The 913,391-nt window shown below is 60.7% G+C and carries 868 protein-coding genes, 9 tRNA genes, 39 pseudogenes and 1 riboswitch (1 of these 917 only partly in view); of the genes and pseudogenes, 373 read left to right on the forward strand and 543 right to left on the reverse strand.

Annotated features, from left to right (window positions below; translation table 11 throughout):
- Nucleotides 1–392: the final stretch of a metallophosphoesterase gene (locus B5527_RS20055; protein ID WP_154072884.1), read on the forward strand. 733 nt of this gene lie to the left of the window's left edge; the window shows 392 of its 1,125 coding nt (coding positions 734–1,125); its start codon lies off the left edge, out of view; the stop codon is at nt 390–392.
- Between the two features lie 235 nt (nt 393–627).
- Here B5527_RS20055 and B5527_RS45770 read toward each other — a convergent pair.
- The 3 genes and pseudogenes from B5527_RS45770 to B5527_RS20065 all read right to left on the reverse strand — a co-directional run.
- Nucleotides 628–714, reverse strand: a pseudogene (locus tag B5527_RS45770) (ATP-binding protein); the annotation flags it as partial.
- Nucleotides 715–885: 171 nt separating this feature from the next.
- Nucleotides 886–1,755: an NmrA family NAD(P)-binding protein gene (locus B5527_RS20060; RefSeq protein WP_079603072.1), complete on the reverse strand. Its 870-nt coding sequence runs from the start codon at nt 1,753–1,755 to the stop codon at nt 886–888.
- A gap of 45 nt (nt 1,756–1,800) precedes the next feature.
- Entirely contained in the window at nt 1,801–2,223 is a 423-nt protein-coding gene (locus B5527_RS20065; protein WP_079603073.1) for a DoxX family protein, read from the reverse strand.
- A 118-nt stretch (nt 2,224–2,341) separates the two neighbouring features.
- Between B5527_RS20065 and B5527_RS20070 the strand changes: the two genes are divergently transcribed.
- On the forward strand, nt 2,342–3,247 hold the full coding sequence (locus B5527_RS20070) for a LysR family transcriptional regulator (protein WP_079603074.1): 906 nt from the start codon (nt 2,342–2,344) through the stop codon (nt 3,245–3,247).
- Between the two features lie 36 nt (nt 3,248–3,283).
- Here the strand turns inward: B5527_RS20070 and B5527_RS20075 are convergent, their stop codons facing one another.
- From B5527_RS20075 to B5527_RS20090, 4 genes are all read right to left on the reverse strand, one after another.
- Nucleotides 3,284–4,006, reverse strand: a complete 723-nt coding sequence (locus tag B5527_RS20075; RefSeq protein ID WP_079603075.1) for an SOS response-associated peptidase — start codon at nt 4,004–4,006, stop codon at nt 3,284–3,286.
- An 18-nt stretch (nt 4,007–4,024) separates the two neighbouring features.
- The gene (locus B5527_RS20080) at nt 4,025–4,720 is read right to left on the reverse strand and encodes a hypothetical protein (RefSeq protein ID WP_079603076.1); all 696 of its coding nucleotides are present in this window, start codon (nt 4,718–4,720) and stop codon (nt 4,025–4,027) included.
- A 120-nt stretch (nt 4,721–4,840) separates the two neighbouring features.
- On the reverse strand, nt 4,841–5,269 hold the full coding sequence (locus tag B5527_RS46440) for a hypothetical protein (protein WP_245332662.1): 429 nt from the start codon (nt 5,267–5,269) through the stop codon (nt 4,841–4,843).
- Nucleotides 5,270–5,286: 17 nt separating this feature from the next.
- Nucleotides 5,287–6,195 carry an alpha/beta fold hydrolase gene (locus B5527_RS20090; RefSeq protein ID WP_079603077.1) on the reverse strand — a complete coding sequence of 303 codons (909 nt, stop codon included), beginning with the start codon at nt 6,193–6,195 and terminating at the stop codon, nt 5,287–5,289.
- 136 nt (nt 6,196–6,331) lie between these two features.
- Between B5527_RS20090 and B5527_RS20095 the strand changes: the two genes are divergently transcribed.
- Complete coding sequence (locus B5527_RS20095) at nt 6,332–7,231, forward strand: LysR family transcriptional regulator (RefSeq protein ID WP_079603078.1); 900 nt, start codon at nt 6,332–6,334, stop codon at nt 7,229–7,231.
- Nucleotides 7,232–8,131: 900 nt separating this feature from the next.
- Entirely contained in the window at nt 8,132–9,349 is a 1,218-nt protein-coding gene (locus B5527_RS20105; RefSeq protein ID WP_079603080.1) for an adenylate/guanylate cyclase domain-containing protein, read from the forward strand.
- A gap of 984 nt (nt 9,350–10,333) precedes the next feature.
- Here the strand turns inward: B5527_RS20105 and B5527_RS20110 are convergent.
- Entirely contained in the window at nt 10,334–12,943 is a 2,610-nt protein-coding gene (locus B5527_RS20110; protein WP_079603081.1) for an ATP-binding protein, read from the reverse strand.
- Nucleotides 12,944–14,062: 1,119 nt separating this feature from the next.
- Between B5527_RS20110 and B5527_RS46445 the strand changes: the two are divergent.
- From B5527_RS46445 to B5527_RS20140, 4 genes and pseudogenes are all read left to right on the forward strand, one after another.
- Nucleotides 14,063–14,224: pseudogene (locus B5527_RS46445) on the forward strand (SOS response-associated peptidase); the annotation flags it as partial.
- Nucleotides 14,225–14,460: 236 nt separating this feature from the next.
- A complete protein-coding gene (locus B5527_RS20130; protein WP_079603084.1) occupies nt 14,461–14,745 on the forward strand; it encodes a hypothetical protein in 285 nt (94 codons plus the stop codon).
- Nucleotides 14,742–15,209, forward strand: a complete 468-nt coding sequence (locus B5527_RS20135; RefSeq protein WP_079603085.1) for a pentapeptide repeat-containing protein — start codon at nt 14,742–14,744, stop codon at nt 15,207–15,209. The genes B5527_RS20130 and B5527_RS20135 overlap by 4 nt, the downstream gene beginning before the upstream one ends.
- Nucleotides 15,206–15,535, forward strand: coding sequence for a pentapeptide repeat-containing protein (locus tag B5527_RS20140; protein WP_079603086.1), 330 nt, complete (start codon nt 15,206–15,208; stop codon nt 15,533–15,535). The genes B5527_RS20135 and B5527_RS20140 overlap by 4 nt, the downstream gene beginning before the upstream one ends.
- Before the next feature lie 412 nt (nt 15,536–15,947).
- Here B5527_RS20140 and B5527_RS20150 read toward each other — a convergent pair whose 3' ends face one another.
- From B5527_RS20150 to B5527_RS44275, 5 genes are all read right to left on the reverse strand, one after another.
- The gene (locus tag B5527_RS20150; protein WP_079603088.1) at nt 15,948–16,298 is read right to left on the reverse strand and encodes a hypothetical protein; all 351 of its coding nucleotides are present in this window, start codon (nt 16,296–16,298) and stop codon (nt 15,948–15,950) included.
- A gap of 79 nt (nt 16,299–16,377) precedes the next feature.
- The gene (locus B5527_RS20155) at nt 16,378–16,902 is read right to left on the reverse strand and encodes a DinB family protein (protein WP_079603089.1); all 525 of its coding nucleotides are present in this window, start codon (nt 16,900–16,902) and stop codon (nt 16,378–16,380) included.
- Nucleotides 16,903–16,932: 30 nt separating this feature from the next.
- The gene (locus tag B5527_RS20160) at nt 16,933–17,217 is read right to left on the reverse strand and encodes a hypothetical protein (protein WP_079603090.1); all 285 of its coding nucleotides are present in this window, start codon (nt 17,215–17,217) and stop codon (nt 16,933–16,935) included.
- 504 nt (nt 17,218–17,721) lie between these two features.
- On the reverse strand, nt 17,722–18,012 hold the full coding sequence (locus tag B5527_RS20165) for a GNAT family N-acetyltransferase (RefSeq protein ID WP_154072398.1): 291 nt from the start codon (nt 18,010–18,012) through the stop codon (nt 17,722–17,724).
- A gap of 223 nt (nt 18,013–18,235) precedes the next feature.
- A complete protein-coding gene (locus B5527_RS44275; protein ID WP_154072399.1) occupies nt 18,236–18,610 on the reverse strand; it encodes a hypothetical protein in 375 nt (124 codons plus the stop codon).
- Between the two features lie 649 nt (nt 18,611–19,259).
- Between B5527_RS44275 and B5527_RS20170 the strand changes: the two genes are divergently transcribed.
- Nucleotides 19,260–19,460, forward strand: coding sequence for a hypothetical protein (locus B5527_RS20170; protein ID WP_245332663.1), 201 nt, complete (start codon nt 19,260–19,262; stop codon nt 19,458–19,460).
- A gap of 17 nt (nt 19,461–19,477) precedes the next feature.
- Nucleotides 19,478–19,690, forward strand: coding sequence for a hypothetical protein (locus tag B5527_RS20175; protein ID WP_079603092.1), 213 nt, complete (start codon nt 19,478–19,480; stop codon nt 19,688–19,690).
- Between the two features lie 299 nt (nt 19,691–19,989).
- Here the strand turns inward: B5527_RS20175 and B5527_RS20185 are convergent, their stop codons facing one another.
- Complete coding sequence (locus B5527_RS20185; protein WP_079603093.1) at nt 19,990–20,196, reverse strand: hypothetical protein; 207 nt, start codon at nt 20,194–20,196, stop codon at nt 19,990–19,992.
- A gap of 330 nt (nt 20,197–20,526) precedes the next feature.
- Between B5527_RS20185 and B5527_RS46455 the strand changes: the two genes are divergently transcribed.
- The gene (locus tag B5527_RS46455; protein ID WP_245332664.1) at nt 20,527–21,282 is read left to right on the forward strand and encodes an integrase core domain-containing protein; all 756 of its coding nucleotides are present in this window, start codon (nt 20,527–20,529) and stop codon (nt 21,280–21,282) included.
- Between the two features lie 218 nt (nt 21,283–21,500).
- The gene (locus B5527_RS20195; RefSeq protein WP_079603094.1) at nt 21,501–21,752 is read left to right on the forward strand and encodes a hypothetical protein; all 252 of its coding nucleotides are present in this window, start codon (nt 21,501–21,503) and stop codon (nt 21,750–21,752) included.
- 244 nt (nt 21,753–21,996) lie between these two features.
- Here the strand turns inward: B5527_RS20195 and B5527_RS20200 are convergent, their stop codons facing one another.
- From B5527_RS20200 to B5527_RS20220, 5 genes are all read right to left on the reverse strand, one after another.
- Nucleotides 21,997–22,884, reverse strand: a complete 888-nt coding sequence (locus B5527_RS20200) for an ABC transporter ATP-binding protein (protein WP_245332665.1) — start codon at nt 22,882–22,884, stop codon at nt 21,997–21,999.
- Entirely contained in the window at nt 22,881–23,780 is a 900-nt protein-coding gene (locus B5527_RS20205) for an ABC transporter permease (protein ID WP_079603096.1), read from the reverse strand. The genes B5527_RS20200 and B5527_RS20205 overlap by 4 nt, the downstream gene beginning before the upstream one ends.
- Nucleotides 23,777–25,198, reverse strand: coding sequence for an ABC transporter substrate-binding protein (locus B5527_RS20210; protein ID WP_079603097.1), 1,422 nt, complete (start codon nt 25,196–25,198; stop codon nt 23,777–23,779). Before B5527_RS20210 ends, B5527_RS20205 begins: the two co-directional genes overlap by 4 nt.
- Before the next feature lie 164 nt (nt 25,199–25,362).
- Nucleotides 25,363–26,145, reverse strand: a complete 783-nt coding sequence (locus tag B5527_RS20215; protein WP_079603098.1) for a Crp/Fnr family transcriptional regulator — start codon at nt 26,143–26,145, stop codon at nt 25,363–25,365.
- Between the two features lie 114 nt (nt 26,146–26,259).
- The gene (locus B5527_RS20220) at nt 26,260–26,550 is read right to left on the reverse strand and encodes a gamma-butyrobetaine hydroxylase-like domain-containing protein (RefSeq protein WP_079603099.1); all 291 of its coding nucleotides are present in this window, start codon (nt 26,548–26,550) and stop codon (nt 26,260–26,262) included.
- A gap of 246 nt (nt 26,551–26,796) precedes the next feature.
- On the opposite strand from B5527_RS20220, the gene B5527_RS20225 reads away from it, so the two are divergent.
- The 6 genes and pseudogenes from B5527_RS20225 to B5527_RS20250 all read left to right on the forward strand — a co-directional run.
- Nucleotides 26,797–27,570, forward strand: a complete 774-nt coding sequence (locus tag B5527_RS20225; RefSeq protein WP_079603100.1) for a ferredoxin--NADP reductase — start codon at nt 26,797–26,799, stop codon at nt 27,568–27,570.
- 161 nt (nt 27,571–27,731) lie between these two features.
- Nucleotides 27,732–29,474: a fumarate reductase/succinate dehydrogenase flavoprotein subunit gene (locus B5527_RS20230; protein WP_079607392.1), complete on the forward strand. Its 1,743-nt coding sequence runs from the start codon at nt 27,732–27,734 to the stop codon at nt 29,472–29,474.
- Between the two features lie 32 nt (nt 29,475–29,506).
- Nucleotides 29,507–29,740, forward strand: coding sequence for a 4Fe-4S dicluster domain-containing protein (locus B5527_RS20235; RefSeq protein WP_008141081.1), 234 nt, complete (start codon nt 29,507–29,509; stop codon nt 29,738–29,740).
- A 2-nt stretch (nt 29,741–29,742) separates the two neighbouring features.
- On the forward strand, nt 29,743–30,720 hold the full coding sequence (locus B5527_RS20240; protein WP_079603101.1) for a HEAT repeat domain-containing protein: 978 nt from the start codon (nt 29,743–29,745) through the stop codon (nt 30,718–30,720).
- Between the two features lie 374 nt (nt 30,721–31,094).
- Nucleotides 31,095–31,283, forward strand: coding sequence for a hypothetical protein (locus B5527_RS20245; protein WP_079603102.1), 189 nt, complete (start codon nt 31,095–31,097; stop codon nt 31,281–31,283).
- A 62-nt stretch (nt 31,284–31,345) separates the two neighbouring features.
- Nucleotides 31,346–31,687 (forward strand): annotated as a pseudogene (locus B5527_RS20250) (substrate-binding domain-containing protein); the annotation flags it as partial.
- A gap of 143 nt (nt 31,688–31,830) precedes the next feature.
- Here B5527_RS20250 and B5527_RS20255 read toward each other — a convergent pair.
- From B5527_RS20255 to oxlT, 5 genes and pseudogenes are all read right to left on the reverse strand, one after another.
- Nucleotides 31,831–32,610 carry a fumarylacetoacetate hydrolase family protein gene (locus B5527_RS20255; protein ID WP_079603103.1) on the reverse strand — a complete coding sequence of 260 codons (780 nt, stop codon included), beginning with the start codon at nt 32,608–32,610 and terminating at the stop codon, nt 31,831–31,833.
- Nucleotides 32,611–32,680: 70 nt separating this feature from the next.
- Nucleotides 32,681–33,655, reverse strand: a complete 975-nt coding sequence (locus B5527_RS20260) for a 2-dehydropantoate 2-reductase (protein ID WP_079603104.1) — start codon at nt 33,653–33,655, stop codon at nt 32,681–32,683.
- Nucleotides 33,656–33,698: 43 nt separating this feature from the next.
- A complete protein-coding gene (sucD, locus tag B5527_RS20265) occupies nt 33,699–34,583 on the reverse strand; it encodes a succinate--CoA ligase subunit alpha (RefSeq protein WP_079603105.1) in 885 nt (294 codons plus the stop codon).
- Nucleotides 34,583–35,785: an ADP-forming succinate--CoA ligase subunit beta gene (gene sucC / locus B5527_RS20270; protein ID WP_079603106.1), complete on the reverse strand. Its 1,203-nt coding sequence runs from the start codon at nt 35,783–35,785 to the stop codon at nt 34,583–34,585. The genes sucD and sucC overlap by 1 nt, the downstream gene beginning before the upstream one ends.
- A 95-nt stretch (nt 35,786–35,880) precedes the next feature.
- Nucleotides 35,881–37,124 (reverse strand): annotated as a pseudogene (gene oxlT, locus B5527_RS20275) (oxalate/formate MFS antiporter).
- Between the two features lie 121 nt (nt 37,125–37,245).
- On the opposite strand from oxlT, the gene B5527_RS46460 reads away from it, so the two are divergent.
- Nucleotides 37,246–38,232: an integrase core domain-containing protein gene (locus B5527_RS46460; RefSeq protein ID WP_245332666.1), complete on the forward strand. Its 987-nt coding sequence runs from the start codon at nt 37,246–37,248 to the stop codon at nt 38,230–38,232.
- Between the two features lie 753 nt (nt 38,233–38,985).
- Complete coding sequence (locus B5527_RS20285) at nt 38,986–39,177, forward strand: hypothetical protein (RefSeq protein WP_079603108.1); 192 nt, start codon at nt 38,986–38,988, stop codon at nt 39,175–39,177.
- A 350-nt stretch (nt 39,178–39,527) separates the two neighbouring features.
- On the opposite strand, the gene B5527_RS20290 is transcribed toward B5527_RS20285, so the two are convergent.
- Genes B5527_RS20290 through B5527_RS20310 form a run of 5 tightly spaced genes read right to left on the reverse strand, consistent with a single transcriptional unit; the run spans nt 39,528 to nt 44,739 of the window.
- Nucleotides 39,528–40,661 carry a hypothetical protein gene (locus B5527_RS20290; protein WP_079603109.1) on the reverse strand — a complete coding sequence of 378 codons (1,134 nt, stop codon included), beginning with the start codon at nt 40,659–40,661 and terminating at the stop codon, nt 39,528–39,530.
- Between the two features lie 23 nt (nt 40,662–40,684).
- Nucleotides 40,685–41,653: a hypothetical protein gene (locus tag B5527_RS20295; RefSeq protein ID WP_154072401.1), complete on the reverse strand. Its 969-nt coding sequence runs from the start codon at nt 41,651–41,653 to the stop codon at nt 40,685–40,687.
- Between the two features lie 58 nt (nt 41,654–41,711).
- The gene (locus tag B5527_RS20300) at nt 41,712–42,581 is read right to left on the reverse strand and encodes a hypothetical protein (protein ID WP_154072402.1); all 870 of its coding nucleotides are present in this window, start codon (nt 42,579–42,581) and stop codon (nt 41,712–41,714) included.
- Nucleotides 42,541–43,989 carry a hypothetical protein gene (locus tag B5527_RS20305; RefSeq protein WP_154072403.1) on the reverse strand — a complete coding sequence of 483 codons (1,449 nt, stop codon included), beginning with the start codon at nt 43,987–43,989 and terminating at the stop codon, nt 42,541–42,543. Before B5527_RS20305 ends, B5527_RS20300 begins: the two co-directional genes overlap by 41 nt.
- 18 nt (nt 43,990–44,007) lie before the next feature.
- A complete protein-coding gene (locus B5527_RS20310; protein WP_154072404.1) occupies nt 44,008–44,739 on the reverse strand; it encodes a thermonuclease family protein in 732 nt (243 codons plus the stop codon).
- Between the two features lie 686 nt (nt 44,740–45,425).
- Here B5527_RS20310 and B5527_RS20315 point away from each other — a divergent pair.
- From B5527_RS20315 to B5527_RS20335, 5 genes are all read left to right on the forward strand, one after another.
- Entirely contained in the window at nt 45,426–46,466 is a 1,041-nt protein-coding gene (locus B5527_RS20315) for an IS110 family transposase (RefSeq protein WP_079603113.1), read from the forward strand.
- A gap of 408 nt (nt 46,467–46,874) precedes the next feature.
- Nucleotides 46,875–47,723 carry a DUF3883 domain-containing protein gene (locus tag B5527_RS20320; RefSeq protein ID WP_079603114.1) on the forward strand — a complete coding sequence of 283 codons (849 nt, stop codon included), beginning with the start codon at nt 46,875–46,877 and terminating at the stop codon, nt 47,721–47,723.
- A 636-nt stretch (nt 47,724–48,359) separates the two neighbouring features.
- A complete protein-coding gene (locus B5527_RS20325; RefSeq protein WP_079603115.1) occupies nt 48,360–49,379 on the forward strand; it encodes a TRAP transporter substrate-binding protein in 1,020 nt (339 codons plus the stop codon).
- Between the two features lie 21 nt (nt 49,380–49,400).
- Complete coding sequence (locus tag B5527_RS20330) at nt 49,401–51,281, forward strand: TRAP transporter large permease subunit (RefSeq protein WP_079603116.1); 1,881 nt, start codon at nt 49,401–49,403, stop codon at nt 51,279–51,281.
- Nucleotides 51,282–51,302: 21 nt separating this feature from the next.
- Nucleotides 51,303–52,952, forward strand: coding sequence for an acyl-CoA synthetase (locus B5527_RS20335; protein WP_079603117.1), 1,650 nt, complete (start codon nt 51,303–51,305; stop codon nt 52,950–52,952).
- Between the two features lie 82 nt (nt 52,953–53,034).
- Here the strand turns inward: B5527_RS20335 and B5527_RS20340 are convergent, their stop codons facing one another.
- Complete coding sequence (locus B5527_RS20340) at nt 53,035–54,210, reverse strand: DUF262 domain-containing protein (RefSeq protein ID WP_079603118.1); 1,176 nt, start codon at nt 54,208–54,210, stop codon at nt 53,035–53,037.
- Nucleotides 54,211–54,397: 187 nt separating this feature from the next.
- Nucleotides 54,398–54,628, reverse strand: a complete 231-nt coding sequence (locus B5527_RS20345) for a helix-turn-helix domain-containing protein (protein ID WP_079603119.1) — start codon at nt 54,626–54,628, stop codon at nt 54,398–54,400.
- A gap of 76 nt (nt 54,629–54,704) precedes the next feature.
- Here B5527_RS20345 and B5527_RS20350 point away from each other — a divergent pair, with 76 nt between their 5' ends.
- Nucleotides 54,705–55,052, forward strand: coding sequence for a pyocin activator PrtN family protein (locus tag B5527_RS20350; protein WP_276329340.1), 348 nt, complete (start codon nt 54,705–54,707; stop codon nt 55,050–55,052).
- 15 nt (nt 55,053–55,067) lie between these two features.
- Nucleotides 55,068–56,042: pseudogene (locus tag B5527_RS20355) on the forward strand (AMP-binding protein); the annotation flags it as partial.
- A gap of 38 nt (nt 56,043–56,080) precedes the next feature.
- Here B5527_RS20355 and B5527_RS20360 read toward each other — a convergent pair.
- The 9 genes from B5527_RS20360 to B5527_RS20395 all read right to left on the reverse strand — a co-directional run bounded on the left by B5527_RS20360 (nt 56,081) and on the right by B5527_RS20395 (nt 68,027).
- Nucleotides 56,081–57,385, reverse strand: a complete 1,305-nt coding sequence (locus B5527_RS20360; protein ID WP_245332667.1) for an efflux RND transporter periplasmic adaptor subunit — start codon at nt 57,383–57,385, stop codon at nt 56,081–56,083.
- Nucleotides 57,386–57,405: 20 nt separating this feature from the next.
- Nucleotides 57,406–60,621, reverse strand: coding sequence for an efflux RND transporter permease subunit (locus B5527_RS20365; RefSeq protein WP_079603121.1), 3,216 nt, complete (start codon nt 60,619–60,621; stop codon nt 57,406–57,408).
- Nucleotides 60,622–61,468: 847 nt separating this feature from the next.
- On the reverse strand, nt 61,469–62,275 hold the full coding sequence (locus B5527_RS20370; protein WP_079603122.1) for an MBL fold metallo-hydrolase: 807 nt from the start codon (nt 62,273–62,275) through the stop codon (nt 61,469–61,471).
- Entirely contained in the window at nt 62,272–63,063 is a 792-nt protein-coding gene (locus B5527_RS20375; protein ID WP_079603123.1) for a TatD family hydrolase, read from the reverse strand. The genes B5527_RS20370 and B5527_RS20375 overlap by 4 nt, the downstream gene beginning before the upstream one ends.
- A 12-nt stretch (nt 63,064–63,075) precedes the next feature.
- The gene (gene metG, locus B5527_RS20380; RefSeq protein ID WP_245332668.1) at nt 63,076–64,725 is read right to left on the reverse strand and encodes a methionine--tRNA ligase; all 1,650 of its coding nucleotides are present in this window, start codon (nt 64,723–64,725) and stop codon (nt 63,076–63,078) included.
- Nucleotides 64,700–65,005, reverse strand: a complete 306-nt coding sequence (locus B5527_RS46465) for a hypothetical protein (protein ID WP_245332669.1) — start codon at nt 65,003–65,005, stop codon at nt 64,700–64,702. The genes metG and B5527_RS46465 overlap by 26 nt, the downstream gene beginning before the upstream one ends.
- Before the next feature lie 33 nt (nt 65,006–65,038).
- Nucleotides 65,039–66,085: a DNA polymerase III subunit delta' gene (locus B5527_RS20385; RefSeq protein ID WP_079603124.1), complete on the reverse strand. Its 1,047-nt coding sequence runs from the start codon at nt 66,083–66,085 to the stop codon at nt 65,039–65,041.
- Complete coding sequence (tmk, locus tag B5527_RS20390) at nt 66,082–66,768, reverse strand: dTMP kinase (protein WP_079603125.1); 687 nt, start codon at nt 66,766–66,768, stop codon at nt 66,082–66,084. Before tmk ends, B5527_RS20385 begins: the two co-directional genes overlap by 4 nt.
- A 2-nt stretch (nt 66,769–66,770) precedes the next feature.
- Nucleotides 66,771–68,027: a D-alanyl-D-alanine carboxypeptidase family protein gene (locus B5527_RS20395; protein ID WP_079607396.1), complete on the reverse strand. Its 1,257-nt coding sequence runs from the start codon at nt 68,025–68,027 to the stop codon at nt 66,771–66,773.
- A gap of 161 nt (nt 68,028–68,188) precedes the next feature.
- Between B5527_RS20395 and B5527_RS20400 the strand changes: the two genes are divergently transcribed.
- A complete protein-coding gene (locus tag B5527_RS20400) occupies nt 68,189–69,133 on the forward strand; it encodes an alpha/beta fold hydrolase (protein ID WP_079603126.1) in 945 nt (314 codons plus the stop codon).
- Here B5527_RS20400 and B5527_RS20405 read toward each other — a convergent pair.
- The 4 genes from B5527_RS20405 to B5527_RS20420 form a co-directional block, all read right to left on the reverse strand.
- On the reverse strand, nt 69,127–70,065 hold the full coding sequence (locus tag B5527_RS20405) for a septal ring lytic transglycosylase RlpA family protein (RefSeq protein ID WP_079603127.1): 939 nt from the start codon (nt 70,063–70,065) through the stop codon (nt 69,127–69,129). The genes B5527_RS20400 and B5527_RS20405 overlap by 7 nt on opposite strands.
- Nucleotides 70,066–70,748: 683 nt before the next feature.
- Nucleotides 70,749–71,267 carry a hypothetical protein gene (locus B5527_RS20410; protein ID WP_154072405.1) on the reverse strand — a complete coding sequence of 173 codons (519 nt, stop codon included), beginning with the start codon at nt 71,265–71,267 and terminating at the stop codon, nt 70,749–70,751.
- 354 nt (nt 71,268–71,621) lie between these two features.
- Nucleotides 71,622–72,605 carry an ABC transporter substrate-binding protein gene (locus B5527_RS20415; RefSeq protein ID WP_172842614.1) on the reverse strand — a complete coding sequence of 328 codons (984 nt, stop codon included), beginning with the start codon at nt 72,603–72,605 and terminating at the stop codon, nt 71,622–71,624.
- 88 nt (nt 72,606–72,693) lie between these two features.
- Nucleotides 72,694–72,960 carry a hypothetical protein gene (locus B5527_RS20420; RefSeq protein WP_245332670.1) on the reverse strand — a complete coding sequence of 89 codons (267 nt, stop codon included), beginning with the start codon at nt 72,958–72,960 and terminating at the stop codon, nt 72,694–72,696.
- Nucleotides 72,961–73,690: 730 nt separating this feature from the next.
- Here B5527_RS20420 and B5527_RS20430 point away from each other — a divergent pair.
- Nucleotides 73,691–73,990: a hypothetical protein gene (locus B5527_RS20430; RefSeq protein ID WP_154072406.1), complete on the forward strand. Its 300-nt coding sequence runs from the start codon at nt 73,691–73,693 to the stop codon at nt 73,988–73,990.
- Nucleotides 73,991–74,031: 41 nt separating this feature from the next.
- Complete coding sequence (locus B5527_RS20435; RefSeq protein WP_079603133.1) at nt 74,032–74,340, forward strand: hypothetical protein; 309 nt, start codon at nt 74,032–74,034, stop codon at nt 74,338–74,340.
- Between the two features lie 566 nt (nt 74,341–74,906).
- On the opposite strand, the gene B5527_RS20440 is transcribed toward B5527_RS20435, so the two are convergent.
- Complete coding sequence (locus B5527_RS20440; RefSeq protein WP_172842615.1) at nt 74,907–75,890, reverse strand: ABC transporter substrate-binding protein; 984 nt, start codon at nt 75,888–75,890, stop codon at nt 74,907–74,909.
- Between the two features lie 588 nt (nt 75,891–76,478).
- On the opposite strand from B5527_RS20440, the gene B5527_RS20445 reads away from it, so the two are divergent.
- Both B5527_RS20445 and B5527_RS20450 read left to right on the forward strand, forming a co-directional pair.
- Complete coding sequence (locus tag B5527_RS20445) at nt 76,479–77,207, forward strand: hypothetical protein (protein ID WP_079603135.1); 729 nt, start codon at nt 76,479–76,481, stop codon at nt 77,205–77,207.
- 463 nt (nt 77,208–77,670) lie between these two features.
- The gene (locus tag B5527_RS20450; protein ID WP_154072407.1) at nt 77,671–78,015 is read left to right on the forward strand and encodes a hypothetical protein; all 345 of its coding nucleotides are present in this window, start codon (nt 77,671–77,673) and stop codon (nt 78,013–78,015) included.
- 255 nt (nt 78,016–78,270) lie between these two features.
- On the opposite strand, the gene B5527_RS20455 is transcribed toward B5527_RS20450, so the two are convergent.
- Both B5527_RS20455 and B5527_RS44280 read right to left on the reverse strand, forming a co-directional pair.
- Complete coding sequence (locus tag B5527_RS20455; RefSeq protein WP_079603137.1) at nt 78,271–78,567, reverse strand: hypothetical protein; 297 nt, start codon at nt 78,565–78,567, stop codon at nt 78,271–78,273.
- Nucleotides 78,568–78,815: 248 nt separating this feature from the next.
- Nucleotides 78,816–79,199, reverse strand: a complete 384-nt coding sequence (locus B5527_RS44280) for a hypothetical protein (RefSeq protein WP_154072046.1) — start codon at nt 79,197–79,199, stop codon at nt 78,816–78,818.
- Nucleotides 79,200–79,717: 518 nt separating this feature from the next.
- Here B5527_RS44280 and B5527_RS20460 point away from each other — a divergent pair.
- Complete coding sequence (locus B5527_RS20460) at nt 79,718–81,103, forward strand: FAD-binding oxidoreductase (RefSeq protein ID WP_079603138.1); 1,386 nt, start codon at nt 79,718–79,720, stop codon at nt 81,101–81,103.
- A 94-nt stretch (nt 81,104–81,197) separates the two neighbouring features.
- On the opposite strand, the gene B5527_RS20465 is transcribed toward B5527_RS20460, so the two are convergent.
- Complete coding sequence (locus B5527_RS20465; protein ID WP_079603139.1) at nt 81,198–82,190, reverse strand: MBL fold metallo-hydrolase; 993 nt, start codon at nt 82,188–82,190, stop codon at nt 81,198–81,200.
- 342 nt (nt 82,191–82,532) lie between these two features.
- Nucleotides 82,533–85,859, reverse strand: a complete 3,327-nt coding sequence (locus tag B5527_RS20470; RefSeq protein ID WP_079603140.1) for an ATP-binding protein — start codon at nt 85,857–85,859, stop codon at nt 82,533–82,535.
- A gap of 492 nt (nt 85,860–86,351) precedes the next feature.
- Between B5527_RS20470 and B5527_RS20475 the strand changes: the two genes are divergently transcribed.
- The 3 genes from B5527_RS20475 to B5527_RS20485 all read left to right on the forward strand — a co-directional run bounded on the left by B5527_RS20475 (nt 86,352) and on the right by B5527_RS20485 (nt 88,081).
- The gene (locus B5527_RS20475) at nt 86,352–86,798 is read left to right on the forward strand and encodes a hypothetical protein (RefSeq protein ID WP_079603141.1); all 447 of its coding nucleotides are present in this window, start codon (nt 86,352–86,354) and stop codon (nt 86,796–86,798) included.
- A gap of 391 nt (nt 86,799–87,189) precedes the next feature.
- Entirely contained in the window at nt 87,190–87,546 is a 357-nt protein-coding gene (locus tag B5527_RS20480) for an ArsR/SmtB family transcription factor (protein WP_079603142.1), read from the forward strand.
- 43 nt (nt 87,547–87,589) lie between these two features.
- Nucleotides 87,590–88,081 carry an SRPBCC family protein gene (locus B5527_RS20485; protein ID WP_079603143.1) on the forward strand — a complete coding sequence of 164 codons (492 nt, stop codon included), beginning with the start codon at nt 87,590–87,592 and terminating at the stop codon, nt 88,079–88,081.
- A 202-nt stretch (nt 88,082–88,283) separates the two neighbouring features.
- Here the strand turns inward: B5527_RS20485 and B5527_RS20490 are convergent, their stop codons facing one another.
- Together B5527_RS20490 and B5527_RS20495 are read right to left on the reverse strand one after the other, a co-directional pair.
- Nucleotides 88,284–91,259, reverse strand: a complete 2,976-nt coding sequence (locus B5527_RS20490; RefSeq protein WP_172842616.1) for an autotransporter outer membrane beta-barrel domain-containing protein — start codon at nt 91,257–91,259, stop codon at nt 88,284–88,286.
- A gap of 345 nt (nt 91,260–91,604) precedes the next feature.
- Nucleotides 91,605–92,765, reverse strand: coding sequence for an IS30 family transposase (locus tag B5527_RS20495; RefSeq protein WP_079603145.1), 1,161 nt, complete (start codon nt 92,763–92,765; stop codon nt 91,605–91,607).
- A 170-nt stretch (nt 92,766–92,935) separates the two neighbouring features.
- Here B5527_RS20495 and B5527_RS20505 point away from each other — a divergent pair, with 170 nt between their 5' ends.
- Nucleotides 92,936–94,126, forward strand: coding sequence for an outer membrane protein (locus tag B5527_RS20505; protein ID WP_154072409.1), 1,191 nt, complete (start codon nt 92,936–92,938; stop codon nt 94,124–94,126).
- A gap of 136 nt (nt 94,127–94,262) precedes the next feature.
- Here B5527_RS20505 and B5527_RS20510 read toward each other — a convergent pair whose 3' ends face one another.
- Entirely contained in the window at nt 94,263–94,955 is a 693-nt protein-coding gene (locus B5527_RS20510) for a glutathione S-transferase family protein (protein ID WP_079603148.1), read from the reverse strand.
- 569 nt (nt 94,956–95,524) lie between these two features.
- Here B5527_RS20510 and B5527_RS20520 point away from each other — a divergent pair.
- Nucleotides 95,525–95,614 (forward strand) — tRNA-Ser (locus B5527_RS20520).
- Nucleotides 95,615–95,704: 90 nt separating this feature from the next.
- Here B5527_RS20520 and B5527_RS44285 read toward each other — a convergent pair.
- The 3 genes from B5527_RS44285 to B5527_RS20530 form a co-directional block, all read right to left on the reverse strand.
- Complete coding sequence (locus tag B5527_RS44285; RefSeq protein ID WP_154072410.1) at nt 95,705–95,851, reverse strand: hypothetical protein; 147 nt, start codon at nt 95,849–95,851, stop codon at nt 95,705–95,707.
- Entirely contained in the window at nt 95,848–96,264 is a 417-nt protein-coding gene (locus B5527_RS20525; RefSeq protein ID WP_079603149.1) for a tyrosine-type recombinase/integrase, read from the reverse strand. Before B5527_RS20525 ends, B5527_RS44285 begins: the two co-directional genes overlap by 4 nt.
- A 256-nt stretch (nt 96,265–96,520) precedes the next feature.
- Nucleotides 96,521–97,558: a helix-turn-helix domain-containing protein gene (locus tag B5527_RS20530; protein ID WP_172842617.1), complete on the reverse strand. Its 1,038-nt coding sequence runs from the start codon at nt 97,556–97,558 to the stop codon at nt 96,521–96,523.
- 327 nt (nt 97,559–97,885) lie between these two features.
- Here B5527_RS20530 and B5527_RS20535 point away from each other — a divergent pair, with 327 nt between their 5' ends.
- Entirely contained in the window at nt 97,886–98,287 is a 402-nt protein-coding gene (locus B5527_RS20535; RefSeq protein ID WP_154072411.1) for a hypothetical protein, read from the forward strand.
- Between the two features lie 687 nt (nt 98,288–98,974).
- Here B5527_RS20535 and B5527_RS45415 read toward each other — a convergent pair.
- Nucleotides 98,975–99,046, reverse strand: a pseudogene (locus B5527_RS45415) (IS6 family transposase); the annotation flags it as partial.
- Nucleotides 99,047–99,225: 179 nt separating this feature from the next.
- Nucleotides 99,226–99,408 (reverse strand): annotated as a pseudogene (locus B5527_RS47720) (efflux RND transporter permease subunit); the annotation flags it as partial.
- 205 nt (nt 99,409–99,613) lie between these two features.
- On the opposite strand from B5527_RS47720, the gene B5527_RS20550 reads away from it, so the two are divergent.
- Nucleotides 99,614–100,753, forward strand: coding sequence for a D-alanyl-D-alanine carboxypeptidase family protein (locus B5527_RS20550; RefSeq protein ID WP_079607397.1), 1,140 nt, complete (start codon nt 99,614–99,616; stop codon nt 100,751–100,753).
- A gap of 124 nt (nt 100,754–100,877) precedes the next feature.
- On the opposite strand, the gene B5527_RS20555 is transcribed toward B5527_RS20550, so the two are convergent.
- Nucleotides 100,878–102,365, reverse strand: a complete 1,488-nt coding sequence (locus B5527_RS20555) for a L,D-transpeptidase family protein (RefSeq protein WP_172842618.1) — start codon at nt 102,363–102,365, stop codon at nt 100,878–100,880.
- A gap of 14 nt (nt 102,366–102,379) precedes the next feature.
- On the opposite strand from B5527_RS20555, the gene B5527_RS45420 reads away from it, so the two are divergent.
- Nucleotides 102,380–102,622 carry a hypothetical protein gene (locus B5527_RS45420; protein WP_172842619.1) on the forward strand — a complete coding sequence of 81 codons (243 nt, stop codon included), beginning with the start codon at nt 102,380–102,382 and terminating at the stop codon, nt 102,620–102,622.
- A gap of 10 nt (nt 102,623–102,632) precedes the next feature.
- Here B5527_RS45420 and B5527_RS20560 read toward each other — a convergent pair whose 3' ends face one another.
- Complete coding sequence (locus B5527_RS20560; RefSeq protein ID WP_154072413.1) at nt 102,633–103,010, reverse strand: hypothetical protein; 378 nt, start codon at nt 103,008–103,010, stop codon at nt 102,633–102,635.
- A 304-nt stretch (nt 103,011–103,314) separates the two neighbouring features.
- On the opposite strand from B5527_RS20560, the gene B5527_RS20565 reads away from it, so the two are divergent.
- The 9 genes from B5527_RS20565 (at nt 103,315) to B5527_RS20605 (ending at nt 111,969) form a co-directional block, all read left to right on the forward strand.
- Nucleotides 103,315–103,587, forward strand: a complete 273-nt coding sequence (locus B5527_RS20565) for a hypothetical protein (RefSeq protein ID WP_079603155.1) — start codon at nt 103,315–103,317, stop codon at nt 103,585–103,587.
- A gap of 876 nt (nt 103,588–104,463) precedes the next feature.
- Nucleotides 104,464–105,489, forward strand: a complete 1,026-nt coding sequence (locus tag B5527_RS20570) for a Bug family tripartite tricarboxylate transporter substrate binding protein (RefSeq protein ID WP_245332671.1) — start codon at nt 104,464–104,466, stop codon at nt 105,487–105,489.
- A gap of 28 nt (nt 105,490–105,517) precedes the next feature.
- Nucleotides 105,518–106,069: a tripartite tricarboxylate transporter TctB family protein gene (locus tag B5527_RS20575; protein WP_172842620.1), complete on the forward strand. Its 552-nt coding sequence runs from the start codon at nt 105,518–105,520 to the stop codon at nt 106,067–106,069.
- Nucleotides 106,070–106,085: 16 nt separating this feature from the next.
- A complete protein-coding gene (locus B5527_RS20580; RefSeq protein ID WP_079603157.1) occupies nt 106,086–107,621 on the forward strand; it encodes a tripartite tricarboxylate transporter permease in 1,536 nt (511 codons plus the stop codon).
- Between the two features lie 19 nt (nt 107,622–107,640).
- Entirely contained in the window at nt 107,641–108,480 is an 840-nt protein-coding gene (locus tag B5527_RS20585; protein ID WP_079603158.1) for a sugar phosphate isomerase/epimerase family protein, read from the forward strand.
- Nucleotides 108,480–109,892 (forward strand): enolase C-terminal domain-like protein, encoded by a 1,413-nt coding sequence (locus B5527_RS20590; RefSeq protein ID WP_079607399.1) that lies wholly within the window; start codon nt 108,480–108,482, stop codon nt 109,890–109,892. The genes B5527_RS20585 and B5527_RS20590 overlap by 1 nt, the downstream gene beginning before the upstream one ends.
- Nucleotides 109,893–110,326: 434 nt before the next feature.
- The gene (locus B5527_RS20595; protein ID WP_079603159.1) at nt 110,327–110,749 is read left to right on the forward strand and encodes a hypothetical protein; all 423 of its coding nucleotides are present in this window, start codon (nt 110,327–110,329) and stop codon (nt 110,747–110,749) included.
- A gap of 159 nt (nt 110,750–110,908) precedes the next feature.
- Nucleotides 110,909–111,151: a hypothetical protein gene (locus B5527_RS20600; RefSeq protein WP_079603160.1), complete on the forward strand. Its 243-nt coding sequence runs from the start codon at nt 110,909–110,911 to the stop codon at nt 111,149–111,151.
- 161 nt (nt 111,152–111,312) lie between these two features.
- The gene (locus B5527_RS20605) at nt 111,313–111,969 is read left to right on the forward strand and encodes a DsbA family protein (protein WP_079603161.1); all 657 of its coding nucleotides are present in this window, start codon (nt 111,313–111,315) and stop codon (nt 111,967–111,969) included.
- Between the two features lie 86 nt (nt 111,970–112,055).
- Here B5527_RS20605 and B5527_RS20610 read toward each other — a convergent pair whose 3' ends face one another.
- Nucleotides 112,056–112,268, reverse strand: a complete 213-nt coding sequence (locus B5527_RS20610; protein ID WP_079603162.1) for a PRC-barrel domain-containing protein — start codon at nt 112,266–112,268, stop codon at nt 112,056–112,058.
- A 279-nt stretch (nt 112,269–112,547) separates the two neighbouring features.
- Nucleotides 112,548–112,832, reverse strand: coding sequence for a PilZ domain-containing protein (locus B5527_RS20615; protein ID WP_079603163.1), 285 nt, complete (start codon nt 112,830–112,832; stop codon nt 112,548–112,550).
- Nucleotides 112,833–113,135: 303 nt separating this feature from the next.
- Between B5527_RS20615 and B5527_RS20620 the strand changes: the two genes are divergently transcribed.
- Genes B5527_RS20620 through B5527_RS20630 form a run of 3 tightly spaced genes read left to right on the forward strand, consistent with a single transcriptional unit; the run spans nt 113,136 to nt 116,174 of the window.
- Nucleotides 113,136–114,545: an MFS transporter gene (locus tag B5527_RS20620; protein WP_079603164.1), complete on the forward strand. Its 1,410-nt coding sequence runs from the start codon at nt 113,136–113,138 to the stop codon at nt 114,543–114,545.
- Nucleotides 114,546–114,560: 15 nt separating this feature from the next.
- Nucleotides 114,561–115,760: an acyl-CoA dehydrogenase family protein gene (locus tag B5527_RS20625; RefSeq protein WP_079603165.1), complete on the forward strand. Its 1,200-nt coding sequence runs from the start codon at nt 114,561–114,563 to the stop codon at nt 115,758–115,760.
- A 12-nt stretch (nt 115,761–115,772) separates the two neighbouring features.
- Nucleotides 115,773–116,174: a VOC family protein gene (locus B5527_RS20630; protein WP_079603166.1), complete on the forward strand. Its 402-nt coding sequence runs from the start codon at nt 115,773–115,775 to the stop codon at nt 116,172–116,174.
- A gap of 318 nt (nt 116,175–116,492) precedes the next feature.
- On the opposite strand, the gene B5527_RS20635 is transcribed toward B5527_RS20630, so the two are convergent.
- On the reverse strand, nt 116,493–117,203 hold the full coding sequence (locus B5527_RS20635; protein WP_079603167.1) for a Spy/CpxP family protein refolding chaperone: 711 nt from the start codon (nt 117,201–117,203) through the stop codon (nt 116,493–116,495).
- 470 nt (nt 117,204–117,673) lie between these two features.
- Here B5527_RS20635 and B5527_RS20640 point away from each other — a divergent pair, with 470 nt between their 5' ends.
- The 9 genes from B5527_RS20640 (at nt 117,674) to B5527_RS20680 (ending at nt 127,046) form a co-directional block, all read left to right on the forward strand.
- A complete protein-coding gene (locus B5527_RS20640) occupies nt 117,674–119,014 on the forward strand; it encodes an ABC transporter substrate-binding protein (RefSeq protein ID WP_079603168.1) in 1,341 nt (446 codons plus the stop codon).
- Between the two features lie 136 nt (nt 119,015–119,150).
- Nucleotides 119,151–120,089, forward strand: coding sequence for a carbohydrate ABC transporter permease (locus tag B5527_RS20645; protein WP_079603169.1), 939 nt, complete (start codon nt 119,151–119,153; stop codon nt 120,087–120,089).
- The gene (locus B5527_RS20650; RefSeq protein ID WP_079603170.1) at nt 120,089–121,003 is read left to right on the forward strand and encodes a carbohydrate ABC transporter permease; all 915 of its coding nucleotides are present in this window, start codon (nt 120,089–120,091) and stop codon (nt 121,001–121,003) included. The genes B5527_RS20645 and B5527_RS20650 overlap by 1 nt, the downstream gene beginning before the upstream one ends.
- A 5-nt stretch (nt 121,004–121,008) precedes the next feature.
- Entirely contained in the window at nt 121,009–122,109 is a 1,101-nt protein-coding gene (locus tag B5527_RS20655; protein ID WP_079603171.1) for an ABC transporter ATP-binding protein, read from the forward strand.
- A 43-nt stretch (nt 122,110–122,152) separates the two neighbouring features.
- Nucleotides 122,153–123,142 (forward strand): hydroxyacid dehydrogenase, encoded by a 990-nt coding sequence (locus tag B5527_RS20660; RefSeq protein WP_079603172.1) that lies wholly within the window; start codon nt 122,153–122,155, stop codon nt 123,140–123,142.
- A gap of 54 nt (nt 123,143–123,196) precedes the next feature.
- Nucleotides 123,197–124,621: an amidase gene (locus B5527_RS20665; protein ID WP_079603173.1), complete on the forward strand. Its 1,425-nt coding sequence runs from the start codon at nt 123,197–123,199 to the stop codon at nt 124,619–124,621.
- 97 nt (nt 124,622–124,718) lie between these two features.
- The gene (locus B5527_RS20670) at nt 124,719–125,126 is read left to right on the forward strand and encodes a hypothetical protein (protein WP_079607400.1); all 408 of its coding nucleotides are present in this window, start codon (nt 124,719–124,721) and stop codon (nt 125,124–125,126) included.
- 132 nt (nt 125,127–125,258) lie between these two features.
- Nucleotides 125,259–126,035, forward strand: coding sequence for a transporter substrate-binding domain-containing protein (locus B5527_RS20675; protein WP_079603174.1), 777 nt, complete (start codon nt 125,259–125,261; stop codon nt 126,033–126,035).
- Between the two features lie 204 nt (nt 126,036–126,239).
- Nucleotides 126,240–127,046: a DUF2147 domain-containing protein gene (locus tag B5527_RS20680; protein WP_079603175.1), complete on the forward strand. Its 807-nt coding sequence runs from the start codon at nt 126,240–126,242 to the stop codon at nt 127,044–127,046.
- Between the two features lie 106 nt (nt 127,047–127,152).
- On the opposite strand, the gene B5527_RS20685 is transcribed toward B5527_RS20680, so the two are convergent.
- Entirely contained in the window at nt 127,153–127,560 is a 408-nt protein-coding gene (locus B5527_RS20685; RefSeq protein WP_079603176.1) for a (R)-mandelonitrile lyase, read from the reverse strand.
- 162 nt (nt 127,561–127,722) lie between these two features.
- Nucleotides 127,723–128,421: a ribonuclease activity regulator RraA gene (locus tag B5527_RS20690; RefSeq protein ID WP_079603177.1), complete on the reverse strand. Its 699-nt coding sequence runs from the start codon at nt 128,419–128,421 to the stop codon at nt 127,723–127,725.
- Between the two features lie 257 nt (nt 128,422–128,678).
- On the opposite strand from B5527_RS20690, the gene pxpB reads away from it, so the two are divergent.
- From pxpB to B5527_RS20705, 3 genes are read left to right on the forward strand one after another with little or no spacing between them, the layout of a single operon-like run.
- Nucleotides 128,679–129,410: a 5-oxoprolinase subunit PxpB gene (gene pxpB, locus B5527_RS20695; protein WP_079603178.1), complete on the forward strand. Its 732-nt coding sequence runs from the start codon at nt 128,679–128,681 to the stop codon at nt 129,408–129,410.
- Entirely contained in the window at nt 129,407–130,462 is a 1,056-nt protein-coding gene (locus tag B5527_RS20700; protein WP_079603179.1) for a biotin-dependent carboxyltransferase family protein, read from the forward strand. Before pxpB ends, B5527_RS20700 begins: the two co-directional genes overlap by 4 nt.
- A 31-nt stretch (nt 130,463–130,493) precedes the next feature.
- Nucleotides 130,494–131,264: a LamB/YcsF family protein gene (locus B5527_RS20705; protein ID WP_079603180.1), complete on the forward strand. Its 771-nt coding sequence runs from the start codon at nt 130,494–130,496 to the stop codon at nt 131,262–131,264.
- Between the two features lie 80 nt (nt 131,265–131,344).
- On the opposite strand, the gene B5527_RS20710 is transcribed toward B5527_RS20705, so the two are convergent.
- Together B5527_RS20710 and B5527_RS20715 are read right to left on the reverse strand one after the other, a co-directional pair.
- Entirely contained in the window at nt 131,345–132,352 is a 1,008-nt protein-coding gene (locus B5527_RS20710) for a SphA family protein (RefSeq protein ID WP_172842621.1), read from the reverse strand.
- A gap of 687 nt (nt 132,353–133,039) precedes the next feature.
- Nucleotides 133,040–134,047 (reverse strand): SphA family protein, encoded by a 1,008-nt coding sequence (locus B5527_RS20715; protein WP_172842622.1) that lies wholly within the window; start codon nt 134,045–134,047, stop codon nt 133,040–133,042.
- A gap of 689 nt (nt 134,048–134,736) precedes the next feature.
- Between B5527_RS20715 and B5527_RS20720 the strand changes: the two genes are divergently transcribed.
- The 3 genes from B5527_RS20720 to B5527_RS20730 all read left to right on the forward strand — a co-directional run bounded on the left by B5527_RS20720 (nt 134,737) and on the right by B5527_RS20730 (nt 137,688).
- Nucleotides 134,737–135,762 (forward strand): TRAP transporter substrate-binding protein, encoded by a 1,026-nt coding sequence (locus B5527_RS20720; protein WP_079603183.1) that lies wholly within the window; start codon nt 134,737–134,739, stop codon nt 135,760–135,762.
- 132 nt (nt 135,763–135,894) lie between these two features.
- A complete protein-coding gene (locus B5527_RS20725) occupies nt 135,895–136,392 on the forward strand; it encodes a TRAP transporter small permease (protein ID WP_079603184.1) in 498 nt (165 codons plus the stop codon).
- A gap of 12 nt (nt 136,393–136,404) precedes the next feature.
- A complete protein-coding gene (locus tag B5527_RS20730) occupies nt 136,405–137,688 on the forward strand; it encodes a TRAP transporter large permease (RefSeq protein WP_079603185.1) in 1,284 nt (427 codons plus the stop codon).
- 30 nt (nt 137,689–137,718) lie between these two features.
- Here the strand turns inward: B5527_RS20730 and B5527_RS45425 are convergent, their stop codons facing one another.
- From B5527_RS45425 to B5527_RS20750, 5 genes are all read right to left on the reverse strand, one after another.
- The gene (locus B5527_RS45425) at nt 137,719–137,871 is read right to left on the reverse strand and encodes a hypothetical protein (protein WP_172842623.1); all 153 of its coding nucleotides are present in this window, start codon (nt 137,869–137,871) and stop codon (nt 137,719–137,721) included.
- 187 nt (nt 137,872–138,058) lie between these two features.
- Nucleotides 138,059–139,663, reverse strand: coding sequence for a sulfite reductase subunit alpha (locus B5527_RS20735; RefSeq protein ID WP_079603186.1), 1,605 nt, complete (start codon nt 139,661–139,663; stop codon nt 138,059–138,061).
- Nucleotides 139,660–141,447 (reverse strand): NirA family protein, encoded by a 1,788-nt coding sequence (locus tag B5527_RS20740; protein WP_079603187.1) that lies wholly within the window; start codon nt 141,445–141,447, stop codon nt 139,660–139,662. The genes B5527_RS20735 and B5527_RS20740 overlap by 4 nt, the downstream gene beginning before the upstream one ends.
- 351 nt (nt 141,448–141,798) lie before the next feature.
- A complete protein-coding gene (locus B5527_RS20745) occupies nt 141,799–142,962 on the reverse strand; it encodes a CmpA/NrtA family ABC transporter substrate-binding protein (RefSeq protein ID WP_079603188.1) in 1,164 nt (387 codons plus the stop codon).
- A complete protein-coding gene (locus B5527_RS20750; RefSeq protein WP_079603189.1) occupies nt 142,959–143,549 on the reverse strand; it encodes an ANTAR domain-containing response regulator in 591 nt (196 codons plus the stop codon). The genes B5527_RS20745 and B5527_RS20750 overlap by 4 nt, the downstream gene beginning before the upstream one ends.
- Before the next feature lie 112 nt (nt 143,550–143,661).
- Here B5527_RS20750 and rimO point away from each other — a divergent pair, with 112 nt between their 5' ends.
- Entirely contained in the window at nt 143,662–144,987 is a 1,326-nt protein-coding gene (gene rimO / locus B5527_RS20755; protein ID WP_079603190.1) for a 30S ribosomal protein S12 methylthiotransferase RimO, read from the forward strand.
- A gap of 230 nt (nt 144,988–145,217) precedes the next feature.
- The gene (locus tag B5527_RS20760; RefSeq protein WP_079603191.1) at nt 145,218–146,414 is read left to right on the forward strand and encodes an acetylornithine transaminase; all 1,197 of its coding nucleotides are present in this window, start codon (nt 145,218–145,220) and stop codon (nt 146,412–146,414) included.
- Between the two features lie 109 nt (nt 146,415–146,523).
- Here the strand turns inward: B5527_RS20760 and B5527_RS20765 are convergent, their stop codons facing one another.
- The 3 genes from B5527_RS20765 to pcsA form a co-directional block, all read right to left on the reverse strand.
- Complete coding sequence (locus B5527_RS20765) at nt 146,524–147,498, reverse strand: quinone oxidoreductase family protein (RefSeq protein WP_079603192.1); 975 nt, start codon at nt 147,496–147,498, stop codon at nt 146,524–146,526.
- 92 nt (nt 147,499–147,590) lie between these two features.
- Nucleotides 147,591–148,316 carry a TerC family protein gene (locus B5527_RS20770; RefSeq protein ID WP_079603193.1) on the reverse strand — a complete coding sequence of 242 codons (726 nt, stop codon included), beginning with the start codon at nt 148,314–148,316 and terminating at the stop codon, nt 147,591–147,593.
- Nucleotides 148,313–149,047 (reverse strand): phosphatidylcholine synthase, encoded by a 735-nt coding sequence (pcsA, locus tag B5527_RS20775; RefSeq protein ID WP_079603194.1) that lies wholly within the window; start codon nt 149,045–149,047, stop codon nt 148,313–148,315. Before pcsA ends, B5527_RS20770 begins: the two co-directional genes overlap by 4 nt.
- Nucleotides 149,048–149,177: 130 nt before the next feature.
- Here pcsA and B5527_RS20780 point away from each other — a divergent pair, with 130 nt between their 5' ends.
- Nucleotides 149,178–150,377 (forward strand): UbiH/UbiF family hydroxylase, encoded by a 1,200-nt coding sequence (locus B5527_RS20780; RefSeq protein WP_079603195.1) that lies wholly within the window; start codon nt 149,178–149,180, stop codon nt 150,375–150,377.
- Nucleotides 150,378–150,380: 3 nt separating this feature from the next.
- Here B5527_RS20780 and B5527_RS20785 read toward each other — a convergent pair whose 3' ends face one another.
- Nucleotides 150,381–151,334 carry an AEC family transporter gene (locus B5527_RS20785; protein WP_079603196.1) on the reverse strand — a complete coding sequence of 318 codons (954 nt, stop codon included), beginning with the start codon at nt 151,332–151,334 and terminating at the stop codon, nt 150,381–150,383.
- Between the two features lie 123 nt (nt 151,335–151,457).
- Between B5527_RS20785 and hspQ the strand changes: the two genes are divergently transcribed.
- The gene (hspQ, locus tag B5527_RS20790) at nt 151,458–151,790 is read left to right on the forward strand and encodes a heat shock protein HspQ (protein WP_079603197.1); all 333 of its coding nucleotides are present in this window, start codon (nt 151,458–151,460) and stop codon (nt 151,788–151,790) included.
- Between the two features lie 101 nt (nt 151,791–151,891).
- Here hspQ and B5527_RS20795 read toward each other — a convergent pair whose 3' ends face one another.
- Nucleotides 151,892–152,716, reverse strand: coding sequence for an invasion associated locus B family protein (locus tag B5527_RS20795; protein ID WP_079603198.1), 825 nt, complete (start codon nt 152,714–152,716; stop codon nt 151,892–151,894).
- A 277-nt stretch (nt 152,717–152,993) separates the two neighbouring features.
- Between B5527_RS20795 and B5527_RS20800 the strand changes: the two genes are divergently transcribed.
- From B5527_RS20800 to B5527_RS20810, 3 genes are all read left to right on the forward strand, one after another.
- Complete coding sequence (locus tag B5527_RS20800; RefSeq protein WP_079603199.1) at nt 152,994–154,805, forward strand: extracellular solute-binding protein; 1,812 nt, start codon at nt 152,994–152,996, stop codon at nt 154,803–154,805.
- Nucleotides 154,806–154,809: 4 nt separating this feature from the next.
- The gene (locus B5527_RS20805) at nt 154,810–156,312 is read left to right on the forward strand and encodes an AMP-binding protein (protein ID WP_079603200.1); all 1,503 of its coding nucleotides are present in this window, start codon (nt 154,810–154,812) and stop codon (nt 156,310–156,312) included.
- A gap of 89 nt (nt 156,313–156,401) precedes the next feature.
- A complete protein-coding gene (locus tag B5527_RS20810; protein ID WP_079603201.1) occupies nt 156,402–157,634 on the forward strand; it encodes a hypothetical protein in 1,233 nt (410 codons plus the stop codon).
- 145 nt (nt 157,635–157,779) lie between these two features.
- On the opposite strand, the gene mfd is transcribed toward B5527_RS20810, so the two are convergent.
- From mfd to B5527_RS20830, 4 genes are all read right to left on the reverse strand, one after another.
- The gene (gene mfd / locus B5527_RS20815) at nt 157,780–161,298 is read right to left on the reverse strand and encodes a transcription-repair coupling factor (protein WP_079603202.1); all 3,519 of its coding nucleotides are present in this window, start codon (nt 161,296–161,298) and stop codon (nt 157,780–157,782) included.
- On the reverse strand, nt 161,295–161,582 hold the full coding sequence (locus B5527_RS20820; protein WP_079603203.1) for a succinate dehydrogenase assembly factor 2: 288 nt from the start codon (nt 161,580–161,582) through the stop codon (nt 161,295–161,297). Before B5527_RS20820 ends, mfd begins: the two co-directional genes overlap by 4 nt.
- A gap of 984 nt (nt 161,583–162,566) precedes the next feature.
- Entirely contained in the window at nt 162,567–162,944 is a 378-nt protein-coding gene (locus tag B5527_RS20825; RefSeq protein ID WP_079603204.1) for a helix-turn-helix domain-containing protein, read from the reverse strand.
- A 41-nt stretch (nt 162,945–162,985) separates the two neighbouring features.
- Entirely contained in the window at nt 162,986–163,267 is a 282-nt protein-coding gene (locus B5527_RS20830) for a toxin-antitoxin system TumE family protein (RefSeq protein WP_245332740.1), read from the reverse strand.
- A 278-nt stretch (nt 163,268–163,545) separates the two neighbouring features.
- Between B5527_RS20830 and recG the strand changes: the two genes are divergently transcribed.
- Together recG and B5527_RS20840 are read left to right on the forward strand one after the other, a co-directional pair.
- Nucleotides 163,546–165,651 (forward strand): ATP-dependent DNA helicase RecG, encoded by a 2,106-nt coding sequence (recG, locus tag B5527_RS20835; protein ID WP_079603206.1) that lies wholly within the window; start codon nt 163,546–163,548, stop codon nt 165,649–165,651.
- Between the two features lie 163 nt (nt 165,652–165,814).
- Nucleotides 165,815–166,102 (forward strand): GIY-YIG nuclease family protein, encoded by a 288-nt coding sequence (locus B5527_RS20840; protein WP_079603207.1) that lies wholly within the window; start codon nt 165,815–165,817, stop codon nt 166,100–166,102.
- Nucleotides 166,103–166,275: 173 nt separating this feature from the next.
- On the opposite strand, the gene B5527_RS20845 is transcribed toward B5527_RS20840, so the two are convergent.
- The 3 genes from B5527_RS20845 to glmU all read right to left on the reverse strand — a co-directional run bounded on the left by B5527_RS20845 (nt 166,276) and on the right by glmU (nt 170,492).
- Entirely contained in the window at nt 166,276–167,049 is a 774-nt protein-coding gene (locus B5527_RS20845) for a DUF502 domain-containing protein (RefSeq protein WP_079603208.1), read from the reverse strand.
- Nucleotides 167,050–167,151: 102 nt separating this feature from the next.
- Complete coding sequence (gene glmS / locus B5527_RS20850) at nt 167,152–168,978, reverse strand: glutamine--fructose-6-phosphate transaminase (isomerizing) (RefSeq protein ID WP_079603209.1); 1,827 nt, start codon at nt 168,976–168,978, stop codon at nt 167,152–167,154.
- A 155-nt stretch (nt 168,979–169,133) separates the two neighbouring features.
- Nucleotides 169,134–170,492, reverse strand: coding sequence for a bifunctional UDP-N-acetylglucosamine diphosphorylase/glucosamine-1-phosphate N-acetyltransferase GlmU (gene glmU / locus B5527_RS20855; RefSeq protein ID WP_079603210.1), 1,359 nt, complete (start codon nt 170,490–170,492; stop codon nt 169,134–169,136).
- A gap of 176 nt (nt 170,493–170,668) precedes the next feature.
- On the opposite strand from glmU, the gene B5527_RS20860 reads away from it, so the two are divergent.
- Nucleotides 170,669–172,027, forward strand: a complete 1,359-nt coding sequence (locus B5527_RS20860; protein WP_079603211.1) for a hypothetical protein — start codon at nt 170,669–170,671, stop codon at nt 172,025–172,027.
- A 108-nt stretch (nt 172,028–172,135) separates the two neighbouring features.
- Entirely contained in the window at nt 172,136–172,516 is a 381-nt protein-coding gene (locus B5527_RS20865; protein WP_079603212.1) for a hypothetical protein, read from the forward strand.
- Here the strand turns inward: B5527_RS20865 and B5527_RS20870 are convergent.
- A complete protein-coding gene (locus B5527_RS20870) occupies nt 172,476–174,101 on the reverse strand; it encodes a beta-(1-6) glucans synthase (RefSeq protein ID WP_079603213.1) in 1,626 nt (541 codons plus the stop codon). The two genes, B5527_RS20865 and B5527_RS20870, sit on opposite strands and share 41 nt — an antisense overlap.
- A gap of 233 nt (nt 174,102–174,334) precedes the next feature.
- Here B5527_RS20870 and B5527_RS20875 point away from each other — a divergent pair, with 233 nt between their 5' ends.
- The 6 genes from B5527_RS20875 (at nt 174,335) to B5527_RS20895 (ending at nt 179,773) form a co-directional block, all read left to right on the forward strand.
- Complete coding sequence (locus tag B5527_RS20875) at nt 174,335–174,916, forward strand: beta-1-3, beta-1-6-glucan biosynthesis protein (RefSeq protein WP_079603214.1); 582 nt, start codon at nt 174,335–174,337, stop codon at nt 174,914–174,916.
- A gap of 186 nt (nt 174,917–175,102) precedes the next feature.
- On the forward strand, nt 175,103–177,778 hold the full coding sequence (locus tag B5527_RS20880; protein ID WP_079603215.1) for a glycosyltransferase: 2,676 nt from the start codon (nt 175,103–175,105) through the stop codon (nt 177,776–177,778).
- Nucleotides 177,779–177,929: 151 nt separating this feature from the next.
- A tRNA-Lys gene (locus B5527_RS20885) sits at nt 177,930–178,005 on the forward strand.
- 196 nt (nt 178,006–178,201) lie between these two features.
- Entirely contained in the window at nt 178,202–178,345 is a 144-nt protein-coding gene (locus tag B5527_RS44295) for a hypothetical protein (RefSeq protein WP_154072416.1), read from the forward strand.
- A gap of 10 nt (nt 178,346–178,355) precedes the next feature.
- Entirely contained in the window at nt 178,356–179,111 is a 756-nt protein-coding gene (locus tag B5527_RS20890) for a DUF5131 family protein (protein WP_079603216.1), read from the forward strand.
- A gap of 98 nt (nt 179,112–179,209) precedes the next feature.
- A complete protein-coding gene (locus B5527_RS20895) occupies nt 179,210–179,773 on the forward strand; it encodes a hypothetical protein (RefSeq protein WP_079603217.1) in 564 nt (187 codons plus the stop codon).
- Between the two features lie 406 nt (nt 179,774–180,179).
- Here B5527_RS20895 and B5527_RS20900 read toward each other — a convergent pair whose 3' ends face one another.
- Complete coding sequence (locus tag B5527_RS20900) at nt 180,180–180,383, reverse strand: cold-shock protein (protein WP_079607401.1); 204 nt, start codon at nt 180,381–180,383, stop codon at nt 180,180–180,182.
- 404 nt (nt 180,384–180,787) lie between these two features.
- Between B5527_RS20900 and B5527_RS20905 the strand changes: the two genes are divergently transcribed.
- The 3 genes from B5527_RS20905 to B5527_RS20915 all read left to right on the forward strand — a co-directional run bounded on the left by B5527_RS20905 (nt 180,788) and on the right by B5527_RS20915 (nt 184,058).
- A complete protein-coding gene (locus tag B5527_RS20905) occupies nt 180,788–181,057 on the forward strand; it encodes a hypothetical protein (protein ID WP_079603218.1) in 270 nt (89 codons plus the stop codon).
- Nucleotides 181,058–182,233: 1,176 nt separating this feature from the next.
- Complete coding sequence (locus B5527_RS20910) at nt 182,234–183,595, forward strand: O-antigen ligase family protein (protein WP_079603219.1); 1,362 nt, start codon at nt 182,234–182,236, stop codon at nt 183,593–183,595.
- 187 nt (nt 183,596–183,782) lie between these two features.
- On the forward strand, nt 183,783–184,058 hold the full coding sequence (locus B5527_RS20915) for a hypothetical protein (RefSeq protein ID WP_079603220.1): 276 nt from the start codon (nt 183,783–183,785) through the stop codon (nt 184,056–184,058).
- A 299-nt stretch (nt 184,059–184,357) separates the two neighbouring features.
- Here B5527_RS20915 and B5527_RS20920 read toward each other — a convergent pair whose 3' ends face one another.
- Nucleotides 184,358–185,443, reverse strand: coding sequence for an HWE histidine kinase domain-containing protein (locus B5527_RS20920; RefSeq protein ID WP_079603221.1), 1,086 nt, complete (start codon nt 185,441–185,443; stop codon nt 184,358–184,360).
- An 85-nt stretch (nt 185,444–185,528) separates the two neighbouring features.
- Nucleotides 185,529–185,720 carry a hypothetical protein gene (locus B5527_RS20925; RefSeq protein WP_154072418.1) on the reverse strand — a complete coding sequence of 64 codons (192 nt, stop codon included), beginning with the start codon at nt 185,718–185,720 and terminating at the stop codon, nt 185,529–185,531.
- 652 nt (nt 185,721–186,372) lie between these two features.
- Here B5527_RS20925 and B5527_RS20935 point away from each other — a divergent pair.
- A pseudogene (locus tag B5527_RS20935) lies at nt 186,373–187,058 on the forward strand (Crp/Fnr family transcriptional regulator).
- 232 nt (nt 187,059–187,290) lie between these two features.
- On the opposite strand, the gene B5527_RS20940 reads toward B5527_RS20935, so the two are convergent.
- The 3 genes from B5527_RS20940 to B5527_RS20950 form a co-directional block, all read right to left on the reverse strand.
- Nucleotides 187,291–187,470: a hypothetical protein gene (locus tag B5527_RS20940; protein WP_079603223.1), complete on the reverse strand. Its 180-nt coding sequence runs from the start codon at nt 187,468–187,470 to the stop codon at nt 187,291–187,293.
- A 151-nt stretch (nt 187,471–187,621) separates the two neighbouring features.
- Entirely contained in the window at nt 187,622–188,074 is a 453-nt protein-coding gene (locus B5527_RS20945; protein ID WP_079603224.1) for a PPC domain-containing DNA-binding protein, read from the reverse strand.
- A gap of 5 nt (nt 188,075–188,079) precedes the next feature.
- Nucleotides 188,080–188,640 (reverse strand): type 1 glutamine amidotransferase domain-containing protein, encoded by a 561-nt coding sequence (locus tag B5527_RS20950; RefSeq protein WP_079607403.1) that lies wholly within the window; start codon nt 188,638–188,640, stop codon nt 188,080–188,082.
- Between the two features lie 252 nt (nt 188,641–188,892).
- Here B5527_RS20950 and B5527_RS47725 point away from each other — a divergent pair.
- From B5527_RS47725 to B5527_RS20960, 3 genes and pseudogenes are all read left to right on the forward strand, one after another.
- Nucleotides 188,893–189,203, forward strand: a pseudogene (locus tag B5527_RS47725) (NADPH-dependent FMN reductase); the annotation flags it as partial.
- A 29-nt stretch (nt 189,204–189,232) separates the two neighbouring features.
- Nucleotides 189,233–189,772, forward strand: a complete 540-nt coding sequence (locus tag B5527_RS46485; RefSeq protein WP_245332673.1) for a hypothetical protein — start codon at nt 189,233–189,235, stop codon at nt 189,770–189,772.
- Nucleotides 189,773–189,950: 178 nt separating this feature from the next.
- A complete protein-coding gene (locus B5527_RS20960; protein WP_079603225.1) occupies nt 189,951–190,316 on the forward strand; it encodes a response regulator in 366 nt (121 codons plus the stop codon).
- 122 nt (nt 190,317–190,438) lie between these two features.
- Here the strand turns inward: B5527_RS20960 and B5527_RS20965 are convergent, their stop codons facing one another.
- On the reverse strand, nt 190,439–191,461 hold the full coding sequence (locus tag B5527_RS20965) for an alpha/beta fold hydrolase (RefSeq protein ID WP_079603226.1): 1,023 nt from the start codon (nt 191,459–191,461) through the stop codon (nt 190,439–190,441).
- Between the two features lie 499 nt (nt 191,462–191,960).
- Between B5527_RS20965 and B5527_RS20970 the strand changes: the two genes are divergently transcribed.
- The 4 genes from B5527_RS20970 (at nt 191,961) to B5527_RS20995 (ending at nt 196,352) form a co-directional block, all read left to right on the forward strand.
- On the forward strand, nt 191,961–193,100 hold the full coding sequence (locus B5527_RS20970; RefSeq protein WP_245332674.1) for a YihY/virulence factor BrkB family protein: 1,140 nt from the start codon (nt 191,961–191,963) through the stop codon (nt 193,098–193,100).
- 757 nt (nt 193,101–193,857) lie between these two features.
- Nucleotides 193,858–194,865, forward strand: coding sequence for a L,D-transpeptidase family protein (locus B5527_RS20980; RefSeq protein WP_079603227.1), 1,008 nt, complete (start codon nt 193,858–193,860; stop codon nt 194,863–194,865).
- Between the two features lie 120 nt (nt 194,866–194,985).
- Complete coding sequence (locus B5527_RS20985) at nt 194,986–195,237, forward strand: hypothetical protein (RefSeq protein WP_079603228.1); 252 nt, start codon at nt 194,986–194,988, stop codon at nt 195,235–195,237.
- Nucleotides 195,238–196,073: 836 nt separating this feature from the next.
- A complete protein-coding gene (locus tag B5527_RS20995; protein ID WP_245332675.1) occupies nt 196,074–196,352 on the forward strand; it encodes a hypothetical protein in 279 nt (92 codons plus the stop codon).
- A gap of 483 nt (nt 196,353–196,835) precedes the next feature.
- On the opposite strand, the gene B5527_RS45430 is transcribed toward B5527_RS20995, so the two are convergent.
- The 7 genes from B5527_RS45430 to B5527_RS21035 all read right to left on the reverse strand — a co-directional run bounded on the left by B5527_RS45430 (nt 196,836) and on the right by B5527_RS21035 (nt 206,535).
- The gene (locus B5527_RS45430) at nt 196,836–197,012 is read right to left on the reverse strand and encodes a hypothetical protein (protein WP_172842624.1); all 177 of its coding nucleotides are present in this window, start codon (nt 197,010–197,012) and stop codon (nt 196,836–196,838) included.
- A 482-nt stretch (nt 197,013–197,494) separates the two neighbouring features.
- Complete coding sequence (locus B5527_RS21000) at nt 197,495–198,697, reverse strand: extracellular catalytic domain type 1 short-chain-length polyhydroxyalkanoate depolymerase (RefSeq protein ID WP_079607405.1); 1,203 nt, start codon at nt 198,695–198,697, stop codon at nt 197,495–197,497.
- 5 nt (nt 198,698–198,702) lie between these two features.
- Complete coding sequence (locus B5527_RS21005) at nt 198,703–199,122, reverse strand: CopG family transcriptional regulator (RefSeq protein ID WP_079607406.1); 420 nt, start codon at nt 199,120–199,122, stop codon at nt 198,703–198,705.
- Nucleotides 199,123–199,382: 260 nt separating this feature from the next.
- Nucleotides 199,383–199,820: a DUF2934 domain-containing protein gene (locus B5527_RS47730; protein ID WP_425305085.1), complete on the reverse strand. Its 438-nt coding sequence runs from the start codon at nt 199,818–199,820 to the stop codon at nt 199,383–199,385.
- A 199-nt stretch (nt 199,821–200,019) separates the two neighbouring features.
- Nucleotides 200,020–201,315 carry a DUF892 family protein gene (locus B5527_RS21015; RefSeq protein ID WP_079603231.1) on the reverse strand — a complete coding sequence of 432 codons (1,296 nt, stop codon included), beginning with the start codon at nt 201,313–201,315 and terminating at the stop codon, nt 200,020–200,022.
- Between the two features lie 1,919 nt (nt 201,316–203,234).
- Nucleotides 203,235–204,689: an IS1182 family transposase gene (locus B5527_RS21030; protein WP_079603234.1), complete on the reverse strand. Its 1,455-nt coding sequence runs from the start codon at nt 204,687–204,689 to the stop codon at nt 203,235–203,237.
- 190 nt (nt 204,690–204,879) lie between these two features.
- A complete protein-coding gene (locus B5527_RS21035) occupies nt 204,880–206,535 on the reverse strand; it encodes a hypothetical protein (RefSeq protein ID WP_154072419.1) in 1,656 nt (551 codons plus the stop codon).
- A 228-nt stretch (nt 206,536–206,763) separates the two neighbouring features.
- On the opposite strand from B5527_RS21035, the gene B5527_RS21040 reads away from it, so the two are divergent.
- Together B5527_RS21040 and B5527_RS21045 are read left to right on the forward strand one after the other, a co-directional pair.
- Entirely contained in the window at nt 206,764–207,351 is a 588-nt protein-coding gene (locus B5527_RS21040) for a lipase (protein WP_154072420.1), read from the forward strand.
- Between the two features lie 311 nt (nt 207,352–207,662).
- A complete protein-coding gene (locus tag B5527_RS21045) occupies nt 207,663–208,022 on the forward strand; it encodes a lipase family protein (RefSeq protein ID WP_154072421.1) in 360 nt (119 codons plus the stop codon).
- 101 nt (nt 208,023–208,123) lie between these two features.
- Here the strand turns inward: B5527_RS21045 and B5527_RS21050 are convergent, their stop codons facing one another.
- A complete protein-coding gene (locus B5527_RS21050) occupies nt 208,124–208,681 on the reverse strand; it encodes an SGNH/GDSL hydrolase family protein (RefSeq protein WP_245332676.1) in 558 nt (185 codons plus the stop codon).
- Between the two features lie 777 nt (nt 208,682–209,458).
- On the opposite strand from B5527_RS21050, the gene B5527_RS21055 reads away from it, so the two are divergent.
- A complete protein-coding gene (locus B5527_RS21055) occupies nt 209,459–210,031 on the forward strand; it encodes an NYN domain-containing protein (RefSeq protein WP_079603238.1) in 573 nt (190 codons plus the stop codon).
- 239 nt (nt 210,032–210,270) lie between these two features.
- Here B5527_RS21055 and B5527_RS21060 read toward each other — a convergent pair whose 3' ends face one another.
- The 5 genes from B5527_RS21060 to B5527_RS21090 all read right to left on the reverse strand — a co-directional run bounded on the left by B5527_RS21060 (nt 210,271) and on the right by B5527_RS21090 (nt 215,420).
- Nucleotides 210,271–210,480, reverse strand: a complete 210-nt coding sequence (locus B5527_RS21060; protein WP_079603239.1) for a hypothetical protein — start codon at nt 210,478–210,480, stop codon at nt 210,271–210,273.
- Between the two features lie 872 nt (nt 210,481–211,352).
- Entirely contained in the window at nt 211,353–212,327 is a 975-nt protein-coding gene (locus B5527_RS21075) for a Bug family tripartite tricarboxylate transporter substrate binding protein (RefSeq protein WP_079603242.1), read from the reverse strand.
- 149 nt (nt 212,328–212,476) lie between these two features.
- Nucleotides 212,477–214,057 (reverse strand): gamma-glutamyltransferase family protein, encoded by a 1,581-nt coding sequence (locus B5527_RS21080; RefSeq protein WP_079603243.1) that lies wholly within the window; start codon nt 214,055–214,057, stop codon nt 212,477–212,479.
- 89 nt (nt 214,058–214,146) lie between these two features.
- Nucleotides 214,147–214,365 (reverse strand): hypothetical protein, encoded by a 219-nt coding sequence (locus tag B5527_RS21085; protein WP_079603244.1) that lies wholly within the window; start codon nt 214,363–214,365, stop codon nt 214,147–214,149.
- 122 nt (nt 214,366–214,487) lie between these two features.
- Nucleotides 214,488–215,420, reverse strand: a complete 933-nt coding sequence (locus B5527_RS21090; RefSeq protein ID WP_079603245.1) for a diiron oxygenase — start codon at nt 215,418–215,420, stop codon at nt 214,488–214,490.
- Between the two features lie 87 nt (nt 215,421–215,507).
- On the opposite strand from B5527_RS21090, the gene B5527_RS21095 reads away from it, so the two are divergent.
- Nucleotides 215,508–216,305, forward strand: coding sequence for a GntR family transcriptional regulator (locus tag B5527_RS21095; RefSeq protein WP_079603246.1), 798 nt, complete (start codon nt 215,508–215,510; stop codon nt 216,303–216,305).
- A gap of 211 nt (nt 216,306–216,516) precedes the next feature.
- On the opposite strand, the gene B5527_RS21100 is transcribed toward B5527_RS21095, so the two are convergent.
- A complete protein-coding gene (locus tag B5527_RS21100) occupies nt 216,517–216,747 on the reverse strand; it encodes a hypothetical protein (protein WP_079603247.1) in 231 nt (76 codons plus the stop codon).
- A gap of 331 nt (nt 216,748–217,078) precedes the next feature.
- Between B5527_RS21100 and B5527_RS21105 the strand changes: the two genes are divergently transcribed.
- Entirely contained in the window at nt 217,079–217,240 is a 162-nt protein-coding gene (locus B5527_RS21105) for a hypothetical protein (RefSeq protein ID WP_154072422.1), read from the forward strand.
- A gap of 309 nt (nt 217,241–217,549) precedes the next feature.
- Here the strand turns inward: B5527_RS21105 and B5527_RS21110 are convergent, their stop codons facing one another.
- Both B5527_RS21110 and B5527_RS45925 read right to left on the reverse strand, forming a co-directional pair.
- Nucleotides 217,550–218,365, reverse strand: coding sequence for a Hint domain-containing protein (locus tag B5527_RS21110; protein WP_079607409.1), 816 nt, complete (start codon nt 218,363–218,365; stop codon nt 217,550–217,552).
- A gap of 450 nt (nt 218,366–218,815) precedes the next feature.
- Nucleotides 218,816–219,166: a hypothetical protein gene (locus B5527_RS45925; protein ID WP_210199317.1), complete on the reverse strand. Its 351-nt coding sequence runs from the start codon at nt 219,164–219,166 to the stop codon at nt 218,816–218,818.
- An 803-nt stretch (nt 219,167–219,969) separates the two neighbouring features.
- Here B5527_RS45925 and B5527_RS21120 point away from each other — a divergent pair.
- Nucleotides 219,970–220,506, forward strand: coding sequence for a GDSL-type esterase/lipase family protein (locus B5527_RS21120; protein ID WP_079603250.1), 537 nt, complete (start codon nt 219,970–219,972; stop codon nt 220,504–220,506).
- Between the two features lie 88 nt (nt 220,507–220,594).
- On the opposite strand, the gene B5527_RS21125 is transcribed toward B5527_RS21120, so the two are convergent.
- Both B5527_RS21125 and B5527_RS44300 read right to left on the reverse strand, forming a co-directional pair.
- Nucleotides 220,595–220,996 (reverse strand): hypothetical protein, encoded by a 402-nt coding sequence (locus B5527_RS21125; protein ID WP_079603251.1) that lies wholly within the window; start codon nt 220,994–220,996, stop codon nt 220,595–220,597.
- A gap of 58 nt (nt 220,997–221,054) precedes the next feature.
- On the reverse strand, nt 221,055–221,336 hold the full coding sequence (locus tag B5527_RS44300; protein WP_154072423.1) for a hypothetical protein: 282 nt from the start codon (nt 221,334–221,336) through the stop codon (nt 221,055–221,057).
- A gap of 92 nt (nt 221,337–221,428) precedes the next feature.
- On the opposite strand from B5527_RS44300, the gene B5527_RS21135 reads away from it, so the two are divergent.
- Complete coding sequence (locus B5527_RS21135; protein WP_079603253.1) at nt 221,429–223,213, forward strand: PQQ-dependent sugar dehydrogenase; 1,785 nt, start codon at nt 221,429–221,431, stop codon at nt 223,211–223,213.
- Nucleotides 223,214–223,382: 169 nt separating this feature from the next.
- On the opposite strand, the gene B5527_RS21140 is transcribed toward B5527_RS21135, so the two are convergent.
- Nucleotides 223,383–223,637: a hypothetical protein gene (locus B5527_RS21140; RefSeq protein ID WP_079603254.1), complete on the reverse strand. Its 255-nt coding sequence runs from the start codon at nt 223,635–223,637 to the stop codon at nt 223,383–223,385.
- Nucleotides 223,638–224,475: 838 nt separating this feature from the next.
- On the opposite strand from B5527_RS21140, the gene B5527_RS21150 reads away from it, so the two are divergent.
- Both B5527_RS21150 and B5527_RS21155 read left to right on the forward strand, forming a co-directional pair.
- Complete coding sequence (locus B5527_RS21150) at nt 224,476–225,084, forward strand: hypothetical protein (protein WP_154072424.1); 609 nt, start codon at nt 224,476–224,478, stop codon at nt 225,082–225,084.
- Nucleotides 225,085–225,392: 308 nt separating this feature from the next.
- Nucleotides 225,393–226,229: a sialate O-acetylesterase gene (locus tag B5527_RS21155; RefSeq protein ID WP_154072425.1), complete on the forward strand. Its 837-nt coding sequence runs from the start codon at nt 225,393–225,395 to the stop codon at nt 226,227–226,229.
- A 702-nt stretch (nt 226,230–226,931) separates the two neighbouring features.
- Here the strand turns inward: B5527_RS21155 and B5527_RS21160 are convergent.
- Entirely contained in the window at nt 226,932–227,219 is a 288-nt protein-coding gene (locus tag B5527_RS21160; protein ID WP_245332677.1) for a hypothetical protein, read from the reverse strand.
- Nucleotides 227,220–227,530: 311 nt separating this feature from the next.
- Here B5527_RS21160 and B5527_RS21165 point away from each other — a divergent pair, with 311 nt between their 5' ends.
- The 5 genes from B5527_RS21165 to B5527_RS21200 all read left to right on the forward strand — a co-directional run bounded on the left by B5527_RS21165 (nt 227,531) and on the right by B5527_RS21200 (nt 232,647).
- On the forward strand, nt 227,531–227,788 hold the full coding sequence (locus B5527_RS21165; protein WP_079603257.1) for a hypothetical protein: 258 nt from the start codon (nt 227,531–227,533) through the stop codon (nt 227,786–227,788).
- 554 nt (nt 227,789–228,342) lie between these two features.
- Nucleotides 228,343–228,591 (forward strand): hypothetical protein, encoded by a 249-nt coding sequence (locus tag B5527_RS21175; RefSeq protein WP_079603259.1) that lies wholly within the window; start codon nt 228,343–228,345, stop codon nt 228,589–228,591.
- 779 nt (nt 228,592–229,370) lie between these two features.
- Nucleotides 229,371–229,736 (forward strand): hypothetical protein, encoded by a 366-nt coding sequence (locus B5527_RS44305; protein ID WP_154072426.1) that lies wholly within the window; start codon nt 229,371–229,373, stop codon nt 229,734–229,736.
- A gap of 354 nt (nt 229,737–230,090) precedes the next feature.
- A complete protein-coding gene (locus B5527_RS21185; protein ID WP_079603261.1) occupies nt 230,091–230,780 on the forward strand; it encodes a hypothetical protein in 690 nt (229 codons plus the stop codon).
- Nucleotides 230,781–231,459: 679 nt separating this feature from the next.
- Nucleotides 231,460–232,647 carry an MFS transporter gene (locus B5527_RS21200; RefSeq protein ID WP_079603264.1) on the forward strand — a complete coding sequence of 396 codons (1,188 nt, stop codon included), beginning with the start codon at nt 231,460–231,462 and terminating at the stop codon, nt 232,645–232,647.
- A gap of 150 nt (nt 232,648–232,797) precedes the next feature.
- Here the strand turns inward: B5527_RS21200 and B5527_RS21205 are convergent, their stop codons facing one another.
- Entirely contained in the window at nt 232,798–233,037 is a 240-nt protein-coding gene (locus B5527_RS21205; protein WP_079603265.1) for a hypothetical protein, read from the reverse strand.
- Between the two features lie 158 nt (nt 233,038–233,195).
- Complete coding sequence (locus tag B5527_RS21210; RefSeq protein WP_079607412.1) at nt 233,196–233,918, reverse strand: hypothetical protein; 723 nt, start codon at nt 233,916–233,918, stop codon at nt 233,196–233,198.
- A gap of 423 nt (nt 233,919–234,341) precedes the next feature.
- On the opposite strand from B5527_RS21210, the gene B5527_RS21215 reads away from it, so the two are divergent.
- The 3 genes from B5527_RS21215 to B5527_RS21225 all read left to right on the forward strand — a co-directional run bounded on the left by B5527_RS21215 (nt 234,342) and on the right by B5527_RS21225 (nt 236,006).
- Nucleotides 234,342–234,932, forward strand: a complete 591-nt coding sequence (locus B5527_RS21215) for a formyltransferase family protein (RefSeq protein WP_079603266.1) — start codon at nt 234,342–234,344, stop codon at nt 234,930–234,932.
- A 209-nt stretch (nt 234,933–235,141) separates the two neighbouring features.
- Nucleotides 235,142–235,498 (forward strand): hypothetical protein, encoded by a 357-nt coding sequence (locus B5527_RS46500; protein ID WP_079603267.1) that lies wholly within the window; start codon nt 235,142–235,144, stop codon nt 235,496–235,498.
- Nucleotides 235,443–236,006, forward strand: coding sequence for a hypothetical protein (locus B5527_RS21225; protein WP_079603268.1), 564 nt, complete (start codon nt 235,443–235,445; stop codon nt 236,004–236,006). The genes B5527_RS46500 and B5527_RS21225 overlap by 56 nt, the downstream gene beginning before the upstream one ends.
- 21 nt (nt 236,007–236,027) lie before the next feature.
- On the opposite strand, the gene B5527_RS21230 is transcribed toward B5527_RS21225, so the two are convergent.
- Both B5527_RS21230 and B5527_RS21235 read right to left on the reverse strand, forming a co-directional pair.
- Nucleotides 236,028–236,228 carry a hypothetical protein gene (locus tag B5527_RS21230; protein ID WP_079603269.1) on the reverse strand — a complete coding sequence of 67 codons (201 nt, stop codon included), beginning with the start codon at nt 236,226–236,228 and terminating at the stop codon, nt 236,028–236,030.
- A 98-nt stretch (nt 236,229–236,326) separates the two neighbouring features.
- Complete coding sequence (locus B5527_RS21235; RefSeq protein WP_079603270.1) at nt 236,327–236,725, reverse strand: RidA family protein; 399 nt, start codon at nt 236,723–236,725, stop codon at nt 236,327–236,329.
- Nucleotides 236,726–236,891: 166 nt separating this feature from the next.
- Here B5527_RS21235 and B5527_RS21240 point away from each other — a divergent pair, with 166 nt between their 5' ends.
- Both B5527_RS21240 and B5527_RS21245 read left to right on the forward strand, forming a co-directional pair.
- Nucleotides 236,892–237,770: a DMT family transporter gene (locus B5527_RS21240; protein WP_079607413.1), complete on the forward strand. Its 879-nt coding sequence runs from the start codon at nt 236,892–236,894 to the stop codon at nt 237,768–237,770.
- 231 nt (nt 237,771–238,001) lie between these two features.
- A complete protein-coding gene (locus tag B5527_RS21245; RefSeq protein WP_079603271.1) occupies nt 238,002–239,423 on the forward strand; it encodes a caspase family protein in 1,422 nt (473 codons plus the stop codon).
- Nucleotides 239,424–239,694: 271 nt separating this feature from the next.
- Here the strand turns inward: B5527_RS21245 and B5527_RS21250 are convergent, their stop codons facing one another.
- Nucleotides 239,695–239,934, reverse strand: a complete 240-nt coding sequence (locus tag B5527_RS21250) for a BrnA antitoxin family protein (protein WP_079603272.1) — start codon at nt 239,932–239,934, stop codon at nt 239,695–239,697.
- Between the two features lie 2 nt (nt 239,935–239,936).
- Nucleotides 239,937–240,914 carry a cysteine synthase A gene (gene cysK, locus B5527_RS21255; protein WP_079603273.1) on the reverse strand — a complete coding sequence of 326 codons (978 nt, stop codon included), beginning with the start codon at nt 240,912–240,914 and terminating at the stop codon, nt 239,937–239,939.
- A gap of 219 nt (nt 240,915–241,133) precedes the next feature.
- On the opposite strand from cysK, the gene B5527_RS21260 reads away from it, so the two are divergent.
- On the forward strand, nt 241,134–241,346 hold the full coding sequence (locus B5527_RS21260; RefSeq protein WP_079603274.1) for a hypothetical protein: 213 nt from the start codon (nt 241,134–241,136) through the stop codon (nt 241,344–241,346).
- 7 nt (nt 241,347–241,353) lie between these two features.
- On the opposite strand, the gene tgt is transcribed toward B5527_RS21260, so the two are convergent.
- From tgt to coaD, 6 genes are all read right to left on the reverse strand, one after another.
- Nucleotides 241,354–242,487 (reverse strand): tRNA guanosine(34) transglycosylase Tgt, encoded by a 1,134-nt coding sequence (gene tgt, locus B5527_RS21265; RefSeq protein ID WP_079603275.1) that lies wholly within the window; start codon nt 242,485–242,487, stop codon nt 241,354–241,356.
- Complete coding sequence (queA, locus tag B5527_RS21270) at nt 242,484–243,566, reverse strand: tRNA preQ1(34) S-adenosylmethionine ribosyltransferase-isomerase QueA (protein WP_079603276.1); 1,083 nt, start codon at nt 243,564–243,566, stop codon at nt 242,484–242,486. The genes tgt and queA overlap by 4 nt, the downstream gene beginning before the upstream one ends.
- 116 nt (nt 243,567–243,682) lie before the next feature.
- On the reverse strand, nt 243,683–244,147 hold the full coding sequence (locus tag B5527_RS21275; protein WP_079603277.1) for a peptidylprolyl isomerase: 465 nt from the start codon (nt 244,145–244,147) through the stop codon (nt 243,683–243,685).
- Entirely contained in the window at nt 244,123–244,527 is a 405-nt protein-coding gene (locus B5527_RS21280; RefSeq protein ID WP_079603278.1) for a hypothetical protein, read from the reverse strand. The genes B5527_RS21275 and B5527_RS21280 overlap by 25 nt, the downstream gene beginning before the upstream one ends.
- 36 nt (nt 244,528–244,563) lie before the next feature.
- Nucleotides 244,564–245,106: a peptidylprolyl isomerase gene (locus B5527_RS21285; protein WP_079603279.1), complete on the reverse strand. Its 543-nt coding sequence runs from the start codon at nt 245,104–245,106 to the stop codon at nt 244,564–244,566.
- A 43-nt stretch (nt 245,107–245,149) separates the two neighbouring features.
- Entirely contained in the window at nt 245,150–245,647 is a 498-nt protein-coding gene (gene coaD / locus B5527_RS21290) for a pantetheine-phosphate adenylyltransferase (RefSeq protein WP_079603280.1), read from the reverse strand.
- 270 nt (nt 245,648–245,917) lie between these two features.
- Between coaD and B5527_RS21295 the strand changes: the two genes are divergently transcribed.
- The 3 genes from B5527_RS21295 to B5527_RS21310 all read left to right on the forward strand — a co-directional run bounded on the left by B5527_RS21295 (nt 245,918) and on the right by B5527_RS21310 (nt 250,277).
- A complete protein-coding gene (locus tag B5527_RS21295; RefSeq protein ID WP_079603281.1) occupies nt 245,918–246,175 on the forward strand; it encodes a hypothetical protein in 258 nt (85 codons plus the stop codon).
- A gap of 778 nt (nt 246,176–246,953) precedes the next feature.
- The gene (locus B5527_RS21300; protein ID WP_079603282.1) at nt 246,954–247,934 is read left to right on the forward strand and encodes a LysR family transcriptional regulator; all 981 of its coding nucleotides are present in this window, start codon (nt 246,954–246,956) and stop codon (nt 247,932–247,934) included.
- A 945-nt stretch (nt 247,935–248,879) separates the two neighbouring features.
- Nucleotides 248,880–250,277, forward strand: a complete 1,398-nt coding sequence (locus B5527_RS21310) for a porin (RefSeq protein ID WP_210199318.1) — start codon at nt 248,880–248,882, stop codon at nt 250,275–250,277.
- Between the two features lie 114 nt (nt 250,278–250,391).
- On the opposite strand, the gene B5527_RS21315 is transcribed toward B5527_RS21310, so the two are convergent.
- Nucleotides 250,392–251,237 carry a metal-dependent phosphohydrolase gene (locus B5527_RS21315; RefSeq protein WP_079607414.1) on the reverse strand — a complete coding sequence of 282 codons (846 nt, stop codon included), beginning with the start codon at nt 251,235–251,237 and terminating at the stop codon, nt 250,392–250,394.
- Nucleotides 251,238–251,601: 364 nt separating this feature from the next.
- On the opposite strand from B5527_RS21315, the gene B5527_RS21320 reads away from it, so the two are divergent.
- Complete coding sequence (locus tag B5527_RS21320) at nt 251,602–251,991, forward strand: nuclear transport factor 2 family protein (protein WP_079603285.1); 390 nt, start codon at nt 251,602–251,604, stop codon at nt 251,989–251,991.
- Nucleotides 251,992–252,182: 191 nt separating this feature from the next.
- On the opposite strand, the gene B5527_RS21325 is transcribed toward B5527_RS21320, so the two are convergent.
- From B5527_RS21325 to B5527_RS21335, 3 genes are all read right to left on the reverse strand, one after another.
- On the reverse strand, nt 252,183–252,941 hold the full coding sequence (locus B5527_RS21325; protein WP_079603286.1) for a carbonic anhydrase family protein: 759 nt from the start codon (nt 252,939–252,941) through the stop codon (nt 252,183–252,185).
- A gap of 301 nt (nt 252,942–253,242) precedes the next feature.
- Complete coding sequence (locus B5527_RS46505; RefSeq protein ID WP_079603287.1) at nt 253,243–254,889, reverse strand: CHASE3 domain-containing protein; 1,647 nt, start codon at nt 254,887–254,889, stop codon at nt 253,243–253,245.
- A 78-nt stretch (nt 254,890–254,967) separates the two neighbouring features.
- Nucleotides 254,968–255,762, reverse strand: a complete 795-nt coding sequence (locus B5527_RS21335; RefSeq protein ID WP_079603288.1) for an outer membrane protein — start codon at nt 255,760–255,762, stop codon at nt 254,968–254,970.
- A gap of 410 nt (nt 255,763–256,172) precedes the next feature.
- Between B5527_RS21335 and B5527_RS45440 the strand changes: the two genes are divergently transcribed.
- Nucleotides 256,173–256,349, forward strand: coding sequence for a hypothetical protein (locus B5527_RS45440; protein WP_172842626.1), 177 nt, complete (start codon nt 256,173–256,175; stop codon nt 256,347–256,349).
- A gap of 275 nt (nt 256,350–256,624) precedes the next feature.
- Here B5527_RS45440 and B5527_RS21340 read toward each other — a convergent pair whose 3' ends face one another.
- The 5 genes from B5527_RS21340 to B5527_RS21360 form a co-directional block, all read right to left on the reverse strand.
- Nucleotides 256,625–258,118, reverse strand: coding sequence for an FAD-binding oxidoreductase (locus B5527_RS21340; RefSeq protein WP_079603289.1), 1,494 nt, complete (start codon nt 258,116–258,118; stop codon nt 256,625–256,627).
- 18 nt (nt 258,119–258,136) lie between these two features.
- Entirely contained in the window at nt 258,137–258,715 is a 579-nt protein-coding gene (locus B5527_RS21345; protein WP_079603290.1) for a hypothetical protein, read from the reverse strand.
- Nucleotides 258,716–259,271: 556 nt separating this feature from the next.
- Nucleotides 259,272–262,004, reverse strand: a complete 2,733-nt coding sequence (gene gyrA / locus B5527_RS21350; RefSeq protein WP_079603291.1) for a DNA gyrase subunit A — start codon at nt 262,002–262,004, stop codon at nt 259,272–259,274.
- A 221-nt stretch (nt 262,005–262,225) separates the two neighbouring features.
- On the reverse strand, nt 262,226–262,624 hold the full coding sequence (locus B5527_RS21355) for a DUF2306 domain-containing protein (RefSeq protein WP_079603292.1): 399 nt from the start codon (nt 262,622–262,624) through the stop codon (nt 262,226–262,228).
- 285 nt (nt 262,625–262,909) lie between these two features.
- Entirely contained in the window at nt 262,910–263,404 is a 495-nt protein-coding gene (locus B5527_RS21360; protein ID WP_079603293.1) for a single-stranded DNA-binding protein, read from the reverse strand.
- Nucleotides 263,405–263,828: 424 nt separating this feature from the next.
- Between B5527_RS21360 and B5527_RS21365 the strand changes: the two genes are divergently transcribed.
- The 3 genes from B5527_RS21365 to B5527_RS21375 all read left to right on the forward strand — a co-directional run bounded on the left by B5527_RS21365 (nt 263,829) and on the right by B5527_RS21375 (nt 269,029).
- Nucleotides 263,829–264,575, forward strand: coding sequence for an outer membrane protein (locus B5527_RS21365; protein ID WP_079603294.1), 747 nt, complete (start codon nt 263,829–263,831; stop codon nt 264,573–264,575).
- Between the two features lie 248 nt (nt 264,576–264,823).
- Complete coding sequence (gene uvrA / locus B5527_RS21370) at nt 264,824–267,946, forward strand: excinuclease ABC subunit UvrA (RefSeq protein WP_079603295.1); 3,123 nt, start codon at nt 264,824–264,826, stop codon at nt 267,944–267,946.
- A gap of 432 nt (nt 267,947–268,378) precedes the next feature.
- Nucleotides 268,379–269,029 carry a hypothetical protein gene (locus tag B5527_RS21375; protein WP_197689323.1) on the forward strand — a complete coding sequence of 217 codons (651 nt, stop codon included), beginning with the start codon at nt 268,379–268,381 and terminating at the stop codon, nt 269,027–269,029.
- A 116-nt stretch (nt 269,030–269,145) separates the two neighbouring features.
- Here the strand turns inward: B5527_RS21375 and B5527_RS21380 are convergent, their stop codons facing one another.
- From B5527_RS21380 to B5527_RS21390, 3 genes are all read right to left on the reverse strand, one after another.
- Nucleotides 269,146–269,586: a hypothetical protein gene (locus B5527_RS21380; protein ID WP_079603296.1), complete on the reverse strand. Its 441-nt coding sequence runs from the start codon at nt 269,584–269,586 to the stop codon at nt 269,146–269,148.
- Nucleotides 269,587–269,588: 2 nt separating this feature from the next.
- Nucleotides 269,589–270,410 (reverse strand): hypothetical protein, encoded by an 822-nt coding sequence (locus B5527_RS21385; protein ID WP_079603297.1) that lies wholly within the window; start codon nt 270,408–270,410, stop codon nt 269,589–269,591.
- Between the two features lie 237 nt (nt 270,411–270,647).
- Complete coding sequence (locus tag B5527_RS21390) at nt 270,648–270,845, reverse strand: DUF433 domain-containing protein (protein ID WP_079603298.1); 198 nt, start codon at nt 270,843–270,845, stop codon at nt 270,648–270,650.
- Between the two features lie 237 nt (nt 270,846–271,082).
- Here B5527_RS21390 and B5527_RS47385 point away from each other — a divergent pair, with 237 nt between their 5' ends.
- From B5527_RS47385 to B5527_RS21410, 4 genes are all read left to right on the forward strand, one after another.
- A complete protein-coding gene (locus B5527_RS47385) occupies nt 271,083–271,289 on the forward strand; it encodes a hypothetical protein (RefSeq protein ID WP_154072429.1) in 207 nt (68 codons plus the stop codon).
- 272 nt (nt 271,290–271,561) lie between these two features.
- Entirely contained in the window at nt 271,562–271,885 is a 324-nt protein-coding gene (locus B5527_RS21400) for a hypothetical protein (RefSeq protein WP_079603300.1), read from the forward strand.
- Between the two features lie 319 nt (nt 271,886–272,204).
- Nucleotides 272,205–272,549, forward strand: coding sequence for an ArsR/SmtB family transcription factor (locus B5527_RS21405; protein ID WP_079603301.1), 345 nt, complete (start codon nt 272,205–272,207; stop codon nt 272,547–272,549).
- A 7-nt stretch (nt 272,550–272,556) separates the two neighbouring features.
- Entirely contained in the window at nt 272,557–273,078 is a 522-nt protein-coding gene (locus tag B5527_RS21410) for an SRPBCC family protein (protein WP_079607415.1), read from the forward strand.
- On the opposite strand, the gene B5527_RS21415 is transcribed toward B5527_RS21410, so the two are convergent.
- From B5527_RS21415 to B5527_RS47145, 6 genes are all read right to left on the reverse strand, one after another.
- Nucleotides 273,044–273,553 carry a hypothetical protein gene (locus tag B5527_RS21415; protein WP_154072430.1) on the reverse strand — a complete coding sequence of 170 codons (510 nt, stop codon included), beginning with the start codon at nt 273,551–273,553 and terminating at the stop codon, nt 273,044–273,046. The two genes, B5527_RS21410 and B5527_RS21415, sit on opposite strands and share 35 nt — an antisense overlap.
- Before the next feature lie 218 nt (nt 273,554–273,771).
- The gene (locus B5527_RS21420; protein ID WP_079603303.1) at nt 273,772–274,587 is read right to left on the reverse strand and encodes an AAA family ATPase; all 816 of its coding nucleotides are present in this window, start codon (nt 274,585–274,587) and stop codon (nt 273,772–273,774) included.
- A gap of 1,029 nt (nt 274,588–275,616) precedes the next feature.
- On the reverse strand, nt 275,617–276,486 hold the full coding sequence (locus tag B5527_RS21430) for a PCC domain-containing protein (RefSeq protein WP_079603305.1): 870 nt from the start codon (nt 276,484–276,486) through the stop codon (nt 275,617–275,619).
- A gap of 2 nt (nt 276,487–276,488) precedes the next feature.
- On the reverse strand, nt 276,489–278,138 hold the full coding sequence (locus tag B5527_RS21435) for an acyl-CoA synthetase (protein ID WP_276329341.1): 1,650 nt from the start codon (nt 278,136–278,138) through the stop codon (nt 276,489–276,491).
- A complete protein-coding gene (locus B5527_RS21440; RefSeq protein ID WP_079603306.1) occupies nt 278,135–278,335 on the reverse strand; it encodes a hypothetical protein in 201 nt (66 codons plus the stop codon). The genes B5527_RS21435 and B5527_RS21440 overlap by 4 nt, the downstream gene beginning before the upstream one ends.
- 139 nt (nt 278,336–278,474) lie before the next feature.
- Nucleotides 278,475–278,603 carry a hypothetical protein gene (locus B5527_RS47145; protein WP_276329342.1) on the reverse strand — a complete coding sequence of 43 codons (129 nt, stop codon included), beginning with the start codon at nt 278,601–278,603 and terminating at the stop codon, nt 278,475–278,477.
- 112 nt (nt 278,604–278,715) lie between these two features.
- Here B5527_RS47145 and B5527_RS21445 point away from each other — a divergent pair, with 112 nt between their 5' ends.
- The gene (locus B5527_RS21445) at nt 278,716–278,988 is read left to right on the forward strand and encodes a GNAT family N-acetyltransferase (protein ID WP_079603307.1); all 273 of its coding nucleotides are present in this window, start codon (nt 278,716–278,718) and stop codon (nt 278,986–278,988) included.
- A gap of 112 nt (nt 278,989–279,100) precedes the next feature.
- On the opposite strand, the gene B5527_RS21450 is transcribed toward B5527_RS21445, so the two are convergent.
- Together B5527_RS21450 and B5527_RS21455 are read right to left on the reverse strand one after the other, a co-directional pair.
- Nucleotides 279,101–279,892 (reverse strand): fumarylacetoacetate hydrolase family protein, encoded by a 792-nt coding sequence (locus B5527_RS21450; protein WP_079603308.1) that lies wholly within the window; start codon nt 279,890–279,892, stop codon nt 279,101–279,103.
- Between the two features lie 144 nt (nt 279,893–280,036).
- The gene (locus B5527_RS21455) at nt 280,037–280,444 is read right to left on the reverse strand and encodes a DUF3597 domain-containing protein (protein ID WP_079603309.1); all 408 of its coding nucleotides are present in this window, start codon (nt 280,442–280,444) and stop codon (nt 280,037–280,039) included.
- 381 nt (nt 280,445–280,825) lie between these two features.
- Between B5527_RS21455 and B5527_RS21460 the strand changes: the two genes are divergently transcribed.
- Both B5527_RS21460 and B5527_RS21465 read left to right on the forward strand, forming a co-directional pair.
- Entirely contained in the window at nt 280,826–281,740 is a 915-nt protein-coding gene (locus B5527_RS21460) for a DUF2189 domain-containing protein (protein ID WP_079603310.1), read from the forward strand.
- A gap of 269 nt (nt 281,741–282,009) precedes the next feature.
- Nucleotides 282,010–282,756, forward strand: a complete 747-nt coding sequence (locus B5527_RS21465; protein WP_079607417.1) for a lytic murein transglycosylase — start codon at nt 282,010–282,012, stop codon at nt 282,754–282,756.
- A 50-nt stretch (nt 282,757–282,806) separates the two neighbouring features.
- Here the strand turns inward: B5527_RS21465 and B5527_RS21470 are convergent, their stop codons facing one another.
- Nucleotides 282,807–283,067, reverse strand: a complete 261-nt coding sequence (locus B5527_RS21470; RefSeq protein WP_079603311.1) for a hypothetical protein — start codon at nt 283,065–283,067, stop codon at nt 282,807–282,809.
- A 901-nt stretch (nt 283,068–283,968) separates the two neighbouring features.
- Between B5527_RS21470 and B5527_RS21475 the strand changes: the two genes are divergently transcribed.
- The 3 genes from B5527_RS21475 to B5527_RS21485 all read left to right on the forward strand — a co-directional run bounded on the left by B5527_RS21475 (nt 283,969) and on the right by B5527_RS21485 (nt 286,782).
- Nucleotides 283,969–284,121 (forward strand): DUF1127 domain-containing protein, encoded by a 153-nt coding sequence (locus B5527_RS21475; RefSeq protein WP_016846063.1) that lies wholly within the window; start codon nt 283,969–283,971, stop codon nt 284,119–284,121.
- A gap of 89 nt (nt 284,122–284,210) precedes the next feature.
- Nucleotides 284,211–285,644: a methylenetetrahydrofolate--tRNA-(uracil(54)-C(5))-methyltransferase (FADH(2)-oxidizing) TrmFO gene (gene trmFO / locus B5527_RS21480; RefSeq protein ID WP_079603312.1), complete on the forward strand. Its 1,434-nt coding sequence runs from the start codon at nt 284,211–284,213 to the stop codon at nt 285,642–285,644.
- 7 nt (nt 285,645–285,651) lie between these two features.
- Nucleotides 285,652–286,782 (forward strand): serine/threonine protein kinase, encoded by a 1,131-nt coding sequence (locus B5527_RS21485; protein ID WP_079603313.1) that lies wholly within the window; start codon nt 285,652–285,654, stop codon nt 286,780–286,782.
- Between the two features lie 78 nt (nt 286,783–286,860).
- Here B5527_RS21485 and B5527_RS21490 read toward each other — a convergent pair whose 3' ends face one another.
- The 6 genes from B5527_RS21490 to yajC form a co-directional block, all read right to left on the reverse strand.
- Nucleotides 286,861–287,124 (reverse strand): hypothetical protein, encoded by a 264-nt coding sequence (locus B5527_RS21490; protein WP_079603314.1) that lies wholly within the window; start codon nt 287,122–287,124, stop codon nt 286,861–286,863.
- On the reverse strand, nt 287,088–287,951 hold the full coding sequence (locus B5527_RS21495; RefSeq protein WP_079603315.1) for a phytoene/squalene synthase family protein: 864 nt from the start codon (nt 287,949–287,951) through the stop codon (nt 287,088–287,090). The genes B5527_RS21490 and B5527_RS21495 overlap by 37 nt, the downstream gene beginning before the upstream one ends.
- A complete protein-coding gene (locus B5527_RS21500) occupies nt 287,948–288,343 on the reverse strand; it encodes an Mth938-like domain-containing protein (RefSeq protein ID WP_079603316.1) in 396 nt (131 codons plus the stop codon). Before B5527_RS21500 ends, B5527_RS21495 begins: the two co-directional genes overlap by 4 nt.
- Nucleotides 288,344–288,385: 42 nt before the next feature.
- The gene (secF, locus tag B5527_RS21505) at nt 288,386–289,408 is read right to left on the reverse strand and encodes a protein translocase subunit SecF (RefSeq protein WP_079603317.1); all 1,023 of its coding nucleotides are present in this window, start codon (nt 289,406–289,408) and stop codon (nt 288,386–288,388) included.
- 122 nt (nt 289,409–289,530) lie between these two features.
- Nucleotides 289,531–291,129: a protein translocase subunit SecD gene (secD, locus tag B5527_RS21510; RefSeq protein WP_079603318.1), complete on the reverse strand. Its 1,599-nt coding sequence runs from the start codon at nt 291,127–291,129 to the stop codon at nt 289,531–289,533.
- Nucleotides 291,130–291,174: 45 nt separating this feature from the next.
- A complete protein-coding gene (yajC, locus tag B5527_RS21515) occupies nt 291,175–291,540 on the reverse strand; it encodes a preprotein translocase subunit YajC (RefSeq protein WP_079603319.1) in 366 nt (121 codons plus the stop codon).
- Between the two features lie 191 nt (nt 291,541–291,731).
- Between yajC and B5527_RS21520 the strand changes: the two genes are divergently transcribed.
- Both B5527_RS21520 and B5527_RS21525 read left to right on the forward strand, forming a co-directional pair.
- Nucleotides 291,732–292,688, forward strand: a complete 957-nt coding sequence (locus B5527_RS21520) for an ATP-binding protein (RefSeq protein ID WP_245332678.1) — start codon at nt 291,732–291,734, stop codon at nt 292,686–292,688.
- Nucleotides 292,689–292,713: 25 nt separating this feature from the next.
- Nucleotides 292,714–293,703 carry an ABC transporter substrate-binding protein gene (locus B5527_RS21525; RefSeq protein ID WP_079603320.1) on the forward strand — a complete coding sequence of 330 codons (990 nt, stop codon included), beginning with the start codon at nt 292,714–292,716 and terminating at the stop codon, nt 293,701–293,703.
- 58 nt (nt 293,704–293,761) lie between these two features.
- Here the strand turns inward: B5527_RS21525 and B5527_RS21530 are convergent, their stop codons facing one another.
- Both B5527_RS21530 and B5527_RS21535 read right to left on the reverse strand, forming a co-directional pair.
- Nucleotides 293,762–295,111, reverse strand: coding sequence for a peptidoglycan DD-metalloendopeptidase family protein (locus B5527_RS21530; protein WP_079603321.1), 1,350 nt, complete (start codon nt 295,109–295,111; stop codon nt 293,762–293,764).
- Between the two features lie 108 nt (nt 295,112–295,219).
- On the reverse strand, nt 295,220–295,870 hold the full coding sequence (locus B5527_RS21535) for a protein-L-isoaspartate(D-aspartate) O-methyltransferase (protein ID WP_154072892.1): 651 nt from the start codon (nt 295,868–295,870) through the stop codon (nt 295,220–295,222).
- Nucleotides 295,871–296,157: 287 nt separating this feature from the next.
- Between B5527_RS21535 and B5527_RS21540 the strand changes: the two genes are divergently transcribed.
- On the forward strand, nt 296,158–296,535 hold the full coding sequence (locus B5527_RS21540; RefSeq protein ID WP_079603322.1) for a response regulator: 378 nt from the start codon (nt 296,158–296,160) through the stop codon (nt 296,533–296,535).
- Nucleotides 296,536–296,620: 85 nt separating this feature from the next.
- Here B5527_RS21540 and surE read toward each other — a convergent pair whose 3' ends face one another.
- From surE to B5527_RS21610, 13 genes are all read right to left on the reverse strand, one after another.
- Nucleotides 296,621–297,388, reverse strand: a complete 768-nt coding sequence (gene surE / locus B5527_RS21545) for a 5'/3'-nucleotidase SurE (protein ID WP_079603323.1) — start codon at nt 297,386–297,388, stop codon at nt 296,621–296,623.
- 432 nt (nt 297,389–297,820) lie between these two features.
- Nucleotides 297,821–298,504, reverse strand: coding sequence for a Crp/Fnr family transcriptional regulator (locus tag B5527_RS21550; protein WP_079603324.1), 684 nt, complete (start codon nt 298,502–298,504; stop codon nt 297,821–297,823).
- A 677-nt stretch (nt 298,505–299,181) separates the two neighbouring features.
- The gene (locus tag B5527_RS21560; RefSeq protein ID WP_079603326.1) at nt 299,182–299,583 is read right to left on the reverse strand and encodes a hypothetical protein; all 402 of its coding nucleotides are present in this window, start codon (nt 299,581–299,583) and stop codon (nt 299,182–299,184) included.
- A gap of 109 nt (nt 299,584–299,692) precedes the next feature.
- A complete protein-coding gene (gene serS / locus B5527_RS21565; protein ID WP_079603327.1) occupies nt 299,693–301,045 on the reverse strand; it encodes a serine--tRNA ligase in 1,353 nt (450 codons plus the stop codon).
- Between the two features lie 157 nt (nt 301,046–301,202).
- Nucleotides 301,203–302,030 (reverse strand): twin-arginine translocase subunit TatC, encoded by an 828-nt coding sequence (gene tatC / locus B5527_RS21570; RefSeq protein WP_079603328.1) that lies wholly within the window; start codon nt 302,028–302,030, stop codon nt 301,203–301,205.
- Nucleotides 302,027–302,563, reverse strand: coding sequence for a Sec-independent protein translocase protein TatB (tatB, locus tag B5527_RS21575; RefSeq protein ID WP_079603329.1), 537 nt, complete (start codon nt 302,561–302,563; stop codon nt 302,027–302,029). Before tatB ends, tatC begins: the two co-directional genes overlap by 4 nt.
- Nucleotides 302,564–302,744: 181 nt before the next feature.
- A complete protein-coding gene (locus tag B5527_RS21580; RefSeq protein WP_079603330.1) occupies nt 302,745–302,981 on the reverse strand; it encodes a twin-arginine translocase TatA/TatE family subunit in 237 nt (78 codons plus the stop codon).
- 152 nt (nt 302,982–303,133) lie between these two features.
- Nucleotides 303,134–303,850 carry an SMC-Scp complex subunit ScpB gene (gene scpB, locus B5527_RS21585; protein WP_079603331.1) on the reverse strand — a complete coding sequence of 239 codons (717 nt, stop codon included), beginning with the start codon at nt 303,848–303,850 and terminating at the stop codon, nt 303,134–303,136.
- Between the two features lie 20 nt (nt 303,851–303,870).
- On the reverse strand, nt 303,871–304,701 hold the full coding sequence (locus B5527_RS21590; RefSeq protein WP_079603332.1) for a segregation and condensation protein A: 831 nt from the start codon (nt 304,699–304,701) through the stop codon (nt 303,871–303,873).
- Nucleotides 304,698–305,726: a beta-N-acetylhexosaminidase gene (gene nagZ, locus B5527_RS21595; protein WP_079603333.1), complete on the reverse strand. Its 1,029-nt coding sequence runs from the start codon at nt 305,724–305,726 to the stop codon at nt 304,698–304,700. Before nagZ ends, B5527_RS21590 begins: the two co-directional genes overlap by 4 nt.
- Nucleotides 305,727–305,772: 46 nt before the next feature.
- Entirely contained in the window at nt 305,773–307,239 is a 1,467-nt protein-coding gene (locus tag B5527_RS21600) for an SPOR domain-containing protein (protein ID WP_079603334.1), read from the reverse strand.
- 105 nt (nt 307,240–307,344) lie between these two features.
- Entirely contained in the window at nt 307,345–309,138 is a 1,794-nt protein-coding gene (gene argS, locus B5527_RS21605) for an arginine--tRNA ligase (RefSeq protein WP_079603335.1), read from the reverse strand.
- Nucleotides 309,139–309,188: 50 nt separating this feature from the next.
- A complete protein-coding gene (locus B5527_RS21610) occupies nt 309,189–310,397 on the reverse strand; it encodes a deoxyguanosinetriphosphate triphosphohydrolase (protein WP_154072431.1) in 1,209 nt (402 codons plus the stop codon).
- Nucleotides 310,398–310,506: 109 nt separating this feature from the next.
- Between B5527_RS21610 and erpA the strand changes: the two genes are divergently transcribed.
- A complete protein-coding gene (gene erpA / locus B5527_RS21615; RefSeq protein ID WP_079603337.1) occupies nt 310,507–310,839 on the forward strand; it encodes an iron-sulfur cluster insertion protein ErpA in 333 nt (110 codons plus the stop codon).
- Between the two features lie 15 nt (nt 310,840–310,854).
- A complete protein-coding gene (gene xth, locus B5527_RS21620; RefSeq protein ID WP_079603338.1) occupies nt 310,855–311,646 on the forward strand; it encodes an exodeoxyribonuclease III in 792 nt (263 codons plus the stop codon).
- A 61-nt stretch (nt 311,647–311,707) separates the two neighbouring features.
- On the opposite strand, the gene B5527_RS21625 is transcribed toward xth, so the two are convergent.
- The 18 genes from B5527_RS21625 to eno all read right to left on the reverse strand — a co-directional run bounded on the left by B5527_RS21625 (nt 311,708) and on the right by eno (nt 333,818).
- Entirely contained in the window at nt 311,708–312,526 is an 819-nt protein-coding gene (locus B5527_RS21625; RefSeq protein ID WP_079603339.1) for a tetratricopeptide repeat protein, read from the reverse strand.
- Nucleotides 312,513–314,237, reverse strand: a complete 1,725-nt coding sequence (gene ilvD / locus B5527_RS21630) for a dihydroxy-acid dehydratase (RefSeq protein ID WP_079603340.1) — start codon at nt 314,235–314,237, stop codon at nt 312,513–312,515. Before ilvD ends, B5527_RS21625 begins: the two co-directional genes overlap by 14 nt.
- Nucleotides 314,238–314,470: 233 nt before the next feature.
- Complete coding sequence (locus B5527_RS21635) at nt 314,471–315,736, reverse strand: cytochrome P450 (protein ID WP_079603341.1); 1,266 nt, start codon at nt 315,734–315,736, stop codon at nt 314,471–314,473.
- 284 nt (nt 315,737–316,020) lie between these two features.
- Entirely contained in the window at nt 316,021–316,992 is a 972-nt protein-coding gene (locus B5527_RS21640; protein WP_079603342.1) for a tripartite tricarboxylate transporter substrate binding protein BugD, read from the reverse strand.
- A 39-nt stretch (nt 316,993–317,031) separates the two neighbouring features.
- Nucleotides 317,032–318,273: a threonine synthase gene (locus B5527_RS21645; protein WP_079603343.1), complete on the reverse strand. Its 1,242-nt coding sequence runs from the start codon at nt 318,271–318,273 to the stop codon at nt 317,032–317,034.
- A gap of 70 nt (nt 318,274–318,343) precedes the next feature.
- Nucleotides 318,344–319,762, reverse strand: coding sequence for a dihydrolipoyl dehydrogenase (gene lpdA, locus B5527_RS21650; RefSeq protein ID WP_079603344.1), 1,419 nt, complete (start codon nt 319,760–319,762; stop codon nt 318,344–318,346).
- A 63-nt stretch (nt 319,763–319,825) separates the two neighbouring features.
- On the reverse strand, nt 319,826–320,254 hold the full coding sequence (locus B5527_RS21655) for a hypothetical protein (protein ID WP_079603345.1): 429 nt from the start codon (nt 320,252–320,254) through the stop codon (nt 319,826–319,828).
- A gap of 37 nt (nt 320,255–320,291) precedes the next feature.
- On the reverse strand, nt 320,292–321,659 hold the full coding sequence (locus tag B5527_RS21660; RefSeq protein ID WP_079603346.1) for a pyruvate dehydrogenase complex dihydrolipoamide acetyltransferase: 1,368 nt from the start codon (nt 321,657–321,659) through the stop codon (nt 320,292–320,294).
- A 3-nt stretch (nt 321,660–321,662) separates the two neighbouring features.
- A complete protein-coding gene (locus B5527_RS21665; RefSeq protein WP_079603347.1) occupies nt 321,663–321,968 on the reverse strand; it encodes a DUF5076 domain-containing protein in 306 nt (101 codons plus the stop codon).
- 3 nt (nt 321,969–321,971) lie between these two features.
- Nucleotides 321,972–323,390 carry a pyruvate dehydrogenase complex E1 component subunit beta gene (locus B5527_RS21670; RefSeq protein ID WP_079603348.1) on the reverse strand — a complete coding sequence of 473 codons (1,419 nt, stop codon included), beginning with the start codon at nt 323,388–323,390 and terminating at the stop codon, nt 321,972–321,974.
- A gap of 87 nt (nt 323,391–323,477) precedes the next feature.
- Complete coding sequence (gene pdhA, locus B5527_RS21675; RefSeq protein WP_079603349.1) at nt 323,478–324,506, reverse strand: pyruvate dehydrogenase (acetyl-transferring) E1 component subunit alpha; 1,029 nt, start codon at nt 324,504–324,506, stop codon at nt 323,478–323,480.
- 226 nt (nt 324,507–324,732) lie between these two features.
- The gene (locus tag B5527_RS21680) at nt 324,733–325,050 is read right to left on the reverse strand and encodes an FtsB family cell division protein (protein WP_079603350.1); all 318 of its coding nucleotides are present in this window, start codon (nt 325,048–325,050) and stop codon (nt 324,733–324,735) included.
- A 67-nt stretch (nt 325,051–325,117) separates the two neighbouring features.
- The gene (locus tag B5527_RS21685; protein ID WP_079603351.1) at nt 325,118–325,675 is read right to left on the reverse strand and encodes an NADPH-dependent FMN reductase; all 558 of its coding nucleotides are present in this window, start codon (nt 325,673–325,675) and stop codon (nt 325,118–325,120) included.
- A gap of 1,406 nt (nt 325,676–327,081) precedes the next feature.
- The gene (locus B5527_RS21695) at nt 327,082–328,080 is read right to left on the reverse strand and encodes an MBL fold metallo-hydrolase (RefSeq protein ID WP_079603353.1); all 999 of its coding nucleotides are present in this window, start codon (nt 328,078–328,080) and stop codon (nt 327,082–327,084) included.
- Nucleotides 328,081–328,178: 98 nt separating this feature from the next.
- Nucleotides 328,179–328,571: an MAPEG family protein gene (locus tag B5527_RS21700; protein WP_079603354.1), complete on the reverse strand. Its 393-nt coding sequence runs from the start codon at nt 328,569–328,571 to the stop codon at nt 328,179–328,181.
- Nucleotides 328,572–328,665: 94 nt separating this feature from the next.
- Entirely contained in the window at nt 328,666–329,808 is a 1,143-nt protein-coding gene (locus B5527_RS21705) for a zinc-binding dehydrogenase (protein ID WP_079603355.1), read from the reverse strand.
- A gap of 141 nt (nt 329,809–329,949) precedes the next feature.
- Nucleotides 329,950–332,265, reverse strand: coding sequence for a glycoside hydrolase family 113 (locus B5527_RS21710; protein ID WP_079603356.1), 2,316 nt, complete (start codon nt 332,263–332,265; stop codon nt 329,950–329,952).
- 269 nt (nt 332,266–332,534) lie between these two features.
- Entirely contained in the window at nt 332,535–333,818 is a 1,284-nt protein-coding gene (gene eno / locus B5527_RS21715; RefSeq protein ID WP_079603357.1) for a phosphopyruvate hydratase, read from the reverse strand.
- Between the two features lie 135 nt (nt 333,819–333,953).
- Between eno and queF the strand changes: the two genes are divergently transcribed.
- Entirely contained in the window at nt 333,954–334,430 is a 477-nt protein-coding gene (queF, locus tag B5527_RS21720; protein ID WP_079603358.1) for a preQ(1) synthase, read from the forward strand.
- On the opposite strand, the gene B5527_RS21725 is transcribed toward queF, so the two are convergent.
- The 7 genes from B5527_RS21725 to tpiA form a co-directional block, all read right to left on the reverse strand.
- Nucleotides 334,427–335,653, reverse strand: coding sequence for an MFS transporter (locus B5527_RS21725; protein WP_079603359.1), 1,227 nt, complete (start codon nt 335,651–335,653; stop codon nt 334,427–334,429). The genes queF and B5527_RS21725 overlap by 4 nt on opposite strands.
- Entirely contained in the window at nt 335,653–336,516 is an 864-nt protein-coding gene (kdsA, locus tag B5527_RS21730; protein ID WP_079603360.1) for a 3-deoxy-8-phosphooctulonate synthase, read from the reverse strand. The genes B5527_RS21725 and kdsA overlap by 1 nt, the downstream gene beginning before the upstream one ends.
- Before the next feature lie 48 nt (nt 336,517–336,564).
- The gene (locus B5527_RS21735) at nt 336,565–337,440 is read right to left on the reverse strand and encodes a VOC family protein (protein ID WP_079603361.1); all 876 of its coding nucleotides are present in this window, start codon (nt 337,438–337,440) and stop codon (nt 336,565–336,567) included.
- A gap of 30 nt (nt 337,441–337,470) precedes the next feature.
- Complete coding sequence (locus B5527_RS21740; protein ID WP_079607420.1) at nt 337,471–337,797, reverse strand: NIPSNAP family protein; 327 nt, start codon at nt 337,795–337,797, stop codon at nt 337,471–337,473.
- A 158-nt stretch (nt 337,798–337,955) separates the two neighbouring features.
- Nucleotides 337,956–339,587 carry a CTP synthase gene (locus B5527_RS21745; protein ID WP_079603362.1) on the reverse strand — a complete coding sequence of 544 codons (1,632 nt, stop codon included), beginning with the start codon at nt 339,585–339,587 and terminating at the stop codon, nt 337,956–337,958.
- 166 nt (nt 339,588–339,753) lie between these two features.
- Nucleotides 339,754–340,140, reverse strand: coding sequence for a preprotein translocase subunit SecG (secG, locus tag B5527_RS21750; protein ID WP_079603363.1), 387 nt, complete (start codon nt 340,138–340,140; stop codon nt 339,754–339,756).
- A 127-nt stretch (nt 340,141–340,267) separates the two neighbouring features.
- The gene (gene tpiA / locus B5527_RS21755; protein WP_079603364.1) at nt 340,268–341,026 is read right to left on the reverse strand and encodes a triose-phosphate isomerase; all 759 of its coding nucleotides are present in this window, start codon (nt 341,024–341,026) and stop codon (nt 340,268–340,270) included.
- 251 nt (nt 341,027–341,277) lie between these two features.
- On the opposite strand from tpiA, the gene B5527_RS21760 reads away from it, so the two are divergent.
- The 5 genes from B5527_RS21760 (at nt 341,278) to B5527_RS44320 (ending at nt 346,091) form a co-directional block, all read left to right on the forward strand.
- Nucleotides 341,278–343,179: a peptidylprolyl isomerase gene (locus tag B5527_RS21760; RefSeq protein WP_079603365.1), complete on the forward strand. Its 1,902-nt coding sequence runs from the start codon at nt 341,278–341,280 to the stop codon at nt 343,177–343,179.
- A 156-nt stretch (nt 343,180–343,335) separates the two neighbouring features.
- Nucleotides 343,336–344,349 (forward strand): anthranilate phosphoribosyltransferase, encoded by a 1,014-nt coding sequence (trpD, locus tag B5527_RS21765; protein ID WP_079603366.1) that lies wholly within the window; start codon nt 343,336–343,338, stop codon nt 344,347–344,349.
- 15 nt (nt 344,350–344,364) lie between these two features.
- Entirely contained in the window at nt 344,365–345,186 is an 822-nt protein-coding gene (gene trpC / locus B5527_RS21770) for an indole-3-glycerol phosphate synthase TrpC (protein ID WP_079603367.1), read from the forward strand.
- 3 nt (nt 345,187–345,189) lie between these two features.
- A complete protein-coding gene (moaC, locus tag B5527_RS21775; RefSeq protein ID WP_079603368.1) occupies nt 345,190–345,693 on the forward strand; it encodes a cyclic pyranopterin monophosphate synthase MoaC in 504 nt (167 codons plus the stop codon).
- A 113-nt stretch (nt 345,694–345,806) separates the two neighbouring features.
- Complete coding sequence (locus tag B5527_RS44320) at nt 345,807–346,091, forward strand: hypothetical protein (RefSeq protein WP_154072433.1); 285 nt, start codon at nt 345,807–345,809, stop codon at nt 346,089–346,091.
- Between the two features lie 58 nt (nt 346,092–346,149).
- Here the strand turns inward: B5527_RS44320 and B5527_RS44325 are convergent.
- Nucleotides 346,150–346,292 (reverse strand): annotated as a pseudogene (locus B5527_RS44325) (Flp family type IVb pilin).
- Between the two features lie 266 nt (nt 346,293–346,558).
- Between B5527_RS44325 and B5527_RS21780 the strand changes: the two are divergent.
- Nucleotides 346,559–349,240 carry a bifunctional diguanylate cyclase/phosphodiesterase gene (locus tag B5527_RS21780; protein ID WP_079603369.1) on the forward strand — a complete coding sequence of 894 codons (2,682 nt, stop codon included), beginning with the start codon at nt 346,559–346,561 and terminating at the stop codon, nt 349,238–349,240.
- Between the two features lie 67 nt (nt 349,241–349,307).
- Here the strand turns inward: B5527_RS21780 and B5527_RS21785 are convergent, their stop codons facing one another.
- The 3 genes from B5527_RS21785 to B5527_RS21795 all read right to left on the reverse strand — a co-directional run bounded on the left by B5527_RS21785 (nt 349,308) and on the right by B5527_RS21795 (nt 352,606).
- Complete coding sequence (locus B5527_RS21785) at nt 349,308–350,636, reverse strand: S41 family peptidase (RefSeq protein ID WP_079603370.1); 1,329 nt, start codon at nt 350,634–350,636, stop codon at nt 349,308–349,310.
- Nucleotides 350,637–350,708: 72 nt separating this feature from the next.
- Nucleotides 350,709–351,881: an NADH:flavin oxidoreductase/NADH oxidase gene (locus B5527_RS21790; protein ID WP_079603371.1), complete on the reverse strand. Its 1,173-nt coding sequence runs from the start codon at nt 351,879–351,881 to the stop codon at nt 350,709–350,711.
- Between the two features lie 155 nt (nt 351,882–352,036).
- Nucleotides 352,037–352,606: a YbhB/YbcL family Raf kinase inhibitor-like protein gene (locus B5527_RS21795; protein WP_172842627.1), complete on the reverse strand. Its 570-nt coding sequence runs from the start codon at nt 352,604–352,606 to the stop codon at nt 352,037–352,039.
- 149 nt (nt 352,607–352,755) lie between these two features.
- On the opposite strand from B5527_RS21795, the gene B5527_RS21800 reads away from it, so the two are divergent.
- From B5527_RS21800 to lexA, 4 genes are all read left to right on the forward strand, one after another.
- Nucleotides 352,756–353,886 (forward strand): alpha-hydroxy acid oxidase, encoded by a 1,131-nt coding sequence (locus B5527_RS21800; protein WP_079603372.1) that lies wholly within the window; start codon nt 352,756–352,758, stop codon nt 353,884–353,886.
- Between the two features lie 198 nt (nt 353,887–354,084).
- Complete coding sequence (locus B5527_RS21805) at nt 354,085–354,714, forward strand: HAD family hydrolase (RefSeq protein ID WP_079603373.1); 630 nt, start codon at nt 354,085–354,087, stop codon at nt 354,712–354,714.
- Nucleotides 354,715–354,733: 19 nt separating this feature from the next.
- Nucleotides 354,734–355,945 carry a gephyrin-like molybdotransferase Glp gene (glp, locus tag B5527_RS21810; RefSeq protein ID WP_079603374.1) on the forward strand — a complete coding sequence of 404 codons (1,212 nt, stop codon included), beginning with the start codon at nt 354,734–354,736 and terminating at the stop codon, nt 355,943–355,945.
- 197 nt (nt 355,946–356,142) lie between these two features.
- A complete protein-coding gene (gene lexA, locus B5527_RS21815) occupies nt 356,143–356,850 on the forward strand; it encodes a transcriptional repressor LexA (protein ID WP_079607422.1) in 708 nt (235 codons plus the stop codon).
- A gap of 83 nt (nt 356,851–356,933) precedes the next feature.
- On the opposite strand, the pseudogene B5527_RS21820 reads toward lexA, so the two are convergent.
- Nucleotides 356,934–358,310: pseudogene (locus tag B5527_RS21820) on the reverse strand (ComEC/Rec2 family competence protein); the annotation flags it as partial.
- Nucleotides 358,311–358,473: 163 nt separating this feature from the next.
- On the opposite strand from B5527_RS21820, the gene B5527_RS21825 reads away from it, so the two are divergent.
- Nucleotides 358,474–358,776: a hypothetical protein gene (locus B5527_RS21825; protein WP_154072434.1), complete on the forward strand. Its 303-nt coding sequence runs from the start codon at nt 358,474–358,476 to the stop codon at nt 358,774–358,776.
- Between the two features lie 22 nt (nt 358,777–358,798).
- Here the strand turns inward: B5527_RS21825 and B5527_RS44330 are convergent, their stop codons facing one another.
- The 4 genes from B5527_RS44330 to B5527_RS21840 form a co-directional block, all read right to left on the reverse strand.
- Nucleotides 358,799–359,161: a hypothetical protein gene (locus B5527_RS44330; protein WP_154072435.1), complete on the reverse strand. Its 363-nt coding sequence runs from the start codon at nt 359,159–359,161 to the stop codon at nt 358,799–358,801.
- Nucleotides 359,162–359,172: 11 nt separating this feature from the next.
- A complete protein-coding gene (locus B5527_RS21830; RefSeq protein ID WP_154072436.1) occupies nt 359,173–359,418 on the reverse strand; it encodes a hypothetical protein in 246 nt (81 codons plus the stop codon).
- A gap of 404 nt (nt 359,419–359,822) precedes the next feature.
- Nucleotides 359,823–361,421: a hypothetical protein gene (locus tag B5527_RS21835; protein WP_079603378.1), complete on the reverse strand. Its 1,599-nt coding sequence runs from the start codon at nt 361,419–361,421 to the stop codon at nt 359,823–359,825.
- On the reverse strand, nt 361,421–362,707 hold the full coding sequence (locus B5527_RS21840) for a hypothetical protein (RefSeq protein ID WP_154072437.1): 1,287 nt from the start codon (nt 362,705–362,707) through the stop codon (nt 361,421–361,423). The genes B5527_RS21835 and B5527_RS21840 overlap by 1 nt, the downstream gene beginning before the upstream one ends.
- A 225-nt stretch (nt 362,708–362,932) precedes the next feature.
- On the opposite strand from B5527_RS21840, the gene B5527_RS21845 reads away from it, so the two are divergent.
- Nucleotides 362,933–363,352: a hypothetical protein gene (locus B5527_RS21845; RefSeq protein WP_079603380.1), complete on the forward strand. Its 420-nt coding sequence runs from the start codon at nt 362,933–362,935 to the stop codon at nt 363,350–363,352.
- 37 nt (nt 363,353–363,389) lie between these two features.
- Here the strand turns inward: B5527_RS21845 and B5527_RS21850 are convergent, their stop codons facing one another.
- The 17 genes and pseudogenes from B5527_RS21850 to B5527_RS21930 form a co-directional block, all read right to left on the reverse strand.
- Entirely contained in the window at nt 363,390–365,693 is a 2,304-nt protein-coding gene (locus B5527_RS21850; RefSeq protein ID WP_079603381.1) for a hypothetical protein, read from the reverse strand.
- On the reverse strand, nt 365,690–365,968 hold the full coding sequence (locus B5527_RS21855; protein ID WP_079603382.1) for a hypothetical protein: 279 nt from the start codon (nt 365,966–365,968) through the stop codon (nt 365,690–365,692). Before B5527_RS21855 ends, B5527_RS21850 begins: the two co-directional genes overlap by 4 nt.
- Before the next feature lie 292 nt (nt 365,969–366,260).
- Nucleotides 366,261–366,665 carry a hypothetical protein gene (locus B5527_RS21860; protein ID WP_079603383.1) on the reverse strand — a complete coding sequence of 135 codons (405 nt, stop codon included), beginning with the start codon at nt 366,663–366,665 and terminating at the stop codon, nt 366,261–366,263.
- Nucleotides 366,652–367,218 carry a hypothetical protein gene (locus B5527_RS21865; RefSeq protein WP_079603384.1) on the reverse strand — a complete coding sequence of 189 codons (567 nt, stop codon included), beginning with the start codon at nt 367,216–367,218 and terminating at the stop codon, nt 366,652–366,654. The genes B5527_RS21860 and B5527_RS21865 overlap by 14 nt, the downstream gene beginning before the upstream one ends.
- Nucleotides 367,215–367,661: a hypothetical protein gene (locus B5527_RS21870; protein ID WP_079603385.1), complete on the reverse strand. Its 447-nt coding sequence runs from the start codon at nt 367,659–367,661 to the stop codon at nt 367,215–367,217. Before B5527_RS21870 ends, B5527_RS21865 begins: the two co-directional genes overlap by 4 nt.
- A gap of 189 nt (nt 367,662–367,850) precedes the next feature.
- On the reverse strand, nt 367,851–368,255 hold the full coding sequence (locus tag B5527_RS21875) for a hypothetical protein (RefSeq protein ID WP_154072438.1): 405 nt from the start codon (nt 368,253–368,255) through the stop codon (nt 367,851–367,853).
- Complete coding sequence (locus B5527_RS21880; protein ID WP_079603387.1) at nt 368,252–368,896, reverse strand: hypothetical protein; 645 nt, start codon at nt 368,894–368,896, stop codon at nt 368,252–368,254. The genes B5527_RS21875 and B5527_RS21880 overlap by 4 nt, the downstream gene beginning before the upstream one ends.
- On the reverse strand, nt 368,893–369,180 hold the full coding sequence (locus tag B5527_RS21885) for a hypothetical protein (protein WP_154072439.1): 288 nt from the start codon (nt 369,178–369,180) through the stop codon (nt 368,893–368,895). Before B5527_RS21885 ends, B5527_RS21880 begins: the two co-directional genes overlap by 4 nt.
- A gap of 238 nt (nt 369,181–369,418) precedes the next feature.
- Entirely contained in the window at nt 369,419–369,661 is a 243-nt protein-coding gene (locus B5527_RS21890) for a hypothetical protein (protein WP_079603389.1), read from the reverse strand.
- An 826-nt stretch (nt 369,662–370,487) separates the two neighbouring features.
- The gene (locus tag B5527_RS21895) at nt 370,488–371,897 is read right to left on the reverse strand and encodes an AAA family ATPase (protein ID WP_079603390.1); all 1,410 of its coding nucleotides are present in this window, start codon (nt 371,895–371,897) and stop codon (nt 370,488–370,490) included.
- Nucleotides 371,894–372,181, reverse strand: a complete 288-nt coding sequence (locus B5527_RS21900; RefSeq protein WP_079603391.1) for a transcriptional coactivator p15/PC4 family protein — start codon at nt 372,179–372,181, stop codon at nt 371,894–371,896. Before B5527_RS21900 ends, B5527_RS21895 begins: the two co-directional genes overlap by 4 nt.
- The gene (locus B5527_RS21905) at nt 372,178–372,510 is read right to left on the reverse strand and encodes a hypothetical protein (RefSeq protein ID WP_079603392.1); all 333 of its coding nucleotides are present in this window, start codon (nt 372,508–372,510) and stop codon (nt 372,178–372,180) included. Before B5527_RS21905 ends, B5527_RS21900 begins: the two co-directional genes overlap by 4 nt.
- A 73-nt stretch (nt 372,511–372,583) precedes the next feature.
- Nucleotides 372,584–372,775, reverse strand: coding sequence for a helix-turn-helix transcriptional regulator (locus tag B5527_RS21910; RefSeq protein WP_079603393.1), 192 nt, complete (start codon nt 372,773–372,775; stop codon nt 372,584–372,586).
- Between the two features lie 72 nt (nt 372,776–372,847).
- Nucleotides 372,848–373,510, reverse strand: a complete 663-nt coding sequence (locus tag B5527_RS21915) for a hypothetical protein (RefSeq protein WP_154072440.1) — start codon at nt 373,508–373,510, stop codon at nt 372,848–372,850.
- 3 nt (nt 373,511–373,513) lie between these two features.
- Nucleotides 373,514–373,720, reverse strand: coding sequence for a hypothetical protein (locus B5527_RS21920; protein ID WP_079603395.1), 207 nt, complete (start codon nt 373,718–373,720; stop codon nt 373,514–373,516).
- Between the two features lie 11 nt (nt 373,721–373,731).
- A complete protein-coding gene (locus B5527_RS21925; RefSeq protein ID WP_079603396.1) occupies nt 373,732–374,943 on the reverse strand; it encodes a tyrosine-type recombinase/integrase in 1,212 nt (403 codons plus the stop codon).
- A 147-nt stretch (nt 374,944–375,090) separates the two neighbouring features.
- Nucleotides 375,091–376,020: pseudogene (locus B5527_RS21930) on the reverse strand (ComEC/Rec2 family competence protein); the annotation flags it as partial.
- A gap of 305 nt (nt 376,021–376,325) precedes the next feature.
- Between B5527_RS21930 and B5527_RS21935 the strand changes: the two are divergent.
- Nucleotides 376,326–376,532 (forward strand): hypothetical protein, encoded by a 207-nt coding sequence (locus B5527_RS21935; RefSeq protein WP_079603398.1) that lies wholly within the window; start codon nt 376,326–376,328, stop codon nt 376,530–376,532.
- 151 nt (nt 376,533–376,683) lie between these two features.
- Nucleotides 376,684–377,007: a hypothetical protein gene (locus tag B5527_RS21940; RefSeq protein ID WP_079603399.1), complete on the forward strand. Its 324-nt coding sequence runs from the start codon at nt 376,684–376,686 to the stop codon at nt 377,005–377,007.
- 18 nt (nt 377,008–377,025) lie between these two features.
- Here B5527_RS21940 and B5527_RS21945 read toward each other — a convergent pair whose 3' ends face one another.
- Complete coding sequence (locus B5527_RS21945) at nt 377,026–377,412, reverse strand: YybH family protein (protein WP_079603400.1); 387 nt, start codon at nt 377,410–377,412, stop codon at nt 377,026–377,028.
- Nucleotides 377,413–377,502: 90 nt separating this feature from the next.
- Complete coding sequence (locus B5527_RS21950) at nt 377,503–379,185, reverse strand: glutamine--tRNA ligase/YqeY domain fusion protein (protein ID WP_079603401.1); 1,683 nt, start codon at nt 379,183–379,185, stop codon at nt 377,503–377,505.
- Nucleotides 379,186–379,319: 134 nt separating this feature from the next.
- Here B5527_RS21950 and gltX point away from each other — a divergent pair, with 134 nt between their 5' ends.
- Together gltX and gltA are read left to right on the forward strand one after the other, a co-directional pair.
- Nucleotides 379,320–380,744: a glutamate--tRNA ligase gene (gene gltX, locus B5527_RS21955; protein WP_079603402.1), complete on the forward strand. Its 1,425-nt coding sequence runs from the start codon at nt 379,320–379,322 to the stop codon at nt 380,742–380,744.
- Between the two features lie 160 nt (nt 380,745–380,904).
- Nucleotides 380,905–382,209 (forward strand): citrate synthase, encoded by a 1,305-nt coding sequence (gene gltA / locus B5527_RS21960; protein WP_079607423.1) that lies wholly within the window; start codon nt 380,905–380,907, stop codon nt 382,207–382,209.
- Between the two features lie 63 nt (nt 382,210–382,272).
- Here the strand turns inward: gltA and lpxB are convergent, their stop codons facing one another.
- The 16 genes from lpxB to dnaE form a co-directional block, all read right to left on the reverse strand.
- Nucleotides 382,273–383,463 carry a lipid-A-disaccharide synthase gene (gene lpxB, locus B5527_RS21965; protein ID WP_079607424.1) on the reverse strand — a complete coding sequence of 397 codons (1,191 nt, stop codon included), beginning with the start codon at nt 383,461–383,463 and terminating at the stop codon, nt 382,273–382,275.
- Complete coding sequence (locus B5527_RS21970) at nt 383,463–384,320, reverse strand: LpxI family protein (protein WP_079607425.1); 858 nt, start codon at nt 384,318–384,320, stop codon at nt 383,463–383,465. Before B5527_RS21970 ends, lpxB begins: the two co-directional genes overlap by 1 nt.
- 19 nt (nt 384,321–384,339) lie before the next feature.
- Nucleotides 384,340–385,143: an acyl-ACP--UDP-N-acetylglucosamine O-acyltransferase gene (lpxA, locus tag B5527_RS21975; protein ID WP_079603403.1), complete on the reverse strand. Its 804-nt coding sequence runs from the start codon at nt 385,141–385,143 to the stop codon at nt 384,340–384,342.
- A 241-nt stretch (nt 385,144–385,384) separates the two neighbouring features.
- Complete coding sequence (fabZ, locus tag B5527_RS21980) at nt 385,385–385,843, reverse strand: 3-hydroxyacyl-ACP dehydratase FabZ (protein WP_079603404.1); 459 nt, start codon at nt 385,841–385,843, stop codon at nt 385,385–385,387.
- A complete protein-coding gene (gene lpxD / locus B5527_RS21985) occupies nt 385,843–386,910 on the reverse strand; it encodes a UDP-3-O-(3-hydroxymyristoyl)glucosamine N-acyltransferase (RefSeq protein ID WP_079603405.1) in 1,068 nt (355 codons plus the stop codon). Before lpxD ends, fabZ begins: the two co-directional genes overlap by 1 nt.
- A gap of 127 nt (nt 386,911–387,037) precedes the next feature.
- Nucleotides 387,038–389,614 carry an outer membrane protein assembly factor BamA gene (bamA, locus tag B5527_RS21990; protein ID WP_079603406.1) on the reverse strand — a complete coding sequence of 859 codons (2,577 nt, stop codon included), beginning with the start codon at nt 389,612–389,614 and terminating at the stop codon, nt 387,038–387,040.
- Nucleotides 389,615–389,786: 172 nt separating this feature from the next.
- Complete coding sequence (locus tag B5527_RS21995; protein WP_079603407.1) at nt 389,787–390,938, reverse strand: M50 family metallopeptidase; 1,152 nt, start codon at nt 390,936–390,938, stop codon at nt 389,787–389,789.
- Between the two features lie 43 nt (nt 390,939–390,981).
- Nucleotides 390,982–392,205, reverse strand: a complete 1,224-nt coding sequence (gene dxr / locus B5527_RS22000) for a 1-deoxy-D-xylulose-5-phosphate reductoisomerase (RefSeq protein WP_079607426.1) — start codon at nt 392,203–392,205, stop codon at nt 390,982–390,984.
- A gap of 4 nt (nt 392,206–392,209) precedes the next feature.
- Nucleotides 392,210–393,058, reverse strand: a complete 849-nt coding sequence (locus B5527_RS22005; RefSeq protein WP_079603408.1) for a phosphatidate cytidylyltransferase — start codon at nt 393,056–393,058, stop codon at nt 392,210–392,212.
- On the reverse strand, nt 393,055–393,813 hold the full coding sequence (locus tag B5527_RS22010) for an isoprenyl transferase (RefSeq protein ID WP_079603409.1): 759 nt from the start codon (nt 393,811–393,813) through the stop codon (nt 393,055–393,057). Before B5527_RS22010 ends, B5527_RS22005 begins: the two co-directional genes overlap by 4 nt.
- A gap of 19 nt (nt 393,814–393,832) precedes the next feature.
- Nucleotides 393,833–394,396 carry a ribosome recycling factor gene (frr, locus tag B5527_RS22015; protein WP_079603410.1) on the reverse strand — a complete coding sequence of 188 codons (564 nt, stop codon included), beginning with the start codon at nt 394,394–394,396 and terminating at the stop codon, nt 393,833–393,835.
- Between the two features lie 71 nt (nt 394,397–394,467).
- Nucleotides 394,468–395,184: a UMP kinase gene (gene pyrH / locus B5527_RS22020; protein WP_079603411.1), complete on the reverse strand. Its 717-nt coding sequence runs from the start codon at nt 395,182–395,184 to the stop codon at nt 394,468–394,470.
- 66 nt (nt 395,185–395,250) lie between these two features.
- Nucleotides 395,251–396,180 (reverse strand): translation elongation factor Ts, encoded by a 930-nt coding sequence (tsf, locus tag B5527_RS22025; RefSeq protein WP_079603412.1) that lies wholly within the window; start codon nt 396,178–396,180, stop codon nt 395,251–395,253.
- Nucleotides 396,181–396,303: 123 nt separating this feature from the next.
- The gene (locus B5527_RS22030) at nt 396,304–397,302 is read right to left on the reverse strand and encodes a 30S ribosomal protein S2 (RefSeq protein ID WP_079603413.1); all 999 of its coding nucleotides are present in this window, start codon (nt 397,300–397,302) and stop codon (nt 396,304–396,306) included.
- A 163-nt stretch (nt 397,303–397,465) separates the two neighbouring features.
- Nucleotides 397,466–398,410: a DUF1186 domain-containing protein gene (locus B5527_RS22035; protein ID WP_079603414.1), complete on the reverse strand. Its 945-nt coding sequence runs from the start codon at nt 398,408–398,410 to the stop codon at nt 397,466–397,468.
- 57 nt (nt 398,411–398,467) lie between these two features.
- A complete protein-coding gene (dnaE, locus tag B5527_RS22040; protein WP_154072441.1) occupies nt 398,468–401,998 on the reverse strand; it encodes a DNA polymerase III subunit alpha in 3,531 nt (1,176 codons plus the stop codon).
- A 1,120-nt stretch (nt 401,999–403,118) separates the two neighbouring features.
- Between dnaE and B5527_RS22045 the strand changes: the two genes are divergently transcribed.
- The 3 genes from B5527_RS22045 to B5527_RS22055 all read left to right on the forward strand — a co-directional run bounded on the left by B5527_RS22045 (nt 403,119) and on the right by B5527_RS22055 (nt 404,048).
- The gene (locus B5527_RS22045; RefSeq protein WP_079603416.1) at nt 403,119–403,394 is read left to right on the forward strand and encodes a DUF3551 domain-containing protein; all 276 of its coding nucleotides are present in this window, start codon (nt 403,119–403,121) and stop codon (nt 403,392–403,394) included.
- Nucleotides 403,395–403,521: 127 nt separating this feature from the next.
- The gene (locus B5527_RS22050) at nt 403,522–403,788 is read left to right on the forward strand and encodes a DUF3551 domain-containing protein (protein WP_079603417.1); all 267 of its coding nucleotides are present in this window, start codon (nt 403,522–403,524) and stop codon (nt 403,786–403,788) included.
- Entirely contained in the window at nt 403,788–404,048 is a 261-nt protein-coding gene (locus tag B5527_RS22055) for a DUF3551 domain-containing protein (RefSeq protein WP_079603418.1), read from the forward strand. Before B5527_RS22050 ends, B5527_RS22055 begins: the two co-directional genes overlap by 1 nt.
- Nucleotides 404,049–404,054: 6 nt before the next feature.
- On the opposite strand, the gene B5527_RS22060 is transcribed toward B5527_RS22055, so the two are convergent.
- The 8 genes from B5527_RS22060 to B5527_RS22095 all read right to left on the reverse strand — a co-directional run bounded on the left by B5527_RS22060 (nt 404,055) and on the right by B5527_RS22095 (nt 413,331).
- A complete protein-coding gene (locus B5527_RS22060; RefSeq protein ID WP_079603419.1) occupies nt 404,055–404,753 on the reverse strand; it encodes an ABC transporter ATP-binding protein in 699 nt (232 codons plus the stop codon).
- A gap of 7 nt (nt 404,754–404,760) precedes the next feature.
- On the reverse strand, nt 404,761–406,041 hold the full coding sequence (locus B5527_RS22065; protein ID WP_079603420.1) for a lipoprotein-releasing ABC transporter permease subunit: 1,281 nt from the start codon (nt 406,039–406,041) through the stop codon (nt 404,761–404,763).
- A gap of 74 nt (nt 406,042–406,115) precedes the next feature.
- On the reverse strand, nt 406,116–407,435 hold the full coding sequence (proS, locus tag B5527_RS22070; protein ID WP_079603421.1) for a proline--tRNA ligase: 1,320 nt from the start codon (nt 407,433–407,435) through the stop codon (nt 406,116–406,118).
- 194 nt (nt 407,436–407,629) lie between these two features.
- The gene (locus B5527_RS22075; protein ID WP_079607427.1) at nt 407,630–409,198 is read right to left on the reverse strand and encodes a copper resistance CopC/CopD family protein; all 1,569 of its coding nucleotides are present in this window, start codon (nt 409,196–409,198) and stop codon (nt 407,630–407,632) included.
- Nucleotides 409,199–409,210: 12 nt separating this feature from the next.
- Nucleotides 409,211–409,732: a YcnI family protein gene (locus tag B5527_RS22080; protein ID WP_079603422.1), complete on the reverse strand. Its 522-nt coding sequence runs from the start codon at nt 409,730–409,732 to the stop codon at nt 409,211–409,213.
- Nucleotides 409,733–409,740: 8 nt separating this feature from the next.
- Nucleotides 409,741–410,262 (reverse strand): copper chaperone PCu(A)C, encoded by a 522-nt coding sequence (locus B5527_RS22085; RefSeq protein WP_079603423.1) that lies wholly within the window; start codon nt 410,260–410,262, stop codon nt 409,741–409,743.
- A 110-nt stretch (nt 410,263–410,372) separates the two neighbouring features.
- The gene (locus tag B5527_RS22090) at nt 410,373–412,856 is read right to left on the reverse strand and encodes a TonB-dependent receptor (protein WP_079603424.1); all 2,484 of its coding nucleotides are present in this window, start codon (nt 412,854–412,856) and stop codon (nt 410,373–410,375) included.
- A gap of 94 nt (nt 412,857–412,950) precedes the next feature.
- Nucleotides 412,951–413,331, reverse strand: a complete 381-nt coding sequence (locus B5527_RS22095; protein WP_079603425.1) for a DUF2946 domain-containing protein — start codon at nt 413,329–413,331, stop codon at nt 412,951–412,953.
- A 302-nt stretch (nt 413,332–413,633) separates the two neighbouring features.
- On the opposite strand from B5527_RS22095, the pseudogene B5527_RS22105 reads away from it, so the two are divergent.
- Nucleotides 413,634–414,346 (forward strand): annotated as a pseudogene (locus B5527_RS22105) (TonB-dependent receptor domain-containing protein); the annotation flags it as partial.
- A 607-nt stretch (nt 414,347–414,953) separates the two neighbouring features.
- Here the strand turns inward: B5527_RS22105 and B5527_RS22110 are convergent.
- The 23 genes from B5527_RS22110 to B5527_RS22215 form a co-directional block, all read right to left on the reverse strand.
- Nucleotides 414,954–415,301: a hypothetical protein gene (locus tag B5527_RS22110; RefSeq protein WP_079603426.1), complete on the reverse strand. Its 348-nt coding sequence runs from the start codon at nt 415,299–415,301 to the stop codon at nt 414,954–414,956.
- Nucleotides 415,302–415,651: 350 nt separating this feature from the next.
- Nucleotides 415,652–415,921 (reverse strand): DUF1467 family protein, encoded by a 270-nt coding sequence (locus B5527_RS22115; RefSeq protein ID WP_079603427.1) that lies wholly within the window; start codon nt 415,919–415,921, stop codon nt 415,652–415,654.
- 8 nt (nt 415,922–415,929) lie between these two features.
- The gene (mce, locus tag B5527_RS22120) at nt 415,930–416,334 is read right to left on the reverse strand and encodes a methylmalonyl-CoA epimerase (RefSeq protein ID WP_079603428.1); all 405 of its coding nucleotides are present in this window, start codon (nt 416,332–416,334) and stop codon (nt 415,930–415,932) included.
- A gap of 16 nt (nt 416,335–416,350) precedes the next feature.
- On the reverse strand, nt 416,351–418,021 hold the full coding sequence (locus tag B5527_RS22125; protein ID WP_079603429.1) for a ribonuclease J: 1,671 nt from the start codon (nt 418,019–418,021) through the stop codon (nt 416,351–416,353).
- On the reverse strand, nt 418,021–418,833 hold the full coding sequence (locus tag B5527_RS22130; protein ID WP_079603430.1) for a biotin--[acetyl-CoA-carboxylase] ligase: 813 nt from the start codon (nt 418,831–418,833) through the stop codon (nt 418,021–418,023). Before B5527_RS22130 ends, B5527_RS22125 begins: the two co-directional genes overlap by 1 nt.
- Nucleotides 418,834–420,270, reverse strand: coding sequence for an NADH-quinone oxidoreductase subunit NuoN (nuoN, locus tag B5527_RS22135; RefSeq protein WP_079603431.1), 1,437 nt, complete (start codon nt 420,268–420,270; stop codon nt 418,834–418,836).
- 130 nt (nt 420,271–420,400) lie between these two features.
- A complete protein-coding gene (locus tag B5527_RS22140) occupies nt 420,401–421,909 on the reverse strand; it encodes an NADH-quinone oxidoreductase subunit M (protein ID WP_079603432.1) in 1,509 nt (502 codons plus the stop codon).
- A complete protein-coding gene (nuoL, locus tag B5527_RS22145; RefSeq protein ID WP_079603433.1) occupies nt 421,909–424,035 on the reverse strand; it encodes an NADH-quinone oxidoreductase subunit L in 2,127 nt (708 codons plus the stop codon). The genes B5527_RS22140 and nuoL overlap by 1 nt, the downstream gene beginning before the upstream one ends.
- Nucleotides 424,036–424,042: 7 nt before the next feature.
- Complete coding sequence (gene nuoK / locus B5527_RS22150; RefSeq protein WP_079603434.1) at nt 424,043–424,351, reverse strand: NADH-quinone oxidoreductase subunit NuoK; 309 nt, start codon at nt 424,349–424,351, stop codon at nt 424,043–424,045.
- Entirely contained in the window at nt 424,348–424,986 is a 639-nt protein-coding gene (locus tag B5527_RS22155) for an NADH-quinone oxidoreductase subunit J (protein ID WP_079603435.1), read from the reverse strand. Before B5527_RS22155 ends, nuoK begins: the two co-directional genes overlap by 4 nt.
- A gap of 9 nt (nt 424,987–424,995) precedes the next feature.
- Nucleotides 424,996–425,490: an NADH-quinone oxidoreductase subunit NuoI gene (gene nuoI / locus B5527_RS22160; RefSeq protein ID WP_079603436.1), complete on the reverse strand. Its 495-nt coding sequence runs from the start codon at nt 425,488–425,490 to the stop codon at nt 424,996–424,998.
- A 7-nt stretch (nt 425,491–425,497) separates the two neighbouring features.
- Nucleotides 425,498–426,568 (reverse strand): NADH-quinone oxidoreductase subunit NuoH, encoded by a 1,071-nt coding sequence (gene nuoH, locus B5527_RS22165; RefSeq protein WP_079603437.1) that lies wholly within the window; start codon nt 426,566–426,568, stop codon nt 425,498–425,500.
- Between the two features lie 10 nt (nt 426,569–426,578).
- On the reverse strand, nt 426,579–428,654 hold the full coding sequence (gene nuoG / locus B5527_RS22170; RefSeq protein ID WP_079603438.1) for an NADH-quinone oxidoreductase subunit NuoG: 2,076 nt from the start codon (nt 428,652–428,654) through the stop codon (nt 426,579–426,581).
- Nucleotides 428,655–428,661: 7 nt separating this feature from the next.
- Entirely contained in the window at nt 428,662–429,144 is a 483-nt protein-coding gene (locus tag B5527_RS22175) for a hypothetical protein (RefSeq protein ID WP_154072442.1), read from the reverse strand.
- 5 nt (nt 429,145–429,149) lie between these two features.
- Nucleotides 429,150–430,475 (reverse strand): NADH-quinone oxidoreductase subunit NuoF, encoded by a 1,326-nt coding sequence (gene nuoF / locus B5527_RS22180; RefSeq protein WP_079603440.1) that lies wholly within the window; start codon nt 430,473–430,475, stop codon nt 429,150–429,152.
- Between the two features lie 21 nt (nt 430,476–430,496).
- Nucleotides 430,497–430,709 carry a hypothetical protein gene (locus B5527_RS44335; protein WP_154072443.1) on the reverse strand — a complete coding sequence of 71 codons (213 nt, stop codon included), beginning with the start codon at nt 430,707–430,709 and terminating at the stop codon, nt 430,497–430,499.
- Nucleotides 430,709–431,320: an NADH-quinone oxidoreductase subunit NuoE gene (nuoE, locus tag B5527_RS22185; RefSeq protein WP_079603441.1), complete on the reverse strand. Its 612-nt coding sequence runs from the start codon at nt 431,318–431,320 to the stop codon at nt 430,709–430,711. The genes B5527_RS44335 and nuoE overlap by 1 nt, the downstream gene beginning before the upstream one ends.
- 14 nt (nt 431,321–431,334) lie before the next feature.
- Entirely contained in the window at nt 431,335–432,291 is a 957-nt protein-coding gene (locus B5527_RS22190; protein ID WP_079607428.1) for an FkbM family methyltransferase, read from the reverse strand.
- A 5-nt stretch (nt 432,292–432,296) separates the two neighbouring features.
- A complete protein-coding gene (locus B5527_RS22195; RefSeq protein WP_079603442.1) occupies nt 432,297–433,487 on the reverse strand; it encodes an NADH-quinone oxidoreductase subunit D in 1,191 nt (396 codons plus the stop codon).
- 52 nt (nt 433,488–433,539) lie between these two features.
- Nucleotides 433,540–433,866: a four helix bundle protein gene (locus B5527_RS22200; protein ID WP_154072894.1), complete on the reverse strand. Its 327-nt coding sequence runs from the start codon at nt 433,864–433,866 to the stop codon at nt 433,540–433,542.
- Between the two features lie 91 nt (nt 433,867–433,957).
- Nucleotides 433,958–434,569, reverse strand: coding sequence for an NADH-quinone oxidoreductase subunit C (locus tag B5527_RS22205; RefSeq protein WP_079603444.1), 612 nt, complete (start codon nt 434,567–434,569; stop codon nt 433,958–433,960).
- An 11-nt stretch (nt 434,570–434,580) separates the two neighbouring features.
- Nucleotides 434,581–435,177 (reverse strand): NuoB/complex I 20 kDa subunit family protein, encoded by a 597-nt coding sequence (locus B5527_RS22210; protein WP_079603445.1) that lies wholly within the window; start codon nt 435,175–435,177, stop codon nt 434,581–434,583.
- On the reverse strand, nt 435,168–435,533 hold the full coding sequence (locus tag B5527_RS22215; protein ID WP_079603446.1) for an NADH-quinone oxidoreductase subunit A: 366 nt from the start codon (nt 435,531–435,533) through the stop codon (nt 435,168–435,170). The genes B5527_RS22210 and B5527_RS22215 overlap by 10 nt, the downstream gene beginning before the upstream one ends.
- Before the next feature lie 277 nt (nt 435,534–435,810).
- Here B5527_RS22215 and B5527_RS22220 point away from each other — a divergent pair, with 277 nt between their 5' ends.
- Nucleotides 435,811–437,001 (forward strand): aromatic ring-hydroxylating dioxygenase subunit alpha, encoded by a 1,191-nt coding sequence (locus B5527_RS22220; protein WP_079603447.1) that lies wholly within the window; start codon nt 435,811–435,813, stop codon nt 436,999–437,001.
- 43 nt (nt 437,002–437,044) lie between these two features.
- Nucleotides 437,045–438,337 (forward strand): spinster family MFS transporter, encoded by a 1,293-nt coding sequence (locus B5527_RS22225; protein ID WP_079603448.1) that lies wholly within the window; start codon nt 437,045–437,047, stop codon nt 438,335–438,337.
- A 6-nt stretch (nt 438,338–438,343) separates the two neighbouring features.
- Here B5527_RS22225 and B5527_RS22230 read toward each other — a convergent pair whose 3' ends face one another.
- Nucleotides 438,344–439,357 (reverse strand): TRAP transporter substrate-binding protein, encoded by a 1,014-nt coding sequence (locus B5527_RS22230; RefSeq protein ID WP_079603449.1) that lies wholly within the window; start codon nt 439,355–439,357, stop codon nt 438,344–438,346.
- 234 nt (nt 439,358–439,591) lie between these two features.
- Here B5527_RS22230 and B5527_RS22235 point away from each other — a divergent pair, with 234 nt between their 5' ends.
- On the forward strand, nt 439,592–439,786 hold the full coding sequence (locus tag B5527_RS22235) for a hypothetical protein (protein ID WP_079603450.1): 195 nt from the start codon (nt 439,592–439,594) through the stop codon (nt 439,784–439,786).
- A 99-nt stretch (nt 439,787–439,885) separates the two neighbouring features.
- Here B5527_RS22235 and B5527_RS22240 read toward each other — a convergent pair.
- A tRNA-Asp gene (locus tag B5527_RS22240) sits at nt 439,886–439,962 on the reverse strand.
- Between the two features lie 200 nt (nt 439,963–440,162).
- Between B5527_RS22240 and B5527_RS22245 the strand changes: the two are divergent.
- Nucleotides 440,163–440,474 (forward strand): annotated as a pseudogene (locus B5527_RS22245) (HU family DNA-binding protein); the annotation flags it as partial.
- 115 nt (nt 440,475–440,589) lie between these two features.
- The gene (gene pepT, locus B5527_RS22250; RefSeq protein WP_079603452.1) at nt 440,590–441,846 is read left to right on the forward strand and encodes a peptidase T; all 1,257 of its coding nucleotides are present in this window, start codon (nt 440,590–440,592) and stop codon (nt 441,844–441,846) included.
- A gap of 14 nt (nt 441,847–441,860) precedes the next feature.
- Here pepT and B5527_RS22255 read toward each other — a convergent pair whose 3' ends face one another.
- The 8 genes from B5527_RS22255 to B5527_RS22290 all read right to left on the reverse strand — a co-directional run bounded on the left by B5527_RS22255 (nt 441,861) and on the right by B5527_RS22290 (nt 450,191).
- Nucleotides 441,861–442,721 (reverse strand): class I SAM-dependent methyltransferase, encoded by an 861-nt coding sequence (locus B5527_RS22255; protein WP_079607429.1) that lies wholly within the window; start codon nt 442,719–442,721, stop codon nt 441,861–441,863.
- Between the two features lie 5 nt (nt 442,722–442,726).
- Nucleotides 442,727–443,014 carry a hypothetical protein gene (locus B5527_RS22260; protein ID WP_079603453.1) on the reverse strand — a complete coding sequence of 96 codons (288 nt, stop codon included), beginning with the start codon at nt 443,012–443,014 and terminating at the stop codon, nt 442,727–442,729.
- A 38-nt stretch (nt 443,015–443,052) separates the two neighbouring features.
- Nucleotides 443,053–443,129, reverse strand: a tRNA-Val gene (locus B5527_RS22265).
- Nucleotides 443,130–443,235: 106 nt separating this feature from the next.
- Nucleotides 443,236–445,662, reverse strand: a complete 2,427-nt coding sequence (lon, locus tag B5527_RS22270; protein WP_079603454.1) for an endopeptidase La — start codon at nt 445,660–445,662, stop codon at nt 443,236–443,238.
- 311 nt (nt 445,663–445,973) lie between these two features.
- Nucleotides 445,974–447,248 carry an ATP-dependent Clp protease ATP-binding subunit ClpX gene (gene clpX, locus B5527_RS22275; RefSeq protein WP_079603455.1) on the reverse strand — a complete coding sequence of 425 codons (1,275 nt, stop codon included), beginning with the start codon at nt 447,246–447,248 and terminating at the stop codon, nt 445,974–445,976.
- A 422-nt stretch (nt 447,249–447,670) separates the two neighbouring features.
- On the reverse strand, nt 447,671–448,303 hold the full coding sequence (locus B5527_RS22280) for an ATP-dependent Clp protease proteolytic subunit (RefSeq protein WP_079603456.1): 633 nt from the start codon (nt 448,301–448,303) through the stop codon (nt 447,671–447,673).
- 269 nt (nt 448,304–448,572) lie between these two features.
- Nucleotides 448,573–449,934, reverse strand: coding sequence for a trigger factor (gene tig / locus B5527_RS22285; protein WP_079603457.1), 1,362 nt, complete (start codon nt 449,932–449,934; stop codon nt 448,573–448,575).
- A gap of 172 nt (nt 449,935–450,106) precedes the next feature.
- Nucleotides 450,107–450,191 (reverse strand) — tRNA-Leu (locus B5527_RS22290).
- A 150-nt stretch (nt 450,192–450,341) separates the two neighbouring features.
- Between B5527_RS22290 and B5527_RS22295 the strand changes: the two genes are divergently transcribed.
- Nucleotides 450,342–451,664 carry a multicopper oxidase family protein gene (locus B5527_RS22295; RefSeq protein ID WP_079603458.1) on the forward strand — a complete coding sequence of 441 codons (1,323 nt, stop codon included), beginning with the start codon at nt 450,342–450,344 and terminating at the stop codon, nt 451,662–451,664.
- A gap of 11 nt (nt 451,665–451,675) precedes the next feature.
- Nucleotides 451,676–452,758, forward strand: coding sequence for an enolase C-terminal domain-like protein (locus B5527_RS22300; RefSeq protein ID WP_079603459.1), 1,083 nt, complete (start codon nt 451,676–451,678; stop codon nt 452,756–452,758).
- A gap of 38 nt (nt 452,759–452,796) precedes the next feature.
- Here B5527_RS22300 and B5527_RS22305 read toward each other — a convergent pair whose 3' ends face one another.
- Complete coding sequence (locus tag B5527_RS22305) at nt 452,797–454,296, reverse strand: NAD(P)H-hydrate dehydratase (RefSeq protein ID WP_079603460.1); 1,500 nt, start codon at nt 454,294–454,296, stop codon at nt 452,797–452,799.
- 364 nt (nt 454,297–454,660) lie between these two features.
- Here B5527_RS22305 and B5527_RS22310 point away from each other — a divergent pair, with 364 nt between their 5' ends.
- From B5527_RS22310 to B5527_RS47740, 4 genes and pseudogenes are all read left to right on the forward strand, one after another.
- Nucleotides 454,661–454,999, forward strand: coding sequence for a P-II family nitrogen regulator (locus tag B5527_RS22310; protein WP_074832548.1), 339 nt, complete (start codon nt 454,661–454,663; stop codon nt 454,997–454,999).
- Nucleotides 455,000–455,132: 133 nt separating this feature from the next.
- Entirely contained in the window at nt 455,133–456,542 is a 1,410-nt protein-coding gene (gene glnA / locus B5527_RS22315; RefSeq protein WP_079603461.1) for a type I glutamate--ammonia ligase, read from the forward strand.
- Nucleotides 456,543–456,734: 192 nt separating this feature from the next.
- A pseudogene (locus tag B5527_RS47735) lies at nt 456,735–457,505 on the forward strand (fumarylacetoacetate hydrolase family protein); the annotation flags it as partial.
- Nucleotides 457,506–457,562: 57 nt separating this feature from the next.
- Nucleotides 457,563–458,564: pseudogene (locus B5527_RS47740) on the forward strand (2-dehydropantoate 2-reductase); the annotation flags it as partial.
- Nucleotides 458,565–458,735: 171 nt separating this feature from the next.
- Here B5527_RS47740 and B5527_RS22325 read toward each other — a convergent pair.
- From B5527_RS22325 to B5527_RS22335, 3 genes are all read right to left on the reverse strand, one after another.
- On the reverse strand, nt 458,736–459,932 hold the full coding sequence (locus B5527_RS22325; RefSeq protein WP_079603462.1) for a sensor histidine kinase: 1,197 nt from the start codon (nt 459,930–459,932) through the stop codon (nt 458,736–458,738).
- Between the two features lie 144 nt (nt 459,933–460,076).
- Entirely contained in the window at nt 460,077–460,328 is a 252-nt protein-coding gene (locus tag B5527_RS22330) for a hypothetical protein (protein ID WP_079603463.1), read from the reverse strand.
- Between the two features lie 163 nt (nt 460,329–460,491).
- Nucleotides 460,492–461,256 carry a gamma-glutamyl-gamma-aminobutyrate hydrolase family protein gene (locus B5527_RS22335; RefSeq protein ID WP_079607431.1) on the reverse strand — a complete coding sequence of 255 codons (765 nt, stop codon included), beginning with the start codon at nt 461,254–461,256 and terminating at the stop codon, nt 460,492–460,494.
- Nucleotides 461,257–461,505: 249 nt separating this feature from the next.
- On the opposite strand from B5527_RS22335, the gene B5527_RS22340 reads away from it, so the two are divergent.
- Nucleotides 461,506–462,636, forward strand: a complete 1,131-nt coding sequence (locus B5527_RS22340) for an AI-2E family transporter (RefSeq protein WP_079603464.1) — start codon at nt 461,506–461,508, stop codon at nt 462,634–462,636.
- 19 nt (nt 462,637–462,655) lie between these two features.
- Here the strand turns inward: B5527_RS22340 and B5527_RS22345 are convergent, their stop codons facing one another.
- The 6 genes from B5527_RS22345 to B5527_RS22370 form a co-directional block, all read right to left on the reverse strand.
- Complete coding sequence (locus tag B5527_RS22345) at nt 462,656–462,958, reverse strand: antibiotic biosynthesis monooxygenase family protein (RefSeq protein ID WP_079603465.1); 303 nt, start codon at nt 462,956–462,958, stop codon at nt 462,656–462,658.
- Between the two features lie 104 nt (nt 462,959–463,062).
- The gene (locus B5527_RS22350) at nt 463,063–463,299 is read right to left on the reverse strand and encodes a hypothetical protein (RefSeq protein WP_079603466.1); all 237 of its coding nucleotides are present in this window, start codon (nt 463,297–463,299) and stop codon (nt 463,063–463,065) included.
- A gap of 36 nt (nt 463,300–463,335) precedes the next feature.
- Complete coding sequence (locus tag B5527_RS22355; protein WP_079603467.1) at nt 463,336–464,583, reverse strand: GGDEF domain-containing protein; 1,248 nt, start codon at nt 464,581–464,583, stop codon at nt 463,336–463,338.
- 237 nt (nt 464,584–464,820) lie between these two features.
- Nucleotides 464,821–465,297: a 30S ribosomal protein S9 gene (rpsI, locus tag B5527_RS22360; protein WP_079603468.1), complete on the reverse strand. Its 477-nt coding sequence runs from the start codon at nt 465,295–465,297 to the stop codon at nt 464,821–464,823.
- 1 nt (nt 465,298) lies between these two features.
- The gene (rplM, locus tag B5527_RS22365; RefSeq protein WP_079603469.1) at nt 465,299–465,763 is read right to left on the reverse strand and encodes a 50S ribosomal protein L13; all 465 of its coding nucleotides are present in this window, start codon (nt 465,761–465,763) and stop codon (nt 465,299–465,301) included.
- Nucleotides 465,764–465,921: 158 nt separating this feature from the next.
- On the reverse strand, nt 465,922–466,350 hold the full coding sequence (locus B5527_RS22370; RefSeq protein ID WP_079603470.1) for a PaaI family thioesterase: 429 nt from the start codon (nt 466,348–466,350) through the stop codon (nt 465,922–465,924).
- 72 nt (nt 466,351–466,422) lie between these two features.
- Between B5527_RS22370 and B5527_RS22375 the strand changes: the two genes are divergently transcribed.
- From B5527_RS22375 to B5527_RS22385, 3 genes are all read left to right on the forward strand, one after another.
- Nucleotides 466,423–467,247, forward strand: a complete 825-nt coding sequence (locus tag B5527_RS22375; protein ID WP_079603471.1) for an enoyl-CoA hydratase — start codon at nt 466,423–466,425, stop codon at nt 467,245–467,247.
- A gap of 168 nt (nt 467,248–467,415) precedes the next feature.
- A complete protein-coding gene (locus B5527_RS22380) occupies nt 467,416–468,000 on the forward strand; it encodes a CoA-binding protein (RefSeq protein ID WP_079603472.1) in 585 nt (194 codons plus the stop codon).
- Between the two features lie 154 nt (nt 468,001–468,154).
- Nucleotides 468,155–469,435 (forward strand): O-acetylhomoserine aminocarboxypropyltransferase, encoded by a 1,281-nt coding sequence (locus tag B5527_RS22385; protein WP_079603473.1) that lies wholly within the window; start codon nt 468,155–468,157, stop codon nt 469,433–469,435.
- A gap of 64 nt (nt 469,436–469,499) precedes the next feature.
- Here the strand turns inward: B5527_RS22385 and B5527_RS22390 are convergent, their stop codons facing one another.
- The gene (locus B5527_RS22390; RefSeq protein WP_079603474.1) at nt 469,500–470,315 is read right to left on the reverse strand and encodes an FTR1 family iron permease; all 816 of its coding nucleotides are present in this window, start codon (nt 470,313–470,315) and stop codon (nt 469,500–469,502) included.
- 152 nt (nt 470,316–470,467) lie between these two features.
- Nucleotides 470,468–471,559, reverse strand: coding sequence for a COX15/CtaA family protein (locus B5527_RS22395; protein WP_079603475.1), 1,092 nt, complete (start codon nt 471,557–471,559; stop codon nt 470,468–470,470).
- A gap of 94 nt (nt 471,560–471,653) precedes the next feature.
- Here B5527_RS22395 and B5527_RS22400 point away from each other — a divergent pair, with 94 nt between their 5' ends.
- On the forward strand, nt 471,654–471,860 hold the full coding sequence (locus tag B5527_RS22400; RefSeq protein ID WP_079603476.1) for a DUF2842 domain-containing protein: 207 nt from the start codon (nt 471,654–471,656) through the stop codon (nt 471,858–471,860).
- Here B5527_RS22400 and B5527_RS22405 read toward each other — a convergent pair.
- Nucleotides 471,857–472,909, reverse strand: a complete 1,053-nt coding sequence (locus tag B5527_RS22405) for a polysaccharide deacetylase family protein (RefSeq protein ID WP_079607432.1) — start codon at nt 472,907–472,909, stop codon at nt 471,857–471,859. The genes B5527_RS22400 and B5527_RS22405 overlap by 4 nt on opposite strands.
- 129 nt (nt 472,910–473,038) lie before the next feature.
- On the opposite strand from B5527_RS22405, the gene B5527_RS22410 reads away from it, so the two are divergent.
- On the forward strand, nt 473,039–474,229 hold the full coding sequence (locus B5527_RS22410) for a GNAT family N-acetyltransferase (RefSeq protein ID WP_079603477.1): 1,191 nt from the start codon (nt 473,039–473,041) through the stop codon (nt 474,227–474,229).
- A 1,194-nt stretch (nt 474,230–475,423) separates the two neighbouring features.
- Nucleotides 475,424–476,026, forward strand: a complete 603-nt coding sequence (locus B5527_RS22415) for a L,D-transpeptidase (RefSeq protein ID WP_079607433.1) — start codon at nt 475,424–475,426, stop codon at nt 476,024–476,026.
- A 356-nt stretch (nt 476,027–476,382) separates the two neighbouring features.
- Here the strand turns inward: B5527_RS22415 and B5527_RS22420 are convergent, their stop codons facing one another.
- A complete protein-coding gene (locus tag B5527_RS22420; RefSeq protein ID WP_079603478.1) occupies nt 476,383–478,614 on the reverse strand; it encodes a GumC family protein in 2,232 nt (743 codons plus the stop codon).
- A gap of 177 nt (nt 478,615–478,791) precedes the next feature.
- Here B5527_RS22420 and B5527_RS22425 point away from each other — a divergent pair, with 177 nt between their 5' ends.
- The 4 genes from B5527_RS22425 to B5527_RS22440 all read left to right on the forward strand — a co-directional run bounded on the left by B5527_RS22425 (nt 478,792) and on the right by B5527_RS22440 (nt 483,576).
- Complete coding sequence (locus tag B5527_RS22425) at nt 478,792–479,448, forward strand: polysaccharide biosynthesis/export family protein (RefSeq protein WP_079603479.1); 657 nt, start codon at nt 478,792–478,794, stop codon at nt 479,446–479,448.
- 2 nt (nt 479,449–479,450) lie between these two features.
- Nucleotides 479,451–480,584, forward strand: a complete 1,134-nt coding sequence (locus B5527_RS22430; RefSeq protein ID WP_079603480.1) for a glycosyltransferase family 4 protein — start codon at nt 479,451–479,453, stop codon at nt 480,582–480,584.
- Between the two features lie 115 nt (nt 480,585–480,699).
- Nucleotides 480,700–482,250, forward strand: coding sequence for an undecaprenyl-phosphate glucose phosphotransferase (locus B5527_RS22435; RefSeq protein WP_079603481.1), 1,551 nt, complete (start codon nt 480,700–480,702; stop codon nt 482,248–482,250).
- 51 nt (nt 482,251–482,301) lie between these two features.
- A complete protein-coding gene (locus B5527_RS22440) occupies nt 482,302–483,576 on the forward strand; it encodes an O-antigen ligase family protein (protein ID WP_079603482.1) in 1,275 nt (424 codons plus the stop codon).
- Nucleotides 483,577–483,587: 11 nt separating this feature from the next.
- On the opposite strand, the gene B5527_RS22445 is transcribed toward B5527_RS22440, so the two are convergent.
- The 3 genes from B5527_RS22445 to B5527_RS22455 all read right to left on the reverse strand — a co-directional run bounded on the left by B5527_RS22445 (nt 483,588) and on the right by B5527_RS22455 (nt 486,488).
- A complete protein-coding gene (locus B5527_RS22445; RefSeq protein WP_079603483.1) occupies nt 483,588–484,766 on the reverse strand; it encodes a saccharopine dehydrogenase family protein in 1,179 nt (392 codons plus the stop codon).
- Between the two features lie 47 nt (nt 484,767–484,813).
- Nucleotides 484,814–485,602, reverse strand: coding sequence for a DUF169 domain-containing protein (locus B5527_RS22450; RefSeq protein ID WP_079603484.1), 789 nt, complete (start codon nt 485,600–485,602; stop codon nt 484,814–484,816).
- An 82-nt stretch (nt 485,603–485,684) separates the two neighbouring features.
- Nucleotides 485,685–486,488 carry a YdcF family protein gene (locus B5527_RS22455; protein WP_079603485.1) on the reverse strand — a complete coding sequence of 268 codons (804 nt, stop codon included), beginning with the start codon at nt 486,486–486,488 and terminating at the stop codon, nt 485,685–485,687.
- A 238-nt stretch (nt 486,489–486,726) separates the two neighbouring features.
- Here B5527_RS22455 and B5527_RS22460 point away from each other — a divergent pair, with 238 nt between their 5' ends.
- The 3 genes from B5527_RS22460 (at nt 486,727) to B5527_RS22470 (ending at nt 490,000) form a co-directional block, all read left to right on the forward strand.
- Nucleotides 486,727–487,668 (forward strand): acetamidase/formamidase family protein, encoded by a 942-nt coding sequence (locus B5527_RS22460; RefSeq protein ID WP_079603486.1) that lies wholly within the window; start codon nt 486,727–486,729, stop codon nt 487,666–487,668.
- Between the two features lie 324 nt (nt 487,669–487,992).
- Nucleotides 487,993–488,831, forward strand: a protein-coding gene (locus B5527_RS22465; protein ID WP_154072160.1) for an IS5 family transposase whose coding sequence is annotated in 2 segments (ribosomal slippage) — nt 487,993–488,380 and nt 488,380–488,831 — 840 coding nt in all. Because the reading frame shifts where the segments join, the coding sequence is not laid out codon by codon here.
- A gap of 761 nt (nt 488,832–489,592) precedes the next feature.
- Complete coding sequence (locus B5527_RS22470) at nt 489,593–490,000, forward strand: EF-hand domain-containing protein (protein WP_079603487.1); 408 nt, start codon at nt 489,593–489,595, stop codon at nt 489,998–490,000.
- A gap of 116 nt (nt 490,001–490,116) precedes the next feature.
- Here B5527_RS22470 and B5527_RS22475 read toward each other — a convergent pair whose 3' ends face one another.
- From B5527_RS22475 to B5527_RS22485, 3 genes are all read right to left on the reverse strand, one after another.
- Entirely contained in the window at nt 490,117–490,431 is a 315-nt protein-coding gene (locus tag B5527_RS22475) for a hypothetical protein (protein WP_079603488.1), read from the reverse strand.
- 111 nt (nt 490,432–490,542) lie between these two features.
- The gene (locus B5527_RS22480) at nt 490,543–491,511 is read right to left on the reverse strand and encodes an SDR family oxidoreductase (protein WP_079603489.1); all 969 of its coding nucleotides are present in this window, start codon (nt 491,509–491,511) and stop codon (nt 490,543–490,545) included.
- Between the two features lie 308 nt (nt 491,512–491,819).
- On the reverse strand, nt 491,820–492,032 hold the full coding sequence (locus tag B5527_RS22485; protein WP_079603490.1) for a hypothetical protein: 213 nt from the start codon (nt 492,030–492,032) through the stop codon (nt 491,820–491,822).
- A 206-nt stretch (nt 492,033–492,238) separates the two neighbouring features.
- Between B5527_RS22485 and B5527_RS22490 the strand changes: the two genes are divergently transcribed.
- Together B5527_RS22490 and B5527_RS44340 are read left to right on the forward strand one after the other, a co-directional pair.
- Nucleotides 492,239–492,424, forward strand: coding sequence for a hypothetical protein (locus B5527_RS22490; RefSeq protein WP_079603491.1), 186 nt, complete (start codon nt 492,239–492,241; stop codon nt 492,422–492,424).
- A 77-nt stretch (nt 492,425–492,501) separates the two neighbouring features.
- Nucleotides 492,502–492,705 carry a hypothetical protein gene (locus B5527_RS44340; protein WP_154072448.1) on the forward strand — a complete coding sequence of 68 codons (204 nt, stop codon included), beginning with the start codon at nt 492,502–492,504 and terminating at the stop codon, nt 492,703–492,705.
- Between the two features lie 50 nt (nt 492,706–492,755).
- Here B5527_RS44340 and B5527_RS22495 read toward each other — a convergent pair.
- The 8 genes from B5527_RS22495 to B5527_RS22525 all read right to left on the reverse strand — a co-directional run bounded on the left by B5527_RS22495 (nt 492,756) and on the right by B5527_RS22525 (nt 498,235).
- Nucleotides 492,756–492,833 (reverse strand) — tRNA-Pro (locus tag B5527_RS22495).
- A 425-nt stretch (nt 492,834–493,258) separates the two neighbouring features.
- Nucleotides 493,259–493,387, reverse strand: coding sequence for a hypothetical protein (locus B5527_RS47150; protein ID WP_276329274.1), 129 nt, complete (start codon nt 493,385–493,387; stop codon nt 493,259–493,261).
- A 230-nt stretch (nt 493,388–493,617) separates the two neighbouring features.
- Nucleotides 493,618–494,187: a MerR family transcriptional regulator gene (locus tag B5527_RS22500; RefSeq protein WP_079603492.1), complete on the reverse strand. Its 570-nt coding sequence runs from the start codon at nt 494,185–494,187 to the stop codon at nt 493,618–493,620.
- Nucleotides 494,188–494,222: 35 nt separating this feature from the next.
- Nucleotides 494,223–494,549: an integration host factor subunit alpha gene (locus tag B5527_RS22505; protein ID WP_079603493.1), complete on the reverse strand. Its 327-nt coding sequence runs from the start codon at nt 494,547–494,549 to the stop codon at nt 494,223–494,225.
- Between the two features lie 139 nt (nt 494,550–494,688).
- Nucleotides 494,689–495,666 (reverse strand): beta-ketoacyl-ACP synthase III, encoded by a 978-nt coding sequence (locus tag B5527_RS22510; RefSeq protein ID WP_079603494.1) that lies wholly within the window; start codon nt 495,664–495,666, stop codon nt 494,689–494,691.
- The gene (plsX, locus tag B5527_RS22515) at nt 495,663–496,721 is read right to left on the reverse strand and encodes a phosphate acyltransferase PlsX (RefSeq protein WP_079607434.1); all 1,059 of its coding nucleotides are present in this window, start codon (nt 496,719–496,721) and stop codon (nt 495,663–495,665) included. Before plsX ends, B5527_RS22510 begins: the two co-directional genes overlap by 4 nt.
- A gap of 345 nt (nt 496,722–497,066) precedes the next feature.
- Nucleotides 497,067–497,687 carry a YceD family protein gene (locus B5527_RS22520; protein WP_079603495.1) on the reverse strand — a complete coding sequence of 207 codons (621 nt, stop codon included), beginning with the start codon at nt 497,685–497,687 and terminating at the stop codon, nt 497,067–497,069.
- The gene (locus B5527_RS22525; RefSeq protein WP_079603496.1) at nt 497,684–498,235 is read right to left on the reverse strand and encodes a ubiquinol-cytochrome C chaperone family protein; all 552 of its coding nucleotides are present in this window, start codon (nt 498,233–498,235) and stop codon (nt 497,684–497,686) included. The genes B5527_RS22520 and B5527_RS22525 overlap by 4 nt, the downstream gene beginning before the upstream one ends.
- A gap of 95 nt (nt 498,236–498,330) precedes the next feature.
- Here B5527_RS22525 and B5527_RS22530 point away from each other — a divergent pair, with 95 nt between their 5' ends.
- Nucleotides 498,331–498,846, forward strand: coding sequence for an outer membrane protein assembly factor BamE (locus B5527_RS22530; protein WP_425305104.1), 516 nt, complete (start codon nt 498,331–498,333; stop codon nt 498,844–498,846).
- A 401-nt stretch (nt 498,847–499,247) separates the two neighbouring features.
- Here B5527_RS22530 and B5527_RS22535 read toward each other — a convergent pair whose 3' ends face one another.
- From B5527_RS22535 to B5527_RS22600, 14 genes are all read right to left on the reverse strand, one after another.
- A complete protein-coding gene (locus B5527_RS22535) occupies nt 499,248–501,368 on the reverse strand; it encodes a sodium-translocating pyrophosphatase (RefSeq protein WP_079603497.1) in 2,121 nt (706 codons plus the stop codon).
- A 209-nt stretch (nt 501,369–501,577) separates the two neighbouring features.
- Nucleotides 501,578–502,579, reverse strand: a complete 1,002-nt coding sequence (gene thiL / locus B5527_RS22540; protein ID WP_079603498.1) for a thiamine-phosphate kinase — start codon at nt 502,577–502,579, stop codon at nt 501,578–501,580.
- 174 nt (nt 502,580–502,753) lie between these two features.
- Nucleotides 502,754–503,266: a transcription antitermination factor NusB gene (gene nusB / locus B5527_RS22545; protein ID WP_079603499.1), complete on the reverse strand. Its 513-nt coding sequence runs from the start codon at nt 503,264–503,266 to the stop codon at nt 502,754–502,756.
- A 2-nt stretch (nt 503,267–503,268) separates the two neighbouring features.
- Nucleotides 503,269–503,760, reverse strand: coding sequence for a 6,7-dimethyl-8-ribityllumazine synthase (gene ribH, locus B5527_RS22550; protein WP_079603500.1), 492 nt, complete (start codon nt 503,758–503,760; stop codon nt 503,269–503,271).
- 90 nt (nt 503,761–503,850) lie between these two features.
- Complete coding sequence (locus tag B5527_RS22555) at nt 503,851–505,713, reverse strand: acyl-CoA synthetase (RefSeq protein WP_079603501.1); 1,863 nt, start codon at nt 505,711–505,713, stop codon at nt 503,851–503,853.
- 54 nt (nt 505,714–505,767) lie between these two features.
- The gene (locus B5527_RS22560) at nt 505,768–506,379 is read right to left on the reverse strand and encodes a riboflavin synthase (protein WP_079607436.1); all 612 of its coding nucleotides are present in this window, start codon (nt 506,377–506,379) and stop codon (nt 505,768–505,770) included.
- Nucleotides 506,380–506,487: 108 nt separating this feature from the next.
- On the reverse strand, nt 506,488–507,639 hold the full coding sequence (gene ribD, locus B5527_RS22565; protein WP_079603502.1) for a bifunctional diaminohydroxyphosphoribosylaminopyrimidine deaminase/5-amino-6-(5-phosphoribosylamino)uracil reductase RibD: 1,152 nt from the start codon (nt 507,637–507,639) through the stop codon (nt 506,488–506,490).
- Nucleotides 507,636–508,118: a transcriptional regulator NrdR gene (gene nrdR / locus B5527_RS22570; RefSeq protein ID WP_079603503.1), complete on the reverse strand. Its 483-nt coding sequence runs from the start codon at nt 508,116–508,118 to the stop codon at nt 507,636–507,638. The genes ribD and nrdR overlap by 4 nt, the downstream gene beginning before the upstream one ends.
- Nucleotides 508,119–508,143: 25 nt before the next feature.
- The gene (gene glyA, locus B5527_RS22575; RefSeq protein WP_079603504.1) at nt 508,144–509,454 is read right to left on the reverse strand and encodes a serine hydroxymethyltransferase; all 1,311 of its coding nucleotides are present in this window, start codon (nt 509,452–509,454) and stop codon (nt 508,144–508,146) included.
- Between the two features lie 300 nt (nt 509,455–509,754).
- Nucleotides 509,755–510,381, reverse strand: a complete 627-nt coding sequence (locus tag B5527_RS22580) for a glutathione S-transferase family protein (RefSeq protein WP_079603505.1) — start codon at nt 510,379–510,381, stop codon at nt 509,755–509,757.
- Between the two features lie 238 nt (nt 510,382–510,619).
- Nucleotides 510,620–510,841 carry a hypothetical protein gene (locus B5527_RS22585; RefSeq protein ID WP_079603506.1) on the reverse strand — a complete coding sequence of 74 codons (222 nt, stop codon included), beginning with the start codon at nt 510,839–510,841 and terminating at the stop codon, nt 510,620–510,622.
- 36 nt (nt 510,842–510,877) lie between these two features.
- On the reverse strand, nt 510,878–511,099 hold the full coding sequence (locus tag B5527_RS22590; protein WP_079603507.1) for a hypothetical protein: 222 nt from the start codon (nt 511,097–511,099) through the stop codon (nt 510,878–510,880).
- A gap of 204 nt (nt 511,100–511,303) precedes the next feature.
- Nucleotides 511,304–511,819, reverse strand: a complete 516-nt coding sequence (gene ldtR / locus B5527_RS22595; protein WP_079603508.1) for a transcriptional regulator LdtR — start codon at nt 511,817–511,819, stop codon at nt 511,304–511,306.
- 365 nt (nt 511,820–512,184) lie between these two features.
- Nucleotides 512,185–512,646 (reverse strand): DUF6163 family protein, encoded by a 462-nt coding sequence (locus B5527_RS22600; RefSeq protein WP_079603509.1) that lies wholly within the window; start codon nt 512,644–512,646, stop codon nt 512,185–512,187.
- Between the two features lie 182 nt (nt 512,647–512,828).
- On the opposite strand from B5527_RS22600, the gene hemB reads away from it, so the two are divergent.
- The 3 genes from hemB to B5527_RS22615 all read left to right on the forward strand — a co-directional run bounded on the left by hemB (nt 512,829) and on the right by B5527_RS22615 (nt 515,406).
- Nucleotides 512,829–513,890 carry a porphobilinogen synthase gene (hemB, locus tag B5527_RS22605; RefSeq protein ID WP_079603510.1) on the forward strand — a complete coding sequence of 354 codons (1,062 nt, stop codon included), beginning with the start codon at nt 512,829–512,831 and terminating at the stop codon, nt 513,888–513,890.
- Nucleotides 513,891–513,984: 94 nt separating this feature from the next.
- The gene (locus B5527_RS22610; RefSeq protein WP_079603511.1) at nt 513,985–514,536 is read left to right on the forward strand and encodes an RDD family protein; all 552 of its coding nucleotides are present in this window, start codon (nt 513,985–513,987) and stop codon (nt 514,534–514,536) included.
- 93 nt (nt 514,537–514,629) lie between these two features.
- Nucleotides 514,630–515,406: an arginyltransferase gene (locus B5527_RS22615; protein ID WP_079603512.1), complete on the forward strand. Its 777-nt coding sequence runs from the start codon at nt 514,630–514,632 to the stop codon at nt 515,404–515,406.
- An 84-nt stretch (nt 515,407–515,490) separates the two neighbouring features.
- Here the strand turns inward: B5527_RS22615 and B5527_RS22620 are convergent, their stop codons facing one another.
- The gene (locus tag B5527_RS22620) at nt 515,491–516,870 is read right to left on the reverse strand and encodes an Nramp family divalent metal transporter (RefSeq protein ID WP_079603513.1); all 1,380 of its coding nucleotides are present in this window, start codon (nt 516,868–516,870) and stop codon (nt 515,491–515,493) included.
- Nucleotides 516,871–517,046: 176 nt separating this feature from the next.
- Here B5527_RS22620 and B5527_RS22625 point away from each other — a divergent pair, with 176 nt between their 5' ends.
- Together B5527_RS22625 and B5527_RS22630 are read left to right on the forward strand one after the other, a co-directional pair.
- Nucleotides 517,047–518,306, forward strand: a complete 1,260-nt coding sequence (locus B5527_RS22625) for an MFS transporter (protein WP_079603514.1) — start codon at nt 517,047–517,049, stop codon at nt 518,304–518,306.
- A gap of 188 nt (nt 518,307–518,494) precedes the next feature.
- The gene (locus B5527_RS22630; protein WP_079603515.1) at nt 518,495–519,712 is read left to right on the forward strand and encodes a multidrug effflux MFS transporter; all 1,218 of its coding nucleotides are present in this window, start codon (nt 518,495–518,497) and stop codon (nt 519,710–519,712) included.
- Here the strand turns inward: B5527_RS22630 and B5527_RS22635 are convergent.
- The 5 genes from B5527_RS22635 to B5527_RS22655 form a co-directional block, all read right to left on the reverse strand.
- The gene (locus B5527_RS22635) at nt 519,709–520,968 is read right to left on the reverse strand and encodes an adenylate/guanylate cyclase domain-containing protein (protein WP_079603516.1); all 1,260 of its coding nucleotides are present in this window, start codon (nt 520,966–520,968) and stop codon (nt 519,709–519,711) included. The genes B5527_RS22630 and B5527_RS22635 overlap by 4 nt on opposite strands.
- A gap of 69 nt (nt 520,969–521,037) precedes the next feature.
- On the reverse strand, nt 521,038–521,445 hold the full coding sequence (gene arsC, locus B5527_RS22640) for an arsenate reductase (glutaredoxin) (RefSeq protein ID WP_079603517.1): 408 nt from the start codon (nt 521,443–521,445) through the stop codon (nt 521,038–521,040).
- Nucleotides 521,442–522,500, reverse strand: a complete 1,059-nt coding sequence (gene arsB, locus B5527_RS22645; protein ID WP_079603518.1) for an ACR3 family arsenite efflux transporter — start codon at nt 522,498–522,500, stop codon at nt 521,442–521,444. The genes arsC and arsB overlap by 4 nt, the downstream gene beginning before the upstream one ends.
- Nucleotides 522,501–522,505: 5 nt before the next feature.
- Nucleotides 522,506–523,033: an arsenate reductase ArsC gene (locus B5527_RS22650; protein WP_079603519.1), complete on the reverse strand. Its 528-nt coding sequence runs from the start codon at nt 523,031–523,033 to the stop codon at nt 522,506–522,508.
- Entirely contained in the window at nt 523,026–523,388 is a 363-nt protein-coding gene (locus B5527_RS22655) for an ArsR/SmtB family transcription factor (RefSeq protein WP_079603520.1), read from the reverse strand. Before B5527_RS22655 ends, B5527_RS22650 begins: the two co-directional genes overlap by 8 nt.
- 140 nt (nt 523,389–523,528) lie before the next feature.
- Here B5527_RS22655 and B5527_RS22660 point away from each other — a divergent pair, with 140 nt between their 5' ends.
- Genes B5527_RS22660 through B5527_RS22680 form a run of 5 tightly spaced genes read left to right on the forward strand, consistent with a single transcriptional unit; the run spans nt 523,529 to nt 527,135 of the window.
- Nucleotides 523,529–523,843, forward strand: a complete 315-nt coding sequence (locus B5527_RS22660; protein WP_079603521.1) for an ArsR/SmtB family transcription factor — start codon at nt 523,529–523,531, stop codon at nt 523,841–523,843.
- Nucleotides 523,844–523,892: 49 nt separating this feature from the next.
- Nucleotides 523,893–525,254, forward strand: a complete 1,362-nt coding sequence (locus B5527_RS22665) for an NAD(P)-binding domain-containing protein (protein WP_079603522.1) — start codon at nt 523,893–523,895, stop codon at nt 525,252–525,254.
- Nucleotides 525,255–525,272: 18 nt separating this feature from the next.
- Complete coding sequence (locus B5527_RS22670; protein WP_079603523.1) at nt 525,273–526,442, forward strand: MFS transporter; 1,170 nt, start codon at nt 525,273–525,275, stop codon at nt 526,440–526,442.
- A 48-nt stretch (nt 526,443–526,490) separates the two neighbouring features.
- Nucleotides 526,491–526,682 carry a hypothetical protein gene (locus B5527_RS22675; RefSeq protein ID WP_079603524.1) on the forward strand — a complete coding sequence of 64 codons (192 nt, stop codon included), beginning with the start codon at nt 526,491–526,493 and terminating at the stop codon, nt 526,680–526,682.
- Nucleotides 526,683–526,718: 36 nt separating this feature from the next.
- On the forward strand, nt 526,719–527,135 hold the full coding sequence (locus B5527_RS22680; RefSeq protein ID WP_079603525.1) for a RidA family protein: 417 nt from the start codon (nt 526,719–526,721) through the stop codon (nt 527,133–527,135).
- Nucleotides 527,136–527,195: 60 nt separating this feature from the next.
- On the opposite strand, the gene B5527_RS22685 is transcribed toward B5527_RS22680, so the two are convergent.
- From B5527_RS22685 to rpoZ, 14 genes and pseudogenes are all read right to left on the reverse strand, one after another.
- A complete protein-coding gene (locus tag B5527_RS22685) occupies nt 527,196–527,993 on the reverse strand; it encodes an N-acyl homoserine lactonase family protein (RefSeq protein ID WP_425305105.1) in 798 nt (265 codons plus the stop codon).
- A gap of 116 nt (nt 527,994–528,109) precedes the next feature.
- A pseudogene (locus B5527_RS22690) lies at nt 528,110–528,986 on the reverse strand (DMT family transporter).
- Between the two features lie 362 nt (nt 528,987–529,348).
- Nucleotides 529,349–531,601 carry a DNA topoisomerase IV subunit A gene (gene parC, locus B5527_RS22695; RefSeq protein WP_079603527.1) on the reverse strand — a complete coding sequence of 751 codons (2,253 nt, stop codon included), beginning with the start codon at nt 531,599–531,601 and terminating at the stop codon, nt 529,349–529,351.
- A complete protein-coding gene (locus B5527_RS22700; protein WP_079603528.1) occupies nt 531,586–531,777 on the reverse strand; it encodes a hypothetical protein in 192 nt (63 codons plus the stop codon). The genes parC and B5527_RS22700 overlap by 16 nt, the downstream gene beginning before the upstream one ends.
- Nucleotides 531,778–531,797: 20 nt before the next feature.
- Complete coding sequence (locus tag B5527_RS44345) at nt 531,798–531,974, reverse strand: hypothetical protein (protein ID WP_154072449.1); 177 nt, start codon at nt 531,972–531,974, stop codon at nt 531,798–531,800.
- Between the two features lie 147 nt (nt 531,975–532,121).
- Entirely contained in the window at nt 532,122–532,871 is a 750-nt protein-coding gene (gene recO / locus B5527_RS22705) for a DNA repair protein RecO (RefSeq protein WP_079603529.1), read from the reverse strand.
- Between the two features lie 176 nt (nt 532,872–533,047).
- Nucleotides 533,048–533,428: a hypothetical protein gene (locus B5527_RS22710; protein ID WP_079603530.1), complete on the reverse strand. Its 381-nt coding sequence runs from the start codon at nt 533,426–533,428 to the stop codon at nt 533,048–533,050.
- Between the two features lie 11 nt (nt 533,429–533,439).
- A complete protein-coding gene (gene era / locus B5527_RS22715; protein WP_079603531.1) occupies nt 533,440–534,369 on the reverse strand; it encodes a GTPase Era in 930 nt (309 codons plus the stop codon).
- Complete coding sequence (gene rnc, locus B5527_RS22720; protein WP_079603532.1) at nt 534,359–535,177, reverse strand: ribonuclease III; 819 nt, start codon at nt 535,175–535,177, stop codon at nt 534,359–534,361. The genes era and rnc overlap by 11 nt, the downstream gene beginning before the upstream one ends.
- Entirely contained in the window at nt 535,174–535,932 is a 759-nt protein-coding gene (lepB, locus tag B5527_RS22725) for a signal peptidase I (protein ID WP_079603533.1), read from the reverse strand. The genes rnc and lepB overlap by 4 nt, the downstream gene beginning before the upstream one ends.
- A gap of 274 nt (nt 535,933–536,206) precedes the next feature.
- On the reverse strand, nt 536,207–536,626 hold the full coding sequence (gene acpS, locus B5527_RS22730) for a holo-ACP synthase (RefSeq protein ID WP_079603534.1): 420 nt from the start codon (nt 536,624–536,626) through the stop codon (nt 536,207–536,209).
- On the reverse strand, nt 536,623–537,405 hold the full coding sequence (locus B5527_RS22735) for a pyridoxine 5'-phosphate synthase (protein WP_079603535.1): 783 nt from the start codon (nt 537,403–537,405) through the stop codon (nt 536,623–536,625). The genes acpS and B5527_RS22735 overlap by 4 nt, the downstream gene beginning before the upstream one ends.
- A 128-nt stretch (nt 537,406–537,533) precedes the next feature.
- Complete coding sequence (locus B5527_RS22740; protein ID WP_079603536.1) at nt 537,534–539,831, reverse strand: RelA/SpoT family protein; 2,298 nt, start codon at nt 539,829–539,831, stop codon at nt 537,534–537,536.
- A gap of 289 nt (nt 539,832–540,120) precedes the next feature.
- Nucleotides 540,121–540,513, reverse strand: a complete 393-nt coding sequence (gene rpoZ, locus B5527_RS22745; RefSeq protein WP_079603537.1) for a DNA-directed RNA polymerase subunit omega — start codon at nt 540,511–540,513, stop codon at nt 540,121–540,123.
- A 346-nt stretch (nt 540,514–540,859) separates the two neighbouring features.
- Between rpoZ and B5527_RS22750 the strand changes: the two genes are divergently transcribed.
- Together B5527_RS22750 and B5527_RS22755 are read left to right on the forward strand one after the other, a co-directional pair.
- Nucleotides 540,860–541,489 (forward strand): NYN domain-containing protein, encoded by a 630-nt coding sequence (locus B5527_RS22750; RefSeq protein ID WP_079603538.1) that lies wholly within the window; start codon nt 540,860–540,862, stop codon nt 541,487–541,489.
- Nucleotides 541,467–542,168, forward strand: coding sequence for a uracil-DNA glycosylase (locus tag B5527_RS22755; protein WP_079603539.1), 702 nt, complete (start codon nt 541,467–541,469; stop codon nt 542,166–542,168). The genes B5527_RS22750 and B5527_RS22755 overlap by 23 nt, the downstream gene beginning before the upstream one ends.
- Nucleotides 542,169–542,265: 97 nt before the next feature.
- On the opposite strand, the gene B5527_RS22760 is transcribed toward B5527_RS22755, so the two are convergent.
- The 4 genes from B5527_RS22760 to dapA form a co-directional block, all read right to left on the reverse strand.
- Nucleotides 542,266–542,841 (reverse strand): peroxiredoxin, encoded by a 576-nt coding sequence (locus tag B5527_RS22760; protein WP_079603540.1) that lies wholly within the window; start codon nt 542,839–542,841, stop codon nt 542,266–542,268.
- A 134-nt stretch (nt 542,842–542,975) separates the two neighbouring features.
- Entirely contained in the window at nt 542,976–543,449 is a 474-nt protein-coding gene (gene smpB, locus B5527_RS22765; RefSeq protein WP_079603541.1) for an SsrA-binding protein SmpB, read from the reverse strand.
- A 57-nt stretch (nt 543,450–543,506) separates the two neighbouring features.
- Nucleotides 543,507–543,917: a large conductance mechanosensitive channel protein MscL gene (gene mscL / locus B5527_RS22770; RefSeq protein ID WP_079607437.1), complete on the reverse strand. Its 411-nt coding sequence runs from the start codon at nt 543,915–543,917 to the stop codon at nt 543,507–543,509.
- A 55-nt stretch (nt 543,918–543,972) separates the two neighbouring features.
- The gene (gene dapA / locus B5527_RS22775) at nt 543,973–544,863 is read right to left on the reverse strand and encodes a 4-hydroxy-tetrahydrodipicolinate synthase (RefSeq protein ID WP_079603542.1); all 891 of its coding nucleotides are present in this window, start codon (nt 544,861–544,863) and stop codon (nt 543,973–543,975) included.
- Nucleotides 544,864–545,092: 229 nt separating this feature from the next.
- Between dapA and B5527_RS22780 the strand changes: the two genes are divergently transcribed.
- Entirely contained in the window at nt 545,093–547,315 is a 2,223-nt protein-coding gene (locus B5527_RS22780; protein ID WP_154072450.1) for a lytic transglycosylase domain-containing protein, read from the forward strand.
- Between the two features lie 141 nt (nt 547,316–547,456).
- On the opposite strand, the gene B5527_RS22785 is transcribed toward B5527_RS22780, so the two are convergent.
- On the reverse strand, nt 547,457–548,461 hold the full coding sequence (locus tag B5527_RS22785) for a SphA family protein (protein WP_172842630.1): 1,005 nt from the start codon (nt 548,459–548,461) through the stop codon (nt 547,457–547,459).
- A 655-nt stretch (nt 548,462–549,116) separates the two neighbouring features.
- Here B5527_RS22785 and B5527_RS22790 point away from each other — a divergent pair.
- Together B5527_RS22790 and B5527_RS22795 are read left to right on the forward strand one after the other, a co-directional pair.
- The gene (locus B5527_RS22790) at nt 549,117–550,259 is read left to right on the forward strand and encodes a tetratricopeptide repeat protein (protein ID WP_079603545.1); all 1,143 of its coding nucleotides are present in this window, start codon (nt 549,117–549,119) and stop codon (nt 550,257–550,259) included.
- A gap of 258 nt (nt 550,260–550,517) precedes the next feature.
- The gene (locus B5527_RS22795) at nt 550,518–553,436 is read left to right on the forward strand and encodes a tetratricopeptide repeat protein (protein ID WP_079603546.1); all 2,919 of its coding nucleotides are present in this window, start codon (nt 550,518–550,520) and stop codon (nt 553,434–553,436) included.
- Nucleotides 553,437–553,675: 239 nt separating this feature from the next.
- Here B5527_RS22795 and B5527_RS22800 read toward each other — a convergent pair whose 3' ends face one another.
- Together B5527_RS22800 and B5527_RS22805 are read right to left on the reverse strand one after the other, a co-directional pair.
- Nucleotides 553,676–555,289: a porin gene (locus B5527_RS22800; protein WP_079603547.1), complete on the reverse strand. Its 1,614-nt coding sequence runs from the start codon at nt 555,287–555,289 to the stop codon at nt 553,676–553,678.
- A 516-nt stretch (nt 555,290–555,805) separates the two neighbouring features.
- On the reverse strand, nt 555,806–555,982 hold the full coding sequence (locus tag B5527_RS22805; RefSeq protein ID WP_154072451.1) for a hypothetical protein: 177 nt from the start codon (nt 555,980–555,982) through the stop codon (nt 555,806–555,808).
- Nucleotides 555,983–556,241: 259 nt separating this feature from the next.
- Between B5527_RS22805 and B5527_RS22810 the strand changes: the two genes are divergently transcribed.
- Nucleotides 556,242–556,335, forward strand: a tRNA-Ser gene (locus tag B5527_RS22810).
- Nucleotides 556,336–556,454: 119 nt separating this feature from the next.
- Here B5527_RS22810 and B5527_RS22815 read toward each other — a convergent pair.
- Both B5527_RS22815 and B5527_RS22820 read right to left on the reverse strand, forming a co-directional pair.
- Nucleotides 556,455–557,060, reverse strand: a complete 606-nt coding sequence (locus tag B5527_RS22815; RefSeq protein ID WP_079603549.1) for a hypothetical protein — start codon at nt 557,058–557,060, stop codon at nt 556,455–556,457.
- A 131-nt stretch (nt 557,061–557,191) separates the two neighbouring features.
- Entirely contained in the window at nt 557,192–558,796 is a 1,605-nt protein-coding gene (locus B5527_RS22820; protein ID WP_079603550.1) for a site-specific integrase, read from the reverse strand.
- 206 nt (nt 558,797–559,002) lie between these two features.
- Here B5527_RS22820 and B5527_RS22825 point away from each other — a divergent pair, with 206 nt between their 5' ends.
- Nucleotides 559,003–560,580 carry a porin gene (locus tag B5527_RS22825; protein ID WP_079603551.1) on the forward strand — a complete coding sequence of 526 codons (1,578 nt, stop codon included), beginning with the start codon at nt 559,003–559,005 and terminating at the stop codon, nt 560,578–560,580.
- Nucleotides 560,581–560,771: 191 nt separating this feature from the next.
- Here B5527_RS22825 and rfbD (B5527_RS22830) read toward each other — a convergent pair whose 3' ends face one another.
- Together rfbD (B5527_RS22830) and rfbC (B5527_RS22835) are read right to left on the reverse strand one after the other, a co-directional pair.
- Nucleotides 560,772–561,671, reverse strand: a complete 900-nt coding sequence (gene rfbD / locus B5527_RS22830; RefSeq protein WP_079603552.1) for a dTDP-4-dehydrorhamnose reductase — start codon at nt 561,669–561,671, stop codon at nt 560,772–560,774.
- Complete coding sequence (gene rfbC, locus B5527_RS22835) at nt 561,671–562,225, reverse strand: dTDP-4-dehydrorhamnose 3,5-epimerase (protein WP_079603553.1); 555 nt, start codon at nt 562,223–562,225, stop codon at nt 561,671–561,673. Before rfbC (B5527_RS22835) ends, rfbD (B5527_RS22830) begins: the two co-directional genes overlap by 1 nt.
- Nucleotides 562,226–562,334: 109 nt before the next feature.
- Here rfbC (B5527_RS22835) and rfbA (B5527_RS22840) point away from each other — a divergent pair, with 109 nt between their 5' ends.
- The 3 genes from rfbA (B5527_RS22840) to B5527_RS22850 all read left to right on the forward strand — a co-directional run bounded on the left by rfbA (B5527_RS22840) (nt 562,335) and on the right by B5527_RS22850 (nt 564,828).
- The gene (gene rfbA / locus B5527_RS22840) at nt 562,335–563,228 is read left to right on the forward strand and encodes a glucose-1-phosphate thymidylyltransferase RfbA (protein ID WP_079603554.1); all 894 of its coding nucleotides are present in this window, start codon (nt 562,335–562,337) and stop codon (nt 563,226–563,228) included.
- Nucleotides 563,229–563,230: 2 nt separating this feature from the next.
- Entirely contained in the window at nt 563,231–564,298 is a 1,068-nt protein-coding gene (gene rfbB / locus B5527_RS22845; protein ID WP_079603555.1) for a dTDP-glucose 4,6-dehydratase, read from the forward strand.
- An 80-nt stretch (nt 564,299–564,378) separates the two neighbouring features.
- Nucleotides 564,379–564,828 (forward strand): transglutaminase-like cysteine peptidase, encoded by a 450-nt coding sequence (locus B5527_RS22850; protein ID WP_079603556.1) that lies wholly within the window; start codon nt 564,379–564,381, stop codon nt 564,826–564,828.
- Between the two features lie 266 nt (nt 564,829–565,094).
- Here the strand turns inward: B5527_RS22850 and B5527_RS22855 are convergent, their stop codons facing one another.
- The 3 genes from B5527_RS22855 to gatB form a co-directional block, all read right to left on the reverse strand.
- Nucleotides 565,095–565,361, reverse strand: a complete 267-nt coding sequence (locus tag B5527_RS22855; RefSeq protein WP_079603557.1) for a hypothetical protein — start codon at nt 565,359–565,361, stop codon at nt 565,095–565,097.
- A 551-nt stretch (nt 565,362–565,912) separates the two neighbouring features.
- Nucleotides 565,913–566,143: a hypothetical protein gene (locus tag B5527_RS44350; RefSeq protein ID WP_154072452.1), complete on the reverse strand. Its 231-nt coding sequence runs from the start codon at nt 566,141–566,143 to the stop codon at nt 565,913–565,915.
- A 688-nt stretch (nt 566,144–566,831) separates the two neighbouring features.
- Nucleotides 566,832–568,316, reverse strand: coding sequence for an Asp-tRNA(Asn)/Glu-tRNA(Gln) amidotransferase subunit GatB (gene gatB, locus B5527_RS22860; protein WP_079603558.1), 1,485 nt, complete (start codon nt 568,314–568,316; stop codon nt 566,832–566,834).
- Nucleotides 568,317–568,542: 226 nt separating this feature from the next.
- Here gatB and B5527_RS22865 point away from each other — a divergent pair, with 226 nt between their 5' ends.
- The gene (locus B5527_RS22865; protein ID WP_197689200.1) at nt 568,543–569,088 is read left to right on the forward strand and encodes a class I SAM-dependent methyltransferase; all 546 of its coding nucleotides are present in this window, start codon (nt 568,543–568,545) and stop codon (nt 569,086–569,088) included.
- A gap of 97 nt (nt 569,089–569,185) precedes the next feature.
- Here the strand turns inward: B5527_RS22865 and B5527_RS22870 are convergent, their stop codons facing one another.
- The 6 genes from B5527_RS22870 to B5527_RS22895 all read right to left on the reverse strand — a co-directional run bounded on the left by B5527_RS22870 (nt 569,186) and on the right by B5527_RS22895 (nt 572,939).
- The gene (locus B5527_RS22870) at nt 569,186–569,485 is read right to left on the reverse strand and encodes a hypothetical protein (protein ID WP_154072453.1); all 300 of its coding nucleotides are present in this window, start codon (nt 569,483–569,485) and stop codon (nt 569,186–569,188) included.
- The gene (gatA, locus tag B5527_RS22875) at nt 569,476–570,948 is read right to left on the reverse strand and encodes an Asp-tRNA(Asn)/Glu-tRNA(Gln) amidotransferase subunit GatA (RefSeq protein ID WP_079603559.1); all 1,473 of its coding nucleotides are present in this window, start codon (nt 570,946–570,948) and stop codon (nt 569,476–569,478) included. Before gatA ends, B5527_RS22870 begins: the two co-directional genes overlap by 10 nt.
- Complete coding sequence (locus B5527_RS22880) at nt 570,945–571,157, reverse strand: hypothetical protein (RefSeq protein ID WP_079603560.1); 213 nt, start codon at nt 571,155–571,157, stop codon at nt 570,945–570,947. The genes gatA and B5527_RS22880 overlap by 4 nt, the downstream gene beginning before the upstream one ends.
- Nucleotides 571,158–571,183: 26 nt before the next feature.
- On the reverse strand, nt 571,184–571,471 hold the full coding sequence (gene gatC, locus B5527_RS22885) for an Asp-tRNA(Asn)/Glu-tRNA(Gln) amidotransferase subunit GatC (RefSeq protein ID WP_079603561.1): 288 nt from the start codon (nt 571,469–571,471) through the stop codon (nt 571,184–571,186).
- A 79-nt stretch (nt 571,472–571,550) separates the two neighbouring features.
- Entirely contained in the window at nt 571,551–572,630 is a 1,080-nt protein-coding gene (locus B5527_RS22890; protein WP_079607440.1) for an NAD(P)H-dependent flavin oxidoreductase, read from the reverse strand.
- 84 nt (nt 572,631–572,714) lie between these two features.
- The gene (locus B5527_RS22895) at nt 572,715–572,939 is read right to left on the reverse strand and encodes a hypothetical protein (protein ID WP_079603562.1); all 225 of its coding nucleotides are present in this window, start codon (nt 572,937–572,939) and stop codon (nt 572,715–572,717) included.
- 51 nt (nt 572,940–572,990) lie between these two features.
- Between B5527_RS22895 and ruvX the strand changes: the two genes are divergently transcribed.
- Nucleotides 572,991–573,473 (forward strand): Holliday junction resolvase RuvX, encoded by a 483-nt coding sequence (ruvX, locus tag B5527_RS22900; RefSeq protein ID WP_079603563.1) that lies wholly within the window; start codon nt 572,991–572,993, stop codon nt 573,471–573,473.
- 170 nt (nt 573,474–573,643) lie between these two features.
- Here ruvX and B5527_RS22905 read toward each other — a convergent pair whose 3' ends face one another.
- Nucleotides 573,644–574,429 carry a CPBP family intramembrane glutamic endopeptidase gene (locus tag B5527_RS22905; RefSeq protein WP_079603564.1) on the reverse strand — a complete coding sequence of 262 codons (786 nt, stop codon included), beginning with the start codon at nt 574,427–574,429 and terminating at the stop codon, nt 573,644–573,646.
- A 126-nt stretch (nt 574,430–574,555) separates the two neighbouring features.
- On the reverse strand, nt 574,556–576,199 hold the full coding sequence (locus B5527_RS22910; RefSeq protein WP_079603565.1) for an acyl-CoA dehydrogenase family protein: 1,644 nt from the start codon (nt 576,197–576,199) through the stop codon (nt 574,556–574,558).
- A gap of 264 nt (nt 576,200–576,463) precedes the next feature.
- Between B5527_RS22910 and B5527_RS22915 the strand changes: the two genes are divergently transcribed.
- Genes B5527_RS22915 through plsY form a run of 3 tightly spaced genes read left to right on the forward strand, consistent with a single transcriptional unit; the run spans nt 576,464 to nt 579,352 of the window.
- Complete coding sequence (locus B5527_RS22915; RefSeq protein ID WP_079603566.1) at nt 576,464–577,417, forward strand: aspartate carbamoyltransferase catalytic subunit; 954 nt, start codon at nt 576,464–576,466, stop codon at nt 577,415–577,417.
- A gap of 4 nt (nt 577,418–577,421) precedes the next feature.
- The gene (locus tag B5527_RS22920; RefSeq protein WP_079603567.1) at nt 577,422–578,723 is read left to right on the forward strand and encodes a dihydroorotase; all 1,302 of its coding nucleotides are present in this window, start codon (nt 577,422–577,424) and stop codon (nt 578,721–578,723) included.
- A 35-nt stretch (nt 578,724–578,758) separates the two neighbouring features.
- A complete protein-coding gene (gene plsY / locus B5527_RS22925; RefSeq protein WP_079603568.1) occupies nt 578,759–579,352 on the forward strand; it encodes a glycerol-3-phosphate 1-O-acyltransferase PlsY in 594 nt (197 codons plus the stop codon).
- Nucleotides 579,353–579,474: 122 nt separating this feature from the next.
- Here plsY and B5527_RS22930 read toward each other — a convergent pair whose 3' ends face one another.
- Nucleotides 579,475–580,716: an amidase gene (locus B5527_RS22930; protein ID WP_079603569.1), complete on the reverse strand. Its 1,242-nt coding sequence runs from the start codon at nt 580,714–580,716 to the stop codon at nt 579,475–579,477.
- Nucleotides 580,717–580,874: 158 nt separating this feature from the next.
- Between B5527_RS22930 and dprA the strand changes: the two genes are divergently transcribed.
- Nucleotides 580,875–581,990 carry a DNA-processing protein DprA gene (gene dprA, locus B5527_RS22935; protein ID WP_079603570.1) on the forward strand — a complete coding sequence of 372 codons (1,116 nt, stop codon included), beginning with the start codon at nt 580,875–580,877 and terminating at the stop codon, nt 581,988–581,990.
- Nucleotides 581,991–582,223: 233 nt separating this feature from the next.
- Here the strand turns inward: dprA and B5527_RS22940 are convergent, their stop codons facing one another.
- On the reverse strand, nt 582,224–582,625 hold the full coding sequence (locus tag B5527_RS22940; RefSeq protein WP_079603571.1) for a winged helix-turn-helix transcriptional regulator: 402 nt from the start codon (nt 582,623–582,625) through the stop codon (nt 582,224–582,226).
- A gap of 96 nt (nt 582,626–582,721) precedes the next feature.
- Between B5527_RS22940 and B5527_RS22945 the strand changes: the two genes are divergently transcribed.
- The gene (locus tag B5527_RS22945) at nt 582,722–583,330 is read left to right on the forward strand and encodes an FMN-dependent NADH-azoreductase (protein ID WP_079603572.1); all 609 of its coding nucleotides are present in this window, start codon (nt 582,722–582,724) and stop codon (nt 583,328–583,330) included.
- A gap of 150 nt (nt 583,331–583,480) precedes the next feature.
- Here the strand turns inward: B5527_RS22945 and B5527_RS22950 are convergent, their stop codons facing one another.
- On the reverse strand, nt 583,481–584,254 hold the full coding sequence (locus B5527_RS22950) for an SDR family NAD(P)-dependent oxidoreductase (protein WP_079603573.1): 774 nt from the start codon (nt 584,252–584,254) through the stop codon (nt 583,481–583,483).
- Nucleotides 584,255–584,356: 102 nt separating this feature from the next.
- On the opposite strand from B5527_RS22950, the gene B5527_RS22955 reads away from it, so the two are divergent.
- The 5 genes from B5527_RS22955 (at nt 584,357) to B5527_RS22975 (ending at nt 591,422) form a co-directional block, all read left to right on the forward strand.
- Nucleotides 584,357–584,821, forward strand: a complete 465-nt coding sequence (locus B5527_RS22955; RefSeq protein ID WP_079603574.1) for a winged helix-turn-helix transcriptional regulator — start codon at nt 584,357–584,359, stop codon at nt 584,819–584,821.
- A 290-nt stretch (nt 584,822–585,111) separates the two neighbouring features.
- Nucleotides 585,112–587,868 carry a type I DNA topoisomerase gene (gene topA, locus B5527_RS22960; RefSeq protein ID WP_079607441.1) on the forward strand — a complete coding sequence of 919 codons (2,757 nt, stop codon included), beginning with the start codon at nt 585,112–585,114 and terminating at the stop codon, nt 587,866–587,868.
- Nucleotide 587,869: 1 nt separating this feature from the next.
- Nucleotides 587,870–590,209 (forward strand): ribonuclease R, encoded by a 2,340-nt coding sequence (gene rnr, locus B5527_RS22965; protein ID WP_079603575.1) that lies wholly within the window; start codon nt 587,870–587,872, stop codon nt 590,207–590,209.
- Nucleotides 590,197–590,625 carry a DUF983 domain-containing protein gene (locus B5527_RS22970; protein WP_079603576.1) on the forward strand — a complete coding sequence of 143 codons (429 nt, stop codon included), beginning with the start codon at nt 590,197–590,199 and terminating at the stop codon, nt 590,623–590,625. Before rnr ends, B5527_RS22970 begins: the two co-directional genes overlap by 13 nt.
- Nucleotides 590,626–590,672: 47 nt before the next feature.
- Nucleotides 590,673–591,422: an NUDIX hydrolase gene (locus B5527_RS22975; protein WP_079603577.1), complete on the forward strand. Its 750-nt coding sequence runs from the start codon at nt 590,673–590,675 to the stop codon at nt 591,420–591,422.
- 317 nt (nt 591,423–591,739) lie between these two features.
- Here the strand turns inward: B5527_RS22975 and B5527_RS22980 are convergent, their stop codons facing one another.
- A complete protein-coding gene (locus B5527_RS22980; protein WP_079603578.1) occupies nt 591,740–592,378 on the reverse strand; it encodes a TetR/AcrR family transcriptional regulator in 639 nt (212 codons plus the stop codon).
- Nucleotides 592,379–592,464: 86 nt separating this feature from the next.
- On the opposite strand from B5527_RS22980, the gene B5527_RS22985 reads away from it, so the two are divergent.
- A complete protein-coding gene (locus tag B5527_RS22985) occupies nt 592,465–592,956 on the forward strand; it encodes a peroxiredoxin family protein (protein ID WP_079603579.1) in 492 nt (163 codons plus the stop codon).
- A gap of 87 nt (nt 592,957–593,043) precedes the next feature.
- Here the strand turns inward: B5527_RS22985 and B5527_RS46520 are convergent.
- Nucleotides 593,044–593,218: pseudogene (locus tag B5527_RS46520) on the reverse strand (CopG family transcriptional regulator); the annotation flags it as partial.
- A 171-nt stretch (nt 593,219–593,389) separates the two neighbouring features.
- Between B5527_RS46520 and B5527_RS22995 the strand changes: the two are divergent.
- From B5527_RS22995 to B5527_RS23005, 3 genes are all read left to right on the forward strand, one after another.
- The gene (locus B5527_RS22995) at nt 593,390–593,590 is read left to right on the forward strand and encodes a hypothetical protein (RefSeq protein ID WP_079607442.1); all 201 of its coding nucleotides are present in this window, start codon (nt 593,390–593,392) and stop codon (nt 593,588–593,590) included.
- A 1,048-nt stretch (nt 593,591–594,638) separates the two neighbouring features.
- Nucleotides 594,639–595,598 carry a cytochrome P450 gene (locus B5527_RS23000; protein WP_172842631.1) on the forward strand — a complete coding sequence of 320 codons (960 nt, stop codon included), beginning with the start codon at nt 594,639–594,641 and terminating at the stop codon, nt 595,596–595,598.
- Nucleotides 595,599–596,985: 1,387 nt separating this feature from the next.
- Nucleotides 596,986–598,311 (forward strand): LLM class flavin-dependent oxidoreductase, encoded by a 1,326-nt coding sequence (locus tag B5527_RS23005; RefSeq protein ID WP_079603581.1) that lies wholly within the window; start codon nt 596,986–596,988, stop codon nt 598,309–598,311.
- Nucleotides 598,312–598,402: 91 nt separating this feature from the next.
- Here the strand turns inward: B5527_RS23005 and B5527_RS23010 are convergent, their stop codons facing one another.
- Entirely contained in the window at nt 598,403–599,623 is a 1,221-nt protein-coding gene (locus B5527_RS23010) for an integrase core domain-containing protein (protein ID WP_245332226.1), read from the reverse strand.
- A 209-nt stretch (nt 599,624–599,832) separates the two neighbouring features.
- A complete protein-coding gene (locus tag B5527_RS23015; RefSeq protein WP_079603583.1) occupies nt 599,833–600,693 on the reverse strand; it encodes an alpha/beta fold hydrolase in 861 nt (286 codons plus the stop codon).
- Between the two features lie 281 nt (nt 600,694–600,974).
- Between B5527_RS23015 and rpmG the strand changes: the two genes are divergently transcribed.
- Nucleotides 600,975–601,142, forward strand: a complete 168-nt coding sequence (rpmG, locus tag B5527_RS23020) for a 50S ribosomal protein L33 (RefSeq protein WP_079603584.1) — start codon at nt 600,975–600,977, stop codon at nt 601,140–601,142.
- 260 nt (nt 601,143–601,402) lie between these two features.
- Here the strand turns inward: rpmG and B5527_RS23025 are convergent, their stop codons facing one another.
- Nucleotides 601,403–602,776: a PleD family two-component system response regulator gene (locus B5527_RS23025; protein ID WP_079603585.1), complete on the reverse strand. Its 1,374-nt coding sequence runs from the start codon at nt 602,774–602,776 to the stop codon at nt 601,403–601,405.
- Between the two features lie 9 nt (nt 602,777–602,785).
- Nucleotides 602,786–603,151 (reverse strand): response regulator, encoded by a 366-nt coding sequence (locus tag B5527_RS23030; protein WP_079603586.1) that lies wholly within the window; start codon nt 603,149–603,151, stop codon nt 602,786–602,788.
- Between the two features lie 223 nt (nt 603,152–603,374).
- Between B5527_RS23030 and B5527_RS23035 the strand changes: the two genes are divergently transcribed.
- Nucleotides 603,375–603,674 carry a DUF3572 domain-containing protein gene (locus B5527_RS23035; RefSeq protein WP_079603587.1) on the forward strand — a complete coding sequence of 100 codons (300 nt, stop codon included), beginning with the start codon at nt 603,375–603,377 and terminating at the stop codon, nt 603,672–603,674.
- The gene (locus tag B5527_RS23040) at nt 603,671–604,963 is read left to right on the forward strand and encodes a DNA polymerase IV (protein WP_079603588.1); all 1,293 of its coding nucleotides are present in this window, start codon (nt 603,671–603,673) and stop codon (nt 604,961–604,963) included. The genes B5527_RS23035 and B5527_RS23040 overlap by 4 nt, the downstream gene beginning before the upstream one ends.
- A gap of 328 nt (nt 604,964–605,291) precedes the next feature.
- Here B5527_RS23040 and B5527_RS23045 read toward each other — a convergent pair whose 3' ends face one another.
- The 4 genes from B5527_RS23045 to B5527_RS23060 all read right to left on the reverse strand — a co-directional run bounded on the left by B5527_RS23045 (nt 605,292) and on the right by B5527_RS23060 (nt 609,498).
- Complete coding sequence (locus B5527_RS23045; RefSeq protein ID WP_079603589.1) at nt 605,292–606,335, reverse strand: alpha/beta fold hydrolase; 1,044 nt, start codon at nt 606,333–606,335, stop codon at nt 605,292–605,294.
- Between the two features lie 338 nt (nt 606,336–606,673).
- On the reverse strand, nt 606,674–607,195 hold the full coding sequence (locus B5527_RS23050) for a Cache 3/Cache 2 fusion domain-containing protein (RefSeq protein WP_079603590.1): 522 nt from the start codon (nt 607,193–607,195) through the stop codon (nt 606,674–606,676).
- Nucleotides 607,196–607,493: 298 nt separating this feature from the next.
- Entirely contained in the window at nt 607,494–608,543 is a 1,050-nt protein-coding gene (locus B5527_RS23055) for an MBL fold metallo-hydrolase (protein WP_079603591.1), read from the reverse strand.
- A 661-nt stretch (nt 608,544–609,204) separates the two neighbouring features.
- Nucleotides 609,205–609,498 (reverse strand): antibiotic biosynthesis monooxygenase, encoded by a 294-nt coding sequence (locus B5527_RS23060; RefSeq protein WP_079607443.1) that lies wholly within the window; start codon nt 609,496–609,498, stop codon nt 609,205–609,207.
- Between the two features lie 401 nt (nt 609,499–609,899).
- Here B5527_RS23060 and B5527_RS23065 point away from each other — a divergent pair, with 401 nt between their 5' ends.
- The 4 genes from B5527_RS23065 to B5527_RS23080 all read left to right on the forward strand — a co-directional run bounded on the left by B5527_RS23065 (nt 609,900) and on the right by B5527_RS23080 (nt 612,413).
- A complete protein-coding gene (locus B5527_RS23065; RefSeq protein WP_079603592.1) occupies nt 609,900–610,646 on the forward strand; it encodes an SDR family NAD(P)-dependent oxidoreductase in 747 nt (248 codons plus the stop codon).
- 38 nt (nt 610,647–610,684) lie between these two features.
- Nucleotides 610,685–611,572, forward strand: coding sequence for an alpha/beta fold hydrolase (locus B5527_RS23070; protein WP_079603593.1), 888 nt, complete (start codon nt 610,685–610,687; stop codon nt 611,570–611,572).
- On the forward strand, nt 611,565–611,933 hold the full coding sequence (locus tag B5527_RS23075; RefSeq protein WP_079603594.1) for a DUF427 domain-containing protein: 369 nt from the start codon (nt 611,565–611,567) through the stop codon (nt 611,931–611,933). Before B5527_RS23070 ends, B5527_RS23075 begins: the two co-directional genes overlap by 8 nt.
- A 78-nt stretch (nt 611,934–612,011) precedes the next feature.
- A complete protein-coding gene (locus tag B5527_RS23080) occupies nt 612,012–612,413 on the forward strand; it encodes a nuclear transport factor 2 family protein (RefSeq protein WP_079603595.1) in 402 nt (133 codons plus the stop codon).
- A 74-nt stretch (nt 612,414–612,487) separates the two neighbouring features.
- Here B5527_RS23080 and B5527_RS23085 read toward each other — a convergent pair whose 3' ends face one another.
- Entirely contained in the window at nt 612,488–613,486 is a 999-nt protein-coding gene (locus B5527_RS23085) for a quinone oxidoreductase family protein (protein ID WP_079603596.1), read from the reverse strand.
- A 141-nt stretch (nt 613,487–613,627) separates the two neighbouring features.
- Nucleotides 613,628–614,710, reverse strand: a complete 1,083-nt coding sequence (locus B5527_RS23090; RefSeq protein WP_154072454.1) for an MBL fold metallo-hydrolase — start codon at nt 614,708–614,710, stop codon at nt 613,628–613,630.
- A 254-nt stretch (nt 614,711–614,964) separates the two neighbouring features.
- On the opposite strand from B5527_RS23090, the gene B5527_RS23095 reads away from it, so the two are divergent.
- Nucleotides 614,965–615,609 (forward strand): TetR/AcrR family transcriptional regulator, encoded by a 645-nt coding sequence (locus B5527_RS23095; protein WP_276329353.1) that lies wholly within the window; start codon nt 614,965–614,967, stop codon nt 615,607–615,609.
- Nucleotides 615,610–615,631: 22 nt separating this feature from the next.
- Here the strand turns inward: B5527_RS23095 and B5527_RS23100 are convergent.
- Nucleotides 615,632–616,361, reverse strand: a pseudogene (locus tag B5527_RS23100) (SDR family NAD(P)-dependent oxidoreductase).
- Between the two features lie 214 nt (nt 616,362–616,575).
- Here B5527_RS23100 and B5527_RS23105 point away from each other — a divergent pair.
- On the forward strand, nt 616,576–617,550 hold the full coding sequence (locus tag B5527_RS23105; RefSeq protein WP_079603599.1) for a LysR family transcriptional regulator: 975 nt from the start codon (nt 616,576–616,578) through the stop codon (nt 617,548–617,550).
- Nucleotides 617,551–618,403: 853 nt separating this feature from the next.
- Here the strand turns inward: B5527_RS23105 and B5527_RS44360 are convergent.
- On the reverse strand, nt 618,404–618,949 hold the full coding sequence (locus tag B5527_RS44360) for a hypothetical protein (RefSeq protein ID WP_154072455.1): 546 nt from the start codon (nt 618,947–618,949) through the stop codon (nt 618,404–618,406).
- Nucleotides 618,950–619,010: 61 nt separating this feature from the next.
- Nucleotides 619,011–619,889, reverse strand: a complete 879-nt coding sequence (locus B5527_RS23115; protein WP_079603601.1) for a cell envelope integrity EipB family protein — start codon at nt 619,887–619,889, stop codon at nt 619,011–619,013.
- Nucleotides 619,890–620,106: 217 nt separating this feature from the next.
- Here B5527_RS23115 and B5527_RS23120 point away from each other — a divergent pair, with 217 nt between their 5' ends.
- The 4 genes from B5527_RS23120 to B5527_RS23135 all read left to right on the forward strand — a co-directional run bounded on the left by B5527_RS23120 (nt 620,107) and on the right by B5527_RS23135 (nt 623,145).
- Entirely contained in the window at nt 620,107–620,574 is a 468-nt protein-coding gene (locus tag B5527_RS23120; protein WP_079603602.1) for a RidA family protein, read from the forward strand.
- Nucleotides 620,575–620,587: 13 nt separating this feature from the next.
- Nucleotides 620,588–621,340, forward strand: coding sequence for a glycerophosphodiester phosphodiesterase (locus tag B5527_RS23125; RefSeq protein WP_079603603.1), 753 nt, complete (start codon nt 620,588–620,590; stop codon nt 621,338–621,340).
- A gap of 99 nt (nt 621,341–621,439) precedes the next feature.
- A complete protein-coding gene (locus B5527_RS23130) occupies nt 621,440–622,690 on the forward strand; it encodes a GNAT family N-acetyltransferase (protein WP_079603604.1) in 1,251 nt (416 codons plus the stop codon).
- 26 nt (nt 622,691–622,716) lie between these two features.
- Nucleotides 622,717–623,145, forward strand: a complete 429-nt coding sequence (locus B5527_RS23135; RefSeq protein ID WP_079603605.1) for an HIT family protein — start codon at nt 622,717–622,719, stop codon at nt 623,143–623,145.
- A 32-nt stretch (nt 623,146–623,177) separates the two neighbouring features.
- On the opposite strand, the gene tsaA is transcribed toward B5527_RS23135, so the two are convergent.
- From tsaA to B5527_RS23155, 4 genes are all read right to left on the reverse strand, one after another.
- Complete coding sequence (gene tsaA / locus B5527_RS23140; RefSeq protein WP_079603606.1) at nt 623,178–623,669, reverse strand: tRNA (N6-threonylcarbamoyladenosine(37)-N6)-methyltransferase TrmO; 492 nt, start codon at nt 623,667–623,669, stop codon at nt 623,178–623,180.
- Nucleotides 623,670–623,699: 30 nt separating this feature from the next.
- Nucleotides 623,700–624,044, reverse strand: a complete 345-nt coding sequence (locus tag B5527_RS23145) for an AzlD domain-containing protein (RefSeq protein WP_079603607.1) — start codon at nt 624,042–624,044, stop codon at nt 623,700–623,702.
- Nucleotides 624,041–624,778 carry an AzlC family ABC transporter permease gene (locus B5527_RS23150; protein ID WP_079603608.1) on the reverse strand — a complete coding sequence of 246 codons (738 nt, stop codon included), beginning with the start codon at nt 624,776–624,778 and terminating at the stop codon, nt 624,041–624,043. Before B5527_RS23150 ends, B5527_RS23145 begins: the two co-directional genes overlap by 4 nt.
- A 98-nt stretch (nt 624,779–624,876) precedes the next feature.
- Nucleotides 624,877–625,872 (reverse strand): lytic transglycosylase domain-containing protein, encoded by a 996-nt coding sequence (locus tag B5527_RS23155; RefSeq protein ID WP_154072456.1) that lies wholly within the window; start codon nt 625,870–625,872, stop codon nt 624,877–624,879.
- A gap of 99 nt (nt 625,873–625,971) precedes the next feature.
- Between B5527_RS23155 and B5527_RS23160 the strand changes: the two genes are divergently transcribed.
- The 6 genes from B5527_RS23160 to B5527_RS23185 all read left to right on the forward strand — a co-directional run bounded on the left by B5527_RS23160 (nt 625,972) and on the right by B5527_RS23185 (nt 631,091).
- Nucleotides 625,972–626,907 carry a glycine/sarcosine/betaine reductase selenoprotein B family protein gene (locus tag B5527_RS23160; RefSeq protein ID WP_079607444.1) on the forward strand — a complete coding sequence of 312 codons (936 nt, stop codon included), beginning with the start codon at nt 625,972–625,974 and terminating at the stop codon, nt 626,905–626,907.
- 116 nt (nt 626,908–627,023) lie between these two features.
- The gene (locus B5527_RS23165) at nt 627,024–627,380 is read left to right on the forward strand and encodes a PilZ domain-containing protein (protein ID WP_079603610.1); all 357 of its coding nucleotides are present in this window, start codon (nt 627,024–627,026) and stop codon (nt 627,378–627,380) included.
- A gap of 27 nt (nt 627,381–627,407) precedes the next feature.
- Nucleotides 627,408–627,581: a Flp family type IVb pilin gene (locus B5527_RS23170; protein WP_154072457.1), complete on the forward strand. Its 174-nt coding sequence runs from the start codon at nt 627,408–627,410 to the stop codon at nt 627,579–627,581.
- 114 nt (nt 627,582–627,695) lie between these two features.
- Nucleotides 627,696–628,055 carry a PilZ domain-containing protein gene (locus B5527_RS23175; protein WP_079603612.1) on the forward strand — a complete coding sequence of 120 codons (360 nt, stop codon included), beginning with the start codon at nt 627,696–627,698 and terminating at the stop codon, nt 628,053–628,055.
- Nucleotides 628,056–628,240: 185 nt separating this feature from the next.
- The gene (locus B5527_RS23180) at nt 628,241–629,662 is read left to right on the forward strand and encodes an MFS transporter (protein WP_079603613.1); all 1,422 of its coding nucleotides are present in this window, start codon (nt 628,241–628,243) and stop codon (nt 629,660–629,662) included.
- 208 nt (nt 629,663–629,870) lie between these two features.
- Nucleotides 629,871–629,976, forward strand: a riboswitch (SAM-I-IV-variant riboswitch).
- Between the two features lie 59 nt (nt 629,977–630,035).
- Nucleotides 630,036–631,091, forward strand: coding sequence for a threonine aldolase family protein (locus tag B5527_RS23185; RefSeq protein WP_079603614.1), 1,056 nt, complete (start codon nt 630,036–630,038; stop codon nt 631,089–631,091).
- Nucleotides 631,092–631,142: 51 nt separating this feature from the next.
- Here the strand turns inward: B5527_RS23185 and B5527_RS23190 are convergent, their stop codons facing one another.
- The 3 genes from B5527_RS23190 to clpS form a co-directional block, all read right to left on the reverse strand.
- The gene (locus B5527_RS23190) at nt 631,143–631,469 is read right to left on the reverse strand and encodes a hypothetical protein (RefSeq protein ID WP_154072458.1); all 327 of its coding nucleotides are present in this window, start codon (nt 631,467–631,469) and stop codon (nt 631,143–631,145) included.
- 121 nt (nt 631,470–631,590) lie between these two features.
- Nucleotides 631,591–634,011, reverse strand: a complete 2,421-nt coding sequence (gene clpA, locus B5527_RS23195; protein ID WP_079603616.1) for an ATP-dependent Clp protease ATP-binding subunit ClpA — start codon at nt 634,009–634,011, stop codon at nt 631,591–631,593.
- Between the two features lie 213 nt (nt 634,012–634,224).
- Nucleotides 634,225–634,557, reverse strand: coding sequence for an ATP-dependent Clp protease adapter ClpS (gene clpS, locus B5527_RS23200; RefSeq protein ID WP_079603617.1), 333 nt, complete (start codon nt 634,555–634,557; stop codon nt 634,225–634,227).
- Nucleotides 634,558–635,037: 480 nt separating this feature from the next.
- On the opposite strand from clpS, the gene B5527_RS23205 reads away from it, so the two are divergent.
- Nucleotides 635,038–636,384, forward strand: a complete 1,347-nt coding sequence (locus tag B5527_RS23205) for a TadE/TadG family type IV pilus assembly protein (protein WP_079603618.1) — start codon at nt 635,038–635,040, stop codon at nt 636,382–636,384.
- Nucleotides 636,385–636,467: 83 nt separating this feature from the next.
- Here the strand turns inward: B5527_RS23205 and B5527_RS23210 are convergent, their stop codons facing one another.
- The gene (locus tag B5527_RS23210; RefSeq protein ID WP_079607445.1) at nt 636,468–636,788 is read right to left on the reverse strand and encodes a phasin family protein; all 321 of its coding nucleotides are present in this window, start codon (nt 636,786–636,788) and stop codon (nt 636,468–636,470) included.
- Nucleotides 636,789–637,178: 390 nt separating this feature from the next.
- Here B5527_RS23210 and B5527_RS23215 point away from each other — a divergent pair, with 390 nt between their 5' ends.
- A complete protein-coding gene (locus B5527_RS23215; RefSeq protein WP_079603619.1) occupies nt 637,179–638,966 on the forward strand; it encodes a serine hydrolase in 1,788 nt (595 codons plus the stop codon).
- Between the two features lie 227 nt (nt 638,967–639,193).
- On the opposite strand, the gene B5527_RS23220 is transcribed toward B5527_RS23215, so the two are convergent.
- A complete protein-coding gene (locus tag B5527_RS23220) occupies nt 639,194–639,925 on the reverse strand; it encodes a DnaJ domain-containing protein (RefSeq protein ID WP_079603620.1) in 732 nt (243 codons plus the stop codon).
- 125 nt (nt 639,926–640,050) lie between these two features.
- Between B5527_RS23220 and B5527_RS23225 the strand changes: the two are divergent.
- Nucleotides 640,051–640,451, forward strand: a pseudogene (locus B5527_RS23225) (DUF302 domain-containing protein).
- Between the two features lie 72 nt (nt 640,452–640,523).
- Here the strand turns inward: B5527_RS23225 and B5527_RS23230 are convergent.
- The 3 genes from B5527_RS23230 to B5527_RS23240 form a co-directional block, all read right to left on the reverse strand.
- Complete coding sequence (locus B5527_RS23230; RefSeq protein WP_079603621.1) at nt 640,524–641,291, reverse strand: hypothetical protein; 768 nt, start codon at nt 641,289–641,291, stop codon at nt 640,524–640,526.
- A 121-nt stretch (nt 641,292–641,412) separates the two neighbouring features.
- Nucleotides 641,413–642,267, reverse strand: a complete 855-nt coding sequence (locus tag B5527_RS23235) for an alpha/beta fold hydrolase (protein WP_079603622.1) — start codon at nt 642,265–642,267, stop codon at nt 641,413–641,415.
- Nucleotides 642,268–642,567: 300 nt separating this feature from the next.
- On the reverse strand, nt 642,568–643,491 hold the full coding sequence (locus tag B5527_RS23240; RefSeq protein WP_079603623.1) for a division plane positioning ATPase MipZ: 924 nt from the start codon (nt 643,489–643,491) through the stop codon (nt 642,568–642,570).
- A gap of 255 nt (nt 643,492–643,746) precedes the next feature.
- Between B5527_RS23240 and panC the strand changes: the two genes are divergently transcribed.
- Nucleotides 643,747–644,598, forward strand: a complete 852-nt coding sequence (panC, locus tag B5527_RS23245) for a pantoate--beta-alanine ligase (protein WP_079603624.1) — start codon at nt 643,747–643,749, stop codon at nt 644,596–644,598.
- Nucleotides 644,599–644,667: 69 nt separating this feature from the next.
- On the opposite strand, the gene B5527_RS23250 is transcribed toward panC, so the two are convergent.
- The 5 genes from B5527_RS23250 to B5527_RS23270 all read right to left on the reverse strand — a co-directional run bounded on the left by B5527_RS23250 (nt 644,668) and on the right by B5527_RS23270 (nt 647,810).
- Nucleotides 644,668–645,105, reverse strand: coding sequence for a DUF1489 family protein (locus tag B5527_RS23250; RefSeq protein ID WP_079603625.1), 438 nt, complete (start codon nt 645,103–645,105; stop codon nt 644,668–644,670).
- A 40-nt stretch (nt 645,106–645,145) separates the two neighbouring features.
- Nucleotides 645,146–646,114: a hypothetical protein gene (locus B5527_RS23255; protein ID WP_079603626.1), complete on the reverse strand. Its 969-nt coding sequence runs from the start codon at nt 646,112–646,114 to the stop codon at nt 645,146–645,148.
- Nucleotides 646,115–646,261: 147 nt separating this feature from the next.
- The gene (locus B5527_RS23260; RefSeq protein ID WP_154072459.1) at nt 646,262–646,465 is read right to left on the reverse strand and encodes a hypothetical protein; all 204 of its coding nucleotides are present in this window, start codon (nt 646,463–646,465) and stop codon (nt 646,262–646,264) included.
- A gap of 215 nt (nt 646,466–646,680) precedes the next feature.
- Nucleotides 646,681–647,049 carry a YidB family protein gene (locus B5527_RS23265; RefSeq protein WP_079603627.1) on the reverse strand — a complete coding sequence of 123 codons (369 nt, stop codon included), beginning with the start codon at nt 647,047–647,049 and terminating at the stop codon, nt 646,681–646,683.
- A 104-nt stretch (nt 647,050–647,153) separates the two neighbouring features.
- Nucleotides 647,154–647,810: a glutathione S-transferase family protein gene (locus B5527_RS23270; protein ID WP_079607447.1), complete on the reverse strand. Its 657-nt coding sequence runs from the start codon at nt 647,808–647,810 to the stop codon at nt 647,154–647,156.
- A gap of 129 nt (nt 647,811–647,939) precedes the next feature.
- On the opposite strand from B5527_RS23270, the gene B5527_RS23275 reads away from it, so the two are divergent.
- Nucleotides 647,940–648,617, forward strand: coding sequence for a DUF599 domain-containing protein (locus B5527_RS23275; RefSeq protein ID WP_079603628.1), 678 nt, complete (start codon nt 647,940–647,942; stop codon nt 648,615–648,617).
- On the opposite strand, the gene B5527_RS23280 is transcribed toward B5527_RS23275, so the two are convergent.
- From B5527_RS23280 to mgtE, 4 genes are all read right to left on the reverse strand, one after another.
- Nucleotides 648,614–649,429 carry a hypothetical protein gene (locus B5527_RS23280; RefSeq protein ID WP_079603629.1) on the reverse strand — a complete coding sequence of 272 codons (816 nt, stop codon included), beginning with the start codon at nt 649,427–649,429 and terminating at the stop codon, nt 648,614–648,616. The two genes, B5527_RS23275 and B5527_RS23280, sit on opposite strands and share 4 nt — an antisense overlap.
- A 67-nt stretch (nt 649,430–649,496) precedes the next feature.
- Complete coding sequence (locus B5527_RS23285; RefSeq protein ID WP_079603630.1) at nt 649,497–650,315, reverse strand: aldo/keto reductase; 819 nt, start codon at nt 650,313–650,315, stop codon at nt 649,497–649,499.
- Between the two features lie 77 nt (nt 650,316–650,392).
- A complete protein-coding gene (locus tag B5527_RS23290; protein ID WP_079607448.1) occupies nt 650,393–650,731 on the reverse strand; it encodes a helix-turn-helix domain-containing protein in 339 nt (112 codons plus the stop codon).
- A 75-nt stretch (nt 650,732–650,806) separates the two neighbouring features.
- On the reverse strand, nt 650,807–652,228 hold the full coding sequence (mgtE, locus tag B5527_RS23295; protein ID WP_079603631.1) for a magnesium transporter: 1,422 nt from the start codon (nt 652,226–652,228) through the stop codon (nt 650,807–650,809).
- Nucleotides 652,229–652,351: 123 nt separating this feature from the next.
- On the opposite strand from mgtE, the gene B5527_RS23300 reads away from it, so the two are divergent.
- Together B5527_RS23300 and B5527_RS23305 are read left to right on the forward strand one after the other, a co-directional pair.
- A complete protein-coding gene (locus tag B5527_RS23300) occupies nt 652,352–653,131 on the forward strand; it encodes a polysaccharide deacetylase family protein (RefSeq protein WP_154072460.1) in 780 nt (259 codons plus the stop codon).
- 94 nt (nt 653,132–653,225) lie between these two features.
- Entirely contained in the window at nt 653,226–654,578 is a 1,353-nt protein-coding gene (locus B5527_RS23305) for a polysaccharide deacetylase family protein (RefSeq protein ID WP_079603633.1), read from the forward strand.
- A gap of 4 nt (nt 654,579–654,582) precedes the next feature.
- On the opposite strand, the gene B5527_RS23310 is transcribed toward B5527_RS23305, so the two are convergent.
- From B5527_RS23310 to B5527_RS23320, 3 genes are all read right to left on the reverse strand, one after another.
- Nucleotides 654,583–654,957 carry a hypothetical protein gene (locus B5527_RS23310; protein ID WP_079603634.1) on the reverse strand — a complete coding sequence of 125 codons (375 nt, stop codon included), beginning with the start codon at nt 654,955–654,957 and terminating at the stop codon, nt 654,583–654,585.
- Nucleotides 654,958–655,178: 221 nt separating this feature from the next.
- A tRNA-Leu gene (locus B5527_RS23315) sits at nt 655,179–655,263 on the reverse strand.
- Nucleotides 655,264–655,363: 100 nt separating this feature from the next.
- Complete coding sequence (locus B5527_RS23320; protein ID WP_079603635.1) at nt 655,364–655,606, reverse strand: FliM/FliN family flagellar motor switch protein; 243 nt, start codon at nt 655,604–655,606, stop codon at nt 655,364–655,366.
- A 73-nt stretch (nt 655,607–655,679) separates the two neighbouring features.
- On the opposite strand from B5527_RS23320, the gene lipB reads away from it, so the two are divergent.
- Nucleotides 655,680–656,408, forward strand: a complete 729-nt coding sequence (gene lipB / locus B5527_RS23325) for a lipoyl(octanoyl) transferase LipB (RefSeq protein ID WP_079603636.1) — start codon at nt 655,680–655,682, stop codon at nt 656,406–656,408.
- A gap of 253 nt (nt 656,409–656,661) precedes the next feature.
- Here the strand turns inward: lipB and B5527_RS23330 are convergent, their stop codons facing one another.
- Nucleotides 656,662–657,051 carry a response regulator gene (locus B5527_RS23330; RefSeq protein WP_245332228.1) on the reverse strand — a complete coding sequence of 130 codons (390 nt, stop codon included), beginning with the start codon at nt 657,049–657,051 and terminating at the stop codon, nt 656,662–656,664.
- 678 nt (nt 657,052–657,729) lie between these two features.
- Here B5527_RS23330 and B5527_RS23335 point away from each other — a divergent pair.
- Nucleotides 657,730–658,155: a cupin domain-containing protein gene (locus B5527_RS23335; protein ID WP_079603638.1), complete on the forward strand. Its 426-nt coding sequence runs from the start codon at nt 657,730–657,732 to the stop codon at nt 658,153–658,155.
- Between the two features lie 59 nt (nt 658,156–658,214).
- Here B5527_RS23335 and B5527_RS23340 read toward each other — a convergent pair whose 3' ends face one another.
- From B5527_RS23340 to B5527_RS23355, 4 genes are all read right to left on the reverse strand, one after another.
- Nucleotides 658,215–658,517: an acylphosphatase gene (locus B5527_RS23340; RefSeq protein WP_079603639.1), complete on the reverse strand. Its 303-nt coding sequence runs from the start codon at nt 658,515–658,517 to the stop codon at nt 658,215–658,217.
- Nucleotides 658,518–659,378 carry an isocitrate lyase/PEP mutase family protein gene (locus B5527_RS23345; protein ID WP_079603640.1) on the reverse strand — a complete coding sequence of 287 codons (861 nt, stop codon included), beginning with the start codon at nt 659,376–659,378 and terminating at the stop codon, nt 658,518–658,520.
- Between the two features lie 191 nt (nt 659,379–659,569).
- On the reverse strand, nt 659,570–661,585 hold the full coding sequence (locus B5527_RS23350; RefSeq protein ID WP_079603641.1) for an acetyl-CoA carboxylase biotin carboxylase subunit: 2,016 nt from the start codon (nt 661,583–661,585) through the stop codon (nt 659,570–659,572).
- A gap of 254 nt (nt 661,586–661,839) precedes the next feature.
- Nucleotides 661,840–662,259: a hypothetical protein gene (locus B5527_RS23355; protein WP_154072461.1), complete on the reverse strand. Its 420-nt coding sequence runs from the start codon at nt 662,257–662,259 to the stop codon at nt 661,840–661,842.
- Between the two features lie 68 nt (nt 662,260–662,327).
- On the opposite strand from B5527_RS23355, the pseudogene B5527_RS23360 reads away from it, so the two are divergent.
- The 3 genes and pseudogenes from B5527_RS23360 to B5527_RS23370 form a co-directional block, all read left to right on the forward strand.
- Nucleotides 662,328–662,735 (forward strand): annotated as a pseudogene (locus B5527_RS23360) (alpha-ketoglutarate-dependent dioxygenase AlkB); the annotation flags it as partial.
- Nucleotides 662,736–662,875: 140 nt separating this feature from the next.
- Nucleotides 662,876–663,571 (forward strand): MgtC/SapB family protein, encoded by a 696-nt coding sequence (locus tag B5527_RS23365; protein WP_425305017.1) that lies wholly within the window; start codon nt 662,876–662,878, stop codon nt 663,569–663,571.
- 123 nt (nt 663,572–663,694) lie between these two features.
- Nucleotides 663,695–665,548, forward strand: a complete 1,854-nt coding sequence (locus tag B5527_RS23370; protein WP_079603644.1) for an alkaline phosphatase family protein — start codon at nt 663,695–663,697, stop codon at nt 665,546–665,548.
- A gap of 38 nt (nt 665,549–665,586) precedes the next feature.
- On the opposite strand, the gene B5527_RS23375 is transcribed toward B5527_RS23370, so the two are convergent.
- Nucleotides 665,587–666,168, reverse strand: a complete 582-nt coding sequence (locus tag B5527_RS23375) for a hypothetical protein (protein ID WP_079603645.1) — start codon at nt 666,166–666,168, stop codon at nt 665,587–665,589.
- A 387-nt stretch (nt 666,169–666,555) separates the two neighbouring features.
- Between B5527_RS23375 and B5527_RS23380 the strand changes: the two genes are divergently transcribed.
- Nucleotides 666,556–667,215 (forward strand): peroxiredoxin, encoded by a 660-nt coding sequence (locus tag B5527_RS23380; RefSeq protein ID WP_079603646.1) that lies wholly within the window; start codon nt 666,556–666,558, stop codon nt 667,213–667,215.
- 72 nt (nt 667,216–667,287) lie between these two features.
- Here B5527_RS23380 and B5527_RS45785 read toward each other — a convergent pair whose 3' ends face one another.
- Complete coding sequence (locus B5527_RS45785) at nt 667,288–667,404, reverse strand: DUF2177 family protein (RefSeq protein WP_154072462.1); 117 nt, start codon at nt 667,402–667,404, stop codon at nt 667,288–667,290.
- A gap of 207 nt (nt 667,405–667,611) precedes the next feature.
- On the opposite strand from B5527_RS45785, the gene B5527_RS23385 reads away from it, so the two are divergent.
- Both B5527_RS23385 and B5527_RS23390 read left to right on the forward strand, forming a co-directional pair.
- Nucleotides 667,612–669,069, forward strand: a complete 1,458-nt coding sequence (locus B5527_RS23385) for a cryptochrome/photolyase family protein (RefSeq protein ID WP_079603647.1) — start codon at nt 667,612–667,614, stop codon at nt 669,067–669,069.
- Nucleotides 669,070–669,141: 72 nt separating this feature from the next.
- Nucleotides 669,142–669,420 (forward strand): histone, encoded by a 279-nt coding sequence (locus B5527_RS23390; protein WP_079603648.1) that lies wholly within the window; start codon nt 669,142–669,144, stop codon nt 669,418–669,420.
- A gap of 119 nt (nt 669,421–669,539) precedes the next feature.
- Here the strand turns inward: B5527_RS23390 and B5527_RS23395 are convergent, their stop codons facing one another.
- The gene (locus B5527_RS23395; RefSeq protein WP_079603649.1) at nt 669,540–670,418 is read right to left on the reverse strand and encodes a DMT family transporter; all 879 of its coding nucleotides are present in this window, start codon (nt 670,416–670,418) and stop codon (nt 669,540–669,542) included.
- Nucleotides 670,419–670,709: 291 nt separating this feature from the next.
- Nucleotides 670,710–671,156, reverse strand: a complete 447-nt coding sequence (locus tag B5527_RS23405) for a hypothetical protein (RefSeq protein ID WP_079603651.1) — start codon at nt 671,154–671,156, stop codon at nt 670,710–670,712.
- Between the two features lie 236 nt (nt 671,157–671,392).
- Between B5527_RS23405 and B5527_RS23410 the strand changes: the two genes are divergently transcribed.
- On the forward strand, nt 671,393–671,638 hold the full coding sequence (locus tag B5527_RS23410; RefSeq protein ID WP_079603652.1) for a hypothetical protein: 246 nt from the start codon (nt 671,393–671,395) through the stop codon (nt 671,636–671,638).
- Between the two features lie 132 nt (nt 671,639–671,770).
- Here the strand turns inward: B5527_RS23410 and B5527_RS23415 are convergent, their stop codons facing one another.
- A complete protein-coding gene (locus tag B5527_RS23415) occupies nt 671,771–671,971 on the reverse strand; it encodes a hypothetical protein (RefSeq protein ID WP_079603653.1) in 201 nt (66 codons plus the stop codon).
- Here B5527_RS23415 and B5527_RS23420 point away from each other — a divergent pair.
- From B5527_RS23420 to B5527_RS23435, 4 genes are all read left to right on the forward strand, one after another.
- On the forward strand, nt 671,970–672,287 hold the full coding sequence (locus B5527_RS23420; RefSeq protein ID WP_245332229.1) for a hypothetical protein: 318 nt from the start codon (nt 671,970–671,972) through the stop codon (nt 672,285–672,287). The genes B5527_RS23415 and B5527_RS23420 overlap by 2 nt on opposite strands.
- A gap of 207 nt (nt 672,288–672,494) precedes the next feature.
- Nucleotides 672,495–673,529, forward strand: coding sequence for a TRAP transporter substrate-binding protein DctP (dctP, locus tag B5527_RS23425; protein WP_079603654.1), 1,035 nt, complete (start codon nt 672,495–672,497; stop codon nt 673,527–673,529).
- 3 nt (nt 673,530–673,532) lie between these two features.
- Nucleotides 673,533–674,102: a TRAP transporter small permease gene (locus B5527_RS23430; RefSeq protein ID WP_079603655.1), complete on the forward strand. Its 570-nt coding sequence runs from the start codon at nt 673,533–673,535 to the stop codon at nt 674,100–674,102.
- Between the two features lie 19 nt (nt 674,103–674,121).
- On the forward strand, nt 674,122–675,399 hold the full coding sequence (locus B5527_RS23435; protein ID WP_079603656.1) for a TRAP transporter large permease: 1,278 nt from the start codon (nt 674,122–674,124) through the stop codon (nt 675,397–675,399).
- A gap of 259 nt (nt 675,400–675,658) precedes the next feature.
- Here B5527_RS23435 and B5527_RS44370 read toward each other — a convergent pair whose 3' ends face one another.
- Nucleotides 675,659–675,802: a hypothetical protein gene (locus B5527_RS44370; protein ID WP_154072464.1), complete on the reverse strand. Its 144-nt coding sequence runs from the start codon at nt 675,800–675,802 to the stop codon at nt 675,659–675,661.
- A 1,259-nt stretch (nt 675,803–677,061) separates the two neighbouring features.
- Here B5527_RS44370 and B5527_RS23455 point away from each other — a divergent pair.
- The 6 genes and pseudogenes from B5527_RS23455 (at nt 677,062) to B5527_RS23480 (ending at nt 683,306) form a co-directional block, all read left to right on the forward strand.
- A complete protein-coding gene (locus tag B5527_RS23455) occupies nt 677,062–678,093 on the forward strand; it encodes an IS110 family transposase (protein WP_079603660.1) in 1,032 nt (343 codons plus the stop codon).
- 882 nt (nt 678,094–678,975) lie between these two features.
- Complete coding sequence (locus B5527_RS23460) at nt 678,976–679,680, forward strand: PEPxxWA-CTERM sorting domain-containing protein (RefSeq protein ID WP_197689201.1); 705 nt, start codon at nt 678,976–678,978, stop codon at nt 679,678–679,680.
- A gap of 570 nt (nt 679,681–680,250) precedes the next feature.
- A pseudogene (locus B5527_RS47745) lies at nt 680,251–680,355 on the forward strand (PEPxxWA-CTERM sorting domain-containing protein); the annotation flags it as partial.
- Nucleotides 680,356–681,072: 717 nt separating this feature from the next.
- Nucleotides 681,073–681,183: pseudogene (locus B5527_RS47750) on the forward strand (PEPxxWA-CTERM sorting domain-containing protein); the annotation flags it as partial.
- 358 nt (nt 681,184–681,541) lie between these two features.
- On the forward strand, nt 681,542–682,660 hold the full coding sequence (locus B5527_RS23475) for a DUF2336 domain-containing protein (protein WP_079603663.1): 1,119 nt from the start codon (nt 681,542–681,544) through the stop codon (nt 682,658–682,660).
- 403 nt (nt 682,661–683,063) lie between these two features.
- Entirely contained in the window at nt 683,064–683,306 is a 243-nt protein-coding gene (locus B5527_RS23480; RefSeq protein WP_079603664.1) for a PilZ domain-containing protein, read from the forward strand.
- A gap of 559 nt (nt 683,307–683,865) precedes the next feature.
- Here the strand turns inward: B5527_RS23480 and B5527_RS23485 are convergent.
- Nucleotides 683,866–684,138 carry a helix-turn-helix domain-containing protein gene (locus tag B5527_RS23485; RefSeq protein WP_079603665.1) on the reverse strand — a complete coding sequence of 91 codons (273 nt, stop codon included), beginning with the start codon at nt 684,136–684,138 and terminating at the stop codon, nt 683,866–683,868.
- Between the two features lie 183 nt (nt 684,139–684,321).
- On the opposite strand from B5527_RS23485, the gene B5527_RS47755 reads away from it, so the two are divergent.
- Nucleotides 684,322–684,405: a hypothetical protein gene (locus tag B5527_RS47755; RefSeq protein ID WP_079603666.1), complete on the forward strand. Its 84-nt coding sequence runs from the start codon at nt 684,322–684,324 to the stop codon at nt 684,403–684,405.
- Nucleotides 684,406–685,662: 1,257 nt separating this feature from the next.
- Here the strand turns inward: B5527_RS47755 and B5527_RS23500 are convergent.
- From B5527_RS23500 to B5527_RS47760, 3 genes and pseudogenes are all read right to left on the reverse strand, one after another.
- Nucleotides 685,663–686,577 (reverse strand): PEPxxWA-CTERM sorting domain-containing protein, encoded by a 915-nt coding sequence (locus B5527_RS23500; protein ID WP_079603668.1) that lies wholly within the window; start codon nt 686,575–686,577, stop codon nt 685,663–685,665.
- Nucleotides 686,578–686,779: 202 nt separating this feature from the next.
- Nucleotides 686,780–686,905: a hypothetical protein gene (locus B5527_RS47155; RefSeq protein ID WP_276329275.1), complete on the reverse strand. Its 126-nt coding sequence runs from the start codon at nt 686,903–686,905 to the stop codon at nt 686,780–686,782.
- A gap of 1,026 nt (nt 686,906–687,931) precedes the next feature.
- Nucleotides 687,932–688,045: pseudogene (locus B5527_RS47760) on the reverse strand (PEPxxWA-CTERM sorting domain-containing protein); the annotation flags it as partial.
- 2,134 nt (nt 688,046–690,179) lie between these two features.
- On the opposite strand from B5527_RS47760, the pseudogene B5527_RS47765 reads away from it, so the two are divergent.
- Together B5527_RS47765 and B5527_RS47770 are read left to right on the forward strand one after the other, a co-directional pair.
- Nucleotides 690,180–690,305, forward strand: a pseudogene (locus B5527_RS47765) (PEPxxWA-CTERM sorting domain-containing protein); the annotation flags it as partial.
- A 1,266-nt stretch (nt 690,306–691,571) separates the two neighbouring features.
- Nucleotides 691,572–691,679: pseudogene (locus B5527_RS47770) on the forward strand (PEPxxWA-CTERM sorting domain-containing protein); the annotation flags it as partial.
- Between the two features lie 595 nt (nt 691,680–692,274).
- Here the strand turns inward: B5527_RS47770 and B5527_RS23530 are convergent.
- Both B5527_RS23530 and B5527_RS44385 read right to left on the reverse strand, forming a co-directional pair.
- Complete coding sequence (locus tag B5527_RS23530; RefSeq protein WP_079603673.1) at nt 692,275–692,622, reverse strand: H-NS family nucleoid-associated regulatory protein; 348 nt, start codon at nt 692,620–692,622, stop codon at nt 692,275–692,277.
- 981 nt (nt 692,623–693,603) lie between these two features.
- On the reverse strand, nt 693,604–693,942 hold the full coding sequence (locus B5527_RS44385) for a hypothetical protein (protein WP_154072467.1): 339 nt from the start codon (nt 693,940–693,942) through the stop codon (nt 693,604–693,606).
- Between the two features lie 137 nt (nt 693,943–694,079).
- Between B5527_RS44385 and B5527_RS23535 the strand changes: the two genes are divergently transcribed.
- The gene (locus tag B5527_RS23535) at nt 694,080–694,388 is read left to right on the forward strand and encodes a hypothetical protein (protein WP_154072468.1); all 309 of its coding nucleotides are present in this window, start codon (nt 694,080–694,082) and stop codon (nt 694,386–694,388) included.
- Nucleotides 694,389–694,596: 208 nt separating this feature from the next.
- Here the strand turns inward: B5527_RS23535 and B5527_RS23540 are convergent.
- Nucleotides 694,597–695,082, reverse strand: a pseudogene (locus tag B5527_RS23540) (transposase); the annotation flags it as partial.
- Between the two features lie 239 nt (nt 695,083–695,321).
- Here B5527_RS23540 and B5527_RS23545 point away from each other — a divergent pair.
- Together B5527_RS23545 and B5527_RS23550 are read left to right on the forward strand one after the other, a co-directional pair.
- Nucleotides 695,322–696,401: a radical SAM protein gene (locus B5527_RS23545; RefSeq protein WP_245332745.1), complete on the forward strand. Its 1,080-nt coding sequence runs from the start codon at nt 695,322–695,324 to the stop codon at nt 696,399–696,401.
- 490 nt (nt 696,402–696,891) lie between these two features.
- Nucleotides 696,892–697,119, forward strand: a complete 228-nt coding sequence (locus B5527_RS23550) for a hypothetical protein (protein ID WP_079603676.1) — start codon at nt 696,892–696,894, stop codon at nt 697,117–697,119.
- A gap of 330 nt (nt 697,120–697,449) precedes the next feature.
- On the opposite strand, the gene B5527_RS23555 is transcribed toward B5527_RS23550, so the two are convergent.
- From B5527_RS23555 to B5527_RS23570, 3 genes are all read right to left on the reverse strand, one after another.
- Nucleotides 697,450–697,728 carry a hypothetical protein gene (locus B5527_RS23555; RefSeq protein WP_079603677.1) on the reverse strand — a complete coding sequence of 93 codons (279 nt, stop codon included), beginning with the start codon at nt 697,726–697,728 and terminating at the stop codon, nt 697,450–697,452.
- Nucleotides 697,729–697,981: 253 nt separating this feature from the next.
- A complete protein-coding gene (locus B5527_RS23560) occupies nt 697,982–698,176 on the reverse strand; it encodes a hypothetical protein (protein WP_079603678.1) in 195 nt (64 codons plus the stop codon).
- Nucleotides 698,177–698,423: 247 nt separating this feature from the next.
- Nucleotides 698,424–698,645 (reverse strand): hypothetical protein, encoded by a 222-nt coding sequence (locus B5527_RS23570; protein ID WP_079603680.1) that lies wholly within the window; start codon nt 698,643–698,645, stop codon nt 698,424–698,426.
- A gap of 250 nt (nt 698,646–698,895) precedes the next feature.
- Here B5527_RS23570 and B5527_RS23575 point away from each other — a divergent pair.
- From B5527_RS23575 to B5527_RS46530, 3 genes and pseudogenes are all read left to right on the forward strand, one after another.
- Nucleotides 698,896–699,288 (forward strand): annotated as a pseudogene (locus B5527_RS23575) (YqaJ viral recombinase family protein); the annotation flags it as partial.
- 1,634 nt (nt 699,289–700,922) lie between these two features.
- On the forward strand, nt 700,923–701,096 hold the full coding sequence (locus B5527_RS44390; RefSeq protein ID WP_154072469.1) for a hypothetical protein: 174 nt from the start codon (nt 700,923–700,925) through the stop codon (nt 701,094–701,096).
- A gap of 174 nt (nt 701,097–701,270) precedes the next feature.
- Nucleotides 701,271–701,541, forward strand: a pseudogene (locus tag B5527_RS46530) (hypothetical protein); the annotation flags it as partial.
- A gap of 391 nt (nt 701,542–701,932) precedes the next feature.
- On the opposite strand, the pseudogene B5527_RS47775 reads toward B5527_RS46530, so the two are convergent.
- Nucleotides 701,933–702,037 (reverse strand): annotated as a pseudogene (locus tag B5527_RS47775) (PEPxxWA-CTERM sorting domain-containing protein); the annotation flags it as partial.
- Nucleotides 702,038–703,272: 1,235 nt separating this feature from the next.
- Here B5527_RS47775 and B5527_RS23600 point away from each other — a divergent pair.
- The 4 genes from B5527_RS23600 (at nt 703,273) to B5527_RS44395 (ending at nt 705,760) form a co-directional block, all read left to right on the forward strand.
- Complete coding sequence (locus B5527_RS23600) at nt 703,273–703,650, forward strand: hypothetical protein (RefSeq protein ID WP_154072470.1); 378 nt, start codon at nt 703,273–703,275, stop codon at nt 703,648–703,650.
- Nucleotides 703,650–704,051: a hypothetical protein gene (locus B5527_RS23605; protein WP_079603684.1), complete on the forward strand. Its 402-nt coding sequence runs from the start codon at nt 703,650–703,652 to the stop codon at nt 704,049–704,051. The genes B5527_RS23600 and B5527_RS23605 overlap by 1 nt, the downstream gene beginning before the upstream one ends.
- Complete coding sequence (locus B5527_RS23610) at nt 704,048–704,428, forward strand: hypothetical protein (protein WP_079603685.1); 381 nt, start codon at nt 704,048–704,050, stop codon at nt 704,426–704,428. Before B5527_RS23605 ends, B5527_RS23610 begins: the two co-directional genes overlap by 4 nt.
- Nucleotides 704,429–704,584: 156 nt before the next feature.
- Nucleotides 704,585–705,760 carry a hypothetical protein gene (locus tag B5527_RS44395; RefSeq protein ID WP_154072471.1) on the forward strand — a complete coding sequence of 392 codons (1,176 nt, stop codon included), beginning with the start codon at nt 704,585–704,587 and terminating at the stop codon, nt 705,758–705,760.
- Between the two features lie 965 nt (nt 705,761–706,725).
- Here the strand turns inward: B5527_RS44395 and B5527_RS44400 are convergent.
- The 3 genes and pseudogenes from B5527_RS44400 to B5527_RS47780 form a co-directional block, all read right to left on the reverse strand.
- The gene (locus B5527_RS44400) at nt 706,726–707,394 is read right to left on the reverse strand and encodes a hypothetical protein (protein ID WP_154072472.1); all 669 of its coding nucleotides are present in this window, start codon (nt 707,392–707,394) and stop codon (nt 706,726–706,728) included.
- A 209-nt stretch (nt 707,395–707,603) separates the two neighbouring features.
- A pseudogene (locus B5527_RS23615) lies at nt 707,604–707,717 on the reverse strand (PEPxxWA-CTERM sorting domain-containing protein); the annotation flags it as partial.
- A 314-nt stretch (nt 707,718–708,031) separates the two neighbouring features.
- Nucleotides 708,032–708,133: pseudogene (locus tag B5527_RS47780) on the reverse strand (PEPxxWA-CTERM sorting domain-containing protein); the annotation flags it as partial.
- Nucleotides 708,134–708,978: 845 nt separating this feature from the next.
- Between B5527_RS47780 and B5527_RS23625 the strand changes: the two are divergent.
- The 5 genes from B5527_RS23625 (at nt 708,979) to B5527_RS23645 (ending at nt 716,856) form a co-directional block, all read left to right on the forward strand.
- Nucleotides 708,979–710,169, forward strand: coding sequence for a glycosyltransferase family 2 protein (locus B5527_RS23625; protein WP_079603688.1), 1,191 nt, complete (start codon nt 708,979–708,981; stop codon nt 710,167–710,169).
- A gap of 682 nt (nt 710,170–710,851) precedes the next feature.
- Nucleotides 710,852–711,835 (forward strand): glycosyltransferase, encoded by a 984-nt coding sequence (locus B5527_RS23630; RefSeq protein WP_245332230.1) that lies wholly within the window; start codon nt 710,852–710,854, stop codon nt 711,833–711,835.
- Between the two features lie 3 nt (nt 711,836–711,838).
- Nucleotides 711,839–713,062: a glycosyltransferase family 4 protein gene (locus tag B5527_RS23635; protein WP_079603690.1), complete on the forward strand. Its 1,224-nt coding sequence runs from the start codon at nt 711,839–711,841 to the stop codon at nt 713,060–713,062.
- A gap of 117 nt (nt 713,063–713,179) precedes the next feature.
- Nucleotides 713,180–713,680 carry a serine acetyltransferase gene (locus B5527_RS23640; protein WP_079603691.1) on the forward strand — a complete coding sequence of 167 codons (501 nt, stop codon included), beginning with the start codon at nt 713,180–713,182 and terminating at the stop codon, nt 713,678–713,680.
- A gap of 65 nt (nt 713,681–713,745) precedes the next feature.
- Nucleotides 713,746–716,856 carry a hypothetical protein gene (locus B5527_RS23645; protein ID WP_079603692.1) on the forward strand — a complete coding sequence of 1,037 codons (3,111 nt, stop codon included), beginning with the start codon at nt 713,746–713,748 and terminating at the stop codon, nt 716,854–716,856.
- A gap of 2 nt (nt 716,857–716,858) precedes the next feature.
- On the opposite strand, the gene B5527_RS23650 is transcribed toward B5527_RS23645, so the two are convergent.
- Nucleotides 716,859–717,536: an FkbM family methyltransferase gene (locus B5527_RS23650; RefSeq protein WP_172842633.1), complete on the reverse strand. Its 678-nt coding sequence runs from the start codon at nt 717,534–717,536 to the stop codon at nt 716,859–716,861.
- Between the two features lie 225 nt (nt 717,537–717,761).
- On the opposite strand from B5527_RS23650, the gene B5527_RS23655 reads away from it, so the two are divergent.
- Entirely contained in the window at nt 717,762–718,244 is a 483-nt protein-coding gene (locus B5527_RS23655; RefSeq protein WP_079603694.1) for a hypothetical protein, read from the forward strand.
- 26 nt (nt 718,245–718,270) lie between these two features.
- Entirely contained in the window at nt 718,271–719,221 is a 951-nt protein-coding gene (locus B5527_RS23660) for a hypothetical protein (RefSeq protein WP_079603695.1), read from the forward strand.
- A 3-nt stretch (nt 719,222–719,224) separates the two neighbouring features.
- On the opposite strand, the gene B5527_RS23665 is transcribed toward B5527_RS23660, so the two are convergent.
- Nucleotides 719,225–720,055 carry a TylF/MycF/NovP-related O-methyltransferase gene (locus B5527_RS23665; protein WP_172842634.1) on the reverse strand — a complete coding sequence of 277 codons (831 nt, stop codon included), beginning with the start codon at nt 720,053–720,055 and terminating at the stop codon, nt 719,225–719,227.
- A 144-nt stretch (nt 720,056–720,199) separates the two neighbouring features.
- Here B5527_RS23665 and B5527_RS47785 point away from each other — a divergent pair.
- Nucleotides 720,200–720,289: pseudogene (locus B5527_RS47785) on the forward strand (hypothetical protein); the annotation flags it as partial.
- Here the strand turns inward: B5527_RS47785 and B5527_RS46535 are convergent.
- Together B5527_RS46535 and B5527_RS46540 are read right to left on the reverse strand one after the other, a co-directional pair.
- The gene (locus tag B5527_RS46535; RefSeq protein ID WP_079603696.1) at nt 720,260–720,574 is read right to left on the reverse strand and encodes a hypothetical protein; all 315 of its coding nucleotides are present in this window, start codon (nt 720,572–720,574) and stop codon (nt 720,260–720,262) included. The pseudogene B5527_RS47785 and the gene B5527_RS46535 overlap by 30 nt on opposite strands.
- 3 nt (nt 720,575–720,577) lie before the next feature.
- Entirely contained in the window at nt 720,578–720,997 is a 420-nt protein-coding gene (locus B5527_RS46540; RefSeq protein WP_245332231.1) for a transposase, read from the reverse strand.
- A gap of 470 nt (nt 720,998–721,467) precedes the next feature.
- Here B5527_RS46540 and B5527_RS23680 point away from each other — a divergent pair, with 470 nt between their 5' ends.
- Complete coding sequence (locus tag B5527_RS23680; protein WP_079603697.1) at nt 721,468–722,559, forward strand: acyltransferase family protein; 1,092 nt, start codon at nt 721,468–721,470, stop codon at nt 722,557–722,559.
- Between the two features lie 33 nt (nt 722,560–722,592).
- Nucleotides 722,593–723,157, forward strand: a pseudogene (locus B5527_RS46545) (IS5/IS1182 family transposase); the annotation flags it as partial.
- Nucleotides 723,158–723,623: 466 nt separating this feature from the next.
- Here B5527_RS46545 and B5527_RS23690 read toward each other — a convergent pair.
- Nucleotides 723,624–724,244: a class I SAM-dependent methyltransferase gene (locus B5527_RS23690; protein ID WP_079603699.1), complete on the reverse strand. Its 621-nt coding sequence runs from the start codon at nt 724,242–724,244 to the stop codon at nt 723,624–723,626.
- A 235-nt stretch (nt 724,245–724,479) separates the two neighbouring features.
- Here B5527_RS23690 and B5527_RS23695 point away from each other — a divergent pair, with 235 nt between their 5' ends.
- Nucleotides 724,480–725,400 carry a class I SAM-dependent methyltransferase gene (locus B5527_RS23695; RefSeq protein WP_172842636.1) on the forward strand — a complete coding sequence of 307 codons (921 nt, stop codon included), beginning with the start codon at nt 724,480–724,482 and terminating at the stop codon, nt 725,398–725,400.
- Between the two features lie 171 nt (nt 725,401–725,571).
- On the opposite strand, the gene B5527_RS23700 is transcribed toward B5527_RS23695, so the two are convergent.
- The 6 genes from B5527_RS23700 to B5527_RS23725 all read right to left on the reverse strand — a co-directional run bounded on the left by B5527_RS23700 (nt 725,572) and on the right by B5527_RS23725 (nt 732,522).
- Nucleotides 725,572–725,898, reverse strand: a complete 327-nt coding sequence (locus tag B5527_RS23700; protein WP_154072475.1) for a hypothetical protein — start codon at nt 725,896–725,898, stop codon at nt 725,572–725,574.
- Nucleotides 725,899–726,061: 163 nt separating this feature from the next.
- Entirely contained in the window at nt 726,062–727,213 is a 1,152-nt protein-coding gene (locus tag B5527_RS23705) for a glycosyltransferase 61 family protein (RefSeq protein ID WP_079603702.1), read from the reverse strand.
- Nucleotides 727,214–727,528: 315 nt separating this feature from the next.
- On the reverse strand, nt 727,529–728,911 hold the full coding sequence (locus tag B5527_RS23710; RefSeq protein WP_172842637.1) for an oligosaccharide flippase family protein: 1,383 nt from the start codon (nt 728,909–728,911) through the stop codon (nt 727,529–727,531).
- A gap of 625 nt (nt 728,912–729,536) precedes the next feature.
- The gene (locus B5527_RS23715) at nt 729,537–730,082 is read right to left on the reverse strand and encodes a hypothetical protein (RefSeq protein WP_079603704.1); all 546 of its coding nucleotides are present in this window, start codon (nt 730,080–730,082) and stop codon (nt 729,537–729,539) included.
- 20 nt (nt 730,083–730,102) lie between these two features.
- Nucleotides 730,103–731,110: a hypothetical protein gene (locus tag B5527_RS23720; RefSeq protein WP_245332232.1), complete on the reverse strand. Its 1,008-nt coding sequence runs from the start codon at nt 731,108–731,110 to the stop codon at nt 730,103–730,105.
- Nucleotides 731,107–732,522 (reverse strand): hypothetical protein, encoded by a 1,416-nt coding sequence (locus tag B5527_RS23725; RefSeq protein ID WP_079603705.1) that lies wholly within the window; start codon nt 732,520–732,522, stop codon nt 731,107–731,109. Before B5527_RS23725 ends, B5527_RS23720 begins: the two co-directional genes overlap by 4 nt.
- An 818-nt stretch (nt 732,523–733,340) precedes the next feature.
- On the opposite strand from B5527_RS23725, the gene B5527_RS23730 reads away from it, so the two are divergent.
- A complete protein-coding gene (locus B5527_RS23730) occupies nt 733,341–734,078 on the forward strand; it encodes an FkbM family methyltransferase (RefSeq protein ID WP_079603706.1) in 738 nt (245 codons plus the stop codon).
- A gap of 525 nt (nt 734,079–734,603) precedes the next feature.
- On the forward strand, nt 734,604–738,608 hold the full coding sequence (locus tag B5527_RS23735; protein WP_079603707.1) for an NF038122 family metalloprotease: 4,005 nt from the start codon (nt 734,604–734,606) through the stop codon (nt 738,606–738,608).
- Nucleotides 738,609–738,676: 68 nt separating this feature from the next.
- Here the strand turns inward: B5527_RS23735 and B5527_RS23740 are convergent, their stop codons facing one another.
- From B5527_RS23740 to rfbA (B5527_RS23765), 5 genes are all read right to left on the reverse strand, one after another.
- Nucleotides 738,677–739,840: a nodulation protein NodZ gene (locus B5527_RS23740; protein ID WP_079603708.1), complete on the reverse strand. Its 1,164-nt coding sequence runs from the start codon at nt 739,838–739,840 to the stop codon at nt 738,677–738,679.
- Between the two features lie 82 nt (nt 739,841–739,922).
- Nucleotides 739,923–740,933 (reverse strand): glycosyltransferase family 4 protein, encoded by a 1,011-nt coding sequence (locus tag B5527_RS23745; RefSeq protein WP_154072477.1) that lies wholly within the window; start codon nt 740,931–740,933, stop codon nt 739,923–739,925.
- An 853-nt stretch (nt 740,934–741,786) separates the two neighbouring features.
- The gene (locus tag B5527_RS23750) at nt 741,787–742,767 is read right to left on the reverse strand and encodes a glycosyltransferase family 2 protein (protein WP_079607455.1); all 981 of its coding nucleotides are present in this window, start codon (nt 742,765–742,767) and stop codon (nt 741,787–741,789) included.
- Nucleotides 742,768–743,728: 961 nt separating this feature from the next.
- On the reverse strand, nt 743,729–744,826 hold the full coding sequence (gene rfbB, locus B5527_RS23760) for a dTDP-glucose 4,6-dehydratase (protein WP_079603710.1): 1,098 nt from the start codon (nt 744,824–744,826) through the stop codon (nt 743,729–743,731).
- 21 nt (nt 744,827–744,847) lie between these two features.
- The gene (gene rfbA, locus B5527_RS23765; protein ID WP_079603711.1) at nt 744,848–745,732 is read right to left on the reverse strand and encodes a glucose-1-phosphate thymidylyltransferase RfbA; all 885 of its coding nucleotides are present in this window, start codon (nt 745,730–745,732) and stop codon (nt 744,848–744,850) included.
- A gap of 102 nt (nt 745,733–745,834) precedes the next feature.
- Here rfbA (B5527_RS23765) and rfbC (B5527_RS23770) point away from each other — a divergent pair, with 102 nt between their 5' ends.
- Both rfbC (B5527_RS23770) and rfbD (B5527_RS23775) read left to right on the forward strand, forming a co-directional pair.
- Nucleotides 745,835–746,389, forward strand: coding sequence for a dTDP-4-dehydrorhamnose 3,5-epimerase (gene rfbC, locus B5527_RS23770; RefSeq protein ID WP_079603712.1), 555 nt, complete (start codon nt 745,835–745,837; stop codon nt 746,387–746,389).
- Nucleotides 746,386–747,312 carry a dTDP-4-dehydrorhamnose reductase gene (gene rfbD, locus B5527_RS23775; RefSeq protein WP_338065025.1) on the forward strand — a complete coding sequence of 309 codons (927 nt, stop codon included), beginning with the start codon at nt 746,386–746,388 and terminating at the stop codon, nt 747,310–747,312. The genes rfbC (B5527_RS23770) and rfbD (B5527_RS23775) overlap by 4 nt, the downstream gene beginning before the upstream one ends.
- A 340-nt stretch (nt 747,313–747,652) precedes the next feature.
- Here the strand turns inward: rfbD (B5527_RS23775) and B5527_RS23780 are convergent, their stop codons facing one another.
- Nucleotides 747,653–748,102, reverse strand: a complete 450-nt coding sequence (locus B5527_RS23780) for an H-NS histone family protein (protein ID WP_338065026.1) — start codon at nt 748,100–748,102, stop codon at nt 747,653–747,655.
- Nucleotides 748,103–748,492: 390 nt separating this feature from the next.
- Nucleotides 748,493–749,950 (reverse strand): undecaprenyl-phosphate glucose phosphotransferase, encoded by a 1,458-nt coding sequence (locus tag B5527_RS23785; protein ID WP_079603713.1) that lies wholly within the window; start codon nt 749,948–749,950, stop codon nt 748,493–748,495.
- Between the two features lie 165 nt (nt 749,951–750,115).
- Here B5527_RS23785 and B5527_RS23790 point away from each other — a divergent pair, with 165 nt between their 5' ends.
- On the forward strand, nt 750,116–750,379 hold the full coding sequence (locus B5527_RS23790) for a hypothetical protein (protein ID WP_079603714.1): 264 nt from the start codon (nt 750,116–750,118) through the stop codon (nt 750,377–750,379).
- Nucleotides 750,380–750,931: 552 nt separating this feature from the next.
- Here B5527_RS23790 and B5527_RS23795 read toward each other — a convergent pair.
- The 5 genes from B5527_RS23795 to B5527_RS23815 form a co-directional block, all read right to left on the reverse strand.
- Complete coding sequence (locus tag B5527_RS23795) at nt 750,932–751,180, reverse strand: hypothetical protein (RefSeq protein WP_154072478.1); 249 nt, start codon at nt 751,178–751,180, stop codon at nt 750,932–750,934.
- A gap of 369 nt (nt 751,181–751,549) precedes the next feature.
- Complete coding sequence (locus B5527_RS23800) at nt 751,550–751,753, reverse strand: hypothetical protein (RefSeq protein WP_154072479.1); 204 nt, start codon at nt 751,751–751,753, stop codon at nt 751,550–751,552.
- A gap of 850 nt (nt 751,754–752,603) precedes the next feature.
- A complete protein-coding gene (gene xrt, locus B5527_RS23805; RefSeq protein ID WP_079603717.1) occupies nt 752,604–753,527 on the reverse strand; it encodes an exosortase in 924 nt (307 codons plus the stop codon).
- Between the two features lie 127 nt (nt 753,528–753,654).
- On the reverse strand, nt 753,655–753,891 hold the full coding sequence (locus tag B5527_RS47395) for an XrtV sorting system accessory protein (protein ID WP_079603718.1): 237 nt from the start codon (nt 753,889–753,891) through the stop codon (nt 753,655–753,657).
- Between the two features lie 70 nt (nt 753,892–753,961).
- Complete coding sequence (locus tag B5527_RS23815) at nt 753,962–754,861, reverse strand: hypothetical protein (RefSeq protein WP_154072480.1); 900 nt, start codon at nt 754,859–754,861, stop codon at nt 753,962–753,964.
- A 254-nt stretch (nt 754,862–755,115) separates the two neighbouring features.
- Between B5527_RS23815 and epsI the strand changes: the two genes are divergently transcribed.
- Complete coding sequence (gene epsI, locus B5527_RS23820) at nt 755,116–755,817, forward strand: exosortase-associated protein EpsI, B-type (RefSeq protein WP_079603719.1); 702 nt, start codon at nt 755,116–755,118, stop codon at nt 755,815–755,817.
- Between the two features lie 39 nt (nt 755,818–755,856).
- Here the strand turns inward: epsI and B5527_RS23825 are convergent, their stop codons facing one another.
- Nucleotides 755,857–756,189, reverse strand: coding sequence for a hypothetical protein (locus tag B5527_RS23825; RefSeq protein WP_079603720.1), 333 nt, complete (start codon nt 756,187–756,189; stop codon nt 755,857–755,859).
- A gap of 212 nt (nt 756,190–756,401) precedes the next feature.
- Here B5527_RS23825 and B5527_RS46550 point away from each other — a divergent pair, with 212 nt between their 5' ends.
- Complete coding sequence (locus tag B5527_RS46550; RefSeq protein ID WP_245332233.1) at nt 756,402–756,725, forward strand: hypothetical protein; 324 nt, start codon at nt 756,402–756,404, stop codon at nt 756,723–756,725.
- 182 nt (nt 756,726–756,907) lie between these two features.
- Here B5527_RS46550 and B5527_RS23840 read toward each other — a convergent pair whose 3' ends face one another.
- Nucleotides 756,908–758,146, reverse strand: a complete 1,239-nt coding sequence (locus tag B5527_RS23840) for a glycosyltransferase family 4 protein (RefSeq protein WP_079603723.1) — start codon at nt 758,144–758,146, stop codon at nt 756,908–756,910.
- A 348-nt stretch (nt 758,147–758,494) separates the two neighbouring features.
- Here B5527_RS23840 and B5527_RS23845 point away from each other — a divergent pair, with 348 nt between their 5' ends.
- Complete coding sequence (locus B5527_RS23845) at nt 758,495–759,169, forward strand: trypsin-like peptidase domain-containing protein (RefSeq protein WP_245332234.1); 675 nt, start codon at nt 758,495–758,497, stop codon at nt 759,167–759,169.
- Between the two features lie 10 nt (nt 759,170–759,179).
- On the opposite strand, the gene B5527_RS23850 is transcribed toward B5527_RS23845, so the two are convergent.
- Together B5527_RS23850 and B5527_RS23855 are read right to left on the reverse strand one after the other, a co-directional pair.
- Nucleotides 759,180–759,986: a CpsD/CapB family tyrosine-protein kinase gene (locus B5527_RS23850; protein ID WP_079603724.1), complete on the reverse strand. Its 807-nt coding sequence runs from the start codon at nt 759,984–759,986 to the stop codon at nt 759,180–759,182.
- A 22-nt stretch (nt 759,987–760,008) separates the two neighbouring features.
- Complete coding sequence (locus tag B5527_RS23855) at nt 760,009–761,364, reverse strand: GumC family protein (protein ID WP_079603725.1); 1,356 nt, start codon at nt 761,362–761,364, stop codon at nt 760,009–760,011.
- Between the two features lie 283 nt (nt 761,365–761,647).
- Here B5527_RS23855 and B5527_RS23860 point away from each other — a divergent pair, with 283 nt between their 5' ends.
- The 3 genes from B5527_RS23860 (at nt 761,648) to B5527_RS23870 (ending at nt 764,525) form a co-directional block, all read left to right on the forward strand.
- Nucleotides 761,648–762,484, forward strand: coding sequence for an ExeA family protein (locus B5527_RS23860; RefSeq protein ID WP_079603726.1), 837 nt, complete (start codon nt 761,648–761,650; stop codon nt 762,482–762,484).
- A 208-nt stretch (nt 762,485–762,692) separates the two neighbouring features.
- A complete protein-coding gene (locus tag B5527_RS23865) occupies nt 762,693–763,277 on the forward strand; it encodes a polysaccharide biosynthesis/export family protein (RefSeq protein ID WP_079603727.1) in 585 nt (194 codons plus the stop codon).
- Between the two features lie 27 nt (nt 763,278–763,304).
- Nucleotides 763,305–764,525: a hypothetical protein gene (locus B5527_RS23870; protein WP_154072481.1), complete on the forward strand. Its 1,221-nt coding sequence runs from the start codon at nt 763,305–763,307 to the stop codon at nt 764,523–764,525.
- Between the two features lie 76 nt (nt 764,526–764,601).
- Here B5527_RS23870 and B5527_RS23875 read toward each other — a convergent pair whose 3' ends face one another.
- From B5527_RS23875 to B5527_RS23885, 4 genes are all read right to left on the reverse strand, one after another.
- Nucleotides 764,602–766,887 (reverse strand): tetratricopeptide repeat protein, encoded by a 2,286-nt coding sequence (locus tag B5527_RS23875; RefSeq protein ID WP_172842638.1) that lies wholly within the window; start codon nt 766,885–766,887, stop codon nt 764,602–764,604.
- 147 nt (nt 766,888–767,034) lie between these two features.
- Nucleotides 767,035–768,285: a WecB/TagA/CpsF family glycosyltransferase gene (locus tag B5527_RS23880; protein WP_079603730.1), complete on the reverse strand. Its 1,251-nt coding sequence runs from the start codon at nt 768,283–768,285 to the stop codon at nt 767,035–767,037.
- A gap of 534 nt (nt 768,286–768,819) precedes the next feature.
- A complete protein-coding gene (locus B5527_RS44415; RefSeq protein WP_154072482.1) occupies nt 768,820–769,122 on the reverse strand; it encodes a hypothetical protein in 303 nt (100 codons plus the stop codon).
- Nucleotides 769,123–769,691: 569 nt separating this feature from the next.
- Nucleotides 769,692–770,054 carry a hypothetical protein gene (locus tag B5527_RS23885; protein ID WP_079603731.1) on the reverse strand — a complete coding sequence of 121 codons (363 nt, stop codon included), beginning with the start codon at nt 770,052–770,054 and terminating at the stop codon, nt 769,692–769,694.
- Here B5527_RS23885 and B5527_RS47790 point away from each other — a divergent pair.
- Nucleotides 770,023–770,394 (forward strand): Rap1a/Tai family immunity protein, encoded by a 372-nt coding sequence (locus B5527_RS47790; protein WP_425305018.1) that lies wholly within the window; start codon nt 770,023–770,025, stop codon nt 770,392–770,394. The genes B5527_RS23885 and B5527_RS47790 overlap by 32 nt on opposite strands.
- 1,744 nt (nt 770,395–772,138) lie before the next feature.
- Here the strand turns inward: B5527_RS47790 and B5527_RS23895 are convergent.
- Together B5527_RS23895 and B5527_RS47795 are read right to left on the reverse strand one after the other, a co-directional pair.
- Nucleotides 772,139–772,473: pseudogene (locus B5527_RS23895) on the reverse strand (transposase); the annotation flags it as partial.
- Nucleotides 772,474–772,606: 133 nt separating this feature from the next.
- A pseudogene (locus tag B5527_RS47795) lies at nt 772,607–772,708 on the reverse strand (PEPxxWA-CTERM sorting domain-containing protein); the annotation flags it as partial.
- Between the two features lie 1,551 nt (nt 772,709–774,259).
- Between B5527_RS47795 and B5527_RS23910 the strand changes: the two are divergent.
- The 6 genes from B5527_RS23910 to B5527_RS44420 all read left to right on the forward strand — a co-directional run bounded on the left by B5527_RS23910 (nt 774,260) and on the right by B5527_RS44420 (nt 779,823).
- The gene (locus B5527_RS23910; RefSeq protein WP_079603736.1) at nt 774,260–774,619 is read left to right on the forward strand and encodes a hypothetical protein; all 360 of its coding nucleotides are present in this window, start codon (nt 774,260–774,262) and stop codon (nt 774,617–774,619) included.
- Nucleotides 774,620–775,657: 1,038 nt separating this feature from the next.
- Nucleotides 775,658–776,299, forward strand: coding sequence for a hypothetical protein (locus B5527_RS23915; protein WP_154072483.1), 642 nt, complete (start codon nt 775,658–775,660; stop codon nt 776,297–776,299).
- Between the two features lie 701 nt (nt 776,300–777,000).
- Nucleotides 777,001–777,273, forward strand: coding sequence for a helix-turn-helix domain-containing protein (locus B5527_RS23925; RefSeq protein WP_079603738.1), 273 nt, complete (start codon nt 777,001–777,003; stop codon nt 777,271–777,273).
- 1,035 nt (nt 777,274–778,308) lie between these two features.
- The gene (locus B5527_RS23930; protein ID WP_245332235.1) at nt 778,309–778,851 is read left to right on the forward strand and encodes a hypothetical protein; all 543 of its coding nucleotides are present in this window, start codon (nt 778,309–778,311) and stop codon (nt 778,849–778,851) included.
- A 254-nt stretch (nt 778,852–779,105) separates the two neighbouring features.
- Entirely contained in the window at nt 779,106–779,369 is a 264-nt protein-coding gene (locus B5527_RS23935) for a PilZ domain-containing protein (protein WP_079603740.1), read from the forward strand.
- 289 nt (nt 779,370–779,658) lie between these two features.
- The gene (locus B5527_RS44420; RefSeq protein ID WP_154072484.1) at nt 779,659–779,823 is read left to right on the forward strand and encodes a hypothetical protein; all 165 of its coding nucleotides are present in this window, start codon (nt 779,659–779,661) and stop codon (nt 779,821–779,823) included.
- Here B5527_RS44420 and B5527_RS23945 read toward each other — a convergent pair.
- From B5527_RS23945 to B5527_RS47400, 3 genes and pseudogenes are all read right to left on the reverse strand, one after another.
- A complete protein-coding gene (locus B5527_RS23945; protein WP_079603742.1) occupies nt 779,813–780,022 on the reverse strand; it encodes a hypothetical protein in 210 nt (69 codons plus the stop codon). The two genes, B5527_RS44420 and B5527_RS23945, sit on opposite strands and share 11 nt — an antisense overlap.
- Nucleotides 780,023–780,182: 160 nt before the next feature.
- The gene (locus B5527_RS23950) at nt 780,183–780,398 is read right to left on the reverse strand and encodes a hypothetical protein (protein ID WP_079603743.1); all 216 of its coding nucleotides are present in this window, start codon (nt 780,396–780,398) and stop codon (nt 780,183–780,185) included.
- Nucleotides 780,399–780,639: 241 nt separating this feature from the next.
- Nucleotides 780,640–780,867 (reverse strand): annotated as a pseudogene (locus B5527_RS47400) (helix-turn-helix domain-containing protein); the annotation flags it as partial.
- Between the two features lie 93 nt (nt 780,868–780,960).
- Between B5527_RS47400 and B5527_RS47405 the strand changes: the two are divergent.
- The 7 genes from B5527_RS47405 (at nt 780,961) to B5527_RS47165 (ending at nt 785,570) form a co-directional block, all read left to right on the forward strand.
- Nucleotides 780,961–782,211 (forward strand): YqaJ viral recombinase family protein, encoded by a 1,251-nt coding sequence (locus B5527_RS47405; protein WP_079603745.1) that lies wholly within the window; start codon nt 780,961–780,963, stop codon nt 782,209–782,211.
- A 121-nt stretch (nt 782,212–782,332) separates the two neighbouring features.
- Nucleotides 782,333–782,692: a hypothetical protein gene (locus B5527_RS23965; RefSeq protein WP_079603746.1), complete on the forward strand. Its 360-nt coding sequence runs from the start codon at nt 782,333–782,335 to the stop codon at nt 782,690–782,692.
- A gap of 318 nt (nt 782,693–783,010) precedes the next feature.
- Nucleotides 783,011–783,202, forward strand: coding sequence for a hypothetical protein (locus B5527_RS23970; protein ID WP_154072485.1), 192 nt, complete (start codon nt 783,011–783,013; stop codon nt 783,200–783,202).
- Between the two features lie 8 nt (nt 783,203–783,210).
- Entirely contained in the window at nt 783,211–783,402 is a 192-nt protein-coding gene (locus B5527_RS23975; protein ID WP_154072486.1) for a hypothetical protein, read from the forward strand.
- 560 nt (nt 783,403–783,962) lie between these two features.
- Nucleotides 783,963–784,457, forward strand: a complete 495-nt coding sequence (locus tag B5527_RS23980; protein ID WP_079603749.1) for a hypothetical protein — start codon at nt 783,963–783,965, stop codon at nt 784,455–784,457.
- Nucleotide 784,458: 1 nt separating this feature from the next.
- Entirely contained in the window at nt 784,459–785,052 is a 594-nt protein-coding gene (locus tag B5527_RS23985; protein WP_154072487.1) for a hypothetical protein, read from the forward strand.
- Nucleotides 785,053–785,444: 392 nt separating this feature from the next.
- Entirely contained in the window at nt 785,445–785,570 is a 126-nt protein-coding gene (locus tag B5527_RS47165; protein ID WP_276329276.1) for a hypothetical protein, read from the forward strand.
- A 139-nt stretch (nt 785,571–785,709) separates the two neighbouring features.
- On the opposite strand, the gene B5527_RS23990 is transcribed toward B5527_RS47165, so the two are convergent.
- Nucleotides 785,710–785,786 (reverse strand) — tRNA-Arg (locus B5527_RS23990).
- A gap of 409 nt (nt 785,787–786,195) precedes the next feature.
- On the opposite strand from B5527_RS23990, the gene B5527_RS23995 reads away from it, so the two are divergent.
- Nucleotides 786,196–787,401, forward strand: a complete 1,206-nt coding sequence (locus B5527_RS23995) for an acyltransferase family protein (protein ID WP_079603751.1) — start codon at nt 786,196–786,198, stop codon at nt 787,399–787,401.
- Between the two features lie 260 nt (nt 787,402–787,661).
- Complete coding sequence (locus B5527_RS24000; protein WP_154072488.1) at nt 787,662–787,910, forward strand: hypothetical protein; 249 nt, start codon at nt 787,662–787,664, stop codon at nt 787,908–787,910.
- Nucleotides 787,911–787,963: 53 nt separating this feature from the next.
- Here B5527_RS24000 and B5527_RS24005 read toward each other — a convergent pair whose 3' ends face one another.
- Both B5527_RS24005 and B5527_RS46555 read right to left on the reverse strand, forming a co-directional pair.
- Nucleotides 787,964–788,422, reverse strand: coding sequence for a hypothetical protein (locus B5527_RS24005; RefSeq protein ID WP_079603753.1), 459 nt, complete (start codon nt 788,420–788,422; stop codon nt 787,964–787,966).
- Between the two features lie 143 nt (nt 788,423–788,565).
- A complete protein-coding gene (locus tag B5527_RS46555; RefSeq protein WP_425305019.1) occupies nt 788,566–789,015 on the reverse strand; it encodes a hypothetical protein in 450 nt (149 codons plus the stop codon).
- A gap of 519 nt (nt 789,016–789,534) precedes the next feature.
- On the opposite strand from B5527_RS46555, the gene B5527_RS24015 reads away from it, so the two are divergent.
- On the forward strand, nt 789,535–789,918 hold the full coding sequence (locus B5527_RS24015) for a VOC family protein (protein WP_079603755.1): 384 nt from the start codon (nt 789,535–789,537) through the stop codon (nt 789,916–789,918).
- Nucleotides 789,919–790,036: 118 nt separating this feature from the next.
- Here B5527_RS24015 and B5527_RS47800 read toward each other — a convergent pair whose 3' ends face one another.
- A complete protein-coding gene (locus B5527_RS47800) occupies nt 790,037–790,159 on the reverse strand; it encodes a hypothetical protein (protein WP_425305020.1) in 123 nt (40 codons plus the stop codon).
- Nucleotides 790,160–790,264: 105 nt separating this feature from the next.
- Here B5527_RS47800 and B5527_RS24025 point away from each other — a divergent pair, with 105 nt between their 5' ends.
- Entirely contained in the window at nt 790,265–790,612 is a 348-nt protein-coding gene (locus tag B5527_RS24025; protein ID WP_079603757.1) for a GrlR family regulatory protein, read from the forward strand.
- 13 nt (nt 790,613–790,625) lie between these two features.
- On the opposite strand, the gene B5527_RS24030 is transcribed toward B5527_RS24025, so the two are convergent.
- Nucleotides 790,626–793,301 (reverse strand): PAS domain S-box protein, encoded by a 2,676-nt coding sequence (locus tag B5527_RS24030; protein ID WP_079603758.1) that lies wholly within the window; start codon nt 793,299–793,301, stop codon nt 790,626–790,628.
- An 875-nt stretch (nt 793,302–794,176) separates the two neighbouring features.
- On the opposite strand from B5527_RS24030, the gene B5527_RS24040 reads away from it, so the two are divergent.
- Both B5527_RS24040 and urtA read left to right on the forward strand, forming a co-directional pair.
- Nucleotides 794,177–796,075 (forward strand): adenylate/guanylate cyclase domain-containing protein, encoded by a 1,899-nt coding sequence (locus B5527_RS24040; protein WP_154072489.1) that lies wholly within the window; start codon nt 794,177–794,179, stop codon nt 796,073–796,075.
- Nucleotides 796,072–797,364, forward strand: coding sequence for an urea ABC transporter substrate-binding protein (urtA, locus tag B5527_RS24045; protein WP_079603761.1), 1,293 nt, complete (start codon nt 796,072–796,074; stop codon nt 797,362–797,364). Before B5527_RS24040 ends, urtA begins: the two co-directional genes overlap by 4 nt.
- Before the next feature lie 94 nt (nt 797,365–797,458).
- On the opposite strand, the gene B5527_RS24050 is transcribed toward urtA, so the two are convergent.
- The 9 genes from B5527_RS24050 to B5527_RS24090 all read right to left on the reverse strand — a co-directional run bounded on the left by B5527_RS24050 (nt 797,459) and on the right by B5527_RS24090 (nt 806,817).
- A complete protein-coding gene (locus B5527_RS24050) occupies nt 797,459–798,256 on the reverse strand; it encodes an NUDIX hydrolase (protein WP_079603762.1) in 798 nt (265 codons plus the stop codon).
- Between the two features lie 380 nt (nt 798,257–798,636).
- Nucleotides 798,637–799,593: a dihydrodipicolinate synthase family protein gene (locus tag B5527_RS24055; protein WP_079603763.1), complete on the reverse strand. Its 957-nt coding sequence runs from the start codon at nt 799,591–799,593 to the stop codon at nt 798,637–798,639.
- A gap of 106 nt (nt 799,594–799,699) precedes the next feature.
- Nucleotides 799,700–800,578, reverse strand: a complete 879-nt coding sequence (locus B5527_RS24060) for an SDR family oxidoreductase (protein WP_079603764.1) — start codon at nt 800,576–800,578, stop codon at nt 799,700–799,702.
- A 150-nt stretch (nt 800,579–800,728) separates the two neighbouring features.
- The gene (locus tag B5527_RS24065) at nt 800,729–801,589 is read right to left on the reverse strand and encodes a MaoC family dehydratase (protein ID WP_079603765.1); all 861 of its coding nucleotides are present in this window, start codon (nt 801,587–801,589) and stop codon (nt 800,729–800,731) included.
- A gap of 201 nt (nt 801,590–801,790) precedes the next feature.
- On the reverse strand, nt 801,791–802,180 hold the full coding sequence (locus B5527_RS24070) for a Zn-ribbon domain-containing OB-fold protein (protein WP_079603766.1): 390 nt from the start codon (nt 802,178–802,180) through the stop codon (nt 801,791–801,793).
- A complete protein-coding gene (locus B5527_RS24075; RefSeq protein WP_079603767.1) occupies nt 802,180–803,328 on the reverse strand; it encodes a thiolase domain-containing protein in 1,149 nt (382 codons plus the stop codon). Before B5527_RS24075 ends, B5527_RS24070 begins: the two co-directional genes overlap by 1 nt.
- Nucleotides 803,329–804,261: 933 nt before the next feature.
- Nucleotides 804,262–805,539, reverse strand: coding sequence for a hypothetical protein (locus B5527_RS24080; RefSeq protein WP_154072490.1), 1,278 nt, complete (start codon nt 805,537–805,539; stop codon nt 804,262–804,264).
- 192 nt (nt 805,540–805,731) lie between these two features.
- Nucleotides 805,732–805,941, reverse strand: coding sequence for a hypothetical protein (locus B5527_RS24085; RefSeq protein ID WP_079603769.1), 210 nt, complete (start codon nt 805,939–805,941; stop codon nt 805,732–805,734).
- Between the two features lie 465 nt (nt 805,942–806,406).
- Complete coding sequence (locus B5527_RS24090; RefSeq protein WP_079603770.1) at nt 806,407–806,817, reverse strand: flagellar basal body rod protein FlgC; 411 nt, start codon at nt 806,815–806,817, stop codon at nt 806,407–806,409.
- Nucleotides 806,818–806,967: 150 nt separating this feature from the next.
- On the opposite strand from B5527_RS24090, the pseudogene B5527_RS24095 reads away from it, so the two are divergent.
- Nucleotides 806,968–808,074: pseudogene (locus B5527_RS24095) on the forward strand (IS30 family transposase); the annotation flags it as partial.
- Nucleotides 808,075–808,217: 143 nt separating this feature from the next.
- Here B5527_RS24095 and B5527_RS24100 read toward each other — a convergent pair.
- The 6 genes from B5527_RS24100 to B5527_RS24125 form a co-directional block, all read right to left on the reverse strand.
- Complete coding sequence (locus B5527_RS24100; RefSeq protein WP_079603771.1) at nt 808,218–808,691, reverse strand: DoxX family protein; 474 nt, start codon at nt 808,689–808,691, stop codon at nt 808,218–808,220.
- A 5-nt stretch (nt 808,692–808,696) separates the two neighbouring features.
- A complete protein-coding gene (locus tag B5527_RS24105) occupies nt 808,697–809,500 on the reverse strand; it encodes a DNA-binding domain-containing protein (RefSeq protein WP_245332236.1) in 804 nt (267 codons plus the stop codon).
- A complete protein-coding gene (locus B5527_RS24110; protein ID WP_425305021.1) occupies nt 809,431–810,339 on the reverse strand; it encodes a DUF692 domain-containing protein in 909 nt (302 codons plus the stop codon). The genes B5527_RS24105 and B5527_RS24110 overlap by 70 nt, the downstream gene beginning before the upstream one ends.
- A gap of 69 nt (nt 810,340–810,408) precedes the next feature.
- Nucleotides 810,409–810,705 carry a DUF2282 domain-containing protein gene (locus B5527_RS24115; protein ID WP_079607461.1) on the reverse strand — a complete coding sequence of 99 codons (297 nt, stop codon included), beginning with the start codon at nt 810,703–810,705 and terminating at the stop codon, nt 810,409–810,411.
- A 257-nt stretch (nt 810,706–810,962) separates the two neighbouring features.
- Nucleotides 810,963–813,017, reverse strand: coding sequence for an adenylate/guanylate cyclase domain-containing protein (locus tag B5527_RS24120; protein ID WP_245332237.1), 2,055 nt, complete (start codon nt 813,015–813,017; stop codon nt 810,963–810,965).
- A 391-nt stretch (nt 813,018–813,408) separates the two neighbouring features.
- Nucleotides 813,409–813,822 (reverse strand): nuclear transport factor 2 family protein, encoded by a 414-nt coding sequence (locus tag B5527_RS24125; RefSeq protein WP_079603774.1) that lies wholly within the window; start codon nt 813,820–813,822, stop codon nt 813,409–813,411.
- Between the two features lie 844 nt (nt 813,823–814,666).
- Here B5527_RS24125 and B5527_RS24130 point away from each other — a divergent pair.
- The 4 genes from B5527_RS24130 to B5527_RS24150 all read left to right on the forward strand — a co-directional run bounded on the left by B5527_RS24130 (nt 814,667) and on the right by B5527_RS24150 (nt 819,143).
- Nucleotides 814,667–815,980, forward strand: coding sequence for a hypothetical protein (locus B5527_RS24130; protein WP_079603775.1), 1,314 nt, complete (start codon nt 814,667–814,669; stop codon nt 815,978–815,980).
- Nucleotides 815,977–816,561: a protein-S-isoprenylcysteine O-methyltransferase gene (locus tag B5527_RS24135; RefSeq protein ID WP_079603776.1), complete on the forward strand. Its 585-nt coding sequence runs from the start codon at nt 815,977–815,979 to the stop codon at nt 816,559–816,561. Before B5527_RS24130 ends, B5527_RS24135 begins: the two co-directional genes overlap by 4 nt.
- A 567-nt stretch (nt 816,562–817,128) precedes the next feature.
- Complete coding sequence (locus B5527_RS24145) at nt 817,129–817,710, forward strand: hypothetical protein (protein WP_245332748.1); 582 nt, start codon at nt 817,129–817,131, stop codon at nt 817,708–817,710.
- A 464-nt stretch (nt 817,711–818,174) separates the two neighbouring features.
- Nucleotides 818,175–819,143, forward strand: a complete 969-nt coding sequence (locus B5527_RS24150; protein WP_172842639.1) for a Bug family tripartite tricarboxylate transporter substrate binding protein — start codon at nt 818,175–818,177, stop codon at nt 819,141–819,143.
- 59 nt (nt 819,144–819,202) lie between these two features.
- Here B5527_RS24150 and B5527_RS47170 read toward each other — a convergent pair whose 3' ends face one another.
- On the reverse strand, nt 819,203–819,337 hold the full coding sequence (locus tag B5527_RS47170) for a hypothetical protein (RefSeq protein ID WP_276329277.1): 135 nt from the start codon (nt 819,335–819,337) through the stop codon (nt 819,203–819,205).
- The gene (locus B5527_RS24155) at nt 819,334–819,513 is read right to left on the reverse strand and encodes a hypothetical protein (protein ID WP_079603779.1); all 180 of its coding nucleotides are present in this window, start codon (nt 819,511–819,513) and stop codon (nt 819,334–819,336) included. Before B5527_RS24155 ends, B5527_RS47170 begins: the two co-directional genes overlap by 4 nt.
- 38 nt (nt 819,514–819,551) lie before the next feature.
- On the opposite strand from B5527_RS24155, the gene B5527_RS44440 reads away from it, so the two are divergent.
- The 17 genes from B5527_RS44440 to B5527_RS45460 all read left to right on the forward strand — a co-directional run bounded on the left by B5527_RS44440 (nt 819,552) and on the right by B5527_RS45460 (nt 836,563).
- Nucleotides 819,552–819,758: an ABC transporter substrate binding protein gene (locus tag B5527_RS44440; protein WP_154072493.1), complete on the forward strand. Its 207-nt coding sequence runs from the start codon at nt 819,552–819,554 to the stop codon at nt 819,756–819,758.
- Nucleotides 819,759–819,994: 236 nt separating this feature from the next.
- Nucleotides 819,995–820,759, forward strand: a complete 765-nt coding sequence (locus tag B5527_RS24160) for a c-type cytochrome (protein ID WP_079603780.1) — start codon at nt 819,995–819,997, stop codon at nt 820,757–820,759.
- Between the two features lie 11 nt (nt 820,760–820,770).
- Nucleotides 820,771–822,027 carry a c-type cytochrome gene (locus B5527_RS24165; protein WP_079603781.1) on the forward strand — a complete coding sequence of 419 codons (1,257 nt, stop codon included), beginning with the start codon at nt 820,771–820,773 and terminating at the stop codon, nt 822,025–822,027.
- Nucleotides 822,028–822,035: 8 nt separating this feature from the next.
- Nucleotides 822,036–822,209 carry a hypothetical protein gene (locus B5527_RS45450; RefSeq protein WP_172842640.1) on the forward strand — a complete coding sequence of 58 codons (174 nt, stop codon included), beginning with the start codon at nt 822,036–822,038 and terminating at the stop codon, nt 822,207–822,209.
- Nucleotides 822,206–822,769 carry a cytochrome C oxidase subunit II gene (locus B5527_RS24170; protein WP_079603782.1) on the forward strand — a complete coding sequence of 188 codons (564 nt, stop codon included), beginning with the start codon at nt 822,206–822,208 and terminating at the stop codon, nt 822,767–822,769. Before B5527_RS45450 ends, B5527_RS24170 begins: the two co-directional genes overlap by 4 nt.
- Entirely contained in the window at nt 822,756–824,378 is a 1,623-nt protein-coding gene (locus B5527_RS24175) for a b(o/a)3-type cytochrome-c oxidase subunit 1 (RefSeq protein ID WP_079603783.1), read from the forward strand. The genes B5527_RS24170 and B5527_RS24175 overlap by 14 nt, the downstream gene beginning before the upstream one ends.
- The gene (locus tag B5527_RS24180) at nt 824,378–825,193 is read left to right on the forward strand and encodes a c-type cytochrome (RefSeq protein ID WP_079603784.1); all 816 of its coding nucleotides are present in this window, start codon (nt 824,378–824,380) and stop codon (nt 825,191–825,193) included. The genes B5527_RS24175 and B5527_RS24180 overlap by 1 nt, the downstream gene beginning before the upstream one ends.
- A 312-nt stretch (nt 825,194–825,505) precedes the next feature.
- Entirely contained in the window at nt 825,506–826,348 is an 843-nt protein-coding gene (locus tag B5527_RS24185; protein ID WP_079603785.1) for an amidohydrolase family protein, read from the forward strand.
- 183 nt (nt 826,349–826,531) lie between these two features.
- Nucleotides 826,532–826,945 carry a hypothetical protein gene (locus B5527_RS24190; RefSeq protein ID WP_079603786.1) on the forward strand — a complete coding sequence of 138 codons (414 nt, stop codon included), beginning with the start codon at nt 826,532–826,534 and terminating at the stop codon, nt 826,943–826,945.
- Nucleotides 826,938–828,620, forward strand: coding sequence for an alpha-keto acid decarboxylase family protein (locus B5527_RS24195; RefSeq protein WP_079603787.1), 1,683 nt, complete (start codon nt 826,938–826,940; stop codon nt 828,618–828,620). Before B5527_RS24190 ends, B5527_RS24195 begins: the two co-directional genes overlap by 8 nt.
- Nucleotides 828,621–828,851: 231 nt before the next feature.
- Nucleotides 828,852–829,322 (forward strand): SgcJ/EcaC family oxidoreductase, encoded by a 471-nt coding sequence (locus B5527_RS24200; RefSeq protein WP_172842641.1) that lies wholly within the window; start codon nt 828,852–828,854, stop codon nt 829,320–829,322.
- 354 nt (nt 829,323–829,676) lie between these two features.
- Nucleotides 829,677–830,678, forward strand: a complete 1,002-nt coding sequence (locus tag B5527_RS24205) for an ABC transporter substrate-binding protein (RefSeq protein WP_079603789.1) — start codon at nt 829,677–829,679, stop codon at nt 830,676–830,678.
- A 211-nt stretch (nt 830,679–830,889) separates the two neighbouring features.
- A complete protein-coding gene (locus tag B5527_RS24210) occupies nt 830,890–831,702 on the forward strand; it encodes a class I SAM-dependent methyltransferase (RefSeq protein WP_079603790.1) in 813 nt (270 codons plus the stop codon).
- Nucleotides 831,703–831,922: 220 nt separating this feature from the next.
- Complete coding sequence (locus B5527_RS45455; protein WP_079607463.1) at nt 831,923–833,833, forward strand: serine hydrolase; 1,911 nt, start codon at nt 831,923–831,925, stop codon at nt 833,831–833,833.
- Between the two features lie 214 nt (nt 833,834–834,047).
- Nucleotides 834,048–834,659 (forward strand): hypothetical protein, encoded by a 612-nt coding sequence (locus tag B5527_RS24220; RefSeq protein ID WP_154072495.1) that lies wholly within the window; start codon nt 834,048–834,050, stop codon nt 834,657–834,659.
- Nucleotides 834,660–835,156: 497 nt separating this feature from the next.
- A complete protein-coding gene (locus tag B5527_RS24225; RefSeq protein ID WP_079603792.1) occupies nt 835,157–835,750 on the forward strand; it encodes a tetratricopeptide repeat protein in 594 nt (197 codons plus the stop codon).
- Nucleotides 835,751–836,299: 549 nt separating this feature from the next.
- Nucleotides 836,300–836,563, forward strand: coding sequence for a hypothetical protein (locus tag B5527_RS45460; RefSeq protein ID WP_172842642.1), 264 nt, complete (start codon nt 836,300–836,302; stop codon nt 836,561–836,563).
- A gap of 545 nt (nt 836,564–837,108) precedes the next feature.
- On the opposite strand, the gene B5527_RS24240 is transcribed toward B5527_RS45460, so the two are convergent.
- Entirely contained in the window at nt 837,109–837,324 is a 216-nt protein-coding gene (locus tag B5527_RS24240) for a hypothetical protein (RefSeq protein ID WP_197689205.1), read from the reverse strand.
- Nucleotides 837,325–837,777: 453 nt separating this feature from the next.
- Here B5527_RS24240 and B5527_RS24245 point away from each other — a divergent pair, with 453 nt between their 5' ends.
- Nucleotides 837,778–838,959, forward strand: coding sequence for a patatin-like phospholipase family protein (locus B5527_RS24245; protein WP_079603795.1), 1,182 nt, complete (start codon nt 837,778–837,780; stop codon nt 838,957–838,959).
- A 149-nt stretch (nt 838,960–839,108) separates the two neighbouring features.
- Nucleotides 839,109–840,896 (forward strand): pyrroloquinoline quinone-dependent dehydrogenase, encoded by a 1,788-nt coding sequence (locus B5527_RS24250; protein WP_079603796.1) that lies wholly within the window; start codon nt 839,109–839,111, stop codon nt 840,894–840,896.
- 310 nt (nt 840,897–841,206) lie between these two features.
- Here B5527_RS24250 and B5527_RS44450 read toward each other — a convergent pair whose 3' ends face one another.
- Complete coding sequence (locus tag B5527_RS44450; RefSeq protein ID WP_154072497.1) at nt 841,207–841,353, reverse strand: hypothetical protein; 147 nt, start codon at nt 841,351–841,353, stop codon at nt 841,207–841,209.
- Nucleotides 841,354–841,902: 549 nt separating this feature from the next.
- On the opposite strand from B5527_RS44450, the gene B5527_RS24255 reads away from it, so the two are divergent.
- The 4 genes from B5527_RS24255 to B5527_RS24270 all read left to right on the forward strand — a co-directional run bounded on the left by B5527_RS24255 (nt 841,903) and on the right by B5527_RS24270 (nt 845,409).
- Nucleotides 841,903–842,805 (forward strand): polyphosphate kinase 2 family protein, encoded by a 903-nt coding sequence (locus B5527_RS24255; RefSeq protein WP_079603797.1) that lies wholly within the window; start codon nt 841,903–841,905, stop codon nt 842,803–842,805.
- Between the two features lie 298 nt (nt 842,806–843,103).
- Nucleotides 843,104–843,304 (forward strand): DUF2905 domain-containing protein, encoded by a 201-nt coding sequence (locus B5527_RS24260; RefSeq protein WP_079603798.1) that lies wholly within the window; start codon nt 843,104–843,106, stop codon nt 843,302–843,304.
- 289 nt (nt 843,305–843,593) lie between these two features.
- A complete protein-coding gene (locus tag B5527_RS24265; protein ID WP_079603799.1) occupies nt 843,594–844,778 on the forward strand; it encodes an OpgC domain-containing protein in 1,185 nt (394 codons plus the stop codon).
- 142 nt (nt 844,779–844,920) lie between these two features.
- Complete coding sequence (locus B5527_RS24270; protein WP_079603800.1) at nt 844,921–845,409, forward strand: DUF2059 domain-containing protein; 489 nt, start codon at nt 844,921–844,923, stop codon at nt 845,407–845,409.
- Nucleotides 845,410–845,472: 63 nt separating this feature from the next.
- Here B5527_RS24270 and B5527_RS24275 read toward each other — a convergent pair whose 3' ends face one another.
- Nucleotides 845,473–845,706 carry a hypothetical protein gene (locus tag B5527_RS24275; protein WP_079603801.1) on the reverse strand — a complete coding sequence of 78 codons (234 nt, stop codon included), beginning with the start codon at nt 845,704–845,706 and terminating at the stop codon, nt 845,473–845,475.
- On the opposite strand from B5527_RS24275, the gene B5527_RS24280 reads away from it, so the two are divergent.
- Entirely contained in the window at nt 845,701–846,150 is a 450-nt protein-coding gene (locus B5527_RS24280) for a cysteine rich repeat-containing protein (RefSeq protein WP_154072498.1), read from the forward strand. The two genes, B5527_RS24275 and B5527_RS24280, sit on opposite strands and share 6 nt — an antisense overlap.
- 397 nt (nt 846,151–846,547) lie before the next feature.
- On the opposite strand, the pseudogene B5527_RS24290 reads toward B5527_RS24280, so the two are convergent.
- Together B5527_RS24290 and B5527_RS24295 are read right to left on the reverse strand one after the other, a co-directional pair.
- Nucleotides 846,548–847,312: pseudogene (locus B5527_RS24290) on the reverse strand (substrate-binding domain-containing protein).
- A 153-nt stretch (nt 847,313–847,465) separates the two neighbouring features.
- Nucleotides 847,466–848,038, reverse strand: a complete 573-nt coding sequence (locus B5527_RS24295) for a carboxymuconolactone decarboxylase family protein (protein WP_079603805.1) — start codon at nt 848,036–848,038, stop codon at nt 847,466–847,468.
- A 461-nt stretch (nt 848,039–848,499) separates the two neighbouring features.
- On the opposite strand from B5527_RS24295, the gene B5527_RS24300 reads away from it, so the two are divergent.
- Complete coding sequence (locus B5527_RS24300; protein WP_079603806.1) at nt 848,500–849,480, forward strand: dienelactone hydrolase family protein; 981 nt, start codon at nt 848,500–848,502, stop codon at nt 849,478–849,480.
- A gap of 434 nt (nt 849,481–849,914) precedes the next feature.
- The gene (locus B5527_RS24305; RefSeq protein WP_245332239.1) at nt 849,915–850,472 is read left to right on the forward strand and encodes a cytochrome P460 family protein; all 558 of its coding nucleotides are present in this window, start codon (nt 849,915–849,917) and stop codon (nt 850,470–850,472) included.
- Between the two features lie 301 nt (nt 850,473–850,773).
- On the opposite strand, the gene B5527_RS24310 is transcribed toward B5527_RS24305, so the two are convergent.
- Nucleotides 850,774–851,685: an SDR family NAD(P)-dependent oxidoreductase gene (locus tag B5527_RS24310; RefSeq protein WP_079603808.1), complete on the reverse strand. Its 912-nt coding sequence runs from the start codon at nt 851,683–851,685 to the stop codon at nt 850,774–850,776.
- A 401-nt stretch (nt 851,686–852,086) separates the two neighbouring features.
- Between B5527_RS24310 and B5527_RS24315 the strand changes: the two genes are divergently transcribed.
- From B5527_RS24315 to B5527_RS24330, 4 genes are all read left to right on the forward strand, one after another.
- Complete coding sequence (locus B5527_RS24315; RefSeq protein ID WP_079600895.1) at nt 852,087–853,526, forward strand: IS1182 family transposase; 1,440 nt, start codon at nt 852,087–852,089, stop codon at nt 853,524–853,526.
- Nucleotides 853,527–853,807: 281 nt separating this feature from the next.
- On the forward strand, nt 853,808–854,614 hold the full coding sequence (locus B5527_RS24320; protein WP_172842644.1) for an alpha/beta fold hydrolase: 807 nt from the start codon (nt 853,808–853,810) through the stop codon (nt 854,612–854,614).
- Between the two features lie 477 nt (nt 854,615–855,091).
- Nucleotides 855,092–856,009, forward strand: coding sequence for a DUF427 domain-containing protein (locus B5527_RS24325; protein ID WP_079603810.1), 918 nt, complete (start codon nt 855,092–855,094; stop codon nt 856,007–856,009).
- Nucleotides 856,010–856,044: 35 nt separating this feature from the next.
- Nucleotides 856,045–857,808, forward strand: coding sequence for an MOSC and FAD-binding oxidoreductase domain-containing protein (locus tag B5527_RS24330; protein ID WP_079603811.1), 1,764 nt, complete (start codon nt 856,045–856,047; stop codon nt 857,806–857,808).
- A 78-nt stretch (nt 857,809–857,886) separates the two neighbouring features.
- Here B5527_RS24330 and B5527_RS24335 read toward each other — a convergent pair whose 3' ends face one another.
- Nucleotides 857,887–859,182 (reverse strand): MFS transporter, encoded by a 1,296-nt coding sequence (locus B5527_RS24335; RefSeq protein WP_079603812.1) that lies wholly within the window; start codon nt 859,180–859,182, stop codon nt 857,887–857,889.
- A 167-nt stretch (nt 859,183–859,349) separates the two neighbouring features.
- Here B5527_RS24335 and B5527_RS24340 point away from each other — a divergent pair, with 167 nt between their 5' ends.
- Nucleotides 859,350–860,243: a LysR family transcriptional regulator gene (locus B5527_RS24340; protein ID WP_079603813.1), complete on the forward strand. Its 894-nt coding sequence runs from the start codon at nt 859,350–859,352 to the stop codon at nt 860,241–860,243.
- Between the two features lie 147 nt (nt 860,244–860,390).
- Here B5527_RS24340 and B5527_RS24345 read toward each other — a convergent pair whose 3' ends face one another.
- Nucleotides 860,391–863,882, reverse strand: a complete 3,492-nt coding sequence (locus tag B5527_RS24345; RefSeq protein WP_079603814.1) for an indolepyruvate ferredoxin oxidoreductase family protein — start codon at nt 863,880–863,882, stop codon at nt 860,391–860,393.
- A 254-nt stretch (nt 863,883–864,136) separates the two neighbouring features.
- Here B5527_RS24345 and B5527_RS24350 point away from each other — a divergent pair, with 254 nt between their 5' ends.
- Nucleotides 864,137–865,366, forward strand: coding sequence for a cytochrome c (locus B5527_RS24350; RefSeq protein WP_425305022.1), 1,230 nt, complete (start codon nt 864,137–864,139; stop codon nt 865,364–865,366).
- Between the two features lie 313 nt (nt 865,367–865,679).
- Nucleotides 865,680–866,162, forward strand: a complete 483-nt coding sequence (locus tag B5527_RS24355) for a lipase chaperone (RefSeq protein WP_079603816.1) — start codon at nt 865,680–865,682, stop codon at nt 866,160–866,162.
- A 72-nt stretch (nt 866,163–866,234) separates the two neighbouring features.
- On the opposite strand, the gene B5527_RS24360 is transcribed toward B5527_RS24355, so the two are convergent.
- On the reverse strand, nt 866,235–867,050 hold the full coding sequence (locus B5527_RS24360) for an isocitrate lyase/PEP mutase family protein (protein ID WP_079603817.1): 816 nt from the start codon (nt 867,048–867,050) through the stop codon (nt 866,235–866,237).
- A gap of 58 nt (nt 867,051–867,108) precedes the next feature.
- The gene (locus B5527_RS24365; protein ID WP_079607464.1) at nt 867,109–867,417 is read right to left on the reverse strand and encodes an NIPSNAP family protein; all 309 of its coding nucleotides are present in this window, start codon (nt 867,415–867,417) and stop codon (nt 867,109–867,111) included.
- A 76-nt stretch (nt 867,418–867,493) separates the two neighbouring features.
- On the opposite strand from B5527_RS24365, the gene B5527_RS24370 reads away from it, so the two are divergent.
- From B5527_RS24370 to B5527_RS24390, 5 genes are all read left to right on the forward strand, one after another.
- Nucleotides 867,494–868,189: an ArsR/SmtB family transcription factor gene (locus B5527_RS24370; RefSeq protein WP_079603818.1), complete on the forward strand. Its 696-nt coding sequence runs from the start codon at nt 867,494–867,496 to the stop codon at nt 868,187–868,189.
- A gap of 145 nt (nt 868,190–868,334) precedes the next feature.
- The gene (locus tag B5527_RS24375) at nt 868,335–869,345 is read left to right on the forward strand and encodes an alpha/beta fold hydrolase (protein WP_079607465.1); all 1,011 of its coding nucleotides are present in this window, start codon (nt 868,335–868,337) and stop codon (nt 869,343–869,345) included.
- Nucleotides 869,346–869,507: 162 nt separating this feature from the next.
- Complete coding sequence (locus B5527_RS24380; protein WP_079607466.1) at nt 869,508–869,810, forward strand: ArsR/SmtB family transcription factor; 303 nt, start codon at nt 869,508–869,510, stop codon at nt 869,808–869,810.
- Between the two features lie 14 nt (nt 869,811–869,824).
- Nucleotides 869,825–870,085, forward strand: a complete 261-nt coding sequence (locus B5527_RS24385) for a hypothetical protein (RefSeq protein ID WP_079603819.1) — start codon at nt 869,825–869,827, stop codon at nt 870,083–870,085.
- Between the two features lie 47 nt (nt 870,086–870,132).
- Nucleotides 870,133–870,555 carry a DUF6010 family protein gene (locus B5527_RS24390; RefSeq protein WP_079603820.1) on the forward strand — a complete coding sequence of 141 codons (423 nt, stop codon included), beginning with the start codon at nt 870,133–870,135 and terminating at the stop codon, nt 870,553–870,555.
- A 152-nt stretch (nt 870,556–870,707) separates the two neighbouring features.
- On the opposite strand, the gene B5527_RS24395 is transcribed toward B5527_RS24390, so the two are convergent.
- The 7 genes from B5527_RS24395 to B5527_RS24420 form a co-directional block, all read right to left on the reverse strand.
- A complete protein-coding gene (locus B5527_RS24395) occupies nt 870,708–870,941 on the reverse strand; it encodes a GCG_CRPN prefix-to-repeats domain-containing protein (protein ID WP_079603821.1) in 234 nt (77 codons plus the stop codon).
- 104 nt (nt 870,942–871,045) lie between these two features.
- Nucleotides 871,046–871,348 (reverse strand): twin-arginine translocation signal domain-containing protein, encoded by a 303-nt coding sequence (locus B5527_RS24400; protein ID WP_079603822.1) that lies wholly within the window; start codon nt 871,346–871,348, stop codon nt 871,046–871,048.
- Between the two features lie 245 nt (nt 871,349–871,593).
- On the reverse strand, nt 871,594–871,911 hold the full coding sequence (locus B5527_RS24405) for a hypothetical protein (protein ID WP_079603823.1): 318 nt from the start codon (nt 871,909–871,911) through the stop codon (nt 871,594–871,596).
- A gap of 154 nt (nt 871,912–872,065) precedes the next feature.
- Nucleotides 872,066–872,512, reverse strand: coding sequence for a DUF2214 family protein (locus B5527_RS24410; RefSeq protein ID WP_079603824.1), 447 nt, complete (start codon nt 872,510–872,512; stop codon nt 872,066–872,068).
- An 18-nt stretch (nt 872,513–872,530) separates the two neighbouring features.
- Nucleotides 872,531–873,199, reverse strand: coding sequence for a Fic family protein (locus tag B5527_RS24415; protein WP_079603825.1), 669 nt, complete (start codon nt 873,197–873,199; stop codon nt 872,531–872,533).
- Entirely contained in the window at nt 873,196–873,372 is a 177-nt protein-coding gene (locus B5527_RS45465; protein ID WP_172842645.1) for a hypothetical protein, read from the reverse strand. Before B5527_RS45465 ends, B5527_RS24415 begins: the two co-directional genes overlap by 4 nt.
- Nucleotides 873,373–873,429: 57 nt before the next feature.
- On the reverse strand, nt 873,430–874,962 hold the full coding sequence (locus B5527_RS24420) for an acyl-CoA carboxylase subunit beta (RefSeq protein WP_079603826.1): 1,533 nt from the start codon (nt 874,960–874,962) through the stop codon (nt 873,430–873,432).
- A 144-nt stretch (nt 874,963–875,106) separates the two neighbouring features.
- Between B5527_RS24420 and B5527_RS24425 the strand changes: the two genes are divergently transcribed.
- The 3 genes from B5527_RS24425 to B5527_RS24435 all read left to right on the forward strand — a co-directional run bounded on the left by B5527_RS24425 (nt 875,107) and on the right by B5527_RS24435 (nt 878,272).
- Nucleotides 875,107–875,520, forward strand: a complete 414-nt coding sequence (locus B5527_RS24425; protein WP_079603827.1) for a DUF4260 domain-containing protein — start codon at nt 875,107–875,109, stop codon at nt 875,518–875,520.
- Nucleotides 875,521–875,616: 96 nt separating this feature from the next.
- The gene (locus B5527_RS24430; protein ID WP_079603828.1) at nt 875,617–876,618 is read left to right on the forward strand and encodes a dienelactone hydrolase family protein; all 1,002 of its coding nucleotides are present in this window, start codon (nt 875,617–875,619) and stop codon (nt 876,616–876,618) included.
- A gap of 166 nt (nt 876,619–876,784) precedes the next feature.
- The gene (locus tag B5527_RS24435; protein WP_172842646.1) at nt 876,785–878,272 is read left to right on the forward strand and encodes an IS4 family transposase; all 1,488 of its coding nucleotides are present in this window, start codon (nt 876,785–876,787) and stop codon (nt 878,270–878,272) included.
- Between the two features lie 58 nt (nt 878,273–878,330).
- On the opposite strand, the gene B5527_RS24440 is transcribed toward B5527_RS24435, so the two are convergent.
- The gene (locus B5527_RS24440; RefSeq protein ID WP_079603829.1) at nt 878,331–878,987 is read right to left on the reverse strand and encodes a carboxymuconolactone decarboxylase family protein; all 657 of its coding nucleotides are present in this window, start codon (nt 878,985–878,987) and stop codon (nt 878,331–878,333) included.
- Between the two features lie 161 nt (nt 878,988–879,148).
- Here B5527_RS24440 and B5527_RS24445 point away from each other — a divergent pair, with 161 nt between their 5' ends.
- On the forward strand, nt 879,149–879,634 hold the full coding sequence (locus B5527_RS24445) for a hypothetical protein (protein ID WP_079603830.1): 486 nt from the start codon (nt 879,149–879,151) through the stop codon (nt 879,632–879,634).
- Here the strand turns inward: B5527_RS24445 and B5527_RS24450 are convergent.
- The 7 genes from B5527_RS24450 to B5527_RS24480 all read right to left on the reverse strand — a co-directional run bounded on the left by B5527_RS24450 (nt 879,631) and on the right by B5527_RS24480 (nt 887,199).
- Nucleotides 879,631–880,449 (reverse strand): penicillin-binding transpeptidase domain-containing protein, encoded by an 819-nt coding sequence (locus B5527_RS24450; RefSeq protein ID WP_079603831.1) that lies wholly within the window; start codon nt 880,447–880,449, stop codon nt 879,631–879,633. The two genes, B5527_RS24445 and B5527_RS24450, sit on opposite strands and share 4 nt — an antisense overlap.
- A 284-nt stretch (nt 880,450–880,733) precedes the next feature.
- A complete protein-coding gene (locus tag B5527_RS24455) occupies nt 880,734–881,000 on the reverse strand; it encodes an EscU/YscU/HrcU family type III secretion system export apparatus switch protein (RefSeq protein ID WP_079603832.1) in 267 nt (88 codons plus the stop codon).
- Nucleotides 880,997–882,877: a flagellar hook-length control protein FliK gene (locus B5527_RS24460; RefSeq protein WP_079603833.1), complete on the reverse strand. Its 1,881-nt coding sequence runs from the start codon at nt 882,875–882,877 to the stop codon at nt 880,997–880,999. Before B5527_RS24460 ends, B5527_RS24455 begins: the two co-directional genes overlap by 4 nt.
- Nucleotides 882,878–882,937: 60 nt before the next feature.
- A complete protein-coding gene (locus B5527_RS24465) occupies nt 882,938–883,723 on the reverse strand; it encodes an ATP12 family chaperone protein (protein ID WP_079603834.1) in 786 nt (261 codons plus the stop codon).
- 206 nt (nt 883,724–883,929) lie between these two features.
- Entirely contained in the window at nt 883,930–885,468 is a 1,539-nt protein-coding gene (locus B5527_RS24470) for an FAD-dependent monooxygenase (protein ID WP_245332241.1), read from the reverse strand.
- Between the two features lie 193 nt (nt 885,469–885,661).
- Entirely contained in the window at nt 885,662–885,961 is a 300-nt protein-coding gene (locus tag B5527_RS24475) for a hypothetical protein (RefSeq protein WP_079603835.1), read from the reverse strand.
- Nucleotides 885,962–886,002: 41 nt separating this feature from the next.
- The gene (locus tag B5527_RS24480; RefSeq protein WP_079603836.1) at nt 886,003–887,199 is read right to left on the reverse strand and encodes an RluA family pseudouridine synthase; all 1,197 of its coding nucleotides are present in this window, start codon (nt 887,197–887,199) and stop codon (nt 886,003–886,005) included.
- 135 nt (nt 887,200–887,334) lie between these two features.
- On the opposite strand from B5527_RS24480, the gene B5527_RS24485 reads away from it, so the two are divergent.
- Nucleotides 887,335–888,276 (forward strand): alpha/beta hydrolase, encoded by a 942-nt coding sequence (locus B5527_RS24485; protein ID WP_079607467.1) that lies wholly within the window; start codon nt 887,335–887,337, stop codon nt 888,274–888,276.
- A 351-nt stretch (nt 888,277–888,627) separates the two neighbouring features.
- Here the strand turns inward: B5527_RS24485 and B5527_RS24490 are convergent, their stop codons facing one another.
- Together B5527_RS24490 and B5527_RS24495 are read right to left on the reverse strand one after the other, a co-directional pair.
- Nucleotides 888,628–889,956 carry a replication-associated recombination protein A gene (locus B5527_RS24490; protein ID WP_079603837.1) on the reverse strand — a complete coding sequence of 443 codons (1,329 nt, stop codon included), beginning with the start codon at nt 889,954–889,956 and terminating at the stop codon, nt 888,628–888,630.
- On the reverse strand, nt 889,953–891,344 hold the full coding sequence (locus tag B5527_RS24495; RefSeq protein WP_079603838.1) for a DegQ family serine endoprotease: 1,392 nt from the start codon (nt 891,342–891,344) through the stop codon (nt 889,953–889,955). Before B5527_RS24495 ends, B5527_RS24490 begins: the two co-directional genes overlap by 4 nt.
- Before the next feature lie 218 nt (nt 891,345–891,562).
- Here B5527_RS24495 and B5527_RS24500 point away from each other — a divergent pair, with 218 nt between their 5' ends.
- A complete protein-coding gene (locus B5527_RS24500; protein WP_079607468.1) occupies nt 891,563–892,576 on the forward strand; it encodes a zinc-binding alcohol dehydrogenase family protein in 1,014 nt (337 codons plus the stop codon).
- 148 nt (nt 892,577–892,724) lie between these two features.
- Here B5527_RS24500 and B5527_RS24505 read toward each other — a convergent pair whose 3' ends face one another.
- The 32 genes from B5527_RS24505 to rpsL form a co-directional block, all read right to left on the reverse strand.
- Nucleotides 892,725–893,519, reverse strand: coding sequence for an SDR family NAD(P)-dependent oxidoreductase (locus B5527_RS24505; RefSeq protein WP_079603839.1), 795 nt, complete (start codon nt 893,517–893,519; stop codon nt 892,725–892,727).
- Between the two features lie 131 nt (nt 893,520–893,650).
- Nucleotides 893,651–894,067: a 50S ribosomal protein L17 gene (gene rplQ / locus B5527_RS24510; RefSeq protein WP_079603840.1), complete on the reverse strand. Its 417-nt coding sequence runs from the start codon at nt 894,065–894,067 to the stop codon at nt 893,651–893,653.
- A gap of 180 nt (nt 894,068–894,247) precedes the next feature.
- A complete protein-coding gene (locus tag B5527_RS24515; protein ID WP_079603841.1) occupies nt 894,248–895,279 on the reverse strand; it encodes a DNA-directed RNA polymerase subunit alpha in 1,032 nt (343 codons plus the stop codon).
- Between the two features lie 114 nt (nt 895,280–895,393).
- Nucleotides 895,394–895,783, reverse strand: a complete 390-nt coding sequence (rpsK, locus tag B5527_RS24520) for a 30S ribosomal protein S11 (protein ID WP_007603045.1) — start codon at nt 895,781–895,783, stop codon at nt 895,394–895,396.
- Nucleotides 895,784–895,917: 134 nt separating this feature from the next.
- Complete coding sequence (gene rpsM, locus B5527_RS24525) at nt 895,918–896,286, reverse strand: 30S ribosomal protein S13 (RefSeq protein ID WP_079603842.1); 369 nt, start codon at nt 896,284–896,286, stop codon at nt 895,918–895,920.
- Nucleotides 896,287–896,465: 179 nt separating this feature from the next.
- Entirely contained in the window at nt 896,466–897,320 is an 855-nt protein-coding gene (locus B5527_RS24530; RefSeq protein WP_079603843.1) for an adenylate kinase, read from the reverse strand.
- 116 nt (nt 897,321–897,436) lie between these two features.
- The gene (gene secY, locus B5527_RS24535; protein WP_079603844.1) at nt 897,437–898,768 is read right to left on the reverse strand and encodes a preprotein translocase subunit SecY; all 1,332 of its coding nucleotides are present in this window, start codon (nt 898,766–898,768) and stop codon (nt 897,437–897,439) included.
- 146 nt (nt 898,769–898,914) lie between these two features.
- Nucleotides 898,915–899,403, reverse strand: coding sequence for a 50S ribosomal protein L15 (gene rplO / locus B5527_RS24540; protein ID WP_079603845.1), 489 nt, complete (start codon nt 899,401–899,403; stop codon nt 898,915–898,917).
- A 72-nt stretch (nt 899,404–899,475) separates the two neighbouring features.
- Nucleotides 899,476–899,670: a 50S ribosomal protein L30 gene (rpmD, locus tag B5527_RS24545; RefSeq protein WP_079607469.1), complete on the reverse strand. Its 195-nt coding sequence runs from the start codon at nt 899,668–899,670 to the stop codon at nt 899,476–899,478.
- 36 nt (nt 899,671–899,706) lie between these two features.
- A complete protein-coding gene (rpsE, locus tag B5527_RS24550) occupies nt 899,707–900,279 on the reverse strand; it encodes a 30S ribosomal protein S5 (protein ID WP_079543886.1) in 573 nt (190 codons plus the stop codon).
- A 76-nt stretch (nt 900,280–900,355) separates the two neighbouring features.
- On the reverse strand, nt 900,356–900,718 hold the full coding sequence (gene rplR / locus B5527_RS24555) for a 50S ribosomal protein L18 (RefSeq protein WP_079603846.1): 363 nt from the start codon (nt 900,716–900,718) through the stop codon (nt 900,356–900,358).
- Between the two features lie 11 nt (nt 900,719–900,729).
- Complete coding sequence (gene rplF, locus B5527_RS24560; protein WP_079603847.1) at nt 900,730–901,263, reverse strand: 50S ribosomal protein L6; 534 nt, start codon at nt 901,261–901,263, stop codon at nt 900,730–900,732.
- Nucleotides 901,264–901,276: 13 nt separating this feature from the next.
- Nucleotides 901,277–901,675, reverse strand: a complete 399-nt coding sequence (rpsH, locus tag B5527_RS24565; protein WP_079603848.1) for a 30S ribosomal protein S8 — start codon at nt 901,673–901,675, stop codon at nt 901,277–901,279.
- 12 nt (nt 901,676–901,687) lie between these two features.
- Complete coding sequence (gene rpsN / locus B5527_RS24570) at nt 901,688–901,993, reverse strand: 30S ribosomal protein S14 (RefSeq protein WP_079603849.1); 306 nt, start codon at nt 901,991–901,993, stop codon at nt 901,688–901,690.
- A 43-nt stretch (nt 901,994–902,036) separates the two neighbouring features.
- Nucleotides 902,037–902,594: a 50S ribosomal protein L5 gene (rplE, locus tag B5527_RS24575; RefSeq protein ID WP_079603850.1), complete on the reverse strand. Its 558-nt coding sequence runs from the start codon at nt 902,592–902,594 to the stop codon at nt 902,037–902,039.
- On the reverse strand, nt 902,587–902,901 hold the full coding sequence (gene rplX, locus B5527_RS24580) for a 50S ribosomal protein L24 (protein WP_079603851.1): 315 nt from the start codon (nt 902,899–902,901) through the stop codon (nt 902,587–902,589). Before rplX ends, rplE begins: the two co-directional genes overlap by 8 nt.
- On the reverse strand, nt 902,901–903,269 hold the full coding sequence (gene rplN, locus B5527_RS24585; protein ID WP_011473865.1) for a 50S ribosomal protein L14: 369 nt from the start codon (nt 903,267–903,269) through the stop codon (nt 902,901–902,903). Before rplN ends, rplX begins: the two co-directional genes overlap by 1 nt.
- Before the next feature lie 81 nt (nt 903,270–903,350).
- On the reverse strand, nt 903,351–903,599 hold the full coding sequence (gene rpsQ / locus B5527_RS24590) for a 30S ribosomal protein S17 (protein ID WP_079603852.1): 249 nt from the start codon (nt 903,597–903,599) through the stop codon (nt 903,351–903,353).
- A 10-nt stretch (nt 903,600–903,609) separates the two neighbouring features.
- Entirely contained in the window at nt 903,610–903,816 is a 207-nt protein-coding gene (rpmC, locus tag B5527_RS24595) for a 50S ribosomal protein L29 (RefSeq protein WP_029584556.1), read from the reverse strand.
- 10 nt (nt 903,817–903,826) lie between these two features.
- Nucleotides 903,827–904,240: a 50S ribosomal protein L16 gene (gene rplP / locus B5527_RS24600; protein WP_079603853.1), complete on the reverse strand. Its 414-nt coding sequence runs from the start codon at nt 904,238–904,240 to the stop codon at nt 903,827–903,829.
- A gap of 33 nt (nt 904,241–904,273) precedes the next feature.
- Nucleotides 904,274–904,972 (reverse strand): 30S ribosomal protein S3, encoded by a 699-nt coding sequence (rpsC, locus tag B5527_RS24605; RefSeq protein WP_074828492.1) that lies wholly within the window; start codon nt 904,970–904,972, stop codon nt 904,274–904,276.
- An 18-nt stretch (nt 904,973–904,990) separates the two neighbouring features.
- Nucleotides 904,991–905,377, reverse strand: a complete 387-nt coding sequence (gene rplV / locus B5527_RS24610; RefSeq protein ID WP_079603854.1) for a 50S ribosomal protein L22 — start codon at nt 905,375–905,377, stop codon at nt 904,991–904,993.
- A gap of 11 nt (nt 905,378–905,388) precedes the next feature.
- A complete protein-coding gene (rpsS, locus tag B5527_RS24615) occupies nt 905,389–905,667 on the reverse strand; it encodes a 30S ribosomal protein S19 (RefSeq protein WP_027536815.1) in 279 nt (92 codons plus the stop codon).
- A gap of 12 nt (nt 905,668–905,679) precedes the next feature.
- Nucleotides 905,680–906,513: a 50S ribosomal protein L2 gene (gene rplB, locus B5527_RS24620; RefSeq protein WP_079603855.1), complete on the reverse strand. Its 834-nt coding sequence runs from the start codon at nt 906,511–906,513 to the stop codon at nt 905,680–905,682.
- Nucleotides 906,514–906,525: 12 nt separating this feature from the next.
- Complete coding sequence (locus tag B5527_RS24625; RefSeq protein WP_079603856.1) at nt 906,526–906,825, reverse strand: 50S ribosomal protein L23; 300 nt, start codon at nt 906,823–906,825, stop codon at nt 906,526–906,528.
- Nucleotides 906,822–907,442, reverse strand: coding sequence for a 50S ribosomal protein L4 (gene rplD / locus B5527_RS24630; protein WP_079603857.1), 621 nt, complete (start codon nt 907,440–907,442; stop codon nt 906,822–906,824). Before rplD ends, B5527_RS24625 begins: the two co-directional genes overlap by 4 nt.
- A gap of 1 nt (nt 907,443) precedes the next feature.
- A complete protein-coding gene (rplC, locus tag B5527_RS24635) occupies nt 907,444–908,175 on the reverse strand; it encodes a 50S ribosomal protein L3 (RefSeq protein ID WP_079603858.1) in 732 nt (243 codons plus the stop codon).
- A 52-nt stretch (nt 908,176–908,227) separates the two neighbouring features.
- Nucleotides 908,228–908,536 carry a 30S ribosomal protein S10 gene (rpsJ, locus tag B5527_RS24640; RefSeq protein ID WP_011473876.1) on the reverse strand — a complete coding sequence of 103 codons (309 nt, stop codon included), beginning with the start codon at nt 908,534–908,536 and terminating at the stop codon, nt 908,228–908,230.
- Nucleotides 908,537–908,629: 93 nt separating this feature from the next.
- Nucleotides 908,630–909,820, reverse strand: coding sequence for an elongation factor Tu (tuf, locus tag B5527_RS24645; RefSeq protein WP_079603859.1), 1,191 nt, complete (start codon nt 909,818–909,820; stop codon nt 908,630–908,632).
- A 39-nt stretch (nt 909,821–909,859) separates the two neighbouring features.
- On the reverse strand, nt 909,860–911,932 hold the full coding sequence (gene fusA, locus B5527_RS24650) for an elongation factor G (protein WP_079603860.1): 2,073 nt from the start codon (nt 911,930–911,932) through the stop codon (nt 909,860–909,862).
- A 31-nt stretch (nt 911,933–911,963) separates the two neighbouring features.
- The gene (rpsG, locus tag B5527_RS24655; RefSeq protein ID WP_079607470.1) at nt 911,964–912,434 is read right to left on the reverse strand and encodes a 30S ribosomal protein S7; all 471 of its coding nucleotides are present in this window, start codon (nt 912,432–912,434) and stop codon (nt 911,964–911,966) included.
- A 116-nt stretch (nt 912,435–912,550) separates the two neighbouring features.
- On the reverse strand, nt 912,551–912,922 hold the full coding sequence (gene rpsL, locus B5527_RS24660) for a 30S ribosomal protein S12 (RefSeq protein ID WP_011473880.1): 372 nt from the start codon (nt 912,920–912,922) through the stop codon (nt 912,551–912,553).
- Nucleotides 912,923–913,391 lie beyond the last annotated feature (469 nt).

Here is a 913,391-nt window from a genome sequence, read left to right on the forward strand (position 1 = left end):
ATCGCGGCGGAAGCAAGCTGGTGCTCGCCGGCATTACCGACCGGGCGTCGCGCCACACTGGGCATCTCGTCCGAGACCTGGCCGCCGTCCTCGAAGGCGCCCCCAAAGGCGCCCCTGTCATCCTGCTCGACCATCAGCCTAGCGACGCGCGAAACGCCGCGAAGCTCGGCGTGGCTCTGCAACTGTCCGGACACACGCACGGCGGATTGATCCTGGGGATCGACCGGTTGGCCGCGCGCGCCAATGCCGGCTATGTTTCGGGCCGCTACGACGTCGACGGGATGACGCTGTACGTGAACAACGGTACCGGGCTGTGGCCCGGCTTAGCGCTGCGGCTCGGCCGCCCCTCCGAATTGACGCGGATCACGCTGCGGCAGGCGGGCGCCACCTGATCTCGCCGGTTTTCGGCTCCAATCCCCGTCGCTGCTGCGAAATTTCTGACCGCGGGCCACATGGCGCAGCGATCCGTCCGCACGATCAGGGGCGATGCCGCCGGGTGTCAATGAACGTCGAAACGGGACCCTAGGTTTTCATCCAAAAGGGACCCCATGTTACGGCTGGCAGAAGCGGTAGCGCTCGCCCCGGCGCTGCTGGTCGGATTGCGCAGCCGGGGCGAACGCGGGAACGCTAGGCGCGGTTCTTGAAGCGCCGGCTCTCGTTGCCGGTCTCGACGCTGTCGCAGTGGTGGGTGAGGCGATCGAGCAACGCCGTCGATCATGTCCGCCCCCGGGGAGATCCAGGGCGCGGGCCTTCGAGCGAACCAGGACAACGACGGAATGGCCTTTTGCCAAGGCGTCGCGGACGATCAGCCACGGTTCCGCCCGTTGCACCCAAACAAGAACCTTCATGTTCGATCTCGATCTTCATTGGCGTGAACGCCGCGGTTCACGTCGCGGCCTTCTGGGCCGCCGCAAACACGTCGCGTGCGGACGTCGTACCCGCTACGTGCTCCGTACCCTCGACTCCGAGGTCCATCCATCCTGCATTCACGGCCTCAAACATTTCTTCGGCAGGTCCGGTGTGGCCCTTCGGGATGCCGAATTGCTCGAACGCTTCCGCCCACCCTGCACGCGGGACTGCAAAGGCTTTCACGTCGAGATTCAGGACTTCGCCCAATTGCTCCGCGACTTCATCCGCGGTGATCATCGAACCAAGCTCGACGACGCGCTGCCCTGACCACGCTGGCCCGGTCAAAAGGGTTGCGACCTCCGTGCCGATGTCGTTCGTCGCGACCATGGTCGATTTCCGGTTTGTCGGATTGTAGTAGACCGGTAGCGTTCCGCCCTGGGCGACCTGCAAGCCGTAGAGGAAGTTTTCGAAGAATCCACCTGCGCGCACAAATGCGATTGGCGATATCAGGTCGCGAAAACCTTGCTCCAGAAGCGACAAGGCCGTGATCATCTTAAGCCCGCTGGTCCTGTTCGCACCCATCGACGAAAGCGCTACCACTCGCGGCGGCGCTATCTTGGTGAGCGCCTCGACATAGTTCGCAATCACGCCCTTGGCTTCTTTGTAATCGGGCGAGGGGGCCCAGACAGCCGGCAACATGACAAACGCGCCTTCGACGCCTTTGAGCGCCCGCTCGATGGCTGCCGAATCATTCCAATCGCCGTCTACCAGTTCCACGCCCTGGTTCGCCCAGTTAGTCGCCTTCTCGCGATTGCGGACGAGCGCGCGTACCTCCTTGCCTTGCGCCAACAGATGTTTTGCCGTTGCGCCGCCAACTTTTCCCGTGATTCCCATTACCAAGAACATGCGTTTTCTCCTGATCTTGAGGGACAGAGCACCGCCCCTGTTGCTTCAATGGATGAGCGGCAGAATGGCCCGGATACGGGGATCGCGCGCGTAGAGGCCGGCCCATGTCATCGCGCCCAGAAGCAGGGAAATGATTTCCGGCGGCGACCCCAACTCACCAAGGCGGACATGGGCGCAGATGGCACCTCCCAAAAAGCCCGTCACCAGGATCGCGCCGAGGACGGCGGTGGCCGGGATGGCGTAAAGGATGGCGCAGGCGAGTATGATCGGACCCACGACACGGGTCAGGTCCATCGCGAATCCGGTTTCCTGCAACATGCTCGCGATCTGTGCCGGCGCGAAAAGCTGAATAGTGGCGTCTGCCACGAGAGCGATAACGACAATCGCGCTCATTATCCGGCCTGCCCACAGGCCGCGATGCAAGCTCATGGTTTCAGGTACCTGATGCAGGTTCAAAGTTTCGGACACTTGTCATTCTCCGATGGGGGGATCCCATATTCGGAGCGTATTGTATCCCTCAGATATGATAAACAACGAGAAAATGAACTGACTGTTCTCTCTTTGGTGAACAATCCGAGGCACGAAAATGCAGAATCTCGAACCCATCCTCATTTTCACAACGGTAGCGGAAATGGGGAGCTTCACCCGCGCAGCCGATAGCCTGGGCATTCAGAAAGGAAGGGCCTCAACGGCGGTCCGGAAGCTGGAAGAAGATGTCGGCGTTAGGCTTCTGCACCGGACGACCCGCAGCGTGCAGTTGACGGAAGACGGACGGGTATTTCATGCCCGTGCCCGCGACCTGCTTGCTGAAGTCGATGACCTGCACTCGATGTTCGCAGGCGATCGCGTGGCACTTCGCGGGCGTTTACGGGTCGATCTTCCGACCGAGGTGGCGCGCACAACGATCGTGCCGGCCTTGCCGGATTTCATGGCGACTCACCCCGAGTTGGAGCTGGAGGTGTCGAGTACGGATCGGCAGGTTGATCTGGTTCAAGAGGGGTTCGACTGTGTATTGCGGCTTGGACCCATAGGGGACGAGACGCTGATTGCCCGCCCACTGGGCCTGTTGCGCATGGTCAACGCTGCCAGTCCCGCCTATCTGGCGCGCTATGGCGTCCCTCGATCGCTGGGAGATCTCCAGCGTCAGGAACATCGGACAATTCATTTTTCGACGATGCTGGGCGCAAGACCCTATGGATGGGAATATCCGGACGGCGACAGCTACGCGACGCTCCAGTTGCCAGGTGCGCTACACGTCAACAGCGCGCAGACCTACGAAGCCGCTGCCCTCGCCGGCCTTGGCCTGATTCAGGCGCCACTCTTGGGGATTGGCCGATACTTAGAGAGTGGAGCGCTTGTGGAGATCATACCCGATTTTCGCCGCCGGGCGCTCGCCGTGTCCCTCGTCGTAGCACATCGAAGCAATCTCTCGCGCCGAGTCCGCGCATTCATGAAATGGATCGAAAATGTGCTCGCGCCCTACCTAGAATAGCGAATCGAACAGCTTTGTCCTGCCCTCGAAGGCGGCCTAGGCTGCCTCAGCCGGATCTTCCTTGACGCCCCGCGCCACGATCCGGAGCGCGCCGTCCGGAAGCGGCCGCTGCAGCTTCAGCGCCTCGTCCGGAGGGGCCGTCATCCAGGTCTCGACCTCGTCCGGCGTCGTCAGGATCACCGGCATCGCCTTCGGGTGGACGGCGCCGACTTCGGCGTTCGGCTCCGTCGTCAGAAACGCGAAGATGTCGTTGACGGTCTCGCCTTCCTTGACCTTCCGGACCGACGTCCAGTTGGTCCAGATGCCGGCGAAGCAGGCGAGGGGTCGGCTCTCGTCGAACGCGAACCAGATGTCGCCGCCTTCGATCTTGTTGAACTCGCTGAACGAGTTGAACGGCACCACGCAGCGGTTCTCGACGCCGAGCCAGCGGGTCCAGTGTTTGCTTTTCACGTTGCGGATGTTCGTAGTTCCCGAATCCGGCTCCATCCGGAGCAATTCCTTGAAGTCGACCGGCTTGCCCTTGGCTTGCAGCTTTTCGGCTCGTTTCTTGGTGGCGTCCATCAACGCCGTCGACGATGACGGCATGCCCCAGCGGGCGGTGGCAAGCTCGCGACCTTCGGCGCCGGCGCGCACGATCGGCGCCCTGTAGTCGGGAAACACGCCGGGCATCGGCGCCAGGTTGCCGACGTACCGGTTGACGACCCGGAACAGCGCGCTGATGGCCGCCTGGTTGGTGGTGATCGAGTAGAGATTGCACATCGACGTTGTTTGCCGAGGTCAAGACCGCAGGATCAAACTCGGGGGTACGTTCAAAGTGTACGTGTCACCGTCGCTCGTCTTTACGGTCACGACGTCGCCCTCGATCGCGTCTACGGTGAGCGAGTGATGTCCGAGCTTGAACCGCTTGCGAACCTTGAGCTGGAGGTACTGCCGGCGACGGGGGCCGGCATTTACCACGGTCTGAAACCCGTTCGGCGCAGGATCCGGGAAATCGCTCGCCATGTCTGCGGCTTCCTTGATCAACGCGAGTTCAAGATGTCCGGCCACGGTCAGATGGTATTCGACATCGCTGATATTGGTGCTCACGCCCTCGACCCAGCCAAGGTCGGTCAGCCGGTCGTACTTCCGGCGATCGACGTTGCCAGCGGTGTAAAGCTTGCCGTCATTGAAGGGCAGTTCGGAGAATATCTGTCGGTCGTTTACGGTAGGCATCATCGGTCTGTCATCCTTCATGGATTGTGGGGCGTCCGGAATTGCCCGGATAATTTCGTTGCGAAGCTTTTCGATAGCGACGCCTCTCGCCAGCAAAAGCTGTTGGATGTCGTTCCATACGCCGCCGGGGATTTCGTACGGGTCCGAAACCCACCGGCGCATGGTGCGATCCGACACACCCACAGCACGAGACAGTTCGCTCTGCCAACGCTCGCCGTACAGAGCTTCGCCGGCCTGGCGAATCATTTCGCGGTGGTTCATCTCGATAGCGGGCCTCCAAAAGCCCTGTGCAGGCGGGGCGGTCCCCATCCAGTCGTGTCCTAAATCTAGGTCACAACAATCCCGGCTGCAAGGTTTCATTTTGGCGACCATTGCGATCACTCAATTCTCGGAAGGCAAGTGGCGGGGGCGCTGTGCCAACTGCAGCAGCGTCGCAGATGGGCGTCGGCCCGCCTTGGCGCATTTTCGGCAGCGCAGCCGGCCGGCGAGGTCGTGCACAAACGTGGTCGGTGGATGCTTCATTACAGCCAGGTCGACGTCGCTCGGCGTCTTGCAGCGTGCACACTGGATCTCAAGCCATGGAAAGCCGCCGTTGACGGCCTGGTCGATGGTCGGCGACGGGTCGATCGGCTCTCCGGACAACACCGTGGTCTGTATTCCCGAGACACCCGAGGTGCCGGCGCCCGCTCCGCTCCTGGCCATAGCTGCGATGTCGGACGGAGTCAGCCGGCGCCGCTCTTCCTGCGAGCCGGCGAGCGCGGCGGTGGCAATGGCGAGCGCGAGGATGATGCTCACGGTTGTGCTCTGCATGCATTCTCTAAGTGTCATCATTGCAAGAAATCCTTGAGCAGCTTGATGGTGTCAGCTGGATTCTCTTCCATCAGCCAATGTCCAGAGTGGGGGATTACGGCCTGCTGCACATTCGTGGCTGCGAAACGCATGACGGTTGCCATCATGGGACCGAACGATTTCTCGCCGCCGACCGCCAACACCGGCATGATCAGCATGCCTTTGGTCAGAAACGCCTTGTTGTCGATGGCGTCCTGATCGAAGGCCTTGAACTGTTCGAAACCGGAATGCATGGCTCCGGGGCGGGCATAGAGCCTGGCGTAGTGTTCGCGCGAGGCCTCATCAAACTTCTTCGGATCGGCCGAAAACTCGTTCCAGAAGCGGTCGAGGTAGATGCGCTCGCGGCCCTTGACCAGCCGCTCCATGTCCGGACCGCCGAACCGGAAGTGCCATAGCAACGGATTTTTCAGAATTTCTTCCCACGGGCCGACACCGGGCAGGGGCGCGTCGAGCAAGGCGAACTTTGTCACGCGGTCTGGATGCTCTGCCGCAAAGGCGTAGCCGACCATGTTGCCGATGTCGTGGGTGACGAGTTCGACCTTGTCGATATGCAACGCGTCGAGCAGGCCTGCGATGTCTTCGCCCTGGGTCTTCTTGTCGTAGCCGCCTGCCGGATGTGAGGATAGGCCCATGCCGCGCAGGTCGGGCACGATAACCGTGTGGTCATGCATCAGCGCGGCGGCGAGCGGCGCCCACATGTCGCTGGTCTCGCCATACCCATGGAGCAGAACGACCGCCAGCCCGTCGCCGCCGACGCGAACATGAAGTGTTACGCCGTTGGTCTCGATTTCCTGCGTGCGGAATAATGCAGGAAAGGGCTGCACCTGCGCCGCCGCCGGGAGCGCAATAGCGAGCGCCCCAAGAACCCCAATGACAAAGCTGAGCATCGCACATCTCCCTCCATTCGGGGGGCGGTCGCTTCGACCGACGCCATAAGCCCCGCTGGACGAAACGTCGGTAGCATTCGTGCATTGTCAGGATTAGACTTACATTGGTGGAACTGATTTCCGGAAAACCCGAACGATGCTGAAGCTCGATGGCTTAGCCACTTTCGTCGCGATCGCCGAGGCCGGGTCGATCAGCGAGACCGCGCGGCGGCTGCGATTGTCCAAGTCCGTGGTGAGCGACCGGCTGACCGAACTCGAAAGAAGTCTCGGCGCTAACCTTGTGCACCGCAGCACACGCAAGCTGACGCTGACCGAGGACGGGATCGCCTTCCTTGAGCGGGCCTCCCGCATCGCGCACGACGTTCAGGAGGCCGCCGCCGATATGGCAGAGCGGCGCGGGGCCTTGGTAGGCCCGTTGCGCATCTCCGCGCCCGTCACCTTTGGTCGCATGCACCTGGGGCCGGCTATCTACCCGTTTATCGCCAAACATCCCCGCATCGAATTGACGATCGATCTCGACGATCGCCGTGTCGACGCCAGCGCCGGTGGCTACGACGCTGTGGTTCGGCACGGTCCAATCGCGGACTCGCGTCTGATGGCGTGGCGCCTGGCACCGAGCCGCCGGGCCCTCGTCGCATCACCGGACTATCTTGCGCGACAAGGCACGCCCGGATCGATGGCCGATCTCGATGGTCATCGTGGGATCTTCTACACGAACCGGGGCGTCGGCGACTGGCGCTTCTCAGGATCGAACGGAGCAACAATCGTGCGCGGCCGAGCAGCGCTGCTCGTGAACAACGGCGACATGATGCGTGACGCGGCGCTCGCCGGGCTGGGCATTGCGCTTCTGCCGACGTTTATTGCGGGCGGCGACATAAAGACTGGCCGCTTGCAAGTGATCGACGTCGGAGTGCGACCTGAGGAGGAGTTTATCTATGTGGCCCACCCGGAGGGTCGGCGGCCGTCCGCCAAGTTGAAGGCCTTCGCCGATTGCTTGCGTGATGCGTTTGGTGATCCGGCCTATTGGGAGCGATGAACTCAGATCGCTCAATCTTTCGGACGGTGAGGCCGACAAGAAATCGGCTGATCGCGGAGATCGACATTCCAAAAACGGCCGGCAAACGAATAACTGCTCGTGGGCGCAAAGCGGTCGTTCGCATAGTATGGATTCGGAATGTCCTCCCGTTTTCGCCTTGTGAGGATGTCAATTTCGTTGTGCAGTCCAGTAACCCGAGCATCGCGCATTTCCTGCGTAGCCGCTCCATGTCCCGCGGCCAGAGCTGCTCGAGAGTCTGCCTGAGCCCGATGCGTATTTGTCCTGAACGGTCACCGAAGCGCGAACTGCGCCGGATTTCGCGATATATCCCCTGAATCTTACGAGATTAGGCTCCGTCACAACTCCGTTAGAAATATTGACAGTGAAGTTGTAGGTGGGATCGCACGCACCTCGTCGCGTCACGAAGGCGAGGTCCCAGGAACCATCATAGGCCGATCGTGCGTGTGCGGTACTTGCTAGAGCAATTAAAAAACATGTTATAATTGCCCAAAGAGAAGGCCTTTTCATGTCATTTCTCCGGAGCAAACTAACGGCGTCCAGGTTCGCTATGGAAATGGTGAAGCGATTGATCCGCTAGAAGAAAACATTTTCTCACGTCGCATCAACACCGCGCGAGGTCGGAGGGTCGTTCTCGCCCCGCGTCAGCGCGTTATCACGCAACCAAGACCCAAGTCGGAAGTCAAGCACCCCATTTGCTGTGACCTACGAGGCCGCCACTCTGCCATCAGGCCGTGCTAAATTGCTCTCCTCGGGCTGAAAGGTGGCTCGATGAAGCGACGGCCCGGCATGACACTGCCAGCACGAAATTTCCAGCCGAGCTGCGAGCGCGCTACAGGAACTTATCGTTGCGGATGTGCCCCGGGAAACTTCGGGTGAAATGTGACCAAGGATCTCGATTTCTCACTTGCTGATCGCAAGGCCGAGCTTCTGCGCTGGCTAAGCGAGGACGGACGTTTTGCGCTCGATACCGGTGGGCTTCTTGAGATGCTCTGCGAGAAGCTCACCGTGCTCGGGGCGCCGATAGCCCGCGCCACAGTGCATGTCCGTACGCTGCATCCAGAATTCCGGGGAATATCGCGTATCTGGCGCCGTGGACAGAGTACCGAGTTCCGATCGTCGCGACACGGTATCGAGTCTACGTCGGATTACCAGAATAGCCCCCTTCAGTACGTTATCGAAACCGGACAGTGGGTTGATACTGTCCTTAGCGAAGCCACCGATCGGCGCTTCCCGATCCTCGCAACGCTGCGGGCGCAAGGCATTACCCATTACGTGATGGCGCCCCTTATCTTTTCGAATCGGATCGTTAACGCGATATCGTGGGGAAGCGACGCTCCCAGCGGGTTTGGGGAAGCGGACGTTGAACTCTTTCGCTGTCTAGTTCCGACCTTTGCCCCAGTTCTCGAAGTGACGGCGGGCCGGCGGATCTATGGTGAGCTTCTTGCCACCTACGTAGGTCGAGATCCGTGCGCGCGGATTATGGCCGGCGCCGTCCAGCGCGGAAACGTCCACCACATCAAGGCGGCAATGCTGCTCGCCGACTTGCGTGGTTTCAGCCGACTGACAGATGAGCTTCCGGAGCAAAGAATCATTGAACTCCTAAATGCCTTCTTCGATCTGGTCGTCCCTGGCGTCATCGGCAGCGGAGGTGACATCCTGAAGTATATCGGTGATGCGGTCATCGCGATCTTTCCAGTCACCGGCGATGATCCGGCGCTGGCCTGTGAGTCGGCCCTGGTTGCAGCGCAGACAACGCTGGCTGCGCTCCAGGCTTCACCGCCCGAGGTCCAGCAGCATATTTCCATCGATATTGCTCTGCACTACGGTGATGCCGCATACGGCAATATTGGCTCTGGCAATCGCCTCGACTTCACCGCCGTCGGGCGCGACATCAACATCCTCAGCCGGCTGGAACTCCTCTGCAAGGATGTTGGCCGGCCACTGCTCATGAGTGGTGCTTTTGCCGCAGAAGTTGCGGCACCGGTCTTTGAAATCGGCCATTTCGAATTGCGCGGCTTCCGTCAGCATCAGTCCTTGTACGGGTTGTGCCAAGACGGCGAGGTGCCTGCTGCGCCCATGTGGACGGATTGCGCGTAGCAGGCTGTACGGACTGTTGGGGGTAAACTTCTGCTTTTGGGCACAAAGCGGACCTGGCGCAGTAGTCGCCGCATGTCCGTTGTTGAGGGATGAACGGACCAAGCTCAGACGTGGGCCGAGGTCTGAGTTTGACCCACTTCGGACATCGCCGACCAGCCAAATGTTTCGTTCCAACAGGCCCGCGGACGCCTTCCAGATGTCGAATTTAGACAGTTAAACTTCTGCATTCCGGTCTCGGAGGCGGGCATGCGGCGGCGCGGCTGCGGCGTGTGCGCAACTCCCATCTTGCACCACTGCCCCTTCGGCGCTCTAGTCACGAACGGGAAATCCAGGAAAGAGGCTTGGGGGATGTTTCGATCTCTGCATGTATGCGTGGTCGCATTTGGCGCGGTGCTTGTTAGTGGTTGCGCCACCGCACCACCGCCAATCATGCGCTGGACGAGCAACAACCGCGCCACTCAAGAGCAATGGCTCCATGATCGCACTACCTGCTACAACGAGACTCAACAACGAATTTCCGATGGATCGGTAGATCAATCCGGAGTTAAAGCCAACAGCGTGGATGGCCCAATGTGCCGCGCGTTTAACGCCTGCTTGGCTGCCCGCGGCTACACCAGATCGGACGCTACAGGCGCTCTCACTATTCCGGAGGACGCTTCGGTTCAGTGCGCAACGCCCAGCACATAGAGCTGGGAGTGTCGCGAGCTTGACGCTCACATTTTCTCCTATCTGGTCGGCAACTTGTCAAAATATTGCAGGGGACACGCTCGGGCGACGTCCCAGCCGAGAAGGTTCAAGCTTGTCCGCGAAGGAAATAAATCGGCCTTGAGATCTTGGCGAACTTTGTCCTGCGCGCCGACAAAGTGATCGAATGAAACGATGTCGCAGTTTGACCCTGAGCGGAAGTCGCGCCTTTTCAGGAGCGGTCACCGTCAGGTCGCAAAAAATATATTGAACCCGTCAAATGGTCACCATTCGCGAATGTCAGTTGGCCGTTCCCGTACGAGGAGGCAAAGAGGGGACATGAGGATCTTGCGCTTCGTGCACGATTGACCGCAGACGCCGCGCCAAGTCTGCCAGGCGGAAAGGTTTGTCGATGATCGGAAACTCGTCTACCGCTCGATGTCTTTCCAACACGTCTCCCGCGTAGCCCGAGGTGAGCAGGATCTTGATGCCTTTGCTCAGCCGCCTCGCTTCGCGGGCAAGCTCAACGCCATTCATTCCGTTTGGCATCACTACATCGCTGAACAAGAGTTCAAATTCTCGGCCACTCTCGAACATCTGGATGGCCTCCGCCCCAGTCCGAGCGCAAACAACCCAGTAGCCGAACGTGGTTAGCATTGCCGACGTGACTTCCAGGATATCCTCATTGTCCTCGACCACAAGGATTCGCTCCGAACCTTCAGGGATGGCCTGCGGTTGGATGGCTTCCACCCCGGCATCACGCTTTTGCTTGGCTTTGGGTAGATACAGAGCGACCGTGGTCCCCACTCCAGGCGCGCTTTCGACAGCAACATGCCCTCCGGATTGTCGGACAAAGCCATAGACCATGCTGAGGCCGAGTCCGGTGCCCTTGCCAACCTCCTTGGTCGTGAAGAAGGGCTCAAAAACCCGATCCCGTACTTCAGGAGGCATCCCGCAGCCGGTGTCCGTGACGGACACCTTGACATACGATCCGGGCAAGCACCCGGCCACGGCTCCCTCATTCAAAACGACGTTCCGCGTCTCGATCTCGAGAACGCCGCCATCCGGCATTGCGTCGCGCCCATTCAGAGCCAGGTTGAGGAGAGCGGTCTCGAGCAGTGGCGGATCGACATGGCACAGCCAAAATCGCTCATCGGTCCGCAGCTTGACCTCGCAGCTTCCTCCGACTGCTTGGCGGATAAGCCCCTGGAACTCAGAAATGAGCTGGTTTGCGTCGACCAGTTTTGGGTTCAGTACCTGCCGTCGGGAAAAGGCGAGAAGCTGCGCCGTTAGCTTTGCTCCCCGATTAGCGGCACCCCGTGCGGCCGCGGCGAGCTGCCGGACCTTGCCATTATCTGCCGCCTCCTCGATGAGCTCGAGGTTCGCGGAGACCACCATAAGCAGGTTGTTGAAGTCGTGCGCGACACCGCCCGTGAGTTGGCCGACCGATTCCATCTTCTGGCTCTGGTGAAGCTGATCCTGCATGAGGCGGCGCGCCTCCACGGCCTGCTTATGCTCGGTGATGTCTCGGAAGAAGACTGCGAGGCCTTCGCTGGAGGGGAACGCATTGAGCGCGTACCAGACACCGCGGCGAGGACAGAACGCTTCGAACGAGGCCGGGCGCTGGTCCGACATGATTTCTCGAAGTTGGCTGAAAATCTCCGTGTCGGCAGCATCCTGGAAGGCTTCCCATAGTTTCGCACCGATCGGATCGCGCCCTTCGCCTATCTGCGTCCAGGCTCGCCCATTAAGGTAGCTGACCCGCCAGTCTCGATCGACGATGACCACGCTGTCGGTCGTACTCTCAAAGATCGTCGTGATCCGAGCCGCGGCTTCCTCGGCTTTTTCCTTCGCCTCCGACAATTCGTGCTCGCGGTGCTCCAGTGCATCGGCCATCGTATTGAACGCGTCGGCGACTCGGGCGATTTCGGATTTATCAGCGATGTCCACACGTCGGGCATAATCACCCAGCCGCCATTGGTTCGCGGCGTTGACCAATTGGCCAAGCGGGCGATGGATGAATCGCCTAGCGCCCAACAATGTCAGCACCAACACCAGCGAGGTGCTCAGGACGATCAGAAGGATGTCGCGCCGCGTGCGATATTGGATGTCGGCGAAGGCCTGCGCCTTGTCGACGCTATAGCCGACAAAAAGCCCCCCGGAATCGGCGCCCAAGGTTGAGTAGCCGATGATCCGCTCCACTCCATTGATGTCGAGGATATCGACCGCTCCCCGTTGGTCCAGATTCAGGTATTTGTCACCGCGCATCTTTTTGCCGACAAGCCGGCTGTTATCGGGGTAGCGGGCGAGATACGTGCCATTGCGATCCGTGATGGCGAGCGCCGCTCCCTCCGGAGCGCCCTTTCGAGCGATGTAGTCAGCGAGCCAATCGAGGCCAAGACCCGCCACAATGACGCCGCCCATGCGGCCATCGTCGCCGTAGAACGGCAACGCAAACTGGATGACGTTCCGGCCGGTTGCCAGACCTTTCGAGAATTCTCCGACCGTGAATGTGCGGTTTTTCAAGATGTCGGCAAAGTAGGGCCGCGCAGCGATGTTGATTGGCAGATGGTCGCTGTTCGTGTTGCAGAAGGACCGGCCATTCAAGTCGGTGACGAGAAACCTGATGGACGCCGGAAATCGCTGCTGCATCGCAGCCAGGTAAGCATCGCACGCTTGGCTGTCCCTCGTCTTTATCGCCGGGACCTCCGACATCGCGATCAGGACTTGACGAATTCCCTGTACGATCTGCTGCTGTTCTGCCGCGGCTAGTTTGGCCAGGCTGAGCGTTTGGTTCTGCACTTCGACCTGGCGCGCACGACGCAGATCGAATTCATTGTATGCTTGGATCGCGATCGCTGGCAGTAGTGCGACAGCCACCAGCACGAATAGGCGTGATAAGAGAGTCACTTCCCAGGCCCCAATCCTGTAACGTTTGCCCGTCGGGGGAACGATGCTGAACTCGTCTCGATCGACGGCGAAGCTGTCGGTGATGCGCCCCGATCATCCTGATGGCCGTAATGCGAGCGTCGGGTACGCAAGGTTCCGGGTGATCTAAACTCTACGCCATCCACTGCCGAACATGTGGGGGCCGTGTTGCGGCTTGATGTCAGTGCGGAAAAACTTCGTTACGATCGTAACGCGTCTAGGACTTAAGAACGGCGGAAAGCTGATACCATGGCGTCGAAGGCAACCGCGGGTGCTAGGGCGTCAATGCCTTTTCGCTCGGTCTCGAAGTGCCGCAATTGCTGCTCGCCCAGGCCAACGAGGTGATCGAATGACGGCATGGTTTGCTGCGGTGCATGAGTCCGTTGTTGGCACTCACCGGACATGGCGCGATGTCCGACTTGAGTCCGTAATGCGCTTCAAAGCAGACATCGGCGAGAGCAGCACCGGCCTGTACGGCTTGCCGCTCACCTCATTCCCGAAAGTTCGGGTTTCTCGGCCTGTTCCTATGGGCCTGTTGGTACTGGCCTGTTTCGACCATCAGTGGCCTAATTGAATTTCGCAGTGGCCTAATTGAATTTATGTCGGCTATCGGACGGAATTTATTTTTCGCGCCCGCTATCGTCGGGCATCCATCAGGGGACTTTTGGAGTGGCAGAGTACAGAGCCTACCCCGTCGGGCGCGACGGGAATTTTATTGGGTTTGACTCGCTAGACTGCGCTGATGACGCCGAGGCGATAGAGAAGACCAAGCGCCTCGTCGATGGGCACGACGTTGAGCTTTGGAGCGGGCCGCGTCTCGTGATCCTGCTGAGTCACAAGCCGGAGTAAGGCCGCCTCAGTTGGCGGTCTCTGTTAGGCTCGGAGGGGCTGCGATGTTCGACGTGTATTTGAACTGGAAGGGTGATCTGCTAGTGGTCCCGAGGGGCTTGCCGATCCCTAACAGTGAGACAGGAAGGTGGCGCAAGAAGAAGACGAAGGTTGCTGCCGTCAGCGACGAAATTAGGTTGGCCATTCAGAGACACGGATACTATAGGCGCAAGCTCGGTGAACCAGTATCCACCTACAACCGGATGGCAGCACGAAGCAAAACTGATCCCAGGACCGCATCTGCTCTATTGCTTCTTTTACGATGCGCCAAACACGGTCGTCGAGCCAATCCATCCCAAGGCGATGCCGGTGATCCTGACGACCGACGAGGAGCGTGATGTATGGATGCGCGCGCCATGGGATGAGGCGAATGCAGATCGGTGCTCATGCGCTGTTGCCGGTTGTCTGCGACACGCTGTTTCTTGGTAGGCTGTTGTATTTGGGTGACTCCATGCCTGCTTCGCAGCGATATGCTCAGCCCTTATGCGCCCCTTACCACCGCAGTTCGCACGGCTCAGGATAGATTTTGCGATCCGGCTGCACTGGCTGCGTGACCGTTGGAAATCCGGTACCATCGCATGCCGGACATTTAATCTCAGTCAGATGCGTGGATGGCTTTTTCATCCTTGATCTCTCGGACCGCCTCACGCGGCGATATCAAGTCCGATTTCAACCGCTCGCCGTTCGTCATCTTGAAGGATCGGCGCGGAGACTACGGCAGTGATTTCGACGATCCTTCCGAGCGCTTTTTCAGGACTAATCTCCGGTCGAAGACCATTCGCCCGGGTGAGCTGTTCACCACCTGGTCGGCTGACTCGGAGCAACCCAACCGCACCTACGAAACGTCTTTCCGGATCAAGAAGGCGACCCCGCTTGCGGGCCTGCTTGCCGCATGATCGGCCGACGCGGGCTGCTCGCAGCTGCGGTCGGAACCTTGGCCGCGCTGTCCGGTCCTGGCGTTGGCGTCGGTCGACGGCGGGTGACGCAGGACGAGCTTAACGATGCCATCGCTCTGCACCGCCTATGGCTGGAGGAGAGGATCCGCGGACACAGAGCCGATTTTGCTTCCTGCAATCTGTCCGGGCTCGATTTCGGCTTCGGCGTCCGCGATCAGGTGGTGCTGCGCAATGCCGAGTTCACGGATGCTGACCTCAACGGCACCGGGGGCAACGACGTGAACTTTCACCACGCTTCGCTGCAATATGCCGACTTGGCCGGATCCCATCTGAAGGCTCCGGTCTTCAGCAACGCTGTCCTGAACGGCGTTGACTGCAGAAACGCCGTTTGGGGTTGGCCTTCGCGCGGAGCGGCGATTGCCGCCGGAGAGGACCAGCCCCGTCTTTGTATGCCGTTTTCATGAATACGTCGCTTTCCGAGGCCGTATTCGACGACGCGCGCGTACGAGGCTTCTTTTACGACTGTTCATTGACGGCCGCATCGCTGGTTGGGACCGACTTGTCGCACTCGCAGTTCGTCGGTCCGCGCGGCGCAAACCGCTTCGGTAGGGCGAGGCTGATCGAGACACGCTTCCGCTACACGAAAATTTCGACGGCCGTATTCAAGCGGGCCGTTATGGAGAAGGCCGATTTTCTCGGCGCCGTATTAGCTCCGGAGATCGCACCGCATCTAACGGACCGAAAAATCCTTCCATCCTGCGTACCAGGGCAAGCGCCTGTTGACGATTGAAAGGATATACTCCCAAGTTGACTCTGTGTGGAGGATCGAGCAGGGCGGTTTCGCCCTGATCCGGATCACCGCCTAAGCGAACCCCTTTGGTGCGACATTGGGCTGTCGCTTTGACGGAATAACCCTTTGGGATGCCCAACTCCCGCCATCCAAGACGAATTGAATCTTGGCAGCGCACAATGCGCTGGAGGGCGGGATATGAACGACACCGTCGGTGAGTTCGAACGCTTGTTAGGTCATGCAGCCCTTAAGCTTTGGCCTGATCTGCCCCGAGATGTGCAGGAACTACTGTTCGAGACAGCGGTTCCCATCGATCCTACAATTCGAAACAGGTTAGCGGTATTCCTTCACGACCGTCATCCACGAACTGCGCATCCGCCTAAGCCAACACAGTTGGCGTAACGGAACGCGCTTACGGCTTCGGCGCAATCCATTGGGTGGCGCGGGCTTTTGCCATGGTCGTCGTAAAATACTCTTCCCGCTCCCGCTCAAATCGTTCTTGATGCGCCTTGAAATTCGCAACTCGCCTCTGAATGACCGTGCGTTCCATTTCAATCTTGTCTTTAGGCTCAAGATCTTTGGCTATCACAGGCTTTTGCACAGGTGTTGCAGGTTCTTTCGGTTCGACCGCCTGCTGTACTGAGGGTATCCTAGATGTATTGACGGCGACTCCTTGAACAAATGCCAATGTCTCTTCGATTAACAGGTCGCGCTGCTTCGTCCACTCATTCATCACAAAGCCCATCCGACTGACGACGACCATAGGTGATAGCAGCCGCCACACGGCAGAGTCGATAGTTTGGTCTCACTGTTCTCCGGGAATAGGTCGCACTGGGCTGAAATTAGATCAGGGCTTGGAGATCCGGCGCGGTGCCTCCCCGCTGAAAAACCAGCAAGTCGAGTGATGGTGGTTCGCCCCCGGTCAATATCGATAGGCAGGCGTGTGCCTGACCGCGATGATGGGTCTGGTGATTGAACAAATGCAGCAAAATATCTGAAAGGACCTGTGACTGCGGCATCCCGGATGTCGTCTTGTAGCTGTGGAGATTGACCAGCGCCGCTTCGTCGTACTTCTCAACCACTGCAATTAGCCGGATATCTTCGGCGACCCGTGCCCGGGTTAGTCCGGCCCGGTCTTCGTATAAAATTGCATCAAGCCGGTTTGGATGGTCGCCTTCACCGGTCAGCCTTTTCAGCCAGAGGCGGTCGGTCAGCAGCAAATGGTTGAGTGTACCGTGCAGGCTACCGAAGAAGACGCCTATGTGGAGACGGTACGCCTGATCAGATAACGCAAGCGTGGCTGCATACAGGCGGGCGTTGGCCCAGCGATTATAGCCGGCACGCTGCCGAAATTGATCTGGGGTCATGTCGGGGTCCTTCCCAGCGCGGGTAGTCCTTTATGTTTCCAAGCCGTGCACATCGGCCCCGCCATGTGCTCTCTTAAATTTCTCGCGCACCAAGGGGCGAAGATTCGGCAAGAAGCGCCATCTGGCCGTTGTAAGATGAATCGAAACGTCTGGCGGCGGATAGAGGCTGTTCAGCAACATCTTCATATCCGCAATGTTGCGCGTCGGTTGTCGCGTAGTGGGCAGTTGTTCCAGCGCCACTAAAGCTGTGGCCAGTGCCTCTGCGATGATGAATTGATCGCGGCCTGTGATTGATCCCAATGTGCCATTTCTCATTGCGGCCTCCTTACACGGTCTTAGAACGAGGGTGCGGCGCTACGTGACCGGCGGGCGTCGTTAAGGTCTACCGAAACAAGTTGCCCTTTTTTGGAAGGTCTTTTCCCTTGTGAAAGTCGTCCTCAGTTACGGGCTGAATCGGTCGAAAACAGCCGCCAAACCGCGGCTTAAGCGCCGCGATGTGTTAAGCTACTCTAGTGGAATAGGACGGACGCCCTCAATGTTACGAAATCTCTCCGGTCTGATCGCGATTGCGGCTTCAAGTCGTTCGGCGATGAAATCGAGAATGTCTTGAACGCATTGGCTCCCGCCCTTTGTCAGGTAACGTCCGCCATGCTTGGCTATCATCGGCCCAACGTTGGTCCTGTATTCCTCAAATTTGCAGCGTCGGTGATGATGTGCTCGACAATTCAAGTAAGTCGCCATTCACTGCTCCTATGTAAAGCATTATGAGTGGGGACGCACGATCAATCTAGGATGTGGACGCGAGATTGCGGTGGTTTATCACGTCATCACCCTCGGTCTGGTCAAAAGTTTTATCATCGTGATTTCTTGGTGATCGACCGGATAGTCTGGAATCCTTCCGATTACTGCAAAGCCAAGCTTGATGTAAAACTGCGGGGCTTGAAAGTCATGCGTTCGAAGTACGATCTGGTCGCATCCTCGGTTGATTGCTTCAGCCTCGACTGCTTCCACCGATCGGGTCCCGTATCCCTGCTTTTCGCAATTCTGCTGGGACAAATAGATGGCTGATGAAACAGGTTTTGGCCCATGTCCAACCGGATATGCCGCCAATCACACGCAGACGCGCTCGCGGCTTATTGGTATCGCGACCCGCCGAGTTCAAGACCGGATTGACCGAGAGCTTAGAAAGCCGCGCGACCCAATCTAGGAATGTGCGAGGCCGCCTCAGTGGGCGGCCTCTAGCCGTCCTTTACCGGCGCACTCGGTCGCGAGGACCCTTAGCGGACTTGGCTATTAGCGCGGGAGGTGGTGATGGCGGCTGCCTGACCGTGGCTTAAGGCTTTCGATCGGGTGCAACGAACGGATTTGTTTCGGCACTCTCTCGACTATTTTTCTCGAAGCAAGCTTCTAGACGCTCAAAGGCTGCCGCACTTCCATCCAGCGGGACCTGTAGCGTCGCGCCTTCTCCGCGGACATCAAGAACGGTAGCTGTTCGAAGTTTTCCGTTGAACGGGCGGTCTGCAAGCGCGACCGTCACACCCCTCGTTTCGGCTAAGGCTTTGGCTTCCACGGATTGCGAACCTGCGACGAGGCGTACAGTGTAGGCTTTGCCGCGATCGAGCTTCCATTTTGGGGATTCGAGAAGTAGCAAAAGCCCATCTTGAGCTCGCATAAAGCTTATCCCGAATCCGGCAGCAGAACGATTCATGACACAAGCATCGAACTTGTCTGCCTTGTAACTTGTTGCAATCTCCCATGGGCCGACAGTCGTTGTCTGCCTACTTTGGGATTGTGCGTTGGATGATAAAGTTGAACAGACAGAAATTATGAGCATTGAAAGTGGGAGTGGCGTTCGCATCGCTTACCCTTCATCTTGGCGCGTGCCGCAAAATCGTCCATGCTTGAACTCTCTCAGCGGACAATCGAAGGACGCTCTTGAAGGGAGGAACGCGGCGGCCCCTCCGGAGTTCCACTTTCAGTCTCCAAACTGCCATGAGGATTTCCGCTGAACTTCGCGGCGCACCTAACCGTGCTGCTGTGCTTCGCGCATTGCTGTCGCGCTGCTGGAACGGCGACAGCCAAGTCTTGTTATCTAGGAAACTTCCGCAAGAGGAGTGCTGTTCGATGCGAGTCCACCTCGATAAGAAACCGTCTGGTGGAGTGACGATCGCCTTTTTTGTGATCACCCTCTTAACTCCCGTCGCATTGGCGATCCTACTAAGCCGCCTGAACGCGTTTTTTTGAAGCTGATGCCGTGGGGGGTCGAGGAGCGCCTGCCTTGGCACGCTGTTTGGAACGGCGGGGCGCTGGACGCAGATAATTAATGTGATAAATTCGCTCCGGGTATTGTTGGGGCGATGAAAATGAATTTCTCACAGACGAAGGATGAGCGCCTTTTGGCGTTCTACGAAAATATTCGACGGCAGGTCGATCTGGATACGCGAGCGGGCGGTCGCTACCGGTTTGCCGGTGAGGGCGTGAAACAATACGCCGAAAGACTACGCGAAGAAATCGACCGGCGGCAGTTGCGGTTCATTCCGATCGATTGGCCTCGATAATTGACCGGGCGTGTCACATGGCGAAGTTCGATGAACGGACAATCGCGAATATGGACGTGGTGCTTGAGGAAGCCTGCCGCGATCTACCCAACGGCGGCGACCATAAAAGCAGGAAGTACGTTGCGAAAAAGCTGATGCAAAGTGTGAAAAAAGGAAACGTTACGCTAGAAGGATTGCGACCTGTGGCCCGCCGCGCGCTTTCTGAATTGTCGAGCCGCAAGTCGGGTTAGTTCGACGCACGCGCGCAACTCATTCACGATCCCGCGCCAGTTTCCGCTTTCCCCAATGATGATCTTTACGTGAGCTATCAAACACGGGCTCAACGCGACGGTTCAGCGCCCGCATCGCGCCGATCCGGGCGAACATCGTCGGACCGTCATGTACTGCAACCAGTAACAACGCCTGCATCGCCGCCTGCCATTCTTCAGCGTCGTGTTCGGCCTTGGACAGTTTGGTGATGTAGAGGGCCGCGTCGCGCAGGTGATCAGTCTTTTGCCGCCCGGCAACATAATCGGATCAAAGAACCGATTTACTCGTGACGGCTACTGTAAAATAGCAGCGCGATCAGCCCGCAACTGATCAATAGTGATAGCGCCGCACCAATACCCATCGCAATATAGTCGTTCTCCGAAACCGCAATGTCTGAGGTCGTCATCCACATATCGTAACCAATCCAAATGGTGGCCGAAAGCATCCCCAGCAAAGCCGCCAAGATTATCCAATTTCCTGCTTTCATAGTGAGGTGTCCTTGTCGGAAACTCAATCCGGCTAGTAAGCGCAGTCGAATTGGGTGATGCTCTTGGTTCATGAGAGATGCTTTTAGCCTGATTTGGTTGGCGCTGATCGGATTGTTCCGGTCGCGAGCGTCGCTGCAAGTTGAGATCTTGACGCTTCGTCATCAACTCAACGTGCTGCGGCGTAAATCGCCGCAGCGACTAACCTTCACCAGCATCGACCGGTTGGTATTTGCCGGGTTGTATCGGCTGGCACCTGGCGTGCTGGACGCTTTGAAGATCGTCAGGCCGGAGACCGTGATCCGCTGGCATCGTGCCGGCTTCAGAGCATATTGGCGCTGGAAATCGAGACCGCGCAGCGGCCGTCCAACGACCCGCCGGAGATCCGTCAGCTCATTCGCGAGATAGGTCTCGCCAACCCATTATGGGGCGCACCACGGATTCATGGCGAGCTTCTCAAGCTCGGCATCGATGTCGCACAAACCACCGTTGCAAAGTATATGGCGAGGGGAAGGCGACCGCCGTCCCAAGGGTGGAAGACGTTCCTTCATAATCACGCCGACGGCATCGCGTCGATGGACCTATTCGTGGTTCCGACAATCTCATTCCGACTGCTCTACGGGTTGCTGATACTGCAACACGATCGCCGCCAAATCCTGTGGCTGGGAGTGACTGCGCACCCGACGGCTGAATGGATTTCGCGCCAGCTCACCGAGGCCTATGGTTGGAACGCAGCACCGCGATACATCATTCGTGACCGCGATGCCGTCTACGGTGACGTCCTCATCCGCCGCCTTCGGGCGATGGGCATTCGGGATAGGCCAACCGCGCCGCGATCGCCGTGGCAGAACGGGTATTGTGAAAGGGCGATCGGTTCGATCAGGCGGGAATGTCTTGACCACGTTGTCGTGTTCGGCGAGCGGCATCTTCGCCATCTGCTGCGATCTTACGCGACCTACTATAACGAGACGCGCACGCACCTGTCCTTGAATAAAGACTCGCCCCTATCGCGTACTGTTAAGAGGGCAGGGCGTATTCTTTGCCGCCCAATCCTCGGCGGACTGCATCACAAATATGTCCGGATTTGATTTGCGACAGGCACAGGGAGCCGTATGCCCGAATTGGGCCCGTACGGATCTGTGCGGGGGGCGCGAGGTAACTCGCGTCCCTACCGCGAAAGTGGCCGAACCACGGTCGGAACGACGCGATTGACCCACACTCGACCTTAGCGATCTTGGGGCACGATGCTTTGCTTTTTAGAGACTGATTTAGGCCCCTTAAAAACCCATCTGCTAAAGGTGGTTGAATGGTGTGGTTCCTGGCGTTTGCATTTTTGTTCTTCCTGTTCCGTCGTGCAATCCTCGCGGATGATCGCCTTGCTGAGTGCGAACCGATCGGAATGCTGCGCTCGCCGCTATTTCACACGCAGACAGCGCTTCTTTTCGCGCTATTGGGGCTTATGTTTGCCCCAAGCTGCCTTCCGCACGAGCGTTGGATAACCATCGGGTATCTTACCGCCTTGGCCATCGTCATCGCAGCGCGAAGCACCGCGTTCTGAGCTCCAAGCCGTAACTTCGACTTGAATGGCGAGGTCAGGACGGCCAGAACGAAACAGAACAGCCCGATCATTCCGCCAGCTTAGGCGATTCCATCACGTCATCAACTCGGATAAGATCTTCGGTACACACAGCGTTTCTCGCCGGGTTCAGCGAACTGGTGTGATCAGTTCACGAGCCATCCTGGGCGGACTTTATCACCACTACTCCCGTGTTTAGGTTTTCGGTACACACACAGCGATATCTCTAGATCACGTCAGCCAGAGACTGTCCGTGCAGTTCGATATTGAGCCCCTGCATGCCGAGGTCGTTGATTTCGCCGCCCATAGCCTTTAGGCTCTCCTCCCGGATCAACGACATCAACCCTCGTCGCAAAGCCAAAAACTCCGACGACATCATCATGGACTGGTGACGAGGCCGCTCGAGCGGAATGGGAATCTCCGCCTTGATCGAACCCGGCCGCGTCGTCATGCAGTAGACGCGATCCGAGAGGAAAATCGCCTCGTCAATATCGTGGGTGACGAACAGGACGGAGATCTTCAAACGCTGCCACATGTTGGTGAGGATCTGCTGCATGATGACGCGCGTCTGCGCATCGAGCGCGCCGAAGGGTTCGTCCAGCAGTAGCACTTTCGGTCCGGTCGCCAGCGCCCGCACGATGCCGACGCGCTGCTTCATGCCGCCGGACAGCCGGTCGGGATAGTGCTTCTCGAAGGCCTCGAGGCCGGCGAGGCCAAGCAGCGTGCGCGCCGCGCGCTCGCGCCGGGACCGCTCCATGCCTCGCATCTTCAGTCCGAATTCGACATTTTCCCGTACGGTCTTCCAGGGGAAGAGCGAATATTGCTGGAATACCATGCCGCGTTCGGCGCTTGGCCCTTTCACCAGTTCGCCATCGACGGTCACGGTGCCCGTGGTGGGCTTAAGGAAGCCCGCAACCGCGTTCAACAGCGTGGATTTTCCGCAACCCGAAGGTCCGACGATCGAGACGAATTCGCCAGGCCGCACGTGAATCCGGGTATCGGTGACCGCCTCGACCGAGCCGTCGATCGTCTCGTAGCTTAGCGAGAAGTTCCTGACTTCGACATGGCCTTTGCTGGCCGCGGCTTCGGCTGTTCTGGCTTCGGTCTGGCTCACGTTCGCCCCCATGGCATCACGAGCCGTCCGAGGGCTCTTATCAGAAGGCTCGATGTCAGGCCGAGCAGACCGATTGCGACCATGCCGAGCGCGATGTCGGCGTACTGGACCAGCGAGTAGGCTTCCCAAGTGAAATAACCGATGCCGTACTGCCCGGAGATCATCTCGGCTGCGATCAGCGACACCCACGCCACGCCCATGCCGACGGTGAGCCCGGTGAAGATGTGTGGAAGCGAAGCCGGGAAGTACACCTCGCGGAAGATCGCGGCTTCACGGGCGCCGAGGCACCGCGCGGCTCGCACCAGAACGGGATCGACCAGCGACATCCCGTGCAGGGTATTCGCCAGGATCGGGAAGAAGGAGCCGAGGAACGTGATGAAGACGATACTCTGTTCGTTGGTTGGCCACAGCATGATCGCCATCGGTACCCATGCGATGGCAGGAATCGGACGTATGACCTCCGAAACAGGAAAGATCACCTCATGAATCAGCTTGAACCGGCCCATCACGAGGCCGAGCGGTACGGCGACTAGCGCCGCCAGCGAGAATCCGAGAAGGATTCGGCGGCAGCTCAGCGCGACATGCATCAAAAATTTCGGATCGCGGATCGCTCTCGTAAAACTATCGTAGACAGCGAGCGGCGAGGGCAAGTTCGTGAAGCGTACGAAGAACACCACGCGATATTTGGTCAGCAGATGCCAGGCGATCAGAAAGGCGACCAGGGAGATCGCGCCGATCAGAGTGGCCCGCATCCTGTCCTTGTTGAGCCGGAACCAGCGCGCGGCCATGACGCGGATCGTGACCGGTTGACGCGGCGCCGCGGCGGAAGGCGTTTCCTTCGCCGCAATCGCCGTGGCGGGCTCTGCCGCATGCCGTACGAGCGCGGGGCTGCTCACGTTTTTCCTCCGCTCACGGCGGCCTTCACTGCATCGTCAAACCCAAGGACCTTGCCGTTGTTCTTGGCGGCGTAGGCTTCGGCATCCTTCTTCAGGAGGAACGGCGCGATATCGCCGCTGGCCACCACGAAGAAGGCCTGATCGGCGAACAGCTTGATCCCGCGCGCGGTATCGAAGACATAGGCGACGTCGATCTTCTTGCCTTTGGCCGTGAAATCCGCGTAGGCCCCAAGCGTGCACATGGCGCTGCTGAAGGGAAGGATCCCCTCGTCATCGACCCACACTTCGCCCGATTTGCGCGGCCTCGTAATCGGCTTCTTGCAGAACTTGTCTTCGCCAGAGATCTCGTAGTTCGTCGTGCTGGCAAGCTGGGCATCATAGTCGAGCTTCATCTCGGCATAGGCCTTGCGGATGAAGGAATCGTCGACCCATTTCTTCGGATCAAACTCCTTCATTCGCCCGAGATTCTGCAGCACCTTGACGTCTGCCGCTGCGGCATCAATCAGGGGCGGCTTGATGGTCGGATCGAGCGTCATGTTGCCGCCCGGCCCAAGGAAGATGTAGACGACTTCCTTGTTGATCCCTGTCCATTCCTGGATCTTCTCGGCCGCCGTTTTCGGATCGGCGCGCAGCCATTGGTTGGCGGCGATGATCGCCTTTATGTAGGCGACGACGACTTCGGGATATTTCTCGGCAAAATCCGTGCGGACAACGACGCCATGCCAGGTCGGCAGGTTGGTTTCCACGCCGTCGAAGATCTTCCGTGCGGAACCGCGGAGCGGCAGCAGTTCCGCGAACGGCACGAAGTCGGCGTGCGCGTCGATCTTCTTCTCCTGCAAATTGGTCGAACCGACTTCAGGCGTCTGGCTGACCAGCTGGAAGAAGTCGGCGGGATAGCCGCGATCCTGCATCGCCTTCAGCACCATGCCGTGCGCGGCCGAGCCGAAGGGAACACTGACGAGCTTCCCCTTGAGGTCGGCGAGTTCGTAGTACGGCGAGTCCTTGTTTACGACGATGCCGTTGCCCGAACCCGAGAGGCTGTAAGCTGCAACGGCGATCAAACGGCTCTTGCTATCAGGGTTATTTTCAAAGGTGAAGCCGTTCACAATGAGCGGATAGTCTCCCATCGCGCCGAACTGCAGCTTGTCCGCCATCATCGCGTTGGTGAGAGGAGGCCCGGAGGTGAAATTCTGCCATTCGAGATCGAACTTGATGTTGGCGTATTTGCCGTTGGTCGGCAGGTACTTCTCCAGCAGATGCAGTTGACGGATCACGAGGCCGGTGGTGACTGTGTTCGTTGTGGTGTCCTGTGTGCCGATGCCGATCGTGACGGTTTCCGCTTTGGCCGGCTGCGCGAGCATCAGCGCTAGGGACGCTACGGACATCGCTATCGAGAGTGCTGGAACGTGGCGGACCATTCTCATCCTCATTCGGTTGGATGTTCTGCGGTTGTCATGATTGGTTGATGGAGCGCTCCGGGCAAATGGGGACTGGCCGTCATGGTGGATTAGTTGCCGGGAAAAGCCCGTTGCATAGTCGTTGGGCAGTTTGCTGCACCAAGCCAATCGCATGTGCATCGACTTTAATCCGAGGCCTGCCCGCGCATTTCCTCAAGCACGTCCGGTCGGCGGACGACGATCTGGGACCGTTTCGTCAGCACGATCTGCTTGTCCTGCATCCGCTTGAGGCTGATGGTGACCCATTGTCGGGTTGCGCCCACCATGTGCGCCAGGTCGGCATGGGTAAAGGCCGCGGCGATCGCGACGCCGTCGGGATCCTCGACGCCATAGAGATTCATGAGATGCAGCAGCAGATGCGCGAGCCGCTGCGTGATCGAGCGGGTTCCCAGCATCTGCGCCAGTGCTGAGTAGCATTTGCCTTTGAAAGTAAGCCCTTCGATCAGACCGATCGCAAGATTTGGAATCTCGGTCGCCAGCGTTCGCAGCTCCTTTCCGGGAAGCTGCACGACGCTGCAATTGCTTGAGGCCACTCCGGACCATTGATGAATGCCGCCGCCGAACACTTCCGGACCGCCGACGAAGTTGCCGGCACGCCAATAGGCGAGGGTGATCTCGCGCCCGAGCGGCGAGGTGTAGAACACGCGGATTCGGCCGCTCTCAATGAGATAGATGCCGTCATGCTTCGCGCCCTGACTGAACAGCGTCTGGCCGCGATTGAGAACCTTACGGCGTCCCTGCTTTAGAACGATTTCCCGCTCTCGTGGCGTGAGCTTTTCCATCAATGGCGGCGGGCCGCCGATCCATTGCTGGCTTTCGGTGAGAAGCAGCGAAGAACTTGCGGCAGTCCTCGCGGAACAGGCCGCCGAAGGCGCGCCTCCGCGCACTGCGCTTGCTACCTGCAACATTGCCGGCCTCCGGACCAGTTGGAACTGATCTACAAAGCAGCAATGTTCATGCCAGATGGCAGGGGCTGGACTGTCTCCGGGCATCACTCGTCGGTGCGGGAAAGCCCACTAAAATCAACTGTCCGTGAGCCCCAATAAGTAGACTTTGGGATAGATGCCGCGGTTGTGTCTGTCCGAGAAGGAAATGTTCAGGCCGTAACCCAGATCGGCCACCTCAACGATGGCGATGCCAGGAAAGCTCTGGGGAAAGCGCCCATCGAAACGCGCGCGAGTGCAGTGGGCGCATTTGCAGGCCGCACGAAGCGCTTCCGCCGTCAGCGTGAGGCGCCGTTCATCCGATGTGGTCATCGAAAGCGACGCCAGATCGGGACTCACTTCGCAATCCATCACCGTCGGCGCAACCATCGCGGTTATTGTCACGACTGATCTCCTCTCAAAGCATATTTATGACGTCGCCGGCCGGCTGGATAGCAACTAGTTGCCGGCGACATCATCCGAGCGACACGCGAAACGACTTTTGGCGAAATGTGAAATTAATCGACCGGGAATCGACGTTCGACGTTGCGCGGAATCTGTCTCTCGCCGAAACGTCCGATCGTCGGGCATGCCATGCGCCCTTTACGATCGAGCGAGCGAAAGGATACACGGACGATGAGCGCCTTTCAGAAGGAGACGGTTCTTTCAGTGAAACACTGGACCGATTCCCTGTTCAGCTTCACCGCGACGCGCGATCCCGGGTTTCGCTTCCAGAACGGCCAATTCGCCATGATCGGACTCGAGGTGGAAGGTCGGCCGCTGGTGCGAGCCTACAGCATGGCGAGTGCCAATCACGAGGAAGCGCTTGAGTTCTTTAGCATCAAGGTTGCCGACGGCCCGCTGACGTCGCGCCTGCAGAAGATCAGGGAAGGCGACACGATCCTGGTCGGCCGCAAGGCCACCGGCACGCTGATCACCGGAAACCTCATTCCCGGAAAGCGGCTGTTGCTGCTATCGACCGGCACGGGCCTCGCGCCGTTTGCCAGCCTCATCAAGGATCCGGACGTTTACGACAATTACGAAGCCATCATTCTGGGGCATGGTTGCCGTCAGGTCTCCGAGCTCGCCTATGGCGAGCGTCTCGTCGAGAATCTCCAGCAGGATGAGTTCTTCGGGCCCCTGATCGCTGACAAGCTGATCTACTATCCGACCGTGACGCGCGAGCCGTTCCGCAATCGTGGCCGCCTCACCGATCTGATTGCTTCGAACCAGCTTTTTACGGATATCGGCCTTTCGGGACTCGATCTCGATACCGACCGCGTCATGCTGTGTGGAAGTCCCGGCATGCTGGAAGAACTCCACGCAATGTTCACCAGCCGCGGCCTTACCGAAGGCAACCACAGCGAGCCCGGCCACTTCGTCATCGAGAAGGCTTTCGTTGAGCGATGACGCGCACTGCCTCTTTGTTGGTCAAAGAGCCGCTGTGATTTGGGCAACTTGATCAAACATTGGCATTCCGTTTCCGGCGACAACTAATTGCTATCGCCGGACTATCATCTGAACAAATCTAGCGCTACGGCGCCCGATATGTGGCGAACCAGGAGAGAACGATGGCCATGGATGAGATAGTCGGCGGATCTTCGGAAGTGTCCTGCGACGTGCTCGTGATCGGCGGCGGCACCGCTGGACCGATGGCGGCGTTGAAGGCAAAGCTAGAAAATCCGAAGGCGAATGTCGTTCTCCTGGAGAAGGCGAACGTCAAGCGCTCGGGCGCCATCTCGATGGGGATGGATGGGCTGAACAACGCCGTCATTCCCGGCTATGCGACGCCCGAGCAATACACCAAGGAAATCACGATTGCGAACGACGGCATCGTCGACCAGAAGGCGGTCTATAAATACGCACAGAATTGCTACAATATAATCGAAGAACTCGACAGTTTCGGCATTCGCTTTCTCAAGAATGAGAATGGCGACTACGCGGTCAAGAAGGTGCACCACATCGGCACCTACGTCCTTCCGATGCCGAATGGCGATACCGTGAAGAAGGCGCTCTACCGCCAGCTTCGGCGCGCCCGGATCCTGATTTCGAACCGCTACATGGCAACGCGGTTACTCACCTCGAGCGACGGGCGCGTGGCCGGTGCGATCAGCGTCAACACGCGTACCGCGGAACTCCTCGTCATCAAGGCGAAGGCCGTCATCCTGTGCATGGGCGCCGCCGGCCGCCTTGGTCTGCCGACCTCGGGCTACATGTTCGGGACTTACGAGAACGCCGCCAATTCCGGCGACGGTTACGCGATGGCCTATCATGCGGGCGCTGCGCTCGCGAACCTCGAATGTTTCCAGATCAATCCGCTGATCAAGGATTACAACGGACCCGCCTGCGCATATGTCGCGGGGCCGTTCGGCGCGTTCACGGCGAATAACGAGGGATCGCGGTTCATCGAGTGCGACTACTGGTCGGGCCAGATGATGCTCGAATTCTATAACGAGCTGCTCTCGGGCAAGGGTCCGGTATTCCTCCAGCTAAAACATCTTCACGAGAAGACGATCGAGGAGATCGAGTCGACGCTCCACAAGGTCGAACGGCCGACGCGCGGACTGTTCCAGAAGGGGCGGGGCAACGACTACCGCACGGAATCGATCGAGATGCACATCTCCGAGATCGGCTTTTGCTCTGGCCACAGCGCATCCGGCGTGTTCGTCGACGACTTCGCGCGCACGACGGTGCCCGGGCTTTACGCCGCCGGTGACATGGCAAGCGTCCCGCACAACTACATGCTGGGTGCGTTCACCAACGGATCTGTTGCCGGCATCGATGCGATGGAATTTGCCCAAAACCACGACTTCGCGGAGTTCGATGTCGCCGACGTCGCCAGGGAGCACGACCGTGTGATGGCGCCGACCAAGCGCGAGGACGGCATCCCTCCGAACCAGATCGAGTACAAGGCGCGCCGCCTGGTCAACGACTATCTGCAGCCGCCGAAGGTCACGCGCAAGTTCGAACTCGGCCAGCGTCGCCTTACGGAGGTGCGGGAGGATATGGAGCAGCGCATGATCGCGCGCAACTCGCACGAATTGCTGCGCGCGCTCGAGACCCAGTCGATCCTCGATTGCGCCGACATGGCGGCCCACGCCTCGCTGTACCGCGAGGAAAGCCGCTGGGGCCTCTATCACCTCCGAACCGACTTTCCGGAGAAGGATAACGAGAACTGGTTCTGCCACACGCTTCTGAGCAAGAAGAACGGCAAGATGACCTGCGAGAAGCGGGCCGTGCAGCCCTACGTGGTGCCGATCGCCGATGACGAGAAGGACCTCTACGACAAGCAGCGCATCCGCGCCAGCGCCTGACGTTCCTGCGAACCCAGCAACAGGAGATAAAAATGCCTCTCGCCAGTTACCAGACCTCCGTTCCGGTCGTCGTCGATGACGCCAAGTGCATCGCTGACAAGGGCTGCACGGTATGCGTCGATGTTTGCCCGCTCGACGTGCTTCGCATCAGCGACATGACCGGCAAGGCCTATATGGCGTACGATGAATGCTGGTATTGCATGCCATGCGAGGCCGATTGCCCGACCGGCGCCGTTACCGTCAACATTCCCTATCTGTTGAGGTAGAAATGTCCAGCCCGTTCGAATCCTACGATGATCTCGATGACGCGGACGAGCGTCTTCAGGCGGCAGATCCATCCGAGCGTCGCGTCGCAATCATTGCGCTCGGTCAATCCGGTGACCCGGTGGCCGTCGGACACCTCAGCAATATGGTCTTCGATCCCGATGCAGGTGTGCGCCAGCAGGTTGCAATGGCGCTCGGGGAATTCGATGGTCCGGAATCGGCTGCGGCGTTGGTGAGATTGCTGGTCGATCCCGAGCGGATTGTTGCATCGGCAGCCGCAGACAGCATGGCCGAACTGAAGGATCCCGCCTGCGCGGAAGCGATCCTGCCGCTGGTCAAGCACGGACATGCCTTCGTCCGCATGGGCGCGTTGCGTGCGCTTAAAGAGCTAAGGCGCAAGGATACGCTCAAGCCGGCGCTCGAAGCGTTGCAGGACAGCGACGCGGCGGTTCGCGTCCAGGCGGTCGGGGTGATCGGGTTTCTGAAGCTTGAAGAATCTATTCCGGCGTTGACTGCATCGACTGCCGACTCCGACGCGCATGTCAGGCGCGCGGCGGTCAGCGCGCTTGCCTTTTCCCAGATGAAGCCCGCGGCCGAATCGATCACCCGGGCGCTCAAGGACGACGACTGGATGGTTCGGGAGATGGCCGCGGAAACGCTCGGTATCAACGCTAACGGACTGTTTGCCGCAGACCAGTTGATTGCGGCCTTGTCGGATGATTTCTGGCAGGTGCGTCTCAAGGCGATCCGAAGCCTCGGCAAGATGAAGGTTGATCGGGCGGTCGGGCCGATCGGCGGTTGCATTACCCACGAACAGGCCAATTTGCGAAAAGAGGCGGCCGCGGCGCTGGGCGAGATTGCCAATACGGCCGCCGAGCCGTTTCTCGCGCTGGTGGTGAATGATTCCGATCCGGAAGTACGGAAGAATTCACGCTGGGCGCTCCAGCAGATCGCTGCAAGGAAGGCGAAGACGAACTCCTGATCCCAAGACACTTGTCGGCGGCGTCTAGGTCACACCCGAGGGCTGACGATAGCGTGGATACTGCCACACTTCGGCGCGGACGCAGTCGGCCAGTGCACGCTCTTGGGCAGCAAGCGAAAAGCTCGCCTTCCGCACGACTGTCGCGAAAAGTCGAAGCAGAGGTAGGCTCAAGGACACAACTTTCCTCCTATCGGGTCAGTATCGGACTAATCCATCTCTTTAATTGAGAGAAATGGCCTTTCGGAGCGATCCGATCATCAACAGAAGAACAGTGCTGACCTGCTCTGAAATGTCCGCTTATCGGGTGACAGGAAGGGGGCGCGCTGCCCTGCAGGATCACCGACGATTTTAGCAATGCGCTGCAGTACTGCCGGTTGAAGGCATATTTTCATCTTGCGCGGCGAGGAGGGGCCCAATGCGGCTATGAGAAGCTGCTGATCGAGCAGCGCGCCGACGCGCAGCGCAAAGCAATCGAAAAGATCCGGCGCGAATATAGCGAAACCGAAGTCGCGACTGACCTCAATGTGTCGGTGTCCGATCTTCGCAAGGGAGCAAGCGTTTAGCGCGGGCGGGCGACACAATGGCCGCGGAAGCCGAGTGACCGGTTGAGCCGGCTGCGCAAAGCAATGGCGCGCAACAAATGGAATTCACTCACGCCGCAGTGGCCGCTTATGTGGCGAGCGGCATGGCGGACGTAAGTTTCGGGGTCGAGGCTGCCGCTCGGCAATTCGGGCTCGATTTCGTCCGGCTGCTGACGGAAGATTATTTTTTCGTCTGCCGCCGCGCCTTTCTGGAAACCGAACCGATGCAGCGCATACTCGACATCATGAAGGGCAACGAGTTTCACAAAGCCGTTGCCGATATTCCCGGTTATGTTGCGGCCGATACCGGATCGGTCAGCACCGTCCGGGAATTCCTGGACAGCGTAAATCCAAAGCCTGTCACATCCCGAAAGCGAAAGTCCTGAGCAAACCGCACGACGCGACAGCCCGAGGCAAGCATCACCTTGGTCGATCCGGCGCCCAGCGAGGTCCAAAGCAGATCGGGTCGCCTGGCAACAAGGTCATGTCGTGTTCCTCGCGCAATGTTGTGCGATGAAGGTTGCGTCCTTTAACTTGCCTGCCTGAATTCGTTGGTCAGTTCGCCGATACCGTCGATCGCGACGGTGACCTTGTTGATCGGATCCTTCATCGATCCAACACCAAGAGATGTACCGCAGCAGATCAGGTCGCCCGGCAACAACGTCATGTCGTGCGAGATTTTGCTTACGAGCCGTTGTACGCTGAAGATCATGTCTGAAATCGGATACGATTGGCGCTCCTCGCCGTTCAGGATCGTCCGAACCACGAGTTTCGCAGGATCGATCCCGGATGCGATGGCAGGCCCGAATGGACAAAAATCGTCGAAACCCTTGGCGCGGGCCCATTGCGCGAACGTGGCATCCCTGCTGATGATGTCGGCGGCCGTTATGTCGTTGACGCAGGTATAGCCATGAATAAAGGCATCGGCCTGATCGACCGAGACGCCGCTGCATCGGCGCCCAATGACGATGGCGAGTTCACCTTCGTAGACGACCTTGCCCTCATAGGAGGTCGGTCGTTTTACGACTGCATTCGGCGCCGCGGCCGTCGTCGGGGCCTTCAGAAGGTAGAGCGGCTCGTCGGGTTCCCGGACATTCAATTTTGCAGCAAGCGCGTGAAAATTATTCCACAACGCGATGATCTTTGATGGTTCGCTCGGAGCCATGAGTTCGACAGCGGACAAGGCGAGCCGCTGGCCGTTTGCCCATGACTTGCCGAACATCTCGCCGTCATGAACGCTAATCTCTGAATGTGAGATCGTTCCAAAGCCGGTTACGTCCTGGTGACGAAAACGAACCCAATGAGGCACGATAAGACCCCCCTGAAAAGATTAGCCATCGTTCCGATGATAACGTCTGCGGCTCGGTCGAGTGCCGCGTTTAGTAAAGACCAGCGATTTTGGCGCGTTGTGTTACGAGCGCCAGAACCGCGTCGATCGCCGGTGTTGGGATCTGCGTGAGACGCCCCATTTCCTGAACCACGGTGACAAGCGGATCAATCTCCATCGGGCGTCCGCGCTCAAGATCCTGCAGCATCGATGTCTTGTGGGCGCCGACTTTGCGTGCACCCTCGATACGTCGCTCGATGTCGACGCGGAATTTGACGCCGAAAGTCTCCGCGATGCTCTGCGTCTCCAGCATCATGGCTTTCGACAGGGCGCGCGTTGCCGGATCAGTACAGATCTTGTCTAAGGTCGCATGCGTCAGCGCGCTGATCGGATTGAAGCAGACATTGCCCCACAGCTTGAGCCAGATTTCGTCGCGGATCCGGTCGAGGATAGGCGCCTGCAAACCGGCCTTGACGAACATCGCCGCGAGCCGTTCGACGTCCGTACTTCTTTCTCCAGAGGCTTCGCCGAGCGGAAAACGGTCGCCGTAGACATGACGGATGATGCCGGGCGCCTCGATCTCCGTCGCCGGATAGACGATGCAGCCGATCGCGCGCTCCGGACCCAATTCGCGCCATTGCCGTCCGCCCGGATCGATGCTTTCAAGCGTCGACCCCTCGCACGCGTTACCGTGTTTGTAGAAGTACCAGTAGGGGATTCCGTTGACTGCGGTAACGATCCGTGTGTGCGAAGCCAGCAGCGGCTGGATCGCTTCGATAACACTGGTGATCGAATGCGCCTTCAGGCAAATGATGACAAAATGCTGCGGTCCGAGCTCGGTGGGGTTGTCGGTGCAACGGGGATGCACCACGCGCTCTTCATCGCCGATCAGTAACTTGAGACCGTTGGCGCGCATCGCGGCGAGATGGGCGCCGCGCGCGACAAGGCTGACATCCGCTCCCGCCTGAGCCAGCTGCACACCGAGATAGCCGCCGATCGCGCCGGCGCCGTAAATGCAGATTTTCATGCCGTTCTCCAGAAGCGGGGGGAGGAGTCATTCACAGGCACGCTCAGCCCTTAAGCACGTCGACCAGCGTCTTTCCGACACGCGCCGGCGAAGGAGAAACACGAATACCGGCGTCCTCCATCGCAGCGATCTTGGATTCTGCATCGCCCTTTCCGCCGGAGATGATCGCACCGGCGTGTCCCATGCGGCGGCCGGGCGGGGCGGCACGTCCGGCAATGAAGCCGACCATCGGCTTCTTGCGGCCGCGCTTCGCCTCGTCCTTGATGAATTGCGCGGCGTCTTCTTCCGAAGAGCCGCCGATCTCGCCGATCATGATGATGGATTTGGTCGCGGGATCGGCCAGGAACAATTCAAGCATGGCAATGAAATCGGTGCCCTTGACCGGATCGCCGCCGATACCGACCGCGGTTGTCTGCCCGAGGCCTTCCGCAGTGGTCTGATAGACCGCCTCGTAGGTCAGCGTTCCCGAGCGGGAAACGATTCCGACGCTGCCCTTCTTGAAGATGTTGCCGGGCATGATTCCGATCTTGCACTCTCCGGCCGTCATCACCCCCGGGCAATTTGGACCGATTAGCCGTGATTTTGATCCGTCGAGCGCGCGGCTGACCTTGATCATGTCGGTCACCGGAATGCCCTCGGTGATGCAGACGATGAGCGGAATCTCGGCATCGATCGCTTCGCAGATCGCGTCCGCAGCGCCCGGTGGCGGGACATAAATCACGCTCGCATCGGCGCCGGTTGTCTCCCGAGCTTCCGCCACGGTATCGAATACCGGCAGATCGAGATGTTTGGTACGCCCCTTGCCGGGCGACGTGCCGCCGACGAGTTTGGTGCCGTAAAGCACCGCCTGCTCGGAGTGAAAGGTGCCGGTTTTGCCTGTGAAGCCCTGGCAGATGACCCTGGTATTGCTGTCAATCAGAATGGCCATTACGCGGCCTCCTTTCGTGTAGCTCTGACAATCTTTTGTGCGGCATCGTCGAGATCGTCCGCCGATACAACGTTGAGGCCGGACTCCCTGATGACTTTTTTGCCGAGTTCGACATTGGTGCCTTCCAGACGCACGACCAGCGGCACGGCCAGGCCGACTTCGCGCACGGCCGCGACCACGCCTTCGGCGACGACGTCGCAGCGCATGATGCCGCCGAAAATATTGACCAGAATTCCCTGCACGTTGGGATCGGATGTGATGATTTTGAATGCGGCCGCAACCTTCTCCTTGGTCGCGCCTCCGCCGACGTCGAGGAAATTCGCCGGCGATGCACCATAGAGCTTGATAATATCCATGGTCGCCATCGCCAGACCGGCACCGTTGACCATGCAGCCGATCGTGCCTTCGAGCGCGATATAGTTGAGGTCGGATTTTGACGCTTCGATCTCCTTGCCGTCTTCTTCTGTCAGATCGCGCAGTTCGATCAGTTCGGCATGCCGATAGAGTGCGTTCGAATCGAAGCTGATCTTGGCATCGAGGCATCGCAGCTCGCCCTGCTTGGTAACCACCAGCGGGTTGATTTCGAGCATCGCCATGTCGGTGCCGATAAAGGCGCGATAGAGCTGCGCTGCGAGTTTCTCCGCCTGCTTGGCAAGATTGCCCTGGAGGCCGAGCGCGCGGGCGACGGCGCGTCCGTGATGCGCCATGACGCCGGTCGCGGGATCGACCGAGAAGGTCATGATCTTGTCGGGCGTGTCGTGTGCAACCTTTTCGATGTCCATCCCGCCTGCGGTCGAGACCACAAAAGCAACGCGCGACGTCTCGCGATCGACCAGCATCGAGAGATAGAATTCCCGCTCGATGTCGCAGCCGTCCTCGATGTACAGGCGGTTGACCTGCTTACCGGCGGGACCGGTCTGCGCGGTGACGAGTGTGTTGCCGAGCATTTCCCTGGCGTACACAGCCACTTCTTCGATGGATTTGGCGAGCCGCACTCCGCCCTTGGCGTCGGCAGGCAATTCCTTGAATTTGCCCTTGCCGCGGCCGCCCGCATGGATTTGTGATTTCACGACGTATACCGGGCCCGGGAGCGCCTTCGCGGCAGTCATGGCTTCTTCGACCGAGAGTGCGGGCTGGCCTTCTGAAACTGGTGCGCCGAAGCTCGTCAGAATGGCCTTGCCCTGATATTCATGGATATTCATGCCGTTCCCTATTCTTGTATTTTGTATGCCAGTGCCGTGGAGAAAAAAGAGAGGTGCACGGAAGTCCACCTCGCCTGGATTTCAAGTAGCGGCGTTCAAACTGTGCCGACTGTCCGCGCGCTTGCGACGACCTCGACGGTTTCATTGCCCAGGATGAAAGCGCGTCGCATCGGTTTGATGACGAACAATGCAAGCAGCGCCGCCGTGGCATTCAGGCCGACAGCAACAACGAAGACGGCCTGCCAGCCGTAGTTCGAAGCGACGACGCTGGCGAGCGGCACTAGCAGCGAGGCTGTCCCCTTGGCGGTATACAGCATGCCGTTGTTGGTGGTCGCAAACTTGGCACCAAAGGTATCGCCACTGGTGGCGGGGAACAGCTGTATATTTCGCCGAATACGCCGAAATACACAGCGGTCGCCAGCACGAAGACGATCGGGATGTGACCGTACACGGACAGCGTCAGCACCATCAGCGCAGCCGTTCCGAAGGCGATGAACATGGTGTGTTCGCGCCCGATGGTATCGGAGACCCAACCGAAGAACGGTCTGCCGAAACCGTCAAAGATGCGGTCGAGCGAAATGGCGAAGGTCAATGCGGCCATTTGAAAGCCCAGAAGACTAACCGGTTCATTCGCTATCTTGAAGTCATGCGCGATCGGCGCAATCTGCGCCGCGGTCATCAGACCGCCCGCGGCAACCATTACGAACACCAGATACATTACCCAAAAAATCGGACTGCGCAGCACCTGCGGCGGCGTGAAGTCGATCTTGGTCTGGGGCAAATTGAGCTGCTTCTTTTTCGCCGGCATTGGCTGCGACGGCCGGCGCAGGAAAAATGCCAGGACGAAAACGATCACGCCTTGTCCGATGCCAAAAGTCAGGAACGCGTGCTGATAGCCGCTCGCGACGATCATATTTGCGATCGGCACCACTGTGATTGCCGCGCCGGCGCCGAAGCCCGCTGCCGTCGCACCTGCAGCGAGGCCGCGGCGGTCGGGAAACCACTTCAACGCGTTGCCGACGCAGGTGCCGTACACCGAGCCGGCGCCGATTCCGGCGATGATTGCTGCGGCGTAAAGCAGCACCAGCGAATCCGCGTAGGAATTCAACACCCAGGCAAGGGCAATCATGACTCCGCCGAACATGACCACGACGCGCGGGCCATATTTATCGACGAACCATGCCTCGACCGGAACCAGCCAGGTTTCCGTCACCACAAAAAGCGTGAAGGCCAACTGGATCGCCGCTCTGCCCCAGTGATATTTCGCGTCGATCGGATCGACGAACAGCGTCCAGCCGTATTGAAGGTTCGCGATCATGGCCATGCAGACGATGCCCATCGCCAGTTGCAGCCAGCGGAAATAAGGATGTCCCTGTCGCAAACTCAATCTGACTAGCAGCTGATCGAGAATCGGGCGATGCTGTTACGGGATGAGAGATCTTGTCAGGCTCATTGTTTGGATGGTCGCAGATCTGTTTCGGTCGCGGGCAGCGCTCGAGGCTGAAATTTGGACATTGCGGCAGCAGATAAACGTTCTGCGGCGAACCGCTCCTAAGAAACAAACCTTCAGCTCGATCGACCGATGGATTTTTGTTTGCCTCTATCGGCTTCTCCCTGGCGTTCGCGATGCGCTGGCGATTGTTAAGCCGGTGACCGTAGTCAAATGGCATCGCGCTGGCTTCCGCTTATACTGGCGATGGAAATCGAAAGCGCGGGGTGGCAGGCCAGCAGTTCCGCTGCAGATACGCAAGCTTATCCGCGAGATGAGCATTGCCAATCCGCTGTGGGGAGCGCCTCGGATCCATGGTGAGTTGCTCAAGCTCGGCATCGAGATCGGCCAGACCAGCGTCGCCAAATACATGGTCAGGCGAAGACACCCGCCGTCCCAAGGGTGGAGAACCTTTATCCGCAATCACGCTGATGGGATCGCTGCGATGGATCTGTTCGTCGTGCCGACAATCTCGTTTCGCCTGCTCTATGGATTGCTGATCATGGGGCACGGTCGGCGACATATTCTGTGGTTTGGCGTCACAGCGCATCCAACCCCAGAATGGATCGCAAACCAGGTCACGGAAGCATGCGGGTGGGAACAGGCTCCCCGCTATCTCATCCGTGACCGGGACGGGGCCTATGGTGAGGTCTTTATCCGCAGACTCCAATCAATGGGCATCCGCGACCGGCCGACGTCGCCGCGCTCCCCTTGGCAAAATGGATACGCTGAACGGCTGATCGGTTCGATCCGCAGGGAATGCCTTGACCACGTTGTTGTGCTCAGCGAGCGCCACCTCCGTCACCTACTGCTGTCGTACATGAAATATTATAACGAGATGCGAACGCATCTATCCATGGAGAAGGATACGCCAGTACCGCGCGCTGTTGAGAGGGCAGGGCACATCAATTGTCGACCTGTACTGGGCGGGCTGCATCATCAATATGTCCGGATTTGATTTACGACAGGCACAACGGGTGCCAACCGCGTGGCGATGCTTTGCAGCGACTCATCCGGATCGATGGTGATCGATTTTAGCCAAGCACGCGAATTATCTGACAATGCGACCTCCCGGAGCAGACTTTTTGGCTCGGGTGCGGAGTGCCATTGCAGCTTTGGCTGCAAGAGGGGCGATGCCGTGGATTGGCTCGATTCCTTCGAGGGATTTCACAAACGCCAGCGTGGAGATCGAGCGACCGCTACAATCGGGATAATGGTGTGTGCCCACCTGGATCGTTAGTGGGATCAAGTTATTTCGCCCCGGAACGCGCCCGTGCGATAGCGCGCACGTCCCCACGGCGCGCAGACCCTAATCGCTGCGCTCGCGTATCGAACAACGTGATGTTGCGCCGCAACATGCGGCGGCGGACTGCCATTGTCCTGAACTTGAGTCTACCGCGTTCCGTGAGGCGGCGCAATGTTTTCACCTCTAAAGTCAATAGCTTAGCAATTTCCGCGAAACGCGGCGTTTTGGGTCGGGGACGTTGAAAAATCCGAATTGCCCAGTATGCGATGCGCACGCCGGAGAGCATCAGCCGTATCGGCAGTTCGGGCTCGATATCACGGACCGGCCGTAGTTGGCGCAACAACGTTCGGTGACTTCTTCCCTTACGCCAGAACGCCGATGGCGCTGCCGAACGCATCTTGTCCTCCGCGACGGACTCATCGTAGTCAGAAGCAAAGACGTGAGATCGCTACGTTGGGATTTCAAATGGCTGCCCACACAATCGAACTGCCGAAGACCGGATTCGCACTCGAAATCGACGGTCGTCTGAAGGCCGAGTTTTCCACGAAAGCCGGCGCGGAGCAGGGCGCGGTGGAATTAAAGCGCCGATTTCCCATGCTTCAGATACGCATCTATGATGCCTCATTGAAGACGAGGGATGACGTCGCGGCGCGGTGACGAGGGTTGGCCCAAGACAAAAAACTCCTGTTCAAACGCAACAGCCGATTACAATAAGATGACTCATAGAGCTTTTATCGCTTTCGAAATTTGTTTTTCTGCGAAGACAGGGCCGCGTCAACGGCCCCTGTTGCTTTATTGGCTGATGGAGAAATAAAGCGAACGTGCCACGTAGCTGCATGATCGTCGCTTTCTTTGTTTTTCTACTTTAGCGGCATGTGCCTTGCGGCATCAGTTTTTACCACGTCACGGAATGGACGATGAGCACATTGCGTAATGATTTAGCTGCGATGTCTCGCAGGCGTCGACATAAGGGCCTTCAGTCTCAGAAAACCACTAATTGAGTGGGATCAAAAAAACCTAGGTGCCGGGGTCGGCGTCAACGAGAGCGGCTGTTGTTTGGCTGCGGGTCTTGGCCTCGGGCGGGAAATGGCCGCAGGCGCAATGCTCGCTGTCGCTTCATGCGGTACTGACTTGCGTAAGCGGATTTCGATGCGCCGTCGTAGGGGAATGTCGCCGTGAGCTCCTTGGATCGCCAGTGTCTCGTCGGTGTTCACAAGCTGGGCGCCGGATAGCGGTATAAGTTTATACGCAGCCAGGCGGGGATCATGGCGTAAGACGCTCACGACCGATACGGCACGAGCAAGACCAAGCCCCGCGTTGTCAGCCGGTATCAGCTTTCCAACGGCAGAAGTGCTGTTCAGAACCGAAAGAAGATCGCGGTCGAGGTTGGACGGCCGGTTGCCGATTGGCTGCTCGTCCGTGTGACCAACGACCTCTATGACATCGACATCGTATTTCTTGATGTTCTCTAGGATTTCTCCAATGGTTTTGTTTACCAGCTGATCATGAAACCACGTCGATAACTCCGCGCTTCCGATCTTGAAGGAATAACCGCCCGCCTCACTCAATGAAATGATAGGGGGCCATTGATGACCGCTGGGCCCAGGCCCGGTATTTCCGCGTTCAATCGCGTCAAGAATAGCCAGCGTTGAGGCCGGAGGTTGACCGGGTTTCGTCATAGCCCGATTGATTGCGCCGACCACGTCCGCGTCGCGGAGGGCCTTGTCAACGTCTATGCCGTTTGAGCGCAGCTTTTCGATATCAGCGATCCGATCACGAAGTTCCTTAATCGATAAGCCGTTCTTACCAAGTTCGGCCATCGCGGTCCGGCTATCGACAAGTTCGCGCCAATACTGATCAATCTCCTTCGGGTCGGTTAAGCCGGACAGGCTTTGCAGCTTTTCCACAAGAGCGGCGTTCTCGTGGAGCGCGGTGACCGCGTCATGGTAACGTTCGTTCTGTGCCTGCTGCTGCTCGAGTTGCTGCTTTACATCGGCGAGCTTATTTTGCTCTGTTTTCAGGAAACTCGCCATCGCGATCAAAAGGCAAAACACCAACAGCAGCATGATTTCGGCCATGGTGAGACCTAGCACGAGTCCTTGCCGGTACGATGAGTGCTGCCGAACGATTTCGCCATCCATGGCTTACTCGCCTTCGTTAAAAGCTAACCCTCGCGGGTACTCGGGCTACCCCAGGGTCTAGCGGAAGCCCGCGCGGCCTCCGCGGCCCGTATTTCCTGCATCAGAATGTTAACAGCATCGCCGATGACCTGAGTTTGTCGCAGGTTGGCCTCTATGGTGTTAGCTTGTTTTTCCGCGCTTTTGTCAAACGAATTGATGGCTCGCGTCAGGCCCTGAATCATCGGAGCCAGCTTGATTTCAATGAGTTGGTCTGGTGTCTGAAGCGCCGTGAGCCTCGCTACGACGGTATCAATCGCCCTTACGATACTCGTCGTGCTTCGGGTCAGCCGCTCGCCTTCCTCTACGAGTTGCGCGGAAACGGTTTCGAGCGTCGTGACCATCTTTTCATTGAGGCTATCGAGCGTATCACCGGATCTTCTAGACGCTTCTTCAAGCGGCTTGCCGGCCGTCGCGGCAAACCGTTTTATCTCGCCTGCCAATCTATCGCTTGTATCGCCAAGTGTTTCTTTCACTTCCGCCAGCGCATCGCTGATCGATTGTTGGGCCATCCGGCGAAAGTAGCTGAATTCAAGAACCGTGCTTTCCAATTCGCGCTTAACCCGCCGCGATGCCTCGGCCAGCTCCAGCCGCGCCGTTGCTTCAACTTCCACGGGGTCGCGACGCATTTGATTAAACAGAATGCGCAGGGTGATGCCGGCAATGGTGGAGGCAATGGCAATACCGAAGTTCTGGACGATTTGCTCCGCTGATTTCGCCGCGTCAAATTGATAAAGAGAAACTGCGAGACTCGTGAGCGTGAACAAAAATCCCATGTAGTAGAGATTGTCGCCCGATTGATCGTCACGCAGGCGGAACAGGCGGGCAATGCCAAGCATGAGCGCGTAGCTGATCATGATCAGTACCGGAACGGCAGTGACCGTGGTCGCGCTGAATTCATGAAGCTTAGCAAAAACGATGTAGCTGCTACCGGCGAGAACGACCGCAAAGAACAATAGGCCGCTTACTAGCCCCGGCGGGAGAGCGCGCTTTGGGTCATTTGCAGTCACGATCTCAAGCCCCCTGGAGCCATTTGGCGCTGCCAAACTTGCCCTTGTTATCCACGATCCAGTCCTGCCAGAACTGCATGTGGGCTCTACCGTCGATTACCGGCGGGCCTTTTGGTTGACGGTTCACATAGAGAATGTTGACCGTGGCGTCGTGTAGATCAGTTCGGAATTTGAGGTAAGCAGGTGACTGCTTGTAACGTAGAAATGAGAGGTCTCCGGCGCGCGGGTATTGGCTGTAGTCCTTGGTGTATTCGATCATGTCTGAGATTACGAATAGGGTCTTTTTGGCGTTCTGGGCTGCCGCACTAGTGAATTGGTCAATCGCAATGTCCTGAATGGCGGCCATGATCGGCGAACTGTTAGCTTTTGCTGATGCAATGCTGTTTTTCACGGCGTCTGCGGCGGGTTTGCGAAAGCCGTCGATCCAACGCATCCGGGCAATTCGGGGATTGTCGGTCCACTCGCTGAGCCCCGCGCCGTCGCCCGGATTGCATTTCGAAAACAGCGAACGGCTGCGGACGCCCGCAATGTCCAGGACGCGGATATCGAGCTTGAAGAACGGCGGAAGGCTCGCGATCATATCTTCAAGCATGCCCAGCACCTCTCGCCGGGTGGTCTCGGGCAGATCATCCGAGGTATCAACCAGGACCACAGTAATGCCTTGCGGACCTGTAAGGGGACAGAGGGTCTGCGCATCGAGAGTTGGCCGCGTTGGCGTCGAAAAGTAGAAATAAGCAAAGGCGCCACCGGCGACGATCGCCAGCAGCAAAAGCAGAATGCCGCCGATACCTGACCAGCCGATGCCCGGGGCGCTGCGTTGTCGCGGAGGGCGCCTAGCCACTGTTTTTCTCCGGGAAGAGAACGTCGATTTCACGATAGCTTTCGACGGCCTTGTCAAATGCCGCTTGAATCGCTGCCACTTGATGCTTCAGAAGGTCTTGCGTTTCCGCAATCGTCTGGCGCAAGTGCTCGCGAGTGGCGGTGTCGGGCTCGCCACCCGCGTATATGATGCGTTCCATCGAGTAGGGCTTTGCGAAATAGGCGGGAGCCGCGGCGGAACGGGCGCCTCGATTGGCTTCTCGATAAATTTCGAGCAGGGCCCGGCAAGCCTGTTCTATCTGGTTTTGATGTTGGCCGAAGAGCTGCGTAAGGCGGCTACGGCCCGCCAGGAGAGAATCGTATTCACTCCGCCGGACGGACAGGTCACGCGCCGCCGCGTTCATAGCCTCTGTTGCGTCTTCGCGAATATCCCGGAGTCGTTCGATCAGGTCAATTCTCGCTTGAGCAAATTGCTTGCTTGCTTCGATCCAACGCCGCTCAAGCGCCGCGTAACCGATATAGGGATCGAAAAACAGCAGGCCGTCAGCCATCGCGATTAAGGAAAAAATGAACCCGATACTGAAGAAGATCCATGATTTGATGTCGGTCAGCATGTACGGCGCCGTGAGCAGGCGATGAAGAACTTCCTGGCCGGGGTTGCCGTTGAGGGTAGGAGGAATTTCGCGAAGGTGTGAGAGGGCCAAATTCAGGGTCCCGGCAAACACGATGTAAGCAAGGAACGCCAGTACCCCCAGAAGCTTGAGAAAGTAATTGCGACGGTGCACGAGCCGTATCAGCACCATTCCCCATAGAAAGCTGGCGATGATATTCAATGCGGCGAACGTCACGGCTTGGGTTGCGCCGCCAAGATAGCCGCCGATATTGGCTTCCGAGAGGAATCCAGCGTTGATGGCGACTTCGATGATGAAAAGGACGGCAAGAACCCCGACCTTGAGAATGATTTTACCGAGGCTCGCAAGTCTTGCAGGCCGTTCGATGCGATGATGAGCGCGAAACCGTTCGCGCTCCATTTCAGATTCGTTGAGACGACGACGCAACCCGAACAACTCATCGCGGCCGACGGTGGCCTCCGCTCCAAAATCGCCAACCGCCTCAGGTGCGGCTTGCTGAATGGTCGTGAAGCGCTGTTCGAAGCTCAGGGCCGTAACGCGATCGTCGTAGGTGTGAACGTGGTCGAGGTAAATCGAGTTTGCCGTTTGCTTATGCGCCTCGATCCGCTCAACGATCTGATGCTCAATGTCATCCAGGGTTTGGGCATCTGCGGTCGGGCGGTTCTGCGAACCGCGTTCCTTACCCCTGGCGGCAAGCCGCAATTCGTCGGCAACGCGATCGACATTCAGATCAAGAAAGATGGTCGTCGCCGGACGATATTGGTGCACGGGCTGATTCAGAAAGGCCCGAATGCGTGCGATGGGGGATTGCCGTATACCGGTAGGGCTCATGCTAATCTCGGCTTGCCGTTAGAGCTTGGATCTGCGGCAGCCCGCCGCGACGGCTTCGACTTCGCTACAAAACCATCGACGTGACGAACTTTGCTGCATATCCAACCGGTCGTAAAAGTGACCGCCCGGCATGTGATAGATGCATTGCCCGGCGCTTTTAAGGTTGCCCTTGATGATACAGTTCGGGTCAGGCGGTTTGGCGGCTACTGCGGGCGAAAGCAGCCTGCTTTGCGCATCCACCGGAACTGAAACGGCCCCGAGGACAACTGTCTCAGTGCTTCGGTGCCGCCATTCCCAAGGTGCAATGAAGGCGCCGCTCCAAAGACCGTTTTTATGTTCGCGGGCATAGTCCTCGTCGGCGACGTAGACGGTTGAATACCGCCGAAAGGCAAGCGCCCAGCCGTTCCGCACCAGCCAGCGGGAAACATCTTCGCCACCTACCGTGCAGGATCCAAGATGGCGCCTGTAGACGTCCGTACCTGTAAGGTCGCAATCCCAAGGCCGTTCATGCGCGAAGACCTGGAGCTTTTCCCTTGCATCGATCCCGCATTTCCAGTCCTTGCCAGCAGCGTCGATGCAGACCTGGTCCATTTCGGGCGCATCGATCCCGTTCAGGCGGATTTTTGTCGAACCCGCGTAGACGGTGTCGGCATCGACGATTTGGGGAACAGCCTGGACTTGCTCGGCGTGCACGACATGGATGCTTACAAGACCACACAAGATGGCAACTGCAGTACGTATTGACGCCACGTCGTCCTCAGAATCTGCTGGAAAGCCCAATAGTTAATAATCTATTACACTTTCCCGGCGAGGGATACGAAGGCGCAATCTCCGGGAAAACGCGCCGCCAACATAGTTAATTCGGTTAAGCCGTGGAGAATCCGCCAGCGCGCGAGACCCCTGTGTGTACCGAAAACCTTATCCGAGTTGATGCCGCGATGGAATCGCCTAAGCTGGCGGAATGATCGGGCTCTTCTGTTTCGTTCTGGCGGTGCTGGCCTCGCCATTCAAGTCGAAGCTGCGGCTCGAGGCTGAGAACGCGGTGCTTCGACATCAATTGATTGTCTTGAACCGCAGGCGGCATGGTCGCGTCCGGCTTACGAACCATGATCGCTGGTCCTTATCCAGCTGTATCGCTGGTTTCCATCAATCCTGCAGGTCCTCAGGATCATCCGGCCCGAGACGCTCGTGCGTTGGCATCGGGCCGGCTTTCGCAGCTATTGGCGTTGGAAGCCCATTGGGAGGGCGACCGAAGATCGACACGGAACTGCGCGCGCTGATCCGACGGATGAGCATGGAGAATCCGCTTTGGGGTGCGCCACGCATCCACGAAATGAGCGCTACCTGTGAATCGGCGTGATGGGGTGGACGGCCCCCGACGGCATCGAGTGTGCCAGAGTGAGTTCGTTGCATATCTCACTAGAAGGGGACCGTCGATGGAACAGATTAGCCGAATTGGGATGGATACGTCGAAACGCTTCTTCCAACTTCACGGGGTGAATGCGGCCGAGACGGTGGTTTTGCGCAAGAAGCTGAGGCGCAAGGAGATGGTCGGGTTTTTCGAGAAGATTGCGCCGACGGTAGTTGGGATCGAAGCCTGCGGCGCTTCCCATCATTGGGCGCGGCTCTTGCAGTCATTCGGCCATACGGTGAAGCTGATCCCGGCTCAACTGGTTAAGCCGTATGTAAAGCGCGGCAAGAACGATATGGCCGATGCAGAGGCGCTATGCGAGGCGATGAGCCGGCCAACCATGCGTTTTGTGCCGATAAAGACGGCCGACCAACAAGCAGCCCTGATGCTGGTCGGCCTACGCGATCGGCTTATCCGCAATCGCACGCAGCTGTCTAACGCCATCCGCGGCTATGCCGCCGAGTTCGGGCTCACTGCCGCCAACGGGTTGGCGAACCTTCGTCCGCTGCTCGAACGCATTCAAGCCGATGAGGGCGTGCCCGACCTGGCGTGTGAGTTGTTCGCGGCCCAAGCCGAAGAGTATGCTCAGCTTGAGGAGCAAATCGCCGAGATCTCCGCCAAACTCATGGCCTGGCACAAGGCTGACGAATGCAGCCGACGTCTCGCCAAGATCCCTGGTATCGGCCCGATCGGAGCGGCATTGCTGATGATGAAGACCCCGGCGCCGGAGCTATTCCGGTCAGGGCGCCAGTTCGCGGCCTGGATCGGATTGACGCCGAGGGACCATTCTACGGCCGGTAAGGTCAAGCTCGGCGTCATCACGCGGGCCGGCGATGAAGCTTTGCGCGCCGTGCTGGTGTCGGGGGCAACCGCCGTAATCAAGCATGCCGTTGGCTGCAAAGGACGCGCGTCGCCCTGGCTCATCGACCTTCTCAAGCGCAAGCCGCCTAAGCTGGCTGCCGTAGCGTTGGCCAACAAGTTGGCTCGCATCGCATGGAAGCTGATGGTCACAGGCGAAGCCTACGCGGCGACATCGACGCCTATTGCTTCGGCGGCCGCGGTGTAAGAATCAGCCAGACACGGGGAGCAACTTAACTGCAACCGTGCCGAGCCGATGTCAGAACTTGCAAGGAGACGAGCAGATGGTGTGATCGATCGATCCTAGACGTGAGACAATCCGTGGACCCCACTGGCCGCAAAGGTCGCCGGCGTGTCTGGAGCTCACGTCGCGGAAACCATCTTGGCCAGCGTTCATATGCGAGCGCGCCAACAGGCCGGACATATGGACGCAAGCGCTCTGATCAAATCTATGCAACGACAGTCTTGCAAGGAGGGGGCCGTCCACATATGGGGTCCCGGCGCCGATCGGCACGCTAAGCTATTGATCCACACGGCGGTGGAGGGGGCATTGTTGGACGCCTATTCAGATTCGGTCCCACCTGGTACGATTCCTTTGGGTTGAGGAGCGGGCTAAGTGGCTGCAAACGGCATCGATGCGAGCAGGGGAGGCACCGACTGGACGGCCGGCGAGGTAGCCGTGCTGCTGGGCAGCTATTTTTTGATGCTGGCTGACGAGCTTGCCGGGCGTCCCTACAGCAAGAAGGAGCAGTTTCTCGGCGTCATGAAATTGATCGGTCGGTCGAAGGGATCGGTCGAATTCAAGCACCAGAACGTATCGGCGGTTCTTGACGAGATCGGACTGCCGTGGATCCAGGGCTACAAGCCACGGGACCACTATCAGGACTCGCTGGCGGAAGCCGTAGGGCAACACCTAATTCAGCACCCGGACCTCCTGAACCTGGCAAAGCCCGGCGCCATCAAGATCCCTGCTGAAAGCAACATCCTGGTGGCGCCGCCGCTGCTCAACAGCGATCCGGAGAGCCGCCCGGCGGGCATCCGGCGCCTGATCGGGAAGTTCGATCCGGCAGCCAGGGATGAGCGCAACCGGGCGCTCGGCAAGGCCGGCGAGGAGTTCGTGGTCGGGTTCGAGCGCCGCCGGCTGGAGCGCGCGGGCCGTGACGACCTGGCCAGGAATGTCCGCTGGGTGTCCGACCTCGACGGGGATGGCTACGGCTACGACGTGCAGTCATTCGAGACCGACGGCGAGGAGCGCCTGCTGGAGATCAAGACCACCTGCGGCAACGAACGGACGCCGTTCTGGATGAGCAAGCGGGAATGCGACGTTGCCGCCGAGAAGGGCGACACCTACCGGGTCCGACGGGTATTCCACTTCCGCAACCAGGTGCAGATGTTCGACATCGCGCCGCCGCTGGAAACCCGGCTGTTGCTGACGCCGGCGACGTTCATGGCGGCGCCGAGGTAGCTAGGAGCGCAGGATTCAGGCCCAAGCAAGCAACCCCATCCGCGCCGGGGCCTGTGCCGGCCTTGATGACTTGGTGTGACGCTGCAGCAAACAACCGCATGACGGGTAGTGCAGGAATCCTCCGATCGGAATGCAGGAATCAACCAACCACGACAGTTTTGCACGTGGCACCACGTCCAACGGGGCCGGGTGGTTCGCATAAGTTCTCTTATCCGAATCTCGGGCAGTCCGAATATCCCGGGCCAAGACTCCATTTGGGCTTAAACAGACTCGATTCGACCTTACGGGCACATCTGGAGGGGATTGCAGACCAAATGTCGGATTCGCATAAGGTATATTATGGAATATATTTATCAGTATATATTTCAATTACTTGCGTGAACCTCATTCTAAATTACGCGAGTATCGTGCTGTCCTGGAGCTGCGGACAGATGGCTCACCGCAGATCACAGTTTGGTTCTTGTAGCGCGGGTCGCGCGCCGCGGCTCGTCCCCGCGATCAGCTTAAAGGCGGCGATGTTGCCGCCGTGCCCGGACACTGCAATAAGCCCGTCGCAAGATGGCAGATGACCCGGCGGGGTCGGGTCCGTATAGGATAGCCGCTCGCAAGAACAATAATCTGAAGGGAGATAACAAGATGAGCTTTTCACGACGCACGCTGCTCAAGGCATCGGCGGCCTCGGCGGTTTTGGGCGGTATCGGCGCGCCTTATGTCGCGCGCGCCCAGGCGGCCGAATTTTCCTATAAATATGCCAACAATGCCCCGGACTCGCATCCGATGAATGTGCGCGCCAAGGAAATGTCGGAAGCGATCAAGATCGAGACCAACGGGCGCTTCGATCTGCAGGTTTTCCCGAACAACCAGCTCGGCTCCGACACCGATATGCTGAGCCAGATCCGCTCCGGCGGCATCGAATTCTTCACGCTTTCGGGGTTGATCCTGGCCACGCTGGTTCCGGCCGCGTCGATCAACGGCATCGGCTTTGCTTTCCCGGATTACGCCACGGTGTGGAAGGCCATGGACGGCGATCTCGGTGCCTATGTGCGCGGCGAAATCGCCAAAGCCAATCTCGTCGCCATGGACAAGATCTGGGACAACGGCTTTCGCCAGACCACGTCCTCGAGCAAGCCGATCAACAGCCCCGACGACTACAAGGGCTTCAAGATCCGCGTGCCGGTCTCGCCGCTGTGGACCTCGATGTTCAAGGCGTTCGATGCTTCGCCGGCCTCGATCAATTTCAGCGAGGTCTATTCGGCGCTGCAGACCAAGATCGTCGAAGGTCAGGAAAATCCGCTGGCGCTGATCTCGACGGCGAAACTGTACGAAGTGCAGAAGTACTGCTCGCTCACCAATCACATGTGGGACGGATTCTGGTTCCTCGCCAATCGCCGCGCCTGGGAGAAGGTACCGGAAGATGTGCGCGCGATCGTCGCCAAAAACATCAACGCGGCCGCTTTGAAGGAGCGCAGCGATACCGAGGAGTTGAATGGGAGCCTGCGCGGAGAACTCGCGGGCAAGGGGCTGGTGTTCAACCAGCCGGATGTCGCGCCGTTCCGCGAGAAACTGCGTTCGGCTGGGTTCTATTCCGAATGGAAGGGAAAATACGGCGATCAGGCGTGGGCGCTTTTGGAAAAATCCGTCGGCAAACTGTCGTAACGGACAGCCCAAGGCACCGTCATGGCTCACGCCGAACTCACGCAAGCGGCGGCCGGTCAGGCGACCTCCCCTCGCCGCCGTTCGCTTGCGGGCTCGCTCGAATCCTCGCTCGCGATGCTGGTTGAAATTCCGGCGGCGATCCTGGTCGTCGCTGAAATCGTTATCCTGTTCGCCGGCGTGGTGTCGCGTTATGGGCTGCACAGCCCGCTGATCTGGTCGGATGAATTGGCCTCGATCCTGTTCCTCTGGCTGGCGATGCTGGGGGCGGCGGTGGCGTTTCGCCGATCCGAGCACATGCGGATGACGGCGGTCGTTGCCAGCGCGAAACCGACGATGCGGGCCTATCTCGACGTCGTCGCGACCTGCGCCGCGCTGGCGTTTCTGCTGCTGATCGCGTGGCCGTCCTATCAGTACGCCTACGAGGAAAGCTTTATCACCACGCCGGCGCTGCAGATTGCCAACACCTGGCGCGCCGCCGCGTTGCCGGTCGGCATCGGCCTGATGGCGCTGTTTGCGTTTTTGCGGCTGGCCCGGGCCGGCGATATCAAGATCGTGCTGGGCGCGGTGTTGTCGGTTGCCTTGCTGATGGCCGTGTTCTGGTTGGCGCAGCCATGGCTGCGCCAGCTCGGTAACATCAACCTCATCATCTTTTTTGTCGGCGTGGCCGGCTTCTGTGTCTTCGCCGGCGTGCCCATCGCCTTCGGGTTCGGACTGGCCATCTTCGGATATCTCGCGCTGACCACGCATACGCCGCTGATGGTGCTGGTCGGCCGGATGGACGAAGGCATGAGCCACCTGATCCTGCTGTCGGTGCCGCTGTTCGTGTTCCTCGGTCTTTTGATCGAGATGACCGGCATGGCGCGCGCCATGGTGGCGTTTCTGGCCAGTTTGCTCGGCCATGTCCGCGGCGGGCTGCATTACGTGCTGGTCGGCGCGATGTATTTGGTATCGGGCATTTCGGGCTCGAAGGCCGCCGATATGGCGGCGGTGGCGCCGGTACTGTTTCCGGAAATGAAGGCGCGCGGGGCAAAACCCGGCGATCTCGTCGCCCTGCTCGCAGCTACCGGGGCGCAGACCGAAACCATTCCGCCCAGCCTGGTGCTGATTACCATCGGTTCGGTGACCGGGGTTTCGATTTCGGCGCTGTTCACTGGCGGCCTGCTGCCGGGCGTGGTGCTGGCGATCACGCTGTCGGCGCTGGTGTGGTGGCGCTATCGCGGCGAGGATCTTAGCCACGTCAAGAAAGCCAGCGGCGGCGAGATCGTCCGTTCCTTTGTGATCGCCCTGCCCGCGCTGGCATTGCCGTTCGTGATCCGTGCCGCGGTGGTCGAGGGGGTGGCGACCGCGACCGAGGTTTCCACCATCGGCATTGTCTATGGCCTCGTCGTCGGCCTGCTGGTCTATCGCCGCTTCGATTGGCGGCGGCTGTTGCCGATGCTGATCGAGACGGCATGCCTGTCGGGGGCGATCCTGATGATCATCGGCACCGCGACCGGCATGGCCTGGGGGCTGACCCAGTCCGGCTTTTCGCGGGCGCTCGCCGCAGCCATGACCGGCCTGCCCGGCGGCTCGGCGGCCTTTATCGCGGTATCGATCGTCGCGTTCATGATCCTGGGCAGCGTGCTCGAGGGCATTCCGGCGATCGTGCTGTTCGGCCCGCTGCTGTTTCCGATCGCCCGGGCGGTCGGCGTCCACGAGGTCCATTACGCGATGATCATCATCCTCGCCATGGGCATCGGACTGTTCGCGCCGCCGTTCGGAGTAGGCTATTATGCGGCCTGCGCCATCGGGCGCGTCGAACCCGCTGAGGGCATCAGGCCGATCTGGGGTTACCTGCTGGCGCTGCTGATCGGTTTGATTGTCGTGGCGATCTTTCCGTGGATCTCGATCGGATTCCTCTAAAGCGAAGATGGGAGCTGGCCGATGAATGGGACCCAAAACCAATACAACGTCGGTTTGGACAAGACGGCGGCCAATTTTGTCGCGCTGACGCCGCTGAGCTTCCTGGCGCGCACCGCCGCCGTTTACCCCGATCATATCAGCGCCGTTTACGAGGGCCGCGCCTTTACCTGGGCGGAGACCTATGCGCGGTGCCGGCGGTTTGCCTCGTACCTTGCGGGCCGCGACATCGGGTGTGGCGACACCGTCGCGGCGATGCTGCCGAATATTCCTGCGATGAACGAGCTGCATTTTGCGGTCCCGATGGCCGGCGCCGTGCTCAACGCGCTCAACATCCGGCTTGATGCCGCCTCGATCGCCTTTCAGCTCGACCACGGCGGCGCCAAAATCATCCTGGTCGACCCGGAATTTTCGGGCGTGATCGAGGAGGCGCTGACGCTGATGAAGGGCGAAAGGCCGTTCGTCATCGACGTCGACGATCAGGCTTACGCCGGCGGAAAACGCATCGGCGAACTCGAATACGAGGCCGCGCTGGCGCAAGGCGACCCCGGCTTTGCCGCAAGATTCCCGGAGAACGAATGGGACGCCATTGCGCTCAGCTATACCTCGGGGACCACGGGCAATCCCAAGGGCGTGGTGACCCACCATCGCGGCGCCTATCTGAACGCCGTCAGCAACATCCTTGCCGCCGATCTCGGCCAGCATCCGGTCTATCTATGGACCCTACCTATGTACCACTGCAACGGCTGGTGCTTTCCTTGGACCATCGCGGCAACCGCCGGCGTCAATGTCTGCCTGCGCAAGGTCGATCCCGCAAAGATCTTCGAGCTGATCCCGAAACACGGCGTCACCCATATGTGCGGCGCGCCGATCGTCTACAACATGCTGATCAATGCGCCGGAGGCGCCGAAGGGAGCGGCCGTGCGGCCGATTGCCGGGCTGATTGCCGGCGCAGCACCGCCGGTGGCCGTGCTGGAGGGCGCCGAACGCATCGGCATCACGCTGACCCATGTTTATGGCCTGACCGAAGTCTATGGCCCGGCATCGGTCTGCGCGGAGCAGCCGGGCTGGGATGAGTTGCCCGCCGATCAGCGCGCGCACCTCAAGCGCCGGCAAGGCGTGCCCTACCCGCTGCAGGAAGCCGTCACCGTGATCGATCCCGAAACCATGCACGAGGTACCGCGCGACGGCGAAACCATCGGCGAGGTGATGTTCCGCGGCAACATCGTGATGAAGGGTTATTTCAAGAACGAGAAAGCCACCCGCGAAGCCTTTGCCGGCGGCTGGTTTCACACCGGCGATCTCGGCGTGCTCGACGAGCACGGCTATGTCATCATCAAGGATCGCTCGAAAGACATCATCATCTCCGGCGGCGAGAACATCAGTTCGGTAGAGGTCGAGGACGTCCTCTACAAACACCCCGCGATCCTGTTTGCCGCCGTGGTGGCAAAGCCCGATTCAAAATGGGGCGAAGTACCTTGCGCCTTCGTCGAACTGAAAGACAACGCACGCGCCACCGAAGCCGAGATCATCGCGTTCTGCCGGGATCAGATGCCGGGCTTCAAGACCCCGAAGGCCGTGGTGTTCGGCATCATCCCGAAGACATCCACGGGGAAAATTCAAAAGTTCCTGCTGCGCGATCAGGTTCATTCGGCGAAAGCGATTTCGGTGTGACCCATCATTCGCGGCGCCTACTCAACGCCGTCAGCAACATCCTCGCGTTTCCTCTCGTTATATTCGTCCCGCTTCTTTTCCACTATAGCGCCTTAACCAGCTCTATGAATCGCCGTTGTCTGATCTCACGTTGGCCGGTTTGCGCCGTGCCGCGAGCCGCAGCCTTTTTATATTCTCTCACGGCTACCGCTAATTTGCGGTCAGCTGGCAATTGTGCTCGGTCAGGCAGATATGCCGCCAACCTCAGCAGCTTTTGCAGCAGGCTATCGGATGAACTGTCCTCGAGCAAATCGGATACAATCAGCGACGTGATCATAGTATAGAAATGTGGTTGGTCGGTCGCCAACATAGTATCGCCCAAGTCCGACGTTTTGTAGCACTCAGCCAGAAAACCAAAGCATTTTTGCAAGGTTTTCATTTCGCCTCTTGAGATCGACTTATCTTTATCGCCTTCCTCCTCCTGACCGTCCTTGCTCGTGATAAAGCGCTTGAGAACCGAACGTGGTTCGCGATGCTCCCTCGTGCGACAAAACAAGACTATTTCAAGAAGCCGTTCCCACATGCGATCGACAACTTGATTGCCAAACTCTAGATTTGCAATGAATGAAAGATGGCCGAGAACTCGCGTGAAAGCAGATCGACGCTTCTTGTAAAATACATCCTCTCCGCGCTTTTGCTCTATGGCAATCAATAGTAGAGCGCTCCGAAGTAGTTTGTTTTCTTTTCCAATGGCCTTAACGATGTCAAAGCGGTTTACTTTGACGCCATGCTGATTGATGTCCACAAACAAGTTGATGATTTCATCAAGTGATGTCTCATCATCTAATGTTATCTCGATGGTGGGGATCGCATACTCGCGAAAATTGCGAACGACATCAGGGGTGAGTTCAGCAAACCGCTTTTCCGTTCCTTCATAAAGAATTGGAAAGCTGACTGTGTTGCGCACCCGGCGATCAGAGAAATAACTCCAAACTCCATCCACCTTCATGTCGTCACGTGCGTTGCCGACAAACAGCAGCAGACTTTCGAGGCGCTGCTTTCCGTCCAAAATGTTGTAGGTGTATCTTGAGCCGCGCGCCTCCTTGTATAGAAAAATTGCTGGAATCGGTCGGCCGGCTATCATGTTTTTCATCAGTTCCTGCCGCGCCGGTAATTTCCAAACATGTCCGCGCTGGAACGGGGGAATGAGATTAATTTTTTTCTCGTTGAAATACCCTATTAGCTGATCGAGCTTCATTTCAGAGTTGCGATAATCCATTTTCCCCACATAGCGCGACGTTCGCCAGCGCCCTCCCCATCCTATCCTAGAATCGAGGATAGCCTACAATTTAGACGTGCGCTTTCCTAGCGATTTTTATGGATTGACCAAGTTTAAGAGCGATTGCTCCATCGTTCTCGCGTTTTCGTCGCGCCGATGTTTAAGACGGCCGCAGAAGAACGTAGCCTCACTTGCGCATTTCATTTTCAAACAGCCGCATTATTTCGCTTGGCATCGTGTCGAGTGCCTTGGACAACTGCAAAACCACGGTGATCGTCGGAGATTTAAGACCTCGCTCTACCTGACTTACATATGTCCGGTGAATGCCAGAGCGGTGAGCCAACTCCTCTTGGGAGAGCGCAGCTGCCCCCCTCAGCTCTGACAAAACTTGACCGAATACGCTGTTCGCATTTTTCACCGAACGACAATGAGAACTTGAATACTAAAGTGCTACAGACTATAGTATTCAAGCCCGATTTAGCAGGGGAAGTGTGGTGCGCAAGATCAAGACAGAACGCGGCGAGTTCGGAAGCACCCTATTCTTCTTGATGGGGCAGTACGGCAGCAGAGCAGTGATCCCGGCGGATGAGGTCCGGCGGGATTATTTCTCGCACCTCGCGTTGATGAAGTTTCTCCGCAAGTGCGATAACGGCGAGATCGCGTTGCCGCTGATGCGGGCTGAGAAGAGTCAGCAGAGCGCGCGAGGTGTCTACATCCAAGACCTCGCGACCTACATTGACAATCAGCGGGCTGCTGCTCTGAGCGTGATGGCGAAACAGGATCCTTGGTACGACTACAGTACGACTGGCGCCCATACGAGAACCTATCTTGCTGAAAAATAACAAATATTTCTCTTGCAGCATCCGGTCTATCTGTGGACCCTGCCGATGTTCCACTGCAACGGCTGGTGCTTTCCGTGGACCGTGGCGGCGGCCGCCGGCGTTAACGTTTGCCTGCGCAAAGTCGATCCCGGCAGGATTTTCGAATTGATCAGGAAGCACGGCGTCACCCACATGGCCGGCGCGCCGATCGTCTACAACACCCTGATCCACGCGCCGGATGCGCCGAACAGCAAAACCGCGCGGCCCGTGGTCGGATTGATCGCCGGCGCAGCACCGCCGGTGGCGGTGCTGGAAGGCGCCGAAAACATCGGGATCAAGCTGACGCATGTCTATGGCCTGACCGAAGTCTATGGCCCGGCATCCGTCTGCGCGGAGCAGCCGGGCTGGGACGAGTTGCCCGCCGACCAGCGCGCGCAGCTCAAGCGCCGGCAGGGCGTGCCCTACCCGCTGCAGGAAGCCGTCACCGTGATCGATCCCGAAACCATGCACGAGGTACCGCGCGACGGCGAGACCATCGGCGAAGTCATGTTCCGCGGCAACATCGTCATGAAGGGTTATCTCAAGAACGAGAAAGCCACCCGAGAAGCCTTTGCCGGCGGCTGGTTTCACACCGGCGACCTCGGTGTGCTCGACGAGCACGGCTATGTCATCATCAAGGACCGTTCCAAGGACATCATCATCTCCGGCGGCGAGAACATCAGCTCGGTCGAGGTCGAAGACGTTCTCTACAAACATCCGGCAGTGCTGTTTGCGGCCGTCGTGGCAAAACCCGACGGCAAATGGGGCGAGGTACCCTGCGCCTTCATCGAATTGAAGGACAATGCACGCGCGACCGAAGCCGAGATCATCGCGTTCTGCCGCGGCCACATGCCGGGGTTCAAGACTCCGAAGGCCGTGGTGTTCGGACCGATACCGAAAACATCGACCGGCAAGATCCAGAAGTTCATGCTGCGCGATCAGGCCAATTCGGCCAAGGCGATATCGGCCTGAGTGGACGCTGTGGGCGCGCATCGCCGCTCGGGCAAAGCCTACCTGGCGGCGTTAGCAACCTTCTGCTCGGATGTCACCTTGACCTTTCCGCCCTCCTGCAAGCTGGTCGGCGGACTGAGCACGATGCTTTCACCGCCGCGCAGGCCATCGCTGAGTTCGATGGTGGAACCAAAGTCGCGGTAGACCGTCACCGGCTGCATGTGGACGCTCTTGTCCTCATTGATGACCGCGACCCGAAGTCCCTGCTGATTGAACATCAATGCTTCGGCCGGGACGACGACGTTTGGATGTTCCCGGGGAATGGCAAAGGACACGTTGACGAATAGTCCGGCGCGCAGGATATGCGCGGCGTTGTCGACATCGACTTCAACCGAAAGCGTCCGCGACGACGACAACAACGCGCCCGCGCTGCGCGCCACCTTGCCGGCGAACGTTCGACCGGGAAGCTCGGACACTTGGACTTTCGCGTCCAGCCCCTCGCGCATGGCGATCGCCAGGCTCTGGGGTACGTGAACGGACACGCGCAGGACGTCATCGCGAACCATCGTGAACATCGGCGTGCCGCCCCCGGTATCGGCATTGACGAGGTCGCCGACGTCGACGTTGCGCACGGTCACGACACCGTCGAACGGGGCCCGGACACTTTCGAACTCGGTTAGCGTGCGCAGCCGGTTCACCGTTGCCTGCTGAGCCTCAATATTCGCTTCGGCGACTTTTACGCCAGCCTTGGCATTCGCGACATTGGCCTGCTGGGTCGAAACGTTGGCCTGCTGGTTGTCGTGATTTTGGTAGGTATCAAATCCCTTCTTCACGAGATCGTCCGACCGGGCAAAGGTGAGGTTTCCGAGTTTGAGGTTGGCCTCGGCCAGACTTACTTGCGCGACCGCCTGCCCGAGGGCGGCCTGGACCTGACCGAGCTGCGCCACCGCCTGGTCGAGCTGGCGATCAAGATCCGGGGAAGCGATCCGGACGAGTACGTCGCCCTGTTTGACGATGCTCCCGATATCGACCTTGCGTTCCGCGACGTAGCCGGTGGCGCGGGCGAAGACGTTTGCGCGGTCGAAGGCGTAGGTCTCGCCCGGCAACGTGGTCTCGACCGGTTCGGCCAAGAGTTTTGTGGTCACGGCGCGCACCGCCGGAACAAAGTCGATCGCGTCTCGCTGGGTTGCTTCGGCGGCGGCATTGGTTTGCCAATGGCCATAGGCGCCGAAGGCCAGAACGCCGGCGGCGATGAGCAGAACAACCGCCAGCAGCCGGTTCGATGGCGGCGGAGATGGTACCGCCGATGGCCCAGGGTGATGGCCCGCTTGATGTGGCGTCGGCGCTTCCTCTGCTCGTTGCACGCGTTCTCCCCCAATAGCAGTCATACGTAGTCCTTCAGCGGCTCGGCTTTGCCGGTTCGCAAAGTGGAATAAAGAAACGGCACGAACAGCAGCGTCGAACAGGTTCCGACCAGGATGCCGCCGAGCACGGCTCGCGCCAGCGCCGCGTTTTGCTCGCTGCCTTCGCCGAGGCCGAGCGCCATCGGGATCAGACCGACGAACATCGCGGCCGCCGTCATCAGCACCGGCCGCAACCGGGTTTCTCCGGCCTTCATCGCAGCTTCCGCGGCACTGCAGCCGGTCTCTTCGCGATACTCGCGTGCGAATGTCACCAGAAGAATGGAGTTCGCGCTGGCGACGCCCACGCTCATGATCGCGCCGAACAACGAGGGAATCGAAAACGTCGTTTGCGTCACAAACAGGCTCATCACGATGCCGCAAAACGCCAGCGGCAGCGCCGCCAGCACGACGAACGGATCACCCCAGGTCTGAAAGTTCACCGCCATCAGCAGGTAAACCGCGATCATCGCGATCGCGAGGCCCATCCCGATGTTCTGGAAGGCGCTGTGCATGTCGGCGATCTGACCGAGCACCGAGATCCGGTCGGGCACCGGCAGATTCTTCTGCTCATCCTGCATGATCTTTTCGATTTCGCTGCTTACCGAGCCAAGGTCGCGATCCTGTACGCTGGCGAAGACATCGTATTTCGGCTGGGTGTTCACGTGATTGACGACCGTCTGCTCCGACTGCCGGCGGAGCTTGGCGATGTTGTTGAACAGCGTGACCACATTCGACTGGCTGGCGTCGCCCGGGTTCGCCGCAGCCGAAACGAACAGCGGGGTATTCCCGACATCCGTCAGCGAATTGTTGCGATATTCGGGCGTTTGAACCCAAAGCTGATAGGGAATGCCGCTCTTGGGATCGGCCCAGAAATTTGGCGTCACCTGAAAGCTGCCGGCCAGCGAGATATTGAGCGTGTTGGCGATCTGCTGCTCGGTCAGGCCGATTTCACCCGCCATCTGACGATCGACATCGGCAAAGAATTCCGGAGCATCGGTGATCTGCTGGATATGAACGTCGACCGCGCCGCGCACGTCGCGTAGCCGCCGCTCGATGTGCTTTGCGACTTCGAGATCCTTGCCGGCATTGCGGCCCGTCACCTGGACATCGATCGGCGTCAGCGTGCCGAAATCAAGGATCTGGGTGATGATGTCGGAAGGCTGAAAATAAAATATCGTGTCCGGGTATGTTTCGCGCAATACCTTGCGCAGCGTCTTGCGGTACGAGTCGGTCGGAGCATGCCCCTCCTTCAGCGAAATCAGGATCTGGCCGTCGTTGTTCGAAACGAACGATCCATCGCCGAATGCAAAATTGTAGTTGCTCGCCGGCAGCCCGATGTTGTCCAGGATCAGTCCGAGATCGTTCGGCTTGATCACCTTGCGGATGGTATCCTCGACGGCTGCAAAGGTTTGCTCGGCCGACTCGATGCGCATCCCTGGCCGCGTACGGACATGCAGCGTCAACTCCCCGGCATCGATCTGCGGAAAGTAATCCTGACCGACGAAGTTAAAGAGTACGGCACCGAATGCGAAAACGACACCGACGACGGCGAGCGTTGCGATCCGATGCGCGATGACAATGCGTAACAGTCCGAGGTAGCCGCCGTGAAACCGGGCGAACCAGCGTTCGAAGCCGGCGTGAAACCGCGCAAAGAATCCCGGCTGGCGTTTGGCCGTCTCATCGTGCCGGCCGTGGTTTTCGCCAAAACGCCGGTCGTATTCCGTCTTGACGAGCACATCGATGAAGATCGGAACGACGGTTCGCGACAGCAGATAGGAAGTGAGCATCGCGAACACCACCGCAAGCGCCTGCGGCGTGAACAGGAACTTCGGCGTATCGGTCAGGAACAGGACCGAGACAAAGGCCGCGCAGATTGCAAGCGTCGAGATCAGGGCCGGCTTGGCAATTCCCGCTGCGCCCTCCACCACCGATTGCCGGAATGGATGCCCCTCCTCCATCAGACGGTAGGTGTTTTCGATCGCCACGGTGGCATCGTCGACGAGAATGCCGACCGCAAGTGCAAGACCACCCAGCGTCATGATGTTGATGGTTTGGCCGAGTAGCGCCAGCACCGAGAGCGAGGTCAGGATCGAGAGCGGAATGGAGATCAGGATCACGAGCGTTGACCGCCACGACCCGAGGAACAGCAGGATCATCAGGCCGGTCAGGGCCGCGGCGATCACGGCCTCGCGCACGACATCGGCGATGGCACCGGAGACAAAGACCGACTGGTCGAACAGCAGATCGACCTTGGCGCCTTCCGGAGCGGCGGCGCGGATTTGCGCCAGGAATCCCTTGACGTTGTTGACAACCGACAAGGTCGAGGCCTCGCCGTTTTTCAGGATCGTCAGCAAAATCGAGCGGTGGCCGTTGGCGCGCACGATGTTCTGCTGCGGCGGCGCGCCATCCCGTACGTAGGCGATGTCACGCACGAGAACAGGCGATCCCGCTACCACCTTGATCGGCAATACGTTGAGTGCCGAAATCGCTTCAGGGGCTGAATTCAGCCGGATCGGAAACTGCCAGTCGCCGATCTTGGACTGACCTGACGGCACGGTCAGATTTTGTGCCGAAATCGCGTTGGTCACGTCGAGCGGCGTGAGGCCGTAGCCTTGCAGCGCATGCATGTCCAGATCGACCATGATCTGGCGCGGCGCGCCGCCATAGGGCGACGGCAGGGTCGAACCCGGCACCTGCGTGAGGGTCTGACGAATGCGATATTGCGCGAAGTCGTAGAGCTGTGCCTCGCTTTGTTTTTCAGACGACAGCGCGAGTTGGACCACCGGCACCGACGACGCGGAAAACCGCATGATGACCGGCGGCTGAATTCCGGGCGGCATGGCGGCCCGGATCGAATTCATCGCGGAAACGACCTGGGAAATTGCCAGATCGATCGACACGCGTTGATCGAAATAGACCTTCTCGATCGCCACGCCCTGCAGCGTCGTGCTTTCCATCCGTTTGATGTTGTTGACGTTGTTGGAAAGCGAAAACTCGCTATAGGTCGTGATCCGCTGCGCCATGTCGGTGGTGTCGAGACCGGTGTAGGTCCAGACCACGACGACAACGGGAATATCGACCGTCGGCAGCACGTCCTTCGGCATCACAACGATGGCACCGACGCCGCCCAGCATCATCAGCAGACACAACACGTAAAACGTGACGCGGAACTTTAGCGCGTATTTGACGAGGCCCATGTCTGCAAGTCGCCCCAGCAGCTGAAGGTCGGTTTGATAGTCAGCCCTCTCCTTACGGAGTCCGCAGATGGTGCGCCGCACAACTTCTTGTGAGGGGCTGGTTACTTACTTTTGTGACGCGCGAGGGCGGCTGTTTTCAGCGGACAGGGGCTTGAGACACGCTGCATTGCTAAGTGTTGCCAATAATGTCTTTTCGCGCACTGCCAAGGTCGGTTCACAGAGCACAAATTTCCATGGCTTCGCGATCTCGCCGCATATTTGCGCGAGGTTTGCCATCATTATTGGCCCTCTCCAATCAGAGGGCGCAGGGAATGCCGGATGCCCGATGCACCCGCAGCCTCGTGTGCGCTATGGGTAGTGAGTATGCACACGAGTATTCACAGCGAGTCACCGGAATCACCCGGCATTCCCCGCGCAATGGTTTACGGCTTATACCGTGCTCTCCCCGGTGATCGGCTTTCTTGCCACCGTCGCCGGCGGAGTTGCCTCCACCGACTTGACACCAGCGTCGGGGTGTCAGGACCACACGTCTTCGCCGTCCGCCTCAAGCACCCTCGTCAGGAGTACCATCCGCGTCCACCGCATCCCGCCCCGCGCTGGTGACGTTGCGCAACGCCCCTCTGAGTGGGACTGGATGGCGGTGAATATAGACGTGATTTGGGTCTTCGGAAAAACAGAATATTTTTTCAAAAGGGGCTGGACAAGCAAGTGACAAGGCCGGTCGCTGATTTGCCCGCCAGGCAAAGCAACCCGTCATGCAACAGATCGCGGGATGGGTTGAGCGCCTCGCGAAAACCTGTCATCGGGCGCATTCGCGCGACCCGTTGACCCACGCAACGACTCCGGATCACTCCACCTGATCCAGCATCAACCGCATCCCGTCATAGGCCGGGACGACGTTCGGCGGCAGGCTCTGACGCAGCACCTCGTAGTCCAGATCGGAATGCATGTTGGTGATGATGGCGCGGCGCGGCTTGAAGCAGTCGATCCATGCCAGCGCGTCGCTGACGCTGAAATGGCTGGGGTGACCGGCATAGCGCAGCCCGTCGATGATCCAGAGCTCGAGGTTTTCCAGGAAAGGCCAGCTCTCGCGCGGGATGTCGTTGACATCAGGCGTATAGGCGGCATCGCCGATCCGGTAACCCAGCGCCGGAATGTTGCCGTGCTGCACGAGGAACGGCGAAACCGCCAGCGGACCGCCCTTCCCTTCGATCGTGCGGCTTTCACCGGCCTCGATTTCATGATGGTCCAGGATCGGCGGATAGTCGCTGCCCGGCGGCGACACGAAGCAATATGAAAACCGCAGCAGGATATGATCCGCGGTCGATCGGTTCAGGTAGACCGGAATCCGCCGGCGCTGATGCAGCACGACGGAGCGGAGATCGTCGATCCCGTGGGTCTGATCGGCATGCTCATGGGTCAGAAACACCGCGTCGATGTGATCGACGTCGGCGTCGATCAACTGCTCGCGCAGATCGGGCGCGGTATCGATCAAGACCCGCGTCACGCCGCGATCCCCCGTGCGCTCGGCCAGCAGCGAGCAGCGGCGGCGGCGGTTCTTCGGATTGCCGGGATCGCACGCCCCCCAGCCCAGCGCGGGACGCGGAACGCCGGCCGAAGACCCGCAGCCGAGGATCGTCAAAGCCAGCGTCATGCGATCGTTTCCGGTGATGGCACCTTGCTGAACAGGCGGAAGAAGTTTTCGGTGGTCTGACGTGAAAGCTCCTCGAGCGAAACCCCGCGGGTCTCCGCCAGCACCTTGGCGATTTCAACCACATAGGAGGGCTCGTTACGCTTGCCGCGAAATTTGCCCGGTGCCAGATACGGCGCATCGGTCTCGACCATGATGCGGTCGGCCGGAAGCTCCGCTGCGAGGTCGCGCAAGGCTTGCGACTTCTTGAAGGTCAAAATCCCCGTGAATGAAATCGAAAGTCCCAACGAGATCGCCTTCATCGCCAGTTCGCGCCCGCCGGTATAGCAATGCAACACCGCGCGAAACGATCCTTTTTTCATTTCATCTTCGAGAATGCGGCCGCAAGCCTCGTCCGCGTCACGGGTATGGATGACCAATGGCAGGCCGGTAGCGCGGGCGGCGGCAATGTGCGCCCGAAAGCCCCGCTCCTGCGCTTCGGGCGAGCCGTTCTCATAAAAATTATCCAGCCCCGCCTCGCCGAGCGCGACGACTTTGGGATGCCGCGTCAGCTTGATCAACTCGTCCGCGGGGATCCCGTCTTCTTCGTCGGCGTGATGCGGATGGGTGCCGACGGAGCAATAGACGTTCGGAAACCGCTCCGATATCGCCAGCAACGCGCCCAGCCGCCTTACCCGCGTCGAGATGGTGACGATGCGTCCGATGCCCGCGGCCGCGGCCCGCGCCACGATGCCGTCGAGATCGTCGGCGAAGTCAGGAAAATCCAGGTGGCAATGGCTGTCGACAAGCATCCGCTGCCCCGTTCAAGCCGCCGGCGGTTCGATATAGCGCGGGAAGACGCCAACCGGCGGCGGCAGCCTGGTGCCCGGCTTGATCCGCGTTGCGCCGCCGAGTGCCGCGAAGTCGCGCGCGTCCTCGGGGATGCCGAGGCTGTCCAGCAGCTTCGCGGCGGAGGCCGGCATCACCGGTTGCGCCAGAATGGCGACCTGTCTGACGACCTCGGCGGTCACGTAGAGCACGGTGCGTTGACGCGGCGGATCGGTTTTCGCCAGCGCCCATGGCGCCTCGCCCGCGAAATAGCGATTGGCTTCCGCCACCACGGCCCAGACCGCATTGAGCGCCTGGTGAATCTGCTGCGTCGCCATTGCGGTGCGTGCCAGCGCAATCATGCCGTCGGCCTCTGCAAGGATCGCCTTGTCGTTGTCGGTGAAGGCACCGGGCTCAGGCAGCACGCCGTCATACTGCTTGGCGATCATCGACAGCGAGCGCTGCGCCAGATTGCCGAGATCGTTGGCAAGGTCGGCGTTGATGCGTGCGACGATTGCTTCGTGATTATAATTGCCATCCTGTCCGAACGGCACCTCGCGCAGGAAGAAATAGCGAACCTGGTCGACGCCGTATTGGTCGGCGAGATTGAAGGGATCGACGACGTTGCCGACCGACTTCGACATCTTTTCGCCGCGGCTGAACAGGAAGCCGTGGGCGTAGACCCGCTTTTGCACGGGAATGCCTGCCGACATCAGGAAGGCCGGCCAGTACACCGCGTGAAAACGGATAATGTCCTTGCCGATGATATGCACGTCGGCGGGCCAATAGCGCCAGTTCGGATCGCCCTCGTCGGGAAAGCCGACGCCGGTGATGTAGTTGGTCAGGGCGTCGACCCAGACATACATGACATGCTCGGGGTCGCCGGGAACCTTGACGCCCCAATCGAAGGTCGTCCGCGAAATCGACAGATCCCGCAATCCGCCTTTGACGAAGCTGACAACTTCGTTCTTGCGCGAGTCAGGTCCGATGAAATCGGGCTGATTGGCGTAGAGCGCGAGCAGCTTGTCCTGGTAGGCGGACAATTTGAAGAAATAGCTCTTCTCTTCGACCCATTCGACCGGCGTGCCCTGCGGCCCGCGACGCACGTTGTCCTCGCCGACAACGGTCTCGTCTTCGGCGTAATAGGCCTCCTCGCGCACCGAATACCAGCCGGCATAACTGTCGAGATAAATATCGCCGTTGGCAGCCATGCGCCGCCAGATTTCCTGGCTGGAGCGATGGTGCTGTTCTTCCGTGGTGCGGATGAAGCGGTCGAACGAGACGTTGAGACGCTGGTCCATGTCCTTGAAGCGCTGGGCGTTGCGGGTGGCCACTTCCAGCGTGGGCAGCTTCTCGGCCTCCGCGGTCTGGGCCATCTTCAAGCCGTGCTCGTCGGTCCCGGTTAGAAAAAACACGTCCTTGCCGTCGAGGCGTTGAAACCGCGCCAGCGCATCGGTCGCGATCGCCTCGTAGGCGTGGCCGATATGCGGCACGCCATTTGGATATGCGATAGCGGTCGTGATGAAATAGACGTTTCCACGCGATGGAGCTGACGCAGGCGCTGCTGTGGTGCCGGCCTTCGTTTTCGAGGAGCCGGGTTTCGGCTTCGCGTTGGTCTTTTTAACAACGCGCGTTTGCTTCGGCACCGAAACGGGTTTCTTCGATTTTGTTTTCTTCGCCGACTTCCCGGCCGATTTTTTTGGAGCTTTTTCCGCGGCCGGTTTCGCAGCCGGTTTCCTGGCAGCTTTCTTTGCTGTTTTCCTGGCTGTTTTCTTGGCCGCTTTCTTGGCTTTCTTTGCGGCGGGCCTGCTTTTCGTACGCTTTTTCGAAGCCGCGGCCCTGGCCGCGCTTGGCGATACCTTCTTCGCCTTTTTCTTCTTCGAAGGTTTTTTTCTTAAGGCCACCACGAATTCCTTTATGGCTCAAACGAATTGTCGGGATTGAGGGTCGGCGGAGCGCTTACCGCGTTGCTTCCGCAAGCAGCCCGAACACCGAGAAAACCAGCGGCTTTCGCTCGAGATTGTATTCAGCGGTGTCGCGCGCGGTGCGGTTGATCTTTTCCCATACCTCCGCCAGCCGTGCAAGGCGGGGAAGGTTGGCATTGGCATTGGCCTCGTCGGCCCGCAGCCGTTCGCTCACCCAGCGATCGATGCTGTCGATGAAGGCCGCCAGCGCCACCCGGTCGCTGCCGCCAAGCGCGTCGCCCAGCGCATGGAGTTCGCGCGGATCGACCCGCGGCAGGGTCGCCAGCAGCGCCGCGGTCCGCTGGTGAAGTTTGACGGCGTCGCCGCCGAGGAGGGTCAGCGCGCGCGCGACACTCCCCTCCGCCGCTTCCGCTGCCTCCGCCAGGGCGGGATCGTCGACCGCGACATTGGCGGCCTGGGCCGCGGCGCGAACGACGTCGTCGGTTGCGAGCGGCCGCAGCAGCAATTTTCGGCAACGTGAAAGGATCGTCGGCAGCACCCGCGCCGGCGCATGGCTGACCAGAAGGAACAGCGATTGTTGCGGCGGCTCTTCCAAAACCTTGAGCAGCGCGTTGGCCGCGTTGGGATTGAGTTCATCGACGGTATCGACGATGCAGACCCGCCAGCCCTCCACCGCCGCGGTCGAGCCGAAAAACGCAATGGTTTCCCGGGTCTCGTCGACGGTGATCACCGTCCGCATCACGCCCTTGTCGTTGAGGGTCCGTTCCAGCGTCAGCAGCCCGCCATGGGCGCCCGCCGCGACATGGCGCGCCACCGGATCGGACGGATCGACGTTCAACGTCGCGGCATGCTGCACGTCGGGCGCGCCGGGATTGCGATGCGCGAGCACGAACCGCGCCATGCGATAGGCCAGCGTCGCCTTGCCGATTCCTGCCGCGCCCCCGATCAGCCAGGCGTGCGGAATACGGCCGCTGCGGTAGGCGTTGAGCAGCGCCGTCTCGGCTTCGCGATGCCCGAACAGCGCGCTGGTTTCGCGCGGATGAACGGCTGCAATTTGCGGTTCGACCTGACGGGCGCTCATGCCGAGACCACGTTGCTGCCGGCTGCGAACAAACGGTCGCGCAAGGCGGCCCATACATTGGCAGCAACCGTGCCGGCGTCGGCGTTGGCATCGATCAGCACGCATCGCTCCGGCTCGGCGGCGGCGATCTGCCGGTAGGCGTCGCGCAAGTCCTGATGAAACCTGATGTCCTCCGCCTCGAACCGGTCGGGTGCGCGGGTGCCGCGGCGTGCCGCCGCGCGCTGCATGCCGACCTCCACCGGGACATCGAGAATGATGGTCAGGTCCGGCTTGAGATCGCCGATGGTGACCCGCTCCATGGCGTTGAGAAACTCCGGCGCGACCTTCCCCAGCCTGCCCTGATACACCCGCGTCGAATCCGAAAACCGGTCGCACAGCACCCATATTCCCTGATTGAGCGCGGGCTCAATGACGGTACGCACGTGATCGTCGCGCGCCGCCGCAAACAGCAGCGTTTCCGCGTCGGGGCCCAGGAGTTTGCCCATGCCGGACAACACGAGATGCCGGATGATTTCGGCGCCTGGGGATCCGCCGGGCTCGCGCGTGACGATAGCGCGCAGTTTTGCTGCGCCCAGGCGTTCGGCGAGCGTCTTGATTTGGGTGGATTTGCCCGATCCCTCGCCGCCCTCAAAGGTGATGAATCGTCCGCGCCCGGGAGATTTTTTGACCGCTGCTTCGGCCATCGTCAGAGCTTCTCGACGCCCAGGCGAAACGCTCCGATCACGAGTTCGCTGACACCGTCGATCGCCCGCCGCACGGTCGACCCCTTGCCGACCGATTCAGCCGCGTAAACCGGCGCCTCCACGGCGATGTTGGAACCGCGCCAGACCTTGACCATGCCCACCTGCTGTCCGGATTCGATCGGCGCACGCACCGGGCCAGTATAGACCACCCGGGCGATCAATTTGTCGGTGCCGTTTTTCTGCACCATCACCTTGATCGGTTCGGGGCTGGCGAGCATGACCGAGCGGCTATCGCCGCCAAACACCTTGGCGTAGCCGACCGGCTGCTGCGCCGCGAACAGGGTTCGCGCTTCGAAATTGCGAAATCCCCATTCGAGCATTTTCTTCGCTTCGGAGTTGCGGTCATCGGGATCGTCGAGGCCGTTGATGACGACGATCAGCCGCATGCCGTTCTGCACGGCCGAGCCGACCATGCCGTAGCCGCCCTCCTTGCTGTAACCGGTCTTGAACCCGTCGGCGCCTTCGAGCGAGAGCAAAAGCGGATTGCGGCTCTGCTGCCGGATCTTGTTCCAGGTGAATTCGCGCTCGCCGAACAATTTGTAGAAGTCGGGATAGGTCTGGATGATGTAGCGCGCGAGCTTTGCCAGCTCACGCACGCTCATCTTGTTGCCGGGATCGGGCAGACCGCTGGAATTGGCGAAGGTCGATTGCGTCAAGCCGAGTTCGCGGGCGCGCTTGGTCATCATGTCCGCGAAGTCGTGCTCATTGCCGGCGATGCCTTCCGCCAGGATCATGCTGGCGTCGTTGCCGTTCTGGATGGTGGCGCCGTGCAGGAGGTCGTCCACGGAAATCTTGCTGTGAATCGCCGCAAACATCGTCGGCCCGCCCGCAGGCGCGCCGCCCCTGCGCCAGGCGTTTTCGCTGACTTGATATTCGTCGGTCAGTTTGACATCGCCCTGCTTGATGGCATGGAACACCGTTTCCAGGGTCATCAGCGTCATCATGCTGGATGGCGCCCGCAACTCATCGGCGTTCTTCTCGAACAGGACGCTGCCGCTGTCGGCTTCGATCAGAATCGCGGTCGGTGCATCGCCGTCGAAACCGCCTTCGTCCTTCTTGGCGCCCTGCACGCTGTTGTTGGCGGCGTACACCATGCCGCTCCACCCCACGGCGACGACGACAACCGCCGCCATCAGGCCGCGCCAGAAGCGTCCCGTCGCGGACCCGCCGTCGCGGGAGGGTAATGTTTCGATTGCCATCGGCGATACCATGAGCCCGGCGTTCTAACAGTTGGAAGTATCGCAAACAACACGGGTTTTGGACGTGCTCCCGGGGCCGATCCGATTGCGGCGCTGGCCGAACAAACTTATCGTGTCACGTCTGATACGCAACCCAATCTCTGAAACAAGGCGGAAAAGCGATGACATCCTCACGCACGGTTTCTGCCAACGGAATCGAGATTTTTCTGCTCGAACAAGGCCAGGGCCCGCTGGTCCTGCTGTGCCACGGCTGGCCGGAACTGTCCTATTCCTGGCGGCGTCAGATCCCCGCGATTGCGGCTGCCGGTTTCCATGTCGCAGCACCGGATATGCGGGGGTTTGGCCGCACCTGCGCGCCGGCCGACATCGACGCCTACAGCATCTTCGATTCAGTCGGCGACATGGTGGCGCTGGTTGCCGCACTCGGAGAAAAGCAGGCGGTCATTGTCGGCCATGACTGGGGCGCGCCCGTGGCCTGGCACGCCGCGATGTTTCGGTCAGACGTTTTCACGGCCGTTGCCGGGCTCAGCGTTCCCCCGCCCTTCCGGGGCCGCGCTCGTCCGCTGGACACTTTGCGCGAAAGCGGGATCGCCAATTTCTATTGGCAATACTTTCAGACGCCCGGCGTCGCCGAACGCGAATTCGAGCGCGATGTCGAGCTGACCATGCGAACCCTGCTGGGGCGCGGCTTCTCCGATCCCTCCGCCTCGCTGTTCATCGAAGAGGGCAAGGGATTTCTCGGCGTTCCCGCCGATCGGCCGTTGCCGGATTGGCTCAGCGAAGCTGATCTGGCTTTTTTCACCGAGGCCTACCGGACATCCGGCTTCCGCGGCGGGCTCAACTGGTATCGCAACATCGACCGCAACTGGGAACTGACCGCGCCATGGCAAGGCGCGCAAATCCATCAGCCGTCCCTGTTCATCGCGGGATCGAAGGATTCCGTCATCACCGGCCTGATCGGCGCCAAGCGCGTGGCCGATATGGAGCGGGTTCTGCCGAACCTGCGACAGAAGCTCATCATCGACGGCGCCGGCCACTGGATTCAGCAGGAACGGCCCGACGAGGTCAACGCGGCCTTGATCGGGTTTCTCAAAGCGACTCAGTAGAGGCCGCGGCCGGCCAGCAATTCGCTGGGGCCGCGCGGATCGATCGGCGCATAGGCCGAAACCGGGCTGACGTCAGGCGCATAACGATCGTCATTTTCGTACGACACCGCGCGCGGATTCTCGAGGACACGGCCGGCCGAACGCGAGCGGGCCGAGGCTGATATCTCCGAGGTCGCCGATATCGAGGCCATGTCGGCCGACGCATTGCCGAGGCTATAGGGCCGCCCCTCCGGCATCGGAACCTCGCCTCGGATCCGACGGCCGGACGAAGCAATTTCCGGAACGAAGGAACGGGCGGAGGCCAGCCGGACCAGCGACGGCGATGGCGCCGGCACGCCGGTGCGCAAGGTTGCGATCAGCTGACGGTCGTCGGAACCTTCGAGCGGCGCCCGGCCGACATATTCGACCCGGACGCGCGCCACGCCATTGCCTTTGAATTCAAGGAGTTCGGCGGCTTTGTTCGAGACGTCGATGAGCCGATTGCCGTGGTACGGCCCGCGGTCGTTGACGCGAACGATCAGCGATTTGCCGTTGCCGAGATTGGTCACGCGCGCATAACACGGCATCGGAAGGGTCGGATGGGCGGCGGTCAGCGAGGCCATGTCGAACACTTCGCCATTGGCGGTGAGACGGCCGTGGAAATCATCGCCATACCAGGACGCGAGCCCCTCCTCGCGATAGTTGACGTCCTCTTCGGGCACGTAGACCCGACCGCCGACAACATAGGGCTTGCCGACGCGATAGGTGCCGCCGCCCTTCGGCACGGGTTCACCGAAAGCAACGACGCGGGGGCTGCTGGATACGCCATATCTGGGATCGACCCGGCTGGCGAACTTGCCCGATGAGGCGCAGTTGGCGAGAACGAGGCATGTCGCTACCGCAGCTACGCCTCGCGCTGCCCGGAAAACCGGATCTGACCGTCGAATCCCCATCCGCCCCAATTACCATTCCACCGGCCGCGCGCCTATTCAGGCGCTTGGCGATCCCACGTCCCCAATGCAGATCATTTCTGCATTAACATATGAACATACCGCAGGGGGAACACGGCGGAAATGGGGAGAGCGCCGGCGTAGTGAATCAATGGTTGCCGCCAGCCGCTGTGGAAGCCCGGGCTGACGGCGCTTGCTGCTTGCCGGCTGGACCACCTGTTGCATCAAATCATCAGTCAGCGCCGATTTTCGATTCGGACAAGGAATCCTTTTGACTGTGCGGCCTGCCCTGGCGTTCTCTCCGCCCCGGGCTGCAACGGGAAGAACTGCGATGATTGAGACGGTTACGGCGTTTTTGGGCGTGATAAGCGCCGGTATTTTCCTTGCCCATGCTTTTGACGGCTTCCGCTCAAGGGCCTGATCGGGAGCCACGCATCACCTCTTTCAAAAAGCCGATTCCGAAATCTTTAATCAATTCGGACGAGCGTCGAGAATGGCAGGTGTATCATGCGCAACCACGACTTTGTTTCTGACGGTTTTCTTGCGCTGACGGCGGCCGGCCTTGTGCTGCTCTGCTCTAGCTTGCTCGCTTTCGCGCTCAGTTAGCCAGACGCTTTGGGCCGACGCCAATCCGTGCGGTCCCGGGTTATTTCGCGGGAATTGCGGCGATCGCCGATCGCCGATCGTCAGCGAGACAGTTGCAGCGGCGGCGCGAGCGGCGCTCCGCCCGTGGAGACTGCGCCGGACGGTTTGACCGCGGCTTGCTTGGTTAGATCGGGTTTCTTTCGCGGAACCGGCCTGACGCCGTGCGGTGCAGGCAACGGGATTGCCGCCTGTGCCGATGTGACCGGCCGCTGCAGCAGATCCAGTTTTCCTGAAAGCGCCGAGACCTGGTCGGAGAGTCGGTTGATCTCCGCTTGCTGAGCCGCCAACTGCCCTGCAGTCGACTGCAGGGCCGCGACCTGTTGCCGAAGGGCCTCGAAGTCACTTTGCCGAACCGGCTTCTCGGCGGCGGATGAGGCCGATCCCGTCACCGACGCGACGAGCGAAATTACCGAAACATCACGGCCATAGGCTCGCCAAAGAAATCCGGATGCGATGCCTGTTGCCGCAAGCACGATGAAAACGAGAATCGGACGTAGCACCCCGGATTTGGGTTCCTCGTCGGCCGTTTCATAGGAATCGTTGTCGGTTATGTATGTCACCACGAACCCCGCATGCCCGTAACGAATGCAGCATCCGTGTTAATGCGGGATTAACCGTTGTCGGGCCGGGCGTAATCAAGTGTTTTTCGTATAGACGGAAGTGAGAAGATCGACTCTGATTTCGCAGGGCTTATTTGGATCGGTCACGCAGGGGTTTTTGGTATAGGCACCACGTTGCAAATTTCGCACGGCCAACAATTGCAAAGGGCCGAACTCGGACGTTGTCGCGCGTCACTCGATGTCCGCTCTGCCCCCTGATAAACAGACGTCGAGCAGCCCGGTCGCCACGTCCGTTTAGTGCCAGAAGCTGACTCATGCATCGCAGCAAAATGACGTGCTTGAATTCTTGGTGCTTCATTCGAGCAACGCGTCGGCGCCCAGGATCATTCCGGGCGGTATTTCGAGCCCGAGCGCCTTGGCCGTTTTGAGGTTGACGACCATCTCTAGCTTGGTTGGCTGCTCAACCGGCAGGTCTGCCGGCTTCACCCCCTTCAGGGTCTTGTCCACATAAACCGCAACCCGCACAGAGACATCATCCAGGACGGGTCCGTAGCTCATCAGCCCGCCCGCTTCCGCGTACATCTTCCAGCCATAGATCGACGGGAGGCGGCGCCGTAATGCAAACCCAACGATCTTTTGGCGGTTGAAATTCTTGAGCGCGTCGGGAAACGCGATTAGCCCGTCACACTTGCCCTGCGCGATCACGGCGAATGCCGGCTCGAAGTCGTCATCGCTCCCGACATCGAAATGCTCGATGGCAAGCCCGAGAGCGCGCGCCGCCTCACGCGTTGCTCTCAGTTCCGACGCCTCGCCGGGATGCGAAAGATTGGAGAGAACCGCCACGCGAGTCATGGTCGGCATGGCTTGCTTTAGGAGGTCGACGCGCTTCATCGAAAGGTCGAGCGAGAGGAGTGAAACGCCTGTGACGTTGCCGCCCGGCCGCGCGAAGCTCGCGACGATGCGGGCGTCCACCGGATCGCCGCTGAACAGGAACACCACCGGAACCGGTACGGTACCCGGTCGCCAAGTCCGGAAAGCGGGGCCGCCAGCGACGATGACGTCGACTTGCGCACGCAGCAATTCGTCGGCCAACGCGGGGAATTTGTTGTAATCCCGCCCAGCGTAGCGAACCTCGATGACGAAGTCGCGGCCCTCGCCATAGCCGACAACACCCATTCCCCTAATGAAGCTCTCAAGAAAGATGTCGGGCGGGGAGCTGGATGACAGATATCCAATCCGCGCCGGCTTTGCGCGCCGCTGCGCGCGGGCCGCGAGCGGCCAAGCTGTCGCCGCACCCCCGATAAGCGATATGAACTCGCGCCGCCTTATGCCAAACATCGGGCGTTCCTCTCGCCTTGGCGCCGTTGGTCGGCTTGCCGCACGCTGAACCTGCGGCAGAGCGACCAGCAAGTCCTCGGGATGGCGATCACCAGCGATGGCGATACCCGCGATAGTAGCTAGGTCCGTAGTAGGCGTATGCGGGGCGAATAACGCGCCGATACCCGGGACCAGCATAGTAACCCGACCGGTACCCGCCGTAGTATGCGGGGGCGTAGCCGTAGTTGTAGTACGCTGGGGCGTAGCCGCCGTAATACGCAGGGGCATAGCCGCCATAATAGCCGTAACCCGGTCCGCCATAGTAGCCGTAACCTGGGCCATAGGCGTAGGCACTGGAGGCTATGCCACCAATCACCGCCGCTCCAATTAGTCCGGCCGCGAGTCCAACACCCCAGCCACCACCTCGCCACGCTTGAGCTGGTGACGGGGCCACCAAGGCAGAGACACCGATGGTGGCAGCGGTCGCTAACGCCAATGCTGCTTTCTTCATTTCCGAGGCCTCCGTTGTTCACGGAACATCAACCGACAGTCCGGCTATAGTTTCCCCCCACCGCCGTCGTGCGACAACATGACCTTTCGCTGCCCTTACCAAGGGGCTGGTATCGAGATTGCGCAAATCATGATTGTCATTCGGCCTGAAATATTGCCCTCTAAGCCGGGGGATCGGCGTCCAAAATTGACCCCCGTATTGCCTCATCTGGGAATGTTACCCTGATGGCGCCATTGCGGCTGGTGATCCGATTGACTGATCGACCGCGCCAAGTGGCTTTCCCGGCTTGCGCGACGCGAGGGGCTGTGGGCGGGTCGGGCCCAACCGTCTCGTGTTGCCGGAGTGCGCGCACCGCATGCTTGCGATGCCAGCCCGTCGTCGCGCACAGCGCGTCGAGGATCCGCCCCTTCTCCGCCCGTTTGGCCGACCGGTAACGCTCCGTCACCGCTCCAGCCGGAAGCAATCGGAGCAGTCATGGAGGCAACGAAGTGGCTGAAGCTTTCGATTATCGGCCCTGCCATCGCTCGAAAATGAGCAGCCGCCAAAAAGCGGGAAACGCAAGGCACAGCGGGCGGGACCTATATCAATACCTACGTTGAAAAAACCGTTCTCTGAGATTGACCATCGACCCGTCGCGGCAGGACAAGCATTGGGATGCCGGAAGCTGGCGCGCGATCAACGACGCAGCTTCGATCCTGACGGCGTTGCCGACACCGAGGCCGATCATTTCGGAAATTGCCCGGTCTGCGGGGCATTGGTCGACATGCGCGACCTTGCGCAGATACCAGCCCTCCTTGGTGCGCTCAACGTCCTCAAAGGCTGTGCCTTGCTGAGTTTGCCGCACAGCGTCCCGGGACCTTTCGGCAACCCGCAGCGTTACCGTGACGCGGGATAGAGCCACCTGAGTAATCAGGTACGAGGCTTAAGAGGACACGAATGACAACAACAAAAGCGGAATTGAATAGGTACTTTGAGATGATTGATCGGCGAGTGCCGATTAGGGTCTCTCAGTTCATTCGATGGTTGCGCAAGCCGTCCTCATTTGCAGTTCGTCTGGTCGTTGCATTGCTGCTCATTCTCGGAGGTTTCTTTAGTTTTTTACCTGTCTTGGGCCTCTGGATGCTGCCTCTCGGCCTGCTGTTCATCGCGCAGGACATACCCATATTGCAAAAGCCCCTCGTTAGCGCGTTGGCGTGGGTCGAGGCGAAGTCGGAGCGGCTAAAAGTGAAATGGCGAAACAGGTAACGGTCGATACCGTTAAACACATCAGCCATGATGGTCTCGATTTCCGGAATGAAAGAGGCCGCCAACTGAGGCGGCCTTAGCGCGGCTTTAGTGAGGCTACGACGGCATTCCAGAAGGCATGCTCGTCTGTTTCGTCCACCGCCAAAGCACGCCGAGCCTGCCAAGTGGCATACGTGTAAGCGTTCCGGCCGTCAGTTGGTACCGAACGAACACGATACATTTCCCAGTCGCACGGAAATTTGGTTCGGAGAGATGACTTGCCTGGAAAGGAATCCGAGCACCCCCCGTCACTCCTTCCGAACCACGCAAAGGTCCCTAGCAATATCGAATCTAGGTAAAGAAGAATCGCGAATTCTGGTTTTAGTTTCGTCAGGATTGACTTGAATCTGGATCAATTTGTGATCCCTGGTCTTTCGCGGCTGATGTCCGTTGCGGGGGTCAAAAGCGCCATTTTGAGCTTCGGCCGGTCACTTCCGCTCCACCCCGATGAACAGACATCGTTGCCCTCCGTCGGCATGTCCGAAAAGTGCCACTTTCGGACTCATGCATCGCAGCAATTACTAGCCTTATTCGATCACCTCGTCCGCTCGGAGGAGGATTGAATGCGGCACCGTGAGCCCCAACGTCTGAGCTGTCTTGAGGTTGATCGTCAGTTCATATTTGATCGGCCCCTGCACTGGGAGATTAGCCGGCTTTTCTCCCTTGAGAATGCGATCGATATAGCTGGCCGCACGTCGGTACTGGTCGACCGTGTCGGGACCATAGGAAACGAGACCGCCGTCGGCGACATAGTAGCGGTAGGGATAAGTCGCCGGTAAGTGGTTCTTGTTGGCTGCGGCAATAAATGCCGCGCGGCGTGCGGCGCCGGCTGCCACGGTCGCGATCATTCCTCCGTTGGGAACGCTCGCGAATGCCGTTATCTGGCGCTCCATGTTAGTAACGTCGACAGGGTTGATCGGAATGGGCTCCACCCCCCGTGCGGGCGCCATCGCCTGGATCACCGCAAACTGCCCGATCCCGGGGCCGCGCGTCGGGTCGCGTAGTACAGCGACCCGCGCGGTGCCCGGCGCAATCTCGAGCAGCAAGTCGAGCCACTTACCAGCGAGGCTGTACTCGAACTGTGTGAAGCCCGTGATATTGCCGCCGGGCCTCGCCATGCTCTCGATATAGCCTGACCCGACTGGATCGACGACCTGCACCATCACGATTGGAATGGTGGCCGTCGCCTTCGACAGCTGCTCAATCACAATGTTGCTGGACCCGAGAAGGACGTCGGGCGCGAGCGCGACCACCTCAACTGCGGTTTTTCGCGCGAGCGCGGTATCATTGGCAATCCAATGATAGTCGATCGCAATGGTTTCACCTTTCGTCCAACCTAATGCAGTGAGCGCTTGCTCGAATGCCGCGCTGCGCTTGACTGTTTCGACGTCGTCTGGGGCGAGCGCACCCACAACGACGATGCGCCGCATCGCGCCGGATCGCTGAGCCCGCGCCGCGATCGGCCAAGCCGCCGCGCCACCAATCAAAGAGACGAACTCGCGACGTTTCATTCGACCACCTCGTCGGCAGTCATGAATGAAGCAGGGCCTGCTCTCCCGTGCTTCGGACCGAAAGGATAGCATACCTCAGCAGGGGCGTGAGACTGCTGCGCTGCAAGATTTCAAACCAGCTTATGTCGCAGATGGGTCAAACTCGGAAGTGACCCTGCTTCCTTGGCAAGTCCGTTCTACCCTCAGGAGCGGACATCGCCAGACCAGCCGGTCAGGTCCGTTTAGTGCCAACAGCGGAAGTGGTGGACCACGCGCGCCAGCGTCGGTCGATTGCCCAAAGCTCTTCAACAAGACTTGCCGGACACGAAATCCAATGGTCGGCGAACCGGGAACTCCCAAGGGCTTTGGCCTGCTCCGTTTGCGTCAATTCAAACTCACTGAAGCAGGCAAATCTTTTCAAATTGCGGACACGCCGAAGGGATCCAACGGCCGGACACTAGCAAATTACTGTGATCCGTAAGCGAGTGTGATCCAGGCCGCAGCCGCAACGAGATGGGTCGAGCGATATTCGAACATCATAGACCTTGGGCACTCTCGTTGCCGCAGCGCGGCAGAAGGGGTGAGCGCCCGCAACCATGGAGGTGAAATATGAAGACGGTCATCACTGGTACCGTCAGCGCCTTACTTCTACTCGCTATTATTGGCGCTGGCGCCCAAGCACAGCCATCGAACGTGGCGCAGCCGTCGAACGTGACGCCGGGCGCTTTGGCACGCTTCAAGGTTGAAGCGGTCAGCTTCGACGCTGTCGACGAGACCGGGTGGTTTGATTGGACTGGTCACGACGAAGTCTACGTGGCCATCCACGTCCCCGACCGGCAGATCGCCACCTATAGCCAAATATTCTGGGGTGTTGACTCAGGCGAACGAAGGGACATTCCATCGGATGAGAACTGCATTCTTCCGATCGCTGGCGTGAGTGGGCCGACTACGCTTGACGCCGGCGGTGGCAGGTCGAACCCCGTCGATCGCTGGAGCTGCTCCAACGCCGGCGCTCCCGGTCCGATTTCCTTCACGGTTTGGCTTTACGAGAAGGACGACTGCCCCCCTGTTGTTTCTTGTTTTGACCATGGGACCGTGCCGGGCGGGAGACCCGAACCTCATTCCGAAGATGATCTGCTTGGCTCCCACACGGTGACATACTCCATGGAAGAACTATTGAAACTGCAGGTTGGCGAATCCAAAGTGCAGGGCAGTCTCGTTACAGGCGGTGGCGACAGCAGCACATACGATTTCAATTGGCGCATAACCCGCCTGCCCGATGCAGAGCCCGTTGTGAGTCCGGTAACCCGCCTGCAGAAATCAAGTCCGCGAGAGTAGGATTGTTCGCGCAGCACATCGCCGCGGCAGCGTCATGGAACGCGTGTCGAAGGAAACGAGGTTGCTTACATACGACATCGATGTCGCCTCGGGGTCAGACTCGGACCTCGGGGCGCGTCTGAGCTAGGTCTGTTCATCCCTCAACAAGGGACATGCGGGCGCTGCGGCGTCATGTCCGTTTGGTGCCATAACCGGAAGTCAACCAACCTTGCTCGATTTATCTTGTCGACGGTGTCGCTCCATAGATTTCAACTTCTACGTGCTATACAGATTTAAGAGCGGCGCGCGCCGCCTTGCGCATTAAATATGGACAGCTAACTGAGGCCGCCTTGGGGTTCCACCAAAGCCTCTATTTCTTAAAAGAAAGGCTCAGAATTTGTTATCCGCAGACTACATTTTCGTTGCGACTGTTGCGCTCGTTATCGGCTGCAACGTCACCCTGGCGCGGCTTCGGAGAATAGACGTGGTCGAGCAAGGCGTTTGGACGGCGACGGTTGTTTGCATGACCGTTTCGCTTTCTATCTCATTTTGGGCTGGCCACCGTTTCAAAACGGTCTGGCCCAAGTTTGCTTTCTTCTTGATTGCATGTGTCATCGGTATTTTTCTATTCCCGCTTTTCGGCGGCTTGTGGGCGGGCACTGCGCCTCAACAGGAGCCTTTGATAGACCCCGCATTCCGCAAACAGTTTTGGACCGTTATCGGCGGCGTAGTCGCGATGGCATATTTCGGGGCGTGGCGGCTGCAAAAGATCATCGACAGCAGGCGCAAAAAAATAGCCGTCTCAAGTCCGCTTTGGGTCAAACTCTGAAGTGGAGAGCCATTCGCCGAGAGTCCGCCTTACCCGGCACCCGATCAATGGACATCGTCAGACCGGGCCGACTGGTCCGTTTCGTGCCCAACAGGCGACATCGCGCGTGCGCTCCTCTGGACAGTTTTCTGGGCGAAGACCTAGCGTTCACGCGCAAAGGTCAAAGTGAACACGACTTTTCTTATTGGCGAACGCTACGGCCGCCTCTCGACGCCGTGCTTGCGCACGTCGCTGATGAGTAGCCTCTACGAACAATTATGCATCAGATTCTATATTCACCAAAACTTCCCCGGCGATCATTTCGGGGTCTCCAAGATTAAGGTCAAGCAGGCTTGCTTGAACAAACTCCAGTACTTTATCGTTCGCCGCATTGGCGCTTTCGCGGTCCTCGAATATCATCACAGCGACACCGACGCCTTCGCCCCCATCCAGTACATAATAAGATCTGAATCCGTGCGATTCCCTTAGGATCTGACCGATGCCGCTTTTGGCGCGGCGAGCAGCATCCGCAACCGAACGAACCTTGGTGTACTTTCGAATGACTATGTACATGAGGCACCCATGCGTCTCAGTCCCAGCCCACGCATCAAAGCATATCGGGCCGCTGCTGGACTAGGGCCTACTTCCGAGATGGGTCCGCGACGTCCGCTTGCCCCCGGTGAACCGACATCGCTGACTTGCCTCGCTACTTCCGAAAAGTGCCACAAGCAGACATCAGTTCGATTTTGACGGTGAGGACTCTAGGACGTTGTAAGCCTGTCGCGTAAAAGCTTGAATGAGGCGGCTGTGCCGGACGCCATTTAGTTCGTGCGGTGCGGAGGCTTCTTCTTTCGATGCTGTGTCGGCTGCGTTGCCTTTGGAGGCTGCGGAGGTTGCGGCCAGTAGGCACAGCCGAAGCTACAGCCACAGCCGGCACCGCATCCGGCGGCCAGCCTTAGTTTTTGGAAGAGCGGTGATGGTCCAGCATTTTCCTTGTCGAAGACATAGAACGTCGCCAAACTGACGTCGGAGATCTCCTCCTCACCATGAAAGATTTCGTGCTTCTGCGAGGGCGGTGATGTATTCGCCGACGCTTCGCTAGTTGAGGCGCACGCACCGCTTGCCATCGAGAGAGACATGCCGGCAAACCCTAAGGCGGGTAAGGCTTTGCTCCGACGCTTGCCTATGGAAGAGCGCTTCGGCATGGCACAATTCTCCCACGTGCTTGGGCATACTGAACTAAACTGGCGTGATGAAATCCGACCGAGCTAGTTCCAGTAAAGACCAATGATGGCGGTGGAGGCTATGCCGACCCCGGCGGCGGTCAAGCCTTTGGCCAAGCGGGAAGCCGACTTCAGCGACGATAGATGACGGCCTTGATCCGATCTCGCCAAGTAGCCCAGCCCCGACCGAGTGTCCGCTTCGGGTCGTCCTGACGGCCCCGAAACGCGACTTCCGTTCTCCCCCCAACAACAGACATGAGGCGACTGCGGCAGCATGTCCGAAAGGTGCCAACAACGGAAGTGAGCAGCTGCAAAAGGGCGGATCATAGAACCCTCGTTGCTGACCGCTATCGCGTCGTCGGCGGCGGGCGAGCAGCTTGGGGGAGTGGTAAGATGCCACGTGGGACACAGCACTAGATCAGGTATGATCAGTATCGCTTCTAAGCAGAAGGTAACCTCAGGCTCAATTAGCCGATCATTGTGTGGAACAGGAGGACCTCATGCAAGCTATGTCCACCGAAACCTTCATCGGCAACATGCGCGGCCCGGTCGTCAGGCGAATGGACGCCGATTATGACGCTGTGCGGAGCCTCTACAATGGGATGATAGATAAGAGTCCCGTGATGATTGCGCGATGTGCCGACGTTGCTGACGTTGTCGCTGCGGTCAATTTTGCAAGGCAAAATGGTATCCAAGTCGCGATTCGCGGAGGCGGACACAACGGGCCGGGCCTTGGTAGTGTCGAGGACGGGCTGATGATCGACATGTCGATGATGAAAGGCGTGCGGGTCGATCCCACCGCCTGCACCGTCCGCGTCGGCCCCGGCTGCACACAGGGCGATGTCGACCATGCGACGCATGTCTATGGGCTCGCCGTGCCGGCCGGCATTGTCTCGACGACTGGTATCGCAGGTCTCACACTTGGCGGCGGCACCGGATACCTCACCCGCAAGCATGGCCTTACCATCGACAATCTGCTTGAGGCGGATGTCGTGCTCGCCGACGGTCGTATTGTCACCGCGAACAAATCACAGAACGCGGACCTATACTGGGGTCTGCGCGGCGGCGGTGGCAATTTCGGCATCGTCACGAGCTTCCTGTTTCAGGCTCATCCGGTGAGCATGGTCTATGCCGGTCCCGTCTTCTGGGATCTCGAAAATGCCCGGACCGTCATGCAGAAGTACAGGGATTTCCTGGCTGGCGCTCCCGAGGAGCTCGGGGCCTTTGTCGGCTTGAAGACTGTTCCAGCGGTGGACCCGTTCCCGGCAGAGCATCAGGGCAAGCGCGCGTGCGCCGTCATTGCCTGCTACAATGGTCCGGCAGAAGATGGTCAGGCGGCCATGGCCAAGTTGCTCGGTGAGCTGCCCCCGCCGCTCTTCAACTGGATGGGCGAAATGCCCTATCCGGCCCTCCAGTCCATGTTCGATCCGTTCCTTCCGAAAGGCCTGCAATGGTACTGGCGCGGCGATTTCGTGAAAGAGCTGACCGACGAAGCGATTGACGCCCATATCGCCCAGGCACAGAAACTGCCGAGCACGCTCTCGCTCATGCATCTTTATCCGATCGACGGCGCTGTCCGTCGCGTCGGCAAGAGCGATACCGCCTGGAACACGCGCGATGCGACTTGGTCGATGGTCATCGCCGGCATCGATCCCAATCCGCAAAAGGCGGGCGAGATCACACGCTGGACCAAGGGATACTGGGAGGCCGTGCATCCTTACTCGGCTGACGGCGGCTATGTGAATTTCATGATGGACGATGGGGACGACAGCCGGCTCAAGGCCACCTATGGCGACAACTATGATCGCCTTGTCGCCTTGAAGGAAAAATACGACCCGACGAACTTCTTCCGCGTCAACCAGAACATCAGGCCGCTCCACTCGTAGACGATCACGTCTGTCGCGCGGTTCAAGGACGCCCCCGGGTCTTGTCCGAGCGTTCTTGTTGCTTGGAACGAAGGAACGCTCTGGCTAGGCGGCCTTAAGTGGGGCTTACGCCCTCCCAGCGCCAATCGCTTGGAAGCCAGCCGAACGCTGTGCCGGTGCGAACGACATGGCCAACTCCGGGGAACGGGAGGTGGTAGGTCGAGATCATGACCTTCTCACTCGCACATCGATCCAGGAAGGCTCGGCGCGTCTTCGCGCCTTGGTCGAGATCCAAGTCGAACCCGCCGCGCCAGTCGGGGTGTTGGAAGGCGACAGCGCGGTTCCCAACAACGTCTGCACTACAGAGAAGCTGGTTAGAACCGGACGCGATCTGCACCGAAGTGTGCCCGGGCGTGTGCCCGGGTGTGGCTAACGCCGTGATGCCCGAGACCACTTCGCCGTCTGGCTTCACAGTCCGGATGCGATCATTGATTGTCGCGAGCGTTATCATGTTCTGGCGATAAATGCCGCCCCATGTAGCATGACTTTCCAACGGGTGTTGAGGCTGCATCCAGAAGTTCAATTCCGCTTCGCCGATTACATATTCGGCGTTTGGAAAGGTCCGCTCGGTGTCACTCGCGTTAGCGACCCCCCAAAGGTGATCCGGATGGGCATGCGTGATGAGGATCGTGTCGACCTCCTCTGGCTTGATTTCGGCGGCCGCTAGGTTCTGGAGTAGACGGCCCGCGGTTGGCTGCATCTTGCCGCGGGAGCCTGCGTCGATGAGCACAAGGCGATCGCCCGTATTCACGGCCAACACATTCACCTGGAGCGTAGATTTGTCCGTCGGCTGGAAGTCCGACACAAGGACCGCGTCGCGTTCCGCTTTGGTCGCTTCTGGCCAGAGCGTCTCCGCTGGAAAAGCAATTGTCCCGTCGCTTACGACCGTGAGTTGGAACTGTCCGAGACTGAACCGATAGAATCCTGGCACCTGACTTTTTGAGATTGGTGCGCGAGCTTGGGCACAACCTCCATTCCATGACGCGCCAACGAGCCCGGCCATGGCGCTTCCGGCAGCCAAAAGGAAATCCCGACGACCTAGCGACATCCCTTCCTCCCTGAAACGGTGTTTGACCGCGGGACGGCAGAGATCGCGAACGATATGAGCCGCTCCGCAAGAGCAATACGGCTTCAACCTACTCGACTGCTTTACCACGATACAGAAAGAACCAGCGATCAATGTTCGCGAACCGGACGCGACACTACGCCTCACAACAATCAACTGATGTCTAAGCACACCGTTCTCAGCCTCAAGGTGCAACTGCGTCTTGAATAGTGAGGCCAGGAGGCTAGAGCGAAGCGGGGCAACCCGATCGTTCTCGCGGCTTAGGTGATTCCATCACGTCATCAACTCGGATAAGGTTTTCGGTACACACCGATCCAATCGCAGTTAAATGCCATCGAGGACCGCTCTGGCCTCGCGGGAATCGACGGTTTCGAAGCCCTCAGTGAACGAGCCGTAGACCTTGGCGAGTTCATCGTAGGCTTCGGCTCGTCGAGCGCACTCCGCCAGAAGCCGCGCGAGCCTTGTACTGCCCCGTAGGAGAAGTGTGCGGGCATTTTGGGCTTGCGCACTCTCCATGGCTCGCCGGAGGCAGCGTTCCGCCTCCGCTTGGTCACCGATTGCCAGCGCGAGATCGCCCTCGAGCAGGTGCAGGCTGGCGTCGGCCCAGTGCTCCGCATTGCGCTCGGCGACAGCCCGCGCCTCGGCGAGAGTGACGGTCGCGTCCTCGAGCCGTTGCGCTCGGAGGTAAAGGTCAGCAAGGATCCCCAAATAGTGCGGCAAACGCAGCTCAGCCCCGGTGGCCCGCAGGTCCCGCACACCAACGCGCACGCGTGCAATAGCGTCCTCGACGTCGCCCTCCTCCGCGACAGCCCAGCCGTTCATGATCGCGGCCCAGGCGTGATAATAGCTGAACCCGTGGTCGGTGCAGATTGAGCGGGCCGCGTCGGCACGAGCGCGGACTTCCGTCGGCTCGCGACGGAACTGGTGCAGCATCGCCGCGTAGGCGAGTGCCACAGCCGAGCTAAACGGGTGGACGCGTCGATGGGCGAGATCGATCGCATCCTGCGCGGCCCCAAGCGCGGTGTCCGCGAACCCAAGATGCCAGTCGACATGAGCGGTATAGGCACGGCCGAAGACGTGAATGTTGACGCCGCGCGACAAGGCATCGGCGGGATCGCCGGCATGCAGGATCTTTGTACTGCTGATCTCCAAGTGCTCGCGCGCTGATCGGTGCTCGCCCTGGTGGAACAGATTGAACGCCAGGGCATTGTGCGCGTCGGCCTGCATCACGAGATCGTCGCCTTGCTTGGCCAGGTCGACGAGCTCGTTGCACAGCTCGCTCGTGCGCAGGATGTGACCGCGTACGTGATGCACATAGCACAGGCCGCGCAACGCCCTGGCGAGGTGGCGACGGTGTCCGTACCGTCGCGCGAGATGCTCCGCTCGGGCGTGTGCCGTCTCGACCTCTGGAGCGCCAAATCCTCTTGTTGCGGTCAGCGGGGGCCCCAGTGCAATCTGCACCTCAAGCTCGCGGCGCAACTGCTCATCGGTGGACGGGCGGTTCCCGAGCATCTCGAGGGCCGTGGTCATATGACTTATCGCCTCCCTGTTCGCCGATCGGCCAGCCGCCAGCTGTCCCGCCCTTAACCAAAAGTCGATCGCCCGATCGGCAAGCCCGGCTGCGGTCAGATGGTGCGCAAGGAGCTCGGGCTGACGCGCGACAAGGTCGGCGAACCGCGCCTCAAGGACGGCGGCAATCCGGCCGTGGAGCTCGCTCCGTCGGCTCTTAAGCATCGAGGCGTAGGCGACGTCCTGGACCAGCGCATGCTTGAACGCATAGACCGCCTCGGGCGGCGTGCCGCGCTGAAAGACGAGCTCTGACTTCACGAGCCGGGCAAGCGCCTGGTCAAGATCTGCCGGTTCTCGTGCAGCGACTGCATCGAGGAGCTCGTAGGTGAACTCACGGCCGATGGCGGCGCCGACCTGGACCAAATCCTTGGCCGAAGCCAGGTGATCGAGGCGAGCCATGAGAGAGTCCTGCAGGCTCGCCGGAATGGCAAGCACGCCACGCGACGCGACCGGCGCGAGACCCTCGGGCGTGTTGCGCAGCATGCCTGACTCCAGCACGGACTTGGTGAGTTCTTCGATGAAGATCGGAACGCCTTCGGTCTTCGCGACAATCTCGTCCACCACTGCCGGAGGAAGGCGGCGCCCACCTGACGTTTGCTCGACAAGAGCCGCCGCTGTCCGGCGCGCGAGGCGATTGAGCGTCAAGGCCGTTACATGCGGGAAGGACGGCCAGCGCGGCGTCATCTCCAGCCGGAACGTGATGATAACGAGCACCTGCAGGCGCTGGGCCCGTTCCAAGATCAGCCCGAGGAGTTCGATCGATGTCGGATCGAACCAGTGCGCGTCCTCAAGCACTGACAGAACTGGCCGCCGTCGGGCCAGGCCTTCGAGCTGTGCGAGAAGCACCTCCAGTGTCTTCCGCTTCTGGGTCTGCGGCGAGAGGTCGAGCGGCGGGTATCGACCGTCCATCGGTATGCCGAGGAGAGCCGCAATGAGTGGGACGGCTTCGGTGAGATCGTCGGTCCCTTGGGCAAGCAAAGACACGAGCTTGGAGAGCCGCATCGGAGGCGTGTCGTCACGCTCGAATGCCGCCGCTCGCTCGAGCTGGTCGATGAATGGCCAGAGCACGGTATTGGCGTGGTACGGCGAGGCACGGTGGGAGATCCGAGTGTGCGGCTCGTCGGCGATCCGCTCTCGGAGCGCCTCGATGAGTCGCGACTTGCCGATCCCGGCTTCCCCGGCAAGAAACATCGCCTGACCCTCGCCGCTCTTGGCGAGGTGCCAGCGCTCGAGGAGAAGTTCCAATTCCTGCTCTCGCCCAACGAGCGGGCTAAGGCCCGCCGTGTGGAGTGCCTCGAAGCGGCTCTCCGCTGGGCCCGTCCGGACGATCCGCCAAGCGTTGATCGGTTCTCCGAAGCCCCGCAGCTCGCATGGTCCGAGGTCCTCGACCTCGAACAGGCCGCCGATCAGGCGCCGTGTTTGCTCAGCGACGACGACTTCGCCGCTCCCGGCCACGGCCTGCAGGCGGGCGGCGAGGTTCGGGGTGTCGCCGACGACCGCTTCCTCCTGCGCCGCGCCCGTGCCGAGGAGATCACCTACGACGACGAGGCCTGTCGCGATCCCAACCCGCGCGGCAAGTGGCCGGCCGTCTGGAGACCGCAGGCGGTCCACAGCCTCGACAATCGCGAGGCCGGCTGTCACCGCTCTCTCAGCCTCGTCCTCGTGCGCGTGCGGCCAGCCGAAGTAGGCCAGCACGCCGTCACCCATGAACTTGGCAAGGTGTCCGTCGAAGCGTGCGATCTCGCCCGCAACGGCGTTCTGGTAGGCAGTCAGCGTCTCCCGCATGTCCTCAGGATCGAGCCGCGCGGAAAGGGACGTCGAGCCGACAAGGTCGACGAACATCAGCGTGAGCTGGCGGCGTTCCGCGTGGGAGGGCCGCCGGATTGAGGCGGTGGACGACGGCGAGGCCTCCAGGGTAGCAATCGCTGTTAGGAGCTTTTTTCGGTGCCCGAGCGGCAGACCAAGCTTCTCGAAGTTGGCGTCGGTGAGCGACGGCAGCACGTCGGCATCAATGGCCTGCTCGCGGAACAGCACCGCGTAATCGGGAAGGCCGAGATCTTGAAGCCACTGCGCGACGTCCATTCCGCGACGCTCCCGCCAGCCAGTCCCCGCAGTGAACTCTAGCAGAGAACGGGGACGGGGCGGGAATGTCTTGCCCCCGCTTGCCAGTCGCAGCAGTCTCTTTCAGCCGGCTCGGATCCCGCCGGCAATGGCCAGTTTGGCCCGTAAAGGTCGGCTGTCGTGCGCCAAATCTAGCTGATGACGTTCGGAAAGGGTCAAGTTTACCAACCGGTCGGTGTTTGCTTTCCGGCAATGGATTGTGGCTCGAAAGGTCGCCTTAGGGTCAAACTCGGAAGTGCGCTGACGTAACCGCAGAGGTCCGCTTCACCCCCGATGAACGGACGTCGGCAGACCGGGTCGACTGGTCCGTTTCGTGCCATGAGCGGTCGTCCGAACTCCGGCAACGCACTATACCTTTGTATCCCTCTTTCATCCCTTCTCATGCCCTGTTCTTCCGCTCGTACAATAGAGCGGCGGCGAGAGATTTTTATACTCGCGGGCGCGATGAAACGAATGCTCATCCTAACGGTCACCCTGTGGCTTGGCGTGTCTGCCACCACTCACGCGGAGGTCAACTCGCCGATCAACGCGGCGAGCACGGTGACAGGCGCAATCGTGCCGTCCGGCCAAGGAGTGACCTTTGCAACGGGAGGTCCCTTTGTGCCCGTGCCGCTGCCCTGTCCGTTCGGCGTATCGCTGAGCGCCATTCTGACGCCGTTTTTCGGCTGCGCGTCCGATCCGCTCCCCACCGATCAGATTTCGGCGGGACCAGGGGTTGTGATAACGGGACCAGCAGGGAGCATCAGCGCCAACGCGCAAACCGTCACGCCCAACGCCACGTCGGGCGCTGGTGGTGCTGGCGGCGGTGTCTCATCGAGCGCGGGCTGCTTGGGCGCGATACCGTCAACGGCCGGCAGCGTCGGCGCAGGCGATCTCTTCGGCGGCATCGGCGGATGCTAGCCGCGTTCTCATAAACCGGATTCTGTAAGCTACTCGACTGACGTCAGCTTTGCTCCGAAAGCGGCCGAATTGGCGAGGAGCTCAAATAATGCGATGGGGCAAAAACGGAAGTGACCCTGCTTCCTTGGCAAGTCCGTTCTACCCCCTAACAAACAGACGTCGAGCAGCCCGGTCGGCACGTCGGAAAGGTGCCACAAAGAGACGAAAATCGAGGAAAATCCGCGATTCTGAAGCGGACCTTTCGCGGCCCGGGAAGAAAAATTGCTGCTGCGAGCACGAAGTAGCCGGCGATAATCAGCAGCAACGAATGCCGGCGCACCGGCACGCAGACAGTTATCCAATTAGAAAACTATTGTTGACAGATGCTCGTCGCGCATCCATTGTTAGCTGTATGGCTAACCATTCTCCTCATCTCGACAACGTGTTCAGCGCGCTCGCCGATCCAACGCGGCGCGCAATCATTGGGCGGCTCTCGCAAGGCGAGGCTTCCGTGGGCGAACTCGCTCGGCCATTCGACATGGCTCTGCCGAGCCTGATGAAACACATACGTGTGTTGGAAACCGGTGGCCTTGTCGAGTCGGAGAAGCATGGCCGCGTCCGCACATGCCGCCTGATGCCAGGCGCCATGAAGGGGGCCGAGAACTGGCTCGCCGAGCAGCGCGCCATCTGGGAAGCCCGCCTTGACCGGCTCGAGTCTTATGTAGCGACGCTTGAGAAGAGGCCGCCAAGGAGAAGGCGTCGTGACTGATGCGCCCAACTACACTACATCCTCAAAAGCACAGGAAATCGCCATGACCTCAACTCCGGACGCCGCCCTCGCACACTGGGATATCGAGCGCGAGATCGTTCTCTCGCGTGTCATCAAGGCAAAGCGTGATGTCGTTTTTGCTGCCTGGACAGAACCGGAGCATTTGCCGAACTGGTTCGGGCCGGCGGGGTTCAAGATCGAAACCAAGGAAATCGACATTCGCGTCGGCGGCGTGTGGCGATTCGACATGCTCGCCCCAAACGGCCAGCGATTTCCGAATCGAATGCGCTTTCGGCGCATCGAGCCGCCGTACCTGATCGAGATCGATCACGGTTCGGACATGGATGATGATCCAGCCCGTTTTCGCACCACGATTACGTTCGATGAGCAGAGCGACGGCAAGACCGTGATCACGCTGCGGCAACTGCATCCGACCAAAGCACAGCGCGACAGGACGATCGGCTTCGGCGCCGTCGAGTACGGCTACCAGACCCTGGATAAGTTGGCTCGGCACGTCGAGACAGCGACAGGCTGATGATTTCGAATGGAACCCTGCAAGACGGGTGTGATGAGCGCCATGATGTCCGGTTCCGAAAGCGCTGGCGATGTTTCTTGCGGGTCAAACTGAGAAGAACTCAGTGTGAGCAAATGTCTTCCGGGTTACCCCTGAAAGCGGACATTGCTCAATACAGTCGGCCTGTCTCATATCAAACGCGCCAACAGCGGAAGTCACGAGCCTAAAAGGAATACCGCACCACGCCCTTGCCAGCGTAGCTCGTGGTGACGTTGGAGAACTCACCCTCGAAGGTGGCGGCGGCCGACCAGCCGTTCAGCCATTTCTTCTCGGCGGAGGCGGTCACGAGCGCGGAGTCGCTTGCTTGTGCGGCGCCGTTGACGACGAAGGATGCGCCCGGCAGCGTCTGGAACGTCGCACCGATACTGCGGTCGGGGTTGAAATCGTGCGCCCATGCCACGCCACCGCGCAAGGTGAGGATGCCGTCCGGCATCGCGAAGGATTTATCGCCGCGCAATCCGAGCTCGCTGCGCGGATCGGTGACGCTCTTGGCGCCGTAGGCCAGCGCAAAGGTGTTGGTGCCGGTTACCGCCTGCTCGGCGTAGGCCGGCAGATCGAAGGTGGTGAACTGTCCGGCGGCGTAGGGCGTGATGCCGATGCCGCCCATCCATGGGCTGACGAAGCGATAGCCGCCTTCGGCGCGGCCCGAGAAGGCGTTGGCGTTGAACTCCGCGCGCAACTGATCGACACCCGCGATGGTCACGGTGCGGTCGGTGGTGATGTCCTGCCAGCCATAGGCCAGTGCAGCGGAGATATACGCCGGGCCGACGGTGTGGCGAATGAAGGCACCGGCCTGGAACAGGTCGGAGCGTCCGCTTCCTGATCCGTTGACGCTGAAATTGGTGCCGCCGCCCGCCAGCGCAAAGCCTGCGAGGGTAAACGGCGAGAGGCGATAGTCGGCGCCGACCGCGGTGCCATAGATGGCGCTGGTCGTGGCGTTCGATCCGACCGCCGCATTGCCATCGGTGGTCTGCGATCCACCGTAGCCCGCGGTCCAGGTGCTCCAGCGTTGTTCGAACGGCACCACCGGCGCCTTGACGAACATGGCATTGGCGTCGCGCGCCGCGCCGGTCTTTTGAGTGGAAGCATATCCGCTCGGCGCGCCGCCCGATGCGCCAAAGCCATCGCCGCGCCCGGCGATGAACGGGTCGGTCATCACGCCCATGAACTGGTTCATGGCGTCGAAGGTGGTCTGCTGCGACCCGGTCGCGGTCTCGCCGGAGGCCTGCGTCAGCGCATTGCCGAGATTGGCGCCGGTCAGGCCGAACAGGGTGAGGAAGCCCGGTGGCAGCGCGCCGCCATTGTTGAAGACATGGTTGATGACGTTCGCGATCGTCTGCTGGTTCGAGCCCAGGCCCGTTTGGCCACCACCGAGAGACGCTGTAAGGTTCAGGAAAACGTCCGTGAGCGTGTAGCTCAGGCTGGCCGCCAAGTTCGGATTGCCGACGCTCACGCCGTTGAATGTGCTGCCGCCGATCCCGCCGGCCGCGTGCAAGATGTCATAGCTCTTGCTGATGTAGCTGCCCGGCTGGAAGCTCGTCTGTACGACTCCACCCGTCAGCATCGCGGTGCCGTTGACATTGGCCAGGCTGGCATTCGACGGACCGACCTGCACGAGATAAATCGCGCCGGACTGGAACGCGAGGCTGCCGCTCACCGCCATCGTGCTGCCGGGCGCGAACGTGCCGCCGGTCGCCACCGTGACGTTGCCGACGGTGCCGGTGCCGGCAAGCGTGCCGCCCGCGTTCACCGTCGTGCCCGACAGGATCGAGCCGTTGACGGACAGCGTGCCGCCATTGATCGTGGTTGGGCCGGTGTAGGTGTTGGCAGCCGTGAGAATGGTCGTGCCGGCCTCGACCGTCACCGACCCCGCACCGGAAATGGTCGGGGCAAAAATGTAGTTCGAGGCGGTATGGTTGAACACGATGCCGCCGGTGCCAGACCCGAACGCAACCGAGGATGCGTTCAGCGTGCCGGGCGTAACGGCCGCCTGGCCGGAGGCGGCGCCGATGTTCAACGTGCCGGTCGAGCCGCCCAGACTGGCAATCGTCACCGTGCCGCTAACCGAGACGGTGCCGCCATTGGCGACCGTCAGCGTGCCGGGGCCTAAAACGCCGACAGAGAGAGCGCCGGAATTGGTCCAGGACGAGCCGGCGCCATCGACCGTCACGGTGCCGGAGCCGAAACCGCCGATCAAGCCAACGGTGTGACTGACGACCGCGCCGCCGTTCTGGATCGTCAGCGCGCCGGTGCCGGAAAAGCCGACAGCGAGAGCGCCGGAATTGGTCCAGGACGAACCGGCGCCAGAGACCGTCACGGTGCCGGTCGAGCCGTTGTAGCCGACATAGCCAACGCTGTTGCTCACCGCGCCGCCGTTTTGGATCGTCAGCGTGCCGGTACCGCCGTTGCCGACAGAGAGAGCGCCGGAATTGGTCCAGGACGAGCCGGCGCCGGAGACCGTCACAATGCCGGTCGAGCCGGGATTGTAGCCGATATAGCCAGTGCCGTTGCTCACCGCGCCGCCATTCTGGATCGTCAGCGTGCCGGTGCCGCCATAGCCGACAGAGAGATCGCCGGAATTGGTCCAGGACGAGTGGGTGCCGGAGACCGTCACGGTGCCGGTCGAGCCGGAATTGTAGCCGATATAGCCAGTGCTGTTGCTCACCGCGCCGCCGCTCTGGATCGTCAGCGTGCCGGTGCCGCCATAGCCGACAAAGAGAGCGCCGGAATTGGTCCAGGACGAGCCGGCGCCGGTCACTATCACGGTGCCGGTCGAGCCGGGATTGGGATCGTAGCCGATAGACCCGTACTGGTTGGTCAACGCGCCGCCGTTCTGGATCGTCAGCGTGCCGGTGCCCAAATAACCGACAAAGAGATTGTTTGCTACTGCGCCGGGCGCACCGACCACGGTCGCATTTGGGGTGTCCGTGCCGATCATCGCGTTGTCAAAGATGGTCGGAACACCGGGGCCCCAGTTCCCGGCAGTGAACCAGTTGTTCGAGGAGGTGCCCGTCCAGGTATCGTTGACGGCGTGCGATGGCGTCGTCATCGCCAGTGCCACTCCGAGCGCGACCACCGACCTCGTGGTAAGGAGCCCGGCGAGCCTGTGCCGGCGTGCAGGACGAAACAGCTTAATCATTCGCAGCCCCCTCGCGGCAACACGGCCGCGTCTTGTGGGCCTCCGGAATCCGTCCGCGAATGCCCGCATCCCAAATTTTTTGCTGAAGTCCGCGCCGAGGCCCCGTCGCAGATTGCGGTTCAAATACCGGGCGACCGGAACCAATGCAACGGGCCGCGCACCCCGATGTACCGAACCAGATCGCAATCGGTGGACAGCGTGGCGGAAATGCCACGCGGCGAACGGATGGCATCGTCTATTGCGTCGTCGAGGCCGCCTGGTTGATGAAGTTGGAGCCGCAACATGTCTGACGAGCAACTCGTCACCCGCGCGGATGCACCATTGCGGCCGAGCAAAGGAGCCGGCTCAACCGGTCGATGCAACACAGGCGTTAAATCTCTCTGCTGGGGTTTCAAATTGCTTGGTCTTACGCGGCCGTTCGTTAAGCTGGCGAGCCACTTTGTTCAAGTGGGCTTGCGAGTGCACCGACAAGTCGGTGCCCTTCGGGAAGTATTGTCGCAGCAGGCCATTGGTGTTCTCATTCGACCCGCGCTGCCACGGGCTTTGCGGATCGCAAAAATAAACGTCGATGTTGGTCGTCAACGTAAATCGTCGATGATCCGTAAGTTCCTTGCCCCGGTCCCAGGTTAGCGATTTATACAGTTCGGTCGGCAGCTTTCTAGCTTGCTTGATGAGCGCGGAGACGACCGATTGGGTGTCTTTGTTGGCCACCTTTGCTAACATCACGTAACGGGTATGACGCTCGACCAAGGTCGCGATATAGCTGTTCTTCGAACCGGACAGCAGATCGCCTTCCCAATGGCCAGGCACCGCTCGATCTTCAACTGCTGCCGGGCGCTGACGGATCGAGACGGGATCCTTGATTTGTCCCCGTCCATCGCCGTGAAGACCTGCCTGTTTCGATCGACGGATCGTGCGCTTCGATCGAAGATGGCAAAGTAGCTCTTTCTTAAGCACTCCGCGAGCTTGAACAAAGAGACTGCGATAGATCGTCTCGTGTGACACCTGACAATTCTCATCTTCAGGATGGGCTCTCTTAAGCCAGCCGGCTATCTGCTCGGGTGCCCAATTTAATCTCAGCTTGCTGGTTACCGCCTGTCGCAACCCGGGATTAGTCGCCAACTTGCAACGTTTCGGACGGCGGGCTCGGGCCCAGGCCTGGTCATCCGCCAGAGCCGCTCGGTATCGATCATAGCCGCCATTCCGGCTAATTTCTCGGCTCACCGTCGAAGGCGAGCGGCCCAGCATCTTGGCTATCGATCGGGCTGATCGATGCGCTGTAATCCCTCTGGAAATCTCCTCCCGCTCCGAAAGCGCCAATGCCAGCCTTGAGCGATGCCTTGCTGCAGGACGGATGCCCCCGTGCGGGGCCACCTGGAAATAAATCGACGATGACGGCTTCCCAAACGCTCGCCCGATCCCCTTCAAAGACTCCCCGCGTTGCCAGCGATCCCATAACTCCGTCTTCTCGGCCGTTGTAAAACCTCGACGAAATCTCTGTTCCATCGTCTCACTCCATCTTTTCCCTCTAAGATAAAGTGTTGCATCGACCGGTTGAGCCCACCGGACAAAAGGGATTGCCGAAAGGTGGCTTATTCGGCCAATAGGCTTGGCCCAGTGCCAGCGGCGCCGCTGTTGTCGAGCTAAAGTTCGGGCTCGATGAAACTGAACCGGAGTTGCTGAGGCTGCGGCCCGCTGACAGGCGCCTGCCTGACCGGCGTCGCGGCGATCGCGGCGAGAACGCCGAAATCGCCAAAGAGGCAGCAGGCCGCCAGGTCGTCGTCACTGAGCCGTTCTCGGCAAAGGTTTCGGGCAGGTTTATTCGGATCGATCACGCAGAGGTTTTTGGTATCGGCACCAAGTTGCAAATCTCGCACGGCGAACAATTGCAAAGGGCCGAACTCGCAGGTTTGTCGCAAGTCAATACGATTTCCGCTCTACGCGGGGAAATCATTTGTCGGAGTGTTGCTGGCGCACCACAGCTCCTGGTTGAGAATTCCCATAGTCTTCTTCGATCTGGTTCCGGTTTGATTGAGGAAATTATGCGAAATTCAAATTTGATTGCGTTAGCTGCCGCGGCTGTTGGAGCCATTTTTGGCGTTGGCGCTGCATCTGCCGCTGATCTCCCTTCGGGCAGCTATACGAAGGCGCCCGCGTATTCAGAACCATCCTACAACTGGTCGGGATTTTACACGGGTGTTCATGGCGGATATGGCTGGGGGCAGTCTCCGACATCGGTGACGCCAGATCCCACAGATGCCGGTTTCATCGTTGACCCGGGGGTGGGCACCTTTGCCCCAATTCCGGATACGTCGCGCATCTCGGGTGGGTTCGGCGGTGCGCAGATCGGCTACAATTTCCAACAATCCGCGTATCTTGTCGGCATCGAGGCTGACGCCTCCTACGCAGGCTGGCGCTCGTCGGGATCGGCAACAGGGCCTTTCTTCATCGGCGGCATCTTCAACACGGCCGTTTCGACCAAGTTCAATTGGTTTGGAACGGTACGAGGCCGGCTTGGCTTACTCGCTACGCCGGGCGTGCTGCTTTATGCGACCGGCGGTCTCGCTTATGGCGACGTGACGACATCTGTGACAGGGAGCAACCTAGGAGCCGGGAGTTGCAACGGCTCTTTCGTGTACTGTTTCTCTGGGACGACCGGCGGCGTTTCTGTCGGTTGGGCTGCTGGCGCAGGCATCGAGTATGCGTTCGCGCCGGCTTGGTCGATCAAGGGGGAATATCTTCACATCGATCTCGGCAGCCGCTCAATCGTGTTGGCTGACAGGTTCGCTGGAGGCGGATTCGAGGCCGTTCAGAATTCCTTCCGCGCCGACACCGTGCAGGTCGGAATCAATTATCACTTCCACTGATCGGCCGCGCAGCGTGGATGCGTCACGGACACATTGCCCCGAATCCTTGCTGAAGATTTTTCGGAAGTGGTTCATCGCAGTCAGGAGCGATTGGCGGACGCCATGAGCGGCGAAAATCGGCGGGCCGCGCCTGCCCTCACCCGCTGACGGCCGCGTGAATATCTTCGCAATGGCGCACCAGATTCGGATGGGCCGTGACGAAAGCCTTGAGCGGCGTCTCTATCGGAAAAAAGTGGATGTTGGCGATGAATCCGTAGATGCCGGCATCGATGCTGGTCGGCTTTGCCCCATACACATAGCCGTTCGCGGGTATCAGATCGGACAGTACCTTCAGGTCGGCCAAGCCGCGTGCGTAGGCAGCATCGGGAGCGTAGCGGCCGATGCCCTGGAAATAATAACGCTGCTCGTTGTACTTCCTGGCCTTGTCCAACCCGGCCGCGTCGACGCGCGAATGCTGCGTCATGAAGGCGTCGCGAAACGCCGGGAAATAGCGGTCGTCCTCCCAGCGCGAATACGACATCACCCAATACAGATTGTCGAGCATGCGCGAGATGAGATGATCGGTCATTCGTTCGGCCGGTGACAGCGCCGCATCCATCGTCAGTCGATACTTGCGGATCAGATGCGCGATGATCGTCTCGCTGTCGCCAATCGTCTCGCCGCCATCGACGATATACGGAAGCTGCCCGCGCGGCGCCCCGGAGGCGTCGAAGATATGCTCATGGACGAACGGCACGCCTGTCAGCTTGAGGAAGGGTAACACCTTCAGCCCGTAGCCATTGTTGTCAGCGACGCCGAACAATTCCGGATAGGAGTAGAGCGTCAGCATCTGCCATGTATCCGCGATGTTCCGAGCGAAACTTCACGCCAGCATGGTAGGGACTTGCGGCTTAATCAATGGGCTCGCGAGTCGTACCCGTTGGTTGGTGCGGGTGACGGCTGTGCTGCCGCATCTGCATCAACACCAGCGCCGGCGGTTGGTCAGAGCATCATTTCGAGGGTCACGAAGCCCGTAAAGTTCGCGGCAAATGTCCGGCCTTATTCATTACTGCTGCCCTCCCTTCACTGCCCCCATAAACTTGTATTTTGCGCCATCATTTCCGTTCCTCACCGAATAAAACGACGCGGGCGGGATCCGCGAGAAGGAAGCCAAGAGCGGGCGCGCCCGGACGGTCGCCCTGCCCTCGCTGGTCGTCGAGGAGCCTCGGCGCTGGCGGCTTGCTCAGGCCAGGGAGGCGCTCAAGCCGGGCGTCCGACCCGAGCGCCGCTTCGGCGGTTGACGATGTGATGCGCGCGGCCATAAACAGGCGCTCCAAAGACGTTGGGTAGCAAAGCGGTAGCAAACGGGCGTTCTCAGCCCCAAGCGTCTCTTAGATAGCTAAACAATATCAATGGTCTGGAAGGGTGGCCGAGTGGTTTAAGGCACCGGTCTTGAAAACCGGCGTGCCTGCAAGGGTACCGTGGGTTCGAATCCCACCCCTTCCGCCATGACATTGTTTTTGCTTACTTTTTTGGCCCTACTTAGTAAAACTTTTTGCCGTTTTTACTATCGCGTTCCCACTGCGTGCTTTTTTCGTTCTACGTCCGTAGCTTAGTGACGTTTCCAGCCAGCGCGATCTGCTCGTCGTGGAGTTGCTGGCGGTACATCGCATCACGCAGGTTCTGTGGGCCGCGCGCCAGCAGCAACTGGCTGGCCTGCGCACGATTGGTCTGCACCTGCTTCATCGTGGAGTGGCCGAGCACGGCAGCGATCTGCGGTCGGACGCGCCAGCATGCGCAAGCTCGATACCGCAGAGATGGCGCAGGCCATGCGGCGAGTAGAAGCGCGGCTTGCCCTTGCTGTCGGTGGTCTGGAAGCCGAGACCGCGCGTCGTCGCGATCATCTCGTTGGTGATCGAGGTCCGAGCCCACGGCTCGCCCCTCTTCTTCGGGCTCATGACAACGAACTTGCGGTTCCGCTTCCATGTTGCCATTTCCTCGATCAGACGATCCGACAGCGGCACCCAGATGCGGTTGCCGGTCTTGATCTGGCTGACGAACACCGTCTTCTTGTTGAAGTCGAAGTGATCCCATTCGCAGACGCCGAGATCGCTGCGGCGCTGACCGCCATAGCGGCCGAGGAAGTAGAACTTGCGCAGATCGACCGAAGCTTACTGCTCGAACTTGAGAGCTTCGGATCAGGCTTGGCATTTTTGGCCACGGAAACCCGTCGCCGCCACGCAACGAAATCGTCCCGCGTTTTCAGATCGTATGGACTGAGCAACATCCTCAGATCAAGATCATCGCCAGCGGCGAGATTGATCAAATCGCCACGGGCCCCCGATAGCTGCCGCTTGAGGCGCTTGATTTCTTCGTCACGCGGGTCGACAAAAGGTTGATAATGCCTCACTTCGCCTACCCCTTTTTCTTGGCCTTCGGCAGCTTGATCACCTTGCCGCCCTCGCCTTCGGGCTCCGTCAGCCCATCGGCATAGCTCTCGGTTTCGTCCTGCTCAATCTGATGCGTCGGAAACGAAATGTAGTCGAGCGCGTCAGGGTTGAGATGCACCGTCCGATGATAACCCTCATAGGGCAGTTCAATCATATGCAGCTCGTCCGAATTGCCGCTGCTGGAATCATAAAAGGTGTCCTCCAGCGGTTCGATCACTTCGAACAGGTTGCAGTCAACATAGTCAATGTCACGCTGCTTGCCGGTGGAAAACCGGATCGTCACCCGCGCGGCCAGCTCAAGAATCTCCTCGGTGCGCGGGCTGAACGGCACCAGTTTAGATTCCTTCGTTATCGGTTCGATCAGCGGCTTGAGTTGTTCCTCGGTGATCCCGATCTCTTTGGCGACTCGCTCGACGTCTTCTCTCGAAAACGTTTCCAACAGATCGTTGGCACCTGCGCCCATCGCCTCGACACGGATGGCATCGACAATTTGCCAGTCGCGGGTGTCGGGCATCTGGACCAACGTCCCCAGCGTGTAGCTCTTATGGTCCGGGCCGTAGGTGTCATAGGCCTCGCTGGAAAAATAGAATTCGGCAATCGCGTTCTGGCGAATCGCCACGGTACGGTTGCCCAAGTCCTTGATCACCATGAAGCGCTTGTCGGTCCCTAGTTGACTATCTGCCTGCTGAAAGGCGGCTTCCGAAATCGACAGGACCAAGGGATCGCCGCCGCCGACGAAATGTACCGCACACTCGCCATAATATTGCAGATCAAGCGGGGCTTCGTCGTCATAGAACGCGGCCTCTTTCGGCGGATGCCGACCGAGCAATTCCGGCCCCGTGGTCTTGAAAAACTTGGCGAGCTTTTTGAGGTAGCTCTCCGGAATCGGAGCCTTGCCGGTTTCCCAGCGCTGATAGGTCGGCTGCGTCACGCCTGCCGCCCTGGCGGCTTCAGTCTGGGTCTTGGCGTTCTTGACCCGGAAAAACTTCAGTCGGTTGGCCATTTGGCACTCCCTGCCCGTCCGAGACAATTTATGCGTATATATACGCATAATCTTTCAAGCGGCAAGGGGTGCTTGCTTAGGCGCGCGGCACAATACGGGGCTTGGCGGTAAGGTCTTTTACACTTCATCGTAAAAACATCAGCAATATCAATATCGGTTCACATCCCAGAACCGTTGAAATCATTAGATATTTTCTGATTTTTACCCCCACCCACACTCAAACCCATATACGCCGCAAGCCCGCGGTGAACAGCAAAAGGCCCGCCGGGGGCCTCATATGCTGCGGATTCACCCGGTCGCCTGAGCGACACACGGAGGGGAGATAACATGAAATTCGTTTCCGCCGCCGCATTGGCAGTTATTGGCTGCCTTGTCGGCTTCAATTCCGCAAACGCGCAAGGAGTCGCTATGAAAACGACGCCGACGACCAAAATTCTCGCCATCGGGACTATCAATCCCGGTTTTGAACAATCGCAGGTGTCTGCTGTCCTACCGGAGGAAGTTCGGGAAACTGTCGACCTCTACCTCGATGGCAAGATCGAGCAGTGGTACTCGCTACAGGGAAAGCCGGGCGTGGCGTTCATCATCAACGTCACCGATCCGGCCGTCGCTCACGAAATGCTCGAAAAGCTGCCTTTGGGTAAAGCACATATGATGAGCTTCGAACTGATCCCCATTGGCCCGCTCAACCCGCTTCGCTTTTTGCAGGGCATGCAGCCAAAACCTTGAGATATGCAGGGCCAATCCAACCCATAACACCGCGGGACTGTACACCTGGTCTGGGCATTGCCTGGAGCGCTCTCCGCCGTCGGTGCGCCGCTGCCGGCTGTGCCGCCGGATGGTCAATGGGGTCATGTCACGAAAGGAACCTGCAGCGTCACCCGGCGGGTTTTGAGTTCGGCTTCGCGGCGGTGTTCATCTTCGCCACGGCCCGACCATGATAGCGCGCATCGGCGTTACGCGGCATTGAATCGACATGCGATGAGCCGGGTGGCGGATTCATTCGCGTAAATCTGCGGCCCGCCGTTGCAAACCGGCCCCACCAAGTAGAACATCCGCCTGGGGCCAATACCGGGAGAAAAGCGATGAGGGTCCTTGCCGCGACACTTATCTTGCTTGTTTCAAGTGCTGCCGCCGCTCAGGAGTGTCAGACGTGCTCAACGGCCGACGCCTGCATAAAGGCGTACCTTAAGGCTACGTCGGAAGCACAAACCGCCACTAAGCAGGCAATCCGAGATTGGAAGCAGAACCTGGACAGAAAGGCCTCCGCAGAATTGTCCAGCAGGGGCACGCTCGCATTACAAAACACCATGGAAACGCAAGTCCTTTCGGAGCTTGAGCGCCTGAAGGAGTGCTTGGCCAAGATTAAGTAGCAACGAGAATTGCGACGCCAGCGCGTGGCCATCTTGGCCTTCTCAGCCCATAAGCCGGGTACCGCCTCACGCATGACAGGATCACTGATCGATCCAAGTGCCTGCCCTTGAACATCTATTCCCCGCCGGGTCGTATCGACCTTCTTATACCGGGACAACTGACAATGAATGTTTGCGACAGATCCATGCCGCCTCACCAATAGAGCGCTTCGCCCGCATGCAGTCGGAGGTATTTGATCAACAGTTCACCGAAAGCGCGCATGGTATCCTTGCAAACGTCATAGGCGTTATTGATCATTCGGCCGGTTGCGGCGGGGCTGCGGCAGGCGCTTGCGTTCTTCTCCGGAATATCCACGTCTGCAGCTTGTCGAAGCAGATGTAGATAACCGGCGTCGTGTAGAGGGTCAGAATGTGCGACAGGGCGAGGCCACCGACGATCGCGTAACCGTGCGGCTGGCGAATCTCCGAGCCGACCCCGCAAACGGTGAGACGGCAATAGCCGCGCCCTGCCCGCGAGCCTCTCTGGCGGCCGGTGCGAAAACCCGGCCCGTTGCATTTGGGACACACTTCTTGCAAAAACTGAATATCGGACGTTTCCGCCATTGCTTGTCCACATCGTGGCCCCAAAAATCGTTGGCGTTACGCTTGGCTATGCAATCCGGCCCAATTGGAGACGGAGATCATGAACCCACGGGTAGCAACACTGGCAGCATTGTGCCGAGAGATCGCTATACCTGCTTCGGTTCTTGCGTGGCTCGCTGCGGTTGGTTCGGCTGGATTCGATAACACTGGCGCTGCGCCAATCGTTGACAGCCTCGCACCGTCTCTTCCCGCTGCCACCAAGTTCGCCGACAAACCACCGGTGAACGCGTTAGGTACCGCCAATGTCGCGGCTGCCAGCAGATCGATGACGGCGGCTGCCGCCGTCGACGCCACGCCGGCCTCGCGTGAGTCGAAACCGATGGTTATAGCCGCGTTGACCGCTCCATCGGAAATGCTGAAGCCTGAAACACCGGATCATGCCGGTGAAACGAGCGCGGCGCCCAGAGAACCCGGCGATGCTAATCCGGCTGCCAGCCCAACCGAAGTTCTCGAAGAGTGCTTTGTCGCAGAAAACTGTATCGACCGTTACCTTTGGGCGCTTTACCAACGCGCGCCCAAGGAAGACAGCGTCAAAGTCCAAGAACAGAGAAAAGTGACGGTCAAGAAAAAGCGCAGACTGGTGACTGTCACGAAGACGTTTACGACACGTGCCGATGAAGATTTTTCCTGGAAGGATCCCAAGGCCGCCGACCGCGCCGGCATGCCCCTGGCAGACTACGTGATCGGAGGCATGGATCGGGATTTCAAGTTGAAGCTCTTTCATCTGCTTTACGCAGCCGAGGAGGCAGGCCTGTCACCCGGCATCACCAGCGCCTTCCGCGATGATTATCGCCAATCGATTGCAAGCGGCCTCAAGGCGGCAAACGACAGGTCCTATCATGGAGGTAGCTCCCGTGGAGGGTATGGCCACGGGCTTGCGGCGGATATCGTGAGCGTCAATGGCGCGACACGAGCGCAGCGATTGACTTCCACCGAGACTCTTTGGAATTGGGTCGATGCGCATGGCAAGGAGTTTGGAATCGGACGCCCTTATCTGGATCGAGATCCCCCACACGTCGCACCGATCGACGGCAAGGAATATGCGGATCACCATCCCGGAATGAAAGCCCGACAGGCGGGATCGGCAGCGAAGACACGCCACCAACTGGCGATGCGAGACGAGCGCCGCGCGGCAAAACATACGAGAACAGCAAGATCGTCGAAGGTGAGAACGATCTGACCAACCTGATGAGCGGAAGTTGGCGCGGGAACAATAATTCAAGCGAGCGAATGTGCGCTCTCGCGCGTAACGGACTCAACTCGAACTTCGCGCCGCCACGTCCGGCACCCGTTGAAGCGAAAGGTCACCAGGTGGAAAATGGGCTCCAGGATGGAGATCGCCACTCGCGCGGGCGCACGTAACTGAATTCGGCTCCCGGCGGATCGCGTCGCCGGTTCTTGATGCCGCCTTGCGGCTCGCCGCTCAACAGCACCACGAAATCCGTGCCTTTGCCGGTCTCGGAACTCAACGCCTCATCGGTGACGATCAGGGAAGACCGCGGTGCTATCCCGGCGATGCGATCCAATGCGTCTTGTGGAATGACAATCCGGTCGAGCGCGCTCTTGGCGCTGGCTGGCCCCGCCATCATCGGCTCGGCATCGTGGTCGGTCCTGCGCGCCGGGCCTTTCGACTCGGGCACGCCGTCAAGCGAACGCCCGTGCTCCAAGGAGACGACGCTCCATCGCAGCTTGGTCCCACCCTCGGTCCGTTCCATGGCGGTAAAGATATGCGTGCCGATCGGACGATCCGGATCCAGGATCGTCACCGGAATATCCAGCACGGGCTCAAAGCCTTGCCGGACATAAAGCCTCTGCGTCTTGCGGCTAATCAGCATCGATACCGGCTCGAACTCGCGCATGACCTGACGCGCCGCCTCGGCCGCGGCGACCCGCGCCGTCTCCGCGCTTGCAATCGCTTCACGCGTTGCCGTGACGGCGTCGAGTTTCGGCTGCAGTTCCGCTTTTGCGGCATCCAATTGGGTCTGCGACTCGGCAACCTTGGCGACAGCCTGTGCCTTTTCGCTTTCAGCCTGTTCGTTTGCCTCCCCCGGGATTGCGGAGCCAAGCTTCGCCTCGGCGGCCGCCAATAGCGCGTCGGCCCTTCGCTTTTGGCTTTCCGCGACACGTACCGGGGCCATGGCCTGCACAGACTCCCGGAAGGCGGCCCCGGCGGCCAGTCTGGCTTGTTCCGCCTTCTTCGCCGCCTCATTCGCGTCCGCAAGAAGGGCAGCAGCCTTGGCGCCGTCACCCGGCTTCGCCTCAAACAGAACCGGATGGGCTATCTGGATGGGCGCCACATCGATCGGTGCCACGATTACCCGCAAGCCCATCTGGGTCATGTCGAACAGGCGCTCAGCGAAGTCGAAGGGCATCCGAACGCATCCATGAGACGCCGGATATCCCGGCAGAGGTCCGCCGTGGAGCGCGATGCCTGACCAGGTGAGGCGTTGCATATTTGGCATGAAGGCATCGTCGTACAGGTTCGAGTGGTGATCCGCATCCTTTTGGATGACACTGAAGATCCCGGCGGGCGTCTCGCGTCCCTTCTGGCCGCTCGACACCGGCGCCCGGAGGATCCAGCCATTCGCGTCATAGATGGTGATCCGCTGGCTCTGGAGCGAAACAATCGCCATGATCGGCTCGCCAGCGGCGCGCGATTCGATGGACTCGACCAGGCGTTCGCTGCGGCGCTCTTTCGCACTCGCATGACTTCCGGCCGCGGTGAGCGCGGCCAGAACCGCAATGGCAAGATAGACCGATCGGGGCCTGGCCCGCTCGCGTTTCAAGTTCACGAAACGAAACCTCGTTGATCGGGGTTGAAGCGCTCGTGCATAATGGCATCGAGCTTCTGCCGTTCGCAACTGAAATAGGCCTCACGTCATGTCGCGGCTATCTGTTTCAAGCCAATCACGTTCAAACCGATCATGCGAGACCCTTCCCATGCGCCGTACTTGCCGCAGGCGTGAAATCGGCGCCCTCACCTCTCATCGTCGTCGCGGACGTCCAGCCAGGAGCCATCGCCGGGTTGAGCGGCGACGGCTTTCGATGACGTCGCTGGCTTACAGGTGCGCTGGCCGCCGCGATTGCGCGATCAGGAAGTATCCGCTTCCGACCGCCCCGAAAAGATAGATCAGCACAGTGGACCACCCCAAGGCGTTCGCCGTGCCGGCCAAGGTGCCGATAGTTGCCACGACGAGATTTACGACGTCACCTACGAGGCCGCCGATCAGCACCGTGCGCACGGCGGATTCGTCACGCAAGTCCCTGGCGAGCCAAAGGATCACGCCCAAGGTCAGCAACGCCCCGCCGAATAGTCGCCCGAGCAGCGCCAGGGCGGGCGAGTGTTCAATACCGTAGATGGCCAGAACCTGATCCGGGGCCAGCACAAAGCCGACGCCGAAGAAGAAGGAGAGAGCGGCGAGGATCGTGAAAAACATTCTGATCGTCATGATGATGCCTCCCTAAGCCTCTCGCCGAAGGCGAAATGCCGACGGCCTTTGCCAATTTAGCACGGCCATGGGCGCCCCGACGGTCTAACCCGAACGGGTTAATCCGGAAGGTCCCGCCAGGGTGAACAGACAAGTGCTATCGTAGCTCCATTGTGCGTGTTGCGTTCGGCACAATAAGCCCCCAACGGCCCCAGCACCCCCACCCCCCGCGCTGGGGCCGTTTACTTGGCTGGGGGGATCACAATGAGGGATGCCCGGGCCCGGTCGGCGTCGGGATGGCCACGGCGGTGGAATGGCTATGCAGTTCACCCGCATCGTTAATCCCGTCGCGGACATGGAAATATGGAACGCGAGCAGCGACGGCTTTTCCTTCGTGATCAGTCATGAGAGCCGCGACGGTCCCGGCTTTCACGGACCGCCCGGCTATGTGGCATCGTGGCGCTCGTTCTCTCGGAATCCGGGCGCCATCAGGGTGTGCGGATCGCCCTTTAAAACGCTTACCGAGGCCGAACAAGCCTGCAACGCCATGCTGGAATACCTGACGGCAAAGCTCGAGGAGGAATGACCTTGGGAGGCCGCGTGACAGATGAAAAAGCCCGCCGGCGTGAACCGGCGGGTTGAATTGCCGGCCACAGATCTCCATGGCCCGCAATGAGCGCGTTCGGCGCTGATGCGCTCGGAATCTACGGCGTGCCGGTCTTATGGTTGAGCACCACCAACGCCGGCCCCAGCCCCGACGTAAAAGCCGGTCCATGGGCGAGTCGAAGGTAGCGGCGATTTGGGAGGAGACGAGATTGGCAGGCTGGCCGAATGTTCGGACGCATAAGTTGCTGCTGCCGAGAGTGGCAGCGCCCCCGGGGCGGATCCCCGATCAGACCGAGTTTTAGTCGAGATATGTTTGCTGCCTTTTGCACCGTGGTCAGGTGACGACGTCTCTTGCGAACCACCGGAAGCGGAACCTGGGGCCGGCGCTTCACCAGCGATGCTGCTGGACACCATGAGTGGAATTATAGCTAATCCGAAAAGTGCACGACGCATGATAGACAGTCCTCTTTGCCGGACCTCCCCTAACGGAGATTTGGGTCAAGAATGTGAGAGACGGTAGGGCGTCAGGCGTTCATCATTCCGCATTTGGTTACGTGCCAATGAGTCCACGTCCTGGGGTCACCAACCCTTCCGCTCAATGCCGAATGTCGTTGCAATCAGCGCATGCTCGGTTTTCACGCCCCCGCCTCCGGGCTTTCGACCACAGGAGTCCGAGCGTCCAGCTCCGGTGTGGCCAAGTCGCTTTCGGGTATCAACTAATTGGTTGACGGCGCTAGCGGCGCATGTCTAGATTTTCACAAACAGGGAGACGGCGCTTGGACATCAGTCCAATTCAAGCGTCAGCCGATCAGGCTTGCCAGCCCGTTTCCGGGCGGCGGATAATAAAGGATCGTACGTGAAATATTCAGGTTTCCGCTCGACATTTTTGCTCTCCACCATCGTCGTTGGCCTCTTGTCCTTGCTGATGTCCCCGCCGGCCCTGGCGGCCGATTGGAAGCCGACGCGGCCGATCAATCTGATCGTACCCTGGGCAGCAGGCGGATCGACCGACCAGATCACCCGTCTGGTGGCCAGCGAGATGGAGAAGCCGCTCGGTCAGACCATCGTGATCATCAACCAGCCCGGCGCATCCGGCTCGATCGGTACGCGCAGCGCTTTGGAGGCTCCGAAAGACGGTTATACCTGGACAGCAGGCGCGGCCCAGGATCTCGGCGCTTACCAGACGTTGGGGTCGCTCAACTCTTCGATCACCGACTGGCACCTGTTTCTGAGCGTTGCCAATGTGCAGGTTATCGGCGTCGGTCCCAATACGCCCTATCAGAGCGCCAAGGAACTGCTGGACGCCATGAAGGCGCAGCCCGGCAAGATTTCGGTGGCGACAGCCGGTGTGACCTCCGCTGGCCATAACGCCATGGAGCTGATCGCCAAGGTGGCCGGCGTCAAATATCGTCACGTGACATACGACGGGGGCAATCCCGCGGTCGTAGCTACTGTCGCCGGCGAAACCGAAGTCACTACCCAACTGGCCGTCGAAGAGGCCGACATGATCCGGGGCAAGCGGCTTCGTCCGCTGGCGACCGTCAGCAACAAGCCGCTCGAACTCGACGGGTACGGAACGATCCCGCCATTGTCGGACACCCTTCCGGGTTTCTCGGCGCCGACAAACTATTTCGGCATTTTCATTCCCAAGGGCGTCCCGGACGACGTTGTCGCCACGGTGCAGAAGATCTGGATTGAAAACGTCTCCAAGAGCGACGTGTTGAAGAAGTACGCGGTCTCGCGCGGCGCACTGTTCGCGCCGGTCTACGGCGAAGCGGCGCAGAAGGCGGCGTTCCCGGCGGTGCAGGCCAATGCGTGGCTGCTTTTCGACAGCGGCAAAGCCAAAGTGTCGCCGGACACGGTCGGTGTTCCGAGGCCTTAGTAACTTTTTCGGAATCGCGTTGATGTCTTTGCCCGAGCAGGCGTCCTCCACATCATCCGAGCATCCAGAAACCGTCGTCGGGCAGCGCACCGATCTTCTGTCGGCGATCGGCTGGATGACGTTGGGGATGGCAATTCTGATCGGATCGGTGATGATGGACCGGCTCGAAGATCAGGACATCAATCCCTACACGATCCCCGGGCTGCTGCCGGGCTTGCTCGGCATTGCCATGATGATCCTCGGCGCGCTGCTTGCGCTTCGCAGTTGGCGTGCACCTCCCTCTCGTCCGGCAAAGACCGTCGATCCATCGACAAGCCAGGCCGGGCGCAAGCGTCTGGCGCTGGTGCTCGGCCTCTGCCTCGCGTTCGGCGTGGGTCTGGTGGGGCATGGTTTGCCATTCTGGCTTGCCGTCGTCATCTTTGTGACGGCGTCGATTCTCTCCCTGCAATATCAGCAGCGGCTGGCGACCGAGTCCCCCATAAAGCTGCGCCAGTTTGCCGCCGCGACCGCGATCGGTCTCGGCGCGGGCATCGCAATCACGATCATTTTCCAGGACTTCTTCCTGGTCCATCTGCCCTAAGTCGACAGATCGCATCATGCTGAACGGTCTTTCGCAACTTGGCCATGCCTATCTGAGCATTCTCAATGTCGCCTCGCTCTCCTTTGGCCTCGGTGGAGCGCTGCTCGGCATCATGGTGGGCTGCCTGCCTGGCCTTTCCGCCACGCTTTGCATCGCGCTGCTCACCACGCTCACCATCAAGTTGCCGCCCAACGACGCCATCCTCATTCTGATCTGTTCCTACGTCGGTACGCTTTACGGCGGCTCGCGGACGGCGATCCTGCTCAACATTCCCGGCACCGCGGCCAACGCTGCCTCCTGTGCCGACGGTCACGCGCTGGCGCTGCGCGGCGAGGCCGGACGCGCCATCGGCATAGCAACCTCGGGCGCGTTTAGCGGCACGTTGTTCGGTGTGCTGTGTCTCGCGGCGTTTACGCCGGTGCTCGCGGAGGTCTCACTCTCGTTCGGTGCCTATGAATTCTTCTGGCTCGCGCTGCTCGGCGTTGCCATGTCCGGCAGCATCGTCGGCAACGATCCGCTCAAGGGCTGGTTGATGGGCGTGCTCGGCCTTTTCGTCGCGCAAATCGGTCAAGAAGGACTTTACGCCTACGATCGATTTACGTTCGGATGGAGCCAGCTTTCGGGCGGCATTTCGCTGATCCCCGCGCTGATCGGAGCGTTCGGCTTCGCGGAGGTTCTCACGACGCTCGCCGATCCGGTCGGACGCAAGGTGGTCGAGATGCAGGACTCGGTCCTGCCGCGATTTCGCGAAGTTGCCCAGTATTGGCGTACCGTACTGCGGTCCGGCGTGATCGGCGTGCTGACCGGCCTGATGCCGGGCGTAGGCGAAGATGCCGGCGCCTGGATGTCCTATGCCGCGGCCAAGGCCGTCAGCAAAGAGCGTGAGCAGTTCGGCAAGGGATCGATCGACGGCCTTATGGCAGCCGAGACCGGTGACATGGCCTCGATCCCCGGCCACATCATTCCGGCGCTGGCGCTCGGTATTCCCGGATCTGCGCCCTCGGCGGTTCTGATGGCCGCGATGATCATTCACGGCATCCAGCCCGGGCCGATGCTGATGATCCAGCATCCGCAATTTATCTATGACGTCGTCGCCATGACGTCGCTGGCGACTGTCAGCATCCTGGTATTCGGGCTGTTTCTGATCCGGCCACTGCTGCTGGTGCTGCGCGTCAAGCTTCACGTCTTGATGCCTATCATTTTCGTGCTATGCACGGTCGGGGCCTTCGCCGGTGCGTCGCGGCTGTTTGATGTCTACTGCATGATGGCGATCGGAATCGGCGCGTTTTTGCTTCGCCGCAGAGGTTATCAGATGGCGCCGTTCGTGCTGGGGCTTGTGCTCGGCGGATTGCTGGACAAGAGTCTACGCCGGGGTTTGGTGTTGTCGGACGGCAGCCTTGAGCCGTTCTTCACCCGTCCAATCAGCCTCGGTCTGGCCACCGTCACCATCTTCATCCTGCTGTTGTACATTCCCGCGTTCAAGGCCGGGGCCTCGTCCCTCGCTGGAGCGGTCAGCGGGTGGATTCGCCACCTCATATTCCGTTCCGTCTGAACATTCAGAGCTCCACGAAATGCATATTGCCCTCTGCAATGAAGTTCTCGGCGATATGTCGCTGGAGCAGCAGTGCGAATACGCCGCGCGCCTTGGTTATGATGGGCTGGAGATCGCCCCTTTTACCCTTGCGGATGCGCCGGAGACCATATCCACGGCGGAGGCTGCGAGAATTCGCAGGACCGTACAGGCCTCGGGCCTTCGCGTCACAGGATTACACTGGCTGCTGGTCAAGCCCGAAGGTTTGTCGCTCACGGATCCGGACGCTGCGGTACGCGCGCGCACCATCGGCGTCATGGCCCGCATGACGGCCCTCTGCGCCGAACTCGGCGGTACGGTGCTGGTGCACGGCTCACCCAAACAACGGCAGATCGCGCCTAGCGACACCCATGCGGTCGCACTCGCCCGCGTGCACGACGGCCTGGCAAAGGTCGCACGCGCCGCCGCCGATGCCGGCGTCATCTATTGTATCGAGCCGCTGTCACGACGGGAAACGGCGATGCTGAACACCGTCGCGGAGGCGGCCGAGCTTGTGCGCGCGATCGATCATCCGCATCTCAGGACGATGATCGATTGCAGCGCCGCCGGCTTGACCGAAGCCGACGAGATTCCGGCGCTGATCGACCGCTGGCTGCCCACTGGTCTGATCGCCCATTTTCAAGTCAATGATCCGAACCGGCGGGCACCAGGTCAAGGCAACATGAAGTTCGCGCCCGTTCTGGCGGCTCTGAGGCGACACGGCTATGATGGAACCATCGCGGTCGAGCCCTTCGATTATTTGCCCGACGGTCGCGGCGCGGCCGCCTTCGCCGTCGGATATTTGCGCGGTCTGCTGGAAGCGTTGCCTGAAACTCCATGATGACGCCCCTGCCCTTTCGGATTCTCGATATTCAGCTCTACGAGCGCCCGGTGAAATTGCGGCTGCCGTTCAAGTTCGGCGTCGTCACCCTGACCGACTGCCCGCAGGTGTTCGTTCGTGTTCGCATTCGAACGACAGCCGGACGCGAAGCGGAAGGAGCCGCAGCCGAACTGCTCGCCCCCAAATGGTTCGACAAGAACCTGTCGCTCAGCAATGATGACAACTTCAATCAGCTGCGGCAGTCTCTGCGCATCGCCCGCCAAGCCTATCTATCGGATAGCGCGGCAAGGTCGGCGTTCGAGCATTTTTCGGCGCACTATCAAGACAAGATCGACGTTGCCGGCGCGCAAGGGCTCAACCCGCTGATTGCATGCTATGGTCCGGCGCTGCTCGACCGCGCCCTGCTGGACGCGCTGTGTCGTGCGCACGACGTATCGTTCTATCAAGCCATTCAGAGAAATCTGGCCGGTATCAGCAATGCGCTAACCCCCGATCTCGCGGGATTTGATCTTGACGGCTTCCTGGCCTCCCTCGCGCCATCGCCATCCATCGCCCTGCGCCATACTGTGGGCCTCGCCGATGCGATCACCGCGGCCGATCTCACGGCGAGAGTCAATGATGGGCTGCCTGAAACCCTCGACGAGGCCATCGATTTCTACGGGTGCAGCTATTTCAAGCTCAAGGTGTCCGGCGCGCCGGACCAGGATATAGCGCGGCTCACCGCCATCGCTCGAACTCTGGACCGCCTGTCGAACTATGTCGTGACGCTTGACGGCAATGAGCAATTCCACGACGCGGAAACGGCCGCCGCGTTCTGGCGACAAGTGCGATCGACGCCCGCGCTCAAACGGCTGGCGGACGCAATGCTTTATATCGAGCAGCCGCTCCCCCGCGCCATCACGCTCGATACGGACGTACGCAAGCTGGCCGGGAGCACGCCTGTGCTGATCGATGAGGCCGACAATACGCTGGATGCGTTCGTCGGGGCGATCGGCCGTGGCTACACCGGCGTATCGAGCAAGACCTGCAAGGGTATCTATCGATCGCTGCTCAACGCCGCGCGATGCCGCAAATATAACGAGATCAATGGTGCACATTATTTTATGTCGGCCGAGGATCTCACCTGCCAGGCTGGACTGGCGGTCCAGCAAGATCTGGCGCTGGTGAACTTACTCGGTCTCACCCACGTTGAGCGCAACGGCCATCACTATGTTAATGGCTTCGGCGGCCAGGGCGCCGGCGCCGCCGAGCAGGAGGCATTCCTTCTGGCGCAGCCGGGGCTCTATGAAAGCAGCCGGGGCAGTGTCCGCCTCACCGTAAGCAACGGTCTGATCAACTTGTCCTCGCTTGTGTGCCCCGGCTTTGCGACCCGTGCTTATCCGGATTGGCAGGGTCTGCAGCCGTTCGATTGAACCATGGTTGGGACTGGCGTGTTCAGGCTGGTTCGAACGACAGCGCGCTGGCGGCCGACTTTGAAACGCGAGATCGCAAGCTGGTCGCGGGACGCTGGCAAGTTCGGGCCGAACGAGTTGTCGAGGGAACCTCGGGTTACGCGACATGTTTTCAAAGCAGTTAGAATATCTTGTGAGGCCTGAAGACGGCGTTGTCGGTAAGGGAACCTGGGGTTTACCCTGGCGTCGTTTTGCCGGTACCTTTTAAAGCGGTTCAGTCTCCGGTGAACGAGAAGCCAAACCTTTCGGCATCCTGAAACGCATTTGTGATTTGGCGCCGTCCGAGGGAGCCGTAGAATTGCCAACAATCAGGCAAAGGCTTCGGTTCTACTGTCCACGCTGATAGAGGCCTGCGCCTCGGCGCGGGTTGGCTATCTCGAACGAGGAGCAATCCGATGTGTGACTATAGTCTGCACGCTGTCGCAACGCGCCCCGCCAAAATTGGAGAGACGCTCATCACCACGACATTCCGCGGGACGTCGACTCGCGGCTTCGCATCAGAAAACGAGCCCGCGGTCGCGGTCTGCATGCTTCCCGGGACCGAACTGGCGTTCACCGAAAATGTCAAATACGACAACCGGTGGATTTGGACCAGGTCGACCAATTTTCGGGTTGGAAAATTCGGCGCGGTAGAACCCGATGTTCCGCACCGTCACCATGATGCGATCGAATTTCCCGACGGAAGCTACGTGCTCGTGACGCAGCTCTGTGGAGGCCAGCGGGCCACCGTGCTGCAGCTGCCTGTGGTTCATCAGGTAACGGAACCCGCGCAGCCCGCTGCTGCACGCAACGCGGCAACCCCGACTACCGTCGGTTGAAATAGTCGTGCGGATACCCGCCGGTTCCGGCTGGCGGGTCGTAGCGCTCCTTGGCGAGTAGAAGCGCGATCAGGAATGGTCGCGCACGCTCGCGCTATTGTCGCATCTCGGCCTTGATTGTGCGTCGCGAAAGCCACATTGCGGTGGCAGCACCTCGAGATGAAGTGTTCCCTCCCGAAACTCAAATGGATCTTTCTGGGCATTGGCGGTGTGTTGCTGGCTTCGTGCGCCGGCCGAACCGCGGGCGAGCACATGGCGGACATGCCGCACTGGATGGGCGGCGAGCCCGCCGGCGTCCCGCCGCGGCGCGGCACGCCTGAATACGATGCCTGGATGGCGGCTCGCGCCGCGGAAGCTGCGAGGCCGAAGACCGATCAGCCGAAGACCGATCAGCCTCAATAGCCTTTCGCCTCGCTCGGGTCCTCATAGTTGAAACGCAGCCATTGCGGGGTCGCCCGGTTAGTCCGGCCGGGCGCCGGCCGCCATTGCCAGAATAGTCGTTTCCAGCTAGCGAACGGCTTGTTCCCGAGCCCGCAGCAAAGCGCCATTTCCGGAGCAAGCCGTTGATCTTTACCCGTCGCGCCTGCGCTGCCGCCTTGTCGCTGGGGCTTGCCGCTCTCGCTGGCTTCGCGCCGTTTCCTCTGATCGGCGATGCGAGGGCGCAAGGCTCCACTGCGGAGTTGGTGGCAAAGCCGGTGGCGTTGCCCGATATCGCGGTCGGGTCGGCAAAGGCCGCGGTGACCATCACCGAATACGCGTCGATGACCTGTCCGCATTGCGCGGCATTCGAGCAAAACGTCTTCCCGATGCTGAAGTCGAAATATATCGACACCGGCAAGGTGCGTTTCGTGTTCCGGGAATTCCCGCTCGACATCAAGGCCGCGGCGGCCTCGATGCTGGCGCGCTGCATCGCCAACGGCGATGCCGAAAAATATCTCGCCACCGTCGACAAGCTGTTCAAGCAACAGGATCAGCTCGTGCAATACACCAAGGAAACCCTGAAGCAGATCGGCGCAGACGCCGGCATGAGCCAACAGGCGGTCAAGGCGTGCGTGAAGGATCAGGCGTTGCTCGACAAGCTTTCCGCCGATCAGAAATTCGCGTTCGAGCAACTGAAGGTCGATGCCACGCCAACCTTCTTCATCAACGGCGAGATGTCCAGAGGCGCCATGTCGTTCGAGGAACTGGACAAGAAACTCAAATCGCTATTGAAGCGCTGATCACCGTCGGCGGGCACCGGCGCCGCCCACCGCTCAGCCTTGGCCAGCGGGCTGTCACCAGGATTTACCCCGGATCGGCGGCCGGTTCAGTCGGTCTGTGCGAACTTGATCGTGGAAACGGGCCACTTTCCGTCATGGCCCTTGATGGAGATTCGCAGGCCGTGGAATTCGTCAAGCCAAAGGTTTTCCACGGTCCCGGCCTTCCCGTCGGCGAGGACCACCGCCTTGCCGATAAGCTCGGATTGCGCCTGCTCGAACTCCCCGAGGATCGTTGCGGCCCGGAGCTTCACAGCAGGCATGGTTGTCTCCGAAGTCAGGCGCGGATGAATGATCAGGGATGGGTGTGTGAGCTTGGCGTCATGACTGCTCCTCTTAGCAAGGCGGCAGCATGGATACACGCCCCGACACCGATCACAACCATGAGCGCGCAGTAATGACTTGCACCGGCTTTGTGTTCAGAACGCGACCCTGCGGAACCAACGCCAATTCCGAAGCGGCCGGCGCAGCCACGGTCGAGCTCGATACGGCTTCGCCCGCCGAGATGGGGCGGCCGGGCGCTGGACTCAGCCGGCTGCGCCCTATGCGCGCGACGCGCCGATCGGAGAATCCGGGTCCGGCGGTGCTGCGGCAAAACTGACGCCAATCCGGTTTTTCTGGATCCAGGCGATACTGCACTCACGGACCGAGGAGTCCTTCGCCATCACGAGGCGAAAGCGCTGGGGTACGAAGGCGGGATTCTCGACATCGATGGCGGCGCCTTCGAGCGAGATATTTCGGACCGTGCAGCTCATGACGGAACCGCCCGACGACACGTAGGCGGGTTCATTGATTTCGGCCCGTGGGTGCTTTCGCTTCTCTTCCATCGACTTCGGCCTCGATTGCCAGGGGCGGCGCAAGGTTAGCGGCAAACGTTAAATAAATTGGACGCTATAGCCTCTCTCCGGATCGACCGGGCGCAAGGAACGGACATGGTCGGGCCAGCGAAGCGTGAAGCTATCGGTACCCTAATCTGCAATGGTCGGTTCCACGTACCGATTTAAGCAACAGCTGCCATTTCCAAAGGGCCCCTTCCGTTCGTCGCGGCGACAGGGTAGCTTTCCCGGTACTCCGGTGCGTAGGCGCGACGCCCGCTTGAAAAAACGAACATGCGCCAAGGGGAAAACGCCATGTTCGAGATACTCGACCGACGCACGAGTCTAACCGGCAACCAGATCAAGATCCTTGCCGCGGCCATCATCGGCGATGCGCTGGAATTCTTCGACTACTTCCTGATCGGCTTCGTGCTCGCCTTCTTGATCGGGCCGTGGAAACTCACCTTCGGCCAGTCCGCCATCGTGCTGATGAGTTCCGGCATCGGCGCCATCCTGGGCGCCTACGCCTGGGGCTGGCTTGCCGACCGCATCGGCCGCCGCAAGGTCTTTATCGGCACCGTGCTGAATTTCTCCGTCGCGACCGGCCTGCTGTATTTCACGCCGGACAATGGCTGGGTCTACCTTTCGATCATGCGTTTCTTCGTCGGCGTCGGCGTCGGCGGGCTCTATTGCGTGGACCTGCCGCTGGTGCAGGAGTTCATGCCCTCCTCCAAGCGCGGCTGGGTCGGCGGCATCGTGACCTGCGTGATCCCGCTGGGCACGGGTCTGGGTGCAGTGCTTGGAGCCTCCCTGGGCAGCGGCGACTGGCGGTTGCTGTTCGCGATCGGGGTGTTGCCCGCGTTGCTCGTGCTGCTGGTCCGACTCTGGGTGCCGGAGTCGCCGCGCTGGCTCTGCCGTCAGGGCCGCTACGAGGAGGCGCGGAAATCGCTGGCCTGGGCGCTCCAGATGGAACCGTCCGCGCTGCCGCTGCCGACGGCCGCTGACGCCGGCCCGATCATCAAGAGCAACTGGCTCGACCTCTTTAAATATCCGCGCAGCCTGCTGGTCTCCTGGCTCGGCAACGCCGGCGCGCAAACCGGTGTCTACGGCATCACGCTCTGGGTGCCGTCGCTGTTCGTGCTTCTGCTCAAGGTGACGCCGCAGGAGGCCTCCAAGATGATGATCCTGCTGACCGTCTTCGGCTTCGTGGGTCGCCTCTCCTTCTCTTTTTTCTCGGAACTGATGGGACGGCGCAATGCCGGCGGACTGCTCGGCTTCGGCGCCGGCGTGCTGACCATCGTGTCGGGTTACAATTACGACGCAACGATCATGGGCGTATCCGCATTCTGGCTGCTGTTGGCCGTCACGTACTTTTTCGCCGACGGCGGCTTTGCCATCGTCGGACCCTATGCGGCGGAAATCTGGCCCTCACACCTCAGGACCTCAGGCATGGGTTCCGCCTACGGCTTCGGCGGCATCGGCAAGATCATCGGGCCGGTGGGCCTTGCCCTGATCGTGGGCTCGGGCAACTATCTCAAGCCTGACGTGCCGCTGCCGAAAATTCCGTTGGCCTTCGTCTATCTCGGCTGCTGGTTCTTGATGGCCGGAGCGGTGTACTATTTCCTTGGAATCGAAACCAGGGGCAAGTCGATCGAGCAGATCGACCGGGAGTTGGCCCTCACCGCTGATCTATCCACCGCCACGGCCACTGTCCGACGAGCATAGAAGACGAGCATAGAATTGGACACGTTGATTGCGACTTCTGCCGACCTTGCGGGCGACCAGACCGTGATCTCGCGCGCCGAGGCGGTCCGTCCGGCGGTCGCGGCTGCATCGAACGAGATCGAGACCAGGCGCCGGCTGCCGCCGGCCTTGCTCGACCAACTCCATGAGGCGGGGCTGTTTCGTTTGCTGTTGCCGCGCTCGTCGAACGGGATCGAAACCGATCCCATCACCTTCTTCCATGTGATCGAAACCATCGCGCGTGCCGATGCTTCGACCGCCTGGTGCCTGAGCCAGGCCGGCGGCTGCGCGATGTCGGCGGCCTATCTCGACCTCCCGGTGGCGCACGCGATCTTCGGCAACGACCCGCGCGCGGTGCTGGCCTGGGGGCCTGGCCCCAAGGTCAGGGCTATTGAGTGCGATGGCGGCTATAGGGTCACGGGCGTATGGTCGTTCGCGTCGGGCGGCCGTCACGCCACCTGGCTCGGTGCCCATTGCCCGATCTACCAGGCCGACGGCTCGCCCAAGCGCGACGCAGACGGCGAGCAGCAGGAGCGCACCATGCTGGTGCGCACCGAGGATGTCGATTGGACCGATATCTGGAATACGGTCGGCCTGCGCGGCACCGCCAGCGACCAGTTCGCGCTGAACGACTTCTTCGTTCGATCCGACCATTCGATTACCCGCGAATTCGATCGCGAGTGCCGCGAGAGCGGTCCGCTCTACCGCATGGGCTCCGGGACCTGCTACCAGGTGGGCTTCGCGGGCGTGGCCTGCGGCATCGCCCGCGACGCGCTCGACATCTTTGTCGAGATGGCACGCAACAAGGTGGCGCGCGGCAGCAAGAGTCCGCTGCGCGACAATGCCGTGGTTCAGTCCAATCTGGCTCAGGCTGAAGTCAATCTGCGCGCCGCGCGCGGCTTCGTGCTGCAGTCGATGGCCGACATCTGGAAGCACCTCTCCGCCGGTGCCACCATCACGGTCGAGCAGCGCATCACCGTCCGCATGGCCGCCACCCACGCCATCCACAAGGCGCGCGAGGCCGTCGACTTCGCCTACAATGCCGCGGGTGCCACGGCGATCTTCGAGAGCCATCCGCTGGAGCGCCGCTTCCGCGATATCCACACCGTGACCCAGCAATTGCAGGGGCAGCTCAGGCATTTTGAAACCGTCGGCGCCTGGATGATGGGCGCCGATGCCGACTTAACCTTCGTCTAAGGAGAATGACCTATGCCACTCGGCGGACTGCAACATTACACCATCGAACCTTCCGATCTGGAGCGCACCAAGGACTTCTATTGCGACGTGCTGGGCCTGGAAAACGGCGAGCGGCCGCCGCTCGATTTCCCGGGCTATTGGCTTTATTCCGGCGGTGTCGCCACGGTGCATCTGATGGGCACACGCAAGCCCCGCGAGGGCATCGTGGTGCGCGGTACCGAAAAGAAATACGAGGATACCGGCCGCCTCGACCATATCGCCTTCGCCGCCACCGATGCCGACGGGGTGCGCAAGCGCCTGCAGGCAAAGAACGTAAAATTCCGCGAGAGCATCGTGCCGCGCACCGGCGATACGCAATTCTTTCTCTACGATCCCGATGGCGTCGGCGTGGAACTGAACTTCCCGAAGACGTAAGCGCGTCTTTTGTTCCGGGATCGCTGTTCGTCATGCCGGGCCTTGCGCCGGGGATCCACGTCTTGGAGCCACCTCCAGCCAGAGGACGGGGATGGCCGGGACGAAGCCCGGCCATGACGGGCTGCCGACATACTCTGGCGAGCTATTCCCGATAAGGCCATGACGCAGCCATTTCTCGGGCGCGAATTGGTCAGTGTTTCTTCCAATTTGCATGACGAGTTGGAAAGCCGCGCGACTCGCGGCGGGATAGCCGGGTGCCGAGCCTTTCAACCCTCCCCAGGGGCATGTGCGCCCGGCTATTCGCAGCTGTGGCGGCTGCTAATCCAGCCCCCGCTCATGACTAAGGCGCACCATCTCCTCGATGAAGATCGTCTTTTGCTTGTCGTCGAGGCTTGCGAATAAGGGCTCGGCCGCATCGGCGACGTTGCGCTGATCCACCGCGCGATCGTTGAGAAACTGGGCTTCGTTGCGCATCTGCTCGATGATGTCGTCGGGCGGATCGCGCTTGGCGCGCGCAATTCTCAGGTTGAGCCGGTCGGCGCCGTTATGCCCGAGATAATGCATCGCGCTGTTGAAAGCAGTCCAGTTCTTCTCCTGCTCTGCCGTGAGATGCAATTCGGCCTTGATGCGATCGATATTGGCATCGCTGTCGGCGACGATCTGTTCGGCCGTCAGTTGCGGCTCACCTTGCTGGGTGAGCACCACCTGCTTGCTTTCCTTGCCGCCTTTGCCCGTTTTGCCGGTTTTCGCTGGACCCGCCTGTTTGGTGCCGTTCGCGGCGGGGGTCTGACCGTTATTGCCGACGCCAAGCACGCCGGTAAAGACGCCGACCACCCCGCCGATCGCCCCTCCCAACACGCCGCCGACCGGCCCGGCGGCCTTGTTGCCGGCTTGCGCTCCCTGTTGAACGCCTTGCACCAGTCCTTGCGCATCCACCGATGAAGGTGCGCCGAGAAGCGCGACGACGACTGCCCCAAGCGCAAAACGCAATCCCAATCGCGCACGCGCTGTCGATGCCGGGGTGATCATTATTTGGTCTCCATGGTCGATCTCGATGGTGGGCTGAATGTGTTTTGGGGGCGGCAGGCGCCTGCCGAGTCGAGACTCTATCGTCTTCGCGCCAAGCGAGTCTACCGTCGCGCCGCGCCGTCCATGATCCGGAAAAGCTTGCTGCAGGAGCCAGTTACAGAAGGTCGAAACCGGACTGCGGCGCAATCGCGCACCCCTTCCACTAACACTGCGAAGCGATGTGTGCGCCGCAATATGATTTACTCGACCGACAAAATATTTTGCGGGGGAAGCGCTGCGATTAGCGGACTGCGTCATTTTGTACACAACGTTAGTTCTATGATCCAGTTAACCTGATTTCTCGACAGACGCAGGCAATTCTGCTCTGATCTTCAAAACAAAATCTCCGCCCCACGCAGCTTCATTTCGAGCGTGACGTCCGCCGGAGGCAAAAACAAAAGCACATTTTGGCTCAGCAACGAGGGAACGCCATGTCACGGAGAACGCTGTCTCGACGACAATTCGTAGCCGCTACCGCACTGTCATCCGCCGCGCTGATCACAGCGCCCTATATCCGAGGTGCTCATGCCGCGGGTAAACTCACGATGGGCTTTTGGGATCACTGGGTGCCCGGAGCCAACAAGGCCTCTACCGATCTCGTCAATGAGTGGGCCGCGAAGGAGAAGGTCGAGGTTTCCATCGACTACATCCCGAGCCAGGGCAACAAGAACCTGCTGACCATCGCCGCCGAAGCTCAGGCGAAATCCGGCCACGACATCCTGGCGATGCCGACCTGGTGGCCGCACGCCAATTCCGAGTTGATGGAACCCGTCAACGACATCATGGAGCCACTGATCAAGCAGAACGGCCAGGTGAACGGCACGGTGCAGTATCTCGGTCAGCTGGACGGCAAATGGCTCGGCGTGCCCGCCTGCGTCGGCAGCCAGATCAAGGGCCCCTGCTCCCGCATCGACCTGATGAAAAAATACGCCAACATCGACGTCCAGGAGATGTACCCAGCGGGGGCACCGCCGAAGGCCGACAACTGGAACATGGATACCTTTCTGAAAGCCGCAGAGGCCTGCCACAAGGGCGGATTCCCCTTCGGAATCGGTCTCGGCGAGACCACCGATAATGTCGATACCGCCGGCGCGATCTTCCAGTCGTTCGGCGCCCAGCTCGTCGATGCCAAGGGCAACCTGACGGTCAAGACCGACGAGGTGCGACAGGCTCTCGAATTCTACAAGAAGCTGATCGCCTTCCTTCCGCCGGATGTGGCGGCCTGGGACGACGCCTCCAACAACAAGTGGCTGGTCTCCGGCCGCGGGGCGATGATCATGAATCCACCAAGCGCCTGGGCGGTTGCCAAGCGCGACGCGCCGGAAGTCGCCGAGCAATGCTGGACCCACGGCTTCCCGGCAGGCCCAAAGGGCAGGTTCGCGCCGTTCCTGCCCTACTTCTGGACCACCTGGAGTTTCTCCAAGAACAAGGAAGCGGCGAAGAGCCTGCTCGTTTATCTGTCGCAATCCGCTTCGGTCGAGAAGATGGTTGTAGCGAGCGGTGGTTACGATTTGCCGTCGTTCGAAAAACAGACGAGCTTTAAGGTCTGGGCGGAGGAAGGTCCGCCGAAGGGAACGCTCTTCCACTATCCGGATCCGTACAAGCATCAAACGCTGTCCATCGCCGCTTCGCCGGCGCCGCCGAAGGTCGCCCAGCAAATCTACGCACAGGCCACCCTGACCAAGATGTGCCTGCGGTATTATCAGGGAGAAACGATGGAGAAGACGCTGGCCTGGGCGGAAGGCGAGTGCGAAGGCTTCATGCGGAGCTGAGGCTGCGGATATCGCTGCAACGGCCCGCCTGATCGCAGGCCGTTGCGGCGCGCATCCGCGGTTTTACCCATACGATCGCAGGCCGGCATGGCGCCGGCTTCTCGATCTCTGATAAAATTCGCGAGGAAGATGCATCATGGTTGATGTCGCGCTTCAGCCGAACCGTGTTCCCGCTACGCGATCCCCGCGCAAGCGCGCCAGTTTACGGACCGCGCTGAAGCGAAAATCGACCGCGGCATTTCTCATGACGCTGCCGCTGATCCTGCTGATCGGCATTCTCGTGGTCTATCCGGCGTTCTATTCGCTGCATCTGGCGACGCTGAACAAGTCGATGCAGCACTTCATCGGCCTCGGCAATTTCCAATTCCTGTTCAAGCGCGACACCTTTTGGCTGGTGGTGGAGCAGTCGTGCATCTTTGCTATCTCAGCCGTCGTGTTCAAGGCGCTGATCGGCTTCATCGTCGCGCATTTCGTTCACAACATTCCCGCCAAAGGCCAACGCAAGTGGCGCGGCATGCTGCTGGTGCCATGGGTGATTCCCCCCGCGATGAGCACGCTGGCGTGGCTGTGGCTGTTCGATCCTTCCTACAGCGCCTTCAATTACACGCTGTCGTTTTTTGGCATCGGGCCGATTCCCTGGACCGGCGATGCCAACTGGGCCCGTTTCTCGGTTATCCTGGTCAACGTCTGGTACGGCGCCCCGTTCTTCATGATCATGTACCTGGCATCGCTGAAATCGGTGCCCGACCAGCTCTATGAGGCCGCGGCGATCGACGGTGCCAACTGGTGGCAGCGCATCTGGTACGTGACGCTGCCGATGATGCGCAACATCATCGCGATTACCACACTGTTCTCGCTGATCGTCACCTTCGCCAACTTCGACATCGTGCGGATCCTGACCGCGGGCGGTCCGCTCGACCACACCCACCTCTTCGCGACCTGGGCGTTCAGGATCGGCATCGAGGGCAGCGATCTTCCGCTCGGCGCCAGCGTGTCCTTGTTCATGGTGCCGATCCTCGCGATCGCGGCGGTCTTCATCCTGCGCGGCGTCAACAAACGCGGGAATGAAGCCTGATGACAAGCACCGTAGTGATCGACAAGGCGGCACCGAGCCGGACGGTCAAATATGGCAGCATGAGCCGCGACCGCACCTGGGCGCTGCGCTGGTCGTACTTCTTCCTGACGTTGTTCGCGATCTTCTCGCTGGTGCCGCCGCTCTACATGCTGATCACCTCGCTGAAGAGCAGCGCGGAGATTTCGGCGGCAACCAACCCCTGGTGGGTGTTTCATCCGACGCTGTCGAACTACGTGGGACTGCTGACCTCGAACCAGTTCCTGCGATTTTTCCTGAACTCGGCCATGGTTTCGATCTTTGTGGTGACCATCACCATGCTGATCAGTGTGCCGGCGGCGTTCGCGCTGGCGCGAATGCGGTTCTGGGGCTCGGCGACGCTCGCGACCGGGGTATTCCTGACCTATCTCATTCCGGACAGCCTGCTGTTCATTCCGTTGTTCAAGATGTTCGCCGTGTTCGGCGACTGGACCGGAATCCAGCTGATCAACCGGTGGTACGTCCTGCTGTTCATCTATCCGACGCTGACGGTGCCGTTCTGCACCTGGATCATGATCGGCTACTTCGCGTCGATTCCGAAGGAACTCGACGAGGCCGCCATCATCGACGGTGCGTCGTGGTTTCAGACGCTGACGCGCATCTTCATTCCGGTCGCGCTGCCCGGCCTGATCGCCGCAACCATTTTCGCGTTCACGCAGTCATGGGCGCAGTTCCTCTATCCGCTGGTGTTCACGACCTCGACCGATCAACTGGTGCTGCCGGTCGGCATCATCACCACCCTGATCAAGGGCGACGTCTTCAACTGGGGACAGATCATGACCGGCGCGCTGCTCGGCGCCGCCCCGCCGCTGATCATCTACGCGTTCCTGATGGACTACTACATCGCCGGCCTGACCGCCGGTGCGACAAAGGGTTGAACTCAATGGCTGACGTCACGTTGCGCAAGGTTATCAAGCGTTACGACGACGTCGAGGCGGTGCGTGGCATCGATCTCGACATCGCCGACCACGAGTTTGTCGTGCTCGTGGGGCCATCGGGCTGCGGAAAATCGACCACGCTGCGGATGATCGCAGGCCTGGAGGACATCACCGACGGCGACATCATGATCGGGGGCGATGTCGTCAACGACGTGCCGCCGAAGGACCGCGACATCGCAATGGTGTTCCAGAATTACGCGCTCTATCCGCACATGACGGTCGCGGAAAACATGTCGTTCGGCCTGCGCCTGAAGCACTATCCGAAGGCCGAGATCAAGACCCGTATCGACGAAGCCGCGCGCATGCTGGATATCGTCGAACTTGTCGACCGCAAGCCGAAGCAATTGTCGGGCGGCCAGCGCCAGCGAGTCGCCATGGGCCGGGCCATCGTTCGCAATCCCAAGGTTTTCCTATTCGACGAACCGCTGTCCAATCTTGACGCCAAGCTTCGGGTCCAGATGCGGATCGAAATCAAGAAGGTGCATCAAAAAGTCCGCACGACCACCGTCTATGTGACCCACGACCAGGTCGAAGCGATGACGCTGGCCGATCGGGTCGTGGTCATGAACCATGGCCGCATCGAGCAGATCGGCACGCCGAACGATCTCTATCACAATCCCGCCACGCGCTTTGTTGCAGGCTTCATCGGCTCGCCCGCGATGAACTTCATGCCCTGCCAGCTGGAGGAGGTCGGCGGCAAACTCCACATTCGCCTGACTGACCGTATCGCCGTTCCGCTGCCGCCTGCTCGCGCAGCGCGATATCAAAGCGTGGCGCGAAACGAGAAATTGCAGCTGGGCCTGCGGCCGGAACACGTCACCGAAGCAAAAGCGCATCCGGAGCCGGGGGTCGAGAGCTTCGATGCGGTGCTGGATGTGACGGAGCCGATGGGGATGGAGACGCTGATTTATTTTACGCTCGAAGGCGCCCAGATCTGCGGCCGGGTCAACCCCAACGCCGGCGCGCGCGATGGCGGCCCGCTTCGATTGGCAGTGGACCTCAACAATATGCACCTGCTAAATGAGGTGACCGGCGCTGTCATTTGACGGTCGTACAAGAAAACGCCGAAAGGCTGGGCAAGGACTGGGAATGGCGACCAACAAGAAGAAAATTTTCGTCACTGAATCGATGTCGCAGCCAGGACGGGCCCTGTTGAGGGAGCGGGACGATATCGAAATCGTCGAATTCCCCAATATGATTTCCGCCGGAGATTTCGAGGCGATGCTGAAAGCGCAGGCGCCGGTTCACGGCGTGGCGCTCGGCGCCACCCGTTTCGGCGAGCCGGAGCTCGAGGCTTCCCAGGACATGAAGGTGGTGACCCGGATCGGCGTCGGCTATGACGCCGTCGACGTCCCGGCCCTGAGCCGCCGCAACATCCCGCTGATGGTGGCGGGCACCGCCAATTCGCCTTCGGTCGCCGAACAGGCGCTGTTCATGATGCTGACCCTGGCCAAACGGGCCGTCGAGATGCACGCCCTGGTGAAGGACGGCCAGTGGGCTACCCGGCTCGGCAAACTGCCCTACGATCTCTTCGGCAAGACGGTTCTGATCGTCGGCTTTGGCCGCATCGGCACCCGCACCGCCAAGCGCTGCCTGGCCATGGAAATGAATGTTGCGGTCTACGATCCCTACAAATCGGCCGCCGAGATCAAGGCGGCGGGCTGCGAGCCGGTTGCCGATCTCGATGCGGCGCTGCCGCGCGCCGATTTCGTCAGCGTCCACTGCCCGAAGACACCGGAGACGGTCGGGATGTTCAATGCGGCGCGGCTGAAGCGCATGAAGCTGACGGCCTACTTGATCAACACCGCGCGCGGGGGGATCGTCGAGGAGGCGGCGCTTTATGATGCGCTGGTGTCCGGCAAGCTCGCCGGCGCCGGTCTCGACGTTTTCGAGCAGGAGCCGCCGTCATCAGGCCATTCGCTGTTCGAGCTTCCCAATATTATCATTGCCCCGCACGTGGCCGGGGTGACGCGGGAAGCCGTCGACCGCATGAGCGAGCAGACCGCGCGCAATATCCTGAGCGCACTCGACGGCGAACCGATACGTCAGAACGTCATCAATCAGGACGTGCTTGGCTGATTTCTCCAGTGATTTAAACTGGCGTCGGCGCTTTGGTGACTCGCGGGGATTGATATGGCCTTCAGGGAGTACGGTGACTATGACGCGGTCGGCCTTGCCGAGCTGGTGCGAAAGAAGCAGGTCAGCGCGCGCGAACTGCTGGACGAGGCGATTGCCCGCACCGCCAAGGTCGATCCCGAAATCAATGCCGTGGTGGTGAAACATTACGACTATGCGGAGCGGCAAATCGATCGGGGGCTTCCGGATGGGCCCTTCACCGGCGTGCCGTTCCTGTTGAAGGATCTGGATATCCTCGAGGGCACGGTGACCACCTTCGGCGCGAGCGTCTACAAGGATAACGTCGCCGACCATAGCAGTACCCTCGCCCAGCGCTTCCTCAATACCGGCGTGACGATCTTCGGTAAAAGCTCGAGCCCGGAATTCGGATTGCTGCCGACCACCGAGTCCCGGCTGTTCGGCCCAACCCGCAATCCCTGGAATCTCGCACATTCGTCGGGCGGTTCCTCCGGCGGCGCCGGGGCGGTGGTCGCGTCACGCATCCTTCCGTTGACACATGCCAGCGACGGCGGCGGTTCGATCCGGATTCCGGCGTCCGCATCCGGCGTGTTCGGCTTGAAGCCGAGCCGGGCGCGCAATCCGCTTGGCCCCGACCGCGGCGAAGGCTGGAGCGGTTTTTCCTGCGCCCATGTCGTGAGCATCAGCGTGCGCGACAGTGCGGTCATGCTGGACGCGACCCACGGTCCGGAACTGTGGAGCCCCTATTTCGTGCCGCCGCCGGCGCGGCCCTTTGCCGAGGAAGTCGGGCGCGATCCCGGGCGGCTTCGCATCTCCTTTACCGACAAGTCTCCTTATGGCGACACCATCGATCCCGAGATCGCGGCAGCGGTTCGGGAAACCGCGACCCTGCTGGCCGCGCTCGGCCATGATGTCGAGGAGCGCGCACCTGTGCTGGCGGCCGATCCGGGCGTGGTGATGGGGACCATCGTCAGCGCCAATGTTGCGCTGAATGTGCGGCAGGCCGAGCAGCGCTTCGGCCGCGCCATGACGGCCCGCGATTTCGAAATATTGACGCTGGGGAGCGCCCACATCGCAAAGGAAACGACCGCGACCGACTATGTCGCCGCACAGCTCAGCGCCTTCCAGATTTCGCGCGGCCTTGCGGCCTTCTTCGAGGCCTGCGACGTATTCCTGTGTCCGACGCTCTGCCTGCCGCCGCTGCGGATCGGCGAACTCAACTCGATGTCGGAGGATCTGTCGCATATCGCCCCAATGCTGCGCCGCTATATGCCGGCGACCGCCATGTTCAACATGTCGGGCCAACCCGCGATGTCCGTGCCACTAGCCTGGAACGCCGCCGGATTGCCGCTCGGCATGATGTTCGCCGCCCGTTTCGGCGACGAGGGCACCTTGTTCCGGCTGGCGGGCCAGCTTGAGCAAACGCGCCCCTGGAAAGACAAATTCCCGCCAGTTTGTGCGTAGATCGACAAAACTCAGCCTTATTCGAGAGCAAAGTATGGCATGGGACAGCCGCGGAACTCATTCCGCCGCTTATGGCGCAATATTCGGAGTCCAGATTTTGAGTCAGAGCGATCCCACCGATCATGCGCTGGCGGCCATCGCCAGCATCCTCGACCATCCGGAACCCCATCGCGAGCCCGAAAGGCCGGCGGTGGAGGACAGACCGCTCGCCCCCGAGCGGACCTCGGCGGATGGTTATCAGCGGGTCGGTCCCGGCCCCATGGCGGCGATCCGCTTCAAATGGACGGTCCGCCGCGAGGCCAATGGCGAGTATTACGTGGATGAGACCATCGGTGAGAATTCCACGCCGATCGTCAGCGGGCCGATGTCCGGGGATGCCGCGGTCAAATTCGCGGACGATTGCGAAAGCGCGGCGCGGCAGCGATTCGAACAGCTCAAAAGCGAAATGATCGGACCGGATCCGGCGATCGCGAATTTCGTCCGGAAGAACAGCGGCGAGATGTAGCTTTCCCCTCTTAGCGTCGCGAGCCCAACGACCGAAGGCACTGGAAAGCCCGATAGCCGCAACAAGCCCTTTTGCGAATACGATCCGCTGTTCTATATCGGCGGTGGTTCATATTGCGCGAAAGAAAGCCTGATGATTCGAATTCTCGCCTGCCTCGCCGCTGCATTTTTTCTTGTCTCGTCCCCGGCGCATTCCCAGCAAGCCTCCCGCCTTGACGAGATCATGAAACGCGGGACGTTGCGTGTCGGTCTGACCGGCGACTATTTGCCGTTCAGTTCATTCGACGCGGTCACCTCGAAATTCCGGGGTTTCGACGTCGACATGGCGGAAGCGCTGGGCAAGGCACTCGGCGTCAAGGTCGAGTACGTTCACACCGCGTGGCCGCAAATGACCAGGGATTTTGAGGCCGACAATTTCGACATCGCGATGGGCGGGGTTTCGATCACGCTCGATCGTCAGAAGAAGGGATTGTTCTCCTCGCCGATCATGCGCGAGGGCAAGACGCCGATCGCGCGTTGCACCGACAGGGGCAAATACCAAACCATCGCCGATATCGACAAACCGGGCACCCGCGTGATCGTCAATTCCGGCGGCACCAACGAACGATTTGCCCGGGCCAACGTCAAAAATGCCGAGATCAGGGTCTACAACGACAACGTCACGATCTTCGACGAGATCGCCAAGGGCGACGCCGATCTGATGATCACCGATGCATCCGAAACGCGATACCAGCAGAAGCTTCACGCCGGCGTGCTGTGCGCGGTGCATCCGGAAAAGCCGTTCGACTTCGCTGAAAAAGCCTACTGGCTGCAGCGCGATTTCGCCCTCAAGGCGTTCGTCGACCAGTGGTTGCACATCGCCGTCGAGGACGGCAGCTTCAAGAAGATCTATGCGGCCTGGTTTGAATAGATATCGCCGAATGACCGGCGTTTCCTGGAAATTGACCGCCGCTCCGGTCGTAAACTAGACTGGCCGGAACTAGACTGGCCGGCACGCGCATTGAACCAAAGCCGCTAATCCACGACTCATACCATGAAAGTGATGTAGGTCACGTTGCAGAAAACTGCCGAAGTGTAGGGTCGGGAACGGATTCCACCTACTCAGGAGGTGATCATGAAAACGCTGTTTGCCGTCGCCGCGTTTCTGTTGGCAAGCACGGCCGCCCAGGCTCAGTACACGTTCGAGTATGGCGGACGTACCATTCGCATCGATCCGGATCGTGGAACGGTTTCGATCCCCGGGGTCTACGACAACAGCGGACGGCGATCGAAGCGCTCGCATAGCGACCAGGACAGCGACCGTCAGCGCAAACAGGCGCCGCAACAGGCGAAGGGCGATCCGCAGGTGCCGGCCGCCAACGCACCGCCTGTCGACCAGGCTCCCGCTCCTGCGCCCGCAAACGCTCGACCCGAACCTTCCAACGCCACGGCGCACGTAGCGCCTGGGGATACCGCGGTCTCACCGCCGCCTGCGCCAAACGCGGCTGCACCGCAAGGTCAACAGGGCGCTGCGCCGGTCGCCACACCGGCGCCCGCGCCCGCGGTTGCAACCGCGCCGGTGGCGGCGCCGATCCAAAAGCAGCAGACCCCTGCCCCCGCCACCCCGGCAACCCAGGCGGCCGATACGCCGCTCGGCGTGTGGCTGACGGAAGAAAAAGAGGGCAAGGTCCGGATCGAGCAATGCGGTGCCAATCTCTGCGGGTATTCGGTGGACACGAAATCGAACCAGAACGGCGAACAGGTTCTGATCAACATGAAGCCAGGTAAGGAAACCGAATGGACCGGGCGAATTCTCGACCCGAATACCGGTAGCACCTATGATTCAACGATCGCGCTGAAAGGTTCGGACACGCTTCGGGTTCAGGGCTGCGCCTTCAGCGGCATGTTCTGCGGCGGCCAGACCTGGAGCCGGGTGAACTAGCAGCCATCGACAATAGCGGTTCATTGAAGGCCCCGTCTGCGGCGGGGCCTTTTGCTTGCGCGAATACGCGGCGCATCAGGTCGAGCCGACCGTTCGAGCCGCGGGACTATTCTCCGACCTTTTCGGAATATTCCGCGTCGGTCACCGGCTCCATCCAGGTCGCGTGATTCCCGTCGAGGGATTCCTGCATCGCGATGTGGGTCATGCTCGTGGTCGGGGAGCCACCGTGCCAATGCTTCTCGCCGGGCGGAATCCAGACTACATCGCCCGGCCGGAGCTCGCGCATAGGCCCACCCTTGGTTTGGATTCGACCGACGCCCGAGATCACGTACAGGGTCTGGCCCAGCGGATGCGTGTGCCAGTTGGTCCGCGCGCCCGGCTCGAACGAGACGCGGTTGGCGACCAGCCGCGCAGGGGCACTCGTTGCAATGACAGGATCCTGCCACACCGTGCCGGTGAAATATTCCTTGGGTGCCCGGCGCGTCGGTCGCGATCCCGCGAGATGGATATCCATGACGTTTCTCCCTTCCTGAGCAAAATATACCTCATGGTGAGGAGGCGGCTTTGCGCCGTCTCGAAACCATGAGGTTGTCTCATCCTTCGAGCTGCGGCCAACGGGTCCGCGCGAAGCGCGGCCCGATGGTAAACTCCGACGCCGCGGCCCCAGGATGAGGAATCATTTTTTTGAGGCCGCATAACGCGCCTTGGTCTCGGCATTCATGGGATAGAGACCCGGCAGCGCCGCGCCGCCGTTCACCTGCTCGACGATCCAGGCTTCCATTCGCTCCTGCTCCGCGCCTTCGGCCAGAATGAGGTCGAGAAACGCTTGCGGGATCACCACGGCGCCATCCTGGTCGGCGACGATGACGTCGTTCGGGAAGATCGCGACGCCGCCGCACCCGATCGGTTCACCCCAGCCGACGAAGGTCAGCCCGGCGACCGAGGGCGGCGCGGCGAAACCGTCACACCATACCGGCATGCCGGTCCCGAGCACGCCTTCGAGATCGCGCACGACGCCGTCGGTCACCAGCGCGGCAACGCCGCGCTTGACCATCCGTGCGCACAGGATATCGCCGAAAATGCCGGCGTCGGTGATGCCCATGGCGTCGACCACGGCGATGCAGCCTTCCGGCATGGCTTCGATCGCCGTTCGGGTCGAAATCGGCGACGACCATGATTCCGGCGTCGCAAGATCCTCCCGCGCCGGCACGAAACGCAGCGTAAAGGCCGGCCCGACCAGCCGCGGCTGTCCCGGCCGCAGCGGACGCGAGCCTCGCAGCCAGACATTTCGCAGGCCCTTTTTGAGCAGAACCGTGGTGATGGTGGCGGTGGAGACGCGGGAAAGGGTTTTGATCGCTTCAGGGGTCAGGGACATCGACAACAGAACTCCGGGTGGGGATTGATTGGACCGGCGCATCTTGAGGGGCATGGCCAGCGCGTCAAGTGGCGTCGCCAGTTCAGGGTGAAAGCGGATTGCCCCGGATGGTGCAATCACCACATCTTATGACTGCAATGTGGATTAATTTATTGAACTTGCAGGCCGATTTTGCGCGAACCGAATTCCACTCGGCCGCAAAACGCGCTAGAGCTTGATATCCGCCAAAGCGATATCCGCCGACGAGTTGTGAGGCCATGGCCGCGACGCTTTCCCCGCCCCGCCTGCTGCCCAATGGCGACAGCGCCATCACGATCGAATTCAGTCGCAATATCGATGATACCGCGAACCGGCGGGTGCTGGCGCTCGATCGTGCGCTGGCGGCTGAGCCGGTCCTGGGCGTGACGGAGACGGTCCCGACCTATCGATCCCTGCTGGTGCACTACGATCCCGTGCTGATCGATTTCGATACGCTGAGCGGGAAGCTTGCCCCGCTGGCCGAACGGCCCGTTCCGCCGGCGACAAAAGCCCGGCGCTGGCGCATTCCCGTGGTCTATGGCGGCGAGCATGGCATCGATCTCGAGGATGTCGCCAAGACGCTCAACACCACCGCCGACGACATCGTGGCTCGGCACGTCGCCGGCGACTACCGCGTCGCCATGATCGGCTTTACGCCGGGATGGTCCTATCTCAGTGGCCTCGAGCATTCCCTGCACACGTCGCGGCGGCAAAATCCGCGGCTGCTGACGCCGGCCGGAACGATCTCGATCGGCGGCGTGCAGACCGGCGTGCAATGTCTCGCCGGCCCGAGCGGCTGGCACCTGTTGGGCCGGACCGCGGTCAGAACCTATCAATTGCACCGCGATCCGATCTTTCTGCTCGAGCCCGGGGATCACGTGACGTTCTCGGCGGTCGATGCCAAGACCTTCGCCGAGCAGGATCGCGCAGCGGAATCTGGCGAAATCATCGCCGAGTTGATGGCCGCATGAGCAAGCTTGTCATCACAGCCATCGGCCCCGCAAGTTCCGTACAGGACGGCGGTCGCCCGGGCGCCCAGCGTTATGGCCTGACGCCGAGCGGCGCGATGGATCGGCTGGCGCTTGCCACGGCAAACACTCTGGTTGGAAACCCAACCTTCGCTGCAACCATCGAGATCGGACCATTCGGCGCCGCATTTACGGCGCGCGACGGCGCGGTTCGAGTCGCGCTGGCGGGCGCGCCGCGCAACGCCGACATCGCCGGACGCGTGGTGGCCTTCGATACATCGATGACGCTGGCGGAGGGAGAGACCCTGACGCTGGGCTTTGCCCGCGGTGGGTCCTTCAGCTATCTCGCGATCGAGGGTGGCATCGCGGGCGAACCGATGTTCGGCAGCCTTTCAGTGAATGCGCGCGCCGGCCTCGGCAGTCCGTATCCGCGTCCGCTGCAGACGGATGATGAGCTGCAAACCGCAGCGGCAACCGGCGCCGCCGAGCGCCGGATCGATCTCCCCCAACTCGTGGACGGACCGATCCGCGTGGTGATGGGGCCGCAGGACGACGAATTCAGCGAGGCTTCCAAAAACTTGTTTCTGGACTCGGAGTGGAAGATATCGGCCACCAGCGACCGCATGGGTTACCGGCTTGAGGGGCCCGTCATCAAGCATCTGCACGGTCACAACATCGTCTCCGACGGCACCGTGAACGGCAGCATCCAGGTGCCCGGCAACGGCGCGCCCATCGTACTGATGCCGGACCGCGGCACCAGCGGCGGCTATCCCAAGATCGCAACCGTCATTTCAGCCGATTTCGGCCGGTTCGCACAGATACCCGCAGGCCGCGGTTTTCGCTTCAAGGCCATCAGCATGGCCGAGGCGCAGGCTGAAGCCCGCAAATTTGCGGAACTGCTGCGCGCCCTGCCCGACCGCGTCAGGACCATCGAGAATTTGGATCTCAACATCGCGGCGCTGCAAGATGCCAACGTCGCCGGCGCCGCCGTCAGCGCCGTCGACGCCGGGACATGGCAAATCCTGTCGCCGGAAGATACGCTGGCGCAGGACTAATTCCGGGTAACCTCACTCAAGTGGACACACGATGACGACAATCGATCTCAATTGCGATCTCGGCGAAGGGTTTGGCGCATGGGAAATGGGCAATGACCCCGCCATGATCGAGCTGGCCACCTCGGTCAACATCGCCTGCGGCTTTCACGCCGGCGATGCCGACATCATGCGCAAGACGGTGGAGCTCGCGAAGGCCCGCGGCGTCAGCATCGGCGCCCATCCAGGCTATCGCGACCTGCACGGCTTCGGCCGACGGCCGTTTCCGGGCATGAAAGCTTCCGAGATCGAAAACCTGGTCGCCTACCAGATCGGCGCCTTGCAGGCGATCGCGACCGCGGCCGGCCACAAGGTCACCCACGTCAAGGCGCATGGCGCGCTGTCGAACGTGGCCTGCGAGGACGAAATGACCGCGCGGGCGATCGCGTCGGCCATCAGGGCGGTCGATCCCAATCTGGTCTTTGTGGTGCTCGCCAATTCCAAGCTGGTGCAAGCCGGCGAAGCCGCCAACCTTCCCATGGTGCACGAGGTGTTCGCCGACCGCGCATATGAGGACGACGGCTCCCTGGTCTCGCGCCGGAAGCCGGGCGCGGTGCTGCATGGTGCCGCTGAAATCGCCGAACGGGTGGTGCGGATGGTGCAAGACGGCGCGGTGATCTCAGTCACCGGCAAGGTCATCAAGATGCGCACCGACACCGTCTGCATTCACGGCGATACGCCCGGGGCGGTCGACATCGCGCGTGGGCTGCGCAAGGCGCTGAAGGACAGCGGCATCGAAGTGGCGCCGTTCAAGAAGGCGGTTTGAAATCTCTCGTTGGAAAAAAATCCCCCTCCCGAGACGATCAAGTGTCTGTCGAAAGGGGGATCGTACGACGTGCAACTTTGCTATTTGTGGTAGATTGATGAGGGCTGGGCCGCTTGCTCAGGTGCCCAGAGACGATAGCTGAGCGACGCAAGCACCGTCGTACCCTGCGCAACCAGAGAGAAGTCCGATCCGGTTGCTGCGACAGCGGCGGGATTGGAAGCCTTGGCCGAAACTTCCTGCGTTGCCCACACCGTCAAATTCGCGGGTCCGAAATTGTACCCGACGAGGCCGCCTACGGCCCAGATGTTGAATCGTTGCGGATTCATCAAGGTCCCCGTCCCGTAAAGGCAGCCGACGCTGCAGGAGTCATTGCTAACCTGGCCGTAGTAATAGGCGACGGGCCCAACCGTCCACTTGCCGATTTGCTTGGTGGCAGTGAAGTCGGCGTGAAGAATGTCGCCTGACGTATACTGAGAAATTGTATTTCTCGTATGGAATTCATCGTAGATGGCGGCGCTCAGGTTCCAGCCGTCTTTCAGATACGACACGACCACTTCGGGCTGAACGGTCCAATACGGAGATCCGGCATTACCGGTGCCATAAGGCCCGGTCACAGTCCCGTCCGGCGTAAAGATGCTCAGACCTGTTTTAACAGCGAACCCACTGTCGGCGAGCTTCCAGCTCAACTCAACCGGAATTAACAAGGTGTCATGCATGCCGGCGTCCTGAACATTCGAAGGGGAGCCCACACTGGACGTCGAGAAGGGCTGCACGATGAGACCATCATACGTCGCGCCAAGGAAGGTCCAACCCGGAACGAACAGGAAGCCCTGAATGTCAACGGCGGCCTGAACTCCAACTTTGGTGTTGCCACCAAGCTTCGTGTTGACCCCGGGTCCAGTCAGATTTGACTGAACGGTGAAAACCTCATCGAACATGTAGATGCCCGGCGGAGGAACTCCCGCGCTCGCGTTAATGAGTATCCCCGGCTTGCTTTGCGCGTTCTGACCCGCCTCGATGGCGAATGCTGACGACGAGGAGACCGCGATCACGCCGGCTGCGGCTAATAGCGCTCTAGATACCTTCATATTTCCCCCTGTTTTGTTTTTTGTAACGGGACTGTGAACGTGCCCCGCCGACAAGACCCGAGGCCGCCCGTTTTTTATTCCCCGAGAGTCGATAGCTTTCATCGACGTGTTGTAATTCGGATACATTTCTGGCCAGCGCCTTCCGCGCTCGGAATTATTTCTGAACATGTTCAATACGCCGGCAGAGAAACTCTCCGGCTTGTAGAGACGTTACGGGTTTTCTCGGGTATCAAATCCGGGGCTTGCCGACGGCACTACGCGGACGTCGACACCGCCTGCACGGCGATACTCGCGGCGCCGTCGATATCGCGCGTGGGCTGCGCGAGGCGCTGAAGCACAGAGGCATCGAAGTGACGCCGTTCACGAAGGCGGTTTGAAATCTCTCGCTAGGATGGCGTTCGATCCATAAGTCACCGCCCATTCCGCGAGTTCGGGAGCAGATCCTTAACCCACGGAATGTTGACGGTGCGGAAGCCGCTCACCTTCGCGAGCGCGATAACGAGCTAACCGACAGCGGAGTTCTGGATGATCCAGTAGCCGGACTTCAAGGCCACGAGATCGGTCAGTATCAGGATCGGCGATGGATCCGCACCATCGCTGCCTGGATACGGTACTGGTAAAAAAAATCCCCCTCCCGAGAGACGATCAAGTGTCTGTCGAAAGGGGGAGTCGTACGACGTGCGACTTCTATTTGTGGTACATTGATGTGGGCTGGGCCGCTTGCTCAGGTCCCCAGAGGCGATAGCTAAGCGTCGCAAGCACCGTCGTACCCTGCGGAATCAGGGAAAAGTCCGAGCCGGTCGCCGCGACAGCAGCGGGGTTCGAAGCCTTTGCTGACACTTCCTGGGTTGCCCACACCGACAAGTTCGCTGGTCCGAAATCGTACCCTACGAGACCGCCGACCGCCCAGACATTGAACCTTTGAGGATTCAACATGGTACCGGTGGAATAAGCGCAGGTGGCCGAACACGAATCGTTGGAAACCTGGCCGTAGTAATAAGCGACAGGTCCAAACGTCCACTTGCCGATTGTCTTGGTGGCGGTGAAGTCGGCGTGGAGAATGTCACCCGATGTGTACTGAGAGACGCTATTCCTCGTATTGAATTCCTCGTAGATGGCGGCGGTCAGGTTCCAACCGTCTTTCAGATACGACACGATGATTTCGGGCTGGAAGGTCCAATACGGAGATCCTTCGTTACCGGTGCCATAAAGCCCGGTCACAGTCCCGTCCGGCGTATAGATGCCCAGACCGGTTTTAACGACGAACCCACTGTCGGCGAGCTTCCAGCTTAACTCAACCGGAACGATGAAGGTGTTATGCATGCCGGCTGCCTGAGCATTCACAGGCGAGCCCACACTGTCCATCACCAAGGGCTGCGCGATGACAGCATCATACGTCGCACCAAGGAAGGTCCAACCCGGAACGAACAGGAAGCCTTGAACGTCAACGGCGGCCTGAACTCCAGTTTTGGTGCTGCCACCAAGCGCCGTGTTGACCCCGGGTCCCGTCAGATTGGCCTGATAGGTGAATTCCTGATTGAACATGTAGATGCCCGGCGGAGGAACTCCCGCGCTCGCGCCAATGAGTATCCCCGCCTTGGTTTGCGGGTTTCCACCCGCCTCGATGGCGAATGCTGACGACGAGGAGACCGCGATCACGCCAGTTGCGGCTAATAGAGCTCTAGATACCTTCATGTTTCCCCACTTGTTTGGCTTTGTGCCGGGCCTGTGAAATATTCCCGCCGACAAGACCCGAGGCCTCCCGTTTTTTATTCCCGGTGAGTCGATAGCTTTCATCGACGTGTTGTAATCCGGATACAGTTTTGGCCGGCCGCCCTCCGAACTCGGAATTATTTCTGAACATGTTCAATAGGCCGGCGGAAGAAACTCTCCGGCTTGTAGAGACGTCACGGATTCTCTCGGGTATCGAAATCCGGGGCTTGCCGACGGCGCTATGCGGACGTCGACACCGCCTGCGTTCATGGGGATGCTCGCGGCGCCGTCGATATCGCGCGTGGGCTGCGCGAGGCGCTGAACAACAGCGGCATTGAAGTGGCGCCGTTCAAAGTGAGCCAGGGTTGAACCACTGTCGCTTGATCCCCGCTCCATCGCGTGAATGGCGTCAGACGGGGACGCCGGCGTAGGCCGAAGGCGCTTCCGGTCAGCGTGAGGGGTTCGCTTATTCCCCCGCTGCGGGTGCGTCGCTGCATCGCACCAACCGAGCCAAGTGCCGATTGCGCTCCAAACTCTACGGCAGCTGACAAGCGCCTAACATCGCACTGGCAACCCGCCTGCTATGCTGTAAGCTTGCCGCGAGACTGGCCAGGTCTTCCCTGTCTGGCCGCTAGACCAAAACAAAAAAAGCCAGCCTTGGAGGAATCCCCATGTCAGCTCTCACGAGCCGCGTCTCGTTTAATCGCCGCACGCTTCTGCGTGCGGGCGCCGGCATGGCCGGCATTCTCGCCACCGGCCGCGCACCGGCGTTCGCGCAAGCCCAGCCGAAAAAACTCGTATTCGCGCACATCAATGCGGTGCCGGAATCGGCCGCGGTCGCGTTCGACTGGATGGCGAAGGAAGTCACCGCGCAGTCAAAAGGCGCGCTCGACATGCAGTTCTTCGGCAAGACCCTGATCCCGCAAGAGCTGGAGATCATGAACGCGGTCAAGTCCGGAAGCATCGCGATGGGCAGCCCGGCGGGCGCCGCCGCAACCGTGTTTCCCGAAATGGGCGCCCTGCTCGTGCCCTATCTGGTGAAGGATTACGCCTCGGCCTACGCCATGCTCAACGGGCAGATCGGCGGCAAGATCAGCAAGCAGATCGAGGACAACTACAAACTCAAGGTGCTGTGTTATTACGATTACGGTTTCCGCCATTTCTGGACCGCGAAGAAGCCGATCGTGGAGCCGAAAGACCTGCGCGGCGCAAAAATTCGCGTGCAGCAGGCCAAGATATTCGGCGATACCATCAATGGACTCGGCGGTAGCGCCGTGCCGATGGCATGGGGCGAGGTCATCACCGCCGCCAAGCAGGGCGTGATCGACGGCGGTGATCTACCTGTTGTCAACATGAAGGCGCTGAAGATCTACGAGGTGTCGAAATATGCCTCGCTCACCTATCACAATTACGGCCCGACCAACGCGGTGATGAATCTCGATATCTGGAACGGGCTGCCGCCCGAGCACCAGAAGCTGATCATGGATCTGTCGCGGGCCGCGCAGGAGAAAATCCGCGAGGCGACCGAGTCGGTCGACAATTTCGCCAAAGCCAAATCGGAGCTGGAGCCGCTCGGCATGACCGTGGTGGAAGCCGACGTCGATGCCTTCCGGAAAGTGGCGCAGCAAAAGATATGGCCGGCCTACAAGGGCCAGTACGGCGCATTGTGGGATGAAATCGAAGGCTTCAAGGCCTGAATCGGCAGCGGGGCCGGAGCCCTATTCTCCGGCCCCCAGATCTTCAGCCTCCAATTTTCAACCCTCGAGTCATCAGCCTTCACGTCTTCGGCCTCGCCCGCCTCTCCCTTGTCAACCGGAATTCCGTTGCGCATGCTGCGTATCCTCTCAGCCGTCCCGAAACTCACGGTCACGGCGCTGATCATCCTTGCCATCGTCAATCTCCTGGTCGGCGTGATCCTGCGCTATTTCGTCGGCGCCATCACCGACTGGCTCGATGTCGACCCCGTGCCGTTCACCTGGGTTGAGGAAGTGGGCGAACTCTCGCTCGCGTGGCTGACGCTGATCGGCGCTGCGATCGGCATCCGCTCGCGCTCGCATTTCGCGCTCTCCGTGTTCGTCCATCGCCTGCCCGAGGCCGCGCAGCTCTGGATCCATCGTTTCAATCACGCGCTGATCACAGGCTTCGGCCTGCTCGCGGCGTGGTACGGCTTCAAGCTCTGCCTGCTTAACCACACGCTCACGACGCCCGGTCTCGAAATCAATCTGGCCTGGCTCTACGCGTCTTCGGTGGTCGGCGGCATCCTGATTGCCGTCTACGGCTTCGCGGTGATGATCTCCCCGCTGCCGCAAGACCAGCCCCAGCACTGACCGGGACACCTCATGCTGCTTGCGACCGTCGCCATCGTCTTCGTTGCGCTGATCCTGCTTTCGATGCCGATCGTGTTCGCACTCGGTATCGCCGGCGTCGCGGGACTATGGGTCGGCGGCTACCCGATGCAACAGCTTTCCTCGGCGCTGGTGTCGGGATCGCAGAGCTGGGTGCTGCTCGCCATCCCCGCCTTCGTGTTCGCCGGCAATCTGATGGAGCGTTGCGGCATGAGCCATGCGCTGGTGGAGTTGGCGCGCGCGCTGATCGGCTGGGTCAAGGGCGGGCTCGGCATGTCGGTGATCGTGGTGGCGTATTTCTTCTCCGACATCTGCGGATCGAAAATGGCGGAGGTCTCCGCGCTCGGCTCGGCGCTGATGCCGCCTCTGACCAAGGCCGGCTACGATCGCCGCGATTCGGCCTCGCTGATCGCCGCCGGCACCGCGATGGGCATGCTGGTGCCGCCGGCGATCTTCATGATCGTGATCGCGCAGGTCACCAACACCTCAGCGGTAGCGCTGTTCGTCGCGGGATTCGTTCCGGCCATGGTCATCATGCTGTGCCTGATGACCGTGGTCTACATCCGCGCGCGCCAAAACGACTGGCCGGTCGATTCCAGGCCGAGCCTGAAGCGCCTCGGCCACGCGTCGCTGCACGCCGCCGTGCCGATGGTGGTGCCGTTCGTGATCCTCGCAGGCTTCATCCTCGGCATCATCACCGCAACCGAGGCCGGCGCCGTGGTCGCGGGCTACGCCCTCCTCGCAGCCAAGCTCTACTACCGCAACGTCTCGTGGCGCGAGATGGGCAAGATCGCCTACGACAGCGCGATCCTCACTGCAGCGGTGGTGTTCCTGCTCGCGGTCGCCTCGGTCTATCAGTACCTGATGGGCGTCAGCGGCGTGCCGCAATTGCTCGGGCAGATGCTCGGGCCGCTGAAAACGCACCCGTCGCTGTTTCTGATCGGAACCGCCGTCATGAGCTGCCTGTTCGGCATGGTGCTGGAGGGCCTGCCCGCCGCGGTCGTGCTGATCCCGGTGGTGTTTCCGATCGCCGAAACGATGGGAATTGACCCGATCCATTTCAACATCGTGCAGACCGCCGCCGTCGGCATCGGCCTGTTCCTGCCGCCGATGGGCGTCGGGCTGTTAATGGCGCTTCGCTTCGCCGACCTGAGCGTCGGAGAGCACTTCCGTACCTATGTGCCGTACATGCTGGCGCTGTTTGCCGGGTTGCTCCTGATCATCTGCATCCCCCAGATCAGCCTGACGCTGCCGAGGCTGGCGGGGTTGATCAAATAAGGCGCGATCCCACGCTGTCGTTCTCGATTTTCAGAATGGGTGAACCGACAGCGTCCCAAAGACGATCACTGCAATGAGTGCAAATGCACCGTAGAATGCGGCCAGATGCAACCCTTTTCCGGCTCGCCCCGACAGCGAGCGCGCGTAAAGATGCAGACGGGCTTCCGCCGATAGTTCGCGCATGGTCGATCTCCAACGCCGCATCAGCTACAATGAAATACCGTTCGCGGCGGGAGGCAATACTGCCCCTGGAAATAGCGATACCCGCGCTCCCACGGACTCCCGATGCAGATAAAAATTCTCCACGCCGGATTCGGCTGAGAATTTTATTCGTTTGTATTTGATGTTGATTGGAGAGGAACCGGACCAGTCAGTAGACGTCCTGCTGGAACCGGCCCTTCTTTTTGAGTTCCCCGACAAAGCTGACGGCCTCATCGGTGGAACGCGCGCCGAACTGCGCCACGATATCGACCAGCGCACGTTCAACGTCTTTCGCCATCCGCTTGGCGTCGCCGCAGACGTAGACGTTCGCGCCCTCCGCCAGCCACGTCCAGACTTCGCGGCCGACCTCGCGCATGCGGTCCTGCACGTAGAATTTCTTGTCGCCGTCACGCGACCACGCCAGCGACATCCGCGTCAGCAGACCCGAAATCTTCATGGCGTTGAGTTCGTCGGCATAGAAGAAATCGCAACTGCTGCGCTGATGGCCGAAGAACAACCAGTTCTTGCCGGGCGCGCCGGTCGCCTTGCGATCGAGCAGGAAGGCGCGGAACGGTGCGATGCCGGTGCCCGGCCCGATCATGATGATCGGCACCTTCGGATCCTGCGGCAGCGCGAAGCCGTGGGCTTTCTGCACATAGACCTTGACCTGATCGCCCGGCTCGATGCGTTCGGCCAGGAATGTCGAAGCGAGGCCAAGGCGCTTGCGCTTGCCTACTACGTAGCGCACGCAGTCGACCGTCATCGACAGCTTGCCGGGGGTGGCGTTGTGCGATGACGAGATCGAATAGAGCCGGGGTTGCAGCGGCTCCAGCGCTTCGACGAAGGCCTCGGGATGCGGACGCACGCCGGAAAATTTCTGCAGCGCCGCCATCACGTCGAGCGTCGCGGCGTCGCCGTCGGGATCCTCGCCACGGCCGAGCGCACGCGCCTTCTCGCGCTGGGCTCCGCCACTGATGAAGGAAAGCAGTTCGAACAGCGTATCCGGCGCCGGCGCCAGCGAAACCTCATCGGTCAACACCTCGCGCAGCGTCTTGCCCCGGACTTCGGTGGTATGCGAGGCGCCGAGCAAGGCGATGATCTGATCGACATGGCCGAGATCATTGCGGGCGAAGATGCCGAAGGAATCGCCGACGACATAATCGAGACCGCAGCCGCCGAGATCGAAGTCGATGTGCCAGGTTTCCTTTTCCGATCCGCGTCCGTTCAGCAGGCGGCGCGACACGAACGTCGCCTGCACCGGATTGTCGCGCGAGCGCCCCGGCGCGGCGGCGAGTGTGGGCGTCGCGACGGTCGGGGCCGCCGTTGCAGATGAAGCCGGGGGCGCCTTTTCCAATTCCTCGTTCAGCGCCTTCAGCATCCGCGCGGTTTCCTTGCCGCCGGGTACGCACAGATTGAGACGCGCTTCCGCCTTGGCGGCGATGGCGTCGGAATAGTCGTTGCAATTATAGCCGCACTGGCCGCAATCCTGCTGCGCCATCGCCGCCATCATCCGCCGCCGCAGCGGGCGGCCCTCCGCGAGTTTCATGCGTTCGGCGATCGGCATGGTCTGGTCGTGCCACGGCGCTTCGCCGTCGTCGCCCTCGCCGGCCGGCCTCTGAAGCAAAGCCGCGCCCTGCTCTGCCGACACCGGTGCAGGACCGTCGGTCGAGAGCAGCCCGGCAAAGAAGCCGTTCAGCCACGAGCGCTGCGCCTCGGAAAACGGCGCGCTGGAAGGAATGATTTCGATCTTTGGCGGCGGCGTCATCTGGTTCATGTGGAAGCCTCGGCATCCACGAGCTTGCGCAGCGTTTCGCCGTCATGGCGGCGCGCAAAGGTGAGAAAGGTTTCATCCGGGGACGCGCGATGCGACAGATACGCCTTGAGCAGTTTCTCGACGGTCTTCGGCGTGTCTTCCGCCTTGAGGTCGTGATAGACCTCCTGCCCGACATCGGCATTGGGATCGAACCCGCCGCCCGCGAACAGATGATAGCCCTCGACGGTATCGTCCCCCTCGCCAACAGGCACTTTTGCGCCGATCAGGCCGATATCGCTGATGTAGTGCTGCGCGCAGGAGTGATGGCAGCCGGTCAGATGGATATTCAGCGGCGTGTCGATCGGCACCCGCGGCTCGCACCAGTCGCCGATCTCGGCGGCGTGGCGCTTGGTGTCGGAAGCCGAAAACTTGCAGCCGGCATTGCCGGTGCACGCAATCAGCCCGGCGCGGAGGTGCGACGTTTTGGTCGCGAGGCCAATCGCTTCGATGGCCGCGACAGCAAGTGGCACATTCTCGTCGCGCACACCCGGGATCAACAGGTTTTGCCAGACCGTCAGCCTGATATCGCCGTCGCCGAGATCTGCAGCGATTTTCGCAAGGCCGCGCATTTGTTCGCAGGTTACCTTGCCGAGCGGCAGCGAGACGCCGATCCAGTTCAGCCCTTCCTGCTTCTGCTTGTGCACGCCGATATGCGCCATGCGGTCGAAGGCCGGGCGCGGCGCCAGGGCCTCCGGCGGGATGCGGGTCAGGGCGTGGCCGAGTCTTTCCTCGACCAGGACCAGAAACTTCTCCAGGCCCATGCCGTCGATGACATATTTCAGGCGCGCTTTGAGCCGGTTGGTGCGGTCACCCAAATCGATGAACACGCGGACAATGGCGTCGGCCACTTCCGTTGCGTCCGCAGGCCGAACGACGATGCCGGTCTCCCTGGCAAAATCCTTATGGCCGGTAATGCCACCTATTCCGAGGCGGAACCAGATGCCGGGCTCGACGCCAAAACCGCCCTTTACCTCGACTGCCGCGAAGGCGATGTCGTTGGTGTCTTCCAGCACGGCGATCTTTCCGGCGCCGTCGAAGGCGACATTGAACTTGCGCGGCAATCCCGTCAGCGAGCGGTCGTTGAGGATGTGATAGTGCCATTCGCGGGCGTATTTGCGGGTGTCGAGCAGTTCCTGCGGATCGATTCCGGCGGTCGGCGTGCCCGTGACATTGCGAATGTTGTCGGCGCCGGAGCCGCGCGAGCAAAGCCCGAGATCCTGGATGCCCTCGATCACCGCCACCGCATGCTTCGGCGGAATTTCGCGAACCTGCAAATTGGCGCGGGTGGTGACGTGACAGAACGGTCCGCAGTAACGCTCGGCGAGATCAGCCATCCCTGATAACTGCCAGTGTTTCAGGATGCCGTTCGGAATCCGCAGGCGGCACATATAGGAATCCTGCGCCGGGGCGACATAAAACAGGCCGTAATAGCGCCAGCGGAAGTTGTCCGCCGGCGACGGCGGCGCGTTGCTGAGCGCCTGTTGTTTCAGCCGCGGATACGCATCGAACGGATGTTGTTCGCGCTTGAATTTTTCCTGATCGGCCAGCTTCTTTCCACCGGCAATGACCTTGTCCTGCGCCTTGATGTGCGCCGCATCGGGTCCGCTCGGCTCGGGGTTGGTCTTGCCGCGGTAGGCGCCACCGAGGCCGCGCCCGACCTTGCTGATCTGCAAGCCGGTGGCAAAACCTTCGAGGTACCGTTTCTGCTCGTCGGTAAAGTCGACTGAGAGCGTTTCGATTTTCATGGCGTGCGACGAAGCTCCTGCGGCCACGACCGGTGGCGTCAACGGGATAGGGAATGTGACCGCGCTGAAACCGGCCCGGCTTGCCAGCCGGGATCGATATCAGGAGCGGTCCGACCAGCCTCGTTGCTGCGGAAATCCATCTTGGACGTAAGCCAGCGGCCATCTGCGGCGGCGGCCCGCACTGCAACATTCAAGTTGTGTGCCATCCCGGCGACTAAAGAAGATTACAATAAATCAATAGCTTATATGAACAAATGGAACTGGGCTGTTGGGGTTTGCGGCTGATTTCGAGCAGTCAGCCTAAAAACTAGCCCTTCGCGGAAGCCGCCTAGGATTGCTCCATCGGCTCTGTCAGGGCTTTCGGCGACCGATCTTGAACGCCGCCAGATGCCCGGCAATATCGTCGGCATCGAAGGGCGGACCGGCGAAAGCGCCGATCGCGTCGGGTGCTTCGGCCTTTCCTCCGCGCCCGAGCGCCGCGTCGTAAAGGTCCGGCCTGAACACCGCCTTGGCGATCCCCAGCGCTTCCGGGCTGATGGAGGCCTGGCCCCAGCGCACCATCTGCGCGTAAAGCCAGGCCGCCTGCACTGGATCGGGCCGGCCCGCGCCCTCTCGCCCCACCAGCAGATAGCGATTGCTTTCCCGCATGGTTCCATCAGGCGAAATCTTGAGGCGGCCATCCAGCGTTCGCTGGATCACATCTGCATCGACGCCTATCCGCTCCGGCTGCGCCAGGATGCGCGCCGCCTCGGCGCGGTTTTGCGGCAGCTCGATGAATTCGGCGGCGCGGAAGGTAGACCGGATCAGTGCTGCGACCACTTCCGGATTCTTTTCCGACCAGCTTTGCCTGACGGCGAGCACCTTCTCCGCGGCGCGCACCAGGATGTCCGAGGCGAAATGCAGGATCTGGCCGACGCCGCGATCGACCGCGATCGAATTCCAGGGCGCGCCGACGCAGAACGCATCGACCTGACCGCTGGCAAGGCTGTCCACCATGTAGGGCGGCGGCAGCACCACGAGACGAACGTCCTCGTCGGGATCCACTCCGCCGGCGGCCATCCAGAACCGCAGCTGGTAATTATGGGTGGAAAACGGAAAGGTCATGCCGAAGGTCACGGGTTCGGCGCCGCTCTTACGCCTTGCCGCAACCACCCGGGATAACGCCTGCGCCGTCGCCATCGGATCGAAGCGGGCGCCGTCGATTTCCGACATGATTGCCGCGTGCAGTGCCGGCGACACCGTGATGGCGTTGCCGTTGAGTCCGAGATTGAACGGCGCCACGATCGGCACCTTGACATGTCCGAGCCCGAGGCTGGAAGCGATCGCAACCGGCGCCAGCAAATGCGCGGCATCGAACAGGCCGATATTGAGCTTGTCGCGGACGTTCGACCACGACACTTCCCGCACCAAGGTGACATCGAGCCCTTCCTCGGCGGCGAACCCCTTGTCGACGGCGACGATCAGGGCCGCGGCATCGACCAGCGGGATGAAGCCTATGCTGAGGGGGCCGGTCATTTCAGCAACTCCGACGCGGTCAGGATCGACTGCGCGATCTCGCTGATCTTCTTTTTCTCGCGCATCGCTGTCGACCGCAGCAGGACATAGGCCTCGTCTTCGGTGAGGCCCTTCCGCTTCATCAGGATTCCCTTGGCGCGGTCGATCACCTTGCGGTCTTCCAGCGCGGATTTGGCGCGCTCGAGTTCGTCCTGCAGCTTCGAGAAGGCGTTGAAGCGTGAAATGCAGAGGTCGAGGATCGGCTTGATGCGTTCCTTCTTCAGGCCGTCGACGATATAGGCGGAGACGCCGGCATCGACGGAAGCCTGGATCGAGGCCGCATCGCTCTGATCGACGAACATCGCGATCGGCCGGCGGACGGCGCGGCTGACCTGGAACATCTGTTCCAGGATGTCCCGGCTGGGATTTTCCAGATCGATCAGAATCACGTCGGGATCGAGGGCGTAGATCCGGGCCAGCAAATTCTGCATTTCGCTGATATGGACGACGCCCGTAAAACCCGCTTCGCGCAACCCCTCTTCGAGGATCGCGGCGCGGATCGGGCTTTCGTCGACAATGACGATTTTCGGAGACGGTTCGGCGCCCATCGATCACTCGCGTTCCGGCAAAAACATCCATAGCACGCCGCTAGCGGGCATAAAGCCTTGTAATTATGGGCAATTGGGACTAGCTCCTGCCCATCAATCAGGCAGATCAAACATGCAACAGGCCGCCGCGCCCAAAGTCAGCTTTGTTTCGCTGGGATGTCCCAAGGCGCTGGTGGATTCCGAGCGCATCATCACCCGGCTGCGCGCCGAAGGCTATGAGCTGGCGCGCAAGCATGACGGTGCCGATCTCGTCATCGTCAACACCTGCGGCTTTCTCGACAGCGCCAAGCAGGAATCGCTCGGCGCCATCGGCGAGGCGATGGCCGAGAACGGCAAGGTGATCGTCACCGGCTGCATGGGCGCGGAGCCCGAGCAGATCGAGGCCGCCTATCCCGGCGTGCTGTCGATCACCGGGCCGCAGCAATATGAAAGCGTGCTCGACGCCGTGCACCGCGCGCTGCCGCCGGTGCACAATCCCCATCTCGACCTGGTGCCGCCGCAGGGCATCAAGCTGACGCCGCGGCACTACGCTTATCTGAAGATTTCCGAAGGCTGCAACAACCGCTGCAGCTTCTGCATCATCCCGAAACTGCGCGGCGATTTGGTGTCGCGCCCGGCGGCCGACGTGCTGCGCGAGGCCGAAAAACTGGTCAATGCCGGGGTTAGGGAATTGCTGGTGATTTCGCAGGACACCTCGGCCTATGGCGTGGATATCAAATATGCCGATAGCCCGTGGAAAGAGCGTCAGGTCCGTGCCAAGTTCTTTGATCTTGCAAAAGAGCTCGGCGAATTCGGCGCCTGGGTGCGGCTGCAATATGTCTACCCCTACCCGCATGTCGACGAAGTCATCGGTTTGATGACCGAGGGCAAGGTTTTGCCGTACCTCGATATTCCCTTCCAGCACGCGAGCCCGGAAATCCTCAAGGCCATGAAGCGCCCGGCGGCGCAGGACAAGACCTTGGCGCGGATCAAGAAGTGGCGTGAGGAATGCCCTGACCTCACCTTGCGATCGACCTTCATCGTCGGTTTTCCCGGCGAAACCGATTCCGATTTTTCCTATCTGCTCGACTGGCTCGACGAAGCCGAAATCGATCGCGTCGGATGCTTCAAATACGAGCCGGTCGCGGGTGCGTTATCGAACGCGCTCGGCAACGCCGTGCCAGATGTGACAAAACAGGAGCGCTGGAATGCGCTGATGGCGCGGCAGCAAACCATTTCCGCGCGCCGGCTCAAGCGCAAGGTCGGCACGCGGCAGCAGGTCATCATCGACGAGGTCGGACCGACCGTATCGAAGGGGCGCTCGAAAGCCGACGCGCCGCAAATCGACGGCGCGGTCTATCTTTCGAGCCGCCGTCCGCTCCGTGTCGGTGAGATCGTCACGGCGAAGATCGAACGATCAGATCAATACGACCTGCACGGCAGCGTCGCGGGCTTCTGACGCGCTTGACAGCGCCGGTCATTCGGCTGTATGGCGGCATCATGAACCTGAACCGGACCCAACTCCGCGCCACCTTCCGTCGTCGCTCGATCGACGATGATGGGTCGCGCCGTGTCCGACGACAACGCTGAACAACTGAGATCAGCAACGTTTTCGAGAAGGCCGCACCCTCAAAAGTGCGGCCTTCTCGCGTTTTGTCACCTTTTCATCGAACCGCAGGGAGTTTCGACATGAACATCGCCACCCATCCGTTTGATGCGCTGATGGATATCACGGCGCGGCCGCCGACCGTGTTCGTGCGCGGCGAAGGCTCGTTTCTGTGGGATGACAGCGGCAAGCGCTATCTCGACTTCATGCAGGGCTGGGCGGTCAATTGTCTCGGCCACTCGCCGCCGGTCGTTGTCGACGCGCTCGCGGCGCAGGCCAGGCTGCTGCTGACGCCGAGTCCCGCCTTTTACAACGCGCCCAGCCTCAAGCTGGCAAAGGCGCTGGTCGATCAGAGTTGTTTCGACCAGGTGTTCTTTACCAATTCGGGCGCGGAAGCCAACGAGGGCGCGATCAAGCTGGCCCGCAGGTACGGCGCGCTGCACCGTGATGGCGCCTACGAAATCATTACGTTCGAAGGCGGCTTCCACGGCCGGACGCTGGCGACCATGTCGGCCTCCGGCAAAAAGGCCTTCGAGCCCCTGTTCGAACCCAAGGTATCAGGCTTTCCGAAGGCACGGCTGAACGATCTTGAATCGGTGAAGCGGCTGATATCAGACAAGACCGTCGGCGTGATGCTGGAGCCGATCCAGGGTGAAGCCGGCGTCTGGCCGGCGACGGATCAATTCCTGCGCGAGTTGCGCACCCTGACCAGAGAGCACGGCCTGTTGCTTATCGTCGACGAGATCCAGACCGGCATGGGCCGTACCGGAAAACTTTTTCATTACGAACATGCGGAGATCAAGCCGGACATCATGACTCTCGGCAAGGGCATCGGTGGCGGCGTGCCGCTGGCAGCATTGCTGGCCACCGAGCAAGCCTCGTGTTTCGAACATGGCGACCAGGGCGGCACCTTCAACGGCAATCCGCTGATGTGCGCGGCCGGGCTCGCGGTTTTGCAGCAGGTTAGTGCGCCGGATTTTCTCAGATCGGTCGTTGATACCGGGCTTTATCTGGAAAGCGAGCTGCAGCGGATGTCCGCGCGTCATGGCCTCGGCGAGGTTCGCGGCAAGGGATTGTTGCTGGCGCTCGACCTGAAGCATCCAATCGCGGCGCGGGTCGTAGCCCAGGCGTTCGACGATGGCGTGCTGCTCAACGCGCCCCGCCCGGACGCACTTCGCTTCATGCCGGCGCTCAACGTCACCAAGGCCGAGATCACCGCGATGATCGATTGTCTCGACGCGATCCTGACCAGGATGGGCGCGGCACGGCGCGTGGCGTAGAAATTTGGCCGTCATTGCGAGCGCAGCGAAGCAATCCATACTTGCAAACAGCAGGTTGGATTGCTTCGTCGCTTCGCTCCTCGCAATGACGAGGTAGTCGTAAGGAAATCTACGGCTTCAAAACCGACGCCCCGGTCGTGGCGCGGCTTTCCAGATCGATGTGGGCCTTGGCCGCGTCCTTTAGCGCATAGGCGTGATTGATCGGCACGTGCAGTTTGCCGTTGATGACGGCGGCGAACAGGGTGTCGGCACCCTCGAGCAATTCCGAGCGCTTGCCGACGTAGTCGTTGAGCTTTGGGCGGGTCGCAAACAGCGAGCCGTGATTGTTGAGTTCGGCGATCGAGAATGGTGGCACCGGCCCCGAAGCGTTGCCGAAACTCACGAACAATCCGCGCGGTTTTAGGCAGGACAGCGAGCCCGGATAGGTGGTCTTGCCGACGCCGTCATAGACGACGTCGCAGAGTTCGTTGCGGCTGATCTGTTTCACCCGCGCAACGAAATCCTCGTCGTTGTAGAGGATGACGTGATCGCAGCCATTGGCGAGCGCCAGGTCGGCCTTGGCCTTGGAGCCGACGGTGCCGATGACATGCGCGCCCAGCGCCCTCGCCCACTGGCACGCCAGCAGGCCGATGCCGCCGGCGGCGGCGTGGATCAGCACCCGATGATGCGGCTCGACCTTGAACGTCTTGTGCAGGAGGTACCAGACCGTCAGTCCCTTCAGCATCAGGACCGCGCCCTGCTCGTAGGTGATATGGTCGGGCAGCTTGACCAGTTTGTCGGCGGGAATGTTGCGTTCGGTGGCGTAGCCGCCGAGATTGTAATAATAGGCGACGCGGTCGCCGGGATGAAAATTGGTCACGCCGGGCCCCACTGCCAAAACCTCGCCGGCGGCTTCATTGCCGGCGATGAACGGCAGCCCCGGCGCCTTGTAGAGGCCGGTGCGGTAGTACACGTCGATGAAATTCAAGCCGACGGCATGCTGACGGATGTGAACCTCGCCGGCTCCCGGCGCGGGCACATCCACGGCCTCATAAACCAGGGCTTCCGGCCCCCCCACTTTGTGCACGCGCACGGCCTTCGTCATCGCAGAATCTCCCACGGCATTCTTTCAAGCTCAAGCGAAAGCCATCGAGGCGGCGTTGTCAACTCAAGGACCGCCTCACCTGCTGCGGTCAATTAGTTAACGGCGTTTTTACGGTTGCGCTTGGCCAGCACGTTGAAGAATTCGACGAGCGCCGAAAACGCGATGGCGAAATAGATGTAGCCGCGCGGGATGTGAAATTTGAATCCGTCCGCGACCAGCGCAACCCCGATCAGCACCAGGAACGCCAGCGCCAGCATCTTGGTGGTCGGATGCTCCGCCACAAATCGCGCGACCGGGCCTGAGGACACGTACATGATGAGACAGGCGATGATGACCGCCGCGATCATGATGGCGAGGTCCTGCGCCATGCCGATGGCGGTGATGATCGAATCCAAGGAGAACACCAGATCGATGACAATGATCTGGACAATCACCCAGAAGAACGCACTGGCCTTGGGTGCGGCTTCGTTGTCATCGTCCCGAGCCTCCACCTCGGTGTGGATTTCGTGGGTCGCCTTCGCGATCAGGAACAGCCCGCCGCCGATCAGGATGATGTCGCGCCACGAAAACGCCATGCCTCCCAGCGTCAGGACGGCTTGGGTCAACCCGATCATCCACACCAGGAGGCTGAGCAGCAGTATCCGGAACACCAACGCCAGCGCCAGCCCGATTTGCCGCGCTCGCTTCGCCTGCGCTTGCGGGACGCGCGAGACGATGACCGACAGAAAAATCACGTTGTCGATGCCGAGAACGATTTCCAGCGCCGTCAGGGTCAACAGCGCCGCCCATGCTTCCGGGCTGGTCAGCAGTTCGATCATGTGTTGAGCGATCTTACCAGCCGGATCGCAGCGTCGCAGCCGACGATATAGGCGGCGATCGCGCAAAGTCCTATTGTGACGGGAGCGCTCACATTGAAATCGTTGACCAACGTGAAAATCACAAGCAGCGCCCAGATGGCGACCAACGACAAGGTCAGTCCCCGCAGGCGCACCACGCGTATCGGGTGAACGACGCGGAAAGGAGCAAACGTCAGCGCAATCAGCACGGCTACCCCGAGGCTCGAAAGCGCCGGCGGCAGATGCAACAGGAACAGATAGAATGCTGCGACATTCCACAGACCCGGAAACCCGCGAAAATGGTTGTCCTCGCTCTTCATGCGGCGATCCGCGAAATAGAGCGCGCCTGACACGGCAATCCCTGCGCCCAGCAGCGGGGCCGCCAGCGGCAACAGCAGGTCGCTCGCGGTGATGGCATAGGCCGGGACAAAGACGTAGGTGACGAAATCGACCACGAGGTCGAGCACGTCGCCCGACCAGTTCGGCTGGACCCGCGCGACATCCAGCCGCCGCGCGATCGGGCCGTCGACCGCGTCGATCACCAGCGCCACCCCAAGCCACGCAAACATGGCCACCCAGTGCTCACGGACGGCCTCAAGCATCGCGATCAGGGCAACGCCCGCCCCCAACGCCGTGAAGATATGCACGCAAAACGCGGCGGTCCGCGTGGCCGGCGAGACGGTCGAAGAATCCTGCTGGTTTAGCTGGTCCATTTGCCGGCAGTGCTATCAGGAATCGCCTTGATTTGCACATCCACGGTTGCGGCCTTCCGCCGCGTAACCGCCGGGAACAACAGCCCGACGCGGGCTTGAAAATGCCGCGGGGAACGTCAATTGTCCCGATATGAACGATGCATCAGCCAGCTACGACGTCATCGTGATCGGCGGCGGTCCCGCGGGACTTACGGCCGCGATCGCGTTGGCGCAAACCGGCGCGAAGACCGCTTTGGTGGCCCGCCGCGCGCCCTATGCCGACAATCGCACCACCGCGTTACTGGGCGGCTCCGTCGATCTTCTGCGACAGATCGAGGTCTGGCCCCGCTGCGAGGCCGAGGCGGCGCCATTGCGGACGATGCGCCTGGTCGACGATACCGGCCACCTGATCCGCGCCCCCGAGGTCCGGTTTTCGTGCGATGAAATTGGTCTCGAAATGTTTGGCTACAACATCGAGAACCGGGCGCTGATGATCGCGCTGGAACAACGCGCCGCCGAGCTTTCCGGTTTGACGCGGTTTGACGATGAGGCTGATACGGCCTGCCCGGCAGAGGCGGAGGTCGCCATTCACACCGGAGGCGGAACATCGCTGTCGGCGCGGCTTGTGGTCGGCGCCGACGGGCGCCAATCGCTCTGCCGGGAAGCCGCCGGCATCAAGGTCAGGCGCCGCGAACTCAATCAGGCCGCATTGACCTTCAACGTCAGCCATTCGCGGTCGCACCGAAATATCTCGACCGAATTTCACACACCGCAAGGCCCGTGCGTATTCGTGCCGCTGCCCGGCGATCGCTGCAGCGTGGTGTGGGTCGCGGCGCCCAAGGAAGCCCAGCGGCTGATCGCGTTGGGAGATGACGAGCTTTCCGAGGCCGCGGAAAAACAGTCGCACTCCATCCTCGGCCGTCTCCGGGTCGAGCCCGGGCGTCATTTGTTTCCGCTGGCGATCGAGCAGCCCAGGCAATTCGGCAGCCATCGCATCGTGCTGGTCGGGGAAGCCGCCCATGTGCTGCCGCCGATCGGCGCGCAGGGCCTCAACATGGGGTTGCGCGATGCCGGCGATATTGCCGATATCGTTGGGCAGGCGATCGCGGCGAACGAAGATCCGGGCGCACCGCGTGTGCTGAAGCGTTACGATTCGGCGCGGCGCGCCGATGTCGCCAGCCGGACCTTCGCCATCGACATCGCGAACCGCTCCCTGCTCTCTGGTTTTCTGCCCGTGCAATCGCTCCGCGCTGCCGGCCTGCATCTGATCGGCTCGATAGGGCCGCTTCGTCGTCTCGCCATGCGCGAGGGGCTTTCGCCTTCCTGGCGGCCGACGCGGCGGGTCAGCTAGGGATTATCGAAACACCAGCCGGCCGGTCTGCATCAGCCACATCACGCTGGTAAGCGTGATGACGGACGCGAACGTGCCGATCAGCACCGCGACCGATGCGGGCTCGATCCAACTGTCGTTCTGGCGCGCGATCACAAACACATTCAGCGCCGGCGGCAGCGATGCCATCAGTACCGCGGTGGCCGCCCATGGTTGTGCAAATGGCCCAAGCAGCACCATCAATCCGATCACGAGCAGCGGATGGATCAGGATTTTGACCGCGATGACGGCGGGCACCTCCCAGGGCACCCGGCCGAACGGGCGCAGCGCGACCGTCACGCCCAATACAAACAGCGCCATCGGCGCCGCGGCATTCTGGAGAAACAACAGCATATTGTCGATCGCGACCGGCGGATGAAGGTGCAGCGCTGCGGCGAGTGCTCCCGCGCAAGCCGACATGATCAGCGGATTCAAAACGATCTGCCGTACCACGAGACCGAGCGTATGCAGCCAATGCCGGCGTTTGCCATCGGTCAGCGCAATCAACAGCGGTACGATCGAAAATAGAAAGATGCTGTCACAGCAGAAAATCAGGGCGGTAGGTGCTGCGGCCCTGGAGCCGAGCACAGCCAGCGCCAGGCCGGGGCCCATATAGCCGATATTGCCATAACCGCCCGAAAGGCCCGCCAGGGTCGCCTCACGGAAGGACAGCCGCCCGATCAGCCGGCCTGCAAACAGCGCCAGTACGAAGGCGCTGGCGGTGCCGAGGGTGGTCGCAATCAGGAATGGCGGGTTGTTGAGTTCCGAAAACGGCGTCTTCGACGTGATCCCGAACAGCAGAGCGGGCAGCGACACATATAGCAGAAAGAAGTTCATCCATGCCAAACCCTGCTCGGGCAGACCCTTGGCCTTGCCGCAGGCAAAGCCAATGAAGATCAGGCCGAAATACGGTAGGGCCAGATTGAGAATGTCGACCATGGGGATGCGGCTTTTTCATCGTTGTTGGCCCTGATCGGCACGTGGGACAGACCAGCCAAAGCAAAGGTTAATTCGCCCGTTTGCCTCTAGCATCGGCCACAATCATGGTCTATTCGACGAGCCATGATAAAAACGCGGACCGCCAAGTTTCAGATCGGGCAGATCGTCCGTCACCGGATTTTTTCCTTCCGGGGCGTGGTCTTCGATATCGATCCGGAATTCAACAATACCGAGGAATGGTGGTTGTCGATCCCCGAGGAGGTCCGGCCTCACAAGGATCAGCCGTTCTATCATCTGCTCGCCGAGAATTCGGAATCGGAATACGTCGCCTACGTGTCCGAGCAAAACCTGTTGCCCGACGATTCGGGCGAACCGATCCGGCATTCGCAGGTCGCCGAGATTTTCGTGAAGGACAAGACGGGCGGCTATCGCCCGCGCAATCCGTCGCTGAATTGAGGCGCGCCATCGCGGGCTGGTAGCCCGTTTCATGGCGTCTACCACTCCGTTCCCAAATAAAAAAGCGCCCGATCAGGGCGCTTTTTTGGTCTGGAGCCGTCCTACTTCGCAGCCGGATTGGCTGCGGCCGCGGGCGTCCCGGCCGGCGGGTTGGCTTCGAGCTTCTTGCGCGCTTCCTCGGCGCGTTTCTGCAACTCTTCCTGCAGCTTCTTCTGGGTTTCCTCGAATACCTTCGGGTCGGTCGGCGGACCATCATAGGCCTTGGCGAATTCGGCGAGCGGCAGCGGCAGCGTGAGCGGCGCGCCGTTGGAGTTGATCGCCTGCACCACCAAATTCTGCCCCTTCTTCATATTCGCGAGCAGTTCCGGGGTCACCTCGTAGTCCGACATACAGCCGTTGGCGAAACAGATCACATAGGGGCTTTGCATCGGCGGATTGTTGTCGACGATCACGCGGGTGCCGTGAACCAGCTGCATGCCCAGCGGCAGCGTGACGCGCAGGATCTTCTTCGGTTCGCCTTCGGGCTCGATGATCACGGCCGCGATCACAGGCTGACCGGACTCGATGCGTCCATCCTTGCCGGTAAAGCAAACCTGCTTGGCGTTGGCATCCTGGCCCTTGAGACAGAACTTCGTCCAGGGCGCATAGATCAGCTGAACCTGCTGATCCTGGGGCTGTCCCCCCGCCGCCGGGGCTCCTGCCGCCGGCGCGGGTGCCTGCTGAGCGGTCGGTGCCGGCGCCGGTGCCGCAGGAGCGGCTTTCGGCGCAGCCTTCGGTGCGACCCTGGCCTTGGGCGCGGCGGGCGCTGGAGGCTGCTGGGCCTGCGCCTCGGGAGCCAGTAATGAGCCGGCAAGCGCGCTCGCCGCCAGCACGGCGAAAAGCCGCCCACGCGGCCGGACCGACGCGGCCAAGATACGGAAATTCATTGCGGAAAACCCTTTCTGAACGGGAGCGGCCGAAACCGCTGCAGGTGCCGACACCTAGCCGTTTGGCCGGCTGTCTCCTTGCCAATTGAGGCGGTTACGTGACAGGCCCTGCGGTCTTGGTCAATTGCCCGCCTTCAATACAGCGACGGGTGAAAAGATCAATGCCGGCAAGCATCTTTGACACAGGCTGGGGGCCGCTTGCTGGCGGCTATGGTAAAATTCGGAAGTGAGCAATATCGAATCAAATCAGCGTGCTGTGTTGCGAATTTCGAGACGCATGCGCGGTCGCGCTTTTGTCTGCGGCGTGCTTGCTTTCGGCATCTCGCTGGCGGTGCACGCCGATTGGGCGTCGGCGGCGGAGAGTTACGCCATCGCCATGCATGGCGCGCCGGCGCTGCCGGCGGATTTCAGCCATATGCCCTATGCCAATCCCGATGCGCCGAAAGGTGGCCGGCTGGTGGAGGGCATTCTCGGCACCTTCGACAGCCTCAACCCCATGATCGTCAGGGGTCTCGCCGTGCAGCAAATCAGAGGCTTTGTGGTCGAAAGCCTGATGGCGCGGGGCAATGACGAGGCTTTCACGCTTTATGGCCTGTTGGCAAAAAGCGTGGAGACCGACGATTCCAGAAGCTACGTTACCTTCCATCTCGATCCCAAAGCGCGGTTCTCAGACGGACAACCGGTGCTTGCCGAGGACGTGCTGTTTTCGTGGGCCTTGCTGCGCGACCGCGGGCGTCCCAATCATCGGCAGTTTTATTCCAAGGTCACCAAGGCCGAAGCGCCCGACCCGCTCACCGTGCGGTTCGATTTTGGCGGCGCCGGCGACCGCGAACTTCCGCTGATCCTCGGCCTGATGCCGGTATTGCCCAAGCATGCCGTCGACGTCGCGACGTTCGAGGAAACCTCGATGTCCCCGCCTATTGGATCCGGTCCCTACCGCGTCAGTGCGGTAAAGCCTGGCGCGAGTGTGACGCTGACCCGTAATCCCGACTATTGGGGCCGCGACCTGCCGGTTAACCGCGGCCTGTGGAACTTCGACGAGATCAGGCTGGATTTCTATCGCGAGGCCAACAGCGCGTTCGAAGCCTTCAAACGCGGCCTCTATGACTTCCGGGTCGAAACCGAACCGTTGCGCTGGCACGAGGGGTACGATTTTCCGGCCGCTCGCGATGGTCGGGTGATCCGCGATACGATCCGGCCCGGGATCCCGCAGCCCTCGGAATTCCTGGTGTTCAACACGCGGCGTCCGGTGTTTTCCGACGTCCGCGTGCGCGAGGCGTTGACGCTGCTGTTCGATTTCGAATGGATCAACCGCAACTACTTTTTCGGGCTCTATACGCGCTCGGCAAGTTTCTTCGCCGGATCCGAATTGTCGGCCTATGGCCGCGCCGCCGATGACCGCGAACGGGAGCTTCTGAAACCCTTCGGATCGCATATCCCATCCGATATTCTGGATGGCACCTACCGCCTGCCGGTCAGCGACGGTTCCGGCCGCGATCGCGCCACGCTCCGCGCCGCGCTGAATTTGTTGTCGCAGGCCGGCTACGAGCTCGACGGCACGATGTTGCGGCAGCGTTCGACCAAAGCGCCCCTCACTTTCGAGATTTTGGTGACGACACGCGATCAGGAGCGCATTGCACTGGCTTATAGCCGCGATCTCAAACGCGCCGGCATCGAGGCGTCGGTGCGTGCGGTGGACGCCGTTCAATTCGATCAGCGCCGGCTCGGGTTTGATTTCGACATGATCCAGAATCGCTGGGATCAGTCGCTGTCGCCGGGTAACGAGCAGTATTTCTACTGGGGAAGCGAAGCCGCCGACAATCAGGGCACGCGAAACTACATGGGCGCAAAAGACCCCGCCATCGACGCCCTGATCGCGGCCATGCTGGAGGCGCGCGAGCATCCCGCTTTCGTCTCGGCGGTGCGGGCGCTCGACCGGACCCTGATGTCGGGCTGCTACGCTATTCCCCTGTTTAACGCGGGAGAGCAATGGATCGCGCGCTGGAATCGGATAGAACGGCCTGCGGCCACCGCCTTGAACGGGTATCTCCCGGAAACCTGGTGGCAAAGGCCGGACCAACCAAAGTGAACCCGTGATTCAGACCAACGCAACACCGACGCTCGACGGACTGTTTCGACGGATACTGGCACGGCAGCCGGACGCGCTGGCGCTGCTCGATCCGCTCAACAAGGAGCGCATCACCGGCCAGCCGCCAAAACGCCTGACCTTCGCCGAAGCCGATCGAGCGATCTCGGCGCTGTCGGCGCATTTCATCGAAGCCGGGCTGCCGAACAACTCGGTTATCGCGGTTCAACTGCCCAACACCGTCGAATTCATGCTGACGGTGCTTGCGGCGTATCGCGCCGGGCTGGTTGTCGCGTCGCTCCCGCTGCTCTGGCGGCAGGCGGAATTGACGGTGGCGCTCAATCGAACCGGGGCGCGGGCGATCGTCACCGCGAGCAAGATCGACGGCGTCAACTATGCCGACTTTGCCATGAACGCCGCGGCCGAGGCCTTTTCGATCCGGCATGTCTGCGGCTTCGGCACTGAGCTGCCGGAAGGCATGATCTCGCTCGACCTTGCCCTGTCGGCTCAATCGGCGACCACACGTCCGGTCACACAGGACGGCCGCCGGGCGGCGATGATCTCGTTCGACGTGACGGCCGATGGCTTCCGTGCGGTGCCGCGAACGCATCTCAGCCTGATTGCCGGCGGGCTTGCATTGTCGCTCGAAGCCGACGTGCCACAAGGCTCGACCCTGATGTCGGCATTCGCGCCGTCGTCGTTCGCCGGCCTGACCACTTCGCTCGTGGTCTGGCTGCTGTCCGGCGGCACGCTGTCGCTGCATCATCCGTTCGACGGCGACGTGCTTGAGCAGCAGATCAACGAGCACGGCTGCGATATCCTGATCGTGCCGGCCCAACTGGCGTTGCGGTTGGGTGAGATCGACCTGGCCTCGCGCCTGCCGAGCTTGCGGGACGTGATCGGGCTTTGGCGTGCGCCGGAACAGGTCGCATCGAGTCCGGCCTGGACCAGCGAGCACGCTGTCCTGACCGACGTTTATTTGTTCGGGGAAGCCGGATTGTTCAGCGCCCGCCGCGCCGCCGACGGCGCGCCCGCACCGATCCGGCCGGGACCGCATGGCGCCCCGCGCGAGGTCCCGGGCTCGTCGATTTCCGGCGAAATCCTGCTCACGCCCGGGGGAACCCTGGCGTTGCGGGGACCGATGGTCACCCCGTCGGCTTACGCGCCCGCCCCGCCGCCGAGTGACTCGCTGATGGCACAGCCGCCGCGCGATTTCGTCGATACCGACTATGCCGCGCGGCTCGACAGCTCGACCGGAGCGATCTGCATCACCGCGCCGCCTTCGGGCATCATGGCGGTCGGCGGCTACCGGTTCTTGTCGCAGGACCTGCAGGAATGGGCCAGGCGGCTCGGACAGGGCGCGCTGCTGACGGCGTTGCCCGACCGGCTCAGCGGCCATCGGCTTGCCGGCCGCGCGCAGGACAACGCCCGCGCCCGCGAGGCGCTTGCGGAACTCGGGCTTAACCCACTGATGGTGGAAGCGTTTCGTGATCGGGCAAGCCCCGTTTGATTAAGGTCGATAGCTGCGTTGACGCGGCATTAAGGCCGGCAAACTAGGATTTTGAGCGTTCCATCGATCGCGTCGATCCGAGTTTCAAAATGTCCCAGCAAGGCCCGATCATTGTCGTATCGACCGCCGGGCGGCCCTCCTTCGCGGGCGCGCTTGACGATGCGAAGGTGTTCCCGGTCATCGACACCGTCTGGGCCGACGCCCCAGGCGCCGTCACGCAACTGCAGCCGGCCGCGGTTCTCGCCGCCATGTCCGAGGCGGTTGAGCCCGGTTTCGCGGCGCTTGCGAAACAGATCGCCGCAACCAGGCCCTACCTCCCGCTGATCGCCATCGATCCCAGGACGCCGTTGCCCGCAAACGCCATACCGTTCGCGCAAACCGCAGGCGGTTTCGATCGTCTGATGGCGCGCCTGCGCGCCGCGCTGCGAATTCGGACATTGCATTCGACCGTGATGCGCCGGCTGGATGACGACCCGGCGGCGCGATCGACGCTGACGGACACCGATCCCGTCAGCGCCGCCACCGTGCTGCTGATCGGCCGCGGCGCGGCCTACCCTGCACTCTCCGTCTCGCTCGGCGAACGGATGGGGGTGGTCGGCGCGCTCAGCATCGAAGCCGCCGCGAAACACCTCAGCGTGCGCGACATCGACGGCATCGTCCTCGGCGAGGGTTTTAGCGCGCGCGTGGTGGATGCCTTCCTGTCGGTCCTGGCCGAAGATGCGCGCTTTCGCAATCTGCCGGTCGTGTTGACGACCGACGAACTGGCGCCGGCTTACGATCTGCCAAATCTCGAAATCGTCATAGGGGATCCCGAACGCGTTGCCGTCAATGCCTGGCCGCTGATCCGCCAGCACGCCTTCGAGGTCCATCTGAGCCGAACGCTGCGCTCGATCGATGCCGGCGGCCTGCTCGATCCCAAGACCGGGCTGCTGATGCCGGCAGCCTTCAACCGCGATTTCGCCACCGCCGTCTTTCACACGCAGTCGCGTGGCGGCGGGTTGTCGGTGGCCCGCTTTGCCTTCGATCCCGGCCACGCCCGCGCGCAACTCGACGGCGCGCGGATTCTCAGCCGTCTGATGCGGCAAATGGATTTCGGCGCCGCCCAGGAAGACGGATCCGTCATCGTGGTGTTCGCCGAGACCGATCTGCGTACCGCCCACATGATCGCGCGGCGCCTTTCCAGCGTGATGCGTCATACCAGTCACGGCAAACACGACACGCCGGCTGAGCCGGTGGTGACAGTTGCGACCCTGCTGCCCTCCGATTCCGCGACATCGCTCCTGGCGCGGCTTTACGACGAAGCCCGCCGCGCGGCGTCGTGAACAGAACCCGTCATTGCGCGGAGCGTTAGCGACGAAGCAATCCATCTTTCCGGGGGTGGCTATGGATTGCTTCGCGGAGCCTGTCATCGGGCGCGCGTTCGCGCGACCCGTTGGCTCGCAATGACGGTGGGACGTTCTCCGCTGTTCATGCCGCCTTGCGGTTCTCGGCGAGGTTGGCGAGCTGGCGCATGATTTCGGTGGTGCCGGCCAGACGCTCCTCCGGCGTTTCCCATTCCTGGAAAAACACCACCTTCATGTCCGGCCGCACCTTCGCCGCCTGGCCGTGCTGGCGGATGAAATAGACCAGCCGATCCGGCTGGGCGAACTTGTTGTCGCGGAACGTGATCACCACGCCCTTCGGTCCGGCATCGACTTTCTCGACATTGGCTCGGCGGCAATAGCCCTTGATGGCGGCGATCTTGAAGAGATAGCGCACCTCGTCCGGCAACACGCCGAAGCGGTCGCGCAGTTCGGCGGCGAAATTGTCGATCTCGTCGTCGGTGTCGAGATCGGCCAGCCGCCGGTACAGCGAGAGCCGCACCGCGAGGTCGGTGACATACTCCTCCGGGATCAGCACGGGCATGCCGACGGTAATCTGCGGCGACCAGCGATCGGCGGCGGGTTCCACCACGCCGGCCTTGAGGTTGAGGATCGCCTCCTCCAGCATCGACTGGTAGAGCTCGAAACCGACTTCCTTGATATGCCCCGACTGTTCCTCGCCGAGCAGATTGCCGGCGCCGCGGATATCCAGATCGTGCGAGGCCAGCTGGAAGCCGGCGCCCAGGGTTTCCAGCGACTGCAGTACTTTCAGCCGCCGCTCGGCCTGCGCCGTGATCTTCTGCTGCGCCGGCAGCGTGAACAACGCATAGGCGCGCAACTTCGAGCGCCCGACCCGGCCGCGCAGCTGATAGAGCTGCGCCAGCCCGAACATGTCGGCGCGGTGCACGATCAGCGTGTTGGCGGTCGGGATATCGAGGCCGGATTCGATGATCGTGGTCGAGAGCAGGATGTCGTACTTGCCGTCATAGAACGCCGACATGATGTCCTCGATGACGGTCGGCGCCATCTGGCCATGCGCGACCGCGACCTTCATCTCCGGCACGTTCTTGTCGAGAAAGTCCTTTACCCCGGCGAGGTCCTCGATCCGCGGCACCACATAAAACGCCTGGCCGCCGCGATAGCGTTCGCGGAGCAGCGCCTCGCGTATCATCAGGGGATCGTGCGGCGCCACGAAGGTGCGAACCGCCAGCCGATCGACCGGCGGCGAGGCGATGATAGAGAGATCGCGCACGCCCGTCAGCGCCAGTTGCAGCGTTCGCGGGATCGGAGTTGCGCTCAGCGTCAGCACATGCACCTGGGCGCGCAATTGCTTGAGCTTTTCCTTGTGACCGACGCCGAAATGCTGCTCTTCATCGACGATCAGCAGTCCGAGATCCCTGAATTTGATGGATTTGCCGAGCAGCGCGTGGGTGCCGACCACGATATCGACCGCGCCTTCCTCAATGCCTTTCTTGACCTGCGTCAATTCCTTGGTCGGGACCAAACGCGAGGCCTGCGCGACATTCACCGGGAAGCCGCGGAATCTCTCGGTAAAATTCTTGCTGTGCTGCCGCGCCAATAGCGTGGTCGGCACCACGACGGCGACCTGCTTGCCATCAAGCGCGACCGCGAATGCCGCGCGCAGCGCCACCTCGGTCTTGCCGAAGCCGACGTCACCGCAGATCAGCCGGTCCATCGGCCGGCCGTTTTCGAGGTCCTTCAGGGTGGCGTTGATGGCCCCGAGCTGGTCCTCGGTTTCCTCATAGGGAAAGCGTGCGCAGAACTCGTCATAGACATGCGGCTGCACCGGCATTTTCGGTGCTTCATGCAGATGCCGCTCGGCCGCGATCTTGATCAGCTCGCCGGCGATCTCGCGGATGCGGTTTTTCAGTTTCGCCTTGCGGGCCTGCCAGCCGCTGCCCCCTAGCCGGTCGAGCTCGACATTGGCGTGGTCGGAGCCGTAGCGCGACAGCAGCTCGATATTTTCCACCGGCAGGAACAGTTTTGTGTCGGCGGCATAATGCAGCTCGAGGCAGTCGTGCGGCGCGCCGGCGACCTCGAGCGTTTGCAGCCCGACGAAACGGCCGATGCCGTGTTCGACGTGAACCACGAGATCGCCGGCGGCGAGACTGGTGACTTCGGAGATGAAATTGTCGAGCTTGCGGGTGGCCTTGTGCGGCCGCACCAGCCGGTCGCCGAGGATGTCCTGCTCGCTGATGACGGCGACATTGTCGGTCTCGAAGCCGGATTCCATGCCGACCACCGCCAGCATGGTTTCGTTGCGCGGCGTCGCCTGCACGGTGCGCCAGGAATTGACGCTGGTGACGTTATGCAGCTTGTGGTCTTTCAGCATGCTGCCCATGCGGTCGCGCGAGCCCTCGCTCCACAGCGCGATCACCACTTTCTTGCGCTGCGCCTGCAACGCCTGCACATGCGCGACCACGGCTTCGAACACGTTGACCGAACTGTCGGCGCGCTCCGGCGTGAAATTGCGCCCCTGCCGCGCACCGGCATCGGCCACGCCCGCGCTGCCGTCGGGCACCGCGAAGGGCGTCAGCCGCGCCAGCGCGGCCTGATCCAGGCGTTGGGTCCACTCGTTTTCGGTCAAATAGAGCCGGTCGGGCGGCAACGGCTTGTAGACCGCGCCGCCGCCCGGATGCTCCATCGCCTCGCGCCGTGCCTCATAGTAGTCGGCGATCTGCTTGAAGCGTTCGCGCGCGGCGTCCTCGCTTTGCGGCTCGATCGCCACCGGCGCGTCGCCGAGATAATCGAACAGCGTATCCATCCGCTCGGTAAACAGCGGCAGCCAATGTTCCATGCCGGGATGACGGCGGCCTTCGCTGACGGCTTCGTACAGCAGGTCGTCGCGCTCCGGAGCGCCGAACGCGGCGACATAGCCCATCCGGAAACGGCGGATGGTCTCGGTCACCAGTTGAAATTCCGAGATCGGCACCAGGTCGAGCGAGCGCATGTCGAGAAGCGTGCGCTGGGTTTCCGCGTCGAAGGAGCGGATCGATTCCAGGCTGTCGCCGAAAAAATCGAACCGCACGGGTTGGTCGAGCCCGGCCGGAAACAGATCGAGGATGCCGCCGCGCACGGCATATTCGCCGGGTTCCCGCACCGTCGAGGAGCGGTTGTAGCCGTTATGTTCCAGCCACGACACGATCGAGTCCATCGGCACGACGTGGCCGGGCGCCACCGACAGCGCCTGTGCCGCGATGGTTTCGCGCGCCGGCACGCGCTGCACGATGGCATTGACCGTGGTCAGCACGATCAGCGGCTTGTCGCTGCCCGCCAACCGCGACAGCCGCGCCAGCGTCGTCAGCCGTTGCGCCAGGATGCCGCCGTGCGGCGAAACCCGGTCGTAGGGCTGGCAGTCCCAGGCCGGAAACTGCATCACCGGCAGATCGGGCGCGAAGAATTCCAGCGCGCGGGCCAATTGCTGCATGCGCGGCCCATCGCGGCAGACCACGGCGAGACTGACCGCCGGCGGCTTCGGCCGAGCGGCGATTGCGCGTGCCAGATCCGAAACAATCAGGCCCTCGGCGCCCTCGGCGACATTGGCAAAGGTCAGTGCGCGGCCTGGCGCGAGCAATTCGGCGGGGGATCGTGTCGGCGATTTCATGCGTGGTCCGAAGATCGAAAGGACTTGATACGGTCGAACAGGCCGGTGGCGTGTTCCGGCGCCAGCGCCCGATTGCCGGTCACCGCGGCATACAGGTCGGGATCGGGTACCTCGATCAGAAGCTCGAGCTGGGCCAGTTCGTGTTCCCCGAGATTAGCGATTTCGGCATCCGCAAAGCGGCCGAGAATGAGATCCATCTCGCGGGTGCCCCGATGCCAGCAGCGAAACAGCAGCCGCTTGCGGCGGTCATCGAGGCCGCCGCTCGATCGTGTCGATCCCGTCATACTTTCGATTCCAATCAGAACGCCAAAAGCCCGGACGTGCCGGGCGGGGTTGATATAGCGATGGTGGCGGTGAATGTCAGTAGCTGTTCGCCTTGTAAAATCACATTTCAAACAGCCTGAGAAACTTTCAACCGTCATTGCGAGCCAACGGGTCGTGAATGCGCCGCCCGGTGACAGGCTCCGCGAAGCAATCCAGCGCCCAGCGTCATTGCGAGCGAAGCGAAGCAATCCATGGTGCGGCAAGAAAGAACGTAAGAGTGGATTGCTTCGTCGCTTCGCTCCTCGCAATGACGGCAAATACAGACACACCTTCGCGATCTCGCGGCGCAGTGCGTCCGAGGTTTGCCAAAAACGTCCGCCCTGAAAACAGAGGGCGTGGGGAATGCCGGGCGCCCGATGCACCCGCAGCCTCGTGTGCGCTATTGGTAGTAAGTATGCACACGAGTATTCACAGCGAGCCATCGGAAATCACCCGACATTCCCGCACGCAATGGTTTACGGCTTATACCGTGCTCTCCCCGGTGATCGGCTTTCTTGCCACCGTCGTTACGCGGATTAATCCGCAAACTTGACACCAGCGTCGGGGTGTCAGGACCACACGTCTTCGCCGTCCGCTGCAAGCAACGCCCGTCAAGCGCGCCGCCGCGTCCACCGCATCCCGCCCCGCGTTCGTGACGTTCGCGAAACGCCCCTCTGAGTGGGACAGGACGCAAGAGATATACAACTGATTTGGGTCTTCGGAAAAACAGAATATTTTTGCAAAAGGGGCTGGACAGCCAAATGCGCCCGCAGCCTGTCGGGCAAATCAGTCGACCTGTCGGCCGTAGCCTGGCGAGTGGAAGCGAAACGCGTAGCTTACCTCTTTATCGTAGACGAACTGCGGATTGCGGTGGTCTTATCCGCAAGCTGCTCTCGCAACGCGATGTCCTCGAAGGGAAATAGCATGCGGACGGGTCGGGTAAACCCGCCCCACAGGCTGCAAATTTACCCCGCCTTCCGAGGCCGGGCGAGCGGCAGTTCGAGTTCAACCCGGTCATGCGTGACCGTGGGCGTGATACGCCCTCGTTCGCCACGTTCCAGCCGCACCAGGCCGTAGCCCGCCATCGTCTTCAGCGTGCGCGAGAGGTTCGACTTCGCCTTGCCGGTGATCCGCGACAGTTCGTCGAGCGAGGCAGGCGCCTGCTCCGCGATCACCCTGAGCAGGTCCCGGTTGCCCGCCGACAGGACCTTGGCAAAGGACTCGGTCGAGGTGAACCACACCTTTGGTTCGCCGGGCGCAATGCGCCGCTCGCCGCGCGCCACCGCCATCGTGCGCGCCTTCATCTCCGCATAGGTGGCGATGCCAACTTTCAGAGTTGTCATGGCAATACTCCTCTCTCGCGCAGCACCGTGTCCACCGTCGTTCAGAAATCGCGCAGCAGCGTCGCCGCATCCTGGTACTCGTAAGCTTTGATAGTCCGCAGGCGGTGGCGATGGTCTTGTGCTTCCCCGCGCCTCTGGTGCATCACTGGATGGGCGTTGTCGAAGCCGACCAACCGCTTACCATCGGGCCCGTGCAGCGTCAGCGAATAGTCCAGGCCGTGCGGCTTCTCGGCCGACGCCGGTACCTGCGTCACGACAAAGCGCACCCAATGGCCGCCTTGGGGATCAACGACCAGGACCTGGCCGTCGAGTTCCAGCAGCATATCCAAGGAAGGGTCGCGGGACTCCGCCACATCTAATGGTTATCAGATTGAAGCAACTAAATCAAGGAAAAAATGGCTAGATGGGTGTGAATGGTCCGTCGACGCACAAATCTATCTTTAAAGAGAGACGGATTTACGCCTTCCGTCTCCGTCCCGGAGTCAACGCGGAAGGGTCGCCTCGACCCACCCTGCGGGCGTGGCTTTGTCCTTTCAAAAAACCCGTGGATGCGCGGCATAAAGCCGGGCATGACGGGCGGGAACGGTCTTAGGTTTTCCCGATGCGCCCTGCTCTGCTCAATCCGTTGTTTGCACCGGTCACGACGCTCGGCGGCGTCGGGCCGAAGCAGGACAAACTGTTTCGCTATCTGCTCGGCCGCGATGAGACGCCGCGGCTGGTCGATCTCTTGCTGCATCTGCCGGCCAGCGTGATCGATCGCCGGGCGCGCCCGAAAATCCGCGACGTGGTCCCGGGAACCGTGGTGACGCTGGAGGTCACCGTCGACCGCCACCGTCCAACCCCTTCGCGCAACGCGCGCGCGCCGCATCTGGTCTACGCCAGCGACGACACCGGCGACGTGGTGCTGACCTATTTCCGCGCCCAGCCCGGATATGTCGAGAAACTGCTGCCGGTCGGCGCCAAGCGTTACGTCTCCGGCACGGCGCAGATGTACGACGGGACCCTGCAGATCACGCATCCCGACCGCGTGGTCGACGAGGCCGGGTTTGCAAAGCTGACGGGCATCGACCCCGTCTATCCGCTCACGGAAGGGCTGGCGCTGGGCTCGCTGCGGCGGGCGATGGCGCAGGCGCTGCAAAAGCTGCCCGCGCTTCCGGAGTGGATCAGCCCGGAAGTCATTCGCCGCTGCAAATTTCCGCCGGTTGCGGAAGCCCTGAACCGTGTCCATGTGCCGGTCGAACTGACGGACATTTTGCCCGATGGCCCGTTCTGGTCGCGGCTCGCCTTCGACGAATTGTTGGCCGGTCAACTGGCGCTGGCGCTGGTGCGCGCGCAATTGCGCCGCCCCGCCGGCGACCGCAACGCCGGAGACGGTCATCTGCGCAACAGGATCATCGACGCGCTGCCGTATGCGCTGACGGCGTCGCAGCGAGCGGCGGCTGCCGCCATCACCGACGACCTGCGTCAGCCGGTCCGCATGTTGCGGCTGCTGCAGGGCGACGTCGGATCGGGCAAGACCGTGGTGGCGCTGCTGGCGGCCGCCGCTGTGGCCGAGGTCGGCAAGCAGGCCGCGCTGATGGCGCCGACGGAAATTCTGGCGCGCCAGCATATCAAGACCGTCACGCCGCTCGCCGAGCGCGCGGGCCTGCGGGTCGCCATCCTCACCGGCCGCGAAAAGGGCAAGGAACGTCGCGAACTGCTGGCGCGGCTTGCGGGCGGAGAGATCGATTTCCTTGTGGGAACCCATGCGCTGATCCAGGACGATGTGGTCTTCAAATCGCTGGCGCTGGCCGTGGTCGACGAGCAGCATCGTTTCGGGGTGCGCGAACGGCTGGCACTGACCGCCAAGGGGGACGCCGTCGATGTGCTGGTGCTGAGCGCGACGCCGATCCCGCGCACGCTGGTGCTGACTTATTTCGGCGACATGGACGTCTCGGAATTGCGCGAAAAGCCGGCCGGTCGCCAGCCGATCGATACCCGCGCGGTGCCGAACAGCCGGCTCAGCGAGGTGATCGACGGCGTCGGCCGTGCGCTTCAAGCCGGCAAGCGCGTGTACTGGATCTGCCCGCTGGTCGAGGAATCCGAAGCGGAGGGCATCGAACATCTGACCAATGCGACCGAAAGGTTTGAGAGCCTGCAACAGCGTTTCGGCGTTCGCGTCGGCCTCGTGCATGGCCAGATGAAGGGCCCGGAAAAGGACCGCGTGATGGCGCGGTTCGCCGAAGGTGAGATCGGCCTCCTGGTGGCGACCACCGTGGTCGAGGTCGGCGTCGATGTTCCGGCCGCGACCATCATGGTGATCGAGAATGCCGAGCGCTTCGGGCTCGCGCAACTGCACCAGCTGCGCGGCCGGATCGGCCGCGGATCGGAAGCCTCGACCTGTCTCCTGCTCTACAAGGAGCCGAACGAAATGTCGAAGGCACGGCTGAAGGTGATCCGCGAAACCACCGACGGGTTTCGGATTGCCGAGGAAGACCTGAAGCTGCGCGGCGAAGGCGACGTGCTCGGCGTCAGGCAAAGCGGCCTCCCCGGCTACCGCATCGCGCGCTCCGAGGTACACGGCCAGCTCATCACCCAGGCCCGCGACGAAGCCCTGCGCATCATGAAGGACAATCCGAAGCTTTCGGGCGAGCGCGGCGAAGCGCTGCGGTGTTTGCTCTATCTGTTCGAGCGCGACGAGGCGATACCGCTGATTGGGGCGGGGTAGCTGCCCCCCCGTCATTGCGAGCGCAGCGAAGCAATCCATTGTCGCCGTTGGAAAAGAAAGAATGGATTGCTTCGTCGCGGAGCCTGTCATCGGGCGAGCATTCGCGCGACCCGTTGGCTCCTCGCAAATGACGGGGTAACGTGGCAAGGTTGGAGGAAGGCGGATGAAAGAACCGTGTGTCTACATCGTCGCAAGCAAGCGCCACGGGACACTCTACACGGGCGTCACGGCCAACCTGCCGCGACGCGCGTTCGAGCACCACGAGGGATTGGTGAAGGGTTTCTCGGCGAAATATGCTTGCAAGATGCTGGTCTGGTACGAATTGCAAGAGACCATGATCGAGGCGATCACGCGGGAAAAGCTGATCAAGGCCGGCAGCCGGGCTAAGAAAATAGCGTTGAGCGAAGCGATCAATCCCGAATGGAAAGATCTATACGAGACGCTGGTGTGAAGGCCGACCACACAATCCTCAACGTCATTGCGAGCGCAGCGAAGCAATCCATTCTTTCTTTTCGCTGTGGCTATGGATTGCTTCGCTTCGCTCGCAATGACGTGGAAAGAGCGGCGAGCGCATATGTGTGCAACTCCGCCACTCCCGCGGCAGTGGGGCTTCGTCGTAGAACCTCACTCCACCTTCGCCGGCTCCGGCCGCAGCGAGGCGGGAGTCGCGATGCGGGCGGCGTTCGCCATGCCGGCAAGGGCGGCGATTTTCTTCTGCGGGTCGGAGCCGGGCTGCACCACGCCGGCCGACATAATCAGGGTCGCGGCGTCTTCGGCGCTCATGTCGACTTCGATGACCTTGCTCTTGGGCACGTAGAAGAAGAAGCCGGTCGTCGGGTTCGGCGCGCACGGCAGGAACACCGAAATGTGCTCCTCGCGCCCGGGCAGGCTGTTGGTGATCTCCACGCTCGGCGATTGCGAGATCAGCACGATCGACCACATCCCCGGCGAGGGAAATTCGACCAGGCCGACCCGGCGAAAGCTCGATCCCTGCCCCGAGAACAGCGTCTCGAACACCTGCTTCAGCCCGCGATAGATCGCGCGCACCACCGGCATCCGCCCGAGCAGCCTCTCGCCGAGATCGACCAGGGTCCGCCCGATCAGGTTGGCGGTGAGGAAGCCCAGCAGCGTCAGCGCGATCACGGCCACGATCAGCCCGGAGCCCGGCAGTCCGAACGGCAGGTAGGTTTCCGGCCGGTAGGCGACGGGGACAAAGGGCCGCACCAGGCCGTCGACCCAGGTCACGAACCACCAGGTCAGATAAAAGGTGATGGCGATCGGGCCGGCGACGATCAGGCCGGTCAGGAAATAGTTCCGGAATCGGGCCATGAAGCCGCGCGGCGCGTCCGGCGGGACTTCGGCCGGGGGCACGGGCGGAGGCAGGTTGTCGCGGTTCATGGGGGTTCCAGGTCGGTCCGGCGGGCAATGATATATTGCCAGCTAGGGTGTTCTAGCAGATTTTTGAAGACCTGACGTGACCGAGCGGCAACGGCGGCCGGTCTATTCGACGGTGACCGATTTCGCGAGATTCCGCGGCTGGTCGACGTCGGTGCCCATGATCACGGCGGTATGATAGGCCAATAGCTGCACCGGAACGGCATAAACCATGGGGGTGAAGGCCGAGGCCATGTCGGGCAGCACGATCGTCACCAGGGACTCGATGGTCGCCTCCGCCGCACCCCTGGCATCCGTCATCAGGATGATGCTGCCGCCGCGGGCCGCCACTTCCTGCATGTTGGAAACCGTCTTTTCGAACACCCGGTCGAACGGCGCGATCACCACGACCGGCATGTTCTCGTCGATCAGCGCGATCGGGCCGTGCTTGAGCTCGCCGGCGGCATAGCCTTCGGCATGGATGTAGGAGATTTCCTTCAGCTTCAGCGCGCCTTCCAGCGCCAGCGGATAGCTGGTGCCGCGGCCGAGATAGAGCACGTCCTTTGATTTCGCGATCTCGCGCGCCAGTTTCTCGATCTGCGGCTCGGTGGCGAGCGCCGCCGCCATCAGACGCGGAATTTCGACCAGGCCATGCACGAGCTTTGTGGCGTCCTCTTCCGACAATTCACCGCGCGCGGTGCCCGCAGCCACCGCCAGCGCCGCCAGCACCATCAGCTGGCAGGTAAAAGCCTTGGTCGAGGCAACGCCGATTTCAGGACCCGCCAGCGTCGGCAGCACCGTCTCGCTTTCGCGGGCGATGGTCGAACTCGGGACATTGACGACCGAGAGCGTGTGCACGCCTTTCGATTTCGCATAGCGCAACGCCGCCAGCGTATCGGCGGTCTCGCCGGATTGCGAAATGAAGATCGCCAGGTCGCCCTTGTGCAACGGCGCCTCGCGGTAGCGGAATTCGGAGGCGACATCGAGTTCGACCGGCAGGCGGCTCAAGCGTTCGAACCAGTATTTGGCGATAAAACCGGCGTAGCTCGCGGTACCGCAGGCGACGACCGAGATGCGCTGGATGTCCTTGAAGTCGAACGGCAGTTTGAGCGGCAGCGCGACGCGCTCGGTCGCCATGTCGACGTAACGCGCCAGGGTATGGCCGACGACTTCCGGCTGCTCGTGGATTTCCTTGGCCATGAAGTGGCGATAATTCGCCTTGTCGACCAGAAACGACGACGCGCCCGATTTCAGCACGTCACGGTTGACGACGGCGCCGTGCTCGTCATGGATGACGCCGACTTCGCGGCTCAGCACCACCCAGTCGCCGTCCTCGAGATAGCTGATGGTATCGGTAAAGGGCGCCAGCGCGATCGCGTCCGAGCCCAGATACATCTCGCCGTCGCCATAACCTATCGCCAGCGGCGAGCCCTTGCGGGCGCCGATCATCAGATCGCCGTGGCCCCTGAACAGGAACGCCAGCGCAAAGGCGCCGCGCAGCTGCGGCAGCGATGCCTTGACGGCTTCCTGCGGCGAGGCTCCCTTGAGCAGATAGGAGTTGACCAGATGCGCCACCACCTCGGTGTCGGTGTCGCTTGCGAATTTCGCGCCCTGCTTTTCGAGCTCAAACCGCAGCTCGCGGAAATTCTCGATGATGCCGTTGTGAACCACCGCGACGTTGTCGGTGGCATGCGGATGGGCGTTTTTCTCGGTCGGGCGGCCGTGCGTGGCCCAGCGCGTGTGCCCGATGCCGGTATGGCCCGCGAGCGGTTCGGCGCGCAATCGCGCTTCCAGGTTCTTGAGCTTGCCTTCGGCGCGGCGGCGGTCGAGATGATCGCCTTCGAGCGTGGCGACGCCAGCGGAATCGTAGCCGCGATATTCCAGCCGCTTGAGCGAATCCACCAATTGCTCCGCGACCGGACCGCGCCCCAAAATGCCGACAATGCCGCACATGCGGATCAATATCCCCAAATCGTCGAAAAATTGCCCAAATTGCGCAAGGCTTGTCTTAACAAGGCCTCTCTTAACGAGAATCGCAAAACGCCCGATACTCAATAATTATTGCGGATTGCGACAGGGTTAAGCCGAAAGCTTAACACGTCAGGTCATTAACTGGCTTTCGGGGGCTTGTCGCGCGTCTTCATCTCGCGATACCGCTTGGCGCCGTCCTCGCGGTTGGTCTGCTGGCTACGCTCCACCGCCAGCGCATCGGCGGGCACCTCTTTCGTGATCACCGAGCCCGAACCGATATAGGCGCCGCTGCCGATCTTCACCGGCGCCACCAGCGAGGAGTTGCTACCGACGAATGCGCCGGCGCCGATCTCGGTCCGGTGCTTGCCGAAGCCGTCATAGTTGCAGGTGATGGTGCCGGCGCCGATGTTGGCACCCGCGCCGACATGGGCGTCGCCGATATAGCTGAGATGATTGGCCTTGGCGCCCGCCTCCAGCGTCGCGGCCTTGGTCTCGACGAAATTGCCGATCCGCACGCCCTCGCCGAGCGATGTCCCCGGCCGCAAGCGCGCATAGGGGCCGACCGATGCCTTCTTGCCGATCGACGCCTGCACGATATGGGAAAATGAATGGATCACCGCGCCGTCGGCGATGGTCACGCCGGGGCCGATCACCACGAACGGTTCGATGGTGACGTCGCTGCCGAAGGTAGTATCGGCGGCGAGGTAAACCGTCTCGGGGGCGATCAGGGTCACGCCGGCCTCGAGTGCGGCCCGGCGCAACCGCGCCTGCATCACCTGTTCGGCCTCGGCGAGTTGGGCCTTGGTGTTGATGCCGCGCACTTCATCCTCGCTGGTTTCGATCACGACGGCCTCCAATCCCAGTTGTCGAACGATGGCAACGGCGTCGGTCAGATAATACTCGCCCTTGGCATTGGCGTTGCCGATTTTTTCGATGATGGGCAGCGCCTGGCGGCCATCGAACGCCATCACGCCGGCATTGCAAAGCGTGATCGCGCGTTCCGCGGGACTGGCGTCGGCCTGCTCGCGGATATCCACCAGCCGGTCGCCCTCGACCAGGAGCCGGCCGTAGCCGGTCGGATCGGCGGCGCGAAAGCCGAGCACGGCCAATGCTGCGCCTTTCTCCAAGGCCGCGCGCAGGCGCGCAAAGGTCGCGGCTGAAATCAGCGGCGTATCGCCGAACGCGACCAGGAGATCGTCGACGCCGCCGGTCATGGCGTCGCGCGCCGCCAGCACCGCATGCGCGGTACCCAGACGCTCGCGCTGAACAAATGTCGCCGCGTCCGGCCGCAGACGCCTGACCTCGTCGGCGACGCTCCCGTGGTCCGGGCCGATGACCACGGCAAGTGCTGAGCTCGCTCCCTTTGGGGCGGCGCCAAGCACATGCGCCAGCAGCGATTGGCCGGCCACGGGATGCAGGACCTTGGGGCTTGCGGAGCGCATGCGCGTGCCCTCGCCGGCCGCGAGCACGATGGTCAGGCTGGTCCTGCCGGTCATTCCGAATCCCTGGTTGTTGCGGCGAAGCTTGCGCCGCCGCCCTCATAAAGGGTTTTCCTCCGTGATGGAAATCCGATTCACCCCCGCGTAGAGCGCCCGGACTCCAGATCGGGGCGTTTTTCCTGTTAATGTTTGCCGTCTGATTCGGTGGGCCACAGGGGGGCCTGATACGTCGTATGGCAAAAAATCCCGACCATCTGGCCGGCAGTTTCGAGACCGAAAATACCGGCGGCTTGCTGACTGGGTTTCTGGCCGAGGAAGACGTGTTCGACCGCCGCTCGCTGTGGCGGCTCGGGTCGTGGGGCGCGGGCTCGGTCGGCGCCGTCGTCGTCGCCGTGCTCGCCAACCAGTCCGCCATCGGATGGCGCCACGACCAGGTCGCGGCAGCCGATCTGACGCGGCAGTCGCAGCAAATCCAGTCGGTCGCCAGGGAAAGCCAGAACGAAACGCGGCGGCTGGCCTCCGCCATCGATACGCTCAACAGCGATCGCGACCGGCTGTACTCCCGTGTCACCGTTCTGGAACAGGGCCTGGATTCCGTGACCGGCGCGATCGCGCGGCAAAGTTCCGCCCCTGCGGCGCCGCAAGCGGTTGCCGCGGCCGTCTCGCCGCCTGCGGCTCCCGCGAAGGTCGAGCCGCCGGCGCCGCCGCAAAATCAGACGCCCGCTCCGGCCGTGTCCCCGGTCGTCACGACCATCGCGAAAACAACCGAAGCAAAAGCATCCGAAGCAAAAGCATCCGAAGCAAAAACATCCGAAAAACCGCCGATGGACACCGCCGTCCCGGTGCCGGCGCCCGCGATAGCCGCACCGGTGGCGCAGGCTGCACCGACTCCGCCGGCGGTAACACCCGTGGCGCCGCCGGCCACGCCGCTGATGGCATCTAAGTCGCTGATGGCGCCGCCGGATGCCGCAGCTTCAAAGCTGATCGGACCCGAAAAGCCGGCGGATGCCGTTGTCGCCGCGCCCGCGCCGCCACCGCCGGCGGTGGTTGCCTCGGTTTCGGCCGCCGACGAGGCGAAGTCGCCGGCTCCCGCGGCGGCGGCCGAACAAGTCCCGGTCCAGCGAACCGAATTCGGGGTTGATGTGGGTGGCGCCAATTCCGTCGCCGGCCTGCGCGCGCTGTGGCGCGGGCTCTTGAAATGGAGGGCGAACGCGGCGCTGACGACGTTGCAGCCGATCATCGTGATCAAGGAAGGCAGCAACGGACTCGGCATGCAGTTGCGGCTGGTTGCCGGACCGCTCGATGACGCGGCGGCAGCCGCGAAGATCTGTGCCGGCCTGATCGAAAACCAGCGCCCATGCCAGACCACGGTGTTCGATGGTCAACACCTCGCCATGAATGGCGACGAGCCGGAGGCCAACGCCAAGTCCAGTGCGACCAAGCCTGATACCGTGAAGCCTGCCGCAGCCAGGCCCACCGCACGCCGGCGCAGCCTTGCAAAGCATGTGACGATCGAAGAACCGCTGCCGAAGCCCGAGCCCACCACCCTGTCGTCGTTCTTCAGCCGGCACCTGGAACAAGCCGGTAAATGACGTAATTACAGTGTCTTGGGTTCGAGTTCTGATGTTCTTCCGCAAAACAGGTGTCATGGCGACCTGCCGCGGGTTGTCCCGCCTCGCATTCCCGACCATATTGGCCCGATGAAAAAAACTCCGTTCCGGCTGACCCCCTATCAGGTGCAATGGCTGATGGTGGTCGGCTTCGTCACCGTCGGCTATGCGCTCTATCTGCGCTATCTCGCGGTCGAGTTCTCGACGGTGTCGCTGGCCTGCGACGCCGGGCTACAGACGATGCTGTGCAAGACCCGGATTCTCGCGACCTACTTGTTCAAGAATTTCGTGTTCGGCGTGGTCGCGCTTGTCATCGCGACCCTTCACCTGATCCGGCCGTCGATCGTTTTGCTGACCGGCGGGCTGATCGCTGCCGGATTCGGCATCGTGCTCTATAATGTCGGCCTCTCGGGCCTGGCGATCGGCCTGCTTATTTTGGGATTTGCACGACCCGCGCCCGCCACAGCGTAATCGCGAGCAGGAAATAGATCGCGCAGGTCCACAGCGATTGCCAATTGTTCGGCCCTTCGTTGAAGACCGTGTAGAGCGCCCCCGCCGCCAACAGGCCGGCAAATACCGCCTCGGCGATCGGACGCACGCCTTCCTGCGGACGGTTGAGCAGCATCAGGCTCGAGAACGGCACCACGGCCATGGTCAGCGCGGCGAACGGAAAATCGCGATAGCGCGGATCGAACACGAAGCCGAGCGCGGTTTCCGCCCCGATCAGGGTGGTCACGACCAGCACGGCTCCCAGCATCATGGACAGCGCCGATTTGGTTCTGGCGTCGCGGGGGCCCAGCAGTTCGAGGAATGTCGGCAGCGCGCGCCCCGACATCAAGGCATTGGCGCCCAGCAAGGGCGATGCGACGGCGGCCGCCAGCAACGCGCCCCATCGAAGCCAGCCGCCGAAGCCGTAACTCTCATAGAACATCTTGTCGGTGGCGACGCCCAGCAGAATTCCGGCCGCGGTCGCTGACAGCGCGACCGCGATCCAGGATGTGAGGCGCGGCTTCCAGGGCCGGCGGCGCAGGGTCAGCCAGGCCGCGCCGAACACGAAAACGCTCAGCGCCATTCCGCACCCCATCTGCAGCTTCCAGAACGGAAAGTTGCTGATGGCTTCGCCCGGCGGGTATTTCACCACGCGCCGCACGGAATCAAACAGGCCCCAATTGCCGCCGACGGTCCCCTCGAGCTGGCGCTTCCACGGCTGGTCGTAGGCTTCGATCAGATTGACGCGAAAATTCTCCAGCTTGGCCAGATTGAGGATCTCCGAAACCACCCGCGCCTGATTGGTACGCGAGGGCAGCGCGCCGTCGCGCATCCGTCCCTCGCTCGGCCAGCCGGTCTCTCCGATCAGGATTTCCTTGCCGGGAAACGCCACCGCCATCCGCTTGCGGATGGCATCGACATGGGCGGCGGCATTTTTGGCGCGGATCGGGAAGTCTTCCCAGTAAGGCAGAATGTGAATCGTGACGAAATCGACGGCGTCATAGACCTCGCGGTTGCGAAGCCAGTATTCCCAGACATCGGCGTAGGTGACGGGAACGGAAACCTGCGATTTGACCGATCGGATGATGGCGACGAGATCGGACGTCGTCATCTCCCCACGCAACAGCACCTCATTGCCGACGACGACGGCGGTGATGACGCCGGGGAATTCCTTGGTCAGGGCGACCGCGGTCGAAACCTGGATCTGGTTCTTCAGGCGGTTGCTGCCGAGCCATATTCCCTGGATGACTTTCAGCCCGACCTTCGCGGCGAGCGCGGGAACCTGATCGAGCCCGTTCTCGATCGAATAGGTCCGCACGCAGTCGGATATTTTGGCGAGTTGCGCCAGGTCCTGGGCGATCTGTTCCGGGGCGATGCGCGTGGTCGGATCCAGCGGCGTCTGGGCGCCACGGAACGGCGCATAGGACACGCACAGCAGTTTCGCATTGGGGTCGATCGGCGCGCGCACCAGTGTAATAGGCGTCGCCAGCCACCACCACGCGGCCGCAATCGCACCCAGGGACAGGATTAGAAGCGCCAGCGGCGTACGAAGAGAAATCGGTTCCATCCTCCGGGAAGCCATCGTCGCTTAGCCGTTCGCCGTCCGTCTGCCAAGAGCAGGATACGCGCGTCCCACATGGCAGCTTTACCACCGCGCGATAAAGTTGTGACTTTGCTGGACAAAATCCGAAATGTCCGTCATGGGATTCCGCTTGGCGTCTCCGCCGCATTGGGGACCCATTTGAACGGCATCAACCAGCTCGTCCGAGGCGGCCGCGGGCAGGAAATATCGGGGAAATTATGCGTCGAGGCGTGCGTCAGCTTAAATATGCGGTTTTGCACCACCTCGCCGTTCCCGGGCTTGCATTGCTGATCGGTATCGGAAGCGCGTTCGCCCAGAGCGGCGACATCAGGTCGCAGGACCAGTCCGGCAAACCGGCCGCCAATGCGGCGCAGCCGGCGGACGCGGCCAAGGACAACCAACGCAAGGCCGACGAATTCGTCGAAGCGGCGCAGGCCATCAACGGTCCGGCCGGCAACCCGGAATGCGTCTGGCTCGGTCGCCGGGTGGTGATATTGATGTCGCACGACGACCTCGATACGGCGTTTCGGCATCTCGACCTTTACGATCGGTTCGGCTGCCCGGGCGGCCACATCCAGGCGACCTTTCGTTGCCTGGCGCGTTTTGGCCTGGTCGGCGTCAACGATCCCAAAGCGTCGGCGGATGTACCCGCTCGGGTTCACGCCTGCTGGCTCAATCCCAACGCACAACCGCAGGCGGCCGCGGCGACGCAACCTGCCCCCACCACTTCCGGCGCCTCCGCACCTGCGCCAGCGCCCGCACCGGCTCCAGCCGCAGCTCCCGCCGCGGCGGCCAAATAATTCCTGAGCGCTGCCGGAACGATCCGAATTTTTCACGGTTTGGATAAGTGCGCCCTCAAAACGCCACGGCGTCATAAGAGTTGTTAAATCGCGTGGCAGAGATATGTTCGGTTTGCCGCTGATTTGGTCGGATCTCGGGGACGGATCCGCTTCCCTGCCATAAGGGCCCCGTATGGTTTAGTCGCGATGCGTGCCGTGGTCGCCGTTCTGCTGTTTGTGACCACCGTTCACGCCGCGATGTGGGGGGTGCTGCGAGATAAGCAGCAGGCTCCCGACTTCACGGGCATGCTGCCGAGCGTGTCTTATGCACCGTTCGAGGGAACCGGGCATCCCGACGTCGACAACGTTCCCAATGCCGACAAAATCCGCGCCGATCTCAAGAAGCTTTCGACCATCACCCGCGCTATCCGGCTGTACTCTTCGACCGGGGGCGTCGAGCTGGTGCCGCCGATCGCAGCGGAATTCGGACTGAAAGTCACGGTCGGCGCGTGGATCGACAAGAACGTCGACCGCAACAAGCGCGAGATTGCCGCCGCCATCGACCTCGCCCGGCACAACAGCAATGTCATCGGTGTGGTGGTCGGCAACGAGACCGTCTATCGCGGCGAGCAAAAGGTCGACGACCTCATCGAGCTGATCAAACAGGTGAAAAAATCTGTCAATGTTCCCGTCACCACTGGTGAAATCTGGAACATCTGGCGCGACAACCCGCAGCTCGGCTACTCCGTCGATTTCATCGCCGCGCACGTTCTGCCGTACTGGGAGAACTTCACCGCCGATCAGGCGCCGGACCAGGCGGTCTCGATGTACCAGCTGCTGCGCGAACAGTTCCCCGGCAAGCGAATCATGATCGCGGAGTTCGGCTGGCCGAGCGCCGGCTACAATCTGAGAAACGCCGATCCCGGTCCGTTCGAGCAGGCCAGGGTGCTGCGCAACTTCGTCAGCCGCGCCGAAGCGATCGGCATGGACTACAACATCGTCGAGGCGATCGATCAGCCCTGGAAGTTCTTCGAGGGCGGCGTCGGTCCATATTGGGGAATCCTCAACGCCGCGCGCGAGCCGAAATTCGCGTGGACGGGTCCGATTGTCGATGACGCCTACTGGAAACTGGCCACCATCGCATTGCTGGTCGGCATCCTGATGTCGCTGCCGATCCTGCGGCTTACCGATGCCACCGTGATGCAGGCGCTGATGCTGTCGGCGGCGGCGAACGGTGTCGGTGCCTGGACCGCTACCGTGTTTGCCTACTGGACCGGGCACTACTTCGTTTTCGGCTCGGCCTTCGCCCTGACGCTGGGATTGATCCTGCTGGTTCCGCTGGTGCTGATCGCGATGGCGCGGATCGAGGAACTGGCCGCCATTGCCTTCGGCCGCGATCCGCGCCGGCTGCTGGTCAAGGCACCGTCCGCGGCGCCCGCCGTCGCCGGCGGCGACGCGTTTCCAAAAGTCTCGATCCATGTCCCGGCCTATTTCGAGCCGCCCGACATGCTCAAGCAGACGCTCGATGCGGTGTCGCGGCTCGACTATCCGAATTTCGAATGCGTCGTGATCATCAACAACACGCCCGATCCGGAGTTCTGGCAGCCGATCCAGGATCACTGCCGCGCGCTGGGCGAACGCTTCAAGTTCGTCAACGCCGAGAAGGTCGAGGGCTTCAAGGCCGGCGCGCTGCGCATCGCCATGGAGCGCACCGCTGTCGATGCCGAGATCATCGGCATCATCGATGCCGACTATGTCGTGCAGCCGGATTGGCTGAAGGATCTGGTGCCGGTGTTCGCCGATCCAAGGGTGGGCCTGGTGCAGGCGCCGCAGGACCATCGCGACGGCAACCGTTCGCTGATGCATTACATCATGAACGGCGAATATGCCGGGTTCTTCGATATCGGCATGGTCCAGCGCAACGAGGCCAACGCCATCATCGTTCACGGCACCATGTGCCTGGTCCGGCGCGCGGCGATGGACATGGCCGGCGGCTGGGCCGGCGATACCATCTGCGAGGACACCGATCTCGGGCTGGCGGTGATCGAGCACGGCTGGCTGAGCCATTACACCAACCACCGCTACGGCCACGGCCTGTTGCCGGACACCTATGAGGCCTACAAGAAGCAACGCCACCGCTGGGCCTATGGCGGATTCCAGATCGTCAAGAAGCACTGGCGGCGTTTTCTCCCCGGCGCGAGCCGGCTGTCGCCCGATCAAAGACGGGAATTCGCGCTGGGCTGGCTGAACTGGCTGGGCGCCGAAAGCCTCGGCGTGCTGGTTGCCATCCTCAATCTGATCTGGGTGCCGATCGTCGCCTTCGCCGACATCGCGATTCCCGACAAGATCCTGACGCTGCCTATCATCGCCACGTTTGTGGTCTCGCTGGTGCATTTCACGGTGCTGTACCGCCTGCGCGTGCCGGTGAAGTGGGGACAAATGCTGGGCGCCATGGTTGCGGCGATGTCGGTGCAATGGACGGTGTCGCGCGCGGTCGCCAACGGGCTGATCACCGACCATCTGGCGTTTGCGCGGACCTCGAAGGGCGGGTTTTCGCTGGTCTCAGTGGAATTCCAGGCGTTCTGGGAAGCCGTGATCGGCGTGCTGCTGCTGGTCGGCGCCGCCGTGCTGGTCGTCACCAACAATTTCAAGGAAGTCCGCGAGATCTATGTATTCGCGGCCGTGCTGGTGCTGGAAAGCCTGCCGTTCCTGTCGGCGGTGGCGATCGCGATCCTGGAAAACTCCCGCGCCAACGAGTTCTCGTTCTGGCGCAATACCGGCGTCCGCACCGCGGAACTGATCGGCCTGCGCCCGGTGGCGATACCGACGGTGGTCAGCCCCTCCCAGCCGGTGGCCTCGGAGATCCACCCCGAAGCCAGTTGACAACGAACCGATTTTGGGCGCCCTCGCCCGCTTGAAGAAGCCCGGCTAACCGCAGGCGACGCCAAGCAAATCCAGCTCTTTCGAATGGCCTATTGGTACTTCACCATGCTATTGACCCGCATCAAGCCGCCCCCTACACACCGCGGCGAGTGAGCGCGTAGCTCAGGTGGTAGAGCACGTGACTTTTAATCATGGGGTCGAGGGTTCGAGTCCCTCCGCGCTCACCAATGAAATCAAATGCTTAGCTGGCTTTTAGCTCCGGAATTTCGGAACAAAAATATTCTGAGCACGCTCTGAGCACACCGTGACCCTTCATTCCCCGCCCGCAAATCGGCGCAACATGGAGCGCAACAAAGCCATATAGCCGTTGCAGGAACATAACAAGAACATTACATAGAGTGCTCACTGAAAGGAGCCACGTGTATGCTTGGCACGAATCTACTGGACGGTGTGCAGGGGAATTTGGTGGCCAAGAACACGAAGTTTTTTGATGAACAGCTTGATCAATCAGATGCGAAAGCGCGCATAACCACCTTCGCCGATCACGTTAAGGTAACTTTCAAGTAAGGATTCCGCCATGGCCACCAATTCGCCGATCGAATGGACCGAAGCGACATGGAATCCGGTCGGAGGATGCACAATCCTGTCGCCTGGTTGCACGAATTGCTATGCGATGCGTCTTGCTCGCCGTTTGGAAGCTATGGGCCAGCCCAAATACGCGGGCACCACTCGTGTGTCGGGTGGACGAGCGAAGTGGAATGGCAAGATCGTGTTGGACGAAGTGGCGTTGGACATACCTTTGAGATGGAAGACTCCAAAAATCATCTTCGTCAACTCAATGTCGGACCTGTTTCACGAGAAGGTGCCGCTTGAATTCATTTCGAAAGTGTTTGATGTCATGCAGCGGGCACGCCATCACACGTTCCAGATTTTAACGAAACGTGCAGATCGCCTTTCCGACGTGGCAGACAGGTTGCCATGGCCAAACAACGTTTGGATGGGCGTCAGCGTCGAAAGCGAAGATTACACCGATAGAATTGACCACCTCCGAAGTACGCCTGCGTTTGTTAAGTTTCTCAGTTTAGAGCCGCTACTCGGGCCGCTGGATAAACTGAATCTCACGGGAATCGATTGGGCCATTGCTGGTGGAGAAAGCGGGCCTGCCGCCCGACCAATGAACCCTGATTGGGTGCGATCTATCCGCGACCAATGTGTCAAAGCAGGAGTGGCGTTCCACTTCAAGCAATGGGGCGGCGTGCAGAAAAAGCAAACCGGGCGGGTCTTGGACGGCCGCACCTGGGATGAGTTACCGAAGAGGACAATGGCTGCTTAAATCACGATGCCTACCGCCGGCATTGAGACCTTGCAGCCATTTTGCGCAGTCCGTCCCGCGCAGTTCGTAGTAAACGCGGTAGCAGAAAAGCTTGCCTGATGGCTTCAGTTGCCTCGATCATTCACGTCAGCCGCCTTGATGCAGCCACGCGCCAACTTGCGACGGCCATTAGGCTCTATTTCGAGGACGACGATCCCGTTTCGGTTCATACGCTGGCAAAGGCCGCGGGCGAAATAATCGACAGGCTTTGTGAGCTAAACCGGACGCCCGCAATGCGTGCCGACATGTTGGAAATGATCGTTCCCGATAAGCGCCGCTACGTAGCGGACAAACTTAACGAGGCGGCGAACGCCTTTAAGCATGCGTCGTCAAAAAAGCCCGATAAGACACCGATCGAATTTTCTGACGATCAAAATTTTTTTGCGATCCTGATGGCCGTCGATGGGTTTCGCCTTCTTGGCGTAGACCTGATCGAGGCCAAGCACTTCGGCGGTTGGGTCCGTCTCGTCGAACCTGGTTTGATGCTGAACCCGACCGAACCTGCGGTGCTTGCCGCCATCGAACGGATATTCGGAGATATTACCAATCAACCGCGTGCAGCGCAAAAAGCGGTCGCGCGCGACGCGTTGCATTTGGCGAAGACTGGAAAGCTGCCCGCCTGACCGCGTTGACATGCACCGCTAGTGGTGCATGTTTACTAAGTACCTGATATTGTTGACAAATATTGATTATGATGGTTCCATTGTTCCAGCGGGAATCATCCCGCCTATGGGGACTGCTAACAAAACATCCGGGGACCCGCCAACACCCGCTAGGAATTGGGGACCCGCCGGGGACCCCCGATAGGGTGAGTGCCCGCTATCGATTCTCCCCTTGAGCACAGATGGAAACTGGCCGGCATCGATTACGCTTTGGCCCCCCGCGCGAACTGGCGCGCCCTCACCTCTCATCGTCCGGACGCCACCAAAAAGCCGTCACCGGGTTTGAGGCGGTGACGGCTTCGTGCACAGTGTTGAAGGTCGCCTTGGCCCCACATACGCCGGCGGGCGATATGCAGGAGAAAGCCTCTCAGCCAACCCGTAGGTTTTCCGCGGACGTTTTGCCCCGGTTCTCCATCTCTTCGTAGCTCACCTTGGCACCCTCATTGAGGCTGCTCAGGCCGGCTCTTTCCACGGCCGAGATGTGCACGAATACATCTTTGCCGCCTTTGTCGGGTTGAATAAATCCGTACCCTTTAGTCGTATTAAACCATTTCACGCTACCTGTTGCCACGTTGCACACTCCTTAAGAAAAACAATTGTTGCAATAGATTGCTGAAATGTGGGGACTTTAAGATCGGCCACTCGCAGATTTAAAACAGGCCGCTATAAAACAGAATTTAAATTTAAATAGTTAAATTTAATGGTGTCGGGGCTGATTGCAGAGCCAAAATCAAAAGCGAGCCGGGCGCCCCCGGCACGTCCTTGTGCAAGACGGCCTCAGCTACCCCCTAGCTGGGGCCGTTTCTTTTGGTCGCCCGTCCTCACCGCTCCTCGTCCCGGATGATGCCCAGCCCTCAAGGCGCGCCCAGCGCACTCGGAACATCTGAACGAAACGTGAGGTTTGCGCACCTTGTGGTCGAGACTCCCCGCTACCATGAATCGTGAAAGGCGGTGTCCCAACTCGGGAGATCCATCATGCGAAAGCTGATCGCGACGATAGCGTTGCTGGCCCTGATCGATACTTCGGTCGCGGTTGCGCAAACGGTTGGTATGGGAAATTCATCCGCACCACCTCCTCAATCGACGAACCCGGACAGCCGATTGCTGCCGGCACCAGTCGGCCACCGCCAACCGCGGGTCGATCAAGTGCCCGACGAGAAGAACCTGGGTGATCCGAACGATCCGATCAATCGCGAGAACGCGGCGCTTGACCGCATGACCAAGGGCATTTGCCGCGGTTGCTAACAACTGGCCTTCTCACCGCTCCTCGTCCGGATGCACCCGCCGATAAGGCATAATCTCGGCGCGGTTCGGTCAACTTGATTCTGTGAACTGGGGTAACCCCGGAGGGCGGCGAGCACGGCCCCGCCACGGCAAAGCCGCCACCAAGGCCCCCAGCCCAGTGGTGGAGCGGGATTATCGCAGCGCTGGATGGCCGTTTGAGGCGCTTTAGCAGATCGTGGCAGACGGCTCACATGCCGCCACCACCACCGCCACCACCGCCACCGTTTCTGGAATTTTCGTATGTATAATCTTTGGGTGCGCCGGGCGCGTAACCGAAAGCTCCGGGATAACTCCTCATCCAACCCGTGGTTTGCTCGGGCCGTAATGCGTGGGCGGAGACGCCCGGGTGGAGTTTCCTGGAGACGTGTCGCTTGGAGACGTTATGCTGCACCCTCGGTGTTTTGCTTGATGCATCCCGCGCATACACGGCCGGTGCGGCGGCGATGAGAGCGGCGGCAGAAAGTGCGATGATAGCTGTCTTCACTTTTCGTCCTCCCTCGTTTGAATATTCAACCTAAATAATGAACCCCAACGTCGTTCCGTGAATCAGTCACATCACGCGATGGTGAAGTTGAGGCGCTTGTAGCGGTCCGCGATTGTCACTCACTCCCAGCGCTAGCGGCTTATCCACGGCTCGACCTAGCTGCCTGCCAATATTCCTCGATGCGCCCCGTTCGATCCATCACGCAAGGATACGCATTGGGGAAAGCGGAAATTCAAGTGAGATCAATGAGCGACCGCAACCCAAAGCTGGGTTAACGAATCGGCTACAATATTCCCATGGGCGCACCAACCGACCGAGACGTAAAACGGCTCTTTGCCGCATCTGGAAATCGATGCGCGTTCCCTAAATGCGATCTAGCTATCGCCGGGTCGCTAATCGGATCGGCAGTGGCAAGGATATCCAAGGGTCCGACCGTCGATCTTTAACCAAGCTGTAATTGCGCCGAGAGCAAAAGGGGTCAGCGGCCAAGATCAGAACCGCCATTATGTCCGTCGTGTTACGGTCGTTACGACCCGCGTTGTGGGCGGCAGTCTGGCTGGCTATTCGGTTGTTGATAATGCGGGGCCACGGTTTTTTGGTCGGTCGCGGGGAACTCCCGACAGGGAAAACTGCGATCTGACGGCTTGTTCGCCATGGTTGCAGGGATAAAGTTCCACACCAATGAGGGCCGGATAATGCAACGGTCTCGACGGGCAGCAGCAGCGAGCGCGGCGGGTTTCGCTTTGCGGGCACTTCGCAGTATCGCTGGATTGGTTTGTCTTGTGTTCGCTGGGGCGTATCAGCTCAGGGTGATGACTTACTTTCTGCCTCGTCTAGTCGCTGATCGTCACATCTGGCCCGCGATCTATTACGGCTTCTGGCTCATTGCAGTTTGCACCACGCTCGCTGTGCTGGCCTTCCGCCAAGATATATTGAAACGCACCCTTCCCGTTCTGATCCTGTGTGCGCTGGCATCGGCGCTCCCATTCGTTCACGAGATCGATCAGATCACCAAAATCTTCTTTGTGGCGATGGGATTTTTCGCCTGCGCCGCGGTGCTTTCAGTCCTCGTTGATCCCCTGACGGTACTGCGAATCTCAGCGCTGGCAACTGTCGCCGGGGCCGTGATCTGTCTTGTCGATGTTCTGTTCGCCTCGGGGCGTGCGGCGGGTCTAAGTATCGCCCCGAATGTTGCCGCCGCCGCTTTGCTTCTGGGAAGCTCCGCTGCTTATTTGTCGATCCCGGCGAGGTGGCTCGGCTACTTCCTTCTCATCGTTGGCGCCGCGCTATTCGTAACCCTCTCGAAATCGACGCTGCTGGCCGCCTGCGGGATCTTCGCCATCGTGGTAATCGGAAACAGGTTGCAGCGGCTACGATTTCCGCGCTTCGCATGGCGGCCTCACACACTCGTCGCACTGGGCCTTGTGGCATGGATAGGTGTTGCTCTTTCCACCAATGACCGCTTTGTGTTTGCTACGTCCAACGCGTATCGCGTGTTCAGTAACGCCGTCCCTGCTTCCCAGGCGGCACGAAGCACAATCGAGAAAGCCGTCACGTTGGCGAGTGCCGATCCCGATGTCATGCCGACCGAAGCCCTCATAGCGGAAATCGGGAGGCGCAGCGAGACCGAGAGCGACGTCAATTCCATTTCGGCGCGATGGCTGTTGATGGAACGCGCCTGGTTGGTATTCAAAGGCGAGCCATTTTCCGGACTGGGCTTTGCCTCTGCTTACGCTCTCGAGCCGCACAATACCTTTCTGTTGTTCATGCTGGCGTTCGGGCCGATTGGACTGTTGGTGCCACTCGCCTTCCTGGCGGTCATAGCCTATCCGGCCATACGCTTTAAGAGCATCAGCCTGTCGGCCCTTCCGATGGCGGCCTTCGCGGTGTTGATGACCTCGCACAACATGCTGTTCGATCCGGGGCTCCTCGCACCGCTTGCCTTTGGATGGGCTGGGGCGGCGGTCGCCGGTGCTGCGTTAGCCGATCAGCGAACATGGCCAGGCTCGCAATGACAATCGCAACCTGATCGAGCGGTCTTTGAAGGCCGTGGATTGAACCGACGTCGGCGCTGTGCATGTTTCGCTCGGACGATTCGCGCCGCTGACTTTTCAACAGCCCCGATCGGCAGTGGCGCGGATCCGTTCCCGGCCCAACCCATGGCGTGATTTGCCTGGCGGATTTCAGCGCTTTTGATGCGCCATGCCCTGGCGCCGAAAACCTGTAGCTTGGCTTGAATACTGGGAAGGCCCCGTCAATCGCGGCGCCGGCTTCAAAACCGTGCTCGTCTATTGCGTCGGGCCGCCCAAGGGCAAGCTGTGCGGACACTGCGGGCAGATACCGCTGCAGGATCTGCCGGACTGGGATTGGCGGGACATCAGCGCCCACCTCCGCTGCACGGCTTGCGGCACCGTCGGCTACGTCGACACGCGCCTGAATTGGAGCGAGGTGATCGACTTCAACAAGGGGATATGCTGAGATTTGGAGCATGAAATGCTCCCGTTGCGAGGACTGCGGCTGGGTCTGCGAAAATCATCCTGACCGGCCTTGGGATGGCGAGCACGCCTGTACCTGCGGCGGCGCCGGTTTGAACGGCGACCACCTTGTAGTGGAAGGGTGCCATATCAAAATAGCCTTGCATGGGGCAGAGATAGGCGAGATCGGGTCCGCAACGAGTCAGGGGAAACAGGCGTCCGCGTGCCGACGCCGCTGGCGCGCGCTGTGGCCGTCGTGGCCAGTTAGCTCAGGCAGCTTTGCCATCGTCCGTGGCGGCAAGACTATGCAAGCGGCAGGGCGATCTCGCACGTGAGCCCTTGGTCGCGCCAATCAAAACGCACCTCACCCTTGAGCTGGCCTGCAATTATGTTTTCCATAATGCTCGTGCCGAACCCGCGGTGCGTGGGCGGCGTAACCGGCGGCCCGCCCGACTCGATCCAGCGCAAACTGAGCCGTCCGTCTGCCGTCCGGGACCACCCGATTTCAACGTAACCATCCGTTGCAGACAGCGATCCGTATTTTGCCGCGTTAGTTGCGAGTTCATGCAAGGAGATTGCAACCGTCTGAGCCGTATACGGCTCCAGCATTACGCTTGGGCCGTTAGTTCGCACACGCGCCTCTTTCTCCCCGCGATAAGGCAACAGCTCCTGCGCGACCAGACTGTGAAGCTCGGCTCCCATCCAGCGCGATTGCACGAACAGTGCATGGACCTTTGCGAGGGCGTTGATGCGCCCTTCGATCACTTGCTTGAGATCATCAGACCGATCGGAATGAGAAAGACGCACCGTTGCTAACACGGTGGCCAAGATGTTTTTTGTTCGATGCTCGGCCTCTCGCGCGAGATTGACGATTTGCGCCTCGCTGCGTTTGCGCTCCGTTATATCCTGGAAGCAGTTAACAGCGCCGACAATGTTTCCACCGTTATCCTTGATTGCCTCGATGTCAACGAGCGCGATGCCGCGCAAGCCGTCAGGTCGCTCGATGTGTACTTCCTGTTCGCGCAAGGAGATACCGGTGCGCAGCACATCTGCCATGGGGCATTGATGGTGCGGGAGCAGACTACCGTCAGGCCGGAACATTCGATACGATCCACAAAACCGTTCATCAGGATCGCCGAGTTTAGGCGACCGGCCCCATAGTTCGGCGGCGCGGCGGTTGTATCGAAGAACAAGACCGTCCCGGTCACAAACGTAAATGGCAAATGGCAGTTGTTCGAACAGCTGCCCGGGCATTTCGAAGGCTTGTTCCTCGTTGCCCGCACCGAGGGCGATTTCGGCTGCGTTCGCGAAGACCGCATCCATCTCGGTGGAGGTTCTCTCGCGTTTGCGCTGGAAGGAGCGTAGCGCGTAGGAAAGTACATTGCTCATTGTGCTGTAACCTCAGCTGAATTCAGCATTTGGATTATCTCGGGGTCAAAATCCGACATTCTGCAACCTTCCCGATCCGCGCGTACTATTTCGATCTGGCGGTTTGTGGTGTGAGTGCGCGCTTCATGGAAGCATACACCCTCAACTGTGCCGCATTACGAAGCGCATTCTGTCTTGCCTCTCCCTCAGGCAATAGCTTTGCCTCACTGGCGCGCGCGTCTGCCTGCTCTTCCAGATGGTCGGCCGTCAAAAATACGACCTTCTTCCTGTTACCCATGCCGGACCTCATTTCGGTGAGTACAAATTGCTATCAAACCAATCGAGATGTTCGGATTGCGAGTGGCTGGATACAACTTGCATTTGATCGATGTGGCCGCAGCTTGTGCAGCGCAGCGTCCGATGCTCGTATCCCGGTCGCGAAGGCGTGATCCGCTGCACCGTGGTAACGCCGCGGCAACGGTCGCATGGTGAACTCGATAGGACCCGGGGTGCGAAGGGGCTAATTGAGCGGACATTTTAATCTTCCATGAGATTGCCGAAATCTAGTCCGGGCATTTAAGTTCGCCGCGAAGCCACCCTCTCAGGTCGCCGCTCATGGGGTCGCTGACCACCAAGGTTCGCTGGAAACGATCACACCTGGGGCACTCGAAAGTGCGGAGTTCGTAACCCGCTGGGCCGGGCGCAGTGCGGGCCGGTATCGTGCGGGTCTGGCGCGGGCGCTCGATGGCGCTCAGCGGGGGACCGGTTGGTAATGCATGAGGGCCGGGCACGTGAGGCACCCCTTTTGGATCGGACGGGTGCACGACACGCTGCCGGACACCGGCACTGACCTGGGTCATTTTCTCCCTTGGAAATTGGTCCGCTGGTCAATATTGACCACAACGCATCATTTTTAATATTTAGGCATCGCTGGTCCAAAGGAGGGGCTTGTGAAGTCAGCCAAGCGACAGTTCGATCCCCAAGCTTTTCTAGCCAAAGTCGGGACCGGCAAGACGATATTGAAGTACCGTAAAGGCCGGATCATCTATTCCCAAGGCGAAGAGGCTGATCGGATCTTTTACATCCAATCGGGCAAGGTGAAGGTGACCGTTGTTTCCGAGCAAGGCAAAGAAGCAGTCGTCGGAATATTGGACAAAGCGCAGTTTTTTGGCGAGGGATGTCTGAATGGTCAGGCGGCCCGCGTTGGAACCGCGAGGGCAATGGAGGAGTGCGTTATCACCTCAATAACGCGGAGGGCGATGATGGCGGCGCTCCGCAAGGAACCAAGGTTTTCAGAACTTTTCGTGACTTACCTGGTGACCCGGAGCAATCGCATTGAAGAGGATTTGATCGACCAGCTATTCAATTCGAGTGAGAAGCGGCTCGCGCGCCTTCTTCTCTTGCTGGCCAATTTCGGAAAAAATGGAAAGCCAACGCCAATCGATGCTTCGATCAATCAAGCAACCTTAGCGGAGATGATCGGAACGACCCGACCCCGGTAAGCTTTTTCCTGAACAAATTTCGTAAGCTCGGATTGATTAGCTACAACGGCAAGATCGAGGTGCACCGTTCTTTGTTGAACGCAGTCTTATATGAAAAACCTCAGCTAGAAAGAAGCGAAAAGCCGACCGATTAATTAAAGGATTCCGCCGGTCGCGATGAGCACCGGGACTCGGCCCAAACACCACGGCCTGCAAGACGGCTTTCGGAAGTCTCACCCCGACTGCCGACTGGGTCCGCCCCGACGCTCTTCAGCACCGAGCCGGACGCGCAGAGCCATCAGTTGGATCGACGATTCCCTGCAGGCAGCTCGTGATTGATCTGGCCCGGGACAGAATGGTTAATAGCGCATCGGCTAAAAGCCGGAACTATGAATGCTCCTTGGATGCCTCGTCGCGGCTCTGAAGCTTGTCGCCGTCGTTTTTCTTTTCGGACCTTTCCTCGGCGGTTTTGACTGTTTTGCCGGACATGTTGCCGGGATTGTAATGATGTTTTCCAGGCGCCTTTTCGCCCGGCAGCTTCTCATTCGGATTTTTATTGTTCGCCATGGGACACTCCTTTGGACTCTCGAAGACAAGGCCTCGAACAGTGTTAAGTTTCGCCGAGTTAAATTCAAACTGTGCCGGGCAACTCGCGAAGTGTCCCGACGATCTGAGTGGCGCTATAGGCTTGCGCAGGAAGCTACTGCCGAGCTGAAATTCAGCGCTTCCCGGCCTCCAGGTCGATAAGGGCTATTCCGATATCGGCCCTCTTCGTCCGTCTTAACTTGGCCGGCGTATCGGTCAGAACGACTTCCAGCGTCGGCCGGACCTTGCCCTCAAGAAGGTGACCGCCGCGCGTGGTGCCGTCGGACAGGCCGAGAACAACATGAATGTGAAGGCTCGATTTGCCGTCGTCGCCGACAGCGACGTCGCCAATTGCGCTCAACACTTCGCACTGCTGGGCGACCTCGATTTTCTTGTACGTTTTCTTCTCAAAGTCGAACCAACCGACAGTGGCGTTCTCAAAGGCACCGATGGCGGTCAGAGAGGCCGCGGTGATTCCTGCGTCGTTGGCAAATTTCGCCAACGCTGCGAATGCTTCTTCACCGGATTCAAGAATGACGACGCGGGTCTCCGCTCCGGCGTCGCTGGCTATCTTCGCGCTCTTCATGCCCGTTACGCCGCGCTACGCCGGGTGTGGCCGCCTTCCTTGATCTCCTCGATAATCTTGGCGCTGAAGGCTTCGAGGTCGCCCGGATTCCGGGACGTGATGACGCCCTGATCGACAACGACCTGGGAGTCTTCCCATTGCGCGCCGGCATTCGCCACATCGGTCTTGATCGATTTGAACGACGTCATCCTTCGGCCCTTTGCGATACCGGTCTCGATGAGCAGCCATGGCGCGTGGCAAACGGCCGCCACGACTTTCTTCGCGTCGAATATATCCTTGATGAATTTGAGCGCCTTCGGCTCGACCCGCAGCAGGTCCGGATTTATCTGGCCGCCAGGCAGCACGACGGCGTCGTAGTCTTTCGCGGAAACCTCATCGAGGGTCTTGTCGACCTTCACCGACCGGCCCCAGTCCTTTTTTTCCCAGCCCTTGATCTCGCCTCCGGCCAAAGAAACGACGTCGACGGTCGCGCCCGCCTTCTTCAGCCGGTCCCGTGGCACTTCGAGTTCCGCCTGCTCGAAGCCATTGGTAGCGAGAATTGCAATCTTTTTTCCGTCCAAATCCATCGGATCCTCCGTGGTGTTACGTTCCCAAACAATCGGCAGCATCAAAGATCGTTCCAGAGATCTCACGACTTACGGGGTCCCAGCTATTACGGTGCACCCCAGCACGGTCGGCCCAACTGCTTCCCCCGGAATAAGCTCGATGGTTGGGCGTGCTCGAAGAGTTGCGTTTCGGAACTCAGATGCGACCTCGGCGGTAGCTGAAATGTCTCGTTAGAGGTCGCGTCTTGCCCCCACATCGATGTTCGCAAGGGAATGCCTCCGGTCAAATTGTCCCGGGACGAATTCGAAAAACGTTATCGCAGCGGCGTCATCGCGAGCTCAGTGCGATTGTGGATGCTGCTTGGGATGCGTACAGCAACTCGCGAAAAATCGCCGATAACGCGTAAGGCCGTCCCGGGCTTTGCCGATCCGGACTATGAGATGTCGGTGGATTGGCTGGCGGCGCGCGAGGCAATCCTCGCCGCACACGCCGACACGACGACGTCAGCGCGAAACTACGTATCCTGCTGATCAACGGGTCCTCGCGCAGCGAGCACACTTGCCCCCGCGAAATGTCGAAGACCTGCGTTCGCCGGTCGATTGGCTAACCGACATGTCGTTGATTTCGGCGGGCGGCATGGCAGAGACGGACGGCTACATCGGTTACATGAAGGCTTACGCCACGGCACATGAGGCGCTGGACGAGGACAAGGCATTTCAGGAAGAGGAATTAGCGATATCCCATCTCGGTCAAATATGCCTATCCTTCTCGGATAGCGACCCTAAGATTATCCGCACACTTATACCGAGATTTGATATGGCCCTTGTGAAAACCTCAAGAATCGCGGGTTCAGCAGCAAAAACCCGGCGTTTGGATGTGAGCCCCCCGGCACCCCTGCGAGTTCCAAAGACGAGGGCTCTGAAACCAGGAAAGGGTCTGAGCACGGACAAGGTGTCCGAGCGGGTGGCGGCGGCTACCGAAGAGCTCGCGAGCGGGCTGACCCAGGCTTCGGCGGCGGCGGAAGAGCTTCGCCGATCCATGGAACAAATAGCCACGGGGGCCGACGAGGCCGCCGGCGGCGTCTCAAGAGCAGTTGGCGGCGATCAAGCAGGTCACGGCGAACCCGACCACAGCCAGAGGAGAAGCCGATAGCTCGCGGCGGAGAACCGAGGCTGCGCAGGTGCTGCTGGCCGAAACGAGTGCTCAGATCGGCGCTTCGGTCCAGTCGATCGAGCGTAACTTGGCGCGCTCCAATGAAACAACTTAAGTGCATCGAGCCTGCGACCCCCGTGGCTATCACGGCCGAATGCTGTGTATCGAGGAATAGGTATTGACGGAATCCAAACAGCGTCAGGTGTCGATCCTACTGGTTGAGGATGAAGCCTTGATTCGCATGATGATCGCGGGAATGGTGGAGGAACTGGGGCATTCGGTTGCCGGCGAAGCCGCCAATATCGCCGACGCCCTACGGTTAGCACGAACCGCCAATTTCGAAATCGCCATTCTCGATATCAATTTAGGCGGGTCGAAAATCGATCCAGTAGCAGCCGTTATTTATAGCCGCGGCTTGCCGTTTATATTTGCGAGCGGCTACGGCGCGGCAGGAGTTCCCGAAGCATTCCGCGATTGCCCCGTGCTACAGAAACCATTCTTAATAGAGCGGCTCGGCGCGGCAATCAAAACCGCTTTGGAATGAAGTTGGTAAGATTGTCGGACCTGATCGACAACGTCCTGGATTCGCGCGCGGACGGCCAAGCGCGGCATTACGTTGAACCCGGACGCCCCGATCGTTCATGACCCGCGACGCCGACCTCATAGCTATTCCGCTGCTTCAAGTTTCGATGGGCTCGCCGCTTCCCGTATAGCCAACATCACCTGATCCGTGGCCGTCTGCTGGATCATGTGACCGTTTCCGGGAACCCGATGAAACTTGCTCTGGGAAATCTCGGAATGCAGCCGGGCCGACTGCGTATCGATATCGATCAGCCTGTCTTGCTCGCCGGCAATGATGACAACCGGCATCTTCAAATCCGCATACTGATTGCGCAGCTTGAAGGCGTCCGGAATCATGAGCGCCGATTCCGCGGCGGATGCCCGGATCTGCGAAGGACGAAGGGCCATTTCCTTTGGAAATGCTTCAAACTTCTTCGGCACAGATCTGGGACCAAAGATCTTTGCCATCATCAGCGGCCATATCGCGCGGCTAATCAACGGCGACAAGGAATGACTGAGGATGTCGCCGATGAGTGGCAAGGCCGGCGCACCCATCGCGATGACGTCGGGCCTTGCAGTGGGATAATAGTACCCCGAGGCGAGGACCAGTCCGCGGACCAGATCGGGATTTTTCAGGGCCAGTGCCACAGCAACCGACGCGCCCCATGAGTGTCCGAGAACGACGGTGCTTGAAACGTCGAGCCGCTTGAGCGCTTGTTTGATCAGTTCGGCCTGGGCGTCGGGCGACCATACGACGTTGCGCGGCCGGTCGCTGTGGCCGAAGCCGGGGCGATCGAAAACGATGACCCTGTAATTTTTTGCCGCGAGATCAACTAGACCGCTGGATTCGAAATCCTGGATCATGCTGCCATTGCCGTGCAGCAGAACCAGCGGTTCGCCCGAGCCCCGTTCAACATAGTGAAGCCGAACGCCGTTCACATCAAAGAAGCGGCCAGTGGGCGGATTTTTATGCTCCGCTTTCTTCGCAAGATTACGATTGATCAAGGCCATTGCGGCCAGTGTCCCAATCGCAACCGCCGAAGCTACCGCGTAAGGACGCGCCTTTGCGTTGCGACGGTTAACGGGCATGGAAGAACGAAGGCGTCTAACAGGCTTCGCTGAGGTCATGGATTGCACTCGGGATTTGCGTGCACGAAATCCGGACGATCCTGGGAAATGTTGCAGCGCTGGGTAAACAAGCGATACACGGGTTCGTTCCGCGCGCTTGCAGTTCCCCGCAATCCGCCGATCACTGGCCGTGATCGCGACCGCGCGAGGCGAGCAGCCGGCCGCCGCCAGAACCAGAAGGACCTTCTCATCCGCGCCACAAATCAAGGCGCGGGCAATCTCTTCCGGAGCTGGACCGTATTGCGGACGATTTTCCGCGCGATCGCGACGTCCGCCCCGGAGACGGTAATTGGAAACCTTGATCCGTGGCGAACGCGGCTTGATCTAAGTGCTGTACGCATGGCTCAAAGGATTGGACGCGCGAAACCATCCAACGCCCCACCAACCCCTCCGGTTCGTCGTTCATCCGGACCTCAACGCGGCGAAACTATTCGCGGATGCAGGCGCTCAGCCCGGATCTTAAGCGGAACTCTCCTTCCTCGGTCGCGGTTAGAATTCGTTGGAGGAGTTTCTGGGCATGGAAGCTAAACCTGACCGGCGTCCCAATCTCACTGGATGGAACCTTGCTGCGGCTCTTGGTCTGCTGGCTGCCGCTTTCCTGATAGAGCGCCTCGCGCCCCAGGAGAACCAGGGATTGTCAAAGCGGAAGACGAAGCGAGAGGCCTCTGCCCTCGGTCTGACGGCGGAGGGCAACGACCGTGGCCGTCTTGCGGCGTCGCCTTCAGAGATACCCGCGAAGGGATGGAAGGACATCCTGCTGCGCGTGTATTCCGACGTCGGGGACCATCGCATTCTGGCCTTGGCTGCCGGCATGACGTACTACAGCCTTCTTGCGATCTTTCCCGCCCTTGCGGCTCTTGTTGCGATCTACGGTCTGTTCTCGGACACCGGCACCATCGCAAAGCATCTCGACGAGGTGTCCGGATTCGTCCCGAGTGGCGCCATCGACGTGGCGCGCGAGCAGCTCACGCGTGTCGTGTCGAAGGGGAATCAGACCCTCGGTCTGACGTTCATCATTGGCCTTGCAGTATCGCTTTGGAGCGCGAACGCTGCGATGAAGTCCTTATTCGACACGTTGAACATCATTTACGGCGAGAACGAGAAGCGCGGTTTCCTTAAGCTCAATGCCATGTCCCTGGCATTTACTCTCGCGGCCATTGCGTTCGTTTTGGCCGCGCTCGGCGCCGTCGTCGTCTTACCCCTGGTCCTTAACTACCTTTGGCTCTCGGACTTCGCGGACCTTTTCGTTCGCCTTGTGCGATGGCCGGCCATGCTCCTCGTGGTGGCGCTGGCCCTCGCATGCATCTATCGCTTCGGGCCGAGTCGTGAGGCTCCGCGCTGGAGATGGATCACGTGGGGCAGCCTAGCGGCCGCGATTCTTTGGCTCGGTGCCTCGGCGCTGTTCTCCTGGTACGCCGCGAATTTCGGCAAGTTCAATGAGACCTACGGTTCGCTGGGCGGAGCGATCGGGTTCATGACGTGGCTCTGGATTTCTGCAATTGTGATCCTGTTCGGGGCCGAGCTCGATGCCGAGATGGAGCACCAGACCGCCCGAGACACCACAACGGGTTCGCCAAAGCCGATCGGCGTGCGAGGAGCGCACATGGCCGATACGGTAGGGGCCTCGCAAGGCAGCTGACATGCCGAACCTGCTGAAGATTCCGCAAGCTTGACTTCGAGCCGAAGCTGCGCGTGTTCCCGCTCGCAACGGCTCTACCGGGATCTCGGCGTCATCTCGCTTGCCGAGCTTAAGGCGGCCGCCAAAGACGACCGCATCCGTAGGGCCAAGGGCTGGGCGCGGCGCTGCAGACCAAGATCCTGCAGAACGTGGCCCATCGCCAAAAGTGGCGCGGCACGGCTCTACATGCACCGCGCCGCGGCCCTGCTCGAGCACGCGAAGCAGACCCTCGAAAAAGGCGCAGCCCGAGTTCAAGCACCTAACCATCGCCGGCGGCTTCCGACGCGGCTGCGAGTTCGTCGCCGAACCAGGCTTCAGCATGACCTGTTTTGAATCTGCTGGGGGCCCAAAAGTGGCCAGCGCGGGGTCTACTCGGCCGGTCGGGATCGTATCGGGATGGGGGGCGCGGTACGCAGGATTAAGCACACTCCGGGACGACTGCAACGGCCGGGAACTAGCGGTAGTTTACCTCGTTGGAACCTTAACCGCGCTCTGAAACATTGCCCGTTTTGGTCCAACAAGGGAGAGAGATATGGAGAAAAAGATCGCAGGATTTTTGGGCGCTGTGGGTGCGCTGGCGTCTCTCAACGCTGCGCGGGCCGCAACCCCATCCGATTCAACAGAAGCGCTAAAGGCTCGGTCCTACGCTGACTGGTTAGAACCGATTCCGAATGCAATGGCCGGCTGTGCTAAATAGAATCTCTGGAAGGACTTTCGGATGTATCGCACATTACTCGCGCTCGTGTTGGCTTTGACTATTTCAGTGGCCGATGCCGCGGGACTTCTGAACACACAGGCCGTCGAAAGCGCAGCATTCACGGAAAAACTTCCTTCGAAGGAAGTGGAGTCGCCACTTACGGTCAAAGTCGAGGTGCTGTTGGATCGTGCCCACTTTTCGCCCGGTGAAATTGATGGGAAATTGGGGGAAAACGTAGAAAAGGCAATAACAGCCTATTCCGAAGCGCATGGATTGACGGCAGGCGGGAATCTCACGGGCGAACTTTGGGCGATGCTGTCCGCAGATACACGCCCCGTGCTCACGGCTTATGTTTTGACAGAGAATGATCTCAAAGGACCATTTCTCAAAAAGATTCCTGCAAAGCTGGAGGACATGAAGGGCCTGAAAGCTATTAGGTACCGAAACGTTCGAGAAGCCCTTGCTGAGAAATTTCATATGAGCGAACGGCTTCTCGCGGTTCTCAATCCTCAGAGCAAATTCAATCGGGCGGGTGAAAAAATTGTAGCTCCAAACGTCATAGCGCACGAAACTGGCGAGACGAAGAGGTCGGTAGCAAAGATAGAAGTCGACAAACAAAGACAGACCGTCAAGGCATACAGCCAGTCAGGAGACTTGTTGGCGTTTTATCCCGCCACAGTGGGAAGCGAAGAAAAGCCTACACCCGACGGCACGCTCAAAATCATCTCAATCGACGCGAATCCGACATATCGATACAATCCGGAATATAAATTTCGGGGCGTAAAATCGAAAAAGGCGTTTGTAATCGGACCAGGCCCCAACAATCCTGTCGGTAATGAATGGATTGGCCTGTCGAAAGAGGGTTATGGAATACACGGCACGCCGGAGCCGTCAAAGGTCAGCAAAGCGGAATCTCACGGCTGCATCAGGTTGACGAATTGGGATGCAGTTCAATTGGCTTCCATGGTTAAAAAAGGGGTCCCGGTCGAATTTGAAAACTCGCAAGCAAAAGGATCACACCAGCTCTAACTCTGCTCGACCTGCCCGGACTTCCAGAAAGCTCCGGTTCCGCGATAATTGCTCGGATCTCGGGAACCTTTGACAACGTCTTTTCTTTTCTCTTCACATCAACAAAGAGAGGAGATTTTCATGAAGTATGCTTTCGTGTTTGCTGCCCTGGCGGCGCTTTCATCCCCGGCTTTTGCTGAGGATGTCGGTGTTGGCGTCGGTGTGGGACCCGTTGGAGCAGGCGTGACCGTTGGCGCGGATCATCGGGATGTTGACCGCGAGCGGGATCGTACAGTTGTCAAGGAGCCTGAGCCGTCCGAGCGTACCACCGTGATCAAGAAGGATCATGATGACGGTACGCGCAGCAAGACCGTAATTCATGACCGCGACTAGAAAGGAAAGGCCCCGATCCAAACCATCGGGGCCTTTCTTCATGTGAAGGCGAAGAATGGCGCTACTTGCAACCGGGTATCCGCAGACTGCGACGGCAAAACGCGGCGCTCGGAATCGATAGGCGAATCATAAAAACATGGACGCGACTAATGTTAAAATTAATTTTGCGGCTCGTGCCGTTCTAAGAAAATGGCCGTCAGTAAACACCGAACGAATTAGCTCCACCGCAAGCACTGGTCCGTATTTGGTAGCTGATGGTACTCTCGATGAATGCATACGGCAGTTCCAATCCAAGCCTGCGTCCCAGCATCATCTGTACGAGATTCACGCAGCTCCGCAGGACAATTTAGTGACCGCTATCTTGTCGGCCGAGCACATCATTGAACTCGGACGGCTACGGGATTTTCTATAGCGTCTTCTGACCGGCTAGGCTGTACTGGCAGACCCGGTACACCATGGCTCTGAAGCGTCGGCGGGGTTTCTATACAAGCTGCACGAACAATTCGGGACTCTTGGACTCGCGGCCGCAGCCTACAAATGCCGGCAGTGGTGGCGTTCGAGGATAGCTTTTGCGCCGCAGTCCCCTTTCCAAGCGAACCCTACTGAGGGAAAAAATTCGGCAACGAGAGCCGCGGTTGCGGGGAACTGGAGGGCCGACCGCACATTGTACCTGCATCGCGGCAAGACAGGCCACAGCCTTCCTAACTCAGAGCGGTTCACAGGTGCCCTTAATCCGTTACTTCGTCTTTGTCGGCAGCGCCCTCCTCGCGCTGCTGTTCCTAACGGACTGGTACTGGCCGACGAACGTCGGAGCCGTTTCTTTTAGAGACCCGCAAGTGGACAAGTCGATCATCCGGCTGCACTCGGCGCAGCGATGGCCTGATCGTATCGTTCTGGATACCAGCCAACCGACCATCGTTCCTCCGCCCCAACAGACCGCCTGGAATGATATTCCGCCCAAACCGCTGGACGCGCAGGCGCAAATGCAAGTGCTCCCATCGAAACAAGCTGTCGCATCCGTCAAGTCGAAGCGGAGGGTTGCAAGAAGAGTTCAGCGGACCCGGGTAGCCGCAATTCCGGCCGCGCCGCACGAGCGGTTTTTCCCGAGCTGGTAACCGTGGTGCGCAAAAAACCTCTGCTTGACGGGTTTACGCCATCAGAGACTCGACGGCCGCCGAATCGGTGACGGGGACGGCCGCCGACACGAGGCGGCCTCGGATGAGCCGAAATCGATCGTCGAGGCCGCGTTGCCCGTCGTCGCAGATGCTGCCGCCCCGAAACATCGCTCGTGCAGGTGGACAAGCGAGCACCCCCGATCCGGTGCCAAACGACGCCAAGGAGGCTGTGAGCTCCATCGAAATTCTCGACGGGTGCCTGGTAGCGGACATCTGCATCGACGCGATATCCGCTGTAAGCCGTCATCCGTCACCCAAGACTTCCTTGGCATAGCCAATGTCGTTTAGCCGGGATTGGACCTGGTATGGAATGTGGCACGTGGCTGGGCGCGTCGCGATTTGCCGCAACGCCTCAAATTCAAAGGTCGGTTAGCTTCGGCGGAAGAATTTGGTCCATCCAAGTGAAACAACAACCGGTTAACGCTAGGCCCAGCGATCTTCTTCGTCTCGGGCCTGGTCAGTGTTCAAACGGTCGGCAACGTCTTCCGCGGTCTTCTTATCGCATGCTTCCGCGACAGGTTTGCCAGTGTCGGTAATAATTTCACTTTGCTTTGTGTGGACCGGGAAATCTTCCGGTTTTAACGCCTTCTGATCGGGCATGGCCGGTTCTCCATTCGAGCGTTAATAGTGCGGCCGACTGACGCGTAACTACTCCTCGCAAACAAATCGCTCGGAGCGAGAACACTCTTCACACCTGAATGTCGAGAAGTCCGGGCCTTTATCCCTGGCCTCATGCAGAACAATTACCATCGCGCAGCCGCACGCTGGGCAGGAGGGCAATTCCGCCGTAGCCAACGGGTAGAGCAGAAGATCCTGGTCTACATTCATGGCGTGACCTGACAGTCCGGAACCTCAACAAGCGGAATGCCGAATAGTTGCAGACTGAACATCGCCCAATGAAAAATGCCGCGCACGACGCCCGCGGAGGCCGTTCCAACCAAACCAAAGAGACGGCCCGAGGAGGCGGGCTGCGCCGGGCAGTCTAGGAACGGCGCAATTGCCTCGCGCCGCGATCACGGCAGCGGTGATCCGGGAAGCCCTGCCTGCGAGAGAGAATTACGTTGGCTTTGCTCTGAAGAACTCTAACCTGGTTGCTGTGGGAGTGAATTCTCGAGGAAGAAGCGCAGCATTTCCTTCGTTGCGTCCGGTCCCCGCGGATCCGTGTAGGAGCCCGCCGGACTGCCTCCTGACCATGCGTGGCCGGCACCGTGGATATTCCAGTGCTCCAGGATTTCGTGTCCGCCCGCGTCGGTATGGGTCGTGCGGGTGTAGGCATGCCCTCCGGGTATCTGCCCGCGACGCACTTTTTTTTGCGTGCTCGTCGTACCGATGGCCTGTTCAAGAACTTGATCGCCATTGTCGGGATGCACAGTGGCGTCGCGGTCGCCGTGAAAAATGATTGCCGGGACAGGTGGCCCGTTGCTGGAAATGACCCTGCGACCGGGTCCGCCGCCTTGCCGCATGGCGGCAAATGCGGAGGGCATGTCAGTGGCGGCCCCGCAGGCGAGGCCGGAATGAATCCCGACCGCCGCATACAGATCGTTATAGGTTGCTCCCATGATTGCCGCAGCGGCCGCTCCGGCCGACAGTCCGCCGATATAGACGCGTTTTGGATCAACCGAATAGTCGCGCATGACCTGGCGCGTGATGCCCGCGATAAGCGAGGGCTCGCCTCCGCCGCGTTGTTGGTCGGCTGCGCGAAACCAGTTCCAGCATTTCGACTGGTTGGCGTCGCTGCGCTGTGCAGGATAGACCACGAAGCACGTTTGTTCCTCTGCGATGAAGTTCATTCTCGTACCGGCGGCGAAATCGTCCGGCGACTGGGTGCAGCCGTGAAGCATCACGACCAAAGGAAGCGGCTGCCCCTGATAGCCACTCGGGACAAAGAGCTTGTAGGCGCGGCTTCCCGCCGGATTGCTGTAGGCGCCTTCGATGAACTTCGCGCCCTCCGGCACGATGTCCGGCGTCGACGGCGGGGTGCGCTTTACGCCTCGCATTCCGAGCCAGGAGCCATCCTTTGCGCGATCGAATAACGGCTGGAGGCTGCGCGCTGGAGCCGATGTGGCCTGCGTCAGGTGCGCGCTATCGGTCTCCGCGACGTCATTAGCCTTCGCGTCGATGGTAGGCGGCTCGCGGCCTGGAAGGGAGATGCGCCCCGGGTTGCGCGATGTCGCGTCCGGCGCGCCCTCCCCGCGGAGCATGCGCTGAAGCAGCGCGGTGGCTTCGGCCAGTTGGCCCGCATGCGTCAGCCGTGTGGCTTCGCGAAATGTGTCCTGGTTCAGCATCGTCTTCACCTCGTCCTGTCGGCAAGAGCGGCCTTGACCGCGGGACTGGCGTGCAAGGCACCCAGCACGGAAATTGAAGCAATGGTGGCGCGGGCGAGATCGGCCGTGACGTCTTGGGCGATGCTGGCAAGGCCCAGAACATTGATGTGCAGCATCTCGCCGGCCCGCCGTGCCGCCTCGAGATCCTCCCGGCTGTAGTTTCGCAAACCGAGTTCCAGACTTTTTCGGGCCGTGGACTGTTTGACTACGTCTGCGTGGCGTTCGAGCTGGTTACGGATCGCCGTTCGAATGAAATCAGTGCGATTGGAGTAGAACCCGTCCTGCACCAATAAATCGACGTGACCCAAGTCGACATAACCAAGGTTGATCGTGATTTTTTCGGTTTCGGGAGGTTTTGGTCTGAGCTCGTGGACATTAGGGGTCATTTGTTTTTGCCATCCATATACCATCTGCATGGATGGTATATGGATGTCTTCGAACGTCTGTCAAGTGGACGCACTGTCCCGACGGTCGTCGGCCGCCGCCGTTTATAGGGCGGCGGCAATGCCTTGCAGCGGATCTCCAGCCGGCCATCGGGAAAGTCATAGATGTCGACGAACGTGCCTGCCCGGGCTGCCGTCGCCATTTGCGGCGGACCTGCTGCAGTGTTCAATGTTTTCGAAGATCGAACGGCTACAGCGATCCGCTAAAGGTTGTCAGGAGTGCGCAGTGGCGAGGATTTATCCGCGTTGCGTAACTCCTGTTCAGCCAGGTGCCAAAACTCTTCGTCCCTGTTTTCGGGCTTTCCGGCGTGCTCCCAAAGTTCGTGAGCACGCTTGCGAATATCTTCTTCGGAGGGTTTTTCCATAGCACTTGCCCGCTGCTCTAATTCATTTGTCAGCGTCAGTATTCGCTGGGCTGTTTCCCGATCACTCAGCCACCGCGCGAAGACGCGGTATTTATCAGCTTTGGCGCGAAGGTGGGACTGGCTATCTTCCACGGCAAACTCTTCCTCAAGAGTAAGACGACGAAGAGGCTGAAAAAGTTCACTTTTTTTGAGCATTTCGAAACGAGATTGATTTTTTGAAAGTTCCCGAAAAATTGCGCACGCCAAGTTTGCCGCTGCTCTAAAGCGAAAGGCCATTTGCGCTTCGCCGACCGCGAACGCCGCTGATCCCGCTAGGACCAAGACAGAAGCAATATAGTGCCGATGACGCCGTCAAATATCGTTTCAGCAGTGAGCCAGCAAGGGCAGCAAGACCTCGGCCCTGAGGTCAACGCCGGGACGAAGGAAAAGCGGTCCCTATGCGGGACCGTTTTTTCAAGACTCGGCGCGAGGTGAGCTATTCGGCGGCTGGGTCAGCCTCGAAAGCGGTCTGTTCGATGACTTCGGGCATTTTGGCGACCGACATCAGCGAACGCGCGACCTGATTGAGCAACTGATCCGCATTCTCTTCTTCCCCCAAGGACTTCGAGAGCAGCGCAACGACCGCAGTGTGACGCAACTGCTGAGCAAGATTGCGGGCGGTGGTGTAACCCGAGATCTCGTAATGCTCCACCCGCTGCGCAGCTCCGATGAGTGCAAGATCGGAGGCCGCATCGTCCTTTTTGACATATTCCTCCATCACTTCCTGGTCCTCTGCGACGAGGCCCTGCATCCCCTTGCAGACCTTCGCGCGAGGTGTTTTCCCAAGCAACTCAAAGCATTCGTTGAGACGCTCGACCTGGGATTCGGTCTCTGCGAGATGGATTTCGAAGAGTTCCCGTAGCTGGTCGTAGCGTGCGGCCTCCGCCATCTTGGGCAGCGCCTTCGTCAACTGTTTCTCGGCATGCAAGATGTCGCGCAACTGATCGATCAGTAGTTCGTCGAAGCCCATCGGGGCGTCCGGCGGCGAACTCTCGGCGACGATAGAAGGCGCTCCGCTCGGTTCGGAATTTTGAAGCGCCGGCGACGCCGTGAAAACCCAATCGTCACCCTGATTCCAGGGACCGCGAGTGTCGATTTCACCATGATCGCCGGTGCCAGTGGAATCGTTGAAAAACTGGTTTACGAGACCGGGTGTGGGCGCGATGCGACCGATACTGAACGCGGGCTTGCCCATGCTTTCGAGCGCAAGCAAGAATGCCTTCATATGGGTGATTTCCCGTGTCATCAGGAACTGCAGGGCGTCCTTGGTGCCAGCATCGTCGCAGAAATTGATGAGCCGCTCATAGACGATTTTGGCGCGGGCTTCGGCCGCGATATTGCTCCGCAGATCAACATCGAGTTCGCCGGTTATTTTAAGATAATCGGCCGTCCAGGCGTTTCCTTGCGAATTGAACAGATTGACGCCGCCGCCGCCGGCGATTGCGATCAAGGGATCAGCTTCCGCTGCCTCGCGATCGAACTTTGATGGTTTTAAATGTAGTCGTGCCAGGGAGCCAACAACCTCAAGATGGCTGAGTTCTTCCGTGCCGATATCCATGAGAAGATCTTTGCGGTCTGGATCTTCGCAGTTGAGTCCTTGAATTGAATACTGCATCGCGGCGGCTAGTTCGCCATTCGCCCCGCCGAATTGCTCGAGCAACATATTGCCAAATCGAGGATCCGGTTCATCGACACGCACAGTAAACATAAGCTTTTTAACGTGATGGTACATTGGAAACCTCTTGATGGTGGGAGTGATCTAGGCCAACCGGACTGAGGTCTGAACGTTCCCTAATTTTCTTTGAGTTCGACCGCTGAGACGCCGTACCTCGCGAGTAAAGCAAGCGACTTGTCCCACGCGGTCTCAACCGAGTTCCCCAATTACGTATCGAGGAGTCCGATGGATGGGAAAAGCAAATCGGCGGCGGAGATCTCAACTGGCATTTTGTTAGGCGCCGGCACGGCATCGGATCGACTCGAGCGGCCATCGGGCAGATCGACGCCCGACCGGGATCCCGCCGCGGCGTGCGCGTCATCTCCGCTCGCTTGCTCGAACTCCTCGCCGGCACGTCCCCAGGTCAAACTTTCCCATCAGCCGACGGATCCGCAGCAGGACGACGACGGCGGCGGGCGCGCTTGACGAAAAAGTCAGGTTGGCCGCGCTGGATTGAAGTTGGCTTTTCAACGCCGCCAAAAATCACAGGCGCCACGGCTGCGCCGACGGCTCAGAATTGACGCGGGTTGTGGAACTGATGCCCAGGACCGGGCGTTGATTTTGACGGTGACTTATGGCGACACAAGAACTTAGCGGTGACGGGATGATAATCATCGACGGCCAAAACGTCGAGACTGTCTACTATTGGCTGACCGTGGTCCCCGAGGCAGGTCCCGTGATCGCAGAGGGTTCGATTTCGGGGTCGGAGGGGGTGATGAGGAAGGTCAAGAACGCGAAGGTCGCTCGGCTGGCTCTTGTGGATGGCCCAACAGTCGCTTTGCAATGCCACGGCGGTCGAAATGGGACGCGCTGGGTGCGATGCAGGCAGGATCGTTAGCGGTTCCGGGCAGCAAAGTCTCGGTGATGCACCGGAGCTAAATCGCGCATGATCAGAATACGTATCGCGTTGCACGTCGCCGAGCGGCTAGAAAACCGCTGCGTCCCCGAACTTGCCCACCTCCGGCTCCGTCCATGCCGAACTGGTCACCATATCCATTTCGCAGCTCCTGCAATTCTTCGAAAATGGCCCTCGATCTACCAGCACCGCTGATCGTGGCGGTCCCTGCCCCATACCAAAGGTGAACACGTAACCAAAAGTTCTCTGCAAACGGCTCAAAGGCACCAGATTATCATCTGTAATTCCCCGGCTGCGCGCTTCTTCATTTTGGGCCTGTAGATCGACGAGCCGGCGTACCGGCGGTTCGTCCTTTTCGATCTTCAGACGCTCAGCCCGAGCCTTCTTCAGGTTAGCCGGATTCGGTTCCCATCCCGCGATCTTCGAACTTACCTCGGACCTGCGACAAAGCGCTTCGTGCGTTCGTGCCTTGCGATCGAACGGAAAACCGAATCGAGCGCGGCAGATGTAGCAACGACAGCGGTCAAATATTTCGCGATCTCTGTCCCCTTCGCCAAGAGCACAAAAAGCTTGCGGTACCGGTGAGCGCAGTCGCCGCTCTCGTTAGGATGTTTGCTCGGATCGGCGTGATGAGGCTCTAAACCGACATGTCGAGCGCGTGTTCGATCCGTCACGGAAGGAAAGCTAGAGTAAATTCGTGCGCGATCGATGAAGCCGGAAGCCGTCCGGTCGCGGCATGAGTCGCTGGCGCCATCGGAGCAACTGGCCGGCTTCCCGTTCGCTCGGATGCAGACCCGGTATATCCACGGCTCGACCTAGCTGCCTGCCAATATTCCTCGATGCGCCCCGGTCGAACTGAAGATGTCCGTTCATCGGGGTAGAGCGGACTCTCCGTGAATGGCTCACCACTTCCGAGTTTGACCCAGGCCGTGTGGAAACGTTTTCGTTTCCCACGCAACCGAGCGCGATGGGCCTCGACGCGGCCGTCTGAGTCTATTTTTGCTGTATCGAGCCTGGAGTCGACCTGGGGGCCGCGCTGAGCGAGATGAAGGGTCACAAAGCGCGTACAACACAACACTCCTCATGCCCGGATCGCCGCGAGGAACGGTTTGATACCGACGATATTCATCACGCGCGTGAGGTTGTAGGCGAGCACGTGCAGCGCCATCTCAGTCGCCACCTTCGGCAGCGTCTTCATCAGAAAGTGCGTCGCCCCCATCCGCATCTTCAGCGTGGCGAACGGATGCTCGACGGTTTCGCGGCGCACACGCATGGCTTGCGGGTTCTGATCGAGCCGCGTCTGCGCGGCTTCGACGACGTGTTCGTGTTCCCATCGTTTGATGCGGCGCTCGTTGGCCGTTGTGCACCGATCCTTGAGCGGGCATGTGCGGCACGCCTTCGTCAAGTAAATCAGCATTTTCTGGCCATCTTCATCAGCGGTGAAGTGGTGCGCCAGCGTCTCGCCGGCCGGGCAGCGATAGACATCGTCCTTGGCCAAATAAACAAAATCAGGTTTCCCAAAACGGCCTGCCGACTTGGCGCCAGAGGTTTGCGGCTTGGGCAGCGTGACTGCGACGCCGGCCTGTTCGCAGGCCAGGATTTCCTCCCCTTTAAAATAGCCCCGATCCGCAACGACTTCCAAGTTATCGCTGCGCAGCGCGGCTTTCGCCGCCTGCGCCATCGTCGCCAGTTGCGATCTATCGGTGCCGACGTTGGTGACCTCATGCGCGACGATCAGATGGTTCGTAATGTCGACCGCACTTTGCACGTTATAGGCAACCATGCCTGAGCCGCGCCCGCTCGTTGCCATCGAGCGGCAATCGGGATCGGTCAGCGATATCTGCTTATCGGGCGAAGCGAGCAATGTCTTTTCAATCGCGGCCAGCCGTTTCACTTCTTCGTCGAGCTTCGCCAGCTTTTCCTTAAGCCGTGTCTTGGTAAGCAGCACTGTTTCCGACGGCTCTTCTCCTGCGGCAGTCTGGCGGTCGGCGGTATCGAGTTGGCTCATGTAGCGTGCCACGCTCTCTTCGATCTGCTTCTGGCGGCGTTGGATCTTGCCCTGCGTGAAGTTGTTGTCACGACTGTTCACGGCCTTGAACTTGCTGCCGTCGATGGCAACGCTGGCCTTCGCCAGCAGGCCGATCTTTCGGCACAAGGCGACGAATCGCGCGCAAACCTTCTTAATCGCGGGGCCATTGTCCTTGCGGAAGTCGGCGATGGTTTTGTGATCCGGAACGAGCCGCCCGGTCAGCCACATCACCTCAACATTGCGGCCAGCCTCACGCTCCAGCCGCCGGCTCGATTGGACCCGGTTCAGATAGCCGTAGATGTAAAGCTTGAGCATCGCCGAAGGATGATACGCAGGCCGACCGGTCGCTGCCGGATCGACGCCGTCAAACCCGAGGTCGCGGAGTTCCAGCGCATCGACGAACACATCGACCGCCCGAACAGGATTGCTCTCGTCGACCCAATCCTCAAGGCATTCTGGCAGCAACGTCGCCTGCCCGCGATCCAGTCCCGCCACAAAGCCTGGCATCAAATCCCCCGTCGATTCAGTAGGGGATCATGGCATGGGAAGAGTTTTCACACAGCCTGGACCCAGAGCGGAAGCCGCGCGTTCTCCGGTAGGCGATAACAGAGATTAGTGTGTTTGCCGTGACCGGCGCGACTGCAAAGCGAGGACCATCGCGTCGGCGGCTGCGCGGTCGGCTCGGAAGTGACTCGGTCTATGCTCCTGGTGCCGTCTTGCTCGTCCAGAGCCGCGCAACCGCGTAAAGCGATAAGCCCGATCCAAGGCAAGCCGGAATCGCGGACCACACCCAAGCTGTGTGTTCGGGTTGCAAACTGACGATGATCACGCCCTGCCCCGCAGCAACGCCTGCACCGATCACTGCGATTGCCCAAGCTGGGCTGATAGCGGCGGAATTTCCGCTTATTAGGGGGGCTAATACGAGCGGACCGAATGCTAACTGTACACAAAGACACGCGAGCTGCAGGTTAAGAAACCAACCGCTGGCGAAGCTCAGGCCGGGATCGTCATTTAGCACGAACAAAGCGATCAGCATGACCACGCAGAGACTGCTGCCTGCGATTATGGCGCGCCTCCTCGCGAGAGCCTCATTGGACGGCTGCGCCCGTTCCGGCGCCAAGCTTGACCAGACAGCTGGGATAATGTCGTACCGAATAGTTGCTAAAATTGCGGAAAACATCGCACTGCCCGTCAACACAGCCATCGCAATCACGCTTACGAGCAAGAGCCATGAGGCCACATCCGCCAGGTCGTTCCGCTGCGAAGCAAGCCGCACAATGAAAGATCGCAGGACGTCGGCGCCGCCCGGCGTGTTGGTCGCGAGTACTGCGATCGTTCCGAACATGCATATGAGCAGCCACACCAGGGCGCTGGCGCTAGCGTACATCGCTAGTACTCGTGCAAATGTCTCCGGGGTTCGGCCGGTGTCTACGCGACCAGAATGCGGATCAATCTCCAGCGCTGTTATTCTGAGCCAGTTCGTCGTGTCGACAATCGGATAGAAGATCGGCAGTAGGACCAGAGCTAATAGGCCCGAAATCGATGTCTGCGTCTCAGCCCGCAAGGCGGAGACGCTCTCGGTGATCACGGCTGGAACGCCTTGGGCATACAGACCAATTAGAGCGATAACGAGCGTGGTCGCTGCCAGGACCGCTATGAGTTCATTGACGATCCTCGAAAACCTGCGAAACAGGCGGGCGCCGAGTGGTTCGATATCAGTGGTTTCGCCGGAGACCGGACTTCCGATCGGACTAGTGTCGATGTATCGCGATCGTCGATAGATCAGCACGATTGCGCAGCACGCCGCAAGGACGGTCACTGCGAACGTTCCCTGTGGCGGCATTTGTCCAGCCGACGAAATCAGCATGTACAAAACAATGAGGGTCGATCCGATCAATCCAAAATACAGAATTCCAAGTTGCGCCTGCGCCGAACGCATGGCCCCGGAATTCCCGGCCGGTATTGTGTACAGCAGCATCAAGCCTAAAAGACCACATGCAATGGGGAACGTGGTGTTTAGGCCGCCCGGCAGGATCGGCTTTACCAATGTCGCGGCGCCGATCGCTGCGCTGGCGATCAAGCCCGCAAAAGCGCAAACACTCAGCATCGCCGCGATCAACTGCACGCGCGCATCGTTGCCGTGTTGCCGTGCGATGAAGCCTGGGACGGTGACTGACCGATCGCGTTCGAGTGCCTGGCTCATAAAGGCGCGCATTGGCAGTCGCAGCCTCTGGATCAAATACAGACCCGCTCCGAACATCGCCGAGAAGATCATGGCTGGCCAGAATTCGCCCTTGGCACCCCAGCTAAATAACTGGCCGAAGGTCGCAATCTGTAGAGAATAGGCGATCAAACTGTTCCGTACGACGCCGGGGGGCGTGTGCTCGGATGCAACGAAGTATTCTCGCGCTCGGGCGTATACTCCACGGCCCAAGAGATAAAGTGGGATGCACGAAATCCCGACGCAGGCAATGAGAGCGAGTAATGCAAAGCTCATCATAAGAGCTTTAGGATTGCAGGTAACTGGATTTCGAGCAATAAAGTCGATGATCCCTTGGTGATGGCGCTGGGGAGGAGGCCTGTGCAGAACGACCGTAATGATGTCGGCAGCTTGTGGGTAGGAGTGGTCGCAATCATCGCCCTCCTCTATTGCAATCCCGCCCGTGCTGAGGCGCGTGTCATTTTATTGCGGGGTTGGTTCGGCGTATTTTCTACTGGTCTGGACGAGATCGCCGACGCGCTCAAAGCCAAGGGCATCCGGGCGGAGGTAGCTGGTCATCTGTATTGGAGAACAGCCGCAGACGATATCCTGCGCGAGCGCGCCGAGGGCAAGACCGACGCGCTTGTACTGGTGGGCCACTCGCAGGGAGCCAACAACGTCATTGATATGGCTCGAGTACTTGAAGCGAAAAATGTGCCCGTTGCGCTATTGGTCACGCTCGCTCCATACAGGCAGAATCCCATTCCAAGCAACGTCATGCGGGCGATCAACTATTACCAATCTACTGGTTGGGGAGCTCCGATCACGGCCGGAACTGGTTTCCAGGGCAGGTTATCTAATATCGATGTGAAGGAAGACTCGACTGTTTCCCATATCAATATCGACAAAAGTACTCGCGTTCAGGCCGAAATTGCTCGTGAGGTCGGGGCGGTCGTCAAGGCCAACTGACCTGCGGACGCGCGGTGTCGCTGACCCGAGTTCCCGCGACGTGCTATTTCGGCAACATAATCTTAGAAAATCGATTCAGGCCTTTTCGGAATTCGTTGGGAAGGATCGGTTCATATGTCGTCGTGGCGCGTTGTAACGACGGGCTTGGCGCTCGTCCTGTGCGCAATTCTTGCCCGGCCCGATCCCGGCTACGGCCGATCCGGTGCTCGCACCGGTTCACAATCACGGGGAGGCTCGCACCTTTATGTGTTGCTCGGTCTGGGCAATAATTCGCCGGGGGCTCAGCGAATTCGGCAGCAGGATGGCACGGCGTGGCATTCCGACGACGGTCCGAAATTATGGCGACTGGCCCGGCGCTCGCGCAGGAGGCGATCCAGCAATACAGGGACGGCCGGCTTCGTTCGATCATGATCGTCGGTCACTCGCTCGGTGGCGGTGCCGCTGTCGAGATGGCGGCGGAACTCGGCCAAGCGGGTGTTCCGGTCCAACTGGTGGTGACGCTCGATCCGGTAGGCGCGTCGCAAGTTTCCTCTAACGTCCGCCGCTCGGTGAATTTTCACCCCACAGGCGGCGAAGATCATTTCTCGGTCATCGCGGCGCACGAAAGGGACTTGAGCAACTATGTGTTGGGGTCCCGCGGTGTGACGCGAAGAAGTGGCGCTGCGCCGTAGCCGCCCGATGACAGTTTCAGTTAAGGTAATTTCGTGAATCTATATCTACGAGGATGGCAACGCTGCTCGGCCTTTCCAATAAAGGCTTTGTTCCGACACCGTTAGGGCCGCCGGCTGATGGTTGCCATGATCCGGGGTAGTAAGGCAGCAGCAATCATTGCGTGGCCTTCGCCCGTGAGGTGGATGGAGTCGAAGGTGTAGTAGCGAAGGGGGATCTCCTCGTCGTAGACGATCACTTTGATCGAACGATTTCGCAACCGGCGCTCCATCGCCGCAATGTTGGCGGCGCGCTGTTCCTTCGTCCCGAGGAAACGCCGGTCATTGGCCCCCGGCTGCAAAATCACGATGTCGGTTCCGGTCGGTACATCGCTATCAATACGCGTGAGCATGCCTGCGGTGGTGTCGAATGGCACGCCCGCGTTGATGACTTGTGCATCGATCCCCTTGGCTTTCAGTAAGGCCTGTAACTTGGCCGGATAGGCGCCCTGTTTGCCCACGTACCAGCCTTGCGTATTGCTGGCGCCAATCGCGACAATGCGAAGCGGCGCTGCAGCAGCGGCGGTCATTTCAGACAGAAGTACTATTACGGCAAAGAGTATCGCCCTAATCATAATGAGCCCACATTCTTGCCTGTGGAACAGCTTCGGCTTCGCAGACAATAATGGCTCCGGCTGCGATGGCAATCAGCTTTCTCGGTTGACGCGGTGGGCGGGGTTGCGGAGCCATCGGCATTGCCCTCTCAGTTCGAGGGTAACAAGCCTTGCCAAAAGCGTCGCCGGATAAAGTTGACCAATTACGCCTTCGAGGTTGCATAGACTTCGCGCTAACGGCTCACCGTCGAGGATGAGCGGCCAAGCAACTTAGCGATCGATCGGAAAATCGGCCGGTTTTGACTTTTAATCATGGGGTCGAGGGTTCGAGAATAAAATCAGGCATTACCTCCATTTTTTGCGTCAGGGTCGCCGATGGCCCGGGACCCGGGGACGCACCGGGGACAGAAAATCGTGTTCGCCCTTCTCAAACGGGGGCCGGCCCGGGCGGCACAAACGCCACGGCCAAGATTCTCTCAAATGGTGGCGGCGTTTAGGGTTGGATTCGGAGGTCCGAAGGCGATGCCAGACCAACGGAATTCCCCGCGCCCTCACCTCTCATGGTCCGGATGTACATGCGCCCCCCTCGCGCTGGGTACCCCGAAATAGGCCCGCCCTAAAGCAGAATTTAGCTCACAATCAGAACCATGCTGGGCCGCACCGGCATAGCCCGAAGTAAGACGCCCTTTGCGCGCCGCCGTGCTGGGGTCGTCTCTTTGGGGCAAAGAAAAACCCGCCGGGGTTGAGTCCGCGAGTCCTTGCCCTCACTGTCAACGTTGACAGTGACGTAATCGCGGTTTCGTTCTGTATCGTTAGGTGTCTCCATCGGTGCAGGAGGGCCGACTTATGCCAAGAGGCGGAAACAAGATCGCGCTCTTTATCGATGGCGCCAATCTCTACGCGACCGCCAAGACGCTCGGCTTCGACATCGACTACAAGCGCCTTCTCAAGGAATTCCAGAGCCATGGAACCCTGGTGCGCGCGTTTTACTTCACCGCAATCAGCGAGGATCAGGAGTTTTCGTCCATCCGGCCCTTGATCGATTGGCTCGACTACAACGGCTTTACCGTCGTCGCGAAACCAGCAAAAGAATTCGACGATGGCAACGGTCGCCGCAGGTTGAAGCGCAACATGAGCGTCGAACTCGCGGTCGGCGCGATGGAGATGGCCGAGCACGCTGATCAGATCGTGCTGTTTTCCGGCGACGGAAATTTCCGCTCGCTGGTCGAAGCGGTGCAGCGCCGCGGCGTCCGGGTTACCGTGGTCTCGACGATTTCGAGCCACCCGCCGATGATCGCCGACGAGTTGCGGCGTCAGGCCGACGTGTTCACCGATCTGGTTGAATTGCAGTCCAAACTGGGCCGCGACCCGTCCGAGCGTCCGGCCCCGCGACGCACAACGCCACCGAGCGGAATATGATCGCGTGGTGGCGTTGGTATTTCCATGGCCAGGCGCTCAAAATCCCCCAGCAAGGTTGTGTCGGCACAAGCGAGCAAAGGTTCAAAGAAAAATTCGGATTGTAGCTCCAACGGGCGCGTTGGGGCCCTTTACACTCTCCTGGAGAAAAACAATTGTTGCGGTAGGTTGGCACTCCCCGCGGTTAAATATGCCGCCGCAACTCAAGGATCGCGGCGGACCAAGTCGACAGTCTCCCGCTTCTAGCGCTTCGCCACGCCTGGAAAGATCAATGCCTGATCCTCAATTTCCTGGTTTGGAAGCTTGCTTACGCCGGCGGCGGTATGGAGCTCCTGCAACGATGGGATAGCAGCAGTTCCGGCGGACAGCTTGGTCGACGGAGACCTCAGCATGGCAGTCGCAGCGACGACTAGAGCCACAGTCACGAAAGCGGAAATCATCTGACGCTTCATGGGAAACCTCCCGTTCCGTTCGTAGAAAAGTCTGCAGCATTCTAATTTGGCTCGAACCGCGACGCGCGAATGTGAGCTGCTTCACGTCTCACGCTCACTTGATGCTGAGAGAGGCGCCTTCGGGCAGTCTTTTTGTTTGCGATGCGCTTCCGTCTCCCCCGCCAGTTACCGCTGTGCGCTACGCAACGAAAATACAATTCAGGTTGCGCGCCCGCTCTGGTTGCGCTTGGGCACGCGATCGATGATTTGCTTGCGGCGTCGACGCCGATGGCATCGTCGCGACGGTTCGACATGCGCGATCTTGGTCAGGTGTTCACTCACATTCACGATCGAGAGATCGAGATTTCCGAAGGTTTCTACTTGGACCTTCAGACGTATTTTGCGCGTGATTGCCGCGGAATCGCCCGGCGCTGCAGGGATTCTCAACACAGTTTCTGACGAATAGCTCCCGGCCTCACTGCAGAGGTCGGAGTCCGAGTATGCGCTTTTTTAGTTTTGTTAGTCGGTTGGCTCAGGGGCAACCGCACGCCGCTCTGTCTTGCTTCGAGGCCATGGTATACGTACTCGTCGGGCTTGGCGTCGTCGCGCTCCTCATTGGCGGCTATCTCAGCGCCCTCGCTTGGGCAGTCCACGAGATCGATAAGCAGACTAGCTACGATTGAGCGTTCCGCCCATCGTCTGTTGCAGGCAGCGCTGTCCGCCCTGGTGCTGCTGGTATGCTTCCATCTCCTGGGAGCTGCCGCGGTTTGACGTCCACGCATTAGCACTGGGCGCGAAACGACTACGATCTTACGATGTGAAGGTCGAAAACGGCACGTTCGCAACCGGCCCGCGGAAAGTGCGTGGGTTTTACCCCGACGTCTTTCGCTCGGTCAGTTCCGCAAACCAGCGGTTTCGACAATTTTTTTCCATCGCGGAAGCTCTTCCTGCAGACGCTCCGTAACGCGCTGCGGTGCGCCACCTTCAGGCTCGGCGCCCATCGTCTTCAAGTGATCCTGCATTTCCTGGGTCGTCAAGGCGTCATTGAGAACCTGATTGAGCTTCGTCACGATCTCAGGGGGCGTGCCTTTCGGTGCCATGAGTGCCATCCATGACCCCATGTTGAAGCCCTGATATCCAGCTTCGCTCAGCGTCGGAACATCCGGAAGCTGAGATGATCGGTTGGGAATGGTTACGGCGATAGCCTTCAGATCCTTCGACCGCACGTAGGGTGCTGCTGTCGGAACGACATCGACCATCACGTCGACTTGCTTGGCCATCAAAGCGGCGAGAGCCGGAGAGCTGCCTTTGTACGGAACATGAGTCCATTTAAATCCCAGCTGATCTTGTAAATATTCTCCCATAAGCTGGAGGATGCTGCCGCTGCCAGCCGACGCCATGGTTAGTTTGCCCGGCTGCGACTTCGACAGGGCCACGAGTTCCCTCATGTTGCTGACACCCAGCTCATTTCGTGTCACCACGATCCCCGGCATATTGGCGAACAGGATAATCGGGTCGAATTGCGTTATCGGATCCACTTTCTCATCCGGAAAGAGTGCCGGGGCAACGGTCATTGGTCCGGGTGCACCGACAAAAAGTGTGTAACCATCTGGCGCTGCGCGCGCCACGAAATTGGACGCAACGCTGCCTCCAGCACCCGGGCGGTTTTCGACGACAAACGTTGCTGATAGTTTCTTCGAGAGAGCCGCAGCTATTATCCGCCCCGCAATATCGACCCCGCCGCCAGCCGCAAACGGAACGACGAGCATAACAGGTCTTGATGGATAAGGAGCATCCTGCGCGCGAACGGCGCCCGCCGAAAGCACCGTTGCCATTGCAAGCGTTGATACGAATTTCACAATTCTCATTTCGACCTCGCGTTCAATCCAGGGTCTAGTCCCGGCTCCTGGATAGCTTTAGTTGCACTCGCAGTGACGGGAGTCATCCCTGCAGCTTCCGAAAATCGGCCTGCGCCACCCAAAATCGCTTCCGTGGATTGTGTGCCGGACGGCAAGCATCACGCGACCGCCACGTGACTGTCTCTCCGAGAATCGACGCCTCCCAAGTATCTTCCATCGGCACGATGCAATATCTGCATCCCTCCGAAGTCCCAGCTGCTGGTGCTCTGAGCTGTCAATCTGTGCCCGTACGACGCAAGCTCCCCCTGCACGTCCTCGCTGAACCCAGGCTCAAGCACGACGTTGCCGCCTTCGCCAATTTTAAAGCGCGGCGCATCCACGATCGCCTGCGGGTTCTGCTTGTAAGCGATTAACCGCGCAACAATCTGGACATGGCCTTGCGGCTGGAAGGTGCCCCCAGTCGAGCCGAATGCAACGAGGTCGCCGTCCTGAGATGCAAGGAACCCGGGAAGAATGGTGTGAAACGGCCGACTTCGCGGACGAATGCAAGTAAGTGATTCCGGATTTGTCGAGAAACAAGCACCTCGGTTCTGCAGAGCCACGCCCGTGTGAGGCACGACAATACCCGAGCCGAATCCCATGTAGTTCGACTGAATGAAGGATACCATCATGCCTTCGGCATCCCCGGCGGCGAGATACACGGTACCCGCAAGTGGAGCCAATTTGTGCACGAATGGTCCGGCCTTCTTGCGTCCGATTGCATCGGCATGCTTCGCGACGAGAGACTGATCGATCCAGGAAGTGCCGGGCGGCGGGGCAGCAGACTGACCGATTCGCGGCCCCATTTCCGCGAAGGCTGCCTTGATCGCTTCCACTTGCAGATGAATGGATCCAGCGGAATCCACCGGGTACGCGGAAAGATTGAGCCGATCGAGTATCGCGAGGGCAAACAGTGCAACGACGCCCTGCCCATTGGGTGGCAGTTCGTACGCTTGGGATCCCATAAACGATGAGCTCAACGGCTCGACCCACTCAGCCTCATGCGTCGCCAAGTCCTCGAATTTAAGGTCTGCACCGCAGTCGCGAGCAAATGCCGCGATTCGCTTTGCGGTCTCGCCGCGATAGAAGTCAGCGCCGTTGCTCTCGGCAATCCGGGCAAGAGTCTCTGCCAACTCGGGCTGACGAAAACGACTTCCAACGGGTGGACTTACCCCATTAGGCAGGAAGGTTGCCGCAAAGCCAGGCTGACTACGAAGGATTTCGCTTTGTTCGCTCCACTTGATCGCGACACCAGGAGAAACGAAGAACCCGGTCTCAGCGTAGTTGATCGCCGAACGCATGAGTTGCGCGAAGGGAAGCCTGCCAAATCGCGAAGAAAGAGCCGTCCAGGCGGAGATCGCGCCTGGAACCGTCACGCTTTGCCAGCCTCGCTCCGGCATTTTTCGAAGACCATGAAATGCGGTGACATCGACTGACGCCGGGGCACGACCACTGGCGTTGATTCCATGCAGCCGTTCACCATCCCAGACTTGCGCGAACGCATCCCCGCCAATGCTGTTGTTCGTCGGCTCCACGACAGCGATAGTCGCAGCCGCCGCGATCGCCGCGTCGACGGCATTGCCTCCTTGCTCAAGGACACGGATCCCTGCTTGAGACGCCAGCGGTTGCGATGAAACGACCATCGCCTCGCCGATCACCGGCTTGCGGATCGACAGGTAAGGTAGCTCGGTCGAAATCATTGCTTGTCCTAAGGCCACCTAATCACCACCGTTTCACGCGCCGGCGCCCCCGCCCGTATACAAGCTGCCGACGGGTAGCTTAAGCAGGGTCAGAAGCGACCTTCACGCACATCGTCCTTCAATTCCAAAATCACTGGAAGAGGTCGGCAATCATCGAGGAGAGCGATGAACGCGCTCCTGTGTTGAGGTATGCTTCTTACTGAAGACCGCGTCAGATCCGGACGCCCCTGGTTATTCAGCGCGTCGATGATGATGTCGATGACCTGCTCGCGCATTTCATCCCCGTGAATCTCGGTGATACGAGACATGAGTCCTCCATTTTTTTCAGTGAGCAAGCAATGCCTACCGCAAGGCCCTTTGCCTTCTAAGGCTGTGCGGCAATTTGGCATTTCGCTGGAATCTCATCCAAATAGTCAGGTCGAAGTGTAGGTCATTCGGCCGCGGTCACGGCGGGTTCGCGACCTTCGATCTCGGGGATACGAGGGATCGGAACAGCGTAAGGTTCGACTTCGCGGCGGATCTGGGCCAAGGAGGCGGCGATGATGCTGACCTCCTCGTCTGGGAAAGTCGCTCCCAGACCGTATTCGGCCGCAAGTTGCCTCGCGCGAGCGCTTCGTTTGCGCTCGTCCTCAGGAAGATTGACGACGGCATAAACGCCGTTCAGCAGGCTCCCACGCAATTTTTTTGCGAATTTTGCCCCCAACGTTCGTTTCTGATCTGCGCTCAACGTCTCAAAGAAACGGCGCATCAAAATGCGACCGAACTGGATGTGGCGAGCTTCATCGCGCAAAATCAACCGACATGCTTCTTTGATCGCAGGGTGGCGCGCGTTTTTGTAGCGCGCGGTGAGCAATTCGCCGGAAAGCTGCTCGAACAACGTATTTACAGCCATGCCCGCATAAAAGGGCATTGCTTTTTCGTCCGTCTCGTCGTGGAATTTGGGAATTACCATCTGAAAATAGTCGCTCTTTGGAATTGGCTGGTAATCTCCAAGAGCGGCCGCGACACGGAAGCTCGCTTCGTGATGCCGAAGTTCTTCGGCAATGAAATTAACGACATGCTGCTTGATTTCGAACGGAAGATGCTCAAAGACGGCGTCACGAAAGCGCTCTGCACCATAAGGAGTGGCTCCATGCTCCATCCACGCGCGAAGGCTCCACCACTCCGCGCCGGCCTGCCGTACTTCTTCGGGAAGGGTTTCGGCATATGTCTTTAGCGCGCCCCAGTCGATCACCCGGACCGGATCCCAGGAAAGATCACGAGCCTGCAGGCAAAGCTGCCAGATATCGTCGTACAGAATATCCGCGACTATTGGGTATGGATTTGGATTCTGGATTGTCTCTTCGAGCATCGACGCATCCATTGCAGGCCTCCAATCGTTAAGTATCGTCAGATCGTAGACATGTATAAGGCGTTATACAACCTGTTTTGGGACTGCGCAGGAAAATAAATGATTGATCGTTCGCTCTATACTCCGCCCTACGTTCAGATCGAAGCCTCCCTCGCCGCCGAAGCGGTCGCATGGCCTGACGGAACGGTACCGTTTCATTCCGAGGCCGCGGTGGCATCCCGGTTTCAAGTAAGCCGCATGACGGCTCGACGCGCTTTGCAAGGATTGGTTGAGCGCGGGCTGCTTAGGAGAGCGCGTGGTCTCGGTAGTTTCGTAACAGCACCAAAGCTGGTCGAAGCATTTACGCCCACGATGCAGGTCCACCGCGCTTGGCGAACACTGGGGCTGGATGTTGAGATGCGCGTGCTGCGCTTCGAATACCTACATCCCGGTGAAGATGCATGTCGAAAGCTCGAACTGAGGAGAAACGCAAAGGTTTTGTATATGCGGCGTCTCCGCCTGCTGGCAGGCGCGCCCATCGCTTTAGATGATCGATTTATTCCGCCCGCCATTGCCAAGGCCGCCAAGTTGGTGCGGGCTGACCTGGCGGGATCCATACTTGATGCGCTTTGGCGCGCTGGTCCGCTCTCTCACGCGGATTGGGAAATCGAGGCTAGAGCAGCAGACCAAGAGGAGGCTGCCTTGCTGGCCATGAGTCCCGGCGCTCCAGTACTCTCGCGCAACATGGCGTACACTCGTTTAGACGGAGGAGTCGCCGGCATAGGAACGAGTATCCACCGCGCCGATCGGATGCGTTACGCTTTAACTCTGCCACTTCATACCCCTGGGAGCGGCGAGCCAGCATCTGCGACTCCCGAGGTCGTGGACGCTGACAGCAAAGAAATTCAGGCAGGATAGTCCTTCGATGGCATTCCCTGTGCCTGTCGCAAATCAAATCCGGACATATTGATGATGCAGCCCGCAATGAGAAGCCAAGTTTTTCTCAAATAGTGCGGCGTCTCGCGTTGAATTTAAGACGCGGTGTCCGAAGGCGACGACAGAGAAACGGAATCTCCCTGCGCCCTCACCTCTCCTCGTCCGGAAGCACCGACTGATACCGGCGGGATAATCATCCGGTCTTACCATCCTGATCCTGACGAAGTTCAAACGCGCCCTGCATTTTATCGACGACATCGACCAAGGCTGCGCTGCACTTGTCGCGAGCGGCCCTTCCAAACCGAATTCCCTTAATTGCCCAGTTCGTATCCCCACGCGATCTCGGCGCATGATGCTCGATCAAGACTCCAACGAAAGGTTCGCATTGCGGATCCGACTTTTTGACCGCAGCGGCGATCGCCATCTCGAGATCCTCGCGCGAAACTCGCTTTCGATGGGAAGATGGTCCTTTCTTTCCCGTCCAAGGCCGTGACATCAGACTCCCCGAGATGTCGGCACCATCGGTTTAATGGAGACTCTTATGGCTAAATCGGGCGGAATTCGTGGCAAAAAGTCCTGATAAGCCTGCCAGGCCATGAAATGCTTCCTCTGCGAGGACTGCGGCTGGAACCATCCCCATAAGCCGCGGGAAGGCGAGCGCGCCTGCAACTGCGGGGATGCTGGTGCACCCCGCCGTTGGTGCAATCAGAGCGAGCCGAGCACCCGCCGTCGCGCTCCCTGGTGGCCGAGTGCTGATGACCCTGATGAGTGCCGGCAATTACATCGCCAAACTTCCGGAGGCCGAGCACTCGGCTGAGGAATGGCAGATGGTCGCCGTTGAGCAAGCGTCGATCGCGAAAAGTGCAACATCCAATTTCAGGGCGAGCGGCCTCCCGGCACCTGAGTTGCTTATTTGACAATTCCCCTCGTGGGGGACGGCTCGCGCAATCGCCGCACTGGCGGGGCTGGCTCAAGCCGGAGAACCGCTGGGCGGCCTTCTCGGGGGTAGCGTAAGGCCGTTTCAGCGGAGAACCTCATGCGGCGATCTTCTTCCTTATCGGCGGCGCGCATGACGGTCGTGAGTACGTCATCCGGCAAGGGACGCTGCAACACTTTTGCTTGGTCCCACGGAGCAGCCCGTTCTTTCGCTCGACCTGCACGCACAATGCAACGCCCGCCGGCAGATGCCGACGGGCGGCCTTGTTGCATCACTCGCGCTGTGCGGATTATGGAGCGAGTTCCTCGGCACGCGCCGCGAACTGCTCATAAGCCTCTTGAAGAGGATCACGCACGTCGATGAAGTACGACGCTCCGAGCCCGAGCAAGGCATACAAGTGCGCTCGCCCTCTACTCAGGTTCGGCGCGGCCAATGGAACTGCCGAACAAGGATCATCCGGGTAGAGGCGCTTGTACTCGACAAAGTTGGTGAACAGGTCAGGATTTCCCCCAGCGAAGGTCTCGACGGGAGCCCCCTCGGCCCAGATCACTTCCTGTGTGTTGAGCAGAATCTGGAAATATTCGATGGTTTCCACGTCCGGGGGCACAACCGGCGCGATGGAGGTCCCGTTTACGAGATCCCTCACCTCCATGAGGAAGCCGTCGATAAAAAGGGCGTGTCCAGGCGAGAGATAAAGGTCGGTGTGAGGCGTGTGATCGTCAATGGCGAAGCGCGAGACGCGGATCGGCACGACCATCTTGGGCCAAGAAGCCCCACTCCGTCTAAAGGTGTTCCGCCCGATCCATTTTATCGGCAAATCCTCGCCACGCATTGTTTTGACGGGATCGCCGATTCTAAGATCCTCAATCTGCGCCTCGCCACGCGAAGTCAGGACGCGCGTGCCCTTGAGGAAGCAGTGACCCTTGCCGCCGCCTGCACCCCCACCCCAACCTCCACCGTTACCGGGTGCGGCTTGAGAACTCGGCGGCACGGCTATCGATGCGAGAGCTGCGATACCAGCCACTTTGGCGACAAACGCGGCGGACGCACCCATGAAGTGGCGGCGTGCGGGGCTACGCGGGTGGTGGTTATTGGAAGCAGACATGGCAGCCTCCAGCATTTAAAACACGCCATTTAGCTTCATCCAAGCCGCTGTTGCGGTCAATTAGGTTGATGCGAGTTCCCTTTGTTCTTGCGAGGTACCTCTTCAGAGGGCGTGCCGGAGCAAATGTGGGCCACCATGACCGAACGATCCTCGACCCCTACGTCATGCGACGTTGGCGAGTTACGCGCCGGTATCGCTGGATCAATCCGGTCGCGCAGTCCTCCCGAGCGCCCGCCGATCGGCCCCAGCGCAGGGCTGGCCAGCCGCGCGCGGCCGCGGACGGCATTTCTCAAAAAAGCACCCGCCATTGGCGACGGGTGTCAGTCTAGGGAGGAAACGCTTCGCAGTGTAAGCCGATTCGCGGGAGCGTTATGTGTCGCAATTCACACATGCATACGAAAACTCCGGGAACCGCCAGGCACGTGCCGCGCGGACCCGCGCCCGCGCCCTTTACTGTGTCGGCGTGGTGGGCTTCTTGGGTTGAGCGCGCGCGGCGCCCGTTTTGGCTTTACCGTCAGATGCCTGGCGATCGCGCACGGCGATCAGTTCTTTTTGAAGCTTCAAGCGTTCGTCGAGGGTCATGGCGGGCTTATCGTGCTTCGGCAAATCTTCTACCGGGAGATAGCCGCTTGCTTTCGGAGGCGCCGGCGTCTCAGCCCGCGCGTCCATCAGTGATGAGCCGGCCGTGGAAGTCGCGCACCCGCCAAGCGAGAGGCTCGACAGCAGCAGCGCTGCCGCGGCGAACGCCGAAATCTTTCGCTCACTCGACACATACGCAATACCCATGGATCGTCGTTCCACGAGTATTGCGGACCAATTATGACCGTCAGCCGGGCCGGATCCGGTTCCTCATTTGCGCAGCGCTACCGATGATGCCCTCGAAAGGCCGCCTGGAAGCTGGAGGCCGCGCCGTAATTTGAATCCTGCAGCGCCGGGTTGCACTACAGCCGGCGCCAGCGGGCCCATATCGGCTGTTGGGCCGACGCCTCGGTGCTCCTTCAAAATCCCGATGATCTTTTCTTCCGAAACGCGCGTCGCGCCTTAACGAATCGTTAGCGTATCGATGCACATTTTAGAGAACTCCGGGCAAATAGGAGCACCAAGATGACACGCATGAGGCGCGTAGTACTGGAACGAAAGCTGGAGCAGGCCCGCAGGCTCGCCTTGGAGCCCACAGACCCCCTTACAATCGAGCGGCTGGCCCAGATAATTGAAGAGCTGGAGTTTCAGCTCGAGGATCAGCGGAAGGTCGCCTAGCCCCGCCAGCGGATCCCGATCGGCGCTCCTCGAGTCCCTCCGCGCTCACGATAAAATCAGGCACAACTTGAATTTGCCGTTTTCCCAAAACGGCCCGTGTCTGCAATCTGCCTGTCCACAGCCCCGATCGGGCAGCGGTGTGGATTCTGTTTCCCGCCCAACCCATGGCGTGATTTGCCCCCGAAAGCGTCGGGGCTTTTGATGCGCCATGCCCTGGCGCCGCAAACCGTAGCTTGGCTCGAATACTGGCGGGGGCCCGTCAATCGGGACGTCGGCCTTGCCGGTTTATAGACCGGGCAGCGAGCTTTACATCATCTTCGTACACGCTAGGGTTGGAATTATTATTTATGGAGCTGAATATGATTTCAAACGGCAGGTTATTCTTCGCTGGGTGGCTTTTTGCGGTCGTGCTCGGCGTTACCGGCACGGCGAATGCCCAGATCGTTGCCTTGGGGGCGAGTAACGTCGCAGGCCGCGGTGTCAGCAGCTCGGAAGCTTTTCCGGCCCAGTTGGAGCGGATGCTTGCGGCGAAAGGTTACAACGTCAATGTTACAAACGCCGGCATTTCAGGCGACACAAATGAAGGGATGCTGGCCCGGCTCGGCTCAGCCGTCCCTGATGGGACCAAGGTGGTAATCCTGGATACGAGCGGCGGAACATTTAACGCACGAAGGAAAAACCTTGGGGATCAAACCGCCGAGTTGGCAGCCATATCGGCGCGCCTTCGCGCGCGAGGGATAAAAGTCATTCCATCGCAAACGGGGCGCGAACTTGGGCGTGGGAGCGAATATCGGCAAGTGGATGGATTACATCTAACGCCGGCAGGACATGCTCGCGTAGCGGCGCAGCTTCTTCCCGCCGTGATCCAATCGCTCCGACATTAGGCGTCACGTCAGAATCCGCTGCGCGCTTGGCAGTGCATGGGCTCCGATGCCGGCCGGCGCGATCTCGCGAGTTTCGGCAGTCAACCCTCTATCTTTCGTGCGGGGCCTGTTGTGTCGAAAGCTTGATGTCGGGAAACCTTGTCATGAGCGCGGTCCTCAAAAACTGAAAATGTCCGATGGTCACTCCCAGTTCGTTCAATCGCCGCTGCCCATTTGCGATCTCGGTGTTGAGCAAACTCTGGCAATGATCGTCCTCCGGATCCCGCGTCAGATACTCATCGGAGTCATTGCCCATGGTTACTGCGGCTCGCGCCAGGACGACATCGATACGTGATTTCAGGCCTGCTTGCTCGGCTTTTGCGCCGTTCAGCGCGTCCTCTATCGAACGAAAAACAGACGCGGCGCGAGCATGATCGGTTTCGGCATCCCGGCCGGCCGAACGCGCCTTGAAGTAATTATTAACACGCGCTTTTAGAAGTAATTGAAACATCTTCGCGCTTCCTCAGGATAGTTGGCCGGATCGACTAGAGCGACCGATAACGACAATCTCAAGGAACAGCCCCCGACCCTGCCGCCCCTCGTCCGTGTCCGAACCCCAGCAAAGATCGCGATCGACTTTTTAAGATGCCGCGCTCCATGCGCAGCCGCTCGTTGAACGAGAATGGCGCTGAAGCGAAGACGACGAACGAAAAGGCAAAGTTGGGGCGGAAAAAAGACAAGCAACGAAAACAACGGATCAAGATGTCGAAGCTCTTGTGCACCTTTTTGAGCGACGAAAGAAAAGGTAAATCAACCGTATTCGAATCGGCAATCCGTGATGCCGAGCTCATCAGAAAATCTTGATCGGTGTCTGCAGAACATTCTGTTGCGGCATTATAACTGGCGAGGCTACTTCCGTTTCGTCGGAAGGAGTTTCCAGCTTATGAAATCGCGCCTCACCCATCACGGCCGCAGCGTGGCCATCTCGGCCATGGCCGTCGCCATCGTACTGGTGGCGGAAGCCTCGCCCTGGCCGGCGGCTGCGCCGGCCAAGGCTGCCCCCGCTGCCGCCTGCCCGGGCGGAGACACCGGCATTACGCTGTCCTCCGGCTTCTGTGCGACGGTCTTTGCCGACAATCTGGGGCATGTTCGCCATATGGTGGTCACCGCCGACGGGACCGTCTACGCAAACACCTGGAGCGGCCGCTATTATCACAACGACACTCCGCCATCAGGCGGATTTCTGCTGGCGTTGAAGGATAGCGGGGGAACCGGCCATGCCGACATCGTCAAGCGATTCGGCGAGAGCGTGGCCGACGGTGCCGCCGGGGGCACCGGGATCGCCTTTTACAACCATGCGATCTATGCCGAGGTGAACGACAAGATCGTGCGCTATGCGCTCAGTGCGGGCGAGATCGCGCCGAGTGGAAAGCCCGAAACGATCCTTTCAGGCATGCCGCTCGTCGGCGACCATCCCATGCATCCGTTCGTGATCGACGCCAAGGGGAATCTGTTCGTCGATATGGGCTCGGCGACCAATGCCTGCCAGTCCGAGAACCGTATGCCGAACTCGCCGGGAATTCAGCCCTGCACCGAGTTGGAGACGCGGGCGGGCACCTGGCGCTATGATGCCAACAAGACGGGCCAGACGTTCTCGCCCGCCGGGCGCTTTGCCACCGGTATCCGCAATGGCGAAGGATTTGCGTTCGACGCCGCGGGCCGTTTGTTTGTGACCCAGCACGGGCGCGACCAGCTCTCGCAGAACTGGCCCAAGCTCTACACCGTCGAGCAAGGCGTCGAGCTGCCGGCCGAAGAGATTGTGCAGCTTCGCCAGGGCGGCGATTACGGTTGGCCCGAGTGCTATTACGACCAGAATCAGAAGAAGCTGGTGCTGGCGCCGGAGTATGGCGGAGACGGCGGCAAGACGGCGGGAGTCTGCGCCGAGAAACTGCCGCCCGTCGCGGCATTCCCCGGCCATTGGGCGCCGAACGACCTGCTGATCTACAATGCCACCCAGTTTCCCGAGCCCTATCGCGGCGGAGCGTTCGTCGCCTTCCATGGCTCGTGGAACCGCGCGCCGCTGGCGCAAAGCGGCTATAACGTCGTGTTCCAGCCAATGGCCGAGGGCAAGGCGTCCGGACCCTACATCGTCTTCGCCGACGGCTTTGCCGGCGCCCACAAGGATCCTGGCCGGGCGGCGTTCCGGCCGACCGGATTGGCGATGGGGCCGGACGGCGCACTCTATATATCCGACGACGTGCATGGGCGGATCTGGCGCGTCACCTACCGGGGCGGCGCGATCGCTCAGTTGGAGTCGGCGCCCCAGCCCGCGGTCGCCGCCGCTTCACCCAATTCTCCTCTGCCGCCCGAAGGGATGCATCCGGATGCCGGCCGCCAGACGGCGGCGCTCTCATTGCCGCCCGGCGCCACGCGGGACCAGGTCGCCCTCGGCGATCGCATCTTCCATGGCGAGGCGAGCGACGGGACCTGCAGCGGCTGCCACGGCTCGGATGCCGGTGGCACCTCCGTCGGGCCTCCTCTCAACAACGGCATCTGGGTGCAGAGCGACGGCAGCCTGGCGTCGATCGCCCACATCATTACCGCCGGCGTGACCCATCCCAGAAACTATACCGGGGTCATGCCTCCGAAAGGCGGCGCGCCGCTTTCGGACAGCGATGTCGCCGCCGTTGCCGCTTATGTCTGGGCAATCGGTCACACGGCCAACTGAGGGACAGCCACGACGCGTCTTTTTTCTCGCCGGCCTTTACTCCAGCCTGCTACGCGGCACCTGTTTCGGCGTCGCGCGTGCTCCGCCAAGAGCGGTGACGGAAGTCCCTCTGGAGCAAGCAAAGAGAAACCCGCCGGCGTGAACCGGCGGGCTTGGCGCCCTAAGACTTTCAGCTTCTGGTCGAACCCATTTTTTGGGCGCGGATGTAGTTCCTGCACGCGGCGCGCATGTCACCCTTCGACATGGCGGTATTCGCGCTGCTCAACTCCTTCATCATCGCCCTTTTTCCAGGACTACCCTGCATGGTGTCGGTAGCGGCGATCGACTTCGCGATGTTGTCGCTGGTGCAGGTCATCATCGCGGCTGATGCCGGGCTGATCGCGAGCAAGGCTGTAATCGTTGAGGCAGCAAACAGAATTTTCATTTTGTTTCTCCCTTGGCAGCCGAACGCTGCTCAACAACGATAACCAAGGCCTCCGGAAGCCACAATTCGGTATCATGCGGCTCGCCGCCTTTTGATCGGCGTGCGCGCGATATTCCGGCTAATTCAGGGCAAGACCATTCCGCAGCGCGGCAGTACGAGACGGCCGCACCGAATTAAATTTTCAACTTAACGGTATCGACGGGTTGCGAACGAACCTGCATCAGATGATGCATACGCGTCGGCGATCAACCGTCGGTTATGATCGCGTGTGCGAGGAAGTCCCGGCATGAAAAAGCTTTCCGTTCTTTGCGTCGCCCTTTGCGTTAGCGTTCCGACCACCGCCGCGTTGGCCCGGGGGGGATCGCACCATATGTCCGTGACTGGCGGCGCCTCTGGCGCCAGCGCCGCTGCGCCTGGCACCAATTCTTCGGGTACGGCGCTTTCGTCATCCGGCGACGGCCATGGCCCCATGAAAGGGCCGGCGCTTGGCACCAATCCTGCCACCGATCCTGAAGAAATGAAGGTCGACAAGATGATAGGGTCGATCTGCCGGGGCTGTTGACGACGCGCGGCAGCGCCCTGCTCCCTTTGCTGCGGCGATGCGCAGCGCGGGTTTCCCGTCGGCGTCTTGAAACATTTCGAAACAGGCGCCGGGTTGCTCGAGGCTCATCGGCTGTGATCCAACGTCGACATGGAAAGAATCATCGCCTTGGCCGTCGTCGTCGCCGTTGTTGTGTTCGCTGCGGTCTACACCCTGTCGGCTTTGAGGGGGCGGCGCCGCTGACGGCTGGGCGCATTCAAAACGGGTCAGGCCCCATGGGCGTCAGGACACTTCCTCATGAGACAGATCATCATCAGCACCGCTTTCGCGGCCGCGCTTGTGTTGTCATCGGGTGCAAGGGCACAGACATCGGCTCCGGCCATCGCCGCGCAGCAGCCGGCGTCCGTGATTTCCACGGCGCCGGCTCCGCCTGACGATACAGTTCAGCAGGCCCTTGCGCGCAACGAAATCAGCTACGCCAACGTGTGGGCGGATGACAAAGGGCAGACTCACGTCACGAAATGTGTGCTGAAAGGTCTGCGGTTGCACACCTTCGCACCCCCTGCTGCCCCCTACGTGATGGGCATCGCTCCGGAAGATATCGAAAGCATCGTCTTTTCCGTGCTTCCGGCAGGATGGTTCGGGGACTGGCACCACGCCCCGGGACCGCAATGGGTGATTACGCTTTCCGGGCAGTGGGAAGTCCAGACCACGGACGGAAGCACGCTGCGCCAGGGTCCAGGTGAGTTCCAGTTCAACTCGGATGAATCGGCCTTCGCCGCGGCGCCGGGCGCACATGTCGGGCATACCGCACGGCTGGTGGGATCCGTTCCCAACGTCCGCATGATCATCACCCTCAAGAAGCGGCCGGGACAAAGCTACGCTAACCAGTCCTGCGTTCTGTAACCAGGCGTTCAGTCAGGCGCCCAAGGCAGCTGAAGACAAACACCTCGGAGGCGGCGCGGCCTGCCCGGTTCGATTTGTGCGATCCCAGTGAAGCGCACACGCGCATTCACGATCAGGAGATCGAGATTTCCGAACGTTTCTACCCGGATCCTTCGACGTAATTTTGCACGAGAGTGCCCCGTAATCACCCCTGCGCTGCAGGGGTTCACCACGCAATTCTTTGAAGAAAAGTCCGAGCCGCGCGCGCGGGAGTCGGGCGGTCGTCCATCGACCCGCAACAGGCTTTCCCTGGACCGCTCGAACGTTTGATGAAGGTTGTTCGATTGAGGGCATTTAACTATCTGTTGGCAGTCGCGATTGCCAGCGGGTTACTGTGCGTGGCGATCGTGGCTTTCAGCCGGCCCGTGGCCCGGATGGCGTCAACTCTGCCAGATCGTGTGGAAAGACCCTGCGCCCCGGTCGACGATTCCGCGGCCATTATCGTGGTACTGGGTCAAAGCAATGCAGCCAACTATGGAACGGGCCGCTATGCGGCGACAGAAGCTGTAGACAATTTCGATCCGGAATCTGGAAAATGCTTTTCGGCAGTCGACCCTCTACTTGGCGCTGACGGCAGCGGCTCTTCGTTCGTAACGCGGCTTGGAGATATTCTTGTCCAATCCGGAAAATTCAAACGCGCGATCATCGTGTCGATCGCGATTGGCGGAGCATCCGTGTCGGACCTTGCTTCCACCCATCTCGACAGGGTCGAAAATCTGATCACCAAATTGCATGCACGAGGTCTCACACCAACGCACTTTCTCTTTGAGCAAGGTGAAACCGACGCTTCGCAGGACACCACCGAATCTCAATATTTGACCAGTCTCACGACGCTGGTAAGCAAGTTTCGATCTGCAGGCTATCAGGCTCCGTTTTATGTCGCTCTCGCCACCAAGTGCGATGAGTTGCATCCAAAAAACAGGCTCGCAATCCGACGCGCCCAAGCCGCTGCAGTCGATGCAAATCCAAATAATATCAGGCGTGGCCCCGACATCGACATGATCGGCAACGACGGGCGCACTCACGGCAATTGCCACATGAATGAAGTCGGGACGCTTGCACAGGCTGCTCTGTGGGCGGCGTTCATTAGCCACCCTGTGAATTAGGAAATAGGTTCGCGTGCGCGGCATGTCTGCATCGCCGTTCTTGGTGATACTTCGGCCGCTACTTGAGCAATATGTATAACCACTCGAACAACCCTGAATATGGTCAATTCAAGCCCTTGCCGGCATGGCGACCCGGTCGATCACGCCTTCGGTAACGCCCGTCGCGAACTTCATCTGCCTTTTGGGCAAAATAAATGGTAGCTTGCGAGCACTTCGGCGAAACTCGATACAACATACTGGTGGAACAAGCGTTCCGGTTTTCTGGTTTGAGGTAGAATCGGGAGAATGCCATGGATCGACCAACGCGCTGCGCGAAATGCGGTAAACAAACGGTCGCCGTTATCACCATCTCCGGCCGCACCGACTTCCAATGTATAAGTTGTGACGACCCCGCAGCGAAATGGGCTGAAAGTCCACTCACAGCCCCTCCGGCGCCAACCGCACCGGAACGCGCTAAACGCACTCCGCAAGCCTCGGGCTGAAAGTTGCCACACGACTTGCAGTGGTTTTGCTAGACCGAGCAGCGCGTCAACGTCCGCTGGAGCCTTTCCGAGCGAGGGCGAGCGCACGCCGATCATGAAGCGCCGGGGCATGCCGCCGCAAGGATTGCCTGCAATCCGCGACTACGCGTACTAGCGCAGCCCTAGGGTGGCGTTGCGGATTCATCGCCCTCGTTCGGGTGATGAAACCCAAAGGCGACTATCAGCCTTCGTGAGAGCCGCGGCTGGCGTTGTCCAGCCAGTCCCGGGTCTGTTGGTCGGTCCAGCCAGGAATTGCGAAGTTCGTCGTCGGGGCGGTAACAGGTTGGCTGGGACGGACGGTAACACGCCGATGCGCGCGCGCCGGCGATTTGAAGCGATGCACCGTCGCGGCGTCGGCGGAAGCACACAAAGTGATCAATAGGCCCAAGGCCAAAACAGATCGCATCGCATTGTTCCAGTCGGTATCGCGCAAGGGTTGCCCGTTGATGATGTGCGCGCGGGCGGCCATGGCGCCAAGCTGTAGCGGCTTCACAATCGGTCAAATCTGCGGAATGATGTGCGCTGCCCTACCTTCAAGTGCGTTAGCGGCCGCCCGCGCGACCGAACGGTTGGTTACATCGACACTCGGAATGATTGGGGCGAGGTGATCGATTTCAACAAAGGCATTTGCTGAAATTATCGGCTGGAACGGACCAAACGCGGGTCGCGGCCACGGAGTGTCCGGGTTGCGCGATCCAGATCAGGTCGCCCGGAATGTGCACGATGAGGCGAGGTTGAAATCTCTGAAGCGGGGGCCGAAAAGCTAAAGGAGCAGGTAAGTTGGCCGTCAACAAGATCACCTGGGCGCAAGTTGGACGCGTGACCGAGCCAGGCCGATACATGTTCAAATTTGGCTGGCTGACGATTACCGCGGACGATCTTGCCGTTTGGGCGCAATACCCGAGTGCCGCGTTCGCCGTCTACAGTACGGCGGCGAAGACGCCATCGGGAGACGAAATTGAAGACGATGCGGGAGAGGAATTTCGCCTGGGCTCGTTCGAGATACGAAGCGAACCAAGTTTGGAAAGCGAGAAATAATTGCGTTCAGGCGAACTTTTTGTTTGCCCGCTCTGGCAGCAAGCTCGGAAACTGCGTCACGGTCGGGTGACGAACCGTTCCAGGGAGTCCGCCAACCGAGGCGCCCCCTTATTCGAAGCTCGTTCCGATTGAACCGTTAGGCGATAGGCTACGGATGTCGACCCGTCGAGAACTTCCAGGACGTGATCGCAAAGTCGACAACGGAACTCGCCCGCAGTCCCCTTTTGAGAAAACAGCTGGAGGCGGCGATAGCCAGCATTGCATCTCGGGCAAATGACGTCGGATTTCTGCATTTTTCTCTTAGTTTCCGCCGGTCAATCCCGGCGAGAACCCCCAAACTGAGAAGAGCCTGCACCACCAATTTTGGCCGTTTCCACTTGGTCGTTCCATTAAAATCTTCTTTAAGAAGTTCGTCGAACCGCAGAATCAAGACCACGTCGACCGCGTCATTGCGCAAGGCGCATAGCTGCTGCTCTGAACCAGATTTTAGTGGCAAAGTTGGACGCGCGTTCCGATTTTTCTCCTAATTCCAACTAACAAACCAGGAGACCAAGATGAAATTCGCACTGATTGGCGCTGCCGCAGTTGCCGCGGCAGCTTTCGCAACTCCTGCGATGGCGCAGGCCGTCAGCTCAAACCCCGGCTATTGTGTCCCGTTCTACCAGAACGCAAATTGCCAAAATTTGGGACCGGGCAATCCATACCCTGATGGCGAGTACTATCACAACGACGCGATGGCGATGCAGACGGTCGATAACAACAATGCGTACCGCTATCATGGCGGCCCGAAAGACAACGATTGACGTTTGATGTTCGCAAGCGTGGACCCGCCGGGGCGTGACCCCGGCGGCCCTCGCCTCTCCTCGTCCGGATATCCACCGTCCGTATTTTCCGTCGGCGTCATGCAACCGTACCGGGTCCGTTCGCCGGTCCAACCGGAGACCGCGTAGCCCTTCTGGCGGACGGCAACACGTCGGCTCCGGCGCAAGTGGATCACGCGCGGTATCGGGTGATGTACCGTCGCGGCGTTGGCAGAAACACAAAAAGCCAGCAGGCCTGCAGCCAAAACAGCGATGGTCTGACTGCCCTCTCCGCGCTCAACCGGGAACGCCCCGAACTTACCTGCCGGTAAGCACGGTCTGCGGCGCGACCAGATGAGTAGGCGGTTCCGACGGAGTCATGATCGCGCCGGCCCGTGACACAACTGCGGACGTGATGATGCCGTCCCCGCGACCCAGCGAATCGTTTTTGAGGTCAGACCACAGGCAAAATCCGCCGATCGCCGCTACAATGGCGGCGATTATCACCGGGACTAACTCTCGACGCTCGTCTTCAGAAGGCATTCGTCTAACTCTTTATCGATTCCAGGGCACCTCTTTACCGGAATTGGTTTCGAAACAGTTAACGTCTCTGCCGGGCGTCCCCGCCTCCACGAGGCGGGCACCGAATTCGCCTTCCATCTGTGTCTTGAAACACTTCGAAACATACGCCGGGTTGATCGAGGGGCCCCGGCTGTGATCCAACGTCCGGATGAACGTGTGGCTTATGCTTCGCCGCCGACCCTACTGGTTCGAAAATGGTTTTGGCGAGTGTGCACCGCGGTTCCGACGAAACCGTTTCCCCAGTCCGCGAAGTCGATCTGAAACAAATCACGGCTACCATTGGCCTGGAACAGGCAATGGAGTGCGACCATGTTGGCCTTCATCCTCAACTCAATCTATCGCGCGTTTCTGAGAAGTTCGCTGCCCGCGATGCGCAAACATCATCTCGCTGGCTGAAGCTCGATATCATGCGACATCAAAAGATTGCCGTGCCGTACATTTTAGCGGCGATAGGAATTGCCGTCGCCATCTGGGCGACGATGGGAGCGCCGCCGCGGAGTCATCCGAAGTCCACGACGCGTCAATTTGCCGGGCCTCCATCATTCGCGCACCGCTCTGACAGGTAGCTCAGAGAAAAAGCCGGCGAACGAACGCCGATTGTGAGGTATTGCATCGGCGCCGACGTTGTACACGATCGGGCAATCGAGCTTTCCGAAGATCCCTGCTGAGATCATTTGACGTAATTTTCGCGTGATTGCCGCGGGATCGCCCTGTCCCCACAGGATTCACGACGCATTTTTCCGGCAATGGTTTCGGGCCTCACTGCAGAGGCGCATTGCTTTGGGCGGCGCTAACGAACCGGCCGGCTAAGGTGAAGTCGTCACCGCCGTCAGGCCGCAACTAGCGCTGGCATCGCCAGGAAGTGTCGCCCGGAAGCGTCGGCAGGTGGAACGGAACAGCGCCTGCTTCATTAATCCGTGATGAACATATCCTGGAGCGATCTCAATAACGTGCAGGAGGCCGGGGACTATCCGTTCCGCGACGGCACGATCACCGTCACGTTTGCTGAGGTTGCAATTTGGAAAAAGAATCCGGGCGCTCACTTCCAGTTGATGCGCAAACATCCAATTCAGGGCGCATTCCGCTATGCACTGGGAAAGCAAATCGAAGGAAACCTGGCTCCAGCCGACGCTGAGCTCATTTACGAAAGCAGCAACGGCGATACGTGGTGTCTGACCCGAGACCCCTTAACGGGTGCGCGGGCCGTGATGCACCGTCCAAACCCACAATCGGGTGGCCAGGTGTCGTACATCGAAATCGACAAATTCCTCTCGGAAGGTGTGAACGGACCCGAACACCAGGCCCTGAGGCGTTTGATGGAAAAAGGCGCCCGCATGACCACCGTCCTTATCGCCTACGATATTCACCCTCAAGAAGGTGAAGCATATGACGATCTGACCAAGGCGATACAATCCCTGGGAGGCTGGTGGCATCACCTCGAAACAACCTGGATTGTGAAATGCGCTCGCACGCCTGATCAGATACGGGACCAGCTCAAGTCGCATATAGGATGCGAGGATCAGTTGCTTGTCATTGAAATATCAGGCGACGTGGCGGGATGGGCCGGGATCAATGACACCGGGAGCAAGTGGCTGAAGGACAATATCTGAATGTTCGACAAACAAACATTTTTCTGCCGGCGCGGGATTTTTCGCGATCGTCGTTCACCACGCTAATGTGTTCAGTCCGGGCGCGAACGCGCCGGACTATTGCGCGCAGTTTTTCACAAAATCCTTGCGCTCGGGACCGACGATTTTTTGATCGATCGCCTGCTTCAGACAATCGAGACGGGCCTGAGCGAGGCACAATTGCATCTGGTCCCTGCGGGCCTGGCCCGTTAATGCCTGGGTCGCCTCTCGGCAGGCCATCCGTTTTCCACTGGGAACTGGGGCTGCCGGGGCGGTGGTGGATTGGACGGCGGGCGCGGTTGTTGATTGCGCAAACGAGGCCGCGGTCCATGAGACCAATACTACGGCAATGATCGCGCTATTCAGTCGTCGCATCGCATGACCCCGGTTCAGAGTGTCATTTTTAGTAGTAGTTCGCTGAACACGCCATGAATATCCCCTGTGCCGCGACAGGCCGCGCGACTGCCCAAGGCCGGGATCATCGACATGGTGGCCGCGGGAACGGTAAGGTCCGAACCTCGAATCTCATCGAACATATCCAATGCATCATGCTGCCGGATGTGGCCCTTACACTGCGCAGCAAATTGGTGGTTCTTTTGTGAGTGATACGAGATCTGTCCCCGTCGCAGCATCGCTATCCACGAAGCGGTCCTTTGCGGCGATGCGCCATCAGGGCTTCCGCGCCCAGTTCTCCACCTTCGTGATAGCCATGATGGCGGACAATATCGAGCACGTCATCAGTTACTGGATGGTGTACCAGAAATTCCACTCGCCGGCGCTGGCGGGTTTCGCCATCGTGTCGCACTGGCTGCCGTTCCTGATGTTTTCGGTCGCCTCCGGCGCGCTCGCCGACCGTTTCGACCCGCGCCGGATCATCCAGATCGGCATGGCGCTGTTCATCACGGCGTCGCTGAGCTGGAGCTATTTCTTCGTCACCGGCACCCTGCAGATGTGGCAGGCGATGGTGATCCTGGTGATTCACGGCTGCGCCGGCGTGCTGTGGCAGACACCGAACCAGATGCTGCTCTACGACATCGTCGGCCCGTCGGATCTCGAGAGCGCGGTGCGGCTCAACGCGATGGCGCGCTATCTCGCTGTGCTGGTCGGCCCGGCGGTGGGCGGCGCCATCCTGCTTGCGCTCGGGCCGGCGCACGGCATCATGCTCAACACCCTGTTCTACCTGCCGCTGGTGCTGTGGCTGGTGAACGCGCCCTACGGTCCGCGCTTCCGCGCCGGCGCGCCCGCCCCGCGCCGCGCCGTCCGCGGCTTCGGCGACATCGTGCAGACGATGCGCGACATCAAGGGCCATTCCGTGATCGTCTCGATGACGCTGCTCGCGGGCGCTGCGTCGTTCTTTGTCGGCAACGCCTATAGTTCGCAAATGCCGGGTTTCGCAAACGATCTCGGCCATGGCGATCCCGGGGTGTCCTACAGCCTGCTGCTGGCGGCCGACGCCGCCGGCGGATTGCTGGCCGGCATCCTGCTCGAAGGCCGGGGCTTGCTGCCGCCGCGGCCACGCACTGCGATCGTGCTCGCGATGCTGTGGTGCGCCGCGCTGGCGATCTTCTCGCTGGCGAAAAGCTATCCGCTCGCGCTCGGCTTCCTGTTCGCCGCGGGATTTTTGGAATTGTCCTTCAACGCCATGGCCCAGAGCCTGGTCCAACTGGATGCTCCGCCCGACAAGCGCGGACGCGTGATCGGCCTGTTCAACATGTCGAGCCTCGGCTTGCGCGCCTTCAGCGGCATTTCCGTTGGCCTGCTCGGCAGCCTGATCGGCGTGCACTGGTCGCTCGCGCTGTCGGCTCTCGCCACCCTGGCGATCGCCGGTGGACTGCTGGCGCTGCCGTGAAGATTGGAGCTTCAAGTTGTCAATAAAATGCCGGGACGCGGCGCCGGCCGACCTGCGCGAGCGTCGCCCGGCGTTTTCCCGGACTATCCTGCTCCTGTCGCGCGCTACCGAACGAGGCTTTCACCTGAACGGGACGGCCGCCAAAACTTATCATCGGCGCCGGGCGAAGGCAGCCCCCAGCAGAAACGCGACCAACAATGAGCCGAGGGGCGCCTCACGCACAATGTTGCTGAGAATGCTGAGCGGCATCCCTGGTCTTCGGCCCATATCGATCGCGTCGCTGACGCGATGGACCGTTTCGTTCACGGCTTCCGCAATCGCCGATTTGGGCTCCGGGGCGGGATCCAGGCCCTCGTAAATGAAGGGCTGTGGTGGTGCGTCGTCGCTCATGGCCAAGATCTCCTGTCGACTGCACCAAATCGACCAGAGCGTGAATCGTTCCCGGCGCGAAATCAGCCGGGACAACTCTCAGCAGATCGTCAGAGATCGCGGATCTTGCCCGCAGACCGAGCGGCCTCCGGCAAGGCCGCCCGGCGGGACGCGCCGATTCAATAACAACTGCGCGGATCGACCGGAACGTATTGTCCCGATGGATAGCGATAGTAGCAGTTGCCCTGCGCCAGATAATAACCAGGCCGCTGCGCGGCCTGAGCGCCGACGATCGCACCCGTGGCTCCGCCGGCGACCGCGCCCGCAATCGCGCCGCCCGGCCGACCGGTCAGGAGACCGCCAAGTAACCCGCCGACGACGGCGCCGCCGACCGCGCTGGCGGCCGGATCCGGCGGCGGAGGGGGTGGCGGCGGTGCATAGGCCGCAGGCGGCGGCACGTAACCCGGAGGCGGTGGCGCGTAACCCTCGGCGCCGGGCGGTCCGACTGGAACGCCGTCGTCGTCCATTGCCTCGACGTCCGACACATAGGCGGGCGGGCCTTCCATCTGCTGCGGATAGAAATACCAGACGCCGCCGACATCCCACCACCAGCCGTTGCGTCCGTTGTGGAACTCATGGCGCCAGTGTCCACCCTCCCAGGCGAGGCGGCCGTGATAGGCGTGTCCGCCGAAACTGCGCGCGGGAAAACCGCCGTGGGCGAAATGCGCGTCATGCGGACCCCGGCCCGCCATCGGCCCCGGGCGTCCGGGACCCGGATGCGCCCCATGGGCCTCCGGCCTGCCTTCGGGGCCTCTTGGTTCCTGGGCATGCGCCGAGAGCGCCAACACGCTCACGATCGATACCAGCGGAAAAACGATCCCACAGCGTCTGGATCTGTTCATGCTCATCCCCCTTGCCATCCCGCGTCTGCGGAAAACATGTTGGAACCGCGCTGCCCCGACACGGCGTAGGCAGACGGCGTCAGCGATATTGCTGACGGGATTCACGCATTTTGTCTTGTTAAAAATATGTAAGATCGCGGCGCTTTTAGCCCGATTTCTCCCGTATTCGTTTCTCCTTGTTGCCGGGCCGGATCGGCCCAAGCCGGGGTTTTTGCGCGTCCGGAACGACCGCCAAATCCGCTTCTGGGCTCTCCGCTGGTGGCCGGCGATCTGCGCCGCCGTCCCTGGGACGGCGTTGAAAACATGTGGATCAAGCCAGCCGGACGTGATTAGACCCTCGCACTTTCCGCTCTCCGTGGCATTCAAGGCGGCGGCACGGGCGCGCGATCCCCAAGGACCCCCTGCAAAGACGGAAGAACTATCATGCGGATCACCCTCGTCGGCTCCCGCCATTTTGGCGCGACCACCCTGAACATGCTGCGCCAGCATGGCGTCGACATCGTCAGGGTGGTGGTTGCCGATGCCGACGACCGGCTCGCCGCCGCAGCCCGTGCCGCTGGTATCGAGGTCACGGTGCAGGCGGATCCCAAGCGGGTCGCGGCGTCCGAGATCGCCGAGGGCACCGATTTGGTCGTCACAGCCCATAGCCACGCCCGCGTCAGCAAGGGGGCGCTGGCCGCGGCAAAACTCGGTGGCATCGGCTATCACCCATCGCTGCTGCCGCGGCACCGCGGCATCGCGGCGGTGGAATGGACCATCCGCGAAGGCGATCCGATCGCCGGCGGTACCGTGTACCATCTGGCCGACCGTATGGACGCCGGCGCGATCGCAGCCCAGGAATGGGTTTTCGTCAAAAAGGGCGAAACCGCCCGGGAGCTGTGGGAACGCGCGCTGGCGCCGCTCGGCCAAAAACTGCTCGGTGAAGTGATTGACTACGCGAAAACCCACAACGCCCTGCCGGCCAAGCCGCAGGACGAGCAATTCGCGACCAATGCGCCACGGCTTCCGGAGTAAGAATATACCGGCCTCGCACGGCGCATTTTAGGCCGGAAGGACCCGGCGCAAGCGATTCGTGCGCCAAATCACGTTCCGCCCCGCGGAACCAAAGTTCAGGTCAAATGTTCGATCAATAGGGAACATTTGGCGTTGCCGCGACGCAGCAAACTTTAGACACATTGTCCCTTAATAAGCCGCGACACCGCACCACATCGGGGACCTGATTCATGCGCCACAATCGCATTCGCACTATCGTTTGCTCCGTGCTCGCCGCCGGAGCCGCCCTCGCCGCCGCGCCCGCCACCGCCCAGACCCCTTATGACGGGCTGTGGAATGTCACCGTGGTGACAAAAACCGGCACCTGCGAGCCGTCAAGCCGCTCGACGCTCACCGTCGCGGACGGTAAGGTTTCGGCGCCTGGCGCCGACGTGACTGGCAGCATTGGACGCGAAGGTCTTGTGCGTGTCTCAATCCGTGGTGCATATGCGAATGGTCAACTCAGTGGCAACGCCGGATCGGGGAAATGGAATGGGGCATCAGCGGGCATACCGTGCAGCGGCCGATGGGAAGCATCACGGCAATAAACCAGGCCGAACGGCCGAAACCCTCGTGTCTGTCAGACGGCTGACATTCGGGGCCCTTACCCTGCTCGCGGCGTCCGTGTCCGGTTCCGCAAGCCATGCGCAATCGGCGCCATTCGCCGGCATGGCAGGCAACTGGTCCGGCGCAGGCACCGTCCAGCTCGACGATGGCTCGACCGAGCGAATTCGCTGCCGCGCGACCTATGCCGTCGGTGGTGGCGGGGAAGGTCTCAATCAGAACCTTACGTGCGCCAGCGACAGCTACAAATTCAATCTCAGCAGCAATGTCGTCGCGCAGCGCGGCGCGCTTTCCGGGACCTGGAGCGAAAGCAGCCGCGGCATCAACGGCAACCTCGAAGGCCGGGTCGGCGGCGGTGTTTTTCAGGTGATCGCCAACGCGCCCGGATTCACGGCGAACCTGACGTTGACGACCCGCGGCAACAAACAGTCCGTCGTGATCAAGGCCGAGACCGGATTCAGGGGCGCCAACATCACGCTGTCGCGCTATTGACCGCCGGCCGCCGGCTCCGAGTTAACTCGACTTGGGCCCGGCGAGCCGCGCCGCCGTATCGTTCATGGTCTTTGCGATCAGCAGTGCCTGTTCCTTGCTGAGTGCAAAGTCCTGAACGCCTTTGTGGGTGGTCAGCGACAGCACCATGATTTCGGGCTGGTTCTCCGGCCAGCCGGTGGCGAAGGCGGTCACAAAGTCCGCGGCTGTGGATCGTTTCGTCATCGGCAGGCATCCTTTTGAAATTCGGGTTGTGGTTACCGGCAACAATCGATGCCGGCGGCGCACTGCCGCCGCGCATGGCATCCTCGCCGAGGCCGTCCTTAAGCGCCCGGCACGAACGCGGTGACCTCGATTTCGACTTTCGCACGCTCATCGACCAGGCCTGCGATGTAAAGCAGTGTCGAGGGTGGGAAGTTTCGCCCGAGCGTCTCGCGCCAGGCCGCGCCGATGGCGGCGCCCGCGGCCTGGTATTCCCCGCGGCTGGTCAAATACCAGGTGAGGCGAACGATGTGCTCGGGGCCGGCCCCGCCCTCCGCCAGCAGCTTGATGATCCTCCGCAGCGCCACGCCGACCTGCCCGGCCATGTCGGATTGATATTCGCCCTTGTCGTCGCCGCCGGTCTGGCCGGCAAGCACGATCCACCGGCCGGGACCATCGACCGCGACGCCATGCGAAAACCCGCGAGGTTTTGACCATTCGGCCGGTTGCAAGATCAGCATGGGCAGGTTCTCCGCGAAAACGAGCCGATCCCTTAGCACCGAAATCAAGACGGCGCAGCACTACGCCGGCATATTTGCGCGTTGCAAATCCGCACGAGGTCGCCGATACCCGCCGTCCCACCACCTCCCGCTGCGTTTTCCGCGGCATGCATGGCACAAGCCGCTGATGGACCGAACACCTTCCAAACCCAGGGCCGCGCTGTGGATGGCGGGCTGGCTTGCCCAGATGCTGATCGTGGCGGTCGCCGGCCGCGAGACCACGCGCGAACTGAACGTGTTTCAGATCATGGAGGTGCGCTCGATCATCGGCTTCCTCATGCTGTACCCGTTGATCCACATGCATGGCGGGTTCGCGGCGATGAAGACGTCGCGGCCGCTGCAGCATATCGGGCGCAATCTCGTGCACTATGCAGCCCAGCTCGGCTGGTTCTTCGCGCTGACCCTGATTCCGCTGGGCCAGGTGGTGTCGATCGAATTCACCATGCCGATCTGGACCGCCATCCTCGCCGCCAGCTTTCTCGGCGAGCGCATGACGGTGTGGAAGATTTCGGCGATCGTGCTCGGTGTGGTCGGCGTCATCATCATCGTCCGGCCGGCGACCGGCGAGATCAATCCGGGTCAGCTGATCGCACTCGGCGCCGCCGTCGGATTCGGCATTTCCATCGCCATGATGAAATCCCTGACCCGTACGGAAAATGCCGTCGCGATTATTTTCTGGATGCTGGTAATCCAGGGCGCGGCCGGATTTTTCCCGGCTCTCTACGTCTGGATATGGCCCACGACGCATGCCTGGGGCTGGATGGTCGTGATCGCCTTCTGCGGCACATTTTCCCACTACTGCATGGCGCGCGCGATGCTCCATGCCGATGCGACGGTGGTGCTGCCGATGGATTTCCTGCGGGTTCCGCTGACGGCCACGGCCGGCTGGCTGATTTACTCGGAACAGCTGGATGTGTTCACGGTACTGGGCGCCATGCTGATCCTCGCCGGCAATCTGTTGAACCTGAGAGCGCCGGGTCCAGCTCCCGCGCGCGCCGGAACCTGACGGCTCGACTCCGCCGGTCGCGGCCGCTATCCCGATTTTCCGACGCATCGCCCCGAATTGTGATCCAAGTCACGCAAACTCTGGCGCCGATTCAATATCGTCAAGCGTGCCGGATAACGCCGCCACGATTTGGGCAACATCCCGATTTTTGTGGCGCGAAGTATGGTTTTTTCGTGTAATCTGTTCCCAGAAATTGCGAAGAATTCACTCGATTCTGCCAGGGGATTTCAGATGCGCTACTTTACCGTCGTTCTCTCCCTGATCTGCATGGTTTTCACCGCCAACGCGGCCAGGGCCGACCGGCGTGTCGCCTTTGTCGTCGGCAACGGCGCCTACAAAAATGTAGCCCAGCTTCCGAACCCGCCTGTCGATGCCAAGGCGATGGCGGCGGTGCTTCGCAACGTCGGCTTCGAAGTTGTCGAAGGCACCAATCTCACCCGCGACCAGATGACCGACCGGCTGCTCGAATTCGGCAAGAAGGCGCAAGGCGCCGACGTCGCGGTGTTTTTCTACGCCGGCCACGGCATCGCCATCAGCGGCACCAACTATTTGCTGCCGGTCGATGCCGACATCAAATCGGAAATGGACGTCAAGCTCGGCGCCGCGATCAATATCGACCTGACGCTCGACCAGACCATGAGCGACGCCAAGGTCAAGCTGGTGTTCCTCGACGCCTGCCGTGACAATCCCTTTGCCGCGAAGATCAAGTCGAATGCCGCCACCCGCAGCGTCTCGGTGCAAACCGGCCTGGCGGAAATGAAATCCGGCGAAGGCACCCTGATCGCATTCGCGACCGGTCCCGGGCAGACCGCGCTGGATGGCCAGGAAGGCACCAACAGTCCGTTTACCCGTGCGCTGATCGCCCACATCACGACGCCCGGCGTCGAGATCCAGCAGGCGATGACGGAGGTCCGTGCCCAGGTCAATGAAGAGACCAACAAGGGTCAATTGCCTTGGGGACACACCAACCTGATCGGCGCGGTTTATCTCAATCCGGCGCCGGCTCCGACGCCTGCCGCCAACAACGCTGGCGCGCCGGCATCTTCCGCACCGGCCGCCGTTGCCTCGACGTCCGGCAATTCGGACGTCGAACTCGAGTTCTGGCGCTCGGTCAAGGAGTCGAACAAGCCGGAAGAACTCAACGCGTACCTGACCAACTATCCCAACGGTCAGTTCAAGTCGCTGGCGCTGGCCCGGATCGCCGCGCTCGAGAACGGTCCGTCGACCACGACCCGCAATCTGACCACCGGCGTCGATCCCGCGACGTTCACCGAGCAAGCCGATCAGACGTCGGAAGACCAGATCGGCCTCGACAGGGGGCAGCGCCGCGACGTGCAGCGACGGCTGAACGGGCTTGGTTTCGACAACAAGGTGACGGGCAAATTCGACGAGCAGACGCGCGCCGTGATCACGCGCTGGCAAGCCGCCCGCGGCTATCCCAAGTCCGGCTTCCTCAACAAGCTGCAGCACAAGGCGCTGCTGGCCGAAATCGTTTCAGCGACGCAAACGAGTTCCAGTGACGACTCCGACGACAAGCCGGCCCGCCGCCATAGTGGCGGGGGCGGCGGCGGCCGGCATTATCGCGGCGGCGGTGGCGGCATCGGTGGCCCCGCCGGCTTCATCGGCGGCGTGATGGGCGGGTTGTTTCGCTAAGCTTCCCAAAGCACGCGGCTTCGGTCTGATATGCAGCAAAAAGCCCGGGTTGATCCCGGGCTTTTCTTTTTGGGTCCTGCGCGGTTCCTAAGTATGACTCTGCGCAGACGGGCCGAAGGCGCTCCGCTTAACTGGCCCTATTGTTTACCAAAGAAATACTTGTGATCAGCCCGGTGGCCGAAGCCGGGCTTTTCGATTCAGTGGCCTGTTTTTAAATCTGCGAGTGGCCTAATTCGGCCAGCACCCTTCCGTTATTGGGGCGCACCCTGCACTACTTCCCCGCCGCCTTGCGCAGCGCGTCATTGATCCGGTCCTGCCAGCCGGGTCCGCCCTCCTGGAAGTGTTCGAGGACGTCCTGATCGATCCGCAGTGAAACCAGTTCCTTCACGCTTGGAAGCGCGGTTCTCTTCGCCGGCAATTCCGGAACCTTTGTCGTGGTCTTCTTGAACGCGGCCTCGGCCTCGGTGCGCGCATCGTTGAGGGTACGTGGCCGTCTTGGCTGATCGGCCATGGTCAGATTCCCTCGAACAGCGGCGTCGACAGATAGCGCTCGGAGAACGACGGCACGACGGCCAGAATGGTCTTGCCCGCGCTTTCCGGACGCTTGCCGATGGCAAGCGCGGCGGCGATCGCGGCGCCCGAGGAAATGCCACCGGGAATGCCTTCATGCCGCGCGAGTGCGCGCGCCGTTTCGATCGCGGTCGCACTGTTGATCCTGACGATCTCGTCGATCACGGAACGATCGAGGATCTCCGGAATGAAACCTGCGCCAATGCCCTGGATCTTGTGCGGAGAATGCTGCCCGCCCGAGAGTACCGGACTTTCCTCCGGCTCCACCGCGACCACGCGCAGCGACGGCTTGCGCGGCTTCAGCACTTGTCCGACGCCGGTGATGGTGCCGCCGGTGCCGACGCCGGCGACGAAGTAATCGATGTTGCCGCCGGTATCGTTCCAGATTTCCTCCGCCGTGGTGCGGCGGTGAATTTCGGGATTGGCGAGGTTCTTGAACTGCTGCGGCATGACGGCGTTGGGTGTGGTGCGCACCAGTTCCTCCGCCGTGGCGATCGACCCCTTCATGCCCTGGGCGGCCGGCGTCAGAACGATTTCAGCTCCGAGGAACGCCAGCATTTTGCGCCGCTCGATCGACATCGATTCCGGCATCACCAGCTTCAGCCGGTAGCCCCGCGAGGCGGCGACGAAAGCCAGCGCGATGCCGGTATTGCCCGACGTTGGCTCGATCAGCACGGTATCGGCATTGATCACGCCCGCTTTTTCCATCGCGATGACCATCGCCGCACCAATGCGGTCCTTCACGCTCGCCGCCGGATTGAAATATTCCAGCTTGGCGAGAATGGTGGCGTGTGCGCCGTGCTGTTTGGGCAAATTGCGCAAGCGCACGATCGGGGTGTCGCCGATCGCATCGACGATGCTGTCGAAAACTCGACCCCGGCCGGGACGGTGCACTGCACTCGCGGGTGATGGCGCGTCCATGACAAACTCCTGTGCCAACAAATGTGCGTGAATTTAGTGGGCCTCTTTCATTAAAGGTTGCTTGTGCCCGGGTGCAAGTGAGAATCTGCGCGCAAACAATTCGCTGCATTGCAAAAGCTTTATGCGGCTAAATAACGTAAAACCAACGCATTTGTGTTGCGACATCGTCAAAGAACTCGGTGTATGTTGGGTGCATGCTAAGATCGCAAGGAGGTCACGATGGCAGCAGCTGCTGAAGTCATGTCGACCGTCGCGTATCCCGATCCCCGCGGCTGCGATCTGCCGACCTGCCCGGTTTGCGCCGATTCAATGGTGGCAGCGGAAGCTTCCGCTTACGTCGCCGATAATGTCGTCAGTTATCTCTGGACCTGCGACACCTGCGGCTACGGTTTCGTGACCAAGCATTCGCTGCGGCGATTTGCCTGCAACTGAACTGCGTTTAGCGCGGCGCGATATCACCCTTCGCCCATTCGGCGCGCGTTCGGTCGCGAAAGCTTTCGAAGGTTCCCGCTGAAATCGCCTCCCTGATGTCGTGCATCAGGCGCTGGTAATAGGCGATGTTGATTTCCGACAGCAGCATCGCCCCCAGCGTCTCGCCCGACTTCACGAGGTGGTGAAGGTAGGCGCGTGCGCAATCGCGTGTGGACGGCCACAGGCTCTCGTCATCGAGCGGCCGCGGATCGTTGGCGTGGCGGGCGTTGCGCAGGTTGATCTGGCCAAAGCGGGTGAACGCCACCCCGTGACGGCCGTTGCGGGTCGGCATCACGCAGTCGAACATGTCGACGCCGCGCGCGACTGCTTCCAGAATGTCCTCGGGCGTGCCGACGCCCATCAAATATCTCGGCCGATCCTGCGGCAGGATCGGCGCCACCTCGTCGATCATCGCCAGCATCACCGATTGCGGCTCGCCGACCGCGAGGCCCCCGATCGCGTAGCCGTGAAAACCGATCTCGACCAGGCCGCGCGCGCTGACCTGGCGGAGTTCGGCGATGTCGCCGCCCTGCGCGATGCCGAACAGCATGTATCCGGCGGGCGCGGTCTCGAACGCGCGCTTGCTGCGTTCGGCCCAGCGCAGGGAAAGTTGCATCGCCCGCTCGATATCGTTCCGCTCCGCCGGCAGCCGCACGCATTCATCGAGCTGCATGGCGATATCGGAACCAAGCAGCCGCTGCACCTCGATCGCCCGTTCAGGCGACAGCTCGACGCTGAGGCCGTCGATGTGCGAACGAAACGTCACCGCGCGCTCGCCGACCTTGCGCAGCTGCGCCAGCGACATCACCTGGAAGCCTCCGGAGTCGGTCAGCATCGGGCCGTTCCAGCCGGTAAAGGTCTGCAAGCCCCCGAGGGCGGCGATGCGCTCGGCCCCCGGCCGCAGCATCAGATGATAGGTGTTGCCGAGCACGATATCGCTGCGGGCATCGCGCACCTCGCGCCAATGCATGCCTTTCATGGCGCCTGAAGTGCCGACCGGCATGAAGGCAGGCGTTCGCACCACGCCGTGTGGCGTCGTCAGTTGCCCTGCGCGCGCCTTGCCGTCGGTTGCGAGCAATTCAAAATGATTGGCTGATGTCATCCGGTGGACTTATCACGAAACAGCAGGCAGGCGTCGCCATAGGAATAGAACCGGTAGCCGCTCTCGATGGCGTGGGCATAGGCGCGTTGCATGGTGTCGAGACCGCTGAAGGCCGATACCAGCATGAACAGCGTCGAGCGCGGCAGGTGAAAATTGGTCAGGAAAATATCGACCGCGCGAAAACGATAGCCCGGCGTGATGAAGATCGCGGTCTCCCCGGCGAACGGCTCGATCGTGCCGTCCTCCGCCGTGGCGCTTTCCAGAAGCCGCAGCGAGGTGCTGCCGACCGCGACGATGCGCCCGCCCGCGGCCCGTGCGGCATTCAGCGCGTCGGCGGTATCGCGGCTGATGGCCCCCCATTCGGAATGCATCCTGTGTCCGGCGGTGTCCTCAACCTTGACCGGCAGGAAGGTCCCTGCCCCGACATGCAGCGTTACCCTGTGAATCCCGATCCCGCGCGCGTGCAACGCCGCTTCCAGCATCGGCGTAAAATGCAATCCCGCGGTCGGGGCCGCGACGGCGCCGTCGTTGGCGGCGAACATGGTCTGGTAGTCGGCGGCATCGCGCGCGTCGGTCACGCGTTTGGAGGCGATGTATGGCGGCAGCGGAGGACTGCCGAGATCGGCGATCGCCTGATCCAGCGCCGGCCCGTGAAATGAAAATGACAGCGTGATCTCGCCGTCGTCGCCCTTGTGCTCGACCTCTGCATCGAGATGGCCGAGCAGACAGACCCTGCCCTCATTGCCGAACCGAACCACGTCGCCCTGCGACAGCTTCTTTGCCGGCCTGACCAGCGCCTGCCAGCGCGAGCCATCGAGCCGCTTGATCAGCGTCGCCTCGATCTTCGGTTCGGTATCGCGGCCGATGCGGCGGCCCTTGAGCTGGGCTGCGATCACCCTGGTATCGTTCACCACCAGCTGATCGCCGGGCTCGAGCCATTGCGGCAGATCAACCACCACGCGGTCGCGCAAGACCGCATCGGGCTGCACGATCAGCATCCGCGCGGCATCGCGCGGGCTCGCCGGGCGCAGCGCGATGCTGGCGGCGGGAAGTTCGAAGTCGAACAGGTCGGTGCGCATGGCGCAATGCGCTCCAGCATTGTCTCAACACGTCATTCCGGGGCGCGCACTAGCGCGAACCCGGAATCTCGAGATTCCGGGTTCATGCTTCGCATGCCCCGGAATGACCGAATGCTTCAGGCCGCGTCGGCGGCCATATGCGCCTTGATGATCTTGTCCGGGTCCTTCACCGGCTCGCCGCGCTTGATCTTGTCGACGTTCTCCATGCCTTCGGTCACCTTGCCCCACACCGTGTACTGGTTGTTGAGGAAGGACGCATCGTCGAAGCAGATGAAGAACTGGCTGTCGCCGGAATCCGGGCTGGCCGCGCGCGCCATCGAGGTGGTGCCGCGGACATGCGGTTCCTTGTTGAACTCGGCCTTGAGCTTCTTGCCGGAGCCGCCGGTGCCGGTGCCCTGCGGGCACCCGGTCTGCGCCATGAAGCCCTCGATCACGCGATGGAACACGATGCCGTCATAAAATCCCTCGCGCACCAGTTCCTTGATCCGCGCGACGTGGCCGGGGGCAAGATCGGGGCGCATCTCGATGGTGACGGGTCCCTGGGTGGTTTCGAGGATCAAAGTGTTTTCGGTATCAGCCATGCTCTTTTCTCTACAGGTTGGGGTGGAGGTTTCCGATTGTGAAATTGGATGGCGAACGGCCGGCCGGCGATGGCGCCGGCCATCCCTTCGGTAAATGGCATCGGCGTGCAGCGTTGCAACGCCTCCATCACGGCAACGCGGTACTCCAACCGGTCGTTGTCGGTAGCCTGTTCCGATTCATAGGTGATCCTCGGGTGGCCAAGAATCTGCCCGGCGCGGTTGAAACTCACGATCACCGTGATGTCGATCGGGTTGGCGCGCGATGCCGGCGGCGGTTTCCAGCAGGTCCTCAGCTTCGCAAACACGTCGCGGATGTTATCGACCTGCGCCGGTTGGGCCTGCACGCACGTCGATGACATCAGCAGCAGCGCCGCTGCCATTCCTGTCCACGATTTGCGATCCGCCGCCACGGCGGCTTATTTGATGTCGGATGCGACTTGCACCTTCACCATCTTGTCGGGGTCGACGACCGGCTCGCCGCGCTTGATCTTATCGACCACGTCCATGCCCGACACGACCTCGCCCACCACGGTATATTTACCGTTCAGCGACGAACCGTCGGCGAACATGATGAAGAACTGCGAATTGGCGGAGTTGGGATCGGAGGTGCGCGCCATGCCGACGATTCCGCGCTTGTACGGCACGTTGGAGAACTCCGCGGTCAGGTTGGGATATTTCGAGCCGCCGGTGCCGTTGAAATTCTGACCGTCGCCGGTCTGCGCCATGAAGCCGTCGATGACGCGGTGGAACGGCACGTTGTTGTAGTAGCCGTCGCGTGCCAGCTGCTTGATCCGCTCGGCGTGCTTGGGCGCAAGGTCGGGCCGCAGCTTGATCACGATGCGGCCCTTGGTGGTGTCGATCACAATCGCATTCTGCTTGTCGAGATTGGCGGGAAGCGGCTGCGCGATCGCGGGGGCCGCGCAAATCAGCGCGGCGATAACGGCTAGAATTCGGATCATGGAAACTCCGGATGAGATGAGGTGAAAGCTGGCTAGTATCTCACTAGCCCGGAAATTTGGTTTTGAGGCTGGCCGCGACCTGTTGCGGCACGAACGCCGACACGTCGCCGCCCATGGCCGCGATTTGACGCACCAGTGTGGCGGTGATCGGGCGGACCGCCACCGAGGCCGGCACGAACACCGTATGCACGTCGGGCGCCATGGTTTCGTTCATGCCCGATATCTGCATCTCGTAGTCGAGGTCGGTGCCATCGCGCAGGCCGCGGATCATGATGGTCGCGCCGGCCTTCTGCGCCGCCGTGACGGTGAGATTGTCGTAAGTCGTGCAGTCGAAGGCGCAGCCGGCGGCGGCGGCAACCGGAGCGAAAACCTCCTCGACCATTTCCAGCCGCTCCTCGATCGAAAACATCGGCTTTTTACCGGGGTGAACCCCGATGGCGACGATCAGCCGGTCACACAGCCTGACGGCTTGCCTGACCACGTCGAGATGGCCATTGGTGACGGGGTCGAATGAGCCGGGATACAGTGCGATGCGGGACATAAACCCGTCTACCCCGCCCCGGTCGGCCCCGCAAGCCGGGCTGGTTCCAGCTACGGCCGACATTTTATTTCACCTCGGCCACTGAACCACTTGCCGCCCCGCCGCGTCTCCTCAGCAAGCCGACTATGTTTCGTCCCGGACGGGCGACGAAACAAATCTCGGGCGGGACGAAACCATTTTCTGCGCTGGCGAAGACATCCGGAAATGGGTGCCGGGTATCAGTTAACCAACGACACAACGGGCCGCAAAGGCCCATGACAGGGGACCGTCATGATCAAAGCTCTCTCAGCGATCGCTATTGCTGCGTTCGCCGCCGCCGCATTGACCGTTCTTCCCGGCTTTGCCCCGCAGGTCGAAGCCAGCGTGCCGCAGGCCCTCGCCAAGGCCGACCGGCTGGACATCCACCCAGTGGGGCGGGACTGCTCGCAGCAGGCCTGGCCGAATTTCGAAGCTGCCTGCCTGCGGGTCGCCGGCTCCAAGACCATGATCCGGGAAGCCCGGCTGGTCACCGCCGACCGCACGCCGTAGAGCGCCCGGCACTTCCAACCCATCGCGATCCTTACTATAATACCTTTCAGTAACTTCCTTTTTGCTCTGCTTCGAGGTCCTCGGGATGCCCCCCGAGGACCTCTTGATTCCAGCGGCGCAAACCGTGGTGGCGTGGAAGCGGATATTTGATCGGGTTACTCAATCACCTCATACGCGGTGGCAAGCAGCGACGGCGAGCCTGACCTTCCGGGTCGGTTGGCAGATAGCCCGCGGGCAGCAAGCGGACGCGCCGTATTTTATCCGACTGCAGCGCGCGCGCCGCCAACGACCACGCCGCCGAGCACGGATATAAATTCGCGCCTTCCGACATCGGTTGCCATTTGGACATCACCGATTGTGGATCACGGCCGGCGCGACACCAAAGCGCACGTTCGCCGACGCTTCTTCACGGCGCTGGGGCACCGAAATCTAAAATGCAATTTAATGGTGTCGACGGTTTGCCAACCTACCTCGGAGTCACGCAAGGAGCCGATGACATGAGTGATGAATGGATTAGCTGCTCGCATTGGGGAATGTTCCCAACCGGAACGAAATATTCGAAATAACCCTCTGCACGAGATCAGATGACTGACGAGCACCGCGAGTACCTTGAGCGCAGCTTGCCGGTCGCGAAGATGGTCTTTGAAGCGCGCAAATAAATGTCGGAGTGCGGGTCGAAATCGACCGAAAGCCTCGCCGGAATACCGAAGGTCGCAGCAAGGGGCTGATCGGGTGAGTGCTCGACGCTTCGTCGCAAAGGCGATACGGAGGCGCCAAAATGGACTATCTGGGCGCGCTGCGTATGTTCGTGCGAGCGGTAGAGGTCGGCAGCTTTTCGAAAGCTGCAATTGCCACGAATATCAAGACATCGACCGTCTCGCGCGCGATCGCCAGCCTTGAAGAGGATCTTGGCGTCAGCCTGTTTCACCGCACCACGCGCCGCGCGCATCTCACCGAGCCGGGCGCCACATTCTACGAGCACGCGCGCGGCGTTCTGCGCGGCCTGGAGGAAGCGCGGGATGCGGCCTCGGCCATGCAGGGGCGGCCACAAGGATTGATCCGCCTGCATATCCCGAGCGGCTTCGGCCGCCTGCACATCATGCCGTTCGTGCCAGACTTCCTGGCCGCCTATCCCGATATTCGTCTCGATGTCTCATTGACCGATGTGCGGGTCGATCTGCTGTCGGTCGGCGCCGACGTCGCGATCCGTATCGGTTCGCTCATGAATTCCAGCATGCTCGCCCGCAAGCTCGCGCCGCACCGGCGCATTGCCTGCGCGAGCCCGGCCTATCTGGACCGCCTGCCGCCGATCTCAGAGCCGAACGATCTGCTACAGCACAATTGTCTTGTCTATGCGCTGCAGCCGACCGATCGCTGGTTCTTTCGTCACCCGGCCGAGACCGGGGATGCTTTCGAGGAAGTACCCGTCACCGGCACGTTGCGCGCCGACGACGCCGAGCCGCTGCGCGATGCTGCGGTTGCCGGCGTAGGGGTCGCGCTGCTGCCGACATGGCTGGTCGGCGAGGAGATCAAGGCGGGTCGCCTGCGGCACGTGCTTCCCGAGTGGTCCTCCATGATCGCCACGACGCCGGGTGGCATCTTCGGGGTCTTTCCTCCGCATCGCATGGTGCCACCGAAGGTGCGGGCCTTTCTGGATTTTGCCCAGAAACGCTTTGGCAAGCCGCCCTACTGGGATCCTGATTGGACCGAGCACCGGCAAAAGACCTCGCACAACGTCACCGAAGACATCACCGAATAAGACGGCTCAGAGAGCGTCTGACGATCGCGGCGCGTTGCGCGCCCCGCACCAATCATTCCCAGCACGGGGCATACAGCGCAGCCGATTGCTGAACTACTTCAGCCATAAGCCTAACGGCGATATCTGCTTTAGGAACTTATGGAGAAGCGCAATGTCGAAACTTGGAATTGTACGGGCTGCGGCCCTGTCACTCGCGTTAGCAGTTGCTACCCCGGCCTTCGCCGCGGAACTCCACGGCGTCCACGGTGGCGATCTGATGGACGTAGGCGGGTTCCACAAAGCTCAAACAAGCGTCGGTTCGTTCGTACCGAGCAACGCTGCTGCGGCCCATTGCGCCCAGCGTTGGGCGTACTACGACCGGGCGTCCGGAAAGTACATGGGCGACGATGGTCAGTGGCGTCCTTGCGTATAAAACCAAAAAGGAGCGGCTCAAGCCGCTCTTTTTTATGCTCGACACTTTCCATGCCCGACAATCGCCTGGAGTAGATTGAGAGCTCCAGGCTTCACGTCCTTCGGGCGGCTTTTGTTTTGGCCGCCTCAATTGGATGGGGCTTGAACGAGTCTGAGATGAAACGATCGCTGTTTTGGACCTCTGGTTGTGGAAGCGTAGTGGCGACAGGCTCTGATGGTGTCCACTTATCGGCGTAGCCCGGAAGTGACACGCGCGCGATCAGAATGACGGCGCTAAACCGCTAAGTCGGGAAAATGACTCACTTTCAGACGTGAGTTTCAAGCCCGCTCCTTGCCTGCCGCTTCGAACGCGAAGACGGCGCAGCACTCGGCGATTTACCGAGTACGATTGTTGCTGTATATGTAAGCACGGCGCAGCTTCGGGACCGGGGGTATTCGGGAGGGGGCGGTATGAAAAGAGTTGGTGTTTTCGCATCGATGATTTTCGGACTCGCTAGCGCGGTGTACGCGACGGATGCTGCGGCTGACGACATCATGGCAACGAAGGCTGTGCCCGCCGCGACCACCGCGGCTTCGCTGCCACCAGCGACCTGTAGCAGCCTTGAGGACTTTGTCGTCACGGCCTGCCCATTGACCTGGAATGGCATCACGGTCTACGGCACGATCGACGGGGGTGTAACGTGGCTGAGCCACGGAGCGCCCTTCAATGGGACGTCCGCCGTCGGGGCAGCTTATCTCGTCCAGAAGTACAGCAATCGCCCGCAGTGGAGTCTCGCGCCGAACGGTTTGAGCAATTCAAATATCGGGATCAAGGGGAAGGAGCCGCTCGCTCCCGGCTGGGATTTCATCTTCGATCTGCAGGCCGGGTTCGATCCTTATTCCCTGCATCTCTCCAACGGACCGCACTCGGTGACCCAGAACGCCGGCATACCGCTCACCAGCCAGGACGCGGGCGCCGACTCGAGCCGGGCCGGGCAATTTTACAATTCCGTGGGCTATTTGGGCGTCAGTTCACCCTATGGCACTGTGACCGTTTTCCGGCAAAACTCGCTGACCTTGGACGCTGTTTTTGCCTACGATCCGATGGGCGCTTCGTACGCTTTCTCGCCAATCGGCTGGCAGGGAATTACCTGCGGCGTCGGCAATACCGAAGACTGCCGATTTAGCACGTCGGTGAAGTACCGTGTCGACATCAACCAGTTCAGGGTTGCGGCGCTCTGGCAATTCGGCGGCTACGAGCTGAACAACGCCGCGACGGGCGCCTACCAGCTCCAAGTCGGCGGCGACATTCCCCATCTGGCTGGCGGCACGCTTTCGCTCGACGCAATTGGCAGCTACGTCCAGAACGCCGTGTCGGTAGCGCTTGCCGGCAACACGCTGCCGGCGGTGCTGCCGCAGGTTCTCACCGCTACGCTCTCCAATAATACGAGCGTGATGCTGGTTGGCAAATACAGCAACGGACCGCTCAAGCTGTTTGCCGGATACGAATTCATTCAATATGCGCCGCCCAGCAATCCTTTTGCCCCCGGGACCGGTTTTAGCGACATCGCGGGAGACTTCGTCTGCGCCGCCTGCGCTGCGATCAACAACACGAACATCAACAACACGGCTTTCAGCGCCGGCGACAAGTTATTCCATGTTGTCTGGACCGGAGTGAAATACTCCATCACTGACAATCTGGATCTGATCGGCGCTTATTATCATTACGACCAGCCCGCCTTTGGCGCACCCGTCAACTGCACCAACTCCTCGGCGTTCGCAAACTGCCATGGGACGTTCGACGCCGTTTCTTTCGTCGCCGATTGGCAGTTTGCCAAGAAGTTTGATGCCTACGCCGGAATCATGTTCTCGCAGGACAATGGCGGACTGGCGAACGGCTTCCTCAGTCGCAACAACATCGATCCCACGGTTGGCCTTCGCTTCCGCTTCTGAGAAGACCACGGGGCACGCAAGGACTCCTGGCGGCAGCTTTTGGCCCGCGCCAAGGTGATCCAACGAAGGGGCAGTTTCCCGGAAGGCTCAAACGGAAAACAAGCCGCGGCATGATCACTGTTGCGGACCCGACAGGTTCAGGTCACGCTCTGCCCGGAAAACATTGCCATAAAGGCTTGCGATCCATTGGCGTCCGCTTGATGTGACATTGAGATAGCGTATCGCCGTCTGAATTTGCGGCGCGACGTTTTTCCAATAGAACTGCGGGTACTTATAGACGACGTCCGCGGGCGTATCGTAGCCGAGCGTTTTGTTCAGGCCGATTTCTTCAAATTCGTAGAACAGCGCATTTGCCTTTCTCAGATAGTTGGGATCGCCGAGTTGACCGATCAGATCGGCAGCGCGCAGCAACAAGCCCTCCTCTTCGATGAGGTCGTCGTTCGAAGATGATGTATAGGGAAAGCGGGTATATTCGATCGCTCGGGCAATTCGGCCGGCGTCGACTTCCTCGGTGCCGTCGAGGCGCTCGGTGACGAACAACTTCGAGCGATCCACATGATAGGGTGCGAGCGCGGCATCGGACGACCCTCGCGGCAGATGAACCCTGCGACCACTGAGATCTGCGACGTAGGACTCGGTGTCATCTCCTTGCAAGATGCCGCGAACGTATCCGATGTCATGGGTGAGGCACGCTAAAATGAAATTCGCATAATCGCCCGTGGTAGTTGCCCGCAACATCTGTCGTCCCATCAGGATGTCGTGCCCGGCGAGGGTAACGAGCATCGAGTGCTCAATGTTGTGATACAGGGCATCGCTGTTGCCGATGCAATCCAAGGTCAGTCTGGCCGCGAAAGGAAGAATTTCAGCCAACCGGGCATCCGAAGAGCCAAACCGGCTCTTGGTTTCTGAAGTCAGGAACGACCCCAAAGCCTGCGCTACCAGTTCCGGAATTGTGATCATCTGAACACCCATCTGGCTGAGCGCCGTGGTGTGACAAAACCCCGTTTCCGCAACCCGATGATAGCACATCGGTCCCATCCGTGCCGGCAAATGTCATCGTCTGGCACGTTGAGACATGCGACATTCGGTCAGGCCACTTGTCCAAATCGAGGCGTCTTCGCGCCGCTAGCCGACGAAATCCGCACATTGTCGCGGGCACCCCGCAGGCGTATCCTTCAACCGAACCGCAGTTCGCCCGCATCGTGAGGCGACCCACGACTGGCGCGATCGCGCAATGGCGCGCCCCATGTTTCAAAAATGGCGTGCAGCACAATGAATTCAGTGGTCCCGAAACGATAGCCGGAAGCGTAGATGGGAGATTGAGATGGATGATCGAACCGCGCGGGCGGCGCTGCAACGCCATTGGGATGCTTCGGATGCCGGCGATTTCAACGTCGAACATGAAATCTACCGCGAGGATGCTGTGCTTGAATATCCGCAATCGGGCGAGCGGATCCGCGGCCGGCACAACATTCAAGAGAGCCGGTTTGTCCAGCCAAACAAGAAGCGTTTTACGGTCCGGCGAATTATCGGCAGCGGCGATCTCTGGGTCACCGAATTCGTACTCACCTATGACGGCATACCATCTTACACGGTGAGCATCATGGAATTCCGCGAAGGACTGGTAGCCAACGAAACCCAATATTTCGCCGATCGGTTTGACCCTGCACCCTCGCGTGCGCATCTTGTTGAGCGCAGCGCCGAAATCACGTGATTCCGGATACAGGCCGAGGAGAACCTGGATCGGAAAGCCACCCGAGGGGCGGATATGGGGCTAGACACAAAGGCCGTCGGCAAACCAGGTAAAGAGCCCCGCCCCGCGGGAGCGACAACTAAACCCGGCCCTGCGCCTAAACCCAGGCTGCACGACGATGATGGCGGCTACTGATCCAGACAGCAACGCCATCATGCGGCGAAGAAATCCACCACACCTGTCTCCAGATTGTACATCGCACCGGCGATTTTGATAGCGCCACCGGACTCCATTGCGGCCAGTACAGGACTGTCCTTGCGAATGGCGGTCATCGTAATTTCCACGTTCTTCCGGGCGACAGCGTCAACAAATGCGTCATTCTTCGACGTCCTCTCGCCGGCGTACGACGTCGCCGCCACCGCGGGCTTGATTTTCGCCAGCAAGCCCGTGAGGTTGCCGAGTTCGGCGTTGTCAATTGCGCCCTTGATCGCGCCGCACGCGGTATGGCCCATGACCAGAACCACCTTGGCTCCCGCCAATTTACAGGCGAATTCCATACTGCCAAGGATGTCGGGATTTTCGACATTGCCAGCCACGCGACTGTTGAAGACGTCGCCGATGCCGAGGTCCAGGATCATCTCGGCGGGAGCCCGCGAGTCGATGCAGGTAAGCAGCACCGCGGCCGGATATTGACCTTTGGCGCTGGCGCGTTGCTGCGCTAGGACGTCACGATTTTCGGGCTTGCCTGAATAAAAGCGTTTATTCCCCTCTTTCATCAACGCCAAAATGCCGTCAGGACTCAATTTGTCGCGCTGCGCCTTGGTCAGCGCGTCAGCATGGGCAATGCCGCTGAGCGCCCCCGCACCTAAAAACGTCGTCGCAGTGATTGCGGCAGATGCTTTCAGGAAACTCCGACGATGGAGGGGGCCGAGGGGCTGGCTGAGTTCCTGCTCCGAACACTCCGCACACATGCAGTATCTCCGTGAAACGACCTTTCCCAGACGGACTCTTGGTGTAAGCGATAGCACACGACGGTATTTCGCGGAAGCTATAGGTCCGCAGTGCGTCCAACGTTGGCAACCTTCGGTAGACGGCAACCTCAGAGTCCGTTTTTGGCACCTTCAAGCCAAGGAGAGTGTATCGAGCGCGTCCGCGTTCAGGGTGCCGGGGTAACCCGGAAGACATTTGCTCAGGCTGAGTTCTTCTCAGTTTGACCCCGAGCGGAAATCGCGGCCGAGCCGTTTGTTTCCTGAACGGCTTGCGGACGGAGCCTCACGCCGGAATGTCTACGTTCACCGGCAGGGTGAACTGAAACATGGCACCGTGGGGTATGTTTGCCGTGGCCCACAGCCGGCCACCGTGCGCTTCCAAAATCGAACGGCAGATCGAGAGTCCCATGCCCATGCCGCTGGATTTGGTGGTGAAGAAAGCATTGAACACGCGGTCCGCATTCTCGGCGGTGATCCCGACCCCGCAATCCGTCACACTTACCAGCACCTGGCGTGTCTCGTCCCGGCCTGAGAGGATCACCAGTTCGCGCGGTCGATCCGTGACCGATTGCATGGCTTCAATGCCATTGATCACCAGGTTGATAATCACCTGCTGCAGTTGGATCCGATCGGCGAGGACCATGGGTAGAGCGGGTGCCAACTCCATTCGCAACAGCACCTGGTGGCTGATTAACTCACTCTGCATCAGAGCGATGACCTCTTTGATGACGTCATTGACGTCGAGCGGCGCCTTCTCGATGTCGGTTTTGTTCGCGAGCGCCCGGACGCGCCAGACCACTTCGCTCGCCCGATTGCCGTCGCCAATGATCCACTTCAACGAGCGGTGCGCTGCGGCAAGGTCGGGAGTTTCGCGGTCCAGCCAGCGCAGACCGGCCTCGGCGTTGGCGACGACGCCCGTGAGCGGCTGGCTCACTTCATGGGCGATCGAGGCGGTCAGCTCCCCCATTGTCGTGACGCGATTAACATGAGCGAGCTCGGTCCGGGCCCTATCACGTTCAATCATGCTATCTTTAAAAATCTGGACCGCCGCCGCCATCGCGCCGATCTCGTCACTGCGATTGGTCCCGGGCACCTCAACGGTGTTATCGCCTTGGGCGAGCGTTGTCATGGCGCTGGTCATGCGGGTGATCGGCGTTGCGATCCCGCGCGTGAGCAGAACGCCCATCAGCGTCGCGACGATGAGCGAGGCTGCGCCGCCGAGAATCGTCATCCTGTATGCAGTTGCGAACGCGTGTTCCTGCACGGCGGCGCGCTTTGCCAACAAATCGCGCTCACCCCCCTCGATTTCGTCCACTTTGGCGCGGATGACGTCCATTGCGGTTTTGCCGGCCCTCGAGCTCTCCAGGGCGCGCGCATCCTCGCGCGTCTCGGGCTTCGCCATCAGCGCGATTTCCCGCTCGGCGATCCCGGAACGCCATTTTTTCGCCAATTCGTTTAGTTCATCGAGCCGGTTCTGCAGGGCGGGGTTGTCCGCGGCGAGGTCCCTTATTTTCTGGATCGCCGCGGTGTAGGCATTGACGCCCCTATGATAGGGCTCCAAAAAATTCTTGTCGCCGGTGATCAGATAACCACGCACGCCGGTTTCCGCATCCACCATCGCGTCCCTTGCCTTCTCTAGCGCCTCCAACACGTCGGCGGTGTGGACACGCCAGTTTTCGGCCCATTCGATCACGAGAAGGCGGCCGTATACGATAGCGCTGCTCGCAAATACGACCACGACCACGGCGACAAACGCAGCCATAAGCTTACGCGCGATCGGCAAATTCGCGAAAGCGGACACAGGACCCTCTGAAGCGTTAACCGACCCGAAATGGCCAAGCATCACGAACGAATTATAGCGCCTTGCTTTAATATCTGCACGTTCGCGATAGACCACTTGTGCCGGAGACCGCCGGGTCAGCTCGCCCATACCTGCGAGCGGCTATCGTGTTGAACAAAAAGCCCCGGACGACGCCGGGGCTTGAGTTGGGCTTGGAGAACTGGAGAATCAGTAATGGGCCGCGCCCGGAGCGCCGTAACCGCCGTAACCGCCGTTGCCGCCGTAGCCGCCGTAGCCGCCGAAGCGGTAGTTCACGCGAACCAGCCCGATATCGACGTCCTGTTTGATGTGCTCCGTCTCGGAGAAAAGAGGTGCGGTCAGAGTGACGTTGCGTGAGCCCATGAACAGATGGTCGTATTCGACACCGACCGACCAGTTCGGAGCAAACCCGAATTCGAGACCTGCACCGACCGTGCCGCCCCAACGGGTTTCGTTCGCCGCGGCGATAATCAAGCCACTCGTCCCGCTGAAGGCGTCATACTTGTCGCCGGTGGCGGCGCCACCCCCCTTTACGTAAAACAAGGTGTTGTTCCAGGCATAACCGATCTGACCGGTGATCAACCCAAATGCATCGACCCGCGAACGGTTAAAGTCAGGCGCAAAGAGGTTGCTGACATTGCTGCCGCGGAAATCGGCCCAGTTGCCCTGGCCTTCGATGCCCCACACCCAATTGCCCGTCTGCCAACGATAGCCGATTTGACCACCCGCGGTGCCGCCGGTTGCGTTATGGCAGCCTTCCGGCCCCGGCAGATCGGCATCGGAATCTCCCACAAGGTCCCAGCATTTGCGGGCGGAGCCGCCACCACCGTTGACGCCGATATAGAACCCGGTCCAGTCGTAAATCGCAACGACCGGCGGGGGTGGCGCCTTGGTGTAGGGAGGTGCGGCCACATCTGCAGCCGACGCAGGAGTAGCCATGCCTAACGCTACCAGACCAACCGTGGCCAGGAGAAACTTCTTCATCGTAAATCTCCATCTCTTTCTCTGTCGCCTCTGGCGATTTATCTGAAACGATAAATACACCCTCGCGAGCGCCGATAATGTTGTTGTCGAGCTTTGCTTGATTTGAATTTCCACCTGAATGATAGGCGATTTGACACAGATATTCTGTGCTTTAAATGCAACTGACGTTTTTTAAATAAAATTAAAACGGCTGACTGCGTTCGGTTGACAGAAACCATAACGAGAGATTAATGTCGGCTTGTTAATATTTAATTTATTGAACGTGTAACCCGCCTAAGAGCCATTGCCCCATGCCAATCATCGCGATTGTCGGTTGCAGCTCTGTCGTGTTGCACGGATATTTAATTGGGTCTTATTTGGCGATTTAATTCGGTCTTACTTGGAGAAACGAAGCAGGAGAAGCGAAGTAAATGAGTCGAATTGCTGAAATTCGTAACCAGGAAATGATGTACCGAGAGCGTGCTTTGCTTGACACGGAACGTAAAGAATTCTGGCTGGCAAAGGCCGACGAATGGGCGCAGCGGGCAGTTGACGAAATTGCTCTTCAATTCAGGGAAAGCAATGGGGCGAGCTTGACTGCTGGTTAAACTCATGAGACGGACGGCGGAAGCCGCCACGTTTTAATGGGTGATCCTCGGTTTAGTGCCCGCACCACTGTGTGAAGCCGCCCCTCCGGCGGTTACTCAGCTTTATCTTTGGTGATGCAACCGCGCGCATTCGACATCTCGGTCCGCGGCCTCTTCGGCGGGCCCGCGATGTCGCTTATTGGCACTTTCAGGACTTCGCGCGACGTCCGGCTTGAGTCCGCAATCGGCACCAAAACGGACGTCCGCCGACGCCTCTGACTTTATCGGTTCGCGCCCTAGCTCAGCGGCACGCTCTGGGCATGCTTGAAGATATTTTTCGGATCGACCTGAGCCTTGATCTTCATCAGCCGCGGGAGGTTATCGCCCCAATAGGCCTTGGCGTAACCGTTGCCGAGATCAAGATCGCAGTAGTTCACGTAGCATCCGCCGGAAACGAACGGCCTCATCGAATCGTACAAGGTCCGCATCGCCAACAGGTGTGCATCCGAAGCGTCGGGCTTATCCCACTGCATGTAATACTGCATCGAGTATTTCGTATTGGCGCGGTGGACGAAGGCGGTCGCGTCTGAAGCAACCTTGTTGATTGCTCCCCCGTAACTGTCACACAGCAACGCCATCGATACCGGGGCTTTCTGCAGACCTCCAAGCAACGTCAGGATGCCCTGGTCGGTCATCGGCTCCGTGACGTAGTCGGACTTTCCCTTCATCAAGATCGATTCGTAGACAGGGGCATGCTTGCCGCCGTTGAAGGCCGTGGCGGCCAGATCAAACGTCTCTGTTACTATCGCAGGAGCATCGTCTGCTGCACCGGCAAGGCTTTGAAGACGCTTGAGTTCGACTTTCAGCCTGCTTGCGGATTGCACCGACAGCCCGGTCACACGCAGCTTGATCAATCCCGGCTTCTTCTTCTCAGCTTTTTCCAGATGAAGCGTGCACGTGATCGACGACGGCAAATCCTCGAGCCATTGCTGCCAGGCTTGCATGACTTTCACCCCCTGGGCGGGCGTCTTGTTCCATTCCATTCCGAATTTGGCGACCATGTTGACCGCGCTGGTTCGAAAAATGAAATTCGTAACGACGCCAAAGCTTCCATTGCCGCCACCGCGCAATGCCCAGAACAGATCCGGATTTGCCTGTTCGCTCACGGTACGAATCTGTCCGGACGCATCGACCATCTCCATCGACAGGATGCTGTCGCAAGCGAGGCCAAAGGGACGCCCAAGCAGTCCAAAACCTCCGCCCAGCGAATGGCCCGCGACCCCCACGGGAAAGCAGCTTCCCGCCGGTATAGCCAAATGGCTCGGCGTGAGCGCCTTGTAGACCGATCCGAGCGAAGAGCCGGAGCCGATCGATACCGACTTCTTGTCGTTCGAGAGCTTGATCGCGGTCATTCCGCGCACATCGATCACAAGATCCGGACTCTGCGAAAATCCTTCATAGGAGTGACCGCCCGAGCGGATCGCGAAGTCGATACCGTTGTTGGTGGCCCAAAGGATAGTACTGCCGACCGCCGCGGCGCTTCCGGCAACCACCCGCACCCGCGGCGTGATTTGCGTTCGCAGCTGGTATGACTTGTCAAAGTCGAATTTGCTGGAACCCTTGTTCTCGGGGATCAAGACCAGATCCTTCTTCGGATCCAGCGACGCCTGCAGCGCGGCAATCGGCAAACCGGTTTCGGCCTCCGCCTGACGGATCGAAAGCAGCGAACCGCCGACAATCAAATGAGCCGATAAACCACCCGTGACCTTCAGGAAATCACGCCTTTGCATTTCGTCCCCCTCCCCGATCTATTCACATTGAAGCAACGGCTGAAAAAATTGCGGCTGATGAAAGTTCGCCTTTTTGGCTTTCGGCAGGAACGAACTCCAAAAGCTGCGCTTTGGGGCACGTTCCAGAATGGAATAGAAATTTCCCCGGATTTTCCCGGGATCGCCGTCCCACCCGAGGGGCTTGAGGGGAATCTTCAATTCCGCGGTCCAGCCGCCCGGCAAAATTTTCGCGGCCGACACCAGACCCAGATCGATACCCTCTTGAAAAGGCTGGGTATGACTGATGATCCTGACCTGAAAGGTCTGGTTGAACGGCGATACTTCGAATTCGTAATACGGAAAGCCGGTTTCGGAAAACGTCACGAACAATTCCACGACGTCGAACATGTAGGGAAATTGCTGAGGGCCAAGAATCTTTTTGGCGTTCAGCGACGGCGCCGACACCGAATAGCTCGCGGTCAGGGCGTCGCCGGCAAGCGAGGCTCTGACTCGAACGGGGTTTTTGAGAACCGACTTCGCCGGCGCGACCAACGACAGGTCACAGGCCAGAGCAGCCGGCGAAGTCAGCAAGGCCGCAGCAAGAAGGAGGAGCCTCATGCAATTCCAAGCCGTGACCGAGGGCGACAATGGCGTCGTAGAAGTTGTTATAGTCTAAAAAACTCGCCTGGCGAGGGCTGGCTCGAAGCGGGACCAATTAGCCTGTTGATGGTTCAGTCCGACAAGTCGCGCATTTTTTCGTCAGGGCCGGGCTTGCCCCGGCCATCCACGCCTTTCCTGCCGCCGCCGCAATAAAACGTGGATGCCCGGGACATCTAGAGACGAAATTAGATTGAGCTGCAGCGAAAACTTCACCTCTCCCATAGGGAGAGGTCGGCGCGTAGCGCCGGGTGAGGGGTTACGGTCTATCGTTGATGCGGCACCCCCTCACCCGATTTGCTGCGCAAATCGACCTCTCCCCGCTGGGGAGAGGTGGAGGGCACACCGATTCAACTTAAAACCATCTTGCTCTAACGCGAAGACGCGCTTCGCGCTTTTGCCCGGGCATGACGAGCTTTACACAAAGCCTCGAGCCGGAAATGGCTCCAGGCTGCGCCGCGGCGCGGCCAGCATGGCGCCGGCGCCCGCGAGTGGGCGAATAGCGAAATTTCGTTCGCTACTCGCCATTGCCTCCATTGCCGTTTCCGTTCTCGGTGTCCTCGCCGATGTGCTCGACTGACACCACGTGCTCGTCTTCTGCGGTGTCGAACACGATGACGCCCTGGGTCGAGCGGCCGGCGATCCGGATGCCCTCGACCGGACAGCGGATCAATTGCCCCTTGTCGGTCACCAGCATGATCTGGTCGCTGTCTTCGACCGGGAACGAGGCCACCAGCTTGCCGTTGCGGCCGTTCACCGACATCGCGACGATGCCCTTGCCGCCGCGTCCCGTGGTCCGGTATTCGAACGACGACGAGCGCTTGCCGAATCCGTTTTCGCTGATGGTCAGCACGAATTGCTCGCTGGCAGACATTTCGACGTAGCGCTGCTCGCCGAGTTCGATGGCGCCCGACGCGTCCTCGCTGTCGGTCCCCGCCTCTTCTTCGACGCCGCCCCGTCGTACCGCATTGGCGCGGCGCAGATAGGCGGCGCGCTCCTCGGCATCGGCATCCATGTGGAGCAGGATGGTGAGCGAGATCAGCTTGTCGCCTTTGGGCAGCGCGATGCCGCGCACGCCCATCGAGGTGCGGCCCTGGAACACCCGCACGTCGGTGACGGGGAAGCGGATGCACTGGCCGCCGGCGGCGGTCAGCAGCACGTCGTCATGCTCGGTGCAGATCTGCACGTCGACGATCGCCTCGTCGGCGTCGAGCTTCATGGCGATGATGCCGGAGCGGCGGACGTCGACGAAATCCGACAGCTTGTTGCGGCGGACGTTGCCGCCGGTCGTCGCAAACATCACGTCGAGATTGGCCCAGGAGGCTTCATCCTCCGGCAGCGGCATGATGGTGGTGATGCGCTCGCCCTGCTCCAGCGGCAGAATATTGATCAGCGCCTTGCCGCGTCCGTTCGGCGCCGCCACCGGCAGCCGCCAGACCTTCTCTTTGTAGACCTGCCCGCGCGACGAGAAGAACAATACCGGCGTATGGGTCGAGGCCACGAACAGGCGGCTGACGAAATCCTCGTCGCGGGTCTGCATGCCCGAGCGGCCCTTGCCGCCGCGGCGCTGCGCGCGATAGGTCGACAGCGGCACGCGCTTGACGTAGCCGGCATGCGAGACCGTCACCACCATGTCCTCGCGCTGGATCAGGTCCTCGTCCTCGACCTCGTCTTCATGCTCGACGATGACGGTCTTGCGCGGCGTTGCGAATTCCGACTTCACGGCAAGGAGCTCATCCTTGACGATCGTCTGGACGCGGGCGCGCGAGCGCAGGATGTCGAGGTAGTCGGCGATTTCTGCCGCCAGCTTGTCGAGCTCCTCGGAAATCTCCTCGCGCCCGAGCGCGGTAAGCCGCGCCAGCCGCAGTTCGAGAATGGCCTTGGCCTGCTCGAACGACAGCCGCGCGGTGCCGTCTTCGGCCAGCCGATGGCGCGGATCGTCGATCAGCGTGATCATGGCGGCGACGTCCTGGGCCGGCCAGTCGCGCGACATCAGGGTTTCGCGCGCGGTGTTGGGATCCGGCGAGGTCCGGATCACCCGGATGATCTCGTCGATGTTCGCCACCGCAATCGCCAGACCGACCAGGATGTGGGCGCGGTCGCGGGCCTTGTTGAGCAGGAATTTGGTGCGGCGGGTGATCACCTGCTCGCGGAAGGCGATGAACAGCGTCAGCAGGTCCTTCAGGTTCATCACCTGCGGCCGGCCCGAATCCAGCGCCAGCACATTGGCGGCAAAATTGGTCTGCAGCGGCGTGAACCGATAGAGCTGATTCAACACGACTTCCGCCATGGTATCGCGCTTTACTTCCACGACGACGCGGTAACCGTCGCGGTCGGACTCGTCCCGCAGCGCCGTAATGCCCTCGATCTTCTTCTCGCGTTGCAGTTCGCCGATGCGCTCGACCATCGAGGCCTTGTTCACCTGGTAGGGAATTTCCGTGATGATGATGGCTTCGCGGTCCTTGCCGAAGGTCTCGATCTTCACCTTGCCGCGCATCACGATGGAGCCGCGGCCGAGATGATAGGCCGAACGGATGCCCTGGCGTCCGAGGATGACGCCGCCGGTCGGGAAATCAGGGCCCGGAATGATCTTGATGAGGTCGTCGATACTGAGCGCGGGATCATTTATCAGCGCGACGCAGGCGTCGACCACTTCGCCGAGATTGTGCGGCGGAATGTTGGTCGCCATGCCGACGGCGATGCCGCCGGCGCCGTTGACCAGCAGGTTGGGAAATTTGGCCGGAAGGACGCGAGGCTCGCTCTCGGAGCCATCGTAATTCGGCTGGAAATCGACGGTGTCCTCGTCGATATCCCCGAGCACCGCGAGCGCCGACCGGGTCAGACGCGCTTCCGTATATCGATAGGCTGCCGGGGGATCGCCGTCGACCGAGCCGAAATTGCCCTGCCCGTCGATCAGCGGCACGCGCATGGAGAAATCCTGCGCCATCCGGACCATTGCATCGTAAATCGACTGGTCGCCGTGCGGATGATATTTACCGATCACGTCGCCGACGACGCGCGCGGACTTGACGTACTTCTTGTCCGGCGTGTGCCCCTGCTCGTACATCGAATACAGAATGCGGCGATGCACGGGCTTGAGGCCGTCGCGCGCATCGGGCAACGCGCGCGCCACGATCACGCTCATGGCGTAATCGAGGTAGGAGCGTTTCATCTCGTCGAGGATGGATACGGGACGAATATCCGAGGGCGCCGGCGGCTCGCCGGGCTTCTTATCTTCAGGGTCAGACAAAGGGGAATCCGGTCAGTTCTTGATGGGAATCATATAGCGTATCAAGGCCCTCCAAACCACCCCTAACGGCCCTGCGAGAGCGGTTTTTCCCTCCAATTTTTCAGAGACTTACGAAGGTTCCCGGGCCCTCGCGCGAAGGCCATGGAACCAACCCTCTGATCTCCCTGAACGGACCCCGCTTCCGCGACCCGGGATCGCCGCGGAACGGCGCTCAGGGTCCGCTACGGGCCGAACACCACGGTGTGCATGATCCGGCCCGGGAGCAGCGTGAACAGCCCGGCGATGACCAGCGCGCCGGCGAAGGTCAGGATCATGATGCGGCGGTGATCGGCGATCTCGTGCCGGTGCGCCCTCCAGATGCCGAGCGGGACCACCAGCAGCGTGAAGATCGACAGCAGGTGGATCGGGCTCCACGGACCTATCAGCCGGATCTGATGGATCCAGAACGAACTCGCCGCCACCGACATCATCAGGCAAACCCAGATCCAGCCGATGGTGCGATGAGGCAGCGTTCCCTTCGGCGCGGCGAACTGCACCACGCCAAGCACGAAGGCGCTCATCGCCGCGAGGGCATGAAAGGGAATGGCGGGAGCGGCGTTGAGCAGCGGCGCAAGGCTCATGACTCAAGGCTCATGACTCAGGGCTCACGGCGCGCCCCCCGGTTTCGATGTGGGCCCAAACTCCGGATGTGTTGGGTCAACACATCGATGTTAATATATTTAACATCGATGTGCATCACAACTTAAGGCGCGCCGCTTCACGCGCCGTATTTCGTAGGTTTTACAGGCTTATATCAGTCGTTTTACCGATTCGGATTTAGCCCGCAAAAGCTCGCCGGAACGCGAATTCCCGGCGCTGACGGCCGCCCGCCCCACGCGACGACAGGGCACCCGCCCCCGTTGCACTCAGAACGGAATATCGTCGTCCATGTCGCTGTTGCGGGCACCGGCTGCCGCGACGGCGCGGCGCGGCGCGGCGCTGGACGGACCGCCGGAGCCGAAATCGCCGCCGGCGGAATCATCGGGTCCGAAACTGCCGCCGCCGCCGCTGCGGCCATCGAGCATGGTCAGCGTCGAGTTGAAGCCCTGCAGCACCACCTCGGTCGAGTACTTCTCGACGCCGCTCGCGTCGGTCCATTTACGGGTCTGGAGCGCGCCCTCGATGTACACCTTGGCGCCCTTTTTGAGATACTGCTCGACGACCTTGCAGAGCGGTTCGGAGAAGATCACCACCCGATGCCACTCGGTTTTTTCCTTGCGCTCGCCGGTCGCCTTGTCGCGCCAGGACTCGGAGGTCGCCACGCTCAGATTGGCAATCGGACGGCCATCCTGCGTCCGCCGGATTTCAGGATCCTTGCCGAGATTTCCGACCAGAATCACCTTGTTTACACTTCCCGCCATCGCCGCTCTCCACTCCTGGACATCACTGGGTTTGCCGGACGCCAGGCTTTTCGGCCTGAGCGCCGTTATTGCCTTGGGGACCAACTTTGAACCCGACCCTATACGTTCGCCGATCCGGAACGCCTGACGATCCCTTGGTTATCCACATATAGCACTGCCCGCGCGAATGTTCCAGTTTTGTTCCGTCTGGGCGGGCAACAGCGGTATCACAATGCGCCTACCCCCCGCGGCTGTGAAAAAACTATGTAGAATCAACAATTTACACCAAATACACTTGGCCGCTAAGTGTTGCATTTCGGAGACGGATTTTCGGGCTGAATCGGATATCCTGACTCTAGGGATTTTTAGATCGTCGCGGCGATCACTTCACAATTTGAAACGCTTCGGGATTAAGCGAAGCGGACAAAGCCGGGGAGATACTACTATGAAGAGGTTTTTGCTGGCTACGGTTGGTCTCGTTGCACTGGGCATGGCCGGTCCCGCAGCGGCTGCGGATCTTTACACCAAGGCGCCGCCGCCGATGATCCCCGCGGCCTATGATTGGAGCGGCTTCTATACCGGTTTCAACGGCGGCTGGGGATCGAGCCACAAGTGCTGGGATGCACTGCTCCCGAGCGGTGCACTTATAGGCAGCGAAGGTTGCCACGACGCCACCGGTGGCGTCGCCGGCGGTCAGATGGGTTATCGCTGGCAGACCAGTTCATGGGTGTTCGGCGTCGAAGGCCAGGGCGACTGGGCCGATCTTCGCGGCTCCAACGTCAGTGTGCTTTTCCCGACTTTCACCAACAGCTCGAAGGTCGATGCGTTCGGATTGTTCACCGGCCAGGTCGGCTATGCCTGGAACACCGTGCTGGCCTACGTGAAGGGAGGCGCTGCGGTGACTGCTGATCGTTTCAGTGTGTCGACCACGGCCGGTAACGTGCTCGCCGGGGTCACCGGCGATCAAACCCGCTGGGGTGGCACGGTCGGGGCCGGCCTTGAATTCGCCTTCGCGCCGGACTGGTCGGCCGCCATCGAGTACGATCATTTGTTCATGCAGGACAAGAGCACGACGTTTATCGACCCGGTGGCCGGTTTCCTGTTCGGCAGCGACCGCATCCGCCAGGATGTCGATCTCGTCACCCTGCGCATCAATTACCGCTGGTTCGGCCCTACCATTCCGAAGTACTGACCTCAGTCTGAACTGAGCCTCCCAAACTAAGCAAAGGCCGGCCTCGCGCCGGCCTTTTTATTTGCACCTAGCCGCATACGCCCTGCCTGCAACCCGCTCCGCAACAAACCGTTGATGGCTTGCAGGGAGCACTGGATATCCGCGCCCGTTCTTCCTATGTTCCGAGCTCACCCATTGGCGTCCGATCGCCCGGTTTTCCGGAAGATGCGCGCCTGAACGCGGCGCGAGGCGCGCCTGGAAATGCCGATATGGATGAAGTGATCAGGGCGAAGCGCCAGCAGACCGCCGCGTCGGGCACGCGCGCGATAACGATACGCGGCGCGCGCGAGCATAATCTCAAGAACATCGACCTGGAAATACCGCGCGACCGGCTGGTGGTCTTCACGGGGTTGTCGGGCTCGGGCAAATCCTCGCTCGCCTTCGATACCATCTATGCCGAGGGGCAACGGCGCTACGTCGAATCGTTGTCGGCCTATGCGCGCCAGTTCCTCGAGATGATGCAGAAGCCGGACGTCGACCAGATCGACGGCTTGTCTCCTGCCATCTCCATCGAGCAGAAGACCACTTCGAAAAATCCGCGCTCCACCGTCGGCACCGTCACCGAAATCTACGACTACATGCGGTTGTTGTGGTCGCGGGTCGGCGTGCCCTATTCGCCCGCGACCGGCTTGCCGATCGAGAGCCAGATCGTCTCGCAGATGGTCGATCGCGTGCTGGCGCTGCCGGAGGGCACCCGCCTCTATCTGCTGGCGCCTGTGGTGCGCGGCCGCAAGGGCGAGTACCGCAAGGAACTCGCCGAATATCTCAAGAAGGGATTTCAGCGCGTCAAGATCGACGGCACCTTTCACGAACTGGCGGAAGCGCCGGTGCTCGACAAGAAATTCCCGCACGACATCGACGTGGTGGTCGACCGCATCGTGGTCCGGCCGGACATCGGCCAGCGGCTGGCGGAAAGTTTTGAAACCGCGCTCAAGCTCGCCGAGGGCCTGGCGGTGATCGAATATGCGGATGCGCCGGCGGCTCAACCATCATCCTTCGAGACGCGCCCGGCGGGCGCTCCCTCGGTGAGCGCGGAGCGCTCATCCGGGGATGAGGACGGAGCGAAACGCTCGAAGGCAGGCAAGCGGGGCTCTCTCCCTCATCCTGAGGAGGCGCAAAGCGCCGTCTCGAAGGATGAGCCTGCCGCGAAGAAGGTCGCAAAAATCCACGACAAGAGCGGGCCGGAGCGGATCCTGTTCTCGGAGAAATTCGCCTGCCCGGTTTCCGGATTCACGATTCCCGAAATCGAGCCCAGACTCTTTTCCTTCAATAACCCTTACGGCGCCTGCCCCGCCTGCGGCGGGCTCGGCGTCGAGCAGCACATCGACGAAGAGCTTGTCATTCCCGACAAGGAACTGAGCCTGCGCAAGGGCGCGATCGCGCCGTGGGCGAAATCATCCTCGCCGTATTACGTGCAGACCCTGACCGCGCTCGGCAAATTCTACAAGTTCACGCTCGAAACAAAATGGAAGGACCTGCCGAAGAAGACGCAAAACGCGATCCTCCATGGTTCGGGCGAAGACGAGATCAAATTCTCCTATGAAGACGGCGTCCGCTCCTACGACACCAAGAAGCCGTTCGAGGGCGTCATCACCAATATCGACCGCCGCTACCGCGAGACCGAAAGCGAATGGGCGCGCGAGGAGCTCGGCAAGTATTTCTCCGATATTCCCTGCGAGGCCTGCCACGGCTATCGGCTGAAGCCGGAAGCGCTCTGCGTCAAGATCGGCGGCAAGCACATCGGTGAAATCTCGGAATTGTCTGTGCTGCGCGCCGGCGAATGGTTCGAGACCGTGCCGAAGGCGCTCAACGCGCAGCAGAACGAGATCGCGACGCGGGTCCTGAAGGAGATCCGCGAGCGGCTGTCGTTCCTGCTCGATGTCGGGCTGAATTACCTGACGCTGGCGCGCGCCTCCGGCACCCTGTCCGGTGGCGAAAGCCAGCGCATTCGGCTGGCGTCGCAGATCGGCTCGGGGCTGACCGGCGTGCTCTATGTGCTGGACGAGCCCTCGATCGGCCTGCACCAGCGCGACAATGCGCGGCTCTTGGAAACGTTGAAGCGGCTGCGCGACCTCGGCAATACCGTGATCGTGGTCGAGCACGACGAGGATGCCATTCGCCTCGCCGACCACGTCGTTGATGTCGGCCCCGGCGCCGGCATGCATGGCGGCCATATCGTCGCCCAGGGCACGCCGTCGGACATCATGAACAATCCGGCCTCGCTGACCGGAAAATATCTCACCGGCGAATTGTCGGTGCCGATCCCGGAGCGCCGGCCGCCGAACCATCGCCGCACCATCAAGGTGATCAACGCCCGCGGCAACAATCTGAAAAACGTCTCGGCGGAGATTCCGCTGGGCCTGTTCACCTGCGTCACCGGAGTCTCCGGCGGCGGCAAGTCGACGCTGCTGATCGACACGCTCTACAAGGCGATCGCGCGCAAGCTCAACAATGCCAGCGAGGGCGCCGCCCCGCACGACCGCATCGAAGGGCTGGAGCATATCGACAAGATCATCGACATCGACCAGTCGCCGATCGGCCGCACCCCGCGCTCGAACCCGGCGACCTATACCGGCGCGTTCACGCCGATCCGCGAATGGTTCGCCGGCCTGCCGGAGGCGAAAGCGCGCGGCTACGAGCCCGGGCGGTTTTCCTTCAACGTCAAGGGCGGCCGCTGCGAGGCCTGCCAGGGCGACGGCGTCATCAAGATCGAGATGCACTTCCTGCCCGACGTCTACGTCACCTGCGACGTCTGCAAGGGCAAACGCTACAACCGCGAGACCTTGGAAGTGCTGTTCAAGGGCAAGTCGATCGCCGACGTCTTGGACATGACCGTCGAGGAAGCCGCCGACTTCTTCAAGGCGGTGCCGCGCGTGCGCGAAACCTTTAAGACATTGCACCGCGTCGGCCTGGATTACATTCACGTCGGCCAGCAGGCGACCACGCTGTCCGGCGGCGAAGCCCAGCGCGTCAAACTCGCCAAGGAGCTAAGCAAGCGCGCCACCGGCCGCACGCTCTACATCCTGGACGAGCCGACCACCGGCCTGCATTTCCACGACGTCGCAAAACTGCTGGAAGTGCTGCACGAGCTGGTGTCGCAAGGCAACACGGTCGTCGTCATCGAGCACAATCTCGAAGTGATCAAGACCGCGGACTGGGTGATTGACCTCGGCCCCGAAGGTGGCGACGGCGGCGGCGAAATCGTCGCCTGGGGCCCGCCGGAGGATATCGTGAAAGCGCCGCGCAGCTACACGGGCAAATTCCTGGCGCCGGTGCTGGCGCGGGAGAGCGGCGGGAAGAGGAAACGCGGGACGAGCGAGGCGGCGGAGTGAGGTGCTACAAAACTTTGCCTAAAGAATGGGGCTGTTGGGGCAGGCCGAACCTGCTGCAGCGCGCGCCATATCTATCAGGAGGATAGATGAAGTGGAGACAACGCACTCTCGATGATATTGCCGATATGATCTGCGGCAATGGCGAGGGCACGCCGTTCGTCTACCGTAGCAGCAGTTACATTACCCGTTTCTTTCGAGATGCTGACACAGACTTCGCACACGATGGATCAACACGCGCGGCTTGGGTCTCCAGCGTACTCGAACAAATCCTAGCCGAACCCCATAATGACGCACAAACGCCGCCGCTGTCTTTCTGTCGGGTCATCGCGACGCTGATGGACGTCGGTGACGCGACCGACGGCGATCCCGATCGTACTACCGCGCTCTCCAAATTGAATACCGCCCTAACGCGCGAAGGGTATGAAGCGTTCTATGCGACGGATCGCATATGCTATCTTCGGCCACATCGGTACAGGCGCGATCGCCGCACCGGCCGCGAACCCGCATCGTCCGCTTTCAAAAAACGAACAAGTCCGCCGCGAGCTTCTTGCCGCCTTTCTTGACGGCGCATCAGAAGATGACCTGATACAAGACGTACTCTTGCCTCTGTTTCGTCAGCTTGGTTTTCATCGCGTCAGCGCCGCCGGTCATAAGGATAAAGCACTCGAATACGGCAAAGATATCTGGATGCGCTACACTCTGCCGACACAACATGTACTGTATTTTGGCTTGCAGGCCAAACGTGACAAGCTTGATGCGGCCGGCATGAGTAAGGGCGGCACGGCGAATATCGGTGAGATACTTAATCAAGTCACGATGATGCTCGGGCACGAGATATTCGATCCAGAAACTAGTCGTCGCGTACTGGTCGATCACGCATTTATTGTTGCCGGCGGACAGATCACCAAGGCAGCAAGAAATTGGCTCGGCGAAAGGCTGGATGCCTCCAAACGTAGTCAGGTTATGTTCATGGACCGCGAGGACATCTTGAATCTTTTCATCGTAGCAAATGTTCCCCTGCCCGCGGCGGCCCTGCCGCTTTCCCGCAGAGGAACTTTAATTGACGACAATATTCCGTTTTAGCTCGTAGCACGTAGGGCGCAATACCGGAGCGTATTCCGTCCTCTTCGATCACTACGCCAAATCGTTCACCGCGCGGAGGTAGCCGTCCGCATTAGCCGACTGCGTCTCGCCAATCACTACTTCTTGCCCATCAGAATTGCGGCCAGCCCTATCAGCGTCCCAAGAATTCCGACAGCACCTGGCACCCACATCAAAAACATTTCGAGGCGCGCTTTCTGTTCGGCGCGAACTGCCGAGCGGACGGTATTGATACCGAGCTCAGTTAACGATGTTCGGCCCATCTGGTCACCGTCCCACATCGTTTTATCTTCCCGTGGCGGAATAGGAACGATCAACTGCGACGCTTTCGATACAAGAAATCTTGAGTGAGCTGCGCGTACGTCGTTTTGATATTCGAAGTAGTCCTGCGCAGCGTATTGATCCATCTCATACCGTTCGTCGCGCGCGGCTTTTCGCTTTTTCGCTTCTTCCATCCGCGCGTTATTTGCGCCCTCTATGCCGTCCCAGCTTCGGGCAAGATTCCACAATTTCCATCGTAGCTGAAGGTAATCGAACATCGCTATTTGGCCCACTCGAAAACATCGATCGTTACCTTCGTAATCCGAAGCGCAAGGGCGTACGCAAGAAGAAACGGCCAGATCACCAATTGACCTAAGCCATACACAATCTCAGCCTCTTCGTCTCGCGGGGCAGCCGTTTGCGCTGGTGCGCTCCGCATATACGCGGCCCAGTCGTCGAGCCTCACCTGTATGACAGACAATGGAGAGAACAAGCTCGGGTTTGCCTTCAGCTTTTCGATCGGGAACATTCTGCTGTACGGCATCGTCACTGCATTTGAGAATTTTTCCCTAAGGCCCTTTATCTGTTCGGCGGATAGATGTGGCTTTATCTCCTCCGAAAATCGTTTCAAGCCTTCGCAGGGTGTCGCAGATGCGCGCACCATCACGTCGCCGCACAGAAACGTAGAGAGGTCTTTCAGAGACGAGACGACCTGCTCCCGGATGGGCTCTTCGCCACTTTGATGAGCCGCGACAAATATCTTTGTCAGGACAATTTCCCGTTGATTGGAATAAGCGGCGGCGAATAACAGCAAGCCAATTGCAGCAGTTCCGAGATACCAGTAATCGATCCTGCGCACCTTCCGCTGTGTGAGATTTTGCGTGAACGCATAATTTGAATGAGTTGTGCTGAGAAACGACAAGAAGGCGAGAACGAGATATGTGATAAACCCTGTTCCGAAATAGACGGCAAAGCCGAGAGCAATTGCAAAGATTAGCCATCCCGCAGTAGACGCATAGCCGACGATACGGCGCCCTCGCGGAAACGAGTTGTATATCGCAAACACCTCCCGGAGCGTTTTCGGCTTTGCCTTGTCGGCCATCACAACCCCCAGTCCCCAAGCGATTCGATCGCTCGCATGCTAAACTAGTGGGACTGAAGAAACCCGCAGCAGTTGCATTGGGCCGGAAGCGTGCCGCAGCAGGCCGGCTGCGTTGAGGTAGAGCTCGTAGGGCGGAATAGCGGAGCGTATTCCGCCTCTTTCGTCCGTCGGCGCGGCGCAATACGCTCGCTATTGCGCCCTACAGTCCTATTCCGCCGCGATGATGGGATGGTCGGCCTAACGAGCCGCAAACGCCAGGACCGCATCAATATCCGCGCTTTCGAGATATGGATAATCCGCAAGGATTTCCTCCCGCGATTGTCCGGCCGACAGCATGCCCAGAATATCCGCGACCGTAATACGCAAGCCACGAATGCATGGGCGGCCATGCATCTGTTTGGGATCTATCGTAATTCTCGTCAAAAGGTCTGACATTCGGCACCTTCGACCTCAACATACCAAGACAAAACAAAGTTTGTCAGGAGATCATGCTCGTAGGGCGGACGTCCGTCCGCGCGCGGCGCAATACGGTACGCTGCTGCAGCCTCTGGTGCCTACGTGGTCCGTCGCACGCTACTTCCGTCGGCGTCGTGTTCGTTTAACCGCACGGCTTCGGCCGGAATTGAGCCTTCCCAGCCGCTTCGCATTGGCCGCGACATGCCGTCGATATCGATGAACTATTTCGTCGCTCGACGCACCAGCCATCAGGCTTGCGGTAGCCTCCATGGCCGCGGCTATCTTTTCGCTGACCATTCGTTCAGCTTCGCGCCGGGCGCGTTTGCCGCCACGCATCAGCTTCATCATCCGAAGCGCAACGACGCCATTCGCTTCCAGCGCCAACATCATCAAAGGATTGAACATCCGCCGCCCTCTACATAGCGGTCCCGGGCAAAACAACCGCGAAAAGCATGATCGAGACCGGGATCGCTGTCGACCCTGAGAAAGCACCTCTGCAAAGCCCATGATGGCTCCATAGGTGCGCTGTTCAACTAATTCACCACCTCAAGAGTTCCGCTTGGGGGGCGTTCGGCGAATGCGTTGTCGGACACGTCCTTGTTTAGAACAAAGATCGCTTTTGTTTGGAACAAAGATCGAAGTTCACGAATAGCCGCGGACAATGAGACAAAGCGATGTCAGGGGTACTTCTCCGAATGCCCAGCCCCATCTACGCCCTCTTCCGCAACGCCATCCTCGCCGAGCAGCAGGTGCTCTGCACCTATGACGGACGCCATCGCGAATTGTGTCCTCACATCATTGGCACCAACAGGGCTGGCGAGGAAGCCGTGCTGGCGTGGCAGTTCGCCGGAGAGAGCAGCGGCAAGCTGCCGCAATGGCGGTGCCTGAAACTCGCCAACGTCAGAAACGCCCGAGCACGCAGTGGCCGGTGGTACGAGGGCGGCTCTCACAAGACGACGCAGAAGTGCGTGACCGCGATCGATCTCGACATCAACGTTCACGTTCGTAGGTTGCGCTAATGGGTTGCCGATCGACTACAAAGCGACGGAAAACACGCCGAAGCGACCAATGACGGAGCGCATAGCGGGGAGCCGGTAGGGCGGAATAGCAGAGCGTATTCCGCCTCTTTCGCAAACTCCCACATGCGGCGCAATACGCGGAATTTATCATCGGGCGCGCATTCGCGCGACCCGGTGGCTATTGCGCCCTACTGACCTGACTCGATGCCGGGCAGGAGTTGTTTGTGGGCGGAGCCGAGCTTGTCGTACGCGTCGTGCCGATTTCCGTCGCCGCAATATATTCGTTGACACGAATATTCTTGTACAACAATATACGAAGATGAATTCTGAGACGCTTGCTGCGCTAGGCGAACCCAATCGACTTCGAATAGTTGAGCTGCTTCGTGCAGGACCTCGGCCGGTGAACGACATCCGTGGCCGGCTGGGGCTCAGGCAATCGCAAGTTTCCCAGCATCTCAAGGTGCTCAAGGATGTAGGCTTGGTTGAAATGGAGCCGCGCGCGCAGCAGCGGTTCTACCGACTACGCGCGCAGCCCCTGAAGCAACTTCACAAATGGCTCGACCGTTACCGGCACATCTGGGAAGAGCGTTTCGAGCAGCTGGACGAGATCATCGAGGAACTCAAGCGAAAGGAGAAATCGGATGCAGCGGGCAAGGACAGGTGAGAGCAACATGAGAAACGAAACGATTGTGGAACGGACGGCCGACCGTGAGCTGGTCGTCAGGCGCACGTTCAATGGACCGGCGCATATCGTCTTCGACGCATGGACCAAGCCGGAGCTCCTGAAACGATGGTGGGCGCCCAAGTCCTTCGGCGTGTCGCTCTTCGAGTGCGAGTCTGACCTGCGCGTGGGAGGAACCTATCGCTACGCGTTCGGGCGCGACCCAAGGAATCCGGAGGTGTTTTCAGGACGGTATATAGAGGTGAGATCGCCCTCACGGCTTGTCCTCACACAGGTCTATGAGCGGATGCGCGACGCGGGTGAGGCCGTAGTCACAGCCACCTTCGAGGAGAGCGAGGGCAGAACTCTTCTTACTCTGCACCAGCTTTTCCCTAGCAAGGAAGCGTTGGAAGGCGCGCTCGCCTCCGGGATGGAGCACGGAATGCGTGTGACGCTCGACCAACTCGATGAACTGGTCGCCAGCAATCGACAGAATGTCAACGCGACGTTGCAGCGTCCGACCGCAGGCTGAAACCGGAAATCGGGATCTCGGCGTATCGCTGTTCCGGCACGCCCCCATGCTTGAATCCGAGCTTTGTCTGTCGGACCTCTTCTTCCATCGTGACCAGGACCGGCGGATATTCACCGATGATGAATGCTGCCCGCTCGAGGGTCAGGGTTGTCCGCTCATCCAGCAGCATCTGATACATCACGCTGAGCGGGCGGGCATGTTCGAACGTGAGTTTCCTTTTCCAGTCCTCGTCGCCCGACGCCCGCACCAGCGCGGCCGCGTCACTAATGCGGTGACAGGTCTTCCAATTCTCCTTCATGAAAGTCCCGCATTCCAGGTAGAGCGAGACTCCCGAAAGCATTTTCTTGGTGACCGCGCTCGGTTTGACCCCCGCCTTGGCGCAATCGCACAACGCGTTGATCAGGATGCGGGCTTTCTTCGCCGCCAACGTCTTATCGTGGATCGAGTATGGCATTTGCCCAGACAGTGATGCCATGAATTCAAATTACCTCGCAAGGGCGCCTCTTCCCCTCTCCCCTTGTGGGATAGGGTGGCTTCGCCACCGGGTCGGCACGAAGCGCCGCCCGATGATAAACTCCACGAAGACGGCTGAGGGGTTCTCTCCGCGGATGCAGACCCCTCATCCGTCGCGGACTGCGTCCGCGCCACCTTCTCCCACAAGGGGAGAAGGAAAAAGACCAGCAGACCGTGCCATCAAAACTGATCGGCCTCCCGGCGACGGGGTGTCCATTCATCGATCACCGCTTCCACAAACCCCGCCGGATCGGCGCAGAACTCGCGCATGACCTTGTAGTGATCGGTCTGCTCGACGGTCACCGGCTCCAGCCCGTATTTCGACAGCCGCAGCAGCCGCGCGCCGGGATACGCCATCAGCATGGGCGAGTGCGTGGCCATGACGACCTGGCAAATCGTGGACTCCTCCATCCGCCGCATCAGCTTCAAGAATTCCATCTGGCGCGCAGGCGACAGCGCGGCTTCCGGCTCGTCGAAGATGAAAATGCCCTGCCGCTGGCAGCGCTGTTCGAAGAACCGCAAAAAACCTTCGCCGTGCGAATACGAGAGGAAGTCAGGCGGGATGCCGGCGGCAACGCCGGGAATATCTTCGGCATTGACCTCGTCCTGGTATCTCGCGACCGAGAAAAAACTCTCGGCGCGGAAGAACCAGCCGTTGGTGATCCTCGGCAGCCAGCTCGCGCGCAGCGCCTCGGAAAGCTGGCCGCCCATCGCCTCAACCGCATTGGAGTGATCGACCGGCCGATATCCCTTGCCGCCGCCGGCTTCGTCATAGCCGGCCAGCACCGCGATCCCTTCCAGCAGCGTGGACTTGCCGGTGCCGTTTTCACCGGCGATGATGGTGATGGGCCGGTCGAAATCCAGGTCGAATTCGTCGCGCAGGAACGGCAGGCAGAACGGATAGGCCGCGCGGTCGGGAACGCGGGAAGGGTCGAGCCAGATGCGCCTGAGGTAAGGCGCGGGCATGCCGATGGTACGGTTTCGTTTTGAACTCATGGTCCCGCCCCCCGCGCCGCATGGTTGCGACTTAAGACTTCGCCTTCAGGTGGTGGAACGTAACAGGAACACGCCGCGTGTGGAAGGGGATATTTCGCCACGACGGTGCGCCCCCTCTCCCGCTCTTGCGGGGGAGGGTTGGGGTGGGGGTGCCAGCCAAGCAACGGATCTAGCGTGGTGAGAGTTTCCCCCACCCGCCGCGCTCTTGCGAGCGCGTCGACCTCCCCCGCAAGCGGGAGAGGTAGAGTGCGTTTGCTCGCCGCGTGCGCGAACAAGGCGCTACTGATTTGCCCGTCAGGCTGTTTCGCAACGACCTTGTCCAGCCCCTTTTGAAAAAATATTCTGTTTTTCCGAATACGCAAATCAGTCTATATCCCTCGCCGTCCACCCCATGGAGGGGCGTATCGCGATCGTCACGGACGCGGGGTTGGATGCGATGGACGGGGGCGGCGCCGATGACGAAAGCGCCTGCTCGCGGACGGCGAAGACGTGTGGTCCTGACACCCCGACGCTGGTGTCAAGTTTGCGGATTAATCCGCGTAACGACGGTGGCAAGAAAGCCGATCACCGGGGAGAGCACGGTATAAGCCGTAGACCATTGCGTGCGGGAATGTCGGGTGTTTTCCGATGGCTCGCTGTGAATACTCGTGTGCATACTTACTACCAATAGCGCACACGAGGCTGCGGGTGCATCGGGCGCCCGGCATTCCCCACGCCCTCTGTTTTCAGGGCGGAAGTTTTTGGCAAACCTCGGGCGCACCGCGCCGCGGGATCGCGAACGTGTATCTCATCGTCATTGCGAGCGAAGCGAAGCAATCCATGGAGCAGCAAGCAAGAAAGCTGGATTGCTTCGCTTCGCTCGCAATGACGGTCTTGGCTGTTTGACAAATGAATCGGAAGTTACTCGTTGCATTGCAGTTAGTCGTCATGCCCGGCCTTGCGCCGGGCATCCACGTCTTTGCTGCACGAACGCAAGCAAGACGTGGATGGCCGGGACGAAGCCCGGCCATGACGAAAAATGTATCGCCTTCAGTCGCCCTCGCCCAGCACTTCCAGCACCAGCTCCATCGTCATCAGCACCGGATTGTCGCCGCGCACGAGCCGGCCCTCGGCGAGGCCACCGGTATAGTCGACGAGGGCGACGTCGAGATCGGCTTTCAACGCGCCGTCGCCGCCGGATGCGATCAGGCCCGAGCGTACCGCCAGTTCGGTCGCGAAGGGTTCGACGATGCGGCCATTCGCAAAACGTGCGCCGATGGTGCTGCCGACGCCGCCATGGAGTTTCGCGCGTGTGATGCCCCGCTCGCGACAGAACGTCTCCAGGGCATTGGCAAAATCCTGGTTCGGCCGCAGCCGCAGCGCGAAGGCGCGACTCGTTGCTTTGGCACCGTTGGCGTCAGAGCACACCGGCCCGAACAACCTGAAATTGGTCTCGGGGTCAGGCTCCGCCGTGAACACCGCGCCATCGATACCGAACGCTTCCACTGCAAAAGGCTCGGCGACTACGGTCTCCTCAGGCAGGATATGGCCGCCTTTGATGCGCCCGTCCGCTTCCGTCCACAATCCATGGCAATGGAAGAAGGGCGCGCCGTCGCGCTGGCCCAACGTCATCGCCGCCAGCTTGAGCCGTGTGACTCCGGCGGGACGGAAAGTGTCGCTGTAGAACGCCGCGTTCGCGCCGGTCTTCGACAGCGCCGGCATCACATAGGCGAAGGGGCCGAGCGCGCCTCCCCCGATGTTGAGCACACCGCCGGCAAAGCCTTCCGCCGCAAAGCCGCGGCGCGCGGCTTCCAGCAGCGGCACGCCCGCTTCCAGCGTGAAGGAGAAGGCGCGGCCCCTCGCCTCGACCCACTGAATACGCTCGGGCGCGGACGGGCCGGGCTGCACGATACTTCGCATCGTCAGCTTTTCTCTTTCGCGACGACGTCGAGCAGACCGCGCGCTTCCAGTTCGTCGCGCACCAGCCGCTTCGGTATCTTGCCATAGCCCGACTTCGGCAGCGCCTCCCAGAAGAAGAACCGTTTTGGCATCTTGTAGCGCGGCACTTTCGGAGCAAGGAAAGCGGCCATGTCAGCTTCGGTCACCGCGCTTGCGCCCTCGCGCGCGACGCAGACGGCGATGCCCACCTCGCCCCAGAACGGATCGGGCACGCCGAGCACCGCCACCTCGCCGATCGCGGGATGGGTGAGAATCTTCTCCTCGACCTCGCGCGGGTAGATGTTGGATCCGCCTGAAATGTACATGTCCGAGGCGCGGCCGGTGATATAGACAAAATCTTCTTCATCCATATGGCCGAGATCGCCGGTGCGGAACCAGCCGTTGCGGAACGCCTTGGCGTTGGCCTCGGGGTTGTCGTAATAGCCGGCGAACACGGCGGGGCCGATCACGCAGATCTCGCCGGTCTCGAACGGTTTCAACTCGCTTCCGTCGTCGTCCTGGATCGCGACCTGCATGCCCGTGCGCGCGAAACCGCAGGTGCCGATCCGCGCATGCGGGCCGTCCTCGGGGTCGTGCAGATCAGGCGGCAGCACCGTGATGTTGCCGGTCACCTCGCCGAGGCCGAAATACTGCACCAGCACCTTGCCGAGCTTGTTCAGCGCGGCCATCTGGTCCTCGCGGTACATCGGGGCGCCCGCATAGATGATGTAGCGCAGCGAGGAATGATCGTAGCGGTCGACCGCGGGGTGTTCGACCATCATCTTCAGAATGGTCGGCACCGTGAAGATGTTGCTGACGCGATGCCGCTCGATCAGCCGGAACGCCTCGTCGATATCGAACCGCTCCGTGGAAAGCAGGATGGTCGGCACGCCGCGCGCGGTTTGCACGAGCTGATGCACGCCGGCGCCGTGCGACAACGGCGCGACCACCAGGGAAGCGTCATTCTCGGTGGTGCCCGGCATGAGGTCGGCGAGATGGTTGGTGATGACAAACGCCATCTGGCCGTGGGTCAGCACCGCCGCCTTGGAACGGCCTGTCGTGCCCGACGTAAAGAAGAACCAACAGGGGTCGTCGTAGTCGACACCGGCCTCCCCGATTGCGGCGCCGGCGTGCGCGGCGATCGCGTCGCTGACGGATGTTTCGCCGAACGCGCCCTCGCCGATCCGCCATGTGAAGGCGAGCGCCGGGCTCGAAGCCTGCACGGCAGCCGCATGGTCGGGAAAATCGCCATGGCACAGAAAGGCCTTGGCGCCGGAGGCTGTGCCGAGATACGCGACCTCATCCGGCATCAGCCTGAAATTGGTCGGCACCCAGACCGCGCCGAGCCGGAAGGCTGCGAACATCGACCAGAACATCTCGTCGCAATTCTTGGAATGAACCAGGATGCGGTCGCCCTTGACGATGCCGCGCGCCGCCAGCGCCGCCGCCAGTGCCGAGACAAGGCGGTCGATCTCGCGCCAGGTCCAGGACCTCTCGCCCCAGATGAAACCGATGCGGTCGCCGTGCCGGCGCCCATTCTGGGTAACGAGATGAGCAAGGTTCATCACCCGGCGCGAGATCGGCGTCACGCCGCCCGGTGGCGCAGCCGGGGTGGTGGTCGTCTTGCCCCTCACCTGCGCCCCATCCAGACGCCGGCCGCCAACAGCACCACGCCGATCACGCCGGAAACGATCCCGTGCTTGTAATGCATGCGCGCCACGCCGGCCTCGTGGCCAGGGAAAAAGCCCGGCAATTGATCCGACGGCACCAGGAAATACACGGCGGCGACGACGAGCAGGACGACGCCGAGCAAGGTCAGTACGAGTTTCATCGATGGTTCCTCTTGCAATGGACGCGCAATCTGCGGACCCGGTTTCGCTGGCCTCGCCTGCTGGCAAATTTGAACCAGATTCACGGGCGCATGTTAATGGTCCCGGCGAGCCCTCACCTCGAAATCGTTTGCCTCGCCCTCACCGCACCCCGGTGCCGCCACAACGCTGGCATTTGACGACCTTGTCGCCCTTCTTCAAAAGGCCCTTGCCCTCGCAATTCTTGCACTTCTGCTTTTTCTTGATGTTCGGACCCTTGTCGTTGGCCATGGTCGTCTCTGCGCGATGATTATGTAACCATGCACGCGTTCTGGTCTATAAGCACGGCCTAAACCGATCGATAAACACCCCGAGGATGCCGACCTGGTGAAATGAGCCCGACATGACCGAAGTCCGCGACAACAAGGCGAAAAGCCGCTTCGAACTCGATGTCGAGGGCACGGTGGCATTCGCGAATTATCGCCTTTCGCCATCGACGGTCATCATCACCCACACCGAGACGCCGCGCGCGTTGCGCGGCCGCGGCATCGCCTCGCAACTGGTCGAGGGCGCGCTGCAACTGATCCGCGCCGACGGATTGAAGGTCGTCGCCGGCTGCGGATTCGTGGTGGACTATCTGCAAAAACACCCGGAGTTCGCGGATCTGGTGGGGTGATCCCCCAACCGTCGTTCCGGGGCGACGCGAAGCGTCGAACCCGGAACCCGGAGATGATCAGCGCGAGATTCCGGGTTCGCGCTTGCGCGCGCCCCGGAATGACGAGTTGAACTCAGACAATCCGGATCGACATGTCCGGCAGGCCTTCCAGCTTGCACAGCAGCACGTCGCCCTTGACGACGGGGCCGACATTGTCCGGGGTGCCGGAATAAATAATGTCGCCGGCCTTGAGTTCGAACGCCTCGGACAGTTTTGCGATCTGCTCGGCGACGCTCCAGATCATCTTGTCCAGGTTGGAATCCTGCCGCACCTTACCGTTGACGGCCAGCGAGATCGCGCCCTTGGTGAAATGCCCGGTTTTCGTCACCGGATGAATCGGGCCGAGCACCGCGGCATGATCGAAACTCTTGCCAATTTCCCACGGCTTTTTCTCGGCCGCCATGCCGTTTTGGAGATCGCGCCGGGTCATGTCGAGGCCGAGCGTGTAACCGTAGACGTGATCAAGCGCCTGCTCGACGGGAATATTGGTGCCGCCGGATTTCAGCGCCGCCACCAGTTCAACCTCATGGTGATAGTTTTTGGTGAGCGAAGGATAGGGGTGATCGGCCACCGTGCCGATCGCGACGTTCTGGATCGCATCGGTCGGCTTCTGGAAAAAGAACGGCGGCTCCCGCGTCGGGTCGGAGCCGCGCTCGATCGCATGCGCGGCGTAGTTGCGGCCGATGCAATAGATGCGGCGCACCTGAAATACGTCGGTCTCGCCGACGATCGGGATCGTCGTCATCGGCACCGCGAAGATCGGTTTCGGACCGGCTTGCGCCGCGGCCGGGGCGCTTTGCGTCGCCGCACCCGCCAGCGCCAGCGCGCCCGTTGCCAGCATGGTCCTGCGATCGAGGGTATTCATGGCGTCTCCCTGCCTTTCCCGTACTTGTTCGACGGCGTATCTAGACCGCCACGCCGCGCCGGGCAAGGCGATGCCTGCGGACACGCGTTGGCATAAAAAAGGCCACGCGACAGCGCGGGCCTTTCAGATGGCGTCGGACCACCGCTACCACTTGATATCGGGCGGCAGCTTGCCGCCGTTGGCGGCGAGCTTGGCCATCACCTGCTTGTGCAGCCAGACGTTCATGGTGGCGGAATCATTGCTGTCGCCGGTGTAACCGAGTTCCTTGGCGAGTTCCTTGCGCGCACCGAGGCTCGAATCGATATCGAGCGCCTTCATCAGATCGACGATCGAGGTGCGCCATGCCAGCTTTTCCTTCTGGGCGGCGACCGCCTTGTCCAGGATCGCCGCGACATCGACGCTCTGCGCCGGCGCAGCCGGGGCAGACGACGGTGCGGCTGCCGAACCGGTACTCGTTGCCGCGCCGCCGCTTGCGGGTGTGGCGCTGCCGGCAGGTGCGGCGTCGGCCTTGGTGCCAAGGATCGCGCTCATGATTTTGCCGAAAATACTCATCGTTTGCTCCCAATGAACTCGAGATCGTTGTGAAGAGCTTGAGCGGCACTTTGTCGGCTGCCGGCAGCGCCGGGCCGGATCGTCAGGACTTTAACCGCCGCAAAGAGACTTGCCAATGCGGGACAAGGCCGCGGTGAGCTTAGCGGAGACCGTGTGACTGCCGCGTGACATCCGCCGGGTTGCGCTGCGGCACATAGTTTCACTGAAGCGTGAGCGACGGTGCCGATGATTGGGAGTAGGCTGAGCGTTCAGTTCGCGACACGGCCAGTTCTGGTTTCCTGTCTTCGCGTCTGGCCTGATCGAGATCGTTTCTGCCAACGGCCCGTTTGCGCCATCGACCGGCGCAACGTCCGGCCGCTGCGGCACGGGAGATAAACGACCATGGCCACTCCATACCCCGGCAATGTCACCCCACTGGCTCAGCCCGCGCCAGACACCGCGGCTGGACCCATCATCAGAACCATCGGCCTGTCCGACCTGCGTGAGGCGCTGCGGCTCGGCTGGGAAGATTTCAAGGCGGTGCCGAGCCACGCCGTCATCCTATGCGTGATCTATCCGGTGCTTGGGCTCGTGCTGGCGCGCACGGTGCTGGGCTATTCGGTGCTGCCGCTGCTGTTTCCGCTGGCCGCCGGCTTTGCGCTGCTCGGCCCTTTCGCCGCGATCGGTCTCTATGAACTCAGCCGTCGCCGCGAGAGCGGCGAACAGGCCTCCGCTTGGGACGCGGTCGAGGTGCTTCGCTCGCCGTCGTTCGGCGCCATGCTTGGGCTCGGAACACTGCTGTTCGCGCTGTTCGTGACCTGGGTGGCCACCGCGCAGGCGATCTACGTGGCGGCCTTCGGGTACGAAGCGGCGGCCGGCATTCCCGATTTCGTCAGCCGCGTGCTGACAACCCCACAGGGATGGTGGCTGATCGTGGTCGGTTGCGGCGTCGGTTTCTTGTTCGCCGTGGTGGCGCTGTGCCTCAGCGTGGTTTCGTTCCCGCTGATGCTCGACCGTCACGCCGGCGCCGGCGATGCCATGGTGACCTCGCTGCGGGCTGTGGCGCGCAATCCGGTACCGATGGCGGCGTGGGGATTGATCGTTGCGGTGCTGCTGGTGTTGGGATCGCTGCCGTTCTTCCTGGGCCTTGCCATCGTCATTCCGCTGCTCGGCCACGCCACCTGGCATCTCTATCGCAAGATGATCGCGCCGGATCCCAATCCGCGGCCGATCCCTCCCCGCCCGCATCGCGAGCGCCGTTCCGCGGCGGATTTCCCGGCCGCCTTGTTTCCGTGGCGGCGCAAGGACAGCGCATAACCCGCGAGAATAGGCAATTTTTGTCAGCCGCCGGTCGAATCGTCGACCGGCGGCTTTCCATGCCGCGGGCTGCGCTACTTTCAGCCGCGGAACTTTGATCGGGGTTGAGCCTTGTTTTGGCCGCGGTTGCCTCGGACATTTCATGCTGCCGGCGACATCCTCCTCAAAGGCGAATCGTTTTGGAGCAAGACCTGCTGACCCCCCGTTTCCTTTTCCGCGCTTTAGCTATCAGCGCTGTCCTGGCGCTGCCGCTCCCGGGCGCGCCGGCGATGGCCGCCACCTGCGGCAGCGGCAATTTTCAGGCTTGGCTCGACGATTTCAAGAATGACGCCGCCGCCAAGGGAATTTCACAAGCTGCGATCTCAGCCGGCCTGGCCGGCGTGACGCTCGATCAAGGGGTGCTTTCCCGGGATCGCTCGCAGCGGGTGTTCAATCAAAGTTTCGAGGAGTTTTCCGGCCGCATGGTGCCTCCCCGGCTCACCCGCGGCGCCAACATGATGAAGCAATATGGATCGGTGCTCGGGCGCATCGAAGAAAGCTATGGCGTGCCGGGCGAGGTCCTGGTGGCGATCTGGGGCCTGGAGACAGATTACGGCGTAAACGTCGGCAAGTTTCCGACCATTCGGTCGCTGGCGACGCTGGCCTATGATTGCCGGCGTTCGGAGGAATTCCGTGCGCAATTGATGGATGCGCTGCGCATCGTCGAGCGAGGCGATCTCGCGCCGTCGGAGATGCGCGGTGCCTGGGCCGGCGAACTCGGCCAGACCCAGTTCATGCCGTCGTCTTACATCAAATACGCCGTGGATTTCGACGGCAACGGCCGCCGCGATCTCCTGCGCAGCGCGCCCGACGTGCTGGCATCGACCGCGAACTATCTTGCGAGTTACGGCTGGCAACGCGGCAAGGACTGGGAGCCCGGCAGCGCCAATTTCGCCGTGATCCAGCAGTGGAACAAGAGTGAGGTCTATGCGAAGACGATTGGGTATTTCGCGAGTCAACTCGCGCACGCGCCTTGAATTGGCCGCCTAAAGGGCCGGCCGCGACGCAACCGGCCCCTCGTGGCAGGTTACTTCGTCATCCCCGCATGCATCGCCTTGCTGAGATGCGCCCCGCACGCGCCCATCTTGCCACCGAGCATCGCGGTCTGAGCCAGCGCGACTTCCTTCTGCGCCGCCGATTTGCCTTCGCCGTCGGCCATGGTTTCGATCATGGATTCGGTCTTCGCCAAGTTTTCGCCACTGCAGCCAGCCATATGCGCGGCGGACGCCGGAACGGTCGAGTAGATCATGGCAGCCATTGCGGCCACTCCGAGTAACTTATTGATCATGTTACTTTCCCCAAGTGTTTAGAACAGAACCAGCGTCATTGCCGGATTCTGCGGAACAATTGATCGCCGATTAACCGAAAGTTGCGGAATGAATTTCGCGCGATGCGAATGTGATCGACGCGTGGCGCAGAGCGTCATGCGCAACGACGCGTTTTCATTACGGCTTGGTAAGGAATCCGGAGACCTGGCGCGTCGTGCCGCGTGTGTGCCAATGCGCTGATGCTGAATTGAGCTCGATCGCATCGCTGGACTCGATACCGCTTTCACACGTCATCATGCGCGACCTCGCTTCATCGTGGGTCGGCGCATCAACGTCCCTGAATTCAAACTGCGGTGCAGCTGGCGGGAGACATGCCGGGCGAAATACCGGGCACTGTACCGGGAGTGACGATCTTCAATCTGCGGGCATCCCGGCCGCAGTCGAGAACAACCGCAGTGAGCTTCGCGCGCGCCAATTCGGGGGGGCGCCGGCTCGCGTCGACTCGGCATCCAGGGCGTAGCCCCAAGCTTAGTCGGAGGCGACAAATTATGAATATAAATTCATTATTTATGGATGCATGCGAATTACGCATGAGGAACTAAATGTCAACTGACGCAAGACCTCGTCGGTCGAGTTCCGGCACCACTTGATTACAAGCCGAATCACCTTCATCTCGAAAACGAAGGTTGTTACAAGGCCTCACCTTTTCGTGCCATTTGTCGGTTTCCCGGTGAAGGCCGGCATCCACTTCATTGCTTCGAGCTGCGGCGAGGAAAGATTAATCATTCCTTGCCTTCGTTATGCGCTGAGCACCTAGCTGCACCGCACCATTTGTACTTCCGCGATAGGGAACATTGCCCTATATTCATTTCAACGATGAGGCTCCCTCAAGAGCTGAATCAAAGAATCAGGAGATTACCCATGTTGCTCTCGCTCATCCGCATGATCCAGGCGTTCCGGGACTATCAGCGCAATGTCAGCGAACTGTCCCAGCTCAGCGATCGCGAACTGGCCGATATCGGTCTTGATCGCTCGGACATTCCGCGCGTTGCAGCCGGTACCTATAACGGCTGATCCGTTTTATTTAACCGACTGCCGAACGGATAACGCCCGCCTCGCCGCGGGCGTTGTCGTATCTGCCGCTACGCGCTACGTCTGTGGCTATGACAGGCAGCAAATCCTCTTCTGAACCCGTGCATATCGTCGGCGCGGGCCTCGCCGGCTCGGAAGCGGCCTGGCAGGTCGCCAGGTCAGGCGTCCGCGTTGTCCTGCACGAGATGCGCCCCGGCCGGATGACCGAAGCCCATCGCACCGATGGGCTCGCCGAACTGGTATGCTCCAATTCGTTCCGCTCCGACGACGCCGCCAACAACGCCGTCGGGTTGCTGCATGCCGAGATGCGCCGACTGGGTTCGGTGATCATGGCCGCCGCCGACGCCAACCAGGTTCCGGCTGGCGGCGCATTGGCGGTCGATCGCGACGGATTTTCCGCTGCCGTCACCAAGGCCCTGCACGACCATCCCCTGATCGAAATTCACCGCGGCGAAATCGACGGACTGCCGCCGGCGGACTGGCGCAACGTCATCGTTGCGACCGGGCCTTTGACCTCAGCGCCGCTGGCGGAGGCGATTCGCGAACTCACCGACGAGAACGCGCTGGCGTTCTTCGATGCGATCGCGCCCATCGTGCACCGGGATTCCATCGACATGTCGGCGGCGTGGTTTCAGTCGCGCTACGACAAAATGGGCCCTGGCGGCACTGGAGCCGATTACATCAATTGCCCCATGAACAAGGAGCAATATGACGCCTTCGTCGAAGCGCTGATCGCCGGCGAGAAGACCGACTTCAAGGAGTGGGAAACCAGCACCCCCTACTTCGACGGCTGCCTGCCGATCGAGGTGATGGCCGAGCGCGGCCGCGAGACGCTGCGGCATGGGCCGATGAAGCCGGTCGGGCTCACCAATCCGCACGATCCGACGGTGAAGGCCTATGCGATCGTGCAGTTGCGCCAGGACAACAAGCTCGGCACGCTTTACAACATGGTCGGTTTCCAGACCAAGCTGAAGCACGGCGCGCAGCAGCGCGTCTTCCGCAGCATTCCCGGGCTCGAGAACGCCGAATTCGCCCGGCTTGGCGGCCTGCACCGCAACACCTTCCTCAATTCGCCGAAGCTGTTGGACACGCAGTTGCGGTTGCACGCGCAGCCGCGGTTGCGCTTCGCGGGTCAAATGACCGGCTGCGAGGGCTACGTGGAATCCGCCAGTATCGGATTGATCGCCGGCCTCTATGCGGCGGCCGACGCATGCTCGACGTCGCTGGCGCCCCCGCCGGCGACGACCGCGCTCGGATCGCTGCTCGGCCACATCACCGGCGGTCATATCGAGACCATCGACGCCGGTGCACGCTCATTCCAGCCGATGAACATCAATTTCGGGCTATTCCCGCCGCTCGCCACGCCGCCCACCAAAAATCCTGACGGCACTCGGCTGCGCGGCAACGAAAAGACCGTTGCGAAGCGACAGGCGATCAGCGCCCGAGCACTGTGCGATCTGGACCGCTGGATTACCGACAGCCTGCACCACGCAGCGGCGGCGTGAGCATTTCATGAGCCTGCCCAGAGACGACGCCGCGGTGCTGTCGGCGCGATGGACCGAAGGCGTATTGCTGAAGCGCGACGTATTTTCCACCGTCGAGCGCGGCCGCTATCGCAGCGAGGCCGGCGAAGTCGATGCGGTGCTGCGCCGGCTCGACCAAGTGCCGTGGTGGTCTTACCTTCCGGCGCGCCATCTGTTCGCGCGCGAGCGCCGGGCGCTGGCGCTGGCGCGCGGCCTGCATGTCGGTCCGGAGCTGCTTTGGGCCGGTCGCGAGGCCCTGGTGCGGGGCTTCATCGACGGGGTGGCATTGCATCTGGCCAAGCCGTTCGGCGACGTCGCCTATTTCAATTCCGCCAAGCAGGCACTGCGGCGGCTCCATCGCGCCGGCATCTGTCATAATGACCTCGCCAAGGAACAGAATTGGCTGCGCGGCAGCGACGGCCGGGCCTACGTCACCGATTTTCAACTGGCGGCCTGCTTCAAAACCCGTGGCCGGCTGTTCCGGATTGCGGCTTACGAGGATCTGCGGCACCTCCTCAAGCACAAACGCAGCTACGCGCCGGACGCGCTGACGCCGAAGGAACGCCAAATTCTAGCACGCAAATCGTTTGTCGCCAGCATCTGGCTTAAGACCGGCAAGAAGGTCTACCGCGCCATCACCCGCGGGCTCTTTAATTTCACCGATCGCGAAGGCGGCGGCCGGCGGCTGGTCAATGACGCCCCTCTTCTGATCGATCTGATCAGGAAAAATCCGGGCGTCCGCGATACCGCCATCGTCGCATTCGCCGACCGGCGCACCGGCGTCGGGCTCTATGCCTTCGTCGAGGCCGACCAGACCGCGCTCGAAGCGCAACTGCGCAACGAACTCGCCGCGGCGAAGGGCCCCAAACCGCCCGAGCATATCCAGGTGGTGCAGGCATTACCGCGCGACAGCGCCGGGAAACCTCGTACCGAGATCCTGCAACTGGTCGCCATGAACCAGCTGGACCTGATCGAGCCGATGATGACGAGCGCGGCAGATCGCGCGTTCCTGAAAAACATTCTGGAATCGCGCAAGAATTTGCGGGACCGGTTCAATTTCGAGGCGGCGGATTTGATGCCGCCTTCGTCAACCGATGTCATCACCCGCGAAGGCGGGTGATCCAGTATTTCAGAACCCGTGATGGAATCGAGAGGCCGCAGCGATACCCGTTTCGCGGGTACGACGCCCCCTAGATAATCACCGGCCCGGCTTCTTGATGCAAACCGGATCGCCCTTGGCTTGTACGGTACAGTCCCAGTCCGGCCCGAATCCCGCATTGGCCCTGCGCTGCTGAATGTCCGGGAAATAGATCACAACAACAGCGAAGAGGCTCACAAGGATCAGCAAGGCCAATACGACGGCCGCAATGCCGTTCCGGTCCGGATTCCACTGCAGCCATTTCATCGGCGAACGATAGCACACCGTCATGTTCGAAAGGGCCGCGACCGCGACGCCCGCCACAGCGTCCACAAGGTCCGAAACCTCGATGTAACGTGCGGCATGAACGGATCGCTGTCCGCGCGCGACATCCGTTCGAGTTCGCGGGCGACCAGTGCCAGCGGCAGGAACACCGGCCTCGCCTCCGGCGGCACGCTCGCAAGCAGGGCGAAAGCCGTCCGCAAATGCTCGCGCGCCTCGCCGATCAGCTGATCCAATGCCCTGCGCAGTTTTGGGGTCTGCCTGCCCGCGAACACTTCATCCATGCCGCTGCCGTGGCTATCGAGCAATTGCAGCGGCACGAATAATTGACGCCGCGAGGCGTCCAGCGGCAACGCCGCCATCACTTGGGCAAGGCCTTGCGCCAATCCGGCGTGACGCGCGAGGTGATCGATCTCGTCGGATGGCCCGCCCATGATCCCGGCGCCGAGCGAAAACAGCGCCGATGAGGTGTCGTTGATGTAGCCTTCCAGCGCCGCCATGGTCGGCATCGGATCGTTGTAGAGATCGAACTGATGCTCGTCGATCAACCGGGACAGTCGCTCGACCGGCAGAGGCCAGTTGTGGATCGCCAGCTTGAGTTCGGCTGCCACCGGATTGCCTTCGACGCCGCCGTGGCCGGCCCCCGCGAGCATATCGGTCCACCATTGCAGGCGGACCTCGCCGGGCAGCGGCTGGCTAACGAGTTCGCGGACGCGGGAAATCTCGACGTTGAAGGCATAGATCGCCAGCAGCGCGCGGCGTTGGGCAGCCGGCACGAACAGCGTCGATGCATAGCGGATAAAATCATGGGTCCGCACCAGCTCGGCGCAAAAGCCGGCGGACGCCTTACCGTCGTCCGCGCCGTTCATGGCACCGCGATCAGCGCCGCCGCGACGCGCCGCCGTTCGCCGATCATGATGTTGTAGGTGCGAATCGCAGGACCGGTCTGCATCGCGTCCAGTACCACCGTGACCCGGCGCAACGCCTCACGAAGTGCCGCCGGGGGCAGCCAGACGTCGGTGCCGGTGCCGATGATAAGCGTATCGATGCCGTTGGCGGCGGCGAAGACTTGCTCCAGCGAGGTCCTGTCGATCTCTTCCGGCCGGGTCACCGGCCAGGCCCAGATCGCATCCGGCAGGCACAGCAATGAACCGCGATGCGACATCCCGGCGAAGGCAAAGCCGCCCTTGCCGTAAGCCTCGATCGGCGCCGACCTCGGAAGATGCGGAGCATCCGAGCCGCTCGTTGGCTGCTGGGGCATGATCTTGTCCCGAAGACAGATCCCGCTTTTCGGGATCACGCTCTACTTTTTCGACGGCTTTTCCGGCTTCGACGGCTTTTCCGGTGCGTCGGCCCGGTGGTTGCCGACTCCGAGATAAATCAGGATCGGCGCCGCGATGAAGATCGAGGTATAGGTGCCGACCAGCACCACGCCGAACAACATCACCGCGGTAAAGCTGTGAATGGCGTTGCCGCCGAACAACAACAGCGCCAGCAATGCCAGTGACACCGTGACGTGGGTGATGATCGATCGCGACAGCGTCGAGTTGATCGACTCGTTGAGCAGTTCCGGCATCGGCATTTTCTTGTAACGCCGCAGCATTTCGCGGATCCGGTCGTAGATCACGACGGTGTCGTTGAGCGAATAGCCCAGGATTGTCAAAAGCGCCGCGATGCTGGTGAGATCGAAATCGACCTGCGAGATCGACATGAAACCGATCGTCAGCACGATGTCGTGGACGTTGGCGATCATGGCTCCCAGCGCGAACTGCCATTCGAACCGGAACCAGAGATAGATCAGAATCGCAAAGATCGCGAGCATCAGGCCGAGCATGCCGTAGGCCAGCAACTCCCCGGAAACACGCGGTCCCACCACTTCCACGCGGCGATATTCGACGGCGTCGCCGAGCGCGCCGCGAACCTTCGCCACCGCCTCCTGCTGTGCGGCGTCGCCACCAGGCTGTTCCGCGACCCGGATCAGCACCTCCTCGGGACCGCCGAACTGCTGCAACTGCACATCGCCCAGGCCCAGGCCGCCCAGGGTCGCGCGCATCGAGGCGATGTCGGCCGCGCCGGATTTGGCGCGCACTTCCAGCAGCGTGCCGCCCTTGAAATCGATGCCGAAGTTCAGCCCGTGGGTGAAGAACAGCGTGATCGCGACAATCGAGAGCGCCGCCGAAATCGGAAAACTGATGCGGCGAAACCGCGTGAAATCGAAATGCGTATTGTCGGGCACGATCCGCAGCGACGGCAACAGGCCGAGGCAGCTGACCACGGTCAGCACGGCAATGAGGATGCCCAGCCCTATGAGAACCAAATGTGTCACAGCCGGCTCCGCATTCTCCGCGCGAACATGATCCAGCTACATTGGATCATGTTCGGCACTCTATTTTCCTTTGGGGGCATGATCTTCTCCGAAAACCGGTGGCCACGTTTCGGGATCTTGCCCTAGATCGGCACGCTGTGCGGCCGCTTCCACCGCACCCAAGTCGCCACGATCAGGCGAGTAAGGGTAAAGGCGGTAAAAACCGTCGTGATGATGCCGATGCCGAGCGTCACGGCGAAGCCGCGCACCGGGCCGGTGCCGATATAGAACAGCACGGCGGCGGCGATGAAGGTAGTGATGTTGGAATCCAGGATCGTCGACAGCGCCCGCTTGAAACCGGCATCGATAGCGGAAATCGCGTTGCGTCCACCGCGCAACTCCTCGCGGATACGCTCGTAGATCAGCACGTTGGAGTCGACCGCGATACCGACCGTCAGCACGATGCCGGCGATGCCGGGCAGCGTGAGTGTCGCGTTCAACAGCGACAGCACGCCGAAGATCATCGCGACGTTGATGGCGACCGCGATGTTGGCGAACACCCCGAACAGCCGGTAGGTCAGGAGCATGAACACGATGACCATGATCGAACCGACATAGGCCGCGAGTTCGCCTTTCTCGATCGAATCCTGGCCGAGCCCCGGTCCGACGGTGCGCTCCTCGATGATCGTCAGCGGCGCAGGCAGCGCGCCGGCGCGCAGCAGGATCGCCAGATCATTGGCCGCCTGCACCGTAAAGCTGCCGGAAATCTGGCCGGACCCGCCAGTGATCGGCTCGCGGATCACGGGCGCCGAAATCACCTCGTTGTCGAGCACGATCGCGAAGGGCTGGCCGACATTCTCCGAAGTTGCCTGCGCGAACTTGCGCGAGCCGGAGCTATTGAAGCGGAAACTGACGATCGGTTCACCCGTGCGCTGGTCGAAGCCCGGCTGTGCGTCGGTCAAATCGGCGCCGGAGACCAGGACCTGCTTCTTGACCACATAAGGCACCTTCGGCGACGTCGAACTCATCAGCACTTCGGAGTCCGGGGGCACCCTGCCCTGCAGCGCCTGGTCTGGCGACACTGTGGTGTCGACCATGCGGAATTCCATCTTGGCGGTCTTGCCCAGAATGGCCTTAAGCTGGGTCGGGTCTTGCAGACCCGGAACCTGCACCAGAATGCGATCGGTCCCCTGCCGCTGGATCAGCGGTTCGACGGTGCCGAGTTCGTTGACGCGGCGCTCGACGATCTGGATCGACTGCTCGATGGTCTGGCGGATGCGGTCGTTGATGGCGGCCTGCGGCACCGACAGACGGATCAGACCGCCGCCGGCGTCGCTGACTTCAAGGCTGCGCTGCCCGTTCGAGCCGAGCAAGCCGCCGAGCGGCTGCGACAGGTCGCGCAGTTTGGCGAGCGCGTTCTGCAGATCGGTATCCTTGACGTGAACCTCGACGCTATCGGGGCGCGCCGCGAGGCCGGTATAGCCGATCTTGGCCTCGCGCAGCACCCGGCGGACGTCGTCGCGCACCTGGTCGAGCTTTTCCTTCTTGACGTAGTTGGAGTCGACTTCCAGCAGCAGATAAGAACCGCCTTGCAGATCGAGGCCGAGCACCAGCCGCCGCTGCGCCCATGCCGGCCAGCCCTTGACGGTCGATTCCGGAAAGAAGTTTGGAACGGCGCAAAGACACACCAGCAACGCCCCAAGGACGATCGCCAGCGCCTTCCACCGCGTGAAATACAACATCGAGTTGACCCGTCAGATCCAGGGAGAATGCGGCGCGTAAAAAAGCTAGCTCGCGGACGTCTCGTCCTTGGCGGTGTCAGCTTTTTCCTTGGCCGGTTCACCCTTGGCGCGCACGCCCGAGATCATCTGCCGCATTTGCCGCACCCGGACCCCGTCGGAGATTTCGAATTCGATCTGGTCGTCGTCGACCACTTTCGTGACCTTGCCGACGAGGCCACCCGTCGTCACCACGGTGTCGCCGCGCCGGATGTTCTTTACGAGTTCGGCGTGGTCCTTCACCTTCTTCTGTTGCGGCCTCAGAATCAGGAAATACATGATCACAAAGATCAGGGCGAACGGCAGCAGCGACATCAACATGCTGTTGGTATCCCCGCCAGCGGCGGCCTGGGCATACGCCGGAGTAATCAGCATTCGGACAATCCTTACGAAACGGGAATGAACCGGCGACGCATCCGCGTCAGCCCGGTCCGGGTAAATTCGCGCGGACTATAGCGGCCGCGGTCCCAATTGCAACGCTGCCAAACCCCTCATTTGGCCTTCCCTTGAGTGGCTTGCGGCTCACCAAAAGGCCCGATATGGCTGCATGGTCAGGAACCCCAGAGATGTCGAAAATAACTCGAAAAACAAGCCCCCGCGTCTCGCGGAAATCGCCGATAACCGCGGCAAAACGCCCGGCAGCGTCCTCCGAACATGACACCGCCGACAGAATCGCGCGGGCGCTGGAAGCTATCGCGGCGCAGCTGTCCACCGCGTCGCCAGCCTCAGCCGCCGCCGGCTCGTTCGGCAGCGCCGATGCGTTCGTCTGGCACCCCGACGGACGGCTGGCGCCGGTGCCGCGCGTCAGCCGCGTCGATCTCGGCCTGCTCAGGGGTATCGAGCACGTGCGCGACATCCTGATCGAGAATACCGTGCGCTTCGCCGACGGCCTGCCCGCCAACAATGCGCTGTTGTGGGGCGCGCGCGGCATGGGCAAATCCTCGCTGGTGAAGGCGGCGCATGCCAGCATCAATATCGATCGCAAGCCGGCCGAGCGCCTGAAGCTGATCGAGATTCACCGCGAGGATATCGAGAGCCTGCCGGCATTGATGGACCTGCTGCGCAGCTCTGATTTCCGCTTCATCGTGTTCTGCGACGATCTGTCGTTCGACGGCAACGACGCCTCCTACAAATCCCTGAAGGCAGTGTTGGAAGGCGGCATCGAGGGGCGCCCCGACAATGTGATCCTGTACGCTACCTCCAACCGCCGGCACCTCCTGGCGCGCGAAATGATCGAAAACGAGCGCTCTACCGCGATCAATCCCGGCGAGGCGGTCGAGGAAAAGGTGTCACTCTCGGACCGCTTCGGATTGTGGCTCGGCTTTCACCGCTGCAGCCAGGACGAATATCTGGCGATGGTGAAAGGCTATTGCGGCCATTTCGGCATCAATCTCGAGGAAGCCGAACTGGAGCGTGAAGCGCTGGAATGGTCGACCACGCGTGGCTCACGCTCAGGCCGCGTCGCCTGGCAGTTCACCCAGGAATTGGCAGGGCGGCTGGGTGTAAGGCTGAGCGGGAATTAAGCATAACGCCAGTCAGGTTGCTGTCATGAAGCGCCGCACGGTCCTTGCAGGAATTGCCGCCACGCTTGCGCCGCGCGCCCTAGTTGCTCAGACGCCAGGACGCGCGGCGCCGTACCGCCTCGGCGTGCTCATGGGCAATCTCGCCAACGACCCGGTGGGACAGGCCTACGTCGCGTCCCTGCTGCAGGGCCTCCGCGCACTCGGCTGGCAAGAGGGAGGAAATATGCGCGTTGAATGGCGCTGGACCGGCGGCGACGCCGCGCTTTTCGATCGCTACGCGGCAGAACTGGTCGCGTTCGGCCCCGACGTGTTGCTCGCACAGGCCAGCCCGTCCGTCGTGGCGCTGCGGCGGAAGACCAACACGATCCCGGTCGTGTTTACGATGGTCACCGATCCCGTCGGCCAGGGCTTTGTCGGAAACCTGGCGCATCCGGGCGGCAACGTTACCGGCTTTAGCGACTTCAACGCGCTGATGGCCGGCAAATGGCTGCAGATGCTGACGCAAGTCGCGCCGCCCGTCGCGCGCGTGGCTGTCCTGTACAATCCCGCCACCGCGCCCTATGCCGGCCTGATGATGGACGCCATCGAGGATGCCGCGCCTTCCTTTGCCATAACGGCGCGAACCGCGCCGTGTCACGACGACGCCGAGATCGAGTCAGTGATAGCGGAGCTTGCGCGGGAGCACGGTGGATTGCTGGTTTTGACCGATATTTTCACCATCGTGCACCGCGACGCCATCCTCGCATCCGCCGCGCAACATCGCCTGCCTACCGTCTACTTCGCACGATCGTTCACCGTGGCCGGCGGACTGATGTCCTATGGCGTCGACTATGCCGACCTTTTCCTTCGCTCGGCCCTCTACATCGATCGTATCCTGAAGGGCGCCAGCCCACGCGATTTGCCGGTCCAGCAGCCAACCAAGTTCGAACTCGTGATCAATCTCAGAACGGCCAAGGCGCACGGCATCGACTTATCCACGACGCTGCTGGCCACCGCGGACCAAGTGATCGAGTAAGGCAACGAATACTGCGGGGCAGCATGACGAACGCTGCGTCGCTTCCGAGACCCAGATCTCACGCCCCGTTGAGGAACTGAAGCGGGTCAACCGGGGTAGATCCCTTGCGGATCTCGAAGTGAAGTTGCGGCGACCCCACCTCGCCCGACTGACCCGATTTGGCAATGACTTGGCCGCGCTTAATCGTGTCGCCGCGCTTCACCAGCAATTCACTCGCATGGGCATACGCGGTGACGTAACCGTTGGCGTGCCGAATCAGAACCAGATTGCCGTACCCCTTGAGCTCATTTCCGGAATAGGCGACCACGCCGTCCTCCGCCGCCTTCACCGGCGTGCCTTCCGGCACTGCCAGATTGATGCCGTCGTTCGCCTTGCCGTTGGTCTTGGCGCCGTAGCTCGTGATCACCTTGCCGCGCACCGGCCAGCGGAATGTCGGCAGCGCACCGGTTGCTTCGGAGGCTTTGACCGGGGCTTCGGCTGGCGCATCTTCGACCTTCATCGTGGCCTGCGCCAGGCGCGCGGTTTGCTGGGGACCGCCGGCCGCCGCTGCCGTTTTGGTCGCGGGCGGTGTCAATGCAGCAGCGGGCTGCGCGGCGGCCACAGCCACCGGCACAGCCGGGGCGACCGCCGCGGTTTTCGCGCCCGGGACGGTCAGCTTGGCGCCGAGCTTGAGTTTCGCGGTAGGCTTGAGGTTATTGGCTTTGGCGAGTTGGGCCACCGACACGTGGTTGTGACGCGCGATGCTCAGCAATGTATCGCCGCGATTGACGAAATGTATCGACGGCGCCGCTCTGACGGCGGCGACCGGCTTGCTGGCCGGCGCGGCCAATGCCGGAGCAAGGGCAGCAACACCCGCGGTTTGATGCGGAATGATCAGTTGCTGGCCCGGCGACAGGGCGCGCGGCCCCTTGTAACCATTGGCCTGCAGGATCGCGGCGGACGAAACATTGTAACGACGCGCCAGCGTCTCCAGCGTGTCGCTGGTGCCGACGATGATCGTGGTGCCTTGTGCCGGGCCGTGAACCGCAGCGACCGAGCGCGGCGCGACCGTACCGGTGCTCTCGATCGGATGCTTCGGCGGTTCGTAAGAGGCGAGCCCGCGCCCTCCCCCGGAAACACCGCTGCTCGCCGTCGGATAAGACTGCGGAGCTGCGATCGGCGGCGGCAGGGCCTGCGACTGGTATTGCGATTGCGGCCGCGAATATTGCGGAAGTTCGCGGCGCTCGACGGCGGGCGCCGGCACCGAGCCGGTGGCCTCCGGTTGCGAGTCAAAGGGATTGGAGAAGGGGTTTTGCGAAAGCCGCGTCGACATGTCGGCGCTGCAGCCGCCAAAACCGATCGATATCAGCGCCAGCACCGCGACGTGCGGTGCGCGGCGCGAGCAAAGCAACTCGACGACACGGGACATGGTTACTCACTCGTACGCAACAAATCACTGTTTTGAGTAAACACCTCCCCAGTAAACAACCGCTTAAGCTTAAAAATAAGATGTTCGCCGGGCGGCCCGCCCCGGCTTCTACAGTTCGCGGGCAACGCCCGGCAGCGCTGGCACGAAGCGCACATCCACCAGCTCCTTGCGCTCGAAACCGGTCTCGGTCCTCAAGATGCGGACCAGGGTCTGGACGCCCTGCTGCGGCCCGACCGGCGCGATCAGCATGCCGCCGGGATCGAGCCGCTGCGTTAACCCTTCCGGAATCCGCTCCATCGCCGCGGTCACGATGATGCGGTCGAAACTGCCGGCGCTGGCGGGGATGTCGAAGCCGTCCCCCAGCACCACCTCGACATTGCCGCAACCGAGCTTCCTGAGTCGTGCCCGGGCACCGTCGGCCAGGGTCCGGTAACGCTCGATGGTCAGCACCTGGCTGCAAAGCCGCGACAGGATCGCGGCCTGATATCCCGAACCTGTGCCGATTTCGAGCACGCGATGATGCTTCTGCAGCTGTAGCTGCTCGGTCATGTAAGCCACCACGAATGGCTGACTGATGGTTTGCCCGCAGGCGATGCCGAGCGCGCTATCGCGGTAGGCATTGGCGCGATCGGCCACCTCCACGAACGCCTCGCGCGGAATCTCCTCCATGCTGCGAAGCACCGCCTGATCGCTGATCCCGCGCCGCCGCAGGGTGAGCTGAAACATCATCTTTTCCGGCGGATTCTGGCTGCTGGGCATGTCAATCTCGCGAACGCGCTGGCCTGGACAGTCTAGCGCGGCTGGGCCGGCCAAGTTGCTGCAATATGCGCTTTCCAATCTGGAGGAGAAATTTCCCCCAGAATCGGTGTTCCCGCTATGGAACCCGCCCTTTATCTTGGCGTTAAAGGACAGGGCGATCAATCCTCCTCAACTGCCCGCGACGGCCCGCAACTGCGGGCCACCGGGATTCGTTCGCACATGTTGACATTGCGCGCATCGGCGTTATTTGCGATCCTACGATCGTGGGAAGGGCAAGGACATCAATCATGACTGCGACGCGGCCGCCGGGCGGTTCTGTGTTCCTCGTTGAGGACGAGGTCATGATCAGAATGATGGTCGCCGACATGCTGGAGGAGCTTGGCTACAGCGTTGCGGCCGAGGCCGGCGAGATCAATGAGGCGATGAGACTGGCGCAGTGCACCGACTTCGACCTCGCGATTCTCGACGTGAACGTCAACGGCAAGGTAATTTCGCCGGTCGCCGAACTGATCCATGCCCGCAACCGGCCGTTCATCTTTGCGACCGGCTACGGCTCGTCGGGTCTTCCGGAAGAATACCGCGACCGCCCCGCGCTGCAGAAGCCGTTCCAGCTCGAAACGTTGGCGCGCATGATCGACTCGACGCTGAAGGGCGCGACGGTTTAGGTTTCAAGATCGAATTGATGGCGTCATCCTGAGGTACGAGCCCTTGCGGGCCTCGAAGGACGACGACCGCGAACTCGCCTCTCGCCTACTTCAGCGTCGCCGTCAGCGCCTGCGAGAACTCGTCGTCAGTGCGGTCGAGCCGCAGCGGCGTTACCGAAACACAGCGCGCCGCCAGTGCCGCGAGATCGGTCCCCTCCGTCGGCACATCGACCTGCGCCAGACGCTCGAACCCAATCCAGAAATATGGATTGCCGCGGCCGTCGCGGCGCTCGTCGACTTTCAGAAAACCGAGATTGCGCTTGCCCTGCCGCGTCACCCGCACGCCGGCGACGTCGTCGGGCGCGCAGGCGGGAAAGTTGACATTAATCACGGTATTCTTGGGTACACCGGCATCGATCACCTTGCGCAAAATCGGCGGCCCGAATTTCAGCGCCGTTTCCCACAGCGGCGCGCTGCGGGTCTCCATGCTGAATTCCTGCGACAGCGCAAACGACGGAATCCCCAAAATGGTGCCCTCCAGCGCTCCGGCGATGGTGCCGGAATAGACCACGTCTTCGGCGACGTTGCGGCCCTTGTTGACGCCCGACAGCACCAGGTCCGGCATGGTCTCGCCGAGGATGTGGCGCGCGCCCATGATGACGCAATCGGTCGGCGTGCCCCGCACCGCGAAATGACGCGGGCCGACCTCGCGCAACCGCAACGGATCGTTCAGCGACAGCGAATGCGAGACCCCGGACTGATCGAGTTCCGGGGCCACCACCCAGACGTCTTCGGACAGCGCACGCGCGATCTCCTCGACGATTTTCAGGCCGGGGGCGTGGATGCCGTCGTCGTTGGTACAGAGAATGCGCATCCGTTCAGCGCCCCTTTCGGTCGATTCCATCGCACGTCAAGGTGCCGTCTTATCCCTCCCGCGCCGTCGAGGCAAACCCGGCAATGTCAGGTCAAATGGCGTCCCGCCGGTGCTATTTGCGGCACCCGTGCCACGATCGGGCGAGTAGCAGCCACGACACTTTCTGCGCATCCTGCAAAGCCGCGATAGCTGAGATTATTTTGAGTTTTCATTTTGGGATGGCAAAGGGTTTGATCGTGACCCGCATTTCAGCCGCCGCCGCGATTTCGATTTGCTGGTGAGGTTTATCGATGAACGAACTCGCGATGAATTTTCTTTCCCAAAAGTTATTGAGCAGGGAAATCTCGAGGTCCTTGTCGTCGCGCGGGTTCTGCAGGACCGCCTCAGTCTACAGCGAATCTATTCAAGTCGTGAACCTGGTTGCTTTCCCCTCTACTCATCCTGTTGTATTTGAGGCTTGTCGCGCAGCACGGCATCCAGCAGCGAGGCGTGAACCTCGATTTTTCCGTTGTAGTCGATGAAGCCTTGTTTCCGGAATTTGTTCATGAAAAAACTCACGCGCGATCGGGTGGTGCCGATCATTTCCGCCAGGGTTTCCTGGCTGAGCGTGATCGGCTGCACGCCGTGTTCACCGCCGAAATTGGCGAGCAGCAGAAGCAGCCGCGCTAGCCGCCGTTCGCTGGAATTGAACAGCTGATCGATCAGGTCGTCCTCGATCCGGCTGTTTCGCGACAGCAGATGGGCGATAAAAAACGCGGAAAATTTCGGCTGTTTGCCAAGGGTCGCAAGCATTGCGCTCTTGGTGATCGAAGTGATCAGGCAATCTTCCATGGCCTGGCTTGTTGCGGTGCGCAGTGCCTCCCCCTCGAGACAGGCTTCGCCGAAAAACTGCCCTTCCGCGAAGATTCCAACCACCGCCTCCTTGCCGTGCTCAGACAGGACAGTGATCTTGACCTTGCCTTTCTGGATGAAAAGGATCGTGTCGGCGATATCGCCTTGCGCGTAAATCTTCTGGTTTTTCGCGTATCGCTCGATGGTTTTTCCTGCCCCGACTAAGCCTAGAAAAGCCCGGGGATCAAACGCGTCCTTGATCTGCATTTCCGACGTGTTGGACATGGTGTTGGTCCGTCATGAGGCCGGGAGCACAACACTCTCAATCACCCAATCACCGCTAAAACCGAAGGCGAGGTGATGCGCCAATATAATCCCTTTATGTCGGGTGTGCGACTCAAATCAGGGGCGCGGACAACTTGCGATTGTGTCGAGGCCTTCCCCGGCAACCGGCCCTGCGGGCGCAGCAAGACCGGGCGCATTTGGCTCAAAACCGCTTACGTTGGAGGCTTTAGCTCGCCGGCGAGTCAACCGCGGGCCTCTGAGGTCATGGGATCGCTCGATACCACCGTGGTTTCAACGCGACCGCATCGCTGGCACTCGAATGTACGGTAGTCGAAGCCGGACGGTCCCGCTTCGAGCTTCGACAACAGCATACGGCTATGACTACACGTCGGGCACCGGGGCCGCTCGATGGCCGAAACATGCGCGGACGATACCGGCTGATACTCGGGCATGACGCATCCTGCGTTGATTTTGGGAGCGTTACCGAATCGCTATCACCGAAGACCGCCAAGCACCGACGGCGATGCCTCAGAATGACCTTTCCGGCATTTGCGGCCGTGGTCAAAATTGCTCAGTTTGAGAAACTTAATTTATGACGGTGAATGGATCCGGCGGTGACCTGCGACACTGCAATTCAAATGCAGACTATTTGTCTTCTCAAACCGCCGCCCGTGTCGCTACCGCTGAATGCGAATACGCCATTGGCGGACGAATTTGGCCGGCCAGCCTTCAATTCGCATATTGAATTTTTGCGCCACCGGCCCTGGCGGCTCAATGGGATTAGCTTTCCGGCTGGTTTCTTTCAAATCCGCTTCCTTCAAGGCCGAAACGCGCTGCTGTGGCGGGGCGGCTTTTCGGGGTGGCTCCGGATAGTACTTCCGGGCTGCAGAAATGGCGTTGTCGAAGTCCTCGATATTGAGCCATTTCAGGGCGCGCATGCTTTCCAGCACGCCGTCCTGCCATAACCTGTCAGCTTCGATGTCGAATTTGCCCTTCTGTTTCTGATTGCAGGCCTGGACGCCGTAGCCAGTGACCGCCCATTGTCTGCCCACCCAATAGATGTCGCGATGCAGGGCCATTGATATATTCGTTTTCTGAAAGGCAAACGCCACAGGAAAAATACGAAGATACCGGGACACGCGGCCTTCGCAACATCGAAGGCGGGCCGTCTTGGATAATTCGGGCCGACTATCGGTCCTTCTCGACCACTTTCAGCCCGCCCATGTAGGGCTGCAGCACGTCGGGCACGGCGATCGAGCCGTCCTCCTGCTGGTAGGTCTCCATGACAGCGATCAGCGCGCGGCCGACGGCGGTGCCGGAGCCGTTCAGCGTATGCACGAAGCGCGGCTTGCCGTCTGGCCCGCGATAGCGCGCGTCCATCCGCCGGGCCTGGAAATCGCCGCACACCGAACAGCTCGAGATTTCCCGGAAAGCGCCGCCCTCGCCCTGGCCGGGCATCCAGACCTCGATGTCATAGGTCTTCTGCGCCGAAAAACCCATGTCGCCGGCGCACAGCGTCATCACCCGGTAATGCAGATCGAGCTGCCGCAGCACTTCCTCGGCGCAGGCCAGCATGCGCTCGTGCTCGTCCCTGCTCGCCTCGGCCGTCGTAATAGAGACCAGTTCGACCTTGGTAAATTGATGCTGCCGGATCATGCCGCGGGTATCGCGGCCGGCAGCACCGGCTTCGGCGCGAAAGCACGGCGTCAGCGCCGTCAGCCGCAGCGGCAATTTCTTCTCGTCGAGGATGGACTCGCGTACGAGGTTTGTCAGCGGCACTTCGGCGGTGGGGATGAGACCGAGGCGCTCGCCCCTCAATCGGCCGCGGTCCACGACCGCACTCTCGTCGGCAGCGGTCAGCAACTCGCCTTTGACGGCCCAAAACTGGTCATCCTCGAACTTTGGCAATTGTCCCGTTCCGAACATCACCGCGTCGCGGACCAGCAACGGCGGATTGATTTCGGAGTAGCCGTGTTCGCTGGTGTGAAGGTCGAGCATGAATTGACCGATCGCGCGCTCCAGCCGCGCCAGCCCCTTCTTGAGCACGACGAAACGAGCGCCGCTCAGCTTCGCCGCGGCCTCGAAATCCATGAAGCCGAGCGCGCCGCCAAGGTCGTCGTGCGGCTTTGGCGCGAACGCATAGTTGCGCACCGCGCCGAAGATGTGACGCTGCACATTGCCGTGCTCGTCAACGCCGTCGGGCACCTCGTCCAGCGGCAAATTCGGAATCGCCGCCAGCTCCCGGGCCAGTTCTTCGTCCGCCGCCTTTGCAGCCACCTCAAGCTGCGGCATCGTGGTCTTGAGCTCGGCGACCTCCGCCATCAGGGCCGCGGCGCGCGCGTCGTCCCTGGCCTTCTTGGCTTCGCCGATTTCCTTGGACGCCGCATTGCGCCGCGCCTGCGCCTGCTCCGATTTCAGGATCGCCGCACGGCGTTTCTCGTCGATCGCCAGCAGCAACGCCGACATCGGCTCCAGCCCGCGCCGCTTCAGCGCGGCGTCGAAGGCGGCGGGATTGTCGCGGATCGATTTGATGTCGTGCATGGGTCAATTTCCCGTCATGGCCGGACTTGTTCCGGCCATCCACGTCTTTGCTGCCTTAGAACAAGTCGTGGATGCCCGGGTCAAGCCCGGGCATGACGAATTTGGGGTGGGCCGCCTTCAGGATGACAGGGGAATGTCTGGGACGCGCCCAGCGCCCCTACTCCGCCGGATTGGCGGCGGGCGGCGGCGGGGCGGCGGAGGGCGGCGTACCGGCGGCGGAACTGGCCGCGGCGGCCTTCTTTTCCACGATACGCACCGCGATGATCGAGCCTTCGTAGAGCGCCAATAGCGGCAGAGCGAGCGAGGCCTGGCTCAGCACGTCCGGCGGCGTCAGCACGGCGGCGATGATGAAGGCGATCACGACGAAATACCGCCGCTTATCGCGCAGCTGCTTCGAGGTGATGATGCCGATCCGGCCCAACAGCGTCAGGATCACCGGCAGCTGGAACGCCACCCCGAAAGCGAAAATCAGCGACATCATCAGCGACAGGTATTCGCCGACCTTGGGCAGCAACTGGATTTGCGCGGTCTCAGCACCGGCGGCCTGCTGCATGCCGAGCGAGAACCGCACCAGCATCGGCAGCACCACGAAATAGACCAGCATCGATCCCATCACGAAGAAGACCGGCGTCGCGATCAGATAGGGCAGAAACGCGCCGCGTTCGTGCTTGTAGAGGCCGGGCGCCACGAACTTGTAGAGCTGCGTCGCCACGATCGGGAACGAGATGAAGCCGGCGCCGAACAGCGCCAGCTTCAACTGGGTCAGGAAATATTCCAACAGCGCGGTGTAGATGAACTTGGAGTTTTCCGGCCCCGCCACCCAGACGAACGGCCACACCAGCACGTTGTAGATCTGCTTGGCGAAAAAGAAGCAGAAGATGAAGGCAATTCCGAACGCGAGCAGCGCCTTGATCAGCCGCGAGCGCAACTCGATCAAATGATCCATCAGCGGCGCTTTGCTGGCCTCGATATCCTCGGCGCTCATGACGCTTTAGCGTCCTTGAGCAGGTCAGGCGCCGCAGGCGCGGTGTCCTGAGCCGCCGGCCGGGTTTCAATTTCCGGCGTGATCGCCAGAGGCTCGGTTGTGGCCGTATGGGCGCTCGCCTCTGTAAACGTTTCCGGCCTGGGCATCTCGGGCGTCGTCGGGCTGACCGGCGGATCGATCGCCGGCACCCCGGCTGCCGACGTCGTCGGCGCGTCGAGGTTCGACGTCGCCGGCGCGTCGATGTCGTCGATCCGCAGCGCGCTGCTGACGTCCTTTTGCAGGGAGGTCATGACATTGTTGCTGGTAAAACCGGTCGCGGCCTCCTTGACCTCGTCAAAGCTCTTCTTGAGGTCGGCCATTTCGGCCTCGCGCATGGCTTCCTGGAACTGGCCCTGGAATTCGGCGGCCATCTTGCGCGCCTTGCCCATCCACTGTCCGACCATGCGCAGCACGCCCGGCAGTTCTTTCGGGCCGATGGCGATCAGCGCGACAACCGCGATGAGGACCAGTTCACTCCACCCGATATCGAACATGAAAAATTCCGCTTACGCGAGGCAAATTCACCCCAATGCTTGTCGAACAACAAGACTTGTCGAACAAGAAGGCTCAGCAAACAAAAAGCCTTGTCAAACAAGATTTTTGGGCCGCCCGCGTCTCCCTTACCCCGCCTTGCCGCACGCGCAAAGTGGCTCGCCAAGGGTTTGCCGCAACCTGTCAGACAGCCTTGCTGCCGACATCCGACCGCGCTGCCGTGGGCGGCGTGGCGTTATGATCGATCGACTTCACGGGCTCGGGCTTCTCCGCAGTCGTCTCATCGTCCTGCATGCCTTTCTTGAAGGCCTTGATGCCCTGCGCGACGTCCCCCATCAGGTCAGAAATCTTGCCGCGACCGAACAACAGCAGGACGACTGCGATCACGACGATCCAGTGCCAAATGCTAAGTGAACCCATCCTGCAACCCTCCACACGGCCGGCGACCCAGCCTATTCCTAGGCGGAAAGTAGGCTCCGGAGGTGTCAAAAACAAGGACTTAAGCCGCGTCAAATCGCTGTTAGCGCGACGCATTGCCGCTAGCGTTAACTCGCGTCGCCGCTTGCGCCAAATCAGCTCTCGCCGCCGCTCTCCGGCTCCACCGCAGGCGCCAGCGCGAGTTCCAGATCGCCGATCTCCAGCGGATCCTCGTCATCGCGCAAGGTCGGGTCATCCGATGGCGCCGGAACGCTGAATCCCGAGGGCAGCCGCGAATCCAGCAGGCCCGTGCCCTTCAGTTCCTCAAGGCCTGGCAGATCGCCAAGCGCCTCCAGGCTGAACTGCGACAGGAAGGCTTCGGTGGTTCCGAAGGTCAGCGGACGACCAGGCGTCTTGCGGCGGCCGCGCGGACGAATCCAGCCGGTTTCCAGCAGCACATCCAGCGTCCCCTTGGAGGTAATGACGCCGCGGATTTCCTCGATCTCGGCACGGGTGACCGGCTGGTGATAGGCGATGATGGCAAGCATTTCGATCGCCGCGCGCGACAGCCGCCGCGTCTCGGTGCTTTCCCGGGTCATCAGCCAGGACAGATCGCCCGCGGTGCGGAAGGTCCATTTGTTGGCGACACGAACCAGATTGACGCCGCGCAAGGCGTAATCGGCCTGCAATTGCGCCAGCGCCACCTTGATATCGACGCCATCGGGCATCCGCTTTGCAAGCGTGGCCTGATCGAGCGGCTCGGTGGAGGCGAACAGCAGCGCTTCCAATAGCCGCAATTCCTCGGGCCGCGCTTGCGGATCCACAGAACGCTCCTCGGCATCGGCTATGCGTTTTTCCGCCAGGCTTGCCATGGCTCGTCTCCTTCTTCCACTTACTCGGCCGGCAGATCCGGCGCGTTCATCGCGTCGGATACTGGTTGCGGCGGACGCTTTCGAAAATACAGCGGCGCGAACGCCTCTTTCTGGTGCAATTCAACCTCGCCTTCCCTGACCAACTCCAGGGCTGCTGCAAAGCTGGACGCAAAAACGGTGGCCTTTTGCGACGGGTCGACGACGTAGTTGAGAAGGTATTCGTCGAGTCGGCTCCAGTCCTCGGCCATTCCGACCAGCCGCTCCAGCGAGGCCCTCGCCTCGCTCAGCGACCAGACGGTGCGTTTCGCCAGATGGACGGTTGCTAGCACCCGCTGCTGGCGTTGTGCGGCATAGGCGCTAAGCAGGTCGAACAGGGTCGCGGTAAATCTGGGATGCCTGATTTCGGCAATGCTTTCAGGATTGCCGCGCGGGAAAATGTCGCGCTGCAATTGCGGGCGGTTCATCAGCCGGTTCGACGCTTCGCGAATGGCCTCAAGCCGGCGCAGCCGGTTGGCCAGCGCGGTCGCCATCTCCTCGGCGCTGGGTCCGTCCGCGGTGGCGGGTTCCGGCAACAGCAGCCGCGATTTTAGAAACGCCAGCCATGCCGCCATCACCAGATAGTCGGCCGCAAGCTCGAGCCTGATCTTCCGCGCCGCCTCGATGAACACCAGGTACTGGTCGGCGAGCGCCAGAATCGAAATCTTGGCGAGATCGACCTTCTGCTGCCGGGCCAGCGCCAGCAAGAGATCGAGCGGGCCCTCATAACCCTCGACATCGACCACCAGCGACGGCTCGCCCTCCGCGAGTTCGGCGGGACGCCCGGTTTCAAACGATAGAATTTCTGCAGTCATACGCCTGCCGTTCCTGCCCGATCAATCAACGAATCCAGTTCAGCCCGTGCCGCCAGCCGGTCGAAGGCCAGCGGCGGCCTTCGTGCCGCCAGCGCCCGCCTGGCGCGATCCAGCGCCTTGCCCGACAATTCCGGCGTCTCGCGTGCGACTTCGCGCATTTCGTCGAGCTTGCCGTTACAATGCAGAACCATGTCGCAGCCGGCGGTGATGATGGCCTTGGTCCGCTCGGCGATTGATCCGGCCAGCGCGTTCATGGACACATCATCACTCATCAACAAACCCTGGAACCCAATCACGCCGCGAATCACCTGTTCGATGATTGTCGCAGAAGTTGTCGCGGGATGGGCGGGATCCAGCGCGCTAAACACAACATGTGCGGTCATCGCCATCGGCAGGTCCGCAAGCGGTTGGAAGGCGGCGAAATCGGTCCGTTCCAGCTCCGCTTGGGACGTATCGACCTGCGGAAGCCTAAAATGGGTATCGGCGGTGGCTCGGCCATGCCCGGGAATGTGCTTGAGCACCGGTAAAATACCACCCTGCTCCAGCCCATCCGTTACGGCGCGCGCGATCGCTGCGACCTTGTGCTGCTCGGTTCCGTAGGCCCGGTTGCCGATCACCGCATCGGCACCGGCGACCGGTACGTCCGCCAGCGGCAGGCAATCAACTGTGATGCCTGCTTCGGTAAGGTCGGCTGCCATCAGACGCGCACTCAGGCGCGCCGCAGCCAAGCCGAGCGTCGAATCGATGTCGTAAAGCGCGCCAAACACGGCTCCGGCCGGATAGGCCGGCCAGTGTGGCGGCCCGAAGCGCTGAACCCGGCCGCCCTCCTGGTCGATCAGTACCGGCGCATCCGGTTCACCGATCGTCTCGCGTAGTACGGCAACAAGCTGAGCTACTTGTAGCGGAGATTCAATATTCCGCTTGAAGAGGATGAACCCCCAAGGACGTTCGGCCCGGATGAATTCGCGCTCAGCGGCGCTGAGCTCGGTTGCGGATACGCCCGTGATGAATGCGCGGCTGCTCATGCGGCCGATTAGCCCGCTGCCGCCCCGGGGGTCAAGGAAACGGCCGTTAATTCCTTTGGACGACGCACTGCCCGCCGGCGGTCTTCAGGCTGCCGCAGAACTGCGACGCCTCATCGGGCGACCCGAACGGACCGACCATGGCGCGGTAGTAGACGCCTTTGTCGCCGAGGTCCGCACGCTTGATCAACGGCGCGTGCGATCCCAGCACCGTCGGGAATTTGCCCTGCAGCGCCCGATAGGAGGCTTGCGCTTCGGCCTCATTGCGTTGCGAGGAAACCTGAACCAGGTATCCGCCGCCACCTGTCGACGCAGTGGGGGTAATTTGCGTCGGGGCTGTCGCGGCAACCCGGGCTCGCGATTCCGCGGCTGGGGCGGGTTGAGCACCCTGCGGCGCCAGTGACAGCGGCGCATTGGCGCTGGCATTTGCCGACGATGGCGGGTTTCGGGCAGCGGCAGGCGACGGCGTCGCGGTGGTCCGCACCGCCGGCGCTGGTTTTGCCGGGGAAGGCGGCGCCGAGGTCACGGGCGCCGCAGCATCATCAGCCTGGTCGCCCCGGACGGTCAGGGTCTTGATCTTGCGCGGCTCGTCGTTAGGCAACGTCCCGTTCCCGGCACTGGCCAGCGCCGATCCAGCCACGCTCGCCGCGGACGGCGGATTGTTATTCGGATTCAGTGGTGGAAACACCACGCGCGGACCGGACTTGGCATTGACGTCAACTGGCGCTTCCTCGCGCGGAACGATTTTCTCGGTGCCATCGCCCGCAGCCATGCGGTCCGGCACTTTGCCGCTGCCGTCTGATGGCGCCGGCACGATCTTGGTCGGACCGGTATCGGCCTTGATGATCGGAGGCTCGCCGCTGCGGGGCGAACCGACATAGGTACGGTACGCAAACGCTGCACCCGTTCCTACCACCGCCAACGCCAGAACGGCAGCAACCGTGAAAATACCGCCGCGACGCTTCTGGAACGGCTCTTCGGCACCCTCGCCATAGCCGTCCTGGTAAGCATAGGGATCATCCGCATAGGCCGGATCGTGCTGGGATTGCTGCGTACCGGGATCGAGCTGGCCATAAAGCGCATCGTCATAGCGCGACGGATCAGGCTCTTGGTCGGCCTCATCGAACGGCGGCGCCTGCTGATAATCCTGATAATCCGCCTCAGGCGGGGCGGCAACCGGGGTCGCGTAACGCTGCAGCGGATGCACGGCGCTTGGATAATCCTGCGGGTAGTCCTGCTGCGGGGCTTCCTGCCGGACCGCGCGCTGCATCCATGGCGGCGGGCCTGCGGCGGGGACATCGTCCGGCGCCGGCTGTTGGTACGGATCGCGCGCGCTGGTTCGCGGCTGAACCTGTTGATTGGCCCGACCCATGCTGCCGAACGGATCGGTCTGACCGATCAACCGCGCGAGCTCCGCCAGCGGATCGCTCTCGCCAGACACGGACGCAGGTTGCTCGCCGCCGCGATCATAGTGATCGTCGCCGGGAAAAGGTCTGTTCTGATATCGATCAGCCATTGTGATGATGCGTCCCCTTCGGGAAAGCCGCCAACCCGCCCCTACAAACGAACCAGCCTTGCCAAAGAACCGTCACAGGTCCCCATCCAAGCGGCGTGCCCCTAACTACCGCATCTCGTCTGGAGCATCGACGCCGAGAACGGCCAAGCCCGATGCCAGAACCGAGACGACGCCCTGGACCAAAGCCAGCCGCGCCTTTGTGATCTCTGCATCATTATTGATAATGAAGCGTAAATAGGGCAAATCGCGCCCCCTGGTCCACAGCGCATGAAATTCGCTGGCAAGATCGTACAGATAAAAAGCGATTCGGTGCGGCTCGTGTGCGACCGCCGCCGCCTCGATCATCCGGGGATAGAGGGCCAGCAGCTTGAGCAGGCTGAGTTCCGCGGGGTCGGTGAGCCGCTCGACGGCTGCCCGGCCAAGGAACGCCGCCCGCGCGGTGGTCTCATCCGGCAGGTCAGGGACGACTTCGCGGGCGTTGCGGAACACCGAATGGCCGCGGGCGTGGCCATACTGCACGTAGAACACCGGGTTCTCGCGCGACTGCTCGATCACCTTGGCGAGGTCGAAATCCAGCACCGCGTCGTTCTTGCGATAGAGCATCATGAAGCGGACGGCATCCTTGCCGACCTCGTCGACCACCTCGCGCAAGGTGACGAAATCGCCGGAGCGTTTCGACATCTTCACCGGCTCGCCGTTGCGCAGCAGCCTGACCAGTTGCACGATCTTCACATCCAGCGTGGCCTTGCCGGCAGAGACGGCCTTGACCGCTGCCTGCATGCGTTTGACATACCCGCCATGATCGGCGCCAAAGACATCGATCAGATTGCGAAAGCCGCGATCGAACTTGTTCTTGTGATTGGCGATATCGGAGGCGAAATAGGTGTAACTGCCGTCGGATTTCTTCAACGGCCGATCGACATCGTCGCCATAATCGGTGGCACGAAACAGCGTCTGTTCGCGATCCTCGTAATCTTCGACCGGCGCGCCCTTGGGCGGCGGCAGGCGGCCTTCATAGACGTCGCCCTTGGCGCGCAGAAACTCGATGGTGGCGGCGACCTGATCGGTCCCGCCAGCAATCAGCGAGCGCTCCGAAAAGAACACGTCGTGTCTGATGTTGAGCGCGGCGAGATCGCCCTTGATCATGTCCATCATCATGCCGATGGCCCTCTCGCGCACGATCGGGAGCCATTGTTCCTCGGGCATCTGGTTCAGACCACGGCCATACTCATCGGCCAGTGCCTGCCCCACCGGCTTCAGATAGTCGCCGGGATAAAGCCCTTCCGGTATCTCGCCGATATTTTCGCCGAGCGCCTCGCGATATCTGAGATAGGCCGAGCGCGCGAGCACATCGACCTGGGCGCCGGCGTCGTTGATGTAATATTCGCGCGTTACCTCATAGCCCGCGAAGGTCAACAGGCTGACCAGCGCATCGCCGAACACCGCGCCGCGACAATGTCCGACATGCATCGGCCCGGTCGGGTTGGCGGAAACGTATTCGACATTGACCTTCTCGGCCGCGCCCATCTCGCTGCGCCCGTAGGAATCGCCCTCACGCAACACGGTGCGCAACGCGTCCGACCAGGCCGATGGCTTCAGGGTGAGATTGATGAAACCCGGACCGGCGACAGCGACGGAAGCAATCAAATCGTCCGCGCGCAGTTTGGCTGCGATCTGTTCGGCGAGATCGCGCGGCTTGGCTTTGGCGTCTTTCGCCAGCACCATCGCGGCATTGGTCGCCATATCGCCATGCGAAGCATCGCGCGGCGGCTCGACCACCACCCGCGACAAATCGACGCCTTCAGGCCATCCGCCTTCCGCTGCGACCGCCGCGCACACCGCGTGCACGCGCGCGAGCACGTCGGCGAAAAGATGCTGCGATTGCCTGGATTCGACCATGGACATGACTGGGACCGGGAATTGTGCCGACATAGCGGCGAGGCCGCCGCCTAACGCAAATCCGGGGTCGAGTCAAAAAGCCTCTGATGTTCGGTAAGGGCGAAGCGGTCGGTCATCCCGGCGATAAAGTTGCCGATCCGCCGCGCATGTTCGGTTTCGCTCTCCTCGCCGTGGGGCAGCCGCCATTCAGCCGGCAGAATGGCCGGCTCCTGCTGATAGCGCGCGAACAGGTCGAACAGGATCCGTTCGGCCTCCCCCATCACCCCCATCACCCGCGGGTGTCGGTACATCCTTAGCTTCAGGAAAGCCTTGATGCCGGTCTCCTGCTGCGCGACGTCCGCAGGAAATGCGATCAGCTGCTCACCATGGTTGCGGACATCCTCGACCGATGTCGGCCACGCGGCTTCCAGACGCCTGCGCGTCTCCGCGACCACCGCGCCGATCAGATACGAAATCAGCTCGCGCACCAGCTCCGCGCCGCGCCTGTCATTATCGAGATCGGGATAGCGCTTGGCGATCTCGGCGATCATTTCAGCCGTCAACGGCATGATCTTGAGATCGTCGACCGCAAACAGGCCGGCGCGCAGACCATCGTCGATGTCATGGGCGTCATAGGCAATATCGTCGGCGATCGCTGCGGCCTGGGCCTCGAGCGAGGCAAAGCTCCATAGTTCCAGGTCGTATGTCCTGTTAAAGTCGGACACGGCTGCGGGAATACCGTGGCCGCGATATCGTCCGACCGCCTCCCCGCCGCGTTCGGTCAGGGGACCGTTGTGCTTGACGATGCCCTCCAGCGCTTCCCAGGTCAGGTTGAGACCGTCGAATTCGGGATGGCGGTGCTCCAGCGACGTTACGACGCGCAGGGTCTGCGCGTTGTGATCGAACCCGCCATGGCCCTGCAGGCAGGAATCCAGCGCCCGCTCGCCGGCGTGGCCGAACGGCGGGTGGCCGAGGTCGTGCGCCAGCGCCAGTGTTTCCGTAAGATCCTCATCGAGGCCGAGCTGCCGGGCCAGCGCGCGGGCGATCTGCGCCACTTCGAGCGAGTGGGTCAGCCGGGTCCGGTAGTGATCGCCTTCGTGGAACACGAATACCTGGGTTTTGTACTTGAGGCGGCGAAAGGCGGTGGAATGGATCACCCGGTCGCAATCGCGACGGAACGGGCTGCGGGTCTTGCTCGGCGGTTCCGCGAACAGCCGGCCCCGGCTGCGGTCTGGATCGCAGGCGTAAACCGAGCGAGGGGCTGCCATTCCGACCGACAGGGCGTATTGCTCCCTTAAAGGTTTGATTCCGAAGCCCGACGCACTTAACTATGTCCGGCGGGCATTTCAAATGACCTGAAAAAACCGCGACGGATTATGGAGCTACAACATGACAGCAACCAGTGTCGTCATCAGCGAGCGGGCGGCGCGCCGTATCGGGGAAATCCTCAAGTCCGAGGGTGACGGCGCCATGTTGCGCATCAGCGTCGAGGGTGGCGGCTGCTCCGGCTTTCAGTACAAGTTCGATATCGAACGCGCACGGGCGGACGACGACCTGATGATCGCCCGCGACAGCGCGGTGGTGCTGGTCGATCCCGCATCGGTCCCATTTCTGTCGGGGTCCGAGGTGGATTTCGTCGACGATCTGATCGGCGCCTCGTTCCGAGTGGTCAATCCCAATGCCACTGCCTCCTGCGGCTGCGGCACCAGCTTTTCGATCTGAGAAATCTGACCCTCCATGCGTATTGCCACCTGGAACGTCAATTCGATCCGGCAGCGGCTCGACCATCTCCTGACGTGGCTGAAGGATTGCGCGCCGGATATCGTCTGCCTGCAGGAAATCAAGTGCGTCGACGAGGCGTTCCCGCGCGAGGCGATCGAGGCGCTCGGCTACAACGTGATCACCCACGGCCAGAAGACGTTCAACGGTGTCGCGCTGCTGTCGAAGCTGCCGTTCGACGAAACCAAGTCCGGGCTGGCCGGAGACGACGAAGACGCGCATGCCCGGTTTTTGGAAGGCGTCGTGCCGCTCAAGCGCGGCGTGCTTAGGGTCGCCTGCCTCTATCTGCCCAATGGCAATCCGCCTGAGACCGAGAAATATCCCTACAAACTCAAGTGGATGTCGCGACTTCTCGAGTATTCGAAGCAACGACTTAAGACAGAAGAGCCACTGGTGCTCGCAGGAGACTTTAACGTCATTCCGGCGGCGCGAGACGTTCACAATCCGGCGGCCTGGGTCAACGACGCCCTGTTTCGTCCCGCCACCCGCGAAAGCTTTCAATCGCTGCTCGGGCTAGGGCTCACGGACGCGCTGCGCGCAGTGACCGACGCCCCCGGCCAGTACACATTCTGGGATTATCAGGCCGGCGCCTGGCAGAAAAACCAGGGATTGCGCATCGATCATCTCCTGCTGTCGCCGCAGGCCAGCGACCGGCTGATCGATGTCGGGATCGATAGTTACGTGCGCGGCTGGGAAAAGCCGTCGGACCACGTTCCGGTATGGGCGGATCTGGACATCGAGACGGCTTAGCGATTGCACTTGAAGAGGTGGTGGGCACGCTTCGTTTGCCCACCTTACTTACGGACGTATTTCAGTCCCGGCGGCCCTGCACCCAGTGCTCGAGCATCTGCAGCGCCATCGCACGATCATCGTCGGATGCCTTGGCGATCGCAGCGTTGTAGCTTTCCTTGATCCATGTCTCATCCGGCGCGGCGCTGTCCCGCGCCAGCGTCAACCACATCAGCCCGCGGGCGGCCTGACGCGGCAGCTGGTCGCCATTGAACAGCATCTGACCGAGCAAGGCCTGCGCCTGATGCTGGCCCTTCTGGGCAGCAAGCCCGAGCCAGCGCGCGCCATAGCGGAAATCATCGCGAGAGGTGCCGACGCCATGGAGGTAGAGCCGGGCCAGATCGTATTGCGCATCGGCATTGCCGAAATACGAAGCAGCATAGGAGAACATCTCCCTTGCCCGCTCCGGATCGGACTTGATCTTCGAGTTGGGAATGCCGTTCAGGTAGTACCTCCCAAGCGCCACGAAGGCGTTGGCGACGATCGCGGCCTGCGGCGCCGATGGGCTGTCTTCCGCGTGCGCATTGGCGATGCGGCTGAAATACTCGAAGGCGCGCAGATCGTCCTGAGTGACCCCATCGCCATCCGCGTACATCCGCCCCAGTTTCCACTGCGCGATGGGATGACCGCCTTCCGCAGCGTATTGCAGCGAAGTCAGCGAGGTATCCTGTGCGGGCGGCGGGATAGCCTTCTTCAACGCTGCGGCGGCGCCTGGCTGGGCTGAAACCACTGGAATCGCCGCATCCTGGTTGGCTGGCGCCCCATCGAAGGCGAATCCCGGACCAGCCGCCGAAGCGGCCCCTAAAATCAACGCAAAAACAATACGCTCAGATATCCGCATAACACTGTGTCTCGCGCGCCCCGCCCGGATGGGTTACAGCGCCATCCACCGCCGGCCCAACCTGCTGGGCATATTTCCAGAGTGCACCTGACGTATGGTTAGTCGCGCGCGGCTGCCATTTGGTCTTGCGCTCGGCCAGCTCCGAGTCGGTCAACTTTACGTTAAGTGTGCCGGCGACAGCGTCGATCTCGATGATATCGCCGTCCCGTAAGAGCGCGATCGGCCCGCCCACGGCCGCTTCCGGCCCGATATGGCCGATGCAGAAGCCGCGGGTCGCCCCGGAAAATCGGCCGTCGGTGATGAGTGCGATCTTACCGCCCATGCCCTGCCCGGTCAGCGCCGCCGTGGTTGACAGCATTTCGCGCATACCCGGGCCGCCGCGCGGTCCCTCATATCGGATCACGAGGACTTCGCCCTCTTTGTAGGTCTTGTTCTGGACTGACTCGAAGGCATCCTCTTCGCAGTCGAAACAGCGGGCCGGACCGGTAAACTTCAAGTTCGACATGCCCGCGACCTTCACGATCGCGCCCTCGGGCGCGAGATTCCCCTTCAGGCCGACCACACCGCCGGTGACGGTGATCGGCTTGTCGGCGGACCGCACCACGTCCTGATGCGGATTCCATTTCACGCTCTTGAGGTTTTCGGAGATCGTGCGGCCCGTGACTGTCAAACAGTCGCCATGCAAATGGCCGTTATCGAGCAACGTTTTCATCAGAAGCGGTATGCCGCCAACCTCGAACATGTCTTTGGCGACATAACGACCGCCGGGCTTCAAATCCGCGATATACGGTGTCTTTTTGAAGATTTCCGCTACATCGAACAAATCGAACTTGATGCCGCACTCATGGGCAATCGCCGGCAGGTGCAACGCAGCATTGGTCGAGCCACCGGACGCGGCAACAACCGCGGCCGCGTTTTCCAGCGCCCTGCGTGTAACGATGTCGCGTGGCCGGATGTTGGTCGAAATCAACTCCATCACCTTCTCGCCCGCGGCCATGCAGAACGCGTCGCGGATTTCGTAAGGCGCCGGCGCGCCAGCCGAATAGGGCAGCGCAAGCCCGATCGCCTCGGATACCGTCGCCATGGTGTTGGCGGTGAATTGTGCGCCGCACGCGCCAGCTGACGGGCAGGCCACCCGCTCGATTTCATCAAGATCGGCATCGGACATTTCGCCGACCGAATGCTTGCCGACCGCCTCGAACATGTCCTGCACAGTAACCTGCTGGCCGCGGAAATTGCCGGGAAGGATCGAACCGCCATAGATGAAGATCGAGGGCACGTTGAGCCGGACCATCGCCATCATCATTCCCGGCAACGACTTGTCGCAACCGGCAAGACCAACCAGCGCGTCATAGGCATGGCCGCGCATCGTCAATTCGACGGAATCGGCGATGCATTCACGCGACGGCAGCGACGAGCGCATGCCGTCATGGCCCATGGCGATGCCGTCGGTCACGGTGATAGTGCAGAATTCGCGAGGGGTGCCGCTGGCAGAGCCGACGCCCTTCTTGACCGCCTGGGCCTGGCGCATCAGCGAGATATTACAGGGCGCGGCCTCGTTCCAGCACGACGCCACGCCGACGAACGGCTGGTGGATCTGACCGGTCGTCAACCCCATAGCATACAGATATGAGCGATGCGGCGCCCGCTCCGGACCCTCCGTCACATGCCGGCTCGGCAGCCTCTTCTTGATATTGTTCTTGGCGTCCATCGCGAACCAGTTTCCCCAGCCAACCCTTGCTAGACTCGGAAAACGCAGGATTTCCCTTCGCCTTCGCGAGCACCGTTGGCTGTCAGCCTAGGGGAATGATTTCATCGAGGGGTGTGGCTAAAAAGCGGCGCGCGCAAGGGCTAGCTGGGGTGACGGTTAAATCTTCGCTTGGTGTTGCGGGTGGGCAACAATCGTGGCGCGGCGGCAACCATTTCTATTTCGAGGCTGTCGGGCTAAATCGGTCTAGCCGCTCCTCGACCACCCGCCCCTCGCACAACCTGATGCGGCTTTCCCAGGCTAACCGCAACCGGCAGATGGTCGATCGCCTTGAGACCGGGCCGCCTGCGCCATGTAACTTCCGACTCATCCACCGCCAAGGTCAATTCGGGCCACCGCCGGAGCAGAGATTTCAGCGCGCATCTACCTTCAATCCGCGCGAGTTGATGGCCAAGGCAGAAATGGATCCCGGTGCCGAAGGCGATGTGTCGGTTCGGCTTTCGTTGCAGATCGAGCCGTTCCGGATGAGGATTTGCCTGAGGGTCCATGTTGGCCGCTGCCAGCATGGGCATGATCTTCTCGCCTTTTCTCAGTCTGACGCCCCCGAGTTCGACATCTTTGCGCACAAAGCGCGGCTTGGTGAATTGCACCGGTGTGATGAAGCGCAGAAATTCCTCCACCGCCAGGTCGACGCGGCTCCAGTCTTCTTCCAGCCAGTCGCGTAAATCCTGATTTTTCAAAAGCTCATGGACTGATCCGCTGATCAGGTGGGTAGTCGTCTCGTGTCCGGCAAACAGCAACAGGAACACCATGGATACGATTTCGTCACGGCTGATCTGTCCGCCGTCCTTCTCGACGCGCACGATCTCGGCGATCAACCCTTCACCACCCTGTTGCCGGACGGTCTCAAGGTGCCGTTCGATATAGCGCTTCATGGCAAGGATGTTCGGGATCATTGCGAGGAATCCGAGCGCGCCGGTGAAGCGGGTAAAGCCGGCGGCCCAAGTTATGAATTTTGGCCGGTCGGCAAGCGGCAGCCCGAGAAGCTCACAGATCACCGACAGCGGCAGCTTGCGCGCATAGCGCTCGACAAGATCGGCTGGGCTTCCGTCTGCAAACAGTTCATCGGCGAGTTCGTCACCCATGGCCTGAATATGCGGCTCCATGTCGAGCACAGCCCGGCGGCGGAATGCCTCGTCCACGATATCGCGCAACCGCTTGTGATCTGGATCGTCCATCGACAGCATGCTGTTGGCCAGCGTGCGCACGATTCCCGGCATCCACCACTGAAGTCCGGCGACAGTGCCGTCGTCCTTGCGAATGGTGAAGGTCTCGGTATCCTTCAGCACCTGATCGGCCAGCGCCTGGGTCGTCGTCGTCCAGACCTTGCCGACAATTGGGAAATGCACTTCCACAACCGGACCCAGGGCACGAAGTTTCTCGATCGCGATACCGGGACTGCGAAAGTAGTCCTGGCTGGCGAAGTCTACACGGAGCGTCATCAGCGATCCCTTTACCGAAAGCCGCGCATCACTCGGTGTGGTGCTGAACTGGTATGCCGGCAGCGCCGCTCAGGCTCCTTGGACATGATGTGCCGTTGCTTCTACTTCAGTTTTCCGTCTCGCGGGCCTCATCCCGAAAGGTACTTGCTTCGTTCTAGCAATTCCAGATGACGCGGGTCGAGAGCGCATATGGAACCTATAAGGCTCTCTCGATTTCATGCCGCCTCAGCGACTGCGGTCCTGACGACGATCCCTTTGTCTCACGCTCTCCATGCGCGGCCGACCTAGTCCACCTTGACGTCGGCCGCCTTGATCATCGGCCACCACTTCGCGATCTCGGCCTTCTGCCAGGCGCCGAGCGCATCGGGCGAGAGTTCATCCGGCGCAGGCATCTGCAATCCGAGATCCTCAAACTTCTTCCGCACGGCCGGATCATTCATCGCCTCAACAGCCGCGCCATTGAGCTTTGCGACAACTTCTTTCGGCGTACCCTTCGGCACCCACAGGCCGGACCACAACGTCATGTGAAACCCGGATAGCCCCGCCTCGTCAGTTGTCGGAATGTCCGATGCTGACTCGACGCGCTTGTCGTCTGTGACGGCGTAGGCACGGATGGTGCCGGCGCGCACCTGGCTGATGGAATTGGAAGTCTGGTCGATAATGATATCGATCTGCCCGGCGACGAGGTCATTCAGCGCGGGGGCCGTGCCGCGATACGGCACATATTGCAGCTTGATACCGGTCGCGTTTTCAAAATAAAGCCCGGCGATGTGGCTTCCCGAACCAGCACCGGCAGTGCCGGCGGTGGGCGGTGACGGCTTCGCCTTCAGCCATGTCAGCAACTCCTTCAGCGATTTGGCTGGAACCGCGTTCTTGCTGACGATGATCATCGGGTTGCTCGGCAACAACACCACCGGCTCGAGATCGGTGACGAGATCGTAGCCGAGCTTGTAGATCGCGCCGTTGGCGACGTGGGTGCCGAGATGGCCGATGCTGACCGTGTAGCCGTCAGGCGGTGAGCGCACGACGCGTCCGACGCCGAGCGAACCCGCTGCACCTGTCACGTTCTCGATGGTGATGGTTTGCCCAAGCGACCGCTGCATGCGCTCGCCCAGAATTCGCGCCATCGAATCGGTGGGGCCGCCAGCAGAAAACGGCACCACGATGGTGATGGGATGCGACGGGAAATTGTCCGCGCACGCGGTGCCGCCAATTGTGAGCAACGCCATGAACGCAGCCAGAATGGCAATTCGCATCGCATCCTCCCAAGACCGCCGCGTCTGACGAACGGTCGATTACAGCTTCGCGTAGTCGATCGGCGCGTGTCGATCGAGCGTGCGCGTGACCGGCGGCAGCGGATATTTAAGCCCGGTCGCGCAATTGAACAGCATCACGCGGTCGTTCTTCGTTACGCGGCCGTCGGCGAGGCTCTCTTTGTAAGCGGCATAGGTGGCCGCGCCTTCCGGACACAGCAACAGGCCCTCTTCACGCGCGACCTCGTTGAGCGCAGCCGAAATCTTCTCGTCCGTCACTGCGATCGCAAAACCTTTGCTCTCCCGGACTGCCCGCAGGATCAGAAAATCCCCGACCGCCTGCGGCACACGGATGCCGGCGGCGATGGTGCGGGCGTCCTCCCAGCGGGCAGCGTGCTCGGTGCCGTTCTCGAAGGCGCGCACCATCGGCGCGCAGCCCGCCGCCTGCACCGCCACCATCCGCGGCCGCTTGCTGCCGATGAACCCGATGGCTTCGAGTTCAGCGAACGCCTTCCACATGCCGATCAGGCCAGTGCCGCCGCCGGTCGGATAGAAAATCACGTCCGGCACGTCCCAGCCGAGCTGTTCGGCAAGCTCCAGTCCCATCGTTTTCTTGCCCTCGACCCGATAGGGCTCCTTTAGCGTCGAGGTATCGAACCAGCCGGCCTTGGCCTTGCCTTCGCCGACGATCTTGCCGCAATCGTCGATCAACCCGTTGACCCGATAGACGGTGGCGCCCTGCAATTCGATCTCGCTGACATTGACCTCGGGTGTGTCGGCGGGGCAGAAAATCGTGGTCTTGATACCGCAACTGGTGGCATAGGCCGCTAGCGCGGCGCCGGCATTGCCGTTGGTCGGCATCGCCATGTGCTTGATGCCGAGCGCCTTGCCCATCGACACCGCCATCACGAGGCCGCGGGCTTTGAACGAGCCGGTCGGCAGCCGGCCCTCGTCCTTGACGATGATCTCGCCGCCGCCGATTTTTTTTGAAAGCTTCGGAAGTCGGATCAGCGGCGTCGTCGCTTCGCCGAGGCTGACGATGTCGCTGACCTTGCGCACCGGCAACATCTCGCGGTAGCGCCAGAGATCGGGAGGCCGCTGCGCCAGCGCCTCCTTGGTCAGCGCCTTCTTCACGCCGGCTAGGTCGTAGCGCACCAGCAGCGGCTTGCCCGCTTTCGACAGATTATGGATCTGGTCGGCGGGGTAGTGATCGCCTTCCATCGCGCATTCGAGATGGGTCACGAACGTGGGCCGTTCGATCGTCAGATTGTCATTGTCTTTCACGGGTTGGGGTCTCGCTTTTTGGTTTCCACCCCCGGGATAAGCCCGACGGCATGCTTTGCGGGATCATGCCCTAAATATTCAGCGCGCGGCCATAGGCATCCAGCACCGCTTCCTTCATCATCTCGGACAACGTCGGATGCGGGAAGATGGTGTGCATCAGTTCTTCTTCCGTGGTTTCGAGGTTCATGGCAACGACATAGCCCTGAATCAGTTCGGTGACTTCGGCGCCGATCATGTGGGCGCCGAGCAACTGGCCGGTTTTCTTGTCAAAGATTACTTTCACCAGTCCCTGGTCCTCGCCCAGCGCGATCGCCTTGCCGTTGCCGACGAAGGGGAAACGGCCGACGCGGATTTCACGTCCGTCCTCTTTCGCCCTCGCCTCGGTGAGACCGACCGAAGCGACTTGCGGGTTGCAATAGGTGCAGCCGGGAATGAGGTCCTTGTCGGTGGCGTGCGGGTGCAGGCCCTTGATGGCCTCGACGCACACCACGCCTTCATGTTCGGCCTTGTGCGCCAGCATCGGCGGTCCCGCGACGTCGCCGATGGCATAGATGCCGGGCACGTTAGTCTTGCCGTAGCCGTCGATCACGACGCAGCCGCGCTCGGTCTTGACGCCGAGCTTTTCAAGCCCGAGATTTTCGATATTGCCGACCACGCCGACCGCCGAGATCACGCGGTCGAACTCGACCGCCTGCGGCTTCTTGCCGTCCTCGATGGTGGCGACCACGCTGTCGCTCTTTTTCTCGAGTTTTGTCACCTTGGTATTGGTGAGAATCTTGATGCCCTGTTTCTCGAACCGCTTGCGCGCCAGGCCAGCGATTTCGGCGTCCTCCACAGGCAGAATCTGCGGCAGCACCTCGACGACGGTCACGTCGGCACCCATGGTGTGAAAGAACGACGCGAATTCGATGCCGATCGCGCCGGAACCCACCACCAAAAGCGACTTCGGCATCTTGTCCGGCACCATCGCCTCGAAATAGGTCCAGATCAGCTTCTTGTCGGGCTCAAGCCCGGGCAACACCCGCGGTCGCGCGCCGGTGGCAAGGATGATGTGCTTGGCCTGATAGGTGCCCTCGCCCACCGTGCCCTTCGGTGCCTCGACGGCGGATTTCTTCACAGTGATCTTGCCGGGCGCGTCGATCGTGGCTTCGCCCCAGATCACCGTGACCTTGTTCTTTTTCATGAGAAAGCCGACGCCGTCGTTGAGGCGCTTGGACACCCCGCGCGAGCGCTGGACGACCGCTTTCGGGTCGTAGGAGACGTTCTCAGCGGAAAGGCCGTAATCCTTGGCATGCTGCATGTAGTGGTAGATTTCCGCTGAGCGCAGCAGCGCCTTGGTCGGGATGCAGCCCCAGTTCAGGCAGATGCCGCCGAGATAGGATTTTTCGATAATGGCGGTCTTGAAGCCAAGCTGTGCTGCGCGGATCGCGGCGACATAGCCGCCGGGTCCGGAGCCGATGATGACGATATCGAACGAGGTGTCGGCCATATCAGGTTCCCGTCAGCTCAAGCAGTCGCGTGCGGCGTTGCGCATCGATCAATGGGGGGATGTTCATGCGGATACGGCTTCGGTGGGTGAACTCTGCCGCGACAAATATATATGCAGGACGAGCCATTGTACCAGCGCGACGATCCACAACGGCACAAACATCTGCACCATGCCGACGATCTCGCGTAGCCAGTTGATGCCGCGGACGCCGTTATCGACAAGGCCGAGAGCAACGATCAGAAATGGCACCAGAAACAAGATGTAGAGCGCACGCTTCAGGTGCCGCTGGCGATCGCTGCGCCGCAGCGCCAAACCATACATGAGCATGCTCAGGATGACATAGCCGACGATCAGCACCGCACGGAAGGCCTCGCCAAGGCCGCGGCCCGTGGCGTCATCCCAATCGGGCAGAACCGATACCGCGGCATAGGCAAGCAGGCCGGCAACGGCCGAGGCGACAATAGCCAGGATGAAGACTCCCGCGAGCCGCATGATTGCCCTTGTTGTCGATCAACGAACGAACGGAGTCTCACACCACCATCATGACCGGATTTTCGATTAGCAGCTTGAAGGCACCGATCAGTTCGGCCCCGAGCGCACCGTCGACCGCGCGGTGATCACAGGACAAGGTCACGCTCATCATCTGCGCCGCCTCGATCTTGCCGTGCTTGACGATCGCGCGCTCCTCAGCCGTGCCGACAGCGAGGATGGTGGCGTGCGGTGGGTTGATCACAGCGGTGAAATGATTGATGCCGTACATGCCGAGGTTAGACACAGCCGTGGTGCCGCCCTGATACTCCTCCGGCTTGAGCTTTCGCGCTCGGGCGCGCGCCGCAAAGTCCTTCATCTCGGCTGAGATCACCGAGACCGGCTTGGTCTCGGCCTTGCGGATAATCGGCGTGATCAGGCCGCCGGGCATCGCCACGGCGACGCCGACGTCGGAATTTTTGTGCCTGAGCATGCCGCCTTCGGTCCAGCTGACATTGGCGTTGGGTATCCGCTGCAGCGCCAGCGCCAGCGCCTTGATGACGAAATCGTTGACCGAGAGCTTGTAGGCCGGCTTGCCGTCCTTGTCCTTGGGCGCCGCGGCGTTGATCTCCTCGCGGGCCTCGACCAGCTTGCCGATGTTGCAGTCCATCGTCAGATAGAAATGCGGGATGGTTTGCACCGAGGCGGTGAGACGCTGTGCAATGGTGCGGCGCATGCCGTCGTGCGGGATGACCTCGTAGCTGCCCTCTTCGAACAGTGCGCGGATCTGCTGATCCGACATCGACGGCGCGATGGCCGGCGCGGCAGCGGGCGCAGCGGTCGGGGCTTTCAGTCCCTTGCCGGATCGGGCTTCCTCGACATCGCGTGCAATGACGCGGCCATGCGGACCGGAACCGTTGATGCGGGCGAGCTCGATGCCAGCTTCCTTGGCCAGGCGTCGGGCCAGCGGCGAGGAGAAAATGCGGCCGTGACCGTTAGATTGGGGCGCTGTTTCCCTGGATTGAAGCGGCGGGGCTGAGACGGGCGCCGACGCAGCAGTCTTTGCAGGTTCCTTGGCCGGGGCCGCGCTCTCTTTCGGCGCTTCCGCTTTGGTCTCCGCCTTCGCCTCGGCTTTGGCCTCGGCCTTTGGCTGCTGGGAAGCCGCCCCCGCCGCCTTGACGTCCTCGCCATCGCCCGCGAGCACCGCGATCACGTCGTTGACAGCGACATCCTGGGTGCCCTCGGGCACCACGATTTTCGCAATCGTGCCCTCGTCGACCGCCTCGACCTCCATGGTCGCCTTGTCGGTCTCGATTTCCGCGATCACGTCGCCGGACTTGACCTTGTCGCCCTCCTTCTTGAGCCACTTCGCAAGGTTGCCCTTTTCCATCGTCGGCGACAGCGCGGGCATCAGAATGTTGATTGGCATTTGTCAGTGACCTTGTTGCGACCGCGGCGTGGTGGTGCCCGGGTCGGTCGGCCGCGCGATTTCGGCTTCGAACATGTCGACGATGCGCGTCAACGCTTCGTCCTCGGTGAAGGCGCTCTCGCGCGCATACGCGCGCGCGGCATGGCGCGCGAGGTCAACCAGAAGCAGGCCCCACATATCCGGCTCCTCGAACGCGCGCGTGAACGCGATCGAAAGCCCGCCATCGACGATGAATGCGCGCAACACTTCCGTGGCATCATCACGACCGATGACATCCGGAGGCAATGGCTGTTCTTTGGGACCGGACATGGCTCACCGGTAGCAAACGGCTTTGGCGGCTTCGACCACCTCGGCCACCGAGGGCAATGCGAGCTTTTCGAGGTTGGCCGCGTAGGGCATCGGCACGTCCTTGCCCGACACCCGCATCACCGGCGCATCCAGATAGTCGAATGCGTGCTGCATCAGTCGCGCGGAGATTTCGGCGCCAACGCCGTTCTGCTGCCAGCCTTCCTCCACGGTGACGGCGCGGCCAGTCTTCTTGACCGAGGCGACGATGGTGTCGGTGTCCATCGGGCGCAGCGTGCGCAGATCGATCACCTCGGCCTCGATGCCTTCGTTGGCCAATTCGTCGGCGGCCTTCAAGGCGTAGGACATTCCATTCGACCACGAGACGATGGTGACATGGCCGCCTGCGCGGACGATCCGGGCTTTGCCGATCGGGATCACGTAGTCGTCGAGTTTTGGCACCTCGCCGGAATGGCCATACAGCATCTCGTTTTCAAGGAAGATCACCGGATTCGGATCGCGGATCGCGGCTTTCAGCAGGCCCTTGTAGTCGGCGGCCGAATACGGCGCGACCACCTTCAGGCCGGGAATTTGCGAGTACCAGGCCGAATAATCCTGGCTGTGCTGGGCGGCGACGCGGGCGGCGGCGCCGTTCGGCCCGCGGAACACGATCGAGCAGCCCATCTGTCCGCCGGACATGTAAAGCGTCTTGGCCGCGGAATTGATGATCTGGTCCATCGCCTGCATGGCGAAGTTGAATGTCATGAATTCGACGATCGGCTTCAAACCGGCCATCGCCGCGCCGATGCCGATACCAGCAAAACCATGCTCAGTAATCGGGGTATCGATGACGCGCCTGGCGCCGAATTCCTGCAGCAACCCTTGTGTGACCTTGTAGGCGCCCTGATATTCCGCGACCTCTTCGCCCATCACGAACACGTCGGGGTCGCGCCGCATCTCCTCGGCCATGGCATCGCGCAGCGCCTCGCGGATGGTCATCGTCACCACCTCGGTGCCTTCGGGCACTTCAGGATCGGGCTCGGCGACGGTTTTGGGCGCAGCAGGCGCCTTCTTTTCTTCTCCACCAGACTTGGTTTCGCTGGATGCGGGGGGTTCCGCCTTGGCTTCGACCGGCGGCGTGGACTCCGCGGCTTTCTCCTGTTTTGCGGGCGCTGCCGCCTTGCCGGCGTCGGCAGCACTTTCGCCGTCCGCAAGAATGGTCGCGATCGGCGTGTTGACCGCGACGTCGGCGGTGCCTTCGGGGATCAATATCTTGCCAAGGGTGCCCTCATCGGTGGCCTCGACTTCCATCGTCGCCTTGTCGGTTTCGATTTCGGCGATGACATCGCCCGACTTGATCGCCTCGCCCTCCTTCTTCAGCCATTTCGAAAGATTGCCTTTCTCCATGGTCGGCGACAGCGCGGGCATCAGCACTTGAATTGGCATGGTAGCTCCAGAAAGTCGGTCTTAAGGCTGCGCGCATTCCGATCGCAAAAAACGGTACCCGCTCTTTGCGGAATGCGTGCCCGCGCTTCAACGATAGACGTCAGTATAAAGTTCGGCCGGATCGGGTTCGGGGTCGTGCTGTGCAAAGTCGGCAGCGGCGTTGACGATCTCGCGCACCTCGGCGTCGATGGCCTTCAATTCCTGTTCGCTCATCTTGGCCGCGAGCAATCGGTTGCGAACTTGCTCGATCGGATCCTGATCGTGGCGAACCTTGTCGACTTCCTCGCGGGTTCGGTATTTCGCCGGGTCCGACATCGAATGGCCGCGGTAGCGGTAGGTCTGCATTTCCAGGATGTATGGGCCCTTGCCCTCGCGGCACCATGCGACGGCCTTTTCACCGGCAGCCTTCACGGCGCGGACGTCCATGCCGTCAACCTGCTCGCCCGGAATATTGAAGGAGATGCCGCGCTTGGAAAAATCGGTCTGCGCGGAGGAGCGCGTCACCGAGGTGCCCATCGCATAGCGGTTGTTCTCGATGACGTAGATCACCGGCAGCTTCCACAGCTCCGCCATGTTGAAGCTTTCGTAAACCTGCCCCTGATTCGAGGCACCATCGCCGAAATAAGCCAGGCTGACGAAATCGTTTCCTCGATAGCGATTGGCGAAGGCGAGCCCGGTACCGAGCGGGACCTGGGCGCCGACGATGCCGTGGCCGCCGAAGAAGTTCTTCTCCTTGCTGAACATGTGCATGGAGCCGCCCTTGCCCTTGGAATAGCCGCCATGGCGTCCGGTCAGTTCGGCCATCACGCCCTTGGCTTCCATGCCGGTGGCCAGCATATGCCCGTGGTCACGGTATCCGGTTATGACCTGATCGCCCTTTTTCAGGGCCATCTGCATGCCGACGACGATGGCTTCCTGGCCGATGTAGAGATGGCAGAAGCCGCCGATCGCACCCATGCCGTAGAGCTGGCCTGCTTTCTCTTCGAACCGCCGAATCAGCAGCATGTCGCGCAGCGCGCCGAGCTCCTGTTCCCTGGTGAATTCCAGGGGGGCGCGGGAGTCGTTTCCCGTTTCCTGGCCTGTTTCTTTAGCGGCGCTTTTCTTTGGTGCGGCCATGGCAATTCCGGATGAGAGGATGGTAGCCCTCTCTAACCCAACTCAAACCGCCATGAAAGGATTGCGTGACGCCGCGTAAATTTCCCTATGCCGCACTGCAATGCGGCGACATTTTCGAAATTGATTTCGCCCGTTTTTGAAATTTCAGCACGATCCGGAAAAGCGGGCGCCGGTTTTCCCGGACAGGCTCCTTCGCTCGGCCGGAGATCTGCTCTCTCAGGCGAAGTCAGTTCGGCGTGAGCGTCCGAACCAGATCGTGAGGATTGGCGTAGTCGAGCTGATAGCGCGCGCGCTCGTCGAGCATATCGGGGTCGACCCGGTCGGATCGGAGCAACGACACGCGTTGCTCGCCCTCAGCCCGCTCTCGCTTCAGCCGCGCCAATTCAGAGGTCAGCGCGATGATCTCCTGATCGAGCTCCTGCCGCGCATTCAGCCCATACTTGCCGGTATAGGCGTTGACGCCGAAATAGCCGACCATCGCCGCCGCCATCGCATAGAGGGCAAGCCCGGTGAGCAGGGATTTGAGTCGGCTGCGCGAGACCATGGCGGCAAGGATGCGACGGTCCGGTTAACGGAATCCTAAGGCCGACCCGTTCGGCGCCAAGCGCAGCCTATTTGCTGAACTTCTCGACGAAGGCCGCGTAGGCGTCGATATATTGCTTCAGCACCGCCTGCAGCGATTCCTTGATCAGTTCGCCCTTGTCGTCGAAGGCGTCGCCGACGCCATTCAGATAGATTTCCGGCTGCCCCAGGATCGGACCCGAAATGCCCGGCAAGATATTCTGCAGATGTTTGGCCGCGCTGACGCCGCCGAGCGGACCCGGCGAATTGCTGACAATGCCGGTCGGTTTGCCCAGGAACGAGCTTTTGCCGTAGGGGCGCGATCCGACGTCGATGGCGTTCTTCAACACGCCGGGGATCGAGCGATTGTATTCGGGCGTGACGAACAGCACGCCGTTGGACTTGTGCAGCTTTTCGCGGAATGCCACCCAATCGGCGGGCGGAGTTGCTTCCAGATCCTGATTGAAGAACGAAATGTCGTGAAGGGTGACGACGTCAAGTTTCAAGTTATCGGGTGCCAGCTTGGCCAGGGCCTTGGCGATTTTAAGCGTAAAACTCTCTTTGCGAAGGCTACCGACGATCGCGACAACATTGTGTAAGTGGGCCATGGGACTTCCTTTGATGGCGGATACTGGAACAGCGGCTGGCGACACCCTAGCCATCCCTCGAAACGATGCAAGTGCATGAACTGACGAAATTGCTGCCTGTTGGCCTGTTTCTCTATTATCCCGGCCACCGGCAAATAATGCCGAAGCTGCGAGCCTTCGTCGATCACGTGAAGAGCCGCTCCGGCGCTGCCAACAAGACCCCGATTCACATTGCTGACGGGCGTACTCGCAGCGTGAAAAGGCGCTGAGTTGGGGTGGCGCGGAAGCTCCGCGAAGCAATCCATAGCCGCACAGAAAGCTGGACCGCTTTGCTTCGCTCTCCCCCGAGAGGTCGTCATACTCCGCGAACGCGGAGTATCCAGTACGCTGCGGCTTATCGATTCCATCATTGGCGTCTCGGAGTACCCGATCGCCCGCCGGAGCCTGTCATCGGGCTCGCCGAAGGCGAGACCCGGTGGCGGGCGATGACGGTGGAGGGCGCGGCGCGCTCGCACCGCTTCACAAATGGTCGTCATACTCCGCGAAAGCGGAGTATCCAGTACGCCGCGGCTTATCGATTCAATCACTGGCGTCTCTGGAATACTGGATCACCCGCCTTCGCGGGTGATGACAGTGGAGAGTGTGGAACGTCATTGCGAGCGAAGCGAAGCAATCCATTGCCAGCAAGAAAGAAGGAGTGGATTGCTTCGCTACGCTCGCAATGACGGCGAATGCAGACACACATCCGCATTCTCGCGGCGCAGTGCGTCCGAGGTTTGCCAAAGACATCCGCCCTTTAGAATAGAGGGCGTGGGGAATGCCGGATGCCCGATGCACCCGCAGCCTCGTGTGCGCTATTGGTAGTAAGTATGCACACGAGTATTCACAGCGAGCCACCGGAATCACCCGGCATTCCCGCACGCGATGGTTTACGGCTTATACCGTGCTCTCCCCGGCGACCGGCTTTCTTGCCACCGTCGTTACGCGGATTAATCCGCAAACTTGACGCCAGCGTCGGGGCGTCAGGACCACACGTCTTCGCCGTCCGCCAGCTCAACTCAATGCGCTCGTCAGTCGCACCGCCAGCGTCCACCGCATCCCGCCCCGCGTTCGTGACGATCGCGAGCGCCCCTCTCATCGGAACGAGACGGCGAGAGATATACAGCTGATTTGCCTATTCTGAAAATCAGAAATTTTTTTCAGTATGGGGCTGGACAGGCGCACTACACCAAATCTAGCCCGTCGGGCGCGCTTTTTTTTGCAAAATGTCATCCGCCGGTTCAACCTGACGAATGCGCAGCCTTTTTCGCTCACGACGGGCAATGGCCTCGATGAAGAGAAACCTGCTCTCTAGACAAGTGAACAAGTCGAAACAGATCAGGCCGCCCCATGGGACGGCCTGCTTCGTCTGATCCCGGCGGCGGCAGTCAGATGACTGGATTCCAGGCGACCGGAACCAGCCGGTATTTCGCGCCGTCCTTCTCGACATGGCCGATGCACGGGAAAGTGAAGTGGAAGCCGACCACCGTCGCCTTCTCGGCCGACGCCATGTCGTAGAACTTGTGGCGGGTCGCCTGCGCCAGGTCTGGATCGGTATCGTAGACCACGTGCCAATCCGGATTGCGCAGGAAGAATTCCGGAATGTTGGTGACATCGGACTGGATCAGGATTTTCGAATTGCCCGACGCGATGGCAAAGGAGGTATGTCCGGGCGTGTGACCCGGCGTCGCGATCGAGGTGATGCCGGGGGCGACCTCCTTGCCCCAGTCGTACTTCGTCACCTTGGATTCGATGCCGGCAAAGGTCTTCTTCACATTGGCGAAATAATTCTTCATCATCTCATTGGTCTGCGCCTTGGCCGTATTCTCGTCGCTGGTCCAGAACGCCCAGTCGACCGAGGGCACCATGATCTCGGCATTCGGGAATGCCATCGAGCCGTCTGCGGCGCGGATACCGTTGGTGTGGTCGGGATGCAGATGAGACAGCAGCACGACGTCGATGCTCTTGGGATCGACGCCGGCGGCGGCAAGATTTTGCAAGGTGCGGCCAACCGCACCCTTGGTGGCTTCCAGGTTGGCCACGCCGTTACCGGTATCGATCAGGATCAGCTTGCTGCCGGTGTTGATGAGCTGCGGGTTGAACGGCACCGTTACCATGCCCTTGGGCATATAGGCCGCATCAGCCGCAGCAAGCGCCTGGTCCTTCGGGACATTGGTCACGAACGTATCGGGCAGCGGGAACGAGCGCGCACCGTCGTTGATCGAGGTGCATTCGTAATTGCCGACCTTGTAGCGATAGAACCCCGGCGCCTGCGCGCCCGCCGGCGCCACCGAGGCGCGCGCGGTCGGTGCTCCGAACGAGGTCAAGGCGGCTGCAGTACCGGCTGCGGCGCCGGCTAAAAGATGGCGGCGGTTCAAGTCAGTCATGGCGAATATTCCCCTGGTGTGTGATGCTTTTTTCGCGTGCGCGTTCGGTGCAAATGTTTCCCTCTGTCATGGACAGAACGCAACCTCTTTGATTGCAACTATTTGATCAGCTCCCAGAACAAGCCGACGATCGCCACATAGCCGAACGTGAAGATCAGCGTCCTCAGATAGGGGATACCAAGCAGGTACACAACGGCATGGGCCAGGCGCAGCCAGAAGAACGCTATCGCCCAGAACGCGGTGCTCGCATCGGCCTTGCCGGCCAGATGAACCGCGATCACCAGGGCTGCGAACGGCGCGAAGGTTTCGACCGCGTTGATGTAGGTCCGGTCGGCACGTTTGCCCCACAGCGGCAACGGCCGCGGCGCGGGGTCGACATAGTTTGGAGGCGCGAGAGGCCCATTGGTCATCACCTGGCAGACGACATAGGGAATCCACAGCGATGCCGTGAGAATTGTGGTAAAGGCGACGTACTTCAGGTCCGTCGACATTTAATGTCCCCCTCCTTAAAAAATGATTTTCAATAGCTCCTGTCGCTCGGGTCGGTCCTGCGCGGGCAGCCGGCCAATTGGCCGGCGCCGAACCTTACCCGCCCTTGTTCGGATTGATCAGATATTTCTCGCCGGTGGCGCGCTTGCCGTAAACGGCGATGTTCGAAAGCTGTAGCGCTTCCTGCAGCGACACCACTTGCGTGTAATGGCTGGCAAATGTCGTCTTTAGCTCGTCGACCACCCGCTGGCGGAGCTTTGCGCCTTCGGCGGGCGCTATCTTTTGCAGGAACGGAAACAGCAGCCAGCCGCCGACCCCCCACGCCATTCCGAACGCCCGGTTCAACTCGACCGGACGCGGGTCGAGGCTGCCATAGATATAGACCTGCTTGTGCACGCTCGATCCGTAGCGGCTGTAGACTTTTGCGGTTTTGTTGACCGCAATCTCCATGCAAGTGAGGATTTGACCAGCAAGTTTGCCGCCACCGATGGCATCGAACGCCAGCGTCGCACCGGTTTCGACCAACGCGCTCGTCAGATCTTCCATGAAGGCCGGCGTGGTGGAATCGACGACGTGTTTCGCCCCGATCTTGCGCAGGATATTGGCCTGCTCCGGGCTGCGCACGATATTGACGAGACCGATGCCGTCCTTGAGGCAGATCTTGTTGAGCATCTGCCCAAGGTTGGACGCGGCTGCCGTATGGACGAGCGCCTTATGGCCTTCGCGCCGCATGGTCTCGACCATGCCGAGCGCCGTCAGCGGATTGACGAAGCAGGATGCACCCTCGGCGGGCGTAATGCCCGCAGGCAGCGGTAGACATTCGCTCACTTTCAGGCAGCGATACTGCGCATACATTGCACCGCCGATCATGGCGACGGTCCTGCCCATCAGTGCCTTGGCTGAATCCGACGAGCCGGTCTTGACGACGACGCCGGCGCCCTCATTGCCGACCGGCATCGATTCATCGAGCCGCCCTGCCATCGCCTTCATCGCCGCTTCCGGCACATGGGCGGTAATCACCGGCGCGTCCTTGGTGCCGGACGCTTTGGCGGTGCTCATATCGGCGGCTCCGACCAACAGGCCCAAGTCCGAGGGGTTGATCGGCGAAGCCTCGACGCGGACCACGACTTCATCGGCTGATGGTTCGGGGATGGCGACTTCGGCCAATGATATCTCAAGTTCGCCGCTTTTCCTGATGAGCGAACGTAACTGAAGCCCGGTCTTGCTATCTGAACTCACGACATACCTCCCGTTTCGGCACTACCGAATTGGGTGGGAGTGTTCGCAGGTTACGGCGAGAAGGCAAGCCTCATTGTGCTTGATACGTAGCAGGCTCAGCCCGCGATCACGGCTTGGCGGTTTCGGGCGCCTCGCCGCGGGCTACACGATCAGCACGTCATGCGCGGTCAGCGGGGTCATGACACCGGCCAGCGTGATGGACGCATCGTGACCGAGGTCGATGACCGTATCATGACCGACGACTTGGACAGCGAGATGCGCAAAATCAACGGCCACGTTCGAGGCGAGCTGAAGAATGTCGTGGCCGGCGGCATCTCCGGACTTGAAATTATTGATGATGTCGTGCCCGGAGACCTGATTGAAGACGAAGGTGTCCCCACCTGCGCTGTTGATGACGTCGTTTGCCGTCGTCGAAGTCAATGTGACACCGGAGACATAGGCCGTCATGGTATGCGAACCATCGTTGTTGTCGAAAGTGGTCATGATCCTGTGTCCCGATGCGTCCGTCACGTCATGTCGCGCTGTATAGGCTTGACCCGTGATATCGTAAGTATCCACAGTCTTGATGCCGCTGGCGTCGACGGTCTGCTTCAGGAGCAGCGATCCGTCGGCGCGATAGTCTTCGATCAGCACGCTATGCCCCGATGAATCGTCGACTGTGTGCTGCGAGGTATAATCCTTGCCGACGATGTCGTAGCTGTAGATGTCGCGCGAACCGTCGGCATGCCGGAGCGTCTCGGTCGTCAGGGTATCGTCCGCAGCGTAGATGGATTGGACATAAGATCCATCCTTTTGCGTCACCGTTTCCTCGGTAACGTGGCCGGCGCTGTCATATTGGTCCAGCGTGCTGACCACGCCGGACTCGACGGTCTGCTTCAGGAGCATGGATCCATCCGCGCGATAGTCTTCGATCAGCACGCTGTGCCCCGATGAATCGTCGACAGTATGCTGCGAACTGTAGTCCTTGCCGACAATGCCGTAGCTATAGATGTCGCGCGAACCGTCGGCATGCGCGAGCGTTTCGGTGACGAGACTACCGTCCGCGGCATAGGTGGACTGGACATAGGATCCGTCCTTCTGCGTCACGGTTACCTCGATGGTGTGCCCGAGGCTGTCATACTGATCGACCGTCTTGATGCCACTGGCATCGACGGTCTGCTTCAGGATCAACGATCCGTCGGCGCGATAGTCTTCGATCGCTACGCTATGTCCCAATGAATCGCTGAGTGTATGCTGCGAGGTGTAGCCCTCGCCCACAATGCCATAGTTGTAGATGTCGCGCGAGCCGTCGGCGTGCCGGATGGTCTCGCTGGTTTCGAGGCCCGACGCATTGAAGGTAAATTGATCGAACGAACCGTCGACATAACTCGTTGCGAACTGCGTGAGATGACCGGCGACGTCGTAGTCGGCGCGGACGACCGAGCCGTCGCCGTTGACTACTTGCGTGAAGGCGAGACCGCCGGTCGCGGTCCCGTCGCCGTGGAAATATTGCGACACCACCGCCTCGGCCGGCTTTCCCATCACGGAATAGCCGGTGCTGGTATACTGGTTGTTGAGATCCCATTGCCAGAGTTCGACGCCTTGCATCCAGCTGCCGCCTTCCGCCGTCCAGACCTGAAAGAAAGCCTTGTAGGCGTCCGCCTGCGCTGCCGGATCGGGGGTGCCGTTAATGGTCCATGACCCCGGCTGGATCGCGGTGCCATCGATGCTGCGATAGCCCATCTCCGTCATCAGGACCGGCTTGCCGTATTGCTCCGACAGCGAATGGAGGAAATCGACCGGCGATTTGTGCTCGAACGCGGCCGCGTAATAGGGGTTGGTTGGCACCTCGTTCCAGGCGTTGACGAGGTCCTGCACGGTCGGCGTACTGCTGGTCGTCAGCGGCGGATAGGTATTCACGCCGATGGTGTCGAGTTCGTCCCAGAAGCTGACCTTGGACGCCTCATCGGTCGCGGCGGCATAGGTCAGTTCGCCGTGGTAGACTTGGCGAACGGCCGCGATCAGATCGGTCCAGTAGCCGCGATATTGCGGACCCGACAGGCTACTCATCTCGTTGCCGATGGCGAAGGTCTCCACGCCACCGGCCTGCGCGATGGTGGCGAGATGCACGATTTCGGCCTCGTAGGAAGCAAAAAAAGCGCTGACGTCGGTCGGCGCCATGCTGGAGGTCGGAGTTCCGTCCAGCGGGGAGATCGCGGCCTTAAAGACCACCGATAGCCCCGCGGCATGCGCGGCCTGAAAGCCTGCCAGCAGACTTGCGTCACTTTCGGTTTTGGCAGGGTCGGCGATGACGGTGTCGGTAGTTCCGCTCTGGGTCCAGATACGGGCCGTCAGCTCGATCGAATTCGAACCCAGCGCCGCAATTGTGTGAAATGCCTGATCGGCCGACGCGCTGGAGAATTGCCCGTTCCACTCCGACAACGCGCCGAAGCCCTGAACCTCGAAGATATTTGCCACACCTGATCTCCGTCCATGTCCGACGGAAATCGGTCCGTCTTTGTCTGACGGTCGTCCCGATGCATTACGTTCTTCTTAAGAGAGGATCTGTTGCGCGCGAAAATTTCAGAGTCGTCTCAAATCCGCAAAATGCGCGCACCAAAGTTGTTCCGTATTCGGAACACGCAACATATTCCAGGCGCAAACAAGCCGCGAATCCGATCGCGTTCCGACAACGCGAACGGCACTCCATCTTGAAGCGCCGACGCGTGATGAAACTGCCGTTTGCTTCAGGCCAGCGCCTTCAGCGCCGCCCTGCCCGCATATTTCGCCTGCGTGCCCAGTTCCTGCTCGATGCGCAGCAGTTGATTGTACTTGGCGGTACGGTCGGAGCGTGCCAGCGAGCCGGTTTTGATCTGGCCGCAATTGGTGGCCACCGCGAGATCGGCGATAGTGGAATCCTCGGTCTCGCCGGAGCGGTGCGACATCACCGCCGTATAGCCGGCCTTGTAGGCCATCTCGACCGCGCTCAGCGTCTCTGTCAGCGTGCCGATCTGGTTGACCTTGACCAGGATGGAGTTGGCGCGGCCATTCTTGATGCCGTCGGCGAGCCGGGTCACGTTGGTGACGAATAGATCGTCGCCGACCAGTTGGCATTTACTGCCGATGAGGTCGGTCAGTTCCTTCCAGCCGTCCATATCGTCTTCGGACATGCCGTCTTCGATCGAGACGATCGGATAACGGGACGCGAGATCGGAGAGATATTTCGCTTGTTCGGACCTCGATCGGGTCTTGTTCTCACCGCCATAGACGTAGGCGCCGTCCTTGAAGAATTCGGTGGCGGCGCAATCCAGCGCCAGCATGACGTCGCCGCCGGCCTTGTAGCCGGCCTTGCCGATCGCGGCCATGACGAACTCGAGCGCGGCATCTGCCGACGGCAGGTTGGGTGCAAAACCGCCTTCGTCGCCGACATTGGTATTGTGGCCGGCCTTCTTCAGTTCCGATCGCAGGGTGTGGAAGATTTCCGAGCCGCAGCGCAGCGCCTCGGCGAAAGTCGGCGCGCCGACCGGCATGATCATGAATTCCTGGAAATCGATCGGATTGTCGGCGTGCACGCCACCATTGATGATGTTCATCATCGGCACCGGCAGCGTCCGCGCCGAGGTGCCGCCGATATAGCGATACAGCGGCATATCAAAGGATTCCGCCGCGGCCTTGGCGCAAGCGAGCGAAACGCCGAGAATCGCATTGGCGCCGAGGCGGCCCTTGTTGGGCGTGCCGTCGAGATCGATCATGACCTGGTCGATCTGAACCTGCTGTTCGACCGCCATGTCGCTCAATGCGTCGAAGATTTCGCCGTTTACGGCGTCGACGGCCTTCAGCACCCCCTTGCCGAGGTAGCGCGCCTTGTCGCCGTCGCGCAGTTCGACCGCCTCATGGGCGCCGGTGGAGGCGCCCGAGGGCACCGCCGCGCGCCCGATCGAACCGTCTTCCAACACTACATCAACCTCAACCGTGGGATTGCCGCGGCTGTCGAGAATTTCGCGGCCGATGATGTCGACGATGGCGGTCATGGGTGCCTCTTTTGAAAATGCCGGGAATTTACTGGTTCGCGTTGCTTCTACAGTAACGCATCAGGGCGGAAAAGGCCGCGGCTTCGCGTGACGTTGATGTCACAATTGGCTAATAACGCGGCAGCGGAGATCATCATGTCGAAAACGCCTGCCAAAGCCTCGAAACCGAAAGTCCTGCAGCTCGGCCGCGCCGTGGAATGGCCCCATACGCCCGAAGAGGCTCAGATCGACCGGGTGCCTAATCCGCAGCGGGATACGAACTACGTGGTGCGATTCACCGCGCCGGAATTCACCTCGCTCTGCCCGGTGACCGGCCAGCCGGATTTTGCTCATCTCGTGATCGACTATGTGCCGGGGCAATGGCTGCTGGAATCGAAATCCCTGAAACTGTTTGTCGCGAGCTTCCGTAACCACGGGGCGTTCCATGAAGACTGCACGGTGGCGATCGGCAAAAGGATATCGGCGGAAATCAAGCCGAAATGGTTGCGCATCGGCGGTTACTGGTATCCGCGCGGCGGCATTCCGATCGACGTGTTCTGGCAGACCGGCAAATTGCCGAAAGGCATGTGGATCCCGGATCAGGGTGTCGCGCCGTACCGCGGGCGGGGCTAAGGTTGAACGTTTGGCAGCATTGCCGCGTCCTTGGCTCTCGTTGGCCGCAGCAGCCGCGCGCAAGCCAGACCGAGCGCGACCATCACGGCCGCAGCCGTCAGCAAGGTCGAAATCTTGCCGACATTCTGGATGCCAAACCCGTAGGCGATCGGACCTACGGTCTGGCCCATGAAAAAGAAGAAGGAGTGCAGCGACAGCGCAGTGGCGCGGGCTTCCACCGATAGTTCGCTGGCGAACACCTGCATGCATCCATGGATCATGTAAAAGCCCCAGCCCATGAACAGCAAGCTGAGGGTCTGGATTTTCCAGCCCGGCCCGAACGCGATGATAACGAGTTGCAGGCCGACCAGCGACGCGCCTGATATCATCATGCCGTTGACGCCAAGGCGCGGCAGGAACCGCGATACCGTCATGGTGTAGAACAAGCCGCCGACCGCAAAGCCCGCGATCGCGATCCCCGCGATCGTCAGGCTGGTTTCGCCGACATCGAACAGGAATGCCGCGAGATACGGAAACAATCCGAGCACGCAACAGCCTTCGATGAATACCGCGGCAAAGCAGAGCGCGTTCCGATTGGTGAAGATGGTGCGATAGCCGTGCCGGAGCATGCCGAGGTCCATCTTGACCGGCGTGCGCTTCAAGGCTTCGCCGCGGAAGCCCGATGTCACGGCAACCGACGCCACCACCGCCAGCGTGCCGAGCACGGCGAGCACGCCGCGCCAGCCTAGCAAATCGCCGATAATGCCCGACGCGGAGGCGCCGAGCAGATTGCCGGTCATGGAGCCCGCCAGCGTTCGTCCGATCGCGACTTGCCGCTTCTCGGGACCCACCAGATCGCTGGTCAAGCCCAGCGCGATCGGAAATACGCCGCCGGAGCCGATGCCGGCGAGAATCCGGGACGCAAACAGAAGCGAGAACGACGTCGACATCGCGCCGAGGACGTTGGCCAACCCAAGCAGCACCAGGCAACCGATCATCAACCGCGCCTTGCCGAACAGATCCGCGGCCGCGCCCAGCACCGGCTGCACGATCGCAAAGGTGAAGGCGAACACCGACGCGAACCCCGCTGCGGTGGCGATGCTGACGCGGAAATCGCTGGCGACATACGGCAGCACCGGATCGAGCGCGCGCGCCGACAGGCTCGCAGCGAAGGTCGCAAGCGCAATGATGTTGAGAGCCGGCGGCATGCGCTGCTGATGCGGCCGCAGTCCACCTTGCCGCATCAACGCGCTGCGTTCTTTTCGAGACTCTTGGCGAGCGCGTCGAACGCCATCAGCGTCCGCAGCAAACCTTCGAATTCGCGCAGCGGCACCATGTTGGGGCCGTCGGACGGCGCATGATCGGGATCGGGATGGGTTTCGATGAACACGCCGGCTACACCCACCGCGACCGCGGCCCGCGCCAGCACGGGAACAAATTCGCGCTCGCCGCCGGACGAAGTGCCCTTGCCGCCCGGCTGCTGCACCGAATGGGTGGCGTCGAATACGACCGGCGCGCCGGTGGTGCGCGCCAGGATCGGCAGTGCCCGCATGTCCGACACCAGCGTGTTGTAGCCGAACGAGGCGCCACGCTCGGTGACCAGCACATTTGGATTGCCGGCGCCGGTGATCTTGGCGACGACATTGGCCATGTCCCACGGCGCCAGAAACTGGCCCTTCTTGACGTTGACGACCTTGCCGGTCGCAGCCGCCGCCAGCAGCAGGTCAGTCTGCCGGCACAGGAACGCCGGGATCTGCAGCACGTCGACCGCCTGCGCCACCTCGGCGCATTGCGAGACCTCATGGACGTCCGTGAGAACCGGCAAGCCCAGTGACGAGCGAATCTCGGCAAAGATCGGCAGCGCCTGAGCCAGGCCGATGCCGCGCGCTGCGGACACGCTGGTGCGATTGGCCTTGTCGAAGGAGGTCTTGTAGACGAGGCCAATCCTGAGCCGTTCCGCGATCTCCTTCAGCGCGGAGGCGACTTCGAGCGCGTGCGCGCGGCTTTCGAGCTGGCACGGACCGGCGATGATCGAAATCGGCAAATCATTGCCGAATTTGACCGATCCGGCGGCAGTGACGGGCGCAGCTGAAATGTTGGCGTTCAAGGCATTGTCCTTTTCCCGGCACGACCATGCCGGGCAGCGTCGACCGGATCAACCCTGTTTGGGGGGCTCGAATATCAGGGTTGCGCCATGGGCGAAATCCGGCGGGATGACGAGGCGTCCGGCATGCCGTTGCGAGGCAATTTCGTTCTGCCGATGCAGAGCTTCGACCGGCGCGATGTCTGCGACCTCGAAGCGCAGCGCAGGGAGCGTCATCCCCTCGCCTGCTACCTCGGGCGAAATGCCGAACTGGCCGCGAAACGCGACCTGCTCCATGATTTCGATGTCGCCGTTTTCCGTGCGCGCCTTGACACCGATCGAGCTCGAATTCAGGTCGGTGACGCCGGTAAACGCCTTCAGAAAGATATGATGATCGGCGGGATTGTCGGCGACCATGACCGCGCCGGGCACGGCTTTGGTGCCGTTGGCGTGGGTCTGGAAGGCCGGGTCCCAGAAATTTTCCGGGAAATGATGCTGGCACACTGCAAAGCGCAAATTCGGCGATGCCGGGTCTGAGGCAAAAGCCAGCGAGAACGCGAGCTTGACCGGCGTGCCGTCCGGCTTTGTCCCTTCGCGGCCGAAATCGAACACCTTGAAGCCGCCGATGCCGGCCGCCTCGAACGAACGTGCGTCGTCGGCCGCGTTGCTGCTGTTGAGGATCAGCATCGAGAATCCCTCGCGGTGAGCGAGAAAATCCTGGTTGAAGGCGCCGAACGAAAACGAGCGCGCGCCGTGCGGCACGATCTTCTCGGGTTCGGCGACTTCAAGAATTTCGATGTAGCAACGCTTCAACTGCACAATGCGGTTGTGGGTGCCCCATGCATGGCGGTTGCGCGCGCCGATGGTGAAGCCGGCGCGGCGATAGAATTCCGCCGCCGCGTCGAGATCGCGGACGGCGTGCACGATATGGTCAAGACCGTGAGGCATCGGGCGAGACCGGAGCCATCCAACTGCCGTTCACTTCACCGATGAGAATGAAGTCGGCACCAGCAGCTGATTGACGATGTTGCCGACGATCTGGCCGTCCTCCTCGGTTTTTGCGCGCGCCGAGATCCAGTCGGGATCGCTCTGGAATGCGTTCCATTTCTTTTCGCGCTCGGCCAGCGACTCCCAGGCCAGCATATAGGTCAGTTCCTGATTGGATTCGCCGACCAGGGTGGTGAAGAAGCCGGCCTGCCGGATACCGTGCTTTTCCCACAGTTTCAGTGTGATGGTCTCAAAGCGCTTCATCAGCGCCGGCAGACGGCCCGGCAGACAGCGATAGACGCGGGTTTCGTAAATCATGATTTCCTCCATTTTCTTGCGCGGCGTTTATAGCGGCTGGCTGGGGAATTGTCTTGGCCGGATCAAGCACGCCCTGCGGCGTGAAGCGCATGACTAACCGTCATCGTCATCGCGGAGGGCAACGACAGACTCACAACGATCAAGGCCGGCCAGCAGTTCTATACCAGCCGGCTCTGCACCACCGCCGCCTGCACGAACGACGCGAACAGCGGATGCGGTTCAAACGGACGTGATTTCAGTTCGGGATGGAATTGCACCCCGATGAACCAGGGATGGTCCTCGTATTCGACGATCTCCGGCAGCACGCCATCGGGTGACAGGCCCGAAAAACGCAGGCCGTGCTGCTCGAGCCGGTCCTTGTAGGCGGTATTGACCTCATAGCGGTGGCGGTGGCGCTCCGAAATCTCGGTGGCGCCGCGATACACCTCCGACACCCGGCTGCCGCGCTTGAGCACCGCGGGATAGGCGCCAAGGCGCATGGTGCCGCCGAGATCTCCGGCCTTTGTTCGTTTCTCCAGCTCATTGCCGCGCAACCATTCCGTCATCAGGCCAACCAGCGGTTCCCGTGTCGGCCCAAACTCGGTGGAATTCGCCTCCTCGATGCCGACCAGATTGCGTGCGGCCTCGATCACCGCCATCTGCATCCCGAAGCAGATGCCGAAATAGGGCACGTTCCGCTCGCGGGCGAACTGTGCCGCACGGATCTTGCCTTCCGCGCCGCGCTGGCCGAAGCCGCCGGGGACCAGGATGCCGTTGACGTGTTCGAGGAACGGCGCGGGATCCTCGTTCTCGAATACCTCGCTCTCGATCCAGTCGAGATTGACCTTCACCTTGTTGGCGATGCCGCCATGCGACAACGCCTCGATCAGCGATTTGTAGGCGTCCTTCATGCCGGTGTATTTTCCGACGATGGCGATGGTCACCGCGCCCTCGGGATTGTGCACCCGCTCGTTAATGACGTGCCAGCTTTGCAACGCCGGTGGCACTTTCGGCACGACGCCGAATGCCGCGAGCACCTCGTCGTCGAGCCCGGCGGCGTGATAGGCCTCGGGCACCGCGTAGATGTTGTCGACGTCGCGCGCCTCGATGACGGCGCTTTCGCGCACATTGCAAAACAGGCCGAGCTTGCGTCGTTCCTCCTTCGGGATTGGCCGGTCGGTGCGGCACAACAGGATATCCGGCTGGATGCCGATCGAGCGCAACTCCTTGACCGAGTGCTGGGTCGGCTTTGTCTTTAGTTCGCCCGCACTGGGGATGAAGGGCAATAACGTCAGATGAATATAGATGGCATGATCGCGCGGCAGATCGTTCTTGATCTGCCGGATCGCCTCGAAGAACGGCAGGCCCTCGATGTCTCCGACGGTGCCGCCGATTTCGCACAACACGAAGTCGAACTCGTCGTTGCTGTCGAGGATGAAATCCTTGATCGCATTGGTGACGTGCGGGATCACCTGGATGGTGGCGCCGAGATAATCGCCGCGCCGCTCCTTGGTGAGAATGTCCTGGTAGATGCGACCGGTGGTGATGTTGTCGGCCTTGGTGGCGGGACGCCCCGTGAAGCGCTCATAGTGACCGAGGTCGAGATCGGTCTCGGCGCCATCGTCGGTCACGAACACTTCGCCGTGCTGGTATGGCGACATCGTTCCGGGGTCAAGATTGAGATAGGGGTCGAGCTTGCGAAGCCGAACCTTGTAGCCCCGCGCCTGCAGCAGGGCACCGAGCGCCGCTGAAGCCAGACCTTTTCCGAGCGAGGAAACCACGCCGCCGGTGATGAAGATATACCGCGCCATGGGGCTTAACCTTTAAGGCTGCCGGCGCGATTCGCCAAAACGAATCGCAAGCCGCAACAAACATTTTGCCAGGCTGTGGGTGGCCTGAAATTTAAAGTATTATCAGTGCGTTGATGGGGGGTTCTGATGCAAGGCGGTAGCTGCCGTCTTGCATGGCCACCCTGCTTTATTGCGAACGCGGCGCTTGCGGGCCCGATGGGGCCGGCTGGTTCTGCTGCTGCTCGTCGGACTTCTTCAGCGAGTCAAGCAGGCCACCGCTGGTCGGCGGAGCAACCGGCGTTGCCCCATTTGCCGGCTGCGACTGCGTGGCCGGAATGATCGAACTCGGCTTGCGGTCGTAGCTCGCAAGCCAGGACAGGAACAGGCTGGTCGCGAAGAAGCCGACCGCGAGCACGGCCGTCGTGCGTGTCAGCAGATTGGCGGTGCCGCGGCTCGACATGAACCCGGCGCCGCCGCCGACGCCCAGGCCGCCGCCTTCGGATTTCTGCAGCAATACGGTTGCGATCAGCGTCGCAACGATCATCAGGTGGACTACGATAATGACAGTCTGCATCTCTACCTTCCGTCACAATCCCAAAACACGGGCGTCCGGCTGCACATGGGGCTTGCGGGGTTTGAAGTGGCGCGGTGTTACACGATCGGACGGGGCATTGTCACCCCCGGGATCAGCTTGCCGTTAGTTAGGAACAATTCCCCGCAATCGCAAGGAAATCGGCCGCTTTCAGGCTGGCGCCCCCGACCAGCGCGCCATTGACGTTGGCGACCGCCATCAATTCAGCGGCGTTCGAGGGTTTTACCGAGCCGCCATAGAGGATGCGGGTTTTAGCGCCCTCGGCCCTAAATCGCGCGACCAGGAGTTCACGGATAAACGCATGAATTTGCTCGACATCGGCGACCGTCGGGGTCAGGCCGGTGCCGATCGCCCACACCGGCTCATAGGCCACCACCAGATTGTCGGCCTTGGCCCGATCCGGCAGGGACAACTTGAGCTGTCCGGCGCAAATATCGAGGGTTTGCCCGGCATCGCGCTGGTGCTGGGTCTCGCCGATGCAGACGATCGCGGTCAGCCCGGCGCGCCACACCGCTTCGGCCTTCTGGCGAACCAGCACGTCGCTCTCGCCGTGATCGGCACGCCGCTCGGAGTGGCCGACAATGATGGCGCTGGCGCCGGCATCCGCCAGCATTTCGGCCGAAATATCGCCGGTATGGGCGCCGGACGGCTTGGGGTGGCAATCCTGGGCGCCGATCGCGAGAATCTTGGAGCCGCGCGCCTTCTCGCCGAAGGCGGCAATCAGGGTCGCCGGCGGGCAAACCAGCAGGTCGGCTCTGCCAGCAACCGCAGGCGCCCCGGCAAGCATGGCCTCGAATTCGGCCGTGGAGGACCTGAGGCCGTTCATTTTCCAGTTGCCGGCGATCAGCGGCCGGATGGTGTTGGTCATGGCAGGCTTCCCATGAAGATTGGCTCAATCATGCGCTAGCAGAGCACGGCGCCCAGTGCCAGATACCGCCCGCGCAATCGTCACGCCGCTAACCGCTTCACTTCGCCCCACCTGCGGACCTCGCTGGCTCGCCCCGCCAAGGTTGCGACAAGGCGGCTGCCACTTTATGATGCTTTATCAACTCGGTGACGCCCTTTTGCGGTATCCGCCCTAGGCGCGACCCGGTTCCCTCCTGCAAACAAGTTGGACCCATGCTTCGAGGAATGCGCAAAGCCTCATCAAACTGGCTCGGCAAGACCATAATGGCCGTAGTGATGGGCGTGCTGATCATCAGTTTCGGCGTCTGGGGCATTGCTGACATCTTCCGGGGTTTCGGACAGTCGACGCTCGCCAAGGTCGGCCATACCGAAATTTCGACCGAACAATTCCGCCAGCTCTATACCGACCGGCTGCAGCAGATCGGCCGCCAGTTCGGCCGTCCGCTGACGATGGATCAGGCACGTGCCTTCGGCATCGACCGGCAGGTGCTGCAGCAAACCATTGCCGAGGCCGCGCTTGACGAGGAAGCCCGACGGCTGGGGCTAGGACAATCCGACGCCGAGACCATGCGCTTGATCTTCAGCGACCCCAATTTCAAGGGAACCAACGGCGCATTCGATCCGGCCCGCTTCGAGGCCACGATCCGGCAGGCTGGCTTCACCGAACAACGCTATATCGCTGACCAGCGCCGGGTATCGCTGCGGCGTCAGATCGCCGGCACGATCTCCGCCGGTCTCGAACCGCCTAAAGTCATGATCGAGGCGCTGAGCCGCTACCAGAACGAGCAGCGCTCGATCGACTATGTCAAACTTGACGCCGCGCAGGCCGGAACCATCGATCCGCCGTCGCCGGAGACGCTGGCCGGCTATTTCGACGATCACAAGATTCAGTTCCGCGCGCCCGAATATCGCAAAATAGCATTTGTCGCGATTACCCCGGAAGACATCGGCAAATGGTCAGAGGTGTCCGACGAGGACGCCAAGAAACTGTTCGAGCAGCGCCGCGACAAGCTTGGCACGCCGGAGAAGCGCGAGGTGTCGCAAATCGTGTTTCCGAACGCCGAAGAAGCCTTGGCGGCGCGCAATCGGATCACATCCGGAACGTCATTCGACGACATCGCGAAAGAGCGCGGCCTCAACGCTTCCGACGTCGACCTCGGCGTGATCACGAAATCCGAGATCATCGACCCCGCGATCGCGGAGGCGGCCTTTACGCTGCCGTCAGGCGATGTGAGCCAGCCGGTGCAGGGCCGGTTCGGCTCCGTCCTGGTCAAGATCGGCAAGATAGAGCCCGGTGTCGAACCCGCATATGAGAGCTTCGCCGCGAACCTGAAGAAAGAGATCGCGATCGAACGCGCGCGGAAATCGGTCGCCGATCTGCGCGACAAGATGGAAGACGAACGCGGCGGTGGCGCAAGCGTCATTGAGGCCGCACAGAAACTGGGGCTCACGGCCGTCACCGTCGACGCGGTCGATCGCTCCGGCCGCCTGCCTAACGGCCAACTCGCAACCAACATTCCCCGCGGCCTCGATGTCGTGTCGCAGGCATTCAACAGCGATGTCGGCGTCGACAACGATGCGATCTCGTTCAACGGCGGCTATGTCTGGTACGACGTTCTGGGCATCACCCCGTCGCGCGAACGCAGCCTCGATGAGGTCAAGGACCAGGTCGAGGCAAAATGGCGTGACGACCAGATTACGAGCCGGCTGCGGACCAAGGCGACCGAAATGGTTCAGAAGCTCGATCAGGGCGGCAACCTTGCGGACGAGGCTAAGGCTGCCGGATTGAAGGTCGAAACCGCCGCCGGATTCAGGCGCGATGCCTCGTTGCCCGGCGTGCCGGCCAGCGCGATCGCGGCGGCCTTCCGCACCGTCAAGGATGGCTCCGGACAAACCCCCGGCGCCGGTGCCGGCGAATGGATCGTGTTCCGGGTGACCGACGTCACCGTGCCGCCGGTCGACCTTGCCTCGGACGACATCAAGAAACTGAAAGAGAGCCTTCGGAGCTCAATGACCGATGAGCAGATCGGGCAATACGTCACGAAACTGGAAACGGAAATCGGCACATCAATCAATCAGGCCGCCTTCGCGCAGGTGACCGGCGCGAATAACTGAGCATGATTGGAAATGAAGGTCGGCGGCCCCTTGCGGAATTCCCCTCGTCCTGCGGAGCAGCCTCTTGGCCGCGTCACGAAAGATGTGACATCCTCGTGGTTCGAGGCGGCGCAAGTGTGCCTCCTCACCACCAAGCCCCGATTTTGAAAGCACGTGATGGACGATCTCAAATCAATCATCGGAAAAGTCGCCACCGGCGCGACACTGTCGCGCGACGAGGCGGCATCCGCCTTTGACAGCATGATGTCCGGCGACGCCACGCCCTCGCAGATGGGCGGATTTCTCATGGCGCTACGCGTGCGCGGCGAAACCGTCGATGAGATCACCGGTGCGGTAGCCGCGGTCCGGGCCAAAATGCTGCGTGTGACGGCTCCCGCCGGGGCCGTCGACGTAGTCGGCACTGGCGGCGACGGCTCCGGCTCGGTCAATGTCTCGACCTGCGCCTCGTTCATCGTCGCGGGCACTGGCGTCCCCGTCGCCAAGCATGGCAATCGCGCGCTTTCGTCGCGCTCCGGCGCCGCCGACGTGCTGTCTTCGCTCGGAGTGAGGATCGACATCACGCCCGAACATGTCGGCCGCTGCGTCGCCGAGGCCGGAATCGGCTTCATGTTCGCGCCCTCGCACCATCCCGCCTGGAAAAACGTCGGTCCGACCCGGGTCGAACTGGCGACCCGCACGATCTTCAATCTCCTGGGGCCGCTGGCCAATCCGGCCGGCGTCAAGCGGCAAATGATCGGCGTTTTCTCCCGGCAATGGGTGCAGCCGTTGGCGCAGGTGCTGAAGAATCTCGACGCCGAATCGGTCTGGGTGGTGCACGGCTCGGACGGCCTCGATGAGATCACCCTCACCGGCCCGACCTTCGTAGCGGCACTCGATAACGGCAATATTCGCACCTTCGAGGTAACGCCGGAGGAAGCCGGCCTGAAGCGCGTCCGCGGCGAGGCGCTGAAGGGCGGCGATGCCGACGCCAACGCGATCGCGCTGCGCAGCGTGCTGGATGGGATGCCGAGCCCTTTTCGGGACGTTGCCTTGCTGAACGCCGCGGCGGCGCTGATTGTGGCCGGCCGCGCGAAAAACTTGAAAGAAGGTGTTGATCTCGGCACCCGATCGCTCGACAGCGGTGCGGCGGCCGCGCGGCTGAAGCATCTGATCGCGGTCTCCAACGGCTGACCCGAGAGGCCTGTCATGTCCGACATTCTGACCAAGATCGAGGCCTACAAGCGCGCGGAGATCGCCGCCGCCAAACGCGCCCATCCGCTGGCCAGCGTCGAGGCGCTGGCCAAGGCCGCGCCGGCACCGCGCGGGTTTATCCGCGCAATCCGCGAAAAGCTTGCCCGTGGCGAATATGCGCTGATTGCCGAAGTGAAGAAGGCTTCGCCGTCCAAAGGTCTGATCCGCGCCGACTTCGACCCGCCTGATCTTGCCCGCGCTTACGAAGCCGGCGGTGCGGCGTGTCTCTCGGTACTGACCGATACGCCGTCGTTTCAGGGTCATCTCGATTTCATGGTGGCGGCACGCGCCGCCACGGCATTGCCGGTACTGCGCAAGGATTTCATGTACGACACCTATCAGGTCGCCGAGGCCCGCGCCCACGGCGCCGACTGCATCCTGATCATCATGGCGGCGCTCGACGATGGCGCAGCCCGGGATATCGAGGACGCTGCGCTCGCGCATGGCATGGACGTCCTGATCGAAATCCATGAACGCGCCGAACTGGATCGCGCCTTAAAACTTCGCTCCCCCATGATCGGCGTCAACAACCGCAACTTGCGGACTTTCGAGACCACCCTTGCGACCAGCGAGGCGCTGGCGCCGCTGATCCCCGGGGATCGCCTGATGGTCGGCGAAAGCGGCATCTTTGCAGCCCCCGATCTCGCGCGGCTTGCGCGTGTCGGCATGTCGACATTCCTGGTCGGCGAAAGCCTGATGCGGCAGCCCGATGTGACGGCGGCGACCCGCGCGCTGCTGGCGCGAAACGGTGCCGTCACCACAACCGGGACACGCTAACGCATGGCGCGCAAACCCTCAAAGGTAAGTTCCGCCCTCACCCATATCGACGCCAAGGGTGAAGCGCGGATGGTCGACGTGTCGGCCAAGCCCGCCACCGAACGCATCGCGATCGCGGAAGGCCGCGTCGTCATGAGCAAGGCGACGCTCGAGTTGATCGTCTCAGGCAATGCCAAAAAGGGCGACGTGCTGGGCACCGCCCGCCTCGCCGGCATCATGGCGGCCAAGCATACGTCGGATCTGATACCGCTGTGCCATCCTTTGGCGCTGTCGAAAGTCACGGTCGATATTGTCACGGATAAAAAGCTGCCCGGCTGCATTGTCCGTGCCGCCGTCAAGGTCACCGGCCCGACCGGCGTCGAGATGGAAGCGCTGACCGCGGTGTCGGTTGCGTGCCTCACGATCTATGACATGATCAAGGCAGTGGAGCGCGGCGTCCGGATCGAAGGCATTCATTTGATTGAGAAAATGGGTGGCAAGTCGGGACACTATCGGGCCGGGGATTGAACTGATTGAGGGGGGACAGGAGTCTCATTGTCACGCCGGTGTGAGCAGCAGGGCGCGGAGTGAGTTCCGGTCTGCGGTGTTGATCTTGCGTCGCCCTCACCCGGAGAAACCCAATGTCGACCTTCAAGCCGACTTTCAACCTTCTTGGCGCGGTGGCCGTCCTGTCCGCAGCGACTGCAACGCCGGCGCCGGCGCAACCGGTGATCCAGGAACCCGCTTATTGTGCCTTTTTCTATCCCTATGCGAACTGCCAGAATAAGGGGCCCGGCAACCCCTACACCGATCCTAATTACCGGCGCGGCCCCAATGACGGGACGTGGTCAAGCGGTGAGACGGTCGGCATCGCCACAAAGCCACGGACACACCGCCACCACTTATCTGCGACAGGAGCGCGGTAACGACGGCGATGGATCGTTTCGCATCGCGGAGCAGCTTTTTGTCTTGGCGCGACCGCGCCTATTTCAGCGAAGTGTTGAGCTTGGTGCCGAGCCCGTTCACGATGGCAATGATGGCGAGCGAAATGCCGCGGCGATTAATCCATACTTGATCGCCGTTGCGCCGGATTCATCGGCGATAAATTGTTTGAAGCTGGTTGTCATCGACGGGGCATTCAGTTGCTTTCGCGACTGGATTTTCGCGAACAGCGCGCCATGCTGCAATCGATTTGCGTCCGCGCCGGCAGTGGAAACAGCCTCATCGTCCGGTTTGGCGGGTCGAACGGGCACACCACCTCTCGCACCAGAGCCCCGGCAACCCCTGATTAACCCAAATTCCTAACCGCGCCTCCATCTCGGCATTGTAGCTATGTGCTGGCCAGGACATGCGAAATTGTTGTGGTGCTCAGCTTTGACAGCGAACAAGACCAATGACGGCAGACGGTACGGCCTCTCTCCACATCCAAGCTTCCGTTCGCAGCGGTCCGATCCGCTGGCTGGTCGCCGGCGGCGCATTGCTGATCGCGGCAATCACGGTCGGCACCACGATCATGGCCGGCAATTTTCGCGAGCGCGCACTCCTTAGCCGCCAGCGTGAACTGGAAAACACCGTGCTGTTGCTGGCCCGCCACTTCGACCACCAGCTCGGAGATTTCACGGTCATCCAGAAGGATGTTGTCACACAGATCGAGCACGCCGGACTCACCGCGTCCGAGGTCAGCGAACAACTGGCCACCCTCGAATGGCACGAAACGCTGAGAGCCAAGGTCGGAGCATATTCCGATGTTGCTGGTGTGAATGTGTTCGATTCGGAGGGAGTCCTGATCAATTCGTCCCAGACCTGGCCGGTTCCCGACGTCAAAATCGCCGATCGAGCCTACTTTCTGGCCTTCAAATCGGGGGCTGCGACGACACCGGTTTTGATCGAACAGGTGCAGAGCCGATTTTCCGGCAGTTGGGCAACCGTCATCGCTCAGAAGGTGACTGGGCCGAAGGGTGAGTTTCTGGGAGTCGTCAACAGAGCGATCTCGCCGGGCAGTTTTGAAAATTTCTTCGCCTCCGTGGCACTTGGACAAGGTGCTGCGATTTCGATGCACCACCGCGATGGAACGCTGCTGGCGCGTTATCCTCATGTTGAAGAAATGATCGGTAGGAATTTCAAGTCCGGCCCGGCACGTCAGCAGCGGCTATTTGAACGCGATCATGACTCCACCCGCCTGACCAGTCCCGTTGACGGCCGGGACCGTTTGATTTCGGCGCGCGCATTGACCGACTTTCCGATTGTGATCGTCGCAACGACGACCGAGACAGCGGCGCTCGCCGATTGGCGGGAACAAATCAGCTTTCTGATCGCGGTGGCCGCGCTCGCGGTACTCGTCATAACCACCATGCTGTTTCTCGTCATTCGCAAATTGTCCCAGCAACACCGATTGTCGCAGCAACGGCTGACACTGGAAAAGTTGCGTCTGGACACCGCCGTCAACAATATGACGCAGGGCTTGCTTCTGTTCGATTCATCGCAGCGGCTCGTGGTCTGCAACCAGCGGTATATTGAGATGTACGGCTTGTCGGCGGCGGTTGTGAAACCAGGCTGCAGCTTTCGCGAGATCATTGCGCATCGAAAGGTCACCGGATCCCTGCTGGGTGACGACAAGGAGTTTTACGCCCGCGTCCTGCGCAGCGTCAGGCTGAAAAATTCCATGGTCATCGAGACCCCCGGCGGACGCTCAATCCAGATCGTGAACGAACCATTGGCGGACGGTGGATGGGTGGCGACCCACGAGGACATCACCGAACGCAGACGCGCCGAGGAGCGGATCACGCACCTTGCGCATTACGATGCCCTGACCGACCTGCCGAACCGCGCGTTGTTTCACGATCATCTGAAGCAGGAATTGGCCGGCATGGCGCCGGGCTGGCAATTGGCGGTGCTCTACATCGACATCGACGAATTCAAAAGCGTCAACGATTCGCTCGGTCACATGATTGGAGATGAACTGCTCAAATCGGTGGCCGCGAGCCTGGGCCGATGCGTCGGAGCGGCCGATTTCGTCGCGCGGCTCGGTGGCGACGAATTCGCCATCGTTCAGACCGCGGTCGAGACTCCGGGCGACGTCAGCGACCTCGCGACGCGAGTGCTCAATGCGATCCGTGAACCCCACGAGTGTCTCGGGCATCAGTTGACCACGGACGCCAGCATTGGCATTGCGCTGGCGCCCGAGCACGGTACCGACCTCGATCAAATTCTGAAGAATGCGGATCTGGCGATGTATGCTGCGAAATCCGCCGGCCGCCGCACCTTTCGTTTCTTCGAGCCGGAGATGGATGCCCAGGTACAAGCCCGCCGCAAACTGGAAATCGATCTGCGCCAGGCGATTGCGGACGGAGGTCTGGAGGTTTACTACCAGCCCTGCGTCAGTCTGCAGGATAACAGGATCACCGGCTGCGAAGCGCTGGTGCGCTGGCGGCATTCCGAACGCGGCATGGTCTCGCCTGCCGAGTTTATTCCGATTGCGGAAGAGACCGGCCTGATCAACCAGCTTGGCGAATGGGTGCTGGCGACGGCCTGTGCGGCGGCTACGACATGGCCTGACGACATCAGGCTCGCGGTCAACGTTTCGCCGGTTCAGTTCCGAAGCGGCACCCTGGCATTGAAGATCGTTGCAGCGCTGGCGGCGTCCGGCCTTTCGGCGAGCCGACTGGAACTGGAGATCACCGAGGCCGTCCTGATTAGCGATGACGACGCCGCGCTTGCGATTCTGCATCAGCTTCGCGCGATCGGGGTGCGGATCGCGCTCGACGATTTCGGCACCGGCTATTCCTCGCTGAGCTACCTGCAGCGCTTTCCGTTCGACAAGATCAAGATCGACCGCTGCTTCGTCGAGGATATCGCGGAGTCGGAAGGGTCATCCTGCATCGTGCAGGCGGTGGTGAATATCGCCACCGCACGCCAGATGACGACGACGGCGGAGGGCGTTGAGACGCAACAGCAACGCGAGCTGCTTCGCGCGCTCGGCTGCGCCGAAATGCAGGGCTATCTGTTCAGTCCGGCAAAGCCGGCAGCCGAGATCGGGCGATTGATGTCCTCGCACCACGCAACAGCCGCGGCCTGAGCCTTCAGCGGATCGGGGCGGTTTCTGGCCGCCCCGATTGAATCGCCTACGCGAGGAAATATGCAGATTAGTTCGGAACCGTCGTCTTGGGAGATGACGGCACACCCGCATTGACCGTGACGCCGCGCAGCAGGTTGTAGGCCGCGGCGAGCGCCTTGTCGTCCTTCTCGGCCGGCGGAACGTAGGATTGCGAACCCGTCTGCTCCGTGCCTTCGGCGGAGAGATGGCCGCGCATGGACGCCTCTCCCTTAATCTCGGAGCGGGACTTCAACTCGTCAGGCACATCCTGCAGCACCTCTATGTCCGGCGTGATGCCCTGCGCCTGGATCGAATGGCCCGACGGCGTAAAATACCGCGCCGTGGTGAGCGCCAGCGCGCCGTTGCCGGTACCGAGCGGGATGATGGTCTGCACCGAGCCCTTGCCGAACGAGCGGGTCCCGATCAGGGTCGCGCGCTTGTGATCGTGCAACGCGCCGGCCACGATCTCGGATGCGGACGCCGATCCGCCGTTGATCAGCACCACAAGCGGCTTGCCCTTGATGAGATCGCCGCCCCGCGCGGTAAAGCGTTGGGTTTCCTCAGGGGTGCGGCCCCGCGTCGAGACCACCTCGCCTCGTGCCATAAACGCGGATGACACCGAGACCGCCTGATCGAGCAGTCCACCGGGGTTGTTGCGCAGATCGACGACGTAGCCGGCGAGTTTCTCCGCCGGAATCTGTTTCGAAATGTCGCTGATCGCTTTTCGCAGTCCGTCCGTGGTCTGTTCGTTGAACGAAGAGATCCGGATATAACCGATATCGCCACCCTCGGTGTGGTAGCGAACCGGACGCACCCGAATGATCTCACGCACAAGTGAAAACTCGTTCGGCAGTTCGGCGCCGTTACGTATGATTTTCAGCCGGGTCTTGGTATCGACCGGCCCCTTCATCTTGTTCACGGCCTGCTCCAGGGTAAGCCCCTGGACCGCGTCGTCATCGATGCGGCTGATCAGGTCTCCCGACAAAATACCGGCCTTCGCGGCGGGCGTGTCATCCATCGGTGTGACCACCTTGACCAGGCCGTCCTCCATCGTGACCTCGAGACCGAGCCCGCCGAACTCGCCGTGGGTCGTCTCCTGCATATCCTTCCAGGCGCTGTCGTTCATGTAGCGCGAGTGCGGATCGAGTGAGGTGACCATGCCGGTGATCGCGCCCTCAATCAGCTTGGTGTCGTCGGGCTTTTCGACGTAGTCGCTCCTCACCCGCTCGAACACTTCGCCAAACAGATTAAGCTGCGAATAGGCGTCGGCACTGGCCTTGGCCGCCCCGACCCATTGCGCGCCCTGCGGCGCGGTAACGAGAAGCGTTAGGCACACACCTGACGCGGCGCCGAGGAAAAACAGGGAATTCTTGCGCATTATTTGCGAACCTTCTCGTTACCGGTTGTTGCCCGCCACAGATCGTACAAACTTGGTCTCTGGGAACGATCCTCACAATACCTTTCTGGTTTCATTGAGGCCGTTTTGCCAGGTTGAGGGCTGGGTGCCGAAACCGCGCTTGGCGCGGGTACCGAGCCAATAGCCAAACTGCGGCGGTACGTTCCGGAACGGACCCTCGATGCCTAATTTCAGTGCAGCGTCCATCGGCCAGTTCGGGTTGTTAAGGATTTCGCGTCCGACCGCGATCAGATCGGCCTGCTTGTCGCGCAGGATCTGCTCGGCCTGATCACCATGAATGATCAGGCCGACCGCCATGGTCATGATGTCGGCTTGGCGGCGGACATATTCGGATAACGGCACTTGGTAGCTGTATTTGATGTCCCTGCCCAGGATCGGCGCCATTTCCGTGATGCCGCCGGAGGAGCAGTCGATAACGTCGACGCCCTTCGCTTTAAGAATTTTCGCCAGCCGCGCGCTCTGTTCGGGTCCCCACCCGGCGTTGTCTTCCACTGACAACCGGACGAACAGCGGCTTGTCCTCGGGCCAGTGCGCGCGCACCGCTTCGGCGATCTCGATGATGAAGCGCATCCGGTTTAATTCGGAACCGCCGTATTCGTCGCTGCGCTGGTTGGAGCGTTCCGACAGGAACTGATGCACGAGATAGCCGTGTGCGCCGTGAAGCTCCAGCACATCAAAACCCGCCTGCTGGGCACGCCGTGCCCCCTGCCCCCAGGCCTGCACGATGTCTTTTACTTCGCCGCGCTCCAGCGCCTTCGGCACCGGCCATTTCTCGCTGTGGGCGACCGCGCTCGGCGCCACCGGCGTCCAGGCGTCCCAGTCATCGATTTCGGGCGTGCGCTGCAGCGGCCCGTCGCCTTCCCACGGGCGGGCGGCGCGAGCCTTGCGGCCGGAATGGCCGAGCTGGATGCCGGCGACCGCGTTCTGTTGCTTGATGAATTTCACCAGCCGGCTCAGCGGCTCGACGAATGCGTCGTCCCAGATTCCAAGATCGCCCACGGTACCGCAGCCGCGCCGCTCGACTTTGGTCGACTCGACGACGACGAGGCCGGCGCCGCCGGCCGCGAATTTTCCGGCATTCATCAGATGCCAGTCGGTCGGAAATCCCTTTACCGCGGAATACTGATGCATCGGTGGCACCACGATGCGGTTGCGCAACTCGACGCCCCGGATGGACAGCGGTGAAAACAGCAACATCCCGGACATCCATCTTCCTCGTGCCGCGGCGGTCATCGTTATCGCGGCAGGGAAGATATACGCGCTCCACCGCTGCGGCAAAGCGGGAATCCAGGAAGTTTCATGTCCAATTTGTAATCAGGCGCGTTTCAACGCGCTCGATACGGGCCGACGACAACGAACATTCAGTGACCGAACAGACCGGTCAATGTCGCCTTCGCCAGGGTATGAAAGTGCAGATCGAAGCCGACGGATGCCGCCGACGCCTTGTCATTTATCGCAATCGGCAGCTTGTCGACATCGACCGCGAAAACCGTGATCTGGTAATGATGCGGCTTGTCGCCGGCCGGCGGACAGGGGCCACCATACCCCGGGGTGCCGAAATCGGTCCGACTCTGGATGGCGCCTTTGGGCATCAGCTTCCTTTTCTTCAAATTCCCGGCATCCTTGGGCAGCGATGTCGTACTTGCGGGAATGTTGAACACCACCCAGTGCCACCAGCCGCTGCCGGTCGGCGCATCCGGATCAAGCATGTTGATGGCAAAACTCTTGGTGCCCGCGGGCGCGCCGCTCCAGCTCAGCGCCGGAGAGATGTTGCCGCCGGAGCAGCCGAAACCTGTGAGCACCTGCTCGTTGGCAATGGTGCCGCCCTCCTTGATGTCGGGGCTGGTCAGGGTCAGGCTTTGTGCGTTCACCGAGCCCGCGCCCAACGCGATTACAGCAAGCACGGCGATCCAGCCCACAAGTCTCGTCATGGCAATTCCTCCCCCTGCGATGGACCGGGGCTTCTTTGCTCTGTTCCGGCCGATACCAGCCATAGCAATTTTTGGGATGGCGTGGAAGCTCGGGAAGCGATAGGCGAAAAGACCAAGACGAAGCAGTCAAGCACTCCCGGGAGGACACGATGAACGAGGCGACCCGCATCCCACCGGCGGCCGTTGAACTCGGCGCCAGCGGCGAACAGTTCCAGAACCTGCACGAGTTCGTCCGCAAGGCGCGCGCCAACCTCAATCAGAACGCCTGGGACTATATCGTCGGCGCCGCCGAGACCGAGACCACGATGCGCCGCAACCGAATGGCGCTTGACGAGCTTGCGTTCCGGCCGCGCGTGCTGCGCAATGTCGCCAAGGTCGACCCATCGGTCGAGGTGTTCGGCCGCAAACTGCGCCTGCCGGTGATGATCGCGCCGGTCGGCGCGCTCGAGATCTTCGATCCCGGCGGCGGCGCGAGCGTCGCGCGTGGCGCCGGTACGTTCGGCGCCGCCCATATGCTGAGTTCGGTTTCCGAGCCCGGCCTGGAGAAGACCGCCGAAGCCGCACCCGACGCGTTGCGCATCTATCAGCTCTATGTCCGCGGCGACGACGCCTTCGTCGAGGATTGCGTCAGCCGCGCCGTTGCCAACGGATATGCCGCGTTCTGCCTGACGGTGGACACCGCGCATTACAGTCGGCGCGAACGCGATATCGCCAAGCGTTATGTCCGCGAAAGCCGCATCCGCGCCACTGGCGGCGATTTCCAAAAGGGACTGGAGTGGCGCACCGTAAAGCTGATCAAGGACAAGTACAAAATACCGCTGGTCATCAAGGGCATCGCCACCGCCGAGGACACAGCGATCGCGCTCGATCACGGGGTCGACTGGATCTACGTGTCCAACCACGGCGGCCGTCAGCTCGACCACGGCCGCGGCGCCATGCATGTGCTGCCCGAGATCGTCAACGCCGTTGCGGGCCGCGCCAAGATCATGGTCGACGGCTCGTTCTGCCGCGGCACCGACATCGTCAAGGCGATCGCCTCCGGCGCCGATCTCGTCGGCATCGGGCGCCTGCATTGCTGGGCGCTCGCAGCTGGCGGCGAAGCCGGAATCGTGCGGATGCTGGAGCTGCTGGAAGACGAGGTGGCGCGGTGCCTGGGCCTGCTCGGCGTCACAAAATTCGCTGAACTCGACAAATCCTATCTGCACCCGGCGACGCCGACCAACCTGCCGCATGTGTTCAGCGCGTTTCCGTTGCTGGACATCGAGCCGTACCGGTATTGAGAGCGAGGCGAAGGTGCTCAGCCTCGATGTGCCATCGATGCTGTGGCCACACCGACGAGATCATCGAATGAGGCGGCCGCAGGTTGTCTGCTCACAATTTTCCGGCCGAACGCGACGTCGGGGCTGGGTCCAAGGGTTGCGTCAGACAGGACGTGGTCACAGCGTGGCCCCTGCACCCAATTTTCGTAGACGACTGCCATGACCCTGCCCCCGCTCTCTCCGGGCGCCGCCAATGCGCTGTTGTTCGACCTCGGCGGCGTGGTGCTCGATGTCGATATCAACAAGACGCTCGCATGTTGGGCCGCTCACGCCGGCTGCGAGCCGGCCGATCTGGTCGGGCGATTTGGGCGCGATGAGATCTATCGGCTCCACGAGCAGGGCAAGATCAGCGACGCCGAATTCTTTGAAGGCCTGCGCCAAATGCTGGGCATACGGCTATCGGATCCCCAATTCCTGGAAGGATGGAACGCGATCTTCGCCGGTGAAATGCCCGGCATCGCCGCGCTGCTCGCACGCGCCGCAAAGCGCCTGCCGCTTTACGCCTTTTCCAACACCAACGCGGCCCACGTGGAACATTTCTCGCGGGCCTACGCCAATGTGCTCGGTCATTTCCGTGAAATCTTTCTGTCCTCATCGATCGGACTTCGGAAACCCGACGCGGGAGCCTATGATCACGTGGTGAAAGCGGTCGGCGTGCCGGCTCACCGTATCGTGTTCTTCGACGATCTCGCCGAGAACATCGAAGGCGCACGGGCCCGGGGCTTGATGGCGGTCCACGTGACATCACCTGATGACGTGGCCGACGCGCTCGCCGCGCTCGGGATCTAGAAGTTTTGGGAGTGTTGCTGTGGCCTTGATGCCGGTTGCCGACGCGTTATCTGCCATCCTCGCGGGTGCCGAACCGCTGCCTGAGGAGACGGTCGCACTCGACGCAGCTTACCACCGCGTGCTCGCGCGTGACGTCGCAGCCTTGCGGACCCAGCCGCCACAGGCGATGTCGGCGATGGACGGCTATGCGGTGCGGTCGGCCGACGGCCCTGACGTCGGTGTGCGCCTCAAGGTGATCGGCGAGGTCGCGGCCGGCCGCCCGTTCGAAAAGACCGTCGGTGAGGGCGAAGCGGTGCGGATTTTCACCGGTGGGGTGATCCCTGCCGGCGCCGACGCCGTCATCATCCAGGAAGATACCGCGGTGGACGGCAACACCATCACCATTACGGAGGCAGCGAGGGCGGGACGGCATATCCGCCCTGCCGGCATCGATTTCCGCCAGGGCGACGTGCTGCTGGCACGCGGAGCCCGCCTCGCCGACCGCGACCTCTCGCTGGCCGCCGGCATGAATTATCCCGAACTTTCAGTGCGCCGGCGGCCGAAGGTCGCCATCCTCGCCACCGGCGACGAACTGGTCATGCCGGGCTCGACCCCCGGCCCCGGCCAGATCGTCTATTCCAATGGTTACGCGCTGCGGGCGCTGGCGCGGGCCGAAGGCGCCGAGACCATCGATCTCGGCATCGCCGCCGACACCGTCGAGGCGACCAAACAAGGCATCCGCCGTGCCCGCGACAGCGGCGCCGACATCCTTATCACGACGGGCGGGGCGTCGGTCGGCGACCACGATCTCGTCAAGCAGTCGCTGGAAGCCGAAGGCGTGGCGATGGCGTTCTGGCGGATCGCGATGCGGCCGGGCAAGCCTATGATGCACGGAAGGCTCGGCGCGATGCGGGTGATCGGCCTGCCCGGCAATCCCGTATCGTCCTATGTCTGCGGGTTCCTGTTTTTGGTGCCGCTGATTCGCAGCCTGTCGGGGCGCGCCGACATCCACCACATCGCCGAGACCGCACTGTTCGGGCGCAATGTCGGCGCCAACGATCTGCGCGAAGACTATCTGCGGGCCCGGCTCGAAGTGCGCGCCGACGGCGCCCTGATCGCCACGCCGGTCGATCATCAGGATAGTTCGCTGCTTGGAAATCTCGCTGCGGCACGGGGGCTTGTGATCCGTGCACCGTTTGCGCCGGCAGCCCTCGCCGGCTCGCCTTGCGAGATCCTTCGGCTTCCGACCTGAACCCTCGGGCGGCATTCGCCGCCGAAACCTGATCCCGTTGACGAGAAATTAATTGGTTGCGGAACACATATGGAACATATAGTGTCCGTTCATGATTTGTTTCGAGTAAATACGTCTACAAATGGAGTCTTGTGAAGCGAGAGCTTCGGACTCCAAGGTCTCGGAATCAAACGATGTCAACCTGGGGAACGCTCGAGATGCTCACGCGCAAACAATATGAACTCCTGCGATTCATCAGCGAGCGCCTGAAGGAGTCAGGCGTTCCGCCCTCGTTCGATGAAATGAAAGACGCGCTGGATCTGCGCTCGAAGTCCGGCATCCACCGCCTCATCACCGCGCTGGAAGAGCGCGGCTTTATCCGCCGCCTGCCCAATCGCGCCCGCGCCATTGAAGTTATCAAGCTCCCCGAACTTTCAGGCGGCGGCAACGGCAATGGCCGCCGCGGCTTCACGCCCAGCGTCATCGAAGGCACGCTCGGCAAGGTCCGCGCTTCCAGCGCCGCTTCCGAGGACGATGGCAACCGTCCGGTCGCCGTGCCTGTGATGGGCCGTATCGCCGCCGGCACGCCGATCGAGGCGTTGCAGACGCGCAGCCACACCATCAGCGTGCCGCCGGACATGCTCGGCTCCGGCGAGCATTACGCACTCGAGGTGCGCGGTGATTCCATGGTGGATGCCGGTATCCTTGACGGTGACATGGCGCTGATCCAGCGCAACGAGACCGCCGAGACCGGCGATATCGTGGTGGCGCTGATCGACGAGGAGGAAGCGACCCTAAAGCGCTTCCGCCGCCGCGGCGCCTCGATCGCGCTGGAACCCGCCAACACCTCCTATGAAGTCCGCATCCTGCCGCCGAACCGGGTCAAGATTCAGGGCAAGCTGATCGGGCTATACCGGAAGTATTGATCGGGCTTATCTCCTGTTGTTCCGGGGGCACGCCGAAGCACTATAATGAACGCATGAACCCGGAATGACGGCGCGAAATCATTTCACTCGTCCGCTTGCAGGTCGAATTCTGCCGGTGTTGCGTCCACGGAACGCGGGACTGCGGTGCGAGGCACGAGGCTTGTTTCATCCTCGGTATCGCCGCCAACTGCAGGCGACCACGGCCGGTCGACGCCTTTTGGCCTGATCGCGTCGATAGCAAATCCGGCCCGGGTTCGGTGCAGCGCCAGCCCGCCCTGCCGTCGCAGACGATCCTGATCGATCACCGGCGATGGGCAATTCGGCGGCGCCTGCCTTGTTGTGACCACCAGCGTCGCGCGCTCGCAATCATCCGTCAGCGCCTCAGATTTGAGCGCCAGAGCGACGAACCCGCCGCCGGCCATCTGGACCACGCAACCCGCATCATCGCACGAGACGGCCTCTGTCAGCGAGGAATCGCCGGGTTGCCGGTCGTCGGCATCGGCGGCGAGCCACTCCTTCAGCAGGAACGCATCCTTGGCGGTACGCATCAGATGTAACCGCCCGTCCCGGCCACGGACACCGACATTGTGACCGTCGCCGGAGATCAGGATATCCGGCTGCGGCACCGCCAGCGCCCAGATCACGGACAGCAGCAGCACTGCCGCGCCGGACCAGCGCAGCGGCGTCCGTAACAGTCCCAGCAGAACGATCCCGACGCTCGCCGCGATCAGCGGACCGATCCCGAATGCCGCCATCCGGCCGATGGCGCCGGGCAAGCCCGCGACCCACTGCGTGACGGCGATCATCCAGTCGATGCCCCAACCCATCGCCCGCCAGAACACGCCGTCGAAGCCAAAGGGCATTGCAACCAGGCCGAGCAGCCCTGCCGGCATCACCACGGCCGAGACCACGGGCATCGCCGCCAGATTGGCAAGCACGCCGTACGGCGTCACGCGATGGAAGTGAAAGGCGGCATAGGGCGTGGTCGCGAGCCCCGCCACCAACGACGCCAGGGTCAGCGTCATAAGCTCCCGTCCGCCCCACAACGCCACCCGCGCGGTCGCCGAGTTATCGGGCGAGGCAAACAGGCGCGGCATGCCGACCTGCACCAGGGCCACCAGTCCGAGCGTGGCCGCAAACGACATCTGCAAACTCGGATGCACCAGCGCTTCAGGCGCGAGCACCAGCACGATCATGGCAGCGACCGCCAGCGTCCGGAGCGTCACGGCGCGGCGGTCGACGATCACGGCGATCAAGACCACCGCCGTCATGAAAAACGAGCGTTGCGTGGCGACTTCGGCACCCGACAGCAGCAGATAGAACGCCGCGGCGGCGAGGGCCGCGGCAGCAGACCATTTCTTGATCGGAAAGCCAACCGTCAGCGCCGGCACCAGCGCCAGCCAAGCGCGGACCGCGAAGAACACCACTCCGGCGACAACCGCCATGTGATAGCCTGATACGTGTCAACGGAAATTAATCAGCAGCGATATCAGCTAATTGACTGCTGATTGCTTCCCCTTTTAGATGCATGGGAAGCATTAGGGATTGGGCTATAAGTCCCGCGCGCGCCGCAGATCGGCTAAACTACTGCTGGTTGATGTTGATTCGAGAAAGGATCTGACGATGAGCCCGACCTATTTCGCATTCCACATGGCGCGCCTAGACGATGATTTGAAAGCCGCTCGGCTGGCCGGCAACGTCCCGCAGCAGCAAGGATTGCTCGCCCAACGGATGCTATTGCTCCGGGCGATGTACGGCCAGCGATTGGCCTGGAGGGCTTCCCCAGGAAGCCCGCTGGTGCGTCCTGCCGCTGCGGGCTCCCGAGTGCCGGTCGATCGGCGCCAGCGCATGGGCGAATCCCCGAGCCCGGCCCGGCAGACGGAAAAGGCCGCCCGGGGTGAAGCGGGCGGCCAGATAGCTGGATAGCCCCGCACGAATGCGGATCGTCTCAAAGGCCGCCAAGCCGCTTAATCGCCTCTTCTATCTCCCCCGTGATGAAACGCGAGTGCGCTGCGCAGTCGCGGAGGTCCTGCAACCATGACTCTCGGATGGTATAATGCAATTCTGATGGATCAAAGCCGTGACGACCGAAGGTCACCTTACCAACGAGGGTCACACCTCGAGAAATTGCAGTGAACCGCGCCCGGAGTGGGTTGTTGCCCTTGTGGTTAGGTTTCCGGTCGTGGCCGGGCTGGCGGTCCGGTTGCGACGCTGCCCGTTCTTCGGGTGTCCCGTTTTTCGACGCTCGGGGCCGGCGGGAATAGACGCGGCGGGATGCGTCGTAAGGGAATTTGAAAATGGTTGCTGTCATCGGTGCCTCCCTCAAACCGTGAGCCAGCGCGTGCCAACCAGCACACGGCGCGGCCTGTTGGTGGCGCCCGTACGAAAGCGCTCGACCTCGCCGGCTATGACGACCCTTGCTTCCTCCAGCGTTAGGCCGATCCGGATCAGGTATCGAACAAAACGGAGGAGCGCGAGATCCACATCCTCAAACGGGCTGGGAGAGTCACCGGTGAGGGTTTGGCTTTCGGGCTGTCCGATAGCGGGTTGCAGGGGGAACGAATCCACGGAGTCCGCGCGGGGCGGAAACATAGGTCTTTCGAGTGTCATGGTTGGGCTCACTGGTTTGGCTTTCTAGGGCCTTGCGCGGTGTCAGACCGAGCAGCCGGGGGCTAGAAACCTGCCAGTGAGACAGGCAGAGCGTTTTTAAGGGTTGCCCCTCTGGACAGCGCGCTCACCCCCGGCCAATATGGCAGGGTTCGGAGCCGAGCCGCCAAGCTCGTCCGTTGTCAGCGGATACCCTTTCGGGGGTGCTGACATTCAGCCGCAACTCTCGACGCCAATCGAGAGCATTCTGACAAGGAATGGTGCGGCTTATCACTGGTCCGGGTTTCTAGGCCCACGGACAGCATCAACTGATTTGCAGCGATTGCCAAGCCCCCACCTCAGAGGGGCGGCTTTCGCGCGCCGGTTCAGATATTTTTTCGAGCGAAGGATCGGTCAACGGCCACCCTACCTGTGGCCGCGAACAGGTAGAATGCCGAGATGGCAAGCCAAATGAAGAAGCCGGTAATCAATATCTTCTCACCGTACCAAATCCATTGTGGGATAATTGCGCACGTCATTCCATATGCAGTCACTTTTTGAATGGCCCACGGCGGGTCGATGTTCGAAGTGCGCCGTTCGACCGAAGCAAACAGCCAACCCCAAGCGGCCAGGATTAAAACTACTCCAATTATTCGAAAATTCATGAACGGAACAACGACGGCGTGAGTGCCACCTTGCCCATACCTCATTTCGTGTGCGGGACCGTGGTCCGCATCGATCGGCCGATGATATCCCAAGCGCGAGGCCACAAACCCTGGCGGAATTGAGAGTATCAAATCGAGATAAGTTTGACCAAGCTTCATGGGCAATTGGCCACGCAAACTGTCTCCGGCAACGCTAAGTGGGGTCAGCATAACGGCGGACCATGTGCCCTTCGGAATGATCCTATCGATCCTATCAAACAGAACGCCCCTACCTGTAGGTTGCTGGGCAGCTTCAGCAGCACGAGGTGTCGCGGCAGAAGTGGATAATTTAGAGCCAACAGGATTGAGGTCCGAATACGATTGCTCGGCAATAGAGACAATATCGCTCAAATTCTTACCGACAAGATTTTGCCTGAGCGATTGCAACACAAAGCCAGCTGCCATCACTACGATTACCAAGGCAACCGCCAAAGCTCGAAGTGCAACAATTTTAGATTTGCTGCGCGCGAAATGCGGGGCGCCCCATCTCCAAAATAGTATCGCGCACGCAATAACCATCGGTATGGATTCGCGGTCCCCCCGAGCAAATTGGAGCCAGATGACGACGTACAAGATAGAACAGACTAACGCGACGAGCTTCCAAATTCCGGTGCGACGATTGGAGTCGAATATCGCATCCACGAGACACAGGATAATCAACGAATAAGAAACAAGTCCGAGGGACCCAAAGTTTAAAGACTCGGATGAGGTGCCGACTCCGGCATACTCCGCTTCGAAAATTGTCCTCGCCGGCGAGGCGAGCTTTGAGGCAACCAAGGCCATCGCCAGAAGGCCATAGAACCAAACAATATTTAGCGTCTTCGGTGGTACATTCTTCCAGAAGCCGTCATTGCGCCCCTCAGGTCTTGCGTAACGGGCAAACATTCCGGCCAACAGTCCGCTTACACCCGCCGCACCCAGTTCGGCCGTAAGTTTGATTGTTTCAAGATCAAACATGTACGGGTTTGTCGCGAGCCCCCATATGGTGAGATCCCCTGGTATCCATAGGTGAGCCGGCTGATAATTCCAGTCGAAAAAAAGGTACGGAATTAGGTGGACGAATGGCAGAGCAAAGAACCCGTAGACCAGAAACGAAATAGCCCCCACCGTCCCCGCAATCAAAAACGCGACTAGAGCAGCGACGGAAAGAAACAATATAAAAGCGGAGATCCATAACGGCAGAAGTCGGCCGGCAGCATAAGATGCGATCACCCCACATCCGATAACAGCGAAAAAAAGTGATGCTGCACGCAACGATAAAAACTGATGACGAATATCCATCAGGCCGACCTCTCCCCCACCAAGCCACCGCCGGAAAACATCTTCCGAACGTAAACGACGGCATACATGCATAGTTGGAGGCACTGCGCAACGAGCAGCGACGTTGCCAAGCCTGCCGATCCCCAGCCCGCATGCAGAACAAAATAAAGAGTCGCGGACAGGTAACACACGGCGCAGGATAGAGTGAAACCGAAATTCTGAGCCGTCTTACCAGTCACCCACATAAGCTGGTTTGCGCCGACCAACAGAGAGCTTGTAAAACCCACGGCAGCCAGAAGAAGAAGCGTTTGTCCGCTGGCCCGGAAGTCGATACCGAAAAGCAGAATGATCCAGTGCCATGTCAGGAAGACGAAAGCTAAAAGTACAAAACTGACCGCAGCAATGAGGCCCAGAGTGATCGCTGCGGTGAAAGCAAACCGCTGTCGCGTTTTGTAAATGACGCGGGTCAAATGTGGGACGATGAAGTTCGACAGCGCGGCCGGAACGAACAAGAATAGAGAGCATATCACATAGAACGCGCTGAAGACTGCAGTCTCGTGAAGGCCGTTTGAAGATGCGGCCAGCATGTTCAGGCAAACTAGGTGGATTGGCGTTGTCAACAACATGGATGCCGCCGTCGGGAATATAAAATTCCGCACTGGCAAGTCGGAATAAATCTGGCGAAATCCTCTACCCTTCCAAATGGTCGATCGAATTTTTGAGGGCAGTAAAATCAGATATGTCGAGCATCCCAGCATCGAAGTAAATGCCAATGCCAGGGACATTCCCGTGGCGCCGAGGCTCTTTGCCGCTAGCAAGCCCAAAACAACCGTCAAAATCGATAAAGTGCCCGTGCAAACCGCGGCATGTCTCCCACGGTCGATCGTATAGAGTGTAGCGTTGAGGACGGCGGCCGGTATCTGGAACAAAAGCAGCAAGGCAGCAATCCTGTAGAGGTCGCTCAGGCCGCCGCCTTGACCTGCGATACGGCTCAAGCCATCAGCCCCGACGAAGACCGCGGCTGAAAGAACAATCGCTACGAAAACCGCCGCTCGGAATATTGCTCGAATGATTACGGCCGCCGCCTCTTCCGATTCGACCGATTTTCGCGTGACGTAGACCCCAGCCGTGGCGGAAAGGCTGTCGATAGCGACGCTCCCGACATTTACGCAAAGCGCGTATATGAGGGCGAACTTTCCGAATTCCAACGATCCTAGGATATGGGAGCCACCGACGACGAGCCCAACCGAGGCCAATCGCTGTAAACCAAACGCCAGGACCGAGATTGCTGCGTTAATGCGGATCACTAGCCCTGGATATCCGAGAATCATATTGGTTGTAAACGCTCGGAAAGCGTACCTTTTAGTTGTTGTTGAATATAACCGGCTGCGCTTTTCGTCGGCACGGGAATGGCCGGCCGTGGAGCGTTGTTGCCCGAGGGCTGGGGTCATAGTAATAGCAACAACGGTCGGGGCGCCTCCAACGGTCCCCCTCGATCAGCGCCGGCTCGCGCGCTAGGCTGGGGTAAAGCGATGGAATTAGCGGAACGGTGGACGCGATCAAGGCAGATCAAGGTCGGGTTGGCGGCCTTCGCATTTTACTTCGCCGTCGCGGGCTATTTGAAATACACCTATGTCCCGCCGCCCGACCCGCCGAAGGATCACATCTGGCTCGAGGGGCCGTTCATCCGATATGAAGGGTCAAAGGCCGGCTATATCGCAATCCTGCCGAAGCTGGATGCTATGGCTGATCGCTCGGACGATCCGTTTCGGTCGCCGCTCATCGTATATGAAAACGACATCGCGCTAGGCCCGGCACATACCGTACACGCTGATATCGCCAACGGGCGCTTCTCGCATTGGGAGGGCCTCGGCGTGGTGTTCTCGGCCAGCGACAACAGCGATCCGAATAGCAACTGGAAAAAATACTCGGTCGGCCGACCGAAATCATAGAGGCTGCCGGCGGTCGCGGTTGGATTGGCGTGGTCTATTAGGTCGCCGGATAGATGCACTCAAAATTGACCGTCGCGCCGGTTAGATTAGTATTCGTCACCGCAACGTTTCCCGAGGTGAACATCTGGAGATTTTTCGTGTTCACAATCGGCTTGATAAGCATGCCGAATCCCGCGCTCGACGAAGTGACAAAACACTGCGCAGCGCTCGTGCGATTTGGCACGGTAACGGCCAATCCATTCAGTTGGGCAGTCGCACCGCTCGCTGTCGAGGGATAGGTCACCGAGACAAGCTGGTGGACCATATTACCGACCTGATACCCCTCTTGCGACAGGGTAAGGGATAGAGCAGCGCCGCTGCCATCTACAATAGCCGGTGTAGCGTTAAGCACAGCCGCGGGGCCACCCGCTGTGTTCAGTGCCCCGCCTAGCGCAGCCGGCACGCCAGATCCAAGCCCGCTCACATCCCCGTTGATGCGAACAGTCAGCGTATTGTTGATGCCGCTGATCGTCTTGTTCGTCAGGATGTCAGCGGTTGCCCGAGCTACCAGCGTGTCGGTGGAATTCGGCACCGTGACGGTTGCCGTTCCCGCCGGAGCCGAAAGCGAGTTGCCGTTGATCTTGATCGTATTAGGCGCGGCCGTGTCGATCGTCTTGTTCGTGAGAGTGTCGGTCGTGGCGCGAGCCACAATTGTGTCGGTCCCGGCAGGAGCCGGGAGCACGGCCGTTCCGGATGCCGTAGCTGCCGCCTGTACCGTTGTGGCGCCGGATGAGCCGTTGAAAACCGCAACTCCGGCAATGCCAAGCGCCTGGAAAGTCGTTCCCGAAATTGTCGAGCTATAGAGCGCTGTCGGAGGAACCGTTGCTGACGTGCCGGGCGGGCTGCCGCCAAGGTTAACCGCCGTCATTCCGGTGACGGTTTGCGTTGTGCCGGATTGCCAAAAATTATCCTTGTAGGACAGCATATCGTTGCTGTTGGCGAACGTTGCATTGACCGCCGTGCCGCAGCCACCCGACAGGTAGGTTGATTGCTGGATCGTCGCGTACAGCGTGTTTTTCAGAAACACACCGCAGCGGACTCCGTCTAGATCGGAATTGCTGATGGTCAGCCCCTGCAACTGTGCGGCTGGGCTAATGAAGAAGCTGTCGGCAGCGCCGGACGATCCCTGTTCAGTTCGCACGTTCGCAAATGACAGACGATATCCGGCGACAAGCCCAAGATTGAATGTTGCACTGCCCGTCGTGACTGAAACAGGATTGGAGGGCGTAACCGAACAGACGCCGGGATTGGCGATCGACACACCAGCAGGAGGCGCCTGAATTACACCTCCGACAGCGTTTAGAACTTGAAGCTGGATAGGCGTTGAGCAGGTGCCACCAGCGACTGTCAGCATCTGACCATTGGTATAGCCAGCGCCCCCCGAGACTACGGCAGAAACAAAATCAGCAGCTTCCCCTCCGGGATAGTAGAAGCCGTGTGTGCCGCCGTTCCACGACTCGTAACCGTCGAAGGTCGTGTTTGTGAATACGACACCGGGATCGACCAGGATTACTGGATGGGTGCCGCTGCCGATGTCGCTGACCAGATACATGTCAGAAAAATGATAGTGATCGGCGCTACCGTACCAGTGCGGGTTCATCCCAATATGAAGAGGGATTTGAGCCTGAAAATAGACATTGGATACAGTAGTCGTATCGCGACCGTGCGAGTAAATGCATTGCGATCCGGCGCCTCCGGTTAATTGCGAAGCACTTCCAAGGACACCGCCCGAGCAGAATATGTCATGAGCATCAAAGTTCGAGACATCATACCACTGCACCATGACCTTGGTGTGGGTCGTGTCGGTTGACAGGATCGACAACTTGCTGATGCCGCCGCCGTAGATTTCGTTGACGCCATTCGACCATTGCAGAAACGGGCCATCTGTCGATGGCTGGAATTGCAGCGCCGTCGAGAACTTACTTGCCCCTTCGAGGTAAACCCCCTCTTTGGTGAAGTTGATCGCGCTGGCCTGCGTGAAATTATAGGTGCAGTTGTTCGGGAACAACACGCGGACGGGGCCGGAGACGGAGTTGACGGCGGACAGGAGGGCGGCGGTGTTGTCGGAAACGGTGCAGCCGCCATGCTGACTTTCGATGGTGACGCCCGGGATGCCGTTAGTCCCGAATTGCGCCTCCAGCGTCGCGAACGGGATCTGCTGCGATGGCCCGGTGTCGCCCGGGTGTGCGCCGAGGCGTCCTATGACGGTGTTGTATCCGACCGTGGGAAACTGCTGTGCGCTCGCGGTAGCGATGCCGACGAGCGAGAGAAGCCCGGCGAGGGCAAGCCTGATCCTGCTCATCGCGGCGCCCTCGCCACGGCGACCGCGCGCGCTGCGTCTGGGTTGGCTTCGAGCGTATCGCTGATCTTCGTCTGCAAATCCCAATACGCGAGCGGCGGCGGGGCAATGAACGTGCTAGGCGCCGCGAGGTCTACCAATCGCGTGATTTCCGCGACTTCGGCCGGACTGAGCTTGAGCGTGATATCGGGCGCGGCCTCCTGGGCGAAGGCAGACGTAGCCGACAGCCAAACGGCAATCGCGAGAAAATAGAAACATAGAGATGCTTTCGTCGGCATGGCCGCGCGCCTTCTGGATTAGAGGGACCGATGCGAACGCGCTGGCTGGGCGTCGTTCAGACTCATCGGCCGTATCCAGTGACGGGGGCCGCCATAACTTCTCTTGCGAGCGCCGTATCCGAGTGATCGGGGGCGCGGTTAGATCAAACTTGCGGCCGTGTCCCTTGCAGGGGGCCGTTACGCTTTAAAGAAAAAGCGGACTGGTTTTCTCCCCGCACACCAGCCCAAGCGCGGATGAAAGGACGCTCGCACGCCCCTGAAGTTCTGAATTTATGGGTTTCGATTTTGGCGGTCATGCTGGCGCTGCCTCTTGCGGGGTGTGCTCAGCGCGGCCTCGGTATGTCGGCGACATTTTCAGGGCGGCGACGAGCGACGGGTTGAGCAGCGCAAACGTCGAAAAATTCTGCGCGTAGACGTCGAGAAATTTGCCGTCTGGCAGTTTCTGCGCTTCGTGCATGATCTCATAGGCCTTGTCGCAGGCGGGCTCGACAGCCGCGATCATCTCTGCAGTGAGCCAACGGCTATCGCGATCGGTCATCCTGTCCAGGTGCTCAAGGTATTTCAGCCTGAATTCCGCGGGAATTTTCTGAGCGAGCATGCGCTTTGTTGCTGAGACCATAACGAGCGTATATTTGTACCCATTCGGGGTAGCACTCTCGCGCAAGAATGCCTCGATGCCTTCCTTAGTTTCCGGCATGGTTGGCCTCATTGGCGCGGCCCTCGATCACTACCGGCGCCGGCAAGCTGAATTTTGCGCAGAGTTCCGCGATTCTTTTCATGACCTGAGCGGTCTCGGCAAACGCCGGCGTGGCGTCATGGTTGACCTTGACGACGGTTTCAAGCGGCATGGTTCGATCGAGCACCATCGCAATTCCGCGCGCGTGATCCTTTGCCTTCGGATCCTCGATCAGACGTGACAATGCGCTGATGGCTCGCGGCGCGCTGCTGCGAATGTACTTCTGATCTTCCTCCGCGATCGCGGCGAGCACGCGCTCGTCATGCGCGAGGCGGCTGGCGATCGTCGCCATGGATTGCGCGGATGATTGCGGCGTGCCGAAACCAGCAAGCTTGGCGGCCTTCACGCGGGCGCCGTGGCCGGGCCGCACCGTGTAGAGCGCGCGCACGAAAGCCCGGTGACGATCGGTCGGCAGTGCCAGCATCGCCGGACCATCCTTGGCGTCGACAGGATCGAGCGGCGCCAGTTCGCGGCGCTTGCCTCTCGTTCGCTTGCTGGTCGGCTTTTCGGTCATGCCTGGCCGGCCGGCTCTACGGCGACCAGCTTGTCGAAAGCCGCTTTGCGCGCCGCCTGCTGCTCAGGTGGAAGCTCGCTCAGGAATCGACGGGTCTGCGCCGCTTTCGGCAACGCGCCCGAGCCGTCTTCGTATTCGCGGCCTGTTTGCGGGCAACAATCGCGCATGGGCGTCGCATTGGCGACGCCGACTGCGACTTCGTCGGCCGACGCACCCCGCTGCTCCATTTGGCGCTGAACGCGCCGACGGGCCTCCGCGTCTGTTTCATGCTTTGGCATGTCGGCGGCGCGGTCGCGCTCTCGAATGAAGTTCGCGGTTTGATGCTCATGCGACGTCGCACCTGATCCGACCTCGTACAGTCGGCCGGTGGTCGGACAGCGCGCGGCGACGCTGGGATCGCCGAGAGAGAAAACCAAGCTTTCAGAGTTCGCAGTGTCGGCCATTTTATGTTCCTAGGTTGATGGATTGAGCAGCGGGACTAAGAGCGGCGCCGTAGCCGCCGGCGAGCGATGTATTCGGCAAAAGGCGCAGTTGCTGCTGGGCCAAGAGCCTTTTCCGACGTTCTTCGTCAGTTTCGGGTTCGCCGGGCGATGACCCGCCGAGACCGATCGACTGTGCTGCCGGCGAAAAGTTCATTCGTCGTCCTTGATGTTGGATCCCAGGATGATCGACAGCGTCCCCATGGTTCGGCGTGCTTCCTGATCGCCATCGAGATATTTGGCGACCCACCCGCGATCTTTCATGAGCGAGGCCTTCTTGTGCTGGGCGAGTTCGTATTCCTGGCGACTGACCGGAGTGCGGGCGCGCGCCTGCTGTAGAACCTCTTCTGGAACGCCCATGCCCCTGAACGTGTCCAAGGTCTGTTCTCGGATCGCGTCAGCCGACGATACGGCCCCTTCCTTCATGCCCTCGGGCACCGGGACGCCTTGCCCAAAATGAAACGTGATTTTCTGTGTGGCCGGCGCGGCATCGGCCGGCGTCTTGGGCGCCATGGTACCGGGTTGCTGAAGATCGGACGCCACTACTGGTTCGGTCATGCCGCTTGCTCCGCTTCGTCGGAAGGCTCGGGATCGGCGACCGGCTCGCTCTCCATAAATTCGATCAGGCGACGGCCGCGATCTTCGACCTCTGCCGCCAGCCCGTACGGTGCACCGTTGGCGATTTTTCGCAGCGGCCCGATGATCCTGCGGTGTTCGTTGATACCGGGCTGATCGCGAGGTCCGGCTGCGCGGTCAGCAAGGGCCGCGATTGATCTGGTGCTGAGATAGCTTCTGGACAAATCGCCGAACACCGCGGCGTCGGCTCGATCGAGATTGTGGACCGCGACCTGCAACGCGGCGGTGGCCTCGTCGACCAGCTTGGCTGCCGCCTGCAGGTTAGTAAGGCGCTTGTTCGTATCCGCGATGCGCTCGGCTTTCTCGCGCTCCAGCCGCACGCGATCGTCGGCGCGGCGCCTGCTGACCATCGCGGCGATGCGGTCTTGGTGCACGGCGATAGCACGGCGCTGGGCCTCCAGCTGCTGATCAATGGCATCGACGGCGCCGGCGTAATTTTCGGTCAGCAGCGCGGCAGCGCGGTCACGCTCGAGATCCGCGATCTTGGCTTCCGTCTGCGCCAACGCGGCCTCGGCGGCGCGCCGGGTGTCGTCGGGGTCGGTGCGGAGGAACGGGAGTTTCACAGCTTGCCCCGCTTCTTCAGGCCAAGGCGCTCGGCATGAGCCGGATTTCTCTTCCAAATCGCATCGACGGCCGCCTGATAGGCGTCCTCGCCCTCGGCCTTCCGTATCGCCGCCAGATGGTTGATGCTTTCGCGGCCGGGAGAGCCGACGCCCTGCTCGATGTAGTTGCCATGCCCATCGAGCTTGGCGTCCTGACCGAACACGATCAAATCCTCGGCCGCTTGGTGCGCGGCGCGCTGCTCGGGGGTAAGGACCTGCATCTCTTCGGGTGTAAGGGTAACCATCGGTTTTCCTTCGTTCTGGTGTTAGGCTGCTTTGCTGGTGCGCTCGGCGATGCGCTGGGCAACGTGATCGATCAAGATTTTGCGGATCAGGTTTGATAGGCCGCGGGATTCCGCCGCGGCCTGATCTTCAAGGGCTGTGCGCAACTGGCCCGCTACCCGGAGAGTGATTTGGTCGTCTCGCCTTTTCATGATTGAAGAATCGCACTGCATTGACTTGCCAGCTACGTCCTGAAGGACTCTATTTGCGCCGCCACCTCTGCCATTCGGACTGCATCAACGTTTCGCGTTCGGCATCGACCACGAATTCAGGCTTCAGCGCCAACGCCTCGCATAGCTCTGCTTCCACTTTCGCCCCGAGCCGTTTCTTCCGGTTCATCACCTTGTTCGTGTAGCCGGCCTTCCCCAAAATTCGGTCAACCGCTGAATGCGACAAGCCAAGCGAAACGATCCGCGCCCGGAAAATCTCGACCTTGTCACTCATCGCAGCGAACCAGATTTTGAGAAATCGGCGCCGCCAGATTTCTCAGACCCGGACCGGCCCAAATTTTGGAGACCGGACCGCGCCCGGGGAATTTCTGGAAATCCGAAGACGAGTTGGGAAACAGGGCCGCGTGCCCCAGTGTCAACGTCGATTATCGGGCGGCCTAATAGGTTCCGGCCCCCACCCACCCCACCCGGCCTCGACGGCCTGGCAACCCTGCAAATATCGCCAAAACCCACGTTTCGCGAGCGCTCGGATGCCTGGTCGCTCGCGCGCCCTCGCGCATCCCATACTGTTACAGTTGCTTCGCTACGCCCATAAAGCCCTTCCCGCTGATCATCAGACAGGTGGCGTTGATGCTGCATTTCGCTGTCCTGCAGCGGTTTGAGCGGCATGCGGACACAATCGATCGGCGGCCGGGAAGCACATGGGATACAAAGACCGTCGGAAAGGCGCCGGTGTGCTAGCGCCCTCGCCGCTGTGTCGGTGCGGTCGGGCAGCGGCAGCGCATGCCTGGGCGAGTGCAAGAGGCTCGGCAAGGGATGGCTGGCGATCGGGGAAAAAGGCTGATCGTTGACTATCAACACTGCGTTGAGGCGGATGAGGTCAATTCCATCCCTGTTTCGCCTGCCCTTCCCTTGCTTCGGGTGGTGCACCGCGGGGCCGCCAAGGCCCAAAGCGGGGCTACTACCCGCCGGGGGGTATGGGGGGATAGAACACAGGCCCAACGCAGGGGTGATCGTATGGGATAGCAGGGGTGATCGCAGTAGGGATCGCAGCCGGATCGTAGGGCAAAAAGTTAGGGTCGTAGGGGGGATCGTAGCCCTCATTTTACGCTCCCGTTCGTTGGTTCTGGCGCGGCCTTTCGCGCCACCCGTTTTGTGCCGCGGGATGGCGGGCCGAACGGCACGTTCTCAATCTTGCCGGTGTGAAAAAGTCGCTGCTGCGCCGCTGCGAACGCCTTCATCGTGGTGCCCTTGGCGTCGGGCATGTCGGCAAAGACTTTCGGCGCGTGGCCCCTGCCCGGCAGCGCAAAGACGTTGACGCCCTGCACGGTGCAGGCGTCCAGGCAGTCGAGATAGGTCTGATCCACGTTCGAATAGGCAGCCGCCAAGCGCGGGCCGGTGGCGCTGGTCTCCAGAACATAACAACCATCTTCCCAGCGCAATTTTTGCTTTTCGCCGGGCGGGCCGTAGTTGGTTTTCATCACCTCGAGCTCGCGGCCCGTGCTGCCGTCCTCGTTGTCGGTCGATCGCAGATACAGGCGGGCCCGGGTGGCGTTCTGCCAATCCATGCTGCCGCCCCGGCCGGTGCCGCTGGTGAGGCCTGAGAGGCTGGGATGGTCGAGCAGCAGCACGGCGCAACAAGCGTCCCGCGCCAGCCGGCGGAACAGGCTGACAAACATGCGGGCCTGCACGCGATCGTTCTGGTTGCCGCCGAACGTGGCCGCGATGCTGTCGACGATGACAAGCGCGGGGCGGATGTCCACCGCAGCGGCGTACAGCGCGTCGAACAGCGCCGTCGGCACCATGGCGCCGTTTGGCCTCGAGATGGCCAGCAAGCAATGGTCCGGGTCGGCGAAGTGAAAATGTAGCCGCTCGATGTCCGCGGGCTCGATGCCGCGCTTACCCGCTACCCGGGCGAGTCGCCGGCGCATCTCGGCCTCGGGCTCCTCGGCACTAAAAAAGATAACTTGGCCTGTCTCACAGGTGGTGCCCAGCCAGTCGCCAAGGCTATGCTCCACCGAAACCGCCAGCTGCAGCGCAACGGTGGTTTTGCCGCCACCGCCATCGCCGGAAAGGATCGTGGCGTCGTCCGCGGGGATCCTGTTCGTGGCGAGCCAGCGCATGGGCGGCAGCGGCACGTCGCGCCAAGCCGGCGGGCAAACCAGCGTGAGCGGCGCCGCCGGTGCTGGCGCTTGATCGGGCTCGCCGTCGATCGGCAGACCGTACGCTTCCGGGCCGTCGGCCGCGGGCGGCTCGTCGGGACTCATCATGCGCAGTTCTGCGCGGGCCGTGTCCCGATCGCGAGGGTCATTCAACTCCATCCGCAACCGTGCCGCAGTGGCACTCGCTCGAATTGCGAGCTCGTCGGCATCGCAGAAGAATTCCGGGCCCTCGGGCGTATCCTCGCGGTGGTGCTGGTCCATCGTCAGACCGCACCGTTCGCAGGGCCTCGGGTCAATCTCGATCGGAGCCGGTTCATCCTCAAACGCGGCGGGCCTGAGGGCGCTCATTCTGTTGCCTCGCTGGCGCCGTCGCTATCGATCAGGCCAAGCTCGCGGGCCTTCGCCAGCGCCTTGGTGAGGGCGTCGACGAGCTCGGGCAGCCGGCGTACCACCACGGCCAAGCCCTTCGGCGTCGGCACCAGGCGGCCTTCCTTCATCGCGTGGGTTCGCAGATCGACGAGGTTGTGGCCCTCATAGGTCGAGAGCGAAACAATCACGGCGTCGTGCCGGCGGTTTTTCCAGAATTTGGAAATGACGACGGGCTCGTCGAGCGTGGGCCTGCGCGCGCTCATGGCGTGATCCGATCCAGCGCTTCCCCGATCGGCGATGTGGGTTCGCCCTGGCTGTTGCGCTTCATGGCGCTGCGCATCGCCGCGAGGTCGGCGCCGTGCTGCAGGGCGAACGAAATTGCGATCGCCGCGTCGGACGCGAGGGCATCGAGCGCACTGTTCGCGTGGCCGGCATTGATGAATATTTCGCCCACCCTGCCGTCGGCATAGTGGCCGGCCGTCATTGTGAAGTCGGCCCCGCGGTGCTCGAAGGCGACGGTTTCGCAGGCTCGCCGGTCCGGCAGGCGTTCGCGGCCGGGCTTGTCAGCGGCGCTGCTTTGGCATATTTCCATGGTGCTGATCCGAAGTTGTGCTGATCCGAAAACAACGAAAGCCGCTCCCTGGCCGGGGCGGCTTTTTCGTTTCTTAGGCTGCGGTCTCGATGACGCGAGATTGCTGCCACCGACGGTTTTCACCGACGGTTACGCCCTTGCGTTTTTCAGAGAGCTGGATGAAGCGCGGCCCGTTGCCGCTTGCGATCAGCCGTTGTCCGGTGCTGCGGGAAAAACCGTTCAGCTTGCACCAGTCGTCAAATGACATCACTCGATCGTCGTCCATAGCGGACCTCCATGAGCATCCTTGATGCTTCATCGGTACTCGCAGCGGGGACGAGCGCGCAGGAGACTTGTACTAGGGCTTTGCCCGGCTTCGTGTCACTCGGAGTGCCTTAGCAATCTCCGCGCATTGGGCGGCTTTGCTATGGCGGCGGCCACCTTGATCGCCGAGGAGGTTGTCATTGATGGCGATGATGAATTCTTGGAACCATGACGGCTTTGACCGGCGTTCATCGTAACCGGCACCGGTGGCGGTCGGCGTCAGCCCCACCCTCCGGCAGCACTCGGCTACACTGTGCACGAAGAGCGGCCACGGATTTTGCAGATCCGTCGGCTTGCCGAGCTGATGGATGCCCCGAAGGCGCCTTTCAGCGTCAGCAGCGAGGGTTTCCAATTCGTCGAACCTCCGAATCTCGCTGAGTCGGTCGTCGTAAATCCTGCGGTCGAGTTTTGTCCATGCGTTTGCCGCCTTGCGCAGGCTCTCCGCAAGCTGCTCGAGGTGAGCCAATTGTCGTTTGCCCGGTCGACGCACCGCGGCCGCAGTCGCCGCTGCTCTTTCGATAGCCGAGCGGTTTGTCAGGTATACGGAACAACAGGAGAGAACGGGTCTTCGCAATTTATCGGCTAGAAGTGTTTCCGGAAGACATGACGATATCCTGGCCCATCGCTCATCGCTTATGGAGATAAGTTCAACACTCGACTGCCGATCAGGCGCGGCGATGCCTTTACGCGCACTCATCGTTTAAGCGCGCGCACGCTGCTGGAGTAGATCATAGCGCTTGCGGATGAACGACGCGCTGTCTGCCGGCATAGCCTCGCCGTGCTTGCGTAGATAGGCAGCCTCGGCCTCAGTACGCACCGCAGCGAGCTGGTCAGAACTCAACGTGCCGAAATCCTGGTCAGCCGTAATGCCGGCGCCCGACAGGACGGCCTTTGCTTCGTGCTTCATCTGTCTCTCCGTTAGCTGTTTACGATCGCTAGCAGGTGCGCTTCCCACTTCGACAGCGCCTCGGCGATCTCCGGCTGGTAATCATAGTGGTCATAGACACCGCCAATTCCTGCTTTGTGGCCGGTGTGGTTCAGCACCAATTCCGCAACGTGCGGCTTGACCCCGATCTTGCTCAAGCCTGTCCGCACCGTTCTCCGAAGGTCATGGATGCGCCAAGGTGCCAGCGCGCGGCCGCCGTTCGCCGCGGTGACGCGGGCATTGAACGAAAGAGTGCAGTAGCTCCATGCGCTGAAGCCCGCCTTGCCGCCGCCGAACACTAAGTCACGGCCGGCCCGCCGCGGTGCCGCCTTCAGGATTGATCGAGCACAATCGGGCAAGGTTAGCGTCAGCGGACGTCCCGGTTTCGTCCTTTCCTTCGGAAGCAGCATCTTCCCGGTCTCGAGGTCGAGTTCGGACCAGCGCAATCCGCCGATCTCGTCACGCCGGCAGGCCGTCAACAGCAACAACCGAACAATCCGGCCGAAGTCATCGTCCTGGCACTGGTTCCAAATGGCCTTGAGTTCCTCCGGGGTCAAAACACGGTCCCGAGGCGCGATCCCCTCCGCCGGATCATTCGTGCCGACCACCGGATTGGAGGCCGTGACACCCTCCCGAAGGGCCCAGGCGAACAATGCAGACAGGTTCCCCCTCGCCCGCGCCGCGGCAGTCCGGCCGTGGTCCCGGGTGATGTCCCGGAGCAAGGCGGCTACTGTCGCGCGATCGATGGTGTGAACGGCTCGCCGATGCAGGGGCGCCCAGTGCAGTTCGAAATACCGCTTAGCCGCGTTGTGGGTGCTGGCCCGCTGCACACCCTTGCGGGCCGCCAGATAGTCCTCGAAGAGCACCTTGAAGGTTAGCCCGTCGGCTTTCTGCGAGGCCTCCAGCTTGTCCCGCTCGGCCCTGGGATCGATCCCGAGCTCGACCTGGGCGAATCGGACCCGCGCATTCTTGCGGGCCTGTTCCAGTTCGGTTTTGCGGATATCGCCGAGGCTCTCCCGCCGCTGTTTGCTCCCGATCCGGTACTGCACGACGTAGAACGCGCTACCGGCGCGCAACCTAACGCCAAAACCCGGCAACTCGGGATCCCACTCGATGTGATCGGTTTTGCCGGCCGGCAGCGACAGCTTTTCAACGTTACCGGCTGTGAAGCGGGCGGTATCGAGGCGAACAATTTGCGGTCTCATGGGAAGCAACCCTCTCTGCTGTGGGAAGCGCCTGGGGCGCGAAGCAGTGAATTGAGGAGAACATTACCGCCCGAATCCGTCACGTGCCTTTTCCGAAAAGCCCATGAAAACTGTGGATAGTGATGCTTCCTGAATACTGCTGAAGCAAAGCACTACATGATAGCCTGAAATCGACAGCACGTGGCCAAGGCCTGAAATGAACATGGCATCGTTGACCGGCGTTGTGATCGCGTCGCGGCGGCCGGTCAAAAGAGCGGTGGCGATGGCGCGCTTGTCACCATCAAGTGCCGTTCGGATCCGCGCATCGATCGCATCGCGCAGTCCCTGCATCAGTGCCGCGTAGCGCAATGAAAGTCCGCCGCTGAGCGGCGGCTCCAGCGTCTTGATACTGCCGGTAACAAAGCCGGAGGCGCCGATGCCCTGGAAGAAGATGTCGCGGCCAAAATCGTAGCTGCCGGGCCGCATCGGCGCGAGCGGCGGCTGCAGCCGCGCCTTCAATTCCACAAAGCTGCCGACCGCGGGCGCGGTGCCCTTGCGCACCGACAGGCGAACCCGCTCCAGTTTTGTCTGTCCACGCGGACTTTCCATCTGGGTGACGCGGAGCACGAAGCGGTCGGTGCGTTCGCGTATATCACGGGTCTCGACGAAGCCCGACAGCGACACCGCATACATCGGCCTTGCCAATACCCCGTGCCCGATCAGCTTTGTTTTCCATGTCGCTGTGGCAAAACCCGCCGCCGTCGCGGCGACCATTACTGCGAACGGAAACAACTTTTGCCGCCGCAGCAGAAACGCCGCGACGCAGAGACCGATCGCCGCGACAGCGGCAACCGGGGCGACCGGTTCATGCTCCGCGGCGAAATAAAACGCGATCCCAACGCCGAAGGCGATCGGTACCCACGGCAACAATCGCCCGGCGCCAGCTTCGGCGGCAATCCATTCACGCAGTTTCGCGATGAACGATGGCCAAACGCTGAAACCGGCCGGCGCAAAACCGCCGGCTTGCGCCGCCTGGCGCGGCGGCCAGGTGCCCGCATAACCCTGCGTCCGGCCCGGAGTCCTGCCCTGCTCGGCCATCCGCTGGCCCCTCATACCCCACAGGCCTCAATGCTACCGGAGGCTGTAACGGGGCGGATAGTGGAACAGAAGCAGAATGCTCGGGAAATCCTATGTGGGCTTTGCCCCGTGGCTTCCTTCACAAGCCTGTCGCGCCGGCCGGTGGTTCAGTTGAACAGTGGATGATGCGACGTTGAATCCGGATAGCACGTAGCAAACTCTGCCGATCGACCAAGGCGCCGACAGTAACCGTCTTTCACGATCGCTTTCTGCAGTCGCAGGCCAGCCGCGGAACCAATCCGGGTCCATGGACTTCTAGGAGACCCATGACCGACAATCAAACACCGTTCGCGGAATTCGGCCTTGAGCGAGCCATCGCCCTTCGCTGGATGCTTCGCGATATCAAGGCCAAGCGATTAAAGCTATCGCCGGTCAGCGAGGACGATCTAACCGCTTTGACCGAACTGGGCTTGATCGAAATCCGGGACAACGTGCCCGTGCTGACACAGGCCGGTCACGACGCCCTGGATTGACGAACCGATCGGGCGCGATGGCTCAAAGCCAGACCTTAAAGCCAATTTCTGAGCCAATTCGGAGAGAGAGGTCTGAGCCGCCGGCTCCGCCCCCCTTAACCTTTGCTAACGACCTACGATTAAGATTCCCGAATCAACCGGGGGCTCGGCAATGCTACACAGGATCTTGCTGTCCGTTCTGGCACTCGCGGCCACTGCGGTGACTGCGCGCGCCGCCGACCTGCCAACCCAGAGCCGGCTGGGAGCCATCTTTGCGGAGCCTGCCGAGGTTCGACCCGAGGTCTATAGGGTGCGAGAATATTCGGCGCCGGTTATTGGCTACAATCTGCTCCCAAGTCCCCCGTGGGCTCGCGGCGGCTATGACTATGGTTCTCCGTGGTCGTACTACTACGGCGGTCCCTATTACGGCGGCCCATACGCTTCTGATGCCGTCCGCCTGCCCTACGCCTGCGGCCTGTATGGTTACTGCTTTTAGGCGCGCGTCCGCGAACCGTTAAAGGAGCGGAGTCATCGACGAGACGTGATGACTGATAATTTTCCAACTACCGTCTTCGCGCGCAATGACCCAGGTTAATTTGACCGACAGGGGCTGAGTACCTTCGCTGGGAAGAAAAGACGCTGTACCCGCGACGTTGATCACATCGGAACTAATCAACGCGGTCATCACATCGGTGAATTGAACGGTCGGCGAACTCCATCTCGGCAGCGCGTTGAAATAGGCCGCGACACCCTCGTTCCCACGATAGAGCATAGGGTTCGACCCGAAAAAGAATGCGTTTTTCGAGTAAAGCGAAGCAAGAGCTTCAGCGTCGAGTTCTTCGAAAGCAGCCGACCATTTTTCGATGATCCCGGACACCGTGTCGTCGGCCAAACTTCGCATCGGTCGCCCCGCTCAATCAGAATTCCGTAGACCATCAAAGTCCGCATAAGGGTCCGGCGCGTCGCGCCTCGAACACCGGGCAATCTAACTTCAGCCCTTGCCACCGACTTCCTTCGCAAAGGTATCGCGCAGGCCGATGGTCCGGTTAAACACGGGATGGTCCGGCGTCGAATCCTGATCGCGCACAAAATACCCCTGCCGTTCGAACTGGATCACCTCGGACGAATTGGCTTTCGCCACTGCTGGCTCGATCCGCGCGTCGGATAAGACTTCCAGCGATTGCGGGTTGAGGTCGGCGGCGAAATTCGCGGCATCCGGATTGGGTGTGGAGAATAGCGGATTGTAAATACGAATCTCGGCCGGCACCGACTGCGCCGCCGGTAGCCAGTGCATGGTTGCCTTGACCTTGCGCCCGTCGGGCGCGTTGCCGCCGCGTGTTGCGGGATCGTAGGTGCAGCGCAGTTCGACCACATCTCCGGCCGCGTTCTTGATGGCTTCCCGGCAGGTGACAAAATAGGCGTAGCGCAGCCGCACTTCGGTGCCGGGCGAGAGCCGGAAGAATTTCTTCGGCGGGCTTTCCATGAAATCATCGCGCTCGATGTAGAGTTCGCGGCCGAACGCGATGCGACGGCTACCCGCTGCGGGATCGTCCGGGTGGTTGACGGCCTCGATCTCCTCGCTTTCGCCTTCCGGGTAATTCTCGATCACGACCTTGAGCGGCCGCAGCACCGCCATGCGCCGCTGCGCCGTCTTGTTGAGAATTTCGCGGATGCAGAATTCCAGCATGCCGACATCGACGACACTGTTGGCCTTTGCCACCCCGATACGCCTGACGAATTCGCGGACTGCCGCGGGCGGCACCCCGCGGCGTTTCAGTCCCGCGATGGTCGGCATGCGCGGATCGTCCCAGCCCGCGACATGGCCGCCGCGCACCAGTTCGGTCAAGACCCGCTTCGACAACAGCGTGTAGGTCAGGTTAAGCCGGGCGAATTCATACTGGCGCGGTTTCGACGGCACCGGCAATTTGTCAAGCAGCCATTCGTAGAGTGGCCGGTGGTCCTCGAATTCCAGCGTGCAGATCGAATGCGTGATGCCCTCGATCGCGTCCGACTGCCCATGGGCGTAATCGTAGCTTGGATAGATCGACCATTTGTCGCCGGTGCGCGGATGCGTGGCGTGCAGGATGCGATAGAGCACGGGATCGCGCAGGTTGATGTTGCCGGAGGACATATCGATCCGCGCGCGCAGCACGCGGGCGCCGTTCGGAAATTCGCCGGCCTTCATGCGACGAAACAGGTCGAGGTTTTCATCCACCGAGCGATCGCGAAACGGACTGTTCTGGCCGGCTTCGGTCAGCGTGCCGCGGGTGAGGCGGATCTGCTCCTGCGACTGGTCGTCGACATAGGCAAGCCCGGCGCGGATCAGATCTTCCGCCCAGCCGTAGAGCCGCTCGAAATAATCAGAGGCATAGAAAAGATCGGTTCCCCAGTCGTAGCCGAGCCAGTGCACGTCGGCTTGAATCGAATCGATATATTCCTGCTCTTCCTTGGTGGGATTGGTATCGTCGAACCGCAGGTGACAACGCCCCGCAAACTCCTGCGCGATACCGAAATTGAGCGCGATCGACTTGGCATGGCCGATGTGCAAATAGCCGTTCGGCTCCGGCGGGAAGCGCGTCACGATCTGGCTGTGCTTCTTCGCGTCGAGATCGGCCTGGATGATGTCGCGAATGAAATCGCGGCCCGCTTCTGCCGCCACCGGTTCTGCTGTCATGTTAGTTCCTGCTCGGAATCAGCCGACGTTCTGCCAAATCCACCCGCCCCAAGGAAGACTTTAGTTATGTACGGTTCCTGCTATACACCACCGCGCCTCCCGCATGCCCTCTTTGTCCGCGACCCGCTTCTGTCATGACCGATTCCGTCGTCACGCGCTTTGCTCCCTCCCCGACCGGCTTTCTCCACATCGGAGGAGCCCGCACGGCGCTGTTCAACTGGCTTTACGCGCGCAAGCGCGGCGGCAAGATGCTGTTGCGCATCGAGGACACCGATCGGGAGCGATCGACCGAACCGGCGATCGCGGCCATCCTGGACGGCCTGAAATGGCTCGGGCTCGATTGGGATGGCGAGGTCGTCTACCAGTTCACCGGCGCCGCCCGCCACCGCGAGGTTGCCGAGCAGTTGCTGGCGGCTGGCAAGGCCTATCGCTGCTACGCGACGCCGGAGGAACTCACGGCGATGCGCGAGAAAGCCCGCGCTGAGGGCCGCACCCGCCTCTACGACGGCCTGTGGCGAGATCGCGACCCTTCGGAGGCTCCCGCCGGCCTGAAGCCTACGATCAGGCTGCGGGCCCCGCAGCAGGGCGAAACCGTGATCGAGGATCAGGTTCAGGGCCGTGTGGTCTGGCTGAACGAGAACCTCGACGACCTCGTCCTTTTGCGCGGCGACGGCAATCCGACCTACATGCTGGCGGTCGTGGTCGACGACCACGACATGGGCGTCACCCACATCATTCGCGGCGACGACCACCTGATCAACGCCGCCCGCCAGAAGCAGATCTACGATGCGCTCGGATGGGACCTCCCTAACATGTCCCACATCCCGCTAATCCATGGGCCGGATGGCTCAAAGCTCTCCAAGCGCCACGGCGCGCTGGGAGTGGATGCCTACCGTGCCATGGGATATTTGCCGGCGGCACTGCGCAATTACCTGGTCAGGCTCGGATGGAGCCACGGCGACCAGGAGATCTTTTCCACGGAAGAGATGATCGCCGCCTTCGACCTGTCAGGCATCGGCCGCTCGGCGGCACGATTCGATTTCGCCAAACTGGAAAGCCTCAACGGTCACTACATCCGTCACTCCGACGATCAATCTCTCGTGACCATGTTCGAAGATGTCCTGGACTACGTCCCGAACGGATCGGACGTAAAGGCCAAGCTCAACGAAACGACGCGCGCGCAATTGCTGCAGGCGATGCCAAGCCTCAAGGAGCGCGCCAAGACGCTGATCGAACTGATCGACAGCGCCTACTTCATCTTCGCCGACCGGCCGCTCGAGATCGAGCCCAAAGCCGCCGGCTTGTTGACGCCGGAAAACCGCGAACTGATCGGCCGGCTTCGCCTTGCACTGGAGGCGGTCACGCCGTGGACGGCGGCAACCACCGAAGCGGCGATGCGTGCATTCGCCGAAATGAGCAACCTCAAACTCGGGACGGTAGCCCAGCCGCTGCGGGTGGCGCTGACCGGACGCACCACGTCACCGGGAATCTTCGATGTCCTGGCGGTGCTCGGACGGCAGGAATGCCTGGCCCGGCTGGGCGATCAGGCCCCCTCATAAGGTGGCATTGCAGGTCGGGCGTGCCCATCTTGCAGCGCACACAGCAATACGATACCCATTTACGCGGTGCTTCTAGAATTTCCCGGCTGCCCACGCCATCTCAGTTGAAATGGCGCCCACGGCCGCCGGCTTCCGCAACGATCTCATCGGGGACTTCACGATGGACGCAACATCCAACAACAAAACCGCAACGTTAACGGTCGGCAACAAGACCTACGATTTCCCGATCTTGAAGGGCACCGTCGGGCCGGATGTCATCGACATCGGCAAGCTCTACGCCCAGTCCGGAATGTTTACCTATGACCCGGGTTTCACCTCCACCGGCAGCTGCGAGTCCAAGATTACCTATATCGATGGCGACGCCGGCATCCTGGAATACCGCGGCTATCCGATCGAGCAGCTCGCCGAACACGGCGACTTCCTGGAAACCTGCTACCTTCTGCTCTACGGCGAGCTTCCGACCAAGGCACAGAAGGCCGATTTCGACAACCGCGTGATCCACCACACCATGGTTCACGAGCAGATGGCACGGTTCTTCCAGGGCTTCCGCCGCGACGCCCATCCGATGGCGGTCATGGTGGCGTCCGTCGGTGCACTGGCGGCGTTCTATCACGACTCCACCGACATCAACGATCCGACCCAGCGCATGATTGCCTCGATGCGCATGATCGCTAAGATCCCCACGCTGGCCGCGATGGCCTTTAAATACACCATCGGCCAGCCCTTTGTTTATCCGAAGAACTCGCTGAGCTTTGCCGAAAATTTCCTGAACATGTGTTTCGCGGTGCCCTGCGAGGAATACAAGATCAATCCGGTTCTCGCCAACGCGCTGGACAAGATCTTCATTCTGCACGCCGACCATGAGCAGAATGCGTCGACCTCGACGGTGCGGATCGCCGGCTCCTCCGGGGCCAACCCGTTCGCCTGCATCGCCGCCGGCATCGCCTGCCTGTGGGGACCCGCGCATGGCGGCGCCAACGAAGCGGCGCTTGCGATGCTGGCCGGCATCGGTACCGTCGACAAGATTCCCGATTTCATCAAACGGGTAAAAGACAAAAACAGCGAAGTTCGCCTGATGGGCTTCGGGCATCGCGTCTACAAGAATTACGATCCGCGCGCCAAGATCATGCAGAAGATGTGTCACGCGGTGTTGGCGGAGACGGGCCACGGCGACGATCCGATGCTGAAGGTCGCCATGGAGCTGGAGAGGATCGCGCTGAGCGATCAGTATTTCATCGATCGCAAGCTCTACCCGAACGTCGATTTCTATTCGGGCATCACCTTGAAGGCGATGGGCTTCCCGACCTCGATGTTTACGGTGCTGTTTGCGGTCGCGCGTACGGTCGGCTGGATCAGCCAGTGGAGCGAGATGATCGAGGATCCGCAGCAGAAGATCGGCCGTCCGCGTCAGCTATATACTGGCGCTACGCGCCGCGATTACGTCGACATCGACAAGCGCAAGTAGTCCGCCGCCTGGGAAACCGGATGCGTACCTCACGTATCCGGCAGCCAGCTATCCCGCACCAGATCAACTCGCTCGCCGCGACTTTCGCAACGCCGCCAGCACGATATCGGCCGCCCGCACGCCGGGTGGCTGGCTGCCTGTCGACATGATCTTGTCGATCCCGGCAAAAGCATCGAGCTGCCGGCGCCGTGAGGGAGAATCGTTGAGCACGTCGCGCAGCGCTTGCGATAGTTTCTCCGGCGAGCAATCTCGCTGCAGGAATTCCGGAATGACGTTTTCACCGACCACCAGATTAGCCAGGATGACCGACTTCACCTTGATCGCGCGCAACAGGACCCACGCCTCGATGGCTCCGGTCCGGTAGGCGGTAACCATCGGCACGCCTGCGAGTGCCAGTTCGAGCGTCACGGTGCCCGACTTCGCAAGCGCGGCGCGGGCGATCCGGAACGCCGCCCGCTTTTCCTGCTCGCCGATCACTATTCGTGGCTGCACCGGCCAGCTTTTAATGCCCTCCCGGACCGCTTCCAGCAAATGCGGCATGGTGGGCAGGACTAATTCGAACGACATGCCCTCGGCCTGCAGCCGGCCCAGCGTCTCGCCGAAGACCGCCATATGGTGCCTGATTTCGCTGCGCCGGCTTCCCGGCAGCACCAGAAGCACTGGCGGCGGCTCGTCCCTTCGCTTTTGCTCGTCGACGCCGGGCCGCAGCACGCCGACCTGCCCGGTCAGGGGATGACCGACATAGCTGCAGGGCGGACCGCGCAGCCTGCGATACTCCTCCGGTTCGAACGGCAGCAAGGCGAGTACATGGTCGACATAGCCGAGCATGGCGCGCGCCCGGCCGGGCCGCCACGCCCAGACCGAGGGGGAGACGTAGTCGACGATCGGTATCGAGGGATCGCGGGCCCGAACCCGTCTTGCCACCCGATGGGTAAAATCGGGGCTGTCGATGATCACGAGAATGTCGGGCGAGGCCGCTGTCACCGCTTCCGCGGTTTCGCGGATCAACCGCAGGATCTTCGGCAACTGCTTTACGACTGCTGCCAGTCCCATGATCGACAATTTTTCGATCGGAAACAGCGACGCCAGCCCTTCGCGCGCCATCTGCTGGCCGCCGACACCTTCAAACCGGACCGCGCCGCCGAGACGCTGGCGCAAGACCTTCATCAGGTTGGCGCCGAGCCGATCGCCGGATTCCTCCGTCGCGATCAGGAATATCTTGCGCGCGACGTCGTTGGTTGTTCGCGCCGGTATCACGCGGGCAAACCGATCACGAAAAGGCCGGCTGCGTCCGCCGCCTCGATCATGATTTGGGGCTCGACCACAATGGTGTTGCCGGCGACGATCGCAATCCCGGCAAGCTTCGCCGCCGCCGCGCCCTCGATGGTTCGCGGCCCCATGGTTGGAAGATCGAACCGCAGATCCTGCCCGCTCTTGGGCGCCTTCACCAGCGCGCCGCGCGCGGCGCCGGCCCGGATGCGGCCCTCCACGCGCAGCCGCGCCACTCGCGCCAGCAAGCCGTCGGTGCCTTCGATGTCCTCTACCCCGACCACGTGACCGTCGATCACGACGGTCGCCTGACCGATGTCGAACGGACTGAGCGCGCGCAGGACGTCGCGTCCTTTGGCGATGTCAGCGGCGGCAGCTTCGTCGGGCGCGGCACGGGTGAGACATCCCTCGGGCATCAGCAGATCCGGGGCGACATCCCTGATCCCGACCATCCGAAAACCGTCCTGTTCGAAAATGCGGCCGATTCCGGACAGCAAATGATCGTCGCCGCCGCGGAAAGCCGCCCACACCCGGCCCAGGACGCGAAGCGTGCCCCAATCCAAGCGAATCTCCGATAGCGCCGGGCGGACCAGCGTGCCGATGAAAACCAGGTCGCGGCAGTTTTCTGCGCGAAACAGCTTCACAGCCTTGCCGATCTGGCCGACCGAAATCCAGTGATGACGAAAGCGTTCCACCCTGACCGGATCGCAGGCGCCTTTCAGCGCAAAAAGAACCGGGTTGATGCCGCGCGCGATCAGGGAGTCCGCGACCGCAAATGGCATGACGCCGCCTGCCGCGATCAGGCCGACCGGTGATGAAATCTCCAAAGCCGCCGATGTCATGGCTCCGGCGACCCCATCATCATGACCGGTCGCCGTCATCAGCCGGAAGGCACAGCGAGCGATGTTTGCCGTCGCCGATAAAGGTCAGGATTTCCGCGATTGCGGCATCCTCCGCTGCCAGGGGCTGCACCATGCTCAGCCGTTCGGCAAAAATGCCGGGGCCGTGAAACAGTTTTTGATAGAATGACCGCACCGCGGCGAGCCGTTCGCGCGTGAACCTGCGGCGCTTCATGCCGATGATGTTGAGGCCCGCGAGGCTGGCATACTGGCCGTTGACGATGCCGAATGGAATCACGTCGCTGCGCACGCCACAGACGCCGCCGACCATCACCTGCGGCCCGATTCGCGTGAACTGGTGCACAGCGGACAGTCCGCCGATAAAGACAAAATCGCCGATCTCACAATGGCCGCCCAGCGTCGCCGAGGTCGCGAAGATCACATCGTTGCCGACCTGGCAATCATGGCCGACGTGGCTGCAGTTCATGAAGTAGCCGCGATCGCCGACGCGGGTAACGCCGCCGCCGGCCACGGTGCCGGCATTCATCGTCACCGATTCTCGGATAGTGCAGCCCTGCCCGATCTCGAGCCGAGTGAGTTCGCCGCGATAGCTCAGGGATTGTGGCGGCGTGCCGAGCGAAACGAAGGGATAGATGGTGCAGCCGGCGCCGATCGTGGTCTGCGCCGTGATGTGGACGTGGGCGATCAGCCTGCAGTTCGCACCGATCACGACATGGGGACCGATGATGCAGTAGGGGCCAATGAAGGTGCCCTCACCGATCACAGCGCCGTCTTCAATCCGCGCGGTGGGATCGATCGTGCTCATCGAAGGGTCCGGTACCAGCTCATATCGCCGTTTAGATGCTCGAGTTTTCCGGTGGTTACCGCGACATGCCGGAACTGTCTAGTGACGTATGGTTACGCCCTGTTTCGGCAGCTTCGGGCCTCGACAACCCGGGCGCCGCCTGGAGGCGGCACAGCGCTAATGCCTGAGGGCCTGAACCAGGGTCGGAAGCAGCCAAGCCGCCAAACGCATGCCCCAGTCGCCGGGCGCTGTAGATCCCTCATCAATCGGTCAGCATGGCGCCAACGTCGGCCTCGGCGACCGTTTGGCCGTTGACGATAGCGTCGCCGTGAAACCACCACATGGTCTTGCGCCGGCCGATGCGGCGCATGTGATACTCGACGGTGTCGCCGGGCATCACAGGCTTGCGGAACTTGCACTTGTCGATGGTAAGAAAATACACCGCACGCGGCCTCTCGGTGCCTTCGACCGACTTGATACCGATCACGCCGGCGGTCTGCGCCATCGCCTCGATCATCATGACCCCGGGATAGACCGGACGCTCCGGAAAATGTCCGAGAAACGGCGGCTCGTTGTAGGTGACGTTCTTGATACCGGTGCCCGAGTAATCGGTCCGGATATTGATCACCCGATCAATCAGCAGCATGGGATAGCGGTGCGGGAGCGTCTTGAGGATCTCATTGATATCCACAAGCGCGAATCTGATCGCTGCCTCCTCCATCAATCGCGCCCCTCGCCCTTGGGATCGATCTTGCTGTCGCGGACCAGACGCTCCACCGCAAGAATCTCCCGGAACCACTGTTTGGTCGGCTTTGCAAAGTGACCGCCCCACCGTCCATTGGCCGGAATGTCATCCTTGACGGCGCTCATCGCCGTAACCTGGGCACCGTCGCCGATATGAAGGTGGTTGTTGATACCCACCTTGGCCCCCAGCGCCACATTGTCGCCAATCGTCAGGCTGCCCGCTAACCCGATCTGGGCGGCCAGCAGGCAATGCCTGCCGATCGTCACATTGTGACCGATCTGGACCTGATTGTCGATTTTCGTGCCCTCGCCGATGACGGTATCGCGCAGACTGCCGCGATCGATGGTCGTCCCGGCGCCGATCTCGACGTCGTTCTGGATCAGGACGCGACCGGTTTGCGGCACCTTCAAATGGCCATCCGGCCCGAAGAAAACGAAGCCATAGCCATCCTGTCCGATGCTGCAGCCGGGATGAATCAGCACGTTGTTGCCAATAAGCGCGAACTGAATGGAGGACCGCGCGCCGACGTCGCATTCCCTGCCAATCCTGACATTGGCGCCGATCACGGCACCCGCGCCGATCACGGTCCCGGCGCCGATTTCGACGTTCGGTCCGATCACGGCAAGCGGATCGACAATTACCCCATCCTCCAGATGCGCCGTGGCATCGATGATGGCTGATGGCGCGATGCCGGCGGTACCGAACCAGGATTGCGGTCGAAGCGCATCGCCATGCAGTTCGCGCGCGATTTTCACGAATTCGCGGAATGGATGGGCCGCACGCAAAACCGCCACGTGGGCGGGGACATCGGCTTCGAAGCGCGCATTGACCAGACACGCCCCCGCCTTCGTCGAAGCAAGCTGGTCGGCATATTTCAGGTTGTCGAAAAACGTCAGATGCATCGGACCGGCTTCGTCGAGCGAAGCCAGGCCCTTGACCTGTTGGGTTCCCCGCGACGCATCGACCAAATGCGCAGTCGTCAACGCGGCGATATCGGCCAGCGTCGACGAAGGCGGTTGTTTGAAGAATGTCGGCTGCGCCATTCCACCCGTCGCGGTCCGGCCGTTGATTGAACCGAAGCTTCGGTTCTGAAAAATCAGAACCGAACTCTCTCTTTGTTTGGACGCGTTTTCTGCACGCGAACCGGTAGCCACTTTGCTCGAAAATTCTTTAGAACGATGTCCCGCCGCCAAACTTGAACTGCTGCACGATGTCGAACCGACCCTTGGTAAGCGGAATGGCGTAATCGAAGCGCAGCGGTCCGAACGGCGACGCCCAGATCAGGCCCACGCCGACGGAGGTGCGGACCGTATTGCCGCTGTCGAAGACCAATCCCGTGCAGGTGCCCGGCGACGGCGGACTCGTCGTCGGCCTGATACAGTTGGAATTGGACGGCGTGGTGAGTTCGCCTGTGGCTGCCCAAGTCGTCGGCCCCTGGTAATCATACAGGCCGCCGGCGTCGGCATAGACGGCGCCCTTCAAGCCCACTTCCTTCGGCAGGAACCAGAACGGCATCTGCAACTCGTACGACGCGCCCCAATATTTGGTACCACCGAGCGCGTCCATCGTCCCATAGGGGTTGATATCACGCGGGCCGATGCCGTTGGGGGCGAAGCCCCGGACGAGGTTCGGGCCCATCTGGAACTGATCGAGCATGCGCAGTTCACTGTTGCCGACCTTGTTGAGAATGCCGCCCTGGATGTGGATCAGCCCGACGATATCGGCGACCAGCGGCGCGTAGTACTTGCCGTCGACCGCGCTCTTCAGATAGCTGACGTCGCCGCCGACGCCGGCGAAGTCCTGCTTGAAATCGATGAGCAGACCGTCAGTCGGATTCTTGTTGTTGTCGAGCGTGTTGTAGTCCAGCGAATAACCGATCGATGACGTCAGCGCAGCGCCGCTGGCGAGTTCCTTGCGCACCGGCAGTGATGCTTCGCCATCGCTGTAGCACCAGAGACCAGTGCCTGAGGCGTCGGTGGCGGTTTGGCCCCCTGCTGTTGCAGTGCCGCCCGGAGGAAATCCGTTCAAGTTCGCAAAAGCCGGCGACGGATTGAAGGCCAGCAAGCCGTTTGACGGGTTGTTGTTACAATTCGCGAGATTGCCGGGCAGCGAGATCTGTTGCTCGTAGATCGAATAGCGAAGCTGCAAGGACAGATCTTCGCGCAAGGCGAAACCGAGCCGCGGACTGAAGCCGATCGTCTTGGTGCCGTACGAAATAAAGCTGTTGGGGAGCTGCTCGCGGTAGAACGCGTCAAGACCAAGCGCGACCCGGTAGTCGAGCAAATAAGGATCGACATACGACAGCGACAGGCCGCGCGCGAATTCGCCGTACGTTACCGACGCCTTCGCAAACAGGCCGCGGCCGAGGAAGTTGCGCTCGGAAATGCTGACCTCGGCAAGCGGACCGTCGGTGGTCGAATAGCCGCCCGATACCGAGAAGTCGCCGGTGGATTTCTCCTCGAGATCGACCACGAGAATCACACGATCGCTCGATGAACCGGGCTCGGTCGTGACCTTCACGCTCTTGAAGAAATCAAGGTTCTTGAGGCGCCGCTCGGCGCGGTCGACCAGCGCGCGGTTGTACGCATCGCCCTCGGAAATATCGAATTCGCGGCGGATCACATAGTCGCGGGTGCGGGTATTGCCGCGCACGTTGATGCGCTCGATATAGGTCCGCGGGCCTTCGTCGATGGCAAAGACGATGGAAACGGTGTGGGCCTCGAAATTGCGATCGCCACGCGGCCGCACGACGGCAAAGGCATAGCCCCGCCGCGAGGCCTCGATCTGCATTTCCTCCACCGTCTTCTCCAGCGCCTCGGCGTTGTAGAGCGACCCGACGCTGACGCGCGAGAAGCTGCGGAGAGCGTTTCCGTCAAGGGTGGGTATGCTGGATTCGATATTCACCGACGCGACGCGATACTGCTGGCCCTCCTCGATCTTGAAGGTCACCAGGAAGCCCTTGCGCGCCGGATCGTATTCCGTCAGCGCGGCCACCACCTGCACGTCCGCAAAACCGTGCTTCAAATAAAAGCGGCGAATCAGGTCGCGATCGGCTTCGACCCGGTCCGGATCATAGACGTCACCGCCGCCGAGGAAACTCAGCAGGTTTGACTCATGGGTCTTGATGATGTCCTTGAGCCGATACGACGAATAAGCGTTGTTGCCGATGAACTCGACCGACTTGACGCCGGTTTTCTGGCCCTCGACGATCGTGAAAATCAGATCGACGCGATTGTTCGGCTGCTCGATGATTTCGGGAGTGACGCTCACGTCGTAGCGGCCGGAGTGGCGGTAGACCTCGGCGATGCGCTGGGCGTCGGACTGGACCATGGGACGCGACAGCGTACCCCGCGGCTTGGATTGGATTTCGGCCGTAAGCTGTTCGTCCTTGATCTTCTTGTTGCCCTCGAAGGCAATGCGGCCGATCACCGGGTTTTCGATCACCGTCACCAGCAGGTGACCGCCGGTCTGGCTGATCTTGACGTCCTGGAACAGGCCGGTCTCGATCAGCGCCTTCAGGCCATCGTCGATTTCGGCCTGATCCAGCCGCCCGCTGGGACTCGCCTTGAAATACGACCGGATGGTTTCGACCTCGACGCGCCGGTTGCCCGCGACCTCGATCGTGGCGACGGACTGGGCGACGGCAGGCGACGATAGCAGCATGACAGTCAGCGTGCCCGCGACCGGCAGGGCGCACATCACCAGGGCGGCCAAAAAGCCTCCCCGAACTCGCATTCCAACGTTCATGCGCAAGACGCCCTTGTCATTCCAATGCCGGCCCGCACCCCACGGATCGACAGATTCCCATTAGTTGCCCTGCTTGTAGCCAATTTTGCCGGGGCGGCAAACGTCCGAGTGCAGTGCAATTTCATTTTCATTCCAAGACGTTGCCTATCGGCCACGTCACAAAAAAGCCGCTTCACGATGCCGCGAGGTGGAGGATGTCATTGTAGGTCGCAAACACCATCAACATCAGCACCAGCCCCAGCCCGATTCGGAACCCCATCTCCATCGCCCGGTCCGACAGGGGACGTCCGCGCACGGCCTCGATCGCATAGAACAAAAGATGACCGCCATCGAGCAGCGGCACCGGAAAAAGGTTCAACAAGCCGATCGATATCGAGAGAACCGCGGCGAGATGCACCAGTGCGGCAAGACCGATGGTGGCGACCTGACCTGAAATCTGTGCGATTCGGAGCGGGCCACCGACCTGGTCGGCCGCTTCACGCCCGGTAAAGACGCCACCGATATAGGCCAGCGTGCGGTCAACCACGAACCAGGTTTCCTTGACGCCAAGCCAGAGCGCTGTCGCTGGGTTTACTCGCTCGGTCGTTACATCGCCGGCTACGGTCTTGCGGGTAATGCCTAGCACGCCAAGCTTGTGGACATTGCCAAACGGGTCTTTGACTTCCCTGAGTTCCGGCGTGCCGCGCAATTGCAGCGAAGAATCGCCGCGCTTGACGGTGAACACCAGTTGCTCGCCGGCGCGAATGCCAACGATCCGCTGCATATCGGAGAAGCTTTCGATCTTGCTGCCATCGATCGCGGTCACCACGTCGCCGACCTGAAAGCCAGCTGCCGCTGCGGCACTCCCCGCCTCTACCTGATCGACGCGCGCCGTCGTGCTTGGTTTGCCGAAAAAGGTGAACAGGCAAGTAAAGATCACGATCGCCAAAATGAAATTGGCGATTGGGCCAGCGGCGACAATCGCCGCCCGTGGTCCGACTTTCTTGTGGTGGAAACTGCCCGCACGCTCTTCTTCAGTCATGCCGGCGAGGGTTTCGGACGATGGCGTCGAGGCCTCGCTGTCGTCGCCGAAAAACTTGACGTAGCCGCCGAGCGGGACGGCCGAAATCTTCCATCGTGTGCCATGTCGGTCGTTGAAACCGACCAGTTCCGGCCCGAAGCCGAGCGAAAAAGTTAACACCTTCACGCCGGCCCAGCGGGCAACCAGGAAGTGGCCGAGCTCGTGGAAGAAAACAACGATGGTGAGCACGAACAGGAAGGGAATGATGTAGCCGACGAAGCCATGGCTCAACGTATTGAAACTATGAACAAAAAACTCGGACATCCATTTTCCCTCAACCAGGGCCGCAGGCCCTGTCCCCAACCATCTAGGATGCCTTTAAGGCAATTTGAGGCAATAGGGTGGCAGCTTTATTTCGCGCATCATGGTCAACGGCGATGGCATCGTCCGCGGACGTCAATGGGGCCAGATTGCCGGAACGCACCCAGGCCTCCATTGTCGCCTCGACCAGCCGGGCGATCGCGCCGAATCTGATCTTGCCGGCGATGAACGCCGCCACCGCCACCTCGTTGGCCGCGTTATAGACAGTAGTCGCGCCGCGGCCCGTCCGCAATGCATCGTAAGCCAGCCGAAGCCCTGGGAAGCGACCAAAATCCGGTTCCTCGAAGGTCAGCTGTCCAATCCTGGCCAGATCAAGCTTCGCGGCCGGACCGACGATTCGATCGGGCCATCCGAGGCAATGCGCGATCGGCGTTCGCATGTCAGGCGCCCCCAGTTGCGCGACAACCGAACGATCCGAAAATTCGACCATCCCGTGAATGATCGATTGCGGGTGAACCAGAACGTCGATCTCTTCCGGCGTCAGCGCAAACAGATAGTAGGCTTCGATGACCTCGAGCCCCTTGTTCATCATCGAGGCCGAATCGATGGTGATCTTCTGCCCCATGCTCCAGTTCGGATGTTTGAGGGCCTGCGCCAGCGTCGCCTGTTCGATATCGGCGCTGGCCCATGTCCGGAACGGTCCGCCCGATGCGGTGATGATCACGCGGACGAGTTCTTCCCGGTTGCCGGAGCCCAGCGCCTGAAACAGCGCATTATGTTCGGAATCGGCCGGCAGGATGCAGGCCCCGGCCTTGGCGGCGCGCTGCATGAAAAAGTCGCCGGCGCAGACCAGGCATTCCTTGTTGGCAAGCGCAACCGTCGCGCCGCGATCGACAGCGGCGAGCGCAGGTTTCAATCCGGCCGCGCCGCTGACGGCGGCCATGACCCAATCGGCCGGACGCGCCGCCGCTTCGATGATCGCGCTCTCGCCGGCGCCGCACTCTGTGCGGGTGCCGGCCAGGGCATCTTTCAGTTCGGTGAGGCGATCGGGATCGGCGACGGCCGCAAATCGGGCGCCAAATTCCTTCGCCAGCGTCGCCAGTCCCAGCACGTTGGTATTCGCTGTCAAAGCCTCGACCTGATAGCGGTCGCGCGAGGCCCTCAGCAAATCCATGGTGCTGTCGCCGATCGAGCCGGTGGCGCCGAGGACGGTCACGGCGCGTACGGCAGATGCCGCAGCCTTGTTGTTACGCAACGGAACAGCGCTCATGACCTCACCAAACCATAAGACCGCGGCCGACGCCATCCACGCCACCCCGCAAAAAGCCGAAAATCGCCGCCAGAACGACCGCGGCGACGTATCCGTCGAGACGATCGAGCAACCCGCCATGCCCGGGAATGATGTGGCTGGAGTCCTTGACACCGAAACGCCGCTTCACCGCGGACTCAAAGAGATCGCCAAGCTGCGAAACGATCGAAAGAACAGCGCCCAGCAACAGAGTCGGGCCGGTCTCGCCGAGACCGAACGCCACAAATGCTTCGGCGACGAGAAGGCTCGCCGCAAACCCGCCGACGGCGCCTGCCCATGTCTTCTTGGGACTGACCCGCGGCCAGAGCTTCGGTCCGCCGATGCCGCGGCCAGCGAAATAACCGCCGATATCGGTCACCCACACCACCAGAAGGATCAGCATCAGCGCGACAAATCCCCAGGCCTGATCGAGGCGCACCAGCACGGACCCAATCTCGGCCGCGGCGGCATAGAAAAATCCCGCCGCAATCCAGCTCCTCCGCTCCGGCGAGAACAGCGCAACGGCAACCAGGCCGAGCGCCGATGCACCCAGCGAAGCATCGATCCATCCCAGCGTGAGACACAATCCGGCGATCGCAAGCGCGATAACGCCTGAAGCGACCGCGCCCCTCTTGCGCCCCGCCCCCACGATCATCAGCCATTCAACATAGAGGCCGATCGCTGCCAGCGTGACCAGGGCGGTCCACATCCATCCACCGGCATAGGCGATCGCGATAGCGGCAGGCGCCAGCACCATCGCGACGATGACACGCGTCATGAGATTACGCGAGCCCCGCTCCGCAACGGCCGCCGGCGCGGCTTCGCCCTCGGTCACGATCCGGTTTTCGCGGCCAGACCGCCGAAACGGCGTTCCCGCCTGGCGTATTCGGCGATCGCGCCTTCGAGCGCGGCTTTGTCGAAATCGGGCCAGTGAATCGGCACAAATACGAGTTCGCTGTAAGCGGCCTGCCACATCAGGAAATTCGACAGCCGTTGCTCACCGCTGGTGCGAATGATCAGATCCGGATCGGGAATATCGGGTGCATCGAGGTATTGACCAAGTGCGTCGGCGTCGATTGAGGCGGCGTCCCGCTTTCCTTCCGCAACCTCGCGCGCCAGCCGCTGCGCCGCACCGGCAATTTCCTGCCGCGATCCGTAGTTGAACGCGACCACGAGGTGGAGCTTGGTATTGCCCTTGGTCAGTTCTTCCGCTTCGTTCAGCAGCGCACAGATGTCGGGCTCCAATCCACCGCGTTCGCCGATCACCCGCACCCGCACCCCATCGCGATGCAGCGTCGCCAGATCGTTGCGGATGAAGCGCTTGAGCAGGCCGAACAGATCGCCGATCTCAGTCGCGGGCCGCGACCAGTTTTCCGAGCTGAAGGAAAAAATCGTCAGATAGAGAATGCCGAGTTCGTCGGCGGCACGAACCACGCGGCGCAGCGCATCGACCCCCCGGCGATGGCCTTCCGCGCGCGGCAAACCACGGGCGGCGGCCCAGCGCCCGTTCCCGTCCATGATGACAGCCACATGCAACGGACCGTCGGTTCGATCCGGCTCTTCGGTTGCGGGGGCAGCGGCGTTCGACATCGGTCAATCCTTAGACGCGCTAAACGGTGAGGATTTCCTTTTCCTTGGCCGCAAGCAACTGATCGATCTCCGAAATCGTCCCATCCGTCGCCTTCTGCACATCATTGGCCAGGCGTTCCTGATCGTCCTCGGAAATCTCGTGATTCTTCTCAAGCTTCTTGACCGTATCGAGGCCATCACGGCGGACATGCCGGACCGCTACTTTTGCCGCCTCGGCGTATTTGTGCGCAACCTTCACAAGCTCCTTGCGGCGTTCTTCGTTAAGTTCGGGAATTCTCAAGCGCAGTACCTGCCCTTCCGTGGCAGGGCTTAAGCCGAGATTGGAATCGACGATCGCCTTCTCGACGGCCTTGACCATCGACTTGTCCCACACCTGAACGGAAAGAAGGCGCGGCTCAGGCACGCTGATGGTCGCGAGCTGGTTCAGCGGCATATGGGTGCCGTAGGCGTCGACCTGCACCGGCTCCAGCATCGAAGCCGCGGCACGGCCGGTTCGCAAGCCCCCCAGCTCGTGCTTGAGAGCCTGAGTGGCGCCTTGCATGCGGCGCTTCAACTCGTTGATGTCGAAACTAGTCGTGGGCATAATGCTCTCCCGTCCTGAAACCTGATCGCCGAGGCCGTCACCCTGCGCGGACCCGATATTTGGCAAACCCGTCAGCCGGCGACGATGGTGCCGTGGCCGGTGCCGCGCAGGATCGCGCCTATCGAGCCCGGCTCGGCGATCGAGAACACGATGATAGGCAGCGACGTCTCGCGGGCAAGCGCGAATGCGGTCGCGTCCATGACCTTGTAGCCGCCCTCAATCGCCTGTGAATGGGTCAGGCGGTCAAAACGCTTGGCGGATGGGTCTTTTTTGGGATCGGCACTGTAGACGCCATCGACATTGGTCGCCTTCAGCACCGCCTGCGCGCCGATTTCGGCCGCCCGCAGCACCGCCGTGGTATCTGTGGTAAAGAACGGATTGCCGGTTCCACCGCCGAGCAGCACGATTCGGCCCTCGGCGAGATATTTGTACGTCGCGGCCCGGGTGAAAAGCTCTGAGATCTGCGGCATCACGAAAGCCGACAGGGTCCGTGCCGGCGCCCCCCGCCGTTCGATCGCGGCTTCCAGTGCAAGGCAGTTCATCATGGTGGCGAGCATGCCCATGGTATCGCCGGTGGGGCGGGACACGCCGCGCGCGGATACCTCCACCCCGCGGACGATGTTACCGCCGCCGACCACAACGCCAATTTCGGCACCCAGTTCGCGGGCGGCAATCAGCTCGCCGGCGATCCGGTCGACGGTTGGCTGATCGATGCCGAAGGATTGCGCGCCGGCGAGATATTCGCCCGAGAGCTTGATCACCACGCGACGATAGACCGGCTCAGCCATTGCGTTTAGCTTCCCTTCCCGCGGGCTGCTCCCGGCGCGCCCCCGCCGGAAGAAGTCTTCCGGCGGTTACTTCTTGCCGCTGGCAGCAGCGACCTCGGCCGCGAAATCCGATTCCTGCTTGTCGATTCCCTCGCCCAGAGCATAGCGCACAAATCCGGTCACCTTGATCGGTGCGCCAACCTTACCCTCAGCTTCTTTCACGGCCTGGGCGACCGATTTGCCGCTGTGCTCGGCATGGATCGAGGCCTGTTCAAGCAGGCAGACTTCCTTGTAGTAGGTCTTCAACCCGGACTCGACGATCTTCTCGATCACGTTCTCCGCCTTGCCCTGCTGGCGGTATTTGTCCGCGAGCACGTCCTTTTCGCGCTGCACGGCGGCGGGATCCAACCCGGCCGGATCCAGCGCCTGCGGATTGGTCGCCGCGACATGCATGGCGAGCTGACGGCCGAGCACGGCCAGTTCATCGGTCTTGCCAGCGGATTCGAGGGCCACGATCACACCCATCTTGCCGGCGCCTTCGATCACGGCATTATGAACGTAACTCGAGACTACGCCCTTGCCGACTTCGAGCGAAGCCGCGCGGCGTAGCGTCATGTTTTCGCCGATCGTCGCAATCGCGTCGGCGATGGCGGTCTCGACCGTCACGTCGCCGACCTTGGCGGCCTTGATCCTCTCCAGGTCGGCGCCGACCTCGAGCGCGACCTGGGCAATCATCTTCACCAACCCCTGGAACTGTTCGTTGCGGGCAACGAAGTCGGTCTCGGAATTGACCTCGACCACGACGCCTTTGACACCGGCGGTCACGGCGCCGATCAGGCCTTCCGCAGCTACGCGGCCGGCTTTCTTCGCGGCTTTCGACAGGCCCTTTTTGCGCAGCCAATCGATCGCCGCCTGCATATCGCCTTCGTTCTCGGCGAGCGCCTGCTTACAGTCCATCATGCCAACGCCAGTGGTCTCACGCAGGTCCTTGACCATCGCCGCTGTGATTATTGCCATCGTCGCGTATCCTTTGCCTGTCAGGGCGGCCGCGGCGCGGCCTTAGCCCTCGCCGCCGTGCGCCACCAGGAATTGAGTCAATTGGAAGCTGGTGGCCGCAATGTTGCGGCCAACGCACGAACGTTATTCGGCTTCCGCGGTCATCGCCTTGGCCTGGGCGACCCAGCCATCGGCTCTGCTCGGAAGTCCGACCTCTTCGCCGATCTTGTGCGCGGTGTCGTGATCGAGTTCGGCCAGCTGCCAGTAATGGAAGATGCCGAGGTCGTTGAACTTCTTCTCGATCGCACCGGACACGCCGGTGAGCTTCTTGAGATCGTCGGCCGCACCGCGCGGACCGGCAAGACCCTGGAAGCCCGCAGGCTGCGGCGCAGCCGGAATTTCCTCGCGGACGGGATGAGCCGAAGCACCGACATCGATGCCCGAATCGCCCTGCGCGCGCGAAATGCCATCGATCACAGCCCGGGCGATCAGATCGCAGTACAGCGTGATGGCGCGACCGGCGTCGTCATTGCCCGGCACCACATAGGTGATGCCCTTGGGGTCCGAATTGGTATCGACGATCGCGGCGACGGGAATGTTGAGCCGCTGGGCTTCCTGGATCGCGATGTCTTCCTTGTTGGTGTCGATCACGAAGATCAGGTCAGGCAGACCGCCCATATCCTTGATGCCGCCCAGCGAACGGTCGAGCTTGTCGCGCTCGCGCTGCAGCGTCAGCCGCTCCTTCTTGGTGTAGGCATTGGCATCGCCGGAATTGAGGACTTCGTCGAGGTGCCGGAGGCGCTTGATCGAACCGGAAATCGTTTTCCAATTGGTCAGCGTGCCGCCGAGCCAGCGCGAATTGACGAAATATTGCGCCGACCGCTTGGCAGCCTCGGCGACGCCGTCCTGCGCCTGCCGCTTGGTGCCGACGAACAGGATACGGCCGCCCTTGGCGACGGTATCGCTGACCGCCTGGAGCGCGCGATGCAACAGCGGCACGGTCTGGGCGAGATCGATGATGTGGATGTTGTTGCGGGCACCGAAGATGTAATCCGCCATTTTCGGATTCCAGCGGTGCGATTGGTGGCCAAAGTGCACGCCAGCTTCAAGCAGCTGACGCATAGAAAAATCGGGAAGCGCCATAGTCTAATTCTCCGGTTGGTTCCTCCGGAAACGTGTGAGCAGACGAGCCTTATGGCCCGGCTGCCACCGGACGGCCTTTTGAGCCATGTTTCCGTGTGAGATGGCGCGGTATATAGCGGTATTTTCGGCATAAGCAAGGAAATAGGGCCGGATTTGGATGCGCCTAAGGCTCGCGAAGCCAGGGTGCGACCGGTCCCTTGGGAGCGGCGCCGCCGGAAAGGTCAACCGAAGTCGTGCCCAAGCAGCATTTCTTGAATTTCATCCCACTGCCGCAGGGACAGGGATCGTTGCGTCCGACAGAGCGCAAGGGCTCGCGGTGGGGCAGCCCGAGCGAAGCCGCCAACTGCAGTTCGGACTGCATTTTGCGCTTGGCTTTCGGCTTGAAGCACGCCCAATCGGACATTTCCGCGATCGTATCGCCCCATAGCGAAAGGTCGCCGTCCGGAACAAGCGGCGGCGCTTCGGGGAACTCAACCGAGTGCTGCAAGTCCTTTTCGAAATCCTCGAAACTAAGCCATCCGGGATTGATCGACCCGCGCAAAAAGGCCTGTTGCACCAGAGGTTTTAGCTCGGTCAATCCCAGCCACGCCACCGCGTCGACCCAGCCGCTCCAAACGTAGCAATCCTTCTGCGGGTCGAGTTGCGCGTAGCAATCACGCAAGAAGGCCGCCGTCGCGTCGCGCGGCAGGTCGCCACGCAGCGTCAGCATGGCGATCGCCTGGCACATCTTGGCGCGGACGTACTCGTCGGCGTCGGAATCCCGAATGATCTCATAGAGGGGATCGGGATCGCCGTCGAAGACGGCCGCCATCACGCGATGGCTCGTCTCAGTGACGCAATCGCCGAGGATCGTATCGAGGACATCGCCCGGCAACCGCAACAAACTTGCCAATGGCCAGTATGCCGATTTTTCACGCCACTCGCCGAGCAGATGAAAAATGAAGAACAGCGCGTTGGGGTCGAGCGGCCCTTGCAGTTCCAGGAAATCGTCGATCATGCGCAGGAATATGGGAACAATGGTCTCGCGATCAGCTTGGGCGGCGCGGATCGCCTCGACCGGCAAACGCCCCGGGACGCCTAACTCCTCGATCACCTGCATGGCATCCATCACCAACTCCTTGATCGAACACCAGATCGACTGCAGTCCTCCAGGGCAACCACCGTCCTACAGGGTCTGCACGTCCACCACGCCCGAGACCGCCTTGATGGCGCCCGCGATCTGCGGCGAGACCTTGAACCGTCCCGGAAGCTTCATTTCCACCTCAGTCTCGAGATCGAGCATCAACACCAGCGACACGTCGCCATCGGCGGCGCCCGTCACCGCCGCGACCGGCTTTGGCTGAGGGCCGCGGCCGGGACTTCCCTGCCCTGCTTCGGGCATTTGCAGCCGCTTGGCGATGGATTCGAGCGACCTGGTGTCGCGGACGAATATGCGCAAACCCTTCTGGGTCTTTGCGGCCGCGGCATCCAGCGGCTCGGCATGCAGCACGCGCGCGCGGACATCCTCGCCCTGCAACTCCGCCCCGAGTTGAAGCAATACCGCAGCCCCCGGCTCCAGCACGTCGCGGTACTGGGCGAGCCCTTCGGAAAACAGCACGGCTTCGAAATGGCCGGTTGGATCGGACAGCCCCATGATGCCCATCTTGTTGCCGGTCTTGGTGCGCCGTTCCATGCGCGACACCACGGTGGCGGCAACCTTGCCTGCGGTCGCGCCGGTTTTGACGGCGCGGGAAAATTCCGCCCATGACTGCACCCGCAACCGTTTCAGCACCGTGGCGTAATCATCGAGCGGATGGCCGGACAGGAAAAATCCGATGGCGTCGTATTCGCGCCGCAGTCGCTCGGCCGGCAGCCATGGCTCGACCTGAGGCAGCATGATGGTCGGCGCGTCGGCCGCGCCGCCAAACATATCGTTCTGCCCCATGGTCGCAGCCTCGTGGCTGCGCTGGCACGCCGCCAGGATCGCGTCCGCGCCGGCGAATACCCTGGCGCGATTGGAGTCCAGCGCATCGAAAGCGCCGGCGGCGGCAAGGCTCTCGATCACCCGCTTGTTGATCGCGCGCGGATTAACCCGGCTTGCAAAATCGGCCAGCGATGTGAACAGCCCTTCCTTGCGCGCTTCCACGATCAGTTCGACGGCCTGGTGGCCGACGCCCTTCAGGCCCGCGAGCGCGTAATAGATGGTGCGGTCGCTGACCTCGAAAGTGGGGCCGGAACGATTGACCGAAGGCGCCTCGACCTTGATCCCGAGCCTTTGGGCTTCGGCCCGAAACTCACTGAGCTTGTCGGTGTTGCTGAGATCGAGCGTCATCGACGCCGCCAGGAATTCAACCGGATAATGCGCCTTCATGTAGGCGGTTTGATACGACACCAGAGCGTACGCCGCGGCGTGACTCTTGTTGAAGCCGTAGTCGGCAAACTTCGCGAGAAGTTCGAAAATCGTGTCGGCCTGCCCTTTCGAGACGCCGTTCTTGACTGCGCCGGCCACGAAGCCTGCGCGCTGCTTCTCCATTTCCGAACGGATCTTCTTGCCCATCGCGCGCCGCAACAGGTCGGCTTCGCCGAGCGAATAGCCGGCCATGACCTGGGCGATCTGCATCACCTGTTCCTGGTAGATGATGACGCCGAACGTCTCCTTCAGGATCGGCTCGAGCATGGGATGCAGATATTCAGGCTCTTCGTCGCCGTGTTTGCGGGCGCAATAGGTCGGAATGTTCGCCATCGGGCCGGGGCGATACAGCGCCACCAGCGCGATGATGTCCTCGAAGCGGTCGGGCCGCATGTCGACCAGCGCGCGCCGCATGCCCTGGCTTTCAACCTGGAACACGCCGACCACGTCGCCCCGTGCCAGCATCTGGTAACTGGCGGCATCATCGAGTGGCAGGGTCGCGAGATCGATATCGATTTCACGCTGCTTGAGCAGTTTAACGGCGACGTCCAGAACCGTCAGGGTTTTGAGACCGAGGAAGTCAAATTTCACGAGACCCGCTGGTTCAACCCATTTCATGTTGAACTGGGTCACCGGCATGTCGGATTTCGGATCGCGGTAGAGCGGCACCAGTTCGCTCAAGGGCCGGTCGGCGATTACGATGCCGGCGGCGTGAGTAGAAGCGTGCCGGGTCAGGCCTTCGAGGCGCTGCGCAATGTCGAAGGCGCGCGCCACCACCGGGTCCTCGTCGCGAAACGCCTGCAGCTTCGGCTCGCTCGCGATCGCCGCCGCCAGCGTCACGGGCGCCGCCGGATTCTGCGGAACCAGCTTGGTCAGCTTGTCGACCTGGCCGTAGGGCATCTGCAGCACCCGCCCGACATCGCGCAGCACCCCGCGCGCCTGTAGCGTGCCGAAGGTGATGATCTGCGCGACCTGATCGCGACCGTAGCGCTGCTGTACGTAATCGATCACCTCGCCACGTCGGTCCTGGCAGAAATCGATGTCGAAGTCGGGCATCGAAACGCGTTCAGGATTGAGGAAGCGCTCGAACAGGAGGCCGAACCGGATCGGATCGAGATCGGTGATGGTCAGCGCATAGGCGACAAGTGAGCCTGCGCCCGAACCGCGGCCGGGTCCGACCGGAATGCCTTCGGCCTTCGCCCATTTGATAAAATCGGCGACGATCAGAAAATAACCCGCATAATTCATGCGAGTGATGACATCGATCTCGAAGGCGAGCCGGGCGCGATAGTCTTCCTCGGAGGAGCCAGGCGAAAGGCCGTGGACCTTGAGCCGGTTGCTCAACCCCTCCTCGGCCTGGCGACGCAATTCCACCGCCTCGTCACTTTCGGCATCGGCAGCGCCGGCGCCGGCGCCGACCGTGAACCGCGGCAGGATCGGCTTGCGCGTGAGGGGGCGGAACGCGCAGCGCTCGGCGATCTCGACGGTAGACGCCAGCGCTTCCGGCACGTCAGCGAACAGCACCGCCATTTCGGCGCGGGTCTTGAAGCGGTGATCCGGCGTCAACTGCTCGCGGTCGGTCTCGGCGACAAGGCGGCCACTGGCAATGCACAGCAGCGCGTCGTGGGCCTCGTAATCATCAGCGGTTGCGAAATACGGCTCATTGGTCGCGACAACAGGCAATCCCTTGGCATAGGCGAGATCGATCAGGCCGGCCTCGGCGCGGCGTTCCTTCTCGAGGCCGTGGCGCTGCAACTCGATATAGAGCCGGTCGCCGAACAGGCTCGCCAGCCGGTCGCAGCGCACGGCCGCAAGCGCGGCGTGGTCGGCATTGATCGCCAGCGAGATCGGCCCGTCCGGGCCCCCGGTCAGGACGATCAGGTCCTCGGCGTCGCCTTCCAGCCATTCGAACTTGATGTGGGGGGACTGATGGATCGGAGTTTCCAGGAACGCCCGCGAATTCAGCCGCATCAGGCTGCGATAGCCGCGCTCGCGCGCCGCCAGCAGCACGATCCGCGCCGGCGCCGCGGCCAGCGCATTGCGCGCGCTCGGGTCCTGGTCGCCGAAATCGACCGCCAGCTCGCAGCCGATGATCGGCTGGAGGCCGTAGCCGGCCATCTTGTCGGAGAATTCCAGCGCCCCGAACATGTTGTCGGTGTCGGTCAGCGCCAGCGCCGGCTGGCGGTCGGCTTTCGCCAGCTCGCCGAGCTTCTGAATCTTGATCGACCCCTTCAGCAGCGAATAGGCCGAATGGACGTGGAGATGGACAAATCCGGCATTGGATGGGGTTGCCGAAGGCTTTTGCATCATGGACTTCTGGGGTCACTGGGCTTGAGGGAGCGGAAGCCGCCGTAAAGGCCGACTCGCCCCGCAATGGTGGTGCCTCAGAGCTGTGGTGTCCACGCCGAACGCGCAATTGTGGCTCGCCGTCCGGCTTTTCCCCAGGCCGCAGGACCTGCCCCAGGAGTCGGTTCTCAAAGCTGGGGAATTAGCTGCGCCCAGACCGCGATCATCCCAACAAACAGCGTAATCGACGCCAGCGCCGCCGCCTCTTCCATGAAAACCTTCAACATGCCGGCCCCCTGAACATAAGAAGAACATTGTTCCCAGTTTGTTCTAGGAGTCAAGGGCCGGTAGTGGGTCAGTCTGGAATCTGGTCCCAAAATAAGGGGCTTGGTTAATCCGGCTCCCGTCCGCCTGCTGGCGCTGCGAGTGCGGGGATGGGGAGCGGAACCTTAGCCATAGTCACGGCCTCCGCGAGCATCCTGGCTGCCACCTTTCTCCGGCACGCATTCGAAAAGCGTAAGGAGGAAAAATACCGGAGATGGCAGGCTCAATCTTTTGGGGCATGGTTCCTTTTGGAGTAGTCGCTGTGAGGCGGCAACGGGATTTCTCCAATGCGAATACAAAACTCTCTTTGGGCGCTGTCGGCGCTGCCTTCGGTACGGCTGCTTTCATTTGGCTCGGATATATCGTGCGTCAAGCAGGTGTTCAGACAGAAAAGGGGGGCTTCAATGCAAAACGATAAACCGGCACAGTTGGCAGCGAGGTAGAAGCATTTCCTAGCAGAACGGACATTCAGTTCAGCGTATGGCCATAGGAAATGGTCGCTCCACCAGATGGTCGATGCCCGTTGAACGGCGTCGGCTGTGATCGTCGGGCCTGGCGGAAGATGATTTTATCTGGCGTGTTCTAACAGCCACGCCCGCGATTTTTCTTCGATCTACCGCGGTTCGTCACACTCTTTTTTCAAATCCAAAAATCGTATCGACGTCCCCGCAACGTCACAGAACGCTCACGGAATGGCGCTGCCGGATTGCGTATTACGGGTACGCAAAATCGTGAGTTGACGGCAACCCGTGCGTCCGGCTTGGGTTACCTCCAAGGAATCGATTGAGCAAACGGCTGCGGCCAACACGGAGGTTTCATGCGTAACGTCATTTTGGCTTTGCTGGCCGCGAGCGGACTGGCCATGGTGGGCACTGCACCGGCTTCAGCCGTCGGCACCCGCTATCCGTTTTGCATTCAGGGCGACGAATATCCGGGACTGAGCAATTGCACCTTCACCAGCTATGAACAGTGCGAGGCCAGCGCTTCGGGGCGTCGTCTCTATTGCATGGCCAATCCCTATTACAACGCCGGTAGCGAGCCGCGCGGCAACAAAGGCCGTAATCGCACCACCTCCGTCTATCCCTCCTACTGAACAAAACGGCGCCGCCGAATTCGCACGACCCGGCCTGCAACGCGCGAACGTGAATTGACTGGAAGCCGTGAACTCGGTCTGCTTGCGGACGAGGGACAGCGTGCGAAACCGAAAACGGAGGAGACCAATGCGTAGGGCATCTTGGGCACTGGTCGTTTGCTGCGCCGCCTCGGTCATCAGCACGCTGCCTGCCGCGGCGCGGGATTTGCCGTTCTGCATCAAGGGTTGCGATTTTGAAGGTGGCGGCGGGGTGGGCGACTGCAGCTTTATGACTTATCAGCAGTGCCAGGCCACTGCTTCCGGCCTGACCGCCACTTGCGCGGCAAACCCCTATTACAGCGCCAAGGCCGAACTGCAGCCTAATCGCGCCCGTATGTCGCGGCGTAAATTCTGATGCGCCTTCCCGCCTTGGCGATTTCGGCGATCGGAGCGCTCTCGGCGGCAACGCCGGCACGGGCACAGACCTACGACCCTCATTATCCGGTTTGTCTGCACGTCTATGGTGTGCCCACCTACTACGAATGCCGCTACACCACGCTGGCCCAGTGCGGGCAATCCGCTTCCGGCCGCGCGGCCCAGTGCGTCGTCAATCCATATTTGGCGAACGCTGGAGCGCCGGTGGGACCGCGGCACCGCCATCGCCACGTCTACTAGACAAGATTAATCCAGCTCGACGACCTGACCGTCCACCAGCGACACCCGGCGGTCCATCCGGCCCGCCAGTTCCATGTTGTGCGTCGCGATCAGCATCGCCACCCGGGTCGCCTTGACCAATTGCATGAGCGCGTGAAACACGTGGTCCGCGGTATTCGGATCGAGGTTTCCGGTCGGCTCGTCCGCCAGCAGCGCCCGCGGCGCATTGGCGACCGCGCGCGCGATCGCCACCCGCTGCTGCTCGCCGCCCGACAGTTCCGCCGGGCGGTGCTTGATGCGATCGCCCAAGCCCAGATAGGCGAGGATTTCGGTGGCGCGTTTGACGGTCTCGGCGCGCTTGAGGCCGCGGATCATCTGCGGCAGCATGACGTTTTCCAGCGCGGAGAACTCCGGCAGCAGCCGGTGCGATTGATAGACGAAGCCGATATCGGTGCGGCGGATCTGGGTCCGCTCGACGTCGGATAATCCCGAAGTCGCCGTGCCGCCGATATACACTTCGCCGTCATCGGGACTTTCGAGCAGGCCGGCGATATGCAGCAGCGTCGATTTGCCCGCCCCCGACGGCGCCACCAGCGCGACCGACTGGCCCGCCCACAGCGCGAGCTTGGCGCCGTTGAGGATCGTCAGCGTCGTCTCCCCTTGCGTGTACTGACGCTTTATCTCGTGGAGATAGACGACCGGCACATCTTCCGCCCCCTGCTCCATCTGTCCCTCACTCGTACCGGAGCGCTTCGACGGGATCGAGGCGAGCGGCACGCCACGACGGATACAGCGTGGCGAGGAAAGACAGCGTCAGCGCCATGATCACGACCGCGCTGGTCTCGCCGAAATCAATCTCGGCCGGCAGCTTGGAGAGAAAGTAAAGCTCCGGCGAAAACAATTCGGTGTTGGTCAGCCAGGACAGGAACTGCCGAATCGATTCGATATTCAGGCAAATCAGCATGCCGACCAAAAACCCGGTCAGCGTCCCAACCACGCCGATCGCGGCACCCGTGATCAGGAATATCCGCATGATCGACCCTTGCGACGCGCCCATGGTGCGCAGGATCGCGATGTCGCTGCCCTTGTCCTTCACCAGCATGATCAGGCCGGAGACGATATTGAGCGCCGCGACCAGCACGATCATCGTGAGGATCAGAAACATCACGTTGCGCTCGACCTGCAGCGCATTGAAGAAGGTCGAATTGCGCTGCCGCCAGTCTACCAGGAACACCGGCCGTCCGGCCGCTTCGGTCACGGTCTTGCGGAAGGTGTCGATCTTGTCCGGATTGGTGGTGAACACCTCAATCGCGGTCACGTCATTGTTGCGATTGAAGTAGGCCTGCGCCTCCGCAAGCGGCATGAACACGAAGCTCGCATCGTACTCCGACATGCCGATCTCGAACACCGCCGTGATCTTGTACGGCTTGATGCGCGGTGTGGTGCCCATCGGGGTCACCGCACCGCGCGGCGCCACCAGAGTGATGGTGTCGCCGGCATGCAGCGACAGCGTATCGGCAAGCCTTCGGCCGATCGCGACGCCCTGCCCCTCGTCGAACCCTTCGAGTGTGCCCTGCTTGATGTTCTTGGCGATCGAGGTGAGGTTATTCAGGTCGTCGGCGCGAATGCCGCGAACGAACACACCGGACGCATTGAACGGCGAGGATGCGAGCGCCTGGCCATCAACGACCGGCGCCGCCAGCCGGATGCCCGCGACCTGGCTGATGCGCTCGGCGACGTCCTTCCAGTCGGTTAGCGGCGATTCCAGCGGCTGCACCAACAGATGGCCGTTGAGGCCGAGAATCTTGTCCAGCAATTCCTTGCGGAAGCCGTTCATCACGGCCATCACGATGATCAGCGTGGCGACGCCAAGCATGATGCCCAGGAAGGAGAAACCGGCGATGACGGAGATAAATCCTTCCTTGCGACGTGCCCGCAAATAGCGTCCCGACAGCAGCCACTCGAATGGCGCGAAAGGTGGGGTTCGAATTGGCTCGCTCATGGATTCATCCATAGTCCGATTTTCACACGATTCGGGCTAATTGTAGCCGCAACTGCTGATATTCCGGCACGCGCGGTGGATAACCGTCACGAGGTCAGCCGCGCCACGACATCCGCCGGGCTGAGATTCTCGCGCGTCCCGTCGCTGCGCCGCTTCATCTCGATCTTGCCCTCGGCAAGCCCTTTCGGGCCGACCAAAATCTGCCAGGGAATACCGATCAGGTCGGCGGCAGCGAATTTGGCGCCGGCGCGCTGGTCGGTGTCGTCGTACAGGACCTCGACGCCCTTGGCCGTCAGCTCGCGATAAAGCTGATCGCACGCCGCATCCGTGTCGGCGGCGCCCTGTTTCAAATTCAGGATCGCCGCCTTGAACGGGGCGACCGCCTCCGGCCATTTGATGCCGGCATCGTCATGGCAGGCCTCGATGATCGCGCCGACCAGACGCGAGACGCCGACGCCGTAGGAACCACCATGGACCGCCTGTTCGGCGCCGTCAGCGCCCGCGACCAGCGCTTTCATCGTGTCCGAATACTTGGTGCCGAAGTAGAAGATCTGGCCGACCTCGATGCCCCTGGTGGTCACCTTCTTCTCGGCGGGCACTTCGCGGTCGAAACGGGCGGGATCGTGGACGTCCTCCGTCGCGGCATAGACCGAGGTCCATTGCTGGATGATCGGGGTGAGATCGCCATCATAATCGACCTCCTCGCCCGGCACCGGCAGATTGAGCACGTCGCTGTCGCAATAGACAGCGGATTCGCCGGTCTCCGCCAGCACGATGAATTCGTGGCTGAGGTCGCCGCCGATCGGACCGGTTTCGGCACGCATCGGGATCGCTTTCAATCCCATCCGCGCAAAAGTCCGCAAATAGGCGACGAACATCCTGTTGTAGGAGCGCCGCGCCGCGGCTTCGTCGATATCGAAGGAATACGCATCCTTCATCAGAAATTCGCGGCCGCGCATGACACCGAAACGCGGGCGCTGCTCGTCGCGGAATTTCCACTGGATGTGATAGAGATTGAGCGGCAGGCTTTTGTACGACTTCACATAGCTGCGAAAAATCTCGGTGATCATTTCCTCGTTGGTCGGACCAAACAGCAGCTCACGCTTGTGCCGGTCGGTGATGCGCAGCATCTCCGGACCGTAGGCGTCGTAGCGGCCGCTTTCGCGCCAGAGGTCGGCCAGCTGCAGCGTCGGCATCAGCAGCTCGAGGGCCCCTGCCCGGTTTTGCTCCTCGCGGACGATTTGTTCGATCTTCTTCAGCACCCGCAGACCCAACGGCAGCCAGGCATAGATGCCTGCCGCCTCCTGCCGAATCATGCCCGCGCGCAGCATCAGGCGATGCGAGACGATCTCGGCCTCTTTCGGATTCTCTTTCAGGATGGGCAGAAAGAACCGCGACAATCGCATGGGACACCAGAAGAATCGGTCAAACACGGGGAGCCAGCAGTGAAACCGGATCGGGTGTAAAAACACAAGGGCGGGGATTAGGAAAAGCCGCTAAGGCAGCGGATTTCCTGTCGTTTTGCGGATCACATTGAGGGCGCGAATAAGGCGCGAGCGCGTCACAAACCGAGGGATGATGAAAAAACCTCAAGGGTCTTTCAGCGCGCCGGCACGTCGAAATCGTCCTCCAGCGTGATCTGCTGGAAGTCAGTGACCAGGGCGTCGATGCGCAGGTGCCAGCGGCCTGGATGGGGAATCGGGACATCGCGCAGGTGCCAATAGCCGTCGGCGCCGAGCGTGGCCCTGCGCTCCAGCGGTTCGATGCCGAGTTCGGGCAGGCTCAACGTCAGCGTGGCTTCCTTCGCTGACAGCGGACTAGCGTCACCGTTCATCAGTTGCACCACGAAACTGTCGCTGCCGACTTTCGCGGGTGAAACCAGAACCTGAAACATCGCGTTGTCCGTATGCATGTGGAGCCCTAGCGGCGGCTGGACGGCCGCCGCGCGCGGCGGCGGCGTAAAGCGCCAGCCGGCGACAACGGCCAAAATTCCTGCCACCACCATGCATTCGATCAGGATCGATTGAATCAGCGGTCGCGTGTTGAGGTGATCGAAGGCGAGCGCGGGTGTAAGTCGGAAGCGGTTGAGCGCCGCAAGTCCCAGCAGCGCCACAACCAGCGTTAGTTTGATCGACAGGATGATCCCGTATTTGGTCTCCACCAGCGCGCGAAAGCTCTCCATCTGCGCGATCGCGAGCGCAAGCCCGGCCAGCAACAGGACGGCCACGACCGGCACCGCGCCGCGTGAAAACCGGTTCAACACCGGAAGCAGCGCGGGTGTCGGCCTCCACGTCATCGCAACCAGCGGCACCAGCGCGCCGACCCAGAAGGCAACGCCGACGCCGTGGAGGAACACCAAAGGCCGCGTCGCCCATTGTGGCGGCGCGGTGGCAGCGTGACCGCTAGCTGCCAGTGAAAACCCGGCGCCGGCTATCGCCAGGACCGACAGCGTGCGCGCAACGCGCACCGACCGATTTCGTTGCGCGACGAAGCCTGCGGCCATCGCCGCCACTGCGATCAGCAGCGATGGGCCGAGACTGGTGGCCAGCGCGGCCTTCCACGGCGTCGATATCAAAATGTCTGGCAGCGGAAGATCCAGCACATCGAGGCCATCAAGCCCCAGCGAGGCCGCCGCGCTGAACAGACCGACCACCGTGGCGGCGATGATCGCCGTCGAGCCGGAGCGTGTCTGTCCGACCCAGGTTGCAAAAAACGCCCCGCCGACCCCCACGAACAGCCCGAGATAAACGCCGATCCGCGCCAACCAGATCAGGCCACTAACAGACCCGGCGTTTGTCGGGATCGCCGCGGCTCCCGTCACGGCGCCGATCGAAAACAGCATCGAACCCGCGACCGGGTGTCCGTCTGCCGAGATCACGCGATAGCTCACGACCTGGGTGCCACGCGGCAGGTTCTCCGGCAGGGTGATAACGATGGTTTCGTCGCTGGCGCGCACAGCGGCATCGTCACGCGTCCTGCCGGCGGCATCGATCAGACGGATCACGGCCGGCGTCACCGCCTCATTGAATCGCAATTGCACGGTCTTCGGTGTCTGCGCCAAGACACTGCCGTCGCCGGGTTCCGTCGAGACCAACGAAGCATGCGCGGATGCAACCGTGGCGAAACAGAGAACCGACAGCAGTGCCACCAGGCCGGCGATCAGGCGCATCATCCGAGCCGGTTAAGGTTTCGGCATCAGTTTGACACCTGGCGCCGGCGACTTGCTCTCATGGGCGCTGGCTTCGGCGGGAATGTCGATCCAGCGGCTGATCCCCTGCTCGCATTCCTGCACGGTGGGAAAATACAGTGTGGTGTTCGGCTTCAGAGTAGCGGTCAGATAAGTGCTGATGACGAACTCGTCGTAATTGTCATCGGACAGCTTGCCGCCGCTCCACACCACCTCCCTTACGCCATCCGACAATTTGGCGCCGTGATAGTCGTAATCGCCTGCGTATTTGCCCTTGATCGCCTCGACGTTCCAGCCGGGCTTCGGCATCGGCTTCACCGCGATCACGCCTTCGGGAATTTGAACGCGGATCTTGATGGTGGCCGAACCGGCGCAACCGTGCGGCACGGCGAACACCGCTTTGTACGACGAACCAATCGTCGCCTCGCGGTTTTCCAGCGTGATATGCGCACTGGCGGGTGACGCCGCGAACGCGGCGATAGCAGCGAGAAACCACGAGTAGTTGGTTTTCGACATCACCCGCCTCACATCTTCATGCCGTTGGGCATCTTTTTCATGTCCATGCCGCCGGACGCGCCGCCTGGACCCTGCGCACCCACGCCCTGCACGTCGAGCGAGAGCTGGACCTTGCCGGCCTTCTCGAATTCCAGTGTCACCGGCACCTTGTCGCCCTGCTTGAGCGGGCTCTTGAGATCGAACATCATGAGATGATATCCGCCGGGCGCGAGCTTCACGGTCTTGCCGGGATCGATTGTCAGGCCCTTGTCGAGCGGCCGCATCGTCATCACGCCATTGTTCATGGCCATCTCATGAACCTCGACCTTGCCGGCAATGTCAGCCGAAATACCGACGAGACGATCCGGAGCCGAGCCCTTGTTCTCGATGGTCAGATATCCGCTGCCGATTTTCGCGCCCTTCGGCGTGGCGCGGCTCCATGCCTGGGTGATCGTGAGATCGCCGGCCTTGACCTCCTCGGCGCGCGCGGGCGCGGCGATCAGGGCTGAAAGCAGAGCGGCGTATGCGAGGCTGCGTGGGATTAGTTTCATGGGATGTTCCTTACCATTGTTTGCATTTGCATTGCCGTCATTGTGAGGAGCGGAGCGACGAAGCAATCCAAACTTTCGTGTCCGTGCGCTCGCAATGACAGTCTCAACTCTCAGAACGTGTATTTACCCGCCAGCACGTAAGTCCGTCCCGGGAATGGATGGAACAGGAAGTACTGTTCGTTGAAGAGATTATCGATCCCGAAATCGAACGAGAAATTCTTGGTCGCGGTGTAATGCACCTTCATGTCCGCCACGAAATAGTTGTCGAAGGCACCATAGACGTGTGAGACGATGTCGGTGTTATCCAGCGTCGAATATTGCTTGCCACTGTAACGCGCAGCGACCGTGAAGGCCCAGCTTTCGTTCGGCCGATAGGTGACCCCGAACCTGGCGCGCCAGTCCGGCACATAGGGGACGCGTTTGCCGACCACGGTATCGGGCGCCAAGGTCAGCGGATTGACTCCGTCCCAGGTCGGATCGGACAAAATCCTGGAATCGACATAGGTCACGCTTCCGAACACCTGCAGACCCGTGAACAGAACGTTATTCTTGTCAGCCGATAGTTCGACGCCCTGCATCCGGATCGCCGCGACGTTGCTGAAAGTCGTCGCCATCACTTGCCCGCTGTTTACGGTGGTCACGGAATTCGTCTGAGAGATAATCGCGTTGTTGGTTCTCTCCTCGAACAGCGTCAACCTGACACGACCGTCATTCCAGTGGCGCTCGATGTTGATTTCGCCGGTGAAATCCTGCTCCGGCGTCAGCAAGGGGTTGGGAAGAGTCACGACGTTGCTGACCGAAACGTTCTGGTAGAGCTCGGAGACAGTAGGATAACGATAGGCTTCTCCGAAATTTGTCGTGATGTTCCAGTCCTTGTTCGGATCGTAGGACAGCGACGCCTTGGGCGAAAAATTGGTTGAATTGAGTTCGGGTTGAATGGTCGGTGTCGACGACGTGATACCGCCGGCGGAAGTGGTTGACGTGTTGACGTTGAAGCCATCGAGCGCCCGCCAGGTTTCCAGCCGGCCGCCGAGGGTAAGCTTCAGATTGGGAACGATCTTCCAGGCATCCTGCACCCACAACGCCTCGGTGCGGGTCTCGCCCACGCCATCCGAGTAGAGCTGGCCGGTGCCTTCCACCGGCGTCACGTTCCAGACCGCCGACGCGAATACCGGGTTTTCCAGCCGGTAACGGTCGCCATGGAAACCAAAACTGATCTCCTGCGGACCGTCATACCCGAAGGGGCGCCAGATGCCCCTGGCATCGACATTCTGCCAATTGGTGCCGTCGTTGCGCGTGATCTTGCCGTTCTGGGAGAAGCCGACTCCCGTCGGCGTCACGGTGAACGGATTGAGCATGATGTCTTGCAGATAGTTGTAACTGGAGGCCGACAGATCGAAGTCATAGACGCCCTTGGTGTCGCTCTTCAGCGACACGGCGTTGCTGAGATGGGTCTGGTCCCAGGTGTATTTGTTGCTCGCGAAGCCGGACACGCCGCCGAACGTCGGCGCGCCCGTTGCGGTTGAGGTCAGATAGGTCTGCGGGTTGGAAGTCTGGACGTTGTTCCAGATCCCGAGCGAGTACGTCGCCTGCACCAGCGGCGCGACATCGTACGCCAACCTCAGGTTCCCTGACGTCTGTAGCGAATGCGCCAACGCGCCGGTGCCGACGACATCGGCCGTCGTTCCCAGCTTGGTGAGCGCCGGAAAGGTTCCGGTTGTTCCCGCAGGGATCGAGCCGTTGGTCGTATACGTCAACGGCTGCTGATAGCTGTCCAGATAGTTGGCGCTGACGAACCACGACAGCGCGCCGTCGCGGTTGCCGGCGGCGGCACTGGTCTGGCTGGTGACGTAGGTGTCCTTGGTGCCGTATTGATTCCACGGCATCACCGACACCGTCTCTTTCGCGATCGCGAACGGCTTGTCTGGCATCTTCGATGAAATCAGCAGCACGCCGCCGATCGAGTTGCCTGGATAGGCGGCGGAGAACGGCCCGTTGAGAAAATCGACCCGCCCCATCGCTTCCGGCGAAATCAGGTTCCAGTGTGGCGAGGCGCCCGAATTGTTGTTGCCGATCAGCGCGGAGACCAGCAGATCGTCGTAGTAGATCAGCGTGCGCGCGCTGGAATTCAGCCCCCAGCTGCGCGTCGCCAGCACCGCCTGGTTGTCGCCGTCGTTGCGCTTGCGCACGAACAGGCTCGGGAAATATTTGATGGCGTCTTCGGGGTCCTTGAGGTTGATGGTCTCATCGATCTGCTTGGCGGTGATGCTGAAGGATTCCTGCGGCAACTGGAATCGCTGCTTGATCGGAGGGGTGCCCAGCGAGGCCTTCAGCCCGCTCGGATCGCTGTCCACGACAGGCGGCTTGGCCGATGCCGTCGCGACCGGTTTCTTGCGCCTTGCGACGGCGGCCTGACGCTGCTGCCTTTTCGCGGGACTAAGAGCTTGCCGCTGAGTCGGCGCCTCAATGGTAACCGGCGGCAACGACGAATTTGCCGTCTGGGCGCGTGTCGTGGAAGGAAGTGCGCCCAGCGTGCCGCAAAGCACGAGCATGCTGGCGCTACCGAGCGCACGATGACGTAACACAGCTAACATTTGGAATATCCTGACGCTGGCGCCAAGGCCAGCTTACTGAACGGCATCGACCGGCAAGGCGTCGGCCGCACCAATCGTTCGGAGCTTCGCTAGGTCAGGAAATGGTCGGTGGCGCGCGGGCCTGGGCGTGGGAGCCGGCACGCAGGGCCAGCATTGGATCAGCGGCCTCTAGCCACGAGAAGCGCTGGTAGAGACGCTGCAGAGTTACAAAAACGAGCGGGGGTGGCTCGAGGGCAATGGCGCCGACGTGGCCAGCCGCGCAAAACGCGCAGCAACCGCCGTGATCATGTTGCGTCCCGGCGGGGGCGGTCTGGGAATCGTCTGCTGACGTCGCCATTTCCGAGCAGATCGACGACATATAGAGGGGGTCGCTTGCGGCGTCGGCGAACGCGCGAAATGCCGCGATCGGCGCAAACAGCTGCACCAAAATCGCCAATACCACGATTGGAATGAATACTTCCAGCCGTCGCCGCATGAATTTCCTCAAAGCCCCACAGTCGTCGTAGCACCCGCCTCACTGGTTGTCGATATCGCCGGCAGCGGACCGCCGGCGCATGGGCCGGTCCGACTCTTGACATGGCAGCCCGGGAAATAAATCGCGGGCGCTGGAGGACTGGCATCACCTGCACGACCGAACGGGCAGGCTTCGGTGCGGCTTTGAATTCACGAATGCCGGTGATCGCGCTTTCGGCCGGCAGCTTTCTTATTGCCGGCTTCCTGCGGGAGCATCACCACGCGTCCGTATTTGACGCCGCGCTCGGCGATGATGTGGTCTGCGGTGCCGAAATCGGATTGCGGACCAAACTGATCCCGAAGCTGGAGCGTTCGGTCAGCCTGTTCCTGCTCGATTCGGCATCGGAAATCCTGTTTTCCGGCGATGCCGGAGATACCAGCGCGAGCCGGCCGAGCCGCCGCTACGGCGTCGAATGGACCAACGACTACCGTCCGCTGTGATGGCTCAGCCTCGAAGGCGACGTTGCCGTGACGCACGCGCGGTTCCAGGGCGACGACCCGGCGCAGGCCGCGCTCTACGCTTCGCTGGCAGGCTTCCCCGCTGCACAGATCGGTAATGGACCCGGCAATTATATCCCGGGAGCGCCCGATACGGTCGCTTCGGCCGGGATCAGGCAGGGCGAGAAGACTGGCTGGTTTGCCGCGCTGCGCTGTCGCTATTTCGGACCGCGACCGCTGACCGAGGACGACGCCTTTGTCTCGCCGGCGACGGGACTGCTGAACAGGCAACTCGGCTATCGCTTCGATAATGGCTGGAGAATTCAGCTCGACGCGTTCAACCTGCTCAACGGCCGGTCCGACCAGATCACTTACGCTTACGGTTCGCTGCTCAAATCGGAATCGCTGTTTACCATGTGCTTTCCAGCGGCAGGGCGCCGACCGCACCGGCCGTGGTATGCCAGAACGGCGTGATGGACAGCGTGCTGCACCCGGTCGAACCGTTGGCCATCCGCCTGGCCGTTGTCGGCCAGTTCTAATCCCTTGGTCGCAGAGCCTTACCGACCTTACAGCGCCAAAAAACTGACCGAACACAGTTGGTGCAGCTGAATGCAACCCGGGGTGGTCAATTCCCGATCATTTCGTAAACTGCTCGAATTTTGAACAATCGTTGCCGAAAATGGTGACAAGACGAAAAAGATGGTCTACCAGTATGGGCTCAGGCTGGCCGCAAGGTTGAAGTCTGGTGGTCCAAGTCTCGGGAGGAGCCCTGGCGCGCACAAGCAGCGTCGCCCCGTCAATCAAGATCAAATCCAAATTTTCGGGGAAATAGGGTCGACACAATTTTTAAGAGCAGGGCTTCCAGTCCTGCTCTTTTTTTGTTTTAAACAGGCCTTGTGGCCTGCTGTGCTTTTTTTGAGATGCTTTGAAAGAATTATCAGCCGCGTTCGTCAACCAAGCGGACGCCATGGCACCAACCAATCTGATCCAGCACAATGTGTTTTTTCGGCGTTATCGCGGATTCCGTCCGCGAGATTCCGGGGCCCGACTGGTCGCCCGAGATCGGGAATGCCTGGCGGAAGCTGTTGGACGGAATTGATCGCGTCATCGCTCAGTGCGAGGCATCAATCGAGACGGCTGAAATCGTCACTCCCGCTCGAGGAAGTTCGAGCCGATGTCGGCTTTCTTCTTGATCGGGTCGTAGTCGCAATAGACGCCGTCGGCGACGAGCGTGTAGCTCGAAACGATCGTGTTCTTGTCAGGCTTGACCGAGTTCAATCCGATCACCGCAGTATGGGTCCCGGTATTCCATTTAAACGGAGTCGAACTCTGGGCCTTCTCGCAGGCCGCGACGGCTTCCGCGAACACATAGCCCTCGACGAAGGATTTCACTGTCCGCAGTTGGATTGCCATTCTCCAGTCAATGTAGAAGGCGCCGGCGAGGCCGGCAATCGTCAGGATCAAAAGCCCGATGATGATTCTTTGAAACGTCATTCCGCTGCTCCCCGCCCGCAATGCCGATCCAATACAGGATCGCTGGGCCGAGTGCACCCCAAAAGCCATTTGCCGATACAGCGGCAACACGGCGACGCGGCTTCAAAAACGCAGCGGCCCGGGCAGTGATGCCCGCGCCGCTAGTCTCAAAAGGCTCCAACTGCTACTTGCCGGGGATCTTGTCGTCGATGCCCTTGACGCAGAAGTCATGCTGAGGATCTGACCGTCGGCGAGGTAGTGGCCGCCCTTGCACTCGATTGTCTTGCCGTCCTGGTCGGTAACCCGGACATAGGCACGGCGTCTCGCGCGAAAATGGCTTGGCCGCCCGCCCGTCCTCGTCCCGCACGAAATCAGAGTCCCATCAGCCTCGACAGCCGTTCGACATCCAGAAAGCCTGCGTCATAGGCGAGCCACGCGACGGCAAGAAAAACTGCGGAGATCACGGTGGTCCAGATTATCTTGCGGCCCATCTGAGTCGCGATCGGCGCGCCGGGATCGGTGCCGGGAGGGAACTCACCGTCTTCGTGCTGACTGCGCACGCCGAAAGGCAGCGTCAGGAACAGCACGATCCACCAGATGACAAAGTAGATCGCGAACGCGGTTGAGATTGTGTAGACCATTGCGGACCTCAGGCCTGCTCGATTTCGACCAGCGCGCCGGAAAAATCCTTCGGGTGAAGGAACAGCACCGGCTTGCCGTGGGCGCCGATCCTTGGCTGCCCGTCGCCGAGCACCCGCGCGCCCTCCCGGATCAGGGTGTCGCGCGCGGCGATGATGTCGGGTACGTCATAGCAGATGTGGTGGATGCCGCCGTCGGCATTGCGTTCGAGGAATTTGGCGATCGGGGAGGTTTCGCCGAGCGGCTGGATGAATTCGATCTTGGTATTGGGCAGCGTCACGAACACGGTTATCACGCCGTGCTCCGGCAACGGCACAGCCGCCGAGATATCGGCGCCGAATGCCGCGCCATAGATCCTGGCGGCCTTCTCCGCATCCCTGACCGCGATCGCCACATGATTGAGCCGGCCCAGCATGATGCCCTCCGTAACTTCAGACCGTCAGAACGTGAACGTAGCACAGCGGCTTCTTGCCCCAATGCTCGTTGATCGTGGCGCGCACGGCCCGGCGTACCGACTCCGCCATGGCGTCGGGGTCGCGCCGCCGCGCCCGCGGCAGACCCTCCACCGTCGATACCACGACGTCGAACACGATCTCGTCGATGATCTCTCCGGCCGTATTCTTTTCGGGGATTCCAACCAGGTCAATCTCGGGATCGTCGGCCAGTTCACCCGTTTCGGTTACCGCGATCGCCACCAAGGCGCAGCCAGCGAAAGCCAGTTTGCGCCGTTCGACGACGGCACGGGATTTCGATTCCTCGAGGATCGAGCCGTCCTTGTAAAGCCGCCCCCACGGCAGTTCCTCGATCACCGAGGGATCGCCCGGACCCAATTTGACGAGATCGCCGTTACGGCAAATCAGGACCTTCGGCACGCCGGCGGCCCGCGCCAGTTTGGCGTGTTCGAACAGATGCAGCGCTTCGCCGTGAACCGGGATCAGCAGTTGCGGACGCACCCATGAAATCATGTCGCGGAGTTCATCGCGGCGTGGATGACCGGAGACATGGACGAGGTGGGTGCGGTCGGTAATGACCTCGATGCCCTGATTGATCAGGCCATTGATGATGGCACCTACCGCCTTCTCGTTACCCGGAATGGTGCGCGAGGAAAATATCACGCAGTCACCCTTGTTCAGTGTCACCTGCGGATGATCGTCATTGGCGATGCGCGACAGCGCCGCGCGCGGCTCGCCCTGGCTTCCCGTGCATAGCGCCAGCACCTTGTCGGGGGGAAAATGCCCGTAGAGATCTGCGCCGCGGAAATTCTGCACGCCGTCAAGGTAGCCGGTTTCACGAGCCACCTGCACTACGCGCTCCATGGCGCGGCCGACCACCACGACCTCGCGTCCGGCGGCGCGTGCCGCGTCAGCAACCGCGCGCAGCCGCGCGACGTTCGATGCAAACGTGGTCACGGCGACCCGGCCCTTGGCCGCCTTCACCAGTTCAGTGATGGTCCTGGCGACTTCGGCCTCCGACGGCGAACGCCCTTCCCGCACCGCGTTGGTGGAATCGCCGATGAGCGCCAGCACGCCGGCGTCCCCGAGTTCGCGCAACCGCCGCTCGTCGGTGGGCACGCCGATAATTGGCGTCGGATCGATCTTCCAATCGCCGGTGTGCAGCACGGTACCGGCGGAGGTGTGGATCGCCAGCGCGTGGGATTCCGGAATCGAATGCGCCACCGGAATGAATTCGACGCTGAACGGCCCGAGATCGATGCGCCCGCCCGAAGGCACTACCGTGACCGGAATTTTCGGAGGATTACGTTCGGAAGCGCATTTGGCCTCGAACAAGGCGGCGCTGAATTTGGTCGCGTAGACCGGGCACTTTAGCTTGGGCCACAGGTCGATGATGGCGCCGAAGTGATCTTCGTGGGCATGGGTCAGCACCAGGCCGATCAGGTTCTTTCGTTCCTTTTCGAGAAAACGGATATCGGGCATGATCAGATCAATGCCCGGCAAATGCTCCTCGTCGCCAAAGGACACCCCGAGATCGACCGCGAGCCAGGAGCGTTGATGGCGGTTGCCGAGCCCGTAGATCGACAGGTTCATGCCAATCTCGCCGACGCCGCCGAGTGGCGCAAAGGTCAGTTCGTCCGGTCGCGCCATTACGTTGTCCCTGCAGAAGCGGCTGAGCCGAAATAGACGTCGCCGGCCGATATCGGCACCCGCCTGCCCCCGGACGTCCGGACAACCAGGCAACCTGAATCATCGATGCTGTCGAAGGTCCCCTCCACAGTCGAGCCGCCTGTGTGGATCGCAACCCTTTGTCCAAGCCCGGCGGCACGCTCCAGCCAGAGCCGCCGGATTTCGCCAAAGCCGCGCCCGAGGTCCCAGATGCCGCGGAATTCCGCCCAGGTGTCCGACAGCGCGCCGAACAGATCCTCCGCGCCGATGTGGACGCCGAGCGCCGCGAGCGAGGTCGCCGGCGTTGGCGTGCCCTCCGGTGCGGCGACGACGTTGGTGCCGATGCCGACCACCACCGCCAGGCCATTGTCCGCCACGGCCTCCGCTTCCAGCAGGATGCCGGCGAGCTTTTGCCGCCCGGCCAGGACGTCGTTGGGCCATTTCAGCGAATACTTCATGTGGTCCGATCCCGCCGACCTCAGCGATGCTTCGACGCTTACCCGTTGCAGCGCCGCCTCGAGCGCAAGTCCCGCGGCAAATCCCAGCGTCGCCGCAACGGCCGGCGGCACCTCGATTACTTCGAGGACGCTGCTGGCGAGGTTGCCACGCGGCGCGATCCAGGGGCGATGCCGCCTTCCGCGTCCCGCCGTCTGCTCCGAGGTCACAAACCAGATCGGCCCGCGCTCGCCCGCGCGCGCGCGCGCCATCGCTTCCGCGTTGGTCGAGCCGATATGATCGAAGGCAGCGAGCCGGTAACCCGCCGATGTGGCTCGAGGACCGAGCGAGAATGCCATCTAAAACAGTGACTTCGCCGCGACCGTCGCTACGCTGACCAGCGGCCCCGGATAGACGAAGAAGAAAATGTTGAAAAGACCGGCGACTGCCAGCACCGTGCGCAATTCCATGCGCATCGGGTCGAGCCTGCCGAGCGGCTCGTCGAAATACATCACCTTGATGATGTTGAGATAGTAAAATGCGCCGACCACACTGGCGAGCACCCCGACAACAGCCAGCGTGAACAATCCGGCCTTGATCGCGGCGACGAACACATACCATTTTGCGAAGAAGCCCGCGAGCGGCGGAATGCCGGCCAGCGAAAACAACAGCATGGCGAAGAAGAAGGCCAGCAACGGATTGGTGCGCGACAATCCGGCGAAGTCGCTAATATTCTCGACATGCTGACCGTTGCGCTTCATGGTCAAGATGACCGCGAAGCTGCCGAGCGTCATCGCCACATAGATCGCGATATAGATGAGGACCCCCTGGGCGCCCTCTGCCGTGCCGGCAGCGAGCCCAACCAGTGCGAATCCCATGTGACCGATCGACGAATAGGCCATCAGTCGCTTGATGTTCTTCTGGCCGATGGCGGCGAACGAACCCAGCACCATCGAGGCGATCGCCACGAATACCACAATCTGCTGCCATTGCGAGACGATGCCTGGAAAAGCCGTGAGGGTCACGCGGGTAAATACCGCGAGTGCTGCGACCTTCGGCGCGGAGGCGAAGAATGCGGTCACGGGTGTCGGCGCGCCTTCATAGACGTCGGGCGTCCACATGTGAAACGGCACCGCCGAAACCTTGAAGCAAAGCCCTGCGAGCAGGAACACCAACCCAAACACGATGCCAATGCTGCCGGTCGTCACCGCCGCTGCGATGCCAGCGAAGCTGACGGTACCGGTGAAACCATAGATCAACGAGGCGCCGTACAGCAGCATGCCCGACGACAGGGCGCCGAGCACGAAATATTTCAGGCCGGCTTCCGTGGACTTCGCGTTATCGCGATTGCTCGCAGCCACCACGTAAAGCGCGAGCGACATCAACTCGAGCCCAAGATAGAGCATGATCAGGTCACCGGCCGAGATCAGCACCATCATGCCGAGAGTCGATAGAAGCACCAGGATCGAATATTCGAAGATCCGCCGGGACGGATCGGCCAGAAACTCCGCTGAAAGAACCAATGTCGCCACCGATCCGATCAGCGCCAGTATTTTCAGGAATCGCGCAAAGTCGTCGACGATGAAGCCGCCGCCGAAAGTGGTGAGTTTGCCGGCCGGCAGCCACAACTCCAGCGCGCCGGTCAGCACCAGCAGACAAACCGCAAGGCTGGTGACGAGGCTGGTGTTCTGCGAACCCCGATAGGCTCCCAACATCAGCAGCACCATGGCCCCGGCCGCCAGCACAAGCTCCGGCAGCACGGGCAGCAACTGATATCCTGCACTCTCAAAGCTCATGGCGCGTTGTCCTGACCTGGAGCCCATGCGGTTCTGATCAAATCAGACCAATAGGCTCCATCCTCCTTATTTGACGCGTTTTCTTCACGCGGACCGGTTTCCACTTCGTCCGAAAACGCTGCTGTTGCGTTCACGGCGTCAGCGCGGCTGCCTTCACGGCAGTCACTGCGGTGGTGTAGTTGTTGACGAGTTGCTGAACCGACGCCGCCGACATGTCCAGCACCGGCTTGGGGTAGAACCCGAACAGCAGGGTAAGAGCCACCAGCGGCACCAGCGTCAGGCTCTCACGGAAGGTGAGATCCTTGATGCTGGCCAGCGACGGTTTTACCAAAGCGCCGAACACGACTTTCCGATAAAGCCAAAGCGCATAGCAGGCCGACAGGATCACGCCTGTGGTCGCGAAGGTGGCGGTCGGGATCGAGACCTTGAAGGTACCGATCGTCGTCATGAACTCGCCGACGAAACCGGACGTCCCGGGTAGTCCGATGTTGGCCATGGTGAAAACCATGAACACGACAGCGTAGAGCGGCATGCGGTTGACCAGCCCGCCATAGGCGGTGATCTCGCGGGTGTGCATGCGGTCGTAGACGATGCCGACGCAGAGAAACAGCGCGCCCGAGACGATGCCGTGCGAGATCATCTGGAATACACCGCCGGCGACGCCCTGGGTGGTGCCCGCAAAAATCCCCATCGTGACGAAGCCCATATGGGCGACTGACGAATAGGCGATCAGCTTCTTGATGTCCTCCTGCATCAGCGCCACCAGCGAGGTGTAGATAATGGCAATAACCGAGAGCGAGAAGATCAGCGGCGCGAAGTCATGCGAGGCGGCAGGAAACATCGGCAGCGAGAAGCGCAGGAAGCCGTAGCCACCCATCTTCAGGAGGATAGCGGCCAGGATCACCGAGCCTGCAGTCGGCGCCTCCACATGGGCGTCGGGCAGCCACGTGTGCACCGGCCACATCGGCATCTTCACCGCGAAGGAGGCGAAGAACGCCAGCCACGCCCAGGTCTGCAACGACCGCGGCACGGCGGTATGCATCAGGGTCGGAATGTCTGTCGTGCCGGCGTTCCAGTACAGCGCCATGATCGCCAGCAGCATCAGGACCGAGCCGAGCAGCGTGTAGAGGAAGAACTTGAAGGAGGCATAGACCCGGCGCGGACCGCCCCACACCCCGATGATCAGGAACATCGGGATCAGGCCGCCCTCGAAGAATAGATAGAACAGCACAAGATCGAGCGCGGAAAACGTTCCGACCATCAACGTTTCCAGGAGCAGGAACGCCATCATGTATTCGCGCACCCGCATCGTCACCGATTTCCAGCTCGCGAGGATGCAGAGCGGCATCAAAGCGGTGGTCAGGATCACGAACGGCAGCGAAATGCCGTCGACGCCCATGTGATAGGTAATGCCGCTGGCGAGCCACGACAGCTTTTCGACGAACTGGAAATCCGGCTGCGCCGGATCAAAGCGCCAGACCAGGATCAGCGACACCGCGAAGGTAATTAGCGTGGTCCACAGCGCGATCCAGCGCGCATTTCGCTTGGCGGCTTCGTCGTCGCCGCGGCTGATATAGATCAGGAACGCGCCGACCACCGGCAGGAAGGTGACAACGGAGAGAATGGGCCAGGTCGTCATCACTGGCCTCCCACGCCGAACATGAACCAGGTGATCAATCCAGCGACCCCGATCAGCATCGCGAAGGCGTAGTGATAGAGATACCCGGTCTGCAGCTTCACGACGTTGCGGGTCACGTCGAGTACCCGCGCCGAAACGCCGTCGGGGCCAAAGCCGTCAATGATATAGCCATCGCCGACCTTCCACAGAAAGCGGCCGAGCCACTTCGTGGGCCGCACGAAGATGAGATCGTAAAGTTCGTCGAAATACCATTTGTTGAGCAGGAACTGGTAGAGTAGCCGGTGCTGCCGGGCGAGCTCGACGGGAATGTAAGGCCGGCGGATATAGAACAGCCACGCTACCAGGAAGCCCAGCGCCATCATCACCGTCGGCAGCAGCTTGATCGCCTCCGGCATCGTTTCCATGTCCTCGATGATGTGCGGGTGCATCTTCAGCGACTCGCGGAAGAACTCTTCCACGCCGTGGCCGGCGAACAATTCCTTGAACGGGAAGCCCGCAAGGATAGATCCGGCCGCCAAAATACCGATCGGGATCAGCATCCACAGCGGGCTCTCATGCGCCGCTTCATAATGCTCCTGGTCATGTGGCTCGCCGTGGAAAGTCTTGAAGATCAGGCGCCAGGAATAGAACGCGGTCAGTCCAGCCGCGATCACCGTCATCAGGAAGCCGTAGAACGCGAAGGGATTGTGCGAGACATAGGCGGATTCGATGATCGCGTCCTTGGAGAAATAGCCGGCGGTGAGCGGGAACCCGGTCAACGCCAGCGTCCCGATCACCATGACGATATAGGTAAAGGGAATCTTGTCCTTCAGCCCGCCCATGTTGCGGATGTCCTGCTCGTGATGCATCGCGTAGATCACCGAGCCCGAGCCCAGGAACAACAGCGCCTTGAAGAAGGCGTGCGTGAACAAATGGAACATGCCGACGGAATAAGCCCCCGCCCCCATTGCCACGAACATGTAGCCGAGTTGTGAACAGGTCGAATACGCCACGATACGCTTGATGTCGTTCTGCACGAGACCAACGGTCGCCGCAAAGAATGCGGTGGTGGCGCCGATGAACATGACGAACGCCTGTGCATCCGGCGCCAACTCGAACAGCGGAGACAGCCGTGCCACCATGAAGACACCGGCGGTGACCATGGTCGCGGCGTGAATCAAGGCGGAAACCGGCGTCGGGCCTTCCATGGCGTCCGGCAACCAGGTGTGCAGCAGGAACTGGGCCGACTTGCCCATCGCGCCCATGAACAGCAGCAGGCAGGTCAGCGTCAGCGCGTCGGCGTGCCAGCCGAAGAAATCGATGGTCTTGCCGGTCAGGCCGGGCGCGCCCGCGAAAATCGTCTCGAAGTCGATCGAGCCGATCAACGCGAAGATCGCGAAAATGCCGAGCGCAAAGCCGAAATCGCCGACGCGATTGACCACGAAGGCCTTGATCGCCGCAGCGTTCGCCGACGGCTTCTGGTACCAGAACCCGATCAGCAAATAGCTGGCGAGGCCGACGCCTTCCCAGCCGAAGAACAGCTGCACCAGATTATCCGCGGTCACCAGCATCAGCATCGCGAAGGTGAACAGCGACAGATAGGCGAAGAACCGCGGCCGGTACGGATCCTCATCCATGTAACCGATCGAATACACGTGCACGAGCGACGATATGGTGTTGACTACCACCAGCATCACGGCGGTCAGCGTATCGACCCGCAGCGACCACGCGACCTGCAGATCACCCGATGTGATCCACGGGAACAGCGCGATCCGGACGTCATGGTGCATGAATCCGACATCGACCAGCGCGAGCCAGGATAGCCCGGCCGAAACCAGCAACAGCCCGGTCGTGATTAGCTCGGCCGCGCGCGAGCCCGCCGCGGCCGGTTCGATCGCGTGATCGTCGTGGCCATGATCCCCGGCGGCATGCCCGTCATGGGCAACCGACGCATGCGCGTCCGGCCCGTGACCGGTTGCATGCATGACGCTCGCGTCCTCGTTGACCGGCTCGGCACCATGACCATCTGCGTCGTCATGGTGCTCGACGGTGTCCCCGCTCGGATTGCGCGCATGCGCTCCAAAGATAGAAATCAGTCCGGCGAGTATCGCGCCGATCAGCGGCAGAAAGACGATTGCCTGGATCATTGACGCGTTAGCCCTTCATCAGATTGACGTCTTCAACCGCGATCGAGCCGCGATTGCGGTAGTACACCACCAGCACCGCCAGCCCGATCGCCGTTTCCGCCGCGGCCACCGTCAGCACTAGCAGCGCGAACACCTGGCCGACGATGTCGCCCAGGAAGGTCGAAAACGCCACCAGGTTGATATTGACGGCGAGCAGGATCAGCTCGATCGACATCAGGATGATGATGATGTTCTTGCGGTTGAGGAAGATGCCGAGAATCCCCAGCGTGAACAGGATCGCGCCGACCGAGAGATAATGTCCGAGACCGATCGTCATTGCACCCACTCCGGCGCATCCGCATCCTGCAGGCCCTGCCCCGAGGCCACCTTGCGCACGCTCATGGCGAGTTCGGGCGTCCGCGCGTTCTGCACATTGATGTCCTGCCGCTTGACGCTGGCTTTGTGGCGCAGCGTCAGCACGATCGCGCCGATCATCGCGACCAAAAGCACCATGCCGGCGATCTGGAAGTAATGAATGTACTTCGTATAGAGCACGAGCCCGAGCGCTTCGGTATTGCTGACATTGGTCGGGATCGCCGCGGTAATCGACTTGGCAACGCCGGCATTGATGACCCAGCCGCCGCCGACCAGCAGCAGTTCGGCGAGAAATATCGCGGCGATCACGAGACCGATCGGCAGATATTCCAGAAAGCCCGAGCGCAGTTCGGTGAAATCAACATCCAGCATCATGATCACGAACAGGAACAGCGTCGCGACTGCCCCGACATAAACGAAGATGAGAACCATCCCCAAGAATTCGGCGCCCATCAGCACGAACAGGCCGGACGCGTTCACAAACGCCAGGATCAGGAACAGCACGGAATGCACGGGGTTGCGAGACGCAATCACCATGACGGCGGATGCGACGCAGATGCCGGCGAACAGATAAAAGAACAGCGCGGGAAGGATCATGCCCTCACCTCACCGGTACGGCGCGTCGAGTTCGATCGCTTTCGCAATCTCGCGATCCCAGCGGTCGCCATTGGCGAGCAGTTTCGCCTTGTCATAATAGAGTTCCTCGCGCGTCTCGGTCGCGAATTCGAAATTCGGTCCCTCGACGATAGCATCGACCGGGCAGGCTTCCTGGCATAGGCCGCAATAGATGCATTTCACCATGTCGATGTCGTAGCGCACGGTGCGGCGGGTGCCGTCGTTGCGACGCGGGCCGGCCTCGATGGTGATCGCCTGCGCCGGGCAGATCGCCTCGCACAGTTTGCAGGCGATGCAACGCTCCTCGCCATTGGGATAACGGCGCAAGGCATGCTCGCCGCGGAAGCGCGGCGAGATCGGGCCCTTCTCGAACGGATAATTCAGCGTCGGCTTCGGCTGGAAGAAATAGCGCATGGCAAGAAAGAACGCCGATACGAATTCTGACAGCAGAAGCGAGCGGGCGGTGGCGTTGATATTGACACTCATGGCGACCTCATTGCGGAGCGATCCCCGCGAAGTGCAGCACGCCGGCGACGACAACCACCATCGCCAGCGATAACGGCAGGAACACCTTCCAGCCGAGCCGCATCAACTGATCGTAGCGGTAGCGCGGCACGATCGCCTTCGCCATCGCAAACATGAAGAACATGAAAAATACCTTGAGCACGAACCAGATCACCCCCGGCACCCAGGTAAACGGCGGCACCGCGATCGGCGGCAGCCAGCCACCCAGGAACAGGATCGTCGCCATCGCGCACATCGTGGTGATCGCGACGTATTCGCCGAGCATGAACAAAAGGTACGGCGTCGAGCCGTATTCGACCATGAAACCGGCGACCAGTTCGGATTCGGCCTCCACCAGGTCGAACGGCGGACGGTTGGTTTCGGCCAACGCCGAGACGTAGAATACCACGAACATCGGAAACAGCGGCCACACGTACCAGTTCAGGAAGGTCAGTTGCGGCAAGCCGATCAGGCCACCCAGGCCCCGCGTGTTCTGCGCCTCAACCACGGTTGAAAGGTTGAGCGAGCCTGCGCACAGCAAAACGGTGATAATGACAAAACCGATCGATACTTCGTAACTCACCATCTGCGCCGCCGACCGAAGGGCGGCGAGGAACGGGTATTTCGAGTTCGACGACCAGCCGGCCATGATGATGCCGTAGATCGACAGCGAGGAGATCGCGAAGAGATAGAGCACGCCGACATTGATGTCCGAGATCACCCAGCCGAGATCCATCGGGATCACGGCCCAGGCCGCCAGCGCCAGCACGCAGCTCACCAGGGGCGCCAGCAGGAACACGCCCTTGTTGGCGCCGGAGGGAATGATCGGCTCCTTCAGCACGAACTTCAAAAGGTCGGCGAAGGACTGTAACAGGCCGAATGGGCCGACGACGTTGGGTCCGCGCCGAATCTGCACCGCCGCCCAGATCTTGCGGTCGGCCAGCAGGATGTAGGCGATCGCGATCAGGAGCACCACGAGTAGCAGCAGGCTCTCCGCCACCATGACGATCAGCGGCCAAAGGAAGCCGGTCCAAAATCCGCTTGCGAAAAATTCAGCCATCAGGTCACGCTCATTCCGCCGCCGTCAGCATTTGCGCGGAGGCCAGGCGGGAGCATTCCGCCATGACCGCCGAGGCGCGTGCGATCGGATTGGTCAGGTAAAAATCTTCAACCGAAGCCTTGAACGGCGCCTTCTCGACGCTCCCCCCTCTGCCAGCGAGCTTCTTGATGTCGCCCGCGTCGCCGGTTTCGATCCGGTCGAGGCGCATCAGATGTGGCACAGCCTTGAACATCGCCTGCCGCAAGGCCGGAAGCGAATCGTAGGGCAGCTTCTTTCCCATCACATCCGACAGCGCGCGGATGATCGCCCAGTCCTCGCGCGCCTCTCCCGGCGGAAACGCCGCGCGGCTGGCCATCTGTACCCGGCCTTCGGTGTTGACGTAGATGCCGGATTTTTCCGTATAGGCCGCCCCAGGCAGGATCACGTCGGCGCGATGGGCTCCGCGGTCGCCATGGGTGCCGATATAAACCACGAAGGTACCATCCGGCACCGTGATCTCATCGGCGCCGAGCAAAAATAGCACGTCGAGCGTGCCGAACGTCGTCATCAGCGCCGTGCTCAAGCCGCCGGCCCCGCCGGCAAAGCCGATATCGAGCGCGCCGACGCGCGATGCCGTATCCTGCAGCACGCCGAAGCCGTTCCAACCGTCCTTGATCGCGCCGAAATCCAACGCGAGTTTGGCCGCGAGCGCGAGAACCGCCGGCCCATCGTGCCGCGCAGCCGCAGCCGCTCCGACCAGCACGATTGGATTTTTCGCCCCCTTCAGCACATCCGCGAAGGAATGCTTGCCGGCGGCAAGGTCGCTGAGCGTATCCGTGCCCGCGCCGAGATGGTCGTAGGTATAGGTGAGGTCGGCCTTGGCGCCGATCAGACCGACCTTGAGCTGGCCGCTACGCCAGCGCTTGCGGATGCGCGCGTTGAGAACGGCAGCCTCCTTGCGCGGATTGGAACCCACGATCAGAAGCGCGTCGGCCTGCTCGATGCCGGCGATACCGGGATTGAAGATATAGGAGGCGCGACCGGCTTTCGCGTCGAAGGCGTCACCGCCCTGGACCGCGAGATTGACCGAACCGCATTTCGCCAGCAGCTCCTTGAGGGCGAACATTTCTTCCACCGCGGCGAGGTCGCCGGCGATGGCGCCGATCCGCTTGCCGTCGATCCGGCCGGCCTTCGCGGCAATCGCTTCAAATGCCTCGGGCCATGACGCCGCGCGAAGCTGGCCGTTTTCCCTGATATAGGGCCGGTCAAGCCGCTGTGTGCGCAGGCCGTCGACGACATGCCGGGTCTTGTCGGAAATCCACTCCTCGTTCACCGCCTCGTTGACCCGGGGCAGGATCCGCATCACCTCGCGACCGCGGGTATCGACCCGGATCGCCGAGCCGACGCCGTCCATGACATCTATCGACTGGGTCTTGCCGAGTTCCCAGGGCCGCGCGGCGAAGGCGTACGGCTTCGAGGTCAATGCACCCACCGGGCAGATATCGACCAGATTGCCCTGCAGTTCCGAAGTCAGTGCCGACTCCAGATAGGTGGTGATTTCCATGTCCTCGCCGCGGCCGGTCGCGCCGATCTCCGGCACGCCGCAGACTTCGGCGGCGAAACGGACACAGCGCGTGCACTGGATGCAGCGGTTCATCGAGGTCTTGACCAGCGCGCCCAGATACTTGTCCTCGACCGCGCGCTTGTTTTCGGCGAAGCGGCTGGTGTCAACGCCGTAGCCCATCGCCTGATCCTGCAGGTCGCACTCGCCGCCCTGATCGCAGATGGGGCAATCCAGCGGATGGTTGATCAGCAAGAATTCCATCACGCCTTCGCGCGCCTTCTTCACCATCGGCGAGCGGGTCAGGATTTCCGGCGGCTCGCCCTTCGGACCGGGACGGCAGTCGCGAACGCCCCAGGCGCAACTTGCGACCGGCTTCGGGCCACCCTTCACCTCAACGAGGCACATCCGGCAATTGCCGGCGATCGACAGCCGCTGGTGGTAGCAAAAGCGCGGAATTTCGGCGCCCGCGGCCTCGCACGCCTGCAGCAGCGTATATTCGGCCGGGACATCGATCTCTTTGCCATCGACGATGAGTTTGGTCATTGCTGTCTCAAGTCTTTCCCAGCTTGCAGTCAGCGCTGGCGGTCTTCATGGACGCCTTCACCCATTGCTGAGTGTCGGCATTGTAGGTTTCGAGATAGGCCGGCTCGGCCCTGGACTTCTCGCACAAAAACGGCAGATGCGGCTTCAGATCGTAATCGCAGGAGGCCAGCCACTCGTTCCGGTCGGCGAAGGCGGCGGTCGCCTCCTCGCATGCATAGAGAAAATAGGAGACGAAGTTCTCGTATTGAACCTGGTCGTCGCGGGGGCCAGCCTTGATCGCATCGTAGTCCGGCAACGAGAATTTAGGATTTTTGAACGCCAGATCAGTGTAGCCGAGAAACGCCTGCCGGGCGCTGACCGCGCGATTGTTGGAGCCGATTTCGTTGATCTGAAACAGGATGGCAGCGAAGCCAAGCAGTGCCACGCTCGCCTGCGCCATCTGCGCCAGCGTTCCGTATTTCTGCCACCAGAAGATGCTCGGTTGCCCCATCAGCATCACTCCGCCGCGACCATATGCGCGGGATCGAGAATACCGGCATCGTCCACGTCAGCCTTGCGCGAATACTGGTCGATGCGCTCCTCGATCTCGTGACGGAAATGCGCGATCAGGCCCTGGATTGGCCATGCCGCAGCATCGCCGAGCGCACAGATGGTGTGGCCCTCGACCTGTTTTGTCACTTCCAACAGCATGTCGATTTCGCGCTTGTGGGCGCGGCCCTCTGCCATACGGGTCAAGACGCGCCACATCCAGCCCGTGCCCTCGCGGCACGGCGTGCACTGGCCGCAGCTCTCGTGTTTGTAGAAATAGGAAATCCGCGCGATCGCCCGAATCAGATCGGTCGACTTGTCCATGACGATGACGGCTGCCGTGCCGAGACCAGAACGCAGTTTGCCGAGACTGTCGAAATCCATCGGGGTATCGATGATCTGGTCGGCCGGCACCATGCGCACCGAGGAGCCGCCGGGAATCACCGCCTTCAGGTTATCCCAGCCGCCACGGACCCCGCCGCAATGGCGCTCGATCAGTTCCCGGAACGGAATCCCCATCGCCTCTTCGACATTGCAGGGGCGCTCGACGTGACCGGAAATGCAAAACAGTTTGGTGCCGACATTGTTGGGCCGGCCGATGGCGGCGAACCAGGCGGCGCCGCGCCGCAGGATATCCGGCGCAACCGCGATCGACTCGACATTGTTGACGGTGGTCGGGCAGCCGTAGAGACCGACATTGGCCGGGAATGGCGGCTTCAGCCGCGGCATGCCCTTCTTGCCTTCGAGGCTTTCCAGCAGCGCCGTCTCTTCGCCGCAGATATAGGCGCCGGCGCCGTGGGTCACGTAAAGGTCGAACGGGAAGCCGTTGATATTGTTCTTGCCGATCAGCTTGGCCTCATAGGCCTGATCGACCGCGGCCTGCAGATGCTCGCGCTCCCGGATGAACTCGCCGCGCACGTAGATATAGCAGGCGTGCGCGCCCATCGCGAAACTCGCCAGCAGGCAACCCTCGACCAGCAGATGCGGATCGTGCCGCATGATTTCGCGGTCCTTGCAGGTGCCGGGTTCGGACTCGTCGGCGTTGACCACGAGATAGCTCGGCCGGCCGTCAGTGGATTGCTTGGGCATGAACGACCATTTCAAGCCGGTCGGAAAGCCCGCCCCGCCGCGCCCGCGCAGCCCCGAGGCCTTCATCTCGTTGATGATCCAGTCGCGTCCCTTGTCGATGATCGCCTTGGTGCCGTCCCAGGCGCCGCGGCGGCGCGCGCCCTCGAGACCCCAGTCCTGAAGGCCGTAGAGATTGCGGAAGATGCGGTCCTTGTCGTCGAGCATGACTTGAAGCTTCCTCGGGGGTCAGCGATTGGACTGCATGTAGGCGAGGCCTGCGGCGCAGCCGCCGAAAGCCAGCGCCCACAACAGGCTCGTATCGAGCGACGCACTCATTCCGTAGCGCTGCAGCAGAAAAATGAATGCTGCGGCCGCCAGGGTATGCAGTGCGATATAGCGCCAGTTTTTCATCGCACCACCACTCCCCGGCCTCACCGCTTGCAACGTTCGGCCGCGCATCACGTGGTTTCCTTCAGCGTGGTCGGTCCGCCCATTGGCGCGGAGAATTGACGGCCATTCTGCGGCCCGGGCTTCGGAAGATTGCCGGAGGCAAAGCCGTCCAGCACCTTGCCGAAGTTTTCCTTGGTCAGGTCCTCGTAGGTATCACTCCAGATCAACACCATCGGCGCATTGACGCACGCGCCAAGGCACTCGACCTCTTCCCAGCTGAAATTGCCATCCTTGGAGAGATGGAAGGGCTCGTGATGGATGCGGCTCTGGCACATCTCGATAATATCGCCGGCGCCGCGCAACCGGCACGGCGTGGTGCCGCAGACCTGGACGTGGGCCTTCTTGCCGACCGGCTGCAGCTGGAACATCGTATAGAAGGTCGCGATCTCAAGAGCTCGGATGTAGGGCATCTCAAGCAGATCCGCGACCGCACGGATCGCCGCTTCCGAAACCCACCCGTCATGCTGTTCCTGGACCCGCCACAGGATCGGGATCACCGCCGAGGCCTGGCGGCCGGGCGGATATTTGGCGATCTGCTCTTTCGCCCAAGCGAGAGTCTCCGCTGAGAACGTGAAGTTCGCGGGCTGAAGTTCCTTCGGTGCGAGGCGGCGGACGGACATTGTCGTTCAGTCTCTCATTGCATGCGGCGCGCGGTGCTTGCGTTCAGCGCGTTGATCCGGCCCTGCCAGAATGCGCTGGCGGTGCCGAATACGTTATAACCGACGTGGGATGAAACCTTGATACGGTCGAGGATCGAAAGCTCGCTCACGGTTTCCAGGCGATTGGTGCGCGGATCGTAGACGATCAGCTTGAGCGGGGTTTGTTCGAGGATATAGCGCGACACGGTATGGTTCGAATCGTTGCCGTGTTCCTCGCACAGCAACACGCTGTCGCCCTGCAACAGCCGCTTGCCGCCCTTGATGGCTTCGATCTCGACGCCTTCGACATCGAGTTTGATCAGGTATTTTCCATCAGGAGAAATCTTGCCGTCATCGAGCAAATTATCGAGCGCGATGACCGGCACGTCCTCGCCGCCGCCACTCGTGTTGCCGGCAATGCTGAAAGCCTCATGCTTGGTGCCGGACAGCCGCGCGGTGCCGCGCGCCGCCCCGATTGCGCACTTCAGAACCTCAAAACGGTTGCCGTTGATTTCGGAATTGTTCGCAAGCTTGACGAAATTCTGCGACGACGGTTCGATCGCGATCGCCTTGTGCGAACCGTAAGGTATGCTCGAGATCAGCACCGACCAATAACCGAAATTCGCGCCGCAATCGATCAGCGTGTAGTCGACGCCGACGGAATCCCGGAACAGCATTTCCAGTTCGTCTTCGTAGGAGAACGAGCGGTTGAGCAGCTTGCTCCAGTAACCGTCGCCATAGGGAAATTCGAACGTCGCATCGGAATTTAGCCGGATCGCGATGTCGCGCTGGGGCAGAGTCTTGCGCAGGAGATTGGCGCAGCTGTTGTAACCGCGGTGCGAAAACGTCGATGCCACCTTCGAGCCCGATGACAAAGCCAGCGCCGCCAACCGCTCCCACGCGTTGGCGCCCTCGAGCACGCCGGTAGTCCGGTCAAACTGGATGGGCGGCATGACGATCACCGGTCGACTTCTCCGAACACGATATCGAGCGAGCCGAGAATGGCCGAGACGTCGGCCAGCAGATGGCCCTTGCAGATGAAATCCATCGCCTGCAGATGGGCAAATCCCGGCGCGCGGATCTTGCATTTGTAGGGCTTGTTGGTGCCGTCGGCGACCAGATAGACGCCGAACTCGCCTTTCGGCGCCTCGACCGCAGCGTAGACTTCGCCGGCGGGCACGTGAAAGCCTTCGGTGTAGAGCTTGAAGTGATGGATCAAAGCCTCCATCGAGCGCTTCATCTCGCCCCGGCGCGGCGGAAAGATCTTGTTATCCTCGACTGCGACGGGTCCCTGCCCGTCGGCGGCGCGCAGCTTTTCGATGCACTGTCTCATGATGCGCACCGACTGGCGCATTTCTTCCATCCGGATGCAGTAGCGGTCGTAGCAATCGCCGTTCTTGCCGATCGGAATGTCGAAATCCATCTCGGCGTAACATTCGTAAGGCTGAGCCTTGCGCAGGTCCCAGGCGGCGCCCGAGCCGCGCACCATCACGCCGGAAAAACCCCACTCCCAGGCCTGCTTCAGCGTGACCACGCCGATATCGACGTTGCGCTGCTTGAAGATGCGGTTGCCGGTGAGCAACCGTTCGAGATCGGCGACCACACCCAGGAACGGCTCGCACCAGGCTTCGATATCGTCGATCAGTTTCGGCGGCAGGTCCTGGTGGACGCCGCCGATCCGAAAATACGCCGCATGCATCCGCGAGCCGGAGGCGCGCTCGTAGAACACCATCAGCTTTTCGCGCTCTTCAAAGCCCCACAGCGGCGGGGTAAGCGCGCCGACGTCCATCGCCTGGGTAGTGACGTTGAGAAGATGCGACAGGATGCGGCCGATCTCGCAGTAAAGAACCCGGATCAGTTGTCCGCGGCGCGGCACGACAATGCCGAGCAGCTTTTCCGCCGCCAGACAGAACGCGTGTTCCTGATTCATCGGCGCGACATAGTCGAGCCGGTCGAAATACGGGATCGCCTGCAGATAGGTCTTGTGCTCGATCAGCTTCTCGGTGCCGCGATGAAGCAGTCCGATATGCGGATCGACGCGAGCGACCACCTCGCCGTCGAGTTCCAGCACCAAGCGCAGCACGCCGTGCGCGGCCGGATGCTGCGGACCGAAGTTGATGGTAAAGTTGCGAAGATTCTGTTCGTTCATTGAGAGGCGCTCCGCGCCTTAGTGAATGGCGAATGGCGAATGGCGAATGGAATCATTTCGCGGACTTGTCCTGCAGTGACCGCAACAACGCACGAAGCATTTTGCCCAAGCTCTCGCACTGAACGAGAACTGTCTGCAAATCGAGCACCGGGAGGATTCCGACGCGCTCCGCCAAAAGAAGATGTGTTTCCAGCTCCTTCACAGAGCCTTGTGAGACTCGAAGATGCTGCACGAAATTGCCGGTATTTTCTCGCCCATGGCCTTCCGCAATATTGGCCGGAACCGATCCTGCCGCGCGCCTGATTTGCGATGTCAGTCCGAACAGTTCGTCGCGAGGAAACTGGCGCGTCAGTCGATAGCAGGATTCCGCCAAGGTCATGGCATCCTGCCATACCCTTAGGTCCCGATACGAATTGATCGATGGTTCGGTCAACAGCCATCCCTATTCGCCACTCGCCACTCGCCATTCGCTATTCGCCACTTCTCTTCTCATCTCCGGGCAGGATCGGATAATCGGCCCCCTCCCACGGAGACAAGAAATCGAATTTGCGGAATTCCTGATTGAGACGGACGGGTTCGTAGAGCACCCTCTTCTCCTGGTCGTCGTAACGCACCTCAAGGAAGCCGGTGAGCGGGAAATCCTTGCGCAGCGGATGGCCTTCGAAGCCGTAATCCGTCAACAGCCGCCGCATGTCCGGATGGCCGGTGAAGATCACGCCGTAGAGATCGTAGCACTCGCGTTCGAACCAGTCGGCGCCCGGAAACACATCGATGATCGATGGCACCTGTGTCGCTTCATCGGCTTCCGCGCGCAGGCGGATCCGCGCGTTCAGCGTCGGAGACAGAAAATGGTAGATGACGTCAAAGCGCTTCTCGCGTCCGGGATAATCCACCGCCGTCACATCGATGAAGCTGACAAAACGGCAACCCGGATCGTCGCGCAGGAAGCGCACGACATCGACGATCCTGTCGGCGTGCACCGCTACCGTGAGTTGGCCGAACGCGACCGCATGATCGGTCGCCGCCCCCGGAAGCGCACTAACAATCGTCTGCCCCAGGGCGTCGAGCCTGCCGTCGTCCATTACGAAAACCCTTAGCGTTCGATGGTTCCGGTGCGCCGGATTTTCTTCTGCAGCAGCAGAATGCCGTAGAGCAGCGCTTCCGCCGTCGGCGGGCAGCCGGGCACGTAGATGTCGATGGGCACGATGCGGTCACAGCCGCGCACCACCGAATATGAATAGTGATAGTAGCCGCCGCCATTGGCGCACGATCCCATCGAGATCACATAGCGCGGCTCGGGCATCTGGTCGTAGACCTTGCGCAGCGCAGGCGCCATCTTGTTGGTCAGAGTGCCTGCGACGATCATTACGTCGGACTGCCGTGGCGAAGCGCGCGGCGCAAAACCAAAGCGCTCGACGTCATAGCGCGGCATCGACACCTGCATCATCTCGACCGCACAACATGCCAGGCCGAAGGTCATCCACATCAGCGATCCCGTACGCGCCCAGGTGATGAGGTCGTCGGTGGCCGCAACGAAAAAGCCCTTGTCGGACAGTTCGTGATTGACCTCGAGAAAGTAAGGATCGTTGGCACCGACCGGTTTTCCGGTGGAGGGATCGAGAATGCCGGTCGCTGCCGGCGCCATCGCCGGTGCAAATCCGGGTTTTGCGGCAGTTGGGCTCAATCCCATTCGAGCGCGCCTTTCTTCCATTCATAGGCAAAGCCGACGGTGAGCACGGCGAGGAAAACCAGCATCGACCAGAAGCCGGTTGCACCGAGCTTCCCGAACGCCACCGCCCACGGGAACAGGAATGCCACTTCCAGATCGAAAATAATGAAGAGTATCGCCACCAGGTAGAACCGGACGTCAAATTTCATGCGGGCGTCGTCGAATGCGTTGAATCCGCATTCATACGCCGACAGCTTTTCCGGATCGGGCTGCTGGAACGCCACCAGAAAGGGCGCGATCAGGAGCGCCAGACCGATCAGGCTCGCTACCCCGATGAACACCACAAGTGGAAGATAATTCTGCAGGATACCGGTCATCGGCGGCGCCTTTTCCTGCGGTCTTTCGCGTCCCGCAGATTCGTTAATTGGAATTATTCTGAGGCTTAGCGCAGCGCAACAAGGGGCGCAAGACAAGCTATTTTGACGGCTCCGGCACGGCCCACACGCGGCGGGAAAACCTGGGAAGGCCAGGCGCAGCGGCGGGTCGGCTGCGGACAGGCGCCTCTCGGAGCATTGACCGCTACCCGCCTGACGTCCAATTTGGGCGAGATCAAAAACAACGGCCGCCAAGGCTTACGAACCGGAGGAAGCGGCGATGAACATTACCGAGCGGGATCGCGATCTCGGCACCGCCTATGCCCTGAAGCCGTCCTCCAGCCGGACCGAACTGACGGAGGTGGCGCGAGGCACCCCGATGGGGGAACTGCTCCGGCGCTACTGGCACCCGGTCGGACTTGGGGCCGACGCCACCGACGTCCCCCGAAAAGTCCGGGCGCTGGGCGAGGACCTGATCCTGTTCCGCGACCGGCATGGCCGCGCCGGCCTGCTCCACGCGCGCTGCTGCCATCGCGGCACCACGCTCTATTACGGCAAGGTCGAGGAAGACGGCATCCGCTGCTGCTACCATGGCTGGAAGTTCGACACCGAGGGCCGTTGCCTGGAACAGCCCTGCGAGCCCGACGGCGGCCAGTTCAGGGACCGGGTGCGTCAGCCCTGGTACCCCGTTCAGGAACGCTACGGGCTGATCTTCGCCTTTATGGGACCGGCCGGGAAAAAGCCGGTGCTGCCGCGTTACGAAGCCCTGGAAAATATGGACGACGGCGAATTCGTCGAAGCCGACGATACCTCGATCGGCGGCGGCGGCCCCGCCATCATTCCCTGCAACTGGCTGCAGCACTTCGAAAACGTGGTCGATCCCTACCACGTCCCCGTGCTGCACGGCTCCTTCAGCGGTCCGCAGTTCACCAACATGATGGCCACGATGCCGGAGGTGAAATTCGAGATGTCGCCGCGCGGCGTCACCGTGCGCTCGATCCGCAACCAGGACGACGGCAAGATCTTTTATCGGGTGACCGAAGCGGCGCTGCCCACGCTCCGCGTGGTACCCAATCCGCGGGTCGCGCAATTCGCCCGTGTCGAATCGATCGGCTGGACGCTGCCGATCGACGATACCTCGTTCCGCATCTACGTCGCCGGCCGGGTCAAGCAGCGCGGCGATATCGGACGGATGCGATCGAGGTTCAACGGAAAATTCTGGTGGGACATGACCGAACAGGAGCACCAGCAGTTTCCCGGCGATTACGAGGCGCAGGTCGGCCAGGGGCCGGTGACGCTGCATTCCGAGGAGCATTTCGGCCAGAGCGACCGCGGCATCCTGATGATCCGGCGGATGCTCTCCGATCAGCTCGAGGCCGTGGCCGCCGGGCGCGATCCGATCGGGGTCTCGTTCGATCACAACGTGCCGCCGGTCGAATTCGAGGCCGGCAACTTCATTCGCGAGGCGTGAACCGCGACCTCTCGTTTTCAAGAGCGATTCTCAGGGGGAAACCATGGTCGATTTCGCGCCAGACGTCGCCGCGCCGGCGGACGCCGCCGCAAGGCCGTCAAGCCGCCGGTACTACGTGCTTGGCCTCTTGACGGTCGTCTACGCGCTGAATTTTCTCGACCGCACGATCTTCAACGTCCTGATCGAGCCGATCAAAAAGGAATTCACGCTCAGCGACACCACCATGGGCCTGCTCGCGGGCTTCGGATTCGTGCTGTTCTATTCGCTGCTCGGCATTCCCATCGCGCGCGTTGCCGACCGGATCAACCGCCGCAATATCGTGGCGCTGGCATTTGCGTTCTGGAGCACGATGACGTTGCTGTGCGGTATGGCGCAGAGCGTAGGGACGCTGGCGCTGGCGCGGGTCGGCGTCGGCATCGGCGAATCCGCCGGCACCCCAGCATCGCAATCGCTGATCGCCGACCTTTTTGGCAAGAACGACCGCCCCCGTGCGCTCGGCGTCTACGCCATCGGCACCTATCTCGGGGTATTCCTGGGCTATTTCATCGGCGGCTATATCAACCAGCACTACGGCTGGCGGATGGCGTTCTTCTCAGCCGGCCTGCCCGGCATCGCGTTGGCCGCGGTATTGTGGCTCACGGTGTCGGAGCCAAAGCGCGGCGCCATGGCGGAAACCTTTGCGCCCGAGCCGATCGGACCGACGCTTGGATTCCTCGCTTCGCAACAGACCTTTGTCATTGTGCTGATCGGGTTTTGCCTGACGACCTACACCAACTACGCCACCGCGGCCTGGATTCCGCCGTTTCTGGCGCGGGTGCATCATCTCAGCAGCGCTGAAATCGGAACTTATGCCGGCACTTTCAAGGGCCTGTTCGGGATGGCAGGGACGCTGGCCGGCGGACTGATGGTGGCGCAAATCAGCCGCCGCGATGATCGCTGGAAACTATGGGCGCCGGCGCTGACGTCCGGCCTCGCCGGGCCGGTCTTCGCGGTCTGCATGCTGACATCGAATTTCACGACCATGGTCGCCGCTCTGGCGCTAACCTCATTTCTCGTCGGCTTTCATCTCGGACCGATCTTTGCTATCGCGCAGACCGTCGCGCGTCCGAGCATGCGGGCCCTGGCGTCCGCGATCATCCTGTTGACCGCGACCTGCTTCGGCCAGGGCGTCGGCCCGCTCGCGGTCGGCATGATCAACGATGCCCTGAAGAGCGACTACGGCGCCGACGCCGTGCGCTATTCACTGCTGTCGGCCGCGGTCACGACCACGCTCGGCGCGCTGTTGTTCGTGTGGGCGGCACGGTCGATTCGCGCCGATATCAAGCGGGCGACCTGAACTCCCTCAGGTCAGCGGACCGGTATACCGCTCCAGCCGCGCCCAGGCCTCGGCGCCATAGGTCTTCTGCCACTGCGCGTAGAAACCGGCTTTCACCAGTGCTGCCCTGAACCGCACGGGATCGGGTGTGTTGAAGGTCATGCCCTTGCCGGTGAGATCGGCCTGCAGCGAGCGGTCCATGGCCAGCAAATCGGCGCGTTCCTTGTCGGCTGCGGTATCGAACTGGGTGTTGACGATATCCAGCAGATCGGCCGGCAGACTGGCCAGCGCGCGCCGGTTGGCGACGATCCAGTAGCCGCTCCAGCAGTGGTTCGACAGCGCGCAATATTTCTGCACCTCGTACAGCTTGCCCGTCGATACCTGCGCGAGCGGATTTTCCTGCCCTTCGACGATGTGGGTCTGCAGGGCCGAGTAGAGCTCGCTGTAGCTGATGCTCGACGGCAGCGCCCCGAGCCCACTGAACAGGGAGGTCAACAGCGCCGTGACGGGAACGCGGATCTTGAAGCCGTGGAGGTCATCAACGCTGTTCAGCTGCCGGCTCGAGGACGAGGTGATCTGCCGGAAGCCGTTGTCCCAGACCTTCTTCATTGGCACGATCCCGGTCTTGCCGATGGCGTCGCGGACGACATCGCCGACGGCGCCGTCCATCGCGGCCCAGACCTGGTCGTAGGACCGGAACGCAAACCCGATGCTCGGCAAACCCGACAGCGGCACCAGTGTCGACAGGGTCATGCTGGGCGCCGCCAGCAATTCGATGCCGCCGGCGCGAAGCTGCGACAGCATCTCGGGATCGCCGCCGAGCTGGCTGTTGGGGAAAACCGTGACATTCAACCGCCCGGACGATTGCGCGCCGATCGCGCGCGCCGCCTCGATCAACCGAACCGTCAGCGGATGGGTATCCGGCGTATTGACGCCAAGCTTGAACTCGAACTCGGCGGCGGCGCTGACGGGTTTGCTCAAAATGGTCGTCGCCCAAGCGCCCGATGCTGCGCCGAGCAAACCCCTGCGGGTCATTTTCATGGATTGTTGCCTCCCTGGCGCTTTTCGCGCCTGAAAACCAGTTTCCGTCGAACCGATGTCGTTCGCAAGTCGCCCAGGGGAAGCATCGGCTTAACCAATCGCGGCCATTTTCGGCGGTTCCGGCCGGTTTCCGCACGAATGAAACCATTTTGAGGAACCCGCGAAACCACCTTGAAACAAAGCGGGGGTACCTCTGTTGCCAACGAACGGCGTCAAAGATGCCAGGAGGCTCACATGAACCATTCAATTCACTCGGCGGACCGCGCGACCCATCTGAAAATCGTGGTTGTCGCGCTGGTGGCCGGAATCGCAGTGGCTGGTTTCGGCATCTCCGCACGTACCAGCTCGGACTATACCCAGACCGCCCACGTGATTAAGGCCGGCAAACCGATGACGGTGACCAACTCGGATACGTCGATGATCCGCTAAGGCAAATCCTGGCTTTGAATGAAGTAGGGCCGCCTTCGGGCGGCCTTTTGCTTTCACTGAGCTTTTGGACAGCAAACCCGCGCTAAGCCATTGATTCAATGGCGCGAGAGACGGGGCTCGAACCCGCGACCTCCGGCGTGACAGGCCGGCGCTCTAACCAACTGAGCTACTCCCGCGTGATTGCGAAACCCGCGAGACGTGGGACTTAAAGGCGGGACCTATCCAAGTCAAGGCAGTTGCGAATCCCCCTGCCAGTCGGGCATTTTTGGGGTAGCGATGCAAATAATGGGCTGTTTATCGGCAAAACAACGTAGTCAGGCGGCCCCCGAATCATTTAAGGCCTGCTACGTCTTAGGTTCCTAAGCATCAACAACGAGGAGGGCCAAATATGGCGAAGAAGGCAGCGACCCCGACCACCGTCACGCTCAAGCATCTCGCAGCGGCAATCGCCGAGGACCAGGAGTTGTCCAAGAAGCAGGCTGAAGCCATTCTCAACGACCTGGTCGCCCGCGTCACCAAGCACCTGAAGAAGGGCGAGCGCATCCGAATCGTCGGCCTCGGCATCCTGCAGGTGCGCAAGCGCGCCGCCCGTATGGGCCGTAACCCCGCCACCGGCGAAGCGATCCACATCAAAGCCAGCAAGAAGGTTGCCTTCCGTGCAGCCAAGGAGCTGAAGGAAGCCGTCTGACAGGACGCATTTTCCGATTTTGACCTGGCGTCATTCCGGCGCGGTGCACGCGGCCCCCGGGATGACGCTTCCTCGATATCTTCAAACGCACGTATTTTAGTGCTACCGCGTTTTGATGGTGAGTTTACCCTTCAACTTCACGCACACGGTGACCGAGCGCTTTCTGCGGTACGTGGTCATCGACACCCAGTCGGACCCGGCGTCGCCGACCTGCCCATCCACTGCAAAGCAAAAAGACCTGGGCCGCGTGCTTGCAGCCGAACTGCAGGCGATGGGAATTCGCGACGCCCATCTCGACGAACATGGCTACATCTACGCCACCATCCCCGCGAATACCGACAAGCATGTTCCGGTCATTTGCTTCTGCTCGCACATGGACACCTCGCCGGACTGCACGGGCAAGGACGTCAAGCCGCAGATCGTCCGGAATTATCGGGGCGGCGACATCGTGCTGCCGGCAGACCCGACGCAGATCATCCGCTCCGCCGAACATCCTGCGCTTGCCAATCAGATCGGCAACGACATCATCACCTCTGACGGCACCACCCTGCTCGGCGCCGACAACAAGGCCGGCCTCGCCGAAATCATGGACGCGGCGCAGTTCCTGATGGACAACCCAGAGATCAAACACGGCGCCATCAAGATCCTGTTCACGCCCGACGAAGAGATCGGCCGTGGCGTCGACAAGGCCGACCTGAAAAAACTCGGCGCCGACTTTGCCTATACGATCGACGGTGAAACCGTGGGGAATATCGAGGACGAGACTTTTTCGGCGGACTCCGCTACCATCACCATCGAAGGCGTCAGCACCCATCCCGGTTTTGCCAAGGGCAAAATGGAGCACGCGATCAAGATCGCCGCCGCCATCGTCGATCGCCTGCCCAAAGATACCTGCTCCCCGGAGACCACCGAAGGCAAGCAAGGATTTCTGCATCCGATCGGCATCTCAGGCGCGCTGGAGAAGGTCACGCTCAGTTTCATCGTGCGCGATTTCACCGATGAGGGATTGAAGGAAAAGGAAGCGTTGCTGGAAAGCATCGTCAAACAGGTAATGCAGGGCTTTCCGCGATCGACCTGGCGGCTGGAGATCAAGCCGCAGTACCGCAACATGAAGCAGGTCATCGACCGTCATCCAGAGATCATCGACAACGCGATGGAGGCGATCCGCCGCACCGGTCTGACGCCGGTGAAGACTTCGATTCGCGGCGGCACCGACGGCTCGCGGCTGTCGTTCATGGGGCTGCCCTGCCCCAACATTTTCGCCGGCGAGCATTCGTTCCATTCGCGGCTGGAATGGGTAAGCCGGCAGGACATGGAAAAGGCCATGCAGACCATCGTGCATCTGGCGATGATCTGGGAAGAGCGGGCTTAAACCCGGCTGGCGCTTCAGGAAACGCGCGCCGTCACGATCCACATCGATGCGCGAAGCGGCACCGATTGCCCGGTGACAAAAGGCATCAGCGCTTCTCGAATCGAATTCGTGGCGGCGGCGACCACGTCGGCCGGTTGCTCGGCCAGCGCGCGGGCGGCCGGGCCGATTTCCCGTGCGCCTTGCACCGCGGCCTCCAGTCCGCGCCCGATCGCGACATCGAGCGAAAGATCGACCGGCTCCATGGCAATCCCGGAGAATCCGGCGTCGCCCAGGATACGCTGCACACGCGCTTCCGATGCAAACGCGAACGGTCCGGGATCATCCGGTCCAGGCGGCGGCAGCTTCGGCACATGCTGATAGACCGCCTGCAGCGGCGCCATGAAGAATGGATTATCGCGCGGCTCCCGCCAGCAGGCGAATACCAGCCGGCCCGATGGCTTCAGCGCCCGATGCAGATTGGCGAAGGAGAGCGCAGGCTCGGCAAAAAACATCACACCGAAACGCGACACCAGGAGGTCAAAGCCGGCGGGAACGAACGGATATACGGTTGCGTCCGCAAGCACGAATTCCACCGGCAGCTCCGGCGGCGCGACTTGGCGGGCGCGGGCAAGCATCGGCGCCGAGATATCGATGCCCATGACGTGTCCGGTGGGGCCGACTTGCTGTGCAAAAGCGATCGAGGTGGCCCCGGCACCGCAGCCGACATCGACAATTCGTTCGCCTGCCTTCGCCCCGGCACGATCAATCAATACATCGGCGACGGGCGCCAGCACGATGTCCTGGGCCTGCTGGCGATCGGCCCAGCGCTGGCCGCCCGGCCCGTTCCAATACGCGATCTGGTCCGCGTTCTGATCGTGGCCGATCGGGGGTTCCATCACGCTCACTTTGCGGCGCTGTCGGCTTTCGCGCGCTTGGCCGGAACGGTGGTCTTTGCAACGGCCTTGGGCGCGCTATCGCTGCGCATGTTACCCCAAGGGTCGGAAGGCCCCTTGTCAGGAATGTTGCTGAGCGAATTCTTGTAGGCTCTTTCGGCGGCCTGGTCGGCCTCGATCTGCTGCGGGGTCTTGTCTTTAGGGGCTTCGCCGTATCTGGGGACGGGTTGTTGGGTTTGGGCGTAAGCGGGCCCGGCCAGTATCGCGATCACGGCGGCGGCGTGAAAAACCCTCATAGCTACGCTCCCTCGCGGCTCGTTCACACGGTTGTAGCTGGTAGGCGGTGACGGATTCGAACCGCCGACCCTCTCGGTGTAAACGAGATGCTCTAACCAGCTGAGCTAACCGCCCTCGCCGTCTGTTTAACGCCGCCGCGCCCTTCCGCGCAAGCCGGGCCACGCCTGATAAAAAAGCGGCGTCCCGATCAGGGACGCCGCTGTTATCGTGTCGGAGGTGCTCAGTGCGCCGTCAGGCCACCTGGCGCTTCGTCTCCGGCGTCCGGCTTGACCGGCACCTTGGTGTCCTCTTCCCAGACAATCGGCACCGGCGGCCTCACCAGCGCCTTGGAGATCACGTCGTCGAGGCGAGCGACCGGGATGATGTTCATCCCGCCCTTGATCGCATCGGATATCTCCGTGAGATCCTTGGCGTTGTCCTCCGGGATCAGCACCGTCTTGATGCCGCCACGCGCGGCCGCCAACAGCTTCTCCTTCAAGCCGCCGATCGGCAACACCCGTCCGCGCAATGTGATCTCGCCGGTCATGGCGACATCGTGCCGGACCGCGATCCCGGTCATGATGGAGACGATCGCGGTCGCCATCGCAACACCGGCCGAGGGTCCGTCCTTCGGGGTCGCCCCCTCCGGCACGTGGACATGGATATCGCGCCGATCGAACAAGGGCGGCTCGATACCGAAGCCGACGGCACGCGAGCGGACATAGGATGCCGCCGCCGAAATCGACTCCTTCATCACGTCGCGCAGATTGCCGGTCACCGTCATCTTGCCCTTGCCGGGCATCATGACGCCTTCGATCGTGAGCAACTCGCCGCCGACATCGGTCCACGCCAGACCGGTGACAATGCCGATCTGATCGTCGCTCTCGATCTCGCCATAGCGATACTTCGGCACGCCGAGGAACTCCTCGAGCGACTTCTCTGTGACCTTGACCGATTTCTTCTTGGAAATCATCAGCTCCTTCACCGCCTTGCGGGCGAGTGTTGAAAGCTCACGTTCAAGGTTACGCACGCCCGCTTCGCGGGTGTAACGCCGGATCATCAAGAGCAGCGCCTCGTCGTCGATCGACCATTCCTTGGAGTCCAGGCCATGCTTGGAGATCGCGTTCGGGATCAGGTGCTTGCGCGCGATCTCGACCTTCTCGTTCTCGGTGTAACCGGCGATCCGGATGATCTCCATGCGGTCCATTAGCGGTCCCGGAATATTCAGCGTATTCGCGGTCGTGATGAACATCACGTTGGAGAGATCGTAGTCCACCTCGAGATAGTGATCATTGAAGGTCGCATTCTGTTCGGGGTCGAGCACCTCGAGCAGCGCCGACGACGGATCGCCGCGGAAATCGGCGCCCATCTTGTCGATCTCGTCCAACAGGAACAGCGGATTCGAGGTTTTCGCCTTGCGCATCGACTGGATGATCTTGCCGGGCATCGAGCCGATATAGGTGCGGCGGTGACCGCGGATTTCGGCCTCGTCGCGCACGCCGCCGAGCGACACGCGCACGAATTCGCGCCCCGTGGCTCTCGCGATCGACTTGCCGAGCGAAGTCTTGCCGACGCCAGGAGGGCCGACCAGGCACAGGATCGGGCCGGTCAACTTATTGGCGCGCGACTGCACGGCCAAATACTCGACAATGCGGTCCTTGACCTTCTCGAGTCCGTAATGATCGTTGTCGAGCGTCGCCTGAGCAGCCTCGAGGTCCTTCTTGACCTTGGACTTCTTGTTCCACGGGATCGACAGCAGCCAGTCGAGATAGTTGCGCACGACGGTCGCTTCCGCGGACATCGGCGACATCTGGCGCAGCTTCTTCAATTCGTGCTGTGCCTTCTCGCGCGCTTCCTTGGAGAGCTTGGTCTTGGCAATCTTCTCTTCCAGATCGGCCAGCTCGTCACGGCCTTCGTCGTCGCCGAGCTCCTTCTGGATCGCTTTCATCTGCTCGTTGAGATAGTACTCACGCTGAGTCTTCTCCATCTGGCGCTTGACGCGCGAGCGGATACGCTTCTCGACCTGCAGCACCGAGATCTCGCTCTCCATCAGCCCCAGGACCTTCTCAAGGCGCGCGGTGACGGACAGCGTTTCCAGGATGGCCTGACGGTCGGCAATCTTGACGGCGAGGTGACCGGCAACGTTGTCGCCGAGCTTGGCAAAATCAGTGATCGCCTGAACCACGCCGACGGCTTCGGCGGATATCTTCTTGTTCAGCTTCACATAACTCTCGAAGTCCGACACGACCGAACGTGCCAGGGCTTCGGCCTCGACGGAGGTGGCGTCGGTATCGGCGAGCGCGACCGCGGTGGCCTCGTAATATTCGGCGCGGTCGGAATATTTCTGCACCCGCGCGCGCTCAAGCCCCTCGACCAGCACCTTCACGGTGCCGTCGGGCAATTTGAGCAGCTGCAGGACGCTGGCGAGCGTGCCGGTTTCATAGATCGAATCCGGGCTCGGATCATCGTCCGACGCGTTCTTCTGCGTCGCCAGCATGATCAGGGCGTCGTTCTTCATGACCTCTTCGAGGGCGCGGATCGATTTCTCGCGGCCGACGAACAGCGGCACGATCATGTGCGGAAAGACCACGATGTCGCGAAGCGGCAGCACCGGATATAAATGGCTTTCGCCGTAAACGATAGATGGCCGGGGTTTTGGGGTCGTCATGGCCTATTCCTTTTGCTGTGCCCCCTTGCACGCAGTCCGCAGTCTTGCGCAACCGCCACAAGGTGCCGAGGTGTTCCAGAACCGAAGGACCGCATAGTGCGGCGACTTTTCCGGACCGTTTTTGCGGCGAATCTTTGGGTTACGTTTTCATCGCCGATAGCATTAGGTGGCTATCGACCATGGGGGTGTCAAGTCGACGAAAAAGGCCGGCCAGATTGGCTAAACGCCTGCAGATGCTTGCGCAACCACGGTCGCCGAAAGGCCCGGCAACCGTCTCTCCTGAATATTCAATCCGCCCGCGCCGGAGGGGATCAGGCGCTGGCACTGCTTTCGACCGCGCGGTCGGAGCGATCGGCGTAGATGTAGAGCGGGCGCGCCGTCCCCTCGACCACTTCGCGCGAGATCACGACCTCTTCGACGCCTTCCAGGCCTGGAAGATCGAACATGGTCTCCAGCAGGATGCTTTCAAGAATCGAGCGCAGGCCACGCGCACCGGTCTTGCGCTCGATCGCCTTGCGGGCAACCGCGCCAAGAGCTTCGTCGGCGAATGTGAGTTCGATGTTTTCCATCTCGAACAGCCGCTGATATTGCTTCACCAGAGCGTTCTTCGGATCGGTCAGAATCTTCTTCAGCGAAGCCTCGTCGAGATCCTCAAGCGTGGCGACCACCGGCAGGCGGCCGACGAATTCCGGGATCAGGCCGTACTTCAAGAGATCCTCGGGCTCGACGTGACGGAAGATTTCGCCGGTGCGGCGATCTTCCGGCGCCAGCACCTGGGCTGCGAAACCGATCGAGGTCGACCGTCCACGCGCCGAGATGATCTTCTCGAGGCCGGAGAACGCGCCGCCGCAGATGAAGAGAATGTTTGTGGTGTCGACCTGCAGGAACTCCTGCTGCGGATGCTTTCGGCCACCTTGCGGAGGAACCGACGCAACCGTGCCTTCCATGATCTTCAGCAACGCCTGCTGCACGCCTTCGCCCGAAACATCCCGGGTAATCGACGGATTGTCGGATTTGCGGCTGATCTTGTCGATTTCGTCGATATAGACGATGCCGCGCTGCGCCCGCTCGACATTGTAGTCTGCAGATTGCAGCAGTTTCAGGATGATGTTCTCGACGTCTTCGCCGACATAGCCGGCTTCGGTCAGCGTCGTCGCATCCGCCATCGTGAACGGCACGTCGAGAATTCGCGCCAGCGTCTGCGCCAGCAACGTCTTGCCCGAACCAGTCGGACCGATCAGCAGAATGTTCGACTTCGCAAGCTCGACGTCGTTGTGCTTGGTCTGGTGATTGAGGCGCTTGTAGTGATTGTGGACGGCGACCGACAGCACCTTCTTGGCATGGCTCTGGCCGATGACGTAATCGTCGAGAACCTTGCAGATTTCCTTCGGGGTCGGGATGCCGTCGCGCGACTTCACCAGCGAGGATTTGTTCTCCTCGCGGATGATATCCATGCACAGCTCAACGCATTCGTCACAGATGAATACGGTTGGACCCGCGATCAATTTGCGGACCTCATGCTGGCTCTTGCCGCAGAACGAGCAATAAAGCGTGTTCTTGGAGTCGCTCGCGCCGACCTTACTCATTCTCGTCTCCGTCCGCCGTTCGATCCCGTCCGCTCGATCGCCCCATTCCGGCACTTACCGGCCCAGAGTTCTAGATAGAGCAAAATCCGTACCAAAAAAGACCCTACGCTCCAGATGCCGCCCGAATCGCGGCAAGCTCGAACCCCCGCGATCATAACCGATATGACCTAGCCAACCATGGTGACACCCGACTATCAAGATTTCGCTAACCGCGCGAGCGCCAAACACCGTGACAATACCGTGATTTGCCTCAGGCATGCGAGCGGCAGATGCCGAAATCGGCCATGCGTTGCGCGATTGCCACTCCGCCAAACCAGCACGAAAGCGGAACTTTTGGCCGTGCGAGGGCAAAGAAGTGCCGCTGGCGGCCGGAATTGCCGGTTAACGGCCGTCTTTAACGCCGTGGCCTGGGGTACGTGGTGTTACGGGGTCTTCGCGGTTGGCTCTTCCGAGCGCTTGTCGATCACCTTGTCGACAATACCGAAGTCCCGGGCCATCTCGGCGGTGAGGAACTTGTCGCGTTCCAGCGCGTCCTCGATCGCCTTGTAGGTCTGGCCGGTGTGCTTCACATAGATCTCGTTGAGCCGCTTTTTGAGGTTCAGGATTTCCTGCGCGTGCAGCATGATGTCGGTGGCTTGACCCTGAAAGCCGCCGGAGGGCTGGTGCACCATGATGCGCGAATTCGGCAACGAGAAGCGCATGTCCTTATGTCCGGCCGCCAGCAGCAGCGACCCCATCGACGCCGCCTGTCCGGTGCAAAGCGTCGACACCGGCGGACGGATGAACTGCATGGTGTCGTAAATCGCAAGGCCCGAGGTCACCACCCCGCCCGGCGAGTTGATGTACATCGAGATTTCCTTCTTCGGATTCTCGGCTTCGAGAAACAGAAGCTGAGCGACGGTCAGTGTCGACATGCCGTCCTCGACCGGTCCGGTCACGAAGATGATGCGCTCTTTGAGGAGGCGCGAAAAAATGTCGTAGGCGCGCTCGCCGCGGTTGGTCTGCTCGACCACCATCGGCACGAGGTTCATGTAGGTTTCGACCGGATCGCGCATTAGTCACCCAAGGGTTGGCGGAGGCGAACATCCACCGGCAGATGGAACTGGCTAGAATTTGCCGGGCACGGACGAACGTCCCGTGATGCAGGACTTAGATTGAACTCACAGATATGGGCCAATTCGCCGGTAACAAGACCGGGTCATAGCGTGCGGAAGTCCTTTCAGTTGAAGCTGATTCGCATCCGAGCGCATAGCGACGGATACCGCCGCTATGCCCCTTTTGCCGCACATCCTTAACGCCCGGCTGACACAATCAGGGCCGAACCTCAGGCCGCGCTTTTCTCCGCTTCGTCGTCCTTATAGAGGTCTTCCTTCGTCACCTTCTTCTCGGTCACGTTGGCGAGTTCAAGGATGAAATCGACGACCTTATCCTCATAGATTGGCGCACGAAGCTGGGCCAGCGCATTGGCATTGTTGCGATAGTAGTCCCAGACTTCCTTCTCGCGGCCCGGCATCTGGCGTGCGCGCTCGATCACCGCGCGGCTGACTTCGTCGTCGGTCACGGTAATCTTGTTCTTTTCGCCGATCTCGGACAGCACGAGACCGAGCCGCACCCGGCGATCGGCGATCTTGTGGTATTCTTCCCTGGCGGCCTCTTCCGTGGTGTCCTCATCGGCGAAGGTCTTACCGCCGGACTCCATTTCGGCCTTGATCGAATTCCACATCAGATTGAATTCTTCCTCGATCAGCGACGGAGGCGCCTCGAAGCGATGGCTCTCGTCGAGACGATCCAGCAAGATGCGCTTGACGCGCTGGCGGGTGGCGCCGGCGAATTCCACCGACAGCCGCTCGCGCGCGGCTTCCTTGAGCTTGTCGAGCGATTCGAGACCGAGCGTCTTGGCAAATTCATCGTTGATCTCGGTCTCCTGCGGCGCCTCGATCAATGTGGCCGTGGTTTCGAACTCGGCAGGCTGGCCGGCGAGCTTCTCGCTGGCATAATTCTTCGGGAACGAGACCTTCAGGTTGCGGGTTTCGCCGGTTGCGATGCCGAGCAGCTGTTCCTCGAAGCCCGGGATAAATTGCCCGGCGCCAATCACGACCTGGATGTTTTCGCCGGTGCCACCGTCGAACGGCGTGCCGTCGATGGTTCCCTTGAACGAAATGGTGACCCGATCCCCGTTTTCGGCCTTCGCACCCTCGCCTTTGGCGGCGAAGCTGCGATTCTGGTCGGCAATCCGCTTGATGGCCTCGTCGACATCGGCGTCAGTGACCTCGGCGACCGGCTTTTCGACCGTAAAACTCTTGAAATCGGCGAGTTGGATCGCCGGCACAACCTCGATCGACACGGTGTAAGTGAGATCGGATTTTCCGGTGAGGATGTCCTCGACGGCCTTTTCTTCCGTCGGCATGGTAACCTTGGGCTCGGTCGCCAAACGGAAACCGCGCTCGGAGAAGATCTGCGAGTTGGTATCGCGGATGGTCTGCTCGACGGTTTCAGCCATGACCGAGCGGCCATACACCTTCTTGAGGTGGCTCACCGGCACCTTGCCTGGACGAAAGCCGTTGAGACGGACCTTGTCCTTGAGGTCGACCAGACGGGCATCCGCCTTGGCGTCGAGGTCTGATGCGGGAACGCTGATCTGGAATTCGTGTTTCAATCCCTCAGTGAGGGTTTCTGTGACCTGCATGGCGTCAATCTTCTTCCCGCTTGGTCCGGCCTGAACGGCACGGACATTGTCAATTTGTCGACGCTCGGCTTTAAAGCCTGCGTCAGTGGTTCGGCGGACCCAATCCTTCCGGGAAACTTGCCCCTGAAGAAAAAGGTCCATCAGCAATCGTCATGCAAACGCTGTCAGCGCTTGGTGCGGGCGGAGGGACTCGAACCCCCACAACTTTCGTCACTGGAACCTAAATCCAGCGCGTCTACCAGTTCCGCCACGCCCGCTGATAGCATCACGTCCGGCCGCGATGCCGCGAGCGGCGGGCTTATAACATGGGCCCACCGGTCCGCAGCAAAAAAATGGCCATTTCAGAGCCTCCCGGGGAGTACCTGCGGCAACTGGACATATCCAGCGGAAAATGGTCCGCATCTGACATGGCTGATCGAGTTCTCCGGCTGGACCGACGCGAGCTGATGGCCGGATTGGGCGCTGCGGTCCTCGGTCCGGCAATGCCTGGGATCGTCGCCGCGCAGGAGCGCGCATCCCTGGTGCTGCACGCCAGGCCCGGCTTCATCGCCTTGCATCCGGGAGCCCCGAATGCGCCGATATGGTCGCTTCAAGGTCCCGCGCCAGATCCCGGGCTTCGCTTCAAGCGCGGCGACGAACTTGCGATTACGCTTCAGAATGAGCTGCCCGTGCCCACCGTGCTTAACTGGCATGGGATCGACGGCGTCCCGGCCGCCGAGCCTCTGGCAGCGCGGCCGCTGCTCGCGCCCGGGGCCCAGGAAACCCTTGTGATTCCATTGCGCCGCAGCGGAACATTTATGTGCGACCTTCGTCTGGTGGGCGATGGTCAGGCGCGACCGTCGCCGGCGCGGGCATTGGTGGTCGGGGAGAGCGAGGCCACCGCCGCCGACCGTGATGAAGTGCTTCTGATCGAAGATTGGCGGCTGCGCGCGGACGGCACCGCGATCGCGCCCGGAACCGATCCCAAGGGCACCACGCCGGTCTACACCATTAATGGACAAACCACGCTGGATATCCCGGTGCGGACCCATGAACGCCTTAGATTTCGGCTCATCAATGGCTGTCAACGGACTGTCATTGCGGTAAAATTTGAGGGACACGACGTTCGGGTCATGGCCATGGACAGCGCACCGGCTGAACCGTTCCTCGCACGCGGGGGCGCGCTGGTACTGGCGCCGGGAGGCCGGGTCGACGCCTTCATCGATGCCACCGTGCCGCCGGGCTCGGCGTCAGCCATCCTTCTCCACGACGGCACGGAGGCCCGACCGATCGGCCGGCTGGTCGCCTCCAGGGATCAGCCGGTCCGGGATGCCCCGCTGCCGGCGGCCCCTCCGCTGCCATCCAATGGCCTGCCAGCCCGGCTCGACCTCAAGAATGCGTTGCGGATCGATGTGACGCTTGGAGGACGGCAAGCCGACTGGGTAGCCCCCGCGAACTTCGCGGTCTCGGCCGCGCCCGTCTTCCGCGCCAAGGCTGGTCGGACCGTGGTGTTGGCCCTGACCAATCGCGCCGATACCCCCGAGGTCTTCCACCTTCACGGTCATCATTTCAGGGTCCTGGACCGGCTTGACGACGGCTGGAAACCGTTCTGGCTGGATACGCTGGCAATCGAACCCGGACAGACCCAGCGTATCGCGTTCGCCGCCGAAGTTGCCGGGCGCTGGCTGCTGGAGACGATGGCAACCGACTGGGCAGCGCCGCGCCTGCTGCGGTGGTACGGTGTCGAATAAAGGAAGCGAAAATGGACAAATCCAACCTCACCATTCGCAGCGTCCGGGCCCGGGCCGTCGATGCGCCGATCTCGCGGCCGGTGAAGAACGCCTTCGGTGTCATCCGATCGGCGCCGCTGGTGCTGATCGATGTGATGACCGATCAAGATGTTACCGGACGGTCCTATATCTTCGGCTACGCCAGATTGACGCTGAAGCCGCTGGTACAACTGATCAGCGACATCGGTGCCGATTTGACCGGCAAGCCGGTCGCCCCCTTCGACCTGATGGCGCAGATGGACGCCAAATTCAGACTGCTGGGCTGGCAAGGTCTGGTCGGCATGGCAGTATCGGGACTCGACATGGCCTTCTGGGACGCGCTGGGTCAGGCGGTGGCTCAACCATTGACGGCATTGCTCGGCGGAACGCCGCGGCCGATCCGGGCCTATGACAGCTACGGTGCGGTCGATCCCGTCGCCGACGAAAAAGACCTGCGCCGCTCGCTCGATCAGGGTTTTCGCGGCATCAAGATCAAGGGCGGGGACGGCGACCTCGCCAACGACGAACGGCTCGTCAAGGCGGTGCGCAGCCTGATCGGTCCCGACATCGCGCTGATGCTCGATTTCAACCAATCGCTCGACCCGTCCGAGGCCAGCCGGCGGATTAACAGACTCGCGCCTTACGATCTGCATTGGATCGAGGAGCCCGTAGCGGCCGAAAACCTCGAGGGCCACGCCAAGGTGCGCGAGACCTCGCCAATCTCGATTCAGTCCGGCGAAAACTGGTGGTTTCCACGCGGCTTCGCTGAAGCAATCGCCTCGGGCGCGAGCGACTTCATCATGCCCGACCTTATGAAGGTCGGCGGCGTCACCGGCTGGCTCCGCGTTGCTGGCCAGGCCGAGGCGGCTTCAATTCCGATGTCGAGCCACCTGTTTGCGGAGGCCAGCGCTCACATGCTGGCGGTGACGCCGACGGCGCACTGGATCGAATATCTTGACCTCGCCCGCGCCATCCTCGCCGAACCGGTCGAGATCGTCGACGGGACCATTACGGCCCGCGGCCATGGCCTTGGGCTGTCGTGGGACGAGGCCGCGGTCGCGAAATATCTGGCGTAAGCAAATCCAACGCGACGTCGGAGGGACGCTTCCCGGTCTCAATAATCGATGCCGAACTCGTCATAGAGCTGCCGGAACACCGCGGGCAGCACCTCCGTCAGATCTTCCGCGATCAGACCGGGGCCCGCCTCGCGCGCCGCCTCGCCGTGCATCCAGACCCCGATACAGGCGGCCTCGAACGCCGGCACGCCCTGGGCCAGCAGGCCTGCGATCATGCCCGACAGTACATCGCCGGCCCCTGCGGTCGCGAGCCAGGGCGGCGCGTTGGCAGCGATGGTGGCGCGTCCGTCCGGTGAGGCCACCACCGTATCCGGCCCTTTGAGCAGCACGATAGCGCCGGAACGCACGGCGGCCGCCCGCACCCGTTCGAGTTTCGAGCGAAGTGAATGTTTGTTGCTGATGTCGCTGAACAGGCGCGGAAATTCTCCTTCATGCGGGGTGAGAACAACCTGCGGGTCGGGCGAAGCTTTAATAGCCTCGAACAAATGATCGGGCGCGTCGGCAAAGCTCGTCAGTGCATCGGCATCCAGCACCAGGTTTCGTTGCGCCGATAGCGCCGTCAGGACAAAATCGCACGTCCGCTGGCCAACACCGGCGCCCGGGCCGATGACGCAGCTGTTGAGGCGCTTGTCGGTCAACAACTCGCCAAATTCGACCACCGTATCGATTGATCGAACCATCACGGCGGTCAGCGCGGACGCGTTGATGGCGAGCGCATCGCTGGGCGAGGCCAGCGTGACCAGCCCGGCGCCGGCCCGCAACGCGCCGCGCGCCGACATCCGCGCCGCGCCGGTGGCGGCGATATCGCCCGAGACGATGATCGCGTGGCCGCGGGCGTATTTATGGCCGTCGACCTTCGGCACCGGAAACGACGTGCGCCAGAACTGCGGAATGTTTTCGAATGTCTGCGGATGCATTTCCGCAAGCGCGCTGGGATCGATCCCGATATCGGCAACGCGCACGCGGCCGCAATAAATCCGGCCGGGCAGCAGCAAATGCGCTGGCTTGCGCCGGAAAAACGTCACGGTTTCGGTGGCGCGAACCGCGATCCCCATCACGGCCCCGGTGGTACCGTTGATGCCGCTCGGCAGGTCGACGGCGAGAACGGGCGCGCCGTTGGCGTTGATCGCCTCGATCATGTCGTGCGGTTCGCCCTTCACCGGTCGGTTGAGACCGGCGCCGAACAGCGCATCGATGATCAGCGCCGGCCTGCCGATGGCCTGGGGGTTGAACGGCAGCACCGGATATTTCCATCCTCGCGCCGCAGAGGCCGCGTCGCCCTGCAGGCTATCCCGCTCGCACAGCAGGATCACCGAGACCTCGCGGCCGCGCGCGGCCAGTTCAGCCGCGGCCACAAAACCGTCGCCGCCATTGTTGCCGCGCCCCACGACCACGACGATGGGCCCCTCCTCCACGAGGTCCATCGCGGCCTCGGCGACAGCCTGGCCGGCGCTCAGCATCAGCGCGAAGCCCGGGGTGCCCGCGGCGATGGTGAGCCGGTCGGCACGTTCCATCTCAGCTGTAGTCAGAACTTCCATGCCAAATCCCTGGTACAAGCGCCTTATCCTGAGGCATTTCGAACGCCATGCGAAGTCGAAGTCCCGATACTTGCATAGCGATTGATCCGTTTGCCTATTTCATAAGCTGCGGTATGGTGACCGCTTCGGTCTAACCCCTCAGCGAATGCCTGTTAAAAGTCTGATAACGTTTCAAAAATCAGGCGTCTTAACAACTTGGCACAGACCCTGCTTTTGAGGAAGCCGGCTCTCGATCGTCGTGCTCACCGGCAATCATGAGTGTGCCCGGTCGCTCGCCAGGACAGACGATCGAACCACTTGCGCATCTGGTGCAACGTGGAAACCAACCTGCAGTCTGCAAATGGAAATGCCTGGGAGGCGTTCAGTGAAGAAAATAGAAGCCATCATCAAGCCATTCAAGCTCGACGAGGTGAAGGAGGCGCTTCAGGAGGTCGGACTGCAAGGCATCACCGTTACCGAGGCCAAGGGCTTTGGGCGGCAGAAGGGTCATGCAGAACTCTATCGCGGTGCGGAGTACATCGTGGACTTCCTGCCCAAGGTCAAAATCGAGATCGTGATCTCCGACGACCTGGTCGAGAAGGCGATCGACGCAATCCGGCGCGCGGCCCAGACCGGGCGCATCGGCGACGGCAAAATCTTCGTGTCCAACATCGAGGAAGCGATCCGGATCAGAACCGGAGAATCCGGGCTGGACGCTATCTGAGCCGGGTGCTATCCGACATTTCGCGACTTTAGAGAGGTTACGGCAAGGCTGCTTCGGCGGCCTCGTTTTGTTAGCGATCTCGCTCAACCCTCGTTCAACCTTGGACACGACCCGCCAGACATAAGGGGTATTCATGAAGACGGCCAAAGACGTCCTGAAATCAATCAAGGACAATGACGTGAAATACGTCGACCTGCGTTTCACCGATCCGCGCGGCAAGTGGCAGCATGTGACCTTCGACCAGGGCATGATCGACGAGGACGCCTTCGCCGAAGGCTTGATGTTCGACGGCTCCTCGATCGCCGGCTGGAAGGCGATCAACGAATCCGACATGTGCCTGATGCCTGATCCCATCACCGCGACGATCGATCCGTTCTTCGCGGAAACCACCCTGGTCATCACCTGCGACGTGCTGGAGCCGACTACCGGCGAACCGTACAACCGCGACCCCCGCGGCATGGCCAAGAAGGCCGAGGCGATGGTCAAGTCGATGGGAGTCGGTGACACCGTGTTTTTCGGACCCGAAGCCGAGTTCTTCGTGTTCGATGACGTTCGCTTCCAGACCACGCCCTACAACACCGGCTTCAAGCTGGATTCGTCCGAACTGCCGATCAACTCGGACACCGAATATGAGGGCGGCAACCTCGGCCACCGCATCCGCACCAAGGCGGGCTATTTTCCGGTTCCGCCGCAGGATTCGGTGCAGGACATGCGTTCGGAAATGCTCGGCGCGATGGCCAAGATGGGCGTCAAGGTCGAGAAGCATCACCACGAAGTCGCGTCCGCCCAGCACGAACTCGGCATGAAGTTCGACACCATGACGCTGATGGCCGACCAGATGCAGATCTACAAATATTGCATCCATCAGGTCGCGCACATCTACGGCAAGACCGCTACCTTTATGCCGAAGCCGGTCTACGGCGACAACGGCTCGGGCATGCACTGCCACCAGTCGATCTGGAAGGACGGCAAGCCGGTATTCGCCGGCAACAAATACGCCGACCTCTCGGAGACCTGCCTGTCCTACATCGCCGGCATCATCAAGCACGCCAAGTCGATCAACGCCTTCACCAACCCCTCCACTAATTCCTACAAGCGCCTGGTTCCCGGTTATGAAGCTCCCGTACTGCTCGCCTACTCCGCGCGCAACCGCTCGGCCTCCTGCCGCATTCCCTACACGAGCAATCCGAAGGCCAAGCGCGTCGAGGTACGTTTCCCCGATCCGATGGCCAATCCTTATCTCGGCTTTGCCGCGATGCTGATGGCCGGCCTCGACGGCATCAAGAACAAGCTTGATCCGGGCCCGGCGATGGACAAGGACCTCTACGATTTGCCGAAGGAAGAGCTGAAGGCGATCCCGACGGTGTGCGGTTCGCTGCGCGAGGCGCTGGAAAACCTCGACAAGGACCGCGCCTTCCTCAAAAACGGCGGCGTATTCGACGACGATTTCATCGACAGCTATATCGAGCTGAAGATGACCGAAGTCGAGCGCTTCGAGATGACGCCGCATCCGGTCGAATTCGAAATGTACTATTCGCTGTGATCTAACGCGCGCCCCGCGCGCGTTACGGTCCGGAAATGCAAAAGGCGCTCCGAAAGGGGCGCCTTTTTTGCATTGCTGCAGTACAGCCCAATGATGCAGTGCATGATTGCGGGGATCGGCATGAAGACTACAATGCGAAAAGGGCCGCGCGCTCACATGACGCTGCCCTATCAGCACCGGGAGAGATCGCAGATGGCGAAATGGATTCGTTTTGAGGAGAGTGGAAAGACCGGCTTCGGCACGCTGGAGGGCGATACCATCGCCGTGCACACCGGCGATATGTTCGCGGGCGCGAAGCCGAGCGGACAGACCCTGAAACTCTCCGACGTTCAGGTTTCGACGCCCTGCGAGCCTTCAAAGATGGTCTGCCTGTGGAATAATTTCCACCAGCTCGCGGCCAAGAACGAATTCAAGCAGCCGAAAGAGCCGCTCTGGTTCCTGAAGGCGCCGAATTCATATTGGCCCGCAAACAAGCCGATCGAGCGTCCGGCCACCTACGCCGGAAAAATCATTTATGAGGGTGAACTCGGCGTCGTCATCGGCAAGAAATGCTTCAACATCTCGGAAGCCGAGGCCGGCGATTACATCTTCGGATACACTTGTGTGAACGACGTCACCGCCGTCGATCTCCTGCGCAAGGACAAGTCATTCGAACAGTGGGCGCGCTCCAAGAGCTTCGACACCTTCGGCGTATTTGGTCCCGTGATCGCGACCGGCATCGATCCGATGAAGCTGTCGGTCAAGACCGTGCTTAACGGCAAGGAGCGGCAGAACTATCCCGTCGCCGACATGTTTTTCCCGCCGCACAAGCTGGTCGCCGCCATTTCCAAGGACGTGACGCTGATGCCCGGCGACATCATCGCCTGCGGCACCTCGCTTGGCGCCGGCACGATGGGCGACGCCCATAACGTCGTCGACATTGTGATCGATGGCGTCGGGAGCCTCAGCAACGTGTTCGACCAGGTGCTGCCGAGCCCGTATCTCTTGGGTGCGCCGCCCAAGCAGAAAAAGATTTGCGTGGTCGGCGCCGGTGCCATCGGCGGCCTGCTGGCGGCCAAGTTTGCGCTCGCGGGCGAGGACGTCACCGTCATCGACCAGGGCGCGCATCTCGCCGCGATCCAGAAGAACGGACTGAAGCTGGAGTGGCACGACGGCAAGGTCCAGACCGCCAGAATGAAGGCCGTCAACAAGCCGGCGGACGCCGGCAAGCAGGACATCGTCGTGCTGGCAGTGAAGGCGCATTTTCTCGATCAGGTGGTGCGGGATATCGATTCTCTGCTCGGTCCCGACACCGTCGTGCTGACCGTTCAGAACGGCCTGCCCTGGTGGTACTTCCAGAGGCTCGGCGGTCAGTACGACAATCACAGGCTGGAGAGTCTGGATCCCTCGGGCGTCCTCACCAAGCATATCGATCCGAGCCGCATCATCGGCTGCGTGGTCTATCCGGCCGCCGCGGCCACGGCGCCCGGCGTGATCCACCACGTCGAGGGCGATCGCTTCCCGATCGGTGAACTCGACGGTAAGGAGACCGCGCGCGTCAAGGAATTGCACGACGTCTTCATCAAGGCCGGGCTGAAATCTCTGGTGTTGCCGGATATCCGTTCGGAGATCTGGCTCAAGGCCTGGGGCAATCTGTCGTTCAACCCGATCTCGGCACTGACCCACGCCACGCTAGTCGACATTTGCCAGTTCGCCGAGACCCGCGAACTGGCGGCAACCATGATGAAGGAAGCGCAGGACATCGCGCAGAAACTCGGCGTCACCTTCCGCGTCACCATCGACAAACGCATCGCCGGCGCGGAAGCGGTCGGTGCGCACAAAACATCGATGTTGCAGGACGTGGAGGCCGGCCGATCGCTCGAAACCGAGGCGCTGATCGGCTCAATTCTGGAAATGGCCAGGCTGACCAACACGGCGGCGCCCGCGATCGAATCGGTCTACGCGCTGGTCAAGCTTCTCAACAAGGTCATGCTGCTGGAAGGCGGCGGTGTGAAGGTGGAGAAGGTGAGCAAGGCGGCTTGAGCGTAAGCGCAAGCTGATTCTTTTCGCGTCATGGCTGGGCGTAGCCGTCCGAAGGACGGCGTCGCTTCCGCTGGCCTATGCCCAGCCATCTACGTTTTTCTTGCCGCAATCCCTGTCGAGACGTCGATGCCCGGGACAAGCCCGGGCATCGCCATTCTCGTTATCACCTCTTCACGTCGGCGCGACCAGCGAAGCCATCGGCACGTTCAAGACGTAAACGAACCCGGTCGCATCGTAAGCCAATTTAACCTCGCCCTTCAGTTGCTGCCCCAGCGATCCCATCAGACGGGTTCCAAAGCTTTGTCGGGAGGGAGCATGGACCGTTGGACCATTCTTCTCGGACCACGTCAGGCGCAGTCGCAACGCCTCTTCATCGATCTTCCATTCGATCTCGATGCGGCCTGCCGGCACGGACAATGCGCCGAATTTCGTGGTGTTGGTGCAGAGTTCATTGAGCGTCATCGCAAGAGCGATCACCGCCCCCGACGTAATCCTGATGTCGGGACCCTGGATCGAGATTCTGCCGGAACCTATCGTGACATAAGGCTCGGTCGCGCCGCGGATGGTTTGCTCGATACTTGCGTTGGCCCATCGGGCCTGCAACAGCAGATCATGCGCCCGCCCCAGAGCGACCAGCCGGCCTTCGATGGCTTGCTGGCCGTGTTCGATGCTGGTGGCGGTTCGCAGGCTCTGCGAAGCAATGGCGCTGACGGTCGCCAGCGTGTTCTTGATGCGGTGGTGCAATTCTTCCAGAATAAGCTTCTGCAGTTTGTCCGCGGCTTCGCGCTCCTTGGCGTCGATGCCCGCTTGCGCGAGCAGCACTTTGGCATCGATACCGGCCTGCTGCAGCAACAGCCGAAGACTGTCATTTTCCGCGGTCAGGAATTCCTGTGACGTTTCGCCGGCGGATCCCGCAGCGCCGTTCGATTTCGGATGCAACGCTTTCGCGATTAGCACCGAGACATCGTCGGGCACGACTTTTAACGAGCCCTTGCCCATCATCTCCTGCATTTCCACAATCATCTGCTTGATGTCGAGGGGTTTTCCAAAGAAGCGGCTGTCGACGGGTTTGTCATCGTCGGTCAATTTCAATTGCCCGGACACCAGAATAATCTTGATCGATGGCCAGCGCTCGTGGACGTCCTGAGCGAGTTTCAGCCCATCCATGCTCCCTGGCATCTGGATGTCTGTAAACAGCAGCTCGATGTCGGAGCGGGACTCGAGGATCGCGAGTGCATCGTCGGCATTGATGGCTTCTACCGGGGTAAAACCTGCGTCCTCGACCATATCCACCGCCCGCATGCGCAACAGCATCTCGTCTTCCACAACAAGGACGGCTGGGAGAACGGAAAATTCGGCCGCGGTCATGGTTGCCTGACACTTTCATCTGGAGCCGATGGATAAACCCGTGCCAGTTGCTCACTTTTGGCATCGAACAGTTCAGCTAAGAAGGCTAGGGTTGGCAGACCTTACCGGAATCGAAGGGGAGCGGGACAATATTCGCCACAGCCTCTAGCGACGCGCGGTCACTAATCGAGCTTCGCCCACCACCAACCCGGATTCACTGTGCCGTAAACATGACCCATCGAAATTGGGCCAGACCTGTTGCGAGCAATTGCGGGCAACCGGCCGGATATCGAGCCGGTCGGCTTTGGCCAGGGCACCCATCTCACGCGCTTCGACCGAAGGCGCGAAGCCCGGCAACGCAATCACCGATGCTCCCAGAAGCGCGAATATCGCCAGGGCGGCAAGGGATTTGATCATTTTGGGGCTGCTGACTTCGGCTGGTCGACGATCCCGCCGCGCTTGGGGATCGGCTGACAACAACCTCGATGACGGAGGGTTCCCCGGCGGCCACTTTTATTCGAAGCCAACGCTTTGACCAAAATGCGCTGAAGACCGGCAACACCGATTCGTCAACTCTTTCCTAGCGCTTGCGAGCCGTTAGCGCCTCGCCGAAGGCCTGAAACAGCGCGCGGTTGATGGGATTGCGCTGCGGATCGTACTCCGCATGCCACTGGACGCCGAGCGCGAAGCCGGGGGCGTCGGCAATCCGGATCGCCTCGATCGTGCCGTCCTCCGCCGTGCCCTCGACGACGACTCGTTCGCCCGGTTCGAGGATGCCCTGGCCGTGCAGCGAATTGACGCGGATCTTCTCGCAGCCGAGGATACGCGCAAAGGCGCCATCGGGGACGAGGCTGACCTCGTGACGGTCTGCGAAGATAACCTTGGGATCTGGATGGATTTCACCGTTCTCCAGCCGCGGCATCCGATGGTTCATGCGCCCGGGCAAGTCGCGGATTTCGGGATGCAGCGAGCCGCCAAAGGCGACATTCATCTCCTGCAGGCCGCGGCAGATACCGAATAGCGGGATGCCGCGGGCGACGCAAACCTCCGATAGAGCGAGCGCCAGATCGTCACGATGCAGGTCATAGGGTTCGTGCCGGGGATCCGGCTCAGTGCGAAAACGGGTCGGGTGAACATTGGCGCGCGCCCCGGTCAGCACGATGCCATCGACCGCATCCAGCAAGGCGCCGATATCGGTGATATCAGGCGTTCCCGCAAACATCAGCGGCAGCGCGCCCGCGACGTCGGCCACCGCGCGAAGGTTTCGCTCACCGACCATCTGCGTCGCAAATCGATTTTCGATGCGATAGGCGTTTCCGATCACACCGACTACCGGCCTCCTCATCGTCTGATATCCAATCCCGCGTCGCAATATCGGGCGGATCATGCCTGCCGGCCGACGCCGGATCAACCTATTACTCCGCGCGGCGGCGATGCTATTTTCGCGTGAGAGCCGGTTCGGGTCGAAGGCTTCTTTGGCCTGCGATCCCGCCAACCAAGCACTGTAGCCCGCGTCAAATGGGCCTTCTCCGCTTGATCCCGGGCGCGTTTGGCGAAAGAGTGCCGTTGGAAGTTGGGGTGACAAGGAATCAACGTGACAGTTTCGGCTGAGACCCGTCTTCAGGACCGCAACAATCTGGCATGGGCGATATCGGTTGGCGGCATTGCCACCGTTGCCTTCGCCGTCCTGGTGCTGTTCACCTGGTACTATGCTGCAACGCTGTTTCTGATCTTTGCCGGCGTGCTGCTCGGCGTCGGGCTCAACGCCATGACCGCCATGCTCAGCCAGGTGGTCAAGCTGCCGCACGCGCTGCGGCTGACCATCGTCTGCCTAGTGCTCGCAGCGCTCTTGTCGGGCGCGGTCTTCCTCGGCGGCACCACCATCGCGCAACAGGCGACGGCGCTAAGCGATACGATCAAATCACAACTGGTCAATGTCAGAGCTTTCCTTGAGAGCCACGGCATCGATACCAGCTATTTCGATCTCGGCAATCCCAGCGCGTCACAGGCTTCGTCGACGCCCGTCGCGCCTGGTGCTGAGACGACGCACAGTCTCCCCAGCGCCGGCGCGCTGGCTTCCAGCGGCGGTGCGATCGTCAGCCAGACGCTGAAACTTCTCCTGGGTACGGTCAGTGCTGTCGGCAATTTCTTTATCGTGCTGTTTCTCGGACTAACCTTCGCGGCGCAGCCGGGCGTTTACCGAAAAGGGCTGTTGTATATGGCCCCGGCGCGCCATCGCGCGCGCGCAACCGTGATCGTCGATCGCATCAGCGAAACACTGGAGCGCTGGCTGATCGCGCAGATCATCACGATGTTCGCGGTGTTCCTCGTAACCTGGATAGGCCTCGCGATCATCGGCATCCAGAGTTCGTTCATTCTGGGCATCCAGGCCGGCCTGCTCGCTTTCATCCCGACGGTGGGCGCTCTGCTCGCCGGAGTGATCGTCGTGCTTGCGAGTCTGGCGTCCGGATGGGTCGCAGCCGCCAGCGCCTTGGTGCTTTTCCTCGGCGTTCACGCGCTGGAAAGCTACATTCTGACACCGATCATCCAGCGCCAGGCGCTTGATATTCCGCCGGCGACATTATTCGCGTTCCAGATCCTGCTCGGCGTGGTGTTCGGCATCTGGGGTCTGGCGCTGGCGTTGCCATTGATGGCGATCGCCAAAGTCATGATCGATCATTTCAAGGCTGATAACCCTTCGCCAGAGGCTGCGGCGGCGGCCTGAGGCCGCATCGCCCGATCGTTCAGCCCGCCGATGTCAGCACCGTCTCGGTGTGCTCGACTTCTGGAGGTGCGGCGAAATACTGTCCCACCAGCCCGCGCCACGCCGTGAAATCTTCGGAACCCCGGAAATCCACCGTGTGATTTTCCAGCGTTTCCCACTTTGCCATCAGCCGGTAGCGCGACGGCTTTTCGATCGACTTGTGCAGTTCAAAACCCTTGCCGCCCCTGGCGCGCAGGAACAGCGGACGCGCCTTGGCGACCGCGGCTTCAAAGTCCTTCTCGGTGCCGGGCTTGACGTCGATTTGTGCGATTTCGGTAATCATCGGGGTTCTCGGCCTCTTGTTGGGAAGGCACGTCTCTAGCCCACCCAATCGCAAAGAAAAAGGGCGCCTCGCGGCGCCCCGGCATGCCCCTGCCCGCTAACGGCTCAGTTCAAAAGCAGCGCGGTACCCGCGACCATCAGCACGCAGGCCGCGAACATCAGCAGCGGCCAGCGGCTTCGTGGCTGACCGTAGCGGCCCTGCGCACGGCGCTCCCTGATCAGCGCCGTCTCGTATTCATCCGACGTCGAGAACATGCAGGCAAATCCGGCACGCGCCGATTCGGCCGCAGCTTCGAGCGATATCAGGGCTGCGTGGGCGTTCCGGGTACGGCTGGCGTTCATGATCTTGATGATATCAAGCGCATGGTAAACGGAAGGTTACCGCGCCCCCATTGGCTCTATCCGAGGCGCGGGATGCCTCGCTGCGGTTGCGCTTGACGCGCCGCGCCCCGCGGTCATTCGACGCCAGTTTTCCAGCGACAGCGGCAGCTCCTCGGCGGCCTCGACGCGATTGCGGCCGCAGCGCTTGGCCTGATAAAGCGCGGTGTCGGCGGCCGCCAGCAGCACCTCGAACTCGGTGCCGGCCGGCCCGCCGGCCACGCCGATGCTGACGGTAGTGTCGACCGGGCCGTCCTCGACCACGATCCCGGAATTCGCAAACGCCTCGCGTACGCGTTCCGCCGCGGTCACCGCTTCTTCCAGCGAACATGGCAGCAAGGCGGCGAACTCCTCGCCGCCGATTCGTCCCGACAGGTCGGTGATCCGCAAGGTATTGATCACGATGGCGGAAAATAATTTGAGAATCTCGTCGCCCGCCGGGTGCCCGAAACGGTCGTTGATCGATTTGAAATGGTCGATGTCGAAGATCAGCGCCGTCACCGGACGGCCGGCGTTGGCTTCGCGCTCGATCAGCCGCGAGGTCGCTTCCGCAAATCCGCGGCGATTGAACATGCCGGTCAGCGGATCCATCGATGCCGCCGTCTTGTGGGCGGTCACCGTTCGCTCGGACACCAGCATGAAGATGACGAACACGGTACCGACCGCATAAAGCACTAGCTCGATCGAGAACACCGTCACCCAGATGCTGCCGGAGAACATGTCACCATGTGGGTGCAACAGGTCGCCAAGCAGGATCGGCAGCATCAGCACAAAGCCGTGGAGCACCGGCACCACGATCGCCGGCCAGCGCTTTTGCAGCGTCCTGCGCCGTTCGGACCACAATTCGGCGGCCGTCAGCGCCGCATAGATCGCGACGATGCCGGCGCCGATCGTCATCCGCATTGCCGAGGCCGCGGGATCCAGTGTCATGACGGCGGCGAACCAGGCCAGCGCTCCGAGAACCAGCCCCGGCAGATTGGGCTTGCGGCCATGGAACACGCGCGATGCATTCCAGACCATGCCGCAGGCCACGAAGCCGACCGCATTCAGCGCCAGCGAAAGCGTCTCGCCGAGTGTGTTGCTGGCAAGCGTCCACAGCGCGACCGAGGCAGCGCCGAGCAGATAGGCGGTTCCCCACCATTTCAACGCCGGGATATTCTCCTGCTTGCCGAAAAGCAGCAGCATGGCTCCCAGCATTGCTGCGACCATGGTGGCAACGAGATAAAGCGTGGCGGTATCGAGCGACATGGGCCACCGAGCGATTGTGATGCAGCGTATTCGGCGCGCCTTTGAAAACCGGCGGCGCCGTTACCATCCCTCCACTCTACGGCCGCCGGTGTTGGCATTTGGTTTGCGCGCACGCGCAAGTTTTCAGGAAAAACTGCTTCAACTCGGCAGAAAATACACAGCAAAAAGGGCGCCGATAAGCGCTCTTTCTCCAAAGTTTCACACGTGCCGCATTCGCGGCAAGTTTTAACGAAGCAACTAGCGCTTCGAGAACTGGAACGACTTGCGCGCCTTGGCGCGGCCGTACTTCTTGCGCTCGACCACGCGCGAGTCGCGCGTGAGAAAGCCGCCCTTTTTCAAGAGGCTGCGCAGATCCGGCTCGAAATAGGTCAGCGCCTTCGAGATACCGTGACGCACCGCGCCTGCTTGGCCCGAGAGGCCGCCGCCGGCGACGGTGCAGATCACGTCGTACTGGCCGGCGCGGGCTGCTGCGACCAGCGGCTGCTGAATCATCATCCGCAACACCGGACGGGCGAAATAGATCTCGACCTCGCGGGTATTGACCACGATCTTGCCGGCGCCGGGCTTGATCCAGACGCGGGCGACCGCGTCCTTGCGTTTGCCGGTGGCGTAGGCACGGCCGTACTTGTCGACCTTCTTGACGTATTTCGGCGCTTCCGGCGTGGCCGGCTTCAGCGACGCCAACTGATCGAGAGACTGCATGGTGTCGGACATTTTATGCGGCCCTCATGTTCTTGCGATTCATAGAAGCGACGTCGATCGTCTCGGGTTGCTGGGCCTCGTGCGGATGCTCGGGCCCGGGGTAAACGCGTAAGTTGCCGAACTGCACGCGTCCCAGCGGGCCGCGCGGAATCATGCGCTCGATGGCCTTCTCGACCACGCGCTCGGGAAAGCGCCCATCGAGGATCGACTTTGCCGTGCGTTCCTTGATGCCGCCGATGAAGCCGGTATGATTGTAATAGACCTTGTTGTCGCGCTTACGCCCGGTGAGCACGACGTGGGCCGCGTTGATGATGACGACGTGGTCACCGCAATCGACATGGGGCGTATAGGTCGGGAGGTGTTTGCCGCGGAGGCGCATCGCGACGAGTGAGGCGAGCCGGCCGACCACCAGACCTTTGGCGTCGATCAGCACCCACTTCTTCGTCACCTCGGCTGGCTTGGCCGAAAACGTTTTCATGTGAGGAAAATCCGTGAAAAGGGGATATCGGACGCGACTGTGCGCCGAACTGCCGGGTTTCTAGATAGGTCCGTCGCGCACGTCAATGCCCGGCGGGGTTAATTAAGCAAGCAAAAACAGTCTCTTATAAATATGGTGCGATATTACCGCAAAAAAACCTAAATATTTGGAATGGAATAGGTCGCGGTCACGTGGGCGATCGGATCGGCCGATGTCCCCGACAACAAATTGACCTCGCCTACCGCCAGGCGCCTGCCAAGCTTCAGAAGCCTGGCCGCCGCAAGCACATCCTGTCCGGGCTGGCCCTTGCGGAGAAAGTTGATGTTGAGATTGGTCGTCACCGCGAGGCCGACCGGGCCGATCGCCGACAGCAGCACCACATACATGGCGAAGTCGGCCAGCGCCATCAGCGTCGGTCCCGAGACGGTTCCGCCCGGACGCAGCATCCGGTCGCTGTACCGCTGCCGCAACAGGCACGATTCCCCGTCGGCGCTTTCGATCGCGATATCGCCGGCGCTGAAGGCCTGGGGAAACTCGAGATGGAGAAACTTCTCCAGTTCGGCCACGGTCATTCTCGCAATTGCCATGTCGATCCGCCTGCCCTCGCCTCGCGCCGCTTGTTACATTAAGGTGACGCATCTGCCCAAGTGGATATTTCGATGCCTAGCCGGACCGCACGCGCCGCCATACCGCAATCGCACGTTTTGCTGCGCGAGACGCTCGGCAACATCGCGGTGCTCACGCTCAATCGGGCCGCCGCGCGCAACAGCCTGTCGGAGGGCCTGATCGCCGCACTGTATGCGGCGCTGAAGGAAATTCACGACGACGTCGCCGTGCGCGCGGTGGTGATCGCCGCCAACGGCCTGGCCTTCTCCGCCGGCCATGACATGAAGGAACTGACCGCGCGCCGCACCGACGCCGATCGCGGTCGGGCCTATTTCGCCGAGATCATGACCGCCTGCAGCGCGATGATGCAGGCCATCGTGCTCTTGCCCAAACCGGTGGTGGCGGCGGTCCAGGGTGTCGCCACCGCGGCCGGCTGCCAGTTGGTGGCGAGCTGCGATCTCGCGGTAGCGTCGGATGTCGCGACGTTTGCTACCCCGGGCGTCGATATCGGACTGTTCTGCTCGACCCCGATGGTGGCGCTGTCGCGTAATGTTCCGCGCAAGCAGGCGATGGAGATGTTGTTGACCGGCGAGCCGGTTTCGGCAGCGACAGCGCAAAGCATCGGCCTCATCAACCGCGTCGTCGCCGTCGGCACCGAACGGGATGCGGCGATCGCGCTGGCCGAGAAGGTCGCCCTCAAATCAGCCTATACCGTCAAGCTTGGCAAGGCCGCGTTCTACCGTCAGGCCGAAATGAGCCTTGCCGACGCCTATCGCTATGCGGCAGAGGTAATGACCGAGAACATGATGGCACGCGACGCCGAGGAAGGCATCGGCGCGTTCATCGAGAAGCGCGAGCCGAAGTGGCAAGACCGGTGATTGCCGCCCTCATTGCGGCGAAGCGACGAAGCTTTCCAGACTCCGTCATTCCGGGTTGGTGCGCCAGCACCAGACGCGGAATCTCGGGATTCCGGGTTCGATGCCTTGCATCGCCCCGGAATGACGCTCTGATCGCAATGACGCCTCTAATCTGAATGGCCGCTCCGAATGAATCACGATAGCTACAATGACGATTACATCCGAGAAATCCTCAACAACGTGAAATCCATCGCGATGGTCGGGGCGTCGCCGGTCAATGTGCGGCCGAGCTACTTCGCCTTCAAATATCTGGCGCAACGCGGCTACGACATGATCCCGGTCAATCCCGGCCACATCGGCAAGAGCCTGCTCGGCAAACCCTTCGTCGCCTCGCTGCACGACATCGGCCGTCCCGTCGACATGATCGACATCTTCAGGAATTCGAGTCACATCATGCCGGTGGTCGATGAAGCGTTGAAATTGACGCCGTTGCCGAAGGTGATCTGGATGCAGCTCGGCGCGCGCGACGACGCCGCCGCAGCAAGGGCGGAAGCCGCCGGAATCAAGGTCGTCATGAACCGCTGCCCGAAAATCGAGTATGGCCGGCTGTCCTCGGAGATTTCGTGGATGGGCGTCAATTCACGAACGCTCAGTTCCAAGCGCGCGCCGGTGCCGACCCAGGGCATGCGGCTTTCGTTGAACCGGATGAGCGTCGGCGGTGGCGAAACCGCTGCGTCCGACCGCGCCGCGAAAAACAAGAACGGCCTCGTGTGAGGCAAGTGCGAAATGATTGTTCTGTAAACGCGGTGTCGCGAAGCACGAGCGTTCCCGATAAAAGCGATGCATCCCGCCGCCTTGACGGCAGCCACGCTGGCCATCAGCATGCCGGCCACGTGATTTCAAAGAAAGCAGAACAGGAACACCAAGAATGACCGATCGTCTTCCGGGATTTTCGACCCTCGCCGTGCATGCCGGCGCGCAACCCGATCCCACCACCGGCGCGCGGGTGACGCCGATCTATCAAACCACGTCATTCGTGTTCAACGACGCCGATCATGCCGCGTCACTGTTCGGACTACAGGCATTTGGAAACATCTATACCCGTATCACCAACCCTACCACGGCGGTGCTGGAAGAACGCGTTGCAGCCCTCGAAGGCGGCACCGCAGCGCTGGCCACCGCCTCCGGCCACGCCGCGCAGGTGGTGGTCTTTCAGATGCTGCTGCAGCCCGGCGACGAATTCATCGCCGCGCGCAAGCTTTACGGCGGCTCGATCAACCAGTTCACCCACGCCTTCAAGAGCTTTGGCTGGAACGTGGTATGGGCCGACCCTGACGATATCGAAAGCTTCGAGCGCGCGGTCACACCGCACACCAAGGCAATCTTCATCGAGTCGATCGCCAACCCCGGCGGCTCCGTCACCGATATCGAGGCGATCTCGGCGGTTGCCCGCAAGGCCGGCGTGCCGCTGATCGTCGACAACACGCTGGCGACACCCTATCTGATCCGCCCGATCGACCACGGCGCCGACATCGTCGTGCACTCGCTGACGAAGTTCCTCGGCGGTCACGGCAACTCGCTTGGCGGTATCATCGTCGACGCCGGCACCTTCGACTGGTCGAAGGACAACAAATATCCGATGCTGAGCGAGCCGCGTCCGGAATATCACGGCATCAAGATTCAGGAAACCTTTGGCAATTTCGCATTTGCGATTGCCTGCCGCGTGCTCGGCTTGCGCGACCTTGGTCCGGCGCTCTCGCCGTTCAATGCGTTCCTGATTCTCACGGGTATCGAGACCCTGCCGCTGCGCATGCAAAAGCATTGCGAGAACGCCAAGGCGATCTCGGAGTGGCTGTCGGCGCATCCGGCGGTGGCGGCGGTGAATTACGCCAGCCTTGCCGGCGACAAATACAACAACCTCGCGCGCAAATACGCGCCGAAGGGCGCCGGCGCGGTGTTCACCTTCAGCCTCAAGGGCGGCTACGAGGCCGGCGTCAATCTGGTGTCGAACCTCAAACTGTTCTCGCATCTGGCCAATGTCGGCGACACCCGCTCGCTGGTGATCCATCCGGCATCGACCACCCACAGCCAGCTTGACGATGCCGCCAAGATCAAATCAGGCGCCGCCCCCGACGTGGTGCGGCTGTCGATCGGCATCGAGGACAAGGAAGATTTGATCGCTGATTTGGAGCAGGCACTGGGCGCTTGAGGTGGCAGGAATGCTCCGCGCCGCTTCGCGGGTGATGGCGTCTGTATGAGGGGTGACGGCGATCTTACGGCTTCGCCGTTCGCCTGGCGGCCTTGTCCTCGCGGGCGAGCCGGCTGCTGCGCTGGACCACCGAATAAGTCGCGAGCGCGAACACGATCACCAGCAGCTGCGCGGACAGCGCCTCCAGCGTCGGATTTAGTCCGATGGCGCCGAGCCAAGCCGCGCCTTTCAGTTCGGTGAACGGCAGCATCGACTGTTCCTGGAATTCCTGCACGGCTTCGCCGATGAATTTGATCGCCATCGCGAACAGGAATGCCGAAGTGATGATGAACAGCGGCCGCAGCGGAATCTTCTGCGCGATCATGTTGATGAAATAGAAGAGAACGACGAGCGCGATCGTCGCGGCGCCCAGCCCAGCGAACAGGCCGGCGCTCCAGCCGCCCTCGGCTGACGCCAGCGCGTTGATGAACAGCACGGTTTCGGCGCCTTCGCGAAACACCGCGAGGAAGGCGAGCGCGCCGACCGCCCACACGGTGTCCTGCGCCAGCGCGTGGTCGGCCTTCTGCGCCAGATAATCCTGCCAGCCGCGCGGATCCTGCTTCACCATCAGCCAACCGCTGACGTAGAGCATGAGGCTTGCCGCAACGAGAATGATGACGCCTTCGAGCACGTCGCTGTGCTCGCCTGAGTTCAATACCGCGAACAGCCAGGCCGCAATAATGCTGGCCGCGACCGCGGCGAGCGATCCGCCATAGAGCGCCTGGATGCGATGGCTGGCGCCGGCCTTGGTCAGATAGCCGGCGAGTGCAGCGATCACCAGCATAGCCTCAAGCCCCTCGCGGAGCAGGATGACGGCGGCCTGAACGAATGCAGACGACATGTGCGAACCCGTGTTCGGTTCGTTTTATCGCGCAACGGGTTTAAGTACAGCTGCGCCATCAGACACAACCTCGTCACCCCGGCATGCGCAGGTGTGAAAGCCCTGCAAACAGGGCATTTATGCAATTTCGCAGACAATTAGAATCGTTCAATTCAGCCGATCTGGGTGACCGTCCGAACCAGTTCTTGACGCCCCATTTGCGGTCGGCGCGCCGCCAATCGTTCGGCTTGAAAAATCGCCAAAGTCAGAACCGCAATCGCAACGGCCTGGTGCGCCAAGGCGAGATCAATCGGAGCCTGGTTCAGCAGGGTGAGAATACCCAGTATCGCCTGCAAGGTGATGACAGCCGCGAGCCACACCGCACCGCTGATCGCGGCGCCTCCGGCCCGCGATCTGATAGCATCGACCACATGCAGAACGGCAAGCGTAAACACGAAATAAGCGACCATGCGGTGCTCGAACTGCACGGTGAGCGTATTGTCGAACAGGTTGCGCCACCACGGCGCTTCAAAGAACAGCCGCGCCGCGGATGGAATGAACGCCCCGTCGATATCCGGCCAGGTGTTGTAAATCCTGCCCGCGCGCAGGCCCGCGACCAGCGCGCCCAGATAAATCTGCACGAAGGTCAGCACGAGCAGAGCCACGCTCGTGATCTTCAGCCGCGACGACGTCACTGCTGGCGGCCGGTCCGCCAGCCGGCGCAGCGTCCATACAATGCCCGCGAAAATCATCAGCGCCAGCACCAGATGGGTGGCGAGGCGATATTGCGAAACCTCGACCCGCTGCGAAAGCCCCGAGGCCACCATCCACCAGCCGACCGCGCCCTGCAGCGCGCCGAGGCCGAAGATCAGCCATAACCGCCGCCGCAGGTCTGCGCCAACAGCGCCGCGCCACAGGAACCAGAGAAACGGCAGCAGGAAGGCGACCCCGATCACCCGCCCGAGCAACCGATGGCTGAATTCCCACCAGAAAATCGTCTTGAACTCGGCGAGCGTCATACCGGCGTTGAGTTCGTGATATTGCGGGATGGTCTTGTAGGCTTCGAAGGCTTGCGTCCATTGCTCCTGATTGAGCGGCGGCAGAGCACCGGACACCGGTTTCCACTCGACAATCGAAAGCCCGGACTCGGTCAGCCGCGTGGCGCCGCCGACCAGCACCATGGCCGCGATCAGGGCAGCGACCGCGATCAGCCACCATCCGATAGCGCGGTTGTTGGGTGTTTGTTGCCTGGCAATACCGGTCATTGAAGCTGCGCTTGAATGAATTTGCGCGCACCTTATAGTCCGGCCCTTCCCGCGCGCAAGGCGGGCAATCGCAACGGGCCACCACATTTCCGTCATGACCATACGCACCCGCAAATTCTTTGGAACCATTGCTCTGCTCGTGCTGGTGGTGGTGTGGTCGTTGCTGGGCATGACGGTGGCGCAGACACCCTGGCTTGCGAATTCCGGGGTGCTGCAGGCGATCTTTTACGTCGTGGCCGGCATTGGATGGGTGCTGCCGGCGATGCCGATCATCAGCTGGATGGCGCGGCCCGACGCCTAGGCCCCGGTAGCGCGCGCTCGCTTCACCGGAGCGAAAGTGACGCCGGAAACGATCACACGCATGGCGCGCAGTGAGCGCCGACGTCCGTCCCACGCGATGCGCGGAAGCGCGTGCAGATTGGTTCGGCCCTCGCTCTCGACGACTCCCGGTATCGCCGACGCCGCGCTGGCGAAGCCGGCCTCTTCGGCCATCGCGGCATGTTGCCGGCGCCATGATCCGCGATCGCCGAACGGATAGGCGAAATGCCTGACCTCGCGGTGGAACGCGGCCTGCGCGACCGCCCTCCCCATCGTTATCTCACGCAACGCATCGGCGTCCTTCAGATTCGACAGCACAGGATAATTCACTGTCGCACTTCCGATCGTGACCAGCGGATCGGCCGCAAGTTTCGCGAGGTCGCTCCAGTCCATCGAAGCGTCGCGCGACAGTGCTGAGAGATCGACCGCGTATCGCGTGCACAGGTCCCTGATGGCCGCCGAAAGATCCGGTGGCGCGAGCGAGCGCATCCAGTCGACAAGAAAATCGTAGAGCTGATATTTTTCGGGCGCATTCGCGATATCGAAACGCTGTTCCCTGCGATCCATCACAAGGCTAATCCGGGTCTCGCGCGCGATCACCGCTTCGAGCGCAAGCCACCATGCCTCACCGAGGCCGTCCGGAAACGCCGTCGGAATATAAGCGGTGAAGGGAACGTCGTGTCGCGACAACACCGGATAGGCTGATGTGATGAGATCCTTGTAACCGCCGTCGAAGGTCAGGCACGCAAATCGTCTGGGCGAGGCCAACCTCACCGCGCGCTGGCAAGCTTCGTCCATTGAAACGATATCGAATTTCCAGCGCTTCAATGCCCGGATCGTCCGATCGAGAAATTCGGGCGTGATCTCATGAGATCTGAGCGGCTGAAACCGTGCCGCGCGCGCCGGACGCACCCGTTCAAACCGCATGACGACACCGACGCCGCCGGCCCGCTGTCCCCGCAGCCATGCCAGGCCGCTGAAATAGGCGAGTTCCAGGCCCAGGCTGGTCAGGAATCCATGATCGGATGACAACGTCACGCCCTCAATGCAGCGATTTCAGCCTCGCCGCGCCGGCATTGTCATTACTCTTTGTTGACATTTCTTTGCAAAGGTCGGCCGAAGCTGAAAAATGTAAATAATTCCCTACAGACAGGTTTTGCCATGACCATCGCTGCCGCGATCGAAAGCCGAACGGCAGAAGCACGGGCCTGGTCGAAGGCAAGCCGCATCGCCGGCGTCGATATCCTTCACGATCTTGCCGAGGCTGAGGCGATCTGGCGCGGTTTCGAAGATCAACAGCAGTTTCATACGCCGTATCAGCGATTCGATCTCCTTAGCAACTGGCAGCGGCAAGTCGGAGAGCGCGACAGCCTGTTGCCTTTCCTCGTGATCGCCCGTGACAGCGAACGCCGGCCGCTGTTGTTGCTGCCGCTCGCGCTCAGGCATGAACATGGCGTCCGCACCGCCTGTTTCATGGGCGGCAAGCACACCACGTTCAACATGGCGCTGTGGGACAGGGATTTTGCCGGGGATGCAACCGCGACCGATCTCGACGCACTGATATCGGCGATACGCGAGCGGTCGGAAGCCGACGTTCTGGCGCTCGGGCAGCAGCCGTTGCGCTGGCGGGATTTGCCAAATCCGATGGCGCTGTTGCCGCACCAGGCCTCGGCCAACGACTGCCCGCTGTTGACGATGGCTGCTGGCGCAGCTCCTGCGGCACTGATCAGCAACTCGTTCCGCCGCCGGCTCAAGGGCAAGGAACGCAAGCTGCAGGCGCTGCCGGGCTATCGCTATGGTGTGGCCACCACCGACGCCGAGATCAAGCGGCTGCTCGACTGGTTCTTTCTCATCAAGCCGCTGCGGATGGCGGAGCAGAAGCTGCCCAATGTGTTCGCGGAGCCCGGCGTCGAGGATTTCATTCGCGGCGCCTGCATGGCGCCGCTCGCAGACGGCGGTCATGCTATCGATATCCACGCGCTGGAATGCGATGACGAGGTGATCGCGATCTTCGCCGGCGTCGCCGACGGCCACCGCTATTCGATGATGTTCAACACCTACACGATGTCCGGCAATTCGCGTTACAGCCCCGGACTGATCCTGATGCGCAATATCATCGACCACTATGCCGGGCTCGGCTATCGCGCGCTCGATCTCGGCATCGGATCCGACGACTACAAACGGCTGTTCTGTAAAAGCGACGAGCCGATTTTCGATTGCTTCATCCCGCTTAGCCTCCGCGGCAGGCTCGCAGCAAGCGCGATGGCGGGCATCAACCGCGCCAAGCATCTGGTGAAACATAATCAGGCGCTTCTCCACATGGCGCAAAAACTGCGCGGCGCGCTGCGCTGATTGACGCGATTCTGGTCTAGACCAGACCCCGGTGGCGGATGATGACGGCCGGGAATGTGTCACGTTCGCTTTCACGCCACGAATTCATTTTTCAAAACAACCGAAACCATTTCAGACAGGCATTCGCAGCCCCGCCGCGCGATGCGCCCGGGTTGTTGCAGAAAATTTGACGCCCTTGAACCCAGAGGGCGTGGGGAATGCCGGGCGCCCGATGCACCCGCAGCCTCGTGTGCGCTATTGGTAGTAAGTATGCACACGAGTATTCACAGCGAGCCACCGGAAATCACCCGACATTCCCGCACGCAATGGTTTACGGCTTATACCGTGCTCTCCCCGGTGATCGGCTTTCTTGTCACCGTCGCTTGCAAAAGATTTGCAAACTTGATGCCGGCGTCGAGGCATCAGGACCACACGTCTTCGCCGTCCGCTGCAAGCAACGCCCGTCAAGCGCGCCGCCGCGTCCACCGCATCCCGCCCCGCGTCCGTGACGTCGCGAGCCGCCCCTCTGAGTGGGACGAGACGGCAAGAGATATACAACCGATATGGACTTCTGAAAATCAGAATATTTTTGCAAATGGGGCTGGACAAGCCGCGACTACACCAAATCTAGCCCGTCAGGCACGCATTTTTTGTGCGACACGCCATCCGCCGGTCCGACAGAAACGAGAAATTTGACACGTCCGGGCCAATCACCTGCGGCAACCGAACGCCCCCGCCGAGTTGGAGAAGCCAGCCAAACGGCGGAGGAAGAGCAGGAATGTATACTGGCGAAATGTCGGCACGTTGCGGCTTTCAATAATATTCAAAGGCGCTCGGCCAACCGTAGTTCGATTCGCGGCATGCGGTGCTAATCCGCTAAAACCTCGTCTAGTGACTTTGGTGGGGCAATCGCTGTTCAACTCGGCGCAATCCGTGACACTATTTACTGGATCGTGAAGAAGCGGCTCGGCCTGCACGTGCTGGCGTTCGGGAAGGCAGCGCGCTGATCTTCTGCACGAAGTCACCGCATGAGATGTCGCATAATGGCCACGCTTCACCACGCGATTGGCCGATCACGCAACCGTTGATGCCGGCGCCTTGACTTAGGCCAGATTGAGCCACCAAGGTGGCCGAATGATAAACACTAAATTGCATCAGCTCTCGAAGCTGAAACTGGGACTGTCGCTGGCGGCAACCTTGCTGATGGCCGGCTGCATGCAGACCACGCTGTCGCCGTCGACCGATGCCAGCATGACCTCACGCGACCGGCAGTTGCTGGCGAATCCGCCTTACGTTGAAGCGCAAATTCCTGAGCAATATCGCCGCCACGTGGTGGACTATGATCGTCCGGAACCGCCGGGCGCGATCCTGGTCGATAGCGGTGCCCACTATCTCTATTACGTCCTGCCGGATCACAAGGCGTTGCGCTATGGCGTCGCCGTCGGCGAAGAGGCCATGGCCTTCTCTGGCACCGCGACCGTCGGTCGAAAGGCAGAATGGCCGGACTGGGTGCCCACATCAGGGGAGCAGGCCCGACTTGGGCCGTTCCCAAAGCGCGTTCCTGGAGGGCCGGCCAATCCACTCGGCGCGCGCGCGCTCTATCTCTTTCAGGGAAACACCGACACGCTGTACCGAATCCACGGCACCAACCAGCCGGAATATATCGGCCAGTCCGTCTCGTCCGGCTGCATCCGCATGACCAATGCCGACGCCATCGACCTGTTCGATCGCGTCAAGATGGGCACGACCGTCGTCGTCCTGCCGTTTAGTCAGAGCATCTCAAGCGGCTCGAGTTTGTTCGGCAACCGGCGGACGTGATCCAACGGCGTCAAGATACCGCTAGAGCATGATCCGGAGAATTGCGAAGCGGTTTCCCCTCGCGGCAAACGCCAACAGCGTTTGCGCAGACGCGCGTCAAAATTGGCGCAGTTCGAAACTTCGCGCTTGTGAGATGTCACCGGTGAGGAAGCCGTGCCAACCTCTCCCCGTTGTTAGTCGTCCCGCCGCGTGGATCAGTGACACGACAGATTGGCGACTCGAAGATTATATGTGCACCCTTCCCGAAGGGTGCACAGAATTCATCGCGGAACGAAAACGGCTACGCGAACAAAACAGGCGGACACCAAAATCGAATTAGGACACTGAGGTTCGGAGCAGCCCGCGAATTTCGGCGTTCAGGCCGCCGCCACCCGCGGGCCGGGTTCGACGGCGTCAAACGGTTCCGCCGGCCCGCTCAGCATCGTCACGTTACTGAAACCGACGGCCCTGAGCTGATCGCACATCAGGTTGCGGGCCTCGGTGGTCATCGAGGCCTCGGGTACGACCACGGCGCGCGCCTGCGCCGTCAGCAGCTCCGCAGGCAGATCGGAAGCGGCGCCCGCATCCAGCAGCACGTGGTCATAAACCCGCAGCAGCGCATCGATCGCGAGCGTGAGGCGCGGCGATTGCAGCAAGCTGCGATCCGCGCCCGGACGTCCCGCACTCACGAGATGAACCCGCGACAGCCGGTCCTTGGTGATCACTTGTGAAAACGTGGCTTCGCCCAGCATCAATTCCGCCAGCCCCGGAGCTGATGGATCAACCGATATCGCCGAGATCTTCGGCGATGCCGCCGCCAGATCAACCACCACGACCCTTGCATCGTCCGCCATCAGGCGCGCCAGCGTCAGCGCCGTCAGGCTAATGCTCTCACCCAAAGCGGTGCCGAGGATCGTGATCTTGCGCGCCGCTTCGCCTGCGTGCCGCAAATCTTCGGCGAGCTGCTCGATTTCGGCAAGTTCGGTCGCTGCCTCCGGACGGATTTCGGTCCGAATCTCGGGGCGCTCTTCTTCGAACACCGGCGCGGAATCGACGACGACAATTGGCGCCGGGTCCGGAGCGGGTGCGGACGCAAATACCGTCTCCGCACCGGGCGCCAAAATCCGGGGCGCCGTCATGCGCAACAATTCGCCGGTTCCGATCGCGCCTGCGCTGAGCATCAAGGTCGCCAATGTCGCAATCAGCACGATCGGCAGCTTCTTGGGATAGGCCGGGGTGTTCGAAACCGTGGCGCGGGAAATGATACGGCCGTCGGCAGGCGCAGCATCGATATTCTCCCGCGTGTTCGCCTCGCGATATTTGGCAAGGTAGGATTCCAGGAGGTCGCGTTGCGCCTTGGCCTCCCGCTCCAGCGCGCGAAGCTGCACGTCCTGGCCGTTGGACGAGGTGGCCTGTTTCTTCAGTTGATCGAGGCTTGCACTCAGGCCCTCGACCCTGCCGCTGGCGATGCGTGCATCATTGTCCAGCGAACGCGAAATCTTGCTCGCTTCTTCGCGAAGCTGACGATCGAGGTCGGCGAGCTGCGCTTTCAACTCCTTGATCCGCGGATGGCCGTCGAGCAGCGTCGACGACTGCTCGGCAAGCTGCGCGCGCAGCGTGATCCGCTGTTCGGACAATCGGCGCGTTAGTTCGGAGTTGAGAACCTCGGAAGCTTCGATCGGCTTGCCGCTCTGAAGCATTTCACGGATCAGCCGCGCCTTCGACTCCGCGTCGGACTTCAGCGCCCGGGCGTTGTTCAATTGAGTGTTCAGTTCGCCCATCTGCTGGTTGGAGAGCGTGGTGTTGTTGGTGCCGACAAACAGGCTCGACTTCGAACGAAAATCCTCGACGCGGGATTCCGCATCCGCGACCTTCTTGCGCAGATTGTCGATTTCGCCCGACAGCCATTGGCTGGCGGATTTGGCCTGCTCCTGCCGCGCCCCTTGCTGCAGCACCAGGTATCCTTCGGCGATCGAGTTGGCGACGCGCGCTGCCAGTTCAGGATCACTCGACTGGAACTCGATGACGACGACGCGCGATTTATCCACCGCATAGGCCGTAAACCGATCGAAATAGGCATCCAGCACGCGCTCTTCCGGCGTCAGCGAAAACGGATCGCGGCCGATACCGAACAGTGCCAGCAGCGACTTCACGGGAGAAAGGCCCCGCAGCACCGGATCGAATTCCGGCCGCTCCGCGAGCTTGTTCTTCTTGATGATTTCGCGCGCAAGATCGCGCGACAGCAACAGCTGAACCTGACTGGTAACGGCCTCGGGATCGAGTGCGGTGCGTTCCTCGTTGCGCTCACCGTTCGGCCGCAGGAACACGTTCTCGCGCCCATCGATCAGGATACGCGCTTCGGATTTATATCGCGGGGTAACCAGATTGACAGCGGCGATCGAGAGCACGGCGGCAAGCACCGTGGGGACGATGATCCAGACCCTCTTGCGCAGCAGCGTCTGGCCCAGCACGCGCAAATCCAGATCGCCCGCCACGGCCAAGGCGGCCGGCTTGTAGGTGGCCGGCTTGTAGGTGGCCGGCGCAGGCTTTGAGACCGCCCTCTGGACTACCGTCTTGTCCTTGCCTGCACGCCAGAACGCTAAACGCATCACACACTCCCGCGGACCCTACGACACCACGTCACCCCGGGGATTACACTCCATTAAGGTTGCCGCTGGGTTAATTGACCCGCTTTGTTCGCGGGCCCGGTGGCCGGAAGCGCTGCGGTCATGCTTTGTTAACCATGAATGTTCTTAATCGGAATCAATACTTCCATGGATTGTTTGATGCGGGTCGCGCACGCCATTATTTTTTGTTTGCTCGCAGCGCTCGCGCTGTCGGGCTGTATGCGCACGAGCGGTCCCGTCGCGATGGCGCAACCGCAGGGCGATCTGGATTCGTTTGCCTATGGGCAAGCTTACGGAATGGCCCCTGCCCCAACCGCGATGGCCTATGCCGCCGTGCCGACACCCGTGCGATCCGGCACCGCTTATCGGCTCGATGCCGGCGACAAACTGCGGGTGGTGGTCTACGGCCAGGAAGGTCTCACCAACACCTATGCGATCGACGCCGGCGGTGCCATCACCATGCCGCTGATCGGCGCGGTACCGGCGCGCGGGCGGACGCCCGCGGGTCTGGCATCGGAAATCGCCGGCAAGCTGCGCAACGGCTATATCCGCGACCCATCGGTGGCGGTGGAAATCGAAAGCTACCGGCCGTTCTTCATTCTCGGTGAAGTCGCCGCTCCCGGCCAATATCCCTATGTGCCCAATATGAGCGTCGAAAGTGCGGTGGCGATCGCCGGCGGTTTCTCGCCGCGCGCGCGGCGCGACCGCGTCACCCTCACCCACGCCGGCGGTTCGGGTTCATCCCGTGTCGTGGTGCCGCTCGGCACCACGCTTGGTCCCGGCGATACCGTCCTCGTCGGCGAACGCTGGTTCTGATCATGCCCGTGAATTCAGATCAGCCGTTACGCATTCTGCACGCAGTGCGCGCGCCGGTCGGCGGAATCTTCCGTCACATTCTCGACCTCGCCAATGGCCAGGCCGACCGCGGCCACCACGTCGGCATCATCGCCGACAGTCTGACCGGCGGCGAACGTGCCGAGGCGGCGCTGGCGGAAATCGCGCCCCGCCTCAAGCTTGGCGTTCATCGTCTTGCGATTCGCCGCGAACCGCTCCCCACGGACATCCTGGTATGGGTGCATTTCATGCGCCTGATCCGGCGGCTGAAGCCCGACGTCCTGCATGGCCACGGCGCCAAGGCCGGCGCCTTCATCCGCCTCAAACCCCGCTCAAGAGACACCATTCGCGTCTATACGCCGCATGGCGGCTCGCTGCATTACCCGCTGAATACGCTGAAGGGCACCCTCTATAGCCGCCTCGAACGCGCGCTGATGAACAGCACCGATCTGTTCCTGTTCGAAAGCGCGTTCGCGCGCGATACCTATCAGCGCACCATCGGCATCCCGAGCGGACTGGTGCGCTGCGTGTTCAACGGCGTCACCGCGGACGAATTCGATCCCGTCATCAAGGCCGCTGACGCGACCGATGTCGTCTATGTCGGGGAGTTCAGGCACATCAAGGGCGCCGATCTCCTGATCGATGCGGTGGCGCGGCTGCATGCCGACGGCAAGCCGGTCACGCTGACGCTTGCCGGCGACGGCGAAGAAATCGAGAACCTCAAGGCTCAGATACAGAGGCTCGGCCTGAGCGAGGCGGTGCGCTTCATCGGCCACGTCAAGGCGCGGTATGGTTTTTCCAGGGGCAAGGTGCTGGTGGTGCCGTCGCGCGGGGATTCGATGCCCTACGTCGTGATCGAGGCCGCAGCGGCGGGAATTCCGATGGTGGCCGCGAATGTCGGCGGCATTCCGGAGATTTTCGGTTCCTATACCGACGCGCTGTTTGCGCCCAACATCGTCGGCGCCATGGCGGACGCGATCGAGACCGCGCTGGAAGACCCCGAGGCCGCGCTGGCGCGGGCGAAATCGCTTCGCGAACGAGTCCTCATCCATTTTTCGCAGAAGGCGATGGTCGAAGGGGTGCTGGCGGGGTACCGCGACGCGTTTGCAGATCGTTAACCGCTCTTTACCAACGATAACCGTTTCTTCCGATTTGTCCGTTAAGCCGTGAGCGGGGTTTTCCGCCTCGGCGCGCGCATGCCTAGATGCCTGTGCAGGAACGGACTTGGACACAGTGGAACCAATTAACGCACGCTCCATGTTAGATGCCGCGTCCGCGGCAGCAGCGACCGCCACGACGGATCGTCCTCCGATCGAACGGCGCCGGCGGCTGTCGCAGGCGGCGCTTGCCGTCACCAACCAGAAAGTGCGCCGGGCGTATTCGCCGATCGTGATCGCGGGCGCGGTCCGGGGCGCCGATTTCGCGCTGCTCAGTCTCATCGGCGTCGCGCTCTATCTCGGATATGTGGCGCGCCTCTCGGGCTTTCGCTGGGAATATATCGCGGCCATTTTCGGCATAACCGCGGCTGCGGTGGTCTGCTTCCAGGCCGCCGACATCTACGAAGTACAGGTGTTTCGGGGGCAGCTCCGGCAGATGACGCGGATGATTTCTTCCTGGGCGTTCGTCTTCCTCCTGTTCATCGGCGCATCGTTCTTCGCAAAACTCGGCAACGAAGTATCGCGGCTGTGGCTCTCGGCGTTCTTCTTTGTCGGTCTCGGCGGCCTTATTGCCGAACGGGTGTTCCTGCGCGCGATGGTGCGCAGCTGGGCGCGCCAGGGACGGCTCGACCGCCGCACTATTATCGTCGGGTCGGACCAGGACGGTGAAAAACTGGTCGAGGCGCTCAACGCCCAGGACGATTCGGATATCGATATCCTTGGCGTGTTCGATGACCGCAACGACAGCCGCGCGCTGGAGACCTGCGCCGGCAGTCCCAAGCTCGGCAAGATCGACGACATCGTCGAGTTCGCCCGCCGTACCCGCGTCGACCTCGTGCTGTTTGCGCTGCCGATTTCGGCGGAGACCCGTATTCTCGAGATGCTGAAAAAGTTGTGGGTGCTGCCGGTGGACATCAGGCTTTCCGCCCACACCAACAAGCTGCGCTTCCGTCCCCGCTCCTATTCCTATCTGGGCAAGGTGCCGACGCTGGATGTTTTCGAGGCGCCGATCACCGACTGGGATCTGGTGATGAAATGGCTGTTCGACCATGTCGCCGGCGCCATCATTCTGCTGCTGGCCTCGCCGCTGATGGCGCTGGTCGCGCTCGCCGTGAAACTCGACAGTCCGGGCCCGGTGCTGTTCCGCCAGAAGCGGTTCGGCTTCAACAACGAACGCATCGACGTATTCAAGTTTCGCTCGCTGTACCACGATCAGGCCGATCCGCTGGCCACGAAGGTCGTGACCAAGAACGACAGCCGCGTTACCCGCGTCGGACGTTTCATCCGCAAGACCAGTCTTGACGAACTGCCGCAGCTCTTCAACGTCGTGTTCAAGAGCAACCTCTCGCTGGTCGGCCCGCGCCCGCACGCCGTGCAGGGCAAATTGCAGAGCCGGCTGTTCGACGAGGCGGTCGACGGATATTTCGCGCGCCACCGCGTCAAGCCCGGCATTACCGGCTGGGCGCAGATCAACGGCTGGCGGGGTGAAGTCGACAGCGAGGAGAAAATCCAGAAACGCGTCGAGTTCGACCTCTATTACATCGAGAACTGGTCGGTGCTGTTCGATCTCTACATTCTTCTCAAGACGCCGCTGGCGCTGATGACGAAGAATGAGAACGCTTATTGAACGCCTGACGCCTCGGTCGGTAGTTGCGTTGCGTAAGTTTGCGAGTGTGTAATGGCGTATGCGGCGACAGCCGGGGGCTTGCCTTCATCAGCGACTTCAGCGCCGCGCGTGATGACGCTGCAGCGCGCGCTGGTGTGGCTGGTCGGCGCGTCCGGCGCGATCGTTTTCATCGAACCCAGCCCCTACGAACTGGTGACGCTCGCCGCCGCCGTCATTTTCTTTGCCACGGGTTTGCGGATGCGGCTGGTGTTCATGCCGCTGTTGCTGCTGCTGTTCCTGGTCAATGTCGGCTACTCCATCGGCGCCGTCCCCTTTCTGGACAAGCCCGAGGTCGCCAACTGGATCGCGACCTCCTGGTACATGGCATTCACGGTGATGTTCTTCGCGATGGTGGTGTCCGAAGACACGCTGGCGCGGCTCGACATGCTTCGTCGCGGCCTGATTGTCGGCGCCCTGATTGCATCGATTTCGGGCATCGCCGGCTACTTCAATCTCGTTCCCGGCGGACATGACCTGCTGACGCTCTATGAGCGCGCGCGCGGCACCTTCAAGGACCCTAACGTATTCGGCGCGTTCCTGATCCTGCCCTCGCTGTTCGCCCTGCAAAGCGTCGTCTCCGATCGCCTGGCAAAATCGCTCCGCAGCACCCTCGCGCTCGGCATCATGGCTTTCGCGATCCTGCTGGCATTTTCGCGCGCGGCATGGGGCGGGCTCGTGATCACGGCCGCCTTCATGCTGGTGCTGATGGTCCTGACCAGTTCCTCGCGCGCGCAACGCTCGCGCATCGTCGTGATGTCGGTGGTCGCGGTGGTCATCGTGGTGGCGCTGCTCGCGGTGCTGTTGTCGTTCGATTCGATCAGCGAAATGTTCAAGCAGCGTGCGAGCTTCGATCAAAGCTACGACGAGGGCCGCTTCGGCCGGTTCGGACGACACATCCTCGGCGCCCAGATGGCGCTCGACCTGCCGTTCGGGATCGGGCCGCTCCAGTTCCACAACTATTTCCCCGAGGACACCCACAACTCCTATTTGAACGCCTTCATGTCCGGCGGCTGGATTTCGGGCATCTGCTATCCCGCGCTGGTGTTCGTCACCGTCATCATCGGATTCCGGCACGTCTTCGTCCGCGTGCCCTGGCAACGCGCCTATCTCGCGATTTTCGCGGCGTTCCTCGGCACCGTCGGCGAAAGTTTTATCATCGACACCGACCACTGGCGGCACTTCTGGATGATGCTGGGTGCGATGTGGGGCATGTTCGCCGCCGCGCAACCCTACAAGATCAATCCAGATCGCGCGCTGACGGCGTCCGACGAGATCAGCGCCGCCTGAACCCACGGGATCTATGCCTCGACCTCAAACGTCAGCCCGGCGTGATCGACCAGCCGCTTGACCAGGGCGTTGCCCATCGCCGCGCCGGGGGTCCAGATGCCGCCTTTGACTTCCGGCGCCTCGCGCAGGCCGATCGCGCATTCCGCGATCATTTTCGAGGTCGATCCATAACCGGGATCGCGATCGCCGCGCACCGCGACGCGAACCTGACGTCCGTCGGGCGCAATCCCGACGAACAGAAGATCGTAGAGACCGGTGTCGCGCTCTTGCTTCGACGGGCCCTCGCCCGGCTTCGGGCCGCCCGGCCCACCCATCTCCATATTGGCGGCAACGACGCGCTTGGCGTTGGCTTCGCCTTTCTCGCCAGGGCCGGTCAGCACCATCTCGTCATAGATAAAGTCTTTTCCGTACGGAAATCCCATCAGCAGGTTGGAACGGTGCACGTTGCGGGTGTTGATGGTCGCCATCACAAACGGCGCGGTCCACGCATCCAATTCCGCATCGAACAGCGGCTTGTTGCCGGGCGGCTGCTTTGGGCCCTCGAAGCCCGGCGTCAGCACGAACGGGTTCTTCAACAGCGCCACCTGGCTGAGGTCCTTCGCCGCGGCGGCAAACGTCGCCTTGATGCTGGCCGCGGTGCCGCCCGAGAACGTTCCCTTCATGGCGCGGACGCGGCCTTTGACGCGGCTGACCGGCGCACCCAGCACTTTCTTTGCCGTCCCCTGACAAAAGAACACGCCGAGTTCGAACGGCAGCGAATCGAAGCCGCAGGAAAACACGATGCGTGCCCCGCTCGATTGCGCGGTGGCCTGGTGCGCATCGATCATCTGGCGCATCCAGACCGGCTCGCCGCAGAGATCGAGATAGTCGGTGCCGCTCGCCGCGCAGGCCGCGACCAGTTCTGAACCGTAAAGCTGATACGGGCCGACCGTCGACAGCACCGATCCGGTCTGGTCGATCATGGCTTTCAGCGATGCCGGATCGCTGGCGTCGGCCTGGATCAACGCCGTGTCGGCCGGCGCGCCGATCGCATCGCGCACCGCGGCAAGCTTGTCCAGGCTGCGTCCGGCCATCGCCCATTTCGGCGCGCTCGCGCCGGTATAATGCGCCGCGAGATATTCGGCGACGAGCTGGCCCGTAAAACCGGTGGCGCCATAGACAACGATGTCGAATTTCGACGAAGGCTTCATATTCGATTCCCTGGGATGCTTTTCGGAAAGGTCTGGATGCGCTTGTATTACTTCTTCGCGTAGGAAACGCCCATGCCGGCGCGCACGTCGCTTTGAATGCCATAGGGCGCGATCGGATAACGCAGACCGTTTTTCGCCAACGCCTTCATGCCCGTGATCGCCTTGGCGAGATGCGCGGGCGACAGCGCCATCAGCATCTCCTCATCCGGCACGCCGCCATAGCGCCGCTCCGCATAGCACGGCAGCGACAGGCTGGGCTCGCCGGTTTTCAGCGCCCGCCCCCATGAATCGGCGCAAGCGGTCTCGCCGACCACGCCCCATTCGAATTTCTTGTAGCCGGTATATTGCAGGCCGTTGATCAGAATGATCATCTGCCCCGGCGTCGCATAGACCAGACAAATATCCGGCGGGTTGAGGCGTCCGCTGGCGAGCGGGCTCACCACCAGCGCCTCGTATTGGCCGAAAGCGACGACATCGAGTGCCTGCTGGCGCTTGCGCGCGTCCTCGGCATTCGCGTGCCAGACCCCAACATACGCCTGGCCGGCGAGCCACTTGTCGTCCTGCGGCGCCAGACCGATCACCGCGCGGCACTGCGCGCCGACCAGATCGTCAGCGGTGATGCCGACGGTCCAGCCCAGCCGCGAGGCCATGCTGACGATCTGGTCCGTGGTGTGAATCGCTGTCGGCCGCCTGATTTTTGGAATCGCCGCCATCTCCTCGGCCTTCGCGAACATCTTCATGCCTGTTACGGTGGTCTTCAGCCGAAGCAGGCTGTTCAGATCGGCCACCATGCCGGCCAGATCGAATTTTTCGCTCTGCATTGCCGCTTGCTGCATCACTGACACTCCCTGAACGGCAGGCTTACCGTTGCACGTGTTTCGATCCTAGCCGGATTATTCGTCGGCCGCGACACGCGCGTCACGGCGGCGCAGGCCCCGGCAACAGCTCGTCGATCTTGCCGGTGGCGCGGTACGCGACCAGCCCGATCCATTCGCGAATGCCGGTATCGACGCAATCCAGCCCGTCCACCGCGATGATCCAGAAATTCCAGAGATCGGCGCGGCCGCCGACGCGCCAATCCACCGGATACGGCTCGACGGCAAATCCGGCCTTTCGGAACAGCCCGACCGACCGCGGCATGTGGTAGGCGGACGTCACCAGCAGCCAGCGTTCGCCGCTTTTCGGCGCGGCAATCGCCTTGGAGAATTCGGCGTTCTCCTGGGTATTGCGCGAGCGCCGCTCCATGGTCAGCCGCGCCTTGGAAACACCGAGACTTTCGAATACCGCGGCGGCGTAATCGGCTTCCCTCGCATCGTCCGAGATCAAATTCCCGCTGCCGCCGGAGTAGATGATGCGGGCGTTCGGATAGCGACGGGCCAGTTCGGCCGCGGCGATGACACGGTCGGCCGCGCCTCTGAACACCGCGACGCCATGGGCCGCCGAAAGATCCCCGTCGATCGCGCCGCCCAGCACGACAATGCCGTCGGGCGCGCCGCGCGCGGGATCCCATGGCGGAAATCGCGATTCCAGCGGATAAAGCACGAAGTTTCCCAGCGGCGAAAACCCGCAGATCGCAAGCAGCACCAAGGCAACGACCATCAGCTTGCGGCCGAGCGATGCAAACCGCGTGACCAGCAGCAGTGCGCCGATGACACCGGCGCCGATCAGGAAGTTGGCCGGCAGCAGCATGATGCCGATGGTCTTGGAGAGGATGAAAAACAAGAGAGGCCTCTTTAAATATTCTTAGGGCGTGAAGCGCCGACCTTGAGAAAGCGGCCTCTCCTCGCGGAGAACGTCATACGCGGGCTTGACCCGCGTATCCATCTATCTTCGCAAAGGCCATCTTCGAAGAGAGGGTGGATTGCCGGGTCAAGCCCGGCAATGACGAGAATGCGCATTCGACAGAACGCCCGCGGCAGGGCACACTGGCAGTATCCCGCCCTAACGAAAAGCCCCCGTCATGACGCATCATCATCTGCATTCAAGCCCCGAAACCTGCCACTGGGGGTTCTTCGAAGCCAGGCTCAAACCCGTGCTCACCGTCGCCAGCGGCGATGAGGTCACCGTCGACACCATCAGCGGCGGACCGGACGTGGTGCCGGACCGGAATCGATTCCACGTTCCGCCCGAACTCGCGGCGGTGCACGCCAAAAACGAGCGGATGGTGCCCGGTCACATCCTGACCGGCCCGATCGCGGTCGAAGGCGCCAAGCCCGGCGACGTGCTCGAGGTCGAGATTCTCGACGTCAGGCTGCGGCAGGACTGGGGCTACAATCTGATCCGGCCGCTCGCCGGCACCCTGCCCGATGATTTCCACGAGACCCGGCTGCTCAACATTCCCCTCGATGCGGAGCGGATGGTGGGCCGGCTGCCGTGGGGGCTCGATCTGCCGCTTCGGCCGTTCTTCGGCGTGATGGGCGTGGCGCCGCCGCCGGCCTGGGGCCGCATCACCTCGCTGATCCCGCGCGCGATGGGCGGCAATTTGGACAACAAGGAGCTGATCCCCGGCGCCAAACTTTATCTGCCGGTGTTCGTGCCGGGCGCGCTGTTTTCCTGCGGCGACGGCCACGGCGTGCAGGGCGACGGCGAGGTCTGCGTCACCGCAATCGAGACCGCGCTGCAGGGCCGTTTCCGGCTGACGCTGCGCAGGGATTTGCGGCTCGATTATCCCCGCGCCGAGACGCCTGATCATTACATGACGATGGCGATGGATCCCGACCTCGACCAATGCGTGGTGCGCGCGCTGCGCGACATGATCGTGCTGCTCGGCGAAAAGCGCAACCTGTCGCGCGAGGACGCCTACACGCTCTGCAGCCTCGCCGCGGATCTGCGCGTGACCCAGACCGTCAACGGCTCCAAGGGCATTCACTGCATGATCGCCAAGTCGGTGGTGCATGGGTGAGGTCCAGCATTCCGGGGCGATGCGAAGCAATCGAGCTGCAGTAAAGGCATCAATATCTCGGCATCGGTGGTGAGCTCCCTCTCCCCTTGTGGGAGAGGGTTGGGGTGAGGGGTTCAGGTCTATCGTGAGAGCGTAACCCCTCACCCGGATCGCATCTGACGATGCGATCCGACCTCTCCCACAAGGGGAGAGGTGACGCGTACGCGCGTGCGCAGATTTAATTTTTTTCAGACAGCCAATCTCAGTGTCTGTCCGGAGAGTTCTTGAATCATATGAATCATCTGTGATTCAAGAGTGGTGGCCTGATTCGAGGAGGGGTCACCGATGTGGACGAGCAAGAATCGCGCCCGATACGACCGCAGCATGTTGCGCTATCCGAGCGATCTGACCGACGACGAATGGAGACTGGTCGAACCGCTGATCCCGCCGGGCAAGACTGGCGGTGGCAAGCGCACGGTGATCATGCGGGAGGTGGTGAACGGCCTCATGTACATTCTCTCGACCGGCTGTCAGTGGCGCGCGATCCCGAAGGACCTGCCGCCGAAAAGCTCGGTCCACGACTACTTCGACCTGTGGACCTATGACGGCACATTGGAACGAATCCACGATGCGCTCTATCAGCAGTGTCGAGAACAAGCCCAGCGGAAAGCCAGTCCGACTGCCGCCATCATCGATAGCCAGAGCGTGAAAAGCGCGGAAAAAGGGGGGCGTTCATTGATCCGCACGGCTACGATGCGGGCAAGAAGATCAAGGGCAAGAAGCGGCACATTCTTGTCGACACAGTAGGTCTCCTGCTCCACGCCGTCGTTCATCCGGCCGACATCCAGGATCGCGATGGCGGCGCTCTCGTCATGACGACATTGTTCGGGATGTTTCCGTTTTTGAAGAAGCTGTTCGTCGATAGCGGATATAAAGGACCGAAATTTGCCAATGCGCTTGCGAAACTTCGACCGCATATCGAGATCGAAATCGTCAAACGTTCCGATCAGGTCAGCAGCTTCGTGGTGTTGCCTAAACGCTGGATCGTCGAGCGCACCATTGCGTGGCTCAACCGCTGCCGCCGCCTGGCCAAGGATTGGGAGTGCCTCAACCGAAAGGCGTTGGCGTTCTTGCGACTCGCCTCAATCCGCTTCATGCTCAGAAAACTCTGCAATCCGGCCTGAAGTCTCCGGACAGACACTCAGACACACCTTCGCGATCTCGCGGCGCGGTACGTCCGAGGTTTGCCAAAAACATCCGCCCTGAAAACAGAGGGCGTGGGGAATGCCGGGCGCCCGATGCACCCGCAGCCTCGTGTGCGCATATTGGTAGTAAGTATGCACACGAGTATTCACAGCGAGCCATCGGAAATCACCCGACATTCCCGCACGCAATGGTTTACGGCTTATACCGTGCTCTCCCCGGTGATCGGCTTTCTTGCCACCGTCGTTACGCGGATTAATCCGCAAACTTGACACCAGCGTCGGGGTGTCAGGACCACACGTCTTCGCCGTCCGCTGCAAGCAACGCCCGTCAAGCGCGCCGCCGCGTCCACCGCATCCCGCCCCGCGTCCGTGACGTCGCGAGCCGCCCCTCTGAGTGGGACGGGACGGCCAGAGACATACAACTGATTTGGGTCTTCGGAAAACCAGAATATTTTTTCAAAAGGGGCTGGACACGAAATCGGAAAGCACGCCCGTCGGGCAAATCAGCTTGATCCGTTTCAACAAATCAGGTTTTAGAAAACTCTGAATGGCCGAACTCGTGTCGTCCTGACGCCTCGGCGCTGGCGTCAAATTCCGAATTCTCTTGATCTCCAGCGGCAATCGCTTCCTTATATAAGCAATTCGGTGACCCCGGCCGCGGCGAGCCCGGTCGCCAGGAACTTGCTTTCGCCAGTGGAGTTTTCGCAGCGTCTCATTTGGGAATCCGGAAAGGTCACAACATGATATCGCGCCGCACTATCGTTTTTTCGCTGACGGCCGGCACGTTGCTCGCCACCGCTTTGCCGGTTTTCGCACAATCCCGCCGCAGCAAATCGATCCAGATGCTCGACACGGACAATGATGGCACCGTCGATCTCGCCGAAGCCAAGAAGGCGGCTTCCGCGGTGTTTGACAAGCTGGAACGCGACAAGGACGGCACGCTGGACAAGCGTGAATTGTCCCGGAGAGTTTCGGCCAAGGACCTGGCCGCTGCCGATCCCGACCACGACGGCACGCTCACCAAGGACGAGTATCTTGCCCTCGTCGAGCAACGTTTCAAAGCGGCCGACCCGGATAATGACGGAACGCTGGACGCCAAGGAACTCAATAGCGCGGCGGGCCGCTCCCTGCTGCGGCTCTTGAGATAGCTGCACGACGCCAGGCCACCTAGGCCCGTCGCAGACCTTCCTCGGAACGTTGGCCGGATCGCGAGCGCCCGCGGCGCTCGCCGGGGCAGCCGTGCGGATCTCTCGATCGAGAACGCTCAGCAGCCTTGATCGGCCATCTTCGCCGAAGGTTTCGCACCCTGTGCCTGCTGCGCCGCAGTGGGCTCGCCTTGCATCTGCCTCTGGGCGTCCTGCGATGACGTGGCCTTTGCTCCAGCCACGCGGTTCATCGTATCCGTAGGCGGGTGCTCACCGGTGTTTGCCGAACCTGTCGTGGTGGACTGACCGGTGGAGCCGGGCGTCGGACCAGAGCCGGCGTCCTTGCCGCCGGTGTTGCAAGGGCCGGCGTTTGCGGTCCCCACGCTCAAAACCATGATGGCGCAGGCTGCGAGAGCGATCTGTTTCGCGTTCATTTGCCTCTCCTCGATTTCTTCTCATCCTTCGGTGAGTTCGCGCCTTCGGCGCACCTCCGAGGAATGTAAGGCAACCAAGCAGGACAACGCATGTTCCCATGGACGCGAAATCTAACCCAGCCGCCAGCCGACCTCGGTGGCGAAGCTCTGGTAGAAGTCGGCGTCGTAAGCGCGTTCCGGCGTTTGCCGCACGCGCTCGTCGAGCTGGCGGGCGTCGTCGCCGACCAGGATGCGCCACTGTCCGGCCTTGACGCCATCGAGAATGACTTTCGCGGCGGCCGCGGCCGTCATCGGCGCATCGTCGCGAAAACTGCGGGCGCGTTCGGCGGCGAGCGCCTGGACCTCGTCATCCGACATCGTCGACGCATCGATACCCCCTGCGGAAAGACGCACGCGGGTCAGCGCGACTTCGTTGTCGCTGAGGCGATCGGAATCGGTGCCGCTCTGGACTTTTCGGGAATTGGAAACAATTGACGTGCCGACGTGGCCGGGCATCACCACGGAGCATTTGATGTGCGGCGCGTTGAGCCGGAGATCGTTGATCAGCGCTTCGGTAAATCCCTTCACCGCGAACTTCGCCGAGCTATAGGCCGTGTGCGACACGCCCATTCCGATCGAGGCCCAGAAACCGTTGACGCTACTGGTATTGATGATGTGGCCCTCGTCGGCCTTCACCAGCAGCGGCAGGAAGGTGCGAACACCCAGATAGACCCCGCCCCAGCAGATGTTGAAGGTCTTTTCCCACTGCTCCCGCGTGTTGGTGAACAGGCTGCCGCCGCCGCCGATGCCGGCATTGTTGAACAAGAGATGGATCCGGTCGATCGCCTGCTGCTCGATCAGTTCGTCGCGAAAGCGTGTGAGCTGGTCCTCGATCGAGACGTCGGCGATATGCGTGGTGATGCGCAGCCCCTGCGGCAGCTTTTCCACCTCGCACAGCCGCTTTGTCTCGGCCATTGCATCGGCGGAGACATCGCACATCGCGACATTGCAGCCCTCGGCGACCAGTTGCCGTGCCAGCTCGCGCCCCATGCCCGTGCCGCCTCCGGTGATGACAGCAGTTTTTCCGGCAAAATCCTTCATGGGATCGCCCGCCTTCCGTTGGAATTGATGTCGTGGAGATTTTGGTTGGAGCGAGACAGTTTGAAGCCCCGCCCCCTTGTCTCGGGGTGAGACCATTCGAATTCGGACAAGCCTCAATAAGTCCCGGAAACACCGCCTAGCAAGCACTATTTGCTGGTTGGCGTTCGAGACGACGCGAACGAAATGCCAGTGTTTGCGGTCGATGGGGTCGGCCCGAAGGGTGGAATAGCTGAAAGCGTATTCCGCCACTTTTCGGCGCCAAGGGCGGCGCATCACGCCACGGTATTGCGACCTATGGGCTTACGGGCTCAGTCCACGGTCGGCAGGTGCCGCATGGTGAATTCGATCTGACCGTCCGGAAGCTGCCGCCAGTTTTCGACCACCGCCGTGTATCCGGCCTGCGGAAATTGATCGAGGATTTCGCGAGCTTTCAGACGCGCCGCGTCGATCGGCAATCTAAATATCTGGGGCTGCCGAAGGCCGGACATCCGGTCGGCCAGATCGCGGGGGCGAACGCGCATGTCGCACCTCCCTAGCTCTCGCGAGTTTTCGGTGGGCACCCTGAGCATCGAAGCGGGCATTTCAAGGAACGGGCCATGATGCCGTGACAGTTGTCCCCGCTAATCACTGTCCCACATACCATCTGCAGCGTCCTGTCGTTCGTCGCTCGCGCGTCCGCAACGAGGACCCGGGCGCCGGCGGTCAAGTCGTGCTAGGAGTAAAACCGATGGAAAACCAGGACGGTCCCGAACCTAGCAACCTGCACCACATCAAGCGCCCCAGGCTCCGTCTGAGCCGTACGCGCCTGGTGATGCTGTTGCTGTTGATTGTGGCTATTCCGATCTTCATCAGCCTGGCCAACAAGGCGGTGCGCGAAAATTCGGAGGCGATCAGGCAGAGTTTCGGCCGATAGCGCGCGGGCGCGGGATAGCTGAAACAAAAGCAGTCATGGCGAATTATCCCGGGGTATTCACCCCAAGGGAGACGGCCATGAAAATCACGACGATTGTGCTGGCAGTCGCGTTCGCGCTTTCCAGTAGCTTTGCGCTCGCCTACTCCGGGCACAGGCACCACCACCACATGCGCTATCACTCAGCCAGTCCGAACGGCACGGCTGGCGGGGCGACGTCATTGAGCGGAACCGGCTCCTCCCAGTTCGGCGGATCGGTGGCGGGCAGTACCGGCAGGAACTAGCAGCAAAAACAGACCAGGAGAAAGTGCCCGCATTTTTCGCGGGGCTTTTTTGGTCGGAGCGAGAGGATTTGAACCTCCGACCCCTAGTCTCCCAGACTAGTGCGCTAACCGGGCTGCGCCACGCTCCGATGCCTTAACGGCGTTGATGCTTAGGAAAATTCCCAGCCACACGCAAGCTACGAAATCCTCGAATGCGAACATAAGGGACACGAAAAGCGCGCTCGTGAACCCAGAGTCCCGGAATGATCCGCACGACGTTCCCTTGCTGTTCCCAAACGGTCCAGGGTGCTGTCCCGTTCGACCCCTGCTGGCCCGATTGATTTTGGGCGTGGCCTGATTTGATTTTTCAGGGGGCCACGAAGTGAAGCATAAAAGCGGCTGCGACGCAGGCCGCAATGGCGATGATTGCGCCCGTCCGCCTGTTCGGCAAAACGCCAAGGCTAAGTATCCCCAGACCAGCCAGAAGCGCGATTTTGACAGGGATCAAAGCCATCGTCTCACCGTCCCTGGCGCGCGCCCGCAGGCCGCGTCAGTTGGTAGCTTCTTTCACTTCCTAAATTCCGAACACCCAAACCGCAACGATGGTCCCAAGCACGGCCAGGCCGGAAATCGTCCAACCAGTCACGTAAACCGCGCCATCCGTTTCCGGCCTGTCCACCATGGGATCGTGCCAGTGCGACATGATCGCCTCCTGAGTTTGCCCCCCCCCTTTGACATTAGGTCGTTGCCAGCGGCCCAAGGTTCAATGGGAGTCGCGAGCGCGGCGGCTCAACGGTTCCGTGACCGCGCAGCAACGAAACTTTTGTTCCCTGCTTCGGAACCGCGCTTTTGGATTTACGTCTGGCGAACCGATCCAGCACAGTCAACACGCTCAGCAGGAGTTCTTCGCAGCGGCAAGCTAGCCGAACGCCACTACCCGTCCTTGAGCGCGGAATCGAGCAACTGCCGGCAGGCGATCAGGTCCTGCAACACCGCCTGCAGGCGGGCGGCGTCGAGCAGGCGCGCGCCGTTGCCGAGGCCGGGCAGCGAGCCGCCTTCAAGCACGCCCGGAATGCCGTCCTCGTCTTCCTCCTCGAGCAGGCGAAAATCGATGCCGTCGGTGCCCTCATAATCGTCGTCGTCGAGGTCGAGGCCGGGTGCTGCGTCCTGCTCCGGCTCCAGCACGCTTTTCCCGATGGCCTCCTCGATCGCACCGAACGAGGCAACCGCCGATCCGTCCGCCAGCCGCTGCACCGAGGCGATGCCGTGCTCTTTCAGGATCCGCTGCACCCCGCGGATGGTGTAGCCCTCGCCGTACAGCAGGCGCCGGATGCCACGGAGCAGATCCACGTCGTCGGGGCGATAGTAGCGCCGGCCGCCGCTGCGCTTCATCGGCTTGATCTGGGTGAACCGCGTCTCCCAGAACCTCAGCACGTGCTGGGGAATGTCGAGGTCGGCGGCGACCTCGCTGATGGTTCGGAACGCATCCGGCGACTTGTCCAAATGCCCGCTCCTTGTTGGTCTTCCCGTTGAAATTTCTAGTCGGTCTTGCCGCCGCCGTTGGCGCTATAGCCGTTGATCCGCTGCTTCAGAATGGCCGACGGCTTGAACACCATCACGCGACGCGGAGAAATCGGTACTTCAGTGCCGGTCTTGGGATTGCGGCCGATACGCTGGCCCTTCTTGCGCACCATGAACGAGCCGAACGACGACAGTTTCACGGTCTCGCCCTTCTCCAGGCAGTCGGTGATCTCTTTCAGGACCAGTTCGACAAAGGCGGACGACTCCGTGCGCGACAAGCCCACCTTCTGGTAGACCGCTTCGCACAGATCGACGCGTGTGACTGTTTTTCCGGTTCCGGTCATCGCCTGCCCCAACTCACGGCGAACAATTTACCATCTGAAATTATGAGCTTAACACGCGACGGTCAACAGCGCTCATCGATGCAATGGCATGAAAGGACACCGCGAAGCGTCAAAGTTTACCGACATTTTAACGGAGTGCTTACCAGCGCAACAGCGCCGAACCCCAGGTGAAGCCGCCGCCCATGGCCTCCAGCAGCACCAGATCGCCCTTCCTGATGCGCCCGTCGGCGACCGCGACCGACAGCGCCAGCGGGATCGACGCCGCCGAGGTATTGCCGTGCAGATCGACCGTCAGCACCACCTTCTGCGGTGCAATATGCAGCTTGTGCGCCGAAGCATCGATGATTCGCTTGTTGGCCTGGTGCGGCACGAACCAGTCGATGTCCTCAGCCGAGGTGCCGGTGGCCTCGAACGCATCGACGATCACGTCGGTGATCATGCCGACCGCATGCTTGAAGACTTCGCGGCCTTCCATCCGGAGATGGCCGACGGTCCGGGTCGAGGATGGGCCGCCATCGACATACAGTTTCGACTTGTGCCGGCCATCGGAGCGCAGATGCGTGGTCAGGATGCCGCGGTCGGAGGATTTACCCGGCTGCTGCTCGGCGTCGAGCACCACCGCGCCGGCGCCGTCGCCGAACAGCACGCAGGTTCCGCGGTCGTTCCAGTCGAGGATCCGCGAGAAGGTCTCGGCGCCGATCACCAGCGCGCGCTTGAACGCGCCGCAGCGCAGGAAATTATCGGCGGTGGCCAGTGCGAACACAAACCCCGAGCATACCGCCTGCAGGTCGAAGGCCGCCCCATGGTGGATGCCGAGCGCGGCCTGCACCGCGACCGCGGTGGCGGGAAAGGTGTTGTCCGGCGTCGAGGTCGCCAGCACGATCAGGTCGATCGACTGCGCATCGATCCCGGCATTGGCCAGCGCCGCGTTCGCGGCGTTGATCGCCAGATGCGAGGTGAACTCGCCCTCGGCGGCGATATGGCGCTGCCTGATGCCGGTACGCTGAACGATCCACTCGTCCGAGGTGTCGATCCGCGCCGCCAGTTCGGCATTGGTCAGGATCTGCCGCGGCAGATAGGCGCCGCAGCCGAGCACGACCGAACGTATTGCAGTCACGAGACAGCCTCCTGCGCAGTCGGCGCCGACAGCGCGCTGCCGTCACGGTTGAGCATCTGATTGATCTTCGTCAGGAGATCGTAGTGGACCATTTCATAGCCAACATCGACCGCATAGGCAAAGCCTTCGGCGTCGGTTCCGCCGTGGCTCTTGACCACGATGCCGTTCAATCCGAGGAATACGCCGCCGTTGGACTTGTTCGGATCGAGCTTGTCGCGCAGCGACTTGAACGCATTCTTCGCAAAGAGGTAGCCGATCCGGGAACGCCAGCTGCGCGACAACGCCGCGCGCAGGAATTCGTTGATCTGGCGCGCGGTGCCCTCGGCCGCTTTCAACGCGATATTGCCGCTGAAACCTTCGGCGACGATGACGTCGGCCGCGCCCTTGCCGATGCCGTCGCCCTCGACGAAGCCGATATATTCGAGCTGCGGCAGGTTCATCGCGCGCAGCAATTCGGCGGCCTCGCGGATCTCCTCGCGGCCCTTGATTTCCTCGACGCCGATATTGAGCAAGCCGACGGTGGGGCGCTCGAGATTGAACAAGACGCTGGCCATGGCGCTGCCCATCACCGCCAGCGCCATCAGATGATGGGCATCGCCGCCGATCGTGGCGCCGAGGTCGAGCACGACGGAATCGCCGCGCATGGTCGGCCATACCGCCGCGATCGCCGGACGGTCGATCCCCGGCAGCATCCGCAGATTGAACCGCGCCATCGCCATCAGGGCGCCGGTATTGCCCGCGGATACCGCGACGTCGGCCTCGCCCTTCTTGACCGCGTCGATCGCAAGCCACATCGACGAGGTCCTGCGGCCACGGCGCAACGCCTGGCTGGGCTTGTCGTGCATGCTGACGGCGACGTCGGTATGGATGACCCGCGAGACCGCCTTCAGCGCCGGATGTCTGGCGAGTTGCGCGTCGATCAAAGCGCGATCGCCGAACAGCAGAAATTCGCTGTCGGGATGCCGGGTCAATGAAATCGCGGCGCCGGGAATGACGACGGATGCGCCGACATCGCCACCCATGGCGTCAAGCGCGATTCGAACCTTTTGCGGCATGAACGTCCCGGAAGCCTGATTTGTTGCGGTCTTGAAGCGCTCGCCGCGGACTGGAAATCGCCACGGACAGCGGCGATCGGCCAGACGCAACGCTGCACCCCCGGCCGGGCCGCGACAATAGCGTGTCCCCGCCCCGAAACAACCTCTTGACCCCAGCCTTTTGGATGCCAAGGCACAGCGATGCGGAATTGCAGCATATGGATAAAGCGTGACAATTCAATGCATTAAATCGAATTATTGGATCGGTCCCGGATCGATGCTTGTTGCATTGCAGGCTCACCTCCGCTTCATCCGCTGCGCTTCATCCGCGCTCTAACGGTGCTGCAGCGATTCTTCATCGGCACTTTAGCGGTTGTTGGGCTTCTTCGGCCCGGGCGGCTGCGCGTCGAGCCGCAATGCCTTGAGCGCGGCAAACGGGTGATCCTCGGGATCGTCGGCGACAGCAGGCGGTTCGAAAACCACATCCGGCTTGCGCGGATAGGGATCGACGGCGAGGAACAACGCATCGGTCGCGAGCCGGCCCAGATCGATAATGCCATTTTCGATCGGCTCCGGCGGATCCGGAATCTCGGCATCGCTTTCGGCGGCGTCGTCGACCAGATCGGCCAGCTGGGGAATTTGCTCCGGCGGCGCAAAGATCAGATCGATCGCTTCGTCGATGTCGTTCAAAATCGGATCGAGCGAGACCACGCAGGTCTGTCCGATCCGCGCCCGGACCCGACCCGCGACATGGACGCGGCCCCCGCTCGCGGGGGTCACATCCAGCGACGCATTCGCGAACAGGATTTCGCGCAATTCGGCGACTTCAGCCATGGCATCGCGCACGGCCGGGCTGGCTTCGATGTCGCGATGCAATCCGGTGTCCGGCAGTTGCGCCACGGTAACGGGGACGGTCCAGGGATCTGCCTTGCTGGCAACGGCTTTGCGGGTATCGGCTTTGTCGGTCATGCCAGTCGTTCTGTTCATGCTTGCGCGCCGGCTTCGGCCGGCGCGGGAAATTTCCACGATGCGCCCCGCAACGCCACCTCGTCCAGTGCCGCGAGCTCCATGATCACGGCCTCGGCATAGACGGCGAGCCGCCGTGCATGTTCGAGGTGGGCTCCGTTCAAGATATTCTTGTCGAGCGCCAGCGCCAGCGGCTCGGCTCCCCCGGCCAAAGCGAGGTCATAGGCCGCCGACCGGCCGTAGAAGGCCTCCCCGAAGGCTTGCATCCGCTTCGGGACGGTGAGATCCCCGACGCCCATTTCACGCAGGTTCGCATCCATATCGTCGCAGAAGCGATCGAACAGCGCCTGGCAGGTCTCAGTGCCCCCCTCGATCGACTTCAGCCGCCGCAACACCATCCACAAATGCAGCACCAGCAGATCAAAACGGCCGTTAACCGTGTCCGGCACGGCCAATTCCCGGTAAAACAACGGTTCTCGCGCTTGCGTCACGATCATGCCATAGATGGCCTCAATGGTGCCGCGCGGGGCTACCCGGGGTTTCCTGAAGTGATTGAACGGCCAAAGCATTGTGGGTTCCGTCGGCGAGCCCCAAGGGTTGGTTTATGGGGCGCTCGCGCCTGTTGCAATCCGGCGTGCTGCCCGGTACGTCAACGCCAAGCGCGATGCAAGGGGACGGGATCATTTCCCAAATGATTGAGACGAGTCCGACATGCCCACGCGTGGGCTTTCCGCGCGGCGCGCCCGCGCGCTGGCGCCGCATCCGCGCCGCCGCCGCCATCGCGCTGCTCTGCGCGACGCTGGGCGGCTGCCTCACCGGCGAGCAGTTTCAAAAAGGCTACATCCTGCCGCCCGGCGCGCTCGAGCAGATTCCGATCGGCGCCAGCCAGGATCAGGTGCTGATCGTGATGGGAACGCCCTCCACCGTCGCGACCCTGAACGGCGAGGTGTTCTATTACATCTCGCAGCGCTCCGAGCGCCCGGTCGCGTTCATGAACCAGAAGGTGGTCGACCAGCGGGTGATCGCGATCTATTTCGACAGGAACCGCCAGGTGCAGCGGCTCGCCAATTACGGGCTTCAGGACGGCAAGATCTTTGACTTCATCAGCCGCACAACGCCTACCTCGGGCCAGGAAATGAGCTACCTGACGCCGCTGTTCAAGCTGCTGGCCTTCCACTAGCCAGGCCGCACCTCATGTCCCGGACGCGGTGCAGCGCCTCTTCGGCGCTGCTCCGCAGGGCCGGGACCCAGTCTGGTCAAAACAACACGGACCCCGGGAAGCGCACCACGCCGCAAGCGCGGCGCGCTGCGCAGCATCCGGGGAACGCAGCTACCTTCGTGTCCCGGACGCGGCGCGGCACTCTTCGGCGCTGCTCCGCAGAGGCGGGACCCAGTCTGGTCAAACAACATGGACCCCGGATCAGCAGCGCACCAAGCCGCAAGACATAGCGCGTCGAAGACGCGCGTGAACGCGCTGATGGCGCCGCGCGGCATCCGGGGAACGGGCGAGAAACATACGGAAATGAAAAAACCCCGCGGCTCGCACCGCGGGGTTTTTGGTTTCGATCAGGATTCGGCGGTTTAGTGCGCCAGGATCGCCAGCAGCAACAGCGCGACGATGTTGGTGATCTTGATCATCGGGTTGACGGCCGGGCCGGCCGTATCCTTGTAGGGATCGCCGACGGTGTCGCCGGTCACCGCGGCCTTGTGGGCGTCGGAGCCCTTGCCGCCGTAATGGCCGTCCTCGATGTACTTTTTGGCATTGTCCCAGGCGCCGCCGCCCGAGGTCATGGAGATCGCGACGAACAGGCCGGTCACGATAACGCCGAGCAGCATCGCGCCCACCGACGAGAACGCCGCCGACTTGCCGGCCGCCCCGCCGCCCGCGATCACGTAGATCGCGAAGTAGACCACGATCGGGGAGAGCACCGGCAGCAGCGACGGGATGATCATTTCCTTGATCGCCGCCTTGGTCAGAAGATCGACCGCCTTGCCGTAGTCCGGCTTGTCAGTGCCCTGCATGATGCCGGGCTTTTCACGGAACTGACGCCGCACTTCCTCGACGATCGCGCCGGCCGCGCGGCCGACCGCGGTCATGCCCATCGCGCCGAACAAATACGGCAACAGGCCGCCGAACAGCAGGCCAACCACGACGTAGGGGTTGTTCAGCGAGAAGTCCGGGATCACGCCCTGGAAGTAGGGAAACTTCACGGCGTTGGCGATGAAGTATTTGAGGTCTTCATTGTAGGCCGCAAACAGCACCAGCGCGCCCAAACCTGCCGAGCCGATCGCATAACCCTTTGTCACGGCCTTGGTGGTGTTGCCGACCGCGTCGAGCGCGTCGGTGGCCTTGCGGACTTCCTTGGGCAGGCCGGCCATCTCGGCAATGCCGCCGGCATTGTCGGTGACCGGGCCGAAGGCGTCGAGCGCCACGACCATGCCGGCCAGCGCCAGCATGGTGGTGGTCGCAATCGCGATGCCGAACAGGCCGGCCAAGCTGTAGGTGACGAGGATGCCGGCAATGATGACCAGCGCCGGACCGGCGGTGGACTCCATCGAGATCGCCAGGCCCTGGATCACGTTGGTGCCGTGGCCGGTGACCGACGACGCCGCGATCGACTTCACCGGGCGATATTCGGTGCCGGTATAGTATTCGGTGATCCAGATGATCAGCCCGGTGACGGCGAGGCCGACGATGCCGCATTCGAACAGCGCCATGCCGGTGAACTTCACGCCCGCCAGCGGACCGAAGCCGACCAGCCAGTTGATCGCGCCGGCGACGCCGATCAATGACAGGATGCCGGTTGCGATCAGGCCCTTGTACAGCGCGCCCATGATCGACTGGTTGGCGCCGAGCTTGACGAAGAAGGTGCCGATGATCGAGGTGATGATGCAGACACCGCCGATCGCGAGCGGCAGCGTCATCATGTTCACCAGCAGCGGCGAGGTCGCAAAGAAGATCGCGGCCAGCACCATGGTGGCGACTGCGGTCACCGCGTAGGTCTCGAACAGGTCGGCCGCCATGCCGGCGCAATCGCCGACATTGTCGCCGACGTTGTCGGCAATCGTGGCGGGGTTGCGCGGATCGTCTTCGGGAATGCCGGCCTCGACCTTGCCGACCAGATCGCCGCCGACGTCGGCGCCCTTGGTGAAGATGCCGCCGCCGAGCCGCGCGAAGATCGAAATCAGCGAAGCGCCGAAGCCGAGCGCCACCAGCGCGTCGACCACGGTGCGGCTGTTGGCGGCCAGATCCAGGAAATGCGTCAGATAGGCGAAGTAGATGGTGACGCCGAGCAGCGCGAGGCCCGCGACCAGCATGCCGGTGATGGCGCCGGCCTTGAAGGCGAGTTCAAGTCCGCCGGCCAGCGACGTCGTCGCGGCCTGTGCGGTGCGCACATTGGCGCGAACCGAGACGTTCATGCCGATGAAGCCGGCCGAGCCCGACAGCACCGCCCCGATCAGGAAGCCGACCGCGACCAGCATGCCGAGGAAATAGGCCAGCAGCACGAAGATCACGATGCCGACCATACCGATCGTCATGTACTGGCGCTTGAGATAGGCCTGCGCGCCTTCGCGCACCGCAGCCGCGATTTCCTGCATCCGCGGATTGCCGGCATCCGCCTTCAAAACCGATGCGGTCGCCCAGATGGCGTAAACGATGGAAAGCGCTCCGCAGAGCACAATCACCCATAATGCTGTCATTGAATTTGCCTCAGATCCTTGATTCTGTCGGACGCCTGTCACCGCGGGAGCGGCGGGCACGTAAAAACAAGGCCTTACCCTGCCCAAAAGAGCGGCCTTAAATCGGCGGGACCATGCCAAAATCATATCCCGGGCGCAACGTCGCGGAGGCCAGAAACCGTCGATTTCGGCAGGTATTTGCGCCGAACCCGGCGGTTTCCGCCAGATTCCTAAAAATGACTGTAAGAGAGGCGCTTAAGGCCAATTTCGCTGCCCTGCGCGTCGAGGAATTTCGGGGCCGACACCCCCGCGACCACCGCGCCGATGGAGGTCACGGCCACCCCCGCGGCGTCGGCGGCTTGCGCGAACGCCGCCAAGCGATTCTCCGGGACCGCGCACAGGACCTCGTAATCGTCGCCGCCGGCAACGATGGCCTCGATGCCGACGCTGCCGCCCGCCAGCAGCGCCGCAGCGGCCGCCGACAAGGGGATACCGGGTGCGTCGATGACAGCCGATACGCCCGACGCCGCGCATAGCTTGGCGAGATCGCCGGCGAGACCATCGGATACATCCATCGCCGCGCCGGCGTGATCGCGGACTGCCTGCGCCAGCGCAGTGCGCGGCTGCGGAATCCGGTAGCGGCCCACCAGCATCGCTTTTGCCGCTGCGTCATCGGCCAGGACAGCCGCGACCGCGCCGCCCCGCAGGATGTCGAGACCCAGCGCGGCGTCGCCGATCGTTCCCGTCACCACGACGCGGTCGCCCGGCTTCGCGCCGGTGCGATAGACCATCTTGCCCGCAGGCACGCGCCCGAACGCCGTGATCGAGATCATCAGGGGACCCGGCGTGGAAACGGTGTCGCCGCCCAGCAGCGGACAGCGGAACAGGCCGGCGTCCTCGCCAAGCCCGCGCGCGAATGCTGTCAGCCACGCATCCTCAGCGGAACGCAGCGCGAGCGTCAGCACGAAGCCTGCCGGACTCGCGCCCTTCGCGGCGAGATCGGAGAGGTTCACCCGCAGCGCCTTGCGCGCGACGGTATCGGGGGGATCGTCGGGCAAAAAATGCACGCCCTCGACGATAGCGTCGGTGGTGACCACGATGTCCTCGCCCAACGCCTTGAGGACCGCCGCGTCGTCATCCAGATTGAAGGCGCCGGGGTCGGTCGCGAGCGGACGGAAATAGCGGGAGATCAGGGAGTCTTCGCCGGACGGTGTTTCTTTGCGGTCGGTCATGACGCGCGACCCAGCCCACAGCCGTCATCGCCCAGCGCAAAGCTGTCATCGCCCGGCTTGACCGGGCGATCCAGTATTGCAGAGGCGCCGGCGATTGATCGAGAGGCCGCGGCGTACTGGATCATCCGCCTTCGCGGATGATGACAGCTGAGGAGGCGGCCATAGGCCGTCATCTCAGCCTCCCGCCCGCGCGAACTCATCGGCGCGAAACTGGCGGGCGATCTGGTCGAGCACCGCGTTCACCATGCCGGTCTCATCGCCGTCGACAAAGGCGTTGGCGACGTCGACATATTCGGAGACCACGACGCGGCCGGGCACATCCTTGCGATGCTCGAGTTCGTAGGAGCCGGCGCGCAGCACCGCACGCAGGATGGCGTCGATCCGCTTCAAGGGCCAGCCCTTCGACAGCGCTTCGTCGATCAGCGGGTCAAGCTTGGCCTGGTCGCGCACCACGCCGGACACGACGTCGCGGAAAAAGGCCGCCTCGGCCGGCAGGTATTTATCGCCCTCGACCTCGCCGCCGAGCCAATGGCTCTCGAACTCGGCGAAGATATCGTTGATCCCGGCGCCGCCGATATCCATCTGATAGAGCGCCTGCACCGCGGCGAGCCGCGCCGCGCCGCGCCGGTTGGCTTTCCTGTCCGGACCTTTGGCCTGCTTGTCCTGCGTCTTCTTGTTCTCTGCCATGATCAAACCTGCGTCAGCCGGCGCTTGATGCGCAGCATGGCCAATGCTGCCCGCGCGGCGTCGCCGCCTTTGTTGAGTTCGCCGGGGCGCGCCCTCGCCCACGCCTGTGCGTCGGTGTTGACGGTGATGATGCCGTTGCCGAGCGGAAAACGTCTGTCCACCGCGAGGTCCATCAGCGCGCGCGAGGATTCCATCGAGACGATCTCGAAATGGATAGTGTCGCCCCTGATCACGCATCCGAGCGCGATCGCGGCGTCGTAGGGCTTGCCCCTGCTCTCGGCGGCATCGAGCGCAATCGCGATTGCCGCGGGGATTTCCAATGCGCCGGGAACCGTGATCACGTCGTGACCAACACCGGCGGCTTTCAGCTCGGCAACCGCGCCTTCCAGCATCGCATCCTGGATATCGTCATAGAAGCGCGCCTCGACAATCAGCGCACGCGCGCCCGAGATATCGGTTTGATCCTTCAACTGTGCACGCCGCGCGTCTGCCATCTTGTTCCATGAGTATTGATTTGCTGTGCGGGGGTTTTAGTCGCCGCTCCACAGGAAGCCAAGCACTATACTGCCCGCGATTGAACCGGATCAGCCCGCGGTATTCACTTTGCAGTCAAACAGATACCCTTGCAGCGCGGCTTCGGCTGCCGATCGTTTCGCTGAATGTGCAGGACGCAGCGTCACCGTGACATCGACCCCGCGCTTTCCGCCGGCCACGACATCGACGCGGAAATCGTCAATACCGAGGGCCTTGATGATTTCCTCCACGACGACCCGTTGCACGGCGTCGATGCGAAGCTGGGGCTTGAATATCTTGCCGACACTCGTCATCGGAATAGCCTCGATGATGACGATCTGCTTCGGCCACGCCGGCCTCTCGGCGATCAACGGCTCGGCGAATGCCCTAAGCTCCTCGGTCGTCACCTGCGCGCCCGGCTGCAACGCGACATAACAAATCGGCAGTTCGCCCGCATACCGGTCCGGCTGCCCCACGGCGGCAGCCAGCGCCACCGCGGGATGGGCCTCCAGCGCGCTTTCAATCACCACCGGATCGATATTGTGGCCACTGCGGATAATCAGATCCTTTGACCGGCCTGCGATGAAAATCCGCCCCTGCTCGTCGGTATAAGCAAGATCGCCGCTCTCGAGCCAGCCATCGCGAAGCAAGCTCGCATTGTGGCTCGGATCGCGATATCCCGGCGTGACGTGCGGTCCGGAAATCATCAGCACGCCGATCTCATGTGGCGCGCATGGCCCGTCCAGGAAACCGTCGGCGCCGAGCCTGCGGACCACGGCCTCGGTATAGGGAATGCGATAGCCCACCGATCCCAGCACCGACTCCCCGCACGCCGGATCGACCGCCAGCACGCCGGCGGTTTCCGTCATTCCAATGATCTCATGGATCTTCTTGCCGGTCATCGCCTGGAATTTCTCGCCGACGGCGCGGGGCAGCATCGAAGCGCCCGTAACCGCGTAGCGCGCAGAAGAGATATCGGCGTCGACGGGAACATTGAGCAGCGCGGACAGAGCGGTCGGAACACCGCCGATCACGGTGGCCCTGGTACGTGCGACGATCCGCCAGAAATTTTTGACCATCAGCGGATTACGCATCCCCGAAGGCGACAGCACGATCACGTTCGAGCCGGCCAGGAAACAGGACAGACCGACCGAGATGGCGCCTCCGACGTGAAACAACGGCAAACTGTTGGTCAGATTGTCGGTCTCGCCGAGATCGTACAGCACGGCTGCGCCGAATGCGGCGACGATCTGGTTGCGGTGGGTGTGCACGACCAGCTTCGGTGAACCGGTGGTGCCTCCGGTGTGGAAATAGGCGGCGACATCGTCGTCGCGGCGGCTGTTGCCGGATGCGAGAACTTTTCCATCCTGGGCCGCGAGCGCCGAGGCAAATTCGATGACACCGTCCGGCAACGGCGCGTCCGTCACCGAGATCCGGATGAGCTTGAGACCCGGAATCAACGCCTGGACCGCCAGAGCTTTCTGCCAGATGTCGAGTTGCGGATGAGGCCCCAGCGTCACCAGGATCGTCGCGCCGGAGGCCTCGATCAGCTCGGCGATGTTTTGCGCCTGCAGCAGGAAATTAATGGGCACCGCATAGCCCGCGGTCTCCGCGCCCCACAAGGTGAAATGGGTTTCGACCAGGCTCGGCAGGATGTAGGCCACGCCCGGCGCAGATCCGCCGATGGAGGTAAACAGATTGGCCGCACGGGTGATGCCTTCGAGCAATTGACGGTAGGAAACCAGGCGCGGTTTCTCCTCATCCTCTCCCGTCATCACCATGGTCAGCGCGGTATGATCCGGATTGCGTGCCGCGCTCTTCACAAAGACGTCGTAGACGCATCTCGCGTCGTAACGTTGCGCAAACGGCTTTTCGTTTTCGAATCGAATCACGTCCGCAAGCGTCGCGATCGGATAGTCGCTGAATGCTGGCACTGGATCTCCCCAAATGTTGGGATCTCTGCGGACCCTTTTTGACGAACCGTACCGCTACAATGGCATCTCGCTCAACCGCGCGGCGTAGCGCGCCATCAGGTCGACCTCGAGATTGACCTCGCTGCCGGCGCGCCAGCTGTGAAGCGTCGTGACATTTAGCGTGTGCGGAATGATCAGCACCGAAAACGCTGTCTCATCGACGGTATTGACCGTCAGCGACACGCCATCCAGCGTGACCGAGCCCTTGGCCGCGATGAAGCGCGCCAGTTCGCGCGTGGTGCGCAGTTCGAACCGCGCCATGTCGGGAAGGTCGTCGCGCGTGACGATGGTGGCGATCCCGTCGGCATGGCCGGCCACGATATGGCCGCCGAGTTCATCGCCGATCTTCAGCGCGCGCTCGAGGTTGAGTTTGGTGCCGACGCTCCAATGTTTTGCGGTGGTCATGCCAAGGGTTTCAGCGGCGGCGTCGACATCGAACCAGGTCTTGTCGCCCGCGACGCCCGCGGCGACCACCGTCAGGCAGACGCCGTTGCAGGCGATCGAGGCGCCGTCCGCGATGCCGGCACGGTCGTAGCGGCAGGCGATTCGCAGCCGGTGCAACTGCCCCTGCGCCGTTGGGGTCATGGCCGTTATCTCGCCGATGTCGGTGACAATGCCGGTGAACATCTGTGTCCTCTTGCCGTCATGGCCGGGTGGCCATCCACGTTTTCCTTTGTCATTTGTGGCCAAGACGTGGATGCCCGGCACAAGGCCGGGCATGACGAGCTTGGGTGTTCATGCGCGCTCGTAGATCGTCAGAGTATCCTTCTGCAGGCTTTCGCTAGCACGAACGCGAAAGTCCGGCGACTGTGTGATGGATGTCGGCGGCAATGCCTCCAGCGCATCGACGCCGCCGGCGCCGATCGCATCGGGGCCGCGCAGCAGCCAGACTTCGTCGACCAGCCCTGAGGCGACAAAGGATGACGCCACGCGCGCGCCGCCTTCCACCAAAAGCCGTGTGATGCCCTTTTCAGCGAGCGCATGCAGCACAGCCTTAAGATCTAGCCCCGACGGCGTGGTCGTGGTGGCCACCCGGATCACCTGCGCGCCGGCGGCGCCGAGCTTCATGGCGGCAGGCGCTTCCGACAAGGTCGAGGTCATCACCCACAGCGGCGTCTGGCGCGCGGAATGAACCAGCCGGCTGCTGCCTGATATCCGCAGGCTCCGATCGAGTACCACCCGCACCGGCGAACGCGCTTCCATGCCCGGCAGCCGGCAGGTCAAAAGCGGATCGTCCGCCTGCACCGTGCCGATCCCGACCAGGATCGCGTCGGATTGCGCCCGCAGCAGATGCACCCGCGCTCTTGCGGCGTCGCCCGATATCGCCACGGGTTTGCGCTCCGCAGCGCCGATCTTGTCGTCGGCGGATACCGCGAGCTTGAGGATCACGTGGGGACGCTTGTCGCGGATGCGCCTGAAATGGCCGGCATGGTCATGCGCCGCCTCCGCCGCCCCTGGCCCGATGTCGACCGTAATGCCGGCGGCGCGCAATTTGGCATGGCCCTGCCCGGCCACCTCCGGGTTGGGATCCTCGATCGCCGAGACCACGCGGGCGATGCCGGCGGCAATGATGGCGTCCGCACAGGGCGGCGACTTGCCGATATGGGAGCACGGCTCCAGCGTCGCATAGAGCGTGGCGCCTCGCGCAGCCTCGCCGGCGCGCTTGAGCGCCTCCGGTTCGGCATGGGGGCGGCCGCCGGGCTGGGTCCAGCCACGGCCGATGATGACGCCGTCCTTGACCACGACCGCGCCGACGGCGGGATTGGGCCAGGTTTGGCCCTGCCCGCGGCGCCCGAGCGTCAATGCCAGCCGCATGAAGCGCTGGTCGGCGGCTTTGGATTGCTTCGATTTCTGCGCGAACTGGTCTTCCAGAATGCGGAAGATCATTTGCGTAACAGGGCCAGCCGCGCGTCGTCGTCGCCGGAGAGCTCGCCGAGCACGGCTTCGAAGTCTTTCGCTTCGCGGAAATTGCGATAGACCGAGGCGAAGCGGACATAGGCGACGTCGTCGAGCTGACGCAGATGCTCCATCACGATCTCGCCGATCGCCTCGGATGAAATCTCGGCTTCGCCGCCGCTTTCCAGCTCGCGCACGATGGCCGAGACCATCTTCTCGACCCGCTCCGCATCGACCGGACGCTTGCGCAGGGAAATCTGCAGCGAGCGCACCAGTTTATCGCGGTCGAACGGCACCCGGCGGCCGTTGCGCTTGATCACCGTGAGTTCGCGCAGCTGCACGCGCTCGAAGGTGGTGAAGCGGAAATTGCAGGCGATGCATACCCGCCGGCGCCGGATCACGGCGGAATCCTCGGTCGGACGGGAGTCCTTTACCTGGGTATCGAGACTGTTGCAGCTTGGGCAACGCATCCGGCTAAAACCTTACTGCAAGACCTTATTGATAGATCGGAAAACGATCGGTGAGCGCCTTGACCCGTTCCTTGATCGCGGCTTCGACCATCGGCGCACTGCCGTCCTGCGACTGCGCGATCGCGTTGAGCACCTCGGCGATCATGCCGGCGACCTGCTTGAATTCGGCAACGCCGAAGCCGCGCGTGGTCGCCGCCGGCGTACCCAGCCGAAGGCCCGAGGTGACGAACGGCTTTTCCGGATCGAAGGGAATGCCGTTCTTGTTGCAGGTGATGGCGGCGCGCACCAGCGCCTTTTCCGAGACGTTGCCCTTGAGGCCCTTCGGCCGGAGATCGACCAGCATCAGATGGTTGTCGGTACCCCCCGAGACGATGTCGAAACCGTGGCCGCGCAGGCTCTCGGCCAGCGCCTTGGCATTCTCGACCACGTTCTTCGCATAGATCTTGAAGTCCGGCCGCAGCGCTTCGGCGAACGCCACCGCTTTCGCCGCGATCACATGCATCAGCGGCCCGCCCTGCAGGCCCGGGAAGATCGCCGAGTTCAATTTCTTGGCGAGCGCCTCGTCGTTGCACAGGATCAGGCCGCCGCGCGGACCGCGCAGCGATTTGTGCGTCGTGGTGGTGGTGACATGGGCATGCGGCACCGGCGAGGCATGCACGCCGCCGGCGACGAGGCCGGCGAAATGCGCCATGTCGACCATCAGATAGGCGCCGATGCTGTCGGCGATTTCGCGAAACCGCTTGAAGTCCCAGGCGCGCGAATAGGCCGATCCGCCGGCGATGATCAGTTTCGGCCGCACCTGCTCGGCCTGTTTTGCGACCGCATCCATGTCGATGACCTGGTCGTCGCGCCGCACCGTGTAGTGCGCGGCCTTGAACCATTTGCCGGACATGTTGACGGGCGAGCCATGGGTGAGATGGCCGCCGGCGGCGAGATCGAGACCCATGAAGGTGTCGCCGGGCTGCAGCAGCGCCAGGAACGTCGCCTGGTTCATCTGGCTTCCCGAGTTCGGCTGCACATTGGCAAAGCCCGCGCCGAACAGTTTTTTGGCGCGGTCGATCGCCAGCGTCTCCACCACGTCGACCCATTCGCAGCCGCCGTAATAGCGGTTGCCCGGATAGCCCTCGGCATATTTGTTGGTCAGCGCCGAGCCCTGGGCTTCCAGGACTGCGCGGCTGACGATGTTTTCCGACGCGATCAGCTCGATCTCGTGGCGCTGGCGGCCGAGTTCACCGCGGATGGCGGCGGCGATATCCGGATCGGCCTCGGAGAGTGTGGCCGAAAAGAACGAGTCGGGCGCGGAGCCGGTTTGGGCACCGGATGAAGAAGGGCTCATGGGCGAAATATCTCCACCGCCGCAACCTGTTAGACGGGGTGCGGTCGGCTATGTGTGGCGCTCGCAAGATATGCCTGCGAGATACCACATCGCCCGTAATTGGCCAAGCGCTTGCGGTATCCGCCTGATATTTATGCAAGATATGGTGGGGATGGGGTGGCTGGTAGGACGTGGGGCCCCGACAATTCGTCATGGCCGGGCTTGACCCGGCCATCCACGTCTTTGGCGCCGTCAGGGAAAGGACGTGGATGCCCGGCACAAGGCCGGGCATGACGACCGAGAGGCCAGGAGCGCGCCGCCCTACTTCGCAAACCGGTACGCCCCACCCTTCTCGATCGAACGCTGGAACGCCGGCCGCGCGTGCATGCGCGACAGCCACGCGCTTAAATTCGGATACGGCCCAAGCTTGTCGAACACCTTCGCCATGTCGCCGACAAAGCTCATCTGGATATCGGCGCCGGTCAGCGATGTCCCGACAAAGAACTCGCGGCCGTTCAATGCGCCGTCGACATAGCCGAGATGGTTGGCGATCTCGCTGTCGATGCGCGGATGCAAGGGAGCGCCCGCCTCCTTCAACCTGCCGACATAAAGGTTGAGCATCAGCGGCAGCATCGCCGAGCCTTCCGAGTAATGCAGCCACTCGTTATAGGCCTCGTAATCGGCGCTGCCGGGCGCCGGCATCAGCTTGCCTCCGCCGTGGCGGCGAATGATGTAATCGACGATTGCGCCCGACTCCGCGATCCTGATATCGCCATCGGTAATCACAGGCGACTTGCCGAGCGGATGCACCGCGGTCAATTCCGGCGGCGCCAGCCGCGTCGCGGCATCGCGCTGATAGCGCTTCATCGCATAGGGGGTGCCGAGCTCTTCCAGCAGCCACAAAATCCGCTGCGAGCGGGAGTCGTTGAGATGATGCAAGGTGAGCATGGGGTTTCCTCGGCGTTCTCGCTGGACGGCAAGGTGTAGCAGAGATTTTCGCCGGGCGTCCGCAACACCTACAAACGTCATCGCCCGGCGCCTGTCCCCGACTTGATCGGGGATGACCGGGCGCCAGTATTCCCCAGCATTTAGCGTTAGAGTCGAGAGGCCGCGGCCTACTGGGATGCCCCGCTTTCGCGGGGCATGACGTGCGGATCAGCGTCGCCGGCCGCTCACAGACAGCGTTCTACAACCCCGTATACCCGGCCTTCACCGGATCGCTGGACCCGTCGAGTTCGCGCAAATAGGTCAGCCCGCACACCGTGAGGCGATGCGGATCCTTTTCGCCGGCTTCGAACAGCATGGTGACGTATTCCGTGACCTTGGCGCGGGCCTCCGCGCTGGCGGCGGCGGAGCGGTTTAGCAGGAGATCATAGACGTGCATGATGCGGTCGATGGCAGCTTCCATGGATATCCTCTGGGCTATCGATCAGGGGGCTGTCGGTCAGACGAGTTGGGCCTCGAACTGCGCGATCGCCTTGTTGGCGAGCCTGATCTTATTGTATTCGCCGCGCTGAAAGATCTCGACGATGATTTCGAGCAGCCGGTCGTTGGTGGCAAAGCTATCGGCCATGGCGCCGGACTTGCGAAGATAGTTCGAGGCGATGGCATAGGAATCGCCGACCACCTCGACATTCATCACCTGCAATCCGCGCTCGACCAGCATGGCTTAAGTCCTCCGATATGGAGGGATAAGCCGCGACACCCGACATAGGTTCCGTTTCGGGAAACTTGTTTTTTGCGATGCGAAAAGGCGAGCAAAAACAAAACGCACCGGGCCGGTAAGTCGGTCCGATGCGCCTGGGGAAGTCTATCTTAAAGCACTGGCTGCCGGTCTTTTTGAGATGCCGGCTTGGCCGATGAAAAAGTCTCAGAGCCGATACAGGATCTGGTCGGTCCAGAACCGCTCGAGCCGATGCAGCGACTTGTTCAGGGTCGCGAATTCCTCGTTCGAGATGCCGCCGACCTGTTCCACGGTCTTGACGTGCTTCTGGTAGAGCGCGTCGACGATGCGGCGGATTTCCTGGCCCTGCGCGGTGAGGCGAATGCGGACCGATCGGCGATCGACGCGCGAGCGCTGATGATCGAGGAAACCGAGTTCGACCAGCTTCTTCAGATTGTAGGAGACGTTGGAGCCGAGGTAATAGCCGCGCGTGCGCAGTTCACCCGCGGTCAGTTCCTTGTCGCCGATATTATAGAGCAGGAGTGCCTGCACCGAATTGATGTCGGCGCGGCCGCGGCGATCGAATTCATCCTTGATGACGTCGAGCAGGCGGCGATGCAGACGCTCCACCAAGGTCAATGCTTCGAGGTAGAGCGGCTGCACCGGAGCCTGGCCGGGAACGCGTTCAGCGGTTTCCACCGCCGTTGCAACGGCTTTCATCATGACATTCCCCTGTTGTCGTTTTTATCGACTTATTCGACGAGACTTGTGTCCCGCCTGATAGCCTCAACTTAAGGGGACGGTTTGAAGATCCGCTTAAATAAGACAATAAAGAGATCATGAATTTAAGACAGTGAATCGCGGATTAAGCCCGTGAACAAAGGGCTTTTCGCAACCTTTCATTGACGGTGCGCGAGCCCTGTTCACGCTTCGTTGGCGCAACGTGTCGCATATCCGAACAGCACCGCTCAAATTCGAAACGCCTGCGTAACAGGTATGACCGCAGCGTTAGGGTGACTGAAAAGTTACCGCGAAATTTGTCGAAAATTTTATGCAATTCTTTGGGCGCGCATCAGGGATGGCGCGCGTTATGGCGGCCGTTCACGCGCCGCCATCCAGGCCAGCGCGAGATACGCCGCCAGCATCGACGCTTCCACGCCGACCACGACAAGGCTGCCGCCGTAGATTGCCGGAAACATCAGTTCGATCACCGCCATCGAAACGACCGTCGTCAGCCACACCACCGCGCCCCACGGCGTCGCGAGCCACAATCCGACCGCGGCGACCAGTTCGATCACCGCGAAATAAACCGTCGCGGCCTGCCACGCCATCGCCTGATTTTCGAACGCATCGTCTTCGCCGCCGATGAAGCCGGTGACCTGGGCCCAATGATAGAGTCCCTTGGCCACCGAGAGCACGGCCATGATGCGCAGGAAGAGCACCAGCCGCCGGGTCCACGCATTGTCGTCGGATTCGATCCGTTCGGACGAAATCGCCGCCACCGACATGGCATTGTCCCGCGAGGGATCGCGCGATGGGGTTTCAGACATGCGCGGTGCTGTTCATGATCTTCAATACGCCTCTCTAGATCATCTCATGGCCCCTGGGCGCGGCAAAATCAATCCGGCAAGCCCCCTTGCAGCGGGTCAGGGCCGCGATGACGGAACCCGTGCAAGGTGCTAAGACTGTGACCGTTCACATCCGGTCCGCCGTCTTCAGGAGAAATCATCACATGGCGATCAAATTCGGGCGTCCGATCGAAATGCGCGACGCGCCGCGGCGGGAGACCGCCCTGGCCGCCCCCCGCCTCGATCTGGCTGTTCGCCCGCGCCGCAATCGCAAGGCGGAATGGGCGCGCCGGTTGGTGCGGGAAAACGTGCTGACCACCGACGACCTGATCTGGCCGCTGTTCGTGGTCGACGGCCACAACGAGCGCGCCGCCATCGCCTCGATGCCGGGCGTGGAACGGCTCAGCGTCGACCAGGCGGTGCGCGACGCCGAGCGCGCGGTCAAGCTGAACATCCCCTGCATCGCGCTGTTTCCCTACACCGACCCGTCCCTGCGCGACGAGCACGGCTCCGAAGCGGTCAATCCCGACAACCTCGTGTGCAAATCGGTGCGCGCCATCAAGAAGGAGTTTCCGGGCCTGGGCGTGCTGTGCGACGTCGCGCTCGATCCCTTCACCAGCCACGGCCATGATGGATTGATCGAGGACGGCCGCATCCTCAACGACGAGACCGTGGCGGTGCTGGTGCGGCAGGCGTTGGTACAAGCCGAGGCCGGCTGCGACATCATCGCGCCGTCCGACATGATGGACGGCCGGATCGGCGCCATCCGCGAGGGGCTCGACGCGACGGGATTTCTCGACGTGCAGATCATGGCCTATGCGGCGAAATATGCCTCCGCCTTCTACGGCCCGTTCCGCGACGCGATCGGCTCGGCCAAGACGCTGACCGGCGACAAGCGCACCTATCAAATGGACAGCGCCAATTCCGACGAGGCGCTGCGCGAGGTCGAACTCGACATCGCCGAAGGCGCCGACATGGTGATGGTGAAGCCGGGGATGCCCTATCTCGACGTGGTGCGGCGGGTCAAGGACACCTTTGCGATGCCGACCTTTGTCTACCAGGTGTCCGGCGAATACGCGATGATCGCGGCGGCCGCCGGCAACGGCTGGATCGACGGCGAGCGCGCGATGATGGAAAGCCTGCTGGCGTTCAAGCGCGCCGGCGCCGATGGGGTTCTGACTTATTTCGCTCCGCAGGCGGCGGAGAAGCTGAAGATGGAGGGCTAAGGCGGGTCGTTGAAATGTGCTCTTGGAAATATGCTCTTGCGCCCGGGAAAAGCCATTCCCATGTGGTGCAGCGACAAGGTCGGGAGGAAGGATTATGTATGACAGCGGTTCGGGAAACACGCGCGGTGCCTGGCGTAATGGCGCGCCGGATTTTCAGCCGCATGCGTTCGATCCCCGGAGCCAGCCGGAACTGTTCCGCGGCGTGCTGACGCGGCGGGTGTTCGCGTTCCTGATCGACCTCGTGGTGCTTTCCGTCCCTGTGATTTTCGGTTACGTGTTCATCGCCGTGTTCGGCCTGATTACGCTGGGGCTCGGCTGGGCACTGTTCTGGCTGGCATGGCCGGCTTCCGTGATCTGGGCGGTGATCTATTACGGCGCGTCGCTGGGCGGTCCGCATTCGGCTACCATCGGCATGCGCGTGATGGATCTGGAACTGCGCACCTGGTATGGCGCGCCGAGCTATTTTGTGCTGGGTGCGATGCACGCGGTGCTGTTCTGGCTGTCGGTATCGTTCCTGTCGCCGCTGGTGCTGCTGGTCGGGCTGTTCAACGGCCGCCGCCGCCTGCTGCACGACATCGTACTGGGAACCGTTGTGATCAACAGTTCGGTCCGCAGCCCGGTGGCGCAGACCGCCCGAACCTTCTAACCCGTGCCGGCAGGCACGGGGCAAACCGATTGACCGTCAGCCTCCGCGGCGCGATGCTGGCGCCTGCTTCGTTCCTGGAGCCCGTGAGATCCCGTGACCCAGCACTCGCGTGATACCCCGCAATTCTATCTGACGGCGCCGTCGCCCTGCCCGTATCTGCCGGGCCGGCATGAGCGCAAGGTGTTCACGCATCTGGTCGGCGACAAGGCCGGCGACCTCAACGACCTGCTCACCCATGGCGGCTTCCGGCGCAGCCAGTCGATCGCCTACCGCCCGGCCTGCGACCAGTGCCGCGCCTGCGTTTCCGTGCGCGTCGTCGCCAACGAGTTTCGTCCCTCGCGCAATTTCAGGAAGATCCTGGCCCGCAATGCCGACATCGTCGGCGAGCAGCGCAGCCCGGTACCGACCTCCGAGCAATATTCGGTCTTTCGCGCCTATCTCGACCAGCGCCATCGTCATGGCGGCATGGCCGACATGACCGTGCTCGATTACGCCATGATGGTGGAAGACAGCCACGTCGAAACCCGCATCATCGAATACCGCCGGCGCGGCATCGACAGCGGCATCACCGGCCGCGGCGAGGAACTGGTGGCGGTGGCGCTGACGGACGTGCTCAGCGACGGGCTGTCGATGGTGTATTCGTTCTTCGAACCGTCGGAGGAAAGCCGCTCGCTCGGCACCTTCATGATCCTCGACCACATCACCCGCGCCCGGCGCCAGGGACTGCCTTACGTCTATCTCGGCTACTGGATCGAAGGTTCCAAGAAAATGGACTACAAGGGCCGCTTCCTGCCGCAGCAGCGCCTCGCCCCCTCCGGCTGGCTGCGTATCGACGCGTCAGGCGAAGTGCCCTCGGAGCCGCAGGAATAGGTGGCGAATAGGAAGTGGCGAATGAAGTGCGAGTAAGAACCCCTACTCCCCATTCGCTATTCGCCACTCGCTATTCGCCCTCTCTCACATCACATCCCACACCAGTTTCGCATTCAGCGCGATGATAAGGGCCGCGGTCAGTGCGGCGAACACGGTCAGCCAGCGCGGCGCGACGAACGGGCCCATCTTGGCGCGGCTTGCGGTGAACATGACCAGCGGCACCACGGCGAACGGCAGTTGCAGGCTGAGCACCACCTGGCTCAGGATCAGCAACTGACCGGTAGCCTTGCCGCCGGCCCAGATCGTCACCACCACCGCCGGCACGATCGCGATGCCGCGCGTCACCATCCGCCGCAGCCAGGGCGCGATGCGCCAATTGAGAAAACCCTCCATCACGATCTGACCCGAAAGGGTCGCGGTGATGGTCGAGTTCAGCCCGCAGCACAGAAGCGCGATCGCAAACAGCGTCGGCGCCAGGGTCGAGCCAAGCAGCGGGGCGAGGAAGGCATGGGCCTGATCGAGTTCGGCGACATCGGTCCTGCCGGCCCGGTGGTAGGTCGCCGCTGCCAGGATCAGGATCGAAGCGTTGATAATCAGGGCGAGGCACAGCGCGATCGCGGAATCGATATTGGCGAGCTTGATCGCTTCGCGCTTTTCTCCGATCCCCTCGCCATAGCCGCGGGTCTGCACCAGCCCCGAATGCAGATACAAATTATGCGGCATCACGGTGGCGCCGAGAATGCCGAGCGCCAGATACAGCATTTCGCGATTGCGCAGGATGTCCGTGGTCGGCGCAAAACCCCTGACTACCGCGCCCCAGTTGGGATCGGCCATCGCGATCTGCACCGCGAAGCAAGCTGCGATCACGCCCAGCATCGTCACCACGAAGGCTTCGATCCAGCGAAAGCCGAACGCCTGCAGCGCCAGGATCAGAAACACGTCGGCCGCGGTAATGACCACGCCGATCTCGAGCGGAATGTGAAACAAGAGGTTGAGGCCGATGGCCGTGCCGATCACTTCGGCGAGATCGGTCGCGGTGATGGCGATTTCCGCTGACAGCCACAGCGGCAACGACGCCCAGCGTGGAAAGGAATCGCGGCAGGCCTGCGCGAGGTCGCGTCCGGAGCCGACACCGAGCCGGGTGCACAGCGACTGCAGCACGATCGCCATCACGTTGGACAGCAGCGCGACGAACAAGAGCGCGTAGCCGAACTTGGAACCGCCTGCGAGCGAGGTCGCCCAGTTGCCGGGATCCATGTAGCCGACCGCGACCAGGTAGCCGGGACCGAGAAACGCCAGCAGCTTTCTCCAGAACGACCCTTGTTTGGCCGTCTGGACCGAGCCGAACATGCCCGCCAGCGAAGGCGTGCCCCGCGCGGAGCGCCAGCCGGAGGGTTCCTGCGGAAGGTCCGGGAGGACCTCCGGCAAGGTATCAGGGGAAATATCGGCGGATCGTGCGTCCATCTTCGGAAGATGGCGAAGGTTCTTCTGTATTGCAACTCATTTGCAAATGCATCTGGGAGGCCTTTGGTTAGGTCGCGGCCTGTCACGCCGGCGCCCTCATGTCGGGAAGCGGGTGGTTTGGCGGTCTCCGAGGCCCGACAGTGCCGGTTGACCGACAAATGCAAGGAAATCCCACGATGTCCGCGCCCGACAACGCCCCTCGCCTGCCGCCGACCTTCAACCGCCTGGCCTGGTCCAATCTGGCGGCGCAATCCGCCGAGCAGATTGCGCTGGCCGCCGCCCCGATCGTGGCGGTGCTCTCGCTCGGCGTCGGCGAAGGCCGGACCGGCCTGTTGCAGACCGCGCTGACGCTGCCGTTCATCCTGTTCGCGATTCCGGCGGGCCTGCTGGCCGACCGCATCTCGCGGCGCTGGCTGATGGCGGGTTCGGAGGCCCTGCGCGCCGCGGCGCTGCTTGGAATTCTCATGCTGATCTGGCTCGACCTGCTGACCCTGCCGCTGCTCGCTCTGTTCGGCTTCGTGGCGGTGTGTGGAACGGTCGCCTACAGCGTGGCGGCGCCCGCCCTGGTGCCGTCGCTGGTATCGCCGTCATCGTTGCCGGCGGCCAATGCGCGGATCGAACTGGCGCGCACGGTCGCATTCGCCAGCGGCCCGGCGCTGGGCGGCGTGCTCGTGGGATGGCTTGGCGCGGCGCCGGCGTTCGGATTTGCCGCGGCCCTTTCCGTCATGGCGGTCGTGCTGCTGTCGGGAATTTACGAACCCACGCGCGTGCCCGCGCCGCGACGCCGTCCACTGCAGGAGATCAGGGAAGGTGCGACCTTCGTGCTGCATCATCCGCTGCTGCGGCCGGTGTTCGTCACCCAGTTCATCTTCAACACCGGCTCGTTCCTCGTCCTCGCGGTATTCGTGCCTTATGCGGTTCGCCGTCTCGGATTGTCGGCGACCGGGGTCGGCACCACGCTTTCGATGTACGGGGTCGGCATGGTGGTCGGCGCGCTCTCGGCGACGCGGGTGATGCGCCGGCTGCCGTTCGGGACCGTGATCGGGCTTGGGCCGGTGACCGGCTTTGCCGCCGCCGCCGTGCTGGCGCTGACAACCGTCGTGCCGAGCTCGATGCTCGCGGGCCTCGGCTTCTTCCTGCTCGGCGCCGGACCGATCCTGTGGGTGATCAGCACCACGACCCTGCGGCAATCGGTGACGCCGCCGCGGCTGCTCGGCCGGGTGTCGGCGATCAACATCATGAGCTATGGCGCACGCCCGGTCGGCGCGGCCCTCGGCGCCGTCGTCGGCGGGTTTTACGGCGCGGAGACCTGCCTTTATCTGGCCGTCGCGATCTTCGGCGCCCAGGCGCTGGTGATCCTGCTGTCGCCGGCGGTCGCGCTGGCGCGGCAGCCGGAGATGGTCGGCGATGGAGCGCCGGTGTTGCGGGCCTGTTGAAGGCTTCAACATAACCGTCGTCATGGCCGGGCTTGTCCCGGCCATCTACGTCTTCCTGTCATCGCAAATAAGACGTGGATGCCCGGCACAAGGCCGGGCATGACGGAGCAAGTGGCCGCATTTGCCCACTAGGTATCGCTCCCCCCATATTATATGATATGTGTCATGTCATATCACCGGGAGGTTCCATGGCTGACCAGACCGTTACAACGATCGCCGCTGCGTCTCGCCCCGAAATCTCCTCGACGTTTCAGCAGATCGCCGTTCTCGCCGCGCTGGCGGCGACGGGGACGCTGGCCACCAATATCCTTTTGCCTTCGCTACCGCAGATGGCCGCGTCGCTGCACGTTTCCACCGCTGAGGTGACCTCGTCGATTACGGTGTTCCTCGCGGTGTTCGCGCTCGGCCAGCTCGTCGTCGGGCCGATCTCGGATCGCTATGGCCGGCGCTGGCCGGTGCTCACGGGTTTTGCGGTGTTCTTCGCCGGCAGCATCTGGTGCGGCTTCGCCGATGACCTCCCCAGCCTGCTGGCCGGCCGCGTCATCCAGGCCGCCGGCGCCTGTTCGACCTCGGTGCTGTCGCGCGCCATTGCCCGCGACCTTTTCTCCGGCGCGGCGCTCGGCCGCGCGATGGCGCTGATCATGATTGCGATGGCGGCGGCACCCGGCTTCTCGCCCCTGCTCGGCGGCGCGCTTGACCATTATTTTGGCTGGCGTTCCGAATTCGCCTTCATCGCCCTTTTTGCGGCGATCGGGGCCGTGGCCTATGGCGCGGTGCTCGGCGAAACCCATCGTTCGACGCGGATCCCGCTCAATCCGCTCGCCATCGCCAAAAACTATGTCGGCCTGGTCGCGGATCGCCGCTTCCTTGTTCCGGTCGCTACCGTCAGCCTGATCATGGGCGGGCTGTTTGCGATGTTTTCGGCGGCTCCGCGGGTTTTGATCGAGGGGCTGCAGTTCACGCCGATCCAGCTTGGCCTGTTCTTCGCCGGCACGGTCATGATCGTGTTCGCCGCCGGCATGCTGGCGACGCGGCTGGCGCCACGCTTCGGGCTCGACCGTTCGATCCGGGGCGGCCTCGCCGCGGCGGCCATCGGCGGCATCGCCATCCTGCTGGTATCGATCTTCAATCCCACGTTCCTGCCGTTCCTGGCGGCCATGGCGGTGTTCTTGCTGGGCATGGGCATCGTCAATCCGCTCGACACGGCGCAGGCGCTGTCCCCATTCGGCGACAAGGCCGGTGCGGCTTCGGCATTGCTCGGCTTTTGGCAGATGATGGCGGCGGCGATCGGGGTTTACCTCGCCGCGACGGTGTCTCATCAGGCGATGCTTGCGCTCGGCGTCGTCCTGACGGTCGGTTCGCTACTGGCGATCGGGCTCTACACGATGCGGGTGAGAGCTGCCTAACTCGCCAGATAGCGCTCGTAGCTTCCGGCCACGGCATCATCCGCCGCGATGTCGGGATCGAGCGTGTAGAGATCCCGAGCGCGGCCGATGCCGCGCAACGCGAACCGGCCGGTGGAGACCAGATAGGCCTGACCGGCTGCGTCGAGCCCGGTACAAAAATCGGATGACGTCAGCAGTTCGCGATCGATCGAACTGCACATCGAGGCGATGCGGCTGACCTCGTTGACCGCCGGCCCCACCACGGTGAAATCGAGCCGGTCCTCGCTGCCGATATTGCCGTAAAAGACCTCGCCGACATGCAGGCCGACATAGGCCGACGTCGTCGGCCGGCCAGTTTCGGAACGGCGAGCATTGAGCGAAATCATGTTGCCGCGCAGGCGATGCTCGGCCCGCAACGCGGCGCGCCTGGCGAGCGTCATGTCAGGGTTGGTGAACATCGCCAGCACGCCGTCGCCGATCAACTTGAGTACGTCGCCGCCCTCGTCATGGATGGCGTCGATGGCGGCCTGCGCGTAGTCGTTGAGAAACGGAATGATCTCGCCCGGCGCGAGGTTTTCGCTGATCCCGGTCGATCCGCGCAGATCGGAAAACCACAACACGGCGTTGATGCGCTCGGTGACGCCGCGCGCGATCCGTCCGCGCAGCACCTGCTCGGAGGCGTCGCGCCCGAGATAGACCCGGCCCAGCGTGCGGGCGATATGGACCTGGGCGGCGGACTTGATCGCCAGCCCCAGTACCGGCACCAGGTCGCGCAGCGCCGCCAGACCCTGCTCCGCAAAGCCGTCGGCGCGCCGGGTCAGCCAGTAGGAATAGAAGCAGTCCATCTGGCCGATGGTTCCGGCTTCGCCGAACCGATGCACGAAGGCGACGAAGTGCCGGTGCCCCTTCGCGGCGAGATCATCGATCAGCGAGAAGTCGAGGGAAGCGCAATCGGCAAGATCGATCCGCAGCTCGTCACCGCCGTGTTCGAGCAAGTGGTTGAAGGTGGAGCGGCGCCAGTTTTCCGCGGGCGCGCCCTCGCTGGTCGATCCGTATTCGAAAATATCGCTCTCGTCGATTTCGGTGTCGTTCCAGCGAAACCCGCGTCCCTCGAAAATCGGATGCAGCGTATCGATGAAGACAAGGCCGCGCGACAGATCGAGGCCTTCAGCCCTGCAGCGCTCGCAGAAGCCGCGAACCAGATCCTTTTCCGGCAGGCCAGTCAGGCCCTGACTCACCAGCCAGTTCATCAACTGCAGTCGGGGTGTCAAATCCATAAGTTATTATGCCGCGCAATCCCGCGGGATGAAAGACCAGCAGATCACGCGCTGGGTTCAAACAGCACCTTACGACTTCGCAGATATGACGGTCGCGCCGTCCTCTTTCACGAAACAGGCGACGGGGTGATCGAGTAGATCAAGTACCGCCTCCGACGGCCGGCAAAGCCTGACGCCCTTCGGCGTCACCACGATCGGCCGATTGATCAGGATCGGATGCGCCAGCATAAAATCGATCAGCTGGTCGTCGCTCCATTTGGGATCGGCGAGCCCCAACTCCGCATAGGGCGTGCCCTTCTCGCGCAACAGCGCGCGAGCCGAAATTCCCATCGCCTGGATCAGTTCGGTCAGTCGCGCCCGGCTTGGCGGCGTCTTCAGATATTCGATGACCTCGGGCGCTTCGCCGCTTTTCCGGATCATGGCCAGCGTGTTGCGCGAGGTGCCGCAGGCCGGATTATGATAGATCGTCACGCTCACGTCCGCGCTTCCTTGTTGATGGCGACAGTAGCCCCGGCGCCGGCCTCGTACCAGCCGCGCGACGCCTTCACCAGATGGACCACCGACAGCATCACCGGCACCTCGACCAGCACGCCGACCACGGTGGCGAGCGCTGCCCCGGAGTTGAGACCAAACAGGCTGATGGCGGCGGCGACCGCGAGTTCGAAAAAGTTGCTGGCGCCGATCAGCGCTGCGGGCGCGGCGACGCACCAGGCGACGCCGAAGCGGCGGCTCAACCAATAGGCAAGCCCGGCATTGAAATAGACCTGTATTACGATCGGCACCGCCAGCAGCACGATCACCAGCGGCTGGGCAATGATCTGTTCGCCCTGGAAGCCGAACAGCAACACCAGCGTGGTCAGCAATGCGACCAGCGACACCGGCTGCAGCACATGCTGTGTCCGCTGCAACGCCGCCGGCCCGGTCCGCAGCAGCGCGCGCCGCCATAGCTGCGCGACGATGACGGGCACGACGATATATAACCCCACCGAAATCAGCAGCGTCGCCCAGGGGACGGCGATCGAGGCGACGCCGAGCAAGAGTCCGACCAGCGGCGCAAACGCAAACACCATGATGACGTCGTTGAGCGCGACCTGGCTCAGCGTGTAATGCGGCTCGCCCTCGCACAGGTTCGACCATACGAATACCATCGCGGTGCAGGGCGCCGCGGCCAGCAGAATGAGGCCTGCGATATAGGACGGAATCTGCGCCGACGGCAGCCATGGCGCGAACAGATGACCGATGAACAGCGAGCCCAGCAACGCCATCGAGAACGGCTTTACCGCCCAGTTGATGAACAGCGTGACGCCGACGCCGCGCCAGTGCTCGCGCACCTGGCCCAGCGCACCGAAGTCGATCTTGAGAAGCATCGGGATGATCATCAGCCAGACCAGCCCGGCCACCGGCAGATTGACCCGAGCGATTTCCGCGCTCGCGATGGTCGCGAACAGCCCGCGCAAGAGATGCCCGAGCGCGACGCCCGCGACGATGCACAGGGCCACCCACAGCGTGAGATAGCGTTCGAAAAGGTTCATGACGGTTACGCCACGTCCGGGCGCGACGTGGTGGCGCCCTCGCCGCGGCCGATATCGCGCAGCCGCGTCCCGAGCGACAGCCGATCGATGCTGCCCAACGGCAGACTTGCAAAGACCGCGATCCGGTTCTTGAGATGGCGGAACGCTGCGACGAACGCGGCTTGCTTCTGAAGATCGGTGCCCCCGGCTTCCGCCGGGTCTTCGATGCCCCAATGCGCCGTCATCGGCTGGCCGGGCCACACCGGACAAGACTCGCCCGCCGCGTTGTCGCAGACCGTGAAGACGAAATCCATCACGGGCGCATCGGGGCTTGCGAATTCTTCCCAGTTCTTCGAGCACAAACCGTCGGTGGGGTAGTCGAGGCTGTTGAGAACCTTGATCGCTAACGGATTCACCGCGCCCTTCGGTTGGCTGCCGGCGGAGAATGAGCGGAAGTGCTGACGGCCGTCTTTTCGCAAGATCGACTCGGCAAGTATCGAACGGGCGCTGTTTCCTGTGCACAGGAACAGGACGTTGTAGATATGCTCAGACACGGACTTTCCTCTTCGGCTTCGGTGGACAGCACGGCGTGAGGTTCTCGATCAGCGGCGCGCAAATCTCGGGCCGGCCGTCGCAACAATCCCGGAGCATGAACAGCATGACGGCCTGCAACTGCGCGAGATCGGCGCGATAGACGATCGAGCGGCTGAAGCGCTGCGCCGACACCAGCCCGGCGCGGGACAGAATGGAGAGGTGCGACGACATGGTATTTTGCGGGACCGCCAGCGCCTTGGCGATATCGCCGGCCGCCAGCCCCTCGGGTTCGTGCTTTACCAGCAATCGGAACACATCGAGCCGGGTCGACTGCGCGAGCGCAGCGAGTGCGAGGATAGCGTCTTCTGATTCCATACATCCAGAGTTATGGATATAATGCGTTTTGTCAAGCGGATTGCCTCTTCTCCGGGAGTTTCCTTTGGCGGCAAACACGTTATTTCGATATTACTAGAAATACCGTTGACAAGCTGCTGCCAGTCTGCAACGATGCTGAAATGAAACTCGACGACGCCGCCGCCCACTTGGAAGCGCTGGGCAACCCTACCCGGCTCAAAATCTACCGCACGCTGATCCGCGCGGGAGCCGCCGGGCTGCCGGTCGGCCGCCTGCAGGACAAACTGAAGATCGCGCCCTCGACGCTTTCCCACCACATCAAGGCGCTGGTGGTGGTGGGTCTGGTCAATCAGGTGCGCGAGGCGACCACCCTGGTATGTCACGCCAATTACGAGGTGATGCAGGGGCTGGTGGATTTTCTAGTCGCCGAATGCTGTGCCGATGCTGAAAGCAAGGACACCAAGACCGCGGCCTGATTTATTCAGGTCTTCAATTTCGATATTTCCGGTTTGATGGGAGAATGCGATGAGCGAAGCCAAGACCGTTGCGATTGTCGGAGCCGGGCCGGTCGGTCTCGCCGCGGCCGCGCATGTCCTGGAGCGGGGCCTGCGGCCGATCGTGCTCGAAGCCGGCAACAGCATCGGGCATGCGGTGCGCCAGTGGGGCCACGTCCAGCTGTTCTCGCCATGGCAATACAATATCGACCGCGCGGCGGCGCGTCTGCTGGCAGCGACGGGCTGGAACTCCCCTGAGCCCGACCACTATCCGACCGGCACCGAATTGCTTGAGCTCTATCTTGAGCCGCTCGCCACCAAAACCGTTCTGGCGACGCATATTCATACCTCCAGCCGCGTCACCGATATCAGCCGTGTCGGCTTCGACAAGCTCAAGACCGGAGGCCGCGCAGCCGCGCCGTTCGAAATTCGCTATCAGAACGGCCAGGGACCCAAAATGGTCAGGGCCGATGCGGTCATCGACGCATCCGGCACCTGGCATTCGCCAAATCCGGCCGGCGCCAACGGCCTCCAGGCTATTGGTGAGAGGGAAGCGGCCGACAAAATTGCGTACGGGATGCCGGACGTGCTGGGAAAAGACCGCGCGCGCTATGCGGGCAAAACGGTCGCGGTGCTGGGCGCGGGACATTCGGCGATCGGCACCCTCACCGATCTCGCACGATTGGCGGAACAAGCGCCGGAAACCAAACCGATCTGGCTGCTGCGCGGCAATGATCCGGCAAAGGCTTTCGGGGGTGGCGCGAACGACAAGCTCGCCGCCCGCGGCGAGCTTGGGGCCGCGTTCGCCGCCTTGGTCGCGGCCGGTCAGATAAAAGTGGAGCGCGAATTTCGCGTTTCGCATCTCACCGCCGACGGCCCTCGCCTCGTCGTCGGCACCGGCGCCGGCTGCTGCGGCCGTCAGGTGGCCGTCGATGAACTCATCGTGGCGACGGGTTTCCGGCCGGATCTGGATTTCGTGCGCGAGCTTCGCATTGCGCTCGATCCGGCCATCGAATGCCCGGTGGCGCTGGCGCCGCTGATCGATCCGAACGAACACAGCTGCGGCACCGTGCGGCCGCACGGCGCGCGGGAGTTGGCGCAGCACGAGCCGGGCTTTTATTTCGCCGGCATGAAATCCTACGGACGCGCGCCCACCTTCCTGATGATCACGGGATACGAACAGGTCCGCTCGATCGCCGCCGACATCGCCGACGACCAGGAGGCTGCGGAACGCGTCGAACTGGTGCTACCCGAAACCGGCGTTTGCAATCGCTCGGCCGCACCGGATGCCAATACATGCTGCGGCGGTCCGGCATTATCGGGTGTTGACGCCTGCTGCATTGACGATGCAAATGCGAAACAGGAAGGCAAGACGGGGTGCGGGTGCGGATGACGCTGGCAAGGAATTCGGATGGCGCCTGAGCAAAGCGCGCGCCAGCTTCCGATCATCCTGGCGCTGGGTACGACACAAACGCTGGCGTGGGCCTCCAGCTACTATTTGCCGGCGATTCTGGCCGATCCGATCGGACGCGACCTCGGGGTTTCCTCGAACTGGATCTTTGCGGCCTTCTCGGCGTCGCTGGTGATTTCCGCGCTGCTGGGCCCGCGCGTCGGCCGGCAGATTGATCTCGTCGGCGGCAGGCAGGTGCTGTCGATATCGAACGTGACGCTGGCCGCGGGACTGGCGCTGCTCGGCGCCACCCATTCGATCCCGCTGCTGGTTGTCGCCTGGCTGCTGCTCGGCGTCGGCATGGGACTGGGCTTGTACGATGCGGCCTTCGCCGCGCTGGGGCGCATCTATGGCGGCGCGGCGCGCGGCGCGATCACCGGCATCACCCTGATGGGCGGGTTTGCCTCGACCGTCGGATGGCCGCTGTCGACCTGGGGGTTGGACACCATCGGCTGGCGCAACACCTGCTTCGCCTGGGCGGCGGCGCATATCCTGATCGGTCTGCCGATCAATTTCTTCATGCTGCCCGCGGTGAAGGGCGCCAAGGCGGCGGTGGCGACGGCGATCAAGCCGCGCATACCGATCGATCGAACCATGGTCCTGCTGGCGTTCACCTTTGCGGCGGCCTGGACCGTCACCGGCGCGATGGCGGCGCACATGCCGCGAATACTCGAGGCCGCGGGGGCCACAACGGTGCAGGCGGTGGCGGCCGGCGCGCTGTTCGGCCCGGCGCAAGTGGTTGCGCGCATCATCGAGGCGAGTTTTCTCAGCCGCTATCATCCGCTGCTGTCAACCCGGCTTGCCTGTCTGACGCACCCGATTGGCGCCGCCATCCTCGCATCGGCGGGCGGCGCGGCATCAAGCGCGTTCGCGATTTTTTTCGGCCTCGGCAACGGCATCCTGACCATCGCGCGCGGCACCCTGCCGCTCGCGATCTTCGGCCCACTGAACTATGGCTATCGGCTCGGCATCATCGGCGCGCCGGCGCGGATGGCGCAGGCCGCAGCACCATTGGTGTTCGGCCTGCTGATCGATACCATGGGCAGCCGCGTCCTGATCGTCTCCTCCGCACTCAGCCTCTCGGCGCTGGTGGCGCTATCGCTGCTGCGGCAGGATCCGCCGGCGCCCTGACCACACTTTGCGCTTCCATTCCCGCAGCATTTCGAGCAAAAGCACCGCATGGAAAACGAAACCGTTCCGGCCGCCCTCTTCAGAGGTGTGATACGCTGGGCGATCACGCCGCCGCAATCCTATGTGGTCTATCTGGTCGCGCTGTTCCTGGTCGCGGGGTCGTCGTTCTATGTCGGAAGCCTGCGACCGAAGAAGCCGATGGGCCTCGGTCCGCCGCCGATGTCGGCACGGCCCAACTGAACTCTCGAAGATGCCGCGTCGACGGGGAGCGCAGGAATGATACGCGAAGCAACGCCCTCGATAACCCGCATCAATCCGCCCGAACTCGGCACGCCGCCCGGCTATTCCCAGATTGTCGAGGTCAGCGCCGGCCGCATCATATTCATATCGGGCCAGACCGCGCTCGATTCCGACGGCCATGTGGTCGGCAAGTCTGATTTTGGCGCGCAGGCGGAACAGGTCTTTCGCAACCTCGCTACTGCCCTGCAGGCGAGCGGATGCACGGCAGCCAATCTGGTGAAGTTGACGGTGTTCCTCACCGACATGGAAAACCTCGCGCGCTACCGCGAGGCGCGTAACCGGTTCTTTGCGAGCGTCACGCCGACGGCCGCGCCCGCGGTGACGCTGGTCGAGGTGTCAAAGCTCTATGGCGCCGATTTCATGATCGAGATCGAGGCCATCGCGGCGGCGTGAGCTGCACCGGGCGATCGCGCGCGAGCCTCTTCTTCCCTTGAAGCCGCGAGCGTGGCTGGCTCAGTCGTAGTACTCAGGCGACATCTTGAGGCTGTCACGCTGCGCCTTGTCGTGGTTGATCCAGAGCTGCGCGTTTTCCTTCGTTAGCGTCTCCGAAATCTTTTGCATCGAAGCCAGCGTCTGCTCCTTGCTGAAATTGTTGACGGGAACACCGCGGTTTTCCCAATTGCTCTTGAAATGAACGGCATCCCCGGAAAGAACGATCGCGCCTGTGTTGGGCAGCTTCACCAGCAGGGATTGATGGCCCGGCGTATGCCCCGGCGTCGAAAGGATCGTCAGGCTGCCGTCGCCGAACACGTCGCGGTCGCCTTCGAGCAACGTCACCGGATGCTCCAGCTTGAATCGCGGCGCATTGTTGGCGCCGGGCCAGTCGTATTCGGCTTTCTGCACGTAGAGCATGGTCGTGGGGAACATCTCGACATTGCCGATGTGGTCGGGGTGGGTGTGCGAGACCGCCATCGCCTGGATGTCGGAAGGCTTGACGCCGAGCTGATCGAGTTGAGCCGCCAGCGTCTTGGGGCGGCGCCAGAACACCGCCTTCGGATCGGCCGGTGCAAGGCCGTTCGGCATCGCCGCGACCGCATCGGGAATGCCCGTGTCCCACAGGAACCAGCCCTGCGCGTGCTTGATCAGGTAGCAATTGTCGACGAAGTCCATCGACTTGCCTTCATTGACACCGGGAGACCAGCGCGAAATATCGCCGGCGACGCCCTCCCCGCAATTGAGAATGTAAAGCTTTTCGATGCCGGGTTTAGCCGGTTGCGCATGGCCGGAGCCGATTGGCAACACCACCGACAAAAGCACCGCCACAAGACTGATTGCTCGGTTCACATCATTCCTCCATTGGCGCGTCAGGCATTGGGTCGACAGGCTATACTACTTCATGGAGGCGCCCTATCCGGATGGCGCCGCGCTTACGGCTTCGTGACCTCGGTCGTGGCGATCCAGATCCCGGCAAATACCGCGACCAGCCCCAGGACAAGATTTGGCGTGATCGGTTCGCCGACGAGTTGCGCGGCGAGCAAGCCCGCCGCGAGCGGGTTGACGGTCATGGTGGCAGCCACGCGCGTCGGCGTCGCGCGCTCCAGCGCCATGACCCAAAGGATGAACGCGAGCGCGCCGCCGCCGATACCGAGATAGACGCCGGCGATCCATTGCGGGGTACTGAGGCTGCTCAGGACCGCGACGCTGCCGGTCAGCGATCCCACGAGGATCAGCGCCGCGGCGCCGGCGCCCATGCCCACGGTCAGGAAGCCGAGCGCGCTCGAGCGCCGGATGAACGGACGCGACCAGACGTTATAGAATGCCATGCAAAACACTGCGCCGGTCATGATCAGTTCGCCCCGCCATGCGCCCGGCGGCGCCTCCGAAAGGCCGGATGCAAGCGCTGCGATGACGCCGAGGATCGCCACGCTGACGCCGATCGATTTCCGCAACGTCAGCGGCTCGATCCCGAGCAACGCCCCGACCACCATGGTGTGAAGCGGCAGGGTCGCCAGAGCGAGACTGGCGCGGGCCGCGGTCGTAAAACCAATCGCGATATTATAGAGGACGAAGAACAGTCCAGAAACAAAACCCGAGAGCAGCGACGGCAGGCCAGTCGCGGCGCGGCGGCCATCGCACTTTCAGCAGCAGCGCGGTCGGCAGCAAACACGCAAACCCTATGCCCCAGCGCAGAATGGCGAGCGTGACCGGATCGGCATTGCCGACCAGATAGCGGGTAATCGCGGCCGCGGTACCGCCGAGGCAGCTCGAGACCAGAGCGATCGATACCCCGATCCATTCGCTCACCCCCTGTCTCCTTTGTCCCGCCGCATTGCTACCGCGCGATCAGTTGCAGGATCAGCACCCCGCTCATGCGCGCAAAGCTGAACATGTGATCGCGACAGACCGCGCGTGCGAGGCGCGACTGTTCCTCAGCCGAGTGCTTCGCGCTTCCCAGCCGACGGGCGTTCGGGACCGCGCGATCCGGAAGACCCGGAGTTATTCGCGGTCCATCGCCGGATCATAGGCCTGCTGTCAAAGTAGCTTCGGATTCGCCTGCGGCTCAATCCGGGGTTCGTCATGGCCGGGCTCATGCCGGCCATCCACGTCTTTGGATCGGCCAGGCAAAAGACGTCGATGCCCGGCACAAGGCCGAGCATGACGGGAAGTTACTCCACGCCGCGCAAGAACTTGTTCGACTTCGGCAAACCATGCGCGAGCCGGCCGGCATCGGCGCGGTTGCCGCGCCAGTCGGACAATTCCTTCCAGCTCATCGCCTGGTCGCGGCCGGCCGAATCTTTCCAGGTCAGACCGGCCTTGGAATCGAACGTCGCGACATCCGACAGCGCGGCGCTGGTGTACTTCTGCAGGCGCACGCCGCGGCCGCGCGCCATCTCCGGCACCTGATCGATCGGGAAGATTACCATCTTGTGGTTGGTGCCGATGACAGCGACGCTGTCCCCGGTGACGGTGGCAATCGCGCGGGCCTCGTTGGGCATCTCGACGTTGAGCACCTGCTTGCCCTTGCGGGTGTTGCCGACGCAATCGTCCTCGTTGACGACAAAGCCCTGGCCTTCATGGCTCGCGACCAGGAATTTACGGCCGCCCTTGTTGACGAACAGCGACACGATCGCGGCGTCCTGCTCCATGTCGATGAACATCCGGATCGGCTCGCCATGGCCGCGTCCGCCCGGCAGTTTCGACACATCGAGCGAATAGAAGCGTCCATTGGTGGCGAACAGCAGCAGTTTCGAGGTGGTCTCGGCGAAGAACGCGGAACCGAGCTTGTCGTCGGTCTTGAAGGTCAGCCCCGAGAGATCGGACACCTGCCCCTTCAGCGTGCGCACCCAGCCCTTGTCGGAAACCACGACGGTGACCGGCTCGCGCTCCACAAACGCCTCTTCGATCGCGGCGAGATCGTGCTCCGGCGCATCGGCAAAGCTGGTGCGGCGCTTGCCGAGCGGCGTCTTCGGCCCGAACATGTCGCGAACCTTGCGCACCTGTTCGCCGATCTTAGCCCATTGCTCGGCTTCCGACCCGAGCATCGCCTTGATGCCCTTCAATTCGGCGCGAAGGTTCTTCTCCTCGGTGCGGATTTCCATTTCCTCAAGCTTGCGCAGGCTGCGCAGGCGCATGTTGAGGATGGCCTCGGCCTGAACGTCGGTGAGCTTGAACGCCTTGATCAGGGCCGGCTTCGGTTCGTCCTCGGTCCGGATGATTTTTATCACCTTGTCGATGTTGAGGTACGCGATCAGGAAGCCGCCGAGCACTTCCAGCCGGTGCTCGATCTGCTCCTTCCGATAATTGGAGCGGCGCTGCAGCACGTCGCGCAGATGGTCGAGCCATTCCTTCAGGCACTCGGCAAGGCCAAGCACCTTGGGGATGCGGCCCTTGACCAGCACGTTGAGGTTCAGCGAGATCCGGCTTTCCAGCTCGGTGAGCCGGAACAGCGATTCCATCAGCAGTTCCGGATCGACCGCGCGCGATTTCGGCTCGATGACGAGACGAATGTCTTCGGCGGATTCGTCCCTGACGTCGGCGACCAGCGGCAGCTTCTTGTCGTTGAGCAGTTCGGCGATCTTCTCGACCAGCCGCGACTTCTGCACCAGCCACGGAATTTCGGTGATGACGATCACCCAGGTGCCGCGCGCGCCCTCTTCTTGGCTCCATCTGGCGCGGGTGCGGAACGAGCCGCGCCCGGTGGCGTAAGCCTCGGCAATGGCCTCCTTGGAATCAACGATGATGCCGCCGGTCGGGAAATCCGGGCCCTTGACCCATTTCAGGAGCGTCTTCGATTTCGCCTCGGGCTTGTCGATCAGATGCAGCGCGGCGTCGCAAAGCTCAGCGGCGTTGTGCGGCGGGATCGAGGTCGCCATGCCGACCGCGATGCCCTGCGCGCCGTTGGCGAGCAGGTTCGGAAATCCGCCGGGCAGCACGATCGGCTCTTTCGACTGGCCGTCGTAATTGGCGCGGAATTCGACGCCGTCTTCGTCGATGCCGTCGAGGAGAAGCCGCGCGACCTCGGTCATGCGCGCTTCGGTATAGCGGTAGGCGGCGGGATTATCGCCGTCGATGTTGCCGAAATTGCCCTGGCCGTCGACCAGCGGATAGCGCGCGGCAAAATCCTGCGCCAGCCGCACCAGCGCGTCGTAGATCGACTGGTCGCCATGCGGATGGAACGAGCCCATCACGTCGCCGACGATTTTGGCGGACTTCTTGAACGTGGTGCCGGGCTCGAGCCGCAATAGCCGCATGCCGTAGAGGATGCGGCGATGCACCGGCTTGAGGCCGTCGCGGGCGTCCGGCAGCGCCCGGTGCATGATGGTCGAGAGCGCATAAGCGAGATAGCGCTCTTCGAGCGCGTCGCGCAGCCCGACCTCGTGAATTTCGGCCGGCTCCGGCGGAATCAGTCGTTTTCCCATGGGGAGGAGTTATCCGCTGCAGGCCGCCCGGGCAAGGCGCGAATCAGTACCTCAATCCAGGCGGCGGTGCGATCATGCCGGACATCGAATGCATTCGGGCCGTAGTCGAGCGTATGCGCATTCAGGTCCATCGCCGGCACGGCGACATGGCCCAACGGCTCGAAGCCGAAGTCCACCCAAATCTCGAGACTGCCAGCTACCCGACCTTCCGTCTTTCGATGACCTGCCGGAAGTCTGTCGCCAACCCGCTATAGTAATCAGCAAGCACCTCGTAAAAAGCCCGCTCGCGCTCGTCAGGAGCCTGCCGAGCCGACTCTTCGCATTGAGCAGCTTTGATCTCGTACTTCTGCGCTTTGGTTTGAAGATCGGTCACCTACCGCCCTACTCCTCGCGACACGCACAACCTCAATGCGACCTTTGCATACCGCCCGTTCGAAAAGATGGCTGCGCTAGGGAAATTTTGCGGCGCGGGACTCAGCCGGCGCGGCCATCGTGGACGCCCTTGCGCCGCCCGGCGACCTCAGGGAACCGCCACCTTTGCCCGGTACTTCGTCACCGCATTGATAAACCCGTCGCGGGCGTCGGAATGGCCCTGCCCGCGCGGTTCCAGCACGTGGCGCAACAGAAACATTCCGGTGAGCCGAAAGCCGTCCTGCAGGTCCTGATCGGACCAGCCGTTCGAGCCGCCGCCGCTTGGGCGCAGGAACGCCGGCAGCCGCAACAGCCGGTCACGCCATGGGGCGCCGGCAGCCCGCGACACCGCGCCGCCGGATTTCGGCGACACATAAATCAGGTCGGAAGTCTCGCCTGACGCGGCGCAGTTTTCCAGATCGAGCCCGAAGCCGAGCTCGGCCAGCATGGCGAGCTCGAATTTCACCAGATGTACCGCGGCTTCGCCGATGTCGTCGAAATCATCGAGTGTGCGGTCCAGCATCTCGTAGATGTCTTCGTGCGGATCGCGCTCCGGCAACAGCCGCGCCAGCGAAGCCAGATGGGTGACGCCATAGACCGCGTGCGACGACGCCAGCACGGTGGCCGCGCGCAAGCGTAGGCCCTCGATCACATAATAGCCAAGATGTTCGTCGAGCCGCGCCCGCCACACCGCGCGCACGCTATTGCCGGGCTGCAGCACGGGGCGCATCCGCTTGCCCGCGCCGCCGCGCACCAGGCCGAGGTGGCGGCCATGGCCGCGGGTCAGCAGTTCGACGATGGCGCTGGATTCGCCATGCCGCCGCACTCCCAGCACGATGCCTTCGTCGGTCCATTCCATGGGGCGGAGTGTACAGGATTCCGTTGGTGCGCGCAGCCATCCCACAGCCGTCATTCCGGGGCGATGCCACGAGTCGGCGCGTAGCACGGCCCGATGCCAGGCCCCTCATCGAACGCGAAATCTCGAGATCCCGGGCCTGCGCCTGACGGCGCATCCCGGAATGACTGTGCAAATCGCTATCCGTTGAACCAGCCTTGCGCATCGCCGGTGAAGGAGAAATACAGCCCGGCGGCGGTCAGGGTGCATGACACGATCTCGATACCGCTGGCGAGGTCCAGGCCGCCGTCCCCGAGGATCTGCACCAGCGAGATGACGGAAAGTACCAACGCGGCGACCAGCGCCCAGCGCGGCCAGTTCTTGCGCCGCTGGGCGGCGAGCCAGACGAAGTAAACCAGAAGCAGGATCAGGCCGGCCGCCATCAGGGTTGCCACCGCGATCATCTGATCCGTCATGTCGTCGCTCGGCGTTCGATCCTGAAACGCGACCGACAGCGCGTCGAGCGCCAGCGACAGATACATCAGTACTTCAAACCACAGCACGTTCCTGGGTACGTTCATCGGACTGCCGGCTATTCCCTCGGGAATTCTAGTCCCATTTCACGGTAGCGGTTGGGATCGTCGCCCCAGTTTTCGCGCACCTTCACGAACAGAAACAGATGCACGGGGACACCCACGATCTCGGCGAGTTCCTTGCGCGAATCGGCGCCAATCGACTTGATGGTGGCGCCGCCCTTGCCGAGCACGATCTTGCGCTGGCTTTCGCGCTCGACGAAAATCGTCTGCTCGATGCGGATCGATTTGTCCTTGCGCTCGGTCCAGCTGTCGGTCTCAACGGTGGATTGATACGGCAGTTCCTGATGCAACTGGCGGAAGATCTTTTCCCGCGTGATCTCGGCCGCCAGATGCCGCATCGGCGCATCCGACATCTGGTCCTCGGGATAGTGAAACGGCCCAGGCGGCACCATCTCCGCCAGCGTGTGCCTGAGATCATCGACGCCATCGCCTGACAGCGCCGAAACCATGAACGTTTTGGCGAAACTCATGCGGTCGTTGGCGGCCCTGGTCAGCGCCAGCAGCTTTTCGCGCGGCACCAGATCGATCTTGTTCAGCACCAGAATCTTGTCGTGATGAACGCTCGCCACCTTGGTCAGGATCGCGTCGGCCTCCTCATCGAGGCCTTCGCGCGCGTCGAGCAGTACGCAAACCAGATCCGCGTCATGCGCCCCGCTCCAGGCCGTCGATACCATGGCGCGATCGAGCCTTCGTTTGGGCAGGAAGATTCCGGGTGTATCGACCAGAATGATTTGCGCGTTGTTGTCGATCACGATGCCGCGGATCAGGGCACGGGTGGTCTGCACCTTGCGCGAGACGATCGTGACCTTGGAGCCGACCAGCGCGTTGACCAGCGTGGACTTGCCGACATTGGGGGCGCCGATCAGCGCGACAAAGCCGCAGCGCGTCGCCACCGGTGGGGCCTCGCCGGGGGTGTTATCCGTCATTGTTGCTGCCGCCGACGCCTTCGCGCGCGATCATCACGGACGCCGCGACCTTTTCGGCGGCACGCTTGCTGCCGCCGAGGCCCTCGGCCGGCGCCAGCCCCGGCAAATCCACCGCGACGCGAAACTGCGGATCGTGATGCGGTCCGGTACGCTCGACCTCGCGATAGACCGGGGTCGGCAAACCCTTTCCCTGCGCCCACTCCTGCAGGACCGTCTTGGGATCGCGCAGCGGCCGCCGCGGCTTGTGCATCCGCTCGGTCCAGTTCCGCTGGACGAATTCCGCCGCCGCGCTGTAGCCGCCGTCGAGAAACACCGCGCCGATAACCGCCTCGCAGATGTCGCCGAGCACCGATTTGCGCAACCGGGCGCCTGCCCCGGCCCCGACCGCGCCAAGCTTGATGTCATCGAGCAGCCCCAGCGACTTCGCTACGTCGGCGCAGCTTTCCCTGCGCACCAGATCGGCAAGACGCTTCGACAGTTCGCCTTCGTCGGCGTTCGGGAAGGCGCGATACAGCATGTCGGACACGATCAGCCCGAGCACGTGATCGCCGAGAAATTCGAGCCGCTGGTAACTGTCGCCGCGCTTGCGCGTGGATTTCAGCGCGGACACATGGGTGAAGGCGGTGTCCAGCAATGTGGCATCGGCGAATTTGTGTCCGATGCGTGCCTCGATCGCCGCAGTAACCGCCTTGGCGCTGATCTTGCCGCGTTTTTTCTTCACCGCCACGGGCGCGCGGCCGGCGTCAGGCTGAGGGCTTGTTTCGCCTGATGACGATGGGGTCCGGATGTCAGCTGTTTCGTCGTTCATCGCACGATTTTGAATATGCGATTCCAGCGCACCGCGGTCGGCCAGCGCCAGAACATCCAGGCGTGTTCGCCCTCGGCAATGGAGAAGAAAATCATCTGGGCACGGCCGATGAGATTCTCGAACGGCACGTAGCCTACCGCCGACAGCACGCGGCTGTCGGTCGAGTTGTCGCGGTTGTCGCCCATCATGAAGAAATGACCCGGCGGCACGGTATAGACACTGGTATTGTCGTAGAAACCGTTGTCGACGCAATCCAGCGACTCATAGCTGACGCCGTTCGGCAGCGTCTCCTTCCAGCGTTTCACCCGCGCGGTGGCGTCGGACCCGCAGGGGTCCTCGCCGATGAAATCGCTCAGGCGCTCGCGCACCACCGGCTTGTCATTGATGTAGAGCAGCCCTTCCTTCATCTGGATGCGGTCGCCGGGCAGCCCGATCACGCGCTTGATGTAGTCGGTCGAGTCGTCCTTCGGCAGGCGGAACACCACGACGTCGCCTCGCGCCGGCTCGGAGCCGAAGATGCGGCCCGAAAACAGCGGCGGCGACAGCGGTATCGAATAGTGGCTGTAACCGTAGGAATATTTCGAGACGAACAGATAGTCGCCGACCAGAAGTGTCGCCTTCATCGATCCCGAGGGGATGTTGAAGGGCTGGAACAGGAAGGTTCGGATCACCAGCGCAATAAGCAGAGCGTGGATGACGACGCGGACGGTTTCGCCCAAGCCGGTTTCAGATTTAGTCCCGGATGTCACGCTCATTGCTTTCCCAATTCCCGGCGCGCTTCCCGCGCGGTAGCAGAGCATTTTCCTTACGCGAATCGCTATTCGCTTCGCGTCAAGGAAATGATCTCGATTCTGATGTTGAGAACGAATTCCGGCGTAAACCTGAATTGCTCTGGCTGAAAGTCACCGCGCGTTTTAGACGGTTGTTCAGGGGCGCGCAATCAACGGCCGCATCAAAACTTCCTAATACCTTGATAAAGCGTGGATTTTTAGTTTTGCGCGAGACCGCCGGCAGCGCCGTCCCAAGCCGTCATAGTCTGGCTGGACTGACCGCCGAAATTATGACGAAGGCCTGCGCCAGCGGCCAGTCATCGGTAATGCTGAGGTCGATCCGCGCCTCATACCCCTGAGGCGTCAGGGCCTCCAACCGCGCCAGGGCCCCGCCCGTCAATTTCATGGTCGGGCGGCCGCTCGGCAGGTTCACCACCCCCATATCCCGCCACCAGACGCCCTGCCGGATGCCGGTGCCGAGCGCTTTCGAACAGGCTTCCTTGGCGGCAAACCGCTTGGCGTAGGTTGCCACCACCATGTTCTCGTTTTTGGCGCGGCGGTCGGCCTTGGCGCGCTCGGCGTCCGTGAAAATGCGGTCCAGAAAGCGCTCACCATGGCGCTCGATGACTTTGGCGACGCGGCGAATATCGATCAGGTCGGAGCCGATACCGATGATCATGCTTTGCCCGCATGATGTGGACCCAGCAGATTCTTGCGTCCCCGATCCATCGCGGCCCGCATGGCGCGAACCGTCTCGCCGATGCCGACGAACAACGCTTCCCCGATCATGAAGTAGCCGATATTCAGCTCGGCGATCCCAGGCAGGCCTGCGATCTTCTCCGCGGTCGCGTAATCGAGGCCGTGGCCGGCATGGACCTCGAGGCCGGCCGAGCGCGCCAATGCGCTGCCGGCGACGATCCGCTGCCATTCCACCTCAGCCTTGTCCGCATGACCGTCAACCACGGCATCGCACCAGGCGCCAGTATGGATTTCGATCACCGGTGCGCCCAGCTTCGCGGCCATTTCGATCTGCCGCGGGTCAGCGGCGATGAACAGCGACACCCGCACGCCGCCGTCGTTCAATCTGGCGATGAACGGCTTGAGCGTATCGCGCTGCCCGATCACATCGAGACCGCCCTCGGTGGTGAGTTCTTGGCGGCGTTCGGGCACCAGGCACACCGCGTGCGGCCTGGTCGCCAGCGCAATGCCCAGCATGTCGGGCGTCGCCGCCATCTCGAAATTCAGCGGCTTTGAGATCTCCGCCTTCAGCCGCGCCATGTCGTCGTCCCGGATGTGACGGCGATCCTCGCGCAGATGCGCGGTGATGCCGTCGGCCCCGGCCTTGATCGCGGCCAGCGCCGCGCGCACCGGATCGGGATTGCGCCCGACCCTCGCATTGCGAAGCGTGGCGACGTGGTCGACATTGACTCCGAGACGCAGCGGAGGAGTTTCGGGCATGGCAAAGCTCACGCAACCCTTGAGAAAGCGGCCGGGTTACCCCGCCCGTCATGCGCGGGCTTGACCCGCGCATCCATCCTGTTCGTAAAGATGGATTGCCGGGTCAAGCCCGGCAATGACGAACTGTATCACCCATTGACGCGCTCGACCCGTGCCACCACGGCCTTGGCGCGCAACTGGGCGATAATAGCGCTGAGATGCTTCAGGTCATAGACCTCAAGATCGATGGTGAGTTCGGTGAAATCCGGCGACCGCCTGGACATGCTGATATTGTCGATATTGCCGTCGTGCTCGGCGATCACGGTGGCGACCTGGGCCAGGCTTCCGGGCTCGTTGACGTTGTCGACCAGGATTCGGGCCGGAAACCGCTGCGGCGTCGATTCGTCGACGTCCCAGCGCACGTCGAGCCAGCGCTCCGGCTCCTCCTCGAAATCCTTCAGCGCCGGCGACTGGATCGGATAGATCGTGATGCCCTCGCCCGGCGACACGATCCCGACGATGCGGTCGCCCGGCACCGCGCCGCCGTTCGGCGCGAACTTGACCGGCAGATCGGAATTGATGCCGCGGATCGGAATCGCGTTCGGGCTGCGCGCCGGGTCAGCCGGCGATTTCAGCTTCAGTTTGACCGCGAGGCTCTTTTTGGCGCCGAACCGCCCGATCCGCTCTTCCTTGTAATCGGGGTACATCGCGCGCGCGACGTCGGACGCCTTCATCTCGCCGCGCCCGACCGACGCCATCACGTCGTCGATCGAGGCGCGCGCCAGCCGCGGCAGCGCGCCCTTCAGCTTGTCGTCGGCATATTCGATCTTGGCGCGCACGAACAGCCGCTCGACGATGCGGCGGCCGAGGCCGGCATATTGATCGCGCACGGCGGTGCGTGTCGCGCGCCGGATCGCCGCCCGTGCCTTTCCGGTCACCGCCAGCGATTCCCACGCCGAGGGTGGCGCGGCCTGCGCTTCAGAGGTCAAAACCTCCACCTCGTCGCCGTTCTGCAGTTCCGACGACAGCGGCGCGAACTTGCCGTTGATCTTGCAGCCGACCGCGCTGTTGCCGACGTCGGTGTGCACCGCATAGGCGAAGTCGATCACATTGGCCTGACGCGGCAGCGCGATCAGCTTGCCCTTCGGGGTAAAGCAGAACACCTGATCGTGAAACAGTTCCAGCTTGGTGTGTTCGAGGAACTCTTCCGGGTTGGCGCTTTCCGACAGGATCCCGATGGTGTGGCGCAGCCAGGCAAAGGCATTGGATTCGCGCTTCAGGAGCTCGGTCGGCGAGCCCACGCCATCCTTGTAGAACGCGTGCGCGGCGATGCCCAATTCCGCGATCTGGTCCATTTCCCTGGTGCGGATCTGCAACTCGACGCGCTGATTGCCGGGACCGATCACGGTGGTGTGTATCGAACGGTAGTCGTTCTGCTTCGGCGTCGAAATGTAGTCCTTGAACCGGCCGGGCACCACCGGCCAGGTGGTGTGCACGACGCCGAGCGCACGGTAGCAGGCTTCGACGTCGCTCATCACGACGCGGAAACCAAAGATATCGGACAATTGCTCGAACCCGACCGACTTGCGCTCCATCTTGGTCCAGATCGAAAACGGCTGCTTGCGCCGGCCGAAGACATCCGCAGCCACGCCGTTCTTCTGAAGATTTTTCGAGAGCTGGCTCTCGATTTCGCCGATCAGGTTGCGGTTGCGGTCCGCCAGCGAATCCAGCCGCTGCATGACCACCGCATAGGCTTCCGGGTCGAGGGTGCGGAACGATAAATCTTCGAGTTCCTCCCGCATCTCCTGCATACCCATGCGGCCGGCCAGCGGGGCATAGATGTCGAGCGTCTCCTCGGCTATCCGCCGGCGCGACGTCGGCGGCACGAACTCCAGCGTGCGCATGTTGTGCAGGCGGTCGGCGAGCTTGATCAGGAGTACGCGGACGTCGTCGGCGATCGCCAACAGCAGCTTGCGCAGGTTCTCGGCCTGCTTGGCCTCGCGCGACACCAGTTCCAGCCGCTTCAGCTTGGTGAGACCCTCCACCAGCGCGCCGATCTCGTGCCCGAAGGTCTGGTCGATTTCGGCGCGGGTCGCCTCGGTGTCCTCGATGGTGTCGTGCAGCAATGCTGCGACGATGGTGGCGTCGTCGAGCTTGAGGTCCGTGAGGATCGCGGCGACCTCGAGCGGATGCGAAAAATAGGGATCGCCGGATGCCCGGGTCTGGGTCCCGTGCGCCTTCATGGCGTAAACATAGGCGCGGTTCAGCAGGTCTTCGTCGGTGTCCGGATTATAGGACCTGACGCGTTCGACGAGATCGTATTGCCGCATCATCCGCGGACGCGGCGACTTGACCGGCTTGGCCGCCGCGGACGCTGGGCCAGCCGCCACGGCGACCGATTCAGTCGCCGCCTGCATCTGTCCGGGGTTGCGGCGCCAATACGCCATCGGATCACTGCCTTCGTGTGAGGGCCTCGAATACGGCCCGCTTCCCGGGCGAAGCTGCGCCCTTCCGGTCGCGGAAACGCTCGATTTCGGGCATCGCAGGCGCAGTGTAACGCGAAACCGGCGGCCCTCCGATCAAATCGGAGACAGCCCTCGTCGAATTCATCCGCGCCCGAGATGGACACATGGTAACCACGAAAACGGCAACAAAAGCAAAGGCCCGGACACAATGTCCGGGCCTTGGTTAAAAATTCGAGGGGTTTGGGACGACCCGCGCCGCAATGCGGGAGGCTTACTCGTCCTCTTCGGGCTGCTCTTCCGGAGGCGCGAGGCCCTCGAGGCCCTTCAGCAGCTCTTCCTCGGTCATGCGCTCGACGGCGACCTCGGTATCGTCGGCATCGACGCTGGCGCCGGCCGACCCGATCAGCGGCACCGTATCGGGTTCCGGCTCGTCCACTTCGACAAATTTCTGAAGTGAATGAACCAGTTCTTCACGCAAATCTTCGGGAGAAATGGTCGAATCCGCGATTTCGCGCAGCGACACAACCGGGTTTTTGTCGTTATCGCGATCGATGGTGAGCTGTGAGCCCGACGAGATCATGCGGGCGCGGTGCGCCGCCAACAGGACCAGATCGAACCGGTTGTCGACCTTATCAATGCAATCTTCTACGGTGACGCGCGCCATGGACTGTCGCTCCGTTAAATGGGACCGAATATGATGATATGCGCGGTAGTTATAGGTGTGGGGGGCTTTTCGCAAGACCAATTTGTAATTTGGCCCCCGCAATGCGTCCCGCTAACCCACCCTGAGGCTACAGCCGCAGCGCCGAGAGACACGTTTGGACACACGGCAGGTGTCCGCTGCGACAACAAATCGCTCCAATACCTGTCAAAAGTGTAGGACTTTTCGCCCTTGCCACACCATATTTGCGGTGATGTTGTTGGGGTTAGATTCTTGGGCAGCAAATCTCTGAAATGCGCGGTCGGTTGCCGCTGCGCCAATAACGTTAACAACAACGCGAGAAAGTTTTATGTCCCCTGCTTCCAACAAGATCGCACTCTTTATTGATGGCGCCAACCTCTACGCCACCGCCAAGACGCTTGGCTTCGACATCGACTACAAGCGCCTGCTCAAGGAATTCCAGAGCCGCGGGACCCTGGTGCGCGCGTTCTACTACACTGCGATCATTGAGGATCAGGAATATTCGTCGATCCGCCCGTTGATCGACTGGCTCGATTACAACGGCTACACCGTCGTCACCAAGGCGACCAAGGAATTCATCGACGCCAGCGGCCGCCGCAAGGTCAAGGGCAACATGGATATCGAACTCGCGGTCGACGCGATGGAACTTGCCGAGCACGTCGATCAGATCGTGCTGTTTTCCGGAGACGGCGATTTCCGCTCGCTGGTCGAGGCGGTGCAGCGCCGCGGCGTCCGGGTCACCGTGATCTCGACGATCTCGAGCCAGCCGCCGATGATCGCCGACGAGCTGCGGCGGCAGGCCGACGTCTTCACCGATCTGGTGGAACTGCAATCCAAGCTCGGTCGCGATCCGTCCGAGCGCCCGGCTCCGCGCGAGCCGCGTCATCACGCGCCGCAATTCCTGCAGCGCGCGACCACGATGGCGCCGAGGGCCGATGACGACGATTTCGACGATTGAAAGTGACCCGGCGCCCGGCCAGCCACTGCTCGCCGGCGCCGCCGCCCTCCGCACCGAACCTGACCGTAACTGCCCGCTCTGTCCGAGGCTCGCCGGCTTTCGCGAGGCGGCGCGTGTGCGCGAGCCGGAATGGTTCAATTCGCCGGTGCCGTCGTTCGGCGATTCCGACGGCCGGTTGCTGATCGTCGGCCTTGCGCCTGGCTTGCAGGGCGCCAACCGTACCGGACGCCCCTTCACCGGCGATTTCGCCGGCGACCTGCTCTACGCGACGCTGCTTGAATACGGCTTTGCCAAAGGCAAATACGAAGCGCGGCCCGACGACGGGTTGAGGCTGGTGGATTGCCGGATCGGCAACGCGGTGCGTTGCGTACCGCCTCAGAACAAGCCGCTACCGGCGGAAATCCATACCTGCCGGCCGTTTCTGTCGGCGACGATCGCGACCATGCCAAGGCTGCGCGCGATCGTGGCGCTCGGCCGGGTGGCGCATGAATCGACGCTGAAGGCCTTGGGCATTCGCGCGGCCGCGGCGCCCTTTACGCATGGCGCGGTGCATCAGGCTGGCGCGCTAAACCTTTACGACAGCTATCATTGCTCGCGTTACAACACCAATACGCGGGTGCTGACGCCGGAGATGTTTCGCAGCGTGTTCGCCAGGGTAAGAGCGGATTTGGGCATTTGAGCCCAAAACCAGCGGCGCAGGCTGCCTGAGCGGCGGCTGCAATTGGGGAAAGGCCGCTACTAGCGATTCTCGTCTGCAATTGCCGGCGTGCAGACGACTAGACCGGATTTTCCTTCAGCCATGCCAGTACGTCGCCGGCGTTTCGATCCGGCGGAAACACTGGATAGAAGACGTGGCTGATGCGCCCGTCATCGACGATCAGCGCCAGCCGCTTGATCAGGGTCAGGTCCGCCACCTCCATGGTCGGCAGATCGAGCGCGCGGGTCAGCACCAGCTTCTCGTCGGACAGCACCGGGAACGGCAAATGCAGCCTTGAGGCCATCTCGGTCTGATAGGCGTTGCTCTGCGTCGACAGGCCGAACACGTGCCCGGCACCGGCGGCTTTCAATTCGGCGAACAGGTCGCGGAACGCGCAGGTTTGCGGCGTGCAGCCGCGCGCCCCCGGGATCATGTCCCAGTCGTCGACCAGGCTGATCTTGCCGGGCTCGCCGGTTCTGGGATAGGCGAACACCACCGTGCGCCCGGACAGCGCCGACAGCGTCACCGAGCTGTCGTCGGTGGCGACCAGGCTGATCGGCGGAACCGCCATTCCCACGAGATGCGCCGCCGCACCGTCGTCTGATGGCGCCGGGATCTTGCTCCAGTCGACTTCAAGCAGATTTTTCTGGTTCATCGCACAATTCTCCAGCGGTCGTCATTGCAGTTGTTGAGGTCCCAAAAGCTGGATGCTTCGCGGAGCCTGTCATCGGGCGCGCATTCGCGCGACCCGTTGGCTCGCAATGACGGATCAAGATGAGGGTGGCCATTCTATCCTCGTGCCCGCAGCAGGCGGCCCTTCTCCCTGCCCCAGTCGCGTTTTTTCTCGCTCTCGCGCTTGTCATGCAGTTTCTTGCCCTTCGCCACCGCCAGCAAGAGCTTGGCGCGGCCGCGCTCGTTGAAATAAAGTTTTAGCGGAATCAGGGTCATGCCGTCGCGGTCGACCGCGCCCATCAGCTTGTTGATCTGCTTTCTGTGCAGCAACAGCTTGCGCGGCCGTTTCGGCTCGTGATTGAAACGGTTGGCCTGCAGGTATTCCGGAATATTGGCGTTGATCAGCCAGATCTCGCCGTCCTTGGTATCCGCGTAGGATTCCGCAATGGTGGTCTTGCCGTTGCGGATCGACTTGACCTCGGTGCCGGTCAGCGCGATTCCTGCTTCCAGCGTGTCCTCGATCGCATAGTTGAACCGGGCCTTGCGATTTTCGGCGACGACCTTGATCGCGCGCTCGTTCTTTTCGGCCATGATAAATTCGTCCCAGGCAATTGCTCAGCGATAGCACTCAGTCGGCGCGCACGCACGTCAAGACCTTTTGAGCAGATCGCGGATCTCGGTCAGCAGTTCTTCCTGCCGGGTCGGTTTCGGCGGCGCTGCCGCTTCATCCCCGCGCTTCAGCTTGTTGATGAACCTGATAACCACGAACAGCACGAAGGCGATGATAAGGAAGTTGATAGTCAGGGTGAGGAAATTGCCCCAGGCCAGCGCCGCGCCCTGCTTTTTCGCGTCTGCAAGATTGCCGGCAGTGACCGCTTTCGACAGCGGCGTGAAGTAGTTGGAGAAGTCCAGGCCACCGGTAATGGCGCCGATGATCGGCATGATGATATCGCCGACCAGCGAGGTCACGATCGCGCCGAACGCGGCACCGATGACGACGGCGACCGCGAGGTCGACGACGTTGCCCTTCATGGCGAATTCACGGAACTCCTTCAGCATCCGCAAACCCTTCTCTTCGACGGCGCCCACCGGATTATTCATCGCTTGGGGAGGCCTAGTTGATCAGGCCGGCATGCACCATGGCATTGCGCACCGCGACGCGCGTGGGCTCCGATACTGGCACCATAGGCAGGCGCAGCGTCTCATCCATCTTGCCGAGCAGCGACAGCGCATATTTCACCGGCGACGGATTGGACTCGATGAAGAGGTTGGTGTGCAGCGGCATCAGCTTGTCGTGCAGCTTGAGCGCGGTGGCGAGGTCGCCCTTCTGCCAGGCGAGGTGAAATTCCGAGCATAGCCGCGGCGCGACGTTGGAGGTCACGGAAATGCAGCCGTGACCGCCATGGGCCATGTATCCGAGCACGGTGGCATCCTCGCCCGACAGCTGGTTGAAATCCTCGCCCAGCCTGGCGCGCTGCTGCGAAACCCGCACCATGCTCGCGGTCGCATCCTTGACGCCGGCGATGTTCTTCAATTCGAACAGCCGCGCCATGGTATCCACGCTCATGTCGATCACCGAGCGCGGCGGGATATTGTAGATGATGATCGGGATTCCGATCGCATCATTGATCGCCTTGAAGTGCTGGTACATGCCCTCCTGGGTCGGCTTGTTGTAGTACGGCGTCACCACCAGCACTGCGCTGGCGCCGGCTTGCTCGGCATGCTCGGCAAGCTCGATCGCCTCCCTGGTCGAATTGGAGCCGGCGCCGGCGATGACGGGAACGCGGCCTCTGGCCTCGTCGATGCACCATTCGACGATGCGCTTGTGCTCGTCGTGGTTCACGGTCGGGCTTTCGCCGGTCGTGCCGACCGGCACCAGGCCGTGGGTGCCCTCGGCGATTTGCCAGCTCACCAGCGCCCGGAAGGCCGCCTCATCGAGCGAGCCGTTCTTGAACGGCGTGACCAACGCGGTGAATGAGCCACGGAAATTCGTCTTGGCTGCCATGGACTTCCTCCGAACGCGCGGTTTGCGGCTTTGACTTTGCTGAAAGGCACCAATTCATACCGGGTCCGGCGGCCAGGCGAAAGGCCTGGTCCTACACCAGCCGGCCGCGATTTTGCCGCGGTAATGGCGCAGACATCGGCTGTTCAGACATATTTGGTATTTTGACCACATATTCAATCAAATAGACCGAGGCCTTGAGCGATTGAATGATTCGCCGCGAAGGAACGCAGTGACCCCATCCACCCGCGCAACCGCATTGCGATCGACGGCCCTGGCGACCAGCCTGGCGCTGGCGCTCGGATTATCGGCCATCGCGGCCGAAGCCTGGGCCAAGGCGAAAGTTCCACTGCCAAAGCCGCGGCCGATCGCGCGCAACGTCGTGCCCAAGACTTCTCCTAATCCTAAAAATACCGCCAGCGCCGCCGCAAAAGATACCGCGCCCGCCCCCGCGGCGGCCGCGATCGCGCCCGCGACCCGCCAGCATGCGACGCTGCCACCTCCGCCCGCACGCAAGCCGCCGCCGCCGGCCGCCGTGGCCGCCACCTCGTCGACATCGCAGGCCGATACCGATGCGCTGGAAAATGTCATCGAGCTGGTACGCGCCCACAAGCCCACCGATGCGACCCAGGCTGAAGCGGCAATATCCGATCCGGTAGCAAAGAAGCTGGCGGAATGGATCATCCTGCGCAGCGACGACAATGGCGCGACGGTCGAGCGCTATCGCGCCTTCCTTGCGGCCAATCCGAGCTGGCCTTCGCAGAGCTTTCTGCGCCGGCGGCTGGAAGCGGCGCTGTGGGACGACCGTCGCGACGACGCGACGGTATGGTCCTGGTTCGAAAACGAATCGCCATTGTCGGCCAAAGGCCGATTCGCGCTGGCGCGCGTCATGATCGCGCGCGGCGACCGTGCCAATGCGGAGCGCCTGGTGCGCGAAGCGTGGCGAAACGATGCCATGTCCGAGGATACCGAGAGCGCAGCGCTCGATCAGTTCGGCGCACTGCTGACGCCGGGCGATCAAAAGGCGCGAATGGATTCGCTGCTCTATGGCAGCGAACACCAAGCGGCGCTGCGCGCTGCCAAGCGGCTCGGCGCCAATGAGGTCGCGCTGGCGAAAGCGCGCATCGCGGCCTACCACAAGGCCCCTAACACCAGGGCGCTGCTCGACGCTGTTCCGCGCGAACTGCATAACGATCCCGGCTACATCTTCAGCAAGATCCAGTTGCTGCGGCGCGAAGAGAAATTCACCGAGGCCGTGCAACTCATGCTCGCCGCGCCGAAGGACCCGGGCCGCCTGTACAATGTCGACGAGTGGTGGATCGAGCGCCGATTGCTGTCGCGCAAGATGATCGACGCCGGCGAGTACCGCACCGCCTATCTGATTGCGCGCGACGCGGCACTTCCGACGCGCGACATCTACAAAACCGAGCAGGAATTCACCGCCGGCTGGATCGCGCTGCGCTTCCTGACCGACCCGGCGACGGCCGCGCAGCATTTTGCGCGCATCGGCGTCGGCAGCGTCAACCCGACCGCGCTGGCGCGTGCCGGCTATTGGCAGGGCCGCGCCGCGGAAGCGGCGGGCCGCTCCCAGCAGGCCCGGGCCGCCTACACCGCGGCCGCGGAACAATCGACCAGTTACTACGGGCAATTGGCGCGCGCGAAACTCGGGCTGCCGCAGATCGAGTTGAACGGCGCGCCTGCTGCTCGCGGACGCGGAATCGAACGGCTCGAGGTCGTCCGCGCCGTACAACTGCTCTATGCGCTGGGCGAACGCGACATCGCCATCCCGATTTTCGCCGACATGGGCGAAAACGGCGATCCCGATGCGCTCGTGGGGCTTGGCGAACTGGCTTCCCGCAATGGCGACGCGCGCGGCATGCTGCTGCTCGGCAAGGCCGCGCTCAATCGCGGGCTGCCGTTCGATTTCTACGCCTATCCCGTGACCGGAATCCCGCCGTTCAAATCGATCGGGCCTGATGTCGAGCAAAGCATCGTGTTCGCCATCGCCCGGCAGGAAAGCGCCTTCAACCCCAACGACGTTTCGCCGGCGAATGCCTACGGGCTGATGCAGGTGACGCCGGATGCCGGCCGCTATGTCTGCAAAAGATACGGCGCCAGCTTCAACCTTGCCCGGATGAAGACCGACCCGGTCTACAACGCTGCCCTCGGCGCCGCCGAACTCGGCGGCCTGATCGAGGACTACCGCGGCTCCTACATCATGACGTTCGCGGCCTACAATGCCGGCCGCGGCAGCGTCAAGAAATGGGTCGAGCGTTACGGCGATCCGCGCGATCCCAAGGTCGACGCGGTGGACTGGGTCGAACTGATACCATTCTCCGAGACCCGCAATTATGTGCAGCGGATCATGGAGAATTTGCAGATCTATCGGGCGCGATTCGGCGGCGGAACGCGGCTGCAGATCGAGGCCGATTTGCACCGCGGCAGCGTCGAATAGGGCTTTGTATCGCAACGGGCCGCTCGCGGCGCCTTCGCCGCAGATCGAAACAATCGTGCTCCATCCGCCGTTGCAAAAAAAATCCCCCTCCCGATAGACGATCAGGCGTCTACCGAAAGGGGGACCTGCGTTACGTCGAACTTATTTGTGGTACATCGCGGGCTTCGGCGCCGCCTCGTCGGGTCCCCAGAGGCGATAGCTGAGTGTCGCGAACACCGTCAGACCCTGCGGAACCAGGGAAAAGTCCTCGCCGGTCGCCGCGACAGCGGCGGGGTTCGAAGCCTTTGCGTACACTTCCTGTGTTGCCCACACCGACAAGTTCGCGGGTCCGAAGTTGTAGCCTACGAGACCGCCGACCGCCCAGACATTGAACCTTTGGGCGTTCAACAGGGTACCGGTGGGATAGACGCAGGTGGCCGAACACGAATCGTTGGAAACCTGGCCGAAGTAGTAAGCGACAGGTCCAAACGTCCACTTGCCGATCGTTTTGGTGGCGGTAAGGTCGACATGGAGAAGGTCACCCGATGTGTACTGAGAGACGGTGTTCCTCGTATTCAATTCCGCATAGATGGCGGCGCTCAGGTTCCAGCCGTCTTTCAGATACGACACGATGAATTCGGGCTGGAATGTCCAGTACGGGGATCCAACGCTCCCGGTGCCAGTAAAACCAGTCACGGTTCCATCCGGCGTATAGATGCCGAGGCCGGTTTTGATGGCAAATCCGCTGTCTGCAAGCTTCCAGCTCAACTCAACCGGGACGATGTAGGTGTTGTGCACGCCGGATTGTTGCACGTTGATTGGGGCGCCGAAACTATCCATCACGAACGGCTGCACAACGACGGCGTCGTAAGTGGCGCCGAGGAATGTCCAGCCGGGAACGAACAGGAAGCCCTGCACGTCGACCGCCCCCTGCACGCCGGTTCTGGTGTTTCCATTAAGGGCAGTCGTGACGCCCGGCCCGGTCAAATTGGCCTGGTAGGTGAACACCTGGTTGAACATATAGATGCCCGGCGGGGGAACTCCGGCGCTCGCGCCGATCAGTACGCCTGGTTGGCTTTGCGCCGCTACCAACGCCTCCTTGGCGTATCCTTGCGAGCAAGAAAGCCCGACCAGGCCCGCAGCGATAAGCAGAGCTTTACTGTTCAATTTCATATGTCCCCCGTGTTGTTCTTATGACACCCCTGCCCACCCTCAGCCATCCGAGGGGGGCGGGCCGTTAAACCCCGACCGGTGTTATTTCAAGATGCCCCTTTGTCGCACACGCAGATTTGTCCCTCCTTGAACAAAGGCCAAGTGAAATCCTGCGATGCACCTCTTGGCGTCATCTTTTCCCCCAATGTGTGGCAGTCCGAGCACACTTCCCGGGCGGCGGCTCGTTCAGTTCAAAACCCATGCATCCATCTGATTTTACGTAATATTTTTCCCTGTAAGCATAAATTCCTGGCCTTTGGAAATGCGACCGATCTGGCGAGGGATCGGGAATAAAGGCGCAGGCAGATCGCGCGCTATACGCACTTCGAATCATTGCTGCGCGGCGTGAAGCGGGCTCTCGATAAGCAAAAAGGCGATCTCAAAAATATGATTGGTCGCCAAACTTGCGTCCGATGAAATTGGCTTTTGTCTTCCGCATGAACGTCAGTACCTCAGAACGGTCGCTCTCGCGGCGCCGTACTAACCCGGCGCGCGATCGTTGCGCGCCCGAGCAGGACGGACGATCCGTTGTTGCAAGGGGCCGCCTGCCGACGTAGGTAGCCAAGTGATAATTCGTACCGTCCACCGCGGCGGCAGAATCGGAGGGGATATGCACTTTTCAGCGAAGCTTGCCGGGTTGGCGACATTGATCGCCATCTCCAGTCCGGTTCTGGCCGACCATCAAAGCGATCTTGAGCAGTGCAAATTTATTGGAGAAATCAGCAAGGCCGACCTGAGCATCGCGGCATGCGACCGCGCGCTCAACGATCCCAAAACGACCGGAACAGGCCGCGCAGCCGCATTCAGCAACCGCTGCGGATGGTGGTGGGCCAAAAAAGATCCGGATCGCGCATTGTCGGATTGTAACGAAGCCATCCGGCTCGATCCCGCTTATCCCGCAGCCTACATCAATCGTGGCAACGCCTACTTGAACAAAGCCGACCCCGAGCGCGCCTTCGCTGATTTCAACGAGGCGGTCCGGCTCGATCCCAAAAACGCCTGGGCCTATAGCGGGCGGGGCAACCTGTACAAAAACAAGGGTGACCTCAACCACGCCCTGGCCGACTTTAGCGAGTCGATCCGGCTCGATCCCAATTATGCCATGGCCTATTTCTTCCGCGGCGACCTGTACAAGCGCAAGGGCGACTTCGACCATGCCTTGGCTGATCTCAACGAGTCGATCCGGCTCGACCCCAACAACACCATGGCCTACTTCACCCGGGGCAGCGTGTCCTACATCACGGGCAACAATCCCGGCGCCCTGGAAGACTTTACCAAATCGATCCGGCTCGACCCCGAAAATGCCGCGGCCTACTTCAACCGGGGCGTCGCATACTTTCTCATCGGAGGCCGTATCGCGGACGCGGAGGCTGATTTCAGGAAGGCAAGCGAGCTCAACCCAAAGGACGCCTATACGGCGCTCTGGCTCGATCTCACCGAGCGTCGCAATAGCGTCCCGAGCCATTTGGCGCAGGCTGCAAAACAACTGGACCTCGCCGGATGGCCCGCGCCGGTTATCCGCGAATTCCTCGGCGAACTCAGCGTCGATCAGACACTCGCTGCGGCCTCCGACAACGATCCGAAGACCAGGCTGGGGCAAACCTGCGAGGCCAATTTTTACAGCGGAGAATTTGCGTTGCTGAAAAAAGAGAGGCAGGAAGCGTTGCGCCTGCTTCGGGTCGCGGCCGGCGATTGCCCGCGCGGCTTCATCGAATCGACAGCCGCAATAGCGGAGCTCTTAGTCAAGCACTAGGGATTGTATTTACGTCGGGGCTCCGATGGATGAAATGGCCCGCGGGTCGCAACGCATTCCCTGCCAATGCGCTGTCGTTGCGGCCAACATCAGATGACATCGGGGGTCCGCTCGGGCGGCGCGGTAAAACCGATGCGGCAAACGCGCAGCTGACATGGACCGGGGTACCCTGCCCTTTACCACGGCCGGCCGTTTCCGGTTTGCGAGGCGATCAAGTAGCCTGTCGCGGACACGGCGCCGCCCGGCATTGAGGAATAAATGAGTTCCGCTGAAAAGACCTTTCAAGAAGCGTTCGGCGCATTCAATCTCCAGAAAAACGGGGACGCCGAGCGGCTATTCCGAAAATTCCTGAAAATTCATCCGAGCCATGTGGGCGCGCTGAACCTCTTGACCGTCGTGCTTTTGAGAATGGAGCGCTTCGCGGAAGCGGAAGCGTTCATCGCAAGAGCCGTGAAGCTCAATCAGGGCTCGGACGTTTCATTTTATAATTATGGTATAATCCTCAAAGCCCTGCACAGACCGCAGCGGGCATTGGAGCAGTTCAGCCATGCTCTTCGCCTGAATTCAAACGCGCCGGAAACCTGGAATAATCGCGGGACCATCTACAACGATCTGGAGCAGTATGAAAAAGCGGTAGCGGACTTTGACGAGGCCATTCTACTGAGTCCGAATTATGCCGATGCCTTCGCCAACAAGGGAAAATCCCTGGTCGAACTCAAGCGCTACGACGATGCCCTTGCGGCCTATGACAGGGCGATATCGCTCAAGCCCGATCTGGCGGAGGCGTGGCTCGGTCGCGGCAACCTTTTCGTCAACCTCAAGCGTTACGACGAAGCCTTTGCGGCGTACGACAAGGCGATATCGCTCAAGCCCGGTCTGGCAGAGGTCTGGTTCAGCCGCGGCGATGCCTTGGTCGACCTCAGGCGTTACGAAGAAGCCTTGGCGGCGTATGACAGGTCATTATCGCTCAAGCCCGATTTAACCGAGGTCTGGCTTGGTCGCGGCAACGCCTTTGTCGGCCTCAAGCGCTACGACGAAGCCATTGCCGCTTACGACAAGGCGATATCGCTCGGGCTCGGTCTGGCGGAGGCATGGCTTGGCCGCGGCAATGTCTCCTTCGATCTCAAGCGCTATGATGAAGCCCGTATTGCGTATGACAAGGCCCTATCGTTCAAGCCCGATCTGGCGGAGCCCTGGCTTGGCCACGGCAATGTCTTCGTCCACCTCCGGCGTCACGACGAGGCCATCGCCGCTTATGACAAGGCCCTATCGCTCACGCCTCATCTGGCAGGGGCCTGGCTCGGTCGCGGCAATGTCTTTCTTGACCTCAAGCGCCACGATGAAGCCTTTGCTGCTTTTGACAAGGCGCTATCGCTCAAACCCGATCTGGCGGAAGCTTGGCTCGGCCGCGGCTATAGCCTTCTCGACCTCAAGCTCCACGACGAAGCCTTCGCCGCCTTTGACGAGGCGCTATCGCTGAGGCCCGATCTGGCGGAGGCATGGCTCGGTCGCGGCAATGTCTTCGCCGACCTCAAGCGCCATGGCGAGGCCTTTGCGGCATTCGACAGGGCGCTGTCGCTGAAGCCTGACCTGGCGGACGCATGGCTCAGTCGCGGCAATGCCTTGGCCGACCTCAAGCACCACGACGAAGCCTTTGCCGCCTATGACAAGGCACTTTCGTTCAAGCCCGATCTGGCAGAGGCATGGCTCGGTCGCGGCAATGTCTTCTTCGATTATAAGCGCTTCGGCGAGGCCTATGCGGCTTTCGACAAGGCCTTGTCGCTCAAGCCCGATCTGGTTGCCGTCGAAGGCGCGCGTCTCTATTCCAGAATGCTGCTTTGCGATTGGAGCCATTTCGAAGCGGAACGGGATCACCTCATTCAATCGGTCCGGGACGGCAAGGCAAATACCAACCCATTTGCATTTTTCGGGATCGGTTCATCCGTCGAAGATCAATTCAAGTGCGCGCAATCGTGGGCTCGAAAACTATACCCGCCTGCCGACAAATCGCTCTGGCGCGGAGAACCCTATAAAAGCAGCAAAATTCGCATCGGCTACGTATCGTCTGACTTTCGTCAACATGCCGTAGCGTATCTTGTCGCCGGCGTTTTCGAATGCCATGACAGATCGCAATTCGAGGTCCTGGGAATATCGATCGGACCCAACGATAATTCGGAAATCCGTCGACGCCTGGAGGGGTCCTTCGACACCTTCATCGATGCCGCAGCACTTGGTGCCGACGAACTGGCAAAACGAATAACAGAGGAAAAGATCGATGTTTTGATCGATCTGAACGGCTTTACCCAGAATGGCCGTACCGAGATATTTGCCCGCCGTCCCGCGCCGATTCAGGTGAACTATCTCGGCTTTCCCGGGACGATGGGCGCCAGCTATATGGATTACATTGTCTGCGATCCCGTGCTTGTTCCGGCGTCACATCAAGATAGTTACATGGAGAAGATCGTCTATCTTCCCGACAGCTATTTGCCGCACGATGCCGCGAGCCGCCTGGTCTCAGACCAGATTTTTGAACGTACTGAATTTGGACTGCCTGAAAATGGCTTCGTTTTCTGCTGCTTCAACAACGCCTACAAGCTGAACCCGCATCGCTTTCGGACGTGGATGAGACTTTTGAAGGCCGTTGACGGCAGCGTTTTGTGGCTCTCTGAAAATAATGCCACAGTTGTAAGTAACTTGCGCAGGGAAGCCGGCGTTGCGGGCGTCGATCCCGACCGATTGGTCTTCGCCGGCCGTCTCCCGTCAGCCGCAGCTCATTTGGCGCGCCATCGTTTGGCGGATCTGTTTCTGGATACGCTGCCGTACAATGCCCACACCACGGCGAGTGACGCGTTGTGGGCCGGCCTGCCCGTGCTGACCCAAATCGGCGAGACGTTTGCGGGCCGAGTGGCCGCCAGTCTGTTGACCGCTGTCGGCTTGCCCGAACTGATCGTCCAGACGCCGGAACACTATGAAAGCATGGCCATCGAACTCGCAACCAGGCCGGAGCTGATGGCCGCGATCAAGGATAAGCTCGCGCAAAACCGCCTGACAAAGCCGTTGTTCGACACAAAACGATACACCCGGCATATCGAAAGCGCCTACCTGACGATGTATCGGCGCTGTCAGGACGGGCTTTCTCCCGACCATATCCATGTGACCGATCAGGGGCTTTCTTGAGGGCCGGCGACCCCGATCGTGCCGAAACACTCCGGTGTGTGAAAGTTCGGAAGCACCGATTGCCTCTTCTATCGAAGCCCCGAGTGGCCACTGATCGGGGAAAGCTGCTGAGGCGACGCCACGAACCCCCAGCGGCCGCTACCGCCTCGACGGGTGCGCCTGGAGGACCGCGCCGGCACAAAGAAAAACCCCCGGCAGTTTCCTGCCGGGGGTTCTTGAGAGTCGTCAGACGATCGGGATCAGAAGTTGCGCTGAACGCGAACGTTGAGGGACGCGGTGTCCTGGTCCTTGAACTCGTAGGGACCGGTCGGAAGCGGCGAAGTCGCGCCCGGCGAAGCAGTGACTGCACCCGCCATCTTCTGATCCAGGTGGAACCACATGGCTTCCACCGAGAACGTCAGGTTGGTGACGGGCGTCCAGCGGGTGACGACGCCGAGCTGCGAGACATTGAAGTCCGGATTGCAGCTGAAGTCGCCACTGAAAGAACGGCCAAAGAGAGCAGCACCGTTCGGAGACGTTCCTGCAAGGGCAGAGCAGAAATTTGCCTTCGCATCGCCGTTATACCGGACAGCCGAATAGCTGCCGAACAGACTGGACGACCAGTAGGGGTTCCAGTTGTGGTTGAACGCACCGCGAACACCAAAGGCCGTCGTGAGGTCGATCTGACCACCGGGGGCGAAGACGCCGTCACTGACGAAGCCAAAACCCGCGCTGCCAACAGCGCCAGGGCGGCTGGTGCCACTGAACATCAGGAATTGCGGCGAGGTTGAGCTCGTGGAGATCACGTTCTTCGTGTCACCCTTTGCCCAGCTTGCGTCCAACTTGATGTCGTCGCCCGGACCGGTCGGGATGTTCTTGATCTGCAACGCAGCCATCACCGATCCACCATACTTGGTATCCGGGTGACCGCTGTTCAGCGACGCCGAGGTCGGCAGAGCAGCCGAGGTCAACGTGTTGTACGAAGCGTCCACTTCATGGACCGCACCCGACAACTGGAACAGACCCCAGGCCTGATCGATCCGGATGTTGCCAACGATATCAGGCATATGCACGCCGGCATAGGCGTTCGGCAAAGTTCCAGTGATAGCAGCCGAGCTGGACGTGTTGGTGCCAAGTGCGGTTGCAGTCGATGCAGTCGAATTGAACGTGGCCAGGTAGCCGATCACGGTACGGTTGAACACGGTCGGGTCATCGAGGCCGATGGTGCCCGACACGCCGTTGCCGAACTGGGCGGTGTACTGGATGTTGTTCACGCCGGTGACGGAGTCATTGCCGCCGAGCAGGAACGAGGTGTTGTTGCCCGGATAACCATTCCACGGCGACGCATAGGCCGAGGAAGACTTACCGAAGGTGAACCCGGCGAACTGCAGGAACACGTACTCGACCGCAACGTTGCCTTGGCCGGGGGTGTCAAGCAGCTGAGGGTTGTTGCCGAGGTTGGTAGCCAGGCTGTTCGGGTTGAAGGTGTTGTTACCGAGCGTCTGGAACTGGAAGTCGGCCTGAGCGAAGGTGCGGACGACGCCGTATTCAGTGGCGGTACGCGTATCGGTCGTGAATGCCATACGCGAACGTGACGCGTAGTAATCGGCGTAGCGGTTCCCCTGGCCGATATCGCCCGACCACGCCGGCGCATCGTAGATGCCGCCGTTGAATGTGGTATCAACGCGCAGATAACCACCCAGCTTGATGCAGGTGTCGGTGCCCGGAATGTAGAAGAAACCGGCACCATACAGGGAGCAGATCCTCACGTACTCGACCGCTTTGGCCTTGACGGGAAGATCAGCTGCCTGTGCCCCGCTCATGGCGATAAGACCCGCCGCTGAGCCGAGGAAAAGGCTCTTAACCATCTTCATGTTAACCTCCAAGTTGCGCTGTAGGGAAGGTTCCGGATCCGCTGGGTGAAAAACACCCCTAGGTTGGTTCCCTTAATCCCTTGAAACCCGCTTAGCCGCTTCGCGCCTTCGGACACTCCCGCATGAACGCGAGGGACTTAAGCGAACCACCTATAACGGGACGACCTCGGGATGCCCCCCTCCGTCGCAACATCACAATTACCGAAGGGCCCTGCACACGCAACAAAGGAACCACTCGGAACGGTGCAACCCGGGCCGTTTTTGGAAGGGTGTTGCACAAATAACACGCGACCGTGAACGAGCTTTTCCCGCAAACCTTTGTTCCACAACGCTATTTCCGAATAGTTCCATTTGCCATCCGGATCGCTGTGCCGGGAATAATTGGGTCGGATTTCCGCTTCTCGCACTCCGGCCAACACCGAATCGTGCGGCCAAAGCCACTCCTCCGCCGCAAATGGTCCCTGAGGACGTTCAGCGAACTGCGCTGCGGCTTCGGCCGCGATATCGGCCGCTCGCTTATTGCCGCTGCGCAAGCACGATCGACAGACGCGCCGAGGTTGCGACGGATCGCAGCTCGGCAAGCGGCATCCGCTCCGCAAGCGACGCGATTAACCATATTTTTCGGGCAGAAAAAGCGATTTCGATTTGCATCGGGAACACCCGATGCGGATGCGTCGCGCTGACATCGATCAAATCTTGTCCGGCGACGTTTTTGCAACCGTCGGGCAAAAGATTCGGCGAATGGGAAAAAATGCCGGAGGCCGCTTTGCCAAATCCGCGCCGCATTTGCGACGCGCGCGCAACAATCCGTGGCCGCGACGCGCCACCTTCAGGTGTAGGGATTGGTTTGAGAGCCTTGGTGGGGCCAGAGAGGCCGTTAATCGTCCGGAATTCGGCAGCCCGAAATCTGCCGCTTGCGGGCTGCCCCGGCGTCGGGCATATCGACCCTACCGGAGATGTGGCCGAGTGGCTGAAGGCGGCGGTTTGCTAAACCGTTATAGGGTTGTAAAGCCCTATCGAGGGTTCGAATCCCTCCGTCTCCGCCAATGCATGACGCTAACTATCTGATAATAGACGTAATTTTAGTTAGCGCTGTTTTCTGCCGCCTTCGAGCACGGCGGCAAGTTTGCGCACGATCTTCAAGCTTTCGTGGAACGCGCCCTTTTCAATCTGGCTCAGGTAACTTCAGCTCTACGAAGTGCACCGGTGGCGGTGAAGCCGAGCGTACGGCGACGCGGCGTGAAGTCGAACTGTCATCCGCCTCTTCCTCGTCATCGTCGCCGCAGGTGAAACCTTCGGTCTCTTCGAACCGATTGCCGTCACGCTGCTTGAGGTCCAGCAACTGCACGGAGTTGATGTAGAGGTTGATGCCGCCGCCGAAGCCCGTGTACGGGTTCACCGTGACGTCGAGCTTGATGGTCGAGCCACCGCCAATGATGACCTTCGCGGGCACCTTGCGGTTCTTGGCGTCGAACACGGGCGGGGGATACTTCTCACCAGACGTTGCTTCCAGGGTAAGCTCGCCGGTTTTCTTATCCTTCTTCCACGGCAGCTTGCCGCCTTCCAGATTGAAGTTCTTCAGACACTGCTTCAGGAAGTCGTCGACCTTGCGGCGGTCTTCATCGTTGTACTTGACGCGAGTGATGAAGCGCCGCTTCGCGGCTCCGCTCGGCCTGCCCTTCTTGTCAGTCGGCTGATATGCGTCGACCTGATCGAGCTTGGGCCATACAGCGATTCCCGCAGGAAGGATAATCGTAACTTTCTCAGCCATAGGTAGTTAGTACTTTCCCAGCCATAGGTAGATAGTCGGCCTTTCTCTCTTTTGGATGTTGTTGAGTGAGCGGCAGTGATGAACGCGGACACCAGCAGGAACGCTGTTGTCGGCGGGAATACCCCCAGGAGTTACAGGCGATACCGCGGGAACGTGCGTATCGCTTCAGCCAAGTCCTCAGGTATCGGTTTCCCGTAGGCACGTCCAGCGGTAGGCGGCGCATGGCCGGTAATTGCGTCACTGTACCTTTCGGACATTCCAAAACGTTCGGCGCGTGCCTTGAAGGTGTGCCGCCATGCGTGGTTTGGCCTAAGCTCAGGGTCGGTGATACCCAATGAACGCACCCATTGCCCCAGCCTCTCCCTCGTGCGCTCAGCCGGACTCTGGACCGGTTCAGGCCCGGCACTTGCAGGGCGACGCGTGTAAAATAGCGGCCCGCTTCCCATGTCGTCTACGAACTGGATGAAACCCTGCTCCACGAGGTGCTCGTGCAGTGGGACGGTGCGAGCCGTGCGCGTTTTGATTTTCCCTGCCGATGGCGAAAGTCTCGCGAAGTAATCACCGCCGCGTTTCTGAATGTCCGATCCCCGGAGCTGTGTTATTTCGCCTGGACGGGCACCGGTGTAAGCGCACAGCCACGGAACCCATCGCCGAGCACGCTCGTCGACCGTTTTTGGATGCTCGTAAGCCAATGCGGCGCGCAGGATCGCCTCAGCTTCCTCAGCTGTGAACGCCTTGGTCTCTCGTTCAGTCACCTTGCGGGGGACGCTAATTCTTACGTCCTTAAAAGGATTGGCTTTAATCAATTTCTCGCCCACACCCCACGCAAACACGGTTTTGAGCGCCGTTCTCCATACGGTTGCGACGGTGTCCGCGCTGCGCTTCCCGTCGATCAGGCTGTTCATCCATTCCTTCGCAGCCTCAACGGTTATGGTCGAAGCGTCCGAGAAGCGCGCGTCGGCCGTCTTGAACACCGTTGTCCAGCGCGCGACAGTGCTGGGAGAGGGTTGAACCCCCGCAATCCAGGCTTCTAGGAGCTTCCAACATCCTATGGACCGGTTGGCCTCCAGCGAGGATGAAACATACTCGGGGAATTGGTCCATCAGGACGTCTGGTCCATAGTCACCCCGAGCCAGCCCCTCTAACCGCACATAAGCTGCCAGAAGATTGTCCTCCACCGCATCGAGGAACAAGTTGCTGGCTTCAGGGGTCAGAAAAACCCCTTGCTCGAGGAGGAAAGACGCAGTCTTGGCCTCTTCGGCAATCACAGGTCTGACTGCGGCTCGGACTTCCGGGTGAGCCTTCCACTCCCATTCGGGGTCCCTCTTGGTGTCTTGATGATATTCGTCAGGAGCGTGCGGATAGATCACGTCCCAGACCAGATGGTTGCTCATTGACCTCCAGTGCTTCGGAGTGCGGAGGTCAGTCTCGTGCTTGCTTATGAACCAGCTATACCAGCGGCCGGCCAACGCATGGGCGTTCCGGCGTGTGAGTGGTTGACCTTTGCCGTTCTTGCGCGCCCTGAGTGTGCCAATGCGGGTTTCGATTTCGGCCAACCACTCCCCGCAGCGGGCCTTCGCCTCATGGGGTGAGTAGCCCGGGGGCAGGCTCAACTTCTCTTCCCAGCCGACACCATAGACGCGCGCGTACTCCTCCCGGACGTCCTTAGGGATGACTTTGCGCGCGGCGTAGCCTCCTGTCTTTTGGCGATTTAGTCCAACCATCAATGAAGCCATTTTGTACGACCCTTTGTATTTTAGGGCGACCGAATAGCCTGAGCAATCAACAACTTATTGTTACAATGGCGGTTTTAGCGCCGCGCTTCGTGGTTCGCTTAAGTCCACCCACGCTACGAGGATCTGTTGATCTTCAACGTTTTTTCGCGGGTAGGCAAAATCAGCTTTGTACGACCGTTTGTACGAGCTCAAACTTGGAGGTTAACATGAAGATGGTTAAGAGCCTAGTTCTCGGCTCAGCGGCGGGTCTTCTCGCCGTGGGTGGGGCACAGGCGGCTGATCTTCCCATAAAGGCCAAGCCGGTCGAGTACGTGAAGATCTGCTCCCTGTATGGTGCCGGTTTCTTCTACATTCCGGGCACCGACACCTGCATCAAGCTGGGTGGTTATCTGCGCGTTGATACTACGTTCAACGGCAGCATTTATGGCCAGCCGGCGTGGAGCGCCGATCTGGGCACCGGCAATCGATACCGCGACGACTTCGCTTCCCGTTCGCGTATGGCGTTGACCGTCGATACGCGCACCGCGACTGAATACGGCGTCGTCCGCACTTTCGGCCAGGCTGATTTCCAGTTTACGACTTTCAACAACAACAACGTCAATCCCCTTACCCTCGGCACTACGCCTACGGCAACCGGCGTCTTCAATCTCCCCGGCGAAGGTTATACGGCCGTTGAATACGTGTTCATCCAGTTCGCCGGGTTCACCTTCGGTAAGTCTTCCTCGGCCTATGCGACACCCTGGAACGGCTATCCGGGCAACAACACGTCGTTCCTGATCGGCGGCAACGACTCCGTCACCGGCGTGAACAACATCCAGTACACCGCGCAGTTCGGCAACGGCGTGTCCGGCACCATCGGTCTCGATGAACCGGTCGCGTTCAACCGCACGTCTGTTTTCAACCTGTCGGCTGGCGTTACCGGTGGTATATCGAGTGTTGGTGCTGTGGGCGCGGCCGGTACCTCCGGTAACGCCTACGGCGGCCAGCACATGCCTGACGTCGTCGGCAACATCCGCATCGATCAGGCCTGGGGTCTGTTCCAGGTATCGGCTGCGGTCCATGAAGTGGACGGTTCGTACAATCTCCTCGGCCCTGGCGCCATACCGCTTATCGGGTCGGACACCTCCGGTCATCCTACCACCAAGTACGGCGGTTCGGTGATGGCGGCGTTCCAGGTCAAGAACATCCCGACCGGTGCCGGCGATGACATCAAGTTCGACACCACCTGGGCCAAGGGTGACACCAAGAACGTGATCTCGACCAGCGCGCCCTCGCCGAACTTTTTGATGCTGGGTGGCGTTCCGGGCCAATTTGGACCCGCTAATAGTATTGCTTTCGGCGCGACCACGGATGGTACCTATCTTCCGATCGCTGCCGGCGGCGATGGCACAATGCATCTGACCTCGGCGTACGGCGTTCGTGGTGCGTTCAACCACAACTGGGATCCCTACTGGTCGTCGAGCTTGTTCGGCGGCATGGGCTGGGTGCGGTATGACGCAACTCAACGAGCCAATTTCTGCTCGGCCATCTCCGCAACCATCCCTGGTCAGAACGTAACCTATTCTTGCAACCCGAACTACGCGATCTCGATGCTCGGTGTGGTCACCCGTTGGACCCCCGTCAACAACCTGACGTTCTCGGCGGAAGCCATCTGGACCCATCTCACCACCGGGTTTACTGGTTCTTCGACCTTCAGTCCGGGTGCGCCGTTCGCGGTAACCCCCCTGGCCTTCAAGGCGCAAGACACCGCGTCCCTCGAGGTTCGCGTTCAGCGCAACTTCTGATCCCGGTCGTCTGATAACGCTCTAAAAGAACCCCCGGCAGGAAACTGCCGGGGGTTTTTCTTGCCACCAGCCAAGCCAACGCCGCGAATTGAACGCGGCGAGATAGTTTTGCGAACTAGCAGGCCGCACGCGGATATACAGGCTGACCGAGACCAAGGAAGTTCATCCGCGTCTTTGTCCGCAGGAACTGGTTAGATTAGCTCCCGAGCCAACTCGTCGAGTTCGACTTCGAGAGCGTCGCTCCAGGACGGGGTGACGATTCCGAAGACGTCTTTGAGCCGCGATAGATCGAGGCGAGAGTTTCCGGGCCGCTTCGCTTTGGTTGGAAAGTCCTGCGTCCCGATCGGGGCAATGGTCTCGACTTCCAGCTTGACCCCGCGCGATTTCAATCCGGCCGCTATCGCGGTCGCGAAGGCATGCCAGTTCGTTTCGCCGGCGCAAACGACGTTGACGACACCTCCGCTCCCGGCAAGGCGTCCCACGAGATCCCGTGAGCCCGGTGATAGAATGTCCGCGACCGCCTGCGCGATCACCCTGGCCGATGTCGGCGCTCCGATCTGATCCGAGACAATCCGCAGTTCCTTGCGCTCTTTTGCCAGCCGCGCGATGGTCCTGAGGAAATTGGCACCTTTTGACGCATAAACCCAGGAAGTGCGAACAATGAGATGCGGGCCACCGGCCGCTCTGATCGCGCTATCGCCGGCGAGTTTGCTGGCACCGTAAACCGAGAGCGGCCCTGACGGACTATCCTCGCGCCATGGCTTGTCGCCCTCCCCGTTGAAAACGTAGTCGGTCGAGAAATGAACCAGGGGAACGTTATGCCGGGCGGCCCAGCGCGCGATCGCGGCCGGCGCCTCGGCATTGATGCTAAAGGCGAGCGCGGCCTCGTCCTCGGCATGATCGACCGCCGTATAGGCCGCGGGATTAATGATCAGATCGGGCTTCAGTTCATCAAGCCCGTCGGCCAGCGCGCCGGGCTTCGATAGATCGAACTCCTCCAGGGCTGGCGCAAGAATTTCGCCGCGGTCTCGAAGCAGCGGAAACAGCGCGCCGCCCACCTGCCCCGCGGTTCCCGTCAGCAAAATCCGCATCAGACCTGTCCATAGACCGGGAGGTTTTTTACCTCCGCCAGCACAGGTGCTGCGGCATCGCGCGAGGACAGCGAAGGATGGTCGATCCCCCAATTGATGCCGATCGCCGGATCATCCCAGCGGACCACGATCTCATCCTTCGGGCTGTAAACATTATCGCATTTGTAGAAGAAGTCCGCGCTCTCGGAGAGCACCAGAAAGCCATGCGCAAAGCCGCGGGGCACCCAGAGCTGGCGGCGGTTGTCTTCGCTCAGTTCAACGGCAACATGTCGCCCATAGTTGGGGCTTCCCAGGCGGACGTCGACTGAGACGTCCAGTACCCGGCCGCGCATCACGGATACGAGCTTGCCCTGGGTTGAGGGGTTCTGCAGGTGCAAGCCGCGAAGTACGCCATAGCCGGAACGGGAAAGGTTATCCTGAACGAACGCGCCCCGAATACCATGTTCCGCGTATCTATCGAGCTGGTAAGTCTCCAGGAAAAAGCCCCGTGGATCGCCATACATTTTGGGCTCGACAATCAAAACCTCCGGAAGACTGGTCGCAACGATCTGCATCGCCTGAGCTCTCTAAAATGTCATGCGCCGGTGTTAACTCTGGATAACAAACTTGTGCAGTGCACGCCATCTGTTAAGAATCTGACGATCAATCAAATCGCGAGGCGCTATGAAGGGCATCATCTTGGCCGGCGGAACCGGATCGCGCCTTTACCCTGTGACGACGGTTGTTTCGAAGCAGCTTCTTCCCGTTTTCGACAAGCCGATGATTTATTATCCGCTGTCGACGCTGATGTTTGCGGGCATCCGGGATATTCTCATCATTACGACGCCCCAGGATCAGCACCTCTTCGAACGCTTGCTCGGAGACGGAAGCGACCTTGGACTTCACTTTACCTATGTGTCGCAGGATAAACCGCGCGGCCTGGCCGACGCCTTCGTTCTCGGCGCCGACTTCGTCGGTTCGGATCGCGTCGCCCTCGTGCTCGGCGACAACATTTTCCACGGACATGGCTTCCCTGAGCAACTTGCACACGCGACCGAGCGCGGCAAGGGCGCGACCGTGTTCGGATATGTCGTCAACACCCCGGAGCACTACGGCGTGGTTGAGCTCGACCATTTTGGGCGAGCGCTTTCAATTGAAGAAAAGCCGGCGAAACCAAAATCGAACGTCGCGGTGACGGGCCTTTATTTCTACGACAATGATGTTGTTCGTATGGCTGCGGACTTGAAGCCGTCAGCGCGCGGCGAAATCGAGATTTCCGATTTGAACCGGGCCTACATGGAGCGAGGTGACCTGTTCGTCCAAATCCTCGGTCGTGGTTTCGCTTGGCTCGATACCGGTACGCATGCTTCCCTCGTCGAGGCCAGTCATTTTGTCCAGATCCTCGAGGAGCGGCAGGGCATGCGAGTCGCATGTCTGGAGGAAATCGCGCTCCGTCTTGGCTATATTACGCTCGACAAGTTTGAGATCCTCGCGCAGCGTTGCGCCAAAAGCAGCTACGGCGAATATCTTTTCAGCATTCACCGCTCTTTCGCCCAATCCCGCCGGGCGGAGTTCTGACCATGCGCTTTGAGAAAGAGGTCATCTTTGTCACCGGCGGCGCGGGCTTCATCGGCTCGGCGGTGGTGCGCCATCTGCTGCGCGATACCCACGCCCGGGTCGTCAACATCGACAAGCTGACCTATGCCGCAAACCTGGATTCGCTGCCCGGCGCGGTCGGCAATCCGCATTATGCCTTCGAGCAGGTCTGCATCCGCGATGCGGCCTCCTTGCGAAAGCTGTTCGAAAAATACCAGCCCGATGCGGTGATGAATCTCGCCGCCGAGAGCCATGTCGATCGCTCGATCGACGGCCCCGGCGAATTCGTGCAAACCAATATCGTCGGCACCTTCACGCTGCTTCAGGAGAGCCTGCGGCACTGGCGAAGCCAGTCGCCCGAGAAACGCGCAAAGTTCCGTTTCCTGCACATCTCGACCGATGAGGTGTTCGGCTCACTTGGCGACGAGGGCCTGTTCACCGAGACCACCGCTTACGCGCCCAACTCGCCCTATTCCGCGAGCAAGGCCGCCTCCGATCATCTGGTCCGCGCCTGGCGCGAGACCTACGATCTGCCGGCGCTGGTGACGAACTGCTCGAACAATTACGGGCCGTACCATTTCCCGGAAAAGCTGATCCCGCACATCATCATCAAGGGGCTGGCCGGCGAGCCCCTGCCCGTCTATGGCGACGGCCGGAACATCCGGGACTGGCTCTATGTCGAGGACCACGCCAGGGCACTGACGCTGGTGCTCGAACGCGGCGTGGTCGGCGAGACCTACAATGTCGGCGGCCGCAACGAGCGCACCAATTTGCATGTGGTGGAAAGCATCTGCGACCTCTTGGACGAAATCCTGCCGGGCGCGGCCGGACCACGGCGAAACCTGATCTCCTTTGTCACGGACCGGCCTGGCCACGACCGGCGCTACGCGATCGACGCCTCGAAGCTGGAGCGGGAGCTGGGCTGGCGAGCCGAGGAACATTTCGAAAGCGGCATCGAGAAGACGGTGCGCTGGTATGTCGACCAGCAACCGTGGTGGCGGGCCATTCTCGATCGCGGATACTCCACGGGTCGCCTGGGGCTGCGTCAATAAGCTGACCGATCCACAAAGCCCGGAACGGCAAGCTGACGGTTAACGATTCGCTGCCTTGAAGCCCGCGATTTTAGGCTAATTTGATCGCGTGCTCGAACGCGATCGAAGATTCTTTCCTGTATTCGTTGCGGCAAGCGAATATTGGGGGAGTAATTCAGATGCGTCGTCTCGTCAAAATCGCCGCGGCCGTGTCGGTGCTGGGAACGGCATTTTTCGGGACCGCAGAAGCCGCCTTCATCGGCATGCCGATGAATCTCGGCGTCCAACTCGAGCGTGTCCGGTTCGAAACGCCGACTCTGGCCCCGATGGCGCATACGCGCTCTTCCATGGAATATCCGGATGACTGCAAGGCCCGCAAAATCGTTTTCCGGAGCGGTCGGGTTAGGCTCACTCCGCAGCGTGTCCAGGACCTGATGGCGGTCAACACCCCCGTCAATTCGTCGATCGAGCCCGAGCGAAATGATGCGGGCATCGCGGGCGAAAGGTGGCTTGTGGCCCCTCCTTCGGAGATTGCAATGATTACGCCGTGACCAGGCGTCACGATTTGATCGCGCGCGGTGACGCAGCGAATGATCGAGTTCGCTGAGCGACGCGATCCAAATGCTCCGACGCCTGGGCTGAACATCGACCGCGAACGGCTGATGCCGCCAACGAAGTCGGCCGCTTCTGATTTGCGCCAGCCGTGTTCCCCAGAACCGCAATAGTTGCCGTTTCAAGCTGCGCGCGGGATATATTTGCCGCTCCGCAAAATGCGGGGCGGTCAAAGCAGAGCGAAGTCTGTATCCGGTACGCCAGACTAGTGCGCGGTCATCCAGACGCGGGCTTCGCGCTGGGCCATGGCGATCTCGACTTCGGACATCATCTCGGCGACCTCGCGGCGCAGCCGGGCGGCCTCTGCGCAGCCCTTGACGGCGGCGAGGTTGAACCACTTATGCGCGGCGATGAGGTTGACCACACCGGATCGTCCGCTCGCCCAGTACAGCCCGCGCTCGAACAACGCATCCGGGATGGCGCTTGCTTCCACCGGCGTTGCCGTATCCAGATCGATATGCCCCTGAAACACCTGTCATCTCCTTTTTGATTTTTGGCCGCCCTGCTCCGAGCGCGGCCCCTGTCCGCTTGTCTAACGACCCGTCATCCCCCACGCCGTTTGCCGGCTTGTTGGGATGATCATGACCGATAAAATTTGAAGAGCGGTTTAAGTATCGCGATGAATCGGATGTAAACGCGCGGTCGGCACCACCAGCCCCGAAATCGCAAAAACCCTTGTTTTGCAGGGTTTTTCAAGGAAGCGCGGAATTCGGTTTACCCTGCCATTTCGCAAAACGATAACCATTGGCGCAATGGCGCGCCCATTCAGCCGTCCGGCACCCGCGAAAGCGGGCGATCGGTCTTTCAGTCCTTAGGGATTGATCGAAAGGCCGCGGCGTACCGGATCCTCCGCGTTCGCGGAATAGGACCGTGGACTACGGCGGTCGCAGCGCAGGCCTGAACGGCCGTCGCAGGCGATCAGGGCAATTATGATTCTAAAGGATTGGGAAATCAGTATGCCGGGGGCACCAGCCGCGCCGGCTCAGAGAACGAGGGCGTCGGCGAACACGTCAGGACCAGATTTCACCTGAGGCGAAGATCGCCGGTGAAATTGCGGACCAAGATCCGCACCGAACGAAGAAAACTTGTTTCTTCTGCTGGAGCGTTTTTCGACAGGGCGAACCCTTCGAAACCACGATCCAGCCGTTTGACCTGATGTCTCGCCGACACCCTCTGTCGTCGACCAGAGCCATCCGGTTTAAGATCTGCTTCGAGAAGCAGATCGTCCTGAAGGCTCTTGTGACGTGCCGGCATCAAGCCGCCGGCAATTCTTGAGAAGCGAAATTTACTTCTTCTTCTTGGCGACCTTGCGGGTCTTCTTCGCAGTCTTCTTCACTGCGCTCTTCGCCTTCTTTGCCTTCTTAGCTTTCTTGGCCATGTTGCCCTCCTGATGTAGTGAGATGGCTTAATCGCTGCGTGCACTCGGGAATCGATATGCACTGCATCCCGAATACACCAACACATCTAAAAAAACAGCGTCCCGCTTAAGGAAGTGTTGACGCGCCGACGCGAGAGCGCGCGCAACGCGTTGATCGGCAACACCTCGATGCATTCGCGCAACGACGCGAAAAGCGCTTGAAACGCCGACATCGGCGATTGTCAATATCGCACGAAATGCCTGTGCCGCAGGTGTTTCTTTCATCGACGCATTGCGCAATCGACGTGCAATAGATGTCTGTGCCGCTCATCAATGCCAGCTAAAAACGCTTTGCGCGGACTCTGAGTCGCGGTATTTGGCAATAAAAAAATTTTCGTCCTCGCCGGCTTCGCGTCTCATCGGCGCTCGCCAAAACCGGTTTTTTGGACGAATCGGCGGCGCTGATTCGCAACGCGGTTTTTGCTCCGCACGATGCACCGCCCGTCCTGATCAACGATCGATGCACGCTTGCGTACGAGTTCAGCGAGGCGCCGGCCATGACGCCGGCGTCACCTCACGCACCCGTCAGATGCCGAGTTTGGACTTCAGCAGATCGTTCACGACCTGCGGGTTGGCCTTGCCGCCGGATGACTTCATCACCTGGCCGACGAACCAGCCAATCATCGCCGGCTTGGCTTTCGCCTGGGCGACCTTGTCGGGATTGGCTGACATGATGTCGTCGACCACCCTCTCGATCGCGCCGAGATCGGTGACCTGCTTCATGCCGCGCGATTCGACCAGCGCGCGGGGATCGCCGCCCTCCTGCCAGACGATCTCGAACAGGTCTTTTGCAATTTTGCCCGAGATTGTGCCCTCGCCGATCAGCTCGACGATGCTGCCGAGCTGTCCGGCCGACACCGGCGAACCCGAAATATCCCGGCCCTCCTTGTTGAGCCGGCCGAACAATTCGTTGATCACCCAGTTGGCGGCGAGCTTGCCGTCGCGGGCCTTGTCGGCAAGTCCGGCAAGCACGGCTTCAAAGAAGTCCGCGCTCTCGCGTTCAGCGACCAGCACGCTGGCGTCGTAAGGCGACAGGCCGAAGTCGGCGATGAAGCGCGCCTTCTTCTGGTCCGGCAATTCCGGCAGATTGGCCCTGAGATCGGCGACATAGGCTTCGCTGAACTCGAGCGGCAGCAGGTCGGGATCCGGGAAATAGCGGTAGTCGTGCGCCTCTTCCTTCGAGCGCATCGAACGCGTCTCGCCCTTGTTCGGATCGAACAACCGGGTTTCCTGGTCGATGGCGCCGCCGTCCTCGATGATCTCGATCTGGCGCCTCGCCTCGTATTCGATCGCCTGCCCGATGAAGGCGATCGAGTTCATGTTCTTGATCTCGCAGCGGGTGCCGAGCGGTCCGCCCGGCTTGCGCACGGACACGTTGACGTCGGCGCGCAGGGATCCCTTCTCCATGTCGCCGTCGCAGGTGCCGAGATAGCGCAGGATCGAGCGCAACTTGGTCACATAGGCCTTCGCCTGCTCGGACGAGCGGATGTCGGGCTTGGAGACGATCTCCATCAAGGCCACGCCGGACCGGTTGAGGTCGACATATGACAGGGTCGAACTCCGATCGTGCAGCGACTTGCCGGCGTCCTGTTCCAGATGCAGCCGCTCGATGCCCACGGTGGCCGTTTCGCCGTCCGCCAGCTCGACCACCACCTCACCCTCGCCCACGATCGGCGACTTGTACTGGCTGATCTGGTAGCCCTGCGGCAGGTCCGGATAGAAATAGTTCTTGCGGTCGAACACCGAGCGCAGATTGATCTGCGCATTGAGGCCGAGCCCGGTGCGCACCGCTTGCGCGACGCAGAATTCGTTGATGACAGGCAGCATGCCCGGCATCGCCGCATCGACCAGCGAGACATGGCTGTTGGGTGCGCCGCCGAATTCCGTCGAGGCCCCGGAAAACAGTTTTGAGTTCGAGGTGACCTGGGCATGGACTTCCAGCCCGATCACCATTTCCCAGTCGCCGGTGGCGCCCTTGATCAGCTTCGATGGTTTGACTGCAACGTTCATGGGCGGCTCGGGTCAAGGTGTCATGGAACATGGATTCACGGCGAAAGGCCTTGAAATAGCTGGATTTTTCTCTCGCCGGACGCTCGGTATATAACATTGCCGCGACAACCCGTCGAGACTATGGATAGATGGAGATCAAGTCGTCGGATGGATAGTCTTAGTGGTCGCCGCAAAATTTGCAGCGGCCCTTTTCTGATGTTGCGCGGCAAGCGGGAGCGACGGGACAATGATGTGCGAACCACCCGCGGACGGAATCAAGCTTCATATTGGCGGTTGGGAACAGCGCGAGGGATGGAAGATACTGGATGCCATTCCGGGACCGATCGTTGATTACGTCGGAAATTGCACTGATCTGACGTTTCTGAACGACGAGAGTTGCGGCGAGGTCTATGCCTCGCATGTGTTCGAGCATCTCGGCTATAATGGGGAGCTTCAAGGCGCCCTTCAAGGCATTTACCGTGTCCTCAAGCCGGGCGGCAGGCTGAGGGCCTCGGTCCCCGACCTTGAAACCTTATGCAAGATATACGTCCACCCCAACATCACGCCTCAGGGGCGCTTTCATATCATGCGGATGATGTTTGGTGGCCGAACGACACCGTATGACATCCACTATACGGGCCTGGATATGACCATGCTCGGAACCCTGCTTCATGACGCCGGATTCCGCGAGATCGAGCGTGTCGAAAAGTTCGGCGTATTCCAAGACACCAGCGAATTGCGTTTCAGCGACACGCCGATAAGTCTCAATATGATTGCTCGCAAACCCGTTTAGTTGTTCGATATCAGGGATCGACGACTTGCCGACGTTTGGGACTGCCCTGCGAACGGCCTCGCGGCGACTTGATCGGAAGTCGATTTGCGGCTGGGACTCATGCACTGCCGAGCAGCGCGGACGCGATGCCCTGCCATTCGGTTTCGAGAGCACCGGCCGCAACCGGTTTGCCGGCCCTGCGGTACCAATAGCCGGCGTTGCCGAGGTCGCCCTCGACGCGATGCAGATAGGCATGGACCCACGCTGACTCGGCGGTGTCTTCGTCCTGAACCAGTTTGTGTGCCTCGTCCCACCCGCCTTTGGCGGCCCACCACAAGGCGGCCAGCGGCGCGTCGAGATCGGGCGCGGGGGCGGCACCCGCCAAGCTCGCTTTGAACTCCGCCAAGCTCACCACCACCTCGCCGGCGTGAACCGTCCCGCCGCCTGTTCGACCACCTCGCCGAGCGAGAACAGTGTCTCCTCGTCGAACGGACGGCCGATCAGCTGCAGGCCGAGCGGCAAGCCTTGCACGTCCGTGCCGGCGGGAACGGCGATGCCGGGCAGACCCGCCATGTTTACCGTCACCGTGAAGATGTCGTTGAGATACATCTCGACGGGGTCGGCGCCCTTCTCGCCGATGCCGAACGCCGCCGATGGCGTCGCCGGTGTCAGGATCGCATGCACGCCTTTGGCAAAGCAGTCCTCGAAGTCCCTCTTGATCAGGGTCCGGACTTTCTGGGCGCGAAGATAATACGCGTCGTAATAGCCGGCCGAGAGCACGTAGGTGCCGATCATGACGCGGCGGCGGACCTCGGCGCCAAAACCGTCGGCGCGGGTGTTTTCATACATCTCGCCGATCGAGCGGCCGGGCACGCGCAGGCCGTACCGCACGCCGTCGTAACGGGCGAGATTCGAGGAAGCCTCCGCGGGCGCGACGATGTAGTACGCCGGCAGCGCGTATTTGGTGTGCGGCAGCGACACCTCCACCAGTTCCGCGCCGGCTGCTTTCAGCCAGGCCGCGCCTTCGGTCCAGAGCTTTTCGATTTCCGCGGGCATGCCGTCGAGGCGATACTCCCGGGGTATGCCGATCTTCATGCCCTTGACGGATTTTCCAATCGAAGCCTCGTAATCCGGCACCTCGCGATCGACCGACGTGGTATCCTTGGGGTCGTGGCCGGCCATCGAGCGCATCAGAATCGCCGCATCCCGCACGGTGCGCGCGATCGGCCCGGCCTGGTCGAGCGAAGATGCGAAGGCGACGATGCCCCAGCGCGAGCAGCGCCCATAGGTCGGCTTGACGCCGACCGTGCCGGTGAACGCCGCCGGCTGGCGGATCGAGCCGCCGGTGTCGGTCGCGGTCGCCCCCATGCACAACAGCGCCGCCACCGCCGACGCCGAGCCGCCGGATGAGCCGCCGGGCACCAGCGTGGTATTGGCGCCCTCGCGCCGCCACGGATTGACCACCGGACCGAAGCACGACGTCTCGTTCGACGATCCCATCGCGAACTCGTCATTGTTGAGCTTGCCGAGCATGACGGCGCCGTCGCGCCAGAGCTGCGAGGTGATCGTGGACTCGTAGGTCGGCACAAAATTGCCGAGGATTTTCGAGCACGCGGTAGTGCGGACGTCCCTGGTGGCGAACAGATCCTTGATCCCGAGCGGGATACCGCTGAGCGGACCGCCCTCGCCCTTCACAAGCTTCGCATCGGCCTCGCGCGCCATGGCGCGGGCCTGATCCGGCGTCTCCATAACAAAGGCGTTGAGCGCGCGGGCTTCCTCGATCGCCTTGAGGTGCGCGTCGGTCAGTTCAAGCGAAGTAAAGGATTTATTCGCGAGACCACTTCTGGCCTCGGCGAGCGTCAGCGATGTCAAATCGGTCATTTATCAACCGGGCTGCAGAAGAACGGAGACAGCGTCTTGTCGTTGGCCGGGTCGTCGCGCGCAACCTTTGCCTTGTCGATCGCCTCGAGTGCATCGAGCACCGCGTCGACCGCCTTGTCGGGATCGGCAGCCTTGCCCTGCCGCTCCATCGCATCGAGATAGTCCATATAGGCCGCATAGGCCTTTTCATCGTCGCAGAGCAGACACATCGGATTTCCCGTCTCGATAAAAGAATTTACTCGACGACCTTGGGCACCAGAAAGAAATGATCCTCGCTGGCCGGCGCATTTCTGACGATGTCCTCCGCGATCTCGCCGTCCGTGACCACGTCGGGACGCTTCTTCATTTCCAGCGGCATCACCGAGGTCATCGGTTCGACGCCATCGACATTCACTTCCGACAGTTGCTCGACGAAAGCCAGCATCGCGTTCAACTCGTCCTGCAGATGCGGAACCTCGGTCTCGGTGACCGCGATCCGCGCGAGTTGCGCGATGCGGCGAACGGTGGCGGCGTCGACGGACATAATATAGGCCTCTGCGGCGGCAAATTCAGCCCGCCGTATAGCAGACGGGCCTTTCGCGCTGCAACCGCGCGAAGGGGCCTTAGCTGCCTGCGAGATGGCTCAGCTGCGCCAGCGCCGCGCCTGCCAGCGCCCGGGTCAGTTCGGCGGCCGGCATCTCGCGGCCGAGCCGTATCGCCTGCCCAGCCCAAAGATTGGTGAAATCGGTCTTGCCGAGCTTTTCCGCCGCCGCCTTCAGGGGCGCCAGGCCGGTCGCGGCATGGGGAAACGCCGGCGCGTGAGGCGAAATCGGGCCGACCTCGCGCATCACGCGATTGGCCACCCCGCGCGCCGGACGCCCGGTCATGACGTTGGTGATCACGGTGGAATCGTCCAGCGCCTGGGCCAGCGCGACCCGCACCGGCTGGGTCACCGTGGATTCCGGGCAGCGCAGATAGGCGCTGCCGATCTGCACGCCGGCCGCGCCCAGCGCGAACGCCGCCGCGATACCACGCCCGTCGGCGATGCCGCCCGCCGCGATCACGGGCACCTTCACCGCATCGACCACCTGCGGCACCAGCGCGAAGGTGCCCGGCTGCTCCGCGATATTTTCGGTCAGGAACATGCCGCGATGGCCGCCGGCTTCGGCGCCCTGGGCGATGATGGCATCGGCGCCGTTTTCCTCGAGCCAGATTGCCTCCTTCACGATGGTTGCCGACGAGATCACGACGCAGCCGGCGGCTTTGACGCGCCTCAGCAGCGCTCGGTCCGGCAGGCCGAAATGGAAGCTGACGACTTCGGGCTTCAATTCCTCGATGAGTTCGCACATCGCGGCATCGAACGGTGCGCGGCTGGCGGCGTTGACCGGCGCCGCCGCATCCAGCCCCAGTTCCCTATAATAGGGCGCAAGCCGCTGCTTCCATCCCGCCTCACGGCTGGGATCGGCGTCGGCGGGCTCGTGGCAGAAGAAGTTCATGCTGATCGGCGCCGATACGCGCTGACGGATGATATTGACCTGGTCGCGCGCCTTCTCCGCCGACAGCATGGCGCACGGCAGCGAGCCCAGCGCGCCACCCTGCGCCGCCGCGATCACGAGATCCGCGTCCATGGCGCCGGCCATCGGCGCCAGCACGATCGGAAACTCGGTCTTGAAAAGTGCAAGGAGTCGACGGTCCGGCCACATGGTCTGCTCCTTCAGCTGAAAAAGGGGATCCGCGGGCATCGTTGCCGGGGCTTTGGAAAGGTTAGCACCCATGACAGTAGAGAGCTATGCAATGCGCCGCTGTCTGACAATCCAGCGCCGCAGCGCCACCAGGGCCCAAATGGCCTCGACCAGCCCGAATGGCCAGGCGCCCTGCAAAAATCCGTAAACCGAGCCCAGCGCGCAGGCCGTCGCGAAGGCGAGGATGAACCAATGGCTGCGATCCTCCAGCGCGTAGCTCAGCAGCATCGCCGACACCGCAAACAAACCAAATAAGGTCAACCGGTCCATCGTTACCCTTCCGCTTTGCACGCATTGCAGTCCGCGTGATATGCGAACGCCATGCCCGCTCTCATCTTACCGCTGATCGACGCCGTCGCGCACTGGCCTGAACGCGGCGCGCTGGTCGGGCTCGATCTGGGCACCAAGACCATCGGGGTCGCGGTGTCCGACCCCGATCGCAGGCTCGCGACCGGTGTCGAGACGCTCCAGCGCACGGCCTTCAAGGCGGATGCGGCGCGCCTCCTCGCCATTGCCGGCGAACGCAACGCCGTCGGCTTCGTGCTCGGCCTGCCCATCAACATGGACGCCAGCGAGGGGCCGCGTGCGCAGTCTACCCGCGCCTTCGCCCGCAACTTTGCGAAACTCACCGGTCTTGCCATTGCGCTGTGGGACGAGCGGCTCTCCACCGTCGCAGTCGAGCGCGAATTGATCGGCATGGACATGAGCCGCGCCCGCCGCGCCGAGGTGATCGACGAACACGCCGCGATCTTCATCCTGCAGGGCGCGCTGGATCGGCTCTCGAAGCTGCGGGAGACGCGTTGACGCACCAAGGGCTCGGTTCACCTCTCCCTTTGGGAGAGGTCGAATTTCGAGCATCGCGAGAAATTCGGGTGAGGGGTTACGGTCTATCGTTAGTCCATAACCCCTCACCCGGCGCTGCGCGCCGACCTCTCCCAATGGGAGAGGTAAATAGAGCTCGCGGCCTGGCTCCGTCAGTTCGTCCCCGTGAGGAGTATGGTCTGCACCACTGCGGCGAAATTATTGAGCCCATGCAGGATGATCGTCAGCCAGGTCGAGTTGCTGCGATAGCGGAGATAGCCGAGCAGCAAGCCGATCGAGAACACCTCGCCGAAAAAGAACCAGTCATACTGCAGATGCAGCGCGGTCCAAACCAGCGACGACAGCAGGATGGCGCCAACGGGCCCGAGAAACGACTCCGACCAGCCACGGTAGAGAAAGCCGCGCGCGAACAATTCCTCCGACACCGGCGCGGCGACGCAGAAGGCGAACACCAGCAGCCCTAGCGCGCCGTCGGTGCGCGCCGATTGCAGCACGTCTCCCATGAATCCGGGGGTCACCTCGCGCCCGGTCATGCGCGACACCAGGTCCCATCCCATGACCAGAACGAACAGCGCGACAACGCCGATCAGGAGGTTGGTCCACGAGGTCCAGCGCAGCGCCAGGTAATCGGCAAACGGCGTGCGGGAAACGCGGATCGCGACCCACAGCGCGGCCAATACCGCCGGCAGACCCGTGATCACGGACAAGGAAATCGTCAATCCGGCGCCGACGACATGGATCGCGGCGGCCATATCGATCGGCCCACCCTGCCGCAACACGAACCAGGCCACCACAACGATCTGTCCCGCAAACATCGCGGCGAAGATGAACAGGCCCCACAGCGCGGTGCCCCAGAATTTCCAGATGCGGGGCGGACGTTGGGTAGCGATTACCGGAGGCGGCGCAGCGGGACCTGCGGGACTTTCGAGAGAATCCATCAATCGGCTTTCAGGTTCCAGTTGTCGTCATGCCCGGACCTGATCCGGGCATCCATCGCTCTTCACAAAATTCTCCTGACGGGATGGATTGCCGGGTCAGGCCCGGCAATGACGCCTTGGTCACCATCACGGCAGCGCCCGCTCCAGCAAAGCCTTGATATCAGCGCCGGCGAGGTCGACGGCGCCGTACATGCTGGCGTGAGTCTGGGCAAGCCGCGTTCTTGTGAACAATTCGGCGTGATGTGGCGATACCTTGTTGAGCGCAGCCGCGGCTGCGAGCAGCGCCAGCTTCTCGACCGCCAGCCGCGCCACGCGCTCGCCGTCCGGCCTGCGGAACGCCTTGGCGATGAACGTTACCGCGTCGCCGGCGCCCGAGAGGCCTTTTGTTTCCACGGCGAGACTCTGCAAAACCCCTGCTGCCGCTTCCGCCTCGCGCGACAGCGCCCGCAGCACGTCCAGGCACATCACATTGCCCGAGCCTTCCCAGATCGCATTGACCGGGGATTCCCGGTAATGCCGCGCCAGAATACCTTCCTCGACATAGCCGTTGCCGCCGAGGCACTCCATCGCCTCGTAGAGAAATCCCGGCGCGCTTTTGCAAACCCAGTATTTGATGGCGGGAGTGAGCAGCCGCATATAGGCGGCCTCGCTCGCATCATCAGGCGCGCGGTCGAACGAGCGGCACAGCCGCATCACCAGCGCGATGGAGGCCTCGACATGCAGCGCCATGTCCGACAGCACCGCCTGCATCAGCGGCTGATCGGCGAGATGCTTCTGGAACACGCTGCGATGTCTGGCATGGTGCAGCGCATGCGCGAGCCCGGAGCGCATCAGGCCGGCGGAGGCGATCGCGCAATCCTGCCGGGTCAGCTGCACCATCTGGATGATGGTGCGGATGCCCTTGCCCTCGTCGCCGACCCGCTCCGCATAGGCACCGACAAATTCAACCTCCGACGAGGCGTTGGAGCGGTTGCCGAGCTTGTCCTTCAGGCGCTGGAACTGGATCGCGTTGACCGATCCGTCGGGCTTGAAGCGCGGCATGAAAAAACAGCTCAGGCCTTCATCGGCCTGCGCCAGGACCAGGAAGGCGTCGCACATCGGCGCCGACATGAACCATTTGTGCCCGGTGATGCGATAGGCGTCGCCGTCGCGTATCGCGCGGGTCTGGTTGGTGCGCACGTCGGTGCCCCCCTGCTTCTCGGTCATGCCCATGCCCAAGGTCATGCCGCGCTTGGTCCACCATGGCGCGAAGGCGGGATCATAGGCGCGGGTGGCGATCACGAGCATCGCCTTGGCCAGCAGGTCCGGCTGCGCCGCCAACGCCGCCACCGACGCCCGGGTCATGGTGACCGGACACAAATGCCCGGTCTCGACCTGGGCGGCCATATAGAATTTCGCCGCGCGCACGACTTCGGCGGCGCCGCCGGCCGGCCGGCCTTCCGCGTTCCAGGTCGAATTGTGCACTCCGGCGTGGGCGCTGCGCGCCATCAACTCGTGATAGGCGGGGTGAAACTCGACTTCGTCGCGCCGGTTGCCGCGTGAATCGAACGTCCGCAGCTTTGGCGTGTTCTCGTTGGCGACGCGGCCCCGCTCGGCCATCGCAGCCGAACCCCAGTGCTGCCCGAACTCGGCCAGTTCCCGTTGCGCCGACGCGCCGCCATTGGCCGCCACCGCGTCCGCAAGCGGCCGATCAACCGCAAACAGATCGATGTCTTCGAACGGCGGGGACTGATTGAGCACTTCGTGGGTGCCGACTGAAGGCGGGGTCATGGCCGTTCCTCGGATATTCGGGAGCAAGCTTACGCCGGAACAAGTCCAATTTCACGCAAACTGACGTGACGAAAGCCTATGCCACGTCGTCATGGCCGCAGTTGCTCTGGCCCTCGACGTCTTGTTGCCTACGGTTAACAAGAAGCGACGTCGATACCCGGCATCAGGCGGGCAGGACGAAAATGGGACATCCCGGGGGATAACTCGCGCCTGCTTTATTCGCCCTTGCCCCGCCTTGCATCTCTGCCTATAGCTCTCGTTTTAATGACCCCTGCATCGAAATCGACCTTCGTCCTCGGTCACCGGCATCTGCTGGGTATCGAGGGGCTTTCCGCTGACGACATCACCGGCCTGCTCGACCTTTCCGAGGAATATGTCGAGCTCAACCGCCAGGTCGACAAGAAGCGCACCTCACTGCGCGGCCGAACCCAGATCAACCTGTTCTTCGAGGCCTCGACCCGCACCCAATCCTCGTTCGAACTGGCCGGCAAGCGGCTGGGCGCCGACGTCATGAACATGTCCGTGTCCTCGTCCTCAATTCGCAAGGGCGAGACGCTGATGGACACCGCGGTGACGCTGAACGCCATGCACCCGGACATCATGGTGGTGCGGCACCATGCTTCCGGCGCGGTGGAGCTACTCGCGCGCAAGGTCGACGGTTCCGTCATCAACGCCGGCGACGGCGCCCATGAACATCCGACGCAAGCCCTGCTCGATGCGCTCACCATCCGCCGCAACAAGGGCCGGCTCGAGGGCCTCACCGTTGCGATCTGCGGCGACGTGATGCATTCGCGGGTGGCGCGCTCCAATATCCTGCTGCTCAACATCATGGGCGCCCGGGTGCGCGTGGTCGCGCCCTCCACGCTGCTGCCGCGCGGCATCGAGCGGATGGGCGTCGAGGTCGCCCGCGACATGCGCGAAGGCCTCAATGGCGCCGACATCGTGATGATGCTGCGGCTGCAGCGCGAGCGCATGAACGGCTCGTTCGTGCCCTCGAGCCAGGAGTACTTTCATTACTTCGGCCTCGACCAGAAGAAGCTCGCCTACGCCAAACCGGATGCGCTGGTGATGCACCCGGGCCCGATGAATCGCGGTGTCGAAATCGACTCCATCGTGGCGGATGGGGCGCAATCGCTCATCCGCGAGCAGGTCGAAATGGGAGTGGCGGTGCGAATGGCGGTGCTCGAGGCGCTGGCCCGCAACCTGCCGAACGCGTGAGATCATGCTGACCGACCGCCGCCCGATCCTGCTTGCCAACGCCCGCCTGATTGATCCCTCGCGCGATTTCGACGGGATCGGCGACGTCCTGATCGCCGATGGGGTGATCCGCGAGTCCAGGCGCGGCATCGGGGCCGCCGGGGTGCCCGAAGGCACCGACATCGTCAACTGCGCCGGCAAGATCGTGGCCCCCGGGCTGATCGACATGCGCGCCTTTGTGGGCGAGCCCGGCGCCAGCCACCGCGAAACCTTTGCCTCCGCCAGCCAGGCGGCAGCGACAGGCGGCATCACCACCATCATCTGCCAGCCCGACACCTCGCCCGTGATCGACAATTCGGCGACGGTGGATTTTGTCCTGCGCCGCGCCCGCGACACCGCGATCGTCAACATCCATCCGATGGCGGCGCTGACAAAAGGCATGGGCGGCGAGGAGATGACCGAGATCGGCCTGTTGAAGGCCGCGGGCGCGGTGGCGTTCACCGACGGCGACCGTAGCGTCACCAATGCGCAGGTGATGCGGCGGACGCTGAGCTATGCCAGGGATTTCGACGCGCTGATCGTGCACCACACCGAAGACCCCCATCTGGTCGGCGAAGGCGTCATGAACGAAGGCGAGTTCGCCGCACGGCTGGGACTGGCCGGCATTCCCAACGCCGCCGAAGCCGTGATGCTGGAGCGCGACGTGCGGTTGGTCGCGCTGACCGGCGGGCGCTATCACGCGGCCTCCCTGAGCTGCATCGATTCGCTGGAAATCCTCAAGCGCGCCCGCGACGCGGGGCTGCCGGTCAGCGCCTCGGTCTCGATCAATCATGTGACGCTGAACGAAAACGACATCGGCCCGTACCGGACTTTCCTAAAGCTGTCGCCGCCGCTGCGCACCGAGGATGACCGGCTGGCGCTGGTCGCCGCCGTCGCCTCCGGGCTGATCGACGTCATCATGTCCGATCACAATCCGCAGGACGTCGAGGTCAAGCGGCTGCCATTTGCGGAGGCAGCCTCCGGCGCGATCGGCCTCGAAACCATGCTGCCGGCGGCGCTGCGGCTGATCCACAATGGCGAGATGGATTTCAGCACGCTGATCCGCGCCATGTCGACGCGTCCGGCCGAGCTCATGGGCTTGCCGGGCGGAACATTGCGCGCGGGCTCCCCGGCCGATGTCATCGTGATCGACGCCGACATCCCCTGGGTGCTCGATCCCGCCGATCTCAAATCGCAGTGCAAGAATACGCCGTTCGACGAAGCGCGTTTCTCGGGCCGCGTGCTACGCACCATCGTCGGCGGACGGACGGTCTATGAACACGTATAATGCGTGCGGCATAACCCGCAGAGGGAGGAACGGCGATGGCGCATGAAGCTTTGCTGCCGGTGGCGTTCGTGCTCGGCTATCTGCTCGGCTCGATACCGTTCGGGCTGGTCTTGACCAGGCTTGCGGGCACGCCGGATCTTCGCTCGATCGGCTCCGGCAATATCGGCACCACCAACGTGCTGCGCACCGGCCGCAAGGACCTCGCCGCGGCGACGCTGATCTGCGACATGCTCAAGGGCACGGTCGCGGTCATCATCGCAGGCTATTTTGGCGGACCCAACGCCGCGATGCTGGCGGCGCTCGGTGCCTTTCTCGGCCACCTCTTCCCGGTCTGGCTCAATTTCAGGGGCGGCAAGGGTGTCGCGGTCTATATCGGCGTGCTGATCGGGTTGTTCTGGCCGGCCGCGGTGGTGTTTTGCGTGCTGTGGCTCGCCACCGCCGCGACCTCGCGCTACTCCTCGCTGTCAGCGCTGGTCGCGAGCTTCGTCACGCCGATCTTCCTGTGGTGGTTCGGCCAGCCCGCGCTGGCCTCGCTGTTCGCCGTGCTGACCCTGCTGTTGTTCTACATGCACCGTGAAAACATCGCGCGGCTGCAGGCGGGCCAAGAGGGACGGATCGGGGAGAAGTAAGAGGGGCACCACCATCGTCCGTCATGCCCGGCCTTGTGCCGGGCATCCACGTCTTCTCTTATGCGGTTGTGAGGTAAAGACGTGGATGGCCGGGACGAGCCCGGCCATGACGAGTAGTTTTCTCATAACCTCGCCAACGCTTCTTCAACGAAACGTGCAGCCTTAAGCGCTCCAGCGTCGTCACCAAATCCCGCGATCACCTGCACGCCCACAGGCAATCCACCGTCAGTGAAGGTGGCGGGAATGTTGACGCAGGGGACGCCCATCAGCGTCCAGAGCCGGTTGAAACGGGGATCGCCGGTCCAGTCGAGTCCCTTCGGGGCGGCGCCCGGCGCGGAGAACGTCAGCAGGACATCAACGTCATCGAAGATCCCCGCCAATGCCTTGCGGCCCCGGTTCGCAATTCCGCGCGCCTTGTCGTAATCGGCGGGCGTTATGCCCCTGGTTTCGTCGAGTTTGGCGCGCAGCAGCGGCGGCATGGCGTCATACCGCGTCAGGTATTCCCAGGCCAACGCCCGATGCGCTTCGAATTCCTGCACGGTCTCGTGGATCTGCCACGCCTCCGCGACGGGATCGGGCAAGTCGAGCGGGCGAACGGAAGCGCCGGCGCGCTCAGCCGCGTCAGCCGCGATCCGCAGCGCCGCTGCGCTCGCTGTGTCCGGCGCGCCGGCGAAATCCTGCGTCACAATCCCGATACGCGGCCTCTCGATTGCGGCGCCTGGCAGCAGTTCGGGCCGGTTGGTCATGGCCGAAAGGCCGTGCGCGAGGTCTTCGACCCCGGCCGCGAACAGGCCAACGGTATCCAGCGTCCACGAATAACACTTCACGCCGACCGTCGGCAGCAGCCCGAACGACGGTTTTATGGCGGCGACGCCGCAGAACGACGCCGGCCGGATCACCGAGCCCCCGGTCTGCGTTCCCAGCGCCAGCGGAATCATTCCGGCCGCGACTGCCGCCGCGGAGCCCGAGGACGATCCGCCCGGGGTACGATCGTGATGGTGCGGATTGAGCGTCGCGGTCGGATCGCGCGATGCAAACGCCGTCGTCGTGGTCTTGCCGACGACCGTCGCACCCGCCTGCCTGAGCATCATCACCACAGGCGCATCCGCGCGCGGCCGCCAGTCCCGATAGATCTTCGAACCCATTTCGGTCGGAAGATCCGATGTATCGATGATGTCCTTGATGCCGACGGCGATGCCGCGCAGCGGCCCTGCGCTCGTCGCGCGCACCTTCTCGGCACGACAGACAAAGGCGCCGATAATTTTGTCGAGTGCGTCGATCGCCTCATACGACCGGACGAGCGCCGCATCGGCCGAAAGATCGCCCTGCTCGATCCGGCGCTGGAGTTCGACGAGCGATAGCATTGGCGTTTTCTCCTGCGAAAGACCGGACCGCTTTTACGGACCGGGATGTCATGGGGCAAGCGCCCTCCCCCTCATTCCCTGACGCGCCAATCAGGAATGACGGGAATACCCCCTTCCCCACTCCTTCAGGTTGATCCATTCTGCGCGCCGGGGGCCGCATGGACACTCAAACGCCCGGTACGACACACCTGACCGACGCGCAGCGGATCGACTGGCTGCGGCTGATCCGGTCCGACCGCGTCGGGCCCCATACCTTCCGTTCCCTCCTCAATCATTTCGGCAGCGCGCGCTCTGCCTTGGAGCGGCTGCCCGATCTGGCGCGGCGCGGCGGTGCTGATCGTCCGGGGCGGATCTGCAGCGAGCAGGATGCGACGGCCGAACTCGCCGCCAGCCAACGGATCGGCGTCACGCTGGTCGCACCGGGCGAAGCCCGCTATCCGCCGCGGCTGGCCGCGCTCGACGATGCGCCGCCTTTGCTCGGCGTGCGCGGCGCGCAGGAGGTGCTGATGCGGCCGATGATCGCGGTCGTCGGCTCGCGCAACGCTTCCGGCGCCGGGCTTAAATTCGCAAGTGCGCTTTCACGCGATCTCGGCGAGGCCGGTTTTGTGATTGCCTCGGGTCTCGCGCGCGGCATCGATCAGGCGGCGCATCGCGCCAGCCTTGAAAGCGGCACCGTGGCGGTGCTGGCCGGCGGTCACAACAGGATCTATCCGCCCGAGCACGAAGATTTGCTGGCGGCGATGATCGAATCCGGCGGTGCTGCGATTTCCGAAATGCCGCTCGGGCACGTGCCCCGCGCCCGCGATTTTCCGCGGCGCAACCGGCTGATCTCGGGCGTGGCGCTCGGCGTCGTGGTGGTCGAGGCCGCGCATCGCTCGGGCTCGCTGATCACCGCGCGGATTGCCGCCGAACAAGGCCGCGAGGTGTTCGCGGTGCCGGGCTCGCCGCTGGATCCCCGCGCCGCCGGCACCAACGACCTGATCAAGCAGGGCGCGACGCTGACCACGGAGGCCTCCGACGTCATCGACGCCGTCGAGCCGATCATGGGGCGGCCGATCGGCTTGAGCGAGCCTGACGACGAGCCCATCGCCAGTGAACCCGAGGCGAGCGATCGCGCGCGCATCGTCGACCTGCTCGGGCCAAGCCCTGTTCTGCTCGACGATCTGATCCGGATGGCCAGCACCTCACCCGCGATCGTGCGCACCGTGCTGCTCGAACTCGAATTGGCCGGGAGATTAGAACGCCACGGCGGCGGGCTGGTGTCGCTGATCTAAGGCTTGATCCACGAATTCAGCACCAGCGCACGCTGCATGCTCGCTGCCACCTCTCCCACTGGGAGAGGTCGGCGCGCAGCGCCGGGTGAGGGGTTAGGGTCCATCGTTACTCCGTAACCCCTCACCCGGATCGCCCCGGATGATGCTTCGCATCACCCGTCCGATCCGACCTCTCCCGAAGGGAGAGGTGGGCGCCGAGGATGCCGCACGCACAACTCCATCCAATCGCCCGCTCAATCCGCCTCGTTGCGCCGGTCGAACCGCGCGCGGGCGTCCTCGATTTCGGTCTGATGATCCCTCGCCCACATGCCCAGCGCTTCCACCGGCTGCCACAGCCCGCGTCCGAGATCGGTCAGCTCGTAGTCGACCCGCGGCGGAATGGTCGGGAATACGGTTCGCGTCACCAGGCCGTCGCGTTCGAGGCCGCGCAGCGTCAGCGTCAGCATCCGCTGCGAGATGCCGCCGACCATGCGCTTGATCTCGTTGAAGCGCCGCGGGCCGGCACCCAGCAGCATGATGATGAACACGCTCCATTTGTCACCGACCCGGGCCAGGATCGAGGCGACGCCGCGGCAATCGCTGTTCTCGTGTGCGTAGGGCTCCAGGACAGTCACATCGGTGTGCTCGGGTTTCAACGGTGTGCTCGGGTTTCAAAAATGTGCGTTCTTGCGGGGTTTGCGGACAGTCACTCATATAGCCCCAGTTACAAACTTATACCAAGGGTGATCACCATGAAACTTCTGCATATCGATTCCAGCGTGCTGGGCCCGCACTCCGTCAGCCGCCAGGTTTCCGCCGCCATCGTCGATCGTCTGCGCCAGGCCACGCCGGACCTCGACATCGTCTACCGTGACCTGAGTTCGACGCCGCTGGCGCATCTCTCCGGCTCGCATCTCGCCGCCGGCCAAGGCGCTGTGCCCGAGGCCGCGCTGCAGCCGGATCTCGCCGCCGGCCAAGCCGTGCTGGACGAGTTCCTTGCCTCCGACATCGTGGTGCTCGGCGCGCCCATGTATAATTTCACCATCCCGAGCCAGCTCAAGGCCTGGATCGACCGCATCGTGGTCGCGGGCAAGACCTTCAAATATGGCGCGCAGGGCGCGGAAGGACTGGCGGGCAACAAGCGCGTCATCATCGCGATCTCGCGTGGCGGGTTCTACGGCGCCGGGACGCCGGCTGCGGTCGGCGAACATCTGGAAACCTATTTGCGCTGGGTGTTCGGCTTCATCGGCGTCGCCAACCCCGAATTTATTTCCGCCGATGGCGTCCAGATCGGACCGGAATATCGCGAGAAGGCGCTGGCCGGCGCCCTGCAAGCCGCAACCAATTTGCACGCGGCTTAAGAACAGGGACTGACGCTGCCCGCCGTCGCGAAACCGCGGCGGCGGGCTGGTGTCGTGAATGTGAGACGCGCTCGAAGGGACAGCGCAACTGAATTGCCCATCTTTCGGGATCGCGCTGTCCGGATTCGTAAGGTTTGATGGAACTCGGATTTATCCGCGATAGATCGGCGCACCTGCCGGCGACCCCGTCGAGCCGCCGTCGACAAAGATTTCCGCAGCCTGAACGTTCGACGCATCGTCGGAGGCGAGGAACAATACCGTCCTTGCAATTTCGTCGGCTTCGCCGAGTCGCCCCAGCGGGATGCTGCGGGAGATTCGGTTATCGAGGGCAGCGTATGCTTCCGGCGTGGGAGCCGCACCGTTCCAGATCGGCGTGCGCGCGGCGCCGGGCGATACCACATTGACCCTGACTCTCCTCGGCGAAAGCTCGGAGGCCATCACCCGCGCCATCGCCCGCACCCCGGCCTTGCTCGCCGCATAGGCGGCGTAGCCGGGATTGCCGAGCACGGAAATCACCGAGCCGTTCAATATGATGGATGCGCCATCGTTGAGATGCGGCACGGCCGCCTGCACGGTAAAGAACACCGCCGTGATATTGGTTCGGATCACCGATTCAAATGCCTCGAGCGAGGTGCCGCCGAGCGGCGTGCTGCCGGGAATGCCCGCATTGGCAAAAACAATATCGAGCTTGCCGAATTTTTCGACTGCCCTTTCGACCGCCCTCTCCGTCGCCGCGATGTCGGTCGCGTCGGCCACGATCGCCAGCGCATTCGGTCCCAGTTCCTTTGCCGCGGCCACCAGCGTCGCCTGATTCCGCCCGGTGACGGTGACCTTCGCGCCCTCGGCCACGAACAGCCGCGCGGTCGCAAGCCCGATGCCGCTGTTGCCGCCTGTAATCAACGCTGTCTTGTTTGCAAGCCTCATGATAATCCCTCCAGTGGTTGCATTATTAAACTACGTTGCCAGCTAGGGGGCTTGGTTTCATAATGCAACTACACAACGCTGTGATCAGGGCTCGTTGATGCCATGGTGAAACGGACAAGTTTCGAAAAAGCCGAATGCCCGGTCGCGCGATCGCTCGACGCACTCGGCGACTGGTGGTCGCTGCTGATCATCCGCGACGCCTTCCTGGGGATCCGCCGCTTCAGCGAATTCCAGAAAAGCCTGGGATGCGCGAAGAACATCCTGACGGTTCGGCTGCGCGCCCTGGTCGAGCACGGGATCCTGAAGACCGTGCCCGCCTCCGACGGCAGCGCCTATCAGGAATATGTGCTGACGCCGAAGGGCCGCGGGGTGTTTCCGGTGCTGGTCGCGCTGCGACAGTGGAGCGAGGAGTTTTCGGATCAGCCGGGCGGCTTCGCGACCCTGCTGGTCGATCGCGGCAAAGGAAGGCCGGTGCGCAAGCTCGAACTACGCGCCCGCGACGGCCGGCTGCTCGGCGATGGCGATACCGTGCTGCGGCCGAATCCCAAGACTAAATACCAAGGCTAAACCCGGGCGCGTCTCCGCCTGATGGGATCATCGGTTCACGGAACGCCGGTTCCCCTGCCGCTCTTGCACGAATTACATCCAGCCCGCGTATTCTCGAAGATGCCCTTGTCGAGACGACAACTATGGAGGGAATTTTACAACTTTTGAGACACTAAGCCGTGGCCTTGCCGGCCCCCTTCAACATCTGTCGATTTGACAGGGACCTCCCCACCACCCATGTTCGCTGCGAAACGGCCGACGCGAATCTCGCGGAACCGGCCTTTATTTTTCCCGTAAGCCATTGGAATGACATGAATATCGTCATTGTCGAGTCGCCGGCGAAGGCCAAGACGATCAATAAGTATTTGGGGGGCTCCTACGAGGTTCTGGCCTCGTTTGGCCATGTCCGCGATCTCCCGGCCAAGAACGGATCGGTCGATCCGGACGCCAATTTCCAGATGATCTGGGAAGTCGACCCCAAGGCGGCCGGCCGGCTCAACGACATTGCCAAGGCGCTCAAGGGCGCCGACCGGCTGATCCTCGCAACCGACCCCGATCGCGAGGGCGAAGCGATTTCATGGCACGTGCTGGAGGTGCTGAAGGAAAAGCGCGCGATCAAGGACCACAAGATCGAACGCGTGGTGTTCAACGCCATCACCAAGCAGGCGGTGACGGACGCGATGAAGCATCCGCGCCAGATCGATGGCGCGCTGGTCGACGCCTATATGGCGCGCCGCGCGCTGGACTATCTGGTCGGCTTCACGCTCTCGCCGGTTTTGTGGCGCAAACTGCCGGGCGCGCGCTCGGCGGGCCGGGTGCAGTCGGTGGCGCTGCGGCTGGTCTGCGACCGCGAACTCGAAATCGAGAAATTCGTGCCCCGCGAATACTGGTCGCTGGTGGCGACCTTGACGACGCCGCGCGGCGACGCGTTCGAGGCGCGACTGGTCGGCGCCGACGGCAAGAAGATCCAGCGGCTCGACATCGGCACCGGCGCCGAAGCGGAAGATTTCAAGAAGGCGATCGAGTCGGCCAATTTCACGGTTTCCACGGTCGAGGCAAAGCCGGCGCGCCGCAATCCGCAGGCGCCGTTCACCACCTCGACACTGCAGCAGGAAGCCAGCCGAAAAATGGGCTTTGCGCCCGCGCACACCATGCGGATCGCGCAGCGGCTCTATGAAGGCATCGACATCGGCGGCGAGACCACCGGCCTCATCACCTATATGCGTACCGACGGCGTGCAGATCGACAATTCGGCGATCACCCAGGCGCGCAAGGTGATCGGCGAGGACTACGGCAATGCCTATGTGCCGGAAGCGCCGCGTCAGTATCAGACCAAGGCCAAGAACGCGCAGGAAGCGCACGAGGCGATCCGCCCCACCGATCTGTCGCGCCGACCGTCCGAGATGCGCCGGCGTCTCGATACCGACCAGGCGCGGCTTTATGAACTGATCTGGATCCGCACCATCGCAAGCCAGATGGAATCGGCCGAACTGGAACGCACCACCGTCGATATCGCGGCCAAGGCCGGCTCCCGTGTGCTGGAACTGCGCGCCACCGGCCAGGTGATCAAATTCGACGGCTTCCTCGCGCTCTATCAGGAAGGCCGCGACGACGACGGCGACGACGAGGACTCGCGCCGCCTCCCCGCCATGAGCGAGGGCGAAGCGCTGAAGCGCAAGGATCTCGCCGTCACCCAGCATTTTACCGAACCGCCGCCGCGCTTCTCCGAAGCCTCGCTGGTCAAGCGCATGGAAGAGCTCGGCATCGGCCGTCCCTCGACCTATGCGTCGATCCTGCAGGTGCTGAAGGACCGCGGCTACGTCAAGCTCGAGAAGAAGCGCCTGCATGGCGAAGACAAGGGCCGCGTCGTGGTCGCGTTCCTGGAAAACTTCTTCGCGCGTTACGTCGAATACGATTTCACCGCCGATCTGGAAGGCCAGCTCGACCGCATCTCCAACAACGAGATTTCCTGGCAGCAGGTGCTGCGGGATTTCTGGGGCGATTTTATTGGCGCCGTCAACGAGATCAAGGATCTGCGGGTGACGCAGGTGCTGGATGCGCTCGACACCATGCTGGGCCCGCACATCTATGCGCCGCGCGAGGACGGCGGCGATCCCCGGCAGTGTCCGACCTGCGGCACCGGCAAGCTGAATCTCAAGGCCGGAAAATTCGGCGCCTTCGTCGGCTGCTCCAACTATCCGGAATGCCGCTACACCCGTCCGCTCGCCGCCGACAGCGAAGCCAGCGCCGACCGCGTTCTCGGCAAGGACCCGGTGTCCGGTCTCGACGTGGTGGTGAAGGCCGGACGGTTCGGTCCCTATATCCAGCTCGGCGAACCCAAGGATTATGCGGAAGGCGAAAAGCCGAAACGCGCGGGCATTCCGAAGAACATGTCGCCTGCCGATATCGACCTCGGGTTGGCGCTCAAACTATTGTCGCTGCCGCGCGAAATCGGCAAGCATCCGGAGACCGGCGAGCCGATCACCGCGGGTCTCGGCCGTTTCGGCCCCTTCGTGCGCCACGAAAAGACCTATGCCAGCCTCGAGGCGGGCGACGAGGTATTCGATATCGGATTGAATCGCGCCGTCACGCTGATCGCCGAACGGATTGCGAAGGGCCCAAGCGGCCGCCGCTTCGGCGCCGATCCCGGCAAGCCGCTGGGCGATCATCCGACCCTTGGCGCGGTTGCGGTCAAGAGCGGACGCTACGGCGCCTATGTCACGGCCGGCGGCGTCAATGCCACCATCCCGAGCGACAAGACCCAGGACACCATTACGCTGCCGGAAGCCATTGCGTTGATCGACGAGCGCGTGGCGAAGGGCGGCGGCAAGCCGAAGCGTGGCGCCAAGAAAGCCAAGCCAGCCAAAGCGGCAAAGCCCGCCAAGGCCGATGCGGACGCCAAGACCCCCAAACCCGCCAAGAAGGCAGCGGCCAAGAAATCCGCGGCCAAACCGAAATCGGAGGCCATCAGCAAGGCGCGCGCGCCGGTGACGCCGACGGCCAAAACTTCGCCTTCCAAGGCGGCAAAGCCCGTCGCCAAGAAAAGCGCCGGCAAGGCAAGCGGATAGAGTGGCCAGGCAGCGCGACAAGGTTTTTCCAGAGCGGGACGCCATCGTCGCCTTCATCCGTGCGCATCCCGGAGAAATCGGAACCCGCGAGATCGCGCGCGAGTTCGGCCTGAAGAATGCCGACCGCGCCGAGCTGAAGCGAATTTTGCGGGAGCTCGCCGACCACGGCACGATCGAGAAGCGCGGCAAGAAAATAAAGGAGCCGGCGGCGCTGCCCGCGACATTGATGGCCGACATCACCGGCCGCGACAGCGACGGCGAATTGATCGCGACGCCGGCCGAATGGGACGAGGTCGAAAGCGGCGAGCCGCCGAAAATCCGCATCCATATCGCGCGCCGGCCGCAGCCGGGTACGGCCGCGGGCGTCGGCGACCGGGCGCTGCTGCGGATCGAAAAGCTGGAGGAACGCGACAAGGCCGGCACCGTGTACGGCGGACGCGTCATCAAGGTGGTCGATCACGCCAAGACCCGCGTGCTCGGCATCTTTCGCGCCCTGTCTGGGGGCGGCGGACGGCTTATTCCGGTCGACAAGAAGCAAGCCGGGCGTGAACTGAACATCGCCAAGGCCGACGCCGGCGGCGCCGAGGATGGCGATCTCGTCAGCGTCGATCTGGTCCGCTCGCGCGGTTTCGGGCTGGCCTCCGGCAAAGTGAAGGAGCGGCTGGGATCGCTGACGTCGGAGAAAGCGGTCAGCCTGATCGCGATTCACGCGCACGAGATACCGCAGGCCTTCTCGCCCGCCGCGTTGCGCGAAGCCGAGGACGCAAAGCCCGCAACCCTCAAAGGCCGCGAGGACTGGCGCGACCTGCCGCTGGTCACCATCGACCCGCCCGACGCCAAGGATCACGACGACGCGGTTCATGCCGAGCCTGATCCCGATCCGAACAACAAGGGCGGCTACATCGTCACTGTCGCGATCGCCGACGTCGCGTTCTATGTGCGGCCGGGATCGGCGCTGGACCGCGATGCGCTGACGCGCGGCAATTCGGTGTACTTTCCGGACCGCGTGGTACCGATGCTGCCCGAACGCATCTCCAACGATCTGTGCTCGCTGGTGCCGGGCGAGCCGCGCGGCGCGCTGGCGGTGCGGATGGTTGTCGGCAATGACGGCCGCAAGCGCTCGCACGGCTTTCATCGCATCCTGATGCGCTCGGCCGCGAAACTGAATTACGCGCAGGCCCAGGCGGCAATCGACGGGCGGCCCGATGATACCACGGGTCCCCTGCTCGATCCCATCCTCAAGCCGCTGTACGACGCCTATGCGGTCGTCAAGCGCGCGCGCGACGAGCGCGATCCGCTCGACCTCGACATTCCCGAACGCAAAATTCTCTTGAAGCCCGAGGGCACGGTGGACCGTGTCGTGGTACCGGAGCGGCTGGACGCGCATAAATTGATCGAGGAGTTCATGATCCTTGCCAATGTCGCCGCGGCCGAAATGCTTGAAAAGAAGGCGCTCCCGCTTATCTATCGGGTGCACGATGAACCGACGCTGGAGAAGGTTCATAACCTGCAGGAATTCTTGAAAACCCTGGATCTGCCGTTTGCGAAAAGCGGCGCGTTACGTCCCTCGCTGTTCAATCGCGTGCTGGCGCAGGTCAAGGGGCACGATTCCGAACCGCTGGTGAATGAAGTGGTGTTGCGCTCGCAAGCCCAGGCCGAATACGCCGCCGAGAATTACGGCCATTTCGGCCTGAACCTGCGGCGTTATGCGCATTTCACCTCGCCGATCAGGCGGTACGCCGACCTCGTCGTGCATCGCGCCTTGATCCGTGGGCTCGGACTTGGCGAAGGCGCGCTGCCGGAAACCGAGACGGCGGAAGCCTTAAGCGAAGTCGCCGCGCAAATTTCGGTCACCGAACGCCGCGCCATGAAGGCGGAGCGCGAAACCGCCGATCGCCTGATCGCGCATTTCCTCGCCGACCGCATCGGAGCTACTTTTCAGGGCCGCATCTCCGGCGTCACCCGCGCCGGGCTGTTCGTCAAGCTCAGCGACACCGGCGCCGACGGCCTGATCCCGATCCGCACGCTGGGCACCGAGTATTTCAATTACGATGAGACACGCCACGCGCTGGTCGGCACACGCAGCGGTGCCATGCACCGGCTCGGTGACGTCGTCGATGTGCGTCTGGTAGAAGCAGCCCCGGTAGCCGGCGCGCTGCGGTTCGAACTGCTGTCGGAAGGCACCGTCGCCCCCCGCGGGCGCAAACGCACGGCAATTTCCAAGCCGCAAGCCAATGCGCATCCCGGCCGCGCCCCGGGCCGGAAAGACCGCAGGCCAGGCAAGGCCAAGTCAGGCAACAAGTCCGGCAAATCGAAGAAAGGCAAATCATGGAAACCGTGAGCACACAGACAAAGGTCTGGACCCGGGATTCCGCATCAGCTGAAAAGCGCGACGTCTGGACCGCGATAAAGCGCGGATTTCGTGGCCGCTGCCCGCGCTGCGGCGAGGGCAAACTTTTCCGTGCCTTCCTGAAAGTCGACAACAACTGTTCGGTGTGCGGCCTGGATTTCACGCCGCATCGCGCCGACGACCTGCCCGCGTATCTCGTCATCGTCATCGTCGGCCACATCGTTGTGCCGACGGCCTTGCTGATCGAAACCAATTACTCGCCGCCTGTGGCGCTGCAGCTTGCGATCTATTTGCCGGTCACGCTGGTCGCCTCGTTGCTGTTGCTGCAACCGGTGAAAGGCGCCGTGGTCGGAATCCAGTGGGCGTTGCGGATGCACGGATTTGACGAGAAAAATCCTGAGCCGTAGATCGCGGTCATATAACCAGGAAGCTTGAACGGGTCGGTGGGAGCGAAATGAGCGAGACGGAAAAGGTTGAAAAAGAACAAGCAGAGAAAGAAGCCGATCATCACCCCTACCGCCGACCCGTTGACGCCGCCACGCTGATCCTGGTCGATCGCACCGCGGCCATCCCAAAAGTCCTGGTCGGCAAGCGCCACGACAAGGTGGTGTTCATGCCCGGCAAATTCGTCTTTCCGGGCGGGCGTGTCGACAAGTCAGACAACCGCATTCCCGTTGCCGCGCCGATTCCCGGCGCGCTCGAGGCCAATCTGTTGAAGGGCAGTCCGAAGATCACGCCGTCGCGCGCGCGATCGCTCGCGATCGCCGCGATCCGCGAGGCCTGCGAAGAAACCGGCCTCTGTCTCGGGCGCAAGAGCAATGGCGCCACGCCTGATCTTGAAGGCCCGTGGAAGCCTTTCACCGAAGCCGGCCTGTTGCCCGACCCGTCCGGACTGTTTTTGATCGCCCGCGCCATCACCCCGCCCGGCCGTGTTCGGCGCTTCGATACCAGGTTCTTCACCGCCGACGCTTCGACCATCACCCATCATGTCGACGGCGTGATCCACGCCGACGCCGAGCTGGTCGAACTGGTCTGGGTCGAGCTGGGATCGAAGCCTTTGGCCGATTTGCATCCGATGACCCGGAACGTCCTGAACGAACTCGAAAAGCGCCTCGCGTCGGGTCCGCTGAGCCACGACGCCGCGGTGCCGTTTTTCCATTTTTATGGCGGCAAGATGCAGAAGGATGTGCTGGGCGCGGCTTGATGGTGACTCCTCCCCGTCATTCCGGGGCGATGCGAAGCATCGAACCCGGAATTTCGAGATTCCGGGTCGCGCTGCCGCGCGCCCGGAATGACGGACGATAGATAGATGCGCCAGCTCGTAGGATGGGTTGAGCGAAGCGATACCCATCAACCGCTATTCAATCCTCGATGGGTTTCGCAAAGGGCTCAACCCATCCTACGCGCTGGGATTTTTAGAGTTAGCGAGGAACCTTGATGGCAACGAAACACCTTGTCGTCGGCGTCGATTGGTACCGTCCGTATTCCTTGCTGGAGGCCCAAAAGACCGCTCATGAGGCTTTAATTCGCTGGTAGCTCCGCGGCGTAGCGCTCAACGTGACTGAGCGCCATGTCCAACGCCAATTCCAATGGCTGAGAACTGCGAGCCGTCTTTGACAGGAGGATGCCACCTTGAATCGCAGCCAATACCGCTACGGCCATCGCTTTTGGGTCGGCGCCGATCCTGATCTGTCCCCTTTCCCTCATACGGCACAAGCCCATTTCAATGACCGCCCCCCAGGCCGCAAAGCTCTGGTCAAGCTGGTGTCGAGCCTCTTCGGAGCGTGCAGCGAGTTCATTGGCGAGCGAGCCTAGCGGACAACCTCCGACACCACCCTCGGCCCGGTTCGCCGCGATCATCGCGTCGCGCCAGACCCGCAAAGCCTCAAAGGAGTCGAGGCTTTCAAGATGCAGGGAATTGGCTGCCAGAATGCGGCTAGTCTGAATTTCGATCACCTCGCGCACAAGGGCGTCCTTGTTCTCGAAGTAGTGATAAAGCTGAGATCTGCTCGCCCCGGTCGCTTCCATCACCTCATCGAGACTTACGCGCTCCGCGCCCTTCGCATAGATCAGTTCGGCGGCTGCTTCGACAATGCGCCGTTTGGTCGCCGCTCCTCTCGAGGTCAGAGTGCGCTTTCCCGACTTTGCGTTTCTACTCATCGGCTTTGCACCTTAAAAATGGACTGGACAGTCCATTTTGGCTATCGCATGTCTGGACTGATTAGTCCACACATAGGGATGCACCCATGACTCAGCACCTGCAGAACGGCCAACTCTTCCCTGAACTCGAAATTCCCGCCGTGGGCGGTGGGATCCTGAACCTTCCGAGTGATCTTGCCGGATCATATGGAGTGATCCTGATCTACCGTGGTCACTGGTGCCCCTTCTGCAATGAGCAGATGACCGCCTTTGCGAGCGCCTCCGATGCGCTTTCGCAAGCGGGTATCAAGGTCGTGGCCTTCTCGGTCGACAGTGAAGCGGCGACGGCGGAATTCGTCGAGAAGCATCATATACCGTTCAAGCTGGCGCACTCCGCTAACGTCGAGACAGTTGTCGGCGCGACTGGCGCCTACGACATGCAATTTCCGACGAGAGGGCATTTCCTGGAGACTACAGGGTTTGTACTTGCTCCGGATGGAACCATCGTCAATGCGGTTTACTCGAGCCGCGCGATCGGCCGCCTTGTTCCGAGCGACGTGATCCGTCTTGTGGCTTTCATGAAGTCTTTGAAGAAATAACGAAGGGCCCAGTGCTGGCCTGGTCTCAGGCGTCGCTGGTGGGATGATCGCGATCCTTCTGGCGACCAGCTCCGATGATTCAATGTCTACCTTCTCCGGAATTTCTTGCCTGAGTTTCGGTCCTTGAATGAACCGTCCTCCTAGGGCAGCGACGAATTTGTCGTAGCGTGTCCCGGCCTGCGCCCGTGCAGCCTTGGCGGCCGGTTCGGGGAGCGGCGGGGGTGGTGGTCAGCCAGAAGCGGATGAACAGAGCGAGCGTCTCGTCGCACATGTCAGAGAGGTCATGCGCTGTCGCGGATGGCTCGGCGACCGTGCAGCTCGTAGGGCGGAATAGCGTAGCGTATTCCGCCAATTAGGCTTGGATCGGCCCAACACGCTTGCCATTGCGCCCTCCGCCCTTTTCCGCACCTCGCCTAAATGCTATATCTCGGTCATGACCACCGCCGAAGACATCGAAAAGGCCGTCGAGCAACTTGCGCCGCGCGAACTCGCGCGGTTTCGTGCGTGGTTCGAGGCCTTCGACGCGGCGCAATTCGATGCTGCCATTGAGCGGGACGCGCGCGCCGGAAAGCTTGATGCGCAGGCCGAAGAGGCTCTCGCCGCGCACCACACCGGGCTGCCGCGCGATTTGTGAGGCATTTCGCGTCAGCGATGCAAGCGTAGCCCGGATGAGCGCAGCGATATCCGGGATCTTTGCATCGACACAGCTCCCGCATGTCGCTGCGCTCATCCGGGCTACACGCTCTCGGTCAAGTAATCTGCGAGGCCAGACGCGTCATTGCGAGCGCAGCGAAGCAATCCATAGCGCCGTGCGGAGAAAGTTGGATTGCTTCGTCGCTTCGCTCCTCGCAATGACGTCAAATTGATAGCTCGTAGGGCGGATTGGAGCCGAAGGCGTAATCCGCCATGCCTACATACCGCATACCGATCGGCGCAATACGCTGCGCTATTGCGCCCTACGCGCTTCCAAGAAGAAACTTCTTTGCGTCGTTAGCGGATAGTCGGAGCGACAATTCGAGCGCCCCAACCCCTTCGCGGGCAGTGTCTTGATGCTCTGCAAAAAGATTTGCAGCGCGTGAGCATCTTCAACCTCGTCTGATCCCTCAACGAGCTATAAAATGTTGCGAGAGCTTCTTCAGGCGTCATAGCGTTAATCCGTGCGGACCAGTCAGCCCGGTCTGACGATGTCGGCTCATCGGGGTGGAGCGGACTGTCCGCGAATGGCTCACCACTTCCGAGTTTGACCCGATGCGGACCTTCGCGTCGAGCACGATCAACCGAAATGCGCCAGGAAGCGACAAGGGCTCCCACCAGCACCAATGGCGTCTACAAAGCAGGATATTACGACCGTAACGCTGTTTCCCAACCTTGAAATGGTCTCGTAGCGCGCACCATCCACCGTTGAGGCGTCGTCGCCCATAACGCGCGGTTTCTTACCGGCACTGGAGTTGCGGATGTCCACAATCCTTGCAGACAAAGCGCTGACCTCGACACTGGATCCTTATGCAGACGAAGCCCTGCTGAAACCCTGGCCACTGTACAGCGAGCTGAGAGAGATGGGGCCGGTCGTTTGGCTCGAAAAATACGGGATGTTTGCCCTCACGCGTTATGATGCTGTTGCGAAGGCGCTGCGGGATTGGCAGGCATTCCCATCGTCGTTCGGCGTCATGATGAATGACGACATGAACCAGCTTCTGCGTGGCAACACGCTGTGTAGCGATGGCATCGCCCATAAGAAATTACGCCAGGTGGTGATGCGGCCGATTACGCCGGCCGCGCTCGCATCGCTTGGCGAAGAGGTGGAACACGAGGCGCAAGCAATCGTAGAGCGGCTGTGCAGCAAGGGGCGATTTTGCGCGACCGCGGAGCTCGCAACCCATCTGCCGGTAACTATCGTCTCTAACGCGATCGGTCTTCCGGAGGAAGGGCGCGAGCGGATGATGGACTGGAGCATCGGCCTGTTCAACTGCTTCGGCCCGATGAACGAACGTACACGCAACGCCATGCCGGTGCTCTCCGAAATGATGGAATATGCCCGCACCCAGGCCGTTCCGGGCAAGCTGAAGCCCGGAAGTTGGGCCGAGGCGATCCATCATGCGGCCGCCGCCGGCGAGGTGCCGTCCGAGGCAGTGCCGGGCCTGATGATCGACTATATGGGGCCGAGCCTCGACACGACCGTCTTCGGCATCTCCAGCGGCGTGTGGTTGTTTGCCAATCACCCCGATCAGTGGGATCTGGTGCGCAATGATCCGTCGCTGATCCCGGCTGCAATCAACGAGATCCTGCGGATGGAAGCGCCGATCCAAGATTTTTCGCGCTACGTGGCCCGCGACTATGATCTGGACGGCGTCTCGCTGCCGGAAGGCTCCCGCGCGATCGTTTTCTACGGCGCCGCCAATCGCGATCCGCGACAGTTCCCTCACCCGGACCGCTTTGACGTTCGGCGCGACAATGCGGGGCGTCACATGGCATTCGGCGCCGGTCCCCACGCATGCCTTGGCATGAACCTCGCCAAGCTCGAGATGCGGGCGCTGTTCACCACGCTTGCGCGCAAGGTCACACGCTTCCATGTCGAGGTGGAAGAGCGCGCGCTGAGCAACATCCTGCGCGGCTTCCGCAAATTGATCGTCACCGTCCAATAGATAGGACGGCGCCGCCGAAAGTCCGCTTCCTACCGATTGCACCAGATTGGGCGGCGTTCAGCGGCGTCCTGCTCGCTGCGACTTTCGAAGGCGAGTTCTCCGTCGTCACGCGCTCCTACGCCGCGCGCCGGAAAGCTTGATGCGCAGGCCGAAGAGGCTCTCGCCGCGCACCGCGCCGGGCAGTCGCGCGCATTTCGCGTCAGCGATGCAAGCGTAGCCCGGATGAGCGCAGCGATATCCGGGATCTTTGCATCGACACAGCTCCCGCGTGTCGTTGCGCGCATGCGGGCTACACGCTCTCGGTCAAGTAATCTGCGAGGCCAGACGCGTCATTGCGAGCGCAGCGAAGCAATCCATAGCGCCGTGCGGAGAAATGGATTGCTTCGTCGCTTCGCTCCTCGCAATGACGTCAAATTGATGGATCGTAGGATCGGTGAGCGAAGCGATACCCATTCAACCGCTATTCATTCATCGATGGGTTTCGCAAAGGGCTCAACCCATCCTACGAGTCCTGCTTCGCCTCGCGCGCAAGCGAAATCTCGCGCCCTCGCCGCGACACATCAACCCGCCGGGCAAATCACTCAAAACCCGGTCAAGCCCCTTCGCGAAAAATATTCTGTTTTTCAGAAATCGCAAATCAGTCTACATGCAAAACCATCCTACCCGATGAGAGGGGCGGCTCGCGATCGTCACGAACGTGCGGTGGGATGCGGTGGACGCGATGGCGGCAAATGACGAATGCTGCCGTGGCGGACAGTGAAGCCGTGTGGTCCTGACACCCCGACGCTGGTGTCAAGTTCTTGAGAAACAAGTTTCTCAGGGATGACGGTGGCAAGAAAGCCGATCACCGGGGAGAGCGCGGAATAAGCCGTAAACCATCGCGCAGGGAAGGCCGGATTGCCTCCGCTGAACCTGTATGCTCGTGTGCGTTTTCTTGTGCACTATTGCACGCGAGACCGCGGGTGCAGCGCGCACCCGGCTTTCCCTGCGCCCTCTTGTTATCGAGGGCGGCAATCGACGCAAAGCTCGGGCGCATCGCGCCGCGAGAATGCGGACGCACACCCTCTCGCTGTTTGACAGTCGAATCGGAAGCCTGTTGCCACGACGCTGCGGTACCGTTTTTCCATTTTTATGGCGGCAAGATGCAGAAGGATGTGCCGGGAGCGGCTTGATGGTTGCCCCTCCACGTCATTCCGGGGCGATGCGACGCATCGAACCCGGAATCTCGAGATTCCGGGTCTGGTCCTTCGGACCATCCCGGAATGACGGCCATGAGATAAATTCAGCCGAACGGACTCTCAAAACGCAATAATCTTCCTCTTACATGCGATGGCTTTGCCCTAACGGCTGCCTATTTCTACCCAAGCAATAAGACTAGGAATCAGCCATGGCAAAACGACAGTTACGGCTCGGCGCGTTCATGCGGCCGGTCAGCATTCATACCGGCGCGTGGCGCTATCCCGGCGCATGGCCGGATGCCAATTTCAACTTCGCGCACATCAAGCGGCTGATCCAGAAACTGGAGGCCGGAAAGTTCGACGCGTTCTTCATGGCCGACCATCTGGCCGTGCTGAACATGCCGATTTCTGCGCTCAAGCGCAGCCATACCGTGACCTCGTTCGAGCCGTTCACACTGCTCTCGGCGCTGGCCGGCGCCACCGAGCATATCGGATTGATCGCGACCGGTTCGACCACTTTCGACGAGCCCTATCACGTCGCCCGCCGCTTTGCTTCGCTCGACCACATCAGCGGCGGCCGCGCCGGATGGAACATCGTCACCACGTCCAATCCGGACGCCGCGCTGAATTTCGGGCTCGAAGATCACATGGAGCACGCCGAGCGCTATCGCCGCGCGCGCGAATTCTACGACGTGGTCACGGGCTTGTGGGATTCCTTCGCCGACGACGCCTTCGTGCGCGACGTCGAAGCGGGGCTGTATTTCGATCCCGCCAAAATGCATGTGCTCAATCACAAGGGTAAATATCTCAGCGTGCGCGGCCCGCTCAATATCGCCCGCCCGGTGCAGGGCTGGCCGGTGATCGTGCAAGCCGGCGCTTCTGATGACGGCAGACAGCTTGCGGCGGAGACCGCGGAGGCCGTGTTCACCGGCGGCGGCAGCCTCGCCGACGGACAGAAGCTCTATGCCGACATCAAGGGCCGCATGGACAAGCTCGGCCGCGACCGCGACCACCTCAAGATCTTGCCGGGCGCGTTCGTGGTGGTCGGCGACAGTGTCGAGGAAGCCAGAGAGAAACGCGCAAAACTCGACAGCATGGTGCATTACGACAGCGCTATCGCCTCGCTCTCGGTCATACTGGGCACCGACGCCTCCGGCTTCGATCCCGACGGGCAGCTGCCGCCGATCCCCGAAACCAATGCGAGCAAGAGCGGCCGTCAGCGCATGGTCGACCTCGCCGCCCGCGACAAGCTCACCGTGCGCCAGCTCGCCCAACGCGTCGGCGGCTACGGCGGGCTCTCCTTCGTCGGCACGCCTGCGCTGATCGCCGATCAGATGGAGGAGTGGCTGACGAGTTACGGCTGCGACGGTTTCAATATCATGTTCCCGTTCCTGCCCGCCGGGCTCGACGATTTCGTCGACAAGGTGGTGCCGGAACTGCAGGCGCGAGGGATTTTCCGCAGGGAATACGAAGGAAAGACGCTGCGCGAAAATCTCGGCCTGCCGCGGCCGAAAAACCGGTTCTTCGAGGCTTGAAGCGCTTCTCCCCTCCCCCGCAAAGCGGTGGGGAGGGGTCGGGGGTGGGGGGTCTATCGGCTGGAACCACTGCATGGGTGATTGCCGCGGTTCAACCGGCATGATTGTCGACACTTTGGACCGGCATGATCCCCGACAGTTTGGGTTGAGCAGCCTGTTCACCCGGGTCGCCGGAGCCCTCACGAGGCGGAGCGAACCGGGTGAACAGGCTGCGGCGATTGATGAGACCGATGTCGAGATCGCAGAAGCGAACGACGTGGTCGCCGGTCTCGCGTTCGGCAACGCCAACAAGTTCGTTGACCAGTGCCTCGCCGATAAAGACGAACTCGCCTTTCCATTTGATCTCGCCGTTGCGGCGGACGCGACGGACCTGATGATCGGCGTCGTACCAGGGATCTTCCGCGCGCGGCGGCATGGTGCGCGGGGAGCGGCTGTAGACCTCTGCCGGCGGCCGTTGGTCCAGCGCTTCGTGCGGACGTTCCTCGTTGTAATGCTTTCGGAACATGTCAAAGCGGGCCTGCTGCTCGGGTGCGTTGCTGGCTGGCGGGACCGAGGTCTGTGCCTTCAGCGTGCGGTGCATGCGCTCGTGTCGGCCATTCTCCTGCGGCGAGGCGGGATGGATGAAGTGCGGTGTGATGCCGAGCTTCATCCACCAGGCCGACAGCCGGGTGAGACCGCCTGGGCCACGCGAGCCAAACGGCGAGCCATTGTCGCAGCGGATCGCAAGTGGCAAGCCATGCTCACGGAAAGCCCGTTCAAAACAGGGGCGAACGCCCTCGATAGTGGGGGCGACAATGCGGAGTTCGATCAGAAAACGGCTGTGACTGTCTGCTACCGTCAAGGGATCGATCCGCCGCTGGTCGCGGGTGCGAAACCAGCCCTTGAAGTCCGTACTCCACTCATCATTGGCGCTCGTCACCGGCGTGCAGGGCCGCCGCTGGTCGAGCGGGCGACGGCGCCGCTTCACCGGCGAGACCAAGCCTGCGCGCTTGAGAATGCCCCCGATCGTCGAGGCGGCAGGCCAGGCGATTTCGGGGGCATCCCGATCAAGCACCGCCAGCAGCTTGCGCGGCCCCAGATACGGAAATCGCCGCCGCGCCGCGATCACCTTCTCTGCAATCGCACCGTCCGTGGTCTGCCAACACTGCCAGGGCGCATGCGAGCGGTCCTGAAACCAGGCCGGATCGCCGCTCTCTTTCCGCTTGCGCCATTCGTAAAACGTGTCGCGGCAAATCCCGTAGCGCCGGCACACCTCCGATACGCTCCAGTTCCCGCTCTCGTACTCCAAAAACATCCGAATACGCTCTTCCATCCGATCGGTCTCTCTAAATGGCATCGAAGGGTCCTCCCTCCGACGCATTCTGAAACCTGTCGGGAATCATCCCGGTCTAAAATGTCGGGAATCTATCCGGTCCGTACCCCCGCACTACCCCCCACCCCCGACCCCTCCCCACCACGCGCAAGGGCGCGCGGAGGGAGGGGAGTGAAGAGTGTCGCCAGCGGTGGAAAGCACTCTGCCGCCTAGGCGGGCCGGTGCGCCCGCAGGAACGAATGGATCTGGCGCACCGCCAACGGTATCCGCTCCCTGGGCTCCTTCCAGGGGAACATGCTCACTTCGGCCTTGGGCGCGAGCATCGCGGCCTCCATGGCGACGGCGTAGGGATGCGCCGGGATATCATCGGGGAGGATCAGGACCGGCGTCTGGCAGCGGCGCACGAAATCGCGGGTCACCGTGAAGACGAAGTCGGGATTGGTGCGGTACATCCTGGTCAGGAATTTGTCGACCATCTCCATCGTGATCTCGGGTCGCCGCGCGATCAGCTCCGGGCCCCAGCCCTTCATGTTGCCCTCGTAGAACAGGTCGCGCATCTCCGGACGCGATCCGCTGGGCTGCGCCAGCACAGCCGCAACGACACGATCAGGTGCCCGGCGCAGCAGGTTCCAGATCAAGGGGCCGCCAATGCAGAATCCCAGCACCAGGAACTTGTCGATGCCCCGATGATCCATCAGGCCGAGGTGGTCATCGGTGTAGGCGTCCCACGGGCGGTCGACTTCGAGCGGGCCGGAGGACTCGCCGCCCTTGGCATTGCGCAGGTCCGACGCGATGCAATGGTACTCCGCCTTGAATTCCTCCATCGGGTTGAAGGGCGAACTGCTGCCGGTCAGGCCCGAGATCGTCGAGTTCAGTCCCCCGCCGGCAATGACCAGCAACGGGAAACCGGAACCGGCCTCCTCGAAGTGAATGCGGACGTCGCCTTTTTCGTACGAGCCCATGGCAGCTCCTCCTTGCGCGGTCTGCTGGGCAAACAGGCGCGTACCCGCGGTGGCTACCGCGGTCGCCGCGACGCCCGTCGCCAGTATCGTTCGTCTGATTGGATCCATCGAAGGCGCGTTTCCCGGTCCCCAGCCCTGCGGTCTGTGTGCCGCTTGGAGCGCCAACGTGCCCAAGCGCGGGATTTTCCGCAAGGCGTACGAGGGTTAGGCGCTTCCGGAAAATCCCGGCCTGGCAGGGCCGAAAACCCGCTTCTTTGAGGGTTAATCGCCGGAAATCGCGCAGGTATTGGCCGCGAAAACCTTGACTTTGGACGGATCGAGGCTAGGTTGCGCGGCAAATGCAGGCCTGACGGCCGGCTTTCCGATTCCCGATATTTGAGGTTCTGAACATGGCCAAAGCGGTCACCATCAAGGTCAAGCTCGTCTCCTCGGCGGATACCGGCTTCTATTACGTCGCCAAGAAGAATTCGCGCACCATGACCGACAAGATGGTCAAGAAGAAGTACGACCCCGTCGCGCGCAAGCACGTCGAATTCCGCGAGTCCAAGATCAAGTAAGATTCCGGCACGCGTCGAATTCGAACGGGGCCTTGTGGCCCCGTTTTTATTTGTGGCTTGCGAATGGCCGCTTGTCCCGGACGCGGCGCAGCGCTCTTCGCGCTGCTCCGCAGATCCGGGACCCACATCCCGTTAGATGGACCCCGGATCAGCAGCGCGCCACGCCGCGAGGCGCGGCGCGCTGCGCAGTATCCGGGGAACGTGGAGTGACCATTCTGGATTAGAGAGCCGTCGCGAGGCTCGGCTACGTCGATCGACGATTACGCCGCCGTCGCGACCACGCGGTTGCGGCCGTCGTGTTTGGCGCGGTAGAGCGCGGTGTCGGCGCGCTTGAGCACGTCGGCAACGGCCTCGCCCTTGAGCTCCAGGGTCGACAGGCCGATCGAGATCGTGACCTCGATGCGTTTTGTCCCCTTGTTGATCGCGAAAGTCTCGCCCGCGATCGAGCGGCGCAGCCGTTCCGCCACCAGACCGGCGACATGCAGGTCGGTCTCCGGCATCACGATGACGAATTCCTCGCCGCCATAGCGGCAGGCGAGATCGATGCCGCGGATCGATTTGCGCAGGCGAACTGCGAATTCGCGCAGCACGTCGTCGCCGGCGTCGTGGCCGTAATTGTCGTTGATCGATTTGAAAAAATCGATGTCGAGCATCATCAGCGCCAGCGGCTTGCCGCGGGCCGCGGCCTGCTCGGCCAGCGTGCCCAGATGGCTCTCCATGTAACGGCGGTTATGCAGGCCGGTGAGCGCGTCGGTGATCGCCATCTCGATGGAGTTCTGCACGTTGTCGCGCAGATGGTCGGTGTAGCGGCGCTTGCGAATCTGGGTGCGCGCACGGGCCAGCAATTCGTTCTTGTCGACCGGGCGCAGCAGGTAATCGTTGACGCCGATCTCGAGCCCGCGGAGCAGCCGCGCATTGTTGTCGGCGTCCGCAATGGCGAGAATCGGAACCTGCCGGGTCCGCTCCAGCGACCGCACCTGGCTGCACAGCCGCAAGCCGTCGAAATTATCGAGGCCGAGCGAGACGATCAGCAGATCGTAATTGCCGTCGGCGGCGTGGAACAGCGCGTCCGCCGGATTGGCTTCAACATCGACGGTATGCTCGGTGCTCAGCACCGGCGCCAGCCGCTCATAGGACGATGGCCGGTCATCGACCAAAAGAACGCGCCCGCCCTTCCCGGTGTCGGCGACGGCACTTCGCTCCGGCGCCTGCACACCGATCTCCAGCGATGTAAGCGCGCGCATGCGCAACTCGTCGGTCATCATCTTGAGCCGCGTCAACGAACGCACCCGCGCGATCAGCACGACGTCGGACACCGGTTTGGTCAGAAAATCGTCGGCGCCGGCCTCAAGGCCGCGGACGCGGTCGGCCGGGCTGTCCAGCGCAGTCACGATAACCACCGGAATGAAATGCGTTGCCGGATTGGACTTCAGCCGGCGGCAAACCTCAAACCCGTCGATATCGGGCATCATCACGTCGAGCAGGATGATGTCGCATTCGGCGCGGGCGCAGATCTGCAGCGCCTCGGTGCCGTTGGACGCGGTGAGCACGTCGAAATACTCGGCCGACAGCCGTGCTTCCAACAGCTTGACGTTGGCGGGAACGTCGTCGACGACCAGAATACGCGCAGACATCGAAAATCCCTACCCGATAAATCGCCGAACGGTTTCAATAAATTTGCCGACCGAGATCGGCTTGGAAAGATAGGCCTCGCAGCCGCCCTCGCGGATGCGCTCTTCGTCACCCTTCATCGCAAACGCCGTGACCGCGACCACCGGAATGGAACGCAACTCCGGATCGTCCTTGATCCATTTGGTCACCTCGAGGCCGGACACCTGCGGAAGCTGAATATCCATCAGGATCAGATCGGGCCGAAGCTTGCGAACGAGATCGAGCGCCTCGAAACCATTGCTGGTGCCCGAGGTCTGATAGCCATGCGCTTCCAGCAGATCGCGGAAGAGCTTCATATTGAGCTCGTTGTCCTCCACGATCAGGACGGTTTTTGCCATCCCGTCCCTCCAATTCCCAACAGACGGGCCCGAATGCGGTGCATCGGGCGCCGCCGCGCGTGTCAAAAAGTGAATTCAAACTAGCGCCAGATTCGCTCTAACCCGTTAAACCCGCGTGCCATCTTTATGCGAATGGCTTCCACTTGCTTGAACACATTCCGCAGACTCGGGCATGATGCCCCTAAAATAGAGACCATAAGTTACGGAAAGGCAAACACTTCAGTTGAAAAAGCCTGTTCACAATCCCCGGGAAGTGGCTGAAATCGTTGCAGTTCAGGCGCTCTCCTTCATCGCGGGCGACCCCGAGCGTCTGGGGGCGTTTCTGGCCGAAAGCGGGATCGGCCCGGAGACGTTGCGCTCGGCCGCCGGCGATCCGCATTTTCTGGCCAGCGTGCTCGATTTCGTCCTGCGCGACGATGCAACCGTAAAGGCGTTCGCGGCGGCCTCACAACTTCATCCCACCAACATTGCAGCCGCCCATCAGGCGCTGAACGACCCGCATTGGGAGCGCGATGTTCCGTGACATCAGCCGCGCCAGAGTTCGCCGGGCCAACCTGCTTTTGCCGGGATTGCCTCGGCGATCTCGACATCAAGGCCAGGCGCTGCGGCGAATGCGGCTCCCCTCGCCTGGTTCGTCACCACGCGTTGTCCTCGCTCACGCTTGCCCATATCGATTGCGACGCGTTCTACGCCACCGTGGAGAAACGTGACAATCCTGAGATCGCCGACAGGCCTGTCATCATCGGCGGCGGCAAGCGCGGCGTGGTGTCGGCGGCGTGTTATATTTCCCGCACCTTCGGTGTGCGCTCGGCGATGCCGATGTTCAAGGCGCTCGCGCTGTGTCCGCATGCGGCCGTGATCCGGCCCGACATGGCGAAATATGTCCGGGTCGGCCGCGAGGTGCGCCATGCCATGCAGGCGCTGACACCGCTGGTAGAACCGCTTTCGATCGACGAGGCGTTTCTGGATCTTGCCGGTACCCAGCGCGTTCACGGCATGATCCCTGCGAAAGTGCTGGCGCGGTTCGCGCGCGAGGTTGAACGCGATATCGGCATCACCGTTTCGGTCGGCCTGTCCTGCAACAAGTTCCTGGCCAAGATCGCCTCCGACATGGACAAGCCGCGCGGCTTTGCCGCACTCGACCAGGCCGAGGCCCGCGCGATGCTGGCGGACAAGCCGGTCGGCTTCATCTTTGGCGTCGGACCGGCGACCCAGGAAAAACTGTCACAGCGCGGCTTTCGCACCATCGCCGATCTGCAGCGCGCCGATGAAATCGATTTGATGAAGCAATTTTCGACCGAGGGCCGCCGGCTGTGGCGGCTGGCGCGCGGCATCGACGATCGCCGCGTGGTGGCCGATCGCGGCGCCAAGACCATTTCCAGCGAGACCACCTTCGAGACCGACATCCGCGATTTTGCCACGCTCGAGAAGACGCTCTGGCGGCTGTCGGAGAAGGTATCCTCGCGGCTCAAGAACGGCGAGCTTTCGGGGTTGACGATCACGCTGAAACTGAAGACCGCGGATTTCCGGCAGCGCACCCGCTCGCAATCGATCCACGCCCCGACCCAGCTCGCGGCCAAGATTTTCGCCGTGACCCGCGAGATGCTGGCGAAGGAAATCGACGGCACCGCGTTCCGCCTGATGGGCGCCGGCGTCAGCGCGCTCCGTCCCGGCTCGCAGGGCGACGACACCGATATGCTCGACCGCCGCTCAGCCCACGCCGAACGCGCCATCGACGGTCTGCGGAAGAAGTTCGGCAGTGCCGCTGTCATCAGGGGCATCGCCTATGACGGGCCGGAGAAGCCGGAGTAGTGAAAACGAGGTGTTCCAGCCCGCGAGGACCACTAGCAAGATGGTTTTAATTTGAATCGGTGTCCTTCACCTCTCCCCAGCGGGGAGAGGTCGATTATGCGCAGCAAATCGGGTGAGGGGGCGCTGCATCAACGATAGACCGTAACCCCTCACCCGGCGCTACGCGCCGACCTCTCCCTATGGGAGAGGTAAAATTTCCGCTGCGCCGCAGTTCAATCTAACCTCATCTCGTCACGCTTTAGCGACGAAGCAAATCCGGTTGGCCTCCCACGGATTCGGCTCATGCCAGCTCTCCTACTATCAGCGCTGCATTGCAGGTTGACGCCGATCAGCTTTCGCCGACATCGACGATGGCTTCGGCAAACGCCTGCGGTGCTTCCTGGGGCAGGTTATGCCCGATGCCTCCACTGATGGACCGGAACGAATATTTGCCCGTGAATTTTTTGGCATAGGCACTGGGGTCGGGGTGCGGCGCACCGTTGGCGTCACCCTCAAGGGTGATGGTGGGCACCGTAATGACCGGCGCCTCGGCAAGCCGCTTTTCCAGATCGTCATATTTCGGCTCGCCTTCGGCCAGACCGAGCCGCCAGCGGTAATTATGGATCACGATCGCGACGTGATCCGGGTTGTCGAAGGACGTCGCTGTGCGATCGAACGTGGCATCATCGAAGTCCCACTTCGGCGAAGCGAGCTGCCAGATGAGCTTCGAAAAGTCGTGCCGGTATTTGTCGTAGCCGTCCCGGCCGCGTTCGGTGGCAAAATAATATTGATACCACCATTGGAGCTCGGCCTTTGGCGGCAGTGGCGCCTTGCCGGCTTCCTGGCTGCCGATCAGATAGCCGCTCACGGAAACCAGCGCCTTGCAGCGCTCGGGCCACAGTGCCGCGATGATATCGGCCGTTCGCGCTCCCCAATCAAACCCGCCGATGGTTGCGTTCTGGATCTTGAGAGCATCCATTAAGGCGATGATATCGACGGCGACCGCCGACTGCTGGCCGTTGCGGGGCGTCTCGCTGGAAAGAAAGCGCGTCGTACCATAGCCGCGCAGATAGGGCACGATCACCCGGTAGCCGGCTGATGCCAGCAAAGGCGCGACATCGACAAAGCTGTAAATGTCGTAGGGCCAGCCGTGCAGAAGAATGACCGCAGGACCATCGGCCGGACCGGCTTCGGCGTAACCGACATTAAGAGCGCCGGCGTCGATCTGCTTCAGCGGGCCGAAGGATGTGTGCGTTCCCGGCTTGATCGCAGGCAGCTTCGTCTTGCCGGGCTGAGAGTTGGCCGAACGGATCACTCCGAATTGGGCGGCGGCAATGGCCATGGCCGCAGCGCTGAAAAGGCGGCGGCGCTGCTGGTCGATCTTTTCCCACATTGGGAATGTCGTCATGATGATTGCTCCATGATCTCGGTGATCGCCATGTTGGCTGGAGAGTCCGTGCGCAAAGCACGCGCGCCGAACCAGCAAAAAACCCTTTTGTGTGTTCCTGACTGAGGCATCAAGGCCGGACAGCACAACTTTGCGCCCTCTCTTAGAACTTTCCATTCTAGCGTCGGTCGTAGAGCGGACGTCATCGTTGCGGCGTCGAGGTCATCCGTCAAACAAGGACGGAGTTTCCCTCAGGCTGAGAACGCCATCCCGTTCCGAAGGGGGTGTTGGCCATCGTCACGAACGTTGGGGCGGGATGCGGTGCACGCGGCAGCGTCGGGCGTTTACTTTAGATAACCAACATAGTAGATCCCGATTACGTTCTTCGACTGATCCCGTATCGGCTCGTACCCGGTTATGTAGGGTTTGCCGAGGATATCCACCTCTCCATAAAACGGTTCGTTCTTTTGGATCGATGCGATCGCTTTACCCTTGGGATCGAGAATGGTTCCAACGGCCCGCGAACCATCGTCCTTTTTCACGTTCGTGGCTACGCGGACATATTCGTCACCGCTCTTCACAAAGATCGTGGCCGTCCCGCCAGCTTGTTTCACGACCTCGTCAACCAAGTCAAAATGGTTATTCATCTTGGTCGAACCAAAATAGATGGCAGGCACTTGCTTACCCGCCACAGTATCAATTCCCTCAGTCTTCGGCGGACCGATTTTACCCGCCATCGACTGCAAGAGTTCCATAGCCATCTTTACCTTCGCATCTTGAGCTTGGCCAACGCTCGGGAGAAGCACGGCGGCACCGATCAAGCATCCGGTCGTCAGGATGCCGACAAAAGCTTGTTTCAGGTTCATGGCTTTTCCTCCCTTGGGCAAATGCCTGCATTCTTGCGCAATACATCTGGCATTTTTTCAACCCGCTCTGCGTCAACCTCGCTGTCGCTTTGCCGCCGCCCCACCACTCAGCGTAGAATTGATGCAAACACCCGGTTGCCTGTGCTGTTGGCATCGCCGGTTCGGCGAACGCAGTGAATGCCGCCTCAATTGTGCGCCGATGTTCTATCGTGTTTGCGATCTGCTTTTGTCCCTCCCCCTAGTTGCGCTTTTCTGTCGGGAGCGACGTTAGTAGCTGCATGCCAAACGGCATGCATCCTCACAACTGCGAGGCTTTTGTTCGTAAACTTCGCGCATGCAGGATTCCGAACGGATCTTCGCGGCGCGCGAGCCTGCGATAGGTGGTCAGGTCATCTTGCTGCAGCGCCGGTCCCTCGCCTCGTCGGATGTCGGAGCCCGTGTTCGCTCCAAGCGGGAGAACCGTGCCGAGACCTGCATAAAGATACCGGTCACCGAAGGCTTTCTTCAACGCCGCGAACGTCGGCTCGCCCGTGCAGTGGCCCGGAGCAACGCTCTCCACCTTGAACGTATGTTTCAGAGCCGCCACTGCCTTCGCGATAACATCGTCAGAAGCAACGACGAGGTGGAAGCCGCCGGCAATCAGATGAATTCTGGGATTGATAGCCGCCGCTGCCTCGACAATCCTTTCAATCCCTGGATGTGAGCAGCCGACTACGAGTACCATGCCATCAGGGGTGTTGACGGCAAGAGATAGTTCCTTGAGCTCCCTGGTGCCGGGGGCATCGGACACCAACGCTATCAGGGTCATGCCCGGAGCGATTTCGGTGGTCTTGTCGATCAATTCAAAGTTGGCCCCATGCCATGCCGCGCCGAACTTCATGACTGGAGGTGGTGCGCCTCCGTAGTAGCGCATCTCCGGCGGCAACGTCTCATCTTTTCGGTAGAAGCTCGACGGCAGCGACGAACCGTAGATGCCGAATCCTTCTTTGGGCGCGTAAATCTTCACAGTCGGATTGACACTCAAAACATAATTCAAGCCTGCCATGTGGTCCGAATGCCGGTGTGACAGGACAACAAAATCAAGGGTTTTGAGGTCAACTCCCTTCGCCTTTACATTGGCCGCAAAGATGTCGGCGTCATTTCCGGTGTCAAACAAGATTCGTTTTCCGGCGATCTCCACGAGGGCCGAGAAGCCCCAGTCCTTGCTCATCGAAGGATCGGTTCCGAAGGCATCGTAGAGGATAGTGATTTGACTTTTGGACTCTGGCGCAGCGGCTCTGGCTGGGACGGCTAGCGAAAGAAGGATTGAAAGTCCTGCTGCGATAAGGAATGTCGCGCGAAGCTTCATGAGAGTTCCTCCTTACGAAATTGCTTTTCGTCGGACGGATCAATCAATTTAATATTCGAAGCACCGGCTGACCGAGATCAATGGGCAACTCTAATGGGCAACTCTTTTGTGTTCTTGACTGAGGGCACCCGGACAGCGCAACTTTACGCCCTCTCCTACGCCCTCTCTTTAGAACTTTCTATGATGGTAAGGCGGGCTAGCGTCGGCGGTCTCACACGACCGGGTTCTTCATGTCAGAACCGCTAACGTATGGATGGCTGTGGTGTCACTAAATCGCCAATCGGCGTCAAACTTAGCGGCTGCTCTTAGTCTGCCTTTGCGCATCAGCGACGCGCTGGTCCGTGACCGGCGGGCGCGTCAGGTCATCCGGTGGCGAGATCGCGCCGGGAGGGGCCAAGTTGGTCCATGCCCTACTGATGAGGCCCATTAGGCCGCTCCCAGCGTGTTGTTCGCGATGAAGCCGCTACGCTGAAGCCCGAACAGATGCAGCAGCGGTTAGTGCGGCAGTTCTACCCGGTGGCGTCATCCAGGAACCTCCGAAGTTTCACCACCAACGCAGTGCGCTGGTCGGCCTGCTGCCCTTCACGAGGACAGACTTAAGACGTTAGTATCGATAGCCTATCTGTCAAGATGGCCGCCAAGTGTCCCGGACGCTAGTTTGCTATGCCAACGTATGGACGATCACCGGGCCGGCCACCGCGGTGGCGGGGCCAATGAGCAGGGGCGCAAGGTTTTGCTCGATCCAGGCGAGTGCACGCCTGTTTGCCTCCTCCGCTCCCGCGTAATTGTTGAAGATGCTGACCGCCGTTACAGTATCGTCGGGTGCATAAACCACATAGTAAGCCATGAAGCCTTCAACATCACTAATGATCGGAATGGCGCCCTCCTTAATTCTGCGCGTGAGTTCTTCGACCATGCCAGTCTTGGCTTTACCCTGACGAATGGCGGCGTACATGGGACCCTCCTTCACTGGCGAGGCTGCCCAAGATCGCGACTGCGGCGATCGTCCATCACACCCAAGCGGGGCGAGCAGCAGGATTTCCCCGCGCACAGAATATTACGCCATCCAGCGTAACCGCACCATCAGTGCCAAAGGCGATCTTTCGTGACGGCGCTGATCGGGCAAGACCGGAATTGACTGGCCGGCAGTCAAAACATCTTTCGGCCCATCCCGGACAGTGGCCTCCCGTCTGCGACGACGCGCGCTGAAATTCCAGCGCGGCAGGCCTGTCCATTTAGCGCTCCATTGGAATAAGCCATATCCCGTTCTGCGCCTTCTGCAAGCGCTGTGGGATAGACAGCTCAGCCCCAACGAAACGCCGTCGGATTTCCGGCGACCCAACAAGGGATCATGAAATGAGCACTCAAGTTGTCTTGATCACCGGCGGACTCACCGGCATCGGGCGCGCCGCCGCCCTCGCCTTCGCCAGGAAGGGTGCGAAGGTGGTCGTTGCCGGCCGGCGTGATGAGGCCGGCAAAGCGCTCGCTAACGAGCTGCGCTCCTTCGGTTCGGAGGCCGAGTTCATCAACGCCGACGTCCGCAAGGAGGATGACATCCGCGCGATGGTCGACAAGACCGTCGCACGGTTTGGCCGTCTCGATGTCGCGGTGAACAACGCCGCCACCGAAGGTCAGGTCGGCCCGATCACGGACCAGACCGCGGAAAGCTTTGCCGCGACGTTCGAGACCAACGTTCTTGGCGTCGTCCTGAGCATGAAGCACGAAGTGCGCGCCATGCAGGCCCAGGGCAGCGGCAGCATCATCAACATCTCCTCGACCTATGGGCACGAGGGCGCGGCCGGAGCCTCGATCTACGCCGGCGCCAAGCACGCCGTCGAAGGCATCACCAAGTCGGTGGCGCTCGAAACCGCCAGGTCGGGAATTCGCGTGAATGCCGTCGCGCCTGGCCCCACCGACACGGGCATGCTGACCCGCTTCACCGGCACGGCGGAGAACAAGGCGGCGCTGGCGACGCAGGTTCCGCTGGGTCGGCTCGGCCTGTCCGAGGAAGTCGCCGACGGTATCGTGTTCATCGCGTCGGACGAAGCCAGGTTCATCACGGGTCATGTCCTCAATGTCGACGGCGGACACAGCGCCAACTGATCCCGTCCGGATCTCGCCCGCCGCCAGAGGAAATCGCCATGACTCAGCACAGTCACCAGACCGCGCCGACGCAGTTCGTGGACGCAGCGGGCATTCGGTTCGCTTACCGGCGCTTCGGCCAATCGGGCGGCGTACCGCTCGTCTTCAACATGCATTTCATCGGTACGATGGACCACTGGGACCCGCTGGTGACTGACGGCCTCGCGGCGGGGCGGGAGGTGATCCTGTTCAACAACGCCGGCATTTCCAGCACGAGCGGCGAGGTGCCGGCTTCGGTCGAGGAGATGGCGGCCAACGCGGCGGCGTTCATCGAGGCGCTTGGTCTTGCGAAGGTGGACGTTCTCGGTTTCTCGCTTGGCGGCTTCGTCGCGCAGGCGCTGACGGCCGCCAACCCTGGTCTGGTTCGCCGCTTGATCCTGGTGGGGACAGGCCCGCGGGGTGGAGAGGCGATGGCGACCCTGACGCCCGAAGCTCAGGCCGCGTTCGGCGCGAGCTATGCGAACCCGGACGAGTTGTGGCTGGACGTTTTCTTCACGCCGACTGAGGCGAGCCAGGCTGCCGGCCGGGCATTTCTGAAGCGGTTCCGCCTGCGCCAGGAAGGTCGCGATCCCGAGGTGACCGAGATGGTCGCGCCCGCGCAGATCACCGCGATCGGTAAATGGGGTGCTTCGCGCGCGGGCGCGTTCGACTATCTCCGAGAGATTACCCACCCGACGCTGGTGATCAACGGAAGCAATGACGTGATCATCTATTCCGTGAATTCGTTTATTCTTCAGCAGAACCTGCCTAACGCGCAACTCATCCTCTATCCGGATTCCAATCACGGGTCGCAGTACCAATATCCCGCGTTATTCGTCGGCGACGTGACGCGGTTTTTGGATGCCGTGGTGCCGTTTCCAATTCAGAAGGACGCTGATCATGACTGACAAACCGATGAAGATTCCCGGGCCTGACCATCCCATTTCCATCGAAGCGAACCCGTCTCGCGTGGTGGTCAAAGTCGGCGGAAAGATCATCGCCGACACAAGCGATGCGTTGACGCTTCGCGAGGCGTCCTATCCGGCCGTTCAGTATATCCCCCGTCGAGATGTCGATATGGCCGCACTCACGCGTAGCGAACACACGACGTATTGCCCCTACAAGGGCGACGCTTCCTACTACAGCATTCCGGCTGGCGGGCATCGTTCGGTCAATGCGGTGTGGACTTATGAGACCCCGTTTGAAGCGATGGCGCAGATCAAGGATTACGTCGCCTTCTACCCGGACCGTGTCGACGAGATCAGCTAACCGGACGCCGGCGGCCCGGCTTTGGTGGCTCGGGCCGGGCTCACTCCCTGTTCCCGACGGAGCCCACAGGAGAATGAAATGAGTCAGTCAGTGGAAGCAAGGAACAGGGCGCTCGTCCTCGAGGCGTTCGACACCTTGTTCAACAAGCGAGACTACGCGGCCGCTGAACGCTTCTGGTCACCCAACTACGTCCAGCACAGCGCCCACATCGGGCCGGGCCGCGAAGGTCTCTTCGACCTCATCAAGGGTATTCCCGCATCCCTCAAATATGAGCCGGGCGTGATCGTAGCCGAAGGCGACTTCGTCATCGTCCACGGACGATTCTCCGGCACCGGACGCCCGAGAAGCTGGATCGCCGCCGACGTGGTGCGCATCGCCGACGGGGTGTTGGCCGAACACTGGGACGTCCTCCAGGATGAGGCGGCGCGCGAGGAGTCGAAAAGCGGCCTGCCGATGTTCGGCGACAGCTTTGTCGATTGATCCCGGTGCGTCGCGACGCCCTGCTCCGCTCGCACCTCCGCAGGACTTGATGGCGGCGGCCGACCGGATCCTCCTCAGTCCCGCACCCGCATCAGCACGCGGCCAAACGGCCGGTCCTCGATCAGGTGCCGAACCGCGTCCGCGGCATCGGAGAGTGGAAACACTTTGGCGATGGTCGGCTGGAGCGCACCTTCGGACAGATAGCCGATGAGTGTCTTCTGCGCAGCGGCCAGCGTCTCCGGCGCAAAGGCCCTGAAAGTGAAGCCACGTATCTTGGCCGCCTTCCAGATGATGTCGGTGAGGTTGACGCTTGCCTCGCGGCCGCCGGCGTAGCCGACCACGGCATACGTCCCTCCGGGAAGCAGGCAACCGAGCGCCTCGCCCGTGAGCTTTCCGCCCACGCCGTCGATAACGACGTCCACACCCCTGCCGCCGGTCAGGCGCATCACGCCGTCTCGCAGGCTCTCGCGCGAGAGGTCGATGACGTGCTCATAGCCGCCGGCACGCGCCATCTCCGCTTTCGCGCTGGTGCTGGCGGTCGAGATCGCGAGCGAAGCGCCGAGTTTGCGGGCAATCTGCACACTCTCCATACCCACGGCGCCACCTATGGCGGGAGCAAGTACGCTCTGCCCGGGGTTGAAGGCAACAAACTCCGTCAGCACGAGATACCCCGTCAGGTAGCCCGCGCCGGCGAGGAAGGCGGCAGCGTGTTCATCGTCGATATGCGAGGGGATTGGCATCAGGCCCGCGGCGGGCGCGGCGACCAGTTCTCGCCAAGTGCCGTCGGCAATAATGCCGAAGCCGGGTCCGGTGACGAACACGCGGTCACCGACTTTGAAGCCGGGACTCTTGGTCTCCACCACGATGCCCGCCCCGATCTGACCGCCTACCCGCGGCAAATTCTCAGGTGTGGCGGCATAATGGTGGCCGGAGCGAAAGGTATTATCCAGCGGATTGATCCCGACCGTATGTATCCGCACCAGCACCTGACCGTCGTTCGCAGCCGGTGCCGGAAGATCAACGAATTTGTTCTCCGCATAGTCGCCGTAGGCGCGATACTGGATGGCTTTCATGGATGAAGGCTCCTTTCAAGTTGCTTTTTTGCGCGGCTCGCCCCGTTCAAAGGTGCGTCCGCGAGCGAAAGAGCGAGTCGTCCGGGACGGCGCACCTGTGTGAAAGACATCGCCCGCTTCCGGAGAGATGTCGTCGGCTCGCTACCAGATCCACTGGGCGGCTTCCCAGTGGTATGCCGTGTCGCGTCGGACGACATGTCCAATAGCTGGGAACGGAAAATGATAGCCCATCACCATGATCCCGTCGGTCGCGACGCGGTCTAGGATAGCCTTGCGCGACTTGATCGCCTGCGCGGGATCGTAGTCGAAGATGGGCGTCCATTCGGGATGCTGCAAACTCGTCACCGGGTTATGGGCGATGTCACCCATATGCATGAACTGCTCCTTGCCCGAGGTGAACAGGAGTGCGGCATGGGACGGCGAATGTCCCGGCGCCGCAACATAGTGCACGCCAGTTGTGATTTCGCCGCCCTGCTTCACGAACCGGGAACGGTTGGCAACCGGGGGCAAGCTATCTCGAGCTGCCCGGATCGTGCCCTTCTTGAACGGGTCGGGCATCGGCGAACTGTTGATCTCACTTTCGTAACGGCTGCCGGTCCAGTAGTTCCACTCCGTATCGACAAAGACGAACTGAGCCTCCGGAAACGTCAGCGCGCCCGATTTCGTCACGAAGCCGCCGATATGGTCCAGATGACCGTGCGATGTCACGACCAGATCTATGCTCTCGGGCGCGATTCCGGCCCGGCGCAGGTTCGCCTCGACCCCGGGAAAGCTGCCGAAGGATGGTCCGAGTTTCTCGCCAAAACCGGAATCGACAAGGATACGCTCGCGTCCGGTGTCGACCACCAGGATGTTGTTTGTGATTTCGATCACCGGCTGCATGAAGTTTGCCTTCAACACCGGGGCGAGTTCAGCTTCAGAGACGTTCATGGCGAGGATCGGCCGGATCGGTATCTGCCCATAGCCATCCGAGACCACGGTCGCCTGGAAGTCGCCGATCTTGAAGCGATAGAAGCCATCGCCGTTTAGCGGTTCCGCGCCGGCTTGACTGGCGCCCTCCGCCCGGGCTGAGGCAGGGGTGAGCACCGGCATTGCCGTTGCAACAACGGCCAGGCCGACGCCAGCGCGAAATACACTGCGACGGGTCAGGATCGTCGGGGGCTTAATCATGTCTATCTCCGGGTTGAAGGCCCCAAGGCGGCAGGGCTCGCGAAAGAGAAACACAATGTCATTCACAATTGTCTTTTCAGCCGGAGCCGGCGAAATGTCAACACTCCTCGCTCGGTCCTGCCTTCCCAGGGCGGCACACGTCCTCCTCGCTGATCCCCGCTAACCCTTCGCTAAGCTATTGAATCAGCGCCACTCCTTACGCTTCCACGCGCCAGCTAGGAGCTCGTATTCCGACCGCGATAATCCATTGCAAACGTAATTGTGATGTACTAGCTAAATAGCGGCGATCGAGGAGCAAAGCTTTGGGCGTGTCGAGAGAACAGGCCGCGGAAAACCGCCGCGCGATTGTTGCCGCTGCTGCGCGGCTATTCAGAGAACGCGGCGTGGAGGCCGTTGGGCTGAACGAACTGATGAAGCACGCGGGCTTTACGCAAGGTGGCTTCTACAACCACTTCAAGTCGAAGGCCGCGCTGGTTGCCGAGGTGCTTGCTTCGGCAATCGCCGAGGGGAATGCAGAATTCGTCAAATTCGCAAGGGCGCCCGTCGATGAGTCCACCACCGCTCTTCGGCGCTACATAAACTGGTATCTGTCGCAAGCCCATCGCGACGACATCGGCCACGGCTGCCCCGTCACCGGATTTGCTGGCGATGCTCCCCGCTTGGACGCCGGAGCACAGTCGCATTTCGCCGGCGGATTGGACGATCAGATAACGATCCTGGCTGGGCTGATCGCCGAGAGTGGATCTTTGGCTGCGGCAGGCGGGCGTAGGACGTTACGCGAACGGGCAATCAGCTTGCACTGCGAAATGCTGGGTGCGCTAGTCCTTTCACGGTCTGTCGCACAGGCCGCGCCAGCGTTTTCGAACGAGATTTTGGAGAACGCCCGAGGAGATGTACTCGCGTCTCTCGATGCGCGCTTGAGCCAGGTTTCCAAGCCGCGAAAGAAACACTAGTCCGCAGCCGCTCTTCGGCCGATCAAACCTGGCCTCGGCCGCCATCGACGAATAGTTCGATGCCCGTGACAAAGCTGGAATCGTCAGAGGCCAGAAATACTGCCGCCTTGGCGACTTCGTCCGGTTCTCCCATTCGTCCCATCGGAATGGTGGCCAGTAACCTCGCAATGGCCTCGGGGGGGCTGCCGATCTACCAGGGGCGTCCTGATCGGACCCGGACTGAGGACGTTCGACCGAATACGGCGGTCCTTCAGCTCCATCGTCCAGGTTCGCACCAGATTGCGAACCGCAGCCTTGGTCGCGCCGTAGGTGCCGAACGAGGGTGTGCCTTTGACGCTCGCGACGGAGCCGACGAGGATGATCGACGCTCCGTCATTCATCAGGGGCAGCGCCTTTTGCACCGTGAACAACGTGCCCTTCACGTTGAGGTCGAAAAGCTTGTCGAAATGCTCCTCGGTGAGGCTTGCCAGCGGAGCGAATTCGCCGATGCCGGCATTGGCGACCAGGATGTCGATATTTCCCTTCGCCTTGACGGTCTCGCAGAGTCGATCGAGGTCCTGCAGTTTGGAGACGTCTCCCCGAACTCCTGCAACGTTGCTGCCGATCGCCTTCACGGCCTCGTCGAGTTCCTTTTGGCGGCGGCCCGTTATGCAGACATAGGCGCCTTCGTCGACGAACCGCTTCGCTATGGCGAAGCCTATTCCCGTGGTGCCTCCGGTAACCACGGCCAACCTTCCCTCTAACTTGCCCATGACGTCAGTCCTTGTGCTGATGAATGGTGGCGTCGCAGCGCTCACATGCTGGATGGCTGACTGCTTTCTTCGGCTCTTGAAATGTTCGGATTTTGCCTGCGAAGCGCACAATGCCTCCGGCAGAGCCGTGCCGGTTCCCCAGGGATCAGCTACCTATTCCATTTCGTCGCAGAAGGCACAGATAGGAATATGGCTTATTCTGGTGGAGCGCTAAATGGACAGGCTCGCAGCATTGGAAATCTTCGTGCGCGTCGTCGATACCGGTTCGTTTTCGGCGGCCGCCCGGCATCAACGCATCGGACAGCCGGCGGTGTCGAAGGCTGTTGTCCAGCTGGAGAAGTGGCTGGGAGTTAGCCTGCTGATGCGTTCGACGCGCAGCGTGGTCCCGACCGAGGCCGGCCGGATTTTTTATGAGCGTGCCAAGCGGACGATCGAGGAAGCCGATGAGGCCGTGGTGGCGGCGCGAGGGAGCGCGTCGGGCCTCTCGGGCAAGCTTCGCGTCTCGACATCGGTCTGCCTTGGACGACTCCATGTCATTCCTAACTTGCCGGCCTTCCTGGCCGAACACCCTGCCCTCGATATCGATCTTGTCCTCGACGACCGCAACGTCGATCTCGTCAACGAGGGCATCGATGTTGCGCTGCGCGTGGGGGCGATGCCGGATTCGAACATGACCGCGCGCCGGATCGCGGAAGGCCGCAGCATCGTTGTGGCCACGCCGGCGTATCTTCAGCGCTGGGGAACCCCGATGTCCCCCAGCGATCTGAGCAGCCATCAGGCGATCATTTACACCCGGGGCAGCGGAGGCGAGTCCTGGAAGTTTCGAAAGGGCGCTGCGGAGGTGTCGGTGGTTCTTCAGGGGCGCTTGAAAGTGACCGCGTCGGAGGGCCTGCGGGAGGCGGTGAATTGCGGTATGGGTTTGGCGGTGTCCATGGAGTGGAATTTCTCGCCCGAGTTGAAATCCGGAAAGGTCGTCGCGGTTCTGGAGGACTGGGTCTTGCCGTCGACAAATCTGTCTGCGGTCTATCCGACCGGCCGCCTCGCCAGCACCAAGGCGCGCGCGTTCGTTTCGTTCGTCGAGGGGTTCATGGCACAGCCTGACTCGGTTTCGCCGCAGCGGGAGACCTATCGACACGAGAATGCTGATGCGAGGCGAAACGTGTCGCGGATATCGCATGGCCCGCGTTAGCTCCATCCGATTGCTGCCGGCCTGGATGCTTGTTCCGCTCATGGCACAAGACAGACCTTAGCGGCCTGACGATATCCATTATCGGAAAAGAGCGGACGTCGTCGTTGCCGGCGTCGAGGTCATCCGCCAAACAAAAAAGGATGGAGTTTCCCTCCTCACGCCGAGGAACCGGCGACCTTTCGGCAAATATTAACCGCCGACCGCTAGGTCGTAGTCATCGGTGGATTACCGCAACGGCCCCACGAGAAAGATTGCGTCAAGAAACCCATCGCCTCAACCCGGTGGATTCTTCGGGGGAAAAGGTCACGTCACCGATGTCATTATCCTCAGCCAGGAATTACGCGCTTCGAGCCGGACGATCTCAGGACGCGAAGGAAGCCGCCGACCTTCTTGCGAAAGCGATCCTGGAATTAGCCGCATCGATCGAAGCGACCGATGCGAAGGTAAAGAAGATCAACAAATCAGGCTGACGATCGGATTTGCCGCAGTTAGCCGCGCGCTGGAGGGCTAACGACGTCGGCCCGTCGGCGGTGGCGGGCTGGTGATTTGCCCCGTCGCGTCAAATTTTTTGTCTTCCGTTGAACCAGCGGATGGCGTCACCCAAAAAAAGATATACGCCCGACGGGCTAGATTTGGTGTAGTCGGGCGCTGTCCAGCCCCTTTTTGAAAAAATATTCTGATTTTCCGAAGACCCAAATCAGTTGTATGTCTGTTGCCGTCCCGTCCCACTCAGAGGGGCGGCTCGCGACGTCACGGACGCGGGGCGGGATGCGGTGGACGCGGCGGCGCGCTTGACGGGCGTGGCTTGCAGCGGACGGCGAAGACGTGTGGTCCTGACACCCCGACGCTGGTGTCAAGTTGGCGGATTAATCCGCGTAACGACGGTGGCAAGAAAGCCGATCACCGGGGAGAGCACGGTATAAGCCGTAAACCATTGCGTGCGGGAATGTCGGGTGATTTCCGATGGCTCGCTGTGAATACTCGTGTGCATACTTACTACCCATAGCGCACACGAGGCTGCGGGTGCATCGGGCGCCCGGCATTCCCCACGCCCTCTGATTGAGAGGGCGGAACGTTCTGGCAAAACTCGCGCGAAACGCGCGGCGAGATCGCGAAGGTGTGTCTGAAAATCACGACGCTTTCTGAAAATTGAAGCGGCATTACCGGTGGCGGAGTATGACGGCTCGGCGCGGGAAGGAGCGACGAAGGAATCCAGCACCGTCATTCCGGGGCGATGCGAAGCATCGAACCCGGAATCTCGAGATTCCCCGATGTGCAATGGCACATCTGAGGTCTGGTGCTGGCGCACCATCCCGGAATGACGGTTGGGGACTATGGATTGCTTCGCTGCGCTCGCAATGACGGTGGAGGTTTTGGATTGCTTCGCGGAGCCCGTCATAGCGCGCATTCGCGCGACCCGTTGGCTCGCAACGACGAACTCAGGGGACGGCTTAATGCCGTCACTTACACGGCTTGGAATCCTTGACGTCGAACTTGTCCATCGCGCCGGAGATGACAAAGTCATTGTAGTCGAGCACCAGCGCCCGCGAGACGCCGTTCTCGAACAGTTCGAACGACATCGCGTAGACCGGCGTCTGCTCGCCGTCCCTGGGTTTGGCATCGCGGTCGTAATAGCTCACCGTCACCGGCCACCGCGTCAGCGATTTCATCAGGTCGTTGGCGGTAGAGGGGTCGGGCGTCGCGATGGTGCGATCGCCGGGGATAGGCTGCCCGATCACGGTCATTGTATTGTAGACTTTTTCGCCATTGTCCGACCCGTCATAAACCGTCAATTCCAGTATCGACTTGCCTTCCTTGGCCGCTGCGATGATGCGCTGGATCTGCTCGGTCGGAAAAACCGTAGCGCCGTCGAGCGTGAAGGTCTTGGCTTCCGGCTGCTTCAGTTTGACCGTGATTTTATCGCCGGTCCGCTCCGCCACGCCGTCGACCGGATTGGAATCGGTGTCGTTCATTCGCGTATCGATCTTGAAACGATAGCTCTTGCCGGCGCCATCCTCCCAGGACGTCGAGCGCAGGTCGCTCAGCGTCACCTTGCCCTCGCCGCTGTCCAGCTCCGAGACCTGCCTGAATTCCGAAGTGTAGCCCTCGCAGGCACTCCCCGAGAAATTATAGAGAATGCGCCCGCGCGCACTGCTGATCGCGTTGCCGCTACGCGACTTCATCAGGCTGAGGTCGTAAAGCGCCTGATGCGGGAGAAACGCGCTGCTTGCCGCGGCCTCCGCGCGCACGCCGGCAAGCCCCGAAAAAACAACGGCGGCGGCGGCCGTCAGCAGCAGCGCTCTGGCGTCACGAGGCGAATTCCGGAACGGGCGAGCCATATGTTTTCCTCGAGGTGGATTCGTCACGTTATTCACCCTCCCATTGCGCCGCAACTAGGGCCACTTCACGAAAAAGTACGAATCCGGGCCGCACGGCCATGTTTTTCGGCATTTCGCTACCGACCCGTGCTCGCTTGCATGTGACGGCGCGATGCGCGAAATAAGGCGGCCCGATCGAACATATATCGGGTACTGATCAATCAAACGGGGACGACAGATGGCGGGTACGGTCGAGCAGAAACTGGCGGCGCAGGGCGTGACTTTGCATGAGCCGCCGAACCCGGTGGCGAATTACGTCGGTTTCGTGCGCAGCGGAAATCTGCTGTTCATCTCCGGGCAGGTTTGCGTCGACCCGCAGGGCAAGCTGATCGCCAAGGGCAAGCTCGGCGCCGGCGTCACGATCGAGCAAGGCAACGCCGCGGCGCGCGGTTGCGCCATCAACCTGCTGGCGCAGATCAAGGCCGCGGTGGGCGACCTCGACAAGGTGGTTCGCGTGGTCCGGCTCGGTGGCTTCGTCAATTCCGCGCCCGATTTTCTTGACGGGCCAAAGGTGCTCAACGGCGCATCCGACCTGATGGTCGCCGCCTTCGGCGACAAGGGCCGCCACGCCCGCACCACCGTCGGTGTCGCCTCGCTTCCCGCCGACGCCGCGGTCGAGGTCGAAGGCGTATTCGAGGTTTCCTAGCCGGAGCCGCCGCGTGCGCGCGCCTGACTGGCTGACGGCGAGGCCGGTGGCCCATCGCGGTCTGCACGACCGCGCGCGCGGCATCGTTGAAAACATGCCGGCCGCGGCTCAAGCCGCGGTCGACGGCAATTTTGCGATCGAATGCGATATCCAGCTTACCGCCGATGGCGAGGCGATGGTGCATCACGACGATGCGCTCGGCCGTCTGACGGAAGGCAGCGGGCCATTGCTCGGCAAGACCGCGGCGGAACTCAAGGCCGTCTCGTTCAAGGACACGCCGGAGCGGATGATGTCGCTTGGCGATCTCTGCGCGCTGGTTGGAGGCCGCGTACCGCTGGTGATCGAGCTGAAGAGCCATTTCGATGGCGACCGCAGACTGGTCAGGCGGATGGCGGAAGTACTCGCCGCCTATTCCGGACCTGCGGCCGCCATGTCGTTCGACCCGGAGCAAGTGCTGGCGTTGCGCGAACTGATGCCAAGACTTCCTCGTGGAATCACCGCCGAACGCACCTATGAGGAAGCCGACTGGCCCGACGCTTCGCCCGAGCAGCGCCGGGGCATGCTCCATCTCGGCCACGCGTTCCGCACCCGGCCGCATTTCGTCGCCTATTGGGTGGAGGATCTGCCCGCCCCTGCCCCCTGGATCGCGCGCCACATTTTCGGCTTGCCGCTGTTGACCTGGACGGTGAGGACAACGGAGCAGCGAGAACGCGCCACCCGATATGCTGATCAGATGATCTTTGAAGGCTTTCGGCCGGGAACCTGATACGCGCTCCACGCTCTTGAAAGCATCGCCGCAATGCACGATCTTTGGCCGGTCACCATGCGCGGTGGCTGATGAAGGCGTGACCGGTCCTGAGAGTCGATGGATTCATCCGAAATAACCCTCGAAGCGGTGTCGTCTGTCAGCCAGATCCCGGCCAAGGATTGGGACGCCTGCGCCAACCCCCCGCCCGATCCGGATAGCCTCGATCTCCTGGACACGCTGGCTTCATCCAGCCCCGCAGCCGATTCCTGTGCCGGCTCAACACCCAGGTATAACCCCTTCGTTTCGCATGCATTTTTTTCAGCGCTGGAACAGTCCGGATCGGCCTGCGCGCGGACCGGCTGGGGCCCGCGGCACCTCGTGGCCCGGCTCGACGGCGACATCGCCGGTATGGTGCCGTGCTATCTGAAATCGCACTCGCAGGGCGAATACGTGTTCGACCGCGGCTGGGCCGATGCCTATGAACGCGCCGGCGGCCGCTATTATCCGAAACTGCAGGCCTCGGTTCCCTTCACCCCCGCGACCGGGCCGCGCCTTTTGATTGCCAATGGCGTCGACAGGGAACGCATTGCGGACGCGCTCGCGAGCGGGTTGATGGCGCTGTGTGATGCCACCAACGCCTCCTCCGCTCACGTCACCTTTGCGCGCGAAGCCGAGTGGAAATTCCTCGCGGCGCAAGGCTTCCTGCAGCGGACCGATCAGCAGTTCCACTGGCACAACGAGGGTTACGGCAGTTTTGAGGATTTTCTCGGCTCGCTCAATTCGCGCCACCGCAAGGCGATCAAGCGCGAGCGGCGCGATGCGCTGGCCAACGGCATCACCATTCACGCCCTCAGCGGCCGCGACATCACCGAAGATGCGTGGGACGCGTTCTTTGCTTTCTACATGGAAACCGGTTCGCGGAAATGGGGCCGGCCCTACCTCACCCGCTCATTCTTTTCGCTGGTCGGCGAGAGCATGGCTGACGACGTGCTACTGGTCATGGCGAGGCGCAACAACCGCTGGATCGCCGGCGCCATCAATTTCATTGGATCCGAGACCTTGTTCGGCCGCAACTGGGGCGCGATCGAGCATCACCCGTTCCTGCATTTCGAGGTCTGCTATTATCAGGCGATCGATTTTGCCATACGACGGGGCTTGAAAACCGTCGAGGCCGGCGCGCAAGGCGAACACAAGATCGCGCGCGGCTACTTGCCGCAAACCACCTATTCCGCGCACTACATCGCCGACCCCGGTCTGCGCCGCGCGATCGCGGATTATCTTCGGCGCGAACGCGCCTATGTGGCCGAAGCAGCGCGCGAACTGACCGAGGCCGGGCCGTTCCGTAAATCGGCCGACGAGCCGTCCTGAAATAAAACTGGATTCTGGGAGACGCCATGCCCGCTTATGACCCGCAAAATCCCTTCGCGAAAATCCTGCGCGGGGAATTTCCCTGCTACAAGGTGTATGAGGACGACCATGTGCTGGCGTTTCTCGATATCATGCCGCGCTGTCCCGGCCATACCCTCGTGATCCCGAAGGCCCCTGCCCGCAACATCCTCGACATTTCATCTGATGATTTCGCCCATGTTGCGCGCGTCGCCCACAAGATCGCGCGCGCCGCGATCACCGCCTTCAAGGCCGACGGCATAACGCTGCAGCAATTCAACGAACCCGCCGGCGGACAGGTGGTGTTTCACCTGCACATGCACGTGATGCCCCGTCACGACGGTGTCGCGCTGTTGCCGCCGGCGAGCCGCAAGGAAGACGGCAAGGTGCTGGAAGCGAATGCGGCCAAGCTGGCGGCGGCGTTAGAGGGGGCCTGATTCCAACTGCCGTCATTTCGGGGCGAGACCTTTCACTCCGTCTCGAAATCGCCCTTTTGCGGCGGCGCGAGCGGGCTGAATTCGCAGCGGTCGGGCTTGATGTCCAATAGCGGCGTCTCGTCGAGGCAATCGAGACCGCGCACCAGCACCGTCGAGCCCTCGACGCCGACCAGTTTGACAATCGAGGTGCCGATCGGGTTCGGCCGCACCGGCGAACGCAACGAAAATGTGCCACGGGTCGATTTGTTGTTCTTCGGGCTCTGCAGCACGAGATCGCGGCGCGACAGATGCAGCCAGTAGATCACTTCGAGATTGCTGTAGAAATCGACGCCCTTGATCGCCGGCAGCCACGGCTCGAAGATCTCGAGCCGACAGACCGGTCCGTCATGGCGTCCCTGTCGCGGGGCGTCGAGACGCGAGGTCCAGGGCGTGCGGATGCGGCCGATGAAGACCAGACCGGCGTCGCGCGGCGGCGGCATCTCGACGGCCAGTTCGCCTTCGCGGATTTCACTTTCTCGAACCATCACTGCCTCGTATCACGCCATCTGAGCTAATTACCCGAGCCACCATTTGCCAGCAAGCATGAGCAATTCGCCGCAGACCACGCCGGCCAGGGTCGACCGCCGCGTCACGATGAAGGCCGCGAACCCGGCGGCCACCGCGGCATAGCGCAGCCAATCCGGCACGCTCGCCAGCGCGCCCGGCGGCTGTACCAGAATTTGCGCGATGACGCCGGCGAGGATCGCAGTCGCCACCGCCCTCACCCACACCAGGAGTTCGGAGCCTTCGTCGATGCCGCTGCCGAGCACGAGCCCGACCATGCGCCAGATCTCATTGGGCAGGAAGCCCGCGAGCAGCAACACCAGCAGCGCGTTCCAGTCGCCGAAGAAATCGCTCATTCCCGCTTACGCCACCAGTGCACGCCATAGGCGATCGTGCCCGCCGACACACCGCTGATCAGGATATCGACGCCGCTGTGCAGCGTGGCCGCGAACGGATACAGCGCGAGCCCCAGACCCAGCGCCAGGATATCGGCAAGCTGTCGACAGTTGCGCGCGGTCGAGAGCAGGAATGCCAGCGGCGTCAGCAGCAGAATCGCGGCGCCGAACAGTTGCGGCAGATTGGCCGCGAGGCCGTAGCCGATCGCGGTCGCGACAAGACAGACCGAGAGCAGGCCGACGCCGAGCCCGTGCGTGAAGGCGATGCGGCGATTGCGCGGCACCTGCGGCAGCAGGCGATAGCATTCGACCCACAGGGTGACCGCGATGAAATGGGCCGCCAGCACCAGGTGACGCCGCTTGGTCTCTCGCGTGCGCATCATGGGCAGCACCGAGACCACCATCGGAAACAGCCGAATGCCGCTGACCGCGACCGCGATGGCCGCCTGCACCACCGTTGCGCCGGAATCGAGCGTCGAGATCAGGATGATCTGCGCAGGCCCAGCCCAGACAAAAGCCGTGCTTGCCAACACCCATCCGAGGCTGAAATGCGTATCATGCGCGAGCGCGCCAATGCCGAGATAGGTCGCAAACAGCACCAGCGTGAGAACCGTCGAGGTGACCGAGCGCACGCCCCATGCGAAGGCGCGCAGCGAGCTTTGCGATCCGGGGAAGTCGGCTGCAGGAAGGTCCAAGGGCAACCTGATGAAAGTGAGTCTCGCCCGGCATAAGGCTCACCAAGCCAACCCAGGTCAAGCGAACCGCGCCTCAGGGCTGTCATGCAGGTGCCCACTCACCCTCTGACCTCCATGTTTCGCAGCACGAAACAGGCGCCACCGGCGCGGCGGATGCGGTTGCAGAGATCATCCGCAGCGGGGCGCGTGTCGGCGCCTATCCGCACCTGATAGAAGGTCCGCGTGCCTCGACTGCGCAACATCGAGCCCAGCAGGCTCGGATCCTGATCGCCGATCACGGCGCTCAACCGCGTCATCGCGCGCGCATACATCGCCAGAGCCTGATCACGATTGAAGCCGGCGGCGAGCTGCACGCCCCACAGCTTGGCAGCACCAAGCTTCACATGCTGTTCGAGTTCGGTGACAAAGGAATTGGGCGCGCGTTTGAGCAACGCCATCAATTCGCGGCAGCTGCCATTCGGCGCACGGTCGGGGATCTTGCCGTTCCGGCCGGCCGCGGCCCAGTCCTCGACCGTGGTACCGGTGATGGCGACGACGTAATTGCGCGTCTCCTGCGGCATCGGGCCTGATCCGGCGAGCCATTCCTGCACCCGGCGCGGCCCGGCATTGTAGGCCGCCGCAGCTAGTCCGAGATTGCCGAACTGGCTACGCAACTCGTTCAAGAACTCCGCGGACTTAGGCAGCGCCTGCACCGGATCGAAGGGGTCGAGCAGCCGGCGCTCGCTGGCGGTTCCCGGCATGAACTGCGCAATGCCCTGGGCGCGCTGGCCACTGCGGGTGACAGGCCCGACGGCATCGGATTGAAAGCGGCTTTCCTGCCAGATCACCCGCGCGAAGAATTCGAGCGGCAGATCGTTGGCCCTCGCTGCCGATTCGATCATCAGGCACATCGCCTCGCGGGTGTCGGATTCCCGCGCATTGTCCGCCGGCTTTTGCGGGACACCCTTGTTATCCGTGGCGAGTTCTTCGACGCTCGGCGTTGCGATACCGGTTTTTGCCGGCGCAGCATTCTCGGCAATTGCCCCGACCGCCGGCAACCACAGCGTCAGGATCGCAGCCCAAAGCGCGGTTCGTGGATCCATACCCGTACGCATGAGTGCTCTATATCCGCGGAGCGTGCTTGACACAGGGAACCGGCCGTCTAGCTATTTCTGGTATCGGACAATGATGTCCCGCATATGGGAGCGCAAGACATGACCGCACCATCGGACGACGCGCTTGGCTTCGCGCCCGACGACGACGCGCCGATCCCCTACATGGCGCGCACGCGCGAATATTATCAGGCCATCGGCTACACCACGCCCTATCGCTGGGCGCACTATGTCGACGCGCCGTTCCAGCCCTTGCGCAAGCCGCTCGGCCAATCCCGTGTCGCCATCGTCACCACCGCAGCGCCGTTCGATCCGGCCAGAGGCGATCAGGGCCCGGGCGCCAAGTACAATGGCGGCGCCAAATTCTATTCGGTTTATGATGGCGATACCTCGAAGAACCATGATTTGCGAATTTCTCACATCGCCTATGATCGCCTGCACACATCGGCCGACGACAGCGGAACCTGGTTTCCGCTGCCGCAACTGCAGCGGCTCGCAGGCGAAGGCCGGATCGGCGAAGTCGCACCGCGCTTTTTCGGTGCGCCGACCAACCGCAGCCATCGCGTCACCATCGAGACCGATGCGCCGGAAATCCTGGCGCGCTGCCATGACGACAAAGTGGAAGCCGCGGTGCTAGTGCCGAATTGCCCGGTCTGCCATCAGACCATCGGCCTGGTGGCCCGCCACCTCGAAGCCAACGGCATTTCCACGGTCGTGATGGGCTGCGCCAAGGACATCGTCGAACACGCCGCGGTGCCGCGGTTTCTGTTCTCTGATTTTCCGCTCGGCAATTCCGCAGGCAAGCCGCACGATCCGAACTCCCAGGCCTTCACGCTTGAACTCGCGCTGCGGGTGCTCGAGACCGCCCCCTCGCCGCAAACCACGGTGCAATCGCCATTGCGCTGGAACGCGGACGCCGCCTGGAAACGCGATTACAACAACGTCGCAATGCTGAGCGCCGAGGAACTGGCGCGGCGGCGGCGCGAATTCGATGCGCAGAAGGAAATCGCCCGCGGCTTGCGTGAGAGCGCGGCGTAGCGCCAAAACCGCGTCCCCGCGGCTGATTTACCTTAAGAACAGCATTCAAAAATCGCCGGTGTCCTCCCGAAGACGGCGCGGCTATTGTTACCAAAGTGTTAATTCGGGAGGAATCGATGATCGAGCGGCGTCGAAGCGCACGCGCACGCGTAATCTATGGCGGCGTCATCGCCTACAACGGGCGCCAATCCACGGTGGATTGCGTGATCCGCAATTTCTCTCCTGACGGGGCGAAAGTGGAATTCCACAATCCCGCGCTGTTGCCGGATGTCGTTGAACTCCTGATCGCAAAGAAAAACCGCGCGTTTCCCGCAAAAATCAGCTGGCGTCAGGCCAGTGAAGCCGGCCTGACTTTCCGCCCGGTCGAAACGGATATTCCGATTTCGCTCGATTGGGCGCGCCGATTGCGGGTGTGCGAATCCGAGCGGCGCGAACTGCAGGCCCGGATCGCCCAGTTGCTGTCCGAGCACTGAATGGCACGACCGTTGAAACAATCAAGAGTGAGGTTATTTCGCGCGTTCCTGGCCGCCGAAGCCGGCGGGACCGGAATCGAATTCACCATTATCGCAGCCGGCGTCGGATTGGCGATGCTGGTTCCGCTCTACCTTGTCGGCAGCATGCTCTCCGAGAAGTTTGAAATGATAGCCGCGGCGCTGAAGCACCAAAACAACTGAATCCGACGCTACGCGGCGGCGATCGATTTACGTTAACGCCGCATTTTGCCGGCCGCGGACTTTCGCACCCGGCGAAGCGGCGTATGGTCCTGCCTCTTTGTTGGGAGATATTCGATGTCGGATCGACGCCAGCTTGTGCGCGACAAGGTTATTTATGGCGGAGTCGCCGAGACCGGCGAACCCGGCGGATCCAGAGATTGCATCGTTCGCAACATCTCGGAAAACGGCGCTAGTCTTGAATTCAGCAACGTCGTCAAACTCCCTCTGGAGCCGATCTCGCTGACGATCGCGCGAAAAGGCCGTTCCTTCCTCGCCAAGGTCATCTGGTGGCGCGACAATTTTGTCGGGGTTGCCTTCAGTTCGGAGGCCCCGTCCGAACTCCCCGTCTCCGACCTTGCCGAGCGCCTGCGCAAGAGCGAAGAGAAAAAGCGCCAACTGCAGCGCCGCATCAAAGAGCTGTTGGGCGAAGGCTGAAAGCAAGCCGCGTCTGACCGGGGCTCATAAAATCCCCGCGCAACACTGAGCGATGTCCGGTTCGGGGTCGAAAAGATGCGCCATGTGTCCGACGGAACCAGGTCTGCCCTACGAAGGTTGCAAATTATCGGCTAATCCAGCATGCGGTAGCCAGTCGATGTCAGAACCCAGGTCACGTTCACCACATGCCGTCCGCTATTGTCGAGCACGCCGACGGTTTGCCGCAGCCGCAGCGCCATTGGGCCATCCTCACGATTGCACTCGGCCTGATCATGGCCGTGATGGACGGCGCGATCGCCAATGTCGCCCTGCCCGCTATCGCCAGGGATCTTAACGCAAGCCCCGCCTTTTCAATCTGGATTGTCAACGGCTACCAGTTGGCGATCACGATTTCGTTGCTGCCACTGGCTTCGCTCGGTGAAATCATCGGCTATCGCCGCGTTTACCTGGCTGGGCTGATAGTTTTCACACTCGCATCGCTGTTTTGCGCGCTTTCGCATACGTTGCTACTGCTGACCGTGGCGCGCATTATGCAAGGATTTGGCGCGGCAGGGATCATGAGCGTCAACTCGGCGTTGGTCCGATTCACCTACCCGCGCGACCTGCTGGGGCGTGGTATCGGGATCAATGCCATGGTGGTCGCTGTCTCCGCCGCGGTTGGGCCGACCGTGGCCGCGGCGATTCTGGCGGTCGGAACATGGCCATACCTGTTCGCCATTAACGTCCCGCTCGGCATCGGAGCGCTGGCCCTCGGCTGGCGCTATCTGCCGCACACGCCCCGCGCCGCGCACGCTTTCGACTGGCAAAGCGCCGCGCTGAGCGCGATCACCTTTGGGGTCGGCATCGCCGCGATCGACAGCGTCGGCCATGGCGAGCCGCTCTCCCTTTGCCTCTTGGAATTTGGCATCGCAATCGCCGCCGGCCTTCTCTTGGTGCATCGGCAGACCCACATGCCTTCGCCATTGCTGCCGGTGGATCTGCTGCGCATTCCCATTTTCGCCCTGTCGATCAGCACCTCGATTGCCTCTTTCTGCGGCCAGATGCTGGCCTTTGTCGCGCTGCCCTTTTATCTGGAGAGCCGTTTCGGATATTCGGCCGTACAAATTGGGCTTCTGATCACGCCCTGGCCGATTGCCGTCGCATTCGCCGCACCGCTGGCCGGGCGACTGGTTGAACGCTACCCGGCCGGCCTGCTGGGCGGCATCGGACTGCTGGTGTTCGCCGCGGGACTCGGCGCACTGGCGCTGTTGCCGGCCAATCCCACCCTTGCCGACGTCGTGTGGCGAATGGCGCTAGCCGGCGCGGGCTTCGGTCTGTTCCAGACACCCAACAACCGCACCATGATCGCGGCGGCACCGCGCGAGCGCAGTGGCGGCGCAAGCGGCATGCTGGGGACGGCACGGCTGCTGGGGCAGACCACTGGCGCGGCCCTGGTGGCACTGTTTCTGGCGCGCTATCCTGCCGAGGGCACTCAGATCTCGCTTCTGGTCGGCGTGGGTTTCGCCTTGCTCGGCGCGGTGTTTAGCCTGCTGAGGTTGTCGTCAGCAGGCGCGAGTGGACTTGAGCGGGTGCGGGTCCACGAGAGCCAGCGTCTGAAGGGCGACTGAGAAACTTGATCTTATTCTTCGGGATGCTGGCGGCGTTCGCGTCCGGCATGGTCAACTCTCTCTCAGGCGGCGGTGTCCTGCTGACGGCCTACTTTCTCTTAAAACCCGCCTAGCTTTAGCAGGTCGAGCCGAAGACCTGGCGCGAGCCTGGCAGGTTTTCGGCTCTGACCGAAAACTTGCCAGATCCGATTTTTCCTTCTATTGCCGTTGGCAACATCAAGAGTTGAGCTGATGCTCAACGCCAACCTGCTCCCGAGCAAGGTGGCGTCCTCGCAAGGGGAGATGCGGCCGATCCGGCAACAAACGGGATAGCGCCGCGCTTGCGTCAGTCTTGCCTCGATGAAGCAGACCTGACGGCGAGAGGCGGTACGAGATGACCAGCAATTCCCAGCAATTCGTGAGCGACAATTATTCCGGTATTTGCCCGGAGGCATGGGCGGCCATGGCCGAGGCGAACCAGGGCGACGCGCCGGCCTACGGCGACGACATCTGGACTGCAAAGGCATCAGATGCCTTTCGCGCGCTGTTCGAAACCAATTGCGAGGTGTTCTTTGCGTTCAACGGCACCGCTGCCAATTCACTGGCGCTGGCCGCGCTGTGCCAGTCCTATCACAGCGTGATCTGTTCGGACGCAGCCCATGTCGAGACCGACGAATGCGGCGCCCCGGAGTTCTTCTCAAACGGATCGAAGCTGTTGGTGGCACCATCCGCCGATGGCAAGCTGATACCGGATGCGATCCGCGCCATCGCGACCAACCGAAACGACATCCATTTTCCCAAGCCGCGGGTCGTGACGATCACGCAGCCGACGGAAACCGGACTGGTCTACAGCCTCGGTGAATTACGTTCCATTTCGGCGACCTGCCGGGAACTCGGTCTCAGTCTCCACATGGACGGCGCCCGCTTCGCCAACGCCTGCGCCAGCCTTGGCTGCAGCCCGGCCGACATGACATGGCGCGCCGGCGTCGACGTTCTATGCTTCGGCGGAACCAAGAACGGAATGGCGGCCGGCGAGGCCATCCTGTTTTTCAACCCGGGGCTTGCAGAGGATTTCGACTATCGATGCAAACAGGCCGGGCAACTTGCGTCGAAAATGCGTTTTCTGTCGGCGCCCTGGGTCGGCATGCTCGAAACCGGGGCCTGGCTTCGCAATGCTGAGCACGGCAATGCCTGCGCGCAACGCCTGGCGCAGCAGATCCGCGGGCTGCCCGAACTGGAGGTCGCGTTTCCCGCACAGGCCAACGCAGTTTTCCTTCGCATGCCGGAGGCGATGGTCGCGGCGCTGCGCAGCCGGGGCTGGCGATTTTACACCTTCATCGGAGGCGCGGCGCGCTTCATGTTCGCGTGGGATGCGCAGCCGCAGCGCGTGGATGAACTGGCCTCCGACATCAGGCAAATTGCATCGAACGAATCTCCGTTGGACCATTGACGCTCGGTCTCGGCTCAAGCTCGACCGGCGGTTCTCGTGTTTCGTGCCCATTCATATCGGCTTGCACCTGTGGTCTCGCTCGGTAAGGCTGCCGGAACTCTTCGTTTTGAGCACCATGGACCCGTGCGCGTGAGGCTCGATCACCACAATCTTGTGCCCTTGCTTCATCCCGAACGCGCCGTAGACAGCGATGTTTAGATCGCATCGGATCGAAAAGTCGCATTTGTTCTCGACGTCAAACACATGGACGTCGTAGTTCGCATCACCCCGGTTCGCGGATGCTTCCGTCGACGTGCACTTTTCCTCAAAGGTTTGTGGCTGTTCGGCGTGTGCGATACTCGGCAGCAAAACAAGCAAAGCAATGCATGCTGATTTCATGTAACCCCCCGGTCTGAGCTTTGACGTCGACAGTACGAGATAGGTTCAACTGCGCTGCCGCCCATCAAAAAAGCCGGCGGTCTTGCGACACGCCGGCTTCTTCATTCGCAATATCGGCTGCTCAAACCTTGACCAGCGGCCCCCGTGAGGCCGGGCCTTTGGATCCGCCGCTGGGACCGCTCGGTTTCGGTTTGCGCGGCACGGCGCGTTTGCGCGCGCCTGGAAGTTTTTCCGGCTTCGGCGTGACCGGCCCTTCGACGTATTCGAAGCCGATCTTTTCCTGACCGGCTTCCGCGGCCGTCTCGTCCTTGACAAGCACGACGCGGACGTGGCCGCCGCCCTTGAGCTTGCCGAACAGCACCTCGTCGGCCAGCGGCTTCTTGATGTGCTCCTGGATCACGCGTGCCATCGGCCGCGCACCCATCTGCTCGTCGTAACCATGTTGAACCAGCCACGCCTTGGCCGGTTCCGACAGTTCGATGGTCACGTCGCGGTCGGCGAGCTGCGCCTCGAGCTGCAGCACGAACTTCTCCACCACCATGCCGATCACGTCGGCACTGAGATGCGCGAACGAGACAATGGCGTCGAGCCGGTTGCGGAATTCGGGCGCGAACTGCCGATTGATCGCTTCGTGATCGTCGCCTTCCCGCTTGTTGCGCGTGAAGCCGAATGCCTGGCGCGCCAGATCGGCGGCTCCCGCATTGGTGGTCATGATCAGGATCACGTTGCGGAAATTGACCTGCTTGCCGTTATGATCGGTGAGGCGGCCGTGATCCATGATCTGCAGCAGCACATTGTAGAGGTCCGGATGCGCCTTCTCGATTTCGTCGAGCAACACCACGCAGTGCGGATGCTGGTCGACGCCGTCGGTGAGCAGACCGCCCTGGTCGAAGCCGACGTAGCCCGGAGGGGCGCCGATCAGCCGCGACACCGTGTGCCGCTCCATATATTCCGACATGTCGAACCGGATCAGTTCGACGCCGAGCGATGCCGCAAGCTGCTTTGCCACCTCGGTCTTGCCGACGCCGGTCGGACCCGAGAACAGATACGAGCCGATCGGCTTTTCCGGCTCGCGCAACCCGGCACGCGCCAGTTTGATCGATGCCGACAAGGCGTCGATCGCCTTGTCCTGGCCGAACACCACGCGTTTCAGAGTCTGTTCGAGATGTTTCAAAACCTCGGCATCGTCCTTTGACACGCTCTTGGGCGGAATCCGCGCCATGGTCGCAATCGTGGTCTCGATTTCCTTGATGCCGATGGTTTTCTTGCGCTTGTTCTCCGCAACCAGCATCTGTGCCGCCCCTGACTCGTCGATCACGTCGATCGCCTTGTCCGGCAGCTTGCGGTCGTGAATGTAACGCGAGGACAGCTGCACCGCGGCCTCGATGGCCTCGTTGGTGTATTTCAGCCGGTGGTAGTCCTCGAAATAGGGTTTCAGGCCCTTGAGGATCGCGATCGCGTCCTCGACCGTCGGCTCATTGACGTCGATCTTCTGGAACCGGCGCACCAGGGCGCGATCCTTTTCGAAATGCTGGCGGTATTCCTTGTAGGTGGTCGAGCCCATGCAGCGGATGGTGCCCGATGCCAGCGCCGGCTTTAACAGGTTGGACGCGTCCATCGCGCCGCCGGAAGTCGCACCGGCGCCGATCACGGTATGAATCTCGTCGATGAACAGGATGGCGTTCGGATGCGCCTCGAGCTCTTTCAGAACTTGTTTCAGCCGCTCCTCGAAATCGCCGCGATAGCGGGTGCCTGCCAGCAAGGTGCCCATGTCCAGCGAGAACACGGTGGCCGCCGCCAGGACTTCAGGTACTTCGCTGTCGACGATGCGTTTGGCGAGTCCTTCCGCAATCGCGGTCTTGCCGACACCGGCTTCGCCCACGAACAGCGGATTGTTCTTCTGCCGGCGGCAGAGCACCTGGATGGCGCGGTTGATCTCGGCATTTCGCCCGATCACCGGATCAATCTTGCCGTCGCGCGCCTTCTTGTTGAGGTTGACGCAGTAAGTATCGAGCGCCTCGCCCTTTTTCTTGGAGTCCTCGTTGCCCTTGGTCTCGGTCTCTTCGTCGACCCCGCGGACGGGGCGCGCTTCCGAGACGCCGGGCCGTTTGGCTATGCCGTGGCTGATGTAATTGACCGCGTCGTAGCGGGTCATGTCCTGCTCCTGCAGGAAATAGGCGGCGTGGCTTTCGCGTTCCGCGAAGATCGCGATCAGCACGTTGGCGCCGGTGACTTCCTCGCGGCCGGATGACTGGACGTGAATCACCGCGCGCTGGATCACGCGTTGAAAGCCCGCGGTCGGCTTGGCGTCGTCGGCGCCATCGGTAACCAGATTTTCGAATTCGGTTTCGAGATAGTTGACGAGACTGGTACGCAGCTTGTCGAGATCGACGCTGCAGGCACGCATGACGGCGGCCGCATCCGAGTCATCGATCAGCGACAGCAAAAGGTGTTCAAGCGTCGCGTATTGATGGTGACGCTCGTTTGCGATCGCCAGCGCGCGATGCAGGGATTGTTCAAGGCTCTGGGAAAAAGTCGGCATTCTCGTCCTCTGTGGCCCCCGCCATCATGATCGCCGTTGCCCGGTCAGGCAACAACAACCTTTGTCATATAGTTACACCCGATCACGGCAAAAGAGCGGTTCCCGCTTGCATCCGAAAAAGGGTAACACGGCCGACAAGGCCGCCGGCTCGTCTGATCGATCGCACCTTTTAATGCAAAACCCGTTCCTATTTGGGCGGATTTTCGCGCGACGCTACTTTTTTTCCATCACGCATTGCAGGGGATGCTGGTGCTTGCGCGCAAAATCCATCACCTGCGTCACCTTGGTCTCGGCGATCTCGTAGGTGAACACCCCACACTCCCCGATTCCATGATGATGGACGTGGAGCATGATCTTGGTCGCGGCTTCGACGTCCTTCTGGAAGAACTTCTCCAGCACGTGAACGACAAACTCCATCGGCGTGTAATCGTCGTTCAAGATCAGAACACGGTAGAGGTTCGGGCGCTTTGTCTTCGGCTTGACCTTGGCGATAACCGATGTGGCGGGACCGCCGGCCCCCCCGGTGCGGTTCTCGTCGCCACCCATTCGGGGAGCAAATGCCGCGCGGGCGGCTGGCGCGGGCGAATCAATTCTTGAAGTTAGCTGCATGGCACAGGCGTTCGAAATCCCCACAGGAAACCGGATAGCGACCGGGTGATGTTCTCCTGCCGGAGCCATCCAAAGAGTTCCCAGGCACGCTTTCCAGATCACCGCTCCCGGCCGCCCGACCCATCAGCTGGATCGATAGCGTCAATATGGGTCCGGTTTCGGCTCGCCGCAAGCGCGCAAATCTCTGGTCAAACACGACCTGCGGCGGCGCCGAATTCCAGGCTCGGCATCCTGCACAAGGTTAATCAATGCCGTCGGATTTGACAAAGCCATTTATCGGCTATTGACGATATCGACGGGTTCGCGGGCCGAGCCCTGATTTGCACGGCTATTGACCCACTTTTATCAGGACGGATTTACCGGCTGTTTAGTCGCGAGGGCCGAAATGGCGCCAGCAACCCAATTTCGGTGACAGTCATGTTCAGTGCATCCATTACCCGTCATTTCAAGGGAGCGGCTAGCCGGTTCGTCGGGGCCAATCAGGGTAACATCGCGGTAATTTTTGCCATCGCCTGCGTACCCATGATCAGCTTCGTCGGCGCCGCGATCGACTACAGCCGCGCCAACAACGCGCGCTCGTCGATGCAGGCCGCGCTCGACTCGACAGCCTTGATGCTCTCGAAAGATCTTTCCAGCGGCGCCATCACGGCGTCCCAGATCACCACCAAGGCTCAGGCCTATTTCGCCGCACTTTACACCAATACCGACGCCCAGTCGATTTCGATCAACGCGACCTACACGGCCAATAGCAATATGGGCTCGACCATCCAGGTCAACGGCTCCGGATCGGTCACCACCGACTTCTTGAAGGTGGCCGGGTTCCCGAACATCAACTTCAGCACCGCCTCGACCACTGCATGGGGCAATGTGCGGATGCGCGTGGCGATGGTGCTGGACAACACGGGATCGATGTCCCAGAACGGCAAGATGACGGCGCTGCAGACCGCGTCCAAAAATCTGATCGACCAGTTGAGCGCGCTCGCCAAGAATCCCGGCGATGTCTACATTTCCATCATTCCATTCGCCAAAGACGTCAATGTCGGTGCCAGCAACTATAACCAGAACTGGATCGACTGGACTGCCTGGGACGCTGCGAACGGAACCAACGTTTGCAACAGTCGCAACAGTCGCGGCAGTTGCACCGGCTACACCTGGACGCCGGCGAACCACAACACCTGGAATGGCTGTGTCTGGGACCGCGACAAAGACAATGAAAACCCAGGTTATGACACGCTAAATACCGCGCCGGTCACATCGAACCCATACACGCTGTTCCCTGCCGAACAGTGGAGTGCTTGTCCGGTAGCGTTGATGCCGCTCAGCTATGACTGGACCGCGCTGAAGAGCAAGATCGGCACCATGGCTCCAAACGGCAACACCAACCAGGCGATCGGCATGGCCTGGGGATGGCAGTCTCTGGCTTCGACAACACCGCTCAACGCGCCAGCGAAAGACCCCAACTATACTTACAAGGACGTGATCATTCTGCTGTCCGACGGTCTGAACACGCAAGATCGATGGTATACCAACGCCGCCTCGATCGACGCGCGCCAGAAGATTCTGTGCGACAACGCCAAGGGTGCCGGCGTCACCGTCTATACGATCCAGGTCAACACCAGCAGCCCGCCGGATCCAACGTCTTCGGTATTGTCTTACTGTGCCAGCAATCCTTCGGATTTCTATATGCTAACGTCAGCGACGCAGGTTATCTCGGCCTTCCAATCGATCGGATCCTCGCTGTCGCAGTTGCGCGTGGCGCGATAATTCTCTCGGAACCAGAACAAGAAAAAGCCCGGCCGCATCGGCCGGGCTTTCTGATCTTCGAAATCAGCTAAGGCTCGCGGTTATTAGTGCGTCGCGGCCGGGGTGAACTTCGCGACCATGCCTTCCAGCGGCTTGAAGGTCTGCTTGGCGAGATCGGTATACAGCCCGGCGATCTTCTGCGACTCGGCCACGAAGGTCTCGTACGCCGACTTTGCGTATTCGGTCTGCACTTCGATCGCCTTGTCCAGCGACTTCACGCCGGACAGCTTCTCGACCAACGACTTGGTGTCTTCAAACGACTTCTTGGTGTAGTCGCCATAGGCGCTGGCTATCGCCTGAAGGCCGCTCTGAACCGTCTCGAGGTGTTCTTTTCCGTACTGCTGAAGCTCTTCGACTTTGACCATCATGGAGTCCTTCCCAGACTGCTGCGCAGGAGGTCCTGGCCCCCTGACGCCCCAAGTCTATACTGCGATGCACAATAAAGTCAAGAAAATTTGATGCATCGCACAAATCTCGAGAATTTACGGCTATTGCCGGAGGATTGCGGAAGGGTTGCTTAATCTTTTGGAAACTCCGGCCACCTAACCTGATTCTGGGTCTTGGCGTGGTCGGGTCAGGCAGCCGAAAAAACGTTGACGTACAGTCTCTTAGCTAGAACAGCGGCCTGAACGGCCGGCCGGTCGCAGATCGCCACCCGGGTCGGGCCGTTTGAGCAGGGAAACATCGCCGGCCGTTGGGCATAATTTGGCCTCACGAACCGGTGATCAAAGACAGAAATTGGGACGGGGAAGTTCATGCTTCGCACAACCTTTGCTTCCTCGCATGTTCTGCGGGCTGGCGTTTTTGGGCTGCTCACGATCACCACAGCGGTCATTTTCACGACCGACAGCGCCGATGCGCGCCGCTCCAGACACCGCCATTCTGCGCACCAGGAAGTGCACGAAAGCTACAGCCCGGCGTTCTCGTCGATCATCGTAGACGGCAACTCCGGCGCCACCCTCTCCGCCAACAATCCCGACGCCAGCCGCCATCCCGCGTCTCTCACCAAGATGATGACGCTTTATCTGCTGTTTGAGCGGCTCGACGCCGGCAAGATGCAGCTCGACAGCGAAATGGAAGTGTCAGAACACGCCTCCGAGCAAGCTCCCACCAAGCTCGGCCTGCGCCCGGGCCAGACCATCCGCGTCGAAGACGCGATCAAGGGATTGGTGACGCGCTCGGCCAACGATGCTGCGGTGGTGATCGCCGAAGCCATCGCCGGCGACGAGGACGATTTCGCCAAGCTGATGACCCGCAAGGCGCGCGCGCTCGGCATGACCAGGACCGTTTATCGCAATGCATCCGGCCTGCCCGACGACGACCAGGTGACGACGGCGCGGGATCAATCGACCCTCGGACGCGCCATCCAGGACCGTTTTCCGCGCTATTACCATTATTTCTCGACGGCGGCGTTCAACTATCACGGCCAAACGATCCGCAACCACAATCACCTGATCGGCAGTGTCGAAGGCGTTGACGGAATCAAGACCGGCTACACCCGCGCTTCCGGCTTCAATCTCGTGACCTCGATGCACCGTGGCAACCGCTTTCTGATCGGCGCGGTGATGGGCGGCCGCAGCGGCAGTTCGCGCGACGCAATCATGCGCAACCTGCTTGCTGAGAATCTCGAAAAAGGCGCGACCAGGCGTACTGTCGCCGCGATCACCGAGCGCAATCCGGCGGATGCCAGTGCGGACGTTGCGGAAGCGGCAGCCGATTCGCGGCCGACACAGACCGTTCAGGTCCAGGGTGCTGTTCAGACGGCCTCATCTGAGCCTGCCGCAGCGCCGCCCGTGCATTCGGCCCCTCCGGCCGCGCGATCGATCTTCGCCGCAGCCACCGCGGCTGTGCCGCCGCCGCAAGCCAAGCCTGAACCCGCGCCGATGACCAGCGGGGTCATTCAGACCCAGTCGATCGCTGCGATCCCCGGTTCGTCCGAACCAATGAAGCCCGTCAAGGTGAAGACCGTCCAGATCAAGGCCGGCCAGCTGAAGCTGGCCTCAGCCGGTCCGGCCACGCCGATTACCAGCGCCATCACGCCGTCTCGTCAGGAACAGCCGGAGACCTCGAGCGCTATCATGGCCAAGGCTGAAACCAACAAGACTGAAGTTTCCAGGACTGAAATGCCGCCGCAGCCGGCGAACCACGGCACCGGAAATGGCTTGCTCGGCGTGCTGCCGGCATCGAGCCTGCCACCCTCCTCTACCGCCCAGGCGATGGCCTACGCCGATTCCGCCCCCCGCGCCCAGCCGGAGACCATTCAGCAGAACGGCGCCATCAGGCCGGTCGCAATCCACACCGGCTGGATCGTTCAGGTCGGCGCGCTGGAGAGCGAAAGCGAAGCTCGGCAGCGCATCGACGACGCACGCAACCAAGCCCACGGCCTGCTTGCGAAGGCCGATCCGTTCACCGAACCGGTGGTCGCCAAAGGCGACAAAAAGCTGTTCCGGGCCCGTTTTGCCGGTCTCGAGCGCGATCAGGCCGAAGCCGTATGCCGAACATTGAAGCACTCCGACATTTCCTGCATTACCGTTCGCAACTGATCGACACAGCTATCGCGGGCGGGACAAACCCGACCACGACGATTCGCTGTTGCCGCCGGCAATGCCACGCGCAAATCCAGCGGCGCAAACCTCTCGTCAAGCTTTTGCGGCTAAGAATGCTGAGATGAATGATCGACCACGCCGGACTACGGCGGGCGGCCAGGGGCGTCAGGCGGAGAACAAGCAGGAGCAACTCTCGGTTTGTAGCGTTTGGTAGCGTGCCGGAGTTAGCTGTGATGCCTGCGAAGCAAAGTATCCTTGGCCTCGTTTACCCGGGCGGCGAGGTACGTCGACCCCCCTTGGTCGGGATGCAATTTCTTCATGAGCGTACGATGCGCTCGCCCGATGTCTTCGCGCCCCGCCCCCGGCTGCAGGCCAAGGATCTGATAGGCCTCCTCGTCCGTCATTTTGCTGCTCGGCGAAGGGCGGCCCTGCCCCCCTGCCGCATTTCCCTGCGCGTTCTGACGCCAAGCGGGAAACCTGCGGTCCAGATAGCTCTCAAGTAGCGAGACGCTTTCCGCGTCGAAGCCGGAAATCATCGCCGTCAGCTGTGCCAGGTCGAACTCCCCGAGGGAACGGCCGGCATACGGTCCGGCCACGATCTGGCCCAGCAATTCGCCGCTGTCGTGATCGAGAACCATATCGAGAAACTGCGAGCGGACCCGCGACGTCTGCCCCGGCGAGCGCTGTCCGGTCGCGCCTCGGAACATCCCGCCGATCGTGCTGAACCCCGATGCCCCGAAGGGCGACCACCCCAGTAGCCCGGCGCCGAAGATGCCGAGCGGGACCGCTACCGCCAGCTCGCCCTTCATGCCGGTAAAGGCCGCAACCGCGAGCGCCACCACGCCGCCGCCGATCTTGATCGCGCGCGCCAGCACGACCGGATTGGCCGCGCGAAACATTTGCAGCAACGAATAAAGAAGAATAACGGCGACGACGCCGGCGATCAGGGTAGGCATGAATTCAATATAGTGGGATCAGCGGTAAAAAGCATGCCGGTCCTTTCGGCCTATAGGGCGTTGGTGAGGCGAGAAGCTTCTTGGCGTCGTTCGTATTCGCAACCGGCTGGCCAGGGAGCACCAGAATGGCTGCGCAAGGCTTGGTAACGATCCAGAGCAGCGACGGGCCGAAAGATACGATGGATAGGCTCGAGGCCGAGGTGAAGGCAAAGGGCATGACGGTGTTTGCCCGCATCGACCATGCCGCCGGGGCGGCCGGGATGGGGCTGTCGCTGCGGCCGACCGAACTCCTGATCTTCGGAATGCAAAAGGCGGCACGCCGCTGATGCAGTCCGTTCAGACCATCGGCATCGACCTGCCGCCAAAGGCGCTGGTCTGGCAGGATGCATCGGGCAAGACATGGCTTTCATACAATGATCCCGCCTGGCTCGCAGCGCGGCATGGGCTCAGCGGAGAAGCCGGGGCAGCGGTCGCCATGATGACGTCGGCACTGGATGCCGTAGCGAAAGCGGCAACCCCGGCGTGACCCGATGACGTCGCGGTCCGAGCCGCCGATTATTCCCGCCGCTTATGTGGCATCGAAAAACAGAGATCGAAATCACTTGATCTGGCCAAGCAATTTGGCGGCGCCGCTCCCGGTCTTCGATAGCCGCAGCAGCGCCTCGCGACCGCCGGCGGCATAGGCCGCGGCTGCGCGCAACAATTCGCGCAGCTGCGCCGCAGCGCCGGGATCGAACCTGCACCAGGCGCCACCGGTCAGACGTGCGATTTCTCGAAACGCCTGCTCCGCATCGGCGTCGTGGCCCTCCTGAAACATGAACACCGGCACCTTGAGCAGGCCGAGTTCGCCTGCCTTGGCGCAGAGTTCGTCGACCCTTTCCTCCATGGCGTCGCCGACGAAGACGACGGCGCGCACGGCGGAGGCGACCGCCTCGCGCCGCGCTTCCGACAACACCTTGCCGATCTGGGTGTTGCCGCCCCGGCAATCGATCTTGCCCATCAGCTTCGCCAGTTGCGCGCTGTCGGAGATCCACCCCGTGGCCCGGCACTCGTTGAGGCCGCGATAATAGACGAGGCGGATATCGAGGCTGCCGAGCGCCGCGGCCTCGCGAAACATATCGGCCTGCAGCGCGCAGGCCATATCCCATGTCGGCTGCCGGCTCATGGTGGCGTCGAGCGCGAACACCAGCCGGCCTCTCGCGCCGGCCGCGTGGGGCGACATCGCGCGGGCCTTGGCGACGAAGGCCGCGATGTCTTCGGCGGCCGATGGCCTTGCCTCCGGCAACGAACCAGCCTTGCCGGACGCAGCCTTTTGCGCCGACGCGATTTCGGCAGCCGATTTGGGTTTGGTCGGTTCGCCAGACATCAGCGCTCGCAGATTACAGCAAGCCCTTATGTGGGACGGGATCAGGGAGTGGTCAATGCGCGATGGTAGCGCTGGCACTGCTCACGGCGTCAACTGGTCCAGGCGAGTGCGCCGGCGACGGTCAGTTCTGCACCGGCGCATAGGGCGCGACCGGGCCGGCCTCGGTCATGACAGGCGGCGCTTTTGTCTCGACCGGCCTGAGCGGGCTGTCGTCATCGAGGAACTTGTCGAGCATGCCCTGGATCGATGCCTTGGCCTCGTCAGGTCCGGTATCGCGCATGTCGTTATGCTGGAAATCGGTTCGGACCACCGTAATCCCGGCCTTCTCGCAGACTTCTTCGGTCGGAATCACGCCAGGGTCCGGCTTGAAAACAGGATCGTGCGAGCGGAATGAGAGGATCTTGAACTTGCCGTCGGTCATGAACGGGACGCGCAGATTGTCGAGCGTCACGACCTTCTTGATCTTGTCAGGGTACATTTTGGCGAAGTAGAGCGACACGTCGGCGCCCATCGAGTGCCCCACCATCGTCAAATGATCGTAGTCAGCGTTCGACTGAACCTTCTTCATTTCCTCGATCGCAAAACGGATGTTGGCAACGTCGCGCTGGTACTGCGGCAGGCGGCCGACATAGAGCTCGCCGACTTTAGTCACCATCGGCGCGTCGGTCGGCAGATCATGCTGGATGCTGATGGCGATGTAGCCGCGCGCGGCGAAGACGTTGGCGAGGAAAGAGTATTCGGTGAATTTGACGGTGTTGCCGTGGTTGAGGATTGCCACCGGCAGCGTGATCATGCCGGCATTCGCCTGCAATTCCTTGTCGCGCCGTATGGCGATATCAACCGCGACCGGACGGTTGTTGCGGCTTGCATCGTAGAAGGTCAGCGTTTCGTGGCGGATCGCCCATTTGCTCGCGGTGAAATAACCGACCGCAACCAGCGCGCTAAGCGAAACCAGAATAGCAATTCCACGCTTCATGTTCGTCCTCGGCGCACGACCTTAAGGGAACCAAATCCACGGTTGGGACCCTGCGGTCCCTTATTGCTAATATACGTCACGGCCCCGTGACAGGAAGACCAAATATTGTGAATTGACCGCCTGATCGTTGTGCGATGCACCCTCTTATTGTGCAGTTGCACAACCGGGATAGCCGCAGCCTGTCCTCACTCTGGGACGCTACAACTCAACGTCCGGTTCAACTTGCCGGTAAAGGTGAGAACAAGTCGGGCGCAAGTTCGTTCCAGCATCACCCGCCAGTATTAACTTACCGCAAGGGCCCTAGGCACCGAGGATGTCGTGGACTTCGAGCGGCTTGTCGACCTGGCTGAACCATTCGGCGCGGTTGGCGGCGCGGCGGCGGCCGCGCTCATCGAGCGGCAGCTTCAACTGGCGCAGCAGGCTCGTAACCTCCTCGCGTGCCGTGACGTGACCCATGCTCGGACGGGTACCAAGCGTTGCCTCGTCGAGGTCGTCGAGCGCGGTCAGCCCGCGTGGAAAAAACTCGCGGTAGACCACCCGTTCGGCAAAACCATCGATCGAACGGAAGCCGAGCCGGAATGACAAATCGTTGAGGCTGTCGGCGACCAGCTGCTTGTTGCGCGATCCCAGCATCGACAATCGGTTGCGGACCACGATCCAGTCGGTAGAGGCGCCGTCGACCTGGCGGCGCTTTCGCCTGACGTCGCGCACCATCTCGGCATAGTGACTCTCGCCGGTGACCGAATAGGTCGCGGGATCGACGGTTCCCAGCACGTCGAAATCGAGGAAGCTGTCGTTGATCGGGGTCACCAGCGTATCGGCCATCGAGTGCGCCAGGCGCATCAGGTAACTATCCGACCCCGGGGTATCGATCACGATGAAATCGAAGGTCCGCTCGACCGCACTGACGGCGTCGATGAATTGCTGGAATTCGGAAGTTTCGTTGTCCGCGATCTGCATGGTCTCGCCGAGCTTGATGCAGCAGTGCACGGGCAGTTCGAGGTCCAGCCCGGTGCGGCGCGCCCACGCGCTTCGGTTGCTGATGTAACGGGTGAAGCTTTGCTGGCGGCAATCGAGATCGATGGTGGCGACGCGCTGGCCGGCTTTCATCAGTGCGACCGCAATGTGGAGGGCGGTAGTCGATTTTCCCGAACCACCCTTCTCGTTGCCCAGCACAACGACATGCGCCGAGCCCGATTGCCCTTGACTAGTCTGCACCAACATTGTCCGTCCCCTAAAAGATATCATCAAATTACGCGCGACCGCGGTCAAGTGAAATGCGCATTAGCACTCTCGAATCGTTGGCCGTGTGCCTTAATCATGAATCGCACGCGCAGCGCCGTTCGCGCACCACGGGATCGCCGGCACAGGATGTTCGACTGCCGGCTTGGCGGCCAAGCCTCGGTCTTGATAAGGTCGGCGTTCCCGCCGCAAGGTCGAAAGGCTCTCTGCCGCCTCGACCCAATAGATAGAATCCGGATGTTGCGAAGCCCCATGATCGTCCGCACGGTCCCTGCGTTGCGTCGCGCCCTCGACAGCATCAGGGCGCGAAAGGCCACGACCGCGCTGGTGCCAACCATGGGAGCACTCCATGACGGCCATGTGTCGCTGGTTCGGCTGGCGAAACGCCGCGCCACCAAGGTCATCGTGTCGATCTTTGTGAACCCCGCCCAGTTCGCACCGACGGAAGATTTCAGTTCATACCCGCGCACCTGGAAGGCCGATGTCGCTAGGCTTGCTGCCGAGAATGTCGACCTGATCTGGAATCCGGACGTGAAGACCATGTACCCGGACGGCTTTGCCACCCGGATATTGACGGAAGGGCCGGCCACCGCCGGTCTTGAGGATCGCTTCCGGCCGCACTTCTTCGGCGGTGTCACCACCGTAGTCGGCAAGCTGTTCACGCAAGTCCGACCGGATTTTGCGATCTTCGGCGAAAAGGATTTCCAGCAATTGCGAGTGGTGACGCGGATGGCCGGGGACCTCGACCTCGGCGTCAAGGTGATCGGCTCGAAAACCGTGCGCGAGCGCGATGGGCTGGCGATGTCGTCGCGCAACGTCTATTTGTCGCCGGAGGAACGCCACGCCGCACCGGCGCTCTACAAGGCCATGAAGGAAAGCGCCGGCCGTCTGCGGGCGGGCGACGACGTCGAGGCCGCGATGGCCGGCGGAGCCGAAATGATCGCGCAAGCCGGTTTTGTCACGGATTATTTCGAAGCCCGGCACGCCGAGACGCTGGCGCCGATCAAATCGGCGAAGGATGGACCGGTCCGAATCCTGGTTGCGGCCAAAATCGGAAGAACCCGGCTGATCGATAATGTCGCGGTCTAGCGCGTATTCCGCGAGAGCGGTCCCTGTTTGAGATCAGAAGTGGCGTAATCGAAAAGTGCGAGGTCCGGACTAGAGCAGCCCAAGATCGCGCAATTCCCGGCGCAGCGGCTCGGGCATCGCCGCAATGCCGGCGCCGGCGGAGCCGAGATCCGGCGGCACGTCGCTGTGGTCGAAATAGCGCCAGCCTTGGAACGCCCGCATCGGCCGCGGCAGCACCGCGAACACCTTGGGCTGCATCACCAGCCGGCATCGTCCGATACCGTCGCGATCCCGGAACGGCTCGATCGCGATGAGTTTTTCCCGCGCTGCGATCTCACCGCGGATCACCCAGTAGAGCGAGCCGCCCGCGAGCAACTCTTCGCCCCGCTTCGGCGTCATCCGGGTGATGTGGATATGATGTCGCGGCAGGCCTTTTTTCTTGGCGGTCTGCATGCGCTCGGCGACCCAGCTTCTGAGTTCCTTGACGGACTCGCAGCCAACGGCAAGCTTGATGAGGTGAAGCGGCATGGTAGTTGACGTTAGCGGTCAGCGACAGCTTTTGAAAGCATCAATCATTCGCGGCTGCGGGAGCTGGCGCTACCGATGCCGGTGCTGCCGGTGCAAGCTGGACCGGCGCGGGCGTCCGCGAAGGTCTCGGCGCCGGCTGCTTCTTGGCCGCCGCCAGCGCGGGGGCCGGCGTCGGACGCGGTGACGGCAATGGCGCGGTCGCAAGCGACGGTGCCGGACGTTGCGCGGATGGCGCCGCTGTCGGCTCCGGCGTCATGATGCTGACAGGCGGGGTCGAGGCCGCTGTGGGAAAATCAGCATTGGTAGGCCTGCCCGTCGGCATCGATGGCGGAAATAGTGCGGCGGGCCCCGCTGCCGCAGCCGCGGGCGCGTTCCACAACGGCGCGTAGCGCGAAACCAGGCCGTCATAGACATGCTCTTCCATGTTGGCCTCGATCTGGTGGTGATCCGCCAGTGACCGGAAGGCGGCGCATTCCACCGGCGTGCAATGGTCGCGGGCAAGCAGCACCTGCGCCATCAATCCGTAGCGGTCGCGCTCGATCGCGTGGCGCAGCATCTGTAATTCGGGGGTCATGCCTTTATCCGCGGCGGCGACGTCGCCGAACGTGGTCAGCCGCGTGATCTGCGCTGCCGCATACGATACCGCCGCGGCGGTAGATTCGGCAGAACCGAACAACGCCTTCTCACAGCCCATCAAAACGGCATCACCCGCGAGATCGTCGATGCACGACAATGCCGGTAGCGAAGCACTGATCGGCTGGGGTGATCGGGCTTCACTGGAGACGGTGTGGCTGTCAGGACCGTAGCCGCGGATAGTCGCGGCCACCGCGATGCCGACGGCCAGCAAGGTAATGACCGTCAGCGCGCCGGTGGCGACGGATTTTTCGGCTCGCAACAGCGTGATCAAAACGATGATCGCGAAGAATCCCGCCGCGGCCAGTGTCAGCCACATCGGAAACGCAGGCGAAGCCCAAAATTGATCGAGCGATGTAGCCCAGGCCCAGTTCATGCGCGATGTCCCTAACGCAGCATAAGATGCACTCGGCGAAAGCGAATGCCTTCTTTCCGCACTCAGCTTGTCGCAGAATGGTCCTGCGAACGGGGCGTTTTGACGGCGGGCGCAACGAAAGCCGTTTCACCCGGCCATGCGCGCAATTTAGGAAATATCGAGCTGACTTTCCTTGGCCACCCGTTCGAAAGCTTCCGTCGAGCTTTTGATCCGATACTGACAGTCGTCGCCATCGGTCGGCAGCAGCCGGATCACCTCATAGGTGCCGCTGGCGGCCGGACGGGCGACGTTGCTGGCAGTAAAATAGACGGTCTCTCCAACGTTGTATTTGTGCTTCAACGCACTCTCCATCCACGCAAAGAATGTCGGCCAAGCCCACGGTCCCGCTTGCTAAGGCCGACTGAAAACCCGGCGTTTCTATAGCACAGCGCCGGTCCCGTTGGCCAGTTACATCGGGGCATATCAAATGCGCGGATTTTGCAGGTTTTTCAGTGCGATAAAGGCGATTTTGTGGGTTCCGTGGCGGTCTGCGCGGCAGCCGCCCCGGAACCTTTGCTCCGAAGCCCTTAAGCCGTGTGCGGCAGCGTGCCGTCCGGACTGGCATGATCGACCGCGGCGGGAAGTTGTTGCGCCAAAACCTTGGCAATCTGGTCGACTGGGATATTGAAGCGTGCGGCCAGTTGCTTGACGGTGTCGCTGCCCAGCACCTGCTGCAGTTGCTCGGCCGTGATCGGCAGGTTCTGACCGTTGCCGAGCCAGGATTTGACCTGATCGCCGAGGCCGGCCTGCTGAAGCTTGGCGACAATAGCGCTTAGCCCGCCCTGGCTACCATTGCCCAGCATCTCGCTGAGCACGACCGGTAGCACGGCCCCTTCAAGCTGGCCGAGCGCGCCCTTGAACGCCGCTGAATTTTCCAGTGAATCGAGAATTCCCATGGCCAAATCCTTTCGCTAGATGCGGACATGCCGGTTCCGAATTCAGCCGCTTCGCACGGCCTCCGTCAAGCCGCGATTGCGACCGAGGCTCGGTATTCCGCCGCTCACGCCGTCTCAAATCTGTCAATAATCAGGGTTTCGGCAAGTGCGGCAGTGGTCCATTGCTGGAACGCCGGCAGCGCCATCATGGTGTCCATATAGGCCTGCGCCTCCGGCGCCACTGCAATCGCAAAGCTGCGAAACCGATGCACCACCGGTGCGAACATGGCGTCTGCGCCGCCGAAGGCTCCGAACAAAAACGGCCCGAACTTTCCGTAGCGTTCGCGGCACTCGATCCAGATCTGCTCGACGCGCGCGACGTCGGCGCGCGCGTCGGCCGATAGCGCGACCGCGCGGACCAGCCGATGCAGGTTCATGCCGCACTCGTTGCGCAGCGCCGCAAAGCCCGAATGCATCTCCGCCGAAATCGAACGCGCATGCGCGCGCCGCGCGCGATCCTCCGGCCAAATCCGCGATTGCGGAAACCGTTCGGCGACGTATTCGATGATCGCCAGCGAATCCCAGATCGTGATGTCGCCGTCGATCAGCGCCGGTACCTTGCCCGAAGGCGTGAAATCCAGAATCCGCCGCTTGTCGGCGTCGCCGGTATAGAGCGGAATGAAAACCTCGTCGAAGGCGATGTCGTTGGCTCGCAGCGCCAGCCAGGGCCGCATCGACCACGACGAATAGTTTTTGTTACCGATCACGAGCTTCAAGGCCATGCGAAGAAATCCCTGTTGGCTTGGCATTCTGCCATAGCGCGGCGCAATCGCAACCGGCATCCACATCATGCTGCCGGTTGCCGCGACCGGTCATGCATGGCATGCATCGCTACGTCGGGGGGACAGAACATGCGCGCGTATGCGGTCGATATTCTGGCGGTCGGCTTTTTCATCATTGAATGGACGGTATACGCGGTCACGCTGGAGCATACGGCGTATGGATGCGACAGCCTGTCCGCCCGCATGCATGTCTACCGCGAGGTCTGGATCCGGCGCCTGCTCGATCGCGAGGCCCGCATGGTCGATATGCAGATCATGGCCTCACTGCAGAACGGCACCGCATTCTTTGCGTCGACCAGCCTGTTCGCGATCGGCGGCGCTTTAGCTTTGTTGCGTGCGACCAGCGAAGCGCTGGCCGTGCTGGGCGCGCTGCCGGTCGATTTCAGTCCCTCGCCTGCGCTCTGGGAAGTCAAATGTCTCGGGCTGATCCTGATTTTCGTCTACACGTTCTTCAAGTTTGCCTGGGCGTACCGGCTGTTCAACTACGTCGCCATCCTGCTCGGGGCGATGCCGCCGGCCTCGCAACGCGACACGCCCGAGGCGGAAGCGCATGTCATCAGGACGACGAAAGTGTTCGAAGCCGCAGGCAGGCAGTTCAATCGCGGGCAGCGCGCATTCTTCTTCGCGCTGGGCTATCTCGGCTGGTTCGTCAGTCCCTGGGTTTTGTTTGTAACCACGGCGGCGGTTGTGATCGTCACCTGGCGCAGGCAGTTCGCCTCCAGTGCCTGGCACGCGATGGGAACCTAGGACGCGCCCGCAAAGTCCTGCGGCGTAAAACTGAGATCGAGCACTTTCCATTCGCCGTATCTGTCCGCCGGTAACATCGCGTAGGGCTGACAAGCCTCCAGCGCACTGATCGTGCTTTGCATCAGTGCCGGTCCTTTTGCGGAAGCGCTGGCCTCAATCAGGACAGGGTTCGTCGCAAGCTTGCCGTCCGGCGTCATGAACACACGCAGCTTGATCTTGATCTTGTCGGAGGGGACGATCGATGCTGGCAGCTTCGCACACGTCCGGAGATGGCGTCGAAACTCCGTGACGAGACTGGATGCGATGTCGGCTTTCTCCGACGCCGCGGCATCGAAGCCGTCGCCGGGTTTGTCCTGGGCTGAGGTTGGCGGAAGATCCGGGGGCAGACCGAGCATCACGTGGTATTTGAGCGACAGATCAGGCTCCGCAGGAGTGTAGGCCGGCAATGGTGACGTCGGTGGCGGCTGCGGCGAAGCGGCAGCCTGTTGCCGATCGGGAAGCGGGGTCGACGGCGCCGCCTGCTTTTGCGGGGGCGCTGTGGCCGTCGGTGGAGCGGCGGGCGCCGGCTGAGCAGCAGGCGCGGATTTCGACGAAAGGTCGAAGGCATCGGAAGGCTGAGCCTTGGCCGCGGCGGGCGGCTCCGGCGTCTTTTCCGGGACCTCATCAGGCGAAACGAGATCCACCGTGATCGATTCAGCCGTGACCGAACCGAACGGATGCACCTCGGCGAAGATCAGCACCATCGCCAACGCCGACAGATGGCCGAGCGCCGATGCTGCGATGCCTGAGCGTATGAACCGGAGTGGTTCCACCGTACTCAATCAAGGTTTGGAAGTCGCTCCTGCCCCAGCCGCCAGCATAGCGGCCAATGCGAGCGCCTCAATCCCATTTCGGCGCGAAACCGAAATCGGTAAGCCGGCCCTTGGCGCTTGCCATCTGCGAAATCTGCTGCATCTCCTCGGCGGACAGCGCGAAGTCGAAGATGTCGATATTTTCCGACAACCGTTCGATCCGCGACGTCCGCGGTATCGCCGAAACATTCTGCTGCACCAGCCAGCGCAGGCAAACCTGGGCGGCGGTCTTGCCGTGGACCTGCCCGATCCGCACCAGGGTCTGGTCGCTCTTGATGCGGCCCTTCGCCACCGGACTATAGGCGATCAGCGCCATGCCGTGGAGCGCGCAGGCCTCCCTGACCTTGGTCTGGTCGAGATAGGGATGATATTCGACCTGATCGCACGCCAATAGCTCCGGGCACGCCGCGATCGCCTCCTCGATCAAAGCCACGGTGAAATTCGAGACGCCGATGTGCCGGGTCATGCCGAGTTTCTTGACATGCGCCAACGCGCCCAAGGTTTCCTGCAGCGGCACGTGCGGATTCGGCCAGTGCAGCAGCAAGAGGTCGACTTCGGAAAGCCGCAGTTTTGTCAGGCTCTCCTTGGTGGAGCGTTCGAGATCGTTCGGCGCGAAGTGGGTGGTCCAGACCTTGGTCGTCACGAACACGTCGTCACGCTTGACCTTGGAGGCACGCAGCCCCTCGCCGACCTCGCGTTCGTTCTCATAGACCTGGGCGGTATCGATGTGGCGATAGCCAAGTCTTATGGCCTGCTCGACGAGACGGGCGCAGGTTCGGCCGCGAAGCTCCCAGGTGCCCAACCCGATCGCGGGGATTTTTGCGCCGTTGGCTTCGACGAATTGCATCGCGGATACTCGAACAAACCGAGACCATTATGTCCTGTCGGGACCATGCTGCCAACGTCCGCAAGCGAGTTCCGGGTTCAGATCGGCGATGGATCCGAGGCCAAAGCGGCAAACACCGTCTCCGGGGCATGGGCGATCACCGCGAGAAGGGCACGGGCGGGTCCGCGCGGCAAGCGTTTGCCCTGCTCCCAGTTTCTGATGGTGTCGACCGGCACTCCTAGCCTGGCTGCGAATTGCTGCTGTGTCAGCCGCGCGCGCCGTCGAAGGTCGCGCACCGCCGGGGGCGGCCCCGGCTCCGCCGGCGCGACGCAAGTCGGCGTCGGCGCGGCAAAAGCCGTCGTCGGGGCGAGCGGAAACTCCTGCCCATCCCGCAATTCGACGATCCGTCCGTCCGCTTTCAGCCGCAAACGCTGCATGCCCGACTCCATGCGGAGATGGTCGGCGATACGCGTTAAGGTCCGATTAACGATACGCAGGCAGCTGCGTATCCGCTAATTCAGCCCGAACCAAAGCGTGGCGATGCCGAGAAACGAAAAGAAGCCGACCACGTCAGTGACCGTTGTGACGAAGGTGCCCGACGCCACCGCCGGATCGGCCCGCACCCGCTCCAGCACCATCGGAATCAGAATGCCGCCAAGGGCGCCGGCAACCAGATTGCAGATGATCGCGAGCCCGATCACGATGCCAAGACCGGGGATCTTGAACCAGGCCACCGCGGCGATGCCGGTGATGACGGCAAAGGCAAGGCCGTTGACGAGACCGACAAGGCCCTCGCGGACCACCACCCGAAACGCGTTGTTGGAGCCGAGTTCGCGGGTGGCCAGAGCGCGCACCGCGACCGTCATGGTCTGGGTCGCGGCATTGCCGCCCTGGCTGGCAACGATCGGCGCCAGCACGGCCAACGCCACCATTTTTTCCAGCTGGCCTTCGAACAATCCGAGCACCGAGGACGCCAGGAAAGCGGTGGCAAGATTGACCAGCAGCCAGTTGAAGCGACCCCGCGCGATGGTCCAGACGCTGTCTGACAGTTCTTCATCGCTGGTGACGCCACCCAGCGCCCTCAGATCTTCGTCCGCCTCCTCCTCGATCACGTCGACCACGTCGTCGATGGTGATGACGCCGACCAGACGGTTTTCGGTATCGACCACGGGGGCTGCGACCAGATTGTATTTGCCGAACAGCCGCGCCACTTCTTCCTGGTCGTCGAGCACCGATACGCGACGGCGGTCTTCATCGATCAAATCGGCCAGCGGCACCAGCCGGCGCGAGCGCAACAGAGCATCCAGCGCCACCGCGCCGTGCCAGTGTTGCGCTTTATCGACCGCGTAGATTTCGTAGAACCGATCCGGCAGGTTCGGCTTGTCGCGCATGTAGTCGATCGCCTGTCCTACGGTCCAGTCCGGCGGCACCGCGATGAATTCGGTTTGCATCCGCCGTCCGGCGGAGTTTTCGGGATATTCCAGGCTGCGTTCGAGCGCGTCGCGCTCCGATGGCGGCAGTTTATCGAGGATTTCTTCCTGGTCTTTTTCGTCGAGGGCCTCGAGCAATTCGACGGCGTCGTCGGATTCCAGTTCGCGGACTCCTTCCGCGACCATCTCCGGTTCGAGTTCCTCGAGGATCTCCTCGCGGACGGAATCGGAGACCTCGTTCAGCGCCGAGAAGTCGAAATCCGCGCCGGTCAGTTCCACAAGGCTGACACGATCCCCGGGTTCTAGCGCCGCAATCAAATCGCCAAGATCGGCCTCATGCAGTTCCGCGACGACCGCGCGCAGGAACGGGGTTTGTTCGGTATGGATCGCGCGCGAGATTTCCTCGACGAATTCGTGGCGAATTTCGCCAGCTTCGTTGCGCATCGGGAGACGGTCGAGTACCGACGCCCCGGCGGGTTGGGCAACGTCCACATCTTCGGCCATACCACGCCTCGCCGGTTTGACAGAATTGCTCAACTCGTCTGAGTTGTCGCTTCCCGCATTACCCAATGGGCAACACCGAGCGCAATGATAAAGATGCTCCGACGGATAAGGGCCCGGAAGTCCATGAACGCGCTGGGGGCGGCCCTTGTTACCTCCATGGCGTGGATGGCGGCGGCGGCCGCGGCGGACTGCCCGCGCAAAGGTACGCTCGGCACCTCGCGCATTCTCGAGGTCGATGCCGCAACCTTCCCGCGGGTGGGACTGAAAAGCTTTCCGCAGACGCTGCCGCTTGCCGATCACGAGGTGGTCTTGACGTTCGATGACGGCCCCTGGCCGCCGACGACGCCGAAGGTGCTGGCGGCACTGGCGCAACAATGCGTGCGGGCAACGTTCTTCCTGATCGGCAAGCCCGCTTCAGAACACCCGGAGCTGGTGCGGAGGCTCGCGGCCGAGGGCCACACCATCGGACATCACACATGGCTGCACCGCAGCCTGATGCAAATTCCGCCGAGCGAGACGACAGAAGAAATCGACCACGGCATATCAGCCGATGAGATGGCGTTGCACGGTGTCGCGACCACGATCCCGACTACACCGTTCTTTCGCTTTCCCGGCTTCGAGATGACACCGGCGACGCTCGATCTGCTGCAATCGCGCGGCATCGTCGTGTTCGGCGCCGACCTCTGGGCCAACGACTGGGATCCGATGACGCCGCAGCAGGAATTGAAGCTGATCACCGACCGGCTCAACGCCGTCGGCAGGGGGATCATCCTGCTCCACGATCCCAAGGCCAAAACCGCGGCTATGCTGCCGGATTTTTTGCGCTATCTCCGCGACAATCACTATCGCGTGGTCCATGTGGTGCCGACAGGGCCGGCGGTCGACTTTGACGGCGTGCCGTGAGCCTTCAATCATGCGTGAAACTCGGACAATTAAGGCCTCGTTCATGTCACCGTATGTAACTATCTGCGCGTAATGGGAATGCAGACGGTGTTTCATGATCGGTAGGGTGTTGGTTGGTTTGCGGACATGGCAATGCGCCGCCTTGTATTTGATGCTACTTACCGGCATCGGCGCACAAGCTGCGTCAGCTGCCGATTGTCCCGGCCATCCCGATGCGCTCGGCACCTCGCGTACCCTGGTGGTCGATCCCCGGGAACATCCGCGGATCGGCACCATGCAATATCCGGAGACGCTGCCGCTTGCCGATCACGAGGTGGTGCTGACGTTCGATGACGGGCCGCTGCCACACAACAGCAATCAGGTTCTGGACATTCTCGCCGCGGAATGCGTGAAGGCGACCTTCTTTGAGATCGGCCGCATGGCTACGGCCTATCCGGAAGGCGTGCGCAAGCTCCGCGACGCCGGCCACACCATCGGCACCCACAGCCAGAATCATCCTCTGACCATGAATCGGATGCCGATCGAGCGCGCCAGGCAGGAGATCGACGACGGCATCGCTTCGGTGAAGGCAGCACTCGGGGATGATGCCGCGCTGTCGCCGTTCTTTCGCATCCCCGGTCTGATGCGCGCCCAGGGTGTCGAGGACTATCTGGCGTCACAGGGCATCCAGGTCTGGAGCGCGGATTTTCTGGCCGACGACTGGCGGCATATTTCCTCGTCGCGGGTCTACGATCTCGCGATGCAGCGGCTCGAGGCCAAGGGACGCGGGATTCTGCTGCTGCACGATATCCAGGCCCGCACGGTCGCCGCCTTGCCGAGAATTCTCCGTGAGTTGAAGGCGCGAGGCTATCGTATTGTCCATGTGGTGCCGGAGACACCACAGCTGCCAGCCACGTCGACCGAACCGCCGCAATGGCAGCTGCATCCTCCCTCGGAGAACGTGGCTATCTCGCACTGGCCTAAAATTCCCAATTTTGTCTTTGCCGAGGCCGAAATACTTCCCGCGCCCTCGCTGTCGGATCTGGACTGGCAGGACGAACAATCGATGACCCTTGCGGAATCGCTGGATCACGCCGGACGGCTGGCGCGCGGCGTTCCGCTGCCGCGGGAAGCGCCCTGGCCCCGGCAATTGCCGATGCCACTTGATGGCGCGGCCACCGTCCTGCCGGTTCCGGCCGGGAACATTTTCGAGATACCGGAAAAGTCGTTTGCGGCCATCGCTCTCGCCTCGCCCCGTCAGCAGCAGACTGCCCCGGCCGGGCATGAAACGGATCGCATCGCAAAACTGATTGCCGCCGATTCGGGCCAGTCGCGGCGTACGATCCCCCGGAAGCGCTTCGGGCGGCGCGGCGCGCCACGCTTGGCCGGTCGCGGCAACGGACTGGCGGCGCGTGGCGGGCGACGCGAGCTCAAGCACCTGGTGCAGGTCAAAAAAAGAAGCGTGTGACGGCTTATTCCGTCACGATCTTTGAAATGCATAGCAGCACGATCAAGGCGAGAAACAACAGATCGATATAGGAGTTCATCTCGCCGGCCCGGCGCAGCCCCGAGACGTCAGTGACGATTTGGCGGCGCTGCGACGCTGCAGCGGGGCCCTCCCCGGTAAGCCCTGCGAGACGGCGCGCCTCACCCTCAAGCCGCTCGATTTTCTGGAAGAAATAAAACGACCGCAAGGCCGATGCCGCCCGCATCGCGCTGTAGACCAGCACGAGGATCGCAACGATCGCCCGTTGCTGATATTTCTCCAGGAAGTTCAGGCTGAAATAGACCAGCGACAAAAAAAGGAAATTGGAAATGAATCGATAGGCGTAGCTGAGAAACTTCATGCGGGTGTTCCTGTCGATGGTCAGTCAGGCAGTCTTGATCGAATGCGATCCGAACGAATCGATTACCGGGTCAGTATCGCCAGCCTGAAGCCGCCTTCGTCGTGTACGCGAACCCTGTTACAGCACGGCAACGGATGCGCCGTTCAGGATCGCCGCGTAAGTGGCATCCCTGATATCACGCACTCATGTCCGGCATTCGGCCGGCACCATTGCACGATTTCTGGTGCGCTCGGAGGGACTCGAACCCCCACGATTTTACTCACTGCCACCTCAAGGCAGCGCGTCTACCAATTCCGCCACGAGCGCTTAGGGAGATCGGCACGGGCTTGGGGCCGCACCGGATCAACGGCGCCGATGTAACAAATCAGGGATGGGGGGACAAGGCCCGCTGACGAGGCCGTTCGGCCTATCGGCTGCCCGGCGATCGCGGCAGCATTTGCTTGACTTCGACGGCGATCCGGTTGCGATCGACCAGCACCACGCCGCTGGCGATCGGCAGGTTATTGGCGAGGATCTTGACCTCATCCGCTTCGGTGGCGTCCAGTTCGATGATGGCGCCGCGGCTCAGGCGCATGACCTGATGGATGGGCATCGACGTGGTTCCGAGGACCACCATGAGATCGACGGTGACTTTATCGAGGGTTGGCACTGGGGACCCAAACTGACTGACGTAAAATGCAGAATTGCGTGGTTCCTGATCATCACCACGTTATGGTTAGCCAATGGTTAATGACCGCCAAAGCCTCGATTTCACGCGCCCTTCGGGGTCCCCATGCGGCAGCGCGGTCGAATGGCTAATATCCGACGCGCCGGTGCCCTATCTCGATGCGATAGCGGCGATGGAAGCACGGGTAGCCGACATCGCGGCCCTGAGGGCACCCGAACTGGTCTGGCTGCTGGAACACCCCCCGCTCTACACCTCCGGGACCAGCGGCAAGACGACCGACCTGCTCGACCCCCGCTTCCCGATCTTTGCCACGGGGCGCGGCGGGCAGCTCACCTATCACGGGCCTGGCCAGCGGGTGGCCTATGTGATGCTCGACCTGAAACGGCGGCGGCCCGACGTCCGCGCCTATGTGGCCAGCCTCGAAGAATGGATCATCCGCACCCTGGCGGCGTTCAATGTCCGGGGCGAGCGGCGCGAGGATCGGGTCGGCGTCTGGGTGAACCGGTCAGACAAGGGTCCTGGCTTCGAAGACAAGATCGCCGCCATCGGCGTGCGGCTGCGGCGCTGGGTGTCGTTCCACGGCATCTCGCTCAACGTCGAGCCGGACCTGACGCATTTTGACGCGATCGTACCCTGCGGCGTCGCCGACCCCCGCTACGGCGTCACCAGTCTCGCCGGTCTCGGCCTTACCCCAACCATGGCGGATGTCGATATCGCGCTCCGCCGGGCCTTCGAAGAGGTGTTCGGCTCCGTGGAGGCAGGGGTGCCGGAAGCGACGATCTGACCATGCTGCCAGGCACTGCCACACCGAGGCGCGCGAGCCGATAGCTCAGGTCTGTTCTGATCGGCATCACCGCTCCTCCTCCGGGTGCACCCAGATATAGGGCAAGGTCTGCCGCTCTTCCGTCAACCTGATCATGTGCAGAGGAGCGTAGCGCTTCTTGCGGCATGACCGGCATTTCAGCGACGCCTCGGATTAGACACCCGAAAGGGCCGCGCGACCCTACAGGTTCGGTCAATGTGCGATCCCTGCCAATTCAGGCTGTCGGCGTGCCGGAATTGAGCAGCTGCGAGATGGCGGTGACAAGCTGGGCCGGCGCGAACGGCTTGGTAATCAGGATGCTGTTGGGCACGCCCTTGGAAGCCCATTCGTCGGCGCTGTCGCCGGTCATGTAGACGACCGGAAATTCCGGATCGATTTCCCTGGCGCGGCGCGCAACATTCCATCCGTCCAACTTGCCGCTGCCGAGATTGATGTCCGTCACTAGCGCCCGGTACTTGCCGCCGGACCCGTCAAGCAATTCCACGGCTTGCTCGCCTGACGAGGCGATGGCCAGTTCAAAACCGCCATCGCTGAGCGCCCCTTCAACGATACCCTGAATCAACTGGTCGTCTTCCACAACCAGGATTACCAGCAAGTCTTCCAATGCCTTGACTCCAGCAGTGCTGCGAAGCCGCAACATTCCCCAGAAAAGGCAAGTACCCGCGAGCCGATCGGTTCCATCAGCCTTGCGTGACTATTTGGGCGGCTGCAGTTCGCTGTTGATCCAGCCCGTTGTCGGATTTGAGCGGGTCGGATGCCAACACCAGCCTATCGGTGTGAGCGCACTTCAAACATTTGAAGGTGTGGTGCTCGAACCCTGCCGGGCCGTCCGAGAAGGCGGCCGTTATCATCGGTGTTCGGCACCTGGGACACTGCGGTCGGTGGATCGGCAAAAGCTCCGGGCTTTCCAGCTGGCCATAAGCGCAAAATTAGCGCCGATTTTTTATATCCGTTTGTCCGGTCGCTGACCCCAAGTTCCTCAAAACTTCGTCACCGGCCGTGATCCCGCGCTCGACGGATATCCGAGCGACGCGAGAAGGCCCTGCCGCTGGCGGGTCGACAGGGCCTTCCGCGCTGCGGCCGACCAGGAGAACATCGGCCGCATCTTCAAACCGCATCGGAGCGGACAACGTTCCTGAATATGGAGGGCACAAAAAGCCGCAGGACGTCCGGAACCCGGAAGCCCCAGCAATCTTTGCGCTAAATTGCTTTGGGGTGCCGAGCCACGTTATTGTTTGTGGGCCGCCCTTATGGCGGCGTCCGCAGACAAGAGCAAAGTGCCATGCCTGAAATCATCGACCTCGGCTCGCTCAGGCTGAGATTCCTGCAAAGCAAGGAAGACACCGCCGGCAGCATCGACATGTTCGAGATGACGCTGCAGCCGAACGCGCGCATGCCCATACCGCACTACCATGATCGCTGGGACGAGACGATTTACGGACTGAGCGGCACCACGTCCTGGCGGGTTGACGGCCAAGATATCGACGTGACGCCTGGCGAAACGGTCTTTATCAAGCGCGGCATTGTGCACGGCTTTACCAACCGGACGGCAGGGCCGACCTCATGCCTCTGCACGCTGAGCCCGGGCGTGCTCGGTCCGCAGTACTTCAAGGACATGGCAGGTCTGCTGGCGGCCGGAACGCCTGATCCGGCCAGGATGAAGGAAACGATGCTGCGCTACGGGCTTGTACCTGCACCGCCCGCCTAGATTAGACAGAAACTCACGGTTGACGCGGAAATAACCCGACCAGCCATTCCGGGAACAGCCTACACCGTCGGCAGGACCGAGAAACGCTCGCCGGCTCGCCGCAAATTTAGCGCTTCCAAGCTTGTGGGTTCTTCCGTGACAGCATCAACCCGCGCCGTCGAGGGCCCACGCCGGCACAATGCGATCAAATCGGCCACGACATCCTCCGACCCCGCAAACAGCGCCTCGACGCTGCCGTCCCGGCGGTTGCGCACCCAGCCTTCAAGTCCATGCGCCCTCGCCCGGTGCCCGACCCAGGCACGGTAGCCGACGCCCTGGACCTGGCCAGTGATCGTCACCAGACGGATCGCGTTGGCACCCATCTATCGCTTCAGCCCCAGAAATTCCGCGCTGCGCGCTTTGACATCCGCCTCGCGCGTGACGCGACCGGTCAGTTCGGATGACGCAAGACCCTTCAAATTCTTCGGCGACGTACCGTCGCGCAGCGCTTTCAGCGTCTCGTAGACCGCGTGCGTCGCCGCGGCGAAGGGCGCGTGACTCTGCAACGCGATTCGCACCCGCTGGTTGGCGAGATAATCGCAGTCGGCCTCGGGGAAGCCGCCGAGCACGAGCGGCAGCTTCGTCGCCGCCGCGATGGCTTCCAGCTCCGCGTGGCTCTTTATGCCGGTGAGGAACAGCGCGTCGACCCCAGTGCCTTCATACGCTACGGCGCGCGCGATCGCGTCATCAAGACCAGAGATCGACGCAGCACCAGTGCGCGCCATGATAACCACGCTGGCATCGCCCCGCGCGTCCACCGCCGCTTTCATCTTGCCGACGCCTTCCTCGAGCGGGATCAGCTGCGTCCCGGGTTGCCCGAAGGCCTGCGGCAGCAGGGTGTCCTCGATGCTGAGTCCGGCGGCGCCCGCCGTCGCCAGTTCCTCGACCGTGCGGCGGACATTCATCGCGTTGCCATAGCCGTGATCGGCATCGACCAGCACCGGCAGGGAGGCGGCGCGCGACATCCGGCGCATCTGTTCGGCAAGTTCGGTCAGCGTGATCAGCGTGATATCGGGATCGCCGAGCACCGCGAGCGAAGCCACCGACCCGCCGAACATGCCGAGCTCGAAACCGAGGTCCTCGGCAATACGGATCGAAACCGCGTCGTAGACCGAGCCCGGACGAACGCAGATCGATCCCGTCAGGATCATACGCAACGCTTCGCAGCGCTTTCGGAAAGTCATGGCAAACCCTCAAAGTCTGGCGTTATTGCGAGGAGCCAACGGGTCGCGCGAATGCGGGCCCGATGACAGGCTCCGCGACGAAGCAGAGATAGCTGTCGTATCCTCGTTCTTGATTGTTTCACGGAGTTTATCATCAGGCGGAGCTTAGCGCCGACCCGTTGGCGCGCAATGACGGACCTCATTTGCTTCCATTACGCGAATTCGAGAATCAGCGCATCCACCGCCAGGGTCGCGCCGGCGGCGGCGTGGATTTTTTTGACCGTACCGTCCCGCTCGGCGCGCAGCACATTCTGCATCTTCATGGCCTCGACCACGGCGAGCGTTTCGCCGGCCTTGACTTCCTGGCCTTCGGAAACCGCAATCGAAACCACCAGCCCCGGCATCGGGCATAACAGTTTCTTGCCGGTATCGGCTTTGATACCGACCGGCATCAGCCGCGCCGCGGCGGCCTCGGATTCGGTAAAGACATTGACCGCGACCTCAAACCCCTGATGCGCAAGCCGGAAGCCGTTGGCGATCGGGCGCACCTGCATCGCCACCCCGTGGCCATCGAGGGTGCCCTGCCAGACCGGGTCGCCCGGCGTCCACGGCGAGAGCAGATGGTGCGGATGGCCCAACGTGCCGTCGGCGCCGACAAAGCGCACTACGATGTCGTCGGCCTCGCGCGCGATATCGAGCGCGATTTCGTTGCGCTCCAGCCACACCGCGCGGCGGCGCTCGCGTTGCACCGGGCGGCCGGTCAACTGGCCGGAAATCTGCCGCTTGCGCTCGCCGAGCACATGATCGATGGCGGCGGCCACCGCCGCCAGCCGGCGCGCGACCTCGCCTTCGGGCGTGCGAACCGCGAATCCGCCCGGGAATTCTTCCGCGAGGAACCCCGTTGAGAGATTGCCCTCGCGCCAGCGCGGATGATGCATCAGTGCCGACAGGAACGGAATGTTGTGCCGGATGCCGTCGATGTAAAAGGAATCCAGCGCCGTCGACTGCGCCTCGATCGCTGCCGCGCGCGATGGCGCATGGGTCACAAGCTTGGCGATCATCGGATCGTAATAGATCGAGATCTCGCCGCCTTCCTGCACGCCGGTGTCGTTGCGGACAGTAATGCCGTCGATGCTGCTCTCGACCGGCGGGCGGTATTTTACCAGCCGCCCGACCGAGGGCAGGAAGCTGCGGAACGGGTCCTCCGCGTAGACCCGCGACTCCACCGCCCACCCCGTCAGCGTGACGTCCTTTTGCGTCAGCGACAGCTTCTCGCCGGCGGCAACGCGGATCATCTGCTCGACAAGATCGATGCCGGTGATCAATTCGGTCACGGGGTGCTCGACCTGCAGCCGCGTATTCATCTCCAGGAAGTAGAAGCTCTTGTCCTGGCCAGCGACGAATTCGACCGTGCCGGCAGAATCGTAACTGACCGCCCTGGCGAGCGCGACGGCCTGTTCGCCCATCTTGCGGCGGGTCTTCTCGTCGAGCAACGGAGATGGCGCTTCCTCGATCACCTTCTGATTGCGACGCTGGATCGAGCATTCGCGCTCGCCGAGATAGATCACGTTGCCGTGCTTGTCGCCCAACACCTGAATTTCGATGTGGCGGGGATCGACGATGAATTTCTCGATGAAAACGCGGTCATCGCCGAATGAGGATTTGGCTTCGGCCTTGGCGAGCCCAAACCCTTCGGCGACTTCCGAGGTCGAATGCGCGATCCGCATCCCCTTGCCTCCGCCGCCGGCGGAAGCCTTGATCATCACAGGGTAACCGATCTGATCCGCGATCTTCACCGCATGCTTTTCGTCCTCGATCACGCCGAGATGGCCCGGCACGGTCGAGACGTTGGCTTTCGCGGCGGCCTTTTTGGATTCGATCTTGTCACCCATGGCGGCGATCGCGCCCGCGTTGGGCCCGATGAAGACGATGCCGGCCTGGCCGAGCACGCGGGGAAAGGCCTCGCGCTCGGACAGGAATCCGTAGCCCGGATGGACCGCCTCGGCGCCGGTCTTGCGGCAGGCCTCGACGATCTTCTCCATCACCAGATAGCTTTCGGCCGCGGCCGGCGGTCCGATCAGAATCGCCTCGTCGGCCATTTCGACATGGAGCGCGTCACGGTCGGCCTCGGAATAGACCGCGACTGTCTCGATCCCCATCCGGCGGGCAGTCTTGATGATCCGGCAGGCGATCTCGCCGCGATTGGCGATCAGAATTCGTTTGAACATGGGCTTGCTTATGCAACCTTCTGGGGCGGGGTCCAGCCTCGCGGGCTGGGGGCCGCAATCTGGCATGCGGGGACGAATGTAACAATTCCGTCGTACAGCAAAACCAAACGGAGGCAACGGTCCAGGCTCGAATTTGTGGCCTGATCTTCGAATCGGGAGGCGATTCACTGGCTATTCCGGATCGTGCCGCTCGGCGCAACGGCAGGGCCGGCGGAAGAACGAAAATCCATGCCTGGTGTTCAGCATCGTCTGCGCTAGCTTTCCTTCGACCGTTTGGCGGGAGCTGCAGCGTACGCAGAGATGACGACGTCGCCGAAGACATGGACTTCGCCTGTGTCTTCGAATTCGGCCGATGCAAATTCCGGCTTGCACCAATCGCCACCAAGCGCATCCTCTCGCGCAGCGATCGCGCGCGCGTCGTCCTCCGTGTCGGCCGCGACGACAGCCAAAAACCTTGCGGCCTTCAAACGATACAACCGTTGTGTTTCGCGGACCGCGAACGGTTGGCCGACCGTGACTTCGACGGCAACGTCGGCGGCGGCCGCGAAGTCCGGCAGGGACTGATCGGGCGCCTCCACGACGAATTGTTCCTGTTTTGCAGATACGCTTCCCATTGCCCAAATATGGTTATTGGCAGCGCGTTTTTCACGCCTATTTGTCCGGTACGGTTCCATGGCAGGAACGTTTCCCGAAGGGATTTCCGAAGGTTTTACGAGTGGTCCAGCTTGCCCTTTTTGCAGAAGAGGCTGACCCGATCCCGGGCTGGCTTACATCGATCATCGGATCCGTTGAAAGGTTTGGCGACCTGCCGGCCGGATCCGTCCGCCAGATTCTCTGTACCGAATACGACGCAGGCGTGGGTATTGGATGGCATCGCGACAAGCCGCACTTCGACAAAATCTTCGGGCTCTCCTTGAGGGCGCCCTGCAAGTTTCGGTTTCGCCGTGCCGCCGGTGACAAGTGGGAACGCTTCACGCTGACCGCCGAACCGCGTTCGCTCTACATGATGGCTGGCGACTCGCGGCAGATTTGGGAACACAGCATCCCCGGGGTTGAGGAACGCCGGTACTCGATCACGTTCAGGACGATGAGGGCTGATGCGGTCGAGAGCCGCGGCGCCTCGGGACAATTTGAGAACCCGAAGGCCTGAACCGCTGGTCGCCCTGTTTGGCTTTCGCTGGACGTCGCGAAGGATCGACATTTCAGCCCGATTGCTTCGATCCGACGCGGTCGGCCCGGCCCCCACCGCGTGCCAACAACGCAAAGCTTCGATTGATCCCGGAGGTGATAATGCCAGATTCGGAAATACTGATCCGACTAGTCATTGCGGCGGCGCTTGGGAGCCTGATCGGGTTTGAGCGCGAGCGCTTGCTATGGGCCGCGGGAATACGGACCCACATGCTGGTGTGCGTCGGATCCTGCCTGATCATGATTGTCTCGCAATACGGGTTTTCCAATATTCTGACCCAACAGAATATCGTTCTTGATCCGTCTCGAATTGCCGCGCAGGTTGTCTCGGGAATTGGGTTTCTCGGCGCGGGGGCGATCCTCGCCCGGGGCGAAATCGTCAAGGGTCTCACCGCCAGCATCTGGACAGTGGCCGCGGTCGGGCTCGCCGTGGGAGGCGGTCTTGATCTGGCCGCCAGCGCGTCGACCGTTATCGTCCTGATTATCCTGGTCGGCATCAAACCGCTTGAGGAGGCCTACCATTCCAGAAATCAGAGCTGCCAGCTCAGCGTTGAGGTCGACAACGGAAGTCTCACGCCCGCATTGCTTCGAGAGGCGCTTGATCTCAGGGCCGGCCAAATCAAGCGTTTCCTGGTGGAGCGCCGGAATTCGGAAGGTACCGACGATCTGGTGGTTGTTTTAAGCAAGGTTTCCTCGCGGGATATGGCGGGCTACCCGGAGAAACTGAAGGAGCTTGATGGCGTCCGCCAGGTCACGGTTATAAAAAAGGCCAGAGATCAAAACGCCGATCTGGCATAACGCATCTCGCGGGGGTCGGCAGCCGCAATCCGACGCCGGGACGAGTGTAACAAATCCGTCGTATAGCAAAACTAAACAGGGCCAACGGTCCAGGCCGAAGCTGCTTCTCACGGGGAGATTTTAATGCGCCGCTCAATCGTGTTGCTGTCCGCGGGTCTGATGCTGCTGTCCACCGGGATGGCGTCAGCCCAGAACAGCACCCCCCACAATCTGATCTTGTTCGTGCCCGACGGATTACGCGGCCGCATCGTCACGCCCGAGACCGCGCCTGCGATGGCTGAGGTCCGCGATAAGGGCATCAATTTCAGGAATTCGCACTCGCTGTTTCCGACCTTCACCACCGCGAACGCCTCCGCAATGGCCACCGGTCATTACCTCGGCGATACCGGCGATTTCAGCAACACGATCTATACCGGTTATCCGGTCAGCTCTGCGGACGGCACCGTCACGCCGTTCCTCGAGGCCGATCCGGTGCTCCACGACGTCGATGAGCATTTTGGCGGTGACTATCTGAACGAGGAAACCGTGCTGAAGATGGCACGCGCTAAAGGCTACAGTACAGCGGCGATCGGCAAGCTCGGTCCCACCCTGATTTTCGACCATACCGACAAGATCGGCGCCGATGGCCTGCATTCGATCGTGATCGACGATTCCACAGGTGGCAAGGACGGCGTGCCGCTTTCGCAGGAGATGCAGGCCGCATTGGCCAAAGCCAATCTCCCGCTAGCCACCCCCTCGCGCGGCGAGAACGCCAAGGCCGGCGACGCCACGACGCCGGGCACCCTGGTGCCGAACACCGCGCAGCAGGCCTACATGGCCGATGTCGCTACCAAGGTCGTGCTGCCGATGTTCAAGGCGCGCAACAAGCCGTTCGTGCTGGTGTTCTGGTCGCGCGACCCCGACGGCAGCCAGCACAATACCGGCGACAGCCTGAATACCGTGACCCCTGGTATCAACGGCCCTACTTCGATGGCCGGCATCAAGAATGCCGACAACAATCTGGCGCAGCTGCGCAAGGCGCTCGACGATCTCGGTCTCGCTGCCACGACCAATATCATCGTCTCCTCCGATCACGGCTTCTCGACGATTTCAAAGGAGAGCAAGACCAGCCCGTCGGCAAAACTGGCTTACGGCGACACGCCGAAGGATTTCCTGCCGATGGGTTTCCTTGCGATCGATCTTGCGAAAGCGCTCGATCTGCCGCTGTTCGATCCCAATAACAAGAACGCCCGCGTTGCCGACAATGCCCATCCCAAGGCCGGCAACGGTTTGCTCGGGCAGGATCCCGCCAAGCCCGATCTGGTGGTGGCGACCAACGGCGGATCGGACCTGATCTACTTGCCGAACAACAAGGACAAGAAGCTGGCGGATCGCACCATCAAGGCACTGCTGGAACAGGACTATGTCAGCGGATTGTTCGTGGACGACAGGTTCGGGCGCTTCCCCGGCACGCTGCCGATGTCGCAACTCGGCCTCAAGGGCAAGGCGGTCACGCCCACCCCCTCGATCGTGGTCAATTTCCGTTCCTACGTCGCCGGATGCGAGGAGCCGACCAATTGTTCGGTCGAAGTCGCCGATACCGTGCTGCGGCAGGGCCAGGGCATGCATGGCAGCTTCGGCCGCGGCGACACCATGAATTTCATGGCGGCGATCGGGCCGGATTTCAAGGCGGGCTACGTCGATACGCTGCCGGTCAACAATGCCGACGTCGGCATGACCATCGCGCAACTTCTGGATTTGCGCCCGATCGGCGCGGGCGGACTGACCGGCCGGGTGATGTCGGAGGCCCTGCCCAACGGAATAACCCCGAAGGCGGCTGACGGAACCATCACCTCCAAGCCCGCAGCGAACGGCCTGAAGACGGTGCTGAAATTCCAGCGCGTGCTGTCGCAGCGCTATTTCGACGTCGCGGGATTTCCGGGCCGGACCGTCGGGCTTGATGCGGACGCCGGCAAACAAAAAACGGCGGGGCAATAACCCCGCCGCTCAGGCTGTTATCGGCTGGAAGCTGAAACTCACATCCCGATGTCGAAGACGTTGGGCAGCTGCACCATCGGCAGCGTCGCCACGCCGATAATGGTGGCGACCAATGTCATCAGGGTACGGTTGCTGCGGCGCTTGCCGCGCATCTGGCTTGCGATCCACTCCAGCACTTCGGTATCGACACCGACAGCCTGGGTGGGGGCCCAGCTTTCGATCGCGGTCTCTGGCGACAGCGCCACGGTGCGCGGCGGCACCGGCAGGCCGGAGGCGGAGGCCGCGTGGTGCACGACGGCCTTGGCCAACAGGTCGTCGAAACGTCCGTCGTCGCTGCGCTCGGCGGCTGCGTCGTTGATCTCGAACAGCGCTTCGGCTTCGGCCCGGCTGACCGGCTGATGCTCGACCGCAGACGCGGTCAGGATGCGCGCGCACCAATCGGCGTCATCGGCATCCAACTCGCGGGAAAAATGCACCCGGCCCCTGGTGGTGGGGCCCTCGCCCGTGATCACGCCATCTCGCACGACGGCGAGAGCAAGGGCCGCGGTATTGCGGCAGGAAATCTTCGAGGGTTCGAGCGCTTCGATCGGTTCGGCGACGCTAACGATAGGGGCAGACATGGGTTAGGTTACTCTTCTCAGTTTCTTGTTCTGGGCCAGCATTCGGCTGCAGGCGTAAACGAGTGGTTAACGATTCGAAACTTGAGTCGTTAGTTTTTTAGATGGTTGCTGTTTGGTCGCTGTGACATCTGTTACGGTTCAGGTTCAGCGGGTCGCAAACTCGTCCGCCGGTGGTGGGACGCGCAAGCGGCAATATAGCGGCAACGCGCTTTTGCCGGCGCTGTGGTCTTTTCGCCGCAGCGACGCGGATCGAGACGGGGTGCTAGAATCCCCCCCATGCCGGAGAAGGATCTTCTCCTTTTGCCGGAGCAGTTCACTTAGAGCACTCCGCTCCCTATATTGGAATTGCGAAATTCACCTGTAACGTGAATGACATGAGGTCGTAACATGACTCTCCAGATTAACGCTGTGGCCCCGGATTTCGAGGCTGAAACCACCGACGGCAAGATCAAATTCCATGACTGGATCGGCAACAGCTGGGCGCTCTTGTTCTCGCACCCAAAGGATTTCACCCCGGTCTGCACCACTGAGCTCGGCGCGCTGGCCAAGCTGAAACCGGAATTCGACAAGCGCGGCGTCAAGCTGATCGGGCTCAGCGTCGATCCCGTCGACAGGCACTCGAAATGGTCCGAGGACATCAAGGAGACGCAGGGTGCCGCGCCGAACTTCCCGATGATCGGCGACACCGACCTGAAGGTCTCGAAACTCTACGACATGCTGCCGGCCTCGACCTCGGGCGATGCCAACAGCCGCACCGCCGCCGACAACGCCACCGTGCGCAACGTCTTCATCATCGGACCGGACAAGAAGATAAAGCTGGTGCTGGTCTATCCCATGACCACCGGGCGCAATTTCCAGGAAATCCTGCGCGTGATCGATTCGCTGCAGATGACGGCGAAGCACCGGGTCGCGACCCCTGCCGACTGGAAAGAGGGCGACGACGTCATCATTGCCGGTTCGGTCACCGACGACGAGGCCAAGACCATCTATCCGCAGGGCTGGAAAGCGCCGAAGCCCTATCTGCGGATCGTGCCGCAGCCGAAGTAGCGGCTGAACCCGCTCGCAGCCATCAAAGTGGAGCCTGGATCCGCAGCGCGTCCACAAGCCCGACAGCGCGCCTTACAGCGGCATCGACTGCCGTGTTGCCGCTGCGCTGCCGCTGACGAAAATCAGGATGGTCGCCACGTAAAGCAGATAGAACAGGATCGCCGGCGCAAGCCTGATATCGCCGCGCATGTCGCCGACTTGCGAGGCGACGATCCCGAGAATCAGAAATCGATCGGGACCAGCACGATCAGCGGCGCCAGATAGAGTACAACTTAACGGTTCACGAGCGGCCTCCAGCGCGTCGCACGCCTGTCTACGGATTGTACGTATCAGGTCCGGCAAAGTTGCAACGTCGATGCGCGGACCTAACGCGCGCCATCGGAGTTGACCCGCCCGATGGCCAGCAAGTCCGATTCTCCCTCCATCGTCTGGTTTCGCGACGATCTTCGTCTTTCCGATCACCCCGCCCTGTATGCGGCGTCGAAGACCGGCGCGCCGGTGATTTGTTTGTACGTGTTCGATGAAGCGCGCGACGTGCCAAACATGCGTCCGCTGGGCGGCGCGGCACGCTGGTGGCTGGCGCAGTCGCTCCGGATGCTGCAGGGAAATCTCAAAGCAATTGGCTCATCGCTGGTGCTGCGCCAAGGGCCCACGGCAAAGATCATCGCCGCCTTGGCCCGCGAGACCCATGCTGGCTCGGTGTTCTGGAACGAAATCGCACAGGCCCCGCATCAGGCCATCGCGGATCAGCTCGCCGCGGTTCTGAAGGAGATCGGCGTCAGCTCGCAGAGCTTCCCCGGCGACCTGCTGGTCGCCCCCGCCGATATCCGCAACCGGGAAGGCCGGGGTTTACGGGTATTCACGCCGTTCTGGCGGCGGGTGCTGGCCTTGGGCGGTCCGCCCAAGCCTCTGCCCGCACCTGACAGACTTTGTTCGGGTCCGGACCTCGCCAGCGATGAACTCGAAAGCTGGCGCCTCGAACCCGTACGTCCGGATTGGGCCGGCGGCTTGCGCGAAACATGGAAACCGGGCGAGATATGCGCGCAACAACGGTTCAAAGCGTTTCTCGAAAGCGGCATCGCGGGCTACGCCAGCGAGCGCGACCGGCCCGATCGCGAGGGCACATCCGGGCTGTCACCGCATCTGCGCTTCGGCGAAGTCAGTCCGCGCCAAGTCTGGCACGCCGCGCGCTTCGCCGCGGCCGAGCGCCCTGCCCTGTCGGGCGATATCGACAAATTCCTGAGCGAACTGGGCTGGCGCGAATTCTGTCGCCATCTTCTATTTGACGAGCCCGATCTCGCCACGCGCAATCTGCAGCCCTCGTTCGACGGGTTTCCGTGGCGCCACGACGAGGACGGGTTGCGGGCTTGGCAACATGGCCAAACCGGCTACCCCGTCGTCGATGCCGGAATGCGCCAGCTCTGGCACACCGGGGTGATGCACAACCGGGTGCGCATGGTGGCGGCGTCCTTCCTGGTCAAGCATCTCCTGATCGACTGGCGCTTCGGAGAACAATGGTTTTGGGACACGCTGGTCGATGCCGACCCCGGCAGCAACCCCGCCAACTGGCAGTGGGTTGCGGGCTCCGGTGCCGACGCCGCTCCCTATTTCCGCATCTTCAATCCGGTTTTGCAGGGCGAGAAGTTCGATGCCGACGGCGGCTATGTCCGACGCTGGGTGCCGGAGCTCGCACGATTGCCTGCAAGCGTCATCCACCGGCCGTGGAGCGCAACGTCGTTCGAACTCAGGGCTGCGGGCGTGGAGTTCGGCAAAACCTATCCGGCGCCGATCATCGACCACAAGTCGGGGCGCGAACGCGCGCTCGCCGCCTATGGAAGGATCCGCGGCGGGTGAACGGAGGGCATCTCTTTAACAGGGCGACGAATCCCGCTATCGTCAGCGCTCCGATAAACCCTGGGGGATGATATGGACGACGAGAAACCGATTCTGGAACAGACGACAGACGCGATCAGCAGCGCCGCCGATGCGACAAAAGAAGCCGCCAAGACGGTGGTCAAAAAGGTCAAGAAGGCCGCCAAGAAAGTCGCCAAGAAGGTGATGCCGAAGAAGGCCAAAAAAGCCAAAAAGGCTGCGAAGAAATCCTCAGCGAAAAAATCGACCAAAAAGGCCGTCAAGAAAGCTGGTAAGAAAGCCACCAAGAAAGTCGCCAAAAAGAAAAAGAAGGCCAAGAAGTCGAAGCGCTAAAACGATCGGTTTGCGCGTATTCTGATCCCAAACCGGTATCCACTTTCGCGGAATACACGCTTGCACTCAAAAGCCTCCGGAGCAGAGCCGGAGGCTTTTGTCACGGGACAAACGCCACGTCAGGCTCGTATGCGCCGGTTGACCAGAAAGACCGCGGCGGCGCAGGCGACCATGCCTGCGATGGCAACGTTATCGAGCCGCTCGCCGAACAGGACGTAAGCCATGATCGCTGTCACCGCCGGCACCAGGTAGAACAGGCTGGCCACCGACGTCGCGGCCGAGCGGCGGATCAGCCAGTACAATAGCCCGATCGATCCGATCGACAGCACCACCGCGAGCCAGATCAAGGCCAGCACGAACTCGCCGGTCCACTGCACCGCATTGCTTTCGAACAGCCACGCCCCGGCGGCGAAGAAGATCGCCACCGCGATGTACTGCACGAGATTGCCGGCGCGCCAGTCGATCTTGCTGCAGTAGCGCCGCTGGTACAGCGTTCCCAGGGTAATGCTGACCAGCGAAACCCCGGAGGCCAGCCAGCCCCAGCCTGCCTCTCCGCTCATCGGACGATTGTGCAGTATCAGCACCACGCCGGCGAGCCCGAGTAATAGCCCGCCCCATTGCAGCGGCGTGACGCGCTCGCCGAACCAGCGGTTCGCCAGGGTCGAGGTCAGGATCGGCTGCAACCCCGGAATCAGCGCCGAGAGCCCGGCAGGGATCGAATGGGCGATCGCGACTGCGGTGCCGCCGAGGTAAAATCCATGCACCAGAATGCCCGCGGCGACGCTGTGGGCGATGCCGATCCGGTCCGGCCATTGCGGCCGCGCGATCGCGGCGATGATCGCCATCAGCCCGACCACAAAAGCCATGCGGATCGCAAGATAGGTCAGCGGCTCGGCACCGTGCAGAGCGTATTTGGTGGCGATAAAGCCGGTACTCCACAGCACAACAAAAATCGTCGGCGCCGCGCGCGCGGCTAATTTTTCAAAGTCAGGATTCATTGCTGCCCTCAGTGCCCGATCATGGGCAATGCGGCAACGCCCATTCGCGCGGAACGGCTGGCGCGGTATGGCATGGCGAAGTTCGAGAACGAGAAATTGCCGGGGAGCAATGCTATGCAGCGGCCCAGTTGAGTGATCCTCATGCGCTGCCACCGGGTCTCGCCTTCGGCGAGCCCGATGGCAGGCTCCAGCGGAGCATCCAGCACGCGCAGCGCTTCGATTCAATCACCGCCGCTCTGGAAATACTGGGCTGACCGGCTCCGCGGCGATCACAGTTGCAGGTGGGATGCGCTAGAAATCTTCCGGACAGGGGTCGACGATCTTCCAGAGATCCTCACCGTTCTTGATCTTCTTCATCTCGGTGGTCAGCCCGCCGTTGCGGCGGATCCAGTTCTTCACCGTGTTAGGGTAGTTGGACATCAGGTCGGATGTCCCCGCGGCGCTGGTGACCTTGATGCCGAAGGTAAAGGCCTTGTCGTAATAGGCCTGGTGGAAACCGAGGCTGGCGCGCGGCGTCACGCAAATCTTGTTGATCGGCACGATGCCGAACACCAGCGTGCAGGCCGAATTGCAGATGCCATCGATGATGACGCGCTCGTGGCGAGCACGGATCCGCTGGTACTTTGCCTTGTATTCCTCGATATAGCCGCCGTGGTCGCGTGTAATATGGAGATCGGCGCGCGCCGGCGTCGCGGCCAGCAGCGAAAACAGCAGCAGGGAGAGAGGCGTGATGCGCATGGGTCGGTCGGGGCCGGATCGAGCCTGTCGGGAAGGCCGGAAAGCCGGGCCTCCCGGCCGGACCGGACGGCACAACTCAGGCCTTACTGTGTTGGAAATTCGCTAAGCTTCCAGGCGGGAGCGAAAATCTGCGTCCTGTGCCGGATTTGACGCACTTTTTCAGGTATTCTGGATGGGTTGGGAACCCGGGTTGGGTTAAAATGTCTCCCTTGCATCCCGAGATCAGGAGAACCCGGATGACAAAACTGAAGCTTCTCGCCTCCGCCGCGATTCTGGCGGCACTGGCCGCGATGCCCGGCCCAGGGCAGGCGCGCAGCCATGTTCCCTATCATCTTCCCTACGACGTCAGCTTCAACCACAACTACGGGCCCGGTCTGCTGCCCGGCACTTTTGCCTACTACGATGGCCCATCGACGAACGCCTGTTGGCGGGGTTCGGCGACCTATCTCGGCGAGGACCACCGCAGGCACCCCTGCAACTGATCCGTCTTTTGCGAAGACGCAGGCCTGCGACACTGTGCGCGCGGCTCAGCCGCCAGCGCATCATCCACGTCGCTACTGGCGAGTTCTCAAAGATTTCGCTGATCGAGGGTCGCGGCTCGCATCGATCATCAGCTATGGCTGAGAACTCAAACTTTCACCCGTCAGCAAAAGGTTGAAGCGATCGGCGGAATACAAATGTCCGGCCGGAGCCCGGATCGAAACTGCAAAGCAATCCGCGGCAAGCTTGCGGGCCAGTGTTACCGTAACGATGGCGCTGGAACGGATGTCGGTGGTGTAGCGATCGTCTTTTACCGCCTCGGTGATGAATGTCATGTGGTCCGCCGCATATCACAAGCCGTTCGGTAAGCTGACAGAGCTGAACTGGAACTTGGTCGGTTTGAGCTTCGCTGCGCGTGCCGATGATGCGCGCGGCAGCTCTCAGATGGTTGCAAGCAAGGAGGACGAAAATTCCTCGGATCTGATCCGAACTATCTCGCACCATTCCCTGGCCTACATGCTGTGCGCAGCCAGTGAGATGTTTCGCCGCTTCGGCAACAAACACGAGCTCCAAAAAACCAATATTCTCCTGGTGCGCAAATTCCTTCGCGGCTTGACGGAAGCCGGCGTCGAGTTGCCTGGTGGCGTTTGAGGCTGCAAGCCCCGGCCCGGCCAGCCGAACTTGCACTGGCAAATTTTGATCGCCTACGACGAATAGACCCGCTCCGCCCTGGGCCTCGGGACGCGATTGCGCGTTGCCGATCGAGGGCCTGCGAGGTTATGCTGTGCCAAAAAGGCTCCGCCGTTTAGCCCTTCGAGGCGCCGGCCGGTGAAATTGAGCACACTGGGAGGAGATCCGATGACACCGCGTCTGTCACGCCGCCGTTTTGCCCTCGCCTCGGTTGCCGCCATTCTGGCGCCTGCGTTCGTCCGCTCCGCGCGAGCCGATGAGCCGATGCGCCTGCGGCTGTCGCTCGACACCGCGCCTTCGCATCTGCGCAACGTCTCGATGAAGGATTACCTCGGCAAGGTCGAGGCCGCCTCCAACGGCAAGATCAAGACCGAGATCTTCGAAAGCGGCCAGCTCTATCCCGATCTCGAAGTCGGCAAGGCGCTGATCCAGGGACAGGTCGAGATGGCGGCGCCCGGCAGCTGGACCATCACCGGCATCGTCTCCGACGCCGATTGTTTCCAGCTTCCGGTGCTGTACGGCCAGCCGATCGACCTCATTCACCGCGTCATCGACGGCAAGCCCGGCCAATACCTCAACGCCCAGATCCAGCAGAAGCTGCGCTCGCACGTGCTCGGGCCCTATCTCGATCTCGGTTTTCAGAACTGGTACAGCGCCAATAAGCCGATCGCCGGCCTCGCCGACCTCAAGGGCATGAAGATCCGCAACTCGGGCGGCGCCGGCCAGGCCTGGCGCGCCCGCTTCCTCGGCGCGATCCCCAACACCACGGCCTGGCCGAACGTGCCGCTGGCGCTGTCGCAAGGCACCTTCGACGGGCTGGTCAGTTCGAACGAAAGCCTGGTCAGCGCCAAGCTCTGGGATTCCGGCGTCAAATTCGCGCTGGAGGACCACCAGTTCATCGCCGAATACATTCCATTGTTGAGCCAGGTGTTCTGGGACAAGCTCTCCCCCGACCAGCAGAAGATGATGACCGACGTTTGGGCGCAGAACGTCCCGACCTACCGCGCCAATATGGCCGCCGCCCAGACCAAAGCCCGTGCCACTCTCGAAGCGCACGGCATCAAGTTTTCCGATCCGACGCCAGAGCAAAGCGCCGCGGAGCGCAAGCGGATGGTGGCGGAGCAGGACCAGATGGCGAAGGAGATCAAGGTCTCGCCCGAGATGGTCAAACTCATCATGGCCGAAGCCAGCAGCGGCAGCTGAGCGGTGGCCTGGCCCAAAGCTGCGGTCGCGCTTCGATGGTGGGACCGGATCGAGGAGACGCTGGTCGGGCTGCTCGGCCTCGTCGCATTGCTGATAGGGCTGCTTCAGGTCATCGGACGCTATTTCGATCCGGCGCGCGCCATCAGCTACGCCGAAGAGGTCATCGTCTACCTCATCATCTGGGCGATCATGATCGTCTCCAGCCAGCTGGTGCGCCGCGACGGCCACGTCCGCCCCGACCTCGTGCTGCGCCTGCTGTCGCCCCGATACCTGCGCCTCGTCGAGATCTTCAATTGCCTCGTCGCCATCGTGTTCTGCGGCGCGCTGGTTTGGTACGGCTGGCAGATCGTCGATACCTCGCTGCTGATAGATGAAACGAGCTCGACCGATCTGCAATTTCCGATGTGGATTTATTATCTCGCACTGCCGGTCGGCAGTGCGCTGATGCTGCTGCGCTACATCATGCGTCTGGTTCGCTTTACTTCGTATTTCGACCCCGAAACGATGACGGTCGGCCAGGTGCTGCACGATGAGATGCCGAGCGGGCTGCCCGCCCCCCATCCCCCGCGCTAGAGGGATCGCCGGTCCCCACATGCTGACCCTCCTGTTTTTGGTGTTGTTCTTCGGGCTGCTCGCTGCGGGAATGCCGATCTTCCTGGTGCTCGGGATGTGTGCCGGCATCCTCTACATCGCCACCGGTCAGCCACTGATCGGCGCGGCGCAGATGGTGATCAACAAGCTCAATTCGACCACCCTGATGGCGCTGCCATTATTCGTGATGGCGGCCGCTTTCATGCGCTCCGGCGGCGTCGCCAAGGCGCTGGTCGATGTCGCCACCGCTTGGCTCGGCGGCATCAGGGGGTCGCTCGGCCTCGTCACCGTTGTGGCCTGTACGCTGTTCGCGGCGATCTGCGGTTCGAGTGTCGCAACTGCACTGGCGATGGGAACCATCCTGGTGCCGGCGATGATCGAGCGCGGCTATCCCCGCTCGTTCGCACTTGGCGTGGTCGGCGCCTCCGGCACCATCGGCATCGTGGTGCCGCCGAGCCTTGCCCTCATTCTCTACGGTATCGTCGCGGAGCAATCGGTGCCGCGGCTGTTCCTCGCCGGCGTGCTGCCCGGCCTGCTACAGGCCGCGGCGTTCGCCGCCTGGGTGTTGTACGATGCGCGGCGACGCAATTTTCCGGTCGAACCGTCGCTGCCGCTCAACGACCGGCTGCGCATCACCGCGCGCGCTCTGCCGGCGCTGGCGGTGCCGCTGGTGGTCACGGTCGGAATCTATGGCGGCGTCGTCACCGTCACCGAGGCGGCGGCGCTGTCGGCGGCGGTCGCGCTATTGGTATCGCTGATCTTCTATCGCGGCTTTCACTGGACGCAGACGCTGCAGGTAATCACCGATGGCATCCGCAGCGCCGGCACCATCATGCTGATCGTGGCCACCGCGCTCGCCTTCGGCCACTGGATGACGGAGTCCGGCATCCCCAACCAGCTTGTCACCTTCGTGGTCGGCCACGGTTTTGCGACCTGGCAGTTCCTGCTGATCATCAACGGACTATTGCTGGTGCTCGGCTGCTTCCTGGAGGTCACCGCGACGCTGCTCCTGGTGCTGCCGATCCTGGCGCCGGCGTTGAAACCGTTAGGCGTCGATCCCGTGCATTTCTCGATCATCTTCACCCACAACATGGAGATCGGGCTGGTCCACCCGCCGGTCGGGCTCAATCTTTTTGTGCTCTCGACCATTTCCTCGGCACCGATCGGCGAGGTGATCCGCGGCATCCTGCCGTTTCTGATCCTGCTGCTGATTGTGCTCGGCATCATCACCTATGTGCCGATCCTGACGTTATGGCTGCCCAACGCGGTGTTTGGCTGAGCGAGCGTTGGCAAGCAGTCGAGGTTTTTCCCCAGGTTTGAGAACCTCCCTGCCAGGCGCTGCAAATGAGCCGTCGCTCGCAATGCTGCCATTGCATCCGGACGACGTTTCGCGCCAGCCAAATCCTGTTTGCGGCAAGCGTCACGGTTGCCCGCTGTGGCCGAAAGAAAAGTTGCCCAGTCTGAACAGCCGTTCATAAGACTATGCTTGACGATGAATAACCTATTCGGCATCGTTTCACCGCGTCACCAAATCGCCCCTAGGGAGGAAATTTATGAGGAAGATCGCTTTCGTGGTAGCTGCTCTGGCTGCCGTCGCCTTTGCTCTGCCAGTCGCGACCGCGCAGGCCGGTGGCTATCACCACCATCATCACCATCACCACCACCATCATCACTACTGACAAAATGGCCCCTTAACCGGGGCCATTTTTTTGTCGTGCAACATCGACCCGCTATCAATTGGCAAAACGCATCATGCCGGTACGTTCAGTTAGGTAACGCGGCCTGCTCTTCCCCACACTCCGAAGACGGGAGATAGACATGGTCGCAGCTATCTGGTTTTCAATGGCACGCTGGCCGAATGCATCAGGGAACTGATGAGCAAACCCGTCAAAGACATTTCCCTGTACGACATCGTCACGAGCCCTCATCGCCGGTATCGAGACTCTCAGGAACCAGATGCTCGAATCGCGCTCGGAGGCCGCTCGTCAAGTTGCTGCTGGGCTTGACGCTGCCTTGTGCGCGCCAGGCCGAAACGTCGGTGAAGGCGGGGAGTTCAAGGAGTAGGCGCCCTGCTTCCAAGAGCAGAAACGGATTGGTGAACCAACCGAATATCCCCAAACGCCCCCATCCAGCCTGCCAGCAGCACGTTCCATCCGGAAAGGACTGTGTCACCTACGCATCGTGTTGCGGCCGGTGCCGCGAGCGAACCAGCCCAGAGGCAGAGCCCGACCACACCGGCAATCGTTCGCACATAAAGAGCGGTCATGTCCCGATGTTGGCCTTTGCTGTGCCAACAATGCAGCGAGGGCGGTGCGATAGCGAGCGATGAAGGCCGCATCGTCTCGCGATCCGGCGGCGGCCGTGGCGCGATCTAGCAGACGTTCAAATGGCTCGGGGAGATCGTCGGCAACGTATAGGGAAGCCATATCCGGTGCGTGCAAATGAAGCACGGCAATTGTCACTTGGTCTATCGCGATGTTACGGGCGTCCTCCAGATCGGCTCTTGCACTCCAGCTTGAGAACAAATCGCTCGCTGCACCAGATATGAACATCGCGCTCCCTTACGAACCTCCTAGCGTAGACCGCAGCGTGGCCGTCATCACGACAATCAAAAACGTCAAGGCCGGTGTAACGACCATCTTCCCCAACCTGACGTGCGACGTATTCAACCACCGCACTACTTTAGCGGGTTTCGAAAGTTGACGTCAACATCACACGCACCTCTTTGGTCGTTGATTATGGGTTCCGCAAATACGAAAGCCGCCGCGCCGGGTTGAGATCGGTGCGACGGCTTAGGCTGATACGCTGCCCGCGCTCACTGTCGCCGCACCGGGTACGCGACCGGCTTCCGCTTTTGATGCTGTGGACGGCTCCTCCACCGGCACATCGGCGCCATGGATGTTGGCGCTGTTAGTGCTCCCACGATTCAGAGGAGCGAGCCATGCAGACGATAACGACAATCGGTTTAGACATTGCCAAGTCGGTTTTCCAGGTCCACGGCGTTGACGCTGGCGGCAAAGCTGTCGTTCGCCGTCAGTTGAAGCGTCGCTATGTGCTGGCGTTCTTCCAGAAGCTGTCGCCATGTCTGGTCGGTATAGAAGCCTGCGCCTCAGCGCACCATTGGTCGCGCGAGCTGCAGGCACTGGGTCACACCGTGCGGCTGATGCCGCCGGCCTATGTGAAGCCCTACGTCAAGCGGCAGAAGAATGACGCGACTGACGCAGAGGCCATTTGCGAGGCGGTTACCAGAGCCAACATGCGGTTCGTGCCGACCAAGACTGCCGAGCAGCAGAGCGGCCTGGTGCTCCACCGCGCCCGCCATCTGTTCATCGGCCAGCAGACCTCGGTGATCAATGCAATCAGGGCCCATCTTGCCGAGTTCGGGATCGTTGCGCCGGTCGGGCGTCACGGTGTCGAGGAACTGCTCAATGTCGTCGCCGATCCAAGCGACAGGCGGGTTCCGGAAATGGCCCGCGTGTGTCTCCTGGCATTCGGGGCTCAATTGCGCAGGATCAAGGAGCAGATCCTGGAGTTCGACCGTCTGATCAGGGCCTGGCACCGATGCAACGAGATGAGCATGAGGCTCGATGAAGCTCCTGGCGTCGGTCCGGTGCTGGCCACTGCTTTGGTCGCTGCCGTTGCCGATCCAAAGTCCTTCCGATCAGGTCGCAACTTCTCGGCATGGATTGGGCTGGTTCCTAAACAGCATTCAAGTGGGGGCAAGAACAGGCTCGGCAATATAAGCAAACAAGGTGACCGCTATCTGCGCGGCCTGTTCGTGGCCGGCGCGCTTGCTGTCATCCGTTACGCCAAGATCCATGGCACCAACCATCGGCCCTGGCTGACGGCCTTGCTGGCGCGGCGGCCGACCAAAGTTGTGGCTATCGCGCTCGCCAACAAGATCGCCCGAATGGTCTGGGCCATGATGGCCAGAGGCGAGAGCTACAAGGAACCCGTCGCGCTTGCGCGATAAACGAAATCGCGCCGAACAACCGGCGTGATGTGTAGGTTGGGAGGGCGAACAGCACGTAATGCAGAGCCGGTCGATTCGGCGATCAGGACAACCCACTCGTGCCAAAGCATTCTTGAATGCGAGTTGTTGGTCGGGACCTGATCCGCGGAGGGCATTATGGCCAGCGGTCAAGTGAACCGCACCTAAAGGCCGAACACATGGCAGCACCGACCAAGCCAACGGACCTCGGAAACGCAAACTGGAAACCGCTGGTTCCGTGCCAGGAACAACCTGTTTTTCGCCGCCTACGTCAGGAACCGGGCACATCGCTATCGGTTATCCAAACGATCTCCTGAACCGGACTTCAACCGGCATCCTGAAAAAACCGAAACTAATTTCGACGGTGCTAGAATAGAAAGGGTCGCACGGAAATATTTTCAGCACATTCTTCTCAAGCAAGCGCGTGTGACGCCCCTTCGGCGTCGAACTCGCGACTAAGGTTGCCATGGAAGCCCGCTATATTCCGCCTCGTCGCTGGTGCGATAGGACACCGCGCCGTTATCCGTGGCCCGCACTTACCGCCGCTGTTGTGATTGTTGTTGCGCTGATCCTACTTCTTCTGATTTGTCGGTCTGCGTGACTAAGAATGTTACGACCGCCGTCCCCAATGACGATCCTACATGCGAAGGATCGAGGACTCTTGGGACGTGCCGGGTCAGCCCCGCATCACTCCTGCTGCGGTGCATTGGGCGTTATTGGCACGAACCGGACCAACCTGACTGGTCTGACGATGTACGTTCCTCGGGGTAGACCGGAAGTGGCCGAACCCACGGTCGAAACGACGCGATTGACCCCACTTCGGACATCGCGAGACACGAACACCCCGGTGTCCGGCTATTTAATTTGAAATATTTGAGGGGGCTGCGGCTCGCAATTAAATACTACCAAAAATATATCGCTGGCATTTGCCACAATTATCGCTTGTGGTTCCTTGGCGAGCCTATAAGGTTAGAAAAAGTTTCAGCGGGTATTTCAATGAAACGTTTGCTTGCTTCTGCCGTGCTTTGTTTGGCTGCGTCGCTCGCTCAGGCCTCTCCTGTCGATGTTACCGAGACCATTTCCGGTTCATCTGGCGCTTGGGTATATGATTTCTCGGTAACCAATAATCTTGGCGGAACTAACGATGTTTACGCGTTCGGCGTCGAATTGCCGACAGCAAATGAAACGGGAATTCCCTCTGGTTGGGTTAATTACGGTGCTTCCTACAACCCCCTTGGCTCGGGAGGACCTAACATCTCCTTCAACAACATTTGGATTTCTCCTAACCTGAGCACTGTTTTTATTGCCCCCGGTCTCACGTTGAGCGGTTTCGAAGTAACCGATACCTCTACGGCCCCTGTGAGCAGCGTGGATTGGCTCGCAACCGCCTTCGGCGGCACGTACACTGGCGGAGGAAACTTCAACACTTCTGACAACCCGGGATTTGCGGGCACCATTTCTTCCGCCGTCCCCGAACCATCCACATGGGCAATGATGATCTTCGGCTTCGCTGGCATTGGCTTAATGGCATATCGCCGGAAGTCAAAGTCAGCATTGATGGTGGCGTGATCACCGAGCATCGGGTTTGTGAGAGCCGCCTTGGAAAACTAATCAATCAAAAGGGGAAATGTCATGCGGACGAAGATCCTGTTTGTGGTCGCGATTGGCTCGTTTTTTAGCTTGATGGGTGTGCAGGCGCAAGCCGGGCTGATCAATGCAGACAGCACTGTCGATATCTTTTTCGGGTCACAGACGTCACAGCCGTACGGCAGCACAGTTTTTAACGCTGGCACGCCCGGCCCGTTTTCGCTGTCGGCGCCCATACCCTCAACCAACCTTCACAATACAGAACCATTTAATATAAGCGCAGACGCGGGGTTCTGGTTTTCGGACACGACGGTAACGATTTATAATAACGCAAGCCCTCCGCTTCAATTTGCGGATCCCTATACTACATTCGATTTTAAATTCACCAATGAGAACATCTCGAGCGTAGCCATCGACCAGAGCACGGCCGCCGATTTCTTACCCGCCACATTGACACTTCTCGGCCCGGACGAGTTCACGGTCTTTATCAACGGGGCTGATCCGGCTTATCTTGATACCTTGGTCATCGATGTCACGACCGGGAGCGTTGGCGCCGTCCCCGAGCCTTCCACGTGGGCAATGATGATCCTCGGCTTTGCAGGCGTTGGCTTCATGGCCTATCGCAGGAAGTCGAAGCCAGCATTGATGGCCGCGTGATCTGCGATCATCTGGTTTGAATTTGAGAGCCGCCTCCGGGCGGCTTTTTCTTTTGTGCGACTTACATCCGCCATGTCCGGGTTTGGCACGTTTCGGACATGGCTACACCGCCGGACCATGTCCGCTTTCCGGGTAATGGCGGAAGTCGCGTTTGAGGGCGGTAAGATCTGTTTATGACCGCTATCTCACTAGCCGCTTGAACCTTTCGGGGCTGGCCTGACACTACTGAGCGCGGACTAAAACGCCAAGGTGAGTGCGTGACGATACGGCACCCACATTTGGGCCCAACCAAAAAGGAATTTGGTAGTGACCACTTGGACCGGCCAAGACCTTACGTTCAATTATTATTTCCCGACCTATGGAGCCGTCTACGCGGGGAGCCCGATTAGTTTTGTCGCGGACGGGTCGTCGAATCTGAGCACTTTTTCCAATTTAGAACCGGCCACGTTCTCCGTAACGAGTATTGCGCAAAATGAGTTGCAAATTAGCTACTCGTACCCAGGCCAAGGACATTCGTTGTCCGATCCATCGTTCGACGGATTTACAATATCGGGGCCCCTCGGTGACTCGCCGATCGTCGCCGCGTTCGTCGATCCGAACAGCACACAGCCTGGCTTGAGCAATTCAACAATAAGCTTCGGCGCTAACTCGGTGACGGTGAACTTGGCCGGAGACGTTTTTACTACCAGTTCAGTCGGATTGATTGACGTCCAATTCGCTCCGCCTGTGCCAGAACCCTCCACATGGGCTATGATGATCCTCGGCTTTGCCGGTCTTGCCTTCATGGCCTACCGACGGAAGACAAAGCCAGCATTGATGGCCGCGTGATCTGCGATCATCGGGTTTGAATTGTAGAGGCCGCCTTCGGGCGGCTTTTCCTTTGGCCCGCATCAATTGAGCGACTTCTGAAATTGGCACTTTTCCGACATGCCGGGGCGGTCTGACCATGTCCGTTCATAGCGGCAGACCGGAAGTGTCCCAACACGGTCGAAACGACGCGATTGACCCCACTCATCCGGCAATCTATCGGCCGCCAGGGGACTGGTCCTTAGCGACCGAGACTGACCATTACATAAACCTTGCTGGTGTCACGGGTCGAGGTTCCAATTTTACGAAACATTTAGTTATTCCCTCTATAGATCGTCTTTCGCTTAGAACAGCGCTCGTAAAACGCTCAGGATGAGCGATGCCTATTGCAGAGTTATCAATTGTCGACGAAGTCGAAACAGCAATAAATACCGGGTCCGCAGAAAAGCGTCTGGAAACGATGAAGCGTGTGACAGATTTTTTTCTGTCATCCGCCGTCAAGTTGAATGGCGAGCAGATCGAGCTATTCGACAATGTGCTAGAACGCCTCATAAAGACGATAGAGCTTCGGGCCATCGCAGATATCAGCGCCCGCATTGCTCTTGCGGAGCTGAGTGGGAAACTTGCTCCCATCGCCCAAGCGCCGCCTTCTGTTATCCGCCGCCTTGCAAGGAACGACGAGATAGCTATTGCTGGTCCAGTTTTGTCGGAATCTGCGCGCCTGGGCACCGAAGATTTGCTCGAAATCGCGGAAACAAAAGGTGAGCAGCACCTATTGGCCATTTCAGGCCGTTGGTGGTTGAAAGAAGTTGTCACCGACGCGCTATTGGCACGTCGATACCCAGCCGTTAGTCGTCGGATAATCAATAATCCCGGTGCGCGCGTTTCCGCATCTGGATTTGCCAAAGTTCTAGCGCAAGCTGAATCCGATCCCGAACTTGCCGTTGAGACTGGCATACGGGTCGATTTACCTTCCGAGCTTCGTCGGCAACTATTGCGGAACGCGACAGACGCGGTCCGGTCGCGGCTGTTATCACGAGCGCCACCGCACCTTTTCGAGGAAATTCGAACTGCTATTGCAGCGGTCTCAGCGGGAGTAAACCGTGAGATGTCCAAAGTTCGCGACTTTGCGGCGGCGACGCGCTTCGTAGCGCTGCTAAGCGAAAAGGGTGAACTAAATGAAGCGACTTTGTTCGGATTTGCTAAGCAACGCAAATATGAGGAGACCGTGGCTGCGCTCGCTGAGTTATCGCGATCCACCATCGAGGTAATCCGACCCTTGATGCAAAGCCTTCGCGACGATGGCGTCCTCATTCCTTGTAGAGCCGCGGGGCTTAGCTGGGAAACCGTCCACGCGGTCTTAGATAGCCGCCTTGCGACGGGAAGAATGGGGCCGCTTGAATCGGCCAAGGCACAGGCTCAATTCGCCAAACTAACAACCGAAAATGCACGTCGGCTGCTCAGGTTTTGGCAGGTTCGATCAATATCATCATCCTGATTGACACGGAATGCTGCGGCTTGAGCGGCCCGGTCACTTCCGAAATTGAAACGGACATGGCACCATGTCCGACTTGAGTCCGTAATGCTTCAAAGCGGACACCGGGCGAGAGCAACACCGGCCTGTTTAAGGAAGTGAAAATGGACCGCGGCCGCCCGATGGCGTCGCGTCGGCAGTCAGGATACCTGATCGCGCGGGGCGCCCGCCGCCATCCCCGGAGCACGGCCAGTGTCGCCATTATGAAATGATTAACCTATGGCCGCAACAATACTTCCATGAGAGTCGCAATTGCCACCGTGGTTGCTCTCCTCATACTCAATTTTGTGGATGAGCAATTTAACGACGCCCGATATACCCGGGCGGCAACGGCTATCTTTTCTCAAATCGCAAGATCATTCGGCTAATGGTAGAAACACGGATCGCGCCTCGCTACCGCGTCTCGAAAGCCGGAACCATCGAGTCCATCGGCGGCAGCGCCATCAATTGCATGGTCCGCAATCTGTCTGTTGCCGGGGCGGCGATAGAAGTATCCGACCAAACCGGTATCCCTGAGGGTTTCACACTAGCTATTCCGGACGATGGATTGCGCCTGCTCTGCCATGTCGTGTGGCGAAGTGGGTACAGGATCGGCGTCGCGTTCGATTGAGCCCGCCTCAGTTGGCGGCCTCTTTCATGTCCGGCCTTGGCATCGTCACAGGTCGCGCGCAGCGCTGTGGTGCCTTACCATTGCGCCCGCTAGGCAGATGCGCCTACCGATCTTCTTGCCCATGATACAGCTAAAGTTCGCCGCGCTCTTTCCGCATCTGGCGAAGATAATACTCTATCTCCTCTTGGCTTTCCTCGAACGAATGCTTCCGTGCCGACACCTTTCGCTCAGTCCGCATTAGAAAGATGAGACCGCTAAATAGGAAGGCTACGCCACCGACGATCATTGATAAACCCAATGCCTTCATTTAAAATCGTCCCAAAAACACCATCCTAGCTTGACCTCCTGACGTTGCAAGTCAGGCAGCCACTGTCAAAAGCGTAATTCAGCAGCGGCGTCATTTCACCCTCCTGACCGAGGTGGGTGTCATCCCACGGCGCGCGCATCCACAAGTCGCACTCCTGCTCGGTCATTCTGATAGTGGCTACCCGGAGGTTGCAACGTCGGGTACGGTCTGTAGACACTTGGCACTGTCCTGATTCTAAATCCGTATCTGCATTTAAGATGCTTCATCAGACACGATAATAAGCTTTGCGCCGACCGCGGCGATGATCTTGACGAGCGTTTCAAACGGTGCGGCAGTCTCCCCGGTTTCGTATCTCCAGATGGTTTCGCGTCGAACCCCCGCTCGTTCGGCAACTAACGTCAGCTCGTGGCGGCCTCGGGCGTAATCCAAAAGCACTTTTTGAAAGGTCATTGGGTCGTCCAGTGACAAGACCTTGTTGAGGTGTTCGACCATGTTATTCCGAGCATTTTTAGTGAGCGTGTCCATGATTGTCTCAACCTAGCTTGCGAGCTCGTCCGGGAAAGATCGAAGGTTAGCTTCGCGCCGTTGCCACAAGCAACGTCTCAAAAGATGGCTACTTTGCCAAGTGCAGATCACACGAACCGCAGTTCCTGAACCATCCGCACCTCCGCCGTCTCCGACGTCCCCGAGCCTTCCACCTGGGCCGTGATGATCCTGAGCTTTGCGGGCGCTGGCTTCATGGCGTATCGGCGCTCGCGGAAGAGCAGCCCGATGGTTCTTTCAGCAGCCTGACCAAATCTAAATCGCGAATACAGAGACGGGCGGTCTTTTTGTTTTGGGGTTCCAGATTTAACCTGCGCCGTCGGTATTTAGCTTAACAAGCGAGTTTCGTTGCAGTGTCGCGCGGAGCGGATACGCTGATTTCACCGGACAATTTCCCCAGCGTCGGACCCACCGCGGCAAAGCCGTCGTGTGATCGTATTCCGCTATCGCTCAATCGGGCCCTCTCATGACTACAGACAGCCAGCATCTTCGGATTCTAAGCTTGAGTGCGAAACCAGCCTGGGCTGAAGTCTGGCACCTTTGGACCGTCGTCATTCCAAGGAGGTCGATTACAGGCCGGCTCGTTTTCGGACAGGTATGGCGACGTCATGACGGCAGGCGCTGGATCTATAAGAAATTCATCGAATATCGAATTGAGCGGTGATCGTGGTATGGTTTTTGGCTCTTCCGATCATCTGTGTTGCCACTGCTGCTTTCATGTGGCGGTTCGAGCGGCATTTGGAGGGCCTAACCGGACCTTGGATCTCGGACTGAGCGCAGAAAGCTTGCTCTGTTCCACGGTCAAAGCGATGCCGGCTCCACCGGGATGACCGCCAGCGTTGCGCTCAAGCTTCCCGGCGCGATGCAGTTGATACAGGTGCCGATGATTGTCGGTGCTTCGTCCACGGACGCGATCTCCTGTTGCTCGCCCTGTAGATGGCGCACAAGCCGCACTAGTTGAGTCGGGACTAATTGACTCAACCGGGGCGCGAGGGTGCGATGGGGGCATTTCAGTGGGGGCTAACGATAAAATTAAAACTGTTTGCTGTCCTTTCCGCCTTGGTCTTCTTTTTCACCGCGAATTTGATCGCTCAAGCGACCACTTATAGGACGCCGCCGCTACGGTGATTCGGCGGCCACGGCGATCTAAGCCGTGGCGCACCGGTATTATATCGAATGCGGGCAGCGGCTTATCTCAAAAATGGCCAAGCGCGGGTGCGGAGAGTGGTTGCCGTGGCTCCAGGCAAATGCTGATGTGCTTTGCTTGTCCGCGTGGCAGACAGCAACTTGATTGATGGAGCTGGCCCGAAATGGTGCGTTGACCTTTGAGGCCATTCTCATCACTATCGCAGATGAACCGGGCAACGCAGCGCCGCAGGCGTCGAGGCGACGGACGAAGGGCCACGCTACGAGATGGCGAGCCTGACATGAAAGAGTCCGTCAACTGAGGCGGCCTAAAAGAAAAAGCCGCCCTGAGGCGGCTCTCCTAAGTCAGAAGCGGGGTGGTTACGCAGCGTGAAGCGCCATCTTGTCTTTGCGACGATACGCCGTGAAGCCAATACCGGCGAAGCCGAGAAGCATCATCGCCCATGTGGAGGGTTCGGGAACGCCGCTTACTTGGTTGGGAGGGCTTGGAGGAGCATTCAATACAAAGTGGGACACGAGTTGGAAGTCCGACGAGTCACCACCGATTATCCGACCGTCAATCGTGGTGCTATCAATATTGAACTTGTCGTTGAGGCCGACGATGACGCCATTGACGACGCCCATATTCGTGTTGCCGCCTATCTGCTGCCCGATGCCTAGGATGTTGATGAACACGTTGTCGGAAGTGATCCCGCCTGTGAGGTTTAGCAGGTTCTTCAGTTGGACGTTATTGTTGCCCGTGACGTTAATCACCACGGAGTCGGTGGCGCCGCCGGTGATCGTCAACGCGCCGCCATTAAGGAAATTACTAGCCGAGACCGTGAATACATAACTTCCAGTGCCGTCGAGCGTTCCGCTGGTCGCGTTGAGGGCGCCCGAACCGCTGAAAGACGTGCCGGACTGGGCAGCGAAGGTGCTGGAGAGGCTCGCTATTGTGTTGTAGGCGGATGCAACGTTCGCATCGTTGGCGACCTTGCCGCCGTTGAGCGTGCCTGACCCGAGATTGGTCTGCGCAGTGCCAACGAAGCTGAAATTGCCGTTGATCGTGCCACTGCTGAACTGGACGTAATTGCCTCCCGCTGTGGTGGCGGAATTATCGGTGGCGACATTTCCGTTGTAGGTCGCGTTGCTGAATTGCATGCTGTGGGTGTTGGGTCCGGCGATGGCTCCGTAGAACGCAGCCTCACCAAGATCAATCGTGCCAGCACGCGCCTGCGTTGATAGCGCCACGGAGGCGCTGAACACCGAAAGCATCATTATTGATTTAATCGACATTTTCGACCTGTATGATCATTTACGGGCTAAAACTAGGTAATCTAAAACCGGTAAAACACACGACCCCAGATGTCAACATCGGGCGTTCGGAGCAAGCCAAGCCATTGATATAGATCCGGTGGAGATATAGATCCGGCTCAGTAAATGGCTAAAGCGTTGTTGCGCTCAACGAATGGGGTGAACCTGCCGTGAAATCCCGCATTTAATTAAGCAGCACCGGAATCTCAAATATTTCCAGATTAAATAGCGCGATACCGAGGGCTGGCCGCAGACGTAAAAGCCCCACCAGCATGAGCAGCATGCGATGCCCCGCCGCTGCTTTCTTCAAAACGGGTCGATGTCCGAGTCGGGTCCAGAAGCAAAACGTGCACGCGCGGAGAACTCGCAGAATTGTTTTCTCTCTTTTCTTCTTCCGACGGTGACTGGCAGATCGCCTCTTCTCTTATTGAACGCAATCGAGACTAACTTTCTACGCGCAAGTTCGACGTCGGAGTTTTCACACAGCCTCGGTCAAATTCGGAAGTCCGTGCGCGCAACTAGGCCGTTCGCGGTAGGGACGCGAGTTACCCCGCGCCCCCCGCACAGATCCGTGCGAGCCCAATTCGGGCACACGGCTCCCACCTCGGGTGTGTAACGGCGCGTCGTGATATTCTCACGAAATTCCGTATGCGCTTCAGCGCCTGTGACACGGTTTCCCGGTACTGTGCCCGGCCCGTGCTTTGCTGACTCACATTCCCCTCGGCCCCCGCCCTTGGCTCCACCAACTCCGCAGCCGGTTGCCCGGCCTTGTTCGTCGGCTTCACAGCTACTATGGCGGGGTCAGACTTCTCATGATCGTACATCATCGGCTACGGCTCCTCGCCTTCCCGACACGGACCAGCGCTACACGCATGTGGCGCTGGCCGACCATGAGATCTCCCGGTTCCCGAGCAAAGAGCGTCCGCACATGCCAGTGTCTACGACCACGCCGGGCCGTCTGGGCGCTCGCACTATCGCGCCCATCCGTATTGCCTTCCGTCAGCGGAACGACGTCGGCACCCAGGATGAGGGTACTATCGCGGCTCAATGGCTGGCCTATGCGCTCCCCTGTCAACGCTTCGCCGATGCCCTCGCGGGCATCTGCGCATGACTCGGGGTCGATGCGGGTCGCTACTCCTTCATCGTGATGGACTTGCACCATCTACTCCTTGCCGGTCTCCCGGCGCACTCCGCTTTACCCTGCACCTCAAGAACAGACATCGTCAGCGTGACCACCCATGTCCGAAAAGTGCCAGACCCGGACATGCCGAATAAAACTCTTGCCACGAAAAAGCCGCCCGTAGGCGGCTCTCAATTCAATCCCGTTGATGGTTGATCACGCGGCCATCAACGCTGGCTTGCTCTTCCGACGATAGACCATGAAGCCGACGCCGGCGAAGCCGAGGATCATCATGGCCCATGTTGATGGTTCGGGGACGGCAGTAACCGCCGTCATTGTACCCGTAAATGCGCCATCTCCGGTGAAAGTGACTTGGGTGACGAACGCGGTTGAATTATTGGGGTCGAGACCCAAGCTTGGATCAATTCCCAATATTTCGAACATGCTGACGCCGCCTGGACCAAAGTTGAACAAGGTATTGGCTGCAAGTTGCTGCGCGAATACGAACGATGTGCCGTTCCATAGGTAAAGATCATAGGGATGCAACATGCCCAGATCTGGAAGCTGTACGGTCGCGAAGTTTGGATTGCCGACACCAATCGAAAAAATATAACCGAGAGCAGCTGCGGGGTCTAAGTTCACGGATTGACCATGGCTAACGTCAATGTTGAAGCTATAGACCGTTTGCCCCACGGTATTGACCGATGAGACGGGTACCTGAACAGGACCGCTGAATTGCGATACCGCGTTGGGGTGAAAATCGAAAAAGCTCTGAGAGCTTGCTCCGTTTGTAGCGTTGCTGTTCAGTCGGAAGTCGTCACGAATGAGAACGCCATAATGGCCGTTCGGATCGAGCGCTCCAAAACCAGGAAGATTTGCAGGAATGGCGACGCTAGTCTGCCCCGGTGCTAGGTCTTCTCTGAAAATTTCTTGCTTATTATTATTGAGGTCGAAGATAAAAACCTTCGTCGTCTGAAAGTAACCTGTTGGCAGTGTGACAGCGGGCGGCGCATTCCAGGTAATTGTCGGAGTGGTTACCGTCGCCGATGTCCCACTAATTGTTGCTCCGGTGATAAACGGGGGCGGCGGAAGCGATGGAATGGCTGCAGTGTTAATCACTAGGGTGTTATAAGTCGGATTCGTACTGCTGTTGCTGACCGTTAGTTGCCAGGGTCCGAGGAGGTTCGGGTTGAATGGAATGGACGTCTGAAAGAGGTTGGGATCCGGCACAGCATTAGAGAAGGGGACGTTAAAGGAGACACCGTTCTGCGTTGCGGTTACTGTCGTCTGTGACCCGAACACCTGTTCATCTGAACCCGAACCGGGATGGAAGCGTCCTCCAAAGGACAAGAATTCCGAGGCCACCGGCTGGCCGAACGCTACGTTTGAAGAATTATATCCGACGTAATTAAATGTACCGGGAAACCCGGGCGTGTTCGTATTCTGCACAATAGTATCGGCGTGTGCGATTGACGGGATCAAGATTAAAGTCGCTAGATAAATTGCACTGCGCATATCATTTACCCCATAAGCTAAATAAATCCCCCCAACCTACGATTTTACCCTGGAACCTTGCAAGCGCTATTTGTCGGCAAATCTGTCATTTCCCCTTCGACCCTCAGTCCGCAAGCCCGACCGAATGCACTATGCTTGAAACGCCGGAACCTCGCCGAGCGGTTCTTCAACAAGATCAACTTTTGTCGGCGTATCGGCGAGCTATCGCCAAATTTTGGTGACGGCCGGTCAGGGGGCGGCGGTTATGGGCTGACCGTCGGTCGACTTGGCGATGACCTCGATCGTCGAAGACTCCTGGCTGAATCAGCTTGATGACGTTATCCCTGGGCACGGCATATCGCTCCTTCGGTGGAGAAGTGGAGGCGTCAAGCCCCCCACGATATGCCATCTTCCCGATTCCCGACGTCACCAACTTTGCGCGATAGCTCAACCGCCGTTCTTAAATGGTGAACAGTGTGCCACACTGAATTTGCGTGTAATCGCCATGGAGCCACAATATGTCTGTAGTCGAACGTACCGCTGCCGGTCTACAGACTGTCATCCCTGGCTGTGAACGGCGAACATTACCGAAATCTACGACGCGCGCAGATGAAAACGGCCAAGGGCTGCTTCACTTCTACAAGCCTTCGACCCTGCGCGAAGAACTGGCACGACGCGCAGATGCGCCTTTGCGGCCGAGACGAGGACAAAAGGCATTGCCGAAAAGCGGTCTATTCGTCTCCTAGATCGGCCGAGGCTCCCGCCGCGGCGGGGCGCAACTTCTTTATAGAACACGCGCTCGATAAGATTCTCATGAGCATGTTGCATAGTGTGTTTGGCAAAGATACAACCTGATGTTATAACCTGGAACCGAAAATTTTGGGTGGCGGAGGTTCGATATCGGAGCCACCTGTGGTGCACTCAATTTGGGGCTACTGATTATGCATCGGCCAACATCCCCCGCCTCCCCTCCGCCGTCTCCGACGTCCCCGAGCCTTCCACCTGGGCCATGATGATCCTGGGCTTTGCGGGCGTTGGCTTCATGGCGTATCGGCGCTCGCGGAAGAGCAGCCCGATGGTTCTGTCAGCAGCCTGACCAGATCTAAATCGCGAATACAGAGACCGCCTTCGGGCGGTCTTTTTGTTTTTGGGGTTCCAGATTTAACCTGCGCCGTCGGTATTCAGCTTAACAAGCGAGTTTCGTTGCAACGTCAGGGCGAGGCGCTAAGGTTGCATACCGGACAATTTCCCGTGTCCGGGCCCACCGCGGCAAAGCCGTCAGGCGATCATATTACGCTTGGCGGCTTTGTTTTCTCTCGAGGGGCATGAGGTCATCATGGTATGGTTTTTGGCTCTTCCGATCATCTGTGTTGCCGCTGCTGCTTTCATGTGGCAGTTCGAGCGGCATTTGGAGGACCTAACCGGACCTTGGATCTCGGACCGGGCGCAGAAAGCTTGCGCCGCTCCGCGGCCAAAGCGATGCCCTAACAGAATTAGGAAGGGGTAGCTATCCAGATTCGGTATTCCGATCGGAAGCCGGCCACCCTTGGCGTCAATCGCATGGGTCGATTTGATGAGTCGTTGAGGGGATGAGAAGGTCAAGTGGTCTTTAAATTAGCAACCCAGCAAATTTGCTGCGCACGCGTGAGCGCGTCGCACGGCGCGTATATTGAAATGAGCGGATGCTTGTTCTGGAATCGCAAGGATGGAATTGCATGCGGCAAGATAAATATGTCAGGAAAACTGACACAATATGTTGACAGGTTGTATCCCGTCTCTTATTCGAGGCAACTTAAAGGCGACCAATCTAATCGAGGAAGTAGTTTTACACAAAAGGGAAGTGGCTATGAAAGGTCTAACGCGTGCAGGATTGGCTGGTCTTATCGGTGCGGTACTTGTCTCATTTGCGCCGGCCGCTAACGCAGATGTAGTTTATAGTTTTGACGGAAGTTCCATGATACCTGCCTTTACGGCCGGAATAACTCTCGACGTGCAGAGCGGACAGGCGATTAGTGGAACAGGCTCGATCAATTTCGGCGGTAGCATTTTCGATCTAACCTTGATCACCCCCTCAACAATCGGTAACGAGACTTCTCCGGGACCAGTTGGTTTTCGTGACAATCACGGCACTGATCTAGGCGGCGCTGACACAATTGTGCCGATTGACGGCGCTTGCTGCGGTCTGCTCTTCGCGATCACGAACAATCCAGTATGGGGACAAGATGCATTGTTCAACGTTTGGAGTAATGGTGGCAACAGCTTTGGCTTCCTGTTCTCGGGTACGCTTCCAGATGTCTTTGACGTATACTTAAACAAAGGCGCGGGTACTGGAACCGTCAGTGCCTCGGCTACTGGACCCGTCAGTGACGTCCCCGAACCCTCGACGTGGGCAATGATGCTTCTCGGCTTCATTGGCGTGGGCTTCATGGCCTATCGTCGGAAGGCAATGCCAGCTCTGGTCGCAGTCTGATTCACGATCATCGGGTTTGAATTGAGAGGCCGCCTTCGGGCGGCTTTTTCGTTGCGCTACTTACAGCCGCCATGTCTGGGTTTGGCACTTCTCGGACATGGCGCGATGTCTGACTTGAATCCGCTATGCGGTGCGCTCCAGCGCGGCGGCCGGTTGCCACGTTCGCCTCAGCCAGCGGGAAGAAGGTCGGCCGGCGAAGCCGCCCGAGGTTACGCATTGGGGAAAACGCAAATTGAAGAGAGACGAGTGACCGTGACTTGGCTGGGACGTTCGCCGTTCCACTCGGCGTAATCCTTTTTATTTAAAAAAGGCCGCGAGCCCAATCCATACAATCTACAGAAATGCCGCTCTGAAATTGTGAGATTGCTTCTTTGAGTTTCCTAAAATTCACGGCTTTCCGCAACGTTCTTTCTGGCGTCCCGCGTATGTCGCGCCGGGCTCGGCTGAAAAAGGCATTACAAAATGATTGAGAAGCGGGGCTATCGGCGGAAGAACGGCGCACTAAACGTAGCCTGATTTTGCATCACCATCAGACTACAGAGAGACCGCCTTCGGGCGGTCTTTTTGTTTGGCATCACCGCTTTTTGTTTGGCAATCACCGCTTCGCTGCGCGCCGCGAACGATCGGACGACGGTTGAATCCTGAAATAGTCGAGCTTTTTCCCGGATTTAAGCTGTGCAGTCAGCCAGCGTGGCTGCTTCCCGCGGCCCGCCCACGTCTCCTCAGGCTTGGCAGGATTGCGATATTTGGGGAACACCTGCGGGTAAGCGCGCCGTTCATGCTGAGGAGCTACATTCGATCGATGATCTGACTGGAGCTGCTGCAGTCGCTGCTCAAGTTTTGTTTTTTCCGCACCTATCCGGCTCGCCAGAGCGGATGTGATTTCCAAGTGCACTGCCCAAAGCTCGTCGATGGACATCGATTTTAGATCGCGCAGGTTCATATCTCTGTCTTTTGTTGTTCATGGAAGCGGTGTGTCGAGCCGCCTGAGGATGCAGCTAGTTCTTTGTGAACGCTGCTGATGGGGCAACGGTGAAGGCGCTCCCAATACAGTTGTGAAAACGGCAAGGATAAGGCGCGGAGCCAAAGATGGCCCCTTATTCCGATCGGCGCTTTGGATAAGCTTAGCTGGTTAGCACGCCGTAAACAAACGACCCGAAATCTTTCGCGCGCGCGGCCTCTGGATTGTACTCGTGATGGGTGCTGTTCGCGCGCCGACGAAAAAACTAGGGTCTTGGGCTCGACGCGTTTTCCGAATGCCCCAATCTGGATCATTGCGTGACGTGCCTGACGACTGTGACCGTCGCAATAATGAAGGCTACGCCAAACGCGCCAGCCAGAGCGGCGAAAACAAAACGCGGATCCATCACACGCCCCAATTGAGCTTATTGAAAGTCCAATTTCGGCCGCCCTGCTCTCTGGAGTCAATCCTCTATCTTTCGCGTAGGAGTGATTGACTCAACCAGGGCGGGAGTGTGGGATGAGCCTTCTTTTCGGTGGCGCGGATAATGCGCGCGATAGCTCTTTTTTGGTTGTAGCCCTAATCGTCATGTCGTCCTCAGCTCGCGCTACGACCTACACGTATGAGCTATCGCGACCACGGGGCGGCCATCACAGCGGGCCACTCCCGCTGGAGCGTCTTGAGAATTCCGAGGTCCACAGCGATTCTCCCTTCTAGGGGGGGAGCCGGATGTTTTCGCTCAGAGCGAGTCCACATTAACCAAAGCCCTTTATTTCGGGGTCATTTTTCAAACTGACCCACCACCCGACCCCACGGACAGGAACAGACAGGCAAACCAGAACTTTCGGTGAATGAGGCAAGCGGCAAGTGCTGTATGTCGCCCAAGGCGTCGATAACAGAGATTATGATAGCTTCGGCCTGGTCGTCGTCGATGCGCGCGTGCCGCAGATCCGGCCACAATTCCTAATAATGCGAGAACGCTGGCTCAATCTGCATTTCTTCCCGGCGCGAGACCTCAGACGCCGCGGCGCCGGCTGTCTTTGCCGCCGTCCGATACTCTTCGATCAGCGAGAAGATAGGATCGACGCCAGAGGACGCCAGCGAGGCCATGGGCGCCGCGGCGTCCGCCGTGGCTAAAACGGTTGCCAGAGCCAAGATGGAGCCACCGGCAGCCACGCCAGCGGCTTGGGACAGGAAACGACGCCGCGACGTGGCGTCCAAAGGGCTGTTTTGAGACATGGGTGAGTTTGTAGGTGGCGTGGTGCACGCGGTCAGCTTGGTCCATTGGATCGACCCTTTCATGGTCCGGGTCAAAGTCAGGGCGGAGGTTAGCGCTTCCCGTCGGCTTGCTTTTGGGATATCCTGAATTCATGGCAATTAGGGATATCCCAAAAAAGCGGCGCGGGCGTCCTTCGACCGGAGGGCGCCGCGAAGGCATCATGGTCCGCCTCGAGCCCGCTCAGTTCGAAGCTTTGGACGGCTGGATCAAAAAGCACGCCGTCGAGTCCCGTCCCGAAGCTATCCGCCGCCTAGTCGAGCTGGGGCTCAAGGTGAAGACGCCAGCGAGGCCAGTCAGCACGCCCGGCCGGAGGTTGCGCGCTCAGGAGCTCGCCATAAAGGCGATCGATAAGATGATCGACCCATCGGCGCCGCCGGAAGAACGAGCGCAGCGCCGCCGTCGCCTCACTACGGGCCCGACCGAATTTCGTGAGGACCGCGTCGATCTGCCGAAGGCGAAGGGGAAATGACCATGAAGGCGTTGCTAATTTTAGTTACGATTTTCTTTTCGACGAACGCGCGTGCTCAGAGCGCGCCCAAGGTGGCAAGCCACTAAAGCAGGTAAAGCCGCAGCCGCAAATGGGCTGCAAAGCTAGCCCGTCTTATTCACGAGACGGCGCCTGCGAGGTTGGCGAGCGTGGTGTAAAGCGCTGATGCGGCGTAGGATTCGGTTGCTGAAGCTACCCGCAGATAGCTCTGGCGCAGTTCGACACCCTCGCGTTTGGCCAGATCGACCAGCTTCTCGATCGCGCGGTGGATGAGCCGGGCGCCGGTCGGATGCGCGACCGCTTTCTTCTGCACGGTGGTGTCCACCACGACCCGCTCGAGATCTTTGGTCTCGATCGCCCCGCTCCGGTGCGCCATCGAGAGGCTCTCTTGCAACAGCGCGGCAATCTGCTCCTCACCCAGCCGCTGGCGCCAGCGGGTCAGCGATGAGCGGTCAAACGGCAGTTCGTGCCGGAACACCACTTCGCCGCAGAAATACTGGTTCTCCACCCACCTGTCGCACAGCGCCTCGTCAGAGAGGTTGTGCATGTGTTTGAGGATAAACAGCCCGGCCACCAGCCGGGTTGGCAGCGGCGGCTGCCCCGGCCCTACGCGACATACCGAGCTGAAGCGCTTCGCCAGAAAGTCCCAATTAATCTCCGCCGCGAGCTGCACCAGCGCTCCGACAGGGGATTAAATTAATCCTCAGCTATACAGGCATAAGGCCAATATAACCAGGGGCCCTATGAAATCGGGTTCCGCCCAGGCCGCTGGTCCTAGCAGAAGTGCCAATTGCGGCCGCCCTGTTCACATGAGCCAATCCGGTATTTTCGGTCCGGAGCGATTGACTCAACCGGCGCGGGAATATGGGATGGGTCGTCATTTTAGTGAGGCTGAAGATGCAATTGCGGCGTTTAATGAGTTACGCAGGCAAGCGAATTAAGACAAGCGCTATCGAGCACGTCTACCTACGCACAAACATCGATCTAACTCGGCCTCATTCAATCGGCGCAACTCTAACGGAGAGATGTAACTATCGTTGTGAGTATTGCACGCATTGGCGCCAGGATCGCTATCCGACAGAGATGACCCTAGACGACTGGAAAAGGGCGCTTCTAAGTCTAAAGGAGCTTGTCTTCCCATATGTTATCCAGTTTGGCGGCGGCGAGCCATTTGTTTGGCCGCATTTTTTGGAGCTGGTGGAATTCTGTCGAGCCGAGGACATTGATTGGGGGGTAACAACCAATGGCTCTGCTCTGAATGAGCGTTCGGTCAAACGAATAGTTCGCTCACGACCCGTGAATGTTAATATCTCGGTCGACAGCTCGGTGGCCCATATTCATGATCAAGCGCGCGGGATAAACGGCTCTCTAAAGCGCATAGAGAGAGGAATTCGATTATTAATCGAAGAACAAGCGCGAGCCGAACAGCATTTTCTCATTCGGATCAAACCGACTGTCCATCGCCACAATATCGACAATTTGGGCCAACTCGTGGATTGGTGCTTAGAAGTGGGAGCAACAACGGTTGATTTCAGTCCAGTTAGACTTCAGGAAAAAGGTGAGCGCGAACGACTCTATCTCAGATCGGAAGACGATTTGGCCCGGTTGAAAGCCGCTATTGACGACCTGATTGAGCGCAAACGACAAGGCCAACCAATTGAGACGAGCGAAGCAAAATTGCGAGGTATGCTTTCACATTTTAAGGACGAACTAGTTGTTCATGGAACCGGTCAATGCAGGGTTGGCCTGCGAGATTATTCGATCAGAGCAAATGGTGACGTCATTGTTTGTTGGTTTTTCGATCCAATCGGAAACGTAAAGGAGCAGAGCGCTAAAGAGATTTGGTCGAGCGCTCAAGCTCGGCAGACTCGCACACTGACCGCCACCTGTGAAAAGTTTGGCACATCTTTATGTGCCTCTTCATGCTTGGCGAAAAGATCTCTTTTGCAGGACGTGCGTCGGGCCTTTTTGATGCATCGAACTCTTTTGCAGTGAAATTGTCCGAAGATCAAAGCTGTTAGCTAGTAGGAACGGTCAAAGGGACCAAGCTCTGCGCGGCGTTGTCAGAACTTCGGGCCGCCGCACCAACTGACGAGCCCGCCGCGCCAGCGACTGCCCTCGAAGCAACCCCCGCTCCGAAACAATAATACTAAGCCCCACGGGCTTTCGCACGTCCGCAACCTGCGATAGCGTCATCCGATGCTGAGAATTATTTTTGGTTTTGTTGGTCGGAGGCCCTCGCCTGGGTGGCTTACACCTCCAGACGTGGCGATTCGTCGACGGTCACTCTCGGGGCAATCATAGCCCGCCCTTAGCCTTTCGCAATAAACATCACTCGCGATTGGCGATAGTGCGATGGCTGCCGCTCTCCCGCTAGTCACCGCTGAGCGCAACGCAGCTAAAACACAAATTCAGGTTGCGCGCCCGCCCTGGTTGCGGAACAATCTGACTGAAGGCGAAGGGGAAATGAGGACCGGTAAAAGGAATGGCTAAAATCAAGATTTCGACAACTGATTTGGTTTGGATTTTTACGGAAAAGCTGAGGTCGTTCGACGAGTGCTTTCCCGGTACAGACATTGCGATCGTGCCTAGCAAGGATGGCTGGACGGCTGTCACGGGATCTCGAAGGCGAATCGAACATCCCGGCTACGCTCGGCGTATCGGGCAGATTCAGAAGCAGCTTCGCGAGATTTACGTTCTGGCTAAGGATTGATCTCCGGCGTCAAGCCCTCACGGGGCGGCTTTCGTGCGTTCGGCCTTGCACGCCCGCTCTGGTCGAAAACGATCCGACGTGGGTGGGGGAGCTTGGTGTGGCTGGCGTTACCGATTTAGCGCGACCGATGTCGAGACGGGGACGACCCTTCAAATGCTGGCGTGGCGCAGCGCTAGCCGTTTTAGTTCTCGCGGCGCTTGCATCGGATGCTTGGGGCCAATCACAACGGCCACCAGATACTGAACAGGCAAAGCCCGCCCAACAACTACCCGCAATCGACCAGCGCGGCACCGCTTAACCTCCTGCCCGGTCGTCCGCGCCCGCTCCGCCTCATTCGTCACATTTATACTTATCAGAGCGCCCGCACCGTTTGCACCGGAAGGTGATGAAGTCTGGCTTGGTCTCCCTGACTTCGTGCCCTGTTACCATCACGAGCGTGCCGCAATCCAGGCACGCCGGATCCTCTCCGGTGTCCAAAGGATAGAGCAGAAATTCCTGATCGTTCGGCATAGGCTGCCCGCTTTCGCTGCCCTCTTTCGAGGCCTGAACCTTGTTGCTGGGCGAGCCTTCCTCAAAAGCACCGGAGGCCACGCGGGCGTTACGCCGCATGGCCTCAGTGGCATCTGTCCCGCTCCTCGCAAGATTCCGTCGTCGCCAAAACAATTTTGCCGACCGGCGACAGTTCCAACCAATGAAGGGGAAATTAAAAACCCGCCGGGCGGACCGGCGGGCGTTTCCGTGATTTCCACTAGCCCTGCCAGATCGGCCAGGTCTTCTTGCGTCATTTCTCTGGCGTCGAGCGGAGAGCTGAAGGAGAGACCCATGACGGAAGCCCGAAAGCATCCGCCGAGCAGGCCGCAGTCTATTTGAAAAACTCCAAAACTACATTCATGTCAGATTGTGCGGAAACACCGCCACGCAGGTTTGCATCAATGACACGGCGACATGCTTCGACCGCGGCAAAATCGCGGAGGTCGTTTGCCGCATCGAGAACGGACCAAGCCGTGTCAACCAATGGGCTGTCAGACGAGGCCAAATCCAGTCGATTAATAATCATTGCAGCGACCCAAATTAGAATTCAAAAACATCATCGGCTCGCCGAGCCAAGTCGTGCAGCTCCGCGAGCGTTCCGCGGACCGCGCCGCAGCGACCGCACTGAACCGCGGTGGTGCCTGGAGCATTGACCGGGTCTGCGACTTTGATCGACAAACTTCCGCATTCCTGGCAAACGGTTTTGAAGCCAGGCCGTGCACTGGTCGGGTGCGGTGCGATCTTCACTTGGTATCTCCGCCAGTCCATAATTACTAAAGCAAAATAATCACGTTGCGGGCCTTCCACTGAAGGCGCGTCAGGCGTTCTGAAATTGCGAACCGCAGCACTCTCACAAGAGGCACGAACCAGTGTTGCGCGTCTCGGCCGTAGATATAAGGCCCATACAAGACATCCATTCGGCGCTCATAAGCCATTGCGGCGAGAGCGAACGCCATTAAAACAAAACTGAGAAGTGCGATTGTTTCGGTCGTCATTTGAGGCCCCCCGGCCCGTTTCTTTGATTGAGCCTCTAATACGCCTAAAATTCTAAAGTTCGGATGTCGGACGCGGCCCAAATTGAACGATCGTATTAGCGGCGTCTAAACCAAGACCTTTCAGAAGCCTTGCCAACCAGGTCTCGGCAACCCCCGCCGCAGCCCCACAAGCCGGCTGAACTTCACCGCCAAAGCGAACTGCTCCTCGCTCGATGGAATGAATGAACATGACCCGCCCTTGTGGGATGGCATCACCGGCGGCGGCCTCTGGGTCGAGCTGCCCGTTCACGCGGACCCGCCGTACCAGCACCTTTTGCTGACCGCCGAGAAGAAGTTCTGGCGCTGCGTGATGAGCGGCGAAGAACCCCGGCTGTTCGGGGTCGAGCCGCCGCGGCCGCGGCTGGAGGCGGTCCGTATCGTTGATATGAGCGCGTCTAATTCATGGGCGGAGTTTGCGGCCGTGTTCCGGCGGACCCGGCCGGCCTATCAGGAGCATGAAGGCGCCAAGGCCGACCTGAAAAAACTGGTGCCGGAGGATGCCAAGGAGGCCATCGGGCATGGTCTGCGGGCCAAGCGCTCGAAATCCGGCGCGGTCAGCTTTGAGGTGATGGAGATGGAGGCCGCCGATGCACCGCTCCAGTGAAAGCATCGGCGCCATTGCGGCGGCCCTCGCCAACGCCCAGGGCGAACTGACCAATCCGGAAAAATCCCTAACCGCAATCATCCGCTCGCCGTTCCCACCGGAGGGGGACCGAACATTATGCCTCGCTCGCCAGCGGCCTCGATATCGGCCGCAAGAGCCTCGGCCAGCACGAGATTGCGACCATCCAGACAACCAGGATCGATGAGGCCGCGGGACATGTTCGCGGTAGGGACGCGAGTTACCCCGCGCCCCCCGCACAGATCCGTGCGAGCCCAATTCGGGCACACGGCTCCCACCTCGGGTGTGTAACGGCGCGTCGTGATATTCTCACGAAATTCCGTATGCGCTTCAGCGCCTGTGACACGGTTTCCCGGTACTGTGCCCGGCCCGTGCTTTGCTGACTCACATTCCCCTCGGCCCCCGCCCTTGGCTCCACCAACTCCGCAGCCGGTTGCCCGGCCTTGTTCGTCGGCTTCACAGCTACTATGGCGGGGTCAGACTTCTCATGATCGTACATCATCGGCTACGGCTCCTCGCCTTCCCGACACGGACCAGCGCTACACGCATGTGGCGCTGGCCGACCATGAGATCTCCCGGTTCCCGAGCAAAGAGCGTCCGCACATGCCAGTGTCTACGACCACGCCGGGCCGTCTGGGCGCTCGCACTATCGCGCCCATCCGTATTGCCTTCCGTCAGCGGAACGACGTCGGCACCCAGGATGAGGGTACTATCGCGGCTCAATGGCTGGCCTATGCGCTCCCCTGTCAACGCTTCGCCGATGCCCTCGCGGGCATCTGCGCATGACTCGGGGTCGATGCGGGTCGCTACTCCTTCATCGTGATGGACTTGCACCATCTACTCCTTGCCGGTCTCCCGGCGCACTCCGCCTTACGACCCTCCTGGTGCACGCCTCAGGGGGTGGATTTCGTCCGATTGGCCGGTCTGTGCTTCGAGCGAAACCGCGGCCCCGCAACGCATGGGGGCCGCGCTAAGCTATGCCCGCGCTACGCGTTGTTCACGCTGGTTGCATTGCCGGCGAGGACGACCTCGATGCCCCGGACCTGTCCGTCGACCCCTCCCCGCGCTCCGCGACGCCCCCCACCTAAGCTTTGCCGGCCAGAACGGTCACAAACAGCCCAATCCTTCGATCCACAAGCCGCGGCAGCCCCAACCAGCGCTCGCCGCAGAACCGTCCTCCACCTTACGCGATGAGCTAGTCGCAGAGATTCAGGACATTAAAGGTGACGACGATCTGGCGATGTGGGCGTATCGGCGATTTGCCGGCGAAGAACTCGCTCACAGCGGACGACGCCCGCGCTATCGAGGCCGCCTATCAGGCTACACACCCTAACGACAGGCAATTTTTTTGATGTGTGATCTAGTTCACAGACGGCGGAAGCAACGCGAATTAAGCCGATTTGCAATTCAACTTTGACGGGAGCGGCGGGTGAAACGAATAGGATTGACCAGGAAGAACGCCAACGTTGAGACGCTCCGCGCTCGCTATGAGGAATTGCTGCGTCTCCGCGGGTATCTTCAGCGGTTTGAGGGTCCGGGCCAGGACACGGCTGAACCAAAGGAGCGGAAAGCCCGTGCGGCAATTGGTAAGCAAGACGAATGCGAGGATGCCCGAGATGTCGGATCAGCCTTTCGGCATTATTGTCCCACCGCAAGCGGCGGATACTGACCCGGTTCTCGCGCAAAAGTTCTCCACACCGCACTTCATATATCTGGCAGCGATTGCCGCCGCGACAGCCGGCTGGCTTTGGCTTATTGCTCGGATTCTGATGTGGTCAACTGCGCTCTAAGCGGCCGTGAACGTCGGGAATGACGGAAGTCGAAGCCATGTGCGGATCCTATTCCGACCCATCGACAACCGGCACCTAACCCGCCGACCGTGCGACTTTATTTAGCGACCCGCAAAACGAACTTAGTGATAGGATGTAGACAACCCATCACTTGAGCGCGCTCCAGTGATCGATCACCTCAAATTTGCCCAACCAGCCACGCTGGGGCGCAAGGTGAGCGATGAGTTCACCGTACCGTTGTGTCGTGGACCACCACCACGCCCTGCATCGGCACGGCAACGAAATCAGTTGGTGGACGAACTTCCAGATTGCCCCCATGGAGATCGCAAGGGAGTTATGGAGAACGAGTCCGGTCCACGGTTCGTCAGATTTATTAGATGCCGCGGCCGGTCTGCATAATTCTGACACCAGAACCATCGAGCAGTTGACTCGACCGGAACTATGAAAATGAACGCTCCGATCGAAATCGAAAGTGCCCCAACGTTGTTCTATGTCGGCTCAATTGAGGTCACTTCTCGACCCACCGCGATTGTTGCCGGGCGAGTGCCAGGCCCACTACGAAAACCGTCCGTCAAATGACGATTGACGAGGTCGCTCCGCGGTCAAGCATTGAATGGCTTTGGACGATTGATCTGATCGAATTGCCATGGGATGTTGTCCGCCCGTTCGCTTCGGCAAAAGGTGCCTGATATTCATCGCGAGGCGGCGGTTACGCGGCCCAATTGAACGATCGTGTAGCGCCCTCTAAAGCCGAGCCGGCGGCTCACAAAAGAAAAAGCCGCCCTGCGGCGGCTTCCCGTATAGTGATCTACTTACCAACGCTATGCGAACCGCAGTTATGCAAACCGTAAGCTCGTTTGGCTCTTGCGGCGATAGGCCATGAAGCCGACGCCGAAGAAACCAAGGATCATCATCGCCCAGGTTGAGGGTTCGGGAACGCTGCCAACGCCGGACGGGGGGTGAACAAGGTTGTCAGCCCCGACAACCCCGGTGTTGCCCTGAAAGCCCTGAACATCGGCCGAGAAAAACGCAGTGATGAACCCGTTGGGAGGAGCGGTACTTTCACCAAAGTTTCCAATGCCTAAGGCGCTTAAATCGAAAGTGGAGCCGACCACTAAGTCGAACTTCAGTTCTGTGACCGCACCGTTCGGACCAGCGAAATCTAGGCCCTGTGTAAAGGTACCGAAGGGGTTGTTCGTAACTGGGAGAGCGTTTCCACTGAGAGCGGTAAAGCCACTCGGAATTGAAGAATAGCTGGTGAAGGAAAAGTTGGGAGTAAACGTGAAAGCATCATGGCCCTTGGATGTTTGGAAAAAATCACCGCTGTTGAGTGTAACATCGAAAACAACGTCGGTGCCCACGCTGGTTTGAGAGATTTTAACCTGGCCAAAATTCGCTGGGGTAGTACCGGAGCACGGTGCGGAGGAACTGCAACCGTCGATGTTCAGCTGAGACGTCAACACATAATCAGCCTTAGCTCCGTTCGAGGAAAAGCCCAACAATCCCAAAACGGCCAAGGCAGCCGCCGCGCTAGACAGAACTCTCATAGCACTCTCCTAAAAATGATTTACTCGAATTCCAATAACTTGATATTTTATTAATTGTATTTGCACTGCGTCAAGGGACTTTTGACGATTATTTGCACTGTGTCAAGGGACTTTTTGACGATTTATTGACGACACAGAGCGTTTGAGCGGATTTGACAATTTAATGCAATTGCTTGTCCATTTCGGCGCCGAATCCCGTTGTAAATCAAATGGCAGCGCTGGACGATCGAAATTTTGGCCCACGCTCCCATATTAAATAATTAATAAAAATCGAGGCCTCCTAATTAACCATTACCAAGAATCGCGGGAGGTGGCGGCGTCAGATTGGGATTAGAGATTCGTTCGACCCTCCTCCGTTCAAAATTGGGTTCGTTCTGGCAGAAAAACCGATTCTGGTGTGCATCGCAGCGTCTCAGAACTTTCTCGCCGGCGCGGCGTCCATCGTCGGCGCCGTCTCAGCAGCAGCGACAACCATCGCGGGCACAAAACCGGGTTGTTGCGCTTCAGGGTCGGTTGGCTCCGGGCGAAACGAGCGACGCCACGCCACCAGCAATGAGCGCGATATGCCGTGGCGTCTCGCTGTCTGTTGTCCCGGTATACGTCTGCAAGTTTGTTTGAGTGTGGCGAAGTTGCTGACCTTCGTCATGCTGGCGCTGCCAACACTATTTTGCGCAGCGTGCTGGCCGATTGCGACACGAACTCAAAAGGCGTGGATCCTTTTTCCAATAACCTCTCTCCTGGTTGGCTTTGCGGCAACCTCGATGAATGCCGTCGGCGAAGCCGCCATTGCGACCAGCTATTATTGGATCCTATTGTTCGTACTGACGTTTCGAACGCGCTCAATCGCGGGCCAGTGTTTGTTTTTGCTAATCTGCGTGCCTGCGTATCGGCTGCATGAAGGCACGTTCGTCCTGACGAGCGCGTTGCTGCTCGCGCTAGCTTTGAGAACTCACTCCGCTCTCGATAATTCGCGGGAAAAGATTTTTGTCGGTTCAGCCTCCTGTTAATGACCATACTTGCATATCAGATACTTTCGATCATCAATCCCGCCTACCCCGACGATCGGGCGCACATCATTCAGGGGTTGCTGCACTTCGAGTTTTTATATTCCGACCACCACTTCAACCTACCGCTCGTTACTGGAGCGGTGGCGATGATGGCGCTCGGGGGCGTACTGTTTGTCCGCGCCACTCTTCCGACCGCAGAGGCGATGCGCTATGCGAAAATGATTGTTATCATTTGGGCAATCGTCGCTGTTGTTGCGATTACAGTTGCGGTTACGATTGAGGAAAGCTTTTCGCCATTTGCCCAGAATCAGGCCCGCTATCATCCACCCATCACAAGCGCCATTTTGGCGACGGCCATGATTTTGCTGCGCGGTTTCAGTTGCCTGAACAACTATGGATGAACCGAGCGACCATCTTCATCTTGATTTCGCTATGCGCGACCCAAGCCGTTGCTGACGCCGTCGCGACGCGTCGCTGGAATGCCTATGTGGCTGATCTGCAGTCTCGGCTGGTCAAATGGCACGGTCTTATACCCTGGGAGGAAACTCTCCAAACGGGAGACGAGCGGGCAGATACGAATTGGCGATTATTCGACATAGGATGGGTCGTTCCTCTTCCCTGTATCATTTTCGCACCGAACGGCATCGTAAATGCCATCATCGATCTACCGGAGGGCACCTCCTTTCGACCGCTTGATCCCGAAAGACCCGACCTTCTGCCGAAGCTGCGCGGCATCGATTTCGCGCCCTACAAGCGGTTCTTAGCTGGTCAATCCTAACTTTTCGGTAGACCGCCTAGACTGATTAGACGAAAGGCCGAAAACGTATAATTGTCATTGGTCCCGGTAAGCTGGACATCGGTCACGTGCACTGGCTATCCATATCAATAACGCCATTTGTGATTAACGCCTAACTATGGTTCAGGTTTGATAGCAATGATTACGCGGCGTCATTTCATCCGCAACGGGGCTATTGCGGCCTCGTTGTTGTCGGCTGAAAAATCCAGAGCATGGGCTGATGACGCAAATACCAATCTCCTGGCCTCACGCGTTTTGCTTGTCTACAACACATCCTCGAAAGATGGCCCTGCAGTTGCGGACTATTATAAGGCTAATCGACCAGGGATGTCAGGCGTTGATACACTCGCCGTGACGGCGGACACGACAGAAAAGACAACATCCGCGAACATGATTTCGCAGATCAGAACACCCATCTATGAACTTATCGCCAGTTCTTCTCATCCAAAATACTACGTCGTCATGTGCCGCGGCCTTCCTTCGCGCGTTTGGGACAACGGTGTTCCAATTGCAAGCGTTGACTACCTGATAGGCCGCTCTGACCCCAATCTTGCAAACCCAGCTGGGGCTGAATATCACCAAGGCGGAGGCGTCAACTACTACAATGCGGCATTTGCTCCAGGGTCGTATGCTGGAACGCCCGTTCTAGTTACCAGGATGGACATGGGTACATTATCGACAACAAAGGCTTACATCGAAAAAATCAAAGCGATGTACGACGCGATGCCGTCTCCCAGTTTGATTGTATCGGCAAATGCAGCCGGCCTGGGTGGGTCCAACTATCTTATGGATGAAGTTAGAAATCCTCCTTACAAGTTATTTTTTCCTCTTGCCAAGGATCATTCAGATTTGGCAAGCGCGTCATATTCAAATGTGCCCCTGGCAAGACGTTTATATATTTTCGGAATAACCGGCACCAATGCCCACTTGACTGGTGGGGAAGATGTGACGGGTTACGAGAGTTGGGGAGTTAACGGAGGGATGTCATCAACTTACCCAAACAATCGAAGTCTTTTCTTCACAGGAAAATCGAACTGGTATCTGGTAAAGACATTTGAGAGTTATAACGGCATCATCGGGTCAGACCACGGCAATTTTGAGCAGTGGTTTAGCCCTACTACCGGCGGCGGTTGGCACTATTCCCGCACCCCTATCGGCATGGCATGCCATACAGATGAACCTTCAATTGGCGGAGTTGAGGGCTCGATGTATATGTGCAATTGGGAGGCGGGACTTCTCTTCTCTGAATGTGCTTGGTCTAGCCGTAAGACCAAATATTTTATGGCCGTGGGCGATCCTCTCGTGAAGAGGTAGCAAAGCCTTCTTACGATATTCGCGCAAACATCGTTTCGAGGCCGCCACCGACAGTTCAGCCGGATCGATCGTTGCCGAGCGAGCTTTCCGAGAGCCGGAATGGTGGTCGCAAGTTAAAGCCAGCATTGATACCTGCTGGACCCGCGATCATGAGCTCTTCTCGCCTCAACTGCGTTGAAGCAAAGTGAACATAGCGCGGCAAGGAAGCTCCTAGCCAACTGAATTAGTCTGATTCGGTCTTTTGTCGCTGGGCTTGCGCAAAGGACGCCAGCCCCACCGCCGTTTTCGTCGATGAACTCGACGCCGGCGGCTTCCGACGCGGTGGGGAGACTACTGAGCGAGCGCCGACGCCAACCCGATGAGACAAATGTCAAATATGCCGCTGTTGCTTGCCATCGCCAAGAGATGACGAGTAGACTACGGTCTAGAACATCATGTTGTCGTTCAGAACATCGGATTCGTGTATGCTGGCTCCGCGGGCAAAAATTCGAACTTAGCGAACCTGCGGCAAGTTTCGGGGGGTACTGCATCGTGATGGGAAGTCGCCAACCTGACTCAACCAAACCGAAACGGATGTCTCTGGCGCAATTTTCCAAAAATCTTATGTCGGGCGAATCTCAGGGTCAGCCAGATTGTCTTGGTAGCACCACGGAGGGTGTCGGTCTGGAAAGCGCCGGTCAGAAACGGTTTGCGGCCGACGTCGTGGCCGCGATGTCAAACCCCGCAACGGCGAAGAGCGATGACGGCTAAGATCCAGACTCTGGCTTAGGGAATCCGCCTCATCGTCAATGTTGTCCTCCTGTCTACTTGATGACCCGCCGCATAGGAGCCCCCACCGGGCAAGGGGCGATCAGCGCCAGGAGCCGGCCGATCGCACACACTCTGATCGACTTGATTAAACTCCTCAACGCAAAACCCCGGGGCCTTCGCCCCGGGCTTTCGTGTCTGAACGATGCTGTCTGCGATCAGACCAACCGCAACGCGGGCTTCCCTTTTTGGCGATAAGCCACGAAGCCTATTCCGAAGAAGCCGAGGATCAACATTGCCCAAGTGGAGCTTTCGGGAACGGGAGTGGTCAAATTGGTTAGAGTACCTGTCAGTGATGCCAACAACACATTGTCGCCCCAATGTGTATCGTTGGTATCGAGACCGAAGAAATAATATTCATAAGTACTCGGCAGACTAAATGAGCCTTCGGTTGTTCCAGTGGTAACCTCAGTAAGACCCGAAGTAGCACTGTTCGATCCCCAGACTTCCCAGTGCTCGGTTCCGGTAGTTGAACCCATGGTGAAACTCAAGCTGGTATATTTATTGGCACCGCCGAGATCGATCCGGATCAAGCTAGTACCCCAAATTTCATCGTCATGAGTAGGGTCGCTGGCAATTCCTACACCATTCTCGTCGCCGCCATTGTGTTTTGCGAACAAATTTGTGTGGGTGCTGAGAGTATGATTGGTGAAGCCCGTCGCTGTTATCGTATTGCCGCTTGAAGTATAGCTAAAACTTGAACCGGTGCAGCCGCTGCAGACATCGAAACTCCACGTCACAGGTACTGCCTGCGCCGACGACGCTCCCAAAATTCCAAATGCAATTAGTGATGTCGCGGCGAAGATATTTTTAAAGCTCAAGCCCATTTGACCCTCTTGAAGAACATTAAAATTCAACTTGGATAGTTAATACTCAACTTTGAGTAAACGTTATCCAAGTCTAAACCAACCGTCAACGCCAAGGTCCAATCGCGCGTCATTCAAGCGCCCCTCTCCCCATCTAAGAATCACCGGCACAATTGGGACCCGGCTCAATTCCTGTTTTTATGGAGCCCCACAAAGACCCTTTAAATTAATCATGCGCTAATCAGGCCAAGCGAACGGATCGGCGCTGACTTACGCCAATAGGCCATGAAGCCGACGCCGCAGAAGCCGAGGATCATCATCGCCCACGTCGAGGGTTCAGGAACGCCAGTGGTCAGGGAGAGGGATTGCCGTCCACGAAGCTAGAGCCGTGCCCACGCCCGCGGCGCCGCCAGGCCGGCACCCTCATGGTATATGGTTTTCGCGCATCACCGCGCCCGCACCCGTAGTTTGCGGGCCACGACTATCGCGATATGAGGTCGCAAACACTCAAACACTGGGCTGTGCCAGCTTTAACAAAGCGGGGGCACCTTTACGAAGACGCAGTTTGGATTCGCTTGCGACAGCCGCCTGTATGGTCGGAACAGCAAAAGAAAAAGCCGCCTCACGGCGGCTTTTTAATCCAATTACGCAGCTTGGTTTAAGCAAAGCGGAGCGTGGGCTTTGACTTGCGGCGATAGGCCATGACACCGACCCCGAAGAAGCCGAGGATCATCATCGCCCAAGTTGAGGGCTCCGGAACATCTGTTGTGAGGTTTGGGCTACTGATATTGACATCAAGGATGGCGGGCGGGCCGTTTCCTTCGACATAGTAGAGGTCGAACAGCGCCCCGCTGTAGGCTGTCGGGGTGTCCAAAAACTGTGTCGTGATATCGCTAGTTTCTGTGGGGCTATTTACCTGCGTATCAGACCCGATGATCAGCGTAGCTCCGTCGTCATGACTGATTGCAGAACCAGGGTTAATTAGACCTGTCACGAAGCCGGAAATCTTAAAGAAAGCCGTAGTCGAATCTTGAGCAGAACTGAGGTTCTGGTTTATAAAATCGCTCTGGGTGCCTACGGTAAAGGTGGCATCATTGATAAGGCTGCCCAAAAAATTGCCGCCGGTATTACTGTTCGTACCACTATTGGTCCACTGTATGTTGGACAACGCGCTATTGGCTGAGCCGTTGCTATAGGTGAATTCATATGTCTTTGTCGCATTAGCCGCGGCGTAAGCGGCCGTGGCCGCATCGGCTTGCGTGTGATTGCCGTTGATAGCGCCGTCGTAGATGTAGACGTCAACGGTAACGAGGTCTGCACGCGCTCCCGATGACATCATTCCAACCGCCACCAAGCTAAACGCCGCCGCAAGAAGTTGCGGTCTAAATTGGCCCATTATACTCGTCTCCTAAATCGTCAAAATTGCACCAGTGTCCATTATTAACAACACGTTAAGATTGTCACGTCAATAGCCAAAAATTGAAAACTTACACGACAATTTAACTTTCCCCGAAAAAATTGACAGGGTTAGACTACTTTTAGTACAGGCGACCACTTTGCTTTTTTCGTTTTTCTAGTAATACCAGATCAGAGGATGCTTTTTAAATGTTCATATTCCTGTCCGTGACGCTCACGGCTTGTGCCCTGTTTTTACTTGTTGCGACGTTGGTATTTTTTGTGGAAGTGGCAGCCGGATGCCTTCTGCCGTCGCAGGAAATAGAGATGACCGCCGCCAAGCGCGACAGACGCGTTGCGGTGTTAATTCCTGCCCATAATGAGAGTGCCGTAATTAAACCCACGATTGATGACGTCAAACGGCAATTGCGCCCGGGCGATCGCCTTCTCATCGTCGCCGACAATTGCAATGACGAAACGGCCTCCATAGCCACCGCATCAGGGGCCGAAGTTTTGGTCCGCGAAGATCAAACCAGAATCGGAAAAGGATACGCATTAGACTGGGGGATAAAACACCTCGCCGCTGAGCCCCCAAACATCGTCATTGTGATTGATGCCGATTGTCGGGTCTCGGAGGGCTCAATTGAAAAATTGTCTCAAGCATGCGCCGCATCCGGACATCCGGTTCAGGCGCTCTATCTGATGGGCGCGGTGGCCGGCTCATCCGTCAATCATCAAGTCGCCCTATTTGCGTGGCGCGTGAAAAATCTGGTTCGTCCGCTCGGCCTTCACAAACTAAGATTGCCGTGCCAACTGATGGGAACAGGGATGGCCTTTCCCTGGAAAGTCATTCAGTCAGCAAACCTTTCGAACGGTTTTATCGTCGAGGACATGAAGCTCGGGTTAGAGCTTGCTGCCCTGGGACGAGCCCCGCGCTTTTGTCCATCCGCAATCATTACGAGCAGCTTTCCGACTTCTGTTAAAGGTTCGCGAACGCAGCGACAGCGCTGGGAACACGGACATATATCGTTGATCTTGAGCGCGGCGCCCAATCTGATCTATGCTGCCATAAAGCGCCGCGACATTAAGCTATTTGCAACGGCTCTCGACCTTTCGGTGCCCCCACTCTCTCTCCTCATTTCCGTTTTGACCGCAGCGGTTGTTGGAACAGCCATTGCCGCGATCACGGGTCTATCCGCAATGCCGTTCTTTTTAATTGCTACGTGCCTGGCTCTGGTCGCAGCAGCAGTTCTTCTTGCCTGGATCAAATATGGCCGGGATGTTCTGCCTCTCCGTGATCTTGTCTTGATTGTCCCCTATTTGACCAAGAAGCTCAGCCTTTACTCTGACCTCGCGACAGGTCGCAGAGTTTTGAGCTGGATCAGGACCGATCGCGGTTAATCGGTTTCACATTTCCGCAATTCAATTTTGTCCCGACGACGCGACCGCCTCCGCCCGCCTCCGCGAAGGCTTCGCCGCGGATAAGACAACCCGACGGCTTTGTGTACGATCCTCGGAGACGTTAAAACGATTCCGGAGAAACTCGAGCTGGCTTGAGCAGCAGGATGTGAAAAGGTCAACGCAATCCGCTATACCGAACAGCAGAGGCTGTGATTGCGCCGATCACTGAACCCTCCGGTTTGGGTGGGATCAGGTGACGGTTGTTGCCACTCTTGGGGCGCCTCGCGATGGACCTGACACAAATTAACTTTCGCATACCAAACTCCTGCAATTTTCGCTTTCGTATTCCACCCGTTTCCGCCCCGGTTCACCAAAAAAAGGGAAACAGGAGAGGCAAGCCGGCTGGTGAGGTTACGCTATACAGCATCCATTGCATCGGCGACAAAAGGGATCGACGGGAAGACAGGCTCGCGCTGCGCAATAACCAAGAAAACTGGTATTTAGTGTAAACGCTAAAAGATTTTTGATTCCGACGCGCGAAAGATAAAGAATGACCTTCTAGGCTCCAATGAAGGCAAGTCTAGTCAGTTAAGCTTCTGACCAACTGCAAAGCAGCTGGCGTGCCAACCCTGATCAAGCGACGTCAGAAGAGTAATATAGATGCATGAGGCGGGAGCGTAGGTTGAGTAACGCGGTCATACCCTTTGGACTCGTTGCAATTGGGCGCAACGAAGGCGAACGTCTGAAGCAATGTCTGCGGTCTGCAGCAGGAGCGGCGATCATTATTTATGTCGATTCTGGTTCCAGCGATGGATCGGTTGAATGGACCAGAAGCGCTGGCGCCCACCTCGTCGAACTTGCTCGGGCTACTCCTTTTACTGCTGCCCGTGCCCGCAACCACGGCTTCAGGCGAATGCGAGAGTTGGCACCTCAAATTAGCTATGTCCAATTTATCGACGGCGATTGTGAGCTGGATCGAGAGTGGCCGGGACACGCAATTCGCTTTCTTGAGCAACACCAAACCTATTGTGCGGCTGTCGGAAGGTTGCGCGAGCGCTTTCCAGATCGGTCAATATACAACCGTCTGTGCGACGATGAATGGAACACTCCGATAGGCGACGCACTCGCCTGCGGCGGCATTGTGATGCTGCGCGTCGATGCCTTTGAAAATGTCCAAGGTTTTAGGGACGAACTCATCGCAGGTGAAGAGCCGGAATTGTGTGTTCGCCTGCGGAGCGCCGGATGGTACATTCGGCGACTAGATTTTGAAATGGCAAAGCACGATGCAAATATGAAGAGATTCGGTCAATGGTGGCGACGAACGGTGCGCAGTGGATATGCCTTCGCGCAAGGCGCGGCCCTTCACGGCGGCCCGCCTGAATGTCACTGGGTTTGGGAATCCTGTCGCTCCTGGCTGTGGGCAATTTGCTTACCGCTTACGATCATAATTTCTGTGATTTTGTTTGGTGCCTGGGCTTGGCTGCTACTTTTAATTTACCCCGCTCAGATCGTGAAGCAGACCCTGCGTTCGGATGGAGCAATGGGCCACCGTATCCTGCTAGGATTTTTTCAAGTACTGGCGCGTTTTCCAGAAGCATGTGGCCAGCTCCTTTATCTGCGAGACCGCCTGGCCGCACGACAAGCCCAGCTCATCGAATACAAGTAAAACATGCGCATCGCTTATTTGATCAATCAATACCCAAAGATCAGCCACACATTCATCCGGCGGGAGATCCGTGCGCTGGAGCGTCAGGACATCGACGTGACGAGGATTGCGATCCGTGGGTGGGACGCAGAGGTGCTCGATGAAGATGACAAGTCGGAACAACTAAAGACCCGCTACGTCTTGCGCGATGGGGCTGCAAGGCTTTTGACCGCAGCTTTAGCAATGGCCCTGTCGCACCCCGTTCAATTTTATCAAGGCCTCGGTCTTGCTTTTCGCATGAGCCGAAGCTCCGACCGCCCTCTCCTGTTGCACCTCGCTTACCTCGCCGAAGCCTGCCGTATTCAGCCATGGTTGATCCAGGAGCGGATCGAACATCTTCACGCGCATTTCGGGACGAATTCGGCCGAAGTCGCAATGCTGACGCACGCTTTAGGAGGGCCGGCGTGGAGTTTTACCGTCCATGGTCCGGAAGAGTTCGACAAGCCGCAGTCTATCGGCTTGCCGGAAAAGATACGGCGTTGCGCATTCGTCATCGCGATTAGCTCATTCGGACGAAGCCAGTTGTTCCGGCTCGTCGGGCACAGCCTCTGGCCGAAGATTCATGTCGTCCGCTGCGGGCTTGACCGCGCCTTTCATCAAGGTGCGGCCAGCCCCTCCCCCATGACGCGCAACTTCGTCTGTGTCGGACGCCTTTGCGAACAGAAGGGACAATTGCTGCTGATCGATGCCGCAAGACGGCTTTTGGAGCGCGGAGAACAATTCAGTTTAACCTTTGCCGGCGACGGCGAGCTGCGACCCGAGCTTGAAGGACTGATCGATCGATATAATCTTCGCAACAACATCAGAATAACAGGCTGGCTCAGTAGCGAACAGGTGCGCCAAGAGCTGCTTTCAGCACGTGCACTGGTCCTGCCAAGCTTTGCCGAAGGCCTGCCGGTCGTGATCATGGAGGCCATGGCGGTGAAGCGGCCCGTCATAAGCACATTCGTCGCCGGCATCCCGGAGCTCGTCAAACACGGTCAGAACGGGTGGCTCGTTGCGGCCGGCGACGTCGGTAAACTGGCCGACGCGATGCAGGAATGTCTTGCTACATCTCCCGAGGTCCTGGAAAGGATGGGAGAGGCAGGGTTCGAGGCAGTCACTGAGCATCACAATGTTGATAAGGAGGCCGAGTTGCTTGCGGGAATTTTCAGGCGGCCCTCCAGGTCTCTCCCGGAGCTACATTGAATTAAAAACTCGGATCGTGCCTCAACCGTTCAGCCTGCGGCCGTGGGGGCCAGATTAACGCCTGGGATACGACCTACTAGCAGAATATGCACTTGCTGCTTTCAACCGGATGAAACCGTGGACCAAAAATCAGATCAGATAAGCGCCGAGGTTCCTGACTGGACACGCGAGAGACCAACCCAATTTTGGGATCCGGGACGAAAGCTCCTGCTGACGATACGACGTTATCAGCATTGGCAAGAGCGGCCAGGATTGCTCGCCAGGTATTTCCGAAAGGCGATTGTCTTGCGCCATCGCTTTTGGTCCGTCGTGACCGGAGCGGATATCCCGCTCAACTGCCGGATTGGAGGAGGATTACTCATCCCTCACCCGAACGGAATCGTCATCCATCCCGACGCCAAGATCGGCGTGAATTGCCTGATATTACAACAGGCGACCATCGGTTACCGTGGCCCCAGCAGATCCGGGTTTCCAGAAATCGCGGGCCACGTCGACATTGGCGCTGGAGCGAAGATTCTCGGCGGGATAAAAATTGGCGCGCACGCCAAGATTGGCGCCAACGCGGTCATTGTGAGTGACGTTGAGCCAGGCGCCGTTGCGAAGGGCCACTGGCGATAAGGCTTCCATAACGCTGAGTTTGCCTCGATACCACCCTCCGGCCATTCCACAACTCTGGTCTGACGATGAAACTGACACGACGAGATTTCATACACGCCGGGTGCGCGGCGGGTGCGGTCACACTGCTGGCGACGCCGATCTCCAGAAGGGCGGAGGCGGCAATTGACGGCCTGTCGTCCGGAAATCCCAATCGTGTCACGCTCAACGTTTCCCCCACTAGCTGGGCGAATCTCGCCAAGGGCTTCGGGTTCAATGTCCCGCCGAATATCGCGGACTCCAACGGCTACCCGACATCGACGCCCCCCGCGAACATTGGCGCAAATCCTGCGTGGGCGGCCGGATACACCGGACCGGTGGTGTGGAAGTGGCAGGGACGTGCCTCGATGCAGTTATCGCCCGCCGCAATCATCTGGTCTGGCGGGCAGTATGTCGCCGGCGTAGCGCCATTGGTCAAAGGCGATGTTGGCGGCAACTTCTCAATTATCGATAAGAGCAATCCGCGCGTCGTATTTTCGTTCGGCTACAACATCCAGAACTTGTCGCAGTCGAGCGCGCTTGATGGCTCTGGCCAGCATGTCATCAGGCTTAGGACCAAACCAAATTATCTGGCGCAATACGTAGGTGGAACTAATACGGGAAGCATCTCTGGAACCACGCTGACAACAGCTTCCAGCGCCAATATCGCCGTCCGACTAACGCTCACGGGGTCCGGCGTCGTCGCAGGCACCACCATCGTCTCGGGGAGTGGAACGACCTGGCAAGTTAATATCCCTCAGACTGTTTCCTCGACGACCCTGCAATTTGCACATCCCGGTCCTACCGTCACTATCGCGAACCAGACCGGTCAGGCCGGGGTGACAGGAACATGGGCGTCGCACGTTGTCGATGCACAGAACATGGATCTGGTCGGAACGGTGTGGAATCCATCAGATCCTTACAGCGGACCAAGTGGTCACGCTCTCAGCAACCTGAACGGAATCGACGCGGCCTACATCCTGGCGCAGGGAAAATTCTCCGGCTTTTCGAATCTGGTGATCTGCAAGGCCGCCAACGAGTCTCTGGTCGATGCCGGGCAGATCACCGCTCCTGATCTCATCGAGCAGTACAAATATCTCATGAACCATGAGACCGCACCCTATTCACAAAGGGGCTGGCTCAGGTTCATGGATGTGAGCGGCGTCCAGGGCAGCTATGAATGCGACTTTGCCAATCGGATGCCGGCCGGCTACATCAGCTACACGAACAGCACCAACTACTTCCCTCCTGCATATTGGGCAGGGCCGTTAGCGAACAGCGGCGGCGATGCCTATACATGCTCCAATCCTCAGGCCTCGGGCAGCGAAGCCTATGCCGATCTGGAGATCGTGCAGGGAGCATTCAATACGACCAACGCTGAGGCAAATCCGACGCTAAACGTCGGGGGACGCGGCGCGGCGCCGATCTTCGACTTCACCACCAATCCGAACATCTTTAGAATTTCCGTACCCGCGGCATCGGCCGGCCTAAAGATGCTATGGACGTTCAGTGCTCCTTGGCTTAACGGCGGAGCGCCTTACGTATTCACATACACCACTGTAGCCAATGACACCGCATCAGTTGCGGCGTTGAACGGAAACCTTGTCAAAGCACTCATTGCCGACACCACGCTGGCGACCGCCAAGGTCGTGTTTGGCAATTCTGGTCAGGTGACAGCCTATCCAAGAACGGCGCAGGCCGGTGCCCTCACCATCGCCTACACGTCGGGGCCAGCCATTTGCACGATGACACGTATCGATCCGTCGACGTTCACCGCTGGCGGGACGGCAACGCTCATCTACAGCCAAATTCTTGGCGGCTGGATTTGCCGCGCCGGAGGATTGGTGGTCAGCATTCCATTCGAGGCCATCGTCGAACTGTGCAATCAGGTCGGAGCGCATTGCTGGTTCAATTGGCCCGTTCACACCAAGGGCGCGTTCATTACTGCTGCTACCAACTTCTTTGGCGACAATACGACTGGTCTGACGCAGGGACTTAGGTTCGGAACCGAAGTCGGAAATGAACTGTGGAACTTCAGCCAAGTACCTTTCGGTTTTTGCCAATATCTCGGCTGCGCAATGGGATTTCCGAGCGGCGGCGAACAGCCGCAATGGAGTTGGGGTGCGTTGCGCACCGTACAATATGCGGCTGTGTCACGAGCTGCATGGACCGGTAAAGGGCGTTCGTTTTCGGATCATTACATTCTGCAGATGAACCGTTATGCGGAAGCGTTCGCCAACCAAAACTTCGAACAGTATGGGTTCAAAGGTCAACTACTTACTACATCAAACTCGATTTATGCGAGCTATGGAGGTCTTGGTGGTGGCGCTGGATCAGATTATTCAACCTCACCAAATCGCCCGGTTGATTTAATTACAGCTACCGGAATAGCTGGATATTGGCTCTCGGACTATATTCGATCAACATCCTATAGCAATGACACGATCATCTTCGGTACGGTGTCGGACAATGCGCAATGGTTACAGGCTGCGAGAGACTACGCCAACGGCCTGACCTTGCAGGCGTTTAATTCTCTTGTGAGCCTGTTCAGGCTGCAACGGCCCGGACTCGATGCAAACTCACAGGCGAACTGGACCATCTTTGCTAGGCATTTGTCCAACTTGGAGAGCGTGATTTCTGCTTATGACAATATCTCTGGCCGTGCGACCAATGGCGTCAACCCAAAGATTGGGATTCTGCACTATGAGGGTGCGCCACAGTGGTCATTCAGCACGAATGTTATCAATGGCACCAACAACGCCAGCGATTCGGAATCTCTCAATGCTCTCACCTATCGAATTGGAAATGGGGGCACGACACCGGGGAATGTCTCGGTCCCAGGTCTCAATTGGGATGTTTCAGCTTATACCTTGAGCGGCACCAATAGCGCGTCAGAAATGGCGCAGATGTGCCTGAATATGCTGCAAGGCTGGAAACTCGATATTGATCATACCGGGGCTGCTGCCAATACCGGCAGCTACAAGACCATGATCAAAACCTACTACTACCAAGCGCTGAAAACAGCCAGCGCCCCGTCAGGGCGTGAAAATCACCCCGCTCAGTTCAGTTATCAGAACACCACTTGGGGGCTATTCCCGGTCGCGTACCAGTTCGGCAACCAGTATGCGAGTTACGACGCGATCCATGAGTGGAATGCTTAACACTAGCGCGCACAGCCATCCCTACCCTCACAGATCAGCCATCGATTGTGTTCGATAACCCGCGCTTCTGAAACAACCCGCTGACGGTCAACGATCTTGGGCCGATAGCCGTATTCTTTCAAAATAGACAAGCACTGTTGCTCAATGTCTAAGCCGTGAACCTCGACGATCATATTCGGCTTGCGCTGAGTAATGATCTCGCGCGCAGACCGCAGGGCGCTGGCTTCAGCGCCCTCGATGTCGAGTTTGATAAAATCTGGAACGAAGAATTTCTTCGCGGCGGAATCTAGCGACATGTGCTTGTCATCGTCGATGTCACACACGAATACTTTGACCGCCTCGATTGGATAAGGATTCAGCGCAAAGGTTTCCTGCATTTCGGAAAAAAGATCGTCCTCGCATTCGAAAGACATTACTCGTCCCCCGTCGGACAGCTTGGAAAGCAGGAGAGCGTCATAACCTCCTGCACCCCCGACATCGAAGGACCTGTATCCCGGCTGAACAAGGGCCTTGAACCATCGCTGGGTTTCGATCTCGTACAGACCGAGAAATAGGCGCAAGTCATGATGGAAATTCAACTTCATCGTGCAACCTGCTGCGGGACCAAACGGAAGTTTTCGGAAATTCTTCCCGCCGGGCAGGATTCTGCGTGTCACGGTCTTAATAGCGGAAACAAGCATAATAGATCCTCGATGTAGCCTCATAAGCCCCACGCTACCCCACGTTGCTACCCCCGCCTAGCCCCCAACCAGGTCCATGGCCCCGACGATCATCAAAAGCGGCGCTTCCTGAAAAAGGAAGTCTATGACCATCAACACCTCAACCAACAAGACGACCGTTCTCGGCAACGGCGCGGCCACCAGTTCAGCTTCGGCTTTATCGGGGTCGCAGCCGCGTACATCTCCGTGATCTATACCGACGCTGATGGCAACGAGACCGTGCTGTCGCAAGGCTCGGGCGCGTCGCAATACCAGATCTCGCTCAATGAGCCAGTGGCCGGCGCGCTCTGGGGCGTCGGCGGGACCGTTACCTACGATCCCGGCGCTCCGATCGCGAATGGCACGAGCCTGACCATCTTCCGCACCCTGCCGCTGACGCACGCGATCAGCCTGCAGAACCTGGTGTCGCTGGCGACGCTTGGCAACGGCGCCGAGACCGGTCTCGTCACGCTGGAAATGCAGCTGCAGCAGGTCTCGGAAATGTTCGGCCGCTCGCTGGTGGCGCCGATCGTCGATCCCTCCACCATCAACCTGAGCCTGCCGGCGGCGGCCCAGCGCGCTAATTCCGGGCTCGCCTTCGACGGAAGGCAATGTTATCGTCGGCACTACTCCGGCGACGGGTACCAACTTCTCGGTGATGCAGCCCGTCGTCGAACAGTCTTGCGCTGACGCGGACGGCGCTCGGGCTCGGCTCCATGGCGGTCGAGGGCATCGGGGCCGGTCTGCAGGACGATGGATCCGGCAACGCCCGGGTGATCTTCACACTCCAGCAGGTCGCGACCAACCAGGCGGTGCACGAGGCCAATCACCTCAATTTCTACGCCGCATCCGGTGCGCTCACGTTCACGCTCGATCGAGCCGATACGCTGTTCGACGGCTTCGGGATCGTGGTCTGCGCGCTGACGGCCAACATCGTCCTCGTGCCGAATGTGAATAACAATTTCTCCGGCACTGGGGCGGTCGCAAGCCTAATTGGTGCATGGGCAGCGGTGGCGACGACGAGCGGCACCACGATCACATTCAATGCCACATCAGGCCTCGGAGCGACCACCATCAGGGGTGGCATGTTAGTTGATGAAACCGCTGGCGGACAAAATCCGAATCAATCGGCGAACTGGCCAGCATTCGCAAGAGCTTTCGCCAACTTCGAAACTATCTTATCCGCTTATGACAATAGCGCCGGACGCGTGACGAATGGGGTTAATCCGGTCATCGGGTGCCTACATTACGAAGGTGGCCCGCAGGTTTCATTCAGCAGAAATCTGAACAACGGGACTAACAGCACCAGCGACGTGGTCTCACTAACTGCGCTCAACACAGCGATACCCGGTTTCGGCTGGAACGTATCGGCCTATACGCTGAGCGGGACCAGCTCGTCATCTGAGATGACGCAGATGTGCTTGAAGATGCTGCAAGGCTGGAAACTCGATATCAATCATACCGGGGCTGCTGCCAATACCGGCAGCTACAAGACCATGATCAAGACGAATTACTATTCAGCATTGGTGGCGGCAAGCGGACGCAAAGGTCGCGAAGCCAAGCCTGCTCAGTACGGCTATCAGAGCAATACATGGGGTCTTTTTCCGGGGCCATATCAGCAGGGCGGCCAGTACACGAACTATGACGCTATCCAGTTCAATGCGTGATCACTATTGCTTGCGCCAAAAAACCGCGTGAGGATCGATATCCACGATCTTGTCTTTAATGCCGTGCCTCTCTCGGAACTCATCTACAGCCTGCTTGCAGCCCTTCCACGAATAGTAATCATCAACGATGATGAAGCCGCCGGGCGAGACCTTGCGGTATAGATTATTCAAGGTGTCCACCGTTGACTGATAAAGGTCTCCGTCCATTCTGAGAACGGATATTGTTTTAATCGGAGCGGTTGGAAGCGTATCGCAAAACCATCCTTTCAAAAAACGCACCTTGTCATCCAGCAAGCCGAACTTGCGGAAGTTATCCTCAACGGTTCCCTGAGAGACGGTGATGAAAGCGCGGTCGCTGAAATCGGAAGTTTTGTCGATTGCCAAATCGTTGGCTCCTGCCGCTGGCATGCCCTCAAAGGAATCGCAGCACCAAACTGTTCGGTCATTCTCGCCATGGGCGTGAAAGATCGCCTTGGCGAGGATGCAACTGCCCCCGCGCCAAACGCCGGTCTCGACGAAATCGCCGGGGACGGTCTCGCGCAAGCAAGTTTCGACGCAACTCTGAAGATTTTCTAGACGTTTGGTTCCAGCCATCGTGAAGCCAAATAGCGGCCAATCAAGCCCCTGATCCCTGTGAACGGGGTTCATGGCGGTGGTTCGCACCAGTCTGATGCCGCGTTTGGCAAGCGCGGATACGACGGAACGCTTTAGTGCCGCGACCACTCCGGTTTGATGGACCATCGGTCCTTCGATCATTTGCCATCCGCTTTGATCATAGATTGAAGCAGTAAGGCAGCGCTTGAGAAGGCTCAGATAGGATTCCTGTTCGCTCACGGTACTGGTACTCCAAAAAGGTAGGCTGTCCCCCAACGCTACCCCACGTTGCTACCCCCGCCTAGCCCCTAAAGAGGGGTTTTAGGCTCCAGATTGAGCCAGTTAGCCGCCTCCGGGCGGCTTTTTGCTGAGTAAACCGCTTCCATGAAATTCTACGTCACCGAACGCATCGGACCCAAGCAAAGCCTGACGCCTGAAGGCTTCCTACTGTGCGAGGAAGTCCCGATCGCGCGCGTCGGGATCATGGACTACCACGAAAGTGAAGCGCCCGACCTTCGCGGCGAGCGCGGTTGGCCTTGCGCTGCCGGCTACCGGCGCGACCGATGCCGTCTGCATCTCCGGTTCGGCCACCAAGATCGTGCGCATCAAGGGGGTTGCGATCACCGGCGTGAACGCGAATGCGCAGACGGCCACCGCCAACCTGGTGCTTCGATCGGCTGCCAATACAGGCGGCACGTCGACCAGCCCGACCGTTGTGCCGCTCGACTCCAACGACGCCGCCGGCACCGCCGCGGTCAAGGCCTACACCGTCGCACCGACGCCCGGCACCGTGCGCCCGCAATCGATCCCGTTCCCGCTCGCTGCCTCCGCAGCCCAGTACCCGCCGGTTATTTGGGATTTTACGCCCGCCAACCTTTCGTCAGAATCCCCCGCCGCAGCTTCCCTCAGCTGGCGGCGCCAGCCAAACAATTGCTGCGGCGACAACCCATGACGTCGAGCCGCCGCACAGACCGAGTCACCGCTCGCCACGATCTCCGCGACAATCCGCGCCTTGTCTTCGTCGCTCCACTTCCGCCGACGACCGGCTCCGCTGAAGACTTCCAGCCGACGAACCGGCTCCGTGATAGCACTATGCACCGTGTCCCTTCTAAGCCTAACGGTCAAAACCAGACTCGGAGACTCGCAGATCGGCACATCAGCCGAAAGGTGGCCGCAGAACATCGCTTACGAATAGGAAGCGGTGGTACGAGCCGGGGAATGTCGCGGTTCCAAGTCTCAATTGGAACGTTTCACCTATACCCTGAGTAGCACAAACAGTGCCCGTGAGATGGCGCATACGTGCCTAACCCTGACCCAACGTTGGAAACTCGATCTCGACCACAACGGCAACCCGGCCAAGACTGGCAGTTACAAGAACATGATCAAGCAGTATTACTATCAGGCGCTAGTGAAAGCGGCCGCCGGGAAAGGCAGAGAAGTGAAGCCAGCTCACAGCACGGCTACGAGAACAATATCTGGGGCTTGTTCCCCGTTGATTATAAATTAGGCAATTACTATGCTAGCTGCGATGCCATTCAGGAGTTCAATACTCGCGATTAACCGCTATTGAGTTGTCGACACGCCGGCCATCGTTCACCACGTTAACTTTGAGTGGTGGTCCAATTTTTTTCGAATAACCACTCATTCAAGTTATGCGCCTGCTGATACAATCCGAAGACGGTCTTAACAATTTTGACGCGATCAGATTGATGATGGCCTTAGCCGTTATCTGGTCACACAGCTTTGCATTGGCGTTACCACAAGGAGAAACTGTCGAGCCGATTTCTATCCTAACCAACGGCCATTATAATGCCGGCAATATTGCAGTGATGGTCTTCTTTACGATCAGCGGGTTCCTCATCTGCGAGAGCCGCCTGAAGAGCAAAAGCCTGCAGAGCTTTCTTGAGAAACGTATCAGGCGCATCTTTCCCGGTTACATGGTAGCTACGACGATTGGGGCTTTCGTTGTTGTGCCGCTGTTTTCGACCGCAAGCGATTTGTCGCTGATTCAAATTGCGAAAACGTTTGGGCAGAATCTGCTTCTCCAGAATTATGCTCCACCCTCGACCGTTTTCGCTCGCAACTACTCAACAGCTGTTAACGGCTCTTTGTGGAGCATCCCATTTGAGTTCTGGTGCTATGTTGGGTTAGCCGGGCTTGGCATCGCGGGGTTACTTCGCCAGAAGTGGGCAATAGCTGCGATCATTGTAAGCTGCATGGCGGCACGGGCAGCGTTCGATATCCTTGATAGAAAGCCGGGGCTCGGCATAGTCGGTCAGATCTTTGGGTGGCCGTATTTGTGGGTTTTCGTTCTCCCTTGCTTTCTTATGGGCGCCTTGTTTTTCTTACTAAAGCAGAAGATCCCCCGTCATCCATTGGTTTTAGTCAGTCTGATTGGACTTCTCCTCCTGCTGTGCCACGTCCCGGTCAGCGACAAGTTTCAACGGGTATCATCACAACTGATGTTCCCGCTGGCCATCACCTACAGCACTTTCTACTTCTCCTTCACGGACAGGATCAAATTGCGCCATGCGGCCGCAAAAGGCGATTTTTCCTATGGCACCTATTTGTTCGCATTCCCTATTCAGCAAATGTTGATCTCACTGTTCATATTCCCATTTCCAATTATTGTTTTGCTCTCGATCGTTCTATCGCTCGGAGCCGGCTATTTGAGTTGGCATCTTGTTGAAAAATGGTTCCTTACCCGACCGGCGGCGCCAGCGGCGTTGACCCTTCACGCTTAAGCTTGCCGCTCTCGTGGCGAGAATTGATGATCTAAACGCGCTCAGGAGCGCGGACCCAAGGTCTACAGCCTGCATGCGCCCGAAGTGGAGTGCATCGGCAAGGGCAAGGCGCACAAGCCTTACGAGTTCGGCGTCAAGGTCAGCGTTGCCACCACCCTCAAGCACAGCAAGGGCGGCCAGTTCGTCGCCCACGTGCAAGCGCTGCCGGCAATCGCTATGACGGTCATACGCTGGCTGAGGTGATCCTAGCGATCGAACAATACCCTCGAACGGCTCCATACCGACGCCGGATACCGCGGCCACAATGGCCCCGCCCGAGTACAAGTTCAAAATCTATACCTCACAGCAAAAGCGCCGCGTGACGCCGGCGACCAAACGAGAGATCCGACGCCGCGCCGCCGTCGAGCCCGTCATCGGCCATCTCAAGGAAGATCACCGAATGGACCGCAACTATCTCGCCCACCGCCACGGCGACTTCAACAACGCCACCCTGGCCGCTGTCGGCTACAACTTCCGCCGCCTGATCAGGTGGCTAAGGATTTTGTTGTGCCTCATCTCGAGGGCGTTCTTCCCGCAGTCAAAATTCGTGCCCGCGTGAAAATGGCGATCCTTCACCGACGACTACCCCACGTTGCGACCCCAGCCCAGGCCCTTTGGGGTTGGTTTGCAGCTGTCAGTGGGACCCTCCAAGATTGGCGGAAGAAACCTACCGGATCAACATCGGACATTCGGTGTCATTCTCGGCTATAGAGTTTCGGCAACCCGCATCCTGCAGGGGCTAGGATTCGGTTCAATTCTAGGCGAGGTCGGATCGCCATTTGCTCTGCCCCTACGATCTATCTCGCAGATAAGCCAGCGATTGTGTTCCATGGAGCGGATTCTGCAACGACGCGCTGACGGTCCACGATTTTGGGGTGATAAGCTCTATCCTTTCAGGATAGACACGCACCGTTGTTCGATCTCTCTACCGTGGACTTCAATAATTCCTGGGGCCGTACCAGGTTGGAAATCAGTACACGAACTACGACGCGATCCACGAATGAATGCATGAGAGTCGCCTAGATTTAGAATTCAAAAAGTGTAGTGCGAATGATGCCGTCAAACGTTTCCACTTCGCAAATCGTCTTTTCTTGTTGTGCCTTTAAATTAAAAGGTGGCGCGGTCAGAACAATCCCCGACCCAATGTGCCCTCGATGGTCAGCACCAGATGCTATATCCAAGTTAGGAACAAAGCCGGGGAGGTTGTGGATATGCTCTGTGATAATTGCGCATCTATATCGGCATAGTTTGGGAGCTATTTTTGCAACCTGCGCATTACTGAGATGCTGCAATACCTGCCGGATTAACACGATATCTGCGTTCGGTAGATCATCCTCTGTCGCGTCAATAACTCTGAATTCTACACTAAATTTCTTGCGATTATATTCGATCAGGGGGCGGGCGATATCACAGGCGATGTAGTGGGCGGCCGCCTTATACAGGCGGCTACCTATCGTGAAATCCCCGCAGCCGATATCAAGAACATGCTTACCGGATATGAGAGGAAGAACTGCTGCAACGTAAGGGCCAATGACGTTCTCGTCTGCGCTTCCAGAGCCAGAATAGAACCGGCGCCAAAACAGCTTACGACCGCCCCATAGCTTCTCGCGGTAGATGGTTTCGAAGATTTCTTGTGTGGTTTGCATATCCTAACGCCACCCCACGTTGCCGTCCCCGCCCAGCCCTTTAGGGGAATTTCGAGCCGCGGTATTGTCGTTAGACAAAACGTTTGCGATTATAAGTTGGTTTGTCCGTGCCTTAGCAGGCCTTCCCAATGCTGCGGGCTTCGTTGTCCGGTGGCAACATTTAACCGAGCAAAGCTCCGTAACGCAATACCTACTATACTCACAATGACGGTTCCTCGGGAAAATGAGCTCAGAAATGTCTCAAGTAGTTGAACATGCAGTATTTGTTGAACGAAAATCCTGCATCAATTGCGCCTCTACCAATTACTCGGAACTCGCTTCTGGTAAGTACACGGACGAGCCTTTGATGGGTTTCCTGGCCGCCGATCCATGGGGCGAAGACCCCCTGCCCTATCTGCGATCCGCCGCTTGGTCGCTTGCTCGCTGTGCCGACTGTTCACAGGTATTCCATCGCTTCATTCTTAACGCGGAATGGAACGAGCGTCGTTTTTCGAAATGGATGAGCGCCGATGCCATCAGGGCGTTCGGGAGACGACTGGGCCCGGAATTCCAGCGAACCTTTAGTGGGGCAGTTCACCATGTTGAGCACATTCTGCGGATCGAACGATTGACGCGCAGACCTCGCGGCTCTGGTCCGGTTTGCTTGCTCGATTTTGGCTGCGGTTTCGGCCAGTTCCTTGAAGCGTGCACGCATTTCGGATTTGAGGCCACCGGGATTGATCGCTCCATCGGCCGGCGCACTGAGGCGCGGATTAAGATTTTGTCCTCTCTCGATGAAATAAGAGGGAAAATGTTTCACGCGATAACCCTGTTTGAAACCCTGGAGCACTTGGACTCCCCAAGCGATATGCTTAGAGAGCTTTCCAGACACCTCGTGCACGACGGGATCCTCGTTCTGGAAACGCCTGATTGCGATGGCGTACACAGCATCAAAACCAAACAAAATTATCTGTCGGTCCACCCGCTCGAACATATCAACGCGTTCACGCACGACACCTTGAAATCGATTACAGAGCGCGCCGGCTTCAAGTGTATTGATCGTGGACCCGCATTTGTAACTGCCAATCACAGATCGGCAGTGAAGCGAATCGGTAAGCACCTTCTGAAGCGCGACGGGCGATCAACCCAGCTATATTTCCGGAAGACCACGCCTTAATTACCATTCGTCTTTGCTTCTATTTCGCACACCTGTCTACAGTTTTCGCGAACCATGACTCGATCCATGCGCAAAGCCGCAATTCCCTTCTCGTGCATATGTAATCTAGCATCTCATCAGCTAGGCAATGCTCCGATGGTGTGGAATAATTCTTTTGAGAATAAACGAATTCTATCCAAATAGGCCAACCGGCGCGATATGGAAGAAAAGATCTATCGTCTTGTAAGCTCCCCAGCCCACAGCGATGCTGAGCACTCCGAACAGGAACGTAGGTAACTCGCGCCGAAGACTCAAGACGCCACGCGCCCTGAGCTTCCACCAAGTGTAAATAGTGGCAGGCAGCTCGCTGAAAGCAATAGCGACCAAAATCGCATCGGTCTGCCCCGAATAGACGGTCAAGCCTGTCGCGGGAAAAAGCCAGCCGAGGCCGACGAGATTAGCATAGTAAGTGGCGCGCACTTTTCCCACCGCAATCAGCGCCTCAAACGGCGGGTGCAACGTCTATACCAGCGCAAGCTGTGCGGCGCGCGCGACCGCGTGGAAATAGGTGTAGAGGCAGTTGCCCAGACCCGACTATAGCGGAACTGCGTTGGAGATCGGAAAAAGACTTTCCAAGACCAATGTGAAATCATGGAAAATTACCGAAATTATTGTACCCTACTCAGCATAGCTTGGTGTCCATCAAGTCGATGGTACGCAAAAGATCCCCAAGCGGAAGATGGAATCCGGATTGGCGTTGTTCGCCCACCACGATGCCATATCGCATGCCCAGTACATTCATCGCATCCATATACCCATTGTAGAGTCTGTCCGGCGGTTGAATGGCTAACATGCCGCCCTTGTCATGTAGCGTGAAAAGACCATGAGAGAGTTGACTACCCTCGAGGCCGATGACGATCCGAGCACCAAGCAACTCTGCAATCAACTGCGGCACGGTAAGCGTTTCGGCGCACACGATGGTAACCCCCTGACGCATGAGAGCCTCAACAATCTCCGCTTCATTATGAATTGTACGGCCAAAAGAGGAGCGATATGCGTCGGTGCCGACGGGCTGTGCCCCCCCCAGCCGCCCGCGCATCAAATAGACAATTCTGCCAGCCGCCCTGGATTCGTTATTCGATCCCACACGGGCTCTGAGCGCTCGGAATCTCGATGCTTTGTGTTCATTGTGTGCAATGTCATCGTATAGAACAAGACGCCGAACATGAGCTCTGCCCAGCTCGATATAGCTTTGCCCAAATAGACCAAGATAACCGGCACAGTTCGGCCAAGGCGGCGTCGGCATGCTCATCGGCGTACCCGACTGTTGCGCAAGCAAATGTGTTGTGCAATCGTCGGCAAGCCAATGCCCAAAAAAATAGCACCCCACGTAAGAGCTTCTGAGTCCAGCTTCATCGTACTCTGCCCACGGCGATTGAACTGAGCCTAAGTCGATCGTCGAGTTGAATAACTTCCGCCGTCCACGGGCATGTATGATGCCGTGGCTGACGAGAACGTTATCGAGCACATAGCGGACGGTCGGGCCAATTTCGCGCGGGCCACCCTTAAGTTGGGCAATTTCTTCGGCAATATCAATATCGAACCCGCCTTTGCTTATACGTTCAAATTGACCCGGAAGAGCAATACAGGGAGCACCGGCAATTTTTTCCGTGGGATGCAATTCTTCAACGGAAGCAGCCGCATTGAGAAGATTAACATCGAGCCCGAACCGGCGCGCTAAACGAAACCTGATGCGTTCGAAAGCGAGTCGGTGCTGCCAAGTACTCCTGATCGGGCGCGTTGTCATCGGCATTGTTGAAGTTTTCTGGAACATGGCAAACGGATATTTGCTCAAGAATAGACAGAAATTAAAATAGGCACAACCTGTCACAAGTTTATGAGCTTGCGGACCGCGACAATGTTTGGCGCGATGTCCTAGTCTAATCTAGATTTTTTGGAATGATATCCGCCGTCACCACCGAGGCAGATCAATGCGCGGTCTGTGGCGACCGGCCGAATACCATCGAATAACCCTCCAACTGAGAACCGCCGGTTGTCCAGCCGATTTTTATGTTGCGGTTAAACAGGAAAAAGCGAATTCGTTGCTTAATTTTCTCAATTAACGATTGCATTGGGCGACTTTTGTTTTCTATCCAAACAGGCCAACCGGCGTGATGTGGAAGAAAAAACCTATCGTTTTGTAGGCTGCCCAGCCCACACCGATTCCGAGCACTCCGAAAACGAACGTCGGTAACTCCCGCCGAAGGCTCAAAACGCCGGCCTTCCTGAGCTTCCACCACGTGTAAATGGTGGCAGGTAGCTCGCTGAAGGCAATAGCGACCAAAATCGCATCGGTCCGCCCTGAATAGACGGCCAAGCCTGTCGCGGGAAAAAGCCAGCCGAGGCGGACGAGATTAGCATAGTAAGTGGCGCGCACCTCTCCCACAGCAATCAGCGCCTCGGTGGCCGCTACGCTCGCAAGCGCAAAGAACGATGGGATGGATAGAAGCGCCAGATAATAGGCCGCCTGGGCATAGCGGTCCTGGTACATCATAGCGATCAAAACCGGCGCAAAACTGATCAGCCCACCGACCATGAAACAATATAGTGGTCCCACGCGACTTAGTTTCTGATGGAATACCCGTCGCATCGAACTCGGGTCGTTCCGATATGCCTGGGAGTATGTCGGAAACAGGACTCGTTGCCCGTACATGCCGCAAAACGTTTGCGGAACGAACGCGAGATTGACGGCGAGTATATAGGTTCCGAATTGCTCAATGCTCAAGAAGTGACCGAGAACAACCTTGTCAATCTGAGTGAGGAAAAGCGTGATCAGGCTCGAACCCGTTACAAAGCGCGAGAATCTCCACATGTCGGCGACAATTTTTCTGTCATAGGCAAACCGGTAAACTGGAGATGGAAACATGAAGTAGCTGAGCAAACTACGGATGGCAGATCCCACGATGGAACTTATTACCGCGGCCCAGTAGTTCCGAAAAATGAATGCGAAGCCAACTGTCAATATCAAACTCAAGACAGCGAGAAACACATCGATAGAACTCACGAGGACAAGTTGTTTATTCCTAATGGCAATGCTGAAGCTTAGTGACTGCGGAGCGGCCGCCACCAACCCCAAGGCGGAGACAACAAGAACGGGGGTCAGCGACTCGTTTCCAAGGAAGCGCGAGAAAAGACTTGCAAACACTGCTATGAGCGCAGCAGAAAGTAATGTTCGAGCAACCCGAACGGTCCAAACAACATTGAGAAATCTGCGGTCCTCTATATCGTGATGTCGAACGATAAAAGTGTCGGTGCCGACGTCGAAAAGCATGTTTATCGTGTAGTGGACCACCGTCACCAAGCCGAGAATGCCAAAATCGGCGGGCGCCATTAGTCTCGTTAAAATGAGGGTGCTGATCAATCGCAACAGGTTGAGCGCGATCATCGTTCCGATGATGATGCTCGGATCCCGTTTCGCCAACGCACGAATTTGCGCCCATTCAAAGGGAATTCCCCCCTTTTCAGGCAGCATGCTACGTAGGGGCTCCAGATGCTTTAGCGCTCGACCGGCTAGTCCAAACAACATTCACGGATCCTGCTAGGCGTCAATTCGCAAAGAGCAATCACGCCGGTTGACCCTTCCGGAGGTGCTGGTTTTCGCCGAGCTTCATACTGCGGATGCGTCCAAATTCATAACTCGGACCTTCGTCCAAGAGAGGCCGCAGCCCACGAGACCATTGCAAGCGGCAGCCCTCTGAGCGCAACATTCCCTCCAAATGCCAGATTAAGTATCCGTGACGGAAGCGTCCGCCTGCGCAACCACCCGGGCCAACCCAGTTCACGAGCAAATGGCTGCGCAGCCTCAAAGAACGGCGAAAGCTCGAAACACACCATGTTCAAATGGTCTGTCGGGTTGTGTCTGGCCGAGGGAACAACCTCAAACGACCATGGCTTGTAACGGCCGAGCATATGCACAAAACGCGGTCCCTTTCCGAACGGCCGGGCAAGCCTGTCCAGCACATGATATCCGTTTGCTCCACAATGCTGGATCATGTCCCATCCAGTACGAAAATAATCAACGGGCACACCGGCAAATTCTTCAGTCGTCAAAAGCGCCCAGAGCGCGTCCTAATCGCCGACGAAAGCGACCGGGCGTTCTACCACCGGTCGGGATTGCGCCTCTTGATACCGCTATCTGACAGAAGTGCGGACCATTCAACAAGAAGGCGCCGATGACGCATAGATGCGATGATTGACCCTGAGTTCACGGGATAAGGAAGGAAGCGCAATGGCTTCAGACCATATCCCTGAGCCCGGATGCGCCCCCCTGCTCCGGCAGTTCCGCGAAATTCTTGCCCGACAACAAAAGTGTCGCGGTCAAATCGACCGATAAGCGAACCTACGTCGCCCATTACGACCACATCTGTATCCAGCCAGAGCGCCCGGCCGGTCGTGGTGAAAGCCCGAAGCAAGATTGCTGGCTTGACACTCGCATTCCAGCCGCGCCCGACAAGATCGGTTGTTTTGATGAATTTCAGCCGAGGAAGATCGGAAAGGCGTTCAGCGATGGTATCGAACGGCGAATAGATATGCAGTTCCAGACTAGGCGAGTAGCGGTTCAGGGATCGGGCTAAAAGTTCTACGCCGGGGATTGCACTTGCCCGATCGTCGTAAGTGACGACGATTGGCAATTCCAATTTCATCCCGCCCACTACTGCAGCGATCACTGCTGCGCAAACAACGAGTAATAGCCCAATCTTCTAAGCCAGAGCCTTCTCCGCTCGATGCCGGCAAAAACGGCCGGTTTCAGTGCCTCGAAAGGCCGTGGATCAAGCTTTTGGGATTTAACTTCGCGCCTGTCCAGGAAGCCCCTATCTTTGGCTTCCGCCAGCCACCACTTGGCCTCTCCTCCGGCGTGAAAACATTTGATATCCGCCCACGGTTCTCTTCTCAGGATGGCCGCTCCATTTGCTCCGAGCTTCCGCGCAACTCGCTTGAATTGTGTCCTATTCCAACACAACCAGGCTGTGGGGTCAAGGTAGCCACCTCCCATCCGCATGGCCAATGCCGCCCAGACAATCGACTCCACGTGCATGCTTCGCGGCAGGTTCGGTGAACCCAGCTTGCCAAGGAGCCAATCAAGCCAAGCAAGATCGACAGGCATTCTCCATTGGGCGACCCCGATATCGGTATGGTGCGCCAAGGCGATGCCTGCACGCATGGCGTTGTCGACCACTTCGGCGGGAAGCAAGCAGGACGGCTTCTGCCACATCAGCAGCAAACCGGATGCAAGGGTATCCTCGAAGCAAAACCGGTTGGGGAAATAGATATCCGGATCGAGCACAATCATTTCTTCTCCGTCACTACTCAACAGCATCGGATCAGTCACTTTTCGCCAACAAGGATGGCCGTGCCGAAAAGATCTGATGTTTGGGTATCGCGCAAACATTTCGGACTCGCGGGTTTCGAGATCAGCCTCGCTGAAAATCGCAAAACTCTGTTTGCTAATCTGGCCAACTTCGAGTGTTCCGACTTCCTCCAACAGGATCTGCTTGTCATTCTCTGAATCAGTGATGAGGGCCAAGTCAAATGGCTCCTCGGCATTACCAAAAAGACTCGCAAGAGCGAGACGCGCATACGAAAGCGACCGTGGCGAGAGAACCATGAACAGCCTGCGGGGAGCCGGAACATCGTCGTCCGCATGATCCAAAGGCCACGGCTTAACTGTCATGCCCTCGCCTCTTGCACCGTCGGGGGCGAGGCTGTCCGCAAGTTCCTGTTTCGCGAACGAGCCAGCATCATTTCGGATCGGCCGAGAAGTGTACCGACCAAAAGCCAGGACCAGGGGCTTAGTGCGGAATTGGGCAGCAAATCGATGATGTTAACTGCCACGATCAGGGCGAGAGCACTCAGAAAGATGGAGTCCTTTAGTGATTCCGCAAATTTCAGAGCTTTCGCAGCCCGGAATACGGAAATAGCTAGCAGCCCGAACTCTGCGATGAACCCAACAAGACCAAACTGGCCAAGCACGATTACCCATAGTCCATCCGTTATACTGGAATCGCCTCCTATACCTCGCCAATCCTCAACAAAAATGCGGTTGCGACCGAATCGGCCCCATCCGAGCATAAACCGCTCGGAGGCACGATTCAGAAGCCGACCTTCTTCCCTAAAACGCAGCTCCAGCGAACTTGCGCGTGCCGGATCAATTGAGTCCGCCACGCCTAGGATCGTCTGTGTGGGAAAAACGTCATACATGCGAAGGAACGGATACAATAGGGCAATGCTCACTAGAAACACCGCGACGCACATCTGCAAGCGAGGGGTCGTCCAGACCACTAGCGGCACCAGCACCATGCCATAAACGGTCGCCGCGCTACTTTTGCAAAGAACGAGAACCGCGCTCAAGTAGGCCGTCGCCGCACCAGCCGGCGCAAACCTCACTGCGCGAAAGCGCGCACGCCACAGTGCTGCCGATGCGACGGCCGCCGTCATCGCAAAAAAGCATGCGACGAGACCATGTCCCATGAAAACCATGGGCCGAAAACCGCTCTCCCTCACCTCCTGTTCAAAATTGGTGGGGTGGTATCCATAAACCCAGTTATGCAGCTGGGGGCTGAAACGGATCTCAAAAAGCAGCAACACGGAATAAGCAAGGCCCGCAAAACTCAGAACAGAAAAGAGTTGTTGAGTGTCCGCCGCATTTCGAAAAAATCGCCGGCCGAGGAAAAATGGGATCAGCATAATAAGTTGAAATATAACGGCCGAAATCCCATCGTAGAGACCCACACCCGGCAGCACCGTAGACCCGATGTGAATCGGGTCACCGTTGAGAAGTGATGTGGGAAGTGGACTAACGACGCAGAGCAGGATCAGGACTTCGACTACCCCCATCCCGTTTGTGATGCGTGGAGGCCGTTGAGCTGCAATAGTGCAACCAATTAACGCGCACAGGTTGGGGATCGAGACTTTGTCGAATTGCGGTATCATCTCGAACTTGAAGAAAGTTCCAACGGGGAGCAACAGCTGGCCAGCCAAAATGGTCCACATCGTAGCCAGGCCGGCGGGGCCCGAAAGATACAAGTAGAGCGCCACCAGCGGCCATGCTACCAGCGCAAGATAAGCGAAAAGGTTTGGGGTCATTTACGGGACTTTTTCGCGTGCCTGCGTCTACTCTAAACACTAACCAAAGACGCAAGGGCAAGGTAAACGATCCCTCCGCATCAAGTTTATGTTAAGATAATTAGCGGCATGATTATCATTGATTAGGCTGGCAAAGTAAACAAAATCGGCGCTTGGGTATAGCTGATTTTGGCGTTCGTCCATCTCGCATGGAACCCGAAACTCTCCGTCCTCGGGCTGCAAGTTTCGTAACCCAGTCGATGGTTCGAGCCGCTAGCGGCCGGCTGCATAGTGGTCGGAAAGCGGCCCCCCAGGGAGGAGGATGGCCGAGGAACTTTTTGTTGGGCGGGTGCACTCGTTGAATTGCCGGACAATCCGTTAGATGCGTCGGCCCACGATCGTAGACCTCGTTGCAAATGTCGATTTTTTGCGAAAAACGCGAGCAAGAAATGTTATCGAAATGAGCCGGCACCACGACTGGAGATACAGATTCGGGATATCTATAAGCATTTTGATTTACCATGGCCAGCGCTATTGACTTAACAGCTCTCGTCCCTCGAACAGCGGATTGAAGTGCTAAAGTCGGCTTAAGGGGAGTGACGGATCGAGATCAAGCGCTGCTAGGTCTGGATTGATCACGCTACTAAAACAGCAGCTTCTCGACAATTAGGACCCTTTGCCGGGAGCTGACACCAAGTGACATGGGTTGAGCGTTTTGACAGCCAATCCGCAGTTCTTCTTAGTACTAATATTGAGGTCCATTTGCCCCCGAATGGGGTTGACCGAAAAGCACTCGAAGATAATGCTATTCGGGCAAGTAGGACGGCGGAGCGGAGCAGATGTTCACCGATTTGATCAAGTCTTGGGTTCAGCCCTTTGGAATTGACGTAGTAAAATTCCCGCCGCTTTCCCCGCTCGCGAGACAGCTCAAAGCGTTCCTCCATATGAACGAAATTAACCTGGTGATCGATATCGGAGCTTGCGATGGCGGCTATTGCAGGTTTCTTCGTGGTCCCGTTGGTTACGAAGGGCAAATTGCGAGTTTCGAGCCAACCAAAGAGACATTCGATCGTTTGCATTCCGCTATGCATTCGGATGCGAAATGGAATGGCTTCAATCTCGGAGTAAGCGACGTAGTCGGAGAAGGCATTTTGAATACGTATGGGGAACGGTGCGACTTTAATTCGCTCCTGACCATGCGCGAGAAGGATGCGGTTAACTATGAGGTTGACGTAAGTAAAAAGGGTATCGAGAAAGTTGGCCTCCGCAGTATCGATTCGTTGTGGAACGAAATAACCAAAGATTTAGAAAAGCCGCGCGTCTATCTAAAAACGGATACCCAAGGTCATGATCGCTCAGTGATCCGCGGCTCGGAGCCACGACTTGGTAGCATCCTCGGAATTCAATCAGAAATTCCAGCGATCGAAATTTACGAGGGCATGACGCCTATGCCCGATATGCTGAAATATTTAGCCGGGCTCGGATACATTCCGATTGGATTTCATCCGATCAATCAGCCAGAGGTCTATGACGGGGCAACTCCAGAATTCGATGTCGTGTTCAAGCGGTCTCACTGATCTAACCGCTAGAACCGGTGCCTGAGATTGCTGTTGCCCCGGCACATGCTGGACGCAACCACTATCCGGAACCGCAAAGGATGAAAGGTACGTCATCAGCGGCTAGAGTGTCGCGCATGCACAGACGGCGATCGCGTCGCAGAGAGCCGGCTCTGCAGCACCGTTAAGCCGATCGCGATGATGCGTTGTCATCGCTGCTGCTTCACACTTCCACGCGCGTGGCTGATCAGAGCTTATGCAGACCCAGTCACAGGCGCCGCTATCAGAAAAGAATGCCGAATCGAGAACGGGCCGCATTAACCTGCTCCGTTGTAGAGGCTTCGGGTTTAGATAACGTTAACTCTAAACTCATCCCTGCCGCTGACCTTCGCGCGTTTCTGTCAATTTGATTATCTTAATTTATCGAACCGATAGTTTCCTTACCTAGAACCGGCTCAGCTTAGGTTATCGCGCGATCGGCTTTAATCGAGAACAGCCACCCACCGCGGTTCTTAAGCCTTGTTGTCATAGGGCTGAGGAACGGCAATGAATTTGGTTCTGGATTACGAGAGTTCGGCCCTGGCGGCTCCGCAGAGCTTCAGGGACGCGATGCAGACCGCCGCCAATATTCTGGACTCGACCATCCAGAACAATATCACGGTCACCATCGATATCGGCTATGGCGATTGGGACAACGGCCTGATCACCGGCCTCGGAACCAGTGCAGTCGGCGGCGACCTCTATGGCTCCTACGTCTCTTACACAACCCTAAGGGCAGCGCTCGCCAGCCACGAAACTTCCGCCGTAGACCAGACCTTTGTAAACTCGCTGCCGACCACGTCCTCGGTCAACGGAGTGTCATCCTTTTATGTGCCGTCGGCGGTTGAGAAAGCTCTGGGCATGATCTCGCCCACCGCTCCATCGATCGATGGCGCGGTCGGGATCGGGACCGGAATTCCGACCAGTGACCTAGTCGGTGTCGCCCTGCACGAGTTCACCCACGCGTTGGGACGTGAACCCGGCGCCGGCACCTTTGACCTGACGCGCTACACGAGCGCCGGAAATCATTTGTTTTCGAGCGGCAGCACGGCACCTGCGGCCTATTTCTCGATCGACGGCGGCGTCACCAAACTCGCCGACTATGGACAGAACTCGGATCCGGCCGACTTCCTCAACAGCGGCGTGCAGGGCGCCAACGATCCGTTCAACGAATTTTACAGCGGCAGCACGACCCAGTCGCTTTCGACGGTCGATAAAGAGCTGCTCGACGCCATGGGTTTCAACGTCACCCCGAGCGCGACGGGCACGCCCTCGGCGACGACCTCGAGCCTCGTTGCCAGCTCGCCGACGGTGAAGGCGGATGGCACCTCGACAACCACACTGACGCTGACGGTCAAGGACGCCAACGGCAACGCGGTTGCCAACACCGCAGTGACGCTGTCGGCAAGTGGGTCCAGCAATAGTTTTGGCACCATCTCCGGGACCACCGATGCCAACGGCGTGTTCAAGACCACCCTGGCCTCGACGCTGGCGCAGAACGAAACCATCACGGCGAGCGAAGGCGGCGTACAGGAACACGCCTCGGTGAGCTTTGTGGCTGGTGCTGCCTCAGCGACGACCTCGAGCCTCGTGGCCAATGCGCCAACGGTGACGGCGGATGGTACCACGACCACCACGCTGACAGTAACGGTCGAGGATGCCAACGGCAACGCGGTCGCGGGCACCGCAGTGACGCTATCGGGAAGCGGGTCGGCCAACAGCTTCGGGGCCACCTCCGGGACCACCAATGCCAATGGCGTGTTCACGACCACGCTGGCCTCGACGCTGGTGCAGAACGAGACCATCACGGCGACCGAAGGCAGCGTACAGGAACACGCCTCGGTGAGCTTTGTGGCGAGTGCGCCCTCAGCCGCAACCTCGAGCCTTGTTGCCAGCTCACCGACAGTGGCGGCGGATGGCACCTCGACCACCACGCTGACGGTGACAGTGGAGGATGCACAAGGCCACGCCGTGGCCGGCACCGCAGTGACGCTGTCGGGCAGCGGGTCCGCCAACAGCTTCGGGGCCATCTCCGGGACCACCAATGCCAACGGCGTGTTCACGACCACGCTGGCCTCGACGCTGGTGCAGAACGAGACCATCACGGCGACCGAAGGCAGTACGCAGGAGCACACCTCGGTGAGCTTTGTGGCGGGTGCGCCTTCGGCCACGACCTCGAGCCTCGTTGCTAGCTCGCCAACGGTGACGGCAGACGGCAGCTCGACCACCATATTGACGGTGACAGTGGAGGATGCCCTAGGTCATGCTGTGGCCGGCACCGCAGTGACGCTGTCGGGCAGCGGGTCGGCCAACAGCTTCGGGGCGATCTCCGGGACCACCAATGCCAACGGTGTGTTCACGACCACATTGGCCTCGACGCTGGTGCAGAACGAGACCATCACGGCGACCGAAGGCAGCGTACAGGAACACGCTTCGGTAAGTTTTGTGCCGACCGCGACCGTGATCCAGACCGCCGGATCGACGAGTCTAGCCCAGATAGGAAGCAATTTTTACCTCTACACAAACGGATCAGGACCCGAACTGAAATTTGCAGGTTCCGCTTATGCCGCCGGGGAATTCGGGGCCTGGTCACCCTTTGCCGCGGTACAGACCGCGAGCGGCTATGACGTAGCCTGGAAAAACGCCAGCTCCGGCACCTATACGGTGTGGAGCGCCGACAGCAACGGCAACTGGATCTCCGATCTCATCTCCAACGTCTCGGCGAGCAGTTCCACGCTCGAATCGATCGAGGCCACGTTCCATCAGGACCTGAACGGCGATGGCTTGATCGGGGTTCCGACGATCGTTACCCAGCCCAACGCGCCGACCAGCGTGGCCCAGATTGGAAGCAACTACTTTCTTTACACCAACGGATCGGGACCCGAACTGAAATTTGTAGGTTCCGCTTATGCCGCCGGGGAATTCGGGGCCTGGTCACCCTTTGCCGCGGTACAGACCGCAACGGGTTATGACGTGGCCTGGAAGGACGGCACCGGTGACTATACGGTGTGGAGCGCTGACAGCAACGGCAACTGGATCTCCGATCTCATCTCCAACGTCTCGGCGAGCAGTTCCACGCTCGAATCGATCGAGGCCACGTTCCATCAGGACCTGAACGGCGATGGCTTGATCGGGGTTCCGACGATCGTTACCCAGCCCAACGCGCCGACCAGCCTGGCCCAGATTGGAAGCAACTACTTTCTTTACACCAACGGATCGGGACCCGAACTGAAATTTGTAGGTTCCGCTTATGCCGCCGGGGAATTCGGGGCCTGGTCACCCTTTGCCGCGGTACAGACCGCAACGGGTTATGACGTGGCCTGGAAGGACGGCACCGGTGACTATACGGTGTGGAGCGCCGACAGCAACGGCAACTGGATCTCCGATCTCATCTCCGGCGTCTCGGCGAGCAGCTCCACGCTCGAATCGATCGAGGCCACGTTCCATCAGGACCTGAACGGCGATGGCTTGATCGGGGTTCCGACGATCGTTACCCAGCCCAACGCGCCGACCAGCGTGGCCCAGATTGGAAGCAACTACTTTCTTTACACCAACGGATCGGGACCCGAACTGAAATTTGTAGGTTCCGCTTATGCCGCCGGGGAATTCGGGGCCTGGTCACCCTTTGCCGCGGTACAGACCGCAACGGGTTATGACGTGGCCTGGAAGGACGGCACCGGTGACTATACGGTGTGGAGCGCTGACAGCAACGGCAACTGGATCTCCGATCTCATCTCCAACGTCTCGGCGAGCAGTTCCACGCTCGAATCGATCGAGGCCACGTTCCATCAGGACCTGAACGGCGATGGGGTGATCGGCGTTCCCACCACGACCCTCCCAGTTGCGACCGACATGGTAATCGAGGCGTTTGGATCGACCAGCCTGGTCGAGGCTGGCAATAATTTTTATCTTAATGAGTTCACCGATTTGAAATTCAGTGGCGCGGCAGTTGTAGCGGGTCAGTTTGGCGCCTGGGCGCCGATCGGCGCGGAACAGACGGCAACCGGGTACGAGGTCGCCTGGAAAGCCGTGGGCGCAGATCAGTATACGGTCTGGAACACCGACAGCGACGGCAACTTTACCTCATACGCCGTTAGCGCGGTGTCGGGAAGTACCACTGCGCTGGAGACGCTGGAGACCAGTTTCCACCAGGACCTGAACGGTGACGGCGTGATTGGTATTCCGCCCGCCGCGACCTCTCCAGTCGCCTCCAACAACGCTGGATCCAACCTCGTTGCCAGCGGTCCAGTCACCACTGCAGCTGCAACTAGTAACGACTCGTTCGTGTTCGCCCCGAATTTCGGCCACGTCACTATCGCCAATGTTGCGCCCTTACCGGACATAAATTTCAGCCATGCAGTCTTCGCGAATATCAACGCGCTGCTGGCGGCTGCTCACGATGACGGCCACGGCAACGTCATAATCACTGATGCCACCCATGACACGCTCACTATCCAGAATATGACTTCGCAGCAGTTGCAAGCGCACCAGAGCGATTTTCATATCGTATAGGTGCGTATTGCCGTCTTGCTTGCTCATTGAGCTTAGCAACATCTATGGGGAGCAAAATCTTCCTACTACTACGATCCAAAGGACGATAACGGGCGGCCTATTTGTGAATAGCTATTGCTCATTCGTTCCACCATTCTCGAAATTAGTCGGTTGATCAAAGTTGGCTTGAGCCTTACCAGACGATTTTCATCCAGGCTGGTTCTAGCGAGCAGTGAAAACCCGCTGTCCATAAAGACCAGCCCAGAGCAGCGTCGCATAAGTTCCAGCTCAACAAACATATCAAACACAATGTCATCTGAAATCGTGCCGCCGCGGATACCATTGCTGTCCTGACGCACAGAAGCAGCATTGATCTGGTGAAGTGGTCCTTCGCCCCTTTTGACCTCTCGTTTCGGTTTAGCAACGATTGTCGGCAGAAATTCACGCATTATCTCGACGATGTGCCCCGCGTCACTAAAGAGAATTGGGACAGCGTTGGGGATTGCAAGACCGCGGAACGCTTCTGCGACCGTGCGACAAAATCGGCGCTCATATTTGGCCTGGCCACGACCTCCGATGAGAGATCGCGGCATGTTATCTGAAAACTTGCCGGAAACGCCCCGGTTGTAAACGTCGTTGCGAGCATTGATCGTCAATTGCTTTATAAGCGCAACGGGCCCTAACCAATAGGCCGCTCGCGACCCGAGGTTTTCGCCGTTACCGTGTCGAATGTGAATGGCAATAGCAGGCGCCTTTCCAATGTGAGCGTCCCAAAATTGCTGTGCTCCGTCGGCGATCGGTTCGACTGGCGTCAAATCTTGCAAAAATATTTGGACTGCCTCTCGTGGAGGTGGCGGATCAAGCCATTGATTGAGAACAATCGTCGGCTCTAATGGATCAGTCCCGGAAGTTATTAGTTTGTTGGCTTGAGCGATTTCTGCGAGGTCGTGGTGCAGGTGGCTTGGACTGGCAAGTGCGGACGGCGTCCATTTCGTAGGCCAAACTGGCATTGGATAATTGAGAGCGCCAACACTGTTGTCAGCGATGACTTCCACACCTCCGATATTATGTCGCGCGCTGAAATAGGAAAAGAAACAATTGCTTTCCATCGATGGGTCCGGGTTGAACCTCGACCCTCGCCAATCCACGACAAGAGTTCTGTTTGTCCGCTTGGCGAGCCACCAGACTCCGACCAAGCACGACAAATGATCCCCAATACCTCCATAGCAATGGCGCGCTACGACATATCGCATGAAACCTACAGGCGCCTTTTTAGGGAGGGAAAGATCAAACAAATCATTGGCAATCCGGTTATTTTAGCCATGCACACTTTCACTAGCGGCGCTCCATCCGCAACAGCGCCATTTGCTGCAAGAAATGCTGCGCAATGTTTTCCTCGGTGCATTGAGCCGTTGCAAAGCGGAGGCTATTTTTCTCCAGCGACTGACGCAAGGAGTCGTCGAGCCACAGCCGCGCGATCGCTTGGACGAGGTCCGACGTCGATGCGACCGGCACCGTTAATGCGTTTTCACCGTCCTTGACATAGTCCGCAATACCAGTGGAAGCAGTAACGATCATTGTCCTGCCAAGATGCATCGCGGCCACGATGGTAACGTGTCCACACGGCACCTCCGAGCTATTCAGTGGAAGCACCATGAAGCGGGACTCAAAAAGAACATTTATCGTGGCTTCAAGAGAAAGATTGATGTGTACGGTTACGTTCGCGGGAACCACCATGCCTTCAAGGCTTGATGGACGGACGACGAGCACGAACGGAATATCAGGCAATAGCCGCGCCGCTTCGATTAAAGTGCCATAGTCTCGTGCGTTGCCTCCAATCGCTGAGACGTAGCCAATTGGCCGACTTGAGGCGCCGCCAGTCGCTGGCCTTCGAACACCCCAGTGAACAAAGCTGAAGCGACTTTCGGGAATATGAAATTTCAGCGCGTAGACGGTTATCTCGATCTTGGAAAAGACAACGAAGCGATCTACGCGACTTAGCCCGATCGAAAAAATTTGAGTTTTCAGCGAATTGGGAAGCTCAACGAAATTGAAGGAGTGCGCCATAAGTGCGGACCGCAAGAAAATAACCCGCGCGAAAATACCGCACCAAGCTGCGAGTGTTGGACCATGGCTGACCAGGATCGCCGCATTTTTGCCCTTCGCTTTTAGGACCGCTTCGAGAGATCCACGCAAACGAGCAAGGTTAAGAAATTTGAACTGTCGTTCAACCCAATTGCGCGGACAGCAATCGATGAACTCGAAACGAACGTCTTTTTCGGAAAGATGGTCCGCAATCCAGCGCCAATTCGGATCGGAGATTTCCGAGCAGCAGACTATCAACAATATGGAAGTCTCTCTGCAAAAACATGAGGGTTAAATCGTCTGCCATGAGCTACAACATCGGAATGCCATTGGCAAACAGGTAGTCTTGAAGTGTACGGTCTTCGGGAACTCTAGTGAGCTTGCGGGTGTTGTGAGGCGACTTCAACCATTAACCTTTTGCGACAAGCACTTCGGCCGTGATTCTTGACGTGCGGTAATCGCAGACTTGATAAGGGTTTAATCAAGCATTAAGATAACATTGACACCGCAGTACAGTCCAGAATACTCAGCCAGGTGAACAATGGAAGTCAATTTTGCAGATCGTGAAGCTCTGCGGCACCAATTTACAAGCGCCAAACCGTTCCCTTTCATGAAAATAGAGAATTTCGTCGATCCGGACTTTGTAGCAGCTCGCAATCGCCATCTATAAACTGAATGAAAGAAACGTTTGGATTGATTTCCAGCAGGTGTTTGAAACCTGCATTGCGGGCGCGGGCCGCAGTGAAAGGCCTTGCTGCGTCGAGAGTTACAACTTGCACGCCCCCACCGCGAGCCCCATGATTCCGATCCGTCGGTCGATCCGGAATCGACATAAACTACTGTTGCGGATGAAGGCAGCGATTGGATGCATCGTCTCAAACGATCTCCTTCGTTGCGCCCGATTACAACTACTCCAAAATCAGTTTGGTGCTCGACGTTCACGTCGTGATCTCGATGGAATCGTCATTTTGCGCTGATTCAGAGCCGAGTCTGTTGATAGCCGGCATCTCCCGAAGACCCTGAGGGCGCCAGTTACGGCGGTGAGCGCGAAAGTAGTCACAAACACTTTGGAGCATCATAGATTTCTGCCTAATTTTAATCCAGATGGAGTTCGTTAACGTGTGGGGCGCAAGGCAAACCGTGTTGCGACGAGAACCTTAAGCATCGCTGACATGTGTTTGAGAGCCGAACTAGCTTCCCTGATTCTAAACGTTTTAAGCGTACGTTTGATAATGGATAGGACGTCCGCCAGCATCGACAGCGCGACGTTGGCAAGAACGCCGCTGACGCCAAAATACTTTCTAAAGTAAAGCAGCTCACTCTCGATCTGAAGCATCGAGATCTGGCGTCCGACCCTTGTTATCGCGCCATCGGTTTTTGCACTTTCGCCGCCGATGTGCACGACTTCCGTGAATGGATAGTAAATAACTTGCCAGCCTGCAGCGCGGACCGCGCGGCAGTGATCGACTTCTTCGTAATATAGAAAATAGCGGGGGTCGAATAAGCCAACCTCGCGAATGACCTCGGTTCGCGCGAGATAATAGCAACCGGGTACCCAATCACACTGCCGGACTGATGCGTGATCCCAGCTCATGTCATCCACGAGCCGGTGATTGGGAAACAATCGCGAAAGCCCTGATCTTTCCAGAAAAACATTCCATGGCGTTGGAAAATACCGGCAAGAGGGTTGCAACGCGCCGTCTCCTCCAACAAGCTTGACGCCGAGCACCCCGCATCGCGGATGATCGCTCATGAAGGCGACGGTCTTTTCGAGCGTATCGCTCGCCACAAAGGCGTCGGTATTGAGCAACAATATGTAACGGCCGCGAATGTGCGGAATGGCCTGGTTGTTTGCACGACCAAAGCCAACATTCATGGGATTTTTGATCAATGTAACGGATGGATATTTGTTTTCCAAAATTTCGATGGAGTTGTCCGTTGAGGCATTGTCAACGACAATAAATTCGATTCTGAGCGACGCTTTCGCAGCCTCCAAGGCGGCAAACATGCGGTCAAGCAGATACCCGGTGTTGTAGTTGATTACGACGACGGAGACTTCAGGCACGTCGTGTGAGCTGACTGGGTTTTCGATCATGGGAAGCATCTAATGGTAAAGGGAACGAGGGTTTCCGGGAGATAGCCTAGTTTGCGCCGACAGCAGTTCCTTGCGTCGCCACGTTTTTTGTCACGACCGCATTCGCGCCGATCTTGGCCAGTGCTGGTAGCGCCGGATCGTGCGTAACAGCTTCCGGCCCGGATCCCAGAATTGGCTGGGTTCTTCTCGTGTCCAATCCGGAATGCCGGGCTAATGGGTTGAGGATATTCCACCGCGTTTCCCATGAGCAGCCAAAACAGCCATTCGCTTTTTCAACTTCGGTCGGTCCTGATCCAGCGCGATGTTCTGACCCCAAGGAGCACCGCGCGATATAGGTTGAGTTTCCCCAGAAAATACCGACTAATCAATACAAATGCCTTCAGCGGCAGTATTTCGCGTCCGTATTGGCCCAGGCCAAGATGGGCGCTGATCAGGCTGATCACCAACGGGTATAGAGAAGCATTCGCCAGAGTGGCAATAGCTGCCACGAAAACCATTGCCGTTAACAATAACGCCAAGAGGGTGATCGGGGGAACGATTAGATCCAGGGCCGGCGTCAGCAGGTCCTTATTCCCCCCTCTCACTGCAAAAAACAACAGTGCCGGAGGTTTTGTGAGGATTAATCCGACGTGGCCCTGCTCCCAGCGGTGACGCTGTGTTTTTGAACCCTGCGCTGAGTTGGAGCGGCTTGTACATTAATGTCCCGTGCGTTTCAGCGATCTGAATTACGATCCCCTCAGAGATTACAGATTTTATTACCAATCAAAAAGATCGCCCGAAGGCGGTCTCTGTATTGCGTTTTAATTTTGATCAAGCTGCTGACAGCACCTTGCGCAGCCGCTATATTTGCGATGGTCACCACTGTCAGGCATTTATCATCTCGAATAGACTCGGCCGTCGCACGACCTAGGGTAACGAGCCCTGCTTGCCAACTAACGTCGCTAGCTGACGCTGGCTGAAGTCAGGTTTCGTTGAAATGCTGGGCCTGCGGCGCGGTGCCGCCTAACCCAATCCGACTGGCCTCGTAGCCCTTGCGCTGGATGGCCTGCCACCAGGCCTCGTTGGCGAGATACCATTTCACGGTCTGCTCAAGCCCCGACTCGAAGGTTTCCCGCGCGCCCCAGCCGAGCTCTCGCTCCAGCTTCGACGCATCGATGGCATAGCGGCGGTCATGTCCCGGGCGGTCCGCGACGAACGAGATCAGCCGCTTGCGGGGCCCCGATGGCTTAGGCTGCAGGCGGTCCAGCACGCTGCAGATCAGTTCCACCACGCGAAGATTGCTGCGCTCGTTGCGGCCGCCGACATTATAGGTCTCGCCGACCCGGCCATGTTCGAGCACGAGATGCAACGCCCGCGCGTGATCCTCCACATAGAGCCAGTCACGCACGTTCTGGCCGTCGCCATAGACCGGCAGGCGTTCTTCCTGCAGTCCTTTGATGATCATATGCGGGATCAGTTTTTCGGGAAAATGATACGGCCCGTAGTTGTTCGAACAGTTGGTGATGACAGCCGGCAACTCGTAGGTTTCAAACCATGCGCGGACGAGGTGGTCCGACGAGGCCTTGCTCGCGGAATACGGCGAATTCGGCGCATAGGGGCTTGTTTCGGTGAAAAGCCCTTCTGGTCCCAGCGAGCCGAACACTTCGTCGGTTGAGACGTGCAGAAAACGAAACGCCCTGCGCCGAGGCTCAGGCGTTTGCCTGAAGTGACGAAGCGCTTCCTGCAACAGCGTGAAGGTGCCGACGATGTTGGTTTGGACAAATTCGCCGGGGCCATCGATCGACCGATCGACATGGCTTTCGGCCGCAAGATGCATCACCGCTTGGGGCTGGTACCTTTCGAACAGTGTACGCAACGCCGGCGCGTTGCAGATGTCCTGCTTGGCAAGCATATAGCGTTCCGGCGTGGCCCGAGGAATGGAGTGAAGGTTCGAGGCGTAGGTTAGCTTATCGATATTGACGATGAACGCGTCCGTCTCATCGAGCAGGTGCCTGATGACAGCGGATCCGATGAAGCCCGCACCACCGGTGACGAAAATGGTTTTGCCATTGAAAGTCATGATCCCTACGCGCCCCCTGCTCTAGCCTGTCAGCGGCACGAACGAGTCGTAGACCGACTTGAGATATTCCCCATAGCTGCTCTTAGCGGAGCGTTGCATGATCCTGGCAAAATGCCCGAGTGAGATATGCCCAAATCGCAGCGCGATTTCTTCGGGACACGCGATCCGCAATCCCTGCCGCTGCTCCAGGATCTGGACGAAATGACTGGCCTCAACCAGCGAGGTGTGGGTCCCGGTGTCGAGCCAGGCAAATCCGCGGCCCATCACCTGGACATATAGATCGCCGCGCTCCATGTAAGCACGGTTGACATCCGTGATTTCGATCTCGCCACGAGGTGACGGTTTGATCGCCGCGGCAATATCGATGACATCGTTGTCATAAAAATACAGTCCGGTGACAGCGAGGTTTGATTTCGGTTTGCTTGGCTTTTCCTCAATCGAAAGGGCGCGCCCATCGCGGCCGAGCTCGACCACGCCATATTGTTCCGGCGTGGTGACAGCATATCCGAAGACCGTGGCGCCGGTTGTTCGCTTCGTGGCTTCCACAAGCAGCTCCGGCAGCCCATGGCCGTAAAAAATATTATCTCCGAGCACCAACGACACCGAGTCGCTGCCGATGAAGTCACGGCCGACGATGAAAGCGTCGGCCAGGCCCCGCGGCTGCGCTTGAGCTGCATAGCTGAACGACAGTCCCCATTCGGAGCCGTCGCCCAAAAGTCGCTCGAACAGCGGCTGGTCCTGCGGCGTCGATATGACCAGAATCTCGCGGATTCCGCTCAGCATCAACGTGGACAGCGGATAATAAATCATTGGCTTATCGAAAACCGGTAGCAACTGCTTGGAAACCACCGCGGTTACAGGATAAAGCCGGGATCCGGTCCCCCCGGCCAGAATAATGCCCTTCATGTCCCCTCTTTGCAAAACACGCAAAAAACTTAACAGATGTAGCGCCCTATACAAAACAAATGTGGTTTATTGGGTTAACCTGGCCAACGCAAATATGAGAACATGAACATCATTAAAACCCACATTCCGGATGTCGTCATCATCGAACCGAAGATTTTCGGCGACCCAAGAGGGTTCTTCCTCGAACAATTTCAGGTGCAGCGATATTCCGCCTTTGGCGCCGGAGGACCATTCGTCCAAGACAATATGTCTAGGTCGTCACAGGGCGTTCTGCGTGGCCTTCACCTCCAAAACCCAAATCCGCAGGGAAAATTGGTGAGTGTAATGCGTGGACGCGTTCTGGACGTCGCGGTCGACGTTCGCGTCGGCAGTCCAACCTTTGGGCGGCATGTGGCCGTTGAACTCGACGACGAGAATTTTAGACAGCTGTGGATTCCGCGAGGGTTTGCCCACGGGTTCACGGTTCTGTCGGAAAGCGCAGACTTTTTCTACAAGTGCGACGCGCTTTACAGTCCCTCTGATGAAATTACGATCCGCTGGGATGATCCTGACCTGAACATCGACTGGCGCACGCGGGCTCCGGCACTGTCCACGCGTGACAGTGCCGCACCGTTTCTGAAGGATATCCAGCGCCTGCCCCGCTACGAGCCGGCATGATGCGCATCCTGCTGACAGGCGTGAGCGGCCAGGTTGGACAGGCACTGCGAGAGCCCCTCAGCGCCTTCGGCACGGTCATAACCGCGGACCGAAGTACGCTCGATCTCAGCCGCCCGGACCACATCTCCACCGCGCTTGATTCGTTCTGCCCCGATCTGATGGTCAATCCCGCCGCCTACACTGCGGTCGATCAGGCCGAAGACGAGCGCGAGCTTGCGCATCGCGTCAACGCGGAGGCGCCAGGAGTCATGGCGCGGTGGGCAGCCCTGCATGGTGTCCCCATGGTGCATTTTTCGACCGATTACGTGTTCGATGGATCAGGCGATCGCCCGTGGCGCGAAGGCGATCCGACCGGGCCCCTCTCAGTCTATGGTGCCAGCAAGCTTGCCGGGGAGGCCGCGATACGCGACGCTGGCGGAAGCCATCTCATCATTCGCACCTCGTGGATTTTTGCCGCAACCGGCCGGAATTTCCTAACCACCATCGCGAGGCTGGCGCGCGAACGACCGGAACTTCGTATTGTCGCCGACCAATTTGGGGCCCCGACGTCGGCCCGATCGATTGCGGAGGGTCTGGTCGCGATGTTGAGCGGCTTAAGCACACGCGAGGACGAGACACTCGTCGAAATGATCGAGCAGAGATTTTACGAGGCCGATGGGCTCGTCCACATGTCGACCTCAGGTGAGACAACCTGGCATGGCTTTGCCGGCGCCATCGTAGGCGCACTCCGCGCGCGCGGCATTTCCCTTCCGGTCAAGGATCTTGTTGCGATCGAGACCGGCGATTTTCCGGCGAAGGCCACCAGGCCTCACAACTCCAGACTGGACATGGGCCGCCTGCAGGGCGTTTTCGGCATTCAGATGCCCAGTTGGCAGGATGCCCTCGCGCGTGAACTCGAAGACCTCGGTTCGGCATGGTCCTGATCGGTGCGCCTTTTTTCAAGGCGTTAGCTGTCGAACTGGAGAGGCACAAGTAGACGCGCTACTGTACCGCGTGGCCGATAAATTACTTGTTTTGGCAGCTTCGGGTGCACGTCTGGTACTGGCTGTCGCAGGAAGCAATGCAAGGGGCACCGAGCACCGTAGGACAGACGCGCTTGCACTGCGTGTTATCGCTTGAACAACTGGCAAGACATGCATCCGAAGACGCATCGGCGTAGCGCCGGCTAACGTTGCCGGCCGCCGCGGCGGCCGTCCCAACCAGCATGACCACAAGCAATCCACCCAGGACCCGCTTCAACACAACCTCCACGCTTGACCGCCGTTAGCTAACATTTTGCGCATCATTTTGTGTTGGCGCGCCCGGGTAGCCGATCGCGAAATCCTCTGGCTTATGACCCGTCTGGAGGGCTGCCACGAGCCACCGCGGTGTTTTTCCGCGACCAGACCACGTCTCGGACGGCTCGTGAGGATTTTGATATTTTGGATAGACGCGCGGATATTTCCGCCGCGGCGTGGGAGGCAATTCTTTCATATCATCAGAAAAGTTCAACGAAGGAGCCTCCCTGTCTCGGTGAAGCTGCTCTAGTCGCTTTTCAGCCTTGCGCTTTGCTGATGTCAGGCAAACTATCAAGGCCCGGCTGACCTCTTGATGAAGTTCCCACATCTCTTCGACGGACATGGTGTCTAAATTCACTTTGTTGGAGCCTAGTTTCATTTTCCTGGAGTCTAGATTCGTTTTCCTGAACTCTAAATTCATTTTCTTAGTTTGCAACTGTCGCCCCCCGAGCACCCTCGATTCGCTATTATCAATCTGAATGAAACGGTTATCAATTCTAATATCAATCCTAAATTGAAAAAATATATGGAAATCTAATTGCCAAACTCGGGGCCAGCGCCAATACGGCCTAGACCCTTGATTTCATAATGGAAATGTAAATCTAAGTGCCATTTGTCCGGGGTCAATAACGGATAGCTTCGGACAATTCGTGGCTGCCCGCGGGGCGCTAAAACGTTAGGCTGCAGCTTTTTTAGATGGAGCCCGACGCAAATCCTGACGGGGTCCGGAATTGGCCGTACCGCGGAAAGCTTGCCAGGCCTGGCAGTGCGTCTAGGATGCTCCTCGTTGCCGGAACGCAATCCGGATCCCGGCCCAAGGACGGAATCAATATGCGTTGCGCTTACGGATCACCTCAAAAGAGGTCTTGATCAAGATATGGAAATCAAGGAACAGGCTCCAGTTGTTGATGTACCAGAGATCGAGCTTGACGCGCCGCGCGATTTCCTCAACCGAAGGTGTGGCGCCGCGCGACCCGTTGCATTGCGCCCATCCCGTCAGGCCCGGCTTCACGTGATGCCGGAATGCATAGTCACTCACGATCTTCTGAAAGTGATCATCGTGGGCGAGCGCATGCGGCCTAGGACCGATCAAGGACATTTCGCCGCTCAAAACATTCACAAGCTGAGGGAGTTCATCGATGCTCGCGGACCGCAACAACCGCCCGATGGCGGTCACTCGCGGATCGTTGCGCATCGCCTGGGAAACAACCGCTCCATCTTCCTGAACCGACATAGTTCGGAACTTCAACATAACAAACTCTTGACCGTTGAAACCTTTCCGTCGCTGCCGAAAAATAACTGGACCGGGTCCATCTAATTTAATGGTGACGGCAGTTAAAACCATGACGGGCACCAGGAAAAACAGCGCCACCGAAGCAACCACGATATCCATCGCTCGTTTCGCAAACCGCTCTGCCCCGCTTAATGGAGCCCGCTGGACTTCAATCGCAAAGGCATGCTGTGACGCCGACGAGTATTGCGAGAGCGATCGGACGCGGGCGTCGGGGAGTAGCCTGGCGGAGACGGGCAGGACTTTTATCGAGTCGCGCACGAAATCGATTCTGTCAGTATCAGTCCAGGGAAACGCGAGTACGATCTCCCGGCAGTTGTTGGCCCGCACGAAATTGATTGCCGAATTTAACACCCGCTCGTCATTCGCTGCCCGTTCAACTGGGTCGTCGTTCCGGCTGAGCGTAAAGCGGCTGATCTGCGCCGTCCCAGAAAAAAAGAGCATATCCTGTGATTTTAGAGCCGCCACTTCGTCAAAGTCACCGACAAGCACGATATTTTTGCGGCCAAGGGAGCCGCGCGACATCGCCGACGCGACCGCGATCTTTGTCGACTTGCGCGCGCTCAGCAGACCGAAAGGCGCGAAAATATAAAACAAAATGAATGCGCCGCGTGAGTAGGCCACTCCGATCTTCAGAAGAAATGCAAAAAAAGCCAACAATAATCCGGTCGTAAACCAACAAACCAGAATATTGGCCGTTTCGACCCGCGGTTTCGCGCATTCAGGGAAGTCATAGTGGCCGCTCCCACTCATCCGTAGGATGTAGATAAAACTCGCGAGCAGGCCGACGGCCGCGTGCGGAATGATGTTCGGGATTTCGTTGCCGAGCGCGACCTGGAAGGCGATGCCGCCAAGGATGCTCGTGCTCAAGATGACGAACGCATCCGCAGTGGCCAGCAGATAGGGTACGAATTCACTCGAGAGCGACGAGAACTCGGTTAGCTGGTGCCCCGCGGTCCCGGACTTGCCGCCAAATTCAGACCCTAGCGACATAAAAACACGCCCACTCAACGTCTAATGGTCAGGAAGTACAGATCGGCTGTGGCCGCCAACGGCTATATTAACTCTTCGTTAATGCGCGCAACATAAAGTGATAAAGCGTGCGGCGCAACCTAAATTTGACTAGTCCACATTGGTAGGTCCGGAGCGCGTTTGGAAATGTTGCCACTTCTTGTCTGCGTTGCCGGCATTTTTCTCGGCCTCTATTTCAATGTGCTGGTATTGCTGCCCGTTTCCTTGATCGGAAGCGCGATATTCATCGATGTTAACTTGTCGTCGGGTGTCAGTTTTTATGCCGACATTGGCGATCTCTTAGTTCCGCTTATTTCAGGACAGGCCGGCTACATGCTGGGGATGTGCGGTCGAGAGACCTATGGACACATATTGGCGCGCTTTCACGCAGTCCAATCCAACCGAATTTAGTCCATGCTTCCCAAAGCGGCCCGTCTCCGCCGCAGCGTCCTGATTTACATGTCCTCTTTGCCTTTACTTTAGCATTTAATTGATGCGCCTCACAGGGCCGCGGCTTTTTTCTGGACGCGTCCGTGTGGCGGGTTGACGCCGATCTTGACTCTCGCGGCAGGATGCTTCTGGTCTACAGACGGAAAAGTTTGTATGGATTTGACACAAGACCAGTATTGGAAGAACGTCGGAGACTGACTTTTATGGTTAGAGCAGCCTTGTTTGCACTGGTTATCGGATCGGCAGGTTCGAGCGCGGTCGCTCTCCCGGCGCTGGCACCGGACCATTCGATTTCTCGGCCGGATCCCATCGTTGAGGTCAAGATCGTGTGTACCGAAGACGGACAGTGCAATCGTCCGCCGCGCCGGCGCCCTGTAGCACGCTGGGTGTACGGGGACGGCGCCTTTTTCGGCCCCGGTTCCTACTCGGGACCTGGCTATTATGGATCATCGGGAAGCCATTGGCGCTGGTTTCCCTTTTTCGGGTTTTGATACTGACAGGACCGCCACCGGATCACTTCCGGGCGTTCGACATTGGATTTGGAACCGGGATAAAGTCCCCCGTCCAACCGTCCGCCAAAAACCCTCGGAACATGAAAAATCCGCGGTCGGTGACCACGATATCGCCCTTCCGGAGAATGATGTCGGTGATCGCCGATTCTGAGGCCATATGATCGGCCTCGGCTTGGGTCGGACGCTTCCATTTGACCCGCCCGTGTTCCTGTCCTTCCGCCTCGAAGGAAGGCAACAGGAGGCAGGCCACGAGCAAACACTCCAGCAGCCTCATATAAAGCCCTGCGTGACCTGCGGCGCTCCTGGCGAAGCCAAGGCACCTCAACGTGTTGCAGGACGGGTTGTCGATCAAGCTCAATAGCCTCGCCGAGATCGCGCCTAAAAGTTGTGGCTTTTTGGAACAGACAGGCTGGGGTCAAAATCTGCGGCGCGCCAACCTCGAGCAGCACGAGAAAACTCACCCGATCACAGTGCCCCCAGTTTAATCGGCAGGCCTCGTAACGTCCCCCACTAGGTGGGGAACTGAACGCTATACAGATTCGACCCCCTGCCCTTGACCAAGGATGCATCCGAGCACGCATATTTGGTCATGCTACACTTCTTGGCAGATGGGACCGGCTCAGCGACAATCGATAACGCGTTGATCTGGCAACGCCCTTGTACTCAGCAGACCTTTGTCTTGTTCTAACTCCTGAACCTGCCGGCGTAGCCGAACCAGTTCCGTGTAGCGTTGCACGATATTGGCTGCAGCGACACTCTTCAATTTCGCCCGCTTCTTGAATTTCGAGCGCCCGACGGATGCCATTGGGCGAACACTCTTCATCAATACCCCCTGTTCAATTTCTGGACCGATTTGGCCTCCGGTCCTTGCTGAGCAAAATGCGTGCCGTTCTTAGTCAAGCTTGGTCGAATAGCGCCTTCGACGTAATACGTTCAGGACGTCAATTAGCATTTGTTGCTTGTCTAATTAAAGTGGTTCCTTAACGGTTCCGTGACCAGAAACTCAGCGTCGGCCGATTCTTCGCCCCGTGTAGGCCTGCCTGGGCGATATCAGCACAACCCCGTCCCACGGCGCCATGCGAGCAACGGACCTCCGGGTCCAATGCCACGCATACATGTCGCGTCAGACGGGCTGACTGAAAATTTCCGAGATAGTCCGACGCAGCACCGGGCGGCCATAGTAGAGGACGCCAAACGCCAGCCGGCCTGTCTTCCGGGCCTGACTATCCGGGTTGGTCATGTCGATCGATGGCGATCCAGGTGGTACCCGGCGCAACTTTCTTTTCGCGCTGCACAACGAGTCGTCGTGTCGCTTTTCAATCGACCTATTCAATTCGACCCCCTGTTGCAGGCCTTCTCAGCTTCGTGATTGCCCTTCAAGGCTACGAGACCCGCAATCGCCATCGTTACCCAAAAGGACGATAGCTGCTCGCCAGCCCACGGCATGATCGGCGATTCGGTCGAGCGCGGATTCAAGCGAGGGCGGCACCCGCGAGAGCGCCAGAGTCCAGGAATGGCACAGGTGATACGCCCATAGCGGGCGAACGAACTGGGTCCGGCCGCACCCAGCAATTATTGTTAGCTGAACCCGCGTCGATACGATCTTTTTCCGCAAGAACGATCCGCTTGCCGCCAATTGACACCGTATGAAAATATCAAGCCGAAATCGGGATCTAGATGTTTGGGATCCGATTCAAGCTTGGATTGGCGTGATGCCACCAGACTGCGCGCCCGACGGCACCAACCACACCCAGCAAACCATCCAGGGTAAAAAGCAGCGTTATTGCGAAAACAAATAACGCGATACCTGTGAGATCGTGTAACGCCCCATCCACCAGTTCGATGCCCCCATAATGAGCGATCAAGACCAGCATAAGAACACGGAGAAAGTTGGCCACGATCGTAATCGGGATTATAGCGGTTAGCAGTATTACGGAACGCAGTTTTGATTTCCACCGGAAGGCATACACATAAAACATTCCGATTGCAGAAAGTGCAAAGATGGAATTCATCCCAGCACAGGCGTCCTGCATGAGCAGCTGAAAAGGCCCTATCATGATGACGACGCCGTTCTGCGCGACCGGATAGCCAGCGGCGTAGAGAACTCTTGTGACCCAATCCGAGATGTATACCTTCAACGGAACTGTCGCGCCATCAACCATCCAGCCCGGAGCGGGAACAGTAAAAAACAAAAACCCAATCGGGAACGCAAGGATTTTTAATACTTTCCACCCTGACAGCATGAGTATGCAACCGGTAATGACCGGCAATTCGGATAAGACTTCCACCGATATCAAATCTTGCGTACGCGCCATAAAAAGCATGGCCAACCCGACAAGGAACACGGCCCAGCCGACGACCGGTACCGGCACGATCTCAGTTTTTGCTAACTGGTTTCGACTTGCCCATACAAGCCAAAGAGACGCAGCAATAATCAGGGGGCCGTGACCTTCCTGCTCGGTTTGCCAAGGCCCTTGAGCCAGATGGATGAAGGTGGGGATATACGCGACAAGGGTCGCAAGTAATAACAATACGTAACAAGCTGCCCCTCGTATCGAGTGGGACGTCCTAGCCGCAAGAACATAAGATTGCGTCATTTTCTCATCTCAGCTTGCAAACTTGTCTAATCATTGGCGATCATCAATGTCAGAATACGTTGAAGGTGTCGAATATTATTGACCACTGCAGTCAATAGTCACAATCGGAAATAGAGGTGTCTACAAGCTACGGATCGACTCTCGGCTTGCTAAAAGACAGCCAGCCAAAAACCATCGCCGCGATAACAAGGATATATCCGAGGCCCACGTAACCCCTGTTTCCCAACTGATTTGCGGTCGCAATTGCAATTCCAGATAATATGTACCGCAATAGCGTAGGCGTGTCCCGCTCCGTAAATCGAAAGAAAGCGACGACCAATACGATAAAGCAGATGACGGTGAGTGCATCAAAAAAGGTGGTCATCCGCTATCGCAACCAAAGTTCAATATTATGATCTACTGCTAAACGGTCTCTCGAATGAGACGGCTCGCATTTAATTGGTGACATTGGGTAACTCTGAGTGCTCGCCCATAATTTTCGCATATTCGCCCTCGTACTTTGCTTCCGCACTAGCAGTGAGATTCGTCAAAGAAGCTTGCGCTCTCGCGAGATCCTGTTGTTGCAACTGGCGCGCAAGGGCAATAGCTGCATCCCCTTCGAGGGGATGAAACTCCTCTCCTTTGATACTTAAAAACACCCCATTTTGGCCGGATCGGACAAAAATGATGTCGCCCGGCTTCTTATCCTGGATTGACCTGAACAATTCGTCCGGGACTTCGGAAGTGCTCAGGCTTGCCGACGACCTGGTGTGAGCGATGCCCAAGTCGGTTAACCGCTGTTCGACTTTCTCAATAGAGGGTGAATCTTTCATGGACTCAACTAACGATTGATCTGCGGATCCCGCGGCGAGGGAGATCTGCTCGATGGCGAGAATCTTTCTCTTGGCGAATTTAAGCGGATGATCGACTATATATTTTTCAGTATCCGCCACGGTAATCGCGCTAGCTTGTCTGGACAACTCGCGCATTGCAAAGGCCTTGGCCAAAACTTGCTCTCGGGATCTGAGAACGTCCAAAAGAACGGTTGGTTCGCGATCCAACTTTGCGTCCAATGATTTTTGCAGCAAATATTTTCGCGCCACTAACTCGCCAAGCACCCGCTTGACCATAGCGTCGTCATGTTTTCGGTCGGCCGCAACGTTGTTCCAACGCAGCTCAGTATCAAGTTCTTGCGTGGAAACCACTTGGTCGCCAACCCGTGCAACGATCTGACTATTGCTTGCGGCAGACGTACCTTCGCTTTTTTTACTGCAACCAAACGATGCAAGGCTGGCGATTGCGCAAACCGCCAACCTGCGACCGATCCGAACACCTGACTGCTGTTTGAAACGCATCTCAACCTCACTTTGGGCAACCAGGTAAGCCTGCGAGGCGAAACGCCATTCCGGCTAACCTGGCAAGAGCAAAAACTTTACTATCGCTAGAGGCGAGTGCTGGCAATATAGCCAAGGTTTAAGCCCCTCCGGTTCGTTACATGTTCTGGGCTGCCTTGTTAAATAGCTGTTTTGACGTATACTGGCAATTTGTACGAACGATTAACCTTAAATGGTCGAATTGATGTTTCAGCCGTTTTACGTTGGAAGAGGCAATGAAGACAAATCAGGTCCACAGTATTCTCGCCGCAGCGGCGATTTTGACGACTGCGGTTTGCGCCGACATTTTCGTGCCTCGCCAGTTGATGGCGAGCGCAAATCCTTCATTGAATTTGGAAACGATGATCCCTCAAGAGTTCGGAAAATGGAAATATCGTCCAACGTTAGGTCTCATTACACCAACCGAACCGGGATATGTCGAGAGCAAGGAGCTTGCGGCGAGGATTTACGGTCAGGAGATCGGCCGAACGTACGTCGACAATGAAGGACATAGCGTGATGTTTCTTGTCGCGTATGGTCCAGTACAGGATTACCGACTGAAAGCTCACCGTCCCGAAGTCTGTTACACCGCGCAGGGCTTTCGAGTTTGGGACAAAACAGAACACCGCCTCGCAATCAACAAGGATTCGTCGACACTTGCGGTGTCGCGGTTGATAACTCAGCGCGAGACTCGATATGAGCCCGTTAGCTACTGGATGCGCGTGGGAAATGATGTTTCGACGGGCATCTTCGACAATCAGATACTGCGACTAAAATATGGACTAAAGGGTCTCATACCCGACGGTGCATTAGTCCGCGTCTCGACGGTCGGCTTGCCCGCCGAGCAATCGTTCGCGCTCCAGGATGAATTTATAAGAGACTTGTTGGGCTCGATTACACCCGAGGCCCAGCGGTTTCTGATTGGCGGAAGCACCTGACCATCAATTCTTCAGCTCGCTTCGTTTTTGTCGCTTTGATCATGGCGCGATGTCCTCTATGTCCAAGCGGTTGGTAAATTTGATAAGACGCATTTTCAGGTTCCTGGCTTTCGCGATGCCGTGGGCGGCTTCCATCACGCTTTCCAGCCGCTCAGCATCGGCGGCGATCAACGGGGCGTATTCACCGGTCAGTAGCTTTGCCTGAGCGACAACTTCTTGACCGGCATTGTCGATGTAGGTCACGAGCCAAAGCTGATGGAGACGCTGGATACCGTCAGGCGAAGTCAACTTGAAATCAATTTGGTGTCGATCGGTCGACAAACAGAGAGCTACAGCCAAACCCAGCGTCCCAAGATGTGGGATAATGCTCATTGCTTTACCCTTTTCGAAAACTTGACCGTGGTTTCAATGCTGGATCAAGGCGGCCTACTCCGCTACATCACGCCAGTGAGGCGGCCTTGCCGAGCTGTTGTTTTATGAGTTAAATGTTCCGCGGCTAATTCCAAAAGCTGCCGAGCGGTTTTGGTGTCCGGGACCTGTTTTGCAAGACGGCAGCACTGCTCGCTATTCAACAAGAGATCACCGTGGTCTTCAGTTTTTTGCCTCAGCATTTGGTCCATGATGGCAATTTAACAGGGATGCCGTTGTGCTGTCGATCCGGCCTTGACTTGTTGGGCGGTTCATTTTGGGGCTTTAGCGAAATGTGCAACGAGAAAGACCCATTCCGCGACGCTGAGGTTCGAGAAGCAATTGACCTGCGTTGGACCCTCCGGGACATCAGGGCGAAGCGCTGGAAACTGTCCCCGATCAATCCGTTGCATTTAGAAAAACTGATATCGCTGGGCCTGGTCGAGATGCGAAACGATGATCCGGTACTCACGAACGCCGGACTGGACACCATTCCCTGACTGCGTGCCGGTCCGCAAGAGCGTCCAGCACCGGCGCCGTGACGTTGCCGGACGCGATCTGGTCCGGCCATCGTGCGCATCCCTCGCCGCCGCCGGCTATGATCCACCGCTTGATCAAATAACTGAGGCTTTGGTTGCGCCAAATCCTCGTCGCTCTCCCGGTTGCAACCCGGTACGGTCCTTTAAGCAGGTTTGATGGCTAGATCGTATAGCTCGAGAATGCGATCGATTTTCTTTTCCCAGTCAAAATACAGCCTGGCCCTTCGATAGCCAGCCTCACCGAGTTGATGGCGTAGGTCAGAGGAATCGGCCAGCATCATGATTGCTGAGGCAAACCCTGCTACCAAACCTTCGCGCGAGTTTGGTGCTACCAATACACCACAAGAACTATCGAGATAGTCAAGCGGGCCTCCCCACGCGGTCGCGATCACGGGTAAACCCATGGCCATTGCTTCCAGGACGACGGCACCACCGGACTCGAACAAGCTGGGCAATACCAGCACATCCGCAGCATCCAAGCGGCGAGCACAATCCGCTTGATTCATCCAACCTGAGAACTTGGCAATCGCCTTCAAACCCATGTCATGCGACAGTTTCTCCCAGACCGGGCGCATCGGTCCGTCGCCGATAATTTCGAGAGACAGCCGAGGGTCACTGCCCAGTTGCTGGATCGCCTCGAAGACGATCTCGATTGCCTTCCAATCCACCAACCTTCCGACGAAGATCATCCTTAGCTGCCGGTCGGGGGCGCCCCGAATCTCGCTCCGGCGCCATACCCTAAAATCCACTCCATTCTCCACGAGATCGATCACTGAGCTCCTTATGCCATGAGGCAGGGCTTTTCGAGTTCGTGTATTCGCAACCAGGAGAAGGCGAGCGCGCCGCTTGCCGGGAAGTGCGAGATTGAGAAAGCTCGCCAAACCACGACCGAGCGCGACAGCGATACGAGAAAGCCTGCCCTCTTCCCGACGAAATGCCGGCGGATATTCCATGCCGCCGTTCATCGGACCAAAAATAACAGGCAATCCAAAACCGTAGAGCAGTGATGGAGATTTTGGTGATACTGGGATCGGAACGTGTATCACGTCGAAAGCATGTAACTTCGATAACTTTCGGACCAAGCGACGCTGAGCGATCTGCGTGGTCAACTGGATGATAAACCCGGTTGTCACTTCCGCGACGCGCCGGGGAAGACAATTTCCGAACCGAAATACGATCTTGTGGAGGAAGGTGTCTTTTACATAATGTAGACGATCAAGGTCCTTGATAAATTGCGTCGTGAGCTCTGATCTATTCCTTTCGTGCACCAACAATCTAACATCGATGTTCCTGGTCCGAAGCAAACGAAAATAGTTGAAGGGAAGGAAGGCCTCTCCGCCAAATTGGCTCGAGGCATTGTCGGCAACAATCAGTACCCTCATAGGGATTTACTATGCTTCAATGAACGCAAGATCAGATAATCAGGGAGCGAAATCAGAGGTGAGTATAGCATCTGCGCTCACTAAGGTTTTCTGGAATGTCATTGAGCCATCGAAATAACTCAACCTCAGAGCTTGAGTACTCTAACGCAAAGATTGGCTCTTGCAAGCCGCCGTATCCTGGCGTGAATGGAGTAAAATCTTGCAAGTTGCGCTCGCAATCGTGCATTTTTGGAAATAGGTCTACACATGCGCGGCCATTAGTGCAGGTGGCGGGAGGCCGCTTCTTTTGGAACGAGACCAACCTTGGGAATGCGTCGCCCCCTACCAGAATGTCCCTCGATATTGAAGGTGGACGGATATCAATATTTCCTAACGCTTTTGGCAGCGGCGTTTCTTTTCGCGATCTTTTTACGACCTTCATACGCGGACCAACAGGACGAAACATTCCTCGTTTATGCAGTAAATATTGACATGCCCTCGTGGCGGGGGAACGGGATTTATCTTGGAAAAGGTCTGTTTCTCACGGCGGCTCACGTTGTTGGCCGAGGCTGGTTGACAAGGCCGAAAATTGTTATCGGAGGCCAAAAGTATCCCACTCGCGTCGTCAAAGAAGGCTCTCCTGGCGGCACTGACCTGACGCTGCTTGCCGTGGAGGAAAGCGTCCTCCCCATGCGCCTGCGATTGAGGAGAAATCCGCTATGTACCGCACCGCCCCGACCCGGCCAGGAAGTGGTCACCGTCGTGCCCGAAGCCGTTGTGCATTCCCACATTATCTCGCCACAGCGACTCCCACAGGACCTTCGAAAGCTCACCTCAGTGATCGGCGATGTCGCCACAACCGGTAATTCAGGATCCGGCGTCTTCGACGCACGGCAAAAATGCCTGCTCGGGATAATAAGCCAGAAGATCTCCCAGTCTCGAACCCGGGCCGACACTGGCGAGGTCGAAGTTCATGATATTGCAAAATACTTCGTTCCAGCCTCGGCTATTGTTAGTTTCATGCCCCCTGAATTCCGTTTCTAGACTGGGCCCCTCAATAATAGGCGTGGTAGTCATCCGCAATGTCCGTGACTTTGTTCACGACGACGCGGACCAGATTGGATTGCTTCAGGTGCTTCTGGCATTCCTTGATGTCCGCCACGGATGTTGTACCAACACCGGTGACGAGTATCACGGCGTCCATTCGTGGCAGAATTGAAATAACATCATCGCCGATCAGCATTGGCGGCAGATCGAAAATCACAGTTCGTGACCGGAAGTCCCTTTTGATCGTCTGAAGCAAGGTAGCCATTGTTTGCGAGGCCATCCATTCGGACGATGTCGACGCCGCAACTTCGCCGGGGAGGACCAATAATTTGCTAGGACCGATGCTGGCTTCGATCAAGGCCGAACCCAGCGTCCTGCGTTCCTCGAGGACGCCCACAATCCCCGGATCGCTTTCCAGTCCAAGATAGTTTGCAACCATCGGTTTGCGCATATCCATATCAACCAGCAGGACGGATCTCTCCGGCAGCCGGGCAACGCTCATCGCAAGGTTGCAGGACGTAACTGTCTTGCCGCATGCGACTGTTGGGGAGGTGACAGCCAGGAATTGCCAGCTGTTCTGGTCCATCTCCTGCAGGACCTGCGCCCGCAACATATCATAATAGCGTCCGTTCGGGGTGCCGACACCATGTGCAACGATCCGTGTCTGCTCAAGATCAGCCTCGCTTAGTCGAACCTGCCGGAATTGTGGGTCATGCAGGCCCGGCCGAGCAGGATCGGGCACACTAACCGCCGCCCGCCTCGCCCCGCCTTCAGTGGCTCTTGCGAGATCAATCGCCTGCTTGATCGAGTCCACAATCGTTCTCCCGAGATTACAACTACCGAAACAGCCCGACCCGGGCCTTTGCGATCATCAGGTCGAGCGGCAGCAGCAGATAGGCTGCGATCATCGCACCGACCACAACCGCCGCGCCGACGACGATCATCAATAAGATCCGGCGCTTGCGCCGGTGCGATTCCGCTACCGTCGTAATGTAGGGAATCGAGACGACCAGATGGCTGTCAATCACCGCAAACACGTCGCTGCTGCGACGGATCGCCTTGTCCGCCAATTCAGCCACGAAGGCCAGGCCGACGCCAGCCGCAGCTGCCAGCAGAACAGCCAGGCCGGCGACCTTCAGCCGATTGGGTCTAACGGGATTTTGCGGCGTGCTCGGCTGCTCGATGATCTCGAGTTTCTCCGACTGCTGGTTCTTTTCAAGATTTTCACCGATGCGTGCGGCGGCAAGTTTCGTCGATGCAGCATCGAGGTTCTTTTGCAAAGTTTCCTGCTGTGCTTCGAGCGCCTCGAGGCTGGCCTCAGCCGTTGCATCGTCTTTCGCAGCCGGCGAAACATCTTTCGCAGACGACGAAAGCTCCCGCTCCATGGCTTCAATTTGCCGCTTCAATGATTGCACGATGGGATGCTTATCTGAGTACAGCGCACTTTTTTGAACGAGTTCGGCCTTAAGCTGGCCAAGCAGTGTCGTCGGCTGGTCGGGTTTGGCAACGACCTTGTCCTGCGCGGCCTTAATCCGCGCGAGCTTGATCTGGGCTATCTTGGTGTCAAGCGCATCGCTATCCGCCTGCAGTTTTTGAACTTCGCGCGCCAGAAATTTCGTCGTATCGGAGGCGCGGCTAGTGCGGTCGCGGAGATCCTCGTTGAGGATGCGTGTCATCAATTCGTTTGCTACCCGCGCTGCCGCTTGCGGGTCGGCATATTCGAACCCTACCGAAAATACGATCGTCGGATTGCGTGAGGTCTGCTTGAAATCTAGCTGTGTATCGACCGGCGTAATCTTGGTGCTTTTTTTCATCAGTTCGATGACGTCGCTCACCGACATAAATCGCCGTTTGTCGGGAAATAGATCGAACTTGTCCGCAATGGCGATCAGATTGTCCCGGGTCATCGTACGCTGCTCAATCACCTGGATGCGCTCTTGTGCCGCGCTTGTGACGGTGGGCCGGACAAGTTCCGTAGGAATTTGCTGCGACTCGACGAGAATCTTACCCTCCGACAGATAGACCGCCGGCCACAGCTTCGCTGCCGCGAGCCCGCCGGAGGCGATGATAACAAACGGAATGACAAAATAGAGCCATCTGCGCTGGACGAGTTCCCAATAAAACGCCGGTCGCAGCATATGGCTGCGATCCAGGCCTTCAACATCGTCCTCGAAATCAAGCTTTTGCAGCATATTTTTTCCGGCGCCAGTCAACTTGTTGCAAAGCCCGTACCAATGCAGGCTTCCATATCCAGGTCCCTAATAAGGCTCCAGACCAACACGTGTCTAGCACACGATGTCTATGTCTTGTTTGACTTGAGGTGGTCAATCCCGGTTCACTATTAATTCGGTAAGGTTTCAACTGGACCGGTTTAAACCTTAGGCGTCAGCATACCGAAATTTACTTTGATCGCGGAAATTGCAGCCAACATGGACGGAATTGGACAATAATACCGTGTTCGATTAAGGAAGCGCGATGTACGAAGCGTACTACCAGCTGCGGGAGAAGCCGTTTTCAATTCTCCCAGACCCAGACCTGATCTACTGGGGCAGAATGCACACGATGGCATTCACGATGCTGGAATTCGGCATCATGAACAATGCAGGTTTTACTGTAATTACCGGCGAAATCGGCTCAGGCAAGACGACCCTACTGCGTTACCTTTTGAGACGTATCAGCCCCAGTGTGACGGTCGGCCTCATTTCGAGCTCTCCCCAAGGGCGGCATGAACTGCTGCAGATGATCTTGATGTCGCTCGAGCAAAGTTTTGAGGGCGATTATCCTATACTTTTCAAACGCTTGCAGGACTTCCTCCACGGCCAATTTGCTAATGGGCGACGCACGATCCTGATCATCGACGAAGCCCAAAACCTCGAACCGGAAGCGCTTGAACACCTGCGGATGCTTTCCAACATCAACGCCGATAAGTTTCAGATTTTGCAGCTGATCCTGGTTGGACAACCCCAGCTACGGGATGCGCTGATGGCGCCCAAGCTGCACCAATTCGCGCAGCGGATATCCTCCGATTTTCACCTCAGTCCGCTGGATTCAAAGGAGGTAACAAAATACATCGATTTCCGCCTCGAAGCTGTCGGGGCGCGAGGCCTCCTCTTCACCGCGGAGGCCTGTGCCTTGATCGCGATCGCCAGCGGCGGCATCCCCCGAATGATCAATGTCCTTTGCGACACCGCGCTGGTTTACGGCTTTGCAGGCGAGAGGAAGATTGTCGGTCAAGACATTGTCAGAGAAGTTATTGCCGATAAGCAACAACACAGTATGTTTCCGTTCAAGAGCCTTTCCAGCACCCCCTAAGCAATTGTAATACTTGGACCTCTGGTCTAATAATCGGGTGACGGGGATTGACCAGAGTAGCTAAAGTGTTAAACGCAACGTCTAATTTTGCGCAATGATCGAAGCGACCCGGTTTTGGGGGCCGCCGGCGGCAGTGGATATTGGCCGTGATGCCAAGCCGCTCTCGGCCGGTTAGGGGATACGCCGGTGTGGAATAAGGGGGGAAAAGATGCGGATCTCGATTGTGTTGATTTGCCTGGCGATCTGGGCCACAGCCGCGGACGCGCAAACCCTTAAACCCGGCGACAGTTTGAGCATCTCGGTGCTGCAGGACCCCAAGCTTGACCGCTCGGTGGTGGTGGACCCCAGCGGAGAAATTGCCTTCCCCTTGGCTGGTCACATCCGCGCTCGCGGACTTACCCCCGAAGCCCTTGAGAAAATCCTGATCGCCAAGCTGAAGGACAACTACAAGGACGACCATCTCGACGTGACGGTCGCCATAGCGAACTCGCCAAAAGATATCCCCGAGGAAGACCTCAAGCCCAAAATATTCATCACCGGGGAGGTCCTAAGGCCTGGTCCCTACATAATCCGGCAGCCAATAACCCTGATGCAGGCTATCACCTTCGCGGGAGGCATTGGACCCTATGCCGCGAAGCGGCGCATCCAGGTCCGGCGCCGCATGCCAGGCGGAGATGAGACAATTTTCATGTTCGACTACAAGGCCTATGAAGCCGGCGCCGATCTCGAAGGCAATATCTCGTTGAGAGCGGGAGATGTCATCATGGTTCCGGAGCGAGGCTTGTTCGAATAGAACATCATCAAAGTGCAAGCGAATGCCGTGAGGAAAACCGCCGCAGCGGCCTCGATTTTGTTATGCTTGGTGCCTCCGGCTGCACGGGCGGTCGATTGGTCACTTCGTTCTACCGCGAGCGAAACGGTCGAACTCAATAATAATCTGTTTCTCAGTCCCGCGCCCATAGGTGGGACGCTTGGATCCTATTCGACGATCTCGGCAAATGCCGAGGCGCGAACGCCTACGTCAAAGTTCGATTTTGACAGCTATGTGAATTACAACAAATATTTTGGCCCCGGGGCGAGTACTCTGCCGGATACCGAGAATCTCAGCTACGGCTTCAAAGGCCATTACGAGACATTTGGCAAAAACAATTCAGACCGAAACTACCTCGATGCCGGCTACACCTCGCAGAGTGCCGCCTTCGCCCTTCTCGGCCAGCTTGGCGTGCTCACAAACGTGGTTGGATCGCTCAATACGTTCAACTTCGGCGGAGGGATCGACCGCTCCCTGAGTGCGCTCGATACCGTCAGTCTTTCCGCCCGTTCGACGCTGACGAGCTACGACCCGCCGAGCGCTGGGACCGCCTTCACAGACACCTCCGCAAACGCAAGTTGGAGCCACCGGCTCAGTTCGCTCACCTCAATCACCGCATCATCCAATGCCGAATGGCTTGCCTTCAACAATGCATCCAGCACAAATATCATGATCCTGCGCAATCAGGGCGGTTTCGATACCAGCCTGTCGCCGCTTCTGTCCTTTCACGGAATGTGGGGTGCAGCCAACGTTCAAACCGAAAATAACGGCGTAGGCGCAGTCTCGGGGTCAGCGACCGGTCTGATCTACGACATGCTGCTGACATACAAAGCGCTCAAGAACACAACCTTCACGGTGGCCGCATTCCAGTCGGTCGGTCCGACCGCTATCGGTTCGCTCGTACAAACGACCTCCGTTCGAGCTGGCGTCAGCCACGCCATCAATTCCGTTTCAAGCGTGACATTCTCCGCCGACGAATTCCAAACTACATCAACCACCACGGGCCAATTTGCATCGGCCTCGGTCAGCTACAGTCGTACATTGGCGCGGGATTGGACCGCCGCCATAACTTATCGATATCTCCACAGCTTCGGAACTACCGGAGGGACGGTGGCTATTACTCCGATCATCGGGGGATTACCCGTCGTCTCGACAATCGGTGCAGCCAGTTCGAACAGCATAGTCGTAGTGGTATCAAAGAGCACAACACTTCTGGCACATACAGAGTAGCAAACGTTCATCTCATGCAGGTTCGTAGTGATCAACAGGTATCGAACAGAACGGCCTCGAACACAGCATTCCGGGGCTAGTTGCGTGAAACTTCTTCGATAGCAGCTCGGATACTCTGTTTTAGTGGTGTTCCTTCGGGTTCAAGGTCCAGCGCGATCTTGAGTTGCTCTTTGGCCTTTTCCGTCTCACCAGCCGCCATGTAGCTCATACCGAGATGGTAGTGAACGGCGGCAAGGGTGGGTAGCTTTATTGCCACATTTTCTAGGACCGAAGCGGCGGCCTTGTAATCCCCCCGCTTGTATTGCGCCCAGCCGAACGTGTCCTGGAACTGCGGAACATTTGTATTCTTCAGTTCGTTCGACAACACCAATGCCTGGTTCAGGCTGTCTTTGTCCGAGCGATTGTCCAGCAACAGGCTGACCAGATTGTTGATCGCGACCGGCGACTTTGGCAGGTCTTTTAAGATGCCTTCATACTGAGCGATCGCTGCATCGTTATTCCCCTTCTGGATCTGCAATCCCGCAAGCGCCAGTCGAAAATTAGGATTGCCAGGCAGTTCGCGAAGCCCGGCCTGTATGATATCCACCGCCGCATCCAAATTCTTTTTCCGGTCATAAAACTCGTAAAGCGCGTTATAGCCGAGCGAATCCTTTGGCTGGGCCGCGACTGCGGCCTTGAAGCTCTGCAGGGCCTCCTCGTCCTTGTTCTGAGCCACCAACGCCTGTCCGGTGAGAACGAGAAGCTGCGCATTCCCCGGGAACTTTTGGTTCATTTCCTGCATCAGGGCCATCGTCTTGTCCGCCCTCCCCTGCTTTGTGTAGCCGGACACCAGAGCCACCACCGGCCCTACCTGATCCGGGGCTGCCTTATGCGCGTCTTCCAGGGCGGAAATGCTCTCGTCGATTTTATTCTCCCCGGCGAGGGCGGCGGCGCGAATCTGGTCGGCAAGCCCGCGCTGTTCGCCTAGCCGTCCGATCGCATCCGCTAAAGCTAGTGCCCCCGCCCAGTTTTTGCGGGACAATCTGATTTGGGCTAGCGAGGACAGGATCTGCACATTACCAGGATTACGACCCGCAACCTCAACTAGCACGTCTTCCGCATGGGTGAGGTCACCCTTGCGCTGCAGGAACGCGACATATCGAAGGGCGACGCCGGGATCGAGATTCGAGTTTTTGAATGCATCTGCGTATTGACGTTCCGCGAGTTCCGGCTTCCCGCCGCGCTCATAAGCCACCGCCAGCAACATCAAAAGGTCGGCAGACTTCGGTTGATCGTTCAGAGCTTCGCGCAGGTCCGCGATAGCGCCGTCGATCTCACCCTTGTCGATCTTAATCGACGCGCGCAGTCGCAATGCTCCGACGTTGCGCCGATCTGCGGTCAGGATCTCAGAAATCAGGGACTCCGCGGCAGCACGATTTCCCTTGCCGATATATATTTCCGCAACGTCGAGCTGCGCCACCGCTTTCCTGGCGGGGGTCGTCGCGGACTTTGTAACGCTCTGCAGCAATTCCGTCGCGTCGTCGACCTTGCCTTGCCCGGCCTCGAGTTGCGCAAGCGCGATCTGATAATCGAAAACGTCGCCGCCCGCCTTGATGCGGGCATCTAGTTCGGCCCGCGCTGCTTCGGGACTTTTAACCGCGTTCAAGAAGCGGACCAGATCAAGGCCGGCTTTGCTATCCGCCGGATCCGCCGCGGTCCTCGCTCGAAACTCTTTCTCGGCCTCGTCGAAACGCCGCTGCGCTATCAGAACCTGAATCAGCTGGTTGCGATACGCGGGCTGCTTGGGATCCAGAGCGATGACTTTGCGGAGCAAAGATTCCGCCTTTTGCAGATCGCCTTTTCGTAGAAGAATCCGGATTTCTTCCACAGCGATCCTGGTTTCATCCTTCGGTTCGGGACGCAGAGCACCGAGCAGTTTCAATGCCCCGTCGGCATCACCTTCCGACGCTTTCCTTGCCGCGACATAGCCAACCGCGTCGACGTTGTTGGCATCGATTTCCATGGCGCGCTGCGCTTCTTTTAGCGCTCCGGCCGGATCGTTTGTTCTCGCCAGGATCGCCGCCTTTAAGGCATGAAGATTGGCGTTTGGCGTGTTACCCTCTCTGGCAACATCCAGGGTTTTCAAGGCCGCCTCCGCGGCACCGCCGGCGAGCATGATGCGGACAAGTTTCAACCTCGAGTCAAGATCGGTTGGATCAAGCTCCACTACGCGCTGCAAATCCAAGAAGAGAGACTGCGCTTTGGTACGCTCATCAATCCCGGCGAGCGCCCGCCAGACTTCAATCCTGTCGGCCTTGTATTTGACGGCATTCTGCAACTCGAGCCGAGCATTGAGATCATCGCCTTTGGCGATCAGCGCCATCCCGCGTTCGTAATAGTTCTGAGCGCGCTCTTCCGGTGAACCACAGCCCGCAAGACCGACAATCGATAGGATAGCAATAGCCTGCAGGCATATCGCAACTGGTCGCAAGCCTATCATATCAATCTCTCTCGATGATACTGGGGTGGTTTAGGCGGTTTGCCCCGAGGTGCTACGCTGTTCGGCCGAGGACTTCCATACCAACTTCTCCTCGGAAAGAAGATACTCAAAGCCGTTTAGTCGAAAGGCGCGGATGATTGAGGGCGATACCCCAATAAAGCGGAGCGCCCGGCCTTTCTTGCGCAACTGTTTGCGAACCATCAGCAGCAATCCAAAAAAGCGCGGGTCAAGCAGACGGGTCCTAGAAACGTCCACATCGATAGCCTTTTCTTTGCCTAACGCTTGCCGGAAGACTTTGATGGCCTCATCGGCATGAACCGCGATTGCGAGGCCAGAGAGACGCACAATAACCGCATGCTCTTCTTCGCGCAATTCGATCCCAAGGCCCCGGCCTCTTCGCGCGCTGCGGAATCGGATCCATAGAGAGTCTACAGCCAAGGGCAGCGCACCGGTTAAAAGGAGCCGCAATAAGCTTTTGCCATCAGTCCAATAGCGCCGCCAAAGATAAGGCTCCTCCTTGATGCGCCATAGCCATTCAAGACCAGCGCTCCTAACGAAAGCCGGAGCCCTATTGATTGTCCCGGCTTCAAAATTAATCGTTGCGCCGAACTGGGCTCGGACCGGGATTCGAAGGCTGTCGTGGTTTTGCAACAACCAAGCCTGAGCCTTCTTGGCGCTCAAAAAAACCGCCAAAATGTCTGCGCCGCTCGCGTTGATAGTATCAATAATTTGTTCGTTACTCATCTCATCGACAGTACCAGAGCCAGGATTGAGGGTTCCTACACATTTTAGCCCGCTCGATTGAGCGTTTAGATTGTTGCCAACAAGCGCCGCGAGTTCGTCAGCGCCACCGAACAAGAACACACTAAGTCGTCGATCAAACCGATCAGCTAATTTAAGTGCACCAAACACATCCGAACCTGAAACGCGATCCTTTATCGGAACACCCAGCAGTTTCGCAATCCAGACAATAGGCATTCCGTCGACAGGACAGAGATCACTCAGCAGCAGGCATTCTCGAAACTGCCTCTCAAGCTGGCTAGTTATAAGATAATTGACGTTCGGTGTGGAAATCAGAAACGGTTTCCTGTATTTGACCGCTGCCTCCAATTTCCTCAGCAAGGACGACAGTCCCATAACATCGATCGGGATGCCGAGGATCCCAAAGACCTGCCGCGACAATTCATCCCTGTCGGAAGCCTCTATCCTTGCAATTGCATTAATTTGACAACCGGCGTCCGGCGTCAAAATGCTTTGAAACCCACCCCTGGTCGAAGGCATATTGCTACAATCATCTTAAGGTTAAAATTTGGTTTCGATTTTCTGCTTTTGGGCTTCTACATCATATTTTATTAGCGAACACCAAATTTTTTTTAACTTGATTAATACCAATCACCAGTTGACGGTGGTCAAACGCATATTGGACCGGTTTTGCCGTTCACCTTCTAGAGTATTTTCCACTTTCTGTGAATCGAGAGGATTCCGCGAGAGCCGCGAATAAGATTCTAAGGCCTTCTCACAGGCCGAGGAGGCTCAGATGGGCTATCGTCGGAAGTTGAAGCCAGCATTGATGGCTGCGTGATCCACGATCATCAGGTTTGAATTGAGAGCCGCCTTCGGGCGGCTTTTTCTTTGTGCGGCGACTTCCGGGTTTGGCACATCGCGTCATTTCGTTGCGACGCGGAATTTGGTTGCTACCGGGGGCATAGCGGACATTGGCCAAGCCCACACCAATCGAGTTCGATTGAATACGCGCCCTTAAGGGAAATGCGGAAATGCTGCGCTTCGGGTTGGTTCTGCCGCTGGTCCAGGAATTCACATCTCGACGTCAGGTCTAGCAAGGGCGCGCGCGCGCCATTTCATTTGTGGCTGGCTTTGCCTAACACAAAAACGACCGGCCCCGACCGGCACGCGTAGAACTGAGGTGGGTTTGTTGCTGCAGCACTGCTGAAAGCTGTCAGGGTATCCAAGTTGATAGATGTACAAGCGTGTGTAGAAAGGCTCTACAGAGACGACGAAGTCCAGGTGTTGAAGTCCGCGCGGTATCTTGCCACTCAGGTCGATCAGCCGATCACCGGGTTGGCATGCAAGCGCTGCGACAATTAATAGTTTCTCCATCGACACCTCCCGACTTCGTCCCACTGAGCTGCGCTGCACAACATCTTTTGCTTGTCGAAAAATCGATTTAGCGCACAATTTGCCAAGTACGAATCACTTTAGTGAATATTCTGGGGAGATTTCGGTGACGACCATCGAAGCTGTGATACTCGGAATGATGCTTTCCTGGACGCCATGCGTTTTGTTGATGACATGCTTATTGTGGTGCGCACCGTTTGAACCCGACAAATTGAGCAGCAGCACACAGCAGCGGTGAACCAAGGCCATCCAATTATGGCTACCTAATCGCTGCAAAATAAATGCCGTGCACGGCTCCTATATTTCCCCGCGCGTACTATGTCAGTGTAGACATCGTCAGGCACCTTAAATCGAAAAGCTGGTCGTACAGGCAAGCTTCTCTATTTGCTTACGCGAAGCTGCGCAAACATAATCACCGCCCGACGGCGGTGCCGGCTTTGACTTCTGACGATCGGCTAAGAGGCGAAAGGTCGCAACCGGCATCTTTCATGTCAGCATGTGCAGCGCCAGGGCAGTGGCCGCTGTATGGCCGCGGGGCAGAGAAGCTTTAACTAATTTGTGGGAATAATCTTAATATAGAAGGGAGTTTTTCGATGTCGAAGGTTAGCGAAAAGCTTGATAATGCAGTCGGCGACCATCAGGCCGCCACAGTCATCGCTGTGTTTCCAACGGTTGATGGTAACTTTAAATACATTGTTGACCCGGAAGGATACGACGCGCTCCAGTTTCGCCGAGGAAGCACTTGTCGCCCATCCCGCTAATCTGATGTGATGCGGACGCTGCCCGCCGCTCAGTGCGGCTGAGTGGGCGCCCTCGAAAGTCGGCAACGGCTCTCCTGCACGTGAAAAAAGAGCCGCCAACCAATTGGTCGAGAGTCGAACCATGTCCGCGCGATCGCTTTTGATCGTGTCCATTGTTATTTTCTTAAGTTCAAATGCGTACGGCGGAGACGGAACCGGGAACACCTACAAGTTGGGGTGTCGCTTACTTGCCGCTGATAGCCCAGTACCGGCCGACAAAATTGAAGCAGTTAAAGTGGGCGAATGCTCCGGTGCCGTCGATGCTATCTTTATGTTGAGGCGCGCATTAGATCCGAGCATTCGCTTTTGTCCGCCGCCAAGGGTGGCTCCTGGGCAGAAGGTGAGAATCGTCGCGAAATACTTGGACGATCACCCGGAGCAGATGAACGACGATTTTACATTGTTGGTCGTAAGAGCCTTCGATCAAGTATGGCCTTGTCCAAATACCAATTAGACACGGCCCAGCCAACAGCTCCGGACAGCGTTGCCGTTGGTGCCACTGTCAGCAAGGTCGCCGTGACGCTACCCGCCGTCACCGCCGCTGAACTCGCGACGATGTTTGAGGTCGCGCGCCGAGGGCACACCAGGTTGCGGTTGGACGACAACATTCCCTCAGCCTATCCGGTTGGGCCGAAAAGGAAAAATTAACCATAGCTGGGCTAGTTACCTGATCAATCCGCGCGGATCGTGACGAGCAAGGCTTGGCCATGAGCAGACGATTAATATTTGTGATCGCGGCGGGTTTGGCTCTTTCCGGCTGCTGCCTTGGAAGTGGGTGCTACATTCAATCTCCGAGCACTGCGCTGACAGGCTGGGGTGGGCTCGGTCCCTTTCCAGTACGTAATCTCGGTCCCTTTCCGGTTCGGAATAAACCCGCAAAAACTCGAAAGCAGAGCAAGGCGGTAGCATCTGACGACGACTCTTCTAAGGAGGCAGAATTGGCTACGCTAAAGCCATATTCGGAGGAATGGTGGTCTGTTCGCGATGCTCTTGACCGTGCCGCCGAAGTTAAACTGTCGAAAATGATGATCATCTGCCGGGGTTGTATGTCGTCGAAGCCCGATGACCAGACCGGATCAATTACCCCCAAATAAGCGCTGGGTTTCCCTGAAGAAGCCGTCAGCCGTTGCTCTCAATATACCTCTATCCGCTCTCACGTCCCGGTCGAGTCGATCATTTCGTGCGAAAATTAGAGGTTTCACTTTTTGGCTTGGACACCTTCAGATTGCGCACAGCCTTTCGCATGTCAATTGAGCGAATCCGAGTAAACTTCCGGTATAGTCATGACGCGGGGACGACCCTTGGCACGTTGGCAACGGTCATCTTTTGGATGGTGCTGGTTTGGATGCCTGGCCTTGTGGTGTGGCCCATCTGTCACTGCGCCGGCGACGAAATCATTAGTCCGACTAAACGAGCTTCGTTGCAATCCACGCGATGAGCCACAGCCAGCCAAAGGTCGCTACCGTTATCGCCGCCAAATAAACGACATACGCGAACCTAGACCCGCGAGACGGTCGATTTGGTCCGTCACTGGACTGAAATATAGCCATGATTTGTTCAGAAGCGCTTCAACAAATATGTTTCCAACCGTTGTCGCCGAGTACCGTTTTGTGCCCACCGAAAAACGATCGAGTGAACAAAGCCGCCGAGCGGAATATGATCGCCTGAAGGCTTTGGGCACGGTGGGCCCGGACTTGGGGAAATTGCCCGGCACGCAGTGAGTGATAGCGAAAGTGGATGACGCCGCAACGAAACTTGCTCGTTAAGCTTGATGTCCGCGCTCCGGGTTAATTCTGGAACCCAGGCGGTCTGATTTGCTTCGTGTGGAGTAAGGGCCCCCTCCGCTTTCTGCACGACTTGCCTAAGGCGCAGCAACTGTAGCAGGCCAGGCTCTCGCTAGGTGCGGTTGTCGAGCTCGCCTGCAATTGCAGATCATTTGTTCATGGCGGGGCACCTAGCAATGTCCTGTCTGATACTCCTAGCCTGGTGCCCGCGAGGGGAATGTGAATTGGCTCACTCGTCCCAAACCAAAAGATCGCCCGAAGGCGGTCTCTGTAACGTGTTTGGATTTTGATCAGGCTGCTGATAGAACCATCGGGCCTTTGCACTCGGCGCGGAACGCTTCTAGGTCGCGATTTTTTTGCTCAAGCAAATAGTGGTGAACGCGTCTTCTTGTCCAGCCGACATTTACCCATGATCGATCTCGGCTTTTTGATCAATTCGGCAGTCTGCAGATCCGTGACGCCTTCGCGCTTGGCTACGGGCCCTATCATTTTTTTGCCAGAAGCTCGCGAAGTGCGGCCGCATCCAGCATCTGGTCTGCCAGTAACTTCTTTAGCGTGGCGTTCTCTTCCTCAAGCTGCTTCAGACGCTTGGCCTCGGGAACGTCCACGCTGCCATATTTGGCTTTCCAATTATACAGCGTCGCTTTTGTAACGCCGTGCTTGCGTGCGAGATCGACGGCCTTCGCACCCGCCTCATGCTCCCGCAGTACGCCAATGATCTGCTCTTCCGTAAACCTGGGTCGCTTCATTCTGTCCGTCCTTCTTAAGCCGGACTCTACCCTGCGCAGAAATATGGGTAGCAGGTCAGGTCGAAAGGTCGTCGAGAGGGTCGCGCCTCTTAAGTGTGCTGTGTTTCATGCTACAAAGTTTTCAATCGAGAGTTTACGCGAGACGCAGAGCGCTTTCCCTGTTGCGGCGATGGACCATGAAGCCGACGCCGGCGAAGCCGAGTAACAGCATCGCCCACCTTGATGGCTCTGGCACGCTGCTAACGCCGGCAGGGGAAACCAGCCGGAGCCAACGCGCCGACATTCCTCGTGCTTCCAAGACCATCTATAATATCCGTCCACGATGGTTACCGTCAGGGTTATTATGGAGTGACTGGTCTAAATTTTAATATTCATTAAATTTGGTTAATTAAACCAGCGCTGGTCATAAAAAACAAGCATATTTTCGGTTTTATCGGTGAAGGCCGCTCTTTTATGTATATTAATCAAACAAATAACGGTCTTTTTTTTATTTAAATTTCACGCGACAGGGTCGGGCTCTTAGTCCTCGCCGCACGCCGCCCGAACTCTGGCTTGCCATCCAGGGCGCGCATCGGGCGCTATCCCGTCAACTTCTACGCAATCACTTTGGTTGACCGGATCGTCGAAATTCTATTGGCCCTATCTGCTGCGCTCGGCGGAAGCCTTCATTGTGATTGGTCGATTCTTGTATCGACTTGACCATTCGCTTGGCCTGAGTAGAAACCATCCTGCGGACCTCCCCACTGTTGCGCCGTGAGCGGCGCAGCTCCTGACCATGTCTAGAATGTAAGAGCCATTAGGAAGATTCGAATCGCGTTTCCTTTCACGCGGCCAAAAAGGTAAACGTCTTGCGCGACAGGGTTTCCGTGCATTGAGCGCAAAACTGTCCCGCCTTATGTAGACTTAATCGTTTATCTTTCGCGCGGGAACGACTGCCCAGGCCCAGGCCCCGCCACGACTCCAGCGCCGCTGGTGCCTTTCCCGCTCTCGCCGCTAGCCACCGCGCTGGACGCTGCGCAGCGCGCGTCAGCTGCGAGATCGCAGACATCCAAACGGCATCCTTGTCACCATCGGCGCCGTGAAACCGACCAAGGTCATCGGGGCCTTGTCGCCGTCCCATTCGGGGGCGATTGTGTGCCGATCAAGGCGCTCCGGGCTTGGCTGGAGGCCGCCGGCATCGAAAGTGGACCGATCTTCCGTCCGGTCCTGAAAGGTCGCCACGTGAGCCCGCACCGGCTGTCCGGCGCCTTCCGTGGCCGACATCGTGAGGCACAAGGCCAACTCCTCGGCTTGGACCCCCGCCCGGTTCACCGGTCATTCGCTCAGAAGCGGATTCGTGACGTCGGCAGACGCACAAGGTGCCTTGATCAAGATCATGGACGTGACCCGGCACAAGTCGGTCGACACCCTGCGTGGAGCCCGTCGCCGACGAAACGCTCTGGCATAAATGCAACCGCGCGACAATGTTTGCGAAGGTCTCGGTAGCGTCCAATCGTCAGGCCAGGTGGCGGTGCAAGGTGAAAGGCAAATGGGAATAATTTTGCAATCAGCCTTTGTCCGGCCTGCCGCACTCAAACGCGCGGGCGACGCCCTACCGACGGCTATTACAAATCCGCGTCGGCTGGGTCATTTATCGCTGTTTTTATTTGCTTTGTTGAGATTAACGATACTCGGATTTTACGGGGATTTCCAAACCATCTTGCTATTCCTGATGCCGCTTACTGACGACCATGGCCTCTCGCGACGATAGAGAAGGTCGGGGTCAGCGTTGTGATGGGAATATGTGATGATCCTCGTTTTGGTTGCCTTGGCCGCGAGCGCTTTGCTTGGACTGGCGACCGGCTTGGTGTTTCCAGTGTGGGCAAATGCGATAGTCGGACTTCTCATCGCATTTGTTTCAGCTACTGCTCTCCACTCTCATGGCTTCGGATTTTCAGAGGGTGTGCTCGTCACTGTTGCATGTCTATTCGTCAGCCAGGCTGCTTATTTCGTCGGTATGTTTCTGGAGTCCCACGCCGGCATTGCGGACTTTCTATCGGACGAGGCGTTCGACAACGAGCCAGACGATAATCGCAAGCACGGCATCGGCGGCGAGCAAGAGGAGCGCCGCGAGCACCCATCGCGGTCCCCTCCGCCTGAGACGTGATGGCTTGGAACGCTGCGGTGACCGGCGCAACCACGCAACGCGACGGGGTTTCTTGCCGATCGAGCGATATGTCGTGTCCCTTTGGGACAGCGAGAGGTTCATCATAGGACACTTTCCTTGCTGATTTCCGGTCTTTGAGGATATTCAGCAAAGGTAGTGCCACCACGATTAGAGCCTGCAGGACGGTCATCGAACGGTCGGACTGACTCGCGATGCAACGACGCGTAACCGGTCGCGCCGAACCTGCTCGACGGGAACTTTATCGCCGCTGCGCCGAACCGGATATGGCTCGCCGACATCACCTACATCGAGACCGATCAGGGATGGCTCTACCTGGCGGCTGTCATGGACCTGTGGCGATGAAAGATCATTTGCGCACCGAACTGCCGCTCCAGCCTTGAGGATGGTCATCTCGACGCCGCGGCCTGGCGCCGGCCTCATCCACCATTCCTATCGGGGCGTTCAATATGCCTCGGGGTACCGGAAGGTGATGCAGTCCGCTGGCTTCCAGGCCTCGATGAGTCGCAGGGCCGACTGCTACCACAATGCCCCGACGGAGAGCTTCTTCCACACACTCAAAACCGAACTGGTCCACCTCCGGAAATATGCGACACCGGCAGAAGCCACTCGCGCAACCGAAGGCGTCGTCACTCCGCCATCGCCTATATCAGCCCGATCAAGATGGAGCTAAAAGCAGCTCAATCCTGTCCATTTTTTCGGGGATCACCTAATGACATGAATTGCCGTCGGATTTGAAGGAGATTAGCGCTATTGACAACAAGCGCTATCTTGTTGGAATGAATCTCCCTTTACACGCTCCGCGTTTAAGTCAATTTTGCTTTTGGTTCAGCACCCGTCTGGCCGTGCCAACTTCACTCCCACCGCCCCCCGGATTGCCGACTCGTCGCATCCGCAACGGTTGGGGCGGCCTTTTGCAACTGGTTCCGACGCCGGACGCACGCAATATTTATTATACTTCAGAAGTTACATTTGGTGTAGGACACGCGGTATTCTTGTAATCGATCTTGAGAAAATTATATGACACTTAGAATTTTCGCTGGTGATTTTAAATCAGGTTCGGCAGATCCTCATGGTTTTCGCTTGAGGCCGTGCGATGGCACGGGAAATTTACCAGAATTTATCCCGCACTCCAATGTTCAGACACTAGAGCGATTCGATAACATCGGCGAAGCTATGAGACGCCATGAATGTGGTGCAAGCACCGCCGCAATATCCGGTTTCGATGCTCTAAAGAAATTAATTACCGACGACACGGGCGTACCTTTTATCGTTCGCTTCAAAGACGGCCGCAGGATGATCGGGTCGGTAGGGGCGGAGGCATGGAACCAGTTGGTTCTGAAGGTACTGGACGGAAGTCCAGGTGAATTTTCGCGTTCCTTCGTTATTTCCGAAAGTTACGATTCTTATAAACGGTTCGATCAGATCGATTGGATAGCAGCAACACCGAGTTGGTCCTCGATAGTGGTTGGAGGTATTCTACCAGCCCTCGCGATAATTGCGCTTGCGTTTACGATCGATGCAGTTTTCTGTTTGGCGTTTGAACAATGGATCGGTCATTTTTGGACCATCCCGATTTGGCTAGTTGCGGCAATAACGTTCCCACTTGCGCTAATTGGCACAGTCATTTTTGCCAGTGAGCTTTCATCCAGTAGCGGTTAGAGCCTCCGGATTTTGTACGCCAAGTGGCGTGGGTGGCTTGCAACGTCCTCCGGTCAAGCTAGGATTGTGCTTTTGGGGCGATTTTAAATGAAAGCATTGGGTCTATCGATGGTCGTTGGCGGTATGGCATTCCTGGTAAGCGGCCTAGTCTGTCTATTGCCGATTGAGCGAAAGCTGTCGGCACGAGAACGTTCGTTCGATGAAAGCCAAGAGGAGATAGAGTACTATCTTAGCCAGATGCGGAAGGGGCGCGAGTGATCGCGCATGGTGGAGCCCGTGCCGTGGGATCAACGGTTCTTCGATCCGATCACGGTGCCCAGCCGAAAGCCGTTGGTCAGGCTCCGTGACGCCGCTCTATACATCACCAAAGCCCAAGGCGGAGCACGATGCCCAAGAATGGCAGGCTGCAATGGAGGCGCTCATGCTGGTGCAGAACATGACGGCCCGACGACGTTCGCTCGTATCGGAGTCATGCGGGCATTGAACCGTCACGTCGAGCGCATATTCGATCCCGCCGCGCAAAAAAAGCCGGCCAAAGCGTAGGATCATCATCGCCCATGCGGATGGTTCAGGAACTGCACAGTTCGTGTGATCTTCACTTGGCAAAAGTAGCCATCTTTTGAGACGTTGCTTGTGGGCAACGGCGCGAAGCTAACCTTCGATCTTTCCCGGACAAGCTCGCAAGCCAGGTTGAGACAATCATGAACACGCTCACTAAAAATGCTCGGAATGACATGGTCGAACACCTCAACAAGGTCTTGTCACTCGACGACCCAATGACCTTTCAAAAAGTGCTTTTGAATTACGTCCGAGGCCGCCACGAGCTGACGTTAGTTGCCGAACGAGCGGGGGTTCGACGCGAAACCATCTGGAGATACGAAACCGGGGAGACTGCCGCACCGTTTGAAACGCTCGTCAAGATCATCGCCGCGGTCGGCGCAAAGCTTATTATCGTGTCTGATGAAGCATCTTAATGCAGATACGGGTGTTAGAATCAGGACAGTGCCAAGTGTCTACAGACCATGCGCGCAGTCGTTTTTAAGATTTGTCCCGGCCGTTGTCTCAGGTCGCGTGACCACGGTCGCGGAGCTTTGCGCTCGCGAGAAGTGCAGCATTCGCCAAGTCAATGTGACCATCTCGCTTGCCTTCCCGCGCCCAATCTTGTGAAAGCAGCCGTAGAAGGGAAGGGTCGCCTGCCCCGCGGCATCGGCATCGAGCGGCTTCGCGATTCTGCCGACTGAATGGAGTCGACAGTTTGAGGCGCCCGGCCTCAATCTGGAATAAGTGCGGTACGGACCCAAAAACTAAGGTCCCGAATTACGGCAGCACAAAACATCCGAATTACGGGTGCAGTGCGGTCAAACTTCGCGCCCAAGCTTGGCCGTAGCAACTTTGCCGCGTAAGCGGGATATTGGCGATCGTCGAGAGGCGACCGTTGGTCGGAAACGTCCGCAAACTTCGCCAGCGTCGCCCGCAGAAACTCGATCTGGTTATCCTTTGGTTGGCCGGCAACGACGGTCGCGCAGAACGCGACCGTTATCGTCGGAAATCCAAGCCTGCATTGATGGCCGCCTGATCCACGATCATCAGGTTTGAATTTAAGAGCCGCCTTCAGGCGGCTTTTTCTTTTTGCCCAGACGCGGCGGAAAACATCAAAGCTAAGGCAGTCGAACCAGCAATGCTGCGGTTATCGGACATGCTTAACCGGGTCACCTTTTCTTACATACGTCAATAGAAGCGCAGAACGTGGTGTTGGGCAAACGCTCGGCCCTTAGCCCGGTGGCGGCTTAGATCGCCGTGGCCGCCATCACCGTGGCAGCGGACTCCGCGGCCACCCCCTTCTTAGGGTCGAGCGGAGCCAATCCCGGCGCGACAATCGCTGCCGCGCGAAATATGCTGCCTTTACTCTCTGGAAGCGGTACAGCTACCCCTTCCAGAGCTATATTTTAATGCACCAATTCAATTGGAGTCCAGGAATCGGGGATCCATCCTTAGGAGGTTGGGTAACGGTGTTTCTCTATTTCCTAGCAGTAGTGAGTACATCGAAGACTGCGAATATTGTGCGCCTAAAAGAGAGATTCGTTGACAGCGAAAAATACGCATGGCGCGCGATCTCGTTTCTGTTTGTCGCTCTCGGAATCAACAAACAGCTTGACCTTCAAACGGCACTGACCGAGTTCGGTCGCGTCGTCGCGGACCATCAAGGCTGGTACAACGAGCGTCGGATAGTCCAAGTTTGGTTCATTATGGGCGTGGCCGCAGCCTGTATTTTGATAATCTGCGTGTTGCTAACCTTCGCCAGGGAATCTCCCGCGCCAACATGGCTCGCTCTCGTTGGCACAACAACGATTCTGGCGTTCGTCTTGATCCGGGCGGCATCGTTTCACCATATCGACAGGTTTATCGGTGAGACAATACTGGGACTTCGTTGGAACTGGGTTTTGGAAATGGGCGGCATCAGCACCGTCATTGTCGCAAGCGAGTGGCGCCGAAGGAAATACAAGACTCTACCCTCTGACCGTGGCGCTCCCGCGCGAAAGATAGACGATTGACTGCGGTGGCTCTTGGGTGAGCCACACTTCTCACCGATCGAAATATGTTCTCACAGATAACCCGCCGGCGTGAGCCGGCGCCCCTCACCTCTCCTCGTCCGGATGGCGTGATCTCGCGTGTCTCGGTCAGCTTGACCATGTGCTGCACGGCCCGGCGCGACATTGTTCGCACGCAATACGGATTTGTTAACTGGCCTTAATAACCGCCGCGCAAGGAATTTACTCCATGGTTGCCAAAACCAACGGCGGCGCACATGGATGAAAATCGCAGGGCTAGTCGACGTCGCGTCCTCAAAAGCGCGACGATCGAATTCGATCGCGGCGCACACAGTTGCGCGGTCCGAAACTTGTCAGAGGCCGGCGCCGCCCTTGATGTTCCATTTGCACTAGCTATCCCCCACGAATTCACGCTGACCATGGTGACCGATCGGGTGAGCCGACATTGCCGGGTCATATGGCGGAAAGAGAATCGGCTCGGCGTCGCGTTCGCACAAGTAGACAATCAGCCAGAGCTTTAGCCAAACGGAGGCTATTGGCGCCTCGCAAGAAAAACCCGCCGGCGCGACACCCGCGTACGCCAAAACGGGCTCGCCTGCTCATCGCGTGTTCACTTTCAGCTTCTTACTGTGCGCGACATTCTAGAATGCAACAGGAAGAAACCCATGAAACTCAAATTTGCGCTTGTTGGACTTGCTGCACTCGCTAGTCTTGCTGCGGCAGGACCAGCGTCCGCGATGTCCGCGGCAACACCGGATGCTCTCGGCGGCTCCGATGGCGCCGTCATCCAAGTCAAGGGCGGCCACGGTCATGGTCACGGTCACGGTCACGGCCATATGGGCGGTCGTGGCCATCATTACGGTTGGGGCCGCGGCCACCACTATGGTTGGCGGCATCGCCATTGATAAGTGCTTTATGATAGCGGCCATCTTCAACGAAAAGCCCGCCGGCGTGACCGGCGGGCTCAGAATTTGATCGCCGGCTTAGGGGGATCGAACCTCAGAAGGTGGTCGAACTTATCAGGATGGAAGACGCGGCCATTGGCGTCAACGACGTGGACCTGCCATCCGGCCTTAAACAACTCGCGAGCCTTCGCGACCGTGAGCACAGGGCTGGTGAAGAGCGTCCGGGTGCTCTCGCCGTCTTTCGAAGCATGCACCACAAGCGCAGCCATTGGATTTCCTGCGGGGAATAGAAAAAGCCGCCATCGGTGTCCGGTCCGATGACGGCTTGATTCTCACACCAGTTCGCAAATTGAGGTTGAGCGAATTTAGTTAAAAAAGATGCAATGAAACCCGCCCGGCGTGAACCGGCGGGCTGTCTCGTTTACGCGCTCAGGTCCGTCCGTGGCCGAACGACGTAAGCACAGGTTTGATAGTTGCCGGCCTGTCGCCCTCGAAGAGCATCTGCCGCGATGCCTTAACGCGCCGCGCGAGGTCGAAGAGGCTGAAATCTAACAACCCATGGTCTGCACGCGGCATTTGAAAAACCCTCACGCCCTTCTCGACACCCTGCAGCCATTCAGCCGCTCGGATCGATACCTCGACCATCTGCTGGATTTCGTGCAGCAGCTAGGTCGATTGCGTCCCTGTGCTAGCCTGCGGACTTGGTCATGGCCGCGAATCCCGCGTTGGTCTCACTCGGATAGGAAGCTTCCACAATGATGAAATAGCTTTATCGGCTTAGCAGATCCTCAGATTGTCGCGAAGCCGGCGGAAATCATTCCTGCAGGCGTGGCGAGTTTCCAAAAATCGACGATTGATGGCGGCCCGAGCCTAATTAGCGTTGCACTTTGCGCAAGCGGACTCCGGGTCCTCCCCCATTCTCTGCGATGAAATCGACTCCGGCCTTTTCGAGGGCGGCTCGCACGTCTTCAAGCGTACGCGGATACGGTTCTCTCGCCCCGCGCTCAAAATCTGCAATAGTCTTCGTTGCGGTTTTGCTTGCCCCTGACAAATCCGATTGCGACCAGCCAAGAAGACCGCGAGCGCCGCGGCATTGCGCCGGGGTAATAGACATTTTTTATGTAACCCTACATTTTATAGGTTGACTTCCGTTTCGTGTAACATTACATGAATCGTGTAGCCAACGATATCAAATTCAGGAGCGATAATGACCAACCACACCAATTCGGTGAATGGCGGAGCTTTGCGTAGGATCAACAGCGCTGCCCTCTCCAAACATAACCGCCGCCACTTTATCTGCGGTTCCGACGCCCAGATCATCATGGGCAAGGACGAGAAGGCCCTGTTGCGGCTCTGGCGGGAAAAGCGCGGCGAGGATACCGCTCCCGATATGTCGGATTTCCCGATCGTCCAGCTCGGGCTTGTCACCGAAGACCTCAACCGCCGCTGGTACGAACTAAACTCCGGCCAGCGGATCTGTGACGTCCAACGCCACGTGATTCACCGGACGATCCCCTGGATGGCCGCTACGCTGGGTGGACTGGTCCGGGAAACCGGCGCCGTGTTCGAGGCCAAATTTATGCTGCCATGGTCGTTCTCGGACGAGGCGGCCGCGGAGAAGCACATGGCCCAGCTCCAGCACAACATGCTGGTCGCCGGCACCAAGAAATCCGTGCTCTCCATCATCGACGGTGGCGGCAAGTTGGTTGAACTGTCTGTTGAAGCCGACCCGATCTACCAGACCATCCTGATCGCAGCCGAAAAGGCCTTCTGGCGGGCGGTCAAAACCGGCGAAACCCCGGTTCTGTTTGACTGCGAACCTCCGAAGCCGAGGATCGAAGCGGTCCGGGTGGTCGACATGAACGCCTCCAACTCCTGGGCGGAATTCGCAGGATTGTTTTGCGAAACCAGACAGGCTCACACCGAACATGAGCGCGCCACGGATGAACAGACGTCCGCCCCGATCGATCCAACGCCGACCCAAACGCCTTCAGCATCAACGGACGCCGACAACCCGCTGCGGCCAAGGGGACGTCCCAGAAAGGTTAAAGCCGTGGCTGAGCAATCTGCTGCGCCTCCGGTCCCATCGAAGCCAACCATCGATAACAACCCGCCGCCGACGGATCTTCAAGCCGATGCCGCTCCCACCAAGATCGATAAAAGCCAGCTTACGTTCGGTGAAATTCGTCGGCTCCGCGATAAAGCCCATCTCAAATTCGTCGCATCCCAGCCGTGTCTAGTCTGTGGAAGAAGTCCCACTGATGCTCACCATCTCAGGTTTGCCCAGCCGCGGGCAATGGGACGCAAGGCGAGCGATGAGTTCACCGTACCTCTTTGCAGAACCCATCACCGCGATAACCACAGCTTCGGAGACGAGGTTGCCTGGTGGGAGCGAAGGGCTATCGATCCTCTCGTGACATCGCGAATGCTGTGGGTCTCAACCCGGGGCATCCCATAAGAACGACGCACGATTTAGAGCCGGCGGGCCAGTTCGAGACATCAACACTTACGATTGTCCACACGCAAATCGCAACGAAGACACCCAATCGTCACACCACCAAAAGAGGAAGTATAGGCAAATGGCTAAGAAAACGGAACGGCCGACCCAGCATCCGGACGACCTTATGGCCGTATCAATATGCCTCACGTTTCAAGCGAAGCGAAATCCAGAGGACGACGATCCGCCGCCGTTGCACGGTATCGCAATTGAAGAGACGTTTGCAGCAGCCGACGCGGCAGACTATCTGGAGAAAGTGATCGGTGCGATCCGCGAACGTCGTTTATACGGATTCATGTTGCAGGAACAGGCGGAATGCGCCGTCGGCGCTGGCCAGTGGATCAAAAAAACCATCGAGGAGGTAGTCGCCGAGGCAACGACTGAAAACGCCGCGGTGAGATTGCCGAATGTACAGAGAATCAAAGTGCGACATGATGATTAGTTGCCGACCAGCCCGTCGGGGACGGGATTGGCCGCCTCTCGAAGCGGCCCCCAACCATTACTCCCACTCATTGGTAGTGCCGTCAAACATCTATTAAATCAAAGGTAGCAAATGGTTGGACCAACCAAATTGCCGAATTCGTCATACACCTCCTCGATCGATGAAGCGCAGACCCTCGTTCGACGATGTGCAGAACCGCGTCCAGCCGCAGACAAGGTGAAGGCAGCTATCCGCCGCGCTTCACACCGGCTGAACATACCATTTTCTCGCGTGAGGGACCTTTGGTACGGCGACGCTAGGCGAATCGATGCGCACGAAATGGACAAGCTTCGGCAAGAAGCCGAGAAGGCGGAACTCGCCCAAGCCGTCGCGGCGATCGAGTTTCTTAAAAACAAAATTCTGGCATCACCTTCGTCAGCTTCGCAGCAAATGATCACGAGCCTAGACGCAGCTCTGCTTGCTTGTCACCGCGATGGTGCCGAAAACTCCCCGACGTCAGGCATACGATGAGGCCTGCTGTGACCGCCGAAATCAAGCCGAAGTCGACCAAAGAGAAGAAGCGCCGGCCAGCGCCGCCGGAGGAATTCGTCGAATACGCCGTCGAGATCACCGAATGGTTCTGGAATATTCGCCGTTACTCAGTTCCGGAAGGTATTGCGACCACGATCCTTACTGTGAGTCCCGGAACCCGCAGATCGCCGGCGAGCTGATGCGGCCGACCGGCCTAAAAACTGAAGCTGTCCAGATTTCGGTATCACTGACCTGCGCCTCGAGACGCGGCTCACGGACGACGCTCCGGTCAACGGCCGCCCCGGCTAAGAGCCGGCTACCTCTACGGGGCGTATCGGCAGCGATACCGGCGGCGCCCCGATATGTCGCTGGCGGCGTAGCGGCAGCAGAGATTGCGAGATCTAAAGGCCGAGTCCGCCTCGGGGTTTGATCGCTGTCAAGCTGGAGCTTTCTGAGCGAGCGCGGCTTTTGCCACTTTCGCGATCGCTGCTTGGGTACGGTTCATCGCCTAGATGAAAGCGAACCACTCGTCGGGGACGACCCGCAATCTGACCCAATGGGTGAAGATTCCAAATCACGCGGAATTAGTGGTGCCTTTTTTCCGTCGGTTAGCTTTTCTGAAGGGGCGTTTATTCTTACTTTTCGGAACCGAGTCGATCGAGGCGCAAACCCAACTGGAGAATGTACGTGGATCAAAAAAAGGAAATCGTCACCGTCGCTTTGCGTTCAAAGCCGCCGGTGTTGAGATCGGAGTCTGCCGATGAATACACATCGCTCCATAAGGAAGCTGATTGAAGAGATTGGACCTCAAGGTCCGATCGAAGCAGTGTACGTTGAGGAGATCACCGCTTTAATTTGGGATATCCAACGGCTGCGCAATTGCAAAGTCAGCGTCATCCACCAAATGTCGCGGCGGGCATTGGAAAGCCTTTTGACCGAGCTTCTGACGATCAACCAAAAAATCAAAGCCCAAGCGTTGGCAAAGAGATGGTTCGAGGATGCGGCTGCGAGGGAAGAGGTTTCTGAAATCCTCAAGCGATTTGATCTCGATGAATCCGCCATTGAGGCAGAGGCAATCAGGTTGGCGTCGGACCAACTGGAATGGTTGGATAAAGCCTTGGTCCTCGCAAGCTCGCGGCTCGATAAATCACTTCGCTTCATCAAAAGCTATCGCGTCGGTTTCGCAGATGATGTGCGTCGCCATTCCGATCGGTTGTTGATGGCGGATGTTACACCCCAGCGGTCGGTTGCTTGAAATGGCAAGCGAACGCCAAATTGCAGCGAATCGTCGCAACGCCAAGAAAAGTTCTGGCCCTCGCTCGGCCCCAGGTAAGAAACGTGCCAGCAACAACGCTTATCGTCATGGACTTTTTTCAAGGCGTGCCCGAGCAGCAGTGGCCGAGGAGATGGAAGCGTTTGCTCATAAAATTGCTGATAGAACCTCCGGCGCGATCGCGCTTGAACATGCGCGCATTGTGGCGGAGGCCGAGAATGAGCTCGCCCTAATTAGGGATGCGAAACGAGCGTTGATCGATCGTACAGATATTTTCGGCAACTTTAAAACGCCACGACTTTTTCCCACTGATCCGCGTAAAGACCCATGGCTGATGTCGGCAACAGTGCGAGGACGAGGGCCCCAGTTGCTCGAGGCGGAAGATTCCTTGTCGACAATGCAACAAGAGGAAGCCGAGAGGTCATTGGCCATCAAACGCGTATTGTCAGAATTGACAAATCTTTCTCTTTACGAGAAGCGGGCGGCCGCGCGGCGAGATCGCAGCATTCGCAGGTTGATGAAACTCAAACAGACGCTTGATTCGGGGGCGAAAAGCGAAGCGACATCTAAGGTTTGAATACCTATATGCTCTACCATAAGTTGTATTTCAGATTTTTTGCGAAACGAACCCAATTTTCAGTTGTGATATCAAGAAGCTCGAATGGCCAGCCGTTTTCGCAGCCGAAGGCAAACTTAGGAGATGAGCCAAAATAAAAATCAATCTCAATGGGATAACAAAGGCTCCAAGAGCGCTTGATGGTTATTCACTTTGAAGGTGGGATGATGGGGTCAACAAATGGGGTCAAAACCGGAAAGGTACCTTCCGGCAAATTAAAATTAGCAAAAACAAGATGGCTAGCTTGCAGGCGTTGATCCGGTGCTCCGCCGCATGACAAGACGCGGACTTTCGGCGATGGTGGCCCCCGCAACGCTATTCCCCCGCCTTGGTCTCTACCGGAGCCCCCCTGAATGCCCTTCCCGCCTGCCTCGCAAGCCCTCTCCCGCTTCACCGTGCTCGATCTCACCCGCCGCAAACATATCCAGGGCGTCGGCGATTTCTTCGCCGCTCCAGGGAAGGTCCAGCGTTTTCCTTGATTTTCGTTGCACTGATTGGACGCTGTAAAATCTGGTCCAGCCCGAATAAACGAGGAGGGTCTCCCACTTGGGCAAGCTTCCCCACGACTTTCCACGTACAAAAGCGGTACGCGATAGCGCGATAAGCCTTTGATTTTGCTGGCGCGCTCGGAGAGATTCGAACTCCCGACCCTCGGATTCGAAGTCCGATGCTCTATCCAGCTGAGCTACGAGCGCGTCTGTTTCTTCGGTCGAAACCTTTCGACGGGCCCCGATTACCAGAGTTGGCTGGCCGGAGCTACCCTGAGAACACGCTGCCGGATCGGATATTGGGGGTGCCGCGCCTGCTGCTCGGAATCTGACAATGCCAGGTCAGTTAGCCGAAGAGCACAAAAACGAATAAGCTCGCCCGATCGGGACGGGCGTTGCTCTGCGAGAATGTTTCGAGCACTGCGATAACTTTCGAACAGTATTGGCCGCGCACTGCTTTCCGGCTCTTTGACGGGTTCGTCAAACCTGAGGCCCTTGATCGAGAAGCCAATCGACGCTACTCGATCGCGCCTACCGGAGAGACGCAGTGGTCGCGGATTGCGGTAAAAGCTTGGGCCCAAGCCTGTTTGCACGGGGGCCGGTGTAGGTTCCGGTAATGCCAATTTCAGAAAAGAGAATACCCGAACTCGATGGCGTGCGCGGAATTGCGATATTGCTCGTGCTGCTCTGGCACTTCACGGGAATGTTGGTCGACCCCTCGCAAGGCGACGTTCAATATCTGGCGTGGCGCTATCTGATTTTCGGCCGAACCGGCGTCGATCTTTTTTTTGTGCTGTCGGGATTTCTGATCATCGGGATCCTGGTCGACAACCGCGACAGCCCAAACTATTTCACGACATTCTACGCGCGCCGCGCGCTGCGCATCCTGCCGCCCTATCTGATTCTGGTGGGCGTCTGCTGGCTGCTTTTCAAGGTTTTGAACGCCCGTGCGGAAGCATATTTCGGCCGCGAATTGCCCCTGTGGTCGCTGCTGACCTTCACCCAGAATTGGGTGATGGCCTCTACCAATAGCTACGGCGCGACGTTGAGCGGAGGGACCTGGTCGCTCGCGATCGAGGAACAATTTTATCTGTTTGCGCCGATGCTGATCCTGCTGTTGCCGCCGCGATGGCTGTTGAAGACGCTGGTTGCGATCGGCATCGTTTCGCTGATCGCGCGATCGGCGTATTTCTATCTTCATCCCGAACAGATGCTCTCACCCTATGTCGTTACGGTATTCCGCCTCGACGGATTGTGTGCCGGCGGCGTGATCGCGATCGCTTATCGCCATTCCGCGGTGTGGTCCGCGATCGTATTGCGGCGGAAAGCGTTGCTCGCCGCGCTGGCGATCCTCATGGCGATCGTTCCGTTTTATACTTGGTCTTTGCGCTCGGATTTTAGCCACCTTGCCGAGTATCACTTCGGTCACGCCTATCTCGCGCTGCTGTATGGTGTGATCCTGACCAGCGTCCTCGTGTGGTCCGGCAAACCGTCAACGGCCTGGCTGCGCAGCAAAAACCTCGCTGCGGTCGGCGCGATCTCCTACTCACTTTATCTCTTTCACCCGTCGTTTAAGGAATTGTTCTTTGTGCTGGCGCGTCGTGGCGAGCAACTGACCTCGCCGATCGATATCGTGTTGCTATCCGCGGCCATGGTTTCAACGTTTGTGTTTTGCGCGGTGCTTTACCGCTGCGTCGAACGGCCAGCCCAGAGGTTGGGCCATCGTTTCAGGTACGAGTGGCCAACGAGACTTCGCTGGGATACTGCCGCCCATGACAACCCGCTTTCACCGATCGTAATGGATCGACCTTCACGGCAATAGCGCGCGCGGTGGTGCGGCCATTGTCAGGGCGGTGTTCGGCCATGGGCGGTGCTTGCAAGACCACCGTCGATCCCTCGCCGGCGGATCGGTAACGCGAAAGCAAACGGAGGCTAAACGGTGCTAGGCGTCCGCCCGAAGGCAACGATTCCACAAACCCGCTCTCGCCCGTGTGATCAGCCCTGCCTAGATTTGGCCTTGTCGAGCGGTATCATGGTCGGATGATTCTACGGCAAAACTGGCTTGAGACGGCGCGCTGGGCGTTGATTGTCACCACCGCTTTGGCTGCGGCAGCAATTGTGGCAACGTCGCCGCTCCCCGCGGACGCACGCGGCGGTCACGGATTTGGCGGCCACGGAATGGGCCGGGCGTTTGGCGGCCACGGCATGCCCGGGGCGCACAGCGCGGGTGGTGGTCGCCGCCACGGTAATGACAGCTACATGAAGGCGGCATCGGATGATCGCGACAAGCTCTTGAACAGCCAGATCAAAAGTATCTGCCGCGGCTGCTGAGAAATAGCTGGAAATCCGCCGGCGCCATTGGCGGCTTATTCGGGTAAACCCGCTCACCACCACCCGCTGTTGCCAAAAAAGCCAAACCGCGGTTGCTGTGCGGCCAGCATGGTCGGCGGGTTCGGGCGGCTTCTTGCGATTCTGCGTTTGTGTTGCGGCTTCGATTCCGGCTTTTTGGTATCGGCTGGGTGTAACTTCGTCGGATCAGAGGGCGGCTGCAACTGCGCAAATGCCTCACGCACGCGCACTTTGGCCGAGACGTCGGCGACCGTTGCCGGGGCCGCGACACTGGCCACCGTGTTCGCAGCCGGCCCCGGCATGATCGTCGGCACGCTGGTATCGAAAACAACGCGCTCGGGCCACTTGCGGTCGGAGTGAATCCGGATCAGGGGTGGGTCAGCCGCAGCAACGGTGTTGTCCGCAACCGGCAACTTCGGCAGATACGCGTCCGAAATAAACAGCAGCGCCAGCAGCGCTGCGCCAACAAAGAAAAAATATCGCGCCAGTGGCATTTAAATATAGCTCCATCCACGCGAGCACACGCACCATTCCCTTAACTAGGGATGGTACGATTGGTTCCTAGTGCTGCCGTGGCGAGATAACAACGAAGTTACCGGTTCCTCCGCGAAGTATCCCGGACTAGAAATATCCCGGACTAGATGTGGCTGGCCGTGACCAGCGCGCATTTCGCCTTGTTGGCGTTGATGTTGACGAACCCAACATGGAGGCGCGCAAAGGTTTTGCGGCTCTTCATATTAACGGTGTCATGGATGACGCGCGTACGGTCGGTCAGATGGCTGCCGTCCCTGCGGGCAAAGGCACAGGAAATCTCGATGTCCTTGACCGCGTAATCGTTGCGGTTGCGGAGCGTGAAGGTGATCAGGGCCTTCGAGCCCAGCCCGCCCCGCCGCCAGGACTGCGATGTAATCTTGAGCCCACCGACCGGCGCCGGCTCCGCAGGCGTGATGGCCTCCGCCGGAGCAGCCGGCTGCGCGGGCGCGCTCTCATCCGCTGGCATCGCCAAGGTCGCCTGCGTCGTGGTGATCCTCGGATCGAACCGGGACGTCTGCTGAGCTGAAGTCAGGACCGGCGACCGGACGGGCACGGGCTGACTCCCGGCATCGCTCGGGCCGGAAAGTGTCATCCATGTCAAAAACCCGGCGGTAACGACAGCGGATAGCAAGAGGAACCTGGCTCTAAATGTTCCGAAGGGAACCTTTCGTGGATCGTCGTTGCGACCGATCAACCAAGTCATGCCCCCCGGAGACGGCTTAACATCGATTGCCATAGCCATGCCCTCGCAGGCGGCGAAGCAAAATCAGCCTGCTTGCTCCGCGCAACAGGACAATAAAAAGCCGCGCGGGCATTACACCGCACGGCTCCCGACGCGACTGCCGATTGTGCGGTTCCGCCGCTGGTGCATCAATCGACGAAGCCGGAAATGGTTGCATCCAAATGCAATAATATTGGTGAGCGGTGGCGATCCCGGTCCGGTCGGGAACCGAGGGGATAGCCATGCGCCGATGCGGCCGCTAAAGTTGTCCGCCCACACCGCAAGCGGCAGCCGCGGTCATCCAAGGCAGCGCCACGAGCGGCGCATAGGCAGCCAAAGGGGAGAGCGACGATGCCGATAGTCACCTGGGACCATATTCACCTGCGCAGCCCCGATCCCGAGGCGACTGCGGCCTGGCTGGAGGATATCCTCGGCGGCGTCATCATCCGCGGCACCGGGCGCATCGACGTCAAGCTCGGCGGCGCCAATGTGTTCATCGCGCCGGTCGCGGCCGGCGACGGCGTCAATGCGCCGCCGGTGACACCCTACGAGGGGCTCGATCATTTCGGATTGGCGGTGAAGGATATCGACGCGGTGGCCGCCGAGATCAAGGCCAAGGGTGTCGAGTTCACCAGGGAGCCGACCACGATTCGGCCGGGCGTCCGCATCTGCTTTATTCGCGGGCCGCAGGGCATCTCGGTCGAACTCCTGGAGCGCGACAAGAAATACACGTGACCACCGCGTCGGCCGGGTCATGCTGCCCGGCATGAAGCATCGGACGGTCGGCCCGAGATACCGCGTGTCGGCCACCCCGAGGTTCGTCCGACCGGTTCGGTTCGGTTCGGATCGGATATCAAGGCTTCTCGCCGGGCACATCGACCCGCTCGCCATTGATACGCACAAGGTAGTGTCCGTTACCGGACTCACAGTCGACATCGCCGACCGCGGTGCCGCCGGCGTCGCAGATTTGGGCCAAGCTCAGTGCCCGCGGGGAACCTGACGGCGTTGACGCTGTGTGCCGCGCTTTGGCATAACAGCATACCGCCCCCCCCCTGGGGCGGACGTCGCAACCGGCCACATCATGAAGAACGGTCTGTATTCGATCCATGTCAGCCTGCAGGATGGCCGATCCGGCAAAGGCAGCGGCGTGATCATGTTCCGGGATGGCAAGATCGTCGGTGGCGACGCCTATCTGTTTTACACCGGCAGCTATACGGCCAGGGGCGATACCTTCAAGGGCGAGGTCCTGGTCCAGCGCCACACCAGCAGTCCCGATGCCAATCCACTGTTCGGAGGGCCTAGCCCGGTCGGAATCGGCGTCTTCGGCACCTTCACTGACACCGCGGCTGTCATGGATGGCACGGCGCTGGTCGGCAAAGCCAGCCAGATCTTCAAGGCGACGCTGCGCAAACTGGCCGAGGTCGAATAGCGCGTCCTCCGCCTTACTCGGCGGCCTGCTTGAGCGGCGCCACCCGGGGCAGGATCATCTGGATTCGGGTGCCTCCACCGGGTTGGGAATCCAGATCGAGCCGGCCGCCAAGGCGATTGGTCACGATGCTGTAGACGATGTGCAGGCCGAGCCCGGTGCCGCCCTGATCGCGCCGTGTCGTGAAGAACGGATCGAACGCGCGGCGCCGGACGTCGAGGCTCATGCCGCAGCCGTTGTCGGAGAAAATGATCTCGACATTGTCCTTGCCGGCCTCCCGCACCTGAATATCGACCGCGCCGGGCTTGCCGTCGGGAAAGGCGTGCGCCACCGCATTGAGGAACAGGTTGGTCAGCACCTGTCCGTAGGGCCCGGGATAGCTGTTCATGGTGAGATTGGGCTGGCAGTCGACGTTGAGCGCGAGGTTATGCTTCCGCAGCCCCGGCCGCAGGCTCATCACGACCTGCTCGGTCAGATCGCCGAGGTCGAACGTACGCTGATCCGAATAGTTCCGGTCGGCGGCCACCTGCTTGAACGAGGTGATCAGTTCGGCCGCGCGATTGAGATTGGCCACCAACTGCGAGGAGGCATCGCGGCTGGTTGCTAGAAATTCGTTCAGAGCGGATCGCCGGAGGTCGCCGCGCGCGACCTCGGCGGCGAACAGCGCCGTCTTGCGTTCCAGCGACGAGGCAACCGTCAGGCTGATGCCGACGGGGTTGTTGACTTCGTGGGCGACACCGGCCACCAGCCGCCCGAGCGCGGCAAGCTTTTCCGCCTCGATCAGTGAATTCTGGGTCTCCCGCAGATTGCGCAACGCAGCTTCGGCGGCGTCCTTGGCCTTGCGCATCTCCAGTTCGCCGCGTTTGCGCTCGCCGATGTCGAGTCCGACGGTGACGATATTTTCGATCTCGCCGTCGGCGTCGAGCAGCGGCAGCTTGTTCACCAGCCATTGCCGCAAATTGCCGGAGGAATCCGGATATTCCTCCTCATAGAACCCGAGCTCCCTGCCCCCCTCGAGCACCCGCCTGTCGTTCTCGTCGGTTTTTCGCGCGCCGTAGCGCGACATCAGGTCGGTGGTGGTGCGGCCGATCGCGTCCGCCGGCTCGATGCCGAAAATCCCGGCCATGTAACGGTTCATCAGAATATAGCGGAGCTGCCTGTCCTTGACGTTGATCACGGCGGGAACAGTGTCGATCACCTGCTGCAGCCGCCGCCGGCCTTCGGCGATCGCGTCTTCGGCGCGCTTCTGATCGGTGATGTCGCGTACCGTCCCTTCGTAGCGGACGACTTCGCCAGCTTCGTCGCGCACCACAGTGGCGCTGTCGGAGAGCCAGAGGACCGTGCCGTCGCGCGAGCGCACCTGATATTCGAACTCGCGCACCATGCCGTCGCGCTCCATCAGTAACTTGTATTGCACGCGCGCCGCCGGATGAACGTAAATCGTCTCCGTGATGTTCCCGATGCCGTTGATCAGATCTTCCGGCGTATCGTACCCCATCATCCGTGCCAGCGCCGGATTGGCGTTGAGAAGCGCGCCGCCCGGCGTCGTAACGTAGATCCCGTCGACCGATCCTTCGAACAGCTTGCGATAGCTTTCCTCGGCCAGCCGCTGCTCGGCCAGCGCGTGGACCGCCGCTTCGCGCGCGGCGTCGGCGTCGACCAGCGTGCGGCGGAACACCTCGGCGGCACGGGCGATATCGCCGATTTCGTTCCTCACATCGGTGGCCGGGATCGAGGTGTGCTTCTCGCCGCCGGCGAGCGAGCGGATCGCGCCGGCGATCGCCTTGAGCGGACGAACGGTACGGCGCACCACGAACAGCGCCGCGGCGAGGCCGATCAGAACGCCCAGAATTCCGAGGAGGATGCTCTGCCACTTGTCGTGGGAAAGCGTTCTGGCAAAATCGTTGGAGAGCACGCGGCCCCTGCTCGCACTCAGGTCCCGCAACAAATCGGTGACCCGGCCGATCAGCCGGCCCTCGGTGCCCAGCACTTCCTTGTCGAGTCTGGCGATCTCGCTTTCGGTGTCAGAGATCGAAATGATCGCGTCAGCATAGGCGTCGGCCGCGGAGCGCAGCGCCGGATCGTCGATCGACAGCGCCCGCATGCGCTGCGCCGATTGTCCGGCAGCCGTGGGATCGTGCGCCAGCAGCGTCTCGGCGATCTGGTTTTGCGCCCGAAACAGATTGCGCGCGGTGAGCCGGTCCGGGACCGCGGCGACCGCCGATTCGAGGCGTGCGCGCACCGGCGGCAAGGCCGCGACCAGGTCCGCGCGGTGCGCGATCAAAGCGGTGACGCGCTCGATACCATCGCGGTAGTTCTGCAGCCGGGCGGAGACGCCGTCGATCATTTTCTGCTGCTCGGGAGCAAGCTCGAGCCGGGTCTTTTTCAAGAGCTCGTTCAGCGACGAAGCCGCCTCCCAGACCTGATTGGACGGCGCCGCCGGATCGGTCACGAAGTCGCGTGCCGCGAGCCTGAGCTCGTTCATGCGCCGGTCGATCTCCTCCGCCACGTCGCCGAGGCGCTCGAGATGCTGCAACTCGGCAAAGGTGGTATCGATGTGGCGGATCGAGACAACGCTGGCGACGCTGGTCATCACGATCATCGCCAGCAGCAGCATAAAGCTGGCAAAGGTCAGCTGACCGATCGAAAGTGAGAACGACCGTATCCGTTGGACGATGGCAGCAAAGGGCATGGTGATCGGGACCGGCTCCGGGCAATACACTTTTATACGCTGGAATCCGCCCCTAGGGGAACATGCCAGCCCCCTCGGGCCGGCAGCAAGAGCGGGACAAGGCCAATTTCAGACGTGCGTTCGCGCCCCCGCGGCGCGATACGCCCGAGTTGTGCAGGAAACTTTCGCCCTGAAAACAGAGGGCGTGGGGAATGCCGGGCGCCCGATGCACCCGCAGCCTCGTGTGCGCTATTGGTAGCAAGTATGCACACGAGTATTCACAGCGAGCCATCGGAAATCACCCGACATTCCCGCACGCAATGGTTTACGGCTTATACCGTGCTCTCCCCGGTGATCGGCTTTCTTGCCACCGTCGTTACGCGGATTAATCCGCAAACTTGACGCCAGCGTCGGGGCGTCAGGACCACACGTCTTCGCCGTCCGCTGCAAGCAACGCCCGTCAAGCGCGCCGCCGCGTCCACCGCATCCCGCCCCGCGTCCGTGACGTCGCGAGCCGCCCCTCTGAGTGGGACGGGACGGCGAGGGATATATTGCTGATTTGGGTCAGGCCGCAAGCAATATTTCTGAAATTCAGAAATTATTTTTGGGGGGCCCTGGGAGGATGAGGGCCTTGAACCGACTATTTGACCCGAAGCACATCACGGCCTGCTCAACCGCTTCCCGAATGATGAGTTCAAAGATAACATACGTCCCAAGCTTAATAATCCCTGATGAGGTCGGCTCGTGCATGCAATGCTGTTGCGCATCCAGGCCCTGCTGCTTCCGGTCAAGACCCTGGTGCTGAGCGGACATTGAGTCCGGTTGAGCGGTGCTCGTAGTTGCGTGCGGCGATGAGATTTACCGGCTGCATCCTTGTATCGAGGAAGGCGCGCGGGATGTTTACATTTCGAACCTCGATCACCTTCGGAGTGATGGCGTTCATCGTCGCTCTAGCCGCGCTGCTGATCGCCATTCAGGTCCGGTCTCTTCGTTTGGCCACGCGGGAAGCTGCGTCTGCCTATATGGACGCGACCAGTACGAAGGCCTTCGGACGCCTTCAGACCGAGATAACCGCCCTGGCTTCGTTGGTGAATGTGCTGGCGACCAGTTCCACTGTGGCCGATTCAAATGAGAGAACCGAGAGCGGCCCTGCGATCCCGCTATTCAAAGCCGTACTGCAGGAATTGCCCCAAATAGACAGTGTGTATGCCGGTTTCGAAAACGGCGCCTGGTTGCAGGTTCGGCGCATTAGCGAACTCAACGATGAACAGCGCGGGAGGTTGCGTGCGACGCCTGGTGCCGACATTGCGATTAATTTGATCCGCCCCACCCCCGATGGCGAACTGCCCATGCGACGAATTTTTGACGATCAGCAGGGCGACGAAGTCGGACAACTTGATCTATGGAAATATGGATACGACCCGCGCGAGCGATTCTGGTATCGCGAGACGATGAAAGCCGACCGATCGCTGGTCTCATCGCCTTATCTTGCGTTCAGCATCGGCGCACCGGTGATCACGGTTAGCGCACCCTTGCGAGGCAAAGTGCCCGGCGTCATTGCCGCCGATCTCAAGCTCGACACCTTCAGCGATTTCGTCCAGGCGCAACGGCCTGGAGAGCACGGGATCGTCGTGATTTTCGACTCGACTGGCGCGCTTATAGCCCACCCGAATTTTGCACAGTTCGTGGTCGATGAGATGACACATCCATCCCGACCGCAATTGCCAAACATCAAGGAGATCAACTCCGGGATCGTGGCGGCAGTCTTGCGAAGGTCGCATGGTCGCGACCACTACGACGGAAGTATCCGTGACGACCAAGGGCGGGACTATCTGTTCAGGGTGGCGAAATTCACGCTGGGCGAGCAATACAACGCCAACATATTGTTGCTGGCGGCCCAAGACGACTTTGTCCAAGATGTTCGGAGGGTCCAGTTCACCGGACTAATCCTCGCAATTATTGGCGGTGCTGCCTTTATTCCGGTCGTTTGGATATTTGGTAGCGGAATGTCTCGATCGTTGAAAACCTTAACGGCTGAGGCAATTAAACTCCAGATGCTGGCTGAGCCCGCCCCCTCGCCGTTCGCATCACACATCAAGGAAATTCACGAGCTTGGCAGTGCGATGAAGCTCGCACAGCGCGCCATATGGTCGTTCGCCCACTTTGTCCCTAAGGAACTCGTCCAGCGGGTCATCGATAATTCCATCTCCACAGAACTTGGCGGAGTCCGAGAGGAGATCACCGTCGTTTTCACCGACGTCCGGGATTTTACGACGATCGCCGAGTCCGCCGACCCCGACCTTCTCATGCACCAAACGTCGCGCTATTTCTCCGCGCTTACAGAGGCTTTCCTCGCTGAAGGCGGAACAATCGACAAGTTCATTGGTGACGCCGTGATGGTGTTCTGGAACGCACCCAATCCACAGCTTGACCACGTCGAGCGAGCTTGCCGGGCAGCTCTTGCGGGCAGACTGGCGAGCGAAAAGCTCAATTCCGAATTTGAAACTGAGGGTCTGAAGCCATTCTTCACGCGGTTTGGCATTCATGTCGGGGAAGCCGTCGTCGGCAACCTCGGCTCGACCGAGCGCATGAACTACACTGCTCTTGGCAATACGGTAAACCTGGCAGCGCGCCTTGAAGGCCTGAACAAGCAGTTTGGGACCGCCATCCTCGTGAGCGAAGCCGTCCATTTGCGGGTTCAGCACTGCTTCCAGTTCAGAGCCTTCGAGGCGGTCATTGCCAAGGGAATGACCAGGGAAACCCGCATTTTCGAACTCGTCGGGGCATCGACATGAAGTCAGCTTCGGTCCTGCGAAGTATCGTCCTGGGATTGCTCGTTCTGCAACTCGTGCTCGTCGTTCCAGCGGCTCGCGCAGGCGAGGATACCATCAAGATCGGTATTCTGCATTCTCTGTCCGGCACCATGGCGATCAGCGAATCGGTACTTAAGGACACGGTTCTCATGCTGATAGAAGACCAGAACAAGAAAGGTGGGCTGCTCGGACGGAAACTGGAACCGATCATCGTTGATCCCGCGTCCAATTGGGACGTCTTTGCCGAAAAAGCCCGGGAGCTGCTCACGAAGGAAAAGGTCGCGGTCGTGTTCGGCTGCTGGACCTCCGCCTCCCGCAAATCCGTGCTGCCCATCTTCGAGCAACTGAACGGCCTGCTCTTCTACCCGGTGCAATATGAGGGTGAAGAGAGCTCGCGCAACGTTTTCTACACGGGAGCCTCGCCCAACCAGCAGGCAATTCCGGCCGTACGATATCTGATGAGCAAGCAAGGAGGCGAAGTTCGCAGATGGGTTCTGCTCGGCACTGACTACGTCTATCCGCGCACGACCAATCGGATCCTGAACGCGTATCTCACCGCAGAGGGGGTATCGCCAGACGACATTACGACGATTTATACGCCGTTCGGCTATTCCGACTGGCGAGGGATCGTCGAGCGGATCAAAGCCTTCGGTTCGGAGGGAAAAAAGACAGCCGTGATTTCAACCATTAACGGCGATGCGAATACGTACTTCTACAGGGAACTCGCAGCCCAAAAGGTCGACGCTGGCGTCATTCCTGTCATGGCCTTCTCGATCGGCGAGCGCGAATTGTTCGGCCTGGACACCACTCCCCTCATCGGGCACCTAGCGGCCTGGAATTACTTCCAGTCGATCAAGTCACCAGAAAACGAAGCGTTCATCAAAATGTGGGAGGACTTCAACGCGGAACGGGACAGAACCACAAATGACCCGATGGAAGCCACCTTCATTGGCTTCAGGATGTGGGCGCAAGCCGTTGTCCAAGCGGGCACCATCGACGTAGATGCAGTCCGGCAGGCCATGTACGGCCAAAGAATCAAGGCGCCGAGCGGCTTCGAGGTTGTGATGAACACTAATCATCATCTTTCCAAGCCAGTCATGATAGGCAAAATAAATTCTTCCGGAACCTTTGATGTCGTTTGGCAGTCGATGAGCGCGGTCAGGGCCGACGCGTGGAGCAAATATATTCCGGACAGCGCCAGGCGCACCGCGGATTGGACCTTTCCCTGGGTATGCGGAGGTTGCATCGAACCGACCTTCAAGGATTGGTGAAAGCCCTTTTGAAAAGTCGGGTTGGCGCTCAAATGACTTCGATGGGCGGCGAAGCTGTTACGCCAGTGTGCTGTTGAAGGGTATGACGAGAACGTCACAGCGCGCCGACTTCAAACACCTCGCCGTCGTAGCCAGCCTCCAGCGGGATCCGCAGTTGACGGCCGCCATTGAGTTTCGTCATGACCGGCATCACGGTGACGATCGCCTTGCCTTTGCTGTCATCCAATGCGGCCTTCACGCTTGGCTGCTTGCCGAGCCTGATCAGGTTGCGCGTGGTCGGAAACGGCAATTTGAACCGTCCGCTCTCGCCACCAGCCAGCGCTTCGCGCGGCGATGCCCAAATCGAGTCCGTGGATTCCTTGCCGTCGTGGGCACCGGCCTGTTCCGGCGGTGCCGCGGCGACAAAGAACCAGGTGTCGAACCGCTTCGGCATCCCCTCGGGCGTGATCCAGTGTGCATAGGGCACGAGTTCGTCGAGCGCCAGCAGCATGCCATTGTCGGTGAGGACTTTTAGAAAGGTGGTCTTGCCTTCGCACAGGGCAGCGCGATGGGCAGCTTCGATCTGACTTGCGCGCTTGGCGTCGACCAGGGCTGTCGATCCGCGGGGGCGCGCAAGCAGGATACCGCTTTCCTCAAACGTTTCGCGGATCGCGGCGATCCGAAAGCTTAAAGCGCCGGCCTCAAGCCCCTCGCCGCCGGAATAGAGCTCGGGGCTGGCGATGATGTCCTTGTCGCCCTTGTCGACACTGCCGCCGGGAAACACCAGCGCGCCCGAGTTAAAATCGATCTCATAATGGCGCACCATCATGAAGACCTCGATTTCGCCCGCGGCGCTGTCGCGCAGCAAAAGGATGGTGGATGCAGGGCGCGGTGCGACGGCTTCGGCGGGCATAGTCAATCTACTCCTGATCTCTCCTCGTGGTTCGAGACGCGCGAAGACGCGCTCCTCACCACGAGGGCCCCTCATCCCGAGGAGCGGCCTCTTGGCCGCGTCTCGAACGATGAGAAATATATAGGCTCATGGTTCGAGACGGCGCAAAAGGCGCCTCCTCACCATGAGGGTTCCTCATCCTGAGGAGCGGCCTCTTGGCCGCGTCTCGAAGGATGAGAACTATATTGGCTCACGGTTCGAGACGGCGCAAAAGGCGCCTCCTCACCATGAGGGTTCCTCATCCTGAGGAGCGGCCTCTTGGCCGCGTCTCGAAGGATGAGAAATACGGGCTCTCATGGTTCGAGACGGCGCAAGTGCGCCTCCTCACCATGAGGATCGGACTACTCTGCCGCGCTGGATTGCGGCTGCAAATTGGCGCGCTTGTCGACCCGCGCCACCCGTGACAGCAGGTAATCCACTTCGGCCCTCGCGGCCGCGGTCATGCTTGAACCCGGCTTGCGCTGCGCGCCCGAGGCGATCACGCCGCGCTTTTGCAGCACGTATTTGCGCACGGCGAGGCCCGCGCCGGGCTGTTGCTCGTAGCGGATCAGCGGCAGATGCGCATCGAACAGATCATGCGCGGCATCGCGCTTGCCTGCTTTGGACAATTTCACCACGTCGATCAGCAATTCCGGGAAGGCATAGCCGGTCATGGCGCCGTCGGCGCCGCGCTCCATTTCGAAATCGAGAAACAGTCCGCCATTGCCTGTCAGGATCGACAACGGCCGCAGCGAGCCGTCCTTCTGGAAGCCGCGTAGCGCGGAAATCTTTTCCAGTCCCGGCCAGTCCTCGTGCTTGAGCATCACGCAGGACGGGCTGTCCATCACGATTCTGCGGATCACGGCCGGCGTGAATACCACCGACAACGTCAGCGGATAGTCCTGCAGCACCCAGGGAATGTCGTCGCCGACCGCTTCCACCGCCTGCTTGAAGTAGCCGATGATCTGATCGTCAGTGCGCAAGTACGGCGGCGGCGCGATCATGACCCCGGCGGCGCCGGCATCCATCGAGGCGCGCGCCAGCGAGCGCATCGCCGCAAATCCCGGCGCGGAAACGCCGACGATGATCTGCATGTTTTTCGCGCGCTTGACGAAGCGTTTTGCCACCTCCTCTGCTTCCGAGGCTTCCAGCTTCGGCGCTTCGCCCAAAATGCCGAGCACGGTGACGCCGTCGCAGCCGACCTCGGCGTAGAAGTCGGTCAGCCGGTCGATCGATTTTTCGTCGATGCGGCCATCGTCGTGGAACGGCGTCGGCGCGATCGCGAAGGTGCCTGCGGCCTGGTGGGTGAGTTTTGTCATTTGGTGCCTCTGTTCGCTGTGGTCATTCCGGGGCACGCGAAGCGTGAACCCGGAATCTCGAGATTCCGGGTTCGATGCTGCGCATCGCCCCGGAATGACGTTTCCCTCAAAACCTTCTTGCGCCCATCTTGATCTCTTCCTCGGAGAAGAAAATCTCCTTGGCGTGTTCGACGATATCCTGCGCCTGCCAGCCCTGATGGGGCGGCTTCCAGCCGGGCTTTTCCATCATCCGCATCTCGCGCACGCCGCGTGGGCCGGAGACGCCGAGGATCTTCCCAGTCTGGTCACCCGACAAATCGCTGACCATGTATAGCACGGCCGGCGCGATGCCATCGGGTCCCAGTGCGGCGCCGGGATTCTCGATATAGCGCGGCAGATCCGATGTCATCCGGGTCAGCGCGCCCGGTGCCAGGCACCACAGGCGGATATTGTATTTGCGGCCCTCGATCGCCAGCACGTTGGTCAGGCCGAAAATGCCGCCCTTGGCCGCGCCGTAATTGGTCTGGCCGAAATTGCCGATCAGGCCCGAGGTCGATGACGTATTGACGATGACGCCGCCGCCATTCTCGCGCATCCAGCGGAACACCGGCTGGGTGACGCAGAAAGTACCCTTCAGATGCACCTTCAAGACCTTGTCCCAGGCGGCCTCGGTGGCCTTGGCAAAGGTCTGGTCGAGCAGGATGCCGGCATTGTTGACGAGGATGTCGGCGCGGCCGAAATGCTTGATGGCATCGTCGAACACCGACTGCCCGCCGGCCATGGTCGAAATATCGGCGCCGTTGGCGACCGCGCGGCCGCCCTCGGCCTTGATCACATCGACCACCTGCTGCGCCATCGAAACATCGGCCCCGCTGCCGTCGCGCGGTCCGCCGAGATCGTTGACCACGACCGCCGCGCCCTCGCGCGCGAACAATTTCGCGTAGGCCTCGCCGAGCCCGCCGCCCGCCCCCGTGATCAGCGCCACCTTGCCGTCGAGTAGTCCCATGATGTTGCGCTCCCTCGTGTTTCTCGTGTCCCGGACGCGGTGCAGCGTCCTTCACGCTGCGCCGCAGAGCCGGGACCTATGGCTTCCAGCGATGGGCCCCGGCTCAGCAGCGCACCGCTACGAGCTGCGCTGCGTCCGGGGCACGATAGCTTACCCCAGCACTGTCTTCCCGCTCTTGATGACCGCGACGTTGCGCGCCTTCACTCTGGCTTCGAACGAAATCACATGGCCGTCCTTCCACAAATCCATCGTTACGGTCTCGCCGGGATAGACCGGCGAGGAAAATCGCGCGACGTGCTGCCGGAAGGCGGAGGGATCGTAATCGGCATAGGTCTGCAGAATGCCGCGGCAGCTGATGCCGTAGGTGCACATGCCGTGCAGGATCGGCCGCGGAAACCCGGCGCGTTTGGCGAATTCGGGATCCGAGTGCAGCGGATTGCGGTCGCCGCACAGCCGATAGACCAGCGCCTGATCGGGACGCGTGGGGATATCGATCGATTTGTCCGGCGCGCGGCTCGGCACTGTGTGCGGTTCGGGCTGGCCTTCCGACGGTCCGCCGAAACCGCCGTCGCCGCGCGCAAAACGCGAAGCGACCAGTGTCGCCAGTTCGTCGCCCTTTTCGTCCCGCAACACCGTCTTGTGCCGGATCACGGCGCCCTTGTCCTTGCCCTTGTCGAACACGGCGAGCACGCTGGAATCGGCGGTGATATGCGCGGCGGTCGCGAGAGGCCTATGGAAGGTGATGTCGCGCTCGCCGTCGACTACCATCACGCGATTGAGATTCATTTCGCCGGGCCCGGCTCCCCATGCCGCGACCGAGGCGAAGGTTGGAACCACCTTCAGCGCGCGCGGCGTGGCGACGGCTTCATTGACGAATGCGAGTTCCTTCTCGTCCATGGGGTCGGCGCCCATGCCGATGCCATAGGCGTAGAGCATCACCTCGCGATCGCCATAGGCGTATTTCTGGCCGAAATTTTTCAGCGCCATCAACTCATCGTACTTGATCGGCATCGTGCGATCTTCTCCACCATTTTTCCTGTCGGCGCCCGCTGCGTCGCCCTCCCCCCTTGTGGGAGAGGGCATCGCGGACGCCAGCCACAAACTCTCTTCGGTGAGGGGTTGTATCAGCGGGCAGTGTTGCCCGCGGATAGAACCCCTCATCCGGCAGCCTTCGGCTGCCACCTTCTCCCACAAGGGGAGAAGGAAAAAGATTCACACCGGCGTAAAGAACGGTAGCGGCGCGCCGTCGGTGGTCTTGAATACCACTTTTACCTTCTGGCCGATCCTCAGCTTGGTCATGTCGCAGTCGACGAAATTGGTCAGCAGCGACGGGCCTTCCCTGAGCGTGACATAGCCGATCGCGTAAGGACCTGAGGCGGACTTGCGCATCAGGCTGAACGTATAGATCTCGCCCTCCCCCGAGCTTTCCTCCCACACCGTCTTGTCGGAGAAGCAGAACGGGCAGATCGAGCGCGGAAAGTAATGCGCCTCGCCGCAGGCGGTGCAGCGTTTGATCAGGAATTTGCCCTCGACGGTCGCGTCCCAGAACGGTTTTGTTTCCGGGTTGCCTTGCGGGGCCGGATATTTCACGGTCGAGTCCATCACACGCGCTCCAGGATGCAGGTCGATGCGGCGTGGCGGACGCCGAGCAGGCCGCCGGTGCCATGGGCGATGGCCAGATCGCAATTCGGCACCTGCACCTTGGGATGGGCTTCTCCCCGCAGCTGCCGCACCGCTTCGATGATCTTGGTCATGCCGCCGCGGTTGACGGGGTGGTTGTTGCAGAGGCCACCGCCGTCGGTGTTGAACGGCAGCTTGCCGACGCCGGAAATCAGGTTGCCGTCGGCGACGAACTTGCCGCCCTCCCCCTTCTTGCAGAAGCCGAGATCCTCAAGCTGCATCAGCACCGTGATGGTGAAGCTGTCGTAGATCGAGGCGTATTTGATGTCCTTCGGCGTCACGCCGGCCTCTTCGAAGGCCCGCGGGCCCGACCACACACCGGCCGAATAGGTCAGATTGAGATCCTTGCCGCCGCGCGGTCCCTTCAGCGCCTCGCCGTGGCCGATCATCCGCACCAGCGGCTTCCTCAGGCTGCGCGCAATCGCTTCCGACGTCACGATCAGCGCGCCGCCGCCGTCGGTGACGACGCAGCAATCCATCCGGTGCAGCGGATCTGAAATCATCGGCGAGTTGAGCACGTCCTCAACAGTGACGACCTCCTTCAGCATCGCATGCGGATTGTATTGCGCGTGATGGGAGGCTGCGACCTTGATCCAGGCCAGCTGCTCGCTGGTGGTGCCGAACTCATGCATGTGACGCATGGCGCACATGCCGTAAATGTTATGCGTGGTGGCGCCGTAGGCGGCCTCGAAATCGAGCTCGGGACCGGTGGCGCGCGGCGGCATGGCGCCGGTGCGCGGCTTGCCGGCCAGCGTGATCAGCGCGACGGAACATTTGCCGGCGGCGATCGCCTCCGCGGCATGGCCGAGATGAACCAGATAGGAGCAGCCGCCGGTATCGGTGGAATCGAAATGTCGGACCTTGAGGCCGAGGTAATCGGCCATCGCCATCACCCCGCCCGGGGCATCGCCGGCGCAGAAATAACCGTCGATATCGGCCTTGGTCAGCCCCGCATCTTCCAGCGCGCCCTTGGCGACCTCGGCATGAAGCTGGGCGGTGGATTTGTCGGGTGCATGCCGGGTCGGATGCTCGTAGATCCCCGCGAGATAGGCCTTGCCCTTGATGCTCAATAGCGCTCTCCGCTGGCGTTTCTTCTCAGCGGTTTTTGTGGCCTGTCGGCGGCGGCTTGGCAAGCGTTCCGGCCATCGAAATCGCAAAGGCCAATCCCGCGACACGGAATGCCCGCCCTCATTCCTGAGGCGCCAACGGGCCGCCACCAATGGTCGTCATCCCCGCGAAAGCGGGGAACCAGTACGCCGCGGCTTATCGATTCAACCGCTGGCGTCTCGGAGTACTGGATCGCCCGCCTTCGCGGGCGATGACGGCTAGAGAGTGTGTGGAACGTCATTGCGAGCGCAGCGAAGCAATCCATTCTTTCTTTTTGTTGCTGCATGGATTGCTTCGCTGCGCTCGCAATGACGGTATGACACACCTTCGCATTCTCGCGGCGCGATGCGTCCGAGGCTTGCCAAAAACATCCGCCCTGAAAACAGAGGGCGTGGGGAATGCCGGGCGCCCGATGCACCCGCAGCCTCGTGTGCGCTATTGGTAGTAAGTATGCACACGAGTATTCACAGCGAGCCATCGGAAAACACCCGACATTCCCGCACGCAATGGTTTACGGCTTATACCGTGCTCTCCCCGGTGATCGGCTTTCTTGTCACCGTCGCTTGCAAAAGATTTGCAAACTTGATGCCGGCGTCGAGGCATCAGGACCACACGTCTTCGCCGTCCGCCGACAAACGCCTTCGTCACAAGCGCTATCAGCGTCCACCGCATCCCGCCCCGCGTCCGTGACGTCGCGAGCCGCCCCTCTGAGTGGGACAGGACGGCTGGGAATATAGACTGATTTGGGTCTTCGGAAAAACAGAATATTTTTGCAAAAGGGGCTGGACACGAAATCGGCAAGCACGCCCGTCGGGCAAATCAGTCCGAAGCCATCGCCCGGAGGGAGTGCAACCCGAAAGCCTGCTATTATATTCGGCCTCGGCAAACAAACCTCATCAATGCTTGTTTAATGCTGCCTTCAGACGAGTGGGGTCCACACGGGTCAGAACGACCGGTTGATCGGGGTGCCCATTGAAGCTTGCGAAATAGAACCGCCCCTCGGGGTCCCACGCAGCATAACCCGTGTGGATGTGGAGATCGCGCAGAGAAGGGTCAAGCTCGGCCAGAGTACACAGCCGTTCGGTCTTTCCGTTTGTTAGATCGAACTCGTACAATGCCGTAAAATCGCTTGGCTGCGGCGACGTGCTCGTGGCGGCGTAAACTTTGCCTTCAGCCGTGACGTCGAATAGCCAGATATAGGTAACTGGCTGGCCGGTCTCGATCTGCCCAAGATACGACCAGGACGGGCCGTCATCATCGAAGCGGTAAACATGGCCTTTGTCGTCCGAGAAGACGCATTGCTTTCCCTCGGCCAAACATTGGCCGACCTCAAGTGCTTGCCCGTCTTGCAGAGGCCAGTCTTTACGCTCGCCAAATCCAGATTCTGGATCATAGTAGTAGACATGTCCGTACACTGATGGATTTTTTGAATTGCTCGCCGTGAAGTAAAGGCGACCTCGAGAGTCCACCCACATGACCCGTCCAGTGTAGACATAAGGTTGGTCATATGAGTCCGGCCTGCCCAGGATGTCCGTTCGGCCACGGGCGACATCGTAGCGGTAGATCTCGCCCGTCGGCACACCCGCGCCGTAGATGACGTTTCGCACGGGGTCTGAAGCGAGCGTCACAACATTGCCGTGGGCCACTGCGCTGCCACCGGGTTCCGAGGCGCTTAAGTCCGTAAAGTTGTTCGAGGCGACATCGTAGGCATACCAGTGGAAGCCGCGTCGGCTCAGGTATCCGTCATCCAGGAGCGACCGATCCATGGTTGCGACGAAGATTTTGCCCCTATGCCAGAGCGGGCGCGTATGGAATTTCTGTGCGGTCTCGCCCGGCATCCAGTTCTTGGCGGCTTCGGAGGCCGACCGAGCATCGCCCACGAACTGAAGTTTACCCGCTCGCCAATTGAGCCGGTACAGGGCCGCATTAGTGACGTGATCCATCCCGGCTATGTAAATATCACCATCGGGTGAGGGCGCGGTGGCGTGCCAACTCTGCGTAGGGTGAAGCCCGTCAGGCGTATCCGGCAAGGTCCACTGCCAAACCCCGTCCAACTTGCCCGGCCGACCGACTTCGGCCTCTCTTATCGAAGAGGAAGGGATCTGGCCGAAACCGTCAGAGCCAAGAATAACAACACCAACGCAGGCAAGGCAGATAAGAGCAAGCTGGCGCATGACAAGTTCCCTGGGGAACGGCATTCGGACAATGTGTGAGTGCGTCTCATAGGCAGTTATGTCATCGCGTGGAAACGGGGATATTTCGAGGCGAAGCCACCAGGAGAAGGGCTCAACCTTCGACGCCGATTGGGGGTCAAACTGCGCGCCGATGCACAACGATTGGAATTGCCATTCGCCTGCCCCTGTTTCTCATTGGCATGGGCCAGGAAAAATACCGCACGTGCCGCCGACATTGGAATCGCGGGGTCGGTCATTGTTGGAATTGCGGTACTGGTCATTGACCATGACCGGTTTGCGGCTTGCCTTGCGGGTATGATGATGTTCCGCTGCAGCGGACGCTTGGATTGACGACGCTGCAATCAGCGCCGAGCAGAGAATTGTGACAAGCGTCTTTCGCATTTTGAGCTCCGCAATGCTGGCGCCCTTTTCCGAAGTCGCTTTTGCCTTTCATTCAGTATTACGTTCTTGCGCGGGTTATTGCGTCCGCCGTTAAAGGCCGCACCAGAGGTCTCCGCGCCTGTCGGAGAGGGCATAAGCAGACATCGTTCAAGACCCAAAGCCACCGCTGATCCACGACGCCTATTTAACCCGTCCCGCAACACGACATGCCGTGTGGGAATTGAAGATTAGCACTTTTGTTGCCTCGCTGTGAGGGCTGTTCGGGATCCCGTCCGTCGCCTCAGAGCATCAGACGGCGTCGGGACCGCTAAGGGTCAAAAGCAGCCATCAAGCTGCAAATGATCGATGTCCGCTTTTCCCAGGGCATCGCGGACATGAGCGGACTTGCTGCTGGCCCGACCGGGCCGCGATTGACCCGGAGCGGTCATCGGCGAACGAGCAGCCCAACACGTCCTCGGCCTGGCCTCACGCCGTGATATTGAGCAGCGCCTTGGTCATTCGGTCATCTGCCTTCATCACCGTTGCATTGGCGGCAAAACTGTAGCTTGCGATGATCTGGCCGACCACCTCCTGGGAGAGGTCGACATTGGGCGCGGCCACGAGGCCGTTCTGGTTGGCGAAGGGGGCCTGCGGATCGGAGACCGCGGTCGTGGACGGCGTGGTCGTCGTGACAGTCGTCTGTGTGCCCCCGCCGGCGCTCGCGGTCTGGAGAAGCTCAAGCGGTGCATAGGCCCGTGGCGCCCCCGCCGGCACCGTGCCATCGGCGTTGGGAAGCGCGCCCGTGCTCATGACATTGGCGACGTTCGAGGCGGAGACCTCGAGGCGGCGGGCCGCCGCGTTCATGCCGGACAGTGCGATTGTCGAGATGCTGCTCATCAAGGGCTCGTCGGACAAATCTTCTCGCCATCACTTAATGCACGCGCTCCATAAGCAAGCTTCAATGTCAGCGGCCGAATTTCAGCGGTCGGGACAACGGATCGTTTACCATTCGGCCGGGGCCGCTAGACGATTATTCCAGCGCGATGAAATCGCTGGCAACGCGGGGAGTCTTTGAAGGGGATCGGGCGAGCGTTTGGGAAGCCGTCATCGTCGATTTATTTCCAGGTGGCCCCGCACGGGGGCATCCGTCCTGCAGCAAGGCATCGCTCAAGGCTGGCATTGGCGCTTTCGGAGCGGGAGGAGATTTCCAGAGGGATTACAGCGCATCGATCAGCCCGATCGATAGCCAAGATGCTGGGCCGCTCGCCTTCGACGGTGAGCCGAGAAATTAGCCGGAATGGCGGCTATGATCGATACCGAGCGGCTCTGGCGGATGACCAGGCCTGGGCCCGAGCCCGCCGTCCGAAACGTTGCAAGTTGGCGACTAATCCCGGGTTGCGACAGGCGGTAACCAGCAAGCTGAGATTAAATTGGGCACCCGAGCAGATAGCCGGCTGGCTTAAGAGAGCCCATCCTGAAGATGAGAATTGTCAGGTGTCACACGAGACGATCTATCGCAGTCTCTTTGTTCAAGCTCGCGGAGTGCTTAAGAAAGAGCTACTTTGCCATCTTCGATCGAAGCGCACGATCCGTCGATCGAAACAGGCAGGTCTTCACGGCGATGGACGGGGACAAATCAAGGATCCCGTCTCGATCCGTCAGCGCCCGGCAGCAGTTGAAGATCGAGCGGTGCCTGGCCATTGGGAAGGCGATCTGCTGTCCGGTTCGAAGAACAGCTATATCGCGACCTTGGTCGAGCGTCATACCCGTTACGTGATGTTAGCAAAGGTGGCCAACAAAGACACCCAATCGGTCGTCTCCGCGCTCATCAAGCAAGCTAGAAAGCTGCCGACCGAACTGTATAAATCGCTAACCTGGGACCGGGGCAAGGAACTTACGGATCATCGACGATTTACGTTGACGACCAACATCGACGTTTATTTTTGCGATCCGCAAAGCCCGTGGCAGCGCGGGTCGAATGAGAACACCAATGGCCTGCTGCGACAATACTTCCCGAAGGGCACCGACTTGTCGGTGCACTCGCAAGCCCACTTGAACAAAGTGGCTCGCCAGCTTAACGAACGGCCGCGTAAGACCATGCAATTTGAAACCCCAGCAGAGAGATTTAACGCCTGTGTTGCATCGACCGGTTGAGCCGGCTACCCAAATGTGACATTCCGAGTCATTCACTGGACGCGAGAGGTTGTCCCAAGTTGAGGTGGCGGGAACCGAACGGCGAGGCCGTTTCTGAATTCGACTGCTTCGTCGACGGCCATAGGCAGGGCGTAATCCGGATTTTACTGGTATTTACGCGCGATCAAATGATCGAGCGATAGCCAACCCGGGCCCCGCGCGATCACGACAAGCAAACAAGTGGCCCACACTCCATGGGTTGGCCAGGCGCCGGGATAGACGAAAATCTCGATCACCACTGTCATGCAAAGCAGCGCCAACGCCGAAAATCGCGTTGCGAGCCCGATAACAAGCAGGATCGGGAAAAAATGCTCGGAAAAGGCCGACACGTAGGCGGCAATCGTAGGATCGATCAGCGGAAGCTGATATTCATTCTCGAAGAGCGAGATAGCGCTGGGCTTGAGGTGCCAGCCTGCAACCTTTGTCTCACCGGACTGCCAGAATACCGCGGCCGGAAAAAAGCGAGCCGCAAGCGCGATGAACCAATCGGGGATGCGACCCAACGCGGCGATCACCCGGTGAATGATCCGTGCCGGAACCGATCCGGAGCGCGCTACAACCGGGAACACGTTGGTCATGGCTGTCAGTACTTCTTCGGCTCCGGAACAACGATATCCCGCACAAGGCCCGAGCCGATGAGCCCTGCGAGGTTGCCGGTCAGGTCGAAATTCGGATCGTCGGCAAGGGCAGCTTCGGCCGCCTCGCCGAGCGGCCAGCCTGCGGCGAGCGCGAGCAGGAATGCTGCGCCACCCGGCGGCAGCGCGCGGACTTCTACTTCGAGATACGGGCGAGAGACGAGCGCGTCCTCGCCGCGCCAATTCTCGATTGGCGCAAGCTCCTGCTCGCCGCTGCTCATCGCCCAGATCGTGACGATCGGATATGGGGAGCGAACGATTTCGGTCGAGGGGTGCATACCGACGCGGATACCCCCGACAGCATGGGTATTGAGCGCCGCAAAGTGGCCCGCGCCGACGGGCGTGGCGTCGGCCGCATGATAGGAGCGTGTGCGCGCGGCCTCGAGCCGCGCCACGTCTGCAAGATAGGGTAGTTCACGCGCCGGTTCGAACGCGGCGATGAAAGCGGGAAATACGTCGCCATAAGTTGCGAGTTGAGGCGAGCGCGGCGGCTGCTCCTTCATGAAGACCAGCGCCATCGCTGCAAAGAATTCTTCACCTACGATCTTCTCGACCATGGGGAAACGGCTCTTGAGCGCTTTCCCCAAGCCCACCACCACATTGTTGCGATACACGGCAAAGCGCCGCGTAGGAACTGCTGCATTATGAGCGGTTATGCCGAAAGGAACCGGTCGATCGGCGTTTAGCAGCGCATCCGCAAAGGATGTCTCGAACCGTGCGAGCATGGCCCCTCTCTTGCTGCCGACGCGCATGAAGCATCAGAAAGAATATCCTGCGCCGTGACCGCTTCTGCGCGCAGCGTCGGCCAATCGGGAACGTCGTTATCCCACTCGATCAAGGTCGGAAGCGCGCCGGCGCGGGCGATGACATGCGCGTAGAGCGTCCAGACCGCTTCCGCAATCGGGGATGCGTGAGTGTCGATCAACAGCGGGGCACCGACGTCGTCCACTTCCTCGTCATGCCCGCCGAGATGGATTTCCTTCACCTGATCGAACGGAAACGAGTCCAGATATGTTAGAGGCTGCGTACCGTGGTTTTTCGCCGACACGAAGACGTTGTTGATGTCGAGCAGCAATCCGCATCCGGTTCGCTTCGATACCTCGGTGAGGAAGTCGACCTCCGGGATCGTGCTTTCGGAAAAACGAATGTAGGTAGATGGATTTTCTAGCAGCATCTCGCGTCCGAGCGCCGTCTGCACCTCGTCGATATGCTCGGCGACCCGCGCCAGCGTCTGCTGCGTATAGGGAAGCGGCAGAAGGTCATTTAAGTAGACATCGTTATGCGACGACCAGGCGAGATGCTCCGAGAAACTCTCCGGCGCGTAACGTTCGCACAGCAATTTGAGCCGCATGAGATGGTCGCGATTGAGCGGCTCCATCGAGCCAATCGAAAGTCCGACGCCATGCACCGACAACGCATAGCGTTCGCGCAATGCGCCGAGCTGCGCGTGCGGTGGTCCACCGGCGCCCATGTAGTTCTCCGCGTGTACCTCGAAGAATCCGAGCGGCTGCGGAGCGGCCAGGATGTCACGAAAATGCGCGGGCTTGAAGCCGACGCCGGTACAGGCGGGTAGATTCGGAACGATGGACATATGTACGTTCCAGCTTTGCGTGTTGCCGCAAAAGAGGCGCACGTAGGACGGCGTGCGCCTCTTTTTAGCTCAGGATTTGATTGGCTCGAGCGAGCCCGTGCCCTTCGGTGTCTTGATCGTCGTGCAAGTCCCTTTCGCTACATACTTCCAGGCGTTGCCCTGGTAGTCGGCACTCGCGGTGCCAGCGCAGGTAGTACCGGCGCCAGCCGCGCAGTCGTTGTCACCCTTCATTGCGATGCCGTAGCATTTGTCCATGGTGGGTTGCGGCGGCTTCGGCCCTGCGAATGCCGGGGCAGCGATCATAGTGAGCGCGGCGGCGAAGGAGCCGGCGATTGTGGCGTTGGCGATAACGTTCTTGGAATTCATGGGAGTTTCCTTTCCCGGTAACATCAGGCGTTGCGGATCGACGACGTAGACGCAGCTTTCACCATCGGCTTGCCGAAGAACGATGGCGGGGCTCGCAGCAATCCCAGCGTGGACGTTACGCACGTCGCGCTGTTACATTACCGACCCCCGCCCTCACAATCCTGTGATCGGGGCGGAATCTTACGATAACCATCGGATCTATTACGATACCGCTTTCGCTGCGCCGCACGCTAACACTGATGGCTGACTTTGCGGATCTACTTGGCTTTCATTGCATTCGTCGCTTCCCAATCCTCTCCCGGCGGCGATTTGAGATACTGGCTGCATCGTCCGAGCACAATGCGCGCGGGTTGGTCTGACGGCCGCGCCTCCAGAACCTGCTGGAACAGGCTTCCGGCAGCGGCGAAATTGCGCGTGCGATAGGCGGCCAGGCCGGCTTCGTACAGCGCCACCCAAGCTGGAGGCATGGCTCCGCGTTCGGCCATATCAAGCAGTTCGTAAATTGAAATTCCGCCCGCCCGTCCATAGACCATCAGCCGGTCCAGTTCGCGTACCTGTATGTTATCGCCGGCAAGGCGGCGCGTTTCCTCTCCGATGATGATTTCGGTGCCATATTCCTTGTTCGCGCCTTCAAGCCGGCTCGCGACATTTACAGCATCGCCGATCACCGTGTAATTAAGTCGGAATTCCGATCCGATATTGCCGACAAGCATGTCGCCGGAATTGATGCCGATGCGCACTCTGAGCGACCGGCCGCTGTCATCGGTCAGTTCCGACGCCCGAAGGGCACGCTGGCAAGCGAGCGCCGCTCGGCAGGCGTCGATAGCGTGATCGGCATTTGCCGTGGGTGCGCCCCAGAACGCCATCACCGCATCGCCGATGAATTTATCGATCGTGCCGCCGTGACTGCTGACCTCGCGCGACATGGTATCGAGATAGCTGGAAAGGAGCGGGATGATCTGATCGCCCAGCCGTTCAGACAGCCCGGTAAAGCCGGCAATATCCGCGAACAAAACCGTCAGGTTTTGGATCGAGCCGCCGGGACTTGGTTCGATACCCTCGCTGACCAGTGTCTTCACGAGATCCGCGGGTATGTATTTCCGAAATGCGGCAAGCCCGCCGGCCATGTCGGCGATGGCATTCGACAGATTTTCAATTTCAATCAGGCGCGAGGCGTGCCGCCGCACCTTTTCGAGATCGAAGCGCGCGACGTGTTTGACCTCGTCGACGACCATGATCAACGGCGTGGCGATAACGCGTCGAGCAAGCCACGCCGAAACAATGCCGGCGGCAACAATCAGAATTGCAAGCCCAATGAGCAATTGTCGTATCGTCCTTTCAATCGGACCGAGAAACTCCGCTTCCGGAATGACGGTCGCAAGCGTCCATCCGGGAAAGGCGAGCGGCGTCAAACTTACCGCATAGGCATTTCCGGCGGCGACCAGCCTCACCTGGCTCGCAATCTTTTTGTCGCTCTCGTAAGAGCTCCCGGCCTGTTTCATCGCGCCTTGCGCGATCGGCAATAACGGCTGATCCGACCGCTGCATATTGACCTCGTCGGCATCCGGATCCGGTGCGGCGATGGTCGTCCCATCGCGCCCCAGGATGAACGCCGCGCCGGATTTTCCGACCGAGAGGTGTGAGAGAAACTGAGCGAACCGCGTATATTCGATAATAATTGCGAGAACGCCCTGGCGTTTCTGGTACACGTCGACCGGACCGGCATATGCGATCGACGGACGCGATCCCACCGGGTGAAGCAATACATTGAACCAGCGCGGTTCGTCAGTTTGCATTCCGCTCCGGTACCATTCCTGATCGGTGACGACGTAATCTGTATTTTCGAATCGGCGTTTCTCGAATTGGATGTCTCCGACCACAACCCCATATTGGTCGATCCGGCGTTTGATCGCGCCGTCGACGGGCGCGATTTCCATCATTTCCAGTCCCAGATCACCGAGCTTATGCGCGGCAAAAAATGCTCCGTCCGGCCAGCCGAACGCGACCCACGATATGTTTGGCTGCGACTGTAGTTGCGATAGAAATACGAACTCGCGTTTGTCCGCTTCGCGTGTCTCAAGGACGTGCTGAACAAATAACGTCCGGATCGCGGTATGCGCCGCGCGCGCTTCGGTGGTGATGGTGGTGAGTTCCTTTTCGACCGTAGAAACGATCTGCCCGTTGATGGTGTCTGCAAGCGCGTGGCTGTTCGCTTCCGCTGTCCGCCACCACAGGATGTGGACGCCGATTGCGCTCACCATGATCGATGTGAGGACGAGACCGGAAATTGCGAGGCGAATGCCAATTCGCATGAGCGGTGGAACCTCCTGCTGCATGTATCGAGAAAAGCGCCATCGATGTAAAGCAAAAGCAAATGTCTTAGCTTCGGCGATGCTTGCGTTAGCGAAGATTGGCCAACCACGAGGCCGCCTGGACGATTTGACTTGACGTTTCCATCGGCAACGTCGACGGCATGCGGTTATCCGCGAGTAAGACGCCTGGCCCAGCTATTTCGGAATCATTTTCTGATGCGTGATGAGGTCATTGAATGAAATCGCGCCACTTCCGCTTTTGGCACTTTTCCGACATGGCGGCGGTGTCTGGCGATGTCTGCTGTTAGAGGCAAAGCAGAAAACATCTGCTCTTGGCGAGTATTTCGCAGTTTGACCCCTTGGCGGACCTATCCAAGGTTCTGCTCGCGCATTATGTGGGCGGCGAGTCGAGGTAAACATAAAGAGCCGCGATCTTGCCGTCCCGTGCGATGATGAAATCCACACCGGTGTACGCGGCCGTTTCGCCTTTCGGCCCCGAGCCCCACGCCAGGCGTCCCGAATTGTGCAGAACCTGCGGCGAGCCATGGGGCGTATAAACATAGTGTGGATGCGTCGCTCGGAGATCGCCGGCGAACTTGTCCAGTGCGTCGTGACCGACGAAAGTGCCGGGCGGCGCGTACAGCACACAGTCCTCGGTATAAAGTTCCTGAATTGCGCTCCTTCGGCGGGCCGGATCGCCTTCACCGAATACTTCCGGAAGATTGCGGTTGAGCAGCGTCTCGATAGCACTCACATCTACGCCCACCGATGGCGGGACCCTATTCTTGCAGGCATGCTGGCTCATCGGAGCACTCCCTGTCTGTGGGGCGATGATATGGTTGCTGGCTCAACCGGCGAAACAGAAATAATTGAAAGTCATCGTTTCAGTTTTTTGGTGTGGGGCGATGGCTTGCCGCGCTCCCTATAGGACCAAATTTGAAACGCCCCGCGCAGCCGATGCAGTCGCAGCCATCGGCAGTATTATGCAATCCATCCCAAGACACGAGGGCACTTGGTGATACGCCGGCTTCAATTGATTTGCGCATCAGCGCGAACCGGGAAAACAATCCTACTTTCTCTTCCCGCGCCAGCTCGGAAATGATGGCCTCCATGCTCGAATAGTAAGGAGCCAGACTTCAGTCTTGCAGCGGTGCGAGGCAACCGGGCTCCCAACGAGAGATTTCGGTTCACAGCCAGGCAGGCCTCGGCAGGTGTTCCGCTGAACTGTTCAGAAAGCGCAAGTTCAAACGATGCGACGAGTATCGCCGCACCGAGCCAGACAATTCTGACGCCGCCATAGAGTAACTTACCCGAAGACGGGCGCCAAAATAACTCCGTGTGCGTCCAACCGAATTGTGTGCTACCATAAGATGTTGGCTGGAACTCGATCAGTAATGGACTGGGGACCTTGGGGTCCCTGCGCGCCCAGGTAGTACGCGCTCCGGAATGCGGCCAAAAGCCTTCAGCCTTTACTTCTTGATATGGATTATGGCCAGATCTCAAGGGTAATCGGAACGAAAATCAATTTCCATACTTTGAAATACCGGGCATTCGGTTGAAGCGGCCCTACTTCCTCTAACCAGCATAAACGACGGTGGATGACATCGGTGAAATTGTAGTTTCAAGAGGCTTATAGGCGGGCAGCAGCGATGAGTTGTGCAAACGCAAAGAATGAGAGACTTCTGATATTTGATGAAAACAATCGACAGCACGCCAAGGCAGAGGGAAGGATCATCATCGCCAAACGTCTGGTGTTTCACGTTGGCGGCTATGATCCAATTACGCCCGCTGGGAGCGCACGACGGCGCTTCGTGCGTGAGCTAGCCAGGTTCGAACGGACCTGGTCGGTAGAGGCTTCGATAGGCGCGCTGCAGGAAACTCCCACTCAAGCCAAATGGAGCGTTATTACACGGGGTCCAAATTGGTGTGTTGAATCGGATTATCGCCTTATTCGCTGGGACGACGTCATCGAAAAGTTTAGTGGTCAATCGATTTGGCGCCGCATTCCCTTTGGCATAATTGCCTTGATTGATTTCATTTGGGCCGGTGCGCTCCGTGGTTACCTCCGCACAAATTGGCATTACGCGATATTCTTTCTCTATCCTTTCGTTATGTTCGGGTTCTTTATTGCGGCTGCCTGTGTCGCGGGGGCTTACGCATTCCATAGCAGCGATTCCATCGTACTCGCCGCCGCGGCTTGTCTATGCGTGTTGTCGGCCTTGCTGCTCGGTCCTTGGCGCTGGCTGCGTCTGGATACACTTTTCGATGACTGGATCTTCGCCCGCGATTATGTCCGGAGCGGCAATTCAAACATCGAAAAAAGGTTGGACAGCATAGCGCGGGAGATAATTGTTGCAGCGCGCAATTCGGGTGCAGACGAGATTCTTTTGATCGGTCATAGTCTCGGCGCCGTTCTGGCCGTGGATCTTCTCGACCGTGCGTTGAAACTGAATCACGCGCTTGGTGCGACGGGGACGCCGATAACTTTCCTGTCGATCGGATCTTCGATACTTAAAATCGGGCTGCATGGCGCAGCCAGCCGTTTTCGAGCCGCGGTGGAACACGTGGGCCGAGCTCTCGGCATCTTCTGGGGTGATTGTCAGGCTCGGATCGACATCATGAATTTTTACAACATAGACCCGATGGCCGAAATGTCCCTGCCGAGCAAGTACGGTCCTGTTATAAGGTTGGTAGAATTCGGTCGAATGTTGCAGCACGACGTATATCGGCGCATTCGCTTGAAGTTCTATCGTTTGCATTGTCAGTTCATCAGTGGAAATGACAAGAGAGCATCATATGACTACTTCATGCTGGTGTGCGGACCCATTTCCGCCAGATATCAAATCCTGGCCCCGGACGGCGCTCTTTCGGTAATTGGAGAGGACGGCTCTCTTAAAGCCGACATCCCTGGGCACAGAGCGAGCGTGTCATCCGAACGGACGCCACAAACCTACAGACTATGACCCCGGCGATATCGAAATTCGTATTCGTTGTGCTCGCCGTCGGCTGGTATCTCATCCGCTACGAACATGCGCGGCATTCTCGTCGCGAAACAATTGTACGCAGCGCCCGAGGTCCTCGTGAGACCGTGTTGTTGCTCATTTCGCTTACCGGCCTGGGTATCGTTCCCTTCACTTACATTGTGACGGGCATCCCTCATTTCGCAGCCTATACCTTTCATCCTTTACAAGCCTGGCTTGGCACTTTTTGCGCAGCTGCGTCGCTGGTCATGTTTCGACTGACGCATCGAGCCCTCGGGCGCAACTGGTCGGTAAGCCTCGATGTGCGTAAGGGACATCAATTGATCACCGACGGGATCTACCGAAAAATTCGACACCCGATGTATTCCGCCTTCTGGCTTTGGGCTATTGGCCAGGCGCTATTGCTGCCAAATTGGGTGGCGGGATTCGCTGGAATTGTCGGTTTTGGGTCTCTCTTTTTTGGACGGATTGCTGAAGAAGAACGAATGATGCTGGAGGCCTTTGGAGACCGCTATCTCGAATATATGGCGCGCACCCACCGCGTCATCCCGCGAATATTTTAAATGCGAGCAGAATTCATTCCTATTGGCGTTGTCTTTTTGCAACACCGCGCTGGAAAATACTCAACTGCTCCGAGTTTCATTGCGCCTTAACGGGTGTCAAGTTAGCTTTAAGGGCACCGTTTGCACTCAGGAGATCACAATGTTGAAATTCCTAGTCGTCGGAATCGCGTCCCTGGCTCTGGTCGGTTCTGCCGTTGCCGCAGACCTTCCCCATCCCCAGCCGGTCTATCAGCAACCAGCAGTTGGGAAGATGCCGGTCGGAAAATATCCTGTTGGAAAATATCCGGTCGGGAAAGCCCCAGCCCCAGCCCCGCTAATTACCAAAGGTTAAGTTAGCCAGAAAGCGTAAGTTAGCCAGGCCCATCCTGCGACTCCACTGTTGGGGTCGCGGGAAGTGGCTGGCAACTCCGAAAAATAACTCCTTTCATGACGACGGGGGCGGACTTGGCAGTGCCAATTTGGAAAGTCGGAAGCCTGCATTACATAGCGGTTGTTTTTTTCCTTGCGGCTCTCGGAAGTGGCAGCAGCAACGCGCAACAGGTTGCATCGCAAACCGATCACCAAGCTTTGCAAGACGGCGCTAAATCGCGCAATCAATCACGAAAGCCCAGCCTTGCTACGGCTGTAGCCTCAGCCGACTCGCTATCGGCGAGAGAGGTGAAACCAGTCCGACATAGCCAATCTGCGGTTATCAAAGGACCCTATTACGTGGATTTTCGGGCGCGGACGGCGGCGAGCTATGGCCACGCTTTCGTCTGGTACGGGAAGACCAGCGAGAAAAAGGTGGAAGTTGCGGGCCTGCACCCAGCCGGCGATACCACGCCTTACATCCTTGGACACCTCATGTGGGTGCCATCGGAAACGGGAGCGAGCTATGGCGATTTGGACGTTCAATATCTAACCGCGAGCTATCGCGTGTATTTGAGCGAGCCGGATGCGCAAAAGGTTTTCGCCCATATCAAGCACCTGCAGGCGACTTCGCCGCTTTGGAACGCGGAAACAACCAACTGTACCGCTTTTATCGGACAGATAGCGACCTTCATGGGGTTGAAGGTGCCCTTTCATCTAAAGAAGCCCGAGGACTACGTAAACGAGCTTAAAGCGTTGAATGGCGGCCGCCAAACGGTACAGCTCGCTTCGGATCATTAGCATGTCCGGTCCACTTCACGTAGTACGGAAGAGAGATTGACGACATCGACGCCAGCACCAGCGTCAGGAAGGCGAGATTGGACGTAAAGCGTTGATGCCGCGTCCAGTCTGCTCGCCAATCGCCAAAGCCGCGCTCCAAAATATCGGCATTCTTCGCTGGCCTCCCCCACGGACATGAGATCGCGTAGCGTCGGGTCCATAAAGCGGCTGAGCTCGCTGGAGCGAGCCCACGATTAAGTCATCCAGCCATGCTGATAGATGGGATCACCGCGGCATCTATGATGCACCCCGGCGCAGCCTGCTACAAAGCCGAAGCAGCCGTTCGATCGCAGAGCTTAGGGCCCAGTGATCCCGTGTCCGATCGCATTCGCAACGTCGCTGAGCCCGAACGGTACCATCAACGCGGCGGCGTTCAGTGAATTCGTGATTCTCGCCGTCAATCCCGGAATGAACGGAGAAACCGCGTGGTTCCGAAGTTAAGTGGTATCTTGCTGTCAATCGCCTTGATCTGCGGCTTCGCGCCGGTATCTCAAGCCCTCGACTATCCCAACAAATATGTTCGAATCATCATTCCGTTCCCGCCGGGAGGAGGATCGGATGCGCAAGCCAGGACGCTTGCCCTCGAGTTGAGCAAGATGTGGAATCAGCAGGTCATTGTGGAGAACAAGCCGGGAGCCGGCACGACGATCGGCGCCGCCTATGTCGCCAATGCTGCTCCCGATGGCTACACGCTTTATTTGAACAGCGTCGGGCACACCGTCACGCCCAGCCTGTACAAGAATTTGAGGTATGATCCCGTCAAGAGCTGCACGCCGATTTCGATGTTGTCGAAGTCGCCGTTCATACTGCTCGTCAATCCGTCGTTGGGCGCGAACTCGATGGCAGATTTGCTCGCGCTGGCCCGCAGTAAGCCGGGTAAGTTGAACTACGGCACGACGGGCATCGGAGGGGGACCTCATCTGGCTGCTCAAATGATGGTCGCTGCAGCCAAAATCGATGCACAGCACGTTCCCTTCAATGGTTCGGCACCGCTGTTGACAGCTCTGCTCGAGAACGTCGTTGATTTCGGTTTTGGCGATCCGGCGGCATTGCCGTCAATTCGGGCTGGAAGCTTAAAGGCGTTGGGCGTGACCAGCCTTGAACGTTCGCCAATCCTTCCGGATGTGCCGACATTCGATGAGACGATTAAAAAGGACTTCGACATGGCGAACTGGAACTCGATTCTCGCGCCCGCCAATACGCCGCCTGAGATCGTCAAGTTCATCAACGACTCAATCGCCAGGGCGCTGAAATCGCCCGACCTCGTGAGGGTTTTCGAAGCCCAGGGCTTTGAGCCGGTGTCGAGCAGTCCGGAGGAACTGCGCAGCTTTATGGTCTCGGAGATCAAGAAATATCACGACGTGTTGGAAGTAGCGGGGGTCAAGCCACAATAGCAAGAATGGAGGGCTGCCAATGAACGATGCCTACGGATTCACAGCCCGACAAACTCAAGTCAGACCTGACTGCGCCGTTCCAACAAGAACGAAACAATCTGCCCAAACTTGAATCCGGAAGTTTGCTGCTCAAACGGCGCCAGCGCGGAGCCAACCTTGGCGCCGCACTGTTCGCCGGCGGCGCAGTCGATCATTTGATCGGATCAAGGGTCTGTGGAATCGCCCGGTTCAGCTCTTCTATCCCGGCGCGATCTCCGATCGATTCCAGATCGCCGTTCTCCAGATAGTTGCTTCTCTTCTTCGGATCGCGTGTCCGTTCCGGATCGTCGCTCTTTCGAAACTCGCCTATCGTCGCCCGACCGCTTCTCATCGCTGCCCATCGTGGTCTCCGTGGGGTTGCCGAGAATCATGCTGGATCGCGTAATACTACCACACGAAAGCCGCCCCGGGAGGCTTGGCTATGCGGGAAGAATTCTGAAGGGCGAGATGCCTGCTGATCTACCGGTCGAACAGCCCACCAGGTTCGAGAGGGTGATCAATCTCAAAGCGACCAATGCCTTGGGTCTCACCGTGCCGCCGAAGCTGATATTCACGGCCGACGAGGTGATCGAATAAGGATGGTGTTTGTTGCGGCGCTAATGATCGCGGACATGGGTTGTCGCTTATCCCTGCGATGTCCGCTCGCTGACCGGATTTGAGCGGAAGTCGTCGGTACACGCCCAACCCGACGCGTTTGACCCATCTCGGACGTTAGGGTGGTCGTGATCTGGCGGCGCCGCAATTGCCTTGACCTAGATCAACGTCTCTCCGACCAGGGCGGATATCCGTTCACTAGGAAGGGGTTGCCGAATATGGCCAAGGCGTCCGAGGCGGGTGGCGGAAGGGCTTCGGAGGTCCGCAGAACCGGCACGTCGCTACGGACTGTGATCGTCGGACTGGGATTGGGGCTTTCCTTTCAGGCTTTTCCATCCATCGCTCAGACGCCTAGTCCGCCGCCCGACACGATGGAGGCGCGGGTCGAGGCGTGCACGCCCTGCCATGGCAATAATGGTCAGGGAACCAGCGACGTCTACTTCCCGCGTCTTGCGGGCAAGCCCGCCGGCTATCTCTACAACCAGCTTGTCGCCTTCAAGAACGGCCGGCGCAAATACCCGCCGATGAACTATCTGCTCGAATTCCTCACCGACCCGTACCTCCAGGATATAGCCGATTATTTCGCGACCCAGCATCCGCCGTTGCCCGCGCCCGAGCTGACGAACGTTAGCCAGCAGGTCCTGGCGCAGGGAGAATCTCTCGTCATTAGCGGCGATGCCGCTCGCCAGATCCCGGCCTGCCGAAGCTGCCATGGACCGGCGCTCACCGGCATGGAGCCCGGAATTCCGGGATTGCTCGGTCTGCGTCCGAATTACATCAGCGCGCAGCTCGGCGCATTTCGCTACGGTACCCGGACGGCCAAGGCGCCAGACTGCATGCAGACCGTTGCAGCCCGCCTGACGGAAGCGGACGTGACGGCGGTCGCGGCGTGGCTCGCGAGCCGACCGGCGCCTGCGAATTCGCCTCCCGCGCCGAAAGGCACATATGCCCTGCCTTTCGCTTGCGGCAGCGAACCAGATTGAGGGGCACGATCATGAAATTCCGATCATGGCTCCTTGGGTTTCTCCTACTCTCGCTCCTTCCTGGTCCAGCCGCGCAGGCGCAAGAGAAGAGAGGTCCTGCCGGCGACAACATCGTCCAACGCGGCGAGTATCTCGCCCGCGCGGGCGATTGCATTGCCTGCCACACTCCGCCCGAGGGCCGCATCTTCGCGGGCGGGCGCGCGATGCCGACCCCTTTCGGGACACTCTACTCTTCCAACATCACGCCGGATGCCGAGACCGGGATCGGGAAGTGGAGCGCGGACGACTTCTACAGGACCATGCACAACGGCCGCTTTCCGGACGGCGGCCTCATCTATCCGGCGATGCCGTTCGCGTCCTACACAAAGGTCACGCGCGCCGACAGCGATGCGATCTTCGCTTACCTGAAGACAATCCCGCCCGTGAACCAGAAGAACCGACCGCAAGACCTGCGCTTTCCTTACGATAACCGCCAACTGCTTCTTGGCTGGCGCACGCTGTTCTTCACCGAAGGCGAGTACAAGCCGGAGCCCAACAAATCCGCGGACTGGAATCGAGGGGCCTATCTTGTCGAGGGGCTTGGCCATTGCGGGATGTGCCATACGCCGATCAACGCGCTCGGAGGGACCTCACAATCCGAAGCGTTCAAGGGCGGCCTGATCCCGATGCAGAATTGGTACGCGCCCTCGCTGACGTCCAACCGAGAAGGAGGGCTCGGCGACTGGAGCATCAAGGACATCACCGATCTCCTGAAAACCGGCATCTCGGCGCGAGGCGTCGTTTACGGCCCTATGGCGGAGGTCGTTTACAACAGCCTGCAATACCTTAATGACGACGACGTACGGGCCATGGCCGTGTACCTCAAGAGCATCGCCGAGCCATCCCCTCCCCCGCCACCTTCTTCGACGATTCCGAGCAGTGAAGGGAGCCTGCTGATCAGCCTTGGCAAGACCGTGTACGACGCGCGCTGCGCGACGTGCCATGGAGCGCTAGGCGAAGGCAAGCCGCCGCACTGGCCGCCTCTCGCGGGCAACCAATCGATCCAGATGGAATCGGCCGTCAACCCGATTCGGATGGTGCTCAATGGCGGCTATCCGCCGGCCACGGAGGGAGATCCGCGCCCCTACGGCATGCCGCCGTTCGCGGGTTTGTTGTCCGACAACGAGGTCGCCGCCGTGGTCAGCTACATCCGCACGGCTTGGGGCAATCGCGGCACTCCGGTGAGCGCCCGCGACGCAAACGAGCTGCGGTCCGCACCGCTGAATTAAGGTGGGCCATGATCAATTCGGAGCTTCCTGAAGAGACGAATCGAGACGACCGGGTCGATGGGATCGTCTCTGCGGGGCCGCACGGAGCGCTGACGCTCGCCGGCATCGCGACCGCGTGCGTGGTGGCCATCTGGCTCGCCTTCTACCTTTTCGTATTCCTGGCGCGAGGGGCGCTGCAATGACCAATCTGGATGCGCATCAGGATGCGGAGATCGCCGAGCGCAGCGAACGCCGCTGGGTGACTATTTCCGTGATCGTCATGATCGTGCTGCCGTTGATCGCGGCCTTTGCCGGGATCCGTCAGGCGACGATGCCGCAGGCGCGTGTCGAGACCACCGATCCGACGCGCCTGCATCTTTCCGGCGAATTCGTGGAGTCCAATCTCGGTACTGCGGTAGAACCAGATGGCGCGGTCACGGTGCGCGCCATCGGCCAGCAATATTCGTTCACGCCCTCCTGCATCCTGGTCCCGGCGCAGACCCCGGTCATGCTCCGCGCGACCAGCGCCGACGTGGTGCACGGGATTATCATCCTGGGCACCAACATCAATACCATGCTGTTGCCGGGCTATGTCTCTCAACAATTCATGCGCTTCGACAAGACGGGCGATTACCTCATGCCGTGCCAGGAATTCTGCAGCTTCGGACACGAAGGCATGTGGGGCAAGGTCAGGGTGATCGACAAGGCGGAATTCGCAGGCCGCGCGAAGAACGGCGGGAGGCTGAGCTGTGTTGGCGAATAAGAAGCTAATCCTTGCGCATTTCTGGCTCGCATTCGCGGTCTTCGGACTCGCGCTCTGCCTTGGCGCCTGGCAGATGTTCGTCCGCAGCCCGCTCTACACCTGGATCAGCGATCCGGAATGGTATTACCGGTCGCTCACCGCGCACGGCACGGTGATGGGCTACGTCTTTCCGACCCTGGTCGCCATGGGCTTCGGTTATGCGATCACCGAATCCGCGCTGGAACAGCGTCTCGTCGGCCTCCGCTGGGCATGGGCAGGATTTTGGCTCATCGTCGCCGGCTCGGTCATGGCGATGGTGCCCGTCGCGCTTGGTCGCGCTTCGGTGCTCTACACCTTCTATCCGCCGCTGATCGGCAACGCGTTCTACTATATCGGGGTCGTGCTGGTGGTGGTCGGCTCCTGGGTCTGGGTCGCTCTGATGTCGATCAACCTGCGCGTCTGGAAGCGCGCCCATCCGGGCGATCCCGTACCGCTCGCGATGTTCGCGAGCGTCGCCGGGTCCTATCTGTGGGCGTGGACGGCGGTCGGCGCGGCACTCGAATTGCTGCTGCAGATCATCCCGGTCGCGCTCGGATTGAAGGCGACCATCGACGCGGGGCTCGCGCGCGTCTTGTTCTCCTGGACGCTGCACGCCATCGTCTATTTCTGGCTGATACCGGCCTACATCGCCTTCTACGTCATCGTGCCGCGCGCGATCGGTGGGCGCCTCTTCAGCGACACGATGGCGCGTATCTCGTTCATCCTGTTCCTCGTCGTCTCCATGCCGATCGGCATTCACCACACCTTTGCCGACCCGCAGGTCGGAGCCGGATTCAAGTTCATCCATTCCGCCTTTACGGCGGCCGTCACGCTGCCGACCCTGTTCACAGTGTTCACGATCTGCGCTTCCGTCGAGATCGCCGGCCGCTTGCGCGGCGGCAGAGGACTGTTCGGCTGGATCGCTGCACTGCCCTGGAAGAACCCGATCATGCTCGCGGTCGCGTTCTCATTCATCATGCTCGGCTTCGGCGGGGCAGGCGGGATTATCAACATGAGCTACCAGCTCAACGCGTCGATCCACAACACCCAGTGGATCACCGGGCATTTCCACCTCATCTTCGGCGGCGCGGTCGTGATCATGTATTTCGCGCTCGCCTATGACCTGTGGCCCCATCTCACGGGCCGTTCGTTGCCGGACGCGCGGCTGGTCCGCACGCAACTTTGGCTCTGGTTCATCGGCATGATGGTGACCACGTTCCCGTGGCATTGGGTCGGCATCCTCGGCATGCCCCGCCGCATGGCCTATTTCGATTACACGGATCCCGCGCTGTCGCCGCAGGCGCTTCCCGTGGCGATCTCGGCGATCGGTGCTTTCATCGTGCTGACGTCCGGCCTCCTGTTCCTCTTCATCCTTGGGCGCGCGTACACGGCTTCCCGGACGGACGCGGGCCCATACCGATTCAGCCGGCCCATTCATGCCGTGAGGTCCGTGCCCCTCGCTCTCAACAGCTACGGGATCTGGGTTGCGCTGATGATCGGGCTCACGGTCACGAACTACGGCTTTCCTATCGCGGCGCTGGTGGCGCGTCAGGACACGTCCGTGCCGGCGATCTACGTGGGAGCACAATGATGAGCGCGCGCGAGCTCTTCTCGTTCCGCAATCCATACTTCAGCGTGAGCGTCGGCATCACGGCCGCCGTTTTCCTCTTGACGGCGCTCCTCGGCTTCATCGTGCTGCCCTACGCTCAGCCCGAACTCAAGTTCACGGACCTTTGGGATGCTATCTGCAGCGCCGCCGGCCTGCCGCGGCGGTCGCCTTCTTCCCCTGCGCCCAAACCGACGCATCCTTTGTCGGAAGTCGTCTTGACGCCGACGACGCTTGCGCATCCGAGCCAGGAGTCGATCGGCCGCGGTGCGACGCTCGCGCAACGCTGCGCGATCTGCCATGGCCCGACCGGCATCAGCCGCGCGGACTCGCCCAATCTGGCGGGCCAATATGTGGCTGTGATCTACAAGCAGTTGCTGGATTTCCGCTCGCGCGCGCGGACCAATGCCGTGATGTCGCCATTCGCCGCCAACCTGTCGGATCAGGACATTGCGGATCTCGCCGCCTATTACGCGTACCTGCCGCGCCTTCCCGCCTACCATCCCGAGCCGCAGCTTCCGAGGCCCCGCATCGTGATCAACGGCGCGCCGGTCCGCGGCATCGCGCCCTGCGGCTCCTGTCATGGCAGTCTGGACAACAAGACCGGCAGCCCGTGGCTGGAGGGACAATCGAAGGTTTACCTGAAGGAACAGCTTCAGGCATTCGCGTCTGGTCAGCGCACCAACGACATCAATCAGCAGATGCGCAACATCGCCCGCGCCCTGACGCCGCAGGAGATCGACGAGGCCGCCGCGTACTATGCCTCACAGCCGCCGGATATTGTGAAGGCAACCGACTGAGCGGCGTCGGTACTGGCGCGTCGCAGTCCAGGTGCGATCGTACACGCGCATGGTCGGCTTGGAGGCAGGCTAAGGTTCACCGGGGAGATTTCCCGAGTCTGGCACATCGCGTCAGTTAGTGCAGTGCAGCGACATGTCTGTAGTTGGGGGGTAGACTGGACGCTTCGATCCATCGCACCCGCCACGTTGAATTTTGTCGCCGCGGGGAGCTGCTGCTCACGACCGTCGCACCAGCCATGCGCGGCGCCTTTGCCCTCTGGACACGAGCCTGCTGTGTTGTCCAAAATCGCTGGGCACAGAGGAGCAACGCCGATGACGATTATCGATTCCCAGGTCCATGCCTATGAGGCGAACACGCCGAAGCGCCCCTGGCACAGTGTGCCGAACTGGCCCGACCACGTCACGGGTGACGAGATGGTCGCGGCGATGGACAAGGTCGGCGTCGACGGCGCGATCTTCATCTCCGCCTTTTCCATGTACCGCTACGACGCCAGCTATGCCGTGGAAGTGCAACGCGCCCATCCCGGCCGGCTCGCCATCGTCAAGCCGGTCGACCCGGACAATCCTGACGTGGCCGATGTCGTCGCCGACTGGAAGAATACGCCAGGCGCGGTCGGAATCCGCATCATGCTGACAAGGGAGAACAAGCGCGAGCCTGATGACCCGGGCCTCGACCGGATCGCACGCGCGGCCGTTCGTTACGATTTTCCGGTCAACATCCTGTGCTGGGACAATCTGGACGCGGGCACCGCGCTGATCGATCGCCATCCCGACACGCGATTCATCATCGACCATCTGGGCATCCTGCAGCCGCGCGTGCCGCCGGCGCCGCCGCAGCCCTGGACCGACCTTCCGAAGGTGCTGGAACTCGCCAGGCGTCCGAACGCGGTGATCAAGGTCAGCGGTGCCTGCACGCTGTCCCGGGAGCCGTATCCTTTCCCGGACATCTGGGATCCGCTTGCCCGCGTGTTCGATGCCTGGGGTTTCGATCGCTGCTTGTGGGGCACAGACTGGACGCGCGCGTTCGCCGTCGTCAACTACGAGCAGGCCGTGCAGCCATTCCTTGAGACTGTCCGCCTGAGCGACACAGAGCGGGCAATGCTGATGGGCGGTGCCTGCGCCAAGGCTTATGGTTGGTCACCGAAGAAAGGTTAGCACCGGCTCATAGAGTTCGCCTTCGCCATGCCGGCAATGCCTGACCGCAGAACCCGACGCGGGAGCCCGCGCTTACGGATCCGACCTGGTCTGAGGCACTCCATGCGCTATTTCTAGCTCGCCATCCGATTGCAATCTTACTATGATTTGACCCATGCAAAGGCATGATCCTTGCGAGGCCACATGCGGCGCCGCGATTTCATTGCTCTCATTGGCAGCGCAGCGGCTTCGTGGCCGCTCCCGGCGCGGGCGCAGCAGCGCAAGCGGGTGCGTCGTATCTCAGCGCTGAACGGTACGGCGCCGACCGGACCGAACCCGGCCTCCCATGCTGCTTTCCTGCGACGACTGGACGAACCTGGTTGGACCGATGGCCGCAATGGCCGGATTGAAATACGCCGGGCCAACAGCGACCTGGAGCTGATGCGGAGTTACGGCACGGAGCCGGCTGGCCCCTCGCCCGATGTATTTCTCGTCCACAGCAATCCGGCTTCACGGCTTCGACCCTGGAATGGGCGCAGGCCCTTGGCCAAGACGATCCCCGGCCAGATTAGCGGCATCAATCGCAGAGAGCAGCAAGGAGGAGAAGGCCATGACTAAAAAGCTTCCAAAGAAGGACAGATCAGCTGTCAAGGTCGCTGATTACATCGTCGAGCGCCTTGCCGCAGAAGGAATCGACCACTGCTTTGGCGTCGCCGGCGATTACGCGTTTCCAATTTGCGATGCGGTCGACAGCAGCACCAAGGTGAAGTGGATCGGCTGTGCCAACGAATTGAATGCGTCTTACGCCGCGGATGGCTATGCGCGCATCCGGGGCGCGGCGATGCTGGCAACGACCTATGGCGTCGGCGAGCTATCCGCCATCAACGGCGTGATGGGCGCCAAGGCGGAACGATCACTGGTCTTTCACGTCGTCGGAATGCCCTCCTATCAGAATCAGCGCTTGCACAAGATCGCCCATCACACCCTCGGCGACGGCGTCTACGGCAATTTCGTCGAACTGTCCGCCGGCGCCGCGTGCTGTCATGCGGTCATCAATCCGGAGAACTGCGTCGTCGAAATGGAGCGCGTTATCGCGGAGGCGCATCGCAACAATCAGCCTGCCTATATCGCAGTGCCCTCCGACTACGCGCAATCCCCGGTCGTGCCGGCTGACGTGAAGCCGATCGTGCCTGGATCAAACCAAGCCGCGTTACAAAAGGCGATGTCGATCATCGCAGAACGCATCAAAAAGGCGAAATCCATAGTCGCATTTGTCGCCTTCCCGATTTCGCGGCTCGGCTTGCAGAAGGAGGCAAAGAAGGCGATCGAAGCGCTGGGCTGTCCTTTCGTTACAACGCTCATGGAAAAATGCGTCATTGGTGAAGGTCATCCGCAATTTGCCGGCATGTATGTCGGCGCGGTGTCAGAGCCGAAAACGCGCCAAATCATCGAAGGCGCCGATCTGGTCCTCGATCTCGGCGGCGTCAATTTGAACGACATCACCACGGCAGCCTATTCCGGCCGACTCGATCTGTCGCGGTTTGTTACCGTCGGCCTCGACGACGTCAGGATCGGAGACAAGGTCATCGCCAATGTCCGGCTTGAGGACATTCTATCCGAGCTGGCCAAGCTCAAACCATCATCGGCGCCATACAAGGGAAAACCGCAGAAGCTCGCGCCGGTAAACGGCAAGGCGTCCGACAAGATCACGATGGCCGCGCTTTATCCGCGTTACGCGGCATTTCTGCGCGCCGGAGACACGGTCGTTCTCGAGACCGGTAGCTCGAGCCTCGGCGTGACACCAACGATCCTTCCGGATGGCGTGCGGGTGGAAGCGCAAGTTCTGTGGGGGTCGATCGGCTGGGCGACCCCGGCCGCCTTCGGCATCGCGCTTGCCGATCCGAGCCGGCGCACAATTCTGATCACTGGCGAAGGCTCGCATCAGCTGACTGCGAACGACATCGGCGCCATGGGACGGTTTGGAGCAAACGTCATCGTCTTCGTACTCAACAATAATGGCTACCTCATCGAGCGCGCGCTGGAGGAAAATCCGGACTGGACATACAACGACCTCGCGCCCTGGAACTATGCCGAATTGCCGAAGGCGCTGGGATGCGAAAATTGGTATACTGCGCGCGTTACCACGCTTGGCGAGCTCGACGAGGCAATGAAGGCCGCACGCGCCGGCAAAACCGGGGCGTATATCGAGATCATTGGCGGCAAAATGGATATGCCGCCGGCCCTCGCCTTCGCCCACGGCCAACTCAAGGCGATGTACGGCGACACGCCGTAATATTTACTCCCGAAACAACAGATGGCGAGAGCAGCCGTGCTTCCGCCATCTGCGAAGTCCGCAAAGTCTGCTTGTGACACGAAACAGACATGGCGGGGCGGCCTGACGATGTCTGTTATGGCGGGGCAGAACGGACATGCCGTTTCAGCGTGTGTCACCGGTTTTGCTCGCCCGCGCCGACAAGGTGATCGAGGAGTTTTCGCTACAGCCTCACTCATAAGGGAGAGAGCCATGCAATCTTCTTGGAAAATTGTGAGCGCAGGACTCGCGCTGAGCATCCCGGCACTGGCGTTTGCCCCCCTCGCTTCGGCCGGCCCGAAAGAGGATGTGGCGGCTTCGACCCTGGAATGGGCGCAGGCCCTTGGCCAAGACGATCCCGACAAGGTGTTGGCGCTCTACTCCGATGATGCCGTGCTCTGGGGAACGTTGTCGCCAAAGTTACGCGCCGATCGGGCGGCCTTGCGGGATTATTTCGCTACTGCCTTTAAGGTTCTTCCCGGCCTCAGGGTCGACTTCGGCGATCAGCTTATCCGCGTCTACGGCGATACCGCGGTGAACACCGGCTATTACACTTTTTCCTACATCAGGGATGGAGAGACAAGGATCTTCCCTGCGCGCTACAGCTTCACTTATGTCAAGAGCGGCGAGCATTGGCTGATCGTGGATCACCATTCCTCGGCGATGCCATCACCCCCGAGATAGCGAACACCCCTTCTATCTCGGGCTTGACGTCCGTATCCGGCACATCGCGGGTCGCGTATGGACGCGCCGGTCCATTGTTAATGTTGGGGATGGCCGCAAAGTGTTAGAGTCCGGGCATCGGATCATGCGTGTCCCTTGGAGGCCATGCGACGCCGGGATTTCGTCACCTTTGTTACGCGTGCGACTGCGGTGTGGCCGGGCATAGCGCTTGCGCAGCAATCGGCCGGCAAGGTGTGGCGTGTCGCATACTTCTACCCGGGCATGCGCGGCCCGTACAAGAAGATCGACGCGGCCTTAGGTGATGATCGAATGAGGTGAGTCCCTTCAGCATCCAAGAAGCCAAGGGAGGATGAGATGAGCCTTCGAACTCTCAGGCTCGACCGGATCGGCCGCTTGTCGGCTCTACTGATTGCCGCTGCCCTGCTCCTCGGGAGCCCGAGCTTCGCTCCAGCGCAAACGCAAGCAGAGCGGCTTCCGAAAGTCGGGTATCTCGGTTTCGGCGCCTCAGTTCCGCCAACTCATTTCCAAAACCGGATGAGGGAGCTCAGATATTCAGAAGGCAAGGAGGTCACGGTGGAATACCGCTTTGCCGGAGGACGTCCGGGGGAGCTCCCTCGCCTCGCCCGCGAACTCGTCGATGCGAAAGTCGATGTCATCATGGCTATCGGTGACGAGGCGATCGTGGCCGCCAAGGACGCTACACGCACCGTTCCGATCGTCATGGTCGCCTGCGATGCGGTCACCACCGGCTTCGTCGCCAGCCTTGCTCGTCCAGGCGGCAATCTCACGGGCGTGACTTGTATCACCTCCGAGCTCATGCCGAAGCGCATGGCGGTGTTCCGCGAGCTTCTGCCGTCTGCGTCCCGCCTCGTGGTCCTTTACAACCCAGAGAACGTCAGTAAGCCCCCCGAGGCGGCGCGCACTGTCGAACTCGCGAAACAGCTGGGTCTCGACGCCAAAGCCGTTCAGTTCCGCACGGCCGAAGACATTGAGCACGCCTTTTCCGCCTTTGCGGCCGATCGTCCCGATGGCCTCGTCGTCCTGACCGAACAGCGCTCGATTACCCACGCGAAGCTCTTGGGAGATCTTTCGCGCAGAGAGCGGCTCCCGGTCCTGCATTCCTTCAGCGAAGGTGTCCGCGCGGGCGGTCTGATCTCCTACGGTCCCCACTTTCCGGAGATGGTGTTGATGGCGACCAACTATGTCGCGAAAATCCTCAAAGGAGGGAAACCGGCCGAGCTGCCCGTCGAGCAGCCGACTCGGTTCGAACTGGTCATCAATCTGAAGACCGCCAAGGAAATCGGTCTGACGATCCCACCCTCCCTCCTCGCCCGCGCCGACGAGGTGATCGAATAGACGGCCATGTCCGTTCATGGCACGTTTGAGACATGCCAACCAACACGGAGATGGTCCGCTTATCGGGGAAGACCGGAAGTGACCGGCGAAGCCTGGTATGACGTGATTGATCGGAAACAGACATCAGGCTGGAAGTAATTTGGCATGTGCCGCTGCTTGCCGTAGCTCTGGCCAACGGCTCGACCTGGAATGCGTCGACGGGAGACAACCGATGCCTGAAACCGACCGGGAGTTTGCTGGTTCGATCCCGGAAAACTACGACCGCTATCTGGTCCCGTTGATATTCGAGAGCTTCGCCCAGGATATTGCCCAACGAGTGGCTGCGCTTTCGCCGCGTACCGTTCTGGAAACCGCTGCTGGCAGCGGCGTGGTCACGCGAGCATTGGCGCCCAGACTTTCGCCGGATGCCAGCTACGTCGTAACCGACCTCAATCAGCCGATGCTGGACTACGCCGCTATGCGACAGGCCGCCGACAATCGCATCAGCTGGCGCAAAGCAGACGCATTGGCGCTGCCGTTCGAAGATGCTGCTTTCGATCTCGTTTGTTGTCAGTTCGGTGTCATGTTTTTTCCCGACCGCCAATCGGGCTACCGTGAGGCAAAGCGGGTCCTCAAGCCGGGAGGCCATTTCCTGTTCAACGTATGGGATCGCATCGAGGAGAATGTGTTCGCCAACGATGTAACGAACGCGCTCGCGGAGCTATTTCCGGGCGATCCACCACGCTTTTTGGCTCGCACGCCGCATGGCTATCACGACCCCGCGCTGATCCAGAGTGAGCTGGAGAAGGCAGGCTTTTCGAGCGTGGCCATCGAGACCAGAGCCGGTCAGAGCCGCGCGCCCTCCCCGCGCCATCCTGCGGTTGCCTACTGCCAGGGAACTCCCCTTCGCAACGAAATCGAAGCCAGGGACGCCGACAAGCTCGAGGCCGCAACCAACCACGCCGCGTCAAGGATTGCGAACAGACATGGGAACGGCGAGGTTGCCGCAAAAATTCAGGCGCACGTCATCGTGGCTGTGGCCTAGGATCAGGTGAGCGGTGGCCAGTCGTGGCCGGACTTGCTGCTGGCTTGACCGGGTCGCGATTGACCCGACTGAGACATCGCAATGTTTCGGTTCAAGTGCACGGGATAGTCGACCTCGCGAAGGCCTGACGCTAGGTTTGGGGCACCGGGATTGGCAGGTTATTTTCCGACGACCGCCCGCACCGGCTTTGATCGAGAACGCAGATATCGCCGAGGAACAGATGATTGAGGGATTTGGCCGCCGAGCTTGCGCAGCTCTGTTACTGCTTTGTCTTCCGGCGAGCGTCCTTGCGCAGTCCAACACATCTTCGCCCGATCCGGAGGGCGCCGGATTTTCAGCCAAACGCCTGGGCCGGATCGCCCCCTGGTACCAGGCGCAGGTCGATGCCGGCGCGCTGGCGAGCGCCGTGGTCGCCATCGCCCGCAACGGCAAGCTTGCCTACCTCCAGGCGATCGGTACCTACGACCGTGCGGGAAAGAATCCATTGACGCCGGACGCTATCTTTTGGATCGCGTCGATGACCAAGCCCGTGACCAGCGTGGCCGCGATGATGTTAGTCGAGGAAGGAAAGCTTGATTTAACAGCGCCCGTTTCCGAGTACTTGCCGATCTTCAAGGACAAACCGGTCGGCGTCGAAGATGTCGATCCCGAAACAGGAAAGCACACGCTGCTGCTGGAGCCCGAGAAGCGGCCCATGCTGGTGATCGACTTGCTCCGACACACCTCGGGCCTGATCTATCCCGACGAGGGAAAAACGGCCCTGCACATGATGTACGGCCTGGCCGATTTCAGGCGCAACAGGACCTTGGCCGACTTCGTCGCGAGCCTTGCTTCGTTGCCACTCGCCCATCAGCCGGGAGAGGTCTGGGAATATAGCTGGAGCGTCGACGTGCTTGCCCGTGTGATCGAGGTGGTCTCGGGCCAGCCATTCGACCAGTTCCTTGATAGCCGCATATTCAAGCCGTTGCGCATGGTCGACACGGGCTTTTACGTCCCCGACGAAAAACGCGCGCGCTTGGTCGATCCGATCCCCGGCGGGCGAGCGGCGGTTTGGGATGTCACCAAGCCCGCGAGGCTATTCTCCGGAGGCGCCGGTCTGGTCTCGACCGCGCCCGATTATCTGCGCTTTTGTCAAATGCTGCTGAATGGCGGCGAGCTTGACGGCGTGCGTATCCTCTCTGCGAAAACCGTGCAGCAGATGACCACAAATGCCCTGCCGCCGGATGCGCGCTTTGCCGGGGAAAATGGCCAATTCGTCGGTCCAAGGGTCGGCACTGGGTGGGGGCTGGGCTTTGCCATTCGCACCAACCCGGACTTCAGCCTGCTCCCGGGCGCCGTCGGCAGTTTCAACTGGAGCGGGCTCTGGGGCACGTATTTCTGGATTGATCCGGTCGACAAGCTGATCGCGGTGCAGATGATACAGGTCCCGCCGGACGCCGGAGTCCCTTACCGGGACGCGTTGCGCCATCTGACTTACGCGGCGCTTAGCGTTCCAAGGCCCAGTACGCTGCCCGCACCGATCATCTTGAGCGCTGATGCCCTCAATTCTTTTGCCGGGACCTACGATTTCGGAGCATCGCTCAGCTCACGCGACAGGCAGGCGCCGATTCCCGCCTTCGCCTTCGCCGGCGTCGGCGTGAATGTCGCGCTGAGAGACAACAAGGTCACAGTGCGCGGGCCCGTAGAGGGCGGGCCCGCTTCGAAGGCCGGTGTGATCGCAGGCGACGTGCTCACGGAGGCCGACGACGTGCCCTTGGCGGGGCTCAGCATGAACCAGGTGCTCGAGAAGCTGCGCGGTCCCGCCGGCTCGCCGGTCCGCCTCAAGATTGCGCGCAAGGATCACGACCCGATCGAGGTCACGATCGTTCGTGAGCCGATCCGACCGGCGGGCGCGCGGATAGAGGTGCGGGTCGAAGACGGTGCGCTTGCGATTGCGGCAAAGGGGAGATGGGAAGTCCTCAACTTTGAAAAAGGCAAGACGACCTCGGCTCGACCGACGTCAAACAGCGAGTTCCTTGTCGAAGACGACGACCACACTCGTCTTGCTTTCGTGCGCGACGAAGCCGGAAAAATCTCCGGCGCAGTGCTCAATTCAGGGCCCTGGCAAATCACGGTGGCGAAAGTGAACTAAACTACCGCCGGTCCCAGGGATCGTCGTCGTTGTGCCCTTCCAGGTCTCTTAATGACCGGCAACCCCAAAGCGGACAATTGTCAACTTTTCCCGCCCTTGTTGGGCCAGTCGCCCACAACTCAATGGAACCAAGCAATCGCTGAGGTTGAGTTAGCAAGGAGAAGGTGTTTTTATGCTTCGGGCAATAGCAGCTTGCTGCAGGTTGGAGAGAATGTTGACGCGCCGGGACCTTACGCGACTTTTTATCAAAGTGTTCGGCCTACTTATCCTTCTGGGCGCGGCGGTCGATCTGCCATCGACTATCTATCAATTTGCCCTTCAGATGCACAGTTGGGAAACGGCAAGGGTCGCCTTTACTTGGCCGACGGCTGTTATGGTCGGAGCCAGCTATTTCGGACCAATTGCCGCCTATGTCGCCGTTGGCCTGGGTTTTATGTGGTGGAGTGGCGGCATCGTCGATCGAGCCAGGCAAGCGCCTAACGACGGCGACCTGCCCGTGACATCGACCGACCTGAAAAATATCGAGGTCAGCCTTGTAACCGTGATTGGATTGTATTTCCTCGCAGGCGGGTTCGCCGAGCTATGTCGAACGATTTTCAGTCAGGGGGTCTACTATGGGTTGGGTGGCTCGCCAACGCCGGAACCACTTTGGACGCGCGTTATGCGCTCGGGTGCCTGGCTAGAAATCCCTTGGATCATGCAAGCTCTGGTGAAACTAACAATAGGAGCGTTGCTCGTGCTGGGTCGAGGCGCAACTGTAGCCACGCTACGTCAGGCTCGCTATTGGGTGCGGAAATGGCGCGCATGGCCGTACCAGCCAGAGTAGGATCAGACGATACGACGTGTCGACGACAGAAGGCGTGACCCTCTGGTATCCCCGACCGGCTGAGCAACATTCCCGCGCGTCCGCTTCTGGCACTCTTCGGACATGGGTGGTCACGCTGACGATGTCTGTTCTTGAGGGGGTAAGCGGACGGCCCAGTTGCGCTCCCGGACTTCCGAATTTGACCCAAAGGGGACCTAAATGCGGAGTTTTGATTTTCCCATTGGGAAAATTCTCTGAACTTCAGCGGAGCAAGAGGCGGCTGCGCCAAGCAATTACCTGCTATCCAAAAAAGGGCAGTGTAACTGTCACACCCACCATCATGAAATACTCGGGTTTCACCGCGCGCCCCAACGCGGTTTGGGCTGCAACCGCGTTATAGGGATTCCATTTCGAGATTTTGCTAAAACAAGAATCCTTCCGAGGGGAATGTTTCAAGCCAAGGGGAGTTAACATGTGCAGCCTTGGAGAGATCGCCCAGACGAAAGCAGGAGGATCAAATGTTCAAATTAGTGGTCAGGTTTGTGACGCTGGCAGCGTTCCTGATGGCGCTGATCGCTGCGCCCGTCGTTCCGGTCTTTGCCGCCGGCGGCGGCGGGCCTCCTGGAGAAGACATCATGCGCCCCTCTCCCCCATCAGCAACGCCGGACAGCAAAGCTCGCCTCACCAACCGCAGACCCAAGCAGAAGCAGCCCAGGAAACAGTCGCTGTTCGACGATCCCGCCTTTTTGCGGGGCTATCGCGCCGCCTATGCGACGATCTATGACCGCAACGATTATAGTGCGGCGATCGAGCAGCTTAAGGCGCTTGGCCATGACGATCACCCGAACGTCGCGAACCTGATCGGCTATTCCTATCGCAAAGTCGGCGATTACAAGCTCTCGCAAGTTTGGTACGAGCGCGCGCTGAAGGCCGATCCGAACCATGTGCTGACGTGGCAGTATTACGGTCTGTGGCAGATTGAGCAGGGCAACCGCGATCAGGCGCAATATCATCTAAGCCGGATAGCTGCGATTTGCGGGACCGACTGCGAGGAGTATCGGTCGCTGGCGGCTGCGCTCGAAAAACCGCCCGGCACCGGTCTCGTTTATTGAGTCTAGCCGCAACGCCGTTCATTGGGCGCATCGGCCGCGCCAAAGGCCATGTCTGAGTTTGGCACGAAACGGACCAGCCGCGCCGGTCTCCTAATGTCCGTTGATCGGGGGACGAACGGACCTAGCTCACACGCAGCCGGACGTCTGAGTTTGACCCAAAGCGGTCATCAGCCACAACGCCAGCATCGCGCGCTTGTATCTCGGCCTCCTATTCAGTTCCGCGGCAGAACAGGTGGTCCATGCAGCAGCTTGATAGTCCCCGCAATCGCGACGTCGTGTCGAACGGACCTTAGAGCTTATTAGCGAACTGCCGAAATCGCCTGTGACCTCAGCGCGAGAGAGCGCTGAGGTCGGCAGGACTACATAGCAACTGCCGTTGTTTTAGTTGTACCCATAGCTGGAGGCGTACGGGTAATAGCCATATCGATACCTATACGGGGAATAGCCATACCCATATCCATACGGATAAGAGTAAGCGTAGTCGTCATAGTAGTCATCATATGGGTAGCCGAATCCGAATCCGAAGCGGCGGCGCCCGAAATCGCGATCATGGAATCCACGACCACGAAATTCGCCGAATCTCCGACCACCGCCGCGGAAACCACCATCATGGAATGCCATGCCACCACCGCGGAAGCCGCCATGGAAGCCACCGCCGCCAAAGCCGCCGCCATGGAAACCGCCACCACCGCCAAAGCCGCCGCCATGGCCTCCGCCCATGCCACCTCCGTGGCCTCCTCCGCCTCCGCCGCCACCGCCGCGAGCCAAGGCCATCGTTGGCGCAGCCAGGCCAACAGATGCAACGGCCAATAACGCGATCGCTGTCTTACGCAACATGATCATCCTCCTTGAGAAACTAGCTCCCAACCTCGACACGCATTGCAGGTGGCAATCGCTCCAGAGAAACGCTACTGGCTTCGACATCACTGTTGCTCAACTCCGCGCGAGAGACGCCTGATTAAATTTGAATTCAGAAAGCGCGTTGCGCGCGTAGCGCGGTTCAGGCGATTCCACTGTTGCGGATGTAACTTGATGCTGGAATTTCGTAACAAAAAAACTGCTACCGAGTTGCGCCACCGACGTGACTTCGATCTCGCGCTCCAACTTCGAAGGTCTAAGTGACAGGTGGTCCATGCAGCAGCTTGATAGTCCCCGCAATCGCAACGTCGTGTAGAACGTTGCTAAGGAGGGGATGCGGAATCGGCAAAACCGGGCAACCGGCACTTCCGAGATTACCCCCTAACCGGACATGACGCGGACATACCAAAATCGACGCAAATGACCCACTGCGGACATTGGCGAGTAATTTCCAGTTCAAAGCTAGACAGCCAAGTACCCGGCAACAAAGGCGGAGCGATTTACTGGGTCTTGTTTTTCGTGTCTTGGGCCTTTCGCTGCAGCAGCTTTTCCTCGGCAGCATTCAGGGGGACCAGCTTGACCGTTAGTGTATCGACCTTGCCGGTGAACCGGAATGGCGGCTGGTGGTCCTTGTCCGCCACGCCCGTGCGGGTATCCACCCCGACATCGAAGTTCTCGTCGATCGTCTCGACGAACGGAATGGTTGCGACGGCCAACTCGGCATTGTGCGATCAATGACGGCAACCCTGAAGAGTCTTCCGTTAGGCCATTGGCCACTAGCAATGCGAGCGGCAGACGGCGCGACGCATCAATCATTCTGTCGGAGCGGAATCGATGAAGACCATCATGTTGGTCCATGGCGCGTCGGTCATCACAAATCAGGACTGCAAAGGTCGCGGTACCGAGCCGTGGTGAGAGGGTGCCTCGGGGAGATTCCGAATCTGCATAGTCGAGGACCCGACCCGGCATTAAACTGGCACGGCTTGCCGGCAGGTAAGGCGGCCGGATCAGCCCGAGTTTCTTCAGGCACGCCACTATAGTGTTCGGCTTCCACGGGCCGAACAAAGCTGCACGTGAAACCGCATTGAGCACCTTGAGCACCGGAATGATGGTCTCAACGACGCATCGGACGGTGGAGCAACGCGCGCAGTCAGTATAGGAGGACCGTGATGCCCGACCGTCAGCCTTCGCTGCGCAAGACCCACATCACGACTGAGCGCCCGCCGTTCGAGCGGATCGCATTGGTGCTGCAAGGCGGCGGTGCCCTTGGGGCCTATCAGGGCGGCGTTTACCAGGCCCTGGCGGAGGCCAATCTGCATCCCGACTGGGTAGCGGGCATTTCGATCGGAGCTATTAATTCGGCGCTTATTGCCGGCAATCCGCCGGAAAAGCGTGTCGAGAGATTGCGGGAATTCTGGGAAACCGTCAGCAGCTCTCGGATTGGAATACCCTATTTTCCGGAGGTAAAGCTCGAAGACGAGTTCGCCCACAGCATCGTCAATCAGCTGCGCTCGTTCAACACGCTCCTCTTCGGCGCGCCCGGCTTCTTCAAACTCCGTCAGCCGCCGCCCTACCTCTATCCGTCGATGAGCCCCGTATCTATGAGCTACTACGACATTACTCCGCTCAAGGCCACACTCGAACGCTTGGTGGATTTTGACCTGATAAACGCCGGAGCTACTCGCTTCGGCGTCGGCACTGTGAACATCCGCAATAGCAACTTCGTCTACTTCGATAATGCAACCGACCAGATTGGCCCTCAACATGTAATGGCAAGTGGCTCTTTGCCTTCGGGCTTTCCGGCTACGGAAATCGAGGGAGAATTCTATTGGGACGGCGGCCTCGTCTCCAACACACCGTTGCAATGGGTGCTCGACAGCAGCCCCAGGCAAGACACCCTCGTTTTTCAGCTCGATCTGTGGAGCGCGCGCGGCGAACTACCGCGCAACTTGACCGAGATTGAACTGCGTCAGAAGGAGATCCGCTTCTCCAGCCGCACGCGGGCCGCGACCGATCAATTCAAGAAACTGCAGATGGCCCGCCGGACAGCCGCGAAACTTCTCAAGAAGCTACCCAAGGACCTGCTGCAGTCGCCGGAGGCCGAGAGGCTGGCGGAGCTCGCGGATGAGAAAGTCTACAATCTTATACAGCTCATCTACCACGCCAAGAATTATGAAGGTTGCTCCAAAGATTACGAGTTTTCCCGCCGCACGATGGAGGAACACTGGAAGGCGGGCTACCACGATGCGGTACGCACGCTTCGCCATCCGGAGGTGCTGCAACGCCCGGACGGAGCGGATGGGGTCTTTACCTTCGATCTCGCCACGCAAGATCGCGGAGTGGCTGGATGATTTGATCCAACATATTTGCGGCGGGAGGTCTGAATGGCGAACGCTTTGGTACGGACATCGGCGAACGAATTCATCCGTATGCCCGACTCTGCCTGGCGGGAGTCTGCTCGCTCCCGTCCCACAGAATTGGTAATTCAGGGAGTCAGCCGATGAAATTTTCCCTTCGCGCTTTCCTCAGCGCAATCGTTGTCGTCGGCATTGCCATAGCCGGTCTGTCCTATGCTTATTGGGACCAAACGGTTCAGATCGGGTCGACGGCGATAAATTATGTGCGCTATTGGTCGGCTCCCGCCGGGACCCTTGAAACGGAAGTCGCCCCGACCGGAGCGGCGGCGCAGCCATCAACCTTGACGGCTTCGGCAGCGCCGCAGGCTGCTCCTGGCGGAACTGAGGTAGACTGGCCAAGCTACAACAAGACGCTCACCTCGAACCGTTTCTCGCAGTTAAGTCAGATCAACAGAACAAACGCTGAGAAGCTCAAAGTTCTCTGCACTTATGATACCACGCAATATAGCAGCTTCAATTCCGGGTTGTTGGAGGTGGACGGCGCGCTGATCTTCGTGACCGCGTTCGACATCTTCTCCATCGATCCTTCGACATGCCGCGAGAACTGGCGCGCGCATGAGGATTACGTTCCGGCTACGCCCCAGGAGGTCAATCGCGGCGCGGCGTATCTAGACGGCATGCTTTTCCGCGGCACCCAAGACGCCCGTGTCCTCGCCTACGATTTCAAGACGGGCAAACGCATCTGGGAAACCGCCATCGGGGACCCGAAGAAGGGCGAGAGCGCCCCGGCGGCTCCGATCGCCTGGAACGGTTTGGTTTTCATCGGCAACGCAGGAGGCGACATCAAGGGAGTGAAGGGGCGCATGTATGCGCTTGACGCCAAAACCGGCAAGATCGTGTGGGAGTTCTACCTCGTGCCGAAGGCTGAAGGCGATCCGACGCGCGGACCGCTCGGTGCCTCACCCCTCAATCCGTCGACTTGGGGCAACTCGCTGCAAGGCGTGCCGATAACCGGCGGCGCGACCTGGACTTCATACACCTTGGACCCGGATACCGGCTTGTTGTATGTACCGGGCGGGAACCCCGCACCCGATTTTGCAACCGACGTGCGTGAAGGGTCGAACCTTTATTCCGGCTCGGTCGTCGTCCTCGACGCGATGACCGGGGCTTACAAGAACCACTTCAAGATCGTGCCGAAAGACTGGCACGATTGGGACGTTTCCGGCGCTCCAGCCATTATCAAGACCACAGGCGGCAAGAAGGTTCTGTCGGTCGCCCCGAAGGACGGCCACCTTTACGGCTTCGATCTCGACACCAATGCCTTGCTCTACAGGCTGCCGGTCACCCGGATGGAGAACGAGGATGCGCCGTTTGTGGTCGGCAAGCCCGTCCACTTCTGTCCGGGCTCGGTTGGCGGCGCCGAGTGGAACGGTCCCGCTTACGATCCCCAGTTGAACCTCGTGTTCATCGGCGAGGTCGAATGGTGCACCACCATTACGCTTATGCCGACCGAGAAAATCGCCGCCGTTCCGCCCGGCAAACCGTGGTCCGGCGAAGCATCGATCAATCCGTTCTACACGTGGGGTAAGTCGGACCCGGCTTTCGACTGGGCAGGTTGGACCTACGCCGTTGACGCCGACACTGGCGCTTGGAGATGGAGAGCAAAGACGAATTATCCCATTCAAAGCGGCATGACGCCGACGGCGGGCGGCATCGTTTTCTTTGGGGACATGGGCGGAAATTTCTACGTGCTTGACACAGCAAACGGGCACAAATTGTGGGGCCAAAAAATCGGCGGCGCGATTGGCGGCGGCGTCGTTACCTATTCAGTCAATGGGACACAAAAGGTCGCCGTTGCAAAAGGTCTCACAGAAATTCTGTGGCCAACCGAAATCACAACAGCCAAGGTTTCAATACTTGGATTGGAGTAAAGCATCGCCAACCGCCTCACGGCGGGATGACCGCCGCGCTTTCCAGGCTGCCCTCGCGAAGCTTGTGCCTGGACAGGTCCCAGTTCGGAAAGATAAGAGCTCCGCTAACGAGGAGGTGGCTGCGTAGCTTCCAGTCGCGTGCGAGCTTCTGCGTTTCGTTTATCTGAGCTGGGGTCATCCTCCGTTCGGCCATTTCCACAAAACAGACATGGCGCGATGTCCGTCTCGAAGGAGATAAATCATGTCACGTCGAACTATTATCTCGCTTGCTGCACCCATTATCGTCGGCATCGCGTGTATTGCGACCGTTTCAACTGACGCCTTCGCATATCGCGCCGGCGTGGGTCGTGCTGGCGTTGGTCGCGCTGGCGTTCATCACGGTGGCGTTCACCATGGTGCGGCCGTACGCCGCGGAGTGGCGGTAGGCGCCGGTGCTGCTGCCGCCGGAGCTTACCATGCGCCACGGTGCGGGTTCCTTCCCCTTCCACCGTGCTACTAGACAGTGTTAGGGCCGAACGCGAACGCCATACTTGGCGAGAACGGTAACGAATAAAGATACTGCTTTTGCTGCGGTGCATGAGTCCGCTTTTGGCACTTTTCGGACCTGAGCGGCCGGGCTGAGGATGTCCGTTCGCGGGGGGGGGGGGTAAAGCAGACGTCCCAGTTAAACGCTTCGACGTCCGAGTCTGCCCCCAACGCGGACTTCCGGCAGCAGCTTCGCTCTTAAGTCGGCTGCCTGGAGCAAAGCGGACCGCTGTTAGAGCACATCCGAGTTTGACCTCATGTTGGAAAAAGCCGCGTTCGAAAGGCCGCGCGGCGGTCGTTTCCGCGAATTGTCTCTCGTCGCCGCGAGTGACCTAGGCTGCGTGGCAATCAGGCGGAGGCAGAGCCCTATCGCCATGATAGAATGGGGTAAGGCATTGCCACCAAGAACATTGGAAGCAAGTCAAGCCTGGAGGCGTTGGGCAGACAGCGCGAGATTGTCTCTTAGAAGGGAGGTCACGTTATGCCGAGAAAAGACATTATCGACCAAATCCAGAAGTACACCCACCCGTTCCGCATTACCAGCGGCAAGGGTTTTCAACTGAAGGACTTCGACCCTGGTGAAACGCGCGGCTTGAGGATGGATAAGGGCGAAGCTGCCGAGCTCCTTCAACGCGGCACTCAGTGGCTCGCAGAAGAACAGGACATGCTTTATGCCCAGGATCGCTGGTCGCTGCTGCTCGTCTTCCAGGCTATGGATGCGGCTGGCAAAGACAGCACGATCAAACACGTCATGTCAGGGGTCAATCCGCAAGGCTGCCGGGTCTCTTCGTTCAAGCAGCCTTCGCAGGAGGATCTCGACCACGATTTCCTGTGGCGTTACGTCAGACGCCTGCCTGAACGTGGGCAGATCGGCATATTCAATCGCTCCTACTATGAGGAGGTCCTCGTCGTGCGCGTGCACGAGGAAATCCTGAAGCGGCAGAAACTGCCTCCGCAGGTCATGGGCAAGCGGATCTGGGACGAGCGGCTCGCCGACATCGCGCACTTCGAGGGCTACCTGACCCGGCAGGGCGTTGTCGTCCTCAAATTTTTCCTGAACTTGTCGCGCGAAGAACAGAAAAAGCGCTTCGTGAAGCGCCTCGATACCCCGGAGAAGAATTGGAAGTTCTCTGCGTCTGATGTGCACGAGCGCAGATACTGGCGCGACTACATGCGCTCGTTCGAGGACGCGATCCGGGCCACGGCTTCGGAGCACGCGCCCTGGTACGTGGTGCCGGCCGACAACAAGTGGTTTACCCGGCTTGTGGTCGCCGCGGCGATCGTGGAGGCGGTGGAGCAGCTCGACCTTGCATACCCGAAGGTGAGCGCGGAGCAGAAGAAGGAGCTGGCGGCTGCGCGTGAGGAACTCGCACGCGAATCGTAAACAACCGCGATTGTCCGAAAAATCGACGTTCAACGTCACTGGTCCGAAAAGATAGCTGCGACCGAAGACCCCGATCCGCGACGCCAGGAATATTCAACTTTGGCTGACTTCACCTTGCAATTGCGTTACATTGAATAGCCTGATCGTCGATGCCCCCCAAGGGAAGCGCGTATGTCGACCACGGTTTCGGTCCTCGGTGGCGTGGGTCTGTTCCTGCTCGGCATGAGCGTCATGACCGCGGGCCTCAAGGGGCTCGCCGGACCCGGGCTGCCGACGCCAGGCTGAAGGAGGCTATGAGATGTCTCGCACACTTCTCATCTTCGGACTGGTCCTGCCCGTCGCCGGAGTCGCCTGGCCTTCGATCGACAGGCTCGGGCTCGGGCGGCTACCCGGCGACATCGCAATCGAGCGGTCGGGCTTCTCCCTCTACTTTCCGCTGACGACCTCGCTCATCATCAGCGTGGTGCTGAGCGTGATCTTGTGGCTGCTCAATCGCTAGCCATCCGCTAATTGGATATCCTTGGGAACTAGGGTAGAATTGGATGCCCCCGCATTGGAGGACATCGCTGTGAGGTTTTCGTCGACTCTAGCTGTCGCTAGCTCATCGATTGCACTGTTGATGTGCGGCCCAGGCGGCACCACAATCTCGCAAGCCGCAACCCCTCGGACACCGCTACGAGCCCATCACTGCCCAGGCTGTGCAGTCGACTCTTTCCAATCCGCATGGCGCATTCACGATCTCGGCGGAAGCGACCGCAACGGCCAATCGAACCAGATGGACAAGTAAAATGGCGAAAAACGCTTCATCAATCTCGGAAGCAATTGAGCGTGACCTTCGTCTCGATTTTTACCGGGGCCTCGGCCTGTGGATGATTTTCCTCGATCACATTCCGGACGACGTCGTCGGCTGGTTGACGCTGCGTAACTACGGCTTCAGCGACGCTGCGGAATTCTTCGTGTTCATTTCCGGGTATTTGGCGGGCTACATCTACGGTCCAGTCATTCAAACCGGCAATTTTCTCGCTGCCACCAAACGGCTATTGGTGCGGGCCTGGCACTTGTACATCGCCCACATCCTGTTGTTTCTAATTTTTACCGCGCAGATCGCTCGCGCGGCCAGAAAATTCGACAATCCGATGTACAAGGATGAGTTCAACGTCGCCAACTTTCTCGCACATCCCGATGAGCTGATCTGGCAGGCACTCACGATGCGATACAAGCCGGTCGATCTCGACGTGCTGCCGCTCTTTATCGTTCTGGTGCTCGCTTCACCGCTAGTTCTGTGGTGCCTCGTGCGCCGCCCGAACTTGACACTGCTCGGTTCCGCCATCTTGTACGTGCTGGCGCGCTGGTTCGACTGGAATCTTGCTTCATATCCGCCGGGAACTCATTGGTATTTCAACCCGTATGCGTGGCAATTGATGTTCTTCCTCGGGGCATGGTGCGCTATCGGAGGCGCGGCTAAGATTTGGTTTCTGATCCAGTCTCGGGCAGCGCTAGTCATATCCGTTGCCTGGATTTTCTTCGCGCTCTTCATCGTGATGACCTGGCATAGCGCTTTTCTCGAATCGCTGGTTCCGAAGTGGATGATCAAGGCGATCTACCCGATCGACAAGACCGATCTTGATATGCTGCGTTTCACGCATTTTCTCGCCCTGGCTGTCCTGGTCTCGCGCTATATCCCACGCCACTGGGGTCCCCTGACCTCCCACTGGTTGCGGCCGCTCATCCTGTGCGGTCAACATTCGCTTCCGAATTTCTGTCTCGGCGTATTCCTGTCATTTGGCGTGCATTACTTACTTGTGCAGTTTCCCGGAGGTGACTGGAGGCAAATCGCCCTTAGCATCGCGGGCGTGGCGATCATGACCGCGCTCGCGTGGATTCTCGATCGGGCGGAAAAGGTCCCGAACCTGTTCGTTGATGTGTCCGAAACTGAGACGACCAAACCGGCCATGAAGCCGGAGCCGGCTTGAGACCCTAAGCCGCGGCTCAGCAGTTCGATCGAGGCATGCTACGTGAATGCCATTCTTTCCTTTAGCGATCGAAGGGATGAGAATTGTTTGATCGGAAGAACCAATCTTGGGACACTGTTGATCTATTGGGAGGAACCAGCTTATGTCCAAACGCCTGATGATCATTGGTGTTATGCTTCTTTTTTCGATCTCCACGGCACCAGCGCAAACACCATCACCCGAAGCTTTGGCGGTGGCGCGTAGCCTGATCTCTACGATGAAGTTAACGGATCAGTACAAGGCGCTGCTTCCAGTCATTCTCCTGAGTATCAAGCCGGCGTTGGTACAGGGTCGTCCAGAGATCGAGCGCGATTATGATGCGATGGCAGCGCAAATAGGGGATGCGTACGCGCCATACTATTCCTCGATGGTCGACAGCGCTGCTTCCCTCTATGCCAGCAACTTTACGGTGGATGAGCTGCGCGAAATTGACGCGTTCTACCGTCTTCCGGTCGGACAAAAGCTTCTGCAAAAATCGCTGGCAATCACCCAGCAGAGCATGCAGATCGGCCAGGATGCCAGTCGCAAGGCGGCCGAGGATTTGCGCGTACGCTTGACGGATCTGCTGCGCCAGAAAGGGCACAAAATGTGACGGCCGTGTCGCCGATTTGCTTCCGCCAGTCGATGTCATAGAGCTGTTCCGGCAAGCCGCAATCTATTCCGACCGCATCTGCTTGATCCAAGACAGATGACCTTGCGGGAAGCCGTGGATGAACAGGATTTCCGGCCCATCCGGATTTCCCCAGTCCTGTGCGGATATGGTAAGGGCATCTGTCGTCTTTACAGGGACCGCCTTGAATTTTTGCTCCTGAGCAAGGCCGGCTATCGCGAAGGTGACGAGGAACGCTGCGATTAGTGCAACCGCCGACCTTTTGGAGAAAGTGTGCATCTGGTCCTCCCAGGATTGGCGAAGCCTTCTTTGAATCTCATAGAGGAATCTAAAATGGCAGGAATGCGATCCGGGCATATTATATTAGCAGCGCTGCTGCTGTCAGGTTCTGTCGCAGTGGCACAGCAGGCAGGCAAGCCCTGCGCCGGCGATATCAAGACGCTGTGCGCCGGCATTCAGCCAGGCGAAGGCCGGATCAAAGCTTGCATAAAATCGCATTTGACCGACCTGTCGCCAAGCTGCCAGGACCGCGTGCTGACGGTTGCGGTGACCGGAAAGGTGTGCAAGGCCGACGTTGCGAAACTGTGTGCCGGTATTGAGCCGGGCACCGGCGGTATCAGAGCCTGCATAAAATCGCACATGGCAGACGTGAGCGATCCTTGCAGGGATGCGATGTCCCAGGCCGCGGCGGGCAAGAAGATCTTGGGGGGCGGGGACCTTTAAGATTGCTGTAGCGCGAGCCAGGGCACCGGGTCGGGACCGGTCGCTCCTTCCTTCCGATATTGTGCCCTTCTCGACCGCCCCTGACACCTTTCTCGACGTCGACCGTCAGGGCTAACCCCAACATGGTCGGCTCGTATTCAACCAGAATGCTGCGAGGGCTCTTGGCCTCAAGGTGTCGACGTCCCTAATCGCCACCGCCGACGAGCTGATCGAATAATTTGCCGATGTCTGCTTCTGGCACTTTTCGGACCTGAGCGGCCGGGCTGAGGATGTCCGTTCGCGGGGATAAAGCAGACGTCCCAGTTAAACGCTTCGACGTCCGAGTCTGACCCAAAGCAGTCATCCCGCCCGTCCAAATCTTAGGGCCTGCAACGTAGCGAATTGTTGAGCGCGGCGATTATCGCGACTTCACAGGTTCCATTCCACTTCCGCGTATCGCGGCTTCTGCCTCTTCCGATCCGAGGAATTGGATCAATCGTTGACCGGCATCCACTTGCTTCGATCCGGCGACGATCGCGGCCGAGAATATAGAAAGGTATTGAAGCTCCTCGGGGACCGGTCCGACAAAATCTATTCCCGGTACGTTTACGAGTTCACTCACGGGCCGAATTGCAATCTCGACCTCGCCGGTGGCAACGGCCGCCAAAGATGATCCGCCTTTGATCTAGTCGGTCACCTCTCCCGCGATACCTAGCTTCGGAAGCACTTTTTCGGTGAGATAGAGGCCAGTGGTGCTCAGCGCATTGATCGATTTTGAGCGAAGCAGCATGTGCCGGAATGCTTCCACCGTGCTGATGTCCGGTTTGGGAGTGCCAGCGCGGACGGCTACACCCAGTCGAGCCTGCGCCAGGTCTACCGCGCTTGCTGGGATGATCCTGCTTTCGGCAAGGAGTTCGCCGAGCCCTTCCTTGCTCAAAATGACGACGTCCGCGGCCGCCCCTGCGCGAAGTTGCGCCGCAATGGTGTCGTGTCCATTGCCTTGCGAGGCGAAGTGCTTTGTCGAAACTGCAATCCTGCTGTTCTTTTGAAAAACAAGAACGAGGTCGTTATAGGCAGCCTCAAAACCAACGGAAGTGATCACATTGAGCTGAGCGAAAGATGGCGTCGGTGATAGTAAGGCGACTGCGAACAGAAGCGCCGGGGGGACGTGAGCGGCAGGCATGTTAATTCTCCGACGATTGCAACATAGCGACGTGTGGCTATGAAACTGCTGTCGGTCGCATTCGGAGCATAACGGACATGGCCGAACTTGATGCTAACTGGCGCGCCGATCGCGATTGACGAAAGCGACCTCGCGAGCCACCCGTCTTGGCATTCATCCGAGTGGCGAGGTCCTCGTTCCTACCTTGTCGGTGGTTTCGAGCGGGACCCGGCACCCATTCAAAAACAGGCTGAGCATATTGAACCAGCCGATCATAAGCACGATTTTGCGAGAGATCGTCTCACCGTATCTGTCGAGAAGTTCGCGAAGAGTTTCATCGCGCAATGTTCCGCTCTTTGACAACTCATCGGTCGCCTTGCACACGAGAACATACTCCGGATTAATTCCAGATACCGGACCATCGGTGGCAGCAGCATCGATTTCCGTCGCAGTAAGGCCCGCGTTCTTAGCCATCACCACGTTCGCTTGCGCCTCGTAAGGCGCTTTCAACACCTTAGCCGCACGCAGGATGATCATCTCGCGTGTTCTGGGATCAATACCTTTCGTCTGGAACATTGCATGGACTATACCGATCGTCGCCTCGTACAGGTCCTCTGTTCCGGCGAACATCTTCAGGACGTTCAGGGTCCTTACCGGATCGTAGGATTTGCCCATAATCTGCTGGACGACTTGCTCGGAGGGCAACGGTATCGCGACGGCGGAAGTGTAGGCCGTGGGGTAAGCCATGAGTCCTCTCCTTGGCGTCCGAGCCCGGTCTCACCCCCTTACGATTGTAATTTTAAGTCTGATCCGGAACGGAGATCAAGTACCGCTTTACCCGCAAGTTGCCTTCGCCAATGGCAGCTATTGGCACGAAACCAGTCGGCGCGGTCTGATGATGTCCGTTCATCGGGGGTAGAGCGGACTCTCGGCGAAGGGCTCTCCACTTCCGTGTTTGACCCGTTTCGGACAACGCATCGAAATTCCAGCACCTGAGCACGCCCACAATCTCTTGTAGAGGCGTGTGCCGCGATGTAACCTAAAGCTCCAAGGCGGCAAATTGCCCCTGCTTTTTTAGTGGCTGCGCGCATGACATCGGCAGCCGAGCATTCGGACAATCAATAGCAGTCACATCTTCCGGGAGCGACCGCTATCGTTCACGCCGATCCTTAGTCATCTGAAACGTCGGATAACAAGGGAGGAAATTCATGAACACTTTACTCGCCCGCGCCCTGATTTGCGCGTTCACGATCGCTGGCTCTGTCTTCCAATTGGAAGCCGCACGGGCACAAGCCATCTTCCGCACCGAGGTTTATCCGGTGCAGACAGTCACACTCAGCACAGCGGATTTCCTGCTCGGCAAGAAAGATGGCAAGCCCGCGATGATAGCGGGCGAGCTGCGAATACCAAAGCCCGGAACCGACCGGCTGCCAGCCGTCGTCCTCGTGCATGGCTCGGGCGGTGTCGGCTTCAATTCCGGCATGTGGGCGGGCGAGCTGAACAAGGCTGGCTTTGCCACTTTTGTCACCGACAGCTTCACAGGCCGTGGGATCACTAATACCATTACCGATCAATCGCAGCTTTCGTCTTACACGATGATGAACGACGCCTTTGCTGCGCTCGCCGTGCTCGCGAAGCATCCGCGCATTGATCCGGATAAGATTGCGGTCATGGGTTTCTCGAAGGGCGCCGTACCGTCGCTGTACGCTAGCATGAACCGTTTCCAGAGCGCCTACGCCTCAGAGGGCGCAACCTTCGCCGCCTATATCGGTTTCTACACGCCCTGCAACACCACGTTGATCGATGACGAAAAGGTCAGCGCGAAGCCGATCCGGCTTTATCACGGCGTTGCCGACGACTGGGTGCCGATCGGTCCATGCCGCGATTACGTCGCACGGCTGAAAAAAGCTGGTGCCAATATAGACCTCGTCGAATATCCCGGGGCCACTCATGCATTCGACATGCAGTCGATCCCGGGCACGATGCAGCTCCCGCAGGCGCTGACCGCGCGCAAATGCCGTTTCGAGGAAAAGCAGCAGGGCGTGATCATCAACAGCGATACGGGCCAGCCCGCTACTTTCACCGACCCCTGTATCGAACGTGGCGTCACAATCGCCTATAATGCCGAGGCGACTGACGCCGCTCGCAAGGACGTCGTCGAATTTCTCAGCAACCTTTTTAACAAGTAGCCCGAAGAACCGAGAATAAACGCGCCGTCAATATTCACCCGTTGCGTTGAATAGAGAAAGGCCCCGCGCAATGCAGAGCCTTTTTCTGCGTTCTGTCGCAATCGTTCAGTTCTATATGTGGTACAGCGGCGAAATCACGAAGAGCAACGCGGTTGTCCGTTGTTGGTACGAAACGGACCAAACGGGCCGGTCTGACGATGTCCGTTGTTCGGGGTACAGCGGACTCTCCGCGAATGGCTCTCCACATCCGAGTTTGATGACCCAGCCCGGACCCTGCGTGTGCGTCGCATTACCGAGATGACCACGCCCTGTTCGGGGCCGAACTCAACGTGTCGCTCGATACCGTCGCACAGTTGAAGCCGATCTCTCGTGCCACTATGATCCGGTCCAGTTTTCAGGAGGGTTGTCGTCGCGCCTGTCCCGAGGAGACCGTCGTGCTTCATGCCACCACGAGCGCTCTGAAATACTGTCTTGCTCTGGGCAGTTGCGCCGTTGCCGCGCTTTGTACTCTGTACGTCACGAGGCCCACGGCGCAGAGCAATGCCTCCCCGATCTACGGCGTCACAATTCCGGCCGGATACCGCGATTGGAAATTGATCGCCGTGAACCAGCTAAAGACAGACAAGGTCGACCAGTTGCGCGCTCAACTCGGCAACGAAATAGCGATCAAGGCCTTTAAAGAGAGGAAAATCCCGTTCCCGGACGGTACAATCATTGCCGCCCTACATTGGAATCGCGTTCCATCGGAAGACAACAATAAAGTCCTGGTCGATGCATTTCCTGGCGCTCAATCTTTCGTTGTCGAGTCTGCTGTAAATGTTCAGTTTATGGTCAAGGACTCAAAAAAGTACGCTGCGACGGGCGGCTGGGGGTTTGGTGACTTCAAGGACGGAAGACCTGGCGACGAGGCACTGCATAAAGCCTGCTTCGGATGCCACGTGCCTGCTAAAGCTCACGACTACGTTTTTGCTCACTACGCACCTCAGCCCTGAGCTAAAGTACGCTACTCGAGTTGTGGCAGACGTCGAGTAGGCCTGTTGCTGCAGCGCATGAGTCAGGGTTTGGCCCGTATCGACCAACCACGGCGTTTGTCTCCGAGTCGGCTACCAGTGGGAAGACCGGAAACGTGCAGCGATCAAGACCGTCGGTTTTGACCCGAAGCCGTCATTTGCCCGCGTACGCAGTTCATATCGACGCGGTGAGAATTACATTGTTCAGTCGTCCTTGAAAAATGCTGCCGTTGGGACAGGGACGAAACGACCATTCCGATTTGAACTCGCTCAAGCTGCGGTTTCAGGCCGGCGTGAATTCAGCGGCATGCAGCTTGACGAAGTCGTACATGCTGATCGGCTTCTGGCCTGTGAGCTTGAATAAGTCGTCGGTCATACGGTCGTAACGGCCCTGCTTGTTCAGCTCCGTCATAACGGAGAGGTGCTTGACGACGTGCGCCGGCACGCCCGCCTGCAGCAGCTTTTCGCTCCAGCCGGGGAGTGGCACGTCGCGATAGCGGATGGTCCGACCGAGCGCCTCGGAGAACACGCGCGCGTAGTGCTCCAGATCGGCCGATTCAAAACCGGTCAGATTGTAGATCTGGCCGATGTGCGGCGTGGGATCGTCGAGGATCACGGATACGGCGCGCGCCACGTCCACAGCTGAGATCGGCGAGGTTTTTCCGCCGCCCATTGGCAACGCCAGTTCGTCGGCGTCCCGCACGCCCGGGGCAGCGAAAAGCCGGAAGAACCCGTCGAGGAAGACCGTGGGCCGCACGGTGACGACCGGGAGGCCCGACCAGGACAAAGCCTGTTCCGCCAGCCAGTGCAGCTTGTGCTGCGGGCTGTCGGTGCTCTCGGTGATGCTCATCTGCGTAACGGTCATCTGAGACATGTTCACGAAGGCTTCAACGCCGTGGTGACGCGCCACGGCGGCGGTGTTGACCGTGGCCGTCAGGTAATCGGCCGAAACCGACATGCCGAAATAGACACTCGCGCAACCTTCGATCGCGCGGTGCATCGCGGTGAGGTCGGTCAGGTCGCCTTGCATGACCTCGGCGCCGAGCTGGCGCAGGGCCTCGGCGCGTTCATCTTCCCGGCGCACCAAGGCTCGCACCTTGTGCCCTTTGGCGAGCAGCATTGCGGTGAGATTACGGCCGATGGAACCGACGGCGCCAGCCGCGCCGGTCACCAAGATCGGGCTGAGGTTCTTCATCGTACTCTCCCCCATGTTTGGAGCGCGCTCGCTATTAGAACGTGTATTCAGTTTACTACGGTTTGCCCTGGAGCCGGAGCTGCGTCGCAGCGAACTAGAGCCGAGCACAAATCACGCTGTCTCCAAATCCGTACCCGATTGATTATACGCCCTTTGATCGTCCGTGTGGCGGTCAAGGTGATGCAGTGAACGGTTTTTCCGCGTTCAATGACGTTCAATGGGACTGTCGAAGATAGGTCTCCTATTGGCACTTTTGAGACATGCCGAATGACCCTGAGAATGTCTGCTAATTGGGGAAGACCGGAAGTGAGCGGCGCGCGGTCAAAGTGACGCGAATGACCCTGGCTGCGTGAAAACGAACTGTCTGCTATGATTCGCTTGGCGATTTGCCGGGGGCAATCATGAAGCGCTTCGTTGAGGGTGCCGATCGCGGACAATCGACGTTGTTGCCGGAATGCCTCGATGAGTGGGTCGAGGAGAGCAATTGCGTTCGTGTGGTGGATTGCTTTGTCGACGGGCTCGATCTGGCCGATCTCGGTTTCGAAGGCGTCGAGCCTGCAGCGACAGGCCGGCCTGCCTACCACCCCTCGGTTCTTCTGAAGCTTTACATCTACGGCTATCTCAACCGAGTGCAGTCGAGCCGCCGGCTTGAGCGCGAAGCCGGCCGAAACCTGGAAGTCATATGGCTACTCGGTCGGCTCGTTCCCGATGACAAGGTGATTGCCGATTTCCGCAAGGACAATGGCCCGGCGATCCGCAGGGCATGCGCGAGCTTCGTCAATCTCTGTCGCCAGATGGGTCTGTTGGCGAAGGCGAGCGTCGCGATCGACGGCAGCAAGTTCAAAGCGGTCAATAATCGAGATCGCAATTTTACCCGGGGGAAGATCGATCGCCGGCGCGCGCAACTCGAGGAGAGTGTGGCGCGGTATCTCTCCCAGCTCGATACGGCGGATAGGCAGGAACCGTCCGAAGTGCTGGTGCTCAAGACGACGCGGCTCAAGGAGAAGCTCGACAAGCTGAAAGAGGAAATGGGCAAACTCGCAGCCTACGAGAAGCAAATGTTGGCCTCGCCGGATCACCAAATCTCGCTCACTGATCCCGATAGCCGCTCGATGGCAACAAGTGGGCGTGGCTCGGGCGTCGTCGGCTACAATGTGCAGGTCGCGGTCGACACCGTGAACCATCTGATCGTGACGCACGATGTGACGAATATCGGCTCGGATCGCTCACAACTGGCGAACGTGGCGCGGGAAGCCAAGGCCGTTCTGCAAGTCGATAAACTCGAAGCCGTCGCCGACCGCGGCTACTTCAATGGCGAAGAGATCCTGGCCTGCGAGCAGGCAGGCATTTGCGTGACGTTGCCCAAACCGATGACGTCGGGCGCGAAGTCGGAAGGCCGCTTCGGCAAGCAGGACTTCGTCTATGTGCCGGAGGAGGATGTCTATCGTTGCCCCGCCGGCGAGAAGCTCAAATTCCACTATGCCAATGAGGAACACGGGCAGAAGATGCGCCGGTACTGGACGAACGCCTGCAAGACCTGCGCAATCAAGGATCAGTGCACCACAGGCAAAGAACGCCGCATCACGCGATGGGAGCATGAGCACGTTCTCGAAATCGTGCAGCAGCGGCTGGATCAAGATCCCCAGGCCATGCGCCGCCGGCGCGAGACGGTTGAGCATCCCTTCGGCACGCTCAAGATGAGAATGGGCGCGACGCACTTCTTGATGAAGACGCTGCCGAAGGTCGCGAGCGAGATGGCGCTCAGCGTACTCGCCTACAATCTGACGCGGGTCATGAATATCGTCGGTACAAGGGCGTTGCTGGCAGCGATCAGAGCGTGAGTGTGGAGACCCCACTGCGTGCCGATACCGAGCCAGACCATGCCCAGCATTCCCCGCCACGACTCGGAGGCGGCCCCTGATCGCCCAACAGGAAAAAATTGCTCAGATCGGCCGTGTCGGACTACGCCGACCGGATCGTGGACGTTCCCCGCCCGCGTCAGCGCGTTATCACGCAACCAAGACCCAAAGCGGCCATTGACCCGCGATACCATCGGCATACGCTTCTGTTTGCTTAGGCCCCCTCGGCCAACAGGCGTTTGATGACGCGAGGAGAGAGGTCCATGAAGAAACACAAGCTTCTGATCGCAGTGATCATGTTCGGATTGACATGGGCCGCAATCGTCAGGGCTGAGGCTCAGCCGATCGAGCAACAAACCAAGCCGACGATTCTTCTCGTCCACGGCGCATGGGCGGATGCTTCAAGCTGGAACGGCGTCGTCGATCTCCTGCTCAAAGACGGTTACACCGTCCGAGCCCTACCGAATACTTTGCGCGGACTCTCCGCAGACGCTGCCGTCATCTCAACGTATCTCAAATCCGTTGCCGGACCCGTTGTTCTGGTAGGCCATTCATACGGCGGCTCGGTGATAAGCGTTGCTTCCGCCAACGCCCCGAACGTGAAGGCGTTGGTGTTCGTCGATGCGTTCGCGCCCGACGCGGGGGAATCGATTCACTCAGAACTCGCGAGCGCTCCGCCGCCGCCGTCGGATTTCACGATTTCGGTACCCTTCACGGCATCCAACGGCGATGGAGCAGACCTGTACGTCAATTCCAAATACTTCGGAACGGTGTTTGCATCTGCGGAACCGGCGGATGTCGCGACGCGGTTAGCCGCTACGCAGCGCCCGCTCGCAGAACGCTGCGCAACGGACAGAGCGCCGGAAGCTGTGGGATGGAAGACGATTCCCTCCTGGTACGTCATAGGGGACGCCGACAAGGTCATTCCGCCTGACATCCAGCTCAAGTTTGCGACGCGTGCCAAGTCGGAGATCTACCACGTTCCCGGCGGCGACCATCCAAGCATGATCGCGCACCCGGAAGTAACCGTGGCTGCGATCCGCGACGCGGCGAACGCCGTTTCGCACTAGCAGACAACGATGGAACAGCGACGTCTCCGAAACCGGGCGATCCCACGAAGGACCCATCGGTAGCTTGGCCGGACGACCGCAAGGTCGTGCAAATTTGCGAGCGACTCTGCACAGTATCTTTGATGGTGTGGGAGGGGAGGAGCCGCAGCTCCTGCTATTCCGAGTTTAGGTCTTGAAGATCATGTTGCGGTGCATGAGTCCGCTTCTGGCACCTTTCGGACGTGGCCGGTCTAACTGACGATGTCGGTTCTTGGGGGTAAAGCGGACTCACAGCCGACATCGCGGAAACGACGCGAATGACCCCATGGCGGTCATTCGGCGCGCGGCTCATTCGATCACCTCGTCGGCGCGGGCGAGCGCCAAAGCCGGACCGAAGGCCGCCATCCTCTCGTGGAACCTTGCCGCCGGGTCCGCGTTCCCGGGTAAGGAATACCTGGTGCTACCGGCCTCGATCATCAAACCTCCGGGGAGAGAGCGATGGGACTGTCCTGGCAACAAGGTCCGCTCTCGACGGGAGCAATCGGCCGGTTCCTCGTGCCCGAACCGCTGCCCAAGAGACTGTTGTACGTCGAGCCGTTGCGCCGGCGCATGCGCGTGCGCTTTGGGGGAATCTGGATCGCCGATAGCGAGCATGCCCTCCTGCTCTTCGAACCGGGCCGCTATCCGGTAGCCTACTTCCCGGAGACCGACGTTTCTCCACATGTCCTGGAACGCACCGAGCATACCACCCAACACCCCGATCTCGGGCTCACGTCCTGGTACAGCGTCCGGGCGGACGAGCAGCACATCGCGCCGCGAGGGGCGTGGCAGCACACCACCCTGCCCGCCCATGCGCGCGAACTGCAGGCACGCGTCGCGTTCGCGTGGCGGGCCATGGACGCTTTCTATGAAGAAGACGAACGGATCGTGGGCCATGCCGCTGACAGCTACCACCGCATCGACATTCGCCAGGCCTCCCGCAACCTCGTGGTTGGCCATGGCGACCGGATCATCGCCGACACCAGGCGGCCGCTCGTCCTCTACGAGTCCGGCTTCGCGCCGCGCTGGTACGTTCCACGCGCCGACATCGATGAGGCCGCCCTCACTCCCGTGAAACTCCAGACCTTCTGTCCATACAAAGGGCTCTGCAGCTATTACTCCATCGGTGACGTCCGTCTGGCGGCATGGTCGTATCCTGACGCCTATCCCGAGGTCGGCCGCATTTCCAACATGGTGTCGTTCGAACCGGACATGGTCTCGGTAGATCTCGATGGCGCTCAGCTCCATCTTGAGCCGGGTCAGACAGTCGTTCCGCACGGCCCCGATCGCAACCTCGACCTCTCCGAGGTAGTCCGACCTGCAAACGGCCATGGGCGGGCACCGGGTGGCGGGCCCGCAGCGGCTGCGAACGACTAGGTGGCTTCCGGTCCCCCATCAAAGCGGAGCTGGACATGGCTCGACTGCTATCGGTGAACGTCGGACTTCCACGCGACATCGCGTGGAAGGGTCGCACCGTACACACCGGGATCTGGAAAAATCCGATGCTTGGCCGCTGTCGCGTCGGCCGGTTGAATCTGGACGGAGACGGTCAAGGGGACCTGAGCGGCCACGGGGGTGAGCAGCGAGCCGCCTTCGTCTACCAGATCGAATCCTATCGCTACTGGCAGGAGCAGCTGAAGAGGACCGACTTCGTCCACGGACAGTTCGGCGAGAACTTCACGATCGAAGGATTGCCCGACGACGCCGTTTGCATCGGCGACCGTTATCAAATCGGCGGCGCACTGTTCGAGGTCACTCAACCTCGCGTGACCTGCTATCGCGTCGGTATCAGGATGAACGAACCGCGGATGCCGGCACTGCTGACATCCAGCGGACGGCCGGGATTCTACTTCCGCGTCCTAAGGGAAGGCGACGTGGGCGCCGGCGACGAAATCGTGAAGGTGGGAGAGGCGAACGAGCGAATGACCGTCGCCGAGATCAACGCGCTTCTCTATTTGCCCGATCATGCGCGCGATCGATTGGAGCGCGCCTTGCGGATCGAGGCGCTTTCGCCCGGATGGCGCGCGTCGTTTGAGGCATTGCTGCAGAGCCAAACGACTGCTGCGGGGAGTGGCAACGCGGGGCTCGCGCCGGCAGCAGCTGCGCATCCGGTTGCATCGGGATTTCGGAGGCTCGCGGTGGCGGCAATCGATCAGGAGTCCGCGGACGTCCTCTCTTTGTCGATGCGGCATCCGGACGGTCAGCCGTTGTTACAAGCTCTGCCCGGTCAGTACGTCGTCCTGCGTCTTCGACGCACCGGCGACGGCCCGCCACTGTTTCGCAGCTACTCGCTTTCGGGTCCCCTCTCGACGGAGCGCTATCGGATCAGCGTGAAGAGCGAGCCGAATGGAGCGGCTGGAACCTACCTGCGGGAGCATGTCCGGGTGGGCGATGTTCTCGACGTCAGCTTGCCGCGCGGAAGCTTCATTCTGCAGTCCGGAGAGCGGCCCGTGGTGTTGCTCAGCGCAGGAATCGGGGCGACGCCTGTTCTGGCGATGCTGTATGCGCTGGCGGCGGCCCGCTCGACACGGCAGATCTTGTGGCTGCACACGGCTCGCGACCGGCAGCATCATCCATTTGCCGCCGAAGTCCGCCGCCTCATGCCCGCGCTCACCCACGGCCGCAACTTTGTTTGCTACAGCAGGCCGGGCCCGCGCGACAAGGCGGGCGAGGATTTCGACGCTCCCGGTCACCTGTCGCGATCGATCTTCGATGAGGTCGGCATCCCCAAAGAGGCGGATGTCTATCTCTGCGGGCCGACCCGCTTCATGGCGGACATGAAAGAAGCGCTCGCAGCCTCGGACGTGGCGCCGGCGCGGATTCATGTCGAAATCTTCAACGGCAGCGAGTCGAGGACTCCCGGCGTCGTCGGCGCGGCGACGCGAGCCCCACATCTGTCCAGCGATGACGCCAACACCGGTCCGCTGGTATCGTTCGCGCGAAGCGGCATCGCCGTACACTGGAAGGCGTCAGCCTACCAGAGCATTTTGGAGCTGGCCGAGGCGTGCGACGTTCCCGTACGTTGGTCGTGCCGGACCGGTGTTTGTCACAACTGTGAGAGCGGTTTGGTCTCGGGCGCGGTCGCCTATGGACCGCAGCCACTCGAGATGCCGGCCGACGGCAACCTTCTCGTTTGCTGCTCGCAACCTACCCGTGACGTCGTCATCGATTTGTAAATCCTGACCGGGATTCGATTCCCGATTGAAGGACCGTCACGGTTCACTTCCGGGAATCCCGCACAGCCGGAATTTCCTTTACTGAACTGGCTCCGCGCTCCGCGAAACGATGGCGGTCTCGGGCCGCAAGCTTGTCGTCATCGGGCCAGGTTCGGCGGCCGGGGAACGTGAGCGTCCCCGCAACGTACCGTCGGTGAGGAGTGACGTTGCGAACACTCCGAGGCCGCCGAGCGCAAACAATGTGCCGACCCATCCGGTCGAGGTCCATCCATACCCGGCGGCGATGGTGAGACCGCCGGTCCACGCACCGAGCGCGTTTGCGATATTGAAGGCGGAATGGTTGAGGGCGGCGGCAAGCGTCTGCGCATCCGCGGCGACGTCCATCAGCCGGGTCTGCAATCCCGGAACGACGGCGAATCCGGTCCCGATCACCAGCACGTTGGCCACGGCAAGCCAGGCATGGCCAGCCGTAAAGACCAGCAGACCGAGCACGGTTGCGTTCCACACGAGAAGGCCACCGATTGTGGGCAGCAGGGCGCGATCAGCCAGCCAGGAGCCAGCGACGTTGCCGATAATCATGCCTGTACCGAACACGCAAAGCACGAATGGCACGAGGGCCTCGCGAATGCCGGCGACATTGACGAGCGTCGGCGTGATGTAGCTGAACACGGCGAACATGCCGCCCGAGCCGACCGCGCCGATGCCCAAGGTCAGCCAGACCTGCAGGCGACGGAGAGCGCCGAGCTCGCGGAACGGGCTGGCGTCCCGATCGGCTGTATCCGCCGGAACGAAGCGCCATATCAGCAGAATGGTGAGGGCGCCAATGGCGGCGACGGCGGCGAAGGCTGCCCGCCATCCCAGCGCCTGCCCCAAGGAAGTTGCGAGAGGCACACCCAGCAGTGTTGCGACCGCGAGGCCCAGCATCACACGGCCCACGGCGCGGGCGCGCTGGTTCGGCGGCGCCATGTTCGCGGCGACGAGCGAAGCTACGCCGAAATAAGCTCCGTGCGGCAACCCGGTCAGAAACCGCAGCACGACGAGCCAGCCATAGTCGGAAGCGAGCGCGCTCGCGACATTGCCGACTACAAAGACGGTCATCAAGGCAAGCAGCAGCATTCGCCGCGACAGCTTCGCGGCCAGAACGGCAATCACTGGCGCGCCGACCACCACTCCGAGCGCATATGCGCTGATGACGTGCCCCGCCACCGGGATCGACACACCGATATCGCCGGCGACATCAGGGAGCAGCCCCATGATGCCGAACTCGCCCGTCCCGATGCCGAAGCCACCGACGGCCAGCGCGAGTTCCGCCAGATACACAGAAGAGGACTGGCCCGGCGAGGACCTGGCTGGTTCGAGCGCAACGGGCGTCATGGGGAGATCTCGTCAACAACAGACAGCGGGAACCGGGGGCGGGCCCGGATCCGCTAGGGATGGACTTATCGCATTGCAATATGGCCCTTCGCATCTGCAAAATTAGCGCTATATAACCGGAAGCACTTCACGGAATTTGCAGGTATTCGGTGCATGCAATCAGCGAAATGGCGGTTTTCATCGAGGTTGCGGAGCAAGGCAGCTTTTCCGCCGCGGGGCGTCGACTGGGCCTCGCTTCCTCGGTGGTGGCCGATCGGGTGAAAGGTCTCGAGAGCCGCCTTAGGGTGCGGTTGCTGGCGCGCACGACAAGGCGTCAGTCCCTTACCGAAGCCGGAGCGATCTATCTGCGGGAGGCCCGGGCGATTTTGGCCACCATCACGTCGCTGGAAACAAGGCTGTCAGAACAGAGCTCGACGCCATCGGGCGTTTTGAAGGTGACCGCTCCCGCGCCGGTCGGGCGACGGTGGATCGCTCCATTCATCGGTGACTTCGTGCGACGGTATCCTGCCGTGCGCGTGCACCTCACTTTGGAGGATCGCTTCGCCGATATTGTCGGAGAGGGGTTTGACGTCGCGATCCGAGGCGGGCCGGTCGTCGATACCGCGCTGATTGGCCGGCGCCTGTTCGAGACGCGCCGTGTCGTGGTGGCTAGTCCGGATTATCTTGCGCGGCATGGGCGACCGGCAAGTCCTGACGACCTCGCCAACCATGCCTGTATCGTCTTTAACAACCAACGGCATTTCCATGCCGAGTGGCGTTTCGGGCGCGGCGACAGCGCCAGAAATCTTCGGGTGACCGCCACACTTGCTGCAACCAACTCCGAACTGCCGGTGATCTGGGCCCTTGCGGGAGCGGGCCTTGCTCAGAAGTCCTGGTGGGAGGTCGCCGATCACGTCACGGCAGGTCGGCTCGTGACGGTGCTCGATCCGTTCGAACCAGAGCCGGCAACTTTCTTCGCGATCCATCCGGTGAGTAGCGCGCAGTCGCGCAAGATCGCACTGTTCGTCGATGAATTGGCGATCACATTGAAGGGACTATCTCTTGGTGGGGAGGCATCATGAAGTTGGCCGCGCCGGTCATCGCAACCTAATTTAAGGGCGGCAGCCGGATCGTTGATCGCGTGGAAACCGTTGGCTAAGGGGATCGCCCCGCCTTCGCAGGCGATGGCGGTTTCAATCCATCCCACGCGGCGGCGCCAGCGGAGAACCCTACTCCGCTGCGAGCTGCCGCGGCGCCGGCGGCGGATTGACGAGGTCGGCGGCCAATTGCGCGTATCGCGCCTTTGCATCGGCCACCGACTTCTCCTTCACGGGTCCGTAGCCACGGATGCGATCGGGCAGCGACAGCAGTTCGACCGCGGTATCCAGCGTCAGCGGCGACAGCACGGAGAGCACGTGGGCCACGTCCTTCTCGTAGCCGGCGATCAGATCGCGTTCGAGCCTGCGGTCGGCGCTGTGGCCGAAGATGTCGAACGGCGTGCCGCGCAAGCCGCGCAGGCCTGCCAGGATCTTGAACAGCGGCAGCATCCAGGCGCCGAAGGCGCGCTTGCGCGGCCTTCCCAGGGCATCCTTGCCGCCGGCCAGCATCGGCGGCGCGAGGTTGAAACTGATCTTGAAGTCGCCGTCGAACTGATCGCGAAGCTGCTTTTCGAACTTGCCGTCGGTATAAAGCCGCGCCACTTCGTACTCGTCCTTGTAGGCGAGCAGCTTGGCGTAATTGATCGCGACCGCGCGCGGCAGCGCCTCGCCGAAGCCGCCATTGACCGCGGCGTCGCGCACCAGCTTCACCAGATTGCGGTAGCGCTCGGCGAGTTTGGGGTTCTGGTAATCGGTCAGCAGCGCGCTGCGGTGCGCGATGATTTCATCGAGCGACATCGCGTCCAGCGTTTTCGGCGCCGTCGTTTCATCCTGGCCTTTCAGCATGGCCACCAGTCGCGCCGGATCGGCCGCCGCCAGCCGTCCGAGCTTGAACGCCTCGGTGTTCATCTTGATCGCGACGCCGTTGATCTCGATCGCCTGCTCGATCGAAGCCGCCGACAGCGGCAACAACCCCTTCTGATAGGCATAGCCCATCATCATCATGTTGGTGGCGATGGAATCACCGAGCAGGATCTCGGCGGGTTTGGTGAAATCGAAAAACGACGAGTCCTTGCGCAGCGCCGTTTCCAGCACGGCGTTGACCTTGCGGCTCTGGAAATTGAAATCGCGGTTCATGATGAAATCCGCGATCGGAATCAGATGGGTGTTGATGACGCCATGGGTTCGGTTGGATTCGCACAGCGAGATCGTATCCTTCGCAACCGCCACGACTTCGTCAGCGGCAATCACGAGATCGGCGGTGCCGGTAACGATGCGCGAACAGGTGACGTCGGCGGTGTGTTCGGACAGCCGGACGTGGCTCAGCACCGCACCGCCCTTCTGCGCTAGGCCCGACATGTCCAGGATCATGCTGGCCTTGCCCTCGATATGCGCGGCCATGCCGAGCAGCGCGCCGATGGTCAGCACGCCGGTGCCGCCGACGCCGCCCACGGCGACGTTGTAGGGCCGCTCCAGCGAAGGCCGCGACGCGGGTTCTGGCAGTTCGCCGATATCGCCGACACCGGCCGGCGCACGGCGGCGCAGCTTGCCGCCATCCACGGTGACGAAGGACGGACAAAAGCCCTTCAGGCAGGAATAGTCCTTGTTGCAGGTCGACTGGTTGATGGTGCGCTTGCGCCCAAGCTCGGTCTCCAGCGGCTCCACTGATATGCAGTTCGACTGCACCGAACAATCGCCGCAGCCTTCACATACCGCGGGATTGATGATGACGCGGCGGGCTGGATCCTCCAGCGTTCCCCGTTTGCGGCGGCGGCGTTTTTCGGCGGCGCAGGTCTGCACGAACACGATGGCGGAAGCGCCCTTGACCTCGCGCAGCGTCTTCATGACCGCATCGAGTTGGTCGCGATGCGCGGTCTTGGTGCCGGGCGCGATTTCGGATGCCGGATAGGCGTCGGGATTTTCCGACACCAGATAGATGTCGCGGATTCCTTCCGAGTGCAGCTGGAAGGTGATCTGCTGCGGCGACAATTCGCCATCGACATGCTGGCCGCCGGTCATCGCGGTCGCGTCGTTGTAGAGGATCTTGTAGGTGATATTGGCTTTCGACGCGATGGCCTGGCGGATCGCGAGGCTGCCGGAGTGGAAATAAGTGCCGTCGCCGAGGTTGGCGAACACGTGCCGTTCATCGGTAAAGGGCGCCACACCGACCCAGGGCACGCCCTCGCCGCCCATATGGGTGAAGGTCTCGGTGTTGCGGTCCATCCACAGCGCCATGAAGTGGCAACCGATGCCGGCAAAGGCGCGGCTGCCATCCGGCACCTTGGTCGAGGTGTTGTGCGGACAGCCCGAACAGAAATACGGCGTGCGGGTAATCGGCGCCACCGCCTGCATCTGGGTGGCCTGGCGGCCGTTGAACCAGTCGGCCTTGGCGCGCAGCATGGCGGCGATTTCGGGATTGAGGTTGAGGCGCAACAACCGCTCGGTCAGCGAACTTGCCAGCGAGGCGACGCTGAGCTCCTCCGCAAAGGGGAGGAAGCGCTTGTCGTGGTCGTCCATCTTGCCGATGATGCGCGGCCGCACATCGTCGCGCCAGTTGAACAATTCCTGTTTGACCTGGTTCTCGACGATCTCGCGGCGCTCTTCGACGATTAGTATTTCCTCGAGGCCAACAGCGAATTCGCGCACGCCTTGCGGCTCCAGCGGCCACGGCATGCCGATCTTGTAGAGCCTAAGACCGATCTTGGCGGCGACCTCAGGCGTAACGCCGAGTTCGCGCAGCGCCTGCCTGATATCCTCGTAGCTCTTGCCCGAGGCCATGATGCCGAACCGCGCGTTCGGCGAATCCATGGTGATGCGGTTGACCTTGTTGGCGCGCGCAAAGGCGATCGCGGCGAACCCCTTGTAGTCCTGCAGGCGGCGGTCCTGATCGTAGCGGTCGTCGGGCCAGCGCAGATTGAGTCCGCCCGGCGGCATCTCGAAATCGGCGGGGATGATGAAGGGTTTCATCTCGTCGGTGAGGTCGATCTCGGCCGTGGTCTCGACGGTCTCGGTGATCACCTTCATTCCGACCCAGCAGCCGGAATAGCGCGACATCGCGATCCCCAACAGCCCCATCTCGATCATTTCATGGATGCTGGAGGGATAGAGATAGGGCATCAGCGCCGAGATGAAGGCATGGTCCGACTGATGCGGCACGGTGGAGGATTTTGCGCCGTGATCGTCGCCGGCAAGACACAGCACGCCGCCGTTTTTGGCCGAGCCTGCCGCGTTGCCATGGCGAAACACGTCGCCGCAGCGGTCGACGCCCGGACCCTTGCCGTACCAGATGCCGACCACGCCATCGTGCCTGGCGCCGGGCGAAAGATTGAGTTGCTGCGAGCCCCAGATCGCGGTGGCCGCGAGGTCTTCGTTCACACCGGGCTGGAATTTGATGTTGTACTGCTCGAGGTGTTGTCGGGCGGCAAACAGCTGCTGGTCATAGCCGCCAAGCGGGGAGCCCCGGTATCCCGTCACAAAACCGGCGGTGTTGAGGCCGGCGGCCCGGTCGCGGCGAATTTGCGCCATTGGCAGGCGGACCAGAGCCTGAATTCCGGTCAGGAAGACGTGACCCGACTCCTGGGTGTATTTCTGATCGAGACTGATCGGACCCTGGTTGATTCCCATTCCGCCCTCTTAAGTCTTTGGCCCCGACCGCTATTTCAGCTAATCATGCCATTTGCAAAATCCAGTCTATGTCGGTTTCCGCGCCCCGCGCACCACAATTCTCGGCAATGGAGCCCCCCATTCCCGAATCGCAATTTCATGCCGGAGCAGGCCGGCCCTGTTTGCGTGTTATGTCCCCGCAAGGTGCCGGCGCGAAACGACGTGCCGGTCTCATCGGCCGGTTTCGCGCTATATTGCCGCCAGGGAGAGACAAATTGCTGCAGGGACGATATCGCGCCGGGCGAGCGATTCTCGCGGCCGTGCTTTTGTGCACTGCGTCAGCTTCAGGCCAGGCGCAGTCCGAGCCCTCGGCCGAGACCATCGCGCGCGGCAAGGCGCTGAGCGAAGCGGCCGACTGCGCCAGTTGCCATACCGCCGATCCCGCCCGGCCATTCGCCGGCGGCAAGCGCATCGACACTCCGTTCGGCGGGATCTATTCGCCGAACCTGACGCCCGATCGCGACACCGGCATCGGCGCCTGGAGCGACGAACAATTCACCCGCGCGCTGCGCCATGGCATCGCGCCCGGCGGTTCACGCTATTACCCGGCGTTCCCCTACCCCTATTTCACCAAAATGACCCGCGACGACCTGCTGGCGATCCGCGCCTATCTCGCGACGCTGGCGCCGTTGCGCAATACGCGGCCGCCGTCGGAATTGCGCTGGCCGCTGAATTACCGCGTGGTGATGCGCGTCTGGGATTTTCTGTTCTTCCAGCCCGGCATTTTCGAGCCGGACCAGCAGAAGAGCGCGGAATGGAATCGCGGCGGGTATCTCGTCACGGGCGCCGCGCATTGCGGAGCCTGCCACACGCCCAAGAACCTGTTCGGCGCCGACAGGCGCGACCGACGGTTCGGCGGCGGGCTGGTGCAGGGCTGGTTCGCGCCGCGGCTCGACGGTGCCGAACGCAGTGGGCTGAAATCGTGGAGCGTCGACGATATCGTCGAATACCTGCAGAGCGGCCGCAACAGCCGCAGCAACGCCGACGGCTTGATGGCGGAGGTCGTGGTCAATTCGACCTCGAAGATGAGCGACGCCGATGTCCGCGCGATCGCCGTTTATCTCAAGGAACTTGCACCGGTCGCGCCGGAGCCGGCGGTCAGCCCGCCGCCGCAGGCCGACATGGCGACGGGTGCCGCGGTCTACGCGCACGCCTGCATCGCCTGCCACGAGGCCGACGGGTCGGGCGCGCCGCGAATCTATCCGCCGCTGCCGAGCAACGCCAACCTGCAGTCCGCTGACCCCTCCAGCACGCTTCGCATCGTCCTCGACGGCGCGCAGACGGTGACGACGGCCCGCGCCCCCAACCCCGGATCGATGCCGGCTTATGCCGGAAAGCTTTCCGATCAAGAGATCGCCGATGTCGTCAATTACATCAGGAACTCATGGGGCAACGCCGCGCCCCTGGTGACGCCGGCGCAGGTTACGAAGGCGCGGGCGCAGTAGGTGGGAGTCATCGTGTCCCGGACGCGGTGCTTTATGTTTGATGCTTTGGCCCTGGTCATTCCGGGATGGTCCGAAGGACCAGACCTCAGATGTGCAATTGCACATCGGGGAATCTCGAGATTCCGGGTTCGCGTCTTCGACGCGCCCCGGAATGACTCTCAAATCGAACGCTCGTGTGCCCTCCTTGCAGCATCGCGGGTTCCCCTGTTTCCCCCTGCCAAGTTCCCTCAGCACAACCGCAAAGATCGGCGTCGAATCAGGAACCCACGCCGCTCCCAACCATTGTCCTCCCGGTAATAGACGGAGGAACCATATGGCCTACGAACGCAATCCCAATGACCCCTATCGTGGCAATCCTGCCGACGATCCCTATCGCGTCAATCCCGCGGATGCGGATAACGAGTACCGCCGCGCAGCCCGTCTGGACAATGAATTACAGCCGGATCCCGAACTCGCCGAAGGCCCCGCCAGCGGCGGCAGGATCGCGCTGTTCGCCGTCGCCATCGCCGTGGTGCTGGGTGCGGTTTTTTACGGCCTGAACAACTCATCGATCAATCAGGCCGGCACGTCTTCGACCGCGCAGAACACCACGCAGTCATCGCCGCCCGCAACGCCTGGGGGCGTGCGTGACGTGACCCCTCGCGCCAATACGGCACCGGGAACGACCACCGGTGCAGCGCCGGCGAAGCCGCAGACGCCACCGTCCTCGGCCCCGACGGGCCAGGACATGAACCGGTCCGGCAACCCGCCGGCCGACAACGCAGCGCCTGCAACCAATCCGGCGCCGAACAAGTAGCGGCACAAGCAGTATCGATCCAGGTAACCGCGCGGCGGCCATGCATCTGGCCGCCGCGCTTTTCTTTGGGCGTCAGCCGAACATCTTGTTCAATTCGCCGCCGGGATAGCCGTTGCCGAACTCCGTGAACGTTCCCTTCTCCGCGATCTCGCGCGCCGCGCGCATGAACCCGCCCCATGCGGTCCGCGCCAGCGACCCGCCGATACTGATGCGGCGCACGCCGAGATCGGCCACCTCAGTCGCGCTAAGGCCGACCCATCCCTGCAGGAGATTGACGGGCTTGGGATCAACGGCCTTCACCACCGCCGCGATCTGTTCCTTGGTCTGGATCCCCGGCGCGTACAGGCAATCCGCGCCGGCCTCCGAATAGGCCCGCAGCCGGTCGATCACCATGTCCAGGTCGGGCTGCCCGACCAGAAAACCCTCGCAACGGCCGGTCAACACCACGCCGCTGTTGTCGGCATCGATCGCCGCCCGCGCCGCCCTGATGCGCTCGATCGCGAATGCGCGCTCGTAGAGCGGTTTTGCCGCATCGCCGGTGGAATCCTCGATCGACAATCCGGCAACGCCGGTCTTGACGGCGCGGGCGACGTTGGCCGCGACTTTCTCCGGCTTGTGCGCGAAGCCGCCCTCGAAATCGGCGTTGACGGGCAGATCGACCGCATCGCAGAGCGCGGTGAGATGCGCCAGCGCGTCTTCGAGGGTGACGCGATTGTCGGCCTTGCCGATCGACCACGCAAAGCCCGCGCTGGTCGAGGCGATCGCCTTGAAACCGAGATGCGCCAGCGCCTTGGCACTGCCGACATCCCAGGGGTTGGGCAGCACGAAGCAGCCGGTCTCGTGGAGCTTGCGGAAGGTGGCGCGCTTGTCCGCTGTCGTGATCGACATGGTCTCTCCCTTCTCTGTCTTTGCTTGCATGCAACGATAGCACAGCAGGCGGCCCGCGCTATGCGACCACCTGGCGCAAAAATGTTCGCTCCTCCGCCAGGATGAATTTGTTCGCCTCGGCAAAGCCAAAATTGGCCATGCCCTCCTTGTCGGTGCGAAGCCGCGCCCGATAGGCCTCATAGGCCGCAAGACTCTCGAAGGAAATCAGCGCGAACGCGACATTATTGGTGCCTTCATGCGGCATCCAGTAGCCGATCAGATCGCCGCCGCAGCGCGAAATGATGGCGAGCCAGCGTTTGGCATATTCCTCGAACATCGCGCGCTTGAATGGATCGATCTGGTAGCGGATGAAGACGGTGACGGCCAAGGGAACCTCCGGGGTTTTTCCGATCATGCCAGCCTAGCCGCTTGATTGACGTCGATGCTTCGGTTATCATCGAACTATGAAAGCAGGTCCCGATATCGCCATGGTCGCCTCGCTGGTCGGCGATCCCGCGCGCGCCAATATGCTGACGGCGCTGATGACCGGCCGAGCGCTGACCGCGAGCGAGCTGGCGCACGAGGCCGGCATCATGCCGCAGACCGCCAGTTCGCACCTGGCGAAGCTGGAGGCCGGCGGACTGATCGAGCAGGAGAAACAGGGACGCCACCGCTATTACCGACTCACCGATCCCGATGTCGCCGGCGTGCTCGAAGGCCTCGAGGGCATTGCCGCACGCGCCGGTCATATGCGCGTTCGCACCGGGCCGAAGGATCCGCAATTGCGCCGGGCACGGATTTGCTACGATCATCTGGCCGGCGATCTCGGCGTGCAGATGCTCGACAGCATGAAGAAACAACGGCTGGTGCGGCAGAAGAAACAGGACATCGAGCTGACCGCCGAGGGCGAACGCTTTCTGGCGAACAGCCTGCAGATATCGGCCGAAACCCTCGCCCATCCGCGCCGCCCGGTGTGCAAGGCCTGCCTCGACTGGAGCGAGCGGCGCCATCATCTCGCCGGTACGCTCGGGGCGGCCATCATGAGCCGATTCACCGAATTGAAATGGGCCGCGCGCGATGCCACTCCCGGCAGCCGTGTCGTCAATTTCAGCCGCAATGGCGAGAAGCGCTTTGCCGCGTTGTTCGGGTCAGGCGAATAGCGGCGCGCCGATCGCACCTCACCGGAATTTGTGGTCATGGCCGGCCCTGTCCCGGCATCCACGCCCTGCTTTCCTGCTATGTCGTCGAAACGTGAACGCCCGGCACAAGGCCGGGCATGACGAGCGCAAACCCTGGACCTATCCCATGCATCGAATTTTCCTGGCAGTTTCTGCCGGCACCCTGCTCTTCCTGCCCTGCATCTCAGCCACCGCCGCGGAACCGGCGCAGCGCGAACCCTACGGCATCGGCCTGGAAGGCTTTGCCTATCCCTACCCCGTCAGCATGCTGCCGCTGGTCAATGACGGCGAGCAGGTGCGGATGGCCTATATGGATGTAGCGCCGGCGCAGCCGAACGGCCGCACCGTTGTGCTGCTGCACGGCCGCAATTTTCCGTCGAGCTACTGGGCGCCGGTCATCAAGACCTTGAATGACAAGGGCTACCGCGTGCTGGTGCCGGACCAGATCGGTTTCGGCAAATCCTCCAAACCCTCGGCCGACCTGCATTTCGACACGCTGGCGCGCAACACCATCGCGTTGCTCGACCACCTCCAGATCCCGAAGGCCGATATCGTCGCGCATTCGCTGGGCGGCATGCTCAGCGTGCGCATCGCGCGTGACTATCCCGACCGCGTTGCCCACCTGTTGCTCGCCGCGCCCATTGGGCTCGAGGATTACCGGTTCTATGTGCCGCCGACGCCGACCGAAAAGATCATCGAGACCGAGGACAAGCTGACCGCCGACGGTTACCGCAAGCAGCTGGAGGTCAACTACTCCCTGAAACTGCCGCCGGACCAGGTGACGCCGTTCATCGACGCGCGGTTCAATATTAAGGGCAGTTCGGAATATCCGCGCTGGCTGCGCGCCTTCGTCAGTTCGGCGCAGATGATCTACCGCGAGCCGGTGGTGCACGAAATTCCGCTGATCACCGAGCCTGTGCTGTTCATCATGGGCGCCGACGATCACAACGCGCCGGGCAAGCCGAATGCGCCGGAGGCGCTGCGGCCGAAGATGGGCCACAACGCCGAACTCGCCGAGGCGCTGGCGGCCAAAATGCCAAACGCGCGCGCCGAGGTGCTTCCGAATGCCGGGCATCTGGTGTTTCTCGACGCGCCGGCCAAATTCAACGAGCTGATGCTCGCCTTCCTGGCGAAGTAGCCCCCGCGTACCCGGCAATGCGATCAGGCGCCAACTGACAGCGTAACTTTGCGCGCAAGCCCGCGGGCCGGCCGCAAACGACCTGTTGACGAGAGGGATTTCATATGTAAGATATTTCTTACATATGAAATAGGAGTGCTTCGGTTGAGGAAGGGCGACAACATGCTGGCCGTGCTGGCTGCGCTGGCCAATCCTCACCGGCTGCGGATCGTGGCCACGCTAAAGGCTGGCGGACGCAACTATGTGAGCCGACTCGCGCGCGAGATCGGCATCAGCCGTCCCCTGCTCCATTTGCATTTGCAGAAGCTGGAGGACGCCGGACTGGTGTTCAGCAAACTCGAACTCTCGGACGATGGAAAAGCGCTCAACTATTTCGCCACTACCGATTTCGCCATCGACTTGCGACCTTCGACGATCGTTGATGCCGTCAAGACGTTAACGCCCCAAAACGCCAAATCCGACTGAAAGGGAGACCAAGAATGACCGACCATTCCACCGTCTTTTCCATCATGACAGCGCTCGTGCTCCTCACGATCGTGTTCGTCTTCGGCATGAAATACTTTTCCGCCGCGCGGCAAACGACGGCCTTGGCAGACAATCAGGATGCATATCGGAAACTCGCCGAGCTTGCCGCGACCGCTCAGTCGACGAGCGCCGCGTCGTTATCCGCGCTAGAGTCGGATTTTGCGGAGATGAAATCGCGGCTGACGTCGATCGAGAAGATTCTCAGCGAGGTCTAGGTCCACTCACCGGCGAACGCCGGCGCCAGAAATATTAAGGTGTGTCCATGTCGCCTCAGTCGCAACTCGATCTGACGCCATCGATCTTGTTCTTTCCTCTGCTGGTGTCGACCGCTTTCGTCGCTCTGTGCTCCTTTGTTCATGAGCCGGCGCGGCAGCGGTTTAGCGCGATATTTCTGGCGGGCGCTGGAGCCGCATACCTTAGTGACGGATTCGGGCTCTGGGAGTTCGGCTTCTGCGCCGTCATTACCCTCCTCGCCTATCGAGGATTGGATAACTATCGGGCGATCGCAATCGGTTGGGCGCTCCACACATGTTGGGACATCGCGCACCATCTTTATGGAAACCCGATCATTCCCTTCGAGGCGAGTTCCTCGATTGGATGCGCCGTCTGCGACCTTGGTCTCGCAGCCTGGTATTTCATCGGCGCCCCGACGATCTGGAAAATTCGCTTCGGTACGGCGGCTTGAGCTAAACTCTCCGCGCCCCGGTCTCTCCCGCGCTTGACGGAAACGGGACGCACACGCCGGCCAAATTCAACGAGCTGATGCTCGCCTTTCTGGCGACGTGATCGCGGCGAAGGCAGGGACGGCAAGTTCGGTCCCTGCCTCCATCAATGACGTCAGTTCCTGAAGCACTTCTTGCCGTACGGCCCGGGATGCCAGCCCGGAGGACAGCTAAACAGCGGACGGCACGCACCGGCCGGTCCGCGGTGGAAGCCGGGGCCGCAGCCCTGCGCAACCCGGATGATTTCGTTCGGTGCGGATTTATCGACCGGATAGACCGGCATCGCCTGGGCGGACGCCGCCATCAGGCCGAGACCAACGGCAAACGCAGATGCAACAAGCAGCTTCATGGACTTTTCCCTTCCTCATGATTCGCCGCGACGCGGCGGTTTTCGAATTTACGCCAACAAGAACTGACGCAAACAAAATGGCCGTCCGGTACTGGCGGCCCGCCTCACCAGCGGTGACGGCGCCAGTGGCGGTGCCATCCCCAGTGACGGCGATGCCAACGGTGCCAGCCCCAGTGACGCCGGTGCCAGTGCCGATGCCAATGATGGCCCCAGCGCACCTGCTCAGGCCTGAGATGATCGACATCGTCCTGCGTGACCACAGCGGGTTCAGCGGCGTCGCCGGGCCGCGCCACGAGATGCTGCTCCGCTGAAATCGGTGGCAATGCTGCTGCCTTCGCGCTCGCAGCGAGCACCGTAGCGCCCGCGGTTATTCCAAAGGCGAGTTTCAGAAAGTGCCGGCGTTCCATGATATCGCATCCCCCTGCGCAATCGTGAATGACGCGGGAGAGTTTGATGGCGCCGAGATGAACGGTCGCTGAACCACGCGTTCAGGGTGTAATGCGATGCAACAACTCTAGGTCGTCCCCGCGAACGCGGGGACCCACACGCCGTGAACTCTCGATCGAAAGACGGCGCCAGCGTCTCGCGTAAAATTAGCGCCGGTGGATATGGGTCCCTGCTTTCGCAGGGACGACGATAGCTCTGAGATACCTCACCCCACTGCAAATTCTTCCGCCAGCACAAAGATCTCGCGCGTGCGCGTGACGTCAGGCCAGCAGCGGTCGAAGTCGGCGACCAGCGTCTTCATCGCCTCGCCGCCCACGGCGCGATCGAGCGACGCCTGATCGGCGAACTGATAGCTCGCCACATGCACCGCGGGATCGCCGACGCTCCAGCTCCGCCACGCCTTCTTCACGCCGAACGCCTTCGCCGCGTCGGGCAGATGTTCGCTGTGATACCACTCATCAAACGCCTTGCGCCTGGAGGGATCGGCGACGGTGGCGCGGACGACGAAAAAGGCTGCGGGCATGGGCTTTCTCCCGGTCGACACGGTTTCACTCTCGTCATTCCGGGGCAGCCTGAAAGGCTGAACCCGGAATCTGGAGATTGTAACTTCGAAATTCCGGGTTCGCGCTGGCGCGCGCCCCGGAATGACGGGGCTCAACGATAGCCTAACGCCAACCCTAAACCCACCCACCCCGCGCCATGATCGCGGCACAGAGCACGATGATGACGATCGCAAGCAGTTCGCTGTGAATGACCGCGGTGACCAGCCTCAATTTCCTGGCGCCGATCGCAGGCACCAGCCCGGCCGTCAACGCCCCGCGCCACGACAGGAATTCCATCGTCGGGATGATCGACAGCAGTCCGATCACGATAAACAGCGAGAACTTGGTCAGGAAGGCGTAGCTATGGAAATAATAGCTCGCCCCCTTCTCGAAAAAGAACACCCGCAACAGCCCGACAACGAGTAGCGCACCCGCCGCGACGCCGAGCACGAGGTCCGTGACCTGCAGCCTGCGCGCCGACGCCAGCGTCAACTCGGAGCGGATCAGCACAAACTCGATTGCGACGGCAGAAACCAGCGTGAAGGCACAGAGGTGGTGGAGAAAGGCGAATAGGGTTGACATAGTGCGCGCTTCCTCCAGCTAGCTCGGTAACTTGCCGCCGACGGACCTATAAAACTGAGCAAGCTGGTTGGCGAGAAGAGAGCCTAAAAGCTCCTCCATCTGCGAAACGTCGATCCTGCCGTCGCGGAAGGCCAAGTCCGCAGCGTCCAGAGCGTCGAAATACGGCTTGCGGTTGTCGACAATCTGATCTGGAATCGTGGGTGTGCCAGGCAAAATCGAACCCGCACGAATTGAAAGCACCACGTAGGAAACGATGCGCGACGTCCGTCCGTTCCCGTCTGCAAACGGATGAATCCAGTTCAGCCGCCACATCAAATAAGCCGCGAGGTGAATCGGCGTACTGTGTTCCCAATGATCGTTGACGTAGTCGCACATGTCTTCGACGAGTTCGGGAACGCGATGGGCTCCAACGGGTTCATGCTTGCTGCCCTCGATAGTAACACCACCCGGACGATAGTTTCCCGCGTAGGAACTGATCCCCGCAAGCGCTTCGCGCTGCAAACCGAGGATAAGCGAAGGCCGGAGCTTGAACGATCCCCGATCGAGCGCACTTTGGATCGCGCCGATCGCCGCGTCGTATTGCCGAAAGCCGTTCCTTGCCTCGGCGGCGGCTTTCGCTTTGGGGTCGGTGATCAATTCAGGTTCGAGCGCGCGGCTGTCCCGCCGGTCGCGCTCGTCACCCGTCATTTTTTATCCTCAGCCAACTTCTCGGCTTCGCGATCGACCATTTCCCGGGTAATCAGCTCGTTTTCGAAATGCGTATTGCCGTAGACAAAGCTGCGCCGCTGCTGCTCCCGATGTTCCGGCGTCGGCTTGGCAGTCTTGGCGGCTTCAAGAAGTTTTTTCAGAGCGTCGGTCATGAAAGCAATATAATCGAATCGGGCTGGGGACGCCACTGTCCATCTTGATCAAATTTGCTACAACGGCAAATTGTCGTGCTTCTTCATAGGCATCTCGACATGCTTGTCCCTCAGCATCGCCAGCGCCCGCGCGATGCGGCGCCTGGTTGAGTGCGGCATGATGACGTCGTCGATGTAGCCGCGCTCGGCGGCGATGAAGGGGGACAGGAAGCGGTCCTCGTACTCTTTCGTGCGGGCGGCGATCGCGTCGGTGTCGCCGATATCCGAGCGGAAGATGATCTCGACCGCGCCCTTGGCGCCCATCACGGCGATCTGCGCGGTCGGCCAGGCGTAGTTCATGTCGGCGCCGATTTCCTTTGAGGCCATCACGTCGAACGCGCCGCCATAGGCCTTGCGGGTAATCACCGTGACCAGCGGCACCGTGCATTGCGAATAGGCGAACAGCAGTTTCGCCCCGTGTTTTATCAGGCCGCCATATTCCTGCGCGGTGCCCGGCAGAAAGCCGGGGACGTCGACAAACGTCACGATCGGAATGTTGAAGGCGTCGCAGAAGCGGACGAAGCGCGCGGCCTTGCGCGAGGCATCCGAGTCGAGCACGCCCGCCAGCACCATCGGCTGGTTGGCGACGAAGCCGACGGTGCGCCCGGCGATACGGCCGAAGCCGGTGACGATGTTTTTCGCGAACGCCTCGGAGATCTCGAAGAAGTCGCCCTCGTCCACGACTTTCAGGATCAGTTCCTTCATGTCGTAGGGCTTGTTCGGATTGTCGGGGATCAGCGTGTCCAGCGACATGTCGACCCGCCCGATGTCATCAAAACTCGGCCATTCCGGCACGCCTGACGTGTTGCTGGAGGGCAGGAAATCGATCAGCCGGCGCATCTGCAGCAGCGTCTCGACGTCGTTCTCGAACGCGCCATCGGCGATCGAGGAGCGCGTGGCGTGCACCGAGGCGCCGCCGAGTTCTTCCGCCGTGACGACCTCGTTGGTGACGGTCTTCACCACGTCCGGGCCGGTGACGAACATGTAGCTGGTGTTTTTCACCATGAAGATGAAGTCGGTCATCGCGGGCGAATAGACGTCGCCGCCGGCGCAAGGACCCATTATGACGGAAATCTGCGGGATCACGCCTGAGGCGATGACGTTGCGACGGAACACGTAGGAATAGCCGGCGAGCGCGGCGACGCCTTCCTGGATCCGCGCGCCGCCGGCGTCATAGAGCCCGATGATCGGCGCCCTCGCCTTCATCGCCATGTCCTGGATTTTGACGATTTTTTGCGCGTGGGTTTCCGACAGCGAGCCACCGAACACGGTAAAATCCTTGGCGAACACAAACGTCTTGCGGCCGTTGACGGTGCCCCAGCCGGTGACGACACCGTCGCCGGGCACCTTGGTCTTTTCCATGCCGAATTCGATCGAGCGGTGTTCGACGAACATGTCGAATTCCTCGAAACTGCCCTTGTCGAGCAGAAGCTCGATGCGCTCCCGCGCGGTCAGCTTGCCGCGGGCATGCTGCGCCTCGATGCGTTTCTCGCCGCCGCCGAGTTTGGCCCCCGCGCGTCGTTCCTCGAGGGTGTCCAGGATGTCCTTCATGTGCGTCCGCCGTCTTTGCCGCCAGATTTCAGCCGGTTCTAACACGGCATTTTCTCAACCGGAAACCGGGTTTCGGCCACCGCAAACCGCCCAATCGGCGTTAGAAAGGGGACAATGACCGGGACCAGCCGAGGGAGACGACCGATGAACGGGACGATTGCAAGCGAGGCCACAGGCGCCGTCACGGGCGGATTGCGAACCATGCTCCGGCTGGAGGGGCTGACGCTGTTTGCGGGGATGACGCTGCTTTACGCGGTCTGGGGCGGATCGTGGTGGATCTATGCCTTCCTGTTTCTGGTGCCGGACCTGAGCTTTGCGGCCTATCTCGCCGGCCCCCGGGTGGGCGCCTTCGTCTATAACACCGCGCACAGCTACATGGCGCCGATGTCGCTGATGACCACTGGATTTGCGCTGGACTCGCCGCTGACCCTTTCGATCGCGTTGATCTGGCTGGCGCATATCGGCATCGACCGCGCGCTCGGCTACGGCCTGAAATACCAGGCCGGGTTCACCTTCACCCATCTCGGCCGCATTGGAGGGGCGGCAATGCCGACCTAGACTGGCGGGTTTGACAGGCAGGAAAACGCTTGTTTTATTCGCGTTCAGCGCGTTACGGCGCGCAAACAAGATGCAAATAAAATATTGGAGGGAGCGATGCGGACCGGCATGCGCGCGGCCATAGCGGCCTGGATTATCTGCACCGGCATCCTGCTGGCGGGCATTGAAACCAACGCGCAATCGATGCCGAAGGACGTCGCCGCGCGGATCGAGCTCTATGCGATCCCATCGCTGACCATCTCGGACCGGCAATTCCTGACCGGCGACGCCAACGGCAAGCCGGTCACCGTCGCCGGCGAATTTCGCATCGCGCAAGGCAGCGGACGCCTGCCGGTGGTGGTGCTGATGCACGGCTCGAGCGGCGTCGGCGCCAGTATCGAACCGTGGGTGCATCAGTTCAACGCGATGGGGATTTCGACTTTCGTGATCGACGGTTTCAGCGGCCGGGGATTGACGGCGGTCGGTCCGAACCAGGCGCTGCTCGGCCGCCTCAACTTCATTCTCGATATCTACCGCTCGCTCGACATTCTCGCGCACCATCCGCGCGTCGACCCCGAACGCATCGTGCTGATGGGATTTTCGCGCGGCGGACAGGCCGCGCTGTACGCCAGCCTCGACCGCTTCAACAAGCTCTGGAATAAGTCAGGCGTGCAGTTCGCCGGCTACATTCCGTTCTATCCGGACTGCTCCACGCGCTATTTGACCGATACCGAGGTCGCGGCGCGTCCGATCCGGATCTTTCACGGCACGCCCGACGATTACAACCCGGTGGCCAGTTGCAAGGCCTATGTCGCGCGGTTGCAGCAAGCCAAACGCGACGTGGTGCTGACGGAGTATCCTGACTCGGCGCACGGTTTCGACGCGGGCCTGCTCGGCGTCTCGACCGTGGCGGTTTCCACCAACGCCCAGACCGCGCGCCATTGCCATATCCGCGAAGGCGAAGGCGGCGTCCTCATGAATGCCGATACCGAAGCGCCGTTCGGGTACAAGGACACCTGCATCGAGTTCAACCCGCATGTCGGCGGCAATCCGGCCACAGCCGAGGAAGCGCGCAAGGCCGTGGACGAATTTTTGCGAGCGCTGTTCAAGCTGGGGTAGAGACCGATTCACTTGGATCGACGTATTGATTCAATATATCGGCAACGGCAGTGAGCCCCCTCTCCCCTTGCGGGATCGAGACGAGCGAAGCTCGCTCTCTAGGGTTGGGGTGAGGGGTTACGGTCTATCGATAGACCTTAACCCCTCACCCGGTTCGCATCTAACGATGCGATCCGACCTCTCCCGCAAGGGGCTAAGGCGTGCACACAATTTCAATAACATTTTTCTTGCCATGAGTGAATCGAGTCTGATTCCTTGCATTGCGGTCCACAAGAAGGATGATCGCATTGATGGAAGGGATGGATTGGTCAGTCGGTCGCTTTGGCGATGTGCGACTGGCCAAAAGGGGGCGCTGTTGTTGCAGCGCGCCGTTGAACGCGTCACGATGAACCTGCGTGCGGCGTCCGACGGCCGAGCTGAGTGGGTGGGGTTCAGCCGCTGGCTGAATAATCCGAATGTGACAGCGAACGAAATTGCTGTGCATAATGCAGAAGTTCTGTCGGACCGTGTCGCGGGCCTGCATGTGCTTGCAATCCAGGACACGACGGAACTGAACTATGCCAGGCACGCCGGACGGGTCCGGGGTCTTGGGCCATCCGGCAACGGACGCGATCCGGGCTTGTTTGTGCACCCCGTGCTGGCGATTGATGCGGGCAGCGGAGCCTTGCTCGGGTTGGCTGGAATGCAGATCTGGACGCGTCAGGGGCCAGCGTCCCCTGATTACCGGCGTCAACCGATCGAAGAGAAAGAATCCTATCGTTGGATTAAGGGGGCGGCGAGCGCCAAGAGCGCGCTTGCTGCGGCAGCGATGGTCACCGTGATCGGCGACCGCGAGAGCGATATTTACGAAGAGTTTGACCGGATACCTGACGCGCGCACCCATCTGCTCACGCGTGCCTGTCGTGATCGCGCCTTGGTGGGTGGCGGTCGGCTGTTTGGCATTACCGAAAGCTGGCCGGTCCGGCATCGCTTCAAGCTGGAGGTCCGAGCCCAGCCCGGTCGCCCGGCTCGCACGGCCAAGGTGGCGCTGCGCTTTGGCGAAGTGACGATCAAGCGCCCGGGCAACTGCAGCGATCCCGCAGCCGCGCATCAATTGACCTTGCGTCTGGTCGAGGTCAGGGAGCTTGATACCGCCGTCGAGGGGCCGATCCACTGGCGTCTGCTTACCACTCATGAGGTTACGACGGTTGCGCAGGCCTTGGAGATCGTTGGTTGGTATCGCGAGCGCTGGCACGTCGAACAGCTGTTCCGCACCAGCAAGAGCCAGGGTCTCGACCTTGAGAGCAGCCAGGTCGAAGCGGCCGATGCCTTGTTCAAGCTTGCCGCCATCGCAATGATTGCCGCCACCAAGATCATGCAGCTCGTCCTCGCCCGCGACGGCACGGTCGATCGCCCGGCCACCGACGTGGTAGCGGTGGAACAATTGCCAATGCTCGAGGCCTTGCAGATCCGTCTCGAAGGCAAAACAGCCAAGCAGAAAAATCCTCATCCCAGGCGATCGATCGGCTGGCTCGCCTGGATTGTTGCGCGCCTCGGTGGCTGGACCGGTTACACCTCCGAACGCCCACCGGGCCCAATCACCATGCGCCGTGGCTGGCATCGCTTCGAACAAATGGCTCAGGGTTGGAGACTCAGAGATGTGTGCACGCCTTAGCCCGCAAGGGGAGAGGTGACGTCGAGCATGCGGAAGCAGCCAAACGATCACGCCCGCCCTACTTCTCGCCGACCTTGAACGGCGGCTCCTTGCCGGGAGGCGTGGTTTCCTCGGCCATTGCCAGCATCATTGCCACCATGACGTAGTTGCCCGCCACCGCCGTCAAATCCACGACCTGCTGATCGTTGAAAATCTTCTTGGCCCGCGCATAGGTCTCGTCGGAAACCTTCTGCGTGGTGGTGAGTTCGGTGACGAAGTCGTACACCAGCGCCTCGTCCTCGGCCATGTTCGAGGGTCGCTTGTTGGCTTTCAACTCGGCGATGATCTCAGCCGACAATCCAGCCTTCGCCGCCAGCGGCGCATGGGCGTACCATTCGACCTGCGAGCGCCATTGCCGCCCGATGATCAGGATCGCAAATTCATTGAGTTTTGTGGGCACCGAGGTCTGCCAGCGCAGATAATAAAACAGGTCGTACAGCCGCTGGCCCAGCACCGGGCTGCGGATCATCGGATTGTACGGTCCGCCGAGGCCGACACTGGAAACCTTCATGATCTGCTCGCCGAGCGGCTTTTGCGCGTCGCTGAGCTGGTCCATGGTCAATTGCGGAAAGCGCGGTTCCTTGCCGGTCGCGGGCGGCGCGAACATCGTCGCCGCGAACCAACCGCCGGCCGCGGCAACCGCCAGTGACGACATCCAGACTGAAGCCGAGTTCATGATTTCCTGCCTGCTCTTACGATTGTGAAAAATTGTGAAGTTACGAAGCCTATTCCAGCCACATCTCCCAGACCAGAGCCTCGGGCGCCGATGAACCGGTTCGGTGTTGCCGCGTTGCACGAGGCATCTGGCGGGGCGACACCCAAGACGGAGACCGCAAAATGTCTGGATCCAGTATCGCGCGGGCCGGCTTACTGCTGGCAGTACTTTGGCTGCCCGGCAGCGCCGCACAGGCCGCGACTTCTCCCTTTACCGCCATGGCGGGTTCATGGTCGGGCGGCGGCGTCATCGACACGTCGGATGGCGGGCGGGAACGGCTGCGCTGCCGGGCGGCCTATGACGTCGGCGCCGCCGGCACCCAGCTTCGCCTCAACCTGCGATGCGCCAGCGACAGCTATACTTTCGACCTGGCGAGCGACGTGCAATACCGCGGCGGGGCGATCTCCGGCTCATGGAGCGAGGCCAGCCGCAACGCCTCGGGCAGCATTTCCGGACGCGCCGCCGGTGACCGCATCGAAGCTTCGGCGACAGGTCCGACCTTCTCGGCCGCGTTGTCGCTGACGACCCGCGGAAGGCGACAGACGGTGTCGATCCGCCCGGAGGGAACCAACATCAGGGCGGTCTCGCTGGCGCTGGACCGGCGCTAAATCGCGCCGATATCGGTCAGGCACAACTGGACGAGCTTCATGCGATCCGCAATGTGGCGCGGCTCGTGACAATCGAGATTGAGCGCAAACACGGTTTGGGCACTGCCCTTCTCGGCCCACCCCACCATCCAGCCGAGCGATGGCTTGCCCACTTCGGCGCCCAACAGGCCGCTCTTGGCGCGAATGACGGCATCGCCTGATTGGGTGACCGGCAGGATGTCGCGCACCAGTTCCTGGCTGCGCTTGGAGACCGGCAGCACGCCGCGCCGCAGCCGATCGACGAAATCGATCTGCTGGACCGGATCGATGCGCAGATTGCCGGTCAGCCAGAACTGGTCGATGCCGCCGCCGATATCGCGGTTGCCATAGTCGAACAGGTCGACATATTTCTGCATCCGCTCCGCGCCGATGCGGCGGGCGATCTCCTGATAGACCGGCACCGCGGACGCGGCGATCGCCGTCCGCATGGTGTGGTCGCGATTCCAGGCCTCGATGCTTCTGACAACGCCGTCCCACTTGAAGATGTCCTTGTCGGGATCGCCGACCACGCCGGTCTCCAGCGCAATCACCGAATTCGGAATCTTGAAGGTCGAGGCCGGCAGCTTCGCCTCGCCGGAGCGATTTTTGTCGCTGGCGATCACGAGGTAATCATCGACCTTGTAGCCGACGAAAGTGCCGACGGTGCCCTCGTCGATAAAATGCTTCGCCAGATCCTCGCGGATCTCGCTGCGCTGGGGCGCGACATCGGCAAAGCTCCGCGACGGCAAGACGCTTGCAGCAGCGAGGAGACCGAGCGCATGGCGGCGATTGATCATGGCGGGGATCCGATTAAGAGCGAAGACGGCGGTGACGATGCGGATGGCATCGTGGTAAAACCATGGCAGTCGGGCAAGATGCTAAACCAGAATTGCGCGCGGCATTCTCGGTGCCACCTCTCCCCTTGCGGGAGAGGTCGGATTGCATCGAAGATGCGATCCGGGTGAGGGGTTACGCCCTCACGATGGACCTGAACCCCTCACCCCAACCCTCTCCCGATGGGAGAGGGAGCGCACCGCCGATGACGCGGCGTCGAAGTATCTCGTCGTCGTGAATAACGATCCTAGCGAATGCGTCCCGACAGCCGCAGCACGAAGATCAGCACTTCCGCCACCGCCTTGTACAGTTCCGCCGGAATTTCATCGCCGAGCTCGACATTCGAGAGGGCGCCGGCCAGCACTTCGTTCTCTTCGATCGGGATGTCATGGGCCCTGGCGACCTCGATGATCTTCGCCCCGATGCTTCCCCTGCCCTTGGCGACGACCCGCGGCGCACCGGTCTTGTCGTAGTGCAGCGCGACCGCGAGCTGGTTCCTTGTTTCCACGCTCATAGCGCGCGATCCAGAAAATGGCCGGCGGCCGCGGGCGCGGTTTGCACCGGCGCGCCGTCGCGGATCACGATATCGCCCGGCCGACGCTCGGCCTTGCTGAGCGCCTGGCTTAGTTGCGCGGCACCGGCGCGCAATTGAGCCGCGGTCGCCGGCCGTTCCGCCCACATCCGCACCGAGGTGCGGTCGCCGCTGAGGGATATCAGCGCATGCACGGGGCCAGTCGGCTCGACGTCGAGCGAGAACCGCGCCCGCCAGATCCGCTTGGCCGGCGTAACCTCGCTGCCGCCGCCATCGCGGGAAATTTCGAACTGCGCCATCGCCGTTCCCTGCGGCGTTGAAAACGGAATTTCGAAATTCCATCGTGGCGCGGCCGGATCGAGCCGTGCGGCGGTGGTATCGGGCTGGCCCGGCAGCGAGGCCACCTGCAGCAACGTCTGCCGCGCGATCGCACCATCGGTATCCGCGAGCAATTGGTGCATGGCCGTCTCGGACGGCGAATTAGATACCAGCGTCGCCGCCATCACCGGCTGCGCCGCCGGCAAGGCACCGCCGATCGGAGGCGGCGGCACGTTGGTGCGGGCCAATTCGGCGTCATCGACCGTCGATAGATGAATCCCGGCGACCGCGGGCACCAGCGAGAGCAACTGGCTATTCGCAAACAGCAGCGCGGACGGAATGCCCGCGGTCAGCGGACCGGGCGGCGGCACTTCCTGCAGCAGGTTGAGCGCGGCGCCGGACGCGACGGCACGCGCAGCAGCATCGGCCGGCGTCGATGCCGATAAAATAACCGGGCTCGCGGCGCCGAGGTTGAGAACATCCTGCACGGTTGCCGGCGCGGCGCCTTGAAGCAAAGCCCCGGGCGCGCTGATCCCAGACGCCAGCAGCGGCGCCAGCGCGGCTGACGCCGTTGTCGGTGTCTCGGGCGCGATCGTAATCGTGACGGGCTGCGGCGAGATCAGAGCCGACGACTGTGTGCCCTGCGCCAGCACAACAGCCGCCGGCGTCGTTCCCTGCGGCTGCACCGCCGCTGCCGGCGTCGCGCCCTGCTGTGCCGGCGCCGCCGTCGATGTCGCAGTTTGCTGCACCACCGTTGCCGCTGGCGTCGCGCCTTGCTGAACCGGCCCCGCCGGCGCCCCCGAACTCTGTGTCACACCGTCAAGCGATGTCGTCAGCACCTGACGCAGCACGATCAGCGCCGCCTTCAGATCCGGCATGGCGGCCGATGGCGTCAGCGATCCCGACGCCAGTGACGCCTCCAGGAACAGGCCGGAACTCTGGAACGCCTGCCGGATGTCCTCGCCGGTGAGGTTTTGGTCGAGGCTGGTCCGCTGCGCCAGCACTTGCGCCACCGCCTGCTGGACCTGCGGCGGCAGGCCGCCCAGCCCGGCGGCGACGCCCAGATTGGCAAACAGCGGCGCCAGGCTGGTCTGCAGGGTCGCCGCAGTCTGCGACGCCAGCGTTACCGCCAGCGATTCCAGCGGCGTCAGCTGATTGTTCGGAACGACGACCGCGGACATCGTTTGCGGGGCAATGCTCTCGGTCGCCGCGGACGCCAGGGTCACGATGTCAGGCGCCGCCGTCGCGCCAGCGGGGCCGGCCGGAACTTGACCTGACGGGGCGCCGCCCTGCTGATTGACGAGCGCGAGCCGGATGCCGTCGGCGGTCTGCGAAACCGCAAGCTGCAGCGTCTGTCCGGCCTGCAGCGGGAGCTGCGACTGCACGTCGATCGACTGGCCGCCGATCGCGATCCGCACGGTGTCGTTGCCGAGCACTTGCAGAACCTTGGCGCTGATCACGGTGCCCGGCTGCAGCACCACAGCCGCCGTCACGCCTTGGGCGGCGACCAGCGGAACGTTTGGTTGGATGACGATCGGCATTGGGATTCACTTCACCGGGCCATGGCCGGCCGAAGCTATCGACGTGTCGTAAACCTGTCGTTAACCGACCGCCGGATTCAACGCCTTCAGAACGCTTGCCGCCGCCTGAAAGTCGACCAGCCGCGCCGCGCGGCGCGCGGCGACCTCTTCATCGACGCCCCATTGTTCGATGTTCCAGTCCTCGTCGACATGGGCGGCAGCCCAGGCCTGATCTTGATCGATGACACCCCGCATCAGCGCGAGCGCAAGCAGCGCCGAACCGGTCAGGCTCGTGACCACGTGCAGGGCCGCGATCGACCAGGGATCCCCGGGCAGCACGGCGCGAGCGGCAGCTATCGCGGAATCGGGCTGGCGGACGTGCACGATCCCCTCGGCGAGAATGAAATGCGCGCCCAGCGCATCGGCGGCCCAAAACAGCAGGGGATCCCAAAGTGCCGCCTCGCGCGCCACCAGCGCCTCCGGATGACCGGCGCGGTAGAACAACAGATCGGACCCGAGATATTTGACGACATCGTCGGCGACATCATCGACCCGTCCGACCACGCCTTCGACCACGCTGTTTGCCAGCCGGGTCAGCGGCATCGTCAGGGGATCGATGAATTCCTGCTGCGCATTCCATTCCGCCGCGATCGCCTCGGCGATGTCCGGGATCGGCGCAACGACCTGATGGCCGGAGGGCGTGCGGATCGGCTTGCCGTCGAGCGTGATAGTAAATCCGCCGGGCGCCTCGGCCACATCCGCCTGAACATAGAAGCGCTTCCGGCGCGGGCCGCGCGTCGTGCGCCGCACCGCCTCCTCCGGATCGAGCGGGGATTTTCCGGACACTTCATCGAATAGTTCACGCATTCGGCATCAGGCTTCTGTTGTCAGCGGTCATTGCCGCACGACAGTATGATAAGGACGGCTGCGAATAAAGCGAGCCCGCACGATTCACAGCGGATGTTTCTCGCCCCGTACACGCGCCCTGCTGATTTACGAGCGCCCTGAGCCCATAACGGACATTTGCGTCAGCGGTTTCAGACCTTAAAGCTGCTCCGCGAGATATCGCTCGATCACTGCCTCGTCTCCGCCCTTGGCCGCGCAAGCAACGTAACCGTCGGGCCGCGCCAGCCATAATCCATCCGGTCGGAACGGCGCACGGAGGCCCGGATCGAGCAAGGAGAAAAACGTTCGATTAATCCGGCCGCCGCGGGCGACGATGTTGCGAACAGCGCGAAACGGGGCGACGTACCGGATCCGACGGGCGTTTGTCCGGCGATGGGAGCGATCCGGGCACCAGGTTTTGGGCCGCCGCTCAGTGCTTGGCCATTCAGCGGACTCTTTGGATAACCGACCGACATCTCGCTCATCTTGTCAGCCATGGCGTGCTGCACCGGCGCGAGCCCCAGCATCAGATGGCCGACGGTATTTCGGATGGCCTGGGCCACTGGATTCTTTACAGTGCCTGCGACCGTCAGATTCTGTGCATCCTTGAGCACATGCTCGCCTACTTCGCTGCGCTCGGCGCTGTAGCTGTCGAGCAGCCTTTCGTGGCAAAAGCCCTTCGCCGCTGCGGCCAGCTTCCAAGCCAGGTTGAAGGCGTCCTGCATGCCGGTGTTCATGCCCTGACCTCCGGCCGGACTGTGGACGTGAGCGGCGTCGCCGCAAAGGAAGGCTCGGCCGTAACGATAGCTCGCAACTTTGCGTCCATTAATGCGGAAGCCGGCGAGCCAGATCGGATCGTAGGCCGTCATTCCGGGCGGCCCACGGCGCTCAATCATCGCCTGCACCTGCTCAAGCGAGGGGGCCGGCGGGTGTGCCGCACCGGACGGCGGCAGGTCGGCAAGCAGCCGATAGCGTCCCGGCGAAATCGGGAATATGACGAAGGCGCCATCCGTATGCCAGTAAACGGTGGCCTCGGTGTCGGGCACCGGATAGCCGCGCATGTGCACGTCGGCCAGCATCCAGTCGCTGTCCATCGTCTCGCCCGCGAAGGCCGCGCCGACCGTGTGCCGAACCAGGCTGTGCGCGCCGTCGCATCCCGCGAGCCAGTCCGCGACGGCCTTTTCTTCGCGACCATCGGCATGGCGCAGGATGGCTTCGGCGCCGTCGGCGCGCAAACTGATTGCCGTGACTTCGACGTCGCGCTCGACCCGGATGCCAAGTGCATTGAGACGTTCCTCCAGCAGCCGCTCGGTCTCCGACTGAGGGAGCATCAAGGCGTAGGGATAGGGACTATCAACCGCCTCCATGCTGACGCGCCCGATCTGCTTTTTGCCGGCAAGGATGCTAACCGCGTCCACCTTGAACCCGGCTTCGACGAACGGCGCCGACCCGCCCGGCTGCCGGTCCAGTAGTTCGAGGGTCCGGCTCCAGAGCACCAAGGCCTTGGATTTGTCGGTACGTTGCGTTGCCTTTTCGACGATACGCGCCGCCACGCCGTAGCGCACAAGCTCGATCGCCAATGTCAATCCGACGGGACCAGCACCAACAATAAGAACGTTCTGGTTCATGGCATCACTCGATGAATTTAAGTTCAGGCGCTCGGCGATTGTAACAGCAAGAAGAAAGGTCTGATACTGGCACGTTTGAGATCTGCCGACGGCTTCCAAGATGTCTGTTTATCGAGAGCCCGCGCAAAAAAGCCCCGGATGACACCGAGGCTTTTGGATTGTGAACGTTGGGGAGTCTCAGTGCTTCGTGACCGCCGTACCTTCGAATTTGCAGGTCACGCCGGGTCGCACGCTCTGTATTTGCGTGTCGTTCCAAGAGCGGTTGTACAAGCTCGATTGATGAGTACGCGTGCTAATTGGCGCAGGAACGCGAGAACGCCGCGCGTGCGTTCGGGCCAAGCCCGGCCGCGGCGCCTTCTTCGAGGCAGCTAGTGATGCGATCGCTAAACGACGGGCCCGGTGTCGACGTGTAGTTTTGCGTCAGCGGCGCATCCAGCTGCGGCACCACGGGCGCCTCGATTTTAGGCGATGGCGGCGGTGGTGGCGGAAGCGGATTGAACTGGGAATAACCCGGCGGAAGCATTTGCGCCGAAGCGGCACCGCCAAACGCCAGTGCAGCGGCGACGGTGATGATGATCGAGGGATGTTTCATGAGGGGATATGTCGTGTTTCCCCCGGCCAACTCCAAATAAACTATTCTTCAGGCGCGTTCTCGATCGGGTCGAAGCGGTCCGCTTCAAGGCCCAGCAGATTCCACGATTGCAGCATATGCGGCGGCAACGGGGCCGTTGCGTCGATCACGCCGCCGCGAGGATGCGGGATCACGATCCGCCGCGCCAGCAGATGCAGCCGCTTCTGCAGGCCGCCCGGCAGCTGCCAATTTTCCTTGTTGAAATATTTGGGGTCGCCGACGATGGCGTGGTCGATATGCGCCATGTGCGCGCGCAACTGATGGGTTCGCCCCGTGACCGGCTTCAGCGATACCCATGCAAGCTTCTGCGCCGAGGTCTCCACCACGGCATAATAGGTCACGGCGTGGCTGGCGCCCTCGTCGCCATGCGCCGCGATCCGCATGATGGTATCTTCCTCGCCCTCCTCCTTGGCGAGGTAGGTCGAGATGCGGCCCTGCTTCGGCTTCGGTACGCCCGCCACCAGCGCCCAGTAGATCTTGCGCGCCGAACGATGGCGGAACGATCCGGTCAGCGCTGTCGCGGCGAAACGCGTCTTTGCAATCAGCAGGCAGCCCGCGGTCTCCTTGTCGAGCCGGTGAACCAGCCGCGGCTTCTGGCCCTTGGCGTCGCGCATCACTTCCAGCATGTCGTCGACATTTCGCGTGATGCCGGAACCGCCCTGCACCGCCAGCCCCGCCGGCTTGTTCAGCACCATGACATCGGCGTCCTCAAACAGGATCATGTCCTTGAGAGCCTGCAGCGTTTTCTGTGCCGCTTCCGAGAGACTGCCTGCGAAGTGCGGCGCATCGAGTTTTAGGGGCGGAATGCGAATGCTCTGCCCCTCTTCCAGCCGGTCCTTGCTGTCGGCGCGCTTGCCGTTGACCCGCAGCTCGCCTTTGCGGACGATGCGCTGGATGTGGGAGAACGACAGCCCGGGAAAGCGTGCCTCGAGAAAGCGGTCGACGCGCATGTTGTTCTCGTCGGCGGTCACGACCACGGTTTGAACCTTTGTCGGCAACGGCGGCGGCTCGGCGACGATTTCCGCAGGCTCCGCAACGAAAGGCTCTGGCCTCGTGGCACGCGGCGCGGCAAATCGCGCCGGCGGCTTGCCACCGGAACGATGCGCCTGCGGCCGCTCCGCCTGCGAGCCCCGATAGGGACGCGCGCCCTTCGGGCGATCGCCGGCCGGGCGAAGTGGTCTCTTGACGCGACGGCTCATGCTGGTTGTGGCTCCAAACTAGAGCGTTGGGTAGCGCAAAAGCAGCGCAGCGTCACGGCGAAATCAGTACAAATGGCGCGCGGGATCGGCCATCATCCGCCAAACGGGCGGGAAATCGGGGGGGAGCATCCGAAGATGGCGTTAACGAAATCGGCTTTGGCGATGTTGACGGCCATGATCGTGACCGCAGCGTGGGCCGAGGATGGCCCGATGCCGGAGGACATCGCCTGGAAGCTGCTCGAGATCGGCCACGTCATCGACGCGCCGAAGACCGCAGCGCTCTACGCGCCGCTGCAGGAAAAAGAGCCGTATCACGGCGTCAGGATCGAGCGGGATGTCAAATACGGCGCTGCCGAACGCAACCTGCTCGATGTCTTCATGCCGGAGACCGCGTCATCGCCGCGCCCGGTATTGATCTTTGTCCATGGCGGCGCCTTCGTTGCCGGCAACAAGCGTATGCCGGACAGCCCGTTCTATGACAACATCATGCTGTGGGCCGTGAAGAACGGCTTCGTCGGCGTCAACATGACGTATCGGCTGGCGCCCGGGTCGCCCTGGCCTGCCGGTGCCGAAGACATCGCCGCGGCGGTTCAGTGGGTCGCGGACAACATCGCTGCGCGCGGCGGCGACCCCGCCCGCATTTACCTGATGGGCCACTCGGCGGGCGCGGTGCATGTCGCGAGCTATGTGTCGCATCCAGAATTTCACAAGGTGACAGGCGGCGGCCTGGCGGGCGCGATCGTGGTGTCGGGGATCTACGACCTGACGGCGACACCGCTCGCCGATCCCGAGCGTGCTTATTTCGGCGCCGATCCCTCGCGCTATCCCGAACAATCCTCACGGCAGGGTTTGCTGACGACAAAGATCCCGCTGATGCTGGTTGGCGCCGAACTGGACCCGGATGGATTCGTGCTGCAATTCGACCTGATGAAGGAGGCCGCCTGCAAGCGCGCCAGCGGTTGCGGCCGCGCATTCGTGGTGCCGCAGCACAGTCATATGTCGGAAGTGTATTCGATCAACACCGCGGACACGCGGCTGACCGATGAGATCCTGGATTTTGTGAAGACCGGAAAATAGCGCTGAAGGGTTCTTGCACCGGGCTTTCATCCTTCGAGACGCCATGCTGCGCATGGCTCCTCAGGATGAGGGTTTGGCGTGCCCCGGACGCTGCGCAGCGCCATAAGCGCGGTTACGCGCGTCTTCGACGCGCTATAGCGGTGCGCTGCTGATCCGGGGTTCACTATGGACCCGTATCCGTGGTCCCGGCTCTGCGGAGCAGCGTGAAGAACGCTGCACCGCGTCCGGGACACGAGACGCATTGCTTCACGCCCGCTCAGAATGAGGTCTAGACCCTCATGGTGAGGAGCGCGGCAACGCCGCGCGTCTCGAACCATGTGCGGTCACGATCCGACCCAGCCGAAGAATAGTTTAGCCCCGCTCCCTGCGCAGCTTCGCCCAATACTCCAGCCGCTTGCGAATCTCGCGCTCGAAGCCGCGGTCGGGCGGATCGTAAAAGGTCTGGCGTCCCATCGCTTCTGGGAAATAGTCCTGCCCCGAAAACGCTTCCGGGGTGTCGTGATCGTATTCGTAGCCGCCGCCATAGCCTTCCGACTTCATCAATTTGGTCGGCGAGTTCAGGATGTGTTTTGGCGGCAGCAGTGAGCCGCCCTCCTTGGCCGCGCGCATCGCCGCGCCGAACGCCTTGTAGGCGGCGTTCGATTTCGGCGCGGTGGCGAGATAGATCACGGCCTGCGCGATGGCGAGTTCGCCTTCGGGATGGCCGAGGAAGTCGTAGGCGTCCTTGGCGGCGTTGCAGATCACCAGCGCCTGCGGATCGGCCAGACCGATGTCCTCGACCGCCATGCGGACCACGCGGCGTGCCAGAAACAGCGGGTCCTCGCCGGCATCCATCATGCGGGCGAGATAATACAGCGCGGCGTCGGGATCGCTTCCGCGCACCGATTTATGCAGCGCCGAGATCAGGTTGTAATGGCCGTCAGCGGATTTGTCGTAGATCGGCGCCCGGCGCTGCAGAATGTCCTGCAACTGTTCGGCGTTGAAAGTCTCGCTTTCGCGCGCGGCGCGCCAGACTTCCTCGGCGAGCGTCAGCGCGGCGCGGCCATCGCCGTCGGCCATCCGCACCAGCACGGCGCGGGCTTCCGCGTCGAGCGGCAGCTTCCTGCCCTCGACCTTTTCGGCATGGGCGTACAGCTTCTCGATCGCCGGCGGGTCGAGTGAATGAAACACCAGCACCCGTGCCCGCGACAACAGCGCGGCGTTGAGTTCGAACGAGGGGTTTTCGGTGGTCGCTCCGACCAGCACCACGGTACCGTCTTCCATCACGGGCAGAAACGAATCCTGCTGCGCGCGATTGAACCGGTGCACCTCGTCGACGAACAGCAGCGTCCCCTTGCCGGTCTCGCGCCGCGCGCGCGCCGCATCGAACGCCTTCTTCAAATCGGCGACGCCGGAAAACACCGCCGAAAGCTGCTCGAAATGCAGCTCGGTGGCATCGGCCAACAGCCGCGCCACCGTGGTCTTGCCGGTGCCCGGCGGTCCCCAGAAGATCAGCGAACCCAGTGTGCGCGTCGCCAGCATCCGCGTCAGCGCGCCGTCGGGCCCGAGGATATGATCCTGTCCGACCACGTCCGACAGTGCACGCGGGCGCAACCTGTCGGGAAGCGGATGCGGCGCGTCCGCTTCCATCCCCGCGGCGGCGAACAGGGTTGTCGCTTCCTGTGGTCGCTTCGGGCTCATCCGCCGAGCGTGACGTTGATCTGCTGGCCGCCGCGCACCAGGGTGATGCGCCAGAGCCTAGAGGAATCGCGCGTCGCCTTCTCGAGATCGCTGGTCTTGGCGATCTTCTGGTTGTTGACGGCCAGGATGATGTCGCCCTTCTGGAATCCGACATTGGCCGCGGTCCCGTCATCGGTCAGATCGGTCACCACGACCCCTTCGGTGTCCGCATCCAGATGAAGTTCATCCGCCACCGCCGGCGAGATGTTCGCGACTTTTGCGCCCTGGAACGGCGAGCGCGACGTCAATACGATTTCGTTGCGGCCGGTATCGGGCGCGGTTTCCAGCAGCACGGTCAGCTTCACCGTCTTGCCGGCGCGCTGCACGTCGATCTGCGAAGTGCCGCCGAGCGGGCGGGTCGCAAAGCGGTAGTCGAACGCGTTGGGATCATCGACCGACTGCCCGTCGATCCCGACGATCAGATCGGACAGTTTCAGCCCGGCCCGCGCCGCCGGACTGTTCGGAACGACGCTGGAAACCAATGCGCCGGTCGGCAGCCGCAGACCCAGTGTCTCGGCGATCTCCGGCGTCACCGCCTGCAATCGCGCACCAAGCCAGGGCCGCTTGACGGCCTTGCCGCCGCTCTTGGCGGAGGCGACAACGACGCGCACCATGTTGGCCGGAATGGCGAAGCCGATGCCCTGCGATCCGCCGGAGCGCGAGAAGATCGCGGTATTGATGCCGGCGAGCTTGCCGGTCATGTCGACCAAAGCGCCGCCCGAATTGCCCGGGTTGATCGCCGCGTCGGTTTGAATGAAGAACTGGTAGTCGGTGATGCCGACCTGCGTGCGCGCCAGCGCCGAAATGATGCCGTGGGTCACGGTCTGCCCCACGCCGAAGGGATTGCCGATCGCAAGCACGACGTCGCCGACCTGCAATTCATCGGAATTGGCAAAGTCGAGCGTCGGGAATTTCTCGTGGGTATCTTTCAGCCGCAATACCGCGAGATCGCTGCGGGGATCCTTGAGAACGATCTCGGCCTCGAATTCCCGCTTGTCCGACAGCGATACCTTGACCTGATCGGCGCCCTCGATGACGTGGACATTGGTCACGACCAGACCGGACGGATCCACCATCACGCCCGATCCCAGCGAACGCTGCATCTGTTCCGGCTGCTGGCCGGGTACGCCGAAGAAGCGGCGAAAGATCGGATCGTCGAGCAGCGGATTGTGGTCCTGCACCACCTTGGCGGCATAGACGTTGACCACCGCCGGCTGCACATGCTGCACGATCGGCGCGTAGGATAGCCTCAGTTCCGCCGCCGACGCCGGCACACGCCGGTCCTGTGACATCGCCGGGGCCGCAGCCAGCAGGACCAGCAGTGCCGAGAAAACACGAATAGCGATCATGAAAGATTCCCAAGGGATTGACGGGGCGAATATAGGCGCCCCGGCCCGCGAATAGAAGTGATTGGAAAGCCTCGTCAAGGCCGGTCAGGGTCCGATTCGGCCGGCCCTTCGCGCCATGCAAAAACCGGGATTTCCGCGCCAGCCTTGCAATTCGGCGGATGAAACAGCACGTAGTGCCCAGACCGGCGGTGTGGGCCGGGACCAAGGAGAACCGCCCCATGAAGGCCGTCGGCTACAAGAAGTCGCTTCCGATCGACGCTGCGGATGCATTGATCGATTTCGAGACCGCAAATCCGCAACCGACCGGCCGCGACATCCGCGTCGCAGTAAAGGCGATTTCGGTCAACCCGGTCGATTACAAGGTGCGCAAGCGCGCAGCACCCCCCGAGGGTGAAACCAAGATCCTGGGCTACGACGCCGCCGGCATCGTGGACGCCGTCGGCCCCGATGTCACCCTGTTCAGGGCTGGCGATGAGGTTTTCTACGCCGGCTCGATCCAGCGCCAGGGCACCAACGCGGAATTTCATCTGGTCGACGAGCGTATCGTCGGCCGCAAGCCGAAGACGCTTTCGTTCGCGCAGGCCGCGGCCCTTCCCCTCACCTCGATCACCGCATGGGAATTGCTGTTCGACCGGCTTGGCGCGGTGCCCGGCAAGAGCGTCGATCCGCGCACGCTTTTGATCGTCGGCGGTGCCGGCGGCGTCGGCTCGATCCTGATTCAGCTCGCACGCCGCCTCACCGGCCTGACGATCGTGGCAACGGCGTCCCGGCCGGAAACCACCAAATGGTGCCTCGATCTCGGTGCCCATGCCGTCGTCGATCATTCAAAGCCGATGAAGGAGCCGATCGAAAAGCTGAAATTGCCGCAGGTTGGCCTGATCGCGAGCCTGACCTCCACCGACCAGCATTACAAGGCGCTCGCAGACATCATTGCGCCGCAAGGGAAATATGGATTGATCGACGATCCCCCGGAATTCAATGTCAGCGTCTTCAAGGGCAAGGCGGTCTCGATTCACTGGGAATCGATGTTCACGCGCAGCTCGTTCCAGACGCCGGACATGATCGGCCAGCACCTCCTGCTCAACGATGTCGCCGACCTCATCGACAAGGGCGTGTTGCGCACCACGCTCGACCAGACGATGGGGACAATCAACGCCGCCAATCTGAAGCGGGCCCACGCGCTGCTGGAATCCGGCAAGTCGCGCGGCAAGATCGTGCTGGAGGGGTGGTAGCCTCTCCTTTCACCTCGCCCCGCTTGCGGGGAGAGGTCGAAGCCGAAGGCTTCGGGTGAGGGGGACTATCCGCGAGTCCGAATGCGTTGATGGAGCCCCTCACCCCGACCCTCTCCCCGCAAAGAGCGGGGCGAGGGGGAAGCGTACCTCACGCGATGGTCTGGATGATGCCGCCTTCGACGCGGAGCGCCGCGCCATTGGTCGCCGACGCCTCCTTCGAAGCGACATAGACCACCATGTTGGCAACCTCCTCGACGCTGGCAAAGCGCTGCAGCAGCGAGGTCGGGCGATGCTGCTTGACGAACAGCGCCGCCGCTTCCTCCACCGACTGACCGTTCTGCTTTGCCAGCGCCTTGACGAAGGTCTCGACCCCCTCCGACATCGTCGGCCCCGGCAGCACCGAATTGACGGTCACGGCGGTGCCGCGGGTCAGTTCGGCAAGGCCGCGCGATATCGAAAGCTGCGCGGTCTTGGTCATGCCGTAGTGGATCATTTCGGTCGGAATGTTGAGTGCGGATTCCGAGGAGATGAAAACGATGCGGCCCCAATTGCGCTTCAGCATGCCCTGCATGTAGGCGCGCGACAGCCGCACGCCCGACATCACATTGACCTCGAAGAAGCGGCTCCAGTCCTCGTCGGGGGTCTCGAAGAAGTCCTTGGGTTCGAAGATCCCGGCATTGTTGATGAGAATGTCGACTTCCGGCAACGCCGTCACCAGCGTGTTGCAGCCTTCCACGGTGGAGACGCTGGCGGCGACGCCGTGGACCCTGGCCCCAGGCACCGTCTTCGTGATCGCGGCGACAGCGGCCTCGACCTTTTCCCGTGTCCTGCCATTGACCGTGACTTCGGCGCCCGCCGCCGCGAGGCCCTTGGCGATCGCGTGACCGATGCCGGCGGTCGAGCCCGTGACCAGCGCGGTCTTTCCCTTCAAGTCGATTTTCATTCATCATCTCCATCGTTGATGACGGAGATATCGTGAGCACAGGGTGCAACCGCAATCGCCGGGAAGCACGAACAATGCCCAATAAAAAAGCGGCGCACAGGGCGCCGCTTTCAAAAACCGATTGAAAAGGCTTACGCCGCTGCGGCGGCCTTTTCCTGCTCGCGACCGGAGTCGAGGCCCTTGGCGTCGACGTCGCGGTCGACGAATTCGATCACCGCCATCGGCGCGTTGTCGCCGTAGCGGAAGCCGGCCTTGATGATGCGGGTATAGCCGCCCTGGCGGTCCTTGTAGCGGGTCGCCAGCGTGTCGAACAATTTACGCACCTGATCCTGGTCGCGCATCTCGCTGATCGCCTGGCGGCGCATCGACAGCCCGCCCTTCTTGCCGAGCGTGACCAGCTTCTCCACGATCGGGCGCAGTTCCTTCGCCTTCGGCAGCGTGGTGACGATCTGCTCGTGCTTGATCAGCGCCGCGCACATATTGGCGAACATCGCCCGCCGGTGCTCGGCGGTGCGGTTGAGCTTCCGATGAACCTTGCCGTGACGCATGTCATATTCCTCGATACTTGTTCTGTCGCGACGGCTCGTCGGACAATCTGCTCAGGTGGGCCGCCTGCGTTCGCCCCAGTCATTCCGGACGCCGCGAAACGGCGATCCGGAATCTCGAGATTCTCAGGCGCGCAATTGCGCACCACAGTTCGCGCTAACGCGCGCCCCGGAATGACGAAATCAATAATGGTCTTCGAAGCGCTTGGCCAGTTCGTCGATATTCTCCGGCGGCCAGCCCGGCACTTCCATGCCGAGATGCAGCCCCATCTGGGCCAGCACTTCCTTGATCTCGTTCAGCGACTTGCGGCCGAAGTTCGGGGTACGGAGCATCTCCGCTTCCGACTTCTGCACGAGGTCGCCGATGTAGACGATATTGTCGTTCTTCAGGCAGTTCGCCGAACGCACCGACAGCTCGAGTTCGTCGACCTTCTTGAGGAACGCGGGGTTGAACGCGAGATCGGGAATGATCTCCTGCGTCACTTCCTTGCGCGGCTCTTCGAAGTTCACGAACACATTGAGCTGATCCTGCAGGATGCGCGCGGCATAGGCCACCGAGTCATCCGGGCTGATCGCGCCGTTGGTCTCGATGGTCATGGTCAGCTTGTCGTAATCGAGGATCTGGCCCTCGCGGGTATTCTCGACCTTGTAGGACACCTTGCGCACCGGGGAGAACAGGCTGTCGACCGGGATCAGGCCGATCGGCGCGTCCTCGGGACGGTTGCGCTCGGCGGCAACGTAGCCCTTGCCGGCGGCGACCGTGAATTCCATGCGGATTTCCGCGCCCTCGTCGAGCGTGCAGATCTGCAGATCCGGATTGAGCACCACGACGTCGCCGACGGTCTGAATGTCGCCGGCGGTGACGACGCCCGGGCCCTGCTTCTTCACGACCATGCGCTTGGGGCCTTCGCCCTGCATCTTGATCGAGATGTCCTTGATGTTCAGCACGATGTCGGTGACGTCCTCGCGAACGCCGGCGATTGAGGAGAATTCGTGCAGCACGCCGTCGATATGCACCGACTGCACCGCGGCACCCTGCAGCGAGGACAGCAGGATACGGCGCAACGCGTTACCGAGCGTCTGGCCGAAGCCGCGCTCGAGCGGCTCTGCGACCAGGGTCGCAAAGCGGTTCGGGTCAGTGCCCGGCGTTACCTGGAGCTTGTTGGGGCGGATAAGTTCTTGCCAATTTTTCTGGATCGTCACTGTTTCACCCATACCGGCCAGTCAATTTGCCATCCAAATTACTGGCGTTGGAGATCGCGGATCAGTCCGCGCTTCAAAATTTCTCAAAACGATTCGCGGGCGGCAGAGCCACCCGCGTCGATCGCATCAAACCCGCCGACGCTTGCGCGGCCGGCAACCATTGTGCGGGATCGTGGTCACGTCGCGGATCGACGTGACGGTGAAGCCCGCCGCCTGCAGCGCACGAAGCGCCGATTCGCGGCCCGAACCCGGACCTGCAACTTCAACCTCCAGTGTGCGCATGCCGTGTTCCTGCGCCTTCTTGGAAACGTCTTCCGCCGCCACCTGCGCGGCATAGGGGGTCGACTTGCGCGAACCCTTGAAACCCATCGTTCCGGCCGACGACCAGGCAATGGTGTTGCCCTGCGCGTCGGTGATGGTGATGGTCGTGTTGTTGAACGACGAATTCACGTGCGCGACGCCGGATGCAATGTTCTTGCGCTCACGACGACGGACGCGGGTGGCTTCCTTGCCCATTCCAGAACCTTTCTTACGATCTCAACGCCGCCGTAATGCCAGCGGCTACACCTGACGAGCGAATGGCGAGTGGCGAACAGCAAACAGTAAGGAAACGACCCCTACTCGCCATTCCCTATTCCCTATTCGCCCAATTACTTCTTCTTGCCGGCGATCGACTTGGCCGGCCCCTTGCGCGTGCGCGCGTTGGTATGGGTACGCTGACCGCGTACCGGCAATCCGCGGCGATGGCGCAGGCCGCGATAGCAGCCGAGGTCCATCAGACGCTTGATGTTCATGCCGGTCTCGCGACGCAGGTCGCCTTCGACCATATAGTCGCGGTCGATCACTTCACGAATCTGCAGCACTTCCTGATCGCTCAGCTGCGAGACCCGGCGGTCAACCGGAATCTTGACTTTGTCCAGGATGTCGGCCGCATTCTTCTGGCCGATGCCATGGATGTACTGGAGCGCGATCAGGACGCGCTTGTTGGTTGGAATATTCACGCCGGCAATACGGGCCACGGACTTCTCTCCTGTCGCCGATCCCTCGCGGAACGGCTGATTTCGTTATTTCGGGCAGGTGTCCGCAAACGCGAACACGACGCCCTTCCCCTTGGATATCTCGGGGCCCGGCATCGTCAAAAACTATCCGACTGGATACGGGCTTATTAAAGGATTCAACTTGGTTTCGTCAACCGTCTCTAAGCTTTAGCTCGCTTCTTCGTGACCTTTTTGGCGGTTTTCTTGGCCTTTCGGACCACAGCGGCCTTGGAACCCGCCGAAGACTTTCGAGACGCCGTTTTGGGCCGTTTAGAGGCCGGTTTCACGGCCTTCCGGGGCGCCTTGGCGACTTTCCTGGCGGCTCCGGCGCCTTTGCCGGCCGATTTGGACGCCTTTCCGGCGGCCTTTTTGGTGCCGCTCGCGATCCGTTTCGCCGCGGCCGCCTTTTTGGCGGCCTTGGCCTCCACAGCTCCGATCGCGGTAAGGATGCGGTTAATCTCGCGGGTGACGTGCTCGATGGTCATCATGCCATCGACCGTCAACAGCTTGCGCCGCTCCGAGTAGTAGTGAATCAGCGGCTCGGTCAGCGCACGGTAACTCGCCAGCCGCTTGGTCAGCACTTCCTGGGTGTCGTCGATTCGCACTTCCTCGCCGCGCGCCCGCATCTCCGCGACCCGGCTTTCCACGCGCTGCAACAGCGCGCTTTCGTTGACGCGAAGTTCGACCACGGCATCGAGCCGCATGTGCTTTTTCTTCAGCAGCTCATCCAGCGCCTGGGCCTGCGGCACCGTGCGCGGAAAGCCGTCGAGAATGAAGCCCTTGGCCGCGTCCGGCTGATCCAATCGGTCGGAAATGATCCCGATCACGATCTCGTCCGGCACCAGGCCGCCGCTGGCCATGACGTCCTTGGCCTTGAGGCCGACCGGCGTCTGCGCCGCCACCGCGGCCCGCAGCATTTCGCCGGTCGAGAGCTGGACGATGCCGTAGCGGTGAACCAGCCGGTGGGCCTGGGTTCCCTTGCCCGACCCCGGCGGCCCGAGAAGAATCAGTCGCATCCGTTTCGCCCCCCGGCTCGGTGAGCGATTGATCGCGCACCTAAATAAGCAAAATTAAACCAGCGCCGACGCCGATCGGCGCCGATCGCAGAAGCTGCAGCGCCTCGGCTTGCGCGTCAGCGGCGACGCCCGCGCAACTTCGACTTCCTGATCAGCCCTTCGTACTGATGGGCGAGCAGATAGCCCTGAACTTGCGCCACCGTGTCCATGGTCACGCTGACCACGATCAACAGCGAGGTGCCGCCAAAGTAGAACGGCACCGAGGCGTAGGAAATCAGAATTTCGGGGATCAGGCAGACAATCGCGAGATAGATCGCGCCGAGCACCGTGATGCGCGAGAGCACGTAATCGATGTATTCGGCGGTGCGTTCGCCCGGACGAATACCCGGAATGAAGCCGCCGTGTTTCTTGAGGTTATCGGCGGTCTCGGTCGGGTTGAACACGATCGCGGTATAGAAGAACGCGAAGAACACGATCAGCGTCAGATAGAGAATCAAAAACAGCGGCCGGCCGTGACCGAGCTGCGTGGTGATCCACTGAAACCATTCCGGGCCCTTGCCGGCGTTGAAATTCGCAACCGTGGTCGGCAGCAGCAGCAGCGAGGAAGCGAAGATCGGCGGAATCACGCCCGAGGTGTTCAGCTTGAGCGGCAGATGCGAGGACTGGCCTTCGAACATCTTGTTGCCGACCTGGCGCTTCGGATACTGGATCAACAGCCGCCGCTGCGCGCGTTCCATGAACACGATGAAGGCGATCACCGCGACCGCCATCACGATCACAACCAGAATGAGGCCGGTGGACAGCGCGCCCTGACGGCCGAGCTCCAGCATGTTGGCGAGCGCCGAGGGCAACTCAGCGACGATGCCGGAGAGAATGATCAGCGAAATACCGTTGCCGATGCCGCGCGAGGTGATCTGCTCGCCCAGCCACATCAGGAACATGGTGCCCCCGGTCAGCGTGATCGCGGTCGATATACGGAAGAACATGCCGGGATCGGCGACGACATTGCCGGCGCCTTCGAGTCCGACCGCGATGCCGTAGGACTGGAACGCGGCCAGGAGCACCGTGAGGTAGCGGGTGTACTGGTTCAGCGTCTTGCGGCCGGCTTCGCCTTCCTTCTTCAAGGCTTCGAGCTGCGAGGACACCGTGGTCAAAAGCTGAATGATGATCGAGGCCGAAATATACGGCATGATGTTCAGCGCAAAGATCGCCATGCGGTGAATGCCGCCGCCGGCGAACATGTTGAACATCCCGAGAATGCCGCCGGCCTGGGAACGGAATACCTGTTCCCAGATGTTGGGGTCGATGCCGGGCAGCGGAATGTAGGTGCCGAGCCGGTAAACCAGCAGCGCACCCAGTGTGAACCAGATGCGCTTCTTCAGTTCGTCGGCTTTGCCGAGCGCCGAGAAATTGAGGTTTGCCGCCAGTTGTTCCGCTGCTGAGACCATGTTTGGCTTTCTCCCGCCGCCCTTGCGCTGTCATGCCCGAAAGGCGGGACATTCAGCAGACGCCGGACATTATTTGGTGCTCGGCTTCGATAAGTCCATCGTCCTGTCGCGCAGAATACCCGCCGCGGCGGGCGATGACGCAGATGTTACGCCGTCTCGCCCTCGTCCTTCTTTGCCGGCGCCAGGATCTTCACCGTGCCGCCCGCCTTCTCCACCGCCGCGATGGCGGATTTCGAGGCGCCGTGCACCTCGATGGTCAGCTTGGCCTTCAGTTCCCCTCGGCCGAGCAGCCGCACGCCGTCCTTTGCGCGCCGCACAACGCGGGATTTCACCAGCGATTCGGCATTGATGGTGGCGCTGGCGTCGAGCAGCTTGGCGTCGATCGCGCCCTGAATACGGTCGAGATTGATCTCGGCGAATTCGAGCCGGAAGATATTGTTGAAGCCGCGCTTCGGCAGCCGCCGATGCAACGGCATCTGGCCACCCTCGAAGCCCTTGATGCGCACGCCGGAGCGCGCGGTCTGGCCCTTGCCGCCGCGGCCGGCAGTCTTGCCCTTGCCGGAGCCGATGCCACGGCCGACGCGCATGCGCTTCTTGCGCGAGCCGGCATTGTCGGCGATATCGCTGAGCTTCATCGTTCGCTTCCTTTATCCTTGGCGCAAGATCTCGACGGAAAACCGGTTCCCACTCGGGATCATGCCGCCGTCTTATTTCTCGTCGACGATGCGGACGAGGTGTTGAACCTTTGCGATCATGCCGCGAACTGCAGGGGTGTCCTGCAGCTCGGTGGTGCGGCCGATCTTGTTGAGCTTGAGGCCGATCAGCGTCGCCCGCTGCGAGTGGTGGCGGCGGATCGCGCTGCCGGTCTGCTCGACCTTGATCATCTTTGCGGCCTTGGCCATCGTCATAACTCCAGAAAGCGCGGACGCGCTCGTTGTTTATTCAGCAACCACTTCGGCGTCGCCGCCGACGCGGCGGGCCTGCAGCGTCGAGACCTTGATGTTGCGGCGCGCCGCCACCGAACGCGGCGAATCCTGGTGCTTCAGCGCGTCGAAAGTAGCGCGAACCATGTTGTAGGGGTTCGACGAGCCGATCGACTTCGCCACCACGTCCTGGATGCCGAGCGTCTCGAACACCGCGCGCATCGGGCCGCCCGCGATGATGCCGGTACCGGCCGGCGCCGCGCGCAGGTAGACCCGCCCTGCCCCGTGACGGCCGGCGATATCGTGATGCAGCGTGCGGCCTTCGCGCAGCGCCACCCGCGTCAGGTTGCGCTTCGCCGATTCGGTCGCCTTGCGGATCGCCTCGGGAACTTCGCGCGCCTTGCCGTGGCCGAAACCGACCCGGCCCTTCTGATCGCCGATCACGACCAGCGCCGCAAAGCCGAAGCGCTTGCCGCCCTTGACCACCTTCGCCACCCGATTGATGTGGACGAGCTTGTCGACGAACTCGCTGTCGCGCTCTTCCCGGCCGCCCCTGTGGCCGCCACCGCGTTCGCGTTCACCTGCCATGGTGTTTTCCGATCCTTAAAAGACTTGCCTGAAAGAGGCTCGCGCCCCCGGCCGTGTGTCCGTTCAATTCCAAATCCTAGAAACTCAATCCGCTCTCACGCGCCGCGTCCGCAAGCGCCTTGACGCGCCCGTGATAGAGATAGCCGCCGCGATCGAACACCACTTCGGTGACGCCGTTCTTCACGGCGCGTTCCGCCAGCAGCTTGCCGACGGCCTTGGCCGCATCGATGTTGGCGCCGGTGTTGCCGCTCTCGCGCATCGCCTTCTCCAGCGAAGACGCCGATGCCAGCGTCTCGCCCTTGAGGTCGTCGATGACCTGCGCATAGATGTGCTTCGACGAGCGGAACACCGACAGCCGCGGGCGGCCGCTGGCGGTACGGCGCAACGACAGCCGCACGCGTTGCTTCCGCCGGGCATTCGTAATCTTGAGTCTCGACATGACCGGCTCCGTTACTTCTTCTTGCCTTCCTTGCGGAAGATAAATTCGTCGGAATATTTCACGCCCTTGCCCTTGTAGGGCTCGGGCGGACGATAGCTGCGAATCTCGGCGGCGACCTGGCCGACGCGCTGGGAATCGTTGCCGTTGATGACGATCTCGGTCGGCTTCGGCACCGTGATCGCAATACCTTCCGGGATCGCATAGACGACGTCGTGGCTGTAGCCGAGCGCGAGCTGCAGGTTCTTGCCCTGCAGCGCGGCGCGGTAGCCGACGCCGGTGATTTCCAGCTTCTTCTCGAAGCCCTTGGTGACGCCGGCCAACAGGTTCGCAATCTGCGCACGCGCGGTGCCGTAGAGCGCCTGGGCGCGGTTGGTCTCGAACCGCGGCGCAACCGTGACCGCGCCGTTTTCGAACTTCACCTCGACGTCGTCGTGCACGATGAACTGAAGCTGGCCCTTCGGCCCCTTCATCTTCACGGTCTGGCCCTCGACGGTCGCGGTAACGCCCGACGGAACCGTCACAGGCCGCTTGCCGATACGTGACATACTGATCCCTTCCTCAGAACACCGTGAAGAGAATTTCGCCGCCCACATTCGCGTCGCGCGCTTCGTGGTCGGCCATAATCCCCTTCGGCGTCGATAACACCGAAATTCCGAGACCGTTGTTCACCCGTGGCAGGTTCTTCACCGAGGCATAAACGCGCCGCCCCGGCTTCGATACCCGCTCGATCTCGCGAATCACCGGCTCGCCGTCGAAATACTTCAACTCGATCTCAAGCTCGCTGCGACCCGAGGCATGCTCGACGCTGGCATAGCCGCGGATGTAGCCTTCGGCCTTCAGCACCTCGAGCACGTTGGCGCGCATCTTCGAGCCCGGGGTCGAAACCTTAGGCTTGGCGCGCATCTGTGCGTTGCGGATGCGGGTGATGAGATCGCTGATCGGATCGTGCGTTGACATGTGCGATCCCCCTTACCAGCTCGACTTCACGAGCCCGGGAACCACGCCCTTGGACCCGAGTTCACGCAGCGCGATGCGGGAAAGCTTGTTCTTGCGATAGACCGAGCGCGGACGACCGGTCATTTCGCAGCGATTGCGAATCCGCGTGGCCGACGAATTGCGCGGCATCTCGGCAAGCTTCAGCGTCGCCGCGAACCGCTCTTCCATCGGCTTGTTCTTGTCGGCGATGATGGCCTTCAGCTTCGCGCGCCTGGGCGCGGCGTTCTTGGTCATCCGCTTACGCCGGTTGTTCTTCTCGATCGAACTCTTCTTTGCCATGCTTGGCTCCTGGGTTTCCGCGTTTGAGAGGCTTACAAGCGTCTCACTGCCGGAACGGGAAATTGAATGCGGTCAACAAGGCGCGCGCTTCGTCGTCGGAGCGCGCCGTGGTGCATACCGTGACGTCCATGCCCCACGTTTCCCCCATCTTGTCGAAGTCGATTTCGGGGAAAATGATGTGCTCCTTGATGCCGAGCGAATAGTTGCCGCGGCCGTCGAAACTCTTCGGGTTGAGGCCCCGGAAATCTCGCACGCGCGGCAGCGCCACGTTGATCAGGCGGTCGATGAACTCGTACATCTTGGCCTTGCGCAGCGTGACCTTGCAGCCGATCGGCTGGTTTTCACGCAACTTGAAGGTCGCGATCGCGACCCGCGAAAAGGTCACGACAGCCTTCTGGCCGGCGATCAGCGACAGATCGGCGGCGGCCAGTTCCGCTTTCTTGCGGTCATTGACGGCCTCGCCGACGCCCATGTTGAGCACGACCTTGTCGAGGCGCGGCACCTGCATGATGTTGGCATAGCCGAACTGCTCGGTCAGCTTGCCGCGGATTTCCTTGTCGAACTGTTCGCGTAAACGCGGAACGTATGCGGTCTCAGCCATCGATCTCTGCTCCCGAGCGCTTGGCAATGCGTACCTTCTTGCCATCCGCCTGTATCTTGAAACCCACGCGGGTCGGCTTGCCGTCCTTGCCGACGATCGCGATGTTGGACAGATGGATCGGCGACTCCTTCGAGATGATGCCGCCCTCCTGCGCCTGGGTCTGCTTCTGGTGACGCTTGATCAGGTTGACGCCGCGGACCAGCGCCTTGTTGTCGTCGGGACGCACCTCGAACACCTCGCCGGTACGGCCCTTGTCGCGGCCGTTCAGCACGATGACCTTGTCGCCCTTCCGGATCTTGGCAGCCATCACAGCACCTCCGGCGCAAGTGAAATAATCTTCATGTGGTTCTTGGCGCGCAGCTCGCGCGGCACCGGCCCGAAGATGCGGGTGCCGACCGGCTCCGACTGATTGTTGATCAGCACGGCGGCGTTGCGGTCGAAGCGGATGACGGAACCGTCGGCGCGGCGAATGTCCTTGCGGACCCGCACCACGACGGCCTTCATCACGTCGCCCTTCTTCACCTTGCCGCGCGGAATCGCTTCCTTGATCGACACGACAATGACGTCGCCCACGGTGGCATAGCGGCGCTTGGAGCCCCCAAGCACCTTGATGCACATGACACGGCGTGCGCCTGAATTATCGGCCACGTCGAGGTTGGTCTGCATCTGAATCATTGATGCACCTCGTCCTCTTTCTGATGCGCAGATTTGCGCCTAAAATATCCCGAAGTTTCGATCGGCGAAGCCGATCTTACCTCAGGCCGTTTTGGTCTGTTCGCCCCGGACCACGGTCCAGCGCTTCAACTTCGAGATCGGCTTGCTTTCCTCGATCCACACCTGGTCGCCCGGCTTGAACTCGTTGTTCTCGTCGTGCGCGTGGTAATTTTTCGAGCGGCGAATCGTCTTCTTGTAGATCGGATGGGTGAAGCGGCGATCGACGCGCACTACCACCGTCTTGGCCTGCTTGTCGCTGACGACCACACCCTGAAGCGTACGTTTCGGCATTTTAAGCCCCTTACTTCTTCTTCGCGCGCTGCTGCGCGGCGATGGTCTTGATGCGGGCGATATCGCGGCGGGCTTCACGCAGCCGCGAGGTGTTCTCCAACTGCCCGGTCGCGCGCTGGAAGCGCAGGTTGAAGCGCTCCTTTTTCAGATTGAGGACGGCGTCGTCCATCTGATCGGGGCTCATCGCGCGGATATCGGCGGTTTTCATCTCGGCCATGACCACTTCCTCACTCCGCAATGCGCGCGACGAAGCGCGTCTTGATCGGCAACTTGGCGGCGGCGAGCGACAGCGCTTCTTTCGCGGTCTGCACGGTCACGCCGTCGATTTCGAAAATCACCCGGCCGGGCTTGACCCGCGCCACCCACAATTCCGGCGTACCCTTGCCCGAGCCCATCCGGACTTCGGCGGGCTTCTTCGACACCGGCACGTCGGGGAAAATCCGGATCCAGACGCGGCCGGCCCGCTTCATGTGACGGGTCAGCGCGCGGCGCGCGGCTTCGATCTGGCGCGCGGTGAGACGCTCGGGCGCCATCGCCTTCAGGCCGAACTGGCCGAACGACAACGTCGCGCCCGAAGTCGCAACGCCGTGGATCCGGCCCTTATGCGCCTTCCGGAACTTCGTCTTCTTTGGTTGCATCATGGCTTACGCCCTCAAACCTTCTCAAAAATCGCCTTAAGCGGCGTCGCGACGGGGCCGCGTATTGTCGCCCTCGGCCATCTTCTTGTCCTGGGCCATCGGATCGTGCTCGAGGATTTCGCCCTTGAAGATCCAGACCTTGACGCCGCAGGTGCCGAACGTGGTGAACGCGGTCGCCACGCCGTAATCGATGTCGGCGCGCAGCGTGTGCAGGGGAACGCGACCTTCGCGATACCATTCCATGCGCGCGATTTCGGCGCCGCCGAGACGGCCCGAGCAGTTGATACGAATGCCCTCGGCGCCAAGGCGCATCGCCGACTGCACCGCCCGCTTCATGGCGCGGCGGAACGCGACACGGCGCTCGAGCTGCTGGGCAATCGATTCGGCGACCAGCGTGGCGTCGAGCTCCGGCTTGCGGATCTCGACGATGTTGATGACGACGTCCGAGGCGGTGATATCGGCAACCCGCTTGCGCAGCTTGTCGATGTCGGCGCCCTTCTTGCCGATCACGACGCCGGGGCGCGCCGAGTGGATCGTCACGCGGCACTTCTTGTGCGGGCGCTCGATCACAATCCTGGCGACGGCCGCCTGCTTCAGTTCCTTGTGCAGGATCTCGCGGATCTTGACATCCTCGTGCAGCAGCTTGCCGTATTCGTTCTTGCCGGCGAACCAACGGGAATCCCACGTCCGGTTGATGCCGAGACGCAGTCCGATTGGATTGATTTTCTGACCCATCGTTCTCTCCTGCGCCGATTAGGCGCTCGCCTCGGCTTCGACCTGACGAACAACGATCGTCAGCTGCGCGAATGGTTTAAATACACGTCCCGAGCGGCCACGGCCGCGCGGTGCGAAACGCTTCATCACGATACCGTTGCCGACATGCGCCTCGGCGACGACCAGATCGTCGACATCGAGGTCGTGGTTGTTCTCGGCGTTGGCGATCGCCGATTCCAGGCACTTCTTGACGTCGACCGCGATCCGCTTGCGCGAAAACTGCAGGTCGGCGAGTGCCGCCGAAGCCTTCCTGCCGCGGATCAATTGCGCGACAAGATTAAGCTTCTGCGGGCTCACCCGAAGCATCCGGGCGATCGCCTTGGCCTCGTTGTCCGGGAGGCTCCGTTCGCGCTTTGGTTTGCTCATCGCTTAGATCCTCAAGCCTTCTTGGCTTTCTTGTCGCCAGAATGGCCGTGGAAGGTCCGGGTCGGCGAGAACTCGCCGAACTTGTGACCCACCATTTCCTCGTTGACCGATACCGGCACATGCTTCTGGCCGTTGTAGACGCCGAACACCAGGCCGACGAACTGCGGCAGGATGGTCGAGCGGCGGCTCCAGATCTTGATGACGTCGTGACGGCCGGACGCGCGCGCGGCATCTGCCTTCTTGAGCAGAGAGCCTTCGACGAACGGGCCTTTCCAGACTGAACGAACCATGTCCGGCGTTCCTTACTTCTTCCGCTTGTGGCGGCTGATGAGAATGAATCTGTTGGTCGATTTGTTCGAACGGGTCTTCTTGCCCTTGGTCGGCTTGCCCCATGGCGTCACCGGATGACGGCCGCCCGAGGTCCGGCCTTCGCCGCCGCCATGCGGATGGTCAACCGGGTTCATGGAGACGCCGCGGTTATGAGGCTTGCGGCCGAGCCAGCGGTTGCGACCGGCCTTGCCGATCGAGATATTCATGTGATCCGGATTCGACACCGCGCCGATGGTACCGGTGCAGCGGCCGTGAACCAGGCGCTGCTCGCCGGAGTTCAGGCGGATGATCACGTAGTCATGATCGCGGCCGACCAGCTGGGCATAGGTTCCGGCGGAACGTGCGAGCTGTCCGCCCTTGCCGATCTTCAATTCGACATTGTGGATGATGGTGCCGATCGGCATGTTGCCAAGCGGCATCACATTGCCCGGCTTCACGTCGACATAGTTGCCGGCGATCACGGTGTCGCCGACGGCGAGGCGTTGCGGGGCCAGGATGTAGGATTGGGTGCCGTCGGTATATTTCAGCAGCGCGATAAAGGCGGTACGGTTCGGGTCGTATTCGAGGCGCTCGACGGTCGCCGGCATATCGACCTTGGTGCGCTTGAAGTCGACGATGCGATACGACTGCTTGTGGCCGCCGCCGCGAAAACGCACGACCATGCGACCGGTGTTGTTGCGGCCGCCGCTGGAGTGCTTGCCCTCGGTCAGCGCCTTGACCGGCTTGCCCTTGTAGAGCGCCGAACGATCGACCATCACCAGCTGGCGCTGGCCCGGTGTCGTGGGGTTGAATTTTTTCAATGCCATCGTCGTATCGCCTTATAGCCCGGTGGTAACGTCGATGCGGTGGCCCTCTTCGAGGGTCACAATCGCGCGCTTCACATCCGACTGCGAACCGAACTGGCCGCGGAAGACCTTGGTCTTGCCCTTACGCACCAGCGTGTTCACGCTTTTCACCTTGACGTCGAACAGCTTCTCGACGGCTTCCTTGATTTGCGGCTTGGTCGCCTTGCTCGCGACCTTGAACACAACCTTGTTGTGTTCGGAGGCAACCGTCGCCTTTTCGGTCACGACCGGAGCAACGATGATGTCGTAATGGCGCGGATCGATGTTCTTCATTTGAAGCGCGCCTCCAACGCATCGAGCGCTGCTTTGGTCAGCACCAGCTTCTGACGACGCAGAATGTCATAGACGTTGATGCCCTGGACCGGCAGCACGTCGATGTTCGGAATGTTGCGGGCCGCGGTTGCGAAGCCGGTGTGCACCTCGGCGCCGTCGATGATCAGCGCATTGGTCAGGCCAAGGCCCGAGAAGTGGCCGATCAGCGCCTTGGTCTTGGCGGCCTCGAGGACGGCCGATTCAATCACGATCAGGCCGCCGTCCTTGGCTTTCGCGGATAGCGCGTGACGAAGCGCCAGCGCGCGGACCTTCTTCGGCAATGCAAAGGCGTGCGAGCGCACTACCGGACCGAACGCCCGGCCGCCGCCGCGGAACTGCGGCACCCGGGCTGAGCCGTGACGCGCACCGCCGGTGCCCTTCTGCTTGTACATCTTCTTGCCGGTACGCCAGACATCGGCGCGCCCCTGCGTCTTGTGGGTGCCGGCCTGGCGTTTGGCGAGTTGCCAGTTGACGCAGCGCTGGATGATATCCTTGCGCGGCTCCAGGCCGAAAATGGCGTCGGAAAGCTGGACCGAACCGGCTTCCTTGCCTTCAAGGGTTGTGACTTTCAATTCCATCTCACACGCTCCCCTGCTCGGCGGGCGCTTCGGCTGGCGCAGCCTGCCCGCCGCCGTCGGCCAGACGGAACTTGCCGGGCTTCGGCGCGTCTTTCGGCAATGCCTTCTTGACGGCATCGCGCACCGCGATCCATCCGCCCTTAGAGCCGGGAACGGCGCCTTCGACCAGGATCAGTCCGCGTGCGACATCGGTCTGCACCACACGCAGATTGAGCGTGGTGATGCGATCGACGCCCATGTGACCGGGCATCTTCTTGTTCTTGAAGGTCTTGCCGGGATCCTGGCGGCCGCCGGTCGAACCGATCGAGCGATGCGATACCGAGACACCGTGGGTGGCGCGCAAGCCGCCGAAATTCCAGCGCTTGATGCCGCCCGCAAAACCTTTACCCACCGAAGTGCCGGTGACGTCGACAAACTGGCCGACCACGAAATGGTCGGCCTGAATTTCGGCGCCGACCGGGATCAGCGCGTCTTCCGAAACGCGGAATTCGGTGACCTTGCGCTTGGGCTCGACCTTGGCAACCGCGAACTGGCCGCGCTCTGCCTTCGGCAGGTACACGGTCTTGCGGGTACCCGAGCCGAGCTGCAGCGCAACGTAACCGTTCTTCTCGGTCGTGCGATGGCCCAGCACCTGGCAATTGCCCAGCTTCAGCACGGTCACGGGGATATGTTCGCCGGTCTCCGTAAAGACCCGCGTCATCCCGACCTTTTGTGCGATCACTCCGGAGCGCATCGGCGTGCTTCCTGTTCTTTCTGTCCGCTAACTTCGGACGGGATCTGAAAACTTAGAGCTTGATTTCGACGTCAACACCGGCCGCCAGGTCGAGCTTCATCAGCGCGTCCACGGTCTGCGGTGTCGGATCGACAATGTCGAGAAGACGCTTGTGCGTGCGCATCTCGAATTGCTCGCGGCTCTTCTTGTCGACGTGCGGCGAACGGTTGACGGTGAACTTCTCGATGCGGGTGGGCAGCGGAATCGGTCCGCGAACCTGTGCACCGGTCCGTTTCGCCGTGTTCACGATCTCACGCGTCGACGAATCGAGAATTCGATGGTCGAACGCCTTGAGACGTATCCGAATATTCTGGCCGTTCATTGCCGTTGTCTTTCTTTAAGAGCGAGTAGTGAGTGGCGAATAGCGAGTAGCGAAAGATATCCATTCGCCACTCGCCACTTCCCATTCGCGTCCTTACTCGATGATGCTTGCGACGACGCCGGCACCGACGGTGCGACCGCCTTCGCGGATCGCGAAGCGCAGCTTTTCTTCCATCGCGATCGGCACGATCAGGTGCACTTCCATCGCGATGTTGTCGCCGGGCATCACCATCTCGGTACCCTCGGGCAGATGCACGACACCGGTCACGTCCGTGGTCCGGAAGTAGAACTGTGGCCGGTAGTTGGTGAAGAACGGGGTGTGACGGCCGCCCTCCTCCTTGGTCAGGATGTAGGCCTCGGCCTTGAACTTGGTGTGCGGCTTCACCGAACCCGGCTTGCACAGCACCTGACCGCGCTCGACTTCCTCGCGCTTGGTGCCGCGCAGCAGCGCGCCGATGTTGTCGCCGGCCTGGCCCTGGTCGAGCAGCTTGCGGAACATTTCAACGCCGGTAACGATGGTCTTCTGGGTATCGCGCAGGCCGACGATCTCGATTTCCTCGCCGACCTTGACGACGCCGCGCTCGACGCGCCCGGTCACCACGGTGCCGCGGCCCGAGATCGAGAACACGTCTTCCACCGGCATCAGGAACGGCTGGTCGATCGGACGCTCCGGCTGCGGAATGTACTCGTCGACCGCCGCCATCAGTTCCAGGATCGCGTCGTGGCCGAGCTTCTTGTCCTTGTCTTCCAGCGCCGCCAGCGCCGAACCCTTGATGATCGGAATCTTGTCACCCGGGAAATCGTACTTCGACAGCAGCTCGCGGACTTCCAACTCGACCAGTTCGAGCAGTTCCGGATCGTCCACCATGTCGCACTTGTTCAGGAACACGACCAGCGCGGGAACGCCGACCTGACGGGCCAGCAGGATGTGCTCGCGGGTCTGCGGCATCGGGCCGTCGGCCGCCGACACCACCAGGATCGCGCCGTCCATCTGTGCCGCGCCCGTGATCATGTTCTTCACATAGTCAGCGTGGCCCGGGCAATCGACGTGAGCGTAATGCCGGTTCTTGGTCTCGTATTCCACGTGCGCGGTCGAAATCGTGATGCCGCGCGCCTTCTCTTCAGGCGCCTTGTCGATCTGGTCGTATGCGGTGAACGTCGCACCGCCGGTTTCCGCCAGCACCTTGGTGATCGCTGCCGTCAACGACGTCTTGCCGTGATCGACGTGCCCGATCGTCCCGATGTTGCAATGCGGTTTATTACGTTCAAACTTTGCTTTGGCCATGACTCTCTCCGTTCAGTCGTTAACTGCCGCTAACGACAATCAGGCAAACTTCTTCTGGACTTCCGCCGACACGTTCGCCGGCGCTTCCGCGTAGTGATCGAACTGCATCGTAAAGGTTGCGCGGCCCTGGCTCATCGAGCGCAGGTTATTCACGTAACCGAACATATTCATGAGCGGCACCATCGCGTTGATGACGTTGGCATTGCCGCGCATGTCTTGACCCTGGATCTGCCCGCGCCGCGAATTCAGATCGCCGATGACGGAGCCGGTGTAATCCTCCGGCGTCACCACCTCGACCTTCATGATCGGCTCGAGCAGGACCGACTTGCCCTTTTGCAGCGCTTCGCGGAAGGCCGCGCGCGACGCAATTTCGAAAGCCAGCGCCGAGGAGTCGACGTCGTGATAGGCGCCGTCCACCAGCTGGACCTTGACGTCGACCACCGGGAAGCCGGCGACCACGCCGGAGCCCAGCACGCTGTTGAGGCCCTTTTCGACGCCGGGGATGTATTCCTTTGGCACCGAACCGCCGACGACCTTGGATTCAAACTCGAATCCCTTGCCCGGTTCGTTGGGCTCGACGATGAACTTCACCCGCGCGAACTGGCCGGTACCGCCGGTCTGCTTCTTGTGGGTGTAATCGACTTCCGCGCGCTTGGTGACGCGTTCACGGAACGCCACCTGCGGCGCGCCGATGTTGGCGTCGACCTTGTAGGTCCGGCGCAGGATGTCGACCTTGATGTCGAGATGGAGTTCGCCCATGCCCTTGAGAATGGTCTGGCCGGATTCCTGATCGGTCGAGACCCGGAATGACGGATCCTCCGCAGCCAGCTTCGCCAGGGCGACGCCGAGCTTTTCCTGGTCGGCCTTCGACTTCGGCTCGATCGCGATCTCGATGACCGGCTCCGGGAATTCCATCTTTTCCAGAATCACGGGCTTGCTGGCGTCGCACAGCGTGTCGCCGGTGCGGGCTTCCTTCAGGCCCGCCAGCGCGACGATGTCGCCGGCAAAGGCTTCCTTGATGTCTTCGCGGTTGTTGGCATGCATCAGCAGCATCCGGCCGATGCGCTCCTTGCGGTCGCGGGTCGAATTGATGACGCCGGTGCCCGACAACAGCGTACCGGAATAGATGCGGCAGAAGGTGATGGTGCCGACAAACGGGTCGTCCATGATCTTGAATGCCAGCAGCGCCAGCGGCTCCTTGTCGTTCGGAAGCCGAACGACTTCGTTGCCGTCTTCATCGACGCCCTTGATGGCGGGCACGTCGACCGGCGAAGGCAAATAATCCACGACCGCGTCGAGCAAGGGCTGCACGCCCTTGTTCTTGAACGCCGAGCCGCACAGCACCGGAAAGAACGCGCCGGTCAGCACGGCCTTGCGGATCATGCGCTTGAGCGTCGCCTCATCGGGCTCGTTGCCGTCGAGGTAAGCGGCGAGAACCTCGTCGTCGAGCTCGACGGCGGACTCCAGCAGCTTCTCGCGATATTCCTTGGCCTTCTCGACCATATCCTCGGGAATATCGATGTCCTTGAAATTGGCGCCGAGCGCCTCGTCTTCCCAGATCACGCCCTTCATGCGGACGAGATCGATCAGGCCCTTGAAGTTGTTCTCGGAACCGATCGGAAGCTGGATCGCAATCGGCTTGGCGCCGAGGCGGTCGACGATATCGTCGAGGCATTTGTAGAAGTCGGCGCCGGTCTTATCCATCTTGTTGGCGAAGACGATGCGCGGAACCTTGTACTTGTCGCCCTGGCGCCAGACCGTCTCGGTCTGCGGCTCAACGCCCTGGTTGGAATCGAGCACGCACACCGCGCCGTCGAGCACGCGCAGCGAACGCTCGACCTCGATGGTGAAGTCGACGTGGCCGGGGGTGTCGATGATGTTCAGCCGCTTGCCGTTCCAGAACGCGGTGGTCGCGGCGGACGTGATGGTGATGCCGCGCTCCTGCTCCTGCTCCATCCAGTCCATCGTCGCGGCACCTTCGTGCACTTCGCCGATTTTGTGGCTCTTGCCGGTGTAATACAGGATGCGCTCGGTGGTAGTGGTCTTGCCGGCATCGATATGCGCCATGATACCGAAGTTGCGGTAGTCCTCTATGGCATGAACGCGGGGCATGGTCTGTTCCTTAAATCCGTTCGTTTCGCCGTTACCAGCGATAGTGCGAGAAGGCGCGGTTGGCTTCCGCCATCCGATGCACATCTTCACGCTTCTTGACGGCGTTTCCCCTGCCATTCGACGCGTCGAGCAACTCGGCCGAGAGCCGCTCCGTCATCGTCTTTTCGTTGCGTTCGCGTGCCGCCGAAATCAACCAGCGGATCCCGAGCGCCTGCCGGCGCACCGAGCGGACTTCGACCGGCACCTGATAGGTGGCGCCGCCGACGCGGCGCGAGCGGACTTCGATCGTCGGCATCACGTTCTCGAGCGCCTGCTCGAAGATCGGCAGCGGGCTCTGCTTGGTCTTGGTCTCGATCATGCCGAGCGCGCCGTAGACAATGCCTTCGGCGACCGACTTCTTCCCGGCGTACATCACCGAGTTCATGAATTTCGTAATGATGATGTTTCCGAACTTGGGATCCGGAAGCACTTCACGCTTTTCAGCAGAATGGCGGCGAGACATCTCTTCTCTTCCTTCGTCATGGCCGGGCTCGTCCCGGCCATCCACGTCTTAAACTCTTGAACCAGATCCCCGGGTCTCACTACGTTCGCCCGGGGATGACCTTCGCTACGCTCCGGTCACTTCGGACGTTTCGCGCCGTACTTCGAACGGCGCTGCTTGCGGTTTTTGACGCCCTGGGTATCGAGGACGCCGCGGAGAATATGATAACGCACGCCGGGCAAATCCTTGACGCGGCCGCCGCGGATCATGACCACCGAGTGCTCCTGAAGGTTATGGCCCTCACCCGGAATGTAGCCGATGACCTCGAAACCGTTGGTCAGGCGCACCTTGGCGACCTTACGAAGCGCCGAGTTCGGCTTCTTCGGGGTCGTGGTGTAGACGCGCGTGCAAACGCCGCGCTTCTGCGGCGACTGCTGCAGAGCCGGCACCTTCTTGCGCGACTTCTGAACGACGCGCGGACTTGCGATCAGCTGGTTGATCGTCGGCATGTCAGCCTTCACCCTTTAGTTCGTGCGAAACCGGTATCGGCTCCGCAAATTCTTCCCGGGACTACCGTCCCATTCGGCCGCGTCGCGCGAAATAACCCGCGCAAAGCGAAATCGCGCCAACCGCACATTGCTGAGCGGAAAGCGCTTCGACGCCACAGAGGACCGCAGTCATAACCGAACAACTGACGCCGTTCAGTCGGTACCGAGGTCATGCATCCGATATCAATCTCATGAGAACTTGCTCAAGAGAACCAAGATCGTCCTGGCATTGCCTAGCTATCATCGACAGCGTTTGAGCGGCATTCGTCGAGGTTGGTGCCCGTCTCAATCCGCTGGGACTGAAAGGGTGATCCGTTCCGACTCTGGCGTCGCTCACCGCCTGTCGTTAAGTGGGCGGGTTCTATCCGCCACAGATAGTCAAGTCAAGGCGAAACAACAAGGTGTGAAACGCCTCTGGCGCCTGCAGATT

This window comes from Bradyrhizobium erythrophlei, from assembly GCF_900129425.1.
In the GTDB taxonomy this organism is placed as follows: Bacteria; Pseudomonadota; Alphaproteobacteria; order Rhizobiales; family Xanthobacteraceae; genus Bradyrhizobium; species Bradyrhizobium erythrophlei_C.

Bases quoted from the DNA above. Each gene is read 5' to 3' on its own strand.
- B5527_RS24015 (WP_079603755.1), top strand. From the start codon at position 789,535: ATGCCGATAGTCACCTGGGACCATATTCACCTGCGCAGCCCCGATCCC.
- B5527_RS21470 (WP_079603311.1), bottom strand. From the start codon at position 283,067: ATGATCAATAAGTTACTCGGAGTGGCCGCAATGGCTGCCATGATCTAC.
- rpsH (WP_079603848.1), bottom strand. From the start codon at position 901,675: ATGTCAACGCACGATCCGATCAGCGATCTCATCACCCGCATCCGCAAC.
- B5527_RS22825 (WP_079603551.1), top strand. From the start codon at position 559,003: ATGAAGATGGTTAAGAGCCTAGTTCTCGGCTCAGCGGCGGGTCTTCTC.
- B5527_RS23560 (WP_079603678.1), bottom strand. From the start codon at position 698,176: ATGATTATTAATCGACTGGATTTGGCCTCGTCTGACAGCCCATTGGTT.
- B5527_RS23270 (WP_079607447.1), bottom strand. From the start codon at position 647,810: ATGGCCTTGAAGCTCGTGATCGGTAACAAAAACTATTCGTCGTGGTCG.
- coaD (WP_079603280.1), bottom strand. From the start codon at position 245,647: ATGTCCCGCATCGCACTGTATCCCGGCTCATTCGACCCCGTCACCAAT.
- B5527_RS21665 (WP_079603347.1), bottom strand. From the start codon at position 321,968: ATGTCCGGTCCCAAAGAACAGCCATTGCCTCCGGATGTCATCGGTCGT.
- B5527_RS22625 (WP_079603514.1), top strand. From the start codon at position 517,047: ATGTCCGCGCCCGACAACGCCCCTCGCCTGCCGCCGACCTTCAACCGC.
- B5527_RS21500 (WP_079603316.1), bottom strand. From the start codon at position 288,343: ATGCCCCAGCAGCCAACGAGCGGCTCGGATGCTCCGCATCTTCCGAGG.
- B5527_RS23730 (WP_079603706.1), top strand. From the start codon at position 733,341: ATGTTCACCGATTTGATCAAGTCTTGGGTTCAGCCCTTTGGAATTGAC.
- B5527_RS22890 (WP_079607440.1), bottom strand. From the start codon at position 572,630: ATGTGGCCGGACCGTCGACTCCTTGCACTTTTCAAGACCGAGTTTCCG.
- B5527_RS23815 (WP_154072480.1), bottom strand. From the start codon at position 754,861: ATGCGTTTCAAACAGCAGTCAGGTGTTCGGATCGGTCGCAGGTTGGCG.
- B5527_RS22735 (WP_079603535.1), bottom strand. From the start codon at position 537,405: ATGCCCGAAACTCCTCCGCTGCGTCTCGGAGTCAATGTCGACCACGTC.
- B5527_RS22980 (WP_079603578.1), bottom strand. From the start codon at position 592,378: ATGAGTAGAAACGCAAAGTCGGGAAAGCGCACTCTGACCTCGAGAGGA.
- B5527_RS22450 (WP_079603484.1), bottom strand. From the start codon at position 485,602: ATGCAGCAAGCGGCAATGCAGAGCGAAAAATTCGATCTGGCCGGCATG.
- arsB (WP_079603518.1), bottom strand. From the start codon at position 522,500: ATGAACCTTTTCGAACGCTATCTCACGCTGTGGGTGGCCCTGTGCATC.
- B5527_RS24355 (WP_079603816.1), top strand. From the start codon at position 865,680: ATGGCCTACGAACGCAATCCCAATGACCCCTATCGTGGCAATCCTGCC.
- rpsJ (WP_011473876.1), bottom strand. From the start codon at position 908,536: ATGAACGGCCAGAATATTCGGATACGTCTCAAGGCGTTCGACCATCGA.
- B5527_RS24415 (WP_079603825.1), bottom strand. From the start codon at position 873,199: ATGACGGGTGACGAGCGCGACCGGCGGGACAGCCGCGCGCTCGAACCT.
- B5527_RS22235 (WP_079603450.1), top strand. From the start codon at position 439,592: ATGAACCATTCAATTCACTCGGCGGACCGCGCGACCCATCTGAAAATC.
- eno (WP_079603357.1), bottom strand. From the start codon at position 333,818: ATGACCGCCATCGTCGACATCATCGGCCGCGAAATTCTCGACAGCCGC.
- rplV (WP_079603854.1), bottom strand. From the start codon at position 905,377: ATGAGCAAACCAAAGCGCGAACGGAGCCTCCCGGACAACGAGGCCAAG.
- B5527_RS22220 (WP_079603447.1), top strand. From the start codon at position 435,811: ATGAACATTACCGAGCGGGATCGCGATCTCGGCACCGCCTATGCCCTG.
- B5527_RS23085 (WP_079603596.1), bottom strand. From the start codon at position 613,486: ATGAAAGCCATCCAGTATCGCGCCTACGGCGACTATGCGGAGAACAAA.
- B5527_RS21925 (WP_079603396.1), bottom strand. From the start codon at position 374,943: ATGAGACCGCAAATTGTTCGCCTCGATACCGCCCGCTTCACAGCCGGT.
- B5527_RS22330 (WP_079603463.1), bottom strand. From the start codon at position 460,328: ATGATCAAATCCCTTGCCGCCCTGGCGATATTCGCGCTTCTGGGAGCA.
- B5527_RS22125 (WP_079603429.1), bottom strand. From the start codon at position 418,021: ATGGCGCGACCGGACGAACTGACCTTTGCGCCACTCGGCGGCGTCGGC.
- B5527_RS21825 (WP_154072434.1), top strand. From the start codon at position 358,474: ATGAGCCCGACCTATTTCGCATTCCACATGGCGCGCCTAGACGATGAT.
- B5527_RS21885 (WP_154072439.1), bottom strand. From the start codon at position 369,180: ATGGTTACCCTTACACCCGAAGAGATGCAGGTCCTTACCCCCGAGCAG.
- recO (WP_079603529.1), bottom strand. From the start codon at position 532,871: ATGGAATGGACCGACGAAGGCATCGTGCTGGGAGTGCGGCGGCATGGC.
- B5527_RS21310 (WP_210199318.1), top strand. From the start codon at position 248,880: ATGGCAACGAAGGCTGTGCCCGCCGCGACCACCGCGGCTTCGCTGCCA.
- B5527_RS23015 (WP_079603583.1), bottom strand. From the start codon at position 600,693: ATGGATCCAATCAGACGAACGATACTGGCGACGGGCGTCGCGGCGACC.
- B5527_RS22350 (WP_079603466.1), bottom strand. From the start codon at position 463,299: ATGAACGCCAGCCGTACCCGGAACGCCCACGCAGCCCTGATATCGCTC.
- B5527_RS24050 (WP_079603762.1), bottom strand. From the start codon at position 798,256: ATGCCCGCCGAAGCCGTCGCACCGCGCCCTGCATCCACCATCCTTTTG.
- trpC (WP_079603367.1), top strand. From the start codon at position 344,365: ATGTCCGACATTCTGACCAAGATCGAGGCCTACAAGCGCGCGGAGATC.
- B5527_RS23130 (WP_079603604.1), top strand. From the start codon at position 621,440: ATGGATTCATCCGAAATAACCCTCGAAGCGGTGTCGTCTGTCAGCCAG.
- B5527_RS24420 (WP_079603826.1), bottom strand. From the start codon at position 874,962: ATGAAGGACATCCTGGACACCCTCGAGGAACGACGCGCGGGGGCCAAA.
- B5527_RS21100 (WP_079603247.1), bottom strand. From the start codon at position 216,747: ATGGCGATCGCCGCTGCGGTCAAAAAGTCGGATCCGCAATGCGAACCT.
- xth (WP_079603338.1), top strand. From the start codon at position 310,855: ATGCGTATTGCCACCTGGAACGTCAATTCGATCCGGCAGCGGCTCGAC.
- B5527_RS21625 (WP_079603339.1), bottom strand. From the start codon at position 312,526: ATGCGGATATCTGAGCGTATTGTTTTTGCGTTGATTTTAGGGGCCGCT.
- B5527_RS23610 (WP_079603685.1), top strand. From the start codon at position 704,048: ATGAACCGAGCGACCATCTTCATCTTGATTTCGCTATGCGCGACCCAA.
- trmFO (WP_079603312.1), top strand. From the start codon at position 284,211: ATGACAGGCAGCAAATCCTCTTCTGAACCCGTGCATATCGTCGGCGCG.
- B5527_RS23985 (WP_154072487.1), top strand. From the start codon at position 784,459: ATGGCAAGCGAACGCCAAATTGCAGCGAATCGTCGCAACGCCAAGAAA.
- B5527_RS23855 (WP_079603725.1), bottom strand. From the start codon at position 761,364: ATGCTGCAAAAGCTTGATTTCGAGGACGATGTTGAAGGCCTGGATCGC.
- rimO (WP_079603190.1), top strand. From the start codon at position 143,662: ATGCAACAGGCCGCCGCGCCCAAAGTCAGCTTTGTTTCGCTGGGATGT.
- B5527_RS24205 (WP_079603789.1), top strand. From the start codon at position 829,677: ATGAGCCTTCGAACTCTCAGGCTCGACCGGATCGGCCGCTTGTCGGCT.
- B5527_RS24530 (WP_079603843.1), bottom strand. From the start codon at position 897,320: ATGCGACTGATTCTTCTCGGGCCGCCGGGGTCGGGCAAGGGAACCCAG.
- B5527_RS23970 (WP_154072485.1), top strand. From the start codon at position 783,011: ATGGACAAGCTTCGGCAAGAAGCCGAGAAGGCGGAACTCGCCCAAGCC.
- B5527_RS21200 (WP_079603264.1), top strand. From the start codon at position 231,460: ATGCGCCATCAGGGCTTCCGCGCCCAGTTCTCCACCTTCGTGATAGCC.
- B5527_RS47385 (WP_154072429.1), top strand. From the start codon at position 271,083: ATGAACTATTTCGTCGCTCGACGCACCAGCCATCAGGCTTGCGGTAGC.
- B5527_RS24005 (WP_079603753.1), bottom strand. From the start codon at position 788,422: ATGCCACTGGCGCGATATTTTTTCTTTGTTGGCGCAGCGCTGCTGGCG.
- B5527_RS24440 (WP_079603829.1), bottom strand. From the start codon at position 878,987: ATGAACTCGGCTTCAGTCTGGATGTCGTCACTGGCGGTTGCCGCGGCC.
- B5527_RS20765 (WP_079603192.1), bottom strand. From the start codon at position 147,498: ATGACGAAGGCCGTGCGCGTGCACAAAGTGGGGGGGCCGGAAGCCCTG.
- B5527_RS24400 (WP_079603822.1), bottom strand. From the start codon at position 871,348: ATGGAACGCCGGCACTTTCTGAAACTCGCCTTTGGAATAACCGCGGGC.
- B5527_RS20940 (WP_079603223.1), bottom strand. From the start codon at position 187,470: ATGGCGAACAATAAAAATCCGAATGAGAAGCTGCCGGGCGAAAAGGCG.
- B5527_RS20560 (WP_154072413.1), bottom strand. From the start codon at position 103,010: ATGTTTTTCACGATCCTCGCCGCTCTCTCCTTCTTCTTCGGCGTCGGC.
- B5527_RS23405 (WP_079603651.1), bottom strand. From the start codon at position 671,156: ATGCGCATCACGCCTCTCTCCCTGCTGCTGTTTTCGCTGCTGGCCGCG.
- rplQ (WP_079603840.1), bottom strand. From the start codon at position 894,067: ATGCGTCACGGCAAGGTTCATCGGAAGCTCAACCGCACCGCCGAGCAC.
- B5527_RS23605 (WP_079603684.1), top strand. From the start codon at position 703,650: ATGACCATACTTGCATATCAGATACTTTCGATCATCAATCCCGCCTAC.
- B5527_RS21280 (WP_079603278.1), bottom strand. From the start codon at position 244,527: ATGGCAGCGGCGCTGCTGCTGATGTCATCGACGTGCGTGCAGGCCCAA.
- B5527_RS24395 (WP_079603821.1), bottom strand. From the start codon at position 870,941: ATGAAGCTGCTTGTTGCATCTGCGTTTGCCGTTGGTCTCGGCCTGATG.
- B5527_RS21345 (WP_079603290.1), bottom strand. From the start codon at position 258,715: ATGAGGCTCCTCCTTCTTGCTGCGGCCTTGCTGACTTCGCCGGCTGCT.
- B5527_RS24445 (WP_079603830.1), top strand. From the start codon at position 879,149: ATGTCTGGATCCAGTATCGCGCGGGCCGGCTTACTGCTGGCAGTACTT.
- serS (WP_079603327.1), bottom strand. From the start codon at position 301,045: ATGCACGACATCAAATCGATCCGCGACAATCCCGCCGCCTTCGACGCC.
- B5527_RS23865 (WP_079603727.1), top strand. From the start codon at position 762,693: ATGCGGATCTCGATTGTGTTGATTTGCCTGGCGATCTGGGCCACAGCC.
- B5527_RS21780 (WP_079603369.1), top strand. From the start codon at position 346,559: ATGACGGCAGACGGTACGGCCTCTCTCCACATCCAAGCTTCCGTTCGC.
- B5527_RS21870 (WP_079603385.1), bottom strand. From the start codon at position 367,661: ATGGCCGACACTGCGAACTCTGAAAGCTTGGTTTTCTCTCTCGGCGAT.
- nuoE (WP_079603441.1), bottom strand. From the start codon at position 431,320: ATGTCCGTCCGCCGCCTCGCACCGAAGGAACTTCAGCCCGCGAACTTC.
- plsX (WP_079607434.1), bottom strand. From the start codon at position 496,721: ATGCCGCAAAAGGTTCGAATCGCGCTTGACGCCATGGGTGGCGATGTC.
- B5527_RS24310 (WP_079603808.1), bottom strand. From the start codon at position 851,685: ATGAAGAACCTCAGCCCGATCTTGGTGACCGGCGCGGCTGGCGCCGTC.
- B5527_RS47395 (WP_079603718.1), bottom strand. From the start codon at position 753,891: ATGACCACCTTTTTTGATGCACTCACCGTCATCTGCTTTATCGTATTG.
- B5527_RS23135 (WP_079603605.1), top strand. From the start codon at position 622,717: ATGCCCGCTTATGACCCGCAAAATCCCTTCGCGAAAATCCTGCGCGGG.
- B5527_RS22740 (WP_079603536.1), bottom strand. From the start codon at position 539,831: ATGGCGTATTGGCGCCGCAACCCCGGACAGATGCAGGCGGCGACTGAA.
- B5527_RS22475 (WP_079603488.1), bottom strand. From the start codon at position 490,431: ATGAACGCGAAACAGATCGCTCTCGCAGCCTGCGCCATCATGGTTTTG.
- B5527_RS24250 (WP_079603796.1), top strand. From the start codon at position 839,109: ATGAAATTTTCCCTTCGCGCTTTCCTCAGCGCAATCGTTGTCGTCGGC.
- B5527_RS23550 (WP_079603676.1), top strand. From the start codon at position 696,892: ATGGCTAAAATCAAGATTTCGACAACTGATTTGGTTTGGATTTTTACG.
- B5527_RS24515 (WP_079603841.1), bottom strand. From the start codon at position 895,279: ATGGGTGAAACAGTGACGATCCAGAAAAATTGGCAAGAACTTATCCGC.
- B5527_RS44415 (WP_154072482.1), bottom strand. From the start codon at position 769,122: ATGGAGAAACTATTAATTGTCGCAGCGCTTGCATGCCAACCCGGTGAT.
- B5527_RS21560 (WP_079603326.1), bottom strand. From the start codon at position 299,583: ATGGCCCTGCATCGCGACATCTATTGGGTGGGCAGACAATGGGCGGTC.
- B5527_RS24120 (WP_245332237.1), bottom strand. From the start codon at position 813,017: ATGCGAATTGGCATTCGCCTCGCAATTTCCGGTCTCGTCCTCACATCG.
- B5527_RS20980 (WP_079603227.1), top strand. From the start codon at position 193,858: ATGTATCGCACATTACTCGCGCTCGTGTTGGCTTTGACTATTTCAGTG.
- B5527_RS20465 (WP_079603139.1), bottom strand. From the start codon at position 82,190: ATGTCGCTAGGTCGTCGGGATTTCCTTTTGGCTGCCGGAAGCGCCATG.
- B5527_RS24380 (WP_079607466.1), top strand. From the start codon at position 869,508: ATGCTGGCCGTGCTGGCTGCGCTGGCCAATCCTCACCGGCTGCGGATC.
- ribH (WP_079603500.1), bottom strand. From the start codon at position 503,760: ATGGCAGACGCGCGGCGTGCACAGTTGAAGGATCAAACCGATATCTCG.
- B5527_RS21260 (WP_079603274.1), top strand. From the start codon at position 241,134: ATGGCAGCAGCTGCTGAAGTCATGTCGACCGTCGCGTATCCCGATCCC.
- B5527_RS21875 (WP_154072438.1), bottom strand. From the start codon at position 368,255: ATGACCGAACCAGTAGTGGCGTCCGATCTTCAGCAACCCGGTACCATG.
- B5527_RS21205 (WP_079603265.1), bottom strand. From the start codon at position 233,037: ATGAGCGACGACGCACCACCACAGCCCTTCATTTACGAGGGCCTGGAT.
- B5527_RS20650 (WP_079603170.1), top strand. From the start codon at position 120,089: ATGACAAGCACCGTAGTGATCGACAAGGCGGCACCGAGCCGGACGGTC.
- B5527_RS21640 (WP_079603342.1), bottom strand. From the start codon at position 316,992: ATGCGAATTGCCATTCTGGCTGCGTTCATGGCGTTGCTCACAATTGGC.
- B5527_RS21970 (WP_079607425.1), bottom strand. From the start codon at position 384,320: ATGACATCGGCGGCTTTGGAGATTTCATCACCGGTCGGCCTGATCGCG.
- B5527_RS22655 (WP_079603520.1), bottom strand. From the start codon at position 523,388: ATGGAATCAGAAGACGCTATCCTCGCACTCGCTGCGCTCGCGCAGTCG.
- B5527_RS23695 (WP_172842636.1), top strand. From the start codon at position 724,480: ATGTCTCAAGTAGTTGAACATGCAGTATTTGTTGAACGAAAATCCTGC.
- B5527_RS23660 (WP_079603695.1), top strand. From the start codon at position 718,271: ATGGCGGTCGAGGGCATCGGGGCCGGTCTGCAGGACGATGGATCCGGC.
- B5527_RS22930 (WP_079603569.1), bottom strand. From the start codon at position 580,716: ATGCTATCGCTCGTCGAACTCCAGCGCCGGATCGAGCAGGGCGATCTT.
- B5527_RS44385 (WP_154072467.1), bottom strand. From the start codon at position 693,942: ATGAAAGGGTCGATCCAATGGACCAAGCTGACCGCGTGCACCACGCCA.
- nuoN (WP_079603431.1), bottom strand. From the start codon at position 420,270: ATGAGCTTTGAGAGTGCAGGATATCAGTTGCTGCCCGTGCTGCCGGAG.
- mce (WP_079603428.1), bottom strand. From the start codon at position 416,334: ATGCTGGGCCGGCTCAATCATGTGGCGATCGCGGTCAGGGATGCGGAG.
- rfbD (WP_338065025.1), top strand. From the start codon at position 746,386: ATGATGCGCATCCTGCTGACAGGCGTGAGCGGCCAGGTTGGACAGGCA.
- B5527_RS22390 (WP_079603474.1), bottom strand. From the start codon at position 470,315: ATGTCGTCTGCATTCGTTCAGGCCGCCGTCATCCTGCTCCGCGAGGGG.
- B5527_RS23545 (WP_245332745.1), top strand. From the start codon at position 695,322: ATGAGTTACGCAGGCAAGCGAATTAAGACAAGCGCTATCGAGCACGTC.
- B5527_RS20220 (WP_079603099.1), bottom strand. From the start codon at position 26,550: ATGGTTGCGCCGACGGTGATGGATTGCGAAGTGAGTCCCGATCTGGCG.
- era (WP_079603531.1), bottom strand. From the start codon at position 534,369: ATGACGGATAACACCCCCGGCGAGGCCCCACCGGTGGCGACGCGCTGC.
- B5527_RS22950 (WP_079603573.1), bottom strand. From the start codon at position 584,254: ATGAGGCTTGCAAACAAGACAGCGTTGATTACAGGCGGCAACAGCGGC.
- rpsS (WP_027536815.1), bottom strand. From the start codon at position 905,667: ATGGTTCGTTCAGTCTGGAAAGGCCCGTTCGTCGAAGGCTCTCTGCTC.
- pepT (WP_079603452.1), top strand. From the start codon at position 440,590: ATGGTGAGTTTACCCTTCAACTTCACGCACACGGTGACCGAGCGCTTT.
- B5527_RS46540 (WP_245332231.1), bottom strand. From the start codon at position 720,997: ATGTTCTGCGGCCACCTTTCGGCTGATGTGCCGATCTGCGAGTCTCCG.
- ruvX (WP_079603563.1), top strand. From the start codon at position 572,991: ATGCCCGCTCTCATCTTACCGCTGATCGACGCCGTCGCGCACTGGCCT.
- B5527_RS24505 (WP_079603839.1), bottom strand. From the start codon at position 893,519: ATGAAAATCGACTTGAAGGGAAAGACCGCGCTGGTCACGGGCTCGACC.
- B5527_RS45450 (WP_172842640.1), top strand. From the start codon at position 822,036: ATGATCAATTCGGAGCTTCCTGAAGAGACGAATCGAGACGACCGGGTC.
- B5527_RS20335 (WP_079603117.1), top strand. From the start codon at position 51,303: ATGAATGGGACCCAAAACCAATACAACGTCGGTTTGGACAAGACGGCG.
- B5527_RS20660 (WP_079603172.1), top strand. From the start codon at position 122,153: ATGGCGACCAACAAGAAGAAAATTTTCGTCACTGAATCGATGTCGCAG.
- B5527_RS24265 (WP_079603799.1), top strand. From the start codon at position 843,594: ATGGCGAAAAACGCTTCATCAATCTCGGAAGCAATTGAGCGTGACCTT.
- B5527_RS21385 (WP_079603297.1), bottom strand. From the start codon at position 270,410: ATGGCCGACAAGGCAAAGCCGAAAACGCTCCGGGAGGTGTTTGCGATA.
- B5527_RS23050 (WP_079603590.1), bottom strand. From the start codon at position 607,195: ATGAACCTGAAACAAGCTTTTGTCGGCATCCTGACGACCGGATGCTTG.
- B5527_RS21365 (WP_079603294.1), top strand. From the start codon at position 263,829: ATGAAGAGGTTTTTGCTGGCTACGGTTGGTCTCGTTGCACTGGGCATG.
- B5527_RS23010 (WP_245332226.1), bottom strand. From the start codon at position 599,623: ATGGAAGAGCGTATTCGGATGTTTTTGGAGTACGAGAGCGGGAACTGG.
- B5527_RS24105 (WP_245332236.1), bottom strand. From the start codon at position 809,500: ATGCGCGTCGGCAGCAAGAGAGGGGCCATGCTCGCACGGTTCGAGACA.
- B5527_RS21295 (WP_079603281.1), top strand. From the start codon at position 245,918: ATGATCAAAGCTCTCTCAGCGATCGCTATTGCTGCGTTCGCCGCCGCC.
- B5527_RS24480 (WP_079603836.1), bottom strand. From the start codon at position 887,199: ATGAGCCGTCGCGTCAAGAGACCACTTCGCCCGGCCGGCGATCGCCCG.
- B5527_RS21995 (WP_079603407.1), bottom strand. From the start codon at position 390,938: ATGTCCGAGTTTTTTGTTCATAGTTTCAATACGTTGAGCCATGGCTTC.
- B5527_RS24090 (WP_079603770.1), bottom strand. From the start codon at position 806,817: ATGAGCAGCATCTCGACAATCGCACTGTCCGGCATGAACGCGGCGGCC.
- B5527_RS21275 (WP_079603277.1), bottom strand. From the start codon at position 244,147: ATGGCTGATACCGAAAACACTTTGATCCTCGAAACCACCCAGGGACCC.
- B5527_RS24260 (WP_079603798.1), top strand. From the start codon at position 843,104: ATGTCTCGCACACTTCTCATCTTCGGACTGGTCCTGCCCGTCGCCGGA.
- mgtE (WP_079603631.1), bottom strand. From the start codon at position 652,228: ATGGCCGAAGATGTGGACGTTGCCCAACCCGCCGGGGCGTCGGTACTC.
- B5527_RS23995 (WP_079603751.1), top strand. From the start codon at position 786,196: ATGCCAATTTCAGAAAAGAGAATACCCGAACTCGATGGCGTGCGCGGA.
- B5527_RS21235 (WP_079603270.1), bottom strand. From the start codon at position 236,725: ATGCTGATCTTGCAACCGGCCGAATGGTCAAAACCTCGCGGGTTTTCG.
- B5527_RS24370 (WP_079603818.1), top strand. From the start codon at position 867,494: ATGAAAGCAGGTCCCGATATCGCCATGGTCGCCTCGCTGGTCGGCGAT.
- B5527_RS21405 (WP_079603301.1), top strand. From the start codon at position 272,205: ATGAATTCTGAGACGCTTGCTGCGCTAGGCGAACCCAATCGACTTCGA.
- B5527_RS23120 (WP_079603602.1), top strand. From the start codon at position 620,107: ATGGCGGGTACGGTCGAGCAGAAACTGGCGGCGCAGGGCGTGACTTTG.
- erpA (WP_079603337.1), top strand. From the start codon at position 310,507: ATGACAGCAACCAGTGTCGTCATCAGCGAGCGGGCGGCGCGCCGTATC.
- B5527_RS20395 (WP_079607396.1), bottom strand. From the start codon at position 68,027: ATGGCAATCGAAACATTACCCTCCCGCGACGGCGGGTCCGCGACGGGA.
- B5527_RS20170 (WP_245332663.1), top strand. From the start codon at position 19,260: ATGAAAATGAATTTCTCACAGACGAAGGATGAGCGCCTTTTGGCGTTC.
- B5527_RS22085 (WP_079603423.1), bottom strand. From the start codon at position 410,262: ATGAAACTAATCCCACGCAGCCTCGCATACGCCGCTCTGCTTTCAGCC.
- rnc (WP_079603532.1), bottom strand. From the start codon at position 535,177: ATGAACGACGAAACAGCTGACATCCGGACCCCATCGTCATCAGGCGAA.
- B5527_RS21700 (WP_079603354.1), bottom strand. From the start codon at position 328,571: ATGTCGACGGACCTGAAGTACGTCGCCTTTACCACAATTCTCACGGCA.
- B5527_RS23720 (WP_245332232.1), bottom strand. From the start codon at position 731,110: ATGACAGTTAAGCCGTGGCCTTTGGATCATGCGGACGACGATGTTCCG.
- B5527_RS23750 (WP_079607455.1), bottom strand. From the start codon at position 742,767: ATGATCGAAAACCCAGTCAGCTCACACGACGTGCCTGAAGTCTCCGTC.
- B5527_RS44275 (WP_154072399.1), bottom strand. From the start codon at position 18,610: ATGAATCGTTCTGCTGCCGGATTCGGGATAAGCTTTATGCGAGCTCAA.
- B5527_RS23145 (WP_079603607.1), bottom strand. From the start codon at position 624,044: ATGAGCGATTTCTTCGGCGACTGGAACGCGCTGCTGGTGTTGCTGCTC.
- B5527_RS21465 (WP_079607417.1), top strand. From the start codon at position 282,010: ATGGCCGCCACCTGCGGCAGCGGCAATTTTCAGGCTTGGCTCGACGAT.
- B5527_RS24170 (WP_079603782.1), top strand. From the start codon at position 822,206: ATGACCAATCTGGATGCGCATCAGGATGCGGAGATCGCCGAGCGCAGC.
- B5527_RS20460 (WP_079603138.1), top strand. From the start codon at position 79,718: ATGCAAGCTATGTCCACCGAAACCTTCATCGGCAACATGCGCGGCCCG.
- B5527_RS22305 (WP_079603460.1), bottom strand. From the start codon at position 454,296: ATGGAAGTTCTGACTACAGCTGAGATGGAACGTGCCGACCGGCTCACC.
- B5527_RS24085 (WP_079603769.1), bottom strand. From the start codon at position 805,941: ATGCGAAAGACGCTTGTCACAATTCTCTGCTCGGCGCTGATTGCAGCG.
- B5527_RS20895 (WP_079603217.1), top strand. From the start codon at position 179,210: ATGGCTTCAGTTGCCTCGATCATTCACGTCAGCCGCCTTGATGCAGCC.
- B5527_RS21420 (WP_079603303.1), bottom strand. From the start codon at position 274,587: ATGAGTTCAAAACGAAACCGTACCATCGGCATGCCCGCGCCTTACCTC.
- B5527_RS22370 (WP_079603470.1), bottom strand. From the start codon at position 466,350: ATGGCAATTGCGAGAATGACCGTGGCCGAACTGGAGAAGTTTCTCCAT.
- glyA (WP_079603504.1), bottom strand. From the start codon at position 509,454: ATGAGCCCTTCTTCATCCGGTGCCCAAACCGGCTCCGCGCCCGACTCG.
- B5527_RS22820 (WP_079603550.1), bottom strand. From the start codon at position 558,796: ATGGCTTCATTGATGGTTGGACTAAATCGCCAAAAGACAGGAGGCTAC.
- B5527_RS22915 (WP_079603566.1), top strand. From the start codon at position 576,464: ATGACCCCTGCATCGAAATCGACCTTCGTCCTCGGTCACCGGCATCTG.
- B5527_RS22380 (WP_079603472.1), top strand. From the start codon at position 467,416: ATGAATCACGATAGCTACAATGACGATTACATCCGAGAAATCCTCAAC.
- B5527_RS24330 (WP_079603811.1), top strand. From the start codon at position 856,045: ATGGCTCGACTGCTATCGGTGAACGTCGGACTTCCACGCGACATCGCG.
- B5527_RS44440 (WP_154072493.1), top strand. From the start codon at position 819,552: ATGCTGGATCGCGTAATACTACCACACGAAAGCCGCCCCGGGAGGCTT.
- B5527_RS21125 (WP_079603251.1), bottom strand. From the start codon at position 220,996: ATGTTTCAATTACTTCTAAAAGCGCGTGTTAATAATTACTTCAAGGCG.
- B5527_RS23785 (WP_079603713.1), bottom strand. From the start codon at position 749,950: ATGTCGCTAGGGTCTGAATTTGGCGGCAAGTCCGGGACCGCGGGGCAC.
- tpiA (WP_079603364.1), bottom strand. From the start codon at position 341,026: ATGACCAACACCATCCGGCCGCTGATCGCCGGCAACTGGAAAATGAAC.
- B5527_RS21535 (WP_154072892.1), bottom strand. From the start codon at position 295,870: ATGCCCAGCAGCCAGAATCCGCCGGAAAAGATGATGTTTCAGCTCACC.
- B5527_RS21845 (WP_079603380.1), top strand. From the start codon at position 362,933: ATGGAATTAGCGGAACGGTGGACGCGATCAAGGCAGATCAAGGTCGGG.
- B5527_RS21530 (WP_079603321.1), bottom strand. From the start codon at position 295,111: ATGTCCCGTGTCGTCGAGTTGCTTTGCTCGCGCCGCGCACCGCACGTC.
- B5527_RS47730 (WP_425305085.1), bottom strand. From the start codon at position 199,820: ATGGCCTTTCGCTTTAGAGCAGCGGCAAACTTGGCGTGCGCAATTTTT.
- B5527_RS23965 (WP_079603746.1), top strand. From the start codon at position 782,333: ATGGCTAAGAAAACGGAACGGCCGACCCAGCATCCGGACGACCTTATG.
- B5527_RS20440 (WP_172842615.1), bottom strand. From the start codon at position 75,890: ATGAAACGTCGCGAGTTCGTCTCTTTGATTGGTGGCGCGGCGGCTTGG.
- dctP (WP_079603654.1), top strand. From the start codon at position 672,495: ATGACACCGCGTCTGTCACGCCGCCGTTTTGCCCTCGCCTCGGTTGCC.
- B5527_RS22400 (WP_079603476.1), top strand. From the start codon at position 471,654: ATGACCATACGCACCCGCAAATTCTTTGGAACCATTGCTCTGCTCGTG.
- rpsE (WP_079543886.1), bottom strand. From the start codon at position 900,279: ATGGCAGGTGAACGCGAACGCGGTGGCGGCCACAGGGGCGGCCGGGAA.
- B5527_RS21455 (WP_079603309.1), bottom strand. From the start codon at position 280,444: ATGAGTATTTTCGGCAAAATCATGAGCGCGATCCTTGGCACCAAGGCC.
- B5527_RS24165 (WP_079603781.1), top strand. From the start codon at position 820,771: ATGAAATTCCGATCATGGCTCCTTGGGTTTCTCCTACTCTCGCTCCTT.
- rpsC (WP_074828492.1), bottom strand. From the start codon at position 904,972: ATGGGTCAGAAAATCAATCCAATCGGACTGCGTCTCGGCATCAACCGG.
- B5527_RS23390 (WP_079603648.1), top strand. From the start codon at position 669,142: ATGGACGACGAGAAACCGATTCTGGAACAGACGACAGACGCGATCAGC.
- B5527_RS20715 (WP_172842622.1), bottom strand. From the start codon at position 134,047: ATGAAGGTATCTAGAGCTCTATTAGCCGCAACTGGCGTGATCGCGGTC.
- B5527_RS22210 (WP_079603445.1), bottom strand. From the start codon at position 435,177: ATGGGATTGAGCCCAACTGCCGCAAAACCCGGATTTGCACCGGCGATG.
- B5527_RS20495 (WP_079603145.1), bottom strand. From the start codon at position 92,765: ATGGAACAGAGATTTCGTCGAGGTTTTACAACGGCCGAGAAGACGGAG.
- B5527_RS20890 (WP_079603216.1), top strand. From the start codon at position 178,356: ATGGCCACCAATTCGCCGATCGAATGGACCGAAGCGACATGGAATCCG.
- B5527_RS21080 (WP_079603243.1), bottom strand. From the start codon at position 214,057: ATGATTTCGACCGAGCTACCTTACCTGTCGATCCGCAAGCCGGTGATC.
- B5527_RS21600 (WP_079603334.1), bottom strand. From the start codon at position 307,239: ATGGCTGATCGATATCAGAACAGACCTTTTCCCGGCGACGATCACTAT.
- B5527_RS22955 (WP_079603574.1), top strand. From the start codon at position 584,357: ATGGTGAAACGGACAAGTTTCGAAAAAGCCGAATGCCCGGTCGCGCGA.
- queA (WP_079603276.1), bottom strand. From the start codon at position 243,566: ATGCGCACCGACCTGTTCGACTTCGAACTTCCCGCCGCCAGCATCGCG.
- B5527_RS47170 (WP_276329277.1), bottom strand. From the start codon at position 819,337: ATGATCGACTGCGCCGCCGGCGAACAGTGCGGCGCCAAGGTTGGCTCC.
- B5527_RS22045 (WP_079603416.1), top strand. From the start codon at position 403,119: ATGCGTAACGTCATTTTGGCTTTGCTGGCCGCGAGCGGACTGGCCATG.
- lon (WP_079603454.1), bottom strand. From the start codon at position 445,662: ATGACGACCCCAAAACCCCGGCCATCTATCGTTTACGGCGAAAGCCAT.
- rfbB (WP_079603555.1), top strand. From the start codon at position 563,231: ATGCGCTTTGAGAAAGAGGTCATCTTTGTCACCGGCGGCGCGGGCTTC.
- rpoZ (WP_079603537.1), bottom strand. From the start codon at position 540,513: ATGGCGCGCGTCACCGTAGAAGATTGCATTGATAAGGTCGACAACCGG.
- rplE (WP_079603850.1), bottom strand. From the start codon at position 902,594: ATGGCTGAGACCGCATACGTTCCGCGTTTACGCGAACAGTTCGACAAG.
- B5527_RS20090 (WP_079603077.1), bottom strand. From the start codon at position 6,195: ATGCTCAGCTTTGTCATTGGGGTTCTTGGGGCGCTCGCTATTGCGCTC.
- B5527_RS24115 (WP_079607461.1), bottom strand. From the start codon at position 810,705: ATGAATTCCAAGAACGTTATCGCCAACGCCACAATCGCCGGCTCCTTC.
- B5527_RS20865 (WP_079603212.1), top strand. From the start codon at position 172,136: ATGAAAAAAACTCCGTTCCGGCTGACCCCCTATCAGGTGCAATGGCTG.
- B5527_RS23180 (WP_079603613.1), top strand. From the start codon at position 628,241: ATGCCGTCCGCTATTGTCGAGCACGCCGACGGTTTGCCGCAGCCGCAG.
- B5527_RS23055 (WP_079603591.1), bottom strand. From the start codon at position 608,543: ATGAAGCTTCGCGCGACATTCCTTATCGCAGCAGGACTTTCAATCCTT.
- B5527_RS20680 (WP_079603175.1), top strand. From the start codon at position 126,240: ATGAAAACGCTGTTTGCCGTCGCCGCGTTTCTGTTGGCAAGCACGGCC.
- B5527_RS20720 (WP_079603183.1), top strand. From the start codon at position 134,737: ATGTCAGCTCTCACGAGCCGCGTCTCGTTTAATCGCCGCACGCTTCTG.
- B5527_RS23385 (WP_079603647.1), top strand. From the start codon at position 667,612: ATGGCCAGCAAGTCCGATTCTCCCTCCATCGTCTGGTTTCGCGACGAT.
- B5527_RS22335 (WP_079607431.1), bottom strand. From the start codon at position 461,256: ATGAGGAGGCCGGTAGTCGGTGTGATCGGAAACGCCTATCGCATCGAA.
- B5527_RS46485 (WP_245332673.1), top strand. From the start codon at position 189,233: ATGTCGTTGATTTCGGCGGGCGGCATGGCAGAGACGGACGGCTACATC.
- B5527_RS22095 (WP_079603425.1), bottom strand. From the start codon at position 413,331: ATGCGGCGACGGCTGGAAGTATTCATTCCAATCGTGGTATTGGCGATT.
- B5527_RS22620 (WP_079603513.1), bottom strand. From the start codon at position 516,870: ATGGACGCACGATCCGCCGATATTTCCCCTGATACCTTGCCGGAGGTC.
- B5527_RS23880 (WP_079603730.1), bottom strand. From the start codon at position 768,285: ATGCCTTCGACCAGGGGTGGGTTTCAAAGCATTTTGACGCCGGACGCC.
- B5527_RS20810 (WP_079603201.1), top strand. From the start codon at position 156,402: ATGTCCCAGCAAGGCCCGATCATTGTCGTATCGACCGCCGGGCGGCCC.
- sucC (WP_079603106.1), bottom strand. From the start codon at position 35,785: ATGAATATCCATGAATATCAGGGCAAGGCCATTCTGACGAGCTTCGGC.
- B5527_RS20140 (WP_079603086.1), top strand. From the start codon at position 15,206: ATGAATACGTCGCTTTCCGAGGCCGTATTCGACGACGCGCGCGTACGA.
- B5527_RS21520 (WP_245332678.1), top strand. From the start codon at position 291,732: ATGTCGAAAATAACTCGAAAAACAAGCCCCCGCGTCTCGCGGAAATCG.
- B5527_RS23825 (WP_079603720.1), bottom strand. From the start codon at position 756,189: ATGAGCATTATCCCACATCTTGGGACGCTGGGTTTGGCTGTAGCTCTC.
- B5527_RS23455 (WP_079603660.1), top strand. From the start codon at position 677,062: ATGCAGACGATAACGACAATCGGTTTAGACATTGCCAAGTCGGTTTTC.
- B5527_RS23190 (WP_154072458.1), bottom strand. From the start codon at position 631,469: ATGAAATCAGCATGCATTGCTTTGCTTGTTTTGCTGCCGAGTATCGCA.
- B5527_RS20710 (WP_172842621.1), bottom strand. From the start codon at position 132,352: ATGAAGGTATCTAGAGCGCTATTAGCCGCAGCCGGCGTGATCGCGGTC.
- B5527_RS21240 (WP_079607413.1), top strand. From the start codon at position 236,892: ATGGACCGAACACCTTCCAAACCCAGGGCCGCGCTGTGGATGGCGGGC.
- B5527_RS47165 (WP_276329276.1), top strand. From the start codon at position 785,445: ATGCCCTTCCCGCCTGCCTCGCAAGCCCTCTCCCGCTTCACCGTGCTC.
- gltX (WP_079603402.1), top strand. From the start codon at position 379,320: ATGACCGATTCCGTCGTCACGCGCTTTGCTCCCTCCCCGACCGGCTTT.
- lepB (WP_079603533.1), bottom strand. From the start codon at position 535,932: ATGAGCGTGACATCCGGGACTAAATCTGAAACCGGCTTGGGCGAAACC.
- B5527_RS20725 (WP_079603184.1), top strand. From the start codon at position 135,895: ATGCTGCGTATCCTCTCAGCCGTCCCGAAACTCACGGTCACGGCGCTG.
- B5527_RS20620 (WP_079603164.1), top strand. From the start codon at position 113,136: ATGTTCGAGATACTCGACCGACGCACGAGTCTAACCGGCAACCAGATC.
- B5527_RS20160 (WP_079603090.1), bottom strand. From the start codon at position 17,217: ATGAGAAATGGCACATTGGGATCAATCACAGGCCGCGATCAATTCATC.
- B5527_RS21695 (WP_079603353.1), bottom strand. From the start codon at position 328,080: ATGACTGACTTGAACCGCCGCCATCTTTTAGCCGGCGCCGCAGCCGGT.
- B5527_RS21670 (WP_079603348.1), bottom strand. From the start codon at position 323,390: ATGCCAATTCAAGTGCTGATGCCCGCGCTGTCGCCGACCATGGAGAAA.
- B5527_RS23290 (WP_079607448.1), bottom strand. From the start codon at position 650,731: ATGCAGCGTTTGCGGCTGAAAGCGGACGGACGGATCGTCGAATTGCGG.
- topA (WP_079607441.1), top strand. From the start codon at position 585,112: ATGAATATCGTCATTGTCGAGTCGCCGGCGAAGGCCAAGACGATCAAT.
- B5527_RS24385 (WP_079603819.1), top strand. From the start codon at position 869,825: ATGACCGACCATTCCACCGTCTTTTCCATCATGACAGCGCTCGTGCTC.
- B5527_RS23205 (WP_079603618.1), top strand. From the start codon at position 635,038: ATGTTCAGTGCATCCATTACCCGTCATTTCAAGGGAGCGGCTAGCCGG.
- rplD (WP_079603857.1), bottom strand. From the start codon at position 907,442: ATGGAATTGAAAGTCACAACCCTTGAAGGCAAGGAAGCCGGTTCGGTC.
- B5527_RS21900 (WP_079603391.1), bottom strand. From the start codon at position 372,181: ATGAGCGCGCGCAGGCCCACGCTCGACGAGCCCGTCGTCATTTCCAAA.
- smpB (WP_079603541.1), bottom strand. From the start codon at position 543,449: ATGGCCGAAAAGAACGAGCGCGCGATCAAGGTCGTCGCCGAAAATCGC.
- B5527_RS24335 (WP_079603812.1), bottom strand. From the start codon at position 859,182: ATGACGCCCGTTGCGCTCGAACCAGCCAGGTCCTCGCCGGGCCAGTCC.
- B5527_RS20095 (WP_079603078.1), top strand. From the start codon at position 6,332: ATGCTGAAGCTCGATGGCTTAGCCACTTTCGTCGCGATCGCCGAGGCC.
- B5527_RS23080 (WP_079603595.1), top strand. From the start codon at position 612,012: ATGAGTCAGTCAGTGGAAGCAAGGAACAGGGCGCTCGTCCTCGAGGCG.
- B5527_RS20610 (WP_079603162.1), bottom strand. From the start codon at position 112,268: ATGCCTGCTGTGAAGCTCCGGGCCGCAACGATCCTCGGGGAGTTCGAG.
- B5527_RS22440 (WP_079603482.1), top strand. From the start codon at position 482,302: ATGGCGTATGCGGCGACAGCCGGGGGCTTGCCTTCATCAGCGACTTCA.
- B5527_RS20860 (WP_079603211.1), top strand. From the start codon at position 170,669: ATGGCAAAAAATCCCGACCATCTGGCCGGCAGTTTCGAGACCGAAAAT.
- B5527_RS23740 (WP_079603708.1), bottom strand. From the start codon at position 739,840: ATGCGATATGTCGTAGCGCGCCATTGCTATGGAGGTATTGGGGATCAT.
- rplN (WP_011473865.1), bottom strand. From the start codon at position 903,269: ATGATTCAGATGCAGACCAACCTCGACGTGGCCGATAATTCAGGCGCA.
- B5527_RS23335 (WP_079603638.1), top strand. From the start codon at position 657,730: ATGCCTGAAATCATCGACCTCGGCTCGCTCAGGCTGAGATTCCTGCAA.
- B5527_RS21120 (WP_079603250.1), top strand. From the start codon at position 219,970: ATGGAGCTGAATATGATTTCAAACGGCAGGTTATTCTTCGCTGGGTGG.
- B5527_RS22345 (WP_079603465.1), bottom strand. From the start codon at position 462,958: ATGATTACCGAAATCGCACAAATCGACGTCAAGCCCGGCACCGAGAAG.
- B5527_RS21285 (WP_079603279.1), bottom strand. From the start codon at position 245,106: ATGATCCGAATTCTAGCCGTTATCGCCGCGCTGATTTGCGCGGCCCCC.
- B5527_RS21380 (WP_079603296.1), bottom strand. From the start codon at position 269,586: ATGTTCGATTACCTTCAGCTACGATGGAAATTGTGGAATCTTGCCCGA.
- B5527_RS22970 (WP_079603576.1), top strand. From the start codon at position 590,197: ATGGAAACCGTGAGCACACAGACAAAGGTCTGGACCCGGGATTCCGCA.
- B5527_RS24500 (WP_079607468.1), top strand. From the start codon at position 891,563: ATGAAGGCCGTCGGCTACAAGAAGTCGCTTCCGATCGACGCTGCGGAT.
- B5527_RS22470 (WP_079603487.1), top strand. From the start codon at position 489,593: ATGATATCGCGCCGCACTATCGTTTTTTCGCTGACGGCCGGCACGTTG.
- B5527_RS22750 (WP_079603538.1), top strand. From the start codon at position 540,860: ATGTCCCCTGCTTCCAACAAGATCGCACTCTTTATTGATGGCGCCAAC.
- B5527_RS22415 (WP_079607433.1), top strand. From the start codon at position 475,424: ATGCAGACCACGCTGTCGCCGTCGACCGATGCCAGCATGACCTCACGC.
- B5527_RS22175 (WP_154072442.1), bottom strand. From the start codon at position 429,144: ATGGGGCAACCGAGCATCTTCTGGTGGCAGAAATACGGAACGCTGGCG.
- surE (WP_079603323.1), bottom strand. From the start codon at position 297,388: ATGCGCATTCTCTGTACCAACGACGACGGCATCCACGCCCCCGGCCTG.
- B5527_RS44285 (WP_154072410.1), bottom strand. From the start codon at position 95,851: ATGAAGCAGGTGCAGACCAATCGTGCGCAGGCCAGCCAGTTGCTGCTG.
- B5527_RS20195 (WP_079603094.1), top strand. From the start codon at position 21,501: ATGGTGTGGTTCCTGGCGTTTGCATTTTTGTTCTTCCTGTTCCGTCGT.
- B5527_RS20155 (WP_079603089.1), bottom strand. From the start codon at position 16,902: ATGACCCCAGATCAATTTCGGCAGCGTGCCGGCTATAATCGCTGGGCC.
- B5527_RS24025 (WP_079603757.1), top strand. From the start codon at position 790,265: ATGAAGAACGGTCTGTATTCGATCCATGTCAGCCTGCAGGATGGCCGA.
- B5527_RS21090 (WP_079603245.1), bottom strand. From the start codon at position 215,420: ATGGATGCGTCGATGCTCGAAGAGACAATCCAGAATCCAAATCCATAC.
- frr (WP_079603410.1), bottom strand. From the start codon at position 394,396: ATGCCCACGACTAGTTTCGACATCAACGAGTTGAAGCGCCGCATGCAA.
- B5527_RS22030 (WP_079603413.1), bottom strand. From the start codon at position 397,302: ATGGCGCTTCCCGATTTTTCTATGCGTCAGCTGCTTGAAGCTGGCGTG.
- B5527_RS24460 (WP_079603833.1), bottom strand. From the start codon at position 882,877: ATGCCGATCGTCATCCAACCAAACGTTCCGCTGGTCGCCGCCCAAGGC.
- B5527_RS21340 (WP_079603289.1), bottom strand. From the start codon at position 258,118: ATGCAAAGGCGTGATTTCCTGAAGGTCACGGGTGGTTTATCGGCTCAT.
- B5527_RS20325 (WP_079603115.1), top strand. From the start codon at position 48,360: ATGAGCTTTTCACGACGCACGCTGCTCAAGGCATCGGCGGCCTCGGCG.
- B5527_RS23980 (WP_079603749.1), top strand. From the start codon at position 783,963: ATGAATACACATCGCTCCATAAGGAAGCTGATTGAAGAGATTGGACCT.
- B5527_RS23420 (WP_245332229.1), top strand. From the start codon at position 671,970: ATGTGGTCCGCCGCATATCACAAGCCGTTCGGTAAGCTGACAGAGCTG.
- B5527_RS22205 (WP_079603444.1), bottom strand. From the start codon at position 434,569: ATGGACGACGGCAGGCTCGACGCCCTGGGGCAGACGATTGTTAGTGCG.
- B5527_RS21030 (WP_079603234.1), bottom strand. From the start codon at position 204,689: ATGCCAGGCTTTGTGGCGGGACTGGATCGCGGGCAGGCGACGTTGCTG.
- B5527_RS22280 (WP_079603456.1), bottom strand. From the start codon at position 448,303: ATGCGCGATCCGGTCGAAACCTACATGAACCTCGTGCCGATGGTGGTC.
- B5527_RS20800 (WP_079603199.1), top strand. From the start codon at position 152,994: ATGCGCGGTCGCGCTTTTGTCTGCGGCGTGCTTGCTTTCGGCATCTCG.
- B5527_RS24070 (WP_079603766.1), bottom strand. From the start codon at position 802,180: ATGGACTCGACCGTGAAATATCCGGCCCCGCAAGGCAACCCGGAAACA.
- B5527_RS21430 (WP_079603305.1), bottom strand. From the start codon at position 276,486: ATGCGAAGTATCGTGCAGCCCGGCCCGTCCGCGCCCGAGCGTATTCAG.
- B5527_RS44330 (WP_154072435.1), bottom strand. From the start codon at position 359,161: ATGACAGCAACCATTTTCAAATTCCCTTACGACGCATCCCGCCGCGTC.
- B5527_RS23235 (WP_079603622.1), bottom strand. From the start codon at position 642,267: ATGAAGCGTGGAATTGCTATTCTGGTTTCGCTTAGCGCGCTGGTTGCG.
- B5527_RS45430 (WP_172842624.1), bottom strand. From the start codon at position 197,012: ATGCCCGATCAGAAGGCGTTAAAACCGGAAGATTTCCCGGTCCACACA.
- B5527_RS24160 (WP_079603780.1), top strand. From the start codon at position 819,995: ATGGCCAAGGCGTCCGAGGCGGGTGGCGGAAGGGCTTCGGAGGTCCGC.
- B5527_RS20825 (WP_079603204.1), bottom strand. From the start codon at position 162,944: ATGACAACTCTGAAAGTTGGCATCGCCACCTATGCGGAGATGAAGGCG.
- B5527_RS20215 (WP_079603098.1), bottom strand. From the start codon at position 26,145: ATGTTGCAGGTAGCAAGCGCAGTGCGCGGAGGCGCGCCTTCGGCGGCC.
- nuoF (WP_079603440.1), bottom strand. From the start codon at position 430,475: ATGCTCGACGACAAGGACCGCATCTTCCGCAATCTCTACGGCCTTCAG.
- hspQ (WP_079603197.1), top strand. From the start codon at position 151,458: ATGATAAAAACGCGGACCGCCAAGTTTCAGATCGGGCAGATCGTCCGT.
- B5527_RS24375 (WP_079607465.1), top strand. From the start codon at position 868,335: ATGCATCGAATTTTCCTGGCAGTTTCTGCCGGCACCCTGCTCTTCCTG.
- B5527_RS22985 (WP_079603579.1), top strand. From the start codon at position 592,465: ATGACTCAGCACCTGCAGAACGGCCAACTCTTCCCTGAACTCGAAATT.
- B5527_RS24475 (WP_079603835.1), bottom strand. From the start codon at position 885,961: ATGAAACATCCCTCGATCATCATCACCGTCGCCGCTGCACTGGCGTTT.
- B5527_RS20230 (WP_079607392.1), top strand. From the start codon at position 27,732: ATGGCCATGGATGAGATAGTCGGCGGATCTTCGGAAGTGTCCTGCGAC.
- B5527_RS22895 (WP_079603562.1), bottom strand. From the start codon at position 572,939: ATGGACCGGTTGACCTTATTTGGTTTGTTTGCGGTGTCGGCGATGCTG.
- B5527_RS21075 (WP_079603242.1), bottom strand. From the start codon at position 212,327: ATGAGAATTGTGAAATTCGTATCAACGCTTGCAATGGCAACGGTGCTT.
- B5527_RS23115 (WP_079603601.1), bottom strand. From the start codon at position 619,889: ATGGCTCGCCCGTTCCGGAATTCGCCTCGTGACGCCAGAGCGCTGCTG.
- lpxD (WP_079603405.1), bottom strand. From the start codon at position 386,910: ATGGCGCAGCCGACATTCTTCAAACAACCGCCTTCGTCGACGCTGGCC.
- B5527_RS20550 (WP_079607397.1), top strand. From the start codon at position 99,614: ATGAACCCACGGGTAGCAACACTGGCAGCATTGTGCCGAGAGATCGCT.
- B5527_RS22260 (WP_079603453.1), bottom strand. From the start codon at position 443,014: ATGAGGGTTTTTCACGCCGCCGCCGTGATCGCGATACTGGCCGGGCCC.
- B5527_RS46500 (WP_079603267.1), top strand. From the start codon at position 235,142: ATGCGCCACAATCGCATTCGCACTATCGTTTGCTCCGTGCTCGCCGCC.
- B5527_RS23380 (WP_079603646.1), top strand. From the start codon at position 666,556: ATGACTCTCCAGATTAACGCTGTGGCCCCGGATTTCGAGGCTGAAACC.
- B5527_RS22800 (WP_079603547.1), bottom strand. From the start codon at position 555,289: ATGAAGATGGTTAAGAGCCTTTTCCTCGGCTCAGCGGCGGGTCTTATC.
- tatC (WP_079603328.1), bottom strand. From the start codon at position 302,030: ATGAGCGCCGAGGATATCGAGGCCAGCAAAGCGCCGCTGATGGATCAT.
- B5527_RS22675 (WP_079603524.1), top strand. From the start codon at position 526,491: ATGGAAAACGAAACCGTTCCGGCCGCCCTCTTCAGAGGTGTGATACGC.
- B5527_RS45785 (WP_154072462.1), bottom strand. From the start codon at position 667,404: ATGCGCGGCGATATCAGGCTTGCGCCGGCGATCCTGTTCTATCTGCTT.
- B5527_RS21735 (WP_079603361.1), bottom strand. From the start codon at position 337,440: ATGCCTCACGGTCTTGACCATATCGTGCACGCCGTCCGCGATCTCGAC.
- B5527_RS23925 (WP_079603738.1), top strand. From the start codon at position 777,001: ATGAACACGCTCACTAAAAATGCTCGGAATGACATGGTCGAACACCTC.
- parC (WP_079603527.1), bottom strand. From the start codon at position 531,601: ATGGGAAAACGACTGATTCCGCCGGAGCCGGCCGAAATTCACGAGGTC.
- B5527_RS22905 (WP_079603564.1), bottom strand. From the start codon at position 574,429: ATGGATTCTCTCGAAAGTCCCGCAGGTCCCGCTGCGCCGCCTCCGGTA.
- B5527_RS22525 (WP_079603496.1), bottom strand. From the start codon at position 498,235: ATGCTTTGGCCGTTCAATCACTTCAGGAAACCCCGGGTAGCCCCGCGC.
- B5527_RS45425 (WP_172842623.1), bottom strand. From the start codon at position 137,871: ATGCGCGAACTATCGGCGGAAGCCCGTCTGCATCTTTACGCGCGCTCG.
- B5527_RS23375 (WP_079603645.1), bottom strand. From the start codon at position 666,168: ATGTCTGCCCCTATCGTTAGCGTCGCCGAACCGATCGAAGCGCTCGAA.
- gltA (WP_079607423.1), top strand. From the start codon at position 380,905: ATGGACGCAACATCCAACAACAAAACCGCAACGTTAACGGTCGGCAAC.
- B5527_RS21440 (WP_079603306.1), bottom strand. From the start codon at position 278,335: ATGAAACTCGTACTGACCTTGCTCGGCGTCGTCCTGCTCGTCGTCGCC.
- B5527_RS20945 (WP_079603224.1), bottom strand. From the start codon at position 188,074: ATGAAGAGCGCGAAGATAGCCAGCGACGCCGGAGCGGAGACCCGCGTC.
- B5527_RS21540 (WP_079603322.1), top strand. From the start codon at position 296,158: ATGACTGCGACGCGGCCGCCGGGCGGTTCTGTGTTCCTCGTTGAGGAC.
- B5527_RS21390 (WP_079603298.1), bottom strand. From the start codon at position 270,845: ATGTCAGACCTTTTGACGAGAATTACGATAGATCCCAAACAGATGCAT.
- B5527_RS23275 (WP_079603628.1), top strand. From the start codon at position 647,940: ATGCGCGCGTATGCGGTCGATATTCTGGCGGTCGGCTTTTTCATCATT.
- B5527_RS23230 (WP_079603621.1), bottom strand. From the start codon at position 641,291: ATGTCTGGCGAACCGACCAAACCCAAATCGGCTGCCGAAATCGCGTCG.
- B5527_RS44360 (WP_154072455.1), bottom strand. From the start codon at position 618,949: ATGACGGGCTCCGCGAAGCAATCCAAAACCTCCACCGTCATTGCGAGC.
- B5527_RS20340 (WP_079603118.1), bottom strand. From the start codon at position 54,210: ATGGATTATCGCAACTCTGAAATGAAGCTCGATCAGCTAATAGGGTAT.
- nuoL (WP_079603433.1), bottom strand. From the start codon at position 424,035: ATGATCCAGGCAATCGTCTTTCTGCCGCTGATCGGCGCGATACTCGCC.
- B5527_RS22445 (WP_079603483.1), bottom strand. From the start codon at position 484,766: ATGAAGCCTTCGTCGAAATTCGACATCGTTGTCTATGGCGCCACCGGT.
- B5527_RS20365 (WP_079603121.1), bottom strand. From the start codon at position 60,621: ATGGGCCTCGTCAAATACGCGCTAAAGTTCCGCGTCACGTTTTACGTG.
- B5527_RS21160 (WP_245332677.1), bottom strand. From the start codon at position 227,219: ATGGCCGCCCGCGCGCACATCATCAACGGGCAACCCTTGCGCGATACC.
- B5527_RS22420 (WP_079603478.1), bottom strand. From the start codon at position 478,614: ATGCGTTTAGCGTTCTGGCGTGCAGGCAAGGACAAGACGGTAGTCCAG.
- B5527_RS45440 (WP_172842626.1), top strand. From the start codon at position 256,173: ATGAGTCGAATTGCTGAAATTCGTAACCAGGAAATGATGTACCGAGAG.
- fabZ (WP_079603404.1), bottom strand. From the start codon at position 385,843: ATGGAGGAGGCAGCGATCAGATTCGCGCTTGTGGATATCAATGAGATC.
- B5527_RS24225 (WP_079603792.1), top strand. From the start codon at position 835,157: ATGTTCAAATTAGTGGTCAGGTTTGTGACGCTGGCAGCGTTCCTGATG.
- B5527_RS20705 (WP_079603180.1), top strand. From the start codon at position 130,494: ATGACGACAATCGATCTCAATTGCGATCTCGGCGAAGGGTTTGGCGCA.
- B5527_RS47150 (WP_276329274.1), bottom strand. From the start codon at position 493,387: ATGTCGCACTGGCACGATCCCATGGTGGACAGGCCGGAAACGGATGGC.
- B5527_RS23555 (WP_079603677.1), bottom strand. From the start codon at position 697,728: ATGCGGCGTAACGCCCGCGTGGCCTCCGGTGCTTTTGAGGAAGGCTCG.
- B5527_RS21055 (WP_079603238.1), top strand. From the start codon at position 209,459: ATGCCAAGAGGCGGAAACAAGATCGCGCTCTTTATCGATGGCGCCAAT.
- B5527_RS23105 (WP_079603599.1), top strand. From the start codon at position 616,576: ATGGACAGGCTCGCAGCATTGGAAATCTTCGTGCGCGTCGTCGATACC.
- thiL (WP_079603498.1), bottom strand. From the start codon at position 502,579: ATGACCGACCGCAAAGAAACACCGTCCGGCGAAGACTCCCTGATCTCC.
- B5527_RS21445 (WP_079603307.1), top strand. From the start codon at position 278,716: ATGACCGAAGTCCGCGACAACAAGGCGAAAAGCCGCTTCGAACTCGAT.
- rplR (WP_079603846.1), bottom strand. From the start codon at position 900,718: ATGTCGAGACTCAAGATTACGAATGCCCGGCGGAAGCAACGCGTGCGG.
- B5527_RS24345 (WP_079603814.1), bottom strand. From the start codon at position 863,882: ATGGGAATCAACCAGGGTCCGATCAGTCTCGATCAGAAATACACCCAG.
- clpS (WP_079603617.1), bottom strand. From the start codon at position 634,557: ATGGGTGGCGACGAGAACCGCACCGGGGGGGCCGGCGGTCCCGCCACA.
- rfbA (WP_079603711.1), bottom strand. From the start codon at position 745,732: ATGAAGGGCATTATTCTGGCCGGGGGGACCGGATCCCGGCTTTATCCT.
- B5527_RS21185 (WP_079603261.1), top strand. From the start codon at position 230,091: ATGAACATATCCTGGAGCGATCTCAATAACGTGCAGGAGGCCGGGGAC.
- B5527_RS22560 (WP_079607436.1), bottom strand. From the start codon at position 506,379: ATGTTCACCGGCATTGTCACCGACATCGGCGAGATAACGGCCATGACC.
- B5527_RS20070 (WP_079603074.1), top strand. From the start codon at position 2,342: ATGCAGAATCTCGAACCCATCCTCATTTTCACAACGGTAGCGGAAATG.
- B5527_RS22680 (WP_079603525.1), top strand. From the start codon at position 526,719: ATGATACGCGAAGCAACGCCCTCGATAACCCGCATCAATCCGCCCGAA.
- B5527_RS20795 (WP_079603198.1), bottom strand. From the start codon at position 152,716: ATGAATTTCCGTATCTTGGCCGCGTCGGTCCGGCCGCGTGGGCGGCTT.
- B5527_RS44295 (WP_154072416.1), top strand. From the start codon at position 178,202: ATGCTTGGCACGAATCTACTGGACGGTGTGCAGGGGAATTTGGTGGCC.
- B5527_RS47790 (WP_425305018.1), top strand. From the start codon at position 770,023: ATGTCCGCGCGATCGCTTTTGATCGTGTCCATTGTTATTTTCTTAAGT.
- rpsI (WP_079603468.1), bottom strand. From the start codon at position 465,297: ATGTCCGACACCATGCAGTCTCTCGATCAGTTGGCGTCGCTGAAGCCG.
- B5527_RS24425 (WP_079603827.1), top strand. From the start codon at position 875,107: ATGAACGGGACGATTGCAAGCGAGGCCACAGGCGCCGTCACGGGCGGA.
- B5527_RS23160 (WP_079607444.1), top strand. From the start codon at position 625,972: ATGACCGCACCATCGGACGACGCGCTTGGCTTCGCGCCCGACGACGAC.
- B5527_RS20640 (WP_079603168.1), top strand. From the start codon at position 117,674: ATGTCACGGAGAACGCTGTCTCGACGACAATTCGTAGCCGCTACCGCA.
- rfbC (WP_079603553.1), bottom strand. From the start codon at position 562,225: ATGCAGATCGTTGCGACCAGTCTTCCGGAGGTTTTGATTGTCGAGCCC.
- B5527_RS20235 (WP_008141081.1), top strand. From the start codon at position 29,507: ATGCCTCTCGCCAGTTACCAGACCTCCGTTCCGGTCGTCGTCGATGAC.
- tuf (WP_079603859.1), bottom strand. From the start codon at position 909,820: ATGGCCAAAGCAAAGTTTGAACGTAATAAACCGCATTGCAACATCGGG.
- B5527_RS24410 (WP_079603824.1), bottom strand. From the start codon at position 872,512: ATGTCAACCCTATTCGCCTTTCTCCACCACCTCTGTGCCTTCACGCTG.
- B5527_RS24125 (WP_079603774.1), bottom strand. From the start codon at position 813,822: ATGAGCCAGCATGCCTGCAAGAATAGGGTCCCGCCATCGGTGGGCGTA.
- B5527_RS23215 (WP_079603619.1), top strand. From the start codon at position 637,179: ATGCTTCGCACAACCTTTGCTTCCTCGCATGTTCTGCGGGCTGGCGTT.
- B5527_RS23915 (WP_154072483.1), top strand. From the start codon at position 775,658: ATGACACTTAGAATTTTCGCTGGTGATTTTAAATCAGGTTCGGCAGAT.
- B5527_RS22035 (WP_079603414.1), bottom strand. From the start codon at position 398,410: ATGGATGCCATGCAGGTGATCGAGGAGTTAGGCGTCCCGGGGCGTTTG.
- B5527_RS23715 (WP_079603704.1), bottom strand. From the start codon at position 730,082: ATGAAATTGGAATTGCCAATCGTCGTCACTTACGACGATCGGGCAAGT.
- B5527_RS20485 (WP_079603143.1), top strand. From the start codon at position 87,590: ATGACCTCAACTCCGGACGCCGCCCTCGCACACTGGGATATCGAGCGC.
- B5527_RS23300 (WP_154072460.1), top strand. From the start codon at position 652,352: ATGAACGCGCTGGGGGCGGCCCTTGTTACCTCCATGGCGTGGATGGCG.
- B5527_RS20260 (WP_079603104.1), bottom strand. From the start codon at position 33,655: ATGAAAATCTGCATTTACGGCGCCGGCGCGATCGGCGGCTATCTCGGT.
- B5527_RS44335 (WP_154072443.1), bottom strand. From the start codon at position 430,709: ATGCGCGGCCGAACGTTGCAAGCGGTGAGGCCGGGGAGTGGTGGTGCG.
- B5527_RS22155 (WP_079603435.1), bottom strand. From the start codon at position 424,986: ATGATCCTTCCCGCGCTGTTCTTTTATCTGTTCGCCGGCATCTGCGTC.
- B5527_RS24295 (WP_079603805.1), bottom strand. From the start codon at position 848,038: ATGGCTTACCCCACGGCCTACACTTCCGCCGTCGCGATACCGTTGCCC.
- rpmC (WP_029584556.1), bottom strand. From the start codon at position 903,816: ATGGCCGAGATGAAAACCGCCGATATCCGCGCGATGAGCCCCGATCAG.
- B5527_RS20635 (WP_079603167.1), bottom strand. From the start codon at position 117,203: ATGATCACCCCGGCATCGACAGCGCGTGCGCGATTGGGATTGCGTTTT.
- B5527_RS45460 (WP_172842642.1), top strand. From the start codon at position 836,300: ATGGAATCCACGACCACGAAATTCGCCGAATCTCCGACCACCGCCGCG.
- B5527_RS20985 (WP_079603228.1), top strand. From the start codon at position 194,986: ATGAAGTATGCTTTCGTGTTTGCTGCCCTGGCGGCGCTTTCATCCCCG.
- B5527_RS23305 (WP_079603633.1), top strand. From the start codon at position 653,226: ATGATCGGTAGGGTGTTGGTTGGTTTGCGGACATGGCAATGCGCCGCC.
- B5527_RS20475 (WP_079603141.1), top strand. From the start codon at position 86,352: ATGCTCATCCTAACGGTCACCCTGTGGCTTGGCGTGTCTGCCACCACT.
- B5527_RS23355 (WP_154072461.1), bottom strand. From the start codon at position 662,259: ATGGAACCGTACCGGACAAATAGGCGTGAAAAACGCGCTGCCAATAAC.
- B5527_RS20375 (WP_079603123.1), bottom strand. From the start codon at position 63,063: ATGCTTGTCGACAGCCATTGCCACCTGGATTTTCCTGACTTCGCCGAC.
- B5527_RS23570 (WP_079603680.1), bottom strand. From the start codon at position 698,645: ATGACGACCGAAACAATCGCACTTCTCAGTTTTGTTTTAATGGCGTTC.
- B5527_RS22055 (WP_079603418.1), top strand. From the start codon at position 403,788: ATGCGCCTTCCCGCCTTGGCGATTTCGGCGATCGGAGCGCTCTCGGCG.
- B5527_RS24360 (WP_079603817.1), bottom strand. From the start codon at position 867,050: ATGTCGATCACGACAGCGGACAAGCGCGCCACCTTCCGCAAGCTCCAC.
- B5527_RS22355 (WP_079603467.1), bottom strand. From the start codon at position 464,583: ATGTCGCTCGATACCGCCACGCTTTATCTCGTTGCCACCATGGTCGCA.
- B5527_RS23060 (WP_079607443.1), bottom strand. From the start codon at position 609,498: ATGTACGCCGCCATTCGTCAGGGTAAAGCCAAGACTGGCATGGTCGAA.
- argS (WP_079603335.1), bottom strand. From the start codon at position 309,138: ATGGTCGAATCCAGGCAATCGCAGCATCTTTTCGCCGACGTGCTCGCG.
- B5527_RS22130 (WP_079603430.1), bottom strand. From the start codon at position 418,833: ATGGCATTCTCGCTCGGTCCTCGAGCCACATCGGCGGGTTACCGGCTC.
- B5527_RS21800 (WP_079603372.1), top strand. From the start codon at position 352,756: ATGAACGAGGCGACCCGCATCCCACCGGCGGCCGTTGAACTCGGCGCC.
- B5527_RS45465 (WP_172842645.1), bottom strand. From the start codon at position 873,372: ATGACCGACGCTCTGAAAAAACTTCTTGAAGCCGCCAAGACTGCCAAG.
- B5527_RS21410 (WP_079607415.1), top strand. From the start codon at position 272,557: ATGAGAAACGAAACGATTGTGGAACGGACGGCCGACCGTGAGCTGGTC.
- B5527_RS21085 (WP_079603244.1), bottom strand. From the start codon at position 214,365: ATGTCTCGTATCACCGAGATTCACGGGGATGAAATGCGCGAGCAGGTC.
- B5527_RS20915 (WP_079603220.1), top strand. From the start codon at position 183,783: ATGCCCTGGCGCCGAAAACCTGTAGCTTGGCTTGAATACTGGGAAGGC.
- B5527_RS22670 (WP_079603523.1), top strand. From the start codon at position 525,273: ATGGCGCCTGAGCAAAGCGCGCGCCAGCTTCCGATCATCCTGGCGCTG.
- B5527_RS22395 (WP_079603475.1), bottom strand. From the start codon at position 471,559: ATGACCGGTATTGCCAGGCAACAAACACCCAACAACCGCGCTATCGGA.
- B5527_RS20905 (WP_079603218.1), top strand. From the start codon at position 180,788: ATGCGAAAGCTGATCGCGACGATAGCGTTGCTGGCCCTGATCGATACT.
- B5527_RS22480 (WP_079603489.1), bottom strand. From the start codon at position 491,511: ATGAAGGATTTTGCCGGAAAAACTGCTGTCATCACCGGAGGCGGCACG.
- yajC (WP_079603319.1), bottom strand. From the start codon at position 291,540: ATGCTGATTACTCCGGCGTATGCCCAGGCCGCCGCTGGCGGGGATACC.
- B5527_RS24455 (WP_079603832.1), bottom strand. From the start codon at position 881,000: ATGAGCGTGGAAACAAGGAACCAGCTCGCGGTCGCGCTGCACTACGAC.
- B5527_RS22755 (WP_079603539.1), top strand. From the start codon at position 541,467: ATGACGACGATTTCGACGATTGAAAGTGACCCGGCGCCCGGCCAGCCA.
- B5527_RS20910 (WP_079603219.1), top strand. From the start codon at position 182,234: ATGGTTGCAGGGATAAAGTTCCACACCAATGAGGGCCGGATAATGCAA.
- B5527_RS21325 (WP_079603286.1), bottom strand. From the start codon at position 252,941: ATGTGTGCGGAGTGTTCGGAGCAGGAACTCAGCCAGCCCCTCGGCCCC.
- B5527_RS22865 (WP_197689200.1), top strand. From the start codon at position 568,543: ATGATGTGCGAACCACCCGCGGACGGAATCAAGCTTCATATTGGCGGT.
- B5527_RS23500 (WP_079603668.1), bottom strand. From the start codon at position 686,577: ATGTCGATTAAATCAATAATGATGCTTTCGGTGTTCAGCGCCTCCGTG.
- B5527_RS24435 (WP_172842646.1), top strand. From the start codon at position 876,785: ATGCGATCCGACCTCTCCCGCAAGGGGCTAAGGCGTGCACACAATTTC.
- B5527_RS21790 (WP_079603371.1), bottom strand. From the start codon at position 351,881: ATGTCCGGGATGTTGCTGTTTTCACCGCTGTCCATCCGGGGCGTCGAG.
- B5527_RS24135 (WP_079603776.1), top strand. From the start codon at position 815,977: ATGACCCCGGCGATATCGAAATTCGTATTCGTTGTGCTCGCCGTCGGC.
- B5527_RS23800 (WP_154072479.1), bottom strand. From the start codon at position 751,753: ATGAAGAGTGTTCGCCCAATGGCATCCGTCGGGCGCTCGAAATTCAAG.
- B5527_RS20780 (WP_079603195.1), top strand. From the start codon at position 149,178: ATGAACGATGCATCAGCCAGCTACGACGTCATCGTGATCGGCGGCGGT.
- queF (WP_079603358.1), top strand. From the start codon at position 333,954: ATGTCGAAAACGCCTGCCAAAGCCTCGAAACCGAAAGTCCTGCAGCTC.
- B5527_RS22920 (WP_079603567.1), top strand. From the start codon at position 577,422: ATGCTGACCGACCGCCGCCCGATCCTGCTTGCCAACGCCCGCCTGATT.
- mfd (WP_079603202.1), bottom strand. From the start codon at position 161,298: ATGAAATCGCCGACACGATCCCCCGCCGAATTGCTCGCGCCAGGCCGC.
- B5527_RS24430 (WP_079603828.1), top strand. From the start codon at position 875,617: ATGCGGACCGGCATGCGCGCGGCCATAGCGGCCTGGATTATCTGCACC.
- B5527_RS22505 (WP_079603493.1), bottom strand. From the start codon at position 494,549: ATGACCGGAACCGGAAAAACAGTCACACGCGTCGATCTGTGCGAAGCG.
- B5527_RS23155 (WP_154072456.1), bottom strand. From the start codon at position 625,872: ATGCGTACGGGTATGGATCCACGAACCGCGCTTTGGGCTGCGATCCTG.
- B5527_RS22410 (WP_079603477.1), top strand. From the start codon at position 473,039: ATGACCATCGCTGCCGCGATCGAAAGCCGAACGGCAGAAGCACGGGCC.
- B5527_RS23365 (WP_425305017.1), top strand. From the start codon at position 662,876: ATGCCAGATTCGGAAATACTGATCCGACTAGTCATTGCGGCGGCGCTT.
- B5527_RS24200 (WP_172842641.1), top strand. From the start codon at position 828,852: ATGCAATCTTCTTGGAAAATTGTGAGCGCAGGACTCGCGCTGAGCATC.
- dapA (WP_079603542.1), bottom strand. From the start codon at position 544,863: ATGGCAGCCAAGACGAATTTCCGTGGCTCATTCACCGCGTTGGTCACG.
- B5527_RS21785 (WP_079603370.1), bottom strand. From the start codon at position 350,636: ATGCGCAAGAATTCCCTGTTTTTCCTCGGCGCCGCGTCAGGTGTGTGC.
- B5527_RS21795 (WP_172842627.1), bottom strand. From the start codon at position 352,606: ATGACGAGACTTGTGGGCTGGATCGCCGTGCTTGCTGTAATCGCGTTG.
- B5527_RS22060 (WP_079603419.1), bottom strand. From the start codon at position 404,753: ATGGAGCAGGGGGCGGAAGATGTGCCGGTCGTCTATCTCCACGAGATA.
- rfbD (WP_079603552.1), bottom strand. From the start codon at position 561,671: ATGCGGATTTTGCTGACGGGAACCGCGGGGCAGGTGGGCGGCGCGCTG.
- secD (WP_079603318.1), bottom strand. From the start codon at position 291,129: ATGTTGTATTTCACGCGGTGGAAGGCGCTGGCGATCGTCCTTGGGGCG.
- B5527_RS20445 (WP_079603135.1), top strand. From the start codon at position 76,479: ATGAAGACGGTCATCACTGGTACCGTCAGCGCCTTACTTCTACTCGCT.
- rpmG (WP_079603584.1), top strand. From the start codon at position 600,975: ATGGCCAAAGCGGTCACCATCAAGGTCAAGCTCGTCTCCTCGGCGGAT.
- B5527_RS23860 (WP_079603726.1), top strand. From the start codon at position 761,648: ATGTACGAAGCGTACTACCAGCTGCGGGAGAAGCCGTTTTCAATTCTC.
- epsI (WP_079603719.1), top strand. From the start codon at position 755,116: ATGAAGACAAATCAGGTCCACAGTATTCTCGCCGCAGCGGCGATTTTG.
- B5527_RS23165 (WP_079603610.1), top strand. From the start codon at position 627,024: ATGATCGAGCGGCGTCGAAGCGCACGCGCACGCGTAATCTATGGCGGC.
- B5527_RS20830 (WP_245332740.1), bottom strand. From the start codon at position 163,267: ATGCTGCTGGAACTCGACGGCCAGGTCCTGGTCGTTGATCCCCAAGGC.
- B5527_RS22065 (WP_079603420.1), bottom strand. From the start codon at position 406,041: ATGGATGAATCCATGAGCGAGCCAATTCGAACCCCACCTTTCGCGCCA.
- B5527_RS22140 (WP_079603432.1), bottom strand. From the start codon at position 421,909: ATGACGACCTGGCCCATTCTCTCCGTTGTCACCTTCCTGCCGGTGGTC.
- B5527_RS21635 (WP_079603341.1), bottom strand. From the start codon at position 315,736: ATGACGCTCCGTGTAGACTTCGCCAGCCAGGACTACTTTCGCAGTCCC.
- B5527_RS23885 (WP_079603731.1), bottom strand. From the start codon at position 770,054: ATGGACACGATCAAAAGCGATCGCGCGGACATGGTTCGACTCTCGACC.
- B5527_RS22945 (WP_079603572.1), top strand. From the start codon at position 582,722: ATGAAACTTCTGCATATCGATTCCAGCGTGCTGGGCCCGCACTCCGTC.
- B5527_RS20400 (WP_079603126.1), top strand. From the start codon at position 68,189: ATGACATCCTCACGCACGGTTTCTGCCAACGGAATCGAGATTTTTCTG.
- nusB (WP_079603499.1), bottom strand. From the start codon at position 503,266: ATGGCAGAGAACAAGAAGACGCAGGACAAGCAGGCCAAAGGTCCGGAC.
- cysK (WP_079603273.1), bottom strand. From the start codon at position 240,914: ATGGACGCGCCATCACCCGCGAGTGCAGTGCACCGTCCCGGCCGGGGT.
- tmk (WP_079603125.1), bottom strand. From the start codon at position 66,768: ATGGCCGAAGCAGCGGTCAAAAAATCTCCCGGGCGCGGACGATTCATC.
- B5527_RS44395 (WP_154072471.1), top strand. From the start codon at position 704,585: ATGATTACGCGGCGTCATTTCATCCGCAACGGGGCTATTGCGGCCTCG.
- rplF (WP_079603847.1), bottom strand. From the start codon at position 901,263: ATGTCACGTATCGGCAAGCGGCCTGTGACGGTTCCGTCGGGCGTTACC.
- B5527_RS23260 (WP_154072459.1), bottom strand. From the start codon at position 646,465: ATGGAGAGTGCGTTGAAGCACAAATACAACGTTGGAGAGACCGTCTAT.
- rpsN (WP_079603849.1), bottom strand. From the start codon at position 901,993: ATGGCAAAGAAGAGTTCGATCGAGAAGAACAACCGGCGTAAGCGGATG.
- B5527_RS20965 (WP_079603226.1), bottom strand. From the start codon at position 191,461: ATGACCTCAGCGAAGCCTGTTAGACGCCTTCGTTCTTCCATGCCCGTT.
- B5527_RS24300 (WP_079603806.1), top strand. From the start codon at position 848,500: ATGAACACTTTACTCGCCCGCGCCCTGATTTGCGCGTTCACGATCGCT.
- nrdR (WP_079603503.1), bottom strand. From the start codon at position 508,118: ATGCGTTGCCCAAGCTGCAACAGTCTCGATACCCAGGTAAAGGACTCC.
- rplO (WP_079603845.1), bottom strand. From the start codon at position 899,403: ATGAAGCTCAGCGATATCGCCGACAATGCCGGCTCGCGCAAGAAGCGC.
- rplX (WP_079603851.1), bottom strand. From the start codon at position 902,901: ATGGCTGCCAAGATCCGGAAGGGCGACAAGGTCATCGTGCTGAACGGC.
- B5527_RS21660 (WP_079603346.1), bottom strand. From the start codon at position 321,659: ATGCCAATCAACATTCTGATGCCCGCGCTGTCGCCGACGATGGAAAAG.
- B5527_RS20880 (WP_079603215.1), top strand. From the start codon at position 175,103: ATGCGTGCCGTGGTCGCCGTTCTGCTGTTTGTGACCACCGTTCACGCC.
- B5527_RS20415 (WP_172842614.1), bottom strand. From the start codon at position 72,605: ATGTTTGGCATAAGGCGGCGCGAGTTCATATCGCTTATCGGGGGTGCG.
- B5527_RS24055 (WP_079603763.1), bottom strand. From the start codon at position 799,593: ATGACAAAACTCACCCACCAGGCCGCAGGCACCTTCGCGATCGCGCCG.
- B5527_RS24320 (WP_172842644.1), top strand. From the start codon at position 853,808: ATGAAGAAACACAAGCTTCTGATCGCAGTGATCATGTTCGGATTGACA.
- B5527_RS22115 (WP_079603427.1), bottom strand. From the start codon at position 415,921: ATGGTCTACACAATCTCAACCGCGTTCGCGATCTACTTTGTCATCTGG.
- B5527_RS24030 (WP_079603758.1), bottom strand. From the start codon at position 793,301: ATGCCCTTTGCTGCCATCGTCCAACGGATACGGTCGTTCTCACTTTCG.
- mscL (WP_079607437.1), bottom strand. From the start codon at position 543,917: ATGCTGAAGGAGTTCCGTGAATTCGCCATGAAGGGCAACGTCGTCGAC.
- B5527_RS22710 (WP_079603530.1), bottom strand. From the start codon at position 533,428: ATGAACGTACCCAGGAACGTGCTGTGGTTTGAAGTACTGATGTATCTG.
- B5527_RS24255 (WP_079603797.1), top strand. From the start codon at position 841,903: ATGCCGAGAAAAGACATTATCGACCAAATCCAGAAGTACACCCACCCG.
- B5527_RS23950 (WP_079603743.1), bottom strand. From the start codon at position 780,398: ATGGTCGAGGTATCGATCCGAGCGGCTGAATGGCTGCAGGGTGTCGAG.
- B5527_RS20150 (WP_079603088.1), bottom strand. From the start codon at position 16,298: ATGGTCGTCGTCAGTCGGATGGGCTTTGTGATGAATGAGTGGACGAAG.
- B5527_RS22660 (WP_079603521.1), top strand. From the start codon at position 523,529: ATGAAACTCGACGACGCCGCCGCCCACTTGGAAGCGCTGGGCAACCCT.
- B5527_RS24060 (WP_079603764.1), bottom strand. From the start codon at position 800,578: ATGGGACTACTCGACGGCAAGGTGGCGCTGATCACGGGGGCGGGCGGC.
- B5527_RS22080 (WP_079603422.1), bottom strand. From the start codon at position 409,732: ATGTCGAAAACCAACTACTCGTGGTTTCTCGCTGCTATCGCCGCGTTC.
- tgt (WP_079603275.1), bottom strand. From the start codon at position 242,487: ATGACATCAGCCAATCATTTTGAATTGCTCGCAACCGACGGCAAGGCG.
- B5527_RS23410 (WP_079603652.1), top strand. From the start codon at position 671,393: ATGACAAAACTGAAGCTTCTCGCCTCCGCCGCGATTCTGGCGGCACTG.
- B5527_RS23340 (WP_079603639.1), bottom strand. From the start codon at position 658,517: ATGGGTGCCAACGCGATCCGTCTGGTGACGATCACTGGCCAGGTCCAG.
- rfbB (WP_079603710.1), bottom strand. From the start codon at position 744,826: ATGACTTTCAATGGCAAAACCATTTTCGTCACCGGTGGTGCGGGCTTC.
- B5527_RS23070 (WP_079603593.1), top strand. From the start codon at position 610,685: ATGACTCAGCACAGTCACCAGACCGCGCCGACGCAGTTCGTGGACGCA.
- B5527_RS23935 (WP_079603740.1), top strand. From the start codon at position 779,106: ATGGATGAAAATCGCAGGGCTAGTCGACGTCGCGTCCTCAAAAGCGCG.
- B5527_RS21005 (WP_079607406.1), bottom strand. From the start codon at position 199,122: ATGACCCCTAATGTCCACGAGCTCAGACCAAAACCTCCCGAAACCGAA.
- glmU (WP_079603210.1), bottom strand. From the start codon at position 170,492: ATGACCGGCAGGACCAGCCTGACCATCGTGCTCGCGGCCGGCGAGGGC.
- B5527_RS21685 (WP_079603351.1), bottom strand. From the start codon at position 325,675: ATGGCCCACTTACACAATGTTGTCGCGATCGTCGGTAGCCTTCGCAAA.
- B5527_RS44420 (WP_154072484.1), top strand. From the start codon at position 779,659: ATGGTCACGGTCACGGTCACGGCCATATGGGCGGTCGTGGCCATCATT.
- B5527_RS44400 (WP_154072472.1), bottom strand. From the start codon at position 707,394: ATGGGCTTGAGCTTTAAAAATATCTTCGCCGCGACATCACTAATTGCA.
- B5527_RS22485 (WP_079603490.1), bottom strand. From the start codon at position 492,032: ATGCGCGTTCGCCCCCGCGATCTGGCCGACCGGATGTCCGGCCTTCGG.
- lpdA (WP_079603344.1), bottom strand. From the start codon at position 319,762: ATGGCCGACACCTCGTTCGATATCGTCATCATCGGCTCCGGACCCGGC.
- B5527_RS20690 (WP_079603177.1), bottom strand. From the start codon at position 128,421: ATGTCCCTGACCCCTGAAGCGATCAAAACCCTTTCCCGCGTCTCCACC.
- B5527_RS47755 (WP_079603666.1), top strand. From the start codon at position 684,322: ATGATCCTGAGCTTTGCGGGCGCTGGCTTCATGGCGTATCGGCGCTCG.
- pcsA (WP_079603194.1), bottom strand. From the start codon at position 149,047: ATGGACCAGCTAAACCAGCAGGATTCTTCGACCGTCTCGCCGGCCACG.
- B5527_RS47405 (WP_079603745.1), top strand. From the start codon at position 780,961: ATGACCAACCACACCAATTCGGTGAATGGCGGAGCTTTGCGTAGGATC.
- B5527_RS22995 (WP_079607442.1), top strand. From the start codon at position 593,390: ATGACCACCGCCGAAGACATCGAAAAGGCCGTCGAGCAACTTGCGCCG.
- B5527_RS44350 (WP_154072452.1), bottom strand. From the start codon at position 566,143: ATGCCGGCACGTCACAAGAGCCTTCAGGACGATCTGCTTCTCGAAGCA.
- dprA (WP_079603570.1), top strand. From the start codon at position 580,875: ATGGACACTCAAACGCCCGGTACGACACACCTGACCGACGCGCAGCGG.
- B5527_RS21915 (WP_154072440.1), bottom strand. From the start codon at position 373,510: ATGAGTGCGCGTAAAGGCATCGCCGCGCCTGATCGGCAGTCGAGTGTT.
- B5527_RS22075 (WP_079607427.1), bottom strand. From the start codon at position 409,198: ATGCGCCTGATCGCCGGCCTGGTGGCACTGCTGTCGGTTCTCTGTTTC.
- B5527_RS22795 (WP_079603546.1), top strand. From the start codon at position 550,518: ATGAGTTCCGCTGAAAAGACCTTTCAAGAAGCGTTCGGCGCATTCAAT.
- B5527_RS20785 (WP_079603196.1), bottom strand. From the start codon at position 151,334: ATGGTCGACATTCTCAATCTGGCCCTACCGTATTTCGGCCTGATCTTC.
- B5527_RS20820 (WP_079603203.1), bottom strand. From the start codon at position 161,582: ATGACGGGATCGACACGATCGAGCGGCGGCCTCGATGACCGCCGCAAG.
- B5527_RS20130 (WP_079603084.1), top strand. From the start codon at position 14,461: ATGGCTTTTTCATCCTTGATCTCTCGGACCGCCTCACGCGGCGATATC.
- nuoI (WP_079603436.1), bottom strand. From the start codon at position 425,490: ATGAGTGTCAATATCAACGCCACCGCCCGCTCGCTTCTGCTGTCAGAA.
- B5527_RS23945 (WP_079603742.1), bottom strand. From the start codon at position 780,022: ATGGCTGCGCTTGTGGTGCATGCTTCGAAAGACGGCGAGAGCACCCGG.
- B5527_RS23710 (WP_172842637.1), bottom strand. From the start codon at position 728,911: ATGCTGCCTGAAAAGGGGGGAATTCCCTTTGAATGGGCGCAAATTCGT.
- B5527_RS22230 (WP_079603449.1), bottom strand. From the start codon at position 439,357: ATGAAAATGACCCGCAGGGGTTTGCTCGGCGCAGCATCGGGCGCTTGG.
- pyrH (WP_079603411.1), bottom strand. From the start codon at position 395,184: ATGGCTGAGCCGGTCTATCGTCGCGTGGTGATCAAGCTCTCGGGCGAA.
- B5527_RS24270 (WP_079603800.1), top strand. From the start codon at position 844,921: ATGTCCAAACGCCTGATGATCATTGGTGTTATGCTTCTTTTTTCGATC.
- B5527_RS23530 (WP_079603673.1), bottom strand. From the start codon at position 692,622: ATGAACCTGCGCGATCTAAAATCGATGTCCATCGACGAGCTTTGGGCA.
- B5527_RS24080 (WP_154072490.1), bottom strand. From the start codon at position 805,539: ATGCGCCAGCTTGCTCTTATCTGCCTTGCCTGCGTTGGTGTTGTTATT.
- B5527_RS20060 (WP_079603072.1), bottom strand. From the start codon at position 1,755: ATGTTCTTGGTAATGGGAATCACGGGAAAAGTTGGCGGCGCAACGGCA.
- B5527_RS21850 (WP_079603381.1), bottom strand. From the start codon at position 365,693: ATGAGCAGGATCAGGCTTGCCCTCGCCGGGCTTCTCTCGCTCGTCGGC.
- B5527_RS46460 (WP_245332666.1), top strand. From the start codon at position 37,246: ATGGTCGCAGATCTGTTTCGGTCGCGGGCAGCGCTCGAGGCTGAAATT.
- nuoK (WP_079603434.1), bottom strand. From the start codon at position 424,351: ATGACGATCGGTCTCGGACATTATCTCTCGGTCGGCGCGATCCTGTTC.
- B5527_RS23000 (WP_172842631.1), top strand. From the start codon at position 594,639: ATGAACCAGCTTCTGCGTGGCAACACGCTGTGTAGCGATGGCATCGCC.
- B5527_RS23395 (WP_079603649.1), bottom strand. From the start codon at position 670,418: ATGAATCCTGACTTTGAAAAATTAGCCGCGCGCGCGGCGCCGACGATT.
- B5527_RS21895 (WP_079603390.1), bottom strand. From the start codon at position 371,897: ATGAGCGCCCTCAGGCCCGCCGCGTTTGAGGATGAACCGGCTCCGATC.
- B5527_RS23650 (WP_172842633.1), bottom strand. From the start codon at position 717,536: ATGCTTGTTTCCGCTATTAAGACCGTGACACGCAGAATCCTGCCCGGC.
- B5527_RS24185 (WP_079603785.1), top strand. From the start codon at position 825,506: ATGACGATTATCGATTCCCAGGTCCATGCCTATGAGGCGAACACGCCG.
- secY (WP_079603844.1), bottom strand. From the start codon at position 898,768: ATGGTCTCAGCAGCGGAACAACTGGCGGCAAACCTCAATTTCTCGGCG.
- B5527_RS24040 (WP_154072489.1), top strand. From the start codon at position 794,177: ATGTTTACATTTCGAACCTCGATCACCTTCGGAGTGATGGCGTTCATC.
- B5527_RS21745 (WP_079603362.1), bottom strand. From the start codon at position 339,587: ATGGCGCGGTATATCTTCATCACCGGCGGCGTGGTTTCCTCGCTCGGA.
- B5527_RS21300 (WP_079603282.1), top strand. From the start codon at position 246,954: ATGGACTATCTGGGCGCGCTGCGTATGTTCGTGCGAGCGGTAGAGGTC.
- B5527_RS20370 (WP_079603122.1), bottom strand. From the start codon at position 62,275: ATGACGCTGGCTTTGACGATCCTCGGCTGCGGGTCTTCGGCCGGCGTT.
- B5527_RS23175 (WP_079603612.1), top strand. From the start codon at position 627,696: ATGTCGGATCGACGCCAGCTTGTGCGCGACAAGGTTATTTATGGCGGA.
- B5527_RS20285 (WP_079603108.1), top strand. From the start codon at position 38,986: ATGGCTGCCCACACAATCGAACTGCCGAAGACCGGATTCGCACTCGAA.
- B5527_RS24325 (WP_079603810.1), top strand. From the start codon at position 855,092: ATGGGACTGTCCTGGCAACAAGGTCCGCTCTCGACGGGAGCAATCGGC.
- B5527_RS21450 (WP_079603308.1), bottom strand. From the start codon at position 279,892: ATGAATACCCTCGATCGCAGGACCATGCTGGCAACGGGCGCGCTGGCG.
- B5527_RS22530 (WP_425305104.1), top strand. From the start codon at position 498,331: ATGCAAGGGGACGGGATCATTTCCCAAATGATTGAGACGAGTCCGACA.
- gatB (WP_079603558.1), bottom strand. From the start codon at position 568,316: ATGAACGTTGCAGTCAAACCATCGAAGCTGATCAAGGGCGCCACCGGC.
- panC (WP_079603624.1), top strand. From the start codon at position 643,747: ATGTTGCGAAGCCCCATGATCGTCCGCACGGTCCCTGCGTTGCGTCGC.
- B5527_RS24245 (WP_079603795.1), top strand. From the start codon at position 837,778: ATGCCCGACCGTCAGCCTTCGCTGCGCAAGACCCACATCACGACTGAG.
- B5527_RS20405 (WP_079603127.1), bottom strand. From the start codon at position 70,065: ATGGGGATTCGACGGTCAGATCCGGTTTTCCGGGCAGCGCGAGGCGTA.
- B5527_RS44340 (WP_154072448.1), top strand. From the start codon at position 492,502: ATGAAAATCACGACGATTGTGCTGGCAGTCGCGTTCGCGCTTTCCAGT.
- B5527_RS23030 (WP_079603586.1), bottom strand. From the start codon at position 603,151: ATGGCAAAAACCGTCCTGATCGTGGAGGACAACGAGCTCAATATGAAG.
- B5527_RS24340 (WP_079603813.1), top strand. From the start codon at position 859,350: ATGGCGGTTTTCATCGAGGTTGCGGAGCAAGGCAGCTTTTCCGCCGCG.
- B5527_RS20700 (WP_079603179.1), top strand. From the start codon at position 129,407: ATGAGCAAGCTTGTCATCACAGCCATCGGCCCCGCAAGTTCCGTACAG.
- B5527_RS44280 (WP_154072046.1), bottom strand. From the start codon at position 79,199: ATGCCGAAGCGCTCTTCCATAGGCAAGCGTCGGAGCAAAGCCTTACCC.
- B5527_RS22590 (WP_079603507.1), bottom strand. From the start codon at position 511,099: ATGCTGGTCGAGCGCGGATTGCAGGTGATGAATGTCGAGGTGGTCGGC.
- B5527_RS22580 (WP_079603505.1), bottom strand. From the start codon at position 510,381: ATGCTCACCTTGCATCATCTCAACGACTCCCGCTCGCAGCGGATTTTG.
- B5527_RS20920 (WP_079603221.1), bottom strand. From the start codon at position 185,443: ATGAGCAATGTACTTTCCTACGCGCTACGCTCCTTCCAGCGCAAACGC.
- B5527_RS20875 (WP_079603214.1), top strand. From the start codon at position 174,335: ATGCGTCGAGGCGTGCGTCAGCTTAAATATGCGGTTTTGCACCACCTC.
- B5527_RS20600 (WP_079603160.1), top strand. From the start codon at position 110,909: ATGAAGTGTTCCCTCCCGAAACTCAAATGGATCTTTCTGGGCATTGGC.
- B5527_RS22760 (WP_079603540.1), bottom strand. From the start codon at position 542,841: ATGAACCAGAAAAATCTGCTTGAAGTCGACTGGAGCAAGATCCCGGCG.
- B5527_RS22375 (WP_079603471.1), top strand. From the start codon at position 466,423: ATGCCTAGCCGGACCGCACGCGCCGCCATACCGCAATCGCACGTTTTG.
- B5527_RS21485 (WP_079603313.1), top strand. From the start codon at position 285,652: ATGAGCCTGCCCAGAGACGACGCCGCGGTGCTGTCGGCGCGATGGACC.
- B5527_RS23485 (WP_079603665.1), bottom strand. From the start codon at position 684,138: ATGGACACGCTCACTAAAAATGCTCGGAATAACATGGTCGAACACCTC.
- B5527_RS21940 (WP_079603399.1), top strand. From the start codon at position 376,684: ATGCTACACAGGATCTTGCTGTCCGTTCTGGCACTCGCGGCCACTGCG.
- B5527_RS21935 (WP_079603398.1), top strand. From the start codon at position 376,326: ATGACCGACAATCAAACACCGTTCGCGGAATTCGGCCTTGAGCGAGCC.
- B5527_RS22190 (WP_079607428.1), bottom strand. From the start codon at position 432,291: ATGCCGCCCATCCAGTTTGACCGGACTACCGGCGTGCTCGAGGGCGCC.
- B5527_RS24130 (WP_079603775.1), top strand. From the start codon at position 814,667: ATGAGTTGTGCAAACGCAAAGAATGAGAGACTTCTGATATTTGATGAA.
- B5527_RS21890 (WP_079603389.1), bottom strand. From the start codon at position 369,661: ATGAGTGACAAGGTCGAGATTTTCCGGGCGCGGATCGTTTCGCTTGGC.
- B5527_RS23435 (WP_079603656.1), top strand. From the start codon at position 674,122: ATGCTGACCCTCCTGTTTTTGGTGTTGTTCTTCGGGCTGCTCGCTGCG.
- B5527_RS22630 (WP_079603515.1), top strand. From the start codon at position 518,495: ATGGCTGACCAGACCGTTACAACGATCGCCGCTGCGTCTCGCCCCGAA.
- B5527_RS21950 (WP_079603401.1), bottom strand. From the start codon at position 379,185: ATGACAGCAGAACCGGTGGCGGCAGAAGCGGGCCGCGATTTCATTCGC.
- B5527_RS21835 (WP_079603378.1), bottom strand. From the start codon at position 361,421: ATGGATATTCGTCATCAGTTTTTATCGTTGCGTGCAGCATCACTTTTT.
- B5527_RS20730 (WP_079603185.1), top strand. From the start codon at position 136,405: ATGCTGCTTGCGACCGTCGCCATCGTCTTCGTTGCGCTGATCCTGCTT.
- B5527_RS20305 (WP_154072403.1), bottom strand. From the start codon at position 43,989: ATGAGCCCTACCGGTATACGGCAATCCCCCATCGCACGCATTCGGGCC.
- B5527_RS24465 (WP_079603834.1), bottom strand. From the start codon at position 883,723: ATGCGTGAACTATTCGATGAAGTGTCCGGAAAATCCCCGCTCGATCCG.
- B5527_RS23475 (WP_079603663.1), top strand. From the start codon at position 681,542: ATGCCTATTGCAGAGTTATCAATTGTCGACGAAGTCGAAACAGCAATA.
- B5527_RS24485 (WP_079607467.1), top strand. From the start codon at position 887,335: ATGGCGTTAACGAAATCGGCTTTGGCGATGTTGACGGCCATGATCGTG.
- B5527_RS23005 (WP_079603581.1), top strand. From the start codon at position 596,986: ATGGCAAAACGACAGTTACGGCTCGGCGCGTTCATGCGGCCGGTCAGC.
- B5527_RS23910 (WP_079603736.1), top strand. From the start codon at position 774,260: ATGATCCTCGTTTTGGTTGCCTTGGCCGCGAGCGCTTTGCTTGGACTG.
- B5527_RS23045 (WP_079603589.1), bottom strand. From the start codon at position 606,335: ATGTGGGAAAAGATCGACCAGCAGCGCCGCCGCCTTTTCAGCGCTGCG.
- B5527_RS24195 (WP_079603787.1), top strand. From the start codon at position 826,938: ATGACTAAAAAGCTTCCAAAGAAGGACAGATCAGCTGTCAAGGTCGCT.
- B5527_RS21590 (WP_079603332.1), bottom strand. From the start codon at position 304,701: ATGACTGCAGAAATTCTATCGTTTGAAACCGGGCGTCCCGCCGAACTC.
- B5527_RS21105 (WP_154072422.1), top strand. From the start codon at position 217,079: ATGACCCTGATGAGTGCCGGCAATTACATCGCCAAACTTCCGGAGGCC.
- B5527_RS22110 (WP_079603426.1), bottom strand. From the start codon at position 415,301: ATGACGTTTCAAAGAATCATCATCGGGCTTTTGATCCTGACGATTGCC.
- B5527_RS22225 (WP_079603448.1), top strand. From the start codon at position 437,045: ATGGTCGATTTCGCGCCAGACGTCGCCGCGCCGGCGGACGCCGCCGCA.
- B5527_RS21315 (WP_079607414.1), bottom strand. From the start codon at position 251,237: ATGATCACAATTCCGGAACTGGTAGCGCAGGCTTTGGGGTCGTTCCTG.
- B5527_RS20210 (WP_079603097.1), bottom strand. From the start codon at position 25,198: ATGGTCCGCCACGTTCCAGCACTCTCGATAGCGATGTCCGTAGCGTCC.
- ilvD (WP_079603340.1), bottom strand. From the start codon at position 314,237: ATGGACGCCAAGAACAATATCAAGAAGAGGCTGCCGAGCCGGCATGTG.
- B5527_RS20685 (WP_079603176.1), bottom strand. From the start codon at position 127,560: ATGGATATCCATCTCGCGGGATCGCGACCGACGCGCCGGGCACCCAAG.
- B5527_RS21910 (WP_079603393.1), bottom strand. From the start codon at position 372,775: ATGGACGACGATCGAGTGATGTCATTTGACGACTGGTGCAAGCTGAAC.
- secG (WP_079603363.1), bottom strand. From the start codon at position 340,140: ATGCAGACTGTCATTATCGTAGTCCACCTGATGATCGTTGCGACGCTG.
- B5527_RS20480 (WP_079603142.1), top strand. From the start codon at position 87,190: ATGGCTAACCATTCTCCTCATCTCGACAACGTGTTCAGCGCGCTCGCC.
- dxr (WP_079607426.1), bottom strand. From the start codon at position 392,205: ATGAGCGCTGTTCCGTTGCGTAACAACAAGGCTGCGGCATCTGCCGTA.
- B5527_RS23240 (WP_079603623.1), bottom strand. From the start codon at position 643,491: ATGTTGGTGCAGACTAGTCAAGGGCAATCGGGCTCGGCGCATGTCGTT.
- B5527_RS20745 (WP_079603188.1), bottom strand. From the start codon at position 142,962: ATGACCGGCCCCCTCAGCATAGGCTTCATCCCGCTGGTCGATGCCGCG.
- B5527_RS20530 (WP_172842617.1), bottom strand. From the start codon at position 97,558: ATGGCCAACCGACTGAAGTTTTTCCGGGTCAAGAACGCCAAGACCCAG.
- B5527_RS23220 (WP_079603620.1), bottom strand. From the start codon at position 639,925: ATGCCTACCCTGATCGCCGGCGTCGTCGCCGTTATTCTTCTTTATTCG.
- B5527_RS22910 (WP_079603565.1), bottom strand. From the start codon at position 576,199: ATGACCCCGCCTTCAGTCGGCACCCACGAAGTGCTCAATCAGTCCCCG.
- bamA (WP_079603406.1), bottom strand. From the start codon at position 389,614: ATGAACGTTGGAATGCGAGTTCGGGGAGGCTTTTTGGCCGCCCTGGTG.
- clpA (WP_079603616.1), bottom strand. From the start codon at position 634,011: ATGCCGACTTTTTCCCAGAGCCTTGAACAATCCCTGCATCGCGCGCTG.
- B5527_RS21360 (WP_079603293.1), bottom strand. From the start codon at position 263,404: ATGGCGGGAAGTGTAAACAAGGTGATTCTGGTCGGAAATCTCGGCAAG.
- B5527_RS20225 (WP_079603100.1), top strand. From the start codon at position 26,797: ATGAGCGCCTTTCAGAAGGAGACGGTTCTTTCAGTGAAACACTGGACC.
- B5527_RS22425 (WP_079603479.1), top strand. From the start codon at position 478,792: ATGCGGGTCGCGCACGCCATTATTTTTTGTTTGCTCGCAGCGCTCGCG.
- B5527_RS20385 (WP_079603124.1), bottom strand. From the start codon at position 66,085: ATGAGCGCCCGTCAGGTCGAACCGCAAATTGCAGCCGTTCATCCGCGC.
- B5527_RS24405 (WP_079603823.1), bottom strand. From the start codon at position 871,911: ATGCCCGCAGCCTTTTTCGTCGTCCGCGCCACCGTCGCCGATCCCTCC.
- B5527_RS20565 (WP_079603155.1), top strand. From the start codon at position 103,315: ATGGCTATGCAGTTCACCCGCATCGTTAATCCCGTCGCGGACATGGAA.
- B5527_RS44390 (WP_154072469.1), top strand. From the start codon at position 700,923: ATGTCGGATCAGCCTTTCGGCATTATTGTCCCACCGCAAGCGGCGGAT.
- B5527_RS20135 (WP_079603085.1), top strand. From the start codon at position 14,742: ATGATCGGCCGACGCGGGCTGCTCGCAGCTGCGGTCGGAACCTTGGCC.
- rpsK (WP_007603045.1), bottom strand. From the start codon at position 895,783: ATGGGCAAGGAAGCCACCCGCGTCCGTCGTCGTGAGCGCAAGAACATT.
- lpxA (WP_079603403.1), bottom strand. From the start codon at position 385,143: ATGAGCACGATCGATCCCACCGCGCGGATTGAAGACGGCGCTGTGATC.
- B5527_RS23350 (WP_079603641.1), bottom strand. From the start codon at position 661,585: ATGTTCAAACGAATTCTGATCGCCAATCGCGGCGAGATCGCCTGCCGG.
- tsf (WP_079603412.1), bottom strand. From the start codon at position 396,180: ATGGCAATAATCACAGCGGCGATGGTCAAGGACCTGCGTGAGACCACT.
- B5527_RS20510 (WP_079603148.1), bottom strand. From the start codon at position 94,955: ATGCTGACGCTCTACTCCTATCCGGAATTGTTCGGCGTCGCTGACAAC.
- B5527_RS23285 (WP_079603630.1), bottom strand. From the start codon at position 650,315: ATGCAATTCGTCGAAGCCAACGGCGCAAAAATCCCCGCGATCGGGTTG.
- B5527_RS23690 (WP_079603699.1), bottom strand. From the start codon at position 724,244: ATGCAAACCACACAAGAAATCTTCGAAACCATCTACCGCGAGAAGCTA.
- B5527_RS21155 (WP_154072425.1), top strand. From the start codon at position 225,393: ATGAAGGTTGTTCGATTGAGGGCATTTAACTATCTGTTGGCAGTCGCG.
- B5527_RS22430 (WP_079603480.1), top strand. From the start codon at position 479,451: ATGCCCGTGAATTCAGATCAGCCGTTACGCATTCTGCACGCAGTGCGC.
- B5527_RS23065 (WP_079603592.1), top strand. From the start codon at position 609,900: ATGAGCACTCAAGTTGTCTTGATCACCGGCGGACTCACCGGCATCGGG.
- B5527_RS21740 (WP_079607420.1), bottom strand. From the start codon at position 337,797: ATGATTTACGAAACCCGCGTCTATCGCTGTCTGCCGGGCCGTCTGCCG.
- B5527_RS24100 (WP_079603771.1), bottom strand. From the start codon at position 808,691: ATGACCAACGTGTTCCCGGTTGTAGCGCGCTCCGGATCGGTTCCGGCA.
- B5527_RS24275 (WP_079603801.1), bottom strand. From the start codon at position 845,706: ATGCACACTTTCTCCAAAAGGTCGGCGGTTGCACTAATCGCAGCGTTC.
- B5527_RS20080 (WP_079603076.1), bottom strand. From the start codon at position 4,720: ATGAACCACCGCGAAATGATTCGCCAGGCCGGCGAAGCTCTGTACGGC.
- B5527_RS24495 (WP_079603838.1), bottom strand. From the start codon at position 891,344: ATGATCGCTATTCGTGTTTTCTCGGCACTGCTGGTCCTGCTGGCTGCG.
- B5527_RS44300 (WP_154072423.1), bottom strand. From the start codon at position 221,336: ATGAGCTCGGCATCACGGATTGCCGATTCGAATACGGTTGATTTACCT.
- B5527_RS20675 (WP_079603174.1), top strand. From the start codon at position 125,259: ATGATTCGAATTCTCGCCTGCCTCGCCGCTGCATTTTTTCTTGTCTCG.
- B5527_RS20330 (WP_079603116.1), top strand. From the start codon at position 49,401: ATGGCTCACGCCGAACTCACGCAAGCGGCGGCCGGTCAGGCGACCTCC.
- B5527_RS20870 (WP_079603213.1), bottom strand. From the start codon at position 174,101: ATGGAACCGATTTCTCTTCGTACGCCGCTGGCGCTTCTAATCCTGTCC.
- B5527_RS24450 (WP_079603831.1), bottom strand. From the start codon at position 880,449: ATGATCAATCGCCGCCATGCGCTCGGTCTCCTCGCTGCTGCAAGCGTC.
- B5527_RS21725 (WP_079603359.1), bottom strand. From the start codon at position 335,653: ATGCGGCAAGGTGGACTGCGGCCGCATCAGCAGCGCATGCCGCCGGCT.
- B5527_RS21680 (WP_079603350.1), bottom strand. From the start codon at position 325,050: ATGGTCTCGCGCAGCCGACTCAAATCCCTGCTCACCGGGCTTGCCCTC.
- B5527_RS22325 (WP_079603462.1), bottom strand. From the start codon at position 459,932: ATGACCGCGGCCGAATTTTCCGTTCTCCCAGCCGTCCTTGTTGTGGAA.
- B5527_RS21855 (WP_079603382.1), bottom strand. From the start codon at position 365,968: ATGCCGACGAAAGCATCTCTATGTTTCTATTTTCTCGCGATTGCCGTT.
- B5527_RS21245 (WP_079603271.1), top strand. From the start codon at position 238,002: ATGCGCTACTTTACCGTCGTTCTCTCCCTGATCTGCATGGTTTTCACC.
- B5527_RS23725 (WP_079603705.1), bottom strand. From the start codon at position 732,522: ATGACCCCAAACCTTTTCGCTTATCTTGCGCTGGTAGCATGGCCGCTG.
- B5527_RS20580 (WP_079603157.1), top strand. From the start codon at position 106,086: ATGCTGAACGGTCTTTCGCAACTTGGCCATGCCTATCTGAGCATTCTC.
- B5527_RS45455 (WP_079607463.1), top strand. From the start codon at position 831,923: ATGATTGAGGGATTTGGCCGCCGAGCTTGCGCAGCTCTGTTACTGCTT.
- B5527_RS21225 (WP_079603268.1), top strand. From the start codon at position 235,443: ATGGGGCATCAGCGGGCATACCGTGCAGCGGCCGATGGGAAGCATCAC.
- B5527_RS44450 (WP_154072497.1), bottom strand. From the start codon at position 841,353: ATGGTAAGCTCCGGCGGCAGCAGCACCGGCGCCTACCGCCACTCCGCG.
- B5527_RS23310 (WP_079603634.1), bottom strand. From the start codon at position 654,957: ATGAAGTTTCTCAGCTACGCCTATCGATTCATTTCCAATTTCCTTTTT.
- B5527_RS46505 (WP_079603287.1), bottom strand. From the start codon at position 254,889: ATGGGCGAGCTGACCCGGCGGTCTCCGGCACAAGTGGTCTATCGCGAA.
- hemB (WP_079603510.1), top strand. From the start codon at position 512,829: ATGGCGATCAAATTCGGGCGTCCGATCGAAATGCGCGACGCGCCGCGG.
- B5527_RS24155 (WP_079603779.1), bottom strand. From the start codon at position 819,513: ATGAGAAGCGGTCGGGCGACGATAGGCGAGTTTCGAAAGAGCGACGAT.
- B5527_RS21250 (WP_079603272.1), bottom strand. From the start codon at position 239,934: ATGGCCGATCAGCCAAGACGGCCACGTACCCTCAACGATGCGCGCACC.
- B5527_RS22200 (WP_154072894.1), bottom strand. From the start codon at position 433,866: ATGACCTTGGCGGAATCCTGCTATCGACTGACGCGCCAGTTTCCTCGC.
- B5527_RS23790 (WP_079603714.1), top strand. From the start codon at position 750,116: ATGTTGCCACTTCTTGTCTGCGTTGCCGGCATTTTTCTCGGCCTCTAT.
- urtA (WP_079603761.1), top strand. From the start codon at position 796,072: ATGAAGTCAGCTTCGGTCCTGCGAAGTATCGTCCTGGGATTGCTCGTT.
- nuoG (WP_079603438.1), bottom strand. From the start codon at position 428,654: ATGACCAAACTCATCGTCGATGGCAAAGAGATCGATGTCCCGGCCGAA.
- fusA (WP_079603860.1), bottom strand. From the start codon at position 911,932: ATGCCCCGCGTTCATGCCATAGAGGACTACCGCAACTTCGGTATCATG.
- B5527_RS22585 (WP_079603506.1), bottom strand. From the start codon at position 510,841: ATGGAAGCTGCCATCGACCGCATCATGCACGTCTATGATCTCCTGCTA.
- B5527_RS21150 (WP_154072424.1), top strand. From the start codon at position 224,476: ATGAGACAGATCATCATCAGCACCGCTTTCGCGGCCGCGCTTGTGTTG.
- rplM (WP_079603469.1), bottom strand. From the start codon at position 465,763: ATGAAAACGTTTTCGGCCAAGCCAGCCGAGGTGACGAAGAAGTGGGTG.
- B5527_RS24315 (WP_079600895.1), top strand. From the start codon at position 852,087: ATGAAGCGCTTCGTTGAGGGTGCCGATCGCGGACAATCGACGTTGTTG.
- B5527_RS21140 (WP_079603254.1), bottom strand. From the start codon at position 223,637: ATGAAAATTCTGTTTGCTGCCTCAACGATTACAGCCTTGCTCGCGATC.
- recG (WP_079603206.1), top strand. From the start codon at position 163,546: ATGCGCCCTGCTCTGCTCAATCCGTTGTTTGCACCGGTCACGACGCTC.
- B5527_RS22255 (WP_079607429.1), bottom strand. From the start codon at position 442,721: ATGGAACCCCCGATCGGCCACGATCAGAACGCGGACCAGATCGCGTAT.
- B5527_RS21760 (WP_079603365.1), top strand. From the start codon at position 341,278: ATGCTTCGAGGAATGCGCAAAGCCTCATCAAACTGGCTCGGCAAGACC.
- B5527_RS22815 (WP_079603549.1), bottom strand. From the start codon at position 557,060: ATGGCTGAGAAAGTTACGATTATCCTTCCTGCGGGAATCGCTGTATGG.
- B5527_RS23875 (WP_172842638.1), bottom strand. From the start codon at position 766,887: ATGGCGCTGATCGCCAAAGGCGATGATCTCAATGCTCGGCTCGAGTTG.
- B5527_RS22635 (WP_079603516.1), bottom strand. From the start codon at position 520,968: ATGGATTTGACACCCCGACTGCAGTTGATGAACTGGCTGGTGAGTCAG.
- B5527_RS23265 (WP_079603627.1), bottom strand. From the start codon at position 647,049: ATGGGAATTCTCGATTCACTGGAAAATTCAGCGGCGTTCAAGGGCGCG.
- B5527_RS21230 (WP_079603269.1), bottom strand. From the start codon at position 236,228: ATGACGAAACGATCCACAGCCGCGGACTTTGTGACCGCCTTCGCCACC.
- B5527_RS20740 (WP_079603187.1), bottom strand. From the start codon at position 141,447: ATGAAAATCGAAACGCTCTCAGTCGACTTTACCGACGAGCAGAAACGG.
- glmS (WP_079603209.1), bottom strand. From the start codon at position 168,978: ATGTGCGGCATTGTCGGCATTTTGGGGCGCGGTCCGGTCGCGGAGCAA.
- B5527_RS21355 (WP_079603292.1), bottom strand. From the start codon at position 262,624: ATGAGCCTTGCGCCGCTGCTCAACGCCGCTCCCGCCATTCCCTTTCAT.
- lexA (WP_079607422.1), top strand. From the start codon at position 356,143: ATGCTCACGCGCAAACAATATGAACTCCTGCGATTCATCAGCGAGCGC.
- rpsQ (WP_079603852.1), bottom strand. From the start codon at position 903,599: ATGCCGAAACGTACGCTTCAGGGTGTGGTCGTCAGCGACAAGCAGGCC.
- B5527_RS20240 (WP_079603101.1), top strand. From the start codon at position 29,743: ATGTCCAGCCCGTTCGAATCCTACGATGATCTCGATGACGCGGACGAG.
- B5527_RS21475 (WP_016846063.1), top strand. From the start codon at position 283,969: ATGTTGCTCTCGCTCATCCGCATGATCCAGGCGTTCCGGGACTATCAG.
- B5527_RS23415 (WP_079603653.1), bottom strand. From the start codon at position 671,971: ATGACATTCATCACCGAGGCGGTAAAAGACGATCGCTACACCACCGAC.
- lipB (WP_079603636.1), top strand. From the start codon at position 655,680: ATGGTTAATGACCGCCAAAGCCTCGATTTCACGCGCCCTTCGGGGTCC.
- B5527_RS22490 (WP_079603491.1), top strand. From the start codon at position 492,239: ATGGAAAACCAGGACGGTCCCGAACCTAGCAACCTGCACCACATCAAG.
- rplC (WP_079603858.1), bottom strand. From the start codon at position 908,175: ATGCGCTCCGGAGTGATCGCACAAAAGGTCGGGATGACGCGGGTCTTT.
- B5527_RS22215 (WP_079603446.1), bottom strand. From the start codon at position 435,533: ATGACCGGTATCCTGCAGAATTATCTTCCACTTGTGGTGTTCATCGGG.
- B5527_RS21920 (WP_079603395.1), bottom strand. From the start codon at position 373,720: ATGAAGCACGAAGCAAAGGCCGTCCTGTCGGGCGCCGGCATTACGGCT.
- B5527_RS20615 (WP_079603163.1), bottom strand. From the start codon at position 112,832: ATGGAAGAGAAGCGAAAGCACCCACGGGCCGAAATCAATGAACCCGCC.
- B5527_RS20655 (WP_079603171.1), top strand. From the start codon at position 121,009: ATGGCTGACGTCACGTTGCGCAAGGTTATCAAGCGTTACGACGACGTC.
- B5527_RS21400 (WP_079603300.1), top strand. From the start codon at position 271,562: ATGCCCAGCCCCATCTACGCCCTCTTCCGCAACGCCATCCTCGCCGAG.
- pdhA (WP_079603349.1), bottom strand. From the start codon at position 324,506: ATGGCCGCACCAAAGAAAAGCGCCGCTAAAGAAACAGGCCAGGAAACG.
- B5527_RS20490 (WP_172842616.1), bottom strand. From the start codon at position 91,259: ATGATTAAGCTGTTTCGTCCTGCACGCCGGCACAGGCTCGCCGGGCTC.
- B5527_RS21095 (WP_079603246.1), top strand. From the start codon at position 215,508: ATGATTGATCGTTCGCTCTATACTCCGCCCTACGTTCAGATCGAAGCC.
- B5527_RS24110 (WP_425305021.1), bottom strand. From the start codon at position 810,339: ATGTCCATCGTTCCGAATCTACCCGCCTGTACCGGCGTCGGCTTCAAG.
- B5527_RS22295 (WP_079603458.1), top strand. From the start codon at position 450,342: ATGGCTGATCGAGTTCTCCGGCTGGACCGACGCGAGCTGATGGCCGGA.
- B5527_RS22010 (WP_079603409.1), bottom strand. From the start codon at position 393,813: ATGTCGAACGCCGCTGCCCCCGCAACCGAAGAGCCGGATCGAACCGAC.
- B5527_RS21460 (WP_079603310.1), top strand. From the start codon at position 280,826: ATGGCCACTCCATACCCCGGCAATGTCACCCCACTGGCTCAGCCCGCG.
- B5527_RS21375 (WP_197689323.1), top strand. From the start codon at position 268,379: ATGCGACGGATCGCATATGCTATCTTCGGCCACATCGGTACAGGCGCG.
- B5527_RS21905 (WP_079603392.1), bottom strand. From the start codon at position 372,510: ATGGAAATATGCCAAAGCAGCGCCGCTGACAAGCCCGGCCGCGAACGC.
- B5527_RS22090 (WP_079603424.1), bottom strand. From the start codon at position 412,856: ATGTTAGCTGTGTTACGTCATCGTGCGCTCGGTAGCGCCAGCATGCTC.
- B5527_RS20665 (WP_079603173.1), top strand. From the start codon at position 123,197: ATGGCCTTCAGGGAGTACGGTGACTATGACGCGGTCGGCCTTGCCGAG.
- B5527_RS24390 (WP_079603820.1), top strand. From the start codon at position 870,133: ATGTCGCCTCAGTCGCAACTCGATCTGACGCCATCGATCTTGTTCTTT.
- B5527_RS20750 (WP_079603189.1), bottom strand. From the start codon at position 143,549: ATGGGCGCCGAACCGTCTCCGAAAATCGTCATTGTCGACGAAAGCCCG.
- B5527_RS22665 (WP_079603522.1), top strand. From the start codon at position 523,893: ATGAGCGAAGCCAAGACCGTTGCGATTGTCGGAGCCGGGCCGGTCGGT.
- B5527_RS20950 (WP_079607403.1), bottom strand. From the start codon at position 188,640: ATGGATTTGGACGGAAAAAAGATTGCAATTCTCGCTACCAATGGCTTC.
- nuoH (WP_079603437.1), bottom strand. From the start codon at position 426,568: ATGGCTGAATTTTTCGCAAGCGGATTTTGGACCGGCTTCCTTTGGCCG.
- B5527_RS23345 (WP_079603640.1), bottom strand. From the start codon at position 659,378: ATGACTTTCCGAAAGCGCTGCGAAGCGTTGCGTATGATCCTGACGGGA.
- B5527_RS23635 (WP_079603690.1), top strand. From the start codon at position 711,839: ATGCGCATCGCTTATTTGATCAATCAATACCCAAAGATCAGCCACACA.
- B5527_RS20735 (WP_079603186.1), bottom strand. From the start codon at position 139,663: ATGAACCAGATGACGCCGCCGCCAAAGATCGAAATCATTCCTTCCAGC.
- B5527_RS24210 (WP_079603790.1), top strand. From the start codon at position 830,890: ATGCCTGAAACCGACCGGGAGTTTGCTGGTTCGATCCCGGAAAACTAC.
- B5527_RS22610 (WP_079603511.1), top strand. From the start codon at position 513,985: ATGTATGACAGCGGTTCGGGAAACACGCGCGGTGCCTGGCGTAATGGC.
- nagZ (WP_079603333.1), bottom strand. From the start codon at position 305,726: ATGAGCAGCCGCGCATTCATCACGGGCGTATCCGCAACCGAGCTCAGC.
- B5527_RS21015 (WP_079603231.1), bottom strand. From the start codon at position 201,315: ATGTACCATCACGTTAAAAAGCTTATGTTTACTGTGCGTGTCGATGAA.
- B5527_RS21000 (WP_079607405.1), bottom strand. From the start codon at position 198,697: ATGCTGAACCAGGACACATTTCGCGAAGCCACACGGCTGACGCATGCG.
- B5527_RS21865 (WP_079603384.1), bottom strand. From the start codon at position 367,218: ATGACCGAAAAGCCGACCAGCAAGCGAACGAGAGGCAAGCGCCGCGAA.
- moaC (WP_079603368.1), top strand. From the start codon at position 345,190: ATGGCGCGCAAACCCTCAAAGGTAAGTTCCGCCCTCACCCATATCGAC.
- B5527_RS21945 (WP_079603400.1), bottom strand. From the start codon at position 377,412: ATGCGAAGTTTGGCCGACGACACGGTGTCCGGGATCATCGAAAAATGG.
- plsY (WP_079603568.1), top strand. From the start codon at position 578,759: ATGGCGCATGAAGCTTTGCTGCCGGTGGCGTTCGTGCTCGGCTATCTG.
- B5527_RS24625 (WP_079603856.1), bottom strand. From the start codon at position 906,825: ATGAAGAACATCGATCCGCGCCATTACGACATCATCGTTGCTCCGGTC.
- B5527_RS47145 (WP_276329342.1), bottom strand. From the start codon at position 278,603: ATGGCCAACGACAAGGGTCCGAACATCAAGAAAAAGCAGAAGTGCAAG.
- B5527_RS20645 (WP_079603169.1), top strand. From the start codon at position 119,151: ATGGTTGATGTCGCGCTTCAGCCGAACCGTGTTCCCGCTACGCGATCC.
- B5527_RS20590 (WP_079607399.1), top strand. From the start codon at position 108,480: ATGACGCCCCTGCCCTTTCGGATTCTCGATATTCAGCTCTACGAGCGC.
- B5527_RS21215 (WP_079603266.1), top strand. From the start codon at position 234,342: ATGCGGATCACCCTCGTCGGCTCCCGCCATTTTGGCGCGACCACCCTG.
- rpsG (WP_079607470.1), bottom strand. From the start codon at position 912,434: ATGTCTCGCCGCCATTCTGCTGAAAAGCGTGAAGTGCTTCCGGATCCC.
- B5527_RS22460 (WP_079603486.1), top strand. From the start codon at position 486,727: ATGACGCATCATCATCTGCATTCAAGCCCCGAAACCTGCCACTGGGGG.
- dnaE (WP_154072441.1), bottom strand. From the start codon at position 401,998: ATGCAAAAGCCTTCGGCAACCCCATCCAATGCCGGATTTGTCCATCTC.
- rpmD (WP_079607469.1), bottom strand. From the start codon at position 899,670: ATGGCCAAGGCCGCAAAGATGATCAAGGTCGAGCAGACCGGCAGCGCG.
- rpsL (WP_011473880.1), bottom strand. From the start codon at position 912,922: ATGCCGACGATCAACCAGCTGATCGCAAGTCCGCGCGTCGTTCAGAAG.
- B5527_RS20175 (WP_079603092.1), top strand. From the start codon at position 19,478: ATGGCGAAGTTCGATGAACGGACAATCGCGAATATGGACGTGGTGCTT.
- B5527_RS23535 (WP_154072468.1), top strand. From the start codon at position 694,080: ATGGTCCGCCTCGAGCCCGCTCAGTTCGAAGCTTTGGACGGCTGGATC.
- B5527_RS21060 (WP_079603239.1), bottom strand. From the start codon at position 210,480: ATGAAGCGTCAGATGATTTCCGCTTTCGTGACTGTGGCTCTAGTCGTC.
- B5527_RS20760 (WP_079603191.1), top strand. From the start codon at position 145,218: ATGAACATCGCCACCCATCCGTTTGATGCGCTGATGGATATCACGGCG.
- B5527_RS22520 (WP_079603495.1), bottom strand. From the start codon at position 497,687: ATGAACAGAACGACTGGCATGACCGACAAAGCCGATACCCGCAAAGCC.
- B5527_RS21320 (WP_079603285.1), top strand. From the start codon at position 251,602: ATGGATGATCGAACCGCGCGGGCGGCGCTGCAACGCCATTGGGATGCT.
- rplP (WP_079603853.1), bottom strand. From the start codon at position 904,240: ATGATGCAACCAAAGAAGACGAAGTTCCGGAAGGCGCATAAGGGCCGG.
- B5527_RS21550 (WP_079603324.1), bottom strand. From the start codon at position 298,504: ATGTCCAACACGTCGGAAATGCAGATCAAGGACGCGTTTGATCCCCGG.
- B5527_RS21860 (WP_079603383.1), bottom strand. From the start codon at position 366,665: ATGCCGGAAACTAAGGAAGGCATCGAGGCATTCTTGCGCGAGAGTGCT.
- B5527_RS20435 (WP_079603133.1), top strand. From the start codon at position 74,032: ATGACAACAACAAAAGCGGAATTGAATAGGTACTTTGAGATGATTGAT.
- B5527_RS20770 (WP_079603193.1), bottom strand. From the start codon at position 148,316: ATGATCGAACTGCTGACCAGCCCGGAAGCATGGGCGGCGCTGTTGACC.
- B5527_RS21580 (WP_079603330.1), bottom strand. From the start codon at position 302,981: ATGGGTTCACTTAGCATTTGGCACTGGATCGTCGTGATCGCAGTCGTC.
- B5527_RS22050 (WP_079603417.1), top strand. From the start codon at position 403,522: ATGCGTAGGGCATCTTGGGCACTGGTCGTTTGCTGCGCCGCCTCGGTC.
- gatA (WP_079603559.1), bottom strand. From the start codon at position 570,948: ATGACCGATTTGACATCGCTGACGCTCGCCGAGGCCAGAAGTGGTCTC.
- B5527_RS24180 (WP_079603784.1), top strand. From the start codon at position 824,378: ATGAGCGCGCGCGAGCTCTTCTCGTTCCGCAATCCATACTTCAGCGTG.
- rfbA (WP_079603554.1), top strand. From the start codon at position 562,335: ATGAAGGGCATCATCTTGGCCGGCGGAACCGGATCGCGCCTTTACCCT.
- B5527_RS21495 (WP_079603315.1), bottom strand. From the start codon at position 287,951: ATGAACGGCGCGGACGACGGTAAGGCGTCCGCCGGCTTTTGCGCCGAG.
- B5527_RS21135 (WP_079603253.1), top strand. From the start codon at position 221,429: ATGAAATCGCGCCTCACCCATCACGGCCGCAGCGTGGCCATCTCGGCC.
- B5527_RS22535 (WP_079603497.1), bottom strand. From the start codon at position 501,368: ATGACAGCATTATGGGTGATTGTGCTCTGCGGAGCGCTTTCCATCGTT.
- B5527_RS24065 (WP_079603765.1), bottom strand. From the start codon at position 801,589: ATGCCGATCAAGTACGATGAGTTGATGGCGCTGAAAAATTTCGGCCAG.
- B5527_RS20075 (WP_079603075.1), bottom strand. From the start codon at position 4,006: ATGTGCAATCTCTACTCGATCACCACCAACCAGGCGGCCATCAGCGCG.
- B5527_RS24190 (WP_079603786.1), top strand. From the start codon at position 826,532: ATGCGGCGCCGCGATTTCATTGCTCTCATTGGCAGCGCAGCGGCTTCG.
- B5527_RS23480 (WP_079603664.1), top strand. From the start codon at position 683,064: ATGGTAGAAACACGGATCGCGCCTCGCTACCGCGTCTCGAAAGCCGGA.
- B5527_RS23645 (WP_079603692.1), top strand. From the start codon at position 713,746: ATGAAACTGACACGACGAGATTTCATACACGCCGGGTGCGCGGCGGGT.
- B5527_RS22790 (WP_079603545.1), top strand. From the start codon at position 549,117: ATGCACTTTTCAGCGAAGCTTGCCGGGTTGGCGACATTGATCGCCATC.
- B5527_RS20845 (WP_079603208.1), bottom strand. From the start codon at position 167,049: ATGAACCGCGACAACCTGCCTCCGCCCGTGCCCCCGGCCGAAGTCCCG.
- B5527_RS20925 (WP_154072418.1), bottom strand. From the start codon at position 185,720: ATGGGTAACAGGAAGAAGGTCGTATTTTTGACGGCCGACCATCTGGAA.
- B5527_RS20470 (WP_079603140.1), bottom strand. From the start codon at position 85,859: ATGGACGTCGCGCAGTGGCTTCAAGATCTCGGCCTTCCCGATTACGCG.
- B5527_RS21175 (WP_079603259.1), top strand. From the start codon at position 228,343: ATGAAATTCGCACTGATTGGCGCTGCCGCAGTTGCCGCGGCAGCTTTC.
- B5527_RS23680 (WP_079603697.1), top strand. From the start codon at position 721,468: ATGCGCCTGCTGATACAATCCGAAGACGGTCTTAACAATTTTGACGCG.
- B5527_RS23250 (WP_079603625.1), bottom strand. From the start codon at position 645,105: ATGCCGCTTCACCTCATCAAGCTTGCCGTTGGCTGCGAGTCCGTCAAG.
- pxpB (WP_079603178.1), top strand. From the start codon at position 128,679: ATGGCCGCGACGCTTTCCCCGCCCCGCCTGCTGCCCAATGGCGACAGC.
- B5527_RS21525 (WP_079603320.1), top strand. From the start codon at position 292,714: ATGAAGCGCCGCACGGTCCTTGCAGGAATTGCCGCCACGCTTGCGCCG.
- B5527_RS23735 (WP_079603707.1), top strand. From the start codon at position 734,604: ATGAATTTGGTTCTGGATTACGAGAGTTCGGCCCTGGCGGCTCCGCAG.
- proS (WP_079603421.1), bottom strand. From the start codon at position 407,435: ATGCGATTGTCGCGGTTCTTTCTGCCCATCCTGAAAGAGAATCCGAAA.
- B5527_RS23185 (WP_079603614.1), top strand. From the start codon at position 630,036: ATGACCAGCAATTCCCAGCAATTCGTGAGCGACAATTATTCCGGTATT.
- B5527_RS20290 (WP_079603109.1), bottom strand. From the start codon at position 40,661: ATGGATGGCGAAATCGTTCGGCAGCACTCATCGTACCGGCAAGGACTC.
- sucD (WP_079603105.1), bottom strand. From the start codon at position 34,583: ATGGCCATTCTGATTGACAGCAATACCAGGGTCATCTGCCAGGGCTTC.
- ldtR (WP_079603508.1), bottom strand. From the start codon at position 511,819: ATGATGAAAGCCGTTGCAACGGCGGTGGAAACCGCTGAACGCGTTCCC.
- tsaA (WP_079603606.1), bottom strand. From the start codon at position 623,669: ATGGTTCGAGAAAGTGAAATCCGCGAAGGCGAACTGGCCGTCGAGATG.
- B5527_RS23705 (WP_079603702.1), bottom strand. From the start codon at position 727,213: ATGTTCCAGAAAACTTCAACAATGCCGATGACAACGCGCCCGATCAGG.
- B5527_RS23210 (WP_079607445.1), bottom strand. From the start codon at position 636,788: ATGGTCAAAGTCGAAGAGCTTCAGCAGTACGGAAAAGAACACCTCGAG.
- B5527_RS21335 (WP_079603288.1), bottom strand. From the start codon at position 255,762: ATGAAGAAGTTTCTCCTGGCCACGGTTGGTCTGGTAGCGTTAGGCATG.
- B5527_RS21110 (WP_079607409.1), bottom strand. From the start codon at position 218,365: ATGTCTGCTTCCAATAACCACCACCCGCGTAGCCCCGCACGCCGCCAC.
- B5527_RS24490 (WP_079603837.1), bottom strand. From the start codon at position 889,956: ATGAGCCCGAAGCGACCACAGGAAGCGACAACCCTGTTCGCCGCCGCG.
- ribD (WP_079603502.1), bottom strand. From the start codon at position 507,639: ATGATCTTCCGCATTCTGGAAGACCAGTTCGCGCAGAAATCGAAGCAA.
- uvrA (WP_079603295.1), top strand. From the start codon at position 264,824: ATGGATGAAGTGATCAGGGCGAAGCGCCAGCAGACCGCCGCGTCGGGC.
- B5527_RS44320 (WP_154072433.1), top strand. From the start codon at position 345,807: ATGTCGACCTTCAAGCCGACTTTCAACCTTCTTGGCGCGGTGGCCGTC.
- B5527_RS20630 (WP_079603166.1), top strand. From the start codon at position 115,773: ATGCCACTCGGCGGACTGCAACATTACACCATCGAACCTTCCGATCTG.
- trpD (WP_079603366.1), top strand. From the start codon at position 343,336: ATGGACGATCTCAAATCAATCATCGGAAAAGTCGCCACCGGCGCGACA.
- B5527_RS23025 (WP_079603585.1), bottom strand. From the start codon at position 602,776: ATGTCTGCGCGTATTCTGGTCGTCGACGACGTTCCCGCCAACGTCAAG.
- rplB (WP_079603855.1), bottom strand. From the start codon at position 906,513: ATGGCATTGAAAAAATTCAACCCCACGACACCGGGCCAGCGCCAGCTG.
- B5527_RS20840 (WP_079603207.1), top strand. From the start codon at position 165,815: ATGAAAGAACCGTGTGTCTACATCGTCGCAAGCAAGCGCCACGGGACA.
- B5527_RS21805 (WP_079603373.1), top strand. From the start codon at position 354,085: ATGACCCTGCCCCCGCTCTCTCCGGGCGCCGCCAATGCGCTGTTGTTC.
- B5527_RS22975 (WP_079603577.1), top strand. From the start codon at position 590,673: ATGAGCGAGACGGAAAAGGTTGAAAAAGAACAAGCAGAGAAAGAAGCC.
- B5527_RS22385 (WP_079603473.1), top strand. From the start codon at position 468,155: ATGACCGATCGTCTTCCGGGATTTTCGACCCTCGCCGTGCATGCCGGC.
- B5527_RS22880 (WP_079603560.1), bottom strand. From the start codon at position 571,157: ATGTGTCTGCTCTGCGACGATGAAAAGGCCTATGCGGCCTATATGGAC.
- scpB (WP_079603331.1), bottom strand. From the start codon at position 303,850: ATGGCAAGCCTGGCGGAAAAACGCATAGCCGATGCCGAGGAGCGTTCT.
- B5527_RS22600 (WP_079603509.1), bottom strand. From the start codon at position 512,646: ATGTCTGAAACCCCATCGCGCGATCCCTCGCGGGACAATGCCATGTCG.
- B5527_RS21210 (WP_079607412.1), bottom strand. From the start codon at position 233,918: ATGAACAGATCCAGACGCTGTGGGATCGTTTTTCCGCTGGTATCGATC.
- tig (WP_079603457.1), bottom strand. From the start codon at position 449,934: ATGCAGGTCACAGAAACCCTCACTGAGGGATTGAAACACGAATTCCAG.
- B5527_RS20455 (WP_079603137.1), bottom strand. From the start codon at position 78,567: ATGTACATAGTCATTCGAAAGTACACCAAGGTTCGTTCGGTTGCGGAT.
- gatC (WP_079603561.1), bottom strand. From the start codon at position 571,471: ATGTCCGTCGACGCCGCCACCGTTCGCCGCATCGCGCAACTCGCGCGG.
- B5527_RS21655 (WP_079603345.1), bottom strand. From the start codon at position 320,254: ATGCGGCTCGCGGGAGTCTTCATCCTGGCTATTGTCGCCTCGGCCGTT.
- B5527_RS23840 (WP_079603723.1), bottom strand. From the start codon at position 758,146: ATGAGGGTACTGATTGTTGCCGACAATGCCTCGAGCCAATTTGGCGGA.
- B5527_RS21415 (WP_154072430.1), bottom strand. From the start codon at position 273,553: ATGGCATCACTGTCTGGGCAAATGCCATACTCGATCCACGATAAGACG.
- B5527_RS20585 (WP_079603158.1), top strand. From the start codon at position 107,641: ATGCATATTGCCCTCTGCAATGAAGTTCTCGGCGATATGTCGCTGGAG.
- acpS (WP_079603534.1), bottom strand. From the start codon at position 536,626: ATGATCATCGGTATCGGCTCCGACCTGATCGATATTCGCCGCGTCGCC.
- rfbC (WP_079603712.1), top strand. From the start codon at position 745,835: ATGAACATCATTAAAACCCACATTCCGGATGTCGTCATCATCGAACCG.
- B5527_RS20185 (WP_079603093.1), bottom strand. From the start codon at position 20,196: ATGAAAGCAGGAAATTGGATAATCTTGGCGGCTTTGCTGGGGATGCTT.
- B5527_RS23255 (WP_079603626.1), bottom strand. From the start codon at position 646,114: ATGAACTGGGCCTGGGCTACATCGCTCGATCAATTTTGGGCTTCGCCT.
- B5527_RS20535 (WP_154072411.1), top strand. From the start codon at position 97,886: ATGAAATTCGTTTCCGCCGCCGCATTGGCAGTTATTGGCTGCCTTGTC.
- tatB (WP_079603329.1), bottom strand. From the start codon at position 302,563: ATGTTCGATATCGGGTGGAGTGAACTGGTCCTCATCGCGGTTGTCGCG.
- clpX (WP_079603455.1), bottom strand. From the start codon at position 447,248: ATGAGTAAGGTCGGCGCGAGCGACTCCAAGAACACGCTTTATTGCTCG.
- B5527_RS22300 (WP_079603459.1), top strand. From the start codon at position 451,676: ATGGACAAATCCAACCTCACCATTCGCAGCGTCCGGGCCCGGGCCGTC.
- B5527_RS23370 (WP_079603644.1), top strand. From the start codon at position 663,695: ATGCGCCGCTCAATCGTGTTGCTGTCCGCGGGTCTGATGCTGCTGTCC.
- xrt (WP_079603717.1), bottom strand. From the start codon at position 753,527: ATGACGCAATCTTATGTTCTTGCGGCTAGGACGTCCCACTCGATACGA.
- B5527_RS23625 (WP_079603688.1), top strand. From the start codon at position 708,979: ATGTTCATATTCCTGTCCGTGACGCTCACGGCTTGTGCCCTGTTTTTA.
- B5527_RS20595 (WP_079603159.1), top strand. From the start codon at position 110,327: ATGTGTGACTATAGTCTGCACGCTGTCGCAACGCGCCCCGCCAAAATT.
- glnA (WP_079603461.1), top strand. From the start codon at position 455,133: ATGAAGACGGCCAAAGACGTCCTGAAATCAATCAAGGACAATGACGTG.
- B5527_RS23075 (WP_079603594.1), top strand. From the start codon at position 611,565: ATGACTGACAAACCGATGAAGATTCCCGGGCCTGACCATCCCATTTCC.
- B5527_RS20315 (WP_079603113.1), top strand. From the start codon at position 45,426: ATGGAACAGATTAGCCGAATTGGGATGGATACGTCGAAACGCTTCTTC.
- B5527_RS46440 (WP_245332662.1), bottom strand. From the start codon at position 5,269: ATGCAGAGCACAACCGTGAGCATCATCCTCGCGCTCGCCATTGCCACC.
- B5527_RS22195 (WP_079603442.1), bottom strand. From the start codon at position 433,487: ATGAACGAACAGAATCTTCGCAACTTTACCATCAACTTCGGTCCGCAG.